This is a genomic window from Jannaschia sp. R86511, assembly GCF_042466345.1.
Lineage (GTDB): Bacteria > Actinomycetota > Actinomycetes > Actinomycetales > JBBAYJ01 > Aquipuribacter.
Genome location: NZ_JAXHCD010000001.1, coordinates 1,242,333 through 2,165,078 on the forward strand (window position 1 = coordinate 1,242,333; position 922,746 = coordinate 2,165,078).

Annotated in this window: 793 protein-coding genes, 8 tRNA genes, 3 rRNA genes, 20 pseudogenes and 4 riboswitches (2 of these 828 running past the window's edge); of the genes and pseudogenes, 486 read left to right on the forward strand and 338 right to left on the reverse strand. The window is 74.2% G+C overall.

Features of this window, described 5'->3' with window-relative positions:
- Positions 1-293 carry the 3' portion of a DMT family transporter gene (locus SJY06_RS06135; protein WP_380165672.1) on the forward strand. The gene continues 688 nt to the left of window position 1, outside the view, so only the last 293 of its 981 coding nucleotides appear in the window; its start codon lies off the left edge, out of view; it ends in the stop codon at positions 291-293.
- Here the strand turns inward: SJY06_RS06135 and SJY06_RS06140 are convergent.
- Complete coding sequence (locus SJY06_RS06140) at positions 241-1,059, reverse strand: potassium channel family protein (protein ID WP_380165674.1); 819 nt, start codon at positions 1,057-1,059, stop codon at positions 241-243. The two genes, SJY06_RS06135 and SJY06_RS06140, sit on opposite strands and share 53 nt — an antisense overlap.
- A 49-nt stretch (positions 1,060-1,108) precedes the next feature.
- Here SJY06_RS06140 and SJY06_RS06145 point away from each other — a divergent pair, with 49 nt between their 5' ends.
- On the forward strand, positions 1,109-4,900 hold the full coding sequence (locus tag SJY06_RS06145) for a hypothetical protein (protein ID WP_380165676.1): 3,792 nt from the start codon (positions 1,109-1,111) through the stop codon (positions 4,898-4,900).
- 24 nt (positions 4,901-4,924) lie between these two features.
- Positions 4,925-5,794 (forward strand): fructosamine kinase family protein, encoded by an 870-nt coding sequence (locus tag SJY06_RS06150; RefSeq protein WP_380165678.1) that lies wholly within the window; start codon positions 4,925-4,927, stop codon positions 5,792-5,794.
- Positions 5,795-5,845: 51 nt separating this feature from the next.
- Here the strand turns inward: SJY06_RS06150 and mscL are convergent, their stop codons facing one another.
- The 6 genes from mscL to SJY06_RS06180 form a co-directional block, all read right to left on the reverse strand.
- Positions 5,846-6,280: a large conductance mechanosensitive channel protein MscL gene (gene mscL, locus SJY06_RS06155; RefSeq protein WP_380165680.1), complete on the reverse strand. Its 435-nt coding sequence runs from the start codon at positions 6,278-6,280 to the stop codon at positions 5,846-5,848.
- A gap of 84 nt (positions 6,281-6,364) precedes the next feature.
- The gene (locus SJY06_RS06160) at positions 6,365-6,958 is read right to left on the reverse strand and encodes a hypothetical protein (RefSeq protein ID WP_380165682.1); all 594 of its coding nucleotides are present in this window, start codon (positions 6,956-6,958) and stop codon (positions 6,365-6,367) included.
- A gap of 160 nt (positions 6,959-7,118) precedes the next feature.
- Positions 7,119-7,523 (reverse strand): FmdB family zinc ribbon protein, encoded by a 405-nt coding sequence (locus SJY06_RS06165; RefSeq protein ID WP_380165684.1) that lies wholly within the window; start codon positions 7,521-7,523, stop codon positions 7,119-7,121.
- A gap of 100 nt (positions 7,524-7,623) precedes the next feature.
- The gene (gene folE / locus SJY06_RS06170; RefSeq protein ID WP_380169679.1) at positions 7,624-8,202 is read right to left on the reverse strand and encodes a GTP cyclohydrolase I FolE; all 579 of its coding nucleotides are present in this window, start codon (positions 8,200-8,202) and stop codon (positions 7,624-7,626) included.
- A gap of 119 nt (positions 8,203-8,321) precedes the next feature.
- Positions 8,322-9,845: a potassium/proton antiporter gene (locus SJY06_RS06175; RefSeq protein WP_380165686.1), complete on the reverse strand. Its 1,524-nt coding sequence runs from the start codon at positions 9,843-9,845 to the stop codon at positions 8,322-8,324.
- 119 nt (positions 9,846-9,964) lie between these two features.
- Positions 9,965-10,585 carry a 5-formyltetrahydrofolate cyclo-ligase gene (locus SJY06_RS06180; RefSeq protein ID WP_380165688.1) on the reverse strand — a complete coding sequence of 207 codons (621 nt, stop codon included), beginning with the start codon at positions 10,583-10,585 and terminating at the stop codon, positions 9,965-9,967.
- A 58-nt stretch (positions 10,586-10,643) separates the two neighbouring features.
- Between SJY06_RS06180 and SJY06_RS06185 the strand changes: the two genes are divergently transcribed.
- The 8 genes from SJY06_RS06185 to SJY06_RS06220 all read left to right on the forward strand — a co-directional run bounded on the left by SJY06_RS06185 (position 10,644) and on the right by SJY06_RS06220 (position 17,792).
- Positions 10,644-12,848, forward strand: a complete 2,205-nt coding sequence (locus SJY06_RS06185; RefSeq protein ID WP_380165690.1) for a diguanylate cyclase — start codon at positions 10,644-10,646, stop codon at positions 12,846-12,848.
- Positions 12,849-12,857: 9 nt separating this feature from the next.
- A complete protein-coding gene (gene galU, locus SJY06_RS06190; protein WP_380165692.1) occupies positions 12,858-13,772 on the forward strand; it encodes a UTP--glucose-1-phosphate uridylyltransferase GalU in 915 nt (304 codons plus the stop codon).
- Positions 13,769-15,037: a gephyrin-like molybdotransferase Glp gene (gene glp / locus SJY06_RS06195; RefSeq protein WP_380165694.1), complete on the forward strand. Its 1,269-nt coding sequence runs from the start codon at positions 13,769-13,771 to the stop codon at positions 15,035-15,037. Before galU ends, glp begins: the two co-directional genes overlap by 4 nt.
- A 14-nt stretch (positions 15,038-15,051) precedes the next feature.
- Complete coding sequence (moaC, locus tag SJY06_RS06200) at positions 15,052-15,546, forward strand: cyclic pyranopterin monophosphate synthase MoaC (RefSeq protein ID WP_380165696.1); 495 nt, start codon at positions 15,052-15,054, stop codon at positions 15,544-15,546.
- Entirely contained in the window at positions 15,527-16,096 is a 570-nt protein-coding gene (locus tag SJY06_RS06205) for a molybdenum cofactor biosynthesis protein B (RefSeq protein ID WP_380165698.1), read from the forward strand. Before moaC ends, SJY06_RS06205 begins: the two co-directional genes overlap by 20 nt.
- Positions 16,093-16,728 (forward strand): GNAT family N-acetyltransferase, encoded by a 636-nt coding sequence (locus SJY06_RS06210; protein WP_380165699.1) that lies wholly within the window; start codon positions 16,093-16,095, stop codon positions 16,726-16,728. Before SJY06_RS06205 ends, SJY06_RS06210 begins: the two co-directional genes overlap by 4 nt.
- A gap of 69 nt (positions 16,729-16,797) precedes the next feature.
- Positions 16,798-17,628 carry a hypothetical protein gene (locus SJY06_RS06215; RefSeq protein WP_380165701.1) on the forward strand — a complete coding sequence of 277 codons (831 nt, stop codon included), beginning with the start codon at positions 16,798-16,800 and terminating at the stop codon, positions 17,626-17,628.
- Positions 17,629-17,719: 91 nt separating this feature from the next.
- Positions 17,720-17,792, forward strand: a tRNA-Ala gene (locus tag SJY06_RS06220).
- Positions 17,793-17,858: 66 nt separating this feature from the next.
- Here SJY06_RS06220 and SJY06_RS06225 read toward each other — a convergent pair.
- The 5 genes and pseudogenes from SJY06_RS06225 to SJY06_RS06245 form a co-directional block, all read right to left on the reverse strand.
- The gene (locus SJY06_RS06225) at positions 17,859-18,164 is read right to left on the reverse strand and encodes a hypothetical protein (protein ID WP_380165703.1); all 306 of its coding nucleotides are present in this window, start codon (positions 18,162-18,164) and stop codon (positions 17,859-17,861) included.
- Positions 18,165-18,174: 10 nt separating this feature from the next.
- The gene (locus SJY06_RS06230; RefSeq protein WP_380165705.1) at positions 18,175-18,765 is read right to left on the reverse strand and encodes a hypothetical protein; all 591 of its coding nucleotides are present in this window, start codon (positions 18,763-18,765) and stop codon (positions 18,175-18,177) included.
- A gap of 309 nt (positions 18,766-19,074) precedes the next feature.
- On the reverse strand, positions 19,075-19,620 hold the full coding sequence (locus SJY06_RS06235) for a hypothetical protein (protein ID WP_380169680.1): 546 nt from the start codon (positions 19,618-19,620) through the stop codon (positions 19,075-19,077).
- Positions 19,619-19,738, reverse strand: a pseudogene (locus SJY06_RS06240) (helix-turn-helix domain-containing protein); the annotation flags it as partial. The pseudogene SJY06_RS06240 and the gene SJY06_RS06235, both read right to left, overlap by 2 nt.
- Before the next feature lie 63 nt (positions 19,739-19,801).
- The gene (locus SJY06_RS06245; RefSeq protein ID WP_380165707.1) at positions 19,802-21,478 is read right to left on the reverse strand and encodes a dolichyl-phosphate-mannose--protein mannosyltransferase; all 1,677 of its coding nucleotides are present in this window, start codon (positions 21,476-21,478) and stop codon (positions 19,802-19,804) included.
- Positions 21,479-21,511: 33 nt separating this feature from the next.
- Here SJY06_RS06245 and rsmI point away from each other — a divergent pair, with 33 nt between their 5' ends.
- The 3 genes from rsmI to SJY06_RS06260 all read left to right on the forward strand — a co-directional run bounded on the left by rsmI (position 21,512) and on the right by SJY06_RS06260 (position 24,777).
- Positions 21,512-22,399 (forward strand): 16S rRNA (cytidine(1402)-2'-O)-methyltransferase, encoded by an 888-nt coding sequence (gene rsmI / locus SJY06_RS06250; RefSeq protein ID WP_380165709.1) that lies wholly within the window; start codon positions 21,512-21,514, stop codon positions 22,397-22,399.
- 23 nt (positions 22,400-22,422) lie between these two features.
- Positions 22,423-23,616, forward strand: coding sequence for an aminotransferase class I/II-fold pyridoxal phosphate-dependent enzyme (locus tag SJY06_RS06255; protein ID WP_380165711.1), 1,194 nt, complete (start codon positions 22,423-22,425; stop codon positions 23,614-23,616).
- 105 nt (positions 23,617-23,721) lie between these two features.
- On the forward strand, positions 23,722-24,777 hold the full coding sequence (locus tag SJY06_RS06260; RefSeq protein ID WP_380165713.1) for a diguanylate cyclase domain-containing protein: 1,056 nt from the start codon (positions 23,722-23,724) through the stop codon (positions 24,775-24,777).
- On the opposite strand, the gene SJY06_RS06265 is transcribed toward SJY06_RS06260, so the two are convergent.
- Positions 24,710-25,327, reverse strand: coding sequence for a VanZ family protein (locus SJY06_RS06265; RefSeq protein ID WP_380165715.1), 618 nt, complete (start codon positions 25,325-25,327; stop codon positions 24,710-24,712). The genes SJY06_RS06260 and SJY06_RS06265 overlap by 68 nt on opposite strands.
- 22 nt (positions 25,328-25,349) lie before the next feature.
- On the opposite strand from SJY06_RS06265, the gene metG reads away from it, so the two are divergent.
- The 6 genes from metG to SJY06_RS06295 all read left to right on the forward strand — a co-directional run bounded on the left by metG (position 25,350) and on the right by SJY06_RS06295 (position 33,733).
- On the forward strand, positions 25,350-27,158 hold the full coding sequence (gene metG / locus SJY06_RS06270) for a methionine--tRNA ligase (RefSeq protein ID WP_380165717.1): 1,809 nt from the start codon (positions 25,350-25,352) through the stop codon (positions 27,156-27,158).
- Positions 27,159-27,399: 241 nt separating this feature from the next.
- Positions 27,400-28,302, forward strand: coding sequence for a TatD family hydrolase (locus SJY06_RS06275; protein ID WP_380165719.1), 903 nt, complete (start codon positions 27,400-27,402; stop codon positions 28,300-28,302).
- A 338-nt stretch (positions 28,303-28,640) separates the two neighbouring features.
- Positions 28,641-29,876 carry a ubiquitin-like domain-containing protein gene (locus tag SJY06_RS06280; protein WP_380165721.1) on the forward strand — a complete coding sequence of 412 codons (1,236 nt, stop codon included), beginning with the start codon at positions 28,641-28,643 and terminating at the stop codon, positions 29,874-29,876.
- A gap of 50 nt (positions 29,877-29,926) precedes the next feature.
- Positions 29,927-30,802, forward strand: coding sequence for a 16S rRNA (adenine(1518)-N(6)/adenine(1519)-N(6))-dimethyltransferase RsmA (gene rsmA / locus SJY06_RS06285; RefSeq protein ID WP_380165723.1), 876 nt, complete (start codon positions 29,927-29,929; stop codon positions 30,800-30,802).
- Between the two features lie 18 nt (positions 30,803-30,820).
- On the forward strand, positions 30,821-31,771 hold the full coding sequence (locus SJY06_RS06290; protein ID WP_380165725.1) for a 4-(cytidine 5'-diphospho)-2-C-methyl-D-erythritol kinase: 951 nt from the start codon (positions 30,821-30,823) through the stop codon (positions 31,769-31,771).
- Between the two features lie 75 nt (positions 31,772-31,846).
- Entirely contained in the window at positions 31,847-33,733 is a 1,887-nt protein-coding gene (locus SJY06_RS06295; protein WP_380165727.1) for an ABC-F family ATP-binding cassette domain-containing protein, read from the forward strand.
- On the opposite strand, the gene SJY06_RS06300 is transcribed toward SJY06_RS06295, so the two are convergent.
- Complete coding sequence (locus SJY06_RS06300) at positions 33,682-34,275, reverse strand: hypothetical protein (protein ID WP_380165729.1); 594 nt, start codon at positions 34,273-34,275, stop codon at positions 33,682-33,684. The genes SJY06_RS06295 and SJY06_RS06300 overlap by 52 nt on opposite strands.
- Before the next feature lie 8 nt (positions 34,276-34,283).
- Between SJY06_RS06300 and SJY06_RS06305 the strand changes: the two genes are divergently transcribed.
- Positions 34,284-34,700 (forward strand): hypothetical protein, encoded by a 417-nt coding sequence (locus SJY06_RS06305; protein WP_380165731.1) that lies wholly within the window; start codon positions 34,284-34,286, stop codon positions 34,698-34,700.
- A gap of 2,288 nt (positions 34,701-36,988) precedes the next feature.
- Here the strand turns inward: SJY06_RS06305 and SJY06_RS06310 are convergent.
- Positions 36,989-37,528 (reverse strand): MarR family winged helix-turn-helix transcriptional regulator, encoded by a 540-nt coding sequence (locus tag SJY06_RS06310; protein WP_380165733.1) that lies wholly within the window; start codon positions 37,526-37,528, stop codon positions 36,989-36,991.
- Between the two features lie 31 nt (positions 37,529-37,559).
- Positions 37,560-38,273 (reverse strand): TetR family transcriptional regulator, encoded by a 714-nt coding sequence (locus SJY06_RS06315; RefSeq protein ID WP_380165735.1) that lies wholly within the window; start codon positions 38,271-38,273, stop codon positions 37,560-37,562.
- A 239-nt stretch (positions 38,274-38,512) separates the two neighbouring features.
- Here SJY06_RS06315 and glmU point away from each other — a divergent pair, with 239 nt between their 5' ends.
- Genes glmU through SJY06_RS06335 form a run of 4 tightly spaced genes read left to right on the forward strand, consistent with a single transcriptional unit; the run spans position 38,513 to position 44,182 of the window.
- Positions 38,513-40,021: a bifunctional UDP-N-acetylglucosamine diphosphorylase/glucosamine-1-phosphate N-acetyltransferase GlmU gene (gene glmU / locus SJY06_RS06320; RefSeq protein WP_380165737.1), complete on the forward strand. Its 1,509-nt coding sequence runs from the start codon at positions 38,513-38,515 to the stop codon at positions 40,019-40,021.
- Positions 40,018-41,004 carry a ribose-phosphate diphosphokinase gene (locus tag SJY06_RS06325; protein ID WP_380165739.1) on the forward strand — a complete coding sequence of 329 codons (987 nt, stop codon included), beginning with the start codon at positions 40,018-40,020 and terminating at the stop codon, positions 41,002-41,004. The genes glmU and SJY06_RS06325 overlap by 4 nt, the downstream gene beginning before the upstream one ends.
- Positions 41,001-42,500: a lipopolysaccharide biosynthesis protein gene (locus tag SJY06_RS06330; RefSeq protein ID WP_380165741.1), complete on the forward strand. Its 1,500-nt coding sequence runs from the start codon at positions 41,001-41,003 to the stop codon at positions 42,498-42,500. The genes SJY06_RS06325 and SJY06_RS06330 overlap by 4 nt, the downstream gene beginning before the upstream one ends.
- Entirely contained in the window at positions 42,497-44,182 is a 1,686-nt protein-coding gene (locus SJY06_RS06335; RefSeq protein WP_380165743.1) for a hypothetical protein, read from the forward strand. The genes SJY06_RS06330 and SJY06_RS06335 overlap by 4 nt, the downstream gene beginning before the upstream one ends.
- Before the next feature lie 136 nt (positions 44,183-44,318).
- Here the strand turns inward: SJY06_RS06335 and SJY06_RS06340 are convergent, their stop codons facing one another.
- Complete coding sequence (locus tag SJY06_RS06340; protein WP_380165745.1) at positions 44,319-45,302, reverse strand: glycosyltransferase; 984 nt, start codon at positions 45,300-45,302, stop codon at positions 44,319-44,321.
- 242 nt (positions 45,303-45,544) lie between these two features.
- On the opposite strand from SJY06_RS06340, the gene SJY06_RS06345 reads away from it, so the two are divergent.
- The 7 genes from SJY06_RS06345 (at position 45,545) to SJY06_RS06375 (ending at position 54,612) form a co-directional block, all read left to right on the forward strand.
- Positions 45,545-46,207 carry a 50S ribosomal protein L25/general stress protein Ctc gene (locus SJY06_RS06345; protein ID WP_380165747.1) on the forward strand — a complete coding sequence of 221 codons (663 nt, stop codon included), beginning with the start codon at positions 45,545-45,547 and terminating at the stop codon, positions 46,205-46,207.
- A 34-nt stretch (positions 46,208-46,241) separates the two neighbouring features.
- The gene (gene pth, locus SJY06_RS06350; RefSeq protein ID WP_380165749.1) at positions 46,242-46,838 is read left to right on the forward strand and encodes an aminoacyl-tRNA hydrolase; all 597 of its coding nucleotides are present in this window, start codon (positions 46,242-46,244) and stop codon (positions 46,836-46,838) included.
- 135 nt (positions 46,839-46,973) lie between these two features.
- Complete coding sequence (locus SJY06_RS06355) at positions 46,974-48,581, forward strand: sugar transferase (protein WP_380165751.1); 1,608 nt, start codon at positions 46,974-46,976, stop codon at positions 48,579-48,581.
- 255 nt (positions 48,582-48,836) lie between these two features.
- Entirely contained in the window at positions 48,837-50,471 is a 1,635-nt protein-coding gene (locus SJY06_RS06360) for a sugar transferase (RefSeq protein ID WP_380165755.1), read from the forward strand.
- A gap of 69 nt (positions 50,472-50,540) precedes the next feature.
- Positions 50,541-51,608: a hypothetical protein gene (locus SJY06_RS06365; RefSeq protein WP_380165757.1), complete on the forward strand. Its 1,068-nt coding sequence runs from the start codon at positions 50,541-50,543 to the stop codon at positions 51,606-51,608.
- Positions 51,609-51,799: 191 nt separating this feature from the next.
- Positions 51,800-53,122, forward strand: a complete 1,323-nt coding sequence (locus tag SJY06_RS06370; RefSeq protein ID WP_380165759.1) for a hypothetical protein — start codon at positions 51,800-51,802, stop codon at positions 53,120-53,122.
- Complete coding sequence (locus SJY06_RS06375; protein ID WP_380165761.1) at positions 53,119-54,612, forward strand: hypothetical protein; 1,494 nt, start codon at positions 53,119-53,121, stop codon at positions 54,610-54,612. Before SJY06_RS06370 ends, SJY06_RS06375 begins: the two co-directional genes overlap by 4 nt.
- A 3-nt stretch (positions 54,613-54,615) precedes the next feature.
- On the opposite strand, the gene SJY06_RS06380 is transcribed toward SJY06_RS06375, so the two are convergent.
- The 3 genes from SJY06_RS06380 to SJY06_RS06390 are packed head-to-tail and all read right to left on the reverse strand — an operon-like array spanning position 54,616 to position 57,732.
- Complete coding sequence (locus SJY06_RS06380; RefSeq protein WP_380165763.1) at positions 54,616-55,599, reverse strand: glycosyltransferase; 984 nt, start codon at positions 55,597-55,599, stop codon at positions 54,616-54,618.
- A gap of 16 nt (positions 55,600-55,615) precedes the next feature.
- Positions 55,616-56,731 carry a glycosyltransferase gene (locus SJY06_RS06385; protein ID WP_380165765.1) on the reverse strand — a complete coding sequence of 372 codons (1,116 nt, stop codon included), beginning with the start codon at positions 56,729-56,731 and terminating at the stop codon, positions 55,616-55,618.
- Positions 56,728-57,732 carry a glycosyltransferase gene (locus SJY06_RS06390; protein WP_380165767.1) on the reverse strand — a complete coding sequence of 335 codons (1,005 nt, stop codon included), beginning with the start codon at positions 57,730-57,732 and terminating at the stop codon, positions 56,728-56,730. Before SJY06_RS06390 ends, SJY06_RS06385 begins: the two co-directional genes overlap by 4 nt.
- A 148-nt stretch (positions 57,733-57,880) precedes the next feature.
- On the opposite strand from SJY06_RS06390, the gene SJY06_RS06395 reads away from it, so the two are divergent.
- The 3 genes from SJY06_RS06395 to SJY06_RS06405 are packed head-to-tail and all read left to right on the forward strand — an operon-like array spanning position 57,881 to position 61,111.
- On the forward strand, positions 57,881-58,894 hold the full coding sequence (locus SJY06_RS06395; RefSeq protein WP_380165769.1) for a glycosyltransferase: 1,014 nt from the start codon (positions 57,881-57,883) through the stop codon (positions 58,892-58,894).
- A complete protein-coding gene (locus tag SJY06_RS06400; RefSeq protein ID WP_380165771.1) occupies positions 58,891-59,985 on the forward strand; it encodes a glycosyltransferase in 1,095 nt (364 codons plus the stop codon). The genes SJY06_RS06395 and SJY06_RS06400 overlap by 4 nt, the downstream gene beginning before the upstream one ends.
- 49 nt (positions 59,986-60,034) lie before the next feature.
- Entirely contained in the window at positions 60,035-61,111 is a 1,077-nt protein-coding gene (locus SJY06_RS06405; protein ID WP_380165773.1) for an acyltransferase family protein, read from the forward strand.
- A 150-nt stretch (positions 61,112-61,261) separates the two neighbouring features.
- Here SJY06_RS06405 and SJY06_RS06410 read toward each other — a convergent pair whose 3' ends face one another.
- The 4 genes from SJY06_RS06410 to SJY06_RS06425 form a co-directional block, all read right to left on the reverse strand.
- Complete coding sequence (locus SJY06_RS06410; RefSeq protein WP_380165775.1) at positions 61,262-63,172, reverse strand: malectin domain-containing carbohydrate-binding protein; 1,911 nt, start codon at positions 63,170-63,172, stop codon at positions 61,262-61,264.
- Positions 63,173-63,503: 331 nt separating this feature from the next.
- Positions 63,504-65,330, reverse strand: coding sequence for a malectin domain-containing carbohydrate-binding protein (locus SJY06_RS06415; RefSeq protein WP_380165777.1), 1,827 nt, complete (start codon positions 65,328-65,330; stop codon positions 63,504-63,506).
- Between the two features lie 111 nt (positions 65,331-65,441).
- Positions 65,442-66,206 (reverse strand): hypothetical protein, encoded by a 765-nt coding sequence (locus SJY06_RS06420; protein ID WP_380165779.1) that lies wholly within the window; start codon positions 66,204-66,206, stop codon positions 65,442-65,444.
- On the reverse strand, positions 66,203-66,475 hold the full coding sequence (locus SJY06_RS06425) for a PqqD family protein (RefSeq protein WP_380165781.1): 273 nt from the start codon (positions 66,473-66,475) through the stop codon (positions 66,203-66,205). The genes SJY06_RS06420 and SJY06_RS06425 overlap by 4 nt, the downstream gene beginning before the upstream one ends.
- A 203-nt stretch (positions 66,476-66,678) precedes the next feature.
- Between SJY06_RS06425 and SJY06_RS06430 the strand changes: the two genes are divergently transcribed.
- The 18 genes from SJY06_RS06430 to SJY06_RS06515 all read left to right on the forward strand — a co-directional run bounded on the left by SJY06_RS06430 (position 66,679) and on the right by SJY06_RS06515 (position 90,880).
- Positions 66,679-67,959 (forward strand): glycosyltransferase family 4 protein, encoded by a 1,281-nt coding sequence (locus SJY06_RS06430; RefSeq protein ID WP_380165783.1) that lies wholly within the window; start codon positions 66,679-66,681, stop codon positions 67,957-67,959.
- Positions 67,949-69,916: a glycosyltransferase gene (locus SJY06_RS06435; protein WP_380165785.1), complete on the forward strand. Its 1,968-nt coding sequence runs from the start codon at positions 67,949-67,951 to the stop codon at positions 69,914-69,916. Before SJY06_RS06430 ends, SJY06_RS06435 begins: the two co-directional genes overlap by 11 nt.
- A 185-nt stretch (positions 69,917-70,101) precedes the next feature.
- A complete protein-coding gene (locus tag SJY06_RS06440; protein ID WP_380165788.1) occupies positions 70,102-71,571 on the forward strand; it encodes an exopolysaccharide biosynthesis polyprenyl glycosylphosphotransferase in 1,470 nt (489 codons plus the stop codon).
- 187 nt (positions 71,572-71,758) lie between these two features.
- Positions 71,759-72,538: a glucose-1-phosphate cytidylyltransferase gene (rfbF, locus tag SJY06_RS06445; RefSeq protein WP_380165790.1), complete on the forward strand. Its 780-nt coding sequence runs from the start codon at positions 71,759-71,761 to the stop codon at positions 72,536-72,538.
- A complete protein-coding gene (locus SJY06_RS06450) occupies positions 72,526-73,584 on the forward strand; it encodes an NAD-dependent epimerase/dehydratase family protein (protein ID WP_380165792.1) in 1,059 nt (352 codons plus the stop codon). Before rfbF ends, SJY06_RS06450 begins: the two co-directional genes overlap by 13 nt.
- Positions 73,577-74,821 (forward strand): methyltransferase domain-containing protein, encoded by a 1,245-nt coding sequence (locus SJY06_RS06455; protein ID WP_380165794.1) that lies wholly within the window; start codon positions 73,577-73,579, stop codon positions 74,819-74,821. Before SJY06_RS06450 ends, SJY06_RS06455 begins: the two co-directional genes overlap by 8 nt.
- The gene (locus SJY06_RS06460; RefSeq protein ID WP_380165796.1) at positions 74,818-76,002 is read left to right on the forward strand and encodes a class I SAM-dependent methyltransferase; all 1,185 of its coding nucleotides are present in this window, start codon (positions 74,818-74,820) and stop codon (positions 76,000-76,002) included. Before SJY06_RS06455 ends, SJY06_RS06460 begins: the two co-directional genes overlap by 4 nt.
- Positions 75,999-77,132 (forward strand): class I SAM-dependent methyltransferase, encoded by a 1,134-nt coding sequence (locus SJY06_RS06465; protein ID WP_380165798.1) that lies wholly within the window; start codon positions 75,999-76,001, stop codon positions 77,130-77,132. Before SJY06_RS06460 ends, SJY06_RS06465 begins: the two co-directional genes overlap by 4 nt.
- An 11-nt stretch (positions 77,133-77,143) precedes the next feature.
- Complete coding sequence (locus SJY06_RS06470; protein WP_380165800.1) at positions 77,144-78,100, forward strand: phytanoyl-CoA dioxygenase family protein; 957 nt, start codon at positions 77,144-77,146, stop codon at positions 78,098-78,100.
- Positions 78,097-79,020: a glycosyltransferase family 2 protein gene (locus tag SJY06_RS06475; RefSeq protein WP_380165802.1), complete on the forward strand. Its 924-nt coding sequence runs from the start codon at positions 78,097-78,099 to the stop codon at positions 79,018-79,020. The genes SJY06_RS06470 and SJY06_RS06475 overlap by 4 nt, the downstream gene beginning before the upstream one ends.
- Positions 79,017-82,016, forward strand: coding sequence for a hypothetical protein (locus SJY06_RS06480; protein ID WP_380165804.1), 3,000 nt, complete (start codon positions 79,017-79,019; stop codon positions 82,014-82,016). Before SJY06_RS06475 ends, SJY06_RS06480 begins: the two co-directional genes overlap by 4 nt.
- Positions 82,013-83,518 (forward strand): lipopolysaccharide biosynthesis protein, encoded by a 1,506-nt coding sequence (locus SJY06_RS06485; RefSeq protein ID WP_380165806.1) that lies wholly within the window; start codon positions 82,013-82,015, stop codon positions 83,516-83,518. Before SJY06_RS06480 ends, SJY06_RS06485 begins: the two co-directional genes overlap by 4 nt.
- 179 nt (positions 83,519-83,697) lie before the next feature.
- Positions 83,698-85,110 carry a hypothetical protein gene (locus SJY06_RS06490; RefSeq protein ID WP_380165808.1) on the forward strand — a complete coding sequence of 471 codons (1,413 nt, stop codon included), beginning with the start codon at positions 83,698-83,700 and terminating at the stop codon, positions 85,108-85,110.
- Between the two features lie 152 nt (positions 85,111-85,262).
- Positions 85,263-86,123 carry a hypothetical protein gene (locus tag SJY06_RS06495; protein ID WP_380165810.1) on the forward strand — a complete coding sequence of 287 codons (861 nt, stop codon included), beginning with the start codon at positions 85,263-85,265 and terminating at the stop codon, positions 86,121-86,123.
- A gap of 95 nt (positions 86,124-86,218) precedes the next feature.
- On the forward strand, positions 86,219-87,496 hold the full coding sequence (locus SJY06_RS06500; RefSeq protein ID WP_380165812.1) for an O-antigen ligase family protein: 1,278 nt from the start codon (positions 86,219-86,221) through the stop codon (positions 87,494-87,496).
- A complete protein-coding gene (locus SJY06_RS06505) occupies positions 87,493-88,347 on the forward strand; it encodes a glycosyltransferase family 2 protein (RefSeq protein WP_380165814.1) in 855 nt (284 codons plus the stop codon). The genes SJY06_RS06500 and SJY06_RS06505 overlap by 4 nt, the downstream gene beginning before the upstream one ends.
- 119 nt (positions 88,348-88,466) lie before the next feature.
- Positions 88,467-89,612, forward strand: coding sequence for a Coenzyme F420 hydrogenase/dehydrogenase, beta subunit C-terminal domain (locus SJY06_RS06510; RefSeq protein WP_380165816.1), 1,146 nt, complete (start codon positions 88,467-88,469; stop codon positions 89,610-89,612).
- On the forward strand, positions 89,609-90,880 hold the full coding sequence (locus SJY06_RS06515) for a polysaccharide pyruvyl transferase family protein (RefSeq protein WP_380165818.1): 1,272 nt from the start codon (positions 89,609-89,611) through the stop codon (positions 90,878-90,880). The genes SJY06_RS06510 and SJY06_RS06515 overlap by 4 nt, the downstream gene beginning before the upstream one ends.
- On the opposite strand, the gene SJY06_RS06520 is transcribed toward SJY06_RS06515, so the two are convergent.
- Positions 90,861-91,895: a glycosyltransferase gene (locus SJY06_RS06520; RefSeq protein WP_380165820.1), complete on the reverse strand. Its 1,035-nt coding sequence runs from the start codon at positions 91,893-91,895 to the stop codon at positions 90,861-90,863. The genes SJY06_RS06515 and SJY06_RS06520 overlap by 20 nt on opposite strands.
- A 44-nt stretch (positions 91,896-91,939) precedes the next feature.
- Between SJY06_RS06520 and SJY06_RS06525 the strand changes: the two genes are divergently transcribed.
- The gene (locus tag SJY06_RS06525) at positions 91,940-92,971 is read left to right on the forward strand and encodes a polysaccharide pyruvyl transferase family protein (RefSeq protein ID WP_380165822.1); all 1,032 of its coding nucleotides are present in this window, start codon (positions 91,940-91,942) and stop codon (positions 92,969-92,971) included.
- 76 nt (positions 92,972-93,047) lie between these two features.
- Here the strand turns inward: SJY06_RS06525 and SJY06_RS06530 are convergent, their stop codons facing one another.
- Complete coding sequence (locus SJY06_RS06530) at positions 93,048-94,502, reverse strand: hypothetical protein (RefSeq protein ID WP_380165824.1); 1,455 nt, start codon at positions 94,500-94,502, stop codon at positions 93,048-93,050.
- 410 nt (positions 94,503-94,912) lie between these two features.
- Between SJY06_RS06530 and SJY06_RS06535 the strand changes: the two genes are divergently transcribed.
- From SJY06_RS06535 to SJY06_RS06585, 11 genes are all read left to right on the forward strand, one after another.
- A complete protein-coding gene (locus SJY06_RS06535; RefSeq protein WP_380165826.1) occupies positions 94,913-96,034 on the forward strand; it encodes a nucleotidyltransferase family protein in 1,122 nt (373 codons plus the stop codon).
- Between the two features lie 149 nt (positions 96,035-96,183).
- Positions 96,184-96,765, forward strand: a complete 582-nt coding sequence (locus tag SJY06_RS06540; RefSeq protein ID WP_380165828.1) for a hypothetical protein — start codon at positions 96,184-96,186, stop codon at positions 96,763-96,765.
- Positions 96,766-96,942: 177 nt separating this feature from the next.
- Complete coding sequence (locus tag SJY06_RS06545; RefSeq protein ID WP_380165830.1) at positions 96,943-97,506, forward strand: hypothetical protein; 564 nt, start codon at positions 96,943-96,945, stop codon at positions 97,504-97,506.
- A gap of 288 nt (positions 97,507-97,794) precedes the next feature.
- Positions 97,795-98,364, forward strand: a complete 570-nt coding sequence (locus SJY06_RS06550) for a hypothetical protein (RefSeq protein ID WP_380165832.1) — start codon at positions 97,795-97,797, stop codon at positions 98,362-98,364.
- 91 nt (positions 98,365-98,455) lie between these two features.
- A complete protein-coding gene (gene mfd / locus SJY06_RS06555) occupies positions 98,456-102,202 on the forward strand; it encodes a transcription-repair coupling factor (protein ID WP_380165834.1) in 3,747 nt (1,248 codons plus the stop codon).
- Entirely contained in the window at positions 102,199-102,804 is a 606-nt protein-coding gene (locus tag SJY06_RS06560) for a hypothetical protein (protein WP_380165836.1), read from the forward strand. Before mfd ends, SJY06_RS06560 begins: the two co-directional genes overlap by 4 nt.
- 1 nt (position 102,805) lies before the next feature.
- Positions 102,806-103,564, forward strand: coding sequence for a MazG family protein (locus SJY06_RS06565; protein ID WP_380165838.1), 759 nt, complete (start codon positions 102,806-102,808; stop codon positions 103,562-103,564).
- Positions 103,565-103,681: 117 nt separating this feature from the next.
- Positions 103,682-105,844, forward strand: coding sequence for a Stk1 family PASTA domain-containing Ser/Thr kinase (gene pknB / locus SJY06_RS06570; protein WP_380169681.1), 2,163 nt, complete (start codon positions 103,682-103,684; stop codon positions 105,842-105,844).
- Positions 105,845-105,976: 132 nt separating this feature from the next.
- Positions 105,977-107,260 (forward strand): phosphopyruvate hydratase, encoded by a 1,284-nt coding sequence (gene eno / locus SJY06_RS06575; RefSeq protein WP_380165840.1) that lies wholly within the window; start codon positions 105,977-105,979, stop codon positions 107,258-107,260.
- Between the two features lie 17 nt (positions 107,261-107,277).
- The gene (locus tag SJY06_RS06580; RefSeq protein ID WP_380165842.1) at positions 107,278-107,775 is read left to right on the forward strand and encodes a septum formation initiator family protein; all 498 of its coding nucleotides are present in this window, start codon (positions 107,278-107,280) and stop codon (positions 107,773-107,775) included.
- Complete coding sequence (locus SJY06_RS06585) at positions 107,768-108,292, forward strand: DUF501 domain-containing protein (RefSeq protein ID WP_380165844.1); 525 nt, start codon at positions 107,768-107,770, stop codon at positions 108,290-108,292. Before SJY06_RS06580 ends, SJY06_RS06585 begins: the two co-directional genes overlap by 8 nt.
- Positions 108,293-108,320: 28 nt before the next feature.
- On the opposite strand, the gene SJY06_RS06590 is transcribed toward SJY06_RS06585, so the two are convergent.
- From SJY06_RS06590 to SJY06_RS06605, 4 genes are read right to left on the reverse strand one after another with little or no spacing between them, the layout of a single operon-like run.
- On the reverse strand, positions 108,321-109,931 hold the full coding sequence (locus SJY06_RS06590; protein ID WP_380165846.1) for a choice-of-anchor G family protein: 1,611 nt from the start codon (positions 109,929-109,931) through the stop codon (positions 108,321-108,323).
- Complete coding sequence (locus SJY06_RS06595) at positions 109,919-110,857, reverse strand: hypothetical protein (RefSeq protein WP_380165848.1); 939 nt, start codon at positions 110,855-110,857, stop codon at positions 109,919-109,921. Before SJY06_RS06595 ends, SJY06_RS06590 begins: the two co-directional genes overlap by 13 nt.
- Before the next feature lie 29 nt (positions 110,858-110,886).
- Entirely contained in the window at positions 110,887-111,513 is a 627-nt protein-coding gene (locus tag SJY06_RS06600; RefSeq protein WP_380165850.1) for a hypothetical protein, read from the reverse strand.
- Positions 111,514-111,523: 10 nt separating this feature from the next.
- A complete protein-coding gene (locus SJY06_RS06605) occupies positions 111,524-112,249 on the reverse strand; it encodes a SipW-dependent-type signal peptide-containing protein (RefSeq protein ID WP_380165852.1) in 726 nt (241 codons plus the stop codon).
- 217 nt (positions 112,250-112,466) lie between these two features.
- Here SJY06_RS06605 and SJY06_RS06610 point away from each other — a divergent pair, with 217 nt between their 5' ends.
- From SJY06_RS06610 to SJY06_RS06635, 6 genes are all read left to right on the forward strand, one after another.
- Entirely contained in the window at positions 112,467-112,955 is a 489-nt protein-coding gene (locus tag SJY06_RS06610) for a YlcI/YnfO family protein (protein ID WP_380165854.1), read from the forward strand.
- An 81-nt stretch (positions 112,956-113,036) separates the two neighbouring features.
- Positions 113,037-113,882 carry a DUF4097 domain-containing protein gene (locus SJY06_RS06615; protein ID WP_380165856.1) on the forward strand — a complete coding sequence of 282 codons (846 nt, stop codon included), beginning with the start codon at positions 113,037-113,039 and terminating at the stop codon, positions 113,880-113,882.
- Positions 113,879-114,838, forward strand: coding sequence for an ATP-binding cassette domain-containing protein (locus tag SJY06_RS06620; RefSeq protein WP_380165858.1), 960 nt, complete (start codon positions 113,879-113,881; stop codon positions 114,836-114,838). The genes SJY06_RS06615 and SJY06_RS06620 overlap by 4 nt, the downstream gene beginning before the upstream one ends.
- On the forward strand, positions 114,835-115,665 hold the full coding sequence (locus SJY06_RS06625) for an ABC transporter permease (RefSeq protein ID WP_380165860.1): 831 nt from the start codon (positions 114,835-114,837) through the stop codon (positions 115,663-115,665). The genes SJY06_RS06620 and SJY06_RS06625 overlap by 4 nt, the downstream gene beginning before the upstream one ends.
- Before the next feature lie 33 nt (positions 115,666-115,698).
- Positions 115,699-115,953 (forward strand): type II toxin-antitoxin system VapB family antitoxin, encoded by a 255-nt coding sequence (locus SJY06_RS06630; protein ID WP_380165862.1) that lies wholly within the window; start codon positions 115,699-115,701, stop codon positions 115,951-115,953.
- On the forward strand, positions 115,953-116,339 hold the full coding sequence (locus SJY06_RS06635; protein ID WP_380165864.1) for a type II toxin-antitoxin system VapC family toxin: 387 nt from the start codon (positions 115,953-115,955) through the stop codon (positions 116,337-116,339). The genes SJY06_RS06630 and SJY06_RS06635 overlap by 1 nt, the downstream gene beginning before the upstream one ends.
- A gap of 77 nt (positions 116,340-116,416) precedes the next feature.
- Here SJY06_RS06635 and SJY06_RS06640 read toward each other — a convergent pair whose 3' ends face one another.
- Positions 116,417-117,898 carry a phytoene desaturase family protein gene (locus SJY06_RS06640; RefSeq protein WP_380165866.1) on the reverse strand — a complete coding sequence of 494 codons (1,482 nt, stop codon included), beginning with the start codon at positions 117,896-117,898 and terminating at the stop codon, positions 116,417-116,419.
- A 142-nt stretch (positions 117,899-118,040) separates the two neighbouring features.
- On the opposite strand from SJY06_RS06640, the gene SJY06_RS06645 reads away from it, so the two are divergent.
- A complete protein-coding gene (locus SJY06_RS06645) occupies positions 118,041-118,994 on the forward strand; it encodes an exopolyphosphatase (protein ID WP_380165868.1) in 954 nt (317 codons plus the stop codon).
- 64 nt (positions 118,995-119,058) lie between these two features.
- On the opposite strand, the gene SJY06_RS06650 is transcribed toward SJY06_RS06645, so the two are convergent.
- Both SJY06_RS06650 and SJY06_RS06655 read right to left on the reverse strand, forming a co-directional pair.
- Complete coding sequence (locus tag SJY06_RS06650) at positions 119,059-120,135, reverse strand: nucleotidyltransferase family protein (protein WP_380165870.1); 1,077 nt, start codon at positions 120,133-120,135, stop codon at positions 119,059-119,061.
- 71 nt (positions 120,136-120,206) lie between these two features.
- Positions 120,207-120,335, reverse strand: a complete 129-nt coding sequence (locus SJY06_RS06655; protein WP_380165872.1) for a lasso RiPP family leader peptide-containing protein — start codon at positions 120,333-120,335, stop codon at positions 120,207-120,209.
- Between the two features lie 173 nt (positions 120,336-120,508).
- On the opposite strand from SJY06_RS06655, the gene SJY06_RS06660 reads away from it, so the two are divergent.
- Positions 120,509-122,284, forward strand: coding sequence for an ATP-binding cassette domain-containing protein (locus tag SJY06_RS06660; protein ID WP_380165874.1), 1,776 nt, complete (start codon positions 120,509-120,511; stop codon positions 122,282-122,284).
- Here the strand turns inward: SJY06_RS06660 and SJY06_RS06665 are convergent.
- The 4 genes from SJY06_RS06665 to SJY06_RS06680 are packed head-to-tail and all read right to left on the reverse strand — an operon-like array spanning position 122,281 to position 125,271.
- Positions 122,281-123,345: a hypothetical protein gene (locus tag SJY06_RS06665; protein ID WP_380165876.1), complete on the reverse strand. Its 1,065-nt coding sequence runs from the start codon at positions 123,343-123,345 to the stop codon at positions 122,281-122,283. The genes SJY06_RS06660 and SJY06_RS06665 overlap by 4 nt on opposite strands.
- Positions 123,342-123,761, reverse strand: a complete 420-nt coding sequence (locus SJY06_RS06670) for a lasso peptide biosynthesis B2 protein (RefSeq protein ID WP_380165878.1) — start codon at positions 123,759-123,761, stop codon at positions 123,342-123,344. The genes SJY06_RS06665 and SJY06_RS06670 overlap by 4 nt, the downstream gene beginning before the upstream one ends.
- Entirely contained in the window at positions 123,758-125,008 is a 1,251-nt protein-coding gene (locus SJY06_RS06675; protein ID WP_380165880.1) for an asparagine synthase-related protein, read from the reverse strand. The genes SJY06_RS06670 and SJY06_RS06675 overlap by 4 nt, the downstream gene beginning before the upstream one ends.
- Complete coding sequence (locus SJY06_RS06680; RefSeq protein WP_380165882.1) at positions 125,005-125,271, reverse strand: PqqD family protein; 267 nt, start codon at positions 125,269-125,271, stop codon at positions 125,005-125,007. Before SJY06_RS06680 ends, SJY06_RS06675 begins: the two co-directional genes overlap by 4 nt.
- Positions 125,272-125,351: 80 nt before the next feature.
- On the opposite strand from SJY06_RS06680, the gene SJY06_RS06685 reads away from it, so the two are divergent.
- Both SJY06_RS06685 and SJY06_RS06690 read left to right on the forward strand, forming a co-directional pair.
- Positions 125,352-126,071 carry a uracil-DNA glycosylase gene (locus SJY06_RS06685; RefSeq protein WP_380165883.1) on the forward strand — a complete coding sequence of 240 codons (720 nt, stop codon included), beginning with the start codon at positions 125,352-125,354 and terminating at the stop codon, positions 126,069-126,071.
- A gap of 157 nt (positions 126,072-126,228) precedes the next feature.
- Positions 126,229-127,749, forward strand: coding sequence for a SulP family inorganic anion transporter (locus tag SJY06_RS06690; protein WP_380165885.1), 1,521 nt, complete (start codon positions 126,229-126,231; stop codon positions 127,747-127,749).
- A gap of 34 nt (positions 127,750-127,783) precedes the next feature.
- On the opposite strand, the gene SJY06_RS06695 is transcribed toward SJY06_RS06690, so the two are convergent.
- Both SJY06_RS06695 and SJY06_RS06700 read right to left on the reverse strand, forming a co-directional pair.
- Positions 127,784-128,215 carry a MerR family DNA-binding transcriptional regulator gene (locus SJY06_RS06695; protein ID WP_380165887.1) on the reverse strand — a complete coding sequence of 144 codons (432 nt, stop codon included), beginning with the start codon at positions 128,213-128,215 and terminating at the stop codon, positions 127,784-127,786.
- Positions 128,216-128,721: 506 nt separating this feature from the next.
- Positions 128,722-129,333: a hypothetical protein gene (locus SJY06_RS06700; protein WP_380165889.1), complete on the reverse strand. Its 612-nt coding sequence runs from the start codon at positions 129,331-129,333 to the stop codon at positions 128,722-128,724.
- Between SJY06_RS06700 and SJY06_RS06705 the strand changes: the two are divergent.
- From SJY06_RS06705 to SJY06_RS06720, 4 genes and pseudogenes are all read left to right on the forward strand, one after another.
- Positions 129,305-131,020, forward strand: a pseudogene (locus SJY06_RS06705) (putative bifunctional diguanylate cyclase/phosphodiesterase); the annotation flags it as partial. The gene SJY06_RS06700 and the pseudogene SJY06_RS06705 overlap by 29 nt on opposite strands.
- Positions 131,021-131,053: 33 nt before the next feature.
- Positions 131,054-131,127: transfer RNA gene (locus tag SJY06_RS06710), tRNA-Leu, on the forward strand.
- A gap of 142 nt (positions 131,128-131,269) precedes the next feature.
- Positions 131,270-132,067 carry a Bax inhibitor-1/YccA family protein gene (locus SJY06_RS06715; protein ID WP_380165891.1) on the forward strand — a complete coding sequence of 266 codons (798 nt, stop codon included), beginning with the start codon at positions 131,270-131,272 and terminating at the stop codon, positions 132,065-132,067.
- A gap of 34 nt (positions 132,068-132,101) precedes the next feature.
- On the forward strand, positions 132,102-132,410 hold the full coding sequence (locus tag SJY06_RS06720; protein ID WP_380165893.1) for a hypothetical protein: 309 nt from the start codon (positions 132,102-132,104) through the stop codon (positions 132,408-132,410).
- 30 nt (positions 132,411-132,440) lie between these two features.
- On the opposite strand, the gene SJY06_RS06725 is transcribed toward SJY06_RS06720, so the two are convergent.
- Complete coding sequence (locus tag SJY06_RS06725; protein WP_380165895.1) at positions 132,441-133,664, reverse strand: acetyl-CoA C-acetyltransferase; 1,224 nt, start codon at positions 133,662-133,664, stop codon at positions 132,441-132,443.
- Between the two features lie 33 nt (positions 133,665-133,697).
- A complete protein-coding gene (locus tag SJY06_RS06730; RefSeq protein ID WP_380165897.1) occupies positions 133,698-134,708 on the reverse strand; it encodes an SGNH/GDSL hydrolase family protein in 1,011 nt (336 codons plus the stop codon).
- 106 nt (positions 134,709-134,814) lie between these two features.
- Between SJY06_RS06730 and SJY06_RS06735 the strand changes: the two genes are divergently transcribed.
- From SJY06_RS06735 to heR, 7 genes are all read left to right on the forward strand, one after another.
- Positions 134,815-136,227 carry a cystathionine beta-synthase gene (locus tag SJY06_RS06735; RefSeq protein ID WP_380165899.1) on the forward strand — a complete coding sequence of 471 codons (1,413 nt, stop codon included), beginning with the start codon at positions 134,815-134,817 and terminating at the stop codon, positions 136,225-136,227.
- Positions 136,224-137,522, forward strand: coding sequence for a hypothetical protein (locus SJY06_RS06740; protein WP_380165901.1), 1,299 nt, complete (start codon positions 136,224-136,226; stop codon positions 137,520-137,522). Before SJY06_RS06735 ends, SJY06_RS06740 begins: the two co-directional genes overlap by 4 nt.
- A gap of 136 nt (positions 137,523-137,658) precedes the next feature.
- A complete protein-coding gene (locus tag SJY06_RS06745) occupies positions 137,659-138,612 on the forward strand; it encodes an ABC transporter ATP-binding protein (RefSeq protein WP_380165903.1) in 954 nt (317 codons plus the stop codon).
- Positions 138,609-139,463 (forward strand): ABC transporter permease, encoded by an 855-nt coding sequence (locus SJY06_RS06750; RefSeq protein ID WP_380165905.1) that lies wholly within the window; start codon positions 138,609-138,611, stop codon positions 139,461-139,463. Before SJY06_RS06745 ends, SJY06_RS06750 begins: the two co-directional genes overlap by 4 nt.
- Positions 139,460-139,702, forward strand: coding sequence for a helix-turn-helix transcriptional regulator (locus SJY06_RS06755; RefSeq protein WP_380165907.1), 243 nt, complete (start codon positions 139,460-139,462; stop codon positions 139,700-139,702). Before SJY06_RS06750 ends, SJY06_RS06755 begins: the two co-directional genes overlap by 4 nt.
- A 63-nt stretch (positions 139,703-139,765) precedes the next feature.
- On the forward strand, positions 139,766-140,770 hold the full coding sequence (locus SJY06_RS06760; protein ID WP_380165909.1) for a DMT family transporter: 1,005 nt from the start codon (positions 139,766-139,768) through the stop codon (positions 140,768-140,770).
- Between the two features lie 84 nt (positions 140,771-140,854).
- Positions 140,855-141,673: a heliorhodopsin HeR gene (gene heR / locus SJY06_RS06765; protein WP_380165911.1), complete on the forward strand. Its 819-nt coding sequence runs from the start codon at positions 140,855-140,857 to the stop codon at positions 141,671-141,673.
- Between the two features lie 42 nt (positions 141,674-141,715).
- Here heR and msrA read toward each other — a convergent pair.
- Positions 141,716-142,406 (reverse strand): annotated as a pseudogene (gene msrA / locus SJY06_RS06770) (peptide-methionine (S)-S-oxide reductase MsrA).
- A gap of 86 nt (positions 142,407-142,492) precedes the next feature.
- Here msrA and SJY06_RS06775 point away from each other — a divergent pair.
- From SJY06_RS06775 to SJY06_RS06800, 6 genes are read left to right on the forward strand one after another with little or no spacing between them, the layout of a single operon-like run.
- The gene (locus tag SJY06_RS06775; protein WP_380165913.1) at positions 142,493-143,275 is read left to right on the forward strand and encodes a DUF4129 domain-containing protein; all 783 of its coding nucleotides are present in this window, start codon (positions 142,493-142,495) and stop codon (positions 143,273-143,275) included.
- A 26-nt stretch (positions 143,276-143,301) separates the two neighbouring features.
- A complete protein-coding gene (locus SJY06_RS06780) occupies positions 143,302-143,781 on the forward strand; it encodes a hypothetical protein (RefSeq protein ID WP_380165915.1) in 480 nt (159 codons plus the stop codon).
- Positions 143,778-144,794 carry an AAA family ATPase gene (locus SJY06_RS06785; RefSeq protein WP_380165917.1) on the forward strand — a complete coding sequence of 339 codons (1,017 nt, stop codon included), beginning with the start codon at positions 143,778-143,780 and terminating at the stop codon, positions 144,792-144,794. The genes SJY06_RS06780 and SJY06_RS06785 overlap by 4 nt, the downstream gene beginning before the upstream one ends.
- A complete protein-coding gene (locus SJY06_RS06790) occupies positions 144,791-146,158 on the forward strand; it encodes a DUF58 domain-containing protein (protein ID WP_380165919.1) in 1,368 nt (455 codons plus the stop codon). Before SJY06_RS06785 ends, SJY06_RS06790 begins: the two co-directional genes overlap by 4 nt.
- Positions 146,159-146,160: 2 nt before the next feature.
- Positions 146,161-146,646 (forward strand): hypothetical protein, encoded by a 486-nt coding sequence (locus tag SJY06_RS06795; protein ID WP_380165921.1) that lies wholly within the window; start codon positions 146,161-146,163, stop codon positions 146,644-146,646.
- Positions 146,643-147,884 (forward strand): cystathionine gamma-synthase, encoded by a 1,242-nt coding sequence (locus tag SJY06_RS06800; RefSeq protein WP_380165923.1) that lies wholly within the window; start codon positions 146,643-146,645, stop codon positions 147,882-147,884. The genes SJY06_RS06795 and SJY06_RS06800 overlap by 4 nt, the downstream gene beginning before the upstream one ends.
- A gap of 85 nt (positions 147,885-147,969) precedes the next feature.
- Here SJY06_RS06800 and SJY06_RS06805 read toward each other — a convergent pair whose 3' ends face one another.
- Together SJY06_RS06805 and wecC are read right to left on the reverse strand one after the other, a co-directional pair.
- On the reverse strand, positions 147,970-149,352 hold the full coding sequence (locus SJY06_RS06805; protein ID WP_380165925.1) for a glutamate mutase L: 1,383 nt from the start codon (positions 149,350-149,352) through the stop codon (positions 147,970-147,972).
- A gap of 34 nt (positions 149,353-149,386) precedes the next feature.
- On the reverse strand, positions 149,387-150,649 hold the full coding sequence (gene wecC / locus SJY06_RS06810) for a UDP-N-acetyl-D-mannosamine dehydrogenase (RefSeq protein WP_380165926.1): 1,263 nt from the start codon (positions 150,647-150,649) through the stop codon (positions 149,387-149,389).
- A gap of 87 nt (positions 150,650-150,736) precedes the next feature.
- On the opposite strand from wecC, the gene SJY06_RS06815 reads away from it, so the two are divergent.
- The 5 genes from SJY06_RS06815 to SJY06_RS06835 are packed head-to-tail and all read left to right on the forward strand — an operon-like array spanning position 150,737 to position 157,533.
- The gene (locus SJY06_RS06815) at positions 150,737-152,707 is read left to right on the forward strand and encodes a polysaccharide biosynthesis protein (RefSeq protein ID WP_380165928.1); all 1,971 of its coding nucleotides are present in this window, start codon (positions 150,737-150,739) and stop codon (positions 152,705-152,707) included.
- Complete coding sequence (locus tag SJY06_RS06820) at positions 152,704-153,807, forward strand: hypothetical protein (RefSeq protein ID WP_380165930.1); 1,104 nt, start codon at positions 152,704-152,706, stop codon at positions 153,805-153,807. Before SJY06_RS06815 ends, SJY06_RS06820 begins: the two co-directional genes overlap by 4 nt.
- Positions 153,804-154,982: a glycosyltransferase family 4 protein gene (locus tag SJY06_RS06825; RefSeq protein ID WP_380165932.1), complete on the forward strand. Its 1,179-nt coding sequence runs from the start codon at positions 153,804-153,806 to the stop codon at positions 154,980-154,982. The genes SJY06_RS06820 and SJY06_RS06825 overlap by 4 nt, the downstream gene beginning before the upstream one ends.
- Positions 154,979-155,842 carry an NAD-dependent epimerase/dehydratase family protein gene (locus SJY06_RS06830; protein WP_380165934.1) on the forward strand — a complete coding sequence of 288 codons (864 nt, stop codon included), beginning with the start codon at positions 154,979-154,981 and terminating at the stop codon, positions 155,840-155,842. Before SJY06_RS06825 ends, SJY06_RS06830 begins: the two co-directional genes overlap by 4 nt.
- 20 nt (positions 155,843-155,862) lie before the next feature.
- Positions 155,863-157,533: a glycosyltransferase family 4 protein gene (locus SJY06_RS06835; protein ID WP_380165936.1), complete on the forward strand. Its 1,671-nt coding sequence runs from the start codon at positions 155,863-155,865 to the stop codon at positions 157,531-157,533.
- Positions 157,534-157,563: 30 nt separating this feature from the next.
- Here SJY06_RS06835 and SJY06_RS06840 read toward each other — a convergent pair whose 3' ends face one another.
- Positions 157,564-159,612: a glycosyltransferase gene (locus SJY06_RS06840; protein WP_380165938.1), complete on the reverse strand. Its 2,049-nt coding sequence runs from the start codon at positions 159,610-159,612 to the stop codon at positions 157,564-157,566.
- The gene (locus SJY06_RS06845) at positions 159,609-161,618 is read right to left on the reverse strand and encodes a glycosyltransferase family 2 protein (protein WP_380165940.1); all 2,010 of its coding nucleotides are present in this window, start codon (positions 161,616-161,618) and stop codon (positions 159,609-159,611) included. Before SJY06_RS06845 ends, SJY06_RS06840 begins: the two co-directional genes overlap by 4 nt.
- A 156-nt stretch (positions 161,619-161,774) precedes the next feature.
- On the opposite strand from SJY06_RS06845, the gene SJY06_RS06850 reads away from it, so the two are divergent.
- Positions 161,775-163,916 (forward strand): acyltransferase family protein, encoded by a 2,142-nt coding sequence (locus SJY06_RS06850; RefSeq protein ID WP_380165942.1) that lies wholly within the window; start codon positions 161,775-161,777, stop codon positions 163,914-163,916.
- Between the two features lie 27 nt (positions 163,917-163,943).
- Here SJY06_RS06850 and SJY06_RS06855 read toward each other — a convergent pair whose 3' ends face one another.
- The 5 genes from SJY06_RS06855 to SJY06_RS06875 are packed head-to-tail and all read right to left on the reverse strand — an operon-like array spanning position 163,944 to position 169,754.
- Positions 163,944-164,783, reverse strand: coding sequence for an ABC transporter ATP-binding protein (locus SJY06_RS06855; protein WP_380165944.1), 840 nt, complete (start codon positions 164,781-164,783; stop codon positions 163,944-163,946).
- Positions 164,776-165,669, reverse strand: a complete 894-nt coding sequence (locus SJY06_RS06860; RefSeq protein ID WP_380165946.1) for an ABC transporter permease — start codon at positions 165,667-165,669, stop codon at positions 164,776-164,778. Before SJY06_RS06860 ends, SJY06_RS06855 begins: the two co-directional genes overlap by 8 nt.
- Positions 165,666-167,288, reverse strand: a complete 1,623-nt coding sequence (locus tag SJY06_RS06865; RefSeq protein WP_380165948.1) for a glycosyltransferase family 4 protein — start codon at positions 167,286-167,288, stop codon at positions 165,666-165,668. The genes SJY06_RS06860 and SJY06_RS06865 overlap by 4 nt, the downstream gene beginning before the upstream one ends.
- Before the next feature lie 10 nt (positions 167,289-167,298).
- Entirely contained in the window at positions 167,299-168,495 is a 1,197-nt protein-coding gene (gene wecB / locus SJY06_RS06870; protein ID WP_380165950.1) for a non-hydrolyzing UDP-N-acetylglucosamine 2-epimerase, read from the reverse strand.
- Positions 168,492-169,754: a nucleotide sugar dehydrogenase gene (locus tag SJY06_RS06875; RefSeq protein ID WP_380165952.1), complete on the reverse strand. Its 1,263-nt coding sequence runs from the start codon at positions 169,752-169,754 to the stop codon at positions 168,492-168,494. The genes wecB and SJY06_RS06875 overlap by 4 nt, the downstream gene beginning before the upstream one ends.
- Before the next feature lie 70 nt (positions 169,755-169,824).
- Here SJY06_RS06875 and SJY06_RS06880 point away from each other — a divergent pair, with 70 nt between their 5' ends.
- On the forward strand, positions 169,825-170,925 hold the full coding sequence (locus SJY06_RS06880) for a hypothetical protein (protein ID WP_380165954.1): 1,101 nt from the start codon (positions 169,825-169,827) through the stop codon (positions 170,923-170,925).
- Entirely contained in the window at positions 170,925-171,413 is a 489-nt protein-coding gene (locus SJY06_RS06885) for a hypothetical protein (RefSeq protein WP_380165956.1), read from the forward strand. The genes SJY06_RS06880 and SJY06_RS06885 overlap by 1 nt, the downstream gene beginning before the upstream one ends.
- Here the strand turns inward: SJY06_RS06885 and SJY06_RS06890 are convergent.
- Positions 171,333-171,803, reverse strand: a complete 471-nt coding sequence (locus tag SJY06_RS06890) for a hypothetical protein (protein ID WP_380165958.1) — start codon at positions 171,801-171,803, stop codon at positions 171,333-171,335. The two genes, SJY06_RS06885 and SJY06_RS06890, sit on opposite strands and share 81 nt — an antisense overlap.
- Positions 171,804-171,929: 126 nt before the next feature.
- Here SJY06_RS06890 and SJY06_RS06895 point away from each other — a divergent pair, with 126 nt between their 5' ends.
- Positions 171,930-173,351, forward strand: coding sequence for a hypothetical protein (locus SJY06_RS06895; protein ID WP_380165960.1), 1,422 nt, complete (start codon positions 171,930-171,932; stop codon positions 173,349-173,351).
- A gap of 34 nt (positions 173,352-173,385) precedes the next feature.
- Here SJY06_RS06895 and SJY06_RS06900 read toward each other — a convergent pair whose 3' ends face one another.
- The 3 genes from SJY06_RS06900 to SJY06_RS06910 all read right to left on the reverse strand — a co-directional run bounded on the left by SJY06_RS06900 (position 173,386) and on the right by SJY06_RS06910 (position 180,140).
- Positions 173,386-176,538 carry a glycosyltransferase gene (locus tag SJY06_RS06900; RefSeq protein ID WP_380165962.1) on the reverse strand — a complete coding sequence of 1,051 codons (3,153 nt, stop codon included), beginning with the start codon at positions 176,536-176,538 and terminating at the stop codon, positions 173,386-173,388.
- Between the two features lie 71 nt (positions 176,539-176,609).
- Positions 176,610-178,673: a VWA domain-containing protein gene (locus SJY06_RS06905; protein ID WP_380165964.1), complete on the reverse strand. Its 2,064-nt coding sequence runs from the start codon at positions 178,671-178,673 to the stop codon at positions 176,610-176,612.
- Between the two features lie 3 nt (positions 178,674-178,676).
- A complete protein-coding gene (locus SJY06_RS06910; RefSeq protein ID WP_380165966.1) occupies positions 178,677-180,140 on the reverse strand; it encodes a magnesium chelatase in 1,464 nt (487 codons plus the stop codon).
- Between the two features lie 56 nt (positions 180,141-180,196).
- On the opposite strand from SJY06_RS06910, the gene SJY06_RS06915 reads away from it, so the two are divergent.
- The 4 genes from SJY06_RS06915 to SJY06_RS06930 all read left to right on the forward strand — a co-directional run bounded on the left by SJY06_RS06915 (position 180,197) and on the right by SJY06_RS06930 (position 184,595).
- Positions 180,197-181,423 carry an AI-2E family transporter gene (locus SJY06_RS06915; protein WP_380165968.1) on the forward strand — a complete coding sequence of 409 codons (1,227 nt, stop codon included), beginning with the start codon at positions 180,197-180,199 and terminating at the stop codon, positions 181,421-181,423.
- Positions 181,420-182,640, forward strand: coding sequence for a threonine ammonia-lyase (gene ilvA / locus SJY06_RS06920; protein ID WP_380165970.1), 1,221 nt, complete (start codon positions 181,420-181,422; stop codon positions 182,638-182,640). The genes SJY06_RS06915 and ilvA overlap by 4 nt, the downstream gene beginning before the upstream one ends.
- 105 nt (positions 182,641-182,745) lie before the next feature.
- Positions 182,746-183,717, forward strand: a complete 972-nt coding sequence (locus SJY06_RS06925; protein WP_380165972.1) for an ATP-binding cassette domain-containing protein — start codon at positions 182,746-182,748, stop codon at positions 183,715-183,717.
- Positions 183,714-184,595, forward strand: coding sequence for an ABC transporter permease (locus tag SJY06_RS06930; protein ID WP_380165974.1), 882 nt, complete (start codon positions 183,714-183,716; stop codon positions 184,593-184,595). The genes SJY06_RS06925 and SJY06_RS06930 overlap by 4 nt, the downstream gene beginning before the upstream one ends.
- Before the next feature lie 64 nt (positions 184,596-184,659).
- Here the strand turns inward: SJY06_RS06930 and greA are convergent, their stop codons facing one another.
- Together greA and SJY06_RS06940 are read right to left on the reverse strand one after the other, a co-directional pair.
- Positions 184,660-185,157 carry a transcription elongation factor GreA gene (gene greA / locus SJY06_RS06935; protein ID WP_380165976.1) on the reverse strand — a complete coding sequence of 166 codons (498 nt, stop codon included), beginning with the start codon at positions 185,155-185,157 and terminating at the stop codon, positions 184,660-184,662.
- 124 nt (positions 185,158-185,281) lie between these two features.
- Positions 185,282-185,689, reverse strand: coding sequence for a DUF4307 domain-containing protein (locus SJY06_RS06940; RefSeq protein ID WP_380165978.1), 408 nt, complete (start codon positions 185,687-185,689; stop codon positions 185,282-185,284).
- Between the two features lie 173 nt (positions 185,690-185,862).
- On the opposite strand from SJY06_RS06940, the gene mca reads away from it, so the two are divergent.
- The 9 genes from mca to SJY06_RS06985 all read left to right on the forward strand — a co-directional run bounded on the left by mca (position 185,863) and on the right by SJY06_RS06985 (position 197,747).
- A complete protein-coding gene (gene mca / locus SJY06_RS06945) occupies positions 185,863-186,786 on the forward strand; it encodes a mycothiol conjugate amidase Mca (RefSeq protein WP_380165980.1) in 924 nt (307 codons plus the stop codon).
- A complete protein-coding gene (locus SJY06_RS06950; RefSeq protein WP_380165982.1) occupies positions 186,783-187,136 on the forward strand; it encodes a hypothetical protein in 354 nt (117 codons plus the stop codon). Before mca ends, SJY06_RS06950 begins: the two co-directional genes overlap by 4 nt.
- 107 nt (positions 187,137-187,243) lie before the next feature.
- Complete coding sequence (locus SJY06_RS06955; protein WP_380165984.1) at positions 187,244-188,626, forward strand: exonuclease SbcCD subunit D; 1,383 nt, start codon at positions 187,244-187,246, stop codon at positions 188,624-188,626.
- Positions 188,626-192,039 (forward strand): AAA family ATPase, encoded by a 3,414-nt coding sequence (locus tag SJY06_RS06960; RefSeq protein WP_380165986.1) that lies wholly within the window; start codon positions 188,626-188,628, stop codon positions 192,037-192,039. The genes SJY06_RS06955 and SJY06_RS06960 overlap by 1 nt, the downstream gene beginning before the upstream one ends.
- A gap of 59 nt (positions 192,040-192,098) precedes the next feature.
- The gene (locus SJY06_RS06965; protein ID WP_380165988.1) at positions 192,099-192,932 is read left to right on the forward strand and encodes a PhzF family phenazine biosynthesis protein; all 834 of its coding nucleotides are present in this window, start codon (positions 192,099-192,101) and stop codon (positions 192,930-192,932) included.
- 35 nt (positions 192,933-192,967) lie between these two features.
- Complete coding sequence (locus SJY06_RS06970; protein ID WP_380165990.1) at positions 192,968-193,693, forward strand: hypothetical protein; 726 nt, start codon at positions 192,968-192,970, stop codon at positions 193,691-193,693.
- 55 nt (positions 193,694-193,748) lie between these two features.
- On the forward strand, positions 193,749-194,045 hold the full coding sequence (locus SJY06_RS06975; protein WP_380165992.1) for a DUF1330 domain-containing protein: 297 nt from the start codon (positions 193,749-193,751) through the stop codon (positions 194,043-194,045).
- A gap of 85 nt (positions 194,046-194,130) precedes the next feature.
- Positions 194,131-195,966: an alkaline phosphatase D family protein gene (locus SJY06_RS06980; protein WP_380165994.1), complete on the forward strand. Its 1,836-nt coding sequence runs from the start codon at positions 194,131-194,133 to the stop codon at positions 195,964-195,966.
- Positions 195,967-196,280: 314 nt separating this feature from the next.
- Positions 196,281-197,747, forward strand: a complete 1,467-nt coding sequence (locus tag SJY06_RS06985; RefSeq protein WP_380165996.1) for a sugar transferase — start codon at positions 196,281-196,283, stop codon at positions 197,745-197,747.
- A gap of 1,208 nt (positions 197,748-198,955) precedes the next feature.
- Here the strand turns inward: SJY06_RS06985 and SJY06_RS06990 are convergent.
- The gene (locus SJY06_RS06990) at positions 198,956-200,959 is read right to left on the reverse strand and encodes a glycosyl hydrolase (protein ID WP_380165998.1); all 2,004 of its coding nucleotides are present in this window, start codon (positions 200,957-200,959) and stop codon (positions 198,956-198,958) included.
- A gap of 206 nt (positions 200,960-201,165) precedes the next feature.
- On the opposite strand from SJY06_RS06990, the gene SJY06_RS06995 reads away from it, so the two are divergent.
- From SJY06_RS06995 to SJY06_RS07025, 7 genes are read left to right on the forward strand one after another with little or no spacing between them, the layout of a single operon-like run.
- A complete protein-coding gene (locus SJY06_RS06995) occupies positions 201,166-202,401 on the forward strand; it encodes a hypothetical protein (protein ID WP_380166000.1) in 1,236 nt (411 codons plus the stop codon).
- A gap of 14 nt (positions 202,402-202,415) precedes the next feature.
- On the forward strand, positions 202,416-203,588 hold the full coding sequence (locus tag SJY06_RS07000; RefSeq protein WP_380166002.1) for a glycosyltransferase family 4 protein: 1,173 nt from the start codon (positions 202,416-202,418) through the stop codon (positions 203,586-203,588).
- The gene (locus SJY06_RS07005) at positions 203,585-204,694 is read left to right on the forward strand and encodes a glycosyltransferase family 2 protein (RefSeq protein ID WP_380166004.1); all 1,110 of its coding nucleotides are present in this window, start codon (positions 203,585-203,587) and stop codon (positions 204,692-204,694) included. Before SJY06_RS07000 ends, SJY06_RS07005 begins: the two co-directional genes overlap by 4 nt.
- The gene (locus tag SJY06_RS07010; protein ID WP_380166006.1) at positions 204,687-205,859 is read left to right on the forward strand and encodes a glycosyltransferase; all 1,173 of its coding nucleotides are present in this window, start codon (positions 204,687-204,689) and stop codon (positions 205,857-205,859) included. The genes SJY06_RS07005 and SJY06_RS07010 overlap by 8 nt, the downstream gene beginning before the upstream one ends.
- Positions 205,856-206,932 carry a glycosyltransferase family 2 protein gene (locus SJY06_RS07015; RefSeq protein ID WP_380166008.1) on the forward strand — a complete coding sequence of 359 codons (1,077 nt, stop codon included), beginning with the start codon at positions 205,856-205,858 and terminating at the stop codon, positions 206,930-206,932. The genes SJY06_RS07010 and SJY06_RS07015 overlap by 4 nt, the downstream gene beginning before the upstream one ends.
- Positions 206,922-207,776, forward strand: a complete 855-nt coding sequence (locus tag SJY06_RS07020; protein ID WP_380166010.1) for a YveK family protein — start codon at positions 206,922-206,924, stop codon at positions 207,774-207,776. Before SJY06_RS07015 ends, SJY06_RS07020 begins: the two co-directional genes overlap by 11 nt.
- Positions 207,773-209,140: a hypothetical protein gene (locus SJY06_RS07025; protein ID WP_380166012.1), complete on the forward strand. Its 1,368-nt coding sequence runs from the start codon at positions 207,773-207,775 to the stop codon at positions 209,138-209,140. Before SJY06_RS07020 ends, SJY06_RS07025 begins: the two co-directional genes overlap by 4 nt.
- 9 nt (positions 209,141-209,149) lie before the next feature.
- Here the strand turns inward: SJY06_RS07025 and SJY06_RS07030 are convergent, their stop codons facing one another.
- Positions 209,150-210,106, reverse strand: coding sequence for a GGDEF domain-containing protein (locus SJY06_RS07030; protein WP_380166013.1), 957 nt, complete (start codon positions 210,104-210,106; stop codon positions 209,150-209,152).
- Positions 210,107-210,225: 119 nt separating this feature from the next.
- Between SJY06_RS07030 and SJY06_RS07035 the strand changes: the two genes are divergently transcribed.
- Positions 210,226-212,376, forward strand: a complete 2,151-nt coding sequence (locus tag SJY06_RS07035) for a thioredoxin domain-containing protein (protein ID WP_380166015.1) — start codon at positions 210,226-210,228, stop codon at positions 212,374-212,376.
- 31 nt (positions 212,377-212,407) lie between these two features.
- Here the strand turns inward: SJY06_RS07035 and SJY06_RS07040 are convergent, their stop codons facing one another.
- A complete protein-coding gene (locus SJY06_RS07040; RefSeq protein ID WP_380166017.1) occupies positions 212,408-213,109 on the reverse strand; it encodes a hemolysin III family protein in 702 nt (233 codons plus the stop codon).
- Positions 213,110-213,256: 147 nt separating this feature from the next.
- Between SJY06_RS07040 and SJY06_RS07045 the strand changes: the two genes are divergently transcribed.
- The 12 genes from SJY06_RS07045 to SJY06_RS07100 all read left to right on the forward strand — a co-directional run bounded on the left by SJY06_RS07045 (position 213,257) and on the right by SJY06_RS07100 (position 225,334).
- The gene (locus SJY06_RS07045) at positions 213,257-214,018 is read left to right on the forward strand and encodes an isoprenyl transferase (protein ID WP_380166019.1); all 762 of its coding nucleotides are present in this window, start codon (positions 213,257-213,259) and stop codon (positions 214,016-214,018) included.
- A 285-nt stretch (positions 214,019-214,303) separates the two neighbouring features.
- On the forward strand, positions 214,304-215,626 hold the full coding sequence (locus tag SJY06_RS07050; RefSeq protein WP_380166021.1) for a PhoH family protein: 1,323 nt from the start codon (positions 214,304-214,306) through the stop codon (positions 215,624-215,626).
- 156 nt (positions 215,627-215,782) lie between these two features.
- Positions 215,783-216,310 (forward strand): hypothetical protein, encoded by a 528-nt coding sequence (locus tag SJY06_RS07055; protein ID WP_380166023.1) that lies wholly within the window; start codon positions 215,783-215,785, stop codon positions 216,308-216,310.
- A gap of 79 nt (positions 216,311-216,389) precedes the next feature.
- A riboswitch (cobalamin riboswitch) is annotated at positions 216,390-216,455 on the forward strand.
- A 116-nt stretch (positions 216,456-216,571) separates the two neighbouring features.
- Positions 216,572-217,570, forward strand: coding sequence for an ABC transporter substrate-binding protein (locus SJY06_RS07060; protein ID WP_380166025.1), 999 nt, complete (start codon positions 216,572-216,574; stop codon positions 217,568-217,570).
- Positions 217,571-217,580: 10 nt separating this feature from the next.
- The gene (locus SJY06_RS07065; protein WP_380166027.1) at positions 217,581-218,657 is read left to right on the forward strand and encodes a FecCD family ABC transporter permease; all 1,077 of its coding nucleotides are present in this window, start codon (positions 217,581-217,583) and stop codon (positions 218,655-218,657) included.
- Positions 218,654-219,511 (forward strand): ABC transporter ATP-binding protein, encoded by an 858-nt coding sequence (locus SJY06_RS07070; protein ID WP_380166029.1) that lies wholly within the window; start codon positions 218,654-218,656, stop codon positions 219,509-219,511. Before SJY06_RS07065 ends, SJY06_RS07070 begins: the two co-directional genes overlap by 4 nt.
- Positions 219,508-220,452 carry an adenosylcobinamide-phosphate synthase CbiB gene (gene cbiB / locus SJY06_RS07075; protein WP_380166031.1) on the forward strand — a complete coding sequence of 315 codons (945 nt, stop codon included), beginning with the start codon at positions 219,508-219,510 and terminating at the stop codon, positions 220,450-220,452. Before SJY06_RS07070 ends, cbiB begins: the two co-directional genes overlap by 4 nt.
- Entirely contained in the window at positions 220,449-222,032 is a 1,584-nt protein-coding gene (locus tag SJY06_RS07080) for a cobyric acid synthase (RefSeq protein ID WP_380166033.1), read from the forward strand. The genes cbiB and SJY06_RS07080 overlap by 4 nt, the downstream gene beginning before the upstream one ends.
- Entirely contained in the window at positions 222,029-222,658 is a 630-nt protein-coding gene (gene cobO, locus SJY06_RS07085; protein ID WP_380166035.1) for a cob(I)yrinic acid a,c-diamide adenosyltransferase, read from the forward strand. Before SJY06_RS07080 ends, cobO begins: the two co-directional genes overlap by 4 nt.
- Positions 222,642-223,742: an aminotransferase class I/II-fold pyridoxal phosphate-dependent enzyme gene (locus SJY06_RS07090; protein ID WP_380166037.1), complete on the forward strand. Its 1,101-nt coding sequence runs from the start codon at positions 222,642-222,644 to the stop codon at positions 223,740-223,742. The genes cobO and SJY06_RS07090 overlap by 17 nt, the downstream gene beginning before the upstream one ends.
- Positions 223,743-223,821: 79 nt before the next feature.
- Positions 223,822-224,703 (forward strand): hypothetical protein, encoded by an 882-nt coding sequence (locus SJY06_RS07095; RefSeq protein WP_380166039.1) that lies wholly within the window; start codon positions 223,822-223,824, stop codon positions 224,701-224,703.
- Positions 224,704-224,854: 151 nt separating this feature from the next.
- A complete protein-coding gene (locus SJY06_RS07100) occupies positions 224,855-225,334 on the forward strand; it encodes an NUDIX hydrolase (protein WP_380166041.1) in 480 nt (159 codons plus the stop codon).
- A 26-nt stretch (positions 225,335-225,360) separates the two neighbouring features.
- Here the strand turns inward: SJY06_RS07100 and SJY06_RS07105 are convergent, their stop codons facing one another.
- From SJY06_RS07105 to SJY06_RS07115, 3 genes are all read right to left on the reverse strand, one after another.
- Positions 225,361-226,893, reverse strand: a complete 1,533-nt coding sequence (locus SJY06_RS07105) for an ABC transporter permease (protein ID WP_380166043.1) — start codon at positions 226,891-226,893, stop codon at positions 225,361-225,363.
- Positions 226,894-226,994: 101 nt separating this feature from the next.
- On the reverse strand, positions 226,995-228,071 hold the full coding sequence (locus tag SJY06_RS07110; protein ID WP_380166045.1) for an iron ABC transporter substrate-binding protein: 1,077 nt from the start codon (positions 228,069-228,071) through the stop codon (positions 226,995-226,997).
- A 96-nt stretch (positions 228,072-228,167) separates the two neighbouring features.
- Positions 228,168-229,196, reverse strand: coding sequence for an ABC transporter ATP-binding protein (locus SJY06_RS07115; RefSeq protein ID WP_380166047.1), 1,029 nt, complete (start codon positions 229,194-229,196; stop codon positions 228,168-228,170).
- A gap of 375 nt (positions 229,197-229,571) precedes the next feature.
- Between SJY06_RS07115 and SJY06_RS07120 the strand changes: the two genes are divergently transcribed.
- Entirely contained in the window at positions 229,572-230,483 is a 912-nt protein-coding gene (locus SJY06_RS07120; protein ID WP_380166049.1) for a hypothetical protein, read from the forward strand.
- Between the two features lie 61 nt (positions 230,484-230,544).
- Here the strand turns inward: SJY06_RS07120 and SJY06_RS07125 are convergent, their stop codons facing one another.
- Positions 230,545-231,972 carry a class II fumarate hydratase gene (locus SJY06_RS07125; protein ID WP_380166051.1) on the reverse strand — a complete coding sequence of 476 codons (1,428 nt, stop codon included), beginning with the start codon at positions 231,970-231,972 and terminating at the stop codon, positions 230,545-230,547.
- Between the two features lie 45 nt (positions 231,973-232,017).
- Between SJY06_RS07125 and SJY06_RS07130 the strand changes: the two genes are divergently transcribed.
- A complete protein-coding gene (locus SJY06_RS07130) occupies positions 232,018-232,485 on the forward strand; it encodes a methyltransferase family protein (RefSeq protein ID WP_380166053.1) in 468 nt (155 codons plus the stop codon).
- A gap of 79 nt (positions 232,486-232,564) precedes the next feature.
- On the opposite strand, the gene SJY06_RS07135 is transcribed toward SJY06_RS07130, so the two are convergent.
- On the reverse strand, positions 232,565-233,209 hold the full coding sequence (locus SJY06_RS07135) for a carbonic anhydrase (protein WP_380166055.1): 645 nt from the start codon (positions 233,207-233,209) through the stop codon (positions 232,565-232,567).
- Positions 233,206-234,198, reverse strand: a complete 993-nt coding sequence (locus SJY06_RS07140) for a carbohydrate kinase (RefSeq protein WP_380166057.1) — start codon at positions 234,196-234,198, stop codon at positions 233,206-233,208. Before SJY06_RS07140 ends, SJY06_RS07135 begins: the two co-directional genes overlap by 4 nt.
- Before the next feature lie 33 nt (positions 234,199-234,231).
- On the opposite strand from SJY06_RS07140, the gene SJY06_RS07145 reads away from it, so the two are divergent.
- Complete coding sequence (locus SJY06_RS07145) at positions 234,232-234,891, forward strand: DUF4245 family protein (RefSeq protein WP_380166059.1); 660 nt, start codon at positions 234,232-234,234, stop codon at positions 234,889-234,891.
- Between the two features lie 86 nt (positions 234,892-234,977).
- On the opposite strand, the gene SJY06_RS07150 is transcribed toward SJY06_RS07145, so the two are convergent.
- Positions 234,978-235,217, reverse strand: a complete 240-nt coding sequence (locus SJY06_RS07150) for an exodeoxyribonuclease VII small subunit (protein WP_380166061.1) — start codon at positions 235,215-235,217, stop codon at positions 234,978-234,980.
- A complete protein-coding gene (gene xseA / locus SJY06_RS07155) occupies positions 235,214-236,614 on the reverse strand; it encodes an exodeoxyribonuclease VII large subunit (RefSeq protein WP_380166063.1) in 1,401 nt (466 codons plus the stop codon). Before xseA ends, SJY06_RS07150 begins: the two co-directional genes overlap by 4 nt.
- Positions 236,615-236,637: 23 nt before the next feature.
- Here xseA and SJY06_RS07160 point away from each other — a divergent pair, with 23 nt between their 5' ends.
- Together SJY06_RS07160 and SJY06_RS07165 are read left to right on the forward strand one after the other, a co-directional pair.
- Positions 236,638-237,621 carry a 4-hydroxy-3-methylbut-2-enyl diphosphate reductase gene (locus tag SJY06_RS07160; protein ID WP_380166065.1) on the forward strand — a complete coding sequence of 328 codons (984 nt, stop codon included), beginning with the start codon at positions 236,638-236,640 and terminating at the stop codon, positions 237,619-237,621.
- Between the two features lie 25 nt (positions 237,622-237,646).
- Positions 237,647-238,033: a hypothetical protein gene (locus SJY06_RS07165; protein ID WP_380166067.1), complete on the forward strand. Its 387-nt coding sequence runs from the start codon at positions 237,647-237,649 to the stop codon at positions 238,031-238,033.
- Between the two features lie 13 nt (positions 238,034-238,046).
- On the opposite strand, the gene SJY06_RS07170 is transcribed toward SJY06_RS07165, so the two are convergent.
- Positions 238,047-239,768: a DUF222 domain-containing protein gene (locus SJY06_RS07170; protein WP_380166069.1), complete on the reverse strand. Its 1,722-nt coding sequence runs from the start codon at positions 239,766-239,768 to the stop codon at positions 238,047-238,049.
- Positions 239,769-239,972: 204 nt separating this feature from the next.
- On the reverse strand, positions 239,973-241,208 hold the full coding sequence (locus SJY06_RS07175) for a DNA recombination protein RmuC (protein WP_380166071.1): 1,236 nt from the start codon (positions 241,206-241,208) through the stop codon (positions 239,973-239,975).
- Between the two features lie 95 nt (positions 241,209-241,303).
- On the opposite strand from SJY06_RS07175, the gene ychF reads away from it, so the two are divergent.
- Entirely contained in the window at positions 241,304-242,401 is a 1,098-nt protein-coding gene (gene ychF, locus SJY06_RS07180) for a redox-regulated ATPase YchF (RefSeq protein WP_380166073.1), read from the forward strand.
- Here ychF and SJY06_RS07185 read toward each other — a convergent pair.
- On the reverse strand, positions 242,353-243,342 hold the full coding sequence (locus tag SJY06_RS07185; protein WP_380166075.1) for a hypothetical protein: 990 nt from the start codon (positions 243,340-243,342) through the stop codon (positions 242,353-242,355). The two genes, ychF and SJY06_RS07185, sit on opposite strands and share 49 nt — an antisense overlap.
- On the opposite strand from SJY06_RS07185, the gene SJY06_RS07190 reads away from it, so the two are divergent.
- The 5 genes from SJY06_RS07190 (at position 243,323) to SJY06_RS07210 (ending at position 249,362) form a co-directional block, all read left to right on the forward strand.
- On the forward strand, positions 243,323-244,327 hold the full coding sequence (locus tag SJY06_RS07190; protein WP_380166077.1) for an ABC transporter substrate-binding protein: 1,005 nt from the start codon (positions 243,323-243,325) through the stop codon (positions 244,325-244,327). The two genes, SJY06_RS07185 and SJY06_RS07190, sit on opposite strands and share 20 nt — an antisense overlap.
- A gap of 257 nt (positions 244,328-244,584) precedes the next feature.
- Entirely contained in the window at positions 244,585-246,111 is a 1,527-nt protein-coding gene (locus SJY06_RS07195; RefSeq protein WP_380166079.1) for an ABC transporter permease, read from the forward strand.
- Positions 246,112-246,157: 46 nt separating this feature from the next.
- Positions 246,158-247,141, forward strand: coding sequence for an ABC transporter permease (locus tag SJY06_RS07200; protein WP_380166081.1), 984 nt, complete (start codon positions 246,158-246,160; stop codon positions 247,139-247,141).
- On the forward strand, positions 247,138-248,310 hold the full coding sequence (locus tag SJY06_RS07205; protein WP_380166083.1) for an ABC transporter ATP-binding protein: 1,173 nt from the start codon (positions 247,138-247,140) through the stop codon (positions 248,308-248,310). Before SJY06_RS07200 ends, SJY06_RS07205 begins: the two co-directional genes overlap by 4 nt.
- Positions 248,311-248,396: 86 nt before the next feature.
- Positions 248,397-249,362, forward strand: a complete 966-nt coding sequence (locus tag SJY06_RS07210) for an ABC transporter ATP-binding protein (RefSeq protein WP_380169682.1) — start codon at positions 248,397-248,399, stop codon at positions 249,360-249,362.
- Positions 249,363-249,400: 38 nt separating this feature from the next.
- On the opposite strand, the gene SJY06_RS07215 is transcribed toward SJY06_RS07210, so the two are convergent.
- Together SJY06_RS07215 and SJY06_RS07220 are read right to left on the reverse strand one after the other, a co-directional pair.
- Positions 249,401-250,111 carry a VIT family protein gene (locus tag SJY06_RS07215; protein WP_380166085.1) on the reverse strand — a complete coding sequence of 237 codons (711 nt, stop codon included), beginning with the start codon at positions 250,109-250,111 and terminating at the stop codon, positions 249,401-249,403.
- Complete coding sequence (locus SJY06_RS07220; RefSeq protein ID WP_380166087.1) at positions 250,108-250,812, reverse strand: 4a-hydroxytetrahydrobiopterin dehydratase; 705 nt, start codon at positions 250,810-250,812, stop codon at positions 250,108-250,110. The genes SJY06_RS07215 and SJY06_RS07220 overlap by 4 nt, the downstream gene beginning before the upstream one ends.
- Positions 250,813-250,973: 161 nt before the next feature.
- On the opposite strand from SJY06_RS07220, the gene SJY06_RS07225 reads away from it, so the two are divergent.
- The 8 genes and pseudogenes from SJY06_RS07225 to SJY06_RS07260 all read left to right on the forward strand — a co-directional run bounded on the left by SJY06_RS07225 (position 250,974) and on the right by SJY06_RS07260 (position 261,302).
- Positions 250,974-252,737: a BCCT family transporter gene (locus SJY06_RS07225; RefSeq protein ID WP_380166089.1), complete on the forward strand. Its 1,764-nt coding sequence runs from the start codon at positions 250,974-250,976 to the stop codon at positions 252,735-252,737.
- A 68-nt stretch (positions 252,738-252,805) separates the two neighbouring features.
- Positions 252,806-253,069 (forward strand): annotated as a pseudogene (locus tag SJY06_RS07230) (NUDIX domain-containing protein); the annotation flags it as partial.
- Between the two features lie 149 nt (positions 253,070-253,218).
- Complete coding sequence (gene typA / locus SJY06_RS07235; RefSeq protein ID WP_380166091.1) at positions 253,219-255,165, forward strand: translational GTPase TypA; 1,947 nt, start codon at positions 253,219-253,221, stop codon at positions 255,163-255,165.
- A 30-nt stretch (positions 255,166-255,195) separates the two neighbouring features.
- Entirely contained in the window at positions 255,196-256,179 is a 984-nt protein-coding gene (locus SJY06_RS07240) for a PIG-L family deacetylase (protein WP_380166093.1), read from the forward strand.
- 156 nt (positions 256,180-256,335) lie between these two features.
- Complete coding sequence (locus SJY06_RS07245; protein WP_380166095.1) at positions 256,336-258,336, forward strand: AAA family ATPase; 2,001 nt, start codon at positions 256,336-256,338, stop codon at positions 258,334-258,336.
- 20 nt (positions 258,337-258,356) lie between these two features.
- Positions 258,357-258,863: a hypothetical protein gene (locus SJY06_RS07250; RefSeq protein WP_380166097.1), complete on the forward strand. Its 507-nt coding sequence runs from the start codon at positions 258,357-258,359 to the stop codon at positions 258,861-258,863.
- Positions 258,860-259,411, forward strand: coding sequence for a flavin reductase family protein (locus SJY06_RS07255; RefSeq protein ID WP_380166099.1), 552 nt, complete (start codon positions 258,860-258,862; stop codon positions 259,409-259,411). Before SJY06_RS07250 ends, SJY06_RS07255 begins: the two co-directional genes overlap by 4 nt.
- A gap of 154 nt (positions 259,412-259,565) precedes the next feature.
- Complete coding sequence (locus tag SJY06_RS07260) at positions 259,566-261,302, forward strand: VanW family protein (RefSeq protein WP_380166101.1); 1,737 nt, start codon at positions 259,566-259,568, stop codon at positions 261,300-261,302.
- Positions 261,303-261,312: 10 nt separating this feature from the next.
- Here SJY06_RS07260 and SJY06_RS07265 read toward each other — a convergent pair whose 3' ends face one another.
- Positions 261,313-261,567 (reverse strand): hypothetical protein, encoded by a 255-nt coding sequence (locus tag SJY06_RS07265; RefSeq protein WP_380166103.1) that lies wholly within the window; start codon positions 261,565-261,567, stop codon positions 261,313-261,315.
- A gap of 96 nt (positions 261,568-261,663) precedes the next feature.
- Here SJY06_RS07265 and fdxA point away from each other — a divergent pair, with 96 nt between their 5' ends.
- From fdxA to SJY06_RS07280, 3 genes are all read left to right on the forward strand, one after another.
- Positions 261,664-261,996 carry a ferredoxin gene (gene fdxA / locus SJY06_RS07270; protein WP_380166105.1) on the forward strand — a complete coding sequence of 111 codons (333 nt, stop codon included), beginning with the start codon at positions 261,664-261,666 and terminating at the stop codon, positions 261,994-261,996.
- Between the two features lie 22 nt (positions 261,997-262,018).
- On the forward strand, positions 262,019-263,176 hold the full coding sequence (dapC, locus tag SJY06_RS07275; RefSeq protein ID WP_380166107.1) for a succinyldiaminopimelate transaminase: 1,158 nt from the start codon (positions 262,019-262,021) through the stop codon (positions 263,174-263,176).
- A 91-nt stretch (positions 263,177-263,267) separates the two neighbouring features.
- Positions 263,268-264,560 (forward strand): citrate synthase, encoded by a 1,293-nt coding sequence (locus tag SJY06_RS07280; protein WP_380166109.1) that lies wholly within the window; start codon positions 263,268-263,270, stop codon positions 264,558-264,560.
- Positions 264,561-264,658: 98 nt separating this feature from the next.
- Here the strand turns inward: SJY06_RS07280 and SJY06_RS07285 are convergent, their stop codons facing one another.
- Both SJY06_RS07285 and SJY06_RS07290 read right to left on the reverse strand, forming a co-directional pair.
- The gene (locus SJY06_RS07285; RefSeq protein ID WP_380166111.1) at positions 264,659-265,945 is read right to left on the reverse strand and encodes a DUF1501 domain-containing protein; all 1,287 of its coding nucleotides are present in this window, start codon (positions 265,943-265,945) and stop codon (positions 264,659-264,661) included.
- Between the two features lie 7 nt (positions 265,946-265,952).
- A complete protein-coding gene (locus SJY06_RS07290; RefSeq protein WP_380166113.1) occupies positions 265,953-268,073 on the reverse strand; it encodes a DUF1800 family protein in 2,121 nt (706 codons plus the stop codon).
- A gap of 184 nt (positions 268,074-268,257) precedes the next feature.
- Between SJY06_RS07290 and SJY06_RS07295 the strand changes: the two genes are divergently transcribed.
- Entirely contained in the window at positions 268,258-268,833 is a 576-nt protein-coding gene (locus SJY06_RS07295) for a hypothetical protein (protein WP_380166115.1), read from the forward strand.
- 718 nt (positions 268,834-269,551) lie between these two features.
- Here SJY06_RS07295 and SJY06_RS07300 read toward each other — a convergent pair.
- Both SJY06_RS07300 and dapD read right to left on the reverse strand, forming a co-directional pair.
- Positions 269,552-270,505 carry a hypothetical protein gene (locus SJY06_RS07300; RefSeq protein ID WP_380166117.1) on the reverse strand — a complete coding sequence of 318 codons (954 nt, stop codon included), beginning with the start codon at positions 270,503-270,505 and terminating at the stop codon, positions 269,552-269,554.
- 104 nt (positions 270,506-270,609) lie between these two features.
- Positions 270,610-271,587 (reverse strand): 2,3,4,5-tetrahydropyridine-2,6-dicarboxylate N-succinyltransferase, encoded by a 978-nt coding sequence (gene dapD / locus SJY06_RS07305; protein WP_380166119.1) that lies wholly within the window; start codon positions 271,585-271,587, stop codon positions 270,610-270,612.
- Between the two features lie 92 nt (positions 271,588-271,679).
- Between dapD and dapE the strand changes: the two genes are divergently transcribed.
- A complete protein-coding gene (gene dapE, locus SJY06_RS07310) occupies positions 271,680-272,798 on the forward strand; it encodes a succinyl-diaminopimelate desuccinylase (protein ID WP_380166121.1) in 1,119 nt (372 codons plus the stop codon).
- A gap of 26 nt (positions 272,799-272,824) precedes the next feature.
- Positions 272,825-273,601 (forward strand): TIGR00730 family Rossman fold protein, encoded by a 777-nt coding sequence (locus SJY06_RS07315; RefSeq protein ID WP_380166123.1) that lies wholly within the window; start codon positions 272,825-272,827, stop codon positions 273,599-273,601.
- A gap of 74 nt (positions 273,602-273,675) precedes the next feature.
- Here SJY06_RS07315 and SJY06_RS07320 read toward each other — a convergent pair.
- Positions 273,676-274,578, reverse strand: a pseudogene (locus tag SJY06_RS07320) (EamA family transporter); the annotation flags it as partial.
- On the opposite strand from SJY06_RS07320, the gene SJY06_RS07325 reads away from it, so the two are divergent.
- The 6 genes from SJY06_RS07325 (at position 274,577) to SJY06_RS07350 (ending at position 279,359) form a co-directional block, all read left to right on the forward strand.
- On the forward strand, positions 274,577-275,485 hold the full coding sequence (locus tag SJY06_RS07325; protein WP_380166125.1) for a LysR family transcriptional regulator: 909 nt from the start codon (positions 274,577-274,579) through the stop codon (positions 275,483-275,485). The pseudogene SJY06_RS07320 and the gene SJY06_RS07325 overlap by 2 nt on opposite strands.
- Positions 275,486-275,601: 116 nt before the next feature.
- Complete coding sequence (folP, locus tag SJY06_RS07330) at positions 275,602-276,507, forward strand: dihydropteroate synthase (protein WP_380166127.1); 906 nt, start codon at positions 275,602-275,604, stop codon at positions 276,505-276,507.
- A complete protein-coding gene (locus SJY06_RS07335) occupies positions 276,504-277,604 on the forward strand; it encodes a glucosyl-3-phosphoglycerate synthase (protein ID WP_380166129.1) in 1,101 nt (366 codons plus the stop codon). Before folP ends, SJY06_RS07335 begins: the two co-directional genes overlap by 4 nt.
- A gap of 57 nt (positions 277,605-277,661) precedes the next feature.
- Entirely contained in the window at positions 277,662-278,222 is a 561-nt protein-coding gene (locus SJY06_RS07340) for a DivIVA domain-containing protein (protein ID WP_380166131.1), read from the forward strand.
- Complete coding sequence (locus tag SJY06_RS07345; RefSeq protein ID WP_380166133.1) at positions 278,219-278,704, forward strand: SRPBCC family protein; 486 nt, start codon at positions 278,219-278,221, stop codon at positions 278,702-278,704. Before SJY06_RS07340 ends, SJY06_RS07345 begins: the two co-directional genes overlap by 4 nt.
- Before the next feature lie 73 nt (positions 278,705-278,777).
- The gene (locus tag SJY06_RS07350; protein ID WP_380166135.1) at positions 278,778-279,359 is read left to right on the forward strand and encodes a DNA-3-methyladenine glycosylase I; all 582 of its coding nucleotides are present in this window, start codon (positions 278,778-278,780) and stop codon (positions 279,357-279,359) included.
- Positions 279,360-279,468: 109 nt separating this feature from the next.
- On the opposite strand, the gene SJY06_RS07355 is transcribed toward SJY06_RS07350, so the two are convergent.
- Positions 279,469-280,284, reverse strand: a complete 816-nt coding sequence (locus tag SJY06_RS07355) for an enoyl-CoA hydratase/isomerase family protein (protein ID WP_380166137.1) — start codon at positions 280,282-280,284, stop codon at positions 279,469-279,471.
- A 195-nt stretch (positions 280,285-280,479) separates the two neighbouring features.
- Between SJY06_RS07355 and SJY06_RS07360 the strand changes: the two genes are divergently transcribed.
- Positions 280,480-280,647 (forward strand): DUF3117 domain-containing protein, encoded by a 168-nt coding sequence (locus tag SJY06_RS07360; protein WP_380166139.1) that lies wholly within the window; start codon positions 280,480-280,482, stop codon positions 280,645-280,647.
- A gap of 96 nt (positions 280,648-280,743) precedes the next feature.
- Here SJY06_RS07360 and SJY06_RS07365 read toward each other — a convergent pair whose 3' ends face one another.
- Positions 280,744-281,379: an O-methyltransferase gene (locus SJY06_RS07365; protein ID WP_380166141.1), complete on the reverse strand. Its 636-nt coding sequence runs from the start codon at positions 281,377-281,379 to the stop codon at positions 280,744-280,746.
- Between the two features lie 138 nt (positions 281,380-281,517).
- Between SJY06_RS07365 and sigE the strand changes: the two genes are divergently transcribed.
- From sigE to SJY06_RS07385, 4 genes are read left to right on the forward strand one after another with little or no spacing between them, the layout of a single operon-like run.
- Positions 281,518-282,171, forward strand: a complete 654-nt coding sequence (gene sigE, locus SJY06_RS07370; protein WP_380169683.1) for an RNA polymerase sigma factor SigE — start codon at positions 281,518-281,520, stop codon at positions 282,169-282,171.
- A gap of 10 nt (positions 282,172-282,181) precedes the next feature.
- A complete protein-coding gene (locus SJY06_RS07375; RefSeq protein WP_380166143.1) occupies positions 282,182-282,667 on the forward strand; it encodes a zf-HC2 domain-containing protein in 486 nt (161 codons plus the stop codon).
- 12 nt (positions 282,668-282,679) lie between these two features.
- A complete protein-coding gene (locus SJY06_RS07380; protein WP_380166145.1) occupies positions 282,680-284,377 on the forward strand; it encodes a trypsin-like peptidase domain-containing protein in 1,698 nt (565 codons plus the stop codon).
- Positions 284,378-284,421: 44 nt separating this feature from the next.
- Positions 284,422-284,982, forward strand: a complete 561-nt coding sequence (locus tag SJY06_RS07385; RefSeq protein ID WP_380166147.1) for a twin-arginine translocase TatA/TatE family subunit — start codon at positions 284,422-284,424, stop codon at positions 284,980-284,982.
- A gap of 111 nt (positions 284,983-285,093) precedes the next feature.
- Here the strand turns inward: SJY06_RS07385 and SJY06_RS07390 are convergent, their stop codons facing one another.
- From SJY06_RS07390 to SJY06_RS07405, 4 genes are all read right to left on the reverse strand, one after another.
- Positions 285,094-286,242, reverse strand: coding sequence for an Mrp/NBP35 family ATP-binding protein (locus tag SJY06_RS07390; RefSeq protein ID WP_380166149.1), 1,149 nt, complete (start codon positions 286,240-286,242; stop codon positions 285,094-285,096).
- Positions 286,239-288,188: an ATPase, T2SS/T4P/T4SS family gene (locus SJY06_RS07395; RefSeq protein WP_380166151.1), complete on the reverse strand. Its 1,950-nt coding sequence runs from the start codon at positions 288,186-288,188 to the stop codon at positions 286,239-286,241. The genes SJY06_RS07390 and SJY06_RS07395 overlap by 4 nt, the downstream gene beginning before the upstream one ends.
- Positions 288,189-288,253: 65 nt before the next feature.
- Entirely contained in the window at positions 288,254-288,862 is a 609-nt protein-coding gene (locus SJY06_RS07400; RefSeq protein WP_380166153.1) for a DUF1003 domain-containing protein, read from the reverse strand.
- Positions 288,855-290,273, reverse strand: coding sequence for a magnesium transporter MgtE N-terminal domain-containing protein (locus SJY06_RS07405; RefSeq protein ID WP_380166155.1), 1,419 nt, complete (start codon positions 290,271-290,273; stop codon positions 288,855-288,857). Before SJY06_RS07405 ends, SJY06_RS07400 begins: the two co-directional genes overlap by 8 nt.
- Positions 290,274-290,342: 69 nt before the next feature.
- Between SJY06_RS07405 and SJY06_RS07410 the strand changes: the two genes are divergently transcribed.
- Positions 290,343-291,263: a DMT family transporter gene (locus tag SJY06_RS07410; protein ID WP_380166157.1), complete on the forward strand. Its 921-nt coding sequence runs from the start codon at positions 290,343-290,345 to the stop codon at positions 291,261-291,263.
- A 358-nt stretch (positions 291,264-291,621) separates the two neighbouring features.
- Positions 291,622-294,567, forward strand: a complete 2,946-nt coding sequence (locus SJY06_RS07415) for an immunoglobulin-like domain-containing protein (RefSeq protein ID WP_380166159.1) — start codon at positions 291,622-291,624, stop codon at positions 294,565-294,567.
- A 208-nt stretch (positions 294,568-294,775) separates the two neighbouring features.
- Here SJY06_RS07415 and SJY06_RS07420 read toward each other — a convergent pair whose 3' ends face one another.
- Complete coding sequence (locus tag SJY06_RS07420; protein WP_380166161.1) at positions 294,776-296,740, reverse strand: DUF222 domain-containing protein; 1,965 nt, start codon at positions 296,738-296,740, stop codon at positions 294,776-294,778.
- A 126-nt stretch (positions 296,741-296,866) separates the two neighbouring features.
- Here SJY06_RS07420 and SJY06_RS07425 point away from each other — a divergent pair, with 126 nt between their 5' ends.
- The 5 genes from SJY06_RS07425 (at position 296,867) to SJY06_RS07445 (ending at position 301,146) form a co-directional block, all read left to right on the forward strand.
- Positions 296,867-297,862, forward strand: coding sequence for an HpcH/HpaI aldolase/citrate lyase family protein (locus SJY06_RS07425; RefSeq protein WP_380166163.1), 996 nt, complete (start codon positions 296,867-296,869; stop codon positions 297,860-297,862).
- A gap of 55 nt (positions 297,863-297,917) precedes the next feature.
- Positions 297,918-298,703, forward strand: a complete 786-nt coding sequence (locus SJY06_RS07430) for a response regulator transcription factor (RefSeq protein ID WP_380166165.1) — start codon at positions 297,918-297,920, stop codon at positions 298,701-298,703.
- Positions 298,700-299,752 carry a sensor histidine kinase gene (locus SJY06_RS07435; RefSeq protein ID WP_380166167.1) on the forward strand — a complete coding sequence of 351 codons (1,053 nt, stop codon included), beginning with the start codon at positions 298,700-298,702 and terminating at the stop codon, positions 299,750-299,752. The genes SJY06_RS07430 and SJY06_RS07435 overlap by 4 nt, the downstream gene beginning before the upstream one ends.
- A 146-nt stretch (positions 299,753-299,898) precedes the next feature.
- Positions 299,899-300,471, forward strand: coding sequence for a Dps family protein (locus SJY06_RS07440; protein WP_380166169.1), 573 nt, complete (start codon positions 299,899-299,901; stop codon positions 300,469-300,471).
- Between the two features lie 138 nt (positions 300,472-300,609).
- A complete protein-coding gene (locus SJY06_RS07445; RefSeq protein WP_380166171.1) occupies positions 300,610-301,146 on the forward strand; it encodes a general stress protein in 537 nt (178 codons plus the stop codon).
- 9 nt (positions 301,147-301,155) lie between these two features.
- Here the strand turns inward: SJY06_RS07445 and SJY06_RS07450 are convergent, their stop codons facing one another.
- Together SJY06_RS07450 and SJY06_RS07455 are read right to left on the reverse strand one after the other, a co-directional pair.
- Positions 301,156-302,655: an aminopeptidase P family protein gene (locus tag SJY06_RS07450; protein WP_380166173.1), complete on the reverse strand. Its 1,500-nt coding sequence runs from the start codon at positions 302,653-302,655 to the stop codon at positions 301,156-301,158.
- 16 nt (positions 302,656-302,671) lie between these two features.
- Positions 302,672-303,658 (reverse strand): P1 family peptidase, encoded by a 987-nt coding sequence (locus SJY06_RS07455; RefSeq protein WP_380166175.1) that lies wholly within the window; start codon positions 303,656-303,658, stop codon positions 302,672-302,674.
- A 38-nt stretch (positions 303,659-303,696) separates the two neighbouring features.
- Here SJY06_RS07455 and SJY06_RS07460 point away from each other — a divergent pair, with 38 nt between their 5' ends.
- The gene (locus SJY06_RS07460; protein WP_380166177.1) at positions 303,697-304,536 is read left to right on the forward strand and encodes a PHP domain-containing protein; all 840 of its coding nucleotides are present in this window, start codon (positions 303,697-303,699) and stop codon (positions 304,534-304,536) included.
- Between the two features lie 41 nt (positions 304,537-304,577).
- Positions 304,578-305,330: a ParA family protein gene (locus SJY06_RS07465; RefSeq protein ID WP_380166179.1), complete on the forward strand. Its 753-nt coding sequence runs from the start codon at positions 304,578-304,580 to the stop codon at positions 305,328-305,330.
- A gap of 116 nt (positions 305,331-305,446) precedes the next feature.
- On the opposite strand, the gene SJY06_RS07470 is transcribed toward SJY06_RS07465, so the two are convergent.
- On the reverse strand, positions 305,447-307,105 hold the full coding sequence (locus SJY06_RS07470) for a DEAD/DEAH box helicase (RefSeq protein WP_380166181.1): 1,659 nt from the start codon (positions 307,103-307,105) through the stop codon (positions 305,447-305,449).
- A gap of 42 nt (positions 307,106-307,147) precedes the next feature.
- Between SJY06_RS07470 and SJY06_RS07475 the strand changes: the two genes are divergently transcribed.
- Complete coding sequence (locus SJY06_RS07475; RefSeq protein WP_380166183.1) at positions 307,148-307,804, forward strand: ferritin-like fold-containing protein; 657 nt, start codon at positions 307,148-307,150, stop codon at positions 307,802-307,804.
- A gap of 9 nt (positions 307,805-307,813) precedes the next feature.
- On the opposite strand, the gene SJY06_RS07480 is transcribed toward SJY06_RS07475, so the two are convergent.
- From SJY06_RS07480 to SJY06_RS07500, 5 genes are all read right to left on the reverse strand, one after another.
- Positions 307,814-308,077, reverse strand: a complete 264-nt coding sequence (locus tag SJY06_RS07480) for a hypothetical protein (protein ID WP_380166185.1) — start codon at positions 308,075-308,077, stop codon at positions 307,814-307,816.
- 34 nt (positions 308,078-308,111) lie between these two features.
- Positions 308,112-308,351 (reverse strand): DUF3107 domain-containing protein, encoded by a 240-nt coding sequence (locus SJY06_RS07485; protein WP_380166187.1) that lies wholly within the window; start codon positions 308,349-308,351, stop codon positions 308,112-308,114.
- Positions 308,352-308,437: 86 nt separating this feature from the next.
- Positions 308,438-309,073, reverse strand: a complete 636-nt coding sequence (locus SJY06_RS07490) for a TetR/AcrR family transcriptional regulator (RefSeq protein ID WP_380166189.1) — start codon at positions 309,071-309,073, stop codon at positions 308,438-308,440.
- Positions 309,073-309,201 (reverse strand): hypothetical protein, encoded by a 129-nt coding sequence (locus SJY06_RS07495; protein ID WP_380166191.1) that lies wholly within the window; start codon positions 309,199-309,201, stop codon positions 309,073-309,075. The genes SJY06_RS07490 and SJY06_RS07495 overlap by 1 nt, the downstream gene beginning before the upstream one ends.
- Before the next feature lie 39 nt (positions 309,202-309,240).
- A complete protein-coding gene (locus tag SJY06_RS07500) occupies positions 309,241-309,582 on the reverse strand; it encodes a hypothetical protein (RefSeq protein ID WP_380166193.1) in 342 nt (113 codons plus the stop codon).
- 77 nt (positions 309,583-309,659) lie between these two features.
- Here SJY06_RS07500 and SJY06_RS07505 point away from each other — a divergent pair, with 77 nt between their 5' ends.
- The 3 genes from SJY06_RS07505 (at position 309,660) to SJY06_RS07515 (ending at position 312,304) form a co-directional block, all read left to right on the forward strand.
- Positions 309,660-310,022: a hypothetical protein gene (locus SJY06_RS07505; protein WP_380166194.1), complete on the forward strand. Its 363-nt coding sequence runs from the start codon at positions 309,660-309,662 to the stop codon at positions 310,020-310,022.
- A gap of 539 nt (positions 310,023-310,561) precedes the next feature.
- Positions 310,562-311,140 carry a dihydrofolate reductase family protein gene (locus SJY06_RS07510; protein WP_380166195.1) on the forward strand — a complete coding sequence of 193 codons (579 nt, stop codon included), beginning with the start codon at positions 310,562-310,564 and terminating at the stop codon, positions 311,138-311,140.
- A gap of 75 nt (positions 311,141-311,215) precedes the next feature.
- Positions 311,216-312,304 (forward strand): hypothetical protein, encoded by a 1,089-nt coding sequence (locus SJY06_RS07515; RefSeq protein WP_380166197.1) that lies wholly within the window; start codon positions 311,216-311,218, stop codon positions 312,302-312,304.
- A 221-nt stretch (positions 312,305-312,525) separates the two neighbouring features.
- Here the strand turns inward: SJY06_RS07515 and SJY06_RS07520 are convergent, their stop codons facing one another.
- Complete coding sequence (locus SJY06_RS07520) at positions 312,526-313,539, reverse strand: hypothetical protein (RefSeq protein ID WP_380166198.1); 1,014 nt, start codon at positions 313,537-313,539, stop codon at positions 312,526-312,528.
- A 274-nt stretch (positions 313,540-313,813) separates the two neighbouring features.
- On the opposite strand from SJY06_RS07520, the gene moeZ reads away from it, so the two are divergent.
- Positions 313,814-315,010 carry an adenylyltransferase/sulfurtransferase MoeZ gene (gene moeZ / locus SJY06_RS07525; RefSeq protein WP_380169684.1) on the forward strand — a complete coding sequence of 399 codons (1,197 nt, stop codon included), beginning with the start codon at positions 313,814-313,816 and terminating at the stop codon, positions 315,008-315,010.
- A gap of 7 nt (positions 315,011-315,017) precedes the next feature.
- Here moeZ and SJY06_RS07530 read toward each other — a convergent pair whose 3' ends face one another.
- The 3 genes from SJY06_RS07530 to SJY06_RS07540 all read right to left on the reverse strand — a co-directional run bounded on the left by SJY06_RS07530 (position 315,018) and on the right by SJY06_RS07540 (position 317,952).
- Positions 315,018-315,434 carry a hypothetical protein gene (locus SJY06_RS07530; RefSeq protein WP_380166200.1) on the reverse strand — a complete coding sequence of 139 codons (417 nt, stop codon included), beginning with the start codon at positions 315,432-315,434 and terminating at the stop codon, positions 315,018-315,020.
- Between the two features lie 506 nt (positions 315,435-315,940).
- Positions 315,941-316,579, reverse strand: a complete 639-nt coding sequence (locus SJY06_RS07535; protein WP_380169685.1) for a response regulator — start codon at positions 316,577-316,579, stop codon at positions 315,941-315,943.
- A 77-nt stretch (positions 316,580-316,656) separates the two neighbouring features.
- Positions 316,657-317,952: a histidine kinase gene (locus SJY06_RS07540; protein WP_380166202.1), complete on the reverse strand. Its 1,296-nt coding sequence runs from the start codon at positions 317,950-317,952 to the stop codon at positions 316,657-316,659.
- 115 nt (positions 317,953-318,067) lie between these two features.
- Here SJY06_RS07540 and SJY06_RS07545 point away from each other — a divergent pair, with 115 nt between their 5' ends.
- The 3 genes from SJY06_RS07545 to SJY06_RS07555 are packed head-to-tail and all read left to right on the forward strand — an operon-like array spanning position 318,068 to position 325,223.
- Positions 318,068-318,469, forward strand: coding sequence for an MGMT family protein (locus SJY06_RS07545; RefSeq protein ID WP_380166204.1), 402 nt, complete (start codon positions 318,068-318,070; stop codon positions 318,467-318,469).
- Positions 318,470-318,513: 44 nt separating this feature from the next.
- Positions 318,514-321,924, forward strand: coding sequence for a PD-(D/E)XK nuclease family protein (locus SJY06_RS07550; protein ID WP_380166206.1), 3,411 nt, complete (start codon positions 318,514-318,516; stop codon positions 321,922-321,924).
- Positions 321,921-325,223, forward strand: coding sequence for a UvrD-helicase domain-containing protein (locus tag SJY06_RS07555; RefSeq protein WP_380166208.1), 3,303 nt, complete (start codon positions 321,921-321,923; stop codon positions 325,221-325,223). The genes SJY06_RS07550 and SJY06_RS07555 overlap by 4 nt, the downstream gene beginning before the upstream one ends.
- Positions 325,224-325,265: 42 nt before the next feature.
- On the opposite strand, the gene SJY06_RS07560 is transcribed toward SJY06_RS07555, so the two are convergent.
- Positions 325,266-326,621 carry a phosphotransferase gene (locus SJY06_RS07560; protein WP_380166210.1) on the reverse strand — a complete coding sequence of 452 codons (1,356 nt, stop codon included), beginning with the start codon at positions 326,619-326,621 and terminating at the stop codon, positions 325,266-325,268.
- A gap of 41 nt (positions 326,622-326,662) precedes the next feature.
- Here SJY06_RS07560 and nudC point away from each other — a divergent pair, with 41 nt between their 5' ends.
- Complete coding sequence (gene nudC, locus SJY06_RS07565; protein WP_380166212.1) at positions 326,663-327,715, forward strand: NAD(+) diphosphatase; 1,053 nt, start codon at positions 326,663-326,665, stop codon at positions 327,713-327,715.
- A 4-nt stretch (positions 327,716-327,719) separates the two neighbouring features.
- On the opposite strand, the gene SJY06_RS07570 is transcribed toward nudC, so the two are convergent.
- The gene (locus SJY06_RS07570) at positions 327,720-327,971 is read right to left on the reverse strand and encodes a mycoredoxin (RefSeq protein ID WP_380166214.1); all 252 of its coding nucleotides are present in this window, start codon (positions 327,969-327,971) and stop codon (positions 327,720-327,722) included.
- 159 nt (positions 327,972-328,130) lie between these two features.
- On the opposite strand from SJY06_RS07570, the gene SJY06_RS07575 reads away from it, so the two are divergent.
- From SJY06_RS07575 to SJY06_RS07590, 4 genes are all read left to right on the forward strand, one after another.
- The gene (locus SJY06_RS07575; protein ID WP_380166216.1) at positions 328,131-330,437 is read left to right on the forward strand and encodes an ATP-dependent DNA helicase UvrD2; all 2,307 of its coding nucleotides are present in this window, start codon (positions 328,131-328,133) and stop codon (positions 330,435-330,437) included.
- Positions 330,438-330,575: 138 nt separating this feature from the next.
- The gene (locus SJY06_RS07580; RefSeq protein WP_380166218.1) at positions 330,576-330,740 is read left to right on the forward strand and encodes a hypothetical protein; all 165 of its coding nucleotides are present in this window, start codon (positions 330,576-330,578) and stop codon (positions 330,738-330,740) included.
- A gap of 176 nt (positions 330,741-330,916) precedes the next feature.
- Positions 330,917-331,201, forward strand: coding sequence for a WhiB family transcriptional regulator (locus SJY06_RS07585; RefSeq protein ID WP_380166220.1), 285 nt, complete (start codon positions 330,917-330,919; stop codon positions 331,199-331,201).
- The gene (locus SJY06_RS07590; RefSeq protein ID WP_380166222.1) at positions 331,198-331,551 is read left to right on the forward strand and encodes a hypothetical protein; all 354 of its coding nucleotides are present in this window, start codon (positions 331,198-331,200) and stop codon (positions 331,549-331,551) included. Before SJY06_RS07585 ends, SJY06_RS07590 begins: the two co-directional genes overlap by 4 nt.
- A 141-nt stretch (positions 331,552-331,692) precedes the next feature.
- Here the strand turns inward: SJY06_RS07590 and SJY06_RS07595 are convergent, their stop codons facing one another.
- Complete coding sequence (locus SJY06_RS07595) at positions 331,693-333,006, reverse strand: ABC1 kinase family protein (RefSeq protein WP_380166224.1); 1,314 nt, start codon at positions 333,004-333,006, stop codon at positions 331,693-331,695.
- Positions 333,003-334,223, reverse strand: coding sequence for a ThiF family adenylyltransferase (locus tag SJY06_RS07600; protein ID WP_380166226.1), 1,221 nt, complete (start codon positions 334,221-334,223; stop codon positions 333,003-333,005). Before SJY06_RS07600 ends, SJY06_RS07595 begins: the two co-directional genes overlap by 4 nt.
- 249 nt (positions 334,224-334,472) lie before the next feature.
- Here SJY06_RS07600 and SJY06_RS07605 point away from each other — a divergent pair.
- Together SJY06_RS07605 and SJY06_RS07610 are read left to right on the forward strand one after the other, a co-directional pair.
- Positions 334,473-335,132 (forward strand): annotated as a pseudogene (locus tag SJY06_RS07605) (enoyl-CoA hydratase/isomerase family protein); the annotation flags it as partial.
- 20 nt (positions 335,133-335,152) lie between these two features.
- Positions 335,153-335,749, forward strand: a complete 597-nt coding sequence (locus SJY06_RS07610) for a YgjP-like metallopeptidase domain-containing protein (RefSeq protein WP_380166228.1) — start codon at positions 335,153-335,155, stop codon at positions 335,747-335,749.
- 10 nt (positions 335,750-335,759) lie between these two features.
- Here SJY06_RS07610 and SJY06_RS07615 read toward each other — a convergent pair whose 3' ends face one another.
- Positions 335,760-337,244 (reverse strand): zinc-dependent metalloprotease, encoded by a 1,485-nt coding sequence (locus tag SJY06_RS07615; protein WP_380166230.1) that lies wholly within the window; start codon positions 337,242-337,244, stop codon positions 335,760-335,762.
- Positions 337,245-337,454: 210 nt separating this feature from the next.
- Here SJY06_RS07615 and SJY06_RS07620 point away from each other — a divergent pair, with 210 nt between their 5' ends.
- Complete coding sequence (locus tag SJY06_RS07620) at positions 337,455-338,585, forward strand: PDZ domain-containing protein (protein WP_380166232.1); 1,131 nt, start codon at positions 337,455-337,457, stop codon at positions 338,583-338,585.
- A 26-nt stretch (positions 338,586-338,611) separates the two neighbouring features.
- On the opposite strand, the gene SJY06_RS07625 is transcribed toward SJY06_RS07620, so the two are convergent.
- Positions 338,612-339,202, reverse strand: a complete 591-nt coding sequence (locus SJY06_RS07625) for a PPA1309 family protein (RefSeq protein WP_380166234.1) — start codon at positions 339,200-339,202, stop codon at positions 338,612-338,614.
- A gap of 106 nt (positions 339,203-339,308) precedes the next feature.
- Between SJY06_RS07625 and SJY06_RS07630 the strand changes: the two genes are divergently transcribed.
- The gene (locus SJY06_RS07630; protein WP_380166236.1) at positions 339,309-342,404 is read left to right on the forward strand and encodes a UPF0182 family protein; all 3,096 of its coding nucleotides are present in this window, start codon (positions 339,309-339,311) and stop codon (positions 342,402-342,404) included.
- 68 nt (positions 342,405-342,472) lie between these two features.
- Positions 342,473-342,546: transfer RNA gene (locus tag SJY06_RS07635), tRNA-Met, on the forward strand.
- Between the two features lie 138 nt (positions 342,547-342,684).
- On the opposite strand, the gene SJY06_RS07640 is transcribed toward SJY06_RS07635, so the two are convergent.
- The 5 genes from SJY06_RS07640 to mgtA all read right to left on the reverse strand — a co-directional run bounded on the left by SJY06_RS07640 (position 342,685) and on the right by mgtA (position 349,045).
- Entirely contained in the window at positions 342,685-343,305 is a 621-nt protein-coding gene (locus SJY06_RS07640) for an AAA family ATPase (protein ID WP_380166238.1), read from the reverse strand.
- A gap of 100 nt (positions 343,306-343,405) precedes the next feature.
- The gene (locus SJY06_RS07645; protein WP_380166240.1) at positions 343,406-344,362 is read right to left on the reverse strand and encodes a universal stress protein; all 957 of its coding nucleotides are present in this window, start codon (positions 344,360-344,362) and stop codon (positions 343,406-343,408) included.
- The gene (locus tag SJY06_RS07650) at positions 344,359-345,273 is read right to left on the reverse strand and encodes a slipin family protein (RefSeq protein ID WP_380166242.1); all 915 of its coding nucleotides are present in this window, start codon (positions 345,271-345,273) and stop codon (positions 344,359-344,361) included. Before SJY06_RS07650 ends, SJY06_RS07645 begins: the two co-directional genes overlap by 4 nt.
- A complete protein-coding gene (locus SJY06_RS07655) occupies positions 345,270-346,349 on the reverse strand; it encodes a YbhN family protein (protein WP_380166244.1) in 1,080 nt (359 codons plus the stop codon). Before SJY06_RS07655 ends, SJY06_RS07650 begins: the two co-directional genes overlap by 4 nt.
- On the reverse strand, positions 346,346-349,045 hold the full coding sequence (gene mgtA / locus SJY06_RS07660; protein ID WP_380166246.1) for a magnesium-translocating P-type ATPase: 2,700 nt from the start codon (positions 349,043-349,045) through the stop codon (positions 346,346-346,348). Before mgtA ends, SJY06_RS07655 begins: the two co-directional genes overlap by 4 nt.
- A 137-nt stretch (positions 349,046-349,182) precedes the next feature.
- On the opposite strand from mgtA, the gene SJY06_RS07665 reads away from it, so the two are divergent.
- Complete coding sequence (locus SJY06_RS07665) at positions 349,183-351,534, forward strand: heavy metal translocating P-type ATPase (protein WP_380166248.1); 2,352 nt, start codon at positions 349,183-349,185, stop codon at positions 351,532-351,534.
- Positions 351,535-351,620: 86 nt separating this feature from the next.
- Here the strand turns inward: SJY06_RS07665 and SJY06_RS07670 are convergent, their stop codons facing one another.
- Together SJY06_RS07670 and SJY06_RS07675 are read right to left on the reverse strand one after the other, a co-directional pair.
- Positions 351,621-352,382 carry an MIP/aquaporin family protein gene (locus SJY06_RS07670; protein WP_380166250.1) on the reverse strand — a complete coding sequence of 254 codons (762 nt, stop codon included), beginning with the start codon at positions 352,380-352,382 and terminating at the stop codon, positions 351,621-351,623.
- A gap of 24 nt (positions 352,383-352,406) precedes the next feature.
- Positions 352,407-353,072: a BON domain-containing protein gene (locus SJY06_RS07675; RefSeq protein ID WP_380166252.1), complete on the reverse strand. Its 666-nt coding sequence runs from the start codon at positions 353,070-353,072 to the stop codon at positions 352,407-352,409.
- A gap of 163 nt (positions 353,073-353,235) precedes the next feature.
- Here SJY06_RS07675 and SJY06_RS07680 point away from each other — a divergent pair, with 163 nt between their 5' ends.
- Complete coding sequence (locus SJY06_RS07680) at positions 353,236-353,838, forward strand: DUF2231 domain-containing protein (RefSeq protein WP_380166254.1); 603 nt, start codon at positions 353,236-353,238, stop codon at positions 353,836-353,838.
- 397 nt (positions 353,839-354,235) lie between these two features.
- Here SJY06_RS07680 and SJY06_RS07685 read toward each other — a convergent pair whose 3' ends face one another.
- The 5 genes from SJY06_RS07685 to SJY06_RS07705 form a co-directional block, all read right to left on the reverse strand.
- Complete coding sequence (locus SJY06_RS07685) at positions 354,236-355,084, reverse strand: SGNH/GDSL hydrolase family protein (RefSeq protein ID WP_380166256.1); 849 nt, start codon at positions 355,082-355,084, stop codon at positions 354,236-354,238.
- A gap of 247 nt (positions 355,085-355,331) precedes the next feature.
- Positions 355,332-356,435: an Acg family FMN-binding oxidoreductase gene (locus tag SJY06_RS07690; RefSeq protein WP_380166258.1), complete on the reverse strand. Its 1,104-nt coding sequence runs from the start codon at positions 356,433-356,435 to the stop codon at positions 355,332-355,334.
- Between the two features lie 460 nt (positions 356,436-356,895).
- Positions 356,896-358,464 (reverse strand): DUF4389 domain-containing protein, encoded by a 1,569-nt coding sequence (locus SJY06_RS07695; RefSeq protein WP_380166260.1) that lies wholly within the window; start codon positions 358,462-358,464, stop codon positions 356,896-356,898.
- A gap of 88 nt (positions 358,465-358,552) precedes the next feature.
- Positions 358,553-359,200, reverse strand: coding sequence for a response regulator (locus SJY06_RS07700; protein ID WP_380166262.1), 648 nt, complete (start codon positions 359,198-359,200; stop codon positions 358,553-358,555).
- A 58-nt stretch (positions 359,201-359,258) separates the two neighbouring features.
- Positions 359,259-360,140: a universal stress protein gene (locus tag SJY06_RS07705; protein WP_380166264.1), complete on the reverse strand. Its 882-nt coding sequence runs from the start codon at positions 360,138-360,140 to the stop codon at positions 359,259-359,261.
- A gap of 212 nt (positions 360,141-360,352) precedes the next feature.
- Here SJY06_RS07705 and SJY06_RS07710 point away from each other — a divergent pair, with 212 nt between their 5' ends.
- The 5 genes from SJY06_RS07710 (at position 360,353) to SJY06_RS07730 (ending at position 366,103) form a co-directional block, all read left to right on the forward strand.
- Positions 360,353-361,870, forward strand: a complete 1,518-nt coding sequence (locus SJY06_RS07710) for a GAF domain-containing protein (protein ID WP_380166266.1) — start codon at positions 360,353-360,355, stop codon at positions 361,868-361,870.
- A gap of 117 nt (positions 361,871-361,987) precedes the next feature.
- On the forward strand, positions 361,988-362,968 hold the full coding sequence (locus SJY06_RS07715) for a hypothetical protein (RefSeq protein ID WP_380166268.1): 981 nt from the start codon (positions 361,988-361,990) through the stop codon (positions 362,966-362,968).
- A complete protein-coding gene (locus SJY06_RS07720) occupies positions 362,965-364,557 on the forward strand; it encodes an alpha/beta fold hydrolase (protein WP_380166270.1) in 1,593 nt (530 codons plus the stop codon). The genes SJY06_RS07715 and SJY06_RS07720 overlap by 4 nt, the downstream gene beginning before the upstream one ends.
- 38 nt (positions 364,558-364,595) lie before the next feature.
- Complete coding sequence (locus SJY06_RS07725) at positions 364,596-364,964, forward strand: nitroreductase/quinone reductase family protein (RefSeq protein ID WP_380166272.1); 369 nt, start codon at positions 364,596-364,598, stop codon at positions 364,962-364,964.
- Entirely contained in the window at positions 364,961-366,103 is a 1,143-nt protein-coding gene (locus SJY06_RS07730) for a DUF6544 family protein (protein WP_380166274.1), read from the forward strand. The genes SJY06_RS07725 and SJY06_RS07730 overlap by 4 nt, the downstream gene beginning before the upstream one ends.
- A 41-nt stretch (positions 366,104-366,144) precedes the next feature.
- On the opposite strand, the gene SJY06_RS07735 is transcribed toward SJY06_RS07730, so the two are convergent.
- The 3 genes from SJY06_RS07735 to SJY06_RS07745 all read right to left on the reverse strand — a co-directional run bounded on the left by SJY06_RS07735 (position 366,145) and on the right by SJY06_RS07745 (position 367,581).
- Entirely contained in the window at positions 366,145-366,765 is a 621-nt protein-coding gene (locus tag SJY06_RS07735; RefSeq protein ID WP_380166276.1) for a hypothetical protein, read from the reverse strand.
- A complete protein-coding gene (locus SJY06_RS07740; protein ID WP_380166278.1) occupies positions 366,762-367,088 on the reverse strand; it encodes a 2TM domain-containing protein in 327 nt (108 codons plus the stop codon). Before SJY06_RS07740 ends, SJY06_RS07735 begins: the two co-directional genes overlap by 4 nt.
- Before the next feature lie 94 nt (positions 367,089-367,182).
- Positions 367,183-367,581 carry an ABC transporter ATP-binding protein gene (locus tag SJY06_RS07745; RefSeq protein ID WP_380166280.1) on the reverse strand — a complete coding sequence of 133 codons (399 nt, stop codon included), beginning with the start codon at positions 367,579-367,581 and terminating at the stop codon, positions 367,183-367,185.
- 266 nt (positions 367,582-367,847) lie between these two features.
- On the opposite strand from SJY06_RS07745, the gene SJY06_RS07750 reads away from it, so the two are divergent.
- The 3 genes from SJY06_RS07750 to SJY06_RS07760 are packed head-to-tail and all read left to right on the forward strand — an operon-like array spanning position 367,848 to position 372,625.
- Positions 367,848-368,858, forward strand: a complete 1,011-nt coding sequence (locus SJY06_RS07750) for a zinc-dependent alcohol dehydrogenase (protein WP_380166282.1) — start codon at positions 367,848-367,850, stop codon at positions 368,856-368,858.
- 57 nt (positions 368,859-368,915) lie between these two features.
- Positions 368,916-369,953, forward strand: coding sequence for a type I glyceraldehyde-3-phosphate dehydrogenase (gene gap, locus SJY06_RS07755; RefSeq protein ID WP_380166284.1), 1,038 nt, complete (start codon positions 368,916-368,918; stop codon positions 369,951-369,953).
- The gene (locus SJY06_RS07760; RefSeq protein ID WP_380166286.1) at positions 369,950-372,625 is read left to right on the forward strand and encodes a cation-translocating P-type ATPase; all 2,676 of its coding nucleotides are present in this window, start codon (positions 369,950-369,952) and stop codon (positions 372,623-372,625) included. Before gap ends, SJY06_RS07760 begins: the two co-directional genes overlap by 4 nt.
- 43 nt (positions 372,626-372,668) lie before the next feature.
- Here SJY06_RS07760 and SJY06_RS07765 read toward each other — a convergent pair whose 3' ends face one another.
- Complete coding sequence (locus tag SJY06_RS07765) at positions 372,669-373,244, reverse strand: DUF3267 domain-containing protein (protein WP_380166288.1); 576 nt, start codon at positions 373,242-373,244, stop codon at positions 372,669-372,671.
- A gap of 202 nt (positions 373,245-373,446) precedes the next feature.
- Here SJY06_RS07765 and SJY06_RS07770 point away from each other — a divergent pair, with 202 nt between their 5' ends.
- Positions 373,447-374,277, forward strand: coding sequence for a CPBP family intramembrane glutamic endopeptidase (locus SJY06_RS07770; protein WP_380166290.1), 831 nt, complete (start codon positions 373,447-373,449; stop codon positions 374,275-374,277).
- Here the strand turns inward: SJY06_RS07770 and SJY06_RS07775 are convergent.
- The 7 genes from SJY06_RS07775 to SJY06_RS07805 all read right to left on the reverse strand — a co-directional run bounded on the left by SJY06_RS07775 (position 374,204) and on the right by SJY06_RS07805 (position 382,447).
- Positions 374,204-375,280, reverse strand: coding sequence for an ABC transporter ATP-binding protein (locus SJY06_RS07775; protein WP_380166292.1), 1,077 nt, complete (start codon positions 375,278-375,280; stop codon positions 374,204-374,206). The genes SJY06_RS07770 and SJY06_RS07775 overlap by 74 nt on opposite strands.
- On the reverse strand, positions 375,280-376,344 hold the full coding sequence (locus tag SJY06_RS07780) for an ABC transporter ATP-binding protein (protein WP_380166294.1): 1,065 nt from the start codon (positions 376,342-376,344) through the stop codon (positions 375,280-375,282). Before SJY06_RS07780 ends, SJY06_RS07775 begins: the two co-directional genes overlap by 1 nt.
- Positions 376,344-377,267, reverse strand: coding sequence for a carbohydrate ABC transporter permease (locus SJY06_RS07785; RefSeq protein ID WP_380166296.1), 924 nt, complete (start codon positions 377,265-377,267; stop codon positions 376,344-376,346). The genes SJY06_RS07780 and SJY06_RS07785 overlap by 1 nt, the downstream gene beginning before the upstream one ends.
- Positions 377,267-378,208 (reverse strand): carbohydrate ABC transporter permease, encoded by a 942-nt coding sequence (locus SJY06_RS07790; protein WP_380166298.1) that lies wholly within the window; start codon positions 378,206-378,208, stop codon positions 377,267-377,269. Before SJY06_RS07790 ends, SJY06_RS07785 begins: the two co-directional genes overlap by 1 nt.
- Positions 378,209-378,213: 5 nt before the next feature.
- Positions 378,214-379,623: an extracellular solute-binding protein gene (locus SJY06_RS07795; RefSeq protein ID WP_380166300.1), complete on the reverse strand. Its 1,410-nt coding sequence runs from the start codon at positions 379,621-379,623 to the stop codon at positions 378,214-378,216.
- Positions 379,624-379,703: 80 nt separating this feature from the next.
- The gene (locus SJY06_RS07800) at positions 379,704-381,179 is read right to left on the reverse strand and encodes an NAD-dependent succinate-semialdehyde dehydrogenase (protein ID WP_380166302.1); all 1,476 of its coding nucleotides are present in this window, start codon (positions 381,177-381,179) and stop codon (positions 379,704-379,706) included.
- A complete protein-coding gene (locus tag SJY06_RS07805) occupies positions 381,176-382,447 on the reverse strand; it encodes an iron-containing alcohol dehydrogenase (protein ID WP_380166304.1) in 1,272 nt (423 codons plus the stop codon). Before SJY06_RS07805 ends, SJY06_RS07800 begins: the two co-directional genes overlap by 4 nt.
- Positions 382,448-382,623: 176 nt before the next feature.
- On the opposite strand from SJY06_RS07805, the gene SJY06_RS07810 reads away from it, so the two are divergent.
- From SJY06_RS07810 to SJY06_RS07820, 3 genes are all read left to right on the forward strand, one after another.
- Positions 382,624-383,361 carry a GntR family transcriptional regulator gene (locus SJY06_RS07810; protein ID WP_380166306.1) on the forward strand — a complete coding sequence of 246 codons (738 nt, stop codon included), beginning with the start codon at positions 382,624-382,626 and terminating at the stop codon, positions 383,359-383,361.
- A gap of 131 nt (positions 383,362-383,492) precedes the next feature.
- Positions 383,493-384,062, forward strand: coding sequence for a DJ-1/PfpI family protein (locus SJY06_RS07815; RefSeq protein WP_380166308.1), 570 nt, complete (start codon positions 383,493-383,495; stop codon positions 384,060-384,062).
- Positions 384,063-384,081: 19 nt separating this feature from the next.
- A complete protein-coding gene (locus SJY06_RS07820) occupies positions 384,082-384,891 on the forward strand; it encodes an alpha/beta fold hydrolase (RefSeq protein ID WP_380166310.1) in 810 nt (269 codons plus the stop codon).
- Here the strand turns inward: SJY06_RS07820 and SJY06_RS07825 are convergent.
- Both SJY06_RS07825 and SJY06_RS07830 read right to left on the reverse strand, forming a co-directional pair.
- Positions 384,884-386,221 carry an MFS transporter gene (locus SJY06_RS07825; RefSeq protein ID WP_380166312.1) on the reverse strand — a complete coding sequence of 446 codons (1,338 nt, stop codon included), beginning with the start codon at positions 386,219-386,221 and terminating at the stop codon, positions 384,884-384,886. The two genes, SJY06_RS07820 and SJY06_RS07825, sit on opposite strands and share 8 nt — an antisense overlap.
- Complete coding sequence (locus SJY06_RS07830) at positions 386,218-387,717, reverse strand: dihydrolipoyl dehydrogenase family protein (protein WP_380166314.1); 1,500 nt, start codon at positions 387,715-387,717, stop codon at positions 386,218-386,220. The genes SJY06_RS07825 and SJY06_RS07830 overlap by 4 nt, the downstream gene beginning before the upstream one ends.
- A gap of 125 nt (positions 387,718-387,842) precedes the next feature.
- Between SJY06_RS07830 and SJY06_RS07835 the strand changes: the two genes are divergently transcribed.
- The 8 genes and pseudogenes from SJY06_RS07835 to SJY06_RS07870 all read left to right on the forward strand — a co-directional run bounded on the left by SJY06_RS07835 (position 387,843) and on the right by SJY06_RS07870 (position 401,201).
- Complete coding sequence (locus tag SJY06_RS07835; protein WP_380166316.1) at positions 387,843-389,621, forward strand: histidine kinase N-terminal 7TM domain-containing protein; 1,779 nt, start codon at positions 387,843-387,845, stop codon at positions 389,619-389,621.
- 177 nt (positions 389,622-389,798) lie between these two features.
- Positions 389,799-390,551: pseudogene (locus SJY06_RS07840) on the forward strand (Bcr/CflA family efflux MFS transporter); the annotation flags it as partial.
- Positions 390,552-390,618: 67 nt separating this feature from the next.
- Positions 390,619-391,008, forward strand: coding sequence for a hypothetical protein (locus tag SJY06_RS07845; RefSeq protein ID WP_380169748.1), 390 nt, complete (start codon positions 390,619-390,621; stop codon positions 391,006-391,008).
- A gap of 85 nt (positions 391,009-391,093) precedes the next feature.
- Positions 391,094-392,881 (forward strand): gamma-glutamyltransferase, encoded by a 1,788-nt coding sequence (ggt, locus tag SJY06_RS07850; protein WP_380166318.1) that lies wholly within the window; start codon positions 391,094-391,096, stop codon positions 392,879-392,881.
- Positions 392,882-392,934: 53 nt separating this feature from the next.
- Positions 392,935-393,705: a GTP pyrophosphokinase family protein gene (locus tag SJY06_RS07855; RefSeq protein WP_380166320.1), complete on the forward strand. Its 771-nt coding sequence runs from the start codon at positions 392,935-392,937 to the stop codon at positions 393,703-393,705.
- A 285-nt stretch (positions 393,706-393,990) separates the two neighbouring features.
- Complete coding sequence (locus SJY06_RS07860; RefSeq protein ID WP_380166322.1) at positions 393,991-396,138, forward strand: DEAD/DEAH box helicase; 2,148 nt, start codon at positions 393,991-393,993, stop codon at positions 396,136-396,138.
- 36 nt (positions 396,139-396,174) lie between these two features.
- Positions 396,175-396,618, forward strand: coding sequence for a hypothetical protein (locus SJY06_RS07865; RefSeq protein ID WP_380166324.1), 444 nt, complete (start codon positions 396,175-396,177; stop codon positions 396,616-396,618).
- 467 nt (positions 396,619-397,085) lie between these two features.
- The gene (locus SJY06_RS07870) at positions 397,086-401,201 is read left to right on the forward strand and encodes a PQQ-dependent sugar dehydrogenase (RefSeq protein ID WP_380166326.1); all 4,116 of its coding nucleotides are present in this window, start codon (positions 397,086-397,088) and stop codon (positions 401,199-401,201) included.
- 105 nt (positions 401,202-401,306) lie between these two features.
- On the opposite strand, the gene SJY06_RS07875 is transcribed toward SJY06_RS07870, so the two are convergent.
- From SJY06_RS07875 to SJY06_RS07890, 4 genes are read right to left on the reverse strand one after another with little or no spacing between them, the layout of a single operon-like run.
- Positions 401,307-402,089 (reverse strand): ABC transporter permease, encoded by a 783-nt coding sequence (locus SJY06_RS07875; protein WP_380166328.1) that lies wholly within the window; start codon positions 402,087-402,089, stop codon positions 401,307-401,309.
- The gene (locus SJY06_RS07880; protein ID WP_380166329.1) at positions 402,086-402,925 is read right to left on the reverse strand and encodes an ABC transporter permease; all 840 of its coding nucleotides are present in this window, start codon (positions 402,923-402,925) and stop codon (positions 402,086-402,088) included. Before SJY06_RS07880 ends, SJY06_RS07875 begins: the two co-directional genes overlap by 4 nt.
- Positions 402,926-403,732 (reverse strand): ABC transporter ATP-binding protein, encoded by an 807-nt coding sequence (locus tag SJY06_RS07885; protein ID WP_380166331.1) that lies wholly within the window; start codon positions 403,730-403,732, stop codon positions 402,926-402,928.
- Complete coding sequence (locus SJY06_RS07890; protein WP_380166333.1) at positions 403,729-404,814, reverse strand: ABC transporter substrate-binding protein; 1,086 nt, start codon at positions 404,812-404,814, stop codon at positions 403,729-403,731. Before SJY06_RS07890 ends, SJY06_RS07885 begins: the two co-directional genes overlap by 4 nt.
- 301 nt (positions 404,815-405,115) lie before the next feature.
- Here SJY06_RS07890 and SJY06_RS07895 point away from each other — a divergent pair, with 301 nt between their 5' ends.
- The 11 genes from SJY06_RS07895 to amaP all read left to right on the forward strand — a co-directional run bounded on the left by SJY06_RS07895 (position 405,116) and on the right by amaP (position 410,225).
- Positions 405,116-405,289, forward strand: a complete 174-nt coding sequence (locus SJY06_RS07895; RefSeq protein ID WP_380166335.1) for a CsbD family protein — start codon at positions 405,116-405,118, stop codon at positions 405,287-405,289.
- A gap of 158 nt (positions 405,290-405,447) precedes the next feature.
- On the forward strand, positions 405,448-406,047 hold the full coding sequence (locus SJY06_RS07900) for an RNA polymerase sigma factor (protein ID WP_380166337.1): 600 nt from the start codon (positions 405,448-405,450) through the stop codon (positions 406,045-406,047).
- Positions 406,038-406,595 (forward strand): Asp23/Gls24 family envelope stress response protein, encoded by a 558-nt coding sequence (locus SJY06_RS07905; RefSeq protein WP_380166339.1) that lies wholly within the window; start codon positions 406,038-406,040, stop codon positions 406,593-406,595. Before SJY06_RS07900 ends, SJY06_RS07905 begins: the two co-directional genes overlap by 10 nt.
- A 52-nt stretch (positions 406,596-406,647) precedes the next feature.
- Entirely contained in the window at positions 406,648-407,067 is a 420-nt protein-coding gene (locus tag SJY06_RS07910; RefSeq protein WP_380166341.1) for an Asp23/Gls24 family envelope stress response protein, read from the forward strand.
- Positions 407,064-407,420 carry a hypothetical protein gene (locus SJY06_RS07915; RefSeq protein WP_380166343.1) on the forward strand — a complete coding sequence of 119 codons (357 nt, stop codon included), beginning with the start codon at positions 407,064-407,066 and terminating at the stop codon, positions 407,418-407,420. The genes SJY06_RS07910 and SJY06_RS07915 overlap by 4 nt, the downstream gene beginning before the upstream one ends.
- Before the next feature lie 125 nt (positions 407,421-407,545).
- Positions 407,546-408,067: an Asp23/Gls24 family envelope stress response protein gene (locus tag SJY06_RS07920; RefSeq protein WP_380166345.1), complete on the forward strand. Its 522-nt coding sequence runs from the start codon at positions 407,546-407,548 to the stop codon at positions 408,065-408,067.
- The gene (locus SJY06_RS07925) at positions 408,064-408,540 is read left to right on the forward strand and encodes a hypothetical protein (RefSeq protein WP_380166347.1); all 477 of its coding nucleotides are present in this window, start codon (positions 408,064-408,066) and stop codon (positions 408,538-408,540) included. Before SJY06_RS07920 ends, SJY06_RS07925 begins: the two co-directional genes overlap by 4 nt.
- The gene (locus SJY06_RS07930) at positions 408,537-408,719 is read left to right on the forward strand and encodes a hypothetical protein (protein WP_380166349.1); all 183 of its coding nucleotides are present in this window, start codon (positions 408,537-408,539) and stop codon (positions 408,717-408,719) included. Before SJY06_RS07925 ends, SJY06_RS07930 begins: the two co-directional genes overlap by 4 nt.
- Positions 408,716-409,084: an Asp23/Gls24 family envelope stress response protein gene (locus SJY06_RS07935; protein ID WP_380166351.1), complete on the forward strand. Its 369-nt coding sequence runs from the start codon at positions 408,716-408,718 to the stop codon at positions 409,082-409,084. The genes SJY06_RS07930 and SJY06_RS07935 overlap by 4 nt, the downstream gene beginning before the upstream one ends.
- The gene (locus tag SJY06_RS07940) at positions 409,081-409,620 is read left to right on the forward strand and encodes a DUF6286 domain-containing protein (protein WP_380166353.1); all 540 of its coding nucleotides are present in this window, start codon (positions 409,081-409,083) and stop codon (positions 409,618-409,620) included. Before SJY06_RS07935 ends, SJY06_RS07940 begins: the two co-directional genes overlap by 4 nt.
- Positions 409,617-410,225, forward strand: a complete 609-nt coding sequence (amaP, locus tag SJY06_RS07945; RefSeq protein ID WP_380166355.1) for an alkaline shock response membrane anchor protein AmaP — start codon at positions 409,617-409,619, stop codon at positions 410,223-410,225. The genes SJY06_RS07940 and amaP overlap by 4 nt, the downstream gene beginning before the upstream one ends.
- 64 nt (positions 410,226-410,289) lie before the next feature.
- Here the strand turns inward: amaP and SJY06_RS07950 are convergent, their stop codons facing one another.
- Both SJY06_RS07950 and SJY06_RS07955 read right to left on the reverse strand, forming a co-directional pair.
- On the reverse strand, positions 410,290-411,612 hold the full coding sequence (locus tag SJY06_RS07950; protein ID WP_380166357.1) for an LLM class flavin-dependent oxidoreductase: 1,323 nt from the start codon (positions 411,610-411,612) through the stop codon (positions 410,290-410,292).
- A gap of 17 nt (positions 411,613-411,629) precedes the next feature.
- A complete protein-coding gene (locus SJY06_RS07955) occupies positions 411,630-413,108 on the reverse strand; it encodes an O-acetylhomoserine aminocarboxypropyltransferase/cysteine synthase family protein (RefSeq protein ID WP_380166359.1) in 1,479 nt (492 codons plus the stop codon).
- Positions 413,109-413,347: 239 nt separating this feature from the next.
- A riboswitch (SAM riboswitch) is annotated at positions 413,348-413,449 on the reverse strand.
- A gap of 188 nt (positions 413,450-413,637) precedes the next feature.
- Here SJY06_RS07955 and SJY06_RS07960 point away from each other — a divergent pair.
- The 11 genes from SJY06_RS07960 (at position 413,638) to SJY06_RS08010 (ending at position 424,719) form a co-directional block, all read left to right on the forward strand.
- Entirely contained in the window at positions 413,638-414,225 is a 588-nt protein-coding gene (locus SJY06_RS07960; protein WP_380166361.1) for a cysteine hydrolase family protein, read from the forward strand.
- Between the two features lie 88 nt (positions 414,226-414,313).
- Positions 414,314-414,520, forward strand: coding sequence for an RNA-binding S4 domain-containing protein (locus tag SJY06_RS07965; protein ID WP_380166363.1), 207 nt, complete (start codon positions 414,314-414,316; stop codon positions 414,518-414,520).
- Positions 414,521-414,623: 103 nt separating this feature from the next.
- The gene (locus tag SJY06_RS07970) at positions 414,624-414,770 is read left to right on the forward strand and encodes a hypothetical protein (protein ID WP_380166365.1); all 147 of its coding nucleotides are present in this window, start codon (positions 414,624-414,626) and stop codon (positions 414,768-414,770) included.
- Positions 414,767-414,856 carry a K(+)-transporting ATPase subunit F gene (kdpF, locus tag SJY06_RS07975; protein WP_380166367.1) on the forward strand — a complete coding sequence of 30 codons (90 nt, stop codon included), beginning with the start codon at positions 414,767-414,769 and terminating at the stop codon, positions 414,854-414,856. The genes SJY06_RS07970 and kdpF overlap by 4 nt, the downstream gene beginning before the upstream one ends.
- Positions 414,856-416,520, forward strand: a complete 1,665-nt coding sequence (gene kdpA / locus SJY06_RS07980) for a potassium-transporting ATPase subunit KdpA (protein ID WP_380166369.1) — start codon at positions 414,856-414,858, stop codon at positions 416,518-416,520. The genes kdpF and kdpA overlap by 1 nt, the downstream gene beginning before the upstream one ends.
- Entirely contained in the window at positions 416,517-418,583 is a 2,067-nt protein-coding gene (gene kdpB / locus SJY06_RS07985) for a potassium-transporting ATPase subunit KdpB (protein ID WP_380166371.1), read from the forward strand. Before kdpA ends, kdpB begins: the two co-directional genes overlap by 4 nt.
- Before the next feature lie 5 nt (positions 418,584-418,588).
- The gene (gene kdpC, locus SJY06_RS07990) at positions 418,589-419,179 is read left to right on the forward strand and encodes a potassium-transporting ATPase subunit KdpC (protein ID WP_380166373.1); all 591 of its coding nucleotides are present in this window, start codon (positions 418,589-418,591) and stop codon (positions 419,177-419,179) included.
- 43 nt (positions 419,180-419,222) lie between these two features.
- The gene (locus tag SJY06_RS07995; RefSeq protein WP_380166375.1) at positions 419,223-421,772 is read left to right on the forward strand and encodes an ATP-binding protein; all 2,550 of its coding nucleotides are present in this window, start codon (positions 419,223-419,225) and stop codon (positions 421,770-421,772) included.
- Entirely contained in the window at positions 421,769-422,083 is a 315-nt protein-coding gene (locus SJY06_RS08000) for a response regulator transcription factor (RefSeq protein ID WP_380166377.1), read from the forward strand. The genes SJY06_RS07995 and SJY06_RS08000 overlap by 4 nt, the downstream gene beginning before the upstream one ends.
- A gap of 455 nt (positions 422,084-422,538) precedes the next feature.
- On the forward strand, positions 422,539-422,811 hold the full coding sequence (locus SJY06_RS08005; protein ID WP_380166379.1) for a hypothetical protein: 273 nt from the start codon (positions 422,539-422,541) through the stop codon (positions 422,809-422,811).
- 231 nt (positions 422,812-423,042) lie between these two features.
- On the forward strand, positions 423,043-424,719 hold the full coding sequence (locus tag SJY06_RS08010; RefSeq protein WP_380166381.1) for a methyl-accepting chemotaxis protein: 1,677 nt from the start codon (positions 423,043-423,045) through the stop codon (positions 424,717-424,719).
- Between the two features lie 543 nt (positions 424,720-425,262).
- Here the strand turns inward: SJY06_RS08010 and SJY06_RS08015 are convergent.
- From SJY06_RS08015 to SJY06_RS08035, 5 genes are all read right to left on the reverse strand, one after another.
- Positions 425,263-425,676 carry a DUF3592 domain-containing protein gene (locus SJY06_RS08015; protein WP_380166383.1) on the reverse strand — a complete coding sequence of 138 codons (414 nt, stop codon included), beginning with the start codon at positions 425,674-425,676 and terminating at the stop codon, positions 425,263-425,265.
- A gap of 65 nt (positions 425,677-425,741) precedes the next feature.
- Entirely contained in the window at positions 425,742-427,682 is a 1,941-nt protein-coding gene (locus SJY06_RS08020) for a hypothetical protein (RefSeq protein ID WP_380166385.1), read from the reverse strand.
- Entirely contained in the window at positions 427,679-427,822 is a 144-nt protein-coding gene (locus tag SJY06_RS08025; protein WP_380166387.1) for a hypothetical protein, read from the reverse strand. Before SJY06_RS08025 ends, SJY06_RS08020 begins: the two co-directional genes overlap by 4 nt.
- A 357-nt stretch (positions 427,823-428,179) precedes the next feature.
- Entirely contained in the window at positions 428,180-429,031 is an 852-nt protein-coding gene (locus SJY06_RS08030; protein WP_380166389.1) for a hypothetical protein, read from the reverse strand.
- 1,703 nt (positions 429,032-430,734) lie between these two features.
- Positions 430,735-430,977 carry a hypothetical protein gene (locus SJY06_RS08035; protein WP_380166391.1) on the reverse strand — a complete coding sequence of 81 codons (243 nt, stop codon included), beginning with the start codon at positions 430,975-430,977 and terminating at the stop codon, positions 430,735-430,737.
- A gap of 236 nt (positions 430,978-431,213) precedes the next feature.
- Between SJY06_RS08035 and SJY06_RS08040 the strand changes: the two genes are divergently transcribed.
- Positions 431,214-432,290 carry an IS630 family transposase gene (locus SJY06_RS08040; RefSeq protein ID WP_380166393.1) on the forward strand — a complete coding sequence of 359 codons (1,077 nt, stop codon included), beginning with the start codon at positions 431,214-431,216 and terminating at the stop codon, positions 432,288-432,290.
- Here the strand turns inward: SJY06_RS08040 and SJY06_RS08045 are convergent.
- Positions 432,252-433,289 (reverse strand): annotated as a pseudogene (locus SJY06_RS08045) (IS30 family transposase); the annotation flags it as partial. The gene SJY06_RS08040 and the pseudogene SJY06_RS08045 sit on opposite strands and share 39 nt — an antisense overlap.
- Before the next feature lie 290 nt (positions 433,290-433,579).
- Between SJY06_RS08045 and SJY06_RS08050 the strand changes: the two are divergent.
- Positions 433,580-433,846: a hypothetical protein gene (locus SJY06_RS08050; RefSeq protein ID WP_380166395.1), complete on the forward strand. Its 267-nt coding sequence runs from the start codon at positions 433,580-433,582 to the stop codon at positions 433,844-433,846.
- 70 nt (positions 433,847-433,916) lie between these two features.
- Here the strand turns inward: SJY06_RS08050 and SJY06_RS08055 are convergent.
- The 7 genes and pseudogenes from SJY06_RS08055 to SJY06_RS08085 form a co-directional block, all read right to left on the reverse strand.
- Positions 433,917-434,644: pseudogene (locus tag SJY06_RS08055) on the reverse strand (IS256 family transposase); the annotation flags it as partial.
- A 367-nt stretch (positions 434,645-435,011) separates the two neighbouring features.
- Complete coding sequence (locus SJY06_RS08060) at positions 435,012-435,185, reverse strand: hypothetical protein (RefSeq protein ID WP_380166397.1); 174 nt, start codon at positions 435,183-435,185, stop codon at positions 435,012-435,014.
- A gap of 797 nt (positions 435,186-435,982) precedes the next feature.
- Positions 435,983-436,933: a YhcG family protein gene (locus tag SJY06_RS08065; RefSeq protein WP_380166399.1), complete on the reverse strand. Its 951-nt coding sequence runs from the start codon at positions 436,931-436,933 to the stop codon at positions 435,983-435,985.
- A 34-nt stretch (positions 436,934-436,967) separates the two neighbouring features.
- The gene (locus SJY06_RS08070) at positions 436,968-437,546 is read right to left on the reverse strand and encodes a hypothetical protein (protein WP_380166401.1); all 579 of its coding nucleotides are present in this window, start codon (positions 437,544-437,546) and stop codon (positions 436,968-436,970) included.
- A 314-nt stretch (positions 437,547-437,860) separates the two neighbouring features.
- Positions 437,861-438,712: an ATP-binding cassette domain-containing protein gene (locus tag SJY06_RS08075; RefSeq protein ID WP_380166403.1), complete on the reverse strand. Its 852-nt coding sequence runs from the start codon at positions 438,710-438,712 to the stop codon at positions 437,861-437,863.
- Positions 438,709-439,740 carry an ABC transporter permease gene (locus tag SJY06_RS08080; protein ID WP_380166405.1) on the reverse strand — a complete coding sequence of 344 codons (1,032 nt, stop codon included), beginning with the start codon at positions 439,738-439,740 and terminating at the stop codon, positions 438,709-438,711. The genes SJY06_RS08075 and SJY06_RS08080 overlap by 4 nt, the downstream gene beginning before the upstream one ends.
- 104 nt (positions 439,741-439,844) lie before the next feature.
- Complete coding sequence (locus tag SJY06_RS08085; RefSeq protein WP_380166407.1) at positions 439,845-440,909, reverse strand: substrate-binding domain-containing protein; 1,065 nt, start codon at positions 440,907-440,909, stop codon at positions 439,845-439,847.
- A gap of 303 nt (positions 440,910-441,212) precedes the next feature.
- Between SJY06_RS08085 and SJY06_RS08090 the strand changes: the two genes are divergently transcribed.
- On the forward strand, positions 441,213-442,223 hold the full coding sequence (locus SJY06_RS08090) for a LacI family DNA-binding transcriptional regulator (RefSeq protein ID WP_380166409.1): 1,011 nt from the start codon (positions 441,213-441,215) through the stop codon (positions 442,221-442,223).
- Between the two features lie 40 nt (positions 442,224-442,263).
- On the opposite strand, the gene SJY06_RS08095 is transcribed toward SJY06_RS08090, so the two are convergent.
- From SJY06_RS08095 to mobF, 9 genes and pseudogenes are all read right to left on the reverse strand, one after another.
- Positions 442,264-443,667, reverse strand: a complete 1,404-nt coding sequence (locus tag SJY06_RS08095; RefSeq protein ID WP_380166411.1) for a glycoside hydrolase family 68 protein — start codon at positions 443,665-443,667, stop codon at positions 442,264-442,266.
- 88 nt (positions 443,668-443,755) lie between these two features.
- Positions 443,756-446,443, reverse strand: a complete 2,688-nt coding sequence (locus tag SJY06_RS08100; RefSeq protein WP_380166413.1) for a GH32 C-terminal domain-containing protein — start codon at positions 446,441-446,443, stop codon at positions 443,756-443,758.
- A 344-nt stretch (positions 446,444-446,787) separates the two neighbouring features.
- Positions 446,788-447,255: a DUF4913 domain-containing protein gene (locus SJY06_RS08105; protein ID WP_380166415.1), complete on the reverse strand. Its 468-nt coding sequence runs from the start codon at positions 447,253-447,255 to the stop codon at positions 446,788-446,790.
- 21 nt (positions 447,256-447,276) lie between these two features.
- A complete protein-coding gene (locus SJY06_RS08110) occupies positions 447,277-447,840 on the reverse strand; it encodes a TraG/TraD/VirD4 family protein (RefSeq protein WP_380166417.1) in 564 nt (187 codons plus the stop codon).
- 173 nt (positions 447,841-448,013) lie between these two features.
- Positions 448,014-448,295: a hypothetical protein gene (locus SJY06_RS08115; RefSeq protein WP_380166419.1), complete on the reverse strand. Its 282-nt coding sequence runs from the start codon at positions 448,293-448,295 to the stop codon at positions 448,014-448,016.
- A 715-nt stretch (positions 448,296-449,010) separates the two neighbouring features.
- Positions 449,011-451,692, reverse strand: a complete 2,682-nt coding sequence (locus SJY06_RS08120) for a DEAD/DEAH box helicase family protein (RefSeq protein ID WP_380166421.1) — start codon at positions 451,690-451,692, stop codon at positions 449,011-449,013.
- Between the two features lie 13 nt (positions 451,693-451,705).
- Positions 451,706-452,260 carry a hypothetical protein gene (locus SJY06_RS08125; RefSeq protein ID WP_380164836.1) on the reverse strand — a complete coding sequence of 185 codons (555 nt, stop codon included), beginning with the start codon at positions 452,258-452,260 and terminating at the stop codon, positions 451,706-451,708.
- Between the two features lie 85 nt (positions 452,261-452,345).
- Positions 452,346-453,908, reverse strand: coding sequence for a toprim domain-containing protein (locus tag SJY06_RS08130; RefSeq protein WP_380166423.1), 1,563 nt, complete (start codon positions 453,906-453,908; stop codon positions 452,346-452,348).
- Positions 453,909-456,255: 2,347 nt separating this feature from the next.
- Positions 456,256-458,706: pseudogene (gene mobF, locus SJY06_RS08135) on the reverse strand (MobF family relaxase); the annotation flags it as partial.
- A 436-nt stretch (positions 458,707-459,142) separates the two neighbouring features.
- Between mobF and SJY06_RS08140 the strand changes: the two are divergent.
- The 3 genes from SJY06_RS08140 (at position 459,143) to SJY06_RS08150 (ending at position 461,962) form a co-directional block, all read left to right on the forward strand.
- Positions 459,143-459,625: a hypothetical protein gene (locus tag SJY06_RS08140; protein ID WP_380166425.1), complete on the forward strand. Its 483-nt coding sequence runs from the start codon at positions 459,143-459,145 to the stop codon at positions 459,623-459,625.
- Between the two features lie 1,233 nt (positions 459,626-460,858).
- The gene (locus tag SJY06_RS08145) at positions 460,859-461,662 is read left to right on the forward strand and encodes a hypothetical protein (protein ID WP_380166427.1); all 804 of its coding nucleotides are present in this window, start codon (positions 460,859-460,861) and stop codon (positions 461,660-461,662) included.
- A 75-nt stretch (positions 461,663-461,737) separates the two neighbouring features.
- Positions 461,738-461,962, forward strand: coding sequence for a hypothetical protein (locus tag SJY06_RS08150; protein ID WP_380166429.1), 225 nt, complete (start codon positions 461,738-461,740; stop codon positions 461,960-461,962).
- A gap of 93 nt (positions 461,963-462,055) precedes the next feature.
- Here SJY06_RS08150 and SJY06_RS08155 read toward each other — a convergent pair whose 3' ends face one another.
- Positions 462,056-462,232 carry a hypothetical protein gene (locus tag SJY06_RS08155; protein WP_380166431.1) on the reverse strand — a complete coding sequence of 59 codons (177 nt, stop codon included), beginning with the start codon at positions 462,230-462,232 and terminating at the stop codon, positions 462,056-462,058.
- Positions 462,233-462,463: 231 nt separating this feature from the next.
- On the opposite strand from SJY06_RS08155, the gene SJY06_RS08160 reads away from it, so the two are divergent.
- The 3 genes from SJY06_RS08160 (at position 462,464) to SJY06_RS08170 (ending at position 464,083) form a co-directional block, all read left to right on the forward strand.
- Positions 462,464-462,589, forward strand: a complete 126-nt coding sequence (locus SJY06_RS08160; RefSeq protein ID WP_380166433.1) for a hypothetical protein — start codon at positions 462,464-462,466, stop codon at positions 462,587-462,589.
- A gap of 146 nt (positions 462,590-462,735) precedes the next feature.
- Positions 462,736-462,954, forward strand: coding sequence for a helix-turn-helix transcriptional regulator (locus tag SJY06_RS08165; protein ID WP_380166435.1), 219 nt, complete (start codon positions 462,736-462,738; stop codon positions 462,952-462,954).
- A 1-nt stretch (position 462,955) separates the two neighbouring features.
- Positions 462,956-464,083, forward strand: coding sequence for a tyrosine-type recombinase/integrase (locus SJY06_RS08170; protein ID WP_380166437.1), 1,128 nt, complete (start codon positions 462,956-462,958; stop codon positions 464,081-464,083).
- A 25-nt stretch (positions 464,084-464,108) separates the two neighbouring features.
- Here SJY06_RS08170 and SJY06_RS08175 read toward each other — a convergent pair.
- A tRNA-Arg gene (locus SJY06_RS08175) sits at positions 464,109-464,181 on the reverse strand.
- 300 nt (positions 464,182-464,481) lie between these two features.
- Between SJY06_RS08175 and SJY06_RS08180 the strand changes: the two genes are divergently transcribed.
- The 7 genes from SJY06_RS08180 to SJY06_RS08210 all read left to right on the forward strand — a co-directional run bounded on the left by SJY06_RS08180 (position 464,482) and on the right by SJY06_RS08210 (position 472,187).
- Positions 464,482-465,966 carry a mannitol dehydrogenase family protein gene (locus SJY06_RS08180; protein ID WP_380166439.1) on the forward strand — a complete coding sequence of 495 codons (1,485 nt, stop codon included), beginning with the start codon at positions 464,482-464,484 and terminating at the stop codon, positions 465,964-465,966.
- A 261-nt stretch (positions 465,967-466,227) separates the two neighbouring features.
- Positions 466,228-467,622 (forward strand): ABC transporter substrate-binding protein, encoded by a 1,395-nt coding sequence (locus SJY06_RS08185; RefSeq protein ID WP_380166441.1) that lies wholly within the window; start codon positions 466,228-466,230, stop codon positions 467,620-467,622.
- Positions 467,623-467,747: 125 nt separating this feature from the next.
- A complete protein-coding gene (locus SJY06_RS08190) occupies positions 467,748-468,737 on the forward strand; it encodes a carbohydrate ABC transporter permease (RefSeq protein ID WP_380166443.1) in 990 nt (329 codons plus the stop codon).
- Positions 468,734-469,642, forward strand: coding sequence for a carbohydrate ABC transporter permease (locus SJY06_RS08195; protein WP_380166445.1), 909 nt, complete (start codon positions 468,734-468,736; stop codon positions 469,640-469,642). The genes SJY06_RS08190 and SJY06_RS08195 overlap by 4 nt, the downstream gene beginning before the upstream one ends.
- The gene (locus SJY06_RS08200) at positions 469,639-470,679 is read left to right on the forward strand and encodes an NAD(P)-dependent alcohol dehydrogenase (protein ID WP_380166447.1); all 1,041 of its coding nucleotides are present in this window, start codon (positions 469,639-469,641) and stop codon (positions 470,677-470,679) included. The genes SJY06_RS08195 and SJY06_RS08200 overlap by 4 nt, the downstream gene beginning before the upstream one ends.
- A gap of 79 nt (positions 470,680-470,758) precedes the next feature.
- Positions 470,759-471,595, forward strand: coding sequence for an alpha/beta fold hydrolase (locus SJY06_RS08205; RefSeq protein ID WP_380166449.1), 837 nt, complete (start codon positions 470,759-470,761; stop codon positions 471,593-471,595).
- The gene (locus tag SJY06_RS08210) at positions 471,588-472,187 is read left to right on the forward strand and encodes a TetR/AcrR family transcriptional regulator (RefSeq protein WP_380166451.1); all 600 of its coding nucleotides are present in this window, start codon (positions 471,588-471,590) and stop codon (positions 472,185-472,187) included. Before SJY06_RS08205 ends, SJY06_RS08210 begins: the two co-directional genes overlap by 8 nt.
- Positions 472,188-472,204: 17 nt before the next feature.
- Here the strand turns inward: SJY06_RS08210 and SJY06_RS08215 are convergent, their stop codons facing one another.
- Entirely contained in the window at positions 472,205-472,561 is a 357-nt protein-coding gene (locus SJY06_RS08215; protein ID WP_380166453.1) for a DUF2200 domain-containing protein, read from the reverse strand.
- Positions 472,562-472,721: 160 nt separating this feature from the next.
- Here SJY06_RS08215 and SJY06_RS08220 point away from each other — a divergent pair, with 160 nt between their 5' ends.
- Positions 472,722-473,018: a hypothetical protein gene (locus SJY06_RS08220; RefSeq protein ID WP_380166455.1), complete on the forward strand. Its 297-nt coding sequence runs from the start codon at positions 472,722-472,724 to the stop codon at positions 473,016-473,018.
- Between the two features lie 89 nt (positions 473,019-473,107).
- Positions 473,108-474,705, forward strand: a pseudogene (locus tag SJY06_RS08225) (amidase).
- A 30-nt stretch (positions 474,706-474,735) separates the two neighbouring features.
- On the opposite strand, the gene SJY06_RS08230 reads toward SJY06_RS08225, so the two are convergent.
- Positions 474,736-476,454: a fibronectin type III domain-containing protein gene (locus SJY06_RS08230; RefSeq protein ID WP_380166457.1), complete on the reverse strand. Its 1,719-nt coding sequence runs from the start codon at positions 476,452-476,454 to the stop codon at positions 474,736-474,738.
- Positions 476,455-476,569: 115 nt separating this feature from the next.
- A complete protein-coding gene (locus SJY06_RS08235; protein WP_380166459.1) occupies positions 476,570-478,393 on the reverse strand; it encodes a SpoIIE family protein phosphatase in 1,824 nt (607 codons plus the stop codon).
- Between the two features lie 128 nt (positions 478,394-478,521).
- Between SJY06_RS08235 and SJY06_RS08240 the strand changes: the two genes are divergently transcribed.
- The 7 genes and pseudogenes from SJY06_RS08240 to SJY06_RS08270 all read left to right on the forward strand — a co-directional run bounded on the left by SJY06_RS08240 (position 478,522) and on the right by SJY06_RS08270 (position 486,608).
- A complete protein-coding gene (locus tag SJY06_RS08240) occupies positions 478,522-480,219 on the forward strand; it encodes a dynamin family protein (RefSeq protein WP_380166461.1) in 1,698 nt (565 codons plus the stop codon).
- A complete protein-coding gene (locus SJY06_RS08245; RefSeq protein WP_380166463.1) occupies positions 480,216-481,922 on the forward strand; it encodes a GTPase in 1,707 nt (568 codons plus the stop codon). Before SJY06_RS08240 ends, SJY06_RS08245 begins: the two co-directional genes overlap by 4 nt.
- 178 nt (positions 481,923-482,100) lie before the next feature.
- Positions 482,101-482,301 (forward strand): annotated as a pseudogene (locus SJY06_RS08250) (single-stranded DNA-binding protein); the annotation flags it as partial.
- A gap of 52 nt (positions 482,302-482,353) precedes the next feature.
- The gene (locus SJY06_RS08255) at positions 482,354-482,665 is read left to right on the forward strand and encodes a hypothetical protein (RefSeq protein ID WP_380169749.1); all 312 of its coding nucleotides are present in this window, start codon (positions 482,354-482,356) and stop codon (positions 482,663-482,665) included.
- Between the two features lie 68 nt (positions 482,666-482,733).
- Positions 482,734-484,419 (forward strand): energy-dependent translational throttle protein EttA, encoded by a 1,686-nt coding sequence (gene ettA / locus SJY06_RS08260; protein ID WP_380166465.1) that lies wholly within the window; start codon positions 482,734-482,736, stop codon positions 484,417-484,419.
- A 19-nt stretch (positions 484,420-484,438) separates the two neighbouring features.
- Positions 484,439-485,176, forward strand: a complete 738-nt coding sequence (locus SJY06_RS08265; protein WP_380166467.1) for a hypothetical protein — start codon at positions 484,439-484,441, stop codon at positions 485,174-485,176.
- A 103-nt stretch (positions 485,177-485,279) separates the two neighbouring features.
- Complete coding sequence (locus tag SJY06_RS08270) at positions 485,280-486,608, forward strand: DUF2254 domain-containing protein (protein ID WP_380166469.1); 1,329 nt, start codon at positions 485,280-485,282, stop codon at positions 486,606-486,608.
- Between the two features lie 28 nt (positions 486,609-486,636).
- On the opposite strand, the gene SJY06_RS08275 is transcribed toward SJY06_RS08270, so the two are convergent.
- From SJY06_RS08275 to SJY06_RS08290, 4 genes are read right to left on the reverse strand one after another with little or no spacing between them, the layout of a single operon-like run.
- Complete coding sequence (locus SJY06_RS08275) at positions 486,637-487,284, reverse strand: alpha-ketoglutarate-dependent dioxygenase AlkB (RefSeq protein ID WP_380166471.1); 648 nt, start codon at positions 487,282-487,284, stop codon at positions 486,637-486,639.
- A 47-nt stretch (positions 487,285-487,331) separates the two neighbouring features.
- Entirely contained in the window at positions 487,332-488,207 is an 876-nt protein-coding gene (locus SJY06_RS08280) for an acyl-CoA thioesterase (protein ID WP_380166472.1), read from the reverse strand.
- 38 nt (positions 488,208-488,245) lie between these two features.
- Positions 488,246-488,749 (reverse strand): DUF5709 domain-containing protein, encoded by a 504-nt coding sequence (locus SJY06_RS08285; RefSeq protein ID WP_380166474.1) that lies wholly within the window; start codon positions 488,747-488,749, stop codon positions 488,246-488,248.
- Positions 488,746-488,961, reverse strand: a complete 216-nt coding sequence (locus tag SJY06_RS08290) for a hypothetical protein (RefSeq protein WP_380166476.1) — start codon at positions 488,959-488,961, stop codon at positions 488,746-488,748. The genes SJY06_RS08285 and SJY06_RS08290 overlap by 4 nt, the downstream gene beginning before the upstream one ends.
- Before the next feature lie 66 nt (positions 488,962-489,027).
- Here SJY06_RS08290 and SJY06_RS08295 point away from each other — a divergent pair, with 66 nt between their 5' ends.
- A complete protein-coding gene (locus SJY06_RS08295) occupies positions 489,028-489,519 on the forward strand; it encodes an acyl-CoA thioesterase (protein WP_380166478.1) in 492 nt (163 codons plus the stop codon).
- 97 nt (positions 489,520-489,616) lie between these two features.
- Here the strand turns inward: SJY06_RS08295 and SJY06_RS08300 are convergent, their stop codons facing one another.
- From SJY06_RS08300 to SJY06_RS08310, 3 genes are all read right to left on the reverse strand, one after another.
- Positions 489,617-491,263 carry a glycoside hydrolase family 13 protein gene (locus SJY06_RS08300; RefSeq protein ID WP_380166480.1) on the reverse strand — a complete coding sequence of 549 codons (1,647 nt, stop codon included), beginning with the start codon at positions 491,261-491,263 and terminating at the stop codon, positions 489,617-489,619.
- 91 nt (positions 491,264-491,354) lie between these two features.
- The gene (locus SJY06_RS08305; protein ID WP_380166482.1) at positions 491,355-491,765 is read right to left on the reverse strand and encodes a globin; all 411 of its coding nucleotides are present in this window, start codon (positions 491,763-491,765) and stop codon (positions 491,355-491,357) included.
- A complete protein-coding gene (locus SJY06_RS08310) occupies positions 491,762-492,136 on the reverse strand; it encodes a DUF4229 domain-containing protein (protein ID WP_380166483.1) in 375 nt (124 codons plus the stop codon). The genes SJY06_RS08305 and SJY06_RS08310 overlap by 4 nt, the downstream gene beginning before the upstream one ends.
- Positions 492,137-492,196: 60 nt before the next feature.
- Between SJY06_RS08310 and SJY06_RS08315 the strand changes: the two genes are divergently transcribed.
- Positions 492,197-492,403 (forward strand): PLDc N-terminal domain-containing protein, encoded by a 207-nt coding sequence (locus tag SJY06_RS08315; RefSeq protein ID WP_380166484.1) that lies wholly within the window; start codon positions 492,197-492,199, stop codon positions 492,401-492,403.
- Positions 492,404-492,425: 22 nt separating this feature from the next.
- On the opposite strand, the gene SJY06_RS08320 is transcribed toward SJY06_RS08315, so the two are convergent.
- From SJY06_RS08320 to SJY06_RS08340, 5 genes are read right to left on the reverse strand one after another with little or no spacing between them, the layout of a single operon-like run.
- Entirely contained in the window at positions 492,426-493,298 is an 873-nt protein-coding gene (locus SJY06_RS08320) for a 1,4-dihydroxy-2-naphthoate polyprenyltransferase (RefSeq protein WP_380166485.1), read from the reverse strand.
- Positions 493,295-493,678, reverse strand: a complete 384-nt coding sequence (locus tag SJY06_RS08325) for a PLD nuclease N-terminal domain-containing protein (RefSeq protein WP_380166487.1) — start codon at positions 493,676-493,678, stop codon at positions 493,295-493,297. Before SJY06_RS08325 ends, SJY06_RS08320 begins: the two co-directional genes overlap by 4 nt.
- Complete coding sequence (locus tag SJY06_RS08330; RefSeq protein ID WP_380166488.1) at positions 493,675-495,015, reverse strand: AMP-binding protein; 1,341 nt, start codon at positions 495,013-495,015, stop codon at positions 493,675-493,677. Before SJY06_RS08330 ends, SJY06_RS08325 begins: the two co-directional genes overlap by 4 nt.
- Positions 494,988-495,824, reverse strand: a complete 837-nt coding sequence (locus SJY06_RS08335) for a type II CAAX prenyl endopeptidase Rce1 family protein (RefSeq protein WP_380166489.1) — start codon at positions 495,822-495,824, stop codon at positions 494,988-494,990. The genes SJY06_RS08330 and SJY06_RS08335 overlap by 28 nt, the downstream gene beginning before the upstream one ends.
- 19 nt (positions 495,825-495,843) lie before the next feature.
- Positions 495,844-496,422, reverse strand: a complete 579-nt coding sequence (locus tag SJY06_RS08340) for an NUDIX hydrolase (RefSeq protein WP_380166491.1) — start codon at positions 496,420-496,422, stop codon at positions 495,844-495,846.
- A gap of 42 nt (positions 496,423-496,464) precedes the next feature.
- Here SJY06_RS08340 and SJY06_RS08345 point away from each other — a divergent pair, with 42 nt between their 5' ends.
- Entirely contained in the window at positions 496,465-496,938 is a 474-nt protein-coding gene (locus SJY06_RS08345) for a hypothetical protein (protein ID WP_380166493.1), read from the forward strand.
- Between the two features lie 54 nt (positions 496,939-496,992).
- On the opposite strand, the gene SJY06_RS08350 is transcribed toward SJY06_RS08345, so the two are convergent.
- Positions 496,993-497,928 carry a hypothetical protein gene (locus SJY06_RS08350; protein ID WP_380166495.1) on the reverse strand — a complete coding sequence of 312 codons (936 nt, stop codon included), beginning with the start codon at positions 497,926-497,928 and terminating at the stop codon, positions 496,993-496,995.
- A gap of 140 nt (positions 497,929-498,068) precedes the next feature.
- Between SJY06_RS08350 and SJY06_RS08355 the strand changes: the two genes are divergently transcribed.
- Complete coding sequence (locus tag SJY06_RS08355; RefSeq protein ID WP_380166497.1) at positions 498,069-498,569, forward strand: GNAT family N-acetyltransferase; 501 nt, start codon at positions 498,069-498,071, stop codon at positions 498,567-498,569.
- A 34-nt stretch (positions 498,570-498,603) separates the two neighbouring features.
- On the opposite strand, the gene SJY06_RS08360 is transcribed toward SJY06_RS08355, so the two are convergent.
- Complete coding sequence (locus tag SJY06_RS08360) at positions 498,604-498,756, reverse strand: hypothetical protein (protein ID WP_380166499.1); 153 nt, start codon at positions 498,754-498,756, stop codon at positions 498,604-498,606.
- Positions 498,757-499,307: 551 nt separating this feature from the next.
- Here SJY06_RS08360 and SJY06_RS08365 point away from each other — a divergent pair.
- The 3 genes and pseudogenes from SJY06_RS08365 (at position 499,308) to SJY06_RS08375 (ending at position 500,144) form a co-directional block, all read left to right on the forward strand.
- Positions 499,308-499,694, forward strand: coding sequence for an ArsR/SmtB family transcription factor (locus tag SJY06_RS08365; RefSeq protein ID WP_380166501.1), 387 nt, complete (start codon positions 499,308-499,310; stop codon positions 499,692-499,694).
- Positions 499,678-499,860 (forward strand): annotated as a pseudogene (locus SJY06_RS08370) (SRPBCC domain-containing protein); the annotation flags it as partial. The gene SJY06_RS08365 and the pseudogene SJY06_RS08370, both read left to right, overlap by 17 nt.
- Positions 499,794-500,144: an SRPBCC domain-containing protein gene (locus tag SJY06_RS08375; protein ID WP_380169686.1), complete on the forward strand. Its 351-nt coding sequence runs from the start codon at positions 499,794-499,796 to the stop codon at positions 500,142-500,144. The pseudogene SJY06_RS08370 and the gene SJY06_RS08375, both read left to right, overlap by 67 nt.
- A 115-nt stretch (positions 500,145-500,259) precedes the next feature.
- On the opposite strand, the gene SJY06_RS08380 is transcribed toward SJY06_RS08375, so the two are convergent.
- Positions 500,260-501,213, reverse strand: a complete 954-nt coding sequence (locus SJY06_RS08380; RefSeq protein WP_380166503.1) for a 1,4-dihydroxy-2-naphthoyl-CoA synthase — start codon at positions 501,211-501,213, stop codon at positions 500,260-500,262.
- Positions 501,214-501,276: 63 nt separating this feature from the next.
- Here SJY06_RS08380 and SJY06_RS08385 point away from each other — a divergent pair, with 63 nt between their 5' ends.
- The gene (locus tag SJY06_RS08385; RefSeq protein ID WP_380166505.1) at positions 501,277-502,302 is read left to right on the forward strand and encodes an o-succinylbenzoate synthase; all 1,026 of its coding nucleotides are present in this window, start codon (positions 501,277-501,279) and stop codon (positions 502,300-502,302) included.
- On the forward strand, positions 502,299-504,122 hold the full coding sequence (menD, locus tag SJY06_RS08390; RefSeq protein WP_380166507.1) for a 2-succinyl-5-enolpyruvyl-6-hydroxy-3-cyclohexene-1-carboxylic-acid synthase: 1,824 nt from the start codon (positions 502,299-502,301) through the stop codon (positions 504,120-504,122). The genes SJY06_RS08385 and menD overlap by 4 nt, the downstream gene beginning before the upstream one ends.
- Positions 504,123-504,243: 121 nt before the next feature.
- On the opposite strand, the gene SJY06_RS08395 is transcribed toward menD, so the two are convergent.
- Complete coding sequence (locus tag SJY06_RS08395; RefSeq protein ID WP_380166509.1) at positions 504,244-505,296, reverse strand: LacI family DNA-binding transcriptional regulator; 1,053 nt, start codon at positions 505,294-505,296, stop codon at positions 504,244-504,246.
- A 184-nt stretch (positions 505,297-505,480) separates the two neighbouring features.
- Here SJY06_RS08395 and SJY06_RS08400 point away from each other — a divergent pair, with 184 nt between their 5' ends.
- The 3 genes from SJY06_RS08400 to SJY06_RS08410 all read left to right on the forward strand — a co-directional run bounded on the left by SJY06_RS08400 (position 505,481) and on the right by SJY06_RS08410 (position 509,517).
- Positions 505,481-506,806 carry an extracellular solute-binding protein gene (locus tag SJY06_RS08400; RefSeq protein WP_380166511.1) on the forward strand — a complete coding sequence of 442 codons (1,326 nt, stop codon included), beginning with the start codon at positions 505,481-505,483 and terminating at the stop codon, positions 506,804-506,806.
- A gap of 169 nt (positions 506,807-506,975) precedes the next feature.
- Positions 506,976-508,658: an ABC transporter permease subunit gene (locus SJY06_RS08405; RefSeq protein ID WP_380166513.1), complete on the forward strand. Its 1,683-nt coding sequence runs from the start codon at positions 506,976-506,978 to the stop codon at positions 508,656-508,658.
- 10 nt (positions 508,659-508,668) lie between these two features.
- A complete protein-coding gene (locus tag SJY06_RS08410) occupies positions 508,669-509,517 on the forward strand; it encodes a sugar ABC transporter permease (RefSeq protein ID WP_380166515.1) in 849 nt (282 codons plus the stop codon).
- A 23-nt stretch (positions 509,518-509,540) separates the two neighbouring features.
- Here the strand turns inward: SJY06_RS08410 and SJY06_RS08415 are convergent, their stop codons facing one another.
- From SJY06_RS08415 to SJY06_RS08440, 6 genes and pseudogenes are all read right to left on the reverse strand, one after another.
- On the reverse strand, positions 509,541-510,818 hold the full coding sequence (locus SJY06_RS08415) for a DUF2254 domain-containing protein (RefSeq protein ID WP_380166517.1): 1,278 nt from the start codon (positions 510,816-510,818) through the stop codon (positions 509,541-509,543).
- A 206-nt stretch (positions 510,819-511,024) separates the two neighbouring features.
- On the reverse strand, positions 511,025-512,209 hold the full coding sequence (gene sfnG, locus SJY06_RS08420; RefSeq protein ID WP_380166519.1) for a dimethylsulfone monooxygenase SfnG: 1,185 nt from the start codon (positions 512,207-512,209) through the stop codon (positions 511,025-511,027).
- Positions 512,206-512,745: a flavin reductase family protein gene (locus tag SJY06_RS08425; RefSeq protein ID WP_380166521.1), complete on the reverse strand. Its 540-nt coding sequence runs from the start codon at positions 512,743-512,745 to the stop codon at positions 512,206-512,208. The genes sfnG and SJY06_RS08425 overlap by 4 nt, the downstream gene beginning before the upstream one ends.
- Before the next feature lie 159 nt (positions 512,746-512,904).
- Positions 512,905-512,997: riboswitch (SAM riboswitch) on the reverse strand.
- 98 nt (positions 512,998-513,095) lie between these two features.
- A pseudogene (locus SJY06_RS08430) lies at positions 513,096-513,161 on the reverse strand (hypothetical protein); the annotation flags it as partial.
- 268 nt (positions 513,162-513,429) lie between these two features.
- Positions 513,430-513,666: pseudogene (locus SJY06_RS08435) on the reverse strand (DivIVA domain-containing protein); the annotation flags it as partial.
- A 74-nt stretch (positions 513,667-513,740) separates the two neighbouring features.
- On the reverse strand, positions 513,741-515,045 hold the full coding sequence (locus tag SJY06_RS08440) for an isochorismate synthase MenF (RefSeq protein ID WP_380166523.1): 1,305 nt from the start codon (positions 515,043-515,045) through the stop codon (positions 513,741-513,743).
- A 65-nt stretch (positions 515,046-515,110) separates the two neighbouring features.
- Between SJY06_RS08440 and SJY06_RS08445 the strand changes: the two genes are divergently transcribed.
- The 20 genes from SJY06_RS08445 to rrf all read left to right on the forward strand — a co-directional run bounded on the left by SJY06_RS08445 (position 515,111) and on the right by rrf (position 540,564).
- Positions 515,111-515,818, forward strand: coding sequence for a demethylmenaquinone methyltransferase (locus SJY06_RS08445; protein WP_380166525.1), 708 nt, complete (start codon positions 515,111-515,113; stop codon positions 515,816-515,818).
- Positions 515,819-515,909: 91 nt separating this feature from the next.
- Positions 515,910-517,241 (forward strand): geranylgeranyl reductase family protein, encoded by a 1,332-nt coding sequence (locus SJY06_RS08450; protein ID WP_380166527.1) that lies wholly within the window; start codon positions 515,910-515,912, stop codon positions 517,239-517,241.
- Positions 517,242-517,420: 179 nt separating this feature from the next.
- Positions 517,421-517,780, forward strand: a complete 360-nt coding sequence (locus SJY06_RS08455) for an NADH-quinone oxidoreductase subunit A (protein WP_380166529.1) — start codon at positions 517,421-517,423, stop codon at positions 517,778-517,780.
- Between the two features lie 70 nt (positions 517,781-517,850).
- Positions 517,851-518,405: a NuoB/complex I 20 kDa subunit family protein gene (locus tag SJY06_RS08460; RefSeq protein ID WP_380166531.1), complete on the forward strand. Its 555-nt coding sequence runs from the start codon at positions 517,851-517,853 to the stop codon at positions 518,403-518,405.
- The gene (locus SJY06_RS08465) at positions 518,402-519,337 is read left to right on the forward strand and encodes an NADH-quinone oxidoreductase subunit C (protein WP_380166533.1); all 936 of its coding nucleotides are present in this window, start codon (positions 518,402-518,404) and stop codon (positions 519,335-519,337) included. Before SJY06_RS08460 ends, SJY06_RS08465 begins: the two co-directional genes overlap by 4 nt.
- On the forward strand, positions 519,334-520,710 hold the full coding sequence (locus SJY06_RS08470; RefSeq protein ID WP_380166535.1) for an NADH-quinone oxidoreductase subunit D: 1,377 nt from the start codon (positions 519,334-519,336) through the stop codon (positions 520,708-520,710). The genes SJY06_RS08465 and SJY06_RS08470 overlap by 4 nt, the downstream gene beginning before the upstream one ends.
- Entirely contained in the window at positions 520,710-521,405 is a 696-nt protein-coding gene (gene nuoE, locus SJY06_RS08475; RefSeq protein WP_380166537.1) for an NADH-quinone oxidoreductase subunit NuoE, read from the forward strand. Before SJY06_RS08470 ends, nuoE begins: the two co-directional genes overlap by 1 nt.
- The gene (gene nuoF, locus SJY06_RS08480; RefSeq protein WP_380166539.1) at positions 521,405-522,745 is read left to right on the forward strand and encodes an NADH-quinone oxidoreductase subunit NuoF; all 1,341 of its coding nucleotides are present in this window, start codon (positions 521,405-521,407) and stop codon (positions 522,743-522,745) included. Before nuoE ends, nuoF begins: the two co-directional genes overlap by 1 nt.
- Complete coding sequence (locus SJY06_RS08485) at positions 522,742-525,297, forward strand: NADH-quinone oxidoreductase subunit G (protein WP_380166541.1); 2,556 nt, start codon at positions 522,742-522,744, stop codon at positions 525,295-525,297. The genes nuoF and SJY06_RS08485 overlap by 4 nt, the downstream gene beginning before the upstream one ends.
- Positions 525,294-526,766, forward strand: a complete 1,473-nt coding sequence (gene nuoH / locus SJY06_RS08490; protein WP_380166543.1) for an NADH-quinone oxidoreductase subunit NuoH — start codon at positions 525,294-525,296, stop codon at positions 526,764-526,766. The genes SJY06_RS08485 and nuoH overlap by 4 nt, the downstream gene beginning before the upstream one ends.
- On the forward strand, positions 526,759-527,415 hold the full coding sequence (gene nuoI / locus SJY06_RS08495; protein ID WP_380166545.1) for an NADH-quinone oxidoreductase subunit NuoI: 657 nt from the start codon (positions 526,759-526,761) through the stop codon (positions 527,413-527,415). The genes nuoH and nuoI overlap by 8 nt, the downstream gene beginning before the upstream one ends.
- Positions 527,412-528,347, forward strand: a complete 936-nt coding sequence (locus SJY06_RS08500) for an NADH-quinone oxidoreductase subunit J (protein WP_380166547.1) — start codon at positions 527,412-527,414, stop codon at positions 528,345-528,347. Before nuoI ends, SJY06_RS08500 begins: the two co-directional genes overlap by 4 nt.
- 3 nt (positions 528,348-528,350) lie before the next feature.
- Positions 528,351-528,650: an NADH-quinone oxidoreductase subunit NuoK gene (gene nuoK, locus SJY06_RS08505; protein ID WP_380166549.1), complete on the forward strand. Its 300-nt coding sequence runs from the start codon at positions 528,351-528,353 to the stop codon at positions 528,648-528,650.
- Between the two features lie 10 nt (positions 528,651-528,660).
- Entirely contained in the window at positions 528,661-530,607 is a 1,947-nt protein-coding gene (nuoL, locus tag SJY06_RS08510; RefSeq protein ID WP_380166551.1) for an NADH-quinone oxidoreductase subunit L, read from the forward strand.
- Positions 530,608-530,617: 10 nt separating this feature from the next.
- A complete protein-coding gene (locus SJY06_RS08515; RefSeq protein ID WP_380166553.1) occupies positions 530,618-532,162 on the forward strand; it encodes an NADH-quinone oxidoreductase subunit M in 1,545 nt (514 codons plus the stop codon).
- Positions 532,159-533,751, forward strand: a complete 1,593-nt coding sequence (gene nuoN / locus SJY06_RS08520) for an NADH-quinone oxidoreductase subunit NuoN (protein ID WP_380166555.1) — start codon at positions 532,159-532,161, stop codon at positions 533,749-533,751. Before SJY06_RS08515 ends, nuoN begins: the two co-directional genes overlap by 4 nt.
- A gap of 25 nt (positions 533,752-533,776) precedes the next feature.
- A complete protein-coding gene (locus SJY06_RS08525) occupies positions 533,777-534,802 on the forward strand; it encodes a polyprenyl synthetase family protein (protein ID WP_380166557.1) in 1,026 nt (341 codons plus the stop codon).
- Positions 534,803-535,327: 525 nt separating this feature from the next.
- A 16S ribosomal RNA gene (locus tag SJY06_RS08530) occupies positions 535,328-536,845 on the forward strand.
- A gap of 392 nt (positions 536,846-537,237) precedes the next feature.
- Positions 537,238-540,331, forward strand: a 23S ribosomal RNA gene (locus tag SJY06_RS08535).
- Positions 540,332-540,447: 116 nt separating this feature from the next.
- Positions 540,448-540,564 (forward strand): 5S ribosomal RNA (gene rrf / locus SJY06_RS08540).
- The 16S, 23S and 5S rRNA genes sit together here, the layout of an rRNA operon.
- A gap of 44 nt (positions 540,565-540,608) precedes the next feature.
- Here rrf and SJY06_RS08545 read toward each other — a convergent pair.
- Positions 540,609-541,543 (reverse strand): annotated as a pseudogene (locus tag SJY06_RS08545) (transposase).
- Between the two features lie 95 nt (positions 541,544-541,638).
- Here SJY06_RS08545 and SJY06_RS08550 point away from each other — a divergent pair.
- From SJY06_RS08550 to SJY06_RS08565, 4 genes are all read left to right on the forward strand, one after another.
- On the forward strand, positions 541,639-542,475 hold the full coding sequence (locus SJY06_RS08550; RefSeq protein WP_380166559.1) for a class I SAM-dependent methyltransferase: 837 nt from the start codon (positions 541,639-541,641) through the stop codon (positions 542,473-542,475).
- A 467-nt stretch (positions 542,476-542,942) separates the two neighbouring features.
- Positions 542,943-543,035: riboswitch (SAM riboswitch) on the forward strand.
- 222 nt (positions 543,036-543,257) lie between these two features.
- Positions 543,258-544,076: an ABC transporter ATP-binding protein gene (locus tag SJY06_RS08555; RefSeq protein ID WP_380166561.1), complete on the forward strand. Its 819-nt coding sequence runs from the start codon at positions 543,258-543,260 to the stop codon at positions 544,074-544,076.
- A complete protein-coding gene (locus tag SJY06_RS08560; protein WP_380166563.1) occupies positions 544,073-545,104 on the forward strand; it encodes an aliphatic sulfonate ABC transporter substrate-binding protein in 1,032 nt (343 codons plus the stop codon). Before SJY06_RS08555 ends, SJY06_RS08560 begins: the two co-directional genes overlap by 4 nt.
- A gap of 4 nt (positions 545,105-545,108) precedes the next feature.
- Positions 545,109-546,014 (forward strand): ABC transporter permease, encoded by a 906-nt coding sequence (locus SJY06_RS08565; protein WP_380166565.1) that lies wholly within the window; start codon positions 545,109-545,111, stop codon positions 546,012-546,014.
- Positions 546,015-546,122: 108 nt separating this feature from the next.
- Here the strand turns inward: SJY06_RS08565 and SJY06_RS08570 are convergent, their stop codons facing one another.
- Positions 546,123-547,382, reverse strand: a complete 1,260-nt coding sequence (locus SJY06_RS08570) for an FAD-binding protein (protein ID WP_380166567.1) — start codon at positions 547,380-547,382, stop codon at positions 546,123-546,125.
- A gap of 80 nt (positions 547,383-547,462) precedes the next feature.
- Between SJY06_RS08570 and SJY06_RS08575 the strand changes: the two genes are divergently transcribed.
- From SJY06_RS08575 to SJY06_RS08590, 4 genes are all read left to right on the forward strand, one after another.
- On the forward strand, positions 547,463-548,416 hold the full coding sequence (locus SJY06_RS08575) for a sugar-binding transcriptional regulator (protein WP_380166569.1): 954 nt from the start codon (positions 547,463-547,465) through the stop codon (positions 548,414-548,416).
- 58 nt (positions 548,417-548,474) lie between these two features.
- A complete protein-coding gene (locus SJY06_RS08580) occupies positions 548,475-549,203 on the forward strand; it encodes a phosphotransferase (protein WP_380166571.1) in 729 nt (242 codons plus the stop codon).
- 175 nt (positions 549,204-549,378) lie between these two features.
- A complete protein-coding gene (locus SJY06_RS08585; protein ID WP_380166572.1) occupies positions 549,379-550,155 on the forward strand; it encodes a hypothetical protein in 777 nt (258 codons plus the stop codon).
- A gap of 180 nt (positions 550,156-550,335) precedes the next feature.
- Positions 550,336-551,046 carry a DUF6907 domain-containing protein gene (locus tag SJY06_RS08590; RefSeq protein ID WP_380166574.1) on the forward strand — a complete coding sequence of 237 codons (711 nt, stop codon included), beginning with the start codon at positions 550,336-550,338 and terminating at the stop codon, positions 551,044-551,046.
- Between the two features lie 437 nt (positions 551,047-551,483).
- Here SJY06_RS08590 and SJY06_RS08595 read toward each other — a convergent pair whose 3' ends face one another.
- The 13 genes from SJY06_RS08595 to SJY06_RS08655 all read right to left on the reverse strand — a co-directional run bounded on the left by SJY06_RS08595 (position 551,484) and on the right by SJY06_RS08655 (position 561,518).
- Entirely contained in the window at positions 551,484-551,777 is a 294-nt protein-coding gene (locus SJY06_RS08595; RefSeq protein ID WP_380166576.1) for a hypothetical protein, read from the reverse strand.
- Positions 551,774-551,989: a hypothetical protein gene (locus SJY06_RS08600; protein ID WP_380166578.1), complete on the reverse strand. Its 216-nt coding sequence runs from the start codon at positions 551,987-551,989 to the stop codon at positions 551,774-551,776. Before SJY06_RS08600 ends, SJY06_RS08595 begins: the two co-directional genes overlap by 4 nt.
- Positions 551,986-552,663 carry a hypothetical protein gene (locus SJY06_RS08605; RefSeq protein ID WP_380166580.1) on the reverse strand — a complete coding sequence of 226 codons (678 nt, stop codon included), beginning with the start codon at positions 552,661-552,663 and terminating at the stop codon, positions 551,986-551,988. The genes SJY06_RS08600 and SJY06_RS08605 overlap by 4 nt, the downstream gene beginning before the upstream one ends.
- Entirely contained in the window at positions 552,663-553,157 is a 495-nt protein-coding gene (locus SJY06_RS08610) for a hypothetical protein (protein ID WP_380166582.1), read from the reverse strand. The genes SJY06_RS08605 and SJY06_RS08610 overlap by 1 nt, the downstream gene beginning before the upstream one ends.
- 11 nt (positions 553,158-553,168) lie before the next feature.
- Entirely contained in the window at positions 553,169-554,611 is a 1,443-nt protein-coding gene (locus SJY06_RS08615; RefSeq protein ID WP_380166584.1) for a hypothetical protein, read from the reverse strand.
- Between the two features lie 11 nt (positions 554,612-554,622).
- Entirely contained in the window at positions 554,623-556,512 is a 1,890-nt protein-coding gene (locus SJY06_RS08620; RefSeq protein ID WP_380166586.1) for a hypothetical protein, read from the reverse strand.
- A 139-nt stretch (positions 556,513-556,651) separates the two neighbouring features.
- The gene (locus tag SJY06_RS08625) at positions 556,652-556,939 is read right to left on the reverse strand and encodes a hypothetical protein (protein ID WP_380166588.1); all 288 of its coding nucleotides are present in this window, start codon (positions 556,937-556,939) and stop codon (positions 556,652-556,654) included.
- Positions 556,940-556,952: 13 nt separating this feature from the next.
- Positions 556,953-557,345 (reverse strand): HK97 gp10 family phage protein, encoded by a 393-nt coding sequence (locus SJY06_RS08630; protein WP_380166590.1) that lies wholly within the window; start codon positions 557,343-557,345, stop codon positions 556,953-556,955.
- A gap of 1 nt (position 557,346) precedes the next feature.
- Positions 557,347-557,781 (reverse strand): hypothetical protein, encoded by a 435-nt coding sequence (locus SJY06_RS08635; protein WP_380166592.1) that lies wholly within the window; start codon positions 557,779-557,781, stop codon positions 557,347-557,349.
- Positions 557,782-558,165 carry a hypothetical protein gene (locus SJY06_RS08640; protein ID WP_380166594.1) on the reverse strand — a complete coding sequence of 128 codons (384 nt, stop codon included), beginning with the start codon at positions 558,163-558,165 and terminating at the stop codon, positions 557,782-557,784.
- Complete coding sequence (locus SJY06_RS08645; protein ID WP_380166596.1) at positions 558,162-558,515, reverse strand: hypothetical protein; 354 nt, start codon at positions 558,513-558,515, stop codon at positions 558,162-558,164. The genes SJY06_RS08640 and SJY06_RS08645 overlap by 4 nt, the downstream gene beginning before the upstream one ends.
- Positions 558,516-558,519: 4 nt before the next feature.
- Positions 558,520-560,310 carry an HK97 family phage prohead protease gene (locus SJY06_RS08650; protein ID WP_380166598.1) on the reverse strand — a complete coding sequence of 597 codons (1,791 nt, stop codon included), beginning with the start codon at positions 560,308-560,310 and terminating at the stop codon, positions 558,520-558,522.
- Positions 560,310-561,518: a phage portal protein gene (locus SJY06_RS08655; protein ID WP_380166600.1), complete on the reverse strand. Its 1,209-nt coding sequence runs from the start codon at positions 561,516-561,518 to the stop codon at positions 560,310-560,312. The genes SJY06_RS08650 and SJY06_RS08655 overlap by 1 nt, the downstream gene beginning before the upstream one ends.
- A gap of 71 nt (positions 561,519-561,589) precedes the next feature.
- Between SJY06_RS08655 and SJY06_RS08660 the strand changes: the two genes are divergently transcribed.
- Positions 561,590-561,859: a hypothetical protein gene (locus tag SJY06_RS08660; RefSeq protein ID WP_380166602.1), complete on the forward strand. Its 270-nt coding sequence runs from the start codon at positions 561,590-561,592 to the stop codon at positions 561,857-561,859.
- A gap of 74 nt (positions 561,860-561,933) precedes the next feature.
- Positions 561,934-563,310: a hypothetical protein gene (locus SJY06_RS08665; RefSeq protein WP_380166604.1), complete on the forward strand. Its 1,377-nt coding sequence runs from the start codon at positions 561,934-561,936 to the stop codon at positions 563,308-563,310.
- 3 nt (positions 563,311-563,313) lie between these two features.
- Here SJY06_RS08665 and SJY06_RS08670 read toward each other — a convergent pair whose 3' ends face one another.
- The 10 genes from SJY06_RS08670 to SJY06_RS08715 form a co-directional block, all read right to left on the reverse strand.
- Positions 563,314-563,772, reverse strand: a complete 459-nt coding sequence (locus tag SJY06_RS08670; protein ID WP_380166606.1) for a hypothetical protein — start codon at positions 563,770-563,772, stop codon at positions 563,314-563,316.
- Positions 563,773-563,920: 148 nt separating this feature from the next.
- Positions 563,921-564,070, reverse strand: a complete 150-nt coding sequence (locus SJY06_RS08675) for a hypothetical protein (protein WP_380166608.1) — start codon at positions 564,068-564,070, stop codon at positions 563,921-563,923.
- A gap of 1 nt (position 564,071) precedes the next feature.
- The gene (locus SJY06_RS08680) at positions 564,072-564,347 is read right to left on the reverse strand and encodes an HNH endonuclease (RefSeq protein ID WP_380166610.1); all 276 of its coding nucleotides are present in this window, start codon (positions 564,345-564,347) and stop codon (positions 564,072-564,074) included.
- 135 nt (positions 564,348-564,482) lie between these two features.
- Positions 564,483-565,913 (reverse strand): phage/plasmid primase, P4 family, encoded by a 1,431-nt coding sequence (locus SJY06_RS08685; RefSeq protein WP_380166612.1) that lies wholly within the window; start codon positions 565,911-565,913, stop codon positions 564,483-564,485.
- Complete coding sequence (locus tag SJY06_RS08690; RefSeq protein ID WP_380166614.1) at positions 565,910-566,137, reverse strand: hypothetical protein; 228 nt, start codon at positions 566,135-566,137, stop codon at positions 565,910-565,912. Before SJY06_RS08690 ends, SJY06_RS08685 begins: the two co-directional genes overlap by 4 nt.
- A gap of 35 nt (positions 566,138-566,172) precedes the next feature.
- Complete coding sequence (locus SJY06_RS08695; RefSeq protein ID WP_380166616.1) at positions 566,173-566,493, reverse strand: hypothetical protein; 321 nt, start codon at positions 566,491-566,493, stop codon at positions 566,173-566,175.
- Positions 566,490-566,795 (reverse strand): hypothetical protein, encoded by a 306-nt coding sequence (locus SJY06_RS08700; protein ID WP_380166618.1) that lies wholly within the window; start codon positions 566,793-566,795, stop codon positions 566,490-566,492. Before SJY06_RS08700 ends, SJY06_RS08695 begins: the two co-directional genes overlap by 4 nt.
- Before the next feature lie 111 nt (positions 566,796-566,906).
- On the reverse strand, positions 566,907-567,644 hold the full coding sequence (locus tag SJY06_RS08705; protein WP_380166619.1) for a hypothetical protein: 738 nt from the start codon (positions 567,642-567,644) through the stop codon (positions 566,907-566,909).
- On the reverse strand, positions 567,641-568,546 hold the full coding sequence (locus tag SJY06_RS08710; protein ID WP_380166621.1) for a tyrosine-type recombinase/integrase: 906 nt from the start codon (positions 568,544-568,546) through the stop codon (positions 567,641-567,643). Before SJY06_RS08710 ends, SJY06_RS08705 begins: the two co-directional genes overlap by 4 nt.
- A gap of 45 nt (positions 568,547-568,591) precedes the next feature.
- Positions 568,592-569,650 (reverse strand): DNA polymerase domain-containing protein, encoded by a 1,059-nt coding sequence (locus tag SJY06_RS08715; RefSeq protein ID WP_380166623.1) that lies wholly within the window; start codon positions 569,648-569,650, stop codon positions 568,592-568,594.
- A 75-nt stretch (positions 569,651-569,725) separates the two neighbouring features.
- Between SJY06_RS08715 and SJY06_RS08720 the strand changes: the two genes are divergently transcribed.
- The 5 genes and pseudogenes from SJY06_RS08720 to SJY06_RS08740 all read left to right on the forward strand — a co-directional run bounded on the left by SJY06_RS08720 (position 569,726) and on the right by SJY06_RS08740 (position 577,128).
- Entirely contained in the window at positions 569,726-570,793 is a 1,068-nt protein-coding gene (locus SJY06_RS08720) for an ATP-dependent DNA ligase (RefSeq protein WP_380166625.1), read from the forward strand.
- 1,073 nt (positions 570,794-571,866) lie between these two features.
- Positions 571,867-573,261, forward strand: a pseudogene (locus tag SJY06_RS08725) (ExeM/NucH family extracellular endonuclease); the annotation flags it as partial.
- A gap of 214 nt (positions 573,262-573,475) precedes the next feature.
- On the forward strand, positions 573,476-574,300 hold the full coding sequence (locus SJY06_RS08730; RefSeq protein ID WP_380169687.1) for a fasciclin domain-containing protein: 825 nt from the start codon (positions 573,476-573,478) through the stop codon (positions 574,298-574,300).
- Between the two features lie 62 nt (positions 574,301-574,362).
- A complete protein-coding gene (locus SJY06_RS08735) occupies positions 574,363-575,115 on the forward strand; it encodes a YaaA family protein (RefSeq protein WP_380166627.1) in 753 nt (250 codons plus the stop codon).
- 84 nt (positions 575,116-575,199) lie between these two features.
- Positions 575,200-577,128: a putative bifunctional diguanylate cyclase/phosphodiesterase gene (locus SJY06_RS08740; protein ID WP_380166629.1), complete on the forward strand. Its 1,929-nt coding sequence runs from the start codon at positions 575,200-575,202 to the stop codon at positions 577,126-577,128.
- A gap of 91 nt (positions 577,129-577,219) precedes the next feature.
- On the opposite strand, the gene SJY06_RS08745 is transcribed toward SJY06_RS08740, so the two are convergent.
- The 4 genes from SJY06_RS08745 to SJY06_RS08760 all read right to left on the reverse strand — a co-directional run bounded on the left by SJY06_RS08745 (position 577,220) and on the right by SJY06_RS08760 (position 582,238).
- Positions 577,220-579,232, reverse strand: a complete 2,013-nt coding sequence (locus SJY06_RS08745; protein ID WP_380166631.1) for a PhoX family protein — start codon at positions 579,230-579,232, stop codon at positions 577,220-577,222.
- Positions 579,233-579,378: 146 nt separating this feature from the next.
- Positions 579,379-580,314, reverse strand: a complete 936-nt coding sequence (rarD, locus tag SJY06_RS08750; RefSeq protein ID WP_380166633.1) for an EamA family transporter RarD — start codon at positions 580,312-580,314, stop codon at positions 579,379-579,381.
- A 28-nt stretch (positions 580,315-580,342) separates the two neighbouring features.
- Complete coding sequence (gene serA / locus SJY06_RS08755; protein WP_380166635.1) at positions 580,343-581,566, reverse strand: phosphoglycerate dehydrogenase; 1,224 nt, start codon at positions 581,564-581,566, stop codon at positions 580,343-580,345.
- A gap of 72 nt (positions 581,567-581,638) precedes the next feature.
- Complete coding sequence (locus tag SJY06_RS08760) at positions 581,639-582,238, reverse strand: ArsR/SmtB family transcription factor (protein WP_380166637.1); 600 nt, start codon at positions 582,236-582,238, stop codon at positions 581,639-581,641.
- A gap of 66 nt (positions 582,239-582,304) precedes the next feature.
- On the opposite strand from SJY06_RS08760, the gene SJY06_RS08765 reads away from it, so the two are divergent.
- A complete protein-coding gene (locus SJY06_RS08765) occupies positions 582,305-583,618 on the forward strand; it encodes an MFS transporter (RefSeq protein WP_380166639.1) in 1,314 nt (437 codons plus the stop codon).
- 6 nt (positions 583,619-583,624) lie between these two features.
- Here SJY06_RS08765 and SJY06_RS08770 read toward each other — a convergent pair whose 3' ends face one another.
- Together SJY06_RS08770 and SJY06_RS08775 are read right to left on the reverse strand one after the other, a co-directional pair.
- Entirely contained in the window at positions 583,625-584,731 is a 1,107-nt protein-coding gene (locus tag SJY06_RS08770; RefSeq protein ID WP_380166641.1) for a 2-oxoacid:ferredoxin oxidoreductase subunit beta, read from the reverse strand.
- Positions 584,728-586,641: a 2-oxoacid:acceptor oxidoreductase subunit alpha gene (locus SJY06_RS08775; RefSeq protein ID WP_380166643.1), complete on the reverse strand. Its 1,914-nt coding sequence runs from the start codon at positions 586,639-586,641 to the stop codon at positions 584,728-584,730. The genes SJY06_RS08770 and SJY06_RS08775 overlap by 4 nt, the downstream gene beginning before the upstream one ends.
- A 204-nt stretch (positions 586,642-586,845) precedes the next feature.
- On the opposite strand from SJY06_RS08775, the gene htpX reads away from it, so the two are divergent.
- Both htpX and SJY06_RS08785 read left to right on the forward strand, forming a co-directional pair.
- Positions 586,846-587,742, forward strand: a complete 897-nt coding sequence (htpX, locus tag SJY06_RS08780) for a zinc metalloprotease HtpX (protein WP_380166645.1) — start codon at positions 586,846-586,848, stop codon at positions 587,740-587,742.
- Complete coding sequence (locus SJY06_RS08785; protein WP_380166647.1) at positions 587,739-588,329, forward strand: thermonuclease family protein; 591 nt, start codon at positions 587,739-587,741, stop codon at positions 588,327-588,329. The genes htpX and SJY06_RS08785 overlap by 4 nt, the downstream gene beginning before the upstream one ends.
- Before the next feature lie 6 nt (positions 588,330-588,335).
- Here SJY06_RS08785 and SJY06_RS08790 read toward each other — a convergent pair whose 3' ends face one another.
- On the reverse strand, positions 588,336-589,841 hold the full coding sequence (locus SJY06_RS08790; protein WP_380166649.1) for an FAD-dependent oxidoreductase: 1,506 nt from the start codon (positions 589,839-589,841) through the stop codon (positions 588,336-588,338).
- An 84-nt stretch (positions 589,842-589,925) separates the two neighbouring features.
- Between SJY06_RS08790 and SJY06_RS08795 the strand changes: the two genes are divergently transcribed.
- The 9 genes and pseudogenes from SJY06_RS08795 to SJY06_RS08835 all read left to right on the forward strand — a co-directional run bounded on the left by SJY06_RS08795 (position 589,926) and on the right by SJY06_RS08835 (position 598,218).
- Positions 589,926-590,972 (forward strand): ABC transporter substrate-binding protein, encoded by a 1,047-nt coding sequence (locus tag SJY06_RS08795; protein WP_380166651.1) that lies wholly within the window; start codon positions 589,926-589,928, stop codon positions 590,970-590,972.
- A 7-nt stretch (positions 590,973-590,979) separates the two neighbouring features.
- Positions 590,980-591,846 carry an ABC transporter permease gene (locus SJY06_RS08800; protein WP_380166653.1) on the forward strand — a complete coding sequence of 289 codons (867 nt, stop codon included), beginning with the start codon at positions 590,980-590,982 and terminating at the stop codon, positions 591,844-591,846.
- On the forward strand, positions 591,843-592,613 hold the full coding sequence (locus SJY06_RS08805) for an ABC transporter ATP-binding protein (RefSeq protein ID WP_380166655.1): 771 nt from the start codon (positions 591,843-591,845) through the stop codon (positions 592,611-592,613). The genes SJY06_RS08800 and SJY06_RS08805 overlap by 4 nt, the downstream gene beginning before the upstream one ends.
- A complete protein-coding gene (locus SJY06_RS08810; protein ID WP_380166657.1) occupies positions 592,610-593,368 on the forward strand; it encodes a class I SAM-dependent methyltransferase in 759 nt (252 codons plus the stop codon). Before SJY06_RS08805 ends, SJY06_RS08810 begins: the two co-directional genes overlap by 4 nt.
- Before the next feature lie 103 nt (positions 593,369-593,471).
- A pseudogene (locus SJY06_RS08815) lies at positions 593,472-594,893 on the forward strand (class I adenylate-forming enzyme family protein); the annotation flags it as partial.
- 36 nt (positions 594,894-594,929) lie between these two features.
- The gene (gene arr, locus SJY06_RS08820; protein ID WP_380169688.1) at positions 594,930-595,352 is read left to right on the forward strand and encodes an NAD(+)--rifampin ADP-ribosyltransferase; all 423 of its coding nucleotides are present in this window, start codon (positions 594,930-594,932) and stop codon (positions 595,350-595,352) included.
- 163 nt (positions 595,353-595,515) lie between these two features.
- Positions 595,516-596,946, forward strand: coding sequence for a trehalose-6-phosphate synthase (locus tag SJY06_RS08825; RefSeq protein ID WP_380166659.1), 1,431 nt, complete (start codon positions 595,516-595,518; stop codon positions 596,944-596,946).
- Entirely contained in the window at positions 596,943-597,743 is an 801-nt protein-coding gene (gene otsB, locus SJY06_RS08830) for a trehalose-phosphatase (RefSeq protein ID WP_380166661.1), read from the forward strand. The genes SJY06_RS08825 and otsB overlap by 4 nt, the downstream gene beginning before the upstream one ends.
- Before the next feature lie 25 nt (positions 597,744-597,768).
- Entirely contained in the window at positions 597,769-598,218 is a 450-nt protein-coding gene (locus tag SJY06_RS08835) for a nuclear transport factor 2 family protein (RefSeq protein ID WP_380166663.1), read from the forward strand.
- Positions 598,219-598,378: 160 nt separating this feature from the next.
- On the opposite strand, the gene SJY06_RS08840 is transcribed toward SJY06_RS08835, so the two are convergent.
- Entirely contained in the window at positions 598,379-600,025 is a 1,647-nt protein-coding gene (locus SJY06_RS08840; protein ID WP_380166665.1) for an ABC-F family ATP-binding cassette domain-containing protein, read from the reverse strand.
- A gap of 82 nt (positions 600,026-600,107) precedes the next feature.
- On the opposite strand from SJY06_RS08840, the gene SJY06_RS08845 reads away from it, so the two are divergent.
- Together SJY06_RS08845 and sufU are read left to right on the forward strand one after the other, a co-directional pair.
- On the forward strand, positions 600,108-601,427 hold the full coding sequence (locus SJY06_RS08845; protein WP_380166667.1) for a SufS family cysteine desulfurase: 1,320 nt from the start codon (positions 600,108-600,110) through the stop codon (positions 601,425-601,427).
- Positions 601,427-601,906, forward strand: a complete 480-nt coding sequence (sufU, locus tag SJY06_RS08850; RefSeq protein WP_380166669.1) for a Fe-S cluster assembly sulfur transfer protein SufU — start codon at positions 601,427-601,429, stop codon at positions 601,904-601,906. Before SJY06_RS08845 ends, sufU begins: the two co-directional genes overlap by 1 nt.
- A 158-nt stretch (positions 601,907-602,064) precedes the next feature.
- On the opposite strand, the gene SJY06_RS08855 is transcribed toward sufU, so the two are convergent.
- The gene (locus SJY06_RS08855) at positions 602,065-607,053 is read right to left on the reverse strand and encodes a CBM35 domain-containing protein (RefSeq protein ID WP_380166671.1); all 4,989 of its coding nucleotides are present in this window, start codon (positions 607,051-607,053) and stop codon (positions 602,065-602,067) included.
- A gap of 190 nt (positions 607,054-607,243) precedes the next feature.
- Entirely contained in the window at positions 607,244-608,428 is a 1,185-nt protein-coding gene (locus tag SJY06_RS08860; RefSeq protein ID WP_380166673.1) for an ROK family protein, read from the reverse strand.
- 115 nt (positions 608,429-608,543) lie between these two features.
- Here SJY06_RS08860 and SJY06_RS08865 point away from each other — a divergent pair, with 115 nt between their 5' ends.
- The 7 genes from SJY06_RS08865 (at position 608,544) to SJY06_RS08895 (ending at position 621,906) form a co-directional block, all read left to right on the forward strand.
- Positions 608,544-609,680, forward strand: a complete 1,137-nt coding sequence (locus SJY06_RS08865; protein WP_380166675.1) for a Gfo/Idh/MocA family protein — start codon at positions 608,544-608,546, stop codon at positions 609,678-609,680.
- On the forward strand, positions 609,677-611,176 hold the full coding sequence (locus SJY06_RS08870; RefSeq protein ID WP_380166677.1) for a sugar ABC transporter ATP-binding protein: 1,500 nt from the start codon (positions 609,677-609,679) through the stop codon (positions 611,174-611,176). The genes SJY06_RS08865 and SJY06_RS08870 overlap by 4 nt, the downstream gene beginning before the upstream one ends.
- Positions 611,173-612,267 (forward strand): ABC transporter permease, encoded by a 1,095-nt coding sequence (locus tag SJY06_RS08875; protein WP_380166679.1) that lies wholly within the window; start codon positions 611,173-611,175, stop codon positions 612,265-612,267. The genes SJY06_RS08870 and SJY06_RS08875 overlap by 4 nt, the downstream gene beginning before the upstream one ends.
- A complete protein-coding gene (locus tag SJY06_RS08880; protein ID WP_380166681.1) occupies positions 612,264-613,310 on the forward strand; it encodes an ABC transporter permease in 1,047 nt (348 codons plus the stop codon). Before SJY06_RS08875 ends, SJY06_RS08880 begins: the two co-directional genes overlap by 4 nt.
- A gap of 121 nt (positions 613,311-613,431) precedes the next feature.
- Positions 613,432-614,688: a substrate-binding domain-containing protein gene (locus SJY06_RS08885; RefSeq protein WP_380166683.1), complete on the forward strand. Its 1,257-nt coding sequence runs from the start codon at positions 613,432-613,434 to the stop codon at positions 614,686-614,688.
- A 158-nt stretch (positions 614,689-614,846) separates the two neighbouring features.
- Entirely contained in the window at positions 614,847-615,701 is an 855-nt protein-coding gene (locus SJY06_RS08890) for a sugar phosphate isomerase/epimerase family protein (protein ID WP_380166685.1), read from the forward strand.
- A 118-nt stretch (positions 615,702-615,819) separates the two neighbouring features.
- Positions 615,820-621,906: a ThuA domain-containing protein gene (locus tag SJY06_RS08895; protein ID WP_380166687.1), complete on the forward strand. Its 6,087-nt coding sequence runs from the start codon at positions 615,820-615,822 to the stop codon at positions 621,904-621,906.
- 405 nt (positions 621,907-622,311) lie between these two features.
- On the opposite strand, the gene SJY06_RS08900 is transcribed toward SJY06_RS08895, so the two are convergent.
- The 7 genes from SJY06_RS08900 to SJY06_RS08930 are packed head-to-tail and all read right to left on the reverse strand — an operon-like array spanning position 622,312 to position 629,731.
- Positions 622,312-623,733: an alkaline phosphatase family protein gene (locus SJY06_RS08900; protein ID WP_380166689.1), complete on the reverse strand. Its 1,422-nt coding sequence runs from the start codon at positions 623,731-623,733 to the stop codon at positions 622,312-622,314.
- A gap of 48 nt (positions 623,734-623,781) precedes the next feature.
- The gene (gene eboE / locus SJY06_RS08905) at positions 623,782-624,960 is read right to left on the reverse strand and encodes a metabolite traffic protein EboE (protein WP_380166691.1); all 1,179 of its coding nucleotides are present in this window, start codon (positions 624,958-624,960) and stop codon (positions 623,782-623,784) included.
- A gap of 6 nt (positions 624,961-624,966) precedes the next feature.
- Complete coding sequence (locus SJY06_RS08910) at positions 624,967-625,833, reverse strand: TatD family hydrolase (protein ID WP_380166693.1); 867 nt, start codon at positions 625,831-625,833, stop codon at positions 624,967-624,969.
- Positions 625,834-625,859: 26 nt separating this feature from the next.
- Positions 625,860-626,615, reverse strand: a complete 756-nt coding sequence (locus SJY06_RS08915) for an EboA domain-containing protein (protein ID WP_380166695.1) — start codon at positions 626,613-626,615, stop codon at positions 625,860-625,862.
- Positions 626,612-627,562, reverse strand: coding sequence for a sugar phosphate isomerase/epimerase family protein (locus SJY06_RS08920; protein WP_380166697.1), 951 nt, complete (start codon positions 627,560-627,562; stop codon positions 626,612-626,614). Before SJY06_RS08920 ends, SJY06_RS08915 begins: the two co-directional genes overlap by 4 nt.
- A complete protein-coding gene (locus SJY06_RS08925; RefSeq protein ID WP_380166699.1) occupies positions 627,559-628,509 on the reverse strand; it encodes an SCO3242 family prenyltransferase in 951 nt (316 codons plus the stop codon). The genes SJY06_RS08920 and SJY06_RS08925 overlap by 4 nt, the downstream gene beginning before the upstream one ends.
- A 13-nt stretch (positions 628,510-628,522) precedes the next feature.
- A complete protein-coding gene (locus tag SJY06_RS08930) occupies positions 628,523-629,731 on the reverse strand; it encodes an inositol-3-phosphate synthase (RefSeq protein WP_380166701.1) in 1,209 nt (402 codons plus the stop codon).
- A 443-nt stretch (positions 629,732-630,174) separates the two neighbouring features.
- On the opposite strand from SJY06_RS08930, the gene SJY06_RS08935 reads away from it, so the two are divergent.
- From SJY06_RS08935 to SJY06_RS08970, 8 genes are all read left to right on the forward strand, one after another.
- A complete protein-coding gene (locus SJY06_RS08935; protein ID WP_380166703.1) occupies positions 630,175-631,713 on the forward strand; it encodes a sugar ABC transporter ATP-binding protein in 1,539 nt (512 codons plus the stop codon).
- A complete protein-coding gene (locus SJY06_RS08940; protein ID WP_380166705.1) occupies positions 631,710-632,843 on the forward strand; it encodes an ABC transporter permease in 1,134 nt (377 codons plus the stop codon). The genes SJY06_RS08935 and SJY06_RS08940 overlap by 4 nt, the downstream gene beginning before the upstream one ends.
- A gap of 123 nt (positions 632,844-632,966) precedes the next feature.
- Positions 632,967-634,043: a substrate-binding domain-containing protein gene (locus SJY06_RS08945; RefSeq protein ID WP_380166707.1), complete on the forward strand. Its 1,077-nt coding sequence runs from the start codon at positions 632,967-632,969 to the stop codon at positions 634,041-634,043.
- Entirely contained in the window at positions 634,043-635,101 is a 1,059-nt protein-coding gene (locus SJY06_RS08950; RefSeq protein ID WP_380166708.1) for a Gfo/Idh/MocA family protein, read from the forward strand. The genes SJY06_RS08945 and SJY06_RS08950 overlap by 1 nt, the downstream gene beginning before the upstream one ends.
- Positions 635,094-635,216, forward strand: a complete 123-nt coding sequence (locus SJY06_RS08955) for a hypothetical protein (protein WP_380166710.1) — start codon at positions 635,094-635,096, stop codon at positions 635,214-635,216. Before SJY06_RS08950 ends, SJY06_RS08955 begins: the two co-directional genes overlap by 8 nt.
- Positions 635,217-635,374: 158 nt before the next feature.
- Entirely contained in the window at positions 635,375-640,900 is a 5,526-nt protein-coding gene (locus SJY06_RS08960) for a ThuA domain-containing protein (protein WP_380166712.1), read from the forward strand.
- Positions 640,897-641,700 (forward strand): hypothetical protein, encoded by an 804-nt coding sequence (locus SJY06_RS08965; RefSeq protein WP_380166714.1) that lies wholly within the window; start codon positions 640,897-640,899, stop codon positions 641,698-641,700. The genes SJY06_RS08960 and SJY06_RS08965 overlap by 4 nt, the downstream gene beginning before the upstream one ends.
- Before the next feature lie 94 nt (positions 641,701-641,794).
- Positions 641,795-642,799: a sugar phosphate isomerase/epimerase family protein gene (locus tag SJY06_RS08970; protein WP_380166716.1), complete on the forward strand. Its 1,005-nt coding sequence runs from the start codon at positions 641,795-641,797 to the stop codon at positions 642,797-642,799.
- Positions 642,800-642,877: 78 nt separating this feature from the next.
- Here the strand turns inward: SJY06_RS08970 and SJY06_RS08975 are convergent, their stop codons facing one another.
- From SJY06_RS08975 to SJY06_RS08990, 4 genes are all read right to left on the reverse strand, one after another.
- A complete protein-coding gene (locus tag SJY06_RS08975; protein ID WP_380166718.1) occupies positions 642,878-643,252 on the reverse strand; it encodes a methyl-accepting chemotaxis protein in 375 nt (124 codons plus the stop codon).
- The gene (locus tag SJY06_RS08980; RefSeq protein WP_380166720.1) at positions 643,150-644,436 is read right to left on the reverse strand and encodes a GAF domain-containing protein; all 1,287 of its coding nucleotides are present in this window, start codon (positions 644,434-644,436) and stop codon (positions 643,150-643,152) included. The genes SJY06_RS08975 and SJY06_RS08980 overlap by 103 nt, the downstream gene beginning before the upstream one ends.
- Positions 644,437-644,538: 102 nt before the next feature.
- Positions 644,539-646,398 carry a DEAD/DEAH box helicase gene (locus tag SJY06_RS08985; RefSeq protein ID WP_380166722.1) on the reverse strand — a complete coding sequence of 620 codons (1,860 nt, stop codon included), beginning with the start codon at positions 646,396-646,398 and terminating at the stop codon, positions 644,539-644,541.
- Positions 646,395-648,071 (reverse strand): class I adenylate-forming enzyme family protein, encoded by a 1,677-nt coding sequence (locus SJY06_RS08990; RefSeq protein WP_380166724.1) that lies wholly within the window; start codon positions 648,069-648,071, stop codon positions 646,395-646,397. Before SJY06_RS08990 ends, SJY06_RS08985 begins: the two co-directional genes overlap by 4 nt.
- Before the next feature lie 113 nt (positions 648,072-648,184).
- Between SJY06_RS08990 and SJY06_RS08995 the strand changes: the two genes are divergently transcribed.
- Positions 648,185-649,639 (forward strand): putative bifunctional diguanylate cyclase/phosphodiesterase, encoded by a 1,455-nt coding sequence (locus tag SJY06_RS08995; protein ID WP_380166726.1) that lies wholly within the window; start codon positions 648,185-648,187, stop codon positions 649,637-649,639.
- Between the two features lie 78 nt (positions 649,640-649,717).
- On the opposite strand, the gene SJY06_RS09000 is transcribed toward SJY06_RS08995, so the two are convergent.
- From SJY06_RS09000 to SJY06_RS09010, 3 genes are all read right to left on the reverse strand, one after another.
- On the reverse strand, positions 649,718-650,950 hold the full coding sequence (locus SJY06_RS09000) for an EAL domain-containing protein (RefSeq protein WP_380166728.1): 1,233 nt from the start codon (positions 650,948-650,950) through the stop codon (positions 649,718-649,720).
- Positions 650,951-651,196: 246 nt separating this feature from the next.
- Positions 651,197-651,916, reverse strand: a complete 720-nt coding sequence (locus SJY06_RS09005) for a fasciclin domain-containing protein (protein ID WP_380166730.1) — start codon at positions 651,914-651,916, stop codon at positions 651,197-651,199.
- A 143-nt stretch (positions 651,917-652,059) separates the two neighbouring features.
- Positions 652,060-653,643 (reverse strand): molybdopterin-dependent oxidoreductase, encoded by a 1,584-nt coding sequence (locus tag SJY06_RS09010; protein WP_380166732.1) that lies wholly within the window; start codon positions 653,641-653,643, stop codon positions 652,060-652,062.
- Between the two features lie 68 nt (positions 653,644-653,711).
- On the opposite strand from SJY06_RS09010, the gene SJY06_RS09015 reads away from it, so the two are divergent.
- The 4 genes from SJY06_RS09015 (at position 653,712) to SJY06_RS09030 (ending at position 659,623) form a co-directional block, all read left to right on the forward strand.
- Positions 653,712-654,689 carry an NAD(P)-dependent oxidoreductase gene (locus SJY06_RS09015; protein ID WP_380166734.1) on the forward strand — a complete coding sequence of 326 codons (978 nt, stop codon included), beginning with the start codon at positions 653,712-653,714 and terminating at the stop codon, positions 654,687-654,689.
- A 1-nt stretch (position 654,690) separates the two neighbouring features.
- A complete protein-coding gene (locus tag SJY06_RS09020) occupies positions 654,691-657,654 on the forward strand; it encodes an EAL domain-containing protein (protein WP_380166736.1) in 2,964 nt (987 codons plus the stop codon).
- Positions 657,655-657,834: 180 nt separating this feature from the next.
- Positions 657,835-658,611 carry an ECF RNA polymerase sigma factor SigK gene (sigK, locus tag SJY06_RS09025; protein ID WP_380166738.1) on the forward strand — a complete coding sequence of 259 codons (777 nt, stop codon included), beginning with the start codon at positions 657,835-657,837 and terminating at the stop codon, positions 658,609-658,611.
- 94 nt (positions 658,612-658,705) lie between these two features.
- On the forward strand, positions 658,706-659,623 hold the full coding sequence (locus tag SJY06_RS09030) for an anti-sigma factor domain-containing protein (RefSeq protein ID WP_380166740.1): 918 nt from the start codon (positions 658,706-658,708) through the stop codon (positions 659,621-659,623).
- On the opposite strand, the gene SJY06_RS09035 is transcribed toward SJY06_RS09030, so the two are convergent.
- Positions 659,576-660,883 carry a hypothetical protein gene (locus SJY06_RS09035; protein WP_380166742.1) on the reverse strand — a complete coding sequence of 436 codons (1,308 nt, stop codon included), beginning with the start codon at positions 660,881-660,883 and terminating at the stop codon, positions 659,576-659,578. The genes SJY06_RS09030 and SJY06_RS09035 overlap by 48 nt on opposite strands.
- Positions 660,880-661,203 carry a hypothetical protein gene (locus SJY06_RS09040; protein WP_380166744.1) on the reverse strand — a complete coding sequence of 108 codons (324 nt, stop codon included), beginning with the start codon at positions 661,201-661,203 and terminating at the stop codon, positions 660,880-660,882. The genes SJY06_RS09035 and SJY06_RS09040 overlap by 4 nt, the downstream gene beginning before the upstream one ends.
- Before the next feature lie 178 nt (positions 661,204-661,381).
- Between SJY06_RS09040 and SJY06_RS09045 the strand changes: the two genes are divergently transcribed.
- Positions 661,382-662,584: an ROK family protein gene (locus SJY06_RS09045; protein WP_380166746.1), complete on the forward strand. Its 1,203-nt coding sequence runs from the start codon at positions 661,382-661,384 to the stop codon at positions 662,582-662,584.
- A 24-nt stretch (positions 662,585-662,608) separates the two neighbouring features.
- Here SJY06_RS09045 and SJY06_RS09050 read toward each other — a convergent pair whose 3' ends face one another.
- The 5 genes from SJY06_RS09050 to SJY06_RS09070 form a co-directional block, all read right to left on the reverse strand.
- Positions 662,609-663,772, reverse strand: a complete 1,164-nt coding sequence (locus tag SJY06_RS09050) for an EAL domain-containing protein (protein WP_380166748.1) — start codon at positions 663,770-663,772, stop codon at positions 662,609-662,611.
- Between the two features lie 7 nt (positions 663,773-663,779).
- On the reverse strand, positions 663,780-663,983 hold the full coding sequence (locus SJY06_RS09055) for a DUF1059 domain-containing protein (protein ID WP_380166750.1): 204 nt from the start codon (positions 663,981-663,983) through the stop codon (positions 663,780-663,782).
- A 170-nt stretch (positions 663,984-664,153) separates the two neighbouring features.
- On the reverse strand, positions 664,154-665,227 hold the full coding sequence (locus SJY06_RS09060) for an NAD(P)/FAD-dependent oxidoreductase (protein ID WP_380166752.1): 1,074 nt from the start codon (positions 665,225-665,227) through the stop codon (positions 664,154-664,156).
- Complete coding sequence (locus SJY06_RS09065; RefSeq protein ID WP_380166754.1) at positions 665,224-665,802, reverse strand: isoprenylcysteine carboxyl methyltransferase family protein; 579 nt, start codon at positions 665,800-665,802, stop codon at positions 665,224-665,226. Before SJY06_RS09065 ends, SJY06_RS09060 begins: the two co-directional genes overlap by 4 nt.
- A 4-nt stretch (positions 665,803-665,806) precedes the next feature.
- Positions 665,807-666,883 carry a type III polyketide synthase gene (locus SJY06_RS09070; protein WP_380166756.1) on the reverse strand — a complete coding sequence of 359 codons (1,077 nt, stop codon included), beginning with the start codon at positions 666,881-666,883 and terminating at the stop codon, positions 665,807-665,809.
- Between the two features lie 77 nt (positions 666,884-666,960).
- Between SJY06_RS09070 and SJY06_RS09075 the strand changes: the two genes are divergently transcribed.
- The 3 genes from SJY06_RS09075 (at position 666,961) to SJY06_RS09085 (ending at position 670,547) form a co-directional block, all read left to right on the forward strand.
- Positions 666,961-667,863 (forward strand): UbiA family prenyltransferase, encoded by a 903-nt coding sequence (locus tag SJY06_RS09075; RefSeq protein WP_380166758.1) that lies wholly within the window; start codon positions 666,961-666,963, stop codon positions 667,861-667,863.
- A gap of 84 nt (positions 667,864-667,947) precedes the next feature.
- Positions 667,948-669,540, forward strand: coding sequence for a diguanylate cyclase domain-containing protein (locus SJY06_RS09080; RefSeq protein ID WP_380166760.1), 1,593 nt, complete (start codon positions 667,948-667,950; stop codon positions 669,538-669,540).
- Between the two features lie 44 nt (positions 669,541-669,584).
- Positions 669,585-670,547, forward strand: coding sequence for a DNA-3-methyladenine glycosylase family protein (locus tag SJY06_RS09085; RefSeq protein ID WP_380166762.1), 963 nt, complete (start codon positions 669,585-669,587; stop codon positions 670,545-670,547).
- 51 nt (positions 670,548-670,598) lie between these two features.
- On the opposite strand, the gene SJY06_RS09090 is transcribed toward SJY06_RS09085, so the two are convergent.
- Together SJY06_RS09090 and SJY06_RS09095 are read right to left on the reverse strand one after the other, a co-directional pair.
- A complete protein-coding gene (locus SJY06_RS09090; protein ID WP_380166764.1) occupies positions 670,599-671,309 on the reverse strand; it encodes a GPP34 family phosphoprotein in 711 nt (236 codons plus the stop codon).
- A gap of 116 nt (positions 671,310-671,425) precedes the next feature.
- Positions 671,426-671,704, reverse strand: coding sequence for a hypothetical protein (locus SJY06_RS09095; RefSeq protein WP_380166766.1), 279 nt, complete (start codon positions 671,702-671,704; stop codon positions 671,426-671,428).
- 168 nt (positions 671,705-671,872) lie between these two features.
- On the opposite strand from SJY06_RS09095, the gene SJY06_RS09100 reads away from it, so the two are divergent.
- Both SJY06_RS09100 and SJY06_RS09105 read left to right on the forward strand, forming a co-directional pair.
- The gene (locus tag SJY06_RS09100; protein ID WP_380166768.1) at positions 671,873-672,769 is read left to right on the forward strand and encodes a LysR family transcriptional regulator; all 897 of its coding nucleotides are present in this window, start codon (positions 671,873-671,875) and stop codon (positions 672,767-672,769) included.
- 71 nt (positions 672,770-672,840) lie between these two features.
- Positions 672,841-673,491, forward strand: coding sequence for a hypothetical protein (locus SJY06_RS09105; RefSeq protein ID WP_380166770.1), 651 nt, complete (start codon positions 672,841-672,843; stop codon positions 673,489-673,491).
- A gap of 58 nt (positions 673,492-673,549) precedes the next feature.
- On the opposite strand, the gene SJY06_RS09110 is transcribed toward SJY06_RS09105, so the two are convergent.
- From SJY06_RS09110 to SJY06_RS09120, 3 genes are all read right to left on the reverse strand, one after another.
- Entirely contained in the window at positions 673,550-674,323 is a 774-nt protein-coding gene (locus tag SJY06_RS09110; RefSeq protein ID WP_380166772.1) for an SDR family NAD(P)-dependent oxidoreductase, read from the reverse strand.
- Positions 674,324-674,457: 134 nt separating this feature from the next.
- Complete coding sequence (locus SJY06_RS09115) at positions 674,458-674,754, reverse strand: antibiotic biosynthesis monooxygenase family protein (protein ID WP_380166774.1); 297 nt, start codon at positions 674,752-674,754, stop codon at positions 674,458-674,460.
- A 72-nt stretch (positions 674,755-674,826) separates the two neighbouring features.
- A complete protein-coding gene (locus SJY06_RS09120) occupies positions 674,827-675,438 on the reverse strand; it encodes a TetR/AcrR family transcriptional regulator (protein WP_380166776.1) in 612 nt (203 codons plus the stop codon).
- An 83-nt stretch (positions 675,439-675,521) separates the two neighbouring features.
- On the opposite strand from SJY06_RS09120, the gene SJY06_RS09125 reads away from it, so the two are divergent.
- Both SJY06_RS09125 and SJY06_RS09130 read left to right on the forward strand, forming a co-directional pair.
- Positions 675,522-675,977: a nuclear transport factor 2 family protein gene (locus tag SJY06_RS09125; protein WP_380166778.1), complete on the forward strand. Its 456-nt coding sequence runs from the start codon at positions 675,522-675,524 to the stop codon at positions 675,975-675,977.
- Positions 675,974-676,804: an NmrA family NAD(P)-binding protein gene (locus tag SJY06_RS09130; protein ID WP_380166780.1), complete on the forward strand. Its 831-nt coding sequence runs from the start codon at positions 675,974-675,976 to the stop codon at positions 676,802-676,804. The genes SJY06_RS09125 and SJY06_RS09130 overlap by 4 nt, the downstream gene beginning before the upstream one ends.
- A 32-nt stretch (positions 676,805-676,836) precedes the next feature.
- Here SJY06_RS09130 and SJY06_RS09135 read toward each other — a convergent pair whose 3' ends face one another.
- On the reverse strand, positions 676,837-677,328 hold the full coding sequence (locus SJY06_RS09135; RefSeq protein WP_380166782.1) for a MarR family winged helix-turn-helix transcriptional regulator: 492 nt from the start codon (positions 677,326-677,328) through the stop codon (positions 676,837-676,839).
- Between the two features lie 102 nt (positions 677,329-677,430).
- On the opposite strand from SJY06_RS09135, the gene SJY06_RS09140 reads away from it, so the two are divergent.
- Positions 677,431-678,384: an alcohol dehydrogenase catalytic domain-containing protein gene (locus SJY06_RS09140; RefSeq protein ID WP_380166784.1), complete on the forward strand. Its 954-nt coding sequence runs from the start codon at positions 677,431-677,433 to the stop codon at positions 678,382-678,384.
- Between the two features lie 4 nt (positions 678,385-678,388).
- Here the strand turns inward: SJY06_RS09140 and SJY06_RS09145 are convergent, their stop codons facing one another.
- A complete protein-coding gene (locus tag SJY06_RS09145) occupies positions 678,389-679,294 on the reverse strand; it encodes a LysR family transcriptional regulator (RefSeq protein WP_380166786.1) in 906 nt (301 codons plus the stop codon).
- A 139-nt stretch (positions 679,295-679,433) separates the two neighbouring features.
- On the opposite strand from SJY06_RS09145, the gene SJY06_RS09150 reads away from it, so the two are divergent.
- The gene (locus SJY06_RS09150) at positions 679,434-679,736 is read left to right on the forward strand and encodes a hypothetical protein (RefSeq protein ID WP_380166788.1); all 303 of its coding nucleotides are present in this window, start codon (positions 679,434-679,436) and stop codon (positions 679,734-679,736) included.
- Between the two features lie 4 nt (positions 679,737-679,740).
- Positions 679,741-680,199, forward strand: a complete 459-nt coding sequence (locus SJY06_RS09155) for a nuclear transport factor 2 family protein (protein ID WP_380166790.1) — start codon at positions 679,741-679,743, stop codon at positions 680,197-680,199.
- Between the two features lie 37 nt (positions 680,200-680,236).
- Here SJY06_RS09155 and SJY06_RS09160 read toward each other — a convergent pair whose 3' ends face one another.
- Both SJY06_RS09160 and SJY06_RS09165 read right to left on the reverse strand, forming a co-directional pair.
- On the reverse strand, positions 680,237-680,380 hold the full coding sequence (locus SJY06_RS09160) for a hypothetical protein (RefSeq protein WP_380166792.1): 144 nt from the start codon (positions 680,378-680,380) through the stop codon (positions 680,237-680,239).
- Between the two features lie 109 nt (positions 680,381-680,489).
- Positions 680,490-681,206 carry a TetR/AcrR family transcriptional regulator gene (locus SJY06_RS09165; protein ID WP_380166794.1) on the reverse strand — a complete coding sequence of 239 codons (717 nt, stop codon included), beginning with the start codon at positions 681,204-681,206 and terminating at the stop codon, positions 680,490-680,492.
- Between the two features lie 53 nt (positions 681,207-681,259).
- Here SJY06_RS09165 and SJY06_RS09170 point away from each other — a divergent pair, with 53 nt between their 5' ends.
- Entirely contained in the window at positions 681,260-682,228 is a 969-nt protein-coding gene (locus SJY06_RS09170) for an NAD(P)-dependent alcohol dehydrogenase (protein ID WP_380166796.1), read from the forward strand.
- A 48-nt stretch (positions 682,229-682,276) separates the two neighbouring features.
- Positions 682,277-683,323, forward strand: coding sequence for a DNA polymerase IV (locus tag SJY06_RS09175; protein ID WP_380166798.1), 1,047 nt, complete (start codon positions 682,277-682,279; stop codon positions 683,321-683,323).
- 10 nt (positions 683,324-683,333) lie between these two features.
- Here the strand turns inward: SJY06_RS09175 and SJY06_RS09180 are convergent, their stop codons facing one another.
- Genes SJY06_RS09180 through SJY06_RS09195 form a run of 4 tightly spaced genes read right to left on the reverse strand, consistent with a single transcriptional unit; the run spans position 683,334 to position 687,615 of the window.
- Positions 683,334-684,881 (reverse strand): ATP-dependent DNA ligase, encoded by a 1,548-nt coding sequence (locus SJY06_RS09180; protein ID WP_380166800.1) that lies wholly within the window; start codon positions 684,879-684,881, stop codon positions 683,334-683,336.
- Positions 684,882-684,914: 33 nt separating this feature from the next.
- The gene (locus SJY06_RS09185) at positions 684,915-685,622 is read right to left on the reverse strand and encodes an LmeA family phospholipid-binding protein (protein WP_380166802.1); all 708 of its coding nucleotides are present in this window, start codon (positions 685,620-685,622) and stop codon (positions 684,915-684,917) included.
- A complete protein-coding gene (locus SJY06_RS09190; protein ID WP_380166804.1) occupies positions 685,619-686,086 on the reverse strand; it encodes a type II toxin-antitoxin system PemK/MazF family toxin in 468 nt (155 codons plus the stop codon). The genes SJY06_RS09185 and SJY06_RS09190 overlap by 4 nt, the downstream gene beginning before the upstream one ends.
- On the reverse strand, positions 686,083-687,615 hold the full coding sequence (locus tag SJY06_RS09195; protein WP_380166806.1) for an aldehyde dehydrogenase family protein: 1,533 nt from the start codon (positions 687,613-687,615) through the stop codon (positions 686,083-686,085). The genes SJY06_RS09190 and SJY06_RS09195 overlap by 4 nt, the downstream gene beginning before the upstream one ends.
- A gap of 66 nt (positions 687,616-687,681) precedes the next feature.
- Between SJY06_RS09195 and SJY06_RS09200 the strand changes: the two genes are divergently transcribed.
- Positions 687,682-688,218: an ASCH domain-containing protein gene (locus SJY06_RS09200; RefSeq protein ID WP_380166808.1), complete on the forward strand. Its 537-nt coding sequence runs from the start codon at positions 687,682-687,684 to the stop codon at positions 688,216-688,218.
- 19 nt (positions 688,219-688,237) lie between these two features.
- On the opposite strand, the gene SJY06_RS09205 is transcribed toward SJY06_RS09200, so the two are convergent.
- Complete coding sequence (locus SJY06_RS09205) at positions 688,238-689,578, reverse strand: 2-oxoadipate dioxygenase/decarboxylase family protein (protein ID WP_380166810.1); 1,341 nt, start codon at positions 689,576-689,578, stop codon at positions 688,238-688,240.
- Between the two features lie 79 nt (positions 689,579-689,657).
- On the opposite strand from SJY06_RS09205, the gene SJY06_RS09210 reads away from it, so the two are divergent.
- On the forward strand, positions 689,658-690,866 hold the full coding sequence (locus SJY06_RS09210) for a pyridoxal phosphate-dependent aminotransferase (RefSeq protein ID WP_380166812.1): 1,209 nt from the start codon (positions 689,658-689,660) through the stop codon (positions 690,864-690,866).
- Positions 690,867-690,872: 6 nt separating this feature from the next.
- On the opposite strand, the gene SJY06_RS09215 is transcribed toward SJY06_RS09210, so the two are convergent.
- Entirely contained in the window at positions 690,873-691,691 is an 819-nt protein-coding gene (locus SJY06_RS09215) for a carbon-nitrogen hydrolase family protein (protein WP_380166814.1), read from the reverse strand.
- Positions 691,692-691,798: 107 nt separating this feature from the next.
- Between SJY06_RS09215 and SJY06_RS09220 the strand changes: the two genes are divergently transcribed.
- Positions 691,799-692,374, forward strand: coding sequence for an NADPH-dependent FMN reductase (locus SJY06_RS09220; RefSeq protein ID WP_380166816.1), 576 nt, complete (start codon positions 691,799-691,801; stop codon positions 692,372-692,374).
- Between the two features lie 73 nt (positions 692,375-692,447).
- Here the strand turns inward: SJY06_RS09220 and SJY06_RS09225 are convergent, their stop codons facing one another.
- The 5 genes from SJY06_RS09225 to SJY06_RS09245 form a co-directional block, all read right to left on the reverse strand.
- On the reverse strand, positions 692,448-692,840 hold the full coding sequence (locus SJY06_RS09225) for a hypothetical protein (RefSeq protein ID WP_380166818.1): 393 nt from the start codon (positions 692,838-692,840) through the stop codon (positions 692,448-692,450).
- A 110-nt stretch (positions 692,841-692,950) separates the two neighbouring features.
- Positions 692,951-693,682, reverse strand: coding sequence for a hypothetical protein (locus tag SJY06_RS09230; RefSeq protein ID WP_380166820.1), 732 nt, complete (start codon positions 693,680-693,682; stop codon positions 692,951-692,953).
- Between the two features lie 88 nt (positions 693,683-693,770).
- Positions 693,771-694,952 (reverse strand): NAD(P)/FAD-dependent oxidoreductase, encoded by a 1,182-nt coding sequence (locus SJY06_RS09235; protein ID WP_380166822.1) that lies wholly within the window; start codon positions 694,950-694,952, stop codon positions 693,771-693,773.
- A 32-nt stretch (positions 694,953-694,984) separates the two neighbouring features.
- Positions 694,985-695,881 carry a hypothetical protein gene (locus SJY06_RS09240; protein ID WP_380166824.1) on the reverse strand — a complete coding sequence of 299 codons (897 nt, stop codon included), beginning with the start codon at positions 695,879-695,881 and terminating at the stop codon, positions 694,985-694,987.
- Entirely contained in the window at positions 695,878-696,498 is a 621-nt protein-coding gene (locus SJY06_RS09245; protein WP_380166826.1) for a DUF6318 family protein, read from the reverse strand. The genes SJY06_RS09240 and SJY06_RS09245 overlap by 4 nt, the downstream gene beginning before the upstream one ends.
- Before the next feature lie 141 nt (positions 696,499-696,639).
- Here SJY06_RS09245 and SJY06_RS09250 point away from each other — a divergent pair, with 141 nt between their 5' ends.
- Both SJY06_RS09250 and SJY06_RS09255 read left to right on the forward strand, forming a co-directional pair.
- Entirely contained in the window at positions 696,640-698,067 is a 1,428-nt protein-coding gene (locus SJY06_RS09250; protein ID WP_380166828.1) for an FAD-binding oxidoreductase, read from the forward strand.
- Entirely contained in the window at positions 698,064-698,567 is a 504-nt protein-coding gene (locus SJY06_RS09255) for a hypothetical protein (RefSeq protein ID WP_380166830.1), read from the forward strand. Before SJY06_RS09250 ends, SJY06_RS09255 begins: the two co-directional genes overlap by 4 nt.
- Positions 698,568-698,617: 50 nt before the next feature.
- Here SJY06_RS09255 and SJY06_RS09260 read toward each other — a convergent pair whose 3' ends face one another.
- From SJY06_RS09260 to SJY06_RS09270, 3 genes are all read right to left on the reverse strand, one after another.
- Positions 698,618-700,066 (reverse strand): DUF2252 domain-containing protein, encoded by a 1,449-nt coding sequence (locus tag SJY06_RS09260; RefSeq protein WP_380166832.1) that lies wholly within the window; start codon positions 700,064-700,066, stop codon positions 698,618-698,620.
- Between the two features lie 85 nt (positions 700,067-700,151).
- Positions 700,152-703,661 (reverse strand): phosphodiester glycosidase family protein, encoded by a 3,510-nt coding sequence (locus SJY06_RS09265; RefSeq protein ID WP_380166834.1) that lies wholly within the window; start codon positions 703,659-703,661, stop codon positions 700,152-700,154.
- A 93-nt stretch (positions 703,662-703,754) separates the two neighbouring features.
- The gene (locus tag SJY06_RS09270; RefSeq protein ID WP_380166835.1) at positions 703,755-704,312 is read right to left on the reverse strand and encodes a MarR family winged helix-turn-helix transcriptional regulator; all 558 of its coding nucleotides are present in this window, start codon (positions 704,310-704,312) and stop codon (positions 703,755-703,757) included.
- 82 nt (positions 704,313-704,394) lie between these two features.
- Here SJY06_RS09270 and SJY06_RS09275 point away from each other — a divergent pair, with 82 nt between their 5' ends.
- Positions 704,395-705,048: an FMN-dependent NADH-azoreductase gene (locus tag SJY06_RS09275; protein ID WP_380166837.1), complete on the forward strand. Its 654-nt coding sequence runs from the start codon at positions 704,395-704,397 to the stop codon at positions 705,046-705,048.
- 81 nt (positions 705,049-705,129) lie between these two features.
- Here the strand turns inward: SJY06_RS09275 and SJY06_RS09280 are convergent, their stop codons facing one another.
- Complete coding sequence (locus SJY06_RS09280; protein WP_380166839.1) at positions 705,130-706,185, reverse strand: LacI family DNA-binding transcriptional regulator; 1,056 nt, start codon at positions 706,183-706,185, stop codon at positions 705,130-705,132.
- A gap of 183 nt (positions 706,186-706,368) precedes the next feature.
- Here SJY06_RS09280 and SJY06_RS09285 point away from each other — a divergent pair, with 183 nt between their 5' ends.
- Genes SJY06_RS09285 through SJY06_RS09305 form a run of 5 tightly spaced genes read left to right on the forward strand, consistent with a single transcriptional unit; the run spans position 706,369 to position 711,486 of the window.
- Positions 706,369-707,763: an ABC transporter substrate-binding protein gene (locus tag SJY06_RS09285; RefSeq protein ID WP_380166841.1), complete on the forward strand. Its 1,395-nt coding sequence runs from the start codon at positions 706,369-706,371 to the stop codon at positions 707,761-707,763.
- Complete coding sequence (locus SJY06_RS09290) at positions 707,760-708,728, forward strand: carbohydrate ABC transporter permease (protein ID WP_380166843.1); 969 nt, start codon at positions 707,760-707,762, stop codon at positions 708,726-708,728. Before SJY06_RS09285 ends, SJY06_RS09290 begins: the two co-directional genes overlap by 4 nt.
- The gene (locus tag SJY06_RS09295) at positions 708,725-709,549 is read left to right on the forward strand and encodes a carbohydrate ABC transporter permease (protein WP_380166845.1); all 825 of its coding nucleotides are present in this window, start codon (positions 708,725-708,727) and stop codon (positions 709,547-709,549) included. Before SJY06_RS09290 ends, SJY06_RS09295 begins: the two co-directional genes overlap by 4 nt.
- On the forward strand, positions 709,546-710,568 hold the full coding sequence (locus SJY06_RS09300; RefSeq protein ID WP_380166847.1) for an alpha/beta hydrolase fold domain-containing protein: 1,023 nt from the start codon (positions 709,546-709,548) through the stop codon (positions 710,566-710,568). The genes SJY06_RS09295 and SJY06_RS09300 overlap by 4 nt, the downstream gene beginning before the upstream one ends.
- Complete coding sequence (locus SJY06_RS09305; RefSeq protein ID WP_380166849.1) at positions 710,569-711,486, forward strand: levansucrase; 918 nt, start codon at positions 710,569-710,571, stop codon at positions 711,484-711,486.
- A 42-nt stretch (positions 711,487-711,528) separates the two neighbouring features.
- Here the strand turns inward: SJY06_RS09305 and SJY06_RS09310 are convergent, their stop codons facing one another.
- Both SJY06_RS09310 and SJY06_RS09315 read right to left on the reverse strand, forming a co-directional pair.
- Positions 711,529-712,119 carry a hypothetical protein gene (locus SJY06_RS09310; protein WP_380166851.1) on the reverse strand — a complete coding sequence of 197 codons (591 nt, stop codon included), beginning with the start codon at positions 712,117-712,119 and terminating at the stop codon, positions 711,529-711,531.
- Between the two features lie 135 nt (positions 712,120-712,254).
- Positions 712,255-712,845 (reverse strand): GNAT family N-acetyltransferase, encoded by a 591-nt coding sequence (locus tag SJY06_RS09315; RefSeq protein ID WP_380166853.1) that lies wholly within the window; start codon positions 712,843-712,845, stop codon positions 712,255-712,257.
- An 86-nt stretch (positions 712,846-712,931) separates the two neighbouring features.
- Here SJY06_RS09315 and SJY06_RS09320 point away from each other — a divergent pair, with 86 nt between their 5' ends.
- From SJY06_RS09320 to SJY06_RS09330, 3 genes are all read left to right on the forward strand, one after another.
- On the forward strand, positions 712,932-713,531 hold the full coding sequence (locus SJY06_RS09320) for a YdeI family protein (RefSeq protein WP_380166855.1): 600 nt from the start codon (positions 712,932-712,934) through the stop codon (positions 713,529-713,531).
- A gap of 98 nt (positions 713,532-713,629) precedes the next feature.
- Complete coding sequence (locus SJY06_RS09325) at positions 713,630-716,971, forward strand: PDZ domain-containing protein (protein WP_380166857.1); 3,342 nt, start codon at positions 713,630-713,632, stop codon at positions 716,969-716,971.
- Positions 716,972-717,097: 126 nt separating this feature from the next.
- Entirely contained in the window at positions 717,098-718,006 is a 909-nt protein-coding gene (locus SJY06_RS09330; RefSeq protein ID WP_380166859.1) for a ribonuclease Z, read from the forward strand.
- Positions 718,007-718,145: 139 nt separating this feature from the next.
- Here the strand turns inward: SJY06_RS09330 and SJY06_RS09335 are convergent, their stop codons facing one another.
- The 6 genes from SJY06_RS09335 to SJY06_RS09360 all read right to left on the reverse strand — a co-directional run bounded on the left by SJY06_RS09335 (position 718,146) and on the right by SJY06_RS09360 (position 727,039).
- Positions 718,146-719,057: a 2-hydroxyacid dehydrogenase gene (locus SJY06_RS09335; RefSeq protein ID WP_380166861.1), complete on the reverse strand. Its 912-nt coding sequence runs from the start codon at positions 719,055-719,057 to the stop codon at positions 718,146-718,148.
- Between the two features lie 55 nt (positions 719,058-719,112).
- Positions 719,113-720,075, reverse strand: a complete 963-nt coding sequence (locus SJY06_RS09340) for a DUF4262 domain-containing protein (RefSeq protein ID WP_380166863.1) — start codon at positions 720,073-720,075, stop codon at positions 719,113-719,115.
- Positions 720,076-720,152: 77 nt separating this feature from the next.
- The gene (locus SJY06_RS09345) at positions 720,153-721,418 is read right to left on the reverse strand and encodes a cysteine desulfurase-like protein (protein WP_380166865.1); all 1,266 of its coding nucleotides are present in this window, start codon (positions 721,416-721,418) and stop codon (positions 720,153-720,155) included.
- A gap of 51 nt (positions 721,419-721,469) precedes the next feature.
- The gene (locus SJY06_RS09350) at positions 721,470-723,788 is read right to left on the reverse strand and encodes a hypothetical protein (protein WP_380166867.1); all 2,319 of its coding nucleotides are present in this window, start codon (positions 723,786-723,788) and stop codon (positions 721,470-721,472) included.
- Between the two features lie 179 nt (positions 723,789-723,967).
- Complete coding sequence (locus SJY06_RS09355) at positions 723,968-725,284, reverse strand: hypothetical protein (RefSeq protein ID WP_380166869.1); 1,317 nt, start codon at positions 725,282-725,284, stop codon at positions 723,968-723,970.
- A 66-nt stretch (positions 725,285-725,350) separates the two neighbouring features.
- Positions 725,351-727,039, reverse strand: coding sequence for an alpha/beta hydrolase (locus tag SJY06_RS09360; RefSeq protein WP_380166871.1), 1,689 nt, complete (start codon positions 727,037-727,039; stop codon positions 725,351-725,353).
- 406 nt (positions 727,040-727,445) lie between these two features.
- Between SJY06_RS09360 and SJY06_RS09365 the strand changes: the two genes are divergently transcribed.
- From SJY06_RS09365 to SJY06_RS09375, 3 genes are all read left to right on the forward strand, one after another.
- Entirely contained in the window at positions 727,446-729,227 is a 1,782-nt protein-coding gene (locus SJY06_RS09365; RefSeq protein ID WP_380166873.1) for an endo-1,4-beta-xylanase, read from the forward strand.
- Positions 729,228-729,345: 118 nt separating this feature from the next.
- Positions 729,346-729,540 (forward strand): hypothetical protein, encoded by a 195-nt coding sequence (locus SJY06_RS09370; RefSeq protein ID WP_380166875.1) that lies wholly within the window; start codon positions 729,346-729,348, stop codon positions 729,538-729,540.
- Complete coding sequence (locus tag SJY06_RS09375) at positions 729,537-729,980, forward strand: HAD-IA family hydrolase (RefSeq protein ID WP_380166877.1); 444 nt, start codon at positions 729,537-729,539, stop codon at positions 729,978-729,980. The genes SJY06_RS09370 and SJY06_RS09375 overlap by 4 nt, the downstream gene beginning before the upstream one ends.
- Positions 729,981-730,001: 21 nt before the next feature.
- Here the strand turns inward: SJY06_RS09375 and SJY06_RS09380 are convergent, their stop codons facing one another.
- From SJY06_RS09380 to SJY06_RS09400, 5 genes are all read right to left on the reverse strand, one after another.
- Positions 730,002-730,694, reverse strand: coding sequence for a M50 family metallopeptidase (locus SJY06_RS09380; RefSeq protein ID WP_380166879.1), 693 nt, complete (start codon positions 730,692-730,694; stop codon positions 730,002-730,004).
- Positions 730,695-730,823: 129 nt separating this feature from the next.
- Positions 730,824-734,015 (reverse strand): M14 family zinc carboxypeptidase, encoded by a 3,192-nt coding sequence (locus SJY06_RS09385; protein ID WP_380166881.1) that lies wholly within the window; start codon positions 734,013-734,015, stop codon positions 730,824-730,826.
- Between the two features lie 180 nt (positions 734,016-734,195).
- Positions 734,196-734,597, reverse strand: coding sequence for a hypothetical protein (locus tag SJY06_RS09390; protein ID WP_380166883.1), 402 nt, complete (start codon positions 734,595-734,597; stop codon positions 734,196-734,198).
- Positions 734,598-734,690: 93 nt separating this feature from the next.
- Entirely contained in the window at positions 734,691-734,951 is a 261-nt protein-coding gene (locus tag SJY06_RS09395) for a type II toxin-antitoxin system RelE/ParE family toxin (protein ID WP_380166885.1), read from the reverse strand.
- A 1-nt stretch (position 734,952) separates the two neighbouring features.
- Positions 734,953-735,222, reverse strand: a complete 270-nt coding sequence (locus tag SJY06_RS09400; RefSeq protein WP_380166887.1) for a type II toxin-antitoxin system Phd/YefM family antitoxin — start codon at positions 735,220-735,222, stop codon at positions 734,953-734,955.
- A 164-nt stretch (positions 735,223-735,386) separates the two neighbouring features.
- Here SJY06_RS09400 and SJY06_RS09405 point away from each other — a divergent pair, with 164 nt between their 5' ends.
- Positions 735,387-736,418, forward strand: coding sequence for a plasmid pRiA4b ORF-3 family protein (locus SJY06_RS09405; protein WP_380166889.1), 1,032 nt, complete (start codon positions 735,387-735,389; stop codon positions 736,416-736,418).
- 70 nt (positions 736,419-736,488) lie between these two features.
- On the forward strand, positions 736,489-736,734 hold the full coding sequence (locus tag SJY06_RS09410) for a pentapeptide repeat-containing protein (RefSeq protein ID WP_380166891.1): 246 nt from the start codon (positions 736,489-736,491) through the stop codon (positions 736,732-736,734).
- Positions 736,735-736,793: 59 nt separating this feature from the next.
- On the opposite strand, the gene SJY06_RS09415 is transcribed toward SJY06_RS09410, so the two are convergent.
- Positions 736,794-738,908, reverse strand: a complete 2,115-nt coding sequence (locus tag SJY06_RS09415; RefSeq protein WP_380166893.1) for a UvrD-helicase domain-containing protein — start codon at positions 738,906-738,908, stop codon at positions 736,794-736,796.
- Between the two features lie 184 nt (positions 738,909-739,092).
- On the opposite strand from SJY06_RS09415, the gene SJY06_RS09420 reads away from it, so the two are divergent.
- From SJY06_RS09420 to SJY06_RS09430, 3 genes are all read left to right on the forward strand, one after another.
- The gene (locus SJY06_RS09420; RefSeq protein ID WP_380166895.1) at positions 739,093-740,043 is read left to right on the forward strand and encodes a phospholipase D-like domain-containing protein; all 951 of its coding nucleotides are present in this window, start codon (positions 739,093-739,095) and stop codon (positions 740,041-740,043) included.
- Between the two features lie 10 nt (positions 740,044-740,053).
- Complete coding sequence (locus SJY06_RS09425; RefSeq protein WP_380166897.1) at positions 740,054-742,177, forward strand: DUF3427 domain-containing protein; 2,124 nt, start codon at positions 740,054-740,056, stop codon at positions 742,175-742,177.
- A 91-nt stretch (positions 742,178-742,268) separates the two neighbouring features.
- A complete protein-coding gene (locus tag SJY06_RS09430; RefSeq protein ID WP_380166899.1) occupies positions 742,269-744,146 on the forward strand; it encodes a DUF262 domain-containing protein in 1,878 nt (625 codons plus the stop codon).
- Between the two features lie 159 nt (positions 744,147-744,305).
- Here SJY06_RS09430 and SJY06_RS09435 read toward each other — a convergent pair whose 3' ends face one another.
- Complete coding sequence (locus SJY06_RS09435; RefSeq protein WP_380166901.1) at positions 744,306-746,738, reverse strand: DEAD/DEAH box helicase; 2,433 nt, start codon at positions 746,736-746,738, stop codon at positions 744,306-744,308.
- Positions 746,739-747,054: 316 nt separating this feature from the next.
- Here SJY06_RS09435 and SJY06_RS09440 point away from each other — a divergent pair, with 316 nt between their 5' ends.
- Entirely contained in the window at positions 747,055-750,039 is a 2,985-nt protein-coding gene (locus SJY06_RS09440) for a DEAD/DEAH box helicase (RefSeq protein WP_380166903.1), read from the forward strand.
- Positions 750,040-750,084: 45 nt separating this feature from the next.
- Here SJY06_RS09440 and SJY06_RS09445 read toward each other — a convergent pair whose 3' ends face one another.
- Genes SJY06_RS09445 through SJY06_RS09460 form a run of 4 tightly spaced genes read right to left on the reverse strand, consistent with a single transcriptional unit; the run spans position 750,085 to position 758,121 of the window.
- Positions 750,085-753,300: a type I restriction endonuclease subunit R gene (locus SJY06_RS09445; RefSeq protein WP_380166905.1), complete on the reverse strand. Its 3,216-nt coding sequence runs from the start codon at positions 753,298-753,300 to the stop codon at positions 750,085-750,087.
- Positions 753,300-754,484, reverse strand: a complete 1,185-nt coding sequence (locus SJY06_RS09450) for a restriction endonuclease subunit S (protein ID WP_380166907.1) — start codon at positions 754,482-754,484, stop codon at positions 753,300-753,302. Before SJY06_RS09450 ends, SJY06_RS09445 begins: the two co-directional genes overlap by 1 nt.
- The gene (locus SJY06_RS09455) at positions 754,481-756,106 is read right to left on the reverse strand and encodes a type I restriction-modification system subunit M (protein ID WP_380166909.1); all 1,626 of its coding nucleotides are present in this window, start codon (positions 756,104-756,106) and stop codon (positions 754,481-754,483) included. The genes SJY06_RS09450 and SJY06_RS09455 overlap by 4 nt, the downstream gene beginning before the upstream one ends.
- The gene (locus SJY06_RS09460) at positions 756,106-758,121 is read right to left on the reverse strand and encodes a helix-turn-helix transcriptional regulator (protein WP_380166911.1); all 2,016 of its coding nucleotides are present in this window, start codon (positions 758,119-758,121) and stop codon (positions 756,106-756,108) included. The genes SJY06_RS09455 and SJY06_RS09460 overlap by 1 nt, the downstream gene beginning before the upstream one ends.
- A gap of 178 nt (positions 758,122-758,299) precedes the next feature.
- Between SJY06_RS09460 and SJY06_RS09465 the strand changes: the two genes are divergently transcribed.
- The 6 genes from SJY06_RS09465 to SJY06_RS09490 all read left to right on the forward strand — a co-directional run bounded on the left by SJY06_RS09465 (position 758,300) and on the right by SJY06_RS09490 (position 764,564).
- Positions 758,300-759,739 carry a Fis family transcriptional regulator gene (locus tag SJY06_RS09465; RefSeq protein ID WP_380166913.1) on the forward strand — a complete coding sequence of 480 codons (1,440 nt, stop codon included), beginning with the start codon at positions 758,300-758,302 and terminating at the stop codon, positions 759,737-759,739.
- A gap of 253 nt (positions 759,740-759,992) precedes the next feature.
- Positions 759,993-761,258 (forward strand): hypothetical protein, encoded by a 1,266-nt coding sequence (locus tag SJY06_RS09470; RefSeq protein ID WP_380166915.1) that lies wholly within the window; start codon positions 759,993-759,995, stop codon positions 761,256-761,258.
- Between the two features lie 181 nt (positions 761,259-761,439).
- A complete protein-coding gene (locus SJY06_RS09475; RefSeq protein WP_380166917.1) occupies positions 761,440-761,940 on the forward strand; it encodes a nucleoside deaminase in 501 nt (166 codons plus the stop codon).
- Positions 761,933-763,231: a cytosine permease gene (gene codB / locus SJY06_RS09480; protein ID WP_380166919.1), complete on the forward strand. Its 1,299-nt coding sequence runs from the start codon at positions 761,933-761,935 to the stop codon at positions 763,229-763,231. The genes SJY06_RS09475 and codB overlap by 8 nt, the downstream gene beginning before the upstream one ends.
- 157 nt (positions 763,232-763,388) lie before the next feature.
- Positions 763,389-763,823, forward strand: a complete 435-nt coding sequence (locus SJY06_RS09485) for a hypothetical protein (protein WP_380166921.1) — start codon at positions 763,389-763,391, stop codon at positions 763,821-763,823.
- Positions 763,824-764,237: 414 nt separating this feature from the next.
- Positions 764,238-764,564: a putative quinol monooxygenase gene (locus tag SJY06_RS09490; RefSeq protein WP_380166923.1), complete on the forward strand. Its 327-nt coding sequence runs from the start codon at positions 764,238-764,240 to the stop codon at positions 764,562-764,564.
- 11 nt (positions 764,565-764,575) lie between these two features.
- Here the strand turns inward: SJY06_RS09490 and SJY06_RS09495 are convergent, their stop codons facing one another.
- Entirely contained in the window at positions 764,576-765,841 is a 1,266-nt protein-coding gene (locus SJY06_RS09495) for an acyl-CoA dehydrogenase family protein (protein WP_380166925.1), read from the reverse strand.
- A 100-nt stretch (positions 765,842-765,941) separates the two neighbouring features.
- On the opposite strand from SJY06_RS09495, the gene SJY06_RS09500 reads away from it, so the two are divergent.
- Positions 765,942-766,421, forward strand: coding sequence for a hypothetical protein (locus SJY06_RS09500; RefSeq protein ID WP_380166927.1), 480 nt, complete (start codon positions 765,942-765,944; stop codon positions 766,419-766,421).
- A 660-nt stretch (positions 766,422-767,081) separates the two neighbouring features.
- On the opposite strand, the gene SJY06_RS09505 is transcribed toward SJY06_RS09500, so the two are convergent.
- Positions 767,082-767,237 (reverse strand): hypothetical protein, encoded by a 156-nt coding sequence (locus SJY06_RS09505; protein WP_380166929.1) that lies wholly within the window; start codon positions 767,235-767,237, stop codon positions 767,082-767,084.
- Positions 767,238-767,335: 98 nt separating this feature from the next.
- A complete protein-coding gene (locus tag SJY06_RS09510) occupies positions 767,336-767,998 on the reverse strand; it encodes an HAD family hydrolase (RefSeq protein WP_380166931.1) in 663 nt (220 codons plus the stop codon).
- 136 nt (positions 767,999-768,134) lie between these two features.
- On the opposite strand from SJY06_RS09510, the gene SJY06_RS09515 reads away from it, so the two are divergent.
- The 6 genes from SJY06_RS09515 (at position 768,135) to SJY06_RS09540 (ending at position 773,261) form a co-directional block, all read left to right on the forward strand.
- Positions 768,135-770,270: a helicase-associated domain-containing protein gene (locus SJY06_RS09515; protein ID WP_380166933.1), complete on the forward strand. Its 2,136-nt coding sequence runs from the start codon at positions 768,135-768,137 to the stop codon at positions 770,268-770,270.
- 35 nt (positions 770,271-770,305) lie between these two features.
- Positions 770,306-770,548 carry a hypothetical protein gene (locus SJY06_RS09520; RefSeq protein WP_380166935.1) on the forward strand — a complete coding sequence of 81 codons (243 nt, stop codon included), beginning with the start codon at positions 770,306-770,308 and terminating at the stop codon, positions 770,546-770,548.
- Entirely contained in the window at positions 770,545-770,982 is a 438-nt protein-coding gene (locus SJY06_RS09525; RefSeq protein WP_380166937.1) for a TA system VapC family ribonuclease toxin, read from the forward strand. The genes SJY06_RS09520 and SJY06_RS09525 overlap by 4 nt, the downstream gene beginning before the upstream one ends.
- Before the next feature lie 144 nt (positions 770,983-771,126).
- The gene (locus SJY06_RS09530) at positions 771,127-771,834 is read left to right on the forward strand and encodes a ThuA domain-containing protein (RefSeq protein ID WP_380166939.1); all 708 of its coding nucleotides are present in this window, start codon (positions 771,127-771,129) and stop codon (positions 771,832-771,834) included.
- Complete coding sequence (locus SJY06_RS09535) at positions 771,819-772,904, forward strand: Gfo/Idh/MocA family protein (protein ID WP_380166941.1); 1,086 nt, start codon at positions 771,819-771,821, stop codon at positions 772,902-772,904. The genes SJY06_RS09530 and SJY06_RS09535 overlap by 16 nt, the downstream gene beginning before the upstream one ends.
- A 123-nt stretch (positions 772,905-773,027) precedes the next feature.
- Positions 773,028-773,261 carry a hypothetical protein gene (locus tag SJY06_RS09540; protein ID WP_380166943.1) on the forward strand — a complete coding sequence of 78 codons (234 nt, stop codon included), beginning with the start codon at positions 773,028-773,030 and terminating at the stop codon, positions 773,259-773,261.
- Positions 773,262-773,288: 27 nt separating this feature from the next.
- Here SJY06_RS09540 and SJY06_RS09545 read toward each other — a convergent pair.
- The 3 genes and pseudogenes from SJY06_RS09545 to SJY06_RS09555 form a co-directional block, all read right to left on the reverse strand.
- Positions 773,289-773,681 (reverse strand): annotated as a pseudogene (locus SJY06_RS09545) (zinc-binding dehydrogenase); the annotation flags it as partial.
- Positions 773,682-773,943: 262 nt separating this feature from the next.
- Positions 773,944-774,309 (reverse strand): annotated as a pseudogene (locus SJY06_RS09550) (alcohol dehydrogenase catalytic domain-containing protein); the annotation flags it as partial.
- Positions 774,310-774,398: 89 nt separating this feature from the next.
- Complete coding sequence (locus SJY06_RS09555) at positions 774,399-775,754, reverse strand: hypothetical protein (protein WP_380166945.1); 1,356 nt, start codon at positions 775,752-775,754, stop codon at positions 774,399-774,401.
- A gap of 196 nt (positions 775,755-775,950) precedes the next feature.
- Between SJY06_RS09555 and SJY06_RS09560 the strand changes: the two genes are divergently transcribed.
- From SJY06_RS09560 to SJY06_RS09575, 4 genes are all read left to right on the forward strand, one after another.
- Positions 775,951-776,391 (forward strand): hypothetical protein, encoded by a 441-nt coding sequence (locus SJY06_RS09560; RefSeq protein ID WP_380166947.1) that lies wholly within the window; start codon positions 775,951-775,953, stop codon positions 776,389-776,391.
- The gene (locus tag SJY06_RS09565) at positions 776,388-778,430 is read left to right on the forward strand and encodes a matrixin family metalloprotease (protein WP_380166949.1); all 2,043 of its coding nucleotides are present in this window, start codon (positions 776,388-776,390) and stop codon (positions 778,428-778,430) included. Before SJY06_RS09560 ends, SJY06_RS09565 begins: the two co-directional genes overlap by 4 nt.
- Before the next feature lie 175 nt (positions 778,431-778,605).
- Positions 778,606-779,397: a nucleoside/nucleotide kinase family protein gene (locus SJY06_RS09570; protein WP_380166951.1), complete on the forward strand. Its 792-nt coding sequence runs from the start codon at positions 778,606-778,608 to the stop codon at positions 779,395-779,397.
- Positions 779,398-779,576: 179 nt separating this feature from the next.
- The gene (locus SJY06_RS09575) at positions 779,577-779,918 is read left to right on the forward strand and encodes a hypothetical protein (protein WP_380166953.1); all 342 of its coding nucleotides are present in this window, start codon (positions 779,577-779,579) and stop codon (positions 779,916-779,918) included.
- Positions 779,919-780,029: 111 nt separating this feature from the next.
- Here SJY06_RS09575 and SJY06_RS09580 read toward each other — a convergent pair whose 3' ends face one another.
- The 3 genes from SJY06_RS09580 to SJY06_RS09590 form a co-directional block, all read right to left on the reverse strand.
- Positions 780,030-780,932: an NAD-dependent epimerase/dehydratase family protein gene (locus tag SJY06_RS09580; RefSeq protein ID WP_380166955.1), complete on the reverse strand. Its 903-nt coding sequence runs from the start codon at positions 780,930-780,932 to the stop codon at positions 780,030-780,032.
- A gap of 239 nt (positions 780,933-781,171) precedes the next feature.
- The gene (gene cls, locus SJY06_RS09585; RefSeq protein ID WP_380166957.1) at positions 781,172-782,659 is read right to left on the reverse strand and encodes a cardiolipin synthase; all 1,488 of its coding nucleotides are present in this window, start codon (positions 782,657-782,659) and stop codon (positions 781,172-781,174) included.
- A 60-nt stretch (positions 782,660-782,719) separates the two neighbouring features.
- Entirely contained in the window at positions 782,720-782,896 is a 177-nt protein-coding gene (locus tag SJY06_RS09590; protein WP_380166959.1) for a hypothetical protein, read from the reverse strand.
- Positions 782,897-783,030: 134 nt separating this feature from the next.
- Between SJY06_RS09590 and SJY06_RS09595 the strand changes: the two genes are divergently transcribed.
- A complete protein-coding gene (locus tag SJY06_RS09595; RefSeq protein ID WP_380166961.1) occupies positions 783,031-784,752 on the forward strand; it encodes an alpha-glucosidase in 1,722 nt (573 codons plus the stop codon).
- 3 nt (positions 784,753-784,755) lie between these two features.
- Here SJY06_RS09595 and SJY06_RS09600 read toward each other — a convergent pair whose 3' ends face one another.
- The 9 genes from SJY06_RS09600 to SJY06_RS09640 form a co-directional block, all read right to left on the reverse strand.
- Entirely contained in the window at positions 784,756-785,763 is a 1,008-nt protein-coding gene (locus SJY06_RS09600; RefSeq protein WP_380166963.1) for a hypothetical protein, read from the reverse strand.
- A gap of 58 nt (positions 785,764-785,821) precedes the next feature.
- Positions 785,822-787,192, reverse strand: a complete 1,371-nt coding sequence (locus tag SJY06_RS09605; RefSeq protein WP_380166965.1) for a short-chain fatty acid transporter — start codon at positions 787,190-787,192, stop codon at positions 785,822-785,824.
- Between the two features lie 133 nt (positions 787,193-787,325).
- Positions 787,326-788,039 (reverse strand): Rid family hydrolase, encoded by a 714-nt coding sequence (locus SJY06_RS09610; RefSeq protein ID WP_380166967.1) that lies wholly within the window; start codon positions 788,037-788,039, stop codon positions 787,326-787,328.
- A gap of 123 nt (positions 788,040-788,162) precedes the next feature.
- A complete protein-coding gene (locus tag SJY06_RS09615; RefSeq protein WP_380166969.1) occupies positions 788,163-789,788 on the reverse strand; it encodes a flavin monoamine oxidase family protein in 1,626 nt (541 codons plus the stop codon).
- Between the two features lie 158 nt (positions 789,789-789,946).
- A complete protein-coding gene (locus SJY06_RS09620; protein WP_380166971.1) occupies positions 789,947-791,266 on the reverse strand; it encodes a nitrate/nitrite transporter in 1,320 nt (439 codons plus the stop codon).
- A complete protein-coding gene (gene recD, locus SJY06_RS09625; RefSeq protein ID WP_380166973.1) occupies positions 791,263-793,203 on the reverse strand; it encodes an exodeoxyribonuclease V subunit alpha in 1,941 nt (646 codons plus the stop codon). Before recD ends, SJY06_RS09620 begins: the two co-directional genes overlap by 4 nt.
- A complete protein-coding gene (locus SJY06_RS09630; RefSeq protein ID WP_380166975.1) occupies positions 793,200-796,907 on the reverse strand; it encodes a UvrD-helicase domain-containing protein in 3,708 nt (1,235 codons plus the stop codon). The genes recD and SJY06_RS09630 overlap by 4 nt, the downstream gene beginning before the upstream one ends.
- Positions 796,904-800,464: an exodeoxyribonuclease V subunit gamma gene (gene recC / locus SJY06_RS09635; RefSeq protein WP_380166977.1), complete on the reverse strand. Its 3,561-nt coding sequence runs from the start codon at positions 800,462-800,464 to the stop codon at positions 796,904-796,906. The genes SJY06_RS09630 and recC overlap by 4 nt, the downstream gene beginning before the upstream one ends.
- Before the next feature lie 132 nt (positions 800,465-800,596).
- Positions 800,597-801,526, reverse strand: a complete 930-nt coding sequence (locus SJY06_RS09640; RefSeq protein ID WP_380166978.1) for an NADP-dependent oxidoreductase — start codon at positions 801,524-801,526, stop codon at positions 800,597-800,599.
- 183 nt (positions 801,527-801,709) lie between these two features.
- On the opposite strand from SJY06_RS09640, the gene SJY06_RS09645 reads away from it, so the two are divergent.
- Complete coding sequence (locus SJY06_RS09645; protein ID WP_380166979.1) at positions 801,710-802,738, forward strand: hypothetical protein; 1,029 nt, start codon at positions 801,710-801,712, stop codon at positions 802,736-802,738.
- 161 nt (positions 802,739-802,899) lie between these two features.
- On the opposite strand, the gene SJY06_RS09650 is transcribed toward SJY06_RS09645, so the two are convergent.
- Entirely contained in the window at positions 802,900-803,067 is a 168-nt protein-coding gene (locus tag SJY06_RS09650; protein WP_380166981.1) for a hypothetical protein, read from the reverse strand.
- 400 nt (positions 803,068-803,467) lie between these two features.
- Here SJY06_RS09650 and SJY06_RS09655 point away from each other — a divergent pair, with 400 nt between their 5' ends.
- Positions 803,468-806,506: a S8 family peptidase gene (locus SJY06_RS09655; protein WP_380166983.1), complete on the forward strand. Its 3,039-nt coding sequence runs from the start codon at positions 803,468-803,470 to the stop codon at positions 806,504-806,506.
- 128 nt (positions 806,507-806,634) lie between these two features.
- On the opposite strand, the gene SJY06_RS09660 is transcribed toward SJY06_RS09655, so the two are convergent.
- The 10 genes from SJY06_RS09660 to SJY06_RS09705 form a co-directional block, all read right to left on the reverse strand.
- Positions 806,635-807,069: a hypothetical protein gene (locus SJY06_RS09660; RefSeq protein ID WP_380166985.1), complete on the reverse strand. Its 435-nt coding sequence runs from the start codon at positions 807,067-807,069 to the stop codon at positions 806,635-806,637.
- Complete coding sequence (locus tag SJY06_RS09665) at positions 807,066-807,326, reverse strand: hypothetical protein (RefSeq protein WP_380166986.1); 261 nt, start codon at positions 807,324-807,326, stop codon at positions 807,066-807,068. Before SJY06_RS09665 ends, SJY06_RS09660 begins: the two co-directional genes overlap by 4 nt.
- 95 nt (positions 807,327-807,421) lie before the next feature.
- On the reverse strand, positions 807,422-809,233 hold the full coding sequence (locus SJY06_RS09670; RefSeq protein ID WP_380166987.1) for a hypothetical protein: 1,812 nt from the start codon (positions 809,231-809,233) through the stop codon (positions 807,422-807,424).
- Between the two features lie 177 nt (positions 809,234-809,410).
- Positions 809,411-810,418, reverse strand: a complete 1,008-nt coding sequence (locus SJY06_RS09675) for a TIGR03842 family LLM class F420-dependent oxidoreductase (protein ID WP_380166989.1) — start codon at positions 810,416-810,418, stop codon at positions 809,411-809,413.
- Between the two features lie 12 nt (positions 810,419-810,430).
- Positions 810,431-811,918 (reverse strand): CoA-acylating methylmalonate-semialdehyde dehydrogenase, encoded by a 1,488-nt coding sequence (locus SJY06_RS09680; RefSeq protein ID WP_380166991.1) that lies wholly within the window; start codon positions 811,916-811,918, stop codon positions 810,431-810,433.
- 10 nt (positions 811,919-811,928) lie between these two features.
- Positions 811,929-813,356, reverse strand: coding sequence for a dihydropyrimidinase (gene hydA / locus SJY06_RS09685; RefSeq protein WP_380166993.1), 1,428 nt, complete (start codon positions 813,354-813,356; stop codon positions 811,929-811,931).
- 35 nt (positions 813,357-813,391) lie between these two features.
- Positions 813,392-813,853: a PIN domain-containing protein gene (locus SJY06_RS09690; RefSeq protein WP_380166995.1), complete on the reverse strand. Its 462-nt coding sequence runs from the start codon at positions 813,851-813,853 to the stop codon at positions 813,392-813,394.
- The gene (locus SJY06_RS09695) at positions 813,850-814,116 is read right to left on the reverse strand and encodes an AbrB/MazE/SpoVT family DNA-binding domain-containing protein (RefSeq protein WP_380166997.1); all 267 of its coding nucleotides are present in this window, start codon (positions 814,114-814,116) and stop codon (positions 813,850-813,852) included. Before SJY06_RS09695 ends, SJY06_RS09690 begins: the two co-directional genes overlap by 4 nt.
- A gap of 38 nt (positions 814,117-814,154) precedes the next feature.
- Complete coding sequence (locus SJY06_RS09700) at positions 814,155-814,823, reverse strand: TetR/AcrR family transcriptional regulator C-terminal domain-containing protein (protein ID WP_380166999.1); 669 nt, start codon at positions 814,821-814,823, stop codon at positions 814,155-814,157.
- A gap of 119 nt (positions 814,824-814,942) precedes the next feature.
- Positions 814,943-815,590, reverse strand: a complete 648-nt coding sequence (locus SJY06_RS09705) for a dihydrofolate reductase family protein (protein WP_380167001.1) — start codon at positions 815,588-815,590, stop codon at positions 814,943-814,945.
- Positions 815,591-815,877: 287 nt separating this feature from the next.
- Between SJY06_RS09705 and SJY06_RS09710 the strand changes: the two genes are divergently transcribed.
- Together SJY06_RS09710 and SJY06_RS09715 are read left to right on the forward strand one after the other, a co-directional pair.
- Positions 815,878-817,803 (forward strand): glycerophosphodiester phosphodiesterase, encoded by a 1,926-nt coding sequence (locus SJY06_RS09710; RefSeq protein ID WP_380167003.1) that lies wholly within the window; start codon positions 815,878-815,880, stop codon positions 817,801-817,803.
- Positions 817,804-817,928: 125 nt separating this feature from the next.
- Entirely contained in the window at positions 817,929-819,551 is a 1,623-nt protein-coding gene (locus SJY06_RS09715) for a diguanylate cyclase domain-containing protein (RefSeq protein WP_380167005.1), read from the forward strand.
- A gap of 57 nt (positions 819,552-819,608) precedes the next feature.
- Here SJY06_RS09715 and SJY06_RS09720 read toward each other — a convergent pair whose 3' ends face one another.
- Genes SJY06_RS09720 through SJY06_RS09730 form a run of 3 tightly spaced genes read right to left on the reverse strand, consistent with a single transcriptional unit; the run spans position 819,609 to position 822,305 of the window.
- Positions 819,609-820,955, reverse strand: coding sequence for an aspartate aminotransferase family protein (locus tag SJY06_RS09720; RefSeq protein ID WP_380167007.1), 1,347 nt, complete (start codon positions 820,953-820,955; stop codon positions 819,609-819,611).
- Positions 820,956-821,000: 45 nt separating this feature from the next.
- Positions 821,001-821,408, reverse strand: a complete 408-nt coding sequence (locus SJY06_RS09725) for an MmcQ/YjbR family DNA-binding protein (protein ID WP_380167009.1) — start codon at positions 821,406-821,408, stop codon at positions 821,001-821,003.
- Positions 821,409-821,462: 54 nt separating this feature from the next.
- Positions 821,463-822,305, reverse strand: coding sequence for a nitrilase-related carbon-nitrogen hydrolase (locus SJY06_RS09730; protein ID WP_380167011.1), 843 nt, complete (start codon positions 822,303-822,305; stop codon positions 821,463-821,465).
- Positions 822,306-822,450: 145 nt separating this feature from the next.
- Between SJY06_RS09730 and SJY06_RS09735 the strand changes: the two genes are divergently transcribed.
- A complete protein-coding gene (locus SJY06_RS09735) occupies positions 822,451-823,188 on the forward strand; it encodes an SDR family oxidoreductase (RefSeq protein ID WP_380167013.1) in 738 nt (245 codons plus the stop codon).
- Between the two features lie 67 nt (positions 823,189-823,255).
- On the opposite strand, the gene SJY06_RS09740 is transcribed toward SJY06_RS09735, so the two are convergent.
- The 9 genes from SJY06_RS09740 to SJY06_RS09780 form a co-directional block, all read right to left on the reverse strand.
- The gene (locus tag SJY06_RS09740) at positions 823,256-824,395 is read right to left on the reverse strand and encodes a hypothetical protein (protein ID WP_380167015.1); all 1,140 of its coding nucleotides are present in this window, start codon (positions 824,393-824,395) and stop codon (positions 823,256-823,258) included.
- Between the two features lie 3 nt (positions 824,396-824,398).
- Complete coding sequence (locus SJY06_RS09745) at positions 824,399-824,950, reverse strand: ATP/GTP-binding protein (RefSeq protein WP_380169689.1); 552 nt, start codon at positions 824,948-824,950, stop codon at positions 824,399-824,401.
- A gap of 37 nt (positions 824,951-824,987) precedes the next feature.
- Complete coding sequence (locus SJY06_RS09750; protein WP_380167017.1) at positions 824,988-825,311, reverse strand: DUF742 domain-containing protein; 324 nt, start codon at positions 825,309-825,311, stop codon at positions 824,988-824,990.
- The gene (locus SJY06_RS09755; protein WP_380167019.1) at positions 825,308-825,769 is read right to left on the reverse strand and encodes a roadblock/LC7 domain-containing protein; all 462 of its coding nucleotides are present in this window, start codon (positions 825,767-825,769) and stop codon (positions 825,308-825,310) included. The genes SJY06_RS09750 and SJY06_RS09755 overlap by 4 nt, the downstream gene beginning before the upstream one ends.
- Entirely contained in the window at positions 825,766-827,502 is a 1,737-nt protein-coding gene (locus SJY06_RS09760) for an ATP-binding protein (protein ID WP_380167021.1), read from the reverse strand. Before SJY06_RS09760 ends, SJY06_RS09755 begins: the two co-directional genes overlap by 4 nt.
- Before the next feature lie 125 nt (positions 827,503-827,627).
- Positions 827,628-829,850, reverse strand: a complete 2,223-nt coding sequence (locus SJY06_RS09765) for a chorismate-binding protein (RefSeq protein WP_380167023.1) — start codon at positions 829,848-829,850, stop codon at positions 827,628-827,630.
- A gap of 46 nt (positions 829,851-829,896) precedes the next feature.
- Positions 829,897-830,616 carry an anti-sigma factor gene (locus tag SJY06_RS09770; protein WP_380167025.1) on the reverse strand — a complete coding sequence of 240 codons (720 nt, stop codon included), beginning with the start codon at positions 830,614-830,616 and terminating at the stop codon, positions 829,897-829,899.
- On the reverse strand, positions 830,613-831,164 hold the full coding sequence (locus SJY06_RS09775) for an RNA polymerase sigma factor (RefSeq protein WP_380167027.1): 552 nt from the start codon (positions 831,162-831,164) through the stop codon (positions 830,613-830,615). Before SJY06_RS09775 ends, SJY06_RS09770 begins: the two co-directional genes overlap by 4 nt.
- Positions 831,165-831,305: 141 nt before the next feature.
- Entirely contained in the window at positions 831,306-834,011 is a 2,706-nt protein-coding gene (locus SJY06_RS09780) for a beta strand repeat-containing protein (RefSeq protein ID WP_380167029.1), read from the reverse strand.
- 137 nt (positions 834,012-834,148) lie between these two features.
- Between SJY06_RS09780 and SJY06_RS09785 the strand changes: the two genes are divergently transcribed.
- The 3 genes from SJY06_RS09785 (at position 834,149) to SJY06_RS09795 (ending at position 840,183) form a co-directional block, all read left to right on the forward strand.
- Positions 834,149-835,018: a L,D-transpeptidase family protein gene (locus tag SJY06_RS09785; RefSeq protein ID WP_380167031.1), complete on the forward strand. Its 870-nt coding sequence runs from the start codon at positions 834,149-834,151 to the stop codon at positions 835,016-835,018.
- A gap of 116 nt (positions 835,019-835,134) precedes the next feature.
- Positions 835,135-837,816, forward strand: a complete 2,682-nt coding sequence (locus SJY06_RS09790; RefSeq protein WP_380167033.1) for a hypothetical protein — start codon at positions 835,135-835,137, stop codon at positions 837,814-837,816.
- Between the two features lie 159 nt (positions 837,817-837,975).
- On the forward strand, positions 837,976-840,183 hold the full coding sequence (locus tag SJY06_RS09795; RefSeq protein ID WP_380167035.1) for a RecQ family ATP-dependent DNA helicase: 2,208 nt from the start codon (positions 837,976-837,978) through the stop codon (positions 840,181-840,183).
- A gap of 48 nt (positions 840,184-840,231) precedes the next feature.
- Here SJY06_RS09795 and SJY06_RS09800 read toward each other — a convergent pair whose 3' ends face one another.
- Positions 840,232-840,675, reverse strand: a complete 444-nt coding sequence (locus SJY06_RS09800) for a DUF1801 domain-containing protein (RefSeq protein ID WP_380167037.1) — start codon at positions 840,673-840,675, stop codon at positions 840,232-840,234.
- Positions 840,676-840,806: 131 nt separating this feature from the next.
- Here SJY06_RS09800 and SJY06_RS09805 point away from each other — a divergent pair, with 131 nt between their 5' ends.
- Positions 840,807-841,805: a DMT family transporter gene (locus tag SJY06_RS09805; protein ID WP_380167039.1), complete on the forward strand. Its 999-nt coding sequence runs from the start codon at positions 840,807-840,809 to the stop codon at positions 841,803-841,805.
- 22 nt (positions 841,806-841,827) lie between these two features.
- On the opposite strand, the gene SJY06_RS09810 is transcribed toward SJY06_RS09805, so the two are convergent.
- From SJY06_RS09810 to SJY06_RS09820, 3 genes are all read right to left on the reverse strand, one after another.
- On the reverse strand, positions 841,828-842,448 hold the full coding sequence (locus SJY06_RS09810) for a helix-turn-helix domain-containing protein (RefSeq protein ID WP_380167041.1): 621 nt from the start codon (positions 842,446-842,448) through the stop codon (positions 841,828-841,830).
- A 31-nt stretch (positions 842,449-842,479) separates the two neighbouring features.
- The gene (locus tag SJY06_RS09815; RefSeq protein ID WP_380167043.1) at positions 842,480-843,160 is read right to left on the reverse strand and encodes a DUF3159 domain-containing protein; all 681 of its coding nucleotides are present in this window, start codon (positions 843,158-843,160) and stop codon (positions 842,480-842,482) included.
- 66 nt (positions 843,161-843,226) lie between these two features.
- Positions 843,227-843,721, reverse strand: a complete 495-nt coding sequence (locus tag SJY06_RS09820) for a YajQ family cyclic di-GMP-binding protein (protein ID WP_380167045.1) — start codon at positions 843,719-843,721, stop codon at positions 843,227-843,229.
- Positions 843,722-843,835: 114 nt separating this feature from the next.
- Between SJY06_RS09820 and SJY06_RS09825 the strand changes: the two genes are divergently transcribed.
- The 3 genes from SJY06_RS09825 (at position 843,836) to SJY06_RS09835 (ending at position 845,415) form a co-directional block, all read left to right on the forward strand.
- A tRNA-Tyr gene (locus tag SJY06_RS09825) sits at positions 843,836-843,917 on the forward strand.
- 229 nt (positions 843,918-844,146) lie between these two features.
- Positions 844,147-844,575 (forward strand): DUF805 domain-containing protein, encoded by a 429-nt coding sequence (locus SJY06_RS09830; RefSeq protein WP_380167047.1) that lies wholly within the window; start codon positions 844,147-844,149, stop codon positions 844,573-844,575.
- A 381-nt stretch (positions 844,576-844,956) separates the two neighbouring features.
- Positions 844,957-845,415, forward strand: a complete 459-nt coding sequence (locus tag SJY06_RS09835; protein ID WP_380167049.1) for a nucleotidyltransferase domain-containing protein — start codon at positions 844,957-844,959, stop codon at positions 845,413-845,415.
- Positions 845,416-845,444: 29 nt separating this feature from the next.
- Here the strand turns inward: SJY06_RS09835 and SJY06_RS09840 are convergent, their stop codons facing one another.
- Positions 845,445-847,304, reverse strand: a complete 1,860-nt coding sequence (locus tag SJY06_RS09840) for a hypothetical protein (RefSeq protein WP_380167051.1) — start codon at positions 847,302-847,304, stop codon at positions 845,445-845,447.
- Between the two features lie 146 nt (positions 847,305-847,450).
- Between SJY06_RS09840 and SJY06_RS09845 the strand changes: the two genes are divergently transcribed.
- The 5 genes from SJY06_RS09845 (at position 847,451) to SJY06_RS09865 (ending at position 848,736) form a co-directional block, all read left to right on the forward strand.
- Positions 847,451-847,522: transfer RNA gene (locus SJY06_RS09845), tRNA-Thr, on the forward strand.
- Between the two features lie 33 nt (positions 847,523-847,555).
- A tRNA-Met gene (locus SJY06_RS09850) sits at positions 847,556-847,629 on the forward strand.
- A gap of 51 nt (positions 847,630-847,680) precedes the next feature.
- Complete coding sequence (gene rpmG, locus SJY06_RS09855) at positions 847,681-847,851, forward strand: 50S ribosomal protein L33 (RefSeq protein WP_380167053.1); 171 nt, start codon at positions 847,681-847,683, stop codon at positions 847,849-847,851.
- Between the two features lie 22 nt (positions 847,852-847,873).
- Complete coding sequence (locus SJY06_RS09860; RefSeq protein ID WP_380167055.1) at positions 847,874-848,311, forward strand: MaoC family dehydratase N-terminal domain-containing protein; 438 nt, start codon at positions 847,874-847,876, stop codon at positions 848,309-848,311.
- Positions 848,308-848,736, forward strand: coding sequence for a MaoC/PaaZ C-terminal domain-containing protein (locus SJY06_RS09865; protein ID WP_380167057.1), 429 nt, complete (start codon positions 848,308-848,310; stop codon positions 848,734-848,736). Before SJY06_RS09860 ends, SJY06_RS09865 begins: the two co-directional genes overlap by 4 nt.
- 19 nt (positions 848,737-848,755) lie before the next feature.
- On the opposite strand, the gene SJY06_RS09870 is transcribed toward SJY06_RS09865, so the two are convergent.
- Positions 848,756-849,901 carry a substrate-binding domain-containing protein gene (locus tag SJY06_RS09870; protein ID WP_380167059.1) on the reverse strand — a complete coding sequence of 382 codons (1,146 nt, stop codon included), beginning with the start codon at positions 849,899-849,901 and terminating at the stop codon, positions 848,756-848,758.
- Positions 849,902-849,972: 71 nt separating this feature from the next.
- Here SJY06_RS09870 and SJY06_RS09875 point away from each other — a divergent pair, with 71 nt between their 5' ends.
- Together SJY06_RS09875 and SJY06_RS09880 are read left to right on the forward strand one after the other, a co-directional pair.
- Positions 849,973-851,238 carry an MFS transporter gene (locus SJY06_RS09875; protein WP_380167061.1) on the forward strand — a complete coding sequence of 422 codons (1,266 nt, stop codon included), beginning with the start codon at positions 849,973-849,975 and terminating at the stop codon, positions 851,236-851,238.
- Positions 851,235-852,293 carry a UDP-N-acetylmuramate dehydrogenase gene (locus SJY06_RS09880; RefSeq protein ID WP_380167063.1) on the forward strand — a complete coding sequence of 353 codons (1,059 nt, stop codon included), beginning with the start codon at positions 851,235-851,237 and terminating at the stop codon, positions 852,291-852,293. The genes SJY06_RS09875 and SJY06_RS09880 overlap by 4 nt, the downstream gene beginning before the upstream one ends.
- Here SJY06_RS09880 and SJY06_RS09885 read toward each other — a convergent pair.
- From SJY06_RS09885 to SJY06_RS09910, 6 genes are all read right to left on the reverse strand, one after another.
- The gene (locus SJY06_RS09885) at positions 852,283-853,398 is read right to left on the reverse strand and encodes an adenosine deaminase (protein WP_380167065.1); all 1,116 of its coding nucleotides are present in this window, start codon (positions 853,396-853,398) and stop codon (positions 852,283-852,285) included. The genes SJY06_RS09880 and SJY06_RS09885 overlap by 11 nt on opposite strands.
- A 31-nt stretch (positions 853,399-853,429) precedes the next feature.
- Entirely contained in the window at positions 853,430-854,050 is a 621-nt protein-coding gene (locus SJY06_RS09890; RefSeq protein WP_380167067.1) for a response regulator, read from the reverse strand.
- Positions 854,047-855,279, reverse strand: a complete 1,233-nt coding sequence (locus SJY06_RS09895; RefSeq protein WP_380167069.1) for a sensor histidine kinase — start codon at positions 855,277-855,279, stop codon at positions 854,047-854,049. Before SJY06_RS09895 ends, SJY06_RS09890 begins: the two co-directional genes overlap by 4 nt.
- Positions 855,280-855,289: 10 nt before the next feature.
- A complete protein-coding gene (locus SJY06_RS09900) occupies positions 855,290-856,084 on the reverse strand; it encodes an ABC transporter permease (protein ID WP_380167071.1) in 795 nt (264 codons plus the stop codon).
- The gene (locus SJY06_RS09905) at positions 856,081-857,025 is read right to left on the reverse strand and encodes an ABC transporter ATP-binding protein (protein ID WP_380167073.1); all 945 of its coding nucleotides are present in this window, start codon (positions 857,023-857,025) and stop codon (positions 856,081-856,083) included. The genes SJY06_RS09900 and SJY06_RS09905 overlap by 4 nt, the downstream gene beginning before the upstream one ends.
- Before the next feature lie 87 nt (positions 857,026-857,112).
- A complete protein-coding gene (locus tag SJY06_RS09910) occupies positions 857,113-858,333 on the reverse strand; it encodes a pyridoxal phosphate-dependent aminotransferase (RefSeq protein ID WP_380167075.1) in 1,221 nt (406 codons plus the stop codon).
- 156 nt (positions 858,334-858,489) lie between these two features.
- On the opposite strand from SJY06_RS09910, the gene SJY06_RS09915 reads away from it, so the two are divergent.
- The 51 genes from SJY06_RS09915 to SJY06_RS10165 all read left to right on the forward strand — a co-directional run bounded on the left by SJY06_RS09915 (position 858,490) and on the right by SJY06_RS10165 (position 899,374).
- Positions 858,490-858,562: transfer RNA gene (locus tag SJY06_RS09915), tRNA-Trp, on the forward strand.
- 56 nt (positions 858,563-858,618) lie between these two features.
- Positions 858,619-858,849 (forward strand): preprotein translocase subunit SecE, encoded by a 231-nt coding sequence (gene secE / locus SJY06_RS09920; RefSeq protein ID WP_380167077.1) that lies wholly within the window; start codon positions 858,619-858,621, stop codon positions 858,847-858,849.
- Between the two features lie 64 nt (positions 858,850-858,913).
- Positions 858,914-859,762: a transcription termination/antitermination protein NusG gene (gene nusG, locus SJY06_RS09925; protein ID WP_380167079.1), complete on the forward strand. Its 849-nt coding sequence runs from the start codon at positions 858,914-858,916 to the stop codon at positions 859,760-859,762.
- Between the two features lie 70 nt (positions 859,763-859,832).
- A complete protein-coding gene (rplK, locus tag SJY06_RS09930) occupies positions 859,833-860,267 on the forward strand; it encodes a 50S ribosomal protein L11 (protein ID WP_380167081.1) in 435 nt (144 codons plus the stop codon).
- Positions 860,268-860,404: 137 nt separating this feature from the next.
- Complete coding sequence (gene rplA, locus SJY06_RS09935; protein WP_380167083.1) at positions 860,405-861,112, forward strand: 50S ribosomal protein L1; 708 nt, start codon at positions 860,405-860,407, stop codon at positions 861,110-861,112.
- A gap of 883 nt (positions 861,113-861,995) precedes the next feature.
- Positions 861,996-862,529: a 50S ribosomal protein L10 gene (rplJ, locus tag SJY06_RS09940; protein WP_380167085.1), complete on the forward strand. Its 534-nt coding sequence runs from the start codon at positions 861,996-861,998 to the stop codon at positions 862,527-862,529.
- A gap of 108 nt (positions 862,530-862,637) precedes the next feature.
- Complete coding sequence (gene rplL, locus SJY06_RS09945; protein ID WP_380167087.1) at positions 862,638-863,024, forward strand: 50S ribosomal protein L7/L12; 387 nt, start codon at positions 862,638-862,640, stop codon at positions 863,022-863,024.
- A 260-nt stretch (positions 863,025-863,284) separates the two neighbouring features.
- Entirely contained in the window at positions 863,285-866,725 is a 3,441-nt protein-coding gene (gene rpoB / locus SJY06_RS09950) for a DNA-directed RNA polymerase subunit beta (protein ID WP_380167089.1), read from the forward strand.
- 93 nt (positions 866,726-866,818) lie between these two features.
- Positions 866,819-870,700 carry a DNA-directed RNA polymerase subunit beta' gene (locus SJY06_RS09955; protein WP_380167091.1) on the forward strand — a complete coding sequence of 1,294 codons (3,882 nt, stop codon included), beginning with the start codon at positions 866,819-866,821 and terminating at the stop codon, positions 870,698-870,700.
- Between the two features lie 223 nt (positions 870,701-870,923).
- A complete protein-coding gene (gene rpsL, locus SJY06_RS09960; RefSeq protein ID WP_380167093.1) occupies positions 870,924-871,298 on the forward strand; it encodes a 30S ribosomal protein S12 in 375 nt (124 codons plus the stop codon).
- Positions 871,298-871,768, forward strand: coding sequence for a 30S ribosomal protein S7 (gene rpsG, locus SJY06_RS09965; RefSeq protein ID WP_380167095.1), 471 nt, complete (start codon positions 871,298-871,300; stop codon positions 871,766-871,768). Before rpsL ends, rpsG begins: the two co-directional genes overlap by 1 nt.
- A gap of 121 nt (positions 871,769-871,889) precedes the next feature.
- A complete protein-coding gene (gene fusA / locus SJY06_RS09970; protein ID WP_380167097.1) occupies positions 871,890-873,995 on the forward strand; it encodes an elongation factor G in 2,106 nt (701 codons plus the stop codon).
- 146 nt (positions 873,996-874,141) lie between these two features.
- Complete coding sequence (gene tuf / locus SJY06_RS09975; protein ID WP_380167099.1) at positions 874,142-875,335, forward strand: elongation factor Tu; 1,194 nt, start codon at positions 874,142-874,144, stop codon at positions 875,333-875,335.
- 363 nt (positions 875,336-875,698) lie between these two features.
- On the forward strand, positions 875,699-876,007 hold the full coding sequence (gene rpsJ, locus SJY06_RS09980) for a 30S ribosomal protein S10 (RefSeq protein WP_340290715.1): 309 nt from the start codon (positions 875,699-875,701) through the stop codon (positions 876,005-876,007).
- Between the two features lie 16 nt (positions 876,008-876,023).
- Positions 876,024-876,674: a 50S ribosomal protein L3 gene (rplC, locus tag SJY06_RS09985; protein ID WP_380169690.1), complete on the forward strand. Its 651-nt coding sequence runs from the start codon at positions 876,024-876,026 to the stop codon at positions 876,672-876,674.
- A gap of 1 nt (position 876,675) precedes the next feature.
- Positions 876,676-877,374 (forward strand): 50S ribosomal protein L4, encoded by a 699-nt coding sequence (rplD, locus tag SJY06_RS09990; protein WP_380167102.1) that lies wholly within the window; start codon positions 876,676-876,678, stop codon positions 877,372-877,374.
- Positions 877,371-877,691, forward strand: a complete 321-nt coding sequence (gene rplW, locus SJY06_RS09995) for a 50S ribosomal protein L23 (RefSeq protein WP_380167103.1) — start codon at positions 877,371-877,373, stop codon at positions 877,689-877,691. Before rplD ends, rplW begins: the two co-directional genes overlap by 4 nt.
- 18 nt (positions 877,692-877,709) lie before the next feature.
- Positions 877,710-878,546: a 50S ribosomal protein L2 gene (rplB, locus tag SJY06_RS10000; RefSeq protein ID WP_380167107.1), complete on the forward strand. Its 837-nt coding sequence runs from the start codon at positions 877,710-877,712 to the stop codon at positions 878,544-878,546.
- 14 nt (positions 878,547-878,560) lie between these two features.
- On the forward strand, positions 878,561-878,842 hold the full coding sequence (rpsS, locus tag SJY06_RS10005) for a 30S ribosomal protein S19 (RefSeq protein ID WP_380167109.1): 282 nt from the start codon (positions 878,561-878,563) through the stop codon (positions 878,840-878,842).
- Positions 878,843-878,879: 37 nt separating this feature from the next.
- On the forward strand, positions 878,880-879,275 hold the full coding sequence (gene rplV, locus SJY06_RS10010) for a 50S ribosomal protein L22 (protein WP_380167111.1): 396 nt from the start codon (positions 878,880-878,882) through the stop codon (positions 879,273-879,275).
- Positions 879,275-880,120, forward strand: coding sequence for a 30S ribosomal protein S3 (gene rpsC, locus SJY06_RS10015; protein ID WP_380167113.1), 846 nt, complete (start codon positions 879,275-879,277; stop codon positions 880,118-880,120). The genes rplV and rpsC overlap by 1 nt, the downstream gene beginning before the upstream one ends.
- A 3-nt stretch (positions 880,121-880,123) precedes the next feature.
- Positions 880,124-880,543: a 50S ribosomal protein L16 gene (gene rplP, locus SJY06_RS10020; protein WP_380167115.1), complete on the forward strand. Its 420-nt coding sequence runs from the start codon at positions 880,124-880,126 to the stop codon at positions 880,541-880,543.
- Positions 880,543-880,779, forward strand: a complete 237-nt coding sequence (gene rpmC / locus SJY06_RS10025) for a 50S ribosomal protein L29 (RefSeq protein WP_380167117.1) — start codon at positions 880,543-880,545, stop codon at positions 880,777-880,779. The genes rplP and rpmC overlap by 1 nt, the downstream gene beginning before the upstream one ends.
- Positions 880,776-881,078, forward strand: a complete 303-nt coding sequence (rpsQ, locus tag SJY06_RS10030) for a 30S ribosomal protein S17 (protein WP_380167119.1) — start codon at positions 880,776-880,778, stop codon at positions 881,076-881,078. The genes rpmC and rpsQ overlap by 4 nt, the downstream gene beginning before the upstream one ends.
- 7 nt (positions 881,079-881,085) lie before the next feature.
- Complete coding sequence (gene rplN, locus SJY06_RS10035) at positions 881,086-881,454, forward strand: 50S ribosomal protein L14 (RefSeq protein ID WP_380167121.1); 369 nt, start codon at positions 881,086-881,088, stop codon at positions 881,452-881,454.
- Positions 881,454-881,831 (forward strand): 50S ribosomal protein L24, encoded by a 378-nt coding sequence (rplX, locus tag SJY06_RS10040; RefSeq protein ID WP_380167123.1) that lies wholly within the window; start codon positions 881,454-881,456, stop codon positions 881,829-881,831. Before rplN ends, rplX begins: the two co-directional genes overlap by 1 nt.
- The gene (rplE, locus tag SJY06_RS10045; RefSeq protein WP_380167125.1) at positions 881,828-882,421 is read left to right on the forward strand and encodes a 50S ribosomal protein L5; all 594 of its coding nucleotides are present in this window, start codon (positions 881,828-881,830) and stop codon (positions 882,419-882,421) included. The genes rplX and rplE overlap by 4 nt, the downstream gene beginning before the upstream one ends.
- Before the next feature lie 18 nt (positions 882,422-882,439).
- Positions 882,440-882,625: a type Z 30S ribosomal protein S14 gene (locus tag SJY06_RS10050; protein WP_380167127.1), complete on the forward strand. Its 186-nt coding sequence runs from the start codon at positions 882,440-882,442 to the stop codon at positions 882,623-882,625.
- A gap of 111 nt (positions 882,626-882,736) precedes the next feature.
- Positions 882,737-883,135, forward strand: coding sequence for a 30S ribosomal protein S8 (gene rpsH / locus SJY06_RS10055; protein ID WP_380167129.1), 399 nt, complete (start codon positions 882,737-882,739; stop codon positions 883,133-883,135).
- Positions 883,136-883,162: 27 nt separating this feature from the next.
- Positions 883,163-883,702: a 50S ribosomal protein L6 gene (gene rplF, locus SJY06_RS10060; protein WP_380167131.1), complete on the forward strand. Its 540-nt coding sequence runs from the start codon at positions 883,163-883,165 to the stop codon at positions 883,700-883,702.
- Positions 883,702-884,091 carry a 50S ribosomal protein L18 gene (gene rplR, locus SJY06_RS10065; RefSeq protein WP_380167133.1) on the forward strand — a complete coding sequence of 130 codons (390 nt, stop codon included), beginning with the start codon at positions 883,702-883,704 and terminating at the stop codon, positions 884,089-884,091. The genes rplF and rplR overlap by 1 nt, the downstream gene beginning before the upstream one ends.
- Positions 884,092-884,149: 58 nt before the next feature.
- Positions 884,150-884,812 (forward strand): 30S ribosomal protein S5, encoded by a 663-nt coding sequence (rpsE, locus tag SJY06_RS10070; RefSeq protein WP_380167135.1) that lies wholly within the window; start codon positions 884,150-884,152, stop codon positions 884,810-884,812.
- 32 nt (positions 884,813-884,844) lie between these two features.
- Complete coding sequence (gene rpmD, locus SJY06_RS10075; RefSeq protein WP_380169691.1) at positions 884,845-885,057, forward strand: 50S ribosomal protein L30; 213 nt, start codon at positions 884,845-884,847, stop codon at positions 885,055-885,057.
- 28 nt (positions 885,058-885,085) lie between these two features.
- On the forward strand, positions 885,086-885,520 hold the full coding sequence (rplO, locus tag SJY06_RS10080) for a 50S ribosomal protein L15 (protein ID WP_380169692.1): 435 nt from the start codon (positions 885,086-885,088) through the stop codon (positions 885,518-885,520).
- A gap of 154 nt (positions 885,521-885,674) precedes the next feature.
- On the forward strand, positions 885,675-886,985 hold the full coding sequence (gene secY / locus SJY06_RS10085; RefSeq protein WP_380167137.1) for a preprotein translocase subunit SecY: 1,311 nt from the start codon (positions 885,675-885,677) through the stop codon (positions 886,983-886,985).
- Positions 886,982-887,554: an adenylate kinase gene (locus SJY06_RS10090; protein ID WP_380167139.1), complete on the forward strand. Its 573-nt coding sequence runs from the start codon at positions 886,982-886,984 to the stop codon at positions 887,552-887,554. Before secY ends, SJY06_RS10090 begins: the two co-directional genes overlap by 4 nt.
- 12 nt (positions 887,555-887,566) lie before the next feature.
- Complete coding sequence (gene map, locus SJY06_RS10095) at positions 887,567-888,412, forward strand: type I methionyl aminopeptidase (protein ID WP_380167141.1); 846 nt, start codon at positions 887,567-887,569, stop codon at positions 888,410-888,412.
- Between the two features lie 184 nt (positions 888,413-888,596).
- A complete protein-coding gene (locus SJY06_RS10100; protein ID WP_380167143.1) occupies positions 888,597-889,211 on the forward strand; it encodes a hypothetical protein in 615 nt (204 codons plus the stop codon).
- 100 nt (positions 889,212-889,311) lie between these two features.
- On the forward strand, positions 889,312-889,452 hold the full coding sequence (locus tag SJY06_RS10105) for a hypothetical protein (protein WP_380167145.1): 141 nt from the start codon (positions 889,312-889,314) through the stop codon (positions 889,450-889,452).
- A 102-nt stretch (positions 889,453-889,554) separates the two neighbouring features.
- Entirely contained in the window at positions 889,555-892,104 is a 2,550-nt protein-coding gene (locus SJY06_RS10110) for a CHAT domain-containing protein (protein WP_380167147.1), read from the forward strand.
- Positions 892,105-892,312: 208 nt separating this feature from the next.
- On the forward strand, positions 892,313-892,534 hold the full coding sequence (gene infA / locus SJY06_RS10115; protein ID WP_336920739.1) for a translation initiation factor IF-1: 222 nt from the start codon (positions 892,313-892,315) through the stop codon (positions 892,532-892,534).
- A 43-nt stretch (positions 892,535-892,577) separates the two neighbouring features.
- On the forward strand, positions 892,578-892,691 hold the full coding sequence (gene rpmJ, locus SJY06_RS10120; protein WP_380167149.1) for a 50S ribosomal protein L36: 114 nt from the start codon (positions 892,578-892,580) through the stop codon (positions 892,689-892,691).
- Positions 892,692-892,877: 186 nt separating this feature from the next.
- The gene (gene rpsM / locus SJY06_RS10125; protein ID WP_380167151.1) at positions 892,878-893,258 is read left to right on the forward strand and encodes a 30S ribosomal protein S13; all 381 of its coding nucleotides are present in this window, start codon (positions 892,878-892,880) and stop codon (positions 893,256-893,258) included.
- Positions 893,259-893,305: 47 nt separating this feature from the next.
- Positions 893,306-893,713, forward strand: coding sequence for a 30S ribosomal protein S11 (gene rpsK, locus SJY06_RS10130; protein ID WP_340295041.1), 408 nt, complete (start codon positions 893,306-893,308; stop codon positions 893,711-893,713).
- Positions 893,714-893,745: 32 nt separating this feature from the next.
- Positions 893,746-894,372, forward strand: coding sequence for a 30S ribosomal protein S4 (gene rpsD / locus SJY06_RS10135; RefSeq protein ID WP_380167154.1), 627 nt, complete (start codon positions 893,746-893,748; stop codon positions 894,370-894,372).
- An 86-nt stretch (positions 894,373-894,458) separates the two neighbouring features.
- Positions 894,459-895,523, forward strand: a complete 1,065-nt coding sequence (locus SJY06_RS10140) for a DNA-directed RNA polymerase subunit alpha (RefSeq protein ID WP_380167156.1) — start codon at positions 894,459-894,461, stop codon at positions 895,521-895,523.
- Positions 895,524-895,600: 77 nt separating this feature from the next.
- Positions 895,601-896,272, forward strand: a complete 672-nt coding sequence (gene rplQ / locus SJY06_RS10145; protein ID WP_380167158.1) for a 50S ribosomal protein L17 — start codon at positions 895,601-895,603, stop codon at positions 896,270-896,272.
- Between the two features lie 17 nt (positions 896,273-896,289).
- Positions 896,290-897,183, forward strand: coding sequence for a tRNA pseudouridine synthase A (locus tag SJY06_RS10150; protein ID WP_380167160.1), 894 nt, complete (start codon positions 896,290-896,292; stop codon positions 897,181-897,183).
- A 31-nt stretch (positions 897,184-897,214) separates the two neighbouring features.
- Entirely contained in the window at positions 897,215-897,496 is a 282-nt protein-coding gene (locus SJY06_RS10155) for a hypothetical protein (RefSeq protein WP_380167162.1), read from the forward strand.
- Positions 897,493-898,104, forward strand: a complete 612-nt coding sequence (locus tag SJY06_RS10160; protein ID WP_380167164.1) for a hypothetical protein — start codon at positions 897,493-897,495, stop codon at positions 898,102-898,104. Before SJY06_RS10155 ends, SJY06_RS10160 begins: the two co-directional genes overlap by 4 nt.
- A gap of 28 nt (positions 898,105-898,132) precedes the next feature.
- The gene (locus tag SJY06_RS10165) at positions 898,133-899,374 is read left to right on the forward strand and encodes an aminotransferase class V-fold PLP-dependent enzyme (RefSeq protein ID WP_380167166.1); all 1,242 of its coding nucleotides are present in this window, start codon (positions 898,133-898,135) and stop codon (positions 899,372-899,374) included.
- Here SJY06_RS10165 and SJY06_RS10170 read toward each other — a convergent pair.
- Positions 899,371-900,378 carry an aldo/keto reductase gene (locus SJY06_RS10170; RefSeq protein ID WP_380167168.1) on the reverse strand — a complete coding sequence of 336 codons (1,008 nt, stop codon included), beginning with the start codon at positions 900,376-900,378 and terminating at the stop codon, positions 899,371-899,373. The genes SJY06_RS10165 and SJY06_RS10170 overlap by 4 nt on opposite strands.
- A gap of 68 nt (positions 900,379-900,446) precedes the next feature.
- Here SJY06_RS10170 and SJY06_RS10175 point away from each other — a divergent pair, with 68 nt between their 5' ends.
- From SJY06_RS10175 to SJY06_RS10200, 6 genes are all read left to right on the forward strand, one after another.
- Positions 900,447-902,186 carry an ABC-F family ATP-binding cassette domain-containing protein gene (locus tag SJY06_RS10175; RefSeq protein ID WP_380167170.1) on the forward strand — a complete coding sequence of 580 codons (1,740 nt, stop codon included), beginning with the start codon at positions 900,447-900,449 and terminating at the stop codon, positions 902,184-902,186.
- A gap of 146 nt (positions 902,187-902,332) precedes the next feature.
- Complete coding sequence (gene pulA / locus SJY06_RS10180; RefSeq protein WP_380167172.1) at positions 902,333-908,557, forward strand: pullulanase-type alpha-1,6-glucosidase; 6,225 nt, start codon at positions 902,333-902,335, stop codon at positions 908,555-908,557.
- A 199-nt stretch (positions 908,558-908,756) separates the two neighbouring features.
- Entirely contained in the window at positions 908,757-909,203 is a 447-nt protein-coding gene (rplM, locus tag SJY06_RS10185; RefSeq protein ID WP_380167174.1) for a 50S ribosomal protein L13, read from the forward strand.
- A 148-nt stretch (positions 909,204-909,351) separates the two neighbouring features.
- Positions 909,352-909,771: a 30S ribosomal protein S9 gene (rpsI, locus tag SJY06_RS10190; RefSeq protein WP_380169693.1), complete on the forward strand. Its 420-nt coding sequence runs from the start codon at positions 909,352-909,354 to the stop codon at positions 909,769-909,771.
- A gap of 35 nt (positions 909,772-909,806) precedes the next feature.
- Positions 909,807-911,165, forward strand: a complete 1,359-nt coding sequence (gene glmM / locus SJY06_RS10195) for a phosphoglucosamine mutase (RefSeq protein WP_380167176.1) — start codon at positions 909,807-909,809, stop codon at positions 911,163-911,165.
- 86 nt (positions 911,166-911,251) lie between these two features.
- Positions 911,252-912,325, forward strand: a complete 1,074-nt coding sequence (locus SJY06_RS10200; protein WP_380167178.1) for a GNAT family N-acetyltransferase — start codon at positions 911,252-911,254, stop codon at positions 912,323-912,325.
- 16 nt (positions 912,326-912,341) lie between these two features.
- Here the strand turns inward: SJY06_RS10200 and coaA are convergent, their stop codons facing one another.
- A complete protein-coding gene (gene coaA, locus SJY06_RS10205; protein ID WP_380167180.1) occupies positions 912,342-913,346 on the reverse strand; it encodes a type I pantothenate kinase in 1,005 nt (334 codons plus the stop codon).
- Between the two features lie 73 nt (positions 913,347-913,419).
- Between coaA and glmS the strand changes: the two genes are divergently transcribed.
- The 9 genes in view from glmS to tsaD are tightly spaced (at most 7 nt apart) and all read left to right on the forward strand, a layout consistent with a single transcriptional unit that may run on beyond the window.
- Positions 913,420-915,297, forward strand: a complete 1,878-nt coding sequence (glmS, locus tag SJY06_RS10210) for a glutamine--fructose-6-phosphate transaminase (isomerizing) (RefSeq protein ID WP_380167182.1) — start codon at positions 913,420-913,422, stop codon at positions 915,295-915,297.
- A gap of 7 nt (positions 915,298-915,304) precedes the next feature.
- A complete protein-coding gene (locus SJY06_RS10215) occupies positions 915,305-915,697 on the forward strand; it encodes a holo-ACP synthase (RefSeq protein ID WP_380167184.1) in 393 nt (130 codons plus the stop codon).
- On the forward strand, positions 915,694-917,385 hold the full coding sequence (locus SJY06_RS10220) for a bifunctional ADP-dependent NAD(P)H-hydrate dehydratase/NAD(P)H-hydrate epimerase (RefSeq protein WP_380167185.1): 1,692 nt from the start codon (positions 915,694-915,696) through the stop codon (positions 917,383-917,385). Before SJY06_RS10215 ends, SJY06_RS10220 begins: the two co-directional genes overlap by 4 nt.
- A 1-nt stretch (position 917,386) precedes the next feature.
- Positions 917,387-918,688, forward strand: coding sequence for an alanine racemase (gene alr, locus SJY06_RS10225; protein ID WP_380167187.1), 1,302 nt, complete (start codon positions 917,387-917,389; stop codon positions 918,686-918,688).
- Positions 918,682-919,881 carry an alpha/beta fold hydrolase gene (locus SJY06_RS10230; RefSeq protein ID WP_380167189.1) on the forward strand — a complete coding sequence of 400 codons (1,200 nt, stop codon included), beginning with the start codon at positions 918,682-918,684 and terminating at the stop codon, positions 919,879-919,881. The genes alr and SJY06_RS10230 overlap by 7 nt, the downstream gene beginning before the upstream one ends.
- The gene (tsaE, locus tag SJY06_RS10235; RefSeq protein ID WP_380167191.1) at positions 919,874-920,491 is read left to right on the forward strand and encodes a tRNA (adenosine(37)-N6)-threonylcarbamoyltransferase complex ATPase subunit type 1 TsaE; all 618 of its coding nucleotides are present in this window, start codon (positions 919,874-919,876) and stop codon (positions 920,489-920,491) included. The genes SJY06_RS10230 and tsaE overlap by 8 nt, the downstream gene beginning before the upstream one ends.
- Positions 920,485-921,198: a tRNA (adenosine(37)-N6)-threonylcarbamoyltransferase complex dimerization subunit type 1 TsaB gene (gene tsaB / locus SJY06_RS10240; protein WP_380167193.1), complete on the forward strand. Its 714-nt coding sequence runs from the start codon at positions 920,485-920,487 to the stop codon at positions 921,196-921,198. Before tsaE ends, tsaB begins: the two co-directional genes overlap by 7 nt.
- Complete coding sequence (locus SJY06_RS10245) at positions 921,195-921,773, forward strand: GNAT family N-acetyltransferase (protein ID WP_380167195.1); 579 nt, start codon at positions 921,195-921,197, stop codon at positions 921,771-921,773. Before tsaB ends, SJY06_RS10245 begins: the two co-directional genes overlap by 4 nt.
- Positions 921,770-922,746 carry the 5' portion of a tRNA (adenosine(37)-N6)-threonylcarbamoyltransferase complex transferase subunit TsaD gene (gene tsaD / locus SJY06_RS10250; RefSeq protein WP_380167197.1) on the forward strand. The gene runs 91 nt beyond the window's last position, so 977 of the gene's 1,068 nt are visible here — the first part of the coding sequence; it begins with the start codon at positions 921,770-921,772; its stop codon lies beyond the right edge, outside the window. The genes SJY06_RS10245 and tsaD overlap by 4 nt, the downstream gene beginning before the upstream one ends.

Below are 922,746 nucleotides of genomic sequence, written 5' to 3' on the forward strand. Positions count from 1 at the left end.
CCGGTCTCGCCTTCGTGCTGAACACGGCGGTCACCGCGGGCCTGGGCGCCACCTTCGCCTCGACCGTCACCTACCTGTCGCCGGTGATCGGGGTCGCCCTGGGGGCGCTCGTGCTGGCCGAGACGGTCCAGCCGGAGGAGGTCGTCGGGGGTGCCGTCGTCGTGCTGGGCGTCGCGGTCGGCCAGGGCGTGCTCCGGCGGCGGCGCCGCGCGCCCGGCGCCGTCACCCCGGTCGCGCCCGTCAGCGGGACGCCGGACCCGGACCGTCCGGTGGCGCCGGTCCAGCCGCTCTGAGGGCGGCGACCTCGCGCCGCAGCGCCCTGATCTCGGCCAGCACCTGGGGCAGGTCCACCAGCGTGATCTCGTCCTCCTCGCCAGGGCCCTCGTCGGCACCCCCGTCCCGGCGCGTCCCGGCGGCATCGGCCCGGGTCACGTCCTGGCGGGCCGCGGCCACGACCTGCGCCGAGATCGTGGCGGTCACCGTGCCGAGGACGGCGATGCCGAGCAGCATCCCCAGCACCGCCACCAGCCGCCCGATCGCGGTCACCGGGTACAGGTCGCCGTAGCCCACCGTCGTCACCGTGACCACCGTCCACCACAGCGCGTCCGGCAGGCTGCGGATGGTGGCGCCCGGGGCGTCCTGCTCGGCCACCAGCACGGCGGCGGCCACGAACAGCACCAGCGTCGCGGTGACCGACACCAGGTAGACCAGCGTGCGGGCCACCACACCGGTCCGCCCGTGCAGGCCCCGGCCGCGCAGCAGCCGCGCCACCAGGCCCAGCAGCGGGCGCAGCAGCGGGACCGCCACGACCAGCAGGTCGACCGGGTGGGTCAGCACGAAGCGGACCGGCACGCCCGACAGCCGGACCCGCACCAGGTAGTCCACGGCGAAGGCCAGCCACACCACCAGCCGCACCCAGCCGGCCACGACCCCGACGTCGTCCTGACCGGTGGCGACCTGGGTGACGAAGGTGGTCGCGAACAGCACCGCCAGCACGTCCAGCGGGGTCCGGGTGGCCCGCCGCCAGCGGCCAGGGCCTCGCGACGCGGGCGTCGTCATGGCCCCATGATCGGCGTCCGCACCCCCGCGCATCTCGTACCGTGAGGGCATGTCGTCGACGGATGCGCCCTCCGAGCAGGCGCGCACCGCCCGGGACCGCGCCACCGCCGTGCTCGACCGTGCCCGCGCCGGCCTGCTCGACGAGCCGTCGGGGGCCCGGGACCTGCGCCCGCTGGCCGACGCCTGCCTGGACGTCACCCTGGCCCACCCGTCCGGCCAGGCCCACCTGCTGGCCTCGGGCCGGCAGAACCTGTCGGGCCTGGTGCGCGACCCCGAGGCCCGGGTGGCCGCCCTGCTGCGGCTGCGCCGCTTCCGCGAGGTCGTCGGTGCCCTCGACGACCGTGGCCTGGCCGCCGGTCACCTGGTGGCCGGGGTCGTCGTCCTGCCCGGTGGCGCGGAGCTGCCCGTGCTGCTGCGGGCCTGCCGGGTGGCCGGGGCCGGTGACGGGGACGCGGCCGTCGTGGTCGAGGGACCGGTGGCGGTCAACCCCGCGCTGACGCGGGAGCTGGCCCGGCGCAGCTCCGGGGCGGTCGACCTGCCCGAGGTGCTGGGGGAGCGGCTGCGGACGGCCGGGAGCGGCTTCGACCCGTACCCGCTGCTGGACCTGGTCCAGGCCGCCCTGCCCGCCGTGCCGGGGGCCGTGCTGCGCCGCCGGCTGCTGCTGGCCCCGGTGTCGCTGGACGGCGACCGGGTGGTCTCCGACCTGGACCGGCTGCGGGAGCACGTGCCCGCCCACTCGCCGCTGGCCTGGGTGGGGGAGGACTGGGACGTCGCCGCGTCGACGGTCGTGACCCGGGTGGGCGACGGCCTGCCCGACGTGTCGGCCCCCGCCCCGGCCGTCGCCGACCTGCTCGAGCGCTTCGTGCCCGCCCGCCTCGACCCCGACCAGCGTCGGGTCCTCGCCGCCGTCCTGACCGGCCACAGCATCGGCGTGGACGCCCCGCCCGGCACGGGGGCGACCACGTGCGCGCTGGCCGTGGCCGCGGTCGCCGCCGCCACCGGACGTCGCTGCCTGGTGGTCGTGCCCACCCGCGCCGAGGGGGACGTTCTCGTCGACCGGCTCGTCGACCTGGGCCTGGGCGACCTGGTGGCCGACGGCTCCGGCGCCGCCGCGGCCCCGGCCGGGTCCGACGCGCCGGGCGCGGCCGCGACCGGGGGCGACCAGGACCGCCGGCACCGGGAGGCCGGGGAGCGCTACCGCGCGGCCGTGGCCGACCTGCACCGCGTCCGCCGGCCGTGGCAGGTGACGCGGGCGGACGTGCTCGAGGTCCTCGCCGCCGCCGCGGTCGAAGGGCCCCGGTTGACCGACGTGGTCATCGAGCAGGACCAGGGCACCGCCCTGTCGCGCGAGCAGCTCGACGGCCTCGCCGACGACCTGGCGGAGGCGGTCCGCCTCGGCGCGCTCGACGACGTCACCACGGCGTGGACCGGGGCCCGGATCACCGACCGGCAGGGCGCGCAGGAGGCGCTGGGCCTGGCGCGGCGGCTGCGCGACGAGCTGGTCCGCGAGGCCCGCGCCGCCGTCGGCGACCTGGCCCACGGCACCGGCACCGTGCGAGCGACCACGGTGGCCGAGGTCGCCGACCGGCACCGGCTGTTCGTCGGCCTGCAGGCCACCCTGGACCGGCTTGTCCCCGAGGTCTTCGACGTGCCGATCCTCGACCTGGTCGCCGCGACCGCCGACGAGGAGTTCCGGCGCACCACCGGGTACTCGATCCCCGGGCCCACCCGCTGGCGGCTGCAGCGCCGGGCCCGCCGCCTGGTCCGCCCCGGGGTGGAGGTCGACGACCGCCAGCTGCACCGGCTGCTGTCCTCGGCGGCCGCGCAGCGCCTGGACTGGCAGCGCATCAGCGAGGGGGCCGGCTGGGCCCACCTGCCCAGCTCGACCGGGGCGATGGTGGACCGGCTCGGGGACCTGGTCCGCGCCTGCGAACGCCTGGACCTGCTCCACCCGGGCCTGCGGCTGACCGAGGCCACCCTCGAGCAGGTGCAGGACGTCGCCGTGCGGCTGCTCGACGACGCCGAGGCCCTCGACGACCTGCCCCGCCGCACCCTGCTGGAGCAGCGGGTGGCCGAGCGCGGCGGCCGGACCCTGCTGCAGCGGCTCGGCGCGCTGCCCGTCGGCCAGGTCAGCCCGGCCATGGCCGCGCGCGAGCTGCGCCTGGCCTGGTGGCTGGGCGTGGCCGAGGCCACGGCCCCGGCCACGGGCGACCGGGCCGCCACCACCGAGGCCGTCGACCGGTACGCCTCCTCGCAGCAGCAGTGGGTGGCGGCCGCCGCGGGCCGGGTCCGCGCCGCGCGCGACGGCCTCGACCCGCGGCTGCGCCTCAGCGACCCCGTCCGCGTGCTGGTGCCCGCCGACGTCGCGGCGCTGCCTGCCGACGAGCACGTCGACGTCGTGGTCATCGACGACGCCGGTCGGTCCGGCTTCGCCGAGGTCTGCGGGGCGCTGGCCCGCACCGCGCAGGTGGTCGCGCTCGCCGACCTGGGGCCTGCCCGTCCCGGTTCGGCGGCCACGGTGCTCGGCGACTGCCTGCCGGTGGACCGGCTGGGCACCGCGCACCGCACCCACGACGCCACGCTGGCCGCGCTGGCCGCGGCCACCGGCAGCAGCCGGGTGGCCACCGCGGGGTCCCCGCGCGGCAGCACCACCGTCACCCGGACGTTCCTCGACGCGGCGGTGGGCCTGCCCACCGGCGAGAACGAGCAGCTGGACTCCACCGAGGTGGAGGTCGACCACACCGTGCAGGAGGCGCTGCGCCTGGTCGTCGACCTGGCCGCGCAGGACCCGCCCCGGTCGGTGGCCGTGATCGGCCTGACCCGCACCCACGCCGCAGCCGTCGCCGCGGGCATCCGCCGCGCCGTGCGGGCCTACCCCGCGCTGGCCGACGCGTTCGGCCCGGCCCGGCCCGAGCCGGTCGTCGTGGCCGCCGTCGACCAGGCCCGCGGCCTGGAGCGCGACGAGGTGCTGCTGAGCACCGGGTTCGCGCGCACGCCCCACGGCCGGGTGATCCACCGGTTCGGGCCGCTGGACGCCCCCGGTGGGGCCGGTCTGCTGACCACCGCCGTGAGCCGGGCCCGGCACCGGCTGCACGTGGTGACCGCCCTGCGCTCCGGCGACCTGGACCCGGGGCGGCTGCGGACCCCCGGGGCGCAGGCCCTGGCCGAGGTGCTGGCGGCCGTCGAGGCCGCCGCCGACGACGGCACGGGCCACCGGCGCCGCGCCGCCCGGACCCGCGAGGTCGGGGCAACGTCGACCGCCGGTGCCCCGGGCCCGGTCGCGGAGCTCTCCGCGGTCCTGACCGTGCTGGCCCGCGACCTGGTCCAGCTCGGGGCCGAGGTCGTGCCCGGGCCCGCGGGCGGTCTGGCGGTCCGCCACGGCGAGCGGGCCCTGGTCGTCGACGTGGACGTGGCGCACCCCGACCCCGCCGTGGTCGCCGGGCGCCGGTGGGCGCTGGTCGAGGCCGGCTGGGAGCACCGGCTCGTCGCCGCGGAGCTGGTGGCCGCCGACGTCGCCGGGGTGGCCGCCGGCCTGCTGGGTCTGCCCGACGCGACGACGGCTCCCGACCCGGCCGTTCCGGCTGTGCCTGACGCGCCGGCCGCGCCTGACGCGCCTGACCCGCCCGCCGAGCCGAGCGGGGCCGCCGAGCCGAGCGCGACTGCGGATCCGAGTGCGACCGCGGATCCGAGCGGGGCCGACCGCCCTCAGCCGGTGGCACGGACGGCCGACGACCCGGTCGTGCCGCGGGTGTCCGGTGACGACACCGACACCGGCTGGGGCGAGCGTCCGGGCGAGGACGACGACGAGCGGATCCTGCGGGAGCGACCGCCCCACTGGTGAGCCCGGTGCCGTACCTTCGTCGCCGTGCCGCGGGACTCCCTGGACGAGCGGCTGGCCCGGGTCGGTCTGGGGCCGGCGGTCGCGTCGTCACCGGCCGACGGCGGGTTCGCCGCCGAGACGACCTTCGTCACGCTGGGCTCGGGTCGGTCGGCCGTCGTCAAGACGCTCGCCGAGCCACCCGGTGACGACGTCTTCGACGTCGAGGCGGAGGGCCTGGCCGCCCTGCGCGGGGCGGGGGTCACGACCCCGGACGTCCTGGCCGTCGGTCGCGACGTCCTGGTCCTGGACCGGCTGCGCCCCCGGCTGGACGAGGAGCAGGCGTGGGAGCGGCTGGCGCACGAGCTCGCCGGGCTCCACGCCGTCACCTCACCGCGCTTCGGCTGGCCCCGCGACGGCTGGCTGGGCACCCACCGGCAGGTCAACCGCTGGGAGGACGACGGTCACACGTTCTTCGCCCGGCACCGCCTGCTCCGCTGGCTGCCCAGCCCGAGGCTGCGCGACAAGCTCGACGTCCGAGACCGCCGCGCCCTCGAGCGGCTGTGCGACCGGCTGCCGGAGCTGCTGCCGGCGCGCCCGGCGAGCCTGACCCACGGCGACTTCTGGGCCCAGAACGTGCTGTCGACCGCCGCCGGGCGGCCCGCGGTCATCGACCCCGCGGTGTCGTGGACCTGGGCCGAGGTGGACCTGAGCCACCTGTGGTGCTCGCCGCACCCGCCGGCGGCCGACCGGTTCTTCGCCGTCTACGCCGAGCTCACGGGCCTGGACGACGGCTGGCGGGAGCGCATGCCCCTGCTGCACCTGCGCCAGACCCTCGCACTCGTCGCGATGTTCGACCACGACTGGGGCGCGACCGGCACCGCGCGCGAGCTGCTCGCCCCGTTCCGCGATCGCTGAGCCCCGTGGACCCCGCCGACCCATGGGTCGGCGGGGTGCGCTCGGCGTCGGTCAGAGGCGGGGCTGCTGCTGCTGTGCCCGGAGCAGGTCGCGGATCTCCGTGAGCAGCTCGATGTCCGGCGCCGGGGCGTCCTCGGCGGGGATCTCGTTGCGCTTGCGCATCTCGGAGAGCTTGTTCATGGGCAGGACGAAGACGAAGTAGACGACCGCGGCCGTGATGAGGAACTGCAGGATCGCGGCGATCACGTTGCCCACGTTGACGAACGTCGACGCGTCACCGGCGAGGATGGCGAACCCGAAGCCCGGGATGTCGCCGCCGCCGCCCGCGGCGGCCAGCACGGGGTTGATGATGTTCTCGGTGAAGCCGGCCACCAGGGCCGCGAAGGCGGTGCCGATGACGACGGCGACCGCCAGCTCGATGATGTTGCCCCGCAGGACGAAGTCCTTGAAACCCTTGAGCACGCTGATCTCCCAGCTGTCGACCATCTGCGCGCGGTCCGGCGCGGGCTGACTGTATCCAGTGCCTCCCGTGCTGGTCACCCCTCGGGACGGCCGCTCGGCGCACGTGCCTCACGGCGGCTCGACCGGCCCCCGGACGGCCAGCGTCAGACCGCTGCCGGGCCGGGCCGCCAGGTCCGCCGCCTCGGCGTCGGTCACGGCCAGCGTGACGGCCGCCGGGCCGCTCGGGGAGGAGGGCAGCACCCCCGCCGCGGCCAGCCCGCCGGACGCACCACCGGCTCCCCCCGGGTCCGGCCCGGCCGCGCGGCCGTCGCCCGGCCGCGGCGTCGACCCGGTGCCGTCGGCACCTCCGTCCGGGTCCACCACCAGGGCGTCGACCGCGACCAGGCGCGCGGGCCGGTCATCGCCCGGCTCGAACGACGTCGCCGCGGCCGCGTAGACGTCCACGCGCACCCCGGGCCGCGCCAGGCCCAGCACCGCAGGGTCGCTCGGGGTGACCGCGACCAGCACCCGACCCGGTGGGACGAGCGCGGGGACGGGCACGACGACCGGGGCCGGGGCCGGGGCCGAGGCCCGCAGCGGCACCAGCAGGGCGGCCACGACCACGGCGACGGGCAGCAGCCAGGGCCGGGCCCGCGCGGAGGCCCGGCGGACCCGGCGTCGCGTGGTCGCGTCGTAGCCCGTGGCGCCGGTGAGGGAGAGCACGCGACGAGCCTCGCGCACTCACCGGGACCGCGGACGTCCCGCCCCGGGCCGCTGTGGACGGCCCCGGGCTGTGGACGGACCGGGTCAGGTGGACGGACCGGGTCAGCTGACCAGATCGGGTCAGGTGGACGGACCGGGTCAGGTGACCAGAGGGCCGGCCTCAGGCCGCGGAGGTGCTCGACCCGCTCGTGCCCGAGGTCGACGTGCTGCTCGAGCTGCTGGAGCTGCCGGCGGACGCCTTGTCCGAGGAGCCCTTCGAGCCCGACCCGTCGGAGGAGCCGGTCGACGCCGCGGCCGAGGAGCCGGCGGAGTCCGAGGAGCCCTTGTCGGCGCCCTTGTCCGAGCCGGACGAGGAGCCCGACGAGCCCGAGCCGGAGGCGCCCGAGCCGCTGCGCGAGTCCGTCCGGTAGAAGCCGGAGCCCTTGAAGACGACGCCGACGGCGCCGAACTTCTTGCGCAGCCGCCCCTCGCACTGCGGGCAGTCGGTCAGCGAGCTGTCGCTGAAGGACTGGACGGCGTCGAACTCGTGACCGCACGCGGTGCACGCGTAGGCGTACGTCGGCACGTGGCCTCCTGGCGTCGTGGGGCCCGTGGGCCCGGAACCTGTGGGTGTCCGGCGACCTGGCACTCGGTCGCGTCGAGTGCCAAGGGTAGTGCGTCGCGCCTCAGCGTCCGGACAACGCCAGGAACTCGGCCCGGGTGCGGGCGTCCTCGCGCATCCGGCCCAGCAGGGCCGACGTCGTCGTGCTGCTGCCGTGCGCCTGCACGCCCCGCACCGTCATGCAGGAGTGCTCGGCGCTCAGCACCACCCCGACGCCCTTCGGCGACAGCTGCTCGGCCAGGAACCGGGCCACCTGCTGGGTCATCCGCTCCTGCACCTGCGGGCGCCGCGCGAACAGCTCGACCACGCGGGCCAGCTTGGACAGCCCGACGATCCGGTCGTCGGGCAGGTAGCCCACCGTGGCGTGGCCGCTGAAGGGCAGCAGGTGGTGCTCGCACACCGAGGTGAACCCGATGCCGTGGGCCACCACCATCTCGTCGTAGCCCTCGTCGTTGGGGAACGTCGTCAGCTCGAACGGGCGGGGTCGGAACATCTCCGCGTAGGCCTTGGCCATGCGCCGCGGGGTGCGGTCCAGCCCGGGGGCGTCCAGGTCCATGCCCAGCGCGGTCAGGAACGCCCGCGCCGCGTCGGTCGCAGCGTCCAGGTCGGGTTCGGGCATCGGCCCGGCGACCGACGTGGTCACCTCACCGCCGGCGCCGTCCGGGCCGTCGGACGCCAGGTCGGCGGCTGCAGCGGTCACGGCTCGCTCCTCCCGGTGCGGTCGCTCGGGGACCGCCCCTGTCGACCCAACGTAACCGGGGCTCACCGGTTCCGCCTGCCGCCCCCCGGGCCCGGCTCGTCGGTGCCCCAACCGGCCAGCCGGCCGCCCTCGCTGACCGCCCGCAGCCGGCGGTCGACCCGTTCGCGGACCGCCGGCGTGGTCACCACCAGGACGGAGTCGCCGTGGCGCAGCGTCGTGGTCGGCGTGGGCACGACGGCCCCGTCGGGACGCACGATGAGCGACACGTGCGCCGGCTGCGGCAGCCGCAGCTCCAGGACGCTGACCCCGTGCAGGCGGGAGCGCGCGTGCACGTCGAACTGCAGCAGGTCGGCCCCCAGCCGCCCCAGCGGGGAGCTCTCGACGTCCATGTCCTCGCTGTCGGGCTCGTCCTGCACCCCCAGCAGGCGCGCCATGAGCGGCAGGGTGGTGGCCTGCAGCAGCACCGACACCACCACGACGACGAACACCACGTTGAACACCTGCTGCGAGCCGGGCACGTCCGCCAGCACGGGGATGGTGGCCAGGACGATCGGCACGGCGCCGCGCAGCCCGGCCCAGGACAGGAACGCCAGGTCCCGCCAGGGCACCCGGAACCACACCAGCGACAGCACCACCGACAGCGGCCGGCCGAGCACCACCAGCACCGCGGTGACCGCGAGCGCCGACAGCAGCACCCCCGGCAGCTCGGAGGGGTTGACCAGGAGCCCGAGCAGGACGAACAGGCCGATCTGGGCCAGCCAGCCGAGCGAGGTCGCGAACCCCCGGATGGCGGCGCCGTGCGGCAGCCGGGCGTTGCCCAGCACCAGGGCGCAGACGTACACCGCGATGAACCCGCTGCCCCCCACCAGGACCGCGACCCCGTAGGCGATGCCGACCACGGCGAGCACCGCCAGCGGGAAGGGCCCGGAGCTGGGGACCGCCAGCCGGCGCAGCACCACCGCCCCGCCGTGCCCGGTCAGCACCCCGACGCCGACCCCGACCACCAGGGCCCCGGCGGCCATCAGGGCCGAGACCCACCACGGCGAGTCGGACGTGCCCGCCGCGGCCGCCGTCAGGGCCAGCACCGCGAGGATGGCCGGGGCGTCGTTCAGCCCGGACTCCGCCTCGAGGATGCCGACCAGCCGTCGGGGCAGCTTGACCGTGCGCAGCACCGAGAACACCGCGGCGGAGTCGGTGCTGGCCACGACGGCCCCCAGCAGCAGCCCTGTGACCAGGTCGATGTCCAGCAGCAGCCAGGCGCCGACCCCGGTCACCAGGAACGACACGCAGGTGCCGACCGTGGCCAGCGCCGAGGCCGGGGCCAAGGACCCGCGGATCGCCTCCCAGCGGGTGGTCAGGCCGCCCTCGGCCAGGATGAGCGCCAGCGCCGCGTACCCGACGGTCTCGGTCACCTCGGCGTCGTCGAACGGGATGCCGATGACGTCCTCGCCCAGCAGGACGCCCAGGCCCAGGTACAGCAGCAGCGACGGCAGCCCCGTGCGGGTGGACAGCCGGACCGCCGCGACCGCGGCGACCAGCACGACCGCGGCCAGCACGAGGGCGAGCTCGGGCTGGAGCGCGGTCATCGGTCCGTCCTCCTGCCTGGCGGGCCTGGCCTGTCGCTCGCCCCACGGCAGGGCCGGGGGCCGGTGCGGGCCCAGGATACGGGCACCCCCGGTCCGGGCCCGAGGTGCGGACGGTCGGGTCAGCCGCGGTCGAACAGGTGCAGCCCCGAGGGCGTCAGGGCCCCGTCGACCGCCACGTCGTGCGGCTGCGCCGGCAGCGCGCCCGCCGGCAGGACCTCCTCGTCGTGCACGACGGCCAGCACGAACGGCGGCGCCGGGCGTCGCAGCCGCACCAGCGACCGGTCGTAGGACCCGCCGCCCTGGCCCAGCCGGGTCCCGCTGCCGTCCACGGCCAGCGCGGGCACCAGCACCAGGTCGGCGGAGGCGACGGCCTGCGGCCCCAGCCGCGGTCCGGGGGGCCGGAGCGGGTCGCCCGCCAGCCCTTCGTCCCGGACCCAGTCCAGGTCGCGGTCGGCGCGCAGCCAGGGCAGCAGCACCTCGTGGCCGAGGGCCAGCAGCTGCTGCCGCAGCGGTCCCGTGCCCGGCTCGGCCGGCAGCGACACGTACAGCGCCGTGCAGGGGCCACCCCTGGCGGCGCCGCGCCGCACGGTTTCCCGACCGGCCAGGAGCCGGGCCAGGTCCTCGGCGCGGGAGCCGAGCGCGAGCGCGGTCGCGGCCCGCTCGTCTACACCGCGGCCGGCCCGGGTGCGACGCACCTCACGGCGCGTCACCTGCTTGGCGGAGCCGGGTCCGGGGGACATGGGAGGATCCTGGCTGTTCGGACACCGCGCCCACCAGGGCGCCGGCTATGGAGGCGCCATGAGCGTTCGGGTGAGGGTGGCGGTGGCGCTCGTCGTGGCCGCCGTGGTCCCGCTGCTCGGCGTCTTCGCCATCGCCGGTGTGCTGCTGCCCCAGTCGGTCAACGGCGAGCGGCAGATCCGCCTGGAGGAGGCCGCGACCGCGACGGCGTCGCTGCTGGTGCGCGACTGCGCGGCCGTGGGGGACCGGGCGGCGCTCGTGGCCTCCCGGCTGCAGGTGCAGGTCTCGCTGGCCGAGCCCACGGTCTCCCCGGAGCAGGCGGTGGCCCAGGCCGCGGAGCGGGTCGTGAGCGAGGCCGCCGGGGACCTGGACCCATGGTCGGTCGTGCTGCTGGACCTGGACGAGCAGGTGCTCGCGGCGTCCGGACCCGGGGCCGACGCCGTGGCCGCGGACGCCGGCACCTACCTGGGTCGCTCCTGCCGCGACGGCGGCCTCGGCGCGGCCGGTTCGCTGGCGCTCGCGGTCGCCCTGCCGGTCCAGGTCGAGGGCGAGCAGCTCGGCACGGTGCTGGCGGTGTCCCCGCTGGACGTCGCGGCCGTCGACCGGCTCGCCGCCGCCGTCGGCCTGCGGATCGGCTCGCTGCTGCTGCTCGGCGAGCAGGAGGTGCTGGTCGCGTCCTCCACCTTCGCGCCGGAGCTGCTCGGCCTGGGGAGCGGGCCCGCGGGCGGGGCCAGCACCGCGGGCCCGCCGCCGGACGACGCCGAGCTCGAGGAGGCCGTCGAGCGCTTCGAGACCGCGCTGGTGGGCGAGGTCGGTCCCGTGCCGAGCACCGACGCCGAGGTGCCCCTGGACGACCCCTCCCGCAGCGGCGGGGTCCGCGACCGGCCCTACGTGGTGGCCGGGCCCGTGCTCGGCGGTGAGGACGGGACAGGGCTGCGGGTGGTCGCGGTGGGCGAGGCCCGCCCGTCGGTCGACCGCGACCTGGCCATCGCGTTCGTCGTGACGGCCTTCGGGGCCGCGGTGCTGGTGTGGCTGCTGTCGGCGACGCTGACCCGGCCGCTGACCGAGCTGGCCGAGCTCGCCCGGCGGATCGCCTCGGGGGAGGACCTGGTGGCCGCGGCCGGGACCGCGCCGGCCGACGCCGACGCGGACGTCAAGGGCGTGTCCGCCGTGCTGGGGTCCCTGGCGCGGGACCTGCGGGCCAGCGAGGCCGACGCCCAGCGGCGGCGCGGTGCCTTCCTCGACGCGTTCAGCCGCTTCGGCGACGCGCTGCAGCAGACGCACGACCGGGACGGCCTGCTGCAGACCGTGCTCCAGGCGGCGCTGCTGGCGGCCGAGGCCCCGATGGGCCTGGCCCTGCACAACGACCGCTCCTCGCGGCTGGGCCGGCGGGTGCTGTCGCTGCGGGCCCGCTCGCGCGGCGACGGACCGGTCGAGCTGGACGAGCAGACCCGGCAGACGCTGCAGCAGGTGGCGGAGCGGGCCCTGGCCGAGCGGGCCGTCATCGAGCTGGCCGGCAGCTCGGACCTGGGCCCCGTGCTCGCGGTGCCCCTGGGCAGCACCAGCCGCCCGCTGGGGGCCGTGGTCGTGGCCCGCGACGTCGGTGCGCCCGGGTACGACGTCGTCGCCTTCGAGGCCATCGGGGCGCTGGCCAGCAACGCCGGCACCGCGCTGGGCAACATCAAGGACCACCAGGAGGTCGAGCGGCTGTCCGTGACGGACCCGCTCACCGGCGTCAACAACTTCCGCCACCTCACCACCATGCTCGCCCGGGAGCTGGAGCGGGCCAGCCGGTTCGGCCACCCGCTGGGCGTGCTCATGCTCGACATCGACCGGTTCAAGCCGGTCAACGACACCTACGGCCACGCCGCCGGTGACGCCGTGCTGCGTGAGCTGGCCCGCCGGGTGCAGGAGTGCGTGCGCGAGGTGGACACCGTGGCCCGCTACGGCGGCGAGGAGTTCGCGCTGCTGCTGCCGGAGACCGACGTCGACGGTGCCACCAAGCTGGCCGAGCGCGTCCTGAACGCCATCCGCTCCGAGGTGTTCCACCTGGCGGACGGTCCGGACCTGGTCATCACCGCGTCGATGGGCGTCGCGGCGTTCCCCGACCACGGCGGCACGGCGACCGACGTGATGCGCGCCGCCGACGACGCGCTGTACCGGGCCAAGACGGGTGGTCGGGACCGGGTCGCCGTCGCCGGCGGCCTGCAGGTGACCGGTCCGGGGGCGCCCACCGGCTCCCCGCAGCGCGACTCCTCCCCATAGGGTCGGGCCATGACGACGAACGAGCGACGCACGACCAAGGCCGTCATCCCCGCGGCCGGCATGGGGACCCGGTTCCTGCCCGCGACGAAGGCCACGCCCAAGGAGATGCTGCCCGTCGTCGACCGGCCCGCGATCCAGTACGTGGTGGAGGAGGCCGTCCAGGCCGGCCTGGACGACGTCCTCATGATCACCGGGCGGAGCAAGCGCGCCCTGGAGGACCACTTCGACCGCAACGCGGAGCTCGAGGCGTCGCTGCAGGCCCAGGGCAAGGACGAGCTGCTGCGCCAGGTGCAGGCCTCCAACGACCTCGGCACCATCCACTACGTCCGCCAGGGGGACCCGCGCGGGCTGGGCCACGCCGTGCTGTGCGCCGCCGAGCACGTGGGCGACAACCCGTTCGCCGTGCTGCTGGGCGACGACCTGATCGACCCGCGCGACCCGGTCCTGCCCCGCATGCTCGACGTGCAGGCCCGCCACGGCGGCAGCGTCGTGCTGCTGCTGGAGGTCCCGGCCGACCAGGTCCACCTGTACGGCTGCGCGGCGGTCGAGCCCACCGACGAGGAGGACGTCGTGCGCGTCACCGGCCTGGTCGAGAAGCCGGCCGTCGACGAGGCACCCAGCAACCTGGCCCTGATCGGGCGCTACGCGCTGGACCCGGCCGTGTTCGAGGTGCTCCGCCACACCCCGCTCGGGCGCGGCAACGAGATCCAGCTGACCGACGCGCTGCAGACCCTGGCCACCACCGACGGCGAGGGCCACGGGGTGCGCGGGGTGGTGTTCCGGGGTCGTCGCTACGACACCGGCGACCGGCTGGACTACCTCAAGACCATCGTCAAGCTCGCCAGCGAGCGCGGCGACCTCGGCCCGGACTTCCGGGCCTGGCTGCGGGAGTACGTCGCCGGCGACGACGACCGCTCGTCGTGACCCCCGGCGGGGGCGAGGCGGGCGGGAGCCCCGACGGCGGCCCGGTCCCGGTCGAGCAGCACCTGGCCGACTGCCTGGGCCTGCTGCGCCCGCTGCCACCGGTCGAGCTGGCCGTCACCGACGTCCTCGACCGCGTCCTCGCCGAGGACGTCGTCGCCCCGGCGCCCCTGCCGGGCGACGACAACTCGGGCATGGACGGCTACGCGGTGCGCTGCGCCGACGTGGCCGGGGCGAGCGCCGACGCGCCGGTCGTGCTGCCGGTGGCCGGTGACGTGGCCGCGGGTGGCGGCGCCCCGGCCCCGCTGGCGGCGGGCACGACGGTCCGGATCATGACCGGGGGCCTGCTGCCCCCCGGGGCCGACGGCGTGGTGCCGGTCGAGGACACCGACGGCGGCACCGGGCGGGTGCAGGTGCGCGCCCCGGCTGAGCCCGGCCGGTTCGTGCGCCGGGCCGGCGACGACGTGGCCGCGGGCGAGACGGTGCTGCGCGCCGGCACGCGGCTGAGCCCGCGGACCATGTCGCTGCTGGTCGCGGTGGGCCGAGAGCGCGTGCTCGTCCGGGCCGTGCCCCGCGTCGTGGTCATGTCCACCGGTGACGAGGTCGTCCAGCCGGGGACGCCGCTGCGGCCCGGGCAGGTCTACGACTCCAACGGCGTGGGCCTGGCCGCCTACGCCGCCGAGCTGGGCTGCGAGACCACGCGGGTGCCCGCGGTGGGCGACGACCCGGCCGGGCTGCGGGCCGCGGTCGAGGCGGCCGTCGCCCCGGCCGACGTGCTCGTCACCTCCGGCGGGGTGTCCATGGGCGCGTTCGACGTGGTCAAGCAGCTGCTGCGCGAGACGGGCACGGTCCGGTTCCGCAAGGTCGCCATGCAGCCCGGCGGGCCGCAGGGGTTCGGCCTGCTCGACGGCGGCCGCGTGCCGGTGCTGTGCCTGCCGGGCAACCCGGTCAGCTCGATGGTGTCGTTCGAGGTGTTCGTCCGGCCCGTGCTGCGGACCCTGCTCGGCGAGGCCGAGGTCCAGCGTCCCCGGGTGCGGGCCACCGTGCGGGAGGGCTGGCGCTCGCCGGCCGGCAAGCGGCAGTACGCCCGGGTCGTGCTGGACCGCGACGGCGACGGCTTCGGCTGCACCCCCGTCGGCGGGCAGGGCAGCCACCTGGTCGCCGACCTGGCCGCCGCCGACGCGCTGGCCGAGGTCCCCGAGGCCACGACCGGCGTGACCGCCGGAACCGTGCTGGACTGCCTGGTGCTCGGCAGGGGCCGGGTGTGAGCGAGGAGCGGACCATGAGCGGCACGGCCACCGGCGGCAACCCGGGCTTCACCCACGTCGACGCGGCGGGGGCCGCGCGCATGGTCGACGTGACCGCCAAGGCGGTGACGGTGCGCGAGGCCACCGCCACCGGCCTGGTCCGCTGCTCGCCCGAGGTGGTCCGCGCCCTGCGGGACGCGACCGTGCCCAAGGGCGACGTGCTCGCGGTGGCCCGCCTCGCCGGCATCCAGGCCACCAAGCGCACCCCGGAGCTGGTGCCGCTGGCCCACCCCGTCGCCATCCACGGCGTGGTGATGGACGTGGCGGTCGTCGACGCCGGGGTCAGCCTGCGGGCGACCGTGCGCACCGCGGAGCGCACCGGGGTGGAGATGGAGGCCCTGACGGCCGTGGCCGTGGCCGGGCTGGCCGTGGTGGACATGGTCAAGGCGCTGGACCGGTACAGCGAGATCACCGACGTCCGGGTCGTGGCCAAGAGCGGGGGGCGTTCCGGTGACTGGGTCCGCGACTGACCCCGGCGCGACGCCGGCCGTGGTGGACCGGGCGCGCGTGGTGACGGTGTCGACGTCGGCCGCCGCAGGGCGGGCCGAGGACCGGTCCGGTCCGCTGCTGGTGGCCGGGCTGCGGGAGCGGGGCTGGCAGGTCCCGGACCCGCTCGTCGTGGCCGACGGCGACCCGGTGGCCGAGGCCCTGCGCCGCTGCCTGGCCGACGACGTGGCCGTCGTGCTGCTCACGGGCGGCACCGGGCTGACGGCCGACGACACCACCCCGGAGCAGGTGCTGCCGCTGCTGGACCGCCTGGTGCCCGGCATCCCCGAGGCGCTGCGGGCCGACGGCACCCGGCGCGGCGTGGCGACCTCGGCCCTGTCACGCGGGGTGGCCGGCGTCGCCGGGTCCACGCTGGTGGTGACCCTGCCCGGCTCGACCGGTGCCTGCCGCGACGCGCTGGAGCTGCTGGGCCCCCTGCTGCCGCACGCCGCGGCCATGCTCGGCGGCGCCCCGGCGCACGGTCACGGCCGCGGCGAGGGCACGGTGGCCCCGCCGGGGCCGCACGACGCGTGACGACGGGCGCCCGGCTGTGGCCGGTCACCCTGGAGCACGGCCGGCTGCGGCTGCGACCGCTGCGACGCCGCGACCTGACGGTCTGGAACGACGTCCAGCTGCGCAACCGGGACTGGCTGCGGCCGTGGGAGGCGACCTCGCCGGACGGGGGCACCCCGCCCAGCTTCGTGCAGATGGTGTCAGGGCTGCGGCGGCAGGCCCGGGAGGGTCGGGCCGTGCCGCTGGTCATCGAGGTGGACGGCCGGCTGGCGGGGCAGGTGACGGTGTCCCTCATCGCCTGGGGGGCGTTCCGCAGCGGCAGCGTCGGCTACTGGATCGACCGGGCCGTGGCCGGTCAGGGCCACGTGCCCTGCGCGGTGGCCCTGGTGGTCGACCACTGCTTCGAGGTGGGGCTGAACCGGGTCGAGGTGAACATCCGCCCCGAGAACGCGCCGAGCCTGGCCGTGGTGCGCAAGCTCGGCCTGCGCGAGGAAGGGCTGCGGCGCGGCCTGCTGCACATCGACGGCGCCTGGCGCGACCACCTGTCGTTCGCGGTGACGGCGCAGGAGGTTCCCGAGGGCCTGCACACCCGGCTGCACGCCCGGGCCCCCGACGCCCCGGGGCCGCACCCCGACGCCCCGGCCGAGGGCTGAACCCGGCGCGTCGTCCGACACGCACCGGAGGTCCGGGGCGGCGGGCACCGGGACGCCTACCGTCGTGCCGTGGGCATGGGCGGCGTGATCTTCGTGGCGATCCTGGCGCTGTGGGGCCTGTACCTGGTCCCGGTACTGGTCAAGGAGCGCGCGGCGCGCCTCGACCACCGCGCCGGTGAGGCCACCTCGGGTGCGGTCCGGGTGCTGCAGCGGCCCGCGGCCGAGCGGCCCTCCCGCCGGGTGGTGCTGACGGTGGACCGGCCCCTGGTCTCCGACGACCTGCCCGCCCTGCCGACCCGTGACCTGGCCCGCACCCTTGAGCGTGACGCCCGCCGGGCCCGGCTCGGGGTCCGCGCGCGGGCCGGGGCCGCCGTGCTGGGCGTGGTCGGTCTGGCCGTCGCCGCCGTCACCTCGTTGACCGGCGCGCTGCCCGTCTGGTCCGTCGCCGTGGCGGGGGCGTGGCTGGGCGGGGTCCTCCTCACCGGGGCGGTCGTGGCTGCCTCCCGGCGCCGGTCCGCCGCGGCGCCCGTGCGGGTCAAGGCCCTGCCGCCGCGCGCCCACCGCGTGGCCACCGAGGTGTTCGACGACCGCGCCGGCCGGCCGGTGCCGCGCCCGGCGACCGTCGAGCCGGTCGTCGCACCCGCGGCGCTCACCGAGCCCGCCCAGCGGCCCGAGTCCGCCCAGGAGACGTGGACCCCCGTCGAGGTCCCCGGTCCGGTCTACGCCTCCAAGCCGGCCAGCCACCGCCCGCCCGCACTGCCGTGGTCGATGCCCGCCGCCCCGCCGGCCCCGGCCGCCGAGGTGGCGGACGCCCCGGCGTCGGACGACGAGGCCCCGGCCGAGATCGACCTGCGCCCGGCGGCCGAGCCGGCCGAGCAGCAGCGCAGCGCTGCGGGCTGAGCCCCTCCGCCGCGCCCACCGGGCGTGGCCGCCCCCGAGGTCGAGCGGGGCCGGGGCACCCTCCGCGCGGTGCTAATCTCGACCTCCGCAAGGGGCTGTGGCGCAGCTGGTAGCGCACCTCGTTCGCAACGAGGGGGTCAGGGGTTCGAATCCCCTCAGCTCCACCCAGTTAGGACCGGGTCCCGCCCCGGTCACCGTCAGACACCCCGGGCCGACTGCTGGTCCATGGACTAGGCGTCGGACCCTCCCGCAGCGATGGCCTGGCTGGCTCGGACGTGGCGGCGCCGCGTCAGCAGCAGCGAGACGACCAGCAGCACGAGGACCCCGGCGTACGGCCACACGGCCACGCCCAGACCGAGCGCCAGGAACGTCATGATGACCCCGGTGTACGCGGCCAGCAGCACCGCGGCCCCGGCCACCGTGAGCCACGGCCACGGCACGCGTTCGGGCGGGCCAACCAGGTTCGCCACGATCTGCGCCACCAGGCTGAGCACGACCAGCGCCCACGCGCCCCACACCACGACCGCGAGAGTCATGCTCGCGCCATCAGAACTGGTGGCTGGTGCGGTACGACGCCGTGAGCTGCCACGGTTCGCGCCCGTTGTCCGACGCGCCGTCGCGGTAGCTGTCGACGTCGATCGACACGAAGCGCCCTCGTCCGCTCACGCTGAAGTAGCAGCCGTCACCATCGGCCCGCTCGTGGTCGCGGATCCTCGAGACCGCGTACCCGGCCGCTTCGGCCTGCTCGGCGAGGTCGTGGCACGTGCCGTCGGCGTCGAACTGCGTCGCGACCTCCACCCGGTAGTCGTCCCGCGCGATCGCGCACGTCGTGAAGAACCCGGCGCAACCGGAGTCCGGCCCGCTGACCCGGGTGGCCTGACCGAACTCAGCCGGCGGGCGAGCGACGGCCGTGACCGCGTCCACGTCTCGTTCCAGCTGGCTGACCTCGAGGTCGACCAGCCAGCCCCACGGGTAGCGCACCGCCAGCAGCAGGGCGAACGGGGCGACGATCACGACGGTGCCCATGGACAGCGTCACGGCCAGGACGACGCGCAGCCTCCTCCGCCCGGCGCTGCCGCCCGGGAACTCCGCCTGCGACAGGCGCCGTACCAGTGCTGGAACGCCGAACACCCGCATGGAACACCCCCCGACCCACTGTGCCGGACACCCGGCGTCGGGCACGGCGAAGGCGTCGACGTCACCCGGACGGCGGTCCGGGTGGCCGTCTCACCCCGTCGTCGAACCGTTCGTGGTGCCGCTCTCGACGAACGGAGCTTCCATGTCGTACTGGTGAGGGCGGGCACGAGCCACGCCGCACGCGCTGTCGTCCAGGTGTCTCGCTCCCGGTGGGCGACGACACCGAGTGCCACCAGGGCGAAAACACCACCGACGACGCCGACCGGGGCGGCGAAGACGGCGGTGTGGACGACAGAGGTGACGTGGCGCTCACGGCCGGACCTCGTCGACCAGGTCGAGCACGTCCTGCACGGTGCCCCGCAGCACCGGCAGCCGGCTCAGCCGGACCAGCCGGGCCAGCAGCGGGGCGCTGCGCTCGACCAGGTGCCGGGTCCGAGCGGCGTCGGGAGAGGTGTCGTAGACCCAGAAGAGCGTGACGCCGAGCCAGGCGAGCCAGAAGCAGCTCGGGCAGCTTGGCGGCGACCGGTCCCTGCACCTGCGGGCGGGCGCCCTGGACCACGTCCTCCAGGAGCCCCACGGCCAGCCGGCGGGCCTCCGTGCTGGCCTCGCTGAACGGGCTCGCGGCGTCGCCGGGCCGGATGGCGACCTGGACGAAGCCCGCCCCGAACGACCGGTACGGCGCGAACACCTCGATGCCGGCCAGCCAGGTTCCCCGCAGCCGCTGCTCCAACGTGCCCCCGAGCTGCAGCCGCTCCGCGACGGCGGTGCGGTGCTCGACCTGCAGCCGCTGGTACAGCTCCTGCACGAGGTGGTCCTTGCCGGGGAACCAGTAGTACGCGTTGCCGACCGAGACACCCGCCTCGGTCGCGATCAGGCGCATCGTCGTCGCCTCGTAGCCCCGCTCGCGGAACAACCGAAGGGCGGTGTCCAGGAGCAGGACGCGGGTGTCGGTGCGGTCACGGGGCGGAGGCATGGCATGAGTGAACACGTTCGACTGAACGTGTTCAAGCGCTCTGCCGTCATGTGACCGGGGTCGTCACACCCAGCTGGGCCACCACATCCGCAGCCGCCACTCGTCGGTGGTGATCAGCTCGGCGGTCCACACCGGGTAGAAGAACAGCAGGCAGCCCACGGCGGCCACGACCACCGCGCCGGCGCCGACCGCACCCCACAGCCGGCGGTCGGCCGAGGCCGTGGCCGGACCCAGGACCAGCCCCAGGGCGTAGGTCAGGGCCAGCACCAGGAACGGCGTGAACGCGATGGCGTAGAACGTGAAGATGGTCCGCTCCTGGTACATGAACCAGGGCAGGTAGGACGCGGCGAACGGCACCAGGATCGCGCCGGCCCGCCAGTCCTGGCGCAGCACCCACGCCAGCGCCACCACGACCACGGCCAGCGCGCCGCCCCACCACACGACCGGGTTGCCCAGCGAGGTGACGGCCCGGGTGCACGCGTCGGCGCCGCAGCCCGTCACGCCGTCGGCCTGGCCCTGGTAGAAGAACGACGTCGGCCGGCCCATCACCAGCCACGACCACGGGTTGGACATGTACGGGTGCTCGTTGTCGACGGTGTTGATGCCGGTGTGGAAGTCGTAGGCGCTCACGTGGTACTGCCACAGACCGGCCAGCGAGTCCGGCAGCCACGACACGGCCTGCTCCGGGTTCTCCGCGGCCCAGGTCCGGTTGTAGGAGTCCGGGGCGCGGAACCAGCCGAACCACGAGGCCAGGTAGACCACGAACGCCACCGGCACCATGGCCAGGAACGCGACCCACGAGTCACGGACCAGGCCGCCGACGAACCACCGCCGCACCCCGGCCCGGCGGCGGGCGTCCAGGTCCCACAGCACCGTCAGCAGGCCCAGTGCGGCCAGGACGTACAGCCCCGACCACTTGGTCGCGCACGCCGCTCCCAGCGACACCCCGGCCAGCAGTCGGAACGGGCGCCAGCCCAGCCACGGCCCGTACGGCGACAGCGTCCCCGCGGACAACCCCTGCGCGACGCGTTCGGCCAGGCGTTCGCGGGCCTGGAACCGGTCGGCCAGCAGGAACGCGAAGGCGACCAGGATCCAGAACGACAGGAAGATGTCGAGCAGGCTCGTCCGGGAGTGGACGATGTGGTGCCCGTCGACGGCCAGCAGCAGCCCGGCCACCCCGCCCAGCAGGGTCGAGCCCAGCAGCCGCCGGGCGACGAGCACGATCAGGACCACCGACAGCGTGCCGACCACCGCGGCGGAGAACCGCCAGAAGAACGTGTCGTCGGGGTCGATCTGCATCCCCGCGGCGATCATCCACTTGCCCAGCGGGGGGTGGACGACGAAGTCCGGCGTCCGGTCGAACACGTCCAGCGTCCCGGAGTTGAACAGGTCGTTGGCGTAGGTGTCGTCCTCGCCCTCGGGGATCGGGGTGGGTGACTCCGTGACCGACAGCTCGTGGCCGACCAGCAGGTAGGAGTAGGCCTGCTTGACGTAGTAGGTCTCGTCGAAGGCGAGGCTGTCGGGCCGGCCCAGGTTGACGAAGCGCAGCACGCCCGCCAGCAGCCCCATCACCCCGGCCACCGCCCAGGCCCACCACGCCGGGTCGGGGTGGGGCAGGCCGAGCCGTTCGCGCAGCGTCTCCCGGGTGGCCCGCACGGCGCTGCCGCCGGAGCCCGAGACGGGCCCGCCGCGGCCGAACCGGCGTCGCTCGAGGACGGCGGTCGAGGTCACGGTGGCCACGCGCCGATGCTACGGGGGGCATACGGTCGGCACGTGCCAGACGACCGACCCACCGCCGTGGCCGCACCCGGACCCGCCGCCGAGCCCGGGGTGGTGGTCGTCGCGGCCACCCCCATCGGTGACCCGGACGACGCCAGCCCGCGGCTGCGGCACTGGCTGGCCACCGCGGACGTGGTGGCGGCCGAGGACACCCGGCGGCTGCGCCGGCTGACCCGCACCCTGGGCATCGAGGTCAGCGGCCGCGTGGTCGCCCACCACGAGCACAACGAGACGGGCGGTGCGGCCGAGCTGCTCGACGTGGTCCGGGCCGGACGCAGCGTGCTGGTGGTCACCGACGCGGGCATGCCCACGGTCTCCGACCCGGGGTTCCGCCTGGTGGCCGCGGCGGCCGAGGCGGGCCTGCCGGTCAGCGTCGTCCCCGGTCCGTCCGCCGTCCTGGCCGCGCTGGCCGTCAGCGGCCTGCCGACCGACCGCTTCGCCTTCGACGGGTTCCTGCCGCGCAAGCAGGGCGAGCGCGGCCGGGCACTGGAGGCGCTGCGCACCGAGCCCCGCACCACCGTGCTGTTCGAGGCCCCGCACCGCCTGGCCGAGATGCTCACCCACGCGGCGCAGGTGCTGGGCCCGGACCGTCGGGTGGCGGTCTGCCGGGAGCTGACCAAGACCTACGAGGAGGTCCGCCGCGGCACCCTGGCCGAGCTGGCCGCCTGGGCCCGGGACGCCACGGTCCTGGGCGAGATCACCGTCGTGCTGGAGGGCGCCCACCCCGGTCCCGCCCGCACGCCGGAGGACCTGGTCGCGGTCGTGGCCGAGCGGGAGCAGGCCGGCCTGCGCACCAAGGAGGCCGTCGCCGAGGTCGCCGCGGCGCACGGCGTGCGCAAGAACGCGCTGTACGACGCGGTGATCGCCGCCCGCCGTCCCTGACGCGGCCCGCCTACGCTGGGGGGATGGAGTTCCGGCGCATCCCCGGTCTGCCCCCGTACGTCTTCACGATCATCGACGGGCTCAAGCAGCAGGCCCGGCGGGACGGGCGCGACATCGTCGACCTGGGCTTCGGCAACCCCGACATCCCCAGCCCCGACGTCGCGGTCGACAAGTTGGCCGAGGCGGCCCGCAACGCCCGCAACCACCGCTACTCCTCCTCGCGCGGGCTGCCCAAGCTGCGTCAGGCGGTGGTGGCCCGCTACGCCGACCGGTTCGGCGTCGACCTCGACCCCGACACGCAGGTGATCAGCACCATCGGCGCCAAGGAGGGCTTCAGCCACCTGATGTGGGTGCTGCTGCAGGCCGGTGACGCCGCGATCGTGCCCCAGCCCAGCTACCCGATCCACATCTGGGGCCCGTACCTGGCCGGCGCCGACGTCCGGCAGGTGTCGATGGGCTCGGACCTGGCCACCGCGGGGCAGCAGTACGTGGACAACGTCATGGCCCAGTGGGAGTACGGCTGGCCGCGCCCGCGCGTGGTGGTGCTGTCGTTCCCGCACAACCCGACCGGGGCCACGGTCGAGCTGGCGGACCTGCAACGGCTGGTCGACTGGGCGCGCGACAAGGACGTGGTCCTGGTCCACGACTTCGCCTACGCCGACGTGGCGTTCGACGGTTGGCGTCCGCCGTCGATCCTGCAGTGCGAGGGCGGCACCGACGTCGCGGTCGAGCTGTACTCGATGACCAAGTCGTTCTCCATGGCCGGCTGGCGGGTGGCGTTCCTGCTCGGCCGGGCCGACGTCGTGGCCGCGCTGGCCAAGCTCAAGAGCTACCTGGACTACGGCACGTTCCAGCCGATCCAGATCGCCGCGACCGTGACGATGAACGAGGCCGCCGACTACCCCGACCAGGTCAGCGAGGTCTACCGCGGCCGCCGCGACGCCCTGGTCGACGGGCTGCAGCGCATCGGCTGGTCGGTGCCGCGCCCGCGCGGGTCGATGTTCGTCTGGGCGCCGGTCCCGGAGCCCTACCGGGCCGAGGGCAGCATCGCGTTCGCCACGCGACTGGTCAACGACTGCGACGTCGCGACCTCGCCCGGGGTCGGCTTCGGTCCCGACGGGGACGGGTTCGTGCGCTTCGCCCTGATCGAGAACGAGCACCGGATCGGGCAGGCGGTGCGCCGGATCCGCAAGGGTCTGCCGCTGCTCACGGGCTGACTCCTCGCCGCCCCGACCGGATGCCCGCACGGCCCGACACCGCTGTTCGTGTGCGGTGTGTGCCAACCAGGTGACGCGGTGTGCCCGCGGGTGAGACCCTGGCTCGTGCGCTCGACGAGCTCGGCTCCGACCTCGCGGCGGTGGTGGCAAGGGCCCGCCGACCCGGTGATGCGCACGGTCCGGGTGCTCGTCCTGATCCTGTGGCCCACCGTCTGCGTCTGGACCCTGCCCGGGCAGCACCGCCCCGGCAGCGGCCTGGCCCTGGCCTGGGCCCTGGTCGTCGTCTACAGCGCCGGCGCCCTGCTGCTGCTGCTGTCCGGATCGCGGGTCCGCCGCGTGCTGCCGGTCTGCCTGCCGCTGTTCGCGGTGGCCGGGGCACTGGGGGCGATGGCCGGCCCCGCGCGCGAGATGGCCCTGCTCGTGCCCTTGTTCCTGGGGGTGCTGTGCGCCATCGCCGCCATGATGTTCACGGCCCGCGCGACCTGGTGGATGGTCGCCGTCGCCGGGGCCTCCGGCCTGGTCTGCGTCTGGTGGGCGGCGCAGGACACGGTGCAGGTGGCGGTCACGTCGGTGGCCGTGCTGGCCGGGATCGCCGCGCCGCCGTGGGCGGTGCTGCGGCTGCGCTCCCAGCTGGACGCCGCCCACGCCCGCGAGCACCGGCTCGCCCGGACCGACCCGCTGACCGGGGCGCTCAACCGGCGCGGCCTGTTCGAGGCGGCCGCAGCGATGCTGGACGACGCGAACGAGGTGGACGTGGTCACCCTCGACCTGGACCGCTTCAAGGAGCTCAACGACACCCACGGGCACGCCGTCGGGGACGAGGCGCTGCGGGCCATCGGGGCCTCGCTGCACGACCTGGCCGAGCGTCGGGGTCCCGCCGGGACGCTGGTGGCCCGGCTCGGCGGCGAGGAGTTCCTGGTCCTGGCCCCCGCCTCGGACCGTCCCCTGGAGGAGCTGGCCGAGGCCGTCCGGTTCGCCGCGTCCGTGCCGTCGGCGCCGGGGGAGCGGACGTCGGCCAGCGTGGGCGCCATCCGCCGCCGCCCGCCGGCGCAGCCGGAGGAGCGCACCGCCTGGCTGCTGCGCCAGATCGACCTCACGGACGAGCTGATGTACCGGGCGAAGCGCTCGGGTGGGGACCGGGTGCTGGCCGACCACGCCTGAGCCCGCGCCGCCGCCGCGCCGCGGCCACGACCGGGCGGGCGGCCAGGCCCAGGAGCGCGCCCACGGCGATCCCGAGCAGGTTCAGCACGACGTCGGTCACCTCGCAGGAACGGCCCAGGGCGGGCACGGCGTACTGCACCCCCTCGACCAGCAGCGGGAAGCAGGCGGCCAGCGCCAGCCCCGGCGCCACGGCGGCCCGTGGCAGCAGGGCCACCAGCAGCAGCCCCGCCGGCAGCGTGAGCAGCACGTTGGCCAGCTCCTCCCCGCCCCGGCCCCACTCGCCCAGCCGGCGCAGCGTGGTCACGCAGCCGGCGACGGCGTCCGGGGCGACCTCGACGCTGCTGGGGGGCAGGGTCATGGCGAACGGGGCGGAGCACGCGAGCAGCAGCAGGGCGGCCGCGGGACGGCCTGAACCGAGCCGGCGGGCGACCGGCCCGGCCAGCACCACCGACGCCACCGCCAGCACCAGCAACGCCGGGACGACGACCGCGTGGTCGCGCAGGAACGCCACCACCGGCACCACGACGGGATGGTCGACCAGCGCCTGCACGCGTGAACCCTAGGCTGGGCGCATGACCCACGTGCTCTCCGCGGTGGCCTGGCCCTACGCCAACGGCCCCCGACACATCGGCCACGTCGCCGGCTTCGGCGTCCCCTCCGACGTGTTCAGCCGCTACATGCGGATGGCCGGGCACGACGTGCTCATGGTGTCCGGCACCGACGAGCACGGCACCCCGATCCTGGTCCAGGCCGACAAGGAGGGCGTCACCCCCCAGCAGCTGGCCGACCGGTACAACCGCGTCATCGTCGAGGACCTGCAGGCGCTCGGGCTGTCCTACGACCTGTTCACGCGCACCTCCACGCGCAACCACCACCAGGTCGTGCAGACCCTGTTCACGGCCGTCCACGCCAACGGCTACGTCGTCGCCAGGACCCAGCTCGGCGCCATCAGCCCCAGCACCGGGCGCACCCTGCCCGACCGCTACATCGAGGGCACCTGCCCGATCTGCGGCTACACCTCCGCCCGTGGCGACCAGTGCGACAACTGCGGCAACCAGCTGGACCCGGTCGACCTGATCGAGCCCCGCAGCAAGATCGACGGCGAGACCCCGACCTTCGTGGAGACCGAGCACCTGTTCCTCGACCTGCCGGCGCTGGCCGACGCGCTGGGGGAGTGGCTGGCCGGGGTCGAGGAGAAGGGCGCCTGGCGACCCAACGTGCTGGCGTTCAGCCGCAACCTGCTGGCCGACGTCCGCCCCCGCGCCATCACCCGGGACCTGGACTGGGGCATCCGGGTCCCGCTGGAGGGCTGGGAGGACAACCCGGCCAAGCGGATCTACGTCTGGTTCGACGCCGTCGTGGGCTACCTGTCGGCGTCGGTCGAGTGGGCCCGGCGCCTGGGCGAGCCCGAGCGCTGGCGCGACTGGTGGAACGACTCCGACGCGCTGTCGTACTACTTCATGGGCAAGGACAACATCACCTTCCACTCCCAGATCTGGCCGGCCGAGCTGCTGGCGCACGACGGCAAGGGCTCGCGCGGCGGCGAGCAGGGCCCGTTCGGCGACCTGCAGCTGCCCACCGAGGTGGTCTCCAGCGAGTTCCTGACCATGGAGGGCAAGCAGTTCAGCTCTTCCCGCGGCGTCGTCATCTACGTCCGCGACGTGCTCGAGCGCTACCAGCCGGACGCGCTGCGGTACTTCATCAGCGCGGCCGGGCCGGAGACCGCGGACTCCGACTTCACCTGGGCGGAGTTCGTCCGCCGCACCAACACCGAGCTGGTCGCGGGCTGGGGCAACCTGGTCAACCGGACCGCCGGCATGATCGCCAAGAACCTGGGCGAGATCCCCGCCGCGGGCGAGCTGCAGCCGGTCGACACCACGCTGCTGGACCGGGTGCTCGGCTCGTTCGACACCGTGGGCGAGCTGCTGCGCACCCACCGGCAGAAGCAGGCCCTGGCCGAGGCGATGCGGACCGTCGGCGACGTCAACGCCTACATCAGCGAGACCGAGCCGTTCCGGCTCAAGAAGACCGACCCGGCGCGGATGGCGACGATCCTGCACGTGGCCGCGCAGTGCATCAGCGACTGCAACACGCTGCTGGCGCCGTTCCTGCCGCACAGCGCCCAGGCGGTGCACGAGACCTTCGGCCGGACCGGGGTGTTCGCCCCCATGCCCGAGATCCGCGAGGTCGACGACCTGGACGGCGGGACGCCCTACCCGGTGCTGACGGGCGAGTACTCGGCCATGCGGGGCACCTGGCACCGGGTCCCGGTCGAGCCGGGCACCCCCGTCGCGGTGCCCACGCCGATCTTCACCAAGCTCGACGACTCGGTGGTCGAGACCGAGCTGGCGCGCCTGCGCGGGGAGTCGCCCGAGGCCTGAGCGAGGGTCGCGGAGCCACAGCGGCACAAGACACTCCCGTGGGGCCCGCCTCGGAGCCCGTTGAGGGCGAGTCTTGTGCCCGGGTGGTCAGTGCCCGGGTGGTCGCGGCTCGGGTGGTCGCGGCTCGGTCGGCGGCCACCCGGGAGGAGAACTCGGGTCCCGGGCGACCCGGGGCAGGCTGCCGGACGAGTTCTCCTCCGTGCTGGCCGCCAGCCGCCCCGCCACCCCTAGGGTCGAGCGGGTGAGCCTGCGCCCGATCCGGTCCCGGTCGACCACCACCGAGGCCGACGGGCGCAGCCGCGACCGCAGCGCCCCGCCCCCGCCGGAGCCGCTGGCCGTCGCGGTCCCGGACAACCACACCCACCTGGACATCGCCGACGCCGAGGACCGGACCGTCGACGACCTGCTGGCGCTCGCCGCGGCCGCCGGGGTGCCACGGGCGGTGCAGATCGGGTGCGACCTGCCCGCGGCCCGCTGGACCCGCGAGCTGCTGGACGCGCAGCAGCCCGGGGTCGACGGCGTCCTGCCGCTGCTGGGCGGGGTCGCCATCCACCCCAACGAGGCCGCCCGGCTGGACCCGGCCGACCTGGACGCGGCCCTGGTCGAGGTCGAGCAGCTGCTCGACCACCCCCGGATGCGGGTCGTGGGCGAGACCGGGCTCGACCACTTCCGCACCCCGCCCGAGGGTCGGGCCGCGCAGGAGGAGTCGTTCCGCCGCCACGTCGACCTGGCCAGGCGGACCGGGCTGGCGCTGCAGATCCACGACCGCGACGCCCACGACGACGTGGTGCGGGTGCTGCGCGAGGAGGGCGCGCCCGAGCGGACCGTCTTCCACTGCTTCTCCGGCGGGGTCGAGCTGGCCCGGGTGGCCGCGGACAACGGCTGGTACTGCTCGTTCGCCGGGGTGCTCACCTTCCGCAACGCCCAGGACCTTCGCGAGGCCTGCGCCCTGCTGCCGCGCGAGCTGCTGCTGGTCGAGACCGACGCCCCGTTCCTGACCCCGCACCCGTTCCGGGGCCGGCCCAACGCCTCGTACCTGCTGCCGCACACGGTGCGCGCCATGGCCGGGCTGCGCGGGGAGGACGTCGACGAGCTGGCTGCGGTGCTGACCGCGAACACCGAGACCGTCTACGGGGCCTGGTGAGGGCGCGCCGACGCCGGGCCGACGGCGCCGACGCCCGCGCAGCAGGGGAACTGGGCCGGTTGCGCAGCCCGGTCACGGCCCTGCGTCACCTGCGCAGGGCCGCTACGACAACGGCTGAGCACGGCGTATGACCAAGGGTGATCGATCGGTCACGCTGGGCCATCGGGTGTGGGACATCTCACTGCGGCCCCCTGGGAGTTCCCTGGAAGGTCACGGATCGGTTACGGTCACCGACTGGTAGCCGGGATCCGACGACGTCCCACCGCGTGCGGGACCCCGTGATCTCCCCTCCCCTCCGCACTGTCGGTACCCGGACAGCTCTAGCAGGTGGTCTCTTCTTGACGCTCTCCCTCACTCCTGTGGTCCGCGCCGTGGCGCGTCCCACCCGCCTCGTCGCCGCAGCGCAGGCCGCGGTCCTCACCCTCCTGGTCGCCGGCGTCGCCGGTTGGACCGTCCTGGACCGCACCGTCACCCTCGAGGTCGACGGTCAGGCCGAGCAGGTCCGCATCCTCGGCAGCGAGGTGGACGACGTCCTCGCCGCCGCCGCGATCGAGGTCGGCGACCGCGACCTGGTGTCGCCCGCCCTCGGCGAGACCGTGGCCGACGGCGAGAAGGTCACCGTCCGCTACGCCCGCCAGCTCACCGTGGCCGACCCGGCCGGCGACGAGCGCACCTTCTGGACCACCGAGCTCACGGTCGACGACGCCCTCGCCGCCGCCGGCCTGCGTCACGAGGACGCCTGGCTGTCCGCCTCGCGCTCGGCCAGCATCGGCCGCAGCGGGCTGTCGCTGACGATGAGCGTACCCAAGGACGTCACGGTCGTCGCCGACGGCGAGACCCAGGAGGTCACCTCCCCGGCCCCGACCGTCGCCGACCTGCTCGACGAGCTCGGGCTCACCGTCGGTGCCGAGGACCGGCTCGAGCCGGCTCCGGAGACCGTCGTGACCGCGGGGCAGACCGTCACCGTCCAGCGCGTCACGACCGACGAGGTCGTCGAGACCGAGGTCGTCGAGCACGAGACCCGCACGGTCTCCGACGACGACCTGTTCGAGGACGAGGACGAGGTCCGCGAGTCGGGCAGCGACGGCGAGCTGAGCGTCACCTACCGGGTCGTGCTCGTCGACGGCAAGGAGGAGTCCCGCGAGGAGACCGGCCGCGAGGTCACCACCGAGCCGGTCGACCGGGTCGTCGCCGAGGGCACCAAGGAGCGCCCGGCCCCCGAGCCGGAGCCCGAGCCCGAGCCCGAGGCGCGCAGCTCCTCCGGGTCGTCCGGGTCCTCCGGCTCGTCGGGTGGCGGGTCGTCCAGCCCGGCCCCGGCCAGCTCGGGCAGCACCGACTCGCTCAACTGGGCCGCGCTGGCCCAGTGCGAGTCCGGCGGCAACCCCACGATCGTCAGCAGCAACGGGCTCTACCACGGGCTCTACCAGTTCAGCACCTCCACTTGGCAGGCCATGGGCGGCTCCGGCAACGCCAGCGACGCCTCGCCGTCGGAGCAGACCTCCCGCGCCAAGGCCCTGTACGACGCCGCCGGCGTCGGCCAGTGGCCCCACTGCGGGCCCCGGCTCTACAGCTGAGTACCGGCACCGGTCCTCCGGCGACCGGCAGCCGCGGCCCCGACCCCCTCGTGGGGCTCGGGGCCGCGGCCGTGCGTGCCCTCGCGGCGCGGCACGGCATCAACCCGACCAAGAGCAAGGGCCAGAACTTCGTCATCGACGTCGGCACGGTGTCGCGGATCGTGCGCCTGGCCGGGGTGCAGCCCGGGGACGTGGTGCTCGAGGTGGGGCCCGGCCTGGGCTCGCTGACCGTCCCGCTGCTGTCGGCCGGCGCCCACGTGGTCGCCGTCGAGCTGGACGACCGCCTGGCCGCGGCCCTGCCGGGCACGGTCGAGGCGCACCTGCCCGACGCGGTCGACCGGCTGCACGTGGTGCGGGGCGACGCCACCCGGGTGGCCGGGCTCGACCTGCCCCTGGCCCCGACGAGGTTCGTGGCCAACCTGCCCTACAACGTCGCGGTGCCGCTGCTGCTGGAGGTGCTGGAGGACGTGCCGACGGTGGTCGACGGCGTGGTCATGGTGCAGTCCGAGGTCGCCGACCGGCTCTGCGCCGGCCCGGGCGGGCGGGTCTACGGCGTGCCGTCGGTCAAGCTGGCCTGGTACGCCGCGGCCCGCCGGGTCGGGTCGGTGGCCCCCAGCGTGTTCTGGCCCGTGCCCCGGGTGGATTCCGGGCTGGTCGGCTTCACCCGGCACGACCCGCCCGTGGCGACCGACGCGCGGGCCGCGGTGTTCGCCACGGTCGACGCGGCGTTCGGCCAGCGGCGCAAGACGCTGCGGCAGAGCCTGGCCCCACGGGCGGGGTCCGCCGCCCTCGCGCAGCAGGCGCTCGAGGCCGCCGGGGTCGACCCGTCGACCCGCGCGGAGCGTCTCGGCGTGGCCGAGTTCGCGGCCGTCGCCGAGGCGCTGACCAGGGCCGGGGTCGCACCGGGGCGCGCTACCGAGCAGTAGGCCCTAGCCTCGGAGGCCATGGGTACCCGGACGAGCGTCACCGTGCGGGCTCCCGCCAAGATCAACCTGCAGCTGTCCGTGGGGGAGCCCGCGGCCGACGGCTTCCACCCCCTCGCCACCGTGTTCCAGGCCGTGGGTCTGCACGACGAGGTGACGGCCGTGCCCGCACCCGGCGGCACGTTCACCTGCGAGGTCAGCGGCGTCGACGCGGCCATGGTGCCGTGCGACAGCAGCAACCTCGCGGTGCGCGCGGCCCGTGCGCTCGTGGCCGCGGCCGGCCCGGAGACCGCCCCCCGGCTGGGGGTGCACCTGTCGATCCGCAAGCAGATCCCGGTGGCCGGGGGCATGGCGGGCGGCTCAGCCGACGCCGCGGCCGCGCTGCTGGCCTGCGACACGCTGTGGGGCCTGGACCTCGACCGGGCCCAGCTGACCGACCTGGCCGCCGGGCTGGGCTCCGACGTGCCGTTCTCGCTCCTCGGAGGCACGGCCGTGGGCCTGGGCCGGGGTGACCGGCTGACCCCGGCGCTGGGCCGGGGGTCGTGGCACTGGGTGCTGCTGGTGTCCCGCTCGAGCCTGTCCACGCCGGCGGTCTACCGCGAGCTGGACCGGCTGCGCGCAGGCCGCCTGCTGGTCGAGCCGCGGGTGTCGGAGCCCCTGATGCAGGCGCTGCGCTCCGGCGAGGCCAACGCGCTGGGGGCCGCGCTGCACAACGACCTGCAGCACGCCGCGGTGTCGCTGCTGCCCGAGCTGGACCAGCTGCTGGAGCACGTCCGGGACCACGAGCCGGCCGGGGTGCTGGTGTCGGGGTCGGGGCCGACGGTGGCCGTGCTCGCCGAGGACGACCAGCACGCGGCCGAGCTGGCCGTGGCGCTGGCCGACGCACCCGGCGTCTCCCGCGTGCTGCGCGCGTCCGGCCCGGTGCACGGCTGCCGGATCGTGGACCCCGGGGTGCGCGGCGTCGCTCCCTGACCCCGGCGCCTGAGACCCTGGAGCCCTGAGAGCCCGGCGTCGAGCCGGGGCCGACCGACCCCACGGAGCCCAGCTGTGCCCAACCTCGTCAACTGCACCGGCGTGCACGTCGCGCTGCCCGACCGGGTGCTGCTGGATGACGTGTCGCTCGGGGTCGACGACGGCGACCGCATCGGGGTGGTGGGCCGCAACGGCGACGGCAAGTCGACCCTGCTGCGGGTGCTGGCCGGCACGGGGGACACCCACGCGGGGCGGGTGGCGGTACGCGGCGGCGTCCGGCTCGGCATGCTCGACCAGCGCGACCGCCCGACGGGCGACACCGTGGCCGACGTCGTGCTGGGCGAGCGCGCGGCCGACGCGCACACCTGGGCCGGCGACGCCCGGGTCCGCGACGTGGTGGCCGGTCTTCTCGGCGGCACCGACGCGGCCGGGGTCGGCGGGATGGACGCCCGCACCGACGAGCTGTCGGGCGGGCAGCTGCGGCGGGTGGCGCTGGCCGCCGTCCTGGTCGAGGACCCGGACCTGCTGCTGCTGGACGAGCCCACCAACCACCTGGACGTCGACGGCGTCGCCTGGCTGGCGCAGCACCTGCTGGCCCGGGCCGCGTCCGGCCGGGGCGGCCTGGTCGTGGTCACCCACGACCGCTGGTTCCTCGACGAGGTGTGCACCCGCACCTGGGAGGTCCACGACGGCACCGTCGACGCCTACGAGGGCGGGTACGCCGCGTGGGTGCTGGCCCGCGCCGAGCGCGAGCGGATGTCGCAGGTCACCGAGGAGCGCCGGCAGAACCTGATGCGCAAGGAGCTGGCCTGGCTGCGCCGCGGCGCCCCGGCCCGCACCAGCAAGCCCAAGTTCCGGATCGAGGCGGCCACGGTCCTGATCGCCGACGAGCCGCCGCCGCGCGACACCGTGGCGCTGCAGAAGCTGGCCGCGGTCCGGCTCGGCAAGGACGTGGTGGACGTCGAGGACGTCCGGGTCGACCACCCGCGCGGCGGCGACGTGCCGCTGCTCACCGACGTCACCTGGCGGCTGGCGCCCGGCCAGCGGGTGGGCGTCGTCGGCGCCAACGGGGCGGGCAAGACCACCCTGATGCGGCTGCTGACCGGCCAGCGGCAGCCCGACGGCGGGCGGGTCAAGCGCGGCAAGACGGTCCGTGCCGCCATCCTCACCCAGGACCTGGCCGAGCTGGACGAGGTGTCGCACCTGCGGGCCGTGGAGGCCGTGGAGCAGGTCGCCCGCACCGTGGACGTGGGCGGAAAGGAGATGACCGCCTCGCAGCTGGTCGAGCAGCTGGGCTTCCCCAAGCAGCGGCAGTGGACCCTGGTCGCGGACCTGTCCGGCGGGGAGCGTCGCCGGCTGCAGCTGCTGCGGCTGCTGCTGGACCAGCCCAACCTGCTGCTGCTGGACGAGCCCACCAACGACCTGGACACCGACTCCCTGGCCGCGATGGAGGACGTGCTGGACTCCTTCGCCGGGACGCTGGTCGTGGTCAGCCACGACCGCTACCTGCTGGAGCGGCTCTGCGACACCCACGTCGGCCTGGTCGGCGACTCCCGGCTGCGGGACCTGCCGCGCGGGGTGGAGGAGTACCTGCAGCGCCGACGCGCCCTGCAGGCCGGCGGTGCGGCGGACAGCTCGTCGGGCAGCAGCGCGAGCACCGGCCGGGGCGGGACGACGGGCGGGGCGGCGGGCGGACCCGCCGGCGCCGCGGCCTCGAACGGGTCGGGGCCGACGCCCTCGGCCGCGGACCTGCGGGCCGCCCGCAAGGACCTGGCCCGGCTGGAGCGGCGCCTGGCCCGGCTGGACGAGCAGGAGCGGAGCCTGCACACCGACCTCGCGGCGCACGCCACGGACCCGGCGCGGGTGGTCGACCTGGACGCCCGGCTGCAGGCGGTGCTCGCCGAGAAGGATCAGGTCGAGGCGGAGTGGCTCGAGCTGGCGGAGACCGCCGAGGGCGCCTGAGCCGACGTCCCCGCCTGAGCCGACGTCCCCGCCTGAGCCGGTGCCCCCGCCCGGGTCGGCGACCCGGCCTGGGTCGGTGTCCCCGCCGGGGCCGGGGCCGCCCCCGCGGGCGGCCTCCGGTCCGAGGAACGGTCGCCCGCCACCCGGCCCGCGAGCAGCAGCAGCAGCACGCACAGCAGCAGGGACGCGGCCCCGGCGCCGAGCAGGGTCGCGGGCAGCGACGTCGGGACGCCCAGGTGCACGGTCAGCCCGAGGATCCGGGACAGCCCGCCCGGCACGACCTGCAGCTCGTCGTTGAGCAGCGTCAGCAGCCGCTCCAGCCCGACCGTCGCGGTCAGCGCCCCCAGCCAGAGCGCGGCCGCGCCGGCCGCCGCGGCCGCCAGCGCCCCCGCCCGCAGCCGTCCCGCGGACCCCGGACCGGTCACCCCGCTCAGCGCCGGGGCGACCAGCGCCCAGACCAGGGCCGCGACGCCCGCCACCACGTAGGCGCCGCGCGCGGCGGGGTCGAGCCAGAAACCCGGCCCAGGCCCCGGTCGGTCCACGCCAGGCGGTGGCCAGCAGCAGCGGCAGCACGCCGACCAGCTGCGGTCCGGCGACCACGGCCAGGCCCGGTGCGGGGCGGGCGCGACGGCTGCCGGCCGTGGCCGCCGCGACCGCACCGACGGCACCGGCCAGCGCGGTGGCCAGGGCCACGCCCAGGTACAGCGGCGAGGTCAGCGCCCCGAACGCGGCGTGGGCGCCCGCCACCACCACCAGCGGGACCGCCACGGCCAGGGCCCGGTCACGCGGTCCGGCCGCGGACCAGCCCGCCCGGTCCAGGCGCCAGGGTCGCAACGCGGTCCGGCGCAGCAGCGGCAGCAGCACCAGCGCCAGGACCGTCAGGCCCAGCAGCCCGCGCGCCAGCCAGCGCGAGGCCGGCTCCCCGGCCAACCGGTCCAGCCCGGTGTCGGCGGCGGCGAACTCGTAGGGCGGCAGGTCCAGGTCCCCGGTCCAGGTCAGCTCGTGCGCGGCCACGCGCTCGGCGTAGGTCCGGGCCGCGGCCAGGTGGGCCTGCCGGGCGGCCTCGTCCCCGGTGTCGAGCCACTCGTAGCCGCGCAGCATCGCCTCGCGGTAGCTGCCCAGGGTCAGGAACAGGTCCCGCTCGTAGGCCAGGGACCGGCTGAGCTGCTCGTGCTGGTCCGGGTCGGTGAACGTGGCCGGGTCCAGGCCGGCCAGCGTGGCCTGCATGGCCTCGACCTGGGCGACCGCGTCGTCGCCCCCGGCCACGGCCTCGTCGATCCGCCCGCGCGAGGCCTCGTACAGCGCCGACCACGTGGCGGTGTCCCCGCCGACCAGGTCCCACTTGAAGATCCACAGCATGGGTGGCGGCTCCAGGCCGAAGGCCCGCACCTCCTGCTCGGCGAAGGGCTCGACGTACAACCCGGCGAGGACGGCCTGCCGGGACGCCGCGAACACCTCCGACAGCCCCGCGACGGTCTGCGGGTCCTGGCTGTACGTGCGGCGCAACCAGGTCCGCTCCATGGCCGCCAGGTCGGCGTCGGGGTCCCACGCCAGGCGGGCCGACGTCCACACCTGCAGGTCGTACAGCTGCCACTCGCCCGTGGTCAGGTACAACGACATCGGCCCCGCCCGCTGCGGCCCGCCGCCCTGGGTCCACACCCACACCCCCTCCAGGGCGGGGTTGGCCGCGCGCACCTGCTGCAGGGCGGCGGCGTGGTCACCGGTCGTGTCGTTGGGGAACGCGCTGAACCCCTCGAACTCCCGCCGGGCCTGGATCTCGACGATGCGCGGCTGCGGGCCCGCCAGCAGCGTGGGGTTCAGCGGCAGCCAGGAGTCGAAGTCACCGGCGACGAACTTGGTCGACACCACCAGGTTGTCCACGCCCTGCGCGGGGCCCAGGTCGCCCAGCACCCGGTCGTAGGTGTCCGGGGACGTGTGCAGGTCGCCGACCTCGCCCACGCCGACGGTCCAGCTGCGCAGGTACACGTCGGCGTCGTGGGCGGCCGCCACGTCGGTGAAGGCGGCCAGCATGGTGCGGACCTGCTCGTCCTCGGTCACCTCCAGGGCGGAGTAGTAGTCCCAGCCGTCGAGGTTGTAGATCGCCCCCGCCTCGCCGACCCGGATCATCATCCCGTCGACGAACGGCAGCTCGGCCAGCAGCTCGTCGGCCGCGGCGCGGTACACGTCCCACAGCGCGTCGGAGTCCGCGTCCAGCCCGCCCGGCAGCGTGGTCAGGTACGCCTCGAGCGGCTCGGTCAGGGCCAGCATGTCGGTGACCATGACGACGTCCATGCCCATGGTGTCGGCGTAGGCCCACATCGCGCCGACCTGCTCGCGCATGGCCAGGGCGCGCTCGCGGTAGGGGCTGCCGGGCGGGTACACCGCGTCGCCGTCCTCGACGCCGGCGAAGGTCACGTACTCCAGGAACCCGGGCACGACCACGCCGTCGTAGCCGTAGGCCACCATCCGGTCGACGTAGGTGCGCCACTGCTGGTCGACCTCGGCCAGCGCCACCGGGTCCAGCCACGGCTCCTGGGCCAGGACCACGTCGGCCAGCGCCCCCGAGGCGTGGACGTAGTCGTCCTGGGCGGCGTAGGCGACCGGGTCGGGCGTGATGCCCACGGCCCCGGTGTCGACGAAGCGGCGGCCCAGGGCGGGCTCGACCGTCGTGGGGCCCGCGGCCACGTCCTGCCAGCCCTGCCCCCCGTCGACGTGGTCGGCGAGCTGGAACAGCCCCGCGGCCAGACCGCGCCGGTCGGCCGCCATGACCCGCACGGCCGAGCCGTCGCGCGACAGCTCGTAGGCCTCGGGCTGCCCCGAGGTCTGGCCCGCCGTCCCCGGCACCAGCTCCGCGGTCAGGCTCGCCGCCCCGGCCGGCACGTCGGCGTCGGTGCTGCTGCCGGTGCTGCGGCCGGTGCTGACGGTGGCCCCCGCGGCCTCCAGCGACGCCGTGACGTTCGCGACGGCCAGGTCCACCAGCGGGTCCCCGGCCGCGGGCACCGACAGCAGCACCTGCTCGGGCGCGGGAACGGCCGCCACCGGGTCCACGCCCGCACGTTCCGACGCGACCAGGGGGTCCTTGTCCCGGAACGACACCGCGAGGAAGTCGTCGACGGCACCGACCCCCACGGCCCCCAGGGCCAGCGAGCCGGTCACCAGCAGCGCAGCGACGCGTGCCGTTCCCCCGATGTGCACCGGATCATCCTGCGCCTCCGGACCCCGGGCGTCCAGCGCCCCGACCCGGCCGTCACGGCCTCAGCGCGGGGTGGGGAGGTCCGGGGGCGTCTCGAAGGGCCGGACCAGCGTCCGCAGCAGGTCCGCCAGCCGGTCCCGGTCCCGCCGCGGCATGCCGGCCAGGAACGACGCCTCCCGCTCCAGCAGGGCCGCCATGGCCGCGTCGACCAGACCCCGACCCGCCTCGGTCAGCTCGACGACGACGAGGCGTCGGTCGCTGGGGTCCGCGCGACGCGCGACCAGGCCGCGGCCCGCCAGCCGGTCGATCCGGTTGGTCATGGTGCCGCTGGTGACAAGGGTCTGCGGCAGCAGCTGCGAGGGCGTCAGCGCGTGCGGCGGGCCCTGCCGGCGCAGCGCGGCCAGCACGTCGAACTCCCACCGCTCCAGGTCGTGGGCCTCGAACGTGGACGCCCGGGCCCGGTCCAGGTGGTGGGCCAGCCGGGTCACCCGCGACAGCACCTCCAGCGGGGCCACGTCCAGGTCCGGCCGGACCCGGGCCCAGGCCGCGACGATGCGGTCGACCTCGTCCTCGCCGTGCGCCGGTGGTGCGTCAGCCCCCATGCCGGACGACCCTACTGGCGGGTGCGGGGGCCTAGCGCGACGTGAGCCGGGGCTTGGCGTCCAGGCCCGACAGCCCGTTCCAGGCCAGGTTGACCAGGTGGGCGGCGACCTCGGCCTTTTTGGGCCGGCGCTGCTCCAGCCACCACTGCCCGGTCATGGCCACCATGCCCACGAGCATCTGGGCGTACATCGGGGCGCTCCTGCGGTCGAAGCCGCGGGCCGCGAACGCGTCGACCAGCACGTGCTCGACCTGCGTGGCCGTGTCACCGAGCAGGCTGGAGAACGTGCCCGTGGACTGGGCGACGGGGGAGTCGCGCACCAGGATCCGGAAGCCGTCGGTGCTGGCCTCGATGTAGTCCAGCAGCCCGATGGCCGCACCCTCCAGCAGCACGCGGGGGTGGGCGTCGGCGGTCAGCTCGCGCGTGATGATGGCCAGCAGCTGCTGCACCTCGCGGTCCACCACGACGGCGTACAGGCCCTCCTTGCCGCCGAAGTGCTCGTAGACCACCGGCTTGGACACCTTGGCCGCCGCGGCGATCTCCTCGACGCTGGTGCCCTCGAAGCCCTTGTCGGCGAACAGCCGACGACCGACGTCCAGCAGCTGCTCGCGTCGCTGGGTCCCCGTCATCCGGGAGCGCCGCGACACCCGGGCCCGGCCCGAGCCGCTGTCGCTGATGACCAGACGGGCAGGGTCCGGCGCAGGGCTGTCGTGGGTGACGGGCTCCTTGTCCCGTGCGTCGGTCACGGACCCAGTGTGCCGGTGACCGGCGCCGTCGCCCGCACCGCCGGGGGCACGGCAGACTGGGCGCCGTCCCGCCACCGCGCGGTCCGCCCTGGTGTAACGGCAGCACGCCGGCCTTTGGAGCCGTGCAGTCCCCGTTCGAATCGGGGGGGCGGAGCCCGGTCGCGGGGGAGAGGCAGGCGGTCGGGACCGATAGAGTCCGGACCGTCCTCGCCGCCGCGCACCACCCTGGAGGCCACCCCGTGCCCGACGCCACCACCGACGCTCCCTGCGAGGCGGTCGTCGTCCTCGCCGCAGGCCAGGGCACCCGGATGCGGTCCGCCACGCCGAAGGTCCTGCACCGGATCGGTGGCCGGTCCCTGCTGGGGCACGCCCTGGCCGCCGCGGCCCCGCTGGCGGCCGGGGCGACCGTGGTCGTCGTCCGGCACGACCGCGACCAGGTGGCCGAGCACGCCGCCCAGGTGCTGCCGGAGGTCGTCGTCGCCGACCAGGACGAGGTGCCCGGCACCGGTCGCGCCCTGTGGTGCGGCCTGCAGGCCCTCGACGCGGCCCGCGCCGCCGCCGGCCTGCCGGAGCTCGACGGGCGGGTGCTGGTGACCTACGGCGACGTGCCGCTGATCACCCGTCGGACGCTGGCCGGCCTGCTGGCCGCCGACCCGGGGGCCGCCGTCAGCGTGCTCACCGCCGTGCTGGACGACGCCACCGGCTACGGCCGGGTGCTGCGCGACGCCTCGGGCGAGGTGAGCGGGATCGTCGAGCACAAGGACGCCGACGAGGCGCAGCGGGCCGTGCGCGAGATCAACACCGGCGTCTACGCCCTGGACCTGGCGCTGTGCCGGCAGGTGCTGCCGGACCTGCGGGCGGCCAACGCCCAGGGCGAGCAGTACCTGACCGACGTGATCGCCCACGCCCGCGAGCGCGGCCTGCGCGTGGTGGCCGTCGCGGCCGACGACCCCACCGAGGTGGACGGCGTCAACGACCGGGTGCAGCTGGCCGCCGCCGGCGCCCGGCTGAACGCGCGCGTGCTCGAGGCCCACATGCGGGCCGGGGTCGGCGTCGTCGACCCGGCCACCACCTGGGTCGACGTGGACGTCGAGCTGGCCCAGGACGTCACGCTGCTGCCCGGCACGCAGCTGCACGACGGCACGGTCGTGGCCGCGGGGGCCGTGGTGGGCCCGGACACGACCCTGACCCGCTGCCGGGTCGGCGCCGGCGCCCAGGTGGTGCGCACCCACGGCAGCGACGCGGTGGTCGGCCCGGCCGCCACCGTCGGGCCGTTCGCCTACCTGCGACCGGGCACCGACCTGGGCGAGCGCGGCAAGATCGGCACCTTCGTCGAGACCAAGAACGCCACCATCGGCGCGGGCTCCAAGGTGCCGCACCTGTCCTACGTGGGCGACGCCACGATCGGCGTCGGCTCGAACATCGGCGCGGCCTGCGTGTTCGTCAACTACGACGGGGTGACCAAGAGCGCCAGCGTCATCGGCGACCACGTCCGGATCGGCTCGGACAACATGCTCATCGCCCCGCTGGTCGTCGGTGACGGCGCCTACACCGCCGCCGGCGCCGTGCTCCGCAAGGACGTGCCCCCCGGCGCGCTGGCCATGTCGGTCGCGCCGCAGCGCATCACCGAGGGCTGGGTGGCGAGCAAGCGCGCCGGGACCCCCTCGGCCGAGGCCGCGGCCCGCGCCGGCGCCCCCGACCCGCACGACGGCACCACCCCCACCGACAGCCAGGGAGCCACGCGATGATCCCCATCACCTCGACGCCGGAGAAGCGCCTGGTGCTGGTCAGCGGGCGTGCCCACCCCGCCCTGGCCAAGGAGGTCGCCGAGTCCCTCGGGGCCGACATCGTCAGCACGACGGCCTACGACTTCGCCAACGGCGAGATCTACGTCCGCTTCGCCGAGAGCGTGCGCGGCTGCGACGTGTTCGTGCTGCAGTCGCACACCGCCCCCATCAACCAGTGGCTCATGGAGCACCTGCTCATGGTCGACGCGCTCAAGCGCGCCTCGGCCAAGCGGGTCACCGTGGTGGCGCCGTTCTTCGGCTACTCCCGGCAGGACAAGAAGCACCGCGGCCGCGAGCCCATCAGCTCCCGGCTGATGATGGACCTGTTCAAGACCGCCGGCGCCGACCGGATCATCAGCGTCGACCTGCACGCGGCCCAGATCCAGGGCTTCTTCGACGGCCCGGTCGACCACCTGTGGGCCCTGCCGCTGCTCGCCGACTACGTCGGCACCCGGGTCGACAAGCAGCAGCTGACGATCGTCAGCCCCGACATGGGCCGGGTCCGGGTGGCCGACGTCTGGTCCGACCGGATGGGCGCGCCGCTGGCCATCGTCCACAAGCGCCGCGACCCCAACGTGCCCAACAAGGTGCAGGTGCACGAGATCGTCGGCTCCGAGCACGTCGAGGGCCGGCACTGCCTGCTGATCGACGACATGATCGACACCGCCGGCACCATCGTCCAGGCCGCCGAGGCCCTCAAGGCGCAGGGCGCCGCCACGATCATCGTCGCGGCCACCCACGCGATCCTGTCCGGCCCGGCGGTGCAGCGGCTGACCAACTCGCCCATCGACGAGGTCGTCGTCACCAACACCCTGCCGATCACCCCGGACAAGCACTTCGACCGGCTCACCGTGCTGTCCATCGCGCCGCTGCTGGCCCGCGCCATCCGCGAGATCTTCGACGACGGGTCCGTGACCAGCCTGTTCGAGCCGCACAGCGGTTGAGCCGCGACGACGCCCCCGACGGCACGACGCCGCCCGCACCGTCGCTGCGGGAGCAGGCGGTCGACGGGGTCTTCTGGTCGGTGGTCCAGCGGTGGCTGGTGCGGTTCAGCACCATCATCGCCTTCGTCGTCCTCGGGCGGCTGCTCACCCCGGTCGAGTTCGGGCTGGTGGCGCTGGCGATGGCCGTCGTCACGGTCCTCACGGTGTTCACCGACGCCGGGTTCAGCACCTGGCTGATCCAGCACAAGCGGCTGGACGGGGTCGCCACCAGCACCGCGTTCTGGATCTCCCTGGCGCTCGGGGTGCTGCTGGCCGTGCTGCTGGCCGTGACGGCCGGGGCCGCGGCCGAGGCCCTCGGGAGCCCCGAGCTGACCCCGGTGCTGCAGGTGCTGTCCGTCTCGCTGGTCCTGGCGGGACTGTCCAGCGTCCCGGCCGCCCTGCTGCAGCGCGAGCTGCGGTTCCGGGAGCTGGCCATCCGCCAGGTCCTCGCCACCGGGCTGTCGGTGATCGCCGCCGTCGCCCTCGCGTTCGCGGGGGCGGGGGTGTGGGCGCTGGTGGCCCAGACGCTGGTCCGCCTGGTCGTCTCGACCGTGGCGCTGTGGCTCACGACCGACTTCCGGCCCCGGCTCGAGTTCTCGGGGACCGAGGCCAAGGACGCAATCGGGTTCGGCAGCAAGTCCGTCGGCGCCCAGCTGGGGTTCGCGTTCCGGGAGCAGGGCGAGTCCTTCGTCATCGGGGTCGTCCTGGGCACGGTCTCGCTGGGCTTCTGGACCATCGCGGCCCGAGTGGTCAACGTCGTGGTCGAGCTGTGCGCGTCGGCGATGGGGGCGGTCGCGTACCCGCTGTTCGCCCAGCTGCAGAACGACCGTGACCGTCTGAACACCGCGTTCGCGCGGACCATGTCGGCCCAGGCGATCGTGCTGGCCCCGGTGATGGTGGCGATGTCGCTGGCCAGCACCGACCTGGTGCCGCTGGTGTTCGGGTCCCGGTGGGAGACGTCGGCGGCCATCGCTGCGGTGCTGTCGGCCGGGACGCTGTTCGTGGGGCTGTCCGGGCTGCAGCGCGGCATCCTGATGGGCACCGGTCACGCCGGCACCGAGCTCTGGGTCACGATCGTCACCGTCGTCGGGCAGATCGGGATCATCCTCCTGCTGGCCGGGGACGGCCTGCTCGCGATCGCCTACGGGGTGTCGGCGTGGGGGCTGGCGGTCTTCCTGCTGCGCTGCGTCGTGGTCTCGCGGCTGCTGGGGGTCAGGGCCCCGGCGTACGCGCAGACGGCTGCGGTCCTGCTGGCCGGCGGTCTGGCCGCCGGGGCGGTGCTGCTGGTGCACGTGCTCGCCCAGCCGCAGGACCTGCTGTGGCTGCTGACCGTCGCGGTGGTCGGGGGCGGGGTGTTCCTGCCGGCGGCCTGGCTGCTGGCCCGGCCCACCTGGCGAGAGCTCACGGGGTCCGTCCTGGACGCCGTCCGTCGCCGCCGCCACCGGAAGGCCGCATGAGCGGCGCCGGGCCCGGCCACGGCGCCGGAGCGACCGTGGACGTGCTGCTGGACGAGCGGCCGGTCGGGTACGTCCTGGCGCACCGGCTGCGTCGCGCCGGGCTCGCCGCCGTCGACGCCGAGGTGCTGGTCGAGGCGCGGGAGCAGGCCCGCCGGCTGACCCGGTCACGGCACGGGGCCGGGGCCACGTCCGGGCAGCTGGCCGCGCAGACCGTGGACCTGCTGGGCGCCGACCCCGCGCTGGTCCGGCCGTGGACCGCGCTCGAGGACGAGGTCGCACGGCTGACCACCACGCCCCTGCCCGTCGGGCACGAGGAAGCGCCCGGGGTCGACCGGCTCCGGGCGGCGGTGCGCCCCACCCGCTACGAGCGGCTGCTGCAGGAGCACGCCCCGGCCACGGCCGGCATGTCCGCGCTGCTGGCGGGCGCCTCGAGGCTCGCCCGCCTGGAGCTGCTCGCCGCGGAGCCCGGTCTGCCCCCCGCCCGGTCGGACGTGGTGTGCGGAGCAGCCGGACCGCTGCTGGCCGGGTACGTGCTGTGGTGCCTGCGCCAGGCCGAGCGCGCCGGGGCCCGACGGGTCTACTTCCTGGCCCGCGACGGCGAGATCCTGCTCCGGATGGCCCGTCACCTGGCCGCGGGCGCCGGGCTCGACCTGGACCTGCGCTACCTCGAGGGCAGCCGCCGGGCGTGGCTGCTGCAGTCGGTGGCCGGGCCGGGCGGGCGGGACGTGCTGGCCGCGGTCCTGGGTCGTGACGAGAAGGTCACCGTGCACAACTGCCTGGCCTGGCTCGGGGTGCAGCCGCGGACCGTGTCCGCCGCGCTGGCCGCCGCCGGTCTGCCCGAGCCGACCTGGGACACGCACCTGGGGCCCCAGCGGCTCGGGGTGCTCCTGGACGTCATGGTGTCGCCCGAGGTCCTGGCCCTCGCCGGAGGCGAGGACGCCGACGCGGCCGCCCGGTACCTCGCGCAGTCCGGCCTGCAGGACGGAACCCCGTACGCGCTGGTCGACGCCGACGGCCGGGGCAGCGTCGGACGCCTGCTGGCAACCCTGGTCCGAGGCGTCGGTGGGTCGCTGCCCGCCGTCGAGTGCTACCTCACCCTCAACGGGCCCGTGCACGATGCGCCCGGCCGCAACCTGCGGGGCTACCTGCACGACGAGTGGCGGGGCCTCGGCACGGCGCGGACCACGGACCTGTGGGTCGCGATGGAGGTGTTCACGGCCGCGGAGCACGGCCGGGTCGAGGGCTACCGCCTGGTCGACGGCGCCGCGGAGGCCGTGCACGGCCCCGTCGTCGGCGACCTGGCCGGCTGGGGGCTGGGTCAGGTGCGCGACGGCCTCGAGCGCTACGCGGCCGTGCTCGGGCCACTGCTCCCGCTGCTCGGCCCCGCCCTGGACTGCCGGGTCGCGACGCACGCCGCCGTGCTGGAGTTCTGGGAGCGGCCCACGCCCGCCGAGGTCCGGGCCTGGGGGGACTTCCCGTTCGAGTCCGACGCCGACACCTACCTGCTGGCCGAGCCGTTCACCACCCGCGAGGTGTGGGCGTCGGTGCGGGAGCGTCGCCTCCGGTTCCGCCGCCGCGGCACCTGGCCCGCCGGCACGCTGCACAGCTCCCCGTGGCCGGTCCGGCTGGTCCGTCGCGCTGCGGACGACGCGCGGTCCCTGCGCCGTCGCCTCCGTCCCTGAGTCGACGCAACGGCACCTCGCGTCGGATCCCCACCGACGCGACGGCACCTCGCGTCGGATCCCCACCGACGCGACGGCACCTCGCGTCGCATAGACCGCCACAGTGTGCCGTTGCGTCGGAACGGGGGCGGGCGGGTCAGGCGGCGGCCTGGCGGACGCCTCGGCGCAGCTCCAGGCGGCGGACCAGGCGGGCGCCGGGCATCTCCACCGCGCGCAGACCCAGCCGGGACGCCGCGGTCGTCAGGGTCGCCAGCACCGCGAGCAGGACGGGCAGGACCCGTGGGTGCTCCAGCACGGCGACGGCGGCGGCGGCCGGAAGGCCCGGCCCGCCGGGGGCGGTGCTGGACAGGTCGTAGGCCGGCAGCACGTCGGGGTGCAGCTGGTGCAGCTCGTACCGGCCGGCACCCTGGCGGCGGGCGTCGCGGCGGAATGCGGGCATCGACCGGTGGTGCTCGTGGCTGGACCGCAGCGACCGGTCGAACCGGCCGCGCAGGCCCGCCTTGCGGCAGCGGATCCCGAAGTCGCTGTCCTCGTGGTAGGTCCCGACGAACTCCGGCGAGGCGAACGGCACGCGGGCCAGCTGCTCGCGGCGCACCGACAGGTTGCCGCCCCACAGCCGCATCAGGACCTGCTCCGGGTCCCGCTCGACGACCGTGCAGTTCGCCTCGTACTCGGCGGCGTAGAGGACCGTCGCGAAGGCCCCGCGGGTGCCCGTCGGCGGCAGCCGGGTCGGCATGTAGCCCAGGACCACCAGGTCGTCCGCGTCGGCGTGGTGCCGGGCGTGCCCGGTCACCAGGCCCGGGGCGGCCACCACGTCGTCGTCGACCATGAGGACCACGTCACCGGTGGCCAGGTCGATCCCGTGCTGGCGGGCCGCGGCCGGGCCCTGGTTCGGGGTGAGGACCGGCACGAGCGAGGCGTGGCGCCGGGCCAGGTCCTGCAGCAGCTCGTAGGACCCGTCGTCGCTGCCGTCGACCACCACGACGACCTGCGTGGCGGCGGGGTCGGCCAGCAGCGGGGCGAGCACGGCCTCCAGCCCGTCGCGCCGGCGGAACGTGGGGACCACCACCGACACGGTGGGCAGCCCCGACGTGGTCCCCCTCGCGTGGTCGCTGGTCAAGCAGGGCCTCCTCGGCACGGTCCCGGGTCGGTCCCCGGCGGCCGAGGATAGCCGCGGTCGTCCGGGCCCTCGCGCCGGCGTCAGCGCCCCGGTCCCGACCTCGGGTAGTCTGGGGCAGTTGTCACGGCGAGGGACCGCTGGTCCGTCATCGACGCGGCGCGTGGTGATCGCGCCCGCCGGTGTGGGCTCGCGGACCCGTGCCGCACGCGTACACCTGACCCACCAGCCGAGGAGCCCCCACCGTGTCGTCCGCCGAGATCCACCTGTCCGCCGAGTCCCGCCACGAGTTCGGCAAGGGCGCCGCGCGCCGGCTGCGTCGTGCCGACCGGGTGCCCGCCGTCGTCTACGGCCACGGCGAGGACCCGCTGCACCTGTCGCTGCCCGGCCACGAGACCATGCTGGCCCTCAAGCACCGCAACGCCGTGCTGACCCTGGACGTCGAAGGGACCGAGCACCTGGCCTTCGCCAAGTTCGTCCAGCGCGACCCCATCAAGGGCTTCATCGAGCACGTCGACTTCGTCACCGTCCGCCGCGGCGAGAAGATCCAGGTCGACGTGGCCGTCGTCACCCACGGCGACCCGATCGGCGGCACCGTGGTGACCGTCGAGCACAACACCATCGCCGTGCTGGCCGACGCCATGAACCTGCCCGAGAGCGTCGACATCGACGTCGAGGGCTTCGAGGCCGGCCACTCCGTGCTGGCCAAGGACGTCAAGCTGCCCGCCGGCGTCGAGCTGGTCACCGACCCCGAGTCCATCGTCGTCAACGTCACCGAGACCCGCCTCGAGGCGGCGCTCGAGGCCGCCGAGCTCGAGGTCGGGGCCGGTGCGACCGCCGCCGCGGCCGCCGCCGTCGAGGACGAGGCGGCCCAGGAGGACGCCAAGCGCGAGGACTCCGAGTCCTGACCCTGCACCGCAGGGGACGGCCCGGGCCGACGGCATGAGCGAGCAAACCTGGCTCGTCGTCGGCCTGGGCAACCCCGGGCCCCGGTACGCCGGCACCCGGCACAACATCGGCCAGGTGGTCGTCGACCAGCTGGCCGGCACCGAGCGGTTCAGGTCCTCCTCCCGGGCCCAGGCCGTGGTCTGCGAGACGCGGCTCGGCACCGCCCCCGGGGGAGCCCCCGGCCCCCGCGTCGTGCTGGCCAAGCCGACGACGTACATGAACGTGTCCGGTGCGCCCGTCGCCGGCCTGGCCCGGTACTTCGGCGTCGACGTCGAGCAGGTGGTGGTGGTCCACGACGAGCTCGACATCGACCTGGGCCGGCTCAAGCTCAAGCGCGGCGGCGGCGAGGGCGGGCACAACGGCCTGCGCTCGGTGTCGCAGAGCCTGGGCAGCAAGGACTACGTCCGGGTGCGCTGCGGCATCGGCCGTCCGCCCGGCCGGCAGGACCCGGCCGACTACGTGCTGACCGGCTTCGCCAAGCGGGAGCAGCCCGAGGTGGAGCTGCTCGTGGTCGACGCCGCCGACGCCGTCGAGGCGGTCATCACCGAGGGCCTCGAGGCGGCTCAGCTGCGCTTCCACACCCGCGCCTGAGCCCGGCCCGCGCCCGGTCGGGTGGAGTTGTACGAACCGCCGGTCACGGTGCTCCTGAGCCGCATACAGTCGGGATCCTCCAAGGCTCCGAGGCCGAGACCACCCGGCACGACACAGCGGTGAGGACCCCACCAGATGACCGAGCGCTCCGTCTCGCGCGACCAGCCGGACGCGTCGCAGGAGCCCGGGGCCTGGACCGAGCCCGGTCTCGTGGGTCCTGACGCCGACCGCGACGGTGCGGGCGCCGGCGACGGTGCCGGTCCGCTCACCCGTGAGGCGGCGGTGGCCCGCGAGGTGGCCCCGCCCCGCCCCCGGGCGCTCCGGGAGACCGAGCCCGGCCGCCGGCCGCTGGTGGACGAGGCCCCGGGCGGGCTGCGGCGCCTGGACGCGTCGGTCGCCGCGCTGGTGGCCCTGCTCGGGGTGGGCGTCGCGGCCCCGGTGACGGCGGTCCCGCTGTCGGCCGTGCCGCCGGCGACGCTGCTGCTGGTGCCCCTCGTCGCGGCGGCCTGGGTCCTGGCCCTCGGCCTCGCCCGGGCCTACGAGCCGCGGTTCCTGTGGTCGGGCAGCGCCGAGGGCCACCGGGTCGTGGCCGCCGGCGGCGGGCTCGCCGTCGTGGTGCTGCTGCTCGGCTGGCTGTGGCTGCCGCGCCCCCTGGCGCTGCCGTCGCTGGTCGCGGTCGGCGTGCTGGTCGTGGCCACGCTGGTGGCGCGCTGGCTGGTCCGGGTCGCCTCGCAGCGACGGCACCGGGCCGGCATGGTGCGGGTCCGGGTGCTCGCGGTCGGTCCGGCCGAGGACGTCCGCATCGTCAGCGCCCGCATCGACCGCAACCGCTACCACGGCTGGAAGGTCGTCGCGGCGTGCACGCCCGACGGGGGACCCCGTGTGGACGGCCCGGTCCGCCTGGGCGGCCCGGCCGACGTCGTGTCGGCCGCCTCCCGGGCCGGCGCCGACGTGGTGCTGCTCTGCCCCGGCACCAGCGTCAGCGACATCGAGGACCTGCGCCAGGTGCAGCAGCAGCTCGAGGTCGAGGGCCGGGAGCTCGCCATCGCCCCGCCGCTGGTCGAGGCGATCGGACCCCGGGTCAGCATCAGCTCGGTCTGCGGCCTGCCGGTGGTCAGGCTCGGCCTGCCCGAGCTGACCGGCCCGCGCCGGGCCATCAAGGCCGTGGCGGACCGGTCGGTGTCGGCGGCCGTCCTGCTGCTGCTCGGACCGTTGCTGCTGGGCGTCGCGGTCGCGGTCCGCCTGGACAGCAAGGGCCCGTCCCTGTTCCGCCAGGTCCGGGTGGGGCGCGACGGGGCCCCGTTCACCATGGTCAAGTTCCGGACCATGTACGTCGACGCCGAGGCGCGCAAGGCGGCCCTGAAGCAGGTCAACGAAGGCTCCGGGCTGCTGTTCAAGCTGCGCGAGGACCCCCGGGTGACCCGGGTCGGCCGGTTCCTGCGCCGCACGTCCCTGGACGAGCTGCCCCAGCTCGTCAACATCGTGCGGGGCGAGATGTCGTTCGTGGGACCGCGACCCAGCCTGCCCGACGAGGCCAGCTCCTACGACCCGTTCATCCGCCGCCGGCTGCTGGTCACGCCCGGCCTCACGGGGCTGTGGCAGGTCCACGGCCGCAGCGACCTGTCCTGGACGGAGTCCCGGCGCCTGGACGTGCGCTACGTCGAGAACTGGTCGCTGGGTTTCGACCTGTCGATCATGCTGCGAACGGTGGAGGCGGTCCTGCGCGGTCGAGGCGCGTACTAGGACGAGTCAGGCCGGACGAACCGGGCCACAAGGCGTGGACCGCCAGGAAACGGGCGTCAGGGTGCCTACCGTGGGTGACGACAGGTGGACGCTATGAAGTAGTTGTCCCGATGTTGTCTAACCGGGATCAGGGTGGGGGACTCCCCGGTTACCTTCTTTCAGAAGCGAGTACGCCAGCACGACGACCATCCCCCACCGTCCGCGCGGCTCAACGGAGATGCCGTTCCACTCCCAGTCAGCCGCCGGAGGCACGCCTTGTCCGAACGAACCATGCTGCGCCCGTCGCGCCGCCACCGCCCCTCGCGCGGTACCGACCACGTCATCGACCTGCGGGAGCGCGACCACCAGGTGCACCTGTCGGTCCGTGAGGCGCTGGCCACCCTGGACCACGAGTCCCGCCGGGACACCGGACGCGCCCCCGAGGTCCTCGAGCGGCCGTCCGCGCCGCAAGCGGCTCCGGCCGAGGCGCCGGCGACGGCTCCCGACCGCCCGAGCGCCGCGCACCCGGCCCCCCGGTTCCGGAGCCTGTCCGTGGCGGCGCTCGACGCCGGGGTGGCGGTCGCCATGGCGACCGCGGTGCTGCTGCGCCTCGTCACGCAGGGGACGATCTCCTGGGTCGAGCTGCTGCTCGCCCCGTTGTTCGGCGCCCTCTGGGTGGTCTGCCTCGTCGTGGCCCGGGCCTACGAGGAGCGCATCCTGTGGAGCGGCAACGAGGAGGTCCAGCGGGTGGGCGTCGGCGCCGCCCTGGCCGGGCTGTTCGTGCTCGGCGGGGGCTGGGTGTTCGCGCCCTCCTACCTGGCTGCGGCCGCCGTCGTGGCGCTCGGCGCGAGCCTGCTGGGGACCGTGGCGACCCGAGCCGTCGTCCGCTCGCGCGCCCAGGCCGCCAACCGGCGGGGCGCCGTCCGGCTGCGCGTGCTCGCGGTCGGCCCGGCCGCGGACGTCGCGGCCGTCACGACCCGGATCCACCGCAACGGCTACCACGGCTGGCACGTGGTCGACCAGGTCGTCCTGGACCCCGACGACGGCACGCCCCGCGGCCTGCACCGCGACGGCGGCCGCACCGACGTCGTCGTCCGGGCCCGCGACGCCGCGGCCGACGTCGTCATGTTCTGCCAGGGCACGTCCGTCACCGACCTGCAGGACCTGCGCCACACCCAGCGCGAGCTCGAGGCCGACGGCCGCGAGCTGGCCATCGCGCCCCCGCTGGTCGAGGCCATCGGCCCCCGGGTGACGGTCCCCACCGTGTGCGGCCTGCCCATCATCCGCATCGGCCACCCCGAGCTCAGCGGGTCGCGGCGCCTGGTCAAGGCCGCCGCCGACCGCACCGTCAGCGGCATCGCCGTGCTCGTGCTGCTGCCGTTCTTCGCCGTGGTCGCCGCGGCCGTGCGGCTCACCAGCCGCGGCCCGGCGTTCTTCACCCAGGAGCGGGTCGGCCTCGACGGCGAGCTGTTCACGATGGTCAAGTTCCGCACCATGCGGGTGGACGCCGAGACGACCAAGCAGGCCCTGCTCGACACCAACGAGGGCGCCGGCCCGCTGTTCAAGCTCAAGGCCGACCCCCGGGTCACGCGGGTCGGGTCGCTGCTGCGGCGCACGTCCCTGGACGAGCTGCCCCAGCTGTTCAACATCCTCAACGGCGACATGTCGTTCGTCGGCCCTCGTCCCGCGCTGCCCGTCGAGGTCGACCAGTACGACGACGTGGAGCGTCGTCGGCTGCTGGTCAAGCCCGGCCTGACGGGGCTCTGGCAGATCCACGGCCGCTCCGACCTGCCCTGGGCCGAGACCCGCCGCCTCGACGTCCGGTACGTGGAGAACTGGTCGCTCGGCTTCGACCTGTCCATCCTCACGCGTACCGTCGGTGCCGTGCTGCGAGCCCGTGGCGCGTACTGACCTTCCCGGCGACCCGAACCAGCCCGGCAGCCCGGACCAGGCCGACGACCCGCGAGAGGTGGTGCACCCATGACCATGACCGAGGAACGCAACCCCGACGGGACCGACGAGGTCGAGCAGGCTGCACCCGGCAGCCGCGGGGCGGGCTGGGTCCTGGGCGTCGCGTCCGGGTTGTTCGCGCTCGTCCTGGTGGGCGGCGCGGTGGTGTCGTCGCAGCGCAGCACCCCCGCGGAACCCGCCGCCGACGAGCCCGCCGTGGACGAACCGGTCGCCGAGGAGCCTGCGGTCGACCCGCCCGTCGCCGAGGACGAGGACGCCGCGGACCCGGCGCCCGAGGCCGCAGGCGATGAGCTGACCTGGGCCCCGCCCGAGCTGGTCGACCCCGAGCGGGTCCTCGTCACCGAGGACAACCGCAACCTCGAGCTCGACCCCGAGCGGGACTACGAGCTGGTGCTGCCCGACGAGCCGCTCGAGGTCGCGGGTGGCGTCACCGTGGTCGGCGGCCGCAACGTGGTCATGATCGGCGGCGAGATCAGCATCCCCGACTCCGGGGCCAGGGACGGCAACGACGTGCGGGCGGTCTACCTCAAGAACCAGACCGGCACCGTGCACATCGAGGGTCTCGCGATCACCGGCGAGGGTCTGGGCGAGGGGTTCAACCTGGACCAGCGCGAGGGCGCCGTCGTCCAGCTGCAGAACATCCACGTGGAGACGGTCCAGGGCACGCGGGAGGGCCACCACGCCGACCTGATCCAGACGTGGGCCGGCCCCCGGCAGCTGCTGGTCGACGGCCTCACCGGCTCGACGAGCTACCAGGGCTTCTTCCTGCTGCCGCAGCAGTTCGGCGAGCAGCCCGAGCCGGAGCTGTTCGACCTGCGCGACATCGACATCACCGGGGTCGAGGGCAGCGGCTACCTGCTGTGGCGCGACGAGAGCTCCTGGCCCATCTCCGTGGAGGACGTCCACGTGTCGCCGCAGTACGACACCGACGACCGCGGGGCGTTCCTGTGGCCCCGCGACGACGGCACCGGGTCGTGGGACGACGTCCGGTCGGGGGCCCCCGACGGCGGGTCCTTCGTCCCCGAAGGGCTGGCGGGCACGTCCTACCGCAGCCCCGGCTACGCCCCGGCGGGCTGACCGCCGCTCCGGCGACCGGGTGGCTCGGTGCGAGCCACCGCGCCGGGCAGGCCCCCCGGTTACCATTGGGCACCGACCCAGCCCCCGTCGAGCCCCCGACCGGGAGCACACCGCCCCGCCAGGCCGAGCCGGCCGGGGCCCGCCGCCCGGACACGGCGACGCCAGCACACCAGGCCGACGATCGGGAGACCATGACCAAGGCACGACCCTCGCGAGACGTCCTGGGAACCGCGCTGCGCCGATTCTGGGTGGTCGCGCTCGTCGCCGGACTCGTGGCGGGCCTGGCCACCGTCCTGCTCGTGCGGGCCACCGCCAGCACCAGCTGGGCGGGCGAGGGGACCTTCGTCGTCCCGATCGCGGACCCGCCCCCCAACACCGTGGCCGGGACGCCGGGTGTCGTGGACCCCCGCAGCGCCAACTCCGCGCAGGACGCCAACCGGTTCGCGCAGTCGTACTCCACGCTGCTGGTCGAGGACGGGGCCCTCATCGCCCACCTGGCCGAGGCGACCGGCCTCGACGGCGGCGACGTCGTCGACGGCACGGAGGCGGTCCCGGTGCCGGACAGCCCCATCATGCGCGTGACGTTCGCGGCCGAGACGCAGGAACAGGTGACCGCCTACTTCGCGGCGCTGACGGCGGCGTTCGCCGAGACCCCCGCGGTCACGCCGAACATCCTGCCCGGCAACGTCGAGCCGCTGCGCGAGGTGCAGGTCTCCGAGCAGCAGGGCCTGGCCCCTCTCGCCTGGGTGCTCGGCGTCCTGGCGGCGCTGGCCGCCGGGCTCGGCGGCGCGGTCCTGCTGGAACGGGCCGACCCGAGGGTGCGCGACGACTCCGACGTCCGCGAGCTGGTCGCCTGGCCCGTGCTGCCGGCGCCGGACCTGGACGACGGGCCCCGCTCCGAGGTCCTGGTCGAGCGCGCCGTCCGGGCCGCGCGCGACGTGCGCGCCGTGGGCGTCCTCGGTCTGCCCGGGACGCCCGGGCACGACGTCCGCGAGGCGACGGCCCGGTTGGAGCGGGTGCACTCCGCGCTGCGGCATCGCGCCCCCGAGCACGCCCGCCCCACGGCGGTGGAGTGGGTCGACGCCGGCACCCTGGCCGGTGACGGGGCCGCCGAGCGGTTGGCGCAGGAGGTCGACGTGGTCGTCCTGCTCACCCCGGTCGGTGCCCGGCTCAAGCACCTGGACTCCGCCGTCCGGTCCCTGCAGGACCTGGCCGTCGAGGCGGTCGTGGTCGGGCTGGTGCCCCGCGAGCACCGACGCACCCGACCCGCTCGTGCCTCGGACGAGACGCCGACCACGGTGGTCGCCGACCCCGTCGGCTGGGCCACCGACGCCCCCGACGACCGCGCGTACGCACCGTCCCAGGACGCCGGGGACGACGGGGACGACGGGGACGACGGGGACGCCGGGGACGACGGGGACGCAGGCGACGGCTCGCCGGACGCGCACGGACCCGCGGTCGCGGGGGACGTGGAGCCCTCGCCCTTCGACCACCCCCTGACGCCACGGCGGTGACGGGGGTCCGTCCCGCACTCCTGCTCGTCGCGGGGGCCGCGGTGGCCGGAGCGGTCGTCGGGGCCTCGGCGTCGGTGCTCTGGCTGGCCCCGCTGGTGCTGGTCGCCGCCGCGGTGCTGGGCGTCGCGGTGTGGCGCAACCCCGTCGTCGGGGCCGTCGTGGTGGTGGCGTTCGTCCCCGCCCTCGCCGGCCTGGCCCGCGGGCTGGTGGTCCCCTCGCTCAAGGTGTCGGAGCTGCTGCTGGCCCTGTGCGTCGCGGCCATGCTGCTCAGTCGGCCGCGGCGCTGGCGGGCCGCCACGGGGGTCGACCTCGGTCTGGTCGTGCTGGCGCTGACGGGCCTGGGCTTCGCGATGTTCCACGCCACCGACGGCAGCTCGGAGCTGGAGAGCGTGCTGCGCGTCGGCCTCCAGCCGACGTTCCTGCTGATGACCTGGTGGGCTGCGTCCCGCGGCGTCGTGAGCGGCGCGGACCTGGTCGTCGTGCTGCGCTGGATGCTCGTGGTCAGCGTCGTGCCGGGCCTGCTCGCCGTGCTGCAGTACTTCGACGTGGGGGACATCGGGCAGCTGCTGGTCGACCTGACGTCCGACGGCGTCCTGGACGACGCGTCCCGCCTGGAGTCCGACCGCGTCACGGGACCGTTCCCCATCTGGCACTCCCTGGGCGGCTACCTGCTGGTGCCCGTCGTGCTGGCGACCACCCTGCTGCTGCGCGGCGACCGGGCCGTCCTGCCCCGCGGCTGGCTCGTCGTGGTGCTGCTGGTCGACCTCGCCGCCCTCGTCCTGGCCGTGACCGTGACGCTGCTGCTGTGGCTGCCGGTGGCGTTCCTCGTCGCGGCGGCGCTGGCCGGCCGGTTCCGTCGCGGGGTGGTGATGACCCTGGTGCTCGCCACGGCCGCCCTCCTCGCGTTCCCGCAGGTCCTCACCGAGCGCGTGGAGGAGCAGCAGACGCAGAGCACGTACACCGCCGGTGGGGTGCTGCCGCAGACGGTCGAGTACCGGCTCCTGGTCTGGGAGCGGGACTACCTGCCGCTGGTCGACGAGGCGGCCGTCGCCGGTCTGGGCAACGACCCGCCCACCGACGTGGTTTTCGGCTCGACCGAGAACCAGTACCTGACGTTCGTGCTGCGGGGTGGGGTGCTGCTGGTGCTGGCCGCCGTGGTGGCGGTGGGGGCCATCGCGGTGCGGGCGTGGCGGCACTCGCGCGCCCCGGACGACACCCGCCCCGACGACGGCCCGCCGTCCGTGGCGCGGTCGGCCGCGATGGCCACCTTCGGCATCGTCCTGTTCCTGCCCGCGGCCCTCATGGTCTGGCCGTACCTCACCAACGCGGGGCTGTCCCAGGCCCTGTTCGCCTTCGCCGGGGCCGCACTGGCCCGGGAGCCGTGGCGGCGCACCCGTTTCGCGGCTGCGGCTGCGGGTCCGGTCGCGGCTCCCGCCGTGGTCGCGCGCCGTACCCCGTCCGCCGGTCGGCGACCGGCGCTGCGGGGTTGACCCTCAGCCCTGGCTCGGGGCGGTGCCTTCCGCGGCCGTGGCGTCGCGCACCCCGCGACGGAGCTCCAGGCGGCGCAGCAGCCGGGCCGTGGTCGTGGCCACCGGGTCGGCCCCGACGGCGTTCGCCACCCGGGTCAGGGTCAGCAGAGCGGCCCTGGCCAGGGACCCCAGCGCCTCGACCCGGTCGGCCTGCACCAGGGCCCGGACGGGGCGCGGCAGGTCGGCCACGGTGTCGGCGAGCGTGAACGGCGGCAGCCGCCCCGCGTGCAGGCGGTGCACGCCGTAGCGGCCCGCGCCCTGCCTCCGGGCGTCCCGCGCGAACGCCGCGGCCGGCCGGTCGTAGTGGTGGGCCGCGAGCAAGGAGCGGTCGAAGCGGCCGCGCAGGCCCGCCTCGGCGCAGCGCAGCCCGAAGTCGCGGTCGGAGTGGTTGGTACGACGGAACGACCCCGAGTCGAACGGGACCCCTCGCAGCGACTCCCGGCGCAAGGACACGTTGCCGCCCCACAACCGCTTGAGCACCAGCCCGGGGTCGTCGTCGTAGCGACGGCACATCCCGTCGTAGTCACCTGCGTACAGCAGGGCCGAGAACCGGCTGGGGTGCCGGCGCGGCGGCACGGCCACCGGCATGTGGCCCAGGACCACCAGGTCCGCCGCCGACGCGTGGTGCCGGGCGTGCCCGCTCACCATCCCGGGCGTGGCGACCACGTCGTCGTCCAGCAGCAGGACCACCTGCCCGCGAGCCCGGTCGATGCCGTGCTGCCGGGCCGCGGCCCCGCCGGCGTTGGGCGTCCCCAGCGGCACCACGCGCGGCTCGTGCGCGGCCATGGTCTGCAGCAGCTCCAGCGACCCGTCGTCGCTGCCGTCGACCACCACCACGACCTCCAGGGTGGCCGGGTCGGCGAGCAGGGGGCGCACGACCTCGTCCAGGCGGTCGCGGCGACGGTACGTGGGGACGACCACGCTGACCGACGCGGGCGGCGTGCTCATCGGCCGACCGCCGGCATCAGGCGGCGAGGACCTGGCGGACCGTGCGGACGAACTGCTCGCGCCCGAACCGGCGGCCCTGGGCCTCGACGGCGTCCTCGTCCAGGTCCAGCGACTCGAACCGTCGGACGGCGGCGGTGATCGTCGCCGGGTCGGACTCGTCGAACAGCACCCCGGAGGTGCCGTCCAGCACCGTCTCGGTGGCCCCGCCCCGGCCGAGGGCGATCACCGGCGTGCCGCACGACATCGCCTCGACCGGGACCAGGCCGAAGTCGTCCTCGCTCGGGAACAGCAGCGCCCGGGCCCGGCGGTACTCCGCGGCCAGCCGCTCGGTGCCGACCGCCCCGATGAACGTGACGTTGGGCGGCGCGGTGGCGCGCAACCGGGCCGCGTCGCGGCCGTCACCGGCCACGACGAGCTCCCGGTCCAGGTGCCTGAACGCCTCGATGACCGGGGTGAGCTTCTTGTAGGGCTCGACGATCCGCCCGGCCCAGAAGTAGTGGCCGCCGCGTTCGTCCGGGCCTCGGGTGAAGGCCTCGTGCGGGGGCGGGTAGGCCACGGCGGCGGCCTCGATCCCGTAGAACCGCTCCAGCCGCTTCGCGACGACCGTGGAGTTGGCGACGTAGTCGGTGGCGGTGTCCGCGGCCCGCCGGTCGCTGGCCCGTAGCGCGCGCAGGGGCAGCCGGGCGGCACGGTGGGTCGCGCGGGGCAGCCGGTCGAGGTACATCTGCTCACCGCTCCACGCCTGACGCAGCGGGGAGTGGCAGTACACGACCTTGCGCCCGGTGGCCCGCACGTGGTGGCTGAAGGCGTAGGACGACGCGAGCACGTTGCCCTGCACCGGCGCGGCGGTACGCAGCAGCGCCGGCAGCAGCAGGCTGGCCCGACGGTAGCTGCCCCGGCGGAACAGGCGCGGGTAGGCGATGGTGACGTCGTCGATGCCGAGGTCGTCCAGCAGGCCCTGCTCGCCGCCCAACGTCATGACCGGGGCGTCGTCGAGCACCTCGGTGGCCAGGGCCGCGGTCACGCGTTCGGCGCCGCCGACGTCGAACGCGAAGTCGTGGACGACGGTCCAGGAGGCGTCCTGCGAGGTGGCGGTGGTGGTCGGCTCGGGCAGGAGGTCTGGCCTGCTCATGCGGCCCTTCCGTCGTCGTTCGTGGGTGCGGTCCCTGTCGACACCGGAAGTACCCGGAGCGACCCGGCGTGAATCAGGTCGTCCAGGTCGACCTGGTCGGCCTCGCGGACTACCGCCAGTCCTCGCGAGGCGGCGACCCCGGCGATCTGCAGCTGGTGGTCGTCGATGTGCTCGCCGTGCTCGGCCCGCCGTGGCACCAGCACGGGCACCTTGCCGGCCTCCAGACAGCGGACGAAGGTGCCGACCCCGGCGTGGGAGACCACCACGTCGGCCCGGGCGATGTGGGCCTGGAACTCCTCGTCGCTGGTCGTGGGCACCACGGTGCCCGGCAGGTCGAGACCGGTGACGTCGGTGATCCCGGTCTGCCACACCACCTCGGTGCCCGCGGGCAGGACCGACGCGACGCGGCGCAGCAGCCGCTGGAAGCCCCACGGCCGGGTGGTCCCCACGGTCACCAGGACGCGGGCGGGCCGCGTCCGGGGGGCGGGCTCGCCCAGGGCGAAGCCGTCCAGCAGGCTGAACTCGTGCCGCCACCGGGGGCCGGCGTTCTCCGGGTACTGCGTGTAGCGACGCACCCAGGGCAGCCGCTGGTGCACGCGGCCCGCGGCGGACGGGCCGTCGGAGCGGGCCAGGCTCTCGACGAACACCGGTCGGGTGCCGACCAGGGGGGCCAGCGGCAGCGCGGCCAGCGACACCGCGGCGCCGGTGCTGTAGACGACGTCGACACCCTCCCGCCGCAGCAGCCGCAGCAGCCGGGGTGTGCTCGTGAGCACCTGGTCGAGACGGCGGGCCTCGACGAAGGGCACGAAGCGGACGTCGCGGCCGGCCATCATGCTCTCGCTCTGCGACGTCCGGTGGGTGATCCACAGCCCACGCTCGTGCCGCTCGGGCTCCAGGACCCGCGCCAGGTGGGTGAGCTGGACGAGGTGGCCACCGGTGGTCGCGACGAAGGCGGGTTTGCGGCGGCCGGATGTGGGGGAACCTGAGGAGGGGGACGTCATTGCTCGTTAGTCTAGAGATGCTCGCCCACTGCCATCGCACTGCGGGACGAAGACGACCCTTTCGCCGTTCGACCCGAGGAGTCCCGCCATCCACCTGCGAACCCGTCCCAACCTGCGCCCCGCCCGCGTCCGTGCGCCCTTCGCCCACGTGACGTGGCAACGGCACGCCGGTCGTGCCGAGGAGATGGCTCACGCCCTGGGCGGGGTGGCGGTGCACGTGCACCCCCGCGCCCTGTCCGCCCGTCGGCTGGTGCTGCTGCGCTACCTGGTGAGCGTGGTCCTGACCGCCGCGGCCCTGGTGCGCCTGCGACCGGCGGCGGTGGCGGTCACCAACCCCCCGGTGGTGCCCGGCCTGGTGGTCGCCGGCTGGTCGGCCCTGACCGGTACGCCGTTCCTGCTCGACAGCCACACCAGCTCCTTCGGGGTCAAGGGCAACGCCGTGGCCAAGCGGATGCTGCGCGTGCACCGCTGGCTGGCCCGTCGCTCGGCCGGTGTCATGGTCACCACGACCTCGTGGGTCGAGGAGGTCCGCACCTGGGGTGCCGACGGCCTGGTCGTCCACGAGGCCCCGCCCGCCTGGACCGTCAGCGAGACGGCCCCGGCCCACGCGCGCCCCCAGGTGCTGCTGGTCGGGGTGTTCTCCGACGACGAGCCCATCGAGGAGGTCGTGGCTGCGGCCGCCCTGTGCCCCGACGTCGACGTGGCCGTCACCGGTGACCTGGCCAAGTGCCCGCCCGGGCTGCGGGAGTCCGCACCCGCGAACGTCAGCTTCGTCGGTTTCCTGGGGCCCGACGCCTACCGTCGTCGGCTCGAGGCCAGCGACGTCGTGATCGCCCTCACCACCGAGCCCACGTCCGTCATGCGGGCGGCCTACGAGGCCGTCTACGCCCGACGCGGTCTTGTCGTCAGCGACTGGCCGACGCTGCGCGAGGTGTTCCCGCTCGCCCGCCACGCCGGCAACCACGCCGAGGCCCTGGCCGGGGCGCTGCGGGCCGCGCTGGCCGAGGACGCCCCCGCGCGTCGGCAGCGGGCCGAGGACGCACGCGAGCTGCAGCTGAAGCGGTGGGCCGAGCAGGTCGACGGTATGCGCAGGGCGCTGGCTGGCGACCGTCCCGCCCGGGCCGTCGCGGCCAGGTCCGACGAAGGGGTGGTCAGGTCATGAAGGTGACGGTCGCGCACGACTACCTCACCCAGCGGGGCGGGGCCGAGCGGGTGGCGCTGGCCCTGCTCGACGCGTTCCCCGGCGCCCCGCTGGTGACCAGCGTCCACAACCCGGGCGCCACCTTCCCCGACTTCGCGTCGGCGGACGTGCGCACCGGGCCGCTGCAGAGGTGGCACCTGGTCCGGCGCGACCCCCGGGTCGGGCTGGCCCTGCTGCCGGCGGCGTGGGACCGCACCGAGGTGCCGGCCGCCGACGTGGTCGTGGCGAGCACGTCGGGCTTCGCCCACGGGGTGCGGATCCCCGACGACACCGCCCTGGTGGCGTACTGCCACAACCCGGCGCGCTGGCTCTACCAGACCGAGGACTACCTGCCCCGGCGTCGTGAGCGGGCCGCCCTGGCCGCCGTGCGCAAGGGCCTGGAGGCCTGGGACCGGCGCTCCGCCGCGCGCGTCGACACCTACCTGGCCAACTCCACGACGGTCGCGGCCCGGATCGAACGGGTCTACGGCATCGAGGCCGAGGTGGTGCACCCGCCGGTGTACATCGACGTCGACTCCCACCAGGAGCCGGTTGCCGGCCTCGAGCCCGGTTTCTGGCTGACCGTGGCCCGTGGTCGCGGCTACAAGAACACCCGTGCCGTGCTCGACGGCACCGCGCTCGCGGGGGGCCAGGTGGCCGTGGTCGGGCAGCAGCCCTCCGGCGAGCCGGACGACCCCCGGGTCCGCTGGCTCGGCGTGGTGTCCGACGCCGAGCTGCGCTGGTTGTACGCCAACGCCCGGGCGCTCGTGTCGGTGTCCCGCGAGGACTTCGGGCTGACGCCGATCGAGGCCAACGCCTTCGGCACGCCCGTCGCGGTCCTGCGGGCGGGCGGGTTCCTGGACTCGACCGCCGAGGGCGTCAGCGGCGTCTTCGTCGAGGAGGGGACGGCCGGTGCGGTCGCCGCGACGCTCCGCGACTTCCCCGACCTGGACCCGGCCCTGGTCCGGGAGCACGCCGCCCGCTTCGGCCAGGACCGCTTCGCGCACCGGGTGCGCGAGGTCGCCGAGCAGGCGCTGGCCCGCCGCCGCAGCGGCGCCCTCGTCCTCGGCTGAACCGGGGGCAGCACCGGGCACCGCACACACGTCCACGGAAGGGTTCGTCATGTCGTCAGGCTCGGGGGTCGATGTCGTGCGCCCTCAGGGCTTCGACGTCCTGAGGATCGTCGCGGCGTCGATGGTCATCGTCAGCCACGCGTTCATCCTGCCGGGCGGGGTCGAGCCCGACCTGCTGGTCTTCGGCGACTTCGCGTTCAACATCGGCCGTCTCGGCGTCGTCGTGTTCTTCGTGGTCAGCGGCTACCTGATCTGCGGCAGCTGGCTGGGCGACCCCCGCCCGCGCGCGTTCGCCGAGAAGCGGGCCCGACGACTGCTGCCGGCCCTGGTGCTCATGCTGCTGCTGGTCACCTTCGTCATGGGGCCGCTGGTCAGCACCCGTCCCGGGTACCTGCTCGACCCCGGCACCTACGAGTTCCTGCTGCGGAACCTGCTGGTCTTCCCCTACACCTACGACCTGCCCGGCGTGTTCGACGACAACCCGCTGCCGCAGGTCAACGGCGTGCTGTGGACGCTGGGCGTCGAGGTGCTCGCCTACACGCTGCTGGGGATCGCCGGGGCGCTGGGCTGGCTGCGCGGCTGGAAGGTGCTCGCGGCCGTCACCACGGTGTTCGCCCTGGTCGGCTGGCGGCTGATCGCGGGGTCCGTCGTCGACGGCGCCCTGGTCCCGGTCGCGCTCCGCGTCGAGCTGGTGGCCTTCTTCTTCGCCGCCGCGACCGTCCGGGCCAGCCCGTGGCGGCCCGGCTGGCGCAGCGCGCTGCTGTCGACCGTGGTGCTCGCGTCCGTCCTGCTCGTACAGGCGCCGCTGTCGATCCTGCTCGTGCCCGGCGCCACCGTGGTCGTCCTGTACCTGGGCACCCGCAGCTGGCCCGCCGCCCGCCACGTCACCCGGTTCGGCGACCCCAGCTACGGCGCCTACATCTACGGCTTCGTCGTCCAGCAGCTGCTGGTGGCCTACGCCGGCTTCGGCGACCTGCCCGTGTGGCTGTTCTCGGTCGTGTCCATCGTGCTGGGCCTGGGGGTCGGGTACGCGTCGTGGCACCTGGTCGAGGAGCGGGCCCTGCGCGGGTCCCCGCGGCGACCCGTGGCCTCGCCGCCCGCACCGCAGGGCTCGTCGCGTCGCTGAAGCCCGACCGGGGCCGCCTGGGGCCGCCGGACCTCGCCCCTCGGCGCACCGACCAGCGACACGACAGGGCCCCGACGGCCGTTGTGGCCGTCGGGGCCCCGTGTTCTGTCGCTGGTCGGTACGCCGGGTGCCCGGTTCGCGGGGGCCGGGTCAGTCGACGGTGATGTCCGGCCAGGACCTGGCGAGCTCCCAGACGCTCTGGGCGGGGGTCCTCGTCGGCGAGGTGGTGACGCGGAGGTTCTGGGTGCTGATGGGGATGCTGGCGCGGGTCCCGGCGAGCCAGAGGAGGTAGGCGTGGCCGTCGCGGTGGCCGGTGAGGTGGATGTTGTCGAGCTGCCACTGCCCGAGGGTGCCGGTGCCGAACTGGTGGGGTTGGAGGAAGAGGCCTTGGTAGCGGAGGTTGTGGGCGGTGAAGCCGTCGATGCGGAGTCGGTGGGGGCCGTTCCAGGCTTGGAGGGCGTCGCCGCCGTAGTGCTTGCCGGTGCCGCCGGGCAGCTCGACGTTGACGCCGTCGATGAGGATGTCGCGCAGCTGGACGGTGAGGGTGCCCTTCTCGGCCTTGGAGTCGATGTTGATGCCTTCCCAGACGAAGGTTCCGGCGCAGTGGAGGCCTTCGACGTGGATGGTGCGGGGTCGCTGGGCGGTGCTGTTGCCGGTGATGTGCAGGCAGCGGTTGTTGTTGGCCTGGTCGGCGCCGGCGGGGAAGTGGCGTCTGGTGAAGCGGATGGTGCCGCCGGTGGAGACGATGTTGCGGCCGCCGTTGATCTCGATGCCGCCGACGATGTCGAGGTCGGTGTCGGGCCAGCGGATGAGGACGTCGCGGTCGGCGGGGGCGCGTAGGAGCCGGTTGGTGGGCGAGGGGGTCCAGACGAGCGGGTCGACCAGCGTCGGCGCGTTCCACGACGCGTTCGGCGTCGGGGCCGGTGCGGGCGCGGGCGGCGGTGTCGGCGTGGGTACCGGTGCGGGGGTAGGTGCCGGGGCGGGTGCCGGTGCCGGGGCGGTCGTGGCGCCGAGCGTGCCGGTGCTGACCCCGGTCATCCTCACGACGGACGGGCCGTCCTGGTAGATGGCCGGCTGGGTGGTGCGACCCGTGCTCCGGCCCAGGGCGGCGTGCGTGTCGGTGGACACCGTCCGCCCGTCCCAGGTGGCGGTCAGCGTGTTGCCCCGCAGCTCGACGCGGGCCAGGCCGTCCCCGGACGGGGTGAACGGCTTGTCCACGATCATCGTCTTGCGACCGTCCACGTAGGACAGCACCTGGTAGCTGGTGCCGGTGAAGCTGGCCACCACCTGGTGCCCGGCGTCGCGGCGACGCAGGACGAACCCGCCGTGGCGACGCCAGCTGTTGTTGCCGGAGATGACCGCCTGCCCGAACTGGTCCGGTCCGGACGCGGTGGTGGCGGGGCCGTGGACCCAGGTCCAGAAGGTGCTGGTGGAGAAGGTCGACCCCGCTGGAGCGGGAGTGGGGGCCGGTGCGGGGGCCGGCGCGGGCGGCGGGGTGGGAGCGGGCGCAGGAGTCGGTGCAGGTGTCGGTGCGGGTGCCGGCGCGGGAGCGGGCGAAGTGGTCGTGACCGGGACGACCTCGATGCCGGCGACGAGCGTTTGGTCGCGGCTGGCGGACAGGTCCAGGTCCAGCGTGCCGTCGGTGACGGTGACCCGGGACGTGGTCTGCCACGCCCGGTCGTGCCCGGCGACCCGGTACAGGTCCAGGTCGCGGAACATGGGTACGCCCTCGGCCGTGGCCGAGAACAGCCGCTTGCCGGACGCGTTCCACCAGGTCTCCGCCGCGTGCAGCGTGACGTCGTACGTGCCGGCGGTCACGGGCACGTCGTAGCCCCGGGCCCCGACCCGGTACGCCTGGTAGAGGCGGGGGTTCGACGTGCCGGTGACGGTGTGACCGGTGGACCCGTTGCGCCCGGCGATCGACCAGCGGTCGGCCTGCCAGGCGGTGCCGGCCACCGTGGCGGCCGGTCCGCCGGCGTTGATGCGCACGGTCGGGGTCGCGGCGGCCGCGGGGGACGTGGCCGCCAGGGTGCCCGTGACGGCCATCACGGCCCCGACCACGGTGGCGAGCGCAGCGGTGCCACGACGGGTCCGAGCAGGGGACGGGCGCCTCGACGAAGGCCGTGAGGGCATGACGGAGCTGCGCAGGGGGGAGCGGGGCATGATGAACGACCTCGACAGTCAGGGGGCGGGCTGCCGGTCTGCTTTCGACCGCTGGTACCACGTGCATCGACGAGGGGACGCCGTGACCGGATCGGCCGATCCGGTTGTCCCTTTTGTCCGTGGTGATTACAACCGGTCACGAGTCGCTACCGCAAGTGTGCATGGTTGATGCAACGAACGGTCGGTCGGGTGAGCAGCCCCCCGGCCCTGGTCAGGGGGCGGTCCCCGGTCAGTCGACGGTGATGTCCGGCCAGGACGTGGCGAGCTCCCAGACGGTCTGGGTCGACGCCTTGCCGGGAGCGCGGGTGATGCGGAAGCCCTGCGTCGTGATGGGCACGGCGTGCTCGGCGTCCCTCGTCCCGGCGAGCCAGAGGAGGTAGCCGTGGCCGTCGCGGTGGCCGGTGAGGTGGATGTTGTCGAGCTGCCACTGCCCGAGGGTGCCGGTGCCGAACTGGTGGGGTTGGAGGAAGAGGCCTTGGTAGCGGAGGTTGTGGGCGGTGAAGCCGTCGATGCGGAGTCGGTGGGGGCCGTTCCAGGCTTGGAGGGCGTCGCCGCCGTAGTGCTTGCCGGTGCCGCCGGGCAGCTCGACGTTGACGCCGTCGATGAGGATGTCGCGCAGCTGGACGGTGAGGGTGCCCTTCTCGGCCTTGGAGTCGATGTTGATGCCTTCCCAGACGAAGGCTCCGGCGCAGTGGAGGCCTTCGACGTGGATGGTGCGGGGTCGCTGGGCGGTGCTGTTGCCGGTGATGTGCAGGCAGCGGTTGTTGTTGGCCTGGTCGGCGCCGGCGGGGAAGTGGCGTCTGGTGAAGCGGATGGTGCCGCCGGTGGAGACGATGTTGCGGCCGCCGTTGATCTCGATGCCGCCGACGATGTCGAGGTCGGTGTCGGGCCAGCGGATGAGGACGTCGCGGTCGGCGGGGGCGCGTAGGAGCCGGTTGGTGGGCGAGGGGGTCCAGACGAGCGGGTCGACCAGCGTCGGCGCGTTCCACGACGAGCCGGCGGGCGGGCCGGTCGGGCTCGGGGTGGGGGTCGGCTCGGGCGTGGGTTCCTCGACGGGCCCGCTGCCGGGTCCGTCGAGGCTGGGGCCGTCGGTCACGGGCACCACCGAGATGGCCGAGACCAGCGCGCGGTCGGCGCGGGCCGAGAAGTCGATGTCCAGCGTCCCGCCCGACACCGTGGCTCGCACCGAGCGCTCGACGGCGCGGAACGCGCCCCCGGCCTCGGCCACCAGGTCGAAGTCGCTCAGCAGCGGCCGGCCGGCCACGGACACGTCGAACCGGCGCGAGCCGGGCGCGTCCCACCAGGTCTCGGCCATGTGCAGGGTGACGTCGTAGCGGCCGTCGGTCACGGGGATCCGGTAGGCGCTCATGCCGGTGCGGATGCTGCCGTAGACCCCGGGTGACCCGGTGCCCGCGACGCCGGAGCGCACCGACGTGGTGCCGCCTACGGCGAAGCGGTCCGACAGCCACAGCACGCCCTCGTGGACGGAGTCCGTGCTCGCCCCGGCGTCGATGAACAGCTCGGCCATCGCCGCCGGCGGCAGGTCGTCGTCCGGTGCCGGTGCCGGTGCCGGTGCCGGTGCGGGTGCGGGAGCGGGTGCCGGCGCGGGGGTCGGCCCGGCCGGGGCCGGCTCGTCCGGACGTGACGGCACGGGGCCGGCCGGGTCGACCGGGGTCGGCGGCCCGAGGGGGGCGGCAGAGGTGCGCGCGGGGCCCGACAGGGCCCGACCCGGTGCAGACACGCCGACGGGCGCCACGGCGGCCCCGGTCCCGACGGTGGCGACCGGCCCGAAAGCGTCTCCGGCCCCGACGGCGGCCCCGGTCCCGGCGGCGTCACCGGTCCCGACGGCGTCACCGAGGGCGGCGTCGCCCCCCGACGCGACGGTCACACCCGACCGGGCCTCGGCCGGACCGCTCCCGTGGGCAGCCCCGGCGGCCACGACCGGCGCGATCGGGCCGTGGACGGGTGCGGGGACGGTCGCGGCGGGCCCGACGGCGCACAGCACCGTCGCGAGCACCAGCGCGGCGGCGCGGGGGAGGAGCCGGGGCGGGGTCATGCAACCGTCCGTTCGGTGGTGGGGTCACCACCAGCAACGACCGACGGACCGGGCACCTTGACCGGCGCGACGGGACCCACCCGCCACGCCACCCGGCTGGCGGGACGGCGGTCAACCCAGCGTGTCGAGCACCACCCGCGCGGTGGCGGCCGGGTCACCCACCTGCACGCGCCACACCTGGGCGCCGGTGACGGCGGCGGCCGCGACCAGCAGGAACCGGCGCGGGTCGACGTAGTGGTTGAACGACAGCCGGACGAGCGCGGCCAGGCCCTCCATGCGGCGCAGCGGCTGCAGCGACGGCGCACCCGTGACCCGTTCGGGCAGCAGCAGGTGGGCCACCGGCACCGGCCCGGACACCTCGCCCAGGACGGCGGGGGCGAACAGCAGCTCCCGGCTGCCGTCGGCCAGCAGGTCGCCGGTCGGGGCCGCGGTCGAGCCCAGCCCCAGGGCGGCGGCGCTCCACGGGCTCAGGGCGACCGGCTTGGGGTAGGCCAGCGCCACCGGGGCCCGGGGGTCGGCGTCGTCCAGCACGAGGGCCTCGTCGGACAGGTAGAGGGCCCCGGCCAGGCACAGCGCGGCCGTCATGGTCGACTTGCCGGCCCCGGACACCGCCGGCACGACGACGGCACCGGAACCGGTCGCGACCACGCCCGCGTGCACGGCCGGGTAGGGCGTCCGGGCCACCAGGGCGCGGTTGACCTCCGCGGCCGCCGTGGCCAGGTCCGGCACCGGCACCGGGGGCTCGGCGCCGGCCCCGGGGCTCAGGAACGGCGCCCAGAGCCGGCTGAGCTCGGCGAGCAGGGCAGACTCGCCCGACACCGTCACGGGGTCGCAGCCGTAGGCCGCGAACGACGCCGTCGCCGCCCCCGTGCTCACGGCGCGTCCACCAGGAGCAGCTGCTCGTCCACCAGCACCTCGATGCCGGCCGCGACGCCGCGCCGCGCCTCCGCCGGGTCGATGCCGAAGGCCTCGGCCAGCAGCGGCACCACCTCCTCGACGGTGACCGGTCCGTCGGCCGTCAGCCGCCAGATCGCCGACGCGGACGGGTTCAGGAGCACGACGGCGTCGGTGACCGGGTGATAGATCGCTATCTCGCCGTCGACCTCCACCTCGGTCAAGGACGCTGAGACCCGTTCCAGACGCATCGGGCGAGCCTACGGCGCGGCCGGTCGTAGCGGTGAGTGATCACGGATGCCGAGTTCGTGCACCACGCGCCCCCGATGCGCCAGTCCCGTCACAGAACGCGAGACACCGGCCCGATCCAGGGCCTAGCGTGACTTTCTGTCAGCACGGTGGGGCCACCATGGCGGTGGCGACTACGGAAGGGAACCGGATGTCCCTGCTCCGCGTGACCGCACCCACCACCGCCGGGCGTGCCCCCCGGGTCCTGGTCGTGGTCCAGAACATGAACTACGCCTTCGACCGCCGGGTGCAGAACGAGGCCAAGGCGCTCGTGGCCGCCGGCATCGGGGTGACGGTCGTCTGCCCCAAGGGCGTCAGCACCGAGCCCGACCTGCTGGAGGTCGACGGGGTCGTCGTGCGCAGCTACCCGGCGCTCGGCGCGACCGCCGGGGTGCTCAGCTACCTGCGCGAGTTCATGCTGGCGTGGCTGCTGACCGCCCGGCTGACCTGGCGGACCCACCGCGAGGAGGGCTTCGACCTGCTGCAGGCCTGCAACCCGCCGGACACGTACTGGCTGCTCGGCCTGCTGTGGCGGCTGCGCGGCAAGCGGTTCGTGTTCGACCAGCACGACCTGTGCCCCGAGGTGTTCGTCGACCGCTTCGGCACCCGCTCGCTGCTGCACCGCAGCCTGCACCGGACGCTGCTGCTGCTGGAGCGCGCCACGTACCGCACCGCCCAGCACGTCCTGTCGCCCAACGAGAGCTACCGCGAGGTCGCCCTGACCCGCGGCCGGGTGCCGCGCGAGCGCACCACCGTGGTGATGAGCACGCCGGACCACCGGATCATCCGCCGCACCGACCCGCAGCCCGACGCCCGCGCCGGCTACGCGCACCTGGTGGCCTACGTCGGGGTGATGGGTCCGCAGGACGGCGTGGACCGGCTGCTGCGCACGGCCCGGCTGCGCCGCGACGCCGGCCGCGACGACACCCGGTACGTGCTGATGGGCTTCGGGGACTGCCGGGACCAGCTGCAGGAGCTGTCCCGCGAGCTGGGCCTGGACGACTGCGTGCACTTCGCCGGCCGGGTGAGCCACGAGCAGCTGCGGGCCTGGCTGTCGGCGGCCGACCTGGGCGTGACCCCCGACCCCAGCACGCCGTTCACCGAGCGCTCGACCATGAACAAGACGCTGGAGTACATGGCCTGCGAGCTGCCGGTGGTGGCCAGCGACCTGGTCGAGACCCGCCGCTCGGCCGGGGACGCCGCGCTCTACGTCCGCACCGAGCAGGAGGCGGCCGACGCGATCGACCTGCTGCTGGACGACCCCGCCCGCCGGGCCGAGATGGGCCGGCTGGGCCGCGAGCGCATCACCGGCGAGCTGTCGTGGGACCGGTTCGCGGTGGACTACGTCGCGGCCGTGCGCCAGGTGCTGGGCGTCGGGGACCCGGTCGTGGTCGGCATCCCGGCGCAGAAGCGATCCCGACGGCGGTCGTCGGTCCGTGCGCGATGACGGCGTAGCGGACCCGCGGGCGGGCGCCGCCCCGGTCCGCCTGGGCGCGGTCGTGGTCCCCGCCCACCAGGAGGGCGAGCGGGTCGGCCGGTGCATCGACGCACTGGCCCAGGGCTGGGTGCCCGGCGAGCTCGACGTGGTCGTGGTGAGCAACGGCAGCACCGACGACACGGTGGCCGTGGCCCGGGAACGGGCCGCCGCGCACGGGCTCGACCTGCGCGTGCTCGACCTGCCCGAGCCGGGCAAGGTCGGGGCGATCCGGGCCGGCGAGGCGGCGACCACCGGCCCGCGGCTGTACCTGGACGCCGACACCCGCTGCAGCGCCGCCGCCGCGCGGGCCATGCTGCGGGCCGTGGGCCCGGGGACCGGCCCCGGCCCCGCGCCCCGGGCCGACGTGGCGGTACCGACCCGCGTGCTCGACCTGGCCGGTTGCTCGTGGCCCGCGCGGCTCTATCACCGGGCCTGGGCCGAGCTGCCGTGGGTGCAGGAGCAGCTGGCCGGCCGCGGCGCCTACGCGCTGTCCGAGCGGGCCCGGGCCGGCTTCGGCACCTTCCCCGCCGTCACCGCCGACGACCGGTTCGCCACCACGCTGGTGCCGCGCGAGCGGGCCCGGGTCGTCGACGCGCCCGTCCACGTCACGCCGGCGCCGACCCTGCGCGAGGTCCTGGTCGTCCGGCGGCGGGTCTTCGCGGGCAACGCCGAGCTGGCCGCGGCCGGCGTCGCGCCCGCGCACGACCGACGGGCCACCGACCGGGCCGCGCTGGCCGTGGGCCTGCTGCGCCGGCCCACCCGCTGGCCCGGGCTGCTGCTGTGGGCCGGGGTCACGGTGGCGGCCAAGCTGGCCGCGCGCCGCGGGGCGGGCCGCTGGCGGGCCCGCGGTCCCCAGGCCGCGCCCGCGCCCGGACCGGAGCAGGCCGCGCCGGCGTCCCTGTCGGTGGTGGTGGTGACGTTCCGCAGCGCCGCGACCGTGGAGGCCTGCCTGGTCTCGCTGCAGCAGGCCGCCCGGCGGGTCGACGTGCCGGTGCGGCTGGTCGTGGTCGACAACGACTCCGACGACGACAGCCTGGCGGTGGTGCGCCGCGTCGCGCCCGAGGCCACCGTCGTCGCGCGCCAGGTCAACGACGGGTTCGGGCGGGGCTGCACCGTCGGGGCCGAGGCGGTCGCGTCCGACGCCGTGCTGTTCTGCAACCCGGACGTCGTCGTGGCCCCCGACGCGCTGCGGGCGCTGCTCGCCGAGGCCGCCCACCACCCCGGCGCCGCCATGCTCGGCGGCAAGCAGCTGCGGGCGGACGGCTCGGTGGACCGGCGCTCCTGGTGGCACCGGCCCACGTGGTGGTCCCTGGTCTGCTTCGCCACCGGGCTGAGCTCGGTCCGCCCCGGCCGCCGCTGGAGCGACCCCGAGAACGGGGGCGGCTGGGACGGCCGCGGCCGGGACGTCGGGGCGGTCAGCGGCGGGTTCATGCTGCTGCGCCGGTCGGCCTGGGACCAGGTCGGCGGGTTCGACGACGACATGCTGCTGTACGGCGAGGACCTCGACCTGTGCCTGCGCGTGCACCGGGCCGGGCACCGGATCCGGGTCTGCGGCGAGGCCGAGTTCCGCCACGACGTCGGGGCCTCCTCCCGCGCCCGCGGCCGGGACGCCTCGGCGGCCCCCGCGCCGGACGCCGCCGCGTTCCGGCTGCAGCTGGTGCTGCGCGGGCGGGCCGCGGTGCTGCGGCGCCACTTCGGCCCGGCCGCGGTGCTGCTGCTCGAGCTGGGGGTGCGGCTGCGGGCCGCCGTGGCCCCGGTGGGCTCGCGCACGGCCGGGGGCCGCGCGAGCACCGACCGGGCGGCGTGGGCCGCGGCGTGGCGCAACCGGAGCACCTGGCGGGCCGGCTGGCAGGCGGGCGACGACCTGGGCCGGGTGCTCGCCGCCGCCCGGACGCAACCTGGCCAAAGCGCCCGAGCCCGACAATAGTCACGCTCGGTAGTTGACGCCCCGTAGTTGGCCGCGCACGCCGAGTCAATCTGCGGTCAGTTTCGGGCAACTCTGGGACTACGGCTGACCAGCCCCTATACGCTTGCGCGGTCCTCGGGGACAGATCTCGAAGGCGCGGTCGGCGCCCCCGCCCACGCGGGAAGGAAGTCACGTTGAGTGATCAGATGATTGCGTCGTCGGCGGGCCTCGGCCTGTCCGTCCACCAGCGGGTAACCGCGGACCGGCTGTCGGTGCCGGTCGTCCTCGAGCGCGCCGGCTCCGCCTCGGCGCGGGCCATCGTGCCGGTGCTGGTGGCCCGGGACGCCCTGGCCGCCGTCGTCGCGGCCACGACCGGGGCCCTGCTGCTGCGGGCCGCGGCCGGTGACGACACGGTCCTGTCGCCGCTGGTCCTGGCGCTGCTGGCGCTGTCGGTGCCGCTGTGGTCGGCCATGCTCGTCCTGGCCCGGGCCTACGAGACCCGGTACCTCTACGCCGGCTCGGGCGAGATCAACCGGATCGGGATCGCCGCGGCCATGACCGGGCTGCCGGTCCTGCTCGGGTCGTGGCTGGTCCTGCCGCCGCAGCTCGCCTGGGTGGTGGTGCTGGCCGGTGGTCTGGGGCTCGGGCTGACGCTGGCCGGACGCTGGGTGGCCCGGATGCGGGCGCAGCGGCAGAACCGCGAGGGCACGGTCCGCGTCCGGGCGGTCACCGTCGGGGAGCGCGCCGACGTCGACCGACTGGCCACCCGGCTGCGCCAGAACACGTACCACGGCTGGTCCGTGGTGGACGAGGTGCTGCTGGACGTCCACGGCACCCGGGCCGACGTCACCGCCGTCGTCGCCGCGGCCCGGTCCAGCCAGGCCGACGTCGTCATGCTCGCCCCCTCGGGCGGTCACCACCTGGGCTCGGTCACCGACCTGCAGCGGGCGTTGCAGGCCGAGGGCATCGAGCTGGCCCTGACCCCGCCCATGGTGGAGGCCGTCGGTCCCCGCGTCACGGTGGACTCCCTCTGCGGCCTGCCCGTGGTGCGGGTCCGCTCGCCCGAGCTCAACGGGCCGCGGCGCTGGCTCAAGAGCCTGGCCGACCGGGGCGGCGCGCTGGTCGCGCTGGTGCTGCTCATCCCGGTCCTGCTGCTGCTGGCGCTGCTGGTCCGCCTGACCTCGCGGGGCCCGGCGCTGTTCCTGCAGGAGCGGGTGGGTCGCGGCGGCAGCCGGTTCCGCATGGTCAAGCTGCGCTCGATGTACGTCGACGCCGAGGACCGCCTGGCCGAGCTGGCCGGTCGCAACGAGGCCGCCGGGCCGCTGTTCAAGCTGACCGACGACCCCCGGGTCACGCCGCTGGGGCGCTGGCTGCGCCGGACCTCGCTGGACGAGCTGCCGCAGCTGCTCAACGTCCTGGTGGGGCAGATGTCCCTGGTCGGCCCGCGCCCGGCCCTGGTCAGCGAGGTCATGCAGTACGACCGGGACACCCGCCGCCGGCTCCTGGTCGCCCCCGGCATCACGGGGCTGTGGCAGGTCCACGGCCGCTCCGACCTGCCGTGGGAGGAGTCCAAGCGGCTCGACCTGCGCTACGTCGAGAACTGGTCGCTGGGCTTCGACCTGTCGATCCTCGTGCGCACGGTCGACGTCGTGCTGCGACGCAAGGGGGCGTACTGACGCACGCCGTCACCCTGGGTCACGTATCGGACCGGCCTAGTCGCTCTCCTGACCGAACGTGGTCGGGGCACTCGGCCAACAGGGCGACAGATCGTTCGAACCGAAGACGACCCGGCCCCGGCAGTGGCACGATCTGTAGCGGTGGGACGGCCCCGTCCGTCCCCCGGATGCGTGAGGAGCTCGGCTTGTGAAGACGGCGATTCTGGCCGGTGGCCTGGGAAGCAGGCTCGCCGAGGAGACCGTGGTGAAACCCAAGCCCATGGTCGAGATCGGGGGCCGCCCGATCCTGTGGCACATCATGCGGCACTACCTCACGCACGGTCACGACGACTTCGTGATCGCGGCCGGGTACAAGGCCGAGGTGATCAAGCGGTGGATGGTCGACTACGCCACCCTCACCGCCGACGTCACGGTGCAGCCGCACCGCGGCCAGGTCGACTACCACGGCAGCGACGCCTGCGAGCCGTGGACGGTCACGGTCGTGGACACCGGCCAGGACACGAACACCGGCGGCCGGATCAAGCGGATGGCGCCGTGGGTCGGTGACGACCAGACGTTCATGGTGACGTGGGGCGACGGCGTGAGCGACGTCGACCTGGACGCGCTGCTGGCCTTCCACCGCGAGCACGGGCGCATCGCCACCCTGACCGCGGTCCGCCCGCCGGCCCGCTACGGGCACATCGTCACCGAGGGGGACCGGATCACCGAGTTCTCCGAGAAGCCGCAGATCGGCGAGGGCTGGATCAACGGCGCGTTCTTCGTCTTCGAGCGCGAGGTCTTCGACTACATCGACGGCGACGACACCCAGTTCGAGAAGGAGCCGCTGGAGCGCCTGGCCAAGGACGGCGAGCTGATGGCCTACCGGCACCACGGCTTCTGGCAGTGCATGGACACCGTCCGGGAGCGGCACATCCTGGAAGAGCTCTGGAAGGGCGGCAACGCGCCCTGGAAGACGTGGGAGAACTGACGATGCGGATCATGGTCACCGGGCACGACGGCTACATCGGCACGGTCCTCGTGCCGCTGTTCCAGGCGGCCGGTCACACCGTCGTCGGGGTCGACAGCGGGCTGTTCGCCGGCTGCACCCTGCTGCCCGACGAGCACCGGGCCGACGTCGAGCTCGCCATGGACGTGCGCGACCTGCGCCCGGAGCACCTGGCGGGCATCGACGGCGTCGTGCACCTGGCGGGCATCTCCAACGACCCGGTGGGCGACCTGAACCCCGGCACGACCTACGACGTCAACCACCTCGCCACCGTCCACGTGGCCGAGGTGGCCAAGGCGGCCGGCGTGCAGCGGTTCGCGTTCAGCTCCTCGTGCAGCACCTACGGCGCGCACGGCGACGAGCCCATCGACGAGACCGCCGCGTTCCAGCCGGTCACGCCGTACGGGGAGTCCAAGGTGCTGGCCGAGCGGGACCTGACCCTGCTGGCCGACGACGACTTCAGCCCGACGTTCCTGCGCAACGCCACCGCGTTCGGCGTCTCGCCCCGGCTGCGCGGCGACCTGGTGGTCAACAACCTGACCGGCTACGCGGTGACCACCGGCGAGGTGCTGATCAAGAGCGACGGCACGCCGTGGCGCCCGCTGGTGCACATCGAGGACATCGCCCGGGCGTTCCTGGCCGTGCTCGAGGCGCCCCGTGACGTGGTGCACCTGAAGGCGTACAACGTGGGCATGAGCAGCGAGAACTACCGGGTGAGCGAGGTGGCCGACATCGTCGCCGACGTCGTGCCCGGCGCCCGGGTGACGTACTCGCCCGACGCCAGCCCGGACACCCGCAACTACCGGGTGGACTGCTCGCTGATCCGGGCCGAGCTGCCCGCCTTCCAGCCACGGTGGACCGTGCGCGCCGGCGTCGAGCAGCTGTACGCCACGTACCTGCAGGCGGGGCTGCGCCTGGAGGACCTGACCGGGCCCCGGCTGCAGCGGATCAAGCGCCTGCTGGAGCTGCAGGAGCAGGGTCGGGTCGACGCCGACATGCGGCTGGTGGGCGAGGTGGCCGGTGTCTGACCTGCCCCCCTGCCGCTCCTGCGGGGGCGAGGACCTGCGGGCGTTCCTGAGCCTGGGCACGACGCCGCTGGCCGACGCCCTGCTCACGCCGGCCCGGCTGGCGAGCCTGGACACCGACCCGGAGCCGACGTTCCCGCTCGACGTCGCGTTCTGCCCGCAGTGCTCGCTGGTGCAGATCACCGAGGAGGTGCCGCCGCAGCAGCTGTTCGTCGACAACTACCTGTACTTCTCGTCGTTCTCGCCCATGCTGCTGGCGCACAGCAAGGCCCACGTCGACGGCCTGGTCGCCTCGCGCGGGCTCGGTCCGGACCACCTGGCGGTGGAGCTGGCCAGCAACGACGGCTACCTGCTCAAGCACTTCCTGCCCCACGGCGTCCGCGTGCTCGGGGTCGACCCCGCGCCGGACCAGGCCGCCGCGGCGCGCGAGGTGGGCGTGCCCACCGTCGAGGAGTTCTTCGGCGTCGACGTGGCCCGCCGGCTGCGGGCCGAGCACGGCGCCGCCGACGTGATCATCGCCAACAACGTGATGGCCCACGTGCCGCAGCTCAACGACTTCGTCGGGGGCATCGCCGAGCTGCTGGCCGACGACGGCCTGGCGACGGTCGAGAACCCCTGGGTGAGCGACCTGATCGAGCACGGCGAGTTCGACACCGTCTACCACGAGCACTACTACTACTACTCCTGCACCGCGGTCGACGCCCTGGTGCGCCGGCACGGCATGTACCTCAACGACGTCGAGTACTTCCCGGAGCTGCACGGCGGCACGCTGCGCTGGCACATCGGCAAGGTCGAGGCCGTGACCGACCGGGCCCGGCGGATGCTGGCCGACGAGCACGCCCGCGGCGTGGACTCCTACCCCTACTACGCGGACTTCGCCGAGCGGGTCGAGCAGACCCGCAGCGAGCTGCTCGAGCTGCTGAGGGGGCTCAAGGCCGAGGGCGCGAGCATCGCCGCCTACGGGGCCGCGGCCAAGGGCAGCACGATGGTCAACTACGTCGGCCTGGGCACCGACGTGCTGGACTTCGTGGTGGACCGCAACACCCACAAGCAGGGCACGTTCATGCCCGGGGTCCACCTGCCGGTGCGCGGGGTGGAGGCGCTGCTGGAGACCCAGCCCGACTACTGCCTGATCCTGGCCTGGAACTTCACCGACGAGATCGTCGAGCAGCAGGCCGAGTACACCGCGCGCGGCGGCCGGTTCATCCGGCCGGTGCCGCGTCCCGTGGTGCTGGCGTGAGCGCCCCCGTCTGCCCCGCGTGCGGGTCCGTCGACCTGCACGTGTTCCACGAGGTGGCCGGCGTGCCCGTCAACTCCTGCCTGCTGGTCGACGACCGCGACACGGCGCTGGCGTTCCCGCGGGGCGACCTGCGGCTGGCCTGGTGCGGCGGCTGCGGGTTCGTCACCAACCTGGCCTTCGACCCCTCCCGGGCCACCTACTCCCAGGACTACGAGGAGACGCAGGGCTTCTCGGCCCACTTCCGCGCGTTCATCTCCGACCTGGCCTACCGCTGGGTGCGCGCCCACGGCCTGCAGGGCAAGGACGTCGTGGAGATCGGCTGCGGCAAGGGCGAGTTCCTGTGGGAGATGGCCCGCGCCGGGATCGGCCACGGCGTGGGCGTCGACCCGGGCGTCAAGCCCGAGCGCGTCCCCGACGACGTGTCCGACGGGCTGTCGTGGGTGCAGGGCTTCTTCCCCGCCGACCACCCCGAGCTGCACGCCGACGCCGTCGTGTGCCGGCACACGCTGGAGCACATCGGGCCGGTCGAGGAGTTCATGCGCACGGTGCGGGCGGCCATCGGGGACCGCACCGACACCGCGGTGCTGTTCGAGCTGCCGGGCACCATGCACGTGCTGGACGACGTCTGGTTCTGGGACACCTACTACGAGCACTGCTCGTACTTCACGGCCGGGTCGTTGGCGCGGCTGTTCCGGCGCACCGGGTTCGAGGTGCTGGACGTCCGCTCGGCCTACGACGACCAGTACCTGCTGCTGGAGGCCCGCCCCGTCGACGGCCCCGGGCAGGGGGCACCGCTGCCGCTGGAGGAGTCCCCGGCCGAGGTCGGCGCGGCGGCCGCCCGCTTCGCCGAGGGCTACCGCAGCACGGTCGAGCGCTGGCGCGGCCGGCTGCGCGAGGTCGCGGCCGCCGGCGGGCGGACCGTGGTGTGGGGCTCGGGGTCCAAGGGTGTGGCGTTCCTGGCCGCGCTGGGCGAGGACGCCGGGCTGGTCGAGTGCGCCGTGGACATCAACCCGCACAAGCACGGCCGGTTCATGGCCGGCACCGGGCACCGGATCGTGGCCCCCAAGGAGCTGCTGGACGTGCAGCCGGCGCTGGTCGTGGCCATGAACTCGACCTACCTGGCCGAGATCGGCGCGGACCTGACCGAGCTCGGCCTCGACGTGGCCCTGGAGGGCCTGTGAGCTGCCGCGCCTGCGGGCAGCCCGCCACCGAGCCCCTGGTCGACCTGGGCCCGGCGCCGGCGCTGGTCGGGGCGCTGTGGGACGACGCCGACGGCGCCCGGGGCTCGGTGCGGGGGCAGCTGGACCTGCACGTGTGCCGGCGCTGCGGGCACGTGCAGAACGACGCGTTCGACGCCACGCTCATCGACTACGACGTGGACTACGACAACTCGCTGCACCACTCGCCCACCTTCCAGCGCTTCGCCGACGACCTGGCCCACCGGCTGGTGGACGAGCGCGGCATCCGCGACAGCCACGTGGTCGAGGTGGGTTCCGGCAAGGGCGACTTCCTCGCCGCGATGGCGCGCCTGGGCGACAACACCGGCACCGGCTACGACCCCACCGTCGACCCGGACCTGCGCGTGGACGGCGTGACCCTGGTGCCGGACTACTTCCGGCCCGAGCTGCACCTGGAGCCGTACGACCTGCTGGTCTGCCGGCACGTCCTGGAGCACCTCGACGACCCGGCGACCATGCTGCGGGCGCTGCGCGACGAGGCGTCGGGGGAGGACCCGCTGTTCTACCTGGAGGTGCCGTCGGCCGAGTTCAACTTCGGCCCGGAGGGCATGTGGGACTCGATCTACCCGCACGTGTCGTACTTCAGCGCGCAGTCGCTGGAGGCGCTGGTGAGCCGCTGCGGGCTGCGCGTCGAGGCGTCCGGGACGGCCTTCGGCGGGCAGTTCCTGTGGGTGGAGGCCCGTCCCGGCCGCCTGGACGACACCGTGCCGGACGGCGTGGCGGAGCACCTGGCCCTGCTGGCGGCGTTCGGCGAGCGGTGGCGCAGCACCACCCGGCACTGGCGCGACCGGATCGGCGCGGACGACTCCGACGAGCTCGTGCTGTGGGGGGCCGGGGCCAAGGGCGTGACGTTCCTCAACGCGGTCGACGACGGGGCCCGGCTCACGGTCGTCGACCTGAACCCGAACAAGTGGGGCCGGTACCTGCCGGGCACCGGTCACCGGGTGCAGGACCCCGCGAGCCTGGGCGAGCGCGCCGTCGCCCTCGTGCTCATCACGAACCCGGTGTATCGGGACGAGATCTCCCACCACCTCGAGCAGATCGGCGTCCACGCGGACGTCGTCGGCCTCTGAAAGGAACCGACATGACTCAGCCGGCCACCAACAACACCGTCTACCTGAACTCCACCGCCCCGGACCGGGTGCGGCGCGAGCGGCTCTACGCGGGTCAGATCTTCCTGTTCACCGCGACGCCGGAGACCACGGCCCTGCGCGACTTCGCCGCCGAGATGATCGAGGAGGCCTTCGCGCCCCTGGACCCGGTGACGGCGCAGTTCGACATGCCGGTGGAGAAGTTCGTCGAGATCTTCGGTCCCCTCAAGCCGAAGTTCATCCACCACCCCAAGACCAAGCAGCTGATGCGCGACGCGCTCGCGAGCCTGGGCTGCGACCTGGAGGAGACCTACCTCGACGTGCCGCGCCTGCGCGGGGTCACCAGCGACTCCTACCTGACGGCCGGCGTCGGCTACGCCCACCCGCTGCACCGCGACACCTGGTGGAGCGCACCGCTGGCGCAGCTCAACTGGTGGATGCCGATGTACGAGTTCGAGTCCGAGAGCTCCATGGCGTTCCACCCGCCCTACTGGGGCACGGGGGTGGAGAACCACTCCGAGGACTTCAACTACTACGAGTGGAACGCGGTCGGCCGGGCGCAGGCCGCCACCCACATCCACCAGGACACCCGGGTCCAGCCGCACCCGCCGGCCGACCTGGCCCGCGACCCGCAGGTCCGCTTCGTCGTGCCGCCCGGCGGCATCGTCGTGTTCAGCGGCGCCCAGATGCACTCCACGGTGCCCAACACCTCCGGGCGCAGCCGGTTCAGCATGGACTTCCGCACCGTCAACGTCGCCGACCTCAAGGCCGGCCGCGCGGCGCCGAACGTCGACTCCCACCCGCAGGGCACGTCGCTGCGCGACTTCCGTCGCATGTCCGACGACGCGCACCTGCCCGACGAGGTCGTGGCCCAGTACGACAGCGGCGAGATCCCCGAGGGCGCCGTTCTCGTGTTCGACCCCAACGGCGGGGGCGTGCGCGCCCCGTGACGACGACACCGCTGGTCACCGTCGGGCTGCCGGTCTACAACGGCGCCAGGTTCCTGCGTGCAGCCATCGACTCGCTGCTCGCGCAGGACCTGACCGACTTCGAGCTGCTCATCGCGGACAACGGCTCGACGGACGACTCCGTCGAGATCGCCCGCGCGGCGGCCGAGCGTGACCAGCGGGTCGTCGTCCACCGGTCCGAGCAGAACCGCGGGGCGGCGTGGAACTACAACCGCCTCGTGGACCTCGCCCGGGGCACGTACTTCAAGTGGGCCGCGCACGACGACCTGGTCGAGCCGACGTTCCTGTCCCGGTGCGTCGAGGTCCTGCAGGAGCGCCCGGAGGTCGTGCTGGCCTACACGCGCGCGGTGGACGTCGACGAGCAGGACGACGTGGTCCGTGAGTACGAGCTCCTGCCCTACGCGGCGGACGGCACCCCCACGCAGCGGGCCAGGACGGTCGTGCTCAACCCGTCCCCGTGCTTCGAGTCGTTCGGGGTGATGCGCACCGAGCAGCTGCGCCGGACCCGCCGGATCGGCGCCTACACGAGCTCCGACCGGACCCTCTTCCTGGAGCTGGCGCTCATGGGCCGGTTCGTCGAGGTGCCCGAGGTGCTGTTCCGCCACCGTCAGCACCCCGAGCGCTCCGTGACCCGGTACCGCGACGACCGGGCACGCAACGTCTGGTTCGACCCCTCGTGGGAGGGGCGGGCCAGCGCCCCGAGGTGGCGCCTGCTGCGGGAGTACGGCGTGTCGATCGTGCGATCCCCGATCCCCAGGACGCACCGGCTGCGGGCGGGGACGCTGCTGCCCCGGTGGGCCCTCGCGAACCGCCGGGCCCTCGTCCGCGAGGCGGCCTCCATGGTCCTGGGCCGCGCCACCACCGTCACCGGCCACCACGAACCGAGAGCAGTCAACCGATGAACACGTTCGCACGTCGTGCCCGGATCGCCCTGGTGGCCGTCGCGGTGGCCCTGAGCAGCAGCCTGGTCGCCACGCCGGCCTCGGGCGCGGCCCAGTCGTTCACCTCCGACGACTTCTCCACCGGCGTCCTCGGTGCCGCCTGGACGGTCGTCGACCCGGTCGGTGACGGCGAGGTCTCGTTCGTCGACACCGGGACCGCGGACGCCCGGCTCGCGCTGTCCGTCCCGGCGGGCACCGACCACGACCCGTGGGGCAGCAACCGTGCGCTGCGGGTCATGCAGCCGGCGGCCGACGTGGACTTCGAGGCCGAGGCACGCTGGACCACGGTGCCCAGCAAGAAGTTCCAGTCGCAGGGCCTGATCGTCCAGCAGGACGCGGACAACTGGATGCGGTTCGACGTGCACCACACCGGGTCGGTGCTGCGGCTGTTCGTGTCCCGGACCGTGGCCGGCCAGTCGACCGCGCTGCTGACGCGCACGGTCGCTCCCGGTGCCGAGGTGGGGCTGCGGGTGCAGCGTTCCGGCAGCGCCTGGACGGTCGACTACTCCGGCGGCGGCTCCTGGACCGAGATCGCGACCGTGCAGCACTCCCTGGCCGTCGCCTCCGTGGGCCCGTTCGCGGGCAACAGCGGGCCCAAGCCGGCGTTCGTCTCCGAGGTCGACTACGTGATGGACCTCGCGGCCCCCATCGCCGCGGAGGACGGCACCCCGGCGCCGACCGTGGCCCTGAGCACCGACGTCGTGGGCCAGGGGGCGGTTCTCCGGTCGCCCGACGCGACCGACTACCCGCTCGGCTCCCAGGTGGCGCTGACCGCGCAGCCTGCCGACGGCTGGCAGTTCTCGGGCTGGTCCGGGGACGCCTCCGGGAACGACCCGCAGACGACCGTTTCCATGTCCGCCGCACGGGCGGTGACGGCGACGTTCGAGGAGGTCGTCACCGAGGAGCCGGAGCCCGACACCTTCCCGCTGGCCGTGTCGGTCGTGGGTCAGGGTGTCGTGGGTCGCAGCCCGTCGGGCACGACGTTCGACGCGGGGACCGTGGTCGAGCTGACCGCGACACCCGAGGAAGGCTGGACGTTCGCCGGGTGGTCGGGCGACGTCACGGGCACCCAGCCGGTGCTCACGGTCACCATGTCCGCCGCGCGGACGGTGACGGCGACCTTCGAGGAGGACGTCGTGGAACCCCCGACGGGGCCGGCCGTGCTGACCTCCGACGACTTCAGTGCGGGCCTGCTGGACGAGGACCTGTGGACCGTGGTCGACCCGGTGGGTGACGGCCAGGTCTCGGTCGTCGGCGGCGGCACGGACGACGTGAGGCTGGCCCTGTCGGTGCCGGCGGGCGTGTCCCACGACGCCTTCAACGCCAACCGGTCCCTGCGGGTCGTGCAGGACGTGGCCGACGGGGACTTCGAGGTCGCGGCCCGCTTCACCAGCTCCCCCGACCAGCAGTACCAGCAGCAGGGCCTGCTCGTGGAGCAGGACGCGTCCAACTGGATGCGGTTCGACATCCACTCGACCGGGACGGGCTGGCGGCTCTACGCGGGCCGGACCGTCAACGGCAAGACCACCAAGCTGCTGCAGAAGGGCGTCCCCATGGCGCCCGAGGTGACGTTGCGCCTCGGCCGGAGCGGGGACGTCTGGGACCTGGACTACTCGCTGGACGACGGTCTGACCTGGGTCGGCGGCGGGGAGGTCACCCACGCGCTGGACGTCTCGGCGGTCGGCCCCTTCGCGGGCAACAGCGGCCTGCGGCCGGCGTTCACGGCCGAGGTCGACTGGTTCTTCGACACCACGGCCCCGGTCGACCCGGAGGACGGTCAGGTGGTCGTCACGTACCCCCTGACGGTGCAGACCCAGGGGGAGGGCACCGTGTCACGCTCGCCCTCTGCCGTCGCCTACCCCGCCGGCACGCAGGTGTCGCTCACCGCGGTGCCCGCCAGCGGCTGGGAGCTGTCCGGCTGGAGCGGGGCGGCGTCGGGGACGGAGCCGTCGGTGACGGTGTCCATGAGCCAGGCCCGGACGGTCACGGCGACCTTCACCGAGGTCCCGCCGCAGCCGCCCAGCCCCCCCGTCATCGACGTCTGGTACGGCGACGACCAGACCTTCGGCGAGGTGGGCACACCGCAGCGCTGGGTCAACGTCCTGGGCAACGTGACCGACGCGGACGGCGTCGCGTCGCTGACCTACTCCCTCAACGGTGCACCGGCGGTCCCGCTCAGCATGGGGCCGAACCTGAGGCGCCTGTTCATGCCGGGTGACTTCAACGTGCAGCTGGTCGAGGCCGACCTGCCGGTCGGCGCCAGCACCGTCCTGCTGCGGGCGGTGGACACCGAGGGCGACGTGGCCACCAGGACGGTCACGGTCCGCAAGGCGCCCGCCGCGGCGACCCTGCCCCTGGAGGTCGACTGGTCGACCACGAGCGGGCCCAACGACCGCACCCAGGTCGTCGACGGCAAGTGGGCGACCGGGCAGGACGGGCTCACCGTGCTCGAGATGGGGTACGACCGGACGGTCGGCGTCGGTGACAGCACCTGGACCGATTACGAGGCCACCGTCCCGGTCACGGTCCGGGGTCTCGGCCCCGGTGCGGGCACGCCGCAGAGCGGCGCACCGCTGATCGGTCTCGGTGTGCACTGGGACGGGCACACCCCTCGCGGCGGTGAGAACCCGGCCGTTGACTGGTACCCCACCGGCGCGTTCGCCTGGTACGAGTTCTACGGCTCCGGCCGCTTCACCCTGCAGGGGAACCAGGGCTGGCCCCTGGTCCGCCGGTCGATGGTCTGGGACTTCGGCACGACCTACGTCATGAAGGTCCGCGCCGAGGCCGAGACCGGCGGCATCCGCTACAGCTACAAGTGGTGGCCCCAGGGGACGGCCGAGCCGGCGACGTGGACGCTCAGCGTCGTCGAGGACGACGGTCCGCAGGCGGGTTCGCTGCTGCTCATCGCGCACCACGTCGACGCCACCTTCGGCACCGTGAGGATCGACCCGCTGTGACCGCCGACGCGCCTGCGCCGGCACCCGTGGGTGCCGGCCAGGGGCGCGGCCGGTTCGCCCGGGCGACGGCGTGGGCGTTCGTCATGGACGCGGGGGGGCAGGTGGCCACCCTCGCGGTGTCGGTGGTGCTGGCCGCCGTCCTCGGTCCGGCTGCCTACGGCCTCGTGGCCATGGCGCTGGTCTACGTCATGTTCATCCAGCTGATCCAGCAGCAGGGGATGCAGGCGGCGGTCATCCAGCGGGCCGACCTGGACGAACGACACAAGAGCACGGCGTTCTGGCTCGTCCTGGTCACCAGCCTGGTCCTGACTGGGCTGAGTGTGCTCCTCGCCGGTTGGTGGTCGGCCGTCAACCGGACTCCCGAGCTGGAACCGATCCTGGTCGCCCTGTCGGCTCTGCTGCCGATCAGGGCCCTCTCCACGGTGCAGGAGGCGGTCGTACGGCGGTCGATGAGGTTCCGCGCCCTGGCCGTGCGAACCCTCGTTTCGGTCCTGCTGGGCGGCGCCGCCGGTCTGTGGGCCGCGTTCGCCGGGCTCGGGGCCTGGGCACTCGTCGTGCAGCAGCTGGTGACGGCTGCGCTCGGTTGCATCCTGCTCTGGAGCGTCTCCCACTGGCGACCCCGCCTGACCTTCTCCGGTACTGCGGCGCGGGAGCTGTTCGGCTTCTCGACGGGGTCGTTCGTCAGCAGCATCGGCGTGTTCGTCAACAACAAGGCGGATGCGCTCCTCATCGGCATCTTCTTCGGCCCCCTTGTCGTGGGTCTCTACCGCTTCGCGGCCAGGCTGGTCGAGACGCTCCTCGCTGTGGCTGTACGGCCGGTCCAGTCGGTGGCACTGCCCGGTCTGTCGCAGCACCAGCACGACCAGGTGGCTTTCGACCGAAGGTCCCTCCAGCTGCGCGCCGCCTCCGGCTGGCTGGCCCTGCCGGCTCTGGGCCTGCTCATGGGTTCGGCGCCCATCGTGGTGGAGCTGCTGGGCGAGGAGTGGTCGTCGGCCGTGTGGCCCCTGCGGCTGCTGTGCCTGGTCGGGATGATCCGGGTCCTCGTGACCCTGGACGGCCCGATGCTCCAGGCCCGCGGGCGGGTGCACGTGCAGGCAGCTGCGACGTGGGTGGCCGCGCTGGCCAGCGCAGGATCCTTCACCGTTGCAGCCCTCCTGCTTCGTGACTCCGGGGTCGTGGCCCAGGCGACAGGCGTGGCCGCGGCACGATTGGCCGTGTACGGGGTCGTCGTCCTCGCGATCCACGTCTGGTTGGTCCGGCGGGTCTCCCGGACGCGTTGGCGGACCGTCCTGGCCTGCTATGCCCCGGCTGCCGCGACGGCGGTCCTCTGCTTCGTCGCGGCCACCACCGTCCAGGTCGTCGGCGACAGGGTCGGTTGGTCCCTGCTGGTGGACGTCCTGCTGGTGGCCGGGCTCGGCGTCCTCGCACTGACGGTCGTCCTCCACCAGAACCGGACGGTTCTGCAGACTCTCCGCAACCGTCCCGGTGAGCGGACGGGGTGAGCATGCGTTCTCGCCGCACCGCACGACGTGGGCGGCGGAGTCGACGTGGTCGATACGGTTGGCCGACCCTGCTCGTGCCGGTCGCGCTGCTGCTCGTGATGTTGACCGTCTCGCCGGTGACGGGGGTCGTGGGGCCGGAGCCGTCGACCGATGAGCCCTCTGGTCCCAGGCCGGATCGGTTGACGAGCAGCGGCAGCATCGTGGTCACGGAGGACGGTGCCGTCATCGACGGCGTCGACGTCCACGGCTACATCCACGTCCGCGCCGACGACGTCACCATCACCCGCTCCCGTGTGTCGTACACAGGGGCGCACAGCGTCAGGATCTTCGACGGCTCCGAGGGCACGGTCCTGGAGGACCTGACGATCATCTGCGGTGACCCGAGGACCAACGGTGTGGTGTTCGGTGGCTACCGGGCGGTGAGGGTGTCCGTGACGGGGTGCCGCAACGGGTTGATGTCGTCCACGAGGACCCCGGCGACCATCGTCGACAGCACGGTGGATGGCGTGGTCACGACCGCAGAGGCGACGCCGTCCGTCACCCCTGGTAGCGAACGGCTTCGCGACGCCACCGCGGCTCGGCGGGGGAGTGTCCTTGGTCCTCCGGCCGGCCGGCCGGCCGAGGCGACCTCGCCGACTGATGCGACCCCGCCGACCGACACCAGAGGCGCGAGCACCCAGCCTCCGGCCCCACCGGTTGCGGACGCGGACGCCGACGAGGCAACCCCGTCCCGGCCCGCGCCGACCCCCGCGCCGCCGGCCCCGACCCCGGCTCCGCCGGCCGCCCCCGCCCCCACCGGGACCAAGGCGCAGGTCATGGCCCAGGCCGGCCCCCGCGTGCCCGCCACCGCCACCATCACCGGCAGCCAGGCCCGCCAGCGCATCCTCGACACCGGCCTGCTCGAGAAGGTCAACGTCCGCGGCACCCTCGACCTGTCCCGCGTCGACCGCGGCTACACCATCCGCGACATCACCCTCGACGCCGCCGGCGGCCGCTACGGCATCCACACCATGGTCGGCTACTCCGGCGTCGGCGCCCCCAAGGCCAAGCAGACCATCGAGTACGTCGAGGTCCACGGCGCCACCTCCGCCGGGCTCTACCTGCGCAACGTCACCGTCCGCAACGCCGACGTGTGGGGCAACATCGACAACATCAAGTCCGCCGACAACGTCAGCGTCACCAGCTCCTGGCTGCACGACCAGGCCTGGGTCAGCGGCGCCCACGCCGACGCCATCCAGATCCAGTACGGCACCGGCCAGTACTACGCCAACAACGTCATCGACGCCCATCACGGCGACAGCTCCGTGGCCGGACCTCGAGCCGGGGAGCCTGCCAACGCCGCCCTGCAGACCGGCTCCATGATCGGCAACGCCTCCGCCCGGTTCGTGGCCAACTGGTGGGACGGCGGCCACTACACGGTCCGTATCCTGGAGGAGGGCCCTCCGACACTGGACTACCAGTTCCGCGACAACCGGTTCGGGCGCAGCTTCACCTACGGGCCCGTGGCCGGGGCACGTGAGGCTCGCGCCGGAGACGGGGGGACGCGCATGGACGACAGCAACGTCTGGGACGACGACGGCAGCCCGGTCTGACCCGGCCGGGTGGGCCCCGTCCGGAAGTCCCGAACGGCCCACCGATCCGCGGCGTGCCGCCCTAGACTCGAACCAGGTCGGATCGACTGCTGCCTCCCGGTCCCCGGGAGCAGGCAAGGCCCCGACACCACCGAGAGAACGAAGGACCGGACGTGGACTTCTGGGAGGTACTGAAGGTCGTCGTCCGACGCTGGGTCGTCACGGTGCCGCTGGTCCTGGCGACGGGGGCGGTCGCCGTCCTTCTGCCACCGACCATCGACCCCTCGTACTCGGCTTCGATCTCGGCGGTGGTCATCACCCCGATCGACAACCAGAACCCCGCCAACCCGTTCCTCGCCCTGGGACCGGTGACGATGGCGGCCAGCCTGGCCGGCAGCGGCGACAGCGGGGCTGCGGTGGAGAGTGCGGTCCAGGCTGGGGTGTCCCCGACATTCACCGTCAACCAGCAGAACTCCCGGTCGCCCATCGTCACCGCCGAGGTCCAGGCCGCGACACCGGAGCTGGCGGTCGCGACGGCCGAGTTCGTCAGGACCGCCCTCACAGAGCAGCTGCAGGCCCAGCAAGACGCCGTGTCCGCGCCGCCGGAGGCCCAGTACTACCTGCAGGACCTGACCGGCCCGGTCGCCCCGGTCCCGGTCTACGAGGGTGCCCAGCGGGTCCGGTTCCTGGCGATCGGCATCGGCCTGCTGCTCACCGTGGTGGTCGCCATGGCGATCGAAGGCATCGCTGTGCTGCGCGCCCGTCGGCGGGACGCGGCCCACGGCCTGTCCGGTGACGAGCGTGAGCGGCTGGCCATCATCGAGGAGCGCGAGGCGCTGCTGGTCGAGCGTGAGCGTCTCCTCCGGGCTCGAGAGCTCGAGCACTCGCGGCGGACCGGAGCGCCCACCGACGCCCCCGCCCAGGAGCAGTGGCGCCGAGGCCGGTTCTCGACCGAGGTCCCGCAGCGCCGGGCCGGTGAGACGGACGAGTCGGGAGGCGGCACCGCCGCGTCCGTGGCGACGAAGCCCCGGTAGCCGTGTCAGCGAGACCGGTGCTCGACCCGCGGTCGAGCGGGTCAACCCGTGCGCCCGTGGCAAGGGCCTGGCAGGACTGGCGTCCCGACGCAGCCATGGTCGTCGGAATCGTCGTCGTCAGCGCCTACGTCCTCCCCGCTCGCCTGGTCGTGACGGGGCTCGGGGCGGCCGGCCGGCCGGCACTGCTGCTCGGGGCCGCCCTGCTGGGATGGTGGTGCCTGGCGCGCCTGGTGCCGGGCTTGTTCGTGCCCGGGCGGAACCCGCTGCGGGTGGCACTGGTCCTCTACGTGCTCACGTTCCTGGTGTCGGTGCTCCTCGGATTCGCGCGGGACATGCCCGTCGTCGAGGTCTCTGGGGCCGACCGCTCGTTGCTGCGCATGTTCGGCCTCGTCGGCATCACGTTGGTGGTCTGCGACGGCGTGCGCACGAAGGAGCGGCTCGACTGGCTCCTGCGTACCTACCTTGCGGCCGCCGCGTTCATGGCTGCGGTCGGCACGCTGCAGTTCGTCGCTGACATCGACCTGACGAGATGGCTCCGGCTCCCGGGGCTGGTCGCGAACGGGGACCTGATCGGCATCGCCGGGCGGGGCTGGGACATCAACCGGGTGGCGGGCACAGCAGGGCACTACATCGAGTTCGGGGTCCTGCTGACCCTGGCCGTGCCGATCGCCCTGCACTTCGGCTTCCACTCCGAGGCCAGGTGGCGTCGCGCGATGTACCAGGGGCTGGCGGCCTGGCTGGTGCTGGCCAGCTTCTACTCGGTGTCCCGCAGCGCCATCGTCTGCCTCCTGGTGGCGGCGGCGTTCACGGCGACGGGCTGGACCTGGCGACGCAAGGTCAACATCGCCGTGCTGGGAGTGCTCTTCCTGGTCGCCGTCCGAGCATTCCAGCCGGGCCTGCTCGGCACGCTCCGCTCGTTGTTCACCAACATCGACAACGACCCGAGCATCGAGGGTCGCACCAACGACTACGAGGTCGTCGCACCGCTGATCGCGGACCGGTTGTGGTTCGGCCGCGGCCCGGGCACCTACTCGCCGGTCAACTACGTCCTGCTCGACAACCAGTGGCTCAACATCCTGATCACGAACGGGGTGGTGGGGGTCGTGGCGTCCGCCGGTGTGATCGCGGCCGCGGTGGCGCTGGCGGCGCGGACGGGCCGCTGGGCGGCGACCGACCGGGACCGCAACCTGGGACGCGCCCTCACCGCCAGCCTGCTCGCCGCCGCCGTCATCTCGCTCACCTTCGACTCGCTGAGCTTCAGCACCTTCGCGGTCACCTTGTTCTTCCTGCTAGGAGTCGCCGGTGCCCACTGGCGGCTCACCGGAGGTCCGCGACCGGGGGACCGGACGCCACCACCGGGGGTGCCGCTGTGACCACGTCGCCCGACGCCTGGGTGGACCTCGTCATGATCACCTTCCGGCGGGCGGAGTACGTGCGGATGACGTTGCCGCACCTGCTCTCGTCCATCGACGACCGCACCCGGGTCTGGCTGTGGCACAACGGCGACGACGCGGACGTGATGTCGGTCGTGGACCAGTACCGGGACCACCCGCGCGTGCACCGGGTCCACCACAGCCCGGACAACGTCCGGCTCCGACCACCCACCAACTGGCTGTGGCAGGAGGCCGAGGGGGAGCTGCTCGGCAAGGTCGACGACGACTGCATGCTCGAGGACGGCTGGGTCGGGCGGTTGCGAGCGGCCCACGCGGCCGCCGACCTCGGGGTCCTGGGCAGCTGGCGCTTCCAGCCCGAGGACTACCGGCCGGATCTGGCGGGGCCGAAGACCGTGGAGCTGCCGGGAGGGGTCACGTTGCTGCGCAACCACTGGGTGCAGGGCAGCGGGTACCTGGTGCCGCGTCAGGTGGTGGAGGAGGTCGGGCCGCTGCGTGAGGGTCAGACCTTCACCCGGTGGTGCCTGGAGGTCGCGAGGACGGGCCGGTCGAACGGCTGGCTCCTGCCCTTCGTGCACGAGGAGCACCTCGACGACCCCCGGGCCCCGCACAGCAGCCTGCGCACCGACGAGGACCTGCGGCGTCACCTGCCGCTGTCGGCCCAGGCTCACGGCGTCACCCGGCTGTCGGACTGGACGGACCAGATGCGCCGTTCCGCGCTCGTGGTCCAGCAGGCGTCGCTGGACCTGTCCGCCTACGACGGGTGGCGGGCGCGCGGCCGCCGGTTGGCGCGTCGGGCGCAGCGGGCACTGACCGGGAGGAGCACGTGGTGAGCAACCACCCGGGGTCGCTGCTGAGGCGTCCCTTGCCGTTGACCATCGGAGCCGTGGTCCGTGACGACATGTGCAGCGGCTGCGGTTTGTGCGCCGGTCTGCAGCCTGAGGTACTGCAGATGCAGGACGACGTCGAGCGCGGGCTCCGGCCTCGCCTGCGGCCGGGGCGGGTGGACGAGGAGACGGCGGTTGCGGCGGACTTCTGCCCGGGGGCCCACATCACCCGGCCGGTGCCGTCGACCGAGACCATCGCGTCGTTGCGCGACGGCTGGGGAGACGTGCTCGAGCTGTGGGAGGGGTACGCCGCCGACCCCGACATCCGTCTGGCGGGTTCCAGCGGCGGGGTGGTGACCGCGCTCGGGCTGCACGCGGCGACCGCCGCCGGCCTCGGGGGGGTCGTCCACACGACGGCGGACCCGGCCGACCCGCTGCGGAGCGTGACGGTCCGCAGCACGAACCGCGAGGACCTGCTGCGGGCCGCCGGGTCCCGGTACGCCCCGGCGGGACCGTGCGACCGGCTCGACCTCGTCGAGGAGGCCGACCGGCCGGTGCTCGTGGTGGGCAAGCCCTGCGACGTCGCGGGGCTGAGCGCCGCAGCCGCCGCGCGCCCCAGGCTCGCGGCGGGGGTCGCGGCCACGGTCGCGGTCTTCTGTGCCGGTACCCCGACCACCCGCGGCACCCTGGAGATGCTCGCCGTCATGGGCGTGAGCGGTCCGGAGGACGTCGCCTCGTTGCGCTACCGAGGCAACGGCTGGCCCGGGCACGCCGTGGCCGTGACCCGCAGCGGCGTGCCGGCCGAGGGCAGGTTGACCTACGACGGATCGTGGAACCGGGTGCTGCAGCGGCACCGGCAGTGGCGGTGCAGGCTGTGCCCCGACCACACGGGGGAGCTCGCCGACGTGTCGGTGGGTGACCCCTGGTACCGGGAGATCGAGGAAGGTGATCCCGGCCGTTCCCTCGTGGTGGTCCGAACGGCCCGCGGGCGCGATCTCGTCCGGGACGCGGTCGCGGCCGGGCACCTCGTCCTGGAGCGCGTGCCGCCGGAGGTGCTGCCCGCCTCGCAACCCAACCTGCTCCGCACTCGCGGCGCGGTCGCGGCGCGCGTCGCGACGCTTCGCGCGGTCGGTGCCCCGCACCCGCGCTTCGACGGTTTTCCGATGTGGAGGTTCTGGTGGTCCGAGCTGCCCGTTCGCGAGAAGCTGCGCTCCACCCTTGGCACGTTGCGCCGCAGTCGGCGCCGTCGTCGGACGGGGGCGTCCGCGTGACCGACGGCCAGGGGCCTCGTCTCAGCCTGTTCGGTGCCCCCGGGAGCAACACCAACCTGGGTCTGAACGCGCTCATGCAGGGCACGGTGGCCGCCGCTCTGCAGGCCGAACCTGGTGCTCGGTTCACCGTGTTCGACAACGAGCTGGGGGTGCGGGACGGCCGGATGACCTTGGACGGTCGAACCGTCGGGTACCGGCTCGTGGGGGCCCGGAGGTCGCGTCGCGTCACCCGACCCGAGAGCTACGCCGCGATGACCGCCGCCCTGCTGGTACGTGGCCGCGGCAACCCCGGGACGAGGGCGGTGATGGGGTCCGACCTCGTGCTGGACGTCAGCGGGGGGGACAGCTTCAGCGACATCTACGGCATGCACCGGTTCCGCACCGTCTGTGCCCCGAAGCGGTTCGCGCTGCGAGCCGGTCGACCGCTCGTCCTGCTGCCCCAGACCTACGGCCCGTTCGCGAGCCGGCAGGCCGAGGACGAGGCGAGGTCCCTGGTCCGGGACGCCGAGCAGGCGTGGGCGCGCGATGCGGACAGCCATGCCGTGCTGCTCGACCTCCTGGGCCAGGATGCAGACCCCGAGCGTCACCGACTGGGTGTCGACCTGGCCATGATGCTCCCGGCATCACCGTCGACCGGGTTGCCGGGTGCGCTCTCGGAGCTCATGGACCGGCGCCCTGTCGGGGTCAACGTGTCCGGGCTGCTGTGGAACAGCCCGGAGCCGTTCGGGCTGCGGGCGGACTACCGCGAGACGGTCCGCCGTGTGGTCACCGAGCTCGTCGGCCAGGAGCACGAGGTGGTGCTGGTGCCTCACGTGCTCGGTCGCCGGCCCGGTGGAGAGGCCGACAACCTCGCCGCAGACGCCTTGCACTCGTTGCTGCCGGACGCGGTCGGGCGGCGTGTCGTGCCTCTGGCATGGCTGGAGGACGCCGGGCAGGCCAAGGCGGTCGTGTCCCGCTGCTCGTTCTTCGTGGGAACGCGCATGCACAGCACCATCGCCGCCCTGTCCACCGGGACAGCCTGCTGCGCCATCGCCTACAGCTCCAAGTACCAGGGCGTCTTCGCCGGTCTGGGTGTTGCGGAGGCCTCGCTGGACGCCCGTGTCCTGTCCACCGACGAGCTGGTGGCCTCGGTGCTGGCCACCAAGGAGCGGGCGGAGCAGCTGCGGGCCACCCTCGCTCGCACGGTCCCCGAGGTCCAGGCGCAGGCCGTGCGGCAGATGGTGCAGATCCTCGACGCTCGCCGGCCCGTCAGCAGCGCTCGGCGATGAGGCCGTGGAGCCTCTGCGCCATGGCGGCCGTCGAGTGCAGGTCGGTTGCCCTCGCCCTCCCCGCGACGCCCACCGCGGCCACCGCGCCCGGCTCGAGGGCGTGCAGCAGCCGGTCGGCGAGCGTGGCCGACTCGAGCGGGCGGACGAGCCAGCCGGTGGTCCCGTGGTCCACGTAGTCCTCGCTGCCCGGCGTGGCCGACAGGACGACCGGACGGGCGCTGGCCTGCGCCTCGAGGGCCGCAGTCATGCCCGACACGTGACCGTTGGGAAGGGTGGTCAGGACCACGCAGGAGGCGCGGGCGTACAGCTGTCGCAGGTCGGCGTGGCCGAGCGACCGGTGGGTCGTCACGCCCGGCGCGGGCGGCAGCGCCGCCCGGGTCACGACCTCCAGCCGCAGACCTGGGCGGCGGCGGCGGGCCTCGGCGAACCCGGCGAGCAGGGTCGACCAGTCGCGGTGCCGGTCGTTGCCCACACTCACCAGCAGGTCGGGGTCGGCGGCCGCTGCGTCCTGGGCGACGAAGAACTCGGTGTCGACACCGAACAGCAGGTGTGCCACGCGCGACGGTGCCACACCCAGGGCGTGCAGGGCGGGGACCTGCGGTCCGGCCAGGGTCCACACCAGGGCGCAGCGCCGAAGTGCGGCCACCGCAGCCGGTCGGGCGGGGTAGGAACCGGGTTCGTCGAGCCAGATGACTCCCGTGGCCACCGGTGTCCGACGGCCCGACAACCGGGCGCGGGGGACGCCGGCGCGCTCGTCCCAGGCCAGGCACAGCTGGGTCCCGACAGGTGGGGGACCGACCACGGCCTCCGTCCACTGCATCCCGGTCCCCCGACGGACGACCCGGGCCGGCAGCTCGGCCACGCCGGCGGGCGGCGGTCTGAACCGGACGGCGTGACCGTGCTCCTGCAGCCGGTGCAGGCCGTAGGGCGAGGCGTCCGGCACCTCGCCGGCGCGGTGCCGAGCCGCCCACTGGGACGGGTCGAGCGAGGCGCCGAGCTCGATCCACGTCCGCATCCCTGCCCGACCTCCCGCCAGCACCGACTTCCGACGAGGACAGCATGACCGACTTGCCTGCTCCGCACGCCCGACCCGACGAGGATCTCGTCCGCTCGGTCCGTTCCACGCTGCTGGAGACCCTGGCCCAGGTCCTCGACGGGGCGACGCACGTGGCCCTGGTCGACTTCCCCTACCACCGCAACGCAGGCGATGCGGCGATCTGGGCGGGGGAGCGGGCCGCTCTGGACGCTCTGGGGGTGACGGTGTCCTACGTCGCCGACGCGGGACGCTACGACCCGCGACGGCTGCGGGAGGCGCTGCCCGAAGGTCCCGTCCTGCTGCACGGGGGCGGCAGCGTCGGGGATCTCTGGCCGTGGCCCCAAGCGCTGCGAGAGCAGCTCCTGGGGGACCTGCCAGACCGGCATGTGGTCCAGCTGCCGCAGAGCGTGCACTTCGACGACCAGGACCTGCGTGAGCAGTTCGCCCGGGTGGTGGCCGGCCACGGGCGGTACACGTTCATGGCCCGGGACGAGGCGAGTGCCGACCGGGCCACCGCACTACGGCCGGACGCGGTCGTGCTGGCCCCGGACATGGCCTTCGGGCTCGGGCCGCTCACGCGCACCCGACCCGCCTCCGTGGACGTGCTGGCGCTGGCCCGGGACGACATGGAGGGCGTCAGCGGCCTGCGAGAGGGGGCCGTCGGGCGAGCGCTGGTGGTCGACTGGTCGCTCGGCCGCGTCGGGGACCTGCGCTGGCAGGCCGTCCGGATGGTGCCCCGGCTGGCCAGGCCTCTGCAGCGGGACGCCCGCACCGCGACGCTGGTCGCGCCCATGACGGCGGCCGCCCTGGAGGCGATGTGCCGGCAGGTGCTGGGCCAGGGTGTGGGACTGCTGTCCACCGCGCGGGTGGTGGTGACCGACCGGTTGCACGCGCACCTGCTCTGCTGCCTGCTGGGAATCCCGCACGTCGTGCTCGACAACAGCTACGGCAAGATCAGCGCCCTCCATCGGTTGTGGACCTCGTCCAGCGAGACGACTCACTGGGCCGAGGACCCCGATCAGGCTCTGGACCTCGCCCGCACCCTGCTGGGCTGAGACGGCAGCAGCCCCGCGGGTGCACCGCGGGGCTGCTGCCGAAGGGACCTGACCCGTCGAGGCGTCAGGCGGCGGGTCACACCGGCTTGCCGGTGTCCTCCCACGTGTTGGAGGCGTCGAAGAACACGCCACCGAAGCTGCTGCCGGCGCTCTTGGACCCAGCGACCGCGCCGTACCGGAAGTCCCGGCCGAACTGGTTGTCCCGGAACTGGTAGTCGATGACCGGACGTGCCTGCTCACCCAGACGCACCGAGTAGTAGCCGCCGTCGATCCAGTTGTCGTGGAACCGGGCGGAGGCGTTGCCGAGCATGGAGCCGGTCTGCAGGGCGGCGTTGGCGGGCTGGTTGGCCCGAGACCCGGCGACCGAGCTGTCGCCGTGCTCGGCGTCGATGACGTTGTTGGCGAAGTACTGGCCGGTGCCGTACTGGATCTGGATGGCGTCGGCGTGGGCGCCGCTGACCCAGGCCTGGTCGTGCAGCCAGGAGTTCGTCACGCTGACGTTGTCGGCGGACTTGATGTTGTCGATGTTGCCCCACAGGTCGGCGTTGCGGACGGTGACGTTGCGCAGGTAGAGCCCGGCCGACATCGCGCCGTGGACCTCGACGTACTCGATGGTCTGCTTGGCCTTGGGGGCGCCGACGCCGGAGTAGCCGACCATGGTGTGGATGCCGTAGCGGCCGCCGGCGGCGTCGAGGGTGATGTCGCGGATGGTGTAGCCGCGGTCGACGCGGGACAGGTCGAGAGTGCCGCGGACGTTGACCTTCTCGAGCAGGCCGGTGTCGAGGATGCGCTGGCGGGCCTGGCTGCCGGTGATGGTGGCGGTGGCGGGCACGCGGGGGCCGGCCTGGGCCATGACCTGCGCCTTGGTCCCGGTGGGGGCGGGGTCGGCCGGCGGAGCCGGGGTCGGGGCCGGCGGCGCGGGGGTCGGCGCGGGCGGGGCCGGGGTCGGCGTGGGGGTCGGAGTCGGGGTGGGGGTCGGCGCCGGCGGGGCGGGAGACGGGGTGGGCGCGGGCGGCGCGGGCGTGGGGCTCGGCGCCGGGGTCGGTGCGGACACCTTCCCGCTGCTGAACGCCTTGCCGTCGACGGTGCTGTTGGACACGTCGGCCGGCTGCATGAAGCTGTTGCGGCAGCCGGTCAGGGCCACGCGCTCCGCGGTGTAGTTGCCGAAGACGATGCCGTTGGTGCGCCCGCCGGTGCACTCCACCGTCGAGTCGACGATGCGGGTCCGGTCAGCGCCCGGGAAGATCCGGATGCTGTGGGCGCCGCCGTAGCTGACCTTGGTGTTCTTGATCGTCACGTCGTCGGCCTGCACGTTGATGTAGCCCTTGACGTGCTTGGCGTCGATGACCGTGCCGGCCTTCTTCACGGTGATGTTGCCGCTCGCGGTCAGCTTGGTGCCGGTGGGGACGCCGACGCTGGCGGCGGATGCGCCCGGGACGGCGACGACGGCGCTGAGGACCAGCGTGCTGAGGGCCGTGAGGGCGATCAGACGACGCGAGCGTCTGGAGGCCACAGGGGTGTGGGTGGGCATGAGGGCAAAACTCCTTGGCAGGCAGGGGGGTCGGTGTCCGCCCCCGGCCTCTGCCGAAAACACAGCGAGACCCGGGGAGGCTCTGCTACGTTTTTCGACCGCTGGGGTGGGCACTTGATCGTTCGAGTGGTGCCTTCACGCGTCCAGGCGAAGACTAGTCACCGAGCGTCGACAGGCAAGGGGTTGTCTGTGACGACGGGCCACTCAGGAACGGACTATTCGGGACACCCCCGTGTCAAGGCAACTCACGGGTAGCGTGTTATGCCTCCGCAGTGCGAGCGCACGGACACGCTACGTGCGGGTATGTCCCGCAGATGTGGTCTTGGTCACATTTTGGTCACGGGCCTGCGGAGCGCTGTTTCACCCGTTAAGAGTGTTCCCCTTGTCCGTGTTCGTCTGGTAGCGGGCCGATGACATCGGCGTCGCCCGTGTCCGCGGCGGGTCTCGCGGCCCTCGTGCGACCGGGGCTGGGCCTGCCCCCGCGCGGGCACGCGGGTCACGGCGGGCCGACCCCGGGGACCGACGGCGGAGAGGCGGACCCCATCGACCTGGTCGAGGCCGCCCGCCGGCACGGCGTCGTGGGCCTGCTGCCGACCGACGGGCGCCTGGCCGGTCCGGTGCGCGCGGCCCGGCGCGAGACGCTGGCGCACTACGTCAGGACGCTGCACGACCTGCGCACCATCCGCGACGCCTTCGCCGTCGCCGACGTCGACTGGGTCCTGGTCAAGGGGGCGGCGCTCGCCCACGAGCTGTACCCCCGCCCCGACGTGCGCCCGTTCGCCGACGCCGACGTGGTGGTCGCCCCGGGGCGGCTGGCCGCGGCGCTGGACGCGCTCGAGGCCGTGGGCGCGGTCGACCTGGTCCACAACTGGGACCTGATGCTGCGCCTCGGGCTGGCCGAGATCACCCTGGTCATGCCGGCCGGGACCCAGGTGGACCTGCACTGGAGCCTGGCCAACCGCGCCTCGGTGCGGGACGGCCTCGGGTTCCGTACCGACGCGCTGCTGGCGGGCTCGCGCCCCTGCGGCCTGCTGCCAGGGCTGCGCACCCCGGACGACGTGGACGCGCTGGTCCACGTGGCCTGGCACTGCGCCCGCAACGGGGCGGCGCGGCTGCTCTGGCTCTGCGATGTCGAGCTGGCCGCCGCCCGCGTCCTGGACCGCCACGAGGCGTTGCAGGACGCCCTGGCCCGCACCGGGACCCTGCTGCCCGTCGCGGTCGCGCTGGACCGTGCCGCCCAGGTGTTCCCGGGTGGGGCTGCGCAGACCGTGGCGGATCGGCTGCCGCAGGGCTGGTGGCGGGCGCTCAACCGGGCCAGCGGCCGGCGGCTGGTGGGCGCGCCGCCCGGGCGCCGGTCCGGGAGGGCCCTGGTGCGGGCCAGCGGGCGCGACGGCTGGCGCTCGCTGACGGCCCTGCGGGTGCCCGGGCTGCACCTGGGGCCCACCCCCGCGCAGGAGAGCCTGTCCGCCGACCGCGGCGGCACGGCGGGCCGCGGGGCCTACCTGGCGTGGGTGCAGGCGCACGGTCACTGAGCGCGACGACACGCAGGACATCTCGGGCATGCCCGTCAAACAGCCTCTGACCTGCGCTTTCTTGCTTCCTGATCCATCGTCGGGGCGCTACCGTCCGCGCAGGGGCCGTCGTCCGGTCGGGCCCACCACTCGTCTCGGGGACGGCCAACATGAACGACCTGCCCAGCACCGACACCGCGGCGGGACCCAGCCGCCGCACCACCCTCAAGAAGGGCCTGGCCGTGGGTGGGGCCGCGCTGTGGGCCGTGCCGGCCGTGCAGGCCATGGGCGTGACCGCTGCGCACGCGGAGGCGACCTCCGGTGCCCCCGGCGGTGGCCCGGTCGACCCGCCGCCGCCTCCGCCCCCGCCCACCGGCATGTACATCGCCCGCGGCTTCGTCCTGGTCCGCTGCGAGGGCCAGCTGTACTCGGTGACCATCAACCGCACCGGCCAGCTGGGCTTCAGTAGCGGGGCCGACCTGGCCTACCTGCGCGAGCTCGGCTACCGGCCGTTCACGCAGTCGCCGGCGCTGCTGGCCCGGTTCGTCGGCGGGCTCACGACCTACCAGAACGAGTTCGCGCTCACCATCACCGTGCCCGACGGCTGCGTGATCGAGGAGGGCATCGCGGTGTCCTTCGACCCCACGTTCGACAACACCCCCGGCGGGCGGCCCGACGGCTCCGACTCCTTCGGCCCGGCCAGCATCGTCGGCAAGGTCGTCTACTTCCGCGCCTCCGACGACGACGACTGATCGACCGCGGGGCGGTGGCCGCTCGGTCACCGCCCGCGACGACACGCAGGACACATCGGACGACATTTCGGAAACACTGCTCTGACCAGGCGATATAACAGACAGTGAGCGGATTCCGGGAGTACCGTCGACCACGCCAGCCACCAGGGCTGGACCCCTGTTGCAAGCGGAGACGCCATGTCTGCTGAACCCCCCACCCCGCCCGGCGAGCCGCCGGTCGGCCCCACGCGCCGCACCACGCTCAAGAAGGGCCTCGCCGTCGGTGGCGCCGCCCTGTGGGCCGTCCCGGCGGTCCAGGCCCTGTCCGTCACGGCCGCGTCGGCCCAGGGCACGTCCGCCCCGCCGCCGCCGCCGCCCCCGCCGCCGCCGCCGCCGAAGCCGACCGGCAAGTGCATCTCGCACGGCTTCGTGCTGGTCAAGTGCGGCAAGAAGTACTACGTCGCCAAGGTCGAGTCCGACGGCCGCGTCGGCGGCGCCGGCAACCAGGACCGGGACTACCTGGCCAGCCTCGGCTTCAAGACCCACTACGTCGAACGGGGCTGCCCGCCCGGGTTCGTCGGGGCCAAGACCACCTACCAGGGTGAGATCGCGCTCAAGCTGGTCGTGCCCAGCACCTGCACGATCGTCGCCGGCAGCGCGACCAGCTACGACGGCTCGTTCGCGGCGAACGGCGGCGGCAAGTTCGCGCCGGCCACGGTGGTCGGCAACAGCGTGTTCTTCCGCCAGTCCGACGACGACTGACGGTCCGACGACGACTGACCCGGCGCCGGCGCCGGCACGCCGGCGGCCGTGACGAGGGCCGGGACCACCACGGTGGTCCCGGCCCTCCGTCGTCCTCGGGCCCCGTCAAGGCGTGGTGACCGGGACAACGGTGACCCGGCGTCACCGACCGGTCGCGCAGGCGGGATCCGACCCCCTACGCGGAGCAACCGTGGCCGATCCGTGTCCCCAGATGTATCCCCGCGGTGGCCCCCGGGTCCTTATCGTTGGGTGACGGGCCACTGCGGACCGTCTGGGACGAGGTGCGACATGACTGGTGCGGACATGGCCGGGGCGAACGAGACCGGCGCGGCGGGGGAGCAGGACCGCGGGGTGGCCCGGCGCAGCGTGCTGCGGTCGGCGGCTGCGGCCGGCGGTGCCGCCCTGTGGGCGGTGCCGGCCGTGCAGGTGCTCGGCATGACCGCCGCCAGCGCCCAGTCCACCAGCCCGAGCCCGGGCCAGACCGAGACGCCCCCGCCGCCGCCCACCACGCCGCCGCCGACCACACCTGAGCCCACCGCGACCACGCCCACGGCACCCGGGTCGGAGACCACCCCGCCGACCACCCCGCCGGGCAGCACCAGCCCGTCCGGCACGGCGACCACCCCGGGCGGTGGCACCCCGGGCGGCTCCACCATGACCGCTGCCGGCGGCGTGGGCGGGGGCCAGGTCCAGGGCGGGGCCGCCGACCGGCGGCTGGCCCGCACCGGCATCGAGGCGGCGGCGTTCGTCGCGGCCGGGGCCGGGCTCGTGGCGGGCGGTGTCGCCGTGGCCAAGGCCGGCGGCACGGGTCGGCACAGCACGGCCGGGGGCGAGCCCACCCCGACCCCCGACGCCTGAGGGCGGCCGCCTCGGCGGGGCCTATCCTGGGGCCCGGTCGGCCGTGCCCCACGCCTGACCGCGCCACCGCCCCCACCCCGTGCCAGGAGCCATGACCCTCACCGGCCTGCTGCCCGTCCTCGTCGAGGACCCGGCCGTCAGCACCCTCGTCGACCTCGCCGACCCCACCGCCTCCGACACGGGGGCGGTCGACGTCGTCTGCGCCGAGGGCGTCCGCGCCCCGCTGCTGGCCGCGCTCGCCGCCCGCCGGCCGCTGCTGGTGGTCACGGCCACCGCGCGTGAGGCCGACGACACCGTCGCCGGGCTGCGCAGCTTCCTGCCCGAGGCCGACGTGGTCGGCTTCCCGGCCTGGGAGACGCTGCCCCACGAGCGGCTCAGCCCCCGCAGCGACACCGTCGCGGAGCGGCTGCAGGTGCTGCGCCGCCTCGCCCACCCCGACGAGCACCCCGGCGGCCCCGTCCGCGTCGTCGTCGCCCCGGTCCGCAGCGTCATGCAGCCGTTCGCCGTCGGGCTGGGCGACCTGCGCGAGACCCGGCTGCGGGCCGGTGACGAGGTCGACCTCGACGACGTGGTCCGCGACCTGGCCGACGCCGCCTACCACCGGGTGGACATGGTGGAGCGGCGCGGAGAGTTCGCCGTGCGCGGCGGCATCGTCGACGTGTTCCCGCCCACGGCCGCCCACCCCGTGCGCGTGGAGTTCTTCGGCGACACCGTCGACGAGCTGCGCGAGTTCGCCGTGGCCGACCAGCGCAGCCTCGGCCCGGTCGAGGACCTGCTCGCCCCGCCGTGCCGCGAGCTGCTGCTGACCGACGCCGTCCGGGCCCGGGCCGCGGACCTGCTCGAGGCCTACCCCGGTGCGGCCGAGCTGCTGACCAAGGTCGCCGACGGTCAGGCCGTCGAGGGCATGGAGGCGTTCATCCCCGTCCTGGTCGAGGCCATGACCACCTTGCTGGACGTCGTGCCCACCGACACCCTGGTCGTCTCCGTCGACCCGGCCCGGGTCGACAGCCGCGCCCAGGACCTGATCGACACCGGCGCGGAGTTCCTCGAGGCGGCCTGGTCCAACGCGGCCGCCGGCAACGTCATCCCGGTCGACCTGACGTCCGACGGCCTGTCCGCCGGGATGTTCCGCACCTTGGGTGACCTGCACGAGCACGCCCGCGACCTCGACCTGGACTGGTGGACCGCGGGCGCACTGGCCGCGGACGCCGAGCTGCGCGACGCGAGCGACGCCCGGCTGGTCACCGTGGCCGGGCGCGAGGTGCAGGGCTACCGCGGCGACCTGTCCGAGGCCGCCACCGACCTGGGCGCGCACGTGCGTGACGGCTGGCGGCTGGTCGCGGTCACCGAGGGCCACGGACCCGCCCAGCACCTGGTCAAGGTGCTCGGGTCCAACGACGTCCCCGCCCGCTACGTCGACAGCCTCGACGCCGCGCCCGAGGCGGGCGTCGTCCACGTCACCACCGCCGGGGTGCTGCACGGCTTCGTCAGCGAGGACCTGCGCCTGGCCCTGCTCACCGAGACCGACCTGGCCGGGCAGCGCACGTCCACCAAGGACATGCGCAAGATGCCGTCCAAGCGGCGGCAGATGGTCGACCCGCTGACCCTCAAGCCCGGCGACCACGTGGTGCACGAGACCCACGGCATCGGCCGCTTCGTCGAGATGACCCAGCGCGTCGTGCAGGGCGCCACCCGCGAGTACCTGGTCCTGGAGTACGCGCCCAGCAAGCGCAACCAGCCCGGCGACCGGGTCTACGTGCCCACCGACGCGTTGGACCTGGTCAGCCGCTACGTCGGCGGCGAGGCCCCGGCGCTGTCCAAGATGGGCGGCTCGGACTGGGCCAAGGCCAAGGGCCGCGCCCGCAAGGCCGTCAAGCAGATCGCCGGCGAGCTGATCCAGCTGTACAGCGCCCGGATGGCCAGCATCGGTCACGCGTTCGGCAAGGACACCGTCTGGCAGCGCGAGCTGGAGGACGCGTTCCCCTACGCCGAGACCCCCGACCAGCTGGCCAGCATCGACGAGGTCAAGGCCGACATGGAGCGGGCCGTGCCGATGGACCGCCTGATCTGCGGCGACGTCGGCTACGGCAAGACCGAGATCGCCCTGCGGGCCGCGTTCAAGGCCGTGATGGACGGCAAGCAGGTCGCCGTCCTGGTCCCCACCACCCTGCTGGTCCAGCAGCACCTGTCGACGTTCTCCGAGCGCTTCGCCGGCTACCCCGTCGTGGTCCGCGCCCTGTCGCGCTTCTCCACCGACGCCGACGCCCGGGCCGCGCGCGAGGGCGTGGCCGACGGCAGCGTCGACGTCGTCATCGGCACCCACCGGCTGCTGAGCAAGGACATGCGGTTCAAGGACCTGGGCCTGGTCGTCATCGACGAGGAGCAGCGCTTCGGCGTCGAGCACAAGGAGCAGCTGAAGAAGCTGCGCACCAACGTCGACGTGCTGGCCATGTCCGCCACGCCCATCCCGCGCACCCTGGAGATGGCCGTCACCGGCATCCGCGAGATGTCGACGCTGGCGACCCCGCCGGAGGAGCGCCACCCGATCCTCACCTACGTCGGGCCCTACGACGAGCGCCAGGTCGGCGCGGCCATCCGGCGCGAGCTGCTGCGCGAGGGCCAGGTGTTCTTCGTGCACAACCGGGTCAGCGACATCGAGCGCGTCGCGGCCCACCTGGGCTCGCTGGTGCCCGAGGCCCGGATCCGGGTGGCCCACGGCCAGATGGGGGAGGCCGACCTCGAGCAGACCGTCGTCGACTTCTGGGAGCGGCGCTTCGACGTGCTGGTCTGCACGACCATCGTCGAGACCGGCCTGGACATCGCCAACGCCAACACCCTGATCCTCGACCGGGCCGACACGTTCGGGCTGTCGCAGCTGCACCAGCTGCGCGGCCGGGTCGGGCGCGGCCGCGAGCGCGCCTACGCCTACTTCATGTGGAGCCCCGGCGCGACGCTCACCGACACCGCCCACGACCGGCTGTCCACCATCGCCGCCAACACCGAGCTGGGTGCGGGCATGCAGGTCGCGATGAAGGACCTCGAGATCCGCGGCGCCGGCAACCTGCTGGGCGGGGAGCAGTCCGGGCACATCGAGGGCGTCGGGTTCGACCTGTACCTGCGGATGGTGGCCGAGGCCGTCACCGACTACCGGCGCGACCTGGACGGCGACACCGAGCCGCCGCCCGTGGACACCACCCTCGACCTGCCGGTCGACGCGTTCCTGCCGCACGACTACGTCCCGGCCGAGCGGCTGCGCCTGGACGTGTACCGGCGCCTGGCCTCGGCCACCGACGACGCGGAGCTCGACGCCGTCGCCGAGGACCTGCGCGACCGGTTCGGCACGGCGGCCGACGGGGCCCTGCCCGGCCCGGTGCAGGCGCTGTTCGCCGTCGCCCGGCTGCGCGTGCTGCTGCGCGGCTACGCGCTGGCCGACGTCAGCGTGCAGGGCAAGTTCCTGCGCCTGGCGCCCGTGGTGCTGCCGGAGTCCAGCCAGCTGCGCCTGGAACGGCTGCACCCGCGCTCGGTCGTCAAGCCGTCGCTGTCCACCGTCCTGGTGCCGCTGCCCACCGCCCCGCAGGCGGGCCGGCTCAGCGGCGGGCCGGTGGCCGACACCGACCTGATCGCCTGGGTGCGCGACCTGGTCACCACGGTCCTGCCCGCCCCGGCGACCGGTGTGCCGGCCGCGACCGGACCCCGCCCGGAGGCCGTCGCCGGACCCGCCGGCACCGGCCGGGTGCGAACCGGCACCGCCGCCGGGGGCGCGGCGGCCCCGGTCGCGGCCGTAGGGTTCCGTACCGAGCACCAGCAGAGCACCGTCGAAGGGATGAGCAGACGATGACGCCCCGCACCTCCACCAGGGCCTCCGGGGCCAGGACCGGCGCCGTCGTGGGCGCGGTCGTGCTGTCGCTCGGCCTGAGCGCGTGCTCCGCGGCGGGCAGGCCCGGCGCCGCCGCCGTCGTCGACGGCCGGGTCGTGGCCGAGGCCGACGTGCAGGCCGCGGTGAGCGAGCTGCCCCTGGAGATCACCCAGGGCACCCGGGTCGACCCGGTCCAGATCGTCAGCCTGCTGGTCGCCGCCGACGCCGTCGAGGCCGTCGCCCGCGAGTTCACCGAGCAGTCGCCGGCCGACCTGTTCGCCACCGACGAGGACGCGCAGGAGTTCCTGGACGCCGTCGACGTCGAGGCCGGGCGGGGACCGCAGGAGTACTCCGAGGCCACGCTGCAGGTCATCGCCACCAACCTGATGCTGTCCAACCTGCAGCAGACCGACGTTGCCGCCCCCGCCCTGCAGGAGGCCATCACCGGCCTGCAGGACGCCGACGTCAGCATCAACCCCCGGTACGGCACCGTCGGTGAGCAGGGAGAGCTGCAGTTCGGCGACTTCCGCCGCGACTGGCTGCCCGAGACCGCCACCGACGCCCAGGCGACGCCGCAGGGCTGACGTGGACGGGGACCAGGACCGGGCGACGAGGCCCGGCTCCGCGCTGCTGGACGTGGTGGCGGTCATGGACCGCCTGCGCGGCCCCGGCGGCTGCCCCTGGGACGCCGAGCAGACCCACGACAGCCTGACCCGGTACCTGGTCGAGGAGACCTACGAGGTCATCGACGCCGTGGCCGGTCTGGACGCCGGGGCCCCCGGGGCCGAGGCGGACCTGGCCGAGGAGCTCGGCGACGTGCTGCTGCAGGTCGTGTTCCACGCCCGGGTCGCGGCCGAGCGCGGCGCGTTCGACGTCGACGACGTGGCCACCGGCCTGGTCGACAAGCTCCGCCGGCGCCATCCGCACGTCTTCGCCGACGAGCAGGTGCGCACCGGTGCGGGGGTGCAGGCCCGCTGGGACGAGCTCAAGGCGGCCGAGAAGCCCTCCCGCGGTCCGGTCGACGGCATCCCCCGCCACCTGCCCGCGCTCGCACGGGCCGACAAGCTGCTCGCGCGCCTGGAGCGGGCGGGGCTTACAGACCGCGCGGTCGGTGCCGATGACTTGACGGTGGACGCACCCCCGACGACCCAGGACTCGGTCGGTGCCGCCCTGTTCGAGCTCGTCCGGCGGGCCCGGGCCGGCGGTGTCGACCCGGAGGCCGCGCTGCGCGCGCACGTCGACGGGGTCATCCACGAGACCGGCGGACGCGGCGCCCACCCGGCCGGTCACGACACGGCCGACGCACCGACGCCCCCGGCAGGCGGCAGCGGTGCGGTGCACTGAGTACGGTCGAGCGGTGGACCCCTCCCACGCACCGCTGACGACGGCCGACGGCCGTCCGGCCGTGCTGCCCGGGCGGTCCGCGGCGCGTGGTGCGGGGCCCGCCGGGAGGCCGTCGTGATGGGGCCCCGGCCGGTCCTGGACGACCGGTACGAGCTCGGGGAGACCCTGGGTCGCGGCGGCATGGCGCAGGTGCGCCGCGCCCGCGACCTGCGGCTCGGTCGAGAGGTCGCCGTCAAGCTGCTGTACCCCGAGGTCGCCATGGACCCCGAGGCCATGGCCGCGTTCCGGGCCGAGGCGATGAGCTCGGCCCGGCTCAACCACCCGGGCATCGTCCAGGTCCACGACGTCGGTGAGGCCGTGGTCGACGGCGTGCCCCGGCCGTACCTGGTCATGGAGATGATCGAGGGCCAGCCGCTGTCCCACCTGCTGGTGGACGGCACCCCGCTGACCGTCGAGCGGGCCCTGGAGATCGGGGTCGACGTCACCAGCGCGCTCGCGCACGCCCACGAGCGCGGCCTGGTCCACCGCGACGTGACCCCCGGCAACCTGATGGTGCTGCGGGACGGGTCGGTCAAGGTCACCGACTTCGGCATCGCCCGGGCCATGCCCGGCGCGCAGCTGCTGGAGCACGAGGACTTCACCGACGAGCTCGCCGAGGCCGGCTCCGGGTTCGGGTCCATCGCCTACCTGAGCCCCGAGCAGGCCCGGCGCGGGTTCGTCGACGCTCGCTCCGACCTGTACAGCGTCGGCTGCCTGCTGACGGCGATGCTGACGGGCTACCCGCCGTTCCGCGGCGGGGCCAAGGACGTGGTCCGCCACCACCTGCGCACCCTGCCGCCCGCGCCGTCCTCGCGCCGGCCCGGCCTGCCGGCCGCGCTGGACGACATCGTGGTCCGGGCGCTGGAGAAGGACCCCTGGGCCCGGCCCCAGTCCGCCGCCGAGATGCGCCGCGACCTGCTGCAGGTCCTCGGCGAGGTCGACGCGCCCGCCGCCTGGGCCGCCGGCGCCCACGGGCTGGCCACCGCCGTCGCGCCGCACGAGCCGCAGCGGCACAACGCCGAGGTCGTCGACGCCGACACCCAGGCCGTCGGCTCGGGGCTGCTGCCGGACTACCTGCCCGACGACGACGAGGACGACGAACCCCGTCCCGGTGTCGTGGCCGGCGCGACCGCCGCGGCCGCGACGGCGGGCGGGGCCGCAGGTCCCGACGCCGGCCCGGCCCCCGACGACACGGCGGAGCGCCCCGCTCTGCCGCCGCCCGGTGCCCCCGGGCACCGCCGCACCCGGGCCCGCCGCGGGCTGGGCCGCCTGGTGGCGTCCCGCCGCGCGGCGCTGGCCCTGGCCGCGGCGCTGGCCGTGCTGCTCGTCATCGCCGTCACGTCCTTGTGGCCCGACCCGGTCGCGGACCCCACCCTGGCCGGCACGGGCGCCCCGGTGCCGGTGCCGCGCACGGCCGGGCTGACCGTCGAGCAGGCCGGGGAACGGCTGGAGGACTCCGGCCTGGTCGTCGGCGACAGCACGACCCTGCCCAGCGTCGAGGTCCCGCGCGGTGCCGTGCTCGGCACGGACCCGGCCTCCGGCGAGCAGGCACCCGGCGGCTCGACCGTGGACCTGATCATCAGCTCGGGCCCGGACAGCACGGCGGTGCCCAACCTGGTCGGCGTGCTCGTGCCGGACGCCCGGGGGGCGCTGGAGGACTCCGGCCTGGTGGTCGGCGACGTCCTGGAGGTGCCGTCCACGTCCCCGCAGGGCACCGTCATCGAGTCCGCCCCCGGCTTCGCCGAGGTGCTGCCCGAGGGGGCGGTCGTCGACCTGGTCGTGGCCAGCGGGTCCAACCTGGTGCCGCCCGTCGTCGGGCTCGAGCAGGGCCAGGCGGTGGCCCAGGTCACCGGGGCCGGGTTCGTCGTCGAGGTGGAGGAGCGCCAGTCCGACGAGCCGGGCGGCCTGGTCCTGGAGGTGCAGCCCGAGGCGTCGGAGGCGCAGCGGCTCGGCACCACCGTGACGATCGTCGTGTCGTCGTCCGTGGACGCCGCCGCGGTGCGGGTCACCCAGACCGCCGTGGCCACCACGACGGCGCGGGCGACCACCACCGCCCGCGCGACGACCACGGCCACCACGACGCAGCGCGCCACCACGACCGCCACCGCGACGGCCACCGCGACGGCCACGGTGCGCACGACGGCCACCAGCACCGTCACCAGCACGGCCACCGTGACCAGCACCGCGACCGTGACGGCCCAGCCCGAGCCCGGCCCGGAGGCCGACGCCGTCCAGCCGTGAGCGCAGCCGCTGCCCACGAGCTGGCGCGCCCGGACGGAGCAGCAGCCTCGGCTCGGTAGTCTCGACCCGGTCGGCTGCCCGGGTCGACCGTGCCCGCCGAACCACACACCTCAGACCGAAGGAGCGCCCCTCGTGGCCACCATCGAAGCCATCGGAGCACGCGAGATCCTCGACTCCCGCGGCAACCCCACCGTCGAGGTCGAGGTCGAGCTCGACGACGGCACCCTCGAGCGCGCCGCGGTCCCCTCCGGCGCCAGCACCGGTGCGTTCGAGGCCGTGGAGCGCCGTGACGGCGACAAGGCCCGCTACCTGGGCAAGGGCGTGCAGAACGCCGTCGACGCCGTCCTGGACGAGATCGGTCCCGAGCTGGTCGGCTACGACGCGGACGAGCAGCGCCTGGTCGACCAGGCGATGATCGACCTGGACGCCACCCCCAACAAGGCCACGCTCGGTGCCAACGCCATCCTCGGCGTCTCGCTGGCCGTGGCCAAGGCCGCCGCCGCCTCGGCCGGCCTGCCGCTGTTCCGCTACGTCGGCGGCCCCAACGCCCACGTGCTGCCCGTGCCGATGATGAACATCGTCAACGGCGGCGCGCACGCCGACTCCGGCGTCGACATCCAGGAGTTCATGGTCGCCCCGATCTCCGCGCCCTCGTTCGCCGAGGCGCTGCGGATGGGCGTGGAGACCTACCACTCGCTCAAGTCGGTCCTCAAGGCCCGCGGCCTGTCCACCGGCCTGGGCGACGAGGGCGGGTTCGCCCCCAGCGTCGGCAGCAGCCGCGAGGCGCTCGACCTGATCGCCGAGGCCGTCGAGAAGGCCGGCTTCCGGCTCGGCGACGACATCGCGCTGGCGCTCGACGTCGCCGCGACCGAGCTGCACTCCGACGGCAGCTACCGCTTCGAGGGCGAGCAGCGCACCAGCGAGCAGATGGTCGACTTCTACGCCGACCTGGTGTCGTCCTACCCGCTGGTGTCCATCGAGGACCCGCTGGACGAGGAGGACTGGGCCGGCTGGGCGCACCTGATGGAGCGAGTCGGCGACAAGGTCCAGATCGTCGGCGACGACCTGTTCGTCACCAACCCGACCCGGCTGCAGCGCGGCATCGACGAGCGCAACGCCAACGCGCTGCTGGTCAAGGTCAACCAGATCGGCACCCTGACCGAGACCCTGGACGCGGTCGACCTGGCCCACCGCAACGGCTTCCGCTGCATGATGAGCCACCGTTCGGGCGAGACCGAGGACACCACCATCGCCGACCTGGCCGTGGCCACCAACTGCGGTCAGATCAAGACCGGCGCGCCGGCCCGTACCGACCGGGTGGCCAAGTACAACCAGCTCCTGCGCATCGAGGAGCTGCTGGACGACGCGGCGGTCTACGCCGGGGCCGGGGCGTTCCCCCGGTTCCGTCGCGGCTGAGCGAGCAGGACCAGCGGGTGGGCGACGCGCGGCGCGACCGGGACCGGGACGACACCGGGCCCCGGACGCGTCGCGTCGTCGTCCTGCTCGCGCTCGGCGTGGTCTGCGCCCTGGTGCTTGCCCCGCCGCTGCGGTTGTACGTGGAGCAGCAGCGCGACATCGCGGCCCTGCGCGGCGAGATCGAGCAGCGGGGCAGCGACGTGGCCGCGCTGGAGACCGAGGTCGGGCTGTGGGACGACGACGCCTACGTCGCCGCCCAGGCGCGGGAGCGGCTGAACTTCGTCATGCCGGGGGACACCGGGTACGTGGTGCCCGACCCGGAGGCCTCCGCGGCGGAGCCCGACCCGGGGGCGCTGGACGTCGAGGGCGTGCGCCGGCCCGACGCCCCGCCGGCCGGGACCTGGTACGACCGGGTCTGGTCCAGCGTCGAGGCCGTCGGCACGGGCACGGCCGACCCGGTCCTGGACGCGCCCGAGGTGGGTGGCGGCGAGATCGGCGAGGACGTCGATGACTGAGCCGTCGGGCCCGGTTGACCCCGTCGACCCCGTGGACGTCGCGACGGTCACCGAGCAGCTGGGTCGCCAGGCGCGGGCCGTGGTCGAGGTCGCGCACCGCTGCCCGTGCGGCAACCCCGACGTGGTGCGGACCCTGCCGCGGCTGCCCGGGGGCACGCCGTTCCCGACGTCGTACTACCTGACCTGCCCGCGGGCCACGGGTGCGGTCAGCACGCTGGAGTCCGCCGGGCTGATGCGCGAGATGACCGACCGGCTGGGCACCGACGCCGACCTGGCCGCCGCCTACCGGCGGGCCCACGAGGCGTACCTGGCGCAGCGGGCCGAGCTGGGTGACGTGCCCGAGATCGACGGCATCAGCGCCGGCGGCATGCCCGACCGGGTCAAGTGCCTGCACGTGCTGGTCGCGCACTCCCTGGCCGCCGGGCCCGGCGTCAACCCGCTGGGTGACGAGGCGCTGGCCGCGCTGGGCGACTGGTGGGCCGCCGGGCCCTGCGTCGCCCGGCCCGAGGCCGGCTGAGCGAGCCCACCGGGCCGCCGGGTTCGGCTCAGGGTCTCTCCCTGACCGGGCCGACCGAGGCGGTGGCCAGGTCCACGCGGCTGCCGACGTTGCTGCCGGTCAGCACCTGGACCCGCAGCGCCGTGACCGCCCAGGTGTCCGCGACCGGGTCGTCCGTGTGGACGTTGACCGTCAGCCGCACGGCCGTGCCGAGCGCCGACACGGCGGCGCCCACCTGGGTCAGCACGGCGGGCACCGCCGCCAGCAGCGTGCTGCGCAGGACCGGGACGGCCCCGCCCGGCGGGGTGAACAGGGCGCCGGAGACCGCGGTGCCCAGGGTGGCCAGGACGGCTGGGGGGAGGCTGAGGCCCACGGCGCTCACGGTCGCGTTCCCCGCCACCACCTGGGCCAGCGTGCCGGAGACCCGCACCGTGAGGGCGGGCAGCAGCGGCGCCTTGATGCTGGCGCGGATGTCCACCGCGGCACCGCGCAGGGCGGTGTCGACCGTCTGCACGACCGTACCGACCCACGTGCGCAGCAGGGTGTCCACCCGCGCACCGACCGCCGCCGCGGCCGCGGCGTCCAGGGCGAGGACCGTGCCCGGGGACCGGCCGTCCAGACCACCTGGACCGGCGGGCAGGGCCGCGAGGTCGACCTGGACCCGGCCGGCGGCCAGGTCGACGGTGACGACGCCGTCGGTCAGGGTCTGCTGCAGCAGCGGCGCCACGGCCTGCTGCAGGTCGACGGTGACGGTGGCGCTGGTGGTGACCGTGCCCAGCCCGAGCAGGTTCAGGTCGCGCAGCAGGACCGCGGCCAGGGTCTGCTCCAGCGCCGTCACGGTGCCCTGCGCGGTGGCCACGGCGGCCGTGGTGGTCTGCGTGAGCGCGGCCACGGGCGGGCTGGCGACGTCGGCGCGCAGCGAGGCGATGCCGTACTCACGCACGGCGGACGCGCCGCCCTCGTCGCGCAGGCAGCCGTCCAGGCGGGCCCCGGCGGCGACGGCCCCGACCCGCAGCCGGACGCCGGCCAGGGCGGCCGTGCCGGGGGCGAGGGCGGCCAGGTCGAGCGCCGCCGGACCGGGCAGCGTGGCCGCCCCCGCCTGCGAGGCACCGACCAGCAGCGCGCCGGAGTCGGTGACGGCGCCGGCCGCGGCGTGCGCCTGGCCCGCGGACGTCGCCCGGCCGTACTGATGCAGGACGCCCGCGGCCTGGGCGGGAGCGGCCAGCTGGACCACACCGCCCAGCTCGGCCGCGACCAGGCCCGCGACGGCCTCGGCCCCCAGCGGGTCGCGGAACGCGTCCGGACCGGCGGGCAGCGCCGTGGCCGGGGCCGGGGTGGTGCCGGTCCCGGACCGGGTCACGCGCAGCCCGGACAGCCCGGCGACCGTGGCCAGGGACGTGGGGCCCACCTGGCCCCGCAGCAGGGCGGCGTCCGTCGCTGCGGTGTAGCGGCCCGGGGTGGCGCAGTCCCGGGGCATCCGCACGGTCAGGCCCGCGTGCACCCACTCGGTGTCGGTCCAGGCCGCGTGGGTGGCGCTCGTGCGGGCGGCCAGCGACGTGCCGGGGGCCAGCAGGCCGAGGCAGACCAGCAGGACCAGCAGGACCGCACGGGGGCCACCCCGTCGGCGGTCGCGGCGCGCGCGGCGGGTCACCGTCGCCACCGGGCCACCCCGGCCAGGGACAGCCCCGCCCCGACGGCGCCCAGGCCGAGCAGCAGCGGCGGCAGCAGCCCGGTACCCGTGCGGGCCAGGGCCGACGGCGCGGCGGAGATCTCCCCGGCGGGGGAGCGGCCACCCGGGAGCCCGTCGGCCGACGGCGGGCGCGAGCCACCGCCCGCGCCGTCGCCGCGACCGGTGCCGGCCGAGGGGGCCGGCCCGTCGCCTCGGTCGGGGCGCGGTGCGTCCGGGCGCGGCTCGTCGTCGGTGGGGCGGTCGTCGGTGGGGCGGTCATCGTTCGGCTCGTCGTCGTTCGGCTCGTCGTCGGTGGGTCGGTCGAGGATGGGTCGGTCGGGGGCGGGCGGGGACGTGGTCGGCGGGGGCGCGGGCGGCGCGTCCGGCGGGAACCGCTCGTCCCCGGTCGCGGTGAGTCCCAGACCGACCTGCGTGCGCAGCAGCTGGCTGGTCTGCGGTGTCGCCTCGGGCAGGGTCAGCGACACCAGCAGCCAGTGGCTCTCGGTCGGGGTCAGGCGGCCGACCGGTACCGGTTCGCCGTCGGTGTCCGGCACGACCCGGTGCCACGGGAACAGCAGCGCCTGCTCGCCGTCGCAGCGGGCGCGCTGCTCCGTCCACGGGATGGTGCAGCTCTCCACCTGGACCAGAACCCCGGTCGGGGTGTGCGCCAGCTCGCCCCGGGCGGCCAGCTGGACGGTGAGCCGGCCCTCCGGGGCTCCGGCCAGGTGCGCGACGACCTGCCAACGGACGACGCGGGCGCGGGACAGCCGCCCGAGGCCCACCTCGTCCACCTCGACCCACAGCAGGTCGTTCTCACCCGCGGAGACCGGAACGGGCAGGACGGCGCCGGCCGGCGAGGCCACCGGGTGGGCGGCCGCCGCCGTGGTCGGGCCCAGGACGAGTCCGGCGGCGAGCACCGGGACCACCCACCGCGGCCGCCGGACCGTCACCGGCGCGACCGGCGGGCGCACCGCCGGCCGGTCGGCCGGGGACGGTCAGCCGTCGCGGGCCAGAACGTCCACGCGACCAGCGCGGCCGCGGCCAGCGTGGCACCGGCCAGCACCGGGGGCGTCCGGGCCCGCTCGAGCCAGTGGCCCAGGTGCGGGGCGGAGGCCACCACGCGTCCGACCTCGGCGACCTCGTACGGCTGCGGGTCGACGGCCTCGTTGGCGTCGCCGCGCAGCTCGAGCACCGCCCCGCCGGGCCCGAGCCCAGCGGCGGCCTCGACCGCCACCACCCGGTGGGTGACCGGCAGCGGGGAGCCGGGGCGGGCGACGGTGACGACGTCGCCCGGGGCGACCTGGTCCGCCGGGGTGGGCACGACCAGGGCCAGCGCGCCGACCGGCATGGCCGGCGTCATCGACCCGGTCCGGAACACCACCAGGGACGCCCCGGTCAGGACCAGGGCGACCGTGCCCAGCAGGGACAGCGTTCCCAGCACCGCGACGGTGTCCAGGACCACCTCGCGCAGGCGGCGGCCCACCCCGCGCCGACCGCCGGCGGTGGCCGCAGCGGACGGGGTCGAGGTCGAGGTGGCGGTGCGGGTGAGCGTGGTGCGGGGCGGTGCCATCACCGTCCCCGGGTCAGCGGCTGAGGCCCTGGAACGCCCACTGCGGGGGCGCCCCCTGGCCCTGCAGCGTGGTCGACACGCCCGCGGGCAGCGTCACCGCGAAGCACAGGTCCACCGCGGCGCCCGGGGTGCCGACGCCGCCCGCGTCCAGCGCGAACGTCGCCGAGCCGGACCCCGTGGCCAGGACGGTGCCTGGGGGCACCAGCTGTGCACCGGCGGAGCCGTAGCCGGCCGCGGTGCAGGCGGCGCGGGGCACGTCGGTCCGCACGCCGTAGCGCAGCGCCTCGAAGAACGCCGTCGTGCCGCTGCCGAGCACAGCCCCGTCCAGGGTCAGCTCCGCGGCGTCGGAGTCGGCGATCGTGCGCAGCTGCATCGGGGCGTACACCGTGTCGCCCGGGGTCAGCCGGCCGGCGTCCAGCGTGAAGTCCAGCTGCCCACCGGGCGCGGTCTCGCGGTCGACGAAGTTGGCCGCGCCGTCGGCGCCGTCCCACAGGTTCTGCTGCACCTCGAAGATGCTGGCGGCCAGTCCCGGGCCGTCGTCGGAGCCGTTGCCCGCCCAGACCCACTCGGTGTCGGTCCACGACGCCAGCGTCGCCGCCGCGCCCACCCCGACCACCACGCCGGCCGCCAGCAGCGCGCGGGCCCGGGCCCAGCCGCGTCGTGGGCCGGTGCGGTCGCGGCCGGGAGCCTGGCTCCGGTGCCGGGCCCCGACGGGCCTCAGGTCAGGCCTCTGGTCCACCCCTGCGTTCATGTGCCGTCCCCCGTGCGCGTGTTCTGGGCCGCTCTGTCCGGGTCCCTCCCGGTGCGGTCGTAGGGCACAGATCGGGCCCGGGGCCCACCGCTTGAGGCCCCGACCGCAACCCAGGACCCGGGTTGCACCCGTTCGGTCGAACGGTCCGGCGGTCGTGACACCACTGGGGCTAGACATGACACCACTGTGGTGTCACCATGGTGTCATGGAGCTCGAGCGGTACGTCGACGACCTGCACCGGCAGCTGGCGCTGGCCGCCGACGACGGCGAGCCCCGCACCCGCGCCGTGGCCGAGCGGCTGGTCGGCGGGCTCGACGCGGCCACGCGCGTGGTGCTGCTGGACGTCCTGTCCGCCGCCGCCGGTGAGATCAGCCGCGACCTGGCGCCGGGCTCGGTCGACCTGCGGCTGCGCGGGCGCGACGTCGAGTTCGTCGTCACCTCACCGGCCGCCGAGCCCGACCCGGACGAGCGTCCGGCGGCCCCGGTCGACCTGGACGACATCAGCACCTCCCGCACCACGCTCCGGCTGCCCGACGCCCTCAAGGCGCAGGTGGACGAGGCCGCCTCGGCCGACGGCGTGTCCGTCAACGCCTGGCTGGTGCGGGCGGTCGCGGAGGCCCTGCAACCCAAGCAGCGACGCTCGACGAGGCGCACCCTGCGCACCGGCGACAGCTTCGCGGGCTGGGCGCGCTGACCCAGGCGCCCCACCCGCCACCCCACCACCCCGCGGACCCGCGGGGTCGGACAGCCACGCCCCGGAAGGGAAGGCGTCAGCATGCCCAGATTCGACACCCCCACCGCCATCGACCTCGCGGTCGACCTGCAGGTCGGCCGGCTCGAGGTCGTCGCCGGCGACCGCACCGACACCGTGGTCACCGTGTCACCCACCAACCCGGACAAGGCCGTCGACGTCCGCGGCGCGGCCGAGACCACGGTCGCCCTCGACGGCGGTCGGCTCACGGTCACCGGCCCCAGGCCGCGCTTCGCCGTCATCGGGCCCACCGAGTCCGTCGACCTGCGGGTGGAGCTGCCCACGGGCTCCCGGCTCACCGCGCAGGTCGCGGTGGGCGAGGTGCGCAGCGTGGGCCGCCTGGGCGCCACCCGCGTCAAGGCCTCGATGGGCCCGGTGGACCTGGAGGCCACGGGCGACCTGTGGCTGCGGGCCGGGCACGGCAGCGCAACGGTGGGCACCGCCGACGGCGGGGTCGAGATCACCGCCGACCACGGCCAGATCCGGATCGGCACGGTGACCGGTGACGCCGTCCTCAAGGCCTCGCACGGGTCGCTGACCATCGGCGAGGCGGGCGGCGACGTCGAGGCGAAGCTGTCCTACGGCGACCTGGACATCACCCGCGCCCTGGGGTCCGTGGTGAGCAAGACGTCCTACGGCACCATCCGGCTGGGTGAGGTGGCCGCGGGCTCGATCGAGGTCGAGAGCGGCTTCGGGCAGGTCGCCGTCGGGGTGCGGCCGGGAGTCGCGGCCTGGCTCGACCTGTCGTCCAAGCGTGGCCACGTCCGCAACGAGCTCGACGCCGACCAGCCCCCGGGCCCGGCCGAGCCGACCGTCGCCGTGCGGGCGCGCACGCAGTTCGGCGACATCGACGTGCGGCGGGCCCGGTGAGCGCGGGCGGCGCCACCCCGGCCGCCATCGAGGTCCGCGGGCTGCGCAAGAGCTACGGCAGCACCGTCGTGCTCGACGACGTCGACCTGACCGTCGCGGCCGGCACGGTCACGGCCCTGCTCGGGCCCAACGGCGCCGGCAAGACCACCACCGTTCACGTCCTGAGCACCCTGCTGCGCCCCGACGGCGGGTCCGTGCGGGTCGCCGGGTACGACGTGGTCCGCCAGCAGGACGCCGTCCGGGCCGCCATCGGGCTGACCGGGCAGTTCGCGGCCGTCGACGGGCTGCTGACCGGTGAGGAGAACCTGCTGCTGATGGCGCGCCTGCGCCACCTCGGGGCCAGGCGCTCCCGGGCCAGGGTCGCCGAGCTGCTCGAGCAGTTCGACCTCCTCGACGCCGCCCGCACACCGCTGGCCACCTACTCCGGCGGCATGAAGCGACGTCTCGACCTGGCCATGACGCTGGTCTCCACCCCGGACGTCATCTTCCTCGACGAGCCCACCACGGGCCTGGACCCGCGCAGCCGGCGCACCATGTGGGACATCGTCCGCGACCTGGTCGCGGACGGCACCACCGTGCTGCTGACCACGCAGCACCTGGAGGAGGCCGACGCGCTGGCCCACCGCGTCGCGGTGCTCGACGGCGGCCGCCTCGTGGCCGAGGGGACGCCGGAGGAGCTCAAGCGGCTCGTCCCCGGCGGGCACGTGCGGCTGCGCTTCGCCGACGCCCCGGCCCTGGCCGCGGCGGCGGCCGTGCTCGACGGCTCCACCCGCGACGACGCCGACCTGGCCCTCACGGTGCCGAGCGACGGCGGCGTCCGCGCGCTGCGCACCCTGCTGGACCGGCTCGACACGGCCGGGCTCGAGGTCGACGACCTGAGCATCCACACCCCGGACCTGGACGACGTGTTCTTCGCCCTGACCGGCCGGACCGACACGAAGGAGACCACGTCATGAGCACCGTCACCGCCCCCGGCCGCCCGAGCCGGCTGTCGCACGTCGTGGCCGACTCCGTCACCATGCTGCGCCGCAACCTGCTGCACATGGTCCGCTACCCCGGCCTGTCGGTGTTCGTGATCCTTGGCCCGGTCGTGGTGCTGCTGCTGTTCGTGTTCGTCCTCGGCGGCACCCTGGGGGCCGGGCTGCCCGGGGTCGACCCCGCCGGTGGTCGGGAGGCCTACCTGGCCTACGTCATGCCCGGCATCCTGGTCCTCACCGTCGCCAGCGCAGCCAGCGGCGCCGCCATCACGATCGCGATGGACATGACCGAGGGCATCACGGCGCGGTTCCGCAGCATGGCGATCTCGCGGGCCGCGGTGGTCGCCGGTCACGTCGTCGGCACCACCGTCCAGGCCGTCATCGCCGTCACGCTCGTCCTGGTGGTCGGCCTGCTCGTCGGCTTCCGCCCGACCGCCGGGGTCGGCGAGTGGCTCGCCCTCGCGGGCCTGCTCGTGCTCGTGTCCTACGGGGTCAACTGGCTCGGCGTCGCGATGGGGATGCAGGCGAGGTCGGTCGAGACCGCCAGCAACCTGCCGCTGGTGCTGACCCTGCTGCCGATGCTGGGCAGCGGGTTCGTGCCGACGGGGTCGATGCCGACGGCGCTGCGGTGGTTCGCGGAGAACCAGCCGTTCACCCCCGTCATCGAGACCGTCCGCGGCCTGCTGCTGGGCACCCCGCTCGGGTGGGAGCCAGTGATCGCGGTGGGCTGGTGCGTCGGGTTCGTGGTCGTCGGGTACGTCTGGTCGACGGCGCTGTACGAGCGCCGTTCGGTGCGGGGAGCCTAGGTGCCTGTCCACCTGCGGAGGTACCTTGGTTGCATGCCGTTGAGCATCAAGGACGCAGAGACGGACCGGTTGGCCCGCGAGCTGGCCGGCGTGACCGGTGAGAGCCTGACCACGGCGGTCGCGAACGCGCTCCGGGAACGGCTGGAACGCGTGCGCGCGGCCTCCCGCAGCGACACACGACAGGCCGAGCTGACCGTCATCGCCGACCGGGCCGCCGCCCTCCCGGTCCTGGGCGACCGCTCCGAGGCGGACCTCCTGGGGTACGGCGCGGACGGGCTACCCGCCTGATGGTCGTCGACACCTCGGCGCTGCTCGCGATCCTGTTCGGGGAGCCCGAGAAGGACCGGTTCATCGAGGCCGTCGCCTCGGCACCGGAGGTGCTCGTGTCCGCCGGGACCCTCCTGGAGGCGTCGCTGGTGGTCGAGGCTCGCCGGGGCGAGGCCGCCGGGCGCGAGCTCGACCTGTTCCTTCACCGGGCCGGCGTCCGGGCTGTCGCCGTCGACGCCGACCAGGTCGAGGTGGCACGCGCCGCCTGGCGCCGCTTCGGCAAGGGACGACACCCAGCGGGACTGAAATTCGGTGATCTCTACGCCTACGCCCTGGCCCGGGTGCAGGACGATGTCCTGCTGTTCAAGGGTGATGACTTCTCCCGGACCGACATCAGACCCGCCTGACCGGTCGTCGATCCGACACAACGGCACGTTGCGTCGGTTCCTCCCCGACACAACGGCACGTTGCGTCGGTTAGATCGTCACAGTGTGCCGTTGCGTCGAGACGAACGGCGCAGCGCCGAGCGGGCGGCGTGCACGCCGCTCATGCCGTGCACCCCCGGCCCCGGCGGGGTCGCCGACGAGCACAGGAACACCCCGGGCAACGGCGTCGCGTAGGGGTCCCAGCGGGGGACCGGCCGCAGCACGGTCTGCCGCACGCTGGCCTCGCCCACGGCGATGTCGCCGCCCACGTGGATCGGGTTGTCCAGCGACAGGCGCGCGGCGCTGCGGCAGCTGCTGGCCACCACCGTGTCGCGGAACCCCGGCGCGTACCGCTCGATCCGGGCGGTGATGGTCGCGGTGACGTCGACGTCCGAGCCCGCCGGGACGTGGCAGTACGCCCAGACCGGGTGCAGGCCCGCGGGTGCACGGGTCGGGTCCACCACCGACGGCTGCACCAGCAGGACGAACGGGTCCTCGCTGTGGCGGCCCGCGGCCACCTCGCGCTCGGCTGCGTCGATCTGCGCCCCTGGCCCGCCCAGGTGGACGGTGCCGGCGCGGGCCGCCCGCGGGTCGCCCCAGGGCACGGGGGCGTCGGTGACGAAGTGCACCGTGCTCGCGCCGTTGCCGTAGCGGTAGCGCTGCAGCGCCCGGCGGTAGCCGGCCGGCAGGGCGTCCCCGCCCAGGCCCAGCAGCTTCGCGGGTGACAGGTCGAGCATCGTGATGCGGGCGCTGGGCAGCTGACGCAGGTCGTCCACCCACTCGCCCGTGCGCACCGTCGCGCCCATCCGCCGCAGGTCGGCCACCACGGCGTCGGCGATGCGCTGGCTGCCGCCCTCGACGACCGGCCACCCGACGGCGTGGGCGAGGGTGTTGAGCAGCAGCCCGGCCCCCGCGGCGCCCATCCGCTGCAGCGGCTGGGCCGTGTGGGCCGCGCTGCCCGCCAGCAGCGCCCCGGCGGCCGGGCCGCGGAAGCCGCGCGCGATCCGCGGGACGCCTTGCAGCACGCGGGCGCCGAACGTCGCGAGGGTGAGCAGCTGGTCCGGACGCAGCGGCACCGAGCGCATGGTCGAGGTCAGCGCCGTGACCACCGTGCCGGCGTCGGCGACCAGGGGGGCCATCAGCCGCCGGTACCGGGCGCCGTCCCCGGCCGCCAGGTCGTCCAGGTCGGCGGCGGTGTCGGCGAGGCGCCGGTGCAGCAGCGCGAACCGGCCGCCGTCCAGGGCGTGGGCCAACGGGATCTCGGGCTGCAGCAGCCGCACACCGTGCGCGGCCAGGTCGAAGCCCGAGCCGTCGGGCCCGCCGCCGGGGGCGAAGAAGGGTGCGGCCGCCGCCAGCGGGTGCGCGGCGGAGCAGACGTCGTGCACGACGCCCGGCAGGGTCAGCTCCGCGCTGCGGGTGCCCCCGCCCAGGGTGTCCGCGCCCTCGACCAGCTCGACGTCGAGACCGGCGGAGGCCAGGGTCCACGCGGCCGCCAGCCCGTTCGGACCCGACCCCACCACCACTGCGTCCCGGCTCGCCACGGGCCCACGGTGCCACGGGGCGTCCACGGCGACACACGGGGTGCCCCGTCGCGCGCCCCGCGGCCCTGCGACGCGGTGCCGTGTGCCGGTGTGGTGCGGGCCGCCACCTGGACGGGCAGGCAGCGGCCCTACGCTCGCCCCCATGCCTCGTACCGCCGCGGTCGACTGCGGCACCAACTCCATCCGGCTGCTGGTCACCGACGTCGACCCGGACGCCGGCACCCAGGTCGACCTCGACCGCCGGATGACGGTGGTCCGGCTGGGGGAGGGGGTCGACGCGACGGGGCGGCTGTCCGAGGCGGCTCTGGCCCGCACCTTGGCGGCGGTCGAGGCCTACGCCGCCGTCGTCGCCGACCTGGGGGCCGAGCGCGTGAGGTTCGTGGCCACCAGCGCCAGCCGCGACGCCGACAACGCCGCCGAGTTCGTCACCGGGGTCCGGGACCGGCTCGGCGTGGAGCCCGAGGTCGTCCCGGGCGCGGAGGAGGCCGAGCTGTCGTTCCTGGGGGCGACCCGCGAGCTGGCCGGCCGGGTGCCGGGGCCGTTCTGCGTCGTCGACCTGGGCGGCGGGTCGACCGAGGTGGTCGTGGGCGACGTCGTGGCCGGGACGCCGGCCGTGGCCGCGTCCCGGTCGGTCGACGTCGGCTGCGTCCGGCTCACCGAACGGCACCTGCACGACGACCCGCCCGGGCCGGAGCAGGAGGCGGCGGCGCGGGCCGACGTGCGGGCCGCGCTGGACGAGGTCGAGCTGACGGTCGACCTGACGGGGGTGCGGACCCTGGTCGGGCTGGCCGGGTCGGTGACGACGGTGGCCGCGGAGACCCTCGGTCTGACCGCCTACGAGCCGGAGCGCATCCACGGCAGCGAGCACGCCCTGGCCGACGCGCTGGCCGCCTGCGACCGGCTGCTGCACGCCGACCGTGCCGCCCGGGCCGGACGCGGGTTCATGCACCCCGGCCGGGTCGACGTCATCGGGGCCGGCGCGCTGGTGTGGCAGGAGGTGCTGCAGCGGGTCGCGCTGCGCAGCGGCGTCACGACGGTGCGGGTCAGCGAGCACGACATCCTCGACGGCATCGCCTGGTCCGTCGCCCACGGCTGAGCCGGCCGGACCCGCGGCTCGGACCCCGCGGCTCGGACGTCCGGGGCGGTCAGGTCCCCGCGGCTCAGCCGTGCCGGGCGGCCAGCCCCAGCCAGGCGTCACGGTCCCGGGTGGTGCCGCGCTCCAGGCCGATCGACGACGGCACCGGCTCGCCGGCCCGGCGCAGGACGTTGCGGCGCAGCGTCCGCACGGTGGCCAGGGCGCTGCCGGGGGTGTCGCGCCGGGTGGACGCGTACACGGCCCGACCGCTCCAGCGCCCGGGGTCGCCCGGCGGCACCCGGTCCGACACCGCCCGGGCCGCCGCGCGCCAGGCCGCGCCGTGGACGGGTGGGCGGACGTGGCGCAGCACCCCGGGGTCCACGTAGCGGGCGGTCCGGTCGGCGACGACCGCCAGCACCAGGTCGAGGTGCGCCGCCTGCGCCCGGCGGGCCAGGTCCGCGGGGTCGGGCCCGGCCCAGGCCAGGGCCTGCTGCACGTCCAGCAGCCACTTGAGGGCGTGCGCCCCGGACAGGCAGGCGTGCTGCGCGGTGTGCAGCACCAGGTCCAGCGGGTCCAGCGACCACACGGGGGTCTGCTCGAGCGTCACCCGGGTACGGCGCTCGAGCAGCGCGGGGGTGCGCTCGCCGATCCGGGCCCGGACCGCCTCCCGGTTGACCAGGTGCCAGTGCAGGTCGAGCTTGGTGCCGTGCGGCAGCGCCCAGCTGATCTGCGCCTGCCCCGACCGGGCCACCTGCTCCCAGTTGCGGTCCAGCAGCCTCGCGCCGTGCTCCCGCAGCAGGTCCAGGACGACGGGGAGGTCGAGCGGGTGCACCAGCACGTCGAGGTCGTTGTAGCTGCGCACGTTCGGCGTCCGGTACACCACGCCGGCCAGGACGGGGCCCTTGACCGCCAGCCAGCGCACCCCGGCGTCGTCCAGCCGCCGGGCCAGCGGGGTCAGGTCGGCCATGGTGCGCAGCAGGGCGGCGGGACCCGTGAACCGGGCGGCGGCGAGCTCGGGCGGCAGGGCCAGGTCGGAGCGGCGCAGCACGTCGGCCACCACCGTGGCCACGCCGTGGCGGTGCGCGGCCGCCAGCCACGGCCCGGGCGCCGGGACCTCGGTCAGCCGGGTGCCGAGGGCGAAGGCCCGGACGGCCGCGACCACGGGGTCGGGGCCGGTCCACGACGCACGGACGTCCCGGCCCCGGTGGGGTCGGGACGTCCGCAGAGGGCGTCTCAGCTGAACGTGAGGTCGCCGAACGCGGTGCCGGACGGGAAGCTCTGGTCGAGCCGGCTGCCGCTGGAAGCGCCGAGGGTGAGCTCGCGGACGGTGCCCACGACCTCGAAGGAGGGTGCCTCGTACATACGTGTCCCCTTTCGGACGCTGGTGACGGTTCAGCTTCGACCGTCTCGTCGAAGAGTAGGTAGCCCGTGCACGCTCGGCAACCAGTTCGGACAGGTTGGGGCTGGTCAGGTGGAAATCAACCACTCTGCGTGACTCCGGGGCAGCGCGCGCGGCACCTGGCTAGCCTGCGGTCGTGACCTCACCCGCGGCACGGCGCAGCCGACCGCGGCTGGCCCGGGAGGCCGTCGCGCTGGTCGCGCGCAGCAGCCCGCGCGCGTTCGCCCTGGTGTGCGCCCTGCAGGTGGTGCAGGCGGCGGCCGCGGTGGGTGTCGTCGCCGCCGGAGCGCTGCTGCTGGACCGGCTGCTGAGCGGGGCCGGGGGGAGCCTGCTGCTGCCGGTCGCCCTGCTGGTGGGCTCCACCGCCGCCTCGGCCGTGGCGGGCGGCGTGGTCACCCAGCAGCAGCGGCTGATCGCCGAGGACACCAGCATCGTGGTGTGGCGCGACGTGGCCGCGGTCGCCTCCCGGCTGGACCTGCGCGAGGTGGAGACGCCGCAGCACGCCGACGCGGTCGAGCGGCTCCAGGGCCAGGCGCTGGGGCGCCCGCACCAGATCGCCGGGGCCGCGCTGTCGTTGCTCGGTGGCCTGCTGACCTCGTTCGCGCTGACCGGGGCCCTGGTGGTGGTGCAGCCGCTGCTGGTCCCGGTGCTGCTGCTGGGCGGGGTCCCCGCGGTCCTCGTCGCCCGCGCCGCGGGTCGGACGGAGTTCGGCTTCTCGCGCCGCTGGACCCAGGTGTTCCGCACCCGGGCCTACGTCCGCCGGCTGCTGGTCGAGCGGCCGGCCGCCAAGGAGGTGCGCAGCCTGGCGGCGCAGGACGAGCTGGGCGCGACCCAGGAGGCCCTGGGCACCCGGTACCGGCAGGGGCTGCGTCGGCAGGTGCGCCGGCGCGAGGCCTACGCCGTGCTGACGGCGCTGCTGTCGGCGGCCGCGCTGGCGGCAGCGCTCACCGCCATCGTGCTGCTGGTGCGGCGCGGGTCGATGACGCTGGCCGACGCGGGGGCGGCGGTCCTCGCCGCCCGGCTGCTGAGCGGGCAGGTGGACCGGGCCGTCACGGCCGCGGGCAGCGCGCTGGAGGCGGCCCCGTTCCTCGCCGAGCTCGAGGCGTTCGTGTCCCGCCGCGACGCGACGCCGGCGGGGTCGCCGTTGCCGGCCGGCGGCACGCTGGCCCTGCGCGGGGTGCGGTTCACCTACCCGACGGGGGAGGAGGTGCTGCACGGCGTCGACCTGGGCGTCGGTCCGGGGCAGGTCGTCGCCCTGGTCGGCGAGAACGGCTCCGGCAAGTCGACCCTGGCCAAGGTCGCGGCGGGCCTGCTGTCGCCCACGGCGGGCGGCGCGGCCTGGGACGGCACGGAGCTGACCGGGCGGCCGGGCCGGGAGCGGCTGCGGGCCACGGTGTCGTGCGCGTTCCAGGACTTCGCCCGCTTCGAGCTGACCCTGCGCGAGAACGTCGTCCTCGGGCTCGACCCGCCGCCGACGGACGAGGCCGTGCTGGCCGTGCTGGACCAGGTGGGTCTGGGTGACCTGCCGGTGCGGCTGCCCGGCGGCCTGGACGCGCCGGTGGGCGTGACCTTCGACTCGGGCCAGGACCTGTCCGGCGGGCAGTGGCAGCGGCTGGCGCTGGCCCGGGCGCTGGTGCGACCGACCCGGCTGCTGGTGCTGGACGAGCCCACCTCGGCCCTGGACCCCCGGGCCGAGCACGACCTGTTCCGCGACGTGCGCGCCATGGCGGGTGGCCGGGCCGTGCTGCTGGTGTCGCACCGCTACACCAACCTGCACCTGGCCGACCGGATCCACGTCCTGGCCGACGGCGTCGTGGTGGAGAGCGGGGCCCACGCGGACCTGATGGCCGCGGGCGGGCTGTACCGGGAGCTGTACCGGCTGCAGGCCGCGGGCTACGACGTGACGGGCTAGGGCCCGGCGGGCCGGTCGACGGCCTGCAGCACCTGCTCGAGCGTGGCCGCGACGTCGGCCGCCGCGAACGGCGGCCCCCACGGCACCGAGGCGACGACGACCGGCAGCCGGCGGCACAGGGCGCCGAGCAGGTCCAGCTGCTGGGCCGTGGTGCCCGGGTCGGTCCAGCCCGCCACCCGCGGGAAGCGCAGCAGCAGCCGCAGCGCCGCGAACGGTTCGAGCCGCTCCACCTGCGGGGCGCTCAGCCCGCGCACCACCCGCGGCACGACCACCGCGGCCAGCGGCAGCGGCCCCGCCGGCCCGGCCGAGCCGTCACCGGATCCGCCGACCGCGCGGCGGCCGTCGGCGGTGGCGTGGACGTCGTCGGGGTCGAACGCGTCGGCCACCTGCTGCGCGGCGGGACGCAGCCGCAGGGCCGAGGACCCCGGCCAGACCATCGGTCCACCGGTGCCGTCCGTCGTCCCGGTCCCGGTGCCGCCGGGAGGCGCCAGGTCGACCCGCAGCACGTCGTCGGTCAGCAGCCGCCAGCCGGACAGCACGGCCAGGGCGGCCAGCGTCGACTTGCCCATGCCGGCCGAGCCGCAGAACGCGACCGCGCGGCCGTCGCGGGCCACGGCGCTGGCGTGCAGCACCAGCCGCCCGTCCAGCAGCAGCCGGACCGCGAGCAGCGCCCCGGCCCCCAGCACCGGCACCAGGCCCGGGTCGGCCGCCGGGTCCACGTCGGCGCGCACCTCGCTCAGACCGTCGTCGGCCACGAGCTCCACCGCCCCGTGGAAGCGCAGCCGGGTCGTCCCGCCGTCGGCCGCGAACGTGTAGTACGTCCGCCGCTCGTCGTCGACCAGCCGCGCGAGGACCCGCCCGGGCGGGTCCGAGCCGGGCACGGCGACGCGGGAGCCGGAGCGCAGGCGCAGCCGCGGCGACCCCGACCGGTCGCCCGCAGCGCCGCTGAGGGGATCGGCCGGGCCGCGGGCCGCGACGCCGTCCGGGTGCGGGGGCAGCGGCAGGTCGACGTCGGACTCGACCAGGTACCCGTGAGCGAGGTAGCGCCGCGGCTCCGTCACGAGCGACCGAACGTCGAGTAGTCCTCGCGGGAGGGGTCCAGCGAGCGGCCGCCCACCTCCAGCCAGCTGTGGGCCTCCCAGCCGCCGGTGCCGGAACGGCGCACCCCGATCCGCAGCACCGGGTCCAGGCCGCGGATGCGGCTGCCGAGCACCAGGCACCGGCGCAGGCAGGTGTCCTGGAACGGTCGACGCGACAGGACGACGGCGGTGGCCCGGGCGGGGCGCCTGGCCCAGCCGGGCAGCACGGGCACCTCGTCCAGCACGGCGCCGTGCTCGTCCAGGTCGAGGCGGACCCGCAGCAGCCGGGCCAGCCGCGGCAGGGTCGTCACGCGCAGGCCCACCTCGACCACGACCGCCAGCGCCGTCACCACGGCCAGCTCGCGCACCCAGCGCAGCCGGGCCCGGGCCGCGCTCACGCGCCGCCCTCCTCGTGCAACCGCAGCCAGGCGTGCTGGAGCAGGGCCAGGCTGGCGGCGTGAGGGCGGGGGGAGCGCCACTGCGCCCGCAGCGCGTCGGTGTCCACCAGGTCCGGGTCGACCCCGCCGCCGTCCCAGGCGTCGGCGACCTCGCGCGCGCTCGGGCCGAAGTGCACGGCGTTGAACCCGGCCTTGCTGCGCCGGCTCAGGACGGCCTCGGGCAGCAGGTCGCCGACCAGCAGGCGCATCGCCACGGTCCGGCTCCGGGGTCCGGTCGCCCCGCCCGCGACGGCCCAGGCCCGCAGGAAGGCCGGGTCGGCGAACGGGTCGTGCCGCTCGGCGCCGACGGCCCGTGCGACGGCCCGCAGCGTGCGGTGGCCCTCCACCCACCAGGCCCGGCGCGTCTCGGCCCGCAGGTCGCGGGCCCAGTGCAGCCGGGTCGCGCGTCGCTCCGCGGCCAGCCGGACCTGCCACCGGGCGGCGGCGCGGGGGCGCAGCCACGGCAGCCCGTCCGGCTCGTCCGGGGACCCGGTCGCACCGTCGACCCCGCCCCGGGGCAGCAGGGCGGGCGGCAGCAGGTCGGTCGCCGCGGTGCGCCAGTCCGACGCCGCGACCCGGCCCCGGCGGTGCCAGACGTTGACCGCGGCGCTCACCCGCCGCCGGCCGAGCACGTTGTCGCCGAGCTCACCGGTCAGCAGGCTGCCGCCGGCCGCCGCGGCCGCCAGCAGCGCACCGCCCGGGGCCCCGGCCGGGAACGTGGGGTGCCCGACGGCCCGCAGCACCTGCGCGCCCAGCGGGCCCAGGGCGGCGGCCCGGCCGTCGGACACGTCGACCTGCTCCTGCCCGCGCAGCCGCAGGTGGTCCAGGACCAGGTCCTGCCACGGCGACTCCGCCGAGTCCGCGTCGCCGGGCAGCACCAGCGTGACCGGGACCGGCTCGGGCAGGCCGTCGCGGCGGGCGACGTGGACGGCCAGGGCCAGCACGGCCGACGAGTCGCGCCCGCCGCTGAACGCCACCAGGGCCGGGCCGGCGAGCAGCGCACGACGCACCGCGTCCTCCAGCGCCGCCCGGGCCGGCCGGACGTCACCGCGCCTGGCGCCGGGGCGGGAGTCGCCGGACGCGACGGCGTCGTCGGGTGCCACCCCCTCCCTCGCCGCGGGCCCGAACAGCCAGCCCGTGGCCACCTCCTCCGGGGTGGGGCGGTACAGGCCCTGCAGCGCCTCCTCGCGGAGACGGACCGGGCTCATCCCTGCAGCAGCCCGACCTGACGCAGCTGCTCGAGGAACCGCTGCACGCCCTGCTGCACCGTGTCCCGGGCGGCGTCGGGGTGCTCGGCGAGCACGCCGTCGACCAGCTCGTCGACCGAGGCCACCCCGTCGGGCGCCCGCAGCGCCTCCAGGACCAGGACCCCGCTGCCGCCGATGGCGTAGTACGTCGAGGACTCCAGGTCGAGCAGCATGACGTCGTCACCCACGCGGGACGTGGTGACACCCTCTCGGCGCACGTGCATGACCCCACCCCTCTCGCCGCTCTGCGAAGGGTAGGCGACGGGCACCGGCGCGCGCGGGCGAACCGGGCGAGGATGTCCGGGTGAGCGACCCCGCTGAGCACGCCGCCGCCTTCGCGGCCCTGGAGGCGCAGGTGACCGGCTGCCGGGCCTGCCCGCGCCTGGTGGCCTGGCGCGAGCAGGTGGCGCGCACCCGCCGGGCCGCGTTCGCGGACCAGACGTACTGGGGCCGGCCGGTGCCGGGGTTCGGTGACGAGCGGGCCCACGTGCTCGTGCTCGGTCTGGCGCCGGCCGCCCACGGCGCCAACCGGACGGGACGCGTGTTCACCGGCGACCGCTCCGGGGACTTCTTGTTCGCCGCGCTGCACCGCACGGGTTTCGCCAACCAGCCGACGAGCGTGTCGCGCGACGACGGCCTCGCCCTCGACGGCGTCTGGGTGAGCGCGTCGGTGCGCTGCGCCCCGCCGGCCAACACGCCGACCCCGGCCGAGCGGGACGCGTGCGCGGGCTGGCTGGACCGCGAGCTGGCCCTGCTGGCCCCCACCCTGCGCGCCGTGGTGGTGCTGGGCGGCTTCGGCTGGCAGGCCGGGCTGCCGGCGCTGGCCCGGGCCGGCTGGCAGGTCCCCTCGCCCCGACCGGCGTTCGGCCACGGCGCCCGGGTCCGGCTCTCGCCCGGGCCGGACGCCCCGGCCCACGCCCACGACCTCGACGTGGTCGGCAGCTACCACGTGAGCCAGCAGAACACCTTCACCGGCCGGCTGACCCCGCAGATGCTGGACGAGGTGCTGGCCTCGGTGCGCTGAGCCGACAGCAGACCCGGCGGGTACGTGACGGCGGCGAGCGGCGGCGCGTCGGCCCGCTACTCTCTCCTTACGTAAGAGGTGAGTCCCGGCCCCGAGGGTCCGCGCGGGCTCCCGTCGACCAGTGCACCCGGCCCCTCGGGCCGTCGAACGGAGCCGCATGACCCCGACCACACCCGCCCCTGTCGTGGCGCCCGAGCAGGACCAGGACGAGTTCTCGGTCCGCCGTGCGCTGCGCTCCCCGAGGCGGTTGCGCACCGAGGTCCTGGCCGGGCTCGTCGTCGCCCTGGCCCTGATCCCTGAGGCCATCGCGTTCTCGATCATCGCCGGCGTCGACCCCCGCGTGGGGCTCTTCGCGTCCTTCACGATGGCCGTGACCATCAGCATCGTGGGCGGACGGCGGGCCATGATCTCGGCGGCGACCGGCGCCATCGCCCTGGTCATCGCCCCCCTCAACCGCGAGTACGGCCTGGACTACCTGATCGCCGCGGTGATCCTGGGCGGTCTGCTGCAGATCGTGCTCAGTGCGGTGGGGGTGGCCAAGCTCATGCGGTTCGTCCCCCGCAGCGTCATGGTCGGCTTCGTCAACGCCCTGGCCATCCTCATCTTCACCTCGCAGCTGCCGTACCTCATCGGCGTCCCGTGGCTGGTCTACCCGCTGGTGGCGCTGGGGATCGGCATCATCGTCACGATGCCCCGGCTCACCACGGTGGTCCCCGGGCCGCTCGTGGCCATCGTCGTCATCACCGTCCTGGCGGTGCTGCTGGCCATCCAGGTGCCGACCGTCGGGGACCAGGGCGAGCTGCCCGACAGCCTGCCGGCCTGGTTCGTGCCGGACGTGCCCTGGACGCTGGAGACGCTGCAGGTCATCGCGCCCTACGCGGTGGGCCTGGCCCTGGTCGGGCTGCTGGAGTCCCTGCTGACGGCCAAGCTCGTGGACGACGTCACGGACTCCCACTCGCCCAAGACGCGCGAGGCGCGCGGGCAGGGCATCGCCAACGTCGTCACCGGGTTCTTCGGCGGCATGGGCGGCTGCGCCATGATCGGCCAGACGATGATCAACGTGAAGGTGTCCGGCGCCCGCACCCGGATCTCGACGTTCCTGGCCGGGGTGTTCCTGCTCCTGCTCGTCGTCGGCCTGGGCGACGTCGTCGCGATCATCCCGATGCCCGCCCTGGTCGCAGTGATGATCATGGTGTCGGTCGGCACGATGGACTGGCACAGCATCCACCCGGCCACGCTGCGGCGGATGCCGCTGAGCGCCACCACGATCATGGTCACGACCGTCGCCGTCACCGTCTACACCCACAACCTGGCCTACGGGGTCGGGCTCGGCGTCATCGTGGCCATGATCTTCTTCGCCCGTCGCGTCGCCCACTTCACCGAGGTCGTCGACGTCGACCACCCGGACGACGACACCCGCGTCTACGCCGTGCGCGGGGCGCTCTTCTTCGCCTCCAGCAACGACCTCGTCTACCAGTTCGACTACGCCGGTGACCCGCAGAACGTCATCATCGACCTGAGCGAGTCCCAGATCTACGACTCCTCGACGGTCGCGTCGCTGGACGCCATCGAGCTCAAGTACCGCCAGAAGGGCACAAACGTCTTCATCGTCGGGCTCAACGAGGCCAGCCAGGGCTGGCACGGTCGGCTGACCGGTCAGCTGGGGGCGGGACACTGACCCGAGCCCGGCACCCTGGGTCGGGTGGCGCGTCTCAGAGCGTGGGGCGACGCCTGCCGGCGGCGATGTCGCCCAGCTCGTCGGCGAAGGCCTCGGCCTTGTGGACCTGCTCGCGCAGGGTGTCGAGCTGGACCACCACCGCCTCGCGGTACATCCGGAGTCGGTCCACGACAGCCGCGGCCGCGGCCTCGTCGAGCTCGTCGAGCCGCGCCGCGGTCTGCAGCAGGCCCAGCAGGTCCTTGGTCTCCTCCAGGGTGAGGAACGGCTTCATCCGCCGGACCAGCCGCAGCCGTTCGACGTCGGCGTCCACGTAGAGCCGGAAACCGCCCTGCGAGCGGCCCGAGGGCTCGACCAGGCCTATCTCCTCGTAGTGGCGGATGGTGCGCAGGCTGAGGTTCGTCTGTGCAGCGACCTCGCCGATCTGCATGAACGGACCGGTAGCCGTCGGCTCGTTCAACTCTGCCATTGCGTGAGGGTACGGTACGCGGGCGCCGAGCACGTACGGCTCCGCGTGTCAGCCGTGGACGCATCACCCGGCGGGTCCGGTCACGCCCCCGGGCCGACAGGGGTCTGATTTGGTCGGGTACCCGACCGAATCGGTACGGACCGGTCACGCTCTGTGGCGAATTGCTGACCGGGTGCCGCGTTTCGCCTGCGCGAGACCCGCTGTGACGTGTTGGCTGACCACGTGGCGACGCGTTGGATGCTCCCTGCGGCCGTCGTGCCGTCGGTGGCGGTCGTCCTGGCGTTCCTGCCGCAGGGGCCGCTGCGGGGCCTGACCTGGGCGGCGGTGGCGCTCGGCTGCTGCGCCCTGGTCGCCCGGGCGCCGTGGCCCGGGCCGCGGCGGCCGTGGCCGTGGGTCGCCGCCGGGCTCGTGCTCGTGGTCGTGTCCGGCCTGCTGACGGCGTCCTACGTGGCCGACCGGCTGCCCGCCTGGTCCTTCGACCCCGCGGTGCTGCTGCGGCTGCCGGCCTACGTCCCGCTGCTGGTCGGGGCGTTCTGGCTGACCGAGTCCGCCCGGCGCCCGGACCGCTGGGCCGTGGTGGACGCCCTGGTCGTCGTGCTGGCCGGCACGGTGGTGGGGCTGCTGGTCGTGGCGGACGGGCAGTCGGACCAGGTGCCCGCGCTGGTGCTGCCCGTGCTGGACGTGGCCGTGCTCGCGGCCCTGCTGCCCGTGCTGTCGCCCCGGGCCCGGGGCGGGGCGGAGGGTCTGCTCGTGGCCGGCCTCGTCGCCCTGCTGCTGGCCGACACGATGCTGGTGCTCACCAGCGCCACCGGGGTGTCGTCCCCGCCGGCCGTCGGCGGCCTGCTGCTGGTGAGCGTGCTGCTGGTGGCCCTCGCCGCGACCCACCCCGCGGCCGGGCGGCTGGCCGAGGCGGCCCTGGAGCGGACCGAGCGGCGACGGCTCGCGCCCGTGGGAGCGCCCGCCCAGGTCACCCCGCGCCGGCTCATGCTGCTGGGGGTGGGGCTGGTCGGGGCCCCCGTGCTGCTGCTGGTGGCCCTGCTGGACGCCCTGCCCGAGACCGGGCGGCTGGTGCCCGTGGTCGCGCTGCTGGTGCTCGGGCTGGCCGCGGTCCGGCTCACCCACCTGGTCGGGGAGCTCGTCCGCAGCGACACCGAGCGCGAGGCGCAGCAGCGGTTCTCCTCGGCCTTCGACCGGTCGCCGGGCGGGCTGGGGATGATCGAGCTCGGCGGGCGCGAGGCCGGTCGCCTGGTGGAGGCCAACGCCAGCCTGTCGCACCTGCTCGGCCGGCCGGTCGAGCAGCTGCGGGGCTCTGCGGTGGCGTCGCTGGTGCACCCGGACGACGTGACCGGGGCGCTGCGGCTGCAGCTGGCCCTGGCCGAGGTCGCCGCCGGCCGGCCCGCGCTGACGCCGGTGCCGGCCCGGCTGGCCTCGCCCGGCCGGCCGCGCTTCGTCGAGGTGGACATCGCGCCGCTGCCCGTCGGCGAGGGCGGGGGTGCCGCGTCGTGGGCCGTGCTGCAGGTCGACGACGTCACGGAGCGGCTGGACACCGAGGCCCAGCTGGCCCGGGCGGCGCGGCTGGACCCGCTGACGGGCCTGGTCAACCGGGTGGGCCTGCTGGAGTCGATGCACGACGCGCTCGTCGACCACGCCCGCGGTGGTCAGCCGGTCGTCCTGCTGCTGCTGGACCTCGACCGGTTCAAGCTGGTCAACGACACCCACGGCCACGCGGTCGGCGACGAGCTGCTGCGCGAGGTCGCCACCCGGCTGTGCCGGCTGAGGGTGCAGGAGGTGGCGCGCCTGGGCGGGGACGAGTTCGCCATGCTGGCCCGGCTGCCCACCGGCCCGCTGCTGGACCTGCTGCTGCGCCGGGTGCACGGCGCGCTGGAGCCGCTGGTCACGCTGAGCCGCGGGGACGTGGTGGTCTCGGCCAGCATCGGCGTCGTGGTGCGGGACGCGTCCGCGGGGGGTGCCGAGGTGGCCGGGCTCGACGAGGACGCGGAGTCGCTGATCCGGCAGGCCGACATCGCCATGTACCGGGCCAAGGCGCGGGGCGGTCACCGGCACGTGCTCTTCGGGCACACCCTGCAGGCCGAGGTCGACACCCGCCACGCCATCGAGCGCGAGCTGCGGTCGGCGTTGACCAACGGCGGGTTCTCGGTGGTCTACCAGCCGGTCGTCGACCTGACCGACCTGCGCGTGGTGTCCCACGAGGCGCTGGTCCGCCTCGTGCGCCGGGTCCGGGGCGTGACGGTCGGCCCGGCCGAGTTCCTCGAGGTGGCCGAGGAGTCCGGCCTGGTGCGCGGCATGGGCGGGTTCGTCATGGCCACCGCGCTGGGCGAGGCCTCCCGCGACCCGCACGGCCGGCGGATGGCGGTCAACGTCAGCGGCCGCGAGCTGGCCGAGCCGGACTTCGCCGGCCGCGTGCTGCGCCGGCTCAACCGGGCCGACGTGCCCGCGACCCGGCTGACCGTGGAGGTCACCGAGTCCGCCGTGGTGCCCTACCTGGACGGGGTGGTGCCGCAGCTGCGCGTGCTGCGGGCCGAGGGCGTGGAGGTCGCGCTGGACGACTTCGGCACCGGGTACTCCTCGCTGACCCACCTGCGGGCGCTCCCGGTCGACGTGGTCAAGATCGACCGGTCGTTCGTCGAGCGCGTGGTCCTGGACGGGCCGGACCGCCGGATCGTGGCCGCGGTCACCGACCTGGCCGCCGGGCTGGGGCTGCAGACCGTGGCCGAGGGGATCGAGACGGTGGAGCAGCACGAGGCCGTCACCGCCCTGGGCTGCCGGTTCGGGCAGGGGTACCTCTACGGTCGTCCTGCAGCGGACCTGCTCGCCGACGCCCCCGTAGCCCAACCGGCAGAGGCAGGCGCCTTAAAAGCGCAGCAGTACGGGTTCGAGTCCCGTCGGGGGCACGCGCGCCCGGGTGGTGCCGTGGCCGCTCCCAGGACAGGTGATCACGGGGTTCGGTAGACTCCTGCCCGGCTCGGGAACCCCAGGACACGCTGGGTTGTTACCCGGGTACAGGGTCATCTCGGCCCGATCTGGAGGGAGATCATGCGCAGCAGCAACCCCGCGTTCTCGCGGAACGAGGCGTTCACCCGCAACGGGTACGCCACCTTCGACGTCGCGACGCCGTCGGCGGAGTCGCTGGAGTCCCAGTACGGCATGGCCTCGCCGGTGCGCGAGCGCGCCATGACGCTGGAGGACGTGGTCACCCGGACCACCATCCTGTTCGTCGTCCTGCTCGCGACCGCAGTCCCCACGTTCTTCTTCGCCCCGCCGGCCCTGCTCGGGCCGATCTGGATCCTGGGCATCATCGCCACCCTCGGCCTGGGCATGGTGATCTCCTTCTCCAAGAAGGTCCGCCCCGGTCTGATGATCACCTACGCGGCGATCCAGGGCGTGTTCGTCGGCGGCATCAGCGCCATGTACGCCACCGCGTTCGGCGGGCCGATCGTGCCGCAGGCCGTGCTGGGCACGCTGGCGGCGTTCGCCGGCATGCTCATCGCCTACCGCACCGGCGTCATCCGGGCCACCAAGCGTTTCAAGAAGATCCTGATCATCGCCGGGATCGGCTACTTCCTCTTCAGCCTGGTCAACATCGGCTTCGTCCTGTTCGCCGGCACGTCGTTCTACTTCGACACCGGTCTGCTGGGCGTGGGGCTCTCGCTGTTCGGCGTGGTCCTGGCGTCGCTGTTCCTGGTGCTGGACTTCGACTTCATCGAGCAGGGCATCCGCAACGGCGTGCCCGAGAAGTTCGCCTGGAGCGCGGCCTTCGGGCTCATGGTCACCCTGGTGTGGCTGTACCTGGAGATCCTGCGTCTGCTCGCGATCCTGCGGGGCGGCGACTGATCGTCGCCTGATCCGGCCGAGAGCTCACCGACCCGTGCTGCCCACCCCGCGCGACACCTCCGAGGAGGTCGCGCAGGAGGCGGCACGGGTCGTCTCGCGTCTGGGGTCGCTCAACCCGGCCCGGGTCCCGGTCGACCTGGTCCGACCGGCCGTGCAGCGCCTCGCCGACACGGCCCGCGCGGCCGAGGGCCTCGAGCCTCACCCCGTGCCCGACCTGGCCCCGCACGGCTGGGTCGACCTGCTGCGCGTCGTCGTGGGCGACCTGCTCGACGCCGGTGCCGGCGAGGATCGTCTGGTGGCCGCGCGCGAGGAGCTCGTCGCGCTGCGCCGCGCCCTGCCCTGACGTGCGGGCCGGGTCCAGCGGGCGGTCCGCTCAGCTGAGCCGCTCGTAGACCACGGCCATGCCCTGGCCGCCGCCGACGCACATGGTCTCCAGCCCGAACCGGCCGTCCCGCACCTTCAGCGCGTTGAGCAGGGTGGTCGTGATGCGGGCGCCGGTCGCCCCGAACGGGTGGCCGTAGGCGATGGCCCCACCGTGCACGTTGAGCTTCTCGGGGTCGATGCCCAGGTCGTCGGCGCTGGCCAGCACCTGCGAGGCGAACGCCTCGTTGATCTCGACCAGGTCGATGTCGGCCATGGTCAGGCCCGCCCGTTCCAGCGCCTGCCGCGACGCCTCCACCGGGCCCATGCCCATGATCTCCGGGCTCAGCGCGGACACCCCGGTGGACACCACCCGGGCCAGCGGGGTCAGGCCGTGGGCGGTGGCGAAGTCGCTGGAGACCACGACCAGGGCGGCGGCGCCGTCGTTGAGCGCGCAGCAGTTGCCGGCCGTCACGGTGCCGTCGGCGCGGAACACCGGCTGCAGCTGCTGCACCTTCTCCAGCGTCACCCCGGCGCGGGGACCGTCGTCCCGGCTGACCAGGGTGCCGTCCGGCGTGGTCACCGGCGTGATCTCGGCGTCCACGTACCCGGCCGCAATGGCCGCCTCGGCCCGGTTCTGGCTCGTCACGCCCCACTCGTCCTGCCGCTGCCGCGAGACGCCGCGCGAGGTGGCCACGTTCTCGGCCGTCTGGCCCATGGCGATGTAGACGTCGGGCAGCTCGCCGGACTCGCGCGGGTCGTGCCAACGGGCGTTGCTGCGGGCGGTCTCGCCGGTGCGGCGGCGCGCGTCCTCGAAGCGCGGGTTCATGGCGTCCTCGCCGAACAGGTCCGAGCCCGCGACCCCGCGGTAGCGCGACACGCACTCCACCCCGGCGGACACGAACGCGTGCCCCTCGCCCGCCCGGATCGCGTGCAGGGCCATCCGCGTGGTCTGCACGCTGGAGGCGCAGAACCGGTTGACCGTGGTGCCCGGCAGGCCGTCGTGGCACAGCAGCACCGCGACCACGCGGGCCAGGTTGGTGCCCTGCTCGCCGCTCGGCTCGGCGCAGCCCAGCAGCAGGTCGTCCAGGTCGGTGGCGGCCATGCCGGGCACGGCGTCCAGCGCCGCGGCGACGACGGTGGCGGCCAGGTCGTCCGGGCGGACGTCGACCAGCGAGCCCTTCCCGGCGCGGCCGATGGGGGAGCGGGTGGCGGATACGACGACGGCGTCGGTCATGCCGCGGAGCCTAACCGTTCGGCGACCGAGAAGTTACCCGCCGGTAACAGCGTCCCGGGCCAGCGCCTCGTCCTCGCCCGGACCGCCGCGCAGCAGGTCGACGACCACCGGCACCACGTGACCCATGGTGCGTCGGTAGCCGTCGGCGGAGGGGTGGAAGCGGTCCGCCGCGAACATCGCCGCGGCGTCGGCCCCCCGGAAGTCGTCGGCCATCAGCCCGCGCAGGTCGACGGGGTGCCCGCCCGCGGCCAGCACCACCCGGGTCTGCGCCGCGGCCAGCTGCCGGGACCAGCGCCCACCCAGCGCGCGCAGGGGCTGCTGCACCGACGTGATCGTGCCCAGGTCCGGCACGGTGCCCACCACGACCAGCGCGCCCAGCGCCCGCAGCCGGGTGACGGCCTCGCCCAGCTGGCGGGCGGCGGTCGCGGCGGGCACCCGGGTCTTGACGTCGTTGCCGCCGATGATCACGAGCACGACGTCCGGGTGCAGGCCCTCGGCCTCGACGGCGTCGACCTGGCCGGCGAGCTCGGCCGACACCGCGCCGACGCGGGTCTGGGTTCGCAGGTCGACCAGGTGGCCGGTGGCGCGGGCCACCCCGGTCGCCAGCAGCACGCCCGGGGTCGCGGCGGGCTCGTCGGCCCCCAGCCCCGCAGCCGCGGAGTCACCCATCACGAGCAGGCGCAGCGGGCGGTCCACGGGCCGCGAGGCGTCCACCCGGCCGTAGGCGTCGTAGCGGCCGTCCACGTCGAACGGCGTGCTCATCCGGGCCACGATCCAGCGGCTGGCCAGGCGGGCCTCGGCCAGCAGGACGCCGACGCCGGTGACCCCGAGCAGGGTGAGCCCCCCGCCGCCCAGGGCGACGGTCCGTCCGAGGCGACGGATGCCGGGGCGGGGCAGCGTCATACCGGTGGTGATCGGCTCCTGGGCGGGCGCGGGCGAGCGCCGGGAGCGCGGTTCACCCGCCAGGACGCGCCTCAGACCGGCTACCGGGCGGGCAGGGGCGCGCCCGGCGTCGTCGGTGGTCTGCTCGGCTGCGTGCGGCACGTCTTCAGGGTAGGCAGCACACGCGGACCCGGCCGCCCGGTTTACCGCACCGGTGCGTGGGGGACCGGCGGCAGGGCCGCGACCGGATGTCTGACACGATTGGGCCGTGCGGTATGCCGAGTCGATCGTGGACCTCGTCGGGGCAACACCTCTGGTCAAGCTCTCGCGGGTGACCCGCGGGCTGTGGCCGGGCGCCGAGGAGGGCAAGGGCCCGCTGGTGCTGGCCAAGGTCGAGTACCTGAACCCCGGCGGCAGCATCAAGGACCGCATCGCGCTCAAGATGGTGCTCGAGGCCGAGGCCAGCGGGGCGCTGCAGCCCGGCGGCACCATCGTGGAGCCCACCAGCGGCAACACCGGCGCCGGCCTGGCGCTCGTCGCCCAGCAGCGCGGCTACAAGTGCATCTTCGTCTGCCCGGACAAGGTCAGCGAGGACAAGCGCAACGTGCTGCGGGCGTACGGCGCCGAGGTCGTGGTCTGCCCGACCGCGGTCGAGCCGAGCCACCCCGACTCCTACTACTCCACCTCCGACCGCCTGGCCCGCGAGAGCCCCGGCGGCTGGAAGCCCGACCAGTACTCCAACCCCGCCGGTCCGGCCAGCCACTACGAGACCACCGGCCCGGAGATCTGGGACGACACCGACGGCCGCGTCACGCACGTGGTCACCGGTGTCGGCACCGGCGGCACCATCACCGGGGTCGGTCGCTACCTCAAGGAGAAGGCGGCCGACCGCGAGGGCGGCGGGGTCCAGGTCATCGGGGTCGACCCCGAGGGGAGCGTGTACTCCGGCGGCACCGGCCGGCCGTACCTGGTCGAGGGGGTCGGCGAGGACTTCTGGCCCAGCGCCTACGACCCGAGCATCCCCGACGAGATCGTCGCGGTCAGCGACGCCGAGTCGTTCCACATGACCCGTCGCCTGGCCCGCGAGGAGGGCCTGCTGGTCGGCGGCTCGTGCGGCATGGCGGCCGTGGGCGCGCTGCGCGTGGCCCAGCGGCTGGCCGAGCAGGGCCGGGACGACGCCGTGGTCGTCGTGATCCTGCCCGACGGCGGGCGCGGTTACCTGTCCAAGATCTTCGACGACCGGTGGATGGCGTCCTACGGCTTCGTCGCCCCCGACGGCGGCCGCACCGCGGCCGACGTGCTGCGCGCCAAGACCGGTGACATGCCCGCCCTGGTGCACACCCACCCCAACGAGACGCTGCGCGACGCCATCGGCATCCTGCGCGAGTACGGCGTCTCGCAGATGCCCGTGGTCAAGGCCGAGCCGCCGATCACCAGCGGCGAGGTCGCGGGCGCCGTCACCGAGGAGCACCTGCTGCAGCGCGTGTTCAGCGGCTCCGCGACGCTGGCCGACCCGGTCGAGAAGCACATGGACTCCCCGCTGCCGCTGATGGGCGCGGGGGAGTCCGTGGACGCGGTCCGTGAGGCGCTCACGCTGTCCGACGCCGTGCTCGTCGTCGAGGACGGCAAGCCCGTCGGCGTCCTGACCCGGCTGGACCTGCTCGGCTTCCTCGCCCAGTGAGCCACGGCCCCGGCGACGCCCACGAGGCCACGGCCGGTGCGCTGCTGCTGCGCCCGCACAGCCGGGGCGAGGCGCCGCGCGCCGGGGCCTCGCGCGCGTCGGGGCTGCTGGCCGGGCCGCACGCCGACCTGGTCGCCGGGACGCAGGTGCTGCACGCGGACCTGCACAACCACACCGACCTGTCCGACGGGGCCGGCCACGCCGACGACGCGTTCGACTGCATGCGCTCGGCCGGGCTGGACGCGGCGGCGCTGACCGACCACGCCGGGTTCACCGATCTGGCCGCGCTGGAGCGGGTCCGCGAGGTCGTCCCGTGGGCCGGCATGCCGGTCAAGCTGATCACCGACGCGGACTTCCGGCGGGCGGGCGAGCTGGCGGCGGCCGCCGACGACCCCGGCGCGTTCACCGCCGTCCGCGGCTTCGAGTGGACCACCCCCCACCTGGGCCACGTCAACGTGTGGTTCTCCGACGGCTGGATCCCCGTCGACGACCGGGCGGGCATCCAGGGCCTGCACGAGTGGCTGACCACGCCCGCCGCGGGGTCGCAGTCGCTGTTCGGGCTCAACCACCCCGGCCGGGAGCCGCTGCGCTTCGACTCCTTCGCCCACGACCCGCGCCTGACCGACCGCCTGGTCAGCATCGAGGTGTTCAACCGGACCGACGACTACCTGTTCGAGGGCTACCGGCTGGGCCTCGGCAGCCCGCTGCTGGAGTGCCTGGCCGCCGGCTGGCGGCCCGGTCTGCTGGGGGTGTCCGACGAGCACGGCCGTCGCTGGGGCTTCGAGCCCGGGCTCGGCCGGGGCGGGCTGTGGGTGCGGGAGTGGACCCGGGACGGGGTGCGCGAGGCCCTGGCCGCGCGCCGGTTCTACGCCACCCGCGAGCCCGGCCTGCGCCTGGACGTCGTGGTCTCTGCGGCTGCCGGCACCGAGGCCCCGCCTGCCGCGGCCCGGCTGGGCGGCACGCTGCCGGTGCCGCGCGGGACCAGCACCCTGGAGGTCGCCGTCGACGTCGACGCGGGCCCGGCGTCGGTCGGGCGCGAGGTCGAGCTGCAGGTGCTGACCACGGGGCTCACCGTGCCCACCGTCCTGGCGGTGCAGCGCGCGACGTCCGGGCAGGTGGCCACCGTGCCGGTCGACCTGCAGGGCGAGTGGGACGCCGACGAGGTCCCCTGGCTCGTGGTCCGCGTCGCCGACCCGGCCGCGCGCAACCTGCAGCCCGGTCCCGACGGCCACCCCTGCAACAACCGCGCCCTGGCCTACGCCAGCCCCGTCCGCCTGGAGCCCGCCGGCGGCTGAGCCGCACCGGGTCGCGCAGGCGCGGCGGACCGCCGACCGCGCCTTCAGTAGCACTAGTGCTATCGATGTAGCAGGTCTACTATCACTGCGGACGGCGGCGGGCCTGACCCGCGGCGAGCGACGGGAGGGACGGGCTGTGCCGAGCAGACACGACCAGGGCGAGTCGATCGTGCAGGTGCGCGACCTGCGGATGCGCTACGGGAGCACCGACGTGCTGGACGGCGTGGACTTCCACGTCGACCGCGGCGAGGTGATCTGCCTGCTGGGGCCGAACGGGGCCGGCAAGACCACCACGATCGAGATCCTCGAGGGCTTCCGGGCCCGCTCGGAGGGCCACGTCGAGGTGCTGGGCAGCGACCCCCAGACCGGGGACGAGACCTGGCGCGCCCGGGTCGGCGTGGTGCTGCAGTCCTGGCGCGACCACCCGCGCTGGACCCCGCGCCGGTTGCTGACCCACCTGGGCCGCTACTACACGCCCTACTCCACGCCCGGCCGGCCGCGCCCGTACGACCTCGACGAGCTGATCGGCATGGTCGGGCTGGACGCGATCGCCGACCAGAAGATCGTCACGCTGTCCGGCGGGCAGCGCCGGCGCCTGGACGTCGCCATCGGCATCATCGGCCGGCCCGAGCTGCTGTTCCTGGACGAGCCCACCGCCGGGCTGGACCCGATGGCGCGGCGCGAGTTCCACGACCTCGTCCACCGGCTGTCGGACCTGGAGGACACCACGGTGCTGCTCACCACCCACGACCTGGCCGAGGCCGAGCGGCTGTGCGACCGGATCCTCGTGCTGGCCGGCGGGCGGATCGTCGCCGACGGCAGCGCCGAGGAGCTGGCCCGCCGGGTCGGGCGCGAGGCGCAGGTCACCTGGACGGTGGCCGGGGAGCGGTTCGTGCACGCGACCGCGGACGCGACGGCCTTCGTGCGCGGCCTGTTCGCCCAGCACGGCGACGCGGTCGGTGACCTCGAGGTGCGCCGCGCCAACCTCGAGGACACCTACGTGGAGATGGTCCACCGCTACGAGACCGGGACGGGCGACGGCGACGGTGGCGGCCGCGAGCGCCGCGGCGCGCTGGAGGTGGTCGCGTGAGCGCCCGGAGCCACGCCGTCGGGGTCGGGGCCCGGCGCGGCCTGACCGAGTTCGTGCAGAGCCTGCGCAGCCCGCAGGACCAGGGCTTCTACCTGTTCTTCGGGGTGGGGGTGGTGGTCTACCTGTTCATCAACCGCAACAACGAGGTGCAGGGCACCGACCTGCTCTACCCGGCCGTCGCGCTGCCGAGCATCCTCGGGGCGCTGCTGGTGTTCAACGCCATGATGGGCCCGGCCTTCGCGCTGGCCATGGAGCGCGAGGACGGCACCCTGCTGCGGGCCAAGGCCGTGCCCAACGGCATGGTCGGCTACGTCACCGGCCAGGCGGTCTACCACGTGCTGGGCACGGTGCCGATGCTGCTGGTGGTCATGGTGCCGAGCCTCATCCTGTTCGAGGGCGTGCTGCCGGGCGGCGCCGGCGCCTGGTTGACGTTCCTCGGGGTGGTCCTGCTGGGGCTGCTCGCGGTGCTGCCGATCGGCATGATCATCGGCGCGCTGGTGCCGAGCACGCAGAAGGTGTCGACGTGGGGGATGCTGCCGATCCTGGTGCTGACGGGCATCTCCGGGATCTTCGTGCCGCTGCAGGTGATGTGGGGCTGGTTGCAGGTGGTGGCCCAGGTGTTCCCGCTGTACTGGATCGGCCTGGGGCTGCGCTCGGCGTTCCTGCCCGACGCCGCGGCCGCCATCGAGCTCACCGGCACCTGGCGCACGGCCGAGACGGTGGCCGTGCTCGGGGCCTGGGCGGTCGTCAGCCTCGCCGTGACCCCGGTGGTGCTGCGCCGCATGGCCCGTCGGCAGTCCGGCTCGGTCGTGGAGGCGGCCCGGCAGGCGGCCACCCAGGCCATCCGGTGAGCGACAGCGACGTCCACAACCGGATCGCCGCCCTCCGCGCGGAGGGCGGCGTGAGCCGGCGCGAGCTGGCCGAGGCGCTCGGCGTGCACTACCAGACCGTCGGCTACCTGGAGCGGGGCGAGTACAGCCCGTCGCTGCACCTGGCCCTGCGCATCGCGGAGTTCTTCGCCGTCCCGGTCGAGGTGGTGTTCTCGACCCGGCCGTTCCCCACGATCCTCGGCGCCGACCGCTCGGCCTGAGCCCGGCCACCAGGTCCTGGATGGCCCGCGCGCCCGCCGGGCGCGCGGGCCAGACTGCCCGTCGTGACCGAGCCCCGCCTGCAGGCCGCGCCCCGACCCGCTGCCACCGGCGTCCGCCGCGGGCCGGGCTACACGCTGCTGCTGCTCGGCATCGCGATGTTCGTGGTCAACGCCGGGGTGTCCCGGCTCGCCCTGGTCAACGGCATCGACCCCGTGCCGCTGGCCTCGGTCCGCATCGCCGGCACGGCCCTGGTCCTGGGGGCGGTCCTGGTGCTGACGGGCCGGGCCCGCACCCTGCGGGTGACGCTGCGCGAGCTGCCGCTGCTCGTGGTCTACGGCGTGGCCGGCGTCGGCCTGGTGCAGCTCAGCTACTTCGTGGCCATCCAGCGGCTGCCGATCGGGCTGGCGCTGCTGCTGGAGTACCTGGCCCCGCTGCTGGTCGCCCTGGTGGCCCGGTTCGTGCTGCGCGAGCAGGTCAGCGCGCTGCTGTGGCCGGCGCTCGCACTCAGCCTGGGCGGTCTGGCCCTGGCGCTGGGCGTCGGGGGAGCCGTGTCGCTCGACGTGGTCGGGGTGGTGGCCGGGCTGGTCGCCGCGGTCTCGTTCGCGACGTACTTCCTGCTGGGGGAGCGGATCGTCCGGCACCGCGACCCGCTGTCCACCACGTTCTGGGGCTTCGCCATCCCCGGGGTGCTGGCCACCGCCGTCGCCCCGTGGTGGGGCACGCTCGGGCAGTCCGCGCAGGTGCCCGTCCGGCTGCCCGACGCGATCGGCGGCGGGGAGGTCCTGCTGCTGCTCGTCGTGCTGTGGGTGATCCTGCTGGGCACGCTCGGGCCGTTCGCGGCCTCCACGGCCGCCCTGCGGTACCTGCCCGCCACGGTCGTCACGGTCGTGGCGACCCTGGAGCCGGTCGGGGCGGCCGTGCTCGCCTGGTGGTGGTTCGACGAGTCGCTCACCGCGCTGCAGGTGCTCGGCTTCGGGCTGGTGCTGGGCGGGGTCGTGCTGGCGCTGCTCGCGCGCGGGACGCCGGCCGAGGACGAGCCGGACACCCCGGTGCTGCCGCCCACCTGAGGTCGCGCGATCGCGCCCGGCCGCGCCCGGGGGGATGATCATCGGGACCCGGCCGCCGTCGTGGTCAGGACCAGGAGGTCACCCGTGACGCACGCAGCCGACATCCCGCCCGACGCGCCGGCCGCGGCCGGGGCCCCGACCGACGAGGCGACCGGCAGCCTGCGCGGTCTGCGGGGGCTCAACCTGGGCGCCGCGGCCCTGCACGCCGTGCAGGCCGTCGCCGTGCTGGTGCTCGCCAACGACTTCGCCCTGCCGGTGACGGCGGGCTACCTGAACGGACCGCCGGGCTCGGGGCTGTACGAGCAGGTCACGCTGTTCGACTCGCCGATCGGCCTGGGCGTGGCGCTGTTCCTCGCGCTGTCGGCGTTCTTCCACCTGCTCGTGGCCTCGCCCTGGGGCCACCCGCGCTACCTCGCCGGGCTGCAGCAGCACCACAACTACTTCCGGTGGGTCGAGTACTCGTTGTCCAGCTCGGTGATGATCGTGCTGATCGCCCAGATCACGGGGATCGCGGACGCCGCCGCGCTGATGGGGCTGTTCGCCGTGAACGCGACCATGATCCTGTTCGGCTGGCTGCAGGAGCGCTACGAGCAGCCCGGCAGCGGGCGGTGGCTGCCGTTCGTGTTCGGCAGCATGGCCGGGGCCGTGCCGTGGCTGGCGATCCTGCTGTACGTGCTGGCGCCGGGCTCGCAGAGCGAGGCCGCCCCGCCGGCGTTCGTCTACGGGATCATCGTGTCGCTGTTCCTGTTCTTCAACGTGTTCGGCCTCAACCAGGCGCTGCAGTACGCCCGGGTCGGGCCGTGGCGGCGCTACGCCTACGGCGAGCGGGCGTACATCGTGCTGAGCCTCGTGGCCAAGTCGCTGCTGGCCTGGCAGGTGTTCGGCGGCACGTTGGCCGGCTGAGGTGGTGCGGGGCCCGGGGGGTCGACGCCCCGGGCCCCGCCCTCAGGCCTCCGGCAGGCTGGCGCGCGCGGCGTCCTGGCCGTGGGCGGCGAGGTCGTAGCCCACCTGGCAGAAGCCGTGGTTGCAGTAGCCGCCGGGGTTCTTGGCCAGGTACTGCTGGTGGTAGTCCTCGGCGTAGTAGAACGGGCCGGCCTCGGCCGCGGGCCGGATCTCGGTGGCGATCTGGCCGTAGCCGTCGGCGCTCAGGGCGCGCTGGTAGCGCTCGCGGGAGTCGCGGGCCGCGACGGCCTGCTCGTCGGTGGTGGTGAAGATCGCCGAGCGGTACTGGGTGCCGACGTCGTTGCCCTGCCGGTTGGGCGTCGTCGGGTCGTGGTTCTCCCAGAAACTCCTTGAACAGCCGCTCCAGCGGGACCACGGCCGGGTCGAAGACGACCAGGGCGCTCTCGGTGTGCCCGGTCCGCGCGGTGCAGGTCTCCTCGTACGTCGGGTTGGGCGTGTAGCCGCCCATGTAGCCCACGGCGGTGGTGTGGACCCCGTCCAGGCGCCAGAAGATCCGCTCCGCGCCCCAGAAGCAGCCCATCGCCACGTACAGCTCCTGGTGGCCCTCGGGCCAGGGGCCGACCAGCGGGGTGCCCTTGACGGTGTGCCGGGCGGGCACGCGCACGGGGGTGTCGCGGCCGGGCAGGGCCTCCTCGGGGGTGACCAGGGTCGTCTTGCGGGTGCCGAACAGCATGAGTGCCTCCTCGAAGGGTTCACCGGGTGCAACCGGGCGGCCGTCCTGAACGTTCCCGGACGCCGGGCCTGTGGTGGGATGCACCGGTGGGTCGGGTGGCGGGGGTCGCGGGGGTGGCCGCGCTGGGCCTGGCCGCGGTGGTGCTGTCGGTCCTGCTCGGTCCGCCCGCCTTCGCCCCGGACAGCCTGCTCGACCGGTTCCGGCCCTACGGCGACGTCGAGCCGGCCCCGGAGCAGGTGGCCCCGGCCGAGGAGGCGGTGCAGCAGGTGGACGTGCCGGAGCCGGTGCTCGGCGTCCCGGCGGAGGTCGTGCTGGTGATGGTGGCGGTCGTCGTCGGCACGGCGCTGCTGGCCCGGTCGCTGCTGCGGGCCGAGCCGGGCGAGGCCGCGGTCGAGGAGCCCGGGCTCCCACCCGAGGACGAGCCGGCGGCCGGCCCCGACGTGGACCTGCCCGCGGTCCGGGACGCGGTCCACCGCGGGGTGCAGGACCTGGACCGGGCCGGACCGGGCGAGGCGGGTGACGTCGTGGTCGCCTGCTGGCTGCGGCTCGAGGCGGCCGCCGGGGACGTGGGCAGCGGTCGCCGACCGGCCGACAGCCCGACGGACTTCGCCACGCGCCTGCGGCTGGCGGCACCGGGGCTGGACGGTGAGGCCCTGCTGCGGCTGCGCTCGGTGTACTCCCGGGTCCGGTTCTCGGCTGCCGGGCCGGGCGGTGCCTCGGTCGCGGACGCGGCGGCCGCCCGGGCCGCGCTCGGTCGGCTGCTCGCCTCGCTGGGGTCGGACGACCTTGCCACCCGCACCACCGATGCGGCGGCGGACGGGGTCCTGCGGTCCGGTCCCGCGAGGGCGCAGGATGGGCCGACCCGGTGACCGGCCGGGACCGCTCCGGTGCGCCCGTGAGCCCGCTCCGGCAGGCCGTCCCCGGGCCCGGCCGCTGGGCCGGGGCGGTCGTGACCGCCCTGCTCGTGGCGGGGATGGGCACGATCGGCGGCATCGGTCCCGAGCGGTCCGCCCTGCTGGGGGCCGCGGCGGCGGTCGTCGTGCTCACGGTGCGCCTGGACGGCGACGACCCGCCGTGGCCGCAGCCCGCCGCCCGCCGGACCCGGCCCGGGTGGCACGGCGTGGCGACCACGCTGCGGCAGCTGGAGGGCGCCCGGACCGACGCCGGTGACCGGGCGGCGCTGCGGGCCCGGCTCGCCCGGCTCGAGGCCGACGGCCCGGACCCCGCCGCCGCCGCGGTGCGCGCCGTCGTGCCCGGGATCGCGGACCGGGAGGCCCACGGGCCGGTCCGGGCCCGCCCCCCGACGGACCGGATCGACCCGACGGACCCGACCGTCCCGACCACCACCCCGACGACCCCGAGGAGCCGGCCGTGACCAGCGGTGCCCACCCGACCGATGCCACCACTCCCGTCGAGCCGCTGCCCGTGCCCGAGGTGGCCCGGCTGGCCACCGACGTGCTGGCCGCCGTCGGCACGGCCGTGGTCGGCATGCACGGCCCGCTGCGGCTGGCCCTGGCCGCAGTGCTGGCCGGCGGGCACGTGCTGCTCGAGGACGTCCCCGGCCTGGGCAAGACGCTGGCCGCCCGCAGCCTGGCCACCGCCCTGGGCCTGCCGTTCACCCGGCTGCAGTGCACCCCGGACCTGCTGCCGGCCGACGTCACCGGCTCGTTCGTCTACGACCCCGCCACCAGCCGGTTCGACTTCCGTCCCGGGCCGGTGTTCACGGGGCTGCTGCTGGCCGACGAGATCAACCGCACCCCGCCCAAGACGCAGGCGGCGCTGCTGGAGGCCATGCAGGAGGGCCAGGTCACGGTGGAGGGACGCACCAGCGCGCTGCCCCGCCCGTTCCACGTCCTGGCCACGGCCAACCCGGTGGAGTACGAGGGCACCTACCCGCTGCCCGAGGCCCAGCTCGACCGGTTCCTGGTCCGGGTCGCCGTCGGCTACCCCACCCCCGAGCACGAGGCCGACGTGCTGGCCCGGCGCGTGGCCCGGCGGCAGGAGGTCGTCGACGTGGCGGCCGTGGTCGACGCCGGGACGCTGCGGCGGATGCAGGCCGGTGTCGAGCAGGTCGACGTCCACCGCGACGTGGCGGCCTACTGCGTGGCGCTGGCCGCGGCGACCCGGGCCCACGCCGCCGTCGAGGTCGGGGTGTCCCCGCGCGGCAGCCTCGCCCTGCTGCTGCTGCTGCAGGCGAGGGCGCTGGCCGTGCTGGACGGCCGCGACGTCGTGCTGCCGGAGGACGTCAAGACGGCGGCGCCGGCCGTGCTGGCCCACCGGCTCACCCTGGGCGTGCAGACCTGGACCGGGTCCGTCACGGCCGACAGCGTGGTCTCCGAGGTGCTGCAGTCCGTGCCCGCGCCCGCGACGGCGCCGAGCGGACCGTGACCCCGGCCGGTCCCGGCTGGCGGCTGAGCCCCGCGTACCGCCGGGCGCTGGGCCTGGGGGCCGGCGGGCTGGCCGTGGGCGCGGCCACCGGGGTCGTGGAGCTGGCCCTGCTCGCGGTCCCGCTCGCGCTCGCCGCCGCCCTCGCGGCCGGACCGCGACCCGGCCCGGGCGGGCTGCTGACCCGGGTGCACGCCGCCCCCTCCGCCGCCGTCGGCGAGCCGCTGCCCGTGACCGTCGAGCTCACCGCCGCGTCGGCCGAGGCGGGCGCCGAGCTCGTGGTGCTGCGCCTGCCGCGGTCCGTCGCCGCCGGTGCGGTCCGACCGAGCGGGTCGGCGGTCGCGGTGCAGGCCCGTCGCCGCGGGCTGCGCAGCACCACGGTGCCCACGACGTGGGGCCGGCGGACCGTGGCCCGACCCGACGCCCTGTGCGTGGCGCACGACGGCCTGCTCGTGGCCGGCCCGGTGGAGGGCGCCGTGCGCGAGCTGCTCGTGGTGCCCGGCACCACACGCACGGGGGCCGGGCCGCTGCCGCCCCGGCCCACGCCCACGGTGGGCCGCCACCCGACCCGGCGCACGGGGGAGGGCGGTGAGCTGTACGCGGTGGACGAGCTGCGCCCCGGCGACCGGCTCCGGCACGTCGACTGGCGGGCCACCGCCCGGCGCGGGCCCGGTCCCACGGGGCCGCGCCTGCACGTGCGGCGCAGCGTGGAGGAGGCCGAGGGGCAGGTGGTGCTGCTGCTGGACACCCGCGCCGACCTGGAGCGAGACGTCTCGACCTGGTCGCTGCCCCGTCCCCTCGACGGCGGGGCGCTGGCGGCCGGCAGCAGCCTGGACGCCGTGGTCAGCACCGCCTGCGCACTGGCCGCGGCCCACCTGGAGGCCGGTGACCGGGTGTCGACCGTCGACCTGACCGTGCCCGGGGCCGCCGTGCGGCCGGGCTCCGGGCGCCGGCACCTGCGCCGGCTGCGGACCGCGCTCGCGGCCACCAGCGCGACCGGGACCCCGGTGCTGCCCCGCGCGGCCCGGGGTCCCCGCCCGGTCGTGCCCCGCCGGCTGCTCGCGCAGGTGCCCGCCCGCGCGCTCGTCGTCGTGCTGTCCCCGTTCGTCGACGACGACGTGACCGGCCTCGCCCTGGCCCTGCACCGTCACGGCCGCAGCACGCTCGGCGTCGACTGCCTGCCGCCGGACCTCGTGCCGGGCCCGGCCGGCGGCCTCGACGAGGCCGCGGTCGGCCTGGTGCTGGCCGAGCGGCGGCAGCGGCTGCAGGTGCTGCGTGCGGCCGGGGTGGACGTCCTGCCCGCCGGGACCGGGGTGGCCGCGGCCACCGCGCACCTGGTCCGGGCCCGGCGGCGGGGAGGTCGGTGACGGTGACGGTGTCGGTGACGGTGCCGGTGACCCGGCTGGGCCGACCCAGGACCGACCGGCGTGCGCCCGGTCCGGACGGGCTGACGCGGTCGGTCAGCGGGCTGCTGCCCCGTGTGGTCGTGGTGCTGGCCGCGGGCCTGGGGCTGGCCGCCCAGACCGTCGGAGGCGGGTTGCCGCCGGGCGCCCTCCTGGTGCTCGTCGCGGCGCTGCTGACGGCGTGGCGACCGAGCATGCCGACCGTGGTCCCGGCGCTGCTCGGGCTGGCGGTGCTGGCCGTGGTCGGCGGCGGCGGCCCCGACCTGCGCGACGCCGTGACGGTCCTCGCGGTGCACGCCCTGCACGTGGCCGCCGGCCTGGCCGCGGTCGTCCCGGCCTCGGCCCGGCTCGAGCTGGCGGCGCTGCGGCCGACCGTGCGGCGGTTCCTGCTCGTGCAGGCGCTGAGCCAGGCGACGGTGGCCGTCGCGCTGGCCGTTAGCCTGGCTCGGTGAGCGCCTCCCAGGACCGTGCCAGCAGCCAGGGGTTCTCGACCCGGGCCATCCACGTCGGCTCCGAGCCCGACCCGGCCACCGGGGCGGTCATCCCGCCGATCTACGCCACCTCGACCTACGCGCAGGACGGCGTGGGCGGGCTGCGGACCGGGCTCGGGGTGGGCTACGAGTACAGCCGCTCGGGCAACCCGACCCGCACGGCGCTGGAGTCCGCGCTGGCCGCGGTCGAGTCCGCGGGCGGCGAGCCGACCCGGGCCATGGCCTTCGCCTCCGGCCTGGCCGCGGAGGACGCGGTCATCCGCACCCTGACCCGCCCCGGCGACCACGTCGTGCTGCCCGGCGACGCCTACGGCGGCACCTACCGGCTGTTCGCCAAGGTCGCCGAGCCGTGGGGCGTGCAGTTCGACACCGCCCCGACCGACGACCTGGACGCCGTCGCCCGGGCGGTCGTGCCCGGGCGGACCCGGTTCGTCTGGGTGGAGACGCCCACCAACCCGCTGCTCGGCATCAGCGACATCGCCGCCGTCGCGGCCGTGGCCCACGACGCCGGTGCGCTGCTGGTGGTCGACAACACCTTCGCCACCCCCTACCTGCAGAACCCGCTCGAGCTGGGGGCCGACGTGGTCGTGCACTCGACGACCAAGTACGTCGGCGGTCACAGCGACGTGGTCGGCGGGGCCCTGGTGGTGCGGGCGCCCGGGGCGGCCGGCGCCGCCACCGACCCGCACACCGGCGAGCCGCTGGCCGACCGGCTGGCCTGGCACCAGAACGCCATGGGCGCCGTGGCCGGGCCGTTCGACGCGTTCCTCACCCTGCGCGGGCTCAAGACCCTGGCGGTGCGGATGGACCGGCACAGCGACAACGCCGCCGCCGTGGCCGCGTTCCTCGACGAGCACCCGGCCGTGTCGCAGGTGCTGTACCCCGGTCTGCCCGACCACCCCGGCCACGAGGTCGCGGCCGCGCAGATGCGGCGCTTCGGCGGCATGGTCAGCTTCCGGCTGCGACGCGGCCGGTACGCCGCCCTCAAGACCTGCGCCTCGACGTCGGTGTTCACCCTGGCCGAGAGCCTGGGTGGGATCGAGTCGCTCATCGAGCACCCGGGCGACATGACCCACGGGTCCGTGGCGGGCACGGCGCTGGAGGTGCCGGACGACCTGGTCCGGCTGTCGGTGGGTCTGGAGGACGAGGCCGACCTGCTCGCCGACCTCGACCGGGCGCTGGCGGCGGCCTCGGCCTGAGGCGCGAGGCCCGAGGCGCGAAGCCGGGGCCGGTCGCCCCGTCGGCGCCTCAGCCGGGGGCGGGCCCTCCGGCCGGGGCGTCAGCTCAGCCGGCGGCGGCGCCGGCGCCCAGAGCCAGCAGACCCAGCGCGCACAGCACGTAGTCCCGGTCGACGGCCTGCGCGGCCGCGTCCGGCACGTGCCACATGCCCGCGTGGTCGGAGCAGACGCCGGCCAGCACGTGCTCGGCCCGGGCCGCGTCGCCGTGGCGCAGCACCCCGCCGGAGCCCAGCACCAGCGCCACGTCCCGCAGCGGCCGGGCCGGCGCCCCCGCGGTGCCGGGCCGGGCGTGCCGGCGCACGGCCGTCACCGCCGCCGCCCGGGCCAGGTCGCTGTCCAGGCGGGCGGCGTCGGGGCCCGTGGCCACCTCCTCCGGCCGGCGCGCGAGCTCCAGCAGCGAGGCGGCGGGCAGCGGGCCGAGCAGCCCCGCCTGCAGCTGCTCCGCGGCCACGGCCTCCCCGACCCCCGGCGCCGACCAGCGCATCCCCAGGTCGCCCTCGACCGTGCGGGAGGCCACCTCCAGCCCGGCCACGTCGGCCTCGACGCTGTCGGCCGCGGGCTGCGACAGCACCGAGTACACGTCCGTGGTGGCCCCGCCCACGTCGACGGCCAGCACGCCGCCGCCCAGCGCCGTGGCGAGCCGCTGCACCCCGGCCAGCACCGCGTCGGGCGTGGCCGCGAGCACCAGCCGCTCCAGGCCGCGCCCGCGGGACAGCCGCTCGCCGCCGATGACGTGGCGCAGGAAGGCCGCCCGCACCGCCTCGCGCGCGGGCAGCGGGTTGAGCGACCCGATCCGGGGCAGCACGTTGGCCGTCCGCGTGACCGGTACCCCGGCCGAGACCAGGGCGGCCTCCGCCTGCTGGGCGACGTCGGCGTTGCCGGCCAGCACCACGGGCGTGCCGGCCGCGGCCAGCGCCGGGGCCAGGGTGCGGGCGTTGGCCAGCAGCACGTCGGGGTCCCCGCCGTCGGTGCCGCCCGTCAGCACGACCACGTCGGCCGAGGCGGCCAGCAGGTCGGCCACGTCGGCCGCGGTGAGCACCCCGCAGGCCAGGTGCACCACGCGGCCCCCCGCGGACACCGCGGCCCGCCGGGCGGCCTCGGCCGTGACGACCAGCTCGTAGCCGACCACGGCCAGCCGCAGCCCGCCGCCGGCCGAGGAGCAGACCAGGGGCTGGCCCAGCACCACCGGGTGGGCGCCGACCTGCTCGCCCAGCGCGGCGACCACCCCCGCCACCCCGTCCATGACGTCGGTCGTCAGGGTGGTGGGCAGCTGAGCCGTGGCCAGCACGCCCTCGCAGCGCAGCCAGGCGGGCGTGCTCACCGTGGCGGGCACGACCGACACCGCCTCGGCCGCGGTGGCCGCAGGGTCGACCACCAGGGCCTTGGTCCACGTCGATCCGATGTCGACGCAGACCCGCAGGTCGCTCACGGCACCGCCGAGCCCGTCGCGCGCGGTCCCGGGCTCAGCCGCGCCAGACCCCGCGCGTGTCCACGACCGCCTTGTCCGCCAGGCCCAGCGCGACCGGGTCGGACTTCTTGAACTGCTGGTGGTCCACGAGCAGCACGACCACGTCGGCGTCGGCGACCGCGGCCTCGAACGGCACCAGGGTCACGTTGTCCAGGGCCGCCAGCTCCGCCGGCAGCTCGTGGATGTGGGGCTCCACGGCCGCGACGGCGGCGTGGGGGAGCTCCTGGGCCAGCCGGGCCACGATGCGCCGCGCCGGGGACTCGCGCAGGTCGTCGATGTCCGGCTTGAAGGCCAGGCCGAGGGCGGCGATGCGGGGTCGCTCCAGGCCCGCGGCCGCCTCGACCACCTTGGCCAGCACCAGCTCGGGCTTGGCGTCGTTGACCTCGCGCGCGGTCCGGATCAGCCGGGCGTGCTCGGGCACCGAGGACACGATGAACCACGGGTCGACGGCGATGCAGTGCCCACCCACGCCCGGGCCCGGCTGCAGGATGTTGACCCGGGGGTGGTGGTTGGCGAGCTCGATGAGCTCCCAGACGTCGATGCCCAACGTGTCGCTGATGACCGACAGCTCGTTGGCGAAGGCGATGTTGACGTCGCGGAACGAGTTCTCGACCAGCTTGGCCATCTCCGCCGTCATGGCGTCGGTCAGCATGATCTGGCCCTGGCAGAAGGACCGGTACAGGTCGCGGGCCAGCTCGGCCGCGTGCACCGTGAGCCCGCCGACGATCCGGTCGTTGGTGACCAGCTCGATCATGACCCGGCCGGGCAGCACCCGCTCGGGGCAGTGCGCCACGTGGATCAGGGGCTTGCCGCCCTCGCCGTCCAGGCTCAGGTCGGGCCGCGAGGCCAGGATCCGCTCGGCCATGTGCTGGGTGGCCCCGGGAGGCGACGTCGACTCCAGGATGACCAGCTCGCCGCCGGTCAGCTGCGGTGCGATGCCGTCGGCCGCCGCCTCGATGTAGCTGAGGTCCGCCGCGTGGTCCTCGGCGAAGGGGGTCGGCACCGCGACGATGTAGACGTCGGCGGGCGGGGTCGTGGTGTCCGCGCGCAGCCGGCCCTGCTTGACGGCGCCGGACACGCTCAGCCCCAGGTCGGGCTCGACGAAGGGGACCTCGCCCCGGTTGACCGCGTCGACCGTGGACCGGTTGACGTCGACGCCCACCACGTCGGCTCCGTGCATGGCCAGGACCGCGGCGGTCGGCAGCCCGATGTACCCCAGGCCGATGACGGCGATCGTCGTGCTCTCGATGTGTGCCACCCCCACAACATAATGCGGACGCCGTGGTGCTCGGCCCAGGCGCGTGGTGGACCGGTCCGCGGCGGACGGCGCACTATCGTGGCGGCCGTGCCGCCTGCTGTCGACGACGTACGCCTCCCGGCCGGGGCCGCCCCGGGCGCGGACCAGCGTCGTGGCAGCACGTTCGTGCGCTGGTGGACGGGGCCGACCAAGGCCGGCCTGGACGCGGTGGTCCTGATCGGGGCCACGCTGCTCACCGTCACCGCCCGGCTGGACCTGACGGCGTCGCGCTACGTCGACCCGGTCGGGCTGGTCTGGTACCTGCTGGTCGTGGTCGGGGTCCTGCTGGCCGTCGGCACCGCCGTGGTCTACCGGGGGCAGTACCGCTACGGCTCCTTCGAGGAGATCAGCGTCCTGGCCATGGTGGTGGGGGTCTCCGCGGTGGCCGGGCTGGCCTTCGCGGTCCTGGTCCCGGCGGCGGACGGCCTGCGGGTGGTGCCGCTGTCCGTGCCGGTGGTCTCGGCCGCGCTGACCCTGATCGGCATGGCCGGCCTGCGCTGGATCGGGCGCCGGGCGATCGACGCGCAGTCCGCGCCCGGCGGCGACACCGAGCGGGTGCTGGTCCTGGGCGCCGGCGAGAGCGGCTACCAGGTGATCCGGGCCATGCTCAAGGACCCGGAGAGCCCGTTCCGGCCCGTGGGCCTGGTCGACGACGACACCAGCAAGCGCAACCTGCGCATCGAGGGCGTCCGGGTGCTCGGCACCAGCGAGCAGCTGCCCGACCTGGCCCGCCGCAGCGGGGCCACGACGCTGGTCCTGGCCGTGCGCAGCGCCTCGGCGGCCGAGGTGCGCACCCTGGCCGCGACCGCCCGCACCGCCGGTCTGCGGCTGCTGTCGGTGCCCTCGACGTCCAAGATGCTGGGCAGCGAGATCGGGCTCGGCGACATCCGCGCGCTGACCGTGGAGGACCTGCTCGGCCGGCACCAGATCTCCACCGACGTCCACGAGATCGCGGCGTACCTGACCGGGCGCCGCATCCTGGTCACCGGAGCGGGCGGGTCGATCGGCTCCGAGCTGTGCCGGCAGATCCACGCCTACCAGCCGTCGGCGCTGATCATGCTGGAGCGCGACGAGAGCGCCCTGCACGCGGTCCAGCTGAGCATCGAGGGCCACGCGCTGCTCGACTCCGCCGACCTTGTCCTGGCCGACATCCGCGACCGGCGCCGGCTCACCGACGTGTTCGCCGAGCAGCGCCCGGACGTCGTGTTCCACGCCGCCGCGCTCAAGCACCTGCCCCTGGTCGAGGCCAACCCGGGCGAGGCGCTGCAGAGCAACGTCTGGGGCACCCTGAACGTGCTCGAGGCGGCCCGCGAGGCGGGCGTGGAGCGGTTCATCAACATCTCCACCGACAAGGCGGCCGACCCCACGTCGGTGCTGGGCTGGTCCAAGCGCGTCGCCGAGCGGCTGACGGCGCACTACGCCAGCGACGGGTCCCGCTACATGTCCGTGCGCTTCGGCAACGTGCTGGGCAGCCGCGGCTCGGTGCTGCACACCTTCGCCGACCAGGTGGCCCGGGGCGGGCCGATCACGCTCACCGACGCGCGGGTCACGCGGTACTTCATGACGGTGCCCGAGGCGGTCGAGCTGGTCATCCAGTGCGGGGCCATCGGCGGGGCCGGCGAGAGCCTGGTCCTGGACATGGGCGAGCCGGTGCTCATCGCCGAGCTGGCCGCCCGCATCGCCGACCTGGCCGGGGTCACCGTCGACATCGTCGAGACCGGGCTGCGACCGGGCGAGAAGCTGCACGAGGACCTGATCGGCGCGGCCGAGGTCGGCACCCGGCGGGCGCACCCGCTCATCACCCACGTCCCGGTGCCCCCGCTGGAGCCGGGCCTGGTGCTGACGGTCGACCCGTGGCGTGCACGCGAACCGGTCCGGCACGACCTGCAGCGCCTGGCCGACCTCGACCCGGCGGCGGACGCCGCCACGGGTGGCACGGGAGTGGCCGGTGCCACGGGTCCGGCGGGTGCCACGGGAACCGGTCCGGCCCCGCTCGGCGCGGACGCCCGGACGACGTGACCGACCTGCTCGGCCCGCTCCTGGTCGCCGGGACGGCGCTGGTCGTCACGGCTGCGGTCGCCGCCGTCCTGCCCGCGCTGCTGCTGCGGGCGCACCTGCTGGACACGCCGGGCTCGCGCAGCTCCCACTCCGCCCCCACCCCGCGCGGCGGCGGCATCGCGGTCGTGGCGGGGGTGGCGGCCGCCGCGGTCGTGGCCGCGCTGTGGCAGGGCGCCACGGGGACCCCGGGCAGCCCGGGGGCCGGGACCACCGACGCCGTGCCGGTCGGCTGGCTGGTCCTGCTCCTGGCGGCCGGGGCGGGGGCGGGCGCCGTCGGCCTGGTCGACGACGTGCGCGGCGTCCGGCCGCTGCACCGCGCGCTCGCGCAGCTGCTGGTCGGGGCCGGCGTGGGCGTGGCGCTCGTGGTGGCGCTGGACGTCAGCTGGGTGTGGGTGCCGGTGGCGGCGCTGGCCACGGCGGCCTACGTCAACGCGGTCAACTTCATGGACGGGCTCAACACCATGACCGGGCTGCACGCCACCACCGCGGGGCTGGCCTACGCCCTGGCGGGCTGGCTCCAGCACCGCGCCAACGGCGACGACACGCTGTGGCTGGTGGGCGCCGGGCTGGTCGTGGCGGCGGCCGGGGCGGCGTTCCTGCCCTTCAACGGGCTGGGCGGCGGTCCGGCGCGGATGTTCCTGGGCGACGTCGGCTCCTACGCCGTCGGGGCCATGATCGCCCTGCTGGCCGGGGCGGGGTTCCTGACCGGCCTGCCCGTCGAGCTGGCCGTGGCGCCGCTGACGGTCTGGCTCGCCGACACCGCGCACACCCTCACGCTGCGGATGGCCGCGGGCGAGCGCTGGTACCTGCCCCACCGCACGCACGCCTACCAGCGCCTGACCGACGCGGGCTGGTCGCACCGGCAGGTGGCCATGGCCGCGTCCGGCGCCACGCTCCTGGCGGTCGCCGTCGCCGTGGCGGTGGCCGACGCCGCTCTGGTGTGGCGCCTGCTCGGGGCCGTGGGCCTGGTGCTCGTGGGCGGGCTGTGGGTCAAGCTGCCCGCCTGGCTGGGCCACCCCTCGCCGTGGGGCAAGGTCGCGCGCGCCCGGCGGCGCCGATGAGGCTCACGCTGCTCAGCCACTACTACGAGCCCGAGGTCGGCGCCCCGCAGCGCCGGTGGACGGCGTTCGTGCCCCGGCTGGTGGCCGCCGGGCACGACGTGACCGTGGTGACGGCCCGGCCGCACTACCCGCACGGCCGGGCCGCGCCGGGGTCGCCGGCCGGGCGCACGGCGGGCCGGCACGGCGAGACCGTGGTCCGGGTCCGCTACGTCCCCTACGACTCCGGTCGCGGCCGTCGGGTGCTGGATCAGCTGCTGGTGGCGGCGGGCAGCGTCGTGCCCGCGTTGCGGTCGCGCCCGGACGTGGTCGTCGCCACCGCCCCCGGGCTGCCGAGCCTGCTGGCCGGCCGGCTGGTCGCCACCCTGGCCCGGGCCCGGCTGGTGGTCGAGATGCGCGACGCCTGGCCCGACCTGCTGGGCGAGGTCGGGTCGGTGCCGGGACCGGTCCGGGTGCCGGCCACGGCCGCCGTCACCGCGCTGCAGCGCTCGGCCGACACCGTGGTCACGGTGAGCGACCGGTTCGCCGCGCGGCTGCGGGGGCGCGGGGTGCGCCGGGTGGTGCACGTGGCCAACGGCACCGACGTCGCCGGGGTGCCCGTGCTGCCGCCGCGGCGGCCGGCCCCGGGGGACCCGCTGCGGGTCTGCTACGCCGGCACGATCGGCGAGAGCCAGGCGGTCCACCTGGCCGTCCGGGCCGTCGGGCTGTGCCCCCCCGGCTCGGTGCACCTGGTCGTGGTCGGGCACGGCGCCGCGCTGCCGGCCCTGCTGCAGGAACGGAACCGGCTGGACGACCCCACGGCGGTGGAGGTCCGGCCCGCGACCGACCCGGCCGGGGTGCGCGCGGTGCTGGCCGGCTGCGACACGGCGCTGGTCACGCTGCGGGACTGGCCGTCGTTCCGGGCCACCGTCCCCTCCAAGCTGTACGAGCTGCTGGCCCTGGGCCGCCACGTGAGCGCCGCCGTGGCCGGCGAGGCCGCCGACGTCGTGCGGGCCGCCGGCGGCGGTGACGTCGTGCCGCCGGAGGACCCCGCGGCCCTCGCGGCGCTGTGGCAGCGGCTGCGCCGGGACCCGGACCGGCTGAGCCCGGGCGAGGGTCCCCGCCGCTGGGTGGCCGAGCACGCCGACGACGCCGTCCTGGCGGCGCGCTACGTCGACCTCCTGGCGCGGGCGCGGTGAGCCCGGGACCGCGGTGGGTCGTGCTCGGCGGGTCCGGGTTCGTGGGCTCGGCCGTGGTCCGGGCGGCCACGGCCGCCGGGGCCCAGGTCACCGCCCTGCCCGCGCCCCGGTTGCAGGCGCCGGTGGATGCCGACGCCGCCGCGCTGCTGCGGCTGGCGGATCCCTGGGTGCCCGCGCTGGCCGAGCAGCTGGCCGGGGCCGAGGTCGTGGTCAACGCCGCCGGTCTCGCCCGCCCCGGGGCGGAGGCCTCGCCCGAGCTGAGCGGCGCCGACGCGCTGCTGCCGGTCGTGGTGGTGCTGGCCGCCGACGCGGCGGGGGCCGACCGGGTCGTCCACCTGTCCTCGGCGGCCGTGCAGGGCGACCGCGCGGTGCTGGACGCCTCCGACGACCTCGACCCGCGCACCCCCTACGCCCGGGCCAAGGCGCTGGGCGAGCAGGCCGTGGCCCTGCTCCGGCCGGACACCCGCTGCCGGGTCGTGGTGGCGCGGGCGACCAGCGTGCAGGGTGAGGGTCGGGCGACCACGGCGTCGCTGCGGCGCCTGGCGCGCTCGCCGCTGGCCAGCGTGGCCGGCCGGGGCGACGACCCCGTCCCGGTGACCAGTCCCGAGGGGCTGGGCGCCTGGGTGTGGGGCCTGGCCACCGAGGCCGACCCGCCGCCGGTGTCGCTGCAGCCGGGGGAGGGCTGGACGACGGCGTCGCTGCTGCGCGAGCTCGGTGGCCGCGAGCCGCTGCACCTGCCGGTGCGGCCGGCGCGGGCCCTGGTGCGGGCGGGGTACGCCGCGAGCCGGCTGCTGGGGGGCCGGGGGCGGGCCGCCGTGCGACGGGTCGAGCTGGTCTGGTTCGGTCAGCGCCAGCGCTGAGGACGCTACGCTCGGTCACCGTGCCTGACTTCGCCGCCCGGCTGCGCCGCCTCGCCCGATCCGTCGCCGGCCCGGGGGCCGGCCGGCCCGCCGCGGGTGCGTCGGCCGAGCAGCAGGAGCGGGCCGAGCAGGTGAGCGCCCGGCTGGCCGAGCTCACCGAGGCGCGGGACCACGAGGCCGCCGAGCGGCTGGCGACCGAGTCGTTCGACGAGCTGCACGACCAGCCGGTGTTCCTGCGGCAGGTGTCGCAGAGCACCGGGCGCTCGGGCGGGCTCAGTCTGCGGGTCCGGGCGCTGGAGGCCCTGGTGCGCATCGAGCAGGGGCCCAAGGTCGCCGCTCGGCTCGCCGTGGCCCGCGGCCGGCTGCGCGAGACCGACGCCGCCTGGACGCCGACGGTGCCCGAGGCGGTGGTGGCCGCCCTGCCGCCGGCGCAGCCGCCGCTGCCGGGCCGCGTGGTCCACGTGCTCAAGATCTCCGTGCCGCACCGGCAGAGCGGCTACACGATGCGCGGCATGTACTCGCTGTCGGGCCAGGCGCGCAGCGGCCTGGACCCCGTGGCGGTCACCGCGCTGGACTTCCCCGAGGGGGCGGTGCCGGCGGACGGCGCCGCGGCCGGTGAGCTGGTCGAGGACGTCGACGGCATACCCCACGTGCGGCTGCTGCGGGCCGCGGTGCCGGCCGAGGAGCCCTGGGACGCCTACCTGGACGTGTGGGCGGCGGCGCTGGCCCCGGTGGTGGCCCGCTACCGCCCGGAGGTGCTCCACGTGCACTCGGGGCACCGCGGCTACGAGTCGGCCCTGGTCGCCCTGACCGTCGGGGAGCTGCTCGGCGTCCCCGTCGTCTACGAGGTCCGCGGGTTCTTCGAGGCGCTGTGGTCGCGCGACCTGGCCTGGGCGGAGCGGTCGGAGACCTACCGGCGCCGGCGCGACACCGAGACCCGCTGCATGCAGCGGGCCGCGGCCGTGGTGACCCTGAGCGAGTCGATGCGCCAGGACATCCTCGAGCGCGGCGTCGACCCGGCCACGGTCCACGTGGTGCCCAACGGGGTCGACACCGACGTGTTCACGCCCCGGCCGCGCGCGGCCGCGCTCACCGAGCAGCTGGGCCTGACGGACCGGTTCGTGTTCGGCTACGTCAGCAACCTGGACCACTGGCGCGAGGGCCAGGAGCTGCTGGTCGACGCCGCGGTCCGGCTGCGCGAGCAGGGGGTGCCCGCGACCGCGCTGATCGTGGGGGACGGCACCCGGCGCGCCGAGCTGGAGCAGCTGGCCGAGCGCCGCGGGGCCGGTGACGCCGTGGTGTTCACCGGCAAGGTCCCGCACGACGACGTGGCGGCCTACTACGCCCAGCTCGACGTGTTCGTCGTGCCGCGGGTCGACGAGCGCGCCGCGCGGCTGGTCACCCCGCTCAAGCCGTTCGAGGCCATGGCCCAGGGGCTGCCCCTGCTGGTCTCCGACCTGCCCGCGCTCAACGAGATCACCGGCGACGGCTCCCGCGGGGCGACGTTCCGGGCCGGGGACGCCGACAGCCTCGCGCAGGCGCTGCTGGACCTGCACGCCGACCCGCAGCGACGGGCGGCCCTGGCCGCCGCGGGCCGGGAGTGGGTCGTGGCCGAGCGGCAGTGGTCGGCCAACGGCGCCCGCTACCGCGAGGTGTACGACCAGGTCGCGGCGGCCCGTCCCCCCGCCTGAGCCCGCGGGCGGGGGCGGGCGGCAGCCGCGTCAGACGTCGACGTGGGCCCGGGGGTCGCCGAAGAACACCAGGTCGCCGGCCCGGTTCATCAGGGCGGTCTCGGCGATCGGCCAGGTGTGGGCGAACCGGTCCACGCCGCGGATGCTGACGAAGTTGAACCGGTCGGCCGAGAACGTCCGGGCGCCCTCGTCCCGCACCCGGTTGAGCAGGTCGGTGTCCACGGCCCGCGGGATGTCGGAGAAGCGCAGCCGCCGCAGCAGGTCGCCGTCGACGATGATCGAGCCGCCCTGCACCAGCCGCTCGTCGCGGTACTGCGAGGACGCCGAACGCAGGATCACGGCCCCGGAGGAGCGCAGCCAGACGTAGTGCGCCCACTTGCCGACCACCTGCGCCCCGGAGTACCCGAAGGCGTCCAGCAGGTCGGTCAGGTAGTGCCGGCCGTAGTAGTTGTCGTCGTCCAGCTTGGCGATCCAGCGCCCGCTCGCGGCCTCGACCCCCAGGTTGAGGCAGGCCCCCAGGGTGAGCGAGGCGTCGGCGCGCAGCACGACGAGCTGGCTGAGCCCGGTCTCGGCGAACATGGCCCGCACGGTGTCGTCGTCGACGTCCAGGCCGTGCAGGACCAGCACCAGCTCGACGTTGCCGAGCGTGGTCTCGTGCTGGCGGGCCAGGTTGTCGGCCACCGTGGGCAGCTCGTGGGCCCGGTTGGTGGGCACCACGACGGACACGCTCCGGTCCCGGACCGGTCGGTGGCCGGTCGTGGCCTCGAGGATGCTGTCCACCCGGTGGCCCAGGGTGTGACCGGCCCGCGCGGCCCGGGCGGCGACGAGACCCTCGCGGTCGGCGAGCTCGCGCTGCCACAACCGGGCCGCGGTGTCGAAGCCCACCTCGTCGGCGTCGGTGGCCAGGGTGTGCAGCGGGGCCAGGTCCGGGGGCAGCAGCGCCATGGACGCCTCGTCCAGCACCAGGGGGGTGCCCGCCATGCTGGCCTCGACCAGCGGCCACGACGAGCCGGGGGCGCCACCGACCGCCGTCGCCACCCGGTAGTGGCCCAGCGTGCGGAACGGCTCGCGCAGGCCGAGCGGCATGACCGACGAGCTGCGCATGGCCGCCAGCCGCTCGGCCGTGGCCCGGCGGGCCTCGGCCTGCCGGTCGGCCTCGCTGACGACCGGTGCGGCGGACCCGCCGGGGGCGAGCGACCCCTCGGGTGAGTCGGGGCCTGCGGCGGTGTCGGGGCTGTCGGTCCCGTCGGAGGCGTCGGAGGCGGCCTGGTCGGCCACGGCGCCGATCGCCTCGACGGCGCCGTGCGCGTCGGTGCCGGCGTCGGCCGCCTCGCGCTCCAGCGCCGTCGGCGGCAGCGGCACGTCCGGCCCGGCCAGCCACACGTCCACGTGGCCCGGGGGGACCGCGGCGAAGGGCAGCAGCGCCTCCGAGCCGGGCACCAGGGCGGCGACGGCCTTGCGACGGTGCCCCAGGCCGTTGCTGCGGGCGGGGGAGTGCACGAGCGGGCTGGCGCCCGGCGGCAGGTGGTCCACGGGGCGACCCGCGGCCGCCGTCCAGGCCGTGGCGGTACCGGCGTCGTCGGCCAGCACGACGTCGGCGCGGGCCGCCGGGTGCGCGGCCGGCCACGGGGCGGCGGTGCTCCCGGTGGCCCAGAGCACGACCTTGGTGCCCAGCTGCTCCGCCGTGGCGAGCACGTCCTCGACCTGGTCGTCGGTCAGACCGGGCACGGCCCCCTCGACCCACTGCAGCAGCACCAGGTCCGGGCGCGGCGCCTGCCCGTCGGTGACGTCCTGCGCCCAGCCGGGCCCGAGCGGCTGCTGGGACCACTCGGACCGCAGGCCGACGAGCAGCCACTCCTGCGCGGCGACGGCGGCCGTGACGTGGGGGTGCGCCGGGGGCACCTCGGGCAGCGTCTGCCGGCCCAACGAGGCGACGAACCCGGCCCGGCGGCGGGCGGCGTCGGAGCGGCGCACGGCCAGGCCGGGGCGACGGGCGCCCCCGCCCTGGCGGGCGCGGTACAGGGCCAGCCGCACGGGCTGGGGCACCACCGACCAGGCGCGCCGCAGCAGCGACCTCACGGCGTCGGCTCCGGCGCAGCGTCCCGCACGAGCCCGACCAGCGCCGCCGGCGACCGGCGCACCTCGCCCGGCACCACCGTGACCGGTGCGCTCGTCCAGCCGGACAGGTTCTCCTGCAGCCGTGCGCGTGCGTGCACGCTGACCCCCTCGTTCTCGTCGACCACCACGACCCGGTCGGCGCGCAGCGACCGCGGCGGCTCGCGCCGGAGCACGAGGCAGGCCGGGGACAGCACGCAGACCGTGGTTGCCACCATATTCTCCTCCGGGAACACCCGGGTGGCGCGGCCCGCGTCCAGCAGCCGCTGCAGCGTCGGGTGCGCCGGACGTCGGGGCCGGCGCAGCGTCCGCGGGTCCTCCTGGTGCAGCAGCAGCACCCGCAGGCCGTCGTCGGCCAGCGCCGTCACCAGCCCGGCCAGGTCCGTGCCGTCCGCCGTGGCCCCGCACAGGTCGGCGACCAGCAGCACGTCGGCGGGACCGTCCGGGCCGCCGGCGGCGCCGGCCGTGGGCGACGCCGGGGCCAGGTACGACCGAGGCGCGGCGAAGGGCCGCTCCGGCCCGGCGATCTCGGTCGGGTCCGCCCCGTCGCCCAGCCGCCGGTGCCAGCCGCGGTAGCCGTCCTGGTAGCCGATCCGGGCGGCCCGGGCCCAGCCCATGGCGAAGTCCCCGCGGGACAGCGACGCCGCCCGCAGCCGGGTCACGGCCAGCACCTCCGGCACCGTCAGGCACTCGCGGCCCAGGACCGTCTCCAGCCGCGCGGCGAACTCCGAGTCCGCGCTCTTGCGGACCAGGTCGAACGGGCCGGTGGTGGCCAGCACCTCACGGTCCAGGAGCAGCGAGGAGGCGTTGGTCCGCACCGCCGGGTAGCCCAGCCAGGTCCGGTCCAGGTCGTCCAGGGCCCGCATGGCCAGGCTGTGGGTGCCGGGCAGCCCCGGGTCCAGCAGCATGGGCACCAGCTGGCGCTCCACCCGCTCCGGGTGGGCCCAGTCGTCGGAGTCGTGGAACGTCACGTAGCGCCCGGTGGCCTCGGCCAGGCCGCGGCGCCGGGCGGCGTAGCTGCCCCCGTTGACGGGCTGGGTGAGCACGCGCACCCGGGGCAGGGCCGCCACCTCGGCCAGCACGTCGGCGTAGTCCGGACCGGAGGCGTCGTCCACGACGACCACGTCCAGCTCGGGCCAGGTCTGGTCCAGCAGCGACCGGACGGCCGTACCCAGGCCCTCGTCCGGGCGGAACGCGCTGACCACGACGCTGACCACGGGCAGCCCGCCCGACGTGTCGACCCCGGCCTCGGCCAGCCGGCGCGGCAGGTCGTCGCGGGCGGCGCGGGCGACGTCCGGCGCGGTGGTGAGGGTGTCGAAGGCGGCCGGTCCGGGCGCGACCTCGGGCACGAGCAGCCCGGCGTCGGCCCAGGTGGCCAGGAACGCGCGGCGCCAGGCGTCGACGTCGGCGGCCGGCCGCCGCCGCGGGTTGCCGAGGTCGGTGAGCAGGTGGGCCACCTGGTCGTCCGGCAGCCGGGCGAGCGAGGGCAGCAGCGCCCGCAGCTCCTCGTCGCGGTCGTGCAGCAGCAGCAGCTGGGCCAGCACGAGCTCCTGCCGGGCGTCGAAGGGCTCCGCGCCGTGGCTGCGGCGGACCTCGAGCATGGTGTCGAGGGCGCGCGTGCGGGGTCCGGGCTCCGGCAGCGCGGCCAGCGCCGTCGCCTCGCCCAGCAGCCAGCGGGGCCGGTCCCCGGTGCGCCCGACGTGCCCGAGCAGCTCCACCAGGTCCGGGCTGCGGGTGCGCATCGCCATCGCGGTCACCGTCACCGGCCCGGCGTCGCGCACCGCGCGCTGCGCCAGGTCGTGCAGGAACGGGTCCAGCCCCGGGGCGACCTCGGCGACGGGGCGGGCGTCGGCGGCCGGGGACGGGCCCGACGACCCGGGCGAGGGGGCCGACGGCGTCGAGGGTCCGCGCACCGCGGCCGACGCGGCGGCGGCGGCACGACGCAGCCACCCCGTGCTGCTGCGGACCATGGGTGCCACCTCTCCTGTACGGGGCCGGACGTGTCCGGTTCACCCTGCCATGTCCGGGCGGCCCGGACGGCACCACGACCGCGGGCCGTCCCGTCCCGTCACGGTCCGTCGATCCGCTGGGCCGGACGAGGGGGTGGGTTGTGCGACCATCGGTGGATGCAGGGTTCCCCCCGGGCCTCTGCCGGCACCCCTGCCCCCACCGACTCCTCGTCCGTGGCCGCAGGGGTCGGGGTCCGACCGGTGCCCGACACGGTCCCACCCGCGCCGGCCCGCCACTTCGCCCACATCGACGGTCTGCGCGCGCTGGCCGTGGGTGCCGTCGTCGCCTACCACGCCGGTGTGCCGTTCGTGTCGGGCGGGTTCGTCGGCGTGGACGTGTTCTTCGTCATCTCCGGGTTCCTCATCACCGGGCTGCTGCTGCGCGAGGTCGAGACCACGGGCCGGGTGGACCTGCCGCGGTTCTACGCCCGCCGGGCCCGGCGGCTGCTGCCCGCGGCGGCCCTCGTGGTGCTGGTGGTGGCGGGCCTGGGCGCGCTGCTGCTGCCGCCCATCAGCCGGGGCACCCTGGCCGTCGACGTGGTGGCGGCCACCCTGTTCGTGGCCAACTGGCGCTACGTCGCCGCCGCCACGGACTACTCCGCGGCCGCGGCCGAGCAGAGCCCGCTGCTGCACTTCTGGTCGCTGGCGGTCGAGGAGCAGTACTACCTGCTGTGGCCGCTGATGCTGCTCGGGGCCGCGGTGGCGGCGGCGGCGCTGACCCGCCGTGGCCGCCGCGTGCCCGCCCGGGTGGCGGTCGGGACGGTCCTGGCCGTGGTCCTGGTGGTGTCGCTGTGGCTGTCGGTCACGCTGACCGGCTCGACCGGCACGACCGCCTACTTCGGGCTGCACACCCGGGCGTGGGAGCTGGCCACGGGCGGCCTGGTCGCGGTGCTGCTGCCGCAGCTGGCCCGGACGGGGCCGCGGCTGCGGGCCGCCGCCGTGGTGCTCGGCCTGGCCGCGGTGGCCGTCTCGGTGCTCACCTTCGACGCGGGCACGCCGTTCCCGGGCTCGGCGGCGCTGCTGCCCGTGCTGGGCACGGCCGCCGTCATCGTCGGCGGGGCGGGCGGCACGCTGGGCGTCACCGGCTGGCTGGAGAGCCGCCCCGCCGCCACCCTGGGGCTGCTGTCGTACTCCTGGTACCTGTGGCACTGGCCGGTGCTGTTCTTCGCCGGCGTGGTGCTCGGTGACCCCGAGCTGGCCGCCCAGGGCCGTGACTGGGGGCTGACCTGGCCGCTCACGCTCGCGGCGGTGCTGCTCTCGCTGGGGCTCGCGGCGCTGTCGTACCACCTCGTCGAGCAGCCGCTGCGGTTCGCGCGGCCGCTGGTGGCCCGGTCCTCGCTGTCACTGACGCTGGGCCTGGTGCTGGTCTGCACCGGGCTCGCCAGCGGGGCCGCCCTGCGGGCGGCGGTCCCGCAGGACCAGGCCGTCGTGGCCGGAGCCACGGACGGCCGGGTCGTCACGGTGTCGCAGGCGGCCGGCGACGCGATGGACCCGGGCAGCTGCCACCTGCCGCAGAGCGGCCCCCCGGACCTGTCCGCCGAGTGCGTCTTCGGCGACCCGGACGGCGACCTGCGGGTGCTGCTGGTGGGCGACTCCCACGCCGAGCACTGGCTGCCCGCCTTCGACGAGGCCGGCGCGGAGCTGGGCTGGCGGGTGGAGCTGCGCAGCCGCAGCGCCTGCGCGTTCAACGACGTCCAGAGCTGGCTCGGGTCGGAGCGGCGCGAGTACGTCGAGTGCGACGAGTGGCGCGACGCCGTGCTGGCCCACGCCGAGGAGCAGGGCGGCTACGACCTGACGGTCCTGGTCCGCTCCACCGGCCAGGTGGAGGCGGTCATGCTCGACGACGAGCGGGTCGAGGGCGAGGCCGCCGGCCGGGCCTGGGAGGCGGCCACGCTGCGCAGCATCCGGTCCCTGCGCGAGGTGAGCGAGCAGGTGGTCGTGCTGGGCACCACGCCCGGCCCGCTGACCTCGGTGCCGGAGTGCCTGTCGGCCAACGACGGCGTGGCCGCCGAGTGCTCCTTCGACCCGGCCGTGCGGGTCGCGGACGGGGCGGTGCTGACGGCGGCCGAGCAGCGGGTGGTCGAGACCCTCGACGACCCCGCGGTCCGCCAGGTGCCCGTCGCGGACCTGGTCTGCCCCGACACCCCGTGCCAGGTCGCCACCGACGAGGGCGTCGTGCTGTTCCGCGACGGCAGCCACCTGACGGAGACGTTCGCCCGGTCCATCGGCCTGCCGCTGGCCGAGCGGCTGACCGGCTGACCGGCTCCCGGCTCGACCGGGTGGCCCTCAGCTGCTGACGGGGCGGAACTCCGCGTCGACGCCCACCACGGGCCCGGGCAGGGTGGGCCGGGCGCCCTTGCCCGCCCGCCACGCCTTGTTGGCCTTGTTGTGCTCGGTGTAGGCCGCCACCACCTCGTCGGTGGGACCGTCCATGCGCAGCGTCCCGCCGTCCATCCACAGCGAGCGCGAGCAGGTGCCGGCGATCGCGCTGAGCGAGTGGCTGACGAGCATGACCGTGCCGGCCTCGGCCCGGAGCTCACGGATGCGCTGCTCGCTGCGCTCCTTGAAGTCGGCGTCCCCGGTGTTCAGCGCCTCGTCGATGAGCAGGATGTCCGGCACCCGCGCGGTCGCGATGGCGAAGCGCAGCCGTGAGCCCATGCCCGAGCTGTAGGTGCGCATCGGGCGGTGCACGGCCTCGCCCAGCCCGGAGAAGTCGACGATGTCCTGCATCCGGTCCTTGATCTCGCGCCGGGACATGCCCAGCGCCATGCAGCCCAGCAGGATGTTCCGGGTGCCGGACAGGTTCGGCATCATCGCGGCGTTGACGCCGAGCAGGGTCGGTGTCGAGGCCGCCCAGACGTGGCCGGCCGTCACCCGGGTCAGCCCGGCCACGGCCCGCAGCAGCGTGCTCTTGCCCGAGCCGTTGCGCCCGAGCACGCCCACGGCCTCGCCCCGCCGGATGACCGCGGTGACCCCGTCGACCGCCCGCACGTGCTCGGTGCGGGCCCGCCCGCGCGGCCCGCTGCCCTCCACCGACACGCGGTAGTCGACCTCGACGGCGTCGAGCACCACCGTGGGGGTGGTCAGGGCCGTGGCCTCCCGCGTGCCGGTCTCGGTGTCAGTCACGCGTGTACTCCTCCTCGGCCTGCCAGAACACCAGGTAGCCGACGACGAGCAGGCCGAACGCCCAGCCCGCCGCCCCGGCCCAGTACTGCCAGCTGCTGTCCTGCTGCCACAGGATCGCGTCCCGGCCCAGGGTCAGGAAGATGTGCATGGGGTTGGCGGTCAGCACCGACAGCACGACCGGGTTGTCGGCCGCGTAGCGCTCCACGGGGTAGAAGACCCCGGAGGTGTACAGCCACAGCCGGGTGAACAGCGGCAGCAGGTTGCCCAGGTCGTTGACGTGCGCCGTGAACCGGGCCGTGATCATGGCCAGACCCAGGTTGAACACCGCGATGAGCAGCACCAGGGGCACCACCAGCACGACGCGCCAGCCGATGCGGACCTCGGGCAGCCACGACAGGAACACGATGACGAACACCACGGCCAGCGCGGGCAGGAACCCCATCGACGAGCGCAGCGACGAGGCGATCGGCAGCGCCGCCCGGGGGAACGCCAGGGCCTGGATCAGCTTGCGGTTGCCGCTGACGGCCCGCGAGCCCTGCACCATCGACTGCGAGATGTGCTGGAAGAAGATCACGCCGATGACCAGGAAGCCGACGAAGTTCTCGACGTCGCGGGCCACGCCCAGCAGCAGGCCGAAGACGAAGAAGTAGACCAGGCCCTGCAGCAGCGGGGTCAGCACCAGCCAGACCGAGCCGAGCCGGTCGTTGCTGCTCTTGGCCCGCAGCCCCGACCGCGCCATGGTCAGGATGAAGTCGCGGTGGTCCCACAGCGACCGGGTGTAGGCCCACAGGCCGGGGCGACGACCGACGGGGGACAGCCCCGTGGAGTCGGCGAGGGAGCGGAGCGCGTCCGTCCCGACCGGCTGAGCAGCGTTCATGGTGCTCATCGAATCACGTCCTCGTACACGCGCAGGTACGCCTCGGTGGTCGCCGCCCAGGTGCGGCCCCGCCGCACCCGCTCCGCGGCGGCCGTCCCCAGGTCCGCCCGCCGGTCCGGCGGCAGCAGGGACTGCAGCGCGTCGGCCAGCGCGACGGGGTCCTCGGGCCGGACGAGCAGGCCGTCGGTGCCGTCGTCAACCAGCTCGCGCAGCGCCGGCAGGTCGCTGAGCACGACGGGCTTGCCCAGCGCCATCGCCTCGACCGGCTTGAGCGGGGAGACCAGCCGGCACACATCGACGTCCAGGCGGGGCACCGCCACCACGTCGAGGGCCGCGAGCCAGGTCAGCGCCTGCGCGTGCGGCAGTCGCCCCGGCATCACGACCTGCACCCCGGGCAGGTCGTCCGCCAGGCGGCGCAGCGGCCCCGCGGCGTCGCCGTCACCCACCAGCACCACCGTGACCGCGGTGCCGCGGCCGGCGAGCTCGGCGGCGGCGCGCAGCAGCACGTCGAAGCCCTCGTAGGCCACCAGGCTGGACACGCTGCCCACGACCAGCCCGGCCGGCTCGAGGCCGACCTGCCGCCGGGCCCGGGCCACGTCCGGACGGTCGGTGAGCAGCGACGCGTCGACCGCGTTGGCGACGACCGTGGGGGTGGTCCGGGCGCCCAGGCCCACGAGGTGCGCGGCCATGGCCCGGCCCAGCGTGACGACCGCGTCGGCGCCGGTCACCACGGCGGCCTCCTGCTGCTGCTCCAGCCGGTAGCGCTCGGTCGCGACCGCGTCGGGGCCGATCCGCTGGGCCCAGGTCTCGTGCAGCAGCCCCCGCACCTCGTAGACCACGGGCAGGTCGTGCTCGGCCGCCACCTCCAGCGCGTCCAGGCCCACCTGGAACGGGCTGTGCGCGTGCAGCACGTCGGGCCGCAGCTCGCGCACCAGCCGGTCCAGCAGCCGGCGCCGGTCGGCCTCGCGCGCCGCGTCGTCCCGGGGCCGGGCCGAGGGCAGCAGCCGGTGGTAGCGGACGCCGTCGACCGTCTCGTCCCCGGCGCAGTCGCGCAGCACCGTCCAGGGGTACATGAACCCCGTCACCGCCTCGGCGTGCAGCCCGTGGGCCTGCTGGGCCCGCAGCACGGCCTGGGTGCGCAGCGCGTAGCCGGCGCTGGAGTGCGGCAGGCTGTTGACGACCAGGTGCAGCACGCGGGGCCGGGTCGCCGGGCGCGGCACGACGGGGCGGGGCCGCCCCGGCGCCGCGGGACGGGGGGGCACCGGGCGGGAGTCCGCGGCCAGCCGCTCGGCCAGCGCCCGGCGGACCCGGTCGTCCTCCCTCAGCCCGGGCAGGGCGGAGCCGCGCGCGCCGAGCGCCCAGGCCGCGCGGGCCCGGTCACGCCGGTCCGCGGGCGAACCCGTCGCGGCGACCGGCCCCAGGGCGGCCAGCGCCCGGGCCGGCTCGCCGCGGTACAGCCAGGCACGGGCGGGGCGGACGCGGTGCAGCACGCCCAGCAGCGCGCGGGCCAGCCGCCGGGCCGGGCTGTGACCGGTCGCGGCCCACGCCCCCACCGCCGAGGGCTCCAGGAGCACCCGGCGGCGGGCCGCGGCGAGCCGCAGCGGGACCCGGCCCCACCGGCCGGGCACCCCGCTGCCCTCAGCCGGCACCGGGCGCGAAGTCGGGCAGGCGGGCCCCCAGGCCGAGCAGGTGCCGGACCGCGGCCGTGGCCCGGTCGGCGGCCCGGCCGTCGCCGTAGGGGTTGACGGCCTGCGCCATCCGGTCGTAGGCCCCGGCGTCGTCCAGCAGCGTCGTGGCCTCCGTGACGATCCGGTCGACGTCGGTGCCGACCAGCGCCGCGGTGCCCGCGCTGACGGCCTCGGGCCGCTCGGTGTTGTCGCGCATGACCAGGACCGGCTTGCCCAGCGACGGCGCCTCCTCCTGCACCCCGCCGGAGTCGGTGAGCACCAGGTGGCTGTGCCGCATCAGGTGGCAGAAGCCGGCGTACTCCACGGTGTCGGTCAGCCGCACCCCGTCCAGGTCGCCCAGGCGCTCCACCAGCACGTCGCGCACCTGCGGGTTGCGGTGCATCGGCAGCACGACCTGCACGTCGCCGCGCGCCACCAGCCGCTGCACGGCCTCGGTGATGCGCAGCAGCGGGGCGCCCCAGGACTCGCGCCGGTGGGTGGTCACCAGCACGACCCGGCGGCCGTCGGCGTCCAGCTCGCCCAGCAGCCCCTCGACGTCGGCCGGCCGCTCCTGGGCCAGCACCAGGTGCAGGGCGTCGATGACGGTGTTGCCGGTCACGCAGACGTCCCCGGCCGGCACGCCCTCGGCCAGCAGGTGACCGCGGCTGCCCTCGGTGGGGGCCAGGTGCAGCGCCGCCAGCCGGGCCGTCAGGCGGCGGTTCATCTCCTCGGGGAACGGGTTGAGCGGGTCCCCGGTGCGCAGCCCCGCCTCGAGGTGCACCACGGGGACCTTCTCGTAGAAGGCCGACAGCGCGGCGACGGTGGAGGTGGTGGTGTCGCCCTGCACGACGACGGCGCTGGGCCGGACCCGGCGCAGCAGGCCCTCCATGCCGGTGAGCACGCGTGCGCTCATCGCGGCCAGGGACTGGCCGTGGGCGAAGACGTCCAGGTCGCTGTCCGGCCGGATGGCGAAGGTGGCGTTGACCTGGTCGAGCATCTCGCGGTGCTGGCCCGTCACGGCCACGTGCACGTCGACGTCGTCCGCGGCCTGCAGCGCCCGCACCAGCGGGGCCATCTTCACGGCCTCCGGGCGGGTGCCGTAGACCAGCATGACCGGCCCGGCGCCGGTGGTGGCCCCGGCCGCCCCCTCGCTCGCCGCCGCGCTCACAGCCGCGCCACCCCCGGGTGGTCGACGGCGCCGCGGGTGTCGAACAGCACCTTCGCGGACTCGGCGAGGCGGCCGAGGTCGTACTCCTTGTGGGGCTGCAGCAGCACGGTGACGTCGGCCTCCGCGGCGGCGGCGTACACGTCCTCGGCCTGCGTCACCGGGGTGCCGTCGACCGTCCAGCCGCTGACCTTGGCGTCGTGGTACGTCAGGTCGGCGCCCTGGGCCAGGAACTGCGTGGCCACGGGGGTGGCGGGGGACTCCCGCTGGTCGGCGATGTCCGCCTTGTAGGTGACGCCCACCAGCAGGACCTTGGCCCCGCGCAGCGCCCGCGAGGAGTCGTTGAGCAGGTCCTGGACGCGGCGCACGACGTAGGCCGGCATGCCGACGTTGATCTCCTGGGCCAGCTCGACGAACCGGAACGGGTACCCCAGCGTGGCCTTGACCTGGTACGACAGGTAGTTGGGGTCGATCGGGATGCAGTGCCCGCCCACCCCGGGGCCGGGGTAGAACGCCTGGAACCCGAACGGCTTGGTGCGGGCGCAGCGGATGACGTCCCACAGGTCGATGTCGAGCTCGTGGCAGAAGCGCGCCATCTCGTTGACCAGCGCGATGTTGATGTGGCGGTAGGTGTTCTCCAGCAGCTTGGCCGTCTCGGCCTCGCGGGTGCCGCGGGCCGGGACCACGGTGTCGACGAAGGCGGAGTAGAACGCCACGGCGGCGTCGCGGGAGGCCTCGTCGGTGCCGCCGACCACCTTGGGGGTGTTCTTCATCCCGTAGGTCGGGTTGCCGGGGTCGATGCGCTCGGGCGAGAACGCCAGCATGAGCTCCTCGCCCACCCGCAGGCCGGAGGTCTCGAGGATCGGCTTGACCACCTCGTCGGTGGTGCCGGGGTACGTGGTCGACTCCAGCACCGTCAGCAGGCCCGGCCGGGCGTGGGCGGCCACGGTGCGGCAGGCCGCCTCGACCGCGCCCAGGTCCGGGCCGCCGTCGGCGGACAGCGGGGTCGGCACGCAGATGACGACCACGTCGCTGGTCTCGATCACCGCGGGGTCCGTGGTGGCCCGGAAGCCGCCGGCCAGGATCTGCGCGACGTCGTCGTCGGACAGGTCGTCCACGTGGGAGCGGCCGCCGTTGAGGCCGTCGACCACGCGGTCCGACATGTCGAGCCCACGGACCTGCAGCCCGGCCCGGACCGCCTCCTGGACGAGCGGGAGGCCCACGTAGCCGAGTCCGACCACGGTGACGGTTGTCGTGGACATGGAGAACCTACTTCCTTCTGGTGGAGCGCAGGCGATGTCTAGCCCCGCGAGGGCAGGCTACTGTCACGCGGTGCCGCCGCAGTCATCCCACGACGCCGACGGACCGCTGGTCCTGTTCGTCACGTCCAACGGCGCCGGCATGGGCCACCTGACCCGGCTGCTGGCCTACGCCCGCCGCCTCGGGCCGGGGGTGCGGTCCCACTTCTTCTCGCTGTCCACGGCGGTCGGCGTCATCTCGCAGGCGGGGGCCGGCTGGGAGTACTGCCCCAGCCACGCGGGCTTCAGCGGGCCGACCGGTCCCTGGCACCGCATGCTCCAGGCCCGGCTGACGCACACCATCCGGACCCTGCGGCCGGCGGCCGTCGTGTTCGACGGCACCTCGCCGTACACGGGCCTGGTGCGGGCCCGCCTGGAGCACCCCGACGTGCCGTTCGTCTGGTCCCGCCGGGCCATGTGGCGGGCGGGCACGGCCACCCGCGGGCTGGACCGGGCGCTGTTCTTCGACCGGGTGATCGAGCCGGGGGAGGCCGCCCGCAGCTACGACCGGGGCCCGACGCGGGCGCTGACCGACGCCGACCGCGTGGACCCGGTGACGCTGCTGGACGTCGCCGACCAGCTCGACCGTGCCACCGCCCGGCGCGACCTGGGCCTGCCGGAGGACCGGCCGGTGCTGCTGGTCACGCTGGGGGCGGGCAACATCAACGACACCACCTCCGACCTGGGGGCCGTGCTGACGACCATGGCCCGGCAGCGCCCGGACTGGGTGGTGGCCGTGACGCGGCCCGCCATCAGCACCGGCGGCGGGCTGCCGGACGGGGTGCACCCCGTGTCGGTCTACCCGCTGGCGCGCTACCTGCCCGCCTTCGACGCCGCGGTGTCGGCCGCCGGCTACAACGGCTACCACGAGCTGCTGGCCGCGGGGGTGCCGACGGTGTTCGTGCCCAACCTGCGCACCGGCGCCGACGACCAGGCCGCGCGGGCGCGCTTCGCCCACGACCAGCAGGTGGGCTGGTGCAGCACGGACCTGGCCGCCGACTTCCCGGGGCTGCTGCCGCTGGTCACCGACACGGCCGACCTGCCCGCACGCGCGGCGCGGGCCCAGGGCCTGGTCCGCGCCAACGGGGCCGTGGCCGGGGCGTCGATCATCCGCACGACCGCGGGGGTGGGCTGATGCGCTCGTGGGTGCTGCGCCGGGCCGAGGCCATGCCGGCGCCGGTGCGCCGGTCGGTGCTGCGGATGAGCTTCGGGGCGCCCGCCGGGCCGTTCGAGCGGCTCCTGCTGGCGCTGTGGCACGCCCTGGCGGTCGTGGCGCAGCGGGTGCGTCGGCGCGGGGCGGTCGAGCCGCCGCTGGGCATGACCGTGACCGTGGTCGACGCCACGGGGCTGAGCGGCGCCGAGCTGGCCCGGCACGCCGAGGTGGTGGCCGACCTGCTGGCCGGCGTCGGCGGTGGCGACGACCTGGGCCGGCTCATGTGGCTGGTCGACGTGCCCGACCTGGTCACCGTGGCGCGGCGGGGCTGGCTCGTGGACCACGTGGGCCCCGCCGAGCACGCCGTGGCGGACCGGGTGGAGCTGCTCTCAGCCGCGCTCAGGGTGCGGGCCGTCGTGCGCGCCCCCGCCGACCCGGGCGCCTGGGACCACCGCCTCCTGCAGGCGTAGCTCGGCCAGCCCGCGCTTGACCACCACCAGGTCGGCGGCCAGCGCGTCGATGGCCGCGAGCACGCGCTCGTCCTGACGTTCCTGCGTGGCCACCACGGCCGCCACGCCCGAGACCCGGTCGTCGAGGGAGCCCAGGCGCGTGCCCAGGTCGCCCACGCGCGTGCCGAGCTCGCCCAGGCCCTGCCGTACGCCGGCCTCGCGCCGGTCGGCCGCGGCCCGCTCGGCCTCGGCGCGTCGTCGCCCGTCCCGCTCCGACCGGTCCAGCCGGCGGTGCAGGTGCAGGAGCGTGACGACCCCGAGCGCGCCCAGCAGGGCGAGGCCCGCGACCAGCGGGTACCCGAGCACGGCCAGCACGACCGCGGCCAGCAGTCCGAGCAGGGCGACCAGCACCGGGCGCGTCCGTCGGAGGACGGCGGACAGGACTCGGCTGAGCGGGTTGGAGCGGATGAGATCGACCTCCGCGGTCAGGGCGCGCGCGGGCGCAGGGTGGGGTGTGGGCGTGGGTACGGTGTCACAGTGGTGGGCACAGGTGTCACGGACGAGCTCGTGGCGTTCCGGTTCGGCTACCTCCTGCTGCCCTCCTCGCAGCCGGTCCCGGTGCCCGGCTGGCACCGCATCCCGGTGGGCCGCGGCCTGCTGGTGGTCCACCCCGAGCTCGGGCACGGCTCCGCCACCGTGGCGGAGCGGTCCGTGCACCTGCTCGGCGACCCGGTCGACCTGGACCTGGCCACCGCCGACGCGACGACCGCGGCCCTGGAGGCCGTGCGGCGCTGGCACCTCGGCGGGGACGACGCGGTGGTCCGGTACCTGGCCTACCTGGGCGGGCGGTGGACGGCCGTGCTGGCCGACGGCGACCGCACCACGGTCGTCCCGGACTGCGCCGGGACCCAGGGGACCTACTGGCAGGACACGCCCGAGGGCACGGTGGTCGGCTCCCACGTGCGCCTGGTCGCGGAGGTCACCGGCGCCCCGGAGGACACCGACATGGCCGACCGGCTGCGGGCCGCCAAGGCCGACGGGATCCGCGGCGTCGTCTACTGGCCCGGGCTGCGCACGGCCGCGGTGGGCGTGCTGCCGCTGCTGCCCAACCACCTGCTGCGCTGCGAGCCGTCGGCCGCGGCGGCGCCGGAGCGCTTCTACCCCTTCGTCGACACCGCGCTCACGCACGACCCCGAGGTCGCCTACGCCCGCTTCGTGGACCTGTTCACCCGCCACGTCGCCCTGCTGTGCCGCGGCCGCACGGTGTCGATCTCGCTGACGGGCGGCTGCGACTCGGGGGCCGCGCTGGCCGCGGCGAGGGTGTGGCTGCGGGAGGACAGCCTGATGTGGACCGGGGTCGACCTGGACCGGCCGCACGCGCCGCACCGCAAGGACGCGGCCGCGGCGCGGGCCCGGGCGGACGCGGTCGGGGCCCGGCACGTCGTGGTCGACCTGTCGCAGCAGGACCGCAGCGACGGCTACGTCGCCGCCTACGAGCGCACCTGGGGCCCGGCGCGGCACTTCGGCGGCTTCGCGGCCGCGGCGCGGCTGCAGCTGCCCCGCCACCACGTCGAGCTGCAGTCGATGGTCGCGGAGGTGGGGACCGGGTTCGACCGGCGCCCGGCCGGGCCGATGGACCTCGATGCCGTCGCGGCGTTCTACGCCGACGAGCCGCTGCGCAGCGACCCCGCGGTCCGGGCCACCCTGGCGGAGATGGTGGCGCTCATGCAGTTGGAGCCGGGCTCGACCGGGGAGCTGGCCTGGCAGGACGTCGTGTACTGGGAGCTGCGGGCCGGCCGGTGGTCGGTCACCCGCATCCAGGAGAACGACATGGCCCACCGCGTCCTGCTGCCGTTCAACCAGCGGGGGCTGCTGGAGGCGCTGATGGGGCCTCGCACGCCCCGCCCGGACAAGGGCGCCGTGCGCCGCTACGTGGCCGAGGCGCTGCCCGGCGGCTGACGCCGGTCGGCCCAGCCGGGTCGGCGCAGCCGGGTCAGCGCAGCAGGTCCCGGTAGACCTGCGACACCCTGCCGGTCACGGCCTGCCAGGTCCGTTCGGCCAGCACCCAGTCCCGCGCCGCCGCGGCGAGGCGCTGCCGCTGGTCGGCGTCGCCCACCAGGTCCACCAGGACGTCGGCCAGCGCGGCCGGGTCGCCCTTGCCGAAGACGCGCCCGGTGACCCCGTCGTGGACCACCTCGGTCAGCGCGGCCACGGACGACACGACCACGGGGGTGCCGGCGGACATCGCCTCGAACGGCTTGAGCGGGCTGATCAGCTCGCACACCCGCAGCGGCGCCCGGGGGAACGGCGCGACGTCGAACAGCGACAGGTACCGCGGGACGTCCTCGTGCGGGACCCGCCCGGTGAACGTCACGGAGCCGTCCAGGCCCAGACGCTGGGCGTGGCGCCGCAGCTGCGCCCCGTGGCTGCCGTCCCCGACCACGACCAGGTGCGCCTCGGGCCGGGCCCGGCGCACCCGGGGCCAGGCCTCGAGCAGGTCGTCCAGGCCCTCGTAGAACACCAGGCTGCCGGCGTAGCCGACGACCACGCGGTCGGCGACGCCGAGCCGGGCGGCCAGCTCGCTGTCGCGCTCGCGGGGCGGGAAGCGGGCGGGGTCGACGCCGTTGGGGACCACGACCACCGAGTCCGGGTCGACGCCGAGGCGGACCATCTCCGCGCCCAGGGCCGCCGTGATCACCAGGAGCCGGTCGGCGCGCCGGGCGGCGGTCAGCTCGGTCAGGTCGTGCAGCGCGTGCCGTTGCGAGCCGACCGTGGCCGGGTTGCGCGCCTCCTCCAGCAGCTGGCGCAGGCCGCGCATCTCGTACACGAACGGCACGTCCAGCGTCGCCGCCGCGACCGACCCGGCCAGACCCACGTCGGCCAGGCTGGCCGCGTGGACCAGCCGGGCGCCGAGCCGCCGGCCCAGGTCCGCGGACCGCCGGGCCCCCTCGTGGACGTAGGGCACCAGCGGGGTGAGGGCCACCGCGGGGTCGTCGGGGTCCAGCAGGCGGTGGTAGGGGACGCCGTCGACCTCCTCGCGCAGCGGGACGGGGCGCAGGTCGGACTCCTCCCGCCACAGGTCGTAGGGGAAGCCGTAGCGGGTGACCGCGTGCAGGTCCCAGCCGTGGGAGCGCAGCCCGGTGGCCATGCCGTGCGAGCGGATCGCGTAGCCGCCCGACCGCTGCGGCAGGGACTGCCCCAGCAGGTACAGCGTGGTCGTGCCGGCCGCCGGGTCCGTCGCGCCCGTCGCTGCCGTCGCGTCCGGCACGTCCGTCCGGTCGGTCGCCCCCGCCTCGTCGGGCCGGGCGGCCGGGCGGGGCCGCGTGGCCGCCGGGACGTCCGCCGGCCAGCCCTCCTGCAGCAGCCGGAGCTGGTCGGCGGCGGTCCGGCCGCGCTCCCGGGTCTCGTCGTCGGCCCCGCCCACCCGGTCCAGCAGGCCGCTCAGCGCGACGGTGGCCGACAGCTCCCCGTCGGCCACGGCGACGCCCAGCACGCGACGCACGACCGCCGCCTCGCGGGGGGCCATCGGGTCCCGGGCCCCCTGCGCCAGGGCGCCGACCAGGTCCCACCGGCGGCACAGCGAGGCGGCCTGCAGGACCGCGGTCAGCCGCGACGGGCCCGCCGGCACACCCGGCAGCAGCCGCCCGGCGACCTCCTGCGCGGACTCCTCGGCGGACGCGGCGGGTGGCGGCCCGCCGTCCTCCGCCAGGGCCTGCTGCGCCCGCTGCGACCACTCGAGCTGCTCCAACCGCCACAGGTCGAGCCGGTCGGCGTCGTCGGCCGCGGCCAGCGTCGCCCGGTACGTGGCCAGGTCCTCGGGGTCGCTGTGGCGCAGGGTCGTGACGACGCGGTGGAAGCTCTGCTGGTCGGGCGGGACGAGCCGGCCCAGCGCCCGGCGCAGCGTGGCCGCGGCGGCCTGGTCCCCCTGCTCGCGGGCCACGGCGTGCGCGTCCAGGAGCAGCGGCACCGACGCGGTGCCCCCGGCGGCCGCGGCGAGCACCTCGGCGAGGGCGGCCGCCCCCTGCCCGGTCGCGACGGCCGCCGCCAGCCGGGCCCGGGGCCCCGGGTTCGCGGCCGGCGCGGTCGTGCTGGCCGGCGCGGTCGTGGCGGCCGGCAGGGCACGGCTGCCGGCCGGCACCTGACGCAGCACGAAGACGTCCGGCTCGTCGGGCAGCCCGGTCGCGGTCCACCCCCGGCCCGCGGTCCAGCGGTCCAGCACCTGCCGTCCCTGCGGGCCGGGGGCGACCAGCACGACCACGCCGTGGGGTGACATCCGACGACCCAGCAGCGGCAGGGCCGGGTGCTGCCCGTCGGGGGCGCCGGCGGGCGGGGCGTCCACCAGGAGCAGGACGACGTCCTCGAGGTCCTGCCACGTCCGGCGGTCGTACCAGTCCTGCTCGTGGCCCTCGACCGGCGTGGGGACCAGCGGGGCGTGCCGGACATCGGCCCGGTCCGCCAGGCCCTGCCGCTGCAGCGCGGCCCGGGTGCCGCCGACGCCGGCGGCGTCGTGGTCCAGGGCCACCACGCGGGCCGGGGCGTTGCGCGCCGCCCAGGCGGCCAGCCACAGGGTGGAGCGGCCGCTGCCCAGCTCCACGACCAGTCCCCGCGGCAGGTCCGCCAGCAGCGCCAGCACCTCGCGCAGCACCGAGGGCTCCACCGAGGCCCGGCCGCCGGGCAGCAGCGGTCCCTCGACCAGCTCGGACAGCTCCCGCGTCGCCTCGCCCTGCCGGGCCACCCGGTCCAGCAGGTACGACACGTCCCGCCGCAGCCCCTCCGAGACCGCCGCCGAGTCCTCGCGCCCGGACCGCACCGCGTCCGCCACCAGCGCCTCGACGTGACGGGTGAGCTCGTCGGTACGCGCCCGCAGCTGCCGCTCGGTCACCCCGGCGGGGACCGCCTGCAGCTGCTGCACGCGGCCGTCCACGGCGTGCACCCGGGCCCGCACGGTCGAGAGCTCGTCGTGCGTGCGCCTCGCGACCCGCGCCCGACCCGCGTCCCGGCGCAGCAGCAGCACCAGCAGGGCCGCGACCGCGGCCACGGTCCCGAGCAGCAGCGCCGTGACGGCCCGCGCGGGCAGCAGCAGACCGGCCGCCGTCGCCACCACGACGACCGCGGCGAGCACCGTCAGGACCCTGGGGCTGGGCATGGCGGACCTCCGGACGGGTGCGGTCGGCGGGGCAGGGCCTGCAGCCTAGGGGGGGCGGCGCCCCGGGGCCCTCAGCCCCGGCGTGCGCGCAGGTAGTCCGCCACCACCGCGCCGCCCAGCCGGTCCGGGTCGGCCGACAGCACGCGGCCGCCGTTGCGCCGGGCCAGGGCGTCGACGAAACGGACCAGGCCGGGGTCCTCGCCGAGCATGACCACGTCGACCGGCACCCGCATCCGGGTCAGCGCGTCGACCTCGCGCACGGTCGCCTGCACCGTCTCCGGGCGGGGCGGCCAGTCGAAGACGGCCTCGACCTCGTGCGAGCCGTCGGCGTTGGTCCAGGTCTCGTTGTGGGCCGTGGGCTCGCCGTCGGTGACCACGAGCACGACCGGGGTGGCGTCGGGGTGGCGGGACACGTGCTCGCGGGCCAGGGCGAGGGCGTGGGCCAGGTTGGTGCCCTGGACGTACTCGGGCTCCACGTGCGCCAGCTCGGTCGTGGTCATCGTGCGGGCGTGCCGGTCGAAGCCGATCACCTGCAGCGAGTCGTGGGCGAAGCGGGTGCTGACGAGGTGCCCGAGGGCCAGCGCCGTCCGCTTCATCGGCGCCCAGCGACCCTCGCTGACCATCGAGAAGGACAGGTCCACGCACAGCGCGACCGCGGCCCGGCTGCGGGTCTCGGTCTCGACCACGGCCATGTCGTCGACGCTCAGCCGGACCCGGCCCGGCGCACCGGCCTCCCGCCGGGCGGCGGGCTCCGACGCGGTCCGCAGCACCGCGTTGGTCACGGTCCGCACCACGTCCAGCGGCTGCTCGTCGCCGAAGCGCCACTCGCGCCAGGACCCGGTCGGCTCCCCGGCGCTGCCGGTGCGCGCGTCGTCGTGCTCGCCGCGGCCCCGCCCGGTCAGCCGCTGCGTGATGGCCCGCAGCGCGCTCTGCCCGAGCCGCCGCATGGCCTTGGGGCTCAGCCGGGCCGTCTCGGCGGGCCCGGTGAGCCAGCCCTGCTCACGCAGCTGCCGCTCCAGCTCCCGCAGCGCCTGCACCTCCTGCGCCGCGCTGCGCCCCAGGGCGCGCTCGACCTGCTCGACGTCGACGTCGTCGAGGGTGGCGCCGGGGTGCTCCTGGCCGAGGGAGTCCAGCAGGTCGTCCAGGTCCGCGAGCTCGCCCAGCGCGCCGGCCGCCTCGCCGAAGCCCAGCGGCTCGCTGCCGGTGAGCCCGCCGCGGCCGGGCCCGGGACGCATCATGTCCGGGCGCAGCTGCTGCAGCCGGTCGCCGAGGCGGCCCATCGCCTCGCCGAGCCCGGGGTCGCGACCCAGCGCGGACTGCATGAGCGCCTGCAGCTCGGCCCGCTGCTGCGGGCTCATCGACTGCATCAGCCGCTGCGCCTCGGCCTGGCGCCGGGCCAGGGCGTCGATCAGCTCGTCGGTGTCGGCCGGCTCGCCCGGCACCAGGTCGCCGTGGGTGGCCATGAAGCGCTCGAACTGCTCGGTGGTGTCCTCGCCCCGGGCGTGGGCGTCGAGCAGGTCCTCCAGGTCGGCCATCATCTGCCGCAGGGCGGCCGAGGCCTCCGGGCCGGACCCGTCCTGGGCCATCCGGCGCAGCGCCTCGGAGATGCCGTCGAACTGGTGGTCCAGGACGTCGTCGCGCAGCCCGTCCAGCACCTCCTGGTAGGCCTGGGCCGCCTCGGCCGAGGTCCACGAGTAGTCGGCCAGCTCGGCCACGGCCCGGCTGGTCGAGGTGGGCAGCGACGCCAGCCGGGTCTCGTCGAAGCGGGCGTCGTCGTCCTGCCGCTGCGCCAGCGCGTCGCGCTCCAGGGCCAGCGCCTGGTCCAGGCGGGCCCGGGCCCGGGTCAGGGCGCCGTCGGCGTCGCCGCGACGGGCCACCTCGCGCCGGCGCCGCGCGGCCCGGGCGCGCAGCTCGTCCAGGCCGGGCCGGGAGGCCGTGCCGTCGCGCAGCATCCGGCGCAGCGCCTCGGCGGGGCTCTCGCCGGCCAGCACGGCCTCGCCGATCTCGTCGACCGCGGCGCGCACGTCGAACGGCGGGGCCAGCGGGTCGGCCCCGCCCCGCCAGGCGCCGTACCGGTAGCCGCGGCCCGGTCGGGGGTCGTCCCGGCCGGGCCCGCGCCGTGCGCCCTCGGCCACGGCCTAGCCGTCCTCGCCGACCGCGCGGGGCCGGGTCCGGGCCGTGAAGCGGGTCCGGCCGGGCTCGACCGGGTCCTTGGCCAGCCGGCGCGTCAGGTGCAGCCCCTCCAGCACGAACTCCACCACCGCGGCCACCTCGGCGGGCGACGGCGCGTCCTCCAGGCCGAGCCGGGCGCAGACGGCACCGAGGCCGTCGACGGTGCCGATGCCTGCCAGCAGGTCGGCCACCGTCACGTCGTCGCCGACGTCCACGTGCCCGCCCTCGGCGACCCGGTCCAGGAACCCGGACAGGTCGGCCCCGCCGAGCCGGTCGCGCCAGGTCTCGGCCGTGGCCACCCGCAGCAGGTGGGCGAGCACCTCGTACTCGCGGCCCTCCTCGCCGGACTCGAACTCGACCTTGCCCCGCAGCGTGCCGACCCCGGCCTCCAGGTCGGTGACCCGGGCCACGGCGGGCCCGTCCTCGCCCAGCAGCGCGGCGCGCCGGTCGGCCGCGGCGGCCAGGGTCTCGGTCGCCGCGACGGCGAACCGGGCGGACACGCCCGAGCGGGCGTCCACCGACGGCGACTCCCGCACCGCCCGCGTCCAGCGGGCCACGACCTCCACCAGGTGCGTCGGCACCCGGGCCACCCCGCCGCGGCCCACGGCCGCCTCCTGGGTGACCAGGTCCACCTCGGCGGCCAGGTCCACGGGGTAGTGGGTGCGCACCTCGGCCCCGAACCGGTCCTTGAGCGGGGTGATGATGCGGCCGCGGTTGGTGTAGTCCTCCGGGTTGGCGCTGGCCACGAGCAGCACGTCCAGCGGCAGCCGCAGCGCGTAGCCGCGCACCTGCAGGTCGCGCTCCTCGAGCACGTTGAGCAGGCCCACCTGGATCCGCTCGGCCAGGTCGGGCAGCTCGTTGACGGCGAACACGCCGCGGTTGGTCCGCGGCAGCAGACCGAAGTGGATGGTCTCGGGGTCGCCCAGGGACCGGCCCTCGGCCACGCGCACCGGGTCCACGTCGCCGATCAGGTCGCCGATGCTGGTGTCGGGCGTCGCGAGCTTCTCGTTGTAGCGCTCGCTGCGGTGCCGCCAGGCGACCGGCAGGTCGTCGCCCAGGGCCTCGGCCCGGGCCCGGGTGACGGGCAGCACCGGGGCGGTGGGGTCCTCGAACAGCTCCGAGCCCGCCGCGTGGGGGCTCCACTCGTCCAGCAGCTGCACCAGGGAGCGCAGCAGCCGGGTCTTGCCCTGGCCGCGCTCGCCCAGCAGCACCAGGTCGTGCCCGGCCAGCAGGGCGCGCTCGACCTCGGGCAGGACCGTGTCGTCGAAGCCGACCACGCCCTCGAAGCGCGGCGTGCCGGTGCGCATCCGCGCGAGCAGGTTCTCGCGCAGCTCGGCGCGCACGTCGCGCGAGGTCCAGCCCGAGGCGAGCAGGGCGCCGAGGGTGGTGGGGAGGTCGTGGGGCACTTGCGGCGTGGCAGCGGCCGACATACGACCAGCGTAGGCACGTGTCCGCGCCGGACGCCCGTCGGGTGAAGGATGGGCCCATGCCGCCGCCGCCCGACGCCGCCGAGCCCGACGCCGCCGAGCCCGACGTGGCGCGCGTGCCGCCGCCCCCGGTGCAGGTGCCCCGGGCGCTGGAGATCGCCACGGCGTGGGGCTGGCGGCTGCTGGTGGTCGGCGCGGCGGTCTACGTGTTCGCGTTCCTGGTGCTGGGCCGGGTCCAGCTGGTGGCCGTGCCGCTGCTGCTGGCCGTGCTGGTGGCCGCGCTGCTGTCCCCGCTGTACCGCGGCCTGCTGCGGCTGCGGGTGCCCCGCTACCCGGCGGCCGGGGTGTCCGTGGCGGCGTTCGTGGCGCTGGTGGTCGCGGCCATCACCGTGGTCTCGCAGCAGATCGCCAGCCAGATCGGGGAGTTCGGCACGTCCGCCTCGGAGGGCCTGGACCAGATCCTCGGCTTCGTGGCCGACGTGCTCGGGGTAAGCCTGGACGACGTGCGGACCACGATCACCGACGCCGCCACGTCGGTGGTCCAGCAGTCGGCCGACCTGGCGTCGGGGGCCGTGATCGCGACGGGCACCGCCACGTCGGTGCTCACCGGCGCGCTGCTGACCCTGTTCGCCGTGTTCTTCTACCTGGCCGACGGCGAGCGGATCTGGTCGTTCCTGGTCCACCTGCTGCCGCGCGAGGGGCGGCCGCGGGCCGACGTGGCCGGGCGCCGGTCCTGGGGCACGCTGGCCGGGTACGTCCGGGCGCTGCCGGTGGTCGCGTTCGTCGACGCGCTCGGCATCGGCATCGGGGCGGCGGTGCTGGGGGTGCCGTTCGCGCTGCCCATCGCCGTGATCACGTTCATCGGCGCCTTCGTACCGCTGGTGGGGGCCATCGTCACCGGGGCGCTGGCGGTGCTGGTGGCGCTGGTCAGCCAGGGGCTCGTGCCCGCCCTGATCCTGCTGGCCGTGGTGTTCGCGGTGCAGCAGCTGGAGTCCTACGTGCTGCAGCCGCTGCTGCTGGGCCGGGCCGTCGAGCTGTACCCGCTGGCCGTGGTCGCGGCCATCACCACCGGCATCGTGCTCGCGGGCATCATCGGCGGCATCCTGGCCGTGCCGCTGCTGGCGATGGTGGTGACGTTCGTCCGCTCGCTGGCCGCGCCGCACAACGTGCCCTACGCCGACCCCGACGGCACCACCCCGCCCGAGGACCCCGGGGACCCGGGGGTACCCGGCCTGGAGCCGGGCGTGGACGCCCGACGGACCGCCCCCGTGGAGGAGTACGAGTGAGCGCACCGCTGGACGACGCCGACCTCGACCGCGCCCGCGCGGCGCTCGCCGGCACGGTCCGCACCACGCCGGTGGTCCGCAACCGCGCGCTGTCGGACCTGCTGGGCGGCGAGGTGTGGCTCAAGTGCGAGAACCTCCAGCGCGCCGGGTCGTTCAAGATCCGGGGCGCCTACACCCGGATCGCCCGGCTCAGCGAGGCCGAGCGCGCCCGCGGGGTGGTGGCCGCCAGCGCGGGCAACCACGCGCAGGGCGTGGCGCTGGCCGCCTCGCTGCTGGGCGCGGAGGCGACGGTGTTCATGCCGGTCGGTGCCGCGCTGCCCAAGGTCGCGGCGACCAGGGCCTACGGCGCGCACGTGCAGCTCGTGGGGCGCAGCGTCGACGAGGCGCTGCTGCACGCCCGCGAGTTCGGCGAGCGGACCGGCGCCGTGCTGGTGCACCCCTTCGACCACGCGGACGTGGTGGCGGGCCAGGCCTCGCTGGGGTCGGAGGTGCTCGAGCAGGTGCCGCACGCGCGCACGGTGGTGGTGTGCACCGGGGGCGGCGGGCTGCTGGCCGGGGTGGCGCTGGCGGCGGCCCGGGCCCGGCGCGCCGGGCGCGAGGTGACGGTGGTCGGGGCGCAGGCGGCCGAGGCCGCGGCCTACCCCGCGTCCCTGGCGGCCGGGCACCCGGTGGCCCTGGAGCGCATGTCGACCATGGCCGACGGCATCGCCGTGGGCCGGCCCGGGCAGGTCCCGTTCGGCATCGTCGCCGAGCACGTGGACCGGATGGTGACCGTGAGCGAGGAGGACCTGTCCCGCGCGCTGGTGCTCATGCTCGAGCGGGCCAAGCTGGTCGTGGAGCCGGCCGGGGCCGCGGCCGTGGCCGCCGTCATGGCCGACCCGACGGCGTTCGAGGCGCCCGTGGTGGTGGTGCTGTCCGGGGGCAACGTGGACCCGCTGGTGCTGCACCGGGTGCTGCGCCACGGCCTGGTGGCGGCCGGTCGCTACCTGCAGCTGCGGGTGCAGATCGCCGACCGCCCGGGCGAGCTCGGCCAGCTGCTGGAGGCCATCGGCCGGACCGACGCCAACCTCGTCGAGGTCGAGCACCGCCGGACCGAGGCCCGGCTGCACGTGGACGAGGTGGAGGTGGCGCTGCAGCTGGAGACCCGCGGCGGCGAGCACCGCGACGCCGTGATCGCGGCGCTGTGCGAGGCGGGCTACGGCGTCCGCGTGGACTAGGGCTGCTGACCCGGGCCTCGGGGTGGTCGGGGCGGCCGGGGCGGGGGCTGTGCCCAGCGCGAAATGGTTCGCAGACTGTCGGTCCCCTCCGCCACCATCGAAGCCGTGACAGACATCATCGTGGCCGAAGGGCTCGTCAAGACCTACGGGAAGAAGGTGCGGGCCCTGGACGGGCTCGACCTGCGCGTCGCCCAGGGCACCGTCCTGGGCCTGCTGGGGCCGAACGGGGCCGGCAAGACCACGGCCGTCCGGGTCCTCACCACCCTGCTGCAGCCCACCGAGGGCCACGCGACCGTGGCCGGGCTCGACGTCGTCCGCGACGCCAAGGAGCTCCGCTCCCGGATCGGCGTGTCCGGGCAGTACGCCGCCGTCGACGAGAACCTCACCGGCTTCGAGAACCTGGACATGGTGGGCCGGCTCTACCACCTGGGCCGCGGCCGTTCGCGGACCCGGGCCTGGGAGCTGCTGGAGCGCTTCGACCTGACCGACGCGGCCAAGCGGCCGGTCGGCACGTACTCCGGCGGCATGCGCCGCCGCCTCGACCTGGCCGGGGCGCTGGTCGCCGAGCCCGAGGTGCTGTTCCTCGACGAGCCCACCACGGGCCTGGACCCCCGCAGCCGCCTGGGCATGTGGGACGTCATCGCCGAGCTCGTGGCGGGCGGAACGACGCTGCTGCTGACCACCCAGTACCTCGAGGAGGCCGACCGGCTCGCCGACCGGATCGCCGTCATCGACCACGGCCGGGTCATCGCCCAGGGCACGGCCGACCAGCTCAAGGAGCAGGTCGGCGGCGAGCGCATCGAGGTCACGGTGGCCGAGGCCGCCCAGCTCGTGCCGGCCCAGCAGGCCCTGGCCGGGCTGACCGGCAACGAGGTGGGGGTCGAGGAGCACACCCGCACCCTCACCGCCCCGGTCACCGGGGGCGTCAGCATGCTGGTGGAGGCCGTGCGGGCGCTGGACGCCGCGGGCGTCTCGGTGCTCGACGCCGGCATCCGCCGACCCACCCTGGACGACGTGTTCCTGACCCTGACCGGTCACGGGGCCGAGGCCGACGAGACCGCAGGAGCGGCAGCATGAGCACCCCGACGACCACCGGGGCCCCGGCCCCCGCCCGCACCGCGTCCGCCCGGCCCGACCTGGCGGGCGGCCCGTTCAGCGCCGTCGGCGACGGCTGGACGGTGGCGCGGCGCAACCTGATCAAGATCAAGCGCGTCCCCGACCTGCTGGTCGGCTCGATCATCAGCCCGATCATGTTCATCCTGCTGTTCGCCTACGTGTTCGGCGGTGCGATCTCGCTCGGCGGGCAGGTGGACCCCGAGGCCTACCGCGAGTTCCTCATCGCCGGCATCTTCGCGCAAACGGTCATCTTCGGGGCCACGATCACCGGCGCCGGCATGGCCCAGGACGTCAAGACCGGCATCATCGACCGGTTCCGGTCCCTGCCGATGGCGCCGTCGGCCGTCCTCGTGGGCCGGACCACCGCCGACGTGGTCAACAACGTGCTGACCATCATCATCATGTCCCTGACCAGCCTGGTCATCGGCTGGCGGATCGACACCTCGGTGGGTGAGGCCCTGCTCGGGTTCGCGCTGCTGCTGTTCTTCGCCTACTGCATCAGCTGGATCATGGCGTTCTTCGGGCTGCTGGTCCGCACGCCCGAGGTGTTCAACAACGTCACGTTCATCGTCATCTTCCCGCTGACGTTCATCGCCAACACCTTCGTGCCGCTGGAGACCTTCCCCGGCCCGCTGCGGTGGTTCGCCAGCTGGAACCCGGTGTCCACGGTGACCCAGGCCTCCCGCGAGCTCTTCGGCAACATCCCCGCCGAGATCCCGCCGCCCGAGGGCTGGGCGCTGGAGAACCCGGTGCTCTACACGATCATCTGGTGCTTCGTGATCCTCGCGGTCTTCGTCCCGCTCACGGTCCGGCAGTACCAGCGGGCCGCCGCCCGCTGACCACGGGCACGCAGAAGGGCCCCCCACCGTGAGGTGGGGGGCCCTTCTGTGCGACAGGGGCGCGTCAGCCGGTGAAGGGCTCCGCCTTGACGATCTTGACGCTGATCTCACGGCCGTTGGGGGCGGTGAACTTGGTCTTGGTGCCGACCTTCTTGCCCAGCACGGCCCCGCCCAGGGGCGACTTCTCGCTGAAGACGTCCAGGTCGGTGGTGGCGGCCATCTCGCGGCTGCCCAGCAGGAAGCGCTCCTCGGCCCCGCCGACCTCGGCCGTGACGACCATGCCGGCGTGGACCTTGCCGTCGACGACGACGTCCCCGGCCGCACCGATCTGCGCCTCCTCGAGCATCTGCTCCAGCTGACGGATGCGGGCCTCCTGCTTGCCCTGCTCGTCCTTGGCCGCGTGGTAGCCGCCGTTCTCCTTGAGGTCGCCCTCCTCGCGCGCCGCCTCGATCTTGCGCGCCAGCTCCAGGCGGCCCTCGCCGGTCAGGTGGTCGAGCTCGGCCTTGAGCCGGTCGTAGGCCTCCTGGGTCAGCCAGGTCACGTTGGTGCTGGTGTCGGACATGCGTGTCTCCTCGTCTCGCTGCGGTGGGCGGTCGCGGCTGCGGTGCTGCGCCGTCGTCCTGCCCGTGCCCCGCGGGGCCTTCCGGTCCCGGCCCCCGCTCGAGGGCAAGTGAGCCAGGATACCGCTACGGCAGGCTCGCGCAGGTCCTCACCGACGCGCTCGCCGCAGGCGCCACCGTCCTGACCGGCACCGTCCGCGCCTCGCCCCCGCCCGGGGGCAGCGGTCCGAGGTCGACCTCGACCTGCCCGACGTCGCCGTAGCGGGCGTCGGCGGCCCGGACCTGGCAGCGCACCCGGTCGCCCTCGGCGCCGTAGACCTCGAAGCGGACCTGGACCAGCTCGTCGTCGACGACCTCGAAGGACACGTCCCGCCAGCGCACGTCGGTGTCGAGCAGGGCGGCGGTGACGGCGGAGAACGCGGCCACGGCCGCCACGGCGCCCAGGACCGCCAGCACCAGGGTCGTGCGGCGCCGCCGGGGGCGGGCGTAGCGGGCCGCCACGTCATCGCGGGCGCCCTGCTGGTCGGTGCTCACACCCGCTCCTGCCTCCTCGGTCGTCCTCGCCTGTCGTCGCGCCCGTCGTCGTGCCTCCGCCGCTGCCCGGCGTCCGCCAGCCGGGCCGGTTCCGCGCTGTCGGCGCGGTCGGGGACACTGGAGGCAGGAGTTCTGGCACCCGGTCTCGGGACCAATGATGCAGGAGGACACACGTGGGCGAGCAGCTGCGCCTGATGGCGGTGCACGCGCACCCGGACGACGAGTCGAGCAAGGGCGCCGCCACCATGGCGCGCTACGTGGCCGAGGGCGCCCGCGTCCTGGTCGTCAGCTGCACCGGGGGCGAGCGCGGCGACGTGCTCAACCCGCGGCTGCAGGACGACCCCGAGGTGGTCCGCGACATCGTCGGCTACCGCCGCAAGGAGATGGCCGAGGCCGTGCGCATCCTCGGCGTCGAGCACCGCTGGCTCGGGTTCGTCGACTCCGGTCTGCCCGAGGGCGACCCCCTGCCCCCGTTGCCGGACGGCTGCTTCGCCCTGGAGCCGCTGGAGATCGCCGCGGCCCCGCTGGTGCGGCTGGTGCGGGAGTTCAAGCCCCACGTCGTGACCACCTACGACGAGAACGGCGGCTACCCCCACCCGGACCACATCATGTGCCACAAGGTGTCGATGGAGGCCTTCGAGGCCGCCGGCGACGCCGACCGGTACGTGGGCCACGGCGAGGTGCCGTGGCAGCCGCTCAAGCTCTACTACAACCAGACGTTCTCCAAGGCCAAGATCCTCACCTACCACCAGGCCCTGCTGGACGCCGGCGCCGAGTCGCCGTTCGCCGAGTGGATGGAGCGCTGGGAGGACCGCGACGAGCGGGCCGTGACCACCAAGGTGCCGGTCGCGGGGTACCTGGACGCCGCCGACGCCGCCTTGCGGGCGCACGCCACCCAGGTCGACCCGGACGGCATGTGGTTCTCCGTGCCCGCCGAGACCCGTCGGCAGGTCTGGCCGACGGAGGAGTTCGAGCTGGCCCGCAGCCACGTCGGCGGCCCGGTCGCCGTCCCGGGCGCGACCACGGCTCCCGACGACGTCGAGGACGACCTGTTCGCCGGGGTGCGCGAGCACCTGGCCGCGCAGGACCGGCGATGAGCGCAGGACCGTCCTGGCTGCTGACCGGGCTGGTGCTGCAGGCCACGCCCGAGCCGGCCGAGCTGGTCCCGGACACCCCGGACGAGTCGCTGGTCACCCCGGGCACCATCGGGTTCCTCGTCACCTTCTTCGTCGCCGTGGCCCTGGTGCTGCTGGTCCGGGACATGAACCGGCGGGTGCGCCGGGTCCGGGTGCGCAGCGACCTGGCCGACGCCCGGCTGCGCGAGAAGCTGGCCGAGGAGCGCGAGCGGTCGGCGGAGGAGGCGGGCCGCCCGGCCGCCGCGACGGAGGACCCTCCGGGGCCGGACCGACGGGACGATCCCGACGACGGGCCGGTCCGACGGCACTGAACCCGCGGCACTGAGCCCGCGGCCCGGGGGTGCCGGGCTTCGCGCGGGGGCCCCCGGCCAGCCGCGCCTCCCGGGTTGTGTCCCGGCCCCGCCATAGCGTCGACGACATGCGCCTGCTCCACACCTCCGACTGGCACCTCGGCCGCCGCCTGCACGGCGCCGACCTGACCGACGCCCACGAGGCGTGGGTCGACCACGTCGTCGAGGTGGTCCGCAGCGAGCGGGTGGACGTGGTCCTGGTGGCCGGTGACGTGTTCGACCGCGCGATCCCGCCCGTGGAGGCCCTGGCCACGTGGGACCGTGCGCTGGCCGAGGTGACGGCGGCCGGGGCGGCCGTGGTGGTCTCCAGCGGCAACCACGACTCCCCGCACCGGCTCGGGGCGCACGCCGGGCTCCTCGCGAAGGCCGGCGTGCACGTGCGGTGCGACCCCGCACGGGTGGCCGAGCCCGTCGTGCTCCACGACGCCCACGGCCCGGTGGCCTTCTACCCGCTGCCGTTCCTGGAGCCGACCACCACCGCCGGCACGCTCGCCCGCGCGTCGCAGCCCGGTGCGGACCCGGTGGAGCGGGTGCCGCGCAGCCAGGAGGGCGTGGTGTCGCGGGCGGCGGCCCTGGCCGCCGCCGAGGCCCGGTCGGCCGGTCGGCGCCGGACGGTGGTCCTGGCCCACACCTGGGTGGCCGGGGTCCGTCCGCAGGACCGCTCGGACAGCGAGCGCGAGATCGGCTGCTGCACCGCCCCGCCCGGTGGTACGCCCGCTGCTGCGCCCGACGGCGGGCGCGACGACCGGGGCGGTGGGGCCAGGGTCGGCACGGTGGACCGGGTGGCCACCGACGCCTTCGCCGGGTTCGGCTACACCGCCCTGGGGCACCTGCACGGCCCGCAGGTGCTGTCGGAGACGCTGCGGTACAGCGGGTCGCCGGTGGCGTTCTCGTTCTCCGAGCGGCACCAGGCCAAGGGCAGCTGGCTGGTGGACCTGGACGCGGCCGGCGCCGTCACGGTGCAGCGCGTCCCCGCGCCGGTCCACCGCAGGCTGTCCCAGCTGAGCGGCATGCTGGAGCAGCTGCTCAGCGACCCTGCCCACGGCGGTGTCGAGGCCGACCACGTCAAGGCCGTGCTGACCGACGCGGCCCGCCCGGCCGACGCCATGCGCCGGCTGCAGACCCGCTTCCCGCACGCGGTGGCCCTGGAGTGGGCGCCGCAGGGCCGGGTGCCCGAGCTGCCGTACGCGCGGCGGCTGGCCGCGGCGGCCGACGACACCGCGGTCGCCGTCGGTTTCGTGGCGCACGTGCGCGGCACCGAGGCGACGGCGGCCGAGCGCACGACGCTGCAGGCCGCCTTCCGGGCCGTCTCCGCCGAGGCCGACGAGCGGGTGCTGGCCGAGCTGGCCCTCGTGGACGACGAGGATGTGCTCGCCGACCCGCAGCCGGCCTCCCGGTCCCGCGGGACCGGGTCGGACGGGGCGGCCTCCGGTCGCCCGGGCGCGGCCTGATGCGTCCGCACCGGCTGCGGCTCACGGCGTTCGGGCCGTTCCCCGGCACCGTGGACCTCGACCTGGACGAGGTGAGCGGGGCGGGTCCGTTCCTGCTGCGGGGGGCCACCGGCGCGGGCAAGACGTCGCTGCTGGACGCCGTCGGCTACGCCCTGTTCGGCAAGGTGCCGGGCTCGCGCGGGCTCAAGCAGCTGCGCAGCGACCACGCCGCCGATGGCGTACGCACGTCCGTCGAGCTGTGGGCCACCGTCGCGGGGCGGGCCGTGCACGTCGTGCGCTGGCCCGACCAGCGGCGCCCGCGCACCCGGGGGACGGGCTGCACCACCGACAAGGCGGGGGTGACCGTCCGGGTGGCCCGGGACCTGACGGCCCTGGACGACGACCAGTGCCAGGCGCGCTGGTCGGGGGTCCAGGAGGCCAACAGCGAGCTGGCCGGGCTCGTCGGCATGACCCACGAGCAGTTCGTGCAGGTCGTCCTGCTGCCGCAGGGCGACTTCGCCCGCTTCCTGCGGGCCAAGGACGACGAACGGGCCGACGTGCTGCGCGCCCTGTTCGAGACGAGCCGGTTCGTCGCGGTCGAGCAGCACCTGCGCACCCGGCGGGACCGGGCCCGCGCCGAGCTGGCCGACGCCGAGGCCGACCTGGCGCAGGCCGCGGCCCGGGTCGCCGCCCACGCCGGCCTCGACGAGCCGCCCGCGGACGACCTGCCGGGGTGGGCGGACGGGCTGCTGCGGGCCACCCGGGACCGGGTCGGGGTCGCGGCCGGGGCCGCGCAGCAGGCCGACCTGGCCGTGGAGGAGGCCCGGGCGGGGCATGAGGCGGCGGTCACCCGGACCCGGCTGCTCACCGACCTCGTCGACCTGGCGGGCACCCGTCGGGGGTTGCTGGAGCAGGCCCCGGCCGTCGCCGAGCAGGCCCGGGCCCTGGACGAGGCAGACCGGGCCGCCGAGGTGGTGGCCCTGCACCGGGCCCACCTGGCGGTGCTCGAGCAGGCCCGCCGGCACGCCGACGAGGCGTCCGTCGCCCTGACGGCGCTGCCGCAGGACGAGTCGCTGCGCCCGCTGCTGGGCGGCACGGACCTGCTGGGCGGCACGGACCTTGTGGCGCTGCTCGACCGGACGGTCGCGGCGGGACCGGACGACCCGGCCTCGGTCGAGGCGGCCCGGATCGTCGTCGAGGGCCTGCTCGAGCGCGTGGACGGTCTGCTGGAGCAGGTGGCGGCCGACAGCGCCCGGCTCGAGGCGCTGGGCCGGGACGTCGCCCGTCTCGGGACCCTGCGGCAGGAGGTCACGAAGCGCGGGGCCGAGCGGGACGCGGCCGGTCGGGTCCTGCTGGCGGTAGAGGCCCGCGCCGTCGACCTGCCGCCCCGGTTGGACGCCCTGGCCACGGAGCTGGCCGGCGCCCGCGACGCCGCCGCCGGGCTGGCCACCGCCGAGACGGACGTCGGTAGCTGGACCCGGCTGGTCCGGCACGGCCACGACCTGGCCGGCCACGTGGGTGACCTGGCCGGTGCCGAACGCGAGGACCTGCTGGCGCGGCAGGCCCGCCGGGACGCCGAGCAGGCCCTGGACGACCTGCGGCGGGCCCGCCTGGACGGGATGTCCGCAGAGCTGGCCGCCACCCTGGTCGCCGGTCGGCCCTGCGGGGTCTGCGGCGCCACCGAGCACCCGGCCCCGGCCGCGGGCGACGGGCCGGTCGTCACCGGCGAGCAGGAGGACCGGGCGCGCTCCGGTCTGGCCGACGCCGAGGCCCGCGTCGCGGCCACGGGGGCCGAGGTGGCGCGCCTGCGGGCCCGCCGCGACGGCAGCCACGCCGCACTGCTGGGCGAGGTCGGTGACGACGTGGTCGTCCCCGGGCTCACCGAGCTGGACCACGTGGCACCGCAGGACGACCTGATCGTCGGGCTGCAGCGGGCGCTCACCGACCGGCTCGAGGCCGCCTCGGCCCGGGCGACCCGGGCGCGGGCGGCGGCCGAGCAGGCGGCCGGCCTCGCGGCGGACCTCGACCGGTTGCGGGAGGAGCAGGCCGAGCTGGGCGAGGCCCGGGCCACCGCTGCCCGGCAGCACCACGGCCTCGTCGCGGCCCTCGACACGCTGGAGCAGCAGGTCGGTGACCTCACCGCCCAGCTGCGCGAGGCGTTGGACCTGCCGGCCCACGACGGAGCAGCCCACGACGGCGAGGCCCACGACGGCGAGGCCCGCGACGAGGGCCTGGCGGACCGCTGGGCCGGCCAGGCCCGGGCCGCGGTCGACCGGCACGGGCTCGTGCAGACCGCGGCCGACGCCGTCGCCGGCTGGGCGGCGCTGCTGCGCGAGGTCGACCGCACTCGTCTGGCCGCGCACGACGCGGCGACGGCGGCCGGCTGGCCCGACAGCGGGCTGGCCGCGCAGGCGGCCCGGTCCAGGTCCTGGCGGGACGACACCCGCCGCGCGGTGGCCGCCCACGAGCGGGACCTGCACGCCACCCGCCTGCGGCTGGTCGAGCTGCGGGACGCGCTGGCCCGGACCGCCGACCCCGGGACCCCGGACCTGCCCGGGACCCCGGACCTGCCCGGGACCCCGGACCTGGCCGACGCCCCGATCCTGTTCGACGCCCCCAACCTGTTCGACGCCCCGGTCCGGTCCGACGACCAGCCCGCCGACGCCGACCTCGACGCCGACCTCGACGCCCACCTCGACGCCGCCGAGCAGGCGCTCACGGTCGCCGTCGAGCGGCGACGGGTGCTGCGGGACCGGCTGGAGCAGGCGGAGGCCGCCCGGCGCGACGCCGACGGGGCGCTCGAGCGGGCCCGGACCGTCCTGGACGGGCTGCAGGCCGCGGTGCCCCGCCTGGTCGACGTCGAGCGCCGCACCGGACCGCTGCGCTCCCGGGCGCAGGCGGCGCGTGACCTGGCCGACCTGTGCAGCGGCAGCAACGACAAGGGCATACCGCTGTCGACCTACGTGCTCGCGGCCCACCTGGAGCAGGTGGTGCAGGCCGCCAACCAGCGCCTCGACGGCATGAGCGACGGCCGCTACGCGCTGGTGCACGTCGAGACCGGTGAGGACCGGCGCCGCCGGGCCGGTCTCGGCCTGGCCGTGCTCGACGCCTGGACCGGACGGCAGCGGCCGGCCGGGACGCTGTCGGGCGGCGAGACGTTCCTGGCCAGCCTCGCCCTGGCGCTGGGCCTGGCCGACGTCGTCACGGCCGAGGCCGGTGGCGCACGTATCGACGCCCTGTTCGTGGACGAGGGCTTCGGCACCCTGGACGCCGACAGCCTCGACCGGGCCATGGACGTGCTCGACCAGCTGCAGGAGCACGGCCGGATGGTGGGCGTCGTCAGCCACGTCGGCGAGCTCCAGCAGCGCCTGCCGCGCCAGGTCCACGTCACGCACGGCCGACACGGCAGCACCGTCCAGGTGAGCACCGGCTGAGCCGACCCGCGGCGCGGCCTCCCTGACAAGGGGCCGCCCGGGCTGCGACGATTCCCGCCATGCGGGCTGCAGTCGTCGACGCGTTCACCGACCGGGCGTTCGCCGGCAACCCGGCGGCCGTGGTGATGCTGCCGGTCGACGCGCCGCTGCCCTCGCCGGAGTGGATGCAGTCGGTCGCGGCGGAGTTCGGGCTGTCGGAGACCGCGTTCGTGTCCCCGCTGGGGGACTCCCAGTACCGGCTGCGCTGGTTCACGCCCGAGGTCGAGGTCGAGCTGTGCGGTCACGCCACGCTCGCCACGGCCCACTGGCTGCTGGAGCAGGGGCTGCAGACCGGTCCGATGTCGTTCCGCACCATGTCCGGCTGGCTGCGGGCCGAGGGGGTGCCCGGCTCGGTGACGATCAGCCTGCCGCTGGTCCCCGTGGTCGACACCCGGGCGCCGGAGGGGTTCGAGCAGGCCATGGGCTTCGTCAGCCACCAGCTCATCGGCTTCACCGGGCAGTCCGAGGCCCTGCAGCGCAACGCGCTGGTGCTGGTGGACCCGCTCGACCTGCGCGACATGCAGCTGAACCTGCGCAAGCTGGCCGGGCTGCCGCTGGGCGGGGTCATCGCCACGGCCCTGGCCGACGAGACCGCCCGGGCCAAGGGCGTCGACGTCCTCAGCCGCTACTTCGCCCCCGCGCTCGGCATCGACGAGGACCCGGTCACCGGGTCGGCCCACTCGACTCTGGCCCACTACTGGTGCCAGGAGCTCGGCGTCACCCGGTTCCGCGCCTCCCAGCTGTCCCAGCGCGGGGGCGTGCTGGACGTCGAGCTGGACGACGGCGGCGACGAGCCCGTGGTGCGGGTGTCCGGCCGGGCCGTCACCACCATGGAGGTCGACCTGCGGGTCTGAGCGACCCGGCGGGGGCCTGGGTTAGGGTCGCGCGCATGACCACGGGGGAGTCACACACGTCCGCACGCGCGCTCGCACCGCTGGCCCTGGCCGGGCTGCTGGTCCTGACCGGCTGCGGCGGGGACGGCGACGCCGACGCGCCGGCCACGACCGCCGCCGCACCGGCGCCCAGCCCGGACCCGGCCACCGACGCCGCGTCCGACCCGGCCTCGGCCGAGCCGTCCGCACCCGAGCCGTCCGCGCCCGAGCCGTCCGCGCCCGACGCGTCGGCCTCGGCCGGGGAGCCGCCGGCGGAGCCGACCGGAGCGGTGCCCGACGGCTGGCAGGTCATCGACCCCGGGTCGGGCACCACGTTCGCCCTGCCCGAGGACGCCGCCGCGCAGGACGTGCCCGACACGGGCATCGAGGGCCTGGACATCGAGCTGTACGCGGTCCCGGACGGCAGCCTGCTCGCGCTGTACCAGTCGTTCCCCGAGGACGTCGCGTCCTCGGTGCCGCCGGAGGAGCTGCTGGCGCAGGCCTCGTCGGGTGCGCTCGGGGCGGCGACCTTCGCCGAGGGCAGCGAGCGCGAGGAGCCCTTCCGGCTCGGCGACCTGGCCGGCACCGAGATCGGCGGCCTCGACGAGACCACGGACACCTGGCTGTCGGGTCGCCTGCTCGTCGTGGAGGACTCGCTGCTCGGCTTCGTGGCCACGGGAGCCGACGAGGCCGCGGCGGACGCCTCGCTCGACGAGGCCTGGGGCAGCCTGACCCTGCCCTGACCGGGACCTCCCGGCCCGGGACGGGACGGGTCGCCGGCTGGGCCAGGATGGGGTCATGACTGGCGCCTACTGGGTCAACACCGTCCGCGAGGTCCGCGACCAGACCAAGGTCGACGCCTACGTCCGCCTGGCCGGGCCCGCCATCGCCGCGGCCGGGGGACGCTTCGTGGCCCGCGGCGCGGCCGCCGCGGCCTTCGAGGCCGGGGTGACCGAGCGCACGGCCCTGATCGCGTTCGACAGCGTGGAGGCGGCGGTGGCGGCCTACCGCAGCGACGCCTACCAGGCGGCCTTGGCCGCCCTGGGCGACGGCGCGGTCCGCGACATCCGGGTCGTGCCCGCCCTGCAGCAGTAGGGCGCCCGGAGCTCCCGCGCGCCGGGCACCGGACGTTCACGTCCCGGTCGCCCTGCGTACGCCGGGCACGCCTAGCGTCCCGCCCATGACGGACGAGGGCCTCGGCGCCCACCCACTGACCACCTCCGGCTCGCCCGGTCGACGGAGCGTCCTGCGCGGCGCCGGGGCGGTCGCGGCCTCGGCCGCCCTGCTGCCGTCGCTGTCCGCCCGGGCGAGCGCGGCCGTGGCGGAGGTGGCCGCCACCGGGGTCTTCGGGTTCGGCGTGGCCAGCGGGGACCCGACCGCCACCGAGGTGCTGATCTGGACCCGGGTCACGCCGGAGCCGGCCGCGCTCCCGGGCAGCGGGCTGGGGCGTCCCACCACCGTGACCTGGGAGGTCGCGGCCGACGAGGGGTTCACGACGGTGCTGCGTCGGGGCCGGGTGCGGACAGAGGCCCGCGACGACCACACGGTCAAGGTGGTCGTCACCGACCTGACGCCCTACACGCGCTACCACTACCGCTTCACGGCACTGGGCGAGACGTCGCCGGTCGGGCGCACGCAGACCTCCCCCGACGAGGCGGGGGTCACGCACGCCCTGCGGCTCGCGTTCGTGTCGTGCAGCAACTTCACCGGCGGGTACTTCACGGCCTACCGGGGCCTGGCCGAGCGCGACGACCTCGACCTCGTGCTCCACCTCGGCGACTACGTCTACGAGTACGGCAACGACGCCGACCGCTACGGCCCCGTCGGGCTGGTGGGGGTGCGGGACCACGACCCGGGCACCGAGACCGTGACGCTGCAGGACTACCGGCTGCGTCACGCGCTGTACAAGACCGACCCGGACCTGCAGGCCGCCCACGCCCGCCACCCCTGGGTCACGATCTTCGACGACCACGAGATCACCAACGACGCCTTCGACACCGGGGCGGAGAACCACGACGAGCAGGACGACCCCGACACCGACTACACCGGCCCGGGCGGACCCGCCGGCGTCCGCGCGGAGGGCGAGTTCCTGGCCCGGCGGGCCGAGGCCTTCCGGGCGTACCTGGAGTGGATGCCGGTCCGCGACCCCGCCACCTACCAGCCGGCCCCGCACGCCGGCACCCAGTTCTTCCGACGCTTCCGCTTCGGCGACCTGGCCGAGCTGTCGGTGGTGGACACCCGGCAGAACCGCAGCCAGCAGGTCCCGGCCGTCGTCGCCGGCGCCCCGAACCCGGCGCTCACCTCCCCGGAGCGCCACCTGGTGGAGCCGGAGCAGCTGGCCTGGCTCACCGACGGCCTCACCGCCGGGCGCACCCGGTGGCACCTGATCGGCAACCAGACCGTCTTCGCCCGGGTGCTCGCGGTGCCGGGGGCCGTGGCCGGCGCCGTGTTCAACACCGACCAGTGGGACGGCTACCAGGCCGACCAGGCGGCCGTGCTCCGGGCGATGGCGGCCTCGGGAGGCACCGACCCCGTCGTCCTGACCGGTGACATCCACTCCTCCTGGGCCAACGACCTGCCGAGCGACCCGACGGCCTACGGCGTCGACCGGTCCACGTCGGTAGGGGTGGAGTTCGTCTGCCCGTCGGTGACCAGCGACGGGTTCAAGGAGGTCCTCGGCGGCAGCGCCGCGACGGCGGCCGTCGTCACCCGGGCGTTCCAGGCCGCCAACCCGTGGGTGGCGCACCTGGAGGGGATCGGGCACGGGTTCGCCGTCCTGGACGTCACGCCCGAGCGGGTGCAGACCGACTTCTGGTACATCCGCAGCGACGGCGACAAGGGCCTCGCCGTCGACCCCCGCCTGGACCCCGACGCCACCGTCGGCCACGAGTCGTCGTGGGTCTCGCTCAAGGGCAGCCGCCGGGTCGACGGACCCGTCGCGGCGCTCGGACCCCGGTCGGACGAGCCGCGGGCCGCGTCGGGCCGGCCGCGGGCGCAGCGGTCGCCGCGCGGCTGAGGGGCGGGCTCCGGCGGCGGCCACGCCCGGGCGGTGGTCCGACCCGACCCGGTTGACAGGGGCGGACCTGTTGCTGCAATCATCAACGACTGATCCCGGGGTCCGCGCGCTGCGGCCACGGGGCTCCTCAGGGGGAACGCCTCGTCCGCGTGCACCCGTCCGACCACGGGCGGGTAGCGGTTCGGGGCGCTGCAGCGCGGATCAGGCCGGCAGCGTCGTCGCGCGGACAGCGTCGACCGACGTCCCGTGCGACCCGCCACCGGTGGGTCCGGACGCCCGGCCGTCCGGCCGCAGGAGCACAACAGGGGGGACGAGTGAGCGTGGTGCAGCACCAGCCCGAGGGGACCCGGTCGGCGGCGCGCGGACGCACGGTCGAGCCGCTGCCCCGGCCGCAGGCCCCGGCGAGAGCCGACGAGCCCCTGGCCACCCGGCGGACGCGGCCCGGGCTGGTCCGGGCCACGGCCCGGCGGCGCAGCGCCGTGCTGCTGGGCGGTGGCGACCTGACGGCGATGAGCCTGCCGATGCTCGTCCTGCCCGACGCCCGGCTGTGGGTGCTGCTGTCCACGGTGCTGACCGTCGTGCTGTTCGCCGGCTCCGCGCTGTACCGGCCGCGGCTGCAGTGGTCGCTGCTGGACGACGTGCCCGCCATGGCCGGCGCCCGGCTCACCGCCGTCGCGGTCGCGGGCGTGCTGCTGGTCGTGGTGCAGCGGGCGAACCTCGTCGACTTCCTGGTGGTGGTCGGCTGGGGGACGCTGCTGCTGCTGCTCAGCCGGGCCGTCACCTACGGCGTCATCCGGCACGCCCGGCTGGCCGGCGTGGTCCAGCACCGCTGCCTGGTCGTCGGAGGTGGGGTCGTGGCCGGTGAGCTGGTGGGACTGCTGTCCCGGCACGCCGAGCTCGGCCTGCTGCCGGTCGGGTACGTCGACGAGGGCCGGCACGCCGAGGTCGACGTCCAGGGCGTCGGCCACCTCGGCCGGGTGGCCGACCTGGAGGCGGTCGTCGCCGAGCAGGACGTGACGGTCCTGCTCGTCACCTTCGGTCACACCCGGGACCAGCAGGTGGCCGCCGCGCTGAGGGCGCCGGGCGCCAGCAGCTGCACGCTGTTCGTCGTGCCGCGGCTGTACGAGGTGATGAGCGTCAAGGGCGTCAAGGACCACGTCGGGGCCATCCCCGTGATCCGGGTCCGCCGGCCGTCGCGCCGCGGCTTCGCGCCGGCCGCCAAGCGTGGCTTCGACGTCGTGTCCAGCCTGCTGGCGCTGCTGGTGCTGGCACCGGTGCTGCTGGCCTGCGCGGTCGCCGTGCGGACCACGGGACCCGGCGTGCTCTTCCGTCAGGAGCGGGTGGGCCAGGACGGTCAGCTGTTCGAGCTGCTGAAGTTCCGCTCCATGCGCCCGACGGCCCCCGGTGACGCCGGCAGCTGGAGCGCCCACGGCGACCCCCGCGTCACCCGGGTGGGCGCGTTCCTGCGCCGGACCTCGCTGGACGAGCTGCCGCAGCTGTGGAACATCCTGCGCGGGCAGATGACGGTGGTGGGCCCGCGCCCGGAGCGCCCGGTCTTCGCCGAGCAGTTCTCCCGCGAGTTCCCGCCCTACGCCGACCGGCACCGGGTGCCCGTGGGGCTCACCGGCATGGCCCAGGTCAGCGGGCTGCGGGGCGGCGACACCTCGATCAGCCTGCGGGCGCGCTACGACAACTACTACATCGAGAACTGGTCGCTGTGGGGCGACGTCAAGGTCATCCTGCGCACGGTCTCCGAGGTGGTCCGGGCGAAGGGGTCATGAGCCGGCCCGCAGTCGTCCCCGCCCTCGCCGTCGCCGTCCTCCTGGCCCTCGCCGGCTGCACCGGGGCCCCCGCAGCGGCGCCGACGCCGTCCACCGACCCCGTGGGCACCGCCAGCGCGCCTGCGCCCGCGCCTGCCCCCGACGCCTCGCCCGACCCCGCCGAGTCCGACCCAGCGCCCGACCCCGACCCCGACCCCGCGCCCGAGTCCGACCCTGCGCCCGACGCCGAGTCCGACCTCGAGTCCGACCCCGACCCAGCGCCCGGGTCCGACCCTGCGCCCGACGCCGCTCCCGCCCCCGGCCCCGGGTGGGACTCCGGCGCCGCGGGCACCCAGGTGTTCGACGGCAGCCTGGCCGAGTGGCGGGGCAGCGAGGTCGCGGTGGTCGGCACCTGGGCCGACACCAACGACGCCATGGTCGCGCTGTACGAGCTGCAGCCCGGCGGGCCGCTGCACGGCTGGGCGGGCGACATGGACATCGCGGTGGGCGCCATCGGGCCGGACGAGACCTGGGCCGAGGCCGCCGCCGGCGCCTACGACGCCCGCTGGGCCGAGTCGCTGCGCGAGCTGGCCGGGCTGCGCGAGGGGCTGGGCACGACGTACGTGCGCTTCGCCCACGAGTCCAACGGCGACTGGTACGACTGGGCCGTCGACGCCGGCAGCGCCGAGGACTTCGTCACCTCGTGGCGCCGCTACCGCGCGCTGCAGCTGGAGCACATGCCGGAGGCCGAGCTGGTGTTCTCGGTCAACAGCCAGTCGGTGGGCAGCGGGGTGGACTGGCGGGAGACGTTCCCCGGCGCCCAGCACGTCGACCTGCTCGGGGTCGACCACTACAACCAGTACCCCTGGGTGGGCACGGTCCAGGAGTGGGACGCGGCGGTGCTCGAGCGGGACGAGTGGGGGGCCCCGCGGGGCCTGCAGCGCCACGCCGAGTTCGCCGCCGAGGTGGGCCTGCCGTTCTCGGTCAACGAGTGGTCCAACAACGCCGACATGGGCGACTCACCCGTGTTCATGACCCGGATGAACGAGTTCTTCGCGAGCAACGCCGGTGACGGGCCCGGTGAGCTGGTCTACGAGGTCCACTTCAACGTGCAGGAGTTCGGCGACGGCCAGTTCGGCCTGTACCCCGACACCCGCATGCCCGAGTCCGCCGCGGTCTACCGGGAGCTTCTGGTGAGGGCCCCGGGTGCGGCTGCGCCCCGGCGCCGCTCACCACAGCCGCGCGTACTCCGTCCGGGCGGCCGGCTGCCGCGTGGCCGGGTGCAGCTGGAACTTGCCGCCGCCGTAGGACCCCACGTTGAAGTACACCTCGTACAGCACCTGCCCGGCGCCGGTCCCGCCGTGCCGGCCGAGCCAGCGGTGCAGCTCGGCGACGAACACCGGGGAGTCGCCCAGCTCGCCGTTGCTCGCCCACTCCGAGACCGCGAAGGGCAGGCCGACCGAGCCGGCGTGGGCCCGGTGGCTCTCCAGGCCCGCCGGCGCCCCGCGCCCGTCCACCCGAGCGGCGACGTCGGCGAACTCGGCCGCGGTCCGCGTGAACGGGTACTGGTTGTAGACGTCGACCGAAAGGACGTCGACGTGCTCGGCCCCCGGGAAGGCGGCACGCCAGTCCAGCGCGTTGCCGTTGGAGGTCTCGACGTTGGGGCAGAAGACGAGCTGGTGCTCCGGCGCCACCTGCAGCTGCAGGGCGCGGAACCGCTTCCAGGCGCGCACGAAGTCCGCGGCCTCGGCCCCCGTCACCGACCAGGGGTACCAGTCGCCGTTGAACTCGTGGGCGAAGCGGATGTACAGCGTGCCCGGCCGGTCGCCCCAGGCCTCGTCCAGGTTGGTGAGGGCCAGGCGCCAGCGGGCGTCGTAGGCCCCCGTCGCCGCGGCGGCCCAGCTCTCGCCCCGGTCCTTGTAGATCCCGCCGACCGCCACGTCCAGGTCCTGCTGCCACTCGCCGTACTCGAAGCCGGGCCGCAGCGACCACTGGTACGGCTGGGAGGCCCAGTTGTCGTTCCAGGTGCCGGCGACCTCCACGTCCCGGCCGCGCCAGGTCCCGAAGCCGCCGTCGGCGACGCCGTCGCCCGACGCGCCGGAGGCCCAGCGACCGGTCGGGGCGGGGTCGGTGGGCCGCGGGCTCGTCGGGACCCCTCCGCCGGGTGCCTGCGGGCCGGGCAGGCCACCGGTCACGGCGTGGGCGATGGTCACGGCGGCGGGCGAGTCCTGCCAGACCGCGACGCCCGTGCCGGTGCCGGTGAGCCCGTCCAGGGCGGTCAGGGTCCGGCTGGAGACCAGCTGACCGCCCCAGTGGGCGGTGAGCCGGTCTCCCTGCAGCTGCACCCGGGCGGCCCCCACGCCCTCGGGCCGGTACGGCTCGTCCAGGACGAGCGTCTCGCGGCCGTCGACCGTGGTGCGCACCTGGTAGCGGGTGCCGGAGAAGCTGACCAGGACGTGGTCGCCGTCGGCGCTGCGGCGCAGCACGAAGGCCCCGTTGCGCCCGGCCGTGGTGGCCCCGCTGATGGCCGCCTCGGCGAACTGGTCGCGGGTCGTCGTGCCGGGCAGGTCGCGCTGCACCCAGCGCCAGGCGGTGGGCGAGGACCAGGTCACGCCCTCGGGCTGGGCCGGCGAGCCCCCGACCGGTCCGCCGGGCGCCGGGGCCGGCCCGGGCGCCGGGGCCGGCCCGGGACCCGGGGCCGGCCCGGGACCCGTGGCCGGGCCGGCGGACGCCCGCTCGAAGCGCACCGCGGCCCGGTCCTGCCAGGCCAGCAGCCCGGTGCCGGTGCCGGTCAGGCGGCCCAGGGCCGGCAGGGTGTCGGTGCCGACCACCCGCCCCGACCAGGAGGCCGTCAGGGTGCTGCCGACCAGCTGCACCTCGGCCGCGCCGTCGCCGCCGGGCGTGAACGACCGGTCGAGGAGCAGCTGCTCGCGGCCGTCGACCACGGTGCGGACCTGGTAGCGCGTGCCGGAGAAGCTCACCAGCGCCCGGTCGCCGTCCTGGGCGCGCCGCAGCACGAAGCCGCCGTTGCGGGTGGCGGTCGTCGCGCCGGTGACCACGGCCTGCGCGCTCTGGTCCGGTCCGGCCGTGCCGGCCAGGGGCCGCTCGGTCCAGGACCAGGTCGCGGTGGGCGACCACGAGACGCCGCTGCTGGGAGCCGCCGCCGGAGCGGGCAGCAGGAGGAGCAGCAGGGACAGGACGAGCAGCAGGACGGTCGGGGACGAGCGGCGCACGATGACCTCGCAGGAGGAGGAGGCAGGTCGCCTGTGTCATCGACCACCCGGCGTGGCCCCGGAGTCGGGACCGGCCGGGTCACCCGGGCGGCTCAGCACTCTACGTCAATGTGCGGTGACGCTCTGTGAGTGACCACACTCCTCCCGGCTCGCCCGAGGCGCCGGTCCGTCGCGGTCGTGCCCTCGGGGGCCGGGCGGGCTGGATCATGGCCGACCAGGCCGTGTCGAGCCTGGCCAACGCCGCGCTGAGCATCGTCGTCGCCCGGACGGTGTCACCGACCGAGTACGGCGCCTTCGCGCTCGCGTTCTCGGTCTACACGCTGGCCGTCGCGGTCTCGCAGGCCGTGTCGGGCCAGGTCGTCATGATCCGCTACTCCGCGGCGACCGGGGCCGAACGCACCCGGGTGGCCGCCGCGGCGGCCGGGACGTCCGTCGTGCTCGGCCTGGTCTCGGCCGTCCTGGTCGCCGCCGTGGCCCTGCCGCTGGGTCTGCCGCTCAACCAGGTGCTGCTGGCCACCGGGGTCCTGCTGCCGGCCCTGATGCTGCAGGACACCTGGCGGACGGTGTTCGTCTCGCGCGGCGAGCCGAAGCAGGCCTTCGCCAACGACCTGCTGTGGACGGTGCTGCAGGCGGTGCTCATCAGCGTGCTCCTGCTGCTCTCGGTCGGGCAGGCCTACTGGTACGTCCTCGCCTGGGGTGCGTCGGCCGCCGTCGCCGCCGCGTGGGGCGTCCGGCAGGCCCGGGCCGTGCCCGCCCTGGGCGCCACCCGGGCGTTCGTCGTGGACCACCGCGACGTCGCCGTGCCGTCGGTGGCCAACGCCGTGGCCATCCTCGGGGCGACGCAGGTGGCCTTCGTGGCCATGGCCGCCGTCGCCTCGGTGGAGACCGTGGGCGCCATCCGCGCGGCGCAGACCCTGCTCGGGCCGCTGAACATCGTCGGCTTCGCGCTCAGCTCCTTCGCGGTGCCCGAGATCGTGCGGCACGACCTGTCCCGGCGCGGGCACACCGTGGTGGCCCTCGTCCTGAGCGGGGTCCTGGTCGTGGTGGACCTGGCCTGGGGGGCCGTCCTGCTGCTGCTGCCCGACCCGGTGGGGGAGCAGCTGCTCGGCGAGACCTGGGGGGCCGCCCGCGAGGCCCTGCCCGGCCTGGTGGCCTTCACCGCCTGCATCGGCGCCACGGTGGGCGCCACCGCCGTGATGCGGGCGCTGGCCCGCGCGAGCTACGCGTTCTGGGTCAGTGCCATGCTGGGGCCGCTGGTGATCGTGCTGTCGGTCCTGGGCGCCTGGCGCTACGCCGAGACCGGAGCCGCCTGGGGCCTGGCCACCGCGGCCGCCCTGTCCATCGTCCCGGCGTGGTGGCTGCTGCTGCGCGCGGCACGCCTCGGCCGCGCCCCCATGCCGACCACCTCGACGCCGACCACCTCAGCGCCGACCACCTCGTGAAAGGCTCCTCCCCGGTGAAGGTCCTGCTCCTGTCCCACGTGCCCGACGACCCCGACGGCGGGGCTTCCCGCGTCTACCACCTGCTGGCCGACGGCCTGCGAGGGCGGGGCCACCAGGTGACCCTCACGCACCAGGAGGACATCGGCCTGCCGCGGGACCGGCGGCTCGGCCTGCTCGCCCGGCGCACGGTCCTGCCCCGGCTGCTCAGCCGCGCCGCCGCGGCCTGGGACCCGGCGGGCCACGACGTGGTCATGGCGTCGTCCGGCACGGCTCACCCGCTCTTCCGTCGGCTGCGGTCCGAGCCGCGGCGGCCGTTGCTGGTCAACCACGTCCACGGTCTGACGGTGCACGACCACGTCGCGGCCCTGGTCGAGGCCGAGCTGGGCCACCACCGCTCCGGGCCGGCGAACCGGCTGCTCACCGGCCCGTTCCAGGTCCGCTGGGACCTGGCCGGCGCCCGCTCGGCCGACGTGACCGTGGTGCAGAACCTGCGCGACCTGGGCACCCTGCGGGAGCTGGGCGACCTGGACCTGGCCCTGGTGCCGGCCGCGGTGCACCCGGAGCTGCTGCGCGCGGCCGAGGGGGCCCCCGACCCCGCGCAGCACGAGGCCGACCACCTGCTGTGGTTCGCCACCTGGGAGGCCCGCAAGGGCGCCTACTACGTGCCGGCGGCCTTCCGGGCCGTGCGCCGCGAGCGGCCCGGGGCCCGGCTGACCGTCGGGGGCACCGGTCGGCCCGCGGAGCAGGTGCGGGCGGCCTTCGCCCCGGAGGACCGCGACGCCGTGACGGTGCTGGGGCGGGTCAGCCGCGAGGAGCACGCCCGGCTGCTGGGCCGGGCCGGCGTCTTCCTGTTCCCGTCGCTGTCGGAGGGCTTCGGTCTGGCCCTGCCGGAGGCCATGGCGTTCGGCTGCGCGGCCGTCACCACCGGCACCGCCTTCGGCGGCGACCACCTGAGCGACGGGGTGGACGCCCGGGTGGTCCCCCCGACGTCGGAGCACCTGGCCCGGGCGGTGCTGGACCTGCTCGGCGACGACGCCCGCCGGGTGCGGCTGGCCACCGCGGGACGTGCGCTGGCCCGGACGTTCACCGTCGAGCGCATGCTCGACGGCTACGAGGAGGTCTTCACCGCCCGCGCCGGGCGGCCGGGCGAGCGCGCCGGCGGCCCGACGGCGGGGGCCCGCGCGTGAGCGCGGCCGGCCCCACCGCCGCGGTCGTCCCGACCTCGCGCACCGGGGGCCCCACGCTGGCCGCCGTGGTCCCGACCTACAACTACGAGGCCTACCTGGGGGCGGCCCTGGACAGCCTGCTGGCCCAGGACCCGCCGTTGCAGCGGGTCGTGGTCGTCGACGACGGCTCCAGCGACGGCTCGGTCGCGGTGGCGCGGTCCTACGGCGAGCGGGTCGAGGTCGTCGAGCAGACCAACGCCGGCCAGCTGGCGGCCTGCCTGACCGGGCTGGACCGGGTCGACACCGACTACGTCTGGTTCCTCGACGCCGACGACCTCGCCGTGCCCGGCGCCACGGCGCAGCTGGCGGGCGCGCTGGTCGGACGCCCCGTGAAGGTGCAGTTCCCGCTGCAGGCCGTCGACGCGGCCGGCACCCCCACCGGCTCGGTGTTCCCCACCACGCGCGCCGGCTACGACGAGCGGGCCATGGCGCGGGACAACGCCGTGCTCGGCTTCTACACCTGCCCGCCGACCAGCGGCAACGTGTACCGCCGGGACGTGCTGCTCGGCCTGGACCGTGCGGCGCTGGACCCGAGGGACTTCATCGACGGCCCCGCCACCCTGGTGCTGCCCCACCTCGGCGGGACGATCGTGTGCCTGGAGCGCCCGCTGGCGCGGTACCGCGTGCACGGGGCCAACCACAGCCAGTGGTTCCGGCCCACGCCGGAGCGGCTGCAGGGCGAGGTCGACTGGTTCGAGCGGCGCTGGCAGCAGGTGTGCGCCCTGCTCGACCGGGACCGGCCGCCCTTCGGCGACCGGCGCCCCGCCTACGTGCTCGAGCGGCGGCTCATGGTCGCCGCCCTGCAGGGCCGGTGGTGGCTGCTGCCCGACGCCGTGGCCCTGGTGGCCCGGCTGGCGCGCTCCGGCCTGCCCCGGGGCCAGGTGCTGGCCCTCGCCGTCTGGGCGGGCCTGCTCCTGCTGCCCGTGCCGGCCTGGCGCACGGTCCTCGTCGAGAGCCGGCGGGACCCCTCCCGCCGGCCGGCGGCGCTGCGGGCCGCGGTCTCGGCGCTGCGGCGGCTGCGCGCGGCCGGGCCGGGCGTCCTGCGGCCCGGGGGGCGACGTGCGTAGCGTCGTGGTGGCCAAGTTCGTGCCCTGGCCGCCCAACAGCGGGGACAAGCGCCGGACGCTCGGCGTCGTCCGGGCCCTGCGCGAGCACGGCGAGGTCGCCGTCTGCGCCTACGCGGGCCCGGACGAGGACGCCGCCGGCCTGGAGGCCGAGGGCATCACGGTGCGCAGCCTGCCCCGCCGGCGTCGGGTGCCCGACCTGCTGCTCGGCCTGCTGCGCAGCCGCTCCATCACCTCGGCCCGGTTCTTCAGCCGGGGCCTGGAGCGCCTGGTGCGGGACGAGACCGCGAGCGGGGCCGACGTGCTGGTGGTGGAGCACGTGCAGCTGATGCCCCTGGCCCGTCGGGCGGGCGCGCGCGCCACCGTCCTGGACATGCACAACGTCGAGTCCTCGCTCACCGAGCGGTACGCCCGCTCGCAGCGGGGCTGGCGCCGGGTCGTCCTGCGGCTGGAGACGCTGGCGCTGCGACGGCTCGAGCGGCGCTCGCGGCGCGGCGCGGACGTGGTCGCCGTGGCCAGCCGGGGCGACGGCGACCGGCTGGAGGCGCTGGCCCCGACCGGTACGGCGACCGCGCCGGTGGTCGTCGTGCCCAACGCCTGGGACGCCCCCACGCCGCTGCCGCCCGCCGCCGAGCCCTGCGTCTGCTTCGTCGCGCTGATGTCGTGGGCCCCCAACGTGGACGCGGCGGTCTGGTTCGCCGAGCAGGTCTGGCCGCGGGTCGTGGCCCGCCGCCCCGACGCGCGGCTGCTGCTCGTGGGGCGCAACCCCGCGCCCGCCGTGCAGGCGCTGGCCGGGGCCACGGTCGAGGTCACGGGCACGGTGGCCGACCTCGGGCCCTGGTACGGCCGCAGCATGCTGGCCGTCGCCCCGCTGCTGGCCGGCGGCGGCTCCCGGCTGAAGATCATGGAGGCGCTGGCCCACGCCCGTCCCGTGGTGTCGACCACGGTCGGCGTCGAGGGCCTGGAGGACCTCGTCGGTCGGGGCGTGGTCGTGGCCGACGACCCGGCCGGCATGGCCGAGGAGCTGCTGCGGCTGCTGTCCGACGACGACGAGCGTGCCAGGCTCGGGGCCGCGGGGGTCGACGCGGTGGGCACCGACCACTCCTGGGCGGCCGCCACCCGGCCGCTGCTGGACCTGATGACCGACGAGCCGGGAGGACCGACGTGAGCGCCACCCCCCAGACAGGCCCCGCGACCGGGGCGGCGGTGGACGCCGGAGGGTTGCCCGCGGTGCCGCGGGTCACCGTCATCGTCCCGGCCCGCGACGAGCTGGCCCGCTGGCCCGCGGTGATGCGGATGCTGCGCGCGCAGACCCTGACGCCGGACGAGGTGGTGGTCGCCGACGGCATGTCCACCGACGGCAGCCGCGAGTGGTTGGCCGAGCAGGCGGCCGCGGACCCCACCCTGGTCGTGGTGGACAACCCGGACCGGGTCGTGCCGGCGGCGCTCAACGTGGCCCTGGACCGGGCCACCGGGGACGTGGTCGCCCGGATGGACACCCACGCCGACTACGCCCCGGACTACCTCGAGCGGGTGGTCGCGTTCCTGCAGGCCCACCCCGAGGTCGGCGGGGTCGGCGGGGCCATGGCCACCGCGGGCACCGGGGCGTGGGGCCGCGCCATCGCCGCGGTGCTGTCGCGCCCGGTCGGGCTGGGCGGGGCCCGGCACCGCGTCGGCGGCGGGGCCGGTCCCATCGTCCACGTGTTCTCGGGCTGCTACCGGCGGGAGCGGCTGGTCGCGGCCGGGGGCTGGGACACCCGGCTGCACGCCAACGAGGACTTCGAGATGGACGTCCGGGTGGCCGCGACCGGTGGCCCGGTCTGGCTGGAGCCGGCGGCCACCAGCACCTGGTACGTGCGGCGCGACCCGGCGGCGCTGGCCACCCAGATGTGGCGCTACGGCTACTACAAGGGCCTGACCCTGCACCTGCACCCGCGGTCGCTGCGGGTGCGGCAGCTCGCACCGCCCGCCGTCGTGCTCACGCTGCTGCTGGGCTGGCTCGTCAGCCCGCGGGTCACGGCGCTGCTGGGGGCCGGGTACCTCGCGGCCACCGCGGTGCTGGGGGCCCGGGCCGGGCGGGCCGACGGGGCCTCGGCGCTGCGGGCGGCCACGGTGCCGGCCACCGTGCACCTGTCGTGGGGCGCGGGGCTGCTGGTCGGCCTGCTGCGCTTCGCCCGGCAGGGGGCCGCCGGGCCCTTGCGCGGCCCGCGCCCGACGGGGGCGGTGGACCGTGCCCGCTGAGCGCTTCGACCCCCTGCTCGCCCTCCTCCGCTCCTGGTGGGTGGTCCTGCTGTGCGTCGTGGCGGGGGCGACGGTGCTCGGCCTGGCGCTGTCGCAGGCACCGGAGCGCTGGACCGCCTCGACCACGCTGCTGGTCTCCACCACCGACCCGAGCGCCGCGCTGACCGGGGTGCAGAGCGGTGGCGGGGACGTGGCCCGGACCCTCAACACCCAGGTCGAGGTCGTCCGCAGCGACGCCGTCACCGCCGGGGCGGCCGAGCAGGTCGGGACCACGGCGCGCGAGGTGCGCGAGGACGTGACGGTGACGGTCGAGCAGGACAGCAACGTGCTGGTCATCTCGGCCGAGGCGGGAACGGCGGAGCAGGCCCAGGAGCTGGCCACGGCCGTGACGGAGGCCTACCTGGAGCGGGAGCGCAGCACCGGGGCCACCCCGCTGCTGGCCCAGGCCGACGCCGTCGCCGGGACCCTCGAGGCGCTGCAGGAGCAGCTGGCCGACCTGCCCGAGCCGGCGGAGCCGGAGCAGGAGGACCCGCGGGTCGCCGCCTTCGCCGGCCAGATCGCCGAGCTGACGCAGCAGGAGTCCCGGCTGCGCAGCGCCGCCGAGCTGTACGCGGGCCAGGCGAGCGTGCTGTCCGCGGCGACGGCGCCGGAGGCCCCGAGCTCGCCCGGCGGCACGGTCGGGCTGGCGCTGGGCGCCGTGCTGGGCCTGGTGCTGGGGGTGCTGATCGCGCTCGGGCGGGGCTGGGTCGCCTCGACCGGCGAGCGTCGACCGGTCCGGCGTACCAGGTCCGAGGACGAGCCGGCCGACCGGACGCCGGGCACCACGGCCAGCCCCCGGTCGTGAGCCCCCCCGGGCCGGGGGCCGGCAGCGGGCGCCTGCTGCTGGTGCTGGTGCTGGTGGTGGTGCTGACCCAGCGGCTGGCCCTGCCGCTGGGCGGGGGCGGGGCCCAGCTGCCGCTGTCGCTGCCGCTGGCCCTGGCCGTGCTGGGGTGGGGCCTGCTGGGCGGGAGCCTGCGCCTGGACCGGACCCGTACCCGGCTGTACTCGCTGGCCATGGCCGCGGCCACCGTGCTGACCCTGCTGGCCCTGGCCCGCGGGCTGTCGCCGTCCCTGTTCTCCTACCTGCTGCTGCTGTCGCTGTACCTGGCCGTCGCGGTCCGACCGACCGACCTGCCCCGGGCCGAGGTGGACCGGGTGCTGTCGGCGTTCGTCACCCTGATGGTCGTCGTCGCGCTGGTCTGCAGCGCCCAGGCCGCCGTGCAGTACCTGGGGGTGGCGCACGAGGACTGGCTGGCGCGGGTGGTGCCGCAGCCGTTCCTCGTGCAGGGCTACAACACCGGTGACCCGCTGTCGTACGGCTCGTCGATCTACCGGGTCAACGGCGTGCTGTTCCTCGAGCCCTCGTTCGTGTCGTACTTCCTGGGCCTGGCCGCCGTCGTCGCCCTGCACCTGGGGCGCTCCAGCCTCGTCGTCGGCCTGCTGCTGGTGGGGCTGGTCCCCACCCTGGCCGGCAACGGGGTGGTCATCCTGCTGCTGGGGGTGCTGGTCCTGGCCCTGGGCCCCCGACGGGGCCACCTGCGGGCGCTGGTGCTGCCGGTGACGGCTGCCGTCCTGGTGGCGCTGGCGACCCCGGTCGCCGCCCGCTTCGCCACCCGGCTGACGGAGGGCGGCAACGAGGGCTCCAGCCTGAGCCTGCGCGTGGTCGAGCCCTACGGCGAGCTGCTGCCGCGCTGGCTGGCCGACCCCGCGACCACGCTGCTGGGGCGGGGGGCCGGGGCGGCCGGGGAGTTCACCGCCGGTGAGGCGCAGGGCCTGCTCGCCCCCGTCGTGCCCAAGCTGCTGCTGGAGTACGGCGGTGTGGGCACGGCGCTGTTCCTGCTGTTCCTGCTCTGGTCGGTGCTGGCCGGCGGGGGCGAGCGCCCGTGGACCCTCGCCCTGCTGGTCGGCTACCTGGTGCTGAACGCCGCGCTGCTGCAGGTGACCCTGGCGCTGGCCACCGTGCTGTTCGTCCACCTGCTGCGGCCCTGGGACCCGACCGAGGATCCGCCCGAGGCCGCCGCGCCGGCGCGGGAGCCGCTGCGCACCCGCAGCCGCGTCCGGCCGGAGGCCGCGGTCCCGGCGGTCCCGGCGCTGTCCCGACCGGCGCTCGACCGCTGGCTGGACGACCTGGACGGCCTGGACGGCCTCGACGACCGGGACGGGGGCTGAGGCCCGGCCTCAGGCCGAGGCCGCGCCCGCCGCGCGGGGGGCGCCGCGGCGGTCCTGCTCCCCGCGGCGGCGCGTCTTGACGCCGTACATGTGGCGGTCGGCCAGGGCGATGAGCCGGTCGACGTCCTCGCCGTGCCGACCGACGGCGGTGCCCACGCTGACCCCCAGGTGCACCAGGCCCTGCGGGGTGTCGAACGGTGCGTGCACGGCGGCCTCGACGCCCAGGCGGACCTGGTGGGTGAGCAACGCGTCGGCGCCCCGGCACAGCACGACGAACTCGTCCCCGCCGTACCGGGCGACCACGTCGGTGGCGCCGGTGGCCGCGAGCAGCCGGTCGCCGACGGCGCGCAGCAGCAGGTCACCGACCTCGTGGCCGTGGGTGTCGTTGGCCGCCTTGAACCCGTCGAGGTCGCAGAACAGGACGCCGCAGCCGGGGGAGCGCGGGTCGGCCAGCTCCTCGGCCAGCGCCCGCCGCAGCGTGTCCCGGTTGGGCAGCCCGGTCAGGGTGTCGCAGGCCGCCCGGTGCCGCAGCTGCTCCTCCGCCCGGCGCCGCGCCGTGACGTCGACGCCGAGGAACACCACGGCGTACACCCGGCCGAGGTCGTCCTGCAGCACCCCGTTGGTCATGGCGACCCGGCGGCGTCCGCCCCAGCGGTCCAGCCAGTCGCCCTCCTGCGGCGGTGCCTCACCGTCCAGCACGGCCCGGGCCACGCAGTCCTGCGCCGGCTCGGCGTCCTCGGGCACGACCAGGGTCTCCCAGAACAACCGGCCGACGACCTCGGCCTCGCTCCAGCCGGTGACGGCCAGCAGGGCGGGGTTGGCCATGAGCACCCGGCCGTCGGTGCCCACGACGCAGACCAGGGCGGTGGTGGCCGACACGACGGCAGCACCGAGGTCCACCCCGGCCGGCACGGCACGGGGCTGCGGCTGCACGCGGAGCAGCTCGACGCGGGGCCCTGGGTCCACGTCCGGGTCATCGGGTGCCCGGCGCCGGGCCTGGAGCGTCGCGCGCCCGCGTCACCGGGGCGGGTCAGCGCGGCGGTCTGCGCTGGCCCCGTCCCGGGGGCTCGGGGGAGGGTGGGGCCATGCCCAACCGGCTCTCCGCCTCCGCCAGCCCGTACCTGCTGCAGCACGCCGACAACCCCGTCGACTGGTGGGAGTGGGGGCCCGAGCCGTTCGCGGAGGCCGCCCGGCGCGACGTGCCCGTCCTGCTGAGCGTCGGCTACGCGGCCTGCCACTGGTGCCACGTCATGGCGGGGGAGTCCTTCGAGGACGAGGCCACCGCGGCCGTGATCGGCGAGCACTTCGTCGCGGTCAAGGTCGACCGCGAGGAGCGGCCCGACGTGGACGCGGTGTACATGCGGGCCACGACGGCCCTCACCCGGCAGGGCGGCTGGCCCATGACGGTGTTCACGACCCCCGACGGGCGCCCGTTCCACGCCGGGACGTACTTCCCGCCGCGGCCGCGCGGCGGCATGCCGTCCTTCACCCAGGTGCTGCTGGCCGTCGCCGAGGCGTGGCGGGAGCGGCGGGTCCAGGTCGAGGACACCGGGGACCGGTTGGCGGCCGCCGTGGGGAGCGGCGGGGCGGCCGTCGCGCCCGCCCCGGGCCCCGTCGACGTGCCCGGCGGGTCGACGGCCGACCGGCTGCCGCCCGGCCTGGTGGCCGACGCGGTGGCCGGGCTGCTGGCCGAGGAGGACCACGTCAACGGCGGTCTGGGCGGGCAGCCCAAGTTCCCGCCGTCGGCCGTGCTGGCGGGCCTGCTGCGGGAGGGCTCGGCGGAGGCGGTGGGCCTGGCCGGTCGGACGCTGCGGGCCATGGCCGCCTCCGGCATGTACGACCAGGTGGCGGGCGGCTTCGCCCGGTACGCCGTGGACGCCGGCTGGGTCGTGCCGCACTTCGAGAAGATGCTCTACGACAACGCCCAGCTGGCCCGGGTCTACGCCCGGTGGGCCGTGACCGCCGACGACCCGGCCGACGCGGCGACCGGGGCCCGGGTGGCCCTGGAGACGTGCGACTGGATGCTGGCGGCGCTCGGCACCGAGGCGGGCGGCCTGGCCAGCGCGCTGGACGCCGACACCCCGGCCCCGGAGCCGGCGGGCTGGCCGGCCGGGCTGCCGACCTCGGGCCTGCCGAGCACGAGCCACGGCGTGGAGGGGCTGACCTACGTGTGGACCCCCGAGGCGCTGCGTCAGGCCCTGGGGGAGGACGACGGCCGCTGGGCCGCGGAGCTGCTCGGCGTGACCGACCGCGGCACGTTCGAGCACGGCACCTCCACCGCCCGGCTCACCCGCGACGTCTGGGCGGTGCCGGAGGAGGCCGGGCGCTGGCGCCGGCTGCGTGAGGTGCTGCGGCAGGTGCGGGCGTCCCGGCCGCAGCCGGCGCGCGACGACAAGGTGGTGGCCGCATGGAACGGTCTCGCGGTGGCCGCGCTGGCCGAGACCGGGGCCCTGCTGGAGCGCCCCGACCTCGTCTCGGCGGCGCAGCACCTCGCCGCGGTCCTGCTCGAGCGGCACACCTGGCACGACACGGCCGGCGGCCTGCGGCTGCGGCGGGTGTCCCGCGACGGCCGGGTCGGCGGCCACGCCGGCGTGCTGGAGGACCACGGCGACGTCGCCGCCGGTCTGCTGGTGCTGCACGGGGTGGACGGCGACCCCCGCTGGGCCGCGGCGGCCGAGCAGCTGTGCGACACCATGACCACGCGCTTCGTCGACGCCGACGGCGGCTGGCAGGACACGGCCACCGACGACGTGGACCCGGCGCTGGCCGCGGCGCTGGGCGGTGGCGGCGGTCTGGTCGACCCGGCCGACAACGCCCACCCGTCGGGGCCGTCGGCGGCCACCGGCGCCTGCCTGCACGCCGCGGCGCTGACCGGCCGGGCCGACCTGCGCGAGGCCGCCGACCGGGCCCTGCTCGGCGCGGCGCCGCTGCTGGCCCAGGCACCGCGGTTCGCCGGCTGGTGGCTGGCGGTCGCGGTGGCCGCGCTGGACGGCCCGCGCGAGGTCGCGGTCGTCGGGTCGCCGGCGGACCCGGCCCGGGCCGGGCTGCACGCGGCGGCGCTGCGCTCACCGGCCCCGGGCCTCGTGGTGTCCCTCGGTGAGCCCGGGGCCACGCAACCCGCCCTGCTGCGCGAGCGGCCCGCGCCCGGTGGCGCCACCGCCTACGTCTGCCGGGGCTTCGTCTGCGACGCACCCACCCGGGACCCGGCCGAGCTGGTGCGCTCGCTGGCCCGCTGAGCCGAGCTGAGCCGGGCCGGCTCCGGCCGGCTCAGCCGCGGCTGGTCAGCACCAGGGCGACACCGGTGAAGTGGGCGGCGAAGGCCAGCACGGTGCAGGCGTGGAAGATCTCGTGGAACCCGAAGTGCGCGGGCCACGGGTCGGGCCGCTTGAGCGCGTAGACCACCGCGCCGCCGGAGTACAGCAGGCCGCCGCCCGCGAGCAGCAGCACGACCAGCAGACCGCCCGACTCGTAGAGCCCGGGCAGGAACCACACCGCGGTCCAGCCCAGCACGATGTAGATCGGCGTGTAGAGCCAGCGGGGGGCGCCCACCCAGAACACCCGGAACAGGATCCCGAGGACCGCGCCGCCCCACACCAGGCCCATCAGCAGCCGGGCCTGGCCCGTGGGCAGCAGGAGCACCGCGTAGGGCGTGTACGACCCGGCGATCAGCAGGAAGATGCTGGAGTGGTCGAGCCGCTTCATGAGGATGCGGTTGCGCTCGGACCAGCGACCGCGGTGGTAGGTGGCGCTGACGCCGAAGAGCGCCGACGTGCAGATCGTGAAGACGACGGCGACCACGCGCTCGGTGGTGCCCTCGGCCAGCAGCACCAGCACGAGCCCGCCCAGCAGCGCCAGCGGGAACGTGCCCAGGTGCAGCCAGCCGCGCAGCAGCGGCTTGATGACCGCCGCCACCCCGTCCCGGCTGGGCAGGACACCGGCGTGGGCGGGGGTGGTGGAGTCTCGGCTCACCGGAGGAGCATAACCTACGGTTCCGTAAGTTACTGGTGAGTAGGGCAAACTCGTGACCCCGTCCTCGTCCTCCGTAGGCATCAACGGGGCCGGCCTGGGCAGTACCGTGGGGCCGGCCTGCACGCCGGTCGGGACGAGGAGGGTGCCGTGGGAGCCAGGGTGCTCGCGTACCGCGCCTACCAGCGGCTGCTGCGCTCCCGGTTGGCCCCCTCGGCGCTTCCGCGCCACGTCGGGGTCATCATCGACGGCAACCGCCGCTGGGCCAAGGCCTACGGCACGACGACCCACGACGGCCACCGCGCGGGGGCCGACAAGGTCGTGGAGTTCCTGGGCTGGTGCGACGAGGTGGGCGTCGAGGTCGTCACGGTGTGGCTGCTGTCCACCGACAACCTGACCCGGGCCAGCGCCGAGCTCGACCAGCTGCTGGAGATCATCCCCGACCTGGTCGAGCGGCTGGCCGAGACCGGCCGGTGGCGGGTCAACCCGGTGGGGCGCCTCGACCTGCTGCCGGCGGCCACGGCCAACCGGCTCAAGGAGGTGGGCGAGGCCACGGCGCCCATCGACGGCATCACCGTCAACCTGGCCATCGGCTACGGCGGGCGGCAGGAGATCACCGACGCCGTGCGCTCGCTGCTGGCCGAGCACGCCGAGCGGGGCACGTCGCTGGCCGACCTGGCCGAGACGCTCGACGTCGAGCACATCTCGGAGCACCTCTACACCCGGGGCCAGCCCGACCCCGACTTCGTCATCCGGACCTCCGGCGAGCAGCGGCTGTCGGGGTTCCTGCTGTGGCAGAGCGCCCACAGCGAGTACTACTTCTGCGAGGCCTACTGGCCCGAGTTCCGCAAGGTCGACTTCCTGCGGGCGCTGCGGGCGTACTCGACCCGGCAGCGCCGCTTCGGCGGCTGAGCCGCCCGCTCGTCACCAGTCGCCGGGGCGCCGTCACGCCCCGTGGCCGACACCCGCGCGTCACGCAACGTTCACGCGCAGCCGGGTGACGGGGCGGGCGTGTCGCCCCCGCGCGGGACCGGCCCCGACCTACCGTCGTCCGTGTCGGCACCGTCGACCCGGGAGGCCCAGCCATGGAGCGATCGCTGCTCCGGGGGAGGCCGGCACCGGCTCCCTGGCGGGGGTCGGAACGGAACTCCACCGGACACGACCAGGGCGACGAGCGCGCCCGGGCGGGAGACCACCGTGAGCAGCCAGCCTGAACCCGGCACGACCAGCAGCACCCGGACCAGCTACGTCCTGGACACCTCGGTCCTGCTGTCCGACCCGGACGCGATGTTCCGCTTCGACGGGCACGAGGTGGTGCTCCCCGTGGTCGTGGTCGGTGAGCTCGAGGGCAAGCGCCACCACCCCGAGATCGGCTACTTCGCCCGGCAGGCGCTGCGCTACCTCGACGACCTGCGCCTGGAGCACGGCCGGCTCGACGTGCCGCTGCCCGTGGGCGAGCTGGGCGGGACGCTGCGGGTGGAGCTCAACCACACCGACGTGACCAGCCTGCCCGCCGGGCTGCGAGGCAGCGACAACGACACCCGCATCCTGGCCGTGGCCACCAACCTGGCCGCCGAGGGCTTCCGCGTGGTGCTGCTCAGCAAGGACGTCCCGATGCGGGTCAAGGCCTCCGCCGTGGGCCTGGTGGCCGAGGAGTACAGCGCCGGCCGGGCGGTCGACTCCGGCTGGACCGGGCTGGCCGAGCTCGACCTGTCCGCGGCCGACATGGCCGTGCTCTACGACGAGCGGCACCTGGAGCACGACGCCGCCCGCGACCTGCCCTGCCACACGGGCCTGGTGATGACGTCGGACCGCGGCAGCGCGCTGGGTCGGGTGACGCCGGACAAGCAGATCCGGCTGGTGCGCGGCGACACCGACGTGTTCGGCCTGCACGGGCGCAGCGCCGAGCAGCGCATCGCCATCGACCTGCTGCTCGACGACTCGATCGGCATCGTGTCGATGGGCGGGCGGGCCGGCACGGGCAAGTCGGCGCTGGCGCTGTGCGCCGGCCTCGAGGCGGTGATGGAGCGCCGGGCGCACCGCAAGGTCATGGTGTTCCGGCCGCTGTACGCCGTGGGGGGCCAGGACCTGGGCTACCTGCCCGGCACCGAGGCCGAGAAGATGGGCCCCTGGGGCCAGGCGGTCTTCGACACCCTCGGTGCGCTGGTCTCCAGCGAGGTCGTCGAGGAGATCCTCGACCGGGGCATGCTCGAGGTGCTGCCGCTGACCCACATCCGGGGTCGCTCGCTGCACGACGCGTTCGTCATCGTCGACGAGGCGCAGAGCCTGGAGCGCAACGTCCTGCTGACCATGCTGAGCCGGATCGGGCAGAACTCCAAGGTCGTCCTGACCCACGACGTCGCGCAGCGGGACAACCTGCGGGTCGGTCGGCACGACGGCGTGGCCAGCGTCATCGAGCGGCTCAAGGGCCACCCCCTGTTCGCCCACGTCACCCTCACCCGCTCGGAGCGCAGCCCCATCGCCGCCCTGGTCACCGACCTCCTCGAGCGCCCCGAGTAACCCCCACCCACCCCCCTCCCTCCACCCCCGCCGAGAAGGCCGGATCGACCCACCGGGGCGCCACCACCAGGTCGATCCGGCCTTCTCGGCGTCTGCGATGGGTGCGGGAAGCGGCTGGGGGTGGCGCGCGTCGTGTAATCGAGTAATCATGAGCACATGCAGACAGACGTGACAGCGGTGAAGGTGGGCAGCTGGCTCCGGGGCCGGCTGCCCGAGGCGTGGTCGGCGGAGCTCGCCGACGTGACGGTGGACCGGGAGGAGGTGACGGTCGTGCTGCCCCTGCCGGGCGGGGCGGGGCACGGCGAGGCGGACGACACCGGCCCCACCGACCCGGACGAGCTCGACGGCCGGATCAGCCGGTTCCGCTCCGAGAGCCGGGCGGAGCGGATGGCCATCGCGGACGAGGCCGAGCGCCGGTTCGGCCGCAAGGTGTCCTGGGGGGTGAGCGCGGGGGAGCGGACCGAGCTGTTCACCACCCTGTCCGTGCCGGTGATGACCCGGCTGCGCCAGCCCGAGCGCGTGGTGCTGGAGACCCTGGTCGAAGCCGGCGTCGCCCGGTCGCGGGCCCACGCCCTGGCCTGGTGCGTCCGGCTGGTCGGGCAGCACTCCGGCGAGTGGCTGGCCGAGCTGCGGGAGGCCATGACGGCGGTGGAGCGGGTGCGCGAGGAGGGGCCCCGGCCCTGAGGCGGGGTGTCGCCCGCGGTCGACGGCGTCCGCTAGGTTGCTCTGGCCCCGCACCGCGGGGCACCACAGGTCCAGCGAAGTCCGGTGAGAACCCGGCGCTGTCCCGCAACTGTGATCCCCCCGCTCCGGCGGGGGGTCAGCCAGGTCGCCTGGTCTGTGGTCACGCACGGTCCTCGGACGAAGGACGGTTCGTGTCGCAGCCCCTGTCGGGGATGACGGCCCGGAGCAGCCTCGTCCCCTGACACCTCCCAGGGGATTGCCTTGACACCACGTACCACCACCACCCGGACCTCTTCCGGTGCCGCGCGCCTCGCGGCGGCCACCGGGCTCGCCCTCGTCCTGGCCGCCTGCGGCGGCGCCGATGACGGCACCGACGCCACCAGCGTCGCCCCCACCGGGACCGCCGCCGGCGCGTCGCCGGAGGCGACCGTCGAGGCGGCCGACTTCCCGGTCACGGTCACCTCCGGTCAGGCGCCGGACACCACCGAGCTGACCATCGAGGCCGAGCCGGTCTCCATCGTCTCCATCAGCCCGACCGCGACCGAGATGCTGTTCGCCGTCGGGGCGGGCGACCAGGTGGTCGCCGTGGACGCGTTCTCGTACTTCCCCGAGGAGGCGCCGGTGACCGACCTGTCGGGCTTCGAGCCCAACCTCGAGGCCATCCTCGGCTACGGGCCGGACCTGGTCGTGGCCTCCGGCGACCCGGGCGACCTGGTCAGCGGCCTGGACGCCGCCGGCGTGCCCACCCTGCTGCTGCCCTCGGCGCTGGACCTGGACGAGGCCTACGACCAGATCGAGCGGGTCGGTCTGGCCACCGGCCACGCCACCGACGCCGCGGAGCTGACCGAGCAGATGGCGGCCGACATCGACGCCGCGGTGGCCTCGGTGGACCTGGCCGAGCCCCTGACCTACTACCACGAGCTCGACCCGTCGTTCTACACCGCCAGCGGCGACACGTTCATCGGCGAGGTCTACTCGCTGTTCGGGCTGGAGAACATCGCCGACGCCACCGGTGAGGCCTACCCGCAGCTGTCGCAGGAGTTCGTCGTCGAGGCCGACCCCGACGTCATCTTCGTCACCTCCGGCGACTTCTCCGACAGCCCCGAGGACATCGCGGCCCGGCCCGGCTGGGACCAGGTCGACGCCGTCGAGGGGGAGGACGTCGTGGTCGTCGACGCCGACGAGGCCAGCCGCTGGGGCCCGCGCGTGGTCGACTTCGTCGAGTCCGTGGCCGAGGCGCTGCCCGCGGTCCAGGACTGACGGCCCGCCCGTGACCAGCGACGCCGCCGCGAGCACCCGGGCCGCCTCGGTCCGGCTCGGCCTGCCGCGTCCCGGCCGGCGGGCCCTGCTCGTCGTCGGGGCCGGCGGCGTGCTCGTGGCGACGTCGCTGCTGGGGGTGCTGGTCGGCCCGGCCGGCCTGACGCCCAGCGGGGTGCTGGCCTCGCTGGTCTCGGCCCTGCCGGGGGTCGACGTCGCCTCCGGGCTCAGCTCGCAGCAGGAGGCCATCCTCTGGCAGATCCGGCTGCCCCGGGTGGTGCTGGGTGCCCTGGTCGGCGCCATGCTGGCCGTGGCCGGCGCGGCCTACCAGGGCGTGTTCCGCAACCCCCTGGCCGACCCCTACCTGCTCGGCGTGTCCAGCGGTGCGGGCCTCGGCGCCACCATCGCCATCGTCAGCGGCGGCGTGGTCGCGGGCCTGGGCCTGCCGGTGGTCGCGTTCCTGGGCGGGCTGCTCGGCGTGGCCGCCACCTACGCGCTGGGCAGCAGCGTGGGCCACGGCACCCGGTCCTCGGTCGTCATCGTGCTGGCCGGCGTGGCCGTCGCGGCGTTCCTCAACGCGGTGCAGACCTTCGTGCAGCAGCGCTACGACGAGACGCTGCGCTCGGTGTACTCCTGGCTGCTCGGCCGGCTCAGCACGCAGGGCTGGTCGGAGGTGCTGACGGTCCTGCCCTACGTGGTGCTCGCCTCCGCCGTGATCCTGCTGCACCGGCGGGTGCTGGACGTCATGGCCGTCGGCGACACCGAGGCCCGCAGCCTGGGCGTCGACGCGGCCCGGACCCGGCTGCTGCTGGTGCTGGCCGCCACCCTGGGCACGGCCGCGGTGGTCAGCGTGAGCGGCCTGATCGGGTTCGTCGGCATCGTGGTCCCGCACGCGGTGCGGCTGCTGTTCGGCGGCTCGCACCGGGTGCTGCTGCCGGTGTCGATGCTGCTGGGGGCGGCGTTCCTGGTCGGGGCGGACATCCTCGCCCGGACCGTGATGAGCCCCGCCGAGCTGCCCATCGGCGTGGTGACCGCGCTGGTCGGGGCGCCGTTCTTCGTCGTCGTGCTGCGCCGGGCGAGGATGTCGTGACCGGTCACCCGCCCACCGGGGCCACCGCGTCGGCGGCCCCGGCGGTGTCCTGCCGCGGCGTCGAGGTGCACCGGGGCGGGGTCCCGGTCGTCCACGCGCTCGACCTGCAGGTGCAGCGGGGCGAGTGGGTCTGCCTGGTCGGCCCCAACGGTGCGGGCAAGACGTCCCTGCTGCACGCCGTGGGCGGCCTGCTGCCCTACCAGGGGACGATCCAGGTGGCCGGCGTCGACCCCGCCCGGGCCGGGGAACGGGTCCTGGCCCGCGTCGTCGGCCTCATGCCGCAGCGCCCGGTCGTACCCGAGTCCACCAGTGTGCGCGAGCTGGTCGCGCTGGGCCGCACCCCGCACCTGCCGCGCTTCGGCTCCGAGTCCGACGCCGACCGCCGGGTGGTCGAGCAGTGCATCGAGCGGCTGTGCCTGGAGCACGTCGCGGCCCGCCCGGCCACCCAGCTGTCCGGCGGCGAGCTGCAGCGCGTGGTCCTCGCCCGGGCGCTGGCCCAGCAGCCCCAGGTCCTGCTGCTGGACGAGCCGACCAGCGCCCTGGACATCGGCCACCAGCAGACCGTGCTCGAGCTGGTCGACCAGCTGCGTCGCGAGGAGGGGCTGACCGTCGTCGCGGCCATGCACGACCTGACCTCGGCGGGGCAGTACGGCGACCGGCTGGTGCTGCTGGAGGACGGCCGCGTCGCCGCCGACGGTCCCGCGGTCGATGTGCTGGTGCCGGACCTGCTGGCCCGGGTCTACGGCGCCCGGGTGCAGGTGCTTCCCGGCCCCGACGGCCCCGTGGTGGTCCCGGTCCGGTCGGGCGACCGGTTCGTGCCGCACCCGCTGCCCCGCAGCGGCCAGCGGCTGTGACCGCGGGCCGGGCCGGCCGGACGGTGCGCCCGGCGGCCCTCGTCCTGGCCGTGGCCCTGGACGAGCTGCTGGGGGAGCCGCCCACCCGCTGGCACCCGGTCGTCGCCATGGGGGCCCTGCTGCGCCGGGCCGAACGGCACGTGCCCGCGGCCCCGCCGGGCCGGGCGCTGGCCGCGGGCGGCGCGGCCTGGTCGGCCGGGGCGGTGCTCAGCGGCGCCTCGGGCGTGCTGCTGGACCGGGCCACCGCCCGACTGCCGTGGCCGGGGGCGGTGCTGCTGCAGGGCACGGTGCTGTGGACGCTGCTGTCCGGGCGGCTGCTGCGCGATGAGGTCGCCGCGGTGGAGGAGGCGCTGGCCGGCTCCGCCGCCGCCGGCCGGCACCGGGTGGCGCGGCTGGTCAGCCGGGACACCGCGGCGCTGGACGCGTCCCAGGTGCGACAGGCGGCGCTGGGCTCGCTGTCGGAGAACCTGTGCGACTCGGTGGTGGCGCCGGCGCTGGCCCACGCGGTCGGCGGGCTGGGGGCGGCGGCGGCATACCGGTTCGTCAACACCGCCGACGCCATGTGGGGCTACCGGAGCCCCCGTTTTCGGCACGCGGGCCGGGTCGCCGCCCGCGCCGACGACGTGGCCAACCTGGTGCCCGCCCGGCTCAGCGGGCTGCTGCTGGTCGGGGCCGACCCGGCGCGGCTGCGGCGGCTACCGCGGGAGGCGGCCCTGACGCCCTCGCCCAACGGCGGCTGGCCGATGGCCGCGCTAGCCCTGCGGCTGGGGGTCCGGCTGGCCAAGCCCGGGGTGTACGAGCTGCACGCGGTCGGCCGGGAGCCGGGACCGGCGGACACCCGGCAGGCGCTGCGGCTGTTCCGACGGGCCACGGCGGCCACCGTCCTGCTGCTGGTGGTCGGCGGGCTGCTGGGGCGCGGGCGTCCAGGGGCGGCGGCGTGAGCGCCGTCATGGTGCTGGGCTGCACCAGCTGGGCGGGCAAGAGCCTGCTGGCCACGGCCCTGTGCCGCTGGTACGCCGACCAGGGGCTGCGGGTGGCGCCGTTCAAGGGCCAGAACATGTCGAACAACGCGCGGGTGGTGCGGGCCGGGACCACGGGGGACGCAGGGATGTCGGGCGCCGGTGAGATCGGCGTCGCGCAGTGGTTGCAGGCCCGCGCGGCCCGGGTCGAGGCCGACGTGCGGATGAACCCCGTCCTGGTCAAGCCGGAGCGCGACGGCAGCCAGGTCGTCGTGCTCGGCCACGTCGACGAGGAGCTGTCCCGCCGGGAGTGGACCGCCCGCCCGCGCGGGCTGTGGGGGCCGATCAGCCGCAGCCTGGACGCCCTGCTGGACGAGTACGACCTGGTCGTCGCCGAGGGCGCGGGCAGTCCGGCCGAGACCAACCTGCGTGACACCGACCTGGCCAACCTGCGCGTCGCCCGGCACGCCGACGCCGCGGCGCTGCTCGTGGCCGACATCGACCGCGGCGGCGCGTTCGCCCACCTGCTGGGCACCTGGCTGCTGGTCGACGAGGTCGACCGCGGCCGGCTGGCGGGGTTCGTGCTCAACAAGTTCCGCGGCGACGCGTCCCTGCTCCGCGAGGCCCCCGCGGAGCTGACCGCCCGCACCGGTATGGCCCACGCGGGCGTGCTGCCCATGCTCGCGCACCGGCTGCCCGACGAGGACGGCGCCCGGGACCTGACCCCGCTGGCCCAGGGCCGCGACCTGCCCGAGGTCGCCGTGCTCCGCTACCCGACCGCGAGCAACCTCGACGAGCTCACCCTGCTGGCCGGCGTGGCCCGTGTGCGTTGGGCGGACTCGCCGGCCCAGGTGGCCGAGGCCGACCTGGTGCTGCTGCCCGGCTCCAAGCACGTGCACGCGGACCTGGCCTGGCTGCGCGGCCGCGGCCTGGACCGGGCCCTGCAGGACCGGGCCGCCGCCGGGGGCCGGGTGCTGGGGATCTGCGGCGGGCTGCAGCTGCTCGGGCGTCGGTTGGGACCCGAACCGGTCGCCCCGGGGCCGACGGGGCCGAGCGGGCCGAGCGGGCCGAGCGGGCCGAGCGGGCCGACCGGGCTGACCGGGTCGTCCGGGGCCGCCGGGCTGGGCCTGCTGCCGGTCGTCACCGACTACGCCGCGGCCAAGCGGACCGCGCACGTCCGGACCACGTTCCGGCTGCCGTCGGGCTCTGCGTGGTCGGGCCTGGACGGGCTCGAGGTGACCGCCTACGACATCCGCCACGGCACGACCCGCCACGACCCGACGGCCCCGTCCGGGCCCGCTGCCAGCGGATCCAGCGTCGCTGGTCCCGGTGTCAGCGGGCCCGAGGCCGCCCCGGTGCTCGGCACCGAGCACGGCTGGGCGCAGGGCGCCGTGCTGGGCCTGGCCTGCCACGGTGTGCTCGAGGACCCCGACGTCGTGGCCGCGCTGGTCGGCCGACGCCCGGTGGACCGGCTCGAGGAGACCCTCGACGCGCTGTCTGACGCCGTCGCCACCCACCTGGACACCGACCTGCTCCGCCGACTGACGAAGGGCCTGCTGTGACCGAGCCGACGACCGAGCCGACCGAGCCGACCGAGCCGACCGAGCCGACCGAGCCGACCGAGCCGACGGGGACCCGCCGCGGGCCGCGCGACCGGCCCGAGCCCCGCCGCGTGCCGTCGCTCGTGCTGGTCCACACCGGCCACGGCAAGGGCAAGTCCACCTCTGCGTTCGGCACGGTGCTGCGCGCCGTGGCGCGGGAGTGGCGGGTGCTGGTGGTGCAGTTCATGAAGTCCGGCAAGTGGCACGTCGGCGAGGAGGCGGTCTGCCGTCGCCTGGGCGTGGAGTGGTGGACCATCGGCGACGGGTTCACCTGGGAGAGCGACGACCTCGACCGCTCCGCCACGATCGCCCGCGAGGCCTGGGCCGCGGCCGAGGCCGCCCTGGCCTCCGGCGAGTACGACATGGTCGTCCTGGACGAGGTGACCTACCCCGTCACCTACGGCTGGGTGCCGGGCGAGCGCGTCTACGCCGCCATCCGGGAGCGCGCCCCGCGCACCAACGTCATCTGCACCGGCCGCGACGCCACCGACGAGCTGATCGACCTGGCCGACACCGTGACCGAGATGCGGCTGGTCAAGCACGCCTACGCCTCGGGGGTGCGCGCCAAGCGTGGCATCGACTTCTGAGCCCGCGCCGCGGCGCCGGGCGCAGCCGGGGCCGGGTCTGCGTGACCACGGCGACACGCAGGTGCCGCCCGGCCACCTCGACCTCGCGGTCAACGTGCACCCCGACCCGCCGCCGGGGCTGGCGCAGGTGCTGGCCGGCCTCGACGTCACGGCCTACCCGGACCCGGCCCGCGCCCGGGACCTGCTCGCGGCCCGCCACGGCGTGACGGCCGAGGAGGTGCTCCTGATCAACGGGGCCGCGGAGGCGTTCTGGGCCCTGGCCCACGCGCTGGCGCCGGGTACCCGCGCCGGGCTGGTGCACCCGTCGTTCACCGCGCCCGAGGCGGCGCTGCGCTCGGCGGGGCACGAGGTCCGGCAGGTGCTGCGGCGCGCCGAGGACGACTTCGTGCTCGACCCCGACCAGGTCGGCGAGGACCTCGACGTCGTGGTGCTGGGGCGTCCCGACAACCCCACCGGGCGCAGCGAGGACGTCGCGCAGCTGCGACGGCTGCTGCGGCCGGGCCGGCTGCTGGTGGTCGACGAGGCGTTCGCCGAGCACACCGGCGACGGCCTCGGCCTCAGCGCCGAGCGGGCCGCGCTGCCCGGCCTGGTCCAGGTCCGTTCGCTGACCAAGGTGTGGGGCGCGGCGGGCCTGCGCATGGGCTACGTCGTGGCCGACGCCCCCGTGGTGCGCGCCCTGGCCGCGACGCTGCAGCCGTGGCCGGTCAACGCGGTCGCCCTGGCCGTCCTGGAGCGGCTGTTCGCCGTCGAGCACCGTGACGCCGTCGAGGTCGAGCGGCGGCGCCGCGGCGCCGTGGTGGCCACCGCCCGCACCCGGCTCGTGGCCGCCCTGCGGGACCGTGGGCTGCAGGTCTGGGCCGGGGAGGCGAACTTCGTCCTGGTGCGCGCCCCCGGTACCGACCTGCGCACCGAGCTGCTCGCCCAGGGCGTGGCCGTGCGCCGGGCGGACACCTTCCCCGGGCTCGACCGCAGCTTCGTCCGGGTGGCGGTGCACCCGGACCCGACCGTCACCGACCGGTTCCTGATCGCCCTGGACGCGCTCGAGCGACCCGGGCCGGCCGATCGGGCGGCCCGGCCGCGCTGAGTCCCGGGGCACGGCGGGGGTGAGCCGACTCTCATCCTGGTCTCATCCCCACGACCCGGTCCGGCGCCAGCCTGACCTCGTGCCCCTTGCCCCGGTGCCCACGCACCCGCCCGTCACCGGTCCCGGTGCCGGGCGGGTGCGCGGGACGGTGGTCACCCTGGCCGTCGGCAAGCCGCCGCGACCCGGGACGCTGGTCGCGGAGGTCGCCCGCATCCTCCGGCAGCAGGGGGTGGCGGTCGACGTCGTGCTGCCCCACGAGGACCAGGCCGCGCTGGAGGCGCTCGCCGTGGCCGGGGCGGCGCGCCGCCCGCACCTGCTCCTGGACCGCGGCCTGCGACCGGACGCCCTGGCGGCGGTCGCCGCCCTGCAGGCGAGCGGGGTGCCCTGCTGCAACGACCCCGGCGGGACCGCGCTGCTCGGTGACCGGCACCGCACGAACGCCCGGCTGGCCGCCGGCGACGTGCCCGTGCCCCGCGCCCGACGGGCCGAGGAGTGGTCGCAGGTGCTGGCCGGGCCCGACGGCGGGGCACGGGTGGTCAAGCGGGCCGACGACGCCGCCGGCCGGGCGAGCGGGGTGGCGCTGCTGGACGTCCGGGCCGCCGAGCCGCCGTTCCCGGGTCCCTGGCTGGTGCAGGAGCTCGTCGAGGGCGACGGCGTGGACCGCAAGCTGTACGTGGTGGGGGACCGGGTCTCCGGTCTGCTCAAACCCGGCCCGCTGCTCGGCGTCCGCGCGCCGGTGAGCGCGTTCGACCCCGACGCCCGGCTGCATGACCTGGCCCGTCGGGTGGGGGCGGTCCTGGACCTGCACCTGTACGGCGTGGACGTCGTGGTCGGCCCGGACGGGCCCGTCGTGGTCGACGTGAACGCCGCGCCCGGCTACCGGGGTGTCGCGGGCGCGCCCGAGCAGGTCGCCGAGCACGTGCTGCAGGAGCACCTGCTGCGGGAGCACCTGCTGCGGTAGCAGCCGGGCCGCCACGCCGGGGCCGGCAGCGCCTCGCCGGTGGGCAGGCGCAGCCCTACGGTCGGTGGGTGAGCCGGACCCGTACCTGCGCCCCGACCATCACCCCCACCATCAGCCCGACCATCGCCCCGACCCGCCACCGGGGGCTCGGGTGAGCCCCCGCCGCAAGCGTCGGCTGCGGCCGGTCGCCCTGGCGGCGGTGCAGCGGACGGACGGCGCGGTGCTGGTGCAGCGGGGTCACGACGCGACGCGCGGGCTGACCTTCCACCGCCTGATCGGGGGCGGGATCGAGTTCGGCGAGACCGCCGAGCAGGCCGTGGTCCGGGAGTGGCAGGAGGAGCTGTCGGCGACGCTGCTCGAGGTGCGGCTGCTGGGCTGGGTGGAGAACCTGTTCACCTTCGACGGCGCGCCGGGCCACGAGCTGCTGGCCGTCCACGTGGGCCGGGTCGAGGACGCCCACGTGCTCGGTCGCGACGACCTGGGCGTGATCCCGGGGACGACCAGCACGGTGCACTGGGTCCCCGGGACGGAGCTGCTGGACGGTCGCGTGCCGCTGTACCCGGAGCAGGCGGCCGCGATGCTGCGTCCCTGGGCGCTGGCCGGCGACGGCGGGTCGGGCGCCGGGGCCTGAGCCAGGCGGCCCGTCGCGGCGGCGGGTCAGGACCGTCGTCGGTCGGCGGCCAGCTCCGGACGCAGCACGAGCACCCAGGTGAGCAGGGTCGACAGGGCCAGCAGCACCAGGGAGGTCACCCCCACCTCGGCGAAGAACCCGTCCTGCGCCGCGTTGAAGATGCGCGTGGCCAGCGTCTGGAAACCCGGCGGGGCCAGCAGGGCGGTCGCCGGCAGCTCCTTGAGCGTGCTCAGCAGCACCAGCCCGGCCCCGGCCGCGAGCCCGGGGGCGACCAGCGGCAGGTCGACGGTCAGGAACCGACGCCGGGGCGAGGCGCCCAGGGTGCGGGCCGCCTCGTCGAGGCGTACCGGGACGGCGGCCAGCGCGGTCTGCGAGGAGCGCAGCGCCTGGGCGCCGAAGTGCAGCACGTAGCCCAGCACCAGCAGGGGGAACGTCTGGTACAGCGCGCCGAGCGGGCCGGGGACCGACAGCGCGACGAAGACGAGGGTCAGCGCGACCAGCAGCCCGGGCAGGGCGAACACGCTGGTCACCACGGCCACCACCGCGCGCGACAGCGGGCCCGAGCGGCGCACCGAGGCGACCGCCAGGGGCAGGACCAGGACGACGGCCACGACGGCCGCGGTCAGGGCGGCCACGGCGGAGCTCACGGTGGGCTCCACCAGGAACGCCAGCGAGTCGCCGGGACCGCTGTAGCCGAACCCGACCGCGGTCGAGCCGCGCAGCGCCCAGGTCGCGAACACCACGACCGGGCCCACCAGGCCCACCCCCAGCACGGCCCACGGCACGAGGCTGACGGGCAGCCGCCACCGGCCGAGCCGGATCCGCTGGGCGCCCGCGGCCGGGCGCGGGCCCGGCGGTGCGGGGGTCGCCGACCGGGCCAGCGCCGCGACCCCGACGGCCAGCACGGCCAGGAACAGGCCCAGGGTGACCGACGTCGTCCGGTCCAGCAGGCGCGTGGAGTAGATGGCCCGGGTGATGGTGTCGTAGCGCAGCAGCGCGACGGCGCCGAAGTCGCTCAGCACGTACAGGAACACCAGCAGCCCGCCCGCCGAGGCGGCGGGGCGCAGCTGCGGCAGCAGGACCGTGGTCAGGGTCCGCCAGGTCCCGGCGCCCAGCAGGCGGGCCGCCTCCTCGTGGCTGCGCGGCGTGCTGCGCAGCCGGGCCAGGACGAGCAGGTACACGTAGGGGTAGCTGAGCACCGTCAGCACCACGAAGGCCCCGACGAACCCCTCCGGGCGCGGCACGAACGGCACCAGCCCGCCGCGGCCGGTGGCGGCGATCAGGGCCGTCGCCCCGACGAAGCTCGGCACCACGATGGGCATGGCCAGGGCGACCCGGAGCGCGTCGCGGCCCAGCACGTCGGTCCGGGACACCAGCACCGCCAGCAGGGTGCCCAGCGCCATGCAGCCCAGCGCGCAGGACGCGGCCAGCAGCAGGGACCGGGCCAGCGGGGCCAGCACGTCGGGGGTGGCGACGACCGCGACCAGGTCGCCGCCCAGGCGCACCGACTCCCACAGCAGGAACAGCGCGGGCGAGGCGAACAGCAGCCCGGTGGCCACGACGGCGGCCTGCAGCAGCCACGGCCGGCGCGCGCCGGAGCGCCGCCGCCCGCGGGGGGCGGCGGCGCTCAGCGGGTCCTGCGTGACGGCGATGGGCTGCCTCAGCCCTCGAGACCGGACTCGGCGATGAGCTCCTGCGTGCGCTCGAGGCCGCCGCCCAGGCTGTTGACGTCGAACGTCGCGATGCCCAGGTCCGCGATCGGGGGCAGGTCGGTGCCCGGCTCGACGCCCTCGACCAGCGGGTACTCGAAGGTCTCCTCGCTGAAGAACGTCTGCGCCTCCTCGCCGAGCATGTACTCGACGAAGTCGTTGGCCAGCTCGGCGTCGTCGGTGGTCTCGACGACCGCGACCCCGGTCACGATGTTGAGGTTGCCGATGTCACCGGCCTCGAAGAAGTGGTTGACGGTGGGCAGCGAGGGGTCCTCGGCCAGGGCCCGGTAGTTGTAGTAGTGGTTGACCAGCCCGACCTCGACCTCGCCGGCCGCGACGGCCTGCAGCGTGGCGGTGTTGTTGGAGTACGTCACCGGCTCGTTGGCCACCAGACCGGCCAGCCACTCGGCCGCGGCGTCGTCGCCCTCGGTCTCGCGCAGCGCCGTGACGAAGTCCTGGAACGAGCCGTTGGTCGGCGGCACGCCGATCCGGCCCGACCACTCCGGCGCGGTCAGGTCGAACACGCTGTCGGGCAGCTCGGACTCGTCCACGAGGTCGCTGTTGTAGACCAGCGTGCGGACCCGGCCCGACATGCCGACCCAGCGGCCGTCGGTGGCCTGGAAGTCCTCGCTGACCAGGTCGAGCACCTCGGGCTCCAGCTCGGTGAGCACCCCCAGGTCGTTGAGGTACCCCAGCGCGCCGGGGCTCTGCGAGATGAACACGTCGGCGGGGGAGCGCTCGCCCTCCTGCTCGATGAGCAGGGCCAGGTCGGCGGAGTCGAAGTAGCGGACGTCGACCGTCGCCCCGGTCTCCTCCGCGAAGGAGTCCAGCAGCGGCTGGATCAGGTTCTCGGTCCGGCCCGAGTAGACCGTCAGGACCTCGTCGGTGGCCGCGGCCGCGGGCGAGGCGGAGTCGTCGGTGGCGTCGTCGGCGCCGTCGCCGCACGCGGCCAGCCCGGCGAGGGCGAGCAGGGTGCCGGTGACGAGGGCGGTGCGCGACAGGTGGGCGCTCCGGGTGGGGCGGGACATGGTGGCTCCGTAGGTCGGTGGTCGAGGGGGCCGGCGAGGCCCTGGCCGGAACCCTAGCTGAGGTCTGCCTGACCGATTAACGTGCGTGAGAGGCTTCTAATGTGAGCTCGCGTAGGCGGTCGCGGCCGGACCGCCGAACCGGACGTCGACCTCGTCCCCGATCCGGAACCGGGGGGCGGCGGCCGCGCGGACCAGCAGGGCCTGGTCGCCGACGCGCACGGTGTAGCTGGAGTCGTGGCCGTAGAACGCCACGTCGGTGACGGTCCCGCCCGCACCCGGCGCCAGGTCGAGGTGCTCGGGCCGGACCAGGACGGTGACGTCCCCGTCGGGACCGTCGGCGCCGAGGGGGACCCGGCCCAGGACGGTGCTCGCCACGCGGTGGTCGCTGCGCCCCGGCAGCAGGTTCGCCTCGCCGACGAAGCGGGCCACCCAGGGGTCCGCCGGGCGGGCGTAGACCTCGGCCGGGGTGCCCTCCTGCCGCACCCGGCCGTCGCGCATCACCGCCACGCGGTCACCCAGGACGAACGCCTCCTCCTGGTCGTGGGTGACGAACACCGAGGTCATGCCCACCTGGCGCAGCAGGGCGTGGATCTCCGTGCGGACCTTGACCCGCAGCGCGGTGTCCAGCCCGGTGAACGGCTCGTCGAACAGCAGGATGCGCGGGCGGGGTGCCAGGGCGCGGGCCAGGGCCACGCGCTGACCCTGCCCGCCGGACAGCTCGTGCGGGCGCCGCTGGGCCAGGTGGGCCAGGTCGACCATCTCCAGCGCCTCCTGCACGCGGCCGGCGGCGACCTCCTGCCGGCTCAGGCCGTAGGCGACGTTGCGGGCCACGCTCAGGTGGGGGAACAGGGCGGCGTCCTGGAACACCATGCCGACCCGTCGGCGCTCGGCGGGCACGTGGTGGCAGAAGCCGGTGAGCACCTCGCGGCCGACGGACACGGTGCCGTGGTCCGGCGTCTCGAGCCCCGCGATGACCCGCAGCAGGGTGGTCTTGCCGCAGCCGCTCGGCCCGAGCAGGGCCAGGCTCGTGCCCTCGGCGACCTGCACGCCGGCGTCGTCGAGGGCAGTCGTGCCGTCGAACGTCTTCCGGACGCCCTCGGCCACGAGGAACCGTGAATCGGACATGGACCGCCTTCCGTATCCGGTCAGGTTAGCCGACCCTCAGCGGGGGCCGCGGAACGGGTGAACCGGCCGGGGCCCGGTCCAGGGACGATGCAAGCGTGCCGAGGTACCGGAGGACAGAATTTGCCAAATCGTTACCGAGGACGCATCGTCATGGCCGGAAAGCACGCTCACCCGGGTCCTCCCGGTGGTCGCACCTCGGCCGTCGGCACGACCCGTCACCCACGCGGTCCGGTGGCCACCACCGGACGCGGACCAGGCTCCCGGGCACGACACGTCGCGCCGCCACCCGTCGACCGGACGGGCGGCGCGGACCGGCCTGAGGGTGGGCGTCCTCCGTCGCGCAGCCACGGGACGCGACCTGACGACAGAGAGCCCATGCCCCGTCACACCTCCCCCCTGCCCCGCCGCCTGGCCCCCTTCAGGCGCGCCGCGGCCACCGCCGGACTGACCGCCGCCGCCCTCGTCGTGGGGGCCGGTGGGTACACCGTCGCCACCTCGCCGGCCCTGGCCGCGGCGCCGGGCGACCGGTTCTCCGTCGCCGACCTGCTGGGCGAGGAGCCCGCCGGGACCGTCGAGCTGGACCCCGCCGCGGTCCGTCGCGACGACGAGCAGGCCTCCCGCGCCGAGCGCGCACCGCTCGACGCGGGCCTGCCGTCGACCTCGGCCGAGGCCCAGTCCTGGGTCGACGAGGTCGGCGAGCTGGAGGCCATCCTCGCCGAGCGCGCCGCGGCGGAGGAGGCCGAGCGCCAGGCCGCCGCGGAGGAGGCCGAGCGTCTCGCCGCGGAGGAGGCCGAGCGCCAGGCCGCGGCGGAGGAGGCCGAGCGTCTCGCCGCGGAGGAGGCCGAGCGCCAGGCCGCGGAGGAGGAGGTCGAGCGCCTCGCCGCCGAGGAGGCCGCCGCCGAGGAGGCCGCCGCCGAGGAGGCCGCGGCGCAGGAGGCGGCCCAGGCCGCAGCCGCCGCGCCCGCCGACCCCGGTTCCAGCCGGGCCGTCGCGCAGTCCCTCATCGGCTCCTGGGGCTGGGGCGGCGACCAGTGGTCCTGCCTGGACCAGCTTCTGGGAGAAGGAGTCCAACTGGCGCCACACCGCGGACAACCCCAGCTCCAGCGCGTACGGCATCCCGCAGGCGCTGCCCGGCCGCAAGATGGCCAGCGAGGGCGCCGACTGGGAGACCAACCCCGAGACGCAGATCCGGTGGGGCCTGGGCTACATCGACGAGGTCTACGGCAGCCCGTGCGCCGCGTGGCAGCACAGTGTGGACAACAACTGGTACTGATCGGCCGACCATGACGCCGACCAGTGCGCTGACGACGAAGGGCCCCGCGGGTGCGGGGCCCTTCGTCGTACCGGCTCAGCCGCGTCCGGCGGGCCCCGTCATCGTGGTCACGTCCAGGTAGTCGTCCAGCTGCGCCTCGGTCAGCTGCTGCCCGTCGACGTGGCCCAGGTCGACCACGGCCTGCCGGATGGTGATCCGCTCCTTGAGGGCGTGCTTGGCCACCGCCGCGGCGGCCTCGTAGCCGATAACCCGGTTGAGCGGGGTGACGATCGACGGCGAGGACTCCGCGAAGGCGCGGCAGCGGTCGACGTCGGCCTCGATGCCGGCCACGCAGCGGTCGGCCAGCAGCCGGGAGGCGTTGGCCAGCAGCCGCGCCGACTCCAGCACGTTGCGCGCCATGACGGGGATCTGGACGTTGAGCTCGAAGGTCCCCGACGCGCCGGCCCACGCGACCGCGGCGTCGTTGCCGACCACCTGGGAGCACACCATGAGCGTGGCCTCGGGCAGCACCGGGTTGACCTTGCCCGGCATGATCGAGCTGCCCGGCTGGAGGTCCGGCAGCCGGATCTCGGCCAGCCCGGTGGTGGGGCCGGAGGACTTCCACCGCAGGTCGTTGCACACCTTGGTCAGGCTGACGGCCACGGTCCGCAGCGCCCCCGACGCCTCGACCAGGCCGTCACGGGCGCCCTGGGCCTCGAAGTGGTCGCGCGCCTCGGTGACGGGCAGGCCGGTCTCGGCGGCCAGGCGGGCCACGACGGCGGCGGCGAAGCCGGGCGGGGTGTTGATCCCGGTGCCGACCGCGGTGCCGCCCAGGGGCACCTCGGCGACGCGGGGCAGGGCGGCCTGCACCCGCTCGACCCCGCGGCGGACCTGCGCGGCCCAGCCGGCGAACTCCTGGCCGAGCGTGACGGGGGTGGCATCCATCAGGTGCGTCCGGCCGGACGTGACCACGTCGGCGAGCTCGGCGGCCTTGGCCTCCAGGGCCGCGGCCAGGTGCTCCAGGGCCGGGACGGTGTCGGTGGCCAGGGCGGAGGTGGCGGCCACGTGGACGCTGGTGGGGAAGACGTCGTTGCTGGACTGCGAGGCGTTGACGTGGTCGTTGGGGTGCACGTCGGCCCCCAGGTGACGGGTGGCCAGGGTGGCCAGCACCTCGTTCATGTTCATGTTGCTGCTGGTGCCCGACCCGGTCTGGAACACGTCGACCGGGAACTCGGCGTCGAAGGCACCCTCGGGGGCGCCGGCGACGACCTCGTCGGCCGCGGCGGCGATCGCGTCGGCCACGGGCTGCTCGAGCACCCCCAGGTCGGCGTTGACCTGGGCGGCGGCCTTCTTGACGCGGGCCAGCGCGACCACGTGGGCGCGTTCCAGCCCGACACCGCTGATCGGGAAGTTCTCGACGGCGCGCTGGGTCTGCGCCCGGTACAGCGCCCGGGCCGGGACCCTCACCTCGCCCATCGTGTCGTGCTCGACGCGGAACTCGGGTGCGGCTGCGGAGTCAGTCATGGCGCCATTCTGGCCGTCCGGCGGCGACGGTGCGACGCTGGCGGGGTGAGCAGGGACGCGGACGCGCCGGCGAGGACGAGCTGGCTGGTGCCGGTCCAGCTGGTCGCCGTCGCGGCGCACGCGCTGCCGGGTGGGCCGGGTCTGACCGTCCCGGTTCCCGCGCGGGTGCTCGGAGCCGCGACGGTGGCGGCGGGTCTCGCCCTCACCTGGTCATCCGCACGTCGGCTGGGGGCGGACCTGACCCCGGCGGTGACGCCGCGGCCGGGCGCGGCCCTGCGGACCGACGGCGTGTACGCCCGGACCCGCCACCCGCTGTACGCGGGCGTGCTGGTCGCCTCGGCCGGGGCCGTGCTGCTGCGGGGCCGGCTGAGCACCCTGCTGGCCGCCGCCGTGCTCGGCGGCGTGCTGCACGTCAAGGCGGGGGCGGAGGACCGGGTGCTCGCCGAGCGGTTCGGGCCGGCCTGGCGGGCCTACGCCGCCCGCGTGCCACGGCTGGTGCCCCGGCTGCGCTGAGGCCGCCCCGTCGGTCCTGCTCGGTCGGTCCCGCCGGTCGGTCCCGCCCGGTCGGTCCCGCCCGGTGGGTCCCGCCCGGTCAGTCCTGCCCGGCGTCGACCAGGTCGCCCGGGCCCTGCCACCACAACGGCTCCACCACCCCGTCGGCCAGCGTGTAGTACGTGCCGATCACACCGAGCCGGCCCGCGTCCACCGCGGTCCGGACGGCCTCGGAACGCTCCAGCAGCTGGCGCGCGGTGGACCCGACGTGCTCGCGGACGATGTCGTCCACCGTGGTGGCGCCCCGGTGCTCGGCGGCCAGGACGCTGGTGGTGACGCGTTCGACGATGTCCCGGACGAAGCCACCGGGCACCTGGCCCTCGTGCCGGGCCCGCAGGGCGGCCGACACCGCGCCGCAGGAGTCGTGGCCGAGGACCACCAGCAGCGGCACCTCCAGGACCTCGACCGCGAACTCGACGGAGCCCAGGACGGCGGTGTCCAGGGCGTGCCCGGCCGTGCGGACGACGAACAGGTCGCCCAGGCCCCGGTCGAACACCAGCTCGGCGGCCACCCGGGAGTCCGAGCAGCCGAGCACCACGGCGAACGGCCGCTGGCCGGTGCTGACCAGCCGGCGCTGCTCGGCGTCGGCGTGCGGCCGCTCGGCCGCGTCGGCCGCGAACCGGGCGTTGCCGCGGGACAGCTCGGCCCAGGCCTCGTTGGGGGTGGTGGGGTGCGCGGTCGTCATGTCAGTGCTGCTCCTGGGCGGACGGGGCCGGTGCGGTCGGTGCGGTCGGTGCGGTCGGTGCGGTCGTCGAGCTCGCGACGCCAGGGCGGGTCCGCCCCGGGCCGCGAGCAGGTGATGGACGCGATCCGGGCGGCGTGGGTCAGCACGTCCCGCACCGTCGCCTCGTCCACCGCCCGCAGGGCGTCGCGCCGGTCGGCCCCGAGCAGCCGGTGCCGGGCCAGGCCGTCGAGCAGGCCCGACATGAACGAGTCGCCGGCCCCCACGGTGTCCACGACGTCGGTCGGCGGGCTGTCCACGTGCACCCGCCCGGCCGCGGTGAGGGCGTCCGCGCCGCCGCCGCCGCGGGTGACGACCACGATCGAGGCCCCCCGCATCAGCCAGGAGCCGGCGACGTCGAGCGGGTCGACGCCGGGACGGAGCCACTCGAGGTCCTCGTCGCTGACCTTGACCACGTCGGAGATGCCCACGTAGGCCAGCACCTTGGCCAGGGCGACGTCGGGGTCGCCCATCAGGCGCGGGCGCGCGTTGGGGTCGTAGGACACCGTGGCCCGGTGCCGGGTGCGTGACAGCAGGCCCTCCACCACCGAGGCCCCCGGGGCGAGCACGGCGGCGATGGAGCCGGTGTGGACCACGTCGAAGCCCTCCACCCCGGACAGCGCGTCGAGGTCGACCGCCGGGACGACCGGGTCGAGGTCGAAGTCGTAGGTCGCCACCCCGGCCTCGTCCAGCCGTGCGGTCGCGGTCGACGTCGCCGTCGCGCCGCGGCTGCCCTCGACGAGGTCGACACCCGAGGCGGCCAGGTGCTCGACCAGCAGCGCGCCGTCCTCGTCCTGGCCCAGCCAGGTCAGCAGCTCGGCGCGGTGGTCGAGGCGGGCCAGGCCCAGGGCCACGTTGGCGGGGCTGCCGCCCGGGTGGCGGCCGAGCGCCTCACCGTCGGGGCCGACCACGACGTCGACCAGCGCTTCACCGACCACCAGAGCCCTCACCATGAGGGCAGGCTAGCCATCGGTCACCATGGGGGCGTGAGCGTCCCCGTACCCGAGGCCGAGCCCGGCCCCCCGAAGCCCCGGCGCCGCGGCCGCCAGACCGCGTTCGACATGGTGCTGAGCCTGGTCGTGATCCTCGCCGTGGTCGGGGCCGTGCTGCTGTTCGCGCCGCAGCCCGGGGCGGTCGAGCAGCCGCAGGTCGGTGACACCGAGGCCGTGACCGCGGTGCAGGAGGCGGCCGAGGCGCTCGGCACCGGCCCCCTGCTGCTCGTCGCCGGTCCGCAGGCCGGCGACCTGCGACCCGAGGACGTGCCCGAGGCCTCCGACGTCGTGGCGGTGGGTGACGGCTGGCGGCTGGACTACGCCCGCACCGAGACCACCGACGAGGTCACCACCTGGCGGCTGGGGGTGCTGTCGCCCGGGGAGCGCCGGGTCGACCTCGAGCAGGCGGTGGCCCCGACCGAGGAGTGGCTGACCCGCGCGGACGACGGCAGCGTCGGTCCGCCGGAGCAGGTGGAGGTCGGCGGGCTGCCCTGGAGCCGCCAGGTGCGGGGCGACAGCGACACCGCGTACGTGCACGTAGCGGCCGAGGGCACGGCCGGTCCGGGACTGACGACCGCCGTGTCGGCCTCGGCGGACTCCGCGGACCTGCGCGAGGTCGTCGAGCTGGTCGCGGGGTCGTTGGCGCCCAGCTGACCCGGCCGGTCGTCCGGGCGCCGGTCGTTCGGGCGCCGGTCGTTCGGGCGCCGGTCGTTCGGGCGCCGGTCGTCGGGGCGCCGTCGTCACCCGGTCGCCTCGCCGCCCGAGCTGCTGGCGTCGCCCGAGCCGGCTGCGTCGAGCCGCGCCAGCGCCCCGTCCAGGACCACCTGGCAGCGGGCGGCCAGGGCCTCGCCCCGTTCCCACAGGGCCAGGGACTCCTCGAGGTCGGCGCTGCCGGACTCCAGGCGGCGCACGACGTCGACGAGCTCGTCCCGGGCGGCCTCGTACGGCATGGTCGACGGGTCGGCGGGGGAGTCGGTCACGGGCTGCTCCTGTCGTCGGGCGGGGTGCGGCCGGTCGGGCCGCTTGTCGTGCGGGTCGGGTCCGTCGTGCGGGTCGGGTCCGTCGTGCGGGTCGGGCCGGGCGTGCGGGCCGCGGGCGGCCCGTCCTCGGGCAGCACGGCCACCTGCAGGCTGCCGCGGGCCAGGGCGACCTCCAGCGTCGTGCCGACCGGGGCCTGCTCCGGGCCGGTGACGACGTGGCGGTCCTGCCCTTCGGCGGGCACGGTCCGCACGATGGCGTAACCACGCTCGAGGGTCGCGGCGGGGGAGATCGCGCGCAGGTGGGCCAGCGTCGAGGCCAACGACTCGGCCCGTCGCCGCACCCCGCGCCCCGCGGCGAGCCGCAGCCGCGTCCGCCAGTCCTGCAGCACGGTGACCCGCTCGACGAACAGCCCTCGCAGGTCCGTCAGCGCCGGCCGGGCCCGCAGGTCGCTCAGCCGGCGCCGCTCCCGGTACACCCGCTGGCGCAGCGCGGTCTCGGCGCGGGCCCTGGCCTGCGTCACCACGGCGAGCTCGGCGGTGGCGTCCGGCACGACGCGGCGGGCGGCGTCGGTGGGGGTGGAGGCCCGGACGTCGGCAACCAGGTCCAGCAGCGGGGTGTCCACCTCGTGGCCGATGGCGGACACCACGGGCGTCCGGCACGCCGCCACCACGCGCAGCAGGGCCTCGTTGCTGAACGGCAGGAGGTCCTCGGTGGAGCCGCCGCCGCGGGCGACGACGATGACGTCGACGTGGGGCACGTCGTCGAGCTCGGCCACGGCCGCGCCGACCTGGGTGACGGCGGCCGGTCCCTGGACGGCCACCTCGCGCAGCTCGATCCGAACGGCGGGCCAGCGGCGCCGGGCGTTGTCGACGACGTCCTTCTCGGCGGCGCTGCCCCGTCCGCAGACCAGCCCCACGGCCCGGGGCAGGAAGGGCAGGGGCCGCTTGCGGGCCGGGTCGAAGAGCCCTTCGCCGGCCAGCGTCCGCTTGAGCTGCTCGACCTGGGCCAGCAGCTCGCCCTCGCCGACGGGACGGGCGACCTGCACCCACAGGGACAGGGTGCCGCGCTTGGCGTAGAAGCGGGGCTCCACCCGCAGCACCACCCGGGCGCCCTCCCGGACCGCGGGCCCGGCCGCGTCGAGCGTGGTGACCGGGGCCATGGCCGACATCGACACCTCGGCGTCGGTGTCCCGCAGGTCGAGGAACGCCATGGACTGACCGGGCCGGCGCTTGAGCGACACGATCTGCGCCTCGACCCACAGCGACGGCATCCGGGCCACGTAGCCACCGATGTTGTGGGTCAGCAGCCGCAGCGGCCACGGCCGGCTGGGGGTGGTGTCGGAGGCCCGCTCGGGGACCGGCTCGGGGCCGGACGGCGGTACCGGGGCGCTTTCCATCGCGGCCAACCTACGATGGGGGCGTGACGGAACTTCGTAAGCGTGTCCTGCTCGCCGCTCCCCGGGGCTACTGCGCCGGTGTCGACCGGGCGGTGGTCGCCGTCGAGAAGGCCCTCGAGCTGTACGGCCCCCCCGTCTACGTCCGCAAGGAGATCGTCCACAACAAGCACGTCGTGGAGACCCTGGCCGGGCGCGGGGCGATCTTCGTCGACGAGACCGACGAGGTGCCGGAGGGCGCCCGGGTCGTGTTCAGCGCCCACGGGGTCTCGCCGCAGGTCCACGCCGAGGCGGCCAAGCGGATGCTGCAGACCATCGACGCCACCTGCCCCCTGGTGACCAAGGTGCACAAGGAGGCCGTCCGGTTCGCCGACGACGACTACGACATCCTGCTGATCGGCCACGAGGGCCACGAGGAGGTCGAGGGCACCGCGGGCGAGGCGCCGGACCGGATCCAGCTGGTGGACGGGCCCGACGACGTGGCCAACGTCGTCGTGCGGGACCCGTCGCGGGTGGTGTGGCTGTCCCAGACCACGCTGAGCGTCGACGAGACCATGGAGACGGTCCGCCAGCTGCGCCAGCGCTTCCCCGAGCTGGCCGACCCGCCCAGCGACGACATCTGCTACGCCACCCAGAACCGGCAGGTCGCGGTCAAGAAGATCGCCACCGAGGCCGAGCTGGTCATCGTCGTCGGGTCGGCCAACTCCTCCAACAGCGTGCGCCTGGTCGAGGTCGCCCTGGAGAACGGGGCGGCGACGTCCTACCGGGTCGACACCGCCCGCGAGATCGACGAGGCCTGGCTGGACGGGGTCAGCACGGTCGGTGTCACCTCGGGTGCGTCCGTGCCGGAGATCCTGGTCCGCGAGGTCGTCGAGTGGCTGGCCGAGCGTGGCTACGCCGACTGCGAGGAGGTCGTGACGGCCGAGGAGGACCTGCTGTTCTCGCTGCCCAAGGAGCTGCGCAAGGACATCAAGACCGCCAAGCAGCAGGCCGCCGCGGCCCGGGGCTGACGGCGGCCGGGGTCGGGGCCGGCTCGTGGGGACCCCGTCGGACTGGGTGAGCGGGGAGCGGGTGTTCGCGCCGCCCACGGGCACGTTGGACGTGGACTGGCTCGTGCCGGCGGTGGTCGAAGCCGTGCCGGGGTGCGCCCCGGCGCAGGCCCGCGCCGCGCTGCTCGAGGCGTGGAAGCGCGCCCAGGCAGTTCGGGCGTCGCCTCCGCCCGTGACGTCGCCTGCCACCAGCCCGGAACCGGCCAGCCCCGAGCCGGCCAGCCCGGAGCCGGCCAGCCCGGAGCCGGCCAGCCCGGAGCCGGCCGGATCGGATTCGCCGGGCCCGGCCCCGACCGCCCCGGTACCAGCCGGACCGCTGCAGCAGACCGCCGACCGCGTGGTCGCCGAGGCCCTGCGTACGTTCCGCGCCTGAGACGGCGGGCCGCTCACGCCGCCCTGGCCAGCTGCTCACGCAGCCAGGGCTCGATCCAGCTTGCCGAGGTGACGCGAGGCACGTCGGGCTCCCCGCCCGCGTCGTCGCCCACGTCGGCGGCGGCACAGACCGACGGCTGTGCTCCCGGCCAGGGTGAGGGTGCTCCCGGCAGGGGAGGGGCCGTCGACACGTAGGTGTGCCCGGTCGGGGTGGTGGTGAAGACGGTGTGGCGCATCGGGGGGTCACCAGGCGCCTCGCCCGGTGGTGACGTCGCGGGCGGGTGGAGGGGGGCAGCGTCGGAGACCGGTGGGTCGTGCGCCGTGGCGTGCCAGCCGAGCGCCTGGCGGACGTAGTTGCAGCGCTCGCACAGTCCCTGCGAGTTGCGGCTGCTGGTGGGGCCACCGGCGGCGTGGGGCACGACGTGGTCGACGTGACGGACCGGTGCGTCGCACCACGGGTTGCGGCAGGTGCCCCCGTCGCGGGTGCGGACGAGGTCGGCCAGCCCCCGCGGTGCGGTCCGGGCGCGGGACTCCATGGCCACGAGGGCGCCGAAGCGGTCCGTGATCAACCGGGTCAGGAACACCCGCGCCTCGCTCTGGTGCCCGGTCCCGACGCCAGGAGCGCCGGTGCCCGTGCCGGTACCAGTGCCATCGCCCGTGCAGGCGCGGTCGAGGGCGTCGGCAACGAGCTGGCGTGCCCAGCCCGCGGGGACGGGACCGTAACCGTCCAGGTGGGCGGGCTCGTCGTCGCCGTCCAGCAGTGCACGGTCGGTCATCACCAGATGCACGGCGATGTCACCCGGCCGGGTCCGTGGCGAAGAGGGTGCCGCCGGCATGGGCGCCGCTTCGGACGGGCCCGCCGCTGCGGACGGGCCCGCCGAGTCCCAGGTGGTCGCAGCGATCGTGGCCGCCCAGCCACCGGGCGCCCCGGCCACACCTCCACCTGCAGTCCCACCCGCATCCGCAGCCGCCCCAGCCGCACCGGCACCTGTGAGGTCCGCAGCACCCGTGAGCCGGTCGACCAGGAGGTCCGCCATCAGCTGGCCCCGTCCCCGCGGGTCACCGTGGTTGCGGGCCGCCTCGGCCGCCCGCCCCAGCGAGGCGTGCGCGGCGATGGCGTCCCGGGCCGGGAGCAGCGCGGTCAGGTAGGCCATGGTGTCCGGCGCGGGACGGACGGTCACGCACCGCTCGCCCTCGGCCCGGCGGGACCGCTCGACCACGCTGCGGGGATCGAGTCGGTAGGCCACCTGCTTGACCCGCGCCGCCAGCGCCCGGTCTCCGAGCTGCTCGAGCGCGCGCAGGCGATCGGCGTCGCCGGCGAGCTCGGCGTCGACGGCCGTGCGGTCGGCTGCGGTCAGGACCGCGCTCTCGCGGACGAGGATGGTGGCCCGCCACTCGCTGACCCGCCCGGCCTGCAGGGCGGCCAGCGTGTGCGGCATCTCGTGAACCAGGGCCTTGGCCAGGCCCAGGTGGCGGCCACCACGATGGGGCGAGTCCCGGCGGGCCAGGGCCACCTGCGCGTCGACCCCGCGACCGCGCTCCGCGGCGGGCACCCCGGCAGCCTCCTGCACCTGCCGCTGGCTGGCGTCCAGGTCCGCGGCGAGACGTGCCTGGGTCGCGGCGGCCGCGGCCTTCACGACCTCGAGGGCGCGGATCAGGTCGACACGCCCCGCGTCATCGCCCGCCTGCACCGGCAGCGCGGTCCAGCCTGCGGCGAGGTCGGTGAGTCGTGACACGGCCTCGTCCGAGGTCCGGCGAAGGGCACTGACAGGTGCCGAGGTCTCGGCCGGTGCCGAGGTTGCGGCGACGACGTCCATCCGATCCCCTCCAAGCCCCTCGAACCACGCCCTTCGATCAACGTGAGACACATCGTCGACCCCACCCCGGACACAACCCCACCCTCGGCCTCGCACCAACCGACACCGGGTGAGCACGGATCGCTAGCCGGTCCGGCGGTCGTCCCGACTTCGGCGCTGCGGCGCCGCGTCCTCCTGCAGCAGGTCGAGCAGCCCGTCGTGGCCGTCGTCGTCCGGACCAGGTCCACCCAGCACGTCGTCGATCAGCTCGGGGGCGGTGAGCGGGCGCGGCGACACCTCCAGCGGGGCCACGACCGCGAGGTCGTCGTCGACCACGCCGAGGTCACGCATCCGCCGCGCCGTGACCAGGACCCGCGACTCCAACGAGGAGACCAGGGCGTTGTAACCCTCCACCGTGCGCTGCAGGTCGCGGCCCAGCTTGCCGGTGTGCCCGCCGAGCGTGCCCAGCCGGGCGTGCAGCTCGCGGCCGACGTCGAACAGCTGCCGGGCCGAGCCGGCCAGGGCGTCCTGCTGCCAGGTCAGCGCCACCGTGCGCAGCAGGGCCAGCAGCGTGGTGGGCGTGGCGAGCACGACCCGCTTGGCCATGGCGGCCTCCAGCAGCGAGGGGTCGGCCTGGCAGGCCGCGGCCAGGAACGCCTCGCCCGGCACGAAGCACACGACGATCTCGGGGGAGTCGGTGAACGCCGTCCAGTACTGCTTGCCCGCCAGGGCGTCGACGTGGCCGCGCACCGCCTTGGCGTGGTCGTCGTAGCGCTGCTCCAGGAACGCGGACAGCGGGGCCTTGGCGTCCACCACGACGTGCTTGCCCCCGGGCAGGTGGACCACCAGGTCGGGGCGGACGGTGGCTCCTGAGCGCGACGTGCCGGTCGCCTGCTCGGTGAAGTCGACCCGCTCCAGCATCCCCGCGTGCTCGACCACCCGGCGCAGCTGCACCTCGCCCCAGGACCCGCGGGCGTTGGGGGAGCGCAGCGCGCCCGCCAGCGCCGCCGTCTGCGTCCGCAGCGCCTCGTTGGTCAGCGCCAGCCCGGACAGCTGCTCGCGCAGGCCCGCGTACTGCGCCACCCGGTCGCGCTCCAGCACGGCGACCTGCCGCTCGACCCGCGCCAGCGTCGAGCTGAGCGGGGCCAGGGTCTGCTCCTGCGAGGCCCGGTCCTCCAGGGCGGTCTCGAGGGACTCCACCCGGGCCGCGAGCAGGTCCCGCTCGGCCGTGACGCCCGCCCGCAGCGCCGCGGCCCGGGACCGCCCCAGCGCCGCGCCCAGCCCGGTGCCCAGCAGCAGACCGACGAGCAGGCCGGCCACCAGGGCCACCAGCAGCCAGGCCGGCGGTGCACCGGAGGGGACGGGGAGGGCTGAGGTCACGGGGTCCACACGAGCAGGATGCGACCGGCCCGGGACACAACCGGTCAGGCGCGCGCGTCGGGCGACCACGACCGGGCCCGTAGACTCCTGCGACCGTGGCACTCACTATCGGGATCGTCGGCCTGCCGAACGTGGGCAAGTCCACCCTCTTCAACGCCTTGACCGCCAACGACGTGCTCGCGGCGAACTACCCGTTCGCGACCATCGAGCCCAACGTCGGCGTGGTCCCGCTGCCCGACCCCAGGCTGAAGGTCCTGGCGGAGGTGTTCGGCAGCGAGAAGATCGTGCCGGCGGTGGTGTCGTTCGTCGACATCGCGGGCATCGTCCGCGGCGCGAGCGAGGGGCAGGGGCTGGGCAACAAGTTCCTGGCCAACATCCGCGAGGCCGACGCCGTCTGCCAGGTGATCCGGGCTTTTGTCGACGACGACGTGGTCCACGTCGACGGCAAGGTCGACCCGGGCGAGGACATCGAGACCATCAACACCGAGCTGGTGCTGGCCGACCTGCAGACGGTGGAGAACGCGATCCCGCGCCTGGAGAAGGAGGTCCGCGGCAAGAAGGTCGAGCCGGCGGTCCTGGACGCCGCGCGGGCCGCGGAGGCCGTGCTGGCCGAGGGGACCCCGCTGTCGGTGGCCGTGGCGCGCAAGCAGCTCGACGCCGCCGACCTGCGCGAGCTCGGCCTGCTCACCACCAAGCCGTTCATCTACGTGTTCAACGTCGACGCCGACGCCCTGGGCGACACCCCGGAGGCCACCGCGACCCGGGAGCGGCTGGCGGCCCTGGTCGCCCCCGCGGAGGCGATCTTCCTCGACGCGCAGCTGGAGTCCGAGCTGGCGGGGCTGGACGAGGCCGACGCGGCCGAGCTGCTGGCCGAGTCCGGCCAGGACGAGCCCGGCCTGCACCAGCTGGCCCGGGTCGGTTTCGCCACGCTCGGTCTGCAGACCTACCTGACGGCGGGGCCGAAGGAGTCACGGGCCTGGACCATCCGGCAGGGCGCCACGGCGCCCGAGGCGGCCGGCGTGATCCACACGGACTTCCAGCGGGGCTTCATCAAGGCCGAGGTGGTCAGCTTCGACGACCTGGTCCAGGCCGGGTCCATGGCCGAGGCGAAGGCGAAGGGCAAGGCCCGGATCGAGGGCAAGGACTACGTCATGGTCGACGGCGACGTCGTGGAGTTCCGCTTCAACGTGTGACACCCCGCGGGTGCGCTCCGGGCGCTACCCGGCGGTAACGGCCGCGGGCGCACAACGGTTGCATCTCGGTAACGCACGGCGCGCTGTTCTTGCGACGGGTGTCCGGTCTGCGGCATGTTTCGTCGGTCAACCGCTGCCATGGCCACCGCCGCGCAGCGACGAACCCTGATGGAGGATCCCCAGTGATCAACACCCGGAAGAGCGCGAAGTACGTCGCTCTGCTCACCGGCTCCGCTCTCGTGCTCGCCGCGTGCGCGACGTCCGGAGACGACCCCGACGACGGCGCCACGGTCGGCGCGGAGCCCGTCGAGACCGAGGCCAGCGAGGCCCCCGCGGGCAGCGGCGCCACCTTCACCTACGGCTACGAGCAGGAGCTGTTCTCCTACAACTCGAACACCGCCGAGACCAACGCCTCGGCCAACGCCGTCGCGCTGAACCAGGTCCTGCCCGGCTTCTGGTACTTCCAGGGCGGGGACGGCGCCGTCGTCCCCAACGAGGAGTTCGGCACCTACGAGGTCACCTCGGAGGACCCGCTCACGGTCGAGTACACCTTCGCCGAGGGGGCCGTGTGGTCCGACGGCGAGCCCATCGACTGCGACGACGCCGTGCTGTTCTGGGCCGCGCACTCCGGCCAGTTCGAGGCGTTCTCCAACCCCGGCACGACCGGCTACGAGAACCACGACCGCCCGCAGTGCGAGGACGGCGACACGACCTTCGTCGTGGAGTACAACACCCCGTTCGGTGACTACGCCGCGCAGTTCGGCCAGTTCATGCCGGCCCACATCGTCGAGCAGAACGGTGGCGTCGAGGACATCATCGCCGCCGTCGACGCCGGCGACGCCGAGGCCCTGTCCGGCGCGGCCGAGTTTCTGGAACACCGGGTTCAACTTCAACCCCGGCGAGTGGAACAGCGAGATCGGTTTGTCGGCCGGCCCGTACATGGTCGAGTCCTGGGAGGCCGGGCAGTCCATCACCTACGTGGCCAACCCCATGTGGTGGGGCACCCCGCCCGCCAGCGACACCGTCGTGACCCGGTTCATCGGCCAGGACGCCCAGGCGCAGGCGCTGCAGAACGGCGAGATCCAGGCCATGGACCCGCAGCCCAGCCCCGACCTGCTCGCGCAGCTCGAGGCCATCGGCGACAGCATCAGCTTCGAGCCGCAGGACCAGTTCACCTACGAGCACTGGGACTTCAACTTCGACGGGCCGTTCGCGGACCCGGCGCTGCGTGAGGCGTTCGCCCTCTGCATCCCGCGCCAGCAGATGATCGACAGCCTGATCGCCCCGCTGAACCCCGAGGCCGAGGTGCTCAACGCGCGCTTCGTCTTCCCGTTCGAGCCGCAGTACCAGGAGGTCGTCGAGGCCTCCTACGCGGACCAGTCGGAGCAGGACATCGAGGCCGCGGCCGCGATCCTGGCCGAGAACGGCGCCGAGGGCACCGAGCTGCGCCTGGGCCACAACGCGAACCCGCGTCGTGCCCAGGAGGCGGCCCTGATCGTCGAGGCGTGCGGCCCCAACGGCGCCGGCTTCGACGTGCAGGACATCGGCAACGAGGACTTCTTCGAGGCCGAGGGCGAGCTGGCCACCGGCGCGTTCGACGTCGCGCAGTTCGCCTGGGCCGGCTCGGCCCTCAAGTCGGGCTCGTCCTCGACCTTCCAGACGGACGGGGGCAACAACAACGGCAACTACTCCAACCCCGAGGTCGACGAGCTGATCGCCCAGCTGAACGCGGAGACCGACACCGACGCGCAGACGCAGCTGGTCATCGACATCGAGACCATCCTGTGGGAGGACCTGGCGACCATCCCGGGCTTCGCGTTCCCGGGTGTGGTGGCGACGGCGGCCGACGCGCAGGGCGTGGAGTACAACCCCTCGCAGGCCGGTCTGACCTGGAACGCCAACGAGTGGGTCCGCACGGCCCAGTGACCGCCGGGCTGCGCTAGCAGCCGGTAGTCCGGTACGACACGAGACGGGGCTCCGCCCGCGGGTGGGGCCCCGTCTCCGTGTCCGGGACCGGGAGCGCACCGGGGGCCGCAGAGGGCCCGTACGCTCATCTCGCGCCAGGTACGAAACAAGACGGTCACAACGATGTGGCTACCGTGTCGCACACGTCGTCCGACCGCCCCCGACCGCCACCGCGGCCGCAGCGGCACGGCACGACCAGGAGTCTCAGGAGGTCTGCGGTGGGCGTCTTCATCGCACGTCGGGTCATCATCTCGTTCTTCACGCTGCTGGCGGCGACGTTCGTCGTGTACGTGCTGATGGCCAACGCCGGCGACCCGCTGGAGGAGCTGTACGGCATCAGCGACCAGGCGCAGCAGGACGCCGCGATCGAGGGCCGCATCGCGCTGCTCAACCTCGACCAGCCGCTGCTGCAGCGCTACCTCGGCTGGTTGACCGGGGCCGCCGGCTGCCTGGTCGGGGCCTGCGACCTGGGGCAGACCATCGCCCAGCAGGACGTCACCGAGCTGCTGGGGCAGGCGATGGCGTCCACGCTCCGCCTGGTCACGGCGGCCACCATCCTCGCCGTCATCCTCGGGGTCACCGTCGGCATCGTGTCGGCGCTTCGCCAGTACACGGGCTTCGACTACGCCGTGACCTTCCTGGCCTTCCTCTTCTTCTCGCTGCCGATCTTCTGGGTGGCGGTGCTGCTCAAGGAGTTCGGCGCCATCCGGCTCAACGACTGGCTCGCGGACCCCGGGATCCCGGTCGCCGTCATCGTCGGCCTCACCCTGCTCGCCGCCGTGGTCTGGCAGGCGGCCCTGGGCGGCAACAGACGCAGACGGCTCATCACGGCCGGGGTCGCAGCGGCGGCCACGGCCGCCACGCTGATCTACCTGGACGCCGTCGAGTGGTTCGCCCGGCCGGCCCTCGGCCCCGTGCTGGTGGTCGTCATCAGCCTGGCCTGGGCCGTCGGCATCACGTTCCTGGTCTCGGGGCTGCGCAACCGGCGCGTGCTCTACGCCTCGCTGGCCACGGTCGCCGCCGCCCTGGTGGGCAGCATGGTCCTCGCACCGGTGCTGGAGAACCCGACCTGGCTCATCATCCTGCTGTGCACGCTGGGCATCGTGCTGGCCGGCCTGGTCGCGGGGTACCTGCTCGGCGGCCTCGACCGGCCCCAGGCCATGCGCGCGGCGGTGCTGTCCGGCCTGCTGGCGGGCATGACGGTGTTCACCGACTACGTCCTGGCGGCCTTCTCGTCCTACAGCGACCGGGTCGCGGGGCGCGTCATCGCCACCATCGGCTCCGGGACGCCCAACTTCTCGGGCACGTTCTGGGAGGTCTTCCTCGACCAGACGACGGCCCTGGTGCTGCCGACGCTGGCGCTGATCCTCATCTCGTTCGCCACCTACGTCCGCTACACCCGCGCGTCCATGCTCGAGGTGCTCAACATGGACTACGTCCGCACCGCGCGGGCGAAGGGCCTGACGGAGCGCACCGTCACGGTCCGTCACGCCTTCCGCAACGCGCTGATCCCGGTGACCACCTACATGGCCATCGACTTCGGCGCCGTCATCGGCGGCGCGGTCATCACCGAGACCGTCTTCGGCTGGTCCGGCATGGGCGCGCTGTTCCGCAACGGCCTCAACAACGTCGACCCGAACCCCGTCATGGGCTTCTTCCTCGTGACCGCCGTGCTGGTCGTCATCTTCAACCTGCTGGCCGACATCCTCTACGCCTACCTCGACCCCAGGATCAGGCTGTCATGACGGTCCTCCGGCCCACCGACGACCCCCGAGCAGCCCTGGAGCCCCGATGAGCGCACCGACCGTGACGCCGACCACCGAGCCGGACGACAGCGACGCCGAGTTCAGCAGCATCAAGGCGCGCACCCAGGGCCAGCTCGTCTTCCGCCGCTTCATCCGCCACCGCGGGGCCATGGCCGGCCTCATCGTGTTCCTCGGCATCACCCTGCTGGCCATCACCAGCATCGGCGCCGGCCCGTTCCCCGGCTGGTGGGACAAGACCTTCACCACCACCGGGCCCGTCATCGACGGCGGTCGGCCGACGCTGGACGTGCTGCCCGCGTTCGTCGACGGGGACGGCTTCGCCATCGGCGAGAACCCGTTCGGCCAGGACACCATCGGGCGGGACTACTTCGCCCAGACCATGCAGGGCACGCAGCGCTCGCTGCAGATCGCGCTGCTCGTGGGGCTGGTCTCCACCGTGATGGGCACGCTGGTCGGCGCGGTCGCGGGCTACTTCGGCGGTGTCACCGAGACGGTCCTCATGCGGCTGGTCGACGTCATCATCGCCATCCCCCTGCTGGTGCTCGCGGCCGTGGTGGCCAGCGGCACCAACGGCACCGCCACCGCCCTGGGGCTGTTCCTCGGGGTGGTGGTCTGGACCAGCCTGGCCCGGCTGATCCGGGGGGAGGTGCTGTCGGTCAAGGAGCGCGAGTTCGTCGAGGCGGCCCGGGCCATGGGGGCCAGCCCCGCCCGCATCATCGTCCGGCACATCCTGCCCAACACCATCTCGACCATCATCGTGAGCGCGACGCTCACCATCGCCCTGGCGATCCTGCTGGAGACGGCCCTGAGCTACCTGGGCTTCGGCGTGCAGCGCCCCGACACCAGCCTGGGCCTGCTGATCAGCGACTACCAGCAGGCCTTCGCCACCCGGCCGTGGCTGTTCTGGTTCCCCGGCCTGTTCATCATCGGGATCGCTCTGAGCATCAACTTCATCGGCGACGGGCTGCGCGACGCGTTCGACCCGCGCCAGAACAAGGTCCGCGGATGAGCGGGCAGGAGGGCAGCGGCATGAGCGCCTCGAGCTCCGACCCCACGGGCCCGGCCCACCAGTCCGGGCGCGTCCACCACGTCGGCCCGGCCGGCAGCATCACCGACCCGGGCGACGCCGAGCGCGCCGACCCGTCGGCGGAGATCCTGCGGGTGGAGGACCTGACGGTCCGGTTCCCGACCGACGACGGCGTCGTCAACGCCGTCCGCGGGGTCAGCTACACCCTGCACCCGCGCGAGGTGCTCGGCATCGTGGGCGAGTCCGGCTCCGGCAAGTCCGTGTCCAGCATGGCCGTGATGGGCCTGCTGCCCCGCAGCGCCAGGGTGTCGGGCCGCATCGTGTTCCGCGGCGACGACGTGCTCACGATGCGTCCCGAGCAGCAGCGCGGCCTGCGCGGGCGCAAGATCGGGATGATCTTCCAGGACCCGATGACGGCGATGAACCCGGTGCTGACCATCGGCAACCAGCTGGCCGAGGCCGTCCGCAGCCACGAGCACATCTCGCAGTCCTCCGCCCTGGTCCGGGCCACCGAGATGCTCGACCTGGTCGGCATCCCCCAGGCCAAGACCCGGCTGCGGTCCTACCCGCACGAGTTCTCCGGCGGCATGCGGCAGCGCGCGATGATCGCGATGGCCGTCATCAACCGCCCGGACGTCATCTTCGCCGACGAGCCGACCACGGCGCTGGACGTGACGGTGCAGGCGCAGATCCTCGACACGCTGCTGGACGTCAAGGACGCCGTGGACGCGGCCATCGTGTTCATCACCCACGACCTGGGCGTCATCGCCAGCGTGGCCGACCGGGTGCTCGTGATGTACGCGGGCAAGCCGGTCGAGACCGCGGGCGTGGACGAGATCTTCACCGAGCCGCGGATGCCGTACACCGCCGGCCTGCTGGGCTCGATGCCGACGACCGACCTGATCGGGGAGCGGCTTCGGCCGATCCAGGGCACGCCGCCGTCGCTGATCAGCCTGCCCAGCGGCTGCCCGTTCCGGCCCCGCTGCCCCATCGCGGTGGCGCAGTGCGCGACCAGCGAGCCGCCGCTGACCGAGACCGACCGACGCGGCCACTCGGCCGCGTGCCACCGCTGGCAGGACGTGGCCGGCTACGAGGACGCGACGTCGATGTTCCGGGTGGACCCGGCCGCCGTCGGAGGGACGACGCCATGAGCACCGACACCACCACCGGCGACGCGCGCGCCGCGGCCGGCCCCGGTCCCGGGTCCGGTCACCTGCTCGAGGTCGAGGACCTCGTCATGAACTTCCCCGTCCGGGGCGGTGGCCTGGTCCGGCGCACGGTCGGGCAGGTGCAGGCCGTCAGCGGCGTGTCGTTCAGCGTCGACGCCGGCGAGACCCTGGGCGTGGTCGGCGAGTCCGGCTGCGGCAAGTCCACGACCGGTCGCGCCGTGCTCCAGCTGCACAAGCCGACGTCCGGCTCGGTCCGGTTCCAGGGCCAGGAGCTCACCGAGATGTCGCCCCGGCGGCTCCGGCCGTTCCGGCGCGACCTGCAGATCGTCTTCCAGGACCCGTACGCCTCGCTCAACCCCAAGCTGCCCGTCAACGACCTGGTGTCCGAGCCGCTCAAGATCCACAAGCAGTGGAAGGGCAAGCAGGGCAAGGAGCGGGTGGCCGAGCTGCTGCAGCTGGTGGGGCTCAACCCCGAGCACGGCAACCGGTTCCCGCACGAGTTCAGCGGCGGCCAGCGCCAGCGCATCGGCATCGCCCGCGCGCTGGCCCTGGAGCCCAAGATGCTGGTGCTCGACGAGCCGGTGTCGGCGCTGGACGTGTCGGTCCAGGCCGGGGTCATCAACCTGCTGGAGGACCTGCAGCAGCGGATGAACCTGGGCTACCTCTTCATCGCGCACGACCTGTCGATCGTCCGGCACATCAGCGACCGGGTGGCCGTGATGTACCTGGGCCGCATCGTCGAGGTCGCCTCGCGCGACGACCTGTACGCCTCCGGCCGGCACCCGTACACCCGGGCGCTGCTGTCGGCGGCGCCCGTCGCGGACCCGGTCAAGGAGCGGCACCGCGAGCGCATCACCCTGACCGGCGACGTGCCCAGCCCGCTCAACCCGCCCAGCGGCTGCCGGTTCCGCACCCGGTGCTGGAAGGCGCAGGACATCTGCGCCTCCGAGACGCCGGCGCTGGTGGAGCGCAGCACCGCCCCGGGGCACCTGGTGGCCTGCCACTTCCCGGAGGAGGGCCCGACCGGCTTCTGAGCCGGGCCCTGCTCCGGGCGCCCTGCCAGGGGGTGCGGCTACAGCGCGCCGCCCACCAGGGTGCCCACGCCGAAGGTCAGGCCCATGGCCAGCACGCCGACGCCGACGTTGCGGGCGACGGCGGGCCACGGGGTGGCCCCGCCGAGGCGGGCGCTGACGAACCCGGTCACCGACAGCGCCGCGACCACGGCCAGCACGGTGACGGGCAGGCGCACCCCGGCCGGCGGCAGCACGATGGCCAGCAGCGGCAGCAGCGCGCCGAGGGTGAACGACATCAGCGACGCCCAGGCCGCGTGCCACGGGTTGACCAGGCTGTCGCCGTCGATGCCGAGCTCGATCTCCGCGTGGGCGCGCAGCGCGTCGTGGGCGGTCAGCTCCTCGGCGACCTGCTGGGCCGTGGCGTCGGACAGGCCGCGGTCGCGGTAGAAGCCGGCCAGTTCGGCCAGCTCCTCGTCGGGGGTCTCGACCAGCTCGCGGGCCTCCTTGGCCAGCAGCGCGCGCTCGCTGTCGCGCTGGGTGCTGACCGACACGTACTCCCCGCCCGCCATGGACAGCGCGCCGGCGACCAGGCCCGCGACGCCGGCCACCAGGAGCGAGGTGGTGTCGGTCGTGGCGCCGGCCACGCCGACCACCAGGCCGGCGGTCGACACGATGCCGTCGTTGGCGCCCAGCACCCCGGCCCGCAGCCAGTTCATCTTGGCGCTGACCTCGGCCAGCGTCGTCTCCTCGGGGTGCACCTCGGCGCTCATCCCTCCCGCCCGAACCCGGTGCACACGCACACCTCGTTGCCGTCGGCGTCGGCGTAGACCCGGAACGCGGGGGCGCGGTCGTCAGCCAGCAGCCGGCCACCGGCGGCCTGGATGGCCGCGCCGCGCTCGTCGGCCTCGGCGAGCGTGCCCACGGTCACGTCGAGGTGCAGCCGGTTGCGCCGTCCCGCCGGGGCGCCCGGGGTGTCGGTGAGCTGGAACCACAGCGCCGGACCGCGGCCGTGCGGGTCCAGCAGCGTCTCGTCGTCCTCGGGGTCCGGCTGGTAGCCCAGCGCCGCCTGCCAGAACGGGCTGATCCGGTGGTGGTCAGCGGTGTCGATGCCCAGCTCCACGGCCTGCGCGGCCGCGGGCAGCCCGGTGGCCCCCACGGCGGCGGCCGCGGCGGTGAGCCGGTGGGCCAGCTCGACGTCCAGCTGGGTGACGCCGCCGACGGAGTGCGTGGACAGCGCGAACCGGACCCGCTTCCAGCGCAGGTCGGTGTCGGGGTGGTGGTCCATCTGCTCGGCCGCGTCGAACGCCTCGCTCACCAGCCGCACGGCCGCCGGCACGTCCGGGCAGTCGTAGCGCGCGTGCAGGGCGCCCGAGACGAGCTCCCAGCCGGGCAGGTCGGCGAGCTGGTCGACGGCCTCGCTGTGGCCGAGCCGACGGGGTCCCGGACGGGGGGTGGCAGGAGGGGTGGACATGCAGGTCACGGTACGCGCCGGGGCCGACACCGGACCGGGACGCAGGTCCCGGCCGGGAACTGCCTGCCAGGCGCCGAGGTTGAGAACCGGGCCGATCAGCGGGATGGTGGTGGAGCCCCCTGCCCGCCATCACGTCGCCCTGGGCGACGGAGGAGCCTGTCATGTCCGCACCGCCCGCCCCGTCCGAGAAGGGGCACGGCCACCCCGTGCCCACCACCGTCGAGGAGGCCTCGCGGGGCAGCGCCATCGCCCCCCGGGTGTTCTGGCCCGCCGCCGCGGTCATCCTCACCTTCGTCCTGGCCGCCGTGCTGCTGCCCGGGGGGACCGGCGAGGTCATCGGGGCCGTGCAGGGGGCCGTCATCGGCGCCTTCGGCTGGTACTACGTGCTGCTGATCGCGGCGTTCGTGGCTTTCGCGGCGTACGTGGCCTTCAGCCGCTACGGCGACCTGCGGCTGGGGCGCGACGACGAGGAGCCGGAGTTCGGGCTGCGGTCCTGGTTCGCCATGCTGTTCAGCGCGGGCATGGGCATCGGCCTGGTCTTCTGGGGGGTCGCCGAGCCGCTCAACCACTTCGCCGCCCCTCGCCCGGGGTTCGAGGGCACCGAGCCCCAGGCCGCGATGCAGGCCCTGACCACCACGTACCTGCACTGGGGCATACACGCGTGGGCCATCTACGTCGTCGTCGGCCTGGCGATCGCCTACGCCGTCCACCGCCGCGGCCGGCCCGTCTCCATCCGCTGGGCCATCGAGCCGCTCGTCGGCGAGCGCGTCGCCCGCGGGCCGCTGGGTGACGCGGTCGACGTCATCGCCGTGGTCGGCACCCTGTTCGGCGTGGCCACGTCGCTGGGCCTGGGTGTGCTGCAGCTGTCGGCCGGCCTCGGCTTCGTCGGCCTGCCGGCCGAGGGGCTGGTCTGGCAGAACGTGCTCATCGCGCTCATCACCGGTCTGGCCGTGCTGTCGGTCGTGACGGGCCTGGCCAAGGGCATCCGCATCCTGTCCAACGTCAACATGGTGCTCGCCGGCCTCGTGCTGCTGTTCGTGCTGCTGGCCGGGCCCACCCTGTTCCTGCTGCGGGAGTTCGTCACCAGCCTCGGCGCCTACGCCACCGACGTGCTGCGGCTCACCTTCGACACCTCGTCGCTGCAGGGCGAGGACGGCCAGGCCTGGCAGGCCTCGTGGACCACGTTCTACTGGGGCTGGTGGATGTCCTGGGCGCCGTTCGTCGGTGTCTTCATCGCCCGCATCTCGCGGGGCCGGACCGTGCGCGAGTTCGTCGTCGGGGTCCTGGCGGTCCCCACGCTCATCACGTTCCTGTGGTTCTCCGTGCTGGGCGGCACGGCGCTGCACCGCGAGCTCTTCGGCGCCGGTGGCCTGATCGACGCCGACGGCGGCGTGGACACGAACACCTCCCTGTTCCTCATGCTCGACGGGCTCCCGCTCGGCTCGATCGTGTCGGTGGTCGCGCTGCTGCTGATCGTCACGTTCTTCGTCACGTCCTCCGACTCCGGCTCGCTCGTCATCGACATGCTCGCCTCGGGCGGCAACACCAACCCGCCGGTGTGGAGCCGGGTGTTCTGGGCCGTCCTGGAGGGCCTGGTGGCCGCGGCCCTGCTGACGGTGGGCACGTTGTCCGGCGCCCAGGAGGGCGCGCTGACCGCGCTGCAGACCATGGCGGTGATCATCGCCCTGCCGTTCTCGTTCGTGATGATCATGATGATGGTCGCGACGTTGCGGGCGTTCAAGGGCGAGTGGGCCGAGGTCGACCGGGAGCGTCGCAGCCGGCGGCAGCGGCGGCTGACCAACCAGATCGCCTCCGACCTGCAGCTGACGACCTTCCACACCGACGAGCAGCGGCCGGTCGACCAGGCCGAGCCGGTGCTGCCCGACGGCGGCGTCCCGGACGACCAGCGGCCCGCCGGCACGTGACCTCCCCGGAGCCGCGCCGGCTGGTCGTCGGCGCGGCCCTGGTGGACGACCTCGACGCCCCGGCCTGGCTGCTGGCCGCCCGGCGCAGCGCCCCGGCCCAGCTGGCCGGGTTCTGGGAGTTCCCGGGCGGCAAGGTCGAGCCGGGGGAGACCCCCGAGCAGGCCCTGCACCGCGAGCTGGACGAGGAGCTCGGGCTGCGGGTCGAGCTGGGCCGGGAGGTCGAGCCGGACGGCGTCGCCGTCGAGGACCCGGACCACGGCCCGGTGTGGCCGCTGGGGGCCACGCTGGGGCTGCGGCTGTGGCTGGCCCGGCCGGCCGGGCTGCTCCCGCCGGACCTGCCCGAGCCGCGCCAGGACCACGACCGGGTGCGCTGGCTGGAGGCCTCGACGCTGCTCGACGTGGCCTGGCTGCCGGCCGACGCCGCCGCCGTCGGGGCCCTCGCGGACCTGATGGGCCTTTCTCTGCGGCACACTGGTACCCCGTGACCACTGCTTCCCCCGCTCCAGGGACCCCCACGGCCGGCTCCGACCTGCGCAACGACATCCGGAACGTCGCGATCGTCGCCCACGTCGACCACGGCAAGACCACCCTCGTCGACGCCATGCTGTGGCAGTCGGGGTCCTTCACCGCCCACCAGGCCGAGAACGACAGCGTGCGCGAGCGCGTCATGGACTCCGGCGACCTGGAGCGCGAGAAGGGGATCACGATCCTCGCCAAGAACACGGCCGTCCGGTACACCGGGCCGGCTGCGGCGCTCCACGGCGCCCCCGACGGCGTGACGATCAACATCATCGACACCCCGGGCCACGCCGACTTCGGCGGCGAGGTCGAGCGCGGCCTGTCGATGGTCGACGGCGTCGTGCTGCTGGTCGACGCGTCCGAGGGTCCGCTGCCCCAGACCCGTTTCGTGCTGCGCAAGGCCCTGCAGGCGCACCTGCCGATCGTCGTGGTCGTCAACAAGGTCGACCGGCCCGACTCGCGCATCGAGGAGGTCATGAACGAGACCTTCGACCTGATCCTCGACGTGGCCGACGGCACCGGAGTGGACGAGGAGTCCCTGCTGGAGATCCCCGTCGTCTACGCGGTCGCCCGCGACGGCAAGGCGTCCACGACGCGGCCCGAGGACCGGACCCCGATCGACGGCGACACCCTCGAGCCGCTGTTCGACACCCTGCTGCGGCACATCCCCGCCCCGCTGGACACCCGCGACCAGCCGCTGCAGGCGCACGTCACCAACCTGGACGCCTCCCCGTTCCTGGGCCGGATCGCCATGTGCCGGGTCCGCTCGGGCACCATCAACAAGAACGACACCGTCACCTGGTGCCGCACCGACGGCTCGTTCCAGAAGGTCAAGGTGTCCGAGCTGCTGATGACCGAGGCGCTGGAGCGCGTGCCGGTCGCCAGCGCCGGCGCCGGCGACCTGATCGCCATCGCCGGGATCGCCGACATCATGATCGGCGAGACCCTGGCCGACCCCGAGAACCCCGAGCCGCTGCCGCTGATCACGGTCGACGAGCCGGCCATCTCGATGACCATCGGCACCAACACCTCGCCGCTGACCGGTCGGGTCCGCGGGTCCAAGGTCACCGCCCGCCTGGTCAAGGACCGCCTCGACAAGGAGCTCGTCGGCAACGTCTCGCTCCGCATCCTGCCCACCGAGCGTCCCGACGCGTGGGAGGTCCAGGGCCGTGGTGAGCTCGCGCTGGCCGTGCTGGTCGAGCAGATGCGCCGCGAGGGCTACGAGCTGACGGTCGGCAAGCCGCAGGTCGTCGTCCGCGAGGTCGACGGCAAGGTGCACGAGCCGTTCGAGCAGATGACCATCGACGTGCCCGAGGAGTACCTGGGCGCCGTGACGCAGCTGTTGGCCGCCCGCAAGGGTCGGATGGAGCAGATGAGCAACCACGGCACCGGCTGGGTGCGGATGGAGTTCAAGGTCCCCGCCCGCGGCCTGATCGGCTTCCGGACCCAGTTCCTCACCGACACCCGCGGCACGGGCATCGCCCACCACGTCTTCGACTCCTACGGCCCGTGGGCCGGGGAGATCGTGACCCGGCAGAACGGCTCGCTCGTCGCCGACCGCACGGGCGTGGCCACCAGCTTCGCGATGGTCAACCTGCAGGAGCGGGGCTCGATGTTCGTCGCGCCCGCCACCGAGGTGTACGAGGGCATGATCATCGGTGAGAACGCCCGCACCGACGACATGGACGTCAACATCACCAAGGAGAAGAAGCTCACCAACATGCGGGCGGCCAGCTCCGAGGAGTTCGAGCGCCTGGTGCCGCCGCGGCTGATGAGCCTGGAGCAGGCGCTGGAGTTCGTGCGTGACGACGAGTGCGTCGAGATCACCCCCGAGGCGATCCGGCTGCGCAAGGTCATCCTCGACGCCACCGAGCGCGGCCGGGCCAAGGGCAAGAACAAGAAGGTCTGACGTCACGGCCGGGGCGGCACACTGGTTCCTGTGACGCTCCGGCTGCTGCTCGTCCACGCCCACCCGGACGACGAGACCCTCAACCACGGCGCCACCGTCGCGGCGGCGCTCGCGGCCGGGCACGAGGTCGACCTCGTCACCTGCACCCGGGGTGAGGAGGGCGAGGTCATCGGGGCCGAGCACGCCCACCGGGTCAGCAGCCGGGACGACAGCCTGGCGCCGGTGCGCGAGGCCGAGCTGGCCGCGGCCCTGGCTGTGCTGGCGTCGGCCTCGCCCGACGGGGCCCCGGTCGCCCACCACTGGCTCGACGCCCTGCCGCCCGGCCCGGGGCAGCCGCCGCGGCCGTGGGCCCGCTACCGCGACTCCGGCATGGTGGTGCGCCCGGGCGGACGGGCCGCGGTGCCGCCGGACGTGCGCCCCGACGCGTTCGCCGTGGCCGACCTCGACGAGGCCGCCGCCCGCCTGGCCGGGCTGCTCACGGCCCGCCGGCCCCACGTGGTGCTGACCTACGGCCCCCACGGCGGCTACGGCCACCCCGACCACGTCATGGCGCACCGGGTGACGCTGCGGGCCCTCGCGCTGGCCGAGGAGACCTGGTGCGTGCCCTGGGTGCACGGGGCCGCCGGTGACGCCGACGTGCTGCGGGCCTGGCTGCGCGAGCGGGACGACCCGGCCGCCTGGCCCCCGGACGGCCCGCTGCCCCAGATGTTCGTGCCGGCGGCGCAGCTGGACGCCACGGTCCGGGCCGAGCCCTGGCTCGCCGTCAAGGCCGCGGCGCTGGCGGCGCTGCCGACCCAGGTCACGGTGCGGTCGGTCGAGCCGGGCCAGGCGGCGTTCACGCTGTCCAACGACGTGCCGCAGCCGCTGACCGGGGCCGAGGGCGCGCAGCTGCTGCGGCCCGTGCCCGCGGCCGCCGAGGCGCCGCCGGTCCCGGCCGACGACCCCCTGGCGGCCCTGCTGCTGCCCCCGGGCCACCGACCACGGGGCGCCACCGACCCCGGTCACGTCGGGTGACGAGTGCTCACCCCGGGTGGGGCGGGGTTGCCCCAGCCGGGTGAACCCCGCCGCGTCGTCGCAGGTGGGACGCCCCGGGGGGTGTGACGGCAGAGGTCGGCGGGGAAACCTGTCCACCAGCGGCCGGGGTCACCGGGCGCCGGAGGAGGAGCCCACGTGAACGCACCAGCCCCCACGGTCCGCAGGCGTTCCAGCGCCGACGTCGGCATCGCCCGGGAGCGGCTGCGGCAGCGCCGGCTGGGTCGGGTCGCCCTGCTGCTGCTGCCCCTGCTGGCCTGGATGTGGTTCCGCATCATCGTCGGGGCGCCGTTCTTCCCCCAGCTGCCCGCGGTGGACCCGTTCATCCTCATCGTGGCGGCGTTCTTCCTCGTGCTGATCGTCGTCATGGTGGGCATGCAGGTGGTGGCCCGCCGCAGCCCGCACGTGACCTACCGGCCCGACGAGATCGACGTCGCGCTCGACGACGTCAAGGGCCTCGGGCCCGTCCGCGACGAGGTCGACCGGACCCTGGACCTGTTCCTGGCCGGCCGGTCCTTCCGTGAGGAGCTCGGCGGGACGCCGCGCCGCGGCGTGCTGTTCGAGGGTCCGCCCGGCACCGGCAAGACGTACACGGCCAAGGCCATGGCCCGCGAGGCCGGCGTGCCGTTCCTGTTCGTCTCGGCCACCAGCTTCCAGTCGATGTACTACGGCGCGACGGCCGGCAAGATCCGGTCCTACTTCGCCGCGCTCCGCAAGGCGGCCCGCACCGAGGGCGGCGCGATCGGGTTCATCGAGGAGATCGACGCCATCGCCACCGTGCGCGGCGGCATGTCCGCGTCCGCCGCCCCCGCCGGGCTGGCCGGCCACCACGGGATGCAGGGGATGCACGGGCAGGGCGGTCACACCGGGCCGCTGGGCTGCGGCGGGCTGGAGGGCCTGCCCGCGGTGTACGCGCTGGCCGCGGGCGGGGCCGAGGCCGGCCCGGTCCGGCTGGGCTCGATGACGAGCGAGGGCGTCGGCGGCGTCGTCAACGAGCTGCTGGTGCAGATGCAGTCCTTCGACACGCCGTCACCGGGCCAGCGGCTGCTGGTGCGCCTCATCGACGCGGTCAACCTGCTGCTGCCCGAGCAGCGGCGGCTGCGCCGGCCCCGCAGCGAGCAGGCCGACATCCTGCTGATCGCGGCCACCAACCGGGCCGACAACCTCGACCCCGCCCTGCTGCGGCCGGGCCGGTTCGACCGCCGGCTCACGTTCGACCCGCCGGACAAGGCCGGTCGCCGCGAGATCGTCGACTTCTACCTGGGCCGCAAGAAGCACGACGCCGAGCTCGACGACCCGGAGCGCCGCGACGCCCTGGCCGGGGTCACCCAGGGCTACACCCCGGTCATGATCGAGAACCTGCTCGACGAGGCCCTGATCAACGCCATGAAGCAGGGCGACGGCGCCATGGGCTGGGCGGACGTGGAGCAGGCCCGGATGCTCGTCGAGGTGGGCCTGGGCCAGCCGGTCGGGTACACCGAGCACGAGCAGCGCCTCATCGCCACGCACGAGGCCGGCCACGCCACGGTCGCCTGGCTGGTCGCGCCGCAGCGGCGCCTGGAGATCCTGACCATCGTCAAGCGGGCCTCGGCCCTGGGCCTGCTGGCCCACGGCGACCGGGAGGACGTGTACACCCGCTCCCGCAGCGAGCTGGAGGCCCTGGTGCAGATCGCCATGGGCGGGCAGGTGGCCGAGGAGCTGTTCGTCGGCGACGTGTCGACCGGTCCGGCCGGGGACCTGCTCTACGCCACGAACGTGGCCGCGCAGATGGTGGGCGCTTCCGGCATGGGCGACAGCCTGGTGTCGATGGCGGCCGCCGGCGGCGGGCCGTTCGGCGGCAGCCTCACCTCCCGCGTGCTGGGCGACCGGCAGGGCCGGGAGCAGGTGGAGGACCTGCTGCACCGGCACAAGGCGGTCGTGCGGGGGCTGCTGGCCCAGAACCGGCACCTGGTGGAGGCCCTGCGCGACGCCCTGCTGGAGCGCCACGAGCTGATCGGGCACGAGATCACGGACGTGCTGCAGGCCGCGGCGGACACCGCTCCCGTGCCCGCCCCGGTGGGGGCGGGGGCACCGGTCGGCCCGCCCGTCGGCCCGGTGGTCGTGGACCTGCGCGAGGCGGTGACCGAGGTGCGCGGCTGAGCGGTGCGTAGGCTGCGGGGGTGCCGACCGGTCCTCGCTCCCTGACCGGCCCGGGCCCCGAGACCCCGCCCGGCCCCTCGACGGGCCCCTCGCCCCGGCCCGGCCCCTCGTCCCGTTCGGGCCCGTCGTCCCGCGTGGGCGTGCTGGGGCCCGTGCTGGCCTGCGGCCTGCTGGGCGTGCTGACCGGCCTGCTCGGCACGGCCGTGCACCTGGCCCGGGTGCCGGTGGCCGGGGTGCTCGTGCCGTACGGCGTCCTGCTGGCGGTGGCGCTGGTGGTCTGCACCGACGTGGCGGTGGCCGCCGCGGCGACGGCGCGGCGCCGGCCGGGGCCGGGGGTGTCGCTGCTGGCCGTGGCCGCGGGCCGCGGCCTGGTCCTGGGGGTGCTGCTGCTGCCGTCCAGCGAGGGTGACCTGGTGCTGACCGGGCTGCCCGCGTCCACGGCCTGGATCCTGCTGGCCGTCGTGCTGCCCAGCTTCGCCGCGCCGATGGCGCTGGCCCTGTCGGCGCGGCAGCGGGTGCGCCCGTGAGCGCCGCGACGCCCCCGGACGGGACCGGCACAGCGCCGGACGGGACCGGTGGGCCGGTCGGTCGCGACGCCTACCGCGCCGCCATGGGGCGCTTCGCGACCGGGGTCACGATCGTCACCGCCCGTGGCCGCCACCCGCACGCCATGACCGCCAACTCGCTGGCCTCGGTCAGCCTGGACCCGCCCACGCTGCTGGTGTGCGTCGAGCAGGACGCCCGGGTCCACGACGCCGTGGTCGACGACGGCCGCTTCGGGGTCTCGGTGCTGGGCGCCGACCAGGCCCGCATCAGCGACTGGCTGGCCTCGCGGGGCCGACCGCTGGTGGGTCAGCTCGACCAGGTGCCGACCGTAACCGGCGCCGTGCTCGGGCTGCCGCTGGTGGCCGGGGCGCTGGCCCAGCTGGAGTGCGAGGTCAGCGCGGTCCACCCCGCGGGGGACCACAGCATCGTCGTGGGCACGGTGCGGGGCCTCACGCTGCCCGAGCACCAGGACGATCCCCTGGTCTGGTTCGCCAGCGCCTACCGGCGGCTGGCGGGCGGGGCAGGCTGACCCCCCGGTGAGTGGTCAGGTACCCACCGTGACCAGATCGTTGTGCCCCGGAGCCGGTCCGGGACCGGTCAGAGCCCGTCACAGGCGCGCCGTCGACCTATCCTGAGCCGAGCGCGGGGCCTCCCGACCCGGCGCAGCGAGCAGCGGAGCGTCGATGAGCACCCGGACCACCACCTCTCCCGCCCCCACCGGCACCGCCGGGGGCCGCAGCTGGGTCGGCCCCTTCCTGGCCGTCCTCGCCGTCGTCCTGGCCGTCGGCGGGGTCTACGTCGGGGCGGCCTACGCACTGGCCGACCGGGTGCCGTTCAACACCACGGCCGCCGGGATCCCGGTGGGCGGCCGGTCGGCGCAGGAGGCCGTCGCGCTGCTGGAGGCCGAGGTCGGCGACCGCGCCGAGGAGCCGGTCCAGGTGTCGGTCGGCGCCGACGTCGACGAGATCGACCCGACGCAGGCGGGGCTCGCGCTCGACCTGGAGGGCACCGTCGCCTCCGTCACGGGCTTCTCGCTCGACCCCACCCGGATGTGGCGCCACGTCGTCGGGGCCGGCCGGCTGGAGCTGGGCACGGACGTCGACGAGGACGCGCTGACCGCCGAGGTGACCGCCGCGGCCGAACGGCTGGACGTCCCCGCCGCGGACGGCGACGTGACCTTCCCCGAGGGTGTGCCCACCAGCGTGGACCCGGTCGAGGGCCGGGCCGTGGACGTGCCCGGTGCCGTCGCGGCCGTCCGCGAGATGTGGCTGGCCACCGACGGCCCCGTGCCGCTGCCCGCCGACACCGTGCCGGTGGAGGTCGGCCAGGACGACGTCGACGCCGCGCTCGCGCTGGCGCAGGCGGCCACGGCCGAGGACCTGGTGATCGTGGTCGGCGACCGCGAGGTCGGCCTGACGCCGCAGCAGTTCGGGCCCACGCTGGCCATGGACCCGGACGACGACGGCACCCTGGCGCTGGGCGTCGACGCCGAGGCGCTGCGCACCGCGGCCCTGGCCGAGGACCCGGAGCTTGAGGCCGAGCCGGTCGACGCCGACATCGTGCTGGCCGACGGCAGCCCGTCGGTGGTCGAGGGCCAGGAGGGTCGGTCGCTGCCGGTCGAGGGTCTGGGCGCGGCCGCCCTGACCGCCCTCGGGCCCGAGGGCGACCGGCGCGCCGTGGTCGAGGACGCCGTGGTGGAGCCCGAGTTCAGCACCGCCGACGCCGAGGCGCTGGGCGTGGTCGAGGTGGTGTCGACCTTCACCACCCAGTACCCGACCGACAACGCCCCCCGCACCAACAACCTGCGGGTCGCCTCGGAGGCGATCAACGGCACCCTGCTCGAGCCGGGGGACGTGTTCGACCTCAACGAGGTGCTGGGCGAGCGCACGACCGCCAAGGGCTACCAGGCCGCCGGCGTCATCAGCAACGGCGTGTTCACCGAGGGGGTCGGCGGCGGGGTGTCGCAGGTGTCGACGACCACCTACAACGCCGCGTTCTTCGCCGGCCTGGAGGTGCTCGACTTCAAGCCGCACAGCTACTACATCTCGCGCTACCCCGTGGGGCGGGAGTCGACCCTCAACTTCGACCCGCCCGTGGACATGCGGTTCCGCAACGACACCGACACCGGGATCCTCGTGCAGGCCGGAGTCGGCGGCGGCGACATCACCGTGACGTTCTGGGGCACCAAGACCTGGGACGTGGACTCGGTGACCTCGTCGCGTCGCGACGTGCGCGAGGGCGGGGTGACCTACGACGACTCCGACGACTGCACCGGCCAGGCGGCCAACACCGGCTTCACGGTCGACACCACCCGGATCTGGCGCGACCTGGACAGCGGCGAGGAGGTCAAGCGCGAGACCAACACCTGGCGCTACTCCGAGGGCGACCGGATCATCTGCGGTCCCGACCCCGACGCCTGAGCGGCAGGGGTCAGCCGCGCCGGGGACCCCGGCGCGGCGGGGGCGGCGGGACGGGCTTGGCGAGCACCACGTCGGCCAGCGCCACCTGCACCACGGCGTCCGGGTCGTCCTCGGCCACGCGGTCGCGGCGCACCCGCAGGCTCCGCTCGCCCACCGACAGCAGCGTGCCGAGGGCGTCGGTGGCCCGCCCGTCCGGCAGCAGGTGGCGGACCACGACACGCCGACCGACCCAGCGGGGGAGGCCGGCCACGACAGAGTGCTCCACGTCCGGCATCCTAGGGACCGCACCACCGGGCCACGCCGGCCCCGACGACCGACCACCCCGCGAACGACCAGCCCGCAGCCCCGAGGAGACCCCACCGTGACCTACGTGATCGCCCAGCCGTGCGTCGACCTCAAGGACAAGGCCTGCATCGAGGAGTGCCCGGTCGACTGCATCTACGAGGGCAAGCGGTCGCTGTACATCCACCCCGACGAGTGCGTGGACTGCGGCGCCTGCGAGCCGGTCTGCCCCGTCGAGGCCATCTACTACGAGGACGACGTCCCCGAGCAGTGGAAGCCGTTCTACGACGCCAACGTCGAGTTCTTCTCCGAGCTGGGCAGCCCGGGCGGCGCGGCCAAGACCGGCGCGCTGGACTACGACCACCCCGTCGTCGCCGCCCTGCCACCCCAGGCCGAGGGCGAGGACGGCTGAGGCCTGCGCCTCCGCCGCCGCCGTGCCCGTCACCGGTCTCCCGGACTTCCCCTGGGACTCGCTGCGCCCCTACGCGCAGCGGGCCCGCGCCCACCCCGACGGCGTCGTCGACCTGAGCGTCGGCACCCCCGTCGACCCCACGCCGGAGCTGCTGCAGCGGGTGCTGGCGCAGGCGGCCGACGCCCCCGGCTACCCGACGGTCGCCGGGACCGCGGACGTCCACGACGCCGTGGCCGCGTGGTTCGAGCGGGTGCGGGGGACCGGGCCGCTGCCGGGCCTGGGCGTCATGCCGGTCGTCGGGTCCAAGGAGCTGGTGGCCTGGCTGCCGACGCTGCTGGGCCTGGGCGCCGGCGACACGGTCGTGCACCCGGAGGTGGCGTACCCGACGTACGACGTGGGGGCCAGGATCGCTGGCGCCACCCCGGTCGCGGCCGACGCCACCACGGCGCTGGGCCCCGACCGGGCCGTGCGGCTGGTGTGGCTCAACAGCCCCGGCAACCCCACGGGCCGGGTGCTGCCCGTGGCCCACCTGGCCAAGGTCGTCGCGTGGGCGCGCGAGCGGGGCGCGGTCGTCGCCTCCGACGAGTGCTACTGCGACCTGGGCTGGGACGCCGGCTGGGACCCCGAGGCCGGGGGCGAGCGGGTGCCGAGCGTGCTGGACCCACGGGTGACCGGCGGCGACCTGACGGGCGTGCTCGCGGTCTGCTCGGCCTCCAAGCGGTCCAACCTGGCCGGCTACCGGGCCGCGTTCGTGGCCGGCGACCCGGCGCTGGTCGACCGGCTGGTGGCGGTGCGCAAGCACGCCGGCATGATCGTGCCGGCCCCGGTGCAGGCCGTGCTGGCGGCCTCGCTGCGCGAGGACTCCCACGTGGCCGAGCAGAAGGCCCGCTACCGGGCGCGCCGCGAGGTGCTGCGCACGGCCCTGACCGACGCCGGGCTGGTGGTCGAGCAGTCCGAGGCGGGGCTGTACCTGTGGACGACCGACCCGGCGCTGCCCGCCGGAGCCGACTGCTGGGACCTGGTCGGCCGGTTAGCCGACCTGGGCGTCCTCGTGGCGCCGGGCAGCTTCTACGGCCCGCGTGGCGCGCGTCACGTCCGGGTGGCCCTGACCGCCACCGACCAGCAGGTCCGGGTCGCGGCCGAGCGCCTCGGGACTGCCCGGACGCGTACCACCCGGTAACCTCGACGCGACCGCGGCTGCCACCGACCGGTGCGCACCGTGGCGCAGACCACCAGTGCGACCGACCCAGCCGCCAGACTCAGGAGCAGCGATGCCCGACGCTCAGAACCCGTTCGCGATCACCGGAGCCGGGGAGCCGCTGCCGCTGCCGGTGGTCGAGGCCACCGAGGGCTCCGACGGCCTCGACATCGGAAAGCTGCTCAAGACGACGGGCAAGGTCACCCTGGACACCGGGTTCGTCAACACCGCCTCGTGCACCTCGTCGGTGACCTACATCGACGGTGACGCCGGGATCCTGCGCTACCGCGGCTACCCGATCGAGCAGCTGGCCGAGAAGAGCTCGTTCCTCGAGGTCTCCTACCTGCTGATCTACGGCGAGCTGCCCAGCGAGGCGGAGCTGTCGTCGTTCACCGAGCGGATCCAGCGCCACACCCTGCTGCACGAGGACCTCAAGCGGTTCTTCGACGGCTTCCCGCGCGACGCGCACCCGATGCCGGTGCTGTCCAGCGCCGTGTCGGCGCTGTCGACCTTCTACCAGGACTCCCTCGACCCGTTCGACGCCGAGCAGGTCGAGATCACGACCGTCCGGCTGCTGGCCAAGCTGCCCACCATCGCGGCCTACGCCTACAAGAAGAGCGTCGGCCAGCCGTTCCTGTACCCGGACAACTCGCAGTCGCTGGTCGAGAACTTCCTGCGGATGACGTTCGGCCTGCCCGCGGAGCCCTACGAGGCCGACCCGCTGACGGTCAAGGCCATGGAGCAGCTGCTGATCCTGCACGCCGACCACGAGCAGAACTGCTCGACGTCGACCGTTCGCCTGGTCGGCTCGGCGCAGGCCAACCTGTTCGCGTCGGTGTCCTCGGGCATCCACGCCCTGTCCGGCCCGCTGCACGGCGGCGCCAACTCCGCCGTGCTGGAGATGCTGACCAGCATCCGTGACTCCGACGAGACCGTCGAGTCGTTCATGGCCAAGGTCAAGAAGAAGGAGCCGGGCGTCCGGCTCATGGGCTTCGGGCACCGGGTCTACAAGAACTACGACCCCCGCGCGGCCATCATCAAGACAACCGCCGATGAGATGTTCGCGCGGACCCAGGGCAACGAGCTGCTCGACATCGCCAAGGAGCTCGAGGGCATCGCCCTGGCCGACGACTACTTCGTCGAGCGCAAGCTCTACCCGAACGTCGACTTCTACACCGGCCTGATCTACCAGTCGCTGGGCTTCCCGACGGAGATGTTCACCGTCCTGTTCGCCATCGGCCGCCTGCCGGGCTGGATCGCGCAGTGGCGCGAGATGATCTCCGACCCGGCCACGAAGATCGGCCGGCCCCGCCAGGTCTACACCGGCGCCACCGAGCGCGACTACGTGGCGCTGGGCCAGCGCTGAGCGCAGCCGGCTCCCGGTAGCCGCCGGCGACCGCTGCCACCCACGACGAAGGGCCCCCACCGCGCGGTGGGGGCCCTTCGTCGTCCGTCCGGGTGGGCTCAGCTGCTGCGGGCCAGCCCGAGGGGTGCGGGCCGCAGCCCCGGGAACACCGTGCCCGCGACGTCGGGCACCCCGCAGCGCACGCTCAGCAGCTCGGCCAGCACGTCGCGGTAGTCGGTGGTGACGGCCAGGTCGCCGGCCACCAGGGCGGCCTCGGACAGCCCGGGCCAGCGGCCGTGGACGCGCCCGCCGCGGATGCCGCCGCCCATCACGAGCACGGCGTTGCCGTAGCCGTGGTCGACCCCGCCGGAGTCGTTCTGGCGCACCCGTCGACCGAACTCCGACAGCGTGACCAGGCAGACCCGGGACAGCTGCGGGCCCAGGTCGGCCGCGAACGCGGCCAGCGCGGCGGACAGGGTCGCGACCTGGTCGTACATCCAGCGGCCGGGCTCGGCCGTGCCCAGCCCGGAGTGCATGTCCCAGTTGCCGAAGTCGACGGTGGCCACGCGCAGCCCGACGTCGGCCTTGACCAGGCGGGCCACGTCGGCCAGCGAGGCGGCCAGCCGGCCGCTGGGGTACGCGCCCACGGCCGGCAGCTGCTGCAGCCGCGCCGCGGCCGCCGTGCCGACGTGGGTCGGGCCGCTCAGCTCGTGACGCTCGCCGTCGTGCAGCATGGTCAGGCTCTCCTGCCACGCGGACAGCGGCACCCCGGCCGGGTCGACCGTCACGCCCACCGCGGCCAGCGACTGCGCGACCAGCTCCGGCGAGGGCCCGCGCAGCGACGTGGGCACGGCGCCCAGGCCGAGCCCCGTGGCCGCGAACGGGGAGTCGGCGCCGGTCACGCCCACCATGCGGTCGATCCAGCCCGTGCGCAGCGACGAGTCGGGGGCGGCCTCCTCCATCACCTCCATCGCCTCGAAGTGCGAGCGGTTGGCGGCGACCATGCCGCAGGCGTGCACGGCGCCCAGCGTGCCGGCGTCCCACAGCGGGAGCAGCGGGGCCATGGCCGGGTGCAGGCCGAACATCTCGTCGACCCGGTGCAGCTGCTGCCCGGGCACCGCGATGGACGGCCGCCACCGCAGCAGGTCGGGGTCGCCGCTGGGCACCACGAGCGACAGCCCGTCCATGCCGCCGCGCAGCGAGACGACGACCAGCACGTCGGCGGGGGCGCCGGGGGCGGCCATGGCCACCCGCGCCCCGCCCAGCGTGGTGGCGGTGACCATCGCCGCGCCCAGGCCCAGGCGCAGCAGGCCCCGCCGGGACAGCCCGGCGGAGGTGTCCTCGGGGCAGCCGCGGCGCTCGGCCGCCTGCCGGGGGGAGGGGACGGGGGTGCGCGTGGGGGTCATGACGTCCTCAGCGGTCGAGCAGCGACGGGTGGGCGAGCAGGAGCGTGGTGACGTACCAGACGGCGCGGTACCGGTTCCAGGAGCCGCTGCTCCAGGGCCCGGCCGGGACGGTGGAGCGGGCCAGCAGCAGCCGGGCCGCGTCCAGCTCGTTGGGCTGCGCGGGGCGCAGCAGCAGCCGGCGCGCGACCTCGTCGGTGATGGCGTCGACGTCGCGGGCGGGGGTGGCGAGCACCGCGTCGGTGAACTGCTTGCCCGTGACCGGGACCCAGCCCTTGACCAGCTCGGAGGCGGTGTTCAGCCCGCTCAGCGCGACCCCGGCCGAGGCCCACTCCGCGGCCACGTCGGGGTAGCCGTCCGGGGCGGACCACGACAGCGGCCGCTGCGACGGCAGCAGCCAGGTCAGCCCGTCGTGGGCCAGGTGGGCGTCGGAGGTGGGCGCGGGGGCCAGCAGCCGCACGGTGGCCAGGTACCGCTCCAGCGGGCGGCGGACCTTGGTGCCCCGCGCCTGGTCGAACGCGGTCGAGGTGAGCAGGGCGCGCAGCACGGCGTCCAGCCGGGTGCCGGAGTCCAGGTACACCTCGGCCAGGTCGTCGACGAGGTCCTCCGGCGGCTGGTCGGCGACCAGGTGCACCGCGAGGCGACGGCACACGTGCCGCGCCGTGTCCGGGTGGCGGGCCAGGTCGGTGAGGAACGCCCGGATGGTGGCGCGGCCGTCGGCGGCGGTGTTGGGGTAGGTGCGGCCCAGCACGGTGAGCGAGCCCACGTGGTGCCGTGACGGGTCGAACCAGGCCGTGTACGGCTCGCCGCCGCTCTCCCAGGGCCAGCGGGTGCGCCAGCCGGTCAGCAGCAGGGCGGTCGCCTTCACGTCGGCCTCGGTGTGGCGACCGACGCCCACGGTGTGCAGCTCGAGCAGCTCGCGGGCGTAGTTCTCGTTGGGCGACTTCTTGGTGGAGGTGCTGGCGTTCAGGTAGTGCAGCATCGCCGGGTGCTCGGCGCTGGCCACGAGCATGTCGGTGAACGAGCCCAGGGCGTGCGCCCGCACCACGTCGTGGTGGTAGCGGTGCAGCGCGTAGCCGCTCGGCCCGTCGGGGCCGATCGGCACGTTGAGGTGGTTGTGCATGAGGTCGGTCATCACCTCGTGCAGCTGGCGGCTGCTCCAGACCGAGCGGGCCACCCGCCAGCGGACCAGCTCGTGGGTCATGACCCAGAACTCGTCGTCGTAGTGCACGCGCGCCTGCGCCGTGGACAGGAACAGGCCGGGGTGCGCGGCGTCGACGCGGTCGCCGACCGGGTCGGGCAGCGACGCGGGGTCCAGCTGCGCGTCGAGCCAGGCGCTCGCCCCGACCGCGGTGGCCTGCGCGAACGAGTCGGGGGTCGGGCCGTAGGTGGTGCGCCGCAGCAGGTGCAGCAGGTCGACCTCGGCGGCCGGGGTAGCAGTCGCTGCGGGGTCGGTGGTGGGCGACGGGTCCGCGGGCCCGGCCGCAGCCGTGTCCCGGTCCTCCGCGCCGTTCCGGGCCGGAGCGGTGCCCGGGGTCGACGTGGCCTCCGGGGTCGGGTCCTCGGCCGGGTTCTGGTCAGCGGCGGTGTCCTGGTCGCTCCCGGCCGTCGCGTCGGCGCCGGCCGGAGAGGTGGTCCCCGTCGTCGGGGGCGCTGCGGCCACGGGCGGCGTGCCCGGGACCGTCGGGCCCGTCGGGGCGGCGGCGGTCGGTCGGGCGGTCGGCGAGGTCGACGGCCCGGCCGCCGACCTCGCCGTCGGTGCCGGGACCGTCGCCCCGGCACCTGCCGCCCCCGCAGCCTGCCGTTGCAGCGGCAGGGCGGGGCTCGCGGACAGCAGCACCCCGGTCAGCGCGGCCACGCCGGCGCCGGCCAGCACCCGCCGGCGCACGGGGTCCGCCGCCGGGGTGCGGTCGGGGTGGGTGTCGTCCTGCGCGTCGTGGTGCGCGGCGTCGTGGTGCGCGGCGTCGTGGTGCGCGGCGTCGTGGTGCGCGGCGTCGTGGTGCGCGGCGTCGTGGTGCGCGGCGTCGTGGTGCGCGGCGTCGTGGTGCGCGGCGTCGTGGTGCGCGGCGTCCTGGTGCGCGGCGTCCTGGTGCGAGTGGTCCCGGTGCTCGGCGTGGTCCTGGGCGTCCACGGGCGTCCTCCCCAACGGCCCACCGGTCCGACCGGTGGCCCCGCATCCGTCATCGGACGCGGGCCGCGCACCTTGAGCGCCCCACGCCGGTGGCCCCGCAGGGCGACCCGACCGCAGCAACGCGCAGCCGGCCGGCGTCGGAGGGCGCAAGGTCTCCGGCCATGACAGCGGCACCATGGGGACCATGTCGAAGGTGAGACGCAGGCGTACCCGAGCACTCCGGGACAAGCTGGCCAAGGGCTTGGGGCGGCGAGCCCTCGTGCGCGTCTCCAGGAGCATCCGCGGTTCGGACACGGTCGAGGGCTTTGTCGTAACCGTTGGGGACGAGTGGCTCCTCCTTGCCGTTCTAGCGCCCACCATCCATTTCGACGGCTACACGGCGCTGCGCCTGCGTGACCTGGCCGAGGTCGAGCTGCTGGACGCGCAGGAGGGCTTCGTGGGACGTGCGCTGAAGGCACGTGGCGAATGGCCTCCGGTCAGGGTGGAGGTGCCTCTGGACGACGTGGCGGACCTCATCCAAGGAGCGGCGAGCGTCGCGCCCCTGGTCACCCTGCATCTGGAGAAGGACGACCCGACGGTGTGCCACGTCGGACGCCCGACACGCCTCACGCGCCGGAGGGTGCACCTCCTGGACATCACGCCGAGCGCGCAGTGGCGGGACCGGCCGCGCCGATGGGCGCTGTCCACCATCACCCGCGTGGACTTCGGGGGCCAGTACGAGCAGGCGCTGTCCCTCGTCGGTGGTGAGCCACCGTCGTAGCCAGCCGCCGGCGGGGCGTCAGTACGTGACCTGATGGGGGCCGTCGGGGGTCCATGGAGGACCTTGCGCGAGGCGGCCTTCAGGCCCCCTGAGTCACCGGGTCGGCTCCCCGCGGCGCGATCGTCGGCTCTCGGGACGCCCGCGCCGACAGCATGGGTGTGGCCACCAGTCCCCAGAACGCGAAAGCGGCACCAGCGACGGGGACGAAGAAGCACCCCAGACCCAGGAGCCAGGAACGACTCAGCAGTCCGGTGAGGACAGCAAGCGTCAACCAGACGGACACCGGAGCCCAGTCCGCAGAGATGCCGATGGGCCCCGCCCAGTCGTTCACCCAGGAGAGCAGACCCAGCAGGCCGAGCCAGAGACAGAGTCCCGCCCCGCTGCGCAAGATGCGGGCCTTGAGGGGAAGGACACCAGGTCGAGCCACCTGCCACTCTCCGTCCAGCAGTCTTCGGGCCCAGGAGAACCGACGGTATGCGTCCGGAGCCCGGCGAGGTGAGTTCAGGACCTCCATGCGACCGGCCTGCCCAGCCGCGCCGTCATCGTCGCGCGGCCTCCACAGTGCCACCAGTCCGCCCGGCGCAACGTCCTTGCTCCGCTTCGTCACCCCGACGGCAGAGGGACGGCAGCGGCCGCGGGGCCAGGATGGCTTAGGCCGATGTCACTCGCCGCTACTCGGCTCGCGACCGCCGCACATCCCTCGACGCTCGCAGACCGTTCAGCCCAGCGTGACCCGCACCGTGCCCTCGTCCGGCGCGTCCCCCGCCTCCTCCGGCGTGGTCCAGCCCGCGTCCGACCGGTCCCGGTCCCACACCTGGCCGGCCACCTCGACCCGGACCACGTCGCGGGCCGAGGCCATGGCCACGGCCGAGTGGGCCAGGGCCCAGGCGACCCGGTCCGGCCGGTCCGCGCCCGCGGCGGACAGCTCGACGACCGCGGCCGGGCGGCCGGCGGGCTCGGTGCCGGTCGCGTCGGTGGCAGCAGGCTCCGGGGCCGCGACGACGTCGCCCGCCTGCCAGCCGGTCGGGCCGAAGTCGTCCAGGTCGGCCAGCAGGGTCGCGGCCTGCTCGGCGGGGGCGGGGCGGTCGGCGTCGACCGCCACGGGCCGCAGTTCGCAGGCCAGCGACGCCGGGGCCAGGCCGTACAGCGCGCTGGCCAGGGCCCGGCCCTCGCCCTCGTGGTCGGCGTAGGCCTCGGGGAAGCCGCTGCGCTGGACCTCCTGGGCAGCCACGGTCACGTCCAGGTCGGTGTAGCCGTCCACCTGCACCAGGGCGTCGTAGAACGCGCCCGTGGCGTACAGCGGGTCCTGGACCTCGCCCTCGCTGCCCCAGCCCTGCGAGGGCCGCTGCTGGAACAGCCCCAGGGAGTCCCGGTCGCCGTAGTCGATGTTGCGCAGCCCGGACTCCTGGATCGCCGTGGCGATGCCGATGGTCGCCGCCCGGGCCGGCAGACCCCGCTGGTTGGCCACGCCCACCACCAGCGCGGCGTAGGCCGTCTGGTCGGGGGCCAGCTCGGCCCGGAACGACACGTCGGCGTCGGTGGGGTCGGCCACGACCGCCGTACAGGTCTGCCGGGCCGTGGCGGGGTCGGGGGCGAAGGCCCGCGCGGCGAACCACACCAGCACCGCCACGAGCGCCACGACGAGCAGGACCAGCACGAGCAGCACCGCCACCCCGCGCAGCAGCCGCGAGGTGGTCCGGCGGCCGTACCCGCCCCGCGGCGGCCCGGACGGACCCGTGACCCGTCCGGGCGTCCCGGTGATGCCGCCGCCCCGGCTCAGCTGTGCAGCGCGGGGTTGAGCTGCACCCCGACGCCGCTGCGGGGCAGGGCCTCGACCTGGCCGGTCACGGAGTTGCGGCGGAACAGCAGCCCGCTGGCCCCGCTCAGCTCGCTGGCCTTGACCACGGTCTGCGAGACGACGCCGTCCTGCGCGCCCGGCAGCAGCGCGACCTTGGTGGCGGCCGTCAGGTACAGGCCGGCCTCGACCACGCAGTCGTCGCCCAGGCTGATGCCGAGACCGGCGTTGGCGCCGACCAGGCAGCGCTCGCCCACGTGGATGACCTCGCTGCCGCCGCCGGACAGCGTGCCCATGATCGACGCACCGCCGCCCACGTCCGAGCCCTCGCCGACCACGACGCCGGCGCTGATCCGGCCCTCGACCATCGACGTGCCCAGCGTGCCCGCGTTGAAGTTGACGAAGCCCTCGTGCATGACGACCGTGCCCTCGGCCAGGTGCGCGCCGAGCCGGACCCGGTCGGCGTCGGCGATGCGGACCCCGCTGGGCACCACGTAGTCGGTCATCCGGGGGAACTTGTCGACGCTGGTGACGACCACGCGCTCGCCGGGGTGCGCGGCCAGCAGCCGGGCCCGGGTCTCGGCGAAGTTCTCGACCGGGCAGGGCCCGAGCGACGTCCACACCACGTTGGACAGCGTGCCGAACAGCCCGTCCAGGACGACCTCGTGCGGGTGGACCAGGCGGTGGCTCAGCAGGTGCAGGCGCAGGTAGGAGTCGACCGCGTCGGCCGGGGCCACGTCCAGGTCGACGGTGGCGCTGCGCACCTCGCGGCGCACGCCGCGGGCGTCGTCGACACCGGCCAGCGCCGTCAGCCGCTCCTCCCAGGCGGCGTCGATCCCGGCCTCGCCGAGGGCGGGGGCGGGGAACCAGGCGTCGAGCACCCGGCCGTCGTGCTCGGCGCCGTGGACGGCTCCGTCGACGACGGTCACCAGTGCAGTTCCGGAGGCAGGTCGGCTCATGCCCGACAGCCTAGACAGGCGTGGCGCCGGGGCCAGGACGTCGGTCCGCCCGACCCGGTTGGTCCGGTCCGACCCAGCGGTACGGTCCAGCGGTGACGACGACGCCTGCCGCCCTGCCCGTCGACGACCCCGTGGCCCTGACCGCCGCCCTGGTCGACATCGCCAGCGTGTCCGGGGACGAGGCGGCGGTCGCCGACGCCGTCGAGGCCCTGCTGCGCCGGCAGCCGCACCTGCAGGTGCGCCGTGACGGCGACGCCGTGCTGGCCCGCACCGCCCTGGGCCGGGCCGAGCGGGTGCTGGTGGCCGGGCACCTGGACACCGTGCCCGTCAAGGACAACGTCCCGTCCTGGCGCGCGGCCCCCGGGGTCGGTGACGACCCCGACGGCGGCGAGGTGATGTGGGGCCGCGGCACCACCGACATGAAGGGCGGCGTCGCCATGGCCCTGGTCGCGGCCTGCACCGTGCCCGAGCCGGTCCGCGACGTCACCTACGTGTTCTACGACTGCGAGGAGGTCGAGGCCGAGCGCAACGGGCTGGGCCGGCTGGCGCGCAACGCGCCCGACTGGCTCCTCGCCGACCTGGCCGTGCTCGGCGAGCCCACCGAGGGCCTGGTCGAGGGCGGCTGCCAGGGCACGCTGCGCGTGGACGTGACCGCCCGCGGCCGGGCGGCTCACTCGGCGCGGGCCTGGCGCGGCGTCAACGCCGTCCACGGCGTCGCGGGGGTGCTGACCCGGCTGGCGGCCTACGAGCCGCGGCGTCCGGTCGTCGACGGGCTGGAGTACCACGAGGGCCTGCAGGCGGTCGGCATCCGCGGCGGGATCGCCGGCAACGTGGTCCCGGACGAGTGCACCGTGAGCGTCAACCACCGCTTCGCCCCGGACCGCTCGGTCGAGGAGGCGTTCGCCCACGTGCAGGAGGTCCTCGCCGGTCTCGACGTGACGCTCACCCTGAGCGACTCCGCCGCCGGCGCGCGACCGGGGCTGGACCGACCCGCCGCGCAGGCCTTCGTCCAGGCCGTCGCCCCGGTGGCCGGGCAGCCGCCGCGGGCCAAGCTGGGCTGGACCGACGTCGCCCGGTTCGCCGCGCTCGGCGTGCCGGCGGTCAACTTCGGCCCCGGTGACCCGCAGCTGGCCCACGCCGACGACGAGCGGGTGCCGGTGGCGCAGCTGGTGGCGTGCAGCGACGCGCTGGTCCGCTGGCTCGCCGGCTGAGGCGGGCGACGACCTAGTCTCGTGCCGTGAACGCCGACGCCGGAGCCACCCGCCGCCCCGGGGGCGGCGACCCCTGGTACCGCCGCGGGCCCATCGGGTTCCGCCGGGACCAGGTGCCCGACCAGACCACCGACGAGCGGCTGCTCGAGACGCCGCGCGACTCCAGCTGGCTGCACCAGGACCCGTGGCGGGTGCTGCGGATCCAGAGCGAGTTCGTCGAGGGCTTCGGCGCGCTGGCCGAGCTCGGCCCGGCCGTGTCGGTGTTCGGCTCCGCCCGCACCCCGGTCGACAGCGACGTCTACCGCCAGGGCGTGCAGGTCGGCCGGCTGCTGGTGCAGGCCGGCTTCGCCGTGGTCACCGGCGGCGGGCCGGGCCTGATGGAGGCGGCCAACAAGGGCGCCTGCGAGGCCGGCGGCACCAGCGTCGGCCTGGGCATCGAGCTGCCCCACGAGCAGGGCATGAACGACTGGGTCGACCTGGCCGTCAACTTCCGCTACTTCTTCGCCCGCAAGACGATGTTCCTCAAGTACTCGCAGGGCTTCGTGGTGCTGCCGGGCGGGTTCGGCACCCTCGACGAGCTGTTCGAGGCCCTGACCCTGGTGCAGACCGGCAAGGTCACCGCGTTCCCGCTGTGCCTGCTCGGCAGCGACTACTGGGGCGGGCTGCTGGACTGGGTGCGGGGCACCCAGCTGGCCGCGGGGACCATCGCCGAGAAGGACCTCGACCTGCTGCGGCTGACCGACGACCCGGAGGAGGCGGTGGCCCTGATGGTCGCCGCGCGGGAGGCCGACGGGCGCGGCTGAGACCGCCGCTGCGGCTGAGACCGCCGCCGTGGCTGCCGCTGCCGCCGGGGCCCGGGGGGCCGCAGGGCGAGCAGCACGCCGCCGACCATCACCAGCCCGCCCACGGTCTCGGCCGCGTTGGGCCGCTGGCCCAGCAGCAGCCACGCCGAGGCCATGGCCACGACGGGCGCCAGCAGCACCCAGGGCACGACGGCCGAGGACGGGTTGCGCGACAGCAGGGTGTTGAACACCCCGTAGCCGACCAGCGAGGCCAGCACGGCGGTGTACAGCGTCGACACGCCGGCCTGCCAGCCGAGGTGGGTCAGGGCCCGGCCGACCTCGGCCGGACCGTCCAGCAGCAGCGACAGGGCCAGTGCGGGCACCGGCACCACCAGGGCCGACCACACCGTCAGCGACAGCCCGCCCCGGACGCCCGAGGCCCGGGACACCACGTTGCCCACCCCCCAGGACACGGCCCCGAGCAGGCAGAGACCCAACGCGAGCAGGCTGACGTCGCCGCTGCGGCCCGTGGCCACCACGACCAGGCCCGCCGTGCCCACCAGGACGCCGAGCACCTGGGCGCCAGTGGGCACCTCACGGAGCGCGCCCGCGGCCACCACCACGGTCACGACCACCTGCGCCTGCAGCACCAGCGCCGCCAGCCCGGGCGGCATCCCCGCGGCCAGCGACAGGTAGAGGAACCCGAACTGGCCCAGCGACATGAGCAGGCCGACCGCGGCCACGACGCGCCAGCCCACGTCCGGGCGGGGGACCAGCCAGATGGCGGGCACCAGCACCACGCAGAAGCGCAGAGCGAGCAGCAGCAGCGGCGGCACGTCCTGCAGGCCCCAGTCGATGACGACGAAGTTCAGGCCCCAGACGGTGGCCACGGCGGCCGCGAGCAGCGAGTCACGTCGGTTCACGTCTCGAGAGTGGGGCTCCGAGACCGTGAAGCACCAGCGAATGATCCTGCACGTGAGACGGTAGCGTTCCTGCATGATCGACCTGTCCGCCCTGGTGGCCCTGCGCGCCGTCGACCGGCACGGCTCGGTGGTCGCGGCCGCCGAGGCCCTGGGGTTCACGCCCAGCGCGGTCTCGCAGCAGGTCAAGCGGCTCGAGCGGCAGACCGGGGTCGTCCTGCTGGAGCGGGTGGGGCGCGGCGTGCTGCTCACCGGGGCCGGGCGGCAGCTGGTCGACGAGGGCGCGCGGCTGCTGCAGGACCTCGAGCAGATCGAGGCCGGCCTGCACCGGCGGGCGGGGGTCGTGGCCGGGCAGCTGCGGCTCACGTCGTTCTCCACCGCGACCCGCGGCCTGGTGGCCCCGGCGGTCCGGGGCCTGCTCGACGCCCACCCGGACCTGCTGCTGCAGCTGACCGAGCGCGAGCCCTGGGACACCGTGGACCTGGTGGCGACCGGGCGGACCGACGTCGGGGTGGTCCACTCCTGGGGCGACGTGGCCCTGTCGATCCCGGAGCACGTGCTGGCCACCCCGCTGGCCGGCGACGTCGCCGACGTCGTGGTGCCCCGCGGGCACCGCCTGGCCTCACGCGACCGGGTCACGCCGCGCGACCTCGTCGACGAGCCGTGGGTGGCGACCCCGTACGGCACCATCTGCCGGGAGTGGCTGGACCGGATGTACGACGGCACGGGTCGGCTCCCGCTCATCGCCCACGAGGCGAGCGAGTTCGACTCCCACCTGGCCCTGGTGCGCGCCGGCCTGGGCGTCGCGCTGGTGCCCCGGCTCGGCCGGCAGCCGCTGGGCGAGGAGCTGGTGGCGGTACCCGCGCACGACCCGGTCCCGACGCGTGCCGTCCTGGCGCTGCACCGGCGCAGCGCGGCGGCCTCGCCGGCCGTCGCGGCGGTCGTGCGCGCGCTGGCCGCGGTGCCCGAGCCCGCCCCTGCGTGACGCCGGGACGTCACCGGTGTTTCGCCCAGGTGACGATCTGCCGTGCCCGATGACGATCGGCGGCACGGGCCCCGACGGCCGGTGCCGAGGGCCCCGCCCCGTGCCACCCTCTGGCCATGGCACGCGACGACGAGGCCCCGCCCGTGACCGGGTTGCGCCTGGGCGGCCGTGCCTTCGCCCCCGGCCGCACCGTCGTCATGGCCGTCGTCAACCGCACCCCGGACTCGTTCTTCGCCGGAGCCCGCCAGCTCGACGACGACGTGGCGTTCGCCGCCGTCGACGAGGCCGTCGCGGCCGGGGCGGACGTGCTGGACGTCGGTGGCGTCAAGGCCGGCCCCGGTGACGACGTGTCAGCCCAGCAGGAGGTCGACCGCGTGGTCGGCTTCGTCGCCGCGGTCCGCGAGCGCCACCCCGGCGTGGTGCTGTCGGTCGACACCTGGCGGGCCGAGGTCGCCGAGCACGCCTGCGCGGCCGGTGCGGGTCTGGTCAACGACACCTGGGCCGGCCACGACCCCGACCTGGTGCACGTGGCGGCCCGGCACGGCGCGGGCTACGTCGTCTCCCACACCGGCGGCGCCACGCCGCGCACCCGGCCGTTCCGCGTCACCTACGGCGCCCACCCCGACGGCGTCGTCGACGACGTCGTCCGCACCCTGACGGCCGGGGCGGCACGCGCCGTCGCCGCCGGGGTCGACCCCGCCTCGGTCCTGGTCGACCCCACCCACGACTTCGGCAAGAACACCCGCCACAGCCTGGCCCTGGTGCGCCGGACCGACGCGGTGGTCGCCATCGGCCACCCGGTCCTGATGGCGCTGTCCCGCAAGGACTTCATCGGCGAGACCCTCGACCTGCCGCCGGACGAACGGCTCGAGGGCACCCTCGCCGCCACGTCCCTGGCCGCCTGGCTGGGGGCCACCGTCTTCCGCTGCCACGACGCCCGCGCGACCAGGAGGGCCCTCGACGTCGTCGAGGCCGTCCGCGGCGACCTGATCCCACCCCGAGCCCTGAGAGGACTCGCATGAACCCCTTCGAGCCCGACTTCGCCCCGCCCGCCGCCGTCACCGCGGTCCCCGACGACCCGGACGCGCTCGGCGTGCCGGGCCTGGCCGACTGGTACCGCACCCGCACCTGGCACGACGTGACCTGGTCCGCGCAGGACCTGGTCCGCGCCAAGGACGGCCGCACGGTCGCCGTCGTGCTGCCGGCGCTGAACGAGGAGACCACCGTGGCCGGGGTGGTGCGGGCGTTCCAGCCGCTCACGCTGCGCCAGGGGCCGGGGCTCGGGCCGCTGGTGGACGAGATCGTGGTCGTGGACTCCGGGTCCACCGACCGCACCATCGAGGTGGCCCGCGCCGCGGGGGCCCGGGTCGTCACCCGCGAGGAGGCGCTGCCGCAGGTCCCGGTCCGGGCCGGCAAGGGCGAGGTGCTGTGGCGGGCGCTGACCGCGACCGACGCCGACGTCATCGTCTACGCCGACTCCGACCTGGTCGACGTGCACGCCAGCCTGGTCACCGGTCTGCTCGGGCCCATCCTGCGCGCCGACGGCGTGCACCTGGTCAAGGCCTTCTACGCCCGCCCCCTGCGGCTGGAGACCGCCACCCAGCGGGCCGGCGGCGGCCGCGTCACCGAGCTGCTGGCCCGGCCGGCCCTGGCCACCTTCGCCCCCGAGCTGGGCGGCATCGTGCAGCCGCTGGGCGGGGAGTACGCCGGCACGCGCGAGCTGCTGGAGCAGGTGCCGTTCGCGGGCGGCTACGGCGTCGAGGTCGGCCTGCTGCTGGACACCCTGACCTGCCTGGGCCTGGATGCCATCGCGCAGGTCGACGTGGGCGTGCGCAAGCACCGCCACCGCGACCTGCTCAGCCTGGGCGTCGCCGCGCAGGAGATCATGCTGACGATCGCGCGGCGCACGGCCGGCCTGGAGCTCGCCCGGGCCATCGCCCGCGGCGGCCCGGGGGCCGACGGCGGGGTGGACCTGGTGCAGTTCGACCAGGCGCCCGACGGCCGCTGGCAGCCGGAGACCACCCACGTCATGGTCCACGACCGCCCGCCCATGGCCGAGGTGCTCGCGTCGCTGCGGGCGGGTTCCTGGCCCGCGGGCGTCGGGCAGCGCTCGGCCTGAGCGCCCGCGGCGGGCCGGGTAGGGCGTCCGTCCGGGGGCCGTGGGACGATCACCGACGTGGACCTGCTCCTCATCGCCCTGCTGCTGGCCGCCCTCGGCGCGGTCGTGGTCGTCGCGCTCGGCAAGGTGGGCGGCGGCCTGGCCCCGGTGGCCCCTGACGCCGTGCCGGCCCTCGACGACCCGGTGAGCCGGGCGGCCGACCTGGACCGCGCCCGGTTCACTCTGGCCGTCCGTGGCTACCGGATGGACCAGGTCGACACGGTGCTGGACCAGGCCCGTGACCTGCTGGCCGCGAAGGACGACGAGATCGCCCGGCTGCGGCGGCTCGTGCCGGTCGAGCGGCACCCGGTCCAGCCGCGCACCGACCTGGGCCGCACGGAGGACGGGGTCGACGAGCCTGCCGCCGCCGAGCCTGCTCCCGCGCCGGAGACCGCCCCCACGCCCGAGCCCGCCCCCACGCCCGAGTCCCCCGCCGCGGCCGAGACCCCCGCCGCGGCCGAGACCCCCGCCGCGGCCGAGAGCGCGCCCGCACCCGAGAGCGCGCCCGCGCCCGACCTCGCCGCCGCGGAGAGCGACCCCGACCCCGCGCCCGACTCCGCGCCGGGCCCGCGCCCGTGACCCGGTTCGTCGCCAGCGTCGAGGTCGACGCGCCCGCGGTCGACGTGTGGGACCTGATGACGGACTGGCCCGCCCACGGCCGCTGGGTGCCTCTGACCCGGGTGCGGGTGCTGACGCCGCTCGCCACAGGGGTCGGGGCGCGGTTCGTCGGTCGCAGCTCCCTGGCGGTGGTGGGGCTGGACGCCGTGGGCTTCGACGACCCGATGGAGGTCACCCGCTGGCAGCCGCCCGTCGGTGACCGGGCGGGCCGTTGCGACGTGCGCAAGCTCGGTCGCGTCGTGCGCGGCACCGCGGGCTTCGACGTCGTGCCGCTGACCGGTCGGGACGGACGGCCCCGCACCCGCGTGGTGTGGGAGGAGGACATCGACATCGCCCCCAGGCCGCTGACCCGGCTGGTGGGGCCGCTGGTGGCGCTGGCGGGCCGGCTGGCGTTCACCGCGACGCTGCGGACCATGGGCCGCGAGCTGAGCGGTCGGCGGTGACCGTCCCGCGGCGCAGGCCCCGCGTGGTGACGGGCGCCGCGCACCGCGTGGTGACGGGCGCCGGGGCCTCGTCGTGACCGGGGCCGTGGTCGGCCCCGACGGCCTCGCTCGCTGCCCCTGGGGCGTGTCGCCGCCCAAGTACGCGGTCTACCACGACGAGGAGTGGGGCCGCCCGGTCCGCGGGGAGCAGGCGCTGTTCGAGCGGCTCAGCCTCGAGGCGTTCCAGTCCGGCCTGTCGTGGTTGACGATCCTGCGCAAACGCGAGGCGTTCCGGGCCGCGTTCGCCGGGTTCGACCCCGGGGTCGTGGCCCGCTTCGACGCGACGGACGAGGCCCGGCTGCTGGCCGACGCCGGCATCGTCCGCAACGTGGCGAAGGTGCGCGCCACCGTCGGCAACGCCCGGGCCGTCCTGGCCCTGCGTGACGAGGGCGGGCTGGACGAGCTCGTCTGGCGCCACCGCCCGCCGCCGCGCGGGCACCGCCCCGCCGGTCCGGAGGACGTCCCGGCCACCACGCCGGAGTCGGTGGCCCTGGCCAAGGCCCTCAAGCGGGCCGGCCTGTCGTTCGTGGGCCCCACGACCGCCTACGCGGCCATGCAGGCCTGCGGGCTGGTCGACGACCACCTGCAGGGCTGCCACGTCCCGCCGGCGGCCTGACCGCGGCCCGACGCCCAGCCCGACCAGGAGCCGACGCGCAGCCCCGACGCGCAGCCCGACGCGCAGCCCGACCAGCAGCCCGACCAGCAGCCCGACCAGCAGCCAGGGCTCAGCGGGCGTGGAACTCCGGCTTCTGCTTGGCCAGGAACGACCGCACCGCCTCGGCGTGGTCCCGGGTGGACCCGGTGGCCGTCATCTGCTCCGACTCGTGCGCGAGCGAGGCGGGCAGGTCGTGGCTGGCCGAGTACGCCACGGCCCGCCGGACGGCCGCGTAGGCCAGGGTCGGACCGGCGGCCAGCGCGGCGGCGACCTCGGCGGCCCGGTCGGCCAGCTGCTCGTCGGGCACCACCTCGCTGACCAGGCCGATGGCCAGCGCCTCCTCGGCCCGCACGGTGCGCGGGCGCAGCAGCAGGTCCATGGCCCGCCCGCCGCCCACCAGCCGCGGCAGGTACCAGGTGGCCCCGGAGTCCGCCGACAGACCGATCCCGGTGAAGGCCAGGTTGAACCCCGCCGAGGCCCCGAGCAGGCGCAGGTCGGCGGCCATGGCGAACGACGCGCCCGCCCCCGCGGCCACGCCGTTGACCGCGGCCACCACGGGCTTGGGCATGGTCGCCAGCAGCGTGCTGATGGGGTTGTAGTGCGTCGGCACGGTCGCCCACAGCGAGCTCAGGTCGCCGGAGCCGAGCACCTCGGCGTGCTCGCGCAGGTCCTGGCCCACCGAGAACGCCCGTCCCGTGCCGGTCAGCACGACGCAGCGGACGGTGTCGTCGGCGGCCACCTGCTCGAGGGCGGCCAGCAGGGCCACCTTGGTCGCCGTCGTCATGGAGTTCATCGCCGCGGGGCGGTCGAGGACGACCGTGGCCACCGCGCCGGCGGTCTCGACCCGGACCGGCGGCTGGTCCGTGGGGCTGTCCTGCTCGCTCACGGCGTGCTCCCGCTGCTCCTGACGGCGTCCCGGCTGGACCCCGTCGTCGCCCGAGACGCTAGCCGAGGTGGTGGACGCGCACGTGATGGCCCCACGTGAGGTCGCGCGAGGGGGATAATGGACCCATCACCGCCGTCCGCACCCCGTGGTCGGCTGCGAGGTGGCCGTTCGGCCACGACACCGAAGGAGTGGATGATGGCCGCGATGAAGCCCCGCACGGGGGATGGTCCTCTGGAGGTCACGAAGGAGGGCCGCGGGATCGTCATGCGGGTGCCGCTCGAGGGTGGCGGACGACTCGTGGTCGAGATGACCCCCGCCGAGGCCGGGGAGCTGGGCGACGCCCTCAAGGCCGTCGTCAGCTGACTCGCACGACCGGACCGCGAGGTCCACGCACGACCGGACCGCGAGGTCCACGCACGACCGGCCTGCCGGGCGAGAGCCCTGCAGGCCGGTCCCGTCTCAGCGCTTGACGGCGAGCAGCACCCCGTCGCCGACCGGGACCACGGTCCGGACCAGCGACTCGTCCTCGGCGACGGCCTTGAGCAGCTCGCGCGAGGCCGTGGTGCGCTGGTCGCGCTGGGCGGGGTCGGGCACCCGGTCCTTGGCCAGCGCGTCGGACACCACGAGCACGCCGCCGCGGCGCAGCAGGCGCAGCGCCTCGGCCAGCACCAGGGCGCTGACCCGGGCGTCATCGACGTCCACGTGCACCAGGTCGTAGCCGCCGTCGGCCAGCCGGGGCAGCACGTCCACGGCGTCACCGTGGATGATCCGGGCGCGGTTGCCGCGCACCCCGGCGGCGCCCAGCGCGGCCCGGGCGGCGTTCTGGTGCTCGACCTCCGTGTCGATGCTGGTCAGCACGCCGTCGGCGGGCATGGCCTCGAGCATGCGGAGGGCGGCGACGCCGGCGCCCGTGCCCACGTCGACCACCACGCGCCCCGGCAGGGACGCGGCGAGCACGGCCAGCAGGGCGCCCGTGCCGGGCGAGACCGCCGTGACGCCGAGCTCGGCCGCCCGGGCCCGCGCGTCCATCACCGCGGCCGACTCCTCGACCCAGTTCTCGGTCCAGGTCCAGCTGCCTGCCTTCGACGCGCTCATGCGGCTCACAGTAGTGACGCCGGGCCCCGTCGCGGTGCCGCCACGAGCCGCCGCGGGGCCGGGAATGCCCGGGGTCGTCCCGGCGCTCCCAGGTTGTCCACAGGTTGTGCGGGCAGCATGCGGTCAGGAGGTGGCGTGATGGACACCAGTGGTGGCAGCGCGACAGCAGGTTCGGTGGTCCTTCCGGCGACCCGGACGGCCGGTGACGCCACGGTGCTCACCGACGCCGAGGGGGCCGTCTGGGTGAAGCCCACCTGGGAGGAGGTCGTCCGCGACCACTCCGCACGGGTGTACCGCCTGGCCTACCGGCTGACCGGCAACCCCTACGACGCGGAGGACATCACCCAGGAGGTGTTCGTGCGGGTGTTCCGCTCGCTCGACTCCTACCGGCCGGGGACGTTCGAGGGCTGGCTGCACCGGATCACGACGAACCTGTTCCTGGACACGGTGCGCCGCAAGCAGCGGCAGCGCACCGACGCCCTGGCCGAGGACGCCGCCGAGCGGCTGCCCGGCCGGGAGCCCGGCCCCGAGCGTGAGTTCGAGTTCCGCCACCTGACCGACGACGTGCAGGCGGCGTTGGACGCCCTGTCGCCGGACTTCCGGGCCGCGGTCGTGCTGAGCGACATCGAGGGCCTGACCTACGAGGAGATCGCCACCACGCTCGGCATCAAGCTGGGGACCGTGCGCTCCCGGATCCACCGTGGCCGGGCCCAGCTGCGGCGCTCGCTCGAGCACCGCCGCCCCCGGCGAGGTGCGGCCATGACGTCGCTGCTCTCCGGTGGCGTCGCCTGAGGGCAGCGCCGTGCCCGGACCGCCCCATCCCGGGGCGTCGCTGAGCGCCTACGTCGACGGCCGGCTGCCGGCGTGGCGCCGCGGGGTCGTCGGGCGGCACCTGTCGGCGTGCACCCGCTGCGCGGTGGAGGCGGAGCGGCTGCGAGCCCTGCGTCGGCTGCTGGCGGACTCGCCGGTGCCGCCGCCCCCTCCCGAGCTGCAGGAGCGGCTGCTGGCCATCGGCCGCCCGGCGCCCGGGCCCGTCCCGGACCCGGCCGACCCCCCGGTCCGCCCGGCCCGCCCGCTGGTGGGAGCGGCGGCCGTGCTGACCGCCGTCCTGCTGGTGCTGGGCGCGGCCGGGGTCGGGGCGGTCGTCACGGGCGCCATGACCCCCACGTCCGGTGGCGGTGCCCGGGCGTCCTTCTCCACCGTCCTGCCGCGGCTGCTGTCGTGGCCGCCGGCCGACCCCCGCGGTGCAACCACCGTCGGGGACGTCGACAATGGCGACCGTCCCTGACGAGAGGTCCCGATGACTGACAACGAGCCCGACCAGCCCGCGCGCCCGGAGGGCCCGGCGGACGACACCGCCGCGGCGCCGTCGCCCTGGGTGTCCGAGCCGCCGCGCTACGGGCCGCCCGCGCCCACCGGTGCCGTGCGCTCGCCCTGGTCGTCCGGCAGCCACGACACCCAGCCCGTGGACCGACCCCAGGCGTACGACCCGACCCGGTCGTCGGACCGGCCGCAGTCGTTCGACCAGACCCAGCCGCTGGACCGGACCCAGTCGTTCGACCGGCCGCAGTCGTTCGGCCGGCCGCAGTCGTTCGACCGGACCCAGTCGTTCGACCAGACCCAGTCGTTCGACCAGACCCAGTCGTTCGACCAGACCCAGTCCTTCGACCAGACCCAGTCGTTCGACCGGCCGCAGCCGCAGCCGCTGCCGCCGGTCGCGGCCCAGCCGTGGGCGCAGGCCCCGCAGACCGGGTCGGGGGCCGGGGGCTGGGGCGAGCAGCCGGCCTGGACCCACCAGCCGCCGGCGCAGACCCAGGTGGACACGCTCGGGCGGGCCCGACGCGGTCGCCGCGGCGGGGCGGGCTTCGTGGCGCTCGTCGTGGCGCTGTCCCTGCTGGCGGGCCTGCTGGGCGGGGTGCTGGGGTCCGTGCTGACCGACCGCACCGACCTGGTGGGTGCGGGCTCCTCGGCGCGGCCCGGCAACGGCGACGGCAGCGCCTCGGCCGCCGACGACGACGCCGACGCGGTCGCCCCGGCGCTGCCGCAGGGCGAGACCGGGTCGGTGGCCCAGATCGCCGCCCAGGTCCTGCCCAGCGTGGTGTCCATCAGCGTCAGCACCGGCCAGGGCAACGGCACCGGTTCGGGGTTCGTGATCGACGACGAGGGTCTGATCGTCACCAACAACCACGTCATCGCGGCCGGTGGTACCGAGCCGGCGGGCGACATCGTCGTGGAGCTGTCGGACGGCGCCCAGGCGCCCGCGGAGGTGGTGGGCACCGACGCGTCCTACGACATCGCGGTGCTGCGGATCGACCCGGCAGAGACCGGCGGCCTGGTCGAGCTGCCCTTCGGCGACTCCGACCGGGTGGTCGTGGGGGAGCAGGTCGTGGCCGTGGGGGCCCCGCTCGGGCTCGACGCCACCGTCACCACGGGCATCGTCAGCGCGCTCAACCGGCCCGTGTCCGCCGGTGACGCCCAGCAGCAGGCGTTCATCAACGCCATCCAGACCGACGCGGCCATCAACCCCGGCAACTCCGGCGGACCGCTGGTCAACATGCGCGGCGAGGTCGTGGGCGTGAACTCCGCGATCGCCCAGGCCCCCGGCGGGCAGACCGGCGGCAGCATCGGCCTCGGCTTCTCGATCCCCAGCAACCAGGCCGAACGCACCGCGGGCCAGCTGGTCACCGACGGCGTCGCCACGTTCCCCGTGGTCGGGGTCCTGCTGGATCGCTCCTACACCGGCGAGGGCGTCCGCATCGTCACCGACGAGGACGCCACCGACGCGCCGCCCGTCACCCCGGGCGGGCCCGCCGACGCGGCCGGGCTGCAGGCCGGGGACGTCATCCTGGCCTTCGAGGGGCGGCCCATGACGGAGTCGGACGAGCTGGTCGTGGCCATCCGCGCCCGCGAGCCCGGCGACGAGGTCACGCTCACCGTGCGTCGCGGTGACGAGGTGTTCGACGTGAACCTGGTGCTGGAGGCCGGCGACCAGGGATGATCGGTCCCGGCTAGTCTCGGTCCGACCCCTGCAGGAGGTGCTCAGTGCTGGACATCAACGGTGGCGAGTTCATCGTGCTGGCGCTGCTGGCTGCGCTCCTGCTGGGGCCGGACCGGCTCCCGGAGCTGGCCCGTGGTGCCGCACGCCTGATCCGGCGGGGCCGCGACTTCGCCACGGGCGCGTCGGCCCAGATGAAGGACGAGATGGGGGTCGACCTCGACGGGGTCGACTGGCGGCGCTACGACCCGCGGCAGTACCACCCGCGCCGGATCGTGCAGAACGCCCTCAGCGACGCCTTCGAGGACGACGAGGGTCAGCCCCGCCGCACGGCCGGGGCGGGCCAGACCGGCAGCAAGCCGGGCGCGGCGGCGTCGGCGGCCAAGCGGGCCGAGGCGGCCCGGGCCACCCCGACCGGCTCCGTGACCCCCCGCCCGGGGGCGGCGGCCAGGCCGCAGGCCAACCGCGCCGTGACGGCCGGACCGGGCTCCGCGGCCCGGGACGACGCGCGGGGTCCCGGCGCCACCACCCCGCGCCCGCCGAGCCCCGCCCCGTCCAGCTGGGCCGAGGCGGCCCGCCGTGCGGGCGTGGACGACGACGCGACCTGACGTCGCGGGCCCGGCCCGGCCGGCGTCCCCGACCCGACGCCGCAGCGACCTGACGCCGCAGCTACCTGACGCCGCAGCTACCTGACGCCGCGGCGCGGGCTGCGTCCTGGGTCAGCCCGGGACGGGGCTGAGCCCGAGCGGTCGGCCGACGAGGCTCTGGCGCCGCCGGGACAGGCCCCGGGCGATGCCCCGCAACGCGGTGGCGGCGGGGGAGTCCGGGTCGGCCAGCACGACGGGGCGACCGGCGTCACCGCCCTCGCGGACGGCCACGTCGAGCGGCACCTGGCCCAGCAGGGGCACGTCCGTGCCGAGGGAGCGGGACAGCGACTCCGAGACGGTGCGCCCGCCGCCGCTGCCGAACACCTCCATCCGGGAGCCGTCGGGCAGCTCCAGCCACGACATGTTCTCGATGACCCCGGCCACGTGCTGGCGGGTCTGCGCCGCGATCGACCCGGCCCGTTCGGCCACCTCGGCCGCCGCCTGCTGCGGCGTGGTCACCACCAGCAGCTCCGAGCCGGGCAGCAGCTGGGCCACGCTGATGGCGATGTCGCCGGTGCCGGGCGGCAGGTCGAGCAGCAGCACGTCGAGCTCGCCCCAGAACACGTCGACGAGGAACTGCTGCAGCGCGCGGTGCAGCATGGGCCCGCGCCACACCACGGCCTGGTTGCCGGGCACGAACATGCCGATCGAGATGACCTTCACGTCGTGGGCGATGGGGGGCAGGATCATCTCGTCCACGCGGGTGGGCGGGCGGTCCACACCGAGCATCCGCGGCACCGAGAAGCCGTGCACGTCGGCGTCCAGGACGCCGACGGACAGGCCCTGCTGCTGCATGGCCACGGCCAGGTTGACCGTGACGCTGCTCTTGCCGACCCCGCCCTTGCCGGAGGCCACGGCGAAGACCCGGGTCCGGGACCCGGCCCGCGAGAACGGGACCTCCTTCTCGGGGGTGCCGCCGCGCAGCATGGTGCGCAGCTCCTCGCGCTGCTCCGGGCTCATCACGTCCAGCTCGACCGTGACCTCGCTGACGCCGTCCAGGGCGCCGACGGCGGCGGTGACCGAGCTGGTCAGGGTGTCCTTCATCGGGCAGCCTGCGACCGTCAGGTACAGCGCGACGTGGACCACCCCGTCGGGTCCCACCTCGACGTCCTTGACCATGCCCAGCTCGGTGATCGGGCGGCGGATCTCGGGGTCGTCGACCGAGCCCAGCGCGGTGCGGACCGCGTCGGGGCTCGGGGGGGCCGTCAGGGAGGTGCTCACCCCCCCAGGGTAGGAGCCGGGTGGGCGTGCTCGGTCGCCGGGCCGTGCCCGTGCGGGGTGCGGCACCACGGGCACAGCGCCCAGGCCGGGTCGAGGTCCTTGTCGCAGCCGCGGCACCGGGCCGCCTCCAGGTCGGCGGAGCACCAGGGGCAGGCGACCATGCCGCGCTCCACGGGCCGCTCGCACACCGCGCAGGCGCTGCCGCCGGTGTGGTCGCTGGTCGTGACGCGCAGGACCTCCTCGAACGTGGTGCGTCCGTCCATGGCCTTGGCCAGGGCCGAGGCGCGCAGCGTCTGCATGCCGGCCGCCTTGGCCTGGGCGAGCACGGCGTCCTCGGAGGGGTCCCGGACCAGGATGCGGCGCATCTCGGCGTCGACCGACAGCACCTCGTAGACCGCGGTGCGGCCCTGGTACCCGGTCCCGCCGCAGTCCTGGCAGCCCAGGCCGCGGCGCGGGGTCGCCTCGAGGATGTCCTCGGTGCGCAGGCCCAGCAGGGCCAGCACGTCGGCCGCCGGGACGTACGGCTCGCCGCACTGCGCGCAGGGTCGGCGGACCAGCCGCTGGGCCACGGCCAGGGTCAGCGAGCTGGCGACGAGGAACGGGTCGGAGCCCATGTCGATGAGCCGGGTCAGCGCGGCGGCCGCGGAGTTGGTGTGCAGCGTGGTGAGCACCAGGTGCCCGGTCAGGGCGGCCTTGAGGGCGAGCTCGGCGGTCTCGCCGTCGCGCACCTCGCCGACCAGGACGATGTCGGGGTCCTGCCGCAGCACCGAGCGCAGCCCGGCCTGGAACGTCATGCCGGCCTTGTTGTTCACCTGCACCTGCGTGATGCCGGGCAGCTGGACCTCGACCGGGTCCTCCAGGGTGACGATGTTCTTCTCGGGGTCGAGCACCTCCGCGATGCCCGCGTACAGCGTGTTGGTCTTGCCCGAGCCCGTCGGCCCCGTGATCAGCACCAGGCCCTGCGGGGTGGCCAGGGCGCGGCGGAACGTGGCGAGCTGGTCCGGCTCGAAGCCCAGCACGGCCAGGCTGGGCACGTCGTCGCCCTTGGTGAGGATCCGGATGACGGCCTTCTCGCCGTGCAGGCTGGGCAGGGTCGAGACCCGGGTGTCGATCCGGGCGCCGTTGACCACGATCTGGGTGCGGCCGTCCTGGGGCACGCGGCGTTCGGCGATGTCCAGGCCGCTGACGATCTTGATCCGGCTGAGCACCGCGCCGGCCGCCTTGCGCGGCGCGGTCATGACGTCGCGCAGGATGCCGTCGATGCGGAAGCGGACCCGCAGGCTGTCGCGCTGGGTCTCCACGTGGATGTCGCTGGCGTTCAGCTGCACGGCCTCGTGGAAGATCTTGTTGACCAGCTGGACGGTGGGCGCGTCGTCGACGCCGGAGGAGTCGAGGTCCTCGGTCACGTCCTCGCCGATGCCGGAGACCATCTCGGTCAGGCCGACGCCGCCGGAGGACAGCCCCCAGGCGCGGCGCAGCTGATCCCGGATCTGCGACTCGATGGCGATGATGGGCAGCACCTCGGTGCCCAGCGTCAGCCGGACGTCGTCCAGGGCCAGCACGTTGGTGGGGTCGGACATCGCCACGACGTAGCGGCCGTCGCTCAGCTGCTGCACGACGACGCTGCCGCTGCGCTCGCTCAGCTGCTGCGGCAGGCGCCGCACGACCGCCGGGTCGATGGCCAGCGTCGACAGGTCGATGGTGTCCATGCCCAGCTGCTCGGCGAGGGTGACGGCGATGTCGCGCTCGTCGACGAACCCCAGGTTGATCAGGGTCTGGCCCAGCCGCTTGCGGGGCCCCAGCGCCTGCTGCGCCGCCAGCGCCTGCTGCAGCTGCTCGGCCGCGATGACGCCGGCGTCCACCAGCAGGTCGCCGAGCCGGCGCCGTCCGTTCTCGCCGTTGCCTCGTCGGGGCACGGTGCCGTCAGGCGTCTCGATGAGGGTCACCGGGGGGTGATCGGCAGAACGGGGGACGGTCTTGACACCGGGTTCCGGGCAGGCGTGCGGCCCGGTCAGTAGCGGTCCCGGGGGTCCTCCCGGGCCACCGGCGGGCGGTCGTCCTCGCGTCGGTCCTCGTCCCGGCGCTCGTCCAGCTCCTCCAGCAGGGACCGGATCTCCGAGCGCAGGAAGTCGCGGGTGGCCACGTCACGCAACGCGATCTTCAGCGCCGCGACCTCGCGGGTGAGGAACTCGGTGTCGGCCAGCGCCCGGGCGCTCTCGGCCCGGTCCTGCGCGCCCTGCACCCGGTCGCGGTCGTCCTGGCGGTTCTGCGCGAGCAGGATCAGCGGCGCCGCGTACGAGGCCTGCAGGGACAGGATCAGGGTCAGCAGCGTGTAGTTGAGGGCTCGCGGGTCGAACTGCGAGTCCTGCGGCGCCAGGGTGTTCCACAGCAGCCAGACCGTGACGAACGCCGTCATGTAGACGAGGAACCGGGCCGTGCCCATGAACCGGGCGAACCGCTCCGCGCCGCGGCCGAAGCTCTCGGGGTCCACCTGCGGGCGCAGCCGCAGCCGGCGTCCCGTGCGCGGCTGGGGGGTGTCCAGGCCCGCGGGGGTACGGCGGCCGTCGCGACCGCCCCGGCTGTGCCGGCTGCGCCGGCCGGCGCCGTCCTCCTCAGCCACCGGACCGACCCCCCGTCCCGCCGTCGCTCCGGCCCGCACCACCGGCCCGGCCCGCGCCGTCGGGGCGGTCCTCGGGTCGGCGGCGCCCGACCAGGCCCTCGGCCGTGGTGGAGGCCAGCGCGGCCGCCCGGCGCCGCGCGAAGGAGCGGACCACCTCGGCCGGGTCCTCCTGCTCGCGCCAGTCGTCGGGCAGCAGGTGGTCGAGGACGTCGTCGACGGTCACCACGCCCACCAGGCGGCCGGAGGCGTCCACGACCGGCGCGGACACCAGGTTGTACGTGGCCAGGTGCCGGCTGATCGACAGCAGCTTGGCGTCGGTGGGCAGCGGCTCCAGGGCGCGGTCGACGGCGTTGCCCAGCTGCGACTGCGGCGGCTCGCGCAGCAGCCGCTGGACGTGGACGACGCCGAGGAACCGACCGGTCGGGGCCTCCAGCGGGGGGCGGCAGACGAACACCGCGGCGGCCATGGCCGGGGCCAGCTCGGCGCGGCGCACCATGGCCAGGGCCTCGGCGACCGTCGCCTCGGGCGGCAGGACGACCGGCTCGCTGGTCATGATGCCGCCGGCGGTGTCCTCGTCGTAAGCCAGCAGGCGGCGGACCTGCGCAGCCTCCTCCGGCTCCATGATCGCCAGCAGCTTGGCCGCGGTCTCCTCGTCGAGGTCCGACAGCAGGTCCGCGGCGTCGTCGGGCTCCATCGCCTCCAGGACGTCGGCGGCCCGCTCGGACTTCAGCCCGGTGACGATCTCGATCTGGTCGTCCTCGGGCAGCTCCTCCAACACGTCGGCGAGCTTCTCGTCGTCCAGGGCCGCGGCCACCTCACGACGCCGCTTGGGGGCCATGGCGTGCAGCACCTCGGCCAGGTCGGCGGCCTTGAGCTCGTCGAAGGCCGCCAGCAGGCTGGCCGCGCCCTGCGGGCCCGTGCCCTGGGTGACGAGGCTGCTGACCTCGTCCAGCTCGACGAGGAAGCTCTCGCCCCGGCGGCGCAGCCGACTGCCCCCGCGGTTGGGCCGGACCCGGCGGACGAACAACCGGGTGACCACCCAGTCGTGCCCGCGCGACTGCTCGAAGCCGACGTCCTCGATGGACACCGCGCCGCTGCCGTCGGTCAGGTCGAGCTGGCGGTCCAGCAGCTCGGCCAGCACCAGGGTCTCGGCGGCGCGCTGCTCGAAGCGACGCATGTTGACCAGGCCCGTGGTGATGACCTGCGTGGCCTCCATCGACGTCACGCGGGTCAGCGGCAGGAACACGCGTCGTCGGCCGGGCACCTCGACGACCAGGCCCACGGCCCGCGCCCGGGTCGCGCCGAGGACGACGACGACGTCGCGGACCCGACCGACCTGGTCGCCCGACGGGTCGAAGACCGCCAGCCCGGCGAGCCGGGCGGCGAAGACGCGCGTCGGGGATGTGCTCACGGTGGCCGAGTATCCCGCAGGTCGGGGCGGGCGGCGTCGTCCCGGCCGGGTGGGGCACAGTTCCCCCTCGTGAGCCTGCCGCCGGACCCCGTGCCCCACCGGCTGACCGGGGTCGACCTGGCCGTCATCGCCGTCGGTGTCGTCGGGGTGTCCGTCGCGGCCCCGGTGGCCGGCGCGACGGCGGCGCCGGCGCTGGCGGTGGCGTTCTGGCGGACCGCGGCCGGGGCGGCCTTCTACCTGCCGGCCGGGGTGCGGGGGCTGCGTCGTCGCCGGCGCACGGTGGGGCCGCTGTCCCGCCGGACCGTGACGGCCGCGCTCTGGTCGGGGGCGTTCCTCGCGCTGCACTTCATGCTGTGGATCCCGTCGCTGCGCCTGACCAGCGTGACCGCGTCGACGGCCCTGGTGACGACCACCCCGTTGTGGGTGGTGCTGATCCAGCGGCTGCGGGGCCGGCCGGTGTCCCGTGCGGTCCTGGTGGGTGTGCTCGTCGCCTTCGGCGGGGTGCTGCTCGTGACCGGGGTGGACGCCACGGTGTCGCCGACCGCCCTGCTGGGCGACGCCATGGCCCTGGCCGGTGGCGCGGCCGCGGCCGGCTACTCGCTGACCGCGGAGACCGCCCGGCGGGAGATGTCGACCTCGTCGTACTCGGCCGTGGCCAACAGCGTCTGCGCCTCGTTGACGCTGGTGGTCTGCCTGACCCTGGGGGTGCCGCTGCTCGGCTTCGACACCGTGACGTGGGTGGAGGTCGCCGTGATCGCGGTGGCCTCGCAGATCGTCGGTCACGCGCTGCTCAACCTGGCCATCCTGCGGGCGGGGGCCACGACGGTGACGCTGGCCATCCTGCTGGAGACCCCGACGGCGTCCCTGATCGCCTGGCTGTGGCTGGGGGAGCTGCCCCCGCTGCTCGTGGTGCCGGGGGCCGTGCTCGTGCTCGTGGGGCTGGCGGTGGTCGTGCGGGCGCGCCGACAACCGGCGGAGTCGCCGGCGTAGCTGGTCGACCGGGTCCTTTGCGGGGCCCTGCGCCGGGGCACGCGGGGTCCTGCGCCGGGTCATGCGGGGCCCTGCACCGGGTCATCCGGTGGCCCTGCACCGGGTCATCCTCGCTGTCAGTCCGGGCGTGCGGATGGTTGACCCACCTGTGTGTTAGCGATAACAATGCAGGCCCGGGCAGTCCTCGTGGGCTCGCGGCGTCGTCGAGGTGGACGGCGTCGGCGGGTCGGTCGGCGGCCGTGCGGGCGCGCCGGGCGACGGAGCCGGGTGGCCCGTCCGTCTGCCCCGGGGACGGCATGACGAAGGGCAGAGCATGAGCAGAACCGTCCGCAGGTCGAGGCCGACCGGGATCAGGGTGGTGGGAGCCCTGACGGCCCTGGCCGTGTGCGCGGGCGGGGCCGCCGTGACGGCGTCCGCCGCCGCCGGTCGGGCCGCCCCGGTGTCGTCGACGCAGCCCGGGGCCGCGCCCGAGGACGGCGTCGTCGGCGGGCTGGTCCACCGGTTCCCGCTGGACGAGACCAGCGGGACCACGCTGGCCAACACCGGCAGCTCCGGCGAGGAGGCCACGCTGGTCAACGCCGACAAGGCCGAGCTGACCGGTGACGGCGTGCGGTTCAACCCCGAGTCGTACGAGACCGCGCTCGAGGGCGCGTACGTGGACCTGCCGGACGACATCACCGCGGGGATGACGGAGGTGACGGTCGACTACGACGTCTGGGTCGACCCGGCCAACGTCGGCAACCACCAGATCTTCGGCTTCGGCAGCAAGTCGGGCTCCTGCGACGTGAACGCCGGCGGCCAGGGCGCGCTGTGGGCCTCGAACACCGCGCCGCGGCCGGGCTCGCGGTTCCGCGTCGTGGTCGGCAACCGCAGCCTGATGCAGAACGGCGGGCGCCTGACCGAAGGGGCGTGGAAGCACGTCACGTACACGCAGGCTCGTAACGCCGGCGGCACCACCTGGACCGGCACGGTGTTCGTCGACGGGGTGCAGTACGCGCAGGCGACCGACCTGACCACCCCGCCCTCGGTGAACGCGGCCGGCACGAGCTGCAACTACCTCGCGCGGTCGCAGAACCCGGCCGACTACTCCTTCCGCGGCACGCTGGCCGACTTCCGGGTCTACGACCGGGCGGTGAGCACCGAGGAGGTGCTCGCGCTGGCCGAGGAGACCGTGGTCGAGGGCGCCCGCGACGACGCCGCGGCGATCGACCTGGGCACGGTGGACGAGATCGTCCGCGACATCGTCCTGCCCGAGGTCGGCTCGGTGGCCGGGTCCGCGATCACCTGGACCAGCTCCGACCCGTCGGTCGTCGACGTCTACACCCCGCCCGCCACGGCGCCCAAGGTCCCGGTGACGGGTCGGATCACCCGACCCGCCCAGGGGGAGCCGGACGCGACGGCCACGCTGACCGCGACGGTCCGCAAGGGCGTCGACGAGGTCGTCGTGCGCGAGATCGTCGTCACGGTGGCGGCCGAGTTCGACGACGCGGAGGCCGTCGTCCGCGACACCAGCGAGCTGGAGCTGTACTCGACCGACGACGTGCGCGGCAACATCGACCTGCCGGCGCAGGGCGACTCCGGGTCGACCATCACCTGGGAGTCGACGACCGACCTGGTGTCGGAGACCGGTGAGGTGACCCGACCCGCCTACGGCCGGGCCGACGTCGAGGCCACGCTGACGGCCACGCTGACGCGAGGGGCGGAGTCGCAGACCAAGGAGTTCGAGGTCACGATCCGCTCGATGCCGCGCGTGGAGGAGTACGAGCGGTACTTCCTCGGCTACTTCAAGGGCGAGAACCTGGCCGACGGCGAGCAGATCATGTTCGCCACGTCCAACGGCAACACCGCCCTCGACTGGACCGGTCTGACCGGCGGGCAGCCCTCGCTGATCTCGCAGCAGGGCGACCAGGGGCTGCGCGACCCCCACATCGTGCGGTCCCCCGACGGTGACACCTACTACATGATCGCCACCGACCTGAACTGGTACGACCAGGGCGGCTACAACATCAACGACACCCAGTACATCGAGGTCTTCGAGTCCAACGACCTCGTCAACTGGACCCCGCAGCGCCACGTGAAGGTCGCACCCGACGACGCCGGGAACGCGTTCGCGCCGGAGTCGCTGTGGGTGGACGAGATCGGCGCCTACGCGGTGTTCTGGGCCCAGTCGCTGTGGGACGACCCGGTCAACCGCACCGGGCAGGGCAACGCGCAGATGTGGATCAGCACCACCCGCGACTTCCAGACCTTCACCGAGGCGAAGGTCTGGCAGGACCCGGCCCCGCTGTCGCGCATCGACACCACCGGGATCAAGGTCGGCGACCAGTACTACCGGTTCACCAAGAACGAGGCCGGCAACGCGGGCTCGGACCTGTTCTCGGAGAAGAACGAGGACTTCCTGGAGAGCGACATCGACGCCTGGGAGCTGGTGGCGCCGGCGCTGGGCCGCACGACGTGGCAGCCGGACGCGGGCTACGAGGGTCCGGTGGTCTTCGAGGCCAACCCCGGTGACACCGCCTGCCCGGACCAGTTCTACCTGTGGGGCGACCGGTACACGAACGGCGGGGGCTACCAGGCCGCGTGCAGCGAGGACATCGAGGCCGTGACCTGGGACCCGAAGACGATCACCATGACCAACGCCGGCGTGCCGCGTCCGCGTCACGGCACGGTCATCCCGATCACGGTGCGGGAGTGGAACGACGTGCGCGGGATCCCGAACTCCGACGTGGCCACGACCACCGAGCTCGAGGTCCCCGGCACGGCGGAGGAGGGTGAAGGCGTCACGGTCACGGCGGTGGTCGAGGCGGCGGACACCTTCGAGACCGGTGGCCAGGTGCGGTTCAGCGCGGGGGCGTGGACCGAGACGGTCTACCTGGACGGCGACGGCGTGGCCACGGCGCAGCTGCCCGACGACCTGCCCGCGGGCGAGCGGACGGTGACGGCGGAGTTCCTGGGCTTCGGCATCCTTGAGCCGTCCTCGGACCGTGCGGACCTGGACGTGCTGCCCGCGCTGGACGCGACCGTCACCACCCAGGTGCGGTGCCTGGGCGGCCGGGGCTCCGTGTTCACGGTGCGCGTGGCCAACGACGACGACGTCCGCGTCGACGCCGTGGTCACCACCCCGTTCGGCTCCGTGACGATGCCGGCCGTGGCGGCCGGCGGGTACGGGCTGCACCCGTTCCGGACCGGCGCGACCGTCGTGCCCGCGGGCAGCAGCACGGTCGAGCTGACGGCGACGGTGTCGGGTGAGGCCGTCACGTCCACCATCCAGGTCGACCACCCCGAGACGAGGTGCGTGGGCTGACGTCGGCCGGGCCGGCCGCACCCGCCTCGGGGGATGGTGCGGCCGCGCCCGGCTCGAGGGTGGTGCGCCCGCGCCCGGCCAGGCCATGGTGCGGCCTTGCCCGGCCCGAGGGATGGCGCCAGCCGCGTCCGGCCCGGGGCCGCGACTGCTCTGCACGGCCGACCGGTGGTTACCGGTCGGCCGTGCTCGTCCGCGCCTCACCTGCCGTTCAGAACGGCGGTGCGGCGTCGTCCACCGGGTCGCACCGAACGTCGGTCGGTCCGGCAGCGACGTCGTCGGGTTCGTCGGCGTCATCGGGATGCATGTCGGTGCGAGGTGGTGGTCGTCCCCAGCTGGGTGGGTGGGTGACGTGCTGGTGGCCGGTGGGGGTGGTCCAGGTGGTGGTGCCGTCGGGGGTGATGGTGAGGGTGTAGCCGGCTTGGTGCTTGCAGGTGTGGTGCAGGCGGCACTCGGTGGCCATGGTGGTGTGGCAGGTGGGGCCGTGGGGGAAGGGGGTGACGTGGTCGAGGTCGCAGGCGGCGGCGCGGCGGCGGCAGGTGGGGAAGCGGCAGGTCTGGTCGCGGGCGCGGATGAGGGCGGCGACGGCGGTGCTGGGGCGGTAGGTGCGGTGACGGGTGTCGGCCAGCCCGCAGCCGCAGGGGGTGCCGGGCCCGGCGCCGGATGCGGGCGCTGAGCCGGGCGCGGGTGAAGGCGCTGACCCGCAGCCGGGCGAGGACGCGGAGCCGGGCGAGGACGCGGAGCCGGGTGCGGGTGCCGGCGCTGATCGGGAGCCGGGCGAGGACGCGGTGCCGGGTGCGGACGCGGGTTCGGTTGCGGGGGACGCCTCGGGTCCTGGGGTGCCAGGTCCGGTCTCGGCTCCGCCGGGTCCGTGCGGGCCGCCAGCGCCGCCAGGGCTGGCAGGGCTGTTGGTGGTGTGGGTGCAGCCGCAGCTGCTCTGGCTGGTGTGCGTGAGGTGGCCGGTGGTCGGGTCGCTGTTCCAGCGGCGCCAGCGGGCGTCGGCGGCCAGGGCACGGGTCAGGGGGGCGGGGACGGGGCCGTAGCCGTCGAGGTCACCGGGTTCGTCGCCGCCGGCCAGGACGGTGCCGGCGGTGGCGACGAGGGCCAGGTCGATGCGGACGTTGTGGGCCCGGGTCAGGTCGTGGGAGTCACCGAGCAGGGTCGCGAGGAACACGTCGACCCGGGTCTGGTCCAACGTCCGCGCCGCGTCGTGACCGGACGCGGGTGCCGCGTAGGTGGCCGTGGCGGTCCCGACGTCGGTGCGGTCCGCTCGCAGGAGCTCGCGGGCGGTCCCGTCGAGCCGGGTGAACGCGGCGCCGAGCAGCTCCGCGCGACCGGTGATCGACAGCAGCGCCATCCCGTCCGGCAGCGACCGGTAGCTGCAGCCCCGACGTGTGTCCGCCTCCGCGGTCCGCTCCACCGCCCCCTGCGGGTCCGCCCGCAGCACCAGCCGCGTCAACCGCGCCGTCAGCTGCGCCGGCGTCAGCGCACCCGCCGCCCGCGCCGGACGCCGATCCGCCAACCCGGCCACGCTGCCCGGGTACAGCACCTCGGCCTCCACCGCTGCCGCGAGACGGTCCTCATCGCTCGCGTCAGCACCCGCCTCGCCGATCTCGCCCGTCTGCTCCCTCTCGCCGGTCTCACCGGTCTCACCGGTCTCGCCGGTCTCGCTGGTCTCGCCGGTCTCGCTGGTCTCGCTGGTCTCGCTGGTCTCGCCGGACGGCGTCCGTGACAGCCCGCGGACCGCGTCGCAGATCCGCCGCGCCCGCACCAGGTCGATCTCACCGCGCTGCAGCGCCTCGAAAGTCACCGGCCGCCTCAGGACCAGCTCCACCGCCAGCTCCACCCGCTCCCGCGCCAGCACCGGCGACACCGTCAACGCCAGCGACACCTCCTGCGCCGTGAACCGGTCCACCCCCTCCAGATCCACCCCCCGCACCCGCGTGGTGCCCGGCACCAGCCCCCGGGCCACGTCGGCCTCTCGCGCCGCCGCCACCGCTGCCGCCAGGGCCTGCCGCCGACGGACCTCGGTCAAGGTCGCCACCGCCTGCAGCTCCATGGCGTCAGCCGCCGCCCGCACGAACCCCGTGGAGGACATCGCTGCCACCGCGGCCACGGCCAGGTCCCCACCCGCATCACCGCCCGCGTCAGGGACCGGCACCTCGTTCGACGACATACCGAGACGCTAGGCACCACCCCGGACACAACCCTGGACAGGCCTCCGCCGGCCCGGCCCCGCACGCGGCCCCGTCCGCCCGCTCACCCGGCCGCCCGACCCGCCCGCCTCGGTAGCGTGGCCGTCATGACCGTCCCGGCCCCGCCGCACGACCGACGGCCCCCGCGCGCCCGCCGCTCCGTGCTCGCCGTCCCCGGCTCGAGCACGCGCATGATCGACAAGTCCCGCGGCCTGCCCGTCGACGTTCTGTTCCTCGACCTGGAGGACGCGGTGGCGGAGGGGGCGAAGGCGACGGCCCGGGACCACGTCGTCGCGGCCCTGCGCGAGGGCGGCTGGCACGCACCGACCGTCACCGTGCGCGTCAACGGCTGGGCCAGCGCCCACACCCTGGCCGACGTGTCCGCCGTCGTGCAGGGGGCCGGCGACCGGGTCGACGCCCTGGTGCTGCCCAAGGCCTCCGACCCCTCGCACGTCCGGGCGCTCGACCTGGTCCTGGGCCAGCTGGAGCGGGTCGCCGGCCTGCCCGAGGGACGCATCGGGCTCGAGGTCCAGGTGGAGGACGCCTCGGGCCTGCTGCACGCCCCGGCGCTGGCGGCGGCCAGCCCCCGCGTGGAGTCGCTGGTGCTCGGCCCGGCCGACCTGATGGCCGACCTGGGCATGCGTTCCCTGGACGTCGGCGAGCAGCCCGATGGCTACGCCCCGGGCGACGCGCACCACCACACGCTGCTCAGCATCCTCGTGGCGGCCCGGGCCCACGGGGTCCACGCCGTCGACGGTCCCTACCTGCAGGTGAGGGACGTCGAGGGTTTCCGCCGCCACGCCCGGCGCAGCGCGGCCCTGGGCTACGACGGCAAGTGGGTGCTGCACCCGGACCAGGTCGACGTCTGCAACGAGGTGTTCAGCCCGTCGCAGGCCGCATACGAACGGGCCGAGGACGTCCTGGACGCCCTGGCCTGGTTCGCCTCCCCGGACGGTGGTGGCCGGGGGGCGGCGATGCTGGGCGACGAGATGGTCGACGCCGCCAGCGCCGCCATGGCCCGCCGGGTCGTGGCCGCCGGCCGCGCGGCCGGGCTGCAGCGGGCACGAGCCTGGACCCCGCCCGACGACGTCACCGGTCCGTAAGGAGGATCCAGTCCCGCGACCGCTGCGTCGGGCCGCCCGGGTCCTACCCTGAGGCATGGCTCGGCTGCTGGTCGTCGACGACGACCGAACGGTCGCCGAGGTGGTGTCGCGCTACCTGCTGCGCGCCGGTCACGAGGTCTCCGTGGCCCACGACGGCCCCTCGGCCCTGGTGCTGGCGGCTCCCGACCCCCCGGGACGGCCGGCGGACCTGGTCGTGCTCGACGTCATGCTGCCGGGACTGGACGGCATCGAGGTCTGCCGCCGGCTCCGCCAGGTGTCCGACGTCCCGGTCATCATGCTGACCGCGCTGGGGGCCGAGGTGGACCGCGTGCTGGGGCTGGAGGTGGGGGCGGACGACTACGTGACCAAGCCGTTCAGCAACCGCGAGCTGGTGCTTCGGGTGGCCTCGGTGCTGCGTCGCCGGGCCGCCGGCGCCCGGCCGACGGACGAGCCCGCCGACGGTCAGGAGGCCCGGCTGAGGAGCGGGACGCTGGTCGTGGACCCGGTGGCCCGCACCGTGACCCGGGACGGGGCCCCGGTGTCGTTGACGCTGCGCGAGCTCGACCTGCTGCTGCACCTGCTGCGCCACCCGGGCCGCGCGTTCAGCCGCGACGACCTGCTGTCGCAGGTGTGGGGGTGGGACTTCGGCGACCACTCGACGGTCACGGTGCACGTGCGTCGGCTGCGGCACAAGATCGAGGCCGACCCGGCCCGGCCGGAGCTGCTGGCCACGGTGTGGGGGATCGGTTACCGCTGGGACGGTCGGGTGTCCGGTGGGACCGCCTCGGCCGCGCCGTCGCCCGCCCCGTCGCCCGCCCCGGCGCCCGGCGGCGCCGCGTGACCCCGGCCGCCGCCCTGCCGCTGGCCTTCGCGGCCGGCGCCGCCGGAGGGGCCGTCGTGGGGACGGTCGGGTGGCTGCTCGCGCGCCGGTCCGGCTCGCTCCGGCTGGCCGTCCTCGTGCCCCCGGCGGCGGCCATCGCCGCGGTGCTGGCCTCCGTCCTGGTCTCCACGCAGGCCATGTACCTGACCGGTGAGCAGACCTGGCTGGTGCTGGCGGCCTGCGCGGGCGGCGCGCTCGTCGGTCTGGTGGTGGCGGCGCTGCTCGCCCGGCGCGTGCACCGCCTGGAGCAGGACGTGGCCCGGCAGCGCAGCGCACGGGAGGCCGACGAGCGCTCCGAGCAGGTCCGACGGCAGCTCGTCGCGGCCCTCACCCACGACCTGCGCACCCCGCTGGCCGGCATCCGCGCGATGGCCGAGGCCCTCGAGGACGGAATGGTGGAGGACCACGACGACTACCTGCGCCGGATCCGGGCGGAGGTCGACCGGACGGCGGTCATGGTGGACGACCTGTTCGAGCTGGCCCGCCTCCAGGGCGGCCCGGCCCGGCAGCAGCCGCGGCCGGTGCGGCTGCTGGAGGTGGTCGAGCAGGTGACGGGCACGCTGTCCGCCGTCGCCGCGTCACGAGAGGTCCGGCTGCACGTCGAGGACCTCACCGACGGCCGGGCCGTGGCCCACGTCGACCCCGAGGCCCTGCACCGGATCCTGTCCAACCTGGTGCTGAACGCGGTCCAGGCCGGGGACCGGGTCGTGGTCCGGCTTCCCGCCCCGCAGTCGGCTCCAGGGGACGGCGGGCAGGCCGTGCTGCAGGTGGACGACACCTGCGGCGGCATCCCCGAGGAGGACCTGCCGCGGGTCTTCGAGGCGGGCTGGCGCGGGGAGCGGGCCCGCACGCCGGGCAGCTCGGGCGCCGGTCTCGGCCTGGCCATCGTGCGCGAGCTGGTGCAGGGCGCGGGCGGCCAGGTCGAGGTGTCCGGCACGGGTACGGGCTGCCGGTTCGAGGTGCGCCTGCCCGTTTGCGGTGGCGGTGCGAGGGGTACCGGGTCAGAGTGAGAGCGACACCCGTCGCCCGGCCTCCCGAGGCCGCCTCGGGGTCCTCCACCCCGGTGCACGACACGTGCGCCGGGGTCTCGTGCCGCCGGACGACCGGTCGGCCGGGACCACAAGGACCACAAGGAACACGACAGATCGGAGCCTTCGTGCCTACCAACACCCCCCGCCGTGGTGGCTACACCGTCCCCGGCATGGACGAGGCGCAGGCCGCCGGCCTCACCGCCGTCCTGCAGGAGCGCCTCACCGCCCTCACCGACCTGCACCTGACGCTCAAGCACGTGCACTGGAACGTCGTGGGACCGCACTTCATCGCCGTGCACGAGATGCTCGACCCCCAGGTCGAGGACGTCCGGGCGATGACCGACGAGATCGCCGAGCGCATCGCCACCCTCGGCGGGTCCCCGGTCGGGACCATCGGCGCCATGGTGTCGCAGCGGTCCTGGGAGGACTACTCGCTGGGCCGGGCCGTGACCACCGAGCACCTCGGGGCGCTCGACGTCGTCTACCAGGGCGTCATCGCCGACCAGCGCGAGGCCATCGAGAAGGCCGGCGAGGTCGACCCGGTGAGCGAGGACATGCTGATCGGCCAGGCGGCCAAGCTCGAGCTGTTCCACTGGTTCGTCCGCGCCCACCTGGAGAGCTCCAGCGGGCAGCTGGCCACGGCCGGCGAGACGTCCGAGCAGGGTGCCGCGGACGCGGCGGCCGCCGCCGAGCGCTGAGCCCGGGGGAACCAGCCGCACCCCGCGAGCCGTTGACGGGCCGGGTACCGCAGCCGCGGTGCCCGGCCCGCGACGTCGGGGCGGGTGGCCGGGCCCGACGGCGACAGGCGGGCCCGCAGCGGTGGGAGGATGAGGGTCATGGCCTTCAGCGGAACCAGCAGCGGACGTGGTGTGCCCCGGCTCCCCACGCCGTTCCACGGCGAGCTCATCGCCAGCTACGCGACGTACGAGCAGGCGCAGCGGGCTGTGGACTACCTGTCGGACGAGAAGTTCCCCGTGCAGAAGGTGGCCATCATCGGCACCGACCTGCGGATGGTGGAGCGGGTCACCGGCCGGCTCACCTACCCGCGGGTCGCCGCGGCCGGCGCCGCCAGCGGGGCGTACTTCGGCCTGTTCGTCGGGCTGCTGCTGACGCTGTTCGGCACCGGCGGCCTCGACCTGTTCCTGGCCGCGGTCCTGATCGGCGCCGGGTTCGGCATGCTGTTCGGCGTCATCTCGTTCAGCTTCACCGGCGGGCGCCGCGACTTCACCTCGGCCAGCCAGATCGTCGCCTCGCAGTACCAGGTGGTGGCGGTCGCGGAGGTGGCCAACCAGGCCCGCAACACCCTGCGCAAGCTGCCCAACTCCGGCGTCGACGACGCGCCCGCGGGCTTCGGCGGGCCCCCCGTCCCCTGAGGCGGTGGGTCAGGCCCTGAGCCCGGCCATCCACTCCTGCACGGCGTCCGGCTCGCGCGGCAGCATCGCGGACAGGTTCTCCGCCCCGTCCGCGGTGACCAGCACGTCGTCCTCGATCCGGACGCCGATCCCGCGCAGCTCCTCGGGCACCAGCAGGTCGTCGGCGCGGAAGTACAGGCCCGGCTCGATGGTGAACACCATGCCGGGCTCCAGCGCCTGGCCCTGGTAGGTCTCGCGCGCCAGCCGGGCGCAGTCGTGCACGTCCAGGCCCAGGTGGTGGCTCGTGCCGTGCACCATCCAGCGCCGGTGCTGCCCGCCGGTGGCGGTGTCCAGGGACTCCTCCGGGCTGACGGGCAGCAGGCCCCAGGCGGCCAGCCGGTCGGCGATGACGGCCATCGCGGCCTCGTGCACCTCGCGGATCGTCGCCCCCGGTCGGGTGGCGGCGAACGCGGCGTCGGCCGCGTCCAGCACCGCGGTGTAGACCTGCCGCTGGGCCGGGGAGAAGCGTCCCGACACCGGCAGGGTGCGGGTGACGTCGGCCGTGTACAGCGAGTCGACCTCGACCCCGGCGTCGACGAGGACCAGGGCGTCGGCGGGCACGCGGCCGTCGTTGCGGATCCAGTGCAGCGTGCAGGCGTGGTCTCCCGCCGCGGCGATGACCTCGTAGCCGACGCCGTTGCCCTCCTCGCGCGCCCGCGCCGCGAAGACGCTCTCGATGACCCGCTCGCCGCGCGCGTGCTCGGCCGCCCGGGGCAGCGCGGCGACGACGTCGGCGAACCCGCGCGCGGTCGACTCGACGGCCTCGCGCAGCTGCTCGACCTCCCAGGCGTCCTTGACGCAGCGCAGCGCGGACACGGCGTCGGCCAGCGCGTCGTCGGAGGCCGTGGCCACGTCGAGGTCCAGGCCGTCGGCCGACCGGGCCCGGTCCAGGTGGGCGGTGGTGCGCGGGTCGGCGTCGCGCACGACGCGCACGGTGGTGGCGCCCAGGTCCTTGACCAGGGCGTCGCCCAGCTCGTCCAGGTGCCGGGCGGGCAGGCCGGTCTCGGCCGACACCTCCGCCAGGGACTGCCGGGTGCCCACCCACAGCTCGCCGTAGCGGGCGTCGGCGTAGAACTCCTCGGTGTCGCGCCCGGCCCGCGGCCGGAAGAACAGCACGGCCTCGTGGCCGCCCTCGACCGGCTCGAGCACCAGGACGCAGTCCGGCTCGGTGTCGCCGCCCAGCCCGGTGAGGTACGCGAAGGCCGTGTGGGGGCGGTACCGGTGGTCGGTGTCGTTGCTGCGGACCTGCAGACCGCCCGCCGGCACGACCAGCCGGTCGGCGGGGAACCGGGCGGACAGCCGCTCCCGGCGCGCCACGGCGTGACGGGCCCCGGCGGCGGTGGCCGGCAGCGTGCCGGGGCGCTCGGCCCAGCCCGAGGCGACGAAGTCGCGGAACGCCTTGCTGCTGGGTCGCTGGCTGCGGGCGCCGGTCTCGGCCGCCCCCTGCTCGGTGGTGTCGCCGTCGGTCATGTCCGACATGGTCCCATCAGGCGACGGCGCGGGCGAACGCCTGGGTGACGGCCCGGGCCGCAGCCGCCTCCAGCGCCACCTGGTCCCGGGGGTCCCGCAGCGGTTCGCCCGCCCCGGTGGCCAGGGCCAGCACCACGTCGCCGTCGACCACGGTGTGGCTGGGGTCCACGGCCCGGGCCAGGCCGGCGTGCGCGGCCTGCGCCAGCCGGTGGGCGGTGGCCACGTCGAGCACGGCGTCGGTGACGACCACGACCAAGGTCGTGTTGAGCAACCCCGCGCCGGAGCCCGCGGGACCGGTGCCGCCGCCGTCCGGGCCACCATCGTCGTCCGGGCCGTCGCCGCCTCCGGTCGGGACCGCCGCCCCGGTCGGCGCCCCCGCGGCGTTCGCGACCACGACGGCGCCGATCAGGTGCGGGCTGCCGGGGACGGGACCGCCGACCACCCCCACGCCGCCGGGGGCGGTGCCGCCGCCGACCCGGCAGCCGGTCCCCGCGCCCACCCGGCCCTCCAGCGCGCCCTGTGCCGGACCGCCCGCCGCGAGCCCGGTCGTCGCCTCGCACGCGGCCTCGCCGAACCGGGCGTCCGGACGGGCCGCCGGGTCACCGCCGCGGCCCAGGTCGAACACGACCGCCGCCGGCACGATCGGCACCCGGACCGGGGGCCCGGGGGCGTCGGGGGGTGACACCACGAACCCCCGTCCTTGGCGCTCGCACCAGCGCATCACGCCGTCCGCGGTCGCCAGCCCGTAGGCGCTGCCGCCCGACAGGACCACGGCGTCCACGGTGCCGACCAGCGTCCCCGGGGCCAGGGCGTCGGTCTCGCGGGTGCCGGGGGCGCCGCCCGCGACGGCCACCGACCCGACCGTGCCCGGGGGCGGCAGCACGACCGTGCACCCGGTGAGCCAGCCGTCCCCGGTCGCGTCGGCGTGCCCCAGCAGCACCCCCTCGGGCCCGGGCAGCCGGCCGGCCGAGGTCCGCAGCGGGGGAGCAGGCGTCGGTTCCACGGCGACGACGCTACGCCGCGGCCCTAGCATCGGTCCCCGTGCCCTACGACCTGCACACCCACTCCACCGCCAGCGACGGCACCACGGCCCCCGCCGACGTGGTCCGGGCCGCCGCGGCCGCCGGGCTGAGCGGGCTGGCGCTGACCGACCACGACACCGGGGCGGGCCTGGCCGAGGCGGTCCGCGCGGCGGCGGACCTGGGTGTGGACCTGGTGCCCGGGGTGGAGATCTCCACCGCGGTGCGGGGCCGGTCGGTGCACCTGCTCGGCTACGGGGCCGTGACCGACGACCCGGCGCTGGCCCGGACGCTGGCCAGCACGGTCGACAGCCGGCTGGCCCGGCTGCGGCTGATCGTCGAGCGGCTGCAGGCCGTGGTGCCGGGCCTGTCGACCGACGACGTGCTGGCGCGGGTGCCGGTCGGGGTCACCCCCGGTCGCCCCCACGTGGCCGACGCGCTGGTGGCGGTGGGGGCGGTGGCCAGCCGGGACGAGGCGTTCGTCGAGCTGCTGGCCGAGGGCAGCCCCTACTACGTGGGCTACCGCGCGCCCGGCCTGCTGCAGACCGTCCGCGCGGTCGTCGCCGCCGGGGGCGCGGCGGTCGTGGCCCACCCCGCCTCCCGCTCGGCCGCCGACGTGCTGTCCGACGACGTCGTGGCCGAGCTCGCGGCGGCGGGACTGGTCGGCCTGGAGGTCGACCACCGCGACCACGACGAGCCGACCCGCGCCCGGCTGCGGGCGCTGGCGGCGGACATGGGTCTGCTGTGCACGGGGTCCAGCGACTTCCACGGCGCGGGCAAGCAGAACCGGATGGGCGAGAACACGACCCCCGACGACGTGGTCGAGCAGCTGCTCGCCGGAGCGGCGCGCGGGCGGCACTGACCCCGCCCGGCCCCCGCGCCCTGCGGTGCGAGGATGGGGCGATGTCCCGCGTGCTGGCGATCGCCAACCAGAAGGGCGGCGTGGCCAAGACCACGACCGCGGCCGCGCTGGCGACGGCGTTCCACGACCGGGGCCGACGCGTGCTGCTCGTCGACCTGGACTCGCAGGCCTGCCTGACTTTCGCCCTGGGCGTGGACGCCGACGCGGTGGACGCGAGCAGCCACGACGTCGTCCTGGGCCGGGCCGTGGCCGACGCGGTCGTGGTGACGGCCGAGGGCGTCGACCTGGTCCCGGCCACGCTCGAGCTCGCCGGCCTCGACGCTGCCGTCGTGGACCGCGCCGACCGGGACCTGCTGCTGCGCACCGCGCTGGCCGCGGTGGCCGACGACTACGACGACGTGGTCCTGGACTGCTCGCCGAGCCTGGGCGTGCTGACGCTCAACGCGCTCGCCGCGGCCGACGAGGTGTTGGTGCCGCTGACGGCCGAGATGCTCGGCCACCGCGCCGTGGGTCAGCTGCTGGACACCGTCGAGGACGTCCGCGAGCAGCTCAACCCGGCGTTGACCGTGGTGGGGCTGCTGCCGACCATGGTGGACCTGCGGACCTCGCACGCCCGGCAGGTCGTGGCCGACCTGGGGGAGCGGTACGGCCTGCCCGTCCTGGGCCCCGTGCCGCGCTCGGTCCGGGTGGCCGAGGCGCCCGCCCGGGGGCGCAGCGTGCTGGCCACGGCCGGGCGCTCGGCCGCCGCGCAGGCCTACCGGGACGTCGCCGACACGCTGCTGACCGGCCGCTGACGGCACTGCCGACCGCACTGCCGACCGCACTGCCGACCGCACGGCCGACCGGCCGCTGACGCGAGCAGCGCGCCGTCCCGGCGGGGACGACGCGCTGCGCGCTCGGGTGCTTCGGCTCAGTCGACGGTCGCGGGACTGGCCGCGTTGTCGGAGCCCTCGCCGCCGCGACCGCTGCGGCGGCGACGTCGACGCCGGGGGGTCCCGGCCTCGCCGTCGCCCACCGGGGTGGCGGTGACGTCGTCCACGGCCACGGGACCCGCGTCGGTCAGCAGCACGGTGGTCGAGCCGCCGGCCCGACGACGCCGGCGCGGCCGGGTGGTGCCCTGGTCGTCCGCGGGGTGGTCGCCGCCACGCTCCGGGGCCGGACCCTGGTCACGCTTCTCGCCGCGACCGGAGCGCTCGCCGCCCCGGCTCCCGCCACGGCCGCCGCGCTCGCCGCCACGGCCGCCGCGCTCGCCGTCGCGGCCGCCCTCACGGGGGGCGCGGGTGCGCTTGGGCGCGCCCTCGATGTCCTCGACCTCCTCCGCGTCCAGGCCGGCGCGGGTGCGCGCGGCCCGGGGCAGACGACCCGTGGTCCCCTCGGGGATCAGCAGGTCGGTGTACAGGTGCGGCGACGTGGAGTACGTCTCGACCGGCTCGTCGAACGGGATGCCGATCTCGCGCGCGATGACGGTCCAGCGCACGGTGTCGGCCCACTCCACGAACGTCACCGCCGTGCCTGCGGCCCCGGCCCGGCCGGTGCGACCGATCCGGTGGATGTAGGTCTTCGCGTCGTCGGGGCACTCGTAGTTGACGACGTGGGTGACGTCCTCGACGTCGATGCCGCGGGCGGCCACGTCGGTCGCGATGAGCACGTCGACCTTGCCGTTGCGGAACGCGCGCAGGGCCTGCTCGCGGGCGCCCTGGCCCAGGTCGCCGTGGATCGGCGCCGCAGCGAACCCGCGGGCGACCAGGTCGTCGGCCACCTTGGAGGCGTTTCGACGGGTCCGGGTGAAGACGATCGTCAGGCCGCGGCCCTCGGACTGCAGCAGCCGGGCCAGGCACTCGATGCGGTCCATCGGGTGGGTCCGGTAGGCGAACTGCTTGACGAGCTTGACGGTGGCGCCGTCGTCGTCGGGGTCGTGGGCCCGGATGTGCGTCGGCTGGGTCATGTAGGCCCGGGCCAACGACACGATCGCGGACGGCATCGTCGCGCTGAACAGCATCGTCTGTCGCCCGGCCGGGGTGCGCGAGAGCAGCCGCTCGACGTCGGGCAGGAACCCCAGGTCGAGCATCTCGTCCGCCTCGTCGAGGACGACGTGGCGGCAGCGGCTCAGGTCGAGGTGACCCTGCTGCACCAGGTCGTTGAGGCGACCCGGTGTGCCGACGACGATCTCGACGCCGGTGCGCAGGGCGTCGATCTGCGGCTCGTAGGCACGCCCGCCGAAGATGACCGTGACGCGGACGGCGCGGCGCTTGGCGGCGGTCGTCAGGTCCTGGGCCACCTGCAGGGCGAGCTCACGCGTGGGGGCGACGACGAGGGCCTGCGGCTTGCCGGGGGCCTCGAGGTCGTCGAAGCCGGGCTCGCCCGGTCCCACGACGCGCTGCACGAGCGGTATGCCGAATCCGAGGGTCTTGCCCGTGCCGGTCTTCGCCTGGCCGATGATGTCGGCCCCCTGCAGCGCGACCGGCAGGGTCATCGCCTGGATCGGGAACGGATGGGTGATCCCCGCGCCGGCGAGGGCCGCGCAGATCTCTGTCTGGACGCCGAAGTCGGCGAAGGTCTGGTCAGTCACTATGGGGCGATCCTAGCCGTGACAGACGACTAGGGTGCCCGCATGGCTGCGCACGCCCCCGTCGTCGACCTGCTCGGCGCCCTCGCGTACGGCGAGCTGACCGCGTTCAGCCGTCTGGCGGGCGACGCCGAGCTGGCCCCGAGCCTGGCCGACAAGGTGGCGCTGGCCCAGGTCGCGGCCACCGAGTTCCGTCACTACGAGGCGCTCGCGGAGCGGATCGAGCAGCTGGGAGCCGAGCCGCAGGAGGCCATGGCGCCGTTCTGCGCGCCGGTGGACGCGTTCCACGACCGCACCGCGCCGAACGACTGGCTGGAGGGCCTGGTCAAGGCCTACGTCGGTGACGGGATCGCCACCGACTTCTACCGCGAGATCTCGGCGTTCGTCGACGACGAGACCCGGGTCCTGGTGCACCGCGTGCTCGAGGACGCCGGGCACACCGAGGTGGTGGCCGGGGCCGTCCGGGCGGCCGTGGACCGGGACCCGCGGCTGGCGGGCCGGCTCGCGCTGTGGGCGCGACGGCTGGTCGGTGAGGCGCTGAGCCAGGCGCAGCGGGTGGCCGTGGACCGGGACGGCCTGGCGGCGCTGCTGGTCGGGACCGAGGACCAGCCGGGGGCCGACCTGGCCGAGATCGGCCACATGTTCGCCCGCATCATGGACCGCCACGGCGAGCGGATGAAGGTGCTGGGCCTGGCCCAGTAGCCGGCGGTCTCAGCCGCGCTTGCGGCTGAACCCGGTCAGCAGGGCGACGCCGAAGGCCGCCACCAGGACCTGGATGCCGAACTCGGCCCAGCTCCAGCCGTCGGTGTCCACCCCGGCGGTCGCTGCGAGGGCGGTGCCGGCCAGGGCGGCGAGGATGCCGACGCCGATGGTGAGCAGGCAGCCGATGGGGTTGCGGCCCGGCACCAGAAGCCGCCCCAGCACACCCAGGACGGCGCCCACCAGGACGGCGGACAGGATCGTCTCGACGGTCATGCGGGTGCTCCCGGGCGGGCTGGGGTGCCGGGCCTCAGGCGCCGCTGAGCGGCGGGGTGCCGAAGCCGACCTTGCGGACCTCGGTCGGGCCGGTCTCGACGTAGGCGAGGGCCTCGGTGGGGACGAACACGTGACGGCCCTTGGAGTCGACGAGCTCCAGCACGCCGCCGTCCGCGATGGCCTTGGCCACGGTCGCGCCGATCTGCTCGGCGGTCTCGGACGTCTCGAGGTTCAGCTCGCGCCCGGCGTTGCGCACGCCGATCTTGACCTCCACGGTGCCTCCTGTGCAGTGGTGGGCGCGCCGCGCCCGGTGTGCCGCGCCGGTCCGGCGGGGCGGTGACGAGCCTAACGGGTGGGGCGTCAGACCCCGGACTTGGGGAAGCCCCGGATGCCGCGCCACGACAGCGAGAACACCAGCCGGGCGGCGTCCTCGCGGGGGATCGGCCGGCCGTTGGTCAACCACCAGCGGGCCGTGACCTGCGCCTGCCCGACCAGGGCGATGCCCAGCATGCGGGCCTGCTCCGCGGGCAGGCCGGTGTCCTCGGCGATGACGACGCTGATGGGCTCGGCGCAGGCGGCCGTCATCCTGGCCACCCGGTCGCGGACCGCCGGCTCGCTGGTCAGGTCGGACTCGAACACCAGCCGGAACGCCTCGCCGTCGGTGTCGACGAAGGCGAAGAACACGCTCGTCACCCCGGCGACGCGCTGCTTGTTGTCGTGCGTGGCCTCCAGCGCGTCGCTGACCGCGGCGACGAGGGCGTCCACGTGGCGGTCGAGCACGGCCAGGTACAGCTCGAGCTTGCTGGGGAAGTGCTGGTAGAGCACCGGCTTGGAGACCCCGGCGCGCTCGGCGATCTCGTCCATCGCGGTCGCGTGGTAGCCGTAGGCGACGAACACCTCCTGCGCGGCGCCCAGCAGCTGCTTGCGCCGGGCGGGCCGGGACAGGCGGGTGCCCCGGGCGGGGTCCGCGGTGTCGGCCGCGGCGGCGCTGCTCATCACGGGGAGGGTACCGGCGGGTCGGCCCCGGCACGCGCCCGCAGCCGCGCGCGGGGCACGACGGTCAGCACCACCGCGTCGCACAGCCCGGCCCCGACCGCCCGCCGGGCCAGGCCGAGCCGGGCCACGTCCGGCGGATCGGCGACTCCCGACGAGGCGAAGGCTGCTCAGTCAGCGGGTTCGACCACGGAACCGCCGAAGCGGGCCTCCTGCAGTCTGCAGCGCACGCCACGGACCATGACGGCACCGTCCCCGGTGCAGGGCTCCCAACGTCCTCGGTCGTCGACGTGACCGGGCACGAAGCCGCCGAAGAAGGACCCGGACTCACCGCCCAGGGCTGCGGGGAGCCCGTGAGCCTGGCACCGGGCGGCCTCGGTGCACGCCAGGCACAGCGCTCGTGGGTAGCGGGCGGCCTGCAGGGCAGGACTCCCGCACACCGGGCACGTCCCTCGGTACCCGCCGGGCAGGTAGGCCGTGGAGACCGGCTCGGCGCGTTCTGCGTCGCTCACCCCCCAAGTGTCGCTGCACCGTCACCCCGGGACCACGTTCCTCGATCGTCGGCCGCCTCAGTCGTAGCCTTCTTGGCGTGGGTATGACGGCCGGACGCTTCGTGGTTCGCGTCGTCGAGCAGCTGCCGGAGGCCGGGGGCCTTGTCGCGGAGCATCTGGACGACAACGACGGGGTCCTGCTGCATCTGCTGGTCGGGGATCTGCGACGGTTCGCCTTCGACGCGTGGAAGCGTGACGACGGCAGCCTCCTCCAGCGGTGCCTGGGCCTGTTGGAACAGGCGTTGGTGACCGGCGACGACCGTGTGGACAACGCCGTCTCCCTCTCGTTCGTCGAGGACTCGAGCTGGTGGGAACCGCAGGTGCAACCGTTCATCGCCACCTGGCCCCCTGCTCTGACCGCTGAGGTCGAACGCCGGCGTGCGTCGCGCCCTGGTGGCTGAAGGAAGGGTGAGACCCGGCTGCCGAGGGCGTTCGGCCCGGTAGCCGACCGCGGGGTGCCCGCCAGGCTGACAGGCGCTGCGCGCGTTCGGGAGCGGGTGGCAGGCTGATGCCCGGGAGGACGGGCGGGGGACCGGTGGCCGGACGAGGCGCTGCGCGCCCGGGTCGCCCAGCCGTTCGCCCAGGTCTTCCGGGAGCGCTACCCCGCGCGGCCCGACCTGGTCGCCGGGCTCGTCCTGGACCTGGGCCGGCTGCTCGGGCTCGCCGTGCGCCGGGGTTGGGAGTCCGACGACCTCGACGGACAGCTCCGCCTGTCGTTGGGTCGTACGGGCTGGCGGGTGTGCTGGTCGGTGGAAGGGAGGCTGTACCCGGGCGCTCAGGAGGACGGGACCGCCGGGCTCTGCCGCCTCGAGCGCTCGGCCGGTGGGGTCTGGGCAGCCCTGTCGCCCGGGGCATTTGGGTGCGGACGGTCGCTCACCACCGATGAGTACTCGCCTGGTCTCGGGTCCTTGTGGAAGACCCGACTCGAGAGGAACACGGCATGACTGCCACGTACACCTGGGACGTGTTCGCCACCGTCGACGGCTTCGGCTCCTTCGCCGAGGGCGCCGACTGGGGCGGCTACTGGGGCAAGCAGGGACCCGAGCTGCTCCGGCACCGCGCGAAGCAGTTCGACCCCCTGCCGCGCATGGTCTTCGGCGCCACGACCTTCCGCGAGAACGCCGGGATCCTGGTGTCCGCGGACGATCCCCTGTCTCAGGACGAGTGGAACCAGCGCACCCTGCGCGCGCCGGCGACAGTGATCTCCTCCACCCTCACCGGCACCCTCGGGTGGCCCGACGCCACCATCGTCAGCGGTGACGCCGTCGACATCGTCCGCCGGCTCAAGGAGGAATCCGATGTGCCGCTGCGGTCCCAGGCCAGCTTGTCGCTCAACCGGGATCTGATGGCTGCCGGTCTCGTCGACCGCCTCCAGCTCACCGTCTTCCCCGTGATCTCCGGCCGCACCGGCACCAGCCCGGTCCTCGCCGGAGCCGACGACTTCGACCTGCACCTGCTCGAGAGCCACACGCTGGACGGGCACACCCACGAGCTGACCTACCGTCCGACCCGGCACTGAGCCGCCACGCGCCTGAGCCGCGCCTCCGTCCCGACCTGACCCTCTGCTGGCGCAGCGCTCCAACGCGGCGGCATCATGAGCCTGATCGCAGAGCAAGATGCGACGAGCTGCACCACGTCAAGGGACGTGATCTGCTCAACTGGGCTAGTGCGGACCCGTTGGCTCCCGGTCAGCGGTGTCCTGCTGCTTTCGCCGGTGTGTGCGGAGTACCTCTCGGCCTACGACGCCTCCACCATCAGCTTGCTGAGCCTCCTGGGTGGGCTGCTGGTGCTCGCGCCGTTGTACGGCGCGCCGGCGCTGCTCGCACGCGAGGTGGCCGTACGGCGCAGTCTGGGCTGGCCTGGACTCCTGCTGATCCTCACCGCGGTCGGTGTCCTGCAGGCCGTCGTCATCGACCAGAGCGTCGTCAATTCCGACTACCGCGACTACGAAGGCTGGAGCGAGTTCTGGCAGCCGACCTACGTCCCGGCTGCAGGCCTCTCGGCGTACGCCGCAGTGGCGTTCGTCCTGGGCCACACCGTGGGCTCGTTCGGTGCGCCGCTGGCGATCGTCTCGGTGGTCTCGCGCGACGGTGGGCGGTCGTGGCTCGGCCGCTGGTCGGCTGTGACCCTCGGCGTCCTCTACCTCGTCGCGGCGGCGCTCGTCCTCGGCGACCACGTCTCCTCAGAGGGGTGGCAACTGTCCACGGCCCAGCTCATGGTCTCTCTCCTCGTCGTGGTGGCGCTGGTGGGCATTGCGCTGCGGCGAACGGAAGGACCCGGAAGTCGTACGCCGCCGGCGCGTGCCTGGCGGGCGCCCTCCCCGATGCTGATGCTGCCCCTCGGCATGGCCGTGGAGTCCGCGCTCGCCTGGTCGATCGTCTGGCCGGCCCTGTTCGCGACCATCGTGGGGCTCGTGGTCGTGTCGGTCCTGCTCGTGCTGTGGGGTAGAAGTCGGGCATGGACGATCCGCCACGTCACGAGCCTCGCCGTCGGCGTACTGCTCTCCCGGGCACTCGGCGGGTTGCTGGTCGAGCCGGTCGACGGCGGTCGTACGGCGACGACGTACCTGGTGAACATCGGTGCCGTACTGCTCGTGGTGCTCCTGGCCGCTCTCGCCTGGCTCGCAACGCGTCGACGTACAAGAGACGTCGACCAGCCGGGCCTCCGAGCGAGCTCGATCTGAGAAACGCTCGTGCCCCGCAGGTGATCCACTAGGAGCTGAAGCGGCTGCAGCGGCAGACCCGCACGAGTCCTTGGCCCGTCACGCGGGCCTGCCCGGTAGCTCAGCCCCCACTGTTCGCAGGACATCGCTAGCCGCCGATCCCATCTGCCGATCGGCATACGGAGCGTGCCGGTGACCGATCGCCACCAGATGCGACTGCGGAACGCCGTAATCGATGTGGCCTACTTCCGGCCGCCTGCGTCGCCGCTTTGCTCCATGTGTCGGAGGTCGAGGCGGTGCCACTGCTGGCCGACGATCAAGTCCAGCACAGGACCTCGGCAGTGGAACTCAACCTCGGGAGGCAGCGGCTGGCCACTGATCGCGAGCTGCGCCCGGCCCGTCTCGACGAACCTGCCCTCGGTCAGTCGTCCCTGGATGACGAGCCCGGGGCTGTTGTAGTCGCCGATGAGCACGACGCGGTCGCCGTCCACCAGGAGCCCTCGAGGGCCCTCGACCTTGTGGGTGGCGTAGCTGCGCTCGTTGCCCTTGTCGATAACCGTGACGGCGAACTCGTCGTACGAGCACGTGAGGACCCCCGCCTGGCTGGAGACGTTGAGGGTGTAGCAGTCGTAGATGGACGGCTCCTGGTCGTGCTCCCACAGCGGGACGAATTCCTCCGACCACTGCACCAGGCCCGCCGCTCCCAGCGGCTGCGGGCCCGGGTCGTTCCAGCCGTAGTTGCCGAACACCCCCTCGTCGGAGTAGCCGACCCAGAGGGTCCCGTCGGCAGCACGCTGCAGATGCTGGACGCCGTCGCCCAGGCAGCCTTGCCGCACCGTGCGACCGTCCGCGTCCACGACACGGGCGTTCTGCTCGACCCCGTCCGGGCGCCACTCGCAGCTCCCCCCGACCACCAGGTAGCCGTTGCCACCCATGGGCTGAACCAGAGGGATGCTCAGCTGCATCTCTTGATCGACGACGGTGCTGTGGGTCAGCGCTCCGGTGTTGTCGTAGGTCGCGAGGAGCACTGCCCGGCCATCGAGACGTAGCGGTAGGCCATCGGCTTCCTCAGAGTCGACAGGGTCGGGGCGACGGCTCGGCAACGTTGGCTTCTCGGTGGAGGCCCATACGCACACGAGGTCGCCTGCGGGGCCGACTCCCGTGCTGATGAGCTCGCTGAAGCCGTCCTGCGCGGCCAGCGTCGCGACTTCGACCACGTCGATCAAGGGCGGTCGCTTCCGCAGGCTCCACTTCACGCACAACAGTCTGACAGCGTCGAGTAGGGCCGCGGCAGGAGTGACGAGCTACCCCACCCTGTCCGTTAGCCGACCCGCTATCGAAACGACCGCTGGTCACAGCAGATGCGACGAGAGCGTCGGCGGTCGGGCGTCCCAGTAGACCCGCCCGATCATGGTCACCGGGAAGGGGGCCTCTCGCGGGGCCACGAGGGCCGACCCGGAACACCACCGGCCACATCCGGGTTGACCACGACGACCGCCGCCGCCGCACCGAGGAGCCGAACCCGTGACCCTGCCCCCGCTCGTGGAGCCCGCCGCCGAGCTGACCGTGGACGAGGTCCGCCGGTTCAGCCGCCACATCATCATCCCCGACGTCGGGATGGCGGGTCAGAAGCGGCTCAAGAACGCCAAGGTGCTGGTGGTGGGCGCGGGCGGGCTGGGCAGCCCTGCGCTGCTGTACCTGGCCGCGGCCGGGGTGGGCACGCTCGGCATCGTCGAGTTCGACGTGGTCGACGAGTCCAACCTGCAGCGGCAGATCATCCACGGCCAGTCCGACGTGGGTAAGCCGAAGGCCCAGAGCGCCAAGGAGTCCGTGCTCGAGATCAACCCATTCGTGGACGTGCGGGTGCACGAGACCCGGCTGGACTCCGCCAACGTGCTCGACATCTTCCGCGACTACGACCTGGTCGTGGACGGCACGGACAACTTCGCCACCCGCTACCTGGTCAACGACGCCTGCGTGCTGCTCGGGATGCCGTACGTGTGGGGGTCGATCTTCCGGTTCGAGGGTCAGGTCAGCGTGTTCTGGGCCGAGCCGCCCGCCGGCCCCGACGGGGCGCAGCAGGAGGGCGTGCAGTACCGCGACCTGTACCCCGAGCCGCCGCCGCCGGGCATGGTCCCCAGCTGCGCCGAGGGTGGCGTGCTCGGCGTGCTCTGCGCGTCCATCGGCTCCGTCATGGTCAACGAGGCCATCAAGCTGATCACGGGCATCGGCGACACCCTGCTGGGCCGACTGCTGGTCTTCGACGCGCTCGAGATGAGCTGGCGCGAGGTGCGGGTGCGCAAGGACCCGCAGGGCGCCCCGGTCACCGAGCTCATCGACTACGAGGCGTTCTGCGGCACGGTCTCGGCCGACGCGTCCGCGGCCGTGGTCGACTCGACCATCTCCGTCAGGGACCTCGAGCGGATGCTGGCCGAGCGGGAGCGGGGAGAGCGCGACTTCGTCCTCGTGGACGTCCGGGAGCCCGACGAGTTCGACATCGTCCGCATCCCCGGCTCCGTGCTCATCCCCAAGGGCCAGTTCTTGTCCGGGGCGGCCCTGGAGCAGCTGCCCCAGGACACGCCGGTGGTGCTGCACTGCAAGGCCGGCACGCGCTCGGCCGAGGCGCTCGCCGTCCTGAAGGGCGCCGGCCACGCCGACGCGGTGCACGTGGGCGGTGGCGTGCTGGCCTGGGTCGACCAGGTCGAGCCGGACAAGCCGTCCTACTGAGCCCGGCTCAGGGCGCCTGCGGCCCGAAGCCGGGCCCGGGGCGCCCCTCCCAGGACTCACCGTGGACGTCGACCGTGCCGGTGTGGACGTCGATCCCCCCGACCGTGGTGGCGGCCTCGACGGACCGCGACGAGCTCGGGTCGGTCGGCACGCTGACGTCGGAGCCCCCCACGCTGACGTCGGTGCTGACCGCGTAGGCCTCGCCGTCGTCCGGCAGGCCGATCGTGATGCCCCCGGTCACTGTGGACACCCGTACGTCGGTGGGGGCGGCGGAGAACTCCAGCGCCGCCCCGCCGGTGGTCACCTGGACGTCGACCTGCTGCGACGACGAGTCCGTGAGCAGGACGCCGCCGGTGGTCATGTCGACCACGACGTCGCCGGCGAGGCCGTCCGCCTCGAAGCCGCCCGTCACCATGTCGACCACGACGTCGGTGCCGGGGTCGACCAGCAGCTCGTAGTCGATCTCGCACCGGCGCGGCCAGCTTCTGGTTGTCGCAGTCCGCGGCCAGCAGCAGGACGTCGCCGCGCCGCTCCAGCGTGACGTCGGCCTCGCTCCAGGACGTGGTCAGCCGGGCCGTCCCGGTGACCTCGCCGTCGGGTGACGGTGCCGTCGTGACGCCGGCACTGCCCGTGACGCCTGTGATGCGCACCTCGCGGACACCCGTCTCGTCGACGGCCACCTCGGAGGTCCGGGTCGCGGCCTGGTACACCAGCGCGCTGACCACCGCCGCCAGGGTGAGCACGACGGCCACCACGCCCAGACCGGCCAGCACGGCGGCCCACCAGGGCGTCCGTGGGCGCTCGGTCGGCACGGGCGGGCGAGGCAGGCGGGGCGGCGGGCCGTAGCCCGGGGGCGGCGGCCCGTAGGCGGGCGGCCCGTAGGCGGGCGGCGCGGGGGGAGGCGTGGGCAGCGACATGACGGGCTCCGGATCAGTCGACGTGCTCGAGGTAGCGCAGCACCGCGAGGACACGGCGGTGGTCGTCCCCGGCCTGAGGCAGGTCGAGCTTGGTGAACAGGTTCGAGACGTGCTTCTCCACGGCCCCCTCGGTGACGAACATGGCCGCGGCGATGCCGGAGTTGGAACGGCCCTCCGCCATCAGCCGGAGCACGTCGTGCTCGCGCGGGGTCAGCGTCGACAGCGGGTCCGCCCGGCGGGCCCGGGCGAAGAGCTGCGACACGACCTCGGGGTCCAGGGCGGTGCCGCCGGAGGCGACGCGCTGCATGGCCTCGACGAAGTCGGCGACGTCGGCCACCCGGTCCTTGAGCAGGTAGCCGACGCCCTTGGCCCGGCCCGCCAGCAGCTCGGAGGCGTAGTTCTCCTCCACGTACTGGCTGAGCACGACCACGGCGACGTCCGGGTACTGCTCGCGGACCACCAGCGCCGCGCGCACGCCCTCGTCGGTGAACGTCGGCGGCATCCGCACGTCGGTGAGGACCATGTCGGGCGCGTGCTGGGCCACCGCGGCGAGGAACGTCTCGGCGTCACCCACCGCGGCCACGACGTCGAAGCCGTTCTCGCTGAGCAGCCGGACCAGGCCCTCGCGCAGCAGGACGCTGTCCTCGGCCAGGACGAGACGCCGGCGCGGGGCGGCCGCGCCGGTCGGGGCGGTCGGGTCGGTGGGTGTGCTCGGCCCTGTCGGCTGGCTCACGGCTGTCCTCCGGTGGTGGTCGGTGCCGGTGCCAGGGGCAGCCGGACGGTGAGCACGGTGGGCCCGCCAGGCGGGGAGGACACGAGGACCTCGCCGTCGACCGCGCGGGCCCGGTCGCGCAAGCCTGTCAGCCCGCTGCCCCGGCGCGGGTCGACGCCGCCGTGGCCGTCGTCGGTGACGGTGGCCTGCAGGACCGGGCGCCCGTCGACCTCGCGGGTCTCCACGTCCACCCGGGCCGAGGTCGCCCCGGAGTGCTTGGCCACGTTGGTCAGCGCCTCGGAGACCGAGAAGTACGCGATCGCCTCCAGCCGGGCGGGCGGACGGGGGCCGGGCTGCACGTGCACCGACACGGGCACGGGCGAGCGGGCCGCCAGGGCCGACAGCGCCGCGTCCAGGCCCCGGTCGGTCAGCACGGGCGGGTGGATGCCGCGGGCGACGCGTCGCAGGTCGACCACCGCCTCCTTGGCCGAGGCGTGGGCACGGTCGAGCAGCTCCTCGACCCCACCCGGGTCGGTGCTCAGCCGCTGCTTGGCCAGCCCCAGGTCCATCGCGATGGCCACGAGCCGCTGCTGCGGGCCGTCGTGCAGGTCGCGCTCGATGCGGCGTCGTTCGGCCTCGACCGAGTCCACCGCCCGCTCGCGCGTCTCGGTCAGGGTCTCCACCCGCGCGCTCAGGGCGGCCTCGCGGGCCGCCGGGTCGGAGCTGATGGCCAGCCGGGCCAGCGCGACGTCGACGTGGCCGAGCACCCAGCCCAGGAACGGCATGAGCAGAAGCAGGACCGCGCCGCCGGCCGCGACCGGCCACGGCACCCAGGGCGCCACCTCCCGGCCCAGCAGCACCGCGCCGTCCGGCAGGGCCGGCGCGGCCAGCGCCACCAGCGACCCGGCCAGCAGGGTGGTGACGAGCAGCCCTCCGGTCAGGCCCCACAGCCCCATCAGCGTCAGGTACAGCAGGGACCGCCACGGCCGGGGGTCCAGGCCGATGCGCCGCCAGGCCGGCAGGTGCGGCGGCCGGCGCTCCATGGGCGGCACCCAGGTGCGCAGGAACACCGCGATCCGCCATCGCTCGGCGCCGACCATGCCGAACGCCAGCAGCAGGGTGAGCACCAGCACGGGCAGAGCGACCAGCGTGATCGAGCCGAGCGCGGTGCCGACCGCGCTGAGCACCACCGTCAGGAACACCACCGCCAGCAGCAGGTCCAGGACCAGGTGGACCAGGGCCGGCCAGCCCAGCAGCCACACGCGTCCCACACCGGGACGTCGGGCGGGGGTGTCGGTGGTGGCCGGGGTCATGCCATGACGGTAGGAGCAGCCGAGGCGCCCGCGCAGTGCGGCGGGCACGTCGACCCCGGGTGGGGGGAACCCCCCGGGCCGCCGTTGTGTCCGGCCGGGCGGGCATGCTGCTCCCGTGGCTCTCTCCCCGCAGGCGTCCAGCCCGGACGCGCCCAGCCCGGACGCAGGCGGGCCCGAGCTCGGCGAGTACGCCGAGGCCGTGCTCGACGTGGTCGACCAGGTGCCGTCCGGGCGGGTCACGACCTACGGCCGGGTCGCGCAGGTTCTGGCCGAGGCCGGGCTGGGCGGCGGCCCTCGCTCGGTCGGGGCCGTCATGGCGAGCCACGGCTCGGCGGTCGCGTGGTGGCGGGTGCTGCCCGCCGACGGCTCGCCCCCGGTCTGCGACCCGGGCACGGCCCTGGACCGGTGGCAGCAGGAGGGCACCCCGCTGCGGCGCTCGGGGCGGCGGGTCGACCTGACGGCGGCGCTCGCGGAGCTGCACACGCCCGACTGGCTGCCCGACGGGGACGACGGGTGAGCCGGGCGATCACGGCTACGGCTTCAGAGACGGCGGCACCGGCGGTGGTGGCGCCGCCGGTCGAGGGGTCGTCCGGGGGTGGCGCCGGGGCCGAGGTGACGGGGCCGTTGGCCGACGTCGTGCACCGGGGCGGCCGGCAGGTCGTGCTGGGCGGGCCGGGTACCGGCAAGACGACGGCGCTGGTGTCCTGGGCACTGCGCCGCAGCGGGGACCAGGGTCCGGGGCCGGTGGTGCTGGTGCCGTCTCGTCGTGCTGCCGACCGGGTGCGTGCTGCGGTCGAGGACCAGGTGGAGGGGGCCCGCGGCGACCGGGTCGCCCGCACCCCGCACTCGCTGGCCTGGGCCCTGCTGCGCGAGCACGCGCTGCGCACCGGGACCCGGCCGCCGCGGCTGGTCACGGCCAGCGAGCGCGACGAGGCCATCGCGGACCTGCTCGCCGGGCACGCCCAGGACGGCAGCGCGCCCGCGTGGCCGCCGCACCTGGACGAGCGGCTGCGCCTGACCCGGGCGTTCCGCGACGAGCTGCGTGAGATGTCGGCCCGCGCGGTCGAGCACGGCGTCGCGCCCGCCGGTCTGGCCGAGCTCGGTGACCGGCACCAACGGCCCGAGTGGGTGGCGGCCGCGCAGGTGCTGCTGGAGGCCGAGCAGGTGGCCGGGCTGCGCGGGGACGAGGCGCACGACCCCGCCTCGATCGTCGCCGTGGCCGCGGACCTGCTGGCCGATCGCGACAACGGCCTCGGCGAGTGGCTCGCCGAGCAGGTCGGGCACCTGGGCGTCGACGACGCCCAGGACCTCACCCCGGCCGCGTGGTCGTTCGTCCGGGAGGCCGCCGACGTCGTGGGCGACCTGCTCGTGGTGGGCGACCCGGACGGGGCCACGCAGACCTTCCGCGGGGCCAGCCCCGGCCTGCTGCAGCGGGCCGCGGGGTGGCTCGGCGAGCCCGGCGCCCCGGTGCACGTCACCGAGGTCGCCCGGCCCGTCCGCCGCGCGCCGCTGCTGCAGCGCGTGCAGGCGGCGGTGGCCCGCGAGCTGCACGGGGTGCGCGCCCCGGCCTGGGCGCCGGTCCCGCCGCCGGAGACGACCGGCCCCGACCGCGGTCTCGGCCACGACCGCGGCCGGGTCGGCCTGCTGGTCGGGCACGACCGGGCCGACGAGGCCGTGCTGGTCGCGGGGGAGCTGCGTCACCGCCGCCACCGCGAGGAGGACCCGGTGCCGTGGTCGCAGATGGCCGTCGTCGTGCGCAGCGTCCGGGGTGCCGACGAGCTGCGCCGGACCCTGGAGGGGGCCGGGGTACCCGTGCGGGCCCCCGGCGTGCGGGCCCCGCTGCGCGAGGAGCCGGTGGTCTCGCTGCTGCTGAGCGCCCTGGAGGTGGCGGCCGACCCGGAGCGGCTCGACCCCGAGACCCTCGAGCGGCTCTGCGTGGGCCCGCTGGGTGGTGGCGACCCCGTCCGCTGGCGCCGCCTCGTCGTCCAGGCCCGCGCGGCGGCCCGGCCGGACGACGGCCGGGCCGTGTCGGGGGCCCAGGCGCTCACCGGGGTCTGCGACGCGGTGACGGCGGTGCTGCGCGGCGAGGCCGCCGTGCCGCTCGCGGGCGCCGCCTTCGCCGGTCTCCCGCCGGCCGTGGTGGCCGCCGTGGTCCGGGTCACCGACGTCCTCGCGGCCGGGGCCCGTGCGGTGCCGGACGGCGTCGAGGACGCGCTGTGGCAGCTGTGGGACCGGCTGCGGCTGGCGGAGCGGTGGCGCCGGACCGCGCTGCGGGGCGGCCCGGACGCCGTCCGGGCCCACGCCGACCTGGACGCGGTCATGGCGCTGTTCGACGCCGCCTCGGCCTGGGTCGACCGCAACCCGCGGGGGACCGTCGGCGGGTTCGTCGCCCACCTGCGCTCGCGCGCGGTCGGCGACGACCGGCTGGGCGGTGACGGTCCGCTCGAGGCCGTCACCGTCACCACGCCCGCGGGGGCGGTCGGCGAGCGGTGGCGGGTGGTGGTCGTGGCCGGGGTGCAGGACGGCGTGTGGCCGGACCCCCGCCTGCGGGGCTCGCTGCTGGGACTGACCGACCTCGTCGAGGTGCTGCGCTCCGGCACCCCGGCCCCGGCCGGGGACGTGGCGGGGGTCGGCGGGTCGGCCGCCGGGGCGTCTCGCTACGCGGAGCTGCGTCGCCAGGCCCGCCGGGACGTCGTGCTGGACGAGCTGCGGCTGTTCCACGTCGCCGTGTCCCGCGCCGTCGACGAGCTGGTGGTGACGGCGGCGGAGGACGCGACCACCCGGCCGAGCGACCTGTGCCGCCTGGTCGCCGGGGCCGCGGGGACGGACCTGGTGACCGTCCCGTCGGTGTCGCGACGTCGGACGCCGCCGGCCCGGGAGGTGCTGGTGCAGGGCGAGCTGGACCTCGGCGTGGCCCCCGCACCCGCAGCCGGCCCTGCCCGGGGGCCCGACGCCGAGCCCGACGCCGACCGCGACCCTGCGGTGCTCGAGCCGGCCGGCCCGGGACCCGGGTCGACGCTGGTGGAGGTGACGGCGGCGCTGCGGCGCGAGGTGGTGGCCGGGCCCCGCGCCGAGGCCGCCGCGCGGCTGCTGGCCCGGCTCGGCGCCGCGGGCGTGCGCGGCGCCCACCCCCGCGAGTGGTCCTGGCTGGCCGGTCCCGGGGCCGGGCCCGAGCGGCAGGTCGCCGACCTCGGGGTGTCGCCGTCGGCGGTGGAGCGGTTCCTGCGCTGCCCCCTGCAGTGGTACCTCACCAGCAGCGGCGGCACCCTGCCGCGAGAGACGTCCCAGGGCCTCGGCACCCTGGTCCACTCGGCCCTGGAGCAGGTCCCCGACGCCGACGCCGAGTCGTTGCGCCAGGTCGTCGAGCACGGCTGGGAGGGCCTCGAGCTGGGTGACGGCTGGGTGTCGGGCTTCCAGCGTGCCCGGGTCGAGCAGATGATCGCCAAGCTCGCGGTCTGGGCGGCCGAGCAGCGGGGCAGCGGCGTCCGGGTCCTGGGCAGCGAGGTGCCGTTCAGCTACCAGGTCGACGACGTCACCGTGCGCGGCACCGTCGACCGGGTCGAGCTGACCGCCGAGGGCGGGGTCCGGGTCGTCGACCTCAAGACCGGCCGGACGGCGGTGACGGCGGCCGAGGCCCGGGACAACCCGCAGCTGCAGCTGTACCAGCTGGCGGTGGCGTCGGGCGCGCTCCCCGACGTCGACGGCCGTCCGGCGGGCGGGCTCCTGCTGTTCGTGGGCGGGCCGCAGAAGGCCGCGACCGAGAAGACCCAGCCCGCACCCGACGAGGACACCCTGGAGCAGGTTCGGGACCGGGTCCGCGCGGTGGGCCGCGACATGCGCGCGGGGTCCTTCGTGGCCCGGCCGAGCAGCGCCTGCCCGCGCTGCCCCGTGCGCAGCAGCTGCCCGACCACGGCCGAGGGTCGGCGCACCCCGCCCCCGGCCGGTCCCGACGGCCCGGAGGAGGCCTCGTGACGGTGCACCTGCAGGACGTCGAGCAGCTGGAGCGGGCGCTGGGGCTGGGCTACCACCTGGCCGACGAGCAGCGGGCCGTGGTCACGGCCCCGCTGGACAGCGCCCTCGTGGTGGCCGGGGCCGGGTCCGGCAAGACCGAGACCATGAGCCTGCGCGTGGCGTGGCTCGTGGGCACCGGCCAGGTGCGCGCCGACGAGGTGCTGGGCCTCACGTTCACCCGCAAGGCCGCCGGCGAGCTCGAGGAGCGCGTCACCCGCGCCGTCGAGCGGATGCAGGCCTGGGCCGGTGACGGCCGCCCGGACGTGTCCGTCCTGGTCGAGCGGCCCCAGGCGAGGACGTACCACTCCTTCGCCGCGGACCTGGTGGCCACCCACTCCGCCCGGCTGCACCTGGACGACGTCCGGCTGCTGGGGGAGGCGGCCTGCCACCAGCTGGTCGACACCGTCGTCCGGGACTGGGCGCACCCGCTGGACATCGGGCTCAGCCCGACGCAGGTCGCCGACGCCGTCCTGTCGCTGGCCGGGCAGTGCGCCGAGCACCGGGTGAGCCCGCAGGCACTGGCCGCGAGCCTGGAGGAGCACGTCGACCTGCTGCGTCGTCAGCACGACGCCGGCTTCCTCAAGACCCTCAAGGAGAAGGAGGTCCTGGAGGTCCTGCAGCGGCGCCACGCCCTGGTGCCGCTGCTGGTCGAGTACACCCGTCGCAAGCGCTCCGCCGGGATGCTCGACCACGGTGACCAGGTGCTGCTCGCCGCAGAGGTCGCCGGGTTCCCTGAGGTGGCCCAGCAGCTGCGCGCGGAGCACCGGGTCGTGTTCCTCGACGAGTACCAGGACACCTCGGCCGTGCAGACCGACCTGCTCGCGGCGCTGTTCGGCGGTGGGCACCCCGTGACCGCGGTCGGCGATCCGCACCAGTCGATCTTCGGCTGGCGCGGGGCGAGCTCGGGCACCCTGGGCCGGTTCCTGCGCCACTTCCGCAGCGCCGACGGCGGCCCGCCCGCCCGCTTCACCCTGTCGACGTCCTGGCGCAACCCCGCGCTGGTGCTCGACGTGGCCAACGCCGTGTCCGCGGGCCTGCGGGGGCCCGGGCCCGGGGGCACGGGAGGGCTCGAGGTGGACGTGCTGCGTCCGGCGCCCGGTGCCCAGCCCGGCCGGGTGCGCTCGGCGTACGTGGAGACCGTCGAGCACGAGGCCGACCTGGTGGCCGACTGGCTCGCCGGGCGCCGGGACGCCGCGTCGACCGCCGGGGCCGTGCCGACCCAGGCGGTGCTGTGCCGCCGCCGCAGCCAGATGAGCCGGTTCGAGGACGCGCTGCGGGCCCGCGGCGTCCCGGTCGTGGTGCTCGGCCTGGGCGGGCTGGTCGACGAGCCCGAGGTGGTCGACCTGGTGTCGGTGCTCACGGCCGCGGCGGACCCCGGCCGGGGCGACGCCGTCGTGCGGCTGCTGAGCGGTCCCCGCTGGCCGCTGGCGCCGGCCGACCTGGACGCGCTGGCGGACCGGGCGCGGGAGCTCGCCGGCGCCGACCGCGACGCCGCCTCGCTGGTCGACGCCCTGGACCTGCTGCCGGAGCCGGGCTGGACCTCACCGCGCGGGCGGCGCCTCAGCGAGGCGGGTCGGGCCCGGTGCGCGTCCCTGGCCGGCGTGCTGGCGCGGGTCCGGCAGAGCCTGCACCGGCCCGTGGTCGACATCGTCCTGGCCGCGGTGTCCGCGACGGCCGTCGACGTGGAGGTGCTGGCCGCGACGGGTGACCCGCGTCAGGGGCGCCGTGTCCTGGACCGGTTCGTGGCCGAGTCGGCCGGTTACGTGGACGTCGACGGCACCTCCACCCTGGCCGGGTTCCTCGGCTGGCTGGACGCCGCTCGCGAGGACGAGCGCGGCCTGGAGGTCGTCGACGTGGCCCCCGACCCGGCTGCGGTGCAGATCATCACCATCCACTCCGCCAAGGGGCTCGAGTGGGACGACGTGGCCGTGGTGGACCTGGTGGGCGGTGGGTTCCCGGTGCGCGAGGCGTCCGGCCGGCCCGCGGCAGGCTGGCTCAGCGGCAACGGCGAGCTGCCGTGGCCCGCGCGCGGGGACGTCGACTCCCTGCCGGTGTGGCGGCCCCACGCCGCGGTGTCCCAGCCGGACTGGCGCCGGCTCCACGAGGAGTTCCGCGCCGAGGCCGGCCTGCACGCGGCGGCCGAGGAGCGGCGCCTGGCCTACGTCGCCCTGACCCGGCCGCGGCGGTCCCTGCTGGTGACCGGGGCGCGGTGGGCCACGGGCAGCAAGCCGCGCGAGCCGTCCCCGTTCCTGCTCGAGGCCCGCGACGCGGGTGCGGTGCCGCTGTCCTGGCACGAGCCCGCCGGGGACGACTCGGACCTCGTCAACCCGCGCGAGGTGCCCGAGCTCGAGCTGCCCTGGCCGGCGCCGGCCGCCCCCACGGAGGTCCGGGCGGGTGCGGACGCCGTGCTGGCCGCGGCGGAGGCCCTCGGTGCGGTGGAGGCGTCCGGTGCGATGGAGGTGCCCGGGCCGGTGGAGGTGCCCGGGTCGGTGGAGGCGCTCGGGTCGGCGGAGGCGTCCGGGGCGGCGGAGGCGTCCGATGCGGACCCGGTGGTACGGACCTGGGAACGGCTGGTCGACGTCCTGCTCGCCGAGCGGGCCGCCGGTGCCGTCCCCGTGGTGCCCAACCACCTGTCCGCGTCACAGGCCGTCGCGCTGGCGGAGGACCCTGAGGCGGCCCTGGCCGACCTGGTGCGCCCCGTGCCCCGCCGCCCCTACCGGCAGGCGCGGCGAGGAAGCCGGTTCCACGAGTGGGTCGAGTCGCGCAGCGGCCCGCGACGCGGCCTGTTCGAGCCCGAGGAGCTCATCGGTGCGGCCGACGACGCCGAGGCCGACGACCACGAGCTCGAGCAGCTCAAGGCCCGGTTCGAGGCCAGCGAGTGGGCGGTGGCCGACGTGGTCGGTGTCGAGGTGCCGTTCGCCACACCCCTGCAGACGCCGGCGGGGCGGGTGGTGCTGCGCGGCCGGGTCGACGCCGTGGTCCGCTCCGTCGAGCCCGGCCTCGACCTCGACGTCGTCGACTGGAAGACGGGTCGGCCGCCGACCGGGCCGGCGGCCGAGGCCCGGGGGGTGCAGCTCGCGGTGTACCGACTCGCTGTGGCGCGGCTGCACGACCTGCCCCTCGAGCGGGTGGGTGCGGCGTTCTGGTACGGCAGCAGCGGCGTGGCCGGGACGACCGTCCGACCCCCGCGGCTGGCGGACGAGGGCGAGCTCGGCCGGCTGCTAGGGCGCGCCGTCGGCGGGGAGGCGCCGGCGTCCTAGCCTGCGTACCCAGGGCTACCGACCTGGGCCGAGGCGGGCCGGTCAGGGGCGTCGGTCGGGCTCGTTAGCGTCGGGCTCGTTAGCGTCGGGCTCGTCGGTGCCGGGCTCGTTAGCGTCGGTGCCGGGCTCGTTAGCGTCGGGCTCGTCGGTGCCGGGCTCGTCGGTGCCGGGCTCGTTGGCGTCGGCGGTGTCAGCGTCGCCGCGGTCGTCGCGGCGGTCGCCCTCGCCATCTCCGTCCTCAGGCGCGTCGTCGTTCTTCGGCGCGTCGTCGGCCCCCGGCTCGTCGTCCTCGCCCTCGTGGGCGCCGTCGGGCTCGTCCTCGTCGGGCTGCGCCTCGTCGTCGTCCGCCTCGTCGTCGTTCGCCTCGTCGTCGTTCGCCTCGTCGTCGTTCGCCTCGTCGTCGTCGGACTCCTCCGCCGCGCGGCGGGCCTCGTTCTCGGCCTCGACCCACCCGGCCAGCTGCTCGAGCATGCCGCGGGCGTCCTGCTGGACCTCGTCGTCGGCGAGGTCCACCCCGTGCAGGAGCCACCGCACGAGCGCCATCTCGCCGTGCAGGACGGCCCGCCGCAGCAGGTCGTCGTCGACGGCACCGTGCCGCGAGGCGCGGTAGGCGGCGAGCACCTCCTCCACAGTCTCCGGCTCGGCCCCCACCGCCAGCCAGGCCAGGTCCTGCGCCGGGTCGCCGACGTGCAGGTCGTTCCAGTCGAGCACGGCCGTGACCTCCTCGCCGGTCACCACCAGCCGCTCGGCCACCAGGTCGCCGTGGACCACCGCCGGGCTGAAGTCCCACACCGAGGTGTCGTCCAGCAGGGACTCCCACCGCTCCAGCAGGACCGGCGGCACCTGACCGGTGGCCGCGCCGCGGTCCAGCTCGCCGAGCCGGCGGCGCCGGACCTCGCCGGCGTCCCGCACCGGGACCCCGGCCCGCTCGACCACCGCGGTGGTGACGTCGTGCAGCGCGGCCAGGCTGCGCCCCACGGAGCGGCAGACCCCAGGCGAGGCCGCGAGCCGGACCAGGTCCACCGGACGGCCCCGCGGCGCGGGGAACACGATGGCGCGCCCGCCACGGGGCAGGGCCACGTCCGCCCGGGGTCGGGGCACGTCGAAGGGCAGCACGCCGGCCAGCAGCCTGACCGCCTCGGTCTCGGCCTCCACCCGCGCCCCCGCCTCGGGCGTGCGCGGGGCCAGGACCACCCACACGTTGGCGTCGGAGTCGTGCACGAGCGCGGCGTCCACGTCGTCGCGGCCGGCGTGCGCCGGTGCGCAGGCCACGGGGGTGGTGCCGGGCATGGCCGCCACCAGCAGCGCCGCGAGGGCCGCCGGGTCGCGCCGCCGCTGGGAGGGCCGGGCGGAGGCCGCCCGGCCGTCGGGACGCTCGGGGTCGGAAGGCGCTGGCACCCGCCAACCGTACGGGCGGGCGGCCCGTAAGGTCTGCAGGCGTGGCTCTCCCCGACCTGTCCTTGTCCCGCTCACGGCTGGACAAGGTCAGTCAGGACCGTCAGGCCGAGGGGCTGCTGGCACGGACCCTGCAGGACCCGACCACCTCGCTGCTGCTGCTGCGGGACGGCCGCTGCCCGGTGCACCCGGACGGACCGGGCCGGGGTCTGCGGACCCTGCGCGGGGCCGAGGCCGCCGCCGTGGTGGCGGCGCTGGGCGGGGCCGAACGGCTCGCCGCCGGCGGCGAGGACCCCGCGACCGAGGTCGTCGCCGTCCACCTGGGGCTGCTGCCCGCGGACGACGAGCGCGCCCCCGGGGCCGTGGTGGGCCTGCTGCTGCCCGCCGAAGGAGCTGGACCCGCGGTCGAGGCGGTCGCCGCGGGCCCGGCCGCAGGCACGGCGGACCCGGTGGTCGAGGCCGCCCTGGCCGAGCCGGCCGCCGACCTGCGCGCGCTGGGGACCCTGCTCCCGGCGACCGACGCCGGGGCGCTCACCGAGGCCGTCGCCCTGCACCACTGGCACCGCAGCCACCCGCGCTGCCCCCGCTGCGGCTCGGCCACCCGCCCGGCCGCGGCCGGGCACGAGCGGGTGTGCCTCACCGACGGCAGCACCCAGCACCCCCGTCACGACCCGGCCGTGATCATGACGGTGACCGACCCGGCCGGCCGCCTGCTGCTGGGCCACCAGGGCCGCTGGCCCGCGGGCCGGTTCTCGGCCTTCGCCGGGTTCGTCGAGCCCGGGGAGTCGCTCGAGGGGGCCGTCGCCCGTGAGCTGCTGGAGGAGGCGGGGGTCCGCGTGCGTGAGGTCGCCTACCTGGGCAGCCAGCCCTGGCCGTTCCCGGCCTCGCTGATGCTGGCCTTCCACGCGGAGACCGACGACACCACCGCGGTGGCCGACGGCGACGAGATCACGGAGGTCCGCTGGTTCGACCGGCCCGGCCTGGTCGCCGCCGTGGCCACCGGCGAGGTCACGGTCCCGCCCGCCGTCTCGGTGGCCCGGCGGCTCATCGAGGACTGGCTGGGCGAGCCGCTGGAGCAGCAGGCCGACTGGCGCTGACCCGTCAGCCGATGCGGGCCTTGACCTCCGCCAGCGACGGGTTGGTGGCCGCGCTGCCGTCGGGGAACAGGACGGTGGGGACCGTCTGGTTGCCGCCGTTGACCTTCATGACGAAGTCGGCCGCGTCGGGCACGTCCTCGATGTTGACCTCGGTGTAGCCGATGCCCTCGCGGTCCATCTGCGACTTGAGCCGCCGGCAGTAGCCGCACCAGGTGGTCGAGTACATCGTCACGGTGCCGGGTGCAGGGTTCTGCACGGGGTGCCCTCCAGGTCGGTCGCGGTCGGGAGGCCCCTGCGGGGCGCTCCGGGCCGCGGTCGCGGCCCAGTCATCCACAACCGGAGACCGGGCGCCGGTGTTCCCCGGACCGGCGCCCCCGGCCCCCGGGGCGGTCGTCGCGCTGGGAGGATTCGGTCCATGCCGCTCAGCCCCGCCGACGCCCCGGCGCTCCTCGCGCCGCTCGACGCCGAGCAGCGGGCGGTGGCCGAGGCGGTCCGGGGCCCGGTCTGCGTCGTGGCCGGGGCCGGGACGGGCAAGACCCGGGCCATCACGCACCGCATCGCCCACGCCGTCGCGGTCGGTGCCACCGCCGAGGACAACGTCCTGGCCGTGACCTTCACCGCCCGGGCCGCGGGCGAGATGCGGGAGCGGCTGCGCGGTCTCGGGGTGGCCCGGGCCACCGCGCGGACGTTCCACGCCGCGGCGCTGCGCCAGCTGCAGCACTTCTGGCCCACCGTCGTGGGTGGCGGGGCGCCCTCGCTGCTGGAGCACAAGGCGGCCGTGGTCGGCGAGGCTGCCTCCCGGCTGGGCGTACGCGTGGACCGCAGCACGGTCCGCGACCTGGCCGCGGAGCTGGAGTGGGCAAAGGTCGGGCTGCTGACGCCCGGCTCGTACCCCGCCGCCGCGGCGGCGGCCGGGCGGGGGGAGGTCGCCGGGCTGGACGCGTCGCTGGTCGCGCGGCTCATGGAGGCCTACGAGGACGCCAAGACGGCGCGGGGGGTCATCGACTTCGAGGACGTCCTGCTGCTGACCATCGCCATGCTGCGCGAGCGCGAGGACGTCGCCCGGCAGGTCCGCTCGCGCTACCGCTGGTTCACCGTCGACGAGTACCAGGACGTCTCCGCGGCCCAGCAGCAGCTGCTGGACGCCTGGGTGGGGGAGCGGGACGACGTCTGCGTCGTCGGCGACCCCAACCAGACGATCTACACCTTCGCCGGGGCCGACGCGTCGCTGCTGCAGGGTTTCGCGGCCACCCACCCCGGCACGACCGTCGTGGAGCTGGTCCGCAACTACCGCTCCCGCCCGGCCGTGGTCGAGCTGGGCAACGGGGTGCTCGACGCCGCCGGCCCGGAGGCCGCCGCGCCCGGCGGCGGGCGAGCGGGGGCCCGGGGCCCTGGCAGCCAGGGCGTGCGGCTGCGCGCCGTCCGCCCGGCCGGCGGGACCGATGACGGTCCGGACCTCGGGGCTCCCAGCTTCGCCGAGCACGAGGACGACGTCGCCGAGGCCGACGCGGTGGCGGCCCGGGTCTCGGCCCTGCTGGCCGAGGGCACGGCCGCGGCCGACGTCGCCGTCCTGGTCCGCACCAACGGCCAGCTCGAGGTCCTGGAGGAGGCCCTGGGGGCGGCCGGGGTGCCGTACCTGGTCCGCGGCGCCGACCGGTTCTTCGCCCGGCGCGAGGTCCGGGAGGCCGTGGTGCTGCTGCGGGGCGCCGCCAAGGGCGTCCGGGACCGGACCGACGAGCAGCAGCCCCGCGCGGGCAGCGGCGAGGTGTCGGGCTCGCTGGCCGACCGGGTCGCCGACGTGCTGTCCGGCGCGGGCTGGTCGCCCGAACCACCGACGGGCCGCGGGCAGGTGCGGGACCGGTGGGAGAGCCTGGCCGCGCTGGTCGACCACGCCGGGCGGCTGGGCGCGCAGCGTCCCGACGCCTCGCTCGCCGACCTCGTGGCCGACCTCGAGGCGCGGGCGGCCCAGCAGCACGCCCCCGTGCTCGACGGCGTCACACTGGCCACCATGCACGCGGCCAAGGGGCTGGAGTGGGACGTCGTCCTGCTGCCGGGCCTGTCCGAGGGCCTCGTGCCCATCTCGTTCGCCACCACCCCGACGGCCGTGGCCGAGGAGCGCCGCCTGCTGTACGTCGGGGTCACCCGGGCCCGCGAGGTCGTCCACCTGTCCTGGTCCCGGGCCAGGGTGCCGGGCGCGCGTGGCGCCCGGCGACCCTCGCGGTTCCTGGACACGCTGCGACCCGGCGGGGGGACGGGGGTCCCGGACGGCGCCGGGCGTCGGGCGGCGGCGACCGGCCCGGGCGGCAGGGGCGCCCGCGGCCCGCGGGCCGTGCCGCCGAGCGTCTGCCGGGGCTGCGGTGTGCCGTTGGCCACGGCGGCCCAGCGGACCGCGGGCCGCTGCGCCGACTGCCCGCCGCGCTACGACGAGGCGGTGTTCTCGGCCCTGCGGCAGTGGCGGGCCGACACCGCGGCGGTCGCGGGCGTGCCGGCCTACGTCGTGTTCACCGACGCCACGCTGGAGGCCATCGCCGAGCGCCGACCCGCCGACGTCGGCGCCCTGGTCGGCCTGGCCGGCGTCGGGGCCGTCAAGCTCGACCGCTACGGCCCGGCCGTGGTCGACGTCGTGGCCGGGGCCTCCGGTGCCGTGGCCGGTGCCGGCGCCTCGGGTGCCGGTGCCGCGGGCGGTGCGACGCCCGGGACGGCGGTCGACCGAGGCGTCTGAGGAGCCGTCCGGAGGGTCTCTCCGACAGACCCGCGTAAAAAGGGTGGCGCGCAGCCCGACGACCGTCCTACCCTTCCGAGCACGCGGTCGCAGAGGGGTCAGCCCCTGCTGCGCTCATGACGAGAGGAGGTGCCACCCATGGAGTACACGACGACCAGCTGGTCCGACGGCCACACCGCCGTCCTCGCTGCCCAGGTCCGAGCTCTGGTGCCCGCCTTCAAGCCCCGTTCCACGGGTGGAGTGCGCCTTCTCGCCGATGGCGGCTTCATCAGCGCCCCCTCGGGTCCCCCGCTCATCGACTGACGTCGGAACCACCGACACGTCGGAGCCGCGGACCCCACGGGGGCCGCGGCTCCTCTCGTCTCCCGGTCCACCCGGTGCACGTGCGGAGCTCGGCCTCCCCCTTGGCCACGAGCCAGACCCGCACCGAGCCCGTCCGGTCCACCTGACCGGACGGCCCACCCGGAGAGGAACCGACGGTGACCGTCACCGAGCACCTGGACCCGATACGACTCGCACCCGAGGACCCCGGCACGCTGCCGTGCCGGGTGCACGACCCCGAGCTCTGGTTCGCCGAGCTCCCCGCCGACGTGGAGGCCGCCAAGGCCCTCTGCGCCGACTGCCCGCTGGCCGAGCTGTGCCTGGAGGGCGCCATCCAGCGGCGTGAGCCGTGGGGCGTCTGGGGCGGCCAGCTGGTGCAGGCCGGTGTGGTCGTGCCCCGCAAGCGGCCCCGAGGACGGCCGCGCAAGGACGCCGTGGCGTGAGCACGGCAGCACCGCACGCCCCGCACGACACGGCACCACCGCACGACCCGCACGGCCCGCACGACCTCGTGCACCGACCGGTGCATCAGGAACGCCCGACCGCGCACCTGGGGTGCGTGGAGAACCCGCAGGAGACCGACATGACCTTCCTCGCCGAGGACCTGGCGCGTGCGCGCCGGGCCCAGGACCTGAGCGACGCCCGCACCGCCCGGCTGGTCGGGGCGATCCGGCGCCGTCGGGCGGCCGAACGCTCCCAGGCGCGGGCCCGCCGGCTCGTCCGCCTGGCGAGCCTCGCCGCCCAGCGCAGCGAGAACCTCGCCTCGAGCGGCGCCCTGACCGTCGCGCGGTGACGCCCGGCACCCGTCCTGCCCACCGGCCCTGAGCGGCACCCACCCGTGGTGACCGCTCAGGGCCCTTCCATGTCCGGCCGACGATCAGGCCCGGCCGAGGGTCAGATCCGGCCGAGGTTCAGGTCCGGCTGCAGGACCCGCTCAGGGTCGTTCGAACCCGGGCAGCCAGTCCTCGAGCACGTCGAGCACCGGGACCGAGCCGCCCACCTGGCACAGCACCCCGATGCCTCCCAGCCACACCCGGTGGATCAGCAGGTACTCCGGCGGCAGGTTGAGCTTTAGCCCGACCGACCACGTCGGTCGACGCGGGTCGTTGATGTGGGCGACGAGGTCGCGCAGCCACTGCCGGCTGAACTGGAACGTCTCCTCACGGGCGGGGGCCAGGAACGGCTCCAGGTACTCCAGCAGCGAGTCCGGCTCGATCTGGATCTCGTCCTTGATGAAGCCCGCCTCTCGCAGACCGGTCACCACGCCCTCGCCGTCACCGCGCAGGGCGGCGTTGAGCAGCACCGGCACCTCCGCCGGCATCCCGTCGGGCAGGTGCTTCACCGCCCCGAAGTCCAGGACGCCGAACCGGCCGTCCGGCATGAGCAGGAAGTTGCCCGGGTGGGGGTCCGCGTGGAGCAGCCCGGCCAGGTGGGGCCCGGCCAGCAGCAGCTCCGCGTAGTGCCGGGCGGCGGTGTCCCGCTCCTCCTGCGTCCCCGAGGCGATGACGGTCGACAGCGCCACGCCCTCCAGCCACTCGCTGACGATGACCTTCTCGCCGCCGGCCAGCACCTGCGGGACCGCGAACACCTCGTCGCCGTCGAAGGCCTCGGCGAAGGCCCGCTGCGACGCGGCCTCCAGCGTGTAGTCCAGCTCCTCGGCCATCCGGGAGCGCAGCTCGGCCAGGATCGGGTTGATGTCCAGGCCGGGGATCCAGGACGCCCCGAGGCGGCCGGCGCGCGTCACCTGCTCCAGGTCGGAGATCAGCGCCTCGCCCGCGCCGGGGTACTGCACCTTGACCGCGACGGTCCGGCCGTCGTGCCACACGGCCTTGTGCACCTGCCCGATGGAGGCTGCCGCGGTCGGCCGGTCGTCGAAGTCGGCGAAGCTCGAGCGCCACTTCGCCCCGAGCTCCTCGGCCATGACCTTGTGCACCGTGCTGGACGGCATGGGGGGCGCGGCGTTCTGGAGCTTGGTGAGGGTGGCCCGGTAGGGGGCCGCCATCTCCTCCGGCAGGCCGGCCTCGAAGATGCTCATGGCCTGGCCGAACTTCATCGCCCCGCCCTTGAGCTCGCCCAGGGTGCGGAAGATCTGCTCGGCCGTGCGGGCCTGCATCTCCGCGGCCACGGCCTCGGCGGACCGGCCGCCGACGCGCTTGCCGATGCCGAGGGCCGCCCGTCCGGCGATACCCAGGGGCAGCGCGGCCAGGCGGGCGCTGCGGGCCACGGTCCGACGGGGGAGGTCGCTCACGCAGCCATGGTCGCACCGGTGCCCGTGGTCGGCGCGGGAGGGTCGGTGACGGCCTGCTCGGCGCCACGGGCCCCGACCGCGGCGGGGTCCGGGTCGGGGTCCGGGTCGTCGTCCGGGTCGGGCTCCGGCCAGCCGACGCAGCCGCAGACGGGGTGGGCGGACCAGCGCCGCCAGTCGGTGGCGCCGCCCGGTCCGAGGTGGACCTCGACGCCGGCGCGGTCCGCGGCATGGGGCGCGCCGGCCAGCACGGCGAGGAGCCCGCTGGTGAGCGCGGTCGCGGCCGCACCGGGCTGCCGCACGCGACGGGACTCGCGGCGCAGCTGCCGCACGGCGTCCGCCCAGCCGGGGTCGAGGTCGCGGTGGTGCAGGTCAAGGCAGTGCAGGCAGGGGCCTCGGCCGGGCACCACCAGGGGGCCCACCACCACCTCGTCCGGACGCACCACCACCGGCAGGTGCAGGGTGCCGCGCTGGACCAGCGGGATGCCCGCGGGGGCGTCGGGGACGTGCGCGCTGACCAGGACGACCAGGTCCGGGTCCTCCGGGCAGGCGGTGCGCACGTCCGGACGCAGCCGGTGGACGGCCTCCGCCGCCACATGGGCCGCGCGACGGCCGACGTCACCGTGCTGGGCGCCCCCCGGGAGCACGTCGTGCGCCGAGACCGTCGCGTCGTCGACCAGCGCGCTGCGCGAGGCGCCGGCCGCAGCCAGGGCGACCGTGAGGGCGACGCCCAGCCCGGCCCCGCCGACCACCGCCACCTGGGCCCCGGCCAACGACGGCCGCCCGGGTCCCCGGGCCCCGTCACGAGCCCGGGCGGCCGCCGGACCGCCGCCGGCCACCGGGGCGGCCCGGCCGACCGGACCGACGAAACCACCGGTGCCGGCGAGGGCGCCGGCGCCGGCCAGGAGCTCCAGCAGCGTGCGGGCGCGAGGGCCGGGCAGGCCCAGGCGACGCACGGTCTCGGCCAGCTCCCCGGCGGAGGGGGCCCGCTCCAGCAGGGCGAGCAGCTGCCAGTCCGCCGCGGTCAGGCCCTCCAGCACGACCGCCCCTGATCCGCAGCCCAGCTGCAGGTCGTGCGGACCGCGCACCGTGCGGGCCAGACCCGGGCGCCAGCGCACCGGCCCACCGGGACCGGCCCCGGGACCCGCCTCGCGACCCGGCTCGGAACCGGTCCCGCGACCCGGCTCGTCCCGTCCTGCCTGCCCGTCCCCGGCTGCCACGGCGTGAGCGTGGCAGCGCCGGTCGGGCGCGCGCGGGCGTCGTCCACAGGCCCGGAGGGAGCCGGGTGGGCCATCCTCGGGGCATGGACGCCCTCGACGACCTGCTGCCGCTGCCCGACCTGGCCGTGCGCCGCGACGAGCAGGACCCCTCGGTCCTGCTCGTCGTCCTGGACGACCCGCAGCGGCGCAACGTGATGGCCGAGCGGATGACGGCCTCCTGGGTGCGCCTCACCACGGCGCTGGCCCGGGCGAGCGACGTTCCGGGCCGTGGTGCTGACCGGGGCCGGGGCGGCGTTCAGCTCCGGCGGCGACCTGTCGTGGCTGGGGGACGGCACGGGTCAGGGTGCGTCGGTGGAGGACCTGCGACGCCGGATGTCGCGCTACTACGCGGACTGGCTGTCGGTGCGCGAGGCGGGGGTGCCGGTCGTGGTGGCGGTCAACGGTCCCGCCGTGGGCGCCGGGCTGGGGCTGGCCCTGGCCGGGGACGTCCGGCTGCTGGCCGACACGGCCCACCTGTCCGCCCCGTTCACCGCCCTGGGGCTGCACCCGGGGATGGGGGTCACGCACACGCTGGTCCGCACCGTCGGCAGCGCCGTGGCCGCCGAGCTGCTGCTGACCGGGCGGCGGGTCGACGCCGAGGAGGCGCTCCGGCTGGGCATGGCCTCCGCGGTGCACCCGGCCGGTGACCTGCTGGACGCGGCCCTCGTGGTGGCGCGCCAGATCGCCTCCCGCGCGCCGGTCGCGACCCGGCTCACCGTGCAGGCCCTGGCGGCCGGCGGTCACCCCGACCTGGCGGCCGCGCTGCGCTGGGAGTCGCTGGCCCAGGCCGTCACGCTGGCCTCGGCCGACCTGTCGGAGGGCCTCAGCGCGCAGCGGGAGCGCCGCGCGCCGCGCTTCACCGGCCGGTGACGGACGGCTAGCGTCGGCACATGGCTGGGTCGGGGCCGTCGTCCGGGCAGGCAGCAGCTGCCGCCCCGGCCTCCGGCGACCCCGTCGTGGAGGTCCGCCGCTCGGCCCGCCGTCGCCGCACCGTCAGCGCCCACCGGGAGGGCGACCGCGTGGTCGTCCTGGTGCCCGCTCGGCTCAGCGCCGCGGAGGAGCGCCGCTGGGTGCAGCGCATGGTGGAGCGGCTGACCGAGTCCGAGGCCCGTCGGCGCCCGTCCGACGACGAGCTGCTCCGCCGGGCCACCACCCTGTCCGAACGGCACCTGGAGGGCCGGGCCGTGCCCAGCAGCGTGCGGTGGTCCTCCAACCAGCAGCACCGGTGGGGCTCCTGCACCCCGGCCGAGCGGACCATCCGGATCTCCGACCGGGCCAAGGGCCTGCCGCCGTGGGTGCTCGACTACGTCCTGCTCCACGAGCTGGCCCACCTGCTGGAACCGTCCCACGGCGACGAGTTCTGGGCCCTGCTGGAGGACTACCCCCGGACCGAGCGGGCCCGGGGGTTCCTCGAGGGCTTCGACACCGCCTCGCGCGCCCTGGGCGGCCCGGCCGCCGACGAGGGCGACGAGGGTCACGTGGACTGACCCGGACGGTTCAGGTCGAGGGCGGGGTCCCCGGCCCCCGGTCCTCGGTTCCGTCCCCCGGTCCGTCGTCGGTCGCGTCGTCGGTCCGTCCGGGGGCGCCGCCCTCGAGCAGCTCCCGCAGCTCGTCGTCGAACGAGCCGGCCGACGGCGTGCCGTCCGCGCCGGGGACCGCGTCCTCGGTGCCGGCCGTCACGTCGTCGAGGTCCGGCAGCAGGTCCGGGTGGTCCCAGGCCTGGTCGCGGACGGTGACGTCGTCGCCGCGGGCCGCCCACCAGGCCGCGGCCTCGCGCATGCGGCGCGGACGCAGCTCCAGCCCGACCAGCGCCGCGAAGGTCTGCTCCGCCGGGCCGCCGGCCGCGCGGCGCCGCCGGACGGCCTCCCGCAGCTGCTCGACCTGCCCGAGGCGGCCCGTGGCGGCCTGCGCCACGACGGTGTCCACCCAGCCCTCGACCAGGGCGAGCAGGTCCTCCAGCTGCGACTTGGCCGTGAGCTGGGCCGGGGTCTCGGCCGGCTGGAGCAGACCGGACCCGAGGGCCTCCTGCAGCGCCGCCGGGTCGGTCGGGTCGATGCCCTGCAGCATCTCCTGGATCCGCTGCGGGTCCACGTCGATGCCGGCCGCGTAGGCCTCGACCGCGCCCAGCAACCGCGGCGCCAGCCACGGCACCTGGGCGAACAGCCGCGAGTGGGCGGCCTCGCGCAGCAGCAGGAACAGGCGGACCTCGTCGGGCTCGATGCCGAGCCCCTCCGACAGCGCCGCGACGTTGGCCGGGACCAGCGCCATGCCGCCGCGGTGCAGCGGCAGGCCCACGTCGCTGGACGACACCGCCTCGGCCGCCAGCCGGCCCACGGCCTGGCCGATCTGCATGCCCAGCATGCCGCCGCCCAGGCGCTGCATCATCGGTCCCGCGTTGGCCAGCAGGCCCGCCATCTCCGGGGGCAACCCCGGCGGCAGCTCGCCGACCGGGCCGCTGAGCGCACCACCCATGCTCGCCGACATCTTCTCGGCCACCGGCGTCACCAGCGTGCGCCAGGTGGGCAGGGTCGCCTCGACCCACTGCGCCCGCGACCACGCCTCGCAGCCGCGGCCGGTCGGGGCGAGCGCGGTCGCCGGGTCGAGCCACAGCTCGGCCAGCCGCCCGGCCTGCTCGACGGCCGAGCGCTCGCCCCAGGACGGGCTCGGGTCGTCCCCGGCCACGGCCTGACGGGCCGCGTCGTGGGCCAGGTCCCAGTTGACCGGCCCGTCGCCGCCCGTGGTGAACATCTTCTGCAGCTGGCCGAAGACCGCGCCCATCGCGGCGGGGTCGCCGAACATCGACGGGTCGAACCCGCCGGCCCCGAAGCCACCCGCGCCGAAGCCGCCCGGGCCGCCGGAACCCGAGCCGCCCGAGCCTCCAGAACCGCCCGAGCCTCCGGAACCGCCCGAGCCACCTGAACCGCCCGGGCCACCTGCGTCGTTGGGCCCGAACCCGATCCGTCGGTCGTCGTCACCAGCCATGCCACCAGCCTCCTCGTCTGGACAGGGAACCACCACCGGCGCCCGACAGTTCCCTCCCCGGGGTCGGCGTTCGCCCAGCGCGGAGCCGGTCGCCCGACAGCGGCGCCCGTCGGTGCGCCACCTGTCGCGCCCCACCCGTCCCGCCGATCTACCCTGGCCGGACGGGGCCGCCGCTCCGCCGGAGCACGAGCCGACCACCGGAGCCCACGGATGACGACAGCCCCACCCACCGCCTCACCCGTCGGGCGACCGCAGCCGGGTTCGCCCTGGCGGCTGTCGGCCCGCACGGTGGTGCTGCTGGTCGCGGGGACCTCCGCGCTGCTGCTGGCCGCCCTGGTCGCCGCCCTGCCGGTGCCCTACGTGGTGTTCTCGCCCGGCCCGGTCCGCGACACCCTGGGGCAGGCCGAGGACGGCGAGTCGCTCATCGTCATCGACGGCACCGAGACGTTCCCCACCGAGGGCCGCCTCGACCTGACGACCATCCGGGTCGCCGGCGGTCCGCTGGGGCGGGTCACGGTGCTGGACGCGGTGCAGGCCTACGTGGACAGCTCGCGCTCGCTGCGGCCCGTGGAGACGGTCTACCCGCCGGAGGAGACGCGCGAGGAGGCCCGTGAGGCCTCCACCGCGCAGATGACCGCCGCGCAGCAGAGCGCCGCGGTGTCCGCCATCAAGGCGCTGGGCGAGGAGGTGCCCTCGCGCCTGGTGGTGCGCGGCTTCGCGGGCAACCCGGCCGCCGAGGCCGCCCTGGCCGAGCAGGACGTGGTGACCGAGCTGGACGGGCAGCCGCTGGACAGCAGCAGCGGGCTGGTCGAGCAGCTGCAGGACTACGCCCCGGGCGACGTCGTCGACGTCACGGTCGAGCGCGACGGGCAGACCGTGACCGAGCCCGTCGAGCTGGCGGAGTCCGACGAGGGCGCGGTCATCCTCGGGGTCCTCATCTCGCCCGACTACGAGCTGCCCTTCGAGGTGAGCTACGACGTCGGCGGCATAGGGGGCCCGAGCGCCGGGCTGATGTTCTCCCTCGGCATCTACGACAAGCTTACCCCGGGCCCGCTCACCGGCGGTGAGCACGTGGCCGGCACCGGGACCATCGACGACGAGGGCCTCGTCGGCCCCATCGACGGCATCCAGCAGAAGATGGTCGGCGCCCGCGACGTCGGCGCGGCGTGGTTCCTGGCCCCGGCCGACAACTGCGGTGACGTGGTGGGGGCGGTCCCGGCGGACCTCCAGGTGACGGCGGTGGCCTCGCTGGACGAGGCGCTGCAGGCCTTGGCCGCCATCGGCGCCGACGAGGGCACCCAGGACCTGCCGACCTGCGAGGACGTGCTCGCCGCCCGCTGAGGGGCCCTGCGGTACCGCCGCCCTCGTCAGTCCTCGAGCGTCGCCGCGAGCGCCCGGGTCAGGCCCGGCACCAGGTCCGGACCGGGCACGACGGTCTCCTCGGGGTCCTCCTGCGTGCCCCGGGTGCGCAGCACGCACGCCCGGGACCCGTCGCGCAGCACCGCGGCCGCGATGCGCACGTCGCGGCGGCGCGGGTGCTCGGCCAGCCAGCGCACGGCCTCCTGCGGGTCGGTCGGCGCCTGCGCCTCGACCTCCGGCGGCACGACCAGCCGCTCGACGGTCAGGGCCACGCCCTGCACCTCCGCCGGCCAGGCGAGCCGGGCCAGCATCCGCTCCAGGGCGTCGGCGTCGCCCGCCTCGCCGCCCGAGCCGTCGTCTCCGGAGCCCTCGGCCAGCTCGTCGAGCTCGTCCTGCTCGACCAGCAGCAGGTGGTCCGGGTCCGAGACGGCCGCCGCGGCGTCCTCGGCGGGCAGCCGGTCCAGCAGGTCCGGCTCGCGCTGCAGCGCCTCGGCGGTGCGGACCAGGGCGAACAGGCGGACGGGGGAGTCCCAGCCGTAGCCGGCCACGTGCTCCTCGACCTCGCGGACGGCACGCTGCAGGGCGGTGTCGGTGCTCATGCCGACCATCATCCCGGAGCGCGGGGTCCGTCGGCGCCGTCCCGGGGGCGCCGTGCGGGTGACGGGGCGGGGAACGCTCCCAGGTTGCTGAGTTACGGTGAGTGATGTGAGTGCCCCGTTCCCACCTGGTCCGCCTTCCTCCGACGCCCAGGGGCCCGGTGGTCCTCGCGGCCCCGTCGGCCCGCGCCGCCCCGGACGCCGTCCCGGGGCCCTGGCCCCGACGCTGGCCATCCTGGGTGCGCTGGTGTTCCTGCTCGTGCTGTTCGCCGAGCTGTGGACCGAAGTCCTCTGGTTCCAGGAGCTGGGCTTCGTCGAGGTGCTGCGCACCCGCATCGTCACCCAGGCGATCCTGTTCGTGGTGGCGGCCGTCCTCATGGCCACGGCGGTCTGGGCCAGCCTGACGGTCGCGTTCCGCTCCCGACCCGTCTACGCGCCCTCGACCCCGGGGCAGGAGGCGCTGGACCGCTACCGCGAGCAGCTCGAGCCGCTGCGCCGCCTGGTCGGGATCGCCGTGCCGGTGGTGCTGGGCCTGTTCGCGGGCTCGGCGGCCTCGGGGCAGTGGCAGACCGTGCAGCTGTGGCTCAACCGGGTGCCGTTCGGCGAGACCGACCCCGAGTTCGGGCTCGACATCGGCTTCTACGTCTTCTCGCTGCCGCTGCTGCAGTTCGTCACGGGCTTCCTCACCGCCGTGGTGCTGCTGGCCGGCCTCGCCGCGCTGCTCACCCACTACCTGTACGGCGGTCTGCGCCTGAGCGGGCCCGGTGAGCGCACCACGCCGCAGGCGCGGGTGCACCTGGGCCTGCTCGGTGCGCTCTTCCTGCTGCTGCGCGCGGTCAGCTACTGGCTGGAGCGCTACGCGCTGATGACCGTCGAGAGCAACCGCGTCGCCGGTCCGCTGTACACCGAGGTCAACGCCGTCATCCCCGCCCGCACCCTGCTGGCGGTCGTGTCGGTCATCGTGGCCCTGACGTTCCTGTACACCGTCATCCGCGGCAACTGGCGCGTGCCGGCCCTCGGCGTCGGCCTGCTGGTCCTGGTCGCCGTGGCCGCCGGTGGCATCTGGCCCCAGGTCATCCAGCGCTTCCAGGTGCAGCCCAACGAGCTGACGCTGCAGGAGCCCTACATCGAGCGCAACATCAACGCCACCAGGGCCGCGTACGGCGTGGACGGCATCGAGGTCACCGACTACGACGCCGAGCTGCAGGCCGAGGCGGGCCAGCTGGCCGAGGACGCCCGGACCATCCCCGGCATCCGGCTCATCGACCCCAACATCGTGTCGCCGACCTTCCGGCAGCTGCAGCAGATCCGGCAGTTCTACGCCTTCCCGGAGTCGCTCGACGTGGCCCGCTACGACATCGACGGCGAGACCCGCGACACCGTCATCTCCGCGCGCGAGCTCGACCTGAACGGCCTGCCCGACGGGCAGCGCAACTGGGTCAACGACCACACCGTCTACACCCACGGCTACGGCGTGGTGGCGGCGTTCGGCAACCAGCGAACCCAGGGCGGGGAGCCGGTGTTCTTCCAGTCCGGCATCGTCGCGCCGGCCGTGGAGGAGGAGGTCGAGACCGTCTCAGACCTCGGCAACTTCGAGCAGCGGATCTACTTCGGCGAGTCCAGCCCCGAGTACAGCATCGTCGGGGCACCGGAGGGCGCCTCGCCGCAGGAGCTCGACTACCCGGACTCGACGGTCGCCTCGGGCCAGCGCAACACCACCTACGAGGGCGAGGGCGGCGTCGAGATGGGCGACTTCTTCACCCAGCTGCTCTTCGCGATCAAGTTCCGGGCCGAGGAGATCATCCTCTCCGACACGGTGAACCCGGAGTCGCGGATCATGTTCGACCGGCAGCCGCGCGAGCGGGTGGAGAAGGTCGCCCCCTGGCTGGAGCTGGACGGCGACCCGTACCCCTCGGTCGTCGACGGCCAGGTCGTCTGGGTGCTGGACGGGTACACCACGAGCAACCAGTACCCGTACTCCTTCGGCACCAGCCTGGACGAGGCGACCGCCACGTCGGTGACCGCCACCAGCGAGAACCTCGCCACCCTGCTGCCGCAGCGGGTCAACTACGTGCGCAACTCCGTCAAGGCCACGGTCGACGCCTACGACGGGACCGTCACGCTGTACGCGTGGGACACCGAGGACCCGATCCTCGAGGCCTGGTCCGGGGTGTTCCCGGAGAAGGTGCGCCCGCTGGAGGAGATCAGCGGCGAGCTGATGAGCCAGGTCCGCTACCCCCAGGACCTGTTCAAGGTGCAGCGCGAGGTGCTCGAGCGCTACCACGTCACCGACCCCGCGTCGTTCTTCAACGGCACCGACTTCTGGTCCGTGCCGGAGGACCCGACGACGCCGGACCTGAACGCGCTGCAGCCGCCGTACTACCTTTCGCTGCGGATGCCGGACCAGGAGACGCCGTCGTTCAGCCTGACGTCGACGTTCATCCCGACCACCGAGGGCGCCTCGGGGGACCGGAACGTCCTGACCGGGTTCCTGACCGCGGACGCCGACGCGGGGGCCGAGGAGGGGGCGCCGGCCGAGGGCTACGGCCAGCTGCGGCTGCTGCAGATCCGTAACGACGAGACGGTCCCCGGACCCGGGCAGGTGCAGAACGACTTCAACGCCGACCCGGCCATCAACCAGGAGCTCAACGTCCTGCGTCTCGGTGAGTCGACGACCCGCAACGGCAACCTGCTGACGCTGCCGATCGGCGGCGGCCTGCTGTACGTGCAGCCGGTGTACATCCAGTCGACGGGGTCGACGCAGTTCCCGCTGCTGCAGCGGGTGCTGGTCGCCTTCGGCAACGACGTCGGCTTCGGCGAGACCCTCGACGAGGCGTTGGACGACGTCTTCGGCGGTGACGCCGGCGCCGACGCGCCGGACGCCGACGCCGAGGTGGTCGAGGACACCGGCGACGGCGAGGGTGCACCGGACGTGGGCGACCCCACCCCGGTGACGCCCGAGGAGACCACCGAGCCCAGCCAGGAGCCCACCGGTCCCCAGTCGGGCGCGCCCAGCGTGTCGCCCGTCGACCCGGCCACGGCCCAGGCCCAGCTGGACGAGGCCCTGCAGGACGCCCGCACCGCGATCGAGCAGTCGCAGGCGGCCCTGGCCGACAACGACTTCGCCGCCTACGGCGAGGCCCAGGAGCGGCTGTCGGCCGCGATCGAGCGTGCCATCGCCGCCGAGGAGTCCCTCGGCGGGTGAGGCCACCGCCGGGGGCCGGACGGCCGATTTGGCTCCCGGCGGCACCTCGCGTAACGTTGCAGACGCGACGCGGGGTGGAGCAGCTCGGTAGCTCGCTGGGCTCATAACCCAGAGGTCGCAGGTTCAAATCCTGCCCCCGCTACACAGAACTCGCTGAGGCGAGGCGAAGACCCCCAGGCCACCTGGGGGTCTTCGTTCGTTCCAGGGGTCGCTGCGGTTGCCCCGGGCGGTCTGTCGGTCGGGGCCTCGGCCGGCGCCTCGGTCGGACCGTGGGCGACGATCAGGGCAACCAGGGGGGAGCCATGACGGCGGCCCGGATCTCGACCAGCTCGCCGCGGGCTCGCAGCTGCGCCAGCGGGAGCGGTGGGTCGACCCGCGTCGTGAGGGCGATCGTGACCCGCGGCGGCAGCTGGTCCAGCAAGGAGCCCACAAGGGTGTCCACCTCCGGCGTGTCGACGAGGTGGTAGTCGTCCAGCGCGACGACCGTCACGCCGGAGAGCGCGTCGAGGTCGTCGACCAGGCCGGACACGACCTCCTCGACCGGCAGGCTGCCGTCGGCACCCACGAGCGCGAGCACCCCCACACCCACCTGCGGGCTCGGCACCTGCAGCGCGGCCACCAGGTGGGAGAGGAACGCCCGGGGGTCGGTGTCGGTCGCGTCGAGGGACAGCCAGGCCACTCTCGGCCCGACGCGTAGGTCGCCGCCCGGGTCGTCTCCCCGACCAGCGGGGGCGAGCCACTGGCTCAGCAGCGTCGTCTTCCCGAACCCCGCCGGGGCCGACACCAGCACGAGCCGGGGCCTCCTGGTCGGGGCGGCCCTCAGCCGGTCGACCAGCCGGGTGCGAGCGACGAGCTGACGCCGCGGGGTCGGGACACGCAGCTTGGTGCCGGGCACCGACATCCGCCCAGGGTAGGGGCCGCCCCCGGCTCGTCCCCGGTGCCGCCGACCGGGTGGCGGCCTCACAGGCGGTGCGACGGCCGCCACGGTGGGCGGATGCTTCCTACGCCGGCGCTGCCGGTCGTCCGGGTGCGGGCACGACGGCTACCGGGAGGCGCGCACGTCCCAGGACGGTGGCCGCTACGGAGTCGTGGAGCAGGCTCCGGACCGGCCCCGTCACCCGGTGGCCGATGACGAGCAGCTCGAAGTCCTCGGAGGCGGCCACCAGCTCGGGCCCGGCACGACCTTCGACGAGGCGCACCCGTGCCCGGAGGTCGGGGAAGCGGTCCGCCATGCCCGCCAGGGACTCGGCCACGAGTGCTTCCTCGTCGCCGAGGTCCTCCGCGTAGGTGCCACCCCGCAGGGGCGACCCCGTCCTGGCGTCGCGGTAGCTGTGCAGCACGGTGAGCGGGCAAGAGCGGGCCGTGGCCATGGTGTAGGCGAAGGCGACGGCCGGCAGCGAGGCGGTGGTCCCGTCGACCCCGACGAGCACTCCCTCGGTGGGCACCGCTCGCCCGCCGTTGCGGTGGACGACGACGGGGCACGTCGCGTGCGTGGCCACGGTCATGCTGACGGACCCGAGCAGTGCCGATGCGGCGGCGCCACGACCGCGTGACCCGACCACGAGCAGCGCCGCGTGCCGGCTGAGGTCGACGAGGGTGCTGCGGGCGTCGCCCCGGCTCTGCGTCTCGGTCACGTCGACGTCACCGTGCCGCTCGCTCACGCGTGAGGACGCCACCTTCATCAGGGCCCCGTCCAGGGTGCGGGCCTCGTCCTCCAGCAGCTGGATCGCCGACGCGGACCCCGGGTAGAGCCCCGACGCCACCAGGGCGGCGTCCTCCCGTCCGTGGACCAGGGTCAGGGGTCGGTGCTCCAGCACCGCCTGGTCCGTGGCCCAGTCGAGGGCCTGGTTGGACTCGTGGGAGCCGTCGACGCCGACCACGATGCTGCCGGGTGCCGGCGAGGTGCTCGTTCCTCGAGTCGCCCCGGACCGGGGAACGGGGGTGACGACGGGGGTCATGCCGTCACCGGGGTGGCGGCGGTGGTGCCGTTGGAGGCAGTGGCCGCCGGCAGCACGACGGGGGTCGGCAGGAACCCTGGGGGAGCGGCGACCGGGTCGGTCCGTCGCTCGGCCGGCCGGTCGCTGGGCACCCCTGCGGCGGTGGCCTCGCGGGCCAGGAACGAGCCGAGCTCGCCGATGGTGCTCATCAGCGGTGCCGGGAAGACGACGGTGGTGTTCTTGTCCACGCCGATCTCGACGAGGCTCTGCAGGTTGCGCAGCTGGAGCGCCAGCGGGTGCTCCATCATGATGTCGGAGGCGTCGCCCAGCGCTGCGGCGGCCATGGACTCGCCCTCGGCGTTGATGATCTTGGCTCGCTTCTCGCGCTCGGCCTCGGCCTGCCGGGCCATGGCCCGCTTCATGCTGTCGGGCAGCTGGATGTCCTTCAGCTCCACCACGGTGACCTCGACCCCCCAGTCGAGCGTGGTGACGTCGAGGATCTCGCGGATGTCCTGGTTGATCCGGTCGGTCTCGGACAGCGTCTCGTCGAGGGTGTGCTGCCCCACCACCTTGCGCAGGGTGGTCTGGGCGATCTGGTCGATGGCGACGTAGACGTTCTCGATCGCCACCACGGACTTGACGGCGTCGACGACGCGGAAGTAGGCCACCGCCGACACGTCCACGCTGACGTTGTCGCGGGTGATGATCCCCTGGGACTGGATCGGCATCGTGATGATGCGCAGCGACACCCGACGCATGACGTCGACCACGGGGATGATCACGTGCAGCCCCGGCGGGCGGGCCCCGACCACCTTGCCGAGGCGGAACAGCACCCCCAGCTCGTACTGCTTGACGATGCGGACGCCGAGGGCCAGGGCGAGCAGGACCAGGACGACGAGGACGACGACCAGGGTGGTCACGAGGGGGCTCATGAGCGGAGCCTGCTCCCGGCCCGCGGGGCCTGACCGGGACCTAGGTCACCGTGGGGTGCGCTCGGTCCCCGCCGGCCCAGCCGCAGGCTCAGGTAGGCCGCGCCCGCGACGGGCATGGGCAGCCAGAACTCCAGGGCCCGCCAGGTGAGCACCCCGAGGACAACCGGACCGCCGTCGGCCCCCAGCAGCAGGAGGGAGGGGATGAGGACGCCCTCGACGACCCCCAGGCCGCCGGGGGTGACCGGCAGCAGGCCGACCAGGTTGGCGGCGCCGTAGGCCGCGAGGAGGGCGCCGGGGTGGACGGTTACGCCGTAGGCCCACAGGCACACCCACAGGCAGGCGGCGTCGAACAGCCAGTTGCCCGCTGCAAGCGCGACGACCCGCCTGCGTGCGCGCCTGCGCCTGAGCAGCAGCTCGGACCGCTCCACGACGGCCACCCCGGCCAGCGACAGCCGGTCGGCCCAGCCCCTGACCAGCCTGGACAGCCGGTTGCCGACGACGCGGGGAGCCGACGGGGGGCCCTGGGGCGGCCGCACGTGCGGGGTCCGGGACCGGAACCGCAGCACCAGCGCGGTGACGAGCAGGGCCGCCAGCCCGGCCAGGGCCGCCGCCGGGTAGGCGGGGTGCGTCCAGATCCCGGGCAGGGCCAGGGCCACGCCGAGCGTGAACGTGGCGATGAGGCCGAGCCAGGCGATGCCCGTCTGCACGGCCGCCGTGGACAGCGCGTCGTCGGGGGTGACCCCGCGTTCGGTCATCAGCCGGTACCGGACCCCCGCCGAGGCGGCCCCTCCACCGGGCAGCAGGTGGCTGGCCCCCAGCCCGGCGAGGTCGATCCGCAGCTGGTCGACGAACCTCAGCCGGGTGTCGGGGGTGAGGACGGCCTGGGTCAGTCCGGTGTAGGCGAGCAGCGACAGGGCCTCCAGCACGAACGCCAGCGCCAGCAGCTCCGGGGACGCGTCCGTGAACAGGCTGATCTCCTGGCGGGCCTCGATCACCTGGGGGACGACGAGGTACTCGACCACGGCGACGGTGGCCCCGACCAGGCCCACGCGGCGGACCCACCCCCACCGGGTCATCGCGCCGGCCCCGCGGGTCGGGCGAGCGGAGTGGCGGTGCTGAACCGCCGGGCGCGACGGCTCAGGTGCCGGGCCGCGGGCGTGCTCGGCCGCGCCAGCGTCGGTCCTGCGGGCGGTGCGGTGACGCTGGCGGCGCGGTAGAACCAGGACTTCGCGACCTCGATGAGGACGAGGTAGCCGAGCAGCATCACGAGCAGTCCGCCGTAGAAGGCCAGGGGGAGGGGAGCGAACCCCATGCTCGTGGCGAGCGGGGTGGCGGGCAGGACCGCGCCGACGAGCGCCACGCTGATCGCGGCGAGCGCGACCGGCATGCTGGGGCGGCTGCGGAAGAACGGGACCCGGCGGGTGCGGATGGCGAAGATGATCAGGGTCTGCGTGGCCAGGGACTCCACGAACCACCCGGAGCGGAACTCCGACGGTCCAGCGTGGAGGACGGCGAGCATGACGACGAACAGCGTGACGTCGAAGAGCGAGCTGAGCGGGCCGAACACCAGCATGAAGCGCCGGATGAACGCGATGTCCCAGTGCGAGGGCCGGTGCAGCTGCTCCTCGTCGACGTCGTCGGTGGGGATGGCCAGCTGGCTGGTGTCGTAGAGCAGGTTGTTGAGCAGCAGCTGCGAGGGCAGCATCGGCAGGAAGGGCAGGAACAGCGACGCGCCGGCCGCGGAGAACATGTTGCCGAAGTTGCTGGACGTGCCCATCAGCACGTACTTCATGGTGTTGGCGAAGATGCGCCGACCCTCGGTGACCCCGTCGGCCAGCACGGCGAGGTCCTTCTCCAGCAGGATGACGTCGGCGGCGTCCTTGGCCACGTCCGTGCCGGAGTCGACCGAGATCCCGACGTCGGCGCCGTGCAGGGCGAGGGCGTCGTTGACGCCGTCGCCGAGGAACGCCACGGCGCGGCCCGCCTCGCGCCGGGTGCGGACGATGCGGGCCTTCTGCTCGGGCGACACCCGGGCGAAGACGGTCGTGGCCTCCGTGGCTGCGGCCAGCTCGGCGTCGGACAGGGCGTCCACGTCGCTGCCGGTCAGCAGGCCGCCCCCGTCCAGCCCCAGGTCGTGACCCACCTTGGCCGCGACCTCGGCGTTGTCGCCGGTGACGACCTTGACCGTGATACCCAGCCCGGCCAGACGGGCCAGCGCCTCGGCGGCCCCCGGCTTGGGTGGGTCGAGGAAGACCAGGAAGCCAAGCAGGCGCAGGCCCTGCTCGTCCGCAAGGAACAGGTCGTCGCCCTCCGCCGGGCGCGTGGCGACGGCGACCACCCGGTTGCCGGCGGCGAACTCGCGGGCGAGCACCTGCCTGTCCTGCGGCGTCACCCCGAGGCAGCGCGGCAGCACGGACTCCGGGGCGCCCTTGGTCACCAGGGTGGTGGCCGAGCCCTCGCGCACCAGGACCGACAGCATCCGACGGTCGTGGTCGAAGGGGAGGACCGCGACCCGGTCCACGTGCTGAGCGCCGGCGCGCAGCGGCACCGCCGCCGGGGATCCGGACAGCGCCAGGTCCAGGGGGTCGCCCCCGACGGCCGGCCCGTCGCCGACGGCTGCCTCGGTGCACAGCAGGCCGGCCCGGAGCACGTCGTCGCCGTGCCCCGGCTCGGAGGGCACCGCCCGGGCGAAGGTGACCTGCCCGACGGTCAGGGTGCCGGTCTTGTCGGTGAACAGGGTGTCGACGTCGCCCAGGTCCTCGATGCAGACCAGCCGCTTGACCAGCACCTTGCGACGCCGCATCCGCCGCGACCCGGCCGCGAGGCTCGTGGCCACCACGGCGGGCAGCAGCTGCGGGGTGATGCCCACGGCGATCGCCAGGGAGAACAGCAGCGCGTCCAGGAAGGGTCGCTGCAGGACGAGGTTGGCGACGAAGACGAACGACGTCAGCACGCCGGCGACGTAGACCAGGAGCATGGAGAACCGGCGCAGCCCGCTCTGGAAGGCGGTGTCGAGCTGGTGGGCGCCGAGCCCGACCGCGATGGAGCCGAACCGGGCTCCCGCACCCGTGGCCACCACCACGCCGGTGCCGGTGCCGGCGCTGACGACCGTGCCCATCAGCGCGCAGGAGGTGAGCCCGGCCAGCGGGGCGCCCGCCTCGACCGCGGCCGTCGACTTGGCGACGGTCCTGGACTCCCCGGTCATCACGGCCTCGTCGCACGCCAGGCCCTGCACCGACAGCAGCCGGACGTCGGCGGGGACGACCTCGCCGAGCCGGAGCCGGAGCAGGTCTCCCGGGACCAGCTCGGTGACGTCCACGACCGCCGGACGTCCGTCGCGCACGACGACCGCGCGGTGGCTGATCTGGTCGTGCAGCGACTCCGCGGCCTTCTCCGCCCGGTACTCGTTGACGAGGCCCAGCCCCACGGACGCCGCCACGATCAGCCCGATGACGACGGCGTCGCTGCGCTGGCCGAGGACGTACGACGCCAGGGCGGCGGCGAGCAGCAGGGCGAGCAGCGGCGAGCGGACCTGGTGCCACAGGACGGGCAGGAACCGTGCCCGGTGCGAGGAGACCGCGTTGGGGCCGTACCGGCGGCCGGCGTCGGCCACCTGCTCCGACGACAGCCCGGTGACCGCGTCGGACCCCAGCCGCCGCACGGTCTGCGACGGGTCCTCGGCGGCGGCCGCCCCGACCAGGCCGTTGCCGCCTCGCGCGACGTCCCCGGCGGTAGGCATCGGGCCGGCGAGGGTCGGGACGGACGCGGGCACGGTGGGGCTCCTGACTCGACGGGTGTGCGTCGAGGCCCCGAGCCTGCCGTCCGTGGCGGGTACCGACCAGGGACGTTCGTCCCGCGGCAGGCCCTTGGTCCCGGGGGGCGTGGTCGGGGGCGACCTAGCGTCGTGCCATGCCCCTCACCGGCGCTCGCGGCTCCGTCGTCCTGTTCGCGCTGGTCTCCGTCCTGCTGCTCGCGGGCGCCGGGGCATGGCTGCTCGGGTCACCCGACCTGGCCGTCTACCCGTGGGCGGCGGCGACGGCCCTGGGCCTGGTCGTCTCGTCGGTGACCACGATCGGGGCCCTTCGCCGGCGTCGGCCCTCGGTCGACGTCATCGCCGTGCTGGCGCTGGCCGGGTCCCTGGCGGTGGGGGAGGCCCTGGCCGGTGCCGTGGTGGCGGTCATGCTGGCCAGCGGGCAGCTGCTGGACGCGCGGGCGACGGCCCGCGCCCGGCGCGAGCTCGGGCTGCTGGTGGCCCGTGCCCCGCGCACGGCGCGGCGGGTGCAGGACGGCTCGGTCGTCGAGGTGCCGGTGGACCAGGTGCGGCGGGGCGACCGCGTCCTGGTGGGCACGGGGGAGGTCGTCGGGGTGGACGGCCGGCTGTGCGGGGCCACGACGCTGGACGAGTCGGCGCTGACGGGGGAGCCGCGCCCGGTGGAGCGCGGCGTCGGTGAGGACGTGCGCAGCGGGGTGGTGGTGTCCGGTGCCCCGGTCGAGCTCCTCGCGACGTCCCTGGCCGGGGAGTCCACCTACGCGGGGGTCGTGCGGCTGGTGGAGCAGGCCCAGGCCGGGAGCGCTCCGCTAGTGCGGACCGCGGACCGCTTCGCGGTGATGTTCGTCCCGCTCACCCTGCTGCTGGCGGCCGCGGCGTGGGCGTGGTCCGGCGACCCGGTACGGGCCGTCGCCGTGCTGGTCGTCGCCACCCCCTGCCCGCTGCTGCTCGCCGCGCCGATCGCCGTGATGTCCGGGCTGTCCCGGGCGGCCCGGCTGGGCGTGGTCATCAAGGGGGGTGGGGCCCTGGAGCAGCTCGCCGCGGGGCAGGTGGTCCTCTTCGACAAGACGGGCACCCTCACCCAGGGCCGGCCCGTGGTGAGCGACGTGGTCACGGCCGGACCCGGCACCGACCCCGACGAGACCCTCCGCCTGGCGGCGTCGTTGGACCAGGTCTCGCCCCACGTCATGGCCGGCGCCATCGTGTCCGCGGCGACGGCCCGGGGCCTGGCGCTGACGCTGCCCACGCAGGTCCATGAGGAGCACGGGTACGGCCTGCACGGCACGGTCGAGGGTCGTGCGGTGAGGATCGGCAAGGCCGCCTGGGCCCACGGGGCCGGTGCCGCCCCGGTGTGGGTGCTCCGGGCCCGCCGGCGGGCCGACCTGGACGGCTCGCTCACGGTCTTCGTGGCGGTGGACGGACGTCCCGCCGCGGTGCTGCTGCTGGACGACCCGGTACGCGCCGATGCGCCCCGGATGGTGCGGGCCCTGCGTGAGGTGGGGTTCGAGAGGGTCGTCCTGCTCACGGGCGACCGGACGGAGACGGCCCGCTCGGTCGGTCGCCTGGTCGGCGTGGACGAGGTGCTCGCGGAGCGCGACCCGGCGGCCAAGCTGGCGGCCGTCGGGGCCGAGGGCCGGGACCGGGTCACGGTGATGGTGGGTGACGGGGTCAACGACGCCCCGGCGCTGGCTGCAGCGGACGTGGGGGTGGCGCTGGCCGCGCGCGGGGCGACGGCGTCCTCGGAGGCGGCCGACGTCGTGCTCGTGGTCGACCGCATCGACGCACTGGCCGACGCGGTGCTCGTCGCGAGGCGGTCCCGCACCATCGCCCTGCAGGCGGCCGGGGTGGGCATGGGCCTGTCCCTGGTGGCCATGGTCGTGGCGGCGGCGGGACTGCTGGCCCCTGCCGCGGGTGCGCTGGTGCAGGAGGTCGTCGACGTGCTGGCCATCGCCATCGCGCTGCGCGCGCTGCTGCCCGGGCGGGTGCACACGGTGCAGCTGGACCAGGCCGACCGGGACACCACCGCGCGGCTGCGCCTGCAGCACGACGTCGTCTCCGGCGTCGTGGAGCGGCTGCGCAGCACCGCGGACGCCCTGACGGACGCCACGACGGACCTGGCCCCCGCCCGAGCGGTGCTGGCGGAGCTGGAGGCGGTCCTGCTCCCGCACGAACGGGCCGAGGAGGCAGACCTGCTGCCCGTGCTGGCGCGAGCCGTCGGCACCACGCAGGCGACGGTCGGCCTGAGCCGCACCCACGCCGAGGTCGAGCACCAGGTGGCCACCTTGCGACGACTGCTGTCCCGGGAGCTGCCCGGCCCCGGGGACCCCCACGAGGCGGCCGTCGACGGCCCGCACGGTCGTGACCTCGACGCCGAGGACGTCGTCGAGGTGCGGGGGCTGCTCTACGGGTTGTACGCGGTCCTGCGCCTGCACGAGGCCCAGGAGGAGGAGGAGGTCTTCAGCCTGGTCCACCCCACCCGTGCGACGCCTTGAGCCCGTCCACCGGCAGGTCGAGCGCCGGGGGTCAGGTCGTCCGGGCCGCCGGCTCGCCTCCGTCAGGAAGGGGATCGTCACCCCGGTCAGGCCGCGGCGTCGCTGCGGACCGCGGCAGGGCTGTGCAGGTCACCCTGCGCCGACCGGGTGCCCACGGGTCCGCCGCCGGGTCCTCGGAGCACGCGAGCACCGGCGACGGCCAGGCCCGCGCCCAGTACCGGGCCGACCAGGTAGATCCACAGCAGGTGGACGTCCCCGTCGACCAGCTGGGGTCCGATGGAGCGGGCCGGGTTCATGGACGCCCCGCTGACCGGGCCCGCCCACAGGCCACCGAGAGCGATCGCGGCGCCGACGGCCATGGCCGACAGCGGTCCGACGTTCTGCGCGCCGGAGGAGGATCCGAGGATCGTGCTCACCAGCGTGAGCGTGGCGAGCACCTCCACCGAGAGGGCCTGGACGGCGGTGAAGCCGGGGCCCACCACGGTCGCCCCCGCGTGCGCGACGTCGCCGAAGAGGACGCGCAGCGTCACGGCCGCCAGTACCGCCCCGACCAGCTGCGCGGCGACGTAGCTCGGGACCCGGGTCCACCTGAAGTCCCCCCGGGCGGCGAAGGCGAGGGTCACCACGGGGTTGAGGTGGGCGCCGGAGACGGCGCCTGCGGAGAGGATCACGGCGAGCACGAGCAACCCGGGGGCCGCGACCGTGGCCACGCGGCCGACCTCCCCTCCCGAGACGGCGTCCACGACACCCGCACCGGCGGCCACAAGCACGAGGAGGTAGGTCCCCAGGCCCTCGGCGAAGAGTCGTCGGAGCGTGACGGTCAGGGCGGAACCGGCGGGCTCTCGCATGGTTCTCCTCGTCGTGGGGTGCGCTCAGGGGGTGACGCGGAGCTGGTTGCGGACGTGCGTGACGCCGGGGGTGGCGTACGCGGCGTGGGTGGCCTGTCGCAGCTCGGCCCAGGAGCTGACGTGCCCGGTGAGCTCGATGGTGGAGCCGTCGGCGCTGACGTGGATGTTGTGGGCGTCGACGGTGGCGTTGCGCTGCAGCGCGGCGGTGATGTTGGCGGTGGCCGCGGCGGCGGAGAACGCCTGGTCGGGAAAGATGGTGATGAGGCTGGTCACGCCGGCGACCCCGCGCACCGCCTCCGCGGCCCGCACGGCCGTCTGACGCTGGTAGTGCCAGGTGGTGTGCCCGGTCAGGGTGATCCAGCGGTTCGAGACCTCGGCCTTGACGTCGCCGGCACCGGGGATGCGGGTGAGGGCGGTGGCGGCGTCGGCGGCGACCTCGGTGTCCGGTCGCTCCCCGTAGGGGTGCTGGATCACGATGTCGTCGGCGACGGCGGTGACGCCGCGCAGGCGCATGGCGGCTCGGACGGCGGCTGCCTTCTCGGAGTAGCTGGTGACCTCGCCGGAGAGGGTGACCGCTCCGTCGGTGACGGCGACGCCGATGTGGTCGGCGTTCACCTCGGGGGTCCAGGTGAGCTCGTCGACGACCTGGGTCTTCAGCAGGTGGGTGGACGGGTGCAGGGTCTGTGTCATGGGACGACGGTGCTCCGGACGGGATGGTCGCCGGCAGTGCCATCCGGCCTCCCCCGGCAGTCTTTGGTCCCGATCCGGACGAGCACGGTCGCCCCCGTACCACGGCTGACCAGGGGCCAAGGGGGACGATCGTCTGGGGGAGCCCTCGACTCCGCCGCGCACGATGGTCTGGGGACAACCGTTCCTCGCAGCCACTCGTGCCCCGTCTGGAGCAACCGTGCTCGACACCATCGCCGGACTTCCGATCCATCCGTTGATCGTTCACGCCACGGTCGTGGTGGTCCCCGCCGCTGCTCTGTCCGTCGCGCTGGCCGCGGTCTGGCCGCGGTTCCGTCGGTGGGCCGGCTTCCTGCCGCTCGCGCTGGCTGTCGCGGCCGTCGTGCTGGCCCCGCTGTCCACGTCCTCGGGGGAGTCGTTGGAGGCGCGGGTCGGTGAGAGCGGACTCGTGGAGCGGCACTCCGAGCTGGGCGAAGGGCTGCTGGTGTGGGTCGTCGTGCTCGCCGTTGCTGCCGTGGCCCTGCAGGTGCGCGACCGGCTCGCGGCCCGGCGCAGCCCGAGCGCTGTGGACGTGCGGGGTACGCCGGCGCGGGTCCGGTCGACGCCCCGCAGCGCCGGGGTGCTCGTGACGGCCGTGGTGACCCTGCTGCTGGTGGTGGCCGGCGTGGCCGGTACGCTGGTGCAGACCGTGCTGATCGGCCACAGCGGGGCGAGGGCGGCGTGGGGCGACGTAGCGGCGCCGTCCGGTGGTGGCGACGACGACGACTGAGCGGTGGCGGCACTGCCTCCCGTGTCCCGGCCGACGGCTCGGGACCTGCGTCCTGGTTCCGTCGGTGATGCTGTCTGCCGACCAGGAAGCACCTGCCATGGACCTCGGGACCGAGCGCGTCTGCCGTACCCGCCCCGTCCCGGTGGAGGGATGAGCCGCCTGCACCGCCGGGTCCCGCCCGCGCGGCAGGAGGACGTCATCAGGTCACCGTCCTCACGAACGTCTCGGCGGTGACCTGCTTGCCCGCTGACCTGTGCCTGGGCGCGGTCGACTGCGCCCTTGTGGCCCGTCAGGCGGGGCAGTCGAGTCGGTCTTCGGCACGTGGCGAGCACGGGCGGTAGGGAGGACCGCCCGCCACGCACGCACCGTTGGGAGGGCTACCCGCGCCGAACGTGCGTCACGACGCCGGCCTGCTGCTCGTGTCGGTGGACGGGGCGCGGACGGCCCCGCCGGTGTCCTCGACGAGGTGTCCCCCTTCGTACTCCCACACCCCGAGGCCAGTGGGGTCCAACGGTGCCTCGACGGTCGCGGCCTCTTGCGTCATGCGGGTGCCTCCCTGCTCAGGGTTCGAGGCCGACGCCTCACGGATGCTCTTCCAGAACGCGTCCGCCCATACCCGGTGACCGCGGTCGTTGGGGTGGAACAGGTCCGCTGCGAACTGGTTGGTCATGGCTGACCAGCCCTCCCGACGGAGGGCGTCGTGCAGGGGCGCGACGACCAGCCCGTGGGCGTGACCGAGTCGCGTCATCTGCGCGGCGGCCTCCTCGGCGTCGCGCTCCCAGTGCCCGTGCATCATGTAGGGGGCATCGGCGACGACGGCCCCCAAGGGTAGGGCCCCGGTGAGGGCGGCAACCTGCTGCACGTACTCCACCGGGTCGTAGTCCAGCAGGTCGTTCCCGCCGATGCCGACCGTGATCAGGTCCGGCTCCAGGCCGGTCATCCGGGGCACCTGCTGCGTCACGACGTCGTCGATCCGGGCGCCGGAGGTGCTCAGGTTGACGACCTGCACCGCCCGTCCCGTCTGCGCACGCAACCGCTGGGCGATCAGGCCGACGTAACCGCGGTCGGGTCGGCTGGCCCCGACACCCTGGGCGGTGGAGTCGCCCAGGGCGACGTACAGCAGGTCGCCCGGTTCGCCCTGCGGCACGGACCAGAACTGGGCGGCCCGGGAGACGCTACGGGTGACCTGGACCAGCTTCACCGCCCAGACGACGAGGGCGGCCACGCCCAGCACCTGCAGTCCCACGCGGGCCGGGTGGCCTACCCGTCGTGTCATGGAGTCGTCCCCAGCAGGCTGCAGGCGGCGTGGACGAACGCCCTGCCGGCCGCCCTGCCCACGACGATGCGCAGGACGGTGCGGTTTCGCTGGGCGCCGCCGCTCGCCGCTCGCCGCGTGAGGTCAGGGCCGTCGGTGCGCGGTGCTGCCATCGTGTGCCTCTCGTCTGTCCGTTCCGATGCGATGGGTGTCCATGATCGATGCAGGCGCGTCGGCCTCAGCGCACGACCGCGGCCAGCGGCCGGCGTGGGCTGCTGCGCGTCTCGCGCGTGGGGAGCCCGACCCGGAAGGCGACCAGCGGGCGGCCGCCGGGCGGCAGCAGCGCCGCCAGGCGCGGGGCGAAGGTGTCGCGGGCACCCGTGACCCGGGCCCGGTCGATCCGTTCGGTGATCTGGTTCATGTGCTGGAGCGACACGCCCCGGTCGGTCGCGGTGAGGTGCACCCGCTGCAGCAGCCGGCCCGCGACGAGCTGGGCCCCGCGATCGTCGACGTCGGGGACGGTGATGACGCCGTAGGCGGCGGCGGTCGCGGTGTGCACGTCGCGGGTCTGGTCCAGCCAGAAGGTGTCGCCGGCGGCACGGGTGGACGGTGGTAGGAGCTTGGCCGCGGTGAGCATCAGCGGGCTCAGACCCTGCGCGTCCAACGTCAGGCCGTCGGCGTACCGCTGCACCTCGGCGTCGGTCCCGCGGAACCAGACGAAGCCGTCCCGGCTCTGGTCGTCGTCGGCGACCAGGGCGGTGGCTGCGTCGACGAGGACCTCACCGAGGGTTGCCACGTCCTGGGGGGAGTCCAGCCACTGCACCTGCACCCCGGGCAGGTCGGTGGCGTCGACGAGGTCGGCCAGCTCGGCCGCGGACAGCGTGCCGGGGCCGAAGGGCCCACGGTCGGTGTGGCGGGAGGGGATGGCCTCGTGCAGGACGTCGTCGCGCGGGACCGAGGTGTTCAGGACGACGTGGGCCACCCAGGTCGGGTCGGTCTCGTTGGGGAGCAGCGTGACGTCCGGCTGGAGCCCGCGGGCACGGCAGGCGAGCACGAGGTTCTCCAGGGCGCACCCCAGGCCGACGTGCTGCTCGCGCAGGTACGGGTCCAGGCTCCCGGTGGTGCGGTCGGGGTCGGCGTACAGGTCCACCTCGGTGTCCCGGACGGCGAACTGCCACGGTTGTGTGTTGTGGGGGTTGGCGGCGAGCAGAGCTGCCGCGACCGCCCCCAGGGGACCGGGCTCCTCGCGCCATCGCTGCCACGGGTCGAACGCTGCCCCGTGCCCCGGGTCGAGGGCCGCGGTCTCGTGGACGCGGTATCCCAGGGCTCCGGTGCCCGCCACGAGGACGGTGCCGGCGACGACGCCGACCGCCCGCAGCAGGGTGCGCCGGGAGGGTGACGGCGTGCGGTCGGAGGCCGGCTGGTCGTCGGCAGGACGGGTGGCGGGCGCGGCTGCGGCAGGGGTAGGCGCGTCGCCACCGTCGACCGGAGGCGCAGAGGGGACCCGTGGCGAAGGTGCCGTCACGGCCGGACCCGGGGCGATCGCCCGGTGCGCTCCCGAGACCGCCGTGGTCGACGCCACAGCCGCGACGCTGAGATGGCGCGGCTGTCCCAGATCGCTCCCAGGCCCACACCGACGCCGGCTCCGACCGCGATCCCGATGGCCAGCCCGGACCCCCCACCCAGGACCACGCCGAGGGTGAGGCCGAGGCCGGCTCCGATCGCGACCCCCAACCCGGTCCCGGACGCGCTGGGCGCCGCAGCCCTGGCTCCCTCGGCCGCTGACCGGTCGCCTCTCCGGCTCATCGGGCGGCCGTCCCGGCGCCCACCGGGGACGGCTGAGGCGGGGGAGAGGCAAGCACCGGTGCGGGCCCGCCGTCCGACGGCGTCCGCCGCCGTCGACCGGCGATCACCCCGAGCACGAGCAGGAGGAGCCCGCCGAGCAGCAGGGGGATCCCGACGGCCAGGGCGGCGGCCGAGCCCCAGGCGACGACCGGTGCGCGGGCGGCGACGCTGACGTCGGCGCTCACTCCCGGGGTCCCGTCGGTCGCGGCCACGACGGCCACCCATTCACCTGCTTCCAGCCCCCAGACGACGTCCTGGGGGCCGGTGCCGGCGGAGGACGCGACCCAGAACGTCTGCTCGGTCGGTGCGCCGGCGTCCGGGCCGCCGTCGATGCGGTCGTAGAGGACGGCGTCGTTGAGGCCCGTGGTCCGGACCCGGTCGTGCGCCACCCCGCTCAGCCATGCGTCGACGTCCGCCCGCGGGGCGATGCCGACGAAGACGGGGTTGTCGTCGGTCGACGTCACCTCCAGACGCAGCTCCTCCCAGCGGTCGGGCAACCACGCGGACGGGTCGGCGCCGAGCTCCAGCTCGACCGGGCCTGTCGTGATGGCTGCGGTGGTCGTCTCCAGCAGCCGGGTGGGCGAGCGGACGAACGCTCCGTCGACGGTGTCGTCGGCGGACCCCAGGCCCACCGCGCCCAGTCCCGTCAGGGCGAGGCCGGGCAGGATCAGCAGCACGCCGAGCACCCGGGCCAGCACCGCACCGGTACGCGCGGTCGCGCGGTCGGTGGTGGCGTGGTCGGGGGCGCCGGGGGAGGAAGTGGGAGCAGCACCACCGGCGATGCCGTTCGACGCGGGCTCCCGCAGGTCGACGGCGGTGGGGCCGGACCCGGGTGCGGTCGGCTCGTCGCCGCTCTGGTCGAGGCGGAACGGCGGGTAGGCCGTCGTCATGAGCGAGGCGTACGCGACGACGCGCAGCACGTACCGGTCGATCCCGACGAGCAGCCCGAAGAGGTCCTTCGGGTAGGGGCGTCCGGTCAGCAGCACGACCCCGGCGAAGAACGCCAGCACGCCGATTAGCCCGCTCGAACCGATGGTGAGGCCGGGCTGGTCGAGCCGGTCCGCCACGACGACCCAGCTGACGCCGGACAGCAGGACGGCCAGCAGCAGGTAGTGCGGCGCAGGCAGCAGCCACCACTGCAGCAGCGACCGCCCGCGGGGTGAGGCCTCCGGGTAGGGGATGTCCAGCGTGGCGGGGTAGTCGGGCACCGCCGCGAGGGTGAAGGGCGGGTACCGGTCGGTGCCGAGGCCGCTGTAGCCGTACCAGGCCACCCGCCACGACCAGCGGAGCACCCCGAGGTTGAACTCGAACAGGTCCCGGGGGTACCGGCCGGTGACGACGATCGCGACGAGGGCCATCACGGCGACCACGACGAAGGCCACCGACAGCAGCATCAGCACCAGGTAGTGCGGGACCAGCAGCACCCACTTGACCAGCCACAGCCACCGGCTGAGGGGCGCGTCCACCCTCGCTCGGACGACGACGGGGGCGTGCCGGGCGACGTTCGGCTCCGTGGGAGACGACATGAGGGTTCTTCCGTAGAAGGGGGTGGGGCTGCGACCGGTCTCGACGCTAGGTGGCGACTGGTCCCGCAGGGCGGGACCTACGTCACCGTCAGGGCTGGTCGAGGAGCCGGGAGGCCAGCACGGCCGCCTGGGTCCGGCTCTCGAGGCCGAGCTTGGCCAGGATGTTGGAGACGTAGTTCTTGACCGTCTTCTCGGCCAGGAACATCTGCTCGGCGATCTGGCGGTTGGTCAGGCCCTCGGTGATCAGACCCAGGAGCCTGAGCTCCTGCTCGGTCAGGCCGGCGAGCTGGGGCGCCACGGTGGCGGGGTTGCGGACCCGGTCGAGCACCCGGGCCATGAGGGCGGGGTCGATGAGCGAGTGCCCGGCGGCCACCTGACGGACGGCGTCGATCAGGTCGGTGCCCTTGATCTCCTTGAGCACGTAGCCGGACGCGCCGGCCATGATGGCGGAGAAGAGCGCCTCGTCGTCGTCGTACGACGTCAGCACGAGGGCGTGGACCCCGGGCCGGGCGGACCTGATGTCGCGGCACACCTCGACGCCGGTGCCGTCCTTGAGGCGGCCGTCGAGCACCGCGACGTCGGGTCGCAGGGCGAGGATCTGGCGGGTGGCCTCGACGGCGGACCCGGACTCCCCGACCACCTCGATGTCGCCGGCGCCCTCCAGCAGCGTCCGCAGGCCCTGGCGCACGACCTCGTGGTCGTCGAGCAGGTAGACCCGGATCGTCGGTCCCGTCATGTCCGTCCCTCCCCTCGGGTGCGCCCCTCGCGAGGGACGTCGTGGCGCCTGCCCGGGGTCACCCGGACGGGACGACCGCCACCGGACCGGTGCCGTGCTCGACGACGGTGGTGGCGACGGAGCCGTGGACGAGGCTACGCACGGGGGACAGCCGGCGGTGCCCGACCACGAGCAGCCCGCAGCCCGCCGCGGCGGACAGCAGCTCCTCGGCGGGCGACCCGTGGACGAGGCGGACCGTGACGTCGACGTCGGGGTACTTCTCGCGCATCCCGGCGATCGACTCCGCCACGAGGACCCGTTCGTCGCCGAGCTCCTGGGGGTCGGAGCCCCCGCTCGCAGCCGGTCCCCGTGTCCCGTCCTGGCGGCAGTGCATCACGGTCAGCGGGACGGACCGCAGCGCGGCCACCCGGTAGGCGAACTCCACAGGCGGCGACGACTGCGCCGTCCCGTCCACCCCGACCAGGACGCCGTCGGCGTCGCGGCCACCGGGTCGGCGCACGACCACGGGGCACGACGCGTGCCGGGCCACCGCGACACCCACGGACCCGAGCAGCAAGGAGGCCACCGGGCCGCGGCCCCGCGAACCGATGACGACCATGGCCGCCTGCGCGCTGAGGTCGAGCAGGGCGCTCCGCGGGTCGGACCTGGTGAGCACCGGGTGCACGTCGAGGTCCGGGTGACGACCGTGGGCGCGGGAGGCCGCGGACGACATCATGGCGTCGTCCTCGAGCCGGATCTGCTCGGCCAGACGTGCGTGGTCGACCGTCGCGCCGGGGTAGTCACCCGCGCCGGCGACGACGGCCGGGTCGACGCCGTGCAGCAGGGTGAGGGGGCGGCGCTCGGCCGCCGCCACGTCGGCGGCCCAGTCCAGCGCCAGGTCGGAACCGGGCGAGCCGTCGACGCCGACCACGATGCTGCCCGGTGCTGCCTGCAAGGTCATGCACCCACCCTGGGCGGTGCCCGTGCGGTGGGCCAGGGGCCCGAGACCCTCGTCGTCGGGACATTCGTCCCGGTGCCGATCCGGCCGTGCTGCTCTACTGGGGCTGTGGCCCACCGAGATCCCCTCCTGACGGGCCCCACGGCCGCACGGCCGGGCGACCCTCGCAGCGTCCGCGGACCCCGCGGGTCCTCGGCGCGCACCGCGCCGCGATAGTGCCCACGCCCACGGCGGTGGCCGCGCGACTCCAGCGGCTGCTGGCGGCCAACAAGCTCGTCGGGCAGGACCTGGAGCTGCCGGCCGTGCTGAGCCACATCGTCGAGGCAGCCACCGAGCTGGTCGGCGCCGCCTACGGGGCGATCGGCACCGTGGGACCGGACGGCCGACCGGAGCAGGTCATCGAGGTCGGCGTCGGCGGTCCCGGGGGAGCGCCGGCCGCGGGCAGCTTCCTCGGGGTCCCGGTCCGGGTCCGTGACGAGGTGCTCGGCCACCTCAACCTGAGCGACCCGCGTCCCGACGCCTTCACCGCCATCGACCAGGAGCTGCTGGAGGCGTTGGCGGCCACGGCCGGGGTCGCCATCTCCCACGCCCGGTTGTTCCAGGACAGCCGCCGCCGCGAGCAGTGGTCGGTGGCCTCGGCGCAGATCACGCGCCAGCTGCTGACCAGCGACGCGGACGACGCCCTGGACCTGGTGGCGCAGCGGGTCCTCGAGCTGGCCGGGGCCGACCTGGTCGCGGTGGTCCTGCCGTTGCTCCCGGGGGACCCGCACGGCGAGCTCGTGGTCGACCACGCGGTGGGCGGACGACGGGACGAGGTCACCAGGACCGTCCTGCCCGCGGGGACGAGCATGGTCGGGCTCTGCATGAGCACCGGTCGGCCGCAGGTCCGGGACCGCGTCACGAGCCTGTCGAGGCTGCCTGCGCCGAGCCTCGGGCCGGCCATGGCCGTCCCTCTGCTGACCGCGGCCGGGGTGCACGGGAGCCTGCTGCTGGTGCGTGACCGCGGCTCACCCCGGTTCACCGCGTTCGACCTGGAGGTCGTCGCGTCGTTCGCCGGGCAGGCGGCCCTGGCCCTCGAACGCGCCGACGCGCGCCTGGCCGGGAGCCGGACCAGGGCCCTGGAGGAGCGGGACCGGATCGCCCGGGACCTGCACGACCACGTCGTCCAGCGGCTGTTCGCCGCCGGGCTCAACATCCAGAGCGTCTGCGCCGTGCTGGGGCCGGGGCCGGAGGTCGACCGGCTCAACGCGCAGATCGACGAGATCGACGCCACCATCCGGCAGATCCGCACGACGATCTTCGACCTGAACCGCCCGGCGCACCGTTCCGGCGGTGTGCGTGCCGAGGTGCTGGCCGTCGTCAACGCGACGACGGTGATCCTCGCGGGACCGCCGGAGGTCACCTTCCGCGGTCCGCTCGACCTGCTCGTGCCGGTGGACATGTACCCCGACCTGCTCGCGGTGCTCCGTGAGGGGCTGACCAACGTCGGCCGTCACGCGGCGGCGACGCGGGTCGAGGTCCTGGTCTCGGTCGACGCCCACGACCTGACCGTCGAGGTCGTGGACGACGGCGTCGGGATCGCCGCCACCGCGCGGCTCAGCGGCCTGCGCAACCTGGCGCGCCGGGCCTCGGAGTCCGGCGGGTCGTTCGAGGTCGGCGCCCGGGACGGTCGCGGGACCCGGCTGCGCTGGTCGGTCCCGTTGCCGACCGCCGGCCTGCCCCCGCAGATGTGACTTTCGACCCTGTGCGCCCGGACCGGTGTCGGTCAACCTGGGTGTCGTCGAGGTGGCAGGGAGCCTCGGCGAGCCGGCAGGGCGACCCCAGTTCGGAGCGACACCGTGACCGTGACCGTGGACCGACCCCCGACGGTGGTGCGCGGTCGGGCACCGCGAGCCACGCCCTGCCCCCACCCCGACGCGTTCTCCGTGTCCGCCGACGGGCACCGGCTCCGCTTCACCGCGGCCGCCGGCGCAACTGCGGTGACCGTGGCCGAACGCGGGCTCGTCATGGCCTGCGGAGCGGTGGTCGCCCACCTGCGTCTCAGCCTGCTCGACCTCGGTCTGCCTCCCCAGGTCCTCCTCCTGGGGCGACTGGACAGCGCCGACCTGGTCACCGTCCTGTCCCGGCCGCGTGGGCCCCAGGAGGACCCCGACCCCGCGCCGGACGAGCCCAGGGCCGCCGGCGCCGTCCCGTCACGGGGCACGTGTCGTCCGCTGCCGGCCACGTCTGACCTCGACCGGTTCGTTGCGGTCCTGCAGTCGCAGGTGGCGGTGCTGGGGGTCCGGGTGGACCCGGTCCCGGACGCCTCACGGTCGGTGGTCCTGGCGGACCGGGTCGCGACGCACGACCACCCGCTGCTCGACGCGCCGGTGTGGCGGCCGGCTCGCGAGCGCTGTGGGGGGCACGAGACCCGGGTGGACCCGACGGGCCCCGACGGTGGTCGCATCAGCATCGAGCAGCTGGCGGGCCGGTGCGCGCCTGCGCGCGGCCGGGCGTCCGTCGACCTCACGGGCGCCGTCCGCGGGGCAGGCCTCGATCTGGACGGCCGCTCCGAGCGGACCGACCTCGTCCTGAGCACGCGCGGCGACAGCAGCAGCGACTGGGCCGCGACCGGCCAGGCCGTGGCGCGGCTGTCGGTGCTCGCGCCCCGAAGCGGCCTCCAGGCCGTGGTCATGGAGCACCGCGACGATCCCGTGCCCCTGCGTGACCCCGCTCAGGACCTTGCTCGGGACCTCGGTGGGCGACACGGTCGGCTGTTCCCGCAGCTGGTGGTGACCGTGGCGAGCTGGGCGGAGGCGTCGACGTCCCCGGTCGCGCCGACGGTCCCATGACCGCGCTCGTGGAACGACGGGACGGCACCGACACCCCGGGCTCGCCACCCGCACGTCGGCGGCCTCCGTGGCGCGACGGCCTGCTGCGGCTCGGCCTCGCGGCGGCGGCGCCGCTCGTGTGGGGCAACGCCGCAGGCCTGTGGACCCCGCGTGGACCCATGACGGCCACCCAGGCGCTGGCGGCCATGCTGATCAGCCTGGCGGTCGGGGTGGCCGTCGGCGTCCTGCTGCGCTCCCGCTGGGCGCTGCTCCTCGGCCCGGTCTGCTTCGCCGCCATGTTCGAGCTGACCCGTCTGAGCACGACCGGGCCGCTCGTCGACGGCATCCACCTCAGCGAGTACGGCCTCTTCGCCCTGGTGACGGGCCGGGGGTTCCACGGCCTGCTCACCCTGGCGCCGATACTGCTGGGGGCGGTCGGGGGCGCGGCGCTGGCCCGCCGGAGCCAGCGCAGGACGCACCGGACGGAACCGGATGCGCCGGCACGGGGGCCGTGGGGCCGAGTCGGTGCGGTCCTGCGGGGAGGGGTCGCCGTCCTCACCGGTCTCGCCCTGGTGGCGCTGGCGGCCGCGGTCGCCGTCCCCGCTCGCACCGACCCGGTCCTCGCCGCCGACGGCGGCCCGCTGGCCGGGAGCGTCGCCGAGCTGGTCGAGGTGGAGGTCGGCGGCCACGACCTGTCGATGATGGTCCGCGGCAACAGCACGGACAACCCCGTCCTGCTGCTGCTGGCCGGTGGTCCCGGCGGGACGGAGCTCGGCGCGATGCGCCATCACGGGCAGCGGCTGGAGGAGGACTTCGTGGTGGTCACCTGGGACCAGAGGGGGACCGGCAAGTCCGCCGACCAGCTCGACCCGACCGGCACGATGACGCTGCAGGCGGCCGTCGACGACACGGTCGAGGTCTCCGAGCACCTGCGGGAACGCTTCGGCCAGGACCGGATCTACCTGCTCGGGCAGTCGTGGGGCAGCATCCTCGGCGTGCTGGCGGTCCAGCAGCGCCCCGACCTGTTCGCCGCGTTCATCGGGTCCGGTCAGATGGTCAGCCCCCGGGTCACCGACCAGATCACCTACGCCGACACCCTGGTGTGGGCCGAGGACACCGGCGACACCGACCTGGTGGACCGCATGCTGACGGCCGGGCCACCCCCGTACGAGGTGATGCTCGACTACGAGACCACCCTGTCGTCCGAGCCGGACGTGTACCCCTACGACCACAGCGCCAACGCCGAGGGGCCGGGGCAGATGAGCGAGGGCATCTTCGTCGGTGAGTACAGCCTCATCGAGAAGGTGCACAACCTCGGCGGCTTCCTGGACACCGCCTCGGTGCTCTATCCGCAGATCCAGGACATCGACTTCCGCGTGGACGCCGCAAGCCTCGACGTGCCCGTCTACCTGTTCCAGGGCCGGCACGAGGCGGCGAGCCGGGCAGGGCTGGCCCAGGAGTGGTTCGCCCTGCTGGAGGCACCACGCAAGCAGCTGGTGGTGGCGGAGACCTCGGGTCACCGGCCGCTGTGGGAGCAGCCGGAGGAGTTCGCCGACTTCATGGTCGGCACGGTGCTCGCCGAGACCTCGGGGCCGGCGGCGGCCCCGTGACCGCAGGCACCCGGTCGTCCCGGCGGGACGACGGGCCGGTGCCCACCACGGCAGGTGCGGTGAACCGGCTGCTCGTCAGGCTGCTGGGGAGCGGGACCGGACGCGGCCTCGGCAGGAACCTGGCTGTCCTGCGGTACACGGGGCGGAGGTCCGGTCGTGAGTACCGACTCGTCACCGGGTACGCGCGGGACGGCCGGACGGTGACCATCCGGGTCGGCATGCCCGGACGCAAGACGTGGTGGCGGAACTTCCGGGAGCCCCACCCCCTCCGGCTGCGGTTGGCGGGGCAGTCGTACGACGCGACGGCCCGTGTCGTCCTGGACGGCCGTCGCGTCGTGGTCGAGGCCGAGCTGCAGCCCCCGCTGGACCCGCCGGCTCAGGCGGTCCCGCCTGAGGGACCGGCATGAGCGGCCCCGTGGTCACGGAGATGGTCCGCTGGGTGGTGGTGGCCGTGGTCGCGGGCCACGGGGTCGTCCACCTGCTGGGGGCGGCGAAGGGGCTGGGCTGGGCGGCCGTGCCGCAGCTCACCGAGCCGATCGGGGCGTGGGCCGGCGGCGCCTGGCTCGTCGCGGCGCTGCTCGTGCTCACCTCCGCCGCTCTGCTCGCGGTCGGGACGACGACCTGGTGGTGGCTGGTCGTGCTGGTCGCGGCCGTGCTGTCGCAGGTCCTGGTCGTGACGTCCTGGAGCGACGCCCGGTACGGCACCATCGCCAACGTCCTGATGCTGCTCGTGGCCGGCTACGGCTTCGCCTCGGTGGGACCGACCAGCTTCGACGCCCGGTGGGACCGGCAGGTGTCCGAGGCCACGGCCGAGGTCGAGGCCTCCCCCTCCGTCCTGACCGAGGCCGACCTGGCGCCCCTGCCCGCCCCTCTCGCGGCCTACGTCCGCCGCTCGGGGGCCGTCGGTGAACCACGGGTCACGAGCCTGTCGGCGACCTTCCACGGTCGTATCCGCAGCGGACCGGGCGAGGCCTGGATGTCGTTCACCGGCAAGCAGGTCAACACCTTCGGGTCGCGGCCGCAGCGGGCGTTCCTCATGCACGCCACCCGTTCGGGGCTTCCCGTCACCGTGCTGCACCAGTACGTCGGCACGACCGCGACCATGGAGGTCACCCTGGCCTCGGTCGTGCCCATGGTGGACGCGGCCGGTCCGACGATGGACCGGGGGGAGACCGTCACGGTGTTCAACGACCTCGTGGTCCTGGCCCCGGGGGCCATCGCGGACGCAGCCGTCACCTGGACCCCGGTCGACGAGCACCACGTGCGGGGCGAGCTCACCAACGGCGCCCACACCGTGTCGGCCGTCCTCACGTTCGACGACGACCACGACCTCGTCGACTTCGTCTCCGACGACCGGAGCCGTGCCTCCGCGGACGGGAGGTCCTTCGTGCAGCAGGAGTGGTCGACGCCGCTGTCGGCCCACCGCGACCAGGACGGGCGGCGGGTGGTGTCGGCGGGGCAGGGCATGTGGTCCGCGCCGGAGCCCGAAGGGCGGTTCAGCTACCTGGACCTCTACCTCGACGACATCGAGTACAACGCACCGTGAGGACGCAGATGATGCCCGAGGGCGAGTAGACGCAGACCGCGTCACCGCCGTTCGGCGCGGTCTCTCACACCGTGCAGCATCCGCCGCGTCATCACGAAGCTGACCACGGTGAGCGGTCTGACGAGCAGCCTGGCCCACCACTGCAGGTAGCCGTAGCGCTCCCTCACGACGAGCCGGGTCGCCCCGCCGCCGTCGTCGCCCAGGGCGAAGGTCCACGTGAAGTCGTACGGCGCGGGTGTGTCACCCATCGGGACGGAGCCCTGCAGCACCAGGGCCCGGTCGGGCTCGACCACAGCCACCGCCAGGGGGACCTCGGCCGCCAACCGGATGGTGTCCCCGACCGCCACGGACTGGTGCTCGGGCATGACCCGGTCGGCGCTGTGGATGTCCAGGCCGAGGAGGTTCTCGATCCCGTCGTAGGAGTAGAAGCCACCGCGCCCCTGACCGATCTGGACCAGCCACGGCCACACGGTCTCCGCAGGCGCCCGGACGGTGATCGCCCGGGTCGTCGAGACGTCCGCGTGCGGGACCAGCTCGTCGCCCGGCAACGCACCGTGGACCTCGGCCCCGGTGGCTCCCCAGCGTGAGAACCGGCGAAGGGCCGCGCTGCCGACGACCGCCGTCACGACCAGGAGAGCCAGCCCCCGGCGGGAGCTGCTCATCGGGTCATCCGCTGCAGCTCGGCGCGGACCTGGGCCTCGGTCGGTGCGGTGGACCAGACGCCGTAGGCGTGCAGGGCCAGACCGACGCCCCAGCCGGCCATGGGGTAGAACGGCCAGAAGAAGCCGCCGCCGCTCATGGCCCAGATGCCGATCAGCATGCTGATGACGAGCACGTAGGTGAGCAGGTGGGTCCGCAGGTCCGTCCGGTTCTCCAACCGCGTCACGGCCGCACGGCGCAGGGTGCGCTCGGTGCGCTCGGCCTCCGGTGCGAGGGGGCGGTCCGGATCCGGTCGGACCCTGGTGGTGGAGGTTGGCTCGGGCATGACCGCTTCTCTCGTCCGGGGCTGATCGATGACCACCTCGTGATGGGCACCCTGCCCGTCAGCGTCCCGCCCGTGGCGGCCTCCGACCAGGGGCTTAGGTCCTCACCGCGAGCCGCAGACGACGCTGACCTGGTCGCAGGGAAACCTGTCGACCCGCGAGGTCGGCCGGCAGGGTGATGTTCTCCTCCGCCGTGAGCGTGGGGATCAGGTTGGACGCCTGGAACAGGAAACCGAGCCGGTCCCGGCGCAGCACGGTGCGTTCGTCGTCGGACAGGGTCGCGAGGTCGGTCTCCCCGATGAGTGCCTGCCCCGACGACAGCGTGTCCAGGCCGGCCAGGGTGTGCATCAAGGTGGACTTGCCGGATCCGGAGGGCCCCATGATCGCTGTGAACTCCCCGGCGTGGAAGCCCACGCTGACGTCGTCGAGCGCGGCGACCTGGGCGTCGGCCATCCCGTAGACCTTGCTGGCGTGCACGACCCGGGCGATGACCACCGCAAGTCAGGGTGACCGGTCGGTGCGGTCGGGACGGTCGGTGCGCACGGTGGTCATGGGGTGCCCCTCGCTGGCAGAGGGCCCGGCAGGGCTCCTGTCCCCGTCGGGCCCGGCGCCACCCCTGGGCCGACGGTCCGTCTGGTCCCAGGACCTTCGTCCCTGACCGGGGTCGCGCTCGAGAGCGACAGTCGTCGTGGCAGCCGAGAGCCGTTCCCCCGAGGTGCCCCGCACCCCGACCGGCTCCGACCGCTGCCAGGAGGATCACCATGCGCGCAGCCGTCGTCCCCACCCTCGGGTCCCGCCTGGAGATCCTCCAGCGTGACGTCCCCGCCCCGGCGCGCGGCCAGGTCCTGGTCCGGATCGAGGCGTCCGGCATCTGCCACACGGACATCCACGCCGCCCGCGGCGACTGGCCGGTGACGCCGACCGCGCCGTTCGTGCCCGGTCACGAGGGCGTCGGGGTGGTCGAGGTGCTGGGTGACGGCGTCACCGAGCACCAGGTCGGCGACCGGGTCGCCCTGCCGTGGCTGGGCTCGGCCTGCGGCAGCTGCCGCTACTGCGTCTCCGGCTGGGAGACGCTGTGCGAGGCGCAGCAGAACACCGGGTACTCCGTCGACGGGGCCTACGCCGACTACGCGGTGGCCGACGCCAGGTTCGCGGTCGCCGTTCCCGCCGGTGTCGACCCCATGGACGCCGCCCCGCTGGCCTGCGCCGGGCTCACCACCTACAAGGCCGTCAAGGTCGCGGGCGTCCGCACGGGCGACCTCGTCAGCGTCGTGGGCATCGGCGGGCTGGGGCACCTCGCGGTGCAGTACGCCGTCATCGCCGGGGCCACGGTCGTCGCGATCGACGTGACCGCCGACAAGCTCGAGCTCGCCAAGCAGCTCGGCGCGACGTACACCGTCGACGCCGGCGTCGAGGACCCCGCCGAAGCCGTGCAGCGCCTCGGTGGCGCCGACGTCGCCATCGCCCTGGCCGTCCAGCCGGACTCGATCAGCGCGGCGTTCGCATCCCTGCGCCGGGGCGGGCGCCTCGTGCTGGTCTCGCTGCCCAAGGACGGCCACCTCGACCTGCCCGTCTTCGACACGGTGCTCAAGGGGATCAGCGTCATCGGTTCCATCGTCGGCACCCGGCAGGACCTCACCGAGGTGTTCGCGCTGCACGCCGCCGGACGGACCCGCGTCATCGTCGAGGAGCGGTCGCTGGAGGGCATCAACGAGTCCTTCGACGACGTCCTCGCCGGGCGCACCCCCGCCCGCCTGGTCATCCGGATGTAGCGGGTCCGGTCCATGCGCTCGAGCACGTCACCTGACCGTCACGACCTGGGAGCAGTCATGAACGTACGTGTGGGCATCAACGGCATGGGTCGCATCGGCCGGGACGTGCTGCGGAGCGTGCTGCAGCGGCAGGACCTCGGCTTCGACGTGGTGGCCATCAACGACGTGGCGCCGCCGGCGACCGTGGTGCACCTGCTGCGGCACGACTCCACCTACGGCCGGTGGACCCACCTGGCCGAGCTCGTGGGGGACGACGTGACCGTGGATGGTCGCTTCATGCGCATCACGCAGCAGCCCGATCCCGCCCTGCTGGACTGGGCCGGCGTCGGGGTGGAGGTGGTGATCGAGGCGACCGGTCGGTTCCGGACCCGCGAGAAGGCTGCCACCCACCTGGCCGCCGGGGCGCGCAAGGTCGTGCTCACCTCACCGGGGACCGGCGTCGACACCACCCTGGTCATGGGCATCAACGACGAGCTGTACGACCCTGCGACGCACCACGTCATCTCCAACGCGTCGTGCACCACGAACTGCGCCGCCCCGATGGCGCAGGTGCTGGACGACGCGTTCGGGATCGAGGAAGGGCTGCTGACGACCATCCACAGCTACACCTCCGACCAGAACCTGCTGGACGGGCCGCACAAGGACCTGAGGCGAGCCCGTTCGGCGGCCGTCAACATCATCCCCACCACCACCGGCGCGGCCCGGGCCATCGGTCAGGTCCTGCCGCGCCTGGCGGGGAGGTTGGACGGGGTCGCCGTGCGCGTGCCCGTGGTCGACGGGTCGCTGGTCGACCTGACGGTGCGGGTGCGGGACTCCGTCACCGCCGAGCAGGTCAACGCGGCGTTCGAGCTCGCTGCCGACGGTCCGCTGAAGGGGATCCTCCGGTACACGAACGACCCCGTCGTGTCGCAGGACGTGGTCGGCGAGTCGGCCTCGTGCCTGTTCGACTCCGAGCTGACGAAGGCCGTCGGCAGCACGGTCAAGGTGTTCGGCTGGTACGACAACGAGTGGGGCTACGCCCAGCGGACCGTCGACCTGGTCGACGTGGTGGCCAGGACCCTCCTGCCGCGGGCAGCGACCGCTGCCCCTGCATGACGACGTCCACGCACCACTCGCTACCGGTGCACGAGCTGGTCGTGCTGCTCGGCACCGACGGCGAGCACGGGTTGTCCGAGGCCGTTGCCGGTGAGCGGCTGAAGCGCCTGGGCCCCAACCGGCTGCCGACCATCCGGCGGGAGCCCGCCGTCGTCCGGTTCCTGCGCCAGCTGAACGACCCCCTGGTCTACGTGCTGGTCGTGGCCGGCGTCGCCGCCGCGGCGCTCGGCGAGGCGGTCGACGCGGGCGTAATCGGCGCCGTCGTGACCGCCAACGCGGTGGTGGGTTTCGTGCAGGAGCAGAAGGCGCAGGGGGCGCTGGACGCGCTGTCGCAGATGGTGGAGGACAACGCGACCGTCCTGCGGTCCGGCCAGGCCCACGAGGTGAGCAGCGAGCACGTCGTTCCGGGGGACGTCGTCGTGCTGGCCGAGGGCGAGCGCGTCCCGGCTGACCTGCGCCTCGTGTCCGTCGAGGAGCTCACCGTCGACGAGTCGACGCTGACCGGTGAGTCGCTGCCGGTCACCAAGGAAGCGATGCGCCTGCCGGGCGAGGCGCTGCTGGCGGACCGCACGAACATGGCGTGGTCGGGGACCTTGGTCACCCGGGGTCGGGGTCGCGGGGTGGTCGTCGCGCACGGCCCGGACACCGAGCTGGGCCGGGTGCACCGCCTGATGGGCAGCGCCGACGACCTGGCCACCCCGCTCACCCGGACGATCACCACGTTCAGCCGGTGGTTGACCGGGGTGATCCTGGCCCTGGCCGCGGTGGCGTTCGTCGTCGGCCTGCTCCGCGGCCAGCCCCTGGTCGACATCGTCACCGCCGCCGTCGCGCTGGCGGTCGCGGCCATCCCGGAAGGCCTTCCGGCCGTGGTGACCGTCACCCTGGCCATCGGGGTCACCCGGATGGCCCGGCACGGAGCGATCGTGCGCCGGCTGCCCGCGGTGGAGACGCTCGGCAGCACCACCACCATCTGCACCGACAAGACGGGGACCTTGACCCAGAACCGGCAGACCGTCGTGGAGGTCGTCACCACGGCCGGCACCCACCGGCCGGGCCACGACGACGAGGGGACCGGCCCCACGGCCCGCCTGCTGGTGGCGATCGGCGTGCTGTGCAACGACGCCCACGCCGGTTCGGACGGTGGCTACCTGGGCGACCCGACCGAGACGGCCCTGCTCACCGCCGCCGAGAGCGATGGCGTGGCCGTGCGCCAGGTGGTGGCCTCCGCCCCCAGGACCGCCACTCTGCCCTTCGCCTCCGAGCGGCGGCTGATGGCCACCCGGCACACCGGCCCCGCCGGCGCCCGTGACGTGGTCCACGTCAAGGGCGCGGCCGAGGCCGTCATGGCGCGCTGCCGGACCGAGCGTGGACCGGACGGGCCCAGGCCGCTGGAGGCCACGGCCTGGCACCACCTCGTCGACGGCCTGGCCGCGGAGGGTCTGCGCGTCCTGGCGTGCGCGACGGGGCCGGCCCCGGCCGCCCGGACACTGTCGGTCGAGGACCTGGACGCCGTCGACCTCGAGCTGGTCGGCCTGGTCGCCATGACGGACCCGCCCCGCCCGGCTGCGGTGGGCGCGATCGCGGCGTGCCTACGGGCCGGCGTGCGGGTCACCATGATCACGGGTGACCACGCGGCCACCGCCCGGTCCATCGGCCAGCAGGTCGGGCTCGCCGGCTTCGGGCGGACGCCGGTCGTCATGACGGGTCGCGAGCTGGCCGCGGTCGCCGACGCCGACCTGCCGGACGTGGCCGCCCGCACCGACGTGTTCGCCCGGGTGTCGCCGGAGGACAAGCTGCGCCTGGTCCGGGCCCTGCAGTCCCTCGGCCAGGTGGTGGCGATGACCGGCGACGGCGTCAACGACGCCCCCGCGCTGGAGCAGGCGGACATCGGGGTCGCGATGGGGCGCGGGGGCACCGAGGTCGCGCAGGAGGCCGCGGACATGGTCCTCACCGACGACGACTTCGCGTCCATCGAGGCCGCCGTCGAGGAAGGCCGCGGCGTCTTCGACAACCTCGTCAAGTTCATCACCTTCGCGCTGCCGACCAACATCGGGCAGGGACTCGTCATCCTCACCGCGATCCTGCTCGGCACCCAGCTGCCCATCACCCCGGTCCAGATCCTGTGGGTCAACCTGACCAGCGCGGTCCTGCTCGGCCTGCCCCTGGCCATCGAGGCCAAGGAGCCCGGCATCATGACGCGGCCCCCGCGGGCGTCCGACGCGCCGCTGGTCGGCCGGTCCCAGCTGGTCCGGATGCTGCTGGTGTCCGCGTTGCTCCTGCTGGGGGCGTTCGGGCTGTTCCAGCTCCTGCTGGGCCTGGGGACGGACGTCGCCGAGGCACGCACCGCCGCGGTCAACCTCTTCGTCCTCGTCGAGGCGGCCTACCTGCTGTCGTGCCGGTCCTTCGACCGGTCGCTGCGGGAGATCGGTTGGCGCAGCAACCCCTGGCTCCTGGGCGGGATCGCCGCCGCCGTCGCGCTGCAGGTCGTCTTCACCTACGCGCCGTTCATGCACGTGCTGTTCGGCACGGCGCCCGTGGGCTGGTTCCCGTGGCTGGTCGGGGTCGCCTACGCCGGGCTGGTCTACGTCGCGGTCGAGCTGCTGCGGGTCCACGACAACCGCCGCAGGGCCAGTGACCCGCCCACCCGACCGACGGCATCGGAGCGCTCGTGAAGACGCGCCTACCCCGGGTTCGGCTCGGGACCGACTCGGCCGGTCACGCCGGCAGGTAGACCGTGGTCTCGCTGCCGTCGTCCCGGACCAGCGCGCCGGCGGGGATCCTCGCGACCGTCGCGACCTGCACGAGGTCCCCGGCCGAGCCGGCGAGGTTGAGCGCGGTCAGCACGTAGAGGGTGAGGAACCAGGCGGCCGGGACGGTGAGCAGCGCCACCAGCAGGACGGCGCCGCACACGACCATCGGGGCGAGCGCCACGGCGACGAACCGGGCCTTGGTCAGGCAGGCGTCGCTGCCGGTGCTCAGGTACGGGAACCGGACGGAGAAGCTCGCTCCGGAGTCGGACAGCAGCCTGAGCGCTGCGCCGTGGGTGAGCTCGTGCAGCACCATGTACACCCCGCACAGGGCCAGGGTGACCAGCCAGGTCGTCACCGCGCCCCAGCCGCCGGCCAGCGGGAGGTCCGATGTGAGGGCGAGGCCCACGGCGGCCGCGGCGACGACCGCGAAGACCACCTGGACGGCGACCGCGGACCGGCCGTGCTTCAGGTCCGTCGTGCGGTGGGCCAGCAATCCCGGCGGTGGTGGTGACGGACGGACGGCGACGCTCGGAGCGTTCATGACCCGAGCCTGGCCCGTGTCGGACCCCGCGGGCCGGGACCAAGGTCCGCTCGTGGTCCAGGGCCGGGCGGGACGGCGGCCGGAGGGAGGACGAAGGTCCTGCGTCGTGGCCGTCGGTCCCGACGACCCTGAGGTCCTGTCAGAGGGCGGTGAGGCGGTGGGGTCGTGGCGCACGCGGCCGTACGTCCGAGGCCTCACTCTCGTGATCGCGTTCACCCTGCTGGTCGCTGCTGCGACGGCCGCCGGTGCGCTGCTGGGGATGGACCGCCACGTCGTCGACCTGAGCACGGACCTGGTCCTCGCGGTGGTCGTCGTCCTGGCCCTCTCCGCCACGCGCTCATGGCGTGGCATCGGCTTCCGCCCCCTCGACCGGTGGCTGGACCTGCGGCTGTACTGGGTCCTGGCGTTCCCGCTCCTGCCGGTGCTGCCTGCGGCCCTGGCGGGACTCACGACGGTGGGGGTGGGCCGGCTCGCCTACTACGTCCTCCTGGCCGTGCTGGTGGGTTTCGCCGAGGAGGTGGTGTTCCGCGGGCTGGTCCTGCGCTCGCTGTTGCCGGTCGGCATCTGGCCCGCGGCCGTGGTGTCCTCGGCCGCCTTCGGGCTGCTGCACCTCGTGAACGTGCTGGCCGGCGCCGCTCTGGCTCCGACCCTGCTCCAGGTGGTCTACGCGACGGCCGTGGGGTTCGGGTACGCCGCGGTCACGCTGCGCACGGGGGTCCTCTGGCCGGTCGTCGTCATCCACGTGCTGGTGGACCTGGCGGCGTTCGCCACCACCGGCACCGAGCGGACCGACGTCACCGGGGTCGACGTCGCGGTCACGGCCGTCTACGCGGTGGGCTTCGTCGGCTACGGCGTGGTCGTCCTGCGGCGTCTCGACGCCGCGGCACGCCAGTCGCGCGACACGGTGACCACCGGCTCCGCACGAGGACGCGGAGACCTCGTGGCGCCGTCGTCCGCCGTCAGCGTCCGGCCGTCGGCAGGGCCAGACCGGTCCCCGCGTCGAACAGGTGCACCCGGTCCAGGTCGACCGTGACCGACAGCCGCTCGCCGGGGGTGCCGGTGACCGTGGGGCGGGCCTTCACCTTGACCATCTCCGCCCCCACCATGACGTCGACCACGGTCCGGTCGCCCAGCGGCTCGAGCCCGTACAGCTCGCCGGGCAGCACGGCCTCGCCGCGCTGCTCGACCGACAGGTCCTCCGCGCGCAGCCCCAGCAGCAGCGGTCGACCGTCCTCGGCGGTCGCCCAGCGGGGCCGGGGCAAGGTCCACCCCTGGTCGCCGACGAGGTGCTCGCCCTGGGCGCGGCAGGCGAGCAGGCTGATCCGGGGGCTGCCGACGAAGGCCGCCACCCAGCGGTTGGCGGGCCGCTCGTACACCTCGGTCGGGGTGCCGACCTGCTGCACCTTCCCCTCGCGCAGCACCGCGACCTGGTCGGCCATCGACAGGGCCTCCACCTGGTCGTTGGTCACGTAGACGAACGTGCTGCCCAGGCTGCGGTGGATCCGGGTGAGCTCGGTGCGCATCTCCACCCGCAGCTTGAGGTCGAGGTTGGTGAGCGGCTCGTCCATGAGGAACGCCCGGGGTGAGCGGACCAGGGCCCGGGCCAGGGCCACCCGCTGCTGCTCGCCGCCGGACATCTGGGCCGGCTTGCGCCCGAGCAGCCGCTCGATGTGCAGCAGGTTCGCGACCCGGTCCACGGCCGTGGCGATGTCCGCCTTGGCGGTCCCCCGGGCCTGCAGCGGGGACGCGATGTTGTCGAACGCCGTCTTTCGCGGGTACAGCGCGTAGCTCTGGAACACCATCGCCAGGTCGCGGCCGGCCGGGGTGTCCGCCGTCGCGTCCCGGCCGTCCAGGTGCACGGTGCCGTCGTCCAGCTGCTCCAGGCCCGCGATGGCCCGCAGGGTCGTCGTCTTGCCCGCCCCCGAAGGCCCGAGCACGACGAAGAACGACCCGTCGGGCACGTCCAGGTCGACCCCGTCGAGCGCCTGCACCTCGCCGAACGCCTTGCGCAGCCCCTGCGCGGTCACGGTCCCCATCAGGCCACGAGCTCCTCGGACGTCGGGTCGTACACCGGCGGGGGCCCGCCGGTGTGCCGCACGCCCACCGGGGCGTCCGGGGCGAAGCGCGAGGTGGGGGGCATCCGGACGCGCAGGTCCCGCCCGCCGCTGCTAACCACGTAGATGATCTCGTCGCCGAGCGCCTCGGCGGAGACCACGCGGGCCGGCACCGCGCCGGCCTCGCCCGCGGCCACCACCTCCAGCGCCTCGGGTCGCACCCCGGCGACCAGGGGCCGCCCGCGCGGGGCGTCGGGCGGGGGCAGTATCGCCAGCCCGCCGGAGGTCCGCAGGGCGCCCTCGGACACCTCGACCTCGAGCAGGTTCATCGGCGGGGAGCCGATGAACGCGGCGCAGAACAGGCTCGCCGGCCGGTTGTAGACCTCCAGCGGGGTGCCGACCTGCTCCAGGCGCCCCTTGTTGAGGATGGCGATCCGGTGCCCGAGCGACATCGCCTCCACCTGGTCGTGGGTGACGTGGACCATCGTGGTGCCGAGCTGGGCCTGCAGGTGCTTGATCTCGGTGCGCATGTCGGCCCGCAGCTCGGCGTCCAGGTTGGTCAGCGGCTCGTCCATGAGGAACGCCCGGGGCCGCCGGACCAGGGCCCGGGCCAGGGCCACCCGCTGCTGCTCCCCGCCGGACAGCCGCGCCGGCCGGCGGTCGAGCAGCTTCTCCAGCTGCAGCATCCGCGCGGCCTCGGCCACCCGCGCCCGCACCTCGGTCTCCGGCAGACCCTCGGCCCGCAGCGGGAACGCGAGGTTGTCGCGCGTGCGCAGGTGCGGGTACAGCGCGTAGAACTGGAACACCATCGCGATGTCGCGCTCGGCGGGCGGCAGGTCGTTGACCAGGGTGTCGCCGATGCGGATGTCGCCGGAGGTCTGCCGCTCGAGGCCGGCGACCGCCCGCAGCGTCGTCGTCTTGCCGCAGCCCGACGGGCCGAGCATGACGAACAGCTCGCCGTCGCGGATCGACAGGTCGACCCGCTCGACCGCCACGGTGCCGTCCGGGTAGCGCTTGTGCAGCGCGGTGATCTCGATGCCGGCCATCAGCGCCGCACCGCCCCGAGGGTGACGCCCGCCACCAGGTGCCGGCGCACCAGGTAGGCGAACAGCAGCACGGGCGCGGCGAACACCACCGCGGAGGCCGCGATCAGCCCCCAGTCGACCGTCGTGCCGCCGATCAGCCCCGCGATGGCCGGCGGCGCCGTCCGCACGTCGGCGCTGGAGGTCAGGAAGATCGCGAAGACGAACTCGTTCCACGAGAAGATCAGCGCGAACACCGCCGTCGCCGCGATGCCGGGCACCAGCAGCGGCAGGGTGAACTTCCGGAACGCCTGCAGCCGGGTGTACCCGTCGAGCATGGCCGCGTCCTCGTACTCCGCCGGCACCTCGTCGACGAAGCCCTTCATCATCCAGATGGTGAAGGGGACGTTGAACGCGGCGTAGATGAGGATCAGCCCCAGCTGGGTGTTGATCAGGCCGAGCTCCCGGTACATCAGGAAGATCGGGATGACCACGACGACCGGCGGCATGAAGCGCGTCGACAGGATGAAGAACAGCTGGTCCTTCTTGCCCTTCACCGAGAACCGCGAGTAGGCCCAGGCCGCCGGCACCCCCAGCACCGTGGCCAGCAGCGTCGACGCCCCGGCCACGACGACCGAGTTCTGGAACGCCACGGCCAGGCCCGAGGCGCCGGAACCCCCGCGGGCCACGAACACGTCGCGGTAGTGGTCGAGGGTGACGTCGAAGCCCCAGAACTGGGCCGGCACGGCGTAGACGTCGCGGCCCTGCTTGAACGACGTCTCGAGCATCCAGAAGACCGGGAAGCACATGACGACGGCCAGGACGACGAGCAGCGCGATCTCGACCACGGTGCGGACCCGGTTCGACCGGGCCCGTCGCGGGCGGGCGGTCGCGGGTGGGGGACCGCCGGTGCCCCCGGGCACGGCCTGGTCGACGGAGACGGCCATCAGCGTTCCTTCAGCTTGTCGAGGTACCGCAGGTAGAACTGGGCCAGCACGATGACGACGATCACCATGAGGATCCCGTAGGCCGACGCGGTGCCGGTGTCGAAGCCGAGGAACGCCACCTTGTAGACGTGGAACGACAACGTCTCGGTGGACACCCCCGGGCCGCCGTTGGTGAGGATGAACACGAGGTCGAACTGCCGGAAGGCCTCGATGGCCCGGAACATCACCGCGATGAGCAGCAGCGGCCACACCAGCGGCAGGGTGATCTGGCGGAAGCGGAACCACTCGCTGGCCCGGTCGATGGACGCCGCCTCGTACAGGTAGCGCGGCACGGCGGTCAGCCCCGCCAGCGCGATCAGCATGATGAACGGGGTCCACTGCCAGGTGTCGACGATCACGAGCGACAGCAGCGCCGTGCGCCGCTGCGTGAGCCACTCCACCTGCCCGAGACCGACCGAGCCGAGCAGGCTGTTCACCACGCCGAACTGGGTGTCGAGCATGAACCGCCAGAACAGGCCCACCACGACCGGCGACAGCATCATCGGGACCAGGAACAGCAGGGTGAGCAGCCCCTGGCCGCGCCGGCGGCGCGAGATCAGGTAGGCGATCGTGAAGCCCAGCACCGTCTGCAGGCTGACCGCACCCACGACGTACAGCAGCGTGGTCAGGGCGCGGGCGTGCACCTCGGAGGAGGTGATGACGTCGGCGTAGTTGGCGAAGCCCACCCACGCCGGCGGCACGTCCCGGGTCACCGAGTACTCGGTGAAGGACAGGTACAGCGCCCACAGCAGCGGGAACACCGACATCGTCAGCAGCAGCAGCATCGCCGGCGAGATGAACGCGACGGCCAGCCGGCGGTCCGTCAGGCGGGGGGCCCGCCCGGGGACGGGCGGGGGCGTGGTCGCCCCCGCCCGCACCGGCGGGTCCGTCGTGGTGGTCACCGGGCTCAGCCCAGCCCGCCGCTGGAGTCGATGACGCCCTGCTGCTGCTCGGCGATGTCGTCGAGCGCCTCGGCCGGGTCCTTGGCCCCGTTGAGGGCCGCGTTGACGTTCGTGTTCTCGATGTCGATCAGCTGGGCGTACTCGGGCACGTTCCACATGTCCCGCATCCGCGGCACCGAGTCGGTGTAGACCTGGTTGAACGGGGCCGCGTCGAGGAACTCCGGCGACTCCAGGGCGTCGGTGCGCGAGGGGACACCGCCGGCGGCGGCCCACTGCTTCTGCACGTCCGCCTGCTCGAACCACTTCATGAAGCTGAGCGCCTCGGCCTGCTGGGCCTCGTCGACGTAGGCGGACACGTGCATCCCCATGCCGCCCAGCGGCACGAAGTCGGTGTCCTGGCTGGGCAGCGGGGCGAAGCCGAGCACGGCCTCGATCTCCTCGCGGGTCTCGCCGAGCGTGGACTGCTCGGGGTCGAGCAGCCCACCGCTGGCGGCGATCCACTGGAAGGCGATGCAGGCCTGGCCCTGGGCGACGGCGGCGTTCACCTCGTCGATGAACCAGTTGCCGGAGCCGCGGGCGGTCAGCGGCTTCATCTGGTTGACCAGGACGTCCATGGCCTTCTGGCCCGCCTCGTCGTTGATGACGCCCTCGATCTGGCCCTCGGCGGAGTCCCACAGGTTGCCGCCGTAGACGCCGTTGACCGTGTTGTAGGTGACGGCCGCGGCGTCCGAGCCGTTGGACTGGTGGAAGGCCAGGCCGCTGACCCCGGGGTTCTCGTCCTGGCAGGTCTGGGCCGCGGCGATCATCTCGTCCCAGGTCTGCGGCGGCTCGTCGCCCATCAGGTCCTTGCGGTAGATCATCGTCCAGGTGTCGCCCAGCAGCGGCAGGCCGTACAGGCTGGCGTCCTCGTCGCGCTGGCCGGTCTCCGCCTGCGGGTACTGCCCGTAGGCCGCGAGCAGGTACGGGTCGTAGGCGTCGACGTCGATGTTCTCGTCGATGAAGGCGGTCAGGTCGAGGATGTTGTTGTTGGTCACGGCCTCGCCGATGTGCTGGGAGTCGAGGATCGCGATGTCGAAGTCGGTCTGCCGGGCGGCGAACTGCGTGAACATCGCGTCGTGCCAGTTGGCGTTCGGGACGGTGTTCACCTCGACGGTGACGTTGGGCCGCTCCTTGGTGTACTCCGCGTTGGCGAAGTCCTCCAGCGCCTGGGCGGGCGGCCACTCGAACCAGATGAAGCTCAGCGTGATCGGGTCGTCGGTCAGCTCGGGGACGGCGGCCGGCGCCGCGACGCCGCCCTCGGACCCGCCGCCCCCGCCGCAGGCCACCAGCGCCGTGGCGCCCAGGGTGAGGGCTGCCGTGACCCGCGCCGGTCGACCGGGCAGCGACCGCCGTCGGGTGTGCTCTGCGTTCCGCATGGTGTGTCCTGCTTCCTGGGTAGGGGTCGTTGCTGACAGGGGTGCTGGGGGTGGAGCGGGCAGGGGTTCGGGACGGCGCCTCACCACGAGGTCGCCACGTAGCGGGCCTCGAGGAACTCCAGGAGCCCCTCGGTGCTGCCCTCGCGGCCGAGGCCGCTCTGCTTGACCCCGCCGAACGGGGCCGCGGGGTCGGAGACCAGACCGCGGTTGAGACCGACCATGCCGCTCTCCAGCCGCTCGGCCAGGGCCAGCCCGTGGGCCAGGTCGCCGGTGTACAGGTAGGACACGAGGCCGTAGTCGGTGTCGTTGACCGCGGCGAGCACGTCCTCCTCGTGCTCGAAGCGGACCACCGGGGCGACGGGGCCGAAGACCTCCTCGTGCAGGACCCGGGCCTGCGGCGGCACGTCGACGAGCACGGTGGGCGGGTAGAACGACCCGGCACCGTCGACGGGGCGGCCGCCGAGCAGCGCGCGGGCGCCACGGTCCAGCGCGTCCTGGACCAGGCCGTCGACCTTGACCACGGCCGCCCGGTCGATGAGGGGGCCGCAGCGGGTCGCCTCGTCGCTGCCCGGGCCGACCCGCACCGCGCCCATCCGGGCCACCAGGCCCGCGACGAAGGCGTCGTGCACGTCGGTGTGGACGTAGAACCGGTTGGCCGCGGTGCAGGCCTGCCCGCCGTTGCGCATCTTCGCGACCATGGCGCCCTCGAGCGCGGCGTCGACGTCGGCGTCGGCCAGGACCAGGAACGGGGCGTTGCCGCCCAGCTCCATGCCGCACTTGAGCACCTGGTCCGCGGCGGTGCGGAGCAGGACCCGACCCACCTCGGTGGAGCCGGTGAACGACAGCATCCGGGTGCGGCGGTCGGTCAGCATGGCCGCCACCACCGGCCCGGGCTCGGACGTGGTCACCACGTTCAGCACCCCCGCCGGCACCCCGGCCTCCAGCAGCAGCGCCGCGACGGCCAGGGCGGTCAGGGGCGTCTCGGCCGCCGGCTTGAGCACGGCCGTGCAGCCGGCGGCCAGCGCGGGGGCGATCTTGCGGGTGGCCATGGCGGCCGGGAAGTTCCAGGGCGTCACCAGGACGCTGACGCCCACGGGCTGGTAGCTCACCAGCATGTGGTTGGCGCCGCCGGGGGAGACGCCCAGCTGACCGCGCAGCCGCACGCCCTCCTCGGCGTACCAGCGGAAGAACTCCGCGGCGTAGGCGACCTCGGCGCGGGCGTCGGGCAGCGCCTTGCCGTTCTCCAGGCTGATGAGCAGCGCGAGCTCCTCGCTGCGGTCGCGCATCAGCTCGAAGGTCCGCAGCAGCACCTCCGAGCGGGCCCGCGGCGCGGTGGCCGCCCAGCCCGCCGCGGCCGCCGCCGCGGCGTCCACCGCCGCCCGGGCGTCCTCGACGCCGGCGTCGGCGACCGTGGCCAGGACCGCGTCGGACGACGGGTCGGTGACGGCCAGGCGGCGACCGCTGCCCGCCGGTCGCCACCGGCCGTCCAGCAGCAGGTCGGTGGGTACGTCGAGGGCGTCGACGACGGGCAGCATGGCCCCCTCCAGGACGGTCACGGCGCCACCGCCACGGCCAGGTCGGAGGCCACCGGATGGGTGGGCACCTCACGCAGCGCGCCCCGATCGCCGGAGTGCGCGGCCCGCACGATCCCCGCCATGGCCTCGACGTCCAGCGGACGGGGGTTGTTGGCCACCAGCCGGGCCGCCCCCATGGCCTGCTCGGCGGTCCAGCGCAGCCGGTCCGCGGGCAGCCCCAGCTCGGCCAGGGTCCGCGGGATGCCGACCGAGGCCAGCAGAGCCGCGACGCGCTCGATGGCCTCGTCGGCCAGGTCCTCGGGCGAGGCGGCCGGGTCCGCGCCCATCTCGCGGGCGATCGCGGCCAGCTCCGGGACCCGCGCGGGCCGGTTGAACTCCATGACGTACGGCAGCAGCACCCCGACCCCGACCCCGTGCGGGGTGTGCGTCAACGCCCCCACCGGGTACTGGATCGCGTGGGCCGCGGCGGTGCCGGCGGTGCCGAGCGCGAAGCCGCCCGCCGTGGCGCCGAGCATCATCGCCTCGCGGGCCGCCGCGTCGTCGGGGGTCGACCAGGCCCGGTGCAGGCTGGCGGCGATCAGGCGGACGCCGAGCAGGGCGTAGGTGTCGGTGAGCTCGCTCTTGCCGACGAACACCCGCTCGCCGGCCAGCGCGGCCGTGCCGGGCCGCCGCACCGCGGTGAAGGCCTCCACCGCGTGGGACAGCGCGTCGGCCCCGGCGCTCGCCGTCAGCCCCGGCGGGCAGGCGGTCGTGAGCTCGGGGTCGCACAGCGCGGTGTGGGGGATCAGGTGCGGGCTGGAGATGCCCACCTTGCTCACCCGCTCCGGGTCGGTGAGCACGGCCACCGGGGTGACCTCGGAGCCGGTGCCGGCCGTGGTGGGCAGGGCGACGACCGGCAGGACGGGGCCGGGGACGCGCAGCTCGCCGTAGTAGTCCGACGGCGCGCCGCCGTGGGTCAGCAGCACGGCCACCGCCTTGGCCAGGTCGAGGCAGCTGCCCCCGCCCATGCCGACCACCACGTCCGGGTCCGCGGGTGCGGCGAGGGCCGCGCACTCCAGCACCTGGTGCACGGGCACGTCGGGGAGCACCTGCGCGAAGACCGTGACCCGGATACCGGTGCGCTCGAGGAGCCCCACCAGGTGGGCGAACTCCGGGGTGGCCCCGAAGCGCGCGTCGGTGCACACCAGAGCGCGACGGCCCAGGGCGGCGGTGACCTCGCCGAGGGCGTGCCGCTGGCCCGCGCCGAACAGGACCTGGCGCGGTCCACGGAGGACGGCGAGCATGCTCATGCAGAGCTCCAAGCGGTAGGCGGTCCGGCGGTGGGAGCGGCCGGACCCACGGCCCCTCGTCGTCGAGGGAAGGTGTCGGCGTTGACTCGTTTCCTATACGATCCAGCGGGCCAGAGCATGGGGCAGCCTGTCGGTCGGTGTCAACAGTCGGGTCGGGACGGTTCCCGGGAAGGGTCGTGGCAGCAGTGGAGAGCGAGTCGACGGCGGTGGTGCACGCGGCGGCGGGGGCCCTGGACGGCGGCGACCCGGGCCGAAGGCCCCGCAAGCGGCTGGCCGACGAGGTCTACGACACGCTGCTCGCGCAGCTGATGTCGCTGCGGATCGAACCCGGGTCCCGGGTCACCATCGACGCCCTGGCCCGTGAGCTCGGGGTGTCGCAGACCCCGATCCGGGACGCCCTGAACCGGATGGAGGCCGACGGCCTGGTGGTGCGGGTGCACCACGCCGGCTACCGGATCCCGCCGCAGATCACCCGGGACCGGTTCGAGGACATGCTCGAGGTGAGGCTGCTGCTGGAGCCGGCCGCGGCGCGCCGGGCCGCGGAGCGGGCGACGCCCGAGCAGGTGGAGCGGCTGCGGCGGATGCTGGCGGAGATGGCCGAGCTGGCCGAGGGCGACCGGCACCACGCCTACGGGGCCTTCGGTCGCCGGGACGCCGCCTTCCATGACCTGATCGCCGAGAGCGCCGGCAACGCCCTGGTGCGCGAGGCGCTGGCCCGGCTGCACACGCACGTGCACCTGTTCCGCCTGCTCTACGACACCCAGGTCACGTACCTGGCCATGGGCGAGCACGACGAGGTGCTGAGCGCGGTGGCCGCCCGCGACCCCGACGCCGCCGCCTACGGCATGCGCCGGCACATCATGGCCTCGGGCGAGCGGTTCCGGCGGCTGTTCGACGCGGCGGAGGACGGCTGAGCCCGGGGGGTTGACGCCGCGCCCCCGGCCCGCGATCCTGACTCGCGCCGCGATCCGATCCGATCCGATCCTCGGTCGGTCAGTCCGGTCCCGTTCCTTTCCCACCCACCGTTGAGTGCGAGGAGACGCAGGTGCCCAGAGCACTGCTCCTGACCGGCGACGCCGCCGAGGAGCTCGACACCATGTACCCCTACTACCGCGTGCAGGAGGGCGGCTGGGACTGCGACGTCGCCTCCCGCACCCTGCGCGACGTGCAGCTCGTGATCCACGAGTTCGACCCGAACTCCGACGCCTACGTCGAGAAGAACGGCCGCAAGCTGCCCGTCGACGTGCCGTGGTCCGAGGTCGACGTCGAGCGCTACGACGCGCTCATCATCCCCGGCGGCCGGGCCCCGGAGTGGATCCGCGTCGACGCCCACGTCCGCCGCATCACCGAGCACTTCTTCGCCCGTGACCTGCCGATCGCGCTGGTCTGCCACGGCGCGCAGGTGCCCGCGGTCTACGGGTTGCTCGAGGGACGCCGGACGGCGTGCTTCCCGCCCATCACCGGCGACATGGAGAACGCCGGGGCCACGGTCGTCGACGCCCCGGACGTGGTCGACGGCAACCTGGTGTCCTGCCGGGGCTGGCCGGACATGCCGCAGTTCGGCCGGGCGATGATGGAGCTCTTCGCCCGGCACGTCGCCTCCGTCCCGGCGTGAGGGCTCGCGCCGCGGGCCCGTGACGGGCACCCGCACCGTCGACGTCGACGGTGCCCCGGTGCACGTCCTGGAGGCTGGGGCCGGGCCCGCGGTGCTGCTGCTGCACGGCTCCGGCCCCGGCACCACGGGGGCCGGGGCCTGGCGGGCCACGGCGGAGGCCCTGGCGCCGACGGTCCGGTCGGTGGCCCCGGACCAGGCGGGCTTCGGTCGGACGCCGCTGCCGACCGGGTCGCGGGGCGGGCTGGACGTCTGGACCGGCCAGGCGTCCCCCCTGATGGCCGCGCTGGGCCACGGCGCCTACGCCGTCGTCGGCCACTCCATGGGGGCCGCGGTGGCGCTGTCGCTGGCCGCGGCCCACCCCGACCGGGTGAGCCGGGTGGTGGCCGTGGGGTCGATGGGGGCACCGTGCGCGTCGCTCTCGCCGGACCTCGACGCGCTGTGGGCCGCCCCGCCCGGTCCCGCGGGGGCGCGGGACATGCTCCGGCGGCTGCTGCTGGACCCGGCGCTGGTCACCGACGAGGCCGTCGCCGGGCGCGCCGCGGCCATGACCGCCGGCGCCGAGGCGTTCGCCCGGCTGTTCCCGGCCCCACGGGCCCGCTGGGTGGCGGACCTGACCCTGCCGGTAGCGACGCTCGCGCGGGTGCAGGCCCCGGTGCTGCTCGTGCACGGGGCCCAGGACCGCGTCACCCCGCTGGTGGAGTCGGTGCTGCCGCTGCTGGAGGCCCTGCCGGACGTGCGGCTGCACGCGTTCGGCCGCTGCGGCCACGTCCCCCAGCAGGAGCACCCCGCCGCGTTCCGCCGGCTGCTGGCGGACTTCCTCGCTACCTGACGGGGTCCTCGACCCGTCGCCGCCCGGCCAGCAGGGCCGGCACCATGGCCAGCGCGAGCAGCCCACCGGACAGGCCCAGGGCGGCGAAGCTGCTGAACGCGACCACGACGCCGCTGCCGATCCCCGCGCCGGCCCCGGCCAGCGCGACGCCGAGGTCCACGTCCCCCTGCGTCCGGGCCCGGTCGGCGAGCGGGACCGCGTCGGTCAGCATGGTGGTGCCACCGACCAGGCCGAGGTTCCAGCCCAGCCCCAGCAGGGCCAGGGCGACGGCGAGGACGGTCACCGAGTCCGGTGGGGCCAGGGCGGCGAGCACCCCGGCGGCCAGCAGCACGGCCCCGGCCGCGGCCACGACCGGACGCCGGCCGTAGCGGTCGGCCAGCCGGCCCGACACCGGCGACGGCAGGTACATGGCGGCGACGTGGACCGAGATGACCAGACCGGTCGCCGCCAGGCCGTGGCCGTGGTCGCGCATGTGCAGCGGTGTCATGGTCATGACGGCCACCATCACCAGCTGCGTCACCACCATGGCCGTGGCGGCCAGGCGGAGCGCGGGCAGGTCGCGCCCGGTCGAGGCCGGGGCGCCGGGGTGGGCCGGCGTCGCGGCAGCCGGCCCGGCCGGGCCCGCCGTGCCCTCGGTGGCGGCCGCCGCGCGCGCGGCCAGCAGCGGGTCCGGGCGCAGCCGGGTCCACACCACGACCGCCGCGCCGGCGTAGGCCAGCGAGGCGAGCAGGAACGGGCCCGCCAGCGGCCGCACCCCGATCGCGCTCGCCACCTGGCCCATGACCCCCACGAGGTTGGGCCCGACCACGGCGCCCAGGGTGGTCGCGACCAGCACGGTGCTCACGGCCCGGCCGCGCCGCTCGGCCGGGGCCAGGTCGGCCCCCGCGTAGCGCGCCTGCAGGTTGGTGGCCGTGCCCGAGCCGTACAGCAGCAGCGCGGGCAGCAGCAGGGCGACGCTGTCCAGAGCGGCGGCCAGCACCACGAGCGCCCCGCCGACCGCGCCGACGGCGTACCCCGCGGTCAGCCCCGGCCGGCGGCCCAGCCGCTGCGACAGCCGTCCCACCCCGACGGCGGCCGCGGCCGAGCCCAGGGTGAACAGCGCGGCCGGCAACCCCGCCAGGCCCCGCGTACCGAGCATGTCCTCGGCCAGCAGGGCCCCCACGGTGACCCCCGCGGCCAGGCCGGCACCGGCCAGCACCTGCGACCCGACGAGGACGCGCAGGGTGCGGCGGTGCAGCGCCGCGAGGGCGGCGTCCGAGGTCCCGTCGGGCGTCCCGTCGGAGGTCGTGCCCGAGGTGGTCGCGGCCGGTCGCGACCGGTCGCCGCTCACCCCGCGGCCGGCTCGGCCCGAGCGGGCCGCCAGGTCTGCCCGCCCACCGTGCCGAACAGCCGGGCCGCCGCGATGCGCAGCGCCAGGGAGTACGTCGGGTACGGCGCCACTGTCTGCGCCAGCCGCGCCGCCAGCATGCGGGTCCGCATGGCCAGCGCCGCGGTGTGGGCGAGCTCCCCGCCGTGGGGGCTGACGGCGGTCAGGCCGACCACCTCGTCCAGCAGCCGGTGCGGGGCCACCCGCCGCGGGCCGACGACCAGCTTGACGTAGCCCTCGGTGCTCGCGGCGGTCCGCGCCCGGTCGGTCTCGGCCATGGTCACCACGGCCACCCGGGCCCGCGACCCGTACCGGGCGAACGCCTCCGCCTCGGTCAGCCCGACCCGGCCGACCTCGGGCTCGGTGAACGTGACCCAGGGGGTGACCCGGGGGTCGAAGGTGCCCGAGCCACCCAGCAGCCCACCGAGCAGCCCGCCCAGCTTGTCGGTCCGGCCGCCGCGGGCGAACGCGTTGGCCGCGGCCAGCCGGCCCTGCGCGTCACCGACGTGGGTGAACTGCAGCGGCGTCGTGCAGTCGCCGGCGGCCCAGACCCCCGGCGCGGTGGTGCGCAGCTGGGAGTCGGTGACGACCGCCCCGCCGGGCCCGGTGCGGATCCCCACCCGGTCCAGGTCCAGCCCGGTGGTGGCCGGTCGCCGCCCGACGGCCACGAGCAGGTGCGAGCCGGACACCTGGGCGCCGTCGGCCAGGGTGAGCACCACGGCCCCGTCCGGACCCGGGCGGGCGGAGGTGACCTGCGCCCCGGTGCGCACGTCGACGCCCTGGCCGGTCAGCACGCGGGTCATGACCGCCGACACCTCCGGCTCCTCCTTGCCGAGGATGCGGTCGGCCCCCTCGACCAGCGTCACCGGCGTGCCGAGCCCGGCGAAGGCCTGGGCCAGCTCGACCCCGATGGCGCCGCCGCCCATGAGCAGCAGGTGACCCGGCTGCTCCCGCAGGTCGAACACGGTGGCGTTGCTCAGGTGGGGCACGTCGGCCAGGCCGTCGACCGGGGGCACCGCGGCGTGCGCCCCGGAGGCGAGCACGACCCGGCGGGCCCGGACCCGGCTGCCGTCGACGTCGACGGTGCTGCGCTCCGCCGACGTGTCGACGAAGCGCGCCCAGCCGGTCAGCAGGTCGATGCCCTCGCGGCGCAGCAGGTCCGGCGACTCGTCCTGCTCGACCTCGGCGATCACGTCGGCCACGTGGCGCATCACCCGGGCGAAGTCCACGGGGCCGGGCTCGCCCACCCCGTAGCGGTGCCCCTGCCGGGCGGCGGACACCCGGTGGGCGACGTCGAGCAGGGTCTTGCTCGGCACGCAGCCGTGGTGGGTGCAGTCGCCGCCGGGGCGGGCGGCCTCCACCAGCGCCACGGACCGGCCCGCGGCGCGGGCCGTGCGGGCGGCGGCCAGGCCGGTCGCCCCGGCCCCGACGACGAGCAGGTCGAACTCACGGGAGCGCATCGGGAGACCTCCGGGCGGGGGTGGCGGGCGGGTGGCCCCCAGTCTGGGGGTGCGGCCGATGCGCCGTCAGGGCGGTGTCGCCAGAAATCCCGCCAACCGGGCCCGGGAGCGACCACCATGGGTCGGTGGCTCAGCTTCTCGCGGGGGCGTTGGTGGTGGCCGGGGTCTTCCTGGCCGGCCTGGCGCTGTCCGTCGCGCGGTCCCGCCAGGCCCGGGCCGGCCGGCCGCTCGCGCTGCTGCTGCTCGCGGCGGCCTGGTGGGGCCTGGCCGGGGCCATCGAGCTGTCGGTGGTCGACCCGGTGGAGCGGGTGCTGTGGGGCGACCTCAAGTACGTCGGCATCGTGCTGGTGCCCCCGGCCTGGTTGGTCTTCGTCCTGCTGTTCACCGGCCGGCGCGCCCTGGTCACGCCCCGCACCCTGCTGCTGCTGGCCGTGGAGCCGGCCCTGGTGCTGCTGGCGCTCGCCTGGCCCCCTACGCACAACCTGTTCCGGTACCTGCCCCCCTCGCAGCTGGACGAGGCGCTGCCGGTGGTCTCCGTCGGCCCGCTGTTCTGGGTGCACGCCGTCTACGCCTACCTCGTGGTGCTGGTGGCGACCGTGACCTTCCTGCGCGGCCTGGTGCGGGCCAGCCGCGCCTACCGGGGCCTGTCGGTCGTCCTGGCCCTGGCCGCCGTCCTGCCGTGGACGGCGAACCTGCTGTTCAACCTCGGGGTGGGGCCGTTCGCGCTGGTCGACCTGACGCCGTTCCTGTTCGTGCTGACCGGGGCCGTGCTGGTGCAGGGCCTGCTGCACGGTCGGTTGATGACGTTGGCCCGGGTGGCGCGGGACGTCGTGCTGGACGGCCTGGCGGACGGGATCCTCGTCGTGGACGCCCTGGGTCGCGTCGTCGAGGCCAACCCGGCCGCCCGGCGGCAGCTGGGCCTGGCCCGCACGCCCGTCGGGGTGGGCGTGGCGGACCTGCTGCCGGGCCTGCCCGCCGAGGAGGTGCAGCTGCCCGCGGCCGACGGCGGCACCCGGACGCTGGAGGTGCGGGACCAGCCGCTGCTGGACCGCTCGGGCGTCGGGGCCGGGCAGGTGCTCGTCCTGCGCGACATCACCGAGCGCCGGGCGGCGGAGGAGCAGGTGGCCGGCCTGCTGCGGGAGCGCACCCGGGTGGCCTCGGCGCTGCAGAGCGCGCTGCGCCCGGCGCCGCTGCCCGTGGTGCCGGGCATGCTGGCCACGGCCCTGTACCGCCCGGCCGGCGGCGGGGTGGGCGGTGACTTCTACGAGGTGTTCCCGCTCGGCGACGGGCGCTGGTGCGCCGTCCTCGGCGACGTCGCCGGCAAGGGTGCGGAGGCCGCGGCGGTCACGGCCCGCGTCCGCTTCACGGTGCGGGCACTGGCCCCGGGGGCCGCCGGCCCGCACGGCCTGCTGCGGGCGCTCAACACCGCCCTGGCCGGGGCCGGCGGACCGGGGGAGCGGGACGAGGACGACGAGTGGTTCTGCACCCTGGCCCTGGTCGTGCTGCACCCGCGACCGGGCGGCGTGCGGGCCGAGGTCGCGCTCGCCGGGCACCCGCAGCCGCTGCTGCGCCGGGCCGACGGTCGTGTCGAGCCGGTGGGGGAGCCGGGGACGGCGCTGGGCGTGGTCACTGAGCCCGAGGTGGTGCCCACCACGGTCGAGCTGTTCCCCGGTGACGCCCTGTGCCTGTTCACCGACGGTCTCGTCGAGGCCCGGGACGCCGCCGGGGAGGAGCTCGGCGTGGAGCGGGTGGCCGACGTGCTGGCCGCGGCCGACGTCGTCGCCCCCGGCGGCGCGCAGGGGGTGCTGGCCCTGCTCGAGGGCTCGGTCCGGGCCTGGCACGGCGGGGCGCCGGGCGACGACCTGGCCGTGCTGCTGCTGCGGGCCTCGGCGGTCCGGGACTGACAGACCCGGGGGCGGGTCCGTCGGGGCGGGGCCGTCGGGGCGGCGTCGGGTTCGTCGGTCGCGGGAACAAACCCGGGCCGCGGCCGGTTGCCGCGCTGCGTGACCGCCACCCCCACCACGCCCACGGCCGAGGCCGCCGACCAGCCGGGCCCGAGCCCGGACCGCGCGGTCCCGCCCATGGCCCGCACCGCCCTGGTGCTCGGAGCCTTCGTGGCGGTCGGTCCGCTGACGATCGACATGTACCTGCCGGCGCTGCCCACCATCGCCGACGAGCTGCAGACCACCGAGGCCGCGGTCCAGCTCACGCTGACCGGGACGCTGGTCGGGCTCGCCCTGGGCCAGCTGGTCATCGGGCCGCTGTCGGACGCGCTCGGCCGGCGCGGCCCCCTGCTGGCCGGCACCGCGCTGCACGTGCTGGCGTCCCTGCTGATCATCGTCGCCCCGACCATCGAGGTGCTGGGCGCGCTGCGCGTCCTGCAGGGCGTGGGGACCGCGGCGGGTGCCGTCGTGGCGCTGGCCGTGGTGCGCGACCTGTACGACGGCCGGGCGGCGGCCACCATGCTGTCGCGGCTGTTCCTGGTCATGGGCGCCGCGCCCGTGCTCGCGCCCACGATCGGCGGCGAGGTGCTGCGGTTCACGTCCTGGCGGGGGGTGTTCGCGCTGCTGGCGGTCTACGGCGTGCTGCTCATCGGGCTGGGCTACCTGGCGCTGCGGGAGACCCTGCCGGCGCAGGCCCGCCGCCCGCTGCGCCTCGGCGCCACCATGAGCACCTACCGCGGCCTGCTGCGCGACCGGGCCTACGTCGGCCTGGTGCTGGTCGCGGGCCTGACCATGGCCGGGCTGTTCAGCTACGTCGCCGGGTCCTCCTTCGTCTACCAGGGCCAGTTCGGCCTGGACGAGCAGCAGTTCGGGCTGCTGTTCGGCGCCGGGGCGTTTCTGGCTGATCGCGGCCACCCAGCTCAACCCGCTGTTCCTGCGCCGGTTCTCCCCGGCGCAGGTGCTGCTGGCCGGCACCATCACCGGCACGGTGTCCGGGGCCGGGCTGCTGGTGCTCGCGCTGAGCGGCGCCGGCGGGTTGCTGGGGGTCGTCGTGCCGCTGTGGGCGGTGCTGTTCGCCACGGGGCTGGCCCTGCCCAACGCCCCGGCCCTGGCCCTGTCGCGCCACGGCGAGGCGGCGGGCGCGGCGGCCGCGCTGCTGGGCGCGGTGCAGTTCGGCATCGGTGCCGTGGTGTCCCCGCTCGTCGGCGTGCTGGGCAACGACGCCGTGGCGATGGGCGTGTCGATCCTGGGCGCGCTGGTGCTGGCCACCGTGGTCCTCGTCGTGGTCGTGCGGCCCTGGCAGCTGCCCGACCCCGAGGGCGCGGCGGCGATGGCCGCCGCCCACTGACCCCCGGGTTCCGCGTCAGCCGTTGTCCGGGTGATTCGCCCTGTCTAGGGTGATCTGAACCACCCGTCCAGCGCCGGAGGCCGTCGTGAGCCGAACCCCTCGTCCGCTCCTCACCCTCCTGCTGGCCGCCGTGCCGCTGGCCGTGGTCACCGTCGGGGTGGCGCCGGCCGCCTCCGGCGCCCCGCGGGAGCGGGCCAAGGTGCCGGTGGCCGAGGGCACCGGCGGAGCCGTGGCGACCGTGGACGCCGACGCCACCCGGGTGGGGATCGGCGTGCTGCGGGCGGGCGGCAACGCCGTCGACGCCGCCGTGGCCTCGGCGGCCGCGCTCGGGGTGACCGAGCCGTACTCCGCCGGGGTGGGCGGCGGCGGCTTCCTCGTCTACTACGAGGCGGCCACGGGCCAGGTCCACACCATCGACGGCCGCGAGACCGCGCCGCAGGCCATGCGGGCGGACTCCTTCGTCGAGGGCGGTGCGGCGATCCCGTTCGGCGAGGCGGTGTCGTCCGGGCTGTCCGTCGGGGTCCCGGGGACCCCCGAGACCTGGGACGTCGCGCTCGAGCGGTGGGGCACCCTCGACCTCGCCCAGGCCCTGCGGCCGGCGTCCCGGCTGGCCCGCAGCGGGTTCCGGGTCGACCAGACGTTCCGGGACCAGACGGCCGCCAACGCCGCGCGCTTCGACGACTTCACCTCCACCGCCGAGCTGTTCCTGCCCGGTGGTCGGCCGCACCCGGTCGGGTCCTGGTTCCGCAACCGCGACCTGGCCGACACCTACGACCTGATGGGCCGCGAGGGCGTGGCGGTGCTGTACTCCGGCGAGGTCGGGGACGACGTGGTCGCCACGGTGCAGGACCCCCCGGTGGCCGACGACGTGACGCGGACCGTGCGGCCCGGGCTGATGACCACCGCGGACCTGGCCGCCTACACCGCGCCCCTGCGGCAGCCGACCGCCGTGGGCTACCGCGGTCTGGACGTCTACGGCATGGCCCCGCCGTCCTCGGGCGGGTCCACCGTCGGCGAGGCGCTCAACATCCTCGAGGCGCTGCCGGCGACCACGTCGCGGGCCCAGGTGGAGCACCACTACCTGGAGGCTTCGGCCCTGGCCTTCGCCGACCGCAACCGCTACGTCGGGGACGCCGACGCGGTCGACGTCCCGCTGGCCGAGCTGCTGTCGGACGGTTTCGCGGCGGAGCGCGCCTGCCTGGTGCGGCCCGACCAGGCCCTGGCCAAGCCGTTGGCGCCGGGGGTGCCGGACGGGTCCTACGGCGGCTGCGACGACACCGGGGCGGTGGGCCTGGCGCAGGCCCCGGGGCAGTCGACGACGCACCTGACCACGGCCGACGCCGACGGCAACGTCGTGGCCTACACCCTGACCATCGAGCAGACCGGCGGGGCGGGGATCGTGGTGCCCGGGCGGGGGTTCCTGCTCAACAACGAGCTGACGGACTTCAACTTCACCGACACGCAGGGCGGCGCCGACCCCAACCTGCCGGGTCCGGGCAAGCGGCCCCGCAGCTCCATGGCGCCCACGATCGTGCTGGCCGACGGCGAGCCGCTGCTGGCCCTCGGCTCGCCCGGCGGGGCGACCATCATCACCACGGTGCTGCAGACCCTCGTCAACCGGGTCGACCTGGGCATGAGCCTGCCGGAGGCCCTCGCCGCGCCGCGCGCCTCGCAGCGCAACAGCGCCGCGGTGCAGGCCGAGCCGGGCTTCGACCGGACCGGTCTGCAGGAGCGGGGCCACGCCTTCACCACCACGGCCGAGATCGGCGCCGCCACGGGTGTCGAGCTGCTGCCCGACGGCCGTCTCCAGGCCGTGGCCGAGCCGACGCGGCGGGGCGGGGGCAGCGCCATGGTGGTCACCGCCTCGCCCTGACCCGGCCCGTCGGCCCCGGCCCGTTCCCAGGTACGTGCGGGACGCTGGTCGGCATGAGTGCTGACGCGGCCGAGGCCGAGCGGGTCCTGCGACCCGGCTCCGCGCCCACGCTGGACGAGCTGGTGCAGCTGCGGGCCGAGTTCGCCCGGTTCATGCTGCAGTACCAGTTCGGCATCCGGGAGATGACGACCAAGATCGAGATCCTCCGCGAGGAGTTCCTGCACCTGCACGAGCACAACCCGATCGAGCACGTCAGCGCCCGGCTCAAGACGCCCGAGTCCATCATCGACAAGGTGTCCCGCAAGGGCTGCGACCCGTCCTTCGAGGCCATCCGCACCACCATCACCGACATCGCCGGCCTGCGCGTGACGTGCGCGTTCGTCTCCGACGTCTACCGCATCGCCGACATGCTGTCCCAGCAGGACGACCTGACGGTCCTGGCGGTCAAGGACTACGTGGCCCGGCCCAAGCCCAACGGCTACCGCAGCCTGCACCTGCTGGTGCAGGTCCCCGTGTTCCTGTCCGACGCCACCGTCCCGGTGACGGTGGAGCTGCAGCTGCGGACCATCGCGATGGACTTCTGGGCCAGCCTCGAGCACAAGATCCACTACAAGTACGACCACGAGGTCCCGGACGACGTGGTCACCGGTCTGGCCCGCTCGGCCGCGACCGCCGCCGAGCTGGACACCCTGATGGAGGACCTGCACCGGCGGGTCCACGGCGACCGCGCCCCGGGGCCCCGCCGGGGGGACCCGATCGTGCCCTCCGACGACGCCCTGGAGCACCTGCGGCGCATCCGCGACGGTGAGCGCGGGTCACGCTGAGGCGTGGTCGGACCCCTCCGGCGGTGTCGGGGTCCCCTGGGCGGCCCGGACGTCGTATGGTTGCGGTGGCCGGGCAGTGCGTCCCGGCCGCAGGACGGCGGGCTCGCCCCGCGAGACACCACCCGACCGCACCGCGCAGGCCGCACGCCCGCCCGGCGCCGGTCGTGACGGTCGGCCGGGTCCGGCCGACGACCTGCGTCCGCCGGTCGGGGTGCGGCCGTCGTGCGTGCACCGTGGCCCGTCGGGTCGGGCGCGTCCCGGGGAGACCCGGAGGAGGAGGAGTCAGTGGCTCGACGAAGCCAGCGAGGTCCCGGTGGCGGTACCGCCACCCGCGACGGCCGGCGCGCCCGGACCGACGAGCAGGGGCTCGTCCCGGCCCTGGCCCGCGCCGTCCGTGACGTCGAGGGCAAGGTCCGCCGGGGCCCGCTCGGCTCGTCCGGCCGGACGACGTTCCAGGTGGTCGCCCTGCTGGTGCGCGAGGAGCGGGCCCGGGCCAAGGCCGACGAGTCGCTGAACGAGTCGCGGCGCAACGAGCAGCTCAAGCGGCTGGACGGGGTGGCCACGGCCCTGGCGCGCACGGCCGCCCGGGACACCACCCTGCTGCAGCTGCTGGCCGACGACGCCGAGGTCCCGTTCGAGGCCCGGGAGCTCAAGCGCGAGATGCTGCTGGCCGCCGGCCACGAACCGCCGCCGGAGGAGGTCACCCGGACCGTCGTGCAGCCGGACCCGGGGGCCGAGCGGCGGGTCGTGCCGCGCTCGGTCGTCTCGCGGCAGCTGTCGAACCCGTTCCTGGTGCCGGACTTCTCCACCCCGGTCACCCGCGAGCCCCGGCCCAGCCACCTCAGCGACTGGGAGCTGCTGGGACCCCTGTTCCGGGCCTTCGAGGAGGGCGGGGCGTCCTCCTGCATGGAGCTGCCCGAGCCGTCGTCGCTGCAGGGCCCGGGCGGGCACGTGCTGATGAAGCACCAGGCCGAGGTGGTGGCCGCGGCCGCCGCGGGCCACCGCACGTTCCTGCTGGCCGACGAGCCCGGTCTGGGCAAGACGGCCCAGGCCCTGCTCGCGGCGCAGGCGGCCAAGGCCTACCCGCTGCTGGTGGTCGTGCCCAACGTCGTCAAGACCAACTGGGCCCGTGAGGCCGAGATGTGGACCCCCGGGCACCCGGTGACCGTGGTGCACGGCGACGGCGACACCGTCGACGGCTTCGCGGACGTCGTGGTGGTCAACTACGAGATCCTCGACCGCCACGTGGGCTGGCTCGGCGACCTCGGCTTCCGCGGCATGGTGGTCGACGAGGCGCACTTCATTAAGAACAAGTCGTCGCAGCGCTCCCGCCACGTGCTGCAGGTGGCCGACCGGATCCGCGCCCGCACCGTCAACCCGCTGATGATGGCGCTCACGGGCACGCCGCTCATCAACGACGTCGAGGACTTCCGGGCCATCTGGCAGCTGCTGGGCTGGATCGACGACAAGAAGCCGCGTGCGGACCTGATGCACTCCCTCGTGGCGACCGGTCTCACGCCGGTCGACCCGGGCTTCCGTCCCGCCGCGCGGGCCAGCGTCATCGACCTGGGCATCGTCCGGCGCCGCAAGGTCGACGTGGCCGCGGACATCCCGGCCCGCCGCGTGGCCGACCTGCCCGTGGAGCTGGACGGCGAGGCCGGCCGGTCGATCCGGGCCGCCGAGCGCGAGCTCGCCCGCCGGATGGTGCAGCGCTACGAGACCGCCCTGGTCACGCGCACCTCGGGCCCGCTGTCGGGGGCCGGGGCCGACGTCTCCGACGTGTCCGGCGGCATCGACCACGACCTGGTGCGCCTGGTGGCCCGCTGGGAGCGGGACGAGGCGGCCAAGGCCGAGTCGGGCGAGAACGTGTTCAGCATGATGCGCCGCATCGGCCAGGCCAAGGCCGGGCTGGCGGCCGACTACACGGCGCAGCTGGCGCACAGCGTGGGCAAGGTCGTGCTGTTCGCCAAGCACGTGGACGTCATGGACGTCGCGGAGCAGACCTTCGCGCAGCGCGGCATCCGGTTCGCCTCCATCCGCGGCGACCAGACCCGTACCGTGCGCCAGCGCAACGTCGACGCGTTCGTGCAGGACCCCGAGGTGGCCGTGGCCGTCTGCTCGCTGACCGCGGCCGGGGTGGGGCTCAACCTGCAGGTCGCCTCCGACGTGGTGCTGGCCGAGCTGTCGTGGACCGACGCCGAGCAGACCCAGGCGATCGACCGGGTGCACCGGATCGGTCAGGACCGGCCGGTGACGGCCTGGCGGGTGATCGCCGCGCAGACCGTCGACGCCCGGATCGCGACGCTCATCGACGCCAAGGCGGGGCTGGCCGCCCGGGCCCTGGACGGCTCGGACGCCGAGGTGGCCTCCTCCGCCGACGTCCAGCTCGAGGCGCTGGTGCTCCTGCTCACGGACGCGCTCCGGGCGCGCTGAGCGGTGCCGGACGGGGTGGGGCGTCCGAGCGGGGCGGTGCGACCGCACGGGGCGGCAGGATCCGGGCCCTGGCGGACCGCGGCGCGGCTCGCCCTCGGTCTGGCCCTGGCCCTGGCCGGGGTGGCGCACCTGAGCGTCGCCCGGCAGGAGTTCCGGGCCCAGGTGCCGCCGTGGTTCCCCGTCGACGCCGACGTCGTGGTGCTGGCCTCCGGGGTGGTCGAGATCGGTCTGGGGGCCGCCCTGCTGGCGGCTCCCCGCCGACGCCGCGCCCTGGTGGGCTGGCTGGTCGCGGGGTTCTTCGTCGCGGTGTTCCCCGGCAACGTGTCGCAGCTGCTCACCCGGACCGACGCGTTCGGCCTGGACAGCGACCTCGCCCGCCTGCTGCGGCTGCCCTTCCAGCCGCTGCTGGTGGTGTGGGCGCTCTGGTCGACCGGGGCGTGGCGGGCCTGGCGGGACCGGCGGAGACGGTCCGAACCCTGACATCCGGGACATATCGCAGCCCGCCCGACAAGTTCGTCGATGTGAGCGCACCTTTTGCTTGACCCCTGTTAAAAGGGGTCCTAGGTTCAGCGTCATGGTCAGAGTTGTCCGTGGTGAGTCGCGCTGTCGGCGCACCATGACGCAGCTGCTGCCCGCCGCACCCCCCAGGTCGGGCACGACGGGAGGCGCACGGCACCGTTGCCGTCCCCGCCCGTCCGGTCCCCGCCTGCACCGCCCGGCACCGCCGGTCCCACCGGGTCCGTACCGGTCCGTCGGCGGTCCCTCCTGCAGGCGCCCGCCCCGCAGCCCCTGAGCCCAGGAGGGCGACGCACCACACGTCACACCGCACCACCCGTGACATCGCACCCCCCACGAAGAACCCCGCCACCGAGGGGTCCTGCCGTTGCAGCGGCAGGTCGGCGACGGGGCCCCCAGGTACCACGCCCTGACGAGAGGTAGTACCACCCATGAACGTTAGACGCAGGAAGCTCGCCCTGCTCGGACTCGCGGCGGCGCTCGTCGTCGCCGGTCCGTTGCCGGGCGCAGCCGCGCAGGACGACCAGGTCAGCGCCGAGGACGCGCTGAACTGGGACAACTACGAGAAGATCACCATCACGAAGGAGGTCGGCGAGCCGATCGACATGGCCGTGATGCCCGACCTGACGGTCCTGCACACGGCCCGCAACGGGGCGATCCGGCACACGGACCCCTCGACGGGCATCACCAAGGTCGTCAACACGGTCGACGTGTACGCCAACTCCGAGGACGGCATGCAGACCGTCACGCTGGACCCGGACTTCGAGACCAACCAGTGGGTCTACCTCTACTACGCGCCCCGGGTCATGGAGGCGCCGTACCCCGAGACCACACCGACCGGCTCGGCGCCGAACACGCTGCCCGCGGGCGAGGACATCTCCTACTGGGACCGCTGGAAGGGCTACAACCAGCTCACCCGCGTCAAGTGGGACGCCGAGGCGGGCAACCTGGACATGTCGACCGAGCAGGTCATCATCAAGGTCGAGGTCCAGCGCGGGCAGTGCTGCCACGTCGCCGGTGACGTCGCCTTCGACGCCGACGGCCTGGTCTACCTGTCGACCGGTGACAACACCCCGGCGAGCACCCCCGGGTCGAACGGCTTCGCGCCGAACAACAACGCCCCCGGGTTCAACCCCGGGTTCGACGCCCGTCGCGGCGCCGGCAGCACGAACGACCTGCGTGGCGCCATCCTGCGGATCGACGTGCAGGAGGACGGGTCGTACACGATCCCGGAGGGCAACCTCTTCGAGCCCGGGACCGCGGGCACCCGTCCCGAGCTGTTCGTCATGGGCCTGCGCAACCCGTTCCGCATGGACATCGACCAGCAGACCGGCGCCGTCGTCTGGGGCGACTACGGCCCCGACTCCGGCACCGCCAACCCGCAGCGCGGCCCGAAGGGCTACGTGGAGTGGCAGAGCACGACCGGCCCGCTGAACGGCGGCTGGCCCTACTGCCACGGCCCGAACGCCAACTACAACGAGTGGGACTTCGCCACGGCCACCCCGGGTGCGTTCTTCACCTGCGAGACCGGTGCCGAGAACAACTCGACCTGGAACACCGGCCTGGACGTGCTGCCCCCGGCCACGGCCCCCCAGCTCTGGTACGGCGACACCACCGATGAGCAGCCCTGGCCCGAGCTGACCGACTTCAGCCCGGCCGGCGGCCAGGGCCCGATGGGTGGCCCGGTGTACCGCTACGACGAGGCCAGCACCGCCGACGGTAAGTTCCCGGAGTACTGGGACGGCAAGGCGTTCCTGTACGAGTTCAGCCAGGACTACATCGCCGCGCTGACCATCCCGGACTTCGACGGCCCGGTCACGGAGATCACGCACTTCCTGCCCAACGCCGACCTGCGCAACAACGTGCAGGCCATCACCGACAGCCCGATCGACATCGAGTTCGGCCCCGACGGGTCGATGTACATCCTCGACTACGGCAACGGCTTCTTCCGGCAGAACCCCGAGGCCGGCCTCTACCGGGTCGACTGGGCGCCGGGCAACAAGTCCCCGAACGCCGTCATCGAGGCTGACCCGATCAGCTCCTCCGAGGCGCCGCTGACCGTCACGTTCGACGGCTCCGGCTCCACGGACCCCGAGGGTGCGGCGCTCACCTACGAGTGGGACTTCGACGCCGACGGCGTCTACGACGCCACGGGCGTGACCGCCACCCACACCTTCGCCGAGCTGGGCCAGTACCCGGTCGGCCTGCGGGTCACCGACCCCGAGGGCAAGATCGGCATCACGTCCTTCGCCATCACGGTCGGCAACGTCGCGCCGACCCTGTCGGTGGACTACCCGGCCGACGGCTCGTTCTTCGAGTGGGGTGACCGGATCCCCTACAAGTTCTCGGTCTCCGACCCGGAGGACGGCACGACCCCCGTCTGCACGCGGCTGCGCTGGACCCTGGGTCTCGGCCACGCCGACCACGCGCACCCGGAGGTCCTGGGCAGCGGCTGCCAGGGCGCCTGGAACACCTCGCCCGACGCGCCGGAGCACGGCGTGACGGAGAAGCTGTTCTCGGTCGTCGTCGCCAACTACACCGACGCCGGCAACGGCGACATCCCGCCCGCGCGGGGTGAGACCTCGCTCATCCTCAAGCCGTTCACGCAGGAGGCCGAGCACGCCGACGTCCAGTCCGGCATCGAGGTCGTGGCCGACGAGACCGCCGGTGCGCTGTCGAAGGTCACCTCGTTCGACGCGGGCGACCACCTCGCCTACGAGCCGGTGAACTTCGTCAACATCGACGCCGTCGAGGTCCGGGCCAGCGGCGAGGGCGAGCTCGCCTTCCGCTGGGACGCCCTGGACGCCACGCCGTTCGCCACCTTCGACGTGGACTCCGCGTCGTGGGAGACGGTCGGTGGCGACGTCACCGCCTTCCCCGAGGGCACCGGCACGGTCTACGTGACCACCACCGGTGGCGTCGAGGTCGACACCTTCGAGTTCATCGGCGACGGCGCGGCCGACGTCACGGCTCCCACGGTCAGCCTGACCACCACGCCCGAGGCGCCCCAGGGGGCCAACGGCTGGTTCACCACCAAGCCGGTCGCGGTGCGTCTCGCCGCCACCGACGACGGCGCGCTCGCCCGGGTCGAGTACTCGCTCAACGGCGGGACGACCTGGACCAACGTGCGGTCCAACAACGGCAACATCAACCCGTTCAACCTAAACGCCGAGGGCGTCACGACGGTCCTGTACCGGGCCATCGACAGCGCCGGCAACATCTCGGAGGTCGGGACCACGACGATCTCGATCGACACGGTCGACCCGGCCCTCACCGTCACCGGGGTGACCGCGGGCGAGACCTACGGCAGCTCGGACAGCCTCACGCTGGGCGTCGAGGCCAGCGACGCCGCCTCCGGCATCGCCTCGGTCGTGACCATGGTCGACGGCGACGTCGTCGACGGTGACACCATCGACCTGTGGGACCTGTCCCTGGGTCGTCACCAGGTCGTCGTCACCGCCACGGACAACGCCGGCCGCAGCGAGACCTTCGCCGCGACCATCCTGGTCGAGACGTCGTACGCCGACGTGTCGGCCAACCTGGCGCGGCTCGCCGCGTCCGGTGACGTGTCCAAGCGCGACCTCGCCCAGCTGAGGGCCTTCCTCGGCCAGGCCGAGCGTCACGAGGCCGCCGGCCGCGACACCCGTGCGGTGGAGCAGCTGAACCGCTTCCTCGACCGGACGGACGACGAGCTGCTCGTCCGCGACGTGGAGGAGCTGGTCCGCGACCTGGAGTGCGACTCGCGCTGCCTGTCGCCCGACCAGATCTCGATCCAGATGTTCAGCTACGCCGGCTGGGTCAACCAGGTCGGCATCACGACCGTCCTGGGCGAGCTGGAGGACATCGGGTTCCAGAACGTGGAGCCGTTCGGTGGCACCTACGGCGGTCGTGACGCGCAGACCTGGTCCGCGCTGCTCGACTCCTACGGCCTGGCCCAGCCCAGCTCGCACGGCAACGTCTCGCCGACCGGGTTCGCCGCGAACCTGGCCTTCGGCAAGGCGGTCGGGCAGCAGTTCGTGGGCTCGGGCGGGTTCCCGCCGCCCAGCATCGCCAGCAACGGCACCAGCACCTACGCCGACGTCGTCGCGACGGCGCAGGCGATGAACACCCTCGGTGAGCAGTCCGTGGCCAACGGCACCGGCAAGATCTTCGGCCACAACCACCAGTGGGAGTTCACCACCCGGGTCACCAACCCGGACACGGGCGAGACCACCTCGGCGTGGGAGGCCCTCGTGCCCCTCACGGACCCCGAGTTCGTCACGTTCCAGCTGGACATCCTCTGGGCCGAGGACGCCGGCGTCGACACCGTGGGTCTGCTCGAGACCTACGGCGACCGGATCTCCCTGCTCCACGTGAAGGACGGCCTGCTCAACGGGGCCGCCCGCGCCATCCCGACCGACGTGGGGGAGGGCGAGATCGACTGGGCGCCCATCTTCGACGCCGCCGAGGGTCACGTGGCGTACTACGTCATCGAGCGGGACGGGGCGCCTGCGAGCCCCGAGTTCGCCCGTGACAGCTTCGAGTTCCTCACCACCTTCTCGTACTGAGAGGTCGCACGGGCCCGCTGAGCGGGCGTGACCGGGTCGTCGGCGAACCTGCCGGCGGCCCGGTCGTCCGTCCGGGATCGGGTGGTCGTGGATGGTCGGGGGCCCTCAGCCCCGCGACGGTCCGCCCATGCGGGCCAGCACGAGCTGCTCCAGCACCTGCGCGACGGTGTACAGGGCGAGCGAGACCAGCGTGATCACCACCACGAGGGCCCACACGGTGGTGTTCTGGGCCCGACCGAGCGCCGACACCACGCCGTAGCCGATGCCCTGGCCGGTCGCGAGCCACTCGGCGATCAGCGCCCCCGTGATGGCTCCGGGGACCGAGATGCGCACGGCGGCGAAGAACGACGGCAGCGCCGAGGGCATGTCGACGGTACGCAGCCGGGCCGACGTCGACCCGCCGTACACCGCCACCACGTCGTGCAGCTGGGGGCTCGTGGAGCGCAGGCCGAACACGATGGTCACCAGGGCCGGGAAGAGCACGACGATGCCCGCGATGACCGCCACGGTCACCGTGCCCCGGCCGAACACCATCGAGATGACCGGGGTCATGGCGATCAGGGGCACCGAGCGCAGCAGCATCGCCACCGGCATGATCGTGCTCTGCGCGGACCGGGACACCACGATCGCGCAGGCCAGCGCCACCGCCGCGACCATGCCCGCGACGAAGCCCAGGGCCGCGTCCGCCAGCGTGGTGCCGAGCAGGTCGAGGACCTGCGCCCGGTTCTCGGCCGCGTCGTCCTCGGTGAACAGGTACGCCCACACGTCGAGCGGCCCCTTGCCGACGTAGGGCGAGACGTCGAGCAGCTCGAGGAACGCGACCCAGACCACCAGGACGATGCCGAGCGTCAGCGCCGCCCCGCCCAGGGCCCGCAGCACACCCGTCACCGGGTGCCCCTGGCCCACGGGGTGACGAGCCGGGCCAGCAGGGCGAACAGGCCGTACCCCGCTCCGGCGACCAGCCCGCAGACGATCATCATCCCCCAGGCGCGCTCGGCGTCCAGGCTCTGCTGGGCGTTGACCAGGGCCGGGCCGACGCCCCGGTCCACCCCGCCGATGTACTCGCCGAGGATCGCGCCCAGGAACGCCGCCGGGGCCGCGATCTGCAGCGCCGACAGGATCGACGGCACCGCGGACACCAGCTGCACCCGCGACAGCTGCTGCCACCGGCCGCCGCCGTAGACCTGCACCACGTCCAGGGTCGCGGGGTCGGCGGAGCGGAACCCGAGGACGGCGCCGACGACGGTGGTGAAGAACACCGAGATCGCGGCCAGCGCCACGGCCGTGCCGGACGGCTCCCCGGCCGCCGGCGGGCCGATGACGATGTAGAGGATCGGGGTGATGGCCACCAGGGGGATGCAGTAGCTGATGACGGCGACCTGGGTGATGACCTTCTCGGTCCACGGGGCCAGCAGCACCAGCGAGGCCAGCAGCAGGGCGAGGCCGTTGCCCCAGGCGAACCCCCGGACCGCCTCGTCGACCGTCGCCAGGAAGTTGTCCCGGTAGAACCCGAGCCCGTCCTCGCCCCACTGCTGCACGACGCCCGGCGGGGTGGGGACGAGCTTGTCGGCGAACACCGTCACCGCCAGGACCCACCACAGGGCGACGAGGCCGACGACGCCGCCGGTACCCGACAGCACGGCCCTCGTGCGGTCGCGGTCCACCGTCCAGCGGCTGGTGGGCGGGACGGGGGCGGTCGGGGCCGCCGGGGCCGGGGCGCCCACTCAGTGCCCGCCGACCGTGCCGAACAGCAGCTCCGAGGCGCGGTCGTGGAGGGCGTGGAACTCCGGCGTGCGCATCATCTCCGGGAGCCGCGGCCGGGGCAGGTCGACCTCGATCACCTCGCTGATCCGGCCCGGGCGCGGACTCATCACCGCGACCAGGTCGGACAGGAAGATGGCCTCGGAGATGCCGTGGGTGACCATGAGCGTGGTGGCGGGCTTCTCGGTCCAGATCCGCAGCAGCTCGACGTTGAGCCGCTGCCGGGTCATGTCGTCCAGCGCGCCGAACGGCTCGTCGAGCAGCAGCACCGACGGCTGGACGACGAGCGAGCGGGCGATGGACACCCGCTGGCGCATCCCGCCCGACAGCTGGCCGGGCTTGGCGTCCTCGAACCCCTCCAGGCCGACCAGGCGCACCAGCTCGCTGACCAGCGCCTCGTCCGGCTTCTCGCCCGACACCTCGAACGGCAGCCGGATGTTCGCCCGGACCGACCGCCACGGCAGCAGCGCCGAGTCCTGGAACGCGATGCCCAGGCGGTGGTCCCGGCGCAGCTCCAGCGGGGTGCGGCCCTCGACCAGGGCCGTGCCGACCGTCGGGGTCTCCAGGCCGGCGAGGATGCGCAGGATGGTGGACTTGCCGCAGCCCGAGGGCCCCAGCAGCGACAGGAACGTGCCCCGGGCGGTGGACAGCGTGGCGTCCTCCAGCGCGACGACGCTGCGCCGGCCCATCGCGAACGTCTTGCCCAGCCCGTCGATCCGCACCCCGGTGCCGGTGGCGTGCGCGCCGGCGGTGCCCTGCCCCTGGCTCACCCGATCAGCTCGGGCTTCTCGGTCAGCAGCTCGTCCAGCAGGGACAGGTCGAACAGCTCGTCGGCCTCCAGCTCGATGCCGGCGGTGGCCAGGGTGTCGAGGTTCTGCTGCACCAGCTCGTCGCTGATCGTGAAGATGCCGTTGGCCTCGGTCTCCTCGGTGACGATCAGCAGGTCGTTCTGGGTGGTGGCCTGCGCGACCTCCTTCTCGAGGTCCAGGTCCAGGTCCGCGCCGTACTCCTCGACGGCGAGCCGGGCTCCCTCCTCGGGGTCGGCCAGGGCGTCCTGCCAGCCGCGGATCTCGGCCTCGAGGAACGCCTTGACCATGTCCGGCCGCTCCGCGATGGTCTCGTCGGTCGCGATGACGCTCTCGGCCACGAAAGGCAGCCCGTTGTCGGCGAACAGCAGGTTGGTGACCTCCTCGCCGGCCGACTCCACCGTGATGGACTCGTTGGTGATGTACGCCAGGAAGCCGTCCACGTCACCGTTGACCAGCGGCGACGGGTCGTACTCGACCGGCACCTTCTCCACGTCGGCGGGGTCGATGTCGTTGGCGACCAGCAGGGCGTCGAACAGCGTCTCGTTGCCACCGGCCTGCACCCCGATCCGCTTGCCGACCAGGTCGGCCGGGGTGGCGATGTCGCCGCCGTCGGCCAGCGACAGGATGGTGAACGGGTTCTTCTGGTAGGTCGTGCCGACGATCTTCAGCGGCGCCTCCTCCTCGGCGATCACCTGGCCCACGGTCACCGCGTTGGTCAGGCCGAAGTCCGCGCCGCCCGACAGCACGATCGACTCGGTGGCGCCGGGACCGGCGTTGAGGGTGACCTCGCCGAAGCCGGCCTCGTCGTAGTAGCCGTTGGCGTCGGCGAAGAACTCGCCCGCGAACTCGGCGTTCTTGATCCAGGACAGCTGCACCGTGATGTCGCCGTGGTCGGCGGCGGCCGCGGCCTCCCCGCTCGGCTCCGCGTCACCGCCGGCGGTGTCGTCGGACCCGCAGGCGGCCAGGACGAGCCCGGCGGCCAGCAGGGCGGTGGCGGTGCGGACCAGGTCCGCGGGACGACGACCGAGGGGGGACGTGCGCATCATGAACTCCCAGAGGGGGCAGGGTCCGGTCGCGGCCGGCTCGCGCGGGGGAGGACCCCCGGCTGGTGAAAGGTAGGCAGCCCGCGTTTCGGCGGTGCGTGTGCGACGTTTCCGCCTCGTGACGAACCGGAACCGGCCGCGACGGCGTCCCGTCCGTCGGTCCCCGGTGCGTGACGTTCTCGGCCCACGCGTGTCTGAAGGGGTGTGACCGTCCTCGTCCGTCCGTCGTGGCGCCTGCCCCGACGTGGGGACGGCACGCCCGCGCGGAGCATCCGCGGGGATGTCGACACGGAGGTTCAGCATGGGAATCGGCGACAAGATCTCGAACAAGGCCGAGGAGCTCGTGGGCAAGGCCAAGGAGGCGACGGGCGAGCGCACCGGCGACGACGAGCTCAAGGCCGAGGGGCGCGCCCAGCAGGGCGAGGCCGGGCTCAAGCAGGCCGGCGAGGACGTCAAGGACGCGTTCCGCACGTAGGCGCCGCCCGCGCGGACGGAGGGCCGCGCCCCGACGGCCCGACCGGACCCGCTCGTGCGGGCCCGGCCGGGTCGTCGTCCGTGCCCGGGCGGACTAGGTTGCGACAGGCGCCCCGCGAGGCGCAGGACGACGGACGACGGAGAGCGAGCGATGACCCGGTGACGACAGCGACCGCGGACGGACCCGGCGTGGGACCCGCGTCCGAGCCCATCGCCGGGCGCGGGCTGGACGACGGCACGCTGGTGGTCCGGGCGCGTGACGGGGACGTCAACGCCTTCGAGGTCCTGGTGCAGCGCTACCAGTCGCAGATGTACCGCCTGGCCTACCGGATGCTGGGCAACCGCGGGGACGCCGAGGACGTGGTGCAGGAGGTCTTCCTGGCCGCGTGGCGTCGGCTGCCGGAGATCCGCGAGGGCGCCGCGCTGCCGGGGTGGCTGTACCGGACCACGACCAACCGCTGCCTGAACGTGCTGCGGGCCCGCCGCCCGCGGGCCGAGGTGGACCTCGACCTGACCGAGTCGCGGTCGCCCGAGGGCGAGCCCGAGCGGGCCGCGGAGACCGCCGAGCAGGTCCGTGCCCTCACCGTCGCGCTGCAGCGGCTGACCCCGGAGCAGCGAGCGGCCTGGCTGCTGCGGGAGGTCCACGACCGCTCCTACGCCGAGATCGCCGGTATCCTCGGCGTCAGCGCGACGGCTGTGCGGGGTCGGATCGCCCGGTCGCGCGTCGAGCTCGCGGAGGCGATGCAGCCATGGCGCTGAGCAGCCGCACCGGCGCCCACGTCCTGCCCTGCGGGCGTCACGTCGAGGACCTGTGGGACACGATGGGGTCCGCGCCGGACGCCCACGTCCAGGGCTGCCCCCACTGCCGGACGGCGCTCGCGAGCCTGGCCGCGCTGGCCGAGGCGACCCGGGCGGTCTACGACGACGAGTCGCTGACCCCGCCGCCCACCCTGACGAGCCGGATCATGGCCGCGGTCCGCGCCGACGTCCGGCGCACCAGCCGGCTCCCGCTGGCCCCCGGCGAGCACGGGCCGGTCGACATCAGCGAGCAGGCCGTGGCCGCCGTCCTCCGCTTCGCGGCCGACTCCGTCGACGGCGTCCGGGCGCGGCGCTGCCGGCTGCACCGGCTCGAGGACGGCTCGGTCCGGGTGGACCTCAGCATCAGCGTGCGGTTCTCCGGCGGGACTTCCGTGGCGACGGTGGACGTCGTCCGTGACCGGGTGCGGGCGGTGGCCACGGAGCACGTGGGGCTCGACGTGGCGGGGATCGACGTCGAGGTCGAGGACGTCTGGGACGACGAGACATGAGCCCCAGCGTGAGCCCGGCGCCGAGCGCCGCCGGGTGCGGCACGGGCGCCGCATGAGCGCCGCCGCCGTCGAGGTGGTGCTGGCGGAGTCCGTCGTCGCCGCGGTCGCCGCCCACACCGCGCGCCGCACCCCCGGGGTGCTGCGGGTCGAGACGGGCCTGGGCGGTCTGGTGCAGCGCCTCGCCGTCCGCGCCCGGCACGAGGTCAGGGCGGACTCCGACGACGAGGACCGCCCGGCCGACACGGGCGGGGTCGACGTGGAGCTGGTGGGGGACGAGGCCGACGTGCACGTCTTCCTGGCCGTGCAGGCCGGTTTCCCGGTGACCGCGTGCGCGCACGAGGTGCAGCGCCGGGTGGTGGAGGCGCTGGTGACCGACGTCGGGCTGCGGCAGGTCCGGGTGGCCGTGTCGGTCCTGGACGTGGCCCTGGGCGACGCGACGGCCGACGCCCACGGCACGGGGGTCCGCTCGTGAGCAGCGACGTCGTGCCCGTGTCGTCACCCGGTGGTCCGGGGCCGGCCGGGCTCAGCCGGTCGGAGGTCCGGGACGTCGTGGCCGACGCCGTGGGGTCCGTGGCGGGGCTGTCGCTGCTCGTGCCGCTGCGCAAGGAGGCGCTGCGGCTGACCGGCGGCGACGAGGGGATGGCCGTGAGCGTCTCCGAGGACCTCGTCGAGGTCAGGCTGGTCGCACTCCGCCTGCCCCTGCCGCCCCTGCTGGAGCGGGCCGGGGGAGCGGTCCGGCACGCGCTCGCCGGCACGCGGTGGGCCGACGTGCCGGTGCGCCTCGTCGTGGCCGAGCTGGCCCGCTCGGCCTTCGACGACCGCTGACGCGGGACCTCGACGAACTCGTCGCCCGGACCGCGTGACGTCTGCGTGCGTCGTGTGTCTATCAGGGTGAGCGACGTCCTCCTGGGACGTCGCCGACCCAGGACCATGAACGCGAGGAGCACCCCATGAGCAACCCCACCAGCACCAGCAGCGCCAGCAGCACCGGCGACGCCGTGAGCGAGCGCAACGGGTCGCGTCGCGACCAGCGCAGCACCGGCACCGACCTCGTCGGCCAGGACGGCCGCACCACGATCGCCGACGTCGTCGTGTCCAAGATCGCCGGCATGGCCGCCCGCGACGTGAACGGCGTGCACGCCCTCGGTGGCTCCGCCTCGCGCGCCTTCGGCGCGATCCGCGAGCGCATCCCCGGCGCCAGCAGCAGCGTGAGCCAGGGCGTCAGCGTCGAGGTCGGCGAGCGCCAGGCCGCCGTCGACGTCGACCTGGTCGTCGAGTACGGCGTGGCGATCCCCGACGTGGCCGACGCCGTGCGTCGCAACGTCATCCAGTCGCTGGAGCGGATGACGGGCCTGGACGTCATCGAGGTCAACATCACGGTGGACGACATCTACCTGCCCGGTCAGGACGACGAGGCCGACTCCCGCCAGGGCCAGGAGCGCTCGAAGTCCGCCGAGCCCCGCGTCCAGTGAGCCAGGCACCGACGCCCGCGTCGGTGCCGTCCCGCCCGCCGGTCGGCGGTGAGGACCCTCGTGCGGAGCACCTCGCCGACGTCCTCGCCGCCGCCGTCCTGGCCACCCCCGGGGTGGTCGGGCTGCACGGCGGGCGGTTCGGCGAGATCGGGACCTACCTGCCCGGCCGTCGCGTCGTCGGCGTCCGGGTGAGCCCCGGGCCCGGCCCCGACACCGGGTCCGGCCTCGGCCGCGGACCGGGCAGCGTCGAGCTGCACGTGGTCGTCGAGCCGTGGTCCCTGCCCGGCGTGGGCGAGACCGTCCGCGAGGCGGCCACCCCGCTCGCCGGCGGCCTCGACGTGTTCGTGGTCGTGGCCGACGTCGTCGACCCCGTCCAGCAGGCCGCCGAGCGGGCGGCGGCCGACGAGGCCGTCACCACCCCCGCACCCAACGAGCCCGACCGGTCCGCCGGTCGCGAGGAGAACGCGTCATGAGCACCACCACCCTGGGTCTGACCGCCGGCCTCGCACTCGGCTTCGCCGCCGCGTTCGGCGGGTTCGCCGCCTTCGTCGTCGTGCTGCTGTTCGGCGCCGCCGGCCTGCTGGTCGGTCGCGTCCTCAGCGGCCAGCTCGACGTCTCGGCGCTGGTCGGCGACCAGCGCAGCCGACGGTGACGGTGCCCGCGGACCCGCGTGGCGTCACCACGGTCGCCGACCGGGTCGTGCAGAAGATCGCCGGGCGGGCCGTCACCGAGGTCCCGGCCGCCGGGGGCGCCGCCCGCCGCGTGCTCGGCATCGCGCTCGGCGACGACGAGTTGCAGGACCACCCCGTGGTCGACGCCCACGTCGACGGCGGCGTCGTCACCGTCGACGTCGAGATGTCCGTCACCTACCCCGAGCCCGTGGCCGACGTGGCCGGCGCCGTGCGACGTCGCGTGGACGAGCGGGTGAGCAGCCTGACCGGTCTGCGCGTCGCCCAGGTCGACATCCGCGTCACCAGCCTGGTGACCGGCACCCCGGCCACGAGGAGGGTCGAGTGAGTCGCCGCACCCGACGGGTAGTTCCCGCGGTCGTCGCCGGGCTCGCGCTGCTGGCGCTCGGCGCCTGGGCGGCCACCGCCGCCCTCGGGCACCTGCTGGGCCAGGACCCCACCGGGACGGCCGGGCCGCTGGCCCGCGCCCTGGCCGGGGCCCCGTGGCAGGACCCCGTGGTCGTCGCCGCCGGTGCCGTCCTGCTCCTGCTCGGCCTCCTGGCCCTGCTGGCCGCGCTGCTGCCGGGGCGGCGGGTCGTGCTCGCCCTGCAGGGCGCGGGCGCGACCGGTCCCCGGGCGGGCATCACCCGCACCGGGCTGCGGCGGGCCGTGGCGGCCGCGGCGGAGGACGTCGACGGCGTCGACCGCGCCGACGCCACCGTGCGCGACGGTCGGGTCGAGGTCCGGGCCCGGTCCGGGCTGCGTGACGTCGGCGACCTGCGGGCCCGCGTCGAGCAGGCGGTCACCGACCGCCTGGCCGCGATCCCGCTGGCCCGCCGGCCGAGGGTGCAGGTCCGGACCACGACGACGAGGAGCGACGCGTGAGCACCACCATGTCCAGCCGTCCCGGACGGCTCAACCGGACCCTGCTGGCGCTGCTCGGCGCCGTCCTCCTGCTGTCAGGGGCCGCCGTGCTCGCCCTGGCCACCGGGGCGCTGTCGGGCGTCCTGCCCGGTCTGGCCCCGCCGGATCAGCCCGTGCTCCCCGAGGCGGCCCTCGGCTACCTGCTCGAGCAGCCCTGGGTGCCCGTCGCCGTGGCGGCGCTCGGGGTCCTCGTGGCCCTGCTGGGCCTGCGCTGGCTGCTCGCGCAGCTGCCGCGGCGCAGCGGGACCGGCCGCATCGGCCTGGGCGGCGAGCCCGGGCGCGGCGTCACCCGCCTGGACGCCTCGACCGTGGCCGACGCGGTCGAGCACGACGTCGAGGGCTACGCCGGGGTACGCAGCGCGCACGCGGCCGTGTCGGGCGGCCGGTCGCAGACCACGCTCACCCTGTCCCTGGTCGTCGACCCCGGCACCGACCTGCGGGCGCTGACCGAGCGCGTCCGCGACCACGCCCAGGCCCGGCTGGCCCGCGCGCTGGGCGTCGACGAGGTCCGGGGTCGCCTGCTGGTGACCACCGGCCGCGGGGGCGGCAGCACCACCGTCGCCTGAGCGTCCCCCTGTCCGGCGCGGCCCTCCTCGGCCCCGGGAGCCCGGCCCTCAGAAGTCGGAGCTGCTAGAAGTCGAAGAGGTTGCCGCGCAGGCCGCCGTCCCCGGGCTCGCGTCGCAGCACCCCCCTGCGGCGCAGCTCGGGGACCAGGTCGTCCAGCATCCGGTGCACCGTGCTGGGGTGCAGGTCGCCGGAGAAGATGATGCCGTCGTTGTCGGCGTCCTCGCCCAGCTCCTCCACGACGTCCGCCAGCTCGCCCGCCGTTCCCACCAGCCCGGTGCGGTCGGCCAGGCGCCCCTTGCGGGCCTTGCGGGCCAGCAGCTCGCGCAGGGTGTCCACCCCGAGCTCGCCCTGCTTGCCCAGCAGCCCCCGGACCGTCCCCTGGCTGACGTGGTCGCCGAAGGCCGACGCCTGCAGCGGGGCATCCAGCGGCAGCCGGGTCAGGTCGGTCTCCAGGTCGCTGGACCAGGCGAGGGCGACCTGGCGTAGCACGTCCTCGTCGGGGTGCAGGGACGCCGCCACCACCCGGTCGGCCTCCTCGGCGCTGCTGACGACCTCCGGCTTGAGCACGAACAGGATCCGCAGGTCCTTCTCGCTGCGCCCGTGCCGGGCGGCCGCGTCCAGCACCTTGCGCCGGTAGGCCCGCACGCTGCCGGCGTCCAGCGGGGCCAGCGCCAGCTGCACGTCCGAGCGGGCCCCGGCGAAGCCCAGGCCCCGGGGCGACCCGCCGGGGGAGACCACGACCGGGTCGTCGCCGCCCGCGAACGGCACGGCGTTGAGCGGCCCGGCCACCTCGAAGTGCTCCCCGCGGTGCCGGAACGCGTCCAGGCGCGCCCCGTCGGCGAACCGGTGCGTGTCCTCGTCGGCGACCAGCGCGCCCTCGCCCCAGCTGTGCCAGAGCCGACGCACGACGTCGACCCACTCCTCGGCCCGGTCGTAGGCGGCGTCGTGGCCCAGCGGCTCGGCGCCGACGTGCCGCGCGCTGCCCACGTCGGTCACCAGGTTGACCCCGAACCGGTACCCGCTCAGGTGCTGCAGCGTCGCCGCCTGGCGCGCCGCCAGGTAGGGCGGGGTGATGCCGGCGTTGATGGTGGGGGCGATCCCGATGTGCCGCGTGGCGTCGAACAGGTACGGCGCCAGCAGCAGCGGGTCGTGCTTGGGCCCGCCGTAGGCCGCGCGGACCCGCAGGTCGAGCGTCTCGTCGTTGCCGAGCGAGACGGCGTCCTCCATGATCACCAGGTCGAGCCCGGCCTGGTCGAGCTGTCGGACGGCCTGCTGGTAGAGCGCGGGCTCGGTCCAGCGGTAGCCCCACCGGTGGTCGTCGCGGCCCCACCCCTGCGGACCGAACCCGCGCGAGAAGAACCAGCCGAAGTGCTGCAGTCGTGCCACGGGTCTGCTCCGTCGTCTCAGGCGGCGGCCACGGCCGAGGAGGCCGGGGCGGACGCGGGTGCGGGGGCGTGGGTCTGGGTGTGGCTCTGGGCGTGCGTCTGGGTCTGGGGCGGCGGCGCCGGGGTCCGGGGCGTGCCGGCGCGGACGGCGGCCAGGCCGCGCTCCAGGTCGGCCAGCAGGTCGCGGACGTCCTCGATGCCCACCGACAGCCGCAGCAGCCCCGGCCAGATCCCCGCGGCCCGGCGCTCGGCCTCGGTCCGCTGCGCGTGGGTGGTGGTCGCGGGGTGCAGGACCAGCGAGCGGACGTCGCCGACGTGCGTCATCCGGCTGAACAGCGTCACCGCGTCGAAGAACCGCCGGGCGGCGGGTTCGCCGCCGGACAGGGTGAACGCGAAGACCGACCCCGCCCCGTCGGGCAGGTAGCGGCGGGCCAGTGCGGCCGAGGGGCTGGAGGCCAGGCCCGCGTGGTCTACCGAGAGCACCTCGGGCTGCTGCTCGAGCCACTGCGCGAGGGCCAGCGCGTTGCGGCTGTGCTGGGCCACCCGCAGCGACAGCGTCTCCACTCCCTGCTGGATGAGGAACGCGTTGACCGGGGAGATGGTGGGACCGAGCCGGGCCGCGATGACGTGGCGGGTGAACTCGACGTAGGCGCGTGGTCCGAACCGCTGCACGTAGCTCGCCCCGTGCAGGGCCCGCGAGGGCTCGTTGAGGTGGGGGAAGGCGTCAGGCCGCGCGCCGAAGTCGAAGGTGCCCGCGGTGACGACGACCCCGCCGAGCGAGGCCCCGTGCCCGGACAGGAACTTGCTCGCGGAGTGCACCACGACGTCGGCGCCGTGCTCGATCGGCCGCAGCAGGTACGGCGTCGCGAGGGTGTTGTCCACCACGAGGGGGATCCCGTGGGAGTGGGCCAGGTCGGCGACGGCGCGCAGGTCGACGAGGTCGTTCTTGGGGTTGGGGATCGACTCGGCGAAGAGCGCGCGGGTGGTGGGTCGCAGCAGGTCCCGCCACTGCTGCAGGTCCGTCGCGTCGTCGACGAAGTCGACCTCGATGCCGAACCGGGCGAAGTTCTCGCGGAACAGCCCGCGGGAGCCCTCGTAGATGCTGCTCGTGGACAGCAGGTGGTCCCCGGCCTGCAGCAGGCCGAGCAGCGCCACCGTAACCGCGGCCTGCCCGCTGCCCACCAGGATGGCCTCGTCGCCGCGTTCCAGGCCCGCGAGACGCCGCTCGAGGGCCGTGCAGGACGGGTTGCCGATCCGGGAGTAGGTGTAGCCGTCGTCGTCCCCGGCGAAGCGGGCCCGGGCCTGCTCGAAGTCGTCGAACACGAAGCCGGCGGTCAGGTAGATCGGCGGGATGCGGGCACCGAAGCCGCCCTCGGCCTGCTCACCGGCGTGGACCTGGGCGGTGGCGAAGGACCAGGGCTGCTCCGTGGTGTTGGTGCTGCTGGTGGTGGTGGTGCCGGTGGTGGGGTCGTCCGGGGCAGGGGTCGGGCGGGACATGGCGGGGCCTTTCTCCGGGGACGGCCGTGCGGCGTCGGCGCTCGCAGCAGCGGTCCCCGCGGGGACGAGGTGGCGCGTGGACGGGGTGAGGGGTGGGGTCCGGGACCGGACCGGGCGCGACCGTGGTCGCGCCGCCTTCACATCCGACAGGGCTCGCTCTCGCGGACGGCGGTGTGCACGAGGGTGCGGTGGGACGTCAGCAACCGGACGGCGGTGCGCAGCGGGCCGGACATGTGATCACTCCATCGGTCCTGGCGGTAGCACCGACCCCGACCCACGAGGGGGCGGCGAGGTTGCTGCGACGTCGACGAGCCAGGTCTCTCGGTCGCTCTGGATGGTGGGCCCAGTGAAGCGGCGCAGACGGCGGCGTGTCAACGAACGGGACGGCCGTCTCGTCAGGTGGGCGGAGCCTCACCCGTCCGGGCGTACCGGGCAGCGACACGACACGCGGCCTCGACGGTCCGACCCGGCCCTGGCGGCCTCCCGCGTCGCTGCTCGGTGCACGACCTCGGTGCGGCAGCATGGGCCCGTGGAGCTGCCCGACCCGACCGAGCCGCTGCCCGACCTGGCGCGCACCGCCCTCGTGGTCGTGGACGTCCAGCGTGGCTTCGCCGACCGGGCGTGGTGGGGCCGACGTGACAACCCGGCGTGCGAGGCCAATGTGGCCGCCCTGCTGGAGACGTGGCGTACGGCCGGCCGGCCGGTGGTGCTGGTCCGCCACGACTCGACGACGCCCGGCTCCCCGCTGACCCCGGGCACGCCCGGGCACGCCTTCGCCGACTGCGTGGGGGAGGGCTGCGACCTGCTCGTCACCAAGACCGTGAACTCCGCCTTCCACGGCTCACCCGACCTGGACGCCTGGCTGCGCGCCACCGGGGTGGAGGCGGTCGTGGTCTGCGGCGTCACCACGAACCACTGCTGCGAGACGACCGCCCGGGTCGGCGCCAACCTGGGCCACCGGGTGCTGTTCGCCCTGGACGCGACCCACACCCACGACCGGCAGGCGCCGGACGGCTCGACGGTCAGCGCCGAGGAGCTCGCCCGCGCCACCGCGACGAACCTGCACGGCGAGTTCGCCACCGTGGTGTCGACGGCCCACCTGCTCTCCGCCGGCTGACGAGCCGGCGGGTCGCGGCCCCCTGCTGCGGGTCGCGGCGGGTCGCGGCGGGTCGCGGCCGTCGCGGGGCTGCTGCGATGCTGCTGCGATGCGGGCGATCAGCATCACCGGTGAGTCCATCAAGCTCGGTCAGCTGCTCAAGCTGGCTGACGTCGTCGACGCCGGCTCCGACGTCAAGGACGTCCTGGCCTCGGGTGAGGTGACCGTCAACGGCGACGTCGAGACCCGCCGGGGGCGCCGGCTGGTGCGCGGGGACCAGGTGTCGACGCGTGCGGAGGACCTCGAGGTCGGCTGAGGTCGTGCCACGCGCCCGGGGCGTCCGGGCTCCGTCCGGACCGGGGACGGGCGCGTCAGGAAGGCGTCTGGACGCAGGGGACGGGGACCGCCCCGGGAGGTGAATGGGCGTCGCGGCCCACCGGGCCGCCGGCCGCCTGCGGTCGTGGTCCCCACCGGAGGTCCCCGTCGTGCCCGACGTGCTCTACGTCCTGCTGATCCTCGCCTCGTTCGTCGCCCTGCTGCTGCTGGTCCGGGTGACCTCGCGGTGAGCCCGGTCGACGTCGTCGCGCTCGTCGTGGCCGTCGGGCTGGCCGGCTACCTGCTCGTGGCCCTGCTGCACCCGGAGAAGTTCTGATGCCGGCCACGCTCGCCGCCACCCTCCAGGTCGGCGTCCTGGTGGCCACCCTGGCCGCCGTCCACGTGCCGCTGGGCGACTACATGGCCCGGGTGTACGGCAGCGACCGGCACCTGGGCGTGGAGCGCGCCGTCTACCGCCTGGCCGGGGTCGACGCCCGGGCGGATCAGCGCGCGAGCGTCTACGCGGTCGCGCTCATCGGCTTCTCGCTGGTCTCGACCCTGCTGCTGTACGCGTTCCTGCGGCTGCAGCACCTGCTGCCGCTGTCGCTGGGCCTGGACGGGATCGACCCGGCCGGGGCCTTCAACACCGCGGTCTCGTTCGTCACCAACACCAACTGGCAGTGGTACTCCGGCGAGTCGGCCATGGGCCACCTGGTCCAGATGGCCGGGCTGGCGGTGCAGAACTTCCTGTCCGCGGCCGTCGGGATGGCGGTGGCCGTCGCCCTGGTCCGCGGGTTCGCCCGCTCGCGGACGGACCGGGTCGGCAACTTCTGGGTCGACCTGGTCCGGGGCACGGTCCGGATCCTGCTGCCGTTCGCCTTCGTCGCGGCCGTCGTCCTGGTCCTCGGCGGGGCGGTGCAGAACTTCGCCGGCGCTCAGGAGGTCACCACCCTGACCGGCGGGACGCAGTCCGTGGTCGGCGGCCCGATCGCCTCGCAGGAGGCCATCAAGGACCTGGGCACCAACGGCGGTGGCTTCTTCAACGCCAACTCCGCGCACCCGTTCGAGAACCCGACCCCGTGGACCAACCTGCTCGAGATCTTCCTGCTGCTGGTGATCCCGTTCAGCCTGCCGCGCACGTTCGGGACCATGGTCCGCGACCGTCGCCAGGGCCTCGCGATCGTGTCGGTGATGGCGGGCATCTGGCTCGCCTTCGTCGCGGTCGTCAGCTGGGCCGAGCGCAGCGCGCTGGGGACGGTGCCGGCTGCGGCCGGGGGCGCGATGGAGGGCAAGGAGACCCGCTTCGGCGAGGCGGCGTCGGCGCTGTTCGCGGTGTCGACCACCGGGACGTCGACTGGCTCGGTCAACTCGTTCCACGACTCGTTCATCGGTCTCGGGGGCGGGGTGCTGCTGCTGAACATGATGCTGGGCGAGGTCGCCCCCGGCGGGGTCGGGGCCGGCCTGACCGGCATGCTCGTGCTGGCGGTGCTCACGGTGTTCCTGGCCGGGCTGATGGTGGGTCGCACCCCGACGTACCTGGGCAAGCGGATCGGCCGGCGCGAGGTCACGCTCGTGTCGCTGTACGTGCTGACCATGCCGGCCCTGCTGCTGGTCGGGGCCGCGGTCACCGCCGCCGTGCCCGCGCTGCGCGAGGCCAGCGTGCAGGACCCGGGGGCCCACGGGCTCAGCGAGATCCTCTACGCCTACGCCAGCGCGGCCAACAACAACGGCTCCGCGTTCGCCGGCTTCGGGGCGGCCACCACGTACCAGAACACCGTCCTGGGCCTGGCCATGCTGGCCGGCCGGTTCGTGCCGATCGTCCTCGTCCTGGCCCTCGCCGGGACCTTGGCCCGGCAGCACGCCGTCGCCCCGTCCGCGGCCACGCTGCCCACCCACACCCCGCTGTTCGCGGGCCTGCTCTCGTTCGTCGTCCTCGTCGTCGCCGGGCTCACGTTCCTGCCCGGCCTGTCCCTCGCCCCGGTCTCGGAGGCCCTGCTGTGAGCCCCACCACCCTGCTGGCCGCGCTGCCGCTGGCCCTGCGCCGGCTGGACCCCCGGGCCCAGCTGCGCAACCCCGTCATGTTCGTCGTCTGGGTCGGCTCGGCCCTGACCACCGTCCTGGCGCTCGTCGACCCGTCGGCCTTCGTCGCCGCCATCGCGGTGTGGCTGTGGCTGACGGTGCTCTTCGCCAACCTGGCCGAGTCGGTCGCGGAGGGCCGCGGCCGGGCGCAGGCGGACTCCCTGCGCCGGGCCCGCAGCGACAGCACCGCCCGCCGGCTGCTGGAGCCCGGGCGCCTGGACGCCGGGACCCCCACCGAGGAGGTGCCCGGGCCGCAGCTGCGCCTCGGCGACCTGGTGGAGGTCCGCGCCGGCGACGTGGTGCCCGGCGACGGCGAGATCGTCCACGGCGTCGCCTCGGTCGACGAGTCGGCCGTCACGGGGGAGTCCGCGCCGGTGATCCGGGAGTCCGGCGGCGACCGGTCCTCGTTGACCGGCGGCACGCGCGTGCTGTCCGACCGGGTCGTCATGCGCGTCACCGCCCGCCCGGGGGAGACGTTCCTGGACCGGATGATCGCCCTGGTCGAGGGGTCCGCCCGGCAGAAGACGCCCAACGAGGTCGCGCTGAACCTGCTGCTGGCCACGCTGACGCTGGTCTTCCTGCTGGCCGTGGTCACGCTCCAGCCGTTCGCGGTGTACTCCGGGCAGGCGCAACCCGTCCCGGTGCTCGTCGCCCTGCTGGTCTGCCTGATCCCCACCACGATCGGGGCCCTGCTGTCGGCCATCGGCATCGCGGGGATGGACCGGCTGGTGCAGCGCAACGTGCTGGCGATGTCGGGCCGGGCGGTCGAGGCCGCCGGGGACGTGGACGTGCTGCTGCTGGACAAGACCGGCACCATCACGCTCGGCAACCGGCACGCGGTCGAGCTCGTCCCGGTCGGTGGCACGACCCTGCTCGAGCTGGCCGGGGCCGCCCGGCTGGCCAGCCGGGCGGACGAGACGCCGGAGGGTCGCTCGATCGTCGACCTAGCCGACCTGCTGCTCACCGACGGCGGCACCACCGCCGACGAGCCGCGGGGGGCCGACTACGTCCCGTTCACCGCCGAGACCCGGATGAGCGGCGTCGACCTGGGCCACGGGGAGCAGACGCGCCGGCTGCGCAAGGGGGCCGGGACCGCGGTGGCCCACTGGGTCGCGGGCCTCGGCGGGCACCAGGCCCCCGGGGCGACCGAGGCCCAGACGGCCGTGACCGTTGCCGTCGACGACATCAGCGGGGCCGGCGGCACCCCGCTCGTGGTGGCCGAGCAGACCGGCGACACCCCGGCCCGGCTGCTGGGCGTCGTGCACCTCAAGGACGTCGTCAAGCCCGGCATGACCGAGCGGTTCGACCAGCTCCGGTCGATGGGCATCCGCACCGTCATGATCACCGGCGACAACCCGCGCACCGCGGCGGCGATCGCGGCCGAGGCCGGCGTGGACGACTTCCTCGCCGAGGCCACACCCGAGGACAAGCTCGCCTACATCCGCACCCAGCAGGAGGGTGGCCGCCTGGTCGCCATGACGGGCGACGGCACCAACGACGCGCCCGCCCTGGCCCAGGCGGACTGCGGGGTGGCCATGAACTCCGGCACGGCCGCGGCCAAGGAGGCCGGCAACATGGTCGACCTGGACTCGGACCCGACCAAGCTCATCGAGATCGTCGCCATCGGCAAGCAGCTGCTCATCACCCGGGGTGCGCTGACGACGTTCTCGGTCGCCAACGACATCGCCAAGTACTTCGCGATCCTGCCGGCCATGTTCGCGGGGCTCTACCCGCAGCTGGACCGGCTGAACGTGATGCGCCTCGACAGCCCGGAGTCGGCGATCCTCTCGGCGGTCGTCTTCAACGCCCTCGTCATCGTCGCGCTCGTCCCGCTGGCGCTGCGGGGCGTGCGGTACCGGCCCAGCTCTGCCGCCGCGCTGCTGCGGCGCAACGTCCTGCTGTACGGCGTCGGCGGGCTCGTGCTCCCGTTCGTCGGCATCAAGGCCATCGACCTGCTCGTGTCCCTCCTGCCTGGAATCGGGTGACCTCCGTGCGTGCCTCCCTGACCCTGCTCGCCCGCCAGTCCGTGGCCGGCCTGCGCCTGCTGCTCATCGCCACCCTCGTGCTGGGCCTGGCCTACCCCCTGGCCGTCCACGGCGTCGGGCGCCTGGTGCCCGACCGGGCCGACGGCTCCTTCGTCGAGCTCGACGGCCGCGTGGTCGGCTCCGCCCTGATCGGGCAGTCCTTCGACGACGACGGCTGGTTCGCGTCCCGGCCCTCGGCCGCCGGGGACGGCTACGACCCCCTGGCCAGCGGGGCGTCCAACCTCGGGCCCGAGAACACCGAGCTCCTCGCCGCGGTGCAGCAGCGCCGCGCCGACGTGGCCCAGCGGGAGGGCGTGGCCCCGGCCGACGTCCCCGCCGACGCCGTCACCGCGTCCGGCTCGGGCCTGGACCCGCACATCTCACCGGCCTACGCCGACCTGCAGGTGCCGCGCGTCGCGTCGCGGCGGGGGCTCGACGAGGTCGTGGTGCGGGGGCTGGTGGCCCAGAGCACGGCCGGGCGCGACCTCGGGTTCCTCGGCGAGGAGCGCGTGAACGTGCTCCGGCTCAACGTGTCGCTGGACGAGCTGTCCCCGTGAGGTCCGGTGCCGAGGGGCCCGCCGAGGGCGGAGACTGCTGGCCATGACCACGGGACGGCTGCGCGTGTACCTGGGGGCGGCGCCGGGCGTCGGCAAGACCTACACGATGCTCGAGGAGGGCCGGCGCCGGGCGGCCCGGGGAACCCAGGTGGTCGTCGGGGTGGTCGAGACCCACGACCGCCCCCGGACGGCCGCCGTGCTCGAGGGGCTGCCGGTGGTGCCCCGCCGGGTCCTCGAGCACCGGGGGGCCCGGCTGACCGAGATGGACACCGAGGCCCTGCTCGACCTGCATCCCGAGGTCGTCCTGGTCGACGAGCTCGCCCACACCAACGCGCCGGGCAGCGCCTGGACCAAGCGCTGGCAGGACGTGCAGGCGCTGCTGGCGGCCGGCATCGACGTCGTGACCACCGTCAACATCCAGCACCTGGAGTCCCTGAACGACGTCGTCACCGCCATCACGGGGATCCGGCAGCAGGAGACGGTGCCCGACTCCGTGGTCCGCGCCGCGGACCAGATCGAGCTGGTCGACATGAGCCCGCACGCGCTACGACGTCGCCTGGCCCACGGCAACGTGTACGCGGCCGACAAGGTCGACGCGGCGCTCACCAACTACTTCCGCGTCGGCAACCTGACCGCGCTGCGCGAGCTGGCGCTGCTGTGGACGGCCGACCGCGTCGACGACGCGCTCGCCCGCTACCGGGCGGACAACGACATCGAGGCGCTCTGGCCCGCCCGGGACCGCGTCGTGGTGGCCCTGAGCGGTGGGCCCGAGGGGGAGGCGCTGGTGCGGCGGGCGGCGCGGACGGCCGGACGCGGGGCCGGCGGGGAGCTGATGGCGCTGCACGTGGCGCGCTCGGACGGGCTGCGCGCCGTGGCCCCGGCGGCGCTGCTGCGCCAGCGCAGCCTGGTGGAGTCCCTCGGCGGCTCGTGGCACCTGGTGGTCGGTGACGACGTCCCGGCCGCCGTCCTGGACTTCGCCCGCGGCGTCAACGCCTCGCTGGTGGTGCTCGGCGAGAGCCGGCGGGGTCGGGTCGCCGCCACCCTGGCGCCCGGCATCGGGCCGGCGGTCATCCGGGGATCGGGCGAGCTGGACGTCCAGGTCGTCACCCACGACCGGGCGTCGGGCCGCGTGGTCCGACGCCGTCGCCGACGGTTGTTCGGGACCCGTCGGCTGGCGCTGGCGTGGACGGTGTCGGTGCTCGGCAGCCTCGGGCTCGCCGCCGGGCTGTTCGTGCTGCGCGAGGACGTGTCCCTGACCACGGCCCTGCTGCTGTCGCTGGGCCTGAGCGTCGGCGTGGCGCTGCTGGGCGGCTGGTGGCCCGCGCTGCTGAGCGCGCTGACCGGTGGCCTGGCCACCAACTTCACCTTCACCGAGCCCCGCTACACGCTGGCCATGAACGAGGCGCAGGAGGTGGTGTCGCTCGGGGTGGTGGTGGCGGTGACGCTGACCGTCTGCCGGGTCGTGGACGTCGCCGCCGCCCGCAGCGTCGAGGCCGCGCGGGCCCGGTCGGAGGCGGCCGCGCTGACCAGCGTCGCGCGTTCGGTCCTGCAGGGCGAGGAGGCCGTGCCGCGCCTGCTCGAGCAGCTCCTCGAGGCGCTGTCGCTGGCCGGGGCGGAGCTGGTGCGGGAGCCGGACGCCGCCGACGACGACCAGGGGGCGCCGTCGGCCGCCGGGGTGCTCGCGACCGCCGGCCGCACGGACGCGGCGCCGGTCACCGAGGTCCCCACCGACGCCGGGCTCAGGCTGCGGCTGCACGGGCGCGAGCTGGCGGCCCACGAGGTCGGCGTGGCCGCGGCGGTCGCCGCACAGGCCGCCGTGGTCGTCGAGCGGGACCGGCTGCGGGCCCAGTCCCGGCGAACCAGGGCCGAGCGGGAGCGGACGGCCATCCGCACCGCCATGCTCGCGGCCGTCTCCCACGACCTGCGCACCCCGCTGGCGGGGATCAAGGCGTCGGTGGGCGGGCTGCTGACCCCGGACGTGGAGCTGGCCGCGGCCGACCGCGAGGAGCTGCTGCGCGGGGTCGACGACGCCGCGGACCGGCTCCAGTCGCTGGTGGACAACCTGCTGGACATGAGCCGCCTCGACGCCGGCGCGGTGCACCCCCGCCCGGCCGTCGTCAGCCTGGACGAGATCGTCCCGCGGGCGCTCGGCGGGGTGCCCGAGGACCGCGTCCACCTGCGGGTGCCGGAGGCGCTGCCGCTGGTGCTGGTCGACCCGGGCCTGGTGGAGCGCAGCCTGGCCAACGTGGTGGAGAACGCCGTGCGGCACAGCCCGGCGGACGCGCGCGTGCTGGTGTGCGCCGAGCACAGCGGGGGTGAGATCGTCCTGCGCGTGGTGGACCACGGCCCGGGCGTGCCGGACGACCTCAAGGCCGAGGTGTTCCAGGCCTTCCAGCGGCTGGGGGACCGGCCGGCGGGGGACGGGGTCGGGCTGGGCCTGGCCGTGGCCCGCGGGTTCGTCGAGGCCAGCGGCGGCAGCATCGAGGCGGAGGACACGCCCGGCGGTGGCCTGACCATGGTCCTGCGGCTGCCGCTCGCCCCGACCGGCGACGTCGTCTTCGTAGGCGTGGACGCCGTCCCGGGGCCGACGTGACCCGGCTGCTCGTCGTGGAGGACGAGCTGGCGCTCGCCCGCGCCCTGGCCATCACGCTGCGCGCGCGCGGCTACGAGGTGGCGCTGGTCGGTGACGGCCGGGCGGCGCTGGACGCCGTGGCGACGACCCGGCCCGACGTGGTCCTGCTGGACCTGGGCCTGCCCGCGCTGGACGGGATGTCGGTCCTGCAGGCGCTGCGGGGCTGGACCGATGCCCTCCCGCGCACGGGGCGCTCAAAACCCAACACGGGCAGCAGGGGAGCAGGGGAGCAGGGGAGCAGGGGGTGGGCGAGTGGGCGGGCGACCGAGTGAAACTGAGGTCTCGTCGGCTCCGACGGTGACCAGCGGTGGTCACCGTCTGGTGGCCTGTCAGTCGTAGTTTTCCGGTTGCAGAGACCCTGAAGGCCCGGTGCCAGCCAGACCACCTTCCAGGTGATGTCCGGCTGCTGCCCTTGGTGCTGCTGGCCTTGTGGGCATGGACTTCTGCGCCGGGCTCAAGGAGCAGCCGGTGCGCGACGACGTCGGGTGTGGCGGTCTCGCGAGGTGGTCCACCCCCGGCACAACGTGCACAGCCAACCGGGGCGTGGAGTGGGCGGACGTGGGCCTGCCGTGCGCGAGCGGTCAGCACCGGCTGGGCTCACTGACCACCAGGACGGCTAGCTAGCAGGACGCATCTCAGGACGCATCGCAGGACGCATCGCAGGACGCAGCGCGGGACGCATCGCGGGACGACGAGCAGGACGACGAGCAGGACGAGGAGCATGATGATGAGTGGTGCCGACGCGGGGTCCAGCACGCGTGATGGGATTTCGCTGCTGATGGCCGCGTTGCGGGAGGACCCGGTCGCGGTCGCGGTCCTCCTGAGCGGCTGGGACCTCGAGCAGAGCCAGCACGTCGCGGCGTTCTGTGCCTATCTCGCCGCGGGCCAGCTCAAGGAGGCAGAGGTAGTGCACCGCCGCCCGGGACTGTACGACGCCGCCCTGCGGGAGGTCGCCCTTCAGCTGGCCGCCAGCGGACGGAGCAGCCTGTCCGCCGAGTAGCCCCGTTCCCGACGGCTTCCCTGAGGTGTCCGCTCCACGCATCCCGATGCGCCTGGGCACTCAACTTCGGGGCCGTGTTGCCGATCATCTTGACGTTGTCGCCCGACATCCCTGACGTGCCTGCCTGATCCTTCGGCTCGCCCGCCAGTACGTGCAGGGGCAGCAGAACGCGCCCCGCACTGCCCCCTCTCGCCGCGCTGCTTGGCCGGCTCGCATCGTCCAGGAGTGTTCATGAGCATCACCAGCGTCGACCAGTACGGCTCCGGCCCTCACGGGTCCGACCATCGGCAGAGCGCCGCTGATCGACCGCGCCGTCGTCGCCGCCCGGGCCTGCTGAGCTGGTCGTTGCCGGTGAAGATCGGGGTGCAGGTCGCGGTGACGGGGCTGGCGTTCGGGGTGGTCCTGGCCAGCAACACGGTGATCAACGCGGACCGGACTGCGGCCAACGCTCAGCAGCGGCAGGCCGCGTCGGTCGTGGAGCACGTCCTGGAGCTGGACGTGGCCAGCCTCGAGGTGAGCCAGGCCGCTCTGCTGCGCGTGGTGGACCCGGCTGTGGCCGCGGCGCGGTACGGGGAAGCCCTCGAGCACCACGGCGAGGCCCTGGAGGCGACCCTCGCCGATGCCGAGCAGGCGCAGAACGAGCAGGCGCAGGACGAGCAGCTGTCCGCCGAGTTCGTCGACCTGGCCGCGCAGGACGAGGTCTTCCTCGCCGAGGCCGACCGGATCGTCGCTCTCGCGAGCAGTGATCCCGCGGCCGCCGCCGCTGAGGTCGACACCCTCAACGTGGCACAGGAGGCCTACGCCTCCTACCTGGGCGAGGTGGAGTCGACCCTGAAGGATCGCGAGGCCGCCGCGACCGAGGCCGCCGCGGGAGCCGGGGCGTTGGCCACCACGGTGCTGTGGATCTCCTCCGCCCTCGGGCTGCTGCTGGCCGGGGTGGCGGCGTTCGTGCTGTACCGGGTGACCGGTCCGGCGCTGCTGGGCACCGTAAAGGCGCTGGAGACCCTGGCCGCCGGTGACCTGCGCGTCAACGCTGAGCTGGGTCGCACCGACGAGGTCGGCCGGATCGGCACCGCCGTGGACGCTGTGGCTGTGAGCCTGCGGGCCTCGCTGGGTCAGGTGCAGGCCGGCGCAGGTCAGCTGCTGTCCTCGGCGGACCAGCTGAACGCTGGTGCCACGGAGGTCGCGGCCGCGGCGGAGGAGTCCAGCCAGCAGGCCAACGTCGTGGCCGCCGCTGCGGAGCAGGTGACCCGCAACATTCAGACCGTCGCCGCCGGGGTGGAGCAGATGGGCCAGTCCATCCGCGAGATCGCCGGTAACGCCCAGGAGGCCGCTGCCGTGGCCGGGGACGCCGTGACCGTCGCCGGGGACGCCAACGCGATCGTCACCCGGCTCAGTGAGTCTAGCCAGCTCATCGGCGAGGTCGTGCGCGTCATCACCACCATCGCCGAGCAGACCAACCTTCTCGCCCTCAACGCCACCATCGAGGCCGCCCGCGCCGGCGAGGCCGGCAAGGGCTTCGCCGTGGTCGCGACCGAGGTCAAGGAGCTCGCCGCGCAGACCGGCAAGGCCACCGAGGACATCGGCAAGCGCGTCGCGGCCATCCAGGCCGACTCCGGTGACGTGGTCGGCGCCATCGACACCATCCAGTCCACCATCGGACGCATCCACGACATCCAGACCACCATCGCCTCCGCGGTAGAGGAACAGACCGCCACCACCGCAGAGATGGGCCGCTCCTTGGCCGAGGCCGCCGCCGGGTCCGGGGAGATCGGCGCCGGCATCACCGCCGTCGCCGCCGCGGCGGAGGAGTCCTCGGCGCAGGCCCAGGCCAGCGCCGAGCACACCCGCGGCCTGAGCACCCTCAGTGAGGACCTCAACGGCACCGTCGCCCGCTTCACCCTCTGAGCTCCCCAAGGGCCCGAGGGCCCGGGGCCCCGGGTCCCGGGGGCACGACCTGCCGCGGAAGGTGGTGCACCTTCCGATCTGGCTCGCCCTAGCTGGCTGGCTGGTTGATGCCGGTGCTGGTCGCGGCGCAGGAAGCGGACCAGGTCCAGACCATCGGCGGTGGTCACAAGCCCCGCCCCCTGGCACGCGTCCCGGCACCGCCTGCGGTAGGACCCGGTGACATGTAGCTCGCCACGACCAGGGCGAAGTTCCAGTAACCGTTTGGCGGGCCTTCCGCACGGCCCGTATCGCGTGACAGGTACCGCGCCATTCACCGCGGCAAGGCGCCGTCCGCGTCGCCGAGGGTGTCTCACGACCTTGGTACTGAGACAACCTCGCTCCGCTGCGGAGGACTTGGAGAGACCGTTAGCCCTCTGTTGTCGACACTCTCTTGGGACGGGTCCTGGGCGGGGCTGGGGGCTCGGTGCTCACCATGGGCGCGTTGGTTCACGGTCGCTGGGGTACCTGGTGCGGGGCTGGGTGCAGACGGGCGGGGAGCAGTGGTTAGCGACTTGTGCGTGGGCGTCGGCGACTTGGCCTGCTCCCGACCAGGGACCCGCCGGCTGCCACGGCGAGGGCGAGCACTCCGGCGCTCAGCATGGTGAACCCGAAGGCGTAGTCTCCGGACCAGTCGGTCCATGTCGAGGTCTGGAACCGGTCGGGGTCGGTCCGGTCGTACAGGACGACGATCTCCTCCCCGATCTCCTCGTCGGTGAAGCGGCCCGTGTCCGACTCCCACGTCCGTCCCTCGGCCTCGTAGCGAGCGGTGAGCCACGAGGACTTGCCGTGGTGGATGTCGGTGACGACGGCGGTCGTCTCCTGGCCGTGCTCCTGCAGCTGGGTCGTCTCGTACAGGTCAAAGCCGGCGAGCCCCGCGACGACCGCGCCGGCGACGGCCAGCCCGCCGAGGAGGTCCATGGGGGAGTCGCGTCGGCGCCAGGGGCGGCGACGTTGGGGTCGTCGGCGGCCGGCGGGTCGGCGGCTCACTGTGCGACCGACAGCACCGGCCACAGCACGGAGCCTCCGGCCGCCAAGGCGTAGAGCACGACCCCGCCTCCTACCAGCGGGTCGACGGCGCGCCGGGCTGGGGGAGCGTCCTGGTCTGCGGCGGCGGCGTGCCAGGTGGCGGCGAGTCCTGCGGCGACCGCGGTGCCAAGCCTGAGGGGAGGTCCGCCCAGGGCATCGAGGTCGCCGTCGTCGTCCACTCCGAAGGCGACCACGACGTCGCCGTCGATCACACGCACGCCGACGACGTCCTGCCAGGGCTGTACCACTACGAACTCGTGGGCCGCGGAGTGCACGCCGTCGGCCCGCAGGCGGGTCGAGGCCCTCGCGAAGGCGAGGCCGCCGAAGGCCGCGGACCCGGCGCCGAACAGGACACCGACGGACTGGAACCAGGTCAGCTGCTCTTCGGGGGGTAGCGACGCGTCGGCGGTCAACCAGAACGCGCCCGGCAGCAGGAGCAGGGCCAGGGCCGCGAGCTTGCGCCACCGGGGTAGCGCGAGCTGTATTTCCTCGACGCGTCTGCCGTCCTGGCCCCGGGGTTCGGCGCCCGCCGGCAACGGCACCGCAACAGAGCCCGGCAGACCGGCCGCGTCCACGTCCGGCTCCGCCTCAGGGCTTCCATGGTCGGTTCTGCGTGCCCTGGCCTCATCCGGGCGGTCGGTCGCGGCGGCCAGACGCCGGGAGTCGAACGGGGACATCGGGAGCAATGGGCCGTGAGGCGCCAGCACGACGTCGGGGGTGATTGCGACAACCATGCCTCCGGCGCGGGGGTCACCAACGATCAAGACAGGTTCGATGACCGGACTGGAACGCTCGTCGAAGTCGCGAAATTCGTCGAGGTCGTCATCGAGGTCGTCATCGAGGTCTGATTCCGGCATCCAGTTCCCGCGCCAGGCCGCCGCGAACTCCTCCTGCCGCAACCGCTCGGCTTCTTCTGACTCGACTGATTCGACAGACTCGGCCGGCTCGTCGACGGGCTCCCGGCCGAGAGGATCCGCGGTGACCTCGTGACGCAGCAGCCCGAGGCCCTCCAGCAACTCATCAGGCGGCAGGGCCCGGACCAGCGGTGCCCGCAGACCGAGCTCCGGCAGCAGCAACCAAAGACCGTCCCCGCCGGGGGTGGCCGTGGTCGACCAGACAGGACCGCCGACGGTGAGGAGGCGGTGACGGCGACGCAACGCCGAGGCCCGGTCGGCCCCGACGGTGATCGACAGCGCAGCGGCGACCCCAGCCAGGACCAGCCAGCCATCGTGCTCCACCGGCTGCGTGTCGAGGCTCACCCAGGCCGGCTGCACCGTGGTGTCCACCCGGGCCGGGACCAGGTCCCCGACGGCGAACTCCTTCACGTCGTACACACCCACGTCGCTCGCCCCTGCGACGCCGGGGACACGGACCTCCAGCAGCCAGTCGTAGTCGTCGACGGCCACCACCTCAACGGCCGTCGGTTGCGCCCGGGACAGGTGGGCGCGGGTGTCCAGGCCGAGGAACAGGAACCAGCCGATCAGCCCGACGACCACGGCCAGGGCGACCAGGACGCTGAGTTCCATGGTGCCCACGCCCCGGGACGCGAGCACATCGCGGCCGTGGAGGGGCAGTCGACCGGACCTCGTGTCGGGCAGCCGTCGCCGACGCTGCGACCAGACCAGCCACGAACCGGTCAGGCCGACCACCAGCTGGGCCAGCGCGGCCGCGCCGGCCACCGTTCCCAGCTCGCCCAGCACCGCATAGTCCAGGACGAAGGGGAGGGTAGCGAGCCCCGCCAGCGGTAGCCCGGTCCCCGGCGTCAACCACGCCGCCACCGTGGCGCCAAGGAGTAGCCCTTCCAGCAGCGACCACCAGGGAGTAGGCAGGCACGGCTCGGCGACGCTGCACACGCTGAACGGCAAGAACGCGTACTCCAGGGCCAAGGCCGCGGTCACGCGGCCGGCAGCAGCACCCGCAGGACCCACCAATACCGCGTGCCTCCCGCAGGGCCGCCCAGAGGAACGTGGGCCGGCAGCGCGGTCGCCCGGTCCCGGAGGTCGAGCCAGCCGTCGTCGTCGCGCTCGTCAGACCCCATCTCGTCCTCGCTGTGCCCTGTGCCGTTCGAGCGCCCTGCCCGCCAGCATCATCGGTCGTTGTCGTGGCCACGTGAGGGAGAACAGCGGATCGCACCCTTGCTGCCGTCGCGCCGATCCAAGCTCCGTCACCCCCGGGCTCTCGGGCGTCACCGCTGGCGTGGAAGCGATGACCTGGCGCCAGGCAATCGTGGCTACCCCAAGAGGGACGGAAGGCGGTTCGGGCAGCTCAGTCCCGTGGGCGCGGCTCCGGTCCAGCGCTCAAGGGCGGGGCAGCTCACGCTGCCCCGCCCTCGAAAACGCTGCTACTTGCTGCTACTTGCTGCTACTTGCTGGTGGGTCTGTTGCCGGGTGGTTGCTCAGCCGGTGAAGGACGCGCGGGCTGAGACGGGCTTGGCTGCCGGCGCAGTTCCGGTCCCGGACCCGCTGCCCGACCCGTTGCTGGAGCCACCGCCGTTGCCGGAGCCACCACCTGTGCCGGTGCCGTCCTCGTTGCACTCGAGCGCGATCTGGGTCAGCAGATCGAGAAGCCGCTCGATGTCGATCTCGTCGAGGTCACCGAGGATGGCGTCGACGTCGGCCTCGAACGCCGCGTCGAGGGCATCGATCTCGGCCTCCACGGCAACGATCTGCTCCTGCCCCGCGACCAGGGCCGCGTCGGCGTCGGACACGGCGGTCTCGCCCAGGGTGACGGCCTCGACCGAGATGACCAGCGCGGCCTCGACCTCGACCAGCGCGGACTCGGCCTCGGCCAGGTCCGCCTGGGCGGCCGCGATCTCGTCGGGGTCCCCACCGTCCTCCGCCGTGGTCAGCGCGGCCTCGGCGTCGGCGACGGCCGTGGTGGCCTCGGTGACCGCGACCTGCGCGAGGTCACGGACCCCCTGGACGAACAGCAGGGCCTCGGCCGCGTCCTCGGCCTCGCTGATCGCGTCCTGCTCCTGCGCGTCCAGTTCGTCCAGCTCGTCCAGGAGCGCCACCGAGGCCTCCTCGTAGGCCAGGAACAGGGCGTCGAGGGCGTCCTCGTCGAAGTCGGGGTCGATGTCGACGTCCCCGAACTCGTCCTCCAGGGTGTCCAGCAGCGACTCGCACTGCGCGGACAGGGTCGGCGCGGCGCTGACCGGCGCGGCCCCGAGGAGGAACACCCCGGTCACACTGAGAGCGGTGGCCGCGACGGCGGCGACGAAGGGAGTGAGCGAGCGGCGAGAAGCCATGGTCCGTCCTTGAATCCGGCGCTAGGAAGGAACCGAACCCGGTGCCCCCCGAACCCACCGACGGCGGGCCACCAGCGATGTTTACCAGCAGCGACACCAGAAGGACCAGGAAACGACGAATCACACCGTCCCGGGTGGTGAGACTCGCGACCGGCGCCCGGTTGCGCGCACCTGCAGGCCGGTTGTTCAGGCCCGACGGCTGGGGCGGGAGGGCGGGTTACCGATCCCACCTGAGGACCCTCACTGACTGCTCGGCCCCGTGCGGTTCAACTCGACGCGACTCAGCGATCACGGCCGTTGTGCACGTCGTCCGGCAAGGATCCTCAGCGGGCAAGGACAGGGCATGAGCGATGAGTTGGCAGGTCGTCGTCATTCGGACCATCAGTTTTCCAACGCGGCCTCGCCCAGGCGGCCGTCGACACCGGGTCGCCCCGGTCTGCCCGTCATCCGGGGGAGGGGAGGGGCGGGGGACTCTTTTCCCCCTGTCCGGGTGAAGCGGGGTCTGCTGACCGGGGCTCGTGGTCAGTCACGGGGCCCGTGGCGGCGTAGGAAGCGGAGCAGGTCGTTTCCGACGGCGGTGGGTATGAGTCCTGTCCCTCGACACGTCTGGCAGGGCTGCGCGTGGGGCCCGGGGGGTTCTTGGGTGGCGTGGTGGCATAGCTGGTCGTGGAGGAGGGTGGCCTCGATGGCCCCGGCGGCCTGCTCGTGGCGGCGGAGCAGCTGGTCGCGGGCCTGGAGCCACTGCTGGCGTGGGGCGGGTGCGACCTGACCGGAACCGGCACAGGTGGGGCAGTCCTGCTCCCACACCGTGGCTGTCGGCTCGTCGGTCACGTGCGTCATCGTGGCCCGCCCGCGCCGTCGAGGGCCACCCCGACCACCCCCGCCACCGTGAACTGCCGCGGCCATTCCCGGGTCGTGCTGGATCGCACTGAGTGGTCCTGGCGCGCTGCGGGCCGCGCCTACCCGCCTGGCCTCACCGGGGGGTAGTGGGCCTGGGTGGACGCTTTGCGCCCGCACCGCAGGTTCAATCCTCTTCACCCAGTCCTTGGATGTGCCCTGGGGGTGAGACGAGGCGGCTACTGGACGGCGGGGGCGGTGAGTCTGGCAACCCGATCTGGCCCCCGGGGTGGCGTGAAGTGGCCCCAGGCGTCGAGAACGTCATGAGCTCGCCCCCGGGGTGGCGTGAAGTGGCCCCAGGCGTCGAGAACGTCATGAGCTCGCCCCCGGGGGTGATGCGGTCCAACAGACCGGACCAACGGACCGGCCTATCGGGGGGGCATGCCCGCGGGTCTGGGCGGAAAGCTTGTCGGGCCAGTCGCAGCTCTCTGATGGCCGCGTTGATCAACGCGGTCTCGCTGAGTCGTGCGCCGGTCTCGGGCTCATCGCTGCGGATCCGGACCTCGCTCTGGCCGGGTCTGCTGCCCAGCACCAGGACGTGGACTTCCCCGCGGCTGAGCAGGGCGGGGGTCTCTTCGTGCAGGCGGCGCACGTTGTCGGGCAGGTCCACGTCCTGAGGGCTGTAGACGTGCCAGCCCGATCCCGGCTCACCCATCGGACCATCGTCTCGTGCCGGCTTCACCCGCGGAACCCCCCGCCTGGGTCGGACTCCTGGGTGTTCGGGTTCGCGGGCACGGCAGGCACCGCGGCGGGTCACCCGTGCTCGTCGCCGTGCCGGGGGGCGAGGGGGTCAGGGGGTTAGGGGGTCAGGGTCGCCAGCTGGTGTCGTAGTCACGGTGGCCGGCCCAGATGCTGGCTACCTGCTTGAGGGCGACCTCGGAGGTCCTGCGGTGGGTGCTGCTGAGGGTGGCCGAGGAGCGCCGGGCGTGAAGGATGCGGTGGCAGGCGGCGAGCACGCGGGGGTCGATCCCGCCGTTGCTGGGCTCGGACAGGCGGGCCTGGACGAACGCGTCGAGGGAGACCTTGCCGGGAGATGACGAGTCGGGCATGGGCCACATCCTGTCCCGTGCCCCGACCGTGCGCCGAGAGCCAGCGATCGGTTGGACGCACGCACTCTGGATAGCCGGTCAACGTTGGCCCGGCCGTCGGGGGGGTCGGGTAGGGCCCCACCATGGCGGGGGTGACGGCACAGACCTGTGGCCCGCGCGCGGACGCGGTCGACCGACGCCGGGGGACTAGTGGCGCGTCACGTAAGTTCCTTGCCGGTGTGGTGAGACCATGAGTGATGCGTGCGAAGCCTTTGGGATTGCGGGACGGCGACCGGGAGGAGCTCAGCCGGTGGCTGCGGTCCTCCACGATCAGGGCCGGCTTGGCGCAGCGGGCGCGGATCGTGCTGCTGGCCGCGGACGGACACTCCAACGTGGGCGTCGCCGCCCAGGTGGGTGTGTCCCTGCCCACGGTTGGGCAGTGGCGGCAGCGGTACACCCGTAGCGGGCTGGCCGGGTTGTCGGACGTTGAACGGTCTGGTCGACCGAAGACCGTCGACGACCGGAAGATCGTGGAGGCCACGTTGCGGCCGCCGCCGAAGAAGCTCGGGGTGACGCACTGGTCGTCTCGGCTGCTCGCGCCACGACTCGGCGTCGCCCACGCGACCGTGGCCCGGGCGTGGAAGGCCTACGGTGTCCAGCCGTGGCGCGCGGAGACGTTCAAGTTCTCCACCGACCCCGAGCTGGTCGCCAAGGTGACCGACGTGGTCGGGTTGTATCTCGCGCCGCCGGAGAACGCGGTCGTGCTCTGCGTGGATGAGAAGAGCCAGATCCAAGCTCTGGACCGGACGGCGCCGATGCTGCCGATGCAGCCGGGACTGCCCGAGCGGCGCACCCACGACTACAAGCGCAACGGCACCACGACGCTGTTCGCGGCCCTGGACATCGCCACCGGTCAGGTGACCGCGGCCTGCAGGCCGCGGCACCGCCACCAGGAGTTCCTCGCGTTCCTGAAGCAGGTCGCCCGCTCCTATCCCGACGACGGCACGGGTCAGGAGCTTCACCTGGTGATGGACAACTACGCCGCCCACAAGCGCGTCGAGATCCGCGACTGGCTCGCCGCCAACCCCAGGATCCACGTCCACTTCACACCCACGTCCGGGTCGTGGCTGAACCTGGTAGAAGTCTGGTTCGGGATCATCGAACGCCAGGCCATTCACCGCGGCACCTTCCGCTCCGTGCGCGACCTGAACGCCAAGATCAGGGCGTTCGTCGACGGCTGGAACGACCGCTCCCACCCCTTCGTCTGGACCAAGACCGCGGAGGAGATGGCGAATTCAGGCGGTCGTCGCAACGACGGGGTTCGAGGGGTCTGACAGTAGGCGCTGAAGGGCGTCCTCGGGGGTCATCCCGCCGAGGGTCTTGCGGGGTCGCTGGTTGAGCTCGGTGGCGACCTCGAGAAGCCGTTCGGGGCTGTGCAGGGACAGGTCGGTGCCCTTGGGGAAGTACTGGCGCAGAAGGCCGTTGGTGTTCTCGTTCGAGCCGCGCTGCCAGGGGCTCTGGGGGTCGCAGAAGTAGATGGCCATCTCGCTGGCCAGGGTGATCTGGCGGTGCTGGGCCAGCTCGGTGCCCTGGTCCCAGGTCAGGGTCTTGCGCAGGTGCGCGGGCAACGTCTTGATGGCCGCGAGGAGACCGTCTCGGACTGCGAGGGCGCCGTGACCGTTCGGCAGGTGCACCAGCATCGTGAACCGGGTCTGCCGTTCGACCAGCGTCGCGATCGCGGACCGGCAGTTCGAGCCCAGGATCAGATCGCCTTCCCAGTGGCCCGGGACGGCGCGGTCGGCGACCTCGGCGGGCCGCTCGCTGATCATGATCATGTCGGGGATCTTCCCCGAGCCGCCGGTGGTCTTGGGTCGTCGTGGGCGTCGGATCGCGCGTCCGGTCCGCAGGTGCTGGTGCAGGTCAGCGCGCAGGTGTCCGCGGCCCTGGACGTAGAGGGCCTGGTAGATGGTCTCCGGACTCACCTGCAGCTCCAGTCGCTCGGGCATCACCACGGCCAGGTGGTCGCTGATCTGCTCGGGACTCCACTTCAGGCACAGTTTGGCCTGCACCCTCTCGGCCAGCTCGGGGATGTCGAACTTGCTGGCCTTCGGTCGGCGCCCCCGCAGCTCGGCCCGTTTCTGAGCCGCGTACGGCGCATAGGACACTACGGCGGGCGCATCTGGTGTCCGTAGTGCGGCCGACGTGCCGTTGCGTGTCAGCTCCCGGCTCACCGTCGACGGCGACCGCCCCAGCAGCACCGCGATCGACCGGACCCCCGACCCGCCCAACCGCAGGTCCGCGATCCGCAGCCGCTCCTCCAACGACAGGTAGCGGCCCGAGGCCGGGGGCTTCCTCCGTGGCACCACCCCGCCGGTTGCCTGGCGCCAGCGCCGGCCGCTTCGTCTGTCCACGCCGACAGCGTCACAGGCCGCCTGCAGCGTCGAACCCCGGACGATCAGCACCCAGAACGCGGCCTGCTTGTCGATCAGTTCTTTCCTGGACAACACCAGCAACACCTCACATCAGGGGGTGTTGCGACGACCGACTGAGCCCGCCGATCCTCAAGAAGGCCAACCGACCGGACCGGAAGACAACTTCAGCAACGCGCCACTAGCGTCAGCTCATGGGCAGCGACGAGCTCGTTCCTCCGCCGAAAGCGCGCGTCGACCCGAGTGACAGTGCCCGAAGCGCACGGTATGAGTTCCTTGTCCCGGGTGAGGTGTCCGAAGCCGTGCTGGCCGCGTTCCCGGGGATGCGTTGCACCCCGGGCTCGGTCGGGGGGACCGTGCTGTACGGCCCCGTTGAAGACGCCGGGGAGCTGAGCGGGGTGCTGGACCGGCTCGCCGCGATGGGCATCCCCGTAGCCGAGATACGACGCCTACCCGACTGACCTGCGCCCTACGGCTGACTCTGCCGCGCGGGCGGGACTGTCTCGCTAACGGTGTTTCCGGCGGTTGTTCTCAGTAGGTTTCGGGTGCCGGCCAGCGGTCGGCGAAGGTGATCGCGAAGGCGTTGAGCGCGCTGGCTTCCACCGCATGGTCCATCGTGTCCTGCCGCGCCCGGTCGGGTCCAGGGACCTGGTGACCAGGTAGAGGCACTTCAGGGCGGCCTGCTCGCTGGGGAAGTGCCCGCGGGCCTTGACCGCCCGGCGGTAGCGGGCGTTGAGGGACTCGATGGCGTTCGTCGAGCAGAGCACGGTGCGGATCTCGACGTCGTAGTCCAGGAAGGGCACGAACTCCTCCCACGCGTTCTCCCAGAGCCGGGTGATCGCCCCGTACTTGCTGCCCCACTTCTCGGTCAGCTCCTCCAACGCCGCCCGCGCGGCAGCGGCGTTGACCGCGGTGTAGATGGGTTTCACGTCGTGCTTCAGGGCGTCCCAGTCCCGCCGCGACGCCAGCCGGAAGGTGTTGCGGATGAGGTGGATGATGCAGGTCTGGACCGTGGCCAACGGCCAGACGTTGCCCACGACGTCGGACAGGCCCTTCAGGCCGTCGCAGACCACGAAGAAGGTGTCCTTGACGCCGCGGTTGCGTAGGTCGGTCAGCACGCTCATCCAGAACTTTGCGCCTTCCCCGCCGGTCCCGGCCCACAACCCGAGCACGTCCTTCTCCCCGGCCAGGCTGACTCCGATGGCTGCGTAGACGGGGCGGTTGGCGACCTGTCCGTCGCGGATCTTGACGACGATTGAACAGGCCGACGCGGCCGAACGTGACGCCGACCGGGCACGCGCCAGCACCACGACCACCAATGCCGCCGCCGTATCGTCGGAGACGCACCAGGTGGAGGACTACGACTCGCCTACGAGACCACAGAACACGGCCGCAGCTCTGGCCGAGTCCGGTGTGGACCCCGAGATCGCGGCGAAGCGGATGCGCGCAGACGTCAGTCAGGCTAGGCCGGCGGCCGAGGTGACCGCGGCTCCAGGCGCGACGGCGCCGAGGGCGCGCAACGCGCGTCAGCTATCGGTCGCGGCGCAGCGAGGCTCGATCCAGCGGTAGGCCGCGGGCACCTCTCCAGACGTCAGGGCGTGTTCCCTTCTTCCGCTCCCTCGGGTGTCAGGACGGGGTTGGCCGGTCTTCGTCGAGAGGCATGAGCGCGACCCGCCGGTGTGTTCCGTCCGGGCGGGTGATGGCAGCCTGCAGGTCAGCGGGCGGCCCGTTGAAGAACAGCGCGGAAACGGCCTGGTCGACGGCCGTTTCGTCGTCGTCAGCGAGGTCGGCGTCCAGCACGACCGCGGTCGTCACCGTCCACGCACCGAGCCGGTCGACGGCGGGCGCCGGCGGCTGGGGGACGGGACGGGGCGCGTCAGCGCGCGGCGCCTGCGGCCGCACGACCAGGTCCCCCGAAACGACGTCGGGTCCCGTGCTGTCAGCAGGATCCGGGCTATCGGTGGGGAGGTCTGAACGGTCGCTCGGTTCTAGGCGGACGGTGACGTCGGCGCCGGAGGTGTCGGCCAGGTGCTGCGCCGCGTCCAGAGCATCCTACAGCGCCATCGGCTCCTCGGGCACGTCAGGGGGGCCGCCCGTCGTGCCCTGCACCACCCAGCGTCTGCGTGTCGGCACACCACCACCTTAGGAAGCCGGACACGCGCCAGCCGCGCAGCACGCCGACACGGGAAGCTGCAGTCGCAGCACCTTCCGGTGCCCCGCCGGAAGAGCGTGCGGTGCAACGGGGTGAGGCAGCCGGAGGTCGGTTGCTGCCGGACGATCAGCACGGGAAACCGACTACAAACATTGCAAACGATTGGCAAGGACGGTTCGGAACTCGCTCCAGCCGACCGCCGGCGCAAGGCCGCCGGCGCTGGTGGTCGGTCGCGCGCTCCGGGGCTGTTCTGTTTGGCCAAGCTCCTCGAGCTGACGAACGACGGGCAGGGACGCCCCCCCGTGGAGCCGAAATGGGGTGCCCGGCAGTTCCGGCTACTCGTGGACGCCGTCGTCGCGGGTTGTCTCGCGACCACATCGGACAGCGCCTGCTGCAGGCGGTCCAGGTCGGGTAGCTGCCGTCGCTGCTCTGCAGTGAGGGTCTCCTACGTGGCGACCGCGAGGGGTGCGCTGGCGCTGGCCAGGGCGTAACGGACGACCTGCTCATCGCGGCCGGTGCACAACAACAGTCCCACCGTGGGCGCATGGACGTCGTGGTCGCGGACGCGGTCGTCGACGACCGCGACGTAGGTGCCGAGCTGACCGACGTAGGCGGGTGAGAACCGGCCGATCTTGAGCTCGACGACCACATACCGCAGCTGGGTGACGTGAAACAGCAGCAGGTCCACGACCAGGACCTCGTCGCCGACGTCGAAGCGGACCTGCCGCCCGACAAAGGCCATACCGTGCCCGAACGCGGCCAGGGTGCCCTGAAGGCGGTCCATCAGGGCCTGCTCGAGGTCCCGCTCGGTAGCGCGGGTGGTCAGGTCCAGGTGGTCGAAGACGTACGGGTCACGGGTCAGCTGCTGCGCGAGCTCGGAGTCCGGGCCGGGCAGGTGGGCGGGGAAGTTCGAGGTCGCCGCACCGGCCCAGGCGTGCAGCCGGGAGGTGATCTGGTGCTCCAGGACGTTGCGGGACCAACCGTGCTCGACCGCTGCACCGGCGTACCAGTCCCGCAGCGTCGGCTCGTCGAGACGGTCCAGCAGGACGGTGACGTGGCGCCAGGGCAGTTGTGCACCAGCCTGGTGCACAAACTCCCCGTCAGGCCAGGCGGCGGCGAAGGCCCGCATGTACTGCAGGTTGCGCCGGGACCATCCCCGCTGCTCGGGGAACTCCCGACGCAGGTCCTCGGCCAGGCGTTGGACCACCTTGGCGCCCCAACCGGCGTCCTGCTGGCGCTGCAGGATGTCCCGACCGATCGACCAGAACAAGGCCAGCAGCTCGGTGTTCGCCGCCCGCGCCGCGCGGACCTGCGAGGTCCGCACGCGCTCCTTCAGCCGCGTGAGCAGTTCGTCGTAACCCTCTGGCGCAGGAGCGTCCAGCTGCTGATCCGCCACCAGGTCATCCTGCCCGAGGTGCGCCCGCGCCTGCTCAGCCCGGCGCAGGGGGGCGCCATCGTTCCTGGGCGGACTGCCGGGTCATGCCGGTGGCACGGCCGATGTCGGCCCAGCTGGCCCCGCCGTGACGGGCCATGACCACCGCGCCGTCGAGGCGGGCGCGGGCGACGCTGACCGCCTCCGCTGCCGCGGTGACGTCTGCGAGGGTGCCGGCGGGGAACAGATGCTCCCAGCGCCACAGGTCGGCCACGACCTCCAAAACGTCATCGCGGTGGAACACGTCCATGACGTCCTCGTCCCCGGCGTGGACGCGCTGTGCGGCCAGGTCCTCCAGGGCCGTGGACGGCACCCGGGTAAGGACCGGGCCCAGCCAGGCGCTGGGGGTCCGGGTCTGCGAGGTGGGTGAGCAGTCGCAGACGATGACCCAGCCAGTCACCTCACCAGCAGGACGGCTCGGGTACTGCCAGGTCCCGTCCGGCCCCTGGACCTCGGGACCGACGGCGATGTGGTCGCGCGGGATCCCGCCCCCGCTGACGCCGATCCCGCGCTGGCCGTCGTGGAAGACCGGCGCCAGCCAGCCCTCGTGGAGCCCGTCGTCGCTCACCATGCCCACGCGCGTTAGCATGACAGGCAGACCTGCCAGGAGATAGAGTCTCGTCAGGATTACCTGACGTAAGCGTCATTATCGGCTGTCAACTACCGGGAGTTGCAATAGGTGCAGGGACTCCCGTCTCAACGAGTGGCTGCATCCGCGGAGGTGAGGGCCCAGCGCGATGCCGCGATCAGCCTGACCCCCGACCCCACGAGCAGGACCGGACGAGCCTGACCGACCGGCAGATCAGACTTGCCCGGCCCCGCACCGCTTCCTGCCTACGACCGAACGAAGATCATCAAGTCTGGACACCCGAGGCGACGGTGCGTCCGGGATTAGGCGGCGTCGTGCCCTGGTGGTGGCAGGGCACCGGTCATGATCGCCACGGTGTCCTGCATCGAGTGGCTCTGGGGCGTCACCACGCACGCCCGTCTGCCGAGCCGGTGGATGTGGATCCGGTCGGCGACTTGGAACACGTGCGGCATGTTGTGGCTGATCAGCACGACGGGCATGCCCTTGTCGCGAACGTCCTCGATGAGTGTGAGCACGCGGTTGGACTCCTTGACGCCCAGTGCGGCCGTCGGCTCGTCCATGATGACTACGCTGCTGCCGAAAGCGGCGGCACGGGCGACGGCCACGGCCTGGCGTTGTCCGCCGGACAGCGTCTCGACCGCCTGGCCCATGTTCTGCACCGTGAGCACACCCAGGTCGTCCAGGTGCTTCGCGGCCTCCCTGCGCATGCCACGGTGGTCCAGCTGGCGGAACACGCTGCCCAGGACCCCCTTCTTGCGTCGCTCGCGGCCCAGGAACAGGTTCGAGGCAATGTCCAACGAGGGCGAGACCGCCAGGGACTGATGGACCGTCTCGATACCGGCGCCGCGCGCCTGCAACGGGTCGGCGAAACTGACCCGCTCACCGTGCAGGCGGATCTCACCGCCGTCGGGGGTCACGGCCCCGGACAGGCACTTGATCAACGTTGACTTGCCGGCGCCGTTGTCCCCGATGACGGCCAGGATCTCGCCCTCCCGCAACGAGAAGTCCGCGCCGTCCACCGCCGTCACCCGGCCGTACCGCTTGATGAGGCCGGTGGCCCCCAGCACCTCGGGTCGGCTCGCGGTGGGGTCGTCGACGTGTCGGTGCGCCGCCTCGTCGCGCTCCTGGGAGTCGGGGATCGCTGGTCTGCTCATGCGGGCTTCCTGATCCACTGGTCGATGGAGACGGCAACGATGACGAGGATGCCGACCGCGAAGTTCTGCCGCAGCGATTCGACCCCGACGAGGGTCAGCCCGTTGCGGAAGACGCCGACGATGAGGGCTCCCACGAGGGTGCCGATGATGGCGCCGCGGCCACCGAACAGGCTCGTCCCACCGAGCACCACCGCGGTGATGGAGTTGAGGTTGTCGTCGATGCCGGCCTGCGGGCTCGCCGCGGCGATCCGACCGATCAGCACCCAGGCAGCCAGACCGTAGACGAGCCCGGCGACGGCATAGACCGACAGCAGCATCCGGTTCACTCGGATGCCGGACAGCCTGGCTGCCTCGCGGTCGTCGCCGATGGCGTACACGTGGCGGCCCCAGCCGGTTTGGCGCAGTACGTAGGCCAGCACCAGGCATGTCAGTAGAAGCATCACTGAGCCAAGGGTGATCCGGGTGCCGAAGAGGGGGAACGTCTCGCCCATCACCAGCAGCCACGGCGACATGTCGGTGCCTCGGATGGTGGCGCTGCCGGACAGGAACAGGTTCAGGGCGAAGAACACGTTGAGCGTGCCGAGCGTCACGATGAACGGCGGCAGCCGGAGCCGCGTTACCAGGAACCCGTTCACCAGCCCGCAGGCCAGGCCGGTGGCGAAGCCGGCGAGCAGTGCCACCGGCCCGGGCAGGCCTACCTCGGCCGAGAGCTTGGCCATGACGATGGAGGACAGCACCATGATCGCGCCGACCGAGAGGTCGATGCCCGCGGTCAGGATGATCAGGCTCTGGCCCAGGGCGAGCATCCCGACGACGGCCACCTGCTGGATGATCAGCGAGATGTTGGTCGGGTCCAGGAACCGGTCGCTGCCGATGGAGAAGACCACGATGGAGATCAGGAGCACGGCGGCCGGCCCGAGCACGGGGTTGGCGTGAAGGACCTGCCGCACGCGTCGGCCCATCGGCTGTTGCTCGGGTGGAGCGGGTCCGCCCGGCGGTGCGGGCGGTGCGTCGGAGACGGTGCTCATCCGGGATGTCCTCCTCGTCGAGGCCTTGAGGTGCGGTGGAGCCTGAGGTGCGGTGAGATCGCGCGGTAGGCGGGGCGATCCGCCCACCGCGCGAGTCGGTGGGGTCAGCCCCAGCAGTTCTCCGAGCCCCAGGCAGAGTCCTCGGACTCCAGGCCCTCAACGGGCTCGTCCGTCACCAGGGTGACGCCGGTGTCGAAGAAGTCCAGGCCCTCGGTCGGCTCGGGAACCGTGCCGTCTTCGGCGAACTGGGCCACGGCCTCGACGCCCAGAGCCGCCATGTCGAGTGGGAACTGCATCGAGGTCGCCCCGATGATTCCCTCGGCCACGTTGTCGACGCCGGGGCAGCCCCCGTCGATGGACACGATGGTCACCTCGCCCTCCCGCCCGGCGGCCCGGAGCGCCTCGTAGGCGCCCGCGGCGGCGGGCTCGTTGATCGTGTAGACGAGGTTGATCTCCGGGTCCCGCTGCAGCAGGTTCTCCATTGCGGTGCGACCGCCTTCCTCGGCACCGTCGGTGACGTCATTGCCCACGATGCGGGGGTCGTCCTCGTCCCCGATCTGCGTCTCGTCGGCCAGGTCGATCCCGAAGCCCTGCAGGAAGCCCTGGTTGCGTTGCACGTCCACGCTCACCCCGTTCGCGTTCAGGTCGAGCATGGCAATCTTGGGCTCGTCGCCGGACTCCTCGAACTGCGCCGCCGCCCACTGCCCGATGAGCTCGCCGGCCCGGAAGTTGTCGGTGGCGAAGGTGGCGTCGGCGGCGTCCGCGGGCTCGAGCTGGGTGTCCAGCGCTATGACGAGGATGCCGGCGTCGCGGGCGGCCTGGACGCTCGGCACGATGGCCTCGGAGTCGTTGGGGGTGAGCAGGATGCCCTTGGCCCCGGCGGCGATCAAGTTCTCGATGGCCTCGACTTGGCCCTCGTTGTCGCCGTCCTGGGTCCCGGCAAAGGACTGCAGCTCCATGTCGAGCTCACCGGCCTTGGCCTCTGCACCCTCCTTCATCTTGACGAAGAACGGGTTGGTGTCGGTCTTGGTGACCAGGCCCACCAGAACCTCGTCGTCCACGGCGGCTGGGACCGAGGCGTCACCAGCAGCGGTGTCTGCCGCCTCGTCCCCGCACGCTGACACCAGGAACAGTCCTGCGACCGCCATCACGGCGGTAGACCTCTTCATGCTTCGGCGCTTCATCGGAAGCCCTCCCTCGGACCTCGGGTCGTCGTCGCGTCGATGCGACAACGTTGTCCGAAAAATACTCCTACTAGGTCAACCTGTGTCAAGCGGTGCAATCCGATCGTGACCGAACTCCCGGTTAGACGGCCAGATCGTTTGGCTTGCCCGAGGTCCACTTGTCGACATCGATGTCAGCAGCCACTATGCACGCATGTCGACGAAGACAGCGGGTCCGACGTGGCCCTGAGCACACCACCGGTCGGCGGCAGCGGCCCCGCGAGCCGCCGCGCGCGCGGCAGGGCCACGATGCGTGACGTCGCCGCGCTCGCGGGCGTCGGTCTCAAGACTGTGTCCCGCGTCGTCAACCGCGAGCGCGGAGTGTCCACCACGATGGCCGCCCGGGTCGAGGCTGCGGTCGCCGAGCTGGGTTACCGCCCGGACGCCGGCGCCTCGGCGCTGCGACGGGCCGACGGGCGCAGCTCGGTCATCGGCGTGGTCGTGGACGACGTCGCCAACACGTTCTCCGGATCAGTGCTGCGGGCGGTGGAGGAGGTCGCCCTGAGGCACAGCACGGTCGTGCTCGCCGGTAGCGCCGATGAGGACGGCTCCCGCGAGTTTGAGGTCGCGCAGGCCTTCATCGACCGACGGGTTGACGGGCTGATCGTGGCGCCGTCGGGGCGTGCGAACAAGCAGATCGCCGCCGAGCTGGCCCGCGGGGTGCCCGTCGTCGTCGTGGACCGCAACGTGCCGGACCTGGACGTGGACCAGGTGCTCTCGACGAACGAGCTCGGCGCCGGTGACGCCGTGACGCACCTCGCGCACCATGGCCACACGCGCATCGGCTACCTAGGCGACCTGACCAGCATCTCCACGGCCCGGCAGCGTCTCGCTGGCTACCGCGCCGTAGTGGCCGACCTCGGGCTGGAGTCCGACGACCGGCTGGTGGTGGCGGACCTGCATGGCGAGGCGCATGCCGAGGGTGCGGCGCTCCACCTGCTCGGCCGGGACCCCTCCGACCGGCCCACCGCGCTGTTCTGCGCGCAGAACAGGATCACCGTCGGTGTGGTTCGGGCGCTGCGCCGCCTCGGCCTGCAGGACGAGATCGCCCTGGTGGGCTTCGACGACTTCCCGCTCGCAGACCTGCTCGTCCCCGGTGTGACCGTCGTGGCGCAGGACGCCCAGGCGATCGGTACGGAGGCCGCCCGCACGCTGTTCGCGCGGATCGAAGGCTCGAGCGCCCGCCCTCGCACCACGTGGGTGCCGACGGCGATGATCCGTCGTGGTTCCGGTGAGCTGCGCCCCCCGGCCCGCAGGTAGGGCGGGCAGGGGGGCGCAGCACCGCAGTCGGGCCGCTGGATCAGACCGGTCGGCCGGTGACGTGCCGCATCGCTGGGATGTACCCGTAGCCGAGTTCACGGACCAGCGTGGACGAGTCGCCGTCCAGGTCGAGCTCGAGTGTCGGGGCGAGCGTGCCGCCGTAGACGACCCCACCCTGTCCGTCCGGCACGGTGTCGATGAACGACTCGACCAGCAGGTTCGGCATGACGTAGTCGGAGTAGTTCTGCAGCGGGGCCTCCGCCGGGTTGCCGAGCGCCAGGCCGTTGCCGTTGAGCGCTTGGTAGTCGCTGCGAAGGGAGTCCCCGACGAAGCCGTACAACCCGTCCGGGCCCGTCAGACCGGGCGCGAAGGTGAACTGGTGGCTGATGGTCCACAGGTAGTACTGGCCGTCGTGGATCACCAGGTGGGGCCGCTCGGTCTGCTGGTTGACGCACTCCGCGGACAGGACCGGCGGGAGCAGTTCCCACTCGGTGTAGTCCTGGCCCTTGCTGGTCAGCTGCATCAAGCCGATGTTGCCGGTGTAGAACTTGGCGTCCTCAGGGACGACGTGGCCATCCGGGACGTCGCCGACCTCGTCGGGGTCGCACCTGTGGGAGCCGGCGACACCACCGTTGTTGCCCTCGAACAGGCCGTAGACCTGCCCGTCGGCAGGGTCCCTGAACACGAATGGGTCGCGGAACGCGTAGATGATCGGGCCGCTCTCGGACTGCTCGAGCGTCTGGTACATCTCTCCGTCCGCCTCGGCGATGAGCTCGTGCTGGGTGAAGCCGCGGAACCGAACCCCGTTCTCGTCGGCCTGGATCTGCCCCGAGGTGTGCGCCAGGCGCTGCACCGGGTCGTCGTTCTGCCCGTACGAACCAGGCTCGCCGGACGCGGTGTAGAACGACTGCACCTTGTTGCCTCGGGTGATGACGGCCGAGCCGGCCCACTCCCTGCCACCGATCGGCGTCATCTCGGGGTGCAGGTCGCCGCCGTAGGTCCAGTCCTGGCCGTCGCGGGAGTAGAAGTATCCGATCCTCGCGACCCAGTGGCGGTCACCGAAGAAGACGTCTCGTGGAGCGGTCAAGGAGAAGATGACGTTCCACCCCTTGTACTTGACAGGCTCCATGTTCAGGTCGGTCAGGGGCCAGGTGTCCCAGACCCAGACCTCGTCGGTCATGGTCGGGAAGTCGGCGGGGATCCTGGGCTTGGTGTTGGAGGCGTCTGGGGCGATCCGTAGCGCCTGTTCACGGGTCCAGTTGGCGGCGAAGTCGTCGGTGGGGTCGTATTCGCCCGATGCGGCGGCGGTCGCCCCGCTCTCACGGTCTGCCGCCCGGCCGCTCTGGTCGCTGCGCGGGGCCGCGGCGGCGCCGGCGGCCGCGGTCAGCACCATCGCAGCCGCGACCACGGCGGCGACGCCGTGGCGTAGGAATGGACGTCTCATGGGTGTGTCTCCTCGTCGCGGGATGCGGGGGACGGCAAGCCGGGCCGTCATCCTAGGGACCGACAGACGCCGCCGGACGCGACCGCAGCTACAGTCGGTGACTGCGGCTTTTGTCCTGGTTTGACACTAGAGGTGACCCGCCATCGTGACCAGGGTTCGGTACAACATTCTCGACGAAGCGCCCCGTCCACAGGCTGGCCGGAGACCCTCCGTTCACCCGCAGCCCGATGAAATTGGCGGCGCCGCTATCAGCGAAGAGCTCGACGGCGTCGCTGCCCGCGGAGGGAAACACGAGGTCGGTCACGGTCACCCGACCCCCGTCGGCGAAGACCTCGACCGATGACCGGTCCACGAAGACCTGCAACCGGACGGTACCTCCGTCCAGGTCCAGCGGGACGCGCTCGACACTGGCGAACTCGGGGTGGAAGCCGACGACACCGGAGCGGCGCCGGTCGACGTAGAGCTCCTGCTTCGCCGCGTCGTAACCGATGACGGTGCCCTCGCCGGCACCGGAACGGACCACCAGACCGGCACGGTCGGCCGTGCCCACGTCAAGCCGGACGTCGATCTGGGCCGTTTCACCGGCGGTTCCGTCAAGCACCTCGACCCGCCCATCGCGCACCGTCCGCGTGCCCAGCGCGTGCAGCGTCTTGGCGGCGCCCCGGCTGGGTGTCGTGACCGGTTGCTGGACCAGGGTCACCTCGCCGCGGTCGGACACCAGGGACAGCTCCCGAGGCAGGGTCATCTGCCCGCGCCAGGGCGAGGTGGGCAGGTCGTTGGCGTACTGCCAGTTGTTCATCCAGGCGATGGTCCAGCGCTTCCCGTCGGGCTGGTCCTCCCAGGACACCGCCGCGTAGTAGTCGCGACCGTGGTCCAGCCAGCGCGCGCGCTGCAGCACCGACCGCGCCGGGTCATCGGCGAGCATGATGTGGTCCACGTTGATGTGGCCCCAGCCACCGCTGTTGCGGTCGACCACCTCGATGCGGGCCGTCCTGCCCTGCAGCCCGCTCACGTCCCAGGCGACCCAGTCCATCGCCTCGGCGTCGGCGCCGCTGGCGTTACGCACCACCTCCCCGTCCACCACAAGGTTGACCGCGGTCTCCTGTGAGCGCGGCAGGGCAGGTTCGGGACCCAGGACCACGTGGTCCACCAGGACGTGCCCCCACCCGCCCGTGACCTCGTCCACCAGGCGCAGGCGCGCCTGCCGGCCGCGTAGCGCGGAGACGTCCCAGGAGGCCCAGTCCAGCGTGCCGCTCTGCCTGCCGGAGGTCGAACGGACCACCTCGCCGTCCACCATCAGCTGCACGGCCGTCCCGACGTGCGGTCCCCCACCGACGAGGAAGCTGAGGTGGTCCTGATTGACGGTGAAGGGCGAGGACGTCGCCGTCCCCGTCGCGCTGTCGGGCGGAGGGCTGCAGGCATCCGGAAGCTGGTGGTCGAAGGAGTTCGCCAGACGCTCCCCCAGGTACCCGGCCACGCCTTCCTGACAACGGGCGTCACCGGCCACGGGTGCGACCCCGAAGGCCTCGCCGGTCAGTTCCCAGCCGCCCCAGCCGCCCTCGAAGTCCTCCAGGACGATGCCCGGTGGGACTGACCCGTCCCCGGTGCCGGGAGGCCGCTCGTGCGCCCCGCCACCGACGAGCAGGTTCACCCAGCCCCGGTCGATCGTGAACTCGGGGGAGGCAAGGGTCCCGGTGGGCCCGTCACCGCCCAGGAAGCTGTTGACCAGCCCCTCCCCCAGGTAGCCCGTCACCTGCTGCTGACCGGGCAGGGTGCCGCTGGCCGGGCCCGCTCCGAACGCCGTGCCCGTGCTTCGCCAGCCGTCCCCGTAGCCACCGCCCTCGAAGTCGGCGAGGACCTCCCCGGCGGGCGGCTCGTACGCCTCGCCGTCGTCACTGGTGAACGTGGTGCCGTCGAAGTCGCCGACGAAGTACTGCGCCCCCGAGCCGCCCGCGATCGAACCGGGGTTCAGGTTGACCAGCAGCACCCAGGCGGTGTTGTCCGGGTCGCCGTTGACCGGCAGCTCGAACAGGTCTGGGACCTCCCACACACCTCCGGTCGCGCCGGCAGGGCCGAACGTGCTCATCAGGTCCCAGGAGAGCAGGTCCGGAGAGGAGTAGAGCGCGATCCGTCTCTCCGTCGCGAGCGCCACTGACATGACCCACTTGTTCTCTGGCTCATACCAGAAGACCTTCGGGTCACGGAACTCCAACGGGTCGAAGCCGTCCGGCTCGGCGCGGAGGACCGGGTTGCCGGGGTGCTTCGTCCAGGTACGCCCCTTGTCCAGGCTGTAGGCCACCGACTGTGCCTGGTGTCGCGAGCTGTCTTCGTACCAGCTGGTGTACAGCGCCACCATGGCCGTATTTCCGGGGGTGCCCAACCCGCTGGTGTTGTCGTGGTCGACGACGACACCGCCGGAGAAAATGCGCTCCTGGGGCGTGCCCTCGATGGCGACGGGCATCTCGTCCCAGGTCTGCAGGTCCTTGCTGACCGCATGACCCCAGGACATGTTGCCCCAGGTCGTGCCGTCGGGGTTGTACTGGAAGAACAGGTGGTACTCGCCGTCGTAGTAGACGAGCCCGTTGGGATCGTTCAGCCAGTTCTTCTTGGGCGAGAAGTGGTAGGCCGGCCGGAACGGTTCCGGGACCTCGACCGCCTCGGCCACGACCGCTGAGCCCGTGGCGACAGGGGACGACCCCGTGCTCGCGGACGCGGACACCAGGGGCAGTAGGACGACGACGGCGGACATCGCGGCGACCAGTCGGAACGACCTCATCGATCTCTCCTCACCGGAGGCGACGACCCCCACAGACAACGTTGTCTGCTTCGGAGCGTACGCGAGCCACCACGTACTGGCAAGCGACTCTCGGGTCGCTCGTGCCTGCGGGACCTGGGTAAGTAGCGACGCCCCGGGCCGGCAGGCCAGCCACCCGCGGGTGAACGGGATAGTCCCCGCGCCGACGCTCACGTTGACCCGCAAGGAATTGGGCGCGCTGAACCTGTCGCACCAGGCGGTCAGCACACACAGGGCAGCGTCGTCTACTCCACCTATAGCCAGGCTGAGTGTGTCAAACCGGGGTGGTCCGGCACGCTCGGGCCAGATGAGGCTTACACTTTTACTCATCGCTCGCCGGGGAAGAGGCCTGCGGGGGGTGTGACGTAGGGCAGTGGGTCGCCGCGTCGGTTGGTGTTCTCTTCGCCTTCGGTGGCGTCGCTGAAGGGTCCGTCGGGGTCGAGGAGGACGGGCATGTGGTGGTCGGCGTGGTCGCGCCACCACACGCTCATGCCGGTGGCGGGGTCTAGGCGTAGGTGTTCCCAGGCCCGCCACAGTGCTTCCAGGCGGATGATGGCTTCCTCGTACTCCCACCAGCGGCCGGCCCAGCACCGGTTCCGTCCGTCGACGCGTCGGCGGTAGACCAGACGCAGGTACAGACGCACGAACTCGTCGACGGACGCGTAGTACAGCGGGGGCGGCGCGTCGGCGACGCTGCTGTCGTTCCGGGCGTCCTGGTCGGCACTGCTCGTGCCGCCGGGCTCGTCGACGTCGACATCACTGCCGTCCGGGTAGTCGTCGCCCCACTGGCTCACGACGTCACCTCCTTCACCGGCTCAGGCGCGCGCGCGGCAGCAGTGGCTGCTAGCTGGACGTGGTGGAGGGTGCGTTCGGCCTGGGGGTCGTGGGCGGCGATGGACGCTTGGACGGCGGTGGCGTACGGGCCCGTCATCCAGGGTTGGGTGCGGATGAGGGTGGGGCGGGAGCCGCTGCCGTAGACGATGGCGCGGGCCCTTAGGCAGGGCGGCGAGGTCGGCGACGTCGAGGATCCGGTCGCGCTGCAACTGGTGGGACACCCCTTGGCCGCCGCGGCCGGTGGTGACGCTCGAGGTGGGCCGGTCGTGGTCGCCGATGGTGCGGGACAGGTCCTCCAGGAAGCTGGCTTCGCAGACGCCGCCGCCGTAGACCTTCACGTTCGCGGCGGACCAGAGCTTCTTCATGCCGGACTCCCCCCACACCCCGACGCCTTGGGACCAGGACTGCAGGATCGTCATCAGCACGATCCCGCGGGAGCCGTAGTGTGAGTACAGGTCGGGCAGGTCCCGCCAGCGGCAGACGTTCGCGGCCTCGTCCAGCACCGCCAGCAGCGGTGTGGCGAGGCGCCCGCCGGCGGAGTGCACCGCGAGCTCCTCGGCGGCCTCGATGACGGCGACGGTGAGGGCGGTGACGAGCCGGCCGGCGGTGCCGCGGCCCTCCTTGGACAGCAGGTACAGCGTGCCGTGCTCGGTGACGAGCGTCGCGGGGTCCAGGTGGGGTCGGGGGTCGAGGTCACGGCGCCCGCCCTGGGGGTGACTCAGTGCGCGAGGTGGCGGTTGGTGAGGCAGGACGCCATCTGCTGGGCGGTGCCGTAGATCCCGCCGCGCTGCTTCTCCGGGGCCGCGGTGACGCCCGCGACGTTGCTCGCCGACAGCGAGAACCCGTGCGTGGCGAGGATATCGACGGCGGTGTCGTCGGTCGGGCGGGTGAGCCAGGTGTAGACGTCGGTGATGGGCCGGGAGTCCAGCGCGGCCGCGAGGAGGAGGCCGGCGAGGAGGCCTTGACTTCGTCGGTGACGTAGGACAGGGGGTCCCACCACCAGGTCGGCTCCTCCAGCGCAATGCCCTATGGGTCGCACACCCACACCTGACTCGTCGCCCGGACGGGGCTGCCCTGTCGTCGGCGTCGCTGCCGGGGTGGGTGGCGGTCGAGGTGGGCGCGGACGTCGCGGGTGGCGTCGACGACGTCCCGCTTGTGCGAGGTGACGACCACGGCGCCAGGCGCCTCAAGGATCGCGGGGACCGCGCGAGAAGTGGTCCGGCCCGTGCGGGGGCCCAGATGTCCAGGTGCAGGTCCTCCCACGACCCGACGAGCTCCTGACCGCCGCCGACGGTGCGCCCGATCGGCACACCCACCCCACTATCCCTAGTGCTTCTGTTTGTACCGTTGACGACGCCAAGGCGCTCCGCGGTCTGCGCGGCCCTTCGGCGCGTGAGGGTCTGGATGTCCGCGCCGCGGCCCAATTAGGAACGCCGCGGCCCGGTCCACCCGGGTACGGCCCCGGCCGCTGCGGATCAGGGCGACGCCAAAGCAACGCGGGCAGCAGCAGCACCAGCCCGCCGTGGCGAGGATGAACGTGCCGGTGGCCGGCCACGGCAGGTCGCCCACGGCGACATCCAGCACGACCGCGAGCGGGTCCGCCGGGATTGCTGCCTCGGTGGCCCCGTTGACGCCGGAGGCGTCCAGACGGTACCCGAGCCGCACCGCGACGTTCAGCGCGATCACGCCGGCGACGACTGCACCGATCCTTATGGTCAGGGCCGTGGCGCCAGCCGGCGCCGCCCTGCTGCGGGCGCCGGCAATTCGGCCGGCTCACGACGACACACCGGCGGCGATGACACCGTGGATGACACCGTGGCGGCTGCGGCGGCGCTGTGGTGGGGACGGTGGGGCCAGAGCGGTTGCTGTCGCGGAGGGACTTCTTGGCGGTGGTGCGCCGGACGAAGAGCCGGATACCGGGGCGGCCGCAGGTGAGGGTGGTGGCGATGCTGAGACGGGGCGCGTGCTCGACGATCTTGAGCTGGGCCGGGGGCAGGATTGTGTCGGGGGGAATCGATGTCAGGGCCTGGTCGAGGGCCCCTTGCCTGGCGTCCGACAGCTGGGCTTGGGGAGTTCGAGCCTAGGGTGGCGTAGGCGGGGAGGCGCTTGCGGTGCATGCGTTCGAGTACGGGGATGCGGTGGTCGACGTAGTCGTGGAGCACGACGTGGTGCTTGCCCTCGTGGCTGCGTAGTAGTCGGCCGACGTACTGCACGACGCGGCCCTTGAACGCCAGGGGGAACGCGAGGAAGAGAGTGTCGAGTTCAGGCCAGTCGAAGCCCTCTCCGAGGTAGGAGCCGGTGGCGATGAGCACGATGCCGTTGTCGGGCTCACGGGCGGCGAGGGCGGCGGTGACGGCTTCGCGGGCGCGTCTGCCGAGTCCGCCTCGCAGCACGAGCGCATCCTGGCCGAGGGTCGCGAGGCCGGTTCGGATGGCTTCGATGTGGTCGGTTCGTTGGGTGAGCACGAGGCAGGTCCTCCCCGACGAGCATGCGTCGTGTACGTCGGCGCAGATCTGGGCGGTTCGCGTCGCGTCGTCGCTGATGACGCGGAAGACGTCCTGGATGTGACTGGTGTCCTCGCCGGTCATGTCAGAGCTGGTGTGGTGGGCCACGAGCTCACGTCGCATGAGCTCGGTCCCTTCGACCGTCGCCGGCTTGATCTCGTGGCGGGTGGGCCCGCACTGGAACGCGATGAGTGCTTCCAGTTTGTCGCGCCGGTAGGGGGTGGCGGTGAGGCCGAGCCAGCGGCGGGTCCGTGCGGCCCGCATGCAGGTCGTGAAGGAGGCGGCGGGAAGGTGATGGCACTCATCGACCACGACGAGCCCGTAGCGGTCGAAGAAGGACGGGTTATCGCGGCGAGCGAGGCTCTGGATCATCGCGACGTCGATCACTCCGGTCGCCTGGTCCCGGCCGCCTCCGATCTGACCGACGTCTGAGGCATCGAGGCCGAGGTGGTCGTGCAGGCGGGACCGCCACTGTTCGAGCAGCTCTTTGCGGTCCACGACCACGAGCGTCGGGGTACGGCGGTGGGCGATCACGGCGCAGGCCATGACGGTCTTGCCGGCCCCAGGGGGCGCGACGAGGACCCCGAGCTCGTGCTCGATGACGTCTGCGACCGCGACCGCCTGCTGGGCCCGCAGCTCACCCCGGAAGGCGAAGGCCGCGATGGGAGGTTCCGGGCGGTCGTCGATGACGGCGAGGCTGCTGCCGATGCTGGCGAACAGGTCGCGGACACTGTCGATCAGCCCTCGGGGCAGGTGGAGCCATTGCAGGTCCTCGCGGTAGGCGCTGATGAACCGCGGGGTGTCCCAGGTGGAGAACCGCAGGCGCTGCTTCTCGAAGTACTCAGGGTTGGGGATCGACCCCGCGTGCTTCAGGGCCGCCACCACCGCGGGCGGAAGGCCCGCTCTTTCGATGGACAGCTCTGCACCGAGTCGGGCTCGGACCACCGGCGGAGCAGGTGGTCCGCCTGCCCGGCCCAGGTCCGTTAGAGGCAGCGTGGGCCCGGTGTCGACGGGACGCAGCGTCTCGGCCACGGACTCCACGGCCTGCGGGCTCATGCGCGTGACCGAGGAGAGGAACGCCCACTGGTCGGGCCACGGCTGCATCGTCGTGGGGTCGACGAAGAGCGTGGTGCCCTTGCGGATGGAACCTCCCTGCAGCGGCAGTGCGATCAGGTTCCCGAACCCGGCCTTGGGCATGAAGTCCTGGGACGGGAAGAAGCGGTCGTAGCTGGAGAGATCCAGTTCGGCCCGGGCCGTCATGGCTTCTCGCAGCAGTGCGGCACCCATCGCCCGCGCGGAGGACGCGGGCACCGGTTGTGCGAAGAAGACCCACACGTGCGCTCCGTCACCGGAGCGGGATCGCTCGAGTGCGGCGGGCACTGCGTTGCGGTGGCACGCATCCAGGTACGCCAGCGCGTCCAACGCCCAGGTGCCCTTGTCGAAGTCGCACACCAGCAGCGCGCAGGCGTCCTCGTGCAGCAGCGGGTAGATCCCGACCGTCTCCACCCCGCGGAGATGGGCCACGAACACCTCATCGGTCAAGGGCAGGTAGTTCCGGGGCGGGCGACCGTTCGCCCAACGGTCCTTCGACGCCGGCGACCACCCGCTCTTGCCGCTGGACGCGCTCTGCCACCGTGTGGCGTACACGTCCGAGCGGGCGCCGAACAGCGACCGCCACAGCGCGAGCTTGTCCGCCGGTGTCGATGACGAGTCCACACGTCGCGGCTCGTCTGGCGCGGTACGCAGTATCGGCGCGCCGGCCTGGGAGTGGCCGTTCTCGGCCCGGTTCTGCAGCCCGAGCAGCCCGCGAAGCCGGTCGTTCTCCGCGCGTAGCGCCTTCACCTCTGCGAGCAGCCCCTCGTGCCCACCGCCTTCGTACGGAACGTTGTTCATCGGTGGGCGTCCGTCACAGCCGATCGGCCCAGCTGGGCCAGTGCTCACCAGGCGCATCGTCCGGGATGACCACCCTGAGCGTGGCGCTCAGGTGCAGGACGCTCGCAGCCAGCTCAGGAGCAGCGTCCTCACCGGCGTAGCCCGGCACCGTGCCCACCTCCGGATCGCGGACGCGGTGAAGCCCAGCAACGATCCCGACCGTGATGTGTGACGCGGCCCCTTTGACGTTCAGGCAAGCAAGTCGCTCGAGGTCCGCTCGGAACTGCTCGCGGGTTTCCTCGAGCAGTTCCCCCGCCGCTTCCGTCTCGTGGACGTAGCCGCGACCGTGGACTCGACCCGCCCTTACGGCGAGAGCCTCCACGGGGATCCTGGCCAGAGCCGCCTCCACCTCGGCTGCGACCTGCTCGACCGACGTCGTTGACAGCAGAGCCTGTGCCATCCGCTCGGCCTCGTCCTGCAGTTCGGGGTGCGCTTCCAGCAGAACGCCCAGGACCTCATTACGCTCCATCACGGTCAACGACGCAAGGACGGGGGAGTCGTCCGCCTGGGTTCCGGTCTCTGGATTCATCGGAAGAATCTTAAGTGAACGAGGCCTCTACTGACTGTGATAGAGCGCGGTGGTTCCGCCGCCCGCCGGAGCGCGGCGGCACTGTCTATCGGGGCCCAGTGGCGCCGCGGTCTTCCCGGGAGACGACGACCGTGTCGCGGCGCGCAGGCACGGTGGCGGGTGCCCCGGTGCGGGGGACTACCTGGGGCGGATTGTCGGCGCCGTTCCACCGCCCGGGGGCGAGCGACCGCGCGGTGTCGAGCAACTGGGCGGTGTTGAGGAGTCGGTATCGGAGGTCTCGGGCGGCGTCGTCGCTGAGGGGGGTGGTGCGGACCAGGGCGCGTGCGGTGGCCGCGACATCGAGGTGGGGGCCGTCGAGCTGGTCCATCACCTCGGCCAGGGCGGGCCAGTCGTCCTGATGGACGAGGCGCGGATCGATCGCTCGGGCAACCGGCTGCCAGCGTCGAGCGCTCGTTCCCGGCCCGGGCCGAGTTGCGGACTGCTCGCGTTGTGCGGCGTGCTGCAGACGTTCGCGCACCGTCCGGAGGTCCCCCACCGCGGTCTCGGTGGCTCGGCGGGGGTCGGTGGTCCAGGCCCGCACTGCGGACAGCAGCCGTCGGTCGATGGCGGGCCGGGGCTGAGCGGTCCGCCGGGTCAGCACGTTGGCGGCTGCGGCCCAATGCTGGGATGGCCGGGCGGCGACAACGGCGACGGCGGCGTCGACGGCCTGCCGCGGGGGGAGATGGGCGAGGCGCTCCTCGACGAGGGTGTCGGCAAGGGGACGTGCACCCTGCAGTGCGTGCTGCAACCGGCGGCCGCCGTCGGCGGCGTAGAGGTCGGCGGGGTCGGCGCCCGGGGGGAGGGCGGCCAGGGCAGGGTCCATGCCGTGCAGGGAGAGGGTCCAGTAGGCGCGTTGCGCGGCGAGGCGGCCGGCGAGGTCCGCGTCGGTCGCCACGGCCGGGTCCACGCCGGTGCGGTGATGGTGCTGGGCGAGCTGGGTGGCCTGCTGGTCGGACAGCGCGGTACCGAGGGGGGCCACACCGACGTGACGGCCACTGCTGGCGAGGCTGACGGCGATGGCGTCCATCGGTCCCTCGACGAGCACCGGGATCGCTCCCCGGTCAAGCAGGGTCGGGTCCGGGACGTACAGCTGGGCGCTCTTGCTGTAGGCGACGGTGGTCGCGGTGTTCAGGTACTTCGGGCCGTGCTGACGATCGTGCTGTCCGCGCTTGGGAGCGTGCTGCCGTTCGGGCTGATCGTCTGATTCGGGGTGGTCGGTGAGGTCGGGGTGTCGGCGTCCGACGAACGCGAGGACGCGTCCGTCGTGGGTCAGGGGGAGGATGGCGCGGTCGCGGAAACGGTCGATGAGGCGTCCGGTGCTGGCGGTGGTCGCGACGCCGGCGGCGAGCATCTCCTCCTCGCCGACACCGGCGTGGCGCAGGTGCCGGACGAGGCCGGTCCACCCGGCAGGCGCGTAGCCCGGGCGGATGGTCGGGTGTCCGGTCAGGTCCTGGTCGAAGCGGCGCTGCAGGTAGGTCTGGGCCCAGGAGCCGGGGAACGCCCGTTGGAAGTAGGCGAGGGCCAGCTGGTTGATGTCGGTCACTCGTTCGGGGGTGACGGGGGAGGTCTCGATGTCGTAGGCGCGCTGCAGCGCGCGTTCGGTGTCCATCGCGCTGGGTTTCTGGGGCCCCGATCACTCGTCGCAGCTGGGCCTGGACGGCGAGGTCGGCCGTGACCGTGTCGGGCGCGTCGTCGGCCAGATTGCGGGACGGGTATGGCTGCGCGGCGGCTGCGTCGTCGGTCGCACCGTGGGTCGCAGTGTTAAAAGTCGGAGTGGTGGGGGCGGGGGCCGCGATGATGAGGTGGCGGGTGTCCGGTTCGGCGCCGTCCCACAGGTCGGCTGGTGCGGGGTCTTCCAGGGCGTCGTGGTCGACGTCGGCGGGGGTGGGGTCGGTGAGCACCGACGCCCGCCACACCATGGCCAGGCACTCATCCTCGTCGGGCCCGGCGTCACCGTCATCGCTGCCACCACCAGTTGGCGCCGCTGGGGCGGTGTCGGCGGCGGTCTGAGTCCGGAGGGGAGGGGGTGCCGCGGCGGACAGGAGGGCGTGCGGGTGCCAGCCGCGGCCCACGCCGTGGTCGATGACGGTCACCAGGGCGGGCCACCAGCGGCTGGCCATGACGGTCTGAGCACGGTCGTCGCCGAGAACCTCCTGAAGGTGGGCGGTCCAGGCGGCGGGGAGCGGGTTGCCGTGGCCGTTCCGGGTGCTGTGGCCGGTGAGGGTGGTGGCGACGGCGGGGGAGACGTGGCGGCTGATGCGCCACCACAGGGCGGCCGCGCCGTGATCGTCCGGGAGCGCACGGATACTCGCGGCCCGGGTCAGCTGGGTGCGGGCGTCGACGCCGGCGCGGGACAGGGCTGCGAGGCGGTCGGCGAGGATGGGGGTGAAGGGGTCGGTCCTGAAGGCAGGGGAGAGGTGGTGCAGCAGGGGCCCCCACTCCGCCAGGGCGGGTGTCCGGTCGCCCTGGACGTGCTGGTCGAGGGTGCGTTGCCAGGTGCGCGCGGCTTTCTGCAGCTGGGGGGCGCCGGTGGGGCGTCGGTCGGTCGGGGCCACGTGCATGGCGGCCCGCCACACCTGCACCTCGGCCACCACCCGCGTGGGGGGACGTCGTTCCCCCGTGTTCAGCCAGGCCGGGAGGGGGGAACCTTCCCCCGGAACCGGGGGAACGTTCGCGGCCGCCCCGTCGACCGACCCAGCCGCCCCTTCGACGGCCCGGTCGTCTGGGTTTTCGTCGATGGTCTGGTGGCGGACGCGATCGGCGAGGTGGTGGACGAGGTCGGCGCGACCGGTGAGGTACTCACCCCAGGTGGGGTCCTCGGCCAGGGCGGCGGGGACCGCTGGCAGCCACGGCAGGGGCCCGCGTCCAGCGCTGCGGAGGGCGGTGTCGTCGAGACGCCAGTCCAGCACCGCGGCCAGGTCCCGCGCGTCCGCCAACCCACCAGCCTGCCCACCGGCCTGCCCACCGGCCCGCCTGCCGGACGTGGCGGCCTTCTCGAGTGCCTCGACAGGGTCAGTCCCAGCGGCGGCAAGAAGCAGCAGGTGCGCCCGCAGCGTGGGCCATGCCGACGACTCCGACAGCAGGCCGGCGTCCGGCCCGGCCAGCCCGGCGACCACCTGGTCCGCCGCGCTCTCGAGGAGAGCGACGGTGTCGGGTCCGAGGTGGTCTTCGGCGGCGACGTGCAGGGCGTCGACGTACCGCGCGGCGGCGTCACCAAGTCGCAGGGCGGGGTCGTTCTGTTCGCGGGCTGCCGTGGTGGCGGAGGTGGGGGTGTCGTCGCGGGCGAGGATCGCCTCGAGGTGGTCGGTGGCGGTGAGGGGATGGATCAGGTCGGGGCGGATCACCGAGTGGGGGTCCCCGTCGCCGACCACCTCGATGTAGACGTGGTTCGCGAGGCGGCCGCGGGTGAGCATCGTGTACAGCTGCTGCCGCGACAGACCCCCCGCCCCCTGACCCTGCAGTCCGCCGGCGAGGCCGTGCATGGTGTCGACGGAGACGCCCTGGGCGCTGTGGACGGTGGTGGCGTACCCGAGCTCGGTCGAGGCCTGCACGTACGCCGCGGGGAGGACGACGGTGCGTCCGGTGCGGGTGTGGCGGGCGCTCACCGACCCGCCGTCATGGACCCGGGTGAGGATCCAGCGGTCGCCGTTCTTCACCCAGTCCGTCGACGTTGTCCGGAGCGTCCGGTCGTTGGTCCGGGTGATGAGCAGGTCCCCGGCGCTGGCCTCGTTCCCGTCGGCCAACCGCACCACCTCACTGCTCGCGGTCGAGGGGGACTGGCCCCGTGACGCCGGCGCAGTGGGGGTGGTGGCGAGGCGGTGGGCGCGGGCGCGTTGGTTGAGGTCGCTGACGAGGTCGTGGGTGGGAGCCAGCATGATCGAGTCCAGACCGTTGCTGCGGTCGGTGAGCCAGGCGTCGAACACCTCGTCGGTCAGGGTGGTGAGGTCGCCGACGTGGACGCGGTCGTGGTCGAGGTAGAACCCGAGCGCCTCGGGTCGCCCCTCCCGCAACGCCAGCGTCACGGCCCCCTCGGCGGGATCGCGGAAGCGGAGGAGCTCGCTCAGATGGACCGCGCCGTGCGTCGCCTGGATGTCACGCAGGACCCCGCCGGCGCCGATGGCCGCGAGCTGCTGGTCGTCCCCGACCAGCCGGACACTTCCCCCACGGCCGACGACGAAGTTCACGGCCGCGTCCAGGGAGAGGGTGTCGGCCATCCCGGCCTCGTCGATCACCACCAGCGTGGTGGCGTCGATCTGCGCCGCCCACGACGGCAGCTCCCCGTGCGTGAGCGACCACGTCAGCTTCGCCAACGTCTCCGTCTGCACGCCCCCAGCACCACCGGGCTCGTCCCAGCTCCTGTCTGCGATCCCGCTCGCACTGTGGCTGGGGGTGCCGATGTGGTCCCGGAGGGCGGCTGCGGCGGCTGCGGAGGGGGCGAGACCGACGACGGTGCCCCCGCCGTTGGTCCAGGCCGCGGCGAGGGCGGACATGGCGGTGGTTTTCCCGGCTCCGGCCGGCGCGATCGCCAGCTGCAGGCGGGCTCCGGAGGTCGCCATCCGGCGCACCAGCGCGACCTGACCCGCGTTCAGGTCGGTGCCGTTCGCGGTCGCCTCCAGCAACGCCATCTCGACCGCCTGCCCATCGACCACCCGCCCGCCTCGCCGTCCCGCCACGTCCACGAGCCGCTGCTCGGCCGCGAGGACGGAGGCGGAGGTGAACAGGTCAGCCCCGGCGACCTGGTAGACGCTGCTGCCGTCGCGCCGCCGCAGCTGAGCGGGCTCCCGCACCTCGCGCCCGCGGGCGTCTCGCTCGTCCGAGGTGAGGGCGACCGAGTGCCGCTGCAGGACCTTGTCGACGAGCGCGTCCACGGCCTGCTGGGTGTCGAGGCGACCGCCTGCGGTGCTGCGGACCTGACGTTGCGCTTCGGCTCGGACGTGCCAGACCTGCCACGTCGAGCGCCGCGCCTGCAACGCTGCCACGGCCCGGGCCGCTGCGACGTCCAGCCAGGCGCCATCGACACCCGGCGCGTGCTCCTGCTGCCGGGGGCGACGGCCGGTAAGCAGGACGCCGCGCAGCATCTGCTGGACCGGTTGCGGGCCACCGAGGACGTGCTCGGCCTGGGCCCGCCAGGTCGCTCGTTGCTCGGCCAGGGTGCGGGGCTCGTGCTTCGCGGCCCGTGTCTCCAAGTTGGCCTGCTGCGCCAGGTGCAGCGTCTCCACCGGCGTCGGCGGCCGGCCGTGGTCACGCTGGAACGTGGCGGCGAGCTCGCCGCGGCGGACCTCGATGTCGGCCCGCCGCACCGACCACGCCCGCAGCAGTGCCACTGGCAGGCCCACGATCTCCCGGACAGGCCGCTTCCGGTCCTCCGCGCGGGTCTCACCCTCACGGGCCGCGAACCGCAGTCCGAGGTCGTCCCGGAGTCGACTTTCGAGGGCCGTGTTGTATGTCTCCGACGCGGCGACGACGGCCTTGAACAGGACCCGCCCGTCGATCGACAACCACTGCCCACCCCCACCCGGCGTGCCCTCCGTGCTGATGGTGGGCAGGGTCTGGACCTTGTTCGCTACGGCGACGTGGGTGTGCAGGTCGGGGTCGCCGGCGCGGCTGTCGCGGTGGGTGAAGGCGGTCCCGACCAGTCCGGTGACGTCGACCTGCCGGACGCCGTTCCTGCCGGTGCGGGTGGTGAACAGGGCGTGCGTCTCGATGAACCGCAGCGCGTCGGCCACCGCGCCTTGGTGGGCGCGTTCGATGCGTGCTGCGATGTCGGGTGGGGCGATGGCCCACAGGGCGCTGACGGACTTCACGGGGGAGAACGTGAGGTCGTACCCGGCCACCGTTGTCGTCCGTGGCCGGGACTGTCGTGCGATCTCGGCGGCCAGCTCGCGGGCGTCGCGTGGGGGACGGCCGTGCTCGGCGACGAAGGACTGCCGGGCTACCTCGGTCCGGACCCGTGCCCGCTGCTCCGCCGGGACCGGTGAGTCCGCAGGCAGGCCGGCGTCGGTGTTGATGGCGGCGATGCGTCGGGCGACCTCGACCCGGAACGGGCTGACGTCGCCGGTGTAGACCTTGAACGGCGCCCCCAGACGCGTCGCCGCCTCCCGGTCCTTGGCGTTGAGGCTACGCAGGCCGTCACCGCGTCTTTCCTCCAGCGCGGCGAGGCGCTCGGCGGAGAGGGGGTGATGCCCGGAGCCGAACAGCGCCTGCATCTGCTGGGCGGTGACCGGGTCTCCGGGGTTTAATCCGTCGAAGCCGGTGAGGCCGGACCCGACCCACTGCCCGGGGGCCTCGCCGCGCTCGGTGTAGTAGCTCGCCAGGCCGGTGTGGCCCTTCTCCGTGGCGTCCAGCGCCGCGACCTGCCGGGTCAGGTAGTCGTACCCCGACCCCGCCGTCAGTTTGTGAACGCTCATCACACCCCAACAAGGGCGGTCCCGACGCCCAGGTGGTCACCGCGGGGCTACGTACCCCCCGGAGATGCAAGAGGTGTGTGGCAGATGATCTTGGTCGTTCGGTCCAGGGGGGACGAAGGACCGCGCGGATGCTCGGAGGTCGCCGGCACGACGTGAGGCAGGAGACACGGCAGGCCCGAAGCAAGGACGGGTCACGGTCCGGGGCTCAACGCCTCCCGCGGACTCGAGAAGCGACTTCTGCGGTGCCGGATCGGGCCGGGTTCGCGCGTCACGAGCTCTGTCGCTGCGTCAGTGACCACGAGGCCGCTCTGTCTGCCCCTTCTCCGGGCAACAGGGGGCCTCGCGAGGGGCCACCGGTCCCCAAGGGACCCGATCCGGGAGCGGACACAAGCCGTTAGGCCAGCAGTCAGGCAGGCGAGCGCGGAAGGAGAACCGAATGGACGGTGACGATGTCGGTCTTGACGGACCCCTCGTGCTGGCTGGCTCACTCGGCGACCGGGCCGTGCCTGGTCTCGAACCGTCGCCGCTCGCGCCATCGGATGGCGTGGATCCAGAGGCGACGGTCGTGTTGGCGCAGCTGCGATGGCTCCTGCAGGACGCCGCCGAACAGGTGCGCCTGCAGGCGCAGGCGGAAGGTCTCTCCTCGGCCGGGCACCCGCTCGCCCTCGGGGCGGAGCTCGCCGCCTGCGAGGCGGCCAACCTCATGGCGCAGCCACCCGTCGACGACTACGGACCCGAATACGTCCCCGCCGGGGCCCTCGACACCCTCACTGCGGCGGAGTTCCTGACTCGCTCACTGCCCATCGACGCGTTCCCCGCCGGCATGTCTGGACTCGTGGTCCGGATCTGCGACCTCCTCACCGAAGCCACCGCCCTCCGGATAACGGACCAGGCAGGCCGCTTCGGAAGACAACCGTGACGCCGGCGGGGCGGCCGTACCCGCCGGATCTCGGCGACGACCCACACGTCGTCTGGGCCCATGACCGTCGCAGCGTCGGCGAGTTGCTACGAGACGCGGACCACCTCGCCCGCGACCTCTTGCTCGACCTCGATGGCGACCAGGCCGCCGCACTACTCCGGACCTGGGGCGAGACAGTTCAAGCAGCAGCCGAGCTGTGGCGGAGCCTGCCGGCCCCGACCCTTGACGCCCAGGGACGAGCAGACGCCGAGATCTTGACCCGTCTGCAGGCGCACGCCCAACGTATGCACCGCCGTCAACTCACGGTGGGCTGGCCCGGGGACGGGCCTGCCGACGAGCGCCTGCTATGCATCGCGGAGACCTTCACCAGAGCCGCAGCCCTCGTGGATCGATTCCACACGCAGCCCCCGAGGCCCGGGCTGCTGCCCGTCGTCCGCGCGGACGTCTTGGCGGCGCGGACCCGGGTCATCCACACCCTGCACGTGGCCAGCCACGGCACCGGGCTCGCCGTGCGGCAGAACGTGCAGGACGAGCTACGCCGCACCCACGGCTCCCGCAACCTCAGGGAGACCCGCGCCGTGCCACGGGGCACCGAAGCCCTGAGACGGCTCGAGGTCTTCGAGCGCCTGGCCGGTGCCTACGTCGGACGCCGCTTCGTCACCGCAGCAGAGGGTGAACACCAACCCCCCATCAACGATGCCGGACGCCTGCACGCGGCGCTGGTCCGATGGGACATCCACGCCCACCGCGCCATCGCGTACGCACCCGCTCCCGCAAACCAACCCCCGCTAGCAGCTCGAATAGGTGCGGCGATTGAGGCCTCGGTGACCGTAGGCGCAGTTGCATTGTTAGCCACGTCCGGTCTCGATCTCAGCGGCCGAACGGGGGCAGGCGCAGACGAGAAGACGCTACCCGCGGGTAGGCGCTTCATCGACGTCCACGTCCAGACCGTGCTCCCACTCCCTGAGCCAGGGTGGGCCAGGTAGCCAGGTGCCAGATCGGGGCCATGCGTCGACGGGCGATCTTGACCGTGCCAGCGCCGAACCGGCCCTGCCAGTGAGCGGGCTGCGCAACATGCGCCGCGGGTTCCTCCAGGCGACTGGTGGTCGGCGATCTCGACACGACGGAACTCGATCACGGTCCGACATCACGCCGCTAAACCGCTGACGGCCGCCCGTCGGCGACACCGAAGCAGCGGGACGAGGCCTGAGGGTCTGCCGTAACGTCCGCACGATGCATGCGCTGCCGATCGCCAAGGGCGAGGTGGACCGGATCGGAAAGCGTCTCATCGCAGGCGAGGCCTCCGTCGAGGATCTGCGAGCTTGGAATCAGTGTCTGATTGCCTACGATCGGGTCCGGGCCGATGTCGTGGGAGTCATCGAGACGGTGTCGTGGGCGGAAGTACTCGCCGGTCACGGATCTGACCTGAACGTGACCTCACGGGTCAAGACCCGAGGCACGCTTGTAGACAAGTTGCGTCGTCAGCCGGGCTCTCCGCTCTCCCGCATCCAGGACGTCGCAGGAGTGCGCATCGACGGCTCGATGACGCTGGACGGGCAGGACATCGTCTCTGAACAGCTGGTGCAGCGCCTCGGAGGACGGGTGATCGACCGGCGCGAGATGCCCATACGCGGCTACCGTGCCGTCCACGTCATCGTCAAGGTGGACGGACTGGCCTGTGAGATTCAGATCCGGACGTCGCTGCAGCACGCCTGGGCCAACCTGTACGAACGGGTCGCTGACCGCCTCGGACGATCGATCCGGTACGCAGACGAGTCGCTGGCCGGCTCCGCGGACGACCCCGTCGAGCGGGTTGCGCCCGGATCCGTCGAGGCTGGGTTGATCGCGTCGCTGACCCGGCAGAGCGAACGCATCGCTGAGCTGGAGGGGATCGGGAACGACTGGGCCTCCGCCCGTGTTGATCCAGCAACGGGGCTACGCATCGTGAGCGACGAGACAGGGTCTAGCGCAGCCGCCGAGGCTGAGGACCTGCTCAAGATCCTCAAGTCGGTGACGAAGCGCGTCGAGGAGATCTGAACCGTGACCCACCCGACTGACCACAGGCGGCACGCCCGAGGTAGTGTTCCGGGTTCAACAGGAGGAGCCCACCACATGACCAACTTCCTGATCGTCTACAACCGTCCCTGCGGTCACGTCGACCGTCTGGAGGAGTTCGCAAGCCCCGTCGAGGCGATGTACGCCCGGTTCGGTGCCGAGGAGTCCTGCGACTTCGACTCCAACTACGAGGTCGTCGTGATCAGCGCCAAGGACGAGAACGCACTCCGACGCTCGCACTCCAGGTACTTCCTCGAGGACGTCGGCACCGTCGCCGTCTGACCAGTTCTCGCAGTACCCACGAGGGGCCCCTACCGTCGGTAGGGGCCCCTCGTGGGTGCCGGGCAGGTGTCCTCACGAGTCGCCGGGCGGGATTCAGTCGGCCCGGAACTCAGGGTTGATCCCCTCGTGGTGGATCTCCGAGAGGTTCTGAGCGATCGCCAGCAGCGCCTCGATCTGGGCGATTTGAAGCAGCTGGTCGGCGGTGGGCTCACCTCCAGCGGCGCGCCTTGCCTCGTTGAGGCTGTCGGACGCCACGGACCACATCTCCATCGAAGGCTCCTCTCACCGGCCGACGACGATCGCCGACCATGCCTGGGCACGCTAAACGGCGCATCGGACAGCGGTTGTCTGCACGCAGACCTGGCTGACACGTGAGGCCGATGGTCGCTCCATGGACGCGAAGACGGTTGCCCAGCCAGTCGGAGTCAGTGAACGGCGGCACGTCGGCTGGGCGCTCATGACGCGGCGCCCCGCAGGGCAGGCCTTGAGTAGGACATCCCCGTGACCGTCACGCGCCTCTTCACCGACCGGTGGCCGAGCACCACCTTGACCGGCAAGACCACCCCGAAGTCCTGGGGCGAGATCAGCGAGAAGCTCCACGCCGCCTGCGTTCGCCGCGCTCCGTGAGCTGGCCGCCGACGAGCCCGCCGCCGCTACTTCACCTGTAGTTGACCATCAGGACGCTTCGGTCTCCCTCCTTGAGTGTGAGTGGCTGCCGACCGCGGCTGGAGGCAGACAAGACAACGACGCCACCCTGACACCGGAGGTGCGGCATGCCCGATGTGAAGATGTCAGAACCCGTCTCGGCGGCCAGCGTCGAGGCGGCACCCTTGTGGCGCGTCACTGACGTGTCGGCCTTCCTGGGGGTTCCTGTGGCCACGCTGTACCAGTGGCGGCACAATGGCACCGGCCCAAAGGCGTACCGGCTCGGCAAGCACCTGCGATACCGCCAGGCCGACGTGGAGGCGTGGCTGGCGGATCAGGTGGCCTGACATGGGCAGCGTCTCGCGACGCAAGAACGGCCGATGGCGTGCCCGGTACCGAGACCCGTCCGGTAAGCAGCGGTCCCGTGACTTCACCCGCAAGATCGACGCGCAGCGCTGGTTGGCCTCCATGGACGTCGCCATGGGCCGTGGCGAGTGGCTCGACCCGGCGCTGGGCAACATCACGCTGGGGGAGTGGTCCCGGAGCTGGTTGACGCGTCAGTCCCAACTGAAGCCGTCTACCGCGCTCCGCTACGAGGGGCTGCTGGAGAATCAGGTTCTCCCCACCTGGCGCGACATCCGGTTGAGCGACATCGCCCACTCCGCCGTAGCCGACTGGGTGGCGGGGCTGAGCCGAGCGGGGTTGTCACCCTCGTCGGTGCGTCACGCGCACCGCGTCTTGTCCCTCATGCTGAGCTCCGCCGTTCGTGATGGGCGGCTGCCGCGCAACGTCGCCGCCGGGGTCCGACTCCCCCGGGTGGGGGTGAGCGAGAAGCGGTTCCTCAGCCATGGCCAGATCCGTGAGTTGGCCGCTGCGGTGGGAGAGCCCTTCGACGCCGTGGTGCTCGTCCTGGCGTTCACCGGTCTGCGCTGGGGGGAGCTCGCTGCGTTGCGAGTCCGGGACGTCGACCTGGAACGCCGCCGCGTCCACGTCGCACGGTCGATGACAGAAATCCGTGGTCGCGCAGTCTTCGGCACTCCGAAGAACCACCAGCGACGCTCCGTGCCGTTGCCAGCGTTCTTGGTCGAGCCGCTGCGCCCACGGGTGGCTGGGCGGACCCCCGACGACCTCGCGTTCACCAGCCGCGCTGGCGCTGTCCTCCGTAACCGGAACTTCCGAACGCAGGTGTTCGACCGGGCCGCCCGCGAGGTTGGGCTGGACGGGCTGACCCCGCACGAGCTACGCCACACCGCGGCGTCCCTCGCCATCGCCGCCGGCGCTAACGTCAAGGCAGTTCAGCGCATGCTCGGTCACGCCTCTGCGGCCATGACCCTGGACGTGTACGCCGGTCTGTTCGCCGACGACCTAGACGAGGTCGCTCGCGTCCTGCACGTGGCCTACACCACAGGTGAGGCCAGATTGAGGCCAAACCCCGCTTCAGTGGCCTCTCGCCCCCCGCAGCCGCAGGGCCTGTAGGCCTCTGACCTGCAGGTTAACCCGGTGCCCCCGGCTGGACTCGAACCAGCAACCTACGGATTAGAAGGCCGTTGCTCTATCCATTGAGCTACGGGGGCGCAGAGGACAGGGCGAGCGTCGGGTCATCCGTCGGCACGGGCAGGGATGGTCCGACGACGTCCGGTGTCTCCGGGGACGACGGTAGTCGTTCGAGCCGACCCGTCGCGGGTGGATCCGACGGCTCCAACGCGCTCATGTGAGCAGCGGGGCGCCCTCTTGACCACGACGAGAACCATCCCTAGGCTCGTTCGTAGACAGGTTGCGCTCAGATGAGCGACACCGTGGCCGCAGGCGTCCATCGAGGGGAACGACATGCCCGCACCCGCAGCACCCCGCCCGGGCCGAGGGCGAGGCCGGTCGTGACCGTCGAGCTCCGGCAGGACGCGCTCGCCACCATCGCCGAGCGGGTCCCCGTCCCCACCTACGACCGCTCCGCCCTGCGGGTGGGCATCGTTCACCTGGGGGTCGGTGGCTTCCACCGCGCGCACCAGGCCATGTACCTCGACGCGCTCATGGAGCAGGGTCAGGCCCTGGACTGGGCGCTGTGTGGGGTGGGGGTGCTGGCCCACGACCGGCGCATCATCGAGACGCTGCAGCAGCAGGACGGTCTGTACACCCTGGTCGTCAAGCACCCCGACGGGCACCGTGAGCCCCGCGTCGTCGGCTCCGTGGCCCGGGCCCTGCTCGCCCCCGACGACCCGCGGGCCGTGCTCGACCAGATGGCCGACCCGGCGGTGCGCATCGTGTCGCTGACCATCACCGAGGGCGGGTACCTGGTCAACCAGGTCACGGGGGAGTTCGACGCCGACGACCCGTCCATCGCCGCCGACCTGGTCCCCGGGGCCACCCCGTCGACCGCGTTCGGCTTCGTCGTCGCGGCGCTGGCCCGGCGGCGGGCCGAGGGCACGGCCCCGTTCACGGTGCTGTCGTGCGACAACATCCCGGGCAACGGCGACGTCACCCGGCGCATGCTCAGCGCCTTCGCCCGGCTGGTCGACCCCGACCTGGCCGACTGGATCCTGGCCGAGGTCGCGTTCCCCAGCTCGATGGTCGACCGCATCACCCCCGTCACGTCGCCGGCCGACGTCGAGCAGCTCGAGGAGCAGTTCGGCCTCGTCGACGGCTGGCCGGTGGTGTGCGAGCCGTTCACCCAGTGGGTCGTCGAGGACGCGTTCGCCCTCGGTCGACCGCCCCTGGCCGACGTCGGGGTGCAGCTGGTGGACGACGTCGAGCCGTACGAGCTGATGAAGCTGCGCCTGCTGAACGCCAGCCACCAGGCGCTGGCCTACCTGGGCCACCTGGTCGGCTACCGCTACGCCCACGAGGTCTGCGCCGACCCGCTCTTCCGACGCTTCCTGCTCGGCTACATGACGCACGAGGGCAGCCCGACCCTGCCGGCCGTGCCCGGGGTCGACCTGGACGCCTACCGCCACGGCCTCATCGAGCGGTTCGCCAACCCGGAGGTGCGGGACACCCTGGCCCGGCTCTGCGCGGAGAGCTCCGACCGGATCCCGAAGTGGCTGGTCCCCGTGATCCGCGAGAACCTGCGGACCGGGGGCGAGATCGCTCGCAGCGCGCTGGTGGTCGCCTCCTGGGCCCGCTACGCGGAGGGCGTCGACGAGCAGGGCGAGCCCATCGAGGTCGTGGACCGGCTGCGGGACCGCGTCATGGCGGCCGCCGCCCGGCAGGGCGAGGACCCGCTGGCCCTGCTGCGAGACCGCGACCTGTTCGGTGACCTGGTCGACGACGCGCGGTTCACGACGGCCTACGCCGACGCCCTGGCCTCGCTGCGGGCCGAGGGTGCTCGGACGACCCTGGAGAAGCTCGTCGGCAGCGACGCCTAGGCGTCCCCGAGACACCGGCCTCCCGACCCGGGCGGCCGGTCACAGGCGACGCCAGGTAGCTGTGACACCGCAGGTCAGGGTGCATAACGACTCCATACCAGCCGTTCGCACACCCTTGACAGCACCTGGTCGCCCACCTAGGAATGGAGTGCACATCTGAGCAGCAAGAGGTCTCAACCGAGCGAGAGCGTTCGTGGGCAGGCCGCACAGGAACGGCGCCGGCCACCGGGTCGGCGCCCCCGACGAGAAAGAGGAACACGCATGGCAGCACGTCGACGTGCAGTCACATCCGTCGCGTTCGTGGCCGGGCTCGCCGTCGCGCTCGCCGGCTGCGCCGGAGCCGGCGGGGGCAGCTCCAGCGGGGGCGACGCCGCCGGCGGCGACGCCAGCGGGGACAGCGCCGCCGGGGGCGAGATCTCGGTGATCATGGTCAACAACCCCCAGATGGAAGACCTGCAGACCCTGACGGCGGACAACTTCACCGCCGACACCGGCATCACCGTCAACTTCACGGTCCTGCCCGAGAACGACGTCCGCGACTCGATCGCCACCGACTTCTCGGCCCAGGCCGGCCAGTACGACGTGGCCACGATCTCCAACTACGAGGTGCCGTTCTTCTCGACCAACGGCTGGCTCACCAACCTCGACGAGTACGTCGCCGCGGACGAGGAGTTCAACCAGGACGACATCCTGGCCCCGATCGCCGACGGCCTGCGGGGCGAGGACGGGTCGCTCTACGGCCAGCCGTTCTACGGCGAGTCCTCGTTCCTCATGTACCGCACCGACGTCTTCGAGGAGGCGGGGGTGACGATGCCCGAGAACCCGACGTGGGACGAGGTCGCCGAGCTGGCCGAGGCCACCGACGGCGTCCAGGACGGCATGGACGGCATCTGCCTGCGCGGCCTGCCCGGCTGGGGCCAGGTCTTCGCGCCGCTGACCACCGTGGTCAACACCTTCGGCGGGACCTGGTTCGACGAGAACTTCGACGCGCAGGTCAACTCGCCGGAGTTCGTCGAGGCCACCCAGTTCTACGTCGACCTCGTCACCGAGCACGGCCAGCCCGGCGCGGCCAACTCCGGCTTCACCGAGTGCCTCAACGCGATGACGCAGGGCGGCACGGCCATGTGGTACGACGCCACGTCGGCCGCGGGCTCGCTCGAGGCCGAGGACTCGCCCGTCAAGGGCCTCATCGGCTACGCGCCCGCCCCCGTCAAGGAGACCGACTCCTCCGGCTGGCTCTACAGCTGGGCCTGGGGCATCCAGGAGGCGTCCACCAACAAGGACGCGGCCTGGGAGTTCGTGTCGTGGGCGTCCTCGCAGGAGTACGAGGAGCTCGTCGCGGAGGAGATCGGCTGGGCGAACGTGCCCGCCGGCAAGCGCACCTCCACCTACGAGAACCCCGAGTACCAGGAGGCCGCCGCGGCGTTCTACGAGGCGACCGAGCAGGCCATCAGCTCGGCCGACCCGCTCGACCCGGGCGTGCAGCCCCGACCGGCCCCGGGCATCCAGTTCGTCGCCGTGCCGGAGTTCGCGGGCATGGCGACCGAGGTCTCGCTCCAGGTCAGTGCGGCCATCGCCGGGCAGACCACCGTGCAGGAGGCCCTCGACGCAGGGCAGGAGCTGGCGCAGGCGGCCGGCGACGCGAACAAGGGCTAGGCACCACCCGCACCCCACCCGCTCCACCCCGCCGAGGGCTGACCCCCTCGCCGGCCTCGTCCCGCCCCCCGCCGTCGCCGCCCCCACGGGCGGCGGCGGCGGGGAACCCGTCACGAAGGAGTGCCATGAGCTCGACCGAGGCCAGCACCACCCACCACGCCGAGGACCTGACCCCGCGGCAGCGCAAGACCTACCAGGCGCCGCAGGGCGAGGCCGCCCGCAGCAGGCGCGAGGCCCGACGCCGTCGCCTGCCGCTGCTGCCCGCCCTGGTGCTGGTCATCGTCGCCACCCAGCTGCCGTTCCTCACCACCATCGTCGTGTCGTTCATGGACTGGAACGCGCTGCGCCCCGACCAACGCGGCTTCGCCGGGTTCGACAACTACGTCGCCGTCTTCAGCAACTCCGCCACCCGCGGCGCCGTCGTGACCACGGTCGTCCTGACCGTCGTGGTGGTCGGCGTCAGCCTGGTGCTGGGCACCCTGATCGCGCTGCTGCTCGACCGGCAGTTCCTCGGTCGCGGCCTGGTCCGGACCATGATGATCGCGCCGTTCCTGGTCGTGCCCGTCGCGGCGGCGCTGCTGTGGAAGCACGCCCTGCTCAACCCGTCCTTCGGCCTGTTCAACGGCGTGCTGACCTGGGTCTGGAGCCTGTTCGGGTCGAGCAACCCGCCGCAGGTCGCCTGGCTGACGCAGTACCCGCTGCTCAGCATCGAGATGGCGCTGATCTGGCAGTGGACGCCGTTCATGATGCTGATCATCCTGGCCGGGCTGCAGTCGCGGCCGATGGACGTGGTCGAGGCCGCCCGCGTCGACGGCGCGAACGCGCTGCAGATCTTCCGCCACCTGACGTTCCCGCACCTGCGCCGCTACCTGGAGCTGGGCGGGCTGCTCGGGGCGATCTACATCGTCCAGAACTTCGACGCCGTGTTCATCATGACCGCCGGTGCGCTCGGCACGGCCAACCTGCCGTACACGATCTACGCGACCTTCTTCCAGCGGCAGGACTACGGCCTGGCGTCGGCCCAGGGCGTCGTCGTCGTCATCGGCACGATCATCATCGCCACGTTCGCGCTGCGCGTCGTGTCGTCCCTGTTCGACGAGGAGAACCACCGATGAGCGCAGTCAGCGAACCCACGTCCACGTCGACCAACCCCGCGGTCGCCGCGACCTCGTTCAAGCAGGCCCCGCGTCCGCGCGCCAAGCGCCGCGGGAACCCGCTGTGGGGCATCTGCGCCTGGGTGGTGGGACTGCTGTTCGTCACCCCCGTGCTGTGGATGGTGCTCACCTCGTTCCACTCCGAGGTCGACGCGGCCACCAACCCGCCGTCGCTGTTCGCGCCCCTGACCCTGGACGGCTACCGGAACTTCTTCGGCATCACCGGCGGTGGCAACCCGTGGCCGCCGCTCATCAACTCCATGACCGCGTCGGTGGGTTCGACGGTCCTCGTCCTGCTGCTGGCCATCCCGGCCGCGTACGCACTGTCGATCAAGCCGGTCAAGCGCTGGACCGACGTCCTCTTCTTCCTGCTGTCGACCAAGTTCCTGCCCATCGTGGCGGGCCTGCTGCCGCTGTTCCTGTTCGCCCGGATCACGGGGCTGCTGGACAACATCAGCCTGCTCACCCTGCTCTACACGACCATGAACCTGCCGATCGCGATCTGGATGATGCGCTCGTTCCTGGCCGAGGTGCCGGTGGAGATGCTCGAGGCCGCCCAGCTGGACGGGGCCGGGCTCATCACCATCCTGCGACGGGTGGTCGCGCCGGTGGCGCTGCCGGGCATCGCGGCGACGGCGCTGATCTGCTTCATCTTCAGCTGGAACGAGCTGCTGCTCGCCCGCACGCTGACCTCGGTGGTGGCGGGGACGGCACCGGTCTACCTGACCGGGTTCGCCACGAGCCAGGGCCTGTTCCTGGCCCAGCTGTGCGCCGCGGCGTTCATGATCTCGCTGCCGGTGCTGATCGCCGGTTTCGCGGCCCAGGACAAGCTCGTGCAGGGCCTGTCCCTCGGGGCGGTCAAGTGACCCACGGCCCCACGTCGCCGGAGCGGATGCGGGTCAGCGTCCTGCTCGGCGCGGGGCACGTCGAGGTGCGGGAGCGGGACGTGCCCGCGGTGCCCCCGGGCGAGGTGCTGGTGCAGGTCGCCTCGGTCGGGGTGTGCGGCTCCGACGTGCACTACTGGCGCCACATGCGGATCGGGGACTACGTGGTGCAGCCGCCCCTCGTGCTGGGCCACGAGGTGTCCGGCCGCGTGGTCGCCGTGGGCGAGGGGGTGCCCGCCGCGCGGCTGGGGGAGCGGGTGTCGGTCGAGCCGCAGCGGCCCTGCCACACCTGCCCCGCCTGCCTGGCCGGGCGCTACAACCTGTGCGCCGACATGCGCTTCTTCGCCACCCCGCCGGTGGACGGGGCCTTCGCGGAGTACGTGCTGGTGCCGGACGTGTTCGCGCACCGGCTGCCGGAGGCGCTGTCGGACGACGCCGGTGCGCTGCTGGAGCCGCTGTCGGTCGGCATCGCCGCCCTGCGCCGGGCCGGCACGGTACCGGGGGACCGGGTCCTGGTCGCCGGGGCCGGACCGATCGGGGTCATCGTCGCGCAGGTCGCCCGCGCCTTCGGGGCGGCCGAGGTGATCGTCTCCGACCCGGTGCCGGAGCGGCGTGAGCGGGCCCTGCGGCTCGGTGCGACCGCCACGGTGGACCCCGTGTCCGACGACCTGGTCGGTCTGGACCTGGGGGTCGACGCGTTCGTGGACGCCAGCGGGGTCGCGGCCGCGGTCAGGGCCGGCATCCGGTCGCTGCGTCCGGCGGGTACCGCGGTCGTCGTCGGCCTGGGTGACGCCGACGTCTCGCTGCCGGTGGCCACCATCCAGGACCGAGAGCTCGTCGTCACCGGCGTCTTCCGCTACACCGGCACGTGGCCGCTGGCGGCCCACCTGGTCGCCTCCGGCCAGGTGGACCTGGACTGCCTGGTGACCGGTCGCCACGGCCTGGCCGACGTCGGCGCCGCGCTCGACGCCGACCTGGACCCCGGCACCCTCAAGGTCGTCGTCGAGCCCGCCGCCTGACCCTCGACCGCCCCTTGACCAATCTGGCTAATAGACTTAGCCTATGGCTAACAACATTAGCCAATGGTCGGAGGACCTCATGACCCAGCACCTGGACGTCGCCGAGGGCACCATCGCGTTCGACCTGGCCGGCGAAGGCCCCCTCGTCGTGCTGGCGCACGGCATGGGCGACAGCCGGCACGCCTACCGCTCCGTCGTCCCGGCCCTGGTCGCGGCCGGGTACCGGGTCGCCGCGGTCGACGTCCGGGGCAGCGGGGAGTCCAGCCTGGGCTGGGACGGCTACAGCCGTACGGACATCGCCGGCGACCTGCTGGCCGTGGTGCGGCACCTGGGCGGCCCTGCCGTCCTCGTCGGGCACTCCATCAGCGGCGGCGCCGTGACCGTCGCCGCCGCCTCGGCCCCCGACCTGGTCGCCGGCGTGGTCGAGCTGGCCCCGTTCACCCGGGCGCAGACGGTCTCGCTGCGCGGGCTGCTGCGGGTGCCCCGGTACCGGTCGGGGATGGCGCGGCTGCTGCAGGCGGGCCTGCGGGGCAGCGTCCCCGCCTGGACCCGCTACCTGGACCTGGCGGTGCCGACCAAGCCCGCGGACTGGGACGCCGAGCTCGCCCGCACCCGGGCCCGGCTGGCCGAACCGGGGCGGATGGCGGTCGTGCAGGCCATGGGTAGCTCCGGCCCGGGTGACGCCGGCGCCCGGCTGGCCGACGTCCGCTGCCCCGTGCTGGTCGTGATGGGTGACGCCGACCCCGACTGGGCCGATCCCCGGGCCGAGGGCGAGAAGGTCCTCGCCGACCTGCCGGCGGGTCTGGGTGAGCTGGTCGTGCTCGACGGCGTGGGCCACTACCCGCACACCGAGGCGCCCGAGCAGGTGCTGGCCTCGGTGCTGCCGTTCCTGGCCCGGACGGCCCCGCGTGCCTAGGGCCGGGCTGACCCCGGCCGTGGTGACCGTGGCCGGCGCCGAGCTGGTCGACGAGGTCGGCGTCGCCGGACTCAGCATGGGCCTGCTCGCCGAGCGGCTCGGCGTCCGGCCGCCCTCGCTGTACAAGCACGTCGACGGCCTGGCCGACCTGACCCACCGGGTGGCCGTGCTGGGGATGACCGAGGTGGGCGACGCGATCGGCGCCGCCATCCAGGGCTGCTCCGGCTACGACGCCCTGGCCGCGGCCGCCCAGGCGCTGCGGGCCTACGTCAAGGACCACCCGGGCCGGTACGCGGTGGGCAACGACGCCCGGGCCGGCGGGCCCGACGACCCGCTGGCGGCCGCGGCGGCCCGGCTGCTGGGCGTGCTCACGGCCGTGCTGCGGGGCTACCGGCTGGACCCGGGGCAGGAGGTCCACGCGTTGCGGCTGCTGCGCAGCGCGGTGCACGGCTTCGCCACCATCGAGGCCGCGGGCGGGTTCCGGCTGGAGACCGACGTCGACGAGAGCTTCCGCTGGCTGGTCGACCGGGTGGACGCGGGGCTGCGGGCGGCCGGGGCGCCCGAGTCGTCGCCGGGGCCCGACGCCCGTTAGGGACCGCCGGTCCCGGCTCAGCGGGCGGCGGGGCTGCGGCGCAGCACCTTGGCCATCGGTCGTCCCTTGGCGAGCTCGTCCACCAGCTTGTCGAGGAACCGGATGCGCTGCATCAGCGGGTCCTCGACCTCCTGCACCCGCACCCCGCAGACCGACCCCGTGATCAGCGACACGTCGGGGTTGAGGCGGGCCTCGGCGAAGAACTGCTCGAAGGTCGAGCCCGTCTGCAGGTGCCGCGCCAGCGCGTCGGCGTCGAACCCGGTCAGCCACCCGATCACCTCGTCGAGCTCGGCCCGGGTCCGCCCCTTGCGCTCCAGCTTGGCCAGGTACAGCGGGTACACGGAGGCGACGGGGGTGGTGAAGATGCGGTGCACCCGACCAGGCTAGCCAGCCGCCCGCCCGGCCGGCAGAGGCTTCGTGGTCGTGGTCGTGGGGCCGGTGCGGTGTAACCACATCGGTCGCCGGGCGAAACAGCCACGACACGTCACGGCGCTTGGATCAGGGACCCCGCCCCTGACCTCACGGAGGACCCCTGTGGCACCCACCCCGCCCACCGACGCCGAGCTCGACACCCTGATCCTGGCGCGCCTGGCGTCCATGGGCATCGACCTGACCCAGCTGCCCGAGGGCACGACCGCCGACCCCGTGACGGGCAGCCCCGGACGGCTGTCCGTGCTGGCGAGCCTGCGATCGTTCGTCCGCGGCACGGTCACCACCCTCAGCGCCTACACCGTGCCCGGCCCGGGCGGCAGCCTCGACCCCCGGTTGTCGCAGCAGGGCCCGGCGCCGCTGCTGTACCCGTCCGTCGCGACCGCCTGGACCGAGCGGTGAGCGCGCCCACCGTCGGCCGCCCGGTGGCCGGCTTCGACGACGACCAGCCCACCGACCGGTTCGTGGACCGCCGCTCGTTCCTGACCCGGATGAGCGTGCTGGCCGCGGTGGGGGCGTCGTCGGTGGCCCTACCGGCCGTCGCCCACGCCGCCCCGGCCCCCACCGTCAGCGCGGTCCCGGGGACCGTCCGGACCGAGGCGCTCGACGACATCACCGAGCTCACCATCGCCGAGGCCGCGACGCTGATCCGACGGGGCCGCCTGGCCCCGGAACGGCTGGTCGAGGCCTACCTGGACCGGATCGGGGCCTTCGACGACACCTACCAGGCCTGGAACCGGGTCCTGGCCGACGCGGCGCTCGCCCGGGCGCGGTCGCTGGGCACGCCGCCCCGGAACGCCCCGCTGCTGCACGGCGTGCCGCTGGCGATCAAGGACAACTACTACACCGCCGGGATCGAGACGTCGGTCAACTCGTTCGCCTTCGAGGGCTTCGTGCCCGAGTTCGACGCCACCGCGGTGGCGAAGCTCCTCGCGGCGGGGGCGGTGGTGCTCGGCAAGACCCAGATGGGGCCGCTGGCCACCACCCGGGCCACGACCCGGCCGGCGTCGTCACCACCGTCAACGCGTGGACGCCGAACAACGCGGCGACCAACCCGGGCGGCTCGTCGACCGGCTCCGCGACGGCCGTGGCCGGCCGCATGGCGACCTCCAGCATCGGCACCCAGACCGGCGGCTCGATCACCGCACCGTCCAACGCCCAGAACCTGACCGGCCTCAAGCCGACGATGGGTCGGGTGTCGCTGTACGGCATCGTCCCGCTGACCTACACCCGGGACCACCCCGGTCCGCTGGCCCGCGACGCCATGGACGCGGCGATCATGCTGCAGACCATGGCGGGGGAGGACCCGCAGGACCCCCGCACCCAGGGCCTGCCGCCCGTCCCGGACCTGGTGCGGGCCGCCACGCCGGTCAGCCAGGTCCGACGGGTTCGCTGGGCCACGCGGGTCGGGGTCATCCCGGGCTACACGTCGGGCACGAGCGAGACCGCCGCCGCCCGCGGCGCGTTCCTGGACACCCTGGCCGACATGTCCAACGTCGACGTCGTCGACGTCACCCTGCCCGAGGAGTGGGACCTGCTGACCGGCGGCGCGTTCAACAACGTCCGGCTGCCGGAGCGGACCGAGCCGTTCCTGCCGCTGATGCGACAGGACCTGCGCCTGCTCGGGGTGTCCGTGACCGGCTGGCTGCAGGGGGCGATGCTGGGCGGCACCGAGTTCCTGACCGGCCAGCGCGCCAAGAACCTGCTGCTGGAGCGCGTGCTGGACGACCTGTTCGCCCAGTGCGACGTCGTCGTGCAGACGTCCCCGGTGCCGTTCGACATCATCGGCCTGCCCGAGCTCGCGCTGCCGATCGGGTTCAGCGGCACCGGGGTGCCCATCGGGACCATCCTGGGCGGGCTGCCGTTCGCGGAGGACCGGCTGCTGGCCGTGGCCGCGGCCTACCAGGCCCGCACGGACTGGCACCTGCTGCGCCCGGCGGACCCGGACGACGACGGCCCCGCGCCGACCCCGTTGGGGACGCCGCGGCGGCCGTACACCCAGCGCCCGTCCGGGGTCCGGACCGCGGCCGCGGCCCGCCCCGAGCGGGGCCGGCTGCGGGCCGACGAGGTCGCCGCCCGGATGCAGTGACCCGGGAGCAGCGACCGTCGGGGCGGTCGGTCAGCCGCGGCTGACCGACCGCCGCCGCGAGCCGGCGAGCAGTCCGGCCCCCAGGCCCACCAGGACCAGGGCACCCAGCGCCAGCACGCCGCCGTCGGCCCCGGTCCGGGCCAGGGTGGCCGGCGGGCGCGGGGTGCCGGCCCGCTCGGTCGCGTCCGTCCGGCCGACGGGCCGCGCGGTGACCGGGCCGACGGCAGCCGGGTCCGCGACCGGGTTGTCGGCGACCGGGGTGCCGGTCGGTTCGTCCGGGACCACGACCTGGTCGAGCACCGTGACGCGGGTGGTGGCCACCACGCTGCTGCCGGCCGCGTTGCGGGCGCTCACCCGGACGTCGTGCACCCCCGGCGCGAGCCCGCTCATCGTCGCCCGGCGGGCGTCGGCCGGCCGCTCGACCACGCTGACGCCGGTCCCGGCCGCCGCCTGCGTGCGCCCGGCGCCCCGCGAGGACGTCGTGGTCGGGCCGCCGCCGGCCGGGCCGACCTCGACCCGGTAGCCGAGGACGGGGTGGGAGCCGGCGTCCGCGGGCTCGTCCCACACCACCTCGACGGTGCCCGGGCCCCGCTGCGCCACGGCCACCTGCCGCGGCACGCTCGGGTGCTGCCCGGACGTGACCTCGACCGTCAGGACGACCCGGGGGCCGGTCCCGGCGTCGTTGGTCGCAGCCACGGACAGCAGGTACTCGTGCCCGACGAGCAGGTCGCCGTGGACGGCCGAGAACGTGCTGGGCGAGTACGTGAAGCCGTTGCCCCAGCCGCGCTGGCCGACCCCCACGTCGTAGCCGGTCACCTCGGACGTGCCGCTCCGGTCGGGCGCCGCCCAGGTCAGGGTGACCTGGCCGGGCCCGGTCTGCACCAGCGTGACGGCCTGCGGGGCGGCCGGCCAGGTCTGCCCGGGCTCGGGCATGGTGACCGTGGTGCTGGTGGGCTGGCTGCGACCGAGCTCGGTCAGGGCGACCACCGTGACGGTGTGCTCGCCGACGGTCACGCCGCCCAGCTGCCAGCCGTTCTCACCGGTCCAGATGAAGGCGGTGTCCGCCACGCCGTCGAGCTGCACCTCGTAGCCGAGCACCTCGGGGCCGCAGTGGTTGACCGGCGCTTGCCAGGTGACCTGGACGACCTCGTGCCGCACCAGCGTGGCCTCGACCGCGGTGGGGCCGTCGCTCACGCAGGCGAGCACCTCCTCGGCGGCGGCGTCGGTCGCGTGCGGGGTGGCGGCGTCGGGCGTGCCGGTCGGGGCGGAGGCCGGCTCGGTCGTCGGCTCGGTCGTCGGATCGGTCGTCGGATCTGTCGTCGTGTCGGTGGGCGTGCCGGTCGGGTTGCTGCTCGGGCCGACGCCGGGGGTCGTGGTGGCGGTCGCGTCGGTCGGTGCCGCGGTCGGCCCGTCGGTCGGCCCGTCCGTCGGGGCCGTGCCCGGTCGGTCGGCCTCGGTGTCCGTCGGCAGGTCGGACGGCGGTTCGGTGGGTGTCGGGCGCGCCTCGGGTGCACCCGTCGGGTCGACCGCCTCGGGCCCGTCCGCCGGCGGCGTCGCGGTGCCGGGACCGGCGGCGGGCTGCTCGTCCACCGTGCCGGCGGCCAGCACGACGGCCGGCCCGGTCGAGGGCGGCGCCTGGTCGGTGACGGCCGCGGCGCCCGTGGCGCCCGTGGGGGCGAGCACGAGCAGGGCGGCGACGACGGCGACCGGTCGTGACCAGGGGCGGGGACGGCGGGGCTCGAGGCTCACGGGGACTCCTGGGTAACGGCGTCGGCGCACGACCGACACGGCCCAGGCTGTGTCGGCAGGCCACCCGTCCGGCTTGAGGCGGCGGGGCCCGCGTGGGCCCGTGTGGGGCTGCGCCTCAGCGCACCTGCAGCACCAGCAGCGCGATGTCGTCCTCGTTGACGGCCGGGGCCACCTGGTCCAGCAGCTCGTCGCAGACCGCCTCGGCGTCGCGGTGGCCGTGCCGGGCCAGCGTGGCGCAGACCCGGTCGATGCCGTCCTGCAGCCCCACGGTCCGGCGCTCGATCAGCCCGTCGGTGTGCAGCACCAGCGTGGCGCCGGGTTCCACCACGACCACCTGCTCGCGTCGGGGCGTCAGCGGGTCCAGCCCGAGCAGCAGGTCGTGCTTGTCCTCCAGCAGCTCGACGGAGCCGTCGGCGTGACGCAGCACCGGCGCCAGGTGCCCGGCGTTGGACCAGCGCACCTGCCAGCGCCGTCCGTCCTCGTGCACCACGTGCTCGAGACGGGCCAGAACCGCCGTGGCCAGGGTGTCCAGCCGCAGCCCCTCCAGGGCCCGGTCCAGCCGGGCCAGCAGAAGCGCGGGGCTGTCGTCGCTGTCGTAGGCCATGCCGCGCAGCAGGCTGCGGATCTGGGCCATGGTCGCCGCGGCCGTCCCGTCGTGGCCCGTCACGTCCCCGATGGCCAGCAGCGTGGTGCCGCTGGTGGTCATGAACGCGTCGTACCAGTCGCCCCCCACCCGCACGTGCTCCGCCGCGGGCACGTACCGGACGGCCACCTGGACCTGCTCGGGCACCGGGGGGTTCTGCAGCAGGCTGCGCTGCACCGTCTCCGACAACCGGTGGACCTCGCGGGCCGCCGCGGCCTCGGCCTCCTGGGCCCGGATCCGGTCGAACGTCTGCGAGAGCTGCGCGGCGAAGCCGTCCAGCAGCTCGAGGTGGTCGGCCTCGGGCGCCTGCTCCTCGCGCCAGCAGACCACCAGGCAGCCCAGCAGCTCACCGGCCGAGCGCAGCGGCAGGAACGCCCAGGCCTGCATCCCCGTCCGCTCGACCACGTCGGCCATCGCGGGGTGGGACGCCAGCGCCGCGGCCCGGGTCAGCATGACGCGGCGGCGACCGGTGCGGGCCACCGTGGCCGCCGGCAGGGTGCTGTCGGCCGCCAGCCAGTCGGGGTCGAGGTCCGGCCGACCGGCCGGGGCGGTGCTGAGCGGCACCCACCACGACCCGTCCGCGGTCGGCAGCACCGTCGCCGCCCCGTCCGCGCCCAGCACCGTCAACCGCTCGCGCGTGATCACGTCGGCCAGGTCGGCCACGGTCTCGGCCGTGCTCAGCCGCAGCGACAGCTCGGCCAGCCCGGTGAGCCGACGGGCCGCGCGCTCCTTGGCCTCCAACGCCGCCGTCAGGTCCTGGGCCCGGGCGAACAGGTCGGACTCCAGGTCCTCCGCGCGGCGCTGCCAGTCCGCGGCCCGGTCGTCCTGGTCCGTCGACGGGTCCGTGCCCGGCGGCGCCGCGGGGTCCCGCCGGTTCTGCCGGACCCACTCCGTCACGTCCTCCGCCCGCTGCACGACGAAGCCGGTCCGACCGTCCGGGCCCAGGACCGGGACGCTGGTCAGGGACCACCAGCGCTCGCTGAGCCCGCCGCTGGCCGTGTCGGGGATGTCGTACTTCTGCAGCGGCATCGCGTCGGGCAGGCCCGTGTCGCGGGCCCGCTCGAACGACACCTGGACCCGGGGGACGCCGTGCTCGTCCAGCGCGTCGGGGGTGGGCGGGAACGCCTCGAACACCGGCACGCCCAGGATCTCCTCGCGGCGGCGCCCGACCGTGGCCAGGTAGGCCTCGTTGGCGTCGACGATGACCAGGTCGGGCGTCATGACCAGGTAGGGGGTCGGCAGAGCCCGGAACACGGCAGCGATCTGCTGCGCGTCCGGGGCCGTCGACGGGGTCATGCGGTGAATCATGGTGGCTGGGGCCCCGACCGGGTAGCCGGTGCGCACGAACGGCTGCTCGGTAATCCGTCGGCGGTCGTCCTGCGAGTCCGCTCGCCCTGCGAACGCTGTCCGGGCAGGCTGTGACCGTGACCAACGGTGACGGCTCCTCGCTTGTCGGCGCCCTCGGGGCGCTGCGTGCCGAGCTCGACACCGTCGACCTCGCCTACGAGACCCCGGGCGTCGTCGCGGCGCGCGCGCAGGTGGTCGGGGTCTGCCGGCAGGTGGACGACTACCTGCTGCCGCGGCTGGAACGGCTGGACGCGCCGCTGCTGGTCGTGGTCGGCGGGTCCACGGGGGCCGGCAAGTCCACGCTGGTCAACAGCCTGCTCCGCCGTGAGGTCTCCCGCTCCGGGGTCCTGCGTCCCACCACCCGGGCCCCCGTGCTCGTCCACCACCCCGACGACGCCCACTGGTTCACCGACCAGCGGGTGCTGCCGGGCCTGGCCCGGGTGCACGGCGAGGAGGAGGACCTGCCCGCGGACCGGCCCATCACCACCGTCCGCCTGGTGGCCGACGAGGCCCTGCCGAGCGGGCTCGCCGTGCTGGACGCGCCCGACGTGGACTCCGTGGTCGACTCCAACCGCGAGCTGGCCGCCCAGCTGCTCGCCGCCGCGGACCTGTGGCTGTTCGTGACCACGGCCGCGCGGTACGCCGACGCCGTGCCGTGGGGTCTGCTGCACGAGGCGGCCGCCCGCGCCGCGGCGCTGGCCGTCGTCCTCAACCGGGTGCCGGCCGCGGCCCTCAACGAGGTGCGCGACGACCTGGCCGGCATGCTGGCCGCCAACGGCCTGGGGGCCTCGCCCATCTTCCCCGTGGTCGACTCCGAGGTGGAGGCCGGTCTGCTGCCCCGGCGGCCGGTCAAGGCGCTGCACGCCTGGCTGACCGGCCTGGCCTCCGACGCCGCCGCCCGGGGCGTGGTGATCCGTCGGACCGTCACCGGCGCCCTCAACACCCTCAACGACCGCGTGGTGGACATCGCCCGGGCCGCCGACGAGCAGAACGAGGCCGCGACGGAGCTGCGCACCGTGGCGCGCGACCGCTACCAGCTGGCCCGGCGCAACCTGGACACGGCGCTGTCCGACGGCTCGGTCCTGCGGGGCGAGGTGCTCACCCGCTGGCAGGAGGCCCTGGGCACCGGCGAGCTGTGGCGCGGGTTCGAGGCCGGCGTCTCCCGCGTCCGCGACCGGCTGGTCGGCCTCGTCCGCGGCAAGCGCGCCCCGGTCGAGAAGCTGGGCGAGGCGCTGCAGTCCTCCACGCACGCCCTGCTGCTGTCGGAGCTCACCGCCGCCGCGGGCGACGTGGCCAAGGAGTGGCGCGCGCGCCCGGCCGGCGCCGCCCTGCTGCTGGCCGACCCGTCGCTGGCCCGGCCCGCCGACGGCACCGACGAGCGGATCCGGCGGCTCGTGCGCGACTGGCAGGGCGCGGTCATCGACCTGGTCAACGAGCAGGGCGAGGGCAAGAAGACCCAGGCCCGCGCGGTCAGCCTGGGCGTCAACGGGGTGGGCTTCGTCCTGATGCTGGCGGTGTTCAGCCAGACCGCGGGCCTGACCGGGGGCGAGGTCGCCATCGCCGGGGGCACGGCCGTGCTGAGCCAGCGCCTGCTCGAGGCCATCCTCGGCGACGAGGCGGTCCGCACCCTGGCCGCCCGGGCCCGGGCCGACCTGCTGGACCGGGTCAACGCCATGCTGGAGACCGAGCGGCGCCGCTGGGTCGAGGCCGCGCCGGTCGCCGACGCGGGCGCCCGGATCCGGGTCGCCCTGGAGCAGCTGGAGGAGGCCCGGTGAGCGGGGCGACCCCCACCGGTCAGGACGCCCCCGCCCGTCGCGGCCGGCTGCGTCGGGGTGAGCGGTCCTCGCGCCCGGCGGAGGCGGACCCCGCCGTCGAGGTGCCGGACCTGGTCTCGCGGATCACCGAGGCGCTGGCCGTGGGCGGCGACCGCCTCGACCCCGATCGGGCCCGGGCCGCGCAGGACGAGGTCGACCGCACCGGCGCCCGGGCCCTGCTCGGCACCCAGCACACCGTGGTGGCGCTGGCCGGGGCGACGGGTTCGGGCAAGTCCAGCCTGTTCAACGCCGTGGCCGGCTTCACGATCAGCACCGTCGGGGTGCGCCGACCGACCACCTCGCACCCCGTGGCCTGCGTCTGGGGCGAGGGGGCGGACCCGCTGCTGGACTGGCTGGAGGTCCCGTCCCGGTACCGGACCGTCCACGACAGCGAGCTCGGCCGTGGTCGGGCGGCCGCGCTGGAGGGCCTGGTCCTGCTGGACATGCCCGACCACGACTCCCGCGAGACCGCCCACCGGGTCGACGTGGACCGCCTCGTCGACCGGATCGACCTGATCGTCTGGGTCGTCGACCCCCAGAAGTACGCCGACGAGGCCCTGCACGCCGACTACCTCAAGCGGCTCCGCGGTCACGACGACGTGCTGCTGGTCGTCCTCAACCAGGTCGACCGCCTCACGTCCGAGGAGCGTGACGTCGTGCTGGACGACCTGCGGCGTCTGGTCCGCGAGGACGGCCTGCCGCGGGCGACGGTGATGGCGACCTCCACCGTCACCGGGGAGGGTGTGGCGGAGCTGCGCGGGCTGTTCACCGACGCCGTGGCCTCCCGGGCCATGGCGCTCGGCCGGGCCCGCGCCGCCCTGCGGGAGACCGCGGCGGGGCTGCGGCGCGGGGTGGCCGACGACGAGCCCGGCATCGACGAGGTGGGCGGGGACCCGCGGCTCACCGAGGCGCTGGCCGGGGCGGCGTCGGTGCCTGCGGTGGTCGCGGCCGTGGAGTCCGGCTACCGCCGCGACGCCGGTCGCCACGTCGGCTGGCCCCTGACCCGCTGGGCGGGTCGGCTGCGGCGCGACCCGCTCAAGCGGCTGCGGCTGCAGGACCCGCAGCTGGGCGGGGACCTGACGGGGCTGGCCCGCTCGTCGGTGCCCGAGCCGACCCGGGCGCAGCTGGCCCGGGTCGACCTGGCGGAGCGGCAGCTGCTGGACATCGCCACCGAGGGTCTGCCCGAACGCTGGGCCGAGTCCGTCCGGCAGGCCCCGGTGCGCACCGACGACCTGCGTGACGCCCTGGACCAGGCCGTGCTGTCCACCGACCTGACCTTCCGACGGCCCGCCTGGTGGACGGTGGTGGGGCTGCTGCACGTGGTCCTCGCCGCGGCCGCCCTGCTCGGCCTGCTCGGGCTGCTGGCCCTGTTCGTCCTGGACTTCCTGCAGGTGCCCTACCCGGACCTGCCCACCGTCCCGGGGCTGCCGGCCTGGCTGCCGCTGCCGCTACCGACGGCGCTCACGGTGGTCGGGCTGCTGGGTGGCGCCCTGCTGGCCGTCGTGGCCGGGTCGTTCGTGCCCGGTCGGGCGCGGGCCCGGGCGGCCACGGCGCAGCTGCGCCTCGAGGTGGCCGTCGGCAAGGTCGCCAGGGAGCGCGTCCTGGTCCCCGTGGCGGACGTGCTCGCCGACCACCGCCGCTGCCGGGACCTGCTCACCCCCTGAGCCCTCCCGCTGTTCGCCGCCACCCGGGTCCGGGCGGTCGGCCTGCGGTGTGTCCACAGGCCCGCCCGCCCCGCCCGGGTCCACAGGGCCGGGCGCCGGGGCGGCCCGGGGCCGCGCGAGGGCGGCACGGTCGTGGGGTCGCCGGCGCAGCGCCGGCACCACGACGAAGGGGACCCACATGCTGAACGAGACCAAGGTGGCGCTGCGGGGCAACGTCGCCACCGAGCCCGTCCTGCGGGTGACGAGGAACGGCACCACCGTGTGCAGCTTCCGGGTGGCCGTCACCTCGCGGCGCTACTCCCAGACCGACAACAAGGTGGTCGACGCCGAGACCAGCTGGTACACCGTGACGGCCTGGCGCGGCCTGGCCGAGAACGTGGTCGGCAGCCTGCGCAAGGGGCAGGGGGTGCTGGTGCAGGGCCGGCTGGCGGGTGCGCGACTTCGTTCACGAGAACCAGCCGCGCACCAGCGCCGACGTCACCGCCGAGGTGGTCGGGCACGACCTGACCTGGGGCACGACGTCCTTCACGGCCAACCGCCGCTCGCGCGCCGAGGAGGCGCGCGACGACGTGGACCGCAGCGACGCCGACGAGCTGGCCCAGCAGGTCAGCCTGGAGCCGGTGGACGGGGTCGAGGGGTCGTTCGTCGACACCGGCACCGGCGAGCTGCTGGACGCCGACGACGAGCTGGACGGCACCGACAGCCTCCGCGCGGGCGCCCGCGAGGCCGAGCCGGCGTTCTGAGGCCCCGACCGGGGCCGTGGGCCGGGCTGCGGGCGGTGGCAGCCCGGTCCACCCCCTAGCCTGAGGGCGTGGCGGAATTCATCTACACCATGTACAAGGCCCGCAAGGCCCACGGCGACAAGCTGATCCTGGACGACGTCACGATGTCGTTCTACCCGGGGGCCAAGATCGGCGTCGTCGGCCCCAACGGGGCCGGCAAGTCGACCATCCTCAAGATCATGGCCGGGCTGGACCAGCCGTCCAACGGCGAGGCCCGGCTGTCGCCCGGTTACACCGTCGGCATCCTGCTGCAGGAGCCGCCCCTGAACGAGGAGAAGACCGTCCTCGGCAACGTCGAGGAGGGCCTGGGCGAGATCAAGGCCAAGCTCGACCGGTTCAACGAGATCAGCGCCCTGATGGGCGAGCCCGACGCCGACTTCGACGCCCTGATGGCCGAGATGGGCGAGCTGCAGGAGGCCCTGGACCACGCCGACGCGTGGGACCTGGACAGCCAGCTCGAGCAGGCGATGGACGCCCTGCAGTGCCCGCCGCCGGACGCCGACGTGACGATCCTGTCCGGTGGTGAGCGTCGCCGGGTCGCGCTGTGCAAGCTGCTGCTGTCCAAGCCGGACCTGCTGCTGCTCGACGAGCCCACCAACCACCTGGACGCCGAGAGCGTGAACTGGCTCGAGCAGCACCTGGCCGCCTACGCGGGCGCCGTGCTGGCCGTGACCCACGACCGGTACTTCCTGGACAACGTCGCGCAGTGGATCGCCGAGGTCGACCGCGGTCGGCTGTACCCGTACGAGGGCAACTACTCCACCTACCTGGAGAAGAAGCAGGAGCGGCTCAAGGTCCAGGGCAAGAAGGACCAGAAGCTGGCCAAGCGGCTCAAGGACGAGCTCGAGTGGGTCCGCATGAACGCCAGCGGCCGGCAGACCAAGTCCAAGTCGCGGCTGGCCCGCTACGAGGAGATGGCCCTGGAGGCCGAGCGCACCCGCAAGCTCGACTTCGAGGAGATCCAGATCCCGCCGGGCCCGCGCCTGGGCAGCGTCGTGATCGAGGTCGACGACCTGCACAAGGGCTTCGACGAGCGCGGCGAGCTGATCTCCGGGCTGTCCTTCTCGCTGCCGCGCAACGGCATCGTCGGCGTCATCGGCCCCAACGGGGTCGGCAAGACCACGCTGTTCAAGACCATCGTCGGGCTCGAGGACGCCGACGCCGGCACCGTCAAGGTCGGCGAGACCGTCAAGATCAGCTACGTCGACCAGTCCCGCGGCGGCATCGACGCCAAGAAGACGCTGTGGGAGGTCGTGTCCGACGGCCTGGACTACATCCAGGTCGGCAACGTCGAGGTGCCCTCCCGGGCCTACGTCTCGGCCTTCGGGTTCAAGGGTCCCGACCAGCAGAAGCCGGCGGGCGTGCTCTCCGGTGGTGAGCGCAACCGCCTCAACCTGGCGCTGACCCTCAAGGAGGGCGGCAACCTGCTGCTGCTCGACGAGCCCACGAACGACCTGGACGTGGAGACCCTGGGCTCCCTGGAGAACGCCCTGCTCGAGTTCCCCGGCTGCGCCGTGGTGATCAGCCACGACCGCTGGTTCCTCGACCGGGTCTGCACCCACATCCTCGCCTACGAGGGTGACGAGAAGGAGCCGGCCAAGTGGTACTGGTTCGAGGGCAACTTCGCCTCCTACGAGGCCAACAAGGTCGACCGGCTCGGCGTGGACGCGGCCCGGCCGCACCGGGTCACCCACCGCAAGCTCACGCGCGACTGACGCCCGTCCCGGGCCCGGCGTGACGGCAGGAGGCGGCAGCGGCACCGACGCTGCCGCCTTCTGCTCGTCCGCCCTGTCGTCCCCGGGGGCCTGGCGCACGGTCCGGCTGGTCCGCTCCTGGCGGGGTCGCGACGCCGACGACGTGCGGGCCTGGTTGCGCCGGCCCGGGGCGCTGCGGGTGGAGGCCCTCGACGGCACCCTCCTGGCCGCCGGGGTCCAGCCCGCCCGCCCGGTCGGTGGTCCGAACCCGGCCGCCGGGGACCGGGCCGAGCCGCCGATCTACCAGGACTACCACTGGGTGGCGATGCTCGACCCCTACGAGCTGGCCCTGGGCGCGGACCCGGTGACCGGCGCGTCCGTGGCGCCGGTCGTGGTCGACGACGTCAGGCGGGTCGTGCACCACGGCCGGCCCGCCCTGGAGGCCGTCGTGCGCACGCGGCCCGGGTACGCCCCGGTGTGCAGCTGCTGCCCCTTGCTGCCCGGTGCGGACAGCGACGACCTGCTGGCCGAGGAGGGGGCCGGTCGCGCCGCCGACCGGCAGCCCGGCCACACCCACGCCGAGCACCACGTGGTCCGCCTCGACCTCGGCACGGGCATCTGCGTGCGGACAGAGCAGGTCGGCGGGACGCAGCACGGCCGGGGCCACGACGTGGTCATCGAGGCCGTCGACGAGGACATGGCCGACGTGCTCTTCGAGACGCCGCCACGCACCCGCCGGTGGTCCCGCCGTCGCCGACGGCCGGCCTCGGGCGGCTGACGGGACCGGCTGCGGCCGGGCCGGTGCGGTGACGGCCGGGTCCCAGCCCGCCCGGACCGGCGCGCCTGGGGGTGTCAGGGGACACGGGTCGGGACCATGAGCCATGGCTGCGCTGCTACGACTCCGCGAGACCTTCTGGCTGGTGCCGGGGCTGCTCTGCCTGCTCGCGGCCGGGCTGGCGCAGGGGCTCATCGTGCTGGACGGGGCGGTGGACTCCGACGCCTGGCAGGGGCAGGCCGGCACGGTCGTCTACCTGGTCGGGGCCGACGGCAGCCGGGACCTGCTCAGCGCCATCGCCGGGTCCATGCTCGCGGTCGCGTCGACCACGTTCTCCATCACCATCGCGGTCCTGGCCCTGACGTCGTCCAGCTACGGCCCGCGCCTGGTCCGCAACTTCATGGCCGACCGGGGCAACCAGGTCGTGCTCGGCACCTACGTGGCCACCTACCTGTACGCCCTGCTGGTGCTGCGGTCCATCCGCACCCTGGACGGCGGCGACGAGCCCTTCGTGCCCCAGCTGGCCGTCAACGGCGCCGTCCTGCTGGCCGTGGTGAGCATCGGCCTGCTGGTCTGGTTCATCCACCACATCAGCGACTCCATCCAGGTGTGGACGCTCGCCGGGCGGGTCCACGGCGAGCTGCGGACGGTCGTCGACGACCTCTACCCGGAACAGCTGGGGGACGGGGCCGACCCGCACCGGACCGGTGAGCTCGTGGCCGCCGCCCTGGCGTCCGCACCCGTGACGACCGTGCGGGCCTCGCGCGGGGGGTACGTGCTGCGCGTCAGCAGCGACGACCTGCTCGAGCGGGCCGTCGCGGCCGACGTGGTCCTGGAGCTGCTGGTGCGCCCCGGCTCCTACGTCGTCGAGGGCGGTGGGCTGGCCCGCGTGCACGGGCCGGCGGCCGAGCCGGACGGCCTCGCCGACGGTGTCCGCCGCTGCCTGCCGCTGGCCGCGGCCCGCAGCCCGTTCCAGGACGTCGAGTTCGCGACCCAGCAGCTGGTCGAGCTGGCGGTCCGGGCGCTGTCGCCCGGCACCAACGACCCGTACACGGCCGTCAACGCGCTCGACGACCTGTCCGACGGCCTGGCCGCGATGGCCCGTCGCCGGATGCCGTCACCCGCCCGGCTGGACGACGACGGGGCGGTGCGGGTGGTGGCGCCGGCGGTCGTGCTCACCGACCTCGTCGACATGCTCGTGGACGCCATGCGCGCCTACGCCCTCGACCACCCGGACGTGGTGATCCGCACCATCGACGTGCTCGACCGGGTCGGTGACGGGGCGCACGGGACGACCAGGGCGCACCTGGCCGGGCAGCTGGAGCTGTTGGTGGCGCACTTCGAGCGTGGCGACCCGCACCCCCACGACGCAGCCCGGGTGCGGGCCCGGGCGAGCACGGTGCTGGGCCGCCTCCGGACTCCTGTCCCGACCTGACCCCCCCCTGCCGCCGCTGCGGCGACCGTCAGGCCACCCCGCGCGGGCGCAGCTGCACGCTGATCCGGGGTCCGACGGCGCGGGCGGTCTTGGGGACGCTGTGGTCCCAGGTCCGCTGGCAGGACCCGCCCATCACCAGCAGGTCGCCGTGCCCGAGGACGTGGCGGACCGTCTCGCCCCCGCCGACGGGCCGCAGCAGCAGCGCCCGCGGCGCCCCGAACGACACGATGGCCACCATCACGTCCTCCGACCGGCTGCGCCCGATCCGGTCACCGTGCCAGGCGACCCCGTCGCGACCGTCGCGGTAGAAGCACAGCCCCGCCGAGACGAACCGCTCGCGCTCCCCGGCCCCGTAGTGCCGGGTCAGCGCGTCCCGGGCGTCCGCCAGCAGCGGGTCCGGCCAGGCGTCGTGCTCGCCGTACCAGGACAGCAGCCGGGGCACGTCGACCACGCGGTCGTACATCTGCCGCTTCTCCGCCACCCACGGCACCCGCTCCACCAGCCGGCTGAACACCTCGGCGGAGTCGCTCACCCAGCCCGGACGCACGTCCACCCAGGCCCCGCCGGACAGCACGGTGCGCTGCACGGTGCCCCCGAGGTCGCCCAGCGACGGCCCGGCGTGCTGCGCGGTGGCGTCGACGTCGTCGAACAGCGACGGCTGCAGGGCGATCTCCATGCCCCGACGCTACCCGGGTTCGAACAGGTGTACTAGTCCCTGCGACCTCAGTCCTCCCGAAGCCGGACCATGCCCTCCTGGGCCACCGTGGCCACCAGGCGGCCGGTGCGGTCGAACATCGACCCCTGCACCAGGCCGCGCGCGTTCGAGGCCGACGGGCTGTGGTGGGTGTAGAGCAGCCAGTCGTCGGCCCGGGCCGGACGGTGGAACCACATGGCGTGGTCCAGGCTGGCGATCTTGAGCCGGGGGTCCGACCACGCGACGCCGTGACGACGCAGCACGGCCTCCAGCAGCGAGTAGTCGCTGGCGAAGGCCAGCGTGGCCGCGTGCAGCAACGGCTCGTCGGGCAGGCCCGCCGTGGTGCGCAGCCAGACGGCGCTGTCCGGCGACCGGTCCCGGGCCGGACGCAGGAAGATCGGCGCGTCGACGTTGCGGATGTCCATCGGACGCTCGTGGGACCAGTAGGCCGCTGCCGGGTGGTCGATGCCGGCCAGCACCTCGGCCGTGGTCGGCACGTCCTCCGGGGCCGGCGCGTCCGGCATCGGGTCGGCGTGCTCCACGCCGGTGTCCGGCAGCTGGAAGGACGCGATCATCGACAGGATGGGGCGCCCGTGCTGCAGGGCGTGGGTGCGCCGGGCGCTGAACGACCGGCCGTCGCGCAGCCGCTCGACCGAGAACTCGATCGGCACCTCGGGGTCGCCCGGCCGCAGGAAGTACGCGTGCAGGCTGTGGGGGGCGCGGTCCGCCTCGACCGTCCGTCCCGCGGCCATCAGCGACTGGCCGAGCACCTGCCCGCCGAACACCCGGCCGAAGGGCTGCAGCACGTTCTGCCCGACGAACCGGTCGGGGTCGTCGGTGGCCTGCAGCCGCAGGTCGCGGACGAGGTTGTCACGCAGGGACTCGGGGGAGGGGCGCTCGGTCACGACCCGGAACCTACCGGGCGCCCCTCCACCGGGGTGGTTCAGGTGCGGGGGTCCTCCGTGACGTGCATGGCGGCCTCCTCGGCGCTGGCCGCACCGCCGTCGATGCCCACGTCGTCGGCGACCATGTCCTTCTCGGTGTCGTCGCGCACGCCCTCGTCCGGCTCGACCAGCCGGCCCGCGCGCAGGTCGCCGACCTCGCCGTCCGGCTCGTCGGTGGCGACCAGGTCCTCGCTGGACACGTCCTCGCCCAGCGCGTCGTCCAGCGGCTGCTCGCTCGGCAGCACCTCGTCACCGGGTCGCTCCCCATCGACGTCGGGCCGCTCGGCGGCCAGCCGGTCCTCCAGGCTGCTGCCGTCGTGCTGCTCCTCGGCCGTGGTGCCGTGCTGCCCGGCCGCCACCGGGCGGTCGTTGGGGACGTAGCTGCGCTGCGCCACGTCCTCCTCGCCGTCCTCGCCCAGGGCCAGGTCCTGGTCGTAGGCGACCTCGTCCGGCTCGAGCGAGGCGACGGCGTCGGTGTCGATCATGTCTCCGGGGTCGCTCACGCGCCCTCCCTCGGGTTCAGGCTGTCGGGGTCCAGGTCGGGGTCGGTCTCGCCGCTGCCGGCGCCGCGCAGATCCCGTGGGTTCATGACGTCGGGGTCCGCGTCGGCGTCGTCCTCGGCGCGGTACGCCCCGGGGTCCTGCGGGCTTGTGTCGGGCTGCGCGGGGCCTGGGTCCGGGCCCGACCCGGTGGTGCTGTCGGCATCGTCGGTCATGGCCAGGGGGTACCCAGGCGGGCTCGCGTCCATGCGTCGTGGCCGCCGACCTGCCAGGATCGTCGCGTGCCCGCAGTCACCGTCCCCGTCGCCATGCGGTGGTCCGACATGGACGCCTACGGCCACGTCAACAACACCGAGTTCTTCCGCTACACCGAGCAGGCCCGGATCGAGGCCCTGGCGCTGGTCAAGGCCCGACCCGACACCGGCACGCTGGTGGTCCGGCACGAGGTCGAGTACCTGGTCCCGCTGGAGTACCGCTCCGACGGCGTCCAGGTCGACGTCTGGATCACCCGGATCGGCGGGGCCGGCTTCGACCTGGGCTACGAGGTCGCGACCCTCGGGCCCGCCTCGGGGGACGACGAGGCCGCCGACGGCCGCGGCGGCGACACCGAGGACGCGGGGGAGCGCCGCCGGACCGTGCACGCCCGCTCGGCCTCGACCATGGTCATGTACTCGTTCTCCGCCGCCGCGCCGCGGCGGATCAGCCCCGAGGAGCGGGAGTTCCTCGAGGGCATGACCGGTCCCGAGGTCCGCTTCCGCCGCAGCGGGCGCTGAGCGCGACGCCCCCGGACCCACCTGGGTCCGAGGGCGCGGCAGCCGGCCCGGGTCAGGCCGGCCCGGGTCAGGCCGGCCCGGGTCAGGCCGGCCCGGGTCAGGCCGGGGCGAGCCAGACCGTGGTGTCGCTCGGCAACCGGCCGTCCGTCAGCGGGCCCGACGACAGCAGCACCCGGTGCCCGGCCGGCAGGTCCGCCGGCTCGCCGTCGAAGTTGACCAGCACCAGCACGTCGCCGCGGCGCAGCCCGAGCGACTGCGGCCCGCACCACTGCTCGACCCAGTCGAGGGTGTCGCCGTGGCCGAGCGAGTGCTCGCGGCGCAACCGCAGGGCGGCCTTGTACAGCTCGAGCGTCGAGCCCTCGACGCCCTGCTGCCGGTCCCGCGCCAGCTCGCCGTAGACCGGGGGCTGGGGCAGCCAGGTGCCGGCCGAGGGGCCGAACCCGAACGACGGGGCGTCGGCCTCCCACGGGACGGGCACGCGGCAGCCGTCCCGGCCGGTGTCCTCGCCGCCGGTGCGGTGCCACGCCGGGTCCTGCCGGACGTCGCCGGGCAGCGTCGTGTGCTCCGGCAGGCCCAGCTCCTCGCCCTGGTACAGGTAGGCCGAACCCGGCAGCGACAGCATGAACGCGGTCGCCGCGCGGGCGCGGCGCAGGCCCAGGACGGCGTCCGGCTGCGGGTCGTCCGGACCGATCCCACCGAGGCCGCGCGAGGCCGGCGGGAAGCCGAAGCGGCTGGCGTGGCGGACGATGTCGTGGTTGCTCAGCACCCAGGTCGCGGGGGCCCCGACCGCGGCGGAGCCCTCGACGGAGGTCGTCACGACGCCCCGCTGGTCCGCGGCGCGCCAGGGCGCCACGCAGTGGTCGAAGTTGAACGCCTGGTGCAGCTCGTCGGGGCGGGTGTAGCGGGCCAGCCGCTCGTACGGCGTCACCCACGCCTCGGCCACGAGCATCCGGTCGCCGTCGTAGGAGTCGACGATCCGGCGCCACTCGCGGTAGATCTCGTGCACGCCCTCCTGGTCCCACATCGGGGGACGGCGGTCCTCGGTGATCTCGGCGGTGCCGCCCATCGGGCTGTCGTCGTCCTCCCAGTCGGGCAGGTCCGCCTCCTTGATCATGGAGTGGGCCACGTCGATCCGGAACCCGTCGGCGCCGCGGTCCAGCCAGAACCGCAGCGTCTCGGCGAACTCCTCGTGCACGTCGGGGTTGTCCCAGTTGACGTCGGGCTGGGTGGAGTCGAACAGGTGCAGGTACCACTGGCCCGGCGTGCCGTCGGGCTCGGTGACCCGGGTCCAGGCGGACCCGCCGAAGACGGAGCGCCAGTTGTTGGGCGGCGTCGAGCCGTCCTCCCCGCCGCCGTCGCGGAACATGTACCGGCTGCGCTCGTGGCTGCCCGGGGCGGCGGCCAGCGCGGCCTGGAACCAGCGGTGCTCGCTGCTGGTGTGGTTGGGGACGATGTCGACGACCACCCGCAGGCCCAGGTCGTGGGCGGTGCCGATCAGGTCGTCGGCGTCGGCCAGGGTGCCGAAGATGGGCTCCACGTCCCGGTAGTCCGACACGTCGTAGCCGGCGTCGTTCTGCGGGGAGGGGTAGAACGGCGACAGCCAGACGGCGTCCACGCCGAGCTCGGCCAGCGCGGGCAGCCGCGACGTGATGCCCGGCAGGTCGCCGATCCCGTCCCCGTCCGCGTCCGCGAAGGACCGCGGGTAGACCTGGTAAACAACGGCGTCGCGCCACCACTCAGTCACGGGCGACGAGGGTGGCACAGCGATGCAAGCGCTGTCATCACGGCTGGTGGCGGGGTCCTGCGGCGGCCGGTGGACCGGGCGCGCCCTCCCCTCAGGCGGGGTCGTCGAACGTGTTGAGCATCGAGTGCGCGGCGCGCTCCAGGTAGTCCCACAGCACGGCCTCGTGCACGGGCGCCAGGTCCAGGGAGTCCACGGCCGCCCGCATGTGCCGCAGCCAGCGGTCCCGGGCGTCCGGGCCGACCCGGAAGGGGGCGTGCCGCATCCGCAGCCGGGGGTGGCCCCGCTGCTGGGAGTACGTGGTGGGTCCGCCCCAGTACTGCTCGAGGAACAGCCGCAGCCGCTCCTCCGCCGGGCCCAGGTCGTCCTCGGGGTACATCGGGCGCAGCACCTCGTCGCCCGCGACCCCGACGTAGAACTCGTGCACCAGGCGCCGGAACGTCTCGGCGCCGCCGACGCTGTCGTAGAAGCTCTGCTGCCGGCGCAGGTCGTCGGGTGCGGTCACCGGGTGCCTCCCTTCGTGTCGTCGGTCCTGGTGCCGCCGGGGCGGGTCGTGCCGTCCACCGCGGCGTCCTCGACCGCGGCGTCCTCGGCCAGCCGGCCGCTGAAGGACCAGCGCGACCGGCGGGTGCGCGGCGGCGGTGCCGCGTCACCGCCCGTCGCGGTCCGGGCGCTCTGCGCCTGCTGCCGGCGCGCCATCAGGGCGCGGGTCACGGCGTCGCGCTGGCGCCGCAGCACCAGGAACGACAGCAGCATGGCCAGCACCAGGGCGATGACCAGGGACAGCACGCCGCCGACCCCGGCGGCACGCAGCAGCAGCAGCGCCAGCAGGAACAGCCCGAGGCGCAGGGCCGAGTAGACGGCGACCGGTCGCATGCCTCCAGGGTAGGTGCGCCCCGGGCTGCCCTCGCGCGCGCCCGGTCGTACCCTGGTCGGGTGCTCCGCCTGCTCCTGGTCCTCGTCGTGGTCGGCTTGCACGTCTACGCCCTGGTGGACTGCGTGCGGACCTCGCCGACCCAGGTGCGCGGGCTCCCGTTCGCGGCGTGGGTGCTCGTGGTGCTGCTCGTCCCGGTGATCGGCCCGCTGCTGTGGCTGTGGAGCGGCCGGCCCGAGGCCTTCGACCCGGTGGGCCGGCGCCGCTGAGGCAGGCAGTACCGGGTGCGCCTCAGCCCAGTGCGAGGCCCACGCCCAGCAGCACGCCGAACACCAGGCCGTAGCGGCCGGTCGCGCCGAGGGCCGGTACCAGCTCGCGGCCCGTCGCGCCGCTGTTGACCACCCGCAGCGGGACCACGGCCAGCGGCAGCGCGAACAGCGCCAGCTGCGCCCACGGCGAGGCGAGGACCGCCACCAGGGTGCACGCGACCGGGACGAGCAGCAGCAGGACGAACAGCCGTCGCGTCCACCGGTCTCCCAGCCGTACGGCCAGCGTCCGCTTGCCGGCCAGGGTGTCGGTGGGGATGTCCCGCAGGTTGTTGACCACCAGCAGCGCGCAGGCGAGCGAGCCGACCCCCACGGCGCCGGCCCACGCGCCGGCGTCGAGCGCGCCGGCCTGGGTCCAGGTCGTGCCCAGCACCGCCACCAGGCCGAAGAAGACGAACACCATGACCTCGCCGAGGCCGGCGTAGCCGTAGGGGCGGGGCCCGCCGGTGTAGAACCAGGCGGCCAGGACCGCGAGCGCCCCCACCGCCAGCAGCCACCACTGCCCGCTGCGGGCGACCAGGGCGAGCCCGGCCACCGCTGCGACCGCGAAGGCCAGCCCGGTCGCAGCGAGGAGGGCCCGCGGGGTCGCGGTGCGGGAGCCGACCAGCCGCATCGGCCCGACCCTCGCGTCGTCGGTGCCCCGCACGCCGTCGGAGTAGTCGTTGGCGTAGTTGACGGCCACCTGCAGGGCCAGGGCGACCACCAGGGCCAGCAGGGCGGCCGGCACGTCGAGGCCGCCCAGCCCGGCGGCGGCGCCCGTCCCGGCGGCGACGGGCGCGACGGCAGCCGGCAGCGTCCTGGGCCGCGCCCCCGCGGCCCACTCACGGACCGAGGTCACGGCCGGCGGTCTTCCGGTCCGGTCGGGTCGTCCTGGTCGTCGGAGCGCCGGTCGGGCTCCGGGGCCGGGTCCTGGCTGCTCGCCCCGCCGTCGGGCCCGGCGCCGGGCCGGTCGATGGTGCGCAGGAAGTCGGGGTCGTCGTCCGGGCCCAGCACGCGGGGCTTGGGCCGGGACAGCCGCTCCGCGCCGGGGGGCCTGGTGCCGCGGGGCCGGCCGGCGATGAACCACACCGCACCGCCGGCGAGCGGGAACAGCAGCACGACGAACACCCACATGATCTTCGGCAGGCCGCGGATGTCGGACTCCTCGGACCTGACCACGTCGATGACGCAGTAGACCGTGAAGGCCAGGACGAGAGCCGGGATGATCAGGCTTCTCACGCGGTGGGCTCCTCGGGTCGGGGGGTGCTCGGTGGGACATCGTCTCGCAGTCCGGGGCCGTCTGCGTCCTGGGGCCCCGCCTGCAGCAGCCGGACGGCCCCGCGGCGGTCCGGCTTGCCGACACCGGCGGTGGGCAGCTCGGTCACGGTCCGCAGCCACCGGGGCACCGCGGCGCGCCCCAGCCGCTCCCGGACCGCCTCGCGGACCAGGTCCGGACCGGGACCGGGACCGGGGCCGACGGGTTGGACGAGGACGCCGACGGCGTGGCCCCACTCGAGGTCGGGCACGCCGACCGCGAGCGCGTCCTGCACCCCGGGCAGGGCCCGCACGACGGCCGCCACGGCGTCCAAGGCGACGTTCACCCCGCCGCTCACCACGACGTCGTCGGTGCGGCCCCGCAGCTCCAGCCGGCCCGCGACCTGCTCGCCCAGGTCGGCGGTGCGGAAGCAGCGCCCGCCGGCGGGCGTCCGGTCGAACCCCTCGCCGGCGCCGGCGGTGGGGCCGCCCCGGTAGCCCCGGGCCACCACGGGACCGGACAGCACGACCCGGCCGACCGGCCCCGCGGTCCCGGGCAGCGGCTCGACGCGCACCTGCACGCCGGGCAGCGGCACGCCGTCGTAGACGCACCCGCCGCAGGTCTCGGTCATGCCGTACGTCGTCACCACCCGGACGCCGGCGGCGTGCGCCTGCTCCCGGACCTGCGCGTCCATGGCGGCCCCGCCCACCAGCACGGCGTCGAAGCCCGCCAGGGCGGCCGCGGCCCCGGTCGCCGGGGCGGCCTGCAGCAGCCGGCGGAGCTGGGTGGGGACCAGCGACGTGTAGCGGCGACCCGTCCCGGTCATGGCGGCCGCGGCCGCGGCGAAACCGTCGGCGTCGAAACCCTGGCTCAGGTCCAGCACGGCCGGGCTCGTCCCGGCCACCAGCGAGCGGACGACGACCTGCACCCCGGCCACGGTGTGCGCGGGCACGGCCAGCAGCCACCGACCGGATCCCCCCAGGTGGTCGTGCGTGGCCCCGGCCGAGGCCAGCAGGGCGGAGGCGGGCAGCAGGACGTGCTTGGCCGCACCCGTCGACCCCGTCGTCGACACCACGGCGGCCACCGGGTCGCCGGGGTCGTCCTCGTCGGGCCCGAGCGGGGCCACGGCGGCCGGGTCGGGTGCGCGGCCCCGGGCGTGCGGCGCCAGCGCGGGCCCGGCCCCGGACAGCGCCGCCCGCAGCGGCCCGAGCAGGACCCGCCCGTCCGCGTGGTCGACCGCCACCGGCAGGACCGGGCGCCCGCCGGACGGCGTCACCGTGGTGGCCGCGCCGCTCAGACCCGGGCGGTCGACAGCGGGCACGACGCGCAGGCGCTGGTGCCGGCGTGGTCGCAGGTGCTGCCGCAGGCGGCGGAGTGCGCGCGGCCGGTGACCGCGGGCGCGACGTCGGGGGAGGCCGGCGCCTCGGACGTGGCCCCCGTCGGGGCGTCGTGGTCGTGCCCCCCGCAGGCGCAGCCGGCGCCGTGCGCGGCGGTCGGCACGGTCCGGGCCAGGCCCACGACCGCGACGACCACGTGGATGGCGACCGCGGCCAGGACGCTGCCGGTCAGCACGACGACGAGCCCGAGGGCGAAGCCGAGCACCGTGGCCAGCACGAAGCCGAAGGCCCGGCTACCGGGCACGGCGCGCCACGCCTGGAGCAGGCCGGTCGCGACCGCGGCCAGCAGGACGGCCATGGTGACGGGCCAGCCGGCGAGGTCGAGCAGACCCAGGGCCAGCCCGCGCAGCAGCACCTCGGTGGACAGGGCGGCGGCGACGACGGCCAGCAGGGCCCGGCGCTCGCGGGGCTTGTGGTCCCGGCGGGCCACCCACGCGACGGTCGCCGCCGCCGCCAGCAGCAGCAGGCCCGCGGTGAGCCCGCCGACCAGCGGTGAGGCCACGGCGACCGGGCTCCACCACAGCGGCACCGGCACGATCGCGGCCAGGGCGACCGCCACGGCCACCAGACCCAGGTGGCCGACCACGCTCAGGCGGTGGGCGCCGGCCACGGCGGCGTTGCGCGCCCGCAGCGGGCGGGTGTCGCGCCGCAGCCGACGGGCCATGGTGGACTCGAACGCCGTCCACCCCAGCACCGCGGCGAGGGCGACGGCGGCCGCCAGGAGGATGTCCACCCCTACAGCCTAAGAACTCTCAGGCGTCGTCACGAACCGGGGCGGCCTCGTCCGGGTAACGGTTCGTCAACCCTTCGGTAACGGTCCGCGCCAGCCACCGCGCCAGCCACGGCGGGTAGACGCGCTCCTGCGTTCGGGCGAGCTCGTCCGCCGACCACCAGTGCCAGCGGAGCACCGAGCGGACCTCCAGCTCGGTGTGCGCGACCGGGCCGACGACGACGTCGGTGGCCTCGAGCGCGGCCGCGAAGTACAGCTCGTGCTGCCGGTACAGCAGCCCGTCGAAAGCGAACTCGCTGCGCCGCTCGGCCACCGGGCCGGCCAGCCGCGGCACGCGCAGCCCCGTCTCCTCCCACAGCTCCCGGTGGGCGGCCTGCTCGGCGGACTCCTCGCCCTCCAGGCCGCCGCCGGGGGTGAACCACCACGACCCGCCGTCGCGGTCGGCCGGGTCCAGGCCCTCGAACAGCAGCACGCGACCGGCCCCGTCGACCAGCAGCACGCGCGCGGCCTCTCGGTCGACGACCTTGCGCGGCGTGGAGGGCACGGTCAGTAGTACCAGGACGAGCACCCGGTCCGTGGCGTCGGTCCGGTGAGCCACCATCGGGGCACCGCCTCCCACCACCCCGTCGACGAAGGGTCATGCATGATCGAGTCGCTCCAGGACCTCACCGAGTCCATGCCCCCGCTGCTGCAGTGGCTGGCGGTCATGGTCGCGGGGGCGATCCCGTTCGTGGAGTCCTACTTCGGCTCCGTGATCGGGGTGCTGGCCGGTCTCGCCCTGCCGGTGGCCGTCATCGCGGCGGTCCTCGGCAACGTCGCCTCCATGCTCGCGGTCGTCTTCGGCGCCGACGCCGTCCGCAGCCGGGTCGCACGACCCGCGAAGGAGCCCTCGCCGCGCCGCCTCAGGCTGCGCCGAGCCTTCGACCGCTACGGCGTCGCCGGGGTGAGCCTGCTGGGCCAGACCATCCTCCCCAGCCAGATCACGGCCCTGGCCATGGTCTCCTTCGGCGCGTCCAAGAACGCGATCGTCCTCTGGCAGACCGTCTCCATCATCCTCTGGGGCACCGCCTTCGGGGTCCTGGCGAGCCTGGGTGTCGACCTGGTCGCCACCGGCTGACCGGGGCGCGACCCGGGCGACCCCAGCGCCCCGACGCTCGCTGCAGCGCTCCGGTCAGGCGGGCCGCACGCGGCGGCCGCGGGCCAGCACGGACGCGGCCGCCGCCCCGAGCAGGGCGACGAGCACCGCCAGGACCAGGGGCGGCAGCACGACCTCGGGCAGCAGCAGCGCGGCGCGCAGCACCTCGGAGGCGTAGGAGAGGAGCTCGAGCGGCTGGCGCAGCAACGCCCGGCTCCCCGCGGCGGACGTCACGGCGGTCACTGCGGCCGGGACCGCCCAGAGCACGACGAGGCCGCCGGCGGCGGCGGCCAGGCCCGCGCGTGACCGGAGGCCGCCCCACGCGATCGCGGCCCCGACGAGCACGGCCGGCGCCCAGCGCGCCACAGCCGTCAGCAGGCGGACCCGGTCGTCGTCGGGCACGGAGCCCCAGGGCACCAGCAGCTGGCCCAGCCAGGACGCGAGCACGACCGCCAGCAGGGTCAGCCCGACGACCGCTGCGGCCCGCGACCGGGCCACGAGCAGGGCCAGGACCAGCAGGCCGACCAGGACGCTCAGGATCGTCACGACCAGCAGGGCGGCCAGGTACAGGCCGGAGGCGGTCCGTCCGGTCAGCCCGGTGCCGACCACGCCGGCCGTCTGCACCGTGGCGAGGAGGTGGACGGCCAGCAGCGCCGCGCCCGCCGAGCGGACGGTGGTCCGGTCTCGGTGGACGCCCAGGGCCCGCAGCGCCGTGCCGGCCGCCCCGTAGCCGGTCACGACCAGGGCCAGGAGGAGCGTGAGGGTGTACTGGCTGAAGGGCAGCAGCGCCCGGGGCATGTCCTTGGGCCCCGTCGGCTCCGCCCACAGGTTCTGCAGCGGGAGCCGTGCGCCCGCGACCAGCCAGGGCAGCAGCCCGAGCAGCGCGGCGGCGACGCCGACACCCACGCCGATGGCCACCCCCGGACGTGCCCGGTCGGTGCCGGTGCCGACGCGTGCGGTCTGCTGGTCCACCGGGGGGACGCTACGTGCCGACGACGTGGCGGGGCGGGCGAATCGCTGCGGTCGGGGAGCGTGCGGTCCCGGGCGTGGGTGCCGGTGGCGAGGCCCCACCGCGGCGTCACCCCGGCCCGCGCGACACGGAGGCGGCTAGCGTGGCCGTCGTGCTGCGGATCGCCCCCTACTCGCCCGGAGACCGCGAGGCGCTGCTGGCCTTGTCCCTGCGGGCCTGGGAGCCGGTGTTCCCCCTGGTCGAGGACGCCGTCCCGCCGTTCGTCTACCGGGCCTTCTACCCCGACGGCTGGCGCACGAGGCAGCACGGCGACCTCGCCGCGGTCCTGGACGACGAGCCCGAGAACGTCGACGTCGCGTTCCTGGACTCGAGGCCGGCGGGGTGGGTGTGCACGCGGACGCACCCCGAGGACCGGATGGGCGAGGTCTACGCGCTCGCCGTCGAGCCGGAGCTGCAACGTCGGGGGGTGGGCCGGGCGCTGCTCGACCACTCGATCCAGCGGTCGCGCGCGGCGGGGATGAGCATGGTGATGGTCGAGACCGGTGACGACCCGGGTCACACGCCGGCCCGGCGGTCCTACGAGACCCGCGGGTTCGAGCGCTGGCCGGTCGCCCGCTACTTCAAGGACCTGTCCGAGCAGTGACAGGCCGACCTGCGGCCCCTCGTCGCAGCAGGTCTCAGGGGCGGCGGGCGATCCGGTAGCCGACGAGCACACCGGCCAGCGCCCAGACGGCGCCGACACCTACTCCCGCCAGGACGATCCAGAACGGAACGCGCAGCTCGTCACCGGCCGGTACCTGTGCGGGAGCTCGAGTCCCGGAGTCCGCCATGACCGAAGGCTATCCACCGCTACGCCGGCCCGGAAGGTCACACGAAGATGGTCATCCGGTGTGCATGCACGTGGAGGGCGGCCTGCTGGGGCCGGCAAGGACGAGGGGGTCGTCAGGGCGCGGTCGCGGCGCGATAGCAGTGGGCCTGCTGCACGAGTGATCGCACCATCTCCACGGCAGCAGGTTGGGGCTTCGCCGCGGTGAGCGCCCAGGTGGCGCGCCCGAGCCCGGTCGCGTCGACGTCCACCGGCACCCGACGCACGTCGTCGCCTCGCTGAGGTCGGCCTTCGACGACCGCAGCATCCGGCGCGGCCTCATCGCCGTCGAGGCCGCACCTTGCGTCAGCTCGGCGCGGCCTGAACCTCAGGCCACGCCATCCGGCTCACGGCTCACCCCGTCGGAGGCCCGTCGGGCTGGGGTCGCGGTCGAACCCGAGGCAGCAGCGGTGGTGGGAGGCCGACGAGTCGCTCTGCGAGGACGGAGGTCTTGTCGCGCCGACTCCCACGATGGTAGTTTCCATAGTGGTTAAATAACGCGATGGAAGGCACCCGGTGGACGCAGTCGCAGAAGCCCAGCTCGACGAGATGTTCTCCGCCATGGCGAACGTCACGCGCCGCGCGATCGTGCTGCGTCTTGCCCAGGGCGAAGCCACGGTGAACGAGATCGCTGAGCCGTTCGACATCGCGTTGCCCGCCGTGTCCAAGCACCTCACCGTGCTGGAGCGCGCCGGGGTGATCACCCGCGGCCGGCGCGCGCAGTTCCGACCCTGCCGGCTCAACCCAGAGGTCCTCGACCTCGTGTCCGGCTGGGCGTCGACGTGTCGGGCGGTGTGGGAGGGCCGGTTGGACCGGATGACCGACCACCTGGACCAGGTCGGACGGGAACGAGCCCGCGACGAGGACCAACAAGGAGGACAGGCGCATGACCGAGACACCTGACGCCCATCGCTCTCGCGAGTCGGTCGTGCTGCGGCGCACCCTCGCGGCCACGCCCGAACAGGTGTGGCCGCTGTGGACCGAGCCGGAGCACTTCGCGGCCTGGTACGGCCCAGCCGGTGCCCGCACCGTCGTGCACGTCATGGACCTCCGTGTCGGAGGGGATCGCAGGGTGTCGATGACGGTCAGCGGCCCGGGGGGAGACGTCGAGATGCCTTCGCCGGCGAGCACACCGTCGTCGAGCCGCCCGCCCGACTGCACTACACCGAGGCGACGGCACCTTCGGCGGGCGCTGCCCCAGCCGGCCCGAGCACCGAGGTCCAGGTCCGACTCGAGGCCTTCGAGGGAGGAACTCTGCTGACCCTGACCCACCTGGGCGTCCCGGCAGGCTCGCCGGGTGAGACAGGTTGGAGCATGGCGCTCGACGAGCTGGAGCGGCTGCTCGACCGCTGACCGCGGCACGGCGCCCGGGCAGACCGGCACGCACGTCGCCCCCCGGCTTCGTCCGCGGACAGCGCATCGAAGCTCCGCCCCACCGCAACGCTCTGCCCTGCGGAGACCGGCCGAATCAGTAGTACCATGGGAACGCCGACCAGTCCGGGTCGCGCTTGGCGAGGAACGCGTCGCGGCCCTCGACCGCCTCGTCGGTCATGTACGCCAGCCGGGTCGCCTCGCCGGCGAACACCTGCTGGCCCATCAGGCCGTCGTCGGTCAGGTTGAAGGCGAACTTCAGCATCCGCTGCGCCGTGGGCGACTTGCCGTTCACCTCGGCCGCCACCTGCAGCGCCTCGGCCTCCAGGCGGGCGTGGCCGGCGACCACGTTGACCGCGCCCATCCGCTGCATGGTGGCGGCGTCGTAGGTCCGGCCCAGGAAGAAGATCTCGCGGGCGTTCTTCTGGCCCACCATCTTGGCCAGGTAGGCCGAGCCGTAGCCGGCGTCGAAGCTGCCGACGTCGGCGTCGGTCTGCTTGAACCGCGCGTGCTCCCGGCTGGCCACGGTCAGGTCGCACACCACGTGCAGCGAGTGCCCGCCGCCGGCGGCCCAGCCGCCCACCACCGCCACCACGACCTTGGGCATGGTGCGGATCAGGCGCTGCACCTCCAGGACGTGCAGCCGTCCGCCCTCCGCCGCGGTGCGCCGGGCGTCCACGGTCTCCGCGGTCTCGCCGTCGGCGTACTGGTAGCCCGTGCGACCCCGGATGCGCTGGTCGCCGCCGGAGCAGAACGCCCAGCCGCCGTCCTTCGGGCTCGGCCCGTTGCCCGTGAGCAGGACGCAGCCCACGTCGGCGCTGCGCCGGGCGTGGTCCAGCACGTCGTACAGCTCGTCGACCGTGTGCGGGCGGAACGCGTTGCGGACCTCCGGCCGGTCGAAGGCGACCCGCACCGTGCCGCCGGCCGGGCCGGGCAGCACGCAGCGGTGGTAGGTGATGTCGGTCAGGGCCTCGCGGCCCAGCTCGGCCGGGTCGACCTCGCGCCAGGCGGCGGGGTCGAACGTGTCGGAGACGTGAGGCAGCGCGGGCACCGCGCGAGCCTACGACCGCGCCCGGCGCGCCGCGGCGGCGGAGCGGCGGGGACACTGGCTGCCGTGGACGTGCCGGACCTGCCCCCGCCCGACCGGGTGCACGTGGTGGCCCTGCCGCTGCGCACCCGGTTCCGCGGCATCACCGTCCGCGAGGCCCTGCTGCTGGACGGGCCCGCCGGCTGGGGCGAGTTCTCGCCGTTCGCCGAGTACGACGACCACGAGGCCGCGCGCTGGCTCGCGGCCGGTCTGGAGGCGGCGGCGCAGCACTGGCCGGCGCCCCTGCGCACCTCGGTCGAGGTCAACGCCACCGTGCCCGCCGTGGCCGCGGCCGACGTGGCCGGTGTCCTGGCGCGGTTCCCCGGCTGCACCACGGCCAAGGTCAAGGTCGCCGAGCCCGGGCAGGGGCTGGCCGACGACCTGGACCGCGTGGCCGCGGTGCGCGCCGGGCTCGGGCCCACCGGGTCGGTCCGGGTGGACGCCAACGGCGGCTGGGACGTGGACCAGGCCCTGGCCGCGCTGAGCGCCCTGGCGGGCTACGGCCTGGAGTACGCCGAGCAGCCCGTGGCCGACGTGGCGGACCTGGCGCGGCTGCGGGTCCGGCTGGCCGCGTCCGGGGTCTCGGTGCCGGTCGCGGCCGACGAGTCCGTCCGCCGGGCCGAGGACCCGCTCGCGGTCGCGCTCGCCGGCGCCGCGGACGTCGTCGTGGTCAAGGTCGCCCCGCTGGGCGGGGTGGGCCGGCTGCTGCAGGTGGCGCAGGTGCTGCGCGAGCGCCACGACGTCGGGCTCACGGTCTCCTCGGCGCTGGACACCTCCGTCGGTCTGGCCGCCGGCGTGGCGGCGGCCGCGGCGCTGCCGGACCCGGTGCGGGCCGCGGGCCTGGGCACGGCGGCCCTGCTGGGCGGCGACGTCACCCGGTCGCCGCTGCTTCCGGTGGCCGGTCACGTGCCGGTCGGGGCCGTCACGGCGGACGCGGACCTGCTGGCCCGCTACGCCGCGACGCCGCAGCGGCAGCGCTGGTGGCGCGAGCGGCTGGCCCGCTGCCACGCGCTGCTCCGGGCCGGCGGGGGAGCGGGCATGATCGGCGGGTGAGCGACAACCCCTCGACGACCGCGGCCCGGGCCATCGTCCAGGGGCTCGTGGACCACGGGGTGGAGCACGTCGTGCTGTGCCCGGGCTCGCGCTCCGCGCCCCTGGCCTACGCCCTGAACGCGGCCGAGGCGGCCGGGCTGCTCAGCGTGCACGTGCGCATCGACGAGCGCTCCGCGGCGTTCCTGGCCCTGGGCCTGGGCAAGGGCGGCTCGCTCGCCGCCGTCGTCACGACGTCCGGGACCGCGGTGGCGAACCTGCTGCCGGCGGTGTGGGAGGCCCGGCACGGCCTGGTGCCGCTGATGGTCCTGACCGCCGACCGCCCCGGGCGGCTGCGCGGCACCTGGGCCAACCAGACCACGCCGCTGCAGGCCGGGGCGTTCACCGACGCGGCGCTGCTGTCGCTGGACCTGCAGGCCGACGACCCGGCGGTCGACTGGGCGGACGTGGTGGCCCGGCTCGTCGCCCGGTGCAGCGGCCGCGACGAGGGGGGTCGCCTGGACGGGGCGACCGGGCCGGTGCACCTGGACGTCGGCCTGCCCGACCCGCTGGTGCCGGACGGGACGGACTGGACGCCGCTGCTGCCGGCGGGCGACCCGGCGGACGGTGCGGACGACGACCTCGACGAGGTCGTGGCCGAGGCCGAGGCCATCCTGGTCGAGGCCGTCGACGAGGGCGGCGCCGCCACCGACCCGGACGGGCCCGAGGAGGTCGAGGACCCGGCCGACGACGTCGACGAGCTCGACCTGACGTACCTGCCCGAGCGGCCCGGTGGTCAGCTGCTGATGTGGTCCCGGCGGCGCACCGTGGTCGTGGCGGGGGACGGCGAGGGGTACGAGGCGCGGCTGCTCGCGGACCCCAGCGCCTTCCCCTTGCTGGCCGAGCCGGGCTCCGACGTCGGTCCCAGCTCGACCGCCGTGACGGCCTACCGCCACCTGCTCGACCTGCCGGGGCTCGGCGCCGACGTCGAGCGCGTGGTCGTGTACGGCCGGCCCACGCTGACCCGGCCGGTCACCCGGCTGCTGGCCCGCCCGGACGTCGAGGTCGTGCACGTCGCGCTGCCGGGCCAGGGCGGGCCCGACCGCGAGCACCGCCGGGTGGCTGCCGTGATGGCGCGGATGGCCCTGGCCGCCGACCTGGAGTGGCTCGAGCGGTGGCTTCTGGCCGGCCGGCGGGCCCGGCAGGCGGTCGACGTCGTGCTCGACTCCTGGGGCGGGCTCAGCGGCCTGCACGTCGCCCGGGCCGTGGCCCGGGCCCAGCAGGACCTGCCGGTCGACGGCCCCAACCTGTTCGTGGCCGCCAGCAGCGTCGTCCGCGACCTGGACCTGGTCATGGACCACGCCCGCCCGCAGCCGCTGGTGCACGCCTCGCGCGGGCTGTCCGGCATCGACGGCTCGCTGTCCACGGCGGCCGGCATCGCGCTGTCCCGCTCGACCCCGGTCCGTGCCCTGGTCGGCGACCTGGCGTTCCTGCACGACGGCAACGGGCTGCTCGTCGGGCCCGGCGAGGAGCGGCCCCCCGTGCAGGTCGTCGTGGCCAACGACGGCGGAGGCGGCATCTTCGGGCTGCTCGAGCACGGCGAGGCGCGGTTCGCCGACGTGCACGAGCGGTTCTTCGCCACCCCCCAAGACGTCGACCTGGCGGCGCTGTGCCGGGCCCACCACGTGCCGCACGTCCTCGTCACCGGCGAGGCGGAGCTGGACCAGGCGCTGCACGACTGGGACGGCAGCCCCCAGGTGGTCGAGGTGACCACCGACCGCTCACGCTCCCGCGCCCTGGCCGAGGCCGTCACGCAGGCTGCCCGCGCCGCCGCGTTCGGCTGACGCGACCGGACCTCACCACGTGCGACGCAGAGTGCCGTTGCGTCGGAACCGGACCGCCACGGTGTGCCGCTGCGTCGGGTAGACCGACGCAGAGTGCCGTTGCGTCGGAACGCGGGACGGCTCAGCGGGGGACGGGCAGGTGGTCCCGGTTGGCGTTGGGGGAGGTGTGCAGCACCGGGCCGGTGGTGCCGCGCACGATCAGCTCGGGAGCGAAGAGGTACTCCGTGGTGGGGTGCTGGCCCGTGCGCAGCTGCTCGACCAGGGCCGTGATGGCCACCGAGGCCATGTCGCCGACCGGCTGGCGCAACGAGGTCAGCGGCGGGTCCATGAACGCGTTGGCCGGGGAGTCGTCGAAGCCGATGACCGACACGTCCCGCGGGATCGACAGACCCATGCCGCGCGCCGCCCGGATCACGCCGAGGGCCATCGGGTCGGACGCGCAGACGATGCCGGTGCAGCCGGCCTCGATCAGCCGCCGCCCGGTGGCCTGGCCGCCCTCGATGGTGAACAGCGAGTGCTCGACCACGGCCTCCACCGGGTCGCCGGCGCGGGCGCGGGCGGCCACCAGGCGGTCCATGGCGGCCACCTTGCGCACGACCGGGGTGTAGCGCTCCGGCCCGACCGCCAGCCCGATCCGCCGGTGGCCCAGCGTGCTCAGGTGCTGCACGGCCATCTCGACCGCGGTCTGGTCGTCGGTGGCGATGAACGTCGCGTCCAGGTCCGGCACGAACCCGTTGACCAGCACCAGCGGCACGCCGAGGCGGCGCAGCCGGTGGTAGCGGTCCGGCGGCGCCTTGGTGTCGGCGTGCATCCCGGAGACCACCACCAGCCCCGCCATGGAGCGGCCCAGCATCAGCTCGATCCACTCGTCCTCGCTCACCCCGGGGGTGAACTGCGAGCCGACCAGCGGGGTGTAGCCCTGCTGCACCAGCAGCGTCTGCATCCGCTGCACGAAGGCCGGGAAGACCGGGTTGTCGAGCTCGGGCACGATCACGCCGACCACGTCGGTGTCGATGCCGGTGCTGCGCTTGCTGGCCACGTACCCCGCGGCCTCGGCTGCGGCGAGCACCCGCTGCCGGACGGCGTCGCTGACGCCGTTCTTGCCGCGCAGCGCCCGGCTGACGGTGGCGGGGCTGACGCCGACCTCGGCCGCGATGACGTCGAGGGTGGTCATGCGGCGAATCTCGCAGGAAACGCAACACCGGCGCAAGGACCGGTCCGAGTTGTGGGGGAACGTGGTCAAGATCAGGTAACAGGAGCCCGGATGTGCGCGCAAGACTCTCGCTTCTTGCGCAAGCAGTTGCTAGGTTGCGCGGCACCGCTCGACGGACGAGCGGGGCGAGCAAAGGAGTTCCCCGATGCGACGACGCATCCCGGTCGTGGCGGCCCTCGCCGGAGTCGCGCTGCTGGCCACGGCCTGCGGCGGCGGCGACGCCGACCCCGTGGACGACGCCGGAGCGGCCCCCGAGGTCGAGCCCAGTGAGCAGAGCAGCGAGGCCGCGGCCCCCGAGCCGTCGCCGGAGGGCAGCGAGGCCCCCATCGAGCGCGCCGACGCCGACCTGGTCATCTGGACCGACGACACCCGGGCCCCGATCGTGCAGGAGATCGGCGACGCGTTCGGCGAGGAGAACGACCTCACCGTCGCCGTCCAGCAGATCGACTTCGGCATCATCCGCGAGAGCCTCATCACGCGCGGCCCGGTCGGCGAGGGCCCCGACATCATCGTCGGCGCCCACGACTGGCTCGGCCAGCTGGTCAGCAACGGCGCCGTGGCGCCGCTGGAGCTGGGCGCGGCGGCCGACAGCTTCTCCGACGTCGCGGTGGAGGCCATGACCTACGAGGGCCTGACCTACGGCCTGCCCTACGCGGTGGAGAACGTCGCCCTGTTCCGCAACACCGAGCTGGCGCCGGAGCCCCCGGCCGACTTCCAGTCGATGCTCGAGGAGGGCCAGGCGCTGGTGGAGGCCGGCGACGCCGACCTGCCGCTGGCGCTGCAGGTGGGCGACGCGGGCGACGTGTTCCACTTCTACCCGATCCAGACCTCGTACGGCTCGAACATCTTCGGCACGGCCGAGGACGGCAGCTACCTGGCCGACGACCTGCAGATCGACGACGAGGGCGGCCTCGAGTTCGCCCGGCAGCTCGGCGAGTGGGGCGAGGCCGGCTACCTGAACGCCGACGTCACCTTCGACATCGCCAGCGAGGCCTTCGCGAGCGGGCGCGCCCCGTACGCCATCACCGGGCCGTGGAACGTCCCCGCGTTCACCGACGGCGGCGTCGACTTCGTCGTGGAGGCCATCCCGTCGGCCGGGGGCGAGCCCTCGCAGCCCTTCGTCGGGGTGCAGGGCTTCATGGTCTCGGCCTACGCCGAGAACCCGCTGGTCGCCAACGACTTCGTCCTCAACTACCTCGGCACCGAGGACGTCGCCCGCTCGCTGTACGAGAACGGCCAGCGCCCGCCGGCGTTCACGTCGGTGTTCGAGGAGGTCGCCTCCGACCCGATCATCGCGGGCTTCGGCGAGTACGGCGCCGAGGGCCAGCCGCTGCCGAACATCCCCGCCATGGACAGCGTGTGGGGCGACTACGGCAACGCGCAGCGGGACATCCTGCTCGGCGCGGGCGACCCCGAGACCCTGGTCACCGACGCCGCGGCGCGCATCCGCGACAACATCGCCGGCTCCTGAGCCCCGGCACCTCCTGAACCACCCCCGGGGGCGCGGCCCTGCGCCGCGACCCCGGGGGCCACCACCCACGCACCCCCTCGACGAAGCGGAGGCCGTGTTGTCCGGCACCCTGACGCCCGCGCGCCCCGCTGGCGGCCCGCCACCGGTCCCGCCACCCGGCGGGGCCTCGGTGCCCGGCCGTCGTCCCGGTCGCCGCCCGCCCGGCTTCCTCGCGGCCCTGCTGGTCAAGACCGTCCTGATGGCGGTGGTCAACGCCCTCGGCGTGTTCGCGGTCTTCGTCGCCTTCGGCGCCCGCAGCTGGGGCTTCGTCGTGGTCCTGGCCGTGGCCCTGGCCGCGGCGGACTACATCTACTTCAGCCGCCGGGCCGTGCCGGCCAAGTACCTGTTCCCGGGCCTGCTGTTCCTGCTCGTGTTCCAGGTCTACGTGGTCCTGTACACCGGCTTCGTCGCGTTCACGAACTACGGTGACGCGCACACCATCGACCAGCCGACGGCGCGCGAGCAGATCCTGGCCGTGTCGGAGCAGCGTGTGCCCGACAGCCCGGCCTACGCGGTGACGGTGCTGGCGCGGGAGGGCGGCGCCGCCGACGACCCGGCCGTCGACGACCCGGCTGCGGATGACGCCGGGGCCGAGGCCGCCGACGACCCGACCGCGGACGACCCGGCCGCCGGGCCGGGCGGCGAGGAGCTGGCGTTCCTGCTCACCGACCCCGAGGGCGTCGTGGCCCTGGGCACCGCCGACGGGCTGCAGGACGTCGCCCCGGACGACGTCACCCGGGACGAGGAGGGGCGGGCCACCGCGCTGGCCGGCTGGCGCAGCCTCGCGCTGTCCGACCTGGCCGAGCGTCAGCAGGCCGTCGTCGGGTTCCGGGTGCCGCTGGAGGTCGACGACCCGGACGCCGGCAGCCTGCGCACCCAGGACGGCCGGGTGGCCTACGTCAACCAGCCGCTGCTCAGCTGGGACGAGGCCACCGACACCCTCACCGACTCCCGCGACGGCCGGGCGTACGTCGCCGACCAGACCCGGGGCTTCTACGTCGACGCCGACGGGCAGGAGCTCACGCCCGGCTGGCGGGTGGGCGTCGGCACCGCGAACTTCGAGCGGATGTTCACCGACGACCGGTTGCGCGGCCCGTTCCTGCAGGTGCTGGCCTGGACGTTCGCGTTCGCGGCGCTGTCGGTGCTGACCACGTTCGTGCTCGGCGTGGTGCTCGCGATGGCCCTGGACCACCCGCGGATGCGCGGCCGGCGGGTGTACCGCTCCCTGCTGCTGCTGCCCTACGCCGCGCCCAGCTTCATGTCGATGCTGCTGTGGGCCGGGTTCCTCAACCCCAGCTTCGGCTTCGTCAACCAGGTGCTGCTCGGCGGCGCGGAGGTGCCGTGGCTCACCGACCCCTGGCTGGCCAAGGCCAGCGTCCTGCTGGTCAACCTGTGGCTGGGGTTCCCGTACATGTTCCTGGTGTGCACCGGGGCGCTGCAGAGCATCCCGGCCGACGTCAAGGAGGCCGCCCGCGTCGACGGCGCCGGCGCCCTGCGGGTCTTCCGGTCCATCATCCTGCCGCTGCTCATGGTGAGCGTCGCGCCGCTGCTCATCGCCAGCTTCGCCTTCAACTTCAACAACTTCACGCTCATCTACTTCGTCACCGGCGGCGGGCCCAACATCCCGACCGCGCCGATCACCATCGGCAGCACCGACCTGCTCATCCACGTCGTCTACACCCTCGGCTTCGAGAGCGGCGGCGGCCAGCAGTGGGGGTTCGCCTGCGCGATCAGCGTGTTCATCTTCGCCATCGTGGCCACGGTCTCCGCCTTCAGCTTCCGGCGGACCCGTGCCCTCGAGGACATCAACTGAGGGGCTGGGCATGACCAAGTGGTTCGCCGACACAGGCTGGCGTCACCTCGTGGGCCTGACCGCCCTCGTGTTCGCGCTGTTCCCGATCGTGTTCGTCCTCAGCGCCTCACTCAACCCCGCGGGCACGCTCACCGCGAGCAACGCCCTCTTCAGCGAGATCAGCCTCGACAACTACCGGGCGCTGTTCAGCACGCCCGTCTACCCGTACCCGCAGTGGTTCCTCAACACCCTCGTCGTCGCCTCGGTGACGGCGGTGGCGCAGGTGTTCGTCGCCTGCCTGGCCGCCTACGCGTTCAGCCGGTTCCGCTTCGCGGGGCGGCGGCTCGGGCTGCTCGGGCTGCTGCTGATCCAGATGTTCCCGCAGATCCTGGCCGCCATCGCGATCTTCCTGCTCGTCTTCGAGATCGGGCAGCTGTTCCCCGGCATCGGGCTGGGGACCACGATCGGGCTGGTCCTGGTCTACATGGGCGGCGCGCTGGGGGTCAGCACGTTCCTGATCAAGGGCTTCTTCGACACCATCCCCACCGAGCTCGACGAGGCGATGAAGGTCGACGGCGCCGGTCACGCCCGGGTGTTCTTCACCATGGTGCTGCCGCTGTCGGCGCCGGTCCTGGCCGTCGTGGTCCTGCTGGCGTTCATCACCACGCTCAACGAGTTCCTGGTCGCCAGCATCCTGCTGACCGCTCCCGAGTCGCAGACCCTCGCGGTCGGTCTGTACCAGCTGGTCAGCAGCCAGCTGAACGCGAACTGGGGCTTCTTCGCCGCGGGGGCGCTGCTCGGCACCATCCCGCCGGTGCTGCTGTTCCAGTGGCTGCAGAAGTACGTGGTGTCGGGGCTGACCGCCGGCTCGGTCAAGTAGGCGCCGGGCCGGCGCTGCCGCGCTCAGCCGGGACCCCGGGAGCCTTCCGGCCCCCGGAGCAGGTCCGGGGACGAGCCGATCCCCGAGGCGTCGGCCCGCACGGGCCCGGAGGCCTCGTGGGCGGAGGTGCGACGCCCCACGGCCGCCTCCCGCAGCAGCTCGAGCTCTCGCCGCAGGGCCGGCCGCCGGTCGTCGGGCGCCACCTCGAGCAGGTCCTCCAGGGCGGCGGCGAGCCGCCGGGTCACCTGGACGGAGCCGGCCCCGGACTCCCGCACCTCCTCGAAGGCCAGCCTGACCAGGCCCTCCCAGCCGATCGTCGGCACCACCAGGCGCACCGTCCCGGCGCCGTCCCGGTGGCGGCCGTCCGGCAGGGGCCGCAGGGCGATCTGTCGCATCAGGTCGTGGATCCGGTCGATCGCCTGGACCGACGTCGTGGGGTCCTCGAACGGCCCGTCGGCCACGGAGCCGGCGGCGACGTCGACCAGCATCCGGAGGCCGTAGGCGACGTCCTGGTTGAGCGTGCGCTCGGGACCCAGCACCACCGCGTCCGCGACCGCCGCGGGGTCCAGGCGGGAGTGGTCACCCACGACGCGGGCGAGCGGAGCCCCCGTGGGCACGAAGTCGCCGAGGGCGTGCAGGAGCTCGACCCGGCAGTCGGCCCGCTCGGCCAGCCCGACGAGCCGGTGGTGCCCCACGACGAACACCACCCCGCCGTCGCCGGCCGTCACCACGGAGGGGTCGACGGGGCCGGGGACCGGGTCCGGGTAGACCCGGCGCAGCGTGGCGAGGGTGTCCAGGGCCACCCAGCGGACGAGCCCGGAGGCCCGCACCGACTGGCCGACGTGGTTGATGAACCAGACGATCGTGACCAGGCACGCCAGCACGAGGACGACCGCGACCACGAAGGCCAGACCGGGGACGGGCCCGTCCCCCTCGACCGGCACCCGGCGCATGGTCAGCAGCGAGTGGGTGAACGTGCCCACGAAGAGCCCCACGGCGACCTGGGCGGGACGGTCCTGGAGGATCTCCCGCACGATCCTGGGGGAGAAGGACCCGGTGGCCAGCTGGATGACCACGACGACGAGGGACAGCACCAGGCCGGTCAGGGTGAGCATCGCGAAGGACACCAGGTAGAGCACCTGCAGCATCGCCGTCGGGTCACCGGTGACCGCGTGGGGAACCATGGTGCCGTCGTCCACCCAGGTGGTCAGCAGGGAGGACCCCACCCCCGCCAGGACGCACACGACCGGCACCACCCACAGGCTGGTGCGCAGGTGGTGCGCCAGGCGGAACCGCCTCACGGCCCGAGCGGGCCGGCAGGGCCCGTCGGGCCGCGTCGCGCCTGCACCGTCATCCCGTCAGGGTGCCAGCAACGACCCGGCGACGTGCGGGCCCGGCCGCCCGGAGGTGTCCGGTGCTCGCCGCCGCGGACCTCGCCTGGGGAGCCAGGTCGCGGGACGGACGGGGTCGGCGCCCCCATCGGCCCGCCCGTCCCGCGACCGGGCTCTCAGGCGGGCACGACGACACCCGGCTGCCGCACGGCCGCCAGCGCGTGGGCCAGCTCGTCGGTCAGCCCCAGGTGCGACACCGGGTCCGCGAGGCCGGCCACCTCGCGCTCGAGCTCGCGCACCAGCGGGATGACGCGCTCGCCGAAGGCCTGCACCTCCTCGCGCACGTGCAGGAACCCCAGCAGCAGCAGGTCCACGCCGATCAGCTTGTAGGCGAGCACGCGCCGGGCCACCTGCTCCGGGGTGCCGACGAGCCCGGTGCGGAAGCCGTCGTTGTACTGCACCAGGTCCTTGAAGTCGCTGTCGGCCCACATCCCCTTGCCGTCACCGGTCGACCGGCCGGCCTGCCGCACGGCATCGCGGAAGCCCTCGACCTTGGCCACGTCGGCGTGGGAGACGATGTCCTCGACCACCTGCCGCGCCTCGGCCTCGGTGTCGCGCACCACCGCGAAGCCGTTCAGGCCGAACCGGATCCTGCGGCCGTTGTCGGCCGCGTACCCGCCGACCTCCGACACCTGCTCGGACACCTGCTCGAACCCGCCGCCGTTCATGAAGTACCAGTCGCTCACCCGGCCGGCCATGTGGCGGGCGTCGGTCGAGTTGCCGCCCTGGAACACCTCGGGCAGCACGTCCGGTCGGGGCCGGAAGGTCAGGTCCCGGGTCCGGAAGTAGTCGCCCCGGTACGTGAAGTCGTCGGTGGTCCACGCCCCGCGCAGCACGTCGATGAACTCCTCCGACTGCCGGTAGCGCTCGCCGTGCTCCAGCCAGGTCGCGCCCAGGCTCAGCGCCTCGCCCTTGAACCAGCCGGACACCACGTTCAGCGCCAACCGGCCCCCGGTCAGCTCCTGCGCCGTGGCGGCCCACTTGGCCAGCACCGTCGGCTGCCAGAAGTAGGGGTGCACGGCGGCGATGACCTTGAGCCGCTCGGTGGCCAGCAGCAGGGCGAGCGAGAACGACGTCGACTCGTGCTGGGAGTCGGCGCCGTACGACGCGCCGTAGCGGACCTGGGTCAGGGCGTAGTCGAACCCCGCCGCCTCGGCCGCCCGGGCCGTGTCGACGTTGTAGGCGGGGGAGTGGTCGGTCCGCTGCGGCAGCGTGGACACGACCAGGCCGCCGGACACGTTCGGCACCCAGTAGGCGAACCGCAGCGGCTCGGTGGCGTCGGTCGGGGTGGACGTGCTCATGCGACGGCTCCTGCGAGGTGGGCGGCCGGGGCCGCGGTGCGGGTGTAGGTCCGGTCGTGGTGGACCAGGGGGGACGGGACGGCGGTGCCGTGGCCGTGGTCCAGGACGTCGTGCACCTCGCCCAGCACGAGCAGGGAGTCGCCCGCGTCGACGAGGCGCAGCACGGCACCGGACACCCGGGTGACGACGCCGTGCACCTGCGGCAGGCCGTCGTGCGCCCAGGACCAGGTGGTCGGGTCGGCGAAGCGGCGGGACGCGTCGGCCGCGAAACGCCGGGCCACGTCCTCCTGGTCGTGGGACAGCAGGTGGACGGCGTAGTGCCCCGAGCGCAGCAGCGTGGCCAGGCTGGAGGAGGTGCGGGACACGTTGAACGACAGCAGCGGCGGCGAGATCGACACCGAGGCGACGGACACGGCGGTGAACCCGACGGGTGAACCCTCGTGCGCGGAGGTCACGACCCAGACGCTGGAGGCGTCGAGGCGGAACGCGCGCCGGAGGTCCACCGCAGGTCCACCCCGGAGGGGGGTGGTGGTCACGGGAGGCTCCTTCGTCCCGGGCCTGGTGGCGCCGGGGTTCGTGCGGTCGGGGGTCAGGTCCTGGTGCGTCGTGACGTCAGGACGGACAGACCGCGGAGCAGGTGCGGGACAGGTCCACGGCGCGTCGCCGGACCAGAGGGGTGCTGCACATCAGGTGTTCCTCCATCGGTCCTGGCGGAAGCACCCGCACCCGTTGCCGGGGGGTTGCTGCGACGTCTACGAGCCAGGTCTCTCGGTCGCTCTGGATGGTTGCAGCAAGACCGTGACAGACCGGACGTCGTCGTGTCCAGACCCTGGCGGTTCTGTCTCGCCCCATGGGACGCGGACCACCCGGAAGGGTGCCGGACGGCTCAGCGGCCCTCGTGCCACCGCAGCGCGGCCACGGCCTCGTCCAGGAAGTCGTCCACCTCGTCCTGGTCGTAGCCCTTGCTCCGGCTGGCGCCGAACCGTGTGGTGACGACGGCGGTGCAGGTGGTCCTGCGACCGCCCGCCGTTCTCGCCGGCCGCCAGGGCGGTGACGAGCACGGCCATGAAGGCGTCGACCTCGGCCCGGACGTAGCCCTCGCGGTACCGCACCTCGTCGAAGCGCCGCGACGAGGCGTCCGTGCTGGTCAAGATCACTCGCGGCGCGGTCCCGACGGAGGGCGTCTGTCCGCCCGGCGGCACCTGTCGCAGGGTGGTCACGACCTCGTCCAGGAAGTCGTCCACCTCGTCCTGGTCGTAGCCGGCCCGGAACTTCGTGGGCGAGAACCGCACCTGCACGACCGTGTCCGCGTCGACGGGGTCGGAGCCGGCGGGACCGGCTTCGAGGGTGCGGGCGACACGCTCCAGGAACGCGTCGACCTCGTCGGCGACGTAGCCCTCCCGCCACCTCGTCCGGGTGAAGGTCCGCGCGCGGACCGAGGCTGCTGTGGTGGCCACGGTGCATCCTCTCGTCTGCGTGGGCGGGCAGCAGGGTCGTCGACGAGTAGCGGTGCGCCCCTCACCCTGACGGCTCAGCCGCCGAGGGCGTCCCGCATCGGCACGAACTTGGCCGTCGACTCCGCCAGCTCGGCGGCCGGGTCGGAGCCCTCGACGATGCCGCAGCCGGCGAACAGCCGGATCTCGCGGGCGTCGTCGCTCAGCTGCCCGCAGCGCAGCGCGATGCCCCACTCGCCGTCGCCCGCCGCGTCCAGCCAGCCCACCGGCCCGGCGTAGCGGCCGCGGTCCATGCCCTCCAGGTCGGCGATGAGGGCCGCCGCGGCCCGGGTCGGGGTGCCGCACACGGCGGCCGAGGGGTGCAGCGCGGCCGCCAGGTGCAGGCTGGACACGTCGTCGCGCAGCACCCCGGTCACGTCGGTGGCCAGGTGCATGACGTTGGCCAGGTGCAGCACGAACGGCGCCTCGGGGACGTTGGTGCCGGCGCAGAACGGGCTGAGCGCCTCCACCACGCTGCGCACGGCGTACTCGTGCTCGCCCAGGTCCTTGCTGGAGCGGGCCAGCGACGCGGCCAGGGCCAGGTCGTGCGCGTCGTCACCGGTCCGTCGGATGGTGCCGGCCAGCACCCGCGAGGCGACCAGGCGCATCTGGGTGCGCACTAGCATCTCCGGCGTCGCCCCGACCATGCCGTCCACGCTGAACGTCCAGGTCGAGGGGTAGCTGTCGGCCAGGCGCAGCAGCAGGGCGCGGGGGTCCAGCGGGGTCCCGGTCCGGGCCAGCAGGTCGCGGGCCAGGACGACCTTGGCCACCTCCCCGGCGTCGATGCGCCGCACGGCCGCCTCGACCAGGGCCTCCCACGCCGCGCTGCTCACCGCGCCGTCGGCGAAGGCGACCGGGCGCGGGGCGGGCGGGGCGGTCGCGGCGGGCGGAGGGCCGGCCACGGGACCGGGGATGACGCCGTCGGTCGCTCCGTCGGTGAGCGTGGTCCGGGTCAGCCACCAGCGACCGTCGCGGTGCCCGACGACCGTGGCCGGCACCACCAGGCGGCTCGCGGTGGGGGAGCCGTCGGCGAAGGCGAACGACCCGAACGCCACCGGCCCGGTGCCGCGCAGGCCGACCTCGTCGCGGACCACCGCCCCGGACAGCAGCCGCTGCCAGCGCCGTTCCGCGCTGGCGAACCGGCCCGGCCCGCGGGTGCTCACCCGGGCGGCCTCGCCCCAGCCCACCAGGCCCTCGCCGCGGCGCACCCACGACAGCGGGGTCTCGCCGGGCGGCAGCAGCTGCAGCAGCGGGCCGGGGTCGTCGATCTCGACGGTGCGGGACACCAGCCGGACGCCGGGACGCGCGGCCGGCTCGGCGGGGTCTGCCATCGTGCTGGACATCGTGATCACAGGGTAGGTCGCCACCGGCCGTGCCCGCGCCCCGGGCGCCGTGGGACGATCTGGCCGTGCCCGACACCCCGGTCCGCGCCCAGCTGGACAAGCGTCCCGACGAGGTCTCCTCGATGTTCGACGGGGTCGCCGAGCGCTACGACCTGACCAACACCGTGCTGTCGATGGGCTCGGACCGGCGCTGGCGGCGCATGGTGATGCGGGACCTGGACGCCCGGCACGGCGAGAAGGTCCTCGACCTGGCCGCCGGGACCGGCACCTCGACCGAGCCGTTCGCCGACGCGGGCGTGCGGGCGGTGGCCTGCGACTTCTCGCTCGGCATGCTCCAGGTGGGGCGGCGGCGCCGTCCCGACATGTCGTTCCTGGCCGGCGACGCGACCCGGCTGCCCTTCGCGGACGCCTCGTTCGACGCGGCCACCATCTCCTTCGGGCTGCGCAACGTCGTCGACCCGGACGCCGGCCTGGCCGAGATGCTGCGCGTGGTGCGCCCCGGGGGACGGCTCGTGGTCTGCGAGTTCAGCCACCCGACCTGGGCGCCGTTCCGGGCCGTCTACGACCGCTACCTGCTCGGCGTCCTGCCCGCGGTCGCCCGTGTGGCCTCGTCCAACCCGGACGCCTACGACTACCTGGCCGAGTCCATCCAGGCCTGGCCGGACCAGCAGGCGCTCGCCGAGCGGATCCGGGCCGTCGGCTGGAGCCAGGTCACCTGGCGCGACGCCAGCGCCGGCATCGTCGCCCTTCACCGCGCCGTCCGTCCCGCCTGAGCGTCCGACCCGTCCGGCGGGGCCGCCGCGGGCGTCGTACCCTTGTGAACACGTGCACAAGTCCGGTGCGCATGTCCCTGGAGGTCCCCTGGTGAGCACCCAGACCGAACTGCCCCCGACCGCTCTCGACGACGTCCCCGCCGAGGCCGACGTGGTCGTCGTCGGAGCCGGTCCCGCCGGGGCGACCGCAGCGGCCTACCTGGCCCGCGCCGGGCTGGACGTGGTGCTGCTGGAGAAGACCGCCTTCCCCCGCGAGAAGGTGTGCGGCGACGGCCTGACCCCGCGCGGCGTGAAGGAGCTGGTCGCCCTCGGTGTGCCCCACCGCGAGGACGACGGCTGGATCCGCAACAAGGGGCTGCGCATCATCGGCGGCGGTCAGCGGCTGCAGCTGGACTGGCCCGAGCTGACGGGCGTGCCCAGCTACGGCCTGGTCCGCCCTCGCGCCGACCTGGACGAGGTGCTGGCCCGCACGGCGCAGCGCGACGGCGCGCACCTGTTCGAGCAGACCTCGGTCACCGGCCCGGTCCTGGACGCCTCCGGCCGCATCACGGGCGTCACCTGGGCCCGGCACGACGCCAAGGGGCGCAAGACCGGCCTCACCGGCACCGTCAAGGCCAAGCTGGTGGTCGCCGCGGACGGCAACTCCAGCCGGCTCAGCCTGGCCATGGGGCTGATCAAGCGTGACGACCGCCCGCTGGGTGTCGCGGTGCGGACCTACTTCGAGTCCCCACGCACCCACGACGACTACCTGGAGTCGTGGCTCGAGCTGTGGGACGGCCCGCCCGGTCAGTCCACGCTGCTGCCCGGCTACGGCTGGGTGTTCGGCGTCGGCGACGGCACCAGCAACGTCGGCCTCGGGATCCTCAGCAGCTCCAGCGCGTTCGGCAAGGTCGACTACAAGGAGCTGCTGCAGCGCTGGGTGGCGACCATGCCGGCCGACTGGGGCTTCACGCCCGAGAACCAGACCATGGCCATCAAGGGCGCGGCCCTGCCGATGGGCTTCAACCGCACGCCGCACTACACCAAGGGCCTGCTGCTGGTCGGCGACGCGGGCGGGATGGTCAACCCGTTCAACGGCGAGGGCATCGCCTACGCCATGGCCAGCTCGCGCATCGCCGCCACGGTCGTCGCCCAGGCCATGGCGATGCCGGAGCACGCCCGCGAGCGGGCGCTGCAGTCCTACCCCAAGGCGGTCGAGGCCGAGATGGGCGCCTACTACGCCCTCGGCCGGGTGTTCGTGAAGGTCATCGGCAACCCCTGGGTGATGGCGACGGCGACCCGCTACGGCCTGCCGCGCCCGCTGCTCATGCAGTTCGTGCTCAAGCTGCTCGCCAACCTCTACGAGGACAAGGGCGGGGACCCCGTCGACAAGGTCATCCAGCAGATGGAGCGCCTGTCGCCCGTGGCGTCGCGGCTCGCATGAGCGCCGGCCGGGTCATCGCCGGTCACGGTTGCATTTCGTCAGCCTTCGATGACCTAAACGTGCTGGTGGGGGCCGGGGCCCCAGGTCCCGGGCCCTGGTCGGACGCCCCCTAGGATGACGCCGACCGTGCACGCGCGAGACGGCCGCGACCCAGGCGCGACCCGACGAGGAGACCTCACGTGAGCCCCTATCTGCCGCTGGTGATCATGCTGGCGATCGGCGCCGGCTTCGCCGCCTTCTCGATCGTCGCCACCTCGCTGACCGGTCCGGCGCGCTACAACCGCGCCAAGCTCGAGGCCTACGAGTGCGGGATCCAGCCGACGCCCCAGGCGGCCGGAGGCGGGCGCGTGCCGATCAAGTTCTACCTGATCGCCATGCTGTTCATCGTCTTCGACATCGAGACCGTCTTCCTCATCCCGTGGGCCGTCGCCTTCAACCAGCTGGGGCTGTTCGCCCTGGTCCAGGTCCTGCTGTTCGTCGGGGCCATCCTCGTCGCGTACGCCTACGTCTGGCGGCGCGGCGGGCTCGAGTGGGACTGACGCCGCACCGGCGTCGACCTCCCGCACCAGCACACACCGGCACCACACGCACCACCGACAGGAGCACAGCATGGGTATCGAGGAGAAGCTCCCCGCCGGGATCCTCCTGGGACAGGTGGAACAGCTCGTCGGCCTGGTCCGCAAGGCGTCCGTCTGGCCGGCCACGTTCGGGCTGGCCTGCTGCGCCATCGAGATGATGGCCGTCGGCGGTCCCAAGTACGACATCGCCCGCTTCGGCATGGAGCGCTTCTCGGCCAGCCCCCGCCAGGCCGACCTGATGATCGTCGCGGGCCGGGTGAGCCAGAAGATGGCCCCGGTCGTGCGCCAGGTGTACGACCAGATGCCCAACCCCAAGTGGGTCATCGCCATGGGCGTCTGCGCCAGCTCCGGCGGCATGTTCAACAACTACGCGATCGTCCAGGGCGTCGACCACATCGTGCCGGTCGACGTGTACCTGCCGGGCTGCCCGCCGCGGCCGGAGATGCTGCTGGACGCCATCCTCAAGCTCCACGAGCAGATCAAGGGCGAGAAGCTCGGCCCCCACAAGCGGGCCGCCGAGGTCGAGGCCGAGGAGAAGGCCCTCGCCGCCACCCCCACGATCCAGATGAAGGGCCTGCTGCGGTGAGCGACGCCAAGGAGCCCGCGGGCGGTCAGGACCCCAAGGACCAGGCCCCCGTCGACGAGCCGGCGCCCTCGGGCGACCGGGACCCCGGCACCACCGCCCCGGGGGTGGCCGGCGCCGAGGACAAGGGCATCGACCCCTCGACCAAGGTCTCGACCGACCCCACCGTCGAGGACGCCACCGAGGCGGCCGAGGAGCCGGGCACCGACGCCGCGGCCACCCGGACCACCGCGGCCGGCCTCGAGCCGCACGGCGCGCCGTCGTCGGCCACGCGCGTCACCACCCGCACCGGGTTCTTCGGGGTGTCCGGACCCGGTGACACGTCCGGCTACTCCGGCCTGGTCGAGACCTCCACCGTCTCGGTCGCCACCGCCCGTCCCTACGGCTCGTACTTCGACGAGGTCGCCGACCTGCTGGGCGAGAGCCTGGCCGAGGTGGGGCTCGGCTTCGACAGCCCGGCCGGGGCGATCGAGAAGGTCGTCGTCGAGCACGGCGAGATGACGCTGCACGTGCGCCGCGAGCACGTCGTGGAGGTCTGCCGCCGGCTGCGCGACGAGCCGGACCTGCGCTTCGAGCTCAGCCTGGGCGTGTCCGGGGTGCACTACCCGGAGGACACCGGGCGCGAGCTGCACGCGGTCTACCACCTGAAGTCGATCACCCACACCCGTCGCGTCCGCCTCGAGGTGTCGGTGCCCGACTCCGACCCGCACATCCCCTCGACCACGGCGGTCTACCCGACGCACGACTGGCACGAGCGCGAGACCTGGGACTTCTTCGGCATCCAGTTCGACGGCCACCCGGCCCTGACCCGGATCCACATGCCCGACGACTGGCCGGGCCACCCGCAGCGCAAGGACTACCCCCTGGGCGGCATCCCGGTCGAGTACAAGGGCGCCACCGTCCCGGCGCCGGACGAGCGGAGGCAGTACACGTGAGCAGCGACACGAGCACCCCGACCAGCAGCAACGGCAGCAGCACGCCCGACGCCTACGGCGCCACCGACCACGACGTCCTCGAGGGCTCCGTCGTCACCGTCGGTGGCGGGGACTGGGACGACGTCGTCGACACCGCGCGCCTCGGCGAGGAGCGCATCGTCGTCAACATGGGCCCGCAGCACCCGTCCACGCACGGCGTGCTCCGGCTCATCCTCGAGGTCGAGGGCGAGACGGTCACCGAGGCCCGCGCCGGCATCGGCTACCTGCACACCGGCATCGAGAAGAACATGGAGGTGCGCTCCTGGACCCAGGGCGTCACCTTCTGCACGCGGATGGACTACCTGTCCCCGATCTTCAACGAGACCGCCTACTGCCTGGGCATCGAGAAGATGCTCGGCATCACCGAGCAGGTCCCGGAGCGGGCCAGCGTGCTGCGCGTGCTCACCATGGAGCTCAACCGGATCGGCAGCCACGCCGTGGCCCTGGCCACCGGCGGCATGGAGCTGGGCTCCACGACGATGATGACCGACGGGTTCCGGGAGCGGGACAAGGCGCTGGAGATCCTCGAGGAGATCACCGGCCTGCGGATGAACCACGCCTTCGTCCGCCCCGGCGGCGTCGCGCAGGACATCCCGCCCGGCGCGCTGGACTCCATCCGCGAGTTCATCCCCAGCATCCGCCGCGGCATCCGCGACCTGGAGAACCTCAGCGCGCAGAACCCGACCCTCAAGCAGCGTCTGGTCGGCACCGGCTACCTCAACCTGGCCGGCTGCCTCGCCCTGGGCATCACGGGCCCCGTGCTCCGCTCGACGGGCCTGCCCAACGACCTGCGCAAGGACGAGCCGTACTGCGGCTACGAGGACTACGACTTCGAGGTCATCACCCGCACCGACGCCGACAACTACTCCCGGCTGCGGATCCGCATCGACGAGATGTACGAGTCGGTCCGGATCATCGAGCAGTGCATGGAGAAGCTCCAGGTGCTCGGCAACGGCGACGTCATGATCGACGACCCCAAGATCAAGTGGCCCTCGCAGCTGGCGCTGGGCGGGGACGGTCTGGGCAACTCCCTCGACCACATCCGAAAGATCATGGGCACCTCGATGGAGGCCCTGATCCACCACTTCAAGCTCGTCACCGAGGGCTTCCGGGTCCCGGCCGGGCAGGTCTACACCGCCGTGGAGTCCCCGCGCGGCGAGCTGGGGGCCCACCTGGTCTCCGACGGCGGCACCAAGCCGTACCGGGCGCACTTCCGCGACCCGTCGTTCACCAACCTGCAGGGCGTGTCCGTGATGTGCGAAGGCGCCCAGGTCGCCGACGTCGTCGCCTCGGTCGCCGCCCTCGACCCCGTCATGGGAGGCGTCGACCGCTGATGGCCTACACCGCCGAGACCCTGGAGCAGCTGCGCACCGACGCGGCCCAGATCGTCGCCCGCTACCCGCAGGAGCGTTCCGCGCTGCTGCCGCTGCTGCACCTGGTGCAGTCGGTGGACGGCTTCGTCAGCCCCGACGGCATCGCGTTCTGCGCCCAGACGCTGGGGCTGTCCAACGCCGAGGTGTCGGCGGTGGCGACGTTCTACACGCAGTACAAGCGCCACCCCAACGGCCGGTACACCGTGGGCGTCTGCACCAACACGCTGTGCGCGGTCATGGGCGGCGACGAGATCTTCGCCGCCGTCAGCGACCACCTGGGCGTCGGGCACGACGAGACCACCGAGGACGGTGCCGTCACGCTGGAGCGGGTCGAGTGCAACGCGGCCTGCGACTACGCACCCGTGGTGATGGTCAACTGGGAGTTCTTCGACAACCAGACGCCGCGCTCGACCTGCGGCCTGGTCGACCGGCTCCGCGCCGGCGAGAAGGTCCGCCCCACCCGGGGCGCCGACGAGGTCGTCGAGTTCAAGCCGATGTCCCGCGTGCTGGCCGGCTTCGGCGACGGCCGGGCCGACGAGGGCCCCGGTGCGGGCGAGGCGTCGCTGGTCGGGCTGCGCCTGGCCAAGGAGAAGGGCTGGCGCGCCCCGCCGGTCGAGTTCACCAACCCGTCCGACGGCGACAGCAGGAGCAAGTGATGGTCGACACCCTGACCCCCGTGCTCTCGGCGTTCTGGGACGCCCGGCAGAGCTGGACCCTGGCCACGTACGAGGCGCACGACGGCTACAAGGCGCTGCGCAAGGCGCTCATCACCCCGCCGGGCGAGCTCGTCGACGCCGTCAAGGCCTCCGGGCTGCGCGGTCGGGGCGGCGCGGGCTTCCCGACCGGGCTCAAGTGGAGCTTCCTGCCCCCGGACGACGGCCTGCCCCGCTACCTGGTCGTCAACGCCGACGAGTCCGAGCCAGGCACGTGCAAGGACACCCCGCTCATGATGGCCAACCCCCACGTGCTGGTGGAGGGCGTCATCATCTCCAGCTTCGCCATCGGCGCGAAGAAGGCCTTCATCTACCTGCGCGGCGAGGAGCTGCACGTCTACCGCCGGCTGCTCAAGGCCGTCGAGGACGCCCGGGCCGCCGGCTACATCGGCACCGACGTGCTCGGCTCGGGCTACGACCTGGACGTCGTCGTCCACGCCGGGGCCGGCGCGTACATCTGCGGTGAGGAGACCGCGCTGCTGGACTCCCTGGAGGGCCGGCGCGGGCAGCCCCGGCTCAAGCCGCCGTTCCCCGCCGTGGCCGGCCTGTACGCCCGCCCCACCGTGGTCAACAACGTCGAGTCCATCGCCAGCGTCCCCTCGATCGTGCTCAACGGCGCGAGCTGGTTCGCGGGCATGGGCACCGAGAAGTCGTCCGGCTACGGCCTGTTCTCGGTGTCGGGGCACGTCAAGCGCCCCGGGCAGTACGAGGCCCCGCTCGGCATCACCATGCGGCGCCTGATCGAGCTCGCGGGCGGCATGCGCTCCGAGGACCACCCGATCAAGTTCTGGACGCCGGGCGGGTCCTCCACGCCCATCTTCACCGACGAGCACCTCGACGTGCCGCTCGACTTCGAGTCGACCATGGCCGCGGGCTCCATGCTCGGCACCCGGGCGCTGCAGGTCTTCGACGACACCACCTCGGTGGTGCGGGCCGTGCTGCGCTGGACCGAGTTCTACGCCCACGAGTCCTGCGGCAAGTGCACCCCCTGCCGCGAGGGCACGTACTGGATGGTGCAGATCCTGCGCCGCATCGAGGCGGGCAAGGGCACCACCGAGGACATCGACACCCTGCTCGACACCTGCGACAACATCCTGGGGCGCTCGTTCTGCGCCCTGGGCGACGGTGCGACCAGCCCGATCACCAGCGCGGTCAAGTACTTCCGCTCGGAGTTCGAGGCCGGCGCGACCACACCGGCGTGGGAGCTGTTCCCCTACCGCGCGGCGACGGTGTTCACCGACGACCAGCGAGTCCACACGAGCGAACCGGCAGGTATGGCATGAGTCTGTCCACCGGCCACGAGAAGACCGGCAACCCGGTCGAGGCCGCCGACCCCGTCGACCAGGTCACGCTGACCATCGACGGCATCGAGGTCGAGGCGCCCAAGGGCAGCCTGCTGATCCGGGTGGCCGAGGAGCTGGGCATCGCGATCCCGCGCTTCTGCGACCACCCCCTGCTGGAGCCGGCCGGTGCCTGCCGGCAGTGCCTGGTCGAGGTGTCGATGCCCGACCGCGAGGGCAACGTCCGCAAGATGCCCAAGCCGCAGGCCAGCTGCACCATGACGGTCGCGCCGGGCATGGTCGTGGAGACCCAGCAGACCTCGGCCGTGGCCGACAAGGCGCAGCACGGGATCATGGAGCTGCTGCTGGTCAACCACCCGCTGGACTGCCCGATCTGCGACAAGGGCGGCGAGTGCCCGCTGCAGAACCAGGCCATGAGCAACGGCCGGGGCGAGTCGCGCTTCGTCGACGTCAAGCGGACGTTCCCCAAGCCCATCAAGATCTCCACCCAGGTCCTGCTCGACCGCGAGCGCTGCATCCTCTGCCAGCGCTGCACCCGGTTCAGCAAGGAGATCGCGGGCGACACGTTCATCGACCTGCAGAAGCGCGGCGCCAAGCAGCAGATCGGCACCTTCGACACCGGTGTCCTCGGCTTCGCCGGCGCGCCCCTGACCGAGGGCGCGGCCGAGCTCGACGAGGCCGGCGCGCCGTTCGCGTCGTACTTCTCGGGCAACACCATCCAGATCTGCCCCGTCGGCGCCCTGACCGGTGCGGCGTACCGGTTCCGCGCGCGGCCCTTCGACCTGGTGTCCTCCCAGACCGTCTGCGAGCACTGCAGCTCCGGCTGCGCCGTGCGCGCCGACCACCGCCGCGGCGTCGTGCTGCGTCGCCTGGCCGGCGAGGACCCCGTGGTCAACGAGGAGTGGAACTGCGACAAGGGCCGCTGGGCGTTCACGTACGCGACGCTGCCCGACCGCGTCCAGGTCCCGATGGTTCGTGACGAGGAGACCGGCGAGCTGGTCGAGACGTCGTGGCCGGACGCCCTCGACGTCGCCGCGCGTGGCCTGGCCGCGGCCCGCGACGGGGCCGGCGTCGGCACGTTGGTCGGCGGTCGGGTCGGCGTCGAGGACGCCTACGCCTACGCCAAGTTCGCCCGCGTGGTGCTGCGCAGCAACGACGTGGACATGCGCGCCCGGCCCGGCTCCGCCGAGGAGGAGGCCTTCCTGGCCTCCCGGGTCGCCGGCACCGGCATCGGCGTCACCTACGCCGACCTCGAGAAGGCCCGCGCCGTCGTGCTGGTCGGCTTCGAGGCCGAGGAGGAGTCGCCGATCCTGTTCCTGCGGCTGCGCAAGGCCGTGCGCCGGGGCGGGCTGACGGTCACCTCCGTCGCGCCGCTGGCCAGCCGCGGTCTGACCAAGCTCGCCGGTCTGCACGTGCCGACCGCGCCGGGTGGCGAGGCGCAGGTGCTCACCGAGGCCGCCCGCGCCACCGCGGCCGACCCCGTCGCCACCGCCTGCCGCACCGAGGGGGCCGTCCTGCTCGTCGGGGAGCGGCTCGCGAGCGTGCCCGGCGCGCTGTCCGCCGCCGCCGCGCTGGCCGAGGCCACCGGGGCCCGGCTGGCCTGGGTGCCGCGCCGGGCGGGGGAGCGCGGGGCCGTCGAGGCCGGCGCGCTGCCCAACGTCCTGCCCGGTGGTCGTCCGCTGGGCAGCAAGGCCGCCGCGGTCGACGTGGCCGCCGCCTGGGGCGTCGACCGCCTGCCCACGGGCAAGGGCCGCGACACCGCCGCCATCCTGGCCAACGCCACCAAGAAGAACGCCGGCCTGCTGGTGGCCGGGGTCGACGTGGACGACCTGCCGGACCCCGCGGCCGCCCGGGCGGCCCTGGCCGCCGCGTCGTTCGTGGTCAGCCTCGAGGTCCGCCGCAGCGCGGTCACCGAGCACGCGGACGTCGTGCTCCCGGTGGCCCCCGTGGCCGAGAAGACCGGCTCGTTCATGGACTGGGAGGGCCGGCTGCGGCCCTTCGAGTCGGTGCTGTCGACCGACGCGCTCAGCGACCACGGCGTGCTCGACGAGCTCGCCCGGGCCATGGGGGTCGACCTCGGTGCCGCCAAGGCCCTGCAGCTGCGCGACGAGCTGGCGCAGATCGGCGCCTGGGACGACGCCCGGGCGACCGCGCCCGCCGTCGCCCCCGCCGAGCCCGCCCGGCCCGGTCCGGGTCAGGCCGTGCTCGCCACCTGGCACCTGCTGCTGGACGCGGGCCGGGGCCAGGACGGCGAGGCCTACCTGGCCGGCACGGCCCACCGGGCTCACGCCCGGCTCTCCACCGCCACCGCCGGCGACCTCGGCCTCGCCGGGTCCGCCGCGGTCCAGGTGGTCGGTCGCGCCGGTGCCGTGGTCGTCCCGCTCGTGCTCGACGACTCCGTGGTCCACGGCGTGGTCTGGCTGCCCACCCGCTCGCGCGGCTCCGAGGTGCGCCGGCAGTTGGGAGCCGGGGCCGGTGACCTGGTAGGAATTGGTCCCGCACCCGACCAGCTCGTGACAGGAGACCAGGCGTGAGCTACGTCGCCGGGCCCATCTCGGCCCTGCCTGCGCTCGGCGGTCTCGAGGGACCGGCGCAGGACTTCAGCAACGACACCTGGCTCGTGGCCCTGATCAAGGCCGTCGTCGTCTTCGCGTTCCTGGTCGTCAACGTCCTCGTGGCGATCTGGGCCGAGCGGCGCATCCTCGGTCGGATGCAGCAGCGTCCCGGCCCCAACCGCCACGGTCCGTTCGGCCTGCTCCAGAGCCTGGCGGACGGCGTCAAGCTCGCCCTCAAGGAGGACATCGTCCCCGAGGGCGCGGACAAGCTGATCTACGTCCTGGCCCCGGCAATCTCGGTCGCGCCGGCGTTCCTGGCCTTCGCGGTCATCCCGCTCGGCCCGGAGGTCACGCTGTTCGGCCGCACGACGCCGCTGCAGGTCACCGACGTGCCCGTCTCGGTGCTGTTCGTGCTGGCCGCGGCCAGCGTCGGGGTCTACGGCCTGGTGCTCGCGGGCTGGTCCTCGGGCTCGACCTACCCGCTGCTGGGCGGGCTGCGCTCGACCGCCCAGGTCATCAGCTACGAGCTCATCATGGGCCTGGCCCTGGTCGGCGTGTTCATCTACACCGGGTCGATGTCGACCTCGCGCATCGTCGAGGCGCAGACCGACCTGTGGCTGTTCATCCCGCTGCTGCCCAGCTTCCTGCTGTTCCTCGTGGCCATCGTCGGTGAGACCAACCGGGCGCCGTTCGACCTGCCCGAGGGCGAGGGCGAGCTGGTCGGCGGGTTCCACACCGAGTACTCCTCGCTGAAGTTCGCGCTGTTCTTCCTCGCCGAGTACGTGGCCATGTTCACCGTCTCCGCCCTCGCGGTCACCCTGTTCCTCGGCGGCTGGATGGCGCCGTGGCCGCTGGCCCCGTTCACCGTCACCATCCCCTTCGTCGACACGTTCACGCTGCCCTACCTGGGCGAGGGCTGGTTCGGTGCCGAGGTCTGGTTCAACACCGGCTTCTGGCCCGTGCTGTGGTTCACCGCCAAGATGTGGCTGATCGTCTTCGGCTTCTTCTGGCTGCGCGGTGCGCTGCCCCGGCTGCGCTACGACCAGTTCATGAACCTGGGCTGGAAGGTCCTCATCGAGGCCGCGTTCGCCTGGGTGATCTTCCTGGGCGTCGTGCGGGGCCTGATCCAGTACGAGGTGCTCAGCCAGCAGCAGGTCTACATCCTGGTCGCGGCCGTCGGCCTGCCGCTGGTGGTCGTCGTCTGGTACCTGGGCGGCAAGGTCGTCGCGGACGACGACGACGCACCCGGCGAGGTCGACCCGTTCGCGGACGGCTTCCCCGTGCCGCCGCTGCCCGGCGAGACCATCACCCGCTCGCGCGGCACGCTCGGCGGGACGGCCACCCCGGCCCGCCGCGAGCCCGTGGCCGTCGCGGCGTCGCCGGCGGAGCCCGCCGGCACCGAGGCGCCCCCCGCCACCACCCCCGACAAGGAGGCTCCGCGTGGCTGACGCCCCGGACCGCACTGACTCCCACGGCTGGTTGTCCGAGCTGCTGGCCCCGGTCGCCGGCTTCGGCGTCACCTTCTCCACCATGTTCACCAAGGTGCTGAGCGAGGAGTACCCCGAGGGCCCCAAGGGCAAGGGCCCGCGCCCGACCCAGCCCCGGTACCACGGCCGGCACCAGCTCAACCGCTGGGCGGACGGGCTGGAGAAGTGCATCGGCTGCGAGCTGTGCGCGTGGGCCTGCCCGGCCGACGCCATCTACGTCGAGGGCGCGCAGAACACCGACGAGGAGCGCTTCAGCCCCGGTGAGCGGTACGGCCGCGTCTACCAAATCAACTACCTGCGCTGCATCTTCTGCGGGCTGTGCATCGAGGCCTGCCCGACGCGGGCGCTGACCATGACCAACGAGTACGAGCTCGCCGACCACACCCGCGAGGCCACCATCTTCACCAAGGAGCAGCTGCTCGCCCCGCTGCTGGAGGGCTCCCTGCCCGCCCCGCACCCCATGGTCGAGGGCACCACCGAGAAGGACTACTACCGCAACGAGGTCACCGGTCCGACCGACGCCCAGCGCGCCTGGGTCGCCGAGCGGGCGCAGCAGGACCCGTCGCAGGACGGGTCGCCGCAGGCCGAGTCGCCGCAGGCCCGGGCGTGAACGGCGCCACGGTCGCCCTGCTCCCGCTCACGGGGGCCGGCGACGCGGCGGTTCCGGGCACGAGCACCGGCGACGCGGCCGTCTTCTGGGTGCTCGCCCCGATCATGGTGCTGGCCGCCCTCGGGCTGCTGTTCACGCGCAAGGCCGTCTACGCCGCGCTGTCGATGGCCGTGGTCATGGTCAGCCTGGGCGGGGTCTACGTGGCGCTCGAGGCGCCCTTCCTCGGCATGGTGCAGGTGTTCGTCTACACCGGCGCCGTCATGATGCTGTTCCTGTTCGTCCTCATGCTCATCGGCGTCGACTCCTCCGACTCGCTCGTGGAGACCATCCGCGGGCAGCGGCTGGCGGGCGCGCTGGCCGCGGGCGGGTTCCTCGCCTTCGTCCTGGTGGCGCTGGGCCGCACGGCCTGGCCCACCCCGGTCGGACTGACCGCCGTCAACGAGACCGGCAACATCACCGGCATCGCCGAGCGCATCTTCAGCCGGTACGTCTTCGCGTTCGAGATGACCGCCGGGCTGCTGGTCGTGGCCGCCCTGGGCGCCATGGTGCTCGCGCACCGCGAGCGCACGGGGGAGCGCGCCACGCAGCGCAGCATCTCCGAGAACCGGCTGCGCCGCGGCCAGCGGATGACCCCGCTGCCGCCCCCCGGCGTGTTCGCCCGGCACAACGCGGTCGACACCCCGGCGCTGCTGCCCGACGGCACCCCCAGCGAGCTGTCCGTCTCGCGCGTGCTGCAGGCCCGGGGCCAGACCCTCACCACCGGCACGCTGGTGGAGCACGTGCCCGCCATCCAGGCCCACATGGACCCGGACGGCCGCGGCAGCAGCACCGAGGGCTCCCGGCTCGACGGCAAGCCCGGCACGACGCGGCCCACCCGGCCGGAGCCGCACGAGCCCGCCGAGCGCGGCGACCGAGCCGACGAGGAGGGCTGAGCGATGGACCTCATGTACTGGATCTACCTGTCGGTCGTCCTGTTCACCATCGGCGGTGCGACGGTCCTCGTCCGCCGCAACGCGATCATCGTGTTCATGGGCGTGGAGCTGATGCTCAACTCCGCCAACCTCGCCTTCGTGACCTTCGCGCGCATGCACGGCGACCTGGAGGGCCAGACCGTGGCCCTGTTCGTCATGCTCGTCGCCGCCGCCGAGGTCGTCATCGGGCTCGCGATCATCATGGCCATCTTCCGAACCCGCAGGTCCGCGTCGGTCGACGACGCCAACCTGCTGAAGTACTGAGGTGACACCCGTGTCCGTCATCCCGATGTCGGGGCTGCAGGCCGTCCCCGCCACCGGCGTGGAGTCCCTCGCGTGGCTGCTCGTCGCGATCCCCCTGCTCAGCGCCGCGGTGCTGCTGCTCGCCGGCCGCGCCGCCGACCGCTGGGGCCACTGGCTCGGGCTGGCCGCCTCGGCGGCGGCCTTCGTCGTCGGCGCCCTGGTCTTCTTCTCCGTGCTGGGTCACGGGGCCGAGGAGCGCGCCCGCGCCGTCGCCGGGTTCTCCTGGGTGCCGGCCGGCACGTTCCAGGTGGACGCCGGCCTGCTCGTCGACCCGCTGAGCCTGAGCTTCGTCCTGCTCATCACCTTCGTGGGCACGCTGATCCACCTGTACTCCGTGGAGTACATGGCCCACGACGTCGACCGGCGCCGGTTCTTCGCCTACCTCAACCTGTTCATCGCCGCGATGCTGCTGCTGGTGCTGGCCGACAGCTACCTGCTGCTGTACGTCGGCTGGGAGGGCGTCGGTCTGGCCTCGTACCTGCTGATCGGCTTCTGGAACCACCGCATCGAGTACGCCGTCGCGGCCAAGAAGGCCTTCGTCGTCAACCGCGTCGGTGACTTCGGCCTGTCGCTGGCGATCATGGCGATGTTCGTGTCGTTCGGGTCCGTGCAGTTCGACGACGTGCTGTCCGGTGCGGCCGGGGCCAGCGAGACCTGGCTGACCGTCATCGGCCTGCTCCTGCTGCTCGCCGCGTGCGGCAAGTCGGCGCAGTTCCCGCTGCAGTCCTGGCTGGGCGACGCGATGGCCGGCCCGACCCCGGTGTCCGCGCTGATCCACGCCGCGACCATGGTCACCGCCGGCGTATACCTGGTCATCCGCTCCGGCCCGATCTTCGAGGGTGCGCCCGCGGCGACCCTGGCCGTCGCCGTCGTCGGCGCGATCACGCTGCTCTACGGCGCGATCGTCGGCTCGGCCAAGGACGACATCAAGAAGGCCCTGGCCGCCTCGACCATGTCGCAGATCGGCTACATGATGCTCGCGGCGGGGCTCGGCCCGATCGGCTACGTCTTCGCGATCTTCCACCTGCTGACCCACGGCTTCTTCAAGGCCGGGATGTTCCTGGGCGCGGGCTCGGTCATGCACGGCATGAACGACGAGACCGACATGCGCCGCTTCGGCGGGCTGCGGGCCGTGATGATGACGACCTGGATCACGTTCGGGCTCGGCTGGCTGGCCATCATCGGCGTGCCGCCGTTCTCGGGGTTCTTCTCCAAGGACGAGATCATCCACGCCGCCTTCGAGGGCGAGGGGCTGCGGCCCTGGGTGCTCGGGACCGTCACGGTCATCGGCGCCGGGCTGACCGCCTTCTACATGTCGCGGCTGTTCTTCATGACCTTCCACGGCAAGCGGCGCTGGCACGACGGCACCGACGCACCCGCCCCGCACCCGCACGAGTCGCCCTGGCTCATGACCGCGCCGATGATCGTGCTCGCGGTGGGCTCGGCCGCCCTGGGCCCGGTGCTGTACTACACGCACGCGCTGGAGGACTGGCTGGAGCCGGTCTTCACCGCCCCGCCCGAGCTCGAGCCGGTCGTCAACCTCGACCTGGTGACCGCGGTGACGCTGCTCGTCATCGCGGCGGGTGTGGCGACCGCGTTCCTGCAGTACCTGCGCCGCGACGTGCCCGTCGTCGCGCCGCGCGGCAGCGTGCTCACCCGCGCGGCCCGGGCCGACCTGTACCAGGACGACGTCAACGACATCGCCTTCGTCACCACGGGCACGGCCTTCGTGCGCGGCATGGGCGAGCTCGACGACGACGTGCTGGCCCGCGGCGCCGTGGGTGGCATCACGCGCAGCATCCGCAGCGCGGGTGCGGGCCTGTCCCGGCTGCAGACCGGCTTCGTGCGCTCCTACGCCCTGTCCATGTTCGCCGGCGTCGCCCTCGTGGTCGGTGCCCTGCTGATCACGCAGATCTGAGAGGCGAATCGTGTTCCCCTGGCTGACCACAGCCCTCGTGCTCCCCCTGGTGGGCGCCGCCGTCGTCGCGGTGCTGCCCAAGGCCCGCCTGGACGCGGCCAAGCTCGTCGCCCTCGGCTTCGCGCTGGCCACCCTCGTCCTGGTCGTCGTCATGGCGCTGCGCTTCGACGTCACCGACGCCGGCACCTACCAGTTCACCGAGCAGGTCTCCTGGATCCCGCAGCTGGGCGTCACCTACGCCCTGGGCCTGGACGGCATCGCGCTGTCGATGGTCGCGCTGACCGCCGTCCTGGTCCCGGTCTGCCTGCTGGCGTCCTGGCGGGACCTCGGCCCGGCCGCGGGCGGCCGCGTCGACGCCCAGTTCCTCATGCTGGTGCTCGTCCTCGAGGCGCTCGTCATCGGCGTCTTCACGGCACGGGACCTGTTCCTCTTCTACGTGCTGTTCGAGGTCATGCTGCTGCCGATGTACTTCCTGATCGGCCGCTACGGCGGGCCGAAGCGGCGCGAGGCGGCCACGACGTTCCTGCTGTACTCCCTGGCCGGCGGGCTCGTCATGCTCGTGGCGGTCATCGGCGTGTACGTGGCGGGTCCGGGCGGGCCCGACGGCTTCCTGCTGGAGAACCTCGTCGCCCTCGACGGCGTGCCCGGCAGCCGCTGGCTGTTCCTCGGCCTGTTCGTCGCCCTGGCGGTCAAGGCCCCGTTGTGGCCGGTGCACACCTGGCTGCCCGACGCGGCCGCCCAGGCCCCGCCCGGGGCCGCCGTGCTCCTGGTCGGCGTGCTCGACAAGGTCGGCACCTTCGGCATGCTGACCATCCTGCTGCCGATGTTCCCGGAGGCGGCCCGCTGGGCGGCGCCCGTGATCATCATCCTGGCGCTGGTCTCGGTCATCTACGGAGCCCTGGTGGCCCTGGCGCAGACGGACGTGCTGCGCCTGATCGCCTGGACGTCGATCAGCCACTTCGGCTTCATCGTGCTCGGCATCTTCGCCATGACGACCGCCGGCCAGTCCGGCGCGGCGCTCTACCAGGTCAACCACGGCTTCTCCACGGCCGCGCTGTTCCTGGTGGCCGGCATGCTCGCCAGCCGGCGCGGCTCCAGCCTGATCGCCGACTTCGGTGGCGGGCAGAAGGTCATGCCGCTGCTGGCAGGCGCGTTCCTCGTCGCCGGGCTGTCCAGCCTGGCCCTGCCCGGCCTGTCGAGCTTCGTCTCGGAGTTCCTCGTCCTGGTCGGCACCTTCGAGCGCTACCCGTGGGCCGCGGTCATCGCGACGCTCGGCATCATCCTGGCCGCGGTCTACGTGCTGTGGACCTACCAGCGGATGATGACCGGCGAGACCGTGCCCGCCCTGGCCGACCCGCCCGAGGCCAAGCCGCGCAGCCGCGACATGGTCGCGCGGGAGGCGTTCGTCGTCGCCCCGCTGCTGGCCGTCATCATCGCGCTCGGCTTCTACCCCAAGCCCGTGCTCGACATCCTCACGCCCGCCGTCGAGCGCACCATGGAGCAGACCGGCATGACCGACCCCGCCCCGCTGTTCGCCGAAGGGAGTGACGGATGAGCGCCATCGCCTCCTTCGTGCCCGGGGTGCTGCCGGCCGTGCCCCTGACGGGGGCCACCGGTCAGATCGCGCCCCCGGAGATCGACTACCTGGCCACCTCGCCCATGCTCATCGTCGCGGCGGTCGCCGTCGTGTCGGTGGTGCTGGAGGCGGCCCTGCCCCGGGGCACCCGCCGGCTGCCGCAGATCGTCCTGTCGGTCGTCGGCCTGCTCGCCGCGCTGGCGGCCCTGGTGGCGACCTGGAGCGCGGACGACGTCGTCACGGCGTCCGGGTCCATCGCCGTGGACGGGGTCACCCGGTTCCTGCAGGCCACCATCCTGGTCCTGGCCGTCGTCGGGGTCGTCCTCGTCGGGGACAGGGTCGACGACGAGACCGGCTTCGCCCCGCAGGCGTCGGCCGTGCCCGGGTCGGTGGGGGAGGACGCGGCCCGCAAGGCCGGCCTCGAGCAGACCGAGGTCTACCCGCTGCTGCTGTTCGTCGTGCTGGGCATGCTCGTCTTCCCCGCGTCGAACGACCTGCTCACCATGTTCGTCGCGCTCGAGGTGCTGAGCCTGCCGCTGTACCTGCTGTGCGGCTTCGCCCGCCGGCGTCGCCTGCTCAGCCAGGAGGCCGCGGTCAAGTACTTCCTGCTGGGTGCGTTCAGCTCCGCGTTCTTCCTCATGGGGGCCGCGTTCCTGTACGGCTTCGCGGGCTCGATCGCGCTGCCGGACATCGCCGTCGCGGTGCGCTCCACCGTGGGGCAGGACCCGTTGCTGCTGATGGGCTTCGGCCTGCTGGTGGTGGGCCTGCTGTTCAAGGTCGGCTCGGCGCCGTTCCACTCCTGGACCCCCGACGTCTACCAGGGCGCGCCGACGTCGGTGACGGCGTTCATGGCGGCCGCCACCAAGGTCGCCGCCTTCGGCGCCCTGCTGCGGGTGCTGTACGTCGCCTTCCCGGACAACCCGTGGGACTGGCAGCCGGTGCTGTGGGCCGTGGCCATCACCACGATGCTGCTGGGCTCGGTCGTGGCCCTGGTCCAGGACGACATCAAGCGCGTGCTGGCGTACTCCTCGGTGGCTCACGCCGGGTTCATCCTCACCGGCGTGCTGGCCCTGGACACCCGCGGCCTCAGCGGGTCGCTGTTCTACCTGCTGGTCTACGGCATCACGACCATCGGCGTCTTCGCCTCGCTCACCCTGGTGCGTGACGCGGCCGGCGAGGCGACGTCCATCTCGTCGTGGGCGGGTGTCGGGCGCCGGTCGCCCGTCTTCGCCGCCATGTTCTCGGTCTTCCTGCTCGCACTCGCCGGGATCCCGCTGACGAGCGGGTTCGTCGGCAAGGTCGCCGTCTTCGGGGCGGCCATCAGCGGCGGCGCCGAGGTGCTCGCCGTGGTCGGCGTGCTCGCCAGCGCGGTGGCGGTGGTGTTCTACGTGCGCATCATCGTGTCCATGTACTTCTCCGAGCCCGCGGACGACTCCGTCCGGGTGGCGACACCCAGCGCGGCCCTGACCGGGGTGCTGGCCGTCACGGTGGCGGCCACGGTCCTGCTGGGCATCCTTCCCACGCCGCTGCTGGGTCTGGCCGAGACCTCCGCCCTGTTCGCGCTGTGAGCCCCCTGGTGGACGTAGGGCGTCCGTGAGCGGCGGGCCCGACCAGCTGGCCCGCCTGATGTCCTACGGCATCGACGACGAGGCGCTGCTGGAGCGGCTCACGGAGGGCCTGGTCCACGTCGAGCAGGCGGTGGTGGACGCGGTACGCAGCGCGGACCCGCTCGCGGCCGCGTCGGGCAGCCACCTGGTCCGGGCCGGTGGCAAGCGCACCCGGCCGCTGCTGTGTCTGCTGGCCGCGCAGCTGGGGGACCCGACCCCGGCGGTGACCGACGCGGCGGTGGTGGTGGAGCTCACGCACCTGGCCACGCTCTACCACGACGACGTCATCGACTCCGCGACCCAGCGGCGGGGGGTACCCACGGCGCAGGAGGTCTGGGGCAACACCGTCGCCATCCTCACCGGCGACCTCCTCTTCGCCCGGGCGTCGACGATCGGTGCCGGTCTGGGGCCCGAGGCGGTGCGGATCCAGGCGACCACCTTCGAGCGCCTGGTCCTGGGGGAGATGCGGGAGACGGTGGGGCCGCAGGACGGGGAGGACCCCGTCGAGCACTACCTCGGGGTGCTGTCGGACAAGACCGGGTCCCTGATCGCGACCTCCGCCCGCTTCGGAGGGATGTTCTCCGGGGCGGACGAGGCCACGCTCGACGTGCTCGTGCGCTACGGCGAGAAGGTCGGGGTGGCGTTCCAGCTGGCCGACGACGTGCTGGACCTGCTGAGCGACACCACGGACTCAGGCAAGACCCCCGGTACGGACCTGCGGGAGCACGTGCCGACCATGCCGGTGCTGCTGCTGCGCCGGGGGGTGGCCGAGGGGAGCGCCCCGGCCGGCTCGCGGGAGCTGCTGGAGCTGCTGGACGGCGACCTGTCCGACGACGCGGCCCTGGCGCAGGCGGTGACCCGGCTGCGAGCCCACCCGATCACGGAGCAGGCCCGTCAGGTGGCGCAGCAGTGGGCGGACGAGGCCGTGGCGGCCCTGGCGCCGCTGCCGGACGTCCCGGTCACCCGGGCGCTGGCCGCGGTCGCCCAGGCGCTGGCCGACCGGGCCGCCTGAGGGCTCCCGTCGGCGGGTGCTCCACGCTGCCGCCCATCAGCAGGCCTCGCGGTCCTGACCAGGCGATTTGCCCTCCTGAGTTTCCCGGACTAACTTCTCCACTCGTTGCCCCGACGCCCACACGGTCGGCAGGGCGACACGGAACACCGGCCTCCCGGCCACGGACCTACGGGTCCGGCTCGGAGAGGCACCCACAACCGCTCACCCAGGCCCGCGAGGGTCTGTTGCAGCGCGAGTCGGGGGTGGGCCGGGCAGGACAGGCCAGTTTGACCGGCCCGCCCCGCTGATGTACGGTTACGAAGTTGCCCCGGACCGGTTTGAGAAAGCCGAGAAGGTGCGCATCTGCTCTTTGAGAACTCAACAGCGTGCCAAAAATTGATGCCAGATATGTTCGGCCTGGCGTTCCCTTTCGGGGGTTCGTCGGTGTCGATTCGTTATGGTGGCGGCCTCCTGTAGCGGGGGGTCGTTTATGCCGAGATCAATCACGCAGATGTCCCGTCCGCTTCGGTGGTCGGGGGTTATGCATCTATGGAGAGTTTGATCCTGGCTCAGGACGAACGCTGGCGGCGTGCTTAACACATGCAAGTCGAACGGTGAAGCCCTTCGGGGTGGATCAGTGGCGAACGGGTGAGTAACACGTGAGCAACCTACCCTTGACTCTGGGATAACTCCGGGAAACCGGTGCTAATACCGGATACGACCTTCGGCCTCATGGTCTGTTGGTGGAAAGAATTTTGGTCAGGGATGGGCTCGCGGCCTATCAGCTTGTTGGTGAGGTAATGGCTCACCAAGGCGACGACGGGTAGCCGGCCTGAGAGGGCGACCGGCCACACTGGGACTGAGACACGGCCCAGACTCCTACGGGAGGCAGCAGTGGGGAATATTGCACAATGGGCGAAAGCCTGATGCAGCGACGCCGCGTGAGGGATGACGGCCTTCGGGTTGTAAACCTCTTTCAGCTCCGAAGAAGCGAAAGTGACGGTAGGAGCAGAAGAAGCACCGGCTAACTACGTGCCAGCAGCCGCGGTAATACGTAGGGTGCAAGCGTTGTCCGGAATTATTGGGCGTAAAGAGCTCGTAGGTGGTTCGTCGCGTCTGCTGTGAAAGTCCGAGGCTTAACCTCGGATCTGCAGTGGGTACGGGCGGACTAGAGTGCGGTAGAGGAGATCGGAATTCCTGGTGTAGCGGTGGAATGCGCAGATATCAGGAGGAACACCGGTGGCGAAGGCGGATCTCTGGGCCGTAACTGACGCTGAGGAGCGAAAGCATGGGGAGCGAACAGGCTTAGATACCCTGGTAGTCCATGCCGTAAACGTTGGGCGCTAGGTGTGGGGTCCTATCCACGGATTCCGTGCCGCAGCTAACGCATTAAGCGCCCCGCCTGGGGAGTACGGCCGCAAGGCTAAAACTCAAAGGAATTGACGGGGGCCCGCACAAGCGGCGGAGCATGCGGATTAATTCGATGCAACGCGAAGAACCTTACCAAGGCTTGACATACGCCGGAAACACTCAGAGATGGGTGCCCCGCAAGGTCGGTGTACAGGTGGTGCATGGTTGTCGTCAGCTCGTGTCGTGAGATGTTGGGTTAAGTCCCGCAACGAGCGCAACCCTCGTTCTATGTTGCCAGCGGGTCATGCCGGGGACTCATAGGAGACTGCCGGGGTCAACTCGGAGGAAGGTGGGGATGACGTCAAATCATCATGCCCCTTATGTCTTGGGCTTCACGCATGCTACAATGGCCGGTACAAAGGGCTGCGAAACCGTAAGGTGGAGCGAATCCCAAAAAGCCGGTCTCAGTTCGGATTGGGGTCTGCAACTCGACCCCATGAAGTCGGAGTCGCTAGTAATCGCAGATCAGCAACGCTGCGGTGAATACGTTCCCGGGCCTTGTACACACCGCCCGTCACGTCACGAAAGTCGGTAACACCCGAAGCCGGTGGCCCAACCCCTTGTGGGAGGGAGCCGTCGAAGGTGGGACTGGCGATTGGGACGAAGTCGTAACAAGGTAGCCGTACCGGAAGGTGCGGCTGGATCACCTCCTTTCTAAGGAGCATCTTGGCAGCTGTCACTTCGGTGGGGGTTGTCCAGTGCCCGCTCGGGGCGTTCGTCTCCGAGGGGTGGCTCATGGGTGGATACATCAATTAGTTGGCGATCGGGTTCTCGTATGTCCAGTACTTCCCTGCAGCTTGCTGTGGGGGATGGAACGACATCGACGGGGTCCGGTCGCTTGGCGCGCTGTTGGGTCCTGAGGGAGTGGCTGCGGTCACGAACTCCGGGGACCCTGTGGTCGGTCGAACCGCCACCTACGTGAACACCTGCTCGAGTGCCTGGAAGTTCAGGTCGGGCTGGTGGTGGGGTGGTAGGCGCTGAGGTGCTGCAGGGGACCTCCCGTTTCTTGAGAACTGCATAGTGGACGCGAGCATCTTTATCTTTGTGGCCAAGTTGATAAGGGCACACGGTGGATGCCTTGGCATCAGGAGCCGATGAAGGACGTAGGAACCTGCGATAAGCCTCGGGTAGGTGGTAACCGACCTGTGATCCGAGGATTTCCGAATGGGGCAACCCGGCTGGAGTCATGTCCAGTCACCCACGCCTGAACACATAGGGCGTGCGGAGGGCACGAGGGGAAGTGAAACATCTCAGTACCCTCAGGAAGAGAAAGCAACAGCGATTCCGTGAGTAGTGGCGAGCGAAAGCGGATCAGGCTAAACCGTTCACGTGTGATAGCCGGCAGGCGTTGCGTGGGCGGGGTCGTGGGACCTCCTGGCTGGGACTGCCGTTCCAGCAGGGTGACGTTCGTGTCATAGCCGAAGGACTTGGGAAGGTCCGGCACAGAGGGTGAGACCCCCGTAGGCGAAATGGCATGGCGGCCCTGGAGGGATCCCAAGTAACACGGGGCCCGAGAAATCCCGTGTGAATCTGCGAGGACCATCTCGTAAGCCTAAATACTCCCTGATGACCGATAGCGGACAAGTACCGTGAGGGAAAGGTGAAAAGTACCCCGGGAGGGGAGTGAAATAGTACCTGAAACCGTGTGCCTACAAGCCGTTGGAGCCTTACGGGGTGACAGCGTGCCTTTTGAAGAATGAGCCTGCGAGTTAGTGTTACGTGGCGAGGTTAACCCGTGTGGGGAAGCCGTAGCGAAAGCGAGTCCGAATAGGGCGGTTGAGTCGCGTGATCTAGACCCGAAGCGAAGTGATCTACCCATGGCCAGGTTGAAGCGCGGGTAAGACCGCGTGGAGGACCGAACCCACCAGGGTTGAAAACCTGGGGGATGAGCTGTGGGTAGGGGTGAAAGGCCAATCAAACTTCGTGATAGCTGGTTCTCCCCGAAATGCATTTAGGTGCAGCGTCTCGTGTTTCTTACCGGAGGTAGAGCTACTGGATGGCTAATGGGCCTCACCAGGTTACTGACGTCAGCCAAACTCCGAATGCCGGTAAGTGAGAGCGAGGCAGTGAGACTGCGGGGGATAAGCTCCGTAGTCGAAAGGGAAACAGCCCAGACCACCGGCTAAGGCCCCTAAGCGTGTGCTAAGTGGAAAAGGATGTGGAGTTGCCCAGACAACCAGGAGGTTGGCTTAGAAGCAGCCACCCTTGAAAGAGTGCGTAATAGCTCACTGGTCAAGTGATTCCGCGCCGACAATGTAGCGGGGCTCAAGCACACCGCCGAAGCCGTGGCATTCACACTTTAGCCCGATCCGGACTTGATCCGGGTCCAGGCGTGTGGATGGGTAGGGGAGCGTCGTGTGGCGAGTGAAGCGGCGGGGTAACCCAGTCGTGGACGCCACACGAGTGAGAATGCAGGCATGAGTAGCGAAAGACGGGTGAGAAACCCGTCCGCCGAATGACCAAGGGTTCCAGGGCCAGGTTAATCCGCCCTGGGTAAGTCGGGACCTAAGGCGAGGCCGACAGGCGTAGTCGATGGACAACGGGTTGATATTCCCGTACCGGCGAAGAACCGCCCATATCGAGGCAGACGATGCTGAGCACCATGAAGCTTGTCCCAGCTTGCTGGGGTGGGTGGATCGTGCGACCCAGATCTGTAGTAGGTAAGCGTATTAACAGGAGTGACGCAGGAAGGTAGCCTCCGCGGGGGGATGGTTGTCCCCGTCCAAGTGTCCGAGGGTTGAGCATTGGCAAATCCGTGCTCTACGTACCTGAGGCGCGATAGTGACCGCGTATGCGGGAAGATGGGTGATCCTATGCTGCCTAGAAAAGCTTCGACGCGAGGTTCTAGCCGCCCGTACCCCAAACCGACTCAGGTGGTCAGGTAGAGAATACCAAGGCGATCGAGTGAACTGTGGTTAAGGAACTCGGCAAAATGCCCCCGTAACTTCGGGAGAAGGGGGGCCGGAGGCGTGAGAGCGCTGATGGCCGCAGAGACCAGGGAGAAGCGACTGTTTACTAAAAACACAGGTCCGTGCTAAGTCGCAAGACGATGTATACGGACTGACGCCTGCCCGGTGCTGGAACGTTAAGGGGACGGGTTAACTCATTCGTGGGTGAAGCTCAGAACTTAAGCGCCAGTAAACGGCGGTGGTAACTATAACCATCCTAAGGTAGCGAAATTCCTTGTCGGGTAAGTTCCGACCTGCACGAATGGCGTAACGACTTCTCCACTGTCTCAACCACAGACTCGGCGAAATTGCACTACGAGTAAAGATGCTCGTTACGCGCAGCAGGACGGAAAGACCCCGGGACCTTTACTATAGCTTGGTATTGGTGTTCGGAACGGCTTGTGTAGGATAGGTGGGAGACTGTGAAGCGGGCACGCTAGTGTCGGTGGAGTCAACGTTGAAATACCACTCTGGTCGTTCTGGACATCTAACTTCGGTCCGTAATCCGGATCAGGGACAGTGCCTGGTGGGTAGTTTAACTGGGGCGGTTGCCTCCTAAAATGTAACGGAGGCGCTCAAAGGTTCCCTCAGCCTGGTTGGCAATCAGGTGTTGAGTGTAAGTGCACAAGGGAGCTTGACTGCGAGACTGACAAGTCGAGCAGGGACGAAAGTCGGAACTAGTGACCCGGCCGTGGTGAATGGAAACGCGGTCGCTCATCGGATAAAAGGTACCCCGGGGATAACAGGCTGATCTTGCCCAAGAGTCCATATCGACGGCATGGTTTGGCACCTCGATGTCGGCTCGTCGCATCCTGGGGCTGGAGTCGGTCCCAAGGGTTGGGCTGTTCGCCCATTAAAGCGGCACGCGAGCTGGGTTTAGAACGTCGTGAGACAGTTCGGTCCCTATCCGCTGTGCGCGTTGGAGATTTGAGAAGGGCTGTCCCTAGTACGAGAGGACCGGGACGGACTAACCTCTGGTGTGTCAGTTGTTCCGCCAGGAGCACCGCTGATTAGCTACGTTGGGAAGGGATAACCGCTGAAAGCATCTAAGCGGGAAGCCTGCTTCAAGATGAGATCTCCATGGGTTTAGGCCCGAGAGGCTCCCAGCTAGACTACTGGGTTGATAGGCCGGAGGTGGAAGCGTGGTAACACGTGCAGCTGACCGGTACTAATAAGCCGATGACTTGATTACAACGATTTGTTTCGCGTCCACTATGCGGTTCCCGGGATACGGGGGCCCGGCAGACCATCGAGAGCACGAGTGTGTGCTTGGGGGTGGTGTGTCGGTTCCTGACATCTCGATAGAGTTTCGGCGGTCATGGCGAAGGGGAAACGCCCGGTCCCATTCCGAACCCGGAAGCTAAGCCCTTCTGCGCCGATGGTACTGCACGGGACACTGTGTGGGAGAGTAGGTCACCGCCGGACATTCTTTACGATAGGCCGCCCCGATTGGGGCGGCCTATCGTGCGTTACGGGTGTTCTTGTGACGGATTCTCTGGCTCATCCCACTTCAGGTGTGGACGCGGCCTGAAGCCGCCAGTCTCGAGCAGGCTCCTGGCGATGTAGTTGGTCAGGTCGCGGCAGCCCAGGGCCGAACCGTGGCGGTGCTCGAGGCGGCCGTTCATGGCATCGGTGGCGCCGCCGCTGGCGCGGGCTCATCGCCTGTCTCCGGCCGTGCGGTCGAGGTGCCGGTAGGCGCCGATCGTGCGCTGGTAGCCACCCCAGGTGGCCTCGACGGCGACGTGGTCCTCGACCCCGAACAGCGCGGTGAGCCGCTGACGCTGGCGGTCGGTCAGCAGGTCGGCGCCGGCGTGCAGGGTGCGGCGGGCGCGGTAGAGCGGGTCGTCCTTGCGCCCGCGGTTCCCGTGCAGGTCCTGCTGGACGCGCCGTCGCCAGCGGTCGAGCGCGTCACCGGCGAGGCGGACGACGTGGAAGGGGTCCATCGCGACGACCTCCAGACCGTCGCGACAGGGCCTCGACCGGCTCGCCAGCCAGGTCGTGAACGCCTGCTCGGAGCGGCCTTCCGCCATCGCCAGCAGCCGTGACGGGCCCGTCTTGTCGCGGACGGGCGTGAGGTCGATGTCGACGGTGACCAACGTGTCGTCGCGGCGGGTGTGACGCCACACATGCCCGCAGACAGCGCACCTGTAGCGGCGGAGCGACAGCAGCAGCGTCGTCGTCCGCCAGCCCACCGGCTCGTGCGCCAGGCGACGGTGTCCCGCGGGCGACCCCCGCAGCCGCAGCGCCGGCACCAGCGGTCCGCCTCCTCGACCGCGTCGTCGGCGACCCGGCAGGCCAGCACCGCCCGATCCGGTTGGAGGTGCTGGCCGACCACCACCAGACCCAGCTCGTCGAGGCGGCAGAACGTCGTCACATCAGGGGTTGTGAAGGTAGCGTCAGGCACGTCGAGGTCTCCCTAGCTAGCCTTGAGCCTCTCAGGGATTTGTCATACGAACCCCCGCAAGCCATCGACCGCGGGCGGCTCGGGAGGAACGGGACATGACCGCAGCCGGCAACAAGGTCCGAGACCACTACGCCAGCGAAGGCATCGCAGCCCGCATCCTCGCTGCGCTCAGGGTGGCAGGAGGCAGCGAGGCGGGCCCGATCACGCCCGACGCGCTCGCCCCACTCGACCACTTCCACGGCCGGGGGCTGAAGGCGACAAAGGAGACGGTAGCGCTCCTCGAACCCCTGTCCGGCGAGCGCATCCTCGACATCGGCGGCGGGATCGGAGGACCGGCGCGGTGGACCGCGACGCACTTCGGTTGCCACGTGACCTCGCTCGACCTGACGCCGGAGTTCTGCCGCGCGGCGGAGGAGCTGAACGCCGCGACCGGCCTCTCGGGTCGCGTGCGCGTGGTGGAGGGCAGCGCGACCGATCTGCCCTTCGACGACGATGGGTTTGACCGAGCCTATTCCGAGAACGTGGCGATGAACATCGACGACAAGCGGCGCTTCTATGCCGAGGCGCTTCGTGTGCTCCGCCCCGGCGCGGTGTTCGCATTCTCCCACTACGGAGCCGGGCCGAAGGGCGAGCCCGACTACCCGCTGGCCTGGGCGGCAGGGCCGGGCACGAGCTTTCTGTGCTCGCCCGAGGAGACACGGGAGCAAGTCCTCACCGCGGGTTTCGAGATCGTGATCTTCCGGGACAAGACGGAGGAGGTCCTGCCGGACTTGCGGGAGAACCGCCGGCGGTTGGAGGAACACGGGCTGCCGCCGCTGGGGCTGCAGACGCTCATGGGCGAGCGGATCGGGGAATCTCAGATCAACGCGGCCCGGAGTGCGGACGAGGGCCGTTTGAGCGTTCTTGAGGCCCTCGTCCGCAAGCCGGCCTAGCTAGGTGGGCAGTGTCGGAGCTCCCATCCTCGGGAGGCCTCGACCTCCACCCGGGCACCGAGGCGCCGACCCTCCGCGCTCCAGCCGGCCGCTGTCCACACCCTCAACTGGGAAGAGCCGTACCACCCCGCAATCAGAGCGAGGATTCGCCGCCTGCTCCTCGCACGGCCGTGCCGCCGACGACACCCTCATCTGTGGGGAGCCGGTTTCCCGCCATCAGGCGCAGGCCGACGAGAGGGTCGACGCAGCCGTGCGTGAGCGATCGGCTCGGCGACGGCACCGCAGCGGCCTCGGCCCTCGGGCTCGAGCCGGCGGCGACCTGCGTCGTACAGCGAACCGCCACCTCGACGCGGCGTCTCGGTGTGGTCACGAGCCCGGTCGCGTGGGACAGGGCCGTCCGGGTGAGGCGGTCTCGCCTGTCGGGACGCCGGTGTCGCCAGACGGGACGTCGTGGGTTATCTTTCAACCAGCCATCCAGAGCGACCGAGAGACCTGGCTCGTCGACGTCGCAGCAACCCCCCGGCAACGGGTGCGGGTGCTTCCGCCAGGACCGATGGGAGTCGTCATGATCCAGGTCCACCGCACAGCCCCGCTGGTCGGGCGCGCCCACGTCGACCTCTGCCGCCGCACCGCCGCGGCGTGTCGACGCGCGCAGCGAATGCCCTCGGCCTGACGGTCCCGGCTCGCGGTTCCCACCGCGCCCCAGCACGCCCCCCCAGATCGCCCCCGACCTGCGGCTACCGGCCACCCGGCCGACGTACGCCTGCACCCTGGAGCCCTTGATGAGCAGCACCACCCCCTACCGGTCCGCGGCCGGCCCGACCGCGGCAGGACCGGTCTCGTTGCCGGTCGACGTCCAGCAGCTCGGCGTCGACTTCGGACGCGGCCCGGTACTGACCGACCTGGACCTGCACGTGCCCTCGGGGCAGGTGCACGCGGTTCTCGGACCGTCCGGCTGCGGCAAGTCGACGCTGCTGCGCGTGCTGGCCGGGCTCACCCGGGCCACGTCCGGGCGGGCCAGCCTGGGCGGCGACGCCGTGGTGGAGGGTGACGACCGGGTCGCGGTGGTCTTCCAGCAGCCCCGGTTGCTGCCGTGGCTCGACCTGCGCGCCAACGTGGCCCTGGGCGCGACCCGTCGCCGTCGGCAGGACCCGACGGCCGGCTCTCGGACCGAGGTCGACGAGCTGCTCGAGCGGGTGGGCCTGACCGGGTACGGCGACTACCGCCCCGCCTCCGTGAGCGGCGGGATGGCGCAGCGCACCGCCCTGGCTCGTGCCCTGATCGCTCGCCCGGGGGTGCTGCTGCTCGACGAGCCGTTCGCGGCCCTGGACGCCCTCACGCGCCTGAACATGCAGGCGCTGGTCGACGAGCTGGTCCACGCGGACGGCACGACCGTCGTGCTCGTCACCCACGACGTGGACGAGGCCGTCCGCCTGGCCGACGGCATCACGGTGCTCGGTGCGGCCGGCAGCGGCCACGCCACCGCGGTGCCGGTCGACCTGCGTCGCCCCCGCGACACCACCGAACCCGCCCAGCTCGCCGCGGCCGCCCGGCTGCGCACCCGTTTGCTCGAACTCGTCGGAGTGGAGTCCCACGCATGAACCGCACCACCCTCGCCCTGGCCGCATCCCTCGCCGCCGTCATGGCCCTGTCGGCCTGCGGCGGTGGGGACGAGGCCGCCGACCCCGCGTCCGCCGAGGCGGGTGGCGGCCTGGGCGTGGACGAGATCCGGCTCGACTGGGCGACCTACAACCCCGCGAGCCTGGTGCTGCGCGAGCAGGGCTGGCTGGAGGAGGCCGTCGGTGACGAGGTCACCGTGTCGTGGGAGTTCTCCGCCGGCTCCGCGCCCGCCAACGAGCTGCTCCGCGGTGACGTCGTCGACTTCAACTCCACGGCCGGGGCCGCCGCCCTGCTGGCTCGGGCGAACGGCTCGCCGCTGCGCACGGTCGACGTGCTCGCCCAGCCCGAGTGGTCGGCCATCGTCGTCGGGCCCGACTCCGACATCGCGTCGGCCGAGGACCTCGAGGGCCGCAGCATCGCTGCGCTGTCCGGCACCGACCCCTACTTCTTCCTGCTGCAGACGCTGGAGGCCGCCGGGCTGACCACGGCCGACGTCGACATCGTCGACCTGCCGCACGCCGACGGCCGGCTCGCCCTGCAGCAGGGCCAGGTCGACGCCTGGGCCGGGCTGGACCCGATCATGGCGGACGCGGTCGACAGCGACGTCGCGCAGCTGGTGGTCAGGGAGCCCAGCCGGTTGTCCTACAGCGTGCTGAACGTGCGCGAGGACTTCCTGGAGGAGAGCCCCGAGGCCGTCGAGCTGGTGCTCGAGCAGTACGAGCGGGCACGGCAGTGGATCCAGGACAACCCGGAGGAGACCGTCGAGATCCTCGCGACGGCGGCCGAGATCGAGCCCGCGATCGCCGAGCAGGTGCTCACCGAGCGCACCAACTTCGACGTGGACCCGGTGCCGGGTGACGAGCTGGCGGGCGTGCTGTCCAACATCGTGCCGATCTTCGTCGACCTGGGGCAGGTGAGCGGCCAGGAGGACGCGGACACCGCCCTGGAGGAGCTGTTCGCACCGGAGCCCGTCACCGCGGCCGTCGAGGCCGCCGGATCGGAAGGATGAGCAGATGAGCCTGACCACGTCCGAGCGCGTCGCGCTGGCCCGCAACACCATGGGGGTGGCCGGGGCCGTCGCACCGTCCGGGTGGCAGGGCGTCCCCGGCACCGACGGTGGGCCGGTCGCCCCCCGCCAGGACGCGTCCGCCCGGCCCCGTCGGGGCCGACGCGGCGCCCGGGACCTCGCCCTCGGCCTGGTCCTGCCCGTGGCGCTCCTCGCACTGTGGCAGGCCTTGTCCAGCGCCGGCGTCCTGGACCCCGCCCGGTACTCCTCGCCCGCCGACCTCGGGGTGGCGCTGGTCGGGGCGGTGGAGTCAGGCAGGTTGTGGCCCAACCTCGGCATCAGCGTTCAGCGCGTCTTCGTTGGCTTCGCGATCGGAGCGGCCCTTGCCGTCGTGGTCGGCCTGCTGGTCGCCATGAGCCGCACCGCCGACAAGCTGCTCTCGCCCCTGCTGTCGGCGGTCCGCGCCGTGCCGTCCCTGGCCTGGGTCAGCGTCCTCATCATCTGGTTCGGCATCGGCGAGGAGAACAAGGTCGGCCTCATCGCGATCGGCGCCTTCTTCCCCGTGCTGGCCACCCTGGTCGCCGGCATCCGTCAGGTCGATGTCGGCCTGCTCGAGGTCGCCCAGGCCTACGGGCTGTCCTGGCGGCAGCGGGTGAGCACGGTCCTGCTGCCCTCGGCAGCCCCGTCGCTGCTGGCCGGCGCTCGGCTCGGCCTCAACCAGGCGTGGCTGTTCCTCGTGGCCGCCGAGCTGCTGGGCGCCACCGCAGGACTGGGCTGGCAGCTTCAGAACGCGCAGCGCAACGGCCAGATCGAGCTGGTCCTGGTGACCATCGTCCTGTTCGCCCTGCTCGGCAAGCTCACCGACTCCGTGCTGGCGGCGGTCGAGACCCGGGTGCTGGCGCGCCTGCGCTGACGGCATCCGACACAACGGCACCCCGCGTCGGATCCCGACCGACACGACGGCACTCTGCGTCGGTCTATCCTACACTGAGTGCCGTTGCGTCGGAACGGGGGGCGGGCGTCAGGTCCCCAGGTAGCGGTCGACGAAGGCGTTGGCGAACCGGCGGTCCGGGTCGAGCTCGTCGCGCAGGGCGACGAAGTCGGGCAGGCGCGGGTAGAGCGACCGGACGACGTCCGGCGGCGTGGTGAAGACCTTGCCCCAGTGCGGGCGGGCGGCGAACGGCGCCAGGGCGGCCTCGATCTGCCCCAGCACCGGCAGGACCGCGTCCAGGTCCGGCACCCAGGTGAAGTGCAGGGCCAGGCTGTCGCGGCCGTAGGCCGAGCTGAGCCACAGGTCGTCGGCGGCGATGCTGCGCAGCTCGCCGATCTGCAGCACCGGCGCCACGTGGTCCCCGAGCGCGGCGACCGCCGCGGCGGCGGCCGCGGCGTGCTCGCGGGGGACCAGGTACTCCGTCTGCAGCTCGTCACCGCTGCTGGGCGTGAACTCCAGCCGGAAGTGGGGCAGCCGCTCGTGCCAGGGCCCGACCTCGCCCAGCTGCTGGGTGGCGTGCTCCGTCGGCATGCCCGGGACCGGGTGGCGGGGGCCGTCGGCGACGACGCCGCCCAGCCAGTCGGCGACGGGCGCGGGCGAGCCGGGGTCGCGCTTGACCCACACCTCGGCCGTGCTCCCCGGCGCCCACGAGGTGAACGCGCTCACGCTGTAGCCGGCCGACAGCACCTCGTCGACGGCAGCGACCAGGGCCTCGACCGGGACGCGGTCCTGCACCTGCTGGGCCAGCTCGTAGCCGGGGACGGCCGCCAGCGTGACCTGGGTGACGACGCCCAGCGACCCGAGCGCCACCACGGCACCGGGGAACCGGTCGTCGGAGCCGTCCAGGTGCAGCAGGTCCCCGGTGGCCGTCACCAGCTCCAGCGCGACGACGGACGCGGCCAGGACGCGGTTGCCGTCCCCGGAGCCGTGGGTCCCCGTCGACGCGGCGCCGGCCACGGAGATGTGCGGCAGCGACCCCATGGCCGGCAGCGCGAGCCCGGCCGCGTGCAGCGGGCCGACGACGTCGCCGTAGGTGCAGCCGCCCGACACGGTCACGGTCGCGGCGGCCGGGTCCACGTCCACGACGCGCGGCAGCCGGTCCAGGCGCACCAGGTCGCCGACCGTGTCGGCCACCGTGCTGAAGGAGTGGCCGGAGCCCAGCGCCCGGACCCGTTCGGCCCCGGCGACCAGCTGCTGGAGCTCGGCCACCGAGGTGGGGTGGTGCACCGCCCGGGCGGAGAAGGTGACGTTGCCGGCCCAGTTGGTCGTCGGCGTGAGCGTGTCGGTCATGGCTCCATCATCAGGTCTGCGGATCGATGGCGCTCGCGTCCGCGCAGGAGATGTGCTCAGATGAGCGACGGAGGTGGCTGATGACGGACATGCAGCAGGCGGGCCCGGCTCGGCTGGTCCTGACGGCGTCGGTAGCACGGCGGTACTACATCGACGGCCGGTCCAAGGTGGAGATCGCCGAGGAGTTCCGGCTGAGCCGCTTCAAGATCGCCCGGCTGCTCGACGAGGCCCGCGAGACCGGCCTGGTCCGGATCGAGATCGGCCACGCGGGAGCGGTCGACGTCGGCCTGTCCGACCAGGTCCAGCAGGCGCTCGGCCTGCGTCACGTCGTCGTGGTCGACACCCCCGAGGAGGACCCCGCATCGCTGCGGGCCCAGCTGGGCACGGCGGCGGCCCAGCTGCTGACCGAGATCGTCACCGCCGACGACGTCCTGGGCCTGGCCTGGGCGCGGTCGGTGAGCGCCATGGGGTCGGCCCTGACCTCGCTGGCCCCCTGCTCGGTGGTCCAGCTGACGGGGGCGCTGTCCGGCGCCGACGTGCACGAGAGCTCCATCGAGCTGGTGCGGGAGGTGGCCAAGATCGCCGGCGGGCCCGCGTCGTACTTCTACGCGCCGCTGATCGTGCCCGACGCGGCCACGGCCCGGGCGCTGCGGCAGCAGCCGGAGGTGGCCCGGGCCATGGACCTGATCCCGTCGGTGACGATCGCGGTGGCCGGTGTCGGTGGCTGGGGTCCCGGGCAGTCGACGGTCTACGACGCCATCGACGCCGCCGAGCGCGACTCCCTGCGCGCGGGCGGGGTCCGGGCCGACATCTCCGGGATCCTGCTCGACGCCGACGCGGTCCCGGTCCGCACGCCCCTGACGGAGCGGATGATCGGCATCACCGCCGAGCAGATGCTCGCCATCCCCGAGGTGATCGCCATCGCCTACCAGACGTCCAAGACGGAGGCCCTGCGCCTGGCCGTCCGCAGCGGTCTGGTCGGTGGCCTGGTCACCCACACCGCCGTGGCCCGTGAGCTGCTCGAGCAGCGCTGACCCGGCCCCGGAGCAGCTGCTCCACGGGGGGACGGCCAACCGCGGCCAGGTCGTACGGGTGGGGGACACGGTGCGGCGGCCGTGGCGGCGCACGTCCGCGGCCACCCGGGCCCTCCTGCTTCACCTGGAGGAGGTCGGGTTCGACGGCGCGCCCCGGCACCTGGGCACCGACGACCGTGGCCGCGAGGTGCTGAGCTACGTGGTCGGGCAGGCCGTGACCCGGCCGTACCCGGGGTGGGCGCTCGACGAGGCGGCGCTGCGCAGCGTGGCCGACCTGCTCCGGTCCTTCCACGAGGCGGTGGCCGGGTTCGACCCGTCGCCGCACCGCTGGCCCGGGCCGGTCCCGGACCGCTTCCGGACGTCGTTGGTCACCCACAACGACCCGAACCTGGACAACGTCGTGTTCCGGGACGGCCGGGCCGTGGCGCTGATCGACTTCGACCTGGCCGCGCCCGGGTCGCGGGTGTGGGAGGTGGCGGCGGCGGCCCGGCTCTGGGCCCCGCTGCGGCTGGACGGTGACGTGGACGACGCCCGCCGCGGGGCCCAGCTGCAGCGGCTGGTCAGGTTCGTCACCGCCTACGGCCTGGACTCCGACGAGCGCGCCCGGCTGCCCGAGGCCGTGCTGGCCAACCACGACTGGCTGTACGGCATCGTCGCCGACGAGGCCGCCCACGGGCACCAGGCGTTCTCGCAGTACTGGCGCGAGGGCGGTGCGGCCCGCTCCCGGCGCACCCGGCAGTGGTACGTCCGGGACCTCGAGCTGCTGCGTGACGCGGTGGCCGGGTGACGCGCCCACGGGACGACGCGGTGGCCGGGTGACGCGGTCGCCGGACGGCTGAGTCGGCCAGACCCGTTCGGAGGATGCCGGCCGGCACGGCGCCCGACCTAGCCTGTGCCCGGCGCGGAGCGGGGTCTCCGGCCGGGGCGCGGACGCCCCCGGGTACGCCTGCGGGGAGGCACGGATGAGCAGGACGGTCAGGATCACCGTCGGGGCGGTGGTCGCGGGGACGCTGGCCTTCGTCGCGCTGGTCGCCGGGGTGATGGCGGCCGCCCCCGGTCCCGGAGGGTTCCTGACCGGGCTGGACGAGTGGGGGCCCGACGCGGTCGACACCACGGCCACCGCCGAGGTGCTCGACGTGGACGACGAGGGGGACTGGCCCACGGTCGACGTGCGCTGGACCACCCCCGACGGCGAGGTGGTGGTCACCTACGTCGACTGGGAGTGGAGCGACGACCTGCCGGTGGTGGGTGACCGGGTCGACGTCGTGTACGACGCCTCCGACCCCGAGCTCGCCTTCGCCGCCGACGACCCCTGGGTGGCGGACGTCGTGGCCGGGCCCGCCGGCGCGGAGGACGCGGTCGAGCCGACCGACGCCGAGGCCGACGGGGCCGGGGCCACGGCTGGGGTGGCCGGCTGGGTGGCCCTGGGGGCGCTGCTGGCGCTGCTGGTCACGGTGGCGGTGACCGTCGTCGCCGCGGTCCGGGCCCCGCGGCCGTCGACCACGCCCTGGGACCACCCGGGGGCCGTGGCGGCGTTCCCGCCGTCGTACGCGCCCGCCGCTGCGGAGCCGTACCCGCACCCCGGCCCGGGGCCCTGGCCGCCGGCGGGGACGCACGTGCCGCAGGGGCCACCGCCCCGCACCTGGCCCGGGAACGGCCCGCACCCCGAGCCCGGTGCTGCGCCCGCAGGGCAGCCGCCGGCCGGTCCGCCGGTCCCCGGCGCCTGGTCCTCGCCCTGAGCGCTCAGCCGCCCGCCGGGGCGGACGACGGCCGGTCACGGTCCCGGCTGGGCTGCACCCGCTTCGGCTCGCCCGGCATCTTGGGGGTGCAGGCCTCCTAAGCGCTGTGCTGAACAGGGGATTCGCTGGTCAACCCGGAGCGCTGTGGCCCGAGATATCGGGCGAGATTGGGAGACCATCATGACCACCACGAACCCCCCGGCCCAGGTCGAGATCGTCGTCAGCGACACCCCCAGCGGCACCGTCCGCCGGGACGGCAACACCGTGCACGTCAGCCGCCACGACAGCCCGCAGGCCCGTGCCCGCCTCCTGATGGCCTGCGGCCTGACGCCTCGGGACGGGGTCTGGACCGACCTGGTGCCGACCCCGCTGCTCGACGCTCAGATGACCGAGGCGCGGGCCAAGGCCACCGACCCCGCTCAGCGGGCCATGCTCGACCGGGTCGACGCGGAACTGGTCTGGTGGAAGCGGTCGGACGTGGACAAGGCCACGATCCTGCGCCTGGCACCCACCCCGACCCTGCCCTGCCCGACCTGGTGCACCGAGGGCGAGGGACACCCGTTCGACGACTACGACGCCGGGGAGCTGGGCCGCTGGCACGAGCGCACGATGTCGGACCTGGACTACTTGCTGGTCACCCTGCGGCGTCGGGACCGGCTCATCGTGGACACGGGCGTCGAGCGCATCGAGGGTGCCAGCAGGGTCGACGTCGAGGTCTACGGCGACGGTGGCGGGTCCCCGTCCCTCACCCCCGCCCAGGCCGTCGAGACCGCGGCCCTGCTCACCGAAGCGGCGCGGCTCATGACGGAGGCGCAGGAGGCCGGTGACACCGTCACCATGGGCACTGGGGACCTGTCCTGGCAGGAGCAGCGAGACGCACAGGAGGGCTGAGACGTGCTGTTCCTGGCCCTGTTCGCGCTCGTCCTCACCGTGGGCGCGGTACAGATCGCGTGCACCCCCCGGCTCCGACGGATGTACGTCCCGCAGTGAAGGATTGCTGTTCCCGCTGACAGTGGTAGCAGCATCCGCGTCCCCCCTCTCCCGACCATGACCGAACCGCCCCGTTTGCCGTACACGGCCAGCGGGGCGGTTCTACGTTCGGGTCATGACGTACGTGACTGTGCATATGGATGGCTCAGGCGAGTTGCGGTCGATGGATCTCGACCACCGGCAGCGCGAGGGAGAGGCTTGCGTTCACTGCGGTGAGAATCGCGGCACGACAGCGGACAGGCTGTCCATCATCGGTCGGGTGGTGAACGGCTCAGAGGTCGGCGCCTGCCAGCGCTGCCGATAGGCAGGTGCTCCGAACCGAACGGTCGTTGCTCTCGTCACCGGCCCCGGCACCCGTGTGGTCCGGGGGTGTTGCTGCGTCCGGGGTGCTCCAAGTCGTCCAGGCGATACTCGTTGCGGGCGACACGGCCGTCGAGGCGTTGGACCGCGTCAACCACGGCGTCCAGCTTGCCCTCGATCCGGCGAGCGAAACCATTGCCTGTGGGGGCGGCGAGGTCCTTCGCCTCGGTGGCCTCGCTGCGGGCCTGGCCGGCTCGTCGGGCGCTGACAAGGACACCCACGAGGATGACGGCCTGGGTGATGACGAGGCCGGCGAACTCCAGGCCCGTCACGAGCTGTCCCGCGGGTGAGGAGTGACGCGGTCCCGCAGGGTCTCGGTGCCCACGGGGACAGCGACCACGGCAGTAGCGACCGCCAGCCAGACCACGGACTGCTCGGGCGTCAGCAGGCCGTACGTGACAAGTAGGGCCACCACGGCCGCGCCGACGCCATACAGCCACACCCGGACGGGCTCGGCCCGGGCCCAGTGCGCAAGGCGGGTCATCGGCCTGCCGCCGAGGGCGTGATCAGGCCGACGACCTTCTCGAGGGCCGAGTGGATGGACCGGGCGGCGACGCGGGTGCCGTCGTTCGTGGTGTTGATGGTGTTCAGGACGGGCCGCAGGTTGCGGACCTCCTCCACGACGCTGGTGAAGCCCTCGCGCATGGCGGCCAGGTGGGCCTTGAACTGCTCGTCGGTCATGGTGTCCTCCGGGTCGGGGGTAGCTGGTGCGGGGGCGAGGGGCGTGCTGATGCGCCAGGGTCCGGGTCGGTCGCCTGTGCTGCCGGGGTTGACGCTGACGTGGACGTGCTCGAAGTGGCCGTTTACGCCGTTGTAGGGGCGCCACGTCCAGGCGGGCACACCACGCGAGACGTAGGACGAGAACATGCGCCCGCGCCAGATGACGTACTTCACGCGGGGGTCCTTGGTGCGGAGCATCGCGTCCACGACGGTCTGGGCGATGTTGGCCCGGCTGCCGTCGCGGTCGTCCTTGTCGAGGTCGAGGGCGCGGACGATGCCCAGGGGATGGGAGCGGTCCGGGTTGTGGTCGCTGCCGTTGCCGCGACTTGCGTGCTCGGCGTTGCCGATCCACCCGTCTGACGCCTTGTCGCGACCGGGGTAGGCGGCGTCGACCTCGGCCCGCAGGTCCACCAGGGAGTGCGCCAGGCGGTAGGTCATCAGGACGTCCGGTGGATCTCGGCCCAGAACTGGGCACGGGTGGCCAGGTGGACGTACCCGCCCGAGCCGCTGGCCCGGGACACCTTCATCGTGCCGGTGATGGCGGTGTTGGCGGGCAGGGTGCGGGGCTTGGTGCGCAGCTGCTCGGACCACTTGGACTGCGACCAGCGGGTGCTGATGCCGCCGCCGGAGAACACGGTGACGTCGATGAGGAAGTCCCACTCGGCCGCGGCGGAGTCCTGGGTGACGACCGCGACGCCGTTGAAGGTGACACGGCGGGCGTAGGGCACGGCGGGGATGGTGAGGGTGGACAGCACCCCGTCGCTGGGGCTGTTGCTCGCGGTGGTGGCCTCGACCAGCTGGAAGGCGTTGAACAGGTTGTTGACGTCGCCGTCGACCCCGTCGAAGCCGTCCTTGATGGTGGCGGCGCCGTCGCGGAGGAAATCGCCCGCGGCCGGGGCGGGGTAGCTGCGGTGGGTGGTGTTCGTGGGCACAGGAGGCTCCTCTACTCGGTCAGCTGGTCGGCTGAGGTCCAGGTGATGCCGGCGGGCACGGTGCGCCACCGGGTCGTCGAGGGCACGTCACGCCAGGTGCCGGTCTCGATCTCGCGCGGCTGGTAGGTGGTGGCGCCGAACCACGTCAGGAACGGGGGCACGTCGTCCCAGGTGACGGCCGGGTCGACCTCGGACCACTTGATGGGGTCGGCCAGGGCCTCGTATGGGGCCAGGTCGAGGGTCACCGTCCAGGTGTGGGCGTCGAACGTCTCCGACATGCCGAGGCACCACAGCAGGCCGTTGGAGCGGGGGCCGGGCTCGTTGCGGTCTAGGCCGGGCAGCTCAGGGAACCCGCGCAGCCGGACCAGGCACTCGTCGCGGGCCAGGAGCAGCTGACGGACGAGGGCCCGGTCCTGGGCGGTGTCGCGCTGGATGAGCTGGTGCACGGGGATGGTGAGCCGCGAGACGCGCCACTGGGGCAGGCTGCGGCGGGACACCAGCTCGGTGGCGACCCACCGGGCGTCGGCCTCGGACTCCAGCTGGGTGTTGACGGTGGCCGGGCGGCGGTCGTTGCTGCGGCCCTCGGAGCCGTAGACCTCAGCTTGCTCGTTCGCGACCTCCACGAACGGCTGGTCGTTGTCCCCGTCGTCGCCGTAGGTCACGCGCGCCCGGGTGACCTTGTCGCCGTCCTCCACGGTCCACGTGAGGGGCCCGACGGCCTGGTCGGCGGCCACGTCGATGTCGACACCCACCGCCCCGCGCCGGGACAGGGGTATCCACCGCCAGATCAGCTGGCGCTCGAGGACGAGGACGCCACCGGTCCACTCCGACAGCTCGTCCAGCAGGCCGCCGTGGCTCGAGTTGTCGACGTCGCGGGCCAGGACGCGGATGTTGTCCGGCGGCAGGTCCCACGTGAGGTCGTTGCCGGCGCTGGTCAGGATGCGCCCGATGCGGTTGTTGATCGGCTCGGCGGGCCACGGGTTGTCGCCTTGGGTCCACCGGTTGATGCGTGCCCGCTGGTCCACCGCGGTGATCTCGTACAGAGGGCGGTTCACCTCGACCAGGTCGCCGCCGCCCAAGTTGAGCGAAGCCAGCAGGAGGTCGTGGCTGACGACGGTCGACACCTCGGTGATCTCGCCGACGAACCGGACCTGGGCCCGCACGGACTGGTCCGTGGGCACACCGAGGCCGCTGGCCACGACAGGGCTGATGTACAGGTCGAAGCGGTCCCCGGGCTGCGGCGGGCGCTCAGGGGCGATGACGGCGCTCACCGTGGCCGGGGCGGGGATGTCCTGCGGCCCGCTGCGCCCTCGCGTCACGGACGCGGCCACGACGTCGCCGAAGTAGAGGAGGGTCTGGTACGGCTCGAGCTGGGTCTGGGTGCCGCGCCGGACCTGCCCGGTGAGCCACGCCCCGAATCGCTGCCACAGCGGCGGGGCGCTGGCGGTGGTCACGTACCGGCTCATCAGCCCCGCCACCCGGGCACGGCGCGGCCGGTGCGGCGGTCGTCGGCCGCGAGCAGCTGGCGGATGGTGCGGGCCGTACCGACGGGGTCCAGGGCGCCGGTGACCGTGATGTTGACGACCCGCTGCTGGACCAGGGGAGTGCCGCCACCGCCCCCCGCGTAGCCGATGCTGCCGAGGCCACCCGCGCCGGCCGCGGCGGTCATGAGGACGGGGCGGGCGGTGAACGTGGCCAGCTGCGGGCCCCCGGCGGACAGCAGACCGCGCAGGGGGTTGGGGATGCTGGGGAACTGGATGTTGCGGATGCGGTCGATGACCCGGCCGACGGCGCTGAACACCCGCTCGGCGGCGTCCTTGATGTTGTTCAGGCCGGTCAGGAACGCCCCGCCGATGCGGCTGTTGCGGAACTTGCTGGCCAGGTTGCCGATGCCGGTGCGGAGGCGGTCGAAGCCGGTACGGACCAGCTCGGCGCCCCGCTTGATGCCGTCGATGGCTGTGGTGGCCACGACGATGGCGGCGCGCAGCTGCAGACGGAAGTAGCCCGCGACGACGCCCCCGATGAAGGACCCGACGGCGCCCAGGATGGAACGCAGCCGCTCGCTGCGCTGCCACAGGTCCTGGAACACGCCGGCCAGGAAGCCGACCGCGGACCGCAGCGCGTTGAAGGCGCTGATGGCGGCGCCCTTGAGGACGCCGGCGACCCGGTTGACGGCGTTGCGGAACGTCTCGTTGCGCTTGTAGACGACGACCAGGGCCGCGACCAGGCCCGCGATGGCCAGGACCACGATGCCGATGGGGTTCGCGTTCAGGGCGATGTTCAGCAGGCCCTGGGCTGCGGCGGCGACCAGGGTGACCGTGCGCACGACGGCCATGACGGCGTTGTAGGCGACGATGCCGGCGGTGATGGTGGCCACGGCCGCGCCCAGCGCGAGGAAGGTCGTCGCGTTGCGCTGCACGAACCCGCCGAGGGCCTGCAGCTGGGGGACGACGGTCCCGGTGATGTAGTCGCCGAACGCCTGCAGGGCCGGCAGGACGCTGGTCTGGAAGCCCTCGCCGAGCTGCTGCACCTTGGGTACCAGGGTGTCCTGGATGTAGGCGCCGAACCGCTCCAGGGCAGGGATGATCGTGGTGATCGTGTAGTCCGCGAACCGCTCCCACAGCGGCATGAGCTTCTGTCCGAGCCGGTCGGCCACCTGGGAGAAGGCGACCTTGATCCGGTCGGACGCGTCGGCGGTGGCCACGGCGGTGCCGCCCACCTGGGTCTCGATCGCGGACAGGATCAGCTGCTGGGCCTCGCCGGTCTTGTTGGACTCGACCAGGGCGGCGATGCGGTCCTTCTCGGCCTTGGTGAACGTGACGCCGGACCGGGTGAGGGCGGTCAGACCCTTGATCGGGTCGTTGAGTGCCTTGCCGAGCTGGGCGGCGTTCGACTCGGCCTCACCGAACCCGGCGGCGGCCAGGTCGAGGGCGGCCTGGTTGGCGCGGTCGAACGTGCCGCCGGCCTCGTCGGCGGTGCTGGCCAGCTCCTTGAAGGTGAGCAGCTTGGCCTGGGTGGCCTTGATCGAGTTGGTGTCGATGCCGGTCTGACGGGCGGTGGCCTCGGCCAGCTTCACCAGGCGGTCGGTCACCGCGCCGGCCTCACCGCCGAACAGGCCCATGGACTCGGCGATGTTGCCTATCCGGGCGTTGGCGGTGCTCGCGGCCTCCCCGGCCCGGATGAGGCCGACGGCTGCAGCACCGACTGCGGCGGCACCGACGGCCCCGATCTTGAGGGCGGCGGCTCCGGCGGCCTTGCCGAACTTGCCCAGCCGGCCGGACACGGTGTCCAGGGCGCGCTGGGCGGACTTGGCGTCGCCGATGATCTCGACCTTGAGTCGTGCGGGTCCGGCCATCAGCGGTTCGCCTCCCTCATCCTCTCGTCGTGCAGGTCACGTATCTGGCGCATCAGGTGCAGCTCGCGGAGGCTGCAGTCCCGCAGCTGGGCCGGGGTGTGACCGGTCCGGTAGCCGAGCAGAACCAGGTCCTCGGGGCTCAGCTCGGCGTCGGAGGGTCCAGGGCCTCGCCCTCGTCCTCGCCGTCGGCCTCGTCGGTGTCCTCGTGCAGACCCAGGTCGTCCATCAGGTCGGTCAGCGGGCGGGCCAGGTAGGCCTCGAACTTGTCGGTCGAGCCCTCGCGCTTGCCCTTGAGCCAGACAGCCGCGGCGACGGCCTCGGGGAAGTAGCCGTGGCCCGGGTCACCGATGACGCCCAGCAGGTTGTGGCCGTTGATCTTGCTGCGGGCGATGGCGAGCTCGTTGGGGGTGAAGGACAGCAGGTCCATGGGTCGGGCCTTCCTAGACGCTGTACCGGCTGGCGGTTGCCAGCAGGCTCTGTAGGGCCCGCTCGTACGCGGGCAGCCACACCGGCTCGGTGTCGGTGGCGGCGTCGGTGACGAACGGCTGGGCGGCGATGTTGCGGGCCGGGTGACCCCAGTGGATGGGCCCGGCGTACGGCAGGCGCGCGCCGCCGTAGGTGACGGTCGCCCGCCCGGCCGCCCGGTTGCCTCGGACGCTGGAGATCAGCCGACCGGTGCGGCGTGGTGCTCGCGCGACGGCCGCGGACGCGACGATGGCCGCGGCCTGGGCGTTGGCGTCCTTGAGATCTTCGACGCCGTCATGCACCGTGCGCAGGGTGCGGCGGAGTTCGCGCGCGCCCTCCACTCGGTACGTGGCCAGCGGCTTGGACATCTCAGACCGTGACCGGCGTGGGACCCGTGACGGGCCCGTTGACGATCAGGGTCAGCTCGGTCGTCAGGCGGGCGTTCACGTCGCCACCGACCTCGGGTGCACGCAGCTGGACGAGGCCGGTGAAGCGGACCCCGTCGTTGGCGGCGGTGTCGGTCTCCCAGACGAACGCGGCCTCGGCGAGGTCGTTGGCCCACATGTAGGCCACGAACCCGGCGGGGTCGGTGAAGTCCTGGATGGCGCCGATGGTCAGCTCGTTCGTGCGGACCGTGTCGGGGGTCAGGCTGTCCCCGGACAGGACGGTGACGGCGTCACCCTCCTCGTCGTAGCCGGGGGTGATGCGGACGTTGGTGGCCTGAGTGTTGAACTCGGCCGGCTCCTCGGCGCCCACGGCGAAGGTCAGGGAACCGTTCTTGAGCTTGGACTGGGTGATCGGCACTCAGACCGCCTCCTCATAGGTGACTTCGTAGGCGGCCACGGGCGGACCGCCGTTGGTGAGCTGCCACGCCACGGGGGTGGCGGACGTCAGGGACAGGGCGTCGTGCAGGGCGGTCACGGCGGCGTCCATGCGCTGCCAGCCGATGACGGGGTCGGAGTGCCCGGACAGGACGACGAGGGTCCAGGTGGCGCTGGCGTGCGGGGGTGCCACGTCGAAGGCCAGGACCGGTGGGGCGATGAGCACCGCGACGCCCTGCATGGCGGCTGTGGCGGCGGCTGCGGGGTCGAGGGTGGCGCGCTGGGGCCACGTCTGGGGTGAGGCGGTCAGGGCGGCCTGGACGCGTTCGGTGAGGGCCAGCCCGGCCTGGACGCGGGAGGCGGTCATGCGATCAGCCCGCGGGGGTGGCGGTGCCGGCCGATACCGACCAGGCGCTCCACGTCGGGGTCGACGCGCAGCAGGCCTCCACCACCGCCCTCGACGCCGGGCTGGGCGCCCACGGGCGTGCCTCGGCGGGCGTACAGGCGGGCCCCCATGAGCAGGGTGCCCTCGAGCACGTCGGCGGGCAGGGTGTCGTCGAGCAGACCGAGGTCGTCGGCGAGGTCGGGTCGGACGCTGGCGAGCCAGCCCACGGCAGCACCGGCCGACTCGTTGACCGCGTCGTCGAGGGCCACCTGAAGGCGGACCGCGAGGCGCTGGCCGACGAGGTCGGTCAGGGCTGCCGTGGGCGTGGGCATCGGCTCAGGCGTCCGGGTCGGTGAGCGAGTACAGCTCGACGCCGGAGGGGTCCAGCACCGCGGCGCACTGGTACGCCCACAGGGCCAGCTTGATGACGCCGGGGCCCTCGACCTCCTGGAAGGAGAACGTGCGGACCGCGGACTCACCGACCAGGACGGCGTCGGGCTCGACGTGCAGGACCTCCCACGCGCCCAGACCGACGACCGGGACGATGTTGACGCCCCGGATGGACAGCACGTCCAGCGCGGACGCGACGCCGTTGCGGTTGACCGGCGCGAGGGCCGGGTACCGGGGCTCACCACCGGCGAGCGTCAGGCCGGCGAGGTGCCGGTACGCGGCGCTGCCGACGACGACGAAGCCGCTCATGCCCTGCCGGGCGAAGGCGCGGTCCAGGATCGCGTCCTCGACCGCAGCCGCGTCGGCCAGGGGGGTCGCCGCACCGGCGCCGGCCTTGACGGTCGCCAGGACGTACGCCTCGGTCGCGTTGAGGTAGTTCTGCTGCATCGCGGCGGTGACGATGGCGTCGATGCTCGGGGTGGACTGCTCGATCAGCTCCCGGCTGCCGCGCCACGCGCCGGACATGGCCCGGGGCGTCACGGTGATCGTGGACAGGGCCGACAGGGTGCCCTCGGCGACGTGCGCGGTGCCCTCGGTGTGCAGGCCGACGCCGGTGAACTCGGGGCGGCCGGTGGGGACTACGAACGGCTGGGCGTTGGACAGGGTCGTCCGGTTGCTCAGACGCGCCAGGAACGGACGCTGGTAGGGCAGGGGAGCCACCAGCAGCTCGGGCCGGTAGGCGGGCTTGATGAACGACGCGTCGCCGGAGTTGTCGAAGTCGTCGCGGTCGGCCACGGCGAACTCGGCGGTCCGGGTGCGGGCGGCCTCGTGCATCGCGCTCAGGCGGGCCTGGGCGTCGGTGTCGCCGCTGCGGGAGGCGAGCAGGTCGCGGGCCACGGAGTGCTCACCGCGCCCATAGCTGGTGAACGTCGAGCGGGCGACGCCACCACCGGCACCGGGCAGACGACCGGCGCGCGGAGCCTGACCGGGCGCGGAGTGCGTCGCGGTGCCCGTCTCGTCGACGACCGGGCGACCGCCCTCGTCGGTGGTGGGACGGCCACCGTCGGTCGGGGTCGCCTCCCGCGTGTCGTCCTTGCCCTTGGCGGGCGCGGTCATGGTTGCGAACGTGGTCATGTCGCCCTCCTGGGCTGCGGTGGTCAGGTGCTCCCGGGCCGTCGGTGACGGCGCGGCCGGTGCTGCGTGGTCCCCGGACACCGCGGGTGCGGGCGAGGTGGTGGACGCGCGGGCGGAGTCGAACGCCGGCACGGACGTGACCGACAGCTCGCGCAGGAAGCCGGAGGCCTCGATGGCCGCGGTGCCGCGACGGCGGGTGATCTGCTCCACGACCTTGTCGTCGAGGTCCAGGCCGATGGACACGCCCGTGCGGGACCCGGACGCCAGCTGCGCCAGGACCAGGTCACCGTCGGCCCCGGGGTCGACGGACGCGGTGAAGGTCAGACCCTCGGGCGACTCGACCAGGTCCGTGACGACGCCCACCGGCCGGGAGCGGTCGTGCTCGAGCAGCAGGGGGATGCGGCGCAGGGCGGGGTCGGAGTGCGCGACGCTGCCCGCACTGAAGCGGACCCGGCCGACGCTGCCGGTCCCGTTCTCGCCGTAGGGGACGGCCAGGCCGGTGACCTGACGGACACCGGTGCGGGGGCCGTTGTCCGCCGGCCCTTCGTCCGTGCTCGCAGGGGCGGGGGGTGCGGCCTGGGTGGCCGTGGATCGGGCAGCCATCAGCTGGCCTCCTCGGGCGGTGCGGGGGGAGCGACTGGGGCCGGGGCGGCCTCGGCCGGGGGGAGCTGCAGGAACTCGCGGCGGGCCTCGTCGACGCTCATGAGCCCGGCGCCCACCGCGGCTGCGGCGTCGTCGATGCGGTCCCGACGTGACCCGGCCAGGAAGCCGCTGGTGTCGAACTCCACGACCTGCCCGCGGGGCGTCACGTCCGGCATGGACAGCCGCTCGGTGATGGCCGTCATGAACGGCGCCAGGGTCAGCCCGACCAGGTCGGTGCGCAGGTCCCGGGCGTTGCGGTAGGTCAGGGACCCGCCGTCGGGGGCTGCGAGCCACGACGCCGGCAGGTTGAAGGCACGGGCCACGTCGATGGCGGTCTGCTCACGGGACTCCGACAGGCCCAGCTTGGCGGGGTCCCAGTCCGGGTGCTCGACGCCCACGTTGGCGGGCACCCAGGCCAGGGCGCGGCGGCGGCGGTTGCGCTCCCAGTCGTCCAGGATGCCGTCGGCGTCCTCCCGGGACACCGGCTCACCGTCGGTGCGCAGGTCCCGCAGGACCGTCAGCGGGGCCGTGGGCTGGCTCATGACGCGCGTGGTGCGCAGCAGGTCCAGGGCCGTGCACAGCAGCTCGGCGGAGGTGTTCAGCACGCCCTCGTCGGGGGCGTCGAACCGAATGACGTCCTCGTCCCGGACCAGCACCCCGTCGATCTGGACGCGCTCGGCCGCGTCGACCTGCACACGGGACACGTCGACCCGCTCAACCTCCAGCGGGAAGCCCTGGGCGTCGCGGCCCGTGACGTACCACCAGGCCACGCCGTGGAACAGCAGCGAGTCCACGGTCCACGTCAGCGTCGACGAGCGCACCGTGTCCGGCTCCGGGCGGGCCAGCATCTGCCGGAACACCGGGGTCGAGTCCGGGCTGGTCGGGGCCGGGCGGCCGTTCGCGGCGGCCGGCAGGCGCATCGCGCGCAGCGGCATCCCACCCACCGTCGGGCAGATGATCGCGCGGGCCCGACGCACCGACGGCACGCGCATCGCGTGATCCCGCGTCACCCGGCTCTGGGTGACGTTGATGCCGAACGCCTCGGCGACACCGGCGGGCAGGTCCGCGACCTGGGCGACGTCGCCCTGCACGGCCGGCAGGGACGCATGGGCAGCCGGTGGGGTCGAGGACAGGACCCGCGTCGCCGCGACCAGCGCACTCCAACCCATCGGCACACCACCATCCTTCCTCAGATGAGCGGATAGCCGCTCAAACGAGCAGCAGCGGGTAGACTGGGAGCGTGTCGACCAGAGCAGGACCCGTCGAGGGCGCCCTCGTGACCGCCATCGCGGACCTGCGCGACGGCGGCGCGATGACTCACGCCCGCGAGGTCCTGGCGCAGCAGGCCACCTCCCTGGCCCAGACCTTCGACGCCGCAGCCGGAGACGCCCGCGCCCTCGCCGAGCTGTCCCGCGAGCTGCGCCAAGTCCTCGCCGCCCTCGGCCTCGCCGGCGGCAGCACCCCCGACAGCGCCGACACCTTCCTGGCCTCCCTGACCCAGCCGGAGTGAGCGTGCGTCGGGCCCCCGCACCGCCCCGGCAGGCCACAGTCAGGGACCCTGGGCGCAAGAGCTACGGGCCCGCCGTGGGTCGCCTGGCCAAGGTCCTCGGGTTCCCCCTGCAGGCGTGGCAGCAGCAGGTCGCCGACGTCGCCCTGGAGGTCGACCAGGCAGGGGAGTGGGCCTACACCGACGTCGTCGTCGGCACGCCCCGCCAGTCCGGCAAGTCCACCCTGCTCGGACCCGTCCTGCTGCACCGGGCCCTCATGAAGCCAGATGCCCGCTGTTGGCAGACCGCCCAGACCCGCGCCGTCGCCTCAGACCTGCTCATGCGCGAGCTTGGCCCCCGCGTCGCCCGCGCCCCCGGCATCGCCGACCTCGTCACCCTGCGCGCAGCCATCGGCAGCGAGGGCCTGTACCTGCCCGGCAACGGCTCCAGCGTCCGCCCGTTCCCCCCGTCCGAGACCGGCCTGCACGGCCAGCACGCCGACATCGTCGCCGTCGACGAGACCTGGGCGTTCGAGGAGGCACGCGGTGTCGCCCTCGAGCAGGCCGTGCGCCCCACCCTCGCCACCACCGGCGGTCAGGCGTGGTGGGTGTCCACCGCCGGCACCCCCGCGTCCACCCTGCTGCGCCGCCTCGTCGACAAGGGCCGCGCCGGGGCTGCAGGGACAGCGTTCTTCGACTGGTCTGTCGACGACGACACCGCCGCCCGCATCGAGACCCTGCTGCACGACGGCAGCGACGCCGCGGTCGCCGAGGCCGTCGACCTCACCCTGACCGCGCACCCCGGGGAGCTGGTGCGCCGCTCGGCCGTCCTCGCCGCCGCCACCACGATGGCCCCCGGTGAGTTCCTGCGAGCGTTCGCCAACCGGTGGACCGCAGCCCGGGAGAGCCTGGTCCCGCTCGAGACCTGGGCCGCGTGCCGAGCCACCGGACGGTGGGACCCACCCACCGGCAAGGTCGCGTTCGGTGTCGCCGCGGACCCCGACCGGGCCGGCGCCGTCATCGGTGCGGCATGGCGCGACGGGAACACCGTCGTTGTGGACGTCGTCGACGAGCGTCCAGGCACGTCCTGGGTGCCCGCACGCCTCGCCGAGGTCGCCGCCAGCCGTAAGCCCATCGCCGTGGGCCACGACGCTGGAGGGCCCGCTGCGGCCCTCGTGGACGTCGCCGTGACCCAGCATCGGCTGAGCCTCGCCGCGCCCGTCGTGAGCCTCGGGAGCAGCCAGTACGCGGCAGCCGCGGACCAGGTCCTCCAGCTCATCGTCGCGGGGGCCGTCCGGCACCCCGGCCACCCGGCCCTGGACCGTGCCGCCGCGGTGGCCGAGGCCCGCCCGCTCGGTGACCGGTGGGTGTGGCGACGCACGAGCGGCGCCGCAGCCCTGGAAGCCTGCAGCGCCGCTCTGTGGGCGTTGGATCATGCGCCCGCCCGTCAGATCAAGCCGGGAGTGCCGGCCTGAGCGTCAGGCGCTCGGCTCACCGCTCGTGAGAACCCCAACGGTCCAGCCGACAACATGGCGGAGGGAACCACGCCAGATGCAGCCCTCTGCAGGCATGAGGCCGTTTCCCCCACTGAAACGCGCCTCCCGCAGGTGAACGAAGCCCACCTCGGGAAACATGTCCTTGACCCCTGAGTACAAGTTCGGGTTGTCCAGGTCCGAAGCCTCGATCGCAGACAGCAGGGCCTCCTTCAGATCGTCCTGCTTCTGGGCGTACTCCTGCTCCTTCTCGGCGACGTCGGCCATTCGCTGCTCCTGAGACTCACCCAGGTACAGGCGCCGCCATCGGGAGCGCGAGATGAGGTACCCGCTCACGATGCCCCCGGTGGTCGTGAGCGTGATCCCCATGCCCTCGCCGTCACCGTCGTCTCGGTTGGCGCTCTCAATGACCTGCTGCAGCAGGTAGTCCGCCTCGATGCTCATGCTTGCTCGATTCTGCTGAGGACCTTCCTGATGAAGGCGCGTGCAAGTTCGGACGCTACGGACTGTCCCGGACACATGCGTGCACTTCGGGTAGATCCGTCGGGAGGGAAAGGGACAGGCGCGGGGTGTCAAGCGCGACACGCCGTGCTCAAGAATTGGTGCGCTTGAGGGCATTGAGGATGTTGGCGTTGCGGTGGGCGAGCGCGGTGACGTAGCCGGCTGCGAACCAGACGACGCTGACGCCGAGGATGAGGCAGGCCAGGGCGAGGGCGGTGAGGATGTCGAGGGTGGTGTCCATGTCACCAGGTCCAATCTCTGAGGGGTGCGGGGTCGGGGTTGGTGCCGCGGCCGAGGTTGTGCGGGGCGCATAGCCAGCGGAGGTTGGTGAGGGTGTCGGTGCCGCCGTGCTTGACGGGGACGACGTGGTCGGCGTGGCCTGCGCCTGGTCCTGCGAGGGGGGCGTACTGCCGGCAGGGGTGGCCATCGGGCTGGGGGTAGGTGCAGCGGTAGCCGTCACGTTCGGCGACAGCTGCTCGGAGTGCGCGCCAGGCTCTGGTGGACCCGCCTCGGGTCATGGGCGTGGACCGTGGTCGGGTCTGGTCTGTACCTCACCAGGGGGTGGGGGTGTCGGTGGTGTCCCCTCTTCCGTATGACTCTTGGGGAAGTAGTTCCTAGGCGGAATACTTCTGGACCGACACCCCCGACACCCCCTAGTCGCCATACCGGTCCTGACCTGCGGATTCGTCCTCGCCCTGCAGAGCAACCCCACGCCACAGCTTCTGGCCGCGGGTGGCACCTTGGGTGAATCCACGCTGTTCGAGGGCCTTGGTGAAGTCCGGCTGACGTCCCGACTCGACGTGGGCACTGCGGCACCACGCCGTCCATGCCTCCCACAGCTCACCCCTGCGCACGGACCAGTGAGGGCCGGTCAGGCACTCCTCCTCGAGGAAGCGGGCGAGGTCGTCTGCGGTGGCCCTGTAGCCGTCGGTTGCCACCTTGACGGCCTCGGGCGGGGACAGGCCGATGCGGGTGTACTCCTCGTACCCGGCCACGGCCCAGCGCAGGATGCCGGGCAGCTCCAGGGCGAGCCGGTCGGTCAGTCCCGTGTCCTCGCGGCCCGCGAACGACACGTCCCAGGGCACGACCAGCAACCGTGACCACAGCGCGGGGTCGTCGGCGGGTACGGCGGGCAGGTGGTTGGTCGTGAGGATGACCAGGTGCGAGGGGTCGAACTGCACGTAGTCCTGTCTCATGGCCCGTGCCCGGATCGGGTCGCCGCCGGTGAGCCTCTTGACGGTGCCGACGGCCAGCTCACGCCCCTGGTCTGTCTCCTGGACGGTGGCGAGCCGTGCGCCCCGCAGGTCGAGCTGGCCCGTGGGGTGGGCCCCGTACTTCGACGCCAGCAGCAGCTCGGGCTCGGCCTCGATGGTGTAGTCACCGAGGGCCAGGGCGATGGCCCGCGCGAACACCCCCTTGCCGTTGCGGCCGGTGCCGGTGAAGATCGGCAGGACGTGCTCGACGACCTTCCCGACGAGGGCGAGTCCGATGAGGCGGCGCAGGAACGCCCGCACCTCGGGGTCGGGGATGGACGCCTCCAGGAAGGCCTCCCAGGACGCGGCGGTGGCCGTCACGTCGTAGCCGGTGCCGCACACCTTGGTGATGTGCTCAGCGGGGTCGTGGGGGCGCAGGGCACCGCTGCGCAGGTCGAGGGTGCCGGTGGCGGTGTTGAGGGTGTACGGGTCGGCGTCCAGCTCCCGGGCGGTGACGGCGAACTGGGGCATGGCGGATGCGAGCCACAGCACCCCGTCGACGCCGGTCTTGGACTCGCACTTGCGGACGTCCGCGTGCAGCACCTTGCGGTCGTCGGACGACATGTCCGCTGCCTCGATCAACGCGTTCTTTAGGGTGGCCTGGACGGCGAGGGTGACGCGGTTCTTCTCGTCGCGCTCCCACCGCGTGCCGGTCCACTCGTGCCAGCCGATGCCGGCGACGAACAGCAGCCGCCCGGCGTGCTCGTCGGCCAGGCGCAGTGCGATGCGGAGCTGCCCGCGGTGGACCTCGTCGACGTGCGGGCGGGCGGGTGCTGTCCCGTCGGGGTCGATTTGCCAGCCGGGCGGCTCCGGGTAGGTCTGGTGGCTCACGGGCGGTCCTCCTCGGGGTCGGAGGTGAACGCACGCAGCAGCACCTGCTGGCCGTCGGGGTCGTCCAGCTCGACCTCCCCGTACAGACGGTGCAGGCACCTCTGCAGGGCGATGGCGTGGTCGCGCAGGAGGTGGTCGACCTGGGGCCGGTTGTCGTGCAGGCGGTCGTCGGCTCGCAGGCGCTCCAGGCGGATCAGGGCGGTGTCGATGGCCCATGCCGCCACGCGCGCCTGGTCAGTGACGAGGCGTCGTCGGTCCTTCACTCGCCACCCCCGTGCCGCTCGTCGATCTCGCGCTGGGCGACCTTCCAGCTGTGGGCGACCTCGGCGTGGATCTGGGCCGCGGTCTTCGGCGCGGGCTTGTTGCTGTAGTCCCGTGCCGCCTCGGCAGCGCGTCGCTGCTCGGCGAGCCAGTCCGTCCACCACGCAGGGTCGGGGGTGGGGTTGGTGTCGATCCCCAGGACGTCGAGGACGTCGAGGTGGCCGCGCATGTAGGCCAGCTGCGCCTCGCGCTGCCCGGACCAGATGATGTCGGCGAGGGTGACCTTGGCTGCCTCGGCGAAGGTGACGGGCTCGCTCACCGGGCACCGCCACCCTCGGCGGCGATGGCGTCCAGCTCGGCCTCAACGGCCAGGGTGTTGCGCTCGGCTGCCCGCTGACGGCGGGAGCTGGCCGACTTCGCGGCCAGGCGCAGGTAGTAGGCGCGCCGGGCGTTCTCGGCCCTCTTGGCCCGCTCGGCGGGCGGGAGCGTGCCGTCCGGGTCGACCTCGGACTCAAACTTGGCCAGCAGTGCGGCTCGGGCGGCTGCGGTGCGAGCCGTACGGTCAGGCGTGCGAGCCCAGCTGGTGTGCGCGGCAATCTGTGCGCGCAGTGTGCGGTCCATGACGAAGAGACCCCCTTCAGGGGTGGTCTCTCGTGCGGCCCAGTGTCACGAGCAGGTGCGGCGGATCACGCGCGGGCTATTGAACTACAACAACGTAATTTAGCACACCGTCTAGGCGTTGTCCTCGACGCCGTCGAGACGTGGCTCCTCACCGTTCAGGATGACGTCCGTGTATCGATCCAGGGAGTGATCGAACGCCTCTCCGATCGGGTACATGCGATCGATGTGAACCTCACCCTTGTTCAGTCCGGCGAGCATGATGTCCCGCGGCCAACCCAGCGACCAGTCCACCTGGCAGCGGCGGCACGTCACCATCATGTTCCAGGTACTCGATCGTCGAAGATCGTCTTGGGTTGGGGGCCAGGTCTCAAGCCTCCAGGCAACAGGCGGGGACGATTCCCCCGGGCCGCTCTTGCCCAGCCATTCGCCTGCGCGAAGCTCGGCCTCGTGCATGAGCTGCTCGGCCGCCTCGGGCCACAGGTTGACGCACGCCTCCGCTGCGTCATCCAACTCCGCCATGGCCAGCCGTTCGCGGACAACGGCCCCCGGAGTTCTTGTCCCCTCCATCCACAGAACGACATCTCCGTCGAAGACATAGAGGCCGCTGAGGATGGAACCGCACCCCTTCTTGGGGCACCGGGTCACGGACAGCGATCGCAGGTTCTTGCGCCGCTTCAGGATCTCCTCGGCCAACACTGCAGCCTGCTCAGCCCGACGTCGCTCGCGTTCCACCGGCGTCATGGCGCGCATGCTGATGCTTCGGGCAATACGCTGCTTCACTTCCACGGGCGCGTCGCCCTCGTCAAGGTCGTCCGGTGGTTCGTCCGGCAGGTCCTGGCCTCGGCTCACACTCGATCCCCCCTCTTGAGTCGGCGCGCGGCCTGAGCGGCACGCGCATCTGCGGCGCTGGCGCCGTAACGCTCGAGCATCACGTCTGAGGTCCAGCCGGCCAGGCGCTTGAGGTCGCGTTCCTGCCCACCGCTGACGAGGAAGTCGTGGGCGAACGTGTGGCGGAACCGGTGGGGATGCAGCCCTTCGATGCCTGCCTGTCGACCTCGCTCGGTCAGCATGTTGCGGACACCGTCGGCGGTGAGGGCCCCTCGCTGAGACAAGAACAAGGCGTCGAGGTGTGACCAGCGGTGCTTGGCCCGCGCCCGCTTCCACCGGTCCAGGGCGCGGCCGGTGCGGGCGCCGAAGTAGACGGGGCGGATCCGGTTGCCCTTCCCGGTAACCAGGGCCATCTCGCGGTCCAGATCAATGTCGCCGACGTTCAGGCCGGTCAGCTCGGAGACGCGGATGCCGCAGTCGAGCAGCAGGCGGACGATGGCCTCGTCGCGCAGGTCCGCCCAGTCCTTGCCCGCGCAGGCTTTGAGCAACGCGACCAGCTCGGCGTCGGTCAGGACAGGTACGGGCTTCGCGGGGGCGGCGGGAACGTCCAGGCCGCGCATGGGGTGGGTCTCCAGCTCGCCCTCCTCCACGGCCCAGCCCAGGAAGCGGTGCAGACCCTTGTACCTGGTGCGGATCGTGCCGTTCTGCAGGTTGCGGTCGGCCAGTGTGGCCAGCCACTCCCTGATTGCTGCGCGCGTGCACTCGCTGAGGACGGTCGGTCTGCCGTTCTCGACGAGCCAGGCGCTGAACTGCGTGACGGACTGGGTGTAGATGACGGCGGTGCGCGGCGCCTTGCCCTCGGCCCGGAGATGACGGCCGAACGACGCCGCGAGGTCGTCGAGACGGCTTGCGCTGGGGCTCATGGTCACCTAGGTTATCAGGTGAGCGAGCGTTGTGCTTGCTACCGACTAGTCGCTTCGGTCGGCGTTCTTCCTGTTCAGAGCAGCATCCCGGCTGGGCTGCACCCGCTTCGGCTCGCCCGGCATCTTGGGGTAGCTCGGCGGGTACGGCAGGTCGCCGAGGCCCGCGGCCTCGTCGCGGGCGGCCAGGTCGAGCAGCGGCTGCAGGTCGTGGGCGACGTCGTCGATGCCGGCCATCGGGTCCCCGCGCCGGTCCAGCAGCCCCGGCACCGTGACCATCGTGCAGTCGTCCGGCTCCACGTCCACCAGCTCGTCCCAGGTCACGGGCGTGCTCACGGTGGCCCGCGGCGTGCGGCGCACCGAGTAGGCGCCGGCGATGGTGCGGTCGCGGGCGTTCTGGTTGAAGTCGACGAACACGCGCTCGCCGCGCTGCTCCTTCCACCACGACGTCGTGACCCGCTCCGGTGCGCGCCGCTCGCACTCGCGGGCCAGGGCGATGGCGGCGCGCCGCAGCCCGACGAAGTCCCAGTCGGGCCGCACCCGGACGTACACGTGCACGCCCCGTCCGCCGCTGGTCTTGGGGAACCCCAGCAGGCCCAGGTCGTCGAGCACCGGGCGGACCACGTCGAGCGCCACCGACCGGGCCTGCTCGAAACCCGTGCCCGCGTGCGGGTCGAGGTCCAGGCGCAGCTCGTCGGGGCGGTCGGGGTCCTCGCAGCGGGTGTGCCAGGGGTGCAGGGTCACCGTCGACATCTGCGCCGCCCACACCACGTCGGCCGGGCGGGTCACCCGCAGCACGTCGGCCCGGCGGCCGGAGGGGAACGTGATCTGGCAGGTCAGCACCCCGTCGGGGGCGCCCTTGGGCAGGCGCTTCTGGTAGACCTCGTCGCCGTCGACCCCGTCGGGGAAGCGCTGCAGGTGCGTCGGCCGGTCCCGCAGCGCCGTCATGATCGCCCCGCTCGGGTGGGTCGCCACGGTCCGGTAGTACTCGGCCAGGTGGCGCTTGGTCCCGGCCTCGCTCCCCAGCGCCGGGAACACCACCCGGTCCCCGCTGGTCAGGCGCACCGGCACGCCGTCCACGTCGAGCGACTCCGCTGCAGAGGCCATCCCCGCAGTCTGGCCCCGACGGGTGACGGTGGCGAGGTCCGGCGGCCGGGGCGCCGGACGGGCAGACTGAGGCGGGTGCAGCTGCCTGTGATGCCGCCGGTCAAGCCGATGCTGGCCAAGTCCGCCCCCGAGATCCCGCCGGGGCAGCACTACGAGCCCAAGTGGGACGGCTTCCGCGCCGTCGTGTTCCGCGACGGGGACGAGGTCGTGATCGGCAGCCGCAACGAGAAGCCGCTCACCCGCTACTTCCCCGAGGTGGTGCAGGCGGTGCTGCAGGCGTTCCCCGACCGCTGCGTCGTCGACGGCGAGGTGGTCGTGGTGGACACGCAGGCCAACCGGCTCGACTTCGAGGCGTTGCAGCAACGGATCCACCCGGCCGTCAGCCGCGTCACCATGCTGTCGGAGCAGACGCCGGCCGCCTTCGTCGCCTTCGACCTGCTGGCGCTGGGCGACGACGACCTCACCGCGCGCCCCCTGGTCGAGCGACGGGCGTTGCTGGAGCAGGTGCTGACCGGTCGTCACCCGGACGTGCACGTGACCCCGGCCACCCAGGACCTGGACGAGGCCCGGCGCTGGTTCGAGGTGTTCGAGGGGGCGGGCCTGGACGGCCTCGTCGCCAAGAAGCTGGACCTGACCTACCAGCCCGACAAGCGGGTGATGACGAAGATCAAGCACGTGCGCACGGCCGACTGCGTCCTGGCCGGCTACCGGGTGCACGCGTCCGGGCCGGGGGCGGTGGGCTCGCTGCTGCTCGGGTTGAACGACGAGCACGGCACCCTGGCCAGCGTGGGCGTGGTCGGGGCCTTCCCGATGGCGCGGCGGCGGGAGCTGTTCGAGGAGCTGCAGCCGCTGGTGGTGCCCTTCGACGAGCACCCGTGGAACTGGGCCGCGCACGAGGCGGGGGAGCGCACCCCCCGAAAGAACGAGACCAGCCGGTGGAACGCAGGGAAGGACCTGTCGTTCGTCCCGCTGCGGCCCGAGCGCGTCGTCGAGGTCAGGTACGACTACATGGAGGGGCCCCGGTTCCGGCACACCACGCAGTTCGTGCGCTGGCGGCCCGACCGCGACCCGGCGTCCTGCACCTACGACCAGCTCGACCACCCGGTGCGGTTCTCGCTGGCGGAGGTCCTCGGCGGCGGCTGAGAGCCGGTGGCCGCGGTCGGACGAACCGCCGCGGACCGCGCACAACGGGCATGGATGGTCACCCGACGACTCGCCTACGGTCTTCCTTTGTTCACCTTGCGTGTCTACCGTCACCCGGTCAGACCCCCACGGAAGGACCACCAGTGACAGGAACGTCCGCTCGTCCTGCCCGCACGCTCGTCGCGTGCACCGCGGCGCTCGCAGTGGGGACGGTCGGCCTGGCCGCCGCCCCCGCGAGTGCCGCCGCAGACCCCACCGAGATCCCGTTCATCAGCGAGATCCACTACGACAACACCGGTACCGACGAGGGCGAGGCCGTCGAGGTCCAGGCCGCCGCCGGCACCGACCTGACCGGCTGGTCGCTGGTCCGCTACAACGGCAACAACGGTGCGCCCTACTCGACCCCGGCCGCGACCCAGCCGCTGACCGGCGTCGTGCCGGCCGGCGACCCCAGCGGCGACGGCGTCGTGGTGGAGACCTACGCGGCCAACGGCCTGCAGAACGGTGCCCCCGACGGCGTCGCGCTCGTGGACGCCGCCGGCGACGTCGTGGAGTTCCTGTCCTGGGAGGGCACGTTCGCGGCGGTCGGCGGCCCCGCCGACGGCACCACCAGCACCGACATCGGTGTCGGGCAGAACGGCTCCGAGCCGGTCGGTGCGTCCCTGCAGAAGGTGGACGGCACCTGGACCGCCACCGACGCCAACAGCTTCGGCGCCGTCAACGGCTCCGCCGGCGGCCCCGGCGGCGGCAGCGAGCCGTTCGTCAGCGAGATCCACTACGACAACGCCGGCACCGACGAGGGTGAGGCCATCGAGGTCCAGGCCGGCCTGGGCACCGACGTCACCGGCTGGACCGTCGTGCTCTACAACGGCAACACCCCCGGGGCGGCCGTCACCTACGGCACGGCCCGCGACCTGGGCACCACGGTGACCGAGCCCGCGGGCGACCCGAGCGGCGACGGCGTCGTCGTGCTCGAGTACGCCAGCAACGGCATCCAGAACGGCGCCCCTGACGGCCTCGCGCTGGTCGACGACGAGGGCACGGTCGTGCAGTTCCTGTCCTACGAGGGCGTCATGACCGCGTCCAACGGCCCGGCGCAGGGTCTGACGAGCACCGACATCGGGGTCGCGCAGGCCGGCAGCGAGCCGGTCGGCGCGTCGCTGCAGCTGGTCGAGGGCGAGTGGGGCTCCTACGACACCAACACCTTCGGCGAGGTCAACGACACCGTCGGCGGCGGGGGTGGCGACCCCGACCCGGAGCCCGAGCCCGAGCTGTGCGGCACGCCCACGACCTCGACCATCGGCGCGGTCCAGGGCAGCGGTGCGGTCAGCCCGGTCGAGAACCAGCAGGTCACCCTGATCGGCACCGTCACCTCCGACACCCCGGGCCTGAGCGGGTTCACCATCCAGGACGCGGGCGACGGCGACGCCGCCACCTCCGACGGCATCTTCGTCTGGTCCCCGGCCGAGGTCTCCGTCGGGGACGTCGTCACGGTGCGTGGCACCGTCGACGAGTTCTTCACCCTGACGCAGGTCGGCAGCTCCGACGTCGGCAACGCCGCCGTCGACGTCTGCAGCAGCGGCGCCGCGGTCCCCGCGCCCGTCGTGCTGCCCATGCCCTCCACCGACGCCGAGCGCGAGCCGTTCGAGTCGATGGTCGTCGACATCACCTCCGAGCTCACCGTCACCGGAGCCTTCGGGCTCGAGCAGTTCGGCGAGGTCCGCGTGTCCGTCGGCGGGATCCTCGTCAACGGCACCGAGGCGGCCCTGCCCGGCGCCCCCGCCAACGCCGTCGAGGCCGAGAACCGCACCCGCGAGATCGTCATCGACGACGGGTCCAGCCGCTCCAACCTGCGGCCGGTGCCCTACCTGACGCTCGAGCAGTCGCTGCGCATCGGCGACACCGTCGACGAGCTCGGCGGCCACGTGCTGTCCTACGGGTTCAGCCAGTGGCGGCTCCAGCCGGTGACCGGCGCCCCGGACCAGGTCGACTTCGCGCAGACCAACCCGCGCGAGGACTCCCCGGCCGACGTCGGCGGGGACGTGACCGTGGCCGCGTTCAACGTGCTGAACTACTTCGTCACCCTGACCTCCGAGAGCGGCAACGCGCGCGGCGCCGACACCGAGGCGGAGCTCCGGCAGCAGGAGGCCAAGATCGTCACGGCGATCAACGCCCTCGACGCCGACGTGGTCGCCCTGCAGGAGATCGAGTACGGCGTGCCGTTCGGCAAGGACGCGGACGTCGCGACCGAGACCCTGGTGGACGCGCTCAACACCGCCCTCGGGGCGGAGGTCTGGTCCCACGTGGAGACCCCGGAGTACTTCCGGGACAACCCCGACGTCATCCAGAACGCGATCATCTACCGCACCGACGTCGTCGACCTGGTCGGCGAGTCCCTGTCCGGCGGCGAGGACCCGGACGGCACCGTCTGGGACAACGCCCGTGAGCCGGTCGCGCAGCGGTTCGCCGCGGCGGACGGCGACGAGTTTCTGGGTCGTCAGCAACCACTTCAAGTCCAAGGGTGCCGGCGGCGCCACCGGGGCCAACGCCGACCAGGGCGACGGTCAGGGCGCGTACAACGCCGACCGGACGCTGCAGGCCGGTGCGCTCGCGGCGTTCGCCGAGGAGCTCGCCGAGACCGACGAGGACGTGTTCCTCATGGGCGACTTCAACTCCTACGGCATGGAGGACCCGATCCGCGTGCTCGAGGACGCCGGGTTCGTGGACGTCATCGAGACCCTCGACGACTACACGTACACGTTCGACCAGCGCAACGGGAACCTCGACCACGGCCTCGTCAGCGCCCCGGCGTTCGAGAAGGTGACCGGCTTCGACATCTGGCAGGTCAACGCGGCCGAGCCGTTCGCCTACCAGTACGACTCCGGCATCCCGGAGCTGTACGCGCCGTTCGCGTTCCGGGCCAGCGACCACAACCCCGTGGTCGTCGGCTTCGACACCGTCGCGCCGCTGGGCACGGACATCTCGCTCGGCAGCATCCTGCTGGCCGACACCTCCGGGCCCGAGCTGCGCAACGCGAACGGGGACGACTACGACATCCTGCTCGCGCAGGTGCTCCGGGTCCTCGAGGCGAAGCCCGACAGCCCGGTCGGGATCCTGCTCGACCCGACCGTGCCCGTCACGGCGTTCCTGCCGAACGACGACGCGTTCCTGGCGACCGGCCTGGTGACCGGCCGCACCAGCGCCGAGCAGGCGTTCGACCGCAGGCTGTCCGCGGCGTTCGCGGTCGACGAGATCGAGCAGGTCCTGCTCGGCCACGTCGTCGTGGGGCAGACGCTCGACTCCTCGGTGGTCGTGGAGTCCGACGGGGCGTCGCTGACTACCGCGGCGGGCACCACGTTGACCGTCGAGGTCCGCGACGACGGCAGCATCGCGGTCGTCGACGACGCCGAGGGCAACCGGGACGCGCTCCTGGTGCTCGACGCGATCGACATCAACCTGGGCCAGGTCCAGATCGGCCACACGGTCGACCGGGTGCTCCTGCCCTGATCACCTGAACCACGCGAGGGGCCCGGTCCGGCGGACCGGGCCCCTCGTCGTACCCTCGCCCGGTGCTCCTCCTGCTGCCCCCGTCGGAGGGCAAGACCGAGGCCCGGCGCGGGGCCCGCCCGTTCGACCTGGACGCCCTGTCCCGGCCGGACCTGACGGCGCACCGGCGCCAGGTGCTCCAGGCCCTCGTCGCCGCCTCGGCCCGGCCGGACGCCCCCCGGCTGCTGGGGGTCGGGGCGTCGCTGCACGGGGAGGTGGCCCGCAACACCCGGCTGGCCACGGAGCCCGCCGCCGACATGTCCCGCATCTACTCCGGCGTCCTCTTCACGGCGCTGGACCTCGCCTCGCTCGAGCCGACGGCCCGTCGGCGGGCGCGCTCGCACCTGGTCGTCGTGTCGGCCCTGTGGGGTGCCCTGTCGCCGGGGGACCGCGTGCCGGCGTACCGGCTGGCCATGGGCACGCACCTGCCGGGCGTCGGTCCGCTGGCGGCGCACTGGCGCCCCGCGCTGGAGGCCGCCCTGGCGCCGGAGGCCGGCGGGCTCGTCGTGGACTGCCGGTCGGCGGCGTACGCAGCCGCCTGGCGGCCCCGCGGAGCCGCGGCCGAGGCGACGGTGGCGGTCAGGGTGCTGCGGGGCGACGTCGTCGTCTCCCACGACGCCAAGCACACCCGTGGCCTGCTCGCCCGGCACCTGCTGCAGCGGCGGGCCCGCATCCCGCGCTCGCCGCAGGCCCTGGCCGAGGCCGCGGGCGAACGGTTCGACGTGGACCTGCAGCGGCAGGGGGCCGGCTGGCGGCTGGACGTGCGCACCGGCTGACGACCGCAGCCCGTCGTTGCCAGGTCCCGGTGCGCTGCCGGTCCGGCGCTACAGGCCAGGTCCCGTTCGTCCGAACCTCACAGGGTGACGTCAGAGGCCGCCGGGGGCGAGCGGTCCCGCGGTCCGGGCCCGGCCCCGCTGTCGACCCGCCTCATGGCCCGTTCGCTGGGGGCGCTGTACCTCTGCGGTTCGCTCGTCGGGTTCGCCTACCTGCTCCTGCCCCACCCGGGCGTCCGGGACTCGGTGGCGGCCACCATGGCCGTGCTGGCGCTGCTCATCGGAGCCTGCCTCGCCTGCGGGCTGGCCGACCGCGCCCCCCGCTGGTCCTTCCACGTCGTCATCGCCGTGATCCAGCTGGTCGTCACCATCGCCTACGTCGCCCAGCAGGAACCGCTCAGCGACGCGCGGCTGTTCTACCTCTGGGCCACGCCCTTCGCGGCCGCGCTGTTCACGCGGCCGACGGCCACGGCGCACGTGGTGTGGACCAACCTGTGCTTCGCGGTGGCGCTGCGGCTCATGCCGGGCGACCCCCTCGTCGACCTGCGCGTGCTGCTGCTGACGTCCGCCACCCTCGTCGCGGTGGCCGTCCTGGTGGCCACGCTGGCCGAGGCCATGCGCCGGGGGCAGGTGCGGCTGGCCCGGCTGGCGGAGCAGGACCTGCTGTCCGGCCTGCCCAACCGCCGTGCCCTGGAGCGGCACCTCGCCGAGTCCGTGGCCCGGTCGGGTGTGGCCCGGGAGGGCAGCACGCACCTCGCCCTGCTCGACCTCGACCACTTCAAGCACGTGAACGACACGTACGGCCACCAGGCCGGGGACGAGCTCATCCGCGACGTCTCGCTCCGCCTGCGGGCGACGGTGGGCGCGGACGCGTTCGTGGCCCGGATGGGAGGCGACGAGTTCGCCGTCGTGGTGCGCGAGCCGGCCCCGGGCTCCCCCGGGGCGGCGGAGCGCGCCCTCACCCGGCTGCTGGACGCCCTGGTGACCGGCCTGAGCGCAGACGTGGAGCTGTCCGTGGGGCGGGTCTTCTCCTCCGTCAGCGTCGGCTGCGCGTCCCTGGGCGACGGCGCCGGCGCGGGGTCGACGGAGGACCTGCTGAGGCGCGCCGACGTCGCCCTGTACCGGGCCAAGGCGGACGGTCGCCGGCGGTGGCGGGCCTTCGACGACACGCTGCGCGCGGAGGTCGAGCGCACCACGCTGCTGAGCAACGGTCTGCGCCACGCGCTGGCCGACGGCGAGCTCTCCCTCGTGCACCAGCCCGTGGTCGACCGCGTGAGCGGACAGGTCCGCGGCGTCGAGGTGCTGCTCCGCTGGGTCAGCGCGTCCTGGGGGCCCGTCGCCCCGTCGGAGTTCGTCCCGCTCGCCGAGGAGACCGGTCTGATCGCGGGCATCGGGGACTGGGTGCTCGAGGAGGCCGTCGCCCAGTCGTCCCGCTGGCGGGTCGGCGGGGTCGTCGACGAGCAGTTCTACGTCGCCGTCAACGTGTCCGGTCGCCAGTTCGTCCCGGGGTTCGACCAGCACGTCCTGGCGGTCCTGCGTCGCCACGGTGTGCCCCCGCACTGCCTGGTCGTCGAGGTCACCGAGACCGCGACGCTGTCGGAGGAGGCGACCACGACCGAGGTCATGACCCGGCTGCGGGCGGCCGGCGTCCGGATCGCCCTGGACGACTTCGGCACGGGCTACAGCTCGCTCAGCCACCTGCTGCGTCTGCCGGTCGACATCCTCAAGATCGACCGGTCGTTCGTCAGCGGCCTCGGACGCGGCGACGGGAGCGAGCGGCAGGTGGTGAGCGCGGTCACCGGACTGGCGGCGAGCCTCGGCATGCACGTCGTCGCCGAGGGGGTGGAGACGGCCGAGCAGCTCGCGGTCCTGGGCGAGCTGGGCGTCGACGGCCTGCAGGGCTACCTGCTGGGCCGGCCGGTCCCGGCGGTCGAGGTCGAGGAGCGGCTGCTCGCCGCCCGGGGCGCCGGCACGGCGGCCGACACCCTCCCCGGTCCGCGGCAGGTCTCCCGATGAGGCGGACGGGCAGCGGACGTGGCGGGCGCCGAGACGCGAGGCGGGGCCGGCCGGGAGGTCCCGGCCGGCCCCGTCGCGACGGTGGGTCAGCTCACGCGGGCAGGATCTGGATGCAGGCCGGTCGCGGCCCGTCGAACTTGCCGTCGTAGGGGAAGTAGGACGCCGGGGACTCGTACGTCGCTCCTGAGAAGTCACCGGGGTGCTGCACCGCGACGAGGGCGTAGCCGTCCTCCAGCTTGATCTGCGGGCCGCAGGTCTCACCGCCGCACGGCACGGCCATGAACTGCTGCACGCGGCCCCGTTCGGGCCCGTCCACGGGGACGTAGTGCAGGGCGTCGTTGTAGCCGATGCTCCCGGGCTGGCCGTCGGTGGACACCCACAGCCCGCCGGAGGAGTCGATGGCGACGTTGTCCGGGCACGAGATGGGGGACACCGGGCCCTCCCACCCGCCGAAGTAGGTGGGGATCGACGTGTCCTCGGGGTCGCCGCACAGCAGGATGATGTTCCAGGTGAAGGTGGTGCCGGTCGCGTCCCCGTCGTCCTCGCGCAGCTCGATGACGTGGCCGTCCTTGTTGGCCGGGCGAGGGTTGGCCTCGTCCGTGTTGGCGTCGGTGCGCGCGGTGTTGTTGGTGCAGGCCATGTACACGAACCCGGTGACCGGGCTGGGCTCCACGTCCTCCGGGCGGTCCATCGCGGTGGCACCGACGGTGTCGGCGGCGTTGCGGGTGTAGATCAGCACCTCCGCCGCGGTCCAGCCGGTCACGTAGGAGCGGCCCCCCACGACCAGGGGGATCCACTCGCCGGTGCCGTCGTACTCGCCGTCCTCGGTGCCGTCGCCGACGAACCGGGCCACGTACAGGTCGCCGTCGCTGAGCAGCGTCTTGTTGTGCGCACGGGCGGCCTTGGTGCCCGCCGGGTCGAAGGTGTCCCGGGAGACGAACTTGTAGAGGTAGTCGAACCGGTTGTCGTCACCGGAGTAGGCCACGGCGTGACCGTCGGCGGACAGCTGGACGTGCGCGCCCTCGTGCTTGAAGCGGCCCATGGCGGTGTGCTTCACGGGGGCCTCGTCCGGGTTCTCCGGGTCGATCTCGACCACGTAGTTGAACCGGTTGGGCTCGTTGCGGGTGCCGTCGTTGCGCAGGTCGAACCGCGACTGGACGGCGCCCCAGCCGCGACCGGCCGAGGACAGCCCGTAGCGGCGCTCGCGTGCGGTGGGCGCGACGGGGCCCGTGAAGTACTGGTCGACGTTCTCCTCGCCCGACAGGACCGTCCCCCAGGGGGTGGTCGAGCCGGCGCAGTTGTTCAACGTGCCGTGCACGCGGGTGCCGGTGGGGTCCTCGCTGGTGCGGAGCAGCTCGTGGCCGGCGGCGGGACCGTCCATGACGAACTCGGTGTCCAGGGTGATGCGACGGTTGTACCGGGAGCCGCGGACGGGCTTCCAGGCGTCGCGGACGTTGCGGCGCTTGACCTCGACCACGGACATGCCGTGGGCGTACATGGCGGTCTCGAGGTTGAGCAGCTGCTGGGCCGGGTCGGTCGTGGGCGGGAACATCAGCTCGTCGTTGGTGTACTCGTGGTTGGCCACCAGCAGCGCCCGGTTGCGGTTGCCCCGGAACTGGATGACGTCCAGGTAGTCGTTGTTGTAGCCGAACTGGAGCTTCTGCGCCTCGGGCGTCTGTGCGTCGGCGTCGAACTCCGGCGCGCCCTTCTCGACGGGGTCGCCCCAGGCGATGATGGTCTCCCAGCGCCAGCCCTCCGGCACCGTCACCTCGTCGACGGTGTTGGGCACGGGGTCGATGGCCGTGAAGCCGAACGCCCCGCCCTCACCGACGCTCTGCCGACGCGGGGCGGCCGCCGCGGGGGTCGCCCCGGCCAGGGCCGCCAGGGCGACACCGGCCGCGGACGCGCCGAGCACGCCGCGCCGGGAGGCGCGGTGCGCCACGGCGCGTCGGGCCACGTCGATGAAGCGCTCGTTGCCCGAGACGTTCTCGGCGGGCTTGGCGCAGGCGTCGGCGCACTTCCAGTGGCAGACCGAGGCGCTGCGGTTGCCGTGGGTCTGGCCGAGCATGGGCAGCAGGGAGCGGCGTTCGGGCGTGATGGTCACGGAGTCCTCCATGAGATGGGGATGAGACGCCGTGAACGTTGGTCCGTCCGGGTGACCGGTCGACCGACGGACGGTGAACACGAGGCCAACAGGCCGTGACTCCCTGATTCACCAGCCCGTCGTGCGCTATTGCGGTGGGGCGGCCCTCAGCGGGCGGCCTGCGCCCCCTGGGCCGTCGTGGCGCGGGCGAGCCGGCGGGCCTCCGCCCGGGACCGGCCCGCGCTGCGCAGCCCGTCGACGCTGAAGACCGCCAGGGCCACCCACACCAGGGCGAACCCGGCCAGGCGCAGCGGTGGCATGGGCTCGCCGAAGACCAGCACGCCGATGCCGAGCTGCATGACCGGGGTGATGTACTGCAGCAGCCCGACGGTCGACAGCGGCACCCGGCGGGCCGCCCCGGCGAACAGCAGCAGCGGCAGCGCCGTCAGGAACCCCGACCCGACCAGCAGCCAGAGCAGCCCGGGGCCCTCGCTGACGAAGTGGCTCTGCCCGGCCAGCTGCAGCCACACCAGCCCGGCCAGGGCGACCGGGGTCAGGACGGCGGTCTCGACGCTCAGCCCCGGCAGCGCACCGACGCCCCGACCGACCCGGTTCTTGAGCAGGCCGTAGCAGCCGAAGCTCGCCGCCAGGGCCAGGGCGATCCACGGCGGACGGCCGTAGTCGACGGTCAGCACGGCCACCGCCACGGTCGCGATCCCGACGGCCACCCACTGCGCCCGGCGCAGCCGCTCGCGCAGCAGCAGCACACCGAGCAGCACCGACACCAGCGGGTTGATGAAGTACCCGAGCGAGCCCTCGACCACCTGGTCGGAGTTGACGGCCCAGATGAACACGCCCCAGTTGACGCTGAGCACCACGGCCGCGGCGGCCAGCACGGCCACCTGCCGGCGGGTGACGGCTCGCAGCGCGGCCCAGGAGCGGCCGATGGTCAGCAGCAGCAGGCACGCCAGCAGGGACCAGACGATGCGGTGCAGCACGATCTCGACGGCCCCGGCCCGCTCGAGCAGCCGGAAGTACAGCGGGAACAGGCCCCACATGCCGTACGCGCCGATGGCGAGCAGCACCCCCGACCGCGAGCTCACGGCCGCGCCAGGGGCGGGTGCGCCGACCTCACGCCGACACGACGCGGGTGGAGATGGTCTCGGGCACGGCGGCCAGCGCGTCCAGGAAGCCGCTGGGCAGGGGCCCGGCGACGTCGGTCAGCGCGTAGCCGACCGACCCGCGGGTGCTCAGCAGCTGGCCCTCGATGTTGACCAGGTGCTCGGCGAGCAGCTGGTTGACCCGCGCCATCGCGCCGGGGACGTTGTGGTGCAGGTGCGCCACCCGGCAGGTCCCCGCCCGCAGGTCCATGGTGACGGTGGGCAGGTTGACCGACAGCGACGTGGTGCCGGCGGCGGCGTAGTCGCGCAGCTTGCCCGCGGTGAACCGGCCGATGTCCTTCTGGGCCTCTGCGGTCGACCCGGCCACGTGCGGGGTCAGGATGACGTTCTTGAGCCCGCGCAGCTCGGAGTCGAACGGCTCGCCCTTGGCCTTGGGCTCGGTGGGGAACACGTCCACCGCGGCCCCGGCGATGTGGCCCGTCTCCACGTGCCGGCGCAGCGCGGCGTAGTCGACCACGAAGCCGCGGCTCAGGTTGAGGAACAGGCTGCGCGGACGCATGGCGGCGAACTGCGCGGCGCCGAACATGCCGGCGTTGCCGTCGCGCCCGTCCACGTGCAGCGTGACCGTGTCGGCCTCGGCCAGCAGCTCGTCCAGGCTCGCGCAGGCGCGGGCGTTGCCCAGGGCCAGCTTCTCGGTCGAGTCGTAGAACAGCACCCGCATGCCGAGGGCCTCGGCCACGACCGACAGCTGGCTGCCGATGTTGCCGTAGCCGACGATCCCGAGGGTGCGGCCCCGGACCTCGTGCGCACCCTCGGCGGACTTGTCCCAGATCCCGGCGTGCATCAGGTCGTCGCGCTCGGTCAGCCGGCGCGCCAGCGCGATGATCTCCGCCACCGCGAGCTCGACGACGCTGCGCGTGTTGCTGAACGGCGCATTGAAGACCGCGACCCCGCGGTCGGTGGCGGCGGCCAGGTCGATCTGGTTGGTGCCGATGCAGAACGCGCCGACGGCCAGCAGGTCCGGGGCCGCAGCCAGCACGTCGGCGGTGACGTGGGTCGTGGAGCGGATACCGAGCAGGCTGACGCCCTGCAGCGCGTCGGTCAGCTCGGCGGCGTCCATGGCGCCGGCGTGGGTGCGCACCTCGTAGCCGGCCGTGCCGAGCAGCTCGACGGCGTGGGGGTGGATGTTCTCCAGCAGCAGGGCGACCGGCGCGGCGGTGGTGGGGGAGGGCACGGGCTCATTGTGGCCCGTGGCGCGGGCCCGACGGCACGGCCGCCCACGTGCTGGTGGCCTGGTGCCCCGGGGTCAGTCCCGGTCCGGGTCCGGGTGCACCGACAGGAACACCGACCACGGCCGCCCACCGGGCGTGGGCGGACGGGCGGCGAAGTCCTGGAGCACCTCGTGCAGCCGGTCCTGCAGCTCGGCGTACCCGGTGTCGTCCAGGCGCAGCCCGAGCCGGCTGGTGGTCAGCTCCTCGGTGGCCACCAGCGCGGACTCGGCGACGAAAGCCTCCACCATCGGCCGGTTCGTGTAGGTCGGGTGCTCCATCAGCCACGACTTGCCGGTGGCGCGGTAGGGCCGGGGGCGGGACCCCCGGACGCCCTGCTGCGCGGGCAGCGCCTCCAGGAAGCCGGTGCCGACCAGGGTGCGCACGTGGTGCAGCACGCTGGCCGGCGGTCGGCCCAGCCTCTCGGCCAGCTGGGCGTTGGTCATCGGCTCGTCCAGGCACATCCGCAGGATGCGCAGCCGCAGCGACGACGCCAGCGCGCGCGCCTCGGCGTCGGTGGCCGGGCGCCGCTGCGTGCCGGCCCGCGTGCCCGCCCCCGTACCCACCCGCGTGCCGGTCGGCGGGGCGGCTGGGGCGGAGGCGGCGCCCGGGCCGGCCGCACGCTCGTCGGGGTCCACGGCGTCACGGTACCGGGGGGTCAGCACCGGTTGACATTTCCCAACCGGTCGCCCGACGCTGTCCTCGTGACTGCTGACGCCCCCGAGGGCTCCCGGCTGCGCCGCTGGTACGCGACCAGCCTGGTGGGCCACCCCGACGGCCGGGACTTCCGCCGGCTGTGGGTGGGCGACACCATCAGCCAGCTCGGCACCCAGGTCGGCGGGATCGCGCTGCCGTTGCTCGCGGTGTCGGTGCTGGCGGCGGACGAGCTCCAGATGGGCCTGCTGGCCACGTTCGAGAACCTGGCGTTCTTGGTCGTCGGCCTGCCCGCCGGGGCCTGGGTCGACCGGATGCGCAAGCGACAGGTGCTGATCTGGGGCGACGTGGTCCGGGGGGTGGCCCTGCTCAGCCTGCCCGTGGCGTGGCTGCTGGGCGTGCTGAGCTTCCCGCTGGTGCTGGTGGTGGCCCTGGTCGTCGGCGTGGCGACGGTGTTCTTCGACGTCGCCTACCAGTCGTACCTGCCGTCCCTGGTCCCGTCGGAGCGGATCAGCGAGGGCAACGCCAAGCTGCAGGTGTCGGCCTCGGTCGCCCAGGTCGCCGGACCCGGTCTGGGTGGCGTGCTGGTGCGTCTGATCGGCGCGCCGCTGGTGCTGCTGGTCGACGCGGTCAGCTTTCTCGGTTCGGTGTGGTTCACGCTCCGCATCCGGCACCGCGAGGATCCGCCGAACCGGGCCGACCGGCGCCCCCTGCACGTGGAGGTCGGCGAGGGGCTGGGCTTCGTGGCGCGGCAGCCGCTGCTGCGCCGGATCGTGGCCACGACGGCGATCGGCAACCTGTTCCACGCCGTGGGCGGGGCGCTGCTGGTGCTGTTCGCGATCCGGGACCTGGGCGTCGGCGAGGCCGGCCTGGGGCTGGCGCTCAGCCTCGGCGCCGTGGGCGGGCTGGTCGGGGCGTTGGCCGCCGGCCCCCTGATCCGGCTCGTCGGGGAGGGGCGCACGATCGCGCTGTCCCTGCTGCCGACGCTGCCGTTCGCCGCCCTGGTGCCGCTGGCCGCGGGGCAGCCCCGACCGGTCGCGATCGCGATGCTCGGGGTGTCCGGGGCCGTGTTCGGCGTCGGGGTGGTCGTCTACAACGTGGCGCAGGTGTCGTTCCGGCAGCGGCTCTGCCCCCGGCCCCTGCTGGGCCGGATGAACGCGTCGGTCCGCTTCGTGGTCTGGGGCACGATGCCCGTCGGTGCGTTCGCCGGCGGGGTCATCGGCGCCGAGGCGGGGGTGCTGGCCGCGTTGTGGGTCGGGGTGCTCGGGCAGTCCCTGGCCGTGCTGCCGGTGCTGCTCAGCCCGCTCGTCCGGATGCGGGACCTGCCCCGGCACCTGGACGAGCACGCCGGCGACCCGGCGTGAGGACGCTCAGTCCACCGTCCAGGTGTCGGAGCCGGTCAGCAGCGCCGTGAGGGCCGCGTCGTCGGCGGGGCCGCCGGCGGCCGACACGGCCCCGTCGACCTGCGAGCGGACCAGGTCGTCGTAGACGGGCCGGTCCACGGAGCGGAAGATGCCGACCGGCACGTGGCCCATGGCCGTGTCGTCGAGCCGGGACAGCGCGAACGCCGCCGACGGGTCGTCCGCCGCGGGGTCGTGCACGACCGCCTCGCGGCCCGTGGCCTCGGCCACGTCGCGGGAGACGACCTCGACCCCGCCGCCGTCCGCGCGGGCGACGACCACGTTCGCGTCGCCCTCGGCGCCACCGAAGCGCACCGGCTCGCCCGCGGCCAGGCGGACCAGGCGTGCGGTGGCCTCGTCGCGGTCCTTGAGCACGTCGAAGGCGCCGTCGTTGAAGATCGGGCAGTTCTGGTAGATCTCGACCAGCGCCGTGCCGCGGTGCTCGGCCGCGGCCTTGAGCACCTGGGTCAGGTGCGCCCGGTCGGAGTCCAGCGTCCGCGCCACGAAGGTCGCCTCGGCGCCCAGCGCCATGGACACCGGGTTGAACGGACCGTCGACGCTGCCCGCGGGCGTGGACTTGGTGACCTTGCCCGTCTCCGAGGTGGGGGAGTACTGCCCCTTGGTCAGGCCGTAGATCCGGTTGTTGAACAGCAGGATCGTCACGTTGAGGTTGCGCCGCAGGGTGTGCAGCAGGTGCCCGGCCCCGATCGACAGGGCGTCGCCGTCGCCGGTCACGACCCACACGTTGAGGTCGGGGCGGGCCACCGCCAGACCCGTCGCGAAGGTCGGGGCGCGGCCGTGGATGGAGTGCACGCCGTAGGTGTCCAGGTAGTACGGGAACCGCGACGAGCAGCCGATCCCGGACACGAAGACGATGTTCTCCCGGCGCAGGCCCAGGTCGGGCAGGAAGCCCTGCACCGCGGCGAGCACGGCGTAGTCGCCGCAGCCGGGGCACCAGCGCACCTCGTTGTCGGCGACGAACTGCTTGCGGGTCAGCGCCTCGCCCGCGTCCAGGGTGGGGACGCCCCGCAGCCCCTGACCGGGGCCGACGGCGGGCAGGCCCAGCTCGATGCTCATGCGTGCGCCTCCTGGTGGTGGTCGGGACCGAAACCGCGGGCGGTGCTGCGCGGTGGGGCGTGGGTGACGGCGTCGGCGATCGCCTGCTCGAGGTCGCCGGAGCTGAACGGCAGCCCGCGGACGGTGGTGTGGCTGATGACGTCGACCAGGTACTCGGCCCGCAGCAGCAGGGCCAGCTGGCCGAGGTTCATCTCCGGGACCATCACGCGGGGGTAGGACCGCAGCACGTCACCGGTGTTGGCCGGGAACGGGTTGAGGTGCGTGAGGTGGGCGCGGGCCACCTTGAGGCCCGAGGCGCGCGCCTTGCGGACCGCGGCGCTGATGGGGCCGTAGGTGGACCCCCAGCCCAGCACCAGCAGGTCCGCGCCCTCGGCCTCGCACGACCACGGGTCGTCCACGTCGAGGTCGGGCACGTCGACGCCGTCGACCTTGGCCTGGCGCAGCCGCACCATCCGGTCGTGGTTGTCCGGGTCGTAGCTGATCTCACCGGTGCCGTCGGCCTTCTCCAGGCCGCCGATCCGGTGCTCCAGGCCGGCGGTGCCGGGGACGGCCCAGGGGCGGGCCAGCGTGCCGGGGTTGCGGGAGTAGGGCCGGAACTTCTCCTCGGCCGGGACGTCGTCGGCGTGGGCGAAGCGCACCTTGACCCGGGGCAGGCTCGCCACGTCCGGGATGGGCCACGGCTCGGAGCCGTTGGCCAGGTAGCCGTCGGACAGCAGGATGACCGGCGTCATGTAGGTGACGGCGATGCGGACGGCCTCGCGGGCGGCGTCGAAGCAGTCGCCCGGCGTCGCGGCGGCGACGATCGGCAGGGGAGCCTCGCCGTGGCGACCGAACATGGCCTGCAGCAGGTCGGCCTGCTCGGTCTTGGTGGGCAGCCCGGTGGAGGGTCCGCCGCGCTGCACGTCGACGAGCACCAGCGGCAGCTCGAGCATGACGCCCAGTCCCAGCATCTCGGCCTTGAGCGACAGGCCCGGCCCCGACGTGGTCGTGACGCCCAGGGCGCCGCCGTAGGCCGCGCCCAGCGCCGCGCCGATGCCGGCGATCTCGTCCTCGGCCTGCAGCGTCGTCACCCCGAACCGCTTGAGCCCGGACAGGGTGTGCAGGATGTCGCTGGCGGGGGTGATCGGGTACGAGCCCAGCACCACCGGCAGGCCCGCGGTGTGGGCGCCGACGGCCAGGCCGTAGGCGAGCGCGGTGTTGCCGGTGATGTTGCGGAAGGTGCCGGAGCGGCTGGGGGCCGGGGCGACCTCGTAGCGGACGGTGAAGACCTCGGTGGTCTCGCCGTAGGCCCAGCCGGCCTCCAGCGCGCGCAGGTTGGCGGCCAGGATCTGCGGCCGGGCGGCGAACTTGGTCTCCAGGAAGCGGCGGGTGCCGTCGGTCGGGCGGGAGTACAGCCACGACAGCAGCCCCAGGGCGAACATGTTGGTCGAGCGCTCGGCGTCCTTGCGGCCCAGGCCGAGCTCGGCCAGCGCAGTCACCGTCATCGACGTCAGCGGCACCGAGTGCAGCCGGTAGGCCTCCAGGCTGCCGTCCTCCAGCGGGTTGGAGGCGTAGCCGACCTTCGACAGGTTGCGCTTGGTGAAGCTGTCGGAGTCGGCGATCACCGTGCCGCCGTGCGGCAGGTCACGTAGGTTGGCCTTGAGCGCGGCCGGGTTCATGGCCACCAGCACGTCGGGGGCGTCGCCGGGGGTGAGCACCTCGTGGTCGGCGAACTGCAGCTGGAAGCTGGACACGCCGGGCAGCGTGCCGGCAGGGGCGCGGATCTCGGCCGGGAAGTTGGGCAGGGTGGCCAGGTCGTTGCCCAGGGCCGCGGTCTCGGCGGTGAACCGGTCCCCGGTGAGCTGCATGCCGTCGCCGGAGTCCCCCGCGAAGCGGATGACGACGTGGTCGAGCGGGGTCGTGGCTGCCATCGTGGGTGTAACAACCTCTCCTCGTGGTGATTCCGATCCTATGAGCGGCTGTCCGGAGTACCGACCGAGGGCGGCAACGCCTGAGGCTTTCATTGCCGTAGAGCAAGGCTTTAGGCTTGCGACACTGAGGAACTGTGGTGCGCCTCACCGGCGTTCACGCAGCAGACTGGGGCGGTCGGCGCCCCCGGACGAGAGCGAGGAACGGTGCTCCAGCGGCACAACCACCACAACGGGTTCAAGACGGTGCTCCTGTTCGGGGCGCTGTGGGGGATCCTGCTGCTCGTCGGCGCGGCGCTCGCCGTCGCTTTCCGCAGCTCCGCGCTGATCTTCGTCTTCGCCGCCATCGGCGTCGCCACGACCGCGTACGGCTACTGGAACAGCGACAAGCTGGCCATCAAGGCGATGCGGGCCGTGCCGGTGACGGAGGCCGAGCAGCCCGCGATGTACCGGATCGTGCGCGAGCTGTCGGCCGTCGCCCAGCAGCCGATGCCCCGGTTGTACGTCTCGCCGACCGCCGCGCCCAACGCCTTCGCCACCGGACGCAACCCGCAGAACGCGGCCGTCTGCTGCACCGTCGGGATCCTCGAGCTGCTGGACGAGCGGGAGCTGCGCGGTGTCCTGGGCCACGAGCTGATGCACGTCTACAACCGCGACATCCTGACCAGCTCGGTCGCGGCCGCGGTCGCGGGGATCATCACGTCGATCGCGCAGTTCGCCCAGCTGAGCTTCCTGTTCGGGGGCGGGCGCAACAACAGCAACCCGCTGGCCATCATCGGCGTGCTCGCCTCCGCGATCCTCGCGCCGCTGGCCGCCGGCCTGGTGCAGATGGCCATCTCGCGCACCCGGGAGTTCGACGCCGACGAGGACGGCTCCGCCCTGACCGGGGACCCGCTGGCCCTGGCGTCGGCGCTGCGCAAGCTCGAGCAGGGCACCCAGCGGGCCCCGCTGCCGCCCGAGCGCGAGCTGGTCAACGCCTCGCACCTGTTCATCGCCAACCCGTTCCGCAAGGGCGGCGGCATGAAGACCCTGTTTGCCACGCACCCGCCGATGGACCAGCGCATCTCGCGCCTGGAGCAGCTGGCCTACGGCTCGCCCACGTGAGGTCGGCCCGCACCGGCGCCACAGCCGTGCTGGGGCTTGGGCTGGCGCTCGGGCTGGCCCTCGGCGCGGGCGGCTGCGGCGGCCCGGACCTGGCCGAGCCGTTCGCGTCCGTCGAGGCCCGGGCGACCACCGACGTGTCCTCGGTCGCGGCCCCTGCCGACGCCCAGGAGGTCACCGTCGAACGCGTCGTGGACGGCGACACCCTGCTGGTCTCGGGCGAGGCGGGTGCCGTGCTGCCCGACGCCGGCGAGCACCGGGTGCGGCTGCTGCTGGTGGACACCCCCGAGGTGGACGGCCCGAACGCGACCGAGGAGTGCCTGGGGCCCGAGTCGTCGGAGTTCACCACCGACCTGCTGCCCGCGGGCAGCACCGTCCTGCTGGCCGCCGACGAGGAGACGACCGACCAGTTCGACCGGTTGCTGGCCTACGCCTGGACCCCCGAGGGCGTCTTCGTCAACGAGGCGCTCGCGGCCAACGGGTTCGCCTACGCCGTGGTGCTGCCGCCCAACGACGAGCACGTCGGGGTCGTGACGGACGCGGAGCAGCGGGCCAGGGAGGCCCGGCTAGGGGTGTGGGGCAGCTGCTGAGGGCGCTCAGCGCCCGAGCAGGCGGTCCGTCACCGCCTCCCACACCCATGACCACGACGGGTAGGCGTGCTGCGCCGACAGCCCGCCGAGCCCGGTCCGGCCGCCGCTCCACTGCGCCACGGTCAGGCCCAGCCGTCCCACCAGCGCGACCTCGCTGACGAGCTCGCCCGCACCCGGACCGACCAGGACCGCGCCGGCCACGCGACCGCCGTCGACCAGCGGGCCGTCGGGGCGGCGCGGGTCCGGCACGCCGACCACCCGCAGCTGCACGAAGCCGCCGCGGGTCCAGGCCCGGCCCCCGCCCGGCAGGGCCGCGGTGAGCGCCCGGTCGTTGCGCGACAGGGGCAGCCGGACCCGACGGCTCACCAGGCCGTCGGTGCCGTCGGTGCCCTCCGGTGCGTCTGGGCTCTCGGGGGCGCCGACGACGGCCACCTCGGGGTCGGTGTAGACCACCTCGGGGACCCACGTCGGGTCGAACGACACCCGGTGGCCCAGCAGGGTCGCCGCGGCGACCCGGCCGGTCGCGACCGCGACGTGCGTGCTGGGCCGCAGCCCCGTGACGTCACCCGCCGCGCACACCCGCGCGGCGGTGGTCCGCATGGCCGCGTCGACGACCAGACCGCGGTCCCGGCGGGCGACGGCGGGGTCCTGCAGCGCGTCGGTCACCGGCTCCCGCCCCGCGGCCAGCAGCAGCAGGGCCGGCTGCGGCGCCCCGTCGTGGGCGACGTCCCGCGCGCCGTCCCGCAGGGCCGACGGCAGCACCTCCGGCCCGGCCCCGGTCACGACCCGGACGCCGTCGGCCCGCAGGGCGGCCGCGACCACGTCCCCGGCGCCGGGGACGCCGGTCAGCAGGGTCCGCTCGCGCTCCAGCAGGACGACGCCGGCCTCCCCGCCGACGCGCAACCGGGCCAGGGCCTGGGCCAGCTCGACCCCGCTGGCGCCACCGCCGAGCACGACGACCGGTCCGCGGGGTCCGGACCCGGCCCGGTCCAGGTGGTCCTGGACGGCCTCCAGCCAGCCGTCGGTCGTGCTGACGAACTGGCCCGCGGTGAGCGCGAGACCGAGCCGGTCCGCACCGAGCGGTCGCGACCCCGTGGCCAGGACGACCCCCGCCGTCGGGGCCAGCACCGTGCCGTCGCTCAGCCGCACCCGAGCCCCGGGGAGCAACCCGGCCCGGTCGCGGACCACGTCGACGCCGGCCCCGCGCAGCGCGGTCTCGCTCTCGGTGCGCGCGACGCGGGCGACCACCGACCGGGCGTGGGCCAGGGCCGAGCCGGCGTCGAGACCGGCGCCGGCGGCCTCCAGCACGGACTTGGTCGGCACGCAGCCGTGCCAGGTGCAGTCCCCGCCCAGCGGTCCCTCGGCGACGAGGCGGACCGCCGCCCCCAGAGCGTGCGCCGCCGTCGCGGCGGCCAGCCCGGCGGCGCCCCCGCCCACGACGACCATGTCCGGCGGGCCCGTGACCGATCCGCCGGCGTCCCCGCGCCGAACCTCCTCCGACCCGGTCGCCATGCGACGATCCTCACACCCGGGGACCGGTCGTGCCGCGCGTCCGCGCCGCGACGACCCCGACCACCGACTCCGGAGGACCCCACCGTGACCCGCATCCCCGTCCCGCCGTTCCGTCACGCCGTCACCCGCCGCCGGCTGCTCGGTGCGGGCGGTCTGGCCGCCGGCGGGCTGGCGCTGGCGGCGTGCGGTGGCTCGGAGCCCGACGCCGCCGGGGCCCCGAGCGCCGCGGCCGGCGCCCTGGCCCCGCTCGAGGACGGTCGCCAGGTCACGATCCGCACCTGCGTGTACGCCCAGAACCACGCCAGCTCGATGCTGTTCTGGGAGCGCTTCGCCCCCGAGGGCGTCACGGTCGAGGTCACCCCGGTGACCAACACCGCCGACATCATCGCCGGCCTCGAGGGCGGCACCCTGGACTTCGGTCTGATGTCCCCGTACGTGCCCATGCTCACGCAGGCCGAGGGCGGCATCAGCTCCAAGGTCGTCGCCATGGTCGCGCGGCAGGGCTTCGGCCTGGTCGGGCGCGCCGGTGAGGTCGAGAGCATCGAGGACCTGGCCGGCCGCCGCATCGCGGTGCCGCCGCCCGGCGCCCAGGTGCTCGTGCTCAACCTGCTGCTGGAATCCGCCGGGCTGCTGCTGGGCCGTGACGTCGAGGGGATCCCGCTCGGCTACGCCGACCACGTCGCGGCCCTGGCCGGGGGCGACGTCGACGCGTTCATGGGCAGCGAGCCGCCGTGCAGCCAGGCCGTGTCCGAGGGCACGGGCGTCCGGCTGCCGGGCGTGTTCGACACCCCCCTCGGCGACCTCAACACCGCGCTGTGGGCCTCGGCCACGGTCCTGGAGGACCCCGAGGTCGTCGACCTGACCGTCCGGATGCAGCAGGCGGCGGCGGAGTACATGACCCCCGACGGCGAGAACGACCCCGAGGTCTGGCGCGGTCTGCTGGTCGACAGCTTCGGCTTCGACGAGGCCGTCTACGACGAGGTGCTGGGCAACGTCGGGGCCCAGTGGCGCTTCGACGAGGAGCGCCAGTCGCAGTTCGAGGCGGTCGGGGCGGCCCTGGTCGAGACCGGCGAGCTCGAGGCGGAGCCCGACAACGAGGCGTTCTACGCCCTCGAGTACTGGGACCTCTGAGGTCGTCGTGTCGCAGGGGCTGATCGAGTCGACCCGGGCCGAGGCCGCGGCCGGCGGCGGGTTCGGCTCGCCGCGTGCACGCCGTCGGCGGGGGCGCCGGCTGGTGGGGCTGCTGCTGCCGCTGCTGCTCCTGCTGGTGTGGCAGGCGGCGGTGTGGGCCGAGGTGCGCGACCGCAACCGGCTGCCCTCGCCGCTGGACGTGCTCGAGGCGGCCCAGCGCTTCTTCCTCACCCCGTCGGGGCCCGTCCTGGGCGGCACGATCCCGTTCACGGGCGCGGGCTGGCAGCACCTGGCCGCCAGCCTCGAGCGGACGGGCGTGTCGTGGGGCCTGGCCGTCGCCGTGGGTCTGGCGCTCGGCCTCGGGCTGGGCCTGTCCCGGTGGTTCGCCGACCTGACCGACCCGCTGCTCAACGCGCTGCGCGCCGTGCCGCTGTTCGCCTGGCTGCCGCTGGTGATCGTGCAGTTCGGGCTGGGCGAGCAGGCCGCCCGGACGCTGGTGTTCGTCGGGGCGCTGTGGCCGGTCGTGATCGCCACGGCGGACGGCGTGGCCCGGATCCCGCGCCAGCACATCGAGACCGCCCGCATGCTCGGCACGCCCCGGGCGCGGATGTGGCAGCGGGTGTACCTGCCCAGCGCGCTGCCCGAGATCGTCACCGGGCTCCGGCTGTCGCTCACGCTGGCCTGGACCTGCGTCATCGTCGGTGAGCTGGCCGGCATCACCTGGGGCGTCGGGGCGATGATGAATGCCGCCCGGGAACGGGGCAGCACCGACCAGATCGTCGTGGGCATCGTGGTCTTCGCCCTGGTCGGCTACACCGCGGACCGGTTGCTGCGCCTGGCCAGCCGGCGCTGGGTCCGCTGGGCGGACACGTGAGCCCCGCCCTCCCGGGCCCCCACGCGGCCACGGGCACCCTGATCGCGCACGGGCTGCGGCTGTCCTTCGGCGACCTGCTCGTGCTGGACCGGGTCGACGTGCAGGTCTCGGCCGGGCAGACCCTCGCCCTGCTGGGTCCCAGCGGCTGCGGCAAGTCGACCCTGCTGCGGGTGCTGGCCGGGTTCGAGACCGCCGACGAGGGCTCGCTCACCCTCGACGGGCACGAGGTGGTCGGCCCGTCGCCGCTGCGCGGCATGGTGGCGCAGGCGGGGACCCTGTTCCCGTGGCTGACGGTGCGCGACAACATCGCCTTCGGCCCGCGCCAGACCGGGGCCGCCGACGTCGCCGGCACCGTCCGCGACCTGCTGGCGGTGACCGGGCTCAGCGAGTTCGCCGACGCCCTGCCCCGGCAGCTGTCGGGCGGGATGCGGCAGCGCGCGGCCATCGCGCAGGTGCTGGCCAACCGGCCCCCGGTGCTGCTGCTCGACGAGCCGTTCGGGGCCCTGGACGCCCAGACCCGGCTGCGGATGCACGAGTGGCTGCGCGGGCTGCTCACCGAGCGGCCCACGACCACGGTGCTGGTCACCCACGACGTCGAGGAGGCCCTGCTGCTGGGCGACCGGCTCGGGCTCATCAGCGCCCGGCCGGCCCGGGTGCAGTCGGTCCGGGACCTGCCGTTCGGGGCCGACCGCGGTCGGCACACCCTGGTCGACCCCGCCTTCGCCGGGCTGCGGGCCGAGGTGCTCGAGCAGGTCCTGACGGCGTGAGCGGCTGGGACGGCTTCCTCGCCGACTACCACGCGAGGCACCCCGCCGTCACCGAGGACCTGCTCCGGCCGATGCGCGGCCCGGGCGGGGCGCAGCCGTACGAGTGGCTGTGCCAGGGCGTCGACGTCGACGCCCCGGACGCCCGGGTGTGGGACCTGGCCTGCGGCAGCGCCCCGGTCGCCGACGTGGTCGGGACCGCGCGCTACGCCGGGGTGGACGTGTCGACGGCGGAGCTGGCCGTGGCGCGCGCCCGGCGCCCCGGGGTCCGGGTGAGCCACGGCGACGCCCTGACCGTGGACCCGCCCGGGCGGCCGAGCGCCGTGACGGTCGCGATGGCCCTGATGCTGCTGCCGCTGGACGACGCGCTGTCGCGGGCCGCGGCCCTGCTGGGCCCCGGGGCGCCGCTGCAGGCGATCGTGCCCACGCGCGAGCACGGGGCCGGCACCGGGTACGGCGAGCTGCTGGACCTGCTCGGCCAGCAGGGTCGCGGCTACCGCCAGCCGCTGGAGCCGGCCGCCCTGGCCGCGGCCTGCGCGCGGCACGGCCTGGTGCTGCGTGACGACGAGGTGGCCGTGTTCCGGCGCCCCGTGCCGGTGGCGGACGTCGACCTGGTGGTCCGCTCGTTCTACGTCCGCCACCCCGACGGGCCCGGGCCGGAGGCGGCCCGCGCCTGGCTGGCCGAGCGCGCCGAGAGGCCCGGCTACGAGCTGGACTACCCGCTGCGACGCGTCCGGATGGTGCGGGCCGGTGGTTGAGCGCAGCGGCGGCAGGGGCCGCGTCGACAGCGGCGGCGGCAGCGGCAGGGTCGACCACGACGGTGCGGGTCCGGACGACGGCCCGCTGCGTCCCTTCCACCGGGTGCTGGCCGACGGGGTCCGGCGCGGGCCCGACCAGGTGGCCGTCGTCGACCCGGCGCTGGGCCGGCAGGTCCGCTACGGCGAGCTGGCGGAGCTGGTCGACGGGGCCGCCGCCCGGCTGCTGGCCGGCGGCCTGGGCCCGGGGGACCGGGTGGCCGTGCTGGCCCGCAACGGGCTGGAGCAGGCCGTGGCCGTCCTGGCCTGCTCGCGCGCGGGGCTGGTCCACGTCGGCCTGCCGGTCGACGACCCGCCCGACCGGCTGCGCGCCGTGCTGCGGGCGGCCGGGCCCCGGCTGGTGCTGGAGCAGCCCGGGGCGGCGGAGTCGGCCGGTCGCGCCCTGGCGGGGAACGGGTGGCCGGCCCCGGTCCCGACCGACCTGCTGCTGGCCGGCCCGACGGGGGCGCAGCTGCCGGTCCGCGGGCCCGACGACGCGATGAGCACCTACTCGCTGATCGCGACCAGCGGCTCGACCGGCCGGCCCAAGCTGGTCCGGCTCACCGGCGCCATGACGGACACCGCCGCCCGCACCTACACCCGGCTGCTGGGCCTGGGCCCGGTGGACCGCACGGCCGTCCACCTGCCGATGTGGTGGGTGTCGGGCCACGTCACCCAGCTGGCCACCGCGCTGCACAGCGGCGGCGCCGTGGTCACCATGGCCCGCTGGTCCGCCGCGGACCTGGTGCGGGTGGTCGCCGAGCACGACGTGACCTGGCTGGACCTGGTGCCGTCGCTGTGGCACGGCCTGCTGCGAGAGCCGGCCTTCGCCGCCGACCGGCTGCCCACGCTGCGGGCCGCGGTGTTCGGTGGGGCGCCCGCCTCGCCCGAGGTGCTCGAGCAGGTCCGGGCCCGGGTGCCGGGCCTGGCCCTGCTCGACGCCTACGCCATGTCGGAGCTGCCGGCGCCGATCGCCTGCCTGGTCCCGGCCGACGCCGAGGCCGGGGCGGGCACGGTCGGTCGGGTGCAGCCGCACGTGCGGCTGCGGCTGCTGGACGCCGACGGGGCCGACGTCGCCCCCGGACGGGACGGCGCCGTGACGGTGCGCAGCCCGGCCCTGACGCCCGGGTACGCCTCGGCCGACGAGCCGGCCGTCGTCGACGGCTGGTTCGCCACGGGCGACCTGGCCCGGCTGGAGCCCGAGGGGTTCGTGCGCATCACGGGCCGGCTGGCGGACGCGGTGCTGCGCGGGGGCGTCACGGTCCACCCGGTCGAGGTCGAGCGGGCCCTGGTGGCCTCCGGGCTGGTGGCCGAGGCGCTGGCGGTGGGCGTGCCCGCCCGGCTGCACGGCGAGGACGTCGCCGTGCTGGTCACCGCGCCGGCCGACGGTGCGGCCGTCGACGTGGCCGCCGTGCGGCGCGAGGTGCGGCTGCGTGTGGGCCTGCACGCCGTGCCGGTCCGGGTGGTGGTGGCGAGCCTGCCGCGCACGGGCAACGGCAAGCCGGACCGGGCGGCGGCCCGCGCCCTGCTGACGGGACCGTCGGCGGGACCGTTCTTCCACGGCACCCGGGCCGCGCTCGCCGTCGGGGACGAGCTGGTCCCCGGCCGTGGCTCGAACTTCCAGGCCGGTCGGGTGTCCAACCACGTCTACTTCGCGGCGGCGCTGGAGACCGCGGTGTGGGGGGCGGAGCTGGCGGCCGCCCTCGGCCCGGGCGAGGGACCCGGCCGCGTGTACGAGGTGGTGCCGCTGGGCCGGTTCGAGGACGACCCGAACGTCACCGACAAGCGGTTCCCCGGCAACCCCACCCGCTCCTACCGCAGCCGGCAGCCGCTGCGGGTGGTGGCCGAGGTGGCGGACTGGCCGGGCCACCCGCCCGAGGTGCTGCAGGCCATGCTGGACAGCCTGGCCCGGCTGCGGGAGCAGGGCCTGGACGTCATCGAGGACTGACCGACGACCGCGGAGACCCGTCCGGGACGACGGTGGGGTGGACGCGGGCGTCCAGGACGACCATCCTGGTGCCCGGTGGGGTGTGGGGGACCGCGACGCGGGTACTCACCCGCCAGCACGGGCCTGTCGGCCCGGTCATCGCTGACGAGTGGGAGGCCGAGTCATGCCGTCCGGACAGTACGACTTCGTGGTCGTGGCCAACCGGCTGCCGGTCGACCAGGTGGGGACGGAGCCCGACGGCTCGCCCCGCTACGAGACGTCACCGGGCGGGCTCGTCACCGCCATGGCCCCGATCATGGCCGCGCACGACGGCGCCTGGGTCGGCTGGCCCGGCGCCCCCGGTGAGGTCGGCGAGGCCTTCGACGCCGACGGCATCCACCTGGTGCCCGTGCCGCTGTCCACCACCGAGGTGGCCGACTACTACGAGGGCATGTCCAACGGCACGCTCTGGCCGCTGTTCCACGACGTGATCGCGGCCCCGGAGTACCACCGGCACTGGTGGGACAGCTACGTCGCGGTCAACCAGCGCTTCGCCGACGCCGCCGCCGCGCAGGCCGCCGAGGGCGCCACGGTCTGGGTGCAGGACTACCAGCTGCTGCTGGTGCCGGCCCGGCTGCGCGAGCAGCGCCCCGACCTCAAGATCGGGTTCTTCAACCACATCCCGTTCCCCGGCTACGAGATCTTCAGCCAGCTGCCGTGGCGCCGGCAGGTCGTCGAGGGCGTGCTGGGGGCCGACCTGGTCGGCTTCCAGCGCCGCTCCGACGCGACCAACTTCCTGCGGGCCTGCCGCCGGGCGGCCGAAGCCGTCACCAAGGGCGGCACGGTGCAGGTCGACGACGCCACCGGTCGGCGCGAGGTGCGGGCGGCCGCGTTCCCGATCTCCATCGACGCCCAGGCGTTCGAGGACCTGGCCACCTCGCCGGAGGTGGTGGCGCGGGCCGAGCAGATCCGCAAGGAGCTGGGGGAGCCGGACACCGTGCTGCTGGGGGTGGACCGGCTGGACTACACCAAGGGCATCCGGCACCGGCTGTCGACGTTCGCCGAGCTGCTGGAGGACGGCACGCTCGACAAGGAGTCGACCGTGCTGGTGCAGGTGGCCAGCCCGTCGCGCGAGCGCGTCCAGGCCTACTCCGACCTGCGCGACGAGGTCGAGCTCACGGTCGGTCGGCTCAACGGCGACCACGGCACGGTCGGCTTCTCGCCCGTGCACTACCTGCACCAGTCGTTCCCGCGCGAGGAGATGGCCGCGCTGTACCTGGCGGCCGACGTCATGCTCGTGACGGCCCTGCGGGACGGCATGAACCTGGTGGCCAAGGAGTACGTCGCGGCCCGGCACGACGGCGACGGCGTGCTCGTGCTCAGCGAGTTCGCGGGCGCCGCCGACGAGCTGACCCAGGCCGTGCTGATCAACCCGCACGACATCGACGGCAGCAAGGCGGCGATCGTGCGGGCCGCGCGGATGCCGGCCGACGAGCGGCGCCGTCGGATGCGGGCCATGCGCCGCCGGGTCAAGGAGCACGACGTCGAGCGCTGGGCCCAGGACTTCCTGGGCACGTTGGCCGGCGAGCCGCGCGAGCCGCAGGGCCAGCAGTGACGTCGACGCCCGGCCCGCACACCGCCTCGCACGCCCACGACGCACGGCAGGCGGTCGCGGCCGTCGCCCCGCGCGAGCCGCTGCTGGTGGCGCTGGACTTCGACGGGGTCTGCGCCCCGCTGGTCGACGACCCGGCCGACTCGCGCATGCTGCCCGGCACCCGCCGGGCGCTGCAGGGCCTGGCCGCGGCCGGGGTGCACGTCGCGCTGGTGTCCGGGCGGGGTCTGGCCAGCCTGCGCGAGGTGGCGCGGCCCGAGCCCGGCTGGCTGCTGGTCGGCGGGCACGGCGCCGAGCCCGGGGACGGCGACGGCGTGGTGCTGGGCGGGGAGGCGCAGGAGCTGCTCGACCGGCTGGCCCGCGAGCTGGGGTCGGTGGTCGAGGAGCACCCCGGCGCGGCCGTGGAGCACAAGCCCAGCTCCGTCGTCCTGCACGTGCGCCGCGCGCCGGGCGAGCACGGTGCCGCGGCCACCGACCGGGTGCTGACCGGCGCCGCGACCTGGTCCGGGGTCCACGTCAAGCGTGGGCACGACGTCGTCGAGCTCGCGGTGCTCGAGGCCGACAAGGGGCGCGCCCTGACCACGCTGCGGCAGCAGACCGGGGCGAGCTCGGTGCTGTACGTGGGTGACGACGTCACCGACGAGGACGCGTTCGCGGTGCTCGACGCCGACGGCGGTGACGTCGGGGTCAAGGTGGGTCCGGGGGACACCGCCGCCACCCACCGGGTGGGCACCCCGCAGGACGTCACGGACCTGCTGCAGGCCCTGCTGGACGCCCGACACGCGGTCCGGGACGGCTGAGCCGGACCGGGCGTAGGGTGCCGTGATGGACGCCGACGCCCGTGCCGCCATCGACCAGCTGCTGTCCGAGTCGGAGATCACGCGGCTGGTGCACGAGTACTGCCACGGCGTCGACAAGCGCGACGCAGAGCGGTTCCTGTCGGTGTGGGCGGCCGACGGCGTGTGGCAGGTCGGCCCCGACGAGGTGTTCCGCGGCCACGACGCGATCCTCGCCGCGGCCCAGCGGCAGTGGGACGCGTTCGGTCAGATGCACCACTGGAGCGCCAACCTCGTGCTCGACGTCGAGCCCGGCGAGGACCGCGCCACGGGCGAGTCCGACGTCGACGTCACGGTCGAGATGACCGACGGGCGCTGGGTGCGCGGCGGCGGCACCTACAAGGACACGTACGTGCGTGAGCACGGCCGCTGGAAGATCGCCCGCCGCGAGGCCGTGGCCCACTTCCACCTGTACGGCGAGAGCGCCGACATCCGCTGAGGCGGCCCGTCCCGGGCGTACCGGCCAGCGACACAGGTGCCCGGCCGGGGCGTCGTCGACCGGCCGACCCGCGTGTCGTGTCGCCGGTCGGTACGGCGCAGGACCCGGCCGCGGTCGGCGCGGGCGTGGACCGGTACGGCGCAGAGCACACCGGTCGGGCTCAGGTCTCGCTGACCCGGCCCGCCTCGACGGCCCAGCGCCGGTCCAGGCGGACCTGCTCCAGCAGCCGGCGGTCGTGGCTGACCAGCAGCAGGGTGCCGGTGTAGGCCTCCAGCGCGCTCTCCAGCTGCTCGATGGCCGGCAGGTCCAGGTGGTTGGTCGGCTCGTCGAGCACGAGCAGGTTGACGCCGCGGGCCTGCAGCAGGGCCAGGGCGGCCCGGGTGCGCTCGCCCGGGGACAGGCTGCCGACCGGACGGTCGACGTGGGCGGCCTTGAGCCCGAACTTGGCCAGCAGGGTGCGGACCTCCGCCGGGGGCTCGTCGGGCAGGTGGGCCCGGACCGCCTCCAGCAGGGACTCGGAGCCGGTCAGCACGGCCCGGACCTGGTCGACCTCGCCGACCTCGACCGACGTGCCGCGCGACACCGTCCCCGCGTCAGGCTCCAGCCGGCCCAGCAGCAGGGCCAGCAGGGTCGTCTTGCCGCTGCCGTTGGCGCCGGTCACCGCGACCCGGTCGCCGGCGTCGACCTGCAGGTCCACCGGGCCCAGCGTGAACGAGCCACGCCGGGCCACGGCCCCGCGGGCCGTCAGCACGACGCTGCTGCCGCCGGGGGCCGAGGCGATGGAGTACCGGAGCTCCCACTCCTTGCGGGGCTCCTCGACCTCCTCCAGCCGCTCGATCATGCGGTCGGTCTGCCGGGCCTTGCCGGCCTGCTTCTCGCTGGTCGCCTTCATGTGGGCGCGGATGTTCTTGTCCGGCTCGCCCCGGCGGGCGGCCTTGCTCATGGCGTTGCGGGTGCCCTTGTCGGCCCAGCCCCGCTGCATGCGCGAGCGGGCCTGCAGCCCCTCGACGGTGTCGGAGTACGCGTCGTAGGCCTCCCGGGCCCGGCGCCGGGCGACCTCGCGCTCGGCCAGGTACGACTCGTAGCCGCCGCCGTAGACGTTGACCTGCTGCTGGGCCAGGTCCAGCTCGACGACCCGGGTGACGGTCCGGGCCAGGAACTCCCGGTCGTGGCTGACCAGGACCGTCCCGGCCCGCAGCCCCTGCACGAAGCGCTCCAGCAGGGCCAGGCCGTCCAGGTCGAGGTCGTTGGTCGGCTCGTCGAGCAGCACGACGTCGAAGCGGCTCAGCAGCAGCGCGGCCAGCCCGGCCCGGGCGGCCTGCCCGCCCGACAGCGCCGTCATGGCCAGGTCCACCTCGACGTCCAGGCGGACCTCGGCCAGCACGGCGGGCAGCCGGTCGTCGAGGTCGGCGGCCCCCAGCGCCAGCCACTGCTCCAGGGCCGTGGCGTACTCGTCGTCGGCGCCGTCGCTCCCGGCGCTCAGCGCCTCGGTCGCGGCGTCGAGGCGCTGCTGGGCCGCGGCAACCCCGGTCCGTCGGGCCAGGTAGCCGCGCAGGCTCTCGCCCTCGCGCCGCTCCGGCTCCTGCGCCAGGTGGCCGACCACGGCGCTGGCCGGGCTGAGCCGGACCTCGCCCGCGTCGGGCTCGGCCTCGCCGGCCAGCACCCGCAGCAGCGTGGACTTGCCCGCGCCGTTGGCGCCCACCAGGCCCACGACGTCACCGGGGGCGACGACCAGGTCCAGGCCGGAGAACAGCGTGCGCTCGGCGTGGCCGGCGGCGAGGTCGCGGGCGAGCAGGGTGGCGGACACCGGGGGAGTCTGCCAGGGCCCTCCGGGCCCGGCCACGGATTTAGGTCAGGGCGGGTGGACGTATTGGGCGTACAGTCGGGGCGTGGCGACCAGACTCCCCGGACCCGACCTCGTCGACGACTTCCCTGTCCTCGGCCGCACCGTGCGCGACGGCAAGCGGCTGGTGTACCTGGACTCCGGGGCCACCTCGCAGCGACCGCTGGCGGTGCTGGACGCCGAACGCAGATTCGTCACCACGAGCAACGCGGCGGTGCACCGCGGGGCCCACGCGCTGGCCGAGGAGGCCACCGACGCCTACGAGCAGGCCCGGGCCACCATCGCCCGGTTCGTCGGGGCCACGCCCGAGGAGGTGGTGCTGACCAAGAACGCGACCGAGGGCGTCAACCTGCTCGCGTACAGCCTGGGCAACGCCGCCACCACGCCCGGGGCGCAGGCCCTGGCCCTCGGGCCGGGCGACGAGGTCGTCGTCACCGAGATGGAGCACCACGCCAACCTCGTGCCCTGGCAGGAGCTGTGCCGGCGGACCGGGGCGACGCTGCGCTGGTACGGCGTCACCGACGGCGGCGAGCTGGACCTGGACGGCATCGAGCTGTCGCCGCGCACCAAGGTGCTGGCCTTCGTGCACACCTCCAACGTGCTGGGCACGGTCAACCCCGTGGCCGAGCTCGTGGCCCGGGCCCGGGCCGTCGGCGCGCTCGTGCTGCTGGACGCCTGCCAGTCCGTGCCCCACCTGCCGGTCGACCTGCCCGCCCTGGGGGTCGACGTCGCCGTGTTCAGCGGGCACAAGATGCTCGGGCCGACCGGCATCGGCGTGATGTGGGCCCGCCGCGACCTGCTCGAGGCGCTGCCGCCGTTCCTGACCGGCGGGTCGATGATCGAGACGGTCACCATGGAGCGCTCGACGTTCGCGCCGCCGCCGCAGAAGTTCGAGGCCGGCGTGCCGATGGTCTCCCAGGCCGTCGGCCTGGCCGCCGCCTGCGACTACCTGACGGCCATCGGCATGGACCGCGTGGCCGCCCACGAGCAGGAGCTGACCGGCCGCATCCTGACCGGGCTGGCCGAGCTGGGCGGGGTGCGCGTCGCCGGGCCCACCGGCACCACCGCGGCCGCCCTCGCCGGGCGCGGCGGCACGGTCGCGTTCGTGGTCGACGGCGTCCACGCCCACGACGTCGGGCAGGTGCTGGACGACGCCGGCGTGGCCGTGCGGGTCGGGCACCACTGCGCCTGGCCGCTGCACCGTCGCCTCGGCCTGCAGGCCACCGTCCGGGCCAGCACCCACGTCTACTCCACCGAGGCCGACGTGGACGCGCTGCTCGCGGGGGTGCGGGCGACGCAGGAGTTCTTCGGGGTGGCCCCCCTGCGGGTCGCCGCGGGCGCCCCGTCGACCGGAGGAACGCGCTGATGGACCTGCAGGAGCTGTACCGCGAGACGATCCTCGACCACTCACGGCGACCTCGGCTGACCGGGCTGCGGGAGCCCTTCGACACCGAGGTGCACCAGGTCAACCCGATCTGCGGCGACGAGGTGACCCTGCGGCTGCGCCTGGGCGACGGCCAGGGGGCGGAGCGGGCCCTGGCCGACGTGTCCTACGAGGCGGTGGGCTGCTCGATCAGCCAGGCGTCGGCCTCGGTCATGGTCGAGGCCCTCACCGGGCGCAGCGCCGGGGACGCCGCCCGGGCCTACCAGGCGTTCCACGAGATCGTGACCTCGGCCGTGCGGGGCGAGACCACCATGGACCCCATGGAGCGGCTGCCCGCGGACCTGGCCGAGGCGCTGGGCGACGCGCCCGCCTTCGCCGGGGTCGCGCGGTACCCGGCCCGGGTCAAGTGCGCCCTGCTGGGCTGGACCGCCCTGCGCCAGGCGCTGGTGCAGGCCGGCTGAGACCCGCGCCGACCCTGCACCGGGACGAGGTCGGCTCCGTCTGACGGGGCCGGGCACGAGAGAGGCCGGTCCCCGACGGTGTGTCGTCACCGTCGGGGACCGGCCTCGGCCGCGCTACGTCGTCCCGGCCGACCGTGGGGGTCGGCCGGGACGACCGGTCAGCGGAGCGCCTCGCTGAAGGTGGTCAGCAGCTCGGCGTGCTCGGCGGAGACCGAGCGCCTGACCTGGCCGGCCAGCTGCCGCTCGAAGGCCGCGAGCATGCTCGCCCGGGTCGCCGGACGGCCCGTGGCCTCGGCGGAGTCGAGGCGCTTGTCGAGCGCCGCGACGACCTTGGGGTCGTCCACCAGCTCGGCGACGACCGACCGCATCGAGTCGAACGTCACCTCGACGGTGAAGGTGGCGCTGGCCGTGCCCGTGCTGCCCGCGACGTCGGTGGCCGAGGCGGTGACCTCGTGCTCACCGAGCCCGAACGACCAGGCCCGGCCGTCGACGTCGGCGCAGGTGTCCTCGGCCAGGCCGGAGCCCGGCTCCGGGTCCACGGCCGAGCACGTCAGGGCGACGTCCTGGTCGACCGTGTACGACGTCTCGCCGTCCCACGTGACCTCCGGCGCGCGGGTGTCGACGCGGAGCTCGATGCTCTGCGCCTCCTCCACGTTGCCCGCGGCGTCGGTGGAGCGGAACCGCAGGACGTGCTCGCCCTCGCCGGACACGGTGACCGGCTCGGTGTAGGCCACCCAGTCGCCGCCGTCGAGCGACATCTCCGTGCCGGCGACGTCGCCGTCGTCGGTCGCGGTGAGCGTGACGGTGGGCTCGGTGGTGTACCAGCCCTCCACCGGGGTGCCCGAGACGCTCGCCTCGGTCACGGGGGCGGTGGTGTCCGGCTCCTCGGAGTCCACGGCCGCCTCGACGAGGAGCGCGTCGAGGTTGACGTGGCCGTCGTCGCCGTCGTCCTTGCGGATCGACACCGTGTTGGTGCCCTCGTCGAGGACGACCTCGCGCACGGCCGTGGCCCAGACCTTCCAGGTGCCGGTGCGGGGCAGCAGCCACTGGTCGAGCTTGTCGCCGTTGACGTACAGCGACACGGTCTTGTCCCCGTCGAACGGGTTGGGGCCGTTGGAGTAGAGCAGGTGCAGCGGGTAGGTCCCGTCCGCCGGCGCCTCGACCTCGAAGGTCACCCCCGCGCCGACGTCGCCCATGCCCTGCACGTAGCCGGTGCCGGAGTACCCGGCGTGCTCCGTGCTGGGGTTGGCGCTGCCGGCCAGCTCGGCGTCCTCGGCCTCGTAGCTGCCGATGACGACCGGGCCCAGGGACTCGCCGACCTTGAGGACGTCGAGGTTGACGTTGCCGTCGTCCCCGTCCTCGAAGCGGATGGTCACCGTGTTGGCGCCCTCCTGCAGGACGGCCTCGCGGACCACGGTCGCCCAGGTCGCCCAGGTGCCGGTGCGGGGCAGCACGAGCTGCTCCACCTCGGTGCCGTTGACGTACATCGAGACCGTCTTGTCCCCGTCGAACGGGTTGGGGCCGTTGGCGTAGCGCAGGTTGAGCGGGTAGCGACCGCGCTCCGGCACCTCGACGTCGAAGGTGACCTCGGCGCCCTGCTCCCAGAAGCCCTGCACGTAGCCGCTGCCGGAGTACCCGGCGTGCTCCGTGCTGGTGCTCGCGTTGCCGCCGAACGTCGCGTCCTCGGCCTCGTAGGTGCCGATGTACACCGGCTCGACCTGGACCTCGCCGACCCGCAGGACGTCGAGGTTCACGTTGCCGTCGTCACCGTCCTCGTAGACGACGGTGACGGAGTTCGCGCCCTCCTGCAGCTGCACCGAGCGGCTCACGGTGCCCCAGGTCTTCCAGTCGCCCAGGCGGGGCAGGACGAGCTCGTCCTGCTCCTGGCCGTTGACGTACAGCGACATGGTCTTGTCGCCGTCGAACGGGTTCGGGCCGTTGGCGTAGCCGAGGTACAGGGGGTACGTGCCGTCGGCGTCGACCTCCACGTCGAAGGTCACCCCGGCACCCACGTTTTCGATGCCCTGCACGTAGCCCGCGCCGGAGAACCCGGCGTGCTCCGTGCCGACCCTCGCGCTGCCCAGCAGCTCGGCGTCCTCGGCCTCGTACGTGCCGGAGAAGTCGACGCCGCCCTTGATCTGGATGTCGCGGTAGTAGACCGTCTCGCCGCCGCCGTGGTTCTGGACGCCGATGAAGCCGGCCAGGTCGCGGGCGGGGTCGGTGCTGGTGAAGTCGTTGACCAGCGTCCCGTTGAGCGTGATCCGGATGCGGTCGCCGTCGACCTGGATCTCGTAGGAGTTCCAGCGGCCGACCGGGTTGAGGGCCTGCTCCACCGCGTCGAGGTCCGCGCCCTGGAAGGTGTAGACCGCGCCGGTGGTGCGGTCGTCGGCGTCGGTGGCGTCGATCTGGATCTCGTAGCCGTTGTCGACGGCCACCCACGGGTCGTTGCCCGGGTTGGGGAAGCCGACGAACACGCCGCCGTTGTCGTCCTTGACGAGCTTCCAGTCCAGGGCCAGCGTGTACTGGTCGCTGAACTGCTGCTCGGTGAACCACAGCAGCCCGAGGCCGCCCTCACCGCGGATGCTGCAGTCGTCGACGCGGCCGAACGAGCCCGGCCCCGCCATCCGCCAGCTCTCGAGCGAGGCCAGCGTGCCGTCGAACAGGGACGTGTAGCCCTCGTCCGCCGGGGCGGGGGTGCAGATGTCGCGCTGGTCGCCGACGGACAGGACGTCGATGTTGACGTTGCCGTCGACGTCGTCGTCGTAGGAGAACGTGATGGTGTTGTCCCCGGCCTGCAGGGCCAGGTCCCGGGTCAGCCACGTCCACGACTTCCAGTCGACGGTGTCGGGGAACGTGACCGGGTCGAGCTTCTCGCCGTTGACGTAGAGCGCGACGGTCTTGTCCCCGGCGAACGGGTTGGGGCCGTTGGCGAAGCGGACGTTGACCGGGTAGGTGCCGGCCTCCTCGACGGAGGTCGTGAAGGTCAGCTCCGCTCCCTCGTTGGAGAAGCCGGCCGCGAAGCCGTTGCCGGAGTAGCCGCTGTGGTCGACGGCCACGCTCGCGCCGAAGCGGAGCGTCGCCTCCTCGGCCTCGTAGTACCCGCGGTCGGCGGGCGCCTCGTAGCCGGGGTAGGAGTTGAGGGTGTACCAGGCCTCGGTGTTCCACAGCTCGGTGCCGTCGGCGGAGGCGAAGGGCCGCGGGGAGCGCAGGTGCACGACGCGGCCGGGCTTCAGGCCCTCGATCTGCAGCGTGACGCTGGTGCGGTCCTCCGACACCGTGGCCTCGTCGACGAACAGCGGCTCCTCGTCGATCTTGGGGCCGCCGTAGGACGGCGTGGGCAGGTAGCGCCACTGCTGGATCTCGAAGGAGGACTCGATGTCGGCGACGGTCTCGTCGGACAGCGGCTCGGTGTAGGTGATCTCGAAGCCGCCCTCGACGACCTCCATCGACTGCATGTCGAAGGTGCCGCCGCCGTTGGGGGTCAGCTTCTGCAGGCCGTAGCGCAGCTTGCCCGGCTCGCTCCAGTTGCCGGCCTCGCCGATGCCGCCGACGTAGACCGTGCCGTCCGGACCGATGATGGTGCGGTTGACGCCGGCCTCCAGGCCCGCGGTGTGGCGGAAGACGGCGCCCTGGTACTCACCGTCGACCTCCTCCAGGAACGCCCGCTGCAGACCGCCGTAGGTGACGTCGCCGAAGACCATCTGGCCCGCGTAGACGCCCTCGGTGACCATGACCGGGGTGCTGGGGGAGTTGCCGATCTCGTTCTGGGGGACCCAGACGACCGGCTCGGTGACGGGCTGGTCGTCGAACGGACCGGCCGGGTTGGTGTAGTGGTTGAAGAACCGGTCCTGCTTGATGTGGACCATCTTCGACGCCGGCAGCCAGGAGCCCTGGTTGTCCATGACGAACAGACCGTCGTCGGGGCCCCTGCCCATGCCGTTGGGGGTGCGCAGACCGCCCGCGACCAGGCTGACCTCGCCGGTCTCGCGGTCGATCTTGATGCTCGTGCCGGGGTCCTCGCCCGGCTGCGGGTTCGTGGTGGCACCGCCGTTGTTGATGGCCACGGACCGGCTGACGTAGAAGTAGTCGTCGTCGTGCAGCAGGCCGAAGGCGAACTCGTGGAAGTTTCCGCCGCTGGGCCACTCGGCGTGCGTGCGGTGCTCCATCAGCCCGTCGCCGTCGGTGTCGGGGGTGAGCTCGGTCAGGCCGTACTTCTCCGACACCCAGATCGAGTCGCCGATGACGTCGACGCCCATCGGGGTGACCAGGTCGGTGGCGATCTTCGTGTAGGTGACGTCGTCGGGGCCCTCGGCGTCGGCGACGTCCTCGAGCAGGAAGACCTCGCCCGGGGTGGGCTCGTCCGGGTACCCGGCCGGGCTGACGGCGCCGGAGGTCAGCACCACGAGCTCGCCGCCGTCGGTCAGGTCCAGGCCCGAGACCATCGGCTCGAAGCCGTCGGGGCGCAGGTCGACCAGGTCGTAGCCGGGGTGCACGGAGTCGAGCTTGAGCCCGTCGCCCGCGGTGTCCTCGGCGCCCTCGCAGTACTTGGTGCCGGGGGCGGTGACCCGCACCACGCCGGCCTCGGTGCTCATGGCGGAGGTGGGGACGACCGCGAAGTCCGTCGCGCCGGGGGCGCGCCACTCCAGCAGCAGGCGCTGGCCGCCACCGGCCTCGAAGAACTCGACGAGCAGCGGGTGCACCCCCGCGGTCAGCGTGACCGTGCCCTCGACCGAGACGGTGCCGTGCAGGCCGTCGTTGTCGACGACGACCTGGTCGGCGACGCTGAGGCGCGACCCGTCGTCGCTGGTCAGCCGGAAGGTCCACTCGCCCTCGACGGGGACCGTCAGGTTGGCGTCGACCGTCGTGAGGAAGTTGTCCTCGAAGCCGAAGTCCTCGGCCGTGGTCAGGTCGACCACCGGGATCAGCCGGTCGACGTTGGGCGTCGACCCGGCCTTGATGGTGCACAGCGCACTCAGGCCCTGTCCTGTGCTGTAGGTGCGCATGGTGGCACCGGGCTCCTGCGGGGGCAGGGGGTCGTCGGCGACGACGGCGGACGCGGGGACCGCGACGCCGAGCGAGGCCACGAGGGCGAGGCCGGTGAGTACCGGCAGCCCCGCCCAGCGGCGGGGGGTCAGGCGGTGGGGCATCGATCCTCCTCGACGGGAGGGCTGCGGCGCCCCCCGGTGTCGGCGCCTCGTCCTCGAGGCGCCACGACCGCAACGGTCGCAGGATCGAATCTATGTTCGGCTTATGACGACGGTCAAGCAAAACCTGCTGTGACCGCAGCATTAACCGGCGTGCCGGAGGCTGCCGGGCGCCGGCCGGCGCCCGGCAGGTTCACCCGATCGCGCGGTCGACCTCACCCGGCGAGAGCACCCGCTCGATGACCATGACGGCGGAGCCGACGATGCCGGCGTGCTCGCCCGCGCTGCCGGGGACGATGCGCAGGTGCTGGGTGGCCAGGGGTAGCGAGCGCCGGTAGACCACCTCGCGCACGCCGGCCAGCAGGTGCTCCCCGGCCGAGGCCAGCGACCCGCCGACCACGATCACCGACGGGTTGAGCATGCTGACCACGTTGGCGAGCACCTCGCCGATGTACCGCCCGGCCTCGCGGAGCACCTGCACGACCTCGACGTTCCCGCCCCGGGCCAGCGCGGCGATGTCGCGGCTGGTGCGCACGTCCAGGCCCTTGGCCGCGAGCCGGGTCACCAGGGCCGCCCCGCCCGCGACCGCCTCCAGGCAGCCGGTGTTGCCGCAGCGGCACAGCACGTCGTCGGCGTGGGGCACCTGGATGTGGCCGAGGTCGCCGGCGGCGCCCTGGGCCCCCCGCCGCAGCTGGCCGTCGGCGATGATCCCGGAGCCGATGCCGGTGCTGACCTTGACGAAGACCAGGTGGTCCTCGTCGGGCCAGGTGGTGAAGTGCTCTCCCAGGGCCATGACGTTGACGTCGTTGTCGACGACGGCGATCGGTCCCAGGTCGCCCTGCAGCCGGGCGGTGACGTCGTAGCCGTCCCAGCCAGGCATGATCGGAGGCTGGATGGGCCGCCCGGTGGCGTGCTCCACGGGACCGGGCAGGCCGATGCCGACCCCGGCGAGGCGCTGGCCCCCGGTGGACACCCGGTCCACGAGACCGCGGCCGCGGTCCACCACCCAGCCCAGGACGTGGTCCGGCCCGGCGGCGATGTCCAGGTCCTCGCGCACCTCGTCCAGCACGCGGCCGGCCAGGTCGGTGACGCCGAGGCGGGCGTACGTGGCGCCGAGGTCGGCGGCGAGCACGAGGCCCGAGGAGGGGTTGAACGCGAACTGCGTCGGGGGTCGGCCACCGGTGGACACCGCGTCCCCGGCCGGACCGATGAGACGGCTGCTGAGCAGGGCGTCGACCCGCTGGGCCACGGTCGAGCGGGACATGCCCGTCATCACCGCCAGCTCCGAGCGGGTACGCGGCACGCCGTCGCGCAGCAGGGCGAGCAGCTGTCCGGCCCCCCCCGGGGACGTCCATGGGTCGGTGACGGTCGTGGCCATGTTTCGACGATATGCGAACCCGCCACAAACTGACCAGACGCGAGTATCGCGGCACCCTCGCGCATCTTTTGCTTGACGTTCGGCGGAAGTCCGCTAGGTTCGTCCCGTGGGCCTCATGGATGCGGTCAGAACGTCACCTGCCGCGCACCTCGGTGCGACGCCGGTGACGTCTGCGACGGGATATCGCGCCGGGATCGTCGGCGCCGGCTTCATGGGTCGTGTGCACGCACGGGCCGTGCTCGTCTCGGGCGGGCAGGTGGTCGGGGTCACCACGGGCAGCGCCGACACGGCGGCCGAGGCGGCCGGACGGCTCGGTGCGCAGCGCGGCTACGCCGACGTGGCCGCCCTGGTCGACGCCGACGACATCGACGTCATCCACGTGTGCACGCCCAACCACCTGCACCACGAGGTCACCATGGCCGCCCTCGCGGCGGGCAAGCACGTGGTGTGCGAGAAGCCGCTGGCCACCACCGCCGCGGCCGCGCGCGAGCTGGTCGCCACCCAGACCGCCGCCGGCCTCGTGGGCGCCGTCCCCTTCGTCTACCGCTTCCACCCCATGGTCCGCGAGGCCCGCCAGCGCGTCCGCGAGGGCGGCCTGGGCCGCATCACCCTGGCCCACGGGTCGTACCTGCAGGACTGGCTCAGCGACGCCGCCGACGACAACTGGCGCGTCGACCCCGCCCTGGGCGGCACGAGCCGGGCCTTCGCCGACATCGGTTCGCACTGGTGCGACCTGCTGGAGTTCGTCACCGGCCACCGGATCCTGGCGGTCAGCGCCCAGGCCGCCACCGTCAACGCCGAGCGCGGCAGCCGCGCGGTCACCACCGAGGACGTGGTGACGCTGCAGCTGCGCACCGACGGCGGCATCCTCGGCGCGGCCGTGATCAGCCAGGTCTCGCCCGGCCGCAAGAACCGGCTGCTGCTGGAGGTGTCGGGGGCCGAGGGCACGCTGACCTTCGACCAGGAGCAGCCCGAGAAGCTGTGGCACGGCCGGCGCGCGTCCTCGGAGTGCCTGGTCCGCGACCCCGACACCGGCGGCAGCGACGCCGCCCCGTACCACCGGCTGCCGGCCGGGCACGCCCAGGGCTACCAGGACTGCTTCGACGCGTTCGTGGCCGACACCGCCGCCGCCGTGGCCGGCCGGGCACCCGCCGGTCTGCCCACCTTCGCCGACGGGGCCCGCTCCGTCGACGTCGTCGAGGCGGTGCTGCGCTCGGTCCGGACCCAGCAGTGGACGGACGTCGCCGCGTGAGCGCCGCGGACGGGGCGCCCCTGGTCCGGATGACGGGCGTGGTGAAGTCGTTCTTCGGCGTCGACGTGCTGCACGGCGTCGACATGGAGGTGCGCGCCGGCGAGGTGCACGCCCTGGTCGGCGAGAACGGCGCCGGCAAGTCGACCCTCATGAAGATCCTGGCCGGGGTGCAGAAGGCCGACAGGGGCACGGTCGAGATCGACGGCCGGCCCGTGGTGTTCGAGCACCCGCTGCAGGCGCAGCGGGCCGGTGTGTCCACGGTGTTCCAGGAGTTCAACCTGCTCCCGGAGCGCACGGTCGCCGAGAACGTCTACCTGGGCCGCGAGCCGCGCCGCTTCGGCCTGGTCGACGCCCGCCAGATGAACCGCGACACCGAGGCCCTGCTGGCCGACCTGGGCGTGGGCGGGATCCGGGCCACCAGCCGGATCGGCTCGCTGTCGGTGGCCCAGCAGCAGGTCGTCGAGATCGTCAAGGCCCTGTCCACCGACGCGCGGGTCATCAGCATGGACGAGCCCACCGCCGCGCTGTCCGGCGCGGAGGTGCAGCTGCTCTACCGCCTGGTCCGCACCCTCAAGGAGCGCGGCATCGCGATCCTGTACGTCTCGCACCGCCTGGCCGAGATCTTCGACCTGTGCGACCGGATCACCGTGCTCAAGGACGGCGCGCTCGTGCAGACGGTGGACACCGTCGACACCAGTCCCGACGAGCTGGTGCGCGACATGGTCGGGCGCTCGGTGAGCGCGCGGTTCCCGCACCGGCGCGAGGCCACCGTGGTCGGCGACGTCCGGCTGCGGCTGAGCGGGGCCGGCAACGCCGACGTCGACGGCATCGACCTGACCGTGCGAGCCGGTGAGGTCGTCGGTCTCGCCGGGCTGCAGGGCAGCGGTCGCACCGAGCTCGCCAACGCGCTGTTCGGGACCGCCCCGTTCACCCGCGGCCAGATGTCGGTGGACGGCACCGACGTGCGCCCGCGCTCGCCCCGCGACGCCGTCCGCGCCGGTCTGGCCCTGGTCACCGAGGACCGCAAGGCCCAGGGCCTGGCCCTCGAGCAGGGGGTGCTCGCCAACGCCCGGCTCGTGCTGGACGCGGTCATGCCGCGCCAGGCCGCCCGCCGGTCCGCCTCGATCCCCGGGATCCTGTCCTCGCTGGAGTTCACGGCCCGGGCCGGCTCCCGCGAGGTCCGGTTCCTGTCCGGCGGCAACCAGCAGAAGGTGGTCCTGGCCAAGTGGCTGGTGACCGACCCCGCCGTGCTGGTCCTCGACGAGCCCACCCGGGGCATCGACGTCGGGGCCAAGCAGGCGGTCTACGAGATCATCCGCGAGGAGAGCGCCAAGGGCGTCGCCGTCCTGCTCATCTCCTCCGAGCTGACCGAGGTGATCGGCATGGCCGACCGGGTCCTGGTGCTGCGCGACGGCCGGATCAGCGGTGAGCTGCCGGGCGGCTGCGACGAGGAGGACGTGATGGCCATGGCCACCGGGACGGTGAGCGCGCCGTGAGCACCGTGAGCAGCGAGCGCCCCACGAGCACGCCCGCGAAGGCGCCGTTCTACCGCCGCCTCCACCTGGCCGGCACGACGGCGGTCATCTTCGCGGCCCTCGTCCTCATCATCATCGTCGGCACCGTCCTGGTGGCCCTGCAGGGCGACAACCTGATGGCCGGCAACAACGTGGTCAACATGCTCAGCCGCACCAGCGTGCTCGGGTTCATCGCGATCGGGCAGAGCCTCGTCATCCTCAACCGGTCGCTGGACCTGTCGGTCGGCTACGTCGCGGCCCTGGCCAGCATCGTCGGGGCCACCACGATGGCCGGCCAGGCGGACCGGATCGTGCTGGGCGTCGTCGCGGCCCTGGCCGTGGCGGCGGGCGTCGGCCTGGTCAACGGCCTGCTCGTGACCAAGGCGAAGGTCAACCCGTTCATCACCACGCTCGGCGTCGGCCTGATCATCAAGGGCTACCTGGACACGCAGTACCAGGGCCCGGCGGGCGAGGCCGGCCCCGTCTTCCAGAACTTCGGCTACACCCGGATCGGGGTCGTCCCGCTGTCGACGGCGATCATGCTGCTGGTGGCCGTGGCGGCCTACGTGCTGCTGCACAGGACCCGGACCGGGTACGCGATGTTCGCGGTGGGTGGCAACGCCGACGTCGCCCGGCTGTCGGGGATCCGCACCAACCGCACCCTGATCCTCGCCCACGTGCTGTGCTCCACCACCGCCGGCATCGCCGGGCTGCTGCTGGCCTCCCGGTTCAGCACCGGGGTGGCCGTGCAGATCTACAGCGCCGGCTACGACCTGGACTCGATCGCAGCCGTGGTGCTCGGCGGGACCCTGCTCATGGGCGGGCGCGGCGGCATCGCCGGCACCGTCGCCGGCGTGCTGATCCTCGCCACGCTGGACACGGTGTTCAACCTGCTCCAGGTCGACCCGTTCTTCCGCGACGTCCTGCGCGGCGTGATCATCGTCGCCGCCGTCGCGCTGTACGCCCGCCGTCAGATCGACCCCAACGCCAGCCGCAGACGGTTCGCCGACGGTCCACCACCGCCGCCACCACCAGGCAACGACCCGGCCGAGTCCCAGGAGGTGGCCCGATGAGCGCCGTGCGGACGCTGCGCGACGGCCTGGGCCGGGCCACGAGCGGCTCGGCAACCATCTTCGCCCTGCTCGTCGTGGTCCTCGTGGCCATCACGGTGCTCAACCCCGGCTTCGCCGAGCCGCCGTCGCTGATGTCGTTCCTGCGCGCCGCGGCGCCGCTCATCGTGCTCGCGATCGGGCAGTACTTCGTCATCGTGTCGGGCGAGTTCGACCTGTCGGTCGGCGCCCTGGTCGGCGCCCAGGTCGTCATCGCGGCCCGCCTGATCGACGGCGAGGAGAGCCGGACCGTCCCGGTCATGCTGCTGATGGTCGGCTTCGGAATTCTGGTCGGCCTGGTCAACGGCCTGGTCACCACCCTGTTGCGGGTGCCGTCGTTCATCACGACGCTGGGCATGCTGCTGGTGCTCAACGGCGCCGTGCGGCTGTGGACCGGCGGAGCGCCCACCGGTGCGCTGTCGGAGTCGTTCCGGCAGTGGGGCCGTGGCGGCATCGACATGCCCGTGGTCCGCCAGCTGCCGTGGGCGCTGCTCATCGCGATCGCGGTCGGCGTGCTGGCCGTGCTCGTCATGCGCGCCCCGTTCGGCCGCACCCTGGTCAGCACGGGCGACAACGACACCGCCGCGGCCTACGCCGGCGTCAAGGTGTGGCAGGTCCGCACCACGGCGTTCGTCTTCTCCAGCCTGATGGCCACGCTGGCGGCCGTCCTGATCGGCGGCTTCGCCGGCGTCACGGCCCAGGTCGGTACCGGTCTGGAGTTCGTGGCCATCACCGCCGTCGTGCTGGGTGGGGTCGTGCTGGGCGGCGGCAAGGGCACCGTGGTGGCCGCGATCGCGGGCGCCCTGACCTACCAGGCCATCGACCGGCTGTTCGTGCAGCTCGACCTGCCCTCGACCGCGCAGCCGGTCATGCAGGGCGTCATCATCATCGCCGCCGTCGCCTACGCGGCCCGCGGCGCCTCCCGGGCCAGCTCGCCGCCGCCGCCGGCCCAGACCGAGCAGCCGGGACAGCCCGGCCCGGACCGAACCCCCGTAGCCACCGGCTGACCGCCGGGGTCCTCACCGGCACCTTGGCAGGAGGACCGACCCGCACCACCCGCACCACCGCACCAGACCGACCGCACCGCACCACCCGACAGCTCCAACACAACCCCTCTGGAGGGCAACGATGCCGCTCACCAAGACAGTGCTCGCCACGCTCGCCGTGGCCAGCCTCGCCCTGGCCGGCTGCTCCACCGACGCACCCACCGACGACCCGGCCTCCGACGCCCCCGTGGTGGACGAGACCACCGACGCCGGTGGCGCCACCGACGGCGAGTCCGACGCCGCCGGCGGCGACGGCCCCGCCGAGGGCGAGTTCTTCGTCCAGGCCGACTACGAGGCCGAGCTCGCCCAGCGCGACGTCGAGCCCGAGGGCGACCCCGCCACGCCGTGGCTGCAGGCCATCGAGCCGGAGATGGTCGACACCTCCGAGTTCGCCGCCGAGGGCCCGCAGGACATCTGCTTCTCCAACGCCTCGGTGTCCAACCCCTGGCGCGTCACCGGCTTCATCACCATGGAGGAGCAGGTCGCGCTCTACCAGGAGCAGGGCCTGATCGGCGAGTTCCGGGTCGCGGACGCCGCCGACGACGACAACCAGCAGATCTCCGACATCCAGTCCTTCGTGGACGCCGGTGACTGCGGCGCCATCATCATCAGCCCGTCGACGACGGCCACGCTGACCCCGGCCGTCGAGGCCGCCTGCGCCAGCGGCGTGCCGGTCATCGTGTTCGACCGCGGCGTCAACACCGACTGCATGACCACCTACATCCACCCGATCGGTGGCTACGCCTACGGCGCCGACGGCGCGGAGTTCCTCGTCGAAAACCTGGAGCCCGGCAGCACCGTGCTCGCGCTGCGCATCCTGCCCGGCGTGGACGTGCTGGAGAACCGCTGGGCCGCCGCCCAGCAGATCTTCGCCGACTCCGAGCTGGAGGTCCTCGGCGACGAGTTCACCGGCGGCGACGCCGCGCAGATCAAGGACCTCGTCACGCAGTACATCCAGCGCGGCGACGTCGACGGCATCTGGATGGACGCCGGTGACGGCGCCGTCGCCGCCGTCGAGGCGTTCGAGGACGCGGGCGTCGACTACCCGGTCATGGTCGGCGAGGACGAGATGAGCTTCCTGCGCAAGTGGGAGGACACCGGCATGACCGCCATCGCCCCGGTCTACTCCAACTTCCAGTGGCGCACCCCGATCGAGGCCGCCGTCGACATCTTCGCCGGCGAGGAGGTCCCCTCGGAGTGGGTCCTGCCGCAGGAGCCCGTGACCGAGGACACCCTGGCGGAGTTCCTGGAGGCCAACGCCGAGATGCCGAGCCTGCACTACGCCAAGTTCGGTGGCGAGGACCTGCCCGGCTACCCCGAGGCGTGGCAGGACCGCTGACGCGGCCCTGACGAGGCCCCACCCCTGACCCCCGGGACCGGCCGTGGCGCGACACCGCGGCCGGCCCCGGGACCCAGCACCACCGCACGACAGCACCACCCTGAGAACAGACAGCACCAGCCCAGCACCACCGCAGCACCACTGACGAAGGAGTCGGCGTGACGTACCGGATCGGGGTCTCCACCTGGCTGTGGCGCTCCCCCCTGCGGGACGCCGACCTCGCCGAGCTCGCGCCCCGCGTGCGGGGCTGGGGCTTCGACGTCATCGAGCTGCCGGTGGAGGACCTGGGCGACTGGGACCCGGTGGCCGCACGCACGCTGCTGGACGACCTCGGTCTGGGCGCCACGGTGTGCCTGGTCATGGGAGAGGGACGGGAGCTCGTCGACGCCGACGACGCGACCGTCCGTCGCACCCAGGACTACCTGCGCGGCGTCGTCGACGCCGCCGCCACGGTGGGGGCGCGGGTCATCGGGGGCCCCGCCTACGCCTCCGTGGGACGCACCTGGCGCCTGGACCGGGGCCGGCGTCTCGAGGCCACGAAGCGGTGGGCCGAGGCGCTGGCGCCGGTCGCGGAGCACGCCCTCGCGGCGGGCGTCCGGATCGCCGTCGAACCGCTCAACCGGTACGAGACCTCGTTCCTGACCACGGTCGAGCAGGTGCTCGACGCCGTCGCGGACCTGCCCGTCGAGTCGGTCGGGGTCCTGCTGGACAGCTACCACATGAACATCGAGGAGCAGGACCTGGCGGCGAGCATCGCCGCCGCCGGTCCCCGCATCGCCCACGTGCAGGTGAGCGCCACCGACCGGGGCACCCCGGGGCGGGACCACCTGGACTGGCCCGGCTTCGTCGCCGCGCTGCGCCTGGCCGGCTACGACGGCCCGCTCTGCATCGAGTCGTTCACCCCGGACAACGCGACCATCGCCACCGCCGCCTCCATCTGGCGTCCGCTGGCCGCCTCGCAGGACGACATCGCCGTCGACGGCCTGGCCTTCCTCCGGGGGGTGACCGCCTGAGGACATAGGGTTTGCCGCACCACCCCGAGACCACCGGTTGCGCCGGCACGCGCCTGGTCATCGGACTCCGCGACGCAGGGACGCGTCCGCGCTGTCATCGACGACATCAGGAGCTCAGATGCACGTGCCACGCCCACGGCGGGCCCGGTTCGGCGGCCTCGTCGCCACCGGCCTCGCCGCGCTGCTGGCGGCCACCACGGTCGCAGCCGCACCAGCCACCGCAGCGGTGGTCGAGGAGGAGGCCGACGCCAACGTCCTCATCTTCACCAAGACCACCCAGTTCCGGCACACCGAGGCGATCGTCGAGGGCACCCCGGTGCTCCAGGCCGCCTTCGCGGAAGCCGGGATCGACTCGGTCCACACCGAGGACTCGTCCGTGTTCAACGACGAGGACCTGGCCGCCTACGACGCCCTGGTCATGTTCCAGACCTCCGGCGACCCGTGGAACGCCGAGGAGAAGGCCGCGCTGGAGCGCTACCAGCAGGCCGGCGGCGGCATCGTCGCCATCCACAACGCCACCGACATGCGCGGCAGCTACGCGTGGTGGGACGACATGATCGGCGCGCTGATGCCCGGTCACGCCGCCACCGGCAACAGCCCGGGCCTGCCCGGCACGGTGGTCGTGGAGGACCAGGTCCACCCGTCCACCGAGCACCTGCCGCAGCGCTGGGACCGCGCCGACGAGTGGTACAACTACTCGGCCAACGTCCGCGGCGAGGCGCACGTGCTGGCCACCATGGACGAGTCGACCTACGACGCCGGCGGCAACGCCATGGGCTACGACCACCCGATCTCCTGGTGCCGCCCCTACGACGGCGGCCGCTCCTGGATGACCGGCATGGGCCACTTCGGTGCGCACTACACCGACGAGCCGGCCCTGGTGCAGCACATCGTCGGCGGCGTCGAGTGGGCCGCGGGCCTGGCCGAAGGCGACTGCGGCGGCACCGACTGGAGCGAGTACGAGCGGGTGACGCTGGACTCGAACACGTCCGCGCCGTTCGCCATCGACATCGCCCCCGACGGTCGCGTGTTCTTCACCGAGCTCGTCCGGGGCCAGATCCGGGTCTACGACCCCGCCACGCAGACCACCACGACGGCGGTCGAGCTGGACGTGTACTCCGGCGGCGAGGACGGCCTGCTGGGCATCGCGCTGGACCCTGCGTTCGACGACAACGGCCACGTCTTCGTCTACTGGTCGCCCGACACGGCCGACAACTCCGACCCCGAGAACTTCGTCAGCCGCATCTCGCGGTTCACCATGGACGACACGTCCGGGACCATCGACCCCGACTCCGAGGTCGTCGTCATGGAGGTGCCGGCCAGCCGGCTGCCCGACGAGCCGGGTCACACCGGCGGCGGGCTGCGCTTCGGTCCGGAGGGCAACCTGTACCTGGGCGTCGGCGACGACGTGAACCCGCACTCCGAGCCCTCCGGCGGGTACGCGCCGCTGCACGAGTCCTCGACCATGCTCTGGGACGCGCGCGCCACGTCGGCGAACACCAACGACCTGCGCGGCAAGCTGCTGCGCATCCACCCGGAGCCGGACGGCTCCTACACGGTCCCCGAGGGCAACCTCGTCGACACCGAGTGGGCGGCCGACAAGGACGCCGACCTCATCAAGCCCGAGATCTACGCCATGGGCTTCCGCAACCCGTTCCGCTTCTACGTCGACCCGGACACCGGTCACGTCGGCATGGCGGACTACTCGCCGGACAACGGCAACGACGCCCCGGCGACACGGGGTCCCGCCGGGATCGCGGAGTGGAACTGGATCACCGAGCCGGGCAACTACGGCTGGCCGCTGTGCATGGGGGCCAACGAGCCCTTCCGTGACGTCGACTACCTGACCAGCCCGGCCACGGTCGGTGACTACTTCGACTGCGACGCGCCGGTCAACGACTCGATCCACAACACCGGGGTCGAGGACCTGCCGCCGGCGCTGCCGGCCGACGTGTTCTACGGCTACCAGCGCGCCTCCGACCAGGGCTCCGGGCTCAACCAGGGTGGCGGGCTCGCCCCCATGGGCGGCCCGACGTACCGCTACGACGCGGAGCTGGAGTCGGACACCAAGTTCCCGGAGTACTTCGACGGCAAGCCCTTCTTCTACGACTGGGCGCGCAACGACATGTTCTCCTTCGTGCTCGACCCCGAGGCCACGACCGAGGAGTACGTGCCGGGCGAGGCGGTGGAGAAGGTCAACGCCTTCCTGCCGCAGACCCAGTTCCTGGCGCCGATCGACTCGCTGTTCGGCCCGGACGGTTCGATGTACGTCCTGGACTGGGGCGGCGGCTACGGCCGTGACAACCCCAGCTCGGGCCTGCACCGCATCGACTACATCTCGGGCTCCCGCTCCCCGGTGGCCCGGATGGACGTGGAGCCGACCTCGGGCCAGGCCCCCCTGGCGGTCGAGTTCTCGGCCGCGGGCAGCACCGACCCCGAGGGTGAGGCGCTGGAGTACGCCTGGGACTTCGACGGCGACGGCACGACCGACGCGACAGGCGTGGAGACCTCCCACACCTACACCGAGAACGGCCGGTACGACGCCCGTCTCACCGTGACCGACCCCGCCGGCAAGACCGGCACGGTCACCACGCCCATCACCGTCGGCAACACGCAGCCGGAGGTGGAGATCCAGGGACCGCCGGACGGCTCGTTCTTCGACTTCGGGACGACCATCTCCTGGCAGGTGGACGTCACCGACGCCGAGGACGAGGTCGACCCCGCGGACGTCGTCGTCACCCCGGCCCTGGGGCACGACTACCACGCGCACCCGACGGCGCCCCAGAACGGCCTCACCGGGTCGGTCGAGACGTCGCTGGGTGGCCACTCGCCCGAAGAGAACATCTTCTACGTCATCGACGCGCGCTACACCGACGAGGGCGCGGGCGGTCAGCCGACGCTGACCGGCAGCGACACGGTCCGGGTGTTCCCGCGGCTGCGCGAGGCGGAGTTCCGCAGCGCCGACGAGGGCATCACCGTCAGCCAGTCCCGTGACGTCGCCGGCCACGGCGAGTCGCTCGACGGGGCGGACGGCGCCTGGTTCTCCTACGACGTGGTCAACCTGACCGGGGTGGACGCGCTCACCGTGCGCGCGGCCAGCTCGCAGGGCGGCACCGTCGAGCTGCGTGCCGGTTCGCCGGACGGCGAGCTCGTGGGCAGCGCGGAGGTCCCGGGTCTCGGCCTGGCCCGCTTCAGCGACGTGACGGTCGACGTCACGGACCCCGGCGAGTCCTTCGAGCTCTTCGTCGTGCTGCCCGGTGAGGGGACCCGTCGGGTCAACTTCGTCGAGGCGGTCGGCCAGGGCGTCTCGGGCACCACGGTCCCCTCGGTGGCCGTCACCTCCCCGGAGCCGTACGGCGTCGTGGAGGAGGTCGGACCGGTGACGCTGGCCGCCGACGCCGCGGACGCCGAGCACGGCATCACCGAGGTCGAGTTCCTCGTGGACGGCGAGGTCGTCGGTTCCGACGACACCGCGCCCTACGAGGTCGTCTGGACGCCGGAGGAGGAGGGTCGCTACCTCGTCGAGGCCGTGGCCACCAACGGCGACGGCGTGAGCACGACGTCGCGGGTGGTCCAGTTCGACGTCGGTGACCTGCTCGCCGGGTGGCAGACGTACTCCCACCCGAACGCGGCGGCCACCTTCGAGCGGCCCGACGCGGACAGCTGGGTCATCGACTCCGCCGGCGCGAACATGTGGAACACCGTCGACGAGTACGGCGCGGCGTTCCAGCCCGGTGGCGCCGCGGGCGAGCAGTGGACCGCCACGGCCCGCGTGGACTCGATCAGCGGTGGCAACAACAACGCCAAGGCGGGCCTCATCGTCCGCAACGACGTCACGCAGCCCGGCCAGTCGGCCGGCTACGCCGCCCTGGGCGTCCGCCCGAACAACGGCGTGGAGTGGCTGCGGGACTCCGACGGCAACGGCACGCTGAACGCGTCCACCGCCGGCGGCACCTCAGGGACCCCGAACTGGGTCCGGATCGTCCGGGACGGGTCGTCCTACCAGGCGTCCTCCAGCCGGGACGGCGTGACGTTCACGCCCATCGGCGGTCCGGTCGAGCTGCCGAACGCGGCGGCCGTGCAGGACATCGGGCTGTTCGTCACCGCCCACGGTTCGTCGCGGATGCAGGTGGAGTTCTCGGACTTCACCTTCGTCGAGGGCGGTCCCGAGCCGGAGCCCGAGCCCGAGCCGCTGCCCCCGTGCGTGGGGACCAACGGCGACACCTTCGACGGCGACACCCTGGACACCGACCGCTGGACCACGGTCCGTCAGGCCGACGGCCTGCCGGTCTCGGTCAGCGACGGCGCGCTGCGCCTGCCGGTGCCCCAGGGCGACATCGACGGCGGCAACACCGGGCCCATCTCGTTCGTCGGCCAGCCGGCCGCGGACGGGGAGTGGGAGGCCACCACCACGCTGACGCTGCCGCACACGCGGCACTGGCAGCACGCGGGCCTCATGCTCCACGCGAGCGACGACGAGTACGTCAAGCTGGCCTACACCCGTAGCGACAACGGCAGCCGGTTCCTGGAGTTCGTCACCGAGACCGGTGGCGCGCGGACCTGGCAGCACAACAACCTGGCGATGCCCGCGGGCACCGACACGGTGTGGCTGCGGCTGACCAGCGACGGCGAGGGGCTGCGTGCGGCCTACTCGCTCGACGGCACGGAGTGGACGGCCCTGGACGGGGTCGCCCCGCTCAAGGCCGACGCCGACCTGGGTCTGCTCGCCGCCGGCGACACCGGCGCGAGCGAGGCCGTCGTCGCCTTCGACTCCTTCGACCTGTCGGTCGCCGGTGACGAGGGCGAGGAGCCCGAGGCCTCCGACGAGTTCGAGGGCACCGCGCTGGACACCTGCCGCTGGGACGCCGTCGTGCGCGCCGACGCCAGGGCGCTCGAGGTGGCCGACGGCCACCTGAGCATCACCACCCAGCCCGGTGACATCAACGGCACCGCCAACGAGGACCCCCGCAACTTCGTGCTGCAGGACCTCGGCGACGGTGACTGGACGGTCGAGACCCGGCTGACGCCCGCGATGGCGCACCAGTGGCAGCTGGCGGGCCTGATCGCCTACGGCGACGACGACAACTACGTCAAGCTCGACGTCGTCGCCCGCAACGCCCCGGCCGCGGCCACCGACCTGGGGGCCGAGCTCGTCTCGGAGCGCAACGCCCAGTTCGGCAACGGCGGCAACCGGGGCCTCGACATCGCCGACACCTCCGAGTCCGGGTACTACTACCTGCGGCTGACCAAGGAGGGCTCGTCGTACTCCGGCTGGGTCAGCGACGGCGGGGTGACCTGGACGTCCCTGGGCGAGCCGGTCACCAACGACGCCGCGCTCACGTCCGTGGGCCTGATGGCCATCGGACCGCAGCAGGTCGAGCCCGTCACGGTGGACTTCGACTGGTTCCGCGTCGTCACCGACGACGAGGAGCCGGACACCACCGCGCCCGAGCTCGACGTGGTCGTGGACCCGGCCGAGCCCGACGGGCTCGAGGGCTGGTGGACGTCGCCGGTGACGGTGTCGGCCACCGCGACCGACGACAGCGACGGCCCGGTGCTCGTCGAGCACCGGATCGGCGACGGCGAGTGGACCGAGCACACCGAGCCCGTGGTGGTCGACGCCGACGGCACGTACGTCGTCGACGTCCGTGCCACGGACGAGGCGGGCAACGTCGCCGAGCACGAGGCGTTCACCGTGGAGCTCGACACGACGGCCCCCGTGGTCGAGGTGTCGGGTCTCACCGACGGCGCCGAGGTGGAGCAGGGGGAGACCGTCGACCTGGCGGTCACCGCCACCGACGCCACCTCCGGTGTCGCCTCGGTCGAGGTGCTCGTCGACGGCGAGGCCGTGGACGCCGAGACCAGCTGGGTGCCCTCGCGCGGCAGCCACACGGTCGAGGTCACCGCGACCGACGTCGCCGGCCACGTCACGACGGAGTCCATGACGTTCACCGTGCTCATCACGTTCGCCGGGATCTCCGGCGAGCTGGACGCCATGTACGCCGACGGCGACCTGAGCCGGGCGGAGCACTCGCGCCTGGACGCCCAGGTCATGGCGGCCGAGCGGGCGCACGCCCGTGACGACGCCCGCGGCGTGGCCCGCGCCCTGGACCGGTTCGAGACGCAGGTCGCGACCGTCCGGGACGCGGACGTCAGGGCCGAGCTGACGGAGATCGCCGAGGAGCTGCGCGCCAGGTTCGCCTGACCGACCCCTCACCGCCGACGGGCGGCGTCGACCTCACGGTCGGCGCCGCCCGTCGGGCTGTCCGACCCCCGGTGCTGGCGCGGGCGCTGCCGGCGCGTTGGGCGTACCGGCCCGCGCGCCCCAGGTCGGGCGCTGGCGTCGGGTCGCGGCGTACCGACCAGCGACACAGGCCGGGGTCTCGCCGGGCGTAGGGACCGTTCCGGCGCATACCCGTCGCTGGTCGGTACGCCGGAGGCCGGCGGCGGGGTCGGTCCGGTGCGGTCGGGTCGGGGCGTACCGCCCAGCGACACAGGTCGGGGTCTCACCGGGCGAAGGGACTGTTTCGGCCAATACCCGTCGCTGGTCGGTACGCGGGAGACCGGCGGCGAGGTCGCCGCCGGCCTCGGGTGGGTCAGTCCGGGTGGGTCAGTCCGGCGGGGTCAGTCCGGCGGCGGCGAGCACCAGGGCCTTGACGTCGGTGGCCGCGACGCGGTCGGTGGCCAGGGAGGCGTCCGAGCACAGCAGGACGGGGGCGTCGTCCCCGGGGCCGGGCAGCCGGCCGTGGGAGCCCTTGACCCAGCGGGCGTCGGTGGGCACCACGCTCATGGCGTAGCGCAGGCCGACCTTCTTGCGGACCAGCTGCAGCCCGGCCTTGGCCTTGGCGCTGCGGTCGGCCGGGTCGAAGAACAGCTCGGCCGGGTCGTAACCGGGCTTGCGGTGGATCTCGACCCCGCGGGCGAAGTCCGGGGCGTGGGCGTCGTCGTGCCAGTAGTAGTAGGTGAACCAGGCCCGCGGCTCCGAGACCAGCACCAGCTCGCCGGAGCGCTCGTGGTCCAGGCCGGCCTCGCGCTTGCCGTCGGCGTCCAGCACCTGCTCGACCCCGGGCAGCGCCCGCAGCAAGGTCGCCACGCGCTCGACGTCGGCGGGGTCCTGGACGTACACGTGGGCCACCTGGTGGTCGGCCACGGCGAACGCGCGCGAGGTCCACGGGTCCAGGTACTCCATGCCGGCCTGGGTGTAGACCTCCAGCAGGCCCGCGTCGCGCAGCACGCGGTTGACGTGCACGGGCCGGTCGACCGCGGTGATGGCGTACTCGCTGAGCGCCACCACCGTGACGCCCTGGGCCTCGGCGTCGTCCAGCAGGGGCGCCAGCTCGCGGTCCAGGTCGGCGGCGGCCACGTCGGCCTCGCGCGACTCCGGACCGAAGCGCTGCAGGTCGTAGTCAAGGTGCGGCACGTAGGACAGCGTCAGGTCGGCGCCCGGCATCAGGTGCCGGGTGGCGCCGACGATCCACCGGGTCGAGGCGATCGACGCGGTCGGGCCCCAGTACTGGAACAGCGGGAACTCGCCCAGCTTGTCGACGAGCTCGTCGTGCAGCTCGGGCGGGCGGACGTAGGCGTCCGGGGACTTGGCCCCGTCGGCGTGGTAGATCGGGCGCGGGGTGACCGTCACGTCGGTGGTGGCGCCCATGGCGTACCACCAGCAGACGTTGACGGCGCGGAAGCCCGGTTCGCTGCGCCGGGCGGTCTCCCAGATCTTCTCGCCCTGCACGAGCCGGTTGTGCTGGCGCCAGAGGAAGACCTCGCCCAGGTCGCGGAAGTACCAGCCGTTGGCCACGGCACCGTGCGCGGCCGGGGCGGTGCCGGTGAGGAACGTCGACTGCACCGTGCAGGTGACCGCCGGCAGCACCGTGTCCAGCGGGGCGCGGAAGCCCTGGGCGGCCACGGCCCGCAGCCGGGGCATGTGGGCCAGCGCGCGGTCGCTGAGACCGACGACGTCCAGCAGCAGCACCGGGGTGCGCGGCCGGTCGCCCGGGGCGGGGGTCGGGGTCGTACCGGGGTCGGTCATGCGGCCTCCAGACCGTCGTCGAGCAGGTGGTCACGGACCCAGGCGAGCTCACGGGCCAGGCCGGCGGCCAGGCCGTCGTCGTCCGGGTCGTCGGACGAGGTCGCACCGACCCCGCCGAGCCGGCGCTGCTCCTGCGGCAGCACCGACCAGGTGTACGTCTCGACCTCCACGAGGTCGACGGCCCCGCCGACCGGGGCGACGAGCTGGTCCAGCGCGGCACGCAGGGCGCCGGTCGCGACCTGGGTTCGCGCCGGCCCCGGCGGCGTGCAGCGGCAGGTGGACGTGGCAGCGCCACGGTGCCCGCCCGGGCAGCCCGCCCGCCAGCGCCTCACCGAGGTCGTCGGTGCCCTGCGGCCGGTCGGCGGGCCCGGCGGGCTGCTCCCGGGTCTGGTGCAGGAAGCGCGGCTCGTCGAAGTCGGCCAGCAGCCGGCGCGAGGCCGGGTCGCCGGGCGAGGGCACGTGCAGCGCGGCCGAGGCCTGCAGCTTGGCCACGCCGAGCGGCGAGCGGGCCACCCGGGCCCCGACGTCGGCCAGGTCGTCGAAGCCGACGGCGCTGTGGCAGGTGTCCAGGCAGACCCCGACCAGGCCGTCGCGCAGGTGCTCGGCCGACAGCAGCCCGGCCAGCTGCTCGGGCCCGCTGAGCACGTCGTCGAGCACCTCCCACACGCAACCCGGCTCCGGCTCGAAGCCGACCGTCACCCGGGGGCCGCGGCCGGCCAGGTCCGCCAGGCCGCGGGCCAGGCCGGCCACGTGGTCCCGGGCGGAGGCGCGCCGGTCGTCGTCCCACGGGCTGCGCCAGGCCAGGGGCAGCGTGCTGACGCTGCCGGTGGCCACGTCGTCCGGCAGCAGCGCCTGCAGCACCCGGGCGCAGGCCAGCGTGTGCTCCAGCCGCGACGCCTCGGTCCAGTCCGGGTGGTACACGGCCTTCTTGACCACGGGGGAGTGGAACTCCCCGTAGGGGAAGGCGTTGAGCGTGACGACCTCCAGGCCGAGCCGCGCCAGCTCGCCCCGCAGCCGGCGCACGTGCGCGAGGTCGTCGGCCAGGGCCGCCGCCACGGGGGCGGCCAGCCACAGGCCGACCCCGAGCACCTCGCAGCCCAGCGCGGCCCTCACCGGCACGGCGTAGCGGCGCAGCTGGGCCAGGATGCCGTCGAGGTCGGTGGCCGGGTGGACGTTGGTGCAGTAGCCGACGTGCACCGTGCTGCCGTCGGGGCGGCGGAGCCTCATCCGGCCTCAGTCCGCCGAGGCGCGCGGGCCGCGCAGCACGGAGCTGCCCTCGAACTCCGCGCCCAGGTCGGTGCGGACGTCTTCCAGCATGAGTCGGCCGCTCTGGCCGTAGAACTCGACGGGGTTGCGCCACAGCACCCGGTCGACGTCGTCGTCGGTGAACCCCGCCGCGAGCATGGCCTGGCCGACCTTGAGCGTCCTGAGCGGGTCGGAGCGGCCCCAGTCGGCCGCCGAGTTGACCAGCACCCGCTCCAGGCCGCGCTCCTGCAGGATCCGCACCATGCGGTGCTCGTCCATCTTGGTGTCCGGGTAGACCGAGAAGCCGAGCCAGCAGCCGGACTCGTCCACCTGCTGCAGCGTGGTCTCGTTGAGGTGGTCCACCGCCACCATGCCGGCCCCGATGCCGGAGGCCTCGACCAGCTCCAGGGTGCGCCGGGTGCCGGCGGCCTTGTCGCGGTGGGGGGTGTGGACCAGCGCGGGCAGGCCGTGGTCCTTGGCCATGGCCAGCTGGCTGGTGAACGCGTCGGTCTCGGCGTCGGTCATCGAGTCGAAGCCGATCTCGCCCACCGCGACCACGCCGTCCTTGGCCAGGTAGCGGGGCATGACCTCCAGCACCGGCGTGCAGCGCGGGTCGTTGGCCTCCTTGGGGTTGAGCGCGATGGTGCAGTGGTGGGCGATGCCGTACTGCGAGGCGCGGAACCGCTCCCAGCCGAGCAGGCCGTCGAAGTAGTCGACGAACGAGCCCACCGAGGTGCGGGGCTGGCCCAGCCAGAAGGCGGGCTCGACCAGCGCCTGGACGCCCGCGGCCGCCATCGCCTCGTAGTCGTCGGTGGTGCGCGAGGTCATGTGGATGTGCGGGTCGAAGATGCGCATGGGGACTCCAGGCAGGGGGAGGGGGGTCAGGACCGGGGGAGCAGGAGCTCGCGGGCGCGGGCGGCGGCCGCCAGGCGGTCCGGGTGACCACCCTGCTCCGCCTCCGACAGCCCGGCGTGCTCCAGCGCGGGCGAGTCCGGGGGCAGCACGTCACCCACGTCGGCGGGGACGTCACGGCCCGCGGCCACGCGCTCGGCCACGTAGCGGGCCGCCATGACCTCCAGGGTGTCGTCGCGGCGCTCCTGCAGCCGGTGCACGCAGGCCAGCGGCACCCCGGTGAACAGGCACTTGAGCACCGCCTGCCGCCAGGCGTCGTCGTCCAGCGCGTCGGCGGCCGGCCCCATGGCCGCGGCCACCAGCCGCGGGTCGTTGGTGCGCAGGGCGTCGGCCAGCAGGTCGTCGACGTCGCCGGCCGCCGGCAGCAGGTGCAGCGCCCGCACCACGGCGCGCCGCTCGGCGGCGTCACCGTCCCGGTACAGGTGCCGGGCCAGGTCGGCGCGGTCGGTGGCCGCCAGCAGCAGGAGCACGCGGGCCAGGTCGTCCACCGAGCCGAGCAGACCGGTCGTGTCCCCGGGCGCGAGCGGCGCACGGCCCACCGTGCGGCCCGTGGCCGGGAAGACGACGTCCAGGCTGCCGGGGTCGTCGGTCACGCGCTGCCGGGCGGCGGCGTAGGCCGCCCGCGAGTCGTCGTCGAGCCGCGCGTCGAGCTCGGCCTGCAGCGCCGGGGCGGGCTGGGCCCAGCCGAGGACGTCCCAGCCGGCCGAGGCGGTCGCCGCGCTCACGACCGGGTCCCGACGGTGAGCGAGGACGGGGCGCTGCGCGGCGCACCGGCGGTCAGCGGCGGGCCGCTGCGGTTGGTCGGCGGGACGCTCTGCCCACCGGTGCGGCGGTCGGCCTCCACCAGGGCGGCCTGCAGGGCCAGGGCGCTGCGGCGGGCCACGGCGGGCGCGGCGTGGGAGTGGCGGGGCAGCTCGACGGCGGCCAGGCCCTGGTAGCCCAGCTCGAGCAGGGTCTGCACCACCTCGACCAGGTCGACGTCGCCGTCACCCATCTCCAGGTGCTCGTGCACGCCGGGGCGCATGTCGTCCAGCTGCACGTTGGCCAGCCGGTCGCCGACGTGGCGCAGGGTGTCGCCGAGGCCCCGGGGCTCGTTGCAGACCACGTGGCCGACGTCGACCGTCAGGGCCAGGCCGTCGGGGTGGCCGAGCCGGTCGAGCACGTCGAGGGCCTCGTCGACCACGCTGACGTGGTGGCCGGGCTCGGGCTCCAGCGCCAGGCGGACCCCGGCCGCCTCGGCCAGGGGCACCAGGTGCTCCAGGGAGGCCACGAGCCGCTCGGTGCCCTTGCGGGCGGGGGTGCCGGTGGGCAGGACACCGCTCCAGAACGACACCACCGGCGCCCCGATGCCCTCGGCGACCCGGATGGCGCGCGCCAGCAGGTCGACGCGGCGGGACCGGCCGTCCTCGCAGACCAGCGTCGGCTCGTGCTTGCGCACCGGGTCCAGGACGTAGCGGCCGCCGGTCTCCACGACCACCGACAGACCGCGCTGCTCGAGGTCCCGCCGGACCTGCTCGCAGCGGCCGGTCAGGTCGGTGTCGAACGGGTCCAGGTGGTGGTGGTCCAGCGTCAGCCCGACCCCCTCGAAGCCGAGCGAGGCGATGACGTCCAGCGCCTCGTGCAACCGGTGGTCGGCGAAGCCGTTGGTGCCGTAGCCGAGTCGCAGGCTCATGTCGTGGGTCCTCCTCGCAGCAGCCGTGAGACGACGGTCCCCGCCCCCACGAGCGCGACCGCCGTGACCGGTCGGCCCAGGGCCGACAGCAGGGCGGACTGCAGGGGGAGGAACGCCTTGATCCCGGTGATGGTGGCGCGCCGGGCGTCCGGGCCGGTGCCGGTGCGCCCGGCCTCGGCCTGCGCCCGGATCACGGGCACGCTGTGCGCCGCGGTGGCCGCCCCGGCCAGCAGCGCCTGGGCCACCAGGGCGGTCCGGGCCACGGGGGCCTGGCCACGACGCGAACGGCCGGCCACGCGCCCGGCCAGCACGGGGGCGACCGTGGCGGCGGCCAGCGCCGTCGTCACCCCGGCGCGGGTGCCCTGGCCGCGGGCCGCGCCGTGGACCTCGCCCCGCGACAGGTCGGTGACGGCGAGGGTGTGCAGACCGGCGGTCAGGGCCGGCAGCAGGGCGGGCGGCAGGCCCAGACCGGTCCGGGCGCCCGCGGTCTCGGGGCGGGCCCCGGTCGCGCCCAGGCTGACGTCCAGGGCCCGGGTCAACGACATGGCCAGCGGCGCCCAGGGTCGCGGCTTGGCCACGAGGTCGTAGCCCCAGACGGCCACGGCCAGGGCGACGGCCGTGCCCGCCCCGCGCCGGCCGGCCCCGACGGCGGCGAGGCCCACGGAGGTCGCGGTCAGCGCGGCCGCGGCGCCGAGCGCCTGGGCCGGGCTGATCCGCCCGCTGGGCACGGGTCGCTCGGGCCGCTCGACGGCGTCGAGGTCGCGGTCGGCCCAGTCGTTGAGCGCCATGCCGGCCCAGTACATGGACACCGAGGCCAGCGGCAGCAGCGCGCTGCGGGCCCGGACCGGGCCGCCGGCCGCGGCCAGGCCGACCAGCGCGTCCCCCGGCACGGTGACCGCGGCCGGCAGCCGGACCAGCTCGGCCCAGTCCCGCAGCGTCGGGGTCATCGCGTCGGGCTCGTCACGCGTCGGAGCCCTCGGCGAGGGAGCCCGTCAGGCGCAGCAGCTCCTGCCACTGCACCGCCAGGGCGTGCTCGTCGCTGCCCAGCGGGTTCTTGAAGAAGAAGCCGAGCTCGCTGACGACCCCGGTCCGGCCGGCGGCCATGCTCGCGGCAGTCAGCCGGGCCAGGTCCAGCACCAGGGGGGCGGCCAGGGCGGAGTCGCAGCCCTGCCAGGTGAACTGCAGCGTCATGGCCGTGCCCAGGAAGCCCGAGAACCGGACCTGGTCCCACGCGGTCTTCCAGTCGCCCATGTCCGGCACGTAGTCGATGTGCAGCGGGCCCGGGACGTGGCGGCCGAGCATGGCCTCCAGCCCGGCGGCCTTGGTCGTGGTCTTGCTGCGGGCCGCGACGGGGTCCGACAGCGTGCTGCCGTCACCGCCGCCGAGCAGGTTGACCGACGCCCACGAGTCCACGCGCAGCGCCCGCTGGACGAACATCGGCGCCAGCACGGACTTGAGCAGCGTCTCGCCGGTCTTGCCGTCCGCGCCGGCCCAGGTGGCCCCCAGCTCGCGGCCCAGGTCCACCACGCAGGGCAGGTCGACGCCCGGGCTGGGCGTGAAGGCCACGAAGCCGGCCCCGGCCTCGAAGGCCGCCCAGGGGTGCAGGGCGCTGGCCGGCAGCGGGGAGCGGCCGGCGTCCCAGGCCGCGCGCACGGCGGCGGCGGAGGCCAGGTCGGGGTCGGCGACGTCGACCGGGGCGTGGGTGCTGGACACGTCCACCACCACCACGCGCGCAAGGCCGTGCCTGCCGACGAAGGCCTCGAGGTCGGCGCGCAGCCGGGCGACCTGGGCCCGCTGCGCGGCGCCCGCGTCGTGGCCGTCGCGCTCCGCGGTCGCGACCTGGCGGACCTCGTCGTCGGCCCGGGCCAGGGCGTCGGTGAGCGGCTCGAGCAGCTGCCCCGGGATGACCGACTGGGCGGCCAGCTCCTCGGCCCGCTTGCGGTAGGGCACGTCCAGGACGTCGTGCCCGCCGAACACGAGGGAGTCGAAGCCGGGCAGCGGCGTGCCGGCCAGCTCGGGCAGCTCGGTGACGCAGCCCAGCCCGGACGCCAGGCCGTCCCGGATGGCCAGCGCGCCGACCAGGGCGGTGGTGGCCACCGAGCCCTTCGCGCCGACGAACCAGACACCGACCCGGTCACCAGCGGTGCCGGGGCCGGAGCCCTGCGTCACTTCGGCTGGCTCCTGAACAACTTTGTTCACGTCGTCGAGCATAAGCCTGTTGTCCTCCTCGGCAAACCCTGTCGGGGCAGGGGGTCGGTGTCCCCCGCGGCGGGGTTCCGCGGGGCGTCCGCACGGGGCCACGGGGGAGGCTCACGTGCGTCCGGGTGGTGCGGGCGGTCCGGTGCGTCCTGGTGCCAGGACGGTGTGTCTCGGGTGGGTCTCGATCCGTGCACGACGCGCACCTATTGCTTGACCGTCGGAGCAACGCCTGTCTAGCGTCGCGAACCCGGTGGCGACATCGCCGTCGGTGGCGGGGCTTCTGCACGACGCGTACCGGCCTTCTGCAGGGTAAGGGTTCACAAGGCACCCTGGGAAGCGATACGTTTCGGCGGCAGACGAACTAATTCCCCGGGAGCGTCGACGTCGACGCGCCCACACACAAGGAGGTGTGCGTGGAGTCCTCGCTCCTACGGATGCACGGGATCGTCAAGACGTTCCCCGGCGTCCGAGCCCTCGACGGGGTGGACCTCGACGTCCGCGCCGGTGAGGTCCACTGCCTGCTCGGCCAGAACGGCGCGGGCAAGTCCACGCTGATCAAGGTCCTGGCCGGGGCGCACCAGCCCGACGAGGGCACGATCACGTGGCAGGGCGAGGAGGTCCGGCTCGCCACGCCCCAGGCGTCCACCAGGCAGGGCATCGCCACCATGTACCAGGAGCTCGACCTCGTGCCCGGGCTGTCGGTGGCCGAGAACGTGTTCCTCGGCCACGAGACCTCCCGCTTCGGCATCACCCTGACCCGGGCCCGCGACCGGCGCACCCGTGAGCTGCTGGCTCAGCTCGGCCACCCCGAGATCTCCCCCGACCGCGAGGTCGGCGACCTGTCCGCGGCCGGGCAGCAGGTGGTCTCCATGGCCCGTGCGCTGTCCCGCGACGCGCAGGTCATCGTCATGGACGAGCCCTCGGCCGTGCTGGACTCCGACGAGGTCGCCAACCTGTTCCGGGTCGTGCGCAGCCTGACCGCCGCCGGTGTGGCGGTCATCTACATCAGCCACCGGCTGGAGGAGATCCGCGAGATCGGCGACCGGGTCACGGTCCTCAAGGACGGCCGCACCGTCGCGGAGAACCTGTCGGCCCAGGACACCCCCACGGCCGACGTGATCCGCCTGATGACCGGCAAGACCCTGGACGGGGTCTTCCCCGAGCGCACCGGCGGCCTCGGTGACGTCGTCCTCGACGTGGCCGACCTGGCCTGCGCCGGCAGCTTCTCCGGGGTGAGCCTGCAGATCCGTGCGGGCGAGATCGTCGGCCTGGCCGGCCTGGTCGGCGCGGGGCGCTCGGAGATCCTCGAGACCATCTTCGGCGCCCGCCGGGCCACCGCGGGCAGCGTCCGCGTGGACGGGCGGCGGCTGCGGCCGGGCTCGGTCAAGGACGCGGTCCGGGCCCACGTGGGCCTGGCCCCCGAGGAGCGCAAGAGCCAGGCGCTCGTCATGCAGCAGTCCATCGCCAGCAACATCACGCTGGCCAGCCTGACCCGGTTCTCCCGCGGCGGGTTCATCGACTTCGGCGGCGAGCAGAAGCGCTCCGACGACCTGGCCGGCGACCTGGACCTGCGTCCCGTCGACGTCAGCCGGCTGGTCTCGACGCTGTCCGGCGGCAACCAGCAGAAGGTCGTGCTGGCCCGCTGGCTGCTGCGCGAGTGCCGGGTCCTGCTGCTCGACGAGCCCACCCGCGGCGTCGACGTCGGCGCCCGCAAGGAGATCTACGACGTCGTCCGCCGGCTGGCCGACTCCGGTGTCGCCGTGCTGGTGGTGTCCAGCGAGGTGCCCGAGGTGCTGGGCCTGGCCGACCGGGTGCTCGTCGTCCGGGAGGGCCGGGTCGTGCACACCGGCCCCGCCTCCGAGCTGGACGAGTCCCGCGTCCTCGACCTCGTCATGTCCGAAGAACACCAGCGCTCACGCGGGCTCGACCCGCAGGAAGGCGATGCCGCATGAGCACGTCCTCGACCGCCCCCACCACCGAGGGCAGCGGCCACGGCACCACCTCCGGCCACGGCCGGGGCCAGTCGGCCAAGCGGCCGGCCATGTCCGAGTCGGTGGTCCGCAACCTCGGCCTCGTGGGCGTCATGGCGATCCTGGTCATCATCGGGGTCTGGACGGCGGGGGACCGGTTCCTGTCCGGCAACAACCTGCTGATCATCCTCGAGCTCGGCGCCATCATCGCCGTCGTCAGCGTCGGCATGACGTTCGTCATCACCGGTGGCGGCATCGACCTGAGCGTCGGGGCGATCGTCGCGCTGGCCAGCGTCTGGGCCACGACCGCGGCCACGCAGTACTACGCGGACCAGTACGGCTTCATGGTCATGGTCCTGTGCGCCCTGATCGTGGGGACCGTGGTCGGCGCGGTCAACGGGTTCCTGATCGCCTACGGGCGGATCGTCCCGTTCATCATGACCCTGGCCATGCTGGCCTCGGCCCGCGGCCTGGCCGAGCAGATCAGCCAGAACCGCTCGCAGCTGGTCACCAACGACGCGTTCCTCGACGTGTTCCGGACCCGGATCCTGGGCCTGCCGGTCAACATCGTCATCATGGCGGTGGTCGCGATCGCCGGCTGGGTGCTGCTCAACCGCACCACGTTCGGCCGGCGCACGCTGGCCGTGGGCGGCAACGCCGAGGCCGCGCGGCTGGCCGGCATCGACGTCCGTCGTCACACCATGCTGCTGTACACGCTGCTCGGCTTCTGCTGCGGCATCGCGGCCATCATGCTGACCGCCCGCACCACCACCGGTACGTCGACCCACGGCTCGCTCTACGAGCTGGACGCCATCGCCGCGGTCGTCATCGGCGGGACGCTGCTGTCGGGCGGGCGGGGCACGATCCTCGGCACGCTGCTCGGCGTCCTGATCTTCACCACGGTGACCAACATCTTCACCCTCAACTTCCTGCCGACCGCGACGCAGGACGTGGCCAAGGGCGCGATCATCGTCGTCGCCGTCCTGCTGCAGGGCCGACTGGCCGGTGGTGGCCTGCTGCCGCCCTGGCTCAGGCGCCCGGGGTCGCCCGGCAAGCTGCCGGCGCAGACCGGCGCGGCGCTGGACCCCGACAAGCCGAAGCCCGGGGCCTGACACCCCCTCCGTCCCCCTCCCGAAGTCCCCCTCCCGACCGACAGACCGCACGACCCGCGACCGGCGCCCTGCCGCCGCGGACCAGGCACGAGAACCCGCACGAACTCGATGAGGAGTACCGACATGACCGATCCCCTGCGCCCCGCCCTGTCGCGCCTGGGCCGACGCGGCTTCCTGATCGGCGGCGCCGCCGCCGGCGCCGCCGGTCTGGCCGCCTGCACCGGCGCGGCGCCCTCCGACGAGGCCGCCGCCTCCGCCCCGGCCGCGGCCGCGGGCGGCGGTGCCAGCGCCGAGCCGGGCACGCCCGTCACCCTGGGGTTCTCCGCCCCGGCCGCCGACCACGGCTGGATCGCCGCGATCACCGAGAACGCGCGGGCCCAGGCCGAGCAGCACCCCGACGTCACGCTGCAGCTGACCGAGGGCACCAACGAGGTCAACCTGCAGATCAGCCAGGTGCAGTCGCTGCTGGACGCCGGCATCGACGCGCTGGTGATCCTGCCCTTCGACGGCAACGCCCTGACCGAGATCGCGCGTGAGGTCATGGACGCGGGCGTCCCGGTCATCAACCTCGACCGGCGGTTCTCCTCGCCGCTGGCGTACCGGACGTTCATCGCCGGCGACAACTACGGCATGGGCGTCGCGGCCGGCAACTACATCGGCCAGCGGCTCACCGACGAGGGCGTCAGCAGCCCCGTCATCGGCGAGATCGCCGGGATCGACGCCCTGGAGCTGACGCAGCAGCGCAGCCAGGGCTTCGCCGACGCGCTGTCGTCGTTCGGCTTCGAGGTCGGCCCCCGTCAGGCGGCCGAGTTCACGGTCGAGTCCGGTGACGCCGTGACCCGGCAGCTGCTGCAGGCCACCGGGGCGTTCGACGCCATCTGGAACCACGACGACGACCAGGGCATCGGCGTCCTGGCCGCCATCGCCGACTCCGGCCGCGACGAGTTCTTCATGGTCGGTGGCGCTGGCTCGCTGAACGCCATGCAGGAGATCCAGTCCGGTGAGTCGGTCCTGCAGGCCACGGTCACCTACTCCCCGTCGATGGCCTCCTCGGCCATCAACCTGGCCCGCCTCGTGGCCCAGGGCCGGGGCATGACCGACCTCGTCGAGAACGAGGTGCCCGAGGAGATCATCCTGTCCTCGGCCACCATCACCTCGGAGAACGTCGACCAGTACCTCGAGCTGGGCTTCGAGTCCTGATGCCCGACGGCACGCTGGGGGTGGCGCTGGTCGGCCACTCGTTCATGGGCGCCACGCACTCCCACGCGTGGCGGACGGCACCGCGGGTCGCCGACCTGCCGCTCGGCATCGACATGGCCGTCGTGGCCGGCCGGGACGCGGGGCGGGCCAAGGCGGCCGCCGCGCAGCTCGGCTGGCGCGACAGCACCGACGACTGGCGCAGCGTCCTCGAGCGTGACGACGTCGACCTGGTCGACATCGTCACGCCCGGGGACAGCCACTGCGACATCGCGGTGGCCGCGCTGGAGGCCGGCAAGCACGTGCTGTGCGAGAAGCCGCTGGCCAACACGGTCGAGGAGGCGCAGCGGATGGCCGACGCCGCCCGCGCCGCCGCGACCGACGGGGTGCTGTCGATGGTGGGGTTCAACTACCGCCGCGTGCCCGCCATCACGTTGGCCCGTCGGCTGGTCGCCGACGGCCGGCTCGGTGAGATCCGCCACGTGCGGGCGCAGTACCTCCAGGACTGGATCACCGACCCGGAGTTCCCGCTCGTCTGGCGACTGCAGGCCGAGCGGGCGGGCTCGGGGGCGCTGGGTGACATCGGGGCCCACATCATCGACCTGTCGCAGTTCGTCACCGGCTCGCGCATCACCGGCCTGACCGGCCTCACGGAGACCTTCGTCAAGCAGCGTCCGCTGCCGGCGGAGTCCGCGGGGCTCAGCGCCGGCGCGGGGGCCGACGGGGCGACGGGGGAGGTGACCGTCGACGACGCCGCGTTGTTCCTGACGCGCTTCGCCAACGGGGCGCTGGGCACGTTCGAGGCCACGAGGTTCGCCTCGGGGCGCAAGAACGCCATCCGCCTGGAGGTCAACGGCTCGCTCGGCAGCATCGCCTTCGACTTCGAGCAGATGAACGAGCTGTGGTTCCACGACCACACGCTGCCCGCGGCCGAGGCGGGCTTCCGCCGCATCCAGACCAGCGAGCCCGACCACCCCTACGCCGGGCTTCTGGTACCCGCCCGGCCACGGGGTGGGCTACGACGCGGCGTTCGTCCACCAGGTCGTCGACCTGGTGGGTGACGTCGCCGCCGGACGGGCACCGAGCCCGTCCTTCGACGACGGCGTGCAGATCCAGACCGTGCTGGACGCCGTCACGCGCTCCTCGGCCCAGGGCACCACCTGGCTCGAACTCTGAACCCGTGCCGCCCGGGGACGCACCCCCGGGCGGCACGGCTCCCGCCTCGAGACCGATCGCTTCTACCCGAACCGGCCCCTCCAGAGAACGGAAGAACAACGATGTTCCCACCATCTCCCAGACCAACCACGCGCGTACCGCGCCGCAGACGTCGTGGGGTGGCCGCCCTGGCCGGCCTCGCGGTCGCCGCCGGCAGCCTGGTCGCCCTGCCCGCCTCGGCGGTCGCGGCGGAGCAGACGGCGGTCGGCACCGCGGCGCAGGTCAGCGCCGCGGTCGAGACCTCCCAGGCCGCCGCCGAGGCCCCGCCCGTCGGGCAGGGCCGCTTCGACGTGCTGGTCTTCTCCAAGACCGCCGGCTTCCGGCACGGCTCCATCCCCTCCGGCATCGCCGCCATCGAGGCGCTCGGCACCGCGAACGACTTCAGCGTGACCGCCACCGAGGACGCCGAGTTCTTCACCGAGGGCAACCTCGAGCAGTTCGAGGTCGTCGTCTGGCTGTCCACCACCGGTGACGTGCTCAACGACGCCCAGCAGGCCGCGTTCGAGGGCTACATCAACGACGGCGGCGGATTCGCCGGCGTCCACTCCGCCTCCGACACGGAGTACGGCTGGGAGTTCTACGGCGACCTGGTCGGGGCCTACTTCTCCGGCCACCCGTCCAACCAGACCGCGACGGTCGTCGTGGAGGACCCGGCGCACCCCTCGACCGAGGGCCTGCCGACCGAGTGGTCCCGCTTCGACGAGTGGTACAGCTTCCAGACCAACCCTCGGGACGACGTCCACGTGCTGGCCTCGCTGGACGAGACCACCTACAACCCGGGCGGCAACGCCATGGGTGTGGACCACCCGATCGCCTGGTGCCAGGAGGTCGAGGCCGGCCGCAGCTGGTACACGGCGCTGGGCCACACCAACGAGTCGTTCGCCGAGGCCGAGTTCCTCGACCACCTGCTCGGCGGCATCGAGACCGCCGCCGGTGCGGTGGGCGCGGACTGCAACGCGACCTCCGACGAGAGCTTCGAGAAGGTCGCGCTGGACGAGAACACGTCCAACCCGATGGAGCTCGACGTGGCCGAGGACGGCCGTGTGTTCTACATCGAGCGCAACGGCGAGGTCCTCGTCATCGAGGAGAGCGGTGCCGTGCGCACGGTCCTCAACCTGAGCGTCACCACGGTGCAGGAGTTCGGCCTGGTCGGCATCGTGCTCGACCCCGACTTCATTGACAACGGGTGGGTGTACCTGTACTACTCGCCCACCGGCTCCGCCGTGGACCGGGTGTCCCGTTTCACCATGGGTGACACCAGCATCGACCCGGCCAGTGAGAGGGTCGTCCTCGAGGTGCCCGTGCAGCGGGCGGAGTGCTGCCACGCCGGCGGCGCCCTGGAGTTCGACGGCGACGGCAACCTGTACATCGCCACCGGTGACAACACCAACCCCTTCCAGTCGCAGGGGTACACGCCCACCGACGAGCGCGCCGGGCGCGGTGCCTTCGACGCGCAGCGCACGTCGGGCAACACCAACAACCTCAGCGGCAAGGTGCTCCGCATCACCCCGGAGGACGACGGCACGTACACGGTCCCCGAGGGCAACCTGTTCGCGCCCGGCACCGCCCTGACCCGGCCGGAGATCTACGGCATGGGCTTCCGCAACCCGTTCCGCGTCGGCATCGACCCGCTGACCGACAAGCTCATGGTCGCCGACTACGGCCCCGACGCCGGCTCCACCAGCTCCACGCGTGGGCCTGACGGCCGGGTCGAGTGGCAGATCCTGAACGAGCCCGGCAACTACGGCTGGCCCTACTGCCACGGCGGCAACACCCCGTACGTGGACTGGGACTTCGCCACCAACACCGGCAAGGGCCTGTACGACTGCGCCAACCCGGTCAACGACTCCCCGAACAACACCGGCCTGACCCAGCTGCCCCCGTCGATCGGCGCGCAGATCTGGTACGGCCGCGAGTCCACGTCGACCTACCCGGGCATCGGCACGGGGGGCGCGCCCATGGCCGGCCCCGCGTACGTCTACGACGAGGACCTGGACTCCGACCGCAAGTGGCCGGAGTACTTCAGCAACAAGGCGCTGCTGGGCGAGTGGAACACCGGCCAGCTGTACAACGTGCTGCTGGACGACGACCGGACCGAGCCGGTCAAGGTCGACGAGTTCCTGCCCCGTCGCACGATCATCAAGCCGATGGCGTGGGAGTGGGGTCCCGACGGTGCGCTGTACATGATCGACTGGGGCTCGGGCTTCGGCGGCAACAACGCCGACTCCGGCGTCTACCGGATCGACTACATCTCCGGCAGCCGGGCTCCTATCGCCCGCGCCAGCGCGGACGTCACCAGCGGCCCGGTGCCCCTGGAGGTCCAGTTCAGCTCCGAGGGCACCCGTGACCCCGACGGCGGGGTCCTCACCTACGCGTGGGACCTCGACGGCGACGGTGACGTGGACTCGACCGAGGCGAACCCCTCCTACACCTACAGCACCGCCGGGTCCTACCAGGCGCTCCTCACGGTGACCAACGACCAGGAGCGGACTGCGACCGCGACGGTGAACATCGCCGCGGGCAACACGCGCCCGACGGTCGAGATCACCGGCCCGCCGGAGGGCGGCTTCACGGAGTTCGGCGACACCGTCGCGTACTCCGTCGAGGTCACCGACCCGGAGGACGACGCCGCCGGCGTCGACACCTGCCCCGGTGTTCTCGTCAAGCCGGCGCTGGGTCACAACGACCACGGTCACCCCGGTGAGCAGGAGAACGGCTGCGAGGGCGAGTTCGTCGCCACGATCGATGACAGCCACGGCCCCGAGGCCGACATCTTCGTCATCGTGGAGGCCGACTACACCGACCAGGGCGGTCCCAACGGCGCTCCCGCGCTCACCGGCACCGACCTGATCACCCTGCAGCCCAAGACCAAGCAGGCCGAGTACTTCGAGTCCACCGGGCGGGCGCCAGGCAGCACGGGCGGCGGCGACGCCGGCGTCGTGACCGAGGCCACCGGCGACACCGCCGGCGGGTTCGAGAACCTCGGCTTCATCGAGGACGGGGACTACGTCTCCTACTCGCCGGTCAACCTGACCGACATCGACGGCGTCACGATCCGGGCCGCCAGCCCGGGCAACGGAGGGCTCGTCGAGCTCCGCTGGGATGCCGCCGACGGCCCGGTCGTCGGCACCATCGACGTCGCCGGCACGGGCAACTGGCAGGTCTACCAGGAGTTCTCGGTCGAGCTGACCGATGCCCCTGAGGAGACCGGCGAGCTGTTCGCCGTGTTCAAGTCCCGCACCGGTGCCACCGGCAGCGTCATGAACGTCAACTGGTTCGAGTTCACGGGCAAGGGCGTCAGCGCCAACAGCGCCCCCATCCTGGAGTCCGTCACGGCCACGCCCGTCGAGGGCGAGGCGCCGCTGCCCGTGACCCTGGCCGCCGAGGTCTCCGACCTCGACGGGGACACCGTCACCGGGGTGTGGACCACCGGCATCGCCGGCGACGCCCCTCGCGAAGGGCTGACCACCGACGTCGTCTACACCGAGCCGGGCACCTACACGGCGACGTTCCGGGCGACCGACAGCCGGGGTGCCTTCCGGGTGGCCACGGTGCAGATCGAGGTCGACGCCGTCCCGCTGACGCCGTGCTTCGGCGCCAAGTCCGACGACTTCGACGGTGACACCCTGGACAGCGACCGGTGGGAGGTCGTCCGTCCGGACGGCAACCTGAGCGTCGAGGGCGGGTCGCTGGTCCTCCCGACGTCGGCGACGGACATCTACCAGGGCACCAACACGACCCCGAACCTCGTGCTGCAGGACCTGGCACCCGGGGCGTTCCAGGCCACGACCAAGCTGACGCTGCCCGCTCGTGAGCAGTACCAGCAGGCCGGCCTGCTCCTCTACGGCGACGACGACAACTACATCAAGATGGTCATCCAGGGACGCACCGCGGCTCCCAACGCCGGTTCCCGGGTCTTCCAGTTCCTGCGGGAGACCAACGCCTCGGCCGCGGAGTTCAACACCGCCGGTCTGGGCACGGCCTTCCCCGACACCTTCTGGGTGCGGCTCACGTCGACCAACGGCACGGACGTCACCGGGTCCTACTCCTCCGACGGCGTGAACTTCGTCGACATGGGGCAGACCGTCACGACGGCCGGCATCACGAACCCGCGGATCGGGCTGGTGTCCCTCACCGGCACCGGTCAGACCCCGATCATCGACGCGGAGTTCGACTCCTTCACCATCACGCCGGACGACTCGGTCGGCGAGACCGTGCCGTCCGACGAGTTCGACGGCACCGAGCTGGACGCCTGCCGCTGGCAGGTCGTGCGGCCCGAGCCGTCGGCGCTGACGGTGGCCGACGGGCAGCTCAGGCTGCTCACGCCCAACGGCGACATCTACACCAACGGTGACGCCTCGACGGTGAGCAACTTCGTCCTGCAGGACGCACCGGCCGGGGACTGGGCGGTGGAGACCAAGCTCGACAGCACCGCGCTGGTGGAGCGTTACCAGCAGGCTGGTCTGATCGCGTGGGTCGACGACGACAACTACGTCAAGTTCGACCACCTCGTGACCAGCGTCCTGGGTGCGGCCAACGTCGCCAGCAGCATCGAGCTCCGTTCGGAGATCGGCGCATCCATCCAGAACCCGCAGCCCAGCACCGGGCAGGTCGCACGCGGTGAGGTTTGGCTGCGGCTGGCCAAGACCGGCTCGACCTTCACGGGTGAGTACTCGCTCGACGGCACCACCTGGGTGGCCGTCGGCGGCACCACGGGTGTCCCGAACGCCGCGATCGCTGAGTCCGACGACCTCAAGGTCGGCGTGTTCACGATCGGCACGAACCAGGCGGCTCGGGTCCCGGTGTCGTTCGACTACTTCCGGGTGCTCGGCGACGAGGAGCCCGACCCGGACACCACCGCCCCGGAGGTGTCGGCCACGGTCGCACCCGAGGAGCCGGCCTCCGGCTGGTACACCGAGCCCGTCACGGTGACGATCACCGCCACCGACGACTCGGAGGCCACCGGCGGGGTCGTCTACACCGAGTACCGCATCGGTGACGGCGACTGGCTGGAGTACACGACGCCCGTGGTCCTCGACCCCGAGGACCTCGGCGACGGCAGCCACACCCTGCAGTACCGGGCGTCCGACGCCGCGGGCAACGTGTCCGAGGTCGGGACGGTCGAGGTCGCCTTCGACACCACCGGCCCGCAGGTCGAGCTCGGCGTCGAGGACGGTCAGGAGCTCGGCGACTCGGCCGAGCTGGACCTGGCCGCCGCGGCGACCGACGAGGGCTCCGGGGTCGCCTCGGTCGAGCTGATGCTCGACGGGGAGGCCGTGGAGGCCGGCACGCTGCAGCTGTGGACGCTCGACCTGGGTGAGCACGTCCTGACGGTCTCCGCGACCGACGAGGCGGGCAACACCACGGAGGTCGAGGTCACGTTCACGGTCACCACGTCGCTGGCGGACATGGACGCTCTCGTCGAGCGGTTCGTGGCCGACGGCTCGGTCACGGCGTCGGTGGGCAACCAGCTCGCCGGACGTCTCGACCAGGCCATGGCCGCCGAGGCGCAGGGCAGCCGGGGCGAGAAGCGCATGATCGCCGCGCTGCGCAGCTTCGACACCCTGGCCAAGCGCGTCTCCGACGCCGAGGTCCGGCAGGTCCTGCTGCGGGACAGCGCCTACGTGGTCGACGAGATCGGATGACCCAACGCACCAGCACCGGCCGGGCGACGCGCACCTCGCGTCGCCCGGTCGGGGCGTCCCCGGCCCCCCGCCCGTCGTCCGCGACGGGCGGGGGGCCGGGGGGCTCTGCCGGCGGCGGGCGTTCCCGCCGCTGGGTCCTGCTCGTCGTCGGTGTCGTCGTCGGCGTCCAGCTCGGTCTCCTGCTCGGGTTCCTCCTGCCCGGGCAGGGCGACGAGCCGGCCGACGGCGGCACCGCCGACGAGGTCCTCGGTCCGGACGGGCAGCCGCTCGACCCCGACGACCCGCTGGCCGAGCGCATCGCCGAGCTGCAGGCCGAGGAGGCCGAGCGCGACGCGCAGGCGGTGCAGCTGCTGACCGAGCAGACCACCGGGGTGCTCGACCTGGTGTCCCCGGTCGTCATCGGGGCGGGGGAGCACACCCCCGGCTCCCCACCCCCCTCCGCCGAGACCGTCGAGCAGTGGCGGGCCGCCCTGGTCTCGGCCGAGCAGGCCTTCGGGGACCCGCCGAGCGCGGGCACCGACGTGAACGTCGCGCGCTCGGGCCTGTCGGCGTCGCTGCTCAACCTCGAGACGATGGTCGACGCCTTCGCGCTGGCCGCGTCGGCCCAGCCCGCCGACGTCGAGGCCGCGCTGGAGGTGGCCGCCTCCGCCCGGCGCTCCGCAGCGCTGTCGTGGTCCGTCGGGGCCACCCAGCTGGACGCGGTCAACGTCGCCGCCGACCAGGGCCACGTCCACCTGTTCCTGCCGCCCGTGCCCGACAGCGGGGCGCTGACGCCGGACCCCGAGCCGGTCGCGCCGTGAGCGCGGGCCGGCCCACCTGGACCCCCTCGTGCCCGCGCGGCACGACGGACGCACCACCCCGTACCGCAACCGGACCGATCGAGGAGCCTTCCGCATGACACGTCCAGTCACCCTGTTCACCGGCCAGTGGGCCGACCTGCCGCTGGAGGAGGTGGCCCGGCTCGCCGGCGAGTGGGGCTACGACGGCCTCGAGCTGGCCTGCTGGGGCGACCACCTCGACCCCGCGCGCTGGGACGACGACGACTACGTCCAGGGCAAGCTGGACCTGCTCGCGAAGCACGGCCTCAAGGTGTGGGCCATCTCCAACCACCTCAAGGGCCAGGCCGTCTGCGACGACCCGATCGACCAGCGCCACCGCGACATGCTGCCGGACTCGATCTGGGGCGACGGCGACGCCGAGGGCGTCCGGCAGCGCGCCGCGGAGGAGATGAAGAACACCGCCCGCCTGGCGGCCAAGCTCGGCGTGAAGACGGTGATCGGGTTCACCGGCTCGAGCATCTGGAAGTACGTGGCGATGTTCCCGCCGGTCAGCCAGGAGCTCATCGACGCCGGGTACCAGGACTTCGCCGACCGCTGGAACCCGATCCTCGACGTGTTCGACGAGGTCGGCGTCCGCTTCGCCCACGAGGTCCACCCCAGCGAGATCGCCTACGACTACTGGACCACCCACGCGGCGCTGGAGGCCATCGGGCACCGCGAGGCGTTCGGCCTGAACTGGGACCCCAGCCACTTCGTCTGGCAGGACCTGGACCCCGTCGCGTTCATCTGGGACTTCAAGGACCGGATCTACCACGTGGACTGCAAGGACACCCGCAAGCGGATGGGCAACGGCCGCAACGGCCGGCTCGGCAGCCACCTGCCGTGGGCGGACGGGCGCCGGGGCTGGGACTTCGTGTCCACCGGCCACGGCGACGTGCCCTGGGAGGACTCGTTCCGCATGCTCAACCAGATCGGCTACGACGGCCCGATCAGCGTCGAGTGGGAGGACGCCGGCATGGACCGCCTGGTCGGGGCCGAGGAGGCACTGGCCTTCGTGCGCCGGCTGGCGTTCGACGCCCCCGACGCCGCGTTCGACTCCGCCTTCGCCAACAAGGGCTGAGGCCCGGTCCCACCCGGGGCCGGTCGCCGGAGGGGGCTGCGGTGGACGCACGGCGTCCACCGCAGCCTCGCCGGTCGGTCAGTCCCGTCGCTCGAAGGCCTGGGCCATCTGCGCCTGCTCGGACAGGATGTCGCCGATGCGACGCTGGACGTCCTCGAGCTGACCGATGGTGGCACTGGTCGCGTGGATCCCCTCGCCGACACCCTCGCTGCTGGCCTGCAGGGCCGCGACCTGCTGGGCCACGCGTCCGGTCGCCGATGCGGTCTCGCGAGCGAGCTCCTTGACCTCCCCGGCGACGACGCCGAACCCCCGGCCGAGGTCACCCACGCGGGCGGCCTCGATGGTGGCGTTCAGGGCGAGCAGGTTCGTCTGGCCGGCGATGCGAGAGATGATCTTGATGACGTCGTCGATGGCGGCCGAGGCCTCGGCCAGGCCGTCGAGGTCGGCCTGCATCGCGGCGGCGCGGGTGACCGCCTCCTGGGCGACCCGGCCGGCGTCGTCGGAGGCCTCGCGCAGCGCGGCCACGGTCTGCAGCAGGGTGGTCGCCTTCTCCTGGTCCTCGGCCGCCCGCGCCAGCACGGCCAGCCGCTGCGACACCAGCTGCTGGACGTTGCGAGCGCCGCGGCCCGGGACTCCGACAGCTCGATCGTCTCGGTGACGAAGAAGTCCATCGTCCCCAGCATCCGCTGCCCGTCCAGGATGGGGAAGCAGACGCCCGACTTGACGCCGGCCCGCTGCGCGGCCGGGGCGCGGACGCAGTCGGTCACCTGGGCGAGGTCCGGCACGAAGACCAGGTCACGGGCCCGCCAGGCCCGGCCGGAGAGCCCGACTCCCTCCGCGAACGACGCGCTGAGCGTGACGGCCCGGAACTCCTCGCCGGCCGAACCGGACTCGACCGAGAACCGGAGCAGCTGCTCCTGCTCGTCGAGCGCCCAGAAGGAGCCGTAGCTCCAGCCGAAGGACTCGCGGACGGCGTCGAGGGCGACGCGGATGGCGGCGTCGACGGTCCCGGCCCCGGAGATGCGGGACACGACGGAGGTGACCGCGACCCGGTCCTCGAGGCTGTGACGCAGCTCGACCGCGGCTACCGCCTGCCTGCGGGCGAGGCTGGCGATGCGGGCGATGGCGGTCCACTTGTCGTCGTCGAAGCGGGGCATGGTCGCGGTACCGAAGAACTCCATGACGGCCTGCACGGCGCCGTCGGTGCCGAAGATGGGCACGATGGCCGCCGCCCGGGCGCCCGCCTGGTGGGCGGCTCGCCAGCGCAGGCAGTCCGCGGTGGGCGTCGCCTGGTCGCCCTCGTCACGTTCGACGACGGCGCACCGGCCGGTGACGGCGCGCGACAGCATGCTGGACGGGAAGGCCTTCGGCTCCAGCGCCACGTCGCCGCCGGGCAGCCGGCCGACCAGCTCGCCGGTCTCGTACAGCAGACGGAAGGTGCCGTCCGCGTGGCGCACCCACCGGGAGCCGTAGGTCAGGCCGAGCACGGACACGAGGGTGTCGGTCATCACGACCCGCGCCTCGTGCTCGTCCGCCACCCCCCGGTCGAACGCGATGAGCACCTGCTCGAGCGCCTCGACGTCTCGTGGCGGGGTGAAGACACGGGTGGCGGGCTGGTGGCTGCGGCGCAGCGGCATGACGGCTCCTCGGGTGGGACGGCCCTGGCCCGATCGGCCGGTGCGGGGCGAACCTGAGCCCGCCCCGCCACCACCACCAGCCCTCGGGGGTCGTCCGACGCCTCAGTAGCGGGGCGGTGCCTTGCGCGCCGGTCGGGGCCGGGACCGCTCGGGCCGTTCGGAGGCCTCGTCCGGCCCCCCGGCGAAGCCCCGGTCCCGCCGCACCTGCACCTTGCGGCCCTTGACCCGGGTCTGCTGCAGGGCGTGGATGACGTCGGTGGCGGCCTCGTCGGGCACGTCCACCAGCGAGAACCGCTCGGTGATGACGATCGGGCCGATGTCCTTGCCGCTGAGCTGGGACTCGTTGGCGATCGCGCCCACCAGGTCCTGCGGGCGCATGCCGGCCACGCGGCCGGAGCTGACGAACAGCCGGGTCCGGCCGGGACCCGGACCGGCGTCGCGCGCCCCGCCCTCGCGGGGCGGGCCGGAACGGCCACCGCCGGGGCCACCGCCGGGACCGGACCGCCCGCCGTCGCGGCCGCCGCCCGACCCGGGCCGCACCAGCGGGATGTCCTGCTCGTCCACCTGACCCGTCCGGGCCTGGTGGGCCAGGGCGATGGCGGCCAGCAGGACGGTCTCCCGGTCGGTGCCAGCCGGTGCCTCGGCCAGCACCAGGCCCTCGACGGCGGCGAAGTCGGCCAGGTCGTCGCGACCCATCGCCTCGCGCAGCGCCTCCACCGTGCTCTCCAACCGGATGGCCCGCAGGTCGGCCACGCTGGGCAGCGGCTCGATCGCGATCGCCCGGCCGGTCACGCGCTCCACCGACTGCAGCAGGCGCTGCTCGCGCGGGCCGGCCAGCGTGATGGCGACGCCCTCGCGCCCGCCCCGGCCGACCCGGCCGATCCGGTGCACGTAGGACTCCGCCGCCGAGGGCACGTCGTAGTTGACGACGTGGGTCAGGTGGTCGATGTCCAGGCCGCGGGCGGCCACGTCGGTGGCCACCAGCAGCTCGGCCGTCTGCGAGCGCAGCCGGTTCATCACCCGGTCGCGCTGGTCCTGCGTCATGCCGCCGTGCAGGGCCTCGGCCCGGTAGCCCCGGCCGGTCAGCGTCTCGGTCAGGGTCTCGACCTCCGCGCGGGTGCGGCAGAACACGATGGTCGCCACCGGCTGCTCCACGTCGAGCACGCGGCCGAGGGCGGCGGTCTTGTGCGCCCGGTCGACCAGGTAGGCCACCTGCCGCACCTGCGGCGCCTCGCCCGCGGCCTGCTTCGCCCGGGCGATGGTGATCCGGACCGGGTCGACGAGGTGCCGGCGCGTGATCGCGTTGAGCCGGCTCGGCATCGTGGCCGAGAACAGCACGGTCTGCCGGTCCTTGCCGCAGGCGTCGAGGATGGTCTCCAGCTCCTCCGCGAAGCCCATGTCGAGCATCTCGTCGGCCTCGTCGAGCACGACGACCTCGACCCCGGCCAGGCGCAGGCTGCGACGCTGGATCAGGTCCACGGCGCGGCCCGGGGTGGCCACCACGACGTCGACGCCGCGCTCGAGCTCGCGGACCTGGCGGATGACGGGCTGGCCGCCGTAGACCGGCAGGGTGCGCACGCCCAGCTGCTTGCCGTACTTGTGCATCGCCTCCGAGACCTGCATGCACAGCTCACGGGTCGGGACCAGGACCAGCCCGGCCGGGGCCCCCTGCCGGCCGGCCGAGCCTCCGCCCGCCCGGATCCGCTGCAGCAGGGGCAGGGCGAAGGCCGCCGTCTTGCCCGTGCCGGTGGCCGCCTGCCCGAGCAGGTCGGTGCCGGTCAGCAGGTGCGGGATCGCCTCCTGCTGGATGGGCGTGGGCTCCTCGTAGCCGAGGGCGTCGAGGGCGTCGAGCAGCTCGTCGCGCAGGCCGAGCTCGGCGAAGCCCGTCACCTCGGCGGGGCCCGAGGGGGACCCGGTGGAGTCGTCGGTGGTGCCGGTGGAGCCGTCAGGGGAGGTCGTCACCGCCCCAGTGTCCCGCGCTCCGGGCCCTGCGTGGGACCGGCGAGCCGGGAGCGCAGCTCGAGCTGGTTCGTCTTGCCCGTGCCGCCGCGGGGCAGGGCGTCCACCCGGTGCACCAGGCTCGGCACCGCCGCGACCCCCAGCCGCTCCCGCACCCAGGCCCTGACCTGCGCGTCGGTGGGCGCTTCGGCGTCCGGTCGCAGCACCAGGAACACCGCCACCGTCTCGCCGCTGCGCGGGTCGGGCGCCGCGACGCAGGCGGACTCCGCCACCGCGGGGTGCTCGCCCAGGACCCGCTCGACCTCGGCGGAGTACACCTTGGTCCCGGCCCGGTTGACCAGGTCCTTGACCCGGTCGAGCAGCCGCAGCACCGGCCCCTCCGACCCGCCCGGCTCCAGGACCCCGACGTCGCCGGTGCGCAGGGACCCCGCCTGCACGGCGGCCGCGGTGGCCACCGGGTCGCCGGCGTAGCCGGTGGTGACCAGAGAGGAGCGCAGCCACACCTCGCCGGGCTCGCCGTCGGGCAGCAGCGGCCCCGCGCCCGGCCCGTCGACCGTGGCCCGCACCTCGACCTCCACGACCTCCAGGGGGCGCCCGGCCGCGCCGGCGTGGGTCCACATCTGGCGTCCCCGCAGCACCGTGGCGGGGGAGTGGGTCTCGGACAGGCCGTAGACGTTGAGCAGCTCGGCGTCGGGCAGCCGTCGGGCCAGACCGTCGCGCAACCGGTCCGGGAACGGCGAGCCGCCGGCCCCGGCCAGCCGCAGCCGGGGCAGGGCGTCGGCGTCCAGGCCCGGTTCGCGCAGGGCCAGCAGCCACCACGAGGGCACGGCGTAGGCCCACGCCACGTCGTGGCGCGCCAGCTGCTCGACCCAGGTGCGGGGGCTGCCGGTCGGCAGCATGACCAGCCGCGCCCCGGACAGCAGCGCCGGGACCACGTGGGCGTGCACCGCGCTGATGTAGCCCAGGTGGAAAAGCACGGCCGTCGACTCGCCCGGCTGCAGCCGCAGCAACCGGTCGTAGGCGACACCGGAGTGCACGCTGGCGGCGTGCACCACCTGGCTGGCCTTGGGCCGCCCGGTCGAGCCGGACGTGTAGACCACCTGGTAGGCGGTGGTGCCCGGGGCCGGGGCCCGGTCCGCCGTCCACGTCCGCCACGCCCCGGCCGGGACCCCGCCGCGCGCCGTCGGCAGTACGGACACGCGCACGCCCGGCTGCCCCTCGGCCGCCGCTCGCGCCTGCTCACCGTGGTCGGCGTCGTGCAGCAGCAGCCGGCAGCGCGAGTGCTCCAGCTGGTAGCGCCACTGCGGCGTGGCCAGCCGGGCGGACAGCCCGACCGCCACCGCACCGCTCGCGGCGCAGGCCAGCAGCGCCACCAGGTGCGCGCCGCTGTTGTGCGCGGCCAGCGCCACGCCGTCACCGGGCCGCAGCCCCTCGGCGAGCCAGGCCCGCGCGGTGGTGGCGACCTGGTCGGCCAGCTCGAGGGCGGTCCACGTCTCACCGGTCGTGGCGTCCTCGCAGACCACGGCGTGCGGGTGCCGGGCCACGGCCAGGTCGACCACGTCCAGCAGGTCGTGCGGCCGGGCCCCGCCGTAACCGAGGACGTCACCGCCGAGCCAGGCCCGACGTACCACGGGGACCTGGTCGCGGTCGTAGGACAGGTGCTCGCGGCCGGTCACCGCGCGATCCTCCCAGCCGTGCCCCGGTCCCGCCCGGCGCCGGGGCGCGTGCCGGTCGGGGGTTGAGGGGTCCGCGAGGTCAAGTCGCCGCGCCGGGTGCCGACAACAGGCGGGTGGACCGGTCGGCGTCCCGCACCGGGACCGGTGCGGTCGAGCAGGCCCAGGACCTCGCGCGTGCCGCGATGGACCTGGGCGGGCTGGTCGTGCAACCGCGCTCGCCCGGCCGCCGGGCCGACGGCGACGAGCTCACCGGGCTGCCCGGGCGGACGACGCTGGAACGGCTCCTGGCCGACGCCCTGCTGCGCGCCCGCCCGGACAAGCACGGCGTCGGCCTGGTGGTGTGCGGCGTCGACCGGCTGAGCACCATCAACTACCGCCTCGGTCGGGACGGTGGCGACGACGTGCTGCGGCAGACCGCGCTGCGGCTGACCCGTGCGGTCGGGCCCCGCGGGGTCCTGCACCGCCTCGGCGGGGACGAGTTCGCGGTGCTGGTGCCCGAGCTGCGCCACCCCGGTGACCTGCGGGCCGTGGCCGCGGCCATGCTGCGCGAGGCGCGCCGACCGCTGAGGGTCCTCACCGCGCCGCCGGCCCCCGGTCGAAGCGGCGCCGCCCTGGGCGGTGGCGGCCCCGTGGACCCGCTGAGCGAGGAGACGGTCACGGCCACGCTGAGCATCGGCGTCGCCTCGGTGGGCTGGGACGGCGCCACCCGGGACCTGGTGCGCGAGGCCGACCTGGCCCTGCACCGGGCCAAGGACCACGGCCGGGACCGGTTGGTGGTGTTCGACGAGAGCATCCGCGCCGAGGCCGACGCAGCGCTGGAGTCCGAGCGGCGGCTGCGCCGGGCGCTGGCCGAGGAGCAGCTGCGGCTGTACCTGCAACCGATCGTCGACCTCGGCACGGGGGAGTGCGTGGGCAGCGAGGCGCTGGTCCGCCTCGTGGACGGCCGGGGGAGCGTCCGGCTGCCGGTGAGCTTCATCGACATCGCTGAGGACCGCGGCCTGGTGTCCGAGATCGACCGCTGGGCCATCGCCCGCGCCACCGACCTGCTGGCCCGCGACGCTGCTCCGGCCGTCGCGGTCAACCTGTCGGCGCGCAGCTTCGACCGCATCGACGTGGCCGGCCGCGTGGCCGCGGCGCTGGAGGAGCGGGCCGTCGACCCCGCCCGGCTGCACCTGGAGGTCACCGAGAGCAGCCTGGCGCTGTCCGAGTCCGCGGCCGTGGCCACGCTGCGCTCGCTGCGGGAGTACGGCTGCCACGTGTCCATCGACGACTTCGGCACGGGGTACTCCTCGCTGGCCTACCTGTCGACGTACCCCGCGGACTCCCTCAAGATCGACCGGGCGTTCGTCGCCGGCCTGGGCCGGACCACCCGCGAGGACGCCGTCGTGCAGGCCGTCATCACCCTGGCCCACGCCCACGGCATGACGGTGGTCGCCGAGGGCGTGGAGCGGCAGGAGCAGGCCCGGATGCTGCTGCAGATGGGCTGCGACCAGGCCCAGGGCTGGTACTTCGGCCGGCCGCAGGACCCGGACGGGGCCACGGCCGCCGTCGCTCCGCCGCGTCGCTGAGCCCCCCGCCGCCCAGGCTGCTCCCCCGACCGACCGACCGGCCGGACCGGGGCCCGGGCCCCTGCGGGGGCGGGCGGGTCAGCCCGTCGGGGCCAGCTGCTCCGGGCGGCCCAGGTGGTAGCCCTGGCCGACGGGCACGCCGAGCCGGCGCAGCACCAGGACCTGGGCCCGGTCCTCCACGCCCTCGGCGACCAGGGTCGCCCCGGTGCGGCGGGCGAACCAGGTCAGCGCCTGCACCATGGCCTGTCGGGCGTGGTCGACCGCCACGTCGCTGACCATGGCCCGGTCGAGCTTGATGACGTCCGGCGCGATCTCGACGATCCGCTGCAGGCCGGCGTACCCGGCCCCGGCGTCGTCCACGGCCAGCCGGCCGCCGCGCTCGCGCAGCACGGCCACCCGGGCGCGCAGCAGGTCGTAGTCGGGCACCCCGGTCTGCTCCGTGAGCTCCAGCACCAGCCGGGACAGGTCCACCCCGGCCAGGGCGTCGGCCAGCTCCTCGGAGCAGAGGGCCGCGGCCGACACGTTGACCGCCAGGTACACGTCCGTCGGCAGCCGGTCCAGGTGGGCCACCGCCCGGCGCACGGCGGAGACCTCCAGCTGCACGCCCAGCCCGACCACGGCCGCCCGGGCGAACCACGTCTCCGCCGAGCCGTCGTCGAAGCGGCTGAGCGCCTCGTAGCCCAGCACGTGGAGGGTCTCCAGGTTCCGCACGGGCTGGAAGACCAGCCGCGGGCCGCCCGCCGCGAGCAGCGCCTGCACCTGCTGGCGGGCGGGGTCCTGCACCGACGACGGCTGCCGGTCCTGCTCCAGGTACCGGCCCAGCAGGCGGGCGAGCAGGCGCATCACGCCGACGTCCCGGTCGCGGATGCCGGGGGCCGGCACGTGCGTGAACCCGCACAGCGTGCCGAACACCGTCCCGTCGCTGAACCGGATCGGCACGCTCAGGTGGGTGCCCACCGGCAGCTCGGTCGTGACGGGCAGGTCGGCCACCTCGGGCGCGGTGCGGGCGTCCGGCACCAGGGCCGGCAGCCGGCCGTCGGCGACCCGGGCGCAGTACGTGTCCTCGCTGGGCTCGCACAGGCCCACCGGGAGGACGTCGGAGCCGGGCGGCGCCTCGACCGCGCGCACCCGCCGGGTGCCGTCGCTGATCTCGCCGACGAACGTGACGTCGAAGCCCAGCCGGTCCCGGAGCCCGGCCAGGATCACGTGCAGGCAGTCCTCCAGGTCGTCGCGGCGGCCCGAGGCCAGCTCCTCGGCCACCAGCAGGACGTCGGGCAGCTGCACCGGCGTCGCCGTCCCCCCACCCGTCACGCGCTGTCCCCTCGCTGTCATGTCCCCGGTGACCGGACGTGTGCGAGTAAAGCCGTTGGGTGGCTGCTCCGCAGCCGAATCCCTCAACTCGGGACGAACGCAGAGGACCCGCCGCACCGAGTGGGTGCGACGGGTCCTGCCGCGCAGATGTCCGCCGGCTCTCTGCGGGGAGCCTGCCCCATGTCCGTGGGGCCCGGTCGGGGCCGCGGCATCCCTCCGCCGCCCCGACCGGAGTCAGTGTCCGACTCAGCTGGTCGGCATCAGGACGCCGTCGATCAGGTAGACCGTGGCGTTGGCGGTGGTGACGCCGCCGCAGATGACGTTGGCGCCGTTGACGGTCAGGGCGTCCGGCTCGCCGGCGATCTCGACGGTGCCGCCCTGGACCGTGGTCTGGGTGGTGCCGGCGAGGTCGGCGGGCGCGATCTGCCCGGGGACCACGTGGTAGGTCAGGATCGAGCTGAGCAGCTCGGCGTCGGTGGACAGCGTCTCGAGGGTGGCCTCGTCGACGTCCGCGGCGAACGCGTCGTCCACCGGGGCGAAGACGGTGAACTCGTCACCGTTCAGCGTGTCGACCAGGTCGACGTCGGGGTTGACGCCACCGGAGACCGCAGCGGTCAGGGTGGTGAGGATCGGGTTGTTGCTGGCGGCGACCGCGACCGGGTCGTCGCTCATGCCCTCGACGGAGCCCTCGCCGTCCGGGGCGATCTCGGTGGCGAAGGTCTCGCAACCGGGGCCGACCGGGCCGGCCATGGCGGCGTCGTCGGTCATGGACTCGGAGTCCATGGGCTCCTCGGAGGCCATGTCCTCCTCCGTCATCTCCTCCATGGGCTCGGAGGTGGCGGTGTCGGCGGCGCCGGCGGCGGCGTCGGTGGCCGCGTCGGTGGCGTCGTCGGTGCCTCCGCCGCAGGCGGCGAGGACGAGTGCCGCGGTGATGGCGACGGGGGCGAGGCGAAGGTGGCGCTTCATGGTGATCTCCTTCGGTTCCTGTCCCGGGATCTCCGGGGCTGTGGTTCGTGGGGTGGTGCTCGGTGGTGCGGTCCGTGTCTGCTCTCGCAGCTGCATGTGGTTCGGACCCGGGGCGGGGGTGGATGGGTCCGGGTGGGTCCCGCCTATGTGACGGTCACCACAACCGAGTGCCAGCCGGACGAGCCGTCGGGCGCGATCTCCGCCCGCTCGTCGGTCTGCACCTCGCCCTCGGCGTCGGTGGCCCGCACGCGCAGGGTGTGCTGGCCGGGCTCGGCGTCCCACTCGAAGCGCCACTGCCGCCACGTCGTGGGTCCGGGCACCTCGCCGAGCTCGGCGGGCTGCCAGTCGCCGTCGTCCACGCGCACCTCGACGGTGTCGATCCCGACACCCGGGTGCCAGGCGGTGCCGGCGACCACGACCGGGCCCGCGTCGAGCTGGGCGAACGACGCCGGGAGCTCGATGCGGGACGCGATCTTGACGGGGGCCTCGGCCGCGTAGCCGCGCGGGGTCCAGTAGGCCTCGTCCTCGGCGAAGGTGGTGACCTTGAGGTCGGTCACCCACTTGGTGGCCGACACGTAGCCGTACAGGCCCGGCACGACCATCCGCACCGGGAAGCCGTGCTCGAAGGGCAGCGGCTCGCCGTTCATGGCGAAGGCCAGCAGGGGGTCGTCGGTGTCGACGAGCGCCTCCAGCGGCGTGGACGCGGTCCAGCCGTCCACCGAGGTGGACAGCACCATGTCCGCGCGCGGGTCGACGCCGGCCTCGGCCAGCACGTCGGCCAGTCGGATGCCCCGCCAGACGGCGTTGCCGGCCAGCTCGCCGCCCACGGGGTTGGACACGCAGACCAGCGTGATCTCGCGGTCGACGACCTCGAACCGGGTCGTCAGCGCGGCCCAGTCCAGCTCCAGCGGCCGGTCGACCAGGCCGTGCACCCGCACGACCCAGTCCTCGGCCGACTCCTGGGGGACGGTGAGGGCGGTGTCGACCCGGTAGAAGTCGGCGTTCGGCGTGCGGAACGGGGCCCCTTCGACCAGCTCGGCGCCCGTGGGCACGTCGTCCAGGCTGTTGCTCGCGGGCGGCAGGGCCAGCCCGTCCCGTGACGCGGTCGCGTCCCGCAGCGTCCGGCCCAGCACCTGCCCGGCGGCGACCAGCCCGGCCGAGGCGGCCGCGCCGGCCCCGACCAGACCGAGGAACAGCCGCCGGGACGCCGGCGGACGCGCGCCGGTGCCGTCGGCCGCGGTCGTGCCGTCGGCGTCGTCGGCCCGGACGGGCGCGCCGCGCCGCCTCCCGGCGGCCAGGCGCACCAGCAGCACGAAGGCCGTGGCCCCGACGGCGGTGCCGACGAGCAGGGGCAGCAGGTCGGTGACCGTGGTGGCGGGCGCGGCGAGGACCGCCGCCCCGGCCGCCAGCACGAGGCCGACCGGCGCGACGAGCCCCAGCGCCAGGCGGCGCGTGGCCAGGACCCCCGAGCCGGCGGCCACCAGGGCCAGCACGACCCCGATCCCGACGAACAGGACGAGCTTGTCGTAGCTGCCGAACGTCTCGATGGCGAACGACGTCAGGACGGGGGGCGAGAGCCGGACGACGGTGTCGCCGACGGCCAGGAACGGGTCGGAGCCGCGGCCGACCACGGCCGCGGCCGCCGTGGCGGTCCCGAGCAGCAGCGCGGCGGCCACGAGGCCGGCGAGGGCACCGCGGGTGCGGGTGTGGTGGCTGGTGGTGGTCACCTCCTGGGTCCGACGCGAGCGCCCCTCGCGGATTGGTCGCCGGCCCGAGCCCCTGCCACCCTGCCCGCATGGCGGACCTGCACGTGCTCGTGACCCGCCCCGACGTCCCGGCCGCCGACGACGTGCGTCGGGCCGCGGCCGACCTGGGGGCGCGGCTGACCTGGCTGCCGACCGCGCCGGGGCGCGCCGAGCCCGACCCGCAGGCGCTGCGCGAGGCGCTGGCCGACGCCGACGCCGTCCTGGCCCAGGGGGTGGACCCGCTGGACGCCACCGCCCTCGCGGGTGCCTCCCGGTTGAAGGTCTGCGCCCTGGCCGCGGTCGGCGTCGACCAGGTAGACCTGGCCGCCGCGCGTCGCCGCGGCGTGCGCGTGACCAACACGCCGGGCGTGCTGGCGGCCACCACGGCCGACACCGCGTTCGCGCTGGTGCTGATGGCCCGGCGGCGCCTGGTCGAGGCCACCGACGCCATGCGGGCGGGGCGCTGGACCGGGTTCTCGCCCGAGGGGTTCCTGGGCCACGACGTCGCGGGGGCGAGTCTGGGAGTGGTCGGCTACGGCGAGATCGGCCGGCAGGTGGCGCGCCGGGGCCGCGGCTTCGGCATGACCGTCCGGCACCTGCAGCGGGACTCCGCGCCGGCCGACGACGTGTCGGCGCCGGTCGGCTGGGAGGAGCTGCTGCGCGGCAGCGACGTGCTGGTGCTCGCCGTCCCGCTGGACGCGCGCACCCGCGGCATGGTCGACGCCCGCGCCCTGGCGCAGATGCGGCCCTCGGCGACGCTGGTGAACATCGGCCGCGGGGCCCTGGTGGTCGAGGCGGACCTGCTGGCCGCCCTGCGCGAGGGCCGGCTGCACTCGGCCGGGCTGGACGTCTTCGACGGCGAGCCGCGGCCCGACCCCGACGACCCCGTCATGTCCACCCCGGGCCTGGTCGTGCTGCCGCACGTCGGTTCGGCCAGCCACGCGACCCGCGCCGCCATGACCCGGCTGGCCGTGCGCAACCTGGTCGCGGTGCTGCGGGACGAGCCGCCGCCCACCCCGGTGGCCTGAGGTGGGCACCTCACCGCAGGAGGGCTCCCCGGCCGGGCCGGACCCGGTCGCGGCGGCCGCCCGCGCCGTCGACCGGGCGGCCCCGGCCGACCTGCTGCGCCGGCTGTGCCAGCAGGCCTGGACCCTGGTCGGGGGCGACCGCGCCATCGTCGCGCTGCCGGTCGGTCACGAGTTCGTCGTGGCCGCCGCCGACGCGGACCTGCCGATCGACCGCGGTGCCCGCGGCCCGGGCTCCCGGGTGCCGATCGCGGGGACGGTCGCCGGTCAGGTGCTGGGCAGCGGGACGGCCGTGCTGGTGCGGGACACCGGCACCCACCCGCTCGGGACGATGCCCGTCAACCGGGCCGAGGCCATCCGGGCCTCCCTCGCGGTGCCGCTGCCGGACGCGACGGGCCGGGTGGTGGCCGTGCTGTCGGTGTTCAGCCGCCGCGCCGGCGCCCTGGACGAGGCCGGGCTGGCGCGCCTGGGCGACCTGGTCCGGCGGGTCGCCGTCGGCGGCGAGCGGTTCCAGCTCGCCCTGGCCGACGCGGCGGTGAGGACCAGCGCGGCCGGCGAGCAGCTGTACCGGGCCCTGCTGGAGTCCCTGGGCGAGGGCGTCGTGGTGCACGGTCGACGCGGCGAGGTGCTGCTGCACAACGACGTCGCCTGCCGGGTGCTCGGGCTCGACCCGGCCGAGCTGACGGGACGGGATGTCGCCGACACCCGCTGGCGGTTCCTGCAGCCGGACGGCACCCCGCTGGACCCCCAGGACTACCCGGCGGCCCGGGCCCTGGCCACGGGGCGGGCCGAGCGGGACCGGGTCCTGCTGCTGCGGCGCCCGGACGAGCAGGAACGCGTCGTGTCGGTGACCAGCCTGCCGCGCCTGGACGACAGCGGCCGGGCCTACTCCGCCGTGGTGTCCTTCGCCGACGTCACGGCGCAGCACCGGCTGGCCGAGCAGGCCAGCGAGCAGGCCCGGCGGCTGTCGGCCGCCATGCAGCTGGCGGACCTGGCCACCTGGGAGACGACGCTCGGCACCGAGGAGTGGGTGTTCGCCGACTCGCTGCACCACGTGTTCGGGCTGGGCGAGGGCACCCAACTGGACCAGGACGTGCTCCGGCGCTGCTTCGGGGAGGCCGGCTGGCGACGGCTGCACCAGGTGTGGGCCGAGGTGCTGGCCGACCGGCAACCGCGCCAGGTCACGGTGGAGGTCGACCTGCCCGACGGCAGCGACCGCCGGACGGTCGTGGTGTGGCTGGACCTGACCTGCGACGACGAGGGCGTCCCGGTCAGGCAGTGGGGCGTGGTGCAGGACGTCAGCGAGCGGGTGGCGGCGCTGCGCACGCTGGAGGACAACGAGGAGGTCTTCCGGCTGACGTTCGAGCGGGCCCCGATCGGGATGCTCATGCTCGACCTGGCCCGGCCCGGCGACGTGCTGCGGGCCAACGCCGCGTTCCGCCGGATGGTGGGACGTCCCGCCACCGGCGACGACGGGGGCCCGCTGCGGCTGCAGCAGTGGTCAGGGCCACGGGACCTGGCCCACTGCCTGGACCTGCTGCGGGCGTTCCGGGCCGGCGAGGCCGAGCAGGAGTCGTTCGAGGCGACGTACCGCCGGGCCGACGGGACGGGCTTCGAGGCGCTGGTGACGATGGCCGTCGCCCGGGACGGCGACGGCCGGCCGCGCCACGTCGTCGCGCACGTGATGGACGTCAGCGAGCGCGTCGCGCACGGCCGGGAGCTGCAGCGCCTGGCGCTGACCGACGGCCTGACCGGTCTGGCCAACCGGCGCCTGGTCGAGGACCGGCTGGCCCAGGTGCTCGCGGCCCGGCCGGCGCGCGAGCACCTGGTGGGCCTCGTGCTGCTGGACCTCGACCACTTCAAGGTGGTCAACGACAGCCTGGGTCACGCCACCGGTGACGCGCTGCTGGTGCAGGTGGCCGCCCGGCTGCGTGACGCGGTGCCGCCGGGCACGACCGTGGCCCGGCTGGGCGGGGACGAGTTCGTCGTCGTGGTCGACGACGCCCGCTCGGTGGCCGACCTGCACCTGGTGGGGGAGCGGCTGCTGGCGGGGCTGCGGGCGCCGTTCACCACCGGGCACGGCCAGGTCGTGGCCACGGCCAGCCTGGGCCTGGCCGTGGCCGACGGTGACGGCGGGTCCGCCGCCGACCTGCTGCGCGAGGCCGACCTGGCCCTGTACCGGGCCAAGGCCACCGGCCGGGACCGGGTGGTGCGCTTCGACGTCGGGCTGCGGACCCGGGCGGACGCGCGGCTGGCGACCGAGGCGATGCTGCGCTCGGCCCTGGCTGCGGACCGGCTGCGGCTGCGCCTGCAACCCGTCGTCGACCTGGCCGACGGCGCCGTCACGGGCGCCGAGGCCCTGGTCCGGCTGCAGGACCCCGACCGCGGCCTGGTCCCGCCGGGGGAGTTCGTCGGGGTGGCCGAGGAGTGCGGCCTGGTCACGGAGGTCGACGCCTGGGTCCTGGAGCAGGCGGTCGCCCTCATGGCGGCCCGCCCCGGTCTGCACCTGGCCGTCAACGCCTCCGCCCGCACCCTGCAGGGCGGCACCCTGCCGGCGCGGGTGGCCGGGCTGCTGGACCGGCACGGCGTGGCGGCCGGCCGGCTGCACGTGGAGATCACCGAGACCAGCCTCCTCGGGGAGGGGCCGGGGGTCGCCGACGACATCCAGCGGCTGCGGGCGGCGGGCTGCCGCGTGGGTCTGGACGACTTCGGCACCGGCTACTCGGCCCTGTCGCACCTGCAGTCCCTCGAGCTGGACTTCCTCAAGATCGACCGGTCGTTCATCCGCCGGCTCGGTGAGGGGGCCCGGCACGACGCCGTCGTCGAGGCCGTGGTCGACCTGGCGCACGCCCACGAGCTGCAGGTGGTGGCGGAGGGCGTCGAGACGCAGCAGCAGCGGGAGCTGCTGCGGCGGATGGGCTGCGACCGCGGCCAGGGCTGGCTCTTCGGTCGGCCCGCGCCGCCGTGAGCCGCGGCCCGCAGCGCGCCCCCCACACCTCCGCCGGGGGCAGGAAGGAGGTGCGGGGAGCGCACAGGGGGTCCGTCGTCCGGGTGACGCCGGATTGGCCGTGCGCGATGATCGCCCCCGTGAGGACCAGAGGACGAGGCCCGGGGGGACCCCAATCCGCCCCGGCGACGGTGACGAACCATGGCTGAACCCCCGGCGGACGACCGTGCCGGCGGTTCCGGCCGGACCGGCCGCGGCCACCCCGGCCGCCCGGGCGAGGAGGACGGAGGCGCCGTGCAGGCAGTGCCACGCAGCGGTGCCGGCGTCGCCGCTCCCGTCGACCCCCGGGCCGGACGGGTCGTCGACCCCGAGGAGCAGGCCCAGCTACGCGCGCTCGTGCAGCGCGTGGCCATGGCGGACGAGGCGGCCTACGAGGAGCTCTACGACCGGCTGTCCGCGACGGTCTACGGCGTCTGCCGACGGGTCCTGCGCGACCCGTCGGAGTCCGAGGAGGTCGCGCAGGAGGTCCTGCTCGAGATCTGGCGCACCGCGACCCGCTACGACCCGGACCGCGCCGGGGTGCGCTCCTGGGCGGTCATGATCGCCCACTCCCGGGCCGTGGACCGGGTCCGCTCCAGCCAGCGCCGCCGGGCCCGTGAGGAGGCGACGGCGCTGCCGGAGCCGCCGGCGGTCGACGAGGTCTCCGAGGCCGCCGTCTCGGCCTTCGAGGTCCGTCGGGTGCGTCGGGCGATGGCGGAGCTCAGCGACCTGCAGCGGGAGTCGGTGCGGCTCGCGTTCTACGGCGGTCACACGCACCGGGAGGTCTCGGCCCTGCTCGGCGTACCGCTGGGCACGGTCAAGACCCGGATCCGGGACGGGTTGACCCGGCTGCGGGCGCAGCTGGGCCCGGAGCTCGACCTGGACGGCCTCGACCCACCGCCCGGTGCGCCGGCGGCCGGACGGGCCGGGTCGACATGAGCAGCACCGGCACGACAGGCAGCACCGGCACCACAGCACCGACAGGAACGGTCCACCACGACGAAGCCGGGGGCGGCAGGACGGAGACGAGCACATGAGACCCGATGCCCACACCCTGGTGGCGGCTTACGCCGCCGACGCGCTGGAGCCCGCCGAGCGGGCCGACGTGCGGGAGCACCTCGAGCAGTGCGAGGTCTGCCGCGACGACCTGCGCGGGTTCCGCGAGACGCTGGCCGTGCTGGCGGCCGCCTCCGGCGAGGCCCCGCCCGCGCGGATGCGGGACGCCGTCCTGGCCCGGGCCCGGTTGACGCCCCAGCTGCCGCCGCTGCCCCAGGGGGACCCCGTGGCCGAGCCCGCACCGCAGGGCGACGCGGTCCGGGCCACCGCGACGACCCAGCCCAGCGCCACGACCCAGCCCGGCGCCACGACCCAGCCCGGCGCGACGACCCAGCCCACCGCGACGACCCAGCGGGCCGGGTCGACCCCGCCGGCGCATTCGACCGGGCCGACCGGGCCGCCGGCAGCCGTGCCCGCGCCGCGCTCGCGCAGCCGTACCTTGTTCGCGCTCGCCGCGAGCGCGCTCACGGTGGTGGCCCTGGGGGCCGGGGCGTGGGGCGTCACGTCGGCCGACCGGCTGGCCGACGTCCGCGCCCAGCAGGCCGCGGTCCAGCGGGTCCTGGCCGCCGGTGACGTGACCACGCTCAGCGGCACGCCGCAGCTGACCGAGGGCGTGCAGGGCGACGACGTCACGGTGCTGGCCAGCCAGTCCGCCGACGCGGCGCTGCTGCTGCCCGCCGGGCTGCCCGACGCCCCCGAGGGCTCGACCTGGCAGGCGTGGACCGTGACCGGTGGCACCGCGGTGTCCGCCGGGGTGTTCGACGTCGCCGACGGCGAGGCCGTGGCCCTGGAAGGTGGCGTGGCCGGCGTCGAGGCGGTCGCGGTCAGCCTGGAGCCGACGGGCGGGTCAGAGGCCCCGACCACCGACCCCGTCCTGGTCGTCCCGCTGGTCTGAGCGGGGCGACCGGGCCGCCGGTCCGGGGGCGGACGCCGCGCCCGGTGCCGGCGCCGCCACCGGACCCCGGCGGACGGCGGCGGTCGGGGTCCGCAGGGCCGTCACCGGCAGCGTGATGACCGCGACACCGGCGAACCCGTCGGCCGGGTCGAGCAGGGGCACGCCGTGCGCGGTCTGCCACGGCTCGGCGACGTCGTGGACGGTCACGTCGACGGCACCCACGGTGGAGGCGACGATCGTCGTCGTCCGGTCGCCGGTGTGCTCGGCGGCCCGGGCGTCCAGGAGCATGGCCGTGCCCAGCGACACCCCCTCCGACGCCGGGTCCAGCGGGAGGTCGCGGGTCGCCGCCCGTCCGCCGGTCCGCGAGCCGGCCCGGACGGCGTCGCCCGCCGACCCCGCACCCGGCAGGGCGCCCGCCGCGGCCCCCAGCACCGGCTCCACCGAGCCGCCGGCCCCGACGGCCAGGGCGGTGCGCTGGACCAGCTCCACCCCGCCCAGCGCCGCCGCGAGAGGGGCTGCGACCGGGGCCAGCGGCGGGACGGCGGCGGCCGCGGTCGCCGCCGTTCCCGCCACACCCGTCAGGTCGGCCTGGACGGCGAGCACCGGGGCGGCCAGGCGCACCCCGTAGGTGACGTCGTCGAGGACGGCCTCCCGCCGGGCGCCGCCGAGCGAGCCGAGCGGACCGGCCGGCAGGGCGGCGCCGTCCAGGTCCACGGCGTGGCTGCGCGACACCGACACCCAGCGCAGGTGCAGCTGGTCCGCACGGGCCTGCACCCGGGCCAGGTCGGAGTCCAGCAGCTGCTGCTGGGCGGCGCGCCGGCTGTCCAGGCCCGACATGGGGTCCAGCACGAGCTCGCGCGGCGTGACGTCGAGCTCCGCGCGACGACGTCGCAGCTCCTGCGCCTCGCGGTCCAGGGCGTCCGCCTCCGCCTGCAGGTCCGCCAGCGCCGCCGCCCACCGGTCCAGCGCGTCCGCGGCCCGGTCCAGGCTGCGGCGCAGCGCCAGGGCGCCGGTCACGACCCGGCCGACGTGCTCGGCGGTGGCGTGGGCGACCTGGTCGCGCCAGGCGGCGGGGGCCCAGCCCGCCGCCGTGACCGCCCCGGTGTCGCACGCCTCGGCCGCGTCCCGCAGCACGGCGCACAGCCCCCTGACCGCGGCCACGTCACCCGGGCAGGGGTCGCGGTCCAGGGCGACGACCGGCCGGGCGGCGCTGACCTGCACCGGGCGGTCGGCGCCGACGGCGCCCGCCCCGCCGGTCACCGGGCCGCCCGGGCGGGACCGCGCACGCAGACCAGCCCGCTGACCCGCCCCTCGCAGGACTCGTACGTCGACGCGGCCTGCTCGACCAGCAGGCCCAGGCCGACGGCGTCGTCGGCCAGCACCGCGGCCCGGCCCTGCCACTGCCGGGCCAGGTCGGACAGGGCGTCGAGGACCGCGTCCGCCCCGACCGCCAGCCCCGCGAGACCCGTGAGGCCGTGCAGGCTGCCCGCCCCCGCCTCCAGGGCGTCGGCGGTCCGGCGCAGCCGCCCGCACAGCTCCTCCAGCTCGGCGGTGTCCACCGCCAGCACGCCCTCCGTCACCCCGACCCCCTCACCGCTCCCGCCCACCACGGTAGGCGGGTCCGGCCCCACCCGTCCGGCGTCGTCCACAGGGCCCCCCCGCCGCACTACGATTCGTCCGGGTGCTCCTACCAACTACACGAGGGGGAAGACGACGATGTCATCCCGAGTCACCGCGGCGCCGGCGGACCAGCTCACCGTGCGACGCTCCAACCTCAGTCTCGTCCTGAGCCACCTGCGCGACGCCGGCCCCCGGTCCCGGGCCCGGATCGCCTCCGACACCGGGCTCAACAAGGCCACGGTGTCCAGCCTGGTGGCCGAGCTCATCGAGCGCGGCCTGGTGGGCGAGGGCGAGGTGCAGCGCGTGGGCAGCGTGGGCCGGCCCGGGCAGACGGTCGAGCTGGCGCCCGCCGGGGTGGTCGGGGTGGGGGTCGAGGTCAACGCGGACTTCGTCGACGTCACGGCCCTGGACCTGACCCACGACACGGTGCTGTCCCGGCGGACGCCCGCCGACATGCGCGCCCTGGGGGAGGCCGGGTCCATCGCCCTGGTGGTCCGCTGCCTCGACGACGCCCTGACCGCGCTGGAGGCCACCGGGTGCACCGTGGTCGGGGTCACCGTGGCCGTGCCCGCCCTGGTGGACTCCTCGCGGGGGCGGGTGGCGCTGGCCCCCAACCTGGGCTGGAGCGGGACGGCGCTGGCCGACCAGCTCGACCTGGCCCTGGTGGCGCACGGTGTGCACGTGGCGGTCGACAACGACGCCAACCTGGGCGCCATCGCCGAGCACGCCGTGGGGGTGGGCCGCGACGTCGACGACCTGGTCTACCTGGCCGGCGAGGTGGGGGTGGGCTGCGGCGTCATCGTCGGCGGCCAGCTGGTCCGGGGCGCCAGCGGGTTCACGGGCGAGATCGGGCACGCCCCGCTCAACCACCGCCTCGAGGTCTGCGGCTGCGGCCGGGTCGGCTGCTGGGAGACCCAGGTGGGCCTGGAGGTGCTGCTCACCGGCTGCGCGACGGGTCCCGACGACCCGGTGCTGGACTCCGACGCCGACATCGACGCCCGGCTGGCGGAGATCCTGCGCCGGGCCGCGGACGGGGACCAGGCCACGCTGGACACCCTGGAGCGGGTGGGCATCGCGCTGGGGCTGGGCGCCAGCGTCCTGGTCAACATCGTCAACCCGCGGGCCCTCGTGCTGGGCGGGTACTTCGCGGTGCTGGCGCACCACCTGCGTCCCTACGTGGTGCACACCCTGCTGGAGCGCGTCGTGGCCCCGGACGCCGGCGGCGCCGAGGTCCGCACCTCCGAGCTCGGCTTCACGGCGGCGAGCCGGGGTGGCGCCGTGGTGGCGCTGCAGGGCGTGTTCGCCGACCCGACGCGGGTGCCCGCGCTCGCCGGGGCCTGAGCCGGCCGCCGGCCGGCCCTGTGGTCAGCGGTCGGTGAGCACCCGTCTCACCAGGTGGTCCACGGGCACGACCCCGACCACCCAGCCCTGCGGGTCGGTGACGACCACGGGGTCGTAGCGCACGTGGGCCTCGCGCCCCATGGCCCGGTGCAGCACCTCGACCACGGTCTCGCTCGGCCGGGCCCGCAGCGACACGGGGCGGGTGCGCGGGCCGGGGCGTCCGTCCTCCCCGGGGCCCGCCTGCACCAGGGCCAGCGGGCGGCCCGAGGCGTCGACCCGCACGTGGGGCAGGGGCGAGGCGTCGGTGCCGTCGTCGGGCACGGCGGGCCAGGCCTGCATCAGCGAGGCCACGGCGTCACGCAGCAGGACGCGGCTGCGCTGGGAGCGCAGCTCGGTCAGGACGGTGTCGGTGGGCCCGACCGGGTCGGGGCCCGGTCGACCGGTGAACCAGCCCTGCACCAGCGGGACCCCGAGGGTCACGACGGCCGCGTACTCGTCGGCGGTCTCCACGCCCTCGGCCAGCAGCCAGGCGTCCATCCCGGCCGCCCAGACGCCCAGCACCTCCACCAGGGACAGCTTGACCGGGTCGGCGTGGCAGCCTTCGATCAGCTCCCGGTCCACCTTGACCAGCTGGGGGCGCAGGTGGGCGATGAGGGACAGCCCGGCGTAGCCGGAGCCCGCGTCGTCCACGGCCACCAGCCCGCCTGCGGCGCGCACGCCGGCGCAGACCGACGACACGGCGCCGACGTCGTCGACCGCCTCGGTCTCGGTCACCTCGACGATGACGCGGGACAGGTCGGGTCGGCCGGCCAGCGCGGCGCGGACGGGGTCGCTGGTGATGGCCGCGGGGGAGACGTTCATGGTGAGGAACGTGTCCGGGGGCAGCCGGTCGACCGCGGCCAGCGCGTGACGCAGGGCGCAGGCCTCGAGCTCGCTGCCGAGCTCGCTGCCCTGCGCGGCGGCGAACCACTCCTGCGGGCCCCACCGGCTGCGCGAGCCGTCCTCGTCGTGGAACCGGGACAGCGCCTCCCAGCCTGCGGCGGCGCCGGTCGCGGTGTCGACGATGGGCTGGAACCAGGTGCGCAGCCGCTCCGGACGGGCCAGCACGGCCGCCACGTCCCGGGGGCCGGGGCCGGTGACGTCCCCGGCGGCGGCCGCGTGACCGCCACCGGGTGTCGTCACCGTCATCGGGGGCTCAGACCCCGACGGGACGGATGTTGCTGAGCACGGCGTCGACGACACCCTGGGGCACCTCGACGAGACCGTGGTCCGCAGCGGCGTGCGCCGCGACCTGGGCCAGGATGTCGGCGTCGTCGGAGCCCGTGAACGAGCGGGAGCAGCCGGGGACGACGTCGCCGCAGGCGAAGCCCTTGAGGGACCGGGTGGGGATGGCTGTCATCTTGGCCTCCAGGCGCGTGGGCGCCGCTCGGCCCCCGTCGGGCGTCGTCGTCGCCCGTCTGTCATCGGCGTCGGCGTCCCGGCGGCGGATCGCCCGGACGGGTGAGACCTGACGCGCCCCGTCGTGAGCCCACCCGGTCCGGGCGAGCCGCCCCGTCGTGAGCCGCCCCGTCACGGGTGTACGGCGGCCAGACGGTCCACCGCGGCGCGGAACGCCCACGGCAGGCGCTCGGCGGCCGGGACCAGGGCCCGCCGCAGCACCGGCGAGGACGAGGCCAGCAGCAGGCCCTCGGTGAGCACGCGGTAGTCGCGGCTGACGGCGCGCCAGCGGCGGTCGTAGTCGCGGGCGTCGTCGGCCAGCACGCAGGCCACGGCCAGGCGCGCCGTGGCCAGGCCGACCGTGATGCCCTCCCCGGTCAGGGCGTCGACGTACCCGGCGGCGTCCCCGGCCAGCAGCACCCGCCCCGCCCGGACCCGGACCGCCCGCTGCCGCAGCGGTCCGGCCCCCCGGGTCGCCGACGCGTGCGGCACGCCCGCCAGCCGGGCCTGCAGGCCCGGGAAGGCCGCCAGCTGCCGGTCCAGGTCCCCGGGGCGGCAGGTCAGCACCGCCACGCCGACCACGTCGGGGGCCACGGGGGTGACGTAGGCTTCGGCGTCACGCGCCCACAGCACGTCGACGTGCTCGCTCCAGGGCGCGGTCAGGTAGTGCCGGCGCAGGCCGAAGCGGGCGCGGGGGTCCCGGGCGGCCCCGGCGGCCGGGCGGGGGGCGTCCAGGCCCAGCGCCCGGCGGGTGGGGGAGTGCAGCCCGTCCGCGGCCACGCACCAGCGGGCACGAAGGCCGGCGACGTCGACCCCGTCACGGTCCTGCCGCGGCGGGCCGGCCCGCACCGCGACCCGGCGGACCCCGACGGCCGCGGCGCGGGCGCCCAGCGCCTGCGACAGCGCGGTGCGGCGCACCCCCAGGCCCGGTCCGGCCCGGAAGTCGGCGCTGACGACGTGACCGGGCGACAGGTAGCGGATGCCCCGGAACGCCATGGCGTCGGCCCCCGGGGCCGGCTCCACGCCCAGCCGGGCCAGGGCGCGGCGCGCGCCGGGCATCAGGCCCTCCCCGCAGGCCTTGTCGGTCGGCCCGGACCGGGGGTCGGCCACGACGACCGACAGCCCCGCCGTCGCGGCCTCCACGGCCACCGCCAGCCCGACGGGGCCGGCGCCGAGCACGACCAGGTCGGCGTCGTGGCGACTCATGCGCGCGGGGGGCCGTCCGGGCCCGAGGGCCCGGCCGAGGCGACACCGGGCGTCCCGGCCAGCTCGGCCAGGGCCTGCTCCTCCACCCGGACCCGCCAGCGCAGCAGGAGCAGGTTGGCCACCGTGAACAGCCCGGCCGTCAGCCACGCACCGTGGACCAGCGGCAGGGCCAGGCCCTCCAGCACGACCGCGACGTAGTTGGGGTGGCGCAGGAACCGGTAGGGCCCGCGGGTCACCAGGGGCAGGCCCGGCACGACCACGACCCGGGTGTTCCACTGCGGGCCGAGGGAGCGGATGCACCACCAGCGCAGCCCGTGGGCCAGGACGAGCAGCACCAGCATCGAGACCGCCAGCACCGGCAGCAGCGGCCGGTCGGCCAGCCACACCTCCAGCGGGGCGCCGACGAGCAGCGCGCTGTGCAGGGCCACCATCACCGGGTAGTGCCCGGCCCCGCGCTCGACGCCGCCGCGCTCGCGCGCCCAGCGCAGGTGCCGCGCGGCCACGGACAGCTCGACGAGCCGGGCCAGGGCGACCACGACGACCAGGCCGAGGAAGGCCCACTGCGAGGCGCTCACTCCCTCACCACCGCAGCAGCACCAGCTCGGCGCAGAAGCCCGGCCCCATGGCCAGCATCAGGCCCGGGCTGCCCGGCTCGGGCCGGCGCTGCCGGGTCGTGGCCCGCAGCACCTGCAGCACCGACGCGCTGGACAGGTTGCCCACGGCGGCCAGCGAGTCCCAGGTCAGCTGCAGCGCGCCGGCGGGCAGCTCCAGGCAGCGCTGCACCGCCTCCAGGACCTTGGGCCCGCCCGGGTGCGCCACCCAGGTGCCGACGTCGGCGACCGTCAGGTCGTGCTCGGCCAGGAAGTCGTCGACGTCCTCGCGCAGGTACTTCTCGATGACGTCGGGCACGGTGGCGTCCAGCACGATCCGGAAGCCCGAGCTGCCGATGTCCCACCCCATCACCCGCTCGGTGTCGGGGTACATCCGGCTGCGCGAGGCCACCACGGTCGGCTGCGCGTGGTCGGCGGCCTCCGGCGCGGGCGCCCGCGCCGACCCCGTCATGACCACCGCGGCGGCCCCGTCGCCGAAGAGCCCGCTGGCGACCAGGTTGGCCATCGACGTGTCGTCGCGCTGCACCGTCAGCGAGCACAGCTCGACCGCGACCAGGACCGCGACCCCGTCGGGGTGGCCCAGCAGGAAGTCGTGCACCCGTGCGACCCCCGCGGCGCCGGCCACGCAGCCCAGCCCGAACAGCGGCAGCCGCTTGACGTCGGGGCGCAACCCCAGGCGCGCCACCAGCCGGGCGTCCAGGCTGGGCGCGGCGATGCCGGTCACCGACGTGCTCACCACCAGGTCGACGTCGGCCGGGGTCAGCCCCGCCTCGGCCAGGGCCTGCCTGATGGCGCGCTCGGCCAGCCCCAGCCCCACCTCGACGAACGCGTCGTTGGCGGCGGTGAATCCGGGCAGCGTCGCGTAGTCCGCCAGCGGCAGGGCCAGGTGCCGGGAACGCACCTGGGCCGAGGCGTGCAGCCGCCGCAGCACGGGCAGCCGGTCCTGCTGCTCGCCCAGGACGAAGGCGCCGAACGCCTCGGTGATCTGCTCCTGGGGGTAGCGGTGGTCCGGCAGGGCCGCCCCGACCCCGGCTATGACCGACATGGGCAGACGGTACGGCAGCCCTCGCGCGGCCGTCCCCCCACCCGTCCCGACCCCGCGCACGGGCATACGGTGCCCCGGTGTCCGCGAGCCATGCCTCCCCGGTGCCCGTGCTCGCCCTGCTGCGCGCGGCCCACGCCGGGCCGACGGTGGCGGTGACGGGGTTCGCGCTGGCCTGGGGCGTGCTGGGCGTGGGCCTGCCCGCCGCGGCGCTGGTCCTGCTCGGTGCGGCGGTGCTCAGCGGGCAGCTGGCCATCGGCTGGACCAACGACTGGGCCGACGCCGGGCGGGACCGGGCCAGCGGCCGTACGGACAAGCCGGTGGCGGCGGGGCAGGTGGGGCGGGGCCAGGTCGGCGCGGCCGCGCTGGTCGCGGCCGGGCTGTGCGTGCTGCTGTCGCTGTGGCTGGGACCCGCGGCGGGCGCCGTGCACCTCGTCGCGGTCGCCTCGGGCCTGGCCTACGACCTGGGCCTCAAGTCCACCCCGGCCAGCCCGCTGCCCTTCGCGGTGTCCTTCGGCCTGCTGCCGGCCGTGGCCACGCTGGCCGCCGCCGCCCCCGGCGGTCCCGCGTGGCCGACCGTGCCGGTCCTGCTCGCCGCCGCCCTGCTCGGCGTGGCGGCCCACCTGGCCAACACGGTGCCCGACGCCGAGGACGACGCGCGCACGGGCGTGCGCGGGCTGCCGCAGCGGCTGGGGCCGCGGGCCTCGGCCGTCGGGGCGGGGGTCGTCGTGGCGGGGGCGGCGCTGGTGCTGCTGCCGGGGGCGCTGACCGGTCCCGGCAGCCGGGGCCCGGTGGCGGCCGCCCTGCTGGCGGTCGGGGTGCTGCTCGGGGTGGCGGCGGCCGTGACCGTGCTCCGCGTGGGCCGCGACGGGGCGGCCGGGGACCGCGGGGCGGCCTCGGCGGGACGGGCCGTGGGTCGCGGGGCGTTCTGGCTGGTGGTCGCCGCGGCGGGGGCCGTGGTGCTGGGGTTCCTGGTCGGGTGAGGCGGTGGTGCGGCCCCGGTCGGCCGCGCAGCGGGGTGCCCGTCGACGCTCAATGTGTGGCCGGTTCGTGCCGATGGCAGCCGTGTGCGCCACGGTGACGGTCTCGACGGACGCCACGGCCCGGCTGCGACCACCGCGGGCCTGGTCGCGGTGGCCGTCGCCGTCGGCTTCGGCGTGCTCGTCCACCTGCTGCCGACCGGTTCGACGGCGGCCACGGCCGTGGACGACGTGGGACAGCTCCTCGCTCCCGGGCTGGCGGCGGCGCTGTCGCTGCGGGCCGCCCGCCGTTCGAGCGGGCGGGACCGGACGCTGTGGCGCTGGCTGGCCGCGGCCTGCGCGGCCTGGTTCGGGGGGCAGGCGGTCTGGAGCCTCTACGAGCTCGTGCTGCGGGTGCCCCCGCCGTTCCCCAGCCCCGCCGACGTCGGGTACCTGCTGTTCCCGGTCCTGGCCGTGGTCGGGCTGCTGCGGTGGCACGGTGGTTCGCACCTGTCCGCCGGCGCCCGCGACCTGATCGACGGCGGCCTGCTGGCCGGTGCCCTGCTGATGCTGTCCTGGAAGACCACCCTGGGCACCGTCATGGCCGAGGGTGGCTGGTCCACGCTGGGCTTCGCGCTGGCGCTGGCCTACCCCGCGGGCGCCCTGGTCTCGGCGACCGTGGTGCTGCTGCTCATCGCCCGCACCGGGGTGTCCGGCCGCCCCCACGTCGTCCTGCTCGGTGCCGGGCTGCTCAGCCTGGCCGCGGCCGACTCCGCCTACGTCTACCTGGTGGCCGTGGGCAGCTACGCCACGGGCAACGTCATCAGCGCCGGCTGGGTGGGCGGGTTCCTGCTGCTGGCCGCGGCGGCGGCGGCGGCCCGCAACGAGCCCGCGCTGGTCAGCGACCGCCGGCTGCCCGCGCACGGCCTGTTCGCCCTGCCCTACGTCGCGGTGGCCATCGCGCTGGGCTCGGTGATCACCTCCGGGCTGCTCGGCATGGTCGTGCCCCCGGTGGAGATCCTGCTGGCGGCGGCGCTCATCGGGCTGCTGCTGGTGCGCCAGTACCTGGTGGTGCGCGACAACGACCGCCTGCTGGTGCAGCTGCAGGCGCGCGAGGCGGCGCTGGCCCACGAGGTCATGCACGACGGGCTGACCGGCCTGTCCAACCGCGCCATGATGCTGTCCCGGCTGGACCAGGTGCTGGCCCTGCACGCCCGCGACGGGCGGGGGCTCGTGGTCCTGTACTGCGACCTGGACGGGTTCAAGGCGGTCAACGACTCCCTGGGCCACCTGGCCGGGGACGTCGTGCTCCGCGAGGTCGCCGAACGGTTGCGGGCCTGCCTGCGCACCTCCGACACCGTGGCCCGGCTCAGCGGGGACGAGTTCGCGGTCCTGCTCGAGCCGCCCCACGACGACCCGCTCCAGGTGGCCGGCCGCGTGATCGACGCCGTCGCCACGCCGTTCGAGGTGGACGGGGTGGCGGTGACGGTGGGCGTGAGCGTCGGCCTGGCCGTGCTGCCCCCCGGACCCGGTCAGGTGGTCGAGGCCCGGGCCCTGATCGGCGCGGCCGACGCCGCCATGTACAGCGCCAAGTCCGGCGGCAAGAACCGCGCGGTCCTGGTCGAGGTGGGCGAGACCCCCGCCGCGGACGGTGCCCCGCCGCGCGCGACGGCCGAGCCCGCCGGGGCCGGGCCCGGCTGAGCCCTCGCCGGGCACCACGGCTGCTCGCGGGGCAGGCTGGCCCGGTGGGTGGGTCGCCGGTGGTCGTGCAGGAGCGGCTGCGCTACCCGGGGGCGCTCGCGGTCGGACCGATGCTGCGGTTCCTGGCCGCCCACGCCGTGCCGGGCGTCGAGCGGCACGACGCCGCCGCGCGCCGGCACACCAGGCTGGTGCCCGCCCCGAACGGACCGGCCCTGGTGCACGTGACCTTCCCCGGACCCGACGACGACCCGCCCGAGCACCGGGGCGGCGCCGTCCTCGTGGCGTGCGAGCTGGCCGACGCCGCCGACAGGGACCAGGTGCTGCGGCGCGTCCGCGGCTGGCTGGACCTGGCCACCGACCCGGACCCGGTCGACCGGCACCTGGCCCACGACCCGCTCCTGGCGCCGCTGGTGGCGCAGCGGCCCGGCCTGCGGGTGCCGGGCAGCGTGGACGGCGTCGAGACGGCGCTGCTCGCCGTGCTGGGCCAGCAGGTCTCCCTCGCCGCGGCCCGGACCTTCGCCGCCCGGCTCCTGGGAGAGCTGGGGGAGCCGGGCCCGGGCGGGCTGCACCGGCTGCGCGACCCGGCGGTGCTCGCCGAGGCCGGGCCCGAGCGGCTGCAGCGGGCCACCGGGGTCACCCACGCCCGGGCCCGCACGCTGCACGCGGTGGCCACCGCCTGCGCCGACGGCCTACGCCTGGACACCGACGGCCTGACCACCGACGGGCTGACCACGGCCGGCCCCGACGCCGACCAGCGGCCCGACGCGGACCGCCTGCTCCGGACCCGCCGCGCGCTGCTGGCCCTGCCGGGCATCGGGCCGTGGACCGCGGACTACGTGGCGCTGCGCTGCCTGCGCGACCCGGACGCGTACCTGGGCGGTGACCTGGTGCTGCGCCGGGTGCTCGGCGTCGGCACGGCGCGGGAGGCGGAGCAGCGGGCCGAGCCGTGGCGGCCCTACCGCGGCTACGCCCTGCTGCACCTGTGGACGGCCGCCGTCTTCGCCTGAGCCGCCGCCTTCGCCGGAGCCGCTGCCAACCCCTGAGCCGGTGCCCGCGCCTCAGTCGCCGCCGCCCCCGCCGTCGCCCCCGTCGCCACCCCCGTCGGCGCTGCCCTGACCGCCCTGGTCGCCGAAACCGTCACGGTCCGAGCCCGGCACCACGAGCACGCCGGGGTCGTCGGAACCGGTCCGGGCGTAGGCCCGCCGCAGGCCGCGCACGACCTGCAGCAGGTCGGGTCCCAGCACCGGGGCCAGGCCGTTCAGGTGGGCCCGCAGGGCGTCGCGCTCGGCCCGGGACCGCGGCCGGACGTGCTGCCGGGCCAGGCCGCCGACCGAGGCCAGCGCGGCCAGGGCGGCGTCCCGCGTGGGCACGTACCGGTCCGGCACCAGGGCCGCCGCCAGGTGCTGCTCGACCTGGGCGCGCGCCGCGGGGTCGGTGACCGCGAAGCCGTTCCGGGCGAACAGCCCGAGCACCTTGTGGGTGCGGGGCTCGATCCGGCCGGCCTCGACGAGGACCCGGGCCGCGGTGTCCAGGGCCTGCTGCGTGGCGGGTGGGCGCAGGTGGTCCTGCACCGGCGCGGCCGTCAGGTCGAGGACCTCGGCCAGGGCCCGGCCGGCGAGGACCTGCTCGGCGACCGCCGCGGCGGCCACGAGGGTCCGGACGTCGCCGCGGGTCGTGAACCGGGCCCGGTCGCCGACGGCCAGCAGCAGCAGCTGGGCGTCGAGCCGGTCGCGCGGGGCGGGCCGGGCGGGTCTCACGGGGTCGGTCATGGCGCAGAAGGTAGCCCCGGACGACGGACGACCCGCCGACGACCGGTCAGGTCGTCGGCGGGTCGGGTGCCGTGCGCGGCCCGGCGGCCGCGACGTGGCTCAGGCGATGACGGGGCTCAGGCGGCCACGGGGGTGGCGTCGACCAGGGTGCGGTCGGCGGGGCGCACCCGGCGCCCGCCCCGGTTGACCACGGCGCGGCTCATCAGGACGAACGCCCGCACGCGGGCCACGTAGGGCTCGTCCTGGGAGAGCATGACCTGCTGCAGCACCGGGCTGACCCCCGCGAAGGAGGCCTGCTCGGCCAGGGCGAACAGGGTGGCGGCGTGGGCGTCGAGGCCGTCGCGGTCGACGACCTCCGCGAGGTCGATGACGGCCTTGGTGTCGAAGCGGTTCATGAGCTGGACTCCTCTCGGGGGTTTCGGTCCCGGCGACGGTGGCGGGATGGATCTGCGGATGGCGGTCAGGGGCTGGTGCTCCCGGCCGTGCAGTGGTAACGGTACGGACTCGTGCCCATAAGGTCCAACGATGCCTAGTCATCATTGCCATGCCTTAGGCTTATGTTCATGGCGCCCGTCAACGACATCGAGATACGGCACCTCGTCGCCCTGTCCGCCGTGGCCGAGGAGGGGTCGTTCGGGCGGGCCGGTGACGTCCTCGGCTTCAGCCAGTCCGCCATCAGCCAGCAGATCGCCGGTCTGGAGAAGGCCGTCGGCACGCCGGTGTTCGACCGGCCCGGCGGCCCCCGGCCGCCGTCGCTCACGCCGGCCGGGCGGCTGCTGCTCCGGCACGCCTCCGCCGTGCTGGACCGGCTGTCGCTGGCCTCCGACGAGCTGGAGGAGCTCAAGGCGGGTACGAGCGGCCGGCTGGTGATCGGCACGTTCCAGTCGGTGTCGGTGCAGCTGCTGCCCACGCTGCTGGGCCGGCTGCGCGAGGAGTCGCCGCGCCTGGACGTGCGGCTGTTCGAGGAGGAGGTGGGGGACCTGGTCGAGCGCGTGCTGGCCGACGACTGCGACCTGGCCTTCGCCGTGGGGCCCGTCACCGACGACCGGGTGGAGTCGCTGCTGGTGCGGCAGGACCCGATGGTCGTCGTGGTGCCGCTGACCTGGGCCGAGGACGGCGACGACTCGTTCCCGATCAGCGAGCTCAACGGCCGGCCCATGATCGGCCAGAGCTCGCTGGACAGCTGCCAGCGCGGCATCGACGCCGGCCTGCACGCGGCCGGGGTCGACCCGACCTACGTGTTCCGCACCAACGACAACGGCGCGGTCCAGGCCATGGTGCGGGCCGGGATCGGGGCCTCGGTGATGCCGCTGCTGGCCGTGGACGTCGACGACCCGGGGGTGCGCGTGCTGACCCCCGTGCCCAACCTGCCCATGCGTGACGTGGAGCTGGTGTGGCGCCGCGGGCGCACCCGGACGACCGCCGCGCGACGGTTCGTCGAGCTCGCGGCGGCGGGCTGAGCCGGGGGTGAACGGGGTCCGTTCTGCACCCTGGTTAGCGGTCAGGGCCCTCCAACGGCCAAGGTGTACCCATGCCTGAACTGGACGACGGCCTCCTTCGCGGCCTCATCGGAGACGAACCCTTCGAGCGTGCGCGCAGCCACGACCTGCCCGAGGTGCTCCAGCGCAAGCGTGACGCAGTGGTCGCCGAGCACGTCAAGCCCTTCGAGGCCGCCCGCAGCGACATGCTCGGCGCGATGTCCCGGGCCGGGGTCAAGGAGCCCGAGGCGCACCTGCCGCGGGTCGACCCGGCCTCCGGCGGGGTGCACGCCCGCCTCGTCGTGCTCACCGAGGCGCCGGGCGCGTCGTCGCTGGAGTCCGCGGGCGGCAGCGGGTTCGCCTCGACCGACAACGACGACCCCGTCTCGGAGCGGATGTGGCGGCTGTGCGGCGACGCCGGCCTGGAGCGCTACGAGGTCGTGCACTGGAACTGCATCGCCTGGGACAAGTCGCTCAAGCTCGAGCGCGCCCTGGTGCGGGCGTTCCTGCGGCGCTGGCTGCAGGTCATGGAGGGCCCCACCCGGGTCGTCCTGCTCAGCACCGCGGCCAAGGGGTTCCGGGCCGACGTGCGCGCGGGGCTGCCCGAGGCCGAGATCACCGACGTGCTGAGCAGCTCCAGCCGGGTGGCGCTCAGCGACCCGCGCGTCGACGCCGGCATCGTGGCGGCGCTGCGCGGCTGGTGACGGCCGGCTGGTGACGGCCCGCTGGTGACGGTCGCCTGGTGACGCGGGGCCCGCGGGCTCAGCCCGCGGGCGGTCGCACCACCTGCCCGACGACGGCCCCGCCGTCCACGGCCACCTCCGCGCCGGTGCAGAACGTCGCCGGTCCCAGCAGCATGAGCACGACGGTGGCCACCTCGGCCGGCTCGCCCATCCTGGGGATGGGCTGGCCGGCCGTGGTGGCCTCGTCCAGGCCTGCGGTCATCGGGGTGCGGATCGGGCCGGGGTGCACGGAGTTGACCCGGATGTGGTCGGCCCCCAGCTCGAGGGCGGCGGCCTTGGTGAGCCCGCGCACCCCCCACTTGCTGGCCACGTAGGCCGGGATGGCCGAGTAGCCCACCAGCCCGGCGGTGGACGAGATGTTGACGATCGACCCGCCGCCCTCCCGGCGCAGTGCGGGCACGACCGCCTGCATGCCCAGGAAGACCCCGGTCAGGTTGACGGCGATCGTCCGGTCCCAGTCGGCCAGCGGCATCGAGTCCAGGGCGCCCCAGGTGACGATGCCGGCGTTGTTCACCAGCCCCGTCACCGGTCCCAGCAGGTGCTCGGCGGTGGCCACGGCCTGCGCCCAGCCGTCGGGGTCCACGACGTCCAGGTGGACGTAGCGCACCGCCTCGCCCAGCTCGGCCGCCAGGGCGGTCCCCTCCTCGTCGAGCAGGTCACCGACCAGCACCCGTCCGCCGGCCGCGACCACCGCGCGGGTGACGGCCTCCCCGATGCCCCGGGCCCCGCCCGTGACCAGCACGACCTGCCCGTCCATCTGCCCGTCCGTCTGCCCCGTGCCGCTGCCGACCATGACGCGCCTCCTGGCTGCCGGGCCGCCGGGTGCGGACCCTGCTCCGACCCTGGCAGGCGGGGGAGCGCCCGCCTCGGGACGTTGGTCCCGCTGGGCGGGCACCCAGGACCGACCGGACCTGCGCGGGTGCGGGGTCAGGCGCTGAGGACCTGCTCGTAGTGCTCGACCGTGGGGAACGGCTCGTAGAAGTGGTGCAGCAGCCGGCGCCACCGGTCGTACCCGGGTGAGCCGCGGAACCCGACGGTGTGGTCCTCCAGCCGGTCCCACGTGACCAGCAGCAGGTACGTGCTCGGCCGCTCCATGCACCGCGACAGCGTCAGCCCCCGGAAGCCGGGCGCGGCGGCGATGATCGCCCTGGCTCGCGAGAAGGCGTCCTCGAACTCCGCCTCATGCCCGGGCCTGACCGACAGCAGCGCGTGCTCGAGGACCATGCTCAGATGGTCGCAGGCTCGGCAGTCGACGCCCACCGCGTCTACGAGCGGATCGGCTTCGTCGGTCGGGGTTCAGGGGCCCTCTCCCAAGGCGCCCAGCGCCCGCAGCAACCACTCGCACAGGGCCTCGAGGTAGGCGTCGTCGACGGGGACCCGCCGGACCGACAGGCGCCAGTACAGGGGGCCGGCGACGACGTCGAGCGCCATCTCGACGTCGAGGTCGCCGGGGAGCTCCCCGCGCTCGATGCCCCGGGCGAGCATCGCCGAGGCGAGCGCCCGGCGCGGCTGGCCGACCTCTCGCCACAGGGCCTCGGCCAGCCCGGCGTCGTGGGCGGCCGCGGACGTCAGATCGGGGACGACGGCGCCGTGCACGGGGTCGACGAGCCAGTCGTGCAGCGCCCGCAGGGACGCCAGCAGGTCCTCCCGCAGGGACCCGGAATCGGGGACCTCGGCCGTGGGGACGACGAGCTGCGACAGCGCCGCCATCGTCATCTCCAGCTTGGAGGGCCACCGGCGGTACACGGCCGCCTTGCCCACGCCGGCACGCCGGGCCACACCCTCCACCGTGAGCCGGGCGTAGCCGGTGGTCGCCAGCTCCTCGAGCGTCGCGCCGGCGAGGGCGTCGCTGACCCTCGACTGCAGCGTGGCGCCCCCTCTCGGTTCGCGTCGACCCGCGCCGTCCACGGTCACTCCTCTGGTTGTCCCGGCCCCAGGGTCAGGGGTTACGTTGGAACGGAACGATACCGTTCCGTTCCATAGGAGGCGACATGTCCACCCCCACCACTCGTTCGGCCGTCGACGTCGCGCAGGAGTCCCTGCGCCTGCTGCTCGCGAAGGACATGACCGGCTACACGGCCCTGTGGGCCGAGGACGGGGTCTTCGAGGTCCCCTTCGCCGCGCCCGGTCAGCCCTCTCGCATCCAGGGCCGTGCCGCCCTGCGGGCCCACCTGAGCGGCTACACCGACCTGCTCGACGTCCGCGAGATCACCGACGTCGTGCTCCACGAGGGCGCCGACCGCGACCGCGTCGTCATGGAGTTCCAGGCCGGCGGCGTGGTCGTCGCGACCCGACGCCCGTACCGGATGGCCTACATCGCGGTCATCCGTACCCGCGACGGCGCCATCGAGAGCTACCGCGACTACTGGAGCCCGTCGGCCGCGGCGGACGTGCTCGCCGACGTCGACACCAGCCAGGCGGCCTTCGCGCCCGAGGTGACCCGATGAGGACGGTCCTGGTCACCGGAGGCACCGGCACCACCGGCAGCCGCGTCGCGCGCGGTGTCACCGAGGCGGGAGGCGACGCCCGGGTCGCCAGCCGCAGCGCCGGCGCCCCGGGTCAGGTCCGGTTCGACTGGGCGGACCCAGCGACGCACGGGCCCGCCCTGCGCGGGGTCGAGGCCGCCTACCTGGTCGCTCCGGTCGGCGTCGTCGACCCCGGCCCCCTCGTCGGACCCTTCCTGGACGAAGCGGTCGCGGCCGGGGTGCGCAGGCTCGTCCTGCTGAGCTCCTCCGCCGTGCAGGAGGGGGACCAGCCCGGCCTCGGCGACCTCCACCGCCTGGTGCGGGGCAGCGGCCTGGAGTGGGCCGTGCTCCGGCCGTCGTGGTTCATGCAGAACTTCACCGGCCAGCACGCGGCGTCGGTGGCGGCAGGGGAGGTGGTGTCCGCGACCGGGTCCGGACGCGTGGCCCTGATCGACGCCGACGACATCGCCGCCGTGGCGGTCCACGCCCTGCTGGGCGAGGCCCCGCACGACACCGACCTGGTGCTCACCGGACCGCAGGCCCTCAGCTACCCCGACATCGCCGAGACCCTGAGCCGGGCCCTCGGTCATGCCGTCGCCCACCGGGCCGTGACCCCGGTGGAGCTGAGCCGGCACCTGGCCTCGATGGGTGTCCCGCGGGAGTGGGCCGACGTGCTCGCGGCCCTGGACGACGACATCTCCCGGGGGGCGCAGGACTTCACCACGTCCACCGTCGCCGACGTCACCGGGCGCCCGCCGCGCAGCTTTGCCAACTTCCTCGCGGCGCACACGCAGGGCGTGCGGTCCTAGACGTCGGGGGGCAGGCGGCCTGCGCGTGCGACTCAGCCAGGCAGCCGCGGCGCCAGGAGCCGTACGCAGTCCGCGCGGAGCGGGGTCAGCAGCGCCTCGGCGATGTCCTCCAGCTGGCGGGCCTGCTCGTCGCCGAGGTGCTCGAACACGCAGCGGCGCACCTCGGCGGCGTACTGCGGCTCGGTCCTCGTCACCACCGACGCGCCCTGCTCCGTCAACCTCGCCAGGGTCCGGCGGGCGTCACCCGGGTCGCTGCTGCGGGTCAGCCAGCCGCGCTTCTCCAGCCTGGCCGTGATGCGGGACAGGTGGGACGGGGTGACGTTGGCCGTGGCGGCCAGGCGACTCATGTGCACCTCGCGGTCCTCGCTCACCGACAGGCACCTCAGCACTCCGTACTCCGTGTGGCTGATCCCGGCCGAGCGTTCCAGGTGGGCGTCCAGCTCGACCGGCAGCCACATCATCACGCCCACGAACAGCAGCCAGGTGCGCTCCTGCTCCGCGGAGAGCGCGTCGGGGTCGGGCATGCGCCTCACCCTACCTTTACTTGCCACAGAAAGTATCTGCCGCTAGGTTGCTTTCCGTGGCAAGCAATCTCGCTGCTGCGTCCCCTCACCTGGAGAGTCCTCATGCAGGCTGCCCGCTACCACCGCTACGGCGACCCCGACGTCCTGGTCGTCGAAGAGGCCCCTGAACCGCGCGCGGTGCCCGGCTCGGTGCGGATCAGGGTGCAGGCCGCCAGCGTCAACCCCATCGACGTCCTGCTGCGCGCCGGCCGCCTGAGCGAGGTGCTCCCGCTGGACCTGCCCGCCGTACCCGGCCGCGACGCCGCCGGCGTGGTGGACGAGGTCGGGCCGGGCGTGACCGGCACCAGCGTCGGGGACATCGTCTTCGGCCTGGGTGGACTCAGCGACACCACCGCCGAGCACGCCGTCCTGACCGCCTGGGGGCCGGTCCCGCCGACCTGGACCGCCGGCCAGGCCGCGGCGGCCGGACTGGCCACGGCGACCGCTATCGCGGCCCTGGACACCCTGCGGCAGGCGCTGGGCGTCCCGAGCGGTGCGACGCAGAGCGACGGCGAGCCCGACCCCCTGGCCGGCAGGACGCTGCTGATCGAGGGGGCCTCAGGAGCGGTCGGCAGCGCCGCAGCGGCCGTCGCGCTGGCGGCCGGGGCGCGGGTCGTCGGCACGGCACGGGAGAGCAACCACGCCTTCCTCGCCGACCTGGGGGTCCTGCCCACCACGTACGGGGCCGGGCTGGGCGAGCGCGTCGCCGCCCTGGCGCCCGACGGTGTCGACGCCGCGCTGCACGCAGCCCCGTCGGCGTCCCTGCCCGACCTGGTGGACATCGTGGGCTCGCCCTCGCGGGTGGTCACCGTCATCGACGGCGAGGGCGCAGCACGCCTGGGCCTGGCCAAGGTGGACGCCCGCAACGACTCGACCCTGCTGCGACGGGGCGCCGACCTCGGCCGGCGTGGCCTGTACACCCCCCGCGTGTCTCACGAGCTGCCCCTGGCGTCCGTCTCCGAGGCCCACGCGCTGGCCGAGGGCGGCAGCGGCAAGGTCGTCGTCACCATCCCCTGACCGGTCAGGGTGCCTGTCCCCGGAGGCCCCGGACGATGGCGCGCACCCGTTCGAGCCCCGCCGGTGGGTCGGCCTCGCGCCAGGCCACGCTGATGGTCACGGGCGCGATGTCCGACACCGTCACGGCGGCGACCGCGTAGGCGGCGAACGGTTCCGCCGCCGCTCGCAGGTTCAGCCCGAACGCCTTGCCCGCCGCAACGAGCTGGGCGTACTCGTCGGGGTTGCGCGGCTCGCACCGACGCTCCGGCAACCGGCCGCCGCGGGCGTCACCGGCCGCCCACCAGGTCCGCCACACCTCGTCGCCCGACGGGGGGACCGCCCACAGCAGGTCGGTGCGCGCCTCCAGGTCGGCCAGGGTCACCGACTCGCACGCGGCGAGCGGGTCGTCGTCGGCCACGACGACGACCCGGGGCTCGACCAGCAGCGGTTCGCTCGCCAGGCCCCGTGTCGACAGCGGCATGTTGACCACGCCCAGGTCCACGTCGCCCGCACCGAGACCCGCGTCCGGCGTTGCGTAGTCGTACTGGACGAGGGTCACCGACGAGCGGGGCTCACCTGTCTCCAGGCCCCGGACCAGGCGTGACATCAGCTGGTCCCGCAGGGGCACGAGGTAGCCCAGTCTCACCGGGCGCACCGCCCCGGCACCGCCCGCACGGCGAGCCGACTCCACCCCGCGGTCCACGTCGGCCAGTACGCGGCGCGCCGTCCGCACCAGCTCCTCGCCCGCCGCGGTGAGGGCCACCGAACGGGTGGTCCGGGTGAACAGGTCGACCCCCAGCCGCCGCTCGAGCCCGCGGACCTGCCGCGACAACGACGGCTGGTCCAGGTGCAGTCGAGCCGCCGCTCGCGTGAACGACAGCTCGTCGGCCACCGCGACGATGTGGCGGAGGTGCCTGAGCTCGATGTCCACGCGCGGCCTCCGACGGGCGGGCACTGGTGTCAGCCGAAGCATAGGTGAGGGCTCGCTGGGCCTTTCCGTCCCGCGGGTGGGTCGACGCACGCTGGTGGGGCTCCGGGGAGCAGCCCCGGACAGGCCGAGGGAGACCGACATGACCGCACCGTCCAGACCCACCTCGCCCGGCACGAGGCGGTCGTCCCCGCGCCTGGTCCGCGCCTGGGTCCGCGTCCTGCACCTTGCCGTCGGCGCCGCGCTGGCCACCTACGTGTACCTGCCGTCGTCCCTGGCGGCGGCCGACGTCCTGCGCGTCCTCCTGGCCGTCGTGGGGGTGCCGCTCGTGGTCGTCACCGGGCTGCTGCTGTGGAAGCAGGCACAGGCCCGACGGCTGCTGGCCCGCCTGCGGGCACGCGGGCGGGTCCTCGCCGCGCCGGCACCGGTCGCGACGGGGCGGTGACCGGGTGTACCACGCGATCGTCCGGGCCCAGGTGCGGCGGGCGTTCCGCCTGCTGTCCACCGGTGAGGCGGACGCCCTCGCGGCACAGATGCGTCCCGACGTGCACCACACCTTCCCCGGCGAGCACGCCCTGGGCGGCGTCCGTCGCGACCGTGAGGCCGTGCGAGCCTGGTTGTACCGCCTGCACCGGCTGTTCCCCGACCTCGTCTTCGAGCCCGTCTCCATGGCGGCCTCAGGGCCGCCGTGGGCCACCGTCGTCGGCGTCGAGTGGCGCAACCGCGGGACGCTCCCGGACGGCTCGGCCTACGTCAACGCCGGCGCCCACGTGCTCCGCCTGAGATGGGGCCGGCTGGTGTCGTTCCACGCCTACCTGGACGCGACCGAGTCCGCGCGTGCGTTGGACAGGCTCGTCGAGCTCGGCGTGCAGGAGGCCGGCGCCGAACCCATCACCAGCAGTGCGTGAGCCCGGGCCCGCGGTGGTCCGTGACCGCGGCGCCCGGTCAGGGGGACGGCAGTCCGAGGACGCTCATCAGCGCGAGGGTGGCCGCGACCACCCCGACGGCCAGCGCCAGGCGCAGCCACCAGGCCCGGCTGCCCAGGGGGCGGAGCCCGGGCTCCTCGACGAGCCCCAACCGTTCCGCCACCCGCCACGTCCGAGACCGCTGCCTCCCCACCCTCGGCACGCTACCGCCGTGGACCACCGGGGCGAGGGGGCCGGCTAGGAGCCGTGCCGCGGCGCCCGCCCGACCCGCGTCACCGGCTCCGGTCCTGGACGACCGGCGGGGGACCCTCGGGCTCCGGGCGCCCGGCCTCGGCGGCCAGCGCGCGCTCCAGGCCGTCCAGCAGCAGGTCCAACCCGAAGGCGAAGGCGCTCTCGGTGTGGGGGGTGGCCACGTGCCAGCGCACGTGCGCCGCGAGCTCGGGGTAGTCCTCCAGCTCGGGCCGGGTCAGGAACCGGGCCGCCGCGCCCGCCAGGTCTCCTCCCTCCGCATCGGAGCCGGCCCCGACGGTCACCGCCTGCACGGCGTGGCCCAGGACGTGGTTCTGCAGCGTGTGGAAGGCCCGGTCCAGCAGGGTCGGCGGGAAGCCGGCGGCCCGCAGGGCGGAGAGCGTCCCCTCCATCAGCCGCATCCGTTCGGGGCCGACTCCTGACGCCTGTCCGACCCACAGCGTCGCGGCCCAGGGGTGGCGCAGCAGCGCCGCGTGGGTCGTCACGGCCCGCTGCCGCAGCTGCTCCCGCCACCCGGCCCCGGCCGGGGGCTCGTCGACCTCCACCGCCACCTGGTCGGCGAGGCCGGCCATGAGGTCGGCCTTGCTCGCGACGTGGTGGTAGAGGGCCATCGCCTCGACCCCCAGCGCTGCGCCGAGCCGTCGCATGGTCAGCGCCGGGAGCCCTTCGGTGTCGGCCAGGTGCAGGGCGGCCTGCAGCACCCGGTCCCGGGTCAGCGGCGCTCGTTCGTTGACAGGCATGGAACCGAACTCTACTTTACGACGTAAGATTCTTACGACGTAAAGGAGTTGCCGTGAAGGCGCTGGTGCAGCACGAGTACGGCTGGCCGACCGACGTCCTGCGCCTGGCGGACGTGCCCGAGCCCGTGCCCGGGGACACCGAGGTCCTCGTCCGGGTCCGCGCCGCGGCGGTGAACGCGGCGGACTGGCACCTGGTCCGCGGACTCCCGCTGGTCATGCGGGGCACCGGGTCCGGGCTGCGCCGACCGCGACGAGGTCGGGTCGGGAGCGACGCCGCCGGCACGGTCGAGGCGGTCGGCCGGGCGGTCACCCGGGTCTCCCCGGGCGACGAGGTCGTCGCCTGGGGGGCCGGTGCGCTCGCCGAGGCGATGGTCGTCGGCCAGGACGACGTGGTCCTCCGTCCCGAGGGCCTGGACCCCGTCGCTGCCGCCGCCGTCCCGCTCGCCGGGACCACGGCGCTGCAGGGGCTGCGGGACGAGGGCGCGGTCGGGGAGGGGACGCGCGTGCTGGTCACCGGGTCGTCCGGCGGTGTCGGCACCTTCGCCGTCCAGCTGGCGGTCGCTGCCGGGGCGACGGTGACGGCTTCGTGCGGCACCCCCAACGTCGACCTGGTGCGCGGGCTGGGGGCCCACCACGTCCTCGACCACACCCGAGACGACGTGCCGGGGGCCGGTCCCTACGACGTCGTGCTGCACCTGGCCGGACCGACCTCGCTGCGGGCGATGAGTCGTGCGCTGACGCCGACAGGGGTCCTGGTCGTGGCCAGCGGGGACGGCGGACGCTGGTTGGGGCCGCTGCCGGTCGTGCTGCGTGCAGCCGTCTCGTCGCTGGTGTCGTCCCGGCGGGCCGGCTTCTTCCTCGCCCGGACGACGCGCGAGGACGTGCAGCTCCTCGTCGAGCGCGCGGCCGAGGGCTCCCTGCGGCCGGTGGTGAGTCGCACGTTCGACCTGTCGCGCGCGGCCGAGGCGGTCGCCCACGTGGCGGCGGGCCACCCCGGGGGCAAGGTCGTCGTGACGACCTGACGCACGACGCTGCGGTGGGGGTCGGCGTCGTGGGGGCAGACTGGGGTGGTGGCCTCGCGCTGGGTGCTCCACGTCGACCTCGACCAGTTCATCGCGGCCGTGGAGGTCCTGCGCCGCCCGGAGCTCGCCGGCCGGCCCGTGGTCGTGGGTGGCGACGGCGACCCCACCCGGCCGCGGCAGGTGGTGGCCACCGCGTCCTACGAGGCCCGCGAGCTCGGCGTGCACTCCGGCGTGCCGATGGCGCGGGCGCTGCGGCTGGCGCCGGACGCGGTGTTCCTGGCCCACGACGCCGCGGCCTACGACGAGGCCTCCGCCCAGGTGATGGCCGTGCTGCGCGAGCTGCCGGTGCTGGTGCAGGTGCTCGGCTGGGACGAGGCGTTCCTGGGCACGGACACCGACGACCCGCAGGCCCTGGCCCACGAGGTGCGGCGCGTGGTGACGGAGCGCACCCGGTTGTCCTGCGCGGTCGGCGTGGGCGACAACACGCTGCGGGCCAAGACGGCCACGGGGTTCGCCAAGCCCGGCGGGGTCGCGACCCTGACCGAGGCCGACTGGCTGCCGGTGATGGGGCCGCGGCCCACCCGGGCGCTGTGGGGCGTCGGGCCCCGCACGTCGTCGCGGCTGGAGGCCCTGGGCATCCGGACCGTCGAGGAGCTCGCCCGGGCGGACCACGTCGCGCTCGCCGAGGCGTTCGGTCCCAGCACGGGGCCGTGGCTGGTGCTGCTGGGGCGGGGCCGCAGCAGCGCCGAGGTCGACCCGACGCCGTGGGTGGCTCGCTCGGTCAGCCGCGAGACCACCTACCCGCAGGACCTGAGCGGCACCGAGCAGCTGACCCGGGCGCTGCAGACGTTGCTGGGCACGGTCACGGACGACGTGGCCCGGGACGGCCGCGCGGTGCAGCGCATGGTGGTCAAGGCCCGCTACCGCCCGTTCCTGACCCGCAGCCGGGGCGTCGCGCTCCGCCCGCCGACGGCGGACCCGCAGGCGCTGGCCGACGCCGCGTCGCTGGCCCTCAGTCGGCTGGAGCAGGACCGGCCCGTCCGGCTGCTCGGGGTGCGGGCCGAGTTCGCGCCGGAGCGGGACGCGCCGTCCTGACCGGGCCGGCTCAGCCGGTCGCGCCGCCGGCGAGCAGCGCACGCACCGCGTCCAGGGTGTCGGCCTCGGCGGGCGTCTTGTCCGACCGGTACCGCAGCACCCGGGCGAACCGCAGCGCCACCCCGCCCGGGTAGCGGACGCTGCGCTGGGCGCCGTCCACGGCCACCTCGACGACGAGCTCGGGTCGCAGCGCCACGACCGGTCCGTCGGTGCCGGGCTCGCGGGCCAGGGCCGGGAACGTGGCCGTCTGCCAGGCCAGCAGCTCGTCGGTCATCCCCTTGAACGTCTTGCCCACCATGACGGGCTCGCCGTCGGCGTCCAGGGCCCCGAGGTGGATGTTGGACAGCGACCCGGTGCGCCGGCCGTACCCCCACTCGGCCCCGAGCACGACCAGGTCGAGGGTGTGCACGGGCTTGACCTTCTGCCACGCCTTGCCGCGACGGCCGGCGGCGTAGGGCGCGGTGAGGTCCTTGACCACGACGCCCTCGTGCCCTGCGCCCAGCGCGTCGTCCAGCACCGTCTCGGCCTGCTCCGGGGTGGGGCGGCGCACCCCCGGCATGCGCAGCGGGGCGTGCTCGTCGGCGGTCAGCAGCCCGGCCAGGGCGTCGAGGCGCTCGTGCAGCGGCTCGTCGATCAGGTCCCGGCCGTCCAGGTGGAGCAGGTCGAACAGGAACGGGCTGAGCAGCGCGTCGGCCTCGCCCGGTCCGGCGCTGCCGAACCGGCTCATGGTGTCCTGGAACGCCCGGGGCCGGCCGTCGTCGTCCAGGGCGAGGGTCTCGCCGTCCAGCACCGCGCGGGTGCAGGGCAGGGCCCGGATCCGGGCGACGAGCTCGGGCACCGCGTCGGTGACCTCGCGCAGGGTGCGCGTCCACACCCGGACCACGTCGCCGTCGCGGTGCACCTGGATCCGGGCGCCGTCGAGCTTGAACTCCACCGTGACGTCCTCGCCCAGGGCGGTCAGCGCCTCCGCCAGCGACGAGCCCGGGCTGGCCAGCATCGGCCGGACCGGTCGGCCCACCTCCAGCCGGACCGCCTCGAGCCCGGCGGCGCCCTGGGCCAGCGCCAGCGCCGCCGTCCGGGGCAGTCGGCCCGACAGCATGAACGCCCGCCGGACGGTCGCCACGGGCAGCTCGGCGGCCCGCGCCACGGCGTCCAGCACCAGGCCCTCCAGCGCCCCCTGGCGCAGCTCGCCGGTGAGCAGGGCGACGAGGAACCGCTGCTCGTCGGCGGTGGCCGCGCCGAGCAGGTCGCCCAGCAGGCCGTCGCGGCGCCGGGCCGAGCCCGCCCCGGTGGTCGCGGCCAGCGTGCCCAGCGCCGAGTCGACGGCCCCGACCGTCAGCGAGGACTCGGCCGCCGGGGCCACCTGCGCCGCGGCCAGGGTGCGCCAGCCGACGCCCACCCGGCCCTGCAGGGTCTCCCCGGACAGCCAGGACGCGACGGCCTCGACCTCGTCGGCGTCGGCCCGGCGCAGCAGGTCGGCCAGGGCGGTGGACTTGGCGGTGCGGGAGCGGGTGGCCGCCACGGCGGCGGACGTCGCGACGACCTCGGCGAGCAGCACCGGCCCATCGTCGCACCGGCCCGCGCGCGGGGCTCAGCCGCCGCCGTGGCGGACGTCCTCGCCGTCCAGACGCACCCGGAAGCCGTCGTCGCGGACCTCGACCTCGCGCAGCACGAGCCCGTCGGGCAGGCCCTCGACCTCCTGCTCGATGGTGACGAGCTCGCGGGCCGCGGCGCCGACGGCCGCCGCCAGGAACGTGGGGCCGCCGATGTCGACCGTGCGGGGCACCACGACCACCAGGCCGCGCTCGACCCCCACCGTGCCGGTGGCGACCACGGTGACCACGCGGCCGGCCACCTCGACGTCCCGGGTGACCGACGCCTCGCCCGCCTCGGCGGCGCCCACGGTGGTGCCGGGGCCCAGCTCCTGCGCGACGACCTCGAACGGGACGGTCGCCTGCACCTCCAGCCGGCCCGCGAGCGTGCCGGCGGGGCCGGTCCGGACGTCCTGCCCGGAGGCCGCCAGGTCTCTGAGCGTGGCGTCGGTGGTCAGGACCGTCCCGGCGTCCAGCACCAGGTCGCCCAGCCACGTCTCGCCCACCGCCAGTTCGTCCGGCGCGTCCGGCGACCCGGCGCCGAGCCCGCTGCCGCCCGGGTCGGTGTTCTCGGGTGCGGCTCCGGTGGCGGGGGCTGGGTCGCTGACCCACCAGGCGAACCCGACGAGGGCCAGCAGCACCACCACGGCCACGGCGGCCAGGGCGACGGCGGCTCCGACCAGACGGTCCCGGCGGCGGCTGCTCACCGGCCGGTGACCTGCGCCCAGGTGCCCGCCGGGCAGCGCCCGGCCAGGCGGCGGAACGCGTGCGGGTCCAGGGCGATGCGTCGGTCGGTGCGCAGCCAGCTGGTGCCGGCGTCCCGGGCCCAGCCGCGCCGCTCGACCGGCACCCAGCCCGGCCGGCCCGACTTGTCGCTGCTGGTGATCATGAGGACCTGACGCCGCAGGCCGTGCTCGTCGACCACGAGGCAGGGCCGGTCCTTGCTGCCGGTCCCGCCCTCGAACGGCACCTCGGCCCACCAGATCTCGCCCACGCGCGGCTCGCCGGGCGCGGCCCTCCCGGTGCCACGACGACGCGGCCGGCCGCGGGTCGGGCCGCGGCGCAACCGGCGCCACAGGGAGACCAGCAGGAACACGGCGGCCAGGACCAGGAACAGCCCGCCCGTGCCCAGGTCCTCACCGAGCGGGGCCGGCAGCAGGGGCACGCTCACCCGAAGTCCACCCCCTGCGCGAGCGGCAGCTCGTCGGAGTAGTTGACGGTGTTCGTGGCCCGTCGCATGTAGGCCCGCCACGCGTCGGAGCCGGACTCCCGGCCCCCGCCGGTCGTCTTCTCCCCGCCGAACGCCCCGCCGATCTCGGCCCCGGAGGTGCCGATGTTGACGTTGACGATGCCGCAGTCGGAGCCGGCCTCGGACATGAACCGCTCGGCCTCGCGGACGTCGGCGGTGAAGATCGACGACGACAGGCCCTGCGGCACGGCGTTGTGGGTGGCGATGGCGTCGTCCAGGTCGTCGTAGGTCATCACGTACAGCACCGGGGCGAACGTCTCCTCGGCGACGACGTCGCTCTGGCGCGGCATCCGGACCAGGGCCGGTCGGACGTAGGCGGCGTCCTCGGCCCCGTCGACCACCACGGTCTCGCCACCCACGACGACCTCGCCGCCGTCGGCCACGGCACGCTCCAGCGACGCGGCCATCCGCTCGCGCGCGGCCACCGACACCAGCGGGCCGACCAGGGTGCCCGCGGTCCGCGGGTCACCGATCGGCAGCGCCTCGTAGGCGGTACGGAGCCGGGCCACGACCTGCTCGGCGACGCTGCTGTGCACCAGCAGCCGGCGCATCGACGTGCACCGCTGACCGGCCGTGCCGACCGCGGCGAACAGGATGCCCCGCACCGCCAGGTCGAGGTCGGCGCTGGGGGCCACGACCGCCGCGTTGTTGCCGCCCAGCTCCAGCAGCGTGCGGCCGAACCGGGCCGCCACCACGGGGGCGACCTGCGCGCCCATCCGCTCCGAGCCCGTGGCCGACAGCAGCGCCACCCGCCGGTCGGCCACCAGCGCCTCACCCACCTCGCGACCGCCCAGCACCAGCCGGTGCACGTCGGGGGAGTGGCCGGCCTCGACCAGGGCCCGGCCCAGCAGGGCGCTGCCGCCGACCGCGGTCAGCGTGGTCAGCTCCGACGGCTTCCACACCACGGGGTCGCCGCAGACCAGGGCCACGGCGGTGTTCCACGCCCAGACCGCGGCGGGGAAGTTGAACGCGCTGATCACGCCGACCACGCCCAGCGGGTGCCAGGTCTCCATCAGCCGGTGCCCGGGCCGCTCCGACGGCATGGTGCGCCCGCCGACCTGCCGGCTCAGGCCCACGGCCAGGTCACAGATGTCGATCATCTCCTGCACCTCGCCGAGGGCCTCCGAGGTGACCTTGCCCGCCTCGACGGTGACCAGGGTGGCCAGGTCGGCCTTGTGCTCGCTGAGCAGCTCGCCGAACCGCTTGACCACGGCGCCGCGGGTCGGCGCCGGCACGGAGCGCCAGGTGAGGAACGCGGCGTGGGCGGCGCCGACCGCGTCCGAAACGCCGGCGGCGTCGGTGGCCGGCAGGTCCAGCAGGGTGCGGCCCGACAGCGGGGACCGGGCGGCCAGCGTCGGCGACCCGGGCACCGGCGACGGCACGTCGGCGCCGATCCGCTGCAGGGCGGCCAGGGCGGTGTCGCGCAGCTCGGTGGTCAGCGGCGTGCTCATGCGGAGGCTCCTGGGAGGTAGGGGTGCGTGCGGCCAGTCTGGCCTGCGGTACGACAGGCTGGGGTCATGACCCGCGACGCCTCACCGCCGCCCGTCCTGGCCGAAGGCCCCGCCCCGGTGGCCGAGCTCGATCGGGAGGCGGCCGACCGGATGTGGCGGGCGTACCTGGCCCAGCACCCCCTCCAGGCCTGGGACACGCCCACGGTCGAGCACTTCGGTGACTCGGCGGCCATGGCGGACGAGCTGCTGGGGATCGTGCTCGCCGGGGGGAAGCGGGCGACGGCGGCCCTGCTGCGGGACTTCGCCGACCTGGGTGAGCTGCCGCCCCGCATCGCGTCGCACTGGGTGGCCTGCGACGGCGCCGGGGCGCCGCGGGTCGTCCTGCGGTCGGTCGAGCTGCGGGTGGGCACGGCCGACAGCGTCGACGACCGGTTCGCCCGCGACGAGGGCGAGGGTGACGAGGACCGGGAGCAGTGGCTCGTCGGCCACGGCCGCTACTGGACGCGGCAGCTGGCCGCGCTGGGCGAGCCGTGGGACCCGACGACCGAGCTGGTCGTGTTCGAGCGTTTCGAGGTGGTGTGGCCGCCCGAGCACGCGGACTGAGTACGCGGGTGGGTCCTGCTCAGGGGCCGACGGCCTCCGGTGCGACGCCGAGCTCGGCCGCCACCCGCGCCCGGGACGCCGACGACTGCGCGGCGTACATCTCGAACGGGTCGTGCAGGTCGCGGCCGATCGCACCGGCCAGCCAGTCCGCGTCGCGCTCGACGCCCGCCTGGTCGAGGTCCCGGACGCCGTCGTGGCTCAGGTTCGAGGCGAAGATCCCCGCGGCCGACTGCGGCAGGAAGTCCTCGTAGACCACGGGGGTGCGCACGACCTCGTCGTCGACGAGGTCGTAGGTGAAGTACGCCAGGCCGCGCTCGGCCAGGCCGGCCTCGGTGGCGGGCAGGTCGCGCCGCCACACCTCGAGCTTCGCCGCGTGCCGCTGCTCGGCGGTGGCCAGGCCGCGACCGGCGACCTCGGCGACGGCCCGGTCGTAGACCTCGCGTCCTGCCGGGGTGAGCGCCACGCCGCGCGCCTCCACCTCCCCGAAGCGCACCCGCAGCGCGTCGTGGGTCACCGTGCCGTCGGGCTGCCGGAACGCCCGGGGCTCGTCGAGGGCGCGGAACGAGGTCTGCCGCAGCAGGACGTCGGGGCCCTCCCAGGCGGGCGGGCCCTGGATGTCGTCGATCATGGTGATCCCGCGTCCGCTCATCCGCGCGTACAGGTCGTCGATGTCGAGCACGCGCGGCGTCAGGTGGTTGACGTGGGTGCTGCGGACGCCGCCGATGTCGGCCGCCACCGCGCTGACCGCCTCGAGCTCGTCGTACCAGGCCCGGTCGACCGGCTCGGCCGACAGCTCGAACGCCGCCACCGCCAGGGTGAGGAACTCCTCGGCGTCGGTCGCGCCCAGACCGACCTCGGCCTCGGCCCGGCCGGCCAGGGCCAGCAGCCGCGGGGGGAAGACCTCGCGGGCGGCCAGGAACGACTCCAGCCGCGCCTGCAGGTCGGCGGAGAAGAACCGTCGGTCCGCGGTGGTCAGCATCGACGTGAACACCCGGAACGGGTTGCGGGCCAGCTCGTCGGCGTCGACGGGGCGGAACGCGGTCGAGATCACTGGCACCGCGCTCGCGGTCTCGCGCAGGTCGTAGAACCCGACCGGGTGCATGCCCATCGCCCCGAACACGCTCGCGACCTGGGTCATCTCGCGCGGGGTGCCGAGCCGGATCGCGCCGTGGCGCTCGGCGGTGACCCGGTCGAGGCTGCCCAGCCGCTCGGCGTCGGCGCCGCGGGCGGCGACCACGTCGGCGTTGACGGCGTGGCTGACCTCGAGAAGCGTGGTGTACGCGGGCACCTCCGCGCCGTACATGTCCGACAGCCGGCGGGCGAACGCCGCGCGCAGCTGCCAGGGGCTGACGTGCGTCATCGGCGCCACCTCCCTCTCCCGCCGCCGGAGGCTACCGGTGGCCACGGGTACCGGGCCGGGGGAAAGTAGCCTCGCGGGCATGGCGACCGAGACGACGACCCCCCTGGTGGCCCGGATGCGCGGCTTCGGGACGACGATCTTCGCCGAGATGTCGGCCCTGGCCAACGCCACCGGCGCGGTCAACCTGGGTCAGGGCTTCCCGGACTTCGACGGGCCCGCCCCCATGCTGGCGGCCGCGGCCCAGGCCATCCGGGACGGCGTCAACCAGTACCCGCCGGGACCCGGGACGCCGCAGCTGCGGGAGGCGGTCGCCGCGCACCAGCAGCGCTTCTACGGCCTGGCCTACGACCCCGCCACGGAGGTGGTGGTCACGGCCGGGGCCACCGAGGCCGTGACCGCCGCGGTGCTGGCGCTGTGCGAGGCCGGTGACGAGGTCGTCGTGCTGGACCCGCTGTACGACTCCTACGCCGCGGCCGTCGCCCTGGCCGGGGCGGTGCTGCGGCCCGTGGCGCTGCGGCCGGGCCCGGACGGCCGGTTCGGCTTCGACGAGGCCGAGCTGCGCGCCGCGTTCACCCCGCGCACCCGGCTGCTGCTGCTCAACACCCCGCACAACCCCACCGGGACCGTGCTGAGCCGCGCCGAGCTGGGCCTGTTCGCGGAGCTGTGCCTGGCCCACGACGTGGTCGCGGTCACCGACGAGGTGTACGAGCACCTGGTGCTCGACTCCGTCGACGGGCTGGGCCACGTGCCGTTGGCCACGCTGCCGGGGATGCGCGAGCGGACGCTGCAGATCAGCTCCGCGGGCAAGACGTTCTCGTGCACGGGCTGGAAGATCGGCTGGGCCTGCGGCCCGGAGCCCGTGGTGCAGGCGCTCATGCGGGTCAAGCAGTACCTGACCTACACCAACGGCGCCCCGTTCCAGCCCGCGGTCGCGCTGGCCCTGGGCCTGGACGACGACTACTTCGACTCCTTCACCACCGGCATGCGGGCCAAGCGGGACCGGCTGCGGGTCGGGCTGGGGCAGGCGGGGCTCGGCGTGGAGGTGTCGCAGGGCACGTACTTCGTCGCCGCGGACATCCGGCCGTTGTTCGGCGGCACGTTGCCCGACGGGGTGGACGGGCTGTCGTTCTGCCGCTCGCTGCCCGAACGCTGCGGGGTGGTGGCGGTGCCGATGCAGGTCTTCTACGCCACGCCCGGCGAGGGCTGCCACCTGGTCCGGTTCACGTTCGGCAAGCGCGACGACGTGCTGGACGAGGCCGTGGACCGGTTGGCCGCACTCGCCGGCTGAGGGGCCTCAGCGCTCCGGCAGGCCCGCCTCCCGGGCTTGGCGGGCGTGGCGCAGGACGGGCAGCCGTTCCCGGACCGCCGTCACCTCCTCGGGGTCGAGGTCGGCCAGCAGCAGCCCGGGCGCGGCGCCGAGCCGCTCCCGGACCTCGCCCAGCGGGGACACCACGGTGCTGCGGCCGATGCCGCCGGCCGCGCCGTCGACCGGTTCCAGCCCGGCCGCCCGAGGTTCGGCCTGGTCGCAGGCCAGCAGGAACGAGGTGCTGTCCAGCGCACGGGCCCGCACCAGCAGGTCCCACTGCTCCGCCTTGCCGGGACCGTCGCCCCATGAGGCCGGGACGACGACGAGCTGGGCGCCGGCCTCGGCCAGCGCCGTGAACAGTGCCGGGAAGCGCAGGTCGTAGCAGGTGGCCAGGCCCACCCGCACGCCCGCGACGTCGACGGTCACCAGCCGGCGCCCGGGCTCGACTGTGTCGGACTCGCGCAGGCCGAAGGCGTCGAACAGGTGGATCTTGTCGTAGTGGGTGTCCAGGCCCGGTCCCGTGGCCAGCAGCGTGTTCCGCACCAGCCCGTCCGAGCCGGGCGTGAACATGCCGACCACCACGGCCAGGCCCGCCCGGCAGGCCAGGCGCCGCACCTCGCTCGCCCAGGGCCCGTCCAGCGGTTGCGCGACCGCAGCCAGCCGGCTGCCGAAGCGGGCCATCGTCGCCTCGGGCAGGACCAGCAGGTCCGCCCGCTGCTCCGTGGCCGACGCGACGGCCTCGGCGACCAGCCCGAGGGTCTGCTCGGGGTCGGAGGTGGAGGCGACCTGGCCCAGTGCGACCCGCATCCGGACACGGTAGGCCCGCGCCCCCTTTTGCGGGTCGTGGAGGCGTCGCGTACCATGGTGGTTCAACGTTCAACAATAGTGCCCGTCAGGGACGGTGCAGGAGCAGCATGACCAAGATCGCGATCGTCGTCGGAAGCACCCGTCCCGGACGCAACGGCGAGGCCGTCGCCCACTGGGTCCACGAGCTGGCTTCGACCCGTGACGACGCCACCTTCGAGCTGCTGGACGTCGCGGCCTTCGACCTGCCGCTGCTGGACGAGGCCGTGCCGGCCTCGATGGGCCAGTACTCCCAGCCGCACACGCAGAACTGGGCCGAGGCGGTCGCGTCCTTCGACGGCTACGTCTTCGTGACCCCGGAGTACAACCACGCCACCTCCGGTGCGCTGAAGAACGCCATCGACTTCGTCTACGCCGAGTGGAACAACAAGGCCGCTGGGTTCGTCGGCTACGGCAGCGCGGGCGGGGTCCGCGCCGTCGAGGGGCTGCGCCTGGTCATGGGCGAGCTGCAGGTCGCCGACGTCCGGTCCCAGGTCGCCCTGTCGCTGATGACGGACTTCAAGAACTTCAGCGAGTTCACCCCGGCCGACTACCACGAGGGCGTGCTCCACGGCATGCTCGACCAGGTCGTCGCCTGGGCCCAGGCGCTGGCGCCGCTGCGCGCCGAGGTGTCCGCCGCAGCCTGACCCGCTGCAGCCCGTCGGGGCCGCCGCTCAGCCTGTCGAGGTCCTCGACGGTCGGGTGGCGGCCCCGTCCTCGTCAGGGCCGTGATGGGCCCGGGCGCCTGAGCCACAGCCGCGACACCGGGCCGAACGCGGCGTGGGTGACCCGCGCCCACCACGGGGCGGCCGGCGGCAGGGGCACCCGCACGAAGGTGGCCCGCAGCCGCCAGGCGAGCAGACCGTCCTGCAGCGGCTGGTCGCCGACGACCACCGCCCCCGCAGGCACCCGCAGCCGGGTGAGGGGCTTGCGCGCCCGGGACCGCTGCCGCCAGCCGGTCGGCAGGACGGCGGCGGACACCACCCGCGCCGAGTTGGTCAGGACCAGGACGGGCTGGTCACCCCAGCGCTCGGCGAGCCGGACGACGCCGGCGTCCAGGTCGGTGGGACCGGTGCGCCAGGACGCGACGTAGGGCTCGACGTCGAGCACCACCAACGACGGACGTCGACGTGCACCGGCGTCGACCTCGTCCTGCCACCGCTGGACGGCGACCTCCTCGACCCGCCGGTGGGTCCGGTCGTGACCGCTCGGGCCGTCGCGGTTCAGGATGCGCGGAGCCGCTGGTCCATGCGGCGGTCGAACTCGGCCAGCAGCCGCACCACCTCGGGCCGCTCGAGGGCCTCCTGCACCTGGTCCGCGCCGGTGGCGACGGGGGCGGGCTTGGCCGGGTCCGCGTCGACACCGGCCTCGGCCGCCCGCTCCGCGTCGTCGGAGCCGAACCGTTCACGGGCGTAGCCGACGACGGCGTCGGTCAGGTCCTTGACGTGCCCCAACGCGTCGCTGACGGCGCCGCCCAGCAGCCTCAGGTCCATCTCGTCGACCACGGCCTCGAACGCGTCCCGGAGCCGGGCGGCCTCGAGGGCGAGCTCGCGATGGTCGGTCGTCGACAGGTGCCCGAGGGCCAGGCGCCGGTGGGTGGCCCGGCCCACGAGCAGGATCCGGCTGACGTCGGTGGGCACCCCGGTGACGGCCCCGGCCACGCGCGTCCACTTGCGGACGGGGAACAGCAGGAGCTTGCGGGGCACCGCGGTGATGCGGCGGAGCAGGCCCTGCCCGCGCTCGGCGTACAGCGGCTCGATGGCGGTGGCGGGATAGGTCCGGCCGTGGGCGCGCAGCGTCCGGGACACCGCGACGCGGGTCGCCCGCAGCGCCACGGCGTCGTCGAGGAACGGCACCGGCAGGAACCGGGTGGCGGCGCGGACCAGCGCGCAGGCGGTCCACTCGCGCACCAGCGCGGCGGAGGGCTCGGCGACGGTCTCGGTGTCAGGGGTCACGGTGTCGGGGGAGGGCCTGAGAGTCGTCATGAGATGGGTGATGTACCCCCCGCGGCCGGGATCAATCCGCCTGCCACTCGCGGGGCCGCTAGATGATGAAGGCCTCGCGGGGCACGACCTCGGTCGCGCCGAACCGTTCGGCGGACAGCGCGGTGACGTCGATCGCAGGCCGGCGTCGGGCGACCAGGTCCCGGACCACCTCGCCGACCGCCGGCGCCTGCAGGAACCCGTGGCCGGAGAAGCCGGTGGCGTACAGGAACCGGTCCACGTGCGCGGCCTCGCCGATGACGGCGTCGTGGTCGGGAGTCATCTCGTACAGGCCCGCCCAGCCGCGCGTGACGGGGACGTCGGCCAACGCCGGTGTGCAGACGCGGGCGGCGGAGCGCAGCAGCGGCAGCCACGACTCGTCGTAGGTCCGGTCGAAACCGGGCGCCTGGTGCGGGTCGGCGATGCCGAGCAGCAGGTCGGCGGCGGCGTCGCCGCCGGTGTCGTGGACGTAGAACGTCGACCCGAAGTCGATCGTGAACGGCAGCCGACCGGAGCCGGCCGGCCGCCGGACCGGTCCGGTGAACCCGATCTGGCGTCGGACCGGCTCCACGGGCAGGTGCACCCCGGCCATCGCGCCCACCGTGCGCGACCAGGCCCCGGCGCAGCAGACCACGGTGGTCGTCGCCACGGTCCCGCGCTGGGTCCGGACCCCGGTGAGGCGGCCGTCGGTGACGGCCAGGCCCATGACGGTCGTGCCCGTCGCGATGGTGGCGCCGAGCCGTCGGGCGGCCTCGGCGTACCCGGTCACGACGGCACCGGGGTAGGCCCAGCCGTCCTCGGGGGAGAAGGCCGCGGCCTCGTAGCGGCCCGGGTCGACGAACTGGTTGAGCCGGCATGCCTCCGCCATGTCGACGAGCCGGCTCGGCACCCCCTGCGCGTTCTGCATCGCCACGCTGTCGCGGAAAAGGTCGACGTCGGCCCGGGTCGGCAGCAGGAACAGGTAGCCCACCTGCTGCAGCCCGATGTCGTGGCCCGGTCGGCGGTCGAAGGTCTCGTAGGCGCGCAGGCTGCGGGCGCCCAGGGCGACGTTGAGCGGGTCGCTGAACTGGGCCCTCACCCCGCCGATCGGCTTGCCTGAGGACCCGGAGCCGAGCTCGTCGCGCTCGAGCAGCACGACGTCGGCGCCGTCCTCGGCCAGGTGGAACGCCACGGAGGTGCCGACGACGCCACCACCGATGACGACCACGTCGGCGCCCGACGGCAGTGCAGGTGGGGTTCCCACGCTCGTGAGTCTGCCCGGCGCCGGCCGAGACGTCAGCCCGTCAGCCGGTTGCTGGTGGTGAGGAGTTGGAGGGGGACGGGTTCGCTGGTGATGTCGGCGGTGCCGGTGATGTCGATGAAGGGTCCGCCGGCGACGGAGTAGGCGCCGGTGTAGGTGGTGGTGAGGCTGATGCCGACCTGGCCGGGTTGGTCGTACTCGTGCCAGGTGGTGAGCTCGGGGTAGGGGGCGCCGGGGTCGTCGGTGGTGAGGGGTTGGCTGCCGTCGCCGAAGTCCCAGGTGTAGGTGATGGGGGTGGCGCGGACCTGGACGGGGGTGCCGAGCAGGGTGATGTCGAAGGTCTGTTCGAGGGTGCTGTCGGGGTCGACGTAGACGTTGGTGCGGGCGTAGATGAGGGCTTCGCCGCCGCCGGGTTGGATGGCGGGTTGTCCGGCGGGCAGGGGTAGGGAGCGGAAGTCGGCGAGGGTGACGACGGGTACGGGGGCGGCCTCTTGTGCGGCGGGGTCGCCGGTGGCGGTGGGTAGGCAGAGGACGCCGTTGAGGGTCCAGCGTGGTCCGGGTCCGGGGATGGCTTCGATGCCGGTGATGGTGGTGGTGTAGCGGAAGAACTGGCGGGGTGCTTCGGGGCCGGCGGGGCAGAACTGGAACGACTCCTCGCACGCGGTGTTCACGGCGGGGTCGGTGGCGTAGGTGTTGCCGTTGCAGGAGTAGACGTACCGCTCCAGAGTGATCGGGCCCGTCGAAGCAGGCGCAGCATTCAGATCCGCTGACGCCGAACCGTTGCTCGGAGTGGCAAGCTGCTTGAGGACATAGCCGACCTCGAGGGAGTCGGGCGCGGTCTTCGAAGTGAAACGCCCATCACTCTCGACCTGTCCGCTCGGCACGGCCAATGCCACAGTCAGTGCCACCGCGACCGAGATCGGACCGATCACTGGATACCCCCAACTTGCCACTGATCATCGACGAAAACGACAACCATCGCGGACGCCAATTCCTCCGCGGTCATCTCCTCCGTCACACGTCCTTCAGCGTCCAGGACACGCCCGCTCGCAGCGTCGACGAATACGGCGAGTGTGACGCCGCCCTCCTCGAGCTGCGGGGGAACATCAACCTCGACGTCAATTCGGCCACCTTCGATGCGACCGCCACTCGCGTAAGCCTCCTCGGCTTGAACGGCGAAGTTCTCGCAGGTGCCACACGGTTCGACAAACGCCGCCCGCAACGCCTCCGTGTCGCCGGTAGCCGTCGCGTAGTTCAGGGTCTCGAACCACCACTCGGCGAAGGCGGCAGCGCCTTCGGGGGTCTCCTCGGTCGCCTCGGGCGGTAGCTCGGGGGCGACCAGGGCCTCGGCGGTGGCGGTGTCGGCGGTCTGTTCCGGGCTGGGCTCGGGGCTGGCGCTCGGGGCCGACTCGGTCGGCGAGGGCACGGGGGAGAAGCTGGGCGCCGTGGGGCCGTCGTCGGGCTCGCCGGTGCAGCCGCTCACGACCAGCGCCACGGCAGCAGCAACCGCCGCCCACCCCACGCGTGATGCCTGGTTCGTCCCCCGCACGGCGCGAGTCTAGGCAAACCGGGGCACCTGGCGGCAAGACCCTGTGGACAACTGGGGTCATGACCTGGCGCGCTTCGCTGCCCGGGGCGGGACCGCGGTCACCCCGGGCGATGTGTCCGGCTCGTCTGGTAGTCAAGGCCCATGGCGGTGCAGCAGCAGGCAGCAGGCGAGAGCCCGGCCACGACGGGCACGCCGGGTGACCTGGTGGCCGAGCTGGTCACGGCCGTGGGACCCGAGCAGGTCCTCACCGAGCCGGCCTCGGTCGAGCGCTACAGCCGTGACCAGGCGACGTGGGCCGGTCACGGGGTGCCGGCGGCGGTCGTCCGCCCTGGCACGGCCGAGCAGGTGCGCGACGTGGTCCGGGCCTGCCTGCGCCACGGCGCCCCCGTCGTGACCCGGGGAGCCGGCTCGGGTCTGGCGGGCGGGGCCAACGCCGTTACAGGGTGCGTCCTCGTCAGCACCGAGCGCATGACGTCCGTGCTCGAGGTGGACCCGCTGGAGCGCCTAGCCGTGGTGCAGCCGGGGCTGGTCAACGCGGACCTGCGGGCCGCCGTCGCCGGCCACGGGCTCTGGTACCCGCCCGACCCGGCCAGCGCCGAGTGGTCGACCGTCGGCGGCAACGTCGCCACCGACGCCGGCGGGCTGTGCTGCGTCAAGTACGGCGTCACGGGCGACTACGTGCTGGGCCTGCAGGTGGTGACCGGGACGGGGGAGCTGGTCCGGCTTGGCCGTCGCACCGCCAAGGGCGTGGCCGGCATGGACCTGACGTCGCTGTTCGTCGGGTCCGAGGGCACCCTGGGCGTCATCACCGAGGTGACGCTCCGGTTGCGGCCCGCCCGTCCGGCCGAGCACACGGTGGTCGGGTACTTCGACTCCGCCGTCGCCGCCGGTGAGGCCGTGGCCGCGGTCGCCGCGGCCGGGGTGGTGCCCTCGGCGATGGAGCTGATGGACCACGCCTGCCTGGTCGCCCTCGACGCGTGGAAGGCGATGGGCCTGTCCACCGAGGCGGACACGCTGCTGCTGGCCCGTACCGACTCGGTGGGTGAGCGGGGCGACCGCGAGGCCGAGCTCGTCCTGGACGCCTTCCGGGCGGCGGGCGCGACCTGGGCCGACCGCTCCGGCGACGAGGCCGAGGCCGAGGCCCTGTTCGAGGCGCGGCGGCTGGGCTACCAGGCGGTGGAACGACTCGGACCGGTCCTGACCGAGGACGTCTGCGTCCCTCTCGCGGCGCTGCCGCAGATGCTGGCGCGGGTGCAGGCCGCGGCCCAGGAGCACGACCTGACGATCGCCACCCTCGCCCACGCCGGCGACGGCAACCTGCACCCGCTCATCGTCGTGCCGGCCGGCGACGAGGCGGCCCGGGTCCGGGGCCAGGCCGCGTTCGACCGGGTGATGGCCGACGCGCTCGAGCTCGGCGGCACCGTGACCGGTGAGCACGGGGTGGGTCTGCTCAAACGCGACGGCCTCGCGGCGGAGCTGTCGCCGCCGGTGCTGGCCATGCAGCGCGCGGTCAAGCAGGCCCTGGACCCGCACGGGATCATGAACCCGGGCAAGGTCTGGGACGGGTGACCGCCGTCCGCGACCCGGGGTGGGTCACCGACGCCGACCTGCGCGCCCTGTTCGGCGACCGGCCGTTCACCGGTGACTGCGCCCACCACGAGCCCGTCGTGCTGCACGCCCGGCCCTACCCGTGCCTGCTGGGCGTCAACGGCGGGAGCGGCCTGGTGTCGCCCGACAACGACGACGGCGTGGCCCGACGGATGTGGCGGCTCGCGCGTGAGGCGGGCCTGTCTCGTGCGGCGGTCGTCGAGTGGAACGTCGTGCCGTGGACCGCCGGCGTGCCGCTGGGCCGCGCGGTCGCACGTCGGGTGCTCGACGGCTGGCTCGACTTGCTGCACCGCCCAGAGCGGGTCGTGCTGCTCGGGGCGCTGGCCCGGGAGTTCCGCAGCCAGGTGGAGGCGGCCCTGCCCCGCGCGGACGTGCGCCTGGCGCCCAGCCCCGGTCAGATGGCCCGCATCACGACACCCGACTTCGAGGAGCAGATCGTCCGGGCCCTAGGGGCGGCCTGACTCACGGCCGTCCGCCACCACCCCTCGCCGCCGGGGCGGACGCGTGCGTCTCAGACGCCGTGCTCGGCCGCGACCCGGCCGTCCCGCACGGCCGCCACCAGGGCGGCGTGGTCCTGCTCGGTCTGGTCGGCGTAGGCCCGGGCGAACCGGGTCATGGCCCGATCCAGCACCTCGCCCGGGCCGACGTAGCCCGCGATCATTGACGCGCCGCTGGTGCGGGCGTGGCCCTTGGCCAGCAGCCGGCCGCAGATGCCGACGTAGTCCGCGAACGCCGTGGCGCCGATGCTGTCCAGCGCCAGCGTGCCCTTCATGTTGCGGAACTGGCGGACGTAGAACTGCCGTCCCTCGACCGTGGTCCACCCCAGCAGCGGGTCGCTGACCGTCTGCAGCGCCTGCTGGTACTCCACGACCCGCTGGCCCTGGTGGGAGTGCCAGGCGGAGTCACCGTGCACGAACGGCGCGACCACGGAGCGCCGGGCCTGCTTGAGCTGCAGGAACAGCACGTCGTCGGGGCTGCTGCCCTCGCACAGCGCGACGTAGGCGCGCAGCCCGACGCTGCCCACCCCGACGACCTTGTGGGCCATGTCCAGCACGGTGTAGCCGCCGAGCAGCCGACGCCAGTGCGGGGCCAGCGTGGTCAGGTACTCGTCCAGCCCGATGGCCAGGGCCTCGGCGTGGGCGGGGTCGAGCCGCGTGGTCAGCGGCGGTTCCTCGACGATGCGGCGGGTGCCGGCGTGCTCCTCGGTGAACTTGGGCAGGGCGCGGTCGCTGGTCTTGGTGCGGGCCCGCCCGGCGGCCCGGTCGATGGCCCGCGCGAGCTCGGGGTTCGCGGTGGCGGCCAGCAGGTGCTGCAGGTCGAGCCGCTCGAAGGACCGGTCGACCAGCGGCATCTCGGCCAGGTGGCGGACCTGCTCGCGGTAGGCGGCCGAGGCCGACGCCACCGCGGTCGCGCAGTCGTCCTCGCTGTGGCCGTTCTGCCGTCCGGCCACCCAGGTGCTCGCGCACAGCCGGCGCAGGTCCCACTCCCACGGACCGGGGTGGGCCTCGTCGAAGTCGTTGAGGTCGAGCACCAGCTCGCGCTCCGGCGAGCCGTAGAAGCCGAAGTTGCCGACGTGGCTGTCGCCGCAGATCACCGGGGTGATGCCCGTGGCCGGCAGGCCGGCGCAGTCCGCGGCCATGACGATCGCGCTGCCCCGCAGGAACCCGTACGGCGAGGCGACCATCCGGCCCACCCGGACCGGGACGAGCCAGCTCTCGCGGCCCTCGTGGGACTGCTGGACCAGCCGGACCGGGTCGATCCGGTCCGTGGGCGGGTCCCACACGCCCAACGCCGAGCGCTTGACCGAGCCGCGCAGCGCCTTGCCCATGGCGTGGCGCTCGGCCCGCGGCGTGGGCCGGTCCCGCAGCGTCAGGTACGGCTGGGCCGGGGCGTCGGCGTGCACGACGTGGGACGACGGGGTCGCCCCGGCGCCGCGTCGCTCGTCCTGCTCGGCCGCCACGGGGGCACCGTAGCCGCCCGCCCGGCGTGCCGGGGGCGGCAGCGGGGGTCGCGGTCGTCCGCCCGCGACCCCCGCCGCCACCGCCTCACCCGGTGACGGTGACCGGGATCTCGAGCTCGCCGGTGCCCGTGCGGACGGTCAGCGACCCGGTGCCCGCGCGCAGCCCGACCAGCTCGCCGGTGGCCGGGTCGTAGCTGGCCACGGCGCGGCGCGGGGCGCGCTGCCCGTCGCGCACGACGTGGACGCCGTCACCGGCCCACGACACCGACATCGGCCAGCCCACGGGGACCACCCGTCCGCCCGGCTGGGTGAGCGTGGCCAGCAGCTCGTCCGACGTCCCCACCGCGACCTGGCCGTCCCCGACAGAGGCCATCGAGTCGGTCACGGGGTTGACGTCGGCGAGCAGCCAGTCGGCGGCGTCGTGGTCGACGCCCAGCTCCACCCAGCCGGTGAACCCGCCGTCACCGGGCGCCGTCGAGGCGTCCTTGGCGGTGTTGCCGACCACCAGGTACTCCGAGCCGTCGGCGCGGGTCGCGTCGAACGTGCCCGCGTGCCCGGCGACGTAGGCCGCGTCCTTGCCGGAGTCGGCCTCGAACTCCGCCAGCCACTGCTGCAGCATCGCGGCCTCGAGCCGGTCGGCCAGCTGGCTGTTCTTGGCGGGACCCGGGTCGTCGACCGGGTGGTGGGCCATGACGACCACGTTGTCCACGTCCGGGTCGGTGACGGCGTCGTCCAGGGAGTCCCGCAGCTCGACCAGCTGGGAGTAGTCCGAGCCGCGCAGCGTGCCGAACGCGCTGTTCAGCAGCACGAACCGGGTGCCCCGGTGGTCGAACGTGCGGCGGGTCTCGCCGAACGCGTCGACGAACTCGTCGATCCGGCTCGTGCCCAGGACCTCGTGGTTGCCGGGGGAGTAGTGGACGGGGAACGCGTCGCCGACCTCCTCGGCCAGGATCCGCTGCGCCAGGGCGAAGTCGGCCGGGTACGACGTGTCGACGAAGTCACCGTTGATGACGAGGAACTCCGGGTCGGTGGCGACGATCTCGCGCAGCACCCGGCGGGTGTCGCGCACGATCGCCCCGTCCGCCCCGGCGGCCGTGAACTGCGCGTCGTTCATGACGGCGAACGTCCACCGGTCGTCGTGGTCCTCACCGGTGACGACGGAGTCGAAGGAGTCCGCACCCGCGTCCTCGCTGCCGAGCACGATGCGGTCCTGCGGCTGGTCGGTGGCGGGGACGTCGACGGACTGCGCGACGTCGACGGCCAGGTCGTCGACGGCGATGCTGCCGGTGTAGCGCTCGGCGCCTACGGTCTCCACGGGGTACACCTGGCGCAGGGTCAGCGGGTACTGCACGCCGGCCGGGACGGCCGCACTCACGGTGCGCCAGCCGGTCCAGCCGACGCCGGTCGCCTGCTCGGTCAGGTTGAGCGTGTAGCTGGTGCCCGCCGCGTCGCGCACGACGGCGCGGAACCAGGCGCCCTGCCCGTCCCCGTCGACGCTCAGCCGCAGCCGGCGCGGCTCGCCGGGCAGCGGCAGGGCCAGGCCCGGGGCGTTGACGTACGCGGCCCGCGTGGAGCGGGTGCCGGTGAAGTCGTAGTCCAGCCGCAGCGCGCTCGCAGCCGTGCCGTCGCTACCGGTGGTGCTGCTCAGCCGAGGGCCGGGGGCACCGACCTCGCTGGCGTACCAGCCACCCACGCCGCCGCCGAAGGCGAAGTCCTCGACCTCGATCGTGGCCAGGCCGGTGGTGACGGGCACGTAGGTGACGACGTCGCCGACGCGGACGGTCAGCACCGTCGCCTCGCCGCCCGTGGTGGCGGTGACGGCGTACCCGACGCCGTCGGCGGTGACGTCGACGACGTCGTCGGCCGCGCTGACCTCGACGTCCACCGGGTCGACGGGGGCGCGGAAGCCGTCGGCGTCGTAGCCGACGACGACCATGCGGGTGCTCTGCCCGGCGTCCTCGAGCGCGACGGTGCCGGGCTCCACGGCCAGGCGCTCCAGCTCACCCAGCACCCGGACCTCGCTGGTCGCGCGGACGGCGCCGGTGCCGCGGCCCGCGGTGGCGACGACCTGGGTGGTGCCGGTGCGGCGCCCGGCGATTAGCGCGTGGCCGTCGGCGTCCTGGCGGACCGAGGCGGTCTGCGTGCGGTCGCTGGTCCAGCGGACGGTGGCCGGGGCGGGGCCGAACGTCTCGTCGTGCGGGGTGCCGGACAGTCGCCGGGTCAGGCCCGGGAAGACCCGGTCCAGGCCGTCGGACAGGCCCACCGCGTCGTCGGCCGCACCGGGGGTCACGGCGTCGACCGGCGCGATCCGGATCCCCGCCGGCCGCCCGCTGCCGGCCGCGGTGGTCAGGCCGAGACCGTTCGCGTCGGCGCGCAGCGCCCCGTCGGACGGGTCGTTGACCAGCGTCGGGTCGGCGTCACCGGCGGAGCGGGCGAGCATGGTGCTGGACCCGCCGCCGTCCAGGTTGAGGCCGTCGTTGGCGCCCGCGTGCCGCAGCAGCTCGCCGGTCTCGCGGATGGTGGTGCCGCGGGAGTCCGACTGGCGGCCGTCCACGACGAGCAGGTACATCGTCTCGCCGTCGTCACCGAACCCGATGGCCGTGCGCGGCGCCAGCTCGGTGTCGTTCAGCGTGCTCGGCACGACGCCGTCCCGGACCAGGACGTCGCCGCCGGCCAGCGCGACCCGCATCTGCGCGTCGCCGCGCAGGTCGAGAGCGTAGGAGACCGGGTCACCGGCCTGCAGCTGCGCCAGCGGGGCGGCGGTCGCGCCCCGGCCGAGCAGCAGGTAGCCGTCGTCGGGGATGGTGGCCGCCGCCAGCTCCGACGTGACCGACACGACGGTGCCCGCCGACGCTGTGCCGGAGACCGAGACGAACGTGGCGGCCTGACCGCCCAGGGCGTACGTCAGGTCGGCCTCGTCGCCCCACTCCGGCGTGTAGACGGCGACGCCCGCGCTCAGGCCCTGCTGGTTGAGCCCGGCCAGGGCGTGCTCGGTGCCGCCGGCGGTGACGGTGCCGGCCAGCACCAGGCTCGCCAGCGAGCCCAGGCCGTCGGTGGTGAGCCCGGCGTGGTTGGTGCGGCCCGGGTCGGGGCCCTTACGGACCTCGCCGTCGCGGACCTCGCCGCCGAGCGCCGCGCCGGAGGCGCTGATGTGGAAGAAGTCGCCGTTGACGGCGGCCACGCTGCCGGTGCCCGCGGCCATCTCCGGCACGGTGGCGGTGTCGGCGACGGTGTCGGGGGTCAGCAGCTCCAGGTTGTTGGCGCCGTCGGCCAGGTCGACCGTCAGCAGGTCCACGTCGAGCCAGCCCCGCGCGTCCAGCAGCCGGGCCGAGGTCCGCTCGACCCCGGGCGCGACGTCGGTTGAGCTGCTGCTCACCGTGATCCGTTCGCCGGCCAGGCGCTCGACCTGGGTCAGCGGCTCGGAACGGTCGGAGCTCGCGGCGGGGCGCTGCTCGGCGGTCGGGCTCGGCGCCTCGGAGGTGGTGGCCGCGACGGGGCCGGCGGTGCCGAGGGCGAGCGGCAGGGCGAGCGCCGCCGCGGCGACGGCGAGCGGACGGGGGAGCGGGGGCCTGCTGGGCCGGGTGCGTGTACTCACGTGCCCTCACGCTGGACCGCCCGGGTGTCGCCGCGGTGAACGAGCGGACAACGGGGCCCGAGCCGACGGTGGCCGTTGGGCGACGCGCCGGGCTCAGCCCGGCAGGTCGGCGGCCAGGGCGGCCACGTGCGCGCAGGTCGTCGGGTCGTGCTCACGGACCCGGCCCGCCGCCCGCTGGAGCAGGCGGCGCAGCTCGGTCACCTCGGCCGCCGGCAGACCGTCGAACAGGTGGTCCTCGACCCGGTCGAGCCGGGTGTGGAAGTCCGCCAGCCGCTCCACGCCGGCCGGGGTCAGCACGATGCGGCGGGCGCGGCGGTCGTTCGGGTCGGGCCGACGCTCGATGAGCCCGGCCCCGGCCAGGTCGTCGAGCAGGTACGTGACGACGGTCTTGTCCAGGCCCGAGGCCTGGGCCAGCGCGAGCTGGTTGGGCTGCCCCTGCTCCACCGCGCTGAGCAGCCGGAACGCGCGGGCGCCCCCGGGCAGGTCCTGCAGCACGCGGTCGGCGGAGCGGGCGTGGGCCCGCAGCAGCACCGCCAGGGCCCAGCCGAGGTCTCCGGGCTCGGCCTGGGCGGCGCAGGCGCCCACGAGCGCGTCGGGGTGGCCCTCGGCCTCGGACGCCGGGGGCCGCGACGCCGACGTCGACCGGACCATGCGACCACGGTACTCCTTGACCAAGATGGTCGGCTGCACATCTCGTCTGACTACAGAACATCTAGTCAACCAAGGAGTTTCCATGCCCACGCTTCTCCGCGTCGACGCCAGCTTCCGCACCGACGGCTCCGTCAGCCGCGCCGTCGCCGACAGCGCCACCGACGCCTGGCTGGCCGAGCACCCGACCGGGACCGTGGTCCGCCGCGACCTCTCGGCGTCCCCGCTGCCCGCCACGGCCTGGGTCGACGCGCTGGCCGCGGCCCCGCTGCCCGAGCAGGACCGGACCCCGGCGCAGCGCGAGGCCCACCAGCTGGTCACGACGCTGGCCGACGAGCTCATCGGCGCCGACCAGCTGGTGCTGGCCTCGCCGCTGTTCAACTTCGGGGTGAGCCAGTACACGAAGGTCTGGATCGACCTGCTCATCGCCGACCCGCGGCTCGGGCCCGGCACCACCGCGCTGCAGGGGCGGGGCGCCCTGGTGGTCGCCAGCCAGGGCGGCGGGTACCGGCCCGGCACGCCGCGGCACGGCTGGGACCACGCGACGGCCTACCTCGAGCGCATCCTCGGCGACGTGTTCGGCATGGCCGTCGACACCGTCACCGCCGACCTGACGCTGGCCCCGGTGACCCCGCAGATGGCCCACCTGGTCGAGGCGGCCGAGGTCGCCCTGCGCGAGGCCCACACCGCCGCGGCCGCGCACGGCACCCGGCTGGCGGGCCGCTCCGTGGCCGCCTGAGGTCCGACGGTCCGACGGTCCGACGGTCCGACGGTCCGACGGCCCGGGCCAGGCGGCGGGGCCCGCGTGCGGGCCCTGCCGTCACCCTCGGGGCGGGCCGACCGACTCGCGGTGGCGGACCGGCATGGGCAGGCGCAGCGGCTGGTCGGGCGACGGGCCGGCGCCGCCGTCGAGCAGGTCGCACAGCAGGTCGATCGCGGCGCGGCCCAGCTCGCGGTGCGGCAGCGCGACCGTGGTCAGCGCGGGCCGCAGCCACGCGGCGAGCGGGATGTCGTCGAAGGCGATGACCGACACGTCCTCGGGCACCCGCAGGCCCGCCTCGGCCAGGGCCTGGTAGGCGCCCAGGGCCAGGTGGTCGTTGAAGCAGACCAGTGCGCTCGGCCGACCCTCGCGCAGGATCGACCGGGTCGCCTCCAGGCCCAGCGGCGGGACCCACGCCTCGAGCGGACGCCCGCCGGCCAGTCTCACCCCGGCCTCGGCGAAGGTCCGGGTGAGGGCGTCGAGCCGCTCGGCGGCGGCCACACCGCCCGGGGGCACCTCGTCGGGCGAGGTGCCCACCCCCACCAGGTGCACCCCGTCCCGGTGGCCCGCCTGCAGCAGCACGGTGGCGGCGTCGCGCCCGGCGGCCCACTCGTCGGGCAGCACCGTCGGTACCGGTGTCGCGCCCGTCGACACGGCGTTGAGCAGCACGGCGGGCACGTGCAGGTCCGGCGTCGGGTCCTCGCGCTCGCGGGTGAACATGCTGGCCACCACCAGCCCGTCCACCTGGCGGTCGCCCATCGACGCCAGCAGCCGCTTCTCGTCGTCCGGGTCGCCGCCGGACTCCCCGATGAGCAGCATCAGGCCGCGCTCGTGCGCCCGCTCGAGCGCGCCCTTGATCATGTTGCCGGCCAGCTGTGACGTGGCGACGGTGTCCGAGACGAACCCGAGCGTGCCCGTGCGTCCGGTGCGCAGCCCGACCGAGACGATGTTGCGGCGGTAGTCGAGCTCGCGGGCGGCCTGCACGACGCGCTCCTCGACCTCGACCGACAGGCGGAGCTCGCGGGCCCGACCGGACAGCACCAGCGACGCCGTGGTCGACGACACGCCCGCCGCGCGGGCCACGTCGGCCAGCGTCACCCTGCGCCTCGCGGCCACGGCCACCACCTCTCGGTCCCGCCCCGGTCACGGCCCGGTCACGTCTCGGTCACGTCGGCCCCGGTCGGGCGAGACCGGTTGACGGTAGCGCAGGCGGGGTGTCAGCATCCTCGTGCTAATCCGATTTAGCCACCAGACTGGTTCCTGCAGCCTGACGTCACCGTTGACGAGAGGTAGGCCCCGATGCCCCCGCGCACCCGTCCCACCGTCCTTCCCGCCCTGCTGCTGGCCGGCCTGCTCCCGCTGGCCGCCTGCGCCGCCCCCGGCGGCTCGACCGAGGCCGACGCCCCCGAGCCCGCCGCCGACGGCTCCGAGCCCGCGGCCGACGGCTCCGAGGCCGCCGCGCCCGCCGTCGACGCCACCTGCGGCGACGGCCCCGTCACCATGCAGGCCTACTTCGAGACCGGCTTCCCCGTCGCGACGGCGCTGACGGACGCGTTCACCGAGGAGTACCCCGACGTCACCTGGGAGGTGCGCGAGGACCAGTTCGCCGTCATCACCCAGAACGCACCCCGCGTGCTGGCCGACGACCCGCCGGACCTGATGCGCCTGCCCCAGGTGTCCGAGCTGGCCGCCGACGGGTTGCTGCTGGACCTCGACCCGTACGCGGCCGAGCTGGGCTGGGACACCTGGCCGGAGTCGCAGCTGGAGCAGCTGCGGGTCGACGACGAGGGCCGTCGCGGCGAGGGCCCGCTGTACGCCATGGGCATCAACGCCAGCATGACCGGCGTGTTCTACAACAAGGAGCTGGCCGAGCAGGTCGGCATGACCGAGCCGCCGGCCACCCTGGCCGAGCTCGACGAGGTCATGCAGGCCGCCGTGGACGCCGGCATCACGCCGATGGCGCAGTTCAACGGCGGGGCCACGGGCGGTCTGGCGTTCCCGCTGCAGAACCTCATGGCCAGCTACGGCGACCCCGGCGAGATCAACAGCTGGATCTTCCAGCAGGACGGGGCGAGCATCGACACCCCGGCCAACCTCGAGGCGGTCCAGCACCTGCAGGGCTGGATCGAGGCCGGCTACTTCGCCGACGACGTCAACTCCCTCGACTACTCGATGATGATGTCCCGGTTCATCGAGGGCGACAGCCTGTTCATCCACAACGGCGACTGGGAGTCCGGCAACCTCGACACCCAGATGCCCGGCAACGTCGGCTTCTTCCTGATGCCGCCGCTGGAGGAGGGCGGCCCGCAGGCCGCCATGTCGGCGCCGCTGACTTTCGGCATCAGCGCCAACGCCGAGAACCCCGGCTGCGCGGCCTTCTTCCTCGACTGGACCGCCACGTCCGAGACCGCCCGCGACATCCTCGTCGAGGTCGGTGGGTCGCGGCCCATGGGCCCGGCCGACGCCTACATGCCCGAGGTCGACGCGGAGTCCGTGACGTCGCAGACCCTGGCGGCCGGCGCCACCATCGCCGAGGACGACGGCGCGATGGACTTCATCGCCAACGCCACCGGCTCGATCTACGCCCAGAGCTGGACCCCGCAGCTGCAGCAGCTCGTCGCCGGTGGCGTCGAGCCCGCCGACCTGCTGGCCACCGTGCAGGCCGACTACGAGGCCGAGGTCTCCGGCCGATGACCGTCGACCCCCGTCCCCGCACCGCCGAGAGGAGCCTGTCTGCCGGCAGCGGCCCCGGCCCGGGGACGGGGGTCCTTCCCCGCCGGCGGCGGCGCCGACACCACGGCGCCGTCGTCGGCTGGCTCCTGGTCGCCCCGGCGGCCCTGTTCTACGGCGTGTTCGTGCTGCGCCCGCTCGGCCTGACCGCGCAGTACTCGTTCTACGACTGGAACGGCATCGGGCCGTCCACCCCGGTCGGCCTGGACAACTACGCCCGGATCCTCACCGACCCGACGCTGTACGGCTCCCTGGTCCACGCCTTCCAGCTGATCCTGTTCTTCAGCGGCGTGCCCGTCGTGGTCGGCCTGGTGGTCGCGGCCACCATCCGCCGGATCGCCACCAGCCGGCTCGCGCTGGTGGCGCGCACCGTCGTGTTCCTGCCCCAGGTCATCCCGCTGGTCGCGGCCGGCATCACCTGGAGCTGGCTGCTGTCCAGCCGCGGTGCGGTCAACGAGCTGCTGAGCCTGGTCGGCCTCGGGTTCCTCACCCGGGCGTGGCTCGGCGACATCGGCACCGCCCTGTCCGCGGTGGGCGTCATCGGCGCCTGGGTGCTGCTGGGGCTGTGCACGCTGCTGCTGCTGTCCGGCATGACCAAGATCGACCCGTCGCTGTACGAGGCCGCCCGCCTGGACGGCGCCGGCCCGGTGCGGGAGTTCCTCGCCGTCACCGTGCCCGGCGTCCGGCAGGAGATCGGCGTCTGCGTGACCGTCACCGTGATCGCGGCGCTGGCCAGCTTCGACATCGTCTACATCTCGACCCAGGGCGGGCCCGGCGGCGCCACCACGGTGCCCGGCCTGCAGATCTTCTACCTGGCCTTCGCCAGCCGGGACATCGGCCAGGCCTCCGCGCTCGCGGTGGTCCTGGTCCTGCTCGTCCTGGCCGTGGTCCTGCCCGTGCAGTACGTCGTCCGGAGGGGTGAGCAGTGATCGTCAGCCGGTCCGAGTCTCTGGTCGGGCGGGTCGCCCTCGTCCTGCTCATGGCGGTGACGGTGCTGCCGTTCGTCAGCCTGTTCGTCACCGCGCTGCACCCGACCGGCACCTACCCGCCCGGCCTGGCCTGGCCCGAGGACCCGCAGTGGGGCAACTTCCTGCTCGCGTTCGAGTCCGCGCAGATGGGTCGGCTGCTGTGGTCCAGCGCGCTCATCGTCGCCGGCGTGGTGCCCGTCGCCATGATCATCGGCACGGCCGCCGGGTTCGCCTTCGGCCAGGTCCGGATGCCCGGGCACAGGATCGGGTTCATCGTGTTCGTCCTCGGTCTGACGCTGCCGTTCGAGGGCATCGTCATCCCGCTGTACTACCAGATGCGCGACCTGGGCCTGCTGGGCTCCCGGTGGGCCATCGTGCTGCCGCTGATCGGGCTGTTCATGCCGTTCGCCGTGCTGTGGATGCGGGCGCACTTCGTCACGGTGCCCAAGGAGCTGACCGAGGCCGCGCAGATCGACGGGGCCAACCTGTGGCAGCAGCTGTGGCGGATCCACGTGCCGCTGGCCCGCCCGGCGCTGGCGAGCCTGGCGATCCTGCTGTTCCTGTGGACCTGGAACCAGTTCCTGCTGGCGATCGTGCTGGTCGACGACCCGCTCAAGCGGACGATGGCCGGGGCGCTCGGCGCGTTCCAGGGCCAGTGGGGCACCGACATCCCGCTGCTGTGCGCCGGGTCGCTGCTCATCCTCACGCCCACCCTGCTGGTGTTCGTCATCTTCCAGCGGCAGTTCGTCTCCGCCCTGCTCCAGGGCTCGGTGAAGGGGTGAGCGCACCGGCCGGACCGACCTCGCGACCGCAGCCCCGCCCCTCGCCCCGACCGCCGTTCGACCCCGATGTCGCCCGTGCGCTGCACGACAACGCGGCCGACCTGGTGACGTCGATGACGCCGGAGCAGGTGCTGGAGGTCCGGCAGCGCCCGCCGCGCGACCCCGACCCGACCGAGGCCACCCTGTCCCGCGACGGCCGCTTCACGGTGCGGACGGTGCACGCCCCTGGCCCCGTCGGCGCGCCCGACGTCCCGCTGGTGGTGTGCACCCCGGTGTGGGGGGTCAGCGGCCGGGCGGTCCGGCACCCGGTCCTGTACTACGTGCACGGCGGCGGCCTGGTCGCCGGCAACGCCTGGCGCGACCTGCCGCCGCTGCTGGACCTGGCCCACGACCTGGGCCTGGCCGTGGTGTCGGTGGAGCACCGGCTCGCCCCGGAGACGCCCTACCCGGGCCCGGTCGAGGACTGCTACGCCGGGCTGGTGTGGCTGGCCTCGGCGGCGCCGAGGCTCGGCCTGGACCCCGACGCCGTCGTGGTCGGCGGCACCAGCGCCGGGGGAGGCCTCGCGGCCGCCGTGGCGCTGCTGGCCCGCGACCGGTCCGGCCCGGCCCTGCGCGGGCAGCTGCTGCTGTGCCCGATGCTCGACGACCGCAACGACCGGCCCTCCACCTGGCAGATGGCCGGGGCGGGCGTCTGGGACCGCACCGCGAACGCCACCGGCTGGGCGGCCATGCTGGGCGAGGCGGCCGGCGGCCCCGACGTGCCCGCCTACGCCGCCCCGTCGCGGGCCGAGGACCTGGCGGGGCTGCCCGCCACCTACGTCGACGTCGGCTCCGCGGACACCTTCCGGGACGAGGACGTCGCCTACGCCGCGGCCATCTGGGCCGCGGGCGGGGACGCCGAGCTGCACGTCTGGCCCGGCGGCTGCCACGGCTTCGAGCACCTGGCGCCGACGGCCAGGCTGTCCCGCGACGCGGTCGACGCTCGGCGCCGGTGGCTGCGACGGGTGCTGACCCGCTAGATGCTCAGGCTGGCCGAGGACTGGGTGTGGGACTTCTGGTTCGCCGACGACGGCGAACGGCACCACGTGTTCTTCCTGAAGGCGCCACGTTCGCTGGGGGACCCGGACCTACGCCACTTCCACGTCCGGGTCGGCCACGCGGTGTCCGACGACCTCGTCGACTGGGAGCTCCTGCCGGACGCGCTGTGGCCCCGCAAGGAGCCCGCGTTCGACGACGGCACCACGTGGACCGGGTCGGTGGTGCGCGACGACGACGGCGGCTGGCGGATGTTCTACACCGGCACCAGCCGGGCCGAGGACTGCCTGGTGCAGCGCATCGGCGTCGCGCGCTCCGACGACCTGACGACCTGGGTGCGCGAGGGGACCACCGCGCTGCTCGAGCCCGACGCCCGCTGGTACGAGACGCTGGACCGAACGGCCTGGCACGACCAGGCCTGGCGGGACCCGTGGGTGTTCCGCGACCCGGGCGGCGACGGCTGGCACATGCTGATCACCGCCCGCGCCGCCACCGGGCCGGCCGACGACCGCGGCGTGATCGGCCACGCCTGGTCGCCGGACCTCGACACCTGGCAGGTCCGGGCGCCGCGCAGCGCCCCCGGCGCCGGGTTCGGCCACCTCGAGGTGCCGCAGGTCGAGGTCGTCGACGGTCGTCCGGTGCTGCTGTTCTCGTGCCCGGGCGTGCACCTGTCCGCGGCCCGCCGCGCGCAGGGCGTCGACGGTGGCGTGTGGTGGCTGGACGCACCGTCGCTCGTCGGGCCGTTCGACGCGAGCGCGGCCCGGCTGCTGAGCGACGAGCGGCTGTACAGCGGGCGGCTGGTGCAGCGGCGTGACGGGGCCTGGGTGTGGCTGGGCTTCGAGAACGTCGACGCCGACGGCGGGTTCGTCGGCGTCATCGGGGACCCGCAGCCGGTCGGCTGAGCCGGGGGCCGCAGGCGCTCGCCACGACGTGGCCCGTCCGGCTCACCAGCGGTGGGCCACGTCGACCACCACCCGCGACGCGTTCCCGGGACCGGCCACGGTGAGCACCCGGAACGGCAGCCGGGCCCGCACGCCCAGGCCGACGGTGGACTGGCCCTCGAACGTGCCGGCCCAGGTCACCTGCCGGAACGTGGTGTACCCGCGGACGTCGGCCAGGCGGGCCGGGGAGGCGGGGGAGTAGGTGGCTCGCCCGCGGTCGTCGTAGGCGGGGGCCCGCACCACGACTTGCAGCCGGGCGCCGCCCGCGGTGGGCACGACGGCCCCGGAGCCGTCCTGGCGGACGGCCTGCACGTAGCGGACGTCGTAACCACGCAGCTCGCCGTCCACGTCCAGGACCAGCCGGTCGTAGCAGCCGTGCCGGCCGGAGCGGACGTCGACCAGGTGCCCGCGCGGGGCGGGGGCGTTGACCGTCGCGGTGGACGACTTCGCCTGCGATCCCCAGGTCAGGCCGCAGTAGGGCGCGGCCTGCGCGGGAGCGGGCCCGAGCAGCACCGGCAGCAGCAGGGCCAGCGCGGCGAGCAGGACGAGCAGGCCCCGGCGGGGGCGGGATCGGTGGTGGGTGGCTGCGGTCATGACGGCTCCTCGGGTCGGGGCGCCGTCGCGGGGTCCGGGCGGTGCCGGGTGAGCGCAGGACGCGAGCACGGGCCGCCCTGATACCTCGCCGAGGCCGCCGTAGTCGGCCGTGCCCGTCGTCGGCCGTGCCCGTCGTCAGCGCGTGTCGGTCCCGACCAGCGTGCGGCGCACGACCAGCCGGGGCAGCTTGGAGGCGACGGCGTCCGTGCGACCGACGACCGAGAACCCGACCCGTTCGAACATGGCGCGGGTGCCGATGAACGCCATCGTCGTGTCCATCCGGCCGGGCGGGTCGACCGGGTAGGCCTCGACGGCGGGGGCGCCCTGGCCGGCGGCGTAGGCGACGGCCCCCTGCAGCAGGGCCGTGGTGACGCCCTGCCGCCGGTACCCGCCCCGCACGACGACGCAGATGACCGACCAGACCGCCACGTCGTCGACCGGGTGGATGAGCCGGCTGCCGACCAGCCGCGGGATGTCGGCGCGTGGGCTGATGCTGGCCCAGCCGACCGGCATGCCGTCGCGGTAGGTCACGACGCCGGGCGGGTGCTCGCGCTCGCACAGCCGCCGCGCGGCCTGCTCCCGGCTGCCGTCACCGAGCTCGTCGATCTGCGGCCCGCGCAGCCGGTGGGACAGGCACCAGCAGTGCGTGGCACGCCGGTTCGGGTTGACCACGTCGGCGAAGTCCTCGAACCGGTCCGGGGTCACCGGGTGCGTCTGCCAGTCCATGGCCGGAGCCTGCCCGACGGGGCCGACATCCTGTCGGCAACCCGTTGACGGCCCGCGTTGTCGGTGCCGGCTGCCACGATGCGCCGGTGGCGGAGCAGGCGCAGGAGCTGGTGGTCCCCGACGTCGACGCGTGGCGGGCGTGGCTGGCCGAGCACGTGAGCTTCCAGACCGGGGTGTGGCTGGTGCTGGCCAAGAAGGGCACGACGAGCCCCACCAGCCTGACCTACGCCCAGGCCCTGCAGGAGGCGCTGTGCCAGGGCTGGATCGACGGTCAGGCCAAGAGCATCGACGAGGCCACCTACCGGCAGCGCTTCACCCCGCGCCGGGCGCGCAGCCTGTGGTCCAAGCGCAACGTCGGGTACGTGGCCGACCTGATCGCGGCCGGCCGGATGCAGCCCAACGGCTACGCCGAGATCGAGCGGGCCAAGGCCGACGGGCGCTGGGACGCCGCCTACGCCGGGCCGGCCACCATCGAGGTGCCCGACGACCTGGCTGCGGCGCTCGCGGCCGAGCCCGCCGCCCAGGCGGCGTTCGCGCGGCTCGACGGCCAGAACCGGTACGCGGTGCTGTTCCGCGTCACGACCGCGCGCACGCCCGAGACCCGGGCGCGGCGGATCGCGACCAGCGTGGCGATGCTCGCCCGCGGCGAGACGGCGTACCCGGCCCGCCCGCCCAAGGACGGCTGACCCGGGTCGCGCCCAGCGTTGGACCGTCCGGACCGGGCCTGATCCGGACCGGTTCCGCGTCCGCTGGTGCGCCCAGGTGGCCGCCGTAGGGTCGAGCGATGACCTCGACGCCGAGCTACCTCAGGTACCCGACCGTCCAGGGCGAGGTGGTCGCCTTCGTCGCCGAGGACGAGGTCTGGGCCGCCTCCCTCGACGGGGGGCGGGCCTGGCCGGTGACCGCCGACCGGGCGCCGGTCGGCTTCACCCGGCTGTCGCCGGACGGGCGACGGGTGGCGTTCACCAGCCGGCGCGAGGGCGCGCCCGAGGTGCACGTGGCCGACCTGGACGGCGCTGGCGCGCGCCGGCTGACGTTCTGGGGCGACGAGGTGACCCGGGTGCTGGGCTGGCTCGACGACGCGCACGTCGTCGCGGCCACCCCCGCCGGGCAGATGTCCCGCTGGGCGACCTGGGCGTGGGCCGTGCCGGTCGACGGCGGCCCGGCCCGCCGGCTGCCCCTGGGCCCGGTGTCGGGCTGGACGGCCGACCCCGACGGCGCGGTCGTGGTGGCCACCGACGGCAACCGACGCGGGGCCGCCGCGTGGAAGCGCTACCGCGGCGGCACCATCGGTCGGCTCTGGCTCGACCCGGACGGCGAGGGCCGGTTCGCCCCGTTCCTGGGCGAGGTGGACGGCCAGCTGGAGGACCCGGTCTGGACCGGCGGGCGGCTGGCGTTCCTGTCCGACCACGAGGGCTGGGGCAACGTGTACTCCGTCGCCGCCGACGGCTCGGACCTGCGTCGGCACAGCGACCACGCCGACCGCTACGCCCGGGCCCTGGCCGGTGACGGCACCCGCCTGGTCCACGCCGCCCACGGCGAGCTGTACGTGCTGGACGACCTGGCCCCGGACGCCGAGCCGCGGCGGCTGCCGGTCACCCTGCCCGGCGCTCGCCCCGGCCGCCGCCCCGCCGTGGTGGCCGCCGACGACGCGCTGGGCGAGGTGGCCGTGGACCGCACCGGTCGAGCCGCCGCCGTCGAGGTCCGCGGCACGCTGCACTGGCTGACCAGCCGGGACGGGCCGGTGCGGGCCGTGGCCGACACCCCCGGCGTGCGGGTGCGGCTGCCCCGCATCGTGCCGACGCCCGCCGAGCGGGCGGACGGGGCGCCGGACCACGACCAGCCGTGGGTGCTGCGGGTGAGCGACGCCGACGGTGACGACGCGCTGGAGCTCGGACCGGCCGACGGGACGAGCGCGCCGCGACGGCTGGCCGGCGGGACGCTCGGTCGGGTGCTCGACCTGGCCGCGTCGCCGGACGGCCGCCGGGCCGCGGTGGCGAGCCACGACGGGCGGGTGCTGCTGCTCGACCTGACCGACGGGGCGGCCGGCGAGCCCGTGGTCGTGGCCGACGGGCTGGAGACCGACGCGAGCGGGCTGGTCTTCTCGCCGGACTCGCGCTGGCTGGCCTGGTTGCAGCCCGGGGGCTACCCGCTGCGCCAGATCCGGCTCGCTGAGCTGGGCGACGCGGGCTCCGACGGGCCGGTCCGGGTGGTCGACGCCACGCCGCTGCGGTTCATCGACACCGAGCCGGTGTTCACCGACGACGGCCTGCACCTGGCGTTCCTGTCCGTGCGCACGTTCGACCCCGTCTACGACGCGCTGAGCTTCGACATGGCGTTCGTCGCGGCGCAGCGGCCGTTCCTGCTGCCGCTGGCGGCGAGCACGCCGTCGCCGCTCGCGCCGTCGGTGGCGGGTCGACCGGTCGACGGCGCGACGGGTGGCCCGACGGGTGGCCCGACGGGGGCCGGTGCTGCGCCGGACGCCGCGCCCGGTGACGCCGCCGCAGGACCCGGGGACGTGCCGCGGGTGGTCGTGGACGTGGCGGGGCTGACCGCCCGCGCCGTGCCGCTGCCGGTGCCGGCGGGTCGCTACGAGGGCCTGCACGCCGCCGGTCGTGGGCTGCTGTGGCGCGAGCCGCCGCTGGCCGGGGAGCTGGGCGAGACCCGCAGCGCCCCCGAGGACGAGGCGAAGGCCCCGCTGCGCCGCTTCGACCTGGACACCCGCCGCACGCAGACGCTGGTGGAGGCCGTGACGGGGGCGTGGCCCTCCGGCGACGGCCGCCGGGTGCTGGTCCGTGACGGCGACGGTCTGCGGCTGCTCCCGACCGACCGTGTGGTCCCGGCCGAGGACCCCGACGGCGCCGTGGCCGTCGACCTGGGCCGGGTCCAGGTCGTCGTCGACCCCGCCGCGTCCTGGCAGCAGATGTTCGACGAGCAGGGCCGCCTGATGCGCGACCACTTCTGGGTGCCCGACATGGCCGGCGTGGACTGGGACGAGGTGCTGCGCCGGTACCGGCCGCTGGTCGACCGGGTCGCGAGCCGCGACGACCTGTCCGAGGTGCTGTGGGAGACCGTCGGCGAGCTCGGCTGCTCCCACTCCTACGAGACGCCGCCACCGCGACCCGTCGAGGCCGCGCTGCGGCTCGGCCACCTGGGCGCCGACCTGGCCCGTGACGACGACGGCACCTGGCGGGTCCGGCGCATCCTGCCGGGTGAGCCGAGCGTGGCCAAGGCCCGCTCGCCCCTGCTGGCCCCCGGGGCGGGGGTCGAGGTCGGCGACGCGCTGCTGGCCGTCGACGGCCGCGCGGTGGACCCGGTCACCGGGCCGGGACCGCTGCTGGTGGGTACGGCGAACCGGGCGACCGAGCTGACCGTCGCCCCGGCCGACGGCGGGCCGGCGCGTCGGGTGGCGGTCGTGCCGTTGGCCGACGAGCGACCGGTCCGCTACCACGACTGGGTCGCCGCACGCCGGCAGGCGGTGCACGCGGCCACCGGCGGCCGGGTCGGCTACCTTCACGTACCCGACATGGTGGCCAGCGGCTGGGCGCAGCTGCACCGCGACCTGCACACCGAGGTCCGGCGCGACGCCCTCGTGCTGGACCTGCGCGGCAACGCCGGCGGCCACCTGTCGGAGCTGGTCCTGGAGAAGCTGTCCCGGCGGCTGCGGGCCCGCACGATCAGCCGGCACGCCCAGGAGGAGACCTGGCCCAGCGACGCCCCGCGCGGGCCGCTGGTCTGCGTCAGCAACCAGTGGGCGGGCAGCGACGGCGACATCGGCACCGCCATGTTCCGCGCGCTCGGCCTGGGCCCGGTCGTGGGCACGCGGACCTGGGGCGGGGTGGTCGGCATCGACGGGCGCTACACGCTGGCCGACGGGACGGCCGTCACGCAGCCGCGGTACGGGTTCTGGATGGAGCGTGAGGGCTGGGGCGTCGAGAACTACGGGGTGGATCCCGACGTCGAGGTGCTGCACCCGCCGCAGGCCTGGGCCGCCGACGAGGACCCACAGCTGGACACCGCGGTGTCGCTGGTGCTGGGCGCGCTGGAGCAGCACCAGCCGCTGCCCGTGCCGGACTGGCGGACCCGTCCCGACCGCGCCGCCCCGGTGCTGCCGCCCCGGCCCTGACGCGCGGGCGGTGACGCGCGGGCGGTGACGCGCGGGCGGTGACGCGCGGGCGGTGACGCGCGGGCGGTGACGCGCGGGCCCCGGGCGGTGCCGGGCCGCGCCGGGGGCGCGTCCTAGGCTCCGACGGTGGTGCGGGAGCTGGTCGTGCTGGGCACGGCGTCGCAGGTGCCGACCCGCACGCGCAACCACAACGGGTACCTGCTCCGCTGGGACGGCGAGGGGCTGCTCTTCGACCCGGGCGAGGGCACCCAGCGGCAGATGACCTTCGCCGACGTCGCCGCCTCCGCGGTGACCAGGGTGTGCCTGACCCACCTGCACGGCGACCACTGCCTGGGCCTGCCCGGCGTGGTGCAGCGGATGGGCCTGGACGGGGTGCGCCGCGACCTGCCGGTCCACCACCCGGCGGGGGCGGAGGAGCAGGTGGCCGCGCTGCTGGCCTCCAGCGCGCACGTCGAGCTGGTCCGCCCGGTCCCGACCCCGGCCGCTGCCGGTCCGCTCGCGCGCGGCCCGGGCTGGGTGCTGTCCGCGGCGCCGCTGGACCACCGGGTCCCCGCCGTCGGGTACCGGTTGCAGGAGGCCGACGGGGTCCGGATGCTGCCCGACGCGCTCGCGGCGGCCGGGGTGTCCGGGCCTGACGTGGGGCGCCTGCAGCGCGAGGGCGAGCTCGACGTCGACGGCCGCCGGGTGCGGCTGGCCGACGTCAGCGAGCCGCGGCCCGGCCAGGCCGTGGCCGTCGTCATGGACACCCGCTGGTGCGACGGGGCCCTGGCCCTGGCGGAGGGCGTCGACCTGCTGCTGGTGGAGTCGACGTTCCTGCACGCCGACGCCGGCCTGGCCGAGCGGTACGGCCACCTGACCGCTCGCCAGGCCGGGGAGCTCGCGGCCCGCGCCGGGGCTCGGCGGCTGGTGCTGACGCACTTCTCGCAGCGCTACGGCGAGTCCGGCGAGCCCTTTCGGGCCGAGGCGGCCGCCCTGCACGAGGACGTGGTGGCCGCCGAGGACGGGATGCGCGTCGCCGTGCCACGACGCCGCTGAGCCCGTCCGGCCGCACGGCGTGGGCCGACGGGGTGGCGACCGCCGCGCCCCGGTGGTCCGCCGCGCCCCGGTGGTCCGCCGCGGCCCGGTGGTCCGCCGCGGCCCGGTGGTCCGCCGCGGCCCGGTGGTCGCCGGAAGGTCAGTAGTGCTCGCCCACCGTGTTGCCGGGGCGCTCGCCGCGGGCCAGCAGCAGCAGCTGCTCGCGGGCCACCGCCCAGGCCCGTTCGTCGGAGCCGGCGGTGTGCCCGCCGACGTGCGGGGTCAGCAGCAGGCCGGGCGCCTCCCACAGCGGGTGCTCCGACGGCAGGGGCTCGGGGTCGGTGACGTCCAGGCCCGCGAGCAGCCGTCCGGACCGCAGCTCCGCGAGCAGGGCGTCGGTGTCGACCACCTGTCCGCGCGCGGCGTTGACGAGCACGGCGCCGTCGCGCATCCGGGCCAGGAACGCGGCGTCGACCAGGTTGCGCGTCTCGTCGGTGAGCGGCACGACCAGGACGACCGCGTCGGCCTGGGGCAGCAGGTCGGGCAGCTCGTCGGTGCCGTGGACCCCGTCCCGGGCGGTGCGCCCGACCAGGGTGACCGTGCAGCCGAACCCGTCGAGCCGGCGGCGGGTCTGCTCGCCCAGGTCACCGGCGCCGACCACGACGACGTGCGCGCCCTGCAGGCCGGGGGAGCCGACCTCCGCCCACTCGCGCCGGTCCTGCTGGCGGACGAAGCCGGGGACGCCGCGGCGCAGGGCCAGCAGCACCGTGACGGCCCACTCGGCGGTCGAGCCGCCGTGCGCGCCGCGGCCGTTGACCAGCGACACGCCCTCGGGCAGCCGGCCCAGCCAGGCCTCGACCCCGGCGGACAAGGTCTGCACCACCTCGACGCCCTCCACCGCCTCGACGACGGTCAGGACGCCGTCGGTCGACTCGCCGGCGGTCACGACGGCACGGGCCTGCGCCGGCCAGGTGGACCGGTCGTCACGGTCGACCAGGACGGGTTCCAGCTCGTCGAGCCCGGACAGCGCGTCCAGACCCTGCTGCGTGAAGACGACGACTCGCGTAGGCATGGCCTCGACCGTAGGCCAGGGGACGGCCGCGGCGCGTCCCGGCGATCGCTCGCAGTCAGCGCAGCGGGAACCGGCGCCAGTGGTCGTCCGGGCCGCGCCGCGTCGCGCCCTGACCGACCGCGAGGTCCGCGAGGGCCCGCAGCGACGGGGTACCGCGCACGGCGTGGGCGAGGTGCTGGGCCGCGTACTCCGTCTCGGCGTGCTCGTCGCGCTCGCACAGCAGCACCCACTGGTCACGGTCGGCCGTCCCCACCCGCAGCACCGTCACCGGGCAGGCCCCGTCGAGCACCACGTGGTGGCAGGCGACGGCCAGGTGGTCGGCCGGGGTGCCGAGCTCCCAGCCGGGGTCGACGGCCACCCCACCGGTCCGCGCGCCGGCCCGACGCCAGCCGGGCGGCTGCAGGTCGGTGGTGTCGTGCCCGCCCGGCTGCCACGGGAACAGCCCCGTGACGTCCGGCCACACCAGCTGCAGGGCCCGCGCGGGACGCCGGTGGAACCAGGAGGAGTACCGGAGCAGGTCCTGCGAACTCGAGGCGGCCACCGCGTCGACCACCACCGGGTGCCAGGCGAGCACACCCTCCAGGACGTCGCCGGCCTCGAGCCGTCGACCGTCCACCACCACCCGGTGGGCCACGTCGTTCAGCGCGGCCGCCATCAGGTCGACGGGCTGCCCGGACATGAGGAGGTCGGGCTGCCCGCAGCGGTGCCCCAGGCCGACGGTGTACGCGAACGCGGGTTCGCCCCCGTCCCCGGCGCCGACACCGACGACGTGCCAGCCGAAGCGGCGCACGTTCCGGACGACCTGGGCCTCGATGGCGTCCGTGCGTGGCGCCGCCCGGTCGGGCCGGCAGGCCTGGCACCGGCAGCCGCGCGAGACCGGGCGGCGCCGGGCCGGTGTCGGGTCCTCGGTCGGCGTCGGGTGCGGCGCGAGCCGCAGGGCGGTCTGCGGTCGGACCACGGTGTCGCGCAGGGTGCACCCGCAGCTGCAGGTCCGGCCGGTCGAGGGCGTGCGAGTCATGGCAGGAGGGTGCGCCGCCCCCCGGACACAACTCGACCACCCGTTCTCCGAGGCCTCGCAGCGGCCTCGCACGGGCCTCACACCGCGGTGGCCAGCACCGCCAGCAGCCGGTCGACGTCGGCGTCGTCGGTGTACGGCGCGACGCCGATGCGCAGCCCGCCCGCCTCGCCCAGGCCGAGCCACCGGCTGGCCTCCAGAGCGTAGAAGTGTCCGGCCGGGGCGTTGACGTCGGCCGCGGCCAGGGCAGCGGCGAGGTCGGCGGCGGGGCGCTCCGCGGCAGTGCACAGCAGGGTGGGGGTGCGCTCGGCCGCGCGCGAACGGACGGTCAGGCCCAGGTCGAGCACGCCGGCCTCGATGCGGCGGCGCAGGGCGTCCTCGTGCCGGTCCACCCGCGCCATCGCCGCGAGGAGCCGGGCCCGGCGGTCCGGGCCGGTGCCCGCGGGGACCAGCCCGGCGATCAGGTCGACGGCGGCGGTGGTGCCCGCGATCAGCTCGTAGGGCAGCGTGCCCAGCTCGAAGCGCTCCGGCACGGCGTCGGAGCTGGGCGCGAGCTTGTCGGGGCGCAGCTGCTGCAGCAGGTCGGGACGGCCGGTCAGCACGCCCAGGTGCGGGCCGAGGAACTTGTACGGCGAGCAGGTCAAGGTGTCTGCGCCCAGGCCCGCCAGGTCGACGGGGGAGTGCGGGACCAGGTGCACGCCGTCCACGTGCACCAGCGCCCCGACCGCGTGGGCCACGGCGGCGACGGCGGGCAGGTCCGGCTTGGTGCCGAGCAGGTTGGACGCCCCCGTCACGGCCACCAGCCGGGTCCGCTCGGTCACGACCGCGGCCACGTCGTCCGGCGTGAGCCCGCCCGTCGCCGGGTCGAAGCCCGCCCAGCGGACCGTCGCCCCCACGCCCTCGGCCGCGAGCAGCCACGGTCGGATGTTGGCGTCGTGGTCGAGCCGGGTGACGACCACCTCGTCACCCGGACCCCAACCGCGGGCCAGGGTCCGGGCCAGCTGGAAGGTCAGCTCGGTGGCGCTGCGCCCGAGCACGACGGTGTCGCCGGGCACCCCGAGCAGGTCACCCAGCGCCGCCCGGCCCGCGGTGACGATGTCGTCGGCGTTGCGGGCGGCCCGGGTGGCGGTGCCCCGGTTGGCCAGCGGCGCCAGCAGGGCGTCCCGGACCGCGTCGGCGACCACGTCCGGGGTCTGCGTGCCGCCCGGCCCGTCGAAGTACGCCGTCCGGTCCGCCAGCTGCGGGAAGTGCCGGCGCAGCGCCGCGACGTCGAACGGGTCGTCAGTCGGGCTGCCGGTGGTGGGGCTGCTGCTCGTCGGGCTGTCGCTGGTGGGGGAGTCGGTCACGAACCGATCCTGCCGTGCCCCCGCGCGGCGGTCGCCCCACCGCAGCACGCCTCACAGCTGGGCGGCGTAGTCGAGCAGCCGCCACAGCCGTGGCCCGCCGTCGGTGTCCCCGGCCACCAGCAGGTCCTCGCCGACGGCCAGCACGTCGACCCCGTCGACGCGGACGTCGGCGGGCAGCCGCAGCGTGCGCCACGTGAGGCCGTCAGGTGACAGGTGCACCACGCCGCCGGTCCACGCGCCGTCGCCCTCAGTGGTCTGCCCCGCGGCCGCGAACCCGCCGTCCACCGCGCGTACCCGGCCGAACGTCGAGCCGAGCGCGCCGAGCGGCTCGGCGGCGAACGTCGCCCCGTCGGTCGTGGTCCAGACCGTCGGGGCGCCGGCGGCCTCCCCCGTCAGCAGCAGCCCGGCGTCACCGGCGTCGACGCAGCCGGTCAGGTCGGCCGGCTGCTCGCCGTCGCTGGTCCAGAGCCGGGTGGCGCCCTGCTCGTCGTCCAGTCGCCAGACCACGGCACGGCTGGTGCCGTCGACGTCGGCCGTCCCCACCGCCAGGACCTGACCGTCGGGGCCGCCGCACACGTCCTGGACCACGCTGTCGCTCTCGTCGTCGGCGCGGTAGTCCCCGGGCAGCGGCGTCCAGGTGAGCCCGTCGTCGGAGCGCCAGGTCTGGCCCGTGGCCGGGGAGCTAGGGCTGATGTCCTCCTCGCGGCCACCGACGGCGTACCAGTCGCCGTCGACCTGCGCGGCGGCCCGCACCCACTCCGAGGCCGGCCCCGACAGGCCCTCCACCAGCTGCCGCGACCCGTCGGGACGGTCCCACCAGCCGACCAGGTCGGTGTCGCCCTCGACCTCGGTCAGCGACTGGCCCAGCACCAGGCTGCTGCCGTCCTCTCTCGGTACGGGGACCACCGCGGAGAGCCGGTCGGCCACGTCCGTGACGTCGGGGGTGTCCGGACCACCGGGCCAGGCCAGGGCGTCGACCGTGCCGCCGGGGGTGATCGCGTGACGGCCGGCCTGGTAGCCGCGGGTCCACGCCCCGGTCGGGGCCAGGTCGACCCGGGCGCTCCGCGTCCACAGCACCGCGTCGTCGCCGGCCGGGACCAGGTGGGTGACCTCGGGCATGGCCAGGGCGTCACCGAGGCGCCACTCCTGCCAGTCGTCGTCCACGCCGAGCCGGACCCGGACGCCACCGGACACCGACTGCACGACCAGCAGATCGTCACCGACGGCCTCCACCAGGGGGACCAGGCCCGGGCTCTCCCAGGCCGGGATGCTGTCGCAACCGGGGTCGGTCCAGCCGTCGTCGACCCGGTCCAGCAGGAACGCGTCCAGCGCCGAACGCACCGTGAGCGCCGCCACGAGGCCGTCGGGGCCGACGGTCGGGGCGCCCAGCCAGACGTCCTCCCCGGGGACGACCGACAGGTCGAGCCCGGCCTGTCCGGTTGGGTCCTCCGCGGTCCAGGTGCGCCCGTCCGGGCTGAGCCACGACGCAGGGACGAGTCGGCCGTCCTGGCGCTGCCAGCCGGTGGCCACGAGCGTGTCGTCGTCGACCGCCACGCCGCTCACGCCGGCGGTGTCACCGGGCAGGGCCTCGCCGGGTGACCAGGTGCAACCGGCGTCCTCGGAGACCACGCTGGACGGCAGCTCGGGCGCCCCGGGCTCGCTGCTGCCGACCACCGCGACCACTGCGCCCGGGTCGCCGACCGGTCCCACGGCGTCGAGCAGCCGGCCGTCGTGGCCCTCGGGCAGCGGCAGCGGCACCCAGGCGGCGTCGTCGGGACGCCATGCGAACGGCACCTCGTCCACGGTGCGGCCGAGCACGACCAGGCCGTCGTCGGTCGGTACCAGCGCGCCCGGGTAGGCCCCGTCGGGGGCGCCGGCCGTCGGCTCCTCCCGCCACCGGGTGCGGTCGGTGGAGGACAGCAGCGCGGCCGAGACCCCGGTGTCGGTGTCCCAGCGCCAGCCGGCCAGCCAGGTCCGGCCGCCGTCCTCGGCGGCCGCGGTCACCGTCAGGTTCTCGCCGTCGGGCAGGGCGGTCGGCTCCCAGCCGGTCCGCCCCAGCACCCAGACGGTCGCGGTCGGCGGGGCGGGCCGGGTGGTCATGGACCCCACGAGCAGCGCGGCGCTCGTCTCGCCCGGGGCGAGCGCGATCGTCACGTCGGTGGCCAGCCGGCCGTCGGTGGGGCTGTCCGGCGCGGGCAGCTCCTGCCACTGCGCGGCCGGTCGGCTGCCGTCCACCGAGCTGCCGTCCGCCGCGCTGCCGTCCGACGAGCTCACGTCCTCGGAGGTGGAGCCGTCGGGCGACGCGGTGCCGCCGAACGGTGTGCAGCCGGTCACGACCAGGGCGGCGACGACCACCCAGGTCGCCGCCACGGCGCGCGACCGTCCCCTCGACGTACCGCCCCGTCCCGACCTGGTCCTGCGCATCCCCGCCCCGCCCCTCGTCCGTCTGCTGTCCCGGGGACGCTAGGCGGGAACGCGGTCGGCGCGGGGGCGTCATCCACAGGGGGTGGGAAGGGTCAGCGCAGTGGCTGGGCAGCCAGCCGGGCCCGTCAGACCTGTGGCTCCGGGGAGTGCCCGGAGACCAGCTGGACCATCACCGCCTCGAACAGCTGACCGGGCCCCGGGGAGCCTGCCGGGTACAAGGCCGCGTCCATGGCGACGCTGACCTGGGTGGCGATGGGACGCCCCCCGGGGCCGGTGGGGCGGTACCCCAGGCCGGGGGACCACTGGTGGGTGCCGTTCGCTCCACCGAGGGTTCGTTCCTCGCTGCCCGGCCCGATCGCCACGCTCACCCACACCGCGGACGGGTCGCCCGGCAGCGGGCCGAAGTGACACGCCGACGTGTCGCTGCTCGGCAGCTGGTGCACCGGCTGGCCGAGCAGCCCGCTCATGCTGGCCGCGGAGAGTCCCGAGCAGCCGGTGAGGACGACGGGCTGCGGGACGGGTGGCGGGGGTGGAGCGGGCTGCGGGGCTTCGGCGGCCGCGACCACCCCCGGGTCCTGGACCGTCGTCGGTCCGCTCGGTCGGTTGACCGAGGCGGCCCAGGCGCCCACGGCGCCCCAGGTCTGCTGGAGCCGGACACCCCCTCCGGGGACGACGAGCACCGCGATGGCCAGGACGGTCACGGCGAGCAGCGTCCGCACGCGGCCGAACGGCCTGCGGCCACCCGGCCAGCCGGAAGACCGGTTCGGCGTGACCCGGGTGGCCGTCGTCCGCGGACGACCGCTGTGCGCGCACGGGTCGGCGTAGGTCCTGCTCGAGGCGTTGACGTACGGCGTCCAGTCGCGCGGTCCCGGGCCAGGTCGGGCGGGTCCGGGGCGCGGTGCCTCCAGGTGCCGGTCCGCCCGCCAGGACGGGGTCCGACGGACGTCGTCGGAGGCGTGGAACGCTCTCTCGATCCGGTGGGCCAGCAGGGCCAGACCCGCCTGGTCGGTGGTCTGGGGCAAGGACCCCAGCCACGCCGACAGGTGGTCGGCGTGCATCACCGTCACGCCACGGACCGTCACCGGGGCGGCGAACGCCGTCCGCCCGGCGGTCAGCACGACGACCGGTTCGACGGGCAGCCCGAGCCTGAGCTCGACGGCCTCGGCGATCCGTCGGACGCGGTCGACCCGGTGGTCCTCGGCCCCCTTGGCCCACTGACCGCGTGGCCCGGAGCGGCTGCGCACCAGGTGGCCGTCCTCCACCGCGAAGCTGCCGGGCCAGGTCCCCTCCTCGATCAGGAACCCTCCGGCGCGGCTGGCCACCAGGTGGTCCAGCAGCACCGGTTCCCCGGCGATGCTGACCACCCGTCGCGGGAACGAGGTGACCACCGACGAGCGGAGCAGGACACGACCGACGTCCCCGTCGACCCAGTTGACCCCCACCAGGTGCCTGTCGTCCCGCCCGAGGTCGAGGTTGAGGCACGTCCACCGATCGGGGCAACGCCCCCGTCAGCGGAGCCGGGCCTGCTCCAGCACCACCTCGCGCGGGTCGGGGCCCGCCTGGCGCAGCAGCCGCTGGTCGGCCGCGGGCGCGAACGGGGCGACGTCCTGCTGGCAGGTGACGTCCTGCGCGGGTACCTCGCCGGTCAGCAGGTAGTCCGCCTGGACCGCGTCGGCGCAGGCAGACAGGCCCAGGGTGGTGTGGCCCCAGCCCTCGACGGTCAGCAGACGGGAGCCGGGCAGGTCGGCGCGCAGCTGCTGGGCGCCCGCCAGCGGGGTGGCGGGGTCGAAGGTGGTCGTGGACAGCAGCACCGGCGCGGCGGTCTCGGCGTCGAACGGGCCCAGGTAGCGGTCGACGTCGACGGCGGACCAGGCGACGCACTGCTGGTCGACCCACGTCCAGAACGGCCCGAAGTACCCGGGGGACCGCTGCTGCGTCGTCACCCAGGCGCCGATCCGGTCCGGGTTGTAGCCGTCGGAGCAGATCACGGACTTCTGCTGCTCGGGTGTGACGACGGACGGCTGCAGCACGGCCGCGGCGCGGGCGCCCGCGGCGACGGCCGCAGGGGCGGTGGGCAGCACCTCGCCGGCCGCGAGCTGCTCGAACAGGGCGAGGTCGGCGGCCAGCAGCGGCCAGCCGGGCGAGCTGTACAGGGACTGCGCCACGAGCAGCAGCAGCAGCTGGTCGTCGACGACGACGCCCAGCTCGGGGATCGCGAGGGGCTCGCGGTCGAGCGCGTCGACGAGCGCGGCGAAGCGGCCCGCGGGGTCCGGGGCGAAGGCGCAGTTTTCAGGGCCGGCCTCGGCGCACAACCGCACGAACTCCTCGAACGTGTCCTGCGCGCCCTGGGCCGAGCCGACCCGGGCGAACGTCGGGGTGCGGGTCGGGTCGTCGTCGCGGCCGGTGGCCCAGGCCACGGGGTCGACGACGGCGTCGAGCAGGAACGGCCCGACCCGGTCCGGGTAGCGGTTTGCGTAGACCGCGCCCAGGTAGGTGCCGTAGCTGTAGGCGACGTAGGTCAGCTGCTCGTCACCGACCGCCTGCCGCAGGATCTCCAGGTCGTCGGCCACGGCGGTGGTGGACATGTGCTCGCGGATCGGGCCGGCGTCGGCGGCGCACTTGGCGTCCAGCGCCTCGTTGACCAGGCGCGTCTCGCGGATCTCGCGGGGCCCCTCGGGCCAGAACCACTCGGTGTAGTAGTCGTACGGGTCGTCCTGCGGGCCGACGCACACCAGCGGCGTGGAGCGGCCGATGCCGCGGGGGTCCATCCCGACCAGGTCGTAGCGGGCGAGCACCTGCGGCGGCAGCAGCGTCTCGCCGATCTGGGCGACGGTGTCGACGGCGACGCCGCCCGGTCCGCCGAAGTTGACGAACAGCGAGCCCAGGCGGTTGTCCGGGTCGTCGGCGGGGCGCCGGATCAGGCCCAGCTCGATCGTCTCGCCGTCGGGGTCGGCGTGGTCCAGCGGCACGTCGTAGGCCGCGCAGCCGTAGTCGGCCGGCACCGGGGGCAGGCCCGGCTCGTCGGCGCAGGTCGTCCACTCGACCGGGGCCGGGGCCGGGGCCGGGGCCGGGGCCGGGGCCGGGGTCGGGGCAGTCGTGGTGGCCGTGGCCGGCGCCACGACCGTCGTGAGCAGCACCGCCGTCGCGGTGCCGAGCGCCGCGCCCGCGCCTCGTGCCGACCGGGTGCCTCGTGCCATGCCTGTCGTCCCCTCGTCCCTCCGGGCACCCCCGATGGGCCCCGGCCACAGGCAAGACTGCTCAAACCGGACGAGCCGGGCAAGGGTGCGGGCGGTACGGATGGCCGTGACTCGTCTTGACGAGGCCGTCGCGGCCGACTTACCGTGGCGAAGCCTGCCGATGTAAAACGTTATCGAATTCGTTACACCTCCCGTCATCGCTGACGGGTCCATCGGCGGGTACCGGGGAGATCCGGTCGAGCGACGACCACGCGGTCGTGCACGTCGCCACCGGGCTCCCATGTCGCCGAGGACACGAGAGGGATCATCAATGTCTCGTCACACGCTGGAAGCCGGAGCCCCACGCCCGGCCGCACCGCTCGGCAGGACACGCCGTCTACGGCGCTGGTCGGTCACCGGCCTGGCCGTGGCGGTGGCCGCCGTCGGCCTCACCGCGCCCGCCCAGGGCACCACCGTCGAGGACACGTTCGAGGTCGACATCGACGTCGACGGCACCGGGTCCGTCTCGGGCGAGGGCAGCTACGCGGCCGGTGACACCGTCACCCTGACCGCGACGCCGGGCGCCGGTCAGGTGTGGGGCGGCTGGACGTCGGAGGAGCTCGAGTGGATCGGGGCGCGCGTCGCCCAGTTCACGATGCCCGCGGGCGACGTCGACCTGGACACCTCGTTCCGGCCGCGGATGGACTCGCTCAAGGAGACCTACGAGGACTACTTCGCGGTCGGCAACATCTACTCCGGGCCGCAGACGTACGCGGCCGGCTCGCCGAACTCGGCCACGGTCGAGCGGCACTACAACATCATGACGGCCGAGAACAACATGAAGCCGGACCAGCTGCTGCCCAACAACAACATCGACCCGGTCACAGGGGACTTCCGGTTCACCTTCGGCCAGGCCGACGCGTTCGTGAACCAGAGCCTGGCCCGCGGCATCGACGTGCACGGGCACGTGCTGGTCTGGCACAGCCAGTCCCCGGCCCGGCTGAACAGCGGTGCGACCGGCGGCACGCGCGACCTGGCCGAGGCCAACATGGAGCGCTACGTCGACGCGGTGCTGGACCACTTCAGCGGTCGGATCACGTCCTGGGACGTCGTCAACGAGGCGTTCGTGGACGAGATCTCGCAGTTCGACCCCGCGACCGAGGACTGGCGCGAGTACCTGCGCGGCGGCCCGCGCGGTGGTCAGTCCAACTGGTACTCCGCCTACGCCAACGGCACGGACCCCGCGGCCGGCGAGGACGTCAGCGACTTCATCTACGACGCGTTCGTCCTGGCCCGCGAGGGCGCCCCGGAGGCGACGCTGGAGTACAACGACTTCAACGTCTTCCAGTCCGAGGGCAAGGCCGAGGCCATCATCGCCATGGCCACGGACCTGAACGAGCGCTACGCGGCCGAGTACCCGGACGACCCGCGGCCGCTCGTCGAGGCGCTGGGCGACCAGTCGCACAACTACATCGCCCAGACCCCCGCGTTCGCCTGCTCCGACCTGACCCGCCTGCCGGACCTGGTGGACGACGCGGCCGAGGAGTGGCAGCCCGGGGCGTGCTCCGACGACGCCTCGGTCGAGCGCTCGATCCAGCTCATCACCGACGCCGGCCTGCGGGTGAGCATCAGCGAGCTGGACCTGTTCGTGTGGGAGGTCTACAACGGCCAGCCCGAGGGCGACAGCGTCGCCAACTACCTCGACCTGACCGACCCGGCCGGCAAGGACCGGATCTCGCGCGGGGAGTTCGACTACTGGGTCGGGAAGATCGACAACCGGGCCGAGCTGGAGGCCATCCAGGCGCAGCGGTTCGCCGAGTACTTCGCGGTGTTCAAGAAGTACAGCCAGGACATCAACCGGGTGACGTTCTGGGGACTGACCGACCGCAACAGCTGGCGGGCCACCCACAACCCGCTGCTGTTCAACAGCGACTTCTCCGAGAAGCTGGCCGCGTCCGCGTCGGCCGACCCGGAGGGCTGGCTCGGTCTGGACCAGCCGATCACCGACACCTCGACGCTGAGCGAGACCGTCGCCGACGTCGCGGAGATGGATCTGCGCGGTGGCACGTACACCGCCCGCAGCCTGGTCGCGGTCCGGCTGGCGCAGCGCCAGGCCGACCGGCTGATGGCCACCGGCGGCACCCAGGCCGACGTCAACGCGGCCACCGAGGTCCTGCTCGACGCCGTGGAGGCGCTCGTCCCGCGCTGACACGCTCCGCACCGAGGTCCCCGTCGGGGGCCGGCGTCCCACGCCGGTCGTCCCGGCGGGGACCTCGTGCGTGCGGGCCCGGGCGTCACCGGCCACGCGGACCGCGAGGATGGTCGCCGTGCTGACCCACGTGCTCCTCGACCTCGACGGCACGCTCGTCGACTCCGCTCCCGGCATCCTCGGCTCGCTGCGCCGGGCGATCGACGAGGTCGGCCTCGACGTGCCCGAGGACGCCCTGGGAACGCACCTGCTGGGCCGCCGCAGTACCGGTCGCTGCCGCCGATCATCGGCGAGGCCGGCACTGCGGCGGTGATCCCGGTCTACCGCCGGATCTACGGCGACGGCGGCTACCTGGGCAACACGCCTTACCCCGGTGTCGAGGACCTGCTGCACGCCCTGGCCGCTGCGGGTGTGACCATGACTGTCGCCACCAGCAAGGCCGAGCCGTTCGCCCGCCGCATCGTCGACCAGCACGGCTGGACGGAGCTGTTCACCGAGGTCGTCGGTGACACGCTGAGCGCGGGACGACCCACCAAGGGGGCGGTCGTGGCCGAGGCGCTGCGCCGGCTGGGCGACCCCGACGGGGTGGTGATGGTCGGCGACCGGGTGCACGACGTCGAGGGCGCGACCGAGCACGGGTTGCGCTGCCTGGGGGCGGGCTGGGGCTACGCGGAGCCGGGGGAGCTGGTGGCTGCAGGCGTCGAGCGGGTTCTCGCGACGCCGGCCGAGCTGCGGGTCGCGCTGCTGGGGTGAGCGGGGTCAGCGGGCGCGCCGTCAGCGCAGGAGCAGCACCCCGCCCAGCACGGCGCCCGCGACGGTGGTGACGAGCATCAGCAGCAGCCACAGCAGGCGCGGGACCCGCGTGACCTGCGCCAGCTGGGCGGGGTCGGAGCGGGTGTCGCGCCGGGCTGGGGTGCGGAACAGCTCGAGCACGGTGCGCGGCGCGGTCAGCAGCAGCACCCATACCAGCAGGACGGCGACCCAGCCCAGCGTCGTCGGCGGCAGGAACCAGCTCGCCGCGGCGACGGCCCCGCCGAGGCCGAGCAGGACCAGCAGCCCGTAGACGTTGCGGACGGCCAGCACCAGCACGGCCGTGCCCAGCACCAGGGCCCACAGCAGCCCGACGGCGTAGCCGCCGGCCACCGCGGCGGCGGCCACGACCCCCAGCACGGTCGGCGCGGGGTAGCCCGCGAGCAGCGTCGCGACCATGCCCGGCCCGCGGGGTCGGCCCCGGGACAGGGTGAGCCCGGAGGCGTCGGCGTGCAGCCGGATGCCGCTGACCCGGCGCCCCACGGCGACGGCGACGACGGCATGGCCCGCCTCGTGCACCACGGTCACCGCCTGACGCAGCAGCGGCAGCTGGGCCAGGACCAGCGCGACACCGCCCAGCAGCAGCACGGGCACGACCCCTGGGCGTGGTGCCGGGGTCGTGGCCGCGGTCCAGATGTCCAGCAGGGCGTCGGTCACGGGCCCAGCCTGCCGGACCGGGACGGGTGGTCCGTGGCGTGGCTCGGCCCCCGCAGGTCGGGACCTGCGGGGGCCGAGTCGATGGGCCGGGTCGATGGGCCGGGTCGAATGGCCCGGTCGAGGGGCGGCCTACGGCTGCCCGATGAGCCCGTCCAGCGCCCGGCCGACCAGGTCCGTGCGGTCCTCGTCCGTGGCCAGCTGCTCGAGCCCGAAGCCCAGCAGCAGGGTCGAGTCCGTCGACGTGCCGCCGTAGACCTGCACGAGCTGCTCGGTGATCTGCCAGTCCTGCGCGTTGCCGGGGCTGCCCGGGGGCGGGCCGGCCACGGTCCAGGCCGACGTCGCGCCCTCGAAGCCGTCGGCCTCGACCGTCGTCCCGTCGACAACGACGCGGGTGTCGTCGACGAACGCCCCGACGCCGCCCGTCCCGGGGTCGGTCACGTAGGAGACGGACACCTCGACGCTGGACCCGGCGTAGGCCGACAGGTCGAACGCGGCCTGCGTCCAGCCGTCGCTGCCGCCGGTGAACGAGTTCCAGGTCCCGCTGGAGCCGGGCGCGGAGCAGTCCGGACCGCCGAAGTACCGGGACAGGAACGGGTGCGTCTCGACGAAGAACCCGGCCTCGCACTCGGTCGGCCGCGTCGTGGACGTCCCGCCGTTCTCATCCGGCAGCGTCGTCCAGTCGTCACCGCCCGCGGTCCGCGCCTCGACGATGACGTGGTCGTAGCCGCCCTCGGTGTCGTAGGACAGCTGCAGCTGCAGCTGGGTGCTGCTGCCGGCGGGTACGGCGACCGTGCGGGTGAGCCGCATCCACGAGTCGTCGGCGTGCAGGGCACCCGCGTAGCGCTCGCCCTCGACCGGGGAGAACGGGCTGCTGCCGTCGGCCGAGGCGTACTCCACCGCTCCCTGGCTGGCGAACTGCGGGAACTGCTCGACCGGCAGCACGTCGCTGGTCGGGATGAACGTGCCCGCCTCGTCCAGCGGGTTCGCCCCCTCGACCACGGGACCACCGAACGCGGCCTGGAAGCCGTCAACCGGGGTCGCGACACCGGTCACGCCCTCCTGCGCTGCGGTGTCGCTGCGGTTGAACGCCCCCAGCCAGTACTGCCGGAAGTCGTCGGCCAGGATCAGGCAGTCGTCGAAGAAGCCCTCGGTGCTGCCCGTCGGGCGCGGCGAGATCACGCACTCCTCCTGCGGCTGGCCGTTGAGGCCGTAGTACAGGCCACCGACGGCCGTGCTGATCCCCGCCAGGCCCTGGTACTGCGCCGTCTCGCCGGAGTGGATCAGGGTGCCGCCCTCGTTGAGGTAGTCCCGCACAGCCAGGGTCAGGTACTGCTGCTCCTCGGCGACGGACACGTCGGGGAGGGGACCGAAGGGCGAGTCGGTGAGCTCGTCCTCAGGATCCTGCGTGAGTCGGTTGTCGCCCAGGTACCAGAGCACGGCGTCGTAGTGCCCGAGCACCGCCAGGTCGTGCGGCACGCCCTGCGCGTCGACGTCCCACACGTCGGCGGTGTAGCCGGCCGCCTCGACCGCCGCCACGTGGGCGTCGGCGTACTGCGGGGCGTCCGTGCCCGCCGGGTAGGTGGGGTTGACGCCGGTGTAGTCCTCGTTGGCGACGACGAGCACGTCGTGACCGGTGTCTGCGGCCACCGTGTACGTGAACCGCTCGCTCTGGATCCGACGGTTGCCCTTGGTGCCGGTGAACCAGACCTCGACGTCGGCGCCGGGACCGGCCCCGCTCACCTCGGCGCGGTACTCGGCGTAGTAGTCGTCGTTCTCGCCGCCGTAGCGCTCACCGCCGGTCCACTCCTGCACCGGGACGGACCGGGTGGCGCCGCCGTCGATGCGGTAGCGCAGCTGCACGCCGGTCAGGGCGCGCTTGGCGGTGACGGCCACGGTCTGCGGGTCGCCGTAGGACACGTCGAAGCTGTCGACGACGAAGTCCGCCGCGGCCTCGCCGGTGACGGTGACCGGGTCGTCGGGGTCGCCCGCGGAGGCCGCGACCGACAGCGCGAACGGGATGTTCTTCTCGAACTCGGCCTGCACCAGGTCCTCGTCGTCGGGGAACTCGAAACCGCTGCCGCAGTCCCCGGCCTCGTACTCGTCGTCAGGGTCCAGGTCGGACACGGCTTCGCAGGTCGACATCTCGGGGGTGAATCCGAGCGTCCCGTAGGCGGCCTGCAGGTAGGTGTCGGTGTCGCCGTTGGTGGTGTACAGCTCGGCAGAGATGTCCGGGTCGTAGCCGGGGACGGCCGGGTCGGCGTCGTCACCGGCGAGCGCCTCGTAGATCACGTCGTCGGGCGACGGCGTGGCCACCTGCCAGCCCACCCCGTACAGCAGCAGCTCGGCGGCGGAGTGGTAGTTGACGAAGAACTCGGGGTCGACCCGTTCGACGAACGCGTCGAGCGCCTGGCTCTCCGGCTCCGAGTTGGCCGACGGGCCCCGGTAGGTCTCGCTCGCCGGGTTGGGGGAGGAGCCCTCGTTGTCGTAGCCCCACTTGTAGTCGTAGTTGCGGTTGAGGTCGACGCCGTCCCCGGGGGTGATGACCCCGTCGCCGTTGTTGTCGCGCAGGTTCTTGCGCCACAGCCGCTGGCCGGGCTCGAAGGTGAAGTCGTAGCCGTCCGGGTTGGCGACCGGGACGAACCACAGCTCGCGGGTGTTGAGCAGCGTGGTGATCTGCCGGTCCTCGCCGTAGCCGTCCAGGACGTACTCCATCAGCCGGGTCGTCATCTCCGGGGTGATCCACTCCCGGGCGTGCTGGGCCGACAGGTAGAGGACCGCCGGGCGGGAACCGTCCGGGGTGCGGCGGGCCTGCTTGCCGACCTTGACGGCGATGATGTCCTGGCCGTTCGTGGTCTGGCCGATCGTGACGACCTTGGCCAGGCCGGCGTTGGCGTCGGCCAGCTGCTCGACCTCCTCCTTGATGCCGCCGGGGCCGCTGTACTTCTGCCACACGTCGTAGCCGCTGTCCGCCAGGGCGGTGGCGCGCTGGGCCACGGAGTCGCCGCCCTGCACCTCCTTGAGGTCCAGGTCCAGGCCCTGCTCGCGCAGGCCCTCGGCCTCGTCCTCGCTGAGGATGACCTCGACCTGCGCCTTGGCCTTGCTGCCCTGCTCGCGGGCCAGCGTGGCCACGTCGAGCTCGTGCCGGTCGACGCCCAGGGCGACGATGTCCTCGACCTGGGCCAGCGTGACCTCGCCCGTCCAGACGTCGTAGCGGGCGTCCGGGTCGGAGTCCGGGGGCGAGGCGCTGGCCGTGGTCGCTCCGACCATGGAGGCCACGACGGCGGTGGCAGCGACGAGGGCGATGACCGGGCGACGGCGCATATGTGCTCCTGGGAGGCCAGACGGGACTGCTCGCCGCATGACTCTGTGCCGCGACCGACCCGCTGTCAACGAATCGGTCGAGATCGGTGAGGCCGCCCCGCGCTGCGTCGCTGTGCGGCGACCGGTGGCTCCGGTGGGTGACGGGATGGCGGGTGGGGCGGGGATGCCGGCGGGTGCGGCTCACCAGTCGTCGGACAGGTCGTCCTCCGCCGGGTCCAGCTCGTCCCACGCCTCGTCATCGGCGTGGGACCACCGCTGGGACGTGCCGAACCCGTCCTCCGCGTCGCGGGCGGCCTGCAGCTCGTCCCTGCTCTCGGCCCGCTCGGTGAGGCGGCCGGCGACGTAGCCGTCCATGAACGTGCCGTCCGCGTCGTTCATATCGGTGGCGCGGCGGAGCACCTCCGCGGCCAGCAGGCCGGTGCCGGCGGCGGCCACGGCGGTCCCAGCCGAGCTAGCGCCCCGGGGTCCGGGCGTCGTCCCGGCCGCAGGGGGGACGTCCGGCCCGGGCCTCTGGACCGGCTCACGTCCCAGCCACCAGAAGAACACCACTGCTCCGACCAGACCGAGCCCCCACCACTCCATGCCGTCGACGGTAGGGAGGGCCCGCGACACAAGCGGCCGGGTTCGCGGACGGTCACCCCTGGGGGAGCTGCTGGCCGCGGGGGGTGTGAGGCCTCAGCGGCGGTAGACGTCCCGTCGGTGACCGACGCGGACGACGAGGACAAGCAGGATGTCGTCCTCGATGGCGTAGACGACCCGGTAGTCACCGGTGCGGACTCGCCACTCGCCCGCTCCACCCACCAGACGAGTCGCCGACGGCGGGCGGGGGTCGTTCGCGAGCAGCTCCACGACGGCCTGGACCCGCCGTCGGGCCGACGGGTCCAACTTGCGGAGCTCGCGGGCCGCCGACGGCGTCAGCTCGATGCGGTAAGCCACGTCAGGCCAGGCCGAGGTCCGCCTTGACCTCGTCCCACGGTATGGGGGCCTCCCCGGTGCGGCGCATCTCCTCCCGGGCCTGCTCCGCGGCCCGGATGTCGGCCATGTCCTCGGCCAGGTCCCTCATCCGCTCGTAGTCGTCGGCGTCGACCACGGCGGCCACACGCTTCCCCCGCCGGGAGAGGAACACCGGCTCGTGGTTGGCGCGGACGTCGTCGATCACCCGCGCCAGGTCGCGACGGGCCTTCGACACACTGATGGGCTGCGTCATGTACCGAAAGTACGTTGCGCGGTGACGATGTACAACGGCGCTCCACATCTGATACGCGATCGCGTCTGCTGTCTCAGTTCCTGGCCCTGCAAGACGTAGACCTGCCGGTGGTCTGCACGAGGGCCCTCCTTGGTCGTGTCGGGTGTCGCTCCTACCCTCCCGTCATGGACGAGCAGCCGGACGAGCTGGCCCGCCGCCGCGCGGCACGTGAGTGGAACCACACGCTCGGGCGGGCCGACCTGGCCCAGCTCCTGGCCATGGCCGGGGACGGTCGGCTGACGGAGGGTTTCCGGGCCATCGAGTCGCGCCCACGACACCCCCGCCGCGCCACCCCGGTCCGCTACCTGGTCCGCCTGGAGGTGACCAGCCTGGCGCGACCCGTGGTGCGGGTGCTCGACCTACCCTCCGACATGTACCTGGACGAGGTCAGCGACGTCGTGCAGGCCGCCTTCGGCTGGGCGGGCTACCACCTGCACCGGTTCGGGATCGGTGACCCGTTCGACCCCGACCGCGAGGCGTACCTGTGCCCGTTCGAGGTCGACGAGGGCGAACCCGGCGTCGACGAGCGGGAGGTGCGACTCGACGAGCTGCTGGGTGAGCCGGGGGAGTCGTGCCTGTACGCCTACGACTACGGCGACGGCTGGGAGGTCGAGCTGCGGCTCGCCGACGTCGGCCCGTCGCACCCCGACCAGGCCCGGGTGCGGTGCACCCGGGGGGAGGGGGCGGCGCCGCCGGAGGACTGCGGCGGCCCGGGTGGCTACGACGACCTGGTGGTCGAGGGCGTGGACCTCGACGGGCGGCCCTTCGACCCCGACGCGTTCGACGTCGACCGGACCACCCGGGACGTCCTCCGCGCGCTGCGGTTCCGGCGGGGCTCACGGCCCGCGGTGCGGCTGGAGCGCTACGGGTGGCTGCTGGAGCGGGCGGGTGGCGGTGGGCTCGAGCTGACGGCCGCAGGGCACCTGAGGCCGGTCGACGTCCGCGCCGCGTTCGAGGCGTGGGGGCTCGACCAGGAGTGGATCGGCGCGGGCAACCGGGAGGTCCACACGATCCCCGTGATGGAGGTCCGGACCGGGGCGATGGCGCTCAAGCTGCTCCGCAGGTACAAGGGACGGCTGCTGCTCACCCGGCTGGGGGCGCAGGCGCGCCGGGACCCGGAGGTGCTGCGGGCACAGCTGGCGAGGTTGGTGGACTGAGACGCCGGCTGGCCGCCGCGACCGGCTCTTGGAAGGTCTTCGCGAACGGGTAGGGCGCAATCAAGGACGAGTGGGTGGCCTGCGCCGATGCAACCTGCGCCGATGCAACCTGCGCCGATGCAACCTGCGCCGATGCAACCTGCGCCGATGCAACCTGCGCCGATGCAACCTGCGCCGATGCAACCTGCGCCGATGCAACCTGCGCCGATGCAACCTGCGCCGATGCAACCTGCGCCGATGCAACCTGCGCCGATGCAACCTGCGCCGATGCAACCTGCGCCGATGCAACCTGCGCCGGGCCGCCCAGCCCGCCTGACCGTGTGGCGCATAGAGCCCGGAGGGTTCCTGCGGGAGCCTCGTAACCGGACCGGTCTTCTACCGGGTTGACCGCGGCCCCACCACCTGCCCGCACCACAAGGTGTCCCGCGCCCGCGTCATGGCCACGTGCACCTGCCGGCGCCAGCCCTCGGCCCGCTCGGCGTAGGCGTCCTCGCTCTCGGCCGACCGCCGTGGCGGCACGGCGGCGGAGTCGGTGACGACCACGTGCCCGAACTCGAGGCCCTTCGCGCGGTGCACGGTGCCGACCTTGACCGCGTCGACCGCCGCACCCCGGTAGGCGTCCAGGCGCAGGGCCGGAAGCCCGGCGCCACCGAGCAGGCTGACCCAGCGCGTGACGGCGGCGTTGCTGGGGACGAGGACCGCGCAGTCACCTGCCCTGGTCCCGGCCCGGACCGAGTCACCCAACCGCTGCAGCAGCGACTGCTCGAGTGCCGCCTCCGACGGTGCCTCGACCAGGTGGACCCGACCGCCCTGCCGCGACGCGGAGCCGGGCCCGCTGCCTCCGGCGTCGGACGTCTCCTCGTCGAGGTCGACCGCCGTGGCCTGCAGCGTCGCCACGTGGTCGAGGATCACCGCGCCGTTGCGGTAGTTGGTGCCGAGACGGACCGAGCGACCGACCACCGCCAGACCGGCCTCGCGCAGTCGGAACCCGCCGGGGTAGAGGGCCTGCGTGGTGTCGCCCACCAGCAGCAGGCCGTTGGTCCGGTCGCCGACCAGCGCGTGCAGCAGCTGCACCCCGACCATGGTCAGGTCCTGCACCTCGTCCACGACGACGGCGGTGTACGGCTGCTCCAGCGGCGAACGTCGCAGCTCGTCCCGGGCCAACCGGAGCACGTCGGAGAAATCGTGCCGCCCGGCCTGCGCCAGCAAGTCCTGGTAAGCGCAGTACAGGTCCCAGACCGCCTCGCGGTGCTCGAGCCGCAACGGCGTCCGGCGACCCACCCGGTCCACGGTCACGTAGTCCTCGAAGGCGTCGATCCCGCGGCCTTTGATGACGTGGTCGATCTCCTCCTGCCAGTACGGCGGGATCACCGGGAGCCGGGCCAGGGCACCCTGACGTCCGACCGTGGCCCAGGCCCGCCCGAAGGCCCGCTCGGCTGCGGCCCCGTCGAGGTGGTGACGCACCCCGCGTTCGCGCAGGAGGGCGAGTGCCCAGGAGTGCAGGCTGCGCGCCTCGACCCGGTCGGCGTGCTCCGGGGCCAGCCGGCCGATGAGCTCGCCGAGCACGACGGGCAGGGTGCTCACGAAGGTGGTGACCAGCACCCGGCTGCCGGGCAGCCGGGCGGCGGCCGCGGCGCGGTGCAGGGCGATGACGGTCTTGCCCGTGCCCGCCGGGCCGCTGAGGCGGGCCGGGCCGTTGAAGGTCCGCCCCACCACCGGGGACTGGTCGGGGTGGAGCCACGTCATCCACGCCTCGATCGGTCCGCGTGCAGCCGCCGTGAGGTCGGCCTCGGCCAGGGCGGTGACGTCGAACAGGTCGGCGGTCTCGGCGACCGGTCGTGGCCGCGGGCGGAGGATGGCCGTCGTCGACGCGCGTCGGACGCTGGGCTGGTGCGGTGGGAACGCCTCGGCGAGCAGCCGGTGCAGCTCGTCGACGTGCGCGGGGTCGATCCGGTGGCCCCGCTTCACGACCCACGTGGCCACGTCCCGCTCGCCGACCACGACGGCCCCCGACACCCGGACCGGGCGTAGGGAGCGGCCGGCCAGGACGGCCGCGACGACCACACCTGACGCGGCGTACCCGGTCTCGGCCAGTAGGTCGGCCACGAGCGGGGCGGTGCTGCTGCGCAGTGCGTCCAGGGAGTCGGTCTCGTCGGAGTCGCCGCGCAGCAGCCGACCGTTCTCGACCCGTGGTTCGGCCCAGGTCTTGGCGTCGACCACGACCACCCCGCCGGGGCCGACCAGGACCATGTCGATGTTGGCGGCCGAGCGCGGCCACTGCCGGTCCACGAGCACCTTCCAGCCGTAGACCGACAACGCCGACAGGGTCGCGGCCACCGAGGCCTCCCCGCGGCCGGCCACCTCGTGACGGACCGCCAGGTCGAGCTCGAGCTGCTGCAGCCGCGCGTACTCCTCGGCGCGCTCGCGGCAGGCCTGGGCCTCGGTGCGCTGCGAGGCCCCGGCGGCGCGCGCGGTGTCGTCGATGGTCATGTCATCCCCCCGGGACGCTATCGGCGTCTCACGGGGCTGTCTGGAGCCTGCCGGTCGAACTGACGAACTGGGGTGCCCGGTTCTTGGCGGCTTCCCGCTGCGGAGAAGCCCCAACGCTGGCTCCCGGGCCTGAGTCTGGTCATACCCGTCCTGCCCTGACGAGCCGCGTGACAAGCTGCCGGCCGTGGGGGAACACGCGCTGCCGACCGGGATCTACGAGAGCCTGCTGACGCAGGACCTGAGGGCCAGGCTGGCGGACCTGCGCGCTATCACCGTGGACGTGCCCGAGGGGCAGCAGGCGTCGGCACTGGGTGATCACGTCGGTCGTCAGGTGGCCCGAGCGCTGGCCGGCCTCGCCCCCGACGAACGCGTCGCGCTGGTCAACACGCTGCTCGCTGGTCTGCACGGTGAGGCCGATGTGGTCGAGCCCGGACCTCAGCAGCTCATGTCCATCGCCCGCCAGGAGCAGCCCGGCGTCTGGACCCTCGTCGGCACCAGGCCCGCCGTCCCCCTGTCCCGACCCGCGCTGCTCACCAACTCCCACACCGACCCCAAGCTCGGCGCCGAGCTGCGCGCCGAGCTGGCGACCGCCGACCGGGTCGACCTTCTGTGCGCGTTCGTCAAGTGGTACGGCCTTCGGGTGCTGGAAGACCAGCTCAAGGAGCTCAAGCAGCGCGGCGTGCCGCTGCGGGTGCTGACGACGACCTACATGGGTGCCACCGACCGCACCGCCCTGGACCGGCTGGTCCGGGACTTCGGCGCCGAGGTCAAGGTCAACTACGAGACCCAGTCGACCCGGCTCCACGCCAAGGCGTGGCTGTTCCGCCGCCACAGCGGCTACGACACCGCCTACGTCGGCTCGTCCAACCTGAGCCGCGCTGCCCTGCTCGACGGCCTGGAGTGGAACGTCAAGCTCGCCGGCTCCCACACGCCAGAAACTGACTGCCAAGTTCGAGGCCACCTTCGACACCTACTGGGCCGACCCGGCGTTCGTCACGTACGACCCGGACCAGGACCACGACCGGCTCGACCAGGCGCTCGCTGTGGCTGGTGGGCTGCAGGAGCGCGGCACCGTCACACGCATCATCAGCGGGCTCGAGGTTCGGCCCTACCCGCATCAGGAGGCGATCCTTGACCGTCTGCAGGTGGAGCGCGAGACGCACGGCCACCACCGCAACCTCGTCGTGGCCGCCACTGGCACAGGCAAGACCGTCATCGCCGCCCTGGACTACGCCCGCATGCCGGGCCGGCCGTCGGTGCTATTCGTCGCGCACCGCAAGGAGATCCTCGAGCAGTCTCTACGCACGTACCGCGAGGTCCTCGCCGACGGCGCGTTCGGCGAGCTCTACGTCGGCGGCGACAAGCCCGACCGGTGGCGTCATGTCTTCGCCAGCGTGCAGAGCCTGTCCGCGGCAGGGCTGCTGAGCCTGGCCGCCGACCAGTTCGACGTCGTAGTCGTCGACGAGTTCCACCACGCCGAGGCTGCGACCTACCGCCGCCTGCTCGAGCACCTGCAGCCGAAGGAGTTGCTTGGCCTGACCGCTACCCCCGAGCGCTCCGACGGCCTCGACGTCCGGTCGTTCTTCGACGGCCGTACTGCCGCCGAGCTCCGGCTGTGGGACGCGCTGGAGAACGACCTGCTGTGCCCGTTCCACTACTTCGGCATCAGCGACGCGACCGACCTGTCTCGCCTGGACTGGCGCGCGGGGGAGTACAGCACCGGCGACCTCGAGAACCTCTATACCGCCGACGACGCCCGGGTCCGCATCGTGCTCAAGGAGCTTGGTGACAAGGTCCTAGACGCGACCGGGATGCGAGCCCTCGGGTTCTGCGTGTCGGTGAAGCACGCGCAGTTCATGGCCGACCGGTTCAACGCGGCCGGGATCCCCGCGCGGGCCGTCTCCGGCGCCACGTCCCGCGACGACCGAGCCGACGCCCTTCAGGCTCTGCGGGACCGTACGGTCAATGTGCTGTTCGCCGTCGATCTGTTCAACGAGGGCCTCGACGTCCCGGACGTCGACACCCTCCTCCTACTCCGCCCGACCCAGAGCGCGACGATCTTCCTCCAGCAGCTCGGGCGTGGCCTGCGGCGGACTGCCGACAAGCCAGTGCTCACGGTGCTGGACTTCATCGGCCAGCAGAGCCGCCAGTTCCGGTTCGACCTCAAGTACCGCGCCCTCACCGGGGCCAGCCGGTCGGGGCTCGAACGGCAGCTGGAGACCGGCTTCGGGCTGCTGCCGTCGGGCTGCGAACTCGTCCTCGATGCCGTGGCGAGGGACGTGGTGTTGGACAACGTGCGCCGACAGCTCAAGCTCAGCCGCAAGGAGCTGCTGCACGAGGTCCGCAGCCACGGCGACCTGCCCCTGGCGGACTGGCTGCAGGAGGCCGGCCGCGAGCTGGCCGACGTCTTCCGTGCCGGCTCCTGGACGGGGTTGCGCCGTCAGGCCGGCCTGTCGACCCCGTCGGCCGGACCGGTTGATGAGCAGCTGCTCAAGCGGACCAGTGCGTTCGCGCACGTCGACGACCCGGAGCGCGCGGCGGTATACCTGCGCCTGCTCGAAGACGGGTGGACGTACGACCGGCTGTCGGAGCGGAAGCAGCGGCTCGCGCGGATGATGTTCTTCTCGTTGTGGCCCAACGGCGGCGGCCACGCCAGCTACCAGGACGCGTTCGACGTCCTTGCGAGGCACCCGGCCGTGCGGGACGAGCTGCGCCAGGTCATCGAGCTAGGGCTGGCGAACGCCGAGCACGTCACCCTGCCGCTGGAGGCGGGCCTGCAACAGGTCACTCTGCAGACGCACGCCCACTACAGCCGAGACGAGATCCTCGCCGGCCTCGACTGGGCTGGCATCGACGGGAACTCGCCCCGCAAGACGCAGGGGCACGCGTCTGGCGTGGTGTGGGCGCCCGAGGCCGGGGCGGACGCGTTCCTGGTCACGTTGAACAAGGACGAGGAGCACTTCTCGCCGCAGACCATGTACAGCGACTACGCCATCAGCCGGGACACGTTCCACTGGGAGTCACAGAACGCCACCGCGGCGGCCTCCCCGACCGGACAGCGCTACGTCCACCACGCCGAGCGGGGCAGCCACGTGCTGCTGTTCGTCCGGCCAACCCGGAGCAACAGCTGGGGCGGGGCGGCGACGTACCAGTGCCTGGGGCCGGCAACCTACGTCTCGCACGAGGGGGAGCGGCCGATGGCGTTCACCTGGCGGCTGCGGCACGGGATGCCGGTGGACGCGTTCCGGGTGGCGTCGGTGGTGGCGTGAGGGTAGATCTGAGTCTGCAGCCAGCATGCTGTTCTGCTATTGAATTCCTGGGCGACCATGACTGTCAGCTCAAACTAAGGGGAGGCGTCGCGTGACAACCATTACCCCGCACTACCGGACAATCAAGGGTCTGTTGCAAACTCGTTCCTTTGCAATCGACGAGTACCAGCGCGAGTACAAGTGGGAACGAGAAAACATCGAAGAACTCGTCACAGACCTGCAGACAAAGTTTGAGACGGACTTCCGGCCCGGCGATCCTCCCAAAGCGGCCAGTGAATACGGTGACTACTTTCTCGGTTCCATAATTGTCACGCAGCGCGGGACAAAGAGCTATCTTGTCGATGGGCAGCAGCGGGTGACGTCACTTACGCTTCTGCTCATCTACCTGTACCGTGAAGCGCAGCATCGTGGGCTTGCGGTGACGTCGACAGTGGAACCGCTCATCTTCTCCGATGACTACGGTGAGCGGAAGTTCAACCTCGACATCACCGAACGCGTCCCGGTCCTTAGAGCCCTCTTTAATGGCGAGGATTTCGATGCTCAGGGCAAGGATGAGTCGATTCAAACCATAGTCGCGCGCTATCAAGACATCGAGGCGCTTGATCTTGCGGGGGAGCTCGACGACGGTCTGGAAACGTTCATCTACTGGTTGATCGGCAACGTTGGACTAATCGAGATCTCGGCCGCGACGGACTCGCACGCTTACGCAATCTTCGAGACCATGAACGACCGCGGCAAGCCCTTGAGCCCTGTCGACATGCTGAAGGCCTACCTCCTGGGAGCGATTGACGACAGTGAGTCAAGGGCCAACGCGAACCGGTTGTGGAAAAAGACCGTCTTCGAGTTGACGTCCTGGGCCCCGAACCCCGACCCCGAACGGGACGCAACGTTCGTAAAGGCCTGGCTGAGGGCGAAGTACGCAGGGTCTACGCGTGAACGCCGAGCAGGCGCCGCGGACAAGGACTGGGAGCTGATCGGCACCACGTTCCACCGCTGGGTACGCGATAATGCCGGTCGGATCCCGGTGGGAGATGGTCAGCGGAATCTGCGACTGATGACAAGCGAGGCGCCCTTCTTCGCGCGTGCCTACCGGCTGATACTTGAGGCCAGCCGCGAATACACCCCGGGCCTAGAGTCTGTGTTCTACAACGCCCACAATGACTTTACGTGGCAGCCCACGGTGTTGCTCGCTCCCCTAAATGTGGGGGACAGCGACGAGACCATGCGTCTTAAATTGGCCGCTACGGCAACGTACCTAGACATCTGGGTCATGCGACGCGCGGTCAACTACATTCGGGTGGGCTACTCCAGTGTCAGCTACGCGATGTGGCTGCTGTGTCGCGATATACGTAACACGTGCCTCTCGGACCTGATCGATACGCTGAAAGCAAAGCTTGACGAAGATGAAGCAGATGTTTCGCTCGAGGGTAGCTCGAGTCGCGGCAGAGACGGCCTCGAGGGCCTCCGGCTGAACCAGTTCAGCAAGCGCTATATCTATCATCTGTTGGCTCGCTTGACGGCGTACACGGAGCGCTGCTCCGGTCGTCCAGACCCCTTTGGTCAGCTCGTCGACCGCTCGATGAAGAATCCGTGGGATGTCGAACACATCTGGGCGGACGTGCACGACCGCTACATCGACGAGTGCCCCACTCGTCAGGAGTTCGACGAGTGGCGCAACCATGTGGCCGGCCTGCTGCTTCTTCCTGCCGACGTGAACCGTAGCTACCAAGATCAGCCGTTTGACGTGAAGGCCCCTCATTACGCCAAGCAGAACCTCTATGCAGCGAGCCTGACTGCGTCGGCGTACCAGTACCAGCCGCAGTTCGTGGCCTTCGCTGCAAGAGAGGGCCTGTCGTTCGAACCGTTTGTTCAGTTCGGGAAGGAGGAGCAGGTGAAGCGTCGCGAACTTGTCGCCGAACTGGCGCAACGGGTTTGGGATCCCGCCCGCCTAGATGCGTACCGAAGCTAGGTGCGCTGCGAGGGTTGGAGAGCACCGAACTGCTTAAAATTCTGCTTCCAAGGGTTCGGCCTTGGGTAGCGGCCGACCACCTTCTCGCTGACCGAACCGGGAACTGCCTGCCGCTACTGGTCCGCGTCCGGGTCCGTCGCTCCAACTCCGAGCGGACTCCTACGCCGAGGTTGCGTCCTGCGAGAACAGCCGCTCACGCTCGGCCTCGATCACCTCGCGGGCAAGGTCTGCTTCGGAGATGTCTACGGCCTCGGGCGTGGAGTCTGCCGTCGCGCTGACCCGGGCGAAGTCGTCGAAGATCTGCTGCTTGCGCGCGAGGATCTCCCGGACGCGTACGTCGACGCCTTCCTCCGACAGGAGCCGGTGGACCTGTACCGACTGCAGCTGACCCATCCGGTGAGCTCTCGCCACGGCCTGGGCCTCCGTGGTCGGCTTGAGCTGAGGCTCGCAGATCACCACCATGGAAGCCGCCTGGATGTTCAGCCCGACTCCGCCGGCCACGATCTGCGCCACCAGGACGGCACCATGCCGGGCGCGAGCGAAGTCGTCCACCATTCGTTGCCGCTCGTTCGCCGCCACGGACCCGGTCAGGGGACCGTAGACAGGGCCGGGAAGCGCCTTGGCGACCGCGTCGAGAACGGCTCGGAAGTAGGAGAAGACGATGACGCGGCGCCCGTTCGCCTCCGCCTCTCGGACCAGCTCCACCAACCGCTCGAGCTTCTGCGAGCTCTGACCGGCGAGCATCGCCGCCTGTCGCATGGCCGCAAAGTTTCGTCCCGCGACGGCTTGCCGGTACGACGTGAGATCAGTCGCGGACATCGGGAGCCATTCGTCGACCTCAACCAGCGGCGGGAGCTCTTGCAGCACGTCCTCCTGGTTGCGGCGCAGGTACGCCGGCGCGACCTGGCGTCGGAACTCCCTGGGCGAGAAGTCGTCTGCCTTCACCGTCAAGTCCGGTCGGATGTACGACACGAGGTTCCGGAACTCGTCCACGCGGTTCTCCAGCGGTGTCCCGGACATGAGGATCGCCCGCGCCGACTGTTCAACGAGAGCAGCGGTAGCGATCGAGCGCTTGGCGCCCGGGTTCTTGACGTAGTGGGCTTCGTCCACGACGACGCAGGCCACTGCGGTACCGCCAGCCAGTGAGTCCCAGAGCCGGAGCGTCTCAAAGGTCGTCACCGCCACGCCGCCGTCTCTCACCCAACGTCGGGCTGCGCCGGCTCGGTCGGGACCGTGAAGACGATGAGGCCGCAGCTTGCTCTTGGCGGACACCTCCCTCATCCAGTTCGTCACCACGGCAGCGGGGCACACGACGAGGAAGTGGGTCTCGCCCCGCGACCGCAGGTGTGCGAGGACGGCGAGCGACTCGACGGTCTTTCCGAGGCCCATCTCGTCGCCGATGAGCACCTTCTTCTGCACGAGGGCGAATCGGGCGGCGAAGTGCTGGTACCCACGCAACGAGGCCGCGAGGTACTTCGTATCCAGCGGCTGACGTCGGATGGCTTCGACGATCTCGGCTGGCAGGTCGCCCTGCACCGCGTTCTCGTCCTCGACCAGGAGTCCAAGTTCGCTCAGCAGGGCGTAGTAGTCGGATGGTCGAGCCTCGAAGTCCTTCCACGGGTCTACCGCGGACTTGCCACGTTTGGTCGTCCCGCTCACCGACCCCGCCAGCGAGACGACCCGTGCGACGACAGAGAGCAGTTCGTCGACGTCTGCCCCGCCGCGGGCGGGGGCGACATACAGGTGACTCACCCCGCTGGTGAACTGCGCCGTCAGCGGGGCCAGCTGGCGGGCGGTCTCGAGGTCCACCGGAGACCCTTGCAGGCGCCTCGTGGCGTCCCAGGCGCCGAGGGCGGTGAGCAGGGCGGTGGTCTCAGCGTGCTTGTGCGTGACGTCGATGCGGACCGGCATCTCCTCCAGGGCAACGCGTATCAGTTCGTGTGCGGCGGCTGCGATGCTGCGAGCCGACGCTGGACCGATCCCCGGGACACCGGTAAGGCGGCTCTCACCGTCGAGGACGTCGGTGACGGTCCGGTAACCAGCGGCCGGCAACGAGCCGAGACGCAGTCGGTCGTTGGTCGCCTCACGCAGTCGGTCCAGAGGCATCGATGCTACAAAGCGCCGGGTGTCGGCCTTCCGTACCCGCTCGCCGGCTCGCCGGACGGCCTGCTTCTTCGCGTCCTCGTCGGTTATCGCCGTCTGCAGCGCCCGGAGTGCCGAGGGCAGTGTGGCCAGCTGGCCGATGCTCACCAGGCGTGCGCGCGCGACATCGGCGCGAGACGAAGGCGCGAAACCTAGCGCAGAGTCGAGCAGGGTGCTGAGCGTCACTACGTCGTCCGTCGTCGCTGATCCCAGCCGACTCCGTGCTGTCTTCACGCCTTGCCGCTCGAACCACGACGTCTCGCGCTCGAGCCACGTCAGCGCGCCCCTCGCCGCTTCAGCCCGCTTCGCACCTGAGAAGAACCGGCGCACGCCAGTCATCGCGTCGAGGTCGCTGAGGGCCTTGGCGGCGTCCACCTCGAGCCGGTCGAGTAGCGACGCGTCGGTGGACGAGATATCCGGTCGGTAGGCGCGATCCCGTAGGTGGGCCACCCTTCCGACGTCATCCGGAGACAGGGGGACGACGTGCCACGAGGACCGGCCCAGGCTGATGGTTGCCGAGCGAGAGCGAAGGGCCTGCTCGGAACTGGCCGCGTCGCGGGAGACCGCGTCATGCCATGAGCGCACCCGCTGCGCGTCCTCTACCCACCGTCCGTATCGCTCGCGGAGAGCACGTGCGGCCTGGCGTTCAGTGCTGGACATGTCCTACCGAGGGATGAGGCGGGCTACGGTGAAACTGAACCGTAGGTGACGGCCGGACACATGGGGACGGCTTCCGAATGATCCGAAGGACTGGGGGAGCCGATTCATGCGGCTGGAGGATGTAGCGCCAGGTCAGCGGCTGACCGGCGTTCTGCCGGGAGAAGCGGTAGTCGTCGTCGCGGCGCAGCCCCACGGCGCCGCGACGATCGAGCTGACCTACAAGACCACGGCGGGGAACCTCGCTCAGCGGATGCTCTTCCGGCGTGACGAGCAGCTCATCAGCGTCACCGCCGCTGGCGGACGCCCGTTCGACGCCGACCCTCGGCAGTTCCAGCTCGCCGCTGAGGTCCAGCGCATGAGCATGGCCGGCCTCTTCGACCCGATGCTGGCGGTGGCGACGAGCGACGTCAGGCCCCTGCCGCACCAGATCAGGGCCGTCTACGAGGAGATGCTGGACCGCACCCCCCTACGGTTCCTCCTCGCCGACGACCCCGGCGCGGGCAAGACCATCATGGCCGGGTTGTACATCAAGGAGCTCCTCCTGCGTGAGGACATCAGCCGGTGTCTGGTCGTCGCCCCCGGCGGCCTCGTCGACCAGTGGCAGGACGAGCTGTTCCTCAAGTTCGGGCTCCGCTTCGACATCCTCAGCAACGACCTGATCGAGTCGGCCTTCGGTGGGCGGGTCTTCGACCGGCACCCGCTGCTCATCGCCCGCATGGACCAGCTGGCCCGCAACGAGCGCCTGCTCGCCGACCTGGACCTGAGCGACTGGGACCTCGTCGTGGTCGACGAGGCGCACCGCATGGCTGCGCGTCGCTTCGGGAGCGGGATCGACAAGACGCGGCGGTTCCACCTCGGCGAACGGCTGGCCGCACGAACACGTCACCTTCTGCTGATGACCGCGACGCCGCATGCGGGCAACGACGACGACTTCCGTCTCTTCCTCACCCTTCTCGACCGGGACGGCTTCGAGGGCACGGGAGCGGGCGCGAGCGGCCCGCTGGACACCACCGGGGTCATGCGGCGGATGGTGAAGGAGGACCTTCTGACCTTCGAAGGCACCCCGCTGTTCCCCGAGCGCATCGCGCAGACGGTGCCGTACCAGCTCACTGCTCGAGAGACCGACCTCTACGACCAGGTCACGGAGTACGTGCGATTCGGGATGAGCCAGGCGGAAGGGCTCGACGGGAAGCGACGCAACGCGGTTGGGTTCGCGCTCACCGTGCTGCAGCGGCGACTCGCATCCAGCCCCGCCGCGATCCACCAGTCCCTGGTCCGGCGTTCACAGCGGCTTGAGCGTCGCCGGGCCGAGCTCCGCGCCGGTCGGCTCGAAGCGTCCGAACGTATGTGGCCGGAGGTCGACGAGGACGAGCACAGCGCGGTCGAACTGGAGCAGATCCAGGAGGAGCAGCTGGACGAGGCCACGGCCGCCCGGACCGTCGCGGAGCTGGACATCGAGCTCCGCGACCTCGCGAGGCTGGTCGCCCTGGCAGCCGAGGTCCGTGGCCTCGACACAGACCGCAAGTGGGTCGAGCTGCGACGCATCCTGGAGGACAACCTCCTGGACCGGTCCGACGGCCGGCGTCGGAAGTTGATCGTCTTCACCGAGCATCGAGACACCCTGGAATACCTGCGGCAGCGCGTGACTGACGTCCTCGGCTCCGACGACGCCGTGGTGACGATCCACGGCGGGGTGCGACGCTCCGACCGGCGTCAGATCACCGAGCGATTCAGCAAACACCCTCAATGCCAGGTGATGGTCGCGACGGATGCGGCGGGGGAGGGCCTCAACCTCCAGGCCGCACACTTGATGGTCAACTACGACCTGCCTTGGAACCCGAACCGCATCGAGCAGCGCTTCGGACGCATCCACCGCATCGGTCAGACCGAGGTGTGCCGGCTGTGGAACATCGTCGCGACCGGGACGCGGGAGGGAGACGTCTTCGAGCGTCTGCTGCGCAAGGTGGAGAGCCAGCGCCAGGCGTACGGCGGCAAGGTGTTCGACGTCCTCGGCGCGGCGTTCGAGGAGACCCCGCTGCGTGACCTGCTCATAGACGCGATCCGGTACGGCGATGACCCGGCCGTGCAGCGACGGATGGAGGAGGTGCTCGACCGCACCGTGGCTCACGGGCTGCCAGAGCTGCTGCGAGACAAGGCCCTCACCGAGGAGGCGATGCGGCCGGCGGACCTAGCACGTGTCCAGGAGCGGATGGTCGACGCAAGAGCCCGGCGTCTCGAGCCTAGGCAGGTGGAGTGGGCATTCCGTCACGCCTTCCAGACCCTTGGCGGTCGGCTGGTGCAACGTGAGCGAGGTCGCTTCGAGATCGCCGAGGTTCCCGCTCCGGTTCTTGCTGCAGCCGGCACCGGCCCAGTAGCCAAGCGGTACAGCAGGGTCACCTTCTCGCTCGAGCATGCTGACGGTCCGTCGGGCGGGCGGGCGGACCTCCTGGCCCCGGGCCACCCCCTCCATGACGCGGTCACGGCCGTCATCTCGCAGCTGCTCGCGGGCGTGCTGTCCCGCGGGACCGTTCTTGCTTCGCCTGCCGTCGAAGCACCGACCCTTCTGATCGGTGTTGTCGAAGAGGTCGTCGACGGAACGGAGGCCACTGTCTCCAGGCGCTTCGGATACGCCTTCGCAGATGCTTCGGGCCAGGTCCGCAGCGCCGGACCCGCACCCCACCTCGACTGCCTCACGGACGTACGGCCGGCCCTCGCGGCGGAGGCCCTCCGCCTGCCGTGGCTGGCTTCGGCTGAGACCGAGGCGACACGCTGGATCATCGAGCATCAACTGCAGGACTACCTCTCAGAGACCGCCGCCCGAGTGCTGCCTGATGTGCGACGCACGCGGAGTCGGGTGGAGGAGCGCCTCACCTCGGAATCACGACGCCTCCGGGCAGAGGCGGGCGCTGCGGCCGCCAAGGAGCGTGCCGGCACGCGGCCCGCCGAGAGCGCGGACAGCCTGCGTCAGAAGTCTCAGGAACTCGAAGAGCGCCTGCGGAGGCGACTGGCGTCGCTGGCAGCACAGGCCCAGTTGTCGATCAAGCCGCCGCGTCTCGTCAGTGCTGCCCTCGTGCTTCCCCAGCCTCGGTAACGCAGACCGGCCACCACCCGCCCGCGGCAAGTACCGGGTCAAGCGTCAGGCACCCGTTGAATTCCGGCGGAGCACGGAGTAGCGCGGCGCCATGGACTCCATCTGCTCCATGACGAGTTTGATGGCGTCGGGCTGCTTGTCCGGCGGGTAGCCGTGCTTGACGAGCAGCCGCTTGATCGACGTCCGCAGTTTGGCCCGGACATCGTCGCGGACGGTCCAGTCGGTGCGGATGTCGCGTTGCATGACGGCGACCAGCTCTCGGGCGATATCGGCGAGCACACCCTCCCCCATCACGTCGACGGCGGACTCGTTGGTGGCGACGGCGTCGAAGAAGGCGAGCTGGTCCTCGTCCAGCGGGGGTGAGAACTTCTGGCCGCGGGCGGCCTCGGCGACGACCTCCTTGGCCAGCTCGATCAGCTCGGCGATGACCTCGGCGGAGGTGAGTTGCTGGTTGGTGTACTTGCGCATCAGGTCGTTGATCCGCTCGGAGAACGCCCTCTGCCGCAGCGCGTTGTGCCCGGTGGCCTTCGCGGACTCCTCGTGGATGAGCGCGCGCAGAGCCTCGATGGCGATGTGCGGGTTGGGCGCCTCCTGGGTCTGCTTCACGAACGCCGGGCCCAGGTCCATCAGGCTCGGCTTCGGCATCCCCGCGGCCTCGTAGATGTCCAGCACGTCCCCACTCGCAGTGGAGGTCGCGATGAGCTGGCTCAGCAGCCGCGAGATGTCCTCGGGCACGGGCTCGCCGCGGGCCTGGCGATCAGCCGCGTCGAGTTTGGCCATCCAGACCCGGACCTCCTCGAAGTACGCGACGTCGGGCCTTAGGGCCTGGACGTCGGGGTGGTTCGCACACAGCGCCCAGGCGCGGGCCAGCAGCCGAGCGCGCCGACGGAAGGCCGCGCCGAGGGTCTCCTCGCCTTCCTCGACTTGGTTCCCCGCGGTACGGGGGTCTCGGAGGTGATTCACCATTCCCTGCACGGCGTGGAGGTAGGCGCGGGCATCGCCGCGTGAGCGACGGTCGGTAAAGATCGTCTTCCAGTCATAGCCGGCGACCAGGTCACCGAGCGCCGCGACGAGCTCGATGGTCGGTTGGATCTCGTCACCGGTGCTGCGTCCCATCGGCTTGGATGCCTGGTCCTGGGCGGAGTAGACCTCGAGGGCGCTCTTCAGGTTCTCGGCCAGCGGGGCGTAGGCAACGAGCAGGCCGTCCTGCTTGCCGCGGAAGGTCCGGTTGACCCGGGCCAGGGTCTGCATCAGCAGCGCGCCCTTGAGTGGCCGGTCGAGGTAGAGGGTGTGCAGCGGCGGCGCGTCGAAGCCGGTGAGCATCATGTCCTTGACGATGACGATCTCGAGCTCGTCATCGGGGTTCTTGAGCCGCTCCTTGATTGTCTTGTTCTGCGACGGCCGGCGCACGTGCTCGACCACAGGCGAGACGTCGGACGGGGTTCCGGAGTAGACGACCTTGATCCGGCCGGTGGCGATGTCGTCGGAGTGCCAGTCGGGCCGCAGGGCGACGACGGCGGCGTATAGGTTGGCGCAGATCTCGCGGGTCGCCCCGACGATCAGCGCCTTTCCGGGTCCGTCGAGGAACGGGCGCATGGCTGCGCTGCGCTGTTCCCAGTGCGCGACGAGGTCCTCGGCGAGCGCGGTGATCCGCTGCGGGGCGCCGTAGACGGCGTTGACGACGGCGACGCTCTGCTCGATGCGTGCGCGCTCGACGTCGTCGAGGCCCTCGGTGAGCTCGTCGGCGACCTCGTCGAGGTCCTCCTCGGTGACTCCGTCGTCCAGGGTGACCTTGATGAGCCGGGGCTCGAAGTACACGGGCACGGTGGCGCCGTCGTCGACCGCTCGGCTGAGGTCGTAGATGTCGATGTAGTCACCGAAGACTTCGCGGGTGTTGCGGTCGTCGAAGGAGATCGGGGTGCCGGTGAATGCGATCATGGTCGCCCGGGGTAGGGCGTCCTTGAGGTGGCGGGCGTAGCCGTCGAGGTCGTCGTAGTGGCTGCGGTGGGCTTCGTCGACCACGACGATGATGTTGCGCCTGTCGGACAGCTGTGGGTGGTCGACGCCCGCTTCCTTCTCGGCCTGGCTGCGCGAGAACTTCTGCAGGGTCGTGAAGTAGATGCCACCGGTGACCCGCTGGGTGAGCTCCTCCCGCAGCTGCTCCCGGCTGGTCACGGCCTGGGGCTTGTTCGCAAGCAGCCTGCTCATCTGGAAGGCATCGAAGAGCTGCTCGTCGAGCTCGGTGCGGTCGGTGACCACCACGATGGTGGGGTTCAGCAGCTTCGGCTCTCGCGCGACGCGGGCGGCGAAGAGCTCCATCTCCATGGACTTGCCCGAGCCCTGGGTGTGCCAGACGACGCCGGCCTTGCCGTTGCTCTCAACCGCGAGGACGGTGCTGGCCACGGCCTTGGTGACGGCGAAGTACTGGTGCGGCTTCGCGATGCGCTTCGCGAGGCCCCCGGCACCCTCGTCGAACGCCACGAAGTCCCGCTGCAGCTGCAGGAACCGCTCCTGGTTCGCGATCCCGAAAAGCAGCACCTCCAGCGCCGTCGTGTACACGCCGTCCAGTTCTTGGTCGAAAGGCACGGGACGGCCGTCGTCGTCGACGTTCCACGGTGAGAAGTGGTTCAGCGGCGTGAAGGGCGTGCCGTACTGGGCGAAGAGGCCGTCGCTGGCGACGGTGAGCACAGCGAAGCGGAACGCCATGGGGAACTCACGCAGGTACGTCTGCAGCTGCGCGTGCGCGGCAGCGACGTCGGCCTTGGCGTTGCCCGCCTTTTTCAGTTCCAGCACCGCGACGGGCAGCCCGTTGACGTACAAGACGATGTCGAAGCGGCGCTTGTGGTCACGGTCGAGCAGGGTGACCTGGTTGACGGCCAGCCAGTTGTTCTCCGCCGGGTCCGCACTGATCAGGCGCAATGTCGGGTTCTGCTCGACGCCGTCCTGATCAATCCAACTCAACCCCCTGTAACCCGCGACTACCCACTCATGAATCCGCTGGTTCTCGGTGATGGCGTCCTGCGAGCGCGGCGTGAGGATCTGAGCCACGGCTTGATGCAGCAGGTCCAACGGCACCGTCGGGTTCAGGCTCTGTAGCGCCTCGAGCAACCGCGAGTGGATGACGAGGTCACTCCATGACTCTCGCTCGCCGGTGCCCGGGGCAATGGCTGCGCCTGCCTTGGGCTCCCAGCCAAGCTCGCCCAAAGCCTCCAGGGCGAGCTGCTCCCAGTCGCCCTCGCTTAACTGAACGTTGCTGCTCATCAGACCTCCGCCTCCACGATCCGCTCGGCATCCTTGACGCGTAGTCGCCCCGACATCAGCTCAGGCAGTAGCGCGTCTCGCAGAGCAGCAAGTCCTCGGCTCTCCGCGGTTGCTGCGTCGACCCGCGCTCGAAGCCCAACAACGTCGCTACTGAAAGACTTAACAGCGCCTTCGCTCGGCCACGGTACGTCGACCTTCGCCAGGTCCTTCCAACTCGTCCGAGGCATCCTGGTGCCCTCACTTGCTGCCGTACAAGCCTCAACCACTCGATCACTGGCACAGGCGGCGAGCAGGAAGCCTTGCAGGTCCAGGTCGGTTGCGCGAACGACGAGAATATCCGTTGAACAGATACCGGACTCGGGCGCTGAGATAACCTTGTGAAAGTATGGTCGTAGTTTTCCGAACAAGATGTCACCTGCGTGAAACCTTGCCTTCCCACTCGTCACCTCACCAGCCCGCCCCACGCTGCCCATCCACATGCGGCGACGTGGAATGTGCTCCAACCCGACATAGAGTGTATTTGGCGGGATCAGTGCGGGATCCACCATTTCCCTTACATTCTCAGCGACAGCACCCAGGGCGAGCCGTCCCTCGGTGCCCCCCAAGCCTTCAAACTTGGCACGGACCACATCATCGGCAGTCTCTGCCAGCCCATCGTTTGCCGCGATCTTGTCGTCGAGCGCCCCCAACACCTCCGCGATCGCTCGCTGCGTTCCAACCGTCGGGAGGCTTACCTCGAGTGACCGGATATCGGCCAGATTGATGTAGGCCGCCATGTCTGTGTTGTTCGCTCGATGCGATGCCTGCTCGCGGAAGGCCTCCGATGCGAACCAGTAGCTGAGGAAGCGCGGATCGACAACATCTCGGTCGGTGACGCGAAAGAAGCAGAGTTGAGGGCTGTACACAACCTCCTCCGCGAGTGCTGGCATCATCGCGACTCGGCCGACCGTCCCCTTCGTGGTGACCAGCACGTCTCCGGCTCGCGCCGCCTTCGCGCCGATCTGGCGTCGGAAAGACTCAGCGACGAAGTCAGGCCCGCGAGCCTCAATACGCCCATTCAAGACATCGGCGACTCGCAGAATCCGGAAGCCCGACCCGGAAAGCTCGGGCCGCCGAGTGCGATATCCGTCCCCGATGATTATGGCGCCTCGCTCTGCCAAGGTTCCCAAGGTCACCGCGCTCATCGGATTCGCGCCAGCTGCTGACGAACATGCTGCTCCAGACGGGACGACTCATCGAACTGGGCAATCAGGTCCGAAGAAAGCCGCTCGATCCTGGCGTGTATGGGCTCACCATCGTCCTTGGCGTCAGCCGCACCTACGTACCGACCAGGGGTCAGGGCGTAATCGCTGGCCTTTATGTCGGCCAAGGTCGAACTCTTGCAGAACCCGGCCACGTCGTCGTACTCGCCCGTGGCGGAGGCCGTACCACGCCACCTGTGGAAGGTGTCAGCGATCCGGGTGATGTCCTCGTCGGCCAGCGCGCGCTCGGCGCGGTCGACCATGGTGCCGAGGTTGCGCGCGTCGATGAACAGCACCTGACCGGAGCGGTCGACGGAACCGCCTGCTCCCTTGGTCTTGTCCTTAGCGAAGAACCACAGGCACACCGGGATGCCGGTGCTGCGGAACAGCTGGGTCGGCAGAGCGACCATGCAGGAGACGAGGTCGGCTTCGACGATCTGCGCGCGGATGTCACCTTCGCCTCCGGAGTTGGAGCTCATGGAGCCGTTGGCCATGACGACGCCCGCACTGCCGCCCGGGGCGAGCTTGCTGAGGATGTGCTGGATCCAGGCGTAGTTGGCGTTGCCAGCTGGGGGAACGCCGTACTTCCAGCGTGGGTCGTCGGTGCGGCGGACCCAGTCCTTGATGTTGAAGGGCGGATTCGCCAGGACGTAGTCGGCACCGTTCGCGCCGGAGAGGTCCGGGTGGTTGTCGTGGGCGAAGGTGTCGCCCCAGCGGCCGGAGAGGCCCTTGCTCTCCAGCCCGTGGATGGCGAGGTTCATCTTGGCCATGCGCCAGGTGCGCTCGTTCAACTCCTGGCCGTAGACGGCGATGTCGGAGCCCTCGCTCTGGTGGGCCTCGAGTAACTTCTCCGTCTGCACGAACATGCCGCCCGAGCCGCAGCATGGGTCGTAGATGCGGCCGCGGGTAGGCTCAAGGACCTCAACGAGCACCCGGACGACACCCGCGGGGGTGTAGAACTCGCCGCCGCGCTTGCCCTCCGCCTTCGCGAACTTTTCCAGGAAGTACTCGTACACCTCGCCGAGGAGGTCGCGCGCCTTCGAGGCGCCCTCGCCGGTGAAGCGGGCGGAGTTGAGCAGGTCGAGCAGCTCACCGAGGCGCCGCTGGTCGACGTTGTCGCGGTTGTAGAGGCGCGGGAGCGTTCCGGCCAGTGAGGGGTTGGTGCCCATGATGAGGTCCATCGCGTCGTCGATGAGCTCGCCGACGGGCTTGAAGGGCTGTCCCATCGCGGCGGGCAGTCCCTTGGCGTGCTGGGCAAGGTAGGTCCAGCGGGCGTGCTTGCTGACGTAGAAGACGCCGCTACCGGTGTACTCGTCGATGTCGTCGAGCTGGCCGGCGATCTGGGTCTCGTCCCAGCCGTCTGCGGCGAGCTCGGCAGCGATCTGGGCGCGGCGCTCGTCGAAGGAGTCCGAGACGTACTTGAGGAACACCAGCCCGAGGACAACGTCCTTGTACTGGGACGCGTCCATGGACCCGCGGAGCTTGTCCGCGGCCTTCCACAGGGTGTCCTTAAGCTCCTTCATGGTCGACGGGAGGGTGTCGTCCCGCTTCTTCTTGGGGGGCATCAGATGCCTTCCTTCTGGGGGTGCTCGGGGGAGTCTGTCGGGTGCAGGGTTAGCGCGTGGCTGCTGACGCCGGCGATCACCAGGTCGGTGAGGGTGTCGAGGTCGGTTAGTCGTCGCTGGAGGTCGCGTCGCTGGGCCTCGATGGCCGCGAGTGCCTGAGAGGTCGGTGGTACTCGGGTCGGTGGGAGGACGGGCACGGTCCATCGGCGCCAGTCGCGGGCCTCCGGCGGTTGGGAGGCGATCGTCGAGGCGATCACCCAGGGACTTGAGCCTTCCCCCTTGTCCCGATCCACACGGAGGATCCGGGCCGGGTACTGGACCGCTGAGCCGCCTTCGGTGTCGACGACGGCTCGTGGGCAGGGCGCTGTGCAGAAGACGACGTCACCCGGCTCGGTCAGCCGGGAGGAGGAGTGCGCGCCGAGGAACGAAAGGCGGTCCACGCGCCGCGACCCGTTCGCGGCCTTGCCGGTGAGTTCGAGGACTCCCAGCACTGGAACGCTGCCGTTGGTGACGAGGTCGAAGCCGGTCCGGTTGCCGCTGATGGCTCGAACAATGCCCGCTTCGATTGCTTCGGCAAGCGTGGTCGTGAGCGCCGCACGCGACTCGAAGCCTGGCTCGACTCGAAGGCCGGCAAGAGGGGCCTCGAAGGTCTTCGCTGTCGAGAGCGCCGTGACTTGAAGGGTGAGGTCAGCCGGCGACCGAAGCATCCTGCCGGGAGCGCGCCGGGTGGGGATGAGTGAGCCGCCGCTGGCGAGGAGCGCGGCGGTGCGCACGAGGGCGAGGTGGGTGTAGTGGTGCGCTCCGGCAAGGGTGGACGCTGACGCGACCACGTCGTCGACGATTGCGGTGACAGCGGTTCTGGAGAGTGACGGCGACGGTAGGTGGCCGACGGCGACAGTCCGGTCGCCAAGCACTGCGTCGGTCGGGTCCTCTCCCAAGACCCAGATGGCCAGGGACTCCCGTGGGCGTTGGGTCACCGAGCCTGCGGGGAGCCGCATAGCGGCGCGGATTCGACCAGCGCGTAGGACATGTTCGCGCACTGCTCGCGTCTCGCGGTCACGGAGACGGTCGACCAGCACCGCTGCCGGGGCGACCACCACGGCGTAGTGGTGGTCCGCCATCGACACGACGAGCTCGTCTATGGCATCGAGGATCTCCAGAGGAGTCATCTGGGGGCTGCCAACGACGGGGTAGTGGGCCAGCATCAAGCAGGTCTGAGCGTCGTCCAGGGCTGCGGGGGCGGGGGTAAGGAGCAGCCCTCGGGCTGCGGCACGGCGGCGGAACAGCCGCGCTGCGTGGTGTTCGCTCGCCGATACCAAGACGTCGGGGTGCACGTCCCCTGCCGCGTCGACGGCGCTGAGCAGGAGGTCGCTGCCGACGCCGGTGGGGTCAAGGAAGGAAGGGTTCTCTGTGCCCTGGAGCACCCCCAGCCCACGGACGAGAGCCACGACGAGGTTGTGCACGCCGGGTGTCAGTGATGACGCGATGAGGTCGGTCGCGTCGTGGCGGAAGCGCTCTGCGAGCAGCCCTTCGAGGGCGTCACGGGGGCTATAGGCCGCGTCGACAAGCTCGTCGGCGTAGGCGGCCACGCTGGCCGCCTTGGCGCCAAGGCCGTCGACCTCCCGGAGCAAGTGAGTGTCTCGAGGGTCGACGCTGGCCGCCAAAGCTGTCAGCTGCTGGACAGTGAGGCCGTCGAGTGCCGTGTCGGTGGCGGCCTTGAGGGCGATTAAGGCGGTCAGCCCGTCAAGGGCCGCGGGGTCGCTCGAGAGCGTCAGCCCTATCGGCATGGCATGCACCGCGACATCTGCGCGCATGTCGCGGCCGTGCGTGCGCCCTGTGGCTTCCAGCCACCCCACGACTTCGTCCGCGTCGAAGCGCTCCCGGTTGCTCACTCGCGCCACCGGGCGAGGGAACGGACGCTCGGCGTTTTCGTACCGCCGGCGCCACATGGACACGACGGGGCGCTGCACACCCGCCAGCCGGGCGACGTCGGGGAGAGAGAGTTGCAGGTTCATGTGGCGCTCCCTTCACGACGGCGGCTTGCGTCGAGACCGTAGCCGGGGATCTCCCCATCCGCTTCGTAATAGTGATAATCCCCCTTATCGCTGTCGTATCCCGCTTCAAGTCGTCGTGGGTCGCATGGTCATGGCACCGGCCGCGACCCTCGCGGCGACCAACGCCCAGGAGGTTCACATGCACCAGACCCTTCGCGCCCGTCTCGACGCCGAGAGCTCAACGCTCGTCATCGACAACCTCGCGATCAACGACGCGGGAGTCGTCGCGGAGGCCAGGCGGTGGTCCTCCGGTTCGCGGGGTGACGTCGTCGCCCTCGAGGCGATCACCGAGGCCGACCTCGCTCCGTTCGTCCGTCAGGCTCTCGGCGTGGGCGCCGCTGCGATCGCTGTCGCCGGCAACGCCCAGGACACCTTCGACCTCGAGCGGCTCGTCACCGAGGTGGGGACCCGCACCAGCAACGCCAGCAGCGAGGCTGCAGCGCTGACCGCCAAGGCTGTCGTCGACGCGAGCAGAACGATGACCGCGGCCTCGGAGCTCGCCCGCAAGTCGATCGCTGACGCCGACGTCGAGACCCGGCGCAGCTTCCAGGAGACCGTGACCACCGCACAGTCCACCCTGCGGGGAGAGCTCGAGCGGTTGTTCGGTGGGGAGAATCCCGAGCTTGTCGCGCGGCTGCAGCCCCTGCTCGCCACCTTCGCGACCGATCTCGACGCCAAGGTCTCCCTCCAGACCGGTGAGCTGCTCGCGAAGGCCGCCCGGCAGTTCGACCCCAGCGATCCCACCTCGCCCATGGCCAAGCACAGCGCAGCACTCACCCTGCAGCAGCAGTCCCTGGCCCAGTCGCTCGAGAAGCACCACGAGGCGCTGGCCGGCAAGGTCGACGAGCTCGCCACGGCGGTAAAGGTCCAGACTGCTGCCCGTCACGCGACGTCGAAGACCGCCAGCGTCACCCCGTTGAAGGGCGCGAGCTACGCGGACGACGTTCATGCCGTTATGGCCACGATCGCGGCGGGCCTCGGCGACGAGTACACCGACACCGGCGCGATCGCAGGGAACATCTTCCGGAGTAAGAAGGGGGATGGACTGCTCACCGTCGGCGACGCCGGCGCCCGCGTGGTGCTGGAGATGAGCGACTCCCAGCGCCCCAACTGGAACGGCTACCTCGACGAGGCGGAGCGCAACCGCGCCGCGGGCGCCTCGCTGGGCCTGGTACCGACGGCTGAGCAGAACGCCGGCCAGAGCATCCGGGTGCTCAGCGCCCGTCGGATCGTGATGGCTTTCGACCCGGTCTCCGGCGACCCCGACCTGCTCCGTACGGTCGTGATGCTGCTGCGCACTGCCAGCGTCACCGCTGCCGCGCGCAGCGGAGCCAACGAGATCGCCACCGCGGAGGAGAAGCTCACGGAGGCCCTCGAGCTGCTCAGCAGGATCGACGACATCCAGAAGACCGCGACCGCGATCCACAAGAGCGCGACGAAGATCAACCTGGAGTGCGATTCGTTCGCGACCAACATCCAGCGGCTGCTCAACCAGGCGCTGGCGGCCCTTGCCGGTGCTGAGTCTGAGGATGTGGGCAGCATCGGCCCTGCGGCTCAGCTCGCCAGCGGTGCCGCCTGAGACGCGAGCGGTCGTCGACAGCTTCAAGAAGGTCAAGTGGATACGCGGAGGCTGGGGACTGCTGCCAGGGGCTTGCAGCCTCGGGATCGGTGACCACCCCAGGGCAGCCAGGGCCAAGACGGGCCGGCTGTCCCGCCAGCCCACAGGACCACCGCGGAGTCCGTCCGTACGGACTGCGGTTCTGTTCGAGGGCCGGGCAGACTGCACACGACGTGCGGGGCGAGCGCCTCGTCATGGGGCGAGGGGAAGAACAATGAGTGACGAGATCCACCTGATCAACGACGGTGACGGGGTCGCCGTGATCGGGGACGCGGCAGCGGTCGAGCTGTTCCTGGCGTCGGAGGGACTCCCGTCGAAGCCGCTGGGCAAGACCCGCTTCTCGTCGGTCCTCGCGCTCAGCGCCGGGACGGCCCAGACCGTGTCCACCCTCGCTGAGCAGTCCGGCCGCTGGGTCAAGCTGACCGAGAAGTCTGCCGCCGCCATGAAGCAGTCCACCGCCTCGATGATGAAGGGCTCGGAGGTCGGAGTCAGTCGTGCCGTTCTCACGAAGAACGGCAAGATTTCCGGTCTCCTCGAGATCGTCAACCCCAGCAGCGCCGCCACCATCTTGACCAACCCGGCGATGCTCGCCGGCGCCGCCGGGATCATGGCCCAGCTCGCGATGCAGCAGACCATGGACGAGATCACGGACTACCTCGCCGTGATCGACGCCAAGGTCGACGACGTCCTGCGCGCCCAGAAGGACTCCGTCCTGAGCGACATGATCGGAGTCGAGCTGCTCGTCGACGAGGCCATGGCCGTCCGGGAGGAGACGGGTCGGGTGTCCGAGGTCACGTGGTCGAAGGTGCAGGGGACGGCCCTCACCATCGCTCGGACGCAGGCCTACGCGCTCCGCCAGATCGAGGACCTGGCCGAGAAGCTGGAACGTGAGGAGAGGATGGGCGAGCTCGCCCAGGCCTCCAAGGAGGCCGAGCCGAAGGTGAGGGACTGGCTCGCCGTCCTCGCCCGCTGCTTTCACCTGCAGGACGCGTTCGCCGTGCTGGAGCTCGACCGGGTGCTCGACGCGTCCCCTGACGAGCTGGAGCAGCACCGCCGTGGCCTGCGGGCGGGGCGGGCGGCGCGACGCGAGAGCTTCGCGCGGGCCACGGCCGTCCTGCTGGAGCGTCTGGACAAGGCCTCGTCGCTGGCCAACAGCAAGGTGCTCCTCAACCCGTTCGACGCCCGGAACATCGTCAAGGCGTGCAACCAGGTGGGCTCGTCGGTCGAGGACTTCCGCGATCTACTCGGTCTGGACCGGGGACGCCAGCAGGTGGACGCTCGCCGGTGGCGGGACGCCGCGGTCGACGTCCGCGACCGGGTGCTGGAGACCGGTGCGGACGGTGTCGACAACGCCCGCAGGTTCGGTGTCGGTACGTTCGGTCGAGCGCGCGCCGCTTCGGAGAAGGTGACGGGCGGGATCATGGAAGCAGCCGCTCGGCGTCGCAAGAGTGAGCCCGAGAGGGACGCAGAGGGGGACTGAGGCCACGGCGAAGAACGCGCGCCGAGGCGGCCGGGCGTCGACTGGACCGTCTCTGTGTCATCCAGGCGTCGGATCGTCCGGGGCAGGACCCGACGACACGGTGAAACGTGTCTGTTTCGCGCACGTGACGTTCTCGGACAGCCGGGCGACCGAACCCTCGCCCGGTGGCACGATGCCGCGCATGCCGAGCACACCATCTATCGAGGGCTCCGAGAGCGGCGTGGCAACGCGCGACCCGGACCAGTACCGCGCCTGGCTCGACATCGCCCTCGCCGAAGCCGTCGCCGGTCGGGACGAGGGCGGCATCCCGATCGGCGCCGCGCTGATCGGCAGCGACGGCGAAGTCCTCGGGCGGGGTCACAACCGGCGGGTCCAGCACGACGACCCGTCGGTCCACGGCGAGACGGACGCGTTCCGCAACGCCGGTCGGCAGCGGACGTACCGCGGAACCACCATGGTGACCACGCTGTCGCCGTGCTGGTACTGCTCCGGGCTGGTGCGCCAGTTCGGCATCTCGCGTCTCGTGGTCGGGGAGGCGAGCACCTTCTCAGGCGGCCACGACTGGCTGCGCGAGCACGGGGTCGAGGTCCACATCCTCGACGACCCGCGCTGCGTCGACCTCATGACCGACTTCATCTCGACCAACCCGGCGCTCTGGAACGAGGACATCGGCGATGACTGAGACCACCAGCACCGCGAGCCCGACGGCCAAGGTCGACCCCGACTACCCCCTGCAGATCGTGCCCGCCCACGCCCGCAAGTCGGTGCTCTCGCTCGGGGTGGTGCTGCTCGGCTTCACCTTCTTCACCCCCACCATGCTGGCGGGAGCGGGGATCGCACCGGCGTTCGACTTCGCCGACTTCGTGCTGGTCGCCCTGCTCGGGTCGCTCGTCCTGGGGGTCTACGTCTCGGCGCTGGGTGCGATCGGGGCCAGGACAGGACTGACCACGGTGGTGATGAGCCGCTACGCGTTCGGCTCCGGCGGCTCGAAGCTGGTGTCGCTGCTGCTCGGCGGGACCCAGATCGGCTGGTACGGCGTCACGGTGGCGACCCTGGCGCTGCTGACCCAGCAGGCGACCGGGTGGGACGGCCGGCTCACGCTGTGGGTGCTGATCGTCGTGGGCGGCGCCGTGATGGGCGCGACGGCCTACGTCGGCTACCGGGGGATGGAGCTGCTCTCGGCGGTGTCCGTGCCGATGCTGCTGATCCTGGCGGGGTGGGTGACCTGGCGGTCGCTGACCGAGATCGGTGAGGCCGGCGGTCTGGGCGCGGTCGTCGGCACCGGGGAGATGACCGTCGCGGTGGCGGTCACCGCCATCGTCGGCACGTTCGCCTCCGGCGGCACGCAGGCCCCCAACTGGACCCGCTTCGCCCGCACCCCTCGACAGGGGCTCGCCGCGTCGGCGGTCGCGTTCTTCCTCGGCGAGCTGCTCATGATCTTCTTCGGCGGGATCGGCGCGCTCGCGTTCGGCATCGGCGACTTCGTCGAGGTGCTGTTCGCCCTGAACCTGATCGGCTGGGGGCTGGTGTTCCTGGTCCTGAACCTGTGGACCACCAACGACAACACCGCCTACAACTTCGGGGTCGCCGGCGCCGAGCTGTTCAACGCCAACACCAAGAAGCCGTTCGTGATCGGCGGGGTGGTCATCGGCACGCTGATGGCGATCCCGATCTACGACAACCTGATCGGCTACCTGTCGTGGCTGGGCATCCTGATCCCCGCCATCGGCGGGGTCATCATCGGCGACTTCCTGGCCCACTGGCGCCAAGGGATGCCCGAGCCGCTCGAGCACGAGTTCCCGGTGGTCAGGTGGGAGAACATCGCCGTCTACGCCGTGGCGACCCTGGCCGCGTACCTGAGCAGCCGCTACGGCTGGTTCATCCCCCCGGTCACCGGCATCGTGCTGGCCGTGGTCGGCTCGTACGCGGTCGGCACGCTGGTGCGGGAGAAGGTCAGCACGACGGCGACGTGATGGCTTGTCGCCGTCCATGGCCCCGGGGCAAGTCCCGGGGCGGTGGGAAAGCGTGGCCGGGCGGCCGGACATCCATGGCCTGGACGTCGCGTTGTGTCGCCGGTACGCGCCACTCTGGCTGGATGAGGAACCATCACGCAGCGGACACTTCCGTCGCATGAACACCCCGGTGGTCTTGGGCGTGGTGACAGCTGTCGCGACGACGGGGCCGGTGACGCCGCTGTGGCGCGAGTTCGTGCTGTCGCCGGGGCTGGGCGGGCTGGCTGCCCTCCTCGCCGCCGTGATCGCAGGAGGTGCGGCCGTGTCCGTCGCCCGTCGGGACCGGTGGCAGCGAGAACGCTCCGACCGCAAGCAGCAGTGGTGGACGAGAGCGCACTGGGCGCTGGACGCGACGACCAGTGACCGCTCGGACGTCCGGCTGGCCGGCTACCGGATGCTCGAAGCGCTGGGGGAGAGCGAATGGGCCGGGGAGCACGAGGCTGATGTGATCGCTGCGGCGACCGAGCGTTCCCTCTCGGCACCCTCGCCCCCCGCCGGAAGAAGGCGCATACTGAAGTTCGGTCGTTCGGAAGGGCGGGGCACTCGTGGGTGACATCTCACGCAAGGCTGAGGGCGGTGCTCGGCGAATCCGTCGGAGCGCGACCGTGCGGACGACCTCGACCGTCGAGCCCGTGAGCCAGCAGGAGAGGGTGGCGGCGGCGCGAGCGCGGGTCGTGGCCGACCGCAAGCGTGGGGTGCAGACCGAGGCATGGATCCAGCAGCTGGCGGCTCGTGGCGCCTGATCCGCCAAGCGTGACCTGACCGTCGCCGGCGTACTCGGGCCGCTGGTCCGGGTCGGCTCTGCCGCGTCGGCGGGCACCAAGTTCGCCATCTTGCCCACCGTGCCGGCGGTGGTCGTCCGGGCCATGCTGGGTCACCGGTCCGGGTCCCGGGCGGCTGGCTGCGCGCCGTCGTGACGCCCGCACCCGTCCCGCGACCGCCGTCACCCCCGCCCGAGGAGGCCCCGATGATCTTCATCACCGCCAAGTTCCCCGTGAAGCCCGAGCACGCCGACAACTGGCCTGAGCTCTCCCGCCCCTTCACCGAGGCGACCCGCGCCGAGCCCGGCTGCCTGTGGTTCGAGTGGTCCCGCTCGCTCGACGACCCGACCGTGTACGTCCTCGTCGAGGCGTTCCGCGACGGCGACGCGGGCGGTGCGCACGTGAAGTCCGAGCACTTCGCCACGGCCACCGCCGAGCTGCCGGCCTACCTGGCGCGGACGCCGGACATCGTCAGCCAGAGCGTCGAGGCGGACGGCTGGTCGGAGCTGGGGGAGATGCGCGTCGAGGGCTGACGGCCGACGCCCTACGCGAAGGCCGAGATCCCCGTGATGTCGCGTCCGACGATCAGCGCCTGGACCGTCTCGGTGCCCTCGTAGGTGTGGATGGCCTCGATGTCAGCGAAGTGCCGGACGACGCGATGACGCAGCAGGATGCCGTTGCCACCCAGCAGGTCGCGGGCCTCGGAGGCGATCTCGCGGGCGGTGCGGGTGGCGGTGTACTTGGCCAGCGAGGCCTGGGCACCGCGGATGGCGTCGTCCTCGGCGAGCCGGGTCAGCGACATCAACAGGGTCTGCAGCGACGTGAGCTGGCTGAGCATCCGGGCCAGGCGCTCCTGCACCACCTGGGCGGCGGCCAGCGGGCGGCCGAACTGCACCCGCTGCCGGGTGTAGTGCACCGCTGACTCGTAGCAGGCGGTGGCGTGCCCGAGGGCCGACCACGCGACGCCGAGGCGCGTGGCCGCCAGCACGCGCGCCGCGTCCGCGAAGCTCTCGCCGCCCGGGAGCATGGCGTCCGCGTCCAGCCGGACCCCGTCGAGGCGGACGTGCGCCTGCCAGATCGCCCGCAGCGCGACCTTGCCCTCGATGGTGCGCCCGTCGTATCCGGGCGCCTGCTGCGGGACGAGGAAGCCGTGGACCTTCTCGTCGTCGCCGCGGCCCCACACCACCGTCACCCCGCCGACCGAGCCGTTGCCGATCCACTTCTTCTGCCCGTCCAGCACGTAGCCGCCGTCGACCGTCCTCGCCCGGGTCTCCAGGCTCACCGAGTCCGACCCGTGCGTGGGCTCGGTCAGCGCGAACGCCCCGAGCTCGGTGGCCGAGGCGAGCGGCTCGAGCCAGCGCTCGCGCTGGGCGTCGGAGCCCAGCATCGCCACTGACCGCAGCGCCAGACCGCCCTGCACCCCCACCATCGTGGCCACCGAGCCGTCGCCCCGGCTCAGCTCGTGCTGCACCACGCACGCGGCCAGCAGGCTCATCGGCGGCCGGCCGGGCACGTCGACCCCGTCGCGGACCAGGTCCAGCTCGCCGAGGCGGCGCAGCAGGTGCACGGGGTACTCGGCGCGGTCCCAGAAGCCGTCGATGACCGGCAGCACCTCGTCCTGCACGAACGCGCGCGCCCGGTCGCGGTAGGCCACGTCGGCGGCGGGCAGGTCGCGGAAGACGCCAGCCATGTCCGGGTCCAGCGGCTCCGTCAGGTCGTACTCGGGCTCCTCGACCCCCACCTCGGTGTGCGCGCGGGCCGGCGGGGCCGCGGGCGCGTTCGGGGCGGCGGGGGCGTCCGTGGTCGACATACCGCATCCTCGCGTGTGGCTCCGGGGTGCGCCCGGCGGGGGCAAGTCCACCGGCGCGGGATCGGCGGCCCCCGGGGAGCCGTCGTCACGGTCCTCGCGCGTGACAAGATCCCGGATGGCCACCTCGCTGTCGTCCCGCGTCCTGCCCGCCCTGGTGACCGGCGCCGCCACCGCGGCCTACTACGCCACCCCCGACGTCATCGCCTCGCGCGCGGCGCGGGGCTGGGCCAAGGCGGGTCTGACGGCCGTGATCGCCGCGACGTCCCTGCCGGAGTACCGCGCCGGCCTGGAGGACATGCGCCGTGCGCGCCGCGACGTCGTGGAGGCCGCCGCCGACGCGGACCCGATGCCGGTGCGCGCGAAGGTCGTCGCGGGCGCAGTCGCTGCCGTCGCCGTGGTCGGTGGGGTGGCGGGGGTGGTCGCCGCCGAGCGGTGGGTCTTCCGCCGTGGGCAGGCGCGCGCGGCCGCCGGGGCGAGCTGGCCCCACACCCTGCCGGGTCTGGTCCTGGGTGCCGTCGCCGCCGGCCTCGCCCTGGTCCCCGTGGGCGACCCGGCCGAGAAGTCGAGCACCGACCGCTGAGCCGCTCAGGTCCTCGGCCGTCGCCCCAGCGCCTCTCGCAGGCGACCCGCCACCCCGCCAGCTCGTCACCCACCGCGTCGATCGTCAGCAGGGTCCCGTCGGCCAACGCCTCGGCCCTCACGAGCTCGGGCAGGTCCGCGATCGGCTCGAGGTGGGGGACGTACGTGAGGCGACCGACCGTGTCGGCCCCCCGGGCGCCCTGGCTGAACCTGAGGTCGATGGGGCCGGCCCAGGCGTGGTCGGGTCGCCAGACGTCGACCATGACGCGCAGCAGGTCGGCGGCCGGGTCCCCGGCGCCCGGGAGGAGGGCGACCTCGGCCGACACGACGTCGCCCAGGCGCGGGTTGGCGGTCCCGACCCGTAGGTAGCAGGTCAGGTGGCCGTCGCCCTCGACGCCGTTCCAGACGTGGAAGCTCGAACCCGTGCCGGGCATGGGCCGACCGAAGTCGTCCTCGTCGCGCTGCTCGACTAGCAGCGCGGCCACGGCCTCCTCGTCCAGGTCGAGCGGCACGAGCCGCGCGGGGCGCTCCTCCGTCACGAGGTGGAGGGGGCGCCAGCCGGGCAGGTCCTGCAGTGCGCGCAGGAACCGGGAGGTGCGGGCGGCATCGGCAGGGCGTGGGCCCCACGTGGCCATCACCGAGTCCGGTTCGGGGGTCGCCGTCATGGTGCTGCTCCCATCGGGACGTGAATTATCGTGATGCCGTCGATCTCCGCGCGGGCCAGGATCCGCCGCATCACGGCCGCGGCGCCCGGCTCGGCCACGGTCCAGACCACGGGAGCGTCGCCCGCGGCGTCCAGCTGGCGACGGCGGGACACGCCCCAGCAGCGGTCCCACGCGGTCGACGGCCACGGGTCGCACCTGCTCCGCGTGGGCCTTGGAGTGCACGTGCAGACCGGTCTGCTCGGTCACCGCCTCAGCGGCTCGCGCGCGCCAGCGGGGTCCCGTCCAGGGCCTGCCGGAACGCCACGAGGGAGTCGAAGACCTGCAGCACGCCGGCCTCGTGCAGCTCGCCCACCGAGAAGCCGCCGGTCCGCACCCCCAGGGTGGGCATCTGGAGCCGGGCGGCGGCCTGCGCGTCGAAGATCGAGTCGCCCACCATCACGCCGCTGGCCCCGTCCACCGCGGCCAGGGCGGTGGACAGCAGGTCGGGCTGCGGCTTGCTGACCTCGACGTCGTCGGAGGTGGTCCAGCCGTCGGCCAACGACTTGCCGTCGAACAGGTCGAGGAACGTCTCGACGTGCTGGGCCTTGCCCGAGCTGGCCAGCACCAGGCGGAAGCCGCGCTCCTTGACCTCGGCCAGCAGCTCGTGGGCGCCCTCGAACGGCTGGACCTCGCCGATCAGCCGGTCGAACTCCTCCGACCACGTCGCGCGCAGGTCGTCGCCGTGCGCCTGCTCGACCTCGCGGCCGGCGATCTCGGGCACGAACCGGTCCCCGCCCATGCCGATGCCGCGGTGGATGCGCCACATCGGCAGGGTGATGCCGTAGCGACCGAAGGCCCGGGACCAGGCCAGGGCGTGGTGGTAGTTGGTGTCGACGAGGGTGCCGTCGACGTCGAAGATCGCGGTGTCGGCCATGGTCGAGGGGTACCCGGCCGGCCCGCGGGGCATGCGGGGCGCTCCCGCCGAGCCTGCCCGTCCACCTCCGCTCGGCGCCGTCCACAGGCCCGGTGCCGGTGGTTCCCGACCCGGCCCACCCGGCATGCTCGTCCCCGTGGCCGTCACCGCCGAGGACCTGCGCCAGCTGGACCCCCAGGCCCTCGCCGGGCTGCTCGCGCTCCGCCGGGACGTGCTGGGTCCCACCGACCCGCGCTCGCTCGACGAGGTCGCCGCCCGGCTCAGCCACCACGCCTCGCTGGAACGAGCGGTGCGGACCCTGGACACCCCGACCCTGCAGGTCGCACGCGCCCTGGTGCTCATCGGGTGCCACGACGACCCGACGACGTTGCCGCGGTTCCTGCGCCTGACCAGCGCCGCGGAGCTCGAGGCCCTCGAGGCGTGCCTGCAGCTGCTGGACCACCTGCTGCTGCGCGAGGACTGCGGCTGCCTCGCCGACGGCCTCGCCGAGCGGTGGACCCCGTACGGCCTCGGCCCTCCCGTGCTGCAGGTGCTCGGCTGGCGCACCAACGACCGGCTGCGCGCGGCGCTCGACGCCTGGGGTGAGCTGACCGACGGCGACAAGGTCGCCCTGGTCGAGCGCCTGGCGGCCGTCCTGACCGACGGTGAACGGCTGCACCGGGCGCTGGTCGACGCGCCGATGGCGGACCGGCGGCTGCTCGCGGACGCGGTGGCCGGGGACGGGACGGTCGCCCTGGACTGGTCCACCTACGGCGTCCGACGGGGCCCGGGCGAGTGGCTGGTGCAGCGCGGGTTGACCGACGCCGACCGTCTCGGCCCCGACCAGCTGCCGGCCGAGGTGACGATCGCCCTGCGCGGCGACCTGTGGCGGCCTCCCTTCGACTGGCAGGAACCCCCGCTGCCCACCACCGCCCTGGCCCGCGAGCAGGTCGACCGGGACGCCGCCGCGGCCGCGATCCGGTCGCTGCGGCTGATCACCGACCTGGTCCGCGAGGCCGGCCGCGCCCCGCTGCGGCTCAACCGCGACGGCACCCTGGGCAAGCGGGAACGGGCGCGCCTGGCCGGCCTGCTGCGCGCCGAGCCCGCTCACGTCACCTTCGCCGTCGCGCTGGCCTTCGCCGCGGGGTTCGTCGCTCACCTGGACGAGCGGCTGTCACCCACCGCCCAGGCGTCCCGGTGGGCCGGGCTGCCGCCCGCGCAGCGCCACGCCGAGGTCGTCCTCACCTGGCTCGGCCTGCAGCAGGAGGTGCTCGCCGACCCCGGGACCACGTGGTGGCCCGCGTCGCACCTGACGTTCAGCGGCAGCAAGCACGTGCTGCTGCGGGTGCTGGCCGCAGAGCCGGACCGGGCCGCCGTCGACCCGGGCGACCTCGTGCGGCTGTGCGCCTGGGTGGCCCCCGTGAGGCTGGGAGGCGGCGACGGCGGCGACCTGGTGGCCGGGGCGCTGGAGGAGGCCACCGTGCTCGGGGTCACCGGGGCCGGGACGCTGTCCAGCCTGGGCCACGCCCTGCTGGGCGGGACCGACGACGCCGTCGTCGTCCTCGGGCGGTGGTTGGGCTCGGCCGCGGGGACCGCGCGGCTCCAGGCGGACCTGACCGCCGTGGTCCTGGGTGATCCGTCGGAGCGGCTGGCCCGGGTGCTCGACCTGATGGCCGTCCGGGAGTCCAGCGACCAGGCCACCACCTGGCGGTTCGACGCGCGGTCGGTGGCCACGGCCCTGGACGCCGGGCACGGGGTCGACGGGCTGCTGGGGGCGTTGGCGTCCGTCGCGGAGGGCGAGGTGCCGCAGCCGCTGCAGTACCTGCTGCGGGACACGGCCCGGCGTCACGGGGTGCTGCGCCTGGGGGAGGCGGCCTGCTACCTGCGCTCCGAGGACCACGCCCTGCTGGCCGAGGTCGCCGCGGACTCCCGGCTGCGCGCGCTGGGGCTGCGGCTGCTCGCCGCCGGCGTGGTCGTGTCGGACGTCCCGGCCGTCCGCACGCTGGAACGGCTGCGCGCGGCCGGCTACCTGCCGTTGCACGAGGACGCCGGTGGGGCCCCGGTGCTCGTCGACGCGGGCGCACCGCTGGCGGAGGTGTCGGACCACGTCAGCGAGACCTCGCTGCGGCTGCAGCCGCCCGGCGCCGCGCCGTCCCCGTACGACGACGCGGTGAGGCTGCTGGCGCTTCCTGACCGGGCCCCCTCGCCCCTGGTCGAGATCGGCGACAGCGTCATCGACAGCGGGTCCGTGCGCGAGCTGTTCGACGGGCGGCAGCGCGAGCTCGGTCCTTGAGTCGTCGGTAGGATCGATGTCATAGCATCAGATGCGTGCGCACCACGCTGACCATCGACGACGACGTCCTCGCTGCGGCCCGGGAACGCGCCCGGCGGACCGGTCGTTCGCTGGGGGCCGTCATCAGCGACCTGGCGCGGCAGTCCCTCACCAGCCCGGCCATCCCCCAGGGGGAACCGACGGCGGTGCCGTCGGGCCCGTTCCGTCCGTTCCCCGCCCGGGGCCGGGTGGTGAGCAACGAGCTGATCGACGCGCTGCGGGAGCAGGAGGGCGTGTGAGAGCGCTGCTCGACGTCAACGTGCTCCTGGCGCTGTTCGACCGGGATCACGTCGACCACCGCACCGCGCAGGCGTTCGTCGTCTCCGGGCTCGGCGACGGCTGGGCCTCGTGCCCCATCACGCAGAACGGGTTCGTCCGCGTCATCAGCCAGCCCCGGTACCCGAGCCCGGTCACGACCGCGGACGCCCTGCTGCGGCTCGCGGAGGCCACGGCCGACGAGTCGCACGCCTTCTGGCCGGACGACGAGAGCCTCACCGATCCCCGGGTGCTGGCTCCGGCGGCGCTGCTCGGCCCCCGGCAGGTCACCGACGCCTACCTCCTCGCGCTCGCGGTCCGCCACGGCGGTCGCCTCGTCACCTTCGACTCCACGATCCCGCTCGGGGCCGTCGTCGGCGCCCGACCGCACCATGTCGAGGTCCTGTCCGGTCCGTGAGGGGGACCGGGTCGACGAGCGGGTGCGTCCCGGCACCAGGTGTGTCCTTGCGCCGCCCCCAGGTGCAGGCCCGCCCGCCGCTGCGATAGAAAACGATGTCGAAGCTCGCACCCGACACCCACCTCGCCGACGGAAGGCACCCCCGTGACACAGAAGAGAGCCCTCGTCGTGCGCGGCGGCTGGGACGGCCACCAGCCGGTCGAGGCCACCGACCGGTTCATCCCGTACCTGGAGTCCCACGGCTACGAGGTCCGGGTCGAGGACTCCACCCGTGTGTACGCCGAGGCGGACTACCTGGCCGGCGTCGACCTGGTCCTGCAGTGCGTGACCATGACGACGATCGAGGCCGACGAGGTGGCCGGCCTGCGCGCGGCCGTCGAGGCCGGGACCGGCCTGGCGGGCTGGCACGGCGGGATCGTCGACTCCTTCCGCAGCAACGCCGAGTACCTGCAGCTGGTCGGCGGGCAGTTCGCCGGGCACCCCGGCAAGCACCCCGACGAGTGCACCGGCGAGCAGTCGGACAACTACGTGCCCCACCGCATCACCATGACCCCCGCCGCCGCGCAGCACCCGATCACGGCCGGGCTCGACGACTTCGACCTGGTCACCGAGCAGTACTGGGTGCTGGCCGACGGCCTGGTCGACGGCCTGGTCGACGTGCTGGCCACCACCACGCAGGCGGTGCGCGAGTGGGACCCGTGGCACCGCCCGGTCACCTCGCCGGCGGTGTGGACGCGGTCCTGGGGGCAGGGGCGGGTGTTCGTCTGCACGCCCGGGCACCGGGTCGAGGTCCTCGACGACCCCAACGTGCGCACCCTGGTCGAGAGGGGCCTGCTGTGGGCCAGCCGCTGAGGGTCGGCGTCGTCGGCTGCGGCAACATCCTCGCCCAGTACCTCGACACGTTCTCGCGGCTGGACGGCGTCCGTCTCGTGGCCGCCGCCGACCTCGACCCCGCCCGCGCGCAGGCCGTCGCTGCCGCGCAGGCCGGGGTGCGGGCGCTGACGGTCGACGAGCTGCTCGCCGCCGACGACGTCGACGTCGTCCTCAACCTGACCGTGCCCGCCGCCCACGCCGAGGTGGCGCTGCGGGCGGTGGCCGCCGGCAAGCACGTCTACGGCGAGAAGCCGCTGGCCGCCACTACCGAGCAGGCCGCGCAGGTGCTCGAGGCGGCGCGCGCGGCCGACGTGCTCGTGGCGTGCGCCCCGGACACCGTGCTTGGCACCGGGGTGCAGACCGCACGCAAGGCCATCGACGACGGCATGATCGGTGCCCCGATCTCGGCCACCGCGACCATGCTCACCCCCGGTCACGAGCGCTGGCACCCGAACCCGGACTTCTACTACGTGCCCGGCGGCGGCCCCCTGTACGACATGGGGCCGTACTACGTGACGACGCTGGTCACGCTGCTCGGCCCGGTCGACTCGGTGGTCGGCGCCGGCAGCCGGACCCGGGACGTGCGCATCATCGGCTCCGGGCCGCGGGCGGGGGAGCAGGTGCCCGTCAGCACCGACACGCACGTCACCGCGGTGCTGGTCCACGCCTCGGGTGCGCTGTCGACCCTGGTGATGAGCTTCGACGCGGTCGCGACCCGGTCGTCGAACATCGAGGTGCACGGCGAGCTCGGCAGCCTCGTGGTGCCGGACCCCAACTACTTCGCCGGCGACGTCGAGGTCTGCACCCTGGACCAGCGCGACGACGGGTGGCGGGCGCTGCCCGTCAGCGCCGGGTACGTCGACGCCGGCCGGGGCATCGGGCTCGCCGACCTGGCGGGCACGCCCGCGGGCCGGCGGCACCGGGCCGACGGCGACCTGGCCTTCCACGTGCTCGACGTCATGGAGTCGGTCATCGCCTCGACCGCGAGCGGCGCCGCCGTGACGGTCCGCAGCACGGTCGAGCGGCCCGAGGCAGTGCCGCTGACCTGACGCGCGCCGGCCTGACGCGCGCCGGCCTGACGCGCGCCGGCCTGACGCGCGCCGGCCTGACGCGCGCACGGGCCACCCGTGCACGAACGGGCGACCGCGGCGACGCTGTGACACGGTCGGTCGATGGAGCCGAGCCCCGCCACCGTCACCCGTCCAAGCCGCCGGCGCGCGCCGGTCCGACCCGCCGCGACCGTGGCCGCGGTGCTCGGCACCGCGCTTCTGCTGGGCGCGTGCAGTGGCGACGAGGTCGACCCGACCGACGCCGAGACCGGCCCGCCGGTGGTGGAGTCGGTCCCGCCGGACCCGGCCGCCTCGCCCGCCGACAGCGAGGACCCGCTCACCGGCTCCGAGCCCTGAGTCCTGAGGCCTGAACCGACGGTCGCGTCAGACCGTCAGGACCAGCCGCCCCCGCGCCTGCCCGGCCTGCAGCCGCTGCAGCGCCGGGACCACCTCGGCCAGCGGGTAGGTCCGGTCGACCAGGGGTCGTAGTCGACCGTCGGCGACCAGGCCCGCCAGCCGCGTCAGCCGCTCGGCCCGCGGCGTCGACCGGCGTGGGCGGGGCAGCTGTGGATCCACCAGCGACGCCGCCGTCATGGCCAGCACCGGCCCGATGCTGCCGGTGATCCGGTTCATGCCTTGGCCGTAGTGGTCGTGCCCGACCCGCACGTAGCCCCCGTCCGGCTGCACCACCCGCCGCCAGTCGCGGAACGGCCGGGTGCTGGCCACGTCGATCACGAGGTCGTGGCGCACGGGGCGGCGAGTGACGTCCTCGCGGCGGTAGTCGCAGAACGTCCGTCGCGCCGGCCGCGCGGACCAGGTCCAGCCGGTCGCCCGCGTCGACGCCGGTCACCCGGGACGCGCCGAGCGCCACCGCCAGCTGCACGACGTAGCCGCCCAGCGCCCCGGCCGCCCCGTTGACCAGCACGCTGCGCCCGGCCGTGAACCGGCCCTGGTCGACCAGCACCTCCAGGGCCAGCAGGGCGGGCGTGCCGAGCGCGGCGGCGTCGACGTCGGCCAGGTCGTCCCCGGTCGGCACCAGCCCGTCCTGCGGGGCGGTCGCCAGCTCGGCCCAGGCGCCGCCGTTGCGCCACTGGATGCCGCGCACGGTCTCGCCCCACACCCGCTGCCCGGGCCGGAACCGCGTCACCGCCGACCCGACCGCCGCCACGGTGCCGGCGACGTCAGTGCCGGGCACCCGCTCCCTCGGTGCGCGGACGCCGTTGCCCATCAGGCGCAGCGCGTAGGGCAGCCCCGTGATCGTGTGCCAGGCGTCGACGTGCACCGAGCTCGCCGCGACCCGGAGGAGCACCTCGTCCGCTGCCGGCTCCGGCGCCGGCACGTCACCCAGGCGCAGGTCCTCGACCGGGCCGTACCTGTCGTGCACGACGGCTCTCACGCAGGTCATCGTCGTGACGGCCGCCACGACCCGGCAAGGGGGCCAACCCCCGGCCCGGTGCGAACACCGGACCGGGGGAGGCCCCGTCAGCCGTGGCGTCAGTCGCGCTCGTGGCTGAACAGCCAGTCGAGCATCACGGCGTTGGAGTACGTCGGGACCCACGCGAAGTGCGCGTTCACCGGCGTCGTCCCCGCGGTCCAGGTGGTGAACAGGTGCTCAGCCCCCGCGGCCTTGGCGGCGTCCCACTGCGCCCGGGCGCGGGCCTCGTTCTCGGCGTCCGGCAGGTTGCCGGCCCACTCGTCGAACACGACCGGGGTACCGAGCGCGGCGATGGTGCGGAACACCGCGACGTCGGAGTCGTCACGGTCGTAGCGGACGGTCTGGTCGTCCACGGAGTGCGTGGCCCAGATCGGGATGTCGGCGAGCACGGGCGCGGCGGACTGGTCGGCCAGGCCTGTCGTCGGCAGCGCGGCCGCGAACACGTCCGGGTAGCGGGGCAGGATGTCGAACGTCCCCATAGACCCCATCGACAGCCCCGTGATGTACACCCGGTCGGGGTCGACCGGCTGCGTGGCGATGGTCCGCTCGACGAGCTCCATCAGCGTCGACTGCACCTCGGGCACCTCCCACACCGACAGCCCCGCCGGCACCGGCTGCAGCGACGGGGGCGGGGCCTGCGGGGCGAGCACGATGCTGCGGTCGGTGGCCTGCCGCTCCGGCTCGGCGAACGCGACCGCGAGCTGGTTGCCCAGCAGCTGCACCGTGCCGTCGGTGCCGCGCTCACCGGCGCCGTGCAGGGCCACCACCAGCGGGAACAGCTCCTGCGGCCCGCGGGCCGGCGGCGGCGTGTACATCCCGTAGCGCAGCGTCGTGCCGGAGGTCCCGGTGGTGGAGCGGACCTGGAAGTCGTCGACGACGAGCCGGACGACGTCGTCGTTGGCCACCGGGTCGCCCGTGGCCGGCAGCACGACCCGACCGCGGTTGTCGGTCACGTCGTCGACCACGTCGACCAGGTACGCGCCCTCGAGGTCGTTGCGCCGGTTGACGCCGCCGCTGTAGGTGAGCACGCCCGGACCGGGGTCGGTGGCGGCCAGCTCGACGACCACGAACGTCCCGTTGCGGGCCTCGTCGCCGGGTTCGCCGCTGCGGCTGACGTACGCGTGGGTCTCGGTGCGCTCGGCGACGGTGCCGTTGAGGCTGACCCGGACGTCGAAGGATGCCGGGTCCAGGTCGGCCCCCCGCAGGTTGACCCGGCGGTCGTACTCCAGCACGACCGCGTTGACGACCGGGCCCTCGGGCAGCACCTCCACCACCGCGTCGACCCCGACCACGCGGGGGACCGGTGGCCCGGCCGCGGCCTGCGCCGAGCCGGTCGCGGCGACCATCACCCCCGCCATCACCCCCGCCGTCGTGGTGGCCGTCAGGACGCTCGCCCATCGCACCGTTCTCGTCATCGAGACTCCTCGTGCCGCGTGATCGGCCGCCGTGGCCGCGCCCCGCGATCCCACACCCCGTCGTGACTTGTGTCAACCGTTGAAGAAATAAACAGTCACATCAATCGGTCTCACTCGGGTCGGTCGGACCCGGGCGTATCAGTGCCGTCGTCGGGGTCCTCCTGCCTGCGACCTCGCCGTATGAGGAGGACCGCACATGTCGCGTCCGGGAACCGCAACGTCCGCGTCCGCCGCCCGCTGGCGCCGTCTGAGCTTCGCCGGGATCGACCTCGACGTCCCGGTGGACCTCGAGGCGACCGGTGAGCAGGGGGTCGACGGCGAGGTCCTGGTGGCCGAGGGAGCGGGCCTGCGCCTGACCCTGGACGCCAGCCCCTTCCGCGACCGCCTGACCTCCCACCGCACGGGTCCCGGCTCGAGCCGGTGGCCCCGGCCGAGCGACGGCACGAGCACCGGCACGAGCACCGGCACGAGCACCGACACCGAGGTCGTGGCCTTCGACGACGCCGACGGCACGGTCCTGGCCACGGCCGGGCCGGCCGCCGTCACCGCCACCGTCCACGTCCGCACCGACGCGGACCTCGACACCGCGCTCCGCATCATCCGCAGCATCACCCCACACCCAGGAGACACCCCATGACCGATGACGTCCGCGCCTTCCGCGAGCTCGAAGGCGTCCCCACCACCCAGCCCGGCGAGAGCAACCCCGGCTTCGAGGCGGTCCAGGGCTTCCTGGCCAGGTTCGGCTACCTGCGCCCGACCGAGGCCGCCGGCGCGTCCGGCGCCCTGGACACGTCCACCGAGCAGGCCCTGCGCCGGTTCCAGGAGTTCTACCGCCTGGAGCCCACCGGCGAGTTCGACGAGGCCACCCGCGAGGCCATGACCCAGCCGCGCTGCGCCATGGCCGACCCGCCCAGCGGCGGTATCGAGTTCGCCACCACCTGCGCCTGGACGGACCGCACCCTGACCTGGGCGTTCGACACCGGGACGAACGATATCGCCGGCAACGGCGAGCTCGACGCCGTGCGCCGGGCCTTCGCCAGCTGGCAGGCGCTCGGCGGGCTCATGTTCACCGAGGTGGCCGTCGGCGCCTCGCCGGACATCCGGGTGGGCTGGCGGCCCGCCAACGACCCGGACCACTCCATGGTCGGCGGCGTCCTGGCCCACGCGGACTTCCCGCCCGGCTGCAGCGTCGTCACCAACACCCTGCCCAAGCCGGTCCACTTCGACGACACCGAGCACACCTGGAGCGTCGGGGCGGTCGCGGGCGCGTTCGACAGGGAGACCGTGGCCCTGCACGAGCTCGGCCACATCGTCGGGCTCGCGCACTCCTCGGTCGCCGGGTCCGTCATGGCCCCGACCGTCAGCTCCAACTTCACCAAGGTCGCGCTCACCGCGGACGACATCGCGGGGTTCCGCGCCCTGTACCCGGCACCGCCGTCGGCCTGGTCGAGCTGGTCCTCGCTCGGCGGGGTCATCACCAGCGGCATCGCCGTCGGCGTCAACCGGGACGGGCGGATGGAGACGTTCGCGCGCGGCACCGACGGCGCCGTCTGGCACCGCTGGCAGACCGCCCCCAGCAACGGCTGGTCCGGCTGGGCCAGCCGGGGCGGCGTCATCACCTCCGAGATCGCCGTGGGCCGCAACCAGGACGGTCGGCTGGAGATCTTCGCCCGGGGCACGGACAACGCCCTCTGGCACCAGTGGCAGCAGAGCGGGGGCGGCTGGTCCGGCTGGAGCTCGCTCGGCGGCGTCATCACGGGACCGCCCGCGGTCTCGCGCAACGCCGACGGCCGGCTCGAGGTGTTCGCCCGGGGCACCGACGGCGCCGTCTGGCACCGCTGGCAGACCGCCCCCAACGGCACCTGGGCCGGCTGGTCGAGCCTGGGCGGGGTGATCACCTCGGAGATCACCCTGGGCACCAACGCCGACGGCCGGATGGAGGTCTTCGCGCGCGGCACGGACAACGCCGTCTGGCACAACTGGCAGGTGCGGCCCAACGGCACCTGGTCGGGCTGGTCGAGCCTGGGCGGGCGGATCACGTCCAACATCGCGGTCGGCGCCAACGCCGACGGCCGGATGGAGCTGTTCGTGCGGGGCACGGACAACGCGCTGTGGCACCGCTGGCAGACCGCCCCGAGCAGCGGCTGGTCGGCGGGCTGGTCGTCGCTCGGCGGGGTCATCACCACCGACCCGGCCGTCGGTCGCAACCGCAGCGGCCGGATGGAGGTGTTCGCCCGCGGCACCGACAACGCGCTGTGGCACCGCTGGCAGACCGCGCCGAACTCCGGGTGGGCCGGCTGGTCCTCGCGCGGCGGCGTCATCACCACGCGTCCGGCCGTGTCGGCCAACGCGGACGGCCGGATCGAGGTGTTCGCGCGCGGCACCGACAACGCGCTGTGGCACCAGTGGCAGAACCAGCCGTTCCTCACCGCCGACGAGGCGGGCACCGACCTGGGCGCCGACCTCGACGTCGACGACGGCGCCGAGATGCCGGTGGGCGCCATGGTCGTCGACGCCACCGTCCGGGTCATCGACCTGGACGCCATGCCCGGCGACGTCATGCCCGAGCCCGGCGAGGCCGACGTGACCGCGGACATGCCCGTCGGGTCGATGGCGCAGGTGCCGGGGCAGGCGGGCGCGCCGCGCGCCGAGTCCGAGCAGCCGGTCCGGGCCTGACCGGCCGGGGTCCGCGGGCACCCGCCCGCGGACCCCTCGCGGGCCCCGGCACTGTCGTTGCAGCTGTCGGACGGCTGTCGGACGGCTGTCGCGCGGCTGCCTCGCGGCTGCCTCGCGGCTGTCTCGCAACTGTCGCGCGGCTGTCCGTGGGCTGTCGGGTGGCACGCTGGCCCGCGTGCACGCCGACGGGAACCACCAGGAGACCTCGAAAGGGCCCGGGCCGTTGCCTGACGAGCTCGACGACCTGGCCCGCCGCGCCCTGTCGCTCGTGCCGGCGGGCGGCCGGGCCCTGGTGGGCATCACGGGCAGCCCCGGCGCGGGCAAGACCACGCTGGCCGCGGCGCTGGCCAGCCGCGCGGACCAGCTGGCGCGGGCAGACGAGCCGGCGCGGGCGGACCAGCCGGCGCGTGAGGGCGAGCCCGCGGGGTCGGACGGCCCCGGCGCCGCCCCCGACGACCCGCTGGCCGTGCACGTGCCGATGGACGGGTTCCACCTGGCCAACGCCACCCTGGACCGGCTCGGGCTGCGGCAGCGCAAGGGCGCCGTGGAGACGTTCGACGGCTGGGGGTTCGTCGCCCTGCTGCGACGGCTGCTCGTCGAGACCGAGCACACCGTGTACGCGCCGGGCTTCGACCGGGCGGTCGACGAGGGCGTGACCGGGGCCGTCGCGGTCCCCGCCTCGGCCCGCCTGGTCGTCGTCGAGGGCAACTACCTGCTGGTCGACGCGCAGCCGTGGGCGCAGGTGCGTGACGTGCTGGCCGAGACCTGGTTCTGCGAGACGCCCGAGGCGGTCCGAATGGACCGGCTCGTCACCCGCCACCAGGCGGGCGGGCGCACGCCGGACGCGGCCCTGGCCTGGGCCGAGACCGTGGACGGTGGCAACGCCGCGCTCATCGAGACCACCCGCGCCCGGGCGGACCTGATCATCAGCGGGACGGCGCCGCATATGACGCGGTCGACGCCCTGACGCTGCGCCCTCGACGCCCTGACGCTGCTCGGTCGACGCCCTGACGCTGTGCGGTCGAGGCCCTCTGGATGACGGCTGACGCGTGCCTCGCGGGTTGGGCACCATCGCGGCATGGCCTTCACCGACCTCCCACCCGAGGCCCCGACCGCCCGCTGACCGGTGCGACGTTCGTCGCCGACATGCTCGACCTCGTCGTCCCCGAGGCCGACCGCCGCAGCGGCGCCCTGGCGGTCCTGATCTGCGACGAGCAGGACCGGCTCCTCACCCCCGTCGTCGTGGGCGAGATGCCCGAGGAGCTGTCCGACGACGAGCGGGAGCAGTGCCTGCGGACCGTCCTGGCCGCGACCGACGGCCGCGGCTCCGCGTTGGTCGCCGTGGCCCGCGCCGACGGGCTGAGCGTGCGTGAGGCCGACCGGGCCTGGGCCCGGGCCGCCGTCCGGGCCTGTGCGGACGGGCCGCGGCTGCTGGGGGTGCACGTCATCACGTCCGAAGGCTCGCGCGAGGTCCCGGCCGCTCCCTGAGCCGCTACCCGTTCTCCTGACCGGCTCCTGCCGGGCCGCGGCGCGGGGCCGCTGTCTGCCGGACAGCCCCTGGTCAGCCGGGCGCATCGGTGGTCAGCCGGGCACCCGTGGTCAGCCGGACAGCCCCGTGCGCAGCTCGGCCATCGCGGCCGCCAGGTTCACGCGCGGGGTCCAGCCCCATCGTCGCGCCCGGTCCGCCACGAGCCGTCCGGTCCACACCGGCTCGTCGGTCCACTCCGGCTCGACGCCCAGGGCCTCGCAGACCGTGCCGTGGTAGTCGCGCCAGGTGGCGTGCTCACCCGCGACCACCACCGCGGTGGTGCCGCCCGCCGTCGGTCCGTCCTCGGGGTCGTCCGCGTCGGCCACCGCTCCCGTCGCGAGGTCGGCGATGAGGCTCGCGAGGTCGTCGACGTGCACCCACGCGAACGCCTTGGCCGGGTTCGCCCCGCGCTCGCCGTCGCGCACCTCAGCCGGTCGCAGCGTGTTCCACACCGATGACTCCCCGGCTCCCAGGATGGCCGGCGGGCGCACGAGCAGCGTGGTCAGCCCGTCGACCTCGGCCAGGGCGCGGTCGGTGTCCAGCTTGGTGACGGGGTAGTCGCCCCCGTCCGCGCCCACCACGGCGCTGTCCTCGCGGACGTCGCCGACGCCGGGGGAGCGGTCGTAGACCCCGGCCGTGGACACGTGCACCAGGCGGGGCACGCCCGCGTCCCGGGCCGCCCGCGCCAGCACCGGGGTGCCCTGCACGGCCACCTCGTGCTGCACCTGCCGGTCGGAGCCCATCGGGTGCACGGTCGTGACCACCGCGCTCGCCCCGGCGACCACGTCCCGGGCCAGGTCCGGGTCGGCGAAGTCACCCACGTGCTCGTGGACACCGGCCAGGTCCGGCGCGGTGCCGGCCCGGCGGACGACGGCCCGGACCTGCGCACCGCGCTCGACCAGGGCGGTGCACACCCGGGCGCCGACCAGGCCGTTGGCACCGGTCACGACCACGACGGGGGAGGAGTCAGCCATGCCTCCACCCTGCCAGCGGCGCCGGAAGGCAACCACTGCGATGGGCATACCCCGGGAGTACCCCCTGCGCGCACCCTTTCGTTTGGCGGCGCTCGCACGCCTCCGTCCGACCGCGCTCGCGCCGCCCCGACCGTGCCGGCGCCGCCTCGACCGTGCCGGCGCCGCCTCGACCGTGCCGGCGCCGCCCCGACCGTGCCGGCGCCGCCCCGACCGTGCCGGCGCCGCCCCGACCGGTCCGGCTACTGCACCGCCGACGTCAGCCGCAGCAGGTTGTCCAGCACCCGGTGCCGGCGCGGCCGGTACTGCCACTCCGCCAGCGTCAGCTCCCGGCTCAGGGCCCGGTAGTCGTCCTCGACCCGGCGCAGCGCGTCGACGAACGAGCGGCCCTGGATCAGCAGCGACGACTCCAGGTCGAGCTCGAAGGACCGGATGTCGAGGTTGCTCGACCCGACCACCGCGACCTCGTCGTCGATGCTGACGTGCTTGGAGTGCAGCACGAACGGCTCCGGGTACAGGTGGATGCGCACGCCGGAGCGCAGCAGCACCTCGAAGTACGACCGCTGCGCGTGGTGGACCATGAACTGGTCGGCCTTCTCGGGCACGAACAGCTCGACGTCCAGACCGCGCAGGCCCATCGCGACGATGGCGTTGAGCAGCGACTCGTCCGGAACGAAGTACGGGCTGGTGATGCTGACCCGGCTGCGCGCGGCGTAGAACAACGCGTTGAACATCAGCAGGTTGTTGTCGGTCTCGAAGCCGGGCCCGCTCGGCAGCACCTGGATCGCCAGCTCGCCCTCGTCGGCCACGCCGTCCCGGTCGACGGGGCGCACGGGCGAACGCACGGGCAGCAGCTCGTCGCTCTCGCTGAACCAGTCGGTGACGAACACGGCGTCCAGCTCCTGCACCACCGGACCGCGCAGCCGCACCATCAGGTCCTGCCACTGCAGGCCCTTGCGGATGTTCTTCGGCTTGTCGTAGGACCGGTCGATCATGTTCATCGACCCGGCCCAGCCGACGAGCCCGTCGACCACGACCAGCTTGCGGTGGTTGCGCAGGTCGGGGCGCTGGTAGCGGCCCTTGAGGGGCTGCACCGGGAGCATGAGCCGGTAGGGGATGCCCGCGGCCTCGAGCCGGGCGAGCGTGGCCTTGTAGCCGGGGTAGCCCGCCGAGCCGATGTGGTCCAGCAGCACCCGCACCTCGGCGCCGTTGGCCAGGGCCTGCTCCAGCGCGGTGAAGAACGGCTCCGTCGCCGCGTCCAGCGACAGGATGTAGAACTCGACGTGCACCAACCGGGTGGCGCCGGCGATGTCGGCCGCCATCGCGGCGATCCCGCCGTCGTAGTCGACGTGGATCACGGCGTCGTTGCCGCGCAGCAGGGGCAGGTGCCCGACGTTCTGGTTCTGCCGGGCGACGCCCTCCAGCCACGCCGGACCCGGCGCCACCTCGTGGGCGAGGCCCTCGGCCACGGCCCGGTCGGCGAGCCGGCGGTCCATCTCCTTCTGCCGGGCCCGCCGCGACGCCGGCAGCCGGGGGCTGCCGATCAGGACGAAGGCGAGCAGGCCGAGCACCGGCACCAGGTAGATCAGCAGGATCCACGCCAGGGCCGAGGTGGGGCGCCGGTCCTTGGGCACGACGACGACGGCGGTCCAGGTGGCCACCAGCAGCAGCGCGATGAGCAGGACCAGCGACACGACGTTCGCGACCTGGTCGGTCGCCACGGGGCTCACCCGCTGACGGTAGAGCCCGTCAGGGTCCCGACGACAGGGCCGACGGCCCCGGCCGCGGGCTCAGGCGGGGACGAGGTGGGGCAGCACCAGGTCGCGTCCCAGGGTGGCCGGGGCGGCGACCCAGGAGCCGCAGACCTCGCAGTGGCGCAGGGCGCCGCCGCTGCGGGGGTCGTCGGTCGGCTCGTGGCCGCAGGCGGTGCAGTGGTAGTGCGTCGGGGTGGTGGCTGCTCCGGTCATGGCTGTCGTTCCTCGCCCGTCGGTCCGCTGCTCGGGCCGTCCTGTCCAGCATCGGTCGGCGAGGGCCGGTCTTGAGGCAGGCGCGCCTCGTCCTTTCGGTGGAACACTCGCGCGCGACACGAGAGGAGACCCACATGAGCTGGACCGAGCAGGACGCACCGTGGTGGACGAAGGCCGTGGTCTACCAGGTCTACCCCCGGTCCTTCGCCGACTCCGACGGCGACGGGATCGGCGACCTGGGCGGTGTCCTGCAGCGCCTGGACCACCTGGCCGACCTGGGTGTCGACGTGCTGTGGCTGTCGCCGCTGTACCCGAGCCCGCAGGACGACAACGGCTACGACATCAGCGACTACCGCGACGTCGACCCGACCTTCGGCACCCTCGCCCAGCTCGACGAGCTGATCGGGGCCCTGCACGCGCGCGGCATGAAGCTGGTCATGGACCTGGTGGTCAACCACACCTCCGACGAGCACCCGTGGTTCGTGGAGTCCCGGTCCTCGACCGACAACCCCAAGCGCGACTGGTACTGGTGGCGGCCTGCCCGCGACGGGATGGCCGCCGGGGCGCCGGGGGCGGAGCCGACCAACTGGGAGAGCTTCTTCTCCGGGCCGGCCTGGGAGCTGGACGAGGCCACCGGCGAGTACTGCCTGCACCTGTTCAGCCGCAAGCAGCCGGACCTGAACTGGGAGAACCCCGAGGTCCGGGCGGCGGTGTTCGACATGATGCGCTGGTGGCTCGACCGCGGGGTCGACGGCTTCCGGATGGACGTCATCAACCTGATCTCCAAGCGGGTCGAGGCCGACGGGTCGCTGCACGACGGGCCCTCGCACGACGGCTCGCCCTACGGCGACCGGAGCCCGGAGACGGTGTGCGGCCCGCGGATCCACGAGTTCCTGGCCGAGATGCACCGCGAGGTGTTCGCCGGGCGCGACGCGCAGCTGATCACGGTGGGCGAGATGCCCGGCGTCACCGTGGAGCAGGCCCGCCGGTTCACCGACCCGGACCGCGCCGAGGTCGACATGGTGTTCCAGTTCGAGCACGTCGGCCTCGACCACGGCCCGGGCGGCAAGTTCGACCCGAAGCCGCTGTCGCTGGTGGACCTCAAGGCGTCGTTCGGTCGCTGGCAGGCCGGGCTGGCCGACGTCGGCTGGAACTCCCTGTACTGGGACAACCACGACCAGCCGCGCGCCGTGTCGCGGTTCGGCGACGACTCACCGGAGCACCGCCGGGCGTCGGCCACCTGCCTGGCCACGCTGCTGCACCTGCACCGCGGGACGCCGTACGTGTACCAGGGCGAGGAGATCGGGATGGCCAACCACCCGTTCGCCGCCCTGGACGAGGTCGCCGACATCGAGAGCGTCAACTGGGCGCGCGAGGCGCTCGCCGCCGGGCACGACCTGGCCGACGTGATGGCCGCGATCCGGCACTCGGGTCGCGACAACGCCCGCACCCCGGTGCAGTGGGACGCCTCGCCGCACGCCGGGTTCACCACCGGCACGCCGTGGCTGGCGGTCAACCCCGACCACGTCGACTGGAACGTCGCCGCCCAGCGTGACGACCCGGACTCGGTGCTGGCCCACCACCGCCGCCTGATCGCGCTGCGGCACGACGACCCGGTGGTGCAGCTGGGGGAGTTCGGGATGCTGCTGCCGGAGCACGAGCGCCTGTACGCGTTCACCCGCCGGCTGGCCGGGCGGGAGCTGCTGGTGGTGTGCAACGTCGGCTCGACCCCGGTGGACGTGGCCGACCTGCTGGCCCAGGTGACGGAGGCCGAGCTGGTGCTGGGCAACCACCCCGACGTCGAGGACCGCCGGGTGCTGCGGGCCTGGGAGGCGTGGGTGCTGCGGACCGCCTGAACCTCAGGCGCCCGGACGGGACCAGCGGCGCAGCGCCTCGGCCGCCGCGGGACCGGCGGCGGTCGGGCCCAGCCGGCCGGTGTCGTACAGCCGACCGAGCGCGGCCAGCTCCAGGGCCAGGGCCCGGCGGGCGGTCTCGGCCGGGACGGCCGCGTGCAGCGCGTCGAGGTCGGCGTCCAGCCGTGCTTCCAGCTCGGCGGCGCGGGCCAGCTCGGCGGCGCGGGCCTGCTCCACGGCAGGGGCCCCGGGCCGCGCGCCGGCCGTGGACCGGTGGCGCAGCAGCAGCCACCCGAGCGCGGCCGCGGCGGTGATGACGACCAGCAGGACGAACTGGGGCAGGATCTCCGGCTCGATCGTGCTGCCGCCGTACAGCCGGAACAGGACCGAGCCCAGCAGCACGACGGCCGCCACCGCGACCAGGGCGAACCCCGTGCCGCGGCCCCAGTCCGGGGCGACGGGCCGGGCCATCAGGCGGCGGGTGGCCAGCAGCGCCGCGCAGCCGAGCGCCAGCGCCAGCCCGGCCACGACCACCCAGGTCCACGTCACCCCGTCGAAGCCCTCGCGCATGGCGCGCAGCGTGGTGAGCCAGGCCGACACCATGAGGACGACGAGGACGACGGAGCTCGCCGCGCCGGCGCCCCTGCGGACGGGGGTTGCCGTATCGCCCGGGGCACCGTCGCCCGGGTCGCCGTCGGCCGGCGAGGCGTCGTCCGACGCACCAGCGGTTGGCCGTGCCTCGACCGCGGCGAGGGCCTCGTCGAAACGGTCCTGGATCCGCCCGTGGTCGCCGGCCAGGGCGGGGTCGACCTCGGCCAGCACGGCGGCGTGGACCGGCAGCACGACCGCCCGGTCCCGGTCCTGCGGGCCGGCCGGCACCCGGGCCAGGACCGCCTCGACCCCGGCCGGGTCGACCGGCGGCAGCTCCGCGAGAGGGGCCGCGCGGCCGTGGCCCGCCGCGTCCGCGACCACGTCCTCCCAGGTGGAGCCGGGCGCAGGGTGTGGGGTGCTCACGCGGCCGGAGCCTACGGAGTCCACGGCCCCGGCGACAGGCCCGCGCGGGCGGTGCCGTTCAGCCCGGCCCGACCAGCAGCAGCGTCGCCGCGAAGACCACACCCGACACCAGCAGCGTGACGGTGGTGTAGCCGAGGATGTCGCGCATCTTGAGCCCGGCGATCGCCAGCAGCGGCAGCGCCCAGAACGGCTGGATCATGTTGGTCCACTGGTCGCCGTAGGACACCGCCATGATCGCCACCTGCGGGTCGACGCCGAGCCGGGCCGCGGCGTCGAGCATGATCGGCGCCTGCACGGCGAACTGCCCGCCGCCGGAGGGCACGAAGAAGTTGACCAGCCCGGCCGACAGGAACGCGAAGAGCCCGAACGTCTGCTCGGTGGACACGCTGACGAAGAAGTCGGAGATCACCTGGATCAGCCCGGTCGCGGTCATCATCCCGAGGATCCCGGCGTACAGCGGGAACTGCAGCAGGATGTCGCCCACGTTGGCGGCCGCCTCCCGGGTCAGCGCGACGGCCTCGAACGGGCTGCGCACCAGCAGCAGGATGAGCGCCAGGAACGACCAGTTGACGATGTCCAGGGTGGGGCTGCCGCCGCGGGCGTAGTAGACGACCAGGTAGGCCAGCAGCGCCAGGCCGAGCAGAAGCGTCGGGACCCGGCTGGCGTCGACCCGGTCGGCCGGGGTGACGACCTCGTCGTCGAGGGCCACGTCGGCCACGCGCGCGTCCACCGCCAGCTCGGTGACGTCGTCGCCGCGGGGTGACACCAGGGCCAGCGCCGCCCCGACGGCGAGCACCGTGACCAGGGCCGCGACCACGTTCCAGGTCGCGAAGGTGGTCTCGGCCACCGGGATGGTCGTGCCCAGCTGCTCGGCGATGAACGAGCCCTCGGTGGCCGCCGTCAGCGGACCGGACCCGGAGTAGCCCATGTGCCAGACCACGAACCCCGAGAACCCGGCCGCCACCAGCATGGGGAAGTGCAGCCGGAGCCCCTTCTCACGGGCCTGCGCCGCGACCTCGCGGGCCAGCAGGCCGCCGACCACCAGGCCGAGGCCCCACTGCACCAGGGACGCGGCCGCGGCGACGGCGAACACGAACACGTACGCCTGCACCGGGGTCCGCGGCAGCCCGCCCAGGACGCGCAGCAGGCGCCGGACCGGCCGGGTGTTGGCCAGCATGTGCCCCAGCAGCAGGATCAGCGCCATCTGCGTGATGAACGCCAGCAGCCCGGCCAGGCCGTCGCCCCAGCCGACGAGCACGTCGACCGGGCCCGCGTCGGTCAGCAGCAGGGCCAGCAGCGCGACGACGAACGTCAGCACGATGGCGAACACCAGGGCGCTGGGGATGTACCGCTCGACCACGGTGTTGACGGGGCGCATCACGCGCTCGAACGGGTTGCGGCGCGAGGTGGTGGTGCCGGGTGACGTCATCGTCGGCCCTTCGTCCGTAGGGGGCGGGTCGGTGGAAACCTAGACGACCCGGACGGACGCGACGACGCCCCCGACCGCGGTGCAGGCGGTCGGGGGCGTCGCGGTGTCGATCGCGGTGTCGGTCGGGGGCGGCTCAGCGGGAGCCGTAGTGCCCCTCGGCCTCGATCTCGACCAGCCAGCCCGCCACCGGCAGGGTGGCAACCTCGACGTTGGCCCGCGCGGGCCGGGTCTCGTTCTCGTACAGGACGGGCGCGTAGGCGGGGATGAGGTCGCCCGTGGTCCGGCTGACGTTGGCGACGTACTTGCGGTAGGCCCGGTTCCAGCCGTTGTAGTCGCCGCTGGCCGCGCCGGGCGGGTTGTCGACGTAGATGCGCATGTAGGTCAGCGCGTCCAGCTGCAGCCCCGCTGCGGCGAAGTTCTCCTGCACCCGGGCCATCGCGTTCAGACCCTGCGCCTCGGTGATGGTCACCCCCGGGGGCAGCGCGCCGGCCGCCCGCTGCTCGGGGGTGGGGACGAACGTCGGGTACAGCTCGGCCAGCAGCGCGTAGTCGATGTAGCGCTCCGGCGAGCCGGCCGGCGCGGCGGTGTTGCGGGCGGCCGGGCCGGTGCCCGAGGCGGTGTAGGTCGCCACGTTGCCGCCCATGCCGACGCCGGCGGCCAGGAACGGGTCGGGGCTGACGCCCCCGTTGGACAGCGGCGGGATGGTGTAGACCACCTCGCGGGGGCGGGGGACCAGGTCGGCGGCGACCGCGGCGCCACCGGCACCGAGCACGATGCCGGCGACGACGGAGGCGGCCACCAGGACGCGGGGGCGGACGCGGGGGCGGGCGTTCGGGCGGAGGGACATGGGTCTCCTGTTCGTCGGGCTGCGGCGGAGGTGGTGCGGCGGAGGTGGTGCGGCGGAGGTGGTGCGGGGGCAGGCGCAGCGGCGTCGGGCCGGGCTGCCGCGGTCGGGGCGGCAGCCGCGACCTCACGACGCGAGCGCGCGGGCGTGCAGGGCGGTGACGCTCTTGCGGGCGGACTCGAAGGCGCCGTGCTGCCAGGCGATGACGTGGCTCATGTGGTCACCGGCGAAGTACACGTTGCCCGCGGGCTCGGTCAGCCGGCCGTAGGGGGTGTCGGGACCGCCCTGCGTGCCCGACGGCCAGCTGACCCAGCCGCCCTTCTGCAGCGGCATCTTGTGCCAGGCCACCGTGAAGCCGGTCTCGAGCTCGCTGCGGTAGGCGTCGCCGTGGATCAGCGACCCGCGCTGCACGGTGCGCTCGATCCGCTCGGCCGGGCTCAGGTTGCCGAACGCCGTCGCGTTGCCGCCGAAGTTGTAGGACCCGACGACGACGCCCTTCTCGCCCAGGTAGCCCGAGGACGGGTACCAGATGGTGCCGATGTCCATGTTGGTGTTGGTGATGCCGCCCATGATCCCGTCGTCGGTCTCCCAGAAGCGGCGCTTGTACTGCTGGCCGACCTTGCCGACGTTGTTGCCCACCGGGACGGCGAGGTCCGCCTTGACCTGCGCCGAGAAGTTGGAGTCGATCCCGGTCATCACCTGCGGCGGGATGGTGCAGATGCAGTAGTCGGCGTCGATGCGGCGCGTGGTGGCGTTCTGCGAGTACGACACGGTGACCCCGGTGCTGGTGTTCTCGATCCGGGTGACCGCGGCGCCGTAGTTGACGCCCAGCGGGAGCTGCTCGGCCAGGGCCGTCGGGATGGCGTCCATGCCGCCGACGGGCTGGAACATGAGCATGGCCTGGTCCCAGCCGGCCTCGAAGCTGAAGTTGCGGCCCACGCCCGAGGCCAGCAGCGCGCTCAGGTCCAGCGGCGGGTTGGGGGTGCCGGTGTCGAACCAGCCGCCGGGCTCGGCGTCCTCGGGGTACCCGGCCCGGGAGCTGCCGGTGTAGGTGTTGCTGGTGTTGATGGCACCGAACGAGCGCAGGTAGCCGATCAGCTGCTCCTTGTCCGAGGCGCTCAGCTCGGCGTCCAGGGACCCGGCGCTGACGGCCTTGGCCAGCAGCTCGGAGGTGTAGCCGAACAGGTCCGCCTTGGCCTGCCGGTGCCGGACCGGGGTGCTGGCCAGCGGGCCGCTGACGTTGCCGGCGGGCTGGTTGTAGTAGTACCCGGAGGCGTTGGCGTTGGCGAAGACCTCGAGCTCGACGCCGAGCTCGCGGCAGTACTCGATGGTGGTGTGGTGCTGGGGGATGCGGGCCGGGCCCATGTTCATGTACTGGCCCCGGTCGAACTGGGCGCGCTGGCGGGTGCCGTCGGACTCCACCGAGATGTCGCCGCGCCGGGCCGTCCAGTTGCGGCCGCCGACCCGGCGGGACGCCTCCAGCACGTACACGCGGTAGCCGCCCTTGGTGAGCTCGTAGGCGGCGGCCAGGCCGGCGACCCCGGCGCCGAGGACGACCACGCGCTTGCCGTTGCTGCGCCCCTGCAGGGTGAAGTCGCCGGAGCGGGGGGCCGAGAAGGCCATGGTGTGGGCGCTGGCGGCGGGCGTGACGCCCAGGGTCTCCATGGCGCCGAGCACGGCGCCGGCTCCTCCGGTGACCCCGAGGGCGTGCAGGAAGTGGCGGCGGGACAGGCCGGTCGGCGTGGTGGTCATCGGGTCTCCCAGGGATGTGGTGGGTGCGGCGGGCCACACTCTGGGGACCTTCTGTTGCGTCTGATCGACGCTGTGCGACGGTCGTGTTAATTCCTCCTGCAACGCGCCGTCTCAGGTTTGGCTGACCGCGGCCGCGGGCAGCGGGCAGCCGGCCGAGGTCAGCGCGGTCGGTCGCGGCGGCGACGCAGGGCCTGCCGGATCGGGGGCACGACGACACCGGCCTCGGCCATCCGGCGGCGCACCTTGCGGCGGCTGCTGAGGATGCCCACCACGCCGAGCAGCCACAGCGCGTACTGCCCCGACATCGCCACCTTGAAGTCGGCCAGGTCGTAGCCGCTGGTGCCGCCGGTGCGCAGGTCCAGCACGACCCCGACCACGAGGATCGTCACCAGGGACGCGAAGAACCCGCCGACGTTGACGATGCCGGTGGCCGTGCCGAGCCGGTTGGGCGGGTTGAAGGTGCGGGCGAAGTCGAACCCGATGACCGACCCGGGGCCGCCCAGGGACATCGCGAGCACCAGCAGCACCAGCACGGGCAGCGGCGCCGCCCCGGGCCAGGCGAGCACCAGGGTCCAGCCCGCGACGTTGACGCCGATGACGCCGAGCACCAGCCACGAGCGCCGGAACGGGTGGCGCTGCACCAGCACCCCGAGCCAGGGCCCGGTGGCCACCCCGGCCAGGACGAACAGGGTGAGCAGCGCGCTGGCGGTGGCCGGGGCTACCCCCTGGCCGGCCACCAGGAACGGGAAGCCCCACAGCAGGGCGAAGGCCGTGCCGGGGAACTGGGTGGTGAAGTGCGTCCACAGCCCCAGCCGGGTGCCGGGGTGCCGCCAGGCCGTGACCAGGTCCGCGACCAGGTCCCGGGCGCCGGTGCGGGTCGGGCCGACGGCGGGGTCGGGGTGGTTGCGGACCACGGCCAGGGCGAGCACGGCCACCACCACCCCGGTGGCCGCGGCCGACAGGAAGGCCACCGTCCAGCCGGGCCCGCCGAGCAGCGCCACCAGGGGCACGGCGCTCAGCACCTGCCCGACCTGGCCCACCAGCCCGGTCACCTGGGTCATCACCGGCACGCGCCGGGGCGGGAACCAGGCCGGTACGAGCCGCAGCACGCTGATGAACGTAAGCGCGTCGCCCACCCCGACCAGCAGCCGTCCCAGCACGGCCAGGCCCACCGGTTCGGCCAGGGCGAGCACCGCCTGGCCCAGCGCCATGACGAACGCGCCGGTGACGATCAGCCGCCGGCTGCCGAAGCGGTCCAGCAGCACCCCGACGGGCACCTGCAGGCCGGCGTAGAACAGCAGCTGGACCACGGCCAGCGACGCCAGCGTGCTGGCGGAGGCGTCGTAGCGCTCGCCAGCGGCCACCCCGGCCACGCCCAGGCTGGTCCGCTGCATGACCGCGACGACGTAGGCCAGCAGGCCGACGCCCCACACCGCCCAGGCGCGACGCGACGGTGCCGGCGGGCTGAGGTCGGTCACAGCCGTTCGCGCAGGCCGGTGGCGCGGGCCGCCGGCCGGGCCACGGCGGCGGCGAACGCCTCCGCGGAGCCGATGACGCGGACCTGCGAGACGGCGCGGGTGATGGCCGTGTAGAGCGTCTCGCGCGTGGCCAGCGGGGAGTCGGCCGTCGGCAGCACCACGGTCACCCGGTCGAACTGCGAGCCCTGGCTGCGGTGCACCGTCATGGCGTGCACGGCCCGGACCGCGCCCAGGCGGACCAGCGGGACGCTGGTCGGCTCGCCGCCGCGGGCGAACACCGCCCGGGGCGCCCCGGTACCGTCCGGGCCGGCCACGACCAGGCCGGTGTCGCCGTTGAACAGGCCCACCTCGTAGTCGTTGGTGGTCACCAGCAGCGGCTGCCCGACGAGCAGGCCGTCCCCGCGGGGCCGGCCGGCGGCCGCCGTCGGTCCGCCTGTCCCGTCCCGCCCGCTCGACCCGGTGCGGTCGAGGTCGGCGAGCCAGCGGGCCGCGAGCCACTCCCAGTGCTGCACCCCGCGCGGGCCGCGACGGTGCGCGCACAGCAGCCGGTGCCGGTCCAGGGCCCGCAGCGCGGTGCGCGCGTCACCCGCGAGCGCGGCCCGCAGCATCTGCTCGCCCCAGGCCCGCACGTCGAGGCGGACCGGCTCCAGCAGCGTCTCGGTGAGCGGCGCGTCGTCGGCCACCTCCAGCAGCTCGACGCCGTCCCCGCCGGCCTGCAGCAGCGCGGTGGCGCCGTCGTGGTCACCGCGGCGCACGGCGTCCGACAGCGCCCCGATGGCAGACCCGGCCGCGAACCGGTGGTTGACGGTCAGGGCGGCGATGCCGTCCCGCAGCCGGGCGGCCGGGGTGGACGGCGTCGGCACCGAGCCGTGGCCCGGGGCGACCCGGTCCAGCGCCGCCACGCAGCGCTCGGTCCGCCGGCCCAGACCGGGCCGGTCCACCAGGTCACCCAGCACGGCGCCGGCCTCGACCGAGGCCAGCTGGTCGGGGTCGCCGACCAGCACCAGCCGGGTCCCGTCCCGCAGCGCCTCCAGCAGTCGCGCCATCATGGTCAGCGGCACCATCGAGGCCTCGTCGACCACGACCACCTCGAACGGCAGCCGGTTGCCGCGGTGGTGGCGGAACCGGCTGCGCGAGCCGGGCTGCCAGCCCAGCAGCCGGTGCAGCGTCACCCCGGCCAGGGTGCCCAGGCGCTGCCGGTCGGCGTCGTCGGCGAAGCCCGCGGTGGAGGACCGGACGGCCTCCTCCAGCCGGGCGGCCGCCTTGCCGGTGGGCGCGGCCAGGGCGATGCGCGCCCCGGGGGCCTGCTCGCGGAGCAGGGCCAGCAGCCGGGACACGGTGGTGGTCTTGCCCGTCCCGGGCCCACCGGCCAGCACCGACACCCGCGACAGGGCGCACACCGCGGCGCCGAGGCGCTGGTCGGCGTCCCCGGGGCGGGGGAACAGCCGGTCCAGACCGGCGCGCAGCAGGTCGAGGTCGAGGTCGTCGGGGGTGTCGGCGGTACGACGGCGCAGCTCGTCGACCACCTGCTGCTCCTGCTGGTCGTAGCGCGACAGCCACAGCCGGGACCCGCGCAGCGCCAGCGGGGCGTCGGGCCCGGTCGTGAGCGGGCTGCCCGCGCAGGCGGCCACCCAGGCCGCCGTGGCCGGCCACGGCAGGTCGTGCACGTCGGGGGCGGTCGCGGGGTCGGTCTCGTCGACGTCCGGGGCGACGGCGTCCGCGGCCGTGGCCAGGTCGAGGACGACCGAGCCGCCCCGCGTCGAGCGCACGGTCAGGCCGGCGGCCAGCAGCACGGTCTCGTCGCTCTCGCCGAGCAGCACGCCGAGCCGGGTCGCCACGTGCACGTCGGCCGCGCTCAGCACGCCGGCGTCGTTGAAGGTGCGCAGCAGGCCCGTGGCGCGCAGGGCCCGTTCGGGGGAGTGGGCGTCCAGCGTCACGGCTGGCCCCCCGCCAGCAGGTCGGAGGCGGCCAGGACCAGGCCGGCGGGCGGGCGCCAGGCGAAGACGCCGGGCACGTGACCGTCGGCCCCGGTGACCCCCGGCCCGCTCATGCCCCGCAGGTACAGGTAGAGCACGCCGCCCAGGTGCTCGGCGGGCTCGTACCCGGGACGGCGCCAGCGCAGGTAGCGGTGGAGCGCGACGGCGTACAGCAGGGCCTGCAACGGGTAGTGCGCCTCGGTCATGGACGTCTCGAGCGCGGCGCCGCGGTAGTGCCACGCGGTCAGCGGCTCCTCCCGCGGGGCGAGCCGGTTGGTCTTGTGGTCCACCACCAGGTACCGCTCCGGGCCGCCGGCGCCGGGGCGCACCCGGACGACGGCGTCGATCGAACCGCTCAGGTAACCCCGCAGGGTCGCCTCGCCCAGCCCGGCCAGCGCGTCGGCGTACCCGGCCAGCAGGCCGTCGGGCACGTGCGAGCGCCACAGCCCCACCAGCCCGGACAGCACCGCCGGGGTCGCGGTCGGCGTGTCCCCGCCGGACAGCGGCAGCTCGAAGTCCAGCTCGGGCAGCAGGTCGGCCCGAGCCACGTCACCGAACGCCGCGCCGTCGGCCAGCGGCCCGAGCGGGGTCCGCAGCGCCGTCTCCAGCGCCGTGGTGAGCAGCGCGGCGTCGGGGCCCTGTCCCCGGGTCAGACCGGTCACCAGGTCGGCCAGCGCGCCCGTGCCGTCGGGCCCGTGCACCGCGGGGTCGTAGCGCTCCAGCACGCCGTGCACGAGCGTGCCGAAGCCCGTGCCGCCCGGCAGGTCGTGCCAGGCGGAACCGACCCGGGCCAGGTGGGCGTCGGGGTCGTCCGGGTCCGGACCGGCCAGGACGGTGTCGTCGACGTCGCTCTCGTCGTCCTTCTGCCGGGTCTCGGGCTCGCTGCCGAAGGCGGGCCCGGTAGCAGTCGTGCCCGTCGTCCCCGTCGTCCCCGCCGCCGTCCCGTCGGTCCAGTCGTTGGTGCCTGCCGCGTCCGAGCCGTCCGAGCCGTCCGTCCCGTCGGTCGTCGTCATCGTCGAACCGTCGCCGGCCAGGGCGCCGCCGGTGGCCCCGCCGTACGCGGCGTCGTGCGCCGCCGCGGTCAACGCGCTGTACGACGTGCGCCGCCAGGCCAGGTCCAGGCCGCGGTCCAGCCGGGCCCGCCGCAGCTGCGGGGTGCCGGCCTGCGGTCCGGCCCAGACCGGTACCGCGGCGACGTCGTCACCGACCGGCACCGTCGAGACCGCCAGCGCACCCTCGCTGCGCGCGGCCCGGGCCCGGAACCGGGCCAGCGCGTCCGCGTCGCCCGGCACCGGCAGGCTGAACGGGGCCACCGTGGTCGGGTCGTCGTGGCCCAGCAGCCGGTGCAGCGGCGATGTGCCGGTGTTGGCCGTCGGCGCCCACCACGTGATGACCTTGGACCGGGCGCGGGTCAGGGTGACGTAGGCCAGACGGAGCTCCTCGTCGGCGTCCTCGCGCTGGTGCGCCCGGACGTGCGCGTCGAAGTCCGGGCCACCAGGGCCGCCGACGTCTCGTGTGCGCACGCCGCGCTCGTCGTGGAAGCGGGGGTAGGTCTGCGTCGGTGACCAGTTGCTCCACAGCGACGGCGCCAGCACGACCGGGAACTCCAGGCCCTTGCTCATGTGCGACGTGAGCACCTGCACGGCGTCGGCGTCGGTCTCCAGCCGTCGGCTGCGCTCGGCGCCGCCCTCGCCCTGCTCGTCGCGGCGTCGCTGCAGCCACGAGGTCAGCGCGGTGAGACCGAGGTCGTCGCTCAGCGACGCCTCGTGCAGCACCTCGGCCACGTGGCGCAGGTCGGTCAGCAGGCGCTCGCCGTCGGGCTGGGCCAGCAGGCGCTCCTGCAGCCCGAGCCCGGCCGACACGGCCTCGAACACCGCCGCGACCCCGCGCTCGGCCAGGGTGCGCACCCAGTCCCGCAGCCGCAGCGCCAGGTCCTCCAGGGCGTCCGCGCCCGTCTGCGTGGGCGTCTCCCCGTGCAGCTGGGTCAGCGTCTGCCCGGGCGGCTGGGTGCGCGGCTGGGGGAGTGTCTGCCCGGCCGCCGGCTCGCTTCCCGGGGCCGACGTCGGGGCCGACGTCGGGGCCGACGTCGGGGCCACCAGGTCGGCCGCGGCCAGACCCACCAGGCGGCCGACGGCGAGCGCCCGCACCCGGGCCGTGCGGTGGGGCTGCTCGAGCGCCTCCAGCAGGGTCTGCCACTCCTGCGCGGCGGGGGTGGCGAACACGCTGGTGCGTCCCGACACCACCGCAGGCACGCCCGCCGCCCGCATCCGTTCCTGCACCGCGACCGCCTCGGTGTTGTTGCGCACCACGACCGCCATGTCGCCCGGGTGCAGCGGCCGCGACGTGCCGGCGCCGTCGTCACCCGCACCGCGCTCCACCAGCAGCGACCCGCCGGTCAGCAGGGCCACCACCTGACGGGCGCAGTCCTCGCGGACGGTGCGGCGGGCGTCGGCCGTCGCGACCAGGTCGGAGCGGTTGAGCGGGTGACCCTCGCGCGGCACGACGCGCAGCTCGACGGGGGCGCCGACGTCCAGCGTCCGGCCGGCGTGCGCCGCGAGCACGGGCCGCACCCGGATCCGCTCGTCACCCAGGGCCGCCCCGCCGAGCAGGGCGGCGAGACCGGTCAGGACGCCGGGGTCGGAGCGGTGGTTGCGGGGCAGGCTGGCCCGCGTCGCGGCCTCGTCCCGGGCGTCGAGGTAGGCGTGGACGTCGGCGCCGCGGAAGCCGTAGACGGCCTGCTTGGGGTCACCCACCAGCACCAGCGTGGCCACGCCGTGGAACGCGGTGCGCAGGATCCGCCACTGCACGGGGTCGGTGTCCTGGAACTCGTCCACCAGCACCACCCGGAACCGGGCGCGCATCCGGGCCGCGGCCACGTCGGCGGTGTGCTCCTCCTGCAGGGCCGCGTCGAGGCGCCCCACCATGTCGTCGTAGTCCAGCAGCCGGCCGAGCCGCTTGCGCCGGTCGACCTCCTCGCGCACCGCCACCGCGACCCGGGCCCGCAGCCGCGCGGCCGGGTCGTCGGTGTCCTGCGGGCGGGGCACGAGCGGGGTCGACGGGTCGAGGGCGGCGACGCGGGCCAGCTCGCGGAACTGCTCGGGCGTGAGGTCGGCGGCCGCGGCGCCCGGGTGCCCCCACTTGCGGACGTACAGGTCGTCGGCGACCTCGGTGACCAGGTCGCGGGGGTCCTCGACGAGGACGGCGTCCCGGTCGTGGTCGGCGGCGGTCCCCAGCTCGCGGAGCATGGCGTGGCAGAACGCGTGCGTCGTGGTCACGGTGGCGCCGTCGAAGTCGGCGAGGGCCGCGTCGAGGCGGTCCCGCGCGGTCGGTGCCGTGGCGGTGTCGCGGTCGCTGACCAGCCGCTCCCGGACCCGCTCGCGCAGCTCGCGCGAGGCGTCCCGGCTGAAGCTGATCACCAGCAGCTGGTCCATGCGCACCGGTGAGCCGTCGGGCAGACCCTCGCTGACGTAGCGGGAGACCAGGCGGGCGATCGTGTACGTCTTGCCCGTGCCGGCGCTCGCCTCGAGCACGCTGGTGCCGGTGGGCAGGGGCCCGTCGAGGTCGAACGCCGCCGGGTCGTCGGTGATGGTGGTGGAGGTGTCAGTGGTGGTGGTGGTGGAGGTGATGGCGGTGGCGGCCGTGGGCTGCCGCGGCTCGGCGCTCATGCGGCGTCCGTCGTCTCGTGGGCCAGCAGCGGCTCCCACACCCGCCGGGCCAGGACGCCGAACCGGTCGCCCTCCTCGTCGGCGGGCCAGCCGGCGACCAGGTCGGCCGCCGTGGCCCGCTCCCGCAGCAGGTCGGTCAGGCTCGGCGGCTCACCGGCGTTGAGCAGGACGTGCTCGGGGTCGGACTGCTCACCCGGGAACCGGCCGTCCTGCCAGGCCTGGCCGGCGGCGTGGCGGGCGGCAGCCGGACGACGCCCCCGGCGCCGCTGCGCCGCGTAGGCCTCCGACGTCTTGCAGGCCAGCGGCAGCGGGGACGCCAGACCGGAGCGGTGGATAGTCACCAGCTGCCCCAGCAGCGACCGGGCGACGTCCACCGGGACCGGGCCCAGGGTGCTGCGCACGCAGCTGTCCTTGTCGCGGCCGGTGCCCCGGCCCAGCGTGACGGCCTGCCAGGCCCGGTCGGGTCGGTCGGCGGTCACGGCGAGCAGGTGGAGCCAGGCGGTCAGCCGGTGCTTGGGCGCCAGGGACGAGTAGTGCACCGCGACGAGCCGGTCGCCGCGCAGCCCGCCCACCGTCCCGCTGAGAACGGTGCCGTCGCCGAGGTCCACCTCGACGTCCACCGCGTCCGGGTCCGGTCCGAGCAGGCCGGCGGCCGCCGCGGCGAGGGCGTCGACCCGCGGGCCGATGCTGCGCAGCACCGCGTCGCCCAGCGGCCCCGGGGGCAGCAGGCCGCGACCGCGCTCGAGGACGGCGCAGCGGTGCTGGTCCAGCCCGGCCAGGCGGTCGCGCAGCATCCGGTCCCCGACCTGCCACTGCTCGAGCGGGTCCAGACCGACGGGCAGCGCGTCCGCCGGGTCGTCGTCGCGGGCGCCCAGGCTGATCTGCAGCCGCTGCCGCAGGAACCCCTTGGCCGGCTGCACCAGCAGCCGGACCAGGTCGGTGACCGCGACGTCCTCCGTCGGCACCGGCGGCAGGGGGGCGGGCAGGAGCTCGGCCGGAGCCCGCCGCGGGCCCAGTGCGGCTCGGGCGCCGGCGTGGGCACGCGGGTCGAAGCTGAACGGTCCGGGCCGGCCGAGCGCCCCGGCGGTGAAGTTGCGGGCGTCGAACGGCTGCAGCGGGTGGTGCGTCGTCACGGCGTCGCGGACCCGGCCCCCGGACGGGACGACGCAGGTCCGGTCCAGGGCGTCCAGCAGCTCGCCCAACGGCACCGCGGGCGGCACGGGCGCCCCGGTCCGCTCGTCGGCCCCGGTGTGCAGCAGCACCAGGTGCTCCCCGGCGGCGCAGACCGCGTCCAGCAGCAGCTGCCGGTCCTCGCTGCGGGGGTCGCGGTCACCGACCTCGGGGTCCCGGGCCAGCAGGTCGTCCCCGTCGCGCACCGTCTGGCGCGGGAACGCGCCGTCGTCCAGGCCGAGCAGCACCACCACCCGGTGGGGGACCGAGCGCATCGGGACCAGGGTGCACACGGTCAGCGCCCCGGTCCGGAACCCCGCCCGGGTCGGGCGCCCGGCCAGCGCGGTGCGCAGGACCGGACGCAGCTCGGTCAACGTCAGCTCGGCCGAGGCCGGCGCCGCGGCCGGAGCGGCGGCCGTAACGGTGGTCGGCGCGGTGGCCGGTGCCGGCGCGGCGGACCCCTCGGCGTCGGTGGCCAGCAGCGCCTCCTCCAGCACCTCACGCAGCTGCACCGCCTGCCACGCCGCCCCGGCCTCGGGGGCGGCCAGGTCGAGGACGGCCTGCTCCAGCAGGCGCGCCCAGCCGGGGGCGTCGTGGGGGACGGCCAGGTCCCCGTGGGCCCGGTCGAGGCGGTCGAGCAGCTCGGCGAAGCGGCCCGCCAGGTCGATGTCGCTGGAGTCGACGTCGTCCAGCGGCACCAGGCCGGCCACCGTGGCCGCGCCGGCCCCGTGGCCGGGGTCGACGGTGGCGCCCAGCAGCAGCCGGTCCACGCCCCGGCGCCAGGTGCCGTCCGGCACGGCCTGCAGCTGCCAGGCGCGCCGGTGGGTCTCGTGCAGACCCCAGCGGGTGCCGGAGTCCCGCACCCAGTCCCGCAGCCGCTCCAGGGCGTCGTCGTCCAGCCCGAAGCGGCGGGCCACGGCGGGGTGGCCGGCCAGGTCGAGCACCTCGGTGGCCCCCAGCCGGGCCGAGCCGAGGTCGAGCAGCCGGTCCAGGACGGCCAGCAGCGGGTTGGCCTGGTGCAGGGCCCGGTCGGCGACCCGGACCCGCAGCCGTGAGGCCGGGTGCGCCCCGTGGCCCGCGACCTCGTGGTCGGTGGTGGTGAAAGCCGCCGCGAGCAGCGGGGCGAAGGTCTCCACGTCGGGGCACATGACGAGCACGTCACGCGGCTCCAGGGTCGGGTCGTCGGCCAGCAGGCCCAGCACCACCTCGCGCAGCACCTCGACCTGCCGGGTCCGGCCGTGGCAGGCGTGCACCTGCACGCTGCGGTCACCGGGGCGCAGCGGGGGCGGGTCGGCCGGCACGTGGTCGCGGGCCAGGTCGTCGACCAGGCGGGCCAGCAGCGTCACCGGCCGGTCGGGCGCCGCGGCGCCGGCCGTCGCACCGGGACCGTCGGTCGGCCCCGACCGGGGGTGGTGTACGTCGACGTGGTCGGGCACGTGGGCGCGCAGCAGGTGCTGCAGCTCGCGGACGTCGCGCGACAGCGACCGGAGCAGCGGGTTGGCCAGGCGGGCCCCGACCTGGTCGTCGGCCCGTCGCCGCACCGGTCCGGCGGCCGCCACGGCGCGCCACAACGCGGGCGAGGCGTGGTGCAGCCACAGGTGGACGTCGCGGTGCTCGGCCAGCGCGCCCAGCAGGTCGAGGTCGGCGCGTGCGACCCGGCTCAGCCCGAACAGCGACAACCGCTCCGGCGCGTCCAGGCGGTCGGGGTCGGCCCGCACCCGGTCGAGCACCTGCGCCTGCAGGTCCACCGGTGACGTGCCGCCCAGCCGGTGCCGGACCTGGTTCCACAGCAGCATCTGCCACTGCTCGTACTCACCGAGCGGGCGGCCGTCGGGCAGCACCGGGTGCTCGCCCGCCCAGGCGCGCAGCAGGTCGGGGCGGTTGCGGGCGTAGGAGTGGAACAACCGCGCGACGGTCCGGGCCAGGCTGAGCCGCCGCCCGGTGGCGTGCTCGCGGGCGGGGACGCCACCGGCGTACAGGTGGCGTCGCAGCACCCGGCACCAGTCCTCGCCGACCACGTCGTCGACGACCTCCAGCACCGGCCAGGTGAGCCGCTCGGGCGTCCAGGCCTCCAGGGCCGCCGTCTCGGCCGGGGCGACCACCGCCGTCGCGTCGGCCAGCAGCCGGTGGGGGGTGGGGAAGCGGACGTTTGCGCACACGCCGTCCGGGCCGGGGGCACCCGCCGGACGCCCGCCCGCCCCCGCGTCGGCCTCGCTCCCGTCGGCGCCGAGGCGGTGCGACAGCCGCTGCGCCAACCACCGCTCGACCCCGCGGGCCGGGACGGCGACCACCTCGGCGACGAACGGGTCGGGCAGCGGGCGGGCGAGCATGTCGGCCAGCCCGTCGGCGAGCACGGTGGCCTGCTCGGCCCGGTGGACGGTCAGCACGCGCACCCCCTCGAGGTCGTGCCGGCCCGGTCGGGCGGCAACCCCCGCACGCTAGCGAGTGCCCGGGACCACGGGGTGGTGCGGTGGCCGGTGTGGACGGGACCGCGGCCGTCCACACCGGCCGGTCACGGCTCAGACCGTGACGACGACCTTGCCCCGGCCGTGGCCGGAGGCCGACAGGGTGTGCGCGTCGGCGACCTGCTCCAGCGGGAAGGTGCGCGACACCTCGACCCGGAGCGAGCCGTCGGCGACGAGTCCCGCCAGCGTGGCCAGCTGCGCGGCGTCGGGGCGCACGAACACGTAGCGACCGCCACGCTGCAGCATGGCCGCGCCGTCGGTCACCGTGACGACCCGCGAGGGGTCGGCGACCAGCTCGAAGGACACCTCGACGGCCTCGTCCCCGCCCACGAAGTCCAGGGCCGCGGTCACGGGCGAGCCGTCCGCGGCGGCCCGGACCCGATCGGCGAGGCCGTCACCGTAGGTCACGGGCACTGCTCCGATCGAGCGCAGGAAGTCGTGGTTGCCGTCGCTCGCCGTGCCCACCACCCGGGCCCCCCGCAGCCGGGCCAGCTGGACCGCGAACGCGCCCACGCCACCGGCCGCGGCGTGGACCAGGACGGTGTCGCCCTCGCCGACGCCGGCGGCCTCGATCGCCTGCAGCGCGGTCAACCCGGCCAGCGGCACGGCGGCCGCCGCGACCAGGTCCACGCCGTCGGGCAGCCGGGCCACGTGGCGCTCGGCGACCCGGACCAGCTCGGCGGTGGTGCCGTGCTGGACGTGGTCCTTGCGGGCGTAGCCGAGCACCCGGTCACCGACCGCGAAGGACGTCACCGCAGGTCCGACTGCCTCCACGGTGCCGGCGACGTCCCAGCCGGGGACCGTGGGGAAGTGCGAGGGGAACGCGCCGTCGAGGTAGCCGGCGCGCAGCTTCCAGTCCACGGGGTTCACGCCGGCGGCCGCGACGCGGACCACCAGGCCGTCCGGACCGGTCACGGGGTCGGGCAGCTCACCGACCTGCAGGACGTCGGTGTCGCCGTACTCGGAGTAGAAGGCAGCTCTCATACCAGGGTCCAGCCACGCGCAGCGTGCGGAAATTCCGTACCGAAGTGCCCCGTTGGCGCCCGGTTGTCACCCAGCGTTCACCCACCAGTTTCCGACCGATCGTCCGCAAACCCTTGACCTCGGACGGAGTAACCGGACAAGGTTCGGATCGTCTTACCCATCCTGCTTCGAAGGGGTCCCGAAGTGTCCTTGAAGAAGGTCGCCCTCCTGGCGTCCGCAGCCCTTGCTGCCAGCTCCGTCATCCTCGTGGTCCAGCCCGCCTCCGGTGCGCTGACCACCCGTTGCACCGGCGTCGCCGGTGCCGTCTCCGTCCCGGGCAACCTGGTTGTCCCGCGCAACGGCCCCGGTGGCCAGCCCGCGTCCTGCACGCTGGAGGGCACCACCGTCCTGGGCAACGTCACCGTCCAGGCCGGCGCCGACCTGCTGCTCGAGGGGGCCGACATCCGCGGCAACCTCATCGTCCAGAACGACGGCTACGCCGACGTCATCGCCGACAGCTCCATCGGTGGCGCCGTCCAGGGCCGCAGCCAGTTCGGTGTCTTCGTCGAGGAGTCCTCGGTCGCCGGCGGCATCGACCAGCGCAACCCGCAGGAGAACGAGTTCGCTCCGTTCGTCTACACGTTCGACGCCGACGTCGACGGTGGCGTGGTCGCCCGCGCCGGTGAGCTGCTGCTCGAGTCCTCCGTCGTCGACGGCGACGTGACCAGCGTCGACGGCGAGTACACCGACATCGTCGACACGGTCATCAACGACCGTCTGACCGTGCGCAACAACGCGCTCGGCAGCGTCGTCTGCGAGTCGGAGATCTACGGCAACGCCCTGTACACCGGCAACGGCTCCACCCTGCAGATCGGTGGCAGCGGCGAGACCGGCCCCTGCGTCGGCGCCAGCTTCTGGGGCGGCGACGTCACGTTCAACGACAACTCCGCGGACGTGACCGGCTTCGTGCTGGCCAACAACATCGTCCGTGGCGACCTGGCCGGCTCCGGCAACGACCCGGCGGCGACGATCGGCGAGGGCAACCGCGTCCGCGGCGAGCTCACGCTGGAGACCGCTCCGGCGATGTCCATGTCGCGCATGATGGTGCAGGAGGAGGCCTCCGTGGAGGTCGCCGCCGACCGTAGCGACGAGCTCCAGGCCAAGATCGCCGAGCGTCGTGCGTCCGCCGAGAAGGCGTCCGCCAAGACGCCGAAGAGCAAGGCCCTCAGCTGATCACCTGATCAGCCGCACCACCTGAACCACCTGCACGAGACGAAGGGCGGTCCGACCTCGCGGTCGGGCCGCCCTTCGGCGTGCGGTGCGACGGTGCCGGGCGGTCGGCGGCTGGGGCCGCGGCGGCCTGCAGACCCTGCGGAGCAGAGCCCCGGGCCGGGTCAGTGCTTGGAGGGACGGACCGTCTCCGAGGCCTTGCGCAGACCCCGGGCGATCTTGGAGCGGGGACCGCGCCGGTCCTCCACGCGCTCGGCGATCTTCTTGACACCGGCCGCGGCGATCGGGACCACGACGGCCAGGACGGCCCACCGGATCAGCTGTGCTCTCATCGTCTGTCTCCTCTTCCTCGCGCGCACGGTGCGTGCGCCCGGCCCAGGGATACCCGGGGCGAGGGCGCCCGAAACGACGCCGACGGGGGCTGTGACGGCGGCGCGGGCAGCAGAAAGCGGCGGGAACCGCTGTTCTGCAACAACCCCTGCGCTCCTGCATCCCTGACCGCGGTTCCCGCCGCGTGCGACAGGGGTACCCAGGACCGCGCGGGTCAAACCCCGAGTCGTCGAGGGTCGTGGGACCGGTGTCGGTGCGCGGCCGGTCGGGCACCGGCAGTCACAGACAGGTAACGAAGGGGTAACTTGCGTACCTGACTCCTTGACCTGACGACAACCATGACAAATGGTGCGGAGGTCTGCCCGTCGCGGCGCAGATGTCATCGAGAAGGAGACCCCCCACGTGAGATCCCACAACCGACCAGGTGCGCGCCTGGTCGCCTGCCTGGCAGGCGCGGCGACCATCGCCGCCGGCACCGTCGCCGTCACCGCTCCGGCCTCCGCCGAGCCCCTGCCGTTCGAGGACGGCAGCTACGTCGTGCTGCTCGACGACCCGGCCCTGGCCTCGTACACCGGTGGCATCTCGGGTCTGGCCGCGACCAGGCCCGCCGAGGGCGAGGCCGTCGACATGACCGGCCGGGACGCCCGCCGCTACGCCGACTACCTGGCCGACCGTCAGGCCGAGCTGCTCGACGAGGTCGACGCCGAGGCCACGTACACCTACCAGGTGGCGTTCAACGGCTTCGCCGCCGAGCTGGACGGTGCCCGCGCCACCAAGCTGGCCGGCCTGCCCGGCGTGACGGCCGTGCTGCCCAACGAGGTCCGTTCGCTGGACACGGTCCGGTCCCCGGAGTACCTGGGGCTGACCGGTGATAACGGCGTGTGGGCCGACCTCGGCGGCACCGACGCCGCGGGCGAGGGCGTCGTCGTCGGTGTGCTCGACTCGGGCGTCTGGCCGGAGAACGCGTCGTTCACCGGCGACGACCTGCGCCAGGGGCGTTCGCCCCGCACCGACGGCAAGGGCCGCGTGGTGGGTCGCAACCCGCTGGTCGGGCTGCCGTTCCGGACCGCCGACGACGAGGTCGTCATGCTCAAGTCCGACCGCACCGTGTTCCGCGGCGAGTGCGAGCTCGGCGAGGGCTGGGACGACGTCGACCTGTGCAACGACAAGCTGATCACGGCCCGCTACTTCGCGGACTCGTTCCTGGCCTCGGTCCCGGCCGCGAACCGCAGCGAGTTCGAGTACGTCTCGGCCCGCGACGGCGACGGCCACGGCTCGCACACCGCGAGCACGGCCGCCGGCAACCCCGACGTCCCGATGAGCGTGGACGGCATCGACCTGGGCGAGGGCTCGGGCATCGCGCCGGGCGCCAAGCTCGCCGTGTACAAGGTGTGCTGGGAGGACGACGACCCGGACACCGGTGGCTGCTACACCGCCGACTCGATCTCCGCGATCGAGCAGGCCGTCATCGACGGGGTCGACGTCATCAACTACTCGATCAGCGGCACGACCACCACGGTCGTCGACGCGGTCGAGCTGGCCTTCTACAACGCCGCCAACGCGGGTGTCTTCGTCGCGGCGTCGGCCGGCAACTCCGGTCCCGGGGCCTCCACCACGGCGCACAACAGCCCGTGGGTCATGACGGTCGGCGCCACCACGTTCAAGCGTGACGAGGGCACGGTCGTGCTCGGCAACGGCGAGCGCTACAAGGGCGCGTCGGTCATCCAGGACGACTTCCCGCAGACCGAGCTCGTGCTGGCGACCGAGGCGGGCCTGCCCGGCGCGGCCGCGACCGAGGTGGCGCTGTGCTACCCCGGCACGCTGGACCCGGCCGTCGTGGCCGACAAGACGGTGGTCTGCGACCGCGGCGTCATCGACCGCGTGGCCAAGTCCGACGCGGTCGAGCAGGCCGGCGGCGTGGCCATGATCCTGGCCAACACCACCCCGGGCAGCCTGGACCCCGACTTCCACGCCGTGCCCACCGTGCACGTCGACGAGGTCGCCGGTGCGCAGATCAAGGCCTACGCGGCCACCGACGGTGCGACCGCGGCGTTCGAGGCCGGCGACACCACCGGCGGCGAGCCCACCCCGATCCCGCAGATCGCCGGGTTCTCCTCGCGCGGGCCGACGCTGGCCGCCGGCAGCGACATCATCAAGCCGGACATCGCGGCGCCCGGTGTGGCCGTCATCGCCGCGGTCGCGCCCGGCCCCAACGGCGGCAACGACTACAACGCCCTGTCGGGCACGTCGATGTCCAGCCCGCACGTGGCCGGTCTGGCCGCCCTCGTCCTGGGCGAGCGGCCGCAGTGGCACCCGAGCGTGGTCAAGTCCGCGATCATGACGACGGCCACCAACATGGCCGCCGAGGACGGCAGCGAGGTCACCGACCCGTTCGTGCAGGGCGCCGGCTTCGTCAGCCCGGCCGACATGTTCACCCCCGGCCTGGTGCTGCCCAACACCGAGGCGGAGTGGGGCGGCTTCTACGCCGGCCAGGGCCTGCAGCTCGGCGAGCCCGGCTCGGAGTTCGAGGAGATCGCCCCGACCGACCTCAACTACCCGTCGGTCGCCATCGGTCAGCAGGCCGGTCCGCAGACCGTGACCCGCACGTTCCAGGCGCTGCAGGCCGGCACCTGGACCATCGACGTCGACCTGCCCGGCTACGAGGTCAGCACCTCGACCCCGTCGGTGCGCGGTGACTCGTCGGGTCGCGCGTCCACGTCGGTGGACTTCACGTTCACCCGCACCGACGCCGAGCTGGCCGAGTGGGCCACGGGCTTCATCACGCTCGAGGGGCCGACCACGGTCCGCATGCCCGTCGCGGTCCGGCCGGTCTCCGTGGCCGCCCCCGCCGAGGTCAGCGGCGCCGTCGAGGACGGCTCGGTCGAGGTCGGCATCACGCCCGGCTTCGACGGTGAGCTGGACCTGACGACGGCCGGCTTCGCCGAGGGCGTCAGCGACTCCGGGGCCCTGGCCCCGGGCGCCGACGCCGCGGCGGCCTACATCACGCAGGTCCCGGAGGGCACGTCGCTGGCCCGGTTCGACCTGGACGCCACCAACGACGCCTCCGACATGGACCTGTACGTGTACCGGATGAACGCGACCGGGACCGCGTTGGTGGCCCTGGTCGGGCAGTCGGCCACCGGGTCGGCGGACGAGCGGGTCGACGTGCTCGACCTGCCGGCCGGGCTGTACTACTCGGTGGTGGAGAACTACGCCAACGCTCCGGGCGAGACCCAGGCGGCCTACGAGTTCACGACGTACGCCGTGACGCCGCAGACCACCCTGGGCGGTCTGGCCGCCGAGCCGAACCCGCTGCCGGTCAGCGCCGGTGAGGCGACCACGTTCGACCTGACCTGGTCGGGCCTGGACCCCGAGTCCAGCTACCTGGGCTGGGTCGGCTACGAGGGCGCGCTGGCGCCGACGGTCGTGTCGATCGACTGACCAGCACGACCCGCGGCACCACCCGCAGCAGCGGCCCCTCGCCCTTCGTGGGCGGGGGGCCGCTGCCGCGTGCGGGAACCGCTGCCGCGTGCGGGGCCGCTGCTGAGTCCGGCCCGGTGCGCACCGGCTCAGGGGTCGTCGCGGCGCTCCGGGTAGAGCCAGGCGGGTGGTGTCACGATCTCGCACCTGAGCCGGGCCCGGACGTCGTCGCGGCTCAGGGCGCAGTCGGTGGCGAGCACCGGGACCTCGAGGCGTTCGGCGAGGGCCACGTGCAGCCCGTCGAGGAAACCGACCAGGCCCGTCAGCGCCTGGGCGCGCCGCACCAGCCGCTCGTCCGGGGGCTCGAGCCGCTGCGGCAGCGTCACGACCGCCGTGACGGCCGCCCCCAGGTCGTCCGGAGCCAGCACCCCGCGCGCGGCCAACCGCACCAGGGCCGCCAGCACCCAGGTGGGCTGGTGCGCGGGCGCGGCCGGTTCGTCGTGGTGCAGCTGCGTGAGCAACCAGTCCGACCGGGGCTCGGCCACCGCCAGGCTCAGCAGCGCCCGCGCGTGCAGGACGATCACGCCCCCCACCCGTCCTCGTCGCCGGTCGCGTCGCCCTCGTCGTCACGCGCTGCCTGACCGGCTGCGTCCCCGGGAGCCGGTGCAGGCAGGGCGGTGGAACGCAGCGTGCGCAGCTGCTGGGCTCCCAACCACCGGTTGAGCGCGTCCCCGGCCACTGCCCGTTCCACGGCGTCCTGGATGAGGGCGGACAGCGACAGGTCGAGCCGGCGCGCCTCACTGTGCAACCGGTCAGGAAGATAGACACACACCTTGGGCATACCCCGGTTTTACCCCCACGTGGATGGTTCTCGTCGGCCACGGCGGGCCGCCTGTGGACGACCGGCGCCGCGAGGCGGGCTGTGGGCCGCCGGCCTCAGCCGACGTGCACGACCCCGGCGTCGAAGTACGGGTCGGTGAAGCGGACCAGCCCGTCGTCGGCCCGGCGGTACGCGCTGCTCAGGCCGAGCCGCCAGTCGCAGCGCTGGTCCAGGGCCTCGGCCAGGCTGGGGGCGCCGAAGCGCTCGGCGTCGACCGCCAGCAGCAGCGCCGGGGCCTGGCCGCTGCGCGCACCACCGGTCCCGTGGGCGCGGGCGGTCGTGACGAGCACCGCGGTGCCGCTCGGGGCCGCGCTGCGGTCCTGGGCGGTGCTGGAGCGCAGGGTCGACGTCGGGACGTGCTCGCGCAGGGCGTCGGTCCACGTGGTGACGTCGGCGCGGCGGGGGGCCACCAGGACGGCGCTGCGACCGGCGCGGGCCAGCTGGAGCACCACGGCGCAGCCCAGGCGACGACGGCGGTCGGGGTCGGGGTCGACCAGGACGCCGCGCCCGCCGGCGAGCACCCAGGTCTCCAGGGCGATCATGCCGTCGGCGTCGACCCCGACGTCCTCGGCGGCGCGCAGGAACCCCTCGGCGGCCATCTCGCCCAGCCGGCGGGCGCGCTCGACCAACGCGTCGTTGTGGGCCTGCAGCACGGTTCGGGCGGTCAGGACCAGCGGGTGCACCGCGGGCCGGGCGACCTCCTGGCGCAGCAGGTCGACCTCCGCCCGCAGCGCGGTGGTCTGCGTCCGCTGGGCGTGCAGCACCTCGGCCAGCAGGCTGCGGGTGGCGGCCAGCTCGGCCGTCAGCATCTCGACGGCGCGGACCGCGGGGTCGACGGCGCGGAGCGCGGGGTCGACGGCGCGGAGCGCGGGGTCGGCGGCGCGGAGCGCGGGGTCGGCGGCGCGGAGCGCGGGGTCGGCGGCGCGGAGCGTGGGGTCGGCGGCGCGGAGCGTGGGGTCGGTGCCACCGAGCGGCGGGGCGTCGGCCCGCGCGGCGGACCGGTCGCCAGGTCGGGCGGCGGCGTGGTCGGGGGGCCGGTGCGCGGCCCCTGCCACAGCCCGGTCGGTGCGGGCCGTGGGGGGCACGGCCCGTCCGGCGTCGGCGTTGCGGGAGATGGGTCCCTGCACCTGGGCGACCCACGCGGACTCGGGCACCCCGGAGGTGGGCATCGGCAGCGCGGCAGCACCGGCAGCGGGCGGGCCGGCAGCGGGCGGGCGGGCGACGGGCGGGCGGGCCTCGGGCGGGCGGGCGACGGGCGGGCCGCCGGCGGGCGAGGCGGCGGTAGGCGAGGCGGCGGTAGGCGGTGGGGTCTGTGGCCGGGGGCCGCCCCGCGTCAACGGCGACCCCGCCACCCCGCGGCCGACCGGTGCGGCGGGGGCGGTCGACGGGGCCGTCGGTCGGGCGGTGGCGGAGACGGGCGCCACCGCAGCCGGGGCGCCGGGCTCGGCGCTCGTCACCGCGGCGGGGGCGAGGGGCTCGAAGGCGGGTGGCGCGGCCGAGGTCACGGCGACCGGGCGGGCGGTCGGCCCGGTGGTCGGTCGGCTGAGGGGCCGGGCGAAGAGGTCCCCGGCGGAGGACCGGGTCACCAGGGCGGTGCCGGGCAGGGGGGTGGTCGGCGGGGCGCTGACCGGCGACGTCGCGGGACGGGGGACCGGCGGTGCGGGAGTCCGGGGAGCGGGGGCCGAGGGGCCGGCCGGAAGGGGGCCGGGGGCCACGGCCCGCCCGACCGGCGCGGTGGACGCGGCGGGGGTCGCACCCGAGGGGTGGGTCGCGGCGTCGGTCTCGTCGTCGGTCTCCGGCGGCAGGAACGGCGGGGCGGGCGGGGCACGTGCTCGGGCGGGGTGTGGCGCCGCAGCGAGCGGGCCCACCAGCTGCGCCGCTGCGACGGCAGGGGGAACGGCACGACGGTCACGGCCTGGGGCCGTGCCGACGCGGCCTCCTGCGCGGTCTCGCTCACCCGGTGTGGTTCGGCCGTTCGGGGGTGCGCCTTGAGCCGTTCGCGTGACGGGCCCTCCGGAGGGAGCGCGGCGACCCCGGGGCGGGGCTCAGCCGCGCCGCAGCACGGGCGCGACCTTCTCGCCGTAGGCGGTCAGCGTGGCCTCGGGCTCGTCGTGCATCAGGTACAGCGCGAACTGGTCCACGCCCAGGTCCTGCAGCTGCGCCAACCGCTCCAGGTGCGCCTCGACCGGGCCGAGCAGGCAGAACCGGTCGACGATCTCGTCCGGCACGAAGTCGGCGTGGGTGTTGCCGGCCCGGCCGTGCTGGGCGTAGTCGTAGCCCTCGCGCCCCTTGATGTAGTCGGTCAGGGCCTGCGGCACGGCCCCGCTCTCGCCGTAGCGCGCGACCAGGTCGGCGACGTGGTTGCCGACCATGCCGCCGAACCAGCGGACCTGGTCGCGCTGGTGGGCCAGGGTCTCGGTCGGACCGACGTAGGCGGGGGCGGCGACCACGACGTAGAGCGAGTCCGGGTCACGCCCCGCCGCGGCGGCGGCGGCGCGCACGGCCCCGATCGTCCACTCGGCGATCGACGGGTCGGCCAGCTGCAGGATGAACCCGTCGGCCCGTTCGCCCACCAGCTGCAGCGCCTTGGGGCCGTAGCCGGCCATCAGGACGGGCAGGTGCCCGCCCGCACGCCACGGGAACGACAGCTCCGTGTCGTTGTGGGTGACCGTCCGACCCTCGGCCAGGCCCTTGATGACGGCCATCGAGTCGCGGACCTGCGCGAGCGTGCACGGCTTGTTGCCGATGACTCGCATGGCGGAGTCGCCCCGGCCGATCCCGCAGACCGTCCGCTCGCCGAACATGTCGTTCAGGGTCGCGTGCTGGCTGGCGATGACCGTCCAGTCCCGGGTACCGGGGTTGGTCACCATCGGCCCGACGACCATGCGGTGGGTGGCGGCCAGGATCTGGCTGTAGACGACGTACGGCTCCTGCCACAGCACGTGGGAGTCGAAGGTCCAGCCGTGGCTGAAGCCCAGCGTCTCCGCGCGGCGCATCAGGTCGACGACCCGCCAGGCCGGCGGGTCGTTCTGCAGCACGAGGCCGAGGTCCATCAGGGGTGCCTCTCAGTCGTTGCGGGGGAAGCCGAGGTCGATGGCCGACGTGGCCGGGTCCGGCCAGCGGCTGGTGACGACCTTGCCGCGGGTCCAGAAGTGGATCCCTTCGGGGCCGTACATGTGGGTGTCGCCGAACAGGGAGTCCTTCCAGCCGCCGAAGGAGTAGTAGCCCACCGGCACCGGGATCGGGACGTTGACGCCGACCATGCCGGCGCTGACCTCGTGCTGGAACCGTCGGGCGGCCCCGCCGTCGCGCGTGAAGATCGCGGCGCCGTTGCCCCACGGGTTGGCCTCGAGCAGCCCGACGGCGTCGGCGTAGGTGTCGGCGCGCACCACGACCAGGACGGGGCCGAAGATCTCGTCGGTGTAGACGGTCATGTCCGGGGTGACGTGGTCCAGCAGCGTGACACCGAGGAAGAAGCCGTCGCCGTCGAACTGCTGCGCCCGGCCGTCCACCACGACCCGGGCGCCCGCGGCCGCGCCCGCCCCGACGTAGCCGGCCACCCGGTCGCGGTGCTCGCGGGTGATGAGCGGACCCATCTGGGAGTCCGGGTCGTCGCCCGGGCCGATGGTGAGCTTGTCGACCCGGGCGGCGATGGCGTCGACCAGCGGGTCGCCGACGTCGCCGACCGCGACGACGACGCTGACGGCCATGCAGCGCTCGCCGGCCGAACCGTAGGCGGCGTTGACCGCGGCGTCGGCGGCCAGGTCCAGGTCGGCGTCGGGCAGCACGACCATGTGGTTCTTGGCCCCGCCCAGGGCCTGCACCCGCTTGCCCGCGCGGGTACCGGTCTCGTAGACGTGGCGGGCGATCGGCGTCGAGCCGACGAAGCTGACCGCGGCCACGTCGGGGTGCGTGAGCAGGTGGTCGACCGCGTCCGCGTCGCCGTTGACGACGTTGAGGACCCCGGGCGGGAAGCCCGCCTCGGCGAACAGCTCGGCGACGAACATGGGCGCCGACGGGTCCTTCTCGCTCGGCTTGAGCACGAAGGTGTTCCCGCAGGCCACGGCGTTGGGGATCATCCACAGCGGGACCATGGCCGGGAAGTTGAACGGCGTGATGCCGGCCACGACGCCCAGCGGCTGCCGGATCGAGTACACGTCGACCCCGCCCGAGGCCTGCTCGGAGTAGCCGCCTTTGAGCAGCTCGGCCAGGCCGCAGGCGTACTCGATGTTCTCCAGCGCCCGGGCCACCTCGCCGCCGGCGTCGGACAGCACCTTGCCGTGCTCGCTGGACAGCCGACGGGCGATCTCGTCGCGGTTGGCCTCGACCAGCTCGCGGAAGCGGAACATCAGCCGGGTGCGCTGGGCGATCGAGGTCTGCGACCAATCGACCGCCGCGGCCCTGGCCGAGGCGGCGACCGCGTCGACCTCGGCCGTGGTGGCCAGGTCCAGCTCGGCCGTGACCGCACCCGTGGCGGGGTCGGTGACCGGCGAGGTGCGCCCGGACGTGCCGACGAGGGTGGCGTTGTCCACCCAGTGCGAGATCCGCTTCACGTGTCGCTCCTCAACGCAGGTAGGTGCTCAGCCCTCGGGGCAGGAACCGGCCGTGGCCGGCGCGTCCGTGGAACGTACCCCGGTCCACCACGACGCTCCCGCGCGACATCACGGTCCTCACGCCGCCGCTGACCTGGAACCCCTCGTAGGCCGAGTAGTCCATGTTCATGTGGTGGGTCGAGGCGCTGATCGTGGTCAGGGCGTTGGGGTCGTAGACCACGACGTCGGCGTCGGCGCCCGGGGCGATGACGCCCTTGCGGGGGTAGAGCCCGAACATCCGGGCCGGGGTGGTCGAGCAGGTCTCCACCCACCGCTCGAGGCTGATCTCGCCGGTGACGACGCCCTGGTAGATCAGGTCCATCCGGTGCTCGACCCCGCCGATGCCGTTGGGGATGGCGCGGAAGTCCTCCCGGCCGAGCTCCTTCTGGTCCTTGAAGCAGAACGGGCAGTGGTCGGTGGCCACGATGGACAGGTCGTTGGTCCGCAGCCCGCGCCAGAGGTCCCGGCCGTGGTGCTCGTGCTTGCTGCGCAGCGGGGCGGAGCAGACGTACTTGGCGCCCTCGAACCCGTCGTCGCCCTGGGCGTCGAGGTGGTCCTCCAGGGTCAGGTACAAGTACTGGGGGCAGGTCTCGGCGAACACGTTGTGGCCCTCGGCGCGGGCCCGGCTGACCTGCTCCAGCGCCTCGGAGCTGGACAGGTGGACGAAGTACACCGGGGCGCCCGCGACCAGGGCCAGCTGGATGGCGCGGAACGTGGCCTCGCCCTCCAGCCGGGCCGGCCGGGTCAGACCGTGGTTGACCGGGCTGGTCTCGCCGCGGGCGGCGGCCTGCTCGGCCAGCACGTCGATGGCGATGCCGTTCTCGGCGTGCATCGAGATCATGGCGCCGAGCTCGGCCGCGCGCTGCATGGCCCGCAGGATCTGCCCGTCGTCGGAGTAGAAGACGCCCGGGTAGGCCATGAACAGCTTGAAGCTGGTGATGCCCTCGGCGACCAGGTCGCCCATCAGCTTGAGGCTGGAGTCGTCGACCCCGCCGATGATCATGTGGAAGGCGTAGTCGATCGCGCAGTTGCCGTCGGCCTTGGCGTACCAGGTGTCCAGGCTGGCGCGGACGTCGTTGCCGGCCGTCTGCACCGCGAAGTCGATGATCGTCGTCGTGCCGCCGTGCGCGGCGGCGCGGGTGCCGGTCTCGAAGGTGTCGCTGGCCTGGGTGCCGCCGAACGGCATCTCCATGTGGGTGTGGGCGTCGATGCCGCCCGGCACGACGTAGCAGCCGGCCGCGTCGATCACGGTGTCGGCGGTGATGCCGGTGTCCTCGGCCGTCCCGGGGGCCAGCAGGGCCACCACCCGCTCGCCCTCGACGAGCACGTCGTGGGGGATGGCGCCGGTCGCGCTGACGACGGTGCCGTTGCTGATCAGGGTCCTGGTGGCTGCAGACATGGCGTGCGGCTCCTCGCATCCGGGGACCGCCGACGCTAGGCCAGGGGCCCGCCCGGGTAAAGGACGTCGGGGGAGTGCACGGTCCCGTCCGAGCCCGGCAGTGCGATGTACGACCCTCCCCGGGACGCGACCAGGTCGAGCAGCGCGGGGTCGGAGGTGACAAGCACGTCGCGGCAGCGCAGGGCCTCGGCGGCGACGACGCAGTCGGCCAGGCTGAGCGGGGACCGGGTGCGGTGGTACGCCTCGGCGCGGAGCGTCCCGGCCAGGACGCCCAGGTGGCCGTCGACCGGCGTGACCTCGAGCCCCAGCTGCATCAGGTCGAGGGCCACCTGCTCCGCCGGCTGGTGGTCCAGCCTGGAGACCCGGTCCACCGTCTCGGCGACCACGGTGCTGAGCAGGCGGCAGTGCAGGTCCCGGTCGCGCAGCAGCCCCCGCACCACCTCCGTCGCGGCCTCCCCCCGAAGCGCCGCCACGAGCGCGTAGGCGTCGAGGATCACAGCCGCTCCTTGCGGTCCTCCGCCTCGGCGTCCTCCTCGCGGGCCTGTCGGCGCAGCTCCTCGGTCGAGGGTCCGTCGACGTTGCGGTACCGACCGAGCACGGCGTCGATGTTGGCCTCGCGGTCGGCGGACACCGGGCGCATCACGACGTGGGTCCCGAGGTCGAGGACGAGGACGAGGTCGGTGCCCCAGCGGCGCCTGACGTCGGCGGGCAGCGACACCTGTCCGTTGCGAGAGACCTTCATCGTGGTCGACAGCGGCATGCGCCACTGTATGACTGGACGAATTCGTTGTACAGACCTCAGTCGTCGTTGCGGTCCGTCAGTCCGTCGAGCACCCGCGGCAGGCCCCACTCGAAGGCGTGCTCGGCGCTGTAGGCCCCGCCGTGCGCCTCGCCGGCGGCGGTGCCGACCCGGCAGGCGAGCGGGAACCGCTCCGGCCCCATCACCTCGAGCAGGGCCGGTGAGACCCGCTCCCACCAGGTGGTGTCGGCCTCGCCGCTGGCCGCCGCCGCGTCCAGGGCGTCCGCGTGCAACCGGGCGCAGCTGCGGACGAAGCCGAGCAGCAGGGTCAGGGCCGCGTCCCGGTCGACGTCGGGCAGCCCCAGGCCCTCCAGGGCGGCCAGCCCGCGTTCGCAGGCGGCGCTCCGGCCGTACCGACGAGCGACACGACCGGGGGTGTCGACGGTGGAACCGCCGCCTGGCGCGCTCGGGTGTCGCTGGTCGGTACGGCGCGCCGGCCGCCAGGGGGTCGGCCGTACCGAACGCGGCCGCGTACCAGTCGTCGACCAGGTCGAGCGCCGCGGCGACGACGGTGTCGACGTCGAGGGCCTGCCGAGGGCCGCGCCGTTCCGGCGGGGCGGGGTCGGCGGGGACGCCCGCCAGCTCGTGCCGCCACAGCAGGGCCAGGGTCCGGACCGGGTCGCCCGCGCTGCTCCTGACCCCCGGGCCTCCGCCGAGTTCCTGGCCACCCACTTCGGGTTCGCAGGTGATGGACCCCAGCGGTGTCGTGCTCCAGCTGGTCACCTGGGTGGAGGCCCCTCCGGTCGAGCCCGGCGACTGAGCGGTCCAGCCGTCGGCCGCGGCGACTTCAGGCCACGGTCTCCCGGCCGTCACGCACCACGAAGGCGCCGGGCCCGGTGTGGTCGGTCGGCCGGTAGCGGGCCGCCACCGCCCCGGCGGAGGTGATGGACGAGTCGACCAGGCGCCAGGTCGAGGTCGGCAGCCCGGGCTCCATCAGCCGCTTGCCGGCCCCGACGACGGTGGGGAAGGTGAGGGTCCGCAGCTCGTCGACCAGGCCGGCGGCGAGCAGGGTCTGCACCAGGCCGGCGCAGCCGTGGACCTGCAGCTCACCGCCGTCGGCGGCCTCGCGGGACTTGAGCGCCCGGACGCCCGCGACGGGGTCGCCCGCCAGGGCGGTGGCCCCGGCCCACGGCGCCAGGTCGTCGGGGTGGCTGGTCACGACGTGCTTGGGGCGCCCGTTCAGCATCGACGCAGCCCGCCCGCCGCCGTCGGTGACCTGCGGCCAGTAGGCCTGCATCATGTCGTAGGTCGTCCGGCCGAACAGCAGCTCGCCGGTGCGCGCGAACCAGCCGTCGACCACCTCGCCGAACTCGTCGTCGACGTGCGGCACGAGCCAGCCGCCGCGCGTGAAGCCGCCGCTGGGGTCCTCGTCGGGGGACCCGGGGCCCTGGACGACCCCGTCGAGCGACACGAACAGGTGGACGGTGAGCTCCATGGGCGGTCCTCCGGTGACGGGCGACCCCGGTGGGTGCCCTGCTGCCCCGGCTGACTGCCGCGGGGGCGACAACTGATCGGGCAGTCGCGACCCGTCGTCGACCTGGCCGACGGGGTCGGTGCGCGCGACCGGTCGGCGCCGGACGTCGGGTCGACGCGTGGACACCGTCCGGACACCGGGCGGTCGCCGGGGGGTCACCGCCTCGTCGCCGGATGGCCCGCAGCGGGTCAGGAGGTGCTAACGCTGCGTATGACTGCCATTTACGCATCGTTCCTACCGTCCGCCGCATGACACCGCCTCCGACCTCGCGTCGCCGCCGCCTGCCCCTCCGTCCCGCCCGACCGACCGTCCTGCTCGCCGCGCTGGCCGTGGCCGGCGCCGGCCTGATCGCCCCCGCCGCCGCATCGACCGCAGAGTCGACCGCTGCGACCGCCGACGCGCAGCCCGTGCTCAGCGAGGAGTTCTCCGGCGGTGCGCTGCCCGAGGGCTGGCGGGCGGTGGAGGGGAACTGGGAGGTCGTCGACGGCCGCCTGGTCGGTACCTCGGTCGGTGGCCAGCTGTCCCGGCTCACGTTCGGGGAGCACCGGGACAACTACCGGTTCGAGGCCACGGTGCGCTTCGACACCGTCGAGAACGGCGGCCGGTGGGCGGCCCTCGGCCTGGACCTGGCCGCCGACGGGGCCGTGCCGTGGTGGATCGCGACCATGCGCTCGCAGACCACGGCCGCCAACGGCATCGAGTTCGCGGAGCGGACCGCGGCCAACACGTGGAACGTGCCCGTCACCGCGTCGGCCCCCACCGCGGCCGGGACCGGCCAGGACGTGCGCGTCGCGGTGGAGGTCCAGGGCCGGCAGGCCCGCTGGTACTACGACGGCCAGCAGGTGCTGGAGACCCGCAGCCTGCGCCGCAGCGACGACGGCGGGCTCGGGTTCGTGCTGAACGGGGCCCGGGTCGCCTTCGACGACGTCGTCGTCACCGAGCTGCCCGAGCCGACCCTGGTCCGTGCGGACGGGACGGCCCCGGCCGTGGTCGCCCACCGCGGCTACTCCTCGGTCGCGCCCGAGAACACGCTCACCGCGATCGAGCAGGGGGTCCGCTCGGGGGCGGAGTACGTGGAGATCGACGCCCACACCACGGCCGACGGGGTGCCGGTGCTCATGCACGACCAGACGGTCGACCGCACGACGGACGGGACCGGTGACGTGGCGGTGCTGGCCACGGAGTACCTCGCCGGCCTCGACGCCGGGTCCTGGTTCGCCCCGGCCTTCGCGGGCGAGCCCGTGCCGACCCTGGCGCAGGCCCTGGACGCCGTCCGGGGCAGCGGCGCGACCCTGCTGCTGGAGGTCAAGGGACCCGAGACGGCGGCCCAGGTCGAGGCCATGCTGGACCTGGTCCGCGAGCGGGACATGGTCGAGGAGGTGCTGCTGCAGAGCTTCGACACCGACGTGCTGACCTACGCCCGGGCCGCGGACGACGACATCGCCCTGGGCCTGCTGCGGGGCTCTCTGGACGCGGACCCGGTGGCGGTCGCCCGGCGGTACGACGTGGTGGCCTACAACCCGTCGGCGGGGGCGCTCGCCGCCCGCCCCGACGCGGTCGCGGCCCTGAACGGCGCCGGTGTCGCCGTGATGCCGTACACGGTGAACGCCCCCGCCCAGTGGGACGCCCTGGTCGGCCTGGGGGTCGACGGCATCATCACCGACCGGCCCGGTGCGCTGGTGGGCTGGAACGCGCGGCTGACCCAGGGCGAGCAGCCGACCCCGGCGCCGGTCGTCTCGGTGACGTCACCGGCCGACGGGGCCGAGCTCGGCCGGGAGCAGCGGCCGGTGGTCGCGGTCGCCGCCACGGACGCGGACGAGGTGACGGTGACGCTGGACGGCGAGCCCGTCGAGGTGGGCGCCGTCCTGGACGTCACGACGCTGGCGCTGGGGGAGCACGTGCTCACCGCCCGGGCGTCGGGTCCCGGGGGTGAGGTCGAGGTGTCGACCGGCTTCACCGTGGTCCCGACCGAGGCCGGGCTGGCCGCCCTGGTGCTCGGGGCCGAGCCCGTGCGCGGTGACGGGGACGCCGCGGTGGCGGGCCTGCTGAGCCGGCTCGCGGCGGGCGACCTGGAGGGCCTCGCCGGTCGTGCGGAGCGGGCTGCGGGCCGTCAGCTCGACGCGGTGAGCATGACCACCCTGGCCGGCGACGCGCGCGCCCTCGCCGCCGGCTGAGGTGCCGGCCCCGCTCGGTGCGTGAGGGCGCGGGCGCGGAGCCGTCGCCCGGCCCCGCGCCCCCGTCCGCCCCGTCCGGGCCGAGGGGGCTCAACCCGGCCGCTGCGCATGTCGATGACCCAGTGGTGACCGACGGCCCCGCAGACCCCGAGACGCTGCTCCGCGCCCTGGTGCGCCGACCCGGCGCCGCCGTGGCGGCCATCGGCGGCGACGGCTTCCGGGTGCCGGTGCCGCCTGCCCTCGGTCTGTCTGCGGACTCGGTCATCCCGCTCCCGGAGGACCGGGCCACGATGCTCGACCTCGTGCTGCCGTCGGAGGCGCTGGTCGTCGTCGGCGCCTGGGAGCTGGCCCGGCAGGAGGGCCGTTCGAGCGTCGACGTCCACCTGCGCGGGGTCCCGTCGGCGGCCCTCGTGCTCGACTTCGTCGTGACCCCGGAGCACGGCATGTTCGCTGTGCTGGCGCCGACCCGGGCCGACGTCCTGGGCACGGACGGTCCCGAGGCGGTCGCGGCACCGGCGCTCCGGCCCCGCACCGGCATGGTGCGCAAGGCGTACAACGCCGTCATCACCGACGCCGACGAGCGGGCGCTGCGGCTGCTGGGCCTGCCGCGTGAGCGGCTGGTCGGGGTCCGCTCCTCCGAGCTCATGCACCCGGAGGACGTCGACCGGGCCGTCGCCGCCTGGATGCAGATGCTGTCCACGCAGGCCAACGGCCGGATCCGCGTCCGTCACGTCACCGGGGACGGGTCGTGGCTGTGGGTGGAGCTGGAGAACACCCTCGTGACGGGCCCCGACGGTCTCGAGGTGCACACCCACGTCACCGACGTCTCCGACGAGATGAGTGCGCACGAGCACGTCGCCCGTCAGGGCCAGCTGTTCCGCCGGCTCGCGGAGGCCCTCCCGCTGGGCATCGTCCGCGCCGACGCCGACGGTACGGTGGACTTCACCAACGCCCGCGCGCGGGAGCTCGTCGGGCCGGGCCCGGTCGACCGGCTCGGCGACGTGCTCGGCACCTTGGAGGGTGAGGGCGGCACCGAGGTGCGGCGGCTCGTCACCCGGGTGCTCGGCGGCGGTGAGGACGGGGAGCGGGAGGTGCTCCTGCGCCAGCGGGGGACCGGTGCGCTGCTGCGCTGCCGGGTCGTGACCGTGTCCTTGGGCCACGGGGACGAGGCGACCGGGGTCGTGCTCTGCCTGGAGGACGTGACCGAGCGCTCGCAGATGGCGGCCGAGCTCGAGCGGAGGGCCACGAACGACGCCCTGACCGGCTGCCTCAACCGGGCCGAGGTGATGCGTGGCCTCGAGGGCTCGCTGCTGGTGCCGGGCGGACGCACGACCGGCGTCGTCTTCGTCGACCTCGACCGGTTCAAGCTGGTCAACGACACGCTCGGCCACGCGGTCGGCGACGCGTTGCTCGTCGAGGTCGGGCAGCGCCTGCGCGCCGCGGTCAGGCCCGGTGACCTCGTCGGGCGGCTGGGCGGCGACGAGTTCCTCGTCGTCGTCCGCGACGTCCCCGGCCAGGAGCAGGTGGACGCCGTGACGGCACGCGTGTCCGCGGCGCTCACCGCGACTCTGCAGCTGGCCGGCCACGAGGTCGACCTGCGGGCCAGCTGCGGGGCGGTGTGCTGGCGGCCGGGAGAGGACGCGGCGGCGCTCGTCGCCCGCGCCGACACCGCGATGTACGCGATCAAGCGACGCCGGTCGTGCGACGACGGGGCGGACGTCACCGAGGACGTGCTCGACCCGGTGTGAGGCCCGCGGCGCGCGCACTCCCGGCGCTGCGTCCGCCCCGCCCTGGTGTCACGCCCCTCAGTCGATCGACCGGACGGCGTCGAGCAGCAGCGCCACGCCCTCGTCGGCCTCGGCCTCGGTCAGGGTCAGCGGGGGTGCCATGCGGACGACGTTGCCGTACAGCCCGCCCTTGCCGACCAGCAGGCCGCGGTCCTTGGTGGCCTCCAGCAGCGCCGCGGCCCGGGCGGGGTCGGGCTCGATGCCGCCCGGGTGCACGCACTCCAGGGCGAGCATCAGACCGCGGCCGCGCATCTCGGCGATCCAGGGCGTCCCGTCGACGGTCGGCTGGACCGCGGCGCGCAGCCGGTCACCCACGCGCTTGGCGTTGCCCTGCAGGTCGCGCTCCAGCAGGTACCGCAGGTTCGCGTTGGCGCCGGCCGAGACCAGCGGCGAGCCGCCGAAGGTCGAGATGTGGTTGCCGGCGATGGCGTCGACGACGTCGGCGCGCCCCACCACCCCGCCGAGCGGCAGGCCGTTGCCGATGCCCTTGGCGAAGGTCAGCAGGTCGGGGGTGATGCCGTGGGCCTGGTAGCCCCAGAAGTGCTCGCCCGTGCGGCCCCAGCCGGTCTGCACCTCGTCGGAGACGAACAGGATGCCGTGCTCGTCCAGCACCTCCTTCATCGCCCCGAAGAAGCCGTCCGGCGGGGTCGCGAAGCCACCGACGCCCTGGATCGGCTCGGCGATCAGGCAGGCCACGTCGCCCGAGGTCGCCATGTCCAGCAGCTGGCGCAGGTCGGCCACGCAGGCCGCGGTGTACTCGCCGTCCGGCAGGTCCCGGAACGGGCTGCGCAGCCGGTATCCGCCGTGGACGTAGGTGGTCTGCAGGCCCGAGAACGACGTCGGGCTCCAGGACCGGTGGCCCGTGATGCCGATGGTCGAGAACGACCGGCCGTGGTAGCTGTTGCGCATGGCCAGCACCTGGTTGCTGCGCCGGTGCACCGTGGCCATCAGCAGCGCGGCGTCGTTTGCCTCCGTGCCGGACGGGGTCAGGAACACCTTGGCGTCCGGGATGCCCGACAGCTCGGCGATCCGCTCGGCCAGCTCGACGGTCTGCTCGTTGAGGTACAGCGTCGAGGAGTGCAGGATCTTGCCGGCCTGCTCCTGGACCGCGGCGGTCACCTCGGGCAGGGCGTGCGCGGTCATCGTGGTGAGGATGCCGCCGAAGAAGTCCAGGTACCGGGTGCCCTCGACGTCCCAGACGTGGCGTCCCTCCCCGTGGCTGAGCGCGATCGGGTCGGCGTAGTACAGCGCCTGCCAGCGCGGCATGACCGCGCGGTGGCGCTCGAGCAGATCGGCGGTGCGGGCCCCGGCGGACGGGGCGGCGGCGTCGGTCCCGGGGTCCACGGCGGGGTCGGTCATCGTCATGAGCAGACGGTAGGCCGTGTCCCGCCCGCACGGTAGGGGAGTCCCTCAGGCGGGGGGAGCGGCCCGGCCCGCGTCGAACCGGGCGATGTCGCGGGCCCCGGCGGCCAGGCGCCACGACTCCACCAGCAGGTGCTCGACGTGGTCCCAGTCCGGTTCGTGCCCGGGGTCCACCTGGGCGGCCACCCAGCCGCGCGCCCCCAGGTAGGCGGGCACGAACCAGCGGTCCGGGTCGGAGCGGACCAGGTCCGACTGCTGCCCGGGGACCGCCCGGACCGCGAGGGCGAGCCGACCGTCACCGTGGTGGTCGACCAGCAGCCAGGCGAACCGCCGTCGGCGCACGAACCAGCGGGTGTGCCCGCGCTCGTGCTGCACGACCGTGCCGGGCAGGGTCGAGGCGACGTCGTCGACCCGGTCGCGGACCTCGACGAGGTCCTCCTCGGTCCAGCGCTCCACCGCACGAGCGTCGACCTGCTCGCCCGTCGGCGCAAGGGCCCGGGGGCCCTGGGCTCAGCCCTCGACGAGCGGGCCGTAGGCGTCGGGGCGGCGGTCGCGGTAGAAGGCCCACTGGTTGCGGACCTCCTCGATCAGGCCCAGGTCCAGGTCCCGCACCACGAGCTCCTCGTCGTGGCCCGACGCCGCGTCGCCGACGAGCTGGCCGCGCGGGTCGGCGAAGTAGCTCGTGCCGTAGAAGTCGTCGTCACCCAGCGGCTCGACGCCCACCCGGTTGATGGCGGCGACGAAGTACATGTTCGCGGCCGCGGCGGCCGGCTGCTCGAGCTTCCACAGGTAGTTGCTGAGCCCGCGCGAGGTGGCCGACGGGTTGAAGACGATCTCGGCCCCGGCCAGCCCCAGCGCCCGCCAGCCCTCGGGGAAGTGGCGGTCGTAGCAGATGTAGACCCCGACCTTGCCGACCGCGGTGTCGAACACCGGCCAGCCCAGGTTGCCGGGGCGGAAGTAGAACTTCTCCCAGAAGCCCTTGACCTGGGGGATGTGGTGCTTGCGGTACTTGCCCAGGTAGGTGCCGTCCGCGTCGACCACCGCAGCCGTGTTGTAGAGGAAGCCGGCCTGCTCGCGCTCGTAGACCGGCAGCACCATCACCATGCCGAGCTCCTTGGCCAGGGCGGAGAAGCGCTGCACGGTGGGCCCGTCGGGCACGGCCTCGGCGTAGTCGTAGTACTCCGTCTCCTGCACCTGGCAGAAGTAGGGGCCGTAGAACAGCTCCTGGAAGCACATGACCTGCGCCCCCTGGGCCGCCGCCGCACGGGCGTGCTCCTCGTGCCGGTCGAGCATCGACGCCTTGTCACCCGTCCACGCGGTCTGGACTACGGCTGCACGGACCACGCGGGACATGGCACTCCTCGGGGGTTGGTCGGTCGACGGGTGGCTGCCCGGTCGGGCCCCGACGGTAGGTCAGGGGGAGGGCGCCGTAAAGGTCGGGTGGTGCCCCGTCCGCTCCACCGCGCGCGCCCCGCCGCGGCTGGCTAGCGTCCGGGGCATGACCCTGATGCAGCCCCGTGACCTGACCGGCTCCGTCGTCGCCATCACCGGAGCCTCCGCGGGCATCGGCCGGGCCGTCGCCGAGGCCCTGGTCGCCGCGGGCGCCAACGTCGTCGTCGGGGCCCGCCGCCTCGAGCGGCTCACCGAGCTCGCCGAGCAGCTGGGCACGGACCGCGTCGTGCCCGTGCAGATGGACGTCCGCGAGCCGGCCGACAACGCCCGCCTGGTGCAGGCAGCCCTGGACACCTGGGGCCGGCTGGACTCCGTCGTGGCCAACACCGGCATCGGCTCCTACGGGTCGGTCCTCGACGGCACCGACGACGAGATCCGGACCATGGTCGACACCAACTTCACCGGCACGGTGTTCACCGTGCGGGCGGCGCTGCCGACCATGCTGCAGGCCGGGGCGGGCGACGTCGTGATCGTCGCCTCCGTGGCCAGCTTCCGCGGCGGGGCCGACGAGGCCGTCTACGCGGGCACCAAGTTCGCGCAGCAGGGCTTCGCCGGGTCCATCGACCGCGAGCTGCGCGAGAAGGGCATCCGCGTGACCACCATCAACCCCGCGGGCGTGGAGACCGAGTTCGCCATCGGCAAGGGGCGCACCGAGGGCGACCCGGCGCTGGCGGAGTACCTGCGGCCGGAGATGGTGGCCCACGCCGTCCTCACCACGCTGCAGCAGCCCCGCGAGATGCGCACCCAGTCCTGGGCGATGTGGAGCATGGGCCAGGGCAGCTGAGGCCCGTGCCCGGCCGCCCGGCCGCCCGGCCGCCCGGTCGCCCGGTGGCCGGGTGGGGGAGGGGCGGTCAGGCGCCTGTGGCCAGGGCCGCGCCCGCGCCGGCGGCCAGGCCCATGAGCAGCAGCTCGGCCGCACCCACGCGGGCGAGGTCGCGCCACGGGACCGGTGAACCGGCGCGGGCGCGAGCCACGACCCGCAGGCGCTGCTGCCGTCCCGCGACCGCGAGGGCCACCATGACGGCCGCCTTGCCCGCGGCCAGCAGCAGCCAGGTGCTCGTCGGCGTCCCGTCCTGCCAGCGCAGCGCCACCGCGGCCAGGCCCGACAGGGCCACGGCGACGAAGGCCAAGCCGGCCAGGCGCGAGAACGCCGGCAGCACCGCGGCCACGTCCTCGGCCCCGCCGAGCCGCAGCACCAGCAGCGCCCCGAGGCCGCCGGCCCAGACCGACGCCGCGAGCACGTGCACCACGAGCACGCCGATCATGGCCTCGTGGCCGGTGCCGTGGCCCCCGACGCCCAGCAGGGCCGTCGCCAGGGCCGCCCCCACCGTCAGCCGCTGCAGCCCGACCCGGTGCGAGGTGCGCACCGCCAGGACCGCCACCACGAGCAGGGCGACCGCGGAGTAGGCCATCATCCGCAGCCCGCCCACCACCGACAGCGCCAGCCACAGGTCGCCGCCCAGCCCGGCCGCCGGCAGCAGCGGGCGAGAGGTCACGTCGGCCGCGGCGGCCACCACGTACCCGGCGCCGGCCAGCGCGGCGACCGCGGCCGTGACGGCTGCGGTCCGGACCCCACCCCGCACCGGCGAGGGGGCCGGCGGGGAGGAGGCGGGCAGCGGTGACGCGGGCAGCGGTGACGTGGGCAGCGGGGCGCCCGGGCCGGTGACGCCGGTCAGCAGCAGGAGGCCCAGGGTCAGGGCGCCCGCCACGTCACGGACCACCCGCAGGGCGGGGGCCAGCCACCACGGCGGGCCCTGCTCGACGAGCAGCCCGGGGGTGGCGGCGCCGAGCCACCACGAGGCCAGCAGGCCGGCCGCCACGGCGACCGAGGTGGCCAGCGCCGTGCCGAGCAGCGTCAGCAGGACCCACGGTCGCGGCCCGGACGCCGGGGCGACCGCCCCACCCCCACCGGGCCGCCGGTCGGGCGCCGGCCGCTCCCGTGGCCGGCGCGGGCCCGGCAACGACGCAGCCCGGACCGGGGTGGCGGGCACCTCTCAGCCCACGGGCTGCGCGACGGGCGAGGCCCGGCGGGCCCGGCCCAGGGCGTGCTGCACGAGCGTGACCAGCAGCTGCCGCGAGGAGGCGAGGTCACGCGCGTCACCGGTGACGATGGGCACGTCGGGGTCGACGGCCAGCGCCTCGCGCAGCGCCGCCTCGGGGTAGGCCTGCGCCCCGGGGAACTCGTTGACCGCGACGACGAACGGCAGGCCGGCCTTCTCGAAGTAGGCGACCGGGCCGAACGCGTCGGCCAGGCGTCGGGTGTCGACGAGCACGATCGCGCCGACGGCCCCAGTGGCCAGCTCGTCCCACATGAACAGGAACCGGTCCTGCCCCGGGGTGCCGAACATGTAGAGCACCAGGTCGTCCGACAGCGCGCTGCGGCCGAAGTCCAGCGCCACGGTCGTGGTGGTCTTGCTCGCGACCTGGCTGGTGTCGTCGACCCCGACCGACAGCGCGGTCATCGGGGCCTCGGTGCGCAGCGGCGTGATGTCGCTCATGGTGGCGACCAAGGTGGTCTTGCCCACGCCGAAGCCGCCCGCGACCAGGACCTTGACGGGGACGGGGGTGCGGGCGGTGCTGTCGTCAGGGTGTGCCGAGTGCATGGAGCACCTCTTCCAGGAAGGCCGGGGAGCGGGGGTCGGAGGTGCGGGTGACGATCAGGAACCCCGAGTCCTGGCCGTCGGCGACGAGGATGCGGGCCACGGCCAGCGGCAGGTTCAGCAGCGCCGCGACCTCGGCCACGGAGCGCGGCTCGCGGCAGAGCCGGACCACGGAGCCCAGCTCGAAGCGCAGGGCGTCGGCGGCCTCACGACCGGCGTCGGTGGCCCGGACCTGGGACTCCAGCGGCAGGACGGCGCGGGTCCGGCCGGACACCATGGCGAACGGCCGGACCATCCGGCCGGTCACGAGGGGCCCTGCCCGCCCGGTCCCGTCTGCCGGGGCAGCTGGCCGGTGCCGCGCAGCTCGGGCGTGAGCACGCGGCCGATGCGCTGCACCAGCAGGCCCAGCTCGTAGCCGACCAGGCCCAGGTCGACCTCGCGGGAGGTCAGGACGATGACGGCGGCCGTGTCGGCGATGCTGGCCACGATCATGAACCCGCGGTCGATCTCGACCAGGGTCTGCACGGGCCGCTCGGCCCCGCACGTCGCCGCGGCCGACACCGTGAGGCTGGCCAGCCCGGACGTGATCGACGACAGCAGCTTCTGCGTCGCGGGGTCCAGGCCGGGGGTGCTGGCCAGGTGCAGCCCGTCCGCCGTCGCGGTCAGGGCGTGCAGGACGCCCGGGACCTTCTTCTTCAGGCCGGACATGACCCAGTCCAGGTCGGCGCCCACCGTGGCGGTGGTGCCGAGGTCGGGCGTGCTCATGACTGGTCCCCTCCGTCGCCGGTGGCCCACAGGTCGACCGGGGCGGGCGTGCTGACGTCGTCGGCGCGGCTGCGGCGCGGCAGGTCGGGCAGGCCGTCGCCGGCGGGGGCGTCGGCCGAGACCGAGGCACCCTGCCGGGACGTGAACGCGGAGTACGCGGAGAACGCGGAGCCGGCGTGGGCCGGGGCCGGCGGCTGGTCCGTCACCGCGGCGGGGCGGGCGGCCGACGCCGCGTACTCGGGGACCGGCCGTGCGACGGGCGGTGCGACGGGCGGTGCGACCGGCTGCGCGACGGGCGATGCGACGGGCTGGGCGGCGGGGGCCCACAGGTCCGGGCCCGCCGGGGTGGGGCTGCCACCCTGCGCGGGCACGGCGTGCTGGGCCCGCCGGCCCGGCCCGCCGGGGGCGAACGCGGGCTCGACGACGGCCTCGGCCACGACCAGCGAGGCGGGCACGACCACCTGGACGGCCGTGCCGCCCGCACCGGCCTGCACGTCCACCGTCAGGCCGTGGCGCCGGGCCAGGGCGCCGACCACCTGCAGGCCGAGCCGCGCGTCGCCCGGGGTCATGGCCCGTCCGCCGCTGCCGTCGGAGGCCGACCCCAGCAGGGCCCGGGCGTCGGCCAGGGTGGCCTCGTCCATGCCGACGCCGTGGTCACGGACCACCACGAACAGGTCGCGCGACGGCGCGATCTCGGCCGACACCGTGGCCCGGGTGCTCGGCGGGGAGCTGGCCGTGGCGTTCTCGACCAGCTCGGCGAACAGGTGCGACAGGTCGGCGGCCGCACGGCCCTCGACGCTCGGGTCCTCGCCCAGCAGCAGGTCGATGCGCCGGTACTCCTCGACCTCGCTGATCGCCGCGCGCAGCACGTCGGACAGCGGCACGGGCTCGCGCCAGATCCGGGCCGGCTCCGCCCCGGACAGCACCAGCAGCGACTCCGCGTTGCGGCGCATCCGCGTGGACATGTGGTCGAGGCTGAACAGCCGGTCGAGCACGTCGGGACGCTGCTCGTCGGTCTCCAGCTCCTCGATGGTGTCCAGCTGGCGCTGCACCAGGGACTGGTTCCGGCGGGCCAGGTTGAGCAGCATCTGGCTCTGGGCCTGCCGCTGCTCGATGTCGGCGCGGGCGCGCTGCAGGTCCTTGGCGCTCAGCTCGGTGGCCAGCGACGTGGCCCGGCGCTGCTCGGCCTCGGTGTTGGACCAGAAGATGATCAGGCCGATGCTCAGCAGGGCCACCCCGGCCGCGTGGACCCCGGACCACAGCCAGGGGTTGGCCTGGCCGGCGGCGTGGTTGAAGACCAGGTCGGGCACGACGCCCGAGCCCAGGCCATGGCTCAGCGCGGTGAACCCGATGTACCAGGTGAACGGCAGCCAGTCCTGGTAGAGCGCGATGAACCCCAGCACGATGAAGAAGTGGAAGTGGGACTCGATCTGGCCCCCGGTCACGTGGACCAGGACGATCGACGTCCACGACAGCCCGGCCGTCACCAGCACCGCGCGCAGCCGGCTGCGGCTCGCGCCGCCCAGCGACGCGGCGCCGGCCGCCAGCAGCGCCGGCAGGACCTCCAGCGCCAGCAGCAGCGGGTCGAAGCCACGGAGGAGGCCCACGACGTACAGGACCGGCACGTGGCCGAGCAGGATGCGCACCAGCAGCCGGTGGCGGCTGGCGAACACCTCCGGGGCGAGCAGGTTCCCGGTCGGCACGAACCGGGCGATGGTGGGTGCGGCGGACATCGTGGTCCTCGTCTCCGTACGTCGGTGGCGCCGGGGGTCGCGGCAGGGCTTCGGGGAGGTGTCGGAACCCGGGCCGTCGTCCCGGAGCCCGCCGTGGCCGCGTCACCGGATCGGAGCAGTCCCGCTCACCCGGCCGGGGCAGCCACCGGCTGCTCCGGGTGCTCGGGACCCAGCAGCCGCCAGCGCCGCAGCAGCGCCCGCGACAGCTGCAACGCCTCCGGTGACGGGGCCGCCCACCGGTGCCCGTCCACCCGGCGCACCCACTGCAGCCCGCGCAGCGCGTTGGCCGTGAGCAGGGTCGACGCCGTGGCCAGCGCCGTCCCGTCGAGGGGCCCCAGCCGCACCGCCCAGCCCAGCTGCCGCGCGAGGTCGACGCACTGCTGCCGCGTGACGCCGGGCAGCACCCGGCCGTCGCAGGGCGGGGTGAGCAGCGTCGGCGCCGTGCGGCCCGGCCCGCCGGGCATTACGGCCAGCAGGCAGGCGCGCGTGGTCTCCAGCAGGTCCCCGGTCGTGGTGCGCAGCGCGACGTCGTCGGCGTCCGGGGTGACCGACCGGCCCTGGGCCAGGGCCGCCTCCACCCAGCGCCGGTCGGCGTACTTGTGCCGCTCCAGGCCGTGGGCCGGGGCGGGGGCGAGCCCCAGCAGCAGGCCCGGCGAACGGTCCAGCGGCGCCGGCCGGGCGAACGGCTCGACCTCGACCACCCCCGGGCCCGGTCCCAGCGGTCGGCGCAGCCGCAGCCGGTGGGCCCCCGCCCCGGCCCGGGCCGCGGCCTCGTGCAGCTGCTGCTCGACGTCGTCGGCGACGGTGCCGCCCGTCAGCTCCCAGACCGAGCGGCGCAGCCGCGCGGCGTGGTCGGCGGCCTCCACGGCCCGCCCGTCCACGGCCAGCACCGTCTCCAGCAGGCCCGCCGCGGGGTCGGACACCCCCTTGCGGGGCGCGGTCTGCGGGGTGGGCCCGGGCGGGTCGAGCCCGAGCGCGCGCAGCAGCGGTGCGGCCTTGGTCAGGACCTCCTGCCACTCCTCGGCCGGGGTGGAGTCCGCCACGATGCCCCCGCCCACGCCCAGGGCGGCCGTGCCGTCGGCGGCGACCTCCAGGCTGCGGATCGTCACGGCCAGGTCCGCCAGCCGCGGCCCGACGAGGCCCACCGCCCCGGTGTGCGCCCCCCGGGCGGCCGGCTCGAGCCCGTCGGTGACCTCGGTGGCGCGCTGCTTGGGCGTGCCGGTGACCGACCCGGGCGGGAACGTGGCCGCCACCAGCGCCCCGGGCCCGGTGCCGGGCAGCAGCCGGCCCGACACCTCGGAGACCAGGTGGGCGACCCCGGCGTGGGGGCGCACCCCGAGCAGGCTGTCGACCCGGACCGTGCCGGGACGGCAGACGCGGGACAGGTCGTTGCGGACCAGGTCGACGATCATGACGTTCTCACTGGTGTCCTTGGCCGAGGCGAGCAGGGCCCGGTCCTCGCCGGCCGGTCGGGTGCCCTTGATCGGGGCGGAGCGGACCGTCTCGCCGGACAGCTGCAGGTACAGCTCCGGCGAGGCGCCCAGCAGCGCCCCCCAGGGGGCCGTGACCAGCGCCGCCCGGTCCGGCGCCAGGGCCCGCACCAGCGCGGCCCACGCCTGCACCGCCGCGGTCCGGCCGTCCGCCAGCCGCAGCCCGAACCGGGTGCAGACGTTGGCCTGGGCGATGTCACCGGCCCGGACCGCCGTCACCACCTGCTCGACGGCGGCCATGTGGGCGCGGTCGTCGGGCAGCTGCTCCAGCCGGACGGCAGGACCGGGGCGGGGCCCGGCCGCCCGGTCCCCCCGCAACCCGGCCACGGCCGCCTCGGCCAGGGCCACGGCCCGCGCGGTCGCCGCACCGCTGCCGTCCTCGAGGGCCTCGGCCCACCAGCGCTCGCCGTCGAAGCGCAGCACGTGGTCGTGCCGGCTGGTCAGGACCGTGGGCAGGCGGGGGCCGACCGTCGCCGGCGCGGTGGTGCGCACCCGTCCCGTCGCGCGGCCCAGCGCGTGGCCGAGCAGGGTGACGCAGCCCCCGCCCACCGCGTCCGCGGGCACCCCCGGGCCGACCTGCACCGGCGCTCGGGCGTCGTCGAGGGTGCGCACGAGCCTCGCCAGGTCGGGGGCGGGGTCGACGCCGGGGGCCTCGGGGAGCAGGCCCTGCTCGTGGACCTCCGTGGGGTCGGCCGTCACCAGCAGCGCCGTGCCGCTCCAGCGGCCGGCCAGCGCGGCCAGCCGCCGCCGCCCCGCCAGGGGAGCCAGGGCCAGCACCACGTCGGTCGGGTCCTGCTGCCCCACCGGCAGGCCCGTGACCGGCAGGGCGACGAGCCGACGGAGGGGGACCTGGGGCACGGGGCGAGACTATTGCGGGCCGCGCCGACCGGACCGCCCCGGGCGTTCAGTCGAGCAGGGTGAGCGGCCCCTGCAGCACGACGTCGCCGGCGGGGGCCGGGTCGCCGTCGCCCACCTCGGCGGTGATCTCGATCTCGGGGAACAGCGACGGGTCCACGGCCGCGTGGAGCACCACGAGCGTGTAGCCGTCGTCGTAGTCCGGGTGGAAGGTGCCGGCCGACACCCGGTCCGGCGAGCCGGGGGAGTCGTCGGGCCCCACGAACCACAGTTCGTAGTACTCACCCAGCGGCAGGATCGGCAGGCTGTCGGACTCCAGGACGACGATGCGGCCCTCGGGTGCGCGGGAGCCGTCCAGGGCGACCTCGACCCCGTCGACGGCCAGGCTCGCCTCGAACTCGGGGGTGCCGCGGGCCAGCAGGTCCTGCTCCGAGCCGGAGGGTCCCGAGGTCAGGCCGACGCCGACGGCCGCCCCGGCCGCCAGCAGCAGCAGGCCTGCGGCCAGCCCGAACAGCAGGCGGGACCGCGACGCCGGCCGCGGAGCGGTCAGGGGCGCGTCGGGCTCCTCGGGTGCGTCGCGCTCCTCGGGTGCGTCGGGTGCGTCGGGTGCGTCCGGTGCGTCCGGTGCGTCGGCGGCAGGGGCGTCGGCCTGCTCGGCGCGGGCCTGCTCGGCGCGGGCGCGCAGCGCGGCGACCCGGTCGGCGGGAGGCTGCGCCGGAGCCGGGCGCAGGGCCTCGCCCAGCACGGTCTCGAGCTCGTCGTCGTTCACGGGTGCACCTCCTCCAGCCGTCGTCTGAGCCTGTCCAGGGCGCGGGACTGCGCCTGTCGTACCGCGCCCTCGCGCCGTCCCACCACGTCGGCCACCTCGGCCGAGGACAACCGGGCGACCAGCCGGAGCCAGAGCACCTCCTGGTCGTCGTCGGACAGCCCGGTGAACGCCCGTCGCACCGAACCGGTGAGCTCGGCGTCGAGCAGCTCCTCCAACGGGCCGGGACCCGGGTGGGGCAGCTGCTCCTCGGTGGCGGCGGGGGCGCTGCGGCCCTGGGCCCGGGTGTGCTCCAGCACGACGTTGCGGAGGATGCCGTACAGCCAGGCCTCCAGGCGCAGGCCCTGGTCCTCCAGCGTCGCCACCCGGTCCATGGCCCGGGCCATGGCCTCGCTCACGGCGTCGTCCGGGTCGGCCCCGGCGGGCAGCCGACGACGGGCGTAGTCCACGAGCCGGGGGTAGGAGCGGCGGTAGACCGTCTCCCACGCGTCCGGGTCCAGCGCCCTGGCCCGGGCGAGGAGCTCGCGCTCCTCGTCTCGGTCCGGGGCCACGGGCCCGAGAGTACGCACGACGTCGGGTCCTCCACCTGTCGAGGCCGCCCCGGGCGGGTCGTGCCGACCCGCACCGGGGCGGTGGGATGTGGTGCCGGTGGTGCCGCACGGCCGGCGACGGGCGCCGGCCGTGCGGGCCGCTCAGCCGGTGAAGCTCGGCTGGGCGTCCATCGGACGGGCCGGCGCGGCCGGCGCCATGCCGCCGTCGTTGCCGGCGCGACCGCCGTCGTCGTCACCGTCGCCGGTGCCGCCGCCGTTCCCGCCGCCGTTGTCGCCGTCGTCCTCACCCGCGGCGACCTCGACCGAGCCCGCGTCGGGTGCCACGGTCCCGGTGCCGCCGTCGACCGGTCGGGTGGCCCCGCGCTGGTCGGTGTCGGCGCCGAGGTCGGCCACGCCGGCGTCGATCGCCGGGCTGCCCTCGGCGGGCAGGTGGGTCAGGGTGGTGCCGCCGTTGTCGGCCAGCTCACCCAGCTGCGGGTCGTCGACGCCGGTGACGTCGTCGGCCTCGGCGGGCAGGCCCTCGCCCGTGACGTTGCCGCCCAGGCTCTCCTGCTCGTCGTCGCCGTCGGCGTCGTCGTTGCCGGCCACCACCGAGTTGGCGATGGTGAGGGCGCCGGACACGCCGCTGGAGTTCTCGGTCACCGTGACGTGGACCAGGTTCACGTCACCGGCCGCGGCCGGGGTCTCGCCGCCGGCGTTGACGCCGCCGCCCAGGCCCGCGGCCGTGTTCCCGCTGACGGTGGAGTCGGAGACCTCGAGCTGGCCGCCGTCGTTGTGCAGGCCGCCGCCGTCGCCCTCGGTGGTGTTGCCCGCGAGCGTGGTACCGGTGACGGTCATGGTGCCGGCGCCGGAGTTCCACAGCCCGCCACCCTCGTTGGTCGCGGAGTTCTCCGCGACGGTGGAGCGGTCGACGGCCACGGTGCCCGCGCCGGTCAGGTGCAGGCCGCCGCCGTTGCCGGGGGCCGCGCCGGTGGAGTTGCCCGCCAGCAGCACGTCGGTGACCTCGGTGACGCTGCCGTCGACCGTGGCCTCGATGCCGCCGCCCGCGCGCACGGCGGTGTTGTCGATGACGTCGCTGCCGGTCACGACCAGCGTGCCGCCGTTGTTCAGCAGGCCACCGCCGGAGCCCGCGGCGCCGTCGGCCACGTTGGCGGCCACGGTGCTGTCGGTGACGGTGAGGTCGCCACCGTCGTTGTACAGGCCGCCGCCGCCCTGGTCGGCCTCGGCACCGGAGGCGGTGTTGCCCTCGATGGTGGCGCCGCTGACCGTCATGGTGCCGGCCGCGGAGTTCCACAGCCCGCCGCCCTCGGCGGAGGCGGTGTTCTCGGCCACGGTCACGCCGACCACGTCCACGGTGCCCTCACCGGTCAGGTGCAGGCCGCCGCCGTTGCCGGGCGCCGCGCCCGTGCTGTTCTGCCACAGCGTGCCGCCGGTCAGCGTGGTGCTGCTGCCCTCGGTGGCCTCGACACCGCCGCCCGCGCGGGTGGCGTCGTTGCCGTCGACGTTGCTGTCGGTGACCGTCAGGGTGCCGGCCAGGGTCAGGATGCCGCCGCCGGAGCCCGCGGCCCCGTCGGCGCTGTTGTCGCTGACCTCGCTGCCGACGACCACGAGGGTGCCGCCGTTGTTGAACAGCCCGCCGCCGCCGTCGTCGGCCGCCGCGCCGGAGGCCGTGTTGCCGCTGACCTCGGTGTCGGTGACCGTCATGGTGCCGGAGCCGTTCCAGAGCCCGCCGCCCTCGAGCGAGGCGGTGTTGCCGGTCACCGTCGAACCGGTGACCTCGGCCTCGCCCGCGCCGGTGACGTGCAGCCCGCCGCCGTTGCCCGGGGCGTCGCCGGTGTCGTTGCCGTCCAGGGTGACGCCGGTCAGCGTGGTCGAGCCGACGTTGGCCTCGACGCCGCCGCCCGCGCGGACCGCGGTGTTGCCGCTGATGGTGGTGCCGTCGACGACGACCGTGGCCTGGTCGTTGAGGATGCCCCCGCCGGAGCCGGCCGCGCCGTCCGCGACGTTGTCGCTGATGGTGCCGCCGGTGATGGTGGTGACGCCGTCCGGGCCGGCCTCGGCGAACACGCCGCCGCCGCCCTGGGTCGCGTCGGCGCCGGAGGCGGTGTTGCCGGTGACGGTGACGTCGGTCAGGTCCATGGTGCCGAGCCCGGAGTTCCACAGCCCGCCGCCCTCGGCGGTGGCGGTGTTGCCGGACACGGTGCCGCCGGTGACGGTCACGGTGCCGGCCCCGGTCAGGTGCAGGCCGCCGCCGTTGCCCGGCTCGGGGCCCGCGGAGTTGCCGGTCAGGTCGGTGCCGGTCAGCGTCGTGGTGCTGCCCGCGGAGGCCTCGATCGCCCCGCCGGCGCGCAGCGCGTCGTTGTCGTCGAAGGTGGACCCCTCGACGACCAGGGTGCCGGCGTTCAGCACGCCGCCGCCGCTGCCGCCGCCCTCGGCGGACGGGGCGTCGGCCGCGGTGCCGCCGGTGACGGTGACGTCGACCAGGGTCAGCGACCCGCCGGCCAGCACGTGGAAGGCCCGGTCGCCCAGCGCGGAGGCGTCGATCGTGGCGCCGTTGCCCTCGATGGTGATGTCGCTGGTGATGTCCAGGTCACCGGTGGCCGCGTCGTCCTCGCCGGCCCCGTCGATGGTCAGGGTGTAGGTCTCGTCCGCCTCCAGCACGATCGTGTCGGCCTCGTCGTTGCCGTTGGCCGCGACGACCGCGCCACGCAGGGCGACGTCGCTGTCGGCGACGTCCGTGCTGTCGGTCAGGGTGAAGGTCGCGGCTTGGCTCGCGGCCATCGGGGCGGTGACGACGAGACCGCCGACGAGGGCGGGTGCCCCCAGGGCGTACATCCATCGGCGCACGATGTCTCTCCTCTGGTCGGTGGGTGTGTCGGGGGTACATGCGCGACGGGCCCGGTTCGTCACACCCCGGCCGGCGTCGGCCTCCTCACACCGTCCCGGGTGGGTGCGGGGCGCCCGGCTCGCCTAGCGTCGGGGCCATGCGTGGGTCGAGGTCCGGACCGGTCGAGGGTGCGTCGCGTCGGGTCGTCCTGCGCGGCCTGGTGGTGTCGGGGGCCGCGCTGGGGCTGGCCGCCTGCTCGGGGCGGGAGACGTCGGCCGAGGCCGGCTCACCGGCCCCCTCGGGCGGCGCCGCCCCGTCGGTCGCGCCGGAGCCGACGACCACCGGCCCGGACGCCGCCGACGAGCCGTCGGCCGCATCGACCGGGGCCGAGGTCGGCGCCACGGTCGTGGCCACGTCGGTGGTCGACGAGCTCCGGGTGCACGAGGCGCCCGCCGACCCCGACGACCGCGACGACCCGGTGGGGGAGCAGGTGACGCGGGTGCTGGACCGGCGGGACGAGGTGAGCGGGCAGGTCGTGCTGCTGGCGCTGGAGGTCGGCCGGGCCTGGGTGCACGTCCAGCTGCCCGTGCGCCCCAACGGCAGCACCGGTTGGGTGCGCGCCCGCGACGTCGGCCTGTCCTCGCACTCCTTCGCCATCGAGATCCTGCTGGGGGAGCACCGGATCGTCGTGACCGAGGCCGGCCGCGAGGTCCTCGGCAGCGACATCGGGGTCGGCACGACGGACACCCCGACGCCCGGGGGCGACTACTACGTCAAGGAGCTGCTCGCCCCGCCCGACCCGGACGGCGTCTACGGCCCCTACGCCTACGGGCTGTCGGGGTTCTCGACCGTGCTCACCGAGTTCAACGGCGGCGAGGGCGTGATCGGCATCCACGGCACGGACCGCCCGGACCTGGTCGGCACCGACGTCAGCTCCGGGTGCATCCGGCTGCCCAACGACGTCATCACCCGGCTGGTGGAGGAGGTCGGCCTGCCGCTCGGCACACCGGTGACCATCCGCGCCTGAACCGCCCGCGTGCGGTGGGCTGTACCAGGACGACCCCGGGCGCCTCCTCGTGGTGCGCGAGGTGGTGCGCGAGCACGTGGCGCCCGACAGGTCGACGGCCCGGCGAGGAGACGCACATGGCAGTGAGGTTCGGCGAGGACGCCGTCACCACGGTCCGCACGCTGATGGGTCGCACGACGACCCGGGTGCAGGACCTGCTGCGACCCGACCTGCCCGACGAGCAGGTCAGGGCCGTGCCGCCGGAGCCCGACGCCGACGGTCGCTGGCTGTGGCACGGCGACGGGCCGGGGGTCCTGGGCGGCTGGTCGTCGCCGGACAGCTACGACCTGGTGCCGGACCCGCAGCTGCGCCGGCTGCTGCTGGGCACCCCGCCCGCGGACCTGCACCTGCTGCCGGCGGCGGTGCAGCGCGACTACGTCCGCCGCAGCGTCGACCTGGCGATGCGCGGGGGTGCGACCTCCGGCGTGGTCTACCCGCTCGCGGTGTGCGAGATCGCCCGTGACTTCCGGGTCCGCAACGTCGGCGGCGCCTCGGCGGGCGCGATCGCCGCCGCGGCCACCGCCGCGGCCGAGCTGGGCCGCAGCAGCGGGCGCGAGGGCAGCTCCGCCGCCGCACCCGGGGGTGGCGAGCCGGCCGCACCGGGCCACCTGCGGGCCGGCTTCACCGGGTTGTCGGACCTGCTGGCCTGGCTGCTGCAGCTCGACCCGGCGGGGTCGGCGGGGTCGGACGAGCAGGAGGAGTTCCGGCTCGCCCAGCTGTTCCGGCCGGTGCGGGCCCAGCACGACGTCTTCAACGTGGCCGTGGCCGTGATGCGGCGTCGCTACTGGGCGCTGCCGCTGGCCTACGGCTGGGCGGTCGGCCGCGGCGCCAAGCTGGTGGTCCTGGCCCTCACCGTGCTGGCGGCCGTGGCGCTGCGCGGGCTGCTCGGCTGCGGTGACGACGGGGCCTCGCGGCTGTGCACCGGGCTGGGCCCCGCGGCCGGGCCCGTGGCGCTGCTCGGGTTCCTGGTGGTGGCCTCCGGGCTGGTGGTCCTGCTCCTGCTGCTGCTGGGGCTGCGGGGCGATCAAGCCCGGGCCCGGTCGGTGCAGGCCACCCCGGCCCTGCAGGTGCTCGCCGACCGGGCCTCCAGCCGCCCGCCGGCCGAGCCGGTCCGGGCCAACGGCGTGCTCGCGATCACCGTGCTCGTCGGGGCGGTCGTCCTCCTCGTCGCGGGCCTGCTGACCATGCCACCGGTGCAGTGGCTGCTGACGGCGGTGGTCGGCCTGGCGCTGGTCCTGCTCGTGCTCGTCGTGCTGGTCGCGGCCGCCGTCGGCTGGGTCCGCACCGCCCGTTCGCGCTTCTACGGCCTGCTGTCGGGGTCGAGCCCCGCGCAGCGCCCGCCGCGGCTGTCCCGGCTGCTCGGGGCGCCCGCCGTCACGGTGGACCGGGCCCTGGTGCCGTGGCTGGCCGACAGCCTGGCCGAGCTGGCGGGGCTGCCGGGCACCGTGCTGCGCTTCGGCCACCTGTGGGCCGGACCCGACTTCGAGCCGGTCCCCGAGAGCGACGACGGCTCGCCCACCCCGGCCGAGGACGGGGTCCGGCGCCTGGCGGCCTCGCCCGCCGCGCGCCTGGTCAACCTCGAGATGATGACCACCGACCTGAGCCGCGGCCGACCCTTCCGGTTCCCGCTGGCCGTCGCGGAGCCGGACGACGGGCCCGCCGGGGGCAGCGAGGCGCTCTGGTTCGACCCAGGTGACCTGTGCGGCGAGCTCGCGGTGCCGGGGGCCGACGGGCGCCGGCGCGGCTGCGACGTCCTGCCGCGCGAGGTGGTGGAGGCGATGACCGCGCTGACGCCGTCCCGGACCGTATGGCTGGCCGACGGCTCGGAAAAGGTGCGGCTGCACCGGCTGCCCCACCCCTGGAACCTGCCCGTCGTGCTCGCGGTCCGGATCAGCCTGGCGCTGCCCGTGCTGTTCACGGCCGTGCGGCTGTACCGGCTGCTGCCGGCCGGTCACGTGCGCGACGACCTGGGGCGCAGCGTGCTGCACCACGACGAGCGGGTGGCCACGCAGGCCCGGGAGAGCGTGGCGGAGCCGCTGTGGTGGTCCGACGGCGGCATCACCAGCAACTTCCCGGTGCACCTGTTCGACTCCTACCTGCCGCGCTGGCCCAGCTTCGGCCTCAACCTGGGCGCCCACCCGCCGGGCCAGCCGACGCAGGACGTCTGGCTGCCGCAGGACTGGAACGTGTCGCTGGTGCCCGCCGGCACGTTCGGCGGCGGGTTCACCGGTCTGCTGGGGGCGGTGCTGGACAGCGCCCGCAACTGGCGCGACACCCTGCAGTCGGGCCTGCCGGGCTTCCGCAGCCGGGTGGCCGCGGTCCGCCAGCACCCCAGCGAGGGCGGGGTCAGCCTGTTCATGCCCCGTGCGACCGTGGCGGCCCTGGCGCTTCGGGGTGCCGTGGCCGGGGCCCGGCTGCGCGAGCGCTTCCGCGACGACGCCCAGTGGGAGCGCCACCGCTGGCTGCGGCTGCGGGTCACCGCGACGTCGCTGGAGCACCTGCGCGCCCGGCTGGTGCGGGCCCGGCCGCTGTACGACGACCTGCTCGACGGCGGCCCCGCCGGCCTGGACCGGCTGGCCGAAAGGCTGCCCGGCGACCCGAGCCTGCCGCCGGAACCGGCCCGGTTCGTGCCCGACGAGCGCTGGTGGGAGCACGTCGCAGACGGCCTCGACGCGCTGTGCGTGCCGCCGCCGGACCCGACCGTGACCCGCGGCGGACCGGAGCCCGAACCCACGCTGACGCAGGCGCCGCCCACCTGAGCCGCGTCGTGGGTGGCCGTGCGGGACCGCGGGCACGGCCACCGCGGTCTCGTGCGCTGCCCCTGCGGCCCCGTCCACAGCCCGCCCGCGGCCCGGCCGTCCACACCCGGGCGCCCCGCGGCTGCCGTGGTGTCCGGGGCAGGGCCTAGCGTCGACCTCGTGCCTGCTGCCGCCCCGCCCGTCCCCGGCCCGCTCGTCGACCCCGCGACGTTGCCCGACGACGCCCGGCAGGTCCTGCGCCGGCTGACGGGCCACCCGGAGGCCGACTTCCGCGACGACCAGCTGGAGGCCGTGCACGCCCTGCTGGTGGACCGGTCGCGGGTGCTGGTCGTGCAGCGCACCGGCTGGGGCAAGTCGGCCGTGTACTTCGTGGCCACGGCGCTGCTGCGGGCCGTCGGGGCCGGGCCCACCGTCATCGTCAGCCCGCTGCTGTCGCTCATGCGTAACCAGGTCGAGGCCGCGGCCCGGGCCGGGGTGCGGGCCCACACCGTCAACTCCGGCAACGTGACGGAGTGGGCGGCCGTGCGCGAGCAGCTGGCCGCGGGCGAGGTCGACGTCCTGCTCGTCAGCCCCGAGCGGCTCAACAACCCCGACTTCCGCGAGAACTGGCTGCCCGAGCTGGCCCAGGGCATCGGCCTGCTGGTCGTCGACGAGGCCCACTGCGTGTCGGACTGGGGCCACGACTTCCGTCCCGACTACCGGCGCATCCGCGACCTGCTGGCCTCTCTGCCGGCGGGCACCCCGGTGCTCGCCACCACCGCCACGGCCAACGCGCGCGTGGTCACCGACGTCACCGAGCAGCTGGCCGTGGGCGTCGGCGGGGACGGCCGGCTCGGCCACGAGCACGAGGTCGTCACCCTGCGCGGCCCGTTGGGCCGCGACTCGCTGCGCCTGGGGGTGCTGGCCCTGCCGGCCGCCGACCGGTTGCCGTGGCTGGCCGAGCACCTGGGGGACCTGCCGGGCTCCGGCATCGTGTACACCCTGACCGTCTCGCAGGCCACGGACGTCGCGGAGGCGCTGCGGGCCGCCGGCCACCAGGTGCGCGCCTACTCCGGGCGCTCCGACACCGAGGAGCGTGTCGAGCTCGAGCAGGCCCTGCTCGACAACCGGGTCAAGGCCCTGGTGGCCACCTCGGCGCTGGGCATGGGCTTCGACAAGCCCGACCTGGGCTTCGTCGTGCACCTGGGGGCCCCGGACTCCCCGATCGCCTACTACCAGCAGGTCGGCCGGGCCGGCCGGGCCGTGGCCCACGCGGACGTGATGCTGCTGCCCGGCCCCGAGGACGAGGCCATCTGGGCCTGGTTCGCGTCGATGGCGTTCCCCGGCCCGCACAGCGTCGAGCGGGTCCTGCAGGTGCTGCGGGCCAGCGACCGGCCGCTGTCGACGCCCGCCCTGGAGCCGCGGGTCGAGCTGCGGCGCAACAAGCTGGAGCTGCTGCTCAAGGTGCTCGACGTGGACGGCGTGGTCCGGCGGGTGCGGGGCGGCTGGGTGGCGACCGGCCAGGAGTGGCACTACGAGTCGGCCCGCTACGCCCGGGTCGAGGCAGCCCGCGCCGACGAGCAGCAGGCGATGCGGGACTACGTGCGCCCCGACTCCGGCGTGTGCCGGATGCGCTTCCTGCGGGAGCGGCTCGACGACCCGGGTCCCGACGGGCAGGGCGTGCCCGACTGCGGCCGCTGCGACGTGTGCGCCGGACCCTGGTACCCGACGACGCTGACCGGGGCCGGCCGGGACGCCATGGACGAGGTGGTCCGACGCCCCGGGGTGGTGGTGGAGGCCCGCACGTCCTGGCCCACCGGCATGGCGGGCATCGGCGTCGACGTCAAGGGCCGCATCCCCGAGTCCGAGCGCGCCTCCGACGGGCGCGCCGTGGCCCGGTTCACCGACCTGGGTTTCGGGGCGGCGCTGCGGCGGGCCACGGCCCTGGACGATGAGGGCCGCCCGGTCGACGCCGCGGTGAGCGACGAGCTGTTCGGCGCCGTGACCCGGGTGCTGCGGGAGTGGGACTGGGCCGAGCGCCCGGTCGCGGTGGTCGGCGTGCCGTCCCGCTCGCGTCCGGAGCTCGTGGGCTCGCTGCGTTCCCGGCTGGCCCAGGTGGGACGGCTGCAGGACCTCGGCGAGCTCGAGCTGCGGCACGGCGGGCCGTCCGGGGGAGCGGGCGGCAACTCCGCGGTCCGCCTGGCCGGGGTCTGGGACCGGCTCGGGGTGCCCGGGGCCGCGGCCCAGGTGCTGGCCGACCTGCGCGGGCCCGTCCTGCTGGTGGACGACGTCGTCGACTCGCGCTGGACCCTGACCGTCGCGGCCCGTGAGCTGCGGCTGGCCGGGGCGCAGGCCGTCCTGCCCCTGGTGCTGGGCAGCGCCGGGTAGACGTGGCGCGGTGGCCGTCGGGACCACCGACCTGAGCCGCGAAGGCGCTCAGCGGGCCCGGGCGCGCTCGTACAGCTCGACGAACTCCCCGGCGTCGAACCGGCCGACCGCCTCGCCCACCAGGTCGAGGTCCAGGTCGGCGGCCCGGCGGTAGCGCAGGCAGGACCGGCCCATGTCCAGCCGCCGCCCACCGGCCGCCCACCGCGCGCGGAAGTCGGCCTCCGCCTCGGTGTCGGCGTACAGGCACATCAGGTACAGCGCGTTGTGCCGCTTCTGCATCGCCAGGCTGGTGTAGCCCAGCGGTGCGCCGTCGTAGGTGTCCGGGTAGGTCGACAGCGGGACCACCCAGCCGATCATCCCGAACGCCATCGTCTCCTCGAAGCCGGGGCGGATGGCGGAGCGGACGACCCCCAGCACCGCCTCGACGTCGGGGCGCCGGTCGTCGGGCAGGCCCGCGAGGTACTCGGCCGGTGTCGTCGCGGCGCTGTGCACGCCGCGAGCCTAGCCAGCCGCGGTCGTCCACGGGCCGTAACCCGCGGGACGGCCGTGACCCCCTCGGGTAGCGTCCCGGCCGTGGTCGTCCGGCGCCCCGCCGCAGACCCGCCGAGGCCGCAGGAGACGACGTGTCCGAGGACCGGACCGCACCCGCCGTGAGCACCGCTGCGCCGGTCTCCGCCCCCCACGTCGGCCGCGGGCCGCTGCTGGTGGTGGTGGCCGCGGTCTGCTGGGGCACCGGCGGTCTGGCCGGTGACGTCCTCGGGGACGTGTCGGGGCTGTCGCCGGTCGCGGTCGGCGCCTACCGGCTGCTCGTCGCCGCCGTGGTCCTGCTGGTCCTGCAGACGCTCGGCGGCGGCCCGGGGCGGCTGCGTGCGGTGGTCGCGACCCTGGTGCGACGGCCCGGTGACCTGTGGCGGGTCGTCGGGGTCGGCACCGGGCTGGCGGTGTTCCAGCTCTGCTACTTCCTGGCCGTGCGGGCGGTCGGGGTCAGCGTGGCCACCATGCTCACCCTCGGGCTGGCCCCGGTGCTGGTCACCCTGGGTGGGGCCCTGCTGCTGCGCGAGCCGGTCACGGCCCGGCTGCGGCTGGTGCTGCCGGTGGCCGTGGTCGGCCTCGTCCTGCTCGTGGGGGCGGGCGGCGGTGCGGTCGGCGGCGACGGGCGCACCCTGGTGGGCGCCCTGCTGGCCGGCACGTCGGCCACCGGGTACGCCGCCGTGACGCTGCTCGGTCGCTCCCTGGCCGCGCGCGTGCCCAGCGAGAGCGTGACGGCGATCGGCTTCGTGGTGGCGGCGCTCCTGGCGCTGCCGGCGGGCCTGGCCGCCGGCATGACGGCCGCCCCCGAGCCCGCCACGGTGGGGCTGGTCCTGTACCTGGGCGTGGTGCCGACGGCGCTGGCCTACGCCCTGTTCTTCGCCGGACTGCGGGGGACCGCCTCCGGCGCCGCGTCGGTGCTGACGCTGGCCGAGCCCCTGACCGCCACCGTGCTGTCGGTCCTGCTGCTCGACGAGCGCCTCGGGCCGTGGCAGTGGGCGGGCGCGGCCCTGCTGGCGGTCGGTGTGATGCTGCTGTCGCTGCGGCCGACCGGCGGGCTGCGGCCGACCGGCCGGCTGCGGTCCGGCCGCTGACGGCGGTCCCGGGGGACCGGCCTCAGTCCCCGTCGGACCGGGTGGCGCGCCGCGACCTGGGCGCCGCGCGGACGTGGGCGCGCTCGCCCTGCGGCCCGAACAGGCTGATCAGCTCCACCGGCGCCGGCCCGACCGCGCCGAACCAGTGCGGCACCCGGGTGTCGAACTCGGCCACCTCGCCCGAGCCCAGCACGACGTCGTGCTCACCCAGAACCAGGCGCAGCCGCCCCGCGAGCACGTACAGCCACTCGTAGCCCTCGTGCGTCTTGGGGTCCGGCTCGCCCGTCACGGGCGGCACCACCATCTTGTAGGCCTGCAGGCCGCCCGGCTGGGTGGTCAGCGGCACCACGGTCACCCGACCCATCGACCGCGGGCGCAGCCGAACCCGGGGGTCGCCCACGGGCGGGGCGTCGACCAGCTCGTCCAGGGGCACCTGGTACGCGCGGGCCAGCGGCAGCAGCAGCTCCAGGCCCGGGCGGCGCAGCCCGGACTCCAGCCGGGACAGCGTGCTGACCGACAGCCCGGTCGCCTCGGCCAGGGCGGCCAGGGTCATGCTGCGCTCCTGGCGCAGCCGGCGCAGCCGGGGCCCCACCCGGTCCAGGACGGCCTCGAGGTCCTCACCGGTCTGCTGCGCGTCGCTCATCCGTCGATTGCAGGGAACGCAACGGGCGTTGTCAATCCGGCAGCGACGGCTGGGGGTCGGTCAGCCGCCGGCCGGGCGTCTGCGGCGTCACCGGGTGGCGGAGCCCGGGGTGTCCGTCGGGCAGCACCTGCCGGACGGTCCACCAGCTGAGCCCGACCACCGTGGTCACCAGCGGCCACGACAGGGCCGCCCGGGCCAGCCCCAGGGCCACGACCTGCCCGGCGGACCACAGCGAGACGAACACGACGAATCGCAGCACGTAGCTGCCGACCCACCACCAGCTGGCCAGCGAGTACGCCCGCAGCAGGTCCGGGTCCCGCCGCCAGGCGGTGCGCTGCCGCAGCACCCCGCCCACCACCAGGCCCAGCAGCGGTCGACGCAGCCAGACCGACAGCGTCCAGGCCAGGGCGCTGACGCCGTTGGCCAGCAGCTGGAGCAGGAAGAAGTCCTCCGCCCGTCCGGTCCGCGCCACCACGAGCGCGCTGACCAGCGTGCCGAGCAGGCCCAGGGCCGCAGCCCGGGGGGCCCGGCCCCGCAGCACCCGGACCAGGCCGAGCAGCAGGGCGGTGACGACCGCGGCGGCGACCGGCACCAGCAGGTCGTCGCTCAGCAGCAGGACCCCGACGAAGACCAGGCCCGGGGCCGAGGCGTCCACGGCCCCCGTGCGCCCGCCGAGCAGGCGGACCAGGCTGTCGGGGTCGGAGGCGGCCACGACACGAGGCTAGGTGCCCGCCGCGGGCGCGACCAGGACGATGGTCACGCCCGCGCCGCGCAGGCCTCAGCGGTAGTTGACGAACTGCAGCGCCACGTCCAGGTCGGAGCCCTTGAGCAGGGCGATGACCTCCTGCAGGTCGTCGCGGCTCTTGGCCGACACCCGCATCTCGTCCCCGGTGATCTGCGCCTTGACGCCCTTGGGGCCGTCGTCGCGGATGATCTTGCCGATCTTCTTGGCGACCTCCTGGCTCAGGCCCTCCTTGAGGACGGAGTCCAGGACGTAGGACTTGCCGGAGGCCTTGGGCTCCCCGGAGTCGAGCGCCTTGAGCGAGACGCCGCGCTTGATCAGCTTGGTCTGCAGCACGTCCAGGGCGGCGGTCGTGCGCTCCTCGCTGCTGGCCTCGATGCGGATCACGTCCTCGCCGGACCAGCGCACGGAGGCGTCGGTGCCCTTGAAGTCGTAGCGCTGGGACAGCTCCTTGGCGGCCTGGTTGAGGGCGTTGTCGACCTCCTGCCGGTCGAGCTTGCTGACGACGTCGAACGACGAGTCCGCTGCCACGGTGATGCCTTCCTGGTCGAGGTGCTCCTGGTCGTCCCGCGCGGTCGAGACCTGGTCGCGGGTCTTGCTATCCTCGCACCGCCGCGCAGGAGCACGCCTCCTGGTGGCAGACCCGGCAGGTTGCCCGAGCGGCCAATGGGAGCGGACTGTAAATCCGTCGGCATAGCCTTCGAAGGTTCGAATCCTTCACCTGCCACAGGGAGCACCAACAGGGAGCGCGAGCACCTCCGGACCACCGGAGGGCTCGCGCTCTCGTCGTCTGACCCCGCGGCACGGGCCGTAGGGGCGACCTGCCGCAGCGTGACGACGCGCGCCCGGTCGGCGCACCGGTCTCGGCCGCCGCGCCCGAGTTCGCCGGTTCCGGCGCCCGGACCCGTGGGCGATGTGTACGTTTCCGGCTCCTGACGACCGTCGAAGGGTCCTCCGTGTCGCCCGTCCAGGCCGTCCGCACCGTCCTCAGCAAGTACGCCGTCTTCTCCGGGCGGGCCCGCCGCTCGGAGTACTGGTGGTTCTTCCTCTTCAACGCCGTCCTGTCCACCGTGGCCATCACGCTCGACGCGGCCCTCTTCGACACCGGTCAGGCCGCCACCACGGCCTCCTCGGCGGCCTTCTCGGCCAACCCGGGACCCATCTCGGTCGTCATCGGCCTCGCGCTGCTCCTGCCGGGCCTGGGGGTCGCCGTCCGCCGGCTGCACGACACCGACCGTCGGGGCTGGTGGATCTTCATCGGGCTCGTCCCGCTGGTGGGACCGATCGTGCTGATCGTGTTCTACGTCCTGGACTCGACGATCGGTGAGAACCGCTTCGGGCCCAACCCGAAGTCGGTCGGCGCCGGGGACCAGGTCACCGCCTGACCCTGGTCGGAGCAGCCCTGGGTCTGCTCCCCGGGGCGCTCCTGGGGGCCCTGCTCGGTCTCGCCTGCCTGCTCCTGCTGACGCTGTGACGGCGCTGCTCGGGCGCGGGTGGGCCGGCTGGTCCGTGACCTGCCTGGTCGTCCTGGCGGTGGCCGCGGTGGTGTCCGTCCGAGGTCGGCTCCGACGGCTGGGCCTGGCCCGTCCTGCTCCTCACCTGGGTCACCGCCGCCGTGGCGCTGCTGCTCACGCGTTCTGCCGCACGCCGACCCAGGGCCCCCGGGCCGGACGCAGCCACCGCCGCCCGGCTGCACCGCGCCTTCGGCGACTCGTCCTAGCGGGCTCACGGGTGCGACGGGCGCCGGCCGCTGCGACGCTGCGGGCGTGTCCGCCCGTCTGAACGCCCGTCGCCGGCAGGTGGCGCTCCTGTGCGTCGAGCTCGCCGCCTGGGCCCGCCGAGAAGGCGTGGACGCCGTCGTCGTCGTGGGCTCGTACGCCCGCGGGGCGGAGCGGATGGCCAGCGACGTCGACTTCGTCGTCCTGACCGGGCAGCCGGCTCGCCTCGACCCCGCCGAGCGGTGGTTCGAGCGGCTGCGCCCGGGTGCCCGTCCGGTCCGCACCGCCGCATGGGGACCGGTGCGCGAGCAGCGCTACCGGCTGCGCAGCGGCCTGCTGGTCGAGGTCGGCATCACCGGCCCGGACTGGGCGCGGGTGCCGTTGGACCCGGGGACCGCGCGGGTCCTGGGTGACGGTCACCGCGTGCTGCACGACCCGCACGGCGTCCTCGGCCGCGCCGGTGCCGCGCTGACCGGCCGGTCACCGACCGCTGCCCCGGGCCGGTAGGGCCCCGCCGACCGCCGCGCACCGCCGGCTCAGCGGCTGCTGCGATCCACCGGTCCGCCCTCGGCCTGCCACACGCCGTAGCGGTACGTCGGGTCGATCTCGACCAGCCGCGTGGGGGCGCCGATCATGAGCGGGCGGGGGTCCAGCGTGCCGATGACGAGCTCGCCGGGCTCCACGCGCACGGCCTCCTGGGCCGGGTCGAGCACCCGGTGCTCGCGGTCGCCCAGCCAGTACTGGAACGCCGTCCCGGTCAGCAGCAGCGGACGGTCCACCACCAGCAGCACCGGCGCGGTCGGGTTCTCGTCCACCACCTCGCGCAGGCTGAACAGGTCCCGCAGCCCCTGGTCGCGCTCGTCGATCGTGCGGTGCTCGGCCACGAAGGTGCCCGACACCGCGAGGACCGCGACGACGCCGACCACCAGGGCGGCGGGCAGACGGCGCACCTGCGCCCAGCGGATGCCGGCCAGCAGCACCAGGGCCATGACGGTGGCCTGGACGAACGGCACGCGCAGGTCGTCGACGCCGTGCTCCCAGCGCCACATCTCGATGCCCGGCACGTTCAGCTGCACGAGCCCGCGGACGATGCCGCCCACGGCGAACAGCACGACGGCCACGGCCACGCCCAGCAGGGCCACGGCCGCCATGGCCTGGCGCCACATGGTCCGGTCCAGCCGGCGCGTGACCAGCACGGTCAGCCCCACCACGGCCAGCAGGGACCAGATCGGGTCCGTGTAGCGGCCGTAGACCACCTGGTCCAGCCGGCCGGCGCCGACCGTCAGCCGGGTCGACAGGTACGAGGCCGCGATGACCAGCTGGGCGGCGGTCACCAGCAGCAGCACCGACCACGGTCCCGGGGTGCGGGCGCGCCACTCCACCAGGGCGCGCCGCGCGGCCCAGATGACGCCGATCACGGTCAGCCCGCCCCAGGCCACCGCGCCGTACCAGGCGTGGCCGACGGTCAGCGAGGTCATGAACCCGAGGTGCAGCTGCCCGATCTGGTCGCCCGCCGCGGAGAACCGGTCGACCTCGCCGTACAGCGCGGCCTCGACCAGGCGGTTGACCACGACCCCGCCGCCGGCGCCGACCGCGGCCAGGGCCACGACCCAGGGGCCGCTGCGCGGGCGCACCCGCCACGCCCACCAGGCCAGCACCAGCACCAGCAGCCCGACGGTCGGCAGGAACCGGGAGTGCACCAGCGACAGGTACCCCGTCAGCCCGGCCAGGGCGAACGCGGTGCCGGTCCGGCCGGCCACCGGGGGTGAGGCGGCGCCGGCGGCCGGGCCCCGGCCGCTGCCGTCGTCCCAGAGCCGCAGCACGAGCAGGAACGCCGTCGCGACGATGACGCCGATCAGGGCCTCCGGCAGCGCGTACCCGGTGTACAGGGCCCGCCCGGGGGCGACGGCCACGACCACCGCGACGGCCAGGGCGGCGCGCGGGGTGGCCCCCAGCCGCCGGGCGACGGCCGCCCACACCACGACGGCCAGGGTGGCCAGCAGCACGTTGAAGGCCACCGTCACGTGCATGAACCGGACCGGGTCGTCGATGACGCGCCACAGCGGCGACACCAGCAGGCCCCAGCCGGCCGAGTACCCCCCGGCGTGCGGCGGCATGATCAGGTCGGCGCCGCCGCCCCCGCCGAGCAGCCGGGCGGCCATCAGGTAGCCGATCTCGTCCTTGGTCTGCACCGGGGCCACCGCGTCGAGGCTGAGCGCGGTGTTGACGCCGGCCGCGACGCCCAGCCCGACCAGCCACTGCCAGGGCCGGGTGGCGCCCGGGCGACGGGTGCGGGAGCGGGCCGCGGACGTGCTGGTCCGGGCCCCGTCGGTGGTGGTCGCTGCGGTGGTCGGCGTCGCGGGGTGCTCCCGGGAGGCGTCGATCGTGGTGTCCATCGTGTCGGATTGTCCCCCACGCGTCACGGTGTCCGGTGACGTGCGGGTATCGTCGCGGTCACGGAACGGCCACGGTGCCGGCCCCGGCAGGCACCCCGTCCAGGGTGCGCGAGCACGCCGAGCGGTCCTGTACCCTTTCCGTCGTTGCCCCGATAGCTCAGTGGTAGAGCATCTCCATGGTAAGGAGAAGGTCTAGGGTTCAAATCCCTATCGGGGCTCTGACGGGCGTCTGGGTGCAGGCGGCCGACCAAGGCGGTGTAGCTCAGTTGGTTAGAGCGAACGACTCATAATCGTTAGGTCGTCGGTTCAAGTCCGATCACCGCTACCGACCGTCCCCAGGCACGACCGCCTAGAAGATCGTTGAAAGGTTCCCGAGATGGCCTCCAAGAGCGCTGACGTGCGTCCCAAGATCACCATGGCGTGCACCGAGTGCAAGGAGCGGAACTACATCACGAAGAAGAACCGGCGGAACGACCCCGACCGGCTCGACCTCGCGAAGTTCTGCCCCCGCTGCAGCAAGCACACGCCCCACCGCGAGACCCGCTGAGCCGGTCCCGCCCGCTCGCCCCGTGACCGACGACGCCCCGCTGGCCGGCCGCCGCTACTCCGCCCCCGCGACGTACGTCGTCGGCCGTGAGGTCGTACGGCAGTTCGCCGACGCCGTCGGCGCCGAGCACCCGCTGCACCACGACGAGGTCGCCGCCCGCGAGGCGGGCTTCACCGACGTGGTGGCGCCCCCGACCTTCGCGGTCGTGGTGGCCCAGCCGGCGACCGACGCGATGATGGCCGACCCGACGGTCGACCTCGAGTACTCGCGGATCGTCCACGGCGAGCAGCAGTTCGTGCACCACGCGCCCATCGTGGCCGGGGACGAGCTGACCGCCACCATGACGGTGGCCGGTGTCCGCGCCGCGGCCGGCGCGTCCATGCTCACGCTGGTCACCGAGGTGGCCACGGTCGACGGCGACGCCCGCAGCACCGTGACGGCCCTGCTGGTGCACCGGTGAGCGGGCTGCGCGGCTTCGACGGGGTCGGCGTCGGCGACGCGCTGCCGGAGGCGACGATCGAGCTCGACCGGGCCGCGCTGGTGCGCTACACCGCCGCCAGCCGCGACTTCAACGCCATCCACTACAGCGACCGCGTCGCCGCCGAGGTGGGCCTGCCCGGGGTCATCGTCCACGGCATGCTCACGATGGGCGCCGCGGCGCGCCTGCTGACCGCCTGGACGGGCGACCCGACGGCCGTCGTCGGCTACTCCACCCGGTTCACCCGGCCGGTCGTGGTGCCCGACCCCGGCTCGGTCGCGGTCCACGTGACCGGCGTCGTCCGCTCCACCGACCCGGACACGCGGCGGGTCGTCGTCGACCTGACCGTCACCTGCGACGGCGCCACGGTGCTGACCAAGACCCGCGCCACCCTCGCCCTGGCCTGAGTCGCCCCGGCCCTGCCGGTCAGGCCCGGCGGTCCGGTGGCGGGCCCGTGGTCGTGCCCACCCTCAGGTCGACCTGCAGGGTGGTGTCGGTCGGCCCCCCGCCGGCCAGGCGTGCCAGCACGGCCTCCGCGGTCCGGCGGGCCTTGTCGACCACGGGCTGCACGAGGGTGGTGAGCACGTGGGGCGCCAGCCACGGCAGCGCCACCCCGTCGAAGCCCACCACGCTCACGTCCTGCGGCACCCGCAGGCCCAGCGTCGCGCAGGCCTCGAGCACCCCGGCCGCGAGCACGTCCGACTGCGCCACCACGGCGGTGGGTCGCGTCGACGCCGACCCGCCGAGCAGCTGCAGGGCGGCGGCCCGGCCCTGCTCGACCGCGTTCGCGGGGCACTCCCACACCACGGCGGGCTCGGTCACGTCCAGCACGCCCCGCAGGCGGTTGACGTGGTCGGCGAACCCGCCCGGGCGGCGACGCCGCTCGCCCAGCGGGCCCTCGGAGCCGTCCAGGCGCCACGGCATGGTGACGACCGCGACGTCGCGGTGGCCCAGGTCCAGCAGGTGCCGCACCGCCCGGGCCGTGCCCTCGCGGTCGTCGACGCGCACCATGGACGCCCCCGGTGCCTCCGGGCCCTCGACCGCCACCACGGGCAGGCCCCGCCCGGCGGCCACGGCCAGGGCCGGGTCGTCGGGCAGGCCGCCGGTGGCGAAGACCAGGGCGTCCATCGCCGCCACCCGGTACTGCTCCGCGGCCGGTCCCGACACGTCGTGGGTCATGGGCAGCAGCAGGATGGCCAGGCCCTCACCGGCCAGCACGTCCACGAGCCCGTCGAGCATGGTGACGACGTACGGGTCGCGGAACGCGTCGCGCAGGCGTTCGCCGACGACGACGCCGACCACGCCGGAGCGGCCGCGGCGCAGGGACGCGGCCGTCGGGTCCGGGCCTGCGTAGCCGAGGTCCCGGGCCGCGGTGAGGACCCGTTCGCGGGTGGCGCCGGCCACGGGCCCCGACCCGCTGAACGCGAGCGACGCGGTCGAGCGGGACACCCCGGCGGCGGCGGCGACGTCGGCCAGGGTGGCGCGGGCGCCGGGACGACGGTTGCTGGGGGCGGGCGGCATGTGCTCCTCGGGCGGGGACGGCTTGGCCGGGGGGCCGGGCTGACGTAGCATCGTACCGATTCGATCGAATCGATTCGATCTCTGTTCCGACCTCCCACCCCGAGCCCAGCCGAGGACCCGCCGTGCGCACCGCCCCTACCCATGACCCCGTCCGCGCCCAGGTGCTGGCCGCCCGCAGCTCCGTCTACGCGGTGTTCGCCGTCAACGGCCTGCTGCTGGCGAGCTTGCTGGCCCGCATCCCCGCCGTCTCCGACGACCTGGGGCTGAGCCCGCAGCAGCTGGGCATCACCCTGCTGGCCGCCTCGACCGGGTCGGTGCTGGCCCTGCCCAGCGCCGGCTGGTTCGTGCAGCGGTTCGGCGTCCGTCCGGTCATCGTCGCCGCCGCGGTGCTCGGCGCGACCGGGGTCGCCGCGGCGGGCCTGGCCCCCGACCGGATGGTCCTGGCGGTCGCGCTGTTCGCCTGGGGCTTCGCCAACGGAGCCTGGGACGTGGCCATGAACGTCGAGGCCGCCGACGTCGAGCGGCGGCTGGGCTACACGATCATGCCGCGCTTCCACGGCGCCTGGAGCGTCGGCACCGTGATCGGCGCCGCCGGGGCCGCCCTGGTGTCGTTCCTGGCCGTGGGTCGCGGCCCGCACCTGGTCGTGGTGGCCGTGGTCGTGCTGGTCGGGGCGTTGCTCTCGGTGCGCTCGTTCCTGCCCGCCGAGCTCGGCTCGCGCGGGGCGGCCGACGACCACGCCGCCGCCTCGGCCCCCACCGACGGCAGCGCCCCGGTGCGCCGGTACTCGCTGCGCGACGCCTGGCTGGAGCCCCGGACGCTGCTCATCGGCGTCACCATGCTCGGCTTCGCCCTGGCCGAGGGCATCGCCGGGGACTGGCTGGCCCTGGCCGTGGTCGACTCCCGCGGCGTGGACGAGTGGGTCGGTTCCAGCACCTACGGGGTGTTCCTGGCCTCCGTCATGGCGGGGCGCTTCCTGGGTCCGGTCCTGCTGGACCGCTACGGCCGCTACCGCCCGCTGCTGGTGATGGCCGGCATGGTCACGGTCGGCGTGGTCTCGGTGGTCCTGCTGCCGGGCGTCGTCGGCGCCCTGCTCGGGGCCGTGCTGTGGGGCCTGGGCGTCAGCCTGGGGTTCCCGGTCGGCATGACGGCCGCCGCGGACGACCCGGTCAAGGCCGCCGTCCGGGTGTCCGTGGTCGCCTCGGTCGCCTACACGGCGTTCCTGGCCGGCCCGCCGCTGGTCGGGCTGCTGGGGGAGCGGTTCGGCACGGACCTGTCCCTGCTGGTCGCCTGCGGCGCGGCGCTGCTGTCGATGTGCACGGCCGCGGCGATGCGCCCGGTCCCGGCCGGGACCGACGACGACGAGCGGTCGCCTAGCCTGGCCCGGTGAGCACCCTCGCCGACCTGACCACGCTGCGGGTCGGCGGTCCCGCCGGCCGGCTGGTCGTCGCCCACGACAGCGACGAGCTGCTGGCCGCCGTGCAGGACGTGGACGCCCGCGGGGACCGGCTGCTGCTGGTCGCGGGCGGGTCCAACCTCGTGGTGTCCGACGCGGGCTTCGACGGCACCGTGGTGCACGTCGCCGTGCCGCCCGGCGGCGGGGTCGCCGTGGGCGACGCGGACGCCTGCGCCGGGGCGGACGTCCGGGTGCAGGCCGGTGCCGACTGGGACGACCTGGTCGCCCTCGCGGTGGCCAACGGCTGGGCCGGTCTGGAGGCGCTGTCCGGCATCCCCGGCAGCGTCGGGGCCACCCCGGTGCAGAACGTCGGCGCCTACGGCGCCGAGGTCGCCGACACCCTCGCCACGGTGCAGGTGTGGGACCGCGTCGAGCACCGGACCCGCACCCTGGCCAGCCGCGACCTGCAGTTCGGCTACCGGGACTCGGTGCTCAAGCGGGCCGCCCACGCCGGACCGGACGGCATGGACCGCTACGTGGTGCTGCGGGTGACCTTCCAGCTCCCGCTGGGCGACGTGTCCGCCCCGGTCCGCTACGCCGAGCTGGCCCGTCGGCTCGGCGTGGCCGTGGGCGAGCGGGCACCGCTGGCCGACGTGCGCGAGGCCGTGCTGGCCCTGCGCGCGGGCAAGGGCATGGTGCTGGCGGCCGAGGACCACGACACCTGGAGCGTGGGGTCGTTCTTCACCAACCCCGTCGTCGCCGAGGCCTCGCTGGGTGACGGCCTGGCCGACGCGCCCCGCTGGCCGGCCGGGGACGGCCTGGTCAAGCTGCCCGCGGCCTGGCTCATCGAGCACGCCGGCATCGGCAAGGGGTTCGGCTCGCCCGGCCCGGCCGCCGTGTCCGGCAAGCACACGCTGGCCCTCACCAACCGGGGCGGCGCGCGGGCCGAGGACGTCGTCGTCCTGGCCCGGCGGGTCCGTGACGCCGTCCGCGAGCGCTTCGGCCTCACGCTGGAGGCCGAGCCGCGCCTGGTCGGGCTCAGCCTCTGACGGAGGGCTCCGCGGCCCGGCCGGGCCCCGCACCGACCTGCGGCAGCGGCGGGCGGGCCAGCCAGGCGTCCACCTCGCCCAGCCAGCCCCGGACGTCCTCGGCCGGCGCGCGGGACAGCCGCAGGCTGTGCCGGGCCAGCTCCGCCAGGTCCGCGTCGTCCAGGCCGCCCGCGTCGCGGGCCAGCGCGTACTGCGCGGTCAGCCGCGAGCCGAACAGCAGCGGGTCGTCCGCTCCGAGCGCCACGGCGGCGCCCGCATCCAGCAGCGCCCGCAGCGGCACGTCGGTCGCCGTCGGGTAGACGCCGAGGCCCACGTTGCTGGCCGGGCACACCTCCAGGCCCACGCCGGCGCGCACCACGCGCTCCAGCGTCCGCGGGTCCTCGGCGCTGCGCACCCCGTGGCCCAGGCGGTCCGGCCGCAGCTCGGTCAGGACGTGCTCGACGTGGTCCGCCCCCAGCAGCTCCCCGCCGTGCGGCAACGACGCCAGCCCGGCCCGGCGGGCGATCGCGAAGGCGGGCGCGAACTGCGCGGTGTCCCCGCGCCGCTCGTCGTTGCTCAGGCCGAAGCCGACCACCTCGCCCGGGCCGTCCCCGCGGTGCCGGGCCGCCAGCCGGGCCAGGGTCCGGGCGTCCAGGGGGTGACGCATCCGGCTCGCGGCCACCACCACCGCGACCTGGCAGCCCGTGGCGGCGCTGGCCTCCCGCGCCGCGTCCAGCACCAGCTCCAGGGCCGGGGTCAGGCCCCCCACCAGCGGCGCGTAGGACGTCGGGTCGATCTGCAGCTCCAGCCGGCGCGAGCCCTCGGCCGCGTCGTCCGCCGCGGCCTCGTGCACCAGCCGGCGCATGTCCGCCTCGTCCCGCACGCACGCCCGCGCCGCCTCGTACAGCCGCTGGAACCGGAACCAGCCGCGTTCGTCGGCCGGGACCCGGAGCAGGTGGTGCTCGCGCAGCAGCCCGGGCAGCGGCAGGTCGTGCCGGCGGGCCAGGTCGGACAGCGTCGCGGGCCGCATCGACCCGGTGAAGTGCAGGTGCAGGTGCGCCTTGGGCAGCGTGGCCAGGTCCCGGCGGCCCGCGGGCGGGCCCGGCACGGGCGGGTCGGCAGGCACGCGGGCAGCATGCCAGCCGACCGGCGCGCCGCTACAGCAGCCCCAGCCGGGTCGCCACCACCACGGCCCGGGTCCGGTCGTCGACGTCGAGCTTGGCGAACATCCGCAGCAGGTGCGTCTTGACGGTGGCCTCGCCGATGAACAGCCGGCGGCCGATCTCCGCGTTGCTCCAGCCCTCGGACACGCCGCGGAGCACCTCGGTCTCGCGCGCGGTCAGCTGCGGGGCGGTGGGGGAGCGGACCCGGTGCAGCAGGCGGGCGGCGACGGCAGGGGCCAGCACCGTCTCGCCGCGGGCGGCGGCGCGGACGCCGGCGACGAGGACGTCCGGGCCGGAGTCCTTGAGCAGGTAGCCGCGGGCCCCGGCCTCGACGGCGCGCAGGATGTCGGCGTCGGTGTCGTAGGTGGTGAGCACCAGGACGGCCGCGGCCGGGTCCCGCCGCAGGATGGCGGCGGTGGCGTCCGCACCGTCCAGGCCGGGCATCCGCAGGTCGGTGAGCAGCACGTCGGGCGACAGCTGCTCGTGCAGCCGGACCGCCTCGTGCCCGTCGGCGGCCTCGCCCACGACCACCAGGTCCGGCTCGAGCCGCAGCAGGGCGACGATGCCGGCGCGGACCACGGGGTGGTCGTCGGCGACGAGCACGGTCACGCTCACCGGGTCGGCACCTCGACGGCCAGCCGGGTGCCCCCGCCGTCCACCGGGTCCAGGCCGACCCGGCCGCCCACGTCGCCGGCCCGGGCCCGCAGCCCGTCCAGGCCGAAGCCGTGCCCGCGCCCGGCCGGGTCGTAGCCGACCCCGTCGTCGCTGACCTCCAGGCGCAGGGGTCCGTCGTCCGCCCGGTGCAGGCGCAGCAGGACGCGGGTGGCGGCGGCGTGCTTGCGGACGTTGGCCAGGCCCTCCTGGGCGCTGCGCAGCAGGACCACCGCCGTCTCCGGCGTGAGCAGGGCGGTGAGCGAGTCGTCGACGTCGACCGACACGGCCAGGCCCGTCTCGGTGGCGAACCGGTCGCCCAGCCGGCGCAGCGCCCCGGGCAGGTCCGCGCCGTGCACGTCGACGGGCGAGAAGGCGGCCACCAGCGCGCGGGCCTCGGCCAGGTTGGTCCGGGCCACGTCCTCCATGGTGGCCAGCCGTCGCCGCAACGCCTCCGGCGGCGCCGAGGCCTGCTCCCGCTGCGCCACCTGCGACAGCATGAGCAGGCTGGTGAACCCCTGGGCCAGCGTGTCGTGGATGTCCCGGGCCATGGACGCCTGGACCTGCGCCGCGGCGGCGGCCCGCTCGGCGGCGACCAGGTCGTGGCGGGTCGACTCCAGCTGCGCGATCAGGTCCGCACGGTCGGCGGACTGCTCCACCACCGAGCTGAACCACAGCCCCAGCGTCAGGCTGAACAGGAAGCTGACGACGATGGCGACCCCGGCGGCGCGCAGCGAGGCGACGTCGCCGCCCGCGGCCAGGACGAACCCGGCCAGCGCGGCCAGCGACACCACCGCGGTCACCGCGACCGCCCGCAGCCGGCCTTCCACCAGCATCCAGACCTGCGGGTAGGCGAGGAACAGCAGGAACGACGTGCCGTCGCTGGCCCACATGAGCACGGGCAGGGCCGGCACGAGGACGGCGAGGTAGCCGGCCGCGCGCCACTGCGAACGGGTGCGCGCCGCCGGTCCGCCCAGCAGGGCGTAGGCGAGACCGAGCGCGACCAGCGCCGCGGCACCCACCAGCGCGCGGGTGCCGCGGGTCCCGCCGTCCAGGTACAGCGCCAGGGCGGTCAGGCCGAGGACGACCCAGAACGCGCCGTGCCAGCCGACGACGGCGCGGTCCCAGGCGTGCGGCGCGGCCCGGCCCTCGCGGTCCCGTCCGGCGGGGGAGCAGTCGTCCGGCGCCGTCACCGGTGCCGCCTCAGCCGTGGCGCCGGGGCAGCCAGCGGAACGTGAGCCGGGCCAGCACCAGCCCGGCCAGCAGCCAGACCACCAGCACCACCGCGGTCTCCGTCGTCTGCCACGACCCCGAGGGTTCCACCTGCAGCCAGTCGGTGTCAGCGAGGAACACCGAGCGCATCCCCTGGGCCATCCACTTGAGCGGGAACAGCGAGGCCACGTCGACCATCCACGCCGGCAGGTCGCTGATCACGAAGTACACGCCCGAGACGAACTGCAGGACGATCATGGGCGGGGTCACGATGGCGCTGGCCGAGCGGGCGTTGGGCGGCACGGAGCTGAACGCGATGCCCAGCACGGTCCCGGCCGCCGCCCCCAGCACGACGATCCACAGGAACCGGCCCCACAGCGCGGCCGTGCCGGGCAGCCGGACGTCGAACAGCAGCGCGGCCGTGGCCAGCAGCAGCACCAGCTGCAGCGCCGTGGTCAGCAGGACCTGGCCGATCTTGCCCAGGAAGAACGCGACGGGCGGCATGGGCGTGCCCCGCAGCCGCTTGAGGGTGCCGTTGTCCCGCTCTATGGCGATCTCGATGGCGATGGTCTGGAAGCTGGTCAGCAGCACCCCGGCGGCGGCCACCCCGGCGACGAAGTACTGGCTGAAGCTGACCCCGGGCGCGATGTCGTCGGTGAACACCGAGCCGAAGATGAGCATGAGGATGACGGGGAACAGCAGGCTGAACACCAGGGAGTCGCGCTGGCGCAGGAACTGCAGCGTCTCCACCCGGGTCCGGGAGGCGGCGATCGTCAGGGTGCTCACGCGAGGACCTCCTGCGCGCGCGGGGCGCCCTCGGAGCCGGCGCCGGCGTCGTCCGGTCCCACCAGCTGCAGGTAGACGTCCTCCAGCGTGGCGCGCTCGATCGCCAGCCCGGGCACCTCGCCCGTGGCCCCGTGCTGGGCCAGCAGCCGCCGCAGCACCGCGGTGGGGGCGGTCGTCCGCTCGTACCGGGCCCGGCCCTCGGCGTCCTGCCAGCGCACCACCACCTCGTCGCGCAGCGCCCCGCCCAGCTCGCCCGGCGGTGCGCACGCCACCAGCCGGCCCCCGGCGACCACCGCGACCCGGTCGGCGAGCCGGGCGGCCTCGTCCAGGTAGTGGGTGGTGAGCAGGATGCTGGTGCCGGCGTCGCGCAGGTCCTCCAGCACGCCCCAGAACTGCCGCCGCGCCTCGGGGTCGAAGCCGGTCGTCGGCTCGTCGAGGAACAGCAGCTCGGGCCGGCCGATGACGGCCAGGGCCACGTCGAGCCGGCGCCGCTGCCCCCCGGACAGCGCCGCCACCCGGGTCCGCAGCCGGTCGCCCAGCCCGACCAGGCCGGCCACCTCCGCCACCGGGCGGGGGCGCGGGTACAGCGTCGCCCAGTGCCCCAGCAGCTCCGCGACGGTCAGGTCGAGGGGCTCGGAGGTGTCCTGCAGCACGATCCCGACCCGGGCCCGCCAGGCCAGCGGGGCCCGCCACGGGTCGGTGCCCAGCACGGCCACGTCCCCGACGTCGCGGTGCCGGTAGCCCTCCAGCACCTCGGTGGTGGTGGACTTGCCGGCCCCGTTGGGCCCGAGCAGCGCGAGCACCTCGCCGCGGGCCAGGTCGAGGTCGAGGTCGGCCACGGCGGTGCGCCGCCGTCCGCCGCCCAGGTCGTAGGTCTTGCCCAGGCCCCGGACCCGGACGACCAGGTCCGTGCCGTCGGGGAGCGTCGCCGAGTCCGTCATGGCCCCAGCCTGGGCGTCGGCCCGGGCGCGGCACGAGCACCGGCGCACCGACACCGGGGTCCACCGACCGGTGGACCCCGGGACGGCTCAGCCGGCGAGCAGGCGCTGGATCCGGCCCACGCCCTCGACCAGGTCGTCGTCGCCCAGGGCGTACGACAGCCGCAGGTAGCCGCTCGGCCCGAACGCCTCGCCCGGCACGACCGCCACCTCGGCCTCCTCGAGGATGAGGGCGGCGAGCTCGGCGGAGGTGGTGGGGGTGCGACCGGCGATGCTGCGCCCCAGCAGGCCGCGAACGTCGGGGTAGGCGTAGAACGCGCCCTGCGGGACCGGGCAGCTGACGCCGTCGATCTCCGACAGCATCCGCACCATGGTCGCCCGGCGCCGGTCGAAGGCCTCCCGCATGGCGTGGGCGGCGTCCAGCGACCCGCTGAGCGCGGCCAGGGCGGCGCGCTGGCTGACGTTGGCCACGTTGCTGCTCAGGTGCGACTGCAGGTTGGTCGCGGCCTTGATGACGTCGACCGGACCGACCATCCAGCCCACGCGCCAGCCGGTCATGGCGTACGTCTTGGCCACGCCGTTGAGCACCACGCAGGTGTCGGCCAGCTCGGGCACGACCACGGGCATCGACTCGGCGGTGACGCCGTCGTAGGTCAGGTGCTCGTAGATCTCGTCGGTGACCACCCAGACGCCGTGCTCCAGGGCCCAGCGCCCGATCGCCTCCACCTGCTCGCGCGGGTACACGGCACCGGTCGGGTTGGACGGCGAGCAGAACAGCAGGACCTTGGTGCGCTCGGTCCGGGCCGCCTCCAGCTGCTCCACCGTCACCAGGTAGCCCTGCTCGGGACCGGCGAAGACCTCGACCGGCACGCCCCCGGCCAGCCGCACGGCCTCGGGGTAGGTGGTCCAGTAGGGGGCCGGCAGCAGCACCTCGTCGCCCGGGTCCAGCAGCGTGGCGAAGGTCTGGTAGACCGCCTGCTTGCCGCCGTTGGTGATCAGCACCTGCGCCGCGGTCACCTGCAGGCCGGAGTCGCGGGCGGACTTGGCCACGACCGCCTCGCGCAGCGCCGGCAGACCGGCGGCGGGGGTGTAGCGGTGCATGGCGGGCGCCTGCGCGGCGGCGACGGCGGCCTCGACCACCTCCGGCGGGGTCGGGAAGTCCGGCTCCCCGGCGCCGAAGCCGATGACGGGCCGGCCGGCGGCCTTGAGCGCCTTGGCCTTGGCGTCGACCGCGAGCGTGGCCGACTCGCTGATGCCGCCGATGCGGGCGGAGACGCGCGGACGTGCGGACGGGGCGGGCTGCTCAGGCATGGGCACATCCTGCCGCGCCCGCCGCCGGGCCGGGGATCCGACCCGGTCCGTGACCGCGAGTTCGACCCACGGGGTGCAAGGGCCGTATGCTCACCGATCGGCGTGCATCCGCTGTCGCCGTCGTGCCCTCGGCACGGCATGCAGCGGGGCCTCCGAAGGGCAGTGGCGCAATTGGTAGCGCACCGGTCTCCAAAACCGGCGGTTGTGGGTTCGAGTCCCTCCTGCCCTGCGCATCGATCGGACGAACCAGGGACGACCTGGACCAGCGAGAGAAGGCAGCAGACGGTGACGGACACCCGCGAGGGGACGACCAGCCCGGCGGATCGACGCCGTGGTGGCTTCCTGCTCTTCCTGCGTCAGTGCGTCGCCGAGCTGCGCAAGGTCGTCCGTCCCACGCGGGACGAGCTCATCGCCTACACGAGCGTCGTGCTCGTGTTCGTCGTGGTGATCATGACGTACATCAGCATCCTCGACTTCGGGTTCGGCCGGCTCGTCCTGTGGGCGTTCGGCGGCTGAGCCGCTGCGAGGGCCGTCCGACCGGCCACCGCCCCACCCCGATCCCAGGAAGCAGGTTCACCACATGTCCGACCAGCCCGACGTCGCACGCGACGCCGAGGACACCGTCGAGGCGGTCCCGACCGCCGACGACGTGACGACGGACGACCTCTCCCACCTGGACGAGTCCTCGCTGACCGTCCAGGAGGCCGACCTGGCCGCCACCGAGGACGGCGACGTCCTGGCCGAGGAGTACGTGGCCGAGGCCGGTGACGTCACCGACGTCGAGCCGGCCGAGGACGCCGTGGACCCCGACGCGGCCCCGGCCGACCCGGTGGAGGAGCTGCGCACCGAGCTGCGGCGCGCGCTCGGCGACTGGTACGTGGTGCACAGCTACGCCGGCTACGAGAACCGCGTCAAGACCAACCTCGAGGCGCGCATCACCTCCCTCAACATGGAGGAGTACATCCACCAGGTGGAGGTCCCCATGGAGGAGGTGACCGAGATCAAGAACGGGCAGAAGAAGGACGTCCGTCGGGTCCGGATCCCCTCCTACGTGCTGGTGCGCATGGACCTCACCGACGAGTCGTGGGGCGCGGTCCGCCACACCCCCGGTGTCACGGGCTTCCTGGGCTCGGCCCACCACCCCGTGCCGCTGACCCTCGACGAGGTCGTCGGCATGCTCGCCCCCACCGTCGCGGCCCCGGCGGCCTCGTCCGGCAAGGGCGGCGGTGGCTCCCAGGGGGCTGCGGCCACGGCCACCGTCGACTTCGAGGTCGGCGAGTCGGTCACCGTCATGGACGGCCCCTTCGCGACCCTGCCGGCGTCGATCTCCGAGATCAACGTCGACTCCCAGAAGCTCAAGGTCCTCGTGTCCATCTTCGGTCGCGAGACGCCCGTCGAGCTGTCGTTCAACCAGGTGTCCAAGCTCTGAGCCGCGGCACCACCGGCACCACCACCTGCACCACACCCAGCACCACCCACACAGCAGAAGGACCCGAGAAGTGCCTCCCAAGAAGAAGAAGGTCACTGGAGTCATCAAGCTCCAGATCAAGGCCGGCGCGGCGAACCCCGCCCCGCCGATCGGTCCCGCCCTCGGTGCGGCCGGCGTCAACATCATGGAGTTCTGCAAGGCCTACAACGCGGCCACCGAGTCGCAGCGCGGGGACATCGTCCCCGTGGAGATCACGGTCTACGAGGACCGCTCGTTCACCTTCATCACCAAGACCCCGCCGGCCGCTCAGCTGATCAAGAAGGCCGCCGGGATCGAGAAGGGCTCGGGCACCCCGCACACGGACAAGGTCGCCACCATCTCCCAGGAGCAGGTGCGCAAGATCGCCGAGACCAAGATGGCCGACCTGAACGCGAACGACCTCGACCAGGCCTCCAAGATCATCGCCGGCACCGCCCGCAGCATGGGCGTCACCGTCGCCGACTGACGCCGCCTCCCGGCACGTCGGCACCACGGTCACGGCCACCGGTCGGACCAGCACCACGTGGGAGGGTCGCGCGCGGCCCGTCGAACCACGACTCCACCCCGTCCGCCCACCGGCGGGCACACCTCACAGGAGCAGACATGAAGCGCAGCAAGGCGTACCGCGCCGCGGCCGAGAAGGTCGACGCGGACAACCTGTACACCCCCGCCGAGGCCGTCGGGCTGGTCAAGCAGACCGCCACCACCAAGTACGACGCCACCGTCGAGGTGGCCATGCGCCTGGGCGTCGACCCGCGCAAGGCCGACCAGATGGTCCGCGGCACCGTCAACCTGCCCCACGGCACCGGCAAGACCGCCCGCGTGCTGGTCTTCGCCACCGGTGAGCGCGCGCAGCAGGCCCTCGAGGCCGGCGCCGACCACGTGGGCAGCGACGACCTGCTCGAGAAGATCCAGGGCGGCTGGCTGGACTTCGACTCCGTCGTGGCCACCCCGGACCTGATGGGCAAGGTCGGCCGGCTGGGCAAGGTCCTCGGCCCCCGCGGCCTCATGCCGAACCCCAAGACCGGCACCGTGACGATGGACGTGGCCAAGGCCGTCACCGAGATCAAGGGCGGCAAGATCGAGTTCCGGGTCGACAAGCACTCGAACCTGCACTTCATCATCGGCAAGGCGTCCTTCGACGAGGCCAAGCTGCTGGAGAACTACGCCGCCGCCATGGAGGAGGTCCTGCGCCTCAAGCCGTCCTCGTCCAAGGGCCGCTACATCTCCAAGACGACGATCGCCGCCACGATGGGCCCGGGCATCCCGGTCGACCCGACCGCCTCGGCCGTCGTGGACGCCCCCGCCTGACCCAGGCACCGCACCACCCGCACGCGGGGCCCGGACCGACACGGTCCGGGCCCCGCGTCGTCCGCCGGGGAGCGGGCGCCCGCTCGGCGGGTCCGCCCGATCGAGCCGCCCCGATCAAGCCCGCCCCGGTCGACAACGTCTTGATCATCGGCGTTGTCGACCGTCGGGCGTGCCTTCCCGATAGACAACGTCTTGATCACCGGCGTGGTCGATCGGGGAGCCGGGCCGATCGGGTCCGCCCTGGTCGGGTCCGCCCTGATCGGGTCCGCCCTGATCGAGTCCGCCCTGATCGCGCCCGCCCCGATCGCGCCCGCCCCGATCGAGCCCGCCCCGATCGAGCCCGCCCCGATCGAGCCCGCCCCGATCGAGCCCGCCCCGATCGAGCCCGCCCCCGGTCGACAACGCCTTGATCACCGCCGTCATCGAGCGCCGGGCGTGCTGTCCCGATCGACAACGCCTTTATCACCGGCGTGGTCGATCGGGCGAGGTGGGCCGGCGGTCGGCGGTGGCACCTTGAGCCCGAGGCCCCGGAACGTGGATCCCGACTGACGCAACGGCACACGGCGTCGGAACCCGACCGACGCAACGGCACACGGCGTCGGATAGGCCGACGCAGAGTGCCGTTGCGTCGGGAAGGCGAGCGGGGCGATTTGGCTCGGGCGCGCCGGGGGTCGTACCCTGCACCTACCGAAGACCGCTGGTCGCTGCCCTCCGGGGTGCGTCGAAGGATCCGGGTGACAACCTGGACGGCCCGCGCAGGTGCAGAGCAAGGCCCCGTCGTGGGCCCACGCCCCGTGCCTCGCGCCGGGGCGTCCGTCGTCTCCAGGCTCCTCCGTTCGGTCGGGACCGCGCACGCGGTCCTGCAGAAGACGGAAGGAACATCATGCCCACCCAGGAGAAGGTCGACGCCGTCGCCGAGCTCGCGGACCTGTTCCGTGCCTCGAACGCGGCCGTCCTCACCGAGTACCGCGGGCTCACCGTCTCCCAGCTGACTGCGCTGCGCACCGCCCTCGGGGCGAACGCGACGTACGCCGTCGTCAAGAACACGCTCACGAAGCTCGCCGCCGAGAAGGCGGGCTTCGAGGGCCTGGACCCCGCAGCCCTCAAGGGCCCCACCGCCATCGCGTTCGTGACCGGTGACCCGGTCGAGGCCGCGAAGGGGCTGCGTGACTTCGGCAAGGAAGCCCCCGCGCTCGTCATCAAGGGTGGTGTGCTCGACGGCCGCCCGATCGACGCGGACGGCCTCAAGAAGCTGGCCGACCTCGAGCCGCGCGAGGTGCTCCTCGCCAAGCTCGCCGGGGCCATGAAGGCACCGCTGTCCAAGGCGGTCTACCTGGCCAACGCCCCGCTCGCCAAGGCCGCCCGCGCGGTCGACGCGCTGCGGGTCAAGCGCGAGCAGGAGGGCGACGCGGCCTGACGGCCGTCCGCCCGAGACGCACGAGCACCTGCACCACCTGACACGAACGGCCCGGCCGCTCCGCGCGGGGCCCGCACCATCCGCAGACACCAGGAAGAAGGACACCCCATGGCGAAGCTCAGCGCCGACGAGCTGCTCGAGCAGTTCAAGGACATGACCCTGATCGAGCTCTCCGAGTTCGTGAAGAAGTTCGAGGAGACCTTCGAGGTCACCGCCGCCGCTCCGGTCGCCGTCGCGGCCGCCGGTGGTGCCGGTGGCGGCGCCGCCGAGGAGGCCGCCGAGCAGGACGAGTTCGACGTCGTCCTCGAGGCCGCCGGCGAGAAGAAGATCCAGGTCATCAAGGAGGTGCGCGCCCTCACCAGCCTGGGCCTCAAGGAGGCCAAGGACCTGGTCGACGCCGCCCCCAAGGCCGTCCTGGAGAAGGTCGACAAGGAGGCCGCCGAGGCCGCCAAGGCCAAGCTCGAGGGCGCGGGCGCCACCGTCACCGTCAAGTGACGCAGGCTCTCTGATCCACCCGCCGGGCGCGCGCCCGGCACCCAGATCGCCCCGACCCCGCGCGGACGCCGTGCGGGGCCGGGGCGATTTGCCTTGCAGGGGTCGACGACCTATCGTTGTCCTTTGCTGCCCATCCTCTGACTCCCGTGGAATTGACCACGGGTGTCAACCATGCAATGAAAACCCACAGCAGGCCCGTGGAAGGACCCGTCTTGGTCGCCTCGCGCACCGCGCCCGCTCCTCGTGTACAGCCCGTACCGGTGAACCCCCGACCCTCTTTCGCCAAGATCCGTGAGCCGCTCGAGGTCCCCGACCTCCTGGCGCTGCAGACGGAGAGCTTCGACTGGTTGCTCGGCAACGACAACCACGTGGCTCGCCTCGAGGCCCTCGGCGAGGACCCCGGTGCGTCCGGTCTCGCCGAGATCTTCGAGGAGATCAGCCCCATCGAAGACTTCTCGGAGACGATGTCGCTGTCGTTCCGGGACCACCGCTTCGAGCCCCCCAAGTACTCCGTCGAGGAGTGCCGCGAGAAGGACATGACCTACGCGGCGCCGCTCTTCGTCACCGCCGAGTTCATGAACATGACCACCGGCGAGATCAAGAGCCAGACGGTGTTCATGGGCGACTTCCCGCTCATGACCGACCGGGGCACCTTCGTCATCAACGGCACCGAGCGCGTCGTCGTGTCGCAGCTGGTCCGTTCGCCCGGCGCCTACTTCGAGCGCGTCCGCGACAAGACCTCCGACAAGGACGTCTTCACCGCCAAGCTCATCCCGAGCCGGGGCGCGTGGCTGGAGTTCGAGATCGACAAGCGCCACGCCGTCGGCGTGCGCGTGGACCGCAAGCGCAAGCAGTCGGTCACGGTCTTCCTCAAGGCGCTCGGCATGAGCGAGCAGGAGATCCGCGAGGAGTTCGCCGGCTACGACAGCATGCTGTCCACGCTGGACAAGGACACCACCGCCGACTCCGACGCGGCCCTGCTGGACCTGTACCGCAAGCTGCGCCCGGGCGAGCCGCCCACGCGCGAGGCGGCCCAGACCCTGCTGGACAACCTCTACTTCAACCCCAAGCGCTACGACCTGGCCAAGGTGGGGCGCTACAAGCTCAACCGCAAGCTGGGCGTGGACAAGCCGCTGCCCGACTCCACCCTGAGCCTGGCCGACATCGTGGCCACGCTGAAGTACCTGGTGACGCTGCACCACAACGCGGCCACCGGTGACGACCAGCGCACGATGTCCGGGCACAAGGCGGGCGAGGCCGTCGAGCTGCGCGTCGAGGTCGACGACATCGACCACTTCGGCAACCGGCGCCTGCGCAGCGTCGGCGAGCTCATCCAGAACCAGGTCCGCACGGGCCTGTCCCGGATGGAGCGCGTCGTGCGCGAGCGGATGACCACCTCCGACGTGGAGGCGATCACCCCGCAGAGCCTGATCAACATCCGTCCCGTGGTCGCGGCGATCAAGGAGTTCTTCGGGACCTCCCAGCTGTCGCAGTTCATGGACCAGAACAACCCGCTCGCCGGTCTGACGCACAAGCGTCGTCTGTCCGCGCTGGGCCCGGGTGGTCTGTCCCGTGACCGGGCCGGCTTCGAGGTCCGCGACGTGCACCCCTCGCACTACGGCCGGATGTGCCCGATCGAGACCCCGGAGGGCCCGAACATCGGCCTGATCGGCTCGCTCGCCACCTACGCCCGGATCAACTCCTTCGGCTTCGTCGAGACCCCGTACCGCAAGGTCACCGACGGTGTCGTGAGCGACGAGGTCCAGTACCTGACCGCCGACGAGGAGGACAACTTCGTCGTCGCGCAGGCCAACGCGCCGCTGGACGAGAAGAGCCGCTTCGCCGAGGAGCGGGTCCTGGTCCGCACCCGGTTCGGCGAGGTCGACTACGTGCACGGCGACGAGGTCGACTTCATGGACGTCTCGGCGCGGCAGATCAGCTCGGTCGCCACCGCGATGATCCCGTTCCTGGAGCACGACGACTCCAACCGCGCGCTCATGGGCTCCAACATGCAGCGCCAGGCCGTCCCGCTGGTCCGGGCCGAGGCGCCGTTCGTCGGCACCGGCATGGAGCTGCGGGCCGCGGTCGACGGCGGCGACGTCGTCGTGGCCGAGGCCGGGGGAGTCGTGCAGGAGGTCGCCGCGGACGCGGTGACCATCGCCCAGGACGACGGCGCGTACCGCACCTACCGGGTGCACAAGTTCCGCCGCTCCAACCAGGGCACCAGCTACAACCAGCGTGTCCTGGTGGACTCCGGCCAGCGCGTCGAGGCCGGCTCCATCCTGGCCGACGGTCCCTCGACCGACGGCGGCGAGATGGCGCTCGGGCGCAACCTGCTCGTGGCGTTCATGCCGTGGGAGGGCCTCAACTACGAGGACGCCATCATCCTCAGCCAGCGGCTGGTCCAGGACGACGTCCTCTCCTCGATCCACATCGAGGAGCACGAGGTCGACGCCCGCGACACCAAGCTCGGCCCGGAGGAGATCACCCGGGACATCCCGAACGTCGGCGAGGAGGTCCTCGCGGACCTCGACGAGCGCGGCATCATCCGCATCGGTGCCGAGGTCGTCCCGGGCGACATCCTGGTCGGCAAGGTCACGCCCAAGGGCGAGACCGAGCTCACCCCCGAGGAGCGCCTGCTGCGCGCCATCTTCGGCGAGAAGGCCCGCGAGGTCCGCGACACGTCGCTCAAGGTGCCCCACGGCGAGACCGGCACCGTCATCGGCGTCCGGCTGTTCGACCGCGACGAGGGCGACGAGCTCCCGCCGGGCGTCAACCAGCTTGTCCGGGTCTACGTGGCCCAGAAGCGCAAGATCACCGACGGCGACAAGCTCGCCGGACGCCACGGCAACAAGGGCGTCATCTCGAAGATCCTGCCCGTCGAGGACATGCCGTTCATGGAGGACGGCACGCCGGTCGACATCATCCTCAACCCGCTCGGCGTGCCCGGCCGCATGAACATCGGCCAGATCCTCGAGCTGCACCTGGGCTGGATCGCCAGCCAGGGCTGGAAGATCGAGGGCAGCCCCGACTGGGCCGCGCTCATGCCCGACAGCGTCCGCGAGGTCGCCCCCGGCACCAACGTGGCCAGCCCGGTCTTCGACGGTGCGCACGAGGACGAGGTCACCGGTCTGCTGAGCTCGACGCTGCCCAACCGCGACGGCGACCGCCTGGTCAACGCCGACGGCAAGGCGAACCTGCTCGACGGCCGCTCCGGCGAGCCGTTCCCCGAGCCGGTGTCGATCGGCTACATGTACATCCTGAAGCTGCACCACCTGGTCGACGACAAGATCCACGCGCGTTCGACCGGCCCGTACTCGATGATCACGCAGCAGCCGCTGGGTGGTAAGGCGCAGTTCGGTGGTCAGCGGTTCGGCGAGATGGAGGTCTGGGCGCTCGAGGCCTACGGCGCGAGCTACGCGCTGCAGGAGCTGCTCACGATCAAGTCCGACGACGTCATCGGCCGCGTCAAGGTCTACGAGGCGATCGTCAAGGGCGACAACATCCCCGAGCCGGGGATCCCGGAGTCGTTCAAGGTCCTCATCAAGGAGATGCAGTCCCTGTGTCTCAACGTCGAGGTGCTGTCCAGCGACGGCACGTCGATCGAGATGCGTGACTCCGACGACGACGTCTTCCGCGCGGCGGAGGAGCTCGGCATCGACCTGTCCCGGCGCGAGCCGAGCAGCGTCGAAGAGGTCTGACGGCCTTCCCGGGAGCGTGGCGGCCGGCCCTGACCGGCCGGCCGCCGGCTCCCACCTCCTGACGAGCGACGAACGCAACGAGAGAAGGAACCTGTGCTCGACGTCAACTTCTTCGACGAGCTCCGCATCGGTCTGGCCACCGCCGACAACATCCGCGCGTGGTCGCACGGCGAGGTCAAGAAGCCCGAGACCATCAACTACCGCACCCTGAAGCCGGAGAAGGACGGGCTCTTCTGCGAGAAGATCTTCGGTCCGACCCGGGACTGGGAGTGCTACTGCGGCAAGTACAAGCGCGTCCGCTTCAAGGGCATCATCTGCGAGCGCTGCGGCGTCGAGGTGACCCGCGCCAAGGTGCGTCGTGAGCGGATGGGCCACATCGAGCTCGCGGCCCCCGTCACGCACATCTGGTACTTCAAGGGCGTGCCGAGCCGGCTGGGCTACCTGCTGGACCTGGCGCCCAAGGACCTCGAGAAGGTCATCTACTTCGCGGCCTACATGATCACGTCGGTCGACGACGACGCCCGCCACCGCGACCTCTCGAGCCTGGAGACGGGCATCATCAACGAGAAGGGCGAGATCGAGCGCCGCCGCGACGGCGAGATCGACGAGCGCGCCAAGCGCCTCGAGGGCGACCTGGCCGAGCTCGAGGCCGAGGGCGCCAAGGCCGACGTGCGCCGCAAGGTGCGCGAGGGCGCCGAGCGCGAGATGTCGCAGATGCGCCGTCGCGCCACCCAGGAGCTCGACAAGCTCGAGGCGGTCTGGGACCGGTTCAAGAACCTGAAGGTCCAGGACCTCGAGGGCGACGAGCAGCTGTACCGCGAGATGCGGCTGCGCTTCGGCATGTACTTCGAGGGCGGGATGGGTGCGGCTGCGCTGCAGAAGCGCCTGGAGACCTTCGACCTGGACGCCGAGGCCGTGTCGCTGCGCGAGACCATCGCCACCGGCAAGGGCCAGAAGAAGACCCGCGCCCTCAAGCGCCTCAAGGTCGTCAGCGCGTTCCTGTCCACCACCAACTCGCCCATGGGCATGGTGCTGGACTGCGTCCCGGTGATCCCGCCGGACCTGCGCCCGATGGTGCAGCTCGACGGTGGCCGGTTCGCGACGTCGGACCTGAACGACCTGTACCGCCGGGTCATCAACCGCAACAACCGCCTCAAGCGGCTGCTGGACCTCGGCGCGCCCGAGATCATCGTCAACAACGAGAAGCGCATGCTCCAGGAGGCCGTCGACGCGCTGTTCGACAACGGCCGCCGCGGCCGGCCCGTCACGGGCCCCGGCAACCGTGCGCTCAAGTCGCTGTCCGACATGCTCAAGGGCAAGCAGGGCCGGTTCCGCCAGAACCTGCTGGGCAAGCGCGTCGACTACTCCGGCCGCTCGGTCATCGTCGTCGGCCCGCAGCTCAAGCTGCACCAGTGCGGCCTGCCCAAGCAGATGGCGCTGGAGCTGTTCAAGCCCTTCGTCATGAAGCGCCTGGTGGACCTCAACCACGCCCAGAACATCAAGTCCGCCAAGCGGATGGTCGAGCGCTCGCGCTCGGTCGTGTGGGACGTGCTGGAGGAGGTCATCAGCGAGCACCCCGTGCTGCTGAACCGTGCGCCCACCCTGCACCGCCTCGGCATCCAGGCCTTCGAGCCGCAGCTGGTCGAGGGCAAGGCCATCCAGATCCACCCGCTCGTCTGCACGGCGTTCAACGCCGACTTCGACGGCGACCAGATGGCCGTGCACCTGCCGCTGAGCGCCGAGGCGCAGGCCGAGGCCCGCATCCTGATGCTGTCCAGCAACAACATCCTCAAGCCGTCGGACGGTCGTCCGGTGACCATGCCCACCCAGGACATGATCATCGGCCTGTACCACCTGACCAAGGACATGCCCGAGGACACGGTCGGCACCGGCCGCTCGTTCTCCTCGGTGTCCGAGGCCCTGATGGCGCTGGACCGGCAGGAGATCCACATCGGGTCGATGGTCGAGATCAAGATCCCCGACCTCGTCCCGTCGCTGGACTGGGTGGCCCCCGAGGGCCACGTCGAGGGCGAGACCATCCGCCTGAGGACCACGCTCGGCCGCGCCCTGTTCAACGAGGCGCTGCCGTTCAGCTTCCCCTTCGTCAACTACACCGTCGACAAGAAGAAGCTGTCCTCGATCGTCTACGACCTCGCCGAGCGCTTCCCCAAGGTGCAGGTCGCGGCCAGCCTCGACGCGCTGAAGGAGGCCGGCTTCCACTGGGCCACGCGCTCCGGCACCACGGTGGCGCTGTCCGACGTGGTCGCCCCGGCCAACAAGGCCGAGCTGCTCGAGGCCTTCGAGACGCGGGCGGACAAGGTCCAGAGCCAGTACGAGCGCGGTCTGATCACCGACGACGAGCGTCGCGGCGAGCTGATCGAGATCTGGACCGAGGCGACCGACGTGGTGTCCCAGGCCATGGAGGACAACCTCACCGACACCAACACCATCTACCGCATGGTCACCTCGGGCGCCCGGGGCAACATGATGCAGATGCGTCAGATCGCCGCCATGCGCGGCCTGGTCGCCAACCCCAAGGGCGAGATCATCCCGCGTCCCATCAAGTCGAACTTCCGCGAGGGCCTGTCGGTCCTGGAGTTCTTCATCTCCACCCACGGTGCCCGCAAGGGCCTGGCCGACACCGCCCTGCGGACCGCCGACTCGGGGTACCTGACCCGTCGTCTGGTGGACGTCAGCCAGGACGTCATCGTCCGCGAGGAGGACTGCGGCACCGAGCGCGGGCTGGTCATGCCGATCGCGTTCGACAACGCCGAGGGCGTCCTGACCAAGGACGAGCACGTCGAGTCCACGGTGTACGCCCGCAGCCTGGCCACGGACGTGGAGGTCGACGGCGAGGTCGTCGCCACCGCCAACACCGACCTGGGTGACGTGGTCATCGACCGGCTGATCGCGGCCGGGGTGCACGAGGTCAAGGTGCGCTCCGTGCTGACCTGCGAGAGCCACGTCGGCACCTGCGCGCTCTGCTACGGCCGCTCGCTGGCCGCCGGCAAGCTCGTGGACATCGGCGAGGCCGTCGGCATCGTCGCGGCCCAGTCGATCGGTGAGCCCGGCACGCAGCTGACCATGCGCACCTTCCACACCGGTGGTGTGGCCGGTGACGACATCACGCAGGGTCTGCCCCGTGTGGTCGAGCTGTTCGAGGCGCGCACGCCCAAGGGCAACGCGCCGATCGCCGAGGTCACCGGGCGCGTGCGCCTGGAGCGCAACGAGGCCGACGTCGTCACCGCCGTCACGGTGGTGCCGGACGACGGCAGCGACGAGATCGAGGTCGCCGTCAGCTCGCGCGCCAAGCTGCTCGTCAAGGACGGCCAGTCGGTCGTCGTGGGGGAGCAGCTGACCGCCGGCGTCGTCGACCCCAAGCAGGTCCTGCGCCTGCTGGGGCCGCGCAAGGTGCAGCAGCACCTGGTGGACGAGGTCCAGCGGGTCTACCGCAGCCAGGGCGTGACGATCCACGACAAGCACATCGAGGTCATCGTCCGCCAGATGCTCAAGCGGGTGACGATCATCGACTCCGGCGACGCGAACCTGCTCCCGGGCGAGCTGACCGAGCGCACGCGCTTCGAGACCACCAACCGCGAGGTCGTGCGCAACGGCGGCAAGCCCGCCTCGGGCCGGCCGGAGCTCATGGGCATCACCAAGGCCTCCCTGGCGACGGAGTCGTGGCTGTCCGCGGCCTCGTTCCAGGAGACCACCCGGGTGCTCACCGACGCGGCGATGAACGCCAAGTCGGACCCGCTGGTCGGGCTCAAGGAGAACGTGATCATCGGCAAGCTCATCCCCGCCGGCACCGGCCTGGCCCGCTACCGCGACGTCACGGTCGAGCCGACGGAGGAGGCGAAGGCAGCCATGTACACGCTGCCCAGCTACGACGACGCCGACTACACCCCGTTCGGGTCCGGGAGCGGCCAGGCCGTCCCGCTCGAGGACCTCGACTTCGGCGGCAGCTACCGCTGAGCCGTCGGGCCGGCGCCCCCGTGAGCGGGGGCGCCGGCCACAGGCGTTTTGACCGGGCGCGCTCGGGATAGGTACCCTCTCCCGAGTCGCCCGGTCCGACCGGGTCATCGCGCGTGCCGCAGCGACACGACTGCAGCAGGCGCGACACGCCCGAGTGCGGGGGTCATGAAGGCCCCGGCCGACCAGGCAACATCCACGACATCAAGTAGGGAGTACCGCAGCGGTGCCCACGATCCAGCAGCTGGTCCGCAAGGGCCGCCAGGACAAGCCGGTGAAGAACAACACGCCTGCGCTCAAGGGTTCGCCCCAGCGCCGTGGTGTCTGCACCCGCGTCTACACGACCACGCCCAAGAAGCCGAACTCGGCGCTGCGCAAGGTCGCTCGCGTGCGCCTGAGCAACGGCATCGAGGTCACCGCGTACATCCCCGGTGTCGGCCACAACCTGCAGGAGCACTCCATGGTGCTCGTGCGCGGCGGCCGGGTGAAGGACCTGCCCGGCGTCCGCTACAAGATCGTCCGCGGCTCGCTCGACACCCAGGGTGTCAAGAACCGCAAGCAGGCTCGCTCGCGCTACGGCGCGAAGAAGGAGAAGAGCTGATGCCCCGCAAGGGTCCCGCCCCGAAGCGACCGCTCGTCGTCGACCCGGTGTACAACTCGCCGCTGGTCACGCAGCTGGTCAACAAGGTGCTCCTCGACGGCAAGAAGTCCGTCGCCGAGCGCACGGTGTACGGCGCGCTCGAGGGCGCCCGCGCCAAGACCGGCAACGACCCGGTCATCATCCTCAAGCGCGCTCTGGACAACGTGAAGCCGGCGCTGGAGGTCCGTTCCCGTCGAGTCGGCGGGTCCACCTACCAGGTGCCCGTCGACGTCCGGCCCGCCCGCTCCACCACGCTGGCCCTGCGCTGGCTGGTCGGGTTCTCCCGCGCCCGTCGCGAGAAGACCATGACCGAGCGGCTCATGAACGAGATCCTCGACGCCAGCAACGGCCTCGGCGCCTCCGTCAAGCGACGCGAGGACATGCACAAGATGGCCGAGTCCAACAAGGCGTTCGCGCACTACCGCTGGTGAGGTCGGCGGCGCCCACGAGGCGCCGCCCCTCCCGCGGCGACGGGTGCCCGCAGACGGCCACCCCACCGCCAGACACATCGGCACGCATCACCAGCCAGCCCAGCAGCGAGGAAGGCCCACCGTGGCTCAGGACGTCCTGACCGACCTCACCAAGGTCCGCAACATCGGGATCATGGCGCACATCGACGCCGGCAAGACCACCACGACCGAGCGGATCCTGTTCTACACCGGGATCAACTACAAGATCGGCGAGGTGCACGACGGCGCCGCGACGATGGACTGGATGGAGCAGGAGCAGGAGCGCGGCATCACCATCACGTCCGCCGCGACGACGTGCTTCTGGGAAGGCACCCAGATCAACATCATCGACACGCCCGGCCACGTCGACTTCACGGTCGAGGTCGAGCGGAGCCTGCGCGTGCTCGACGGCGCCGTCGCGGTGTTCGACGGCAAGGAGGGCGTGGAGCCCCAGTCGGAGACCGTCTGGCGCCAGGCCGACAAGTACGACGTCCCGCGCATCTGCTTCGTCAACAAGATGGACAAGCTCGGCGCGGACTTCTACTTCACGGTCCAGACGATCAAGGACCGGCTCGGCGCCCGGCCGCTGGTCATCCAGCTGCCCATCGGTGCGGAGAACGACTTCCTCGGCGTCGTCGACCTGGTGTACATGCGCGCCCTGACGTGGCGCGGCAACACCGGCAAGGGCGAGGCCTACGAGATCGAGGAGATCCCGGCCGACCTGGCCGAGCAGGCCGCCGAGTACCACGCGGCCCTGGTCGAGACGGTCGCGGAGTCCGACGAGGCGCTGCTGGACAAGTACCTGGGCGGCGAGGAGCTCACCCCCGAGGAGATCAAGGGCGCCATCCGCAAGATGACGGTGGCCTCGGAGATCTACCCGGTGCTGTGCGGCTCGGCGTTCAAGAACAAGGGCGTCCAGCCCATGCTCGACGCCGTCCTGGACTACCTGCCCACGCCGCTGGACGTCCCGCCGATGATCGGCCACGACGTCCGCGACGAGGAGAAGGAGATCATCCGCAAGCCCTCCGCGGACGAGCCCTTCTCGGCGCTGGCCTTCAAGGTCGCCTCGCACCCGTTCTTCGGCAAGCTCACCTACGTCCGGGTCTACTCCGGCAAGGTCGCCTCCGGCTCCGGCGTCGTGAACTCGACCAAGGGCAAGAAGGAGCGCATCGGGAAGCTGTTCCAGATGCACTCCAACAAGGAGAACCCGGTCGACGACGCCCAGGCCGGCCACATCTACGCGATGATCGGCCTGAAGGACACGACGACCGGCGACACCCTGTGCGACCCGCAGGACCAGGTCGTGCTCGAGTCGATGACCTTCCCGGACCCCGTCATCTCCGTGGCCATCGAGCCCAAGACGAAGTCCGACCAGGAGAAGCTCTCCATCGCCATCCAGAAGCTGGCCGAGGAGGACCCCACCTTCCAGGTCGAGCAGGACGAGGAGACCGGCCAGACCATCATCAAGGGCATGGGCGAGCTCCACCTCGACATCCTCGTGGACCGCATGCGGCGCGAGTTCAAGGTCGAGGCCAACGTCGGCAAGCCCCAGGTGGCCTACCGCGAGACCATCCGCCGCACGGTGGAGAAGTACTCCTACACGCACAAGAAGCAGACCGGTGGCTCGGGTCAGTTCGCCAAGATCCAGTTCACGATCGGCCCGCTGGTGGACCCCGAGGAGGGCGCCACCTACGAGTTCGAGAACAAGGTCACCGGTGGTCGCGTGCCGCGCGAGTACATCCCCAGCGTGGACGCGGGCTTCAAGGACGCCATGCAGGTCGGCGTGCTCGCCGGCTACCCGATGACCGGGGTCAAGGCGACGCTGACCGACGGGGCCGCGCACGACGTCGACTCCTCGGAGCTCGCCTTCAAGATCGCCGGCTCGGCCGGGTTCAAGGAGGCGGCCCGCAAGGCGGACCCCGTCCTGCTCGAGCCGATCATGGCCGTCGAGGTGCGCACGCCCGAGGAGTACATGGGCGACGTGATCGGCGACATCAACTCCCGCCGTGGGCACATGCAGTCCATGGAGGACGTGTCGGGGGCCAAGAGCGTCAAGGCCACCGTCCCGCTGTCGGAGATGTTCGGCTACGTCGGCGACCTGCGTTCGCGCACCCAGGGCCGCGCGGTGTACACCATGCAGTTCGACTCCTACGCGGAGGTCCCGAGGAACGTCGCCGACGAGATCGTCAAGAAGATCCGCGGCGAGTGAGCCCCCGCGGCCGGTCTAGGCTCTAGACCGGCCGCGTGCACCACGTCCGGCGCACGACCGCACGACCCTGAACGTCCAGAACCTGCACACCCACGACCACCGTCGGGCGAACCCGTCGGCGGAGAACAGTCCGAGGAGGAGCCCCAGTGGCTAAGGCGAAGTTCGAGCGGACCAAGCCGCACGTCAACATCGGCACCATCGGTCACATCGACCATGGCAAGACGACGCTGACCGCGGCCATCACCAAGGTGCTCCACGACAAGTACCCGGAGCTGAACGCCGCCTCGGCGTTCGACCAGATCGACAAGGCCCCGGAGGAGCGCGAGCGCGGCATCACGATCTCGATCGCGCACGTCGAGTACCAGACCGAGCAGCGTCACTACGCCCACGTCGACTGCCCCGGTCACGCCGACTACATCAAGAACATGATCACCGGTGCGGCCCAGATGGACGGCGCGATCCTCGTGGTCGCCGCCACCGACGGCCCGATGCCGCAGACCAAGGAGCACGTCCTCCTGGCCCGCCAGGTCGGCGTCCCCTACATCGTCGTCGCCCTGAACAAGGCCGACATGGTGGACGACGAGGAGATCCTCGAGCTCGTCGAGGTCGAGGTCCGCGACCTGCTCAGCCAGTACGAGTTCCCCGGCGACGACCTGCCCGTGGTCCGCGTCTCCGCGCTCAAGGCGCTGGAGGGCGACAAGGAGTGGGGCGACAAGCTCCTCGAGCTCATGGACGCGGTCGACACCGCCATCCCCGAGCCCGAGCGCGCCATCGACCAGCCCTTCCTCATGCCCATCGAGGACGTCTTCACGATCACCGGTCGTGGCACGGTCGTCACCGGCCGCGCCGAGCGCGGTGTCCTCAAGGTCAACGAGGAGATCGAGATCGTCGGCATCAAGGACAGCTCGACCCGCACCACGGTCACCGGCGTCGAGATGTTCCGCAAGCTGCTCGACGAGGCCCGTGCGGGCGAGAACGTCGGTCTGCTGCTGCGCGGCATCAAGCGCGAGGACGTCGAGCGCGGCCAGGTCGTGGTCAAGCCCGGCTCGATCACGCCGCACACGGACTTCGAGGCCCAGGTCTACATCCTGAGCAAGGACGAGGGTGGGCGTCACAACCCCTTCTACTCGAACTACCGGCCGCAGTTCTACTTCCGCACCACGGACGTCACCGGCGTCATCACGCTGCCCGAGGGCACCGAGATGGTCATGCCCGGCGACGACACCCAGATGACGGTGGCGCTGATCCAGCCCATCGCCATGGAGCAGGGTCTGCGCTTCGCCATCCGCGAGGGTGGCCGCACGGTCGGCGCGGGTCGCGTCACCAAGATCAACAAGTGACCTGACGGCGGCGGCGTCCCGGTTGACCGGGGCGCCGCCGCCGTACGTCGGGGGAGCGGTCGGCCCGGCGCCGGCCGCATCCCCCGTCGTCACGAGCACCCGGTTTGGAACCAGGCCCGCGGTCTGTCAGACTGTCGCGGTTGCCCGGTGCACCTCGGTGCCCACCAACGGCCTCACGGCCGGGGGGACGGCGGCTCGATCGGCAGACCAGAGCCGACCAGAACGTGGAGCGGGCGACACGCCCGACCGCGGGGGTCGGACACCAGGGCCGGAGTACCGGCCCACCACAGACCAGGCACGACCACCGGATGGCGGCCCCACGCGGCCGGGAACCGGTACCGAAGAGAGAGAGTGGATGACGCCATGGCGGGACAGAAGATCCGCATCAGGCTCAAGGCCTACGACCACGAGGTGATCGACTCGTCGGCGCGCAAGATCGTCGAGACGGTGATCCGTACCGGTGCCTCCGTGGCCGGCCCCGTGCCGCTGCCGACGGAGAAGAACGTGTACTGCGTCATCCGCTCGCCTCACAAGTACAAGGACAGCCGCGAGCACTTCGAGATGCGCACCCACAAGCGCCTCATCGACATCCTGGACCCGACGCCCAAGACGGTGGACTCGCTCATGCGGCTGGACCTCCCCGCTGGCGTCGACATCGAGATCAAGCTCTGAGGGATCGATCGTGACCATCGACAGAGAAGTGCGAGCCCTGCTGGGCCGCAAGCTCGGCATGACCCAGGTCTGGAACGCGGACAACGTCCTCGTCCCGGTCACGGTCGTCGAGGTAGCCGGCAACGTCGTCACCGACGTCAAGACCAAGGACAAGGACGGCTACGCGGCCGTGCAGCTCGGGTACGGACGCATCGACCCGCGCAAGGTCAACAAGCCGATGGCCGGCCACTTCGAGCGTGCCGGCGTCCCGCCGCGCCGCCACCTGGTCGAGGTCCGCACCACGGGTGCGTTCGACCTGGGCCAGGAGGTCGGCCTCGACTCCTTCGTGGACGGTGACGTCGTCGACGTCGTCGGCACCACCAAGGGCAAGGGCACCGCCGGCGTCATGAAGCGCCACGGCTTCAAGGGCGTCAGCGCCAGCCACGGCTCCCACCGCAACCACCGCAAGCCCGGCTCGATCGGCGCCTGCGCCACGCCGGGCCGCGTCTTCAAGGGCGTGCGCATGGCCGGCCGGATGGGTGGCGAGCGGCAGACCACGCAGAACCTGATGGTGCACGCGGTGGACGCCGACCGCGGCTACATCCTCGTCAAGGGCGCCGTCCCCGGCCCCCGTGGCTCGGTCGTGCTCCTGGCGACCGCCTCGAAGAAGACCCGGAAGGAGGCCTGACATGGCCACGGCCACCAAGCCGTCCACCACGACGGCCGACACCGACGGCTCGCTGAGCGTCAAGGTGCTCAGCGCCGACGGCTCGAGCTCGCGCACCGTCGACCTGCCCGCGGAGCTGTTCGCCGTCCAGACGAACATCCCGCTGATCCACCAGGTCGTCGTGGCCCAGCTCGCCGCCGCGCGCCAGGGCACCCACAAGACCAAGAACCGCGGCGAGGTCTCCGGCGGCGGCAAGAAGCCGTACCGCCAGAAGGGGACCGGCCGGGCCCGTCAGGGCTCGACCCGCGCGCCGCAGTTCGCCGGCGGTGGCGTCGTCCACGGCCCCACGCCGCGCGACTACGCACAGCGCACGCCCAAGAAGATGAAGGCCGCCGCCCTGCGCGGGGCCCTGTCGGACCGGGCGCGTCACGAGCGCATCCACGTGCTGGAGTCGCTGGTCACCGGCGACCTGCCCTCGGCGGCCTCGGCCCGCAAGGCCCTGGCCGCGGTCAGCGACCGCGCCAACCTGCTCGTCCTGGTCAGCCGGGACGACGAGCTGACGTGGAAGAGCGTCCGCAACCTCGCCGGGCTGCACGTGCTCGCCGTGGACCAGCTGAACACCTACGACGTGCTGTGCAGCGACGAGGTCGTGTTCGTGGGCTCGTCCCTCGACGAGTTCATCGCCGCCCGCACCACCGGCAACGAGGAGGCGTCGAAGTGACCGAGTCGAGCTTCGCCCACGTCGGCAAGGACCCGCGCGACATCCTGCTGGCGCCGGTCGTCAGCGAGAAGTCCTACGGCCTGCAGGAGGAGGGGAAGTACACCTTCCTCGTCGACCCGCGGGCCTCCAAGACCGAGATCAAGATCGCGGTCGAGAAGGTCTTCGGCGTCAAGGTCGCCGGCAAGGGCGTCAACATCATCAACCGTCAGGGCAAGGCGCGTCGCACGCGCTACGGCACCGGCAAGCGCAAGGACACGAAGCGCGCGATCGTCACCCTCCGCGAGGGCACGATCGACATCTTCGGTCCGGTCGCGTGATCTCGAGGACTGACTGACATGGCTATCCGCAAGTACAAGCCGACGACCCCCGGTCGCCGCGGCTCCTCCGTCGCAGACTTCGTCGAGGTCACGCGCAGCACGCCCGAGAAGTCGCTCATCCGCCCCCTCACCAAGAAGGGCGGCCGCAACAACACGGGCCGGATCACCACCCGTCACCAGGGTGGTGGCCACAAGCGCGCCTACCGCGTCATCGACTTCCGTCGCCACGACAAGGACGGCGTCAACGCCAAGGTCGCGCACATCGAGTACGACCCCAACCGCACCGCGCGCATCGCGCTGCTGCACTACGTGGACGGCGAGAAGCGCTACATCCTGGCGCCGAACAAGCTGTCCCAGGGCGACGTGATCGAGAACGGCCCCGGCGCCGACATCAAGCCGGGCAACAGCCTGCCGCTGCGCAACATCCCCGTCGGCACGGTCGTTCACGCCATCGAGCTGCGTCCCGGCGGCGGCGCCAAGATCGCCCGCTCCGCCGGCACCAGCGTCCAGCTGGTCGCCCGTGAGGGCACCAGCGCCCAGCTGCGGATGCCCTCGGGCGAGATCCGCAACGTCGACGTCCGCTGCCGCGCCACCATCGGCGAGGTCGGCAACGCCGAGCAGTCGAACATCAACTGGGGCAAGGCCGGCCGCATGCGCTGGAAGGGCAAGCGCCCGACCGTCCGCGGTGTCGTCATGAACCCCGTCGACCACCCGCACGGTGGTGGTGAGGGCAAGACCTCCGGTGGTCGCCACCCGGTCAGCCCCTGGGGCAAGCCCGAGGGTCGTACCCGCCGGCCGAACAAGGCCAGCGACAAGCAGATCGTCCGTCGCCGCAAGTCCGGCAAGAAGCGCTGAGAGGAGTTGCGACGATGCCACGCAGCCTGAAGAAGGGCCCGTTCGTCGACGACCACCTGTCCAAGAAGGTGGATTCGCAGAACGAGGCCGGGACCAAGAACGTCATCAAGACGTGGTCCCGCCGCTCGATGATCGTGCCGGACATGCTCGGGCACACCATCGCCGTGCACGACGGCCGCAAGCACGTCCCGGTGTTCGTCACCGAGTCGATGGTCGGCCACAAGCTGGGCGAGTTCGCCCCCACCCGCACGTTCCGCGGGCACGAGAAGGACGACCGGAAGGGCCGTCGCCGCTGACGCGGCGACGCCCTCCGAGACAGGTCAGGAGCCAGATATGGAAGCCACGGCGAAGGCGCGCCACGTCCGCGTCACGCCCATGAAGGCCCGGCGCGTCGTCGACCTCGTGCGCGGCAAGCGTGCGACCGATGCGGTCCAGGTCCTGCGGTTCAGCCCGCAGACCGCGGCCGAGCCGGTCCGCAAGCTCGTCGAGAGCGCGATCGCGAACGCCCGGGTGGAAGCCGACAAGTACGGCGAGCGCTTCGTCGCCGACGAGCTCGTCGTCACCACGGCGTTCGTGGACGAGGGCCCCACGCTCAAGCGGTTCCAGCCGCGGGCGCAGGGCCGGGCGTTCCGCGTCCGCAAGCGAACCAGCCACATCACCGTGGTCGTCGCCTCCCCGGAGGTCGCCGCGGCCGGTGCCGGCACCGAGAGCACGAAGGGAGCCCGCTGATGGGTCAGAAGGTCAACCCGAACGGGTACCGGCTCGGCATCACGACCGAGCACAAGTCGCGCTGGTTCGCCGACTCCACCACCACGGGTCAGCGCTACGCCGACTACGTGGGCGAGGACGTCAAGATCCGCAAGCTCATGACCGTCGGTCTCGAGCGCGCCGGCATCGCCAAGGTCGAGATCGAGCGCACCCGTGACCGGGTCCGCGTCGACCTGCACACCGCGCGTCCCGGCATCGTCATCGGCCGCCGCGGCGCCGAGGCCGACCGCCTGCGCGGCGAGCTCGAGAAGCTCACGGGCAAGCAGGTCCAGCTGAACATCCTCGAGGTCAAGAACCCCGAGGGCGACGCCCAGCTGGTCGCCGTCGGCATCGCCGAGCAGCTGTCCAGCCGCGTGTCCTTCCGTCGCGCCATGCGCAAGGGCATGCAGTCCTCGCAGCGGGCCGGCGCCAAGGGCATCCGCGTGCAGGTCTCCGGCCGCCTCGGCGGTGCGGAGATGAGCCGCACGGAGTTCTACCGCGAGGGCCGGGTCCCGCTGCACACGCTGCGCGCCAACATCGACTACGGCTTCTTCGAGGCCAAGACGACGTTCGGCCGCATCGGCGTCAAGGTGTGGATCTACAACGGCGACAAGACCGCCAAGGAGCTCGCCCGCGAGCAGGCCTCCGCCGCCCCCCGTGGCGCCGGTCGTCGTCCCCCGCGCGGTGACCGTCCCGAGCGTCCCCAGCGCGGCGAGCGCGGGCCCCGCACCGAGGCCCCCGTCGAGGCGCCGGCCCCGGCCGCCGCCGAGGCCCCCGCGGCCGCCCCCGCCACGGAGGCTCCCGCCACCACCGGATCGGAGGCCTGACCCATGCTGATCCCGCGTCGCGTCAAGCACCGCAAGCAGCACCACCCGAGCCGCTCGGGTGCGGCCAAGGGCGGTACGCAGGTGACGTTCGGCGAGTGGGGCCTGCAGGCCCTCGAGCCGGCCTACGTCACCAACCGGCAGATCGAGTCCGCTCGTATCGCCATGACCCGCCACATCAAGCGTGGCGGCAAGGTCTGGATCAACATCTACCCGGACCGCCCCATCACCAAGAAGCCCGCCGAGACCCGCATGGGCTCCGGCAAGGGCTCGCCGGAGTGGTGGGTCGCCAACATCAAGCCGGGCCGTGTCATGTTCGAGCTGAGCTACCCCAGCGACGACGTCGCCAAGGAGGCGCTCACCCGGGCCATGCACAAGCTGCCCATGAAGTGCCGCATCGTGCAGCGTGAGGGTGGTGACATCTGATGTCGGTCGGTAGCAAGGACCTCGCTCCCGTGAACCTCCGGACCTTCGACGACGCCAGGCTCGTCGAGGAGCTCCGCAAGTCCAAGGAGGAGTTGTTCAACCTGCGCTTCGCCTCGGCCACGGGCCAGCTCGAGAGCCACGGCCGTCTCAAGGCCGTCAAGCGGGACATCGCTCGGATCTACACCGTGATGCGCGAGCGCGAGCTCGGCATCACCACCCAGGAGGTCGCATCATGAGCACCGAGACACCCAAGGCTGTCGACGCCGCTCAGGCTGCGGCGTCCGAGCGGGGCAACCGCAAGACCCGTCGTGGCTACGTCGTCAGCGACAAGATGGACAAGACCGCCGTGGTCGCCGTCGAGGACCGGGTCAAGCACCCCCTCTACGGCAAGGTCCTGCGTCGCACGAGCAAGGTCAAGGCGCACGACGAGGCCAACACGGCCGGCGTCGGCGACCTCGTCCTGATCATGGAGACCCGCCCGCTGTCCGCGACCAAGCGCTGGCGCGTGGTCGAGGTCCTCGAGAAGGCTAAGTGAGGCAGCAGTGATCCAGCAGGAGTCCAGGCTCAAGGTCGCCGACAACACCGGTGCGAAGGAGATCCTCTGCATCCGCGTGCTCGGCGGCTCCGGCCGTCGCTACGCGGGCATCGGGGACACCATCGTCGCCACCGTCAAGGACGCGATCCCCGGCGGCAACGTCAAGCGCGGCGACGTCGTCAAGGCCGTCATCGTGCGCACCGTCAAGGAGCGCCGCCGTCCCGACGGCTCGTACATCAAGTTCGACGAGAACGCGGCCGTCATCCTCAAGGGCGACGGCGACCCCCGCGGCACGCGCATCTTCGGCCCGGTGGGTCGTGAGCTGCGTGACAAGCGGTTCATGAAGATCATCTCGCTGGCACCGGAGGTGCTCTGATGGCTAGTCGCGGCACGTTCCGCATCAAGAAGGGCGACACGGTGATCGTCATCGCCGGCGCCCGCCAGTCGCGCGGTGGGGACCGGGGCAAGACCGGCAAGGTCCTGTCCGTGAACCACGAGACCAACCGGGTCCTCGTCGAGGGCGTCAACCGGGTGACCAAGCACGTGAAGGCCGGCCAGACCGGTCGCGGCTCCCGCACCGGCGGCCTCATCCACACCGAGGCCCCGGTCCACGTGTCCAACGTCGCCCTGGTCGACCCCGAGTCGGGCAAGCCCACGCGCGTCGGCATCCGCGTCGAGACGCAGGAGCGCGGCGGCCGGGAGCGCAACGTGCGCGTCCGCGTCGCCCGTCGCTCCGGCAAGGACATCGCATGAGCACCGAGACCACCGAGACCACCACCACCTCGACCGAGGCGGCTCCCCGTCCCCGGCTCCAGGCGCGCTACCGCGAGGAGATCCTCCCCGCGCTGCTCGAGGAGTTCGGCTACGGCAACGTCATGCAGGTCCCCGGCGTCGTCAAGGTCGTCGTCAACATGGGCGTCGGCGAGGCGGCCCGGGACTCCAAGCTGATCGACGGCGCCGTCCGCGACCTCACGGCCATCACCGGCCAGAAGCCGCAGGTCACCAAGGCCCGCAAGTCCATCGCGCAGTTCAAGCTGCGCGAGGGCATGCCGATCGGCGCCCACGTCACCCTCCGCGGTGACCGGATGTGGGAGTTCCTCGACCGGCTGCTCACCGTCGCCCTGCCCCGCATCCGCGACTTCCGCGGTCTGTCGGGCACCCAGTTCGACGGGCGCGGCAACTACACCTTCGGTCTCGTGGAGCAGGCGATGTTCCACGAGATCGACCAGGACAAGGTCGACCGCGTCCGCGGCATGGACATCACCGTGGTGACGTCCGCGACCAACGACGACGAGGGCCGGAGCCTGCTGCGCAAGCTCGGCTTCCCCTTCAAGGCCGTCTGAGGGGAGGAGGAGCAGACCATGGCGAAGACCGCTCTGATCAACAAGGCCAACAAGACCCCGAAGTTCAAGGTGCGCGGCTACACCCGCTGCCAGAAGTGCGGGCGTCCGCACTCGGTGTACCGCAAGTTCGGGCTGTGCCGCATCTGCCTGCGCGAGATGGCGCACGCGGGCGAGCTGCCCGGCGTCACCAAGTCGAGCTGGTGAGCAGGGCCCGTCCCTGAACCCCCGCACCACCCCCTGGACCACCCCAGAAAGATCTTCAACAGCGCCGAAGGTCCGAACCCGGAAACCGCGGCGAGAAAGGGCAGAAGCCCGATGACGATGACCGACCCGATCGCAGACATGCTCACTCGTCTGCGCAACGCCAACTCGGCGTACCACGACGACGTCTCCATGCCGTTCAGCAAGCTCAAGGCGAGCGTGGCCGACATCCTCAAGCAGGAGGGCTACATCGCCGGCTGGACCGTCGCCGACGCCGAGGTGGGCCGCACGCTCACCCTCCAGCTCAAGTTCGGCCCCTCCCGCGAGCGCTCGATCGCCGGCCTGCGCCGCGTGTCGAAGCCCGGTCTGCGCGTGTACGCCAAGTCGACCAACCTGCCCAAGGTCCTCGGTGGCCTTGGCGTCGCGATCCTGTCGACGTCGTCCGGGCTGCTGACCGACCGCCAGGCCGCCAAGAAGGGCGTGGGTGGGGAAGTCCTCGCCTACGTCTGGTGACGGTAGAGCGGAGCTGAGGAGAAACAGATGTCGCGCATCGGCAAGAACCCCGTGCCCGTGCCCTCGGGCGTGACGGTGGACCTCGACGGTCCCCACGTCACGGTCAAGGGCCCCAAGGGCCAGCTCAGCCACGTCGTGGCCGAGCCCATCACCGTCATCAGCGAGGACGGGTCCATCACCGTCAGCCGGCCGGACGACGAGCGTCGCTCGAAGTCGCTGCACGGCCTGACCAGGACCCTGATCGCCAACATGGTCACCGGCGTCACCGACGGATACGTGCGCAAGCTCGAGATCCACGGCACCGGTTACCGCGTCCAGGCCAAGGGCAGCAACCTCGAGTTCGCCCTGGGCTTCAGCCACCCCGTCACGATCGAGCCGCCCTCGGGCATCTCGTTCTCGGTCGAGAGCCCGACCCGCTTCACGGTCTCCGGCATCGACAAGCAGCAGGTCGGCGAGGTGGCCGCCAACATCCACAAGCTCCGTAAGCCCGACCCGTACAAGGGCAAGGGCATCCGCTACGAGGGCGAGCAGATCCGCCGCAAGGTCGGAAAGGCTGGGAAGAAGTAATGCCCGCAGTCGTCGAGCGCAGCACGCGCCACGGTGGTCGGGGTCGCGTCGCGGCCCGGGCCCGTCGTCACCAGCGCGTCCGCAAGCACATCACCGGGACCACCGAGCGTCCGCGCCTGGTCGTCACCCGCTCCCTGCGCCACGTCGTGGCGCAGGTGGTGGACGACACCACCGGCCGCACCCTGGCCTCGGCCTCCACCCTCGAGGCGGACCTGCGCGCCGCCTCGGGCGACAAGGTCTCCAAGGCCCGCACGGTCGGCGAGCTCGTCGCCGAGCGCGCCCAGGCCGCCGGTGTGACCGCCGTGGTCCTGGACCGCAGCGGCAACAAGTACCACGGCCGGGTCGCGGCCGTGGCGGACGGCGCCCGCGAGAAGGGGCTGTCCCTGTGAGCGCCCCCCGTGTGGTCTCCGGCGCAGTGACCGTGCACCCGATGGAAGGAACCCTCTGATGGCAGGACCCCAGCAGCGTCGCGGCGGCCCCCCCGGGGCCGGCGGCACCGCCGGTGGCACCGGCGGCCCCGAGGGCGGCCGCGAGCCGCGTCGCGGCGGTCGTGACGGCGGTCGTCGTGACGACCGCGGCGGCCGTGGCGGCGACGACCGCAACAACTACGTCGAGCGCGTCGTCGCGATCAACCGCGTCGCCAAGGTCGTCAAGGGTGGTCGTCGGTTCTCCTTCACCGCCCTGGTCGTCGTCGGCGACGGTGACGGCATGGTCGGCGTCGGCTACGGCAAGGCCAAGGAGGTGCCCGCCGCGATCAGCAAGGGCGTGGAGGAGGCGAAGAAGAACTTCTTCCGCGTCCCCCGCATCGCGGGCACCATCCCCCACCCCATCCAGGGCGAGAAGGCCGCCGGCGTGGTCATGCTGCGTCCGGCCTCCCCGGGTACCGGTGTCATCGCCGGTGGTCCGGTCCGCGCGGTCCTCGAGGCCGCCGGTGTCCACGACGTGCTGAGCAAGTCGTTGGGCTCCAGCAACGCGATCAACATCGTGCACGCCACGGTCGCGGCCCTGAAGGGTCTCGAGCCGCCGGAGTCGGTTGCTGCCCGTCGTGGGCTGCCGATCGAGGACGTCGCGCCCGCCGCGCTGCTGCGTGCCCGGCAGGAGGCTTCCTGATCATGGCAACTGCACCCGGAACGCAGACCACCCTGCCCACCAAGCGGGCCGAGTCGACCACGACCACGCGACTGCGCGTGACCCAGGTCCGCTCGACCATCGGTGGCACCGCCGGCCAGCGGAACACCGTCCGCTCGCTCGGTCTCAAGCGCATCGGTGACGTCGTGGTGAAGGAGGACCGTCCCGAGATCCGCGGGATGGTCGTCACCGTGGCTCACCTCGTCTCGGTCGAGGAGGTCGAGTGACATGGCAGTCCCCAGCAACGAGTCCGCGCTGAAGGTCCACCACCTCCGGCCCGCCCCCGGCGCCAAGACCGCCAAGACCCGCGTGGGTCGAGGCGAGGCCAGCAAGGGCAAGACGGCCGGTCGCGGCACCAAGGGCACCAAGTCCCGGTACCAGGTCTCGGCGGCCTTCGAGGGCGGTCAGACGCCGCTTCACATGCGTCTGCCCAAGCTCCGCGGCTTCACCAACCGGTTCAAGGTGACCTTCCAGGTCGTCAACCTGGACAAGCTGTCGGAGCTGTACCCCGACGGCGGCACCGTGACCCCGGCCGACCTGGTCGCCCGGGGCGCCGTGCGGGACAACGCGCCCGTCAAGGTGCTCGGCACCGGCGACGTGTCGGCCAAGCTCGAGATCTCGGCGCACAAGTTCTCCGCGTCGGCGAAGTCCAAGATCGAGGCGGCGGGCGGCACAGCCACCACCGTCTGACAGCACACGCCGGGCCCCGCCCGACGTCGTGACCCTCCGCCGGGACCGGGGCCTCGTGCCCCGGTCCTGGTGTTAGGGTCCGACGCACGGAGCGATCCCGGCTGATCAGGGCGGATCGGCCGTCCGAGCCCACTGGGCCCATCTGGAGGTAGTCGTGGTCAGCCTCGGCGCGTTCGTCAGCGCTTTCCGGACCCCCGATCTTCGAGCGAAGCTCCTCTTCACGCTCGGGATCATGGCGCTGTTCCGCTTCGGGTCGTTCATCCCGACGCCGGGCGTCGACTTCGGCAACGTGCGCGAGTGCCTCGCGATCGCCGAGTCCAGCGGCGGGGTGTTCGGCCTCATCAACCTGTTCAGCGGCGGGGCCCTGCTCCAGCTGTCGATCTTCGCGCTCGGGATCCTCCCGTACATCACCGCGAGCATCATCGTGCAGTTGCTGACCGTGGTGATCCCACGCTTCGAGGAGCTCAAGAAGGAAGGCCAGACCGGGACCGCGAAGCTCACGCAGTACACGCGGTACCTGACGATCGGCCTCGCGATCCTGCAGTCGACGACCTTCGTGTCGCTCGCGCGGGACAACTCGATCTTCGGCGGCGCCTGCAGCCCCGACGCGTTCCCGGTGATCCCGGACCAGAGCATCGCCGTCCTGGTCCTGATGATCACCACCATGACCGCCGGCACCGGCCTGGTCATGTGGCTCGGCGAGCTCATCACCGCCAAGGGCGTCGGCAACGGCATGTCCCTGCTGATCTTCACCTCGATCGCGGCGACCTTCCCCGGCTCGCTCGGGGCCATCGCCACGCAGCAGTCCATCGAGACCATGCTGGTCGTGATCGCCGTCGGGCTGGTCATCGTGGCCCTGGTCGTGCTGGTCGAGCAGAGCCAGCGCCGCATCCCCGTGCAGTACGCCAAGCGAATGGTGGGCCAGCGGGCCTACGGCGGCACGAGCACGTACATCCCGCTCAAGGTCAACATGGCCGGCGTCATCCCCGTGATCTTCGCCAGCTCGCTGCTGTACCTGCCCGCCCTGGTCTCGCAGTTCTCGCCGGAGTCGGAGTGGGCGCTGTGGATCGGCCGCTACTTCGTCCAGGGCGACCACCCGTTCTACATGATCGCCTACTTCCTGCTGATCGTGTTCTTCACGTTCTTCTACGTGGCGATCACCTTCAACCCGGACGACGTGGCCGAGAACATGCGCAAGTACGGGGGCTTCATCCCGGGCATCCGCGCCGGCCGGCCCACGGCGGAGTACCTGGACTACGTGATCACCCGCATCACGTTCCCGGGCTCCATCTACCTCGGCCTGATCGCCCTGATCCCGCTGGTGGCGATCGTGCTGGTCGGGGCCAACCAGAACTTCCCGTTCGGTGGCGCCTCGATCCTGATCATCGTGGGCGTCGGCCTGGAGACGGTGAAGCAGATCCAGTCGCAGCTACAGCAGCGCAACTACGAGGGGTTCCTGCGATGACGCGGCTCGTCCTCCTCGGGCCCCCCGGGGCCGGCAAGGGCACGCAGGCCGCCCGTCTCGCACAGACCCTGGACGTGCCCGCCATCTCGACCGGCGACATCTTCCGGCGCAACGTCACCGAGGGCACCGACCTCGGTGTGGCCGCCAAGAAGTACATCGACGCGGGAGACTACGTGCCCGACTCCGTGACCAACGCGATGGTGGCCGACCGGCTCGCCGAGGCCGACGCCGGTCCCGGGTTCCTGCTGGACGGGTACCCGCGCACCGGCGACCAGGTGCTCGAGCTCGACCGCATGCTGCAGGAGCAGGGCGTCGACCTGGACCACGTCGTGGAGATCACGGTCGACACCGACGAGGTCGTCAAGCGGCTGACCAAGCGGGCCGCCGAGCAGGGTCGCAGCGACGACACCGAAGAGGTGTTCCGGCACCGCTTCGAGGTCTACGCCGAGCAGACGGCCCCGCTGGCGCAGACCTACGCCGACCGCGGGCTGCTGGTCCAGGTGGACGGCATGGGCGAGGTCGACGTCGTCACCGCCCGCCTGCTGGCCGCCATCGGCCGCGAGGGCTGAGGCCCTCCACCCGTGTTCGGCCGGGAGCGGATCGAGTACAAGACGCTCGACCAGGTCCGCACCATGCGCCGGGCGGGCCTGGTGGTCGCCGACGCCCTGGACGCGGTCCGGGGGCAGGTGCGCCCCGGGGTCAGCACCGACGAGCTGGACGCGGTCGCGGCCGACGTCATCCGTCGGGCCGGGGCCACGTCCAACTTCCTCGGCTACCACGGGTTCCCGCGCACGATCTGCACCTCGGTCGACGAGGAGGTCGTCCACGGCATCCCCGGTGCCCGCGTGCTGCAGGCCGGGGACCTGCTGAGCGTCGACTGCGGGGCGGTCGTGGACGGTTGGCACGGCGACGCCGCCTTCTCGGTCCTCGTCCCCGGCCCGGACGGGGCCGACGTAGCCGCCCCGGCCGACCGTGACCTGGTCGAGGCCACCGAGGAGTCGATGTGGCGCGGGGTGGCCGCGCTGCAGCCAGGCCAGCCGCTGGGCCGGGTCGGCGAGGCGGTGGACGACTTCGTCACGGGGGAGTGCGGCGGTCGCTACGGCCTGGTCGAGGACTACACCGGCCACGGCATCGGCACGGCCATGCACCAGCCCCCCGACGTGCTCAACTACCGGGCCCAGGGCCGCTCGCCCCGGGTCAAGGTCGGCCTGTGCGTGGCCGTCGAGCCCATGCTCACCGCCGGTTCGCCTCTCACCCGCGTCCTGGACGACGAGTGGACCGTCGTCACGGTGGACGGTTCCAAGGCGGCCCACGCCGAGCACTCAGTCGCCGTCCTGGAGGACGGGCTGTTCGTGCTGACGGCCCGGGACGGTGGGCGCAGCCGGCTCGAGGCCGCGGGCGCGACGGTCTCCCGACTGCTCGACTGAGCACAGCCGGTCACCGTCCGCAGCCGTGCGGGACCCGGTGGGAGCAGGCCGAGGACGGTCCCGTCACGGGTAGTGATAGCCCTGGTCATAGTCGGGTAGGTCCGATTGACAGCGCAGTGTCCTGCTGGTGCCCTTTGCGTGACGTGTCCGCGTCGTCCTGCATCCCAGCCGAAAGGTCCTCGCCGTGTTCCTGCGTACCCGCTCCTCGCGTCCCCGCTCCCGTGTCCTGACCCTGGCCGCCGTCCTCGTGGCCACCCTGGCCGGCGGGTTCCTCGCCACCGGTGTCTCCGCCTCGGCGGCGACCGCGCCGTCGGCCAGCTACCTGCCGTACAAGTCGTACCTGCCGTACGAGGCGGGCGTGGCCGCGAAGTCGTACCTGCCGTACAAGAGCTACCTGCCCTACGAGGCGGGCGTGGCCGCGAAGTCGTACCTGCCGTACAAGAGCTACCTGCCCTACGACGCGAGCGTGGCGACGAAGTCGTACCTGCCGTACAAGAGCTACCTGCCCTACAAGTCCTACCTGCCGTACGAGGCGGGCGTGGCGGCGAAGTCGTACCTGCCGTACAAGTCCTACCTGCCCTACAAGTCCTACCTGCCGTACGAGGCGGGCGTGGCGGCGAAGTCGTACCTGCCGTACAAGTCCTACCTGCCCTACAAGTCCTACCTGCCGTACGAGGCGGGCGTGGCCGCGAAGTCGTACCTGCCCTACAAGTCCTACCTGCCCTACGTCGCGCAGACCCCGTCGGCCGCTGACGCCCCCGTCTCGACGCTCGCCCGGCCTCACCGCATCCCGGTCTGAGCCGAGGACCCGTCGGGTCCCGGTATCACGGGCTCGACGTCGGCCTCCTCGTCGCGGGAGCATCTGGGCAGGACGCCCGCACCGCGACGAGGAGGCCGACATGACCACAGGACCCGACGACGACACCGGCACGACCGTGCCGAAGCCCAAGGGCCAGCCCGGGACGACCAAGGGGCCGTTCGTCCGGCCGCTCAGCGAGCCCACCTCGACGAGCGGCTCCGACGACGACCAGAAGGACTGACCGGCTCGACCGGCGGTGACCCGGCGGTGGCCCGGGCCTGCCGGTCCGGGCCGCCCTGACAACCCGCTTTACACCTGACGCCTGCGGCGGGACCATCCGCAGGTGTCCGCCGAGGAGCTGCTCGAGCGCGCGATCTCGCTGGCCGCCCGCGGCGACGACCGCGAGGCGCGTCGGCTGACCGAGCGCGCCCTGGACTCCTCGCCCTCGCCGGACCTGCGGGCCCGGATCCTGGTGCACGAGGCGTACCACCGGGCCCGCACCGACTCCGTGGGCGCGGCCCTGGCCCTGCTGGACGAGGTCGAGGCCACCTCCGGCCTGCGACCGTCGGTGCTCGGTCGGGCCGCCGTCAACCGGGGTCTCGTGCTGTTCCAGAGCGGCACCACGGGGGCGCTGGCGGCCTTCGACCGCGCGCTGCGGGTGCTGCCGCCCGTCGAGTTCGACGCCCGGTTCGTGGCCCACCTCAACCGGGGCGCCGTGCACCTGGAGGCCCGACGGCTGACCGCGGCGCGGCGGGACTTCCGCAGCGCGCTGTCCCTGGCGCAGCGGGGCCACGACGAGCCCGGCATCGCCATGAGCAGCGCCAACCTGGCGTACGTGCTCATGCTGGGGGACGACCTGCCGGGAGCCCTGCGAGAGCTGGACGCGGTCGCGCCCGTGCTGAGCCGGCTGTCCCCGGTGCTGGGGGCCAAGTGCGTCGTCAACCGGGCGGAGGTGCTGCTGGCCGCGGGGCTGCTCGACGAGGCGGTCGAGGACCTGCGCGGCGCGGCCCGCACCTTCGGCGCGCACGGTGACGTGTTCGAGCAGGCGGAGGCCGAGCACCTGCTCGGCCGGGTGCACCTGGCACTGGGGGAGGCGGGGGAGGCGCTGCGCCTGGCGACCTCGGCGGGCGACCGGTTCGCCTCGCGGGGGGCGGCCGTGCGGGCCGCCCGCTCCCGCTGCCTGTCGCTGCAGGCCGAGCTGGCCCGCCGGGGCGAGACCCCCCGCCCGGGCGACGCGGCGACGGCGGCGACCCTGCCGGACGTGCCGCCCCGGACCCCGCAGCAGGTGGCGACGGCCGCGCAGGCGCTGGCCGACACCTTCGCCGCGCACCACCTGACGCACGACGAGCGCAGCGCCCGGCTGCTGGTCGCGGAGGCGCTGCTGGAGGCGGGTGAGGTCGAGCGGGCCCGCTCGGGGGCCGGTGACGCGCTGCGGCGGCACCGCGGGGAGGCCTCGGTCGACCGGCTGCGGGTGCACCGGCTGCGGGCCCGGCTCGCCCTGGCCGAGGGGCACGACGAGATCGCCGACGCGGAGCTGCGCAGCGCGTTCCGGCACCTCCGGCGGCGGGTCGGGCTGCTGGGCAGCCTCGAGCTGCGCACGGCCATGGCGGTGCACGCGCAGCAGATGGCCCAGGCCGCGGTGGAGCGCGCCCTGGAGCGGGACCGGCCGGGGGACGTGCTCACGGTCGCCGAGGCCACGCGTGGCCTGTCCGCCCGGCCCTCCCCGGTGACGCGCCGCCGGGACCCGCAGGCCGCCGCCTGGCTGGAGGAGCTGCGCCAGATCCGGACCGCCGTCACCCGCTCCGAGACCGCGGCCGACCCGCGCGACACCGAGCGCGCTCACGAGCTGGAGAAGCTGCTGCGCGAGCGCGCCTGGCACAGCGAGGGGCGCGGCGACCCGGAGGCGGGGCAGGCCGAGGTGCCGCAGATCCAGGCGGCCGTCGGGGAGCAGGGCGGTGCGCTGCTGACGCTGCTGGCCGTCCGCGCCCGCCTGGTGGCCGTCGTGCTGCGGGCCGACGGGGTGAGCACGCACCCGCTCGGCCCGCTGCCGGAGGCGGTGGCGGCGGCCCGGGCGGTCCGGGCGGACCTGGACGTCCTGGCCGGCGCCCGGCTGCCGGCGCCCATGGCGGCCGTCGTGCGGGCCTCGCTCCAGCACGGCCTGGACCGGCTGGGTCGCCTGCTGCTGCCCGGGCCCGCCCTGGCCGGGGACGGGCCCCTGCTGCTCTCGCCCTCGGCCGCCCTGGCCCTGGTCCCGTGGGGCCTGCTGCCCCCGCTGCGGGGCCGGACCGTGACGGTCAGCCCCACGGCCACGTCGTGGCTGCGGGGCCGGGCACGAACCCGCCCGGTGTCCTCGGAGGCCCTCGTCGGGGTCGTGCTGGGACCCGGCCTGGAGCACGGCCGGCGCGAGGTGCGCGCCGTGGGGGAGGTGTGGCCGGGCGCCGAGGTGGTGGAGGCCGCCACCTCGGCCGACGCGCTGCGCCTGGTCGGCCGCTGCGACGTCTTCCACGCCTCGGCGCACGGCGTGCACGAGCCGCAGAGCCCGCTGTTCAGCCACCTGGTGATGGCCGACGGGCCGCTCTTCGGCCACGAGCTCCACGGCCTGGCCCGGGTGCCCGGCCACGTCGTGCTCTCGGCCTGCGAGCTCGGCTGCGCCGAGACCAGGCCCGGTGACGAGCGGCTGGGGATGACGGCCGCGCTGCTGGCGGCCGGCGTGGGCAGCGTCGTGGCCGGCGTGGCCCGGGTCGACGACCAGGTCAGCGCGCGGGTCGCCGCCGCGCACCACCGCGGCCTGGCGGCCGGCCTGGTCCCGGCGCAGGCGCTGGCGGCGGCCCTCGCGGCCGAGCCGGACGAGGCCCCGCCGGCCCCGTTCGTCTGCTTCGGGTCGGGCTGGTGAGCGTGCCGGGCCCCCACGGCACCGCCGGATTTCGTCCCACCAGCGCTTTGGCGTAGTCTCAGCGGTTGGCACACGGCTTCCACGTCCCGTTCCCCCCCGCGGCTGGTCTGGGTGAACGGGATTCGTCACGCGTGGGCTCAGGTCGCACCACCGGTGCGCACCTTTATGGAGGCTCCTACCCAGGAGCACGTAGGGATAGCGGAGGCACATGCCGAAGAAGGACGGGGTCATCGAGATCGAGGGCAGCGTGGTCGAAGCCCTCCCCAACGCCATGTTCCGTGTCGAGCTGGAGAACGGGCACAAGGTGCTCGCGCACATCTCCGGGAAGATGCGGCAGCACTACATCCGGATCCTCCCCGAGGACCGCGTGGTGGTGGAGCTCAGCCCGTACGACCTGTCCCGCGGACGCATCGTCTACCGCTACAAGTGACGGCCCGCCCCGGTGGGGGCAGTGGCCGCCAGGGAGTCCATCGATGAAGGTCAAGCCCAGCGTCAAGAAGATCTGCGACAACTGCAAGGTGATCCGCCGCAACGGCCGGGTCATGGTGATCTGCACCAACCTGCGCCACAAGCAGCGCCAGGGCTGAGCAGCACCGGCGGGCGTTCCTGCGCCCACCAGCACCAGGCACCAGCACCACCCCCTGCGGTACCCGACTCGGGACCGGCCCACGGGCCGGACCCGGACGACACCCCCGGACGAGGGCCGGGGACCACGAGCGCACGGCTCGCGGGCAGGTACCGCTCCAGACCCTCAGGTACGAGAGGCAACTGACATGGCACGTCTTGTCGGTGTCGACCTCCCCCGCGAGAAGCGGGTCGAGATCGCACTCACCTACGTCTTCGGCATCGGCCGCACCCGTTCGGTGGAGACCCTCGCGGCGACGGGCATCAGCCCCGACGTCCGGGTCAAGGACCTGACCGAGGACCAGCTCGTCGCGCTGCGCGACCACATCGAGGGGGCCTACCGCGTCGAGGGTGACCTCCGCCGCGAGGTGGCCGCCGACATCCGCCGCAAGGTGGAGATCGGCTCCTACGAGGGCCTGCGCCACCGCCGCCACCTGCCCGTCCGCGGCCAGCGCACCAAGACCAACGCACGTACCCGGAAGGGTCCGAAGCGGACCGTCGCCGGCAAGAAGAAGGTCGGCAAGAAGTGACCGCCGGCACCGCTACCCGGACCGTCTGAGCAGGAGAGACCAGCCGCATGCCACCCAAGACCCGAGCCGCCTCCGCCGCGCGCAAGCCGCGCCGCAAGGAGCGGAAGAACATCGCCGCGGGCGTCGCCCACATCAAGAGCACCTTCAACAACACCATCGTGTCCATCACGGACCCGGGCGGGAACGTCATCGCCTGGGCCAGCTCGGGCCAGGTGGGGTTCAAGGGCTCCCGCAAGTCCACGCCGTTCGCCGCGCAGATGGCGGCCGAGGCCGCTGCCCGCCGCGCGCAGGAGCACGGCATGAAGAAGGTCGACGTGCTCGTCAAGGGCCCGGGCTCCGGTCGTGAGACCGCGATCCGGTCGCTGACCGCGGCGGGCCTGGAGATCGGTGCGATCTCCGACGTCACGCCGCAGCCGCACAACGGCTGCCGCCCGCCCAAGCGCCGCCGCGTCTGAGCGCCCGAGCCTGAGAAGGAGAGACCACACACATGGCTCGTTACACCGGCCCTGACTGCAAGCGGTGCCGCCGCGAGAAGACCAAGCTGTACCTCAAGGGCGCCAAGTGCGACACGCCCAAGTGCCCGATCGAGATCCGGCCCTACCCGCCGGGTGAGCACGGCCGGGCGCGCACCAAGGAGTCCGAGTACCTGCTCCAGATGCGCGAGAAGCAGAAGATGGCCCGCATCTACGGCGTCCTCGAGAAGCAGTTCCGCAACTACTTCGAGGAGGCGAGCGGCCAGCAGGGCAAGACCGGCGACAACCTGCTCCGCCTGCTCGAGTCCCGTCTGGACAACGTCGTGTACCGCGCCGGCTACGCCAAGAGCCGCAACATGGCTCGCCAGCTGGTCAAGCACGGGCACTTCACCGTCAACGGCCACAAGGTCGACATCCCGAGCTTCCGGGTCAGCGAGCACGACATCGTCGAGGTGCGGCGCTCCAGCGTCGAGATGACCCCGTTCGTCGTGGCTCGCGCCGAGGCCGGGGAGCGCACGGTGCCCGCGTGGCTCCAGGCCAACCCCGACAAGATGCAGATCCTCGTGCACGGCCTCCCGGCCCGTCAGGTGATCGACACCGCGGTCCAGGAGCAGCTGGTCGTGGAGCTGTACTCCAAGTGAGCCCCTGGGGCCGCACCCTGCGGGGTGCGGCCCCTGCACGTCACCCGGGCGTCATATAGCGGTCGCCCCGTCGAAGGAGAACACCAGTGCTCATCGCACAGCGCCCCACCCTGTCCGAGGACGTCGTCGGCGACGCCCGCTCCCGGTTCGTCATCGAGCCGCTCGAGCCCGGCTTCGGCTACACGCTCGGCAACAGCCTCCGTCGCACCCTGCTGTCGTCCATCCCGGGCGCGGCCGTCACGAGCATCCGCATCGACGGCGTGCTCCACGAGTTCTCGACGGTCACGGGCGTCAAGGAGGACGTCACCGAGGTCATCCTGAACCTCAAGGAGCTCGTGGTCTCCAGCGAGTTCGACGAGCCGGTCGTGATGTACCTGCGCAAGCAGGGCCCCGGCCTGGTCACCGCGGCGGACATCGCCCCGCCGGCCGGCGTCGAGGTGCACAACCCCGACCTGGTCATCGCCACCCTGAACGACAAGGGCAAGCTCGAGATCGAGTTCACGGTCGAGCGCGGCCGCGGCTACGTCTCCGCCGCCCAGAACAAGTCCGGCGAGTCCGAGATCGGCCGGATCCCGGTCGACTCGATCTACTCGCCCGTGCGTCGTGTGACCTACAAGGTCGAGGCGACCCGCGTCGAGCAGCGCACGGACTTCGACCGCCTGATCGTCGACGTCGAGACCAAGAGCTCGATCAGCCCGCGTGACGCCATGGCCTCGGCCGGTCGCACCCTGACCGAGCTGTTCGGCCTGGCCCGTGAGCTCAACGTCGAGGCCGAGGGCATCGACATCGGCCCGTCGCCGAACGACGCCGCCCTGGCGGCCGACCTGGCGCTGCCGATCGAGGAGCTGGACCTGACCGTCCGCTCGTACAACTGCCTCAAGCGCGAGGGCATCCACTCCGTCGGCGAGCTCGTGGGCCGGAGCGAGGCGGACCTGCTCGACATCCGCAACTTCGGCGCCAAGTCGATCGACGAGGTCAAGGCCAAGCTCGCGGGTCTGGGCCTGCAGCTCAAGGACAGCCCGCCCGGCTTCGACCCCGCGGCGGCGCTGGCCAACTACACCGAGGACGGCGACGGCGTGGCCGACGACCCCTTCTCCGCGCCCGGCTACGACTCCGACGACACGTCGGCCGTCGAGGACGAGCAGCTCTGACCGACCGTTCTGCAGCCGGCCAGCGCCGCTGACCGGACGCCGGCCCACCCCGGCCCGACCACCGCAAGGAGAACCACATGCCTACCCCCACCAAGGGCCCCCGTCTCGGCGGGGGACCGGCGCACGAGCGGATCATGCTCGCCAACCTGGCGACGTCCCTGTTCGAGCACCGTCGCATCACCACGACGGAGGCCAAGGCCAAGCGCCTGCGCCCCCTGGCCGAGCGCATGGTCACCTTCGCCAAGCGCGGTGACCTGCACGCCCGTCGTCGCGTCATGACGGTGGTCAAGGACAAGAGCGTGGTCCACTTCCTGTTCACCGAGATCGCCCCGCTCGTCGCGGACCGTCCCGGTGGCTACACGCGCATCACCAAGGTGGGTCCCCGCAAGGGCGACAACGCCCCGATGGCCGTCATCGAGCTGGTCCTGGAGCCCTTCAGCCCCAAGGTCGCCACGGTGAAGGAGGCGGAGGCCGCCACCAAGCGGGCGTCCGGCACCAAGGCCGCCCAGTCCGCCCCGGCCGCCGAGGCCGAGGCGGCGACGGCCGACACGGTCGAGGCCGCGTCGACCGGTGACGTGGAGGGGGCCGTGGACGGTGCCGCCCAGGCCGAGGCGGCCGCCGAGGACGCCCGGGAGCAGGACGCCCCGGACGCCGACGCCGCCGAGGCCGACGCGGAGGTCTCCACCGAGATCGCCGAGGACGTCATCGACGAGCCCGACACCAAGGCCGCGGACGACACCAAGGCCTGACGCACCACCCGCAGCCCATGGCTGATGCGCCCGACCACGGACCCGCCGTCGACCCCGACGGCGGGTCCGTGCGTCTGCGTCTGGACCTGGGCTACGACGGCACCGACTTCCGGGGCTGGGCCGTGCAACCGGGGCTGCGCACCGTCGCCGGCGTCGTGGGCGACGCCCTGGCCACGGTGCTGCGGACTGACCCCGACCGGGTCATGCGCACCCTGGCCGTGGCCGGTCGCACCGACGCAGGTGTGCACGCGGCCGCCCAGGTCGCCCACCTCGACGTCGGGCGCGACGTGCTGCAGCGGGCCGGGGGCGTCGTCGGGGTGACCCGACGGCTGCGGGGCATGCTCGCCCCGGACGTCCGGGTGGCGGCCGTGACCGAGGCGCCGCCAGGGTTCGAGGCGCGCTACTCGGCGCTGCGACGGCACTACCGGTACCGGGTCTGCGACCACCCGGCCGGCCCGTACCCGCTGCGCCGGCGGGACACCCTGGCCCACCCGCTGCCGCTGGACCCGGCCGGGATGACCGCGGCCTCCGAGCGGTTGCTCGGCCTGCAGGACTTCGCCGCGTTCTGCCGCCGGCGGGACGGGGCCACCACCATCCGGACGCTGCTCGCCTTCGACTGGGTGCGTGAGGACGACGGCACCGTGGTGGCCTCGATCAGCGCGGACGCGTTCTGCCACTCCATGGTCCGTGCGCTCGTGGGCGCCGTCCTCCCGGTGGGTGACGGCCGCCGGGCGACCGGCTGGCCCCGCGAGGTGCTGCGGGCGGGGGTCCGGGACCCCCGGGTCACCGTGGCCGCGGCCCACGGCCTGACCCTGGTCGGGGTCGACTACCCCGACGCCGCGGGCCTGGCCGTCCGGGCCGCGGAGGCCCGGGCCCGGCGCGACGGCCGGCCGGTGTCAAGAAGAACTTGACGCCGGGTCGACGTCAAGGGAACCTTGACGCATGACCGACACCTCTGCCCTCACCCGGCTCCTGTCCCACCGGCTGCTGCCGGTCGCGCTGCTCGCGGTCGTCGCCGCGGCCGGCCTCACCGCGCTCGTGGTCACCGACGACGCCGCCGACACGGTGCTGGGCGCCGTGGCCGGTGCCGCGACCGTCCTGGCCGTCGCGGCCGCGGTCGTGCAGGCCGTCGTCGCCCGCGCCGAGCGGCAGGCGGCGGACCGCCGGGCCCTGGACGGGCTGGAGCCGCTGCGCGCGGCCCGACGCGACGACCGCAACCCGTGAGCCCCCGTCCCGGCACCGCCGAGCCGCTGCTCGGCCCAGACGACGAGGCGCGGCTGCGGGACGCGGTCACCGACGCCGTCCTGTCGGCCCCTCGCGGCCTGCGCGAGGCCATCGAGCAGGACCCGGAGGCCTCGTTGGCCCTGGTGTCCGCCAGCCGGGTGGCGGCCGAGGAGACGAGCCGGCTGCTGAGCGAGGCCGTGGCCAACGCGCGTGCGGCCGGGCACAGCTGGGACGCCATCGGCCGGCTCATCGGGGTCAGCCGCCAGGCCGCCCAGCAGCGGTTCGGCCCCGCGGGCCCCCCGGCCACCACGGGCCCGGAGCGTCGCGTCGGCGGCGACGGCCCCGAACGCCGCGTGCTGACGCCGCTGACCTTGTTCGACGAGATGGTGGTGCTGGAGCCCGAGGCCCGCCGGGGCTGGCACATGGTCGACTTCGGCCCGCTGTACCTGGTGGTCGAGGCGTCCGACCACGCCTGGCAGCACCGTCGGGCCGTGTGGTCGCCGGCGGCCGCCCGGGCCCTGGCCGAGCAGGGCTGGCAGCTCGTCGGGGGCTGGAGCTTCCCCTGGGGCTACTACAAGCGCCGTCTCGACCTGCCCGCCGAGCCGTGACCCGACGAAGTGCTGCGATGATCCCGGGATGAGCGAGCCGGACCCCGACCTGCTGGACCCCGAGGCCATGGACGCCCACGCCCTGGACGCCGCGGACCCGCTGGCCCGGTTCCGTCGCGAGCTGGTCGTCGACGACGACCCGGTGGTCTATCTGGACGGCAACTCGCTGGGCCGGGCGCCGCGTCGCACCCTCGAGCGGCTCGACCGGCTGTACCGGCAGGAGTGGGCCGTCGGCCTGATCCGCAGCTGGGAGCACTGGGTCGACCTGCCGGAGCAGGTGGGCGACGAGCTGGGGGCCGCGGTGCTGGGGGCGGCCGCCGGGCAGACCGTGGTGGCCGACTCCACCAGCGTGCTGCTGTACAAGGCGCTGCACGCCGCGGCCGCGCTGCGCCCCGACCGCGACGAGCTGGTGGTGCTCGGCGGCGACTTCCCGACCGACGCCCACCTGGCCACCGCGGTGGCGCGGGCGCGGGGCCTGCGGCTGCGCACCGTCGCGCCGCGACCGCCGGAGCCCGTCACGGCGGCCGACGTCGCCGCGGTCGCCGGCCCGCGGACGGCGTGCGTGCTGCTCAGCCTGGTCGACTACCGCAGCGCGGCCCTGGCCGACCTGGCGGCGGTGACCGCGGCCGTGCACGCCGCCGGCGCCGTGGTGGTGTGGGACCTGTCGCACGCGGCCGGCGCGGTGCCGGTGCACCTGGACCGGGACGGGGCGGACCTGGCCGTGGGCTGCACCTACAAGTACCTCAACGCGGGCCCGGGCGCCCCGGCCTACCTGTACGCCGCGGCCCGGCACCACGACCGCCTCGTCAACCCCGTGCCCGGCTGGTTCGGGGCGGCGGACGTGTTCGCCATGGCCCCCGAGCACGTCCCCGCCCCCGGGGTGCGCCGGATGCTGTCGGGCACCCCGCCGGTGCCCGGCCTGGTGGCGGTGCAGGAGGGCGTGCGGCTCGTGGCCGAGGCCGGGGTGGCGGCGGTCCGCGACAAGAGCGTCCTGCTGACCCGGTTCGCCGTGGCGCGCGCCCGGCGGGACCTGGTCCCGCTGGGTTGGCGGGTCGCCTCGCCCCCCGACGGCTCCCGACGCGGCAGCCACGTCGTGCTCGCCGGGCCGGGAGCCGAGTCCCTGGTCCGGCGGGCCACGGCCCGCGGCGTGGTCGCGGACTTCCGCCACCCCGACCTCGTCCGGCTGGGGCTGTCGCCGCTCAGCACGTCCTTCGCCGAGCTGTCGCTCGGGATGGACGTGCTGGCGGAGCTGGCGACGACGCCGGCCTAGGTGCGCTCGGGGTCCGCCGTCACCGTGGCGTAGGGGTAGGGGAGCGGACGTGCGCTGGCCTCGTCGAGCGCCTGCGCCTGCTCGGCCGACAGCTGCCAGCCCACCGCCCCCAGGTTGGCCTCCAGGTGCGCCATGGTGCGCGCGCCCAGGATGGGTGCGACGACGCCGGGCCGGCCCAGCAGCCAGGCCAGGGCGACCTGGGCCACGGTGCGGCCGGTCTGCTCGGCGACCTGGTCCATCACGTCCAGCAGGTGCCAGGTCCGGTCGTTGGCGTAGGCGTCCCACGACTCGCCCCAGCCCTGCTTGGCGGCCTCGTCCAGGCGGGTGTCGGCCGGCGGGCCCGACATGTCCCGGCGGTAGCGTCCGGTCAGCCAGCCGCCCCGCAGCGGGCTCCAGGGCAGGATCCCGAGCCCCTCGTTGCGGCTGACCGGCACCAGCTCCCACTCCAGCTCGCGGTCCAGCAGGTTGTACAGCGCCTGCAGGCTGACGAAGCCCTCCCAGCCGTGGGCGGCCGCGGTGTCCACGGCCTTCTGCAGCTGCCAGCCGGAGTAGTTGCTGGCTCCCAGGTACCGGACCTTGCCGTCCTGCACGAGGCGGTCCAGCGCCGAGAGCGTCTCCTCCAGCGCCGTCGCGCCGTCCCAGGCGTGCACCTGGTAGAGGTCGACGTGGTCGGTCTGCAGCCGGCGGAGGCTGTTCTCGACCGAGCGCACGATGTGTCCGCGGGACAGCCCCTGGTCGTTGGGGCCCTCGCCCATCGGGAAGCGCACCTTGGTCGCGACCACGACGCGTTCCCGGGGGCCCTTCGCCAGCCAGCGGCCCAGGATCTCCTCGCTGGTGCCCTGGCCGTAGACGTCCGCGGTGTCCACGAACGTGCCGCCCGCGTCGACGAACGCGTCGAGCATGGCGTGGCTGGTGGCCTCGTCGGTCTCGCGGCCGAACGTCATGGCGCCCAGGCACAGCTCGCTGACCTTGAGGCCGCTACGGCCCAGGAATCGGTATCGCATGATCGCGACGCTAACGGCGCGACAACCACGTTGCCACCGGGTGCCCGTGGGGGTCATGCTCGCGCCCCGTGGGTCATGTCGACGTCGTCCAGGTCGGGTTCGGGCTGCCTGACGGCAGGCCGCTGCTGTCGGAGGTCTCCTTCCGGGTCCCGGAGGGGCTGACCACGGCGCTGGTGGGACCCAACGGTGTGGGCAAGACGACGCTGCTGCGTCTGGTGACGGGGCGGCTGCAGCCGGACACCGGCTCCGTGGTGCACTCCGGCGGCCTGGGCGTGATGTCGCAGTTCGTGGGCCGGGTCGGCCGCGGCGGGGGGACCGGTGACGACGGGGTGGCGCCCGACGCCGACGGCGTGGTCACCGTCGAGCGGCTGCTGCGCTCGGTCGCCCCGCCGCGGGCCCGGGCGGCCGGGCACGCCGTGGACGACACCGAGCTGGCCCTGATGGACGACGACAGCGAGCCGGCCCAGCTGCGCTACGCCCAGGCGCTCGCCGACTACGGCGACGCCGGTGGCTACGAGCTGGAGAACACCTGGGACCGCTGCTGCCAGGCGGCCCTCGGCGTGGGCTGGGAGCGGGCGCGCGGGCGCGACGTGGCCACGCTGTCGGGCGGGGAGCAGAAGCGGCTGGTGCTGGAGGCCCTGCTGCGAGGCCCGGACGAGGTGCTCGTGCTCGACGAGCCGGACAACTACCTGGACGTGCCGGGCAAGACCTGGCTGGAGGAGCAGCTGCGGGCCACCGGCAAGGCCGTCCTGCTCGTCTCGCACGACCGGGAGCTGCTGGCCCGCGCGGCCGACCGCGTCGTCACGCTGGAGCCGGGGGCGGCGGGGGCCGGTGCCTGGGTGCACGGCGGCGGCTTCGCCACCTGGCACGCCGCCCGCGAGGACCGCAACACCCGGCTGGAGGAGCTGCACCGCCGCTGGGACGAGGAGCGCGAGAAGCTGGTCGCCCTCGTGCTGCGCTACAAGGTCAAGGCGGCGTTCAACGACGGCCTGGCCTCGCAGTACCAGGCGGCGCAGACCCGGCTGCGCAAGTTCGAGGAGGCGGGCCCGCCGCAGGCCCTGCCCCAGCAGCAGCAGGTGACGATGCGGCTGCGGGGCGCCCGCACGGGCAAGCGGGCCGTCGTCGCGGAGCAGCTGCGGCTGCGCACCCCCGATGGGCAGCAGCTGGTGGAGCCGTTCGACCTGGAGGTCTGGTTCGGCGACCGGGTGGCCGTGCTGGGCTCCAACGGCTCGGGCAAGTCGCACCTGCTGCGGCTGCTGGCCGCGGGCGGCACCGACCCCGCCCCGGAGCACCGACCCGTCGGCCCGCCGCAGCCGCCCGTGCGGCACGACGGCTCCGTTCGGCTGGGGGCGCGGGTCCGGCCCGGCTGGTTCGCCCAGACCAACGACGCGCCGCACCTGGCCGGGCGCACGCTGCTGGAGGTGCTGCACCGCGGCGACGAGCACCGCGACGGCCTGCCGCGCGAACCGGCCAGCCGGGTGCTCGACCGCTACGGCCTGGCCCGGGCGGCCGAGCTGCGCTACGAGGTGCTGTCGGGCGGGCAGCAGGCCCGCTTCCAGATCCTGCTGCTCGAGCTGTCCGGCTGCACGCTGCTGCTGCTGGACGAGCCGACCGACAACCTCGACCTCGACTCGGCCGAGGCGCTGGAGCAGGGCCTGGCCGGCTTCGAGGGGACGGTGCTGGCGGTGACGCACGACCGCTGGTTCGCCCGGGGCTTCGACCGGTTCGTGGTGGTGGGCGCCGACGGGCGGGTCACCGAGGTGCCCGAACCGGTGTGGGACGTGGGGCGGGTCGACCGGGTGCGCTGACGGTCGTCAGGGGTATCTCCCCCTGCGCAAGACCTTGCGCAATCTTTCGTCGACCAAGGGCTTGTGATCGCGCAATTGCGTGTCTACCGTCTGGGTGCGACCGGTTTGCCCTGTCCGGACGCAGGCCCTCAAAGTCGAGGAGACACATGAGCCCGACCGCCCCCCGCCGCACCACCCCCACGCGTGCCGTCCGGTCCCTCCGCGCGGTCGCCGTCGCGGCCGCGGCCGCGCTGCTCGTCCCGCTGGTCGGTGCTGCGCCCGCCGCCGCCGACCTCGGTGCCGCGCCCGCCGCCGCCGGCCTCGGAGCCGCACCGACGTCGGTCACCGGTGACGCCGGGGCGATCGACCCCGCGATCCTGGACCTGGCCCGACCGAGCCTGCGCGAGGACCTGACCGACGAGGTCTTCTACTTCGTGCTCCCGGACCGGTTCCACGACGCCGACCCGACGAACAACACGGGCGGGCTGGAGGGCGGCCCGCTGGAGACCGGGTACGACCCGACCGACTACGGCTTCTTCCACGGCGGCGACCTGGCCGGCCTGCTGGAGAAGATGGACTACCTGCAGGGCATGGGCGTCACCGCGATCTGGATGGCGCCGGTGTTCAAGAACCAGCCCGTCCAGGGCGACGGCGTGGGGGAGACCTCGGCCGGCTACCACGGCTACTGGACGGTGGACTACACGCAGATCGACCCGCACTTCGGCACCAACGCCGAGCTCGAGGCCCTCATCGACGAGGCGCACTCGCGGGACATGAAGGTGTTCTTCGACATCATCACCAACCACACCGCGGACGTCATCAAGTACCAGGAGGACGTCTACAGCTACGTCGCGAAGTCGGCCGAGCCGTACCGGGACGCCGACGGCGTGGAGTTCGACGACCGCGCCTTCGCGGGCACCGAGGACTTCCCCGAGCTCGACGTCGAGACCAGCTTCCCCTACACGCCCTTCGTCCCCGAGGGGGCGCCGGTCAAGACGCCGGACTGGCTGAACGACCCGACGATGTACCACAACCGCGGTGACAGCTCCTTCGCCGGCGAGAACTCCGTGTACGGCGACTTCTTCGGCCTCGACGACCTGTTCACCGAACGGCCCGAGGTCGTCGAGGGCATGATCGACATCTTCGAGCCCTGGGTCGACCGCGGGGTCGACGGGTTCCGCATCGACACGATGAAGCACGTCAACGTCGAGTTCTGGCAGCAGTGGGCGCCCGCGATCGAGACCTACGCGAAGGAGGACGTCGGCAACGAGGACTTCTTCATGTTCGGCGAGGTGTTCAGCGCCAACGAGGAGCTGCTGTCGATGTTCACCACGAAGGGCGAGGTCCAGGCGGTCCTCGACTTCGGCTTCCAGGACGCCGCCACGGGCTTCGCCGCCCGCGGGGCCGCCGCGACGACGATGAGCGACTTCTTCGCCGCCGACGACCTGTACATCGACGCCGACTCCAACGCGTACTCCCTGCCGACGTTCCTCGGCAACCACGACATGGGCCGGATCGGCACGTTCATCGCGGCCGGCAACCCGGGTGCCACCGACGAGGAGATGCTGGCCCGGGACCGGCTCGCGCACTCCCTGATGTACTTCTCGCGCGGCATGCCGGTCGTCTACTCCGGCGACGAGCAGGGCTTCACGGGGGAGGGCGGCGACAAGCTCGCCCGCCAGGACCTGGACCCGACGCAGACCGAGCTGTACGAGGACGACGACCAGATCGGCACCGACGCCACCCCGGCCGACGACAACTTCGACACCACGCACCCGCTGTACACCACGCTCAAGGACCTCGCTGAGGTCAAGCGGGACCACGTCGCGCTGCGCTCCGGCGCCCAGCTGCCCCGCTACGCGGCCGACGGGCCGGGCGTCCTCGCCTTCTCGCGCGTGGACCGCGAGGAGCGGGTCGAGCACCTGGTCGTCACCAACAACGCGGAGGACGCCAGCGAGGTGTCCTTCGCCACCGGGACGCCCGGGGCGACCTTCACCCCGCTCTGGTCCACCGGCGAGGCCACCCCGCTGACCGCCGCGGCGGACGGCGCGGTCACCGTGTCGGTGCCGGCGCTCGGCTCGGCGGTCTACGTCGCGTCGACCACGATGCCCGTCAGCGAGGCCGCCCCCGGCATCACGGTGCAGCCGACCGACGTCATCGACTTCGACCTGGACGGGCAGACCCGTGAGGCCCAGGTGTTCGAGGCCACCCTCGACCGCGACCTCTACGCCGAGGTCAGCTTCGTCAGCCGGGTCGACGGCGGCGAGTGGACCTACGCCGGCACCGACGACAACGCCCCCTACCGCGTGACGATCGACACCGAGGAGCTCGCGGCCGGCACCACCGTCGAGGTGGCCGCGGTCGTCGACGACATGGCCGGGCACACGGCCGGCGCGCAGAGCCCGGTCGTCACCGTGGCCGAGGAGCCGCAGGCACCGGTCGGTGGCCTGCAGGACCACCTGGTCGTCCACTACCCGGAGACGGCGGACGTCGACGACGTCAGCCTGTGGACCTTCGGCGACATCGAGCCCGGCCTGATGGACGGACGCACCTACCCCGACGGCCTGGAGTGGAACGGCGAGGACGACTACGGCGTCTTCCGCCACATCGCCACGGACACCTCCGACGGCGCCAACCAGGACATCGGGCTCATCGCGGTGGACTCGGCCGGCAACAAGCAGGGCACCCAGGACGACCGGTTCGTCAACCCGTCCCTCACCCCGGAGGTCTGGCTGCGGCCGGACAGCGCCGAGGTGTTCACCAGCGAGGCCGCGGCCCAGGGCTTCGCGACCGTGCACTACCAGCGCCCCGACGGCGACTACGACGGCTGGGGCCTGCACGTCTGGGGCGACGCCCCCGTGACCGGGACCGAGTGGAGCTCGCCGCTGCCCCCCACGGGCGTCGACGAGTTCGGGGCCTACTGGGACGTGCCCGTCGACGACGTCGACGCCGCGCTCAACTTCATCGTCCACTCCGGCGACGAGAAGGACCCGGGCCCGGACCAGACGCTGGTGCCGTCGCAGCAGGCCGACGTGTTCGTCGTCTCCGGCGACGAGACCCTGTACGAGACCGCCGCCGCGGCGCAGGACCTCGCCGTCCTGCACTACACCCGCCCGGCGGGCGACTACGACGGCTGGGGCCTGCACACCTGGACCGGCTCGGCGAACCCGACCGAGTGGGCCGACCCGCTGCCGCCCGTCGCGACCGACCGCTTCGGCCAGGTCTACGAGGTCCCGCTCGTGGACGACGCGACGCTCCTCAACTACATCCTCCACAAGGGAGACGAGAAGGACCTGCCCGAGGACCAGGCGCTCGACCTGGTGAGCATCGGTCACGAGGTCTGGATCATCGCCGCCGAGGAGGGGTACCTGCTGCCCGTGCAGGCCGGGGCGTCGGGTGAGCCGGGAGACCTCGCGACCAGCGAGGCCCAGTGGCTGACCGAGGGCGTCATCGCGTGGGACGTCGACGACGCCGACGCGACCTACTCGCTGCACAGCGCGGCCGACGGCGGGCTCGAGCTCGTCGCCGGTGGCGTCGACGGGGGTGACTCCGTCGAGCTGGAGCTGCTGTCCACCGACCTGCCGGCCGACCTGGCCGCGAAGTACCCGCACCTGGCCGGTTACGCCGCGCTCGGCGTGCCGGACGACGTGGACGCGGCCGCCGTCCTGAAGGGCGCGCTCGCGGTGTCCGCCGTCAAGGGCGGGGTCCGCACCGGTGCGACCGGGGTGCAGGTCCCCGGCGTGCTCGACGACCTGTACTCCGACGGCGCCCGTGAGGCCGACCTCGGGGTCGCCTTCGACGGCGACGTCCCGACGATCAGCCTGTGGGCCCCGACGGCCCGCTCGGTCACGCTGCACCGCTTCACCGACCCCGAGGCCCCGGCCCCGGGCGAGACCACGGCGATGACCCTCGACGGGTCGACCGGCGTCTGGTCGGTGACTGGCGAGCCCGGCTGGGACCGGCAGTTCTACCTCTTCGAGGTCGAGGTCTACGTGCCCTCGACCGGGGCGGTCGAGCGCAACGTGGTCACCGACCCCTACTCGCTGAGCCTGTCGGCCAACTCCACGAAGTCGCAGGTCGTGCGGCTCGCCGACGCCGACCTGCAGCCCGAGGGCTGGTCGGCCCTCGGCACCCGGGCCCCGGCCACCCCGGAGGAGATCAACCTCTACGAGCTCCACGTCCGGGACTTCTCCATCAGCGACGAGACGGTTCCGGAGGAGATGCGCGGCACCTACAAGGCGTTCACCCGGTCAGGCTCGGACGGCATGACGCACCTGCGCGAGCTCGCCGAGGCGGGCCTGACGACGGTGCACCTGCTGCCGACGTTCGACATCGCGACCATCGAGGAGGTGCGGTCGGCGCAGGCCGAGCCGCAGATCCCGGCCGGCGCGGCGCCCGACTCGACGGAGCAGCAGGCCGCGGTGGCCGCGGTGGCCGGCGAGGACGGCTTCAACTGGGGCTACGACCCGTTCCACTACACGACGCCGGAGGGCTCCTACGCGACCGACCCCCAGGGGACGACCCGCATCACCGAGTACCGCGAGATGGTGCAGTCCCTCAAGGAGACCGAGCTCGGGGTGGTGGTCGACGTCGTCTACAACCACACGACCAGCTCCGGCCAGGCCGACACCTCCGTCCTGGACAAGGTCGTGCCCGGCTACTACCAGCGCCTGCTCGAGGACGGCACGGTCGCGACCAGCACCTGCTGCGCCAACACCGCCACCGAGCACGTGATGATGGAGAAGCTCATGGTCGACTCCGTCGTCACCTGGGCCACGGAGTACAAGGTCGACGGCTTCCGCTTCGACCTGATGGGTCACCACTCCAAGGCCAACATGCTCGCCGTGCGGGAGGCGCTGGACGCGCTGACGCTCGAGGCCGACGGTGTGGACGGTGAGAGCATCTACGTCTACGGCGAGGGCTGGAACTTCGGCGAGGTCGCGGACGACGCCCGGTTCGAGCAGGCCACCCAGGCCAACATGGCCGGCACCGGCATCGGGACGTTCAACGACCGGCTCCGTGACGCCGTGCGCGGCGGCGGGCCCTTCGACGAGAACCCCCGGGTCCAGGGCCTCGGCTCGGGTCTGCTCACCGACCCCAACGGGGACCCGGTCAGCGGCGCGGACGCCGCGGCCCAGCGCGAGCGGCTGCTGCTCAACATGGACCAGGTCAAGGTGGGGATGGCCGGCAACCTGGCCGACTACACCTTCGTCGACCGCACCGGCGCCACCGTGACCGGCAAGGACGTCGACTACAACGGCGCCCCGACCGGCTACACGGCCGACCCGCAGGAGAACATCCTGTACGTCTCCGCCCACGACAACGAGACGCTGTTCGACTCGCTCGCCCTCAAGCTGCCCCAGGGCAGCGCGATGGCGGACCGGGTCCGCATGCAGCAGCTCTCGCTGTCCACGGTGGCCCTCGGCCAGGGGGTGTCGTTCTTCCACGCGGGGACCGACATGCTCCGCTCGAAGTCCCTGGACCGCAACAGCTACGACTCCGGCGACTGGTTCAACACGCTCGACTTCTCCTACGAGTCCAACAACTTCGGGGTCGGCCTGCCGCCGACGCCGGACAACGAGGACAAGTGGCCGTACATGGCCCCGCTGCTCGCCGACCCGGCCCTGGAGCCGGCCCCGGCGGACATCGAGGCCTCGGTCGAGCGGTTCCGCGACCTGCTCGCGGTGGCGGGCTCGTCGCCGCTGTTCTCGCTGACCACCGCCGAGCAGGTGCAGCAGAAGCTGTCCTACCTGGACGGCAGCGAGGTCCCCGGCCTCATCGTCATGCAGCTCGACGACACGGCGGGCGAGCCGGTCGACGACTCGCTCGAGCGCATCGTCACCGTGTTCAACGCCACGGCCACCGAGCAGGTCTGGACGGCCGACCAGCTCGTCGACGCCGGGCTCGCCCTCAGCCCGGTGCAGGCCGGCGGGGCGGACCCGGTGGTCAAGGGCGCGACCTTCGACGGGGCCACCGGCACCTTCACGGTGCCGGCCCGGACGACCGCCGTGTTCGTCGAGCGCACGCCGGTCACGGTCGAGGTCGAGGTCCGCGACGGCAACCGGCCGGCCCCCGTCAACCCCCGCAGCCGCGGCGTCATGCCCGTCGTGGTGCTGTCCCAGGACGGTGTCGACCCGGTGGCCGACGTGGACGTGGCCAGCCTGCGGTTCGGGGTGGCCGGGACGGAGGACTCCGTCGAGTCCTGCGCCGCCACCGGGGACCGCAACTCCGACGGGGTGCGCGACCTGCTCTGCCGGGCCCGCGTGCAGGCCACCGGTGTGGTGCCCGGCACCACGCAGCTGCTCCTCACCGGCACCACGGTGGACGGAGCGCCGCTGAGCGGCACGGCCGCCGTGAGGACCATCGGTGCCTCGGGCGGGGGGCGGACGTGACACCCTGAGCAGAAGTCCCGTGGGTGCGGCCGCGGGGGCCCGAGGCGTTTTGACCCCGGGTGCCCGCGGCCCGTATCTTTGGGCGCTGTTGCGTGCACGCACCGCGTGCCCGCCCGCTCCGCCACCAGGCGGGCCCCCTGGGCCTGCCGCCCACGGCGAGCGAATCAATCGGACGAGACCGGCTGGACGAGGTAGCACTGTGCGCACGTACACCCCCCGACACGACGACGTCGAGCGTCGCTGGCACGTCATCGACGCATCGGACGTCGTGCTCGGCCGGCTCGCCAGCCAGGTCGCGCAGTTGCTGCGCGGCAAGCACAAGGCCGTCTACGCGCCGCACGTCGACACCGGTGACTTCGTCGTCATCATCAACGCCGAGAAGGTCGCCCTGACCGGCAACAAGCGCGAGCAGAAGCTGGCCTACCGGCACAGCGGCTACCCGGGTGGCCTCAAGTCCATGGGCTACGTCGAGATGCTCTCCACCAAGCCCACCCGCGCGGTCGAGAAGGCCATCGCGGGCATGCTGCCCAAGACCACCCTGGGCCGTCAGATGCTGGGCAAGCTCAAGGTCTACGCCGGCCCGGAGCACCCCCACGCGGCCCAGAAGCCGCAGCCGTTCGAGATCACGCAGATCGCGCAGCAGTGACGCGACCCGCCCTTCACGCTCACCCTGAGCACAGCCTGAGGAAGTAGGACTACCCGTGGTCGACGTCACCACCGACGCACCCGAGACCGACACCGCCACCGACGAGGCTCCCGAGGAGTTCTCCGGCACCTACACGACCGAGTCGGTCGTGGAGGTCAAGAGCGGCGGCCAGAGCATCACGGCCCCCGGCGCGGCCGTGGGTCGGCGCAAGAAGGCCATCGCGCGCGTGCGCATCGTCCCCGGCTCCGGCCAGTGGACGCTCAACGGCCGCACCCTCGAGGACTACTTCCCGAACAAGGTCCACCAGCAGGAGGTCAACGACCCCTTCACGGTGACCGAGACCGAGGGTCGCTTCGACGTCATCGCGCGCATCGGCGGTGGCGGGCCCTCCGGCCAGGCCGGCGCCCTGCGCCTGGCGATCGCGCGCTCCCTCAACGGCATCGACGTCGAGGCCAACCGCGCCACGCTCAAGAAGGCCGGCTTCCTGACCCGCGACCCGCGTGCGGTCGAGCGGAAGAAGGCCGGGCTCAAGAAGGCCCGCAAGGCTCCCCAGTACAGCAAGCGCTGACCGGTCGGTCAGGGGCAGGGCTCGGCGGTCGCGGCATGGCGAGGATCTTCGGCACGGACGGTGTCCGTGGCAGGGCCAACGTCGACGTCACCGCCGAGCTCGCCCTCGACCTGTCCGTCGCGGCGGCGCACGTGCTGGTCGAGGGTCGGCCGGACACCGGTGTCCGGCCGCGGGCCCTGGTGGCCCGCGACCCGCGGGCCTCGGGGGAGTTCCTGGGCGCGGCCGTCACCGCCGGCCTGGCCAGCGCCGGCATGGACGTCTTCGACGCCGGCGTGCTGCCCACGCCGGGCCTGGCCCACCTGGTGGCCACCCGGGACGACGTCGACCTGGGCGTGATGCTGTCGGCGTCGCACAACCCGATGCCCGACAACGGGATCAAGTTCTTCGACCGCTTCGGCCACAAGCTCGCCGACGACGTCGAGGACGCCATCGCCGAGCTGGCGGGCAAGCCGTGGCAGCGCCCGGTCGGCGCCGGGGTCGGCCGCGTGCGGCGCGACCACGGGGCCGCCCGGGCCTACGCCGAGCACTGCGTCGCCTCGCTGCCGGGGACCATGCCCCTGGAGGGCGTGCGGGTGGTCGTCGACTGCGCCCACGGCGCGGCGTCCGAGGCGGGCCCGCTCGCGCTGCGGGCCGCGGGGGCCACGGTCCACGTCATCGGGGCCGAGCCGGACGGGCTCAACATCAACGACGGCATCGGGTCCACCCACCTGGCCCCGCTGCAGGCGGCCGTGGTGGCCCACGGCGCCGACCTGGGCGTCGCCTTCGACGGTGACGCCGACCGCTGCCTGGCCGTCGACCACACCGGTGCCGTCGTGGACGGGGACCAGATCCTGGCCGTGCTGGCCCTGGCCCTGCGCGAGGCCGGCCGGCTGCACGAGGACACGGTCGTGGCCACCGTCATGAGCAACCTGGGCCTGCGACTGGCGCTGGAGGGCGAGGGCATCCGCCTGGTCACCACCGCCGTCGGCGACCGGTACGTCCTGGAGGCCATGCGCCAGAACGGCTGGTCCCTGGGCGGCGAGCAGTCCGGCCACGTCGTGCTGCCGCGCTGGAACACCACGGGCGACGGCCTGCTCACGGCCCTGCAGCTGGCGCACCGGGTGGCCACCACCGGGCGTTCGCTGGCCGACCTGGCCGGCGTCGTCACGCGGCTGCCCCAGGTGCTCGTCAACGTCCCCGGGGTGGACCGGAGCCGGGTCGGCTCGGACCTGAGCGTGGGGGTGGCCGTGGCCGAGGCGGAGGCCGAGCTGGGTCGCAGCGGGCGGGTCCTGCTGCGCGCGTCGGGCACCGAGCCCCTGGTGCGCGTCATGGTCGAGGCGCCGGACCTGCCCAGCGCCCAGCGCCACGCCGACGCCATCGCCGCGGTCGTGGCGCGGGAGCTCGCGCTCGTCTGAGCCCGGGACGCCGGACCCGGTCGCCCGTCCTCGGTCGTCGCGAAAACCCCTTGCCCGGCGGTCCGCGGGCGCGGACCGTGTATGTCGTGACCACCACCGCACAGCTCCTGCGGGTCGACCCCGGCTCGCCGCACTTCGCCGGCCTGGTGGACCTGATGGCCCAGGTCGACCGGGAGACGGTCGGCGACGCCTGCGAGCCCTACGACGTCGACTACGAGGCCGCGTCGTGGACCACGGCCAACGGTCGCAACGCCGGTTGGGTCGTCGTCACCGACGGTGCCGTCGTCGGCTTCGCCAAGGCCTACCTGCCCGACCGCGACAACACGCACGCCGTCGAGCTGGAGCTGGGCACGGCGCCCGGGCACCGCGGCCACGGCCACGGCCGGGCGCTGCTCGCCGCGGTGTCCGAGCTCGCCCGTGCCGAGGGCCGCGACACCCTGATGTCGGGGACGGGGTTCCGGCCGGAGCCCGAGGCGGCCTGGGCCCTGCACGAGCAGGCGGTGCGCGACGACGCGGTCACCCGCCGACCGGTGCCGGGAGCGGTGCTGGGCGTGTCGTTCGCGCGGGCCAGCGGGGCCGACCTGGTCCAGACCGAGGTCCGCAGCCAGGTCGTGCTGCCGGTGCCCGCGGACGTGCTGGCCCGTCAGGACGCCGAGGTGCAGGCCCACGCCGGGGCGTACACCACCCGCACCTGGCTCGGGGCCTGTCCCGAGGAGCTCATGGTGGACCGGGCCGCGCTGGCGGCCCGGATGGACACCGACCCGCCCCTGGGCGACATGGACTGGCGGCCCGGGGTCTGGGACGCCGACCGGATGCGCGACACCTATGCGGACTGGCAGCGGCGCGGCCTGCAGATGGTCGGCGCGGGGGCCGTGGCCGCGGACGGCCGGATGGTGGCCTTCAGCGAGATGGGCCGCGACCGGCGCAACCCGCTGCTGGCCTACCAGTTCGACACCATCGTCGACCCCGACCACCGCGGCCACCGGCTGGGGATGCTGGTCAAGCAGGCGGCGCTGCGCCGGCTGGGTGAGGCCATGGCCGAGGTGGAGCGGGTGCAGACCTGGAACGCGCTGGAGAACGGCCCGATGCTGCGGGTCAACCGGGCGATGGGGTTCGTGCCGGTGGGCCTGTACTCGCTCTACCAGCTCAAGCTGACCTGAGCCCGGGGACCGGGGCTCAGACCTTGCGCAGCCGGACCCGGCGCACCGAGTGGTCCGGGCCCTTGGTCAGGACCAGGCTGGCCCGCCCCCGGGTCGGCAGCACGTTCTCCCGCAGGTTGCGCTCGTTGATGTCGCGCCAGATCCGCTCGGCGGTCGAGCGGGCCTCGTCGTCGGACAGGTCGGCGTAGCGCCGGAAGTACGACTCCTCCCGGGCGAACGCGGTCTGCCGCAGCCGCAGGAACCGCTCGACGTACCAGGTGCGGACGTCGTCGACCCGGGCGTCGACGTAGATCGAGAAGTCGAAGAAGTCGCTGACCGCGACCCCCTGCCGCCCTTCGCTTCGCACCCGGGCCGGCTGCAGCACGTTGAGGCCCTCCACCACGAGGATGTCCGGACGCCGGACCGTCACCTGGGCGCCCGGCACGATGTCGTAGGTGAGGTGCGAGTACACCGGGGCGGTGACCTTGGCCCGGCCCGACTTGACCGCCTGCACGAACCGCAGCAGCGCCCGCCGGTCGTAGGACTCGGGGAAGCCCTTGCGCCCCATCAGCCCCCGCCGCTCCAGCTCGGCGTTGGGGTACAGGAAGCCGTCCGTGGTGACCAGCTCCACCCGCGGCGTGCCGGGCCAGCGGGCCAGCATCTCGCGCAGCAGCCGGGCGGTGGTGGACTTGCCGACGGCCACCGAGCCGGCGACGCCGATGACGTAGGGCGTGCGCGCGGGCGGCGTCTCGCCCAGGAACGTGGACGTGGCCTCGCGCAGGCCGTCGTTGGCCTCGACGTAGAGCGTGAGCAGGCGCGACAGCGGCAGGTACACCTCCTCCACCTCGTGCAGGTCCACCCGGTCGCCCAGGCCCTGCAGCCGGACCACGTCGGAGGCGCTCAGCGTCATCGGGGTGCTGCGCCGCAGCCGGCTCCAGGCCGCCCGGTCGAACTCCACGAAGGGCGAGGACGCCGCCGGGTCCTCGACCGGGGTCGGCGTCCCGGGCGGCGCGGCGGGGACGTCCGGGACGGCGGGGAGCACCGGTCCATCCTGCCGCGCGGCGGCGGCGTGCGTCGCACGGGACACCCCCGCGCTGCTCCTAGACTCCACACCCATGTGCGGAATCGTCGGAGTGACCGGTGGACAGGGAGCGCCCAAGGCGCTCGACGTGGTGCTCGGCGGTCTGCGACGGCTGGAGTACCGCGGCTACGACTCCGCGGGCGTGGCGCTGCTGGCCGACGACGGCATCCACGTGACCAAGCGCTCGGGCCGGCTGGGCCGCCTCGTCGAGGCGGTGACCACGGCCGAGACCGACGCCCCGGTGCCCGCCTTCGGCGCGCTGACCGGCATCGGCCACACCCGCTGGGCCACCCACGGCGGCCCGACCGACGCCAACGCCCACCCCCACCTGAGCGAGGACGCCCAGGTCGCGGTCATCCACAACGGCATCATCGAGAACTTCGCCAAGCTGCGGGCCGAGCTCACCGCCGCCGGGGTGACGCTGCTGTCGGAGACCGACACCGAGGTCGTCTCGCACCTGCTCGCCCGGCGCCTGGCCGAGGGCGGCACCGACCTGGCCGGCGCGATGCGCGAGGTCGTGCAGCGGCTCGAGGGCGCCTTCACGCTGCTGGCCGTGTGGCGCGGCCAGCCCGACGTCGTCGTCGGCGCGCGGCGCTCGTCCCCGCTGGTGGTCGGGGTCTCCGACGACGCCACCTACCTGGGCAGCGACGTGGCGGCGTTCATCGACCACACCCGCGAGGCCGTCGAGCTGGGCGAGGACCAGGTGGTCGAGGTCCGCCCGGACGGGTTCACCATCACCGACTTCGCGGGCAGCCCCGTCCAGGGCCGCCCCTACACCGTGACCTGGGACGCCGCCGCCGCCGAGAAGGGCGGCTACGCGACGTTCATGGCCAAGGAGATCGACGAGCAGCCCACCGCCGTGGCCGACACCCTGCGGGCGCGCTCGGACCTCGACGGCCGGCTCGTGCTGGACGAGATGCGCATCGAGGAGCAGGCGCTGGCCTCGGTTGAGAAGGTCGTCATCGTCTCCTGCGGCACCTCGTCCTACGCGGGCATGGTCGCCAAGTACGCCATCGAGCACTGGTCCCGGCTCCCGGTCGAGGTCGAGTACTCGCACGAGTTCCGCTACCGCGACCCGGTCATCGGCGCCCGCACCCTGGTCGTGGCCATCAGCCAGTCCGGCGAGACCATGGACACCCTGATGGCGGTCCGGCACGCCAAGCAGCTCGGGGCCACCGTCGTGGCCATCTGCAACACGCACGGCTCGACCATCCCCCGGGAGGCCGACGGTGTCCTCTACACCCACGCCGGGCCCGAGGTCGCCGTGGCCAGCACCAAGGCGTTCGTCGCCCAGATCACGGCCACGTACCTGCTGGGCCTGTACCTGGCCCAGGTGCAGGGGCGGATGGGGCCGGAGGCGATCAGCGACGTCCTCGCCGAGCTGCACGCCGTGCCGGCCAAGATCCAGACGGTGCTGGACAGCTCCGAGCACGTCCGCCAGATCGCCCGCTGGATGGCCGACACCCGCTCCGTGCTGTTCCTGGGCCGCCACGTCGGCTTCCCCGTGGCGCTCGAGGGTGCGCTCAAGCTCAAGGAGCTCGCCTACATCCACGCGGAGGGCTTCGCGGCGGGGGAGCTCAAGCACGGCCCGATCGCCCTCATCGAGCCGGGCCAGCCGGTGTTCGTCGTCGTGCCCAGCCCGCTGGGTCCGGACTCGATCCACAGCAAGGTCATCTCCAACATCCAGGAGATCCGCGCCCGCGGTGCCCGGACCATCGTCATCGCCGAGGAGGGCGACGAGGACGTGGTGCCGTACGCCGAGGAGGTCATCCGGGTGCCCCGCACGCCGCCGCTGCTCGCGCCGCTGGTCACCGTCGTGCCGCTGCAGGTCTTCGCCTGCGAGCTGGCCACGGCCAAGGGCCTCGACGTCGACCAGCCCCGCAACCTGGCCAAGAGCGTCACGGTCGAGTGACCCGGCCGTGATCGTCGGGGTGGGCACGGACGTCGTGGACATCGCCCGGTTCATGGCCCAGCTCCAGCGGGCCCCCGGGCTGAGGACGAGGTTGTTCACCCCGGCCGAGCGGAACCTGCCGCCGGCCTCGCTGGCGGCCCGCTTCGCGGCCAAGGAGGCCATCGCGAAGTCGCTGGGGGCTCCTGTGGGGCTGCGGTGGCACGACTGCACCGTCACCCGGGAGGTCGACGCCGCCCCCTCGGTCAGCGCCACGGGGACCGTGGCCGCCCGCATGGTGGAGCTCGGCGTGGCCCGGCTGCACCTGAGCCTGTCGCACGACGCCGGCATCGCCTCGGCAACCTGCATCGCCGAGGGCGAGCCGCGGACCACGGCGCCGGACGCGGCGGCGTCCGCCCCGTGAGCGGGGCGCCCGGCCCGGGGCCGGACGGGCTCGAAGGCCCGTACCTGCGCCCGGGCCACGCGGCCGCCGACGTGGCCGCGGCCGACGCCGTCCGCCTGGCGCAGGGGGCGGACCTGATGGCCGTGGCCGCCTCGGCCCTGGCGTGCGCGTGCACCACCCGGCTGCGGCGGGTGCGCGGCCGCGTGGCGGGCGCCCGGGTCGTGCTGCTGGTCGGTGCGGGCAACAACGGCGGGGACGCCCTGCTGGCCGGCGAGCGGCTGCGCCGTCGCGGGGTGGGGGTGACGGCCCTGCTGTGCTCGGGCGGCCACCACGGCCCGGGGGCGCTGGCGCTGCGGCGGGCCGGGGGGGTCCTGCTGCAGGTCCCCGCCGAGCCCGGGACGACTGAGCCCGGGACGACTGAGCCCGGGACGACTGAGCCCGGGACGACCGAGCCCGGGACGACCGGTCCCGGGGCGGCCGGGCTGCCGGCCGCCGCCGTCCGGGCGCTCGAGCAGGCGGACCTTCTCGTCGACGGCCTGCTCGGCATCGGCGCACGGGGCGCGGTCCGGGGGGCCGGCGGGCGGGTGCTGGCCTGGTGCGGCGGCGCCGACGGGGATCGCCGGCCGCCGTCGGTGGTCGCCTGCGACCTGCCCAGCGGCCTGGACCCGGACACCGGGCGCACCTCCGGTCCGGTGCTGGCGGCCGACGTGACGGTGACCTTCGGCGCGGCCAAGACGGGGCTGCTGCTGCCCTGGGCCCGCCCGCTGGTGGGCGAGGTGCAGGTCGTGGACCTGGGGCTGGCACCGCACCTGCCGCCGGCGGCGCTGCACCGGCTCGACGTCGGCGCCGGTGAGGCCTCGGCCCTGCTCGCCGGGGCCTGGCCGTGGCCGTGGCACCGGGCCGACAAGTACTCCCGCGGCGTGCTGGGGGTGGCGGCCGGCGAGCCGGCCTACCCCGGGGCAGCCGTGCTGTGCGCCGGGGCAGCCGTCCGGGCCGGCGCGGGGATGGTGCGTCTCGTCCCGCCCGAGGGGGCGCCCGACCTGGGCCGGCTGGTGCTCCAGGCCGTCCCCGAGGTGGTGGTGCAGGCGCTGCCGGCCGTCGGCCGGGTGCAGGCCTGGGTCGTGGGACCCGGCACCGGGGGCGAGGCCGACGCGCGGACCGACGCCGTGCTGCGTGACGCCGACGAGCCGGCCGTGGTGGACGCGGGGGCCCTGGTGCGCCTGGCCGAGGCGCTGGCCGCCGGTCGGCTGCGGGCCCCCGGGCGGCTGCTGCTGACCCCGCACGCGGGGGAGCTGGCCCGGCTGCGGGACGCCCTGGGGCTGGCCGGCGGCGACGGCGACGACGACGGCGACGACGACGGTGGGACGCCGTGGTCCCGGGCCCGCGAGGTCGCCGCCGCCACCGGGGCCACCGTGCTGCTCAAGGGCCCCGACACCCTCGTCGTGGCGCCCGACGGCCGCACGGTCGTGGTCCCGGGCGGCCCCCCGGCCCTGGCGACCGCGGGGGCGGGCGACGTCCTGGCCGGGGTGGCGGGGACGCTGCTGGCCGCGGGGCTGGCCCCGCTGCCGGCGGGGGTGCTGGCCGCCCACGTGCACGCGGTGGCCGCCCACGTGGCCGGGGGCGGCGGGCCGCTGCGGGCCTCGGCGGTCGCCGACGCGGTGCCGGGGGTGCTGGCGGGTGCACACCCCGACGCCTGGGACCATGGGTGACGTGACGGCACGAGCGACAGCGACCCCGGACGTCCCGGTCCCCGGTGCGTCCGCGGGCACCACGGCGGGCGCACCCGGCGCCGACGAGGTCCGCGGCACGGACGTGGGCACCGGGCAGGTGGTGGTGGACCTCGACGCGGTGGCCTCCAACGTCGGCTCGATGACCCGTCGCACGGGACGCCCCCTGCTCGCGGTGGTCAAGGCGGACGCCTACGGGCACGGCCTGGTGCAGGTCGCGCGCGCCGCGCTGGCCGGCGGGGCCGCCTGGCTCGGCGTCGCCCAGCTCGACGAGGCGCTGCGGCTGAGGGCGGCCGGCGTCGACGCCCCGCTGCTGGCCTGGCTGCTGTCGGTGGAGCCCGCCCCGGTCGCGGCGGCGCTGCGGCAGCAGGTGACGCTGGGCCTGTCGCACGCCGGGCAGCTGGACGTCGTCCTGGACGCGGCGCGGGCCAGCGGCCAGGTGGCCGACGTCCACGTCAAGGTGGACACGGGCCTGCTGCGCAACGGCGTGCCCATGGCCGAGCTGCCGGCCTTCGCTCGCGCGCTGGCCGAGGCGGAACGGGCCGGCCTGGTCGCCGTGGGCGGCGTGTTCAGCCACCTGGCCTGGGCGGACTCGCCCGGCCACGCCACGGTCGACCGGCAGGCCCGGCTGTTCGCCGAGGCGGTGGACGTCGTCCGGGCGGCCGGGCTGGCCCCTACCTGGCGGCACCTGTCCAACTCGGCCGCGACCCTGACCCGCCCCGACCTGCACCTGGACCTGGTCCGGCCGGGCCTGGCCGTGTACGGCCTGTCCCCGGTGCCCGACATCGCGGGCCCGGCCGAGCTGGGCCTGCGCCCGGCCCTGAGCCTGCGCACGCGCCTGGTGCTGACCAAGCCCGTCCGCGCGGGGGAGGGCGTGTCCTACGGGCACGCCTGGACCGCACCGCATGACACCGTCCTGGGGCTCGTGCCGCTGGGCTACGCCGACGGGCTGCCGCGCTCGGCCACCGGCCGGGCCCAGATGTGGCTGGCCGGTCGCCGGGTGCCCGTCGTCGGCCGGATCTGCATGGACCAGGTGGTGCTCGACCTCGGTCCCGGGGCCGCGGACCAGGTCGGTGACGAGGTGGTGGTGATGGGGGCCGGCGAGCTCGGCGAGCCCACCGCCGAGGACTGGGCCGTGGCCGCCGGGACCATCAGCTACGAGATCGTGGCCCGGCTCGGCTCGCGGCTGCCGCGTCGCTGGGTGGGCCGGGGGGAGCCGCTGCTGACCGAGGTCGAGCCGGCCCTGCTGGACCTGGCCCCGGTGACCGGGGGCGAGACGTGGTGACGGCGCCCGCGCCCTGGCGCCTGATCGGGCTCGGCGCCGGCCTGGCCGCGGCCGGTGCCGGGGTCGCGGCGGGGATTACGGTCGACCGCGTGCGCTCGCGCCGGGCCCGGGCCGAGGCGGTGTTCGACCGGGAGGGCCTGGCCCTGCTGGGCACCGTGCACGGCGAGGAGTACGAGCTGCACACCGAGGACGGGGCGCGGCTGCACGTCGAGGTCGACGAGCCGGGCCCGCGCGCGGCGGGCACCGAGCCGCCCCTGACCGTGGTCCTGGTCCACGGCTACGGCCTGAGCAGCCAGTCCTGGCACTTCCAGCGGCTGGCCCTGCGGGGCCGCTACCGCGTGGTGACCTACGACCAGCGCGGGCACGGCCGCTCCGAGGCCGGGCCCCGCGGCTCGGCCCGCATCCCGGTGCTGGCCGGTGACCTCGAGGCCGTCCTGCACGCCCACGTGCCCGAGGGTCCCGTGGTCCTGGTCGGTCACTCCATGGGCGGCATGACCGTGATGAGCCTGGCCAGCCGGCGCCCGGAGCTGTTCGGCAGCCGCATCCACGCGGTGGGGCTGGTGGCCACCAGCGCCGGCGACCTGTCGTCCCTGGACTTCGGCCTGCGCGGCGGCGAGGCCGTCACCCGGGTCGCGCCGAACCTGCTCGCCCTGCTGGCCCGGCAGCCCCAGCTGGTCCTGCGCGGGCGCCGGATGGTCGCCGACGTCGAGCGGCTGATCGTGCGGCGGTGGTCCTTCGCCTCGCCCGTCCCGCCCGAGCTGACCCGGTTCGTGGCCAAGATCATCTCCGACACCAGCCTCGACGTGGTCTCCGACTTCCTGCCCGGCTTCAGCGAGCACGACGAGCGCGAGGCCCTGTCGGTGCTCGACGGCCTGGAGACGCTCGTGCTGGTGGGCGACAGCGACCGGATGACCCCGCCCCGGCACTCCGAGGCCATCGTGGCCGCGCTGCCCCACGCCGAGCACGTCGTGGTCCGGCAGGCCGGGCACCTGGTGATGCTCGAGCACCCCGACGTCGTCACGGGCCACCTGCTCGACCTGGTCTCCCGCGCCCTGCGCGTGGTGCGCGCCGACTCCCGGGCCGCACCGCGACGACGGGGCCGGGCGGCCGCGGCCGTGCAGCGCCTGGTCAAGCGGCCGGTGGACCCCCGGGACGGACGGGTGGCCCGGCAGGAGGTCGAGCGCGGTGCCTGAGGCGGCGACGACCCGGGTGCTCTGCCCCTCGGCGGCGGCCACCCGGCGCCTGGGTCAGGCGCTGGGCCACGAGCTGGTCGGGGGCGACGTGGTCGTGCTGACCGGCGACCTCGGGGCGGGCAAGACCACGTTCGTGCAGGGCCTGGCGCGCGGGCTCGGCGTGACCGCCCCCGTCACGTCGCCGACGTTCGTCCTGGCCCGGCACCAGCGGACCGACCCGGCCGGGCCCCGGCCCGACGGGCCCGACCTGGTCCACGTCGACGCCTACCGGCTGGCCGGGGCCCTGGAGCTGGACGACCTGGACCTCGACTCCGACCTGGACCACGCCGTCGTCGTCGTCGAGTGGGGCCACGGCCTCGCGGAGCGGCTGAGCCCGCGCCGGGTCGAGGTGACGATCGACCGGGACGGCACGCCGTCCGACGGTGCCGCGGGTCCCGGGGACGGCGCGGGCGACGGCGTGGGCGACGGCGTGGGAGACGGCACCGGTGACGAGCCGCGCCGCATCACCGTCGTCGTCGTCGGGGACCACCCCCGCCTGGGCCCCGGCGCCCTGCTGGTCGCCGCGCGGCGGGCCGACCCCGAGCACACCGACCTGGAGGCACCGTGCTGATCCTCGCCCTGGACACCTCGACCCCCGTGGTGTCGGTGGCGCTGCTGGGCGCCGACGACGACCCCGCCCGCCCCCTGGCGGCGCGCCGGGTCGAGGGCGGCAACCGGCCCGCCGAGCTGCTGGCCCCCGCCGTCAGCGAGGTGCTGGCCGAGGCGGGGGCCCGCCCGGCCGACCTGACCGCGGTCGCGGCCGGCGTCGGACCAGGCCCGTTCACGGGGCTGCGGGCCGGTCTGGTGACCGCGCGCGCGCTGGCCCACGTGGTCGGCGTGCCCGTGCACGGCGTGTGCAGCCTGGACGCCCTGCACGCGGCCGTGGTCGCCGCCGGGGGGCCGGCCTCGGCCGTCGTGGCCACGGACGCGCGCCGTCGCGAGGTGTACTGGGCCCGGTACCGGGACGGCCGGCGCCTGGGCGAGCCCCAGGTCGGCAGCCCGGCCGTGTGCGCCGCGGCGGCCGTCGCGGCGGGCGTCCCCGTCCTGGGCAGCGGGGCCCGGCTGTACACCGACGCCCTGGTCGGGGCCTTCGCCCAGGTCGTCACCGCGGCCGCCGACGGCACGGTGCTGCCGGGCACCCCCGACGCCGCCTGGGTCGCCGCCCTGGCCCGGGCGAGCGCCGCCGGCACCGGCCTGCAGCCGCTGCCGCCGGAGCCGCTGTACCTGCGCCGCCCCGACGTGCAGGAGCCCGGTACCCCGAAGCGGGTCGGCGGGTGAGCGCGGCCGTCGTCCGGACCGGGGCGGTCGCGTCCGGGCCCCGGGGACCGGTCCTCGCGCCGCGCCCGATGCGCTGGTGGGACCTGGACGCCGTCATGGCGGTCGAGCAGCCGTCGTTCGGTCCCGACGCCTGGACCCGCGAGGGCTTCCTGTCCGAGCTGGCCGAGCGGGGGAGCCGGACCTACCTGGTCCTGCCCCGGGACGCGGCGGGCGCCGGGGGGGCGGTCCCCGGTCCGCTGCTGGGCTACGTGGGCGTGGCCGCCCACGGCCCCGACGCCGACGTGCAGACCCTGGCCGTCGACCCCGGCCGTCGGGGCGGGGGGCTGGGTCGGTGCCTGGTCGACCTGGCCCGGGCGGCGGCGGCCGCCGCCGGGGCGCGACGGCTGGGTCTGGAGGTGCGGGAGGACAACGTGGCCGCGCAGGCGCTGTACCGCTCGGCCGGGTTCCGGCCGCAGGGGCGACGTCCGGGCTACTACGCCCCGACCGAGCCCGGTGGGCCACGGACCACGGCCGTGCTGATGCAGGCGGACCTCGGGCCCGCGGACCTCGGGGAGCCCGGGCAGGCCGACCGGTGAGCGCGCGTCCGGACGGGCCCCTGGTGCTCGGCATCGAGACCTCCTGCGACGAGACCGGGGTGGGCCTGGTCGTGGGGCACACGCTGCTGGCCGACGCCCTGGCCAGCAGCGTGGACGAGCACGCCCGCTTCGGCGGCGTCGTGCCCGAGGTCGCCAGCCGCGCCCACCTGGAGGCCGTTCTGCCGACGCTGGACCGGGCCCTGGAGCTCGCCGGGGTCCGGCTGCAGGACGTCGACGCGGTCGCGGTGACCAGCGGACCGGGCCTGGCCGGTGCCCTCGTGGTCGGCGTGGCGGCGGCCAAGGCCCTCGCCCTGGGGCTGGGGCGTCCGCTGTACGGCGTCAACCACCTGGCGGCCCACGTGGCCGTCGACACCCTGGAGCACGGCCCGCTGCCCGAGCCCGCGATCGCGCTGCTGGTGTCGGGCGGGCACTCGAGCCTGCTGCGGGTCGACGACGTGACGGCCGACGTCGACGTGCTGGGCAGCACGCTGGACGACGCGGCGGGCGAGGCGTTCGACAAGGTCGCGCGCCTGCTCGGCCTGCCGTTCCCGGGCGGACCGCACGTGGACCGGGTGGCGCGCGACGGCGACCCGGCCGCCATCCGCTTCCCGCGGGGCCTGACCGGGGCCGGCGCGGTGGCCCGCGACGGCACCGACCACCGCGACGACTTCTCGTTCTCCGGGCTCAAGACCTCGGTGGCGCGCTGGGTCGAGCGGGCCCGGGACGAGGGGCGCGACGTGCCGGTCGCCGACGTCGCGGCCTCGTTCCAGGAGGCCGTGGTCGACGTGCTGAGCGCCAAGGCCGTCGCGGCCTGCCGCCGCGAGGGCGTCGAGCACCTGCTGCTGGGGGGCGGCGTGTCGGCCAACAGCCGGTTGCGCGCCCTGGTGCAGCAGCGCGCCGAGGCCGCGGGGCTGCGGGTCCGCGTGCCGCGTCCGGGGCTGTGCACCGACAACGGCGCGATGGTCGCCGCGCT

Bases quoted from the DNA above. Each gene is read 5' to 3' on its own strand.
- SJY06_RS06140 (WP_380165674.1), bottom strand. From the start codon at position 1,059: ATGACGACGCCCGCGTCGCGAGGCCCTGGCCGCTGGCGGCGGGCCACC.
- SJY06_RS06145 (WP_380165676.1), top strand. From the start codon at position 1,109: ATGTCGTCGACGGATGCGCCCTCCGAGCAGGCGCGCACCGCCCGGGAC.
- mscL (WP_380165680.1), bottom strand. From the start codon at position 6,280: ATGGTCGACAGCTGGGAGATCAGCGTGCTCAAGGGTTTCAAGGACTTC.
- SJY06_RS06175 (WP_380165686.1), bottom strand. From the start codon at position 9,845: ATGACCGCGCTCCAGCCCGAGCTCGCCCTCGTGCTGGCCGCGGTCGTG.
- SJY06_RS06180 (WP_380165688.1), bottom strand. From the start codon at position 10,585: ATGTCCCCCGGACCCGGCTCCGCCAAGCAGGTGACGCGCCGTGAGGTG.
- SJY06_RS06185 (WP_380165690.1), top strand. From the start codon at position 10,644: ATGAGCGTTCGGGTGAGGGTGGCGGTGGCGCTCGTCGTGGCCGCCGTG.
- galU (WP_380165692.1), top strand. From the start codon at position 12,858: ATGACGACGAACGAGCGACGCACGACCAAGGCCGTCATCCCCGCGGCC.
- moaC (WP_380165696.1), top strand. From the start codon at position 15,052: ATGAGCGGCACGGCCACCGGCGGCAACCCGGGCTTCACCCACGTCGAC.
- SJY06_RS06225 (WP_380165703.1), bottom strand. From the start codon at position 18,164: ATGACTCTCGCGGTCGTGGTGTGGGGCGCGTGGGCGCTGGTCGTGCTC.
- SJY06_RS06230 (WP_380165705.1), bottom strand. From the start codon at position 18,765: ATGCGGGTGTTCGGCGTTCCAGCACTGGTACGGCGCCTGTCGCAGGCG.
- SJY06_RS06255 (WP_380165711.1), top strand. From the start codon at position 22,423: ATGGAGTTCCGGCGCATCCCCGGTCTGCCCCCGTACGTCTTCACGATC.
- metG (WP_380165717.1), top strand. From the start codon at position 25,350: ATGACCCACGTGCTCTCCGCGGTGGCCTGGCCCTACGCCAACGGCCCC.
- SJY06_RS06290 (WP_380165725.1), top strand. From the start codon at position 30,821: ATGGGTACCCGGACGAGCGTCACCGTGCGGGCTCCCGCCAAGATCAAC.
- SJY06_RS06310 (WP_380165733.1), bottom strand. From the start codon at position 37,528: ATGGGGGCTGACGCACCACCGGCGCACGGCGAGGACGAGGTCGACCGC.
- SJY06_RS06325 (WP_380165739.1), top strand. From the start codon at position 40,018: ATGATCCCCATCACCTCGACGCCGGAGAAGCGCCTGGTGCTGGTCAGC.
- SJY06_RS06335 (WP_380165743.1), top strand. From the start codon at position 42,497: ATGAGCGGCGCCGGGCCCGGCCACGGCGCCGGAGCGACCGTGGACGTG.
- pth (WP_380165749.1), top strand. From the start codon at position 46,242: ATGAGCGAGCAAACCTGGCTCGTCGTCGGCCTGGGCAACCCCGGGCCC.
- SJY06_RS06355 (WP_380165751.1), top strand. From the start codon at position 46,974: ATGACCGAGCGCTCCGTCTCGCGCGACCAGCCGGACGCGTCGCAGGAG.
- SJY06_RS06365 (WP_380165757.1), top strand. From the start codon at position 50,541: ATGACCATGACCGAGGAACGCAACCCCGACGGGACCGACGAGGTCGAG.
- SJY06_RS06370 (WP_380165759.1), top strand. From the start codon at position 51,800: ATGACCAAGGCACGACCCTCGCGAGACGTCCTGGGAACCGCGCTGCGC.
- SJY06_RS06380 (WP_380165763.1), bottom strand. From the start codon at position 55,599: ATGAGCACGCCGCCCGCGTCGGTCAGCGTGGTCGTCCCCACGTACCGT.
- SJY06_RS06385 (WP_380165765.1), bottom strand. From the start codon at position 56,731: ATGAGCAGGCCAGACCTCCTGCCCGAGCCGACCACCACCGCCACCTCG.
- SJY06_RS06390 (WP_380165767.1), bottom strand. From the start codon at position 57,732: ATGACGTCCCCCTCCTCAGGTTCCCCCACATCCGGCCGCCGCAAACCC.
- SJY06_RS06400 (WP_380165771.1), top strand. From the start codon at position 58,891: ATGAAGGTGACGGTCGCGCACGACTACCTCACCCAGCGGGGCGGGGCC.
- SJY06_RS06405 (WP_380165773.1), top strand. From the start codon at position 60,035: ATGTCGTCAGGCTCGGGGGTCGATGTCGTGCGCCCTCAGGGCTTCGAC.
- SJY06_RS06415 (WP_380165777.1), bottom strand. From the start codon at position 65,330: ATGACCCCGCCCCGGCTCCTCCCCCGCGCCGCCGCGCTGGTGCTCGCG.
- SJY06_RS06425 (WP_380165781.1), bottom strand. From the start codon at position 66,475: ATGCGTCTGGAACGGGTCTCAGCGTCCTTGACCGAGGTGGAGGTCGAC.
- SJY06_RS06440 (WP_380165788.1), top strand. From the start codon at position 70,102: ATGATTGCGTCGTCGGCGGGCCTCGGCCTGTCCGTCCACCAGCGGGTA.
- SJY06_RS06470 (WP_380165800.1), top strand. From the start codon at position 77,144: ATGACTCAGCCGGCCACCAACAACACCGTCTACCTGAACTCCACCGCC.
- SJY06_RS06480 (WP_380165804.1), top strand. From the start codon at position 79,017: ATGAACACGTTCGCACGTCGTGCCCGGATCGCCCTGGTGGCCGTCGCG.
- SJY06_RS06500 (WP_380165812.1), top strand. From the start codon at position 86,219: ATGGTCGTCGGAATCGTCGTCGTCAGCGCCTACGTCCTCCCCGCTCGC.
- SJY06_RS06510 (WP_380165816.1), top strand. From the start codon at position 88,467: ATGCAGGACGACGTCGAGCGCGGGCTCCGGCCTCGCCTGCGGCCGGGG.
- SJY06_RS06520 (WP_380165820.1), bottom strand. From the start codon at position 91,895: ATGCGGACGTGGATCGAGCTCGGCGCCTCGCTCGACCCGTCCCAGTGG.
- SJY06_RS06525 (WP_380165822.1), top strand. From the start codon at position 91,940: ATGACCGACTTGCCTGCTCCGCACGCCCGACCCGACGAGGATCTCGTC.
- SJY06_RS06530 (WP_380165824.1), bottom strand. From the start codon at position 94,502: ATGCCCACCCACACCCCTGTGGCCTCCAGACGCTCGCGTCGTCTGATC.
- SJY06_RS06535 (WP_380165826.1), top strand. From the start codon at position 94,913: ATGACATCGGCGTCGCCCGTGTCCGCGGCGGGTCTCGCGGCCCTCGTG.
- SJY06_RS06540 (WP_380165828.1), top strand. From the start codon at position 96,184: ATGAACGACCTGCCCAGCACCGACACCGCGGCGGGACCCAGCCGCCGC.
- SJY06_RS06545 (WP_380165830.1), top strand. From the start codon at position 96,943: ATGTCTGCTGAACCCCCCACCCCGCCCGGCGAGCCGCCGGTCGGCCCC.
- SJY06_RS06550 (WP_380165832.1), top strand. From the start codon at position 97,795: ATGACTGGTGCGGACATGGCCGGGGCGAACGAGACCGGCGCGGCGGGG.
- mfd (WP_380165834.1), top strand. From the start codon at position 98,456: ATGACCCTCACCGGCCTGCTGCCCGTCCTCGTCGAGGACCCGGCCGTC.
- SJY06_RS06560 (WP_380165836.1), top strand. From the start codon at position 102,199: ATGACGCCCCGCACCTCCACCAGGGCCTCCGGGGCCAGGACCGGCGCC.
- pknB (WP_380169681.1), top strand. From the start codon at position 103,682: ATGGGGCCCCGGCCGGTCCTGGACGACCGGTACGAGCTCGGGGAGACC.
- SJY06_RS06585 (WP_380165844.1), top strand. From the start codon at position 107,768: ATGACTGAGCCGTCGGGCCCGGTTGACCCCGTCGACCCCGTGGACGTC.
- SJY06_RS06610 (WP_380165854.1), top strand. From the start codon at position 112,467: ATGGAGCTCGAGCGGTACGTCGACGACCTGCACCGGCAGCTGGCGCTG.
- SJY06_RS06615 (WP_380165856.1), top strand. From the start codon at position 113,037: ATGCCCAGATTCGACACCCCCACCGCCATCGACCTCGCGGTCGACCTG.
- SJY06_RS06625 (WP_380165860.1), top strand. From the start codon at position 114,835: ATGAGCACCGTCACCGCCCCCGGCCGCCCGAGCCGGCTGTCGCACGTC.
- SJY06_RS06630 (WP_380165862.1), top strand. From the start codon at position 115,699: ATGCCGTTGAGCATCAAGGACGCAGAGACGGACCGGTTGGCCCGCGAG.
- SJY06_RS06635 (WP_380165864.1), top strand. From the start codon at position 115,953: ATGGTCGTCGACACCTCGGCGCTGCTCGCGATCCTGTTCGGGGAGCCC.
- SJY06_RS06645 (WP_380165868.1), top strand. From the start codon at position 118,041: ATGCCTCGTACCGCCGCGGTCGACTGCGGCACCAACTCCATCCGGCTG.
- SJY06_RS06655 (WP_380165872.1), bottom strand. From the start codon at position 120,335: ATGTACGAGGCACCCTCCTTCGAGGTCGTGGGCACCGTCCGCGAGCTC.
- SJY06_RS06675 (WP_380165880.1), bottom strand. From the start codon at position 125,008: ATGAGCCCGGTCCGTCTCCGCGAGGAGGCGCTGCAGGGCCTGTACCGC.
- SJY06_RS06680 (WP_380165882.1), bottom strand. From the start codon at position 125,271: ATGCACGTGCGCCGAGAGGGTGTCACCACGTCCCGCGTGGGTGACGAC.
- SJY06_RS06690 (WP_380165885.1), top strand. From the start codon at position 126,229: ATGACCCCGACCACACCCGCCCCTGTCGTGGCGCCCGAGCAGGACCAG.
- SJY06_RS06695 (WP_380165887.1), bottom strand. From the start codon at position 128,215: ATGGCAGAGTTGAACGAGCCGACGGCTACCGGTCCGTTCATGCAGATC.
- SJY06_RS06715 (WP_380165891.1), top strand. From the start codon at position 131,270: ATGCGCAGCAGCAACCCCGCGTTCTCGCGGAACGAGGCGTTCACCCGC.
- SJY06_RS06725 (WP_380165895.1), bottom strand. From the start codon at position 133,664: ATGACCGACGCCGTCGTCGTATCCGCCACCCGCTCCCCCATCGGCCGC.
- SJY06_RS06825 (WP_380165932.1), top strand. From the start codon at position 153,804: ATGAGGCTCACGCTGCTCAGCCACTACTACGAGCCCGAGGTCGGCGCC.
- SJY06_RS06845 (WP_380165940.1), bottom strand. From the start codon at position 161,618: ATGGTCCGCAGCAGCACGGGGTGGCTGCGTCGTGCCGCCGCCGCCGCG.
- SJY06_RS06850 (WP_380165942.1), top strand. From the start codon at position 161,775: ATGCAGGGTTCCCCCCGGGCCTCTGCCGGCACCCCTGCCCCCACCGAC.
- SJY06_RS06860 (WP_380165946.1), bottom strand. From the start codon at position 165,669: ATGAGCACCATGAACGCTGCTCAGCCGGTCGGGACGGACGCGCTCCGC.
- SJY06_RS06875 (WP_380165952.1), bottom strand. From the start codon at position 169,754: ATGTCCACGACAACCGTCACCGTGGTCGGACTCGGCTACGTGGGCCTC.
- SJY06_RS06885 (WP_380165956.1), top strand. From the start codon at position 170,925: ATGCGCTCGTGGGTGCTGCGCCGGGCCGAGGCCATGCCGGCGCCGGTG.
- SJY06_RS06900 (WP_380165962.1), bottom strand. From the start codon at position 176,538: ATGCCCAGCCCCAGGGTCCTGACGGTGCTCGCCGCGGTCGTCGTGGTG.
- SJY06_RS06910 (WP_380165966.1), bottom strand. From the start codon at position 180,140: ATGTCGGCCGCTGCCACGCCGCAAGTGCCCCACGACCTCCCCACCACC.
- SJY06_RS06915 (WP_380165968.1), top strand. From the start codon at position 180,197: ATGCCGCCGCCGCCCGACGCCGCCGAGCCCGACGCCGCCGAGCCCGAC.
- SJY06_RS06930 (WP_380165974.1), top strand. From the start codon at position 183,714: ATGAGCACCCCGACGACCACCGGGGCCCCGGCCCCCGCCCGCACCGCG.
- greA (WP_380165976.1), bottom strand. From the start codon at position 185,157: ATGTCCGACACCAGCACCAACGTGACCTGGCTGACCCAGGAGGCCTAC.
- SJY06_RS06950 (WP_380165982.1), top strand. From the start codon at position 186,783: ATGAGCGCAGGACCGTCCTGGCTGCTGACCGGGCTGGTGCTGCAGGCC.
- SJY06_RS06955 (WP_380165984.1), top strand. From the start codon at position 187,244: ATGCGCCTGCTCCACACCTCCGACTGGCACCTCGGCCGCCGCCTGCAC.
- SJY06_RS06960 (WP_380165986.1), top strand. From the start codon at position 188,626: ATGCGTCCGCACCGGCTGCGGCTCACGGCGTTCGGGCCGTTCCCCGGC.
- SJY06_RS06965 (WP_380165988.1), top strand. From the start codon at position 192,099: ATGCGGGCTGCAGTCGTCGACGCGTTCACCGACCGGGCGTTCGCCGGC.
- SJY06_RS06970 (WP_380165990.1), top strand. From the start codon at position 192,968: ATGACCACGGGGGAGTCACACACGTCCGCACGCGCGCTCGCACCGCTG.
- SJY06_RS06975 (WP_380165992.1), top strand. From the start codon at position 193,749: ATGACTGGCGCCTACTGGGTCAACACCGTCCGCGAGGTCCGCGACCAG.
- SJY06_RS06980 (WP_380165994.1), top strand. From the start codon at position 194,131: ATGACGGACGAGGGCCTCGGCGCCCACCCACTGACCACCTCCGGCTCG.
- SJY06_RS06995 (WP_380166000.1), top strand. From the start codon at position 201,166: ATGGCCGACCAGGCCGTGTCGAGCCTGGCCAACGCCGCGCTGAGCATC.
- SJY06_RS07035 (WP_380166015.1), top strand. From the start codon at position 210,226: ATGCCCAACCGGCTCTCCGCCTCCGCCAGCCCGTACCTGCTGCAGCAC.
- SJY06_RS07055 (WP_380166023.1), top strand. From the start codon at position 215,783: ATGCAGACAGACGTGACAGCGGTGAAGGTGGGCAGCTGGCTCCGGGGC.
- SJY06_RS07110 (WP_380166045.1), bottom strand. From the start codon at position 228,071: ATGTCCCGCCCCACCCGGAGCGCCCACCTGTCGCGCACCGCCCTCGTC.
- SJY06_RS07115 (WP_380166047.1), bottom strand. From the start codon at position 229,196: ATGTCCGATTCACGGTTCCTCGTGGCCGAGGGCGTCCGGAAGACGTTC.
- SJY06_RS07120 (WP_380166049.1), top strand. From the start codon at position 229,572: ATGCCCCGTCACACCTCCCCCCTGCCCCGCCGCCTGGCCCCCTTCAGG.
- SJY06_RS07125 (WP_380166051.1), bottom strand. From the start codon at position 231,972: ATGACTGACTCCGCAGCCGCACCCGAGTTCCGCGTCGAGCACGACACG.
- SJY06_RS07135 (WP_380166055.1), bottom strand. From the start codon at position 233,209: ATGACGACCGCGCACCCCACCACCCCCAACGAGGCCTGGGCCGAGCTG.
- SJY06_RS07140 (WP_380166057.1), bottom strand. From the start codon at position 234,198: ATGGTGAGGGCTCTGGTGGTCGGTGAAGCGCTGGTCGACGTCGTGGTC.
- xseA (WP_380166063.1), bottom strand. From the start codon at position 236,614: ATGGAAAGCGCCCCGGTACCGCCGTCCGGCCCCGAGCCGGTCCCCGAG.
- SJY06_RS07185 (WP_380166075.1), bottom strand. From the start codon at position 243,342: ATGTACGGGCCGGCCGACAAACCGATCTCGCTGTTCCACTCGCCGGGG.
- SJY06_RS07200 (WP_380166081.1), top strand. From the start codon at position 246,158: ATGAGCGCACCGACCGTGACGCCGACCACCGAGCCGGACGACAGCGAC.
- SJY06_RS07205 (WP_380166083.1), top strand. From the start codon at position 247,138: ATGAGCGGGCAGGAGGGCAGCGGCATGAGCGCCTCGAGCTCCGACCCC.
- SJY06_RS07210 (WP_380169682.1), top strand. From the start codon at position 248,397: ATGAACTTCCCCGTCCGGGGCGGTGGCCTGGTCCGGCGCACGGTCGGG.
- SJY06_RS07215 (WP_380166085.1), bottom strand. From the start codon at position 250,111: ATGAGCGCCGAGGTGCACCCCGAGGAGACGACGCTGGCCGAGGTCAGC.
- SJY06_RS07220 (WP_380166087.1), bottom strand. From the start codon at position 250,812: ATGTCCACCCCTCCTGCCACCCCCCGTCCGGGACCCCGTCGGCTCGGC.
- SJY06_RS07225 (WP_380166089.1), top strand. From the start codon at position 250,974: ATGTCCGCACCGCCCGCCCCGTCCGAGAAGGGGCACGGCCACCCCGTG.
- SJY06_RS07260 (WP_380166101.1), top strand. From the start codon at position 259,566: ATGAGCACCCGGACCACCACCTCTCCCGCCCCCACCGGCACCGCCGGG.
- SJY06_RS07280 (WP_380166109.1), top strand. From the start codon at position 263,268: ATGCCCGACGCTCAGAACCCGTTCGCGATCACCGGAGCCGGGGAGCCG.
- SJY06_RS07285 (WP_380166111.1), bottom strand. From the start codon at position 265,945: ATGACCCCCACGCGCACCCCCGTCCCCTCCCCCCGGCAGGCGGCCGAG.
- SJY06_RS07295 (WP_380166115.1), top strand. From the start codon at position 268,258: ATGTCGAAGGTGAGACGCAGGCGTACCCGAGCACTCCGGGACAAGCTG.
- dapD (WP_380166119.1), bottom strand. From the start codon at position 271,587: ATGAGCCGACCTGCCTCCGGAACTGCACTGGTGACCGTCGTCGACGGA.
- SJY06_RS07325 (WP_380166125.1), top strand. From the start codon at position 274,577: ATGATCGACCTGTCCGCCCTGGTGGCCCTGCGCGCCGTCGACCGGCAC.
- folP (WP_380166127.1), top strand. From the start codon at position 275,602: ATGGCACGCGACGACGAGGCCCCGCCCGTGACCGGGTTGCGCCTGGGC.
- SJY06_RS07335 (WP_380166129.1), top strand. From the start codon at position 276,504: ATGAACCCCTTCGAGCCCGACTTCGCCCCGCCCGCCGCCGTCACCGCG.
- SJY06_RS07360 (WP_380166139.1), top strand. From the start codon at position 280,480: ATGGCCGCGATGAAGCCCCGCACGGGGGATGGTCCTCTGGAGGTCACG.
- SJY06_RS07365 (WP_380166141.1), bottom strand. From the start codon at position 281,379: ATGAGCGCGTCGAAGGCAGGCAGCTGGACCTGGACCGAGAACTGGGTC.
- sigE (WP_380169683.1), top strand. From the start codon at position 281,518: ATGGACACCAGTGGTGGCAGCGCGACAGCAGGTTCGGTGGTCCTTCCG.
- SJY06_RS07380 (WP_380166145.1), top strand. From the start codon at position 282,680: ATGACTGACAACGAGCCCGACCAGCCCGCGCGCCCGGAGGGCCCGGCG.
- SJY06_RS07420 (WP_380166161.1), bottom strand. From the start codon at position 296,740: ATGTCGTCGAACGAGGTGCCGGTCCCTGACGCGGGCGGTGATGCGGGT.
- SJY06_RS07425 (WP_380166163.1), top strand. From the start codon at position 296,867: ATGACCGTCCCGGCCCCGCCGCACGACCGACGGCCCCCGCGCGCCCGC.
- SJY06_RS07430 (WP_380166165.1), top strand. From the start codon at position 297,918: ATGGCTCGGCTGCTGGTCGTCGACGACGACCGAACGGTCGCCGAGGTG.
- SJY06_RS07445 (WP_380166171.1), top strand. From the start codon at position 300,610: ATGGCCTTCAGCGGAACCAGCAGCGGACGTGGTGTGCCCCGGCTCCCC.
- SJY06_RS07450 (WP_380166173.1), bottom strand. From the start codon at position 302,655: ATGACCGACGGCGACACCACCGAGCAGGGGGCGGCCGAGACCGGCGCC.
- SJY06_RS07465 (WP_380166179.1), top strand. From the start codon at position 304,578: ATGTCCCGCGTGCTGGCGATCGCCAACCAGAAGGGCGGCGTGGCCAAG.
- SJY06_RS07475 (WP_380166183.1), top strand. From the start codon at position 307,148: ATGGCTGCGCACGCCCCCGTCGTCGACCTGCTCGGCGCCCTCGCGTAC.
- SJY06_RS07480 (WP_380166185.1), bottom strand. From the start codon at position 308,077: ATGACCGTCGAGACGATCCTGTCCGCCGTCCTGGTGGGCGCCGTCCTG.
- SJY06_RS07490 (WP_380166189.1), bottom strand. From the start codon at position 309,073: ATGAGCAGCGCCGCCGCGGCCGACACCGCGGACCCCGCCCGGGGCACC.
- SJY06_RS07510 (WP_380166195.1), top strand. From the start codon at position 310,562: ATGACTGCCACGTACACCTGGGACGTGTTCGCCACCGTCGACGGCTTC.
- SJY06_RS07515 (WP_380166197.1), top strand. From the start codon at position 311,216: ATGAGCCTGATCGCAGAGCAAGATGCGACGAGCTGCACCACGTCAAGG.
- SJY06_RS07540 (WP_380166202.1), bottom strand. From the start codon at position 317,952: ATGACCCCGGCCACCACCGACACCCCCGCCCGACGTCCCGGTGTGGGA.
- SJY06_RS07575 (WP_380166216.1), top strand. From the start codon at position 328,131: ATGCCGCTCAGCCCCGCCGACGCCCCGGCGCTCCTCGCGCCGCTCGAC.
- SJY06_RS07580 (WP_380166218.1), top strand. From the start codon at position 330,576: ATGGAGTACACGACGACCAGCTGGTCCGACGGCCACACCGCCGTCCTC.
- SJY06_RS07610 (WP_380166228.1), top strand. From the start codon at position 335,153: ATGGCTGGGTCGGGGCCGTCGTCCGGGCAGGCAGCAGCTGCCGCCCCG.
- SJY06_RS07615 (WP_380166230.1), bottom strand. From the start codon at position 337,244: ATGGCTGGTGACGACGACCGACGGATCGGGTTCGGGCCCAACGACGCA.
- SJY06_RS07620 (WP_380166232.1), top strand. From the start codon at position 337,455: ATGACGACAGCCCCACCCACCGCCTCACCCGTCGGGCGACCGCAGCCG.
- SJY06_RS07625 (WP_380166234.1), bottom strand. From the start codon at position 339,202: ATGAGCACCGACACCGCCCTGCAGCGTGCCGTCCGCGAGGTCGAGGAG.
- SJY06_RS07640 (WP_380166238.1), bottom strand. From the start codon at position 343,305: ATGTCGGTGCCCGGCACCAAGCTGCGTGTCCCGACCCCGCGGCGTCAG.
- SJY06_RS07645 (WP_380166240.1), bottom strand. From the start codon at position 344,362: ATGACCCCCGTCGTCACCCCCGTTCCCCGGTCCGGGGCGACTCGAGGA.
- SJY06_RS07650 (WP_380166242.1), bottom strand. From the start codon at position 345,273: ATGAGCCCCCTCGTGACCACCCTGGTCGTCGTCCTCGTCGTCCTGGTC.
- SJY06_RS07655 (WP_380166244.1), bottom strand. From the start codon at position 346,349: ATGACCCGGTGGGGGTGGGTCCGCCGCGTGGGCCTGGTCGGGGCCACC.
- SJY06_RS07665 (WP_380166248.1), top strand. From the start codon at position 349,183: ATGCCCCTCACCGGCGCTCGCGGCTCCGTCGTCCTGTTCGCGCTGGTC.
- SJY06_RS07670 (WP_380166250.1), bottom strand. From the start codon at position 352,382: ATGCGAGAGCCCGCCGGTTCCGCCCTGACCGTCACGCTCCGACGACTC.
- SJY06_RS07675 (WP_380166252.1), bottom strand. From the start codon at position 353,072: ATGACACAGACCCTGCACCCGTCCACCCACCTGCTGAAGACCCAGGTC.
- SJY06_RS07680 (WP_380166254.1), top strand. From the start codon at position 353,236: ATGGTCTGGGGACAACCGTTCCTCGCAGCCACTCGTGCCCCGTCTGGA.
- SJY06_RS07695 (WP_380166260.1), bottom strand. From the start codon at position 358,464: ATGTCGTCTCCCACGGAGCCGAACGTCGCCCGGCACGCCCCCGTCGTC.
- SJY06_RS07700 (WP_380166262.1), bottom strand. From the start codon at position 359,200: ATGACGGGACCGACGATCCGGGTCTACCTGCTCGACGACCACGAGGTC.
- SJY06_RS07705 (WP_380166264.1), bottom strand. From the start codon at position 360,140: ATGACCTTGCAGGCAGCACCGGGCAGCATCGTGGTCGGCGTCGACGGC.
- SJY06_RS07720 (WP_380166270.1), top strand. From the start codon at position 362,965: ATGACCGCGCTCGTGGAACGACGGGACGGCACCGACACCCCGGGCTCG.
- SJY06_RS07730 (WP_380166274.1), top strand. From the start codon at position 364,961: ATGAGCGGCCCCGTGGTCACGGAGATGGTCCGCTGGGTGGTGGTGGCC.
- SJY06_RS07735 (WP_380166276.1), bottom strand. From the start codon at position 366,765: ATGAGCAGCTCCCGCCGGGGGCTGGCTCTCCTGGTCGTGACGGCGGTC.
- SJY06_RS07740 (WP_380166278.1), bottom strand. From the start codon at position 367,088: ATGCCCGAGCCAACCTCCACCACCAGGGTCCGACCGGATCCGGACCGC.
- SJY06_RS07750 (WP_380166282.1), top strand. From the start codon at position 367,848: ATGCGCGCAGCCGTCGTCCCCACCCTCGGGTCCCGCCTGGAGATCCTC.
- gap (WP_380166284.1), top strand. From the start codon at position 368,916: ATGAACGTACGTGTGGGCATCAACGGCATGGGTCGCATCGGCCGGGAC.
- SJY06_RS07760 (WP_380166286.1), top strand. From the start codon at position 369,950: ATGACGACGTCCACGCACCACTCGCTACCGGTGCACGAGCTGGTCGTG.
- SJY06_RS07765 (WP_380166288.1), bottom strand. From the start codon at position 373,244: ATGAACGCTCCGAGCGTCGCCGTCCGTCCGTCACCACCACCGCCGGGA.
- SJY06_RS07775 (WP_380166292.1), bottom strand. From the start codon at position 375,280: ATGGGGACCGTGACCGCGCAGGGGCTGCGCAAGGCGTTCGGCGAGGTG.
- SJY06_RS07780 (WP_380166294.1), bottom strand. From the start codon at position 376,344: ATGGCCGGCATCGAGATCACCGCGCTGCACAAGCGCTACCCGGACGGC.
- SJY06_RS07785 (WP_380166296.1), bottom strand. From the start codon at position 377,267: ATGGCCGTCTCCGTCGACCAGGCCGTGCCCGGGGGCACCGGCGGTCCC.
- SJY06_RS07795 (WP_380166300.1), bottom strand. From the start codon at position 379,623: ATGCGGAACGCAGAGCACACCCGACGGCGGTCGCTGCCCGGTCGACCG.
- SJY06_RS07805 (WP_380166304.1), bottom strand. From the start codon at position 382,447: ATGAGCATGCTCGCCGTCCTCCGTGGACCGCGCCAGGTCCTGTTCGGC.
- SJY06_RS07830 (WP_380166314.1), bottom strand. From the start codon at position 387,717: ATGCGCTCCCGTGAGTTCGACCTGCTCGTCGTCGGGGCCGGGGCGACC.
- SJY06_RS07855 (WP_380166320.1), top strand. From the start codon at position 392,935: ATGAGTGCTGACGCGGCCGAGGCCGAGCGGGTCCTGCGACCCGGCTCC.
- SJY06_RS07870 (WP_380166326.1), top strand. From the start codon at position 397,086: ATGAACGTTAGACGCAGGAAGCTCGCCCTGCTCGGACTCGCGGCGGCG.
- SJY06_RS07890 (WP_380166333.1), bottom strand. From the start codon at position 404,814: ATGCGCACGTCCCCCCTCGGTCGTCGTCCCGCGGACCTGGTCCGCACC.
- SJY06_RS07895 (WP_380166335.1), top strand. From the start codon at position 405,116: ATGGGAATCGGCGACAAGATCTCGAACAAGGCCGAGGAGCTCGTGGGC.
- SJY06_RS07905 (WP_380166339.1), top strand. From the start codon at position 406,038: ATGGCGCTGAGCAGCCGCACCGGCGCCCACGTCCTGCCCTGCGGGCGT.
- SJY06_RS07910 (WP_380166341.1), top strand. From the start codon at position 406,648: ATGAGCGCCGCCGCCGTCGAGGTGGTGCTGGCGGAGTCCGTCGTCGCC.
- SJY06_RS07920 (WP_380166345.1), top strand. From the start codon at position 407,546: ATGAGCAACCCCACCAGCACCAGCAGCGCCAGCAGCACCGGCGACGCC.
- SJY06_RS07930 (WP_380166349.1), top strand. From the start codon at position 408,537: ATGAGCACCACCACCCTGGGTCTGACCGCCGGCCTCGCACTCGGCTTC.
- SJY06_RS07955 (WP_380166359.1), bottom strand. From the start codon at position 413,108: ATGTCCCGCCCGACCCCTGCCCCGGACGACCCCACCACCGGCACCACC.
- SJY06_RS07965 (WP_380166363.1), top strand. From the start codon at position 414,314: ATGCGGGCGATCAGCATCACCGGTGAGTCCATCAAGCTCGGTCAGCTG.
- SJY06_RS07970 (WP_380166365.1), top strand. From the start codon at position 414,624: ATGGGCGTCGCGGCCCACCGGGCCGCCGGCCGCCTGCGGTCGTGGTCC.
- kdpA (WP_380166369.1), top strand. From the start codon at position 414,856: ATGCCGGCCACGCTCGCCGCCACCCTCCAGGTCGGCGTCCTGGTGGCC.
- SJY06_RS07995 (WP_380166375.1), top strand. From the start codon at position 419,223: ATGACCACGGGACGGCTGCGCGTGTACCTGGGGGCGGCGCCGGGCGTC.
- SJY06_RS08005 (WP_380166379.1), top strand. From the start codon at position 422,539: ATGAGTGGTGCCGACGCGGGGTCCAGCACGCGTGATGGGATTTCGCTG.
- SJY06_RS08010 (WP_380166381.1), top strand. From the start codon at position 423,043: ATGAGCATCACCAGCGTCGACCAGTACGGCTCCGGCCCTCACGGGTCC.
- SJY06_RS08015 (WP_380166383.1), bottom strand. From the start codon at position 425,676: ATGGACCTCCTCGGCGGGCTGGCCGTCGCCGGCGCGGTCGTCGCGGGG.
- SJY06_RS08025 (WP_380166387.1), bottom strand. From the start codon at position 427,822: ATGGGGTCTGACGAGCGCGACGACGACGGCTGGCTCGACCTCCGGGAC.
- SJY06_RS08030 (WP_380166389.1), bottom strand. From the start codon at position 429,031: ATGGCTTCTCGCCGCTCGCTCACTCCCTTCGTCGCCGCCGTCGCGGCC.
- SJY06_RS08035 (WP_380166391.1), bottom strand. From the start codon at position 430,977: ATGCCCGACTCGTCATCTCCCGGCAAGGTCTCCCTCGACGCGTTCGTC.
- SJY06_RS08040 (WP_380166393.1), top strand. From the start codon at position 431,214: ATGCGTGCGAAGCCTTTGGGATTGCGGGACGGCGACCGGGAGGAGCTC.
- SJY06_RS08050 (WP_380166395.1), top strand. From the start codon at position 433,580: ATGGGCAGCGACGAGCTCGTTCCTCCGCCGAAAGCGCGCGTCGACCCG.
- SJY06_RS08075 (WP_380166403.1), bottom strand. From the start codon at position 438,712: ATGAGCAGACCAGCGATCCCCGACTCCCAGGAGCGCGACGAGGCGGCG.
- SJY06_RS08080 (WP_380166405.1), bottom strand. From the start codon at position 439,740: ATGAGCACCGTCTCCGACGCACCGCCCGCACCGCCGGGCGGACCCGCT.
- SJY06_RS08085 (WP_380166407.1), bottom strand. From the start codon at position 440,909: ATGAAGAGGTCTACCGCCGTGATGGCGGTCGCAGGACTGTTCCTGGTG.
- SJY06_RS08090 (WP_380166409.1), top strand. From the start codon at position 441,213: ATGCGTGACGTCGCCGCGCTCGCGGGCGTCGGTCTCAAGACTGTGTCC.
- SJY06_RS08095 (WP_380166411.1), bottom strand. From the start codon at position 443,667: ATGAGACGTCCATTCCTACGCCACGGCGTCGCCGCCGTGGTCGCGGCT.
- SJY06_RS08100 (WP_380166413.1), bottom strand. From the start codon at position 446,443: ATGAGGTCGTTCCGACTGGTCGCCGCGATGTCCGCCGTCGTCGTCCTA.
- SJY06_RS08120 (WP_380166421.1), bottom strand. From the start codon at position 451,692: ATGAACAACGTTCCGTACGAAGGCGGTGGGCACGAGGGGCTGCTCGCA.
- SJY06_RS08125 (WP_380164836.1), bottom strand. From the start codon at position 452,260: ATGAATCCAGAGACCGGAACCCAGGCGGACGACTCCCCCGTCCTTGCG.
- SJY06_RS08130 (WP_380166423.1), bottom strand. From the start codon at position 453,908: ATGGACACCGAACGCGCGCTGCAGCGCGCCTACGACATCGAGACCTCC.
- SJY06_RS08140 (WP_380166425.1), top strand. From the start codon at position 459,143: ATGGACGGTGACGATGTCGGTCTTGACGGACCCCTCGTGCTGGCTGGC.
- SJY06_RS08145 (WP_380166427.1), top strand. From the start codon at position 460,859: ATGCATGCGCTGCCGATCGCCAAGGGCGAGGTGGACCGGATCGGAAAG.
- SJY06_RS08150 (WP_380166429.1), top strand. From the start codon at position 461,738: ATGACCAACTTCCTGATCGTCTACAACCGTCCCTGCGGTCACGTCGAC.
- SJY06_RS08155 (WP_380166431.1), bottom strand. From the start codon at position 462,232: ATGGAGATGTGGTCCGTGGCGTCCGACAGCCTCAACGAGGCAAGGCGC.
- SJY06_RS08165 (WP_380166435.1), top strand. From the start codon at position 462,736: ATGCCCGATGTGAAGATGTCAGAACCCGTCTCGGCGGCCAGCGTCGAG.
- SJY06_RS08170 (WP_380166437.1), top strand. From the start codon at position 462,956: ATGGGCAGCGTCTCGCGACGCAAGAACGGCCGATGGCGTGCCCGGTAC.
- SJY06_RS08185 (WP_380166441.1), top strand. From the start codon at position 466,228: ATGGCAGCACGTCGACGTGCAGTCACATCCGTCGCGTTCGTGGCCGGG.
- SJY06_RS08190 (WP_380166443.1), top strand. From the start codon at position 467,748: ATGAGCTCGACCGAGGCCAGCACCACCCACCACGCCGAGGACCTGACC.
- SJY06_RS08195 (WP_380166445.1), top strand. From the start codon at position 468,734: ATGAGCGCAGTCAGCGAACCCACGTCCACGTCGACCAACCCCGCGGTC.
- SJY06_RS08205 (WP_380166449.1), top strand. From the start codon at position 470,759: ATGACCCAGCACCTGGACGTCGCCGAGGGCACCATCGCGTTCGACCTG.
- SJY06_RS08235 (WP_380166459.1), bottom strand. From the start codon at position 478,393: ATGACCCCGTCGACGGCCCCGGACGCGCAGCAGATCGCTGCCGTGTTC.
- SJY06_RS08270 (WP_380166469.1), top strand. From the start codon at position 485,280: ATGGCTGCGCTGCTACGACTCCGCGAGACCTTCTGGCTGGTGCCGGGG.
- SJY06_RS08275 (WP_380166471.1), bottom strand. From the start codon at position 487,284: ATGGAGATCGCCCTGCAGCCGTCGCTGTTCGACGACGTCGACGCCACC.
- SJY06_RS08290 (WP_380166476.1), bottom strand. From the start codon at position 488,961: ATGACCGACGATGCCGACAGCACCACCGGGTCGGGCCCGGACCCAGGC.
- SJY06_RS08310 (WP_380166483.1), bottom strand. From the start codon at position 492,136: ATGCGACCGGTCGCCGTCTACTCGGCCCTGCGCCTCGGGCTGTTCCTG.
- SJY06_RS08340 (WP_380166491.1), bottom strand. From the start codon at position 496,422: ATGGTGGCTCACCGGACCGACGCCACGGACCGGGTGCTCGTCCTGGTA.
- SJY06_RS08345 (WP_380166493.1), top strand. From the start codon at position 496,465: ATGATCGAGTCGCTCCAGGACCTCACCGAGTCCATGCCCCCGCTGCTG.
- SJY06_RS08360 (WP_380166499.1), bottom strand. From the start codon at position 498,756: ATGGCGGACTCCGGGACTCGAGCTCCCGCACAGGTACCGGCCGGTGAC.
- SJY06_RS08395 (WP_380166509.1), bottom strand. From the start codon at position 505,296: ATGACCACCCTCGACGTCATCGCGGCCGAGGTCGGCGTCAGCCCCGCC.
- SJY06_RS08400 (WP_380166511.1), top strand. From the start codon at position 505,481: ATGCGACGACGCATCCCGGTCGTGGCGGCCCTCGCCGGAGTCGCGCTG.
- SJY06_RS08410 (WP_380166515.1), top strand. From the start codon at position 508,669: ATGACCAAGTGGTTCGCCGACACAGGCTGGCGTCACCTCGTGGGCCTG.
- sfnG (WP_380166519.1), bottom strand. From the start codon at position 512,209: ATGAGCACGTCCACCCCGACCGACGCCACCGAGCCGCTGCGGTTCGCC.
- SJY06_RS08440 (WP_380166523.1), bottom strand. From the start codon at position 515,045: ATGTCCAGCACGATGGCAGACCCCGCCGAGCCGGCCGCGCGTCCCGGC.
- SJY06_RS08460 (WP_380166531.1), top strand. From the start codon at position 517,851: ATGGGTATCGAGGAGAAGCTCCCCGCCGGGATCCTCCTGGGACAGGTG.
- nuoE (WP_380166537.1), top strand. From the start codon at position 520,710: ATGGCCTACACCGCCGAGACCCTGGAGCAGCTGCGCACCGACGCGGCC.
- nuoF (WP_380166539.1), top strand. From the start codon at position 521,405: ATGGTCGACACCCTGACCCCCGTGCTCTCGGCGTTCTGGGACGCCCGG.
- SJY06_RS08485 (WP_380166541.1), top strand. From the start codon at position 522,742: ATGAGTCTGTCCACCGGCCACGAGAAGACCGGCAACCCGGTCGAGGCC.
- nuoK (WP_380166549.1), top strand. From the start codon at position 528,351: ATGGACCTCATGTACTGGATCTACCTGTCGGTCGTCCTGTTCACCATC.
- nuoN (WP_380166555.1), top strand. From the start codon at position 532,159: ATGAGCGCCATCGCCTCCTTCGTGCCCGGGGTGCTGCCGGCCGTGCCC.
- SJY06_RS08550 (WP_380166559.1), top strand. From the start codon at position 541,639: ATGACCGCAGCCGGCAACAAGGTCCGAGACCACTACGCCAGCGAAGGC.
- SJY06_RS08555 (WP_380166561.1), top strand. From the start codon at position 543,258: ATGAGCAGCACCACCCCCTACCGGTCCGCGGCCGGCCCGACCGCGGCA.
- SJY06_RS08560 (WP_380166563.1), top strand. From the start codon at position 544,073: ATGAACCGCACCACCCTCGCCCTGGCCGCATCCCTCGCCGCCGTCATG.
- SJY06_RS08565 (WP_380166565.1), top strand. From the start codon at position 545,109: ATGAGCCTGACCACGTCCGAGCGCGTCGCGCTGGCCCGCAACACCATG.
- SJY06_RS08570 (WP_380166567.1), bottom strand. From the start codon at position 547,382: ATGACCGACACGCTCACGCCGACGACCAACTGGGCCGGCAACGTCACC.
- SJY06_RS08575 (WP_380166569.1), top strand. From the start codon at position 547,463: ATGACGGACATGCAGCAGGCGGGCCCGGCTCGGCTGGTCCTGACGGCG.
- SJY06_RS08585 (WP_380166572.1), top strand. From the start codon at position 549,379: ATGAGCAGGACGGTCAGGATCACCGTCGGGGCGGTGGTCGCGGGGACG.
- SJY06_RS08590 (WP_380166574.1), top strand. From the start codon at position 550,336: ATGACCACCACGAACCCCCCGGCCCAGGTCGAGATCGTCGTCAGCGAC.
- SJY06_RS08600 (WP_380166578.1), bottom strand. From the start codon at position 551,989: ATGACCCGCCTTGCGCACTGGGCCCGGGCCGAGCCCGTCCGGGTGTGG.
- SJY06_RS08605 (WP_380166580.1), bottom strand. From the start codon at position 552,663: ATGACCTACCGCCTGGCGCACTCCCTGGTGGACCTGCGGGCCGAGGTC.
- SJY06_RS08620 (WP_380166586.1), bottom strand. From the start codon at position 556,512: ATGGCCGGACCCGCACGACTCAAGGTCGAGATCATCGGCGACGCCAAG.
- SJY06_RS08625 (WP_380166588.1), bottom strand. From the start codon at position 556,939: ATGGACCTGCTGTCCTTCACCCCCAACGAGCTCGCCATCGCCCGCAGC.
- SJY06_RS08630 (WP_380166590.1), bottom strand. From the start codon at position 557,345: ATGTCCAAGCCGCTGGCCACGTACCGAGTGGAGGGCGCGCGCGAACTC.
- SJY06_RS08640 (WP_380166594.1), bottom strand. From the start codon at position 558,165: ATGACCGCCTCCCGCGTCCAGGCCGGGCTGGCCCTCACCGAACGCGTC.
- SJY06_RS08645 (WP_380166596.1), bottom strand. From the start codon at position 558,515: ATGCCCACGCCCACGGCAGCCCTGACCGACCTCGTCGGCCAGCGCCTC.
- SJY06_RS08650 (WP_380166598.1), bottom strand. From the start codon at position 560,310: ATGGCTGCCCGATCCACGGCCACCCAGGCCGCACCCCCCGCCCCTGCG.
- SJY06_RS08655 (WP_380166600.1), bottom strand. From the start codon at position 561,518: ATGGGTTGGAGTGCGCTGGTCGCGGCGACGCGGGTCCTGTCCTCGACC.
- SJY06_RS08670 (WP_380166606.1), bottom strand. From the start codon at position 563,772: ATGAGCATCGAGGCGGACTACCTGCTGCAGCAGGTCATTGAGAGCGCC.
- SJY06_RS08675 (WP_380166608.1), bottom strand. From the start codon at position 564,070: ATGGACACCACCCTCGACATCCTCACCGCCCTCGCCCTGGCCTGCCTC.
- SJY06_RS08680 (WP_380166610.1), bottom strand. From the start codon at position 564,347: ATGACCCGAGGCGGGTCCACCAGAGCCTGGCGCGCACTCCGAGCAGCT.
- SJY06_RS08700 (WP_380166618.1), bottom strand. From the start codon at position 566,795: ATGGACCGCACACTGCGCGCACAGATTGCCGCGCACACCAGCTGGGCT.
- SJY06_RS08710 (WP_380166621.1), bottom strand. From the start codon at position 568,546: ATGAGCCCCAGCGCAAGCCGTCTCGACGACCTCGCGGCGTCGTTCGGC.
- SJY06_RS08715 (WP_380166623.1), bottom strand. From the start codon at position 569,650: ATGGCCTCTGCAGCGGAGTCGCTCGACGTGGACGGCGTGCCGGTGCGC.
- SJY06_RS08730 (WP_380169687.1), top strand. From the start codon at position 573,476: ATGGAGGACCCGATCCGCGTGCTCGAGGACGCCGGGTTCGTGGACGTC.
- SJY06_RS08770 (WP_380166641.1), bottom strand. From the start codon at position 584,731: ATGAGCATCGAGCTGGGCCTGCCCGCCGTCGGCCCCGGTCAGGGGCTG.
- SJY06_RS08775 (WP_380166643.1), bottom strand. From the start codon at position 586,641: ATGGCAGCCACGACCCCGCTCGACCACGTCGTCATCCGCTTCGCGGGG.
- SJY06_RS08790 (WP_380166649.1), bottom strand. From the start codon at position 589,841: ATGGCGACCGGGTCGGAGGAGGTTCGGCGCGGGGACGCCGGCGGATCG.
- SJY06_RS08825 (WP_380166659.1), top strand. From the start codon at position 595,516: ATGCCGTCCGGACAGTACGACTTCGTGGTCGTGGCCAACCGGCTGCCG.
- SJY06_RS08835 (WP_380166663.1), top strand. From the start codon at position 597,769: ATGGACGCCGACGCCCGTGCCGCCATCGACCAGCTGCTGTCCGAGTCG.
- sufU (WP_380166669.1), top strand. From the start codon at position 601,427: ATGGACCTGCAGGAGCTGTACCGCGAGACGATCCTCGACCACTCACGG.
- SJY06_RS08855 (WP_380166671.1), bottom strand. From the start codon at position 607,053: ATGCCCCACCGCCTGACCCCCCGCCGCTGGGCGGGGCTGCCGGTACTC.
- SJY06_RS08860 (WP_380166673.1), bottom strand. From the start codon at position 608,428: ATGGCCACGACCGTCACCGACCCATGGACGTCCCCGGGGGGGGCCGGA.
- SJY06_RS08865 (WP_380166675.1), top strand. From the start codon at position 608,544: ATGGATGCGGTCAGAACGTCACCTGCCGCGCACCTCGGTGCGACGCCG.
- SJY06_RS08880 (WP_380166681.1), top strand. From the start codon at position 612,264: ATGAGCGCCGTGCGGACGCTGCGCGACGGCCTGGGCCGGGCCACGAGC.
- SJY06_RS08885 (WP_380166683.1), top strand. From the start codon at position 613,432: ATGCCGCTCACCAAGACAGTGCTCGCCACGCTCGCCGTGGCCAGCCTC.
- SJY06_RS08895 (WP_380166687.1), top strand. From the start codon at position 615,820: ATGCACGTGCCACGCCCACGGCGGGCCCGGTTCGGCGGCCTCGTCGCC.
- SJY06_RS08900 (WP_380166689.1), bottom strand. From the start codon at position 623,733: ATGACCGACCCCGGTACGACCCCGACCCCCGCCCCGGGCGACCGGCCG.
- eboE (WP_380166691.1), bottom strand. From the start codon at position 624,960: ATGAGGCTCCGCCGCCCCGACGGCAGCACGGTGCACGTCGGCTACTGC.
- SJY06_RS08910 (WP_380166693.1), bottom strand. From the start codon at position 625,833: ATGCGCATCTTCGACCCGCACATCCACATGACCTCGCGCACCACCGAC.
- SJY06_RS08920 (WP_380166697.1), bottom strand. From the start codon at position 627,562: ATGAGCCTGCGACTCGGCTACGGCACCAACGGCTTCGCCGACCACCGG.
- SJY06_RS08925 (WP_380166699.1), bottom strand. From the start codon at position 628,509: ATGACCCCGACGCTGCGGGACTGGGCCGAGCTGGTCCGGCTGCCGGCC.
- SJY06_RS08940 (WP_380166705.1), top strand. From the start codon at position 631,710: ATGAGCACGTCCTCGACCGCCCCCACCACCGAGGGCAGCGGCCACGGC.
- SJY06_RS08945 (WP_380166707.1), top strand. From the start codon at position 632,967: ATGACCGATCCCCTGCGCCCCGCCCTGTCGCGCCTGGGCCGACGCGGC.
- SJY06_RS08950 (WP_380166708.1), top strand. From the start codon at position 634,043: ATGCCCGACGGCACGCTGGGGGTGGCGCTGGTCGGCCACTCGTTCATG.
- SJY06_RS08965 (WP_380166714.1), top strand. From the start codon at position 640,897: ATGACCCAACGCACCAGCACCGGCCGGGCGACGCGCACCTCGCGTCGC.
- SJY06_RS08970 (WP_380166716.1), top strand. From the start codon at position 641,795: ATGACACGTCCAGTCACCCTGTTCACCGGCCAGTGGGCCGACCTGCCG.
- SJY06_RS08975 (WP_380166718.1), bottom strand. From the start codon at position 643,252: ATGCAGGCCGACCTCGACGGCCTGGCCGAGGCCTCGGCCGCCATCGAC.
- SJY06_RS08980 (WP_380166720.1), bottom strand. From the start codon at position 644,436: ATGCCGCTGCGCCGCAGCCACCAGCCCGCCACCCGTGTCTTCACCCCG.
- SJY06_RS09005 (WP_380166730.1), bottom strand. From the start codon at position 651,916: ATGAAGCGCCACCTTCGCCTCGCCCCCGTCGCCATCACCGCGGCACTC.
- SJY06_RS09015 (WP_380166734.1), top strand. From the start codon at position 653,712: ATGGCGGACCTGCACGTGCTCGTGACCCGCCCCGACGTCCCGGCCGCC.
- sigK (WP_380166738.1), top strand. From the start codon at position 657,835: ATGGCTGAACCCCCGGCGGACGACCGTGCCGGCGGTTCCGGCCGGACC.
- SJY06_RS09030 (WP_380166740.1), top strand. From the start codon at position 658,706: ATGAGACCCGATGCCCACACCCTGGTGGCGGCTTACGCCGCCGACGCG.
- SJY06_RS09050 (WP_380166748.1), bottom strand. From the start codon at position 663,772: ATGACGGTGACGACACCCGGTGGCGGTCACGCGGCCGCCGCCGGGGAC.
- SJY06_RS09055 (WP_380166750.1), bottom strand. From the start codon at position 663,983: ATGACAGCCATCCCCACCCGGTCCCTCAAGGGCTTCGCCTGCGGCGAC.
- SJY06_RS09060 (WP_380166752.1), bottom strand. From the start codon at position 665,227: ATGAGTCGCCACGACGCCGACCTGGTCGTGCTCGGCGCCGGCCCCGTC.
- SJY06_RS09070 (WP_380166756.1), bottom strand. From the start codon at position 666,883: ATGTCGGTCATAGCCGGGGTCGGGGCGGCCCTGCCGGACCACCGCTAC.
- SJY06_RS09090 (WP_380166764.1), bottom strand. From the start codon at position 671,309: ATGACCGACCCCGTGAGACCCGCCCGGCCCGCCCCGCGCGACCGGCTC.
- SJY06_RS09095 (WP_380166766.1), bottom strand. From the start codon at position 671,704: ATGAACCGCTTCGACACCAAGGCCGTCATCGACCTCGCGGAGGTCGTC.
- SJY06_RS09100 (WP_380166768.1), top strand. From the start codon at position 671,873: ATGGCGCCCGTCAACGACATCGAGATACGGCACCTCGTCGCCCTGTCC.
- SJY06_RS09105 (WP_380166770.1), top strand. From the start codon at position 672,841: ATGCCTGAACTGGACGACGGCCTCCTTCGCGGCCTCATCGGAGACGAA.
- SJY06_RS09110 (WP_380166772.1), bottom strand. From the start codon at position 674,323: ATGGTCGGCAGCGGCACGGGGCAGACGGACGGGCAGATGGACGGGCAG.
- SJY06_RS09115 (WP_380166774.1), bottom strand. From the start codon at position 674,754: ATGGTCCTCGAGCACGCGCTGCTGTCGGTCAGGCCCGGGCATGAGGCG.
- SJY06_RS09125 (WP_380166778.1), top strand. From the start codon at position 675,522: ATGTCCACCCCCACCACTCGTTCGGCCGTCGACGTCGCGCAGGAGTCC.
- SJY06_RS09130 (WP_380166780.1), top strand. From the start codon at position 675,974: ATGAGGACGGTCCTGGTCACCGGAGGCACCGGCACCACCGGCAGCCGC.
- SJY06_RS09135 (WP_380166782.1), bottom strand. From the start codon at position 677,328: ATGCCCGACCCCGACGCGCTCTCCGCGGAGCAGGAGCGCACCTGGCTG.
- SJY06_RS09140 (WP_380166784.1), top strand. From the start codon at position 677,431: ATGCAGGCTGCCCGCTACCACCGCTACGGCGACCCCGACGTCCTGGTC.
- SJY06_RS09150 (WP_380166788.1), top strand. From the start codon at position 679,434: ATGACCGCACCGTCCAGACCCACCTCGCCCGGCACGAGGCGGTCGTCC.
- SJY06_RS09165 (WP_380166794.1), bottom strand. From the start codon at position 681,206: ATGCCTGTCAACGAACGAGCGCCGCTGACCCGGGACCGGGTGCTGCAG.
- SJY06_RS09195 (WP_380166806.1), bottom strand. From the start codon at position 687,615: ATGAGCACGCCGCTGACCACCGAGCTGCGCGACACCGCCCTGGCCGCC.
- SJY06_RS09200 (WP_380166808.1), top strand. From the start codon at position 687,682: ATGACCCGCGACGCCTCACCGCCGCCCGTCCTGGCCGAAGGCCCCGCC.
- SJY06_RS09205 (WP_380166810.1), bottom strand. From the start codon at position 689,578: ATGACGCACGTCAGCCCCTGGCAGCTGCGCGCGGCGTTCGCCCGCCGG.
- SJY06_RS09210 (WP_380166812.1), top strand. From the start codon at position 689,658: ATGGCGACCGAGACGACGACCCCCCTGGTGGCCCGGATGCGCGGCTTC.
- SJY06_RS09215 (WP_380166814.1), bottom strand. From the start codon at position 691,691: ATGCGGGTCGCACTGGGCCAGGTCGCCTCCACCTCCGACCCCGAGCAG.
- SJY06_RS09220 (WP_380166816.1), top strand. From the start codon at position 691,799: ATGACCAAGATCGCGATCGTCGTCGGAAGCACCCGTCCCGGACGCAAC.
- SJY06_RS09250 (WP_380166828.1), top strand. From the start codon at position 696,640: ATGGCGGTGCAGCAGCAGGCAGCAGGCGAGAGCCCGGCCACGACGGGC.
- SJY06_RS09270 (WP_380166835.1), bottom strand. From the start codon at position 704,312: ATGGTCCGGTCGACGTCGGCGTCGCGGCCCCCGGCGTCCGAGGCCGAG.
- SJY06_RS09275 (WP_380166837.1), top strand. From the start codon at position 704,395: ATGCCCACGCTTCTCCGCGTCGACGCCAGCTTCCGCACCGACGGCTCC.
- SJY06_RS09285 (WP_380166841.1), top strand. From the start codon at position 706,369: ATGCCCCCGCGCACCCGTCCCACCGTCCTTCCCGCCCTGCTGCTGGCC.
- SJY06_RS09290 (WP_380166843.1), top strand. From the start codon at position 707,760: ATGACCGTCGACCCCCGTCCCCGCACCGCCGAGAGGAGCCTGTCTGCC.
- SJY06_RS09305 (WP_380166849.1), top strand. From the start codon at position 710,569: ATGCTCAGGCTGGCCGAGGACTGGGTGTGGGACTTCTGGTTCGCCGAC.
- SJY06_RS09310 (WP_380166851.1), bottom strand. From the start codon at position 712,119: ATGACCGCAGCCACCCACCACCGATCCCGCCCCCGCCGGGGCCTGCTC.
- SJY06_RS09315 (WP_380166853.1), bottom strand. From the start codon at position 712,845: ATGGACTGGCAGACGCACCCGGTGACCCCGGACCGGTTCGAGGACTTC.
- SJY06_RS09325 (WP_380166857.1), top strand. From the start codon at position 713,630: ATGACCTCGACGCCGAGCTACCTCAGGTACCCGACCGTCCAGGGCGAG.
- SJY06_RS09335 (WP_380166861.1), bottom strand. From the start codon at position 719,057: ATGCCTACGCGAGTCGTCGTCTTCACGCAGCAGGGTCTGGACGCGCTG.
- SJY06_RS09340 (WP_380166863.1), bottom strand. From the start codon at position 720,075: ATGACTCGCACGCCCTCGACCGGCCGGACCTGCAGCTGCGGGTGCACC.
- SJY06_RS09360 (WP_380166871.1), bottom strand. From the start codon at position 727,039: ATGGCACGAGGCACCCGGTCGGCACGAGGCGCGGGCGCGGCGCTCGGC.
- SJY06_RS09385 (WP_380166881.1), bottom strand. From the start codon at position 734,015: ATGCGCCGTCGCCCGGTCATCGCCCTCGTCGCTGCCACCGCCGTCGTG.
- SJY06_RS09390 (WP_380166883.1), bottom strand. From the start codon at position 734,597: ATGGAGTGGTGGGGGCTCGGTCTGGTCGGAGCAGTGGTGTTCTTCTGG.
- SJY06_RS09400 (WP_380166887.1), bottom strand. From the start codon at position 735,222: ATGACGCAGCCCATCAGTGTGTCGAAGGCCCGTCGCGACCTGGCGCGG.
- SJY06_RS09405 (WP_380166889.1), top strand. From the start codon at position 735,387: ATGGACGAGCAGCCGGACGAGCTGGCCCGCCGCCGCGCGGCACGTGAG.
- SJY06_RS09415 (WP_380166893.1), bottom strand. From the start codon at position 738,908: ATGACCATCGACGACACCGCGCGCGCCGCCGGGGCCTCGCAGCGCACC.
- SJY06_RS09440 (WP_380166903.1), top strand. From the start codon at position 747,055: ATGCGGCTGGAGGATGTAGCGCCAGGTCAGCGGCTGACCGGCGTTCTG.
- SJY06_RS09445 (WP_380166905.1), bottom strand. From the start codon at position 753,300: ATGAGCAGCAACGTTCAGTTAAGCGAGGGCGACTGGGAGCAGCTCGCC.
- SJY06_RS09450 (WP_380166907.1), bottom strand. From the start codon at position 754,484: ATGAGCGCGGTGACCTTGGGAACCTTGGCAGAGCGAGGCGCCATAATC.
- SJY06_RS09455 (WP_380166909.1), bottom strand. From the start codon at position 756,106: ATGCCCCCCAAGAAGAAGCGGGACGACACCCTCCCGTCGACCATGAAG.
- SJY06_RS09460 (WP_380166911.1), bottom strand. From the start codon at position 758,121: ATGAACCTGCAACTCTCTCTCCCCGACGTCGCCCGGCTGGCGGGTGTG.
- SJY06_RS09465 (WP_380166913.1), top strand. From the start codon at position 758,300: ATGCACCAGACCCTTCGCGCCCGTCTCGACGCCGAGAGCTCAACGCTC.
- SJY06_RS09470 (WP_380166915.1), top strand. From the start codon at position 759,993: ATGAGTGACGAGATCCACCTGATCAACGACGGTGACGGGGTCGCCGTG.
- SJY06_RS09475 (WP_380166917.1), top strand. From the start codon at position 761,440: ATGCCGAGCACACCATCTATCGAGGGCTCCGAGAGCGGCGTGGCAACG.
- codB (WP_380166919.1), top strand. From the start codon at position 761,933: ATGACTGAGACCACCAGCACCGCGAGCCCGACGGCCAAGGTCGACCCC.
- SJY06_RS09485 (WP_380166921.1), top strand. From the start codon at position 763,389: ATGAACACCCCGGTGGTCTTGGGCGTGGTGACAGCTGTCGCGACGACG.
- SJY06_RS09490 (WP_380166923.1), top strand. From the start codon at position 764,238: ATGATCTTCATCACCGCCAAGTTCCCCGTGAAGCCCGAGCACGCCGAC.
- SJY06_RS09495 (WP_380166925.1), bottom strand. From the start codon at position 765,841: ATGTCGACCACGGACGCCCCCGCCGCCCCGAACGCGCCCGCGGCCCCG.
- SJY06_RS09510 (WP_380166931.1), bottom strand. From the start codon at position 767,998: ATGGCCGACACCGCGATCTTCGACGTCGACGGCACCCTCGTCGACACC.
- SJY06_RS09540 (WP_380166943.1), top strand. From the start codon at position 773,028: ATGGAGCCGAGCCCCGCCACCGTCACCCGTCCAAGCCGCCGGCGCGCG.
- SJY06_RS09555 (WP_380166945.1), bottom strand. From the start codon at position 775,754: ATGACGAGAACGGTGCGATGGGCGAGCGTCCTGACGGCCACCACGACG.
- SJY06_RS09560 (WP_380166947.1), top strand. From the start codon at position 775,951: ATGTCGCGTCCGGGAACCGCAACGTCCGCGTCCGCCGCCCGCTGGCGC.
- SJY06_RS09565 (WP_380166949.1), top strand. From the start codon at position 776,388: ATGACCGATGACGTCCGCGCCTTCCGCGAGCTCGAAGGCGTCCCCACC.
- SJY06_RS09575 (WP_380166953.1), top strand. From the start codon at position 779,577: ATGCTCGACCTCGTCGTCCCCGAGGCCGACCGCCGCAGCGGCGCCCTG.
- SJY06_RS09580 (WP_380166955.1), bottom strand. From the start codon at position 780,932: ATGGCTGACTCCTCCCCCGTCGTGGTCGTGACCGGTGCCAACGGCCTG.
- SJY06_RS09590 (WP_380166959.1), bottom strand. From the start codon at position 782,896: ATGACCGGAGCAGCCACCACCCCGACGCACTACCACTGCACCGCCTGC.
- SJY06_RS09595 (WP_380166961.1), top strand. From the start codon at position 783,031: ATGAGCTGGACCGAGCAGGACGCACCGTGGTGGACGAAGGCCGTGGTC.
- SJY06_RS09605 (WP_380166965.1), bottom strand. From the start codon at position 787,192: ATGACGTCACCCGGCACCACCACCTCGCGCCGCAACCCGTTCGAGCGC.
- SJY06_RS09610 (WP_380166967.1), bottom strand. From the start codon at position 788,039: ATGTCCCTCCGCCCGAACGCCCGCCCCCGCGTCCGCCCCCGCGTCCTG.
- SJY06_RS09615 (WP_380166969.1), bottom strand. From the start codon at position 789,788: ATGACCACCACGCCGACCGGCCTGTCCCGCCGCCACTTCCTGCACGCC.
- SJY06_RS09630 (WP_380166975.1), bottom strand. From the start codon at position 796,907: ATGAGCGCCGAGCCGCGGCAGCCCACGGCCGCCACCGCCATCACCTCC.
- SJY06_RS09640 (WP_380166978.1), bottom strand. From the start codon at position 801,526: ATGAGAGCTGCCTTCTACTCCGAGTACGGCGACACCGACGTCCTGCAG.
- SJY06_RS09650 (WP_380166981.1), bottom strand. From the start codon at position 803,067: ATGAGAGCACAGCTGATCCGGTGGGCCGTCCTGGCCGTCGTGGTCCCG.
- SJY06_RS09665 (WP_380166986.1), bottom strand. From the start codon at position 807,326: ATGCCCAAGGTGTGTGTCTATCTTCCTGACCGGTTGCACAGTGAGGCG.
- SJY06_RS09675 (WP_380166989.1), bottom strand. From the start codon at position 810,418: ATGGACCTCGGCCTCGTGCTGCAGAACGACCCGCCGGCCTGGCGGGTC.
- hydA (WP_380166993.1), bottom strand. From the start codon at position 813,356: ATGTCTGCAGCCACCAGGACCCTGATCAGCAACGGCACCGTCGTCAGC.
- SJY06_RS09695 (WP_380166997.1), bottom strand. From the start codon at position 814,116: ATGCCGCTGTCGACCACGATGAAGGTCTCTCGCAACGGACAGGTGTCG.
- SJY06_RS09705 (WP_380167001.1), bottom strand. From the start codon at position 815,590: ATGGAGCTCACCGTCCACCTGTTCGTGTCGCTCGACGGGGTCGTCCAG.
- SJY06_RS09710 (WP_380167003.1), top strand. From the start codon at position 815,878: ATGACACCGCCTCCGACCTCGCGTCGCCGCCGCCTGCCCCTCCGTCCC.
- SJY06_RS09720 (WP_380167007.1), bottom strand. From the start codon at position 820,955: ATGACGATGACCGACCCCGCCGTGGACCCCGGGACCGACGCCGCCGCC.
- SJY06_RS09730 (WP_380167011.1), bottom strand. From the start codon at position 822,305: ATGTCCCGCGTGGTCCGTGCAGCCGTAGTCCAGACCGCGTGGACGGGT.
- SJY06_RS09735 (WP_380167013.1), top strand. From the start codon at position 822,451: ATGACCCTGATGCAGCCCCGTGACCTGACCGGCTCCGTCGTCGCCATC.
- SJY06_RS09755 (WP_380167019.1), bottom strand. From the start codon at position 825,769: ATGAGCACGCCCGACCTCGGCACCACCGCCACGGTGGGCGCCGACCTG.
- SJY06_RS09760 (WP_380167021.1), bottom strand. From the start codon at position 827,502: ATGTCCGCCGCACCCACCATCGCCCGGTTCGTGCCGACCGGGAACCTG.
- SJY06_RS09785 (WP_380167031.1), top strand. From the start codon at position 834,149: ATGCGTGGGTCGAGGTCCGGACCGGTCGAGGGTGCGTCGCGTCGGGTC.
- SJY06_RS09790 (WP_380167033.1), top strand. From the start codon at position 835,135: ATGGCAGTGAGGTTCGGCGAGGACGCCGTCACCACGGTCCGCACGCTG.
- SJY06_RS09810 (WP_380167041.1), bottom strand. From the start codon at position 842,448: ATGAGCGACGCGCAGCAGACCGGTGAGGACCTCGAGGCCGTCCTGGAC.
- SJY06_RS09840 (WP_380167051.1), bottom strand. From the start codon at position 847,304: ATGGACACCACGATCGACGCCTCCCGGGAGCACCCCGCGACGCCGACC.
- rpmG (WP_380167053.1), top strand. From the start codon at position 847,681: ATGGCCTCCAAGAGCGCTGACGTGCGTCCCAAGATCACCATGGCGTGC.
- SJY06_RS09870 (WP_380167059.1), bottom strand. From the start codon at position 849,901: ATGCTACGTCAGCCCGGCCCCCCGGCCAAGCCGTCCCCGCCCGAGGAG.
- SJY06_RS09905 (WP_380167073.1), bottom strand. From the start codon at position 857,025: ATGACGGACTCGGCGACGCTCCCCGACGGCACGGACCTGGTCGTCCGG.
- SJY06_RS09910 (WP_380167075.1), bottom strand. From the start codon at position 858,333: ATGCCTGAGCAGCCCGCCCCGTCCGCACGTCCGCGCGTCTCCGCCCGC.
- nusG (WP_380167079.1), top strand. From the start codon at position 858,914: ATGTCCGACCAGCCCGACGTCGCACGCGACGCCGAGGACACCGTCGAG.
- rplA (WP_380167083.1), top strand. From the start codon at position 860,405: ATGAAGCGCAGCAAGGCGTACCGCGCCGCGGCCGAGAAGGTCGACGCG.
- rplJ (WP_380167085.1), top strand. From the start codon at position 861,996: ATGCCCACCCAGGAGAAGGTCGACGCCGTCGCCGAGCTCGCGGACCTG.
- rplL (WP_380167087.1), top strand. From the start codon at position 862,638: ATGGCGAAGCTCAGCGCCGACGAGCTGCTCGAGCAGTTCAAGGACATG.
- rpsG (WP_380167095.1), top strand. From the start codon at position 871,298: ATGCCCCGCAAGGGTCCCGCCCCGAAGCGACCGCTCGTCGTCGACCCG.
- rpsJ (WP_340290715.1), top strand. From the start codon at position 875,699: ATGGCGGGACAGAAGATCCGCATCAGGCTCAAGGCCTACGACCACGAG.
- rplD (WP_380167102.1), top strand. From the start codon at position 876,676: ATGGCCACGGCCACCAAGCCGTCCACCACGACGGCCGACACCGACGGC.
- rplB (WP_380167107.1), top strand. From the start codon at position 877,710: ATGGCTATCCGCAAGTACAAGCCGACGACCCCCGGTCGCCGCGGCTCC.
- rpsS (WP_380167109.1), top strand. From the start codon at position 878,561: ATGCCACGCAGCCTGAAGAAGGGCCCGTTCGTCGACGACCACCTGTCC.
- rplV (WP_380167111.1), top strand. From the start codon at position 878,880: ATGGAAGCCACGGCGAAGGCGCGCCACGTCCGCGTCACGCCCATGAAG.
- rpsC (WP_380167113.1), top strand. From the start codon at position 879,275: ATGGGTCAGAAGGTCAACCCGAACGGGTACCGGCTCGGCATCACGACC.
- rplP (WP_380167115.1), top strand. From the start codon at position 880,124: ATGCTGATCCCGCGTCGCGTCAAGCACCGCAAGCAGCACCACCCGAGC.
- rpmC (WP_380167117.1), top strand. From the start codon at position 880,543: ATGTCGGTCGGTAGCAAGGACCTCGCTCCCGTGAACCTCCGGACCTTC.
- rpsQ (WP_380167119.1), top strand. From the start codon at position 880,776: ATGAGCACCGAGACACCCAAGGCTGTCGACGCCGCTCAGGCTGCGGCG.
- rplX (WP_380167123.1), top strand. From the start codon at position 881,454: ATGGCTAGTCGCGGCACGTTCCGCATCAAGAAGGGCGACACGGTGATC.
- rplE (WP_380167125.1), top strand. From the start codon at position 881,828: ATGAGCACCGAGACCACCGAGACCACCACCACCTCGACCGAGGCGGCT.
- SJY06_RS10050 (WP_380167127.1), top strand. From the start codon at position 882,440: ATGGCGAAGACCGCTCTGATCAACAAGGCCAACAAGACCCCGAAGTTC.
- rpsH (WP_380167129.1), top strand. From the start codon at position 882,737: ATGACGATGACCGACCCGATCGCAGACATGCTCACTCGTCTGCGCAAC.
- rplF (WP_380167131.1), top strand. From the start codon at position 883,163: ATGTCGCGCATCGGCAAGAACCCCGTGCCCGTGCCCTCGGGCGTGACG.
- rplR (WP_380167133.1), top strand. From the start codon at position 883,702: ATGCCCGCAGTCGTCGAGCGCAGCACGCGCCACGGTGGTCGGGGTCGC.
- rpsE (WP_380167135.1), top strand. From the start codon at position 884,150: ATGGCAGGACCCCAGCAGCGTCGCGGCGGCCCCCCCGGGGCCGGCGGC.
- SJY06_RS10090 (WP_380167139.1), top strand. From the start codon at position 886,982: ATGACGCGGCTCGTCCTCCTCGGGCCCCCCGGGGCCGGCAAGGGCACG.
- SJY06_RS10105 (WP_380167145.1), top strand. From the start codon at position 889,312: ATGACCACAGGACCCGACGACGACACCGGCACGACCGTGCCGAAGCCC.
- infA (WP_336920739.1), top strand. From the start codon at position 892,313: ATGCCGAAGAAGGACGGGGTCATCGAGATCGAGGGCAGCGTGGTCGAA.
- rpmJ (WP_380167149.1), top strand. From the start codon at position 892,578: ATGAAGGTCAAGCCCAGCGTCAAGAAGATCTGCGACAACTGCAAGGTG.
- rpsM (WP_380167151.1), top strand. From the start codon at position 892,878: ATGGCACGTCTTGTCGGTGTCGACCTCCCCCGCGAGAAGCGGGTCGAG.
- rpsK (WP_340295041.1), top strand. From the start codon at position 893,306: ATGCCACCCAAGACCCGAGCCGCCTCCGCCGCGCGCAAGCCGCGCCGC.
- rpsD (WP_380167154.1), top strand. From the start codon at position 893,746: ATGGCTCGTTACACCGGCCCTGACTGCAAGCGGTGCCGCCGCGAGAAG.
- rplQ (WP_380167158.1), top strand. From the start codon at position 895,601: ATGCCTACCCCCACCAAGGGCCCCCGTCTCGGCGGGGGACCGGCGCAC.
- SJY06_RS10150 (WP_380167160.1), top strand. From the start codon at position 896,290: ATGGCTGATGCGCCCGACCACGGACCCGCCGTCGACCCCGACGGCGGG.
- SJY06_RS10155 (WP_380167162.1), top strand. From the start codon at position 897,215: ATGACCGACACCTCTGCCCTCACCCGGCTCCTGTCCCACCGGCTGCTG.
- SJY06_RS10165 (WP_380167166.1), top strand. From the start codon at position 898,133: ATGAGCGAGCCGGACCCCGACCTGCTGGACCCCGAGGCCATGGACGCC.
- SJY06_RS10170 (WP_380167168.1), bottom strand. From the start codon at position 900,378: ATGCGATACCGATTCCTGGGCCGTAGCGGCCTCAAGGTCAGCGAGCTG.
- pulA (WP_380167172.1), top strand. From the start codon at position 902,333: ATGAGCCCGACCGCCCCCCGCCGCACCACCCCCACGCGTGCCGTCCGG.
- glmM (WP_380167176.1), top strand. From the start codon at position 909,807: ATGGCGAGGATCTTCGGCACGGACGGTGTCCGTGGCAGGGCCAACGTC.
- glmS (WP_380167182.1), top strand. From the start codon at position 913,420: ATGTGCGGAATCGTCGGAGTGACCGGTGGACAGGGAGCGCCCAAGGCG.